The sequence below is a fragment of the Maribacter zhoushanensis genome, from assembly GCF_029350975.1.
In the GTDB taxonomy this organism is placed as follows: domain Bacteria; phylum Bacteroidota; class Bacteroidia; order Flavobacteriales; family Flavobacteriaceae; genus Maribacter; species Maribacter zhoushanensis.
Map to the genome: position 1 here is coordinate 749729 of NZ_JARKMR010000001.1, position 754816 is coordinate 1504544.

Annotated in this window: 655 protein-coding genes, 9 tRNA genes, 1 other RNA gene and 2 pseudogenes (1 of these 667 only partly in view); 372 read left to right on the forward strand and 295 right to left on the reverse strand. The window is 34.8% G+C overall.

What is annotated here, in order from left to right; genetic code table 11:
- The 3 genes from PXD56_RS03120 to PXD56_RS03130 form a co-directional block, all read left to right on the forward strand.
- A protein-coding gene (locus PXD56_RS03120; RefSeq protein ID WP_276491901.1) for a MutS-related protein crosses the window boundary here: on the forward strand, positions 1–592 show its 3' end. The gene continues 1181 nt to the left of window position 1, outside the view; the window shows 592 of its 1773 coding nt (coding positions 1182–1773); the start codon falls outside the window, past its left edge; the stop codon is at positions 590–592.
- Between the two features lie 91 nt (positions 593–683).
- The gene (locus PXD56_RS03125; protein WP_276491902.1) at positions 684–3041 is read left to right on the forward strand and encodes a hypothetical protein; all 2358 of its coding nucleotides are present in this window, start codon (positions 684–686) and stop codon (positions 3039–3041) included.
- 63 nt (positions 3042–3104) lie between these two features.
- Positions 3105–4106 carry a metal-dependent hydrolase gene (locus PXD56_RS03130; protein WP_276491903.1) on the forward strand — a complete coding sequence of 334 codons (1002 nt, stop codon included), beginning with the start codon at positions 3105–3107 and terminating at the stop codon, positions 4104–4106.
- A gap of 3 nt (positions 4107–4109) precedes the next feature.
- On the opposite strand, the gene tamL is transcribed toward PXD56_RS03130, so the two are convergent.
- The gene (gene tamL / locus PXD56_RS03135; protein WP_276491904.1) at positions 4110–6431 is read right to left on the reverse strand and encodes a translocation and assembly module lipoprotein TamL; all 2322 of its coding nucleotides are present in this window, start codon (positions 6429–6431) and stop codon (positions 4110–4112) included.
- The gene (locus PXD56_RS03140) at positions 6421–11412 is read right to left on the reverse strand and encodes a translocation/assembly module TamB domain-containing protein (RefSeq protein ID WP_276491905.1); all 4992 of its coding nucleotides are present in this window, start codon (positions 11410–11412) and stop codon (positions 6421–6423) included. The genes tamL and PXD56_RS03140 overlap by 11 nt, the downstream gene beginning before the upstream one ends.
- Before the next feature lie 424 nt (positions 11413–11836).
- On the opposite strand from PXD56_RS03140, the gene PXD56_RS03145 reads away from it, so the two are divergent.
- The gene (locus PXD56_RS03145) at positions 11837–11965 is read left to right on the forward strand and encodes a hypothetical protein (RefSeq protein ID WP_276491906.1); all 129 of its coding nucleotides are present in this window, start codon (positions 11837–11839) and stop codon (positions 11963–11965) included.
- 58 nt (positions 11966–12023) lie between these two features.
- On the opposite strand, the gene PXD56_RS03150 is transcribed toward PXD56_RS03145, so the two are convergent.
- The 3 genes from PXD56_RS03150 to PXD56_RS03160 form a co-directional block, all read right to left on the reverse strand.
- Positions 12024–13127 (reverse strand): DUF4407 domain-containing protein, encoded by a 1104-nt coding sequence (locus tag PXD56_RS03150; protein WP_276491907.1) that lies wholly within the window; start codon positions 13125–13127, stop codon positions 12024–12026.
- 136 nt (positions 13128–13263) lie between these two features.
- Positions 13264–16623, reverse strand: a complete 3360-nt coding sequence (locus tag PXD56_RS03155; RefSeq protein WP_276491908.1) for a M56 family metallopeptidase — start codon at positions 16621–16623, stop codon at positions 13264–13266.
- 2 nt (positions 16624–16625) lie between these two features.
- A complete protein-coding gene (locus tag PXD56_RS03160; RefSeq protein WP_276491909.1) occupies positions 16626–16991 on the reverse strand; it encodes a BlaI/MecI/CopY family transcriptional regulator in 366 nt (121 codons plus the stop codon).
- Positions 16992–17205: 214 nt separating this feature from the next.
- Here PXD56_RS03160 and PXD56_RS03165 point away from each other — a divergent pair, with 214 nt between their 5' ends.
- Positions 17206–17784: a PhnA domain-containing protein gene (locus tag PXD56_RS03165; protein WP_276491910.1), complete on the forward strand. Its 579-nt coding sequence runs from the start codon at positions 17206–17208 to the stop codon at positions 17782–17784.
- A 103-nt stretch (positions 17785–17887) separates the two neighbouring features.
- Here the strand turns inward: PXD56_RS03165 and PXD56_RS03170 are convergent, their stop codons facing one another.
- Positions 17888–19279, reverse strand: a complete 1392-nt coding sequence (locus PXD56_RS03170; RefSeq protein ID WP_276491911.1) for a dipeptidase — start codon at positions 19277–19279, stop codon at positions 17888–17890.
- 128 nt (positions 19280–19407) lie between these two features.
- On the opposite strand from PXD56_RS03170, the gene PXD56_RS03175 reads away from it, so the two are divergent.
- From PXD56_RS03175 to PXD56_RS03185, 3 genes are all read left to right on the forward strand, one after another.
- Positions 19408–19489 (forward strand) — tRNA-Leu (locus PXD56_RS03175).
- Between the two features lie 164 nt (positions 19490–19653).
- Positions 19654–20859, forward strand: a complete 1206-nt coding sequence (locus PXD56_RS03180) for a bifunctional alpha/beta hydrolase/OsmC family protein (RefSeq protein WP_276491912.1) — start codon at positions 19654–19656, stop codon at positions 20857–20859.
- A gap of 18 nt (positions 20860–20877) precedes the next feature.
- Complete coding sequence (locus PXD56_RS03185; RefSeq protein WP_276491913.1) at positions 20878–21159, forward strand: DUF427 domain-containing protein; 282 nt, start codon at positions 20878–20880, stop codon at positions 21157–21159.
- 62 nt (positions 21160–21221) lie between these two features.
- Here PXD56_RS03185 and PXD56_RS03190 read toward each other — a convergent pair whose 3' ends face one another.
- Positions 21222–21470, reverse strand: coding sequence for a hypothetical protein (locus PXD56_RS03190; protein ID WP_027065025.1), 249 nt, complete (start codon positions 21468–21470; stop codon positions 21222–21224).
- Between the two features lie 376 nt (positions 21471–21846).
- Here PXD56_RS03190 and PXD56_RS03195 point away from each other — a divergent pair, with 376 nt between their 5' ends.
- Together PXD56_RS03195 and PXD56_RS03200 are read left to right on the forward strand one after the other, a co-directional pair.
- Positions 21847–24528, forward strand: coding sequence for a helix-turn-helix and ligand-binding sensor domain-containing protein (locus tag PXD56_RS03195; RefSeq protein WP_276491914.1), 2682 nt, complete (start codon positions 21847–21849; stop codon positions 24526–24528).
- A 303-nt stretch (positions 24529–24831) separates the two neighbouring features.
- Positions 24832–26916, forward strand: coding sequence for a family 16 glycosylhydrolase (locus tag PXD56_RS03200; RefSeq protein WP_276491915.1), 2085 nt, complete (start codon positions 24832–24834; stop codon positions 26914–26916).
- Between the two features lie 200 nt (positions 26917–27116).
- Here PXD56_RS03200 and PXD56_RS03205 read toward each other — a convergent pair whose 3' ends face one another.
- From PXD56_RS03205 to PXD56_RS03215, 3 genes are all read right to left on the reverse strand, one after another.
- Positions 27117–27239, reverse strand: coding sequence for a hypothetical protein (locus PXD56_RS03205; protein ID WP_276491916.1), 123 nt, complete (start codon positions 27237–27239; stop codon positions 27117–27119).
- A 235-nt stretch (positions 27240–27474) separates the two neighbouring features.
- The gene (locus tag PXD56_RS03210; RefSeq protein WP_276491917.1) at positions 27475–27606 is read right to left on the reverse strand and encodes a hypothetical protein; all 132 of its coding nucleotides are present in this window, start codon (positions 27604–27606) and stop codon (positions 27475–27477) included.
- 180 nt (positions 27607–27786) lie between these two features.
- Positions 27787–29034, reverse strand: a complete 1248-nt coding sequence (locus tag PXD56_RS03215; RefSeq protein WP_276491918.1) for a 3-deoxy-D-manno-octulosonic acid transferase — start codon at positions 29032–29034, stop codon at positions 27787–27789.
- Positions 29035–29124: 90 nt separating this feature from the next.
- On the opposite strand from PXD56_RS03215, the gene PXD56_RS03220 reads away from it, so the two are divergent.
- The 4 genes from PXD56_RS03220 (at position 29125) to PXD56_RS03235 (ending at position 33091) form a co-directional block, all read left to right on the forward strand.
- Entirely contained in the window at positions 29125–30279 is a 1155-nt protein-coding gene (locus PXD56_RS03220; RefSeq protein WP_276491919.1) for a DegT/DnrJ/EryC1/StrS family aminotransferase, read from the forward strand.
- Between the two features lie 44 nt (positions 30280–30323).
- Complete coding sequence (gene galE, locus PXD56_RS03225; RefSeq protein WP_276491920.1) at positions 30324–31340, forward strand: UDP-glucose 4-epimerase GalE; 1017 nt, start codon at positions 30324–30326, stop codon at positions 31338–31340.
- Positions 31341–31416: 76 nt separating this feature from the next.
- The gene (locus PXD56_RS03230) at positions 31417–32691 is read left to right on the forward strand and encodes a metal-dependent hydrolase family protein (protein WP_276491921.1); all 1275 of its coding nucleotides are present in this window, start codon (positions 31417–31419) and stop codon (positions 32689–32691) included.
- Positions 32692–32737: 46 nt separating this feature from the next.
- Entirely contained in the window at positions 32738–33091 is a 354-nt protein-coding gene (locus PXD56_RS03235) for a hypothetical protein (protein WP_276491922.1), read from the forward strand.
- Between the two features lie 9 nt (positions 33092–33100).
- On the opposite strand, the gene PXD56_RS03240 is transcribed toward PXD56_RS03235, so the two are convergent.
- Together PXD56_RS03240 and PXD56_RS03245 are read right to left on the reverse strand one after the other, a co-directional pair.
- Positions 33101–34204, reverse strand: a complete 1104-nt coding sequence (locus PXD56_RS03240) for an acyltransferase family protein (RefSeq protein ID WP_276491923.1) — start codon at positions 34202–34204, stop codon at positions 33101–33103.
- Positions 34205–34240: 36 nt separating this feature from the next.
- A complete protein-coding gene (locus tag PXD56_RS03245; RefSeq protein ID WP_276491924.1) occupies positions 34241–34756 on the reverse strand; it encodes an alpha-ketoglutarate decarboxylase in 516 nt (171 codons plus the stop codon).
- Positions 34757–34873: 117 nt separating this feature from the next.
- Here PXD56_RS03245 and PXD56_RS03250 point away from each other — a divergent pair, with 117 nt between their 5' ends.
- Both PXD56_RS03250 and odhB read left to right on the forward strand, forming a co-directional pair.
- Positions 34874–37669: a 2-oxoglutarate dehydrogenase E1 component gene (locus PXD56_RS03250; RefSeq protein WP_276491925.1), complete on the forward strand. Its 2796-nt coding sequence runs from the start codon at positions 34874–34876 to the stop codon at positions 37667–37669.
- Positions 37670–37694: 25 nt separating this feature from the next.
- Positions 37695–38915 carry a 2-oxoglutarate dehydrogenase complex dihydrolipoyllysine-residue succinyltransferase gene (gene odhB, locus PXD56_RS03255; RefSeq protein ID WP_276491926.1) on the forward strand — a complete coding sequence of 407 codons (1221 nt, stop codon included), beginning with the start codon at positions 37695–37697 and terminating at the stop codon, positions 38913–38915.
- A 41-nt stretch (positions 38916–38956) separates the two neighbouring features.
- Here odhB and PXD56_RS03260 read toward each other — a convergent pair whose 3' ends face one another.
- The gene (locus PXD56_RS03260) at positions 38957–39406 is read right to left on the reverse strand and encodes a retropepsin-like aspartic protease (RefSeq protein WP_276491927.1); all 450 of its coding nucleotides are present in this window, start codon (positions 39404–39406) and stop codon (positions 38957–38959) included.
- A 37-nt stretch (positions 39407–39443) separates the two neighbouring features.
- Between PXD56_RS03260 and PXD56_RS03265 the strand changes: the two genes are divergently transcribed.
- The 8 genes from PXD56_RS03265 (at position 39444) to PXD56_RS03300 (ending at position 44596) form a co-directional block, all read left to right on the forward strand.
- The gene (locus PXD56_RS03265; RefSeq protein WP_276491928.1) at positions 39444–40211 is read left to right on the forward strand and encodes a TatD family hydrolase; all 768 of its coding nucleotides are present in this window, start codon (positions 39444–39446) and stop codon (positions 40209–40211) included.
- A 20-nt stretch (positions 40212–40231) separates the two neighbouring features.
- On the forward strand, positions 40232–41263 hold the full coding sequence (locus PXD56_RS03270; RefSeq protein WP_276491929.1) for an asparaginase: 1032 nt from the start codon (positions 40232–40234) through the stop codon (positions 41261–41263).
- 71 nt (positions 41264–41334) lie between these two features.
- A tRNA-Ser gene (locus PXD56_RS03275) sits at positions 41335–41422 on the forward strand.
- A 77-nt stretch (positions 41423–41499) separates the two neighbouring features.
- Positions 41500–42249 carry a MotA/TolQ/ExbB proton channel family protein gene (locus PXD56_RS03280; RefSeq protein ID WP_036151807.1) on the forward strand — a complete coding sequence of 250 codons (750 nt, stop codon included), beginning with the start codon at positions 41500–41502 and terminating at the stop codon, positions 42247–42249.
- Positions 42250–42274: 25 nt separating this feature from the next.
- Positions 42275–42706, forward strand: a complete 432-nt coding sequence (locus PXD56_RS03285) for a hypothetical protein (protein WP_276491930.1) — start codon at positions 42275–42277, stop codon at positions 42704–42706.
- A 15-nt stretch (positions 42707–42721) separates the two neighbouring features.
- Complete coding sequence (locus PXD56_RS03290) at positions 42722–43345, forward strand: ExbD/TolR family protein (protein WP_276491931.1); 624 nt, start codon at positions 42722–42724, stop codon at positions 43343–43345.
- A 22-nt stretch (positions 43346–43367) separates the two neighbouring features.
- Positions 43368–43850, forward strand: a complete 483-nt coding sequence (locus PXD56_RS03295; protein ID WP_276491932.1) for an ExbD/TolR family protein — start codon at positions 43368–43370, stop codon at positions 43848–43850.
- Positions 43851–43927: 77 nt separating this feature from the next.
- A complete protein-coding gene (locus PXD56_RS03300) occupies positions 43928–44596 on the forward strand; it encodes a porin family protein (protein WP_276491933.1) in 669 nt (222 codons plus the stop codon).
- On the opposite strand, the gene PXD56_RS03305 is transcribed toward PXD56_RS03300, so the two are convergent.
- From PXD56_RS03305 to pyrH, 6 genes are all read right to left on the reverse strand, one after another.
- On the reverse strand, positions 44591–45196 hold the full coding sequence (locus PXD56_RS03305; RefSeq protein WP_276491934.1) for a hypothetical protein: 606 nt from the start codon (positions 45194–45196) through the stop codon (positions 44591–44593). The genes PXD56_RS03300 and PXD56_RS03305 overlap by 6 nt on opposite strands.
- Complete coding sequence (rpoN, locus tag PXD56_RS03310) at positions 45196–46653, reverse strand: RNA polymerase factor sigma-54 (RefSeq protein ID WP_276491935.1); 1458 nt, start codon at positions 46651–46653, stop codon at positions 45196–45198. The genes PXD56_RS03305 and rpoN overlap by 1 nt, the downstream gene beginning before the upstream one ends.
- Positions 46654–46691: 38 nt before the next feature.
- Positions 46692–48125, reverse strand: a complete 1434-nt coding sequence (asnS, locus tag PXD56_RS03315) for an asparagine--tRNA ligase (RefSeq protein WP_276491936.1) — start codon at positions 48123–48125, stop codon at positions 46692–46694.
- Positions 48126–48215: 90 nt separating this feature from the next.
- Positions 48216–50606 carry an efflux RND transporter permease subunit gene (locus tag PXD56_RS03320; protein WP_276491937.1) on the reverse strand — a complete coding sequence of 797 codons (2391 nt, stop codon included), beginning with the start codon at positions 50604–50606 and terminating at the stop codon, positions 48216–48218.
- 133 nt (positions 50607–50739) lie between these two features.
- Entirely contained in the window at positions 50740–51294 is a 555-nt protein-coding gene (gene frr / locus PXD56_RS03325) for a ribosome recycling factor (protein WP_276491938.1), read from the reverse strand.
- Between the two features lie 45 nt (positions 51295–51339).
- Positions 51340–52047 (reverse strand): UMP kinase, encoded by a 708-nt coding sequence (pyrH, locus tag PXD56_RS03330; protein ID WP_276491939.1) that lies wholly within the window; start codon positions 52045–52047, stop codon positions 51340–51342.
- A gap of 155 nt (positions 52048–52202) precedes the next feature.
- Here pyrH and PXD56_RS03335 point away from each other — a divergent pair, with 155 nt between their 5' ends.
- Entirely contained in the window at positions 52203–54074 is a 1872-nt protein-coding gene (locus PXD56_RS03335; RefSeq protein ID WP_476703480.1) for a M61 family metallopeptidase, read from the forward strand.
- A gap of 82 nt (positions 54075–54156) precedes the next feature.
- On the opposite strand, the gene tsf is transcribed toward PXD56_RS03335, so the two are convergent.
- The 4 genes from tsf to rplM all read right to left on the reverse strand — a co-directional run bounded on the left by tsf (position 54157) and on the right by rplM (position 57396).
- Positions 54157–55122 (reverse strand): translation elongation factor Ts, encoded by a 966-nt coding sequence (tsf, locus tag PXD56_RS03340; RefSeq protein ID WP_276491941.1) that lies wholly within the window; start codon positions 55120–55122, stop codon positions 54157–54159.
- 70 nt (positions 55123–55192) lie between these two features.
- Positions 55193–56311 (reverse strand): 30S ribosomal protein S2, encoded by a 1119-nt coding sequence (rpsB, locus tag PXD56_RS03345; protein WP_276491942.1) that lies wholly within the window; start codon positions 56309–56311, stop codon positions 55193–55195.
- Positions 56312–56552: 241 nt separating this feature from the next.
- Positions 56553–56939, reverse strand: a complete 387-nt coding sequence (rpsI, locus tag PXD56_RS03350; RefSeq protein ID WP_036151836.1) for a 30S ribosomal protein S9 — start codon at positions 56937–56939, stop codon at positions 56553–56555.
- A 1-nt stretch (position 56940) separates the two neighbouring features.
- Complete coding sequence (gene rplM / locus PXD56_RS03355) at positions 56941–57396, reverse strand: 50S ribosomal protein L13 (protein ID WP_036151839.1); 456 nt, start codon at positions 57394–57396, stop codon at positions 56941–56943.
- A 245-nt stretch (positions 57397–57641) separates the two neighbouring features.
- Here rplM and PXD56_RS03360 point away from each other — a divergent pair, with 245 nt between their 5' ends.
- Positions 57642–60272: a DUF5916 domain-containing protein gene (locus PXD56_RS03360; protein WP_276491943.1), complete on the forward strand. Its 2631-nt coding sequence runs from the start codon at positions 57642–57644 to the stop codon at positions 60270–60272.
- Positions 60273–60366: 94 nt separating this feature from the next.
- Positions 60367–60873, forward strand: coding sequence for a lipocalin family protein (locus PXD56_RS03365; protein ID WP_276491944.1), 507 nt, complete (start codon positions 60367–60369; stop codon positions 60871–60873).
- 54 nt (positions 60874–60927) lie between these two features.
- Here the strand turns inward: PXD56_RS03365 and PXD56_RS03370 are convergent, their stop codons facing one another.
- The 7 genes and pseudogenes from PXD56_RS03370 to PXD56_RS03400 all read right to left on the reverse strand — a co-directional run bounded on the left by PXD56_RS03370 (position 60928) and on the right by PXD56_RS03400 (position 71160).
- A complete protein-coding gene (locus PXD56_RS03370; RefSeq protein WP_276491945.1) occupies positions 60928–61227 on the reverse strand; it encodes a T9SS type A sorting domain-containing protein in 300 nt (99 codons plus the stop codon).
- Positions 61228–61316: 89 nt separating this feature from the next.
- The gene (locus PXD56_RS03375) at positions 61317–61991 is read right to left on the reverse strand and encodes a fibronectin type III domain-containing protein (RefSeq protein ID WP_276491946.1); all 675 of its coding nucleotides are present in this window, start codon (positions 61989–61991) and stop codon (positions 61317–61319) included.
- Entirely contained in the window at positions 61988–65686 is a 3699-nt protein-coding gene (locus PXD56_RS03380; RefSeq protein WP_276491947.1) for a thrombospondin type 3 repeat-containing protein, read from the reverse strand. Before PXD56_RS03380 ends, PXD56_RS03375 begins: the two co-directional genes overlap by 4 nt.
- Positions 65687–65804: 118 nt before the next feature.
- Positions 65805–68639 carry a DNA polymerase I gene (gene polA / locus PXD56_RS03385; RefSeq protein ID WP_276491948.1) on the reverse strand — a complete coding sequence of 945 codons (2835 nt, stop codon included), beginning with the start codon at positions 68637–68639 and terminating at the stop codon, positions 65805–65807.
- Between the two features lie 95 nt (positions 68640–68734).
- Positions 68735–69250 carry a hypothetical protein gene (locus tag PXD56_RS03390; RefSeq protein WP_276491949.1) on the reverse strand — a complete coding sequence of 172 codons (516 nt, stop codon included), beginning with the start codon at positions 69248–69250 and terminating at the stop codon, positions 68735–68737.
- Positions 69251–69260: 10 nt separating this feature from the next.
- Positions 69261–70109: a hypothetical protein gene (locus PXD56_RS03395; RefSeq protein ID WP_276491950.1), complete on the reverse strand. Its 849-nt coding sequence runs from the start codon at positions 70107–70109 to the stop codon at positions 69261–69263.
- A gap of 65 nt (positions 70110–70174) precedes the next feature.
- Positions 70175–71160: pseudogene (locus PXD56_RS03400) on the reverse strand (isoaspartyl peptidase/L-asparaginase family protein).
- Positions 71161–71201: 41 nt separating this feature from the next.
- Between PXD56_RS03400 and PXD56_RS03405 the strand changes: the two are divergent.
- The 3 genes from PXD56_RS03405 to PXD56_RS03415 all read left to right on the forward strand — a co-directional run bounded on the left by PXD56_RS03405 (position 71202) and on the right by PXD56_RS03415 (position 73600).
- Positions 71202–71924 (forward strand): copper homeostasis protein CutC, encoded by a 723-nt coding sequence (locus PXD56_RS03405; protein WP_276491951.1) that lies wholly within the window; start codon positions 71202–71204, stop codon positions 71922–71924.
- Positions 71925–71981: 57 nt separating this feature from the next.
- Complete coding sequence (locus PXD56_RS03410; RefSeq protein WP_276491952.1) at positions 71982–73211, forward strand: metallophosphoesterase; 1230 nt, start codon at positions 71982–71984, stop codon at positions 73209–73211.
- 92 nt (positions 73212–73303) lie between these two features.
- Positions 73304–73600, forward strand: coding sequence for a thioredoxin family protein (locus PXD56_RS03415; protein ID WP_036151869.1), 297 nt, complete (start codon positions 73304–73306; stop codon positions 73598–73600).
- Positions 73601–73684: 84 nt separating this feature from the next.
- Here the strand turns inward: PXD56_RS03415 and PXD56_RS03420 are convergent, their stop codons facing one another.
- Complete coding sequence (locus PXD56_RS03420) at positions 73685–77008, reverse strand: protein O-mannosyl-transferase family (protein ID WP_276491953.1); 3324 nt, start codon at positions 77006–77008, stop codon at positions 73685–73687.
- 168 nt (positions 77009–77176) lie between these two features.
- On the opposite strand from PXD56_RS03420, the gene PXD56_RS03425 reads away from it, so the two are divergent.
- Positions 77177–77247: transfer RNA gene (locus PXD56_RS03425), tRNA-Gln, on the forward strand.
- A gap of 253 nt (positions 77248–77500) precedes the next feature.
- Complete coding sequence (locus PXD56_RS03430; RefSeq protein WP_276491954.1) at positions 77501–77833, forward strand: hypothetical protein; 333 nt, start codon at positions 77501–77503, stop codon at positions 77831–77833.
- A gap of 39 nt (positions 77834–77872) precedes the next feature.
- Here the strand turns inward: PXD56_RS03430 and PXD56_RS03435 are convergent, their stop codons facing one another.
- Entirely contained in the window at positions 77873–79198 is a 1326-nt protein-coding gene (locus PXD56_RS03435; RefSeq protein ID WP_276491955.1) for a cation:proton antiporter domain-containing protein, read from the reverse strand.
- A gap of 223 nt (positions 79199–79421) precedes the next feature.
- On the opposite strand from PXD56_RS03435, the gene rimP reads away from it, so the two are divergent.
- From rimP to infB, 3 genes are read left to right on the forward strand one after another with little or no spacing between them, the layout of a single operon-like run.
- Positions 79422–79883, forward strand: a complete 462-nt coding sequence (gene rimP / locus PXD56_RS03440; protein ID WP_276491956.1) for a ribosome assembly cofactor RimP — start codon at positions 79422–79424, stop codon at positions 79881–79883.
- A gap of 12 nt (positions 79884–79895) precedes the next feature.
- Positions 79896–81128, forward strand: a complete 1233-nt coding sequence (nusA, locus tag PXD56_RS03445; protein WP_276491957.1) for a transcription termination factor NusA — start codon at positions 79896–79898, stop codon at positions 81126–81128.
- A gap of 42 nt (positions 81129–81170) precedes the next feature.
- The gene (gene infB / locus PXD56_RS03450; RefSeq protein WP_276491958.1) at positions 81171–84011 is read left to right on the forward strand and encodes a translation initiation factor IF-2; all 2841 of its coding nucleotides are present in this window, start codon (positions 81171–81173) and stop codon (positions 84009–84011) included.
- A gap of 56 nt (positions 84012–84067) precedes the next feature.
- On the opposite strand, the gene PXD56_RS03455 is transcribed toward infB, so the two are convergent.
- The gene (locus PXD56_RS03455) at positions 84068–84439 is read right to left on the reverse strand and encodes an SPOR domain-containing protein (protein WP_276491959.1); all 372 of its coding nucleotides are present in this window, start codon (positions 84437–84439) and stop codon (positions 84068–84070) included.
- Positions 84440–84670: 231 nt separating this feature from the next.
- On the opposite strand from PXD56_RS03455, the gene PXD56_RS03460 reads away from it, so the two are divergent.
- The 9 genes from PXD56_RS03460 (at position 84671) to PXD56_RS03500 (ending at position 97439) form a co-directional block, all read left to right on the forward strand.
- On the forward strand, positions 84671–86044 hold the full coding sequence (locus PXD56_RS03460; protein WP_276491960.1) for a c-type cytochrome: 1374 nt from the start codon (positions 84671–84673) through the stop codon (positions 86042–86044).
- A 35-nt stretch (positions 86045–86079) separates the two neighbouring features.
- The gene (locus PXD56_RS03465) at positions 86080–89226 is read left to right on the forward strand and encodes a TAT-variant-translocated molybdopterin oxidoreductase (RefSeq protein ID WP_276491961.1); all 3147 of its coding nucleotides are present in this window, start codon (positions 86080–86082) and stop codon (positions 89224–89226) included.
- Between the two features lie 32 nt (positions 89227–89258).
- Complete coding sequence (nrfD, locus tag PXD56_RS03470; RefSeq protein WP_276491962.1) at positions 89259–91004, forward strand: NrfD/PsrC family molybdoenzyme membrane anchor subunit; 1746 nt, start codon at positions 89259–89261, stop codon at positions 91002–91004.
- A 2-nt stretch (positions 91005–91006) separates the two neighbouring features.
- Positions 91007–91537, forward strand: a complete 531-nt coding sequence (locus PXD56_RS03475) for a DUF3341 domain-containing protein (protein ID WP_076547283.1) — start codon at positions 91007–91009, stop codon at positions 91535–91537.
- Between the two features lie 2 nt (positions 91538–91539).
- Positions 91540–92100: a c-type cytochrome gene (locus PXD56_RS03480; RefSeq protein ID WP_276491963.1), complete on the forward strand. Its 561-nt coding sequence runs from the start codon at positions 91540–91542 to the stop codon at positions 92098–92100.
- Between the two features lie 15 nt (positions 92101–92115).
- Complete coding sequence (locus tag PXD56_RS03485) at positions 92116–93450, forward strand: quinol:cytochrome C oxidoreductase (protein ID WP_276491964.1); 1335 nt, start codon at positions 92116–92118, stop codon at positions 93448–93450.
- Between the two features lie 32 nt (positions 93451–93482).
- Positions 93483–94586: a cytochrome c oxidase subunit II gene (locus PXD56_RS03490; protein WP_276491965.1), complete on the forward strand. Its 1104-nt coding sequence runs from the start codon at positions 93483–93485 to the stop codon at positions 94584–94586.
- Between the two features lie 60 nt (positions 94587–94646).
- Positions 94647–96476 carry a cytochrome c oxidase subunit I gene (locus PXD56_RS03495; RefSeq protein ID WP_276491966.1) on the forward strand — a complete coding sequence of 610 codons (1830 nt, stop codon included), beginning with the start codon at positions 94647–94649 and terminating at the stop codon, positions 96474–96476.
- A gap of 135 nt (positions 96477–96611) precedes the next feature.
- Entirely contained in the window at positions 96612–97439 is an 828-nt protein-coding gene (locus PXD56_RS03500) for a GIN domain-containing protein (protein WP_276491967.1), read from the forward strand.
- Here PXD56_RS03500 and PXD56_RS03505 read toward each other — a convergent pair.
- The gene (locus PXD56_RS03505; RefSeq protein ID WP_276491968.1) at positions 97436–99700 is read right to left on the reverse strand and encodes an acyl-CoA dehydrogenase family protein; all 2265 of its coding nucleotides are present in this window, start codon (positions 99698–99700) and stop codon (positions 97436–97438) included. The two genes, PXD56_RS03500 and PXD56_RS03505, sit on opposite strands and share 4 nt — an antisense overlap.
- Before the next feature lie 130 nt (positions 99701–99830).
- Here PXD56_RS03505 and ruvB point away from each other — a divergent pair, with 130 nt between their 5' ends.
- From ruvB to tsaB, 26 genes are all read left to right on the forward strand, one after another.
- Positions 99831–100853, forward strand: a complete 1023-nt coding sequence (ruvB, locus tag PXD56_RS03510) for a Holliday junction branch migration DNA helicase RuvB (RefSeq protein WP_276491969.1) — start codon at positions 99831–99833, stop codon at positions 100851–100853.
- 2 nt (positions 100854–100855) lie between these two features.
- The gene (gene queG / locus PXD56_RS03515; protein ID WP_276492508.1) at positions 100856–101776 is read left to right on the forward strand and encodes a tRNA epoxyqueuosine(34) reductase QueG; all 921 of its coding nucleotides are present in this window, start codon (positions 100856–100858) and stop codon (positions 101774–101776) included.
- A gap of 167 nt (positions 101777–101943) precedes the next feature.
- Positions 101944–103458, forward strand: coding sequence for an MFS transporter (locus tag PXD56_RS03520; protein WP_276491970.1), 1515 nt, complete (start codon positions 101944–101946; stop codon positions 103456–103458).
- A gap of 125 nt (positions 103459–103583) precedes the next feature.
- Positions 103584–105878 (forward strand): NADP-dependent malic enzyme, encoded by a 2295-nt coding sequence (locus PXD56_RS03525; protein WP_276491971.1) that lies wholly within the window; start codon positions 103584–103586, stop codon positions 105876–105878.
- 73 nt (positions 105879–105951) lie between these two features.
- A complete protein-coding gene (ruvA, locus tag PXD56_RS03530; RefSeq protein ID WP_036151909.1) occupies positions 105952–106533 on the forward strand; it encodes a Holliday junction branch migration protein RuvA in 582 nt (193 codons plus the stop codon).
- Positions 106534–106538: 5 nt separating this feature from the next.
- A complete protein-coding gene (sov, locus tag PXD56_RS03535; protein WP_476703477.1) occupies positions 106539–113720 on the forward strand; it encodes a T9SS outer membrane translocon Sov/SprA in 7182 nt (2393 codons plus the stop codon).
- 133 nt (positions 113721–113853) lie between these two features.
- Positions 113854–114234 carry a glycine cleavage system protein GcvH gene (gcvH, locus tag PXD56_RS03540; protein ID WP_276491973.1) on the forward strand — a complete coding sequence of 127 codons (381 nt, stop codon included), beginning with the start codon at positions 113854–113856 and terminating at the stop codon, positions 114232–114234.
- Between the two features lie 37 nt (positions 114235–114271).
- Positions 114272–114619 carry a VanZ family protein gene (locus PXD56_RS03545; protein WP_276492509.1) on the forward strand — a complete coding sequence of 116 codons (348 nt, stop codon included), beginning with the start codon at positions 114272–114274 and terminating at the stop codon, positions 114617–114619.
- Positions 114620–114681: 62 nt separating this feature from the next.
- Positions 114682–115386 carry an energy transducer TonB gene (locus tag PXD56_RS03550; RefSeq protein WP_036151915.1) on the forward strand — a complete coding sequence of 235 codons (705 nt, stop codon included), beginning with the start codon at positions 114682–114684 and terminating at the stop codon, positions 115384–115386.
- Between the two features lie 230 nt (positions 115387–115616).
- Positions 115617–116519: a heme o synthase gene (gene cyoE, locus PXD56_RS03555; protein ID WP_276492510.1), complete on the forward strand. Its 903-nt coding sequence runs from the start codon at positions 115617–115619 to the stop codon at positions 116517–116519.
- A 2-nt stretch (positions 116520–116521) separates the two neighbouring features.
- On the forward strand, positions 116522–117103 hold the full coding sequence (locus tag PXD56_RS03560) for a cytochrome c oxidase subunit 3 (protein ID WP_276491974.1): 582 nt from the start codon (positions 116522–116524) through the stop codon (positions 117101–117103).
- Positions 117104–117199: 96 nt separating this feature from the next.
- A complete protein-coding gene (locus tag PXD56_RS03565) occupies positions 117200–118174 on the forward strand; it encodes a cytochrome c oxidase subunit 3 (protein WP_276491975.1) in 975 nt (324 codons plus the stop codon).
- A 53-nt stretch (positions 118175–118227) separates the two neighbouring features.
- Entirely contained in the window at positions 118228–118611 is a 384-nt protein-coding gene (locus PXD56_RS03570; protein WP_276491976.1) for a cytochrome C oxidase subunit IV family protein, read from the forward strand.
- Positions 118612–118736: 125 nt separating this feature from the next.
- Positions 118737–119366 (forward strand): thioredoxin domain-containing protein, encoded by a 630-nt coding sequence (locus tag PXD56_RS03575; protein WP_276491977.1) that lies wholly within the window; start codon positions 118737–118739, stop codon positions 119364–119366.
- A complete protein-coding gene (locus PXD56_RS03580) occupies positions 119366–120100 on the forward strand; it encodes an SCO family protein (RefSeq protein ID WP_276491978.1) in 735 nt (244 codons plus the stop codon). Before PXD56_RS03575 ends, PXD56_RS03580 begins: the two co-directional genes overlap by 1 nt.
- 4 nt (positions 120101–120104) lie before the next feature.
- Entirely contained in the window at positions 120105–120638 is a 534-nt protein-coding gene (locus tag PXD56_RS03585; protein WP_276491979.1) for a DUF420 domain-containing protein, read from the forward strand.
- On the forward strand, positions 120628–120846 hold the full coding sequence (locus PXD56_RS03590) for a hypothetical protein (protein ID WP_276491980.1): 219 nt from the start codon (positions 120628–120630) through the stop codon (positions 120844–120846). The genes PXD56_RS03585 and PXD56_RS03590 overlap by 11 nt, the downstream gene beginning before the upstream one ends.
- Before the next feature lie 116 nt (positions 120847–120962).
- Complete coding sequence (locus tag PXD56_RS03595; protein WP_276491981.1) at positions 120963–122210, forward strand: ABC transporter permease; 1248 nt, start codon at positions 120963–120965, stop codon at positions 122208–122210.
- A gap of 37 nt (positions 122211–122247) precedes the next feature.
- A complete protein-coding gene (locus PXD56_RS03600) occupies positions 122248–123504 on the forward strand; it encodes an ABC transporter permease (protein WP_276491982.1) in 1257 nt (418 codons plus the stop codon).
- A gap of 30 nt (positions 123505–123534) precedes the next feature.
- Complete coding sequence (locus PXD56_RS03605) at positions 123535–124650, forward strand: efflux RND transporter periplasmic adaptor subunit (protein ID WP_276491983.1); 1116 nt, start codon at positions 123535–123537, stop codon at positions 124648–124650.
- A gap of 94 nt (positions 124651–124744) precedes the next feature.
- Complete coding sequence (locus PXD56_RS03610) at positions 124745–125446, forward strand: ABC transporter ATP-binding protein (RefSeq protein WP_027064946.1); 702 nt, start codon at positions 124745–124747, stop codon at positions 125444–125446.
- Positions 125439–126668 (forward strand): ABC transporter permease, encoded by a 1230-nt coding sequence (locus tag PXD56_RS03615; protein WP_276491984.1) that lies wholly within the window; start codon positions 125439–125441, stop codon positions 126666–126668. Before PXD56_RS03610 ends, PXD56_RS03615 begins: the two co-directional genes overlap by 8 nt.
- A 1-nt stretch (position 126669) precedes the next feature.
- A complete protein-coding gene (locus tag PXD56_RS03620; protein WP_276491985.1) occupies positions 126670–127926 on the forward strand; it encodes an ABC transporter permease in 1257 nt (418 codons plus the stop codon).
- A gap of 44 nt (positions 127927–127970) precedes the next feature.
- Positions 127971–129095, forward strand: coding sequence for an efflux RND transporter periplasmic adaptor subunit (locus PXD56_RS03625; RefSeq protein WP_276491986.1), 1125 nt, complete (start codon positions 127971–127973; stop codon positions 129093–129095).
- A 68-nt stretch (positions 129096–129163) separates the two neighbouring features.
- The gene (locus PXD56_RS03630; RefSeq protein WP_276491987.1) at positions 129164–130504 is read left to right on the forward strand and encodes a TolC family protein; all 1341 of its coding nucleotides are present in this window, start codon (positions 129164–129166) and stop codon (positions 130502–130504) included.
- 85 nt (positions 130505–130589) lie between these two features.
- Positions 130590–131270 (forward strand): tRNA (adenosine(37)-N6)-threonylcarbamoyltransferase complex dimerization subunit type 1 TsaB, encoded by a 681-nt coding sequence (tsaB, locus tag PXD56_RS03635; RefSeq protein WP_276491988.1) that lies wholly within the window; start codon positions 130590–130592, stop codon positions 131268–131270.
- A 65-nt stretch (positions 131271–131335) separates the two neighbouring features.
- Here the strand turns inward: tsaB and PXD56_RS03640 are convergent, their stop codons facing one another.
- The 4 genes from PXD56_RS03640 to PXD56_RS03655 form a co-directional block, all read right to left on the reverse strand.
- Positions 131336–132163 (reverse strand): mechanosensitive ion channel family protein, encoded by an 828-nt coding sequence (locus PXD56_RS03640; protein ID WP_276491989.1) that lies wholly within the window; start codon positions 132161–132163, stop codon positions 131336–131338.
- A gap of 65 nt (positions 132164–132228) precedes the next feature.
- The gene (locus tag PXD56_RS03645; protein ID WP_276491990.1) at positions 132229–134280 is read right to left on the reverse strand and encodes a thioredoxin domain-containing protein; all 2052 of its coding nucleotides are present in this window, start codon (positions 134278–134280) and stop codon (positions 132229–132231) included.
- A gap of 66 nt (positions 134281–134346) precedes the next feature.
- Positions 134347–134547 (reverse strand): dodecin family protein, encoded by a 201-nt coding sequence (locus tag PXD56_RS03650; protein WP_036151958.1) that lies wholly within the window; start codon positions 134545–134547, stop codon positions 134347–134349.
- A 70-nt stretch (positions 134548–134617) separates the two neighbouring features.
- Positions 134618–135529 carry a NifU family protein gene (locus PXD56_RS03655; RefSeq protein WP_276491991.1) on the reverse strand — a complete coding sequence of 304 codons (912 nt, stop codon included), beginning with the start codon at positions 135527–135529 and terminating at the stop codon, positions 134618–134620.
- 123 nt (positions 135530–135652) lie between these two features.
- On the opposite strand from PXD56_RS03655, the gene PXD56_RS03660 reads away from it, so the two are divergent.
- A complete protein-coding gene (locus PXD56_RS03660; protein WP_276491992.1) occupies positions 135653–136675 on the forward strand; it encodes a PorP/SprF family type IX secretion system membrane protein in 1023 nt (340 codons plus the stop codon).
- A gap of 39 nt (positions 136676–136714) precedes the next feature.
- Here PXD56_RS03660 and PXD56_RS03665 read toward each other — a convergent pair whose 3' ends face one another.
- Entirely contained in the window at positions 136715–137890 is a 1176-nt protein-coding gene (locus PXD56_RS03665) for a vWA domain-containing protein (protein ID WP_276491993.1), read from the reverse strand.
- Between the two features lie 202 nt (positions 137891–138092).
- Here PXD56_RS03665 and PXD56_RS03670 point away from each other — a divergent pair, with 202 nt between their 5' ends.
- The 7 genes from PXD56_RS03670 (at position 138093) to PXD56_RS03700 (ending at position 149668) form a co-directional block, all read left to right on the forward strand.
- Positions 138093–140297 (forward strand): tetratricopeptide repeat-containing sensor histidine kinase, encoded by a 2205-nt coding sequence (locus tag PXD56_RS03670; protein ID WP_276491994.1) that lies wholly within the window; start codon positions 138093–138095, stop codon positions 140295–140297.
- The gene (locus tag PXD56_RS03675; protein ID WP_276491995.1) at positions 140294–141025 is read left to right on the forward strand and encodes a LytR/AlgR family response regulator transcription factor; all 732 of its coding nucleotides are present in this window, start codon (positions 140294–140296) and stop codon (positions 141023–141025) included. The genes PXD56_RS03670 and PXD56_RS03675 overlap by 4 nt, the downstream gene beginning before the upstream one ends.
- A 10-nt stretch (positions 141026–141035) precedes the next feature.
- Entirely contained in the window at positions 141036–141545 is a 510-nt protein-coding gene (locus tag PXD56_RS03680; protein WP_276491996.1) for a gamma carbonic anhydrase family protein, read from the forward strand.
- 76 nt (positions 141546–141621) lie between these two features.
- A complete protein-coding gene (gene fabD / locus PXD56_RS03685) occupies positions 141622–142509 on the forward strand; it encodes an ACP S-malonyltransferase (protein WP_276491997.1) in 888 nt (295 codons plus the stop codon).
- 153 nt (positions 142510–142662) lie between these two features.
- Positions 142663–146757 carry a Calx-beta domain-containing protein gene (locus PXD56_RS03690; protein ID WP_276491998.1) on the forward strand — a complete coding sequence of 1365 codons (4095 nt, stop codon included), beginning with the start codon at positions 142663–142665 and terminating at the stop codon, positions 146755–146757.
- 8 nt (positions 146758–146765) lie between these two features.
- Positions 146766–147746: a PorP/SprF family type IX secretion system membrane protein gene (locus tag PXD56_RS03695; protein ID WP_276491999.1), complete on the forward strand. Its 981-nt coding sequence runs from the start codon at positions 146766–146768 to the stop codon at positions 147744–147746.
- 11 nt (positions 147747–147757) lie between these two features.
- Positions 147758–149668: an OmpA family protein gene (locus PXD56_RS03700; protein ID WP_276492000.1), complete on the forward strand. Its 1911-nt coding sequence runs from the start codon at positions 147758–147760 to the stop codon at positions 149666–149668.
- Positions 149669–149686: 18 nt separating this feature from the next.
- Here the strand turns inward: PXD56_RS03700 and PXD56_RS03705 are convergent, their stop codons facing one another.
- The 5 genes from PXD56_RS03705 to mutS all read right to left on the reverse strand — a co-directional run bounded on the left by PXD56_RS03705 (position 149687) and on the right by mutS (position 154607).
- Positions 149687–150940, reverse strand: a complete 1254-nt coding sequence (locus PXD56_RS03705; RefSeq protein ID WP_276492001.1) for an NRAMP family divalent metal transporter — start codon at positions 150938–150940, stop codon at positions 149687–149689.
- Positions 150941–150988: 48 nt separating this feature from the next.
- Positions 150989–151624, reverse strand: a complete 636-nt coding sequence (locus PXD56_RS03710; protein ID WP_276492002.1) for a SanA/YdcF family protein — start codon at positions 151622–151624, stop codon at positions 150989–150991.
- A gap of 102 nt (positions 151625–151726) precedes the next feature.
- Positions 151727–151813 (reverse strand) — tRNA-Leu (locus PXD56_RS03715).
- Positions 151814–151855: 42 nt separating this feature from the next.
- A tRNA-Gly gene (locus PXD56_RS03720) sits at positions 151856–151927 on the reverse strand.
- 97 nt (positions 151928–152024) lie between these two features.
- Positions 152025–154607 (reverse strand): DNA mismatch repair protein MutS, encoded by a 2583-nt coding sequence (mutS, locus tag PXD56_RS03725; protein ID WP_276492003.1) that lies wholly within the window; start codon positions 154605–154607, stop codon positions 152025–152027.
- A gap of 165 nt (positions 154608–154772) precedes the next feature.
- Between mutS and PXD56_RS03730 the strand changes: the two genes are divergently transcribed.
- Positions 154773–155303 (forward strand): RNA methyltransferase, encoded by a 531-nt coding sequence (locus PXD56_RS03730; protein WP_276492004.1) that lies wholly within the window; start codon positions 154773–154775, stop codon positions 155301–155303.
- Positions 155304–155421: 118 nt separating this feature from the next.
- Here the strand turns inward: PXD56_RS03730 and folK are convergent, their stop codons facing one another.
- The gene (folK, locus tag PXD56_RS03735; RefSeq protein WP_276492005.1) at positions 155422–156564 is read right to left on the reverse strand and encodes a 2-amino-4-hydroxy-6-hydroxymethyldihydropteridine diphosphokinase; all 1143 of its coding nucleotides are present in this window, start codon (positions 156562–156564) and stop codon (positions 155422–155424) included.
- Between the two features lie 71 nt (positions 156565–156635).
- Here folK and sppA point away from each other — a divergent pair, with 71 nt between their 5' ends.
- Genes sppA through PXD56_RS03750 form a run of 3 tightly spaced genes read left to right on the forward strand, consistent with a single transcriptional unit; the run spans position 156636 to position 161890 of the window.
- On the forward strand, positions 156636–158396 hold the full coding sequence (gene sppA / locus PXD56_RS03740) for a signal peptide peptidase SppA (protein WP_276492006.1): 1761 nt from the start codon (positions 156636–156638) through the stop codon (positions 158394–158396).
- Between the two features lie 3 nt (positions 158397–158399).
- A complete protein-coding gene (locus PXD56_RS03745) occupies positions 158400–159116 on the forward strand; it encodes a queuosine precursor transporter (RefSeq protein WP_276492007.1) in 717 nt (238 codons plus the stop codon).
- A gap of 32 nt (positions 159117–159148) precedes the next feature.
- A complete protein-coding gene (locus PXD56_RS03750) occupies positions 159149–161890 on the forward strand; it encodes an AsmA-like C-terminal region-containing protein (protein WP_276492008.1) in 2742 nt (913 codons plus the stop codon).
- Here the strand turns inward: PXD56_RS03750 and PXD56_RS03755 are convergent.
- Positions 161883–162677: a DUF2797 domain-containing protein gene (locus tag PXD56_RS03755; protein WP_276492009.1), complete on the reverse strand. Its 795-nt coding sequence runs from the start codon at positions 162675–162677 to the stop codon at positions 161883–161885. The two genes, PXD56_RS03750 and PXD56_RS03755, sit on opposite strands and share 8 nt — an antisense overlap.
- Before the next feature lie 79 nt (positions 162678–162756).
- Between PXD56_RS03755 and PXD56_RS03760 the strand changes: the two genes are divergently transcribed.
- Complete coding sequence (locus PXD56_RS03760) at positions 162757–164271, forward strand: GH3 auxin-responsive promoter family protein (RefSeq protein ID WP_276492010.1); 1515 nt, start codon at positions 162757–162759, stop codon at positions 164269–164271.
- Positions 164272–164526: 255 nt separating this feature from the next.
- Complete coding sequence (locus PXD56_RS03765) at positions 164527–165084, forward strand: dienelactone hydrolase family protein (RefSeq protein WP_276492011.1); 558 nt, start codon at positions 164527–164529, stop codon at positions 165082–165084.
- A gap of 80 nt (positions 165085–165164) precedes the next feature.
- Here the strand turns inward: PXD56_RS03765 and clpX are convergent, their stop codons facing one another.
- The 6 genes from clpX to PXD56_RS03795 all read right to left on the reverse strand — a co-directional run bounded on the left by clpX (position 165165) and on the right by PXD56_RS03795 (position 170542).
- Positions 165165–166400: an ATP-dependent Clp protease ATP-binding subunit ClpX gene (gene clpX / locus PXD56_RS03770; protein ID WP_276492012.1), complete on the reverse strand. Its 1236-nt coding sequence runs from the start codon at positions 166398–166400 to the stop codon at positions 165165–165167.
- An 87-nt stretch (positions 166401–166487) separates the two neighbouring features.
- Complete coding sequence (gene clpP, locus PXD56_RS03775; RefSeq protein WP_276492013.1) at positions 166488–167168, reverse strand: ATP-dependent Clp endopeptidase proteolytic subunit ClpP; 681 nt, start codon at positions 167166–167168, stop codon at positions 166488–166490.
- An 88-nt stretch (positions 167169–167256) separates the two neighbouring features.
- Positions 167257–168579, reverse strand: coding sequence for a trigger factor (gene tig, locus PXD56_RS03780; protein WP_276492014.1), 1323 nt, complete (start codon positions 168577–168579; stop codon positions 167257–167259).
- A 100-nt stretch (positions 168580–168679) separates the two neighbouring features.
- On the reverse strand, positions 168680–169027 hold the full coding sequence (locus tag PXD56_RS03785; RefSeq protein WP_084684625.1) for a phage holin family protein: 348 nt from the start codon (positions 169025–169027) through the stop codon (positions 168680–168682).
- Between the two features lie 28 nt (positions 169028–169055).
- On the reverse strand, positions 169056–169832 hold the full coding sequence (locus PXD56_RS03790) for an alpha/beta fold hydrolase (protein WP_276492015.1): 777 nt from the start codon (positions 169830–169832) through the stop codon (positions 169056–169058).
- On the reverse strand, positions 169829–170542 hold the full coding sequence (locus PXD56_RS03795; protein ID WP_276492016.1) for a pyridoxine 5'-phosphate synthase: 714 nt from the start codon (positions 170540–170542) through the stop codon (positions 169829–169831). Before PXD56_RS03795 ends, PXD56_RS03790 begins: the two co-directional genes overlap by 4 nt.
- Before the next feature lie 92 nt (positions 170543–170634).
- Between PXD56_RS03795 and PXD56_RS03800 the strand changes: the two genes are divergently transcribed.
- The 7 genes from PXD56_RS03800 (at position 170635) to PXD56_RS03830 (ending at position 177842) form a co-directional block, all read left to right on the forward strand.
- Positions 170635–171291 carry a CBS domain-containing protein gene (locus PXD56_RS03800; protein WP_276492017.1) on the forward strand — a complete coding sequence of 219 codons (657 nt, stop codon included), beginning with the start codon at positions 170635–170637 and terminating at the stop codon, positions 171289–171291.
- Between the two features lies 1 nt (position 171292).
- Complete coding sequence (locus PXD56_RS03805; protein ID WP_276492018.1) at positions 171293–172174, forward strand: NAD kinase; 882 nt, start codon at positions 171293–171295, stop codon at positions 172172–172174.
- A 113-nt stretch (positions 172175–172287) separates the two neighbouring features.
- Positions 172288–172974, forward strand: coding sequence for a type IX secretion system protein PorG (gene porG, locus PXD56_RS03810; protein ID WP_276492019.1), 687 nt, complete (start codon positions 172288–172290; stop codon positions 172972–172974).
- Between the two features lie 8 nt (positions 172975–172982).
- Positions 172983–173723: an isoprenyl transferase gene (locus PXD56_RS03815; RefSeq protein ID WP_276492020.1), complete on the forward strand. Its 741-nt coding sequence runs from the start codon at positions 172983–172985 to the stop codon at positions 173721–173723.
- Between the two features lie 4 nt (positions 173724–173727).
- Complete coding sequence (locus tag PXD56_RS03820) at positions 173728–176325, forward strand: BamA/OMP85 family outer membrane protein (RefSeq protein WP_276492021.1); 2598 nt, start codon at positions 173728–173730, stop codon at positions 176323–176325.
- 103 nt (positions 176326–176428) lie between these two features.
- Positions 176429–177280, forward strand: a complete 852-nt coding sequence (locus tag PXD56_RS03825; protein WP_276492022.1) for an OmpH/Skp family outer membrane protein — start codon at positions 176429–176431, stop codon at positions 177278–177280.
- Between the two features lie 52 nt (positions 177281–177332).
- Positions 177333–177842, forward strand: coding sequence for an OmpH/Skp family outer membrane protein (locus PXD56_RS03830; protein WP_036152017.1), 510 nt, complete (start codon positions 177333–177335; stop codon positions 177840–177842).
- A 49-nt stretch (positions 177843–177891) separates the two neighbouring features.
- On the opposite strand, the gene PXD56_RS03835 is transcribed toward PXD56_RS03830, so the two are convergent.
- From PXD56_RS03835 to gcvP, 4 genes are all read right to left on the reverse strand, one after another.
- Positions 177892–178746 (reverse strand): glycosyltransferase family A protein, encoded by an 855-nt coding sequence (locus PXD56_RS03835; RefSeq protein ID WP_276492023.1) that lies wholly within the window; start codon positions 178744–178746, stop codon positions 177892–177894.
- A gap of 15 nt (positions 178747–178761) precedes the next feature.
- Positions 178762–179283 carry a methyltransferase gene (locus PXD56_RS03840; RefSeq protein WP_276492024.1) on the reverse strand — a complete coding sequence of 174 codons (522 nt, stop codon included), beginning with the start codon at positions 179281–179283 and terminating at the stop codon, positions 178762–178764.
- Between the two features lie 2 nt (positions 179284–179285).
- Positions 179286–180344, reverse strand: a complete 1059-nt coding sequence (locus PXD56_RS03845) for a 3-oxoacyl-ACP synthase III family protein (RefSeq protein ID WP_276492025.1) — start codon at positions 180342–180344, stop codon at positions 179286–179288.
- A gap of 162 nt (positions 180345–180506) precedes the next feature.
- Complete coding sequence (gcvP, locus tag PXD56_RS03850; protein WP_276492026.1) at positions 180507–183359, reverse strand: aminomethyl-transferring glycine dehydrogenase; 2853 nt, start codon at positions 183357–183359, stop codon at positions 180507–180509.
- 135 nt (positions 183360–183494) lie between these two features.
- Between gcvP and PXD56_RS03855 the strand changes: the two genes are divergently transcribed.
- A complete protein-coding gene (locus tag PXD56_RS03855; protein ID WP_276492027.1) occupies positions 183495–184325 on the forward strand; it encodes a UbiA prenyltransferase family protein in 831 nt (276 codons plus the stop codon).
- Here the strand turns inward: PXD56_RS03855 and PXD56_RS03860 are convergent.
- Positions 184312–184542 (reverse strand): hypothetical protein, encoded by a 231-nt coding sequence (locus PXD56_RS03860; RefSeq protein ID WP_338088435.1) that lies wholly within the window; start codon positions 184540–184542, stop codon positions 184312–184314. The genes PXD56_RS03855 and PXD56_RS03860 overlap by 14 nt on opposite strands.
- A gap of 2 nt (positions 184543–184544) precedes the next feature.
- Entirely contained in the window at positions 184545–185099 is a 555-nt protein-coding gene (locus PXD56_RS03865) for a sigma-70 family RNA polymerase sigma factor (protein ID WP_276492028.1), read from the reverse strand.
- Between the two features lie 71 nt (positions 185100–185170).
- Here PXD56_RS03865 and PXD56_RS03870 point away from each other — a divergent pair, with 71 nt between their 5' ends.
- Entirely contained in the window at positions 185171–185521 is a 351-nt protein-coding gene (locus PXD56_RS03870) for a rhodanese-like domain-containing protein (protein WP_276492029.1), read from the forward strand.
- A 35-nt stretch (positions 185522–185556) separates the two neighbouring features.
- On the opposite strand, the gene PXD56_RS03875 is transcribed toward PXD56_RS03870, so the two are convergent.
- Both PXD56_RS03875 and PXD56_RS03880 read right to left on the reverse strand, forming a co-directional pair.
- Complete coding sequence (locus PXD56_RS03875) at positions 185557–185955, reverse strand: response regulator (RefSeq protein WP_276492030.1); 399 nt, start codon at positions 185953–185955, stop codon at positions 185557–185559.
- Positions 185956–185960: 5 nt separating this feature from the next.
- Positions 185961–190505: a PAS domain-containing protein gene (locus tag PXD56_RS03880; RefSeq protein WP_276492031.1), complete on the reverse strand. Its 4545-nt coding sequence runs from the start codon at positions 190503–190505 to the stop codon at positions 185961–185963.
- A 190-nt stretch (positions 190506–190695) separates the two neighbouring features.
- Between PXD56_RS03880 and PXD56_RS03885 the strand changes: the two genes are divergently transcribed.
- Positions 190696–193287: a toxin-antitoxin system YwqK family antitoxin gene (locus PXD56_RS03885; RefSeq protein ID WP_276492032.1), complete on the forward strand. Its 2592-nt coding sequence runs from the start codon at positions 190696–190698 to the stop codon at positions 193285–193287.
- 122 nt (positions 193288–193409) lie between these two features.
- On the opposite strand, the gene PXD56_RS03890 is transcribed toward PXD56_RS03885, so the two are convergent.
- The 3 genes from PXD56_RS03890 to PXD56_RS03900 are packed head-to-tail and all read right to left on the reverse strand — an operon-like array spanning position 193410 to position 197113.
- Positions 193410–195434 (reverse strand): M3 family metallopeptidase, encoded by a 2025-nt coding sequence (locus tag PXD56_RS03890; RefSeq protein ID WP_276492033.1) that lies wholly within the window; start codon positions 195432–195434, stop codon positions 193410–193412.
- Between the two features lie 30 nt (positions 195435–195464).
- Positions 195465–195953: a 5-(carboxyamino)imidazole ribonucleotide mutase gene (purE, locus tag PXD56_RS03895; protein WP_276492034.1), complete on the reverse strand. Its 489-nt coding sequence runs from the start codon at positions 195951–195953 to the stop codon at positions 195465–195467.
- A gap of 5 nt (positions 195954–195958) precedes the next feature.
- Positions 195959–197113, reverse strand: a complete 1155-nt coding sequence (locus PXD56_RS03900; RefSeq protein WP_276492035.1) for a 5-(carboxyamino)imidazole ribonucleotide synthase — start codon at positions 197111–197113, stop codon at positions 195959–195961.
- Positions 197114–197249: 136 nt separating this feature from the next.
- Between PXD56_RS03900 and PXD56_RS03905 the strand changes: the two genes are divergently transcribed.
- The 4 genes from PXD56_RS03905 (at position 197250) to PXD56_RS03920 (ending at position 200777) form a co-directional block, all read left to right on the forward strand.
- The gene (locus PXD56_RS03905; RefSeq protein WP_276492036.1) at positions 197250–198359 is read left to right on the forward strand and encodes an adenylate kinase; all 1110 of its coding nucleotides are present in this window, start codon (positions 197250–197252) and stop codon (positions 198357–198359) included.
- A 56-nt stretch (positions 198360–198415) separates the two neighbouring features.
- Complete coding sequence (gene obgE / locus PXD56_RS03910) at positions 198416–199420, forward strand: GTPase ObgE (protein ID WP_276492037.1); 1005 nt, start codon at positions 198416–198418, stop codon at positions 199418–199420.
- A gap of 6 nt (positions 199421–199426) precedes the next feature.
- Positions 199427–200137, forward strand: a complete 711-nt coding sequence (locus PXD56_RS03915; RefSeq protein ID WP_276492038.1) for an ion transporter — start codon at positions 199427–199429, stop codon at positions 200135–200137.
- A 118-nt stretch (positions 200138–200255) separates the two neighbouring features.
- Positions 200256–200777 carry a DUF4136 domain-containing protein gene (locus PXD56_RS03920; RefSeq protein WP_276492039.1) on the forward strand — a complete coding sequence of 174 codons (522 nt, stop codon included), beginning with the start codon at positions 200256–200258 and terminating at the stop codon, positions 200775–200777.
- 2 nt (positions 200778–200779) lie between these two features.
- Here PXD56_RS03920 and PXD56_RS03925 read toward each other — a convergent pair whose 3' ends face one another.
- Both PXD56_RS03925 and PXD56_RS03930 read right to left on the reverse strand, forming a co-directional pair.
- Entirely contained in the window at positions 200780–201787 is a 1008-nt protein-coding gene (locus tag PXD56_RS03925; RefSeq protein WP_276492040.1) for a transglutaminase domain-containing protein, read from the reverse strand.
- A complete protein-coding gene (locus PXD56_RS03930) occupies positions 201784–202518 on the reverse strand; it encodes a carboxypeptidase-like regulatory domain-containing protein (RefSeq protein ID WP_276492041.1) in 735 nt (244 codons plus the stop codon). The genes PXD56_RS03925 and PXD56_RS03930 overlap by 4 nt, the downstream gene beginning before the upstream one ends.
- Before the next feature lie 267 nt (positions 202519–202785).
- Between PXD56_RS03930 and PXD56_RS03935 the strand changes: the two genes are divergently transcribed.
- Positions 202786–204834, forward strand: a complete 2049-nt coding sequence (locus tag PXD56_RS03935) for a M13 family metallopeptidase (protein ID WP_276492042.1) — start codon at positions 202786–202788, stop codon at positions 204832–204834.
- 169 nt (positions 204835–205003) lie between these two features.
- Here the strand turns inward: PXD56_RS03935 and PXD56_RS03940 are convergent, their stop codons facing one another.
- The gene (locus PXD56_RS03940) at positions 205004–211078 is read right to left on the reverse strand and encodes an alpha-2-macroglobulin family protein (protein ID WP_476703478.1); all 6075 of its coding nucleotides are present in this window, start codon (positions 211076–211078) and stop codon (positions 205004–205006) included.
- Between the two features lie 222 nt (positions 211079–211300).
- Positions 211301–212476, reverse strand: coding sequence for a hypothetical protein (locus tag PXD56_RS03945; RefSeq protein WP_276492044.1), 1176 nt, complete (start codon positions 212474–212476; stop codon positions 211301–211303).
- 329 nt (positions 212477–212805) lie between these two features.
- Here PXD56_RS03945 and PXD56_RS03950 point away from each other — a divergent pair, with 329 nt between their 5' ends.
- On the forward strand, positions 212806–214401 hold the full coding sequence (locus PXD56_RS03950) for a choice-of-anchor I family protein (RefSeq protein WP_276492045.1): 1596 nt from the start codon (positions 212806–212808) through the stop codon (positions 214399–214401).
- 323 nt (positions 214402–214724) lie between these two features.
- Here the strand turns inward: PXD56_RS03950 and PXD56_RS03955 are convergent, their stop codons facing one another.
- Both PXD56_RS03955 and PXD56_RS03960 read right to left on the reverse strand, forming a co-directional pair.
- Positions 214725–215231, reverse strand: coding sequence for a hypothetical protein (locus tag PXD56_RS03955; RefSeq protein ID WP_276492046.1), 507 nt, complete (start codon positions 215229–215231; stop codon positions 214725–214727).
- 276 nt (positions 215232–215507) lie between these two features.
- Positions 215508–215912, reverse strand: a complete 405-nt coding sequence (locus tag PXD56_RS03960) for an OsmC family protein (RefSeq protein ID WP_276492047.1) — start codon at positions 215910–215912, stop codon at positions 215508–215510.
- A gap of 450 nt (positions 215913–216362) precedes the next feature.
- Here PXD56_RS03960 and PXD56_RS03965 point away from each other — a divergent pair.
- Positions 216363–217329, forward strand: a pseudogene (locus tag PXD56_RS03965) (IS110 family RNA-guided transposase).
- A 30-nt stretch (positions 217330–217359) separates the two neighbouring features.
- Here PXD56_RS03965 and PXD56_RS03970 read toward each other — a convergent pair.
- The 7 genes from PXD56_RS03970 to PXD56_RS04000 form a co-directional block, all read right to left on the reverse strand.
- Positions 217360–218145 carry a hypothetical protein gene (locus PXD56_RS03970; protein ID WP_276492048.1) on the reverse strand — a complete coding sequence of 262 codons (786 nt, stop codon included), beginning with the start codon at positions 218143–218145 and terminating at the stop codon, positions 217360–217362.
- 225 nt (positions 218146–218370) lie between these two features.
- Positions 218371–218853 (reverse strand): SMI1/KNR4 family protein, encoded by a 483-nt coding sequence (locus PXD56_RS03975; protein WP_123898764.1) that lies wholly within the window; start codon positions 218851–218853, stop codon positions 218371–218373.
- A 206-nt stretch (positions 218854–219059) separates the two neighbouring features.
- Entirely contained in the window at positions 219060–219845 is a 786-nt protein-coding gene (locus PXD56_RS03980; RefSeq protein ID WP_276492049.1) for an SDR family oxidoreductase, read from the reverse strand.
- 57 nt (positions 219846–219902) lie between these two features.
- A complete protein-coding gene (locus tag PXD56_RS03985) occupies positions 219903–220220 on the reverse strand; it encodes a cupin domain-containing protein (protein ID WP_276492050.1) in 318 nt (105 codons plus the stop codon).
- Between the two features lie 89 nt (positions 220221–220309).
- A complete protein-coding gene (locus PXD56_RS03990; RefSeq protein WP_276492051.1) occupies positions 220310–222484 on the reverse strand; it encodes an OmpA family protein in 2175 nt (724 codons plus the stop codon).
- 1 nt (position 222485) lies between these two features.
- Positions 222486–223439, reverse strand: coding sequence for a PorP/SprF family type IX secretion system membrane protein (locus PXD56_RS03995; protein ID WP_276492052.1), 954 nt, complete (start codon positions 223437–223439; stop codon positions 222486–222488).
- A gap of 3 nt (positions 223440–223442) precedes the next feature.
- On the reverse strand, positions 223443–226295 hold the full coding sequence (locus PXD56_RS04000) for a T9SS type B sorting domain-containing protein (protein WP_276492053.1): 2853 nt from the start codon (positions 226293–226295) through the stop codon (positions 223443–223445).
- Positions 226296–226547: 252 nt separating this feature from the next.
- Between PXD56_RS04000 and PXD56_RS04005 the strand changes: the two genes are divergently transcribed.
- Positions 226548–227903, forward strand: coding sequence for a UDP-N-acetylmuramate--L-alanine ligase (locus PXD56_RS04005; RefSeq protein WP_276492054.1), 1356 nt, complete (start codon positions 226548–226550; stop codon positions 227901–227903).
- 349 nt (positions 227904–228252) lie between these two features.
- Here PXD56_RS04005 and PXD56_RS04010 read toward each other — a convergent pair whose 3' ends face one another.
- A complete protein-coding gene (locus PXD56_RS04010; RefSeq protein WP_276492055.1) occupies positions 228253–228696 on the reverse strand; it encodes a DUF1569 domain-containing protein in 444 nt (147 codons plus the stop codon).
- 61 nt (positions 228697–228757) lie between these two features.
- On the opposite strand from PXD56_RS04010, the gene radC reads away from it, so the two are divergent.
- The 6 genes from radC (at position 228758) to PXD56_RS04040 (ending at position 234450) form a co-directional block, all read left to right on the forward strand.
- The gene (gene radC / locus PXD56_RS04015; RefSeq protein ID WP_276492056.1) at positions 228758–229456 is read left to right on the forward strand and encodes a RadC family protein; all 699 of its coding nucleotides are present in this window, start codon (positions 228758–228760) and stop codon (positions 229454–229456) included.
- Positions 229457–230752, forward strand: a complete 1296-nt coding sequence (locus PXD56_RS04020; protein ID WP_476703479.1) for a polysaccharide deacetylase family protein — start codon at positions 229457–229459, stop codon at positions 230750–230752. It begins immediately after the preceding gene.
- Positions 230745–231434 (forward strand): YjjG family noncanonical pyrimidine nucleotidase, encoded by a 690-nt coding sequence (locus PXD56_RS04025; protein ID WP_276492058.1) that lies wholly within the window; start codon positions 230745–230747, stop codon positions 231432–231434. Before PXD56_RS04020 ends, PXD56_RS04025 begins: the two co-directional genes overlap by 8 nt.
- A gap of 52 nt (positions 231435–231486) precedes the next feature.
- Complete coding sequence (locus PXD56_RS04030; RefSeq protein ID WP_276492059.1) at positions 231487–232032, forward strand: hypothetical protein; 546 nt, start codon at positions 231487–231489, stop codon at positions 232030–232032.
- A complete protein-coding gene (locus PXD56_RS04035; RefSeq protein WP_276492060.1) occupies positions 232029–233468 on the forward strand; it encodes a DUF5723 family protein in 1440 nt (479 codons plus the stop codon). The genes PXD56_RS04030 and PXD56_RS04035 overlap by 4 nt, the downstream gene beginning before the upstream one ends.
- A gap of 79 nt (positions 233469–233547) precedes the next feature.
- Complete coding sequence (locus PXD56_RS04040) at positions 233548–234450, forward strand: hypothetical protein (RefSeq protein WP_276492061.1); 903 nt, start codon at positions 233548–233550, stop codon at positions 234448–234450.
- Here the strand turns inward: PXD56_RS04040 and PXD56_RS04045 are convergent.
- On the reverse strand, positions 234447–235724 hold the full coding sequence (locus PXD56_RS04045) for a replication-associated recombination protein A (RefSeq protein WP_276492062.1): 1278 nt from the start codon (positions 235722–235724) through the stop codon (positions 234447–234449). The two genes, PXD56_RS04040 and PXD56_RS04045, sit on opposite strands and share 4 nt — an antisense overlap.
- Before the next feature lie 138 nt (positions 235725–235862).
- On the opposite strand from PXD56_RS04045, the gene PXD56_RS04050 reads away from it, so the two are divergent.
- The gene (locus PXD56_RS04050) at positions 235863–236609 is read left to right on the forward strand and encodes a rhomboid family intramembrane serine protease (protein ID WP_276492063.1); all 747 of its coding nucleotides are present in this window, start codon (positions 235863–235865) and stop codon (positions 236607–236609) included.
- Positions 236610–236616: 7 nt separating this feature from the next.
- Here PXD56_RS04050 and rlmB read toward each other — a convergent pair whose 3' ends face one another.
- From rlmB to PXD56_RS04080, 6 genes are all read right to left on the reverse strand, one after another.
- Positions 236617–237351, reverse strand: a complete 735-nt coding sequence (gene rlmB / locus PXD56_RS04055; RefSeq protein ID WP_276492064.1) for a 23S rRNA (guanosine(2251)-2'-O)-methyltransferase RlmB — start codon at positions 237349–237351, stop codon at positions 236617–236619.
- Between the two features lie 67 nt (positions 237352–237418).
- On the reverse strand, positions 237419–238165 hold the full coding sequence (locus tag PXD56_RS04060; RefSeq protein WP_276492065.1) for a hypothetical protein: 747 nt from the start codon (positions 238163–238165) through the stop codon (positions 237419–237421).
- 62 nt (positions 238166–238227) lie between these two features.
- Positions 238228–241521 (reverse strand): VCBS repeat-containing protein, encoded by a 3294-nt coding sequence (locus PXD56_RS04065; RefSeq protein WP_276492066.1) that lies wholly within the window; start codon positions 241519–241521, stop codon positions 238228–238230.
- 156 nt (positions 241522–241677) lie between these two features.
- Entirely contained in the window at positions 241678–242547 is an 870-nt protein-coding gene (locus PXD56_RS04070) for a hypothetical protein (protein WP_276492067.1), read from the reverse strand.
- A gap of 11 nt (positions 242548–242558) precedes the next feature.
- A complete protein-coding gene (locus PXD56_RS04075) occupies positions 242559–244235 on the reverse strand; it encodes a SusD/RagB family nutrient-binding outer membrane lipoprotein (RefSeq protein WP_276492068.1) in 1677 nt (558 codons plus the stop codon).
- 30 nt (positions 244236–244265) lie between these two features.
- On the reverse strand, positions 244266–247508 hold the full coding sequence (locus tag PXD56_RS04080) for a SusC/RagA family TonB-linked outer membrane protein (RefSeq protein ID WP_276492069.1): 3243 nt from the start codon (positions 247506–247508) through the stop codon (positions 244266–244268).
- Positions 247509–247907: 399 nt separating this feature from the next.
- On the opposite strand from PXD56_RS04080, the gene rpsL reads away from it, so the two are divergent.
- The 41 genes from rpsL to PXD56_RS04285 all read left to right on the forward strand — a co-directional run bounded on the left by rpsL (position 247908) and on the right by PXD56_RS04285 (position 276018).
- On the forward strand, positions 247908–248282 hold the full coding sequence (gene rpsL, locus PXD56_RS04085; RefSeq protein ID WP_036152127.1) for a 30S ribosomal protein S12: 375 nt from the start codon (positions 247908–247910) through the stop codon (positions 248280–248282).
- A 23-nt stretch (positions 248283–248305) separates the two neighbouring features.
- Positions 248306–248782 (forward strand): 30S ribosomal protein S7, encoded by a 477-nt coding sequence (gene rpsG / locus PXD56_RS04090; RefSeq protein WP_116770427.1) that lies wholly within the window; start codon positions 248306–248308, stop codon positions 248780–248782.
- Positions 248783–248788: 6 nt separating this feature from the next.
- Positions 248789–250921 (forward strand): elongation factor G, encoded by a 2133-nt coding sequence (gene fusA, locus PXD56_RS04095; protein WP_276492070.1) that lies wholly within the window; start codon positions 248789–248791, stop codon positions 250919–250921.
- Between the two features lie 9 nt (positions 250922–250930).
- A complete protein-coding gene (rpsJ, locus tag PXD56_RS04100; RefSeq protein WP_007094989.1) occupies positions 250931–251236 on the forward strand; it encodes a 30S ribosomal protein S10 in 306 nt (101 codons plus the stop codon).
- A gap of 143 nt (positions 251237–251379) precedes the next feature.
- Entirely contained in the window at positions 251380–251997 is a 618-nt protein-coding gene (rplC, locus tag PXD56_RS04105) for a 50S ribosomal protein L3 (protein ID WP_036152131.1), read from the forward strand.
- 4 nt (positions 251998–252001) lie between these two features.
- Complete coding sequence (gene rplD, locus PXD56_RS04110; RefSeq protein WP_276492071.1) at positions 252002–252634, forward strand: 50S ribosomal protein L4; 633 nt, start codon at positions 252002–252004, stop codon at positions 252632–252634.
- Between the two features lie 4 nt (positions 252635–252638).
- A complete protein-coding gene (gene rplW, locus PXD56_RS04115) occupies positions 252639–252929 on the forward strand; it encodes a 50S ribosomal protein L23 (protein ID WP_036152136.1) in 291 nt (96 codons plus the stop codon).
- A gap of 9 nt (positions 252930–252938) precedes the next feature.
- Positions 252939–253763, forward strand: coding sequence for a 50S ribosomal protein L2 (gene rplB, locus PXD56_RS04120; protein WP_276492072.1), 825 nt, complete (start codon positions 252939–252941; stop codon positions 253761–253763).
- A gap of 13 nt (positions 253764–253776) precedes the next feature.
- Positions 253777–254055, forward strand: a complete 279-nt coding sequence (gene rpsS, locus PXD56_RS04125; RefSeq protein ID WP_027064825.1) for a 30S ribosomal protein S19 — start codon at positions 253777–253779, stop codon at positions 254053–254055.
- A gap of 3 nt (positions 254056–254058) precedes the next feature.
- Entirely contained in the window at positions 254059–254466 is a 408-nt protein-coding gene (gene rplV, locus PXD56_RS04130) for a 50S ribosomal protein L22 (protein WP_073242600.1), read from the forward strand.
- 1 nt (position 254467) lies between these two features.
- Positions 254468–255184, forward strand: coding sequence for a 30S ribosomal protein S3 (gene rpsC, locus PXD56_RS04135; RefSeq protein ID WP_027064823.1), 717 nt, complete (start codon positions 254468–254470; stop codon positions 255182–255184).
- Positions 255185–255204: 20 nt separating this feature from the next.
- The gene (gene rplP / locus PXD56_RS04140) at positions 255205–255633 is read left to right on the forward strand and encodes a 50S ribosomal protein L16 (protein WP_036152144.1); all 429 of its coding nucleotides are present in this window, start codon (positions 255205–255207) and stop codon (positions 255631–255633) included.
- Between the two features lie 12 nt (positions 255634–255645).
- Positions 255646–255837, forward strand: coding sequence for a 50S ribosomal protein L29 (gene rpmC / locus PXD56_RS04145; RefSeq protein ID WP_036152146.1), 192 nt, complete (start codon positions 255646–255648; stop codon positions 255835–255837).
- 12 nt (positions 255838–255849) lie between these two features.
- Complete coding sequence (rpsQ, locus tag PXD56_RS04150) at positions 255850–256107, forward strand: 30S ribosomal protein S17 (RefSeq protein WP_027064820.1); 258 nt, start codon at positions 255850–255852, stop codon at positions 256105–256107.
- A gap of 3 nt (positions 256108–256110) precedes the next feature.
- Positions 256111–256479 carry a 50S ribosomal protein L14 gene (gene rplN, locus PXD56_RS04155; protein ID WP_027064819.1) on the forward strand — a complete coding sequence of 123 codons (369 nt, stop codon included), beginning with the start codon at positions 256111–256113 and terminating at the stop codon, positions 256477–256479.
- Between the two features lie 13 nt (positions 256480–256492).
- Positions 256493–256807 (forward strand): 50S ribosomal protein L24, encoded by a 315-nt coding sequence (gene rplX, locus PXD56_RS04160; protein WP_276492073.1) that lies wholly within the window; start codon positions 256493–256495, stop codon positions 256805–256807.
- A gap of 2 nt (positions 256808–256809) precedes the next feature.
- Positions 256810–257361 carry a 50S ribosomal protein L5 gene (gene rplE / locus PXD56_RS04165; protein ID WP_036152150.1) on the forward strand — a complete coding sequence of 184 codons (552 nt, stop codon included), beginning with the start codon at positions 256810–256812 and terminating at the stop codon, positions 257359–257361.
- A 1-nt stretch (position 257362) separates the two neighbouring features.
- Positions 257363–257632 carry a 30S ribosomal protein S14 gene (rpsN, locus tag PXD56_RS04170; protein ID WP_036152152.1) on the forward strand — a complete coding sequence of 90 codons (270 nt, stop codon included), beginning with the start codon at positions 257363–257365 and terminating at the stop codon, positions 257630–257632.
- Positions 257633–257698: 66 nt separating this feature from the next.
- Positions 257699–258097, forward strand: coding sequence for a 30S ribosomal protein S8 (rpsH, locus tag PXD56_RS04175; RefSeq protein ID WP_076547392.1), 399 nt, complete (start codon positions 257699–257701; stop codon positions 258095–258097).
- 19 nt (positions 258098–258116) lie between these two features.
- Entirely contained in the window at positions 258117–258659 is a 543-nt protein-coding gene (rplF, locus tag PXD56_RS04180) for a 50S ribosomal protein L6 (RefSeq protein ID WP_276492074.1), read from the forward strand.
- A gap of 11 nt (positions 258660–258670) precedes the next feature.
- Positions 258671–259027 carry a 50S ribosomal protein L18 gene (gene rplR / locus PXD56_RS04185; RefSeq protein WP_036152157.1) on the forward strand — a complete coding sequence of 119 codons (357 nt, stop codon included), beginning with the start codon at positions 258671–258673 and terminating at the stop codon, positions 259025–259027.
- Positions 259028–259036: 9 nt separating this feature from the next.
- Positions 259037–259561: a 30S ribosomal protein S5 gene (gene rpsE / locus PXD56_RS04190; protein WP_058103817.1), complete on the forward strand. Its 525-nt coding sequence runs from the start codon at positions 259037–259039 to the stop codon at positions 259559–259561.
- A 10-nt stretch (positions 259562–259571) separates the two neighbouring features.
- The gene (gene rpmD / locus PXD56_RS04195) at positions 259572–259751 is read left to right on the forward strand and encodes a 50S ribosomal protein L30 (RefSeq protein WP_036152161.1); all 180 of its coding nucleotides are present in this window, start codon (positions 259572–259574) and stop codon (positions 259749–259751) included.
- A gap of 12 nt (positions 259752–259763) precedes the next feature.
- Complete coding sequence (gene rplO, locus PXD56_RS04200) at positions 259764–260216, forward strand: 50S ribosomal protein L15 (RefSeq protein WP_276492075.1); 453 nt, start codon at positions 259764–259766, stop codon at positions 260214–260216.
- 14 nt (positions 260217–260230) lie between these two features.
- Positions 260231–261574 (forward strand): preprotein translocase subunit SecY, encoded by a 1344-nt coding sequence (gene secY, locus PXD56_RS04205; protein ID WP_036152165.1) that lies wholly within the window; start codon positions 260231–260233, stop codon positions 261572–261574.
- 3 nt (positions 261575–261577) lie between these two features.
- Positions 261578–261793: a translation initiation factor IF-1 gene (gene infA / locus PXD56_RS04210; protein ID WP_013305172.1), complete on the forward strand. Its 216-nt coding sequence runs from the start codon at positions 261578–261580 to the stop codon at positions 261791–261793.
- A gap of 8 nt (positions 261794–261801) precedes the next feature.
- On the forward strand, positions 261802–261918 hold the full coding sequence (ykgO, locus tag PXD56_RS04215; RefSeq protein WP_013305171.1) for a type B 50S ribosomal protein L36: 117 nt from the start codon (positions 261802–261804) through the stop codon (positions 261916–261918).
- Positions 261919–261920: 2 nt separating this feature from the next.
- A complete protein-coding gene (gene rpsM, locus PXD56_RS04220; protein WP_036152167.1) occupies positions 261921–262295 on the forward strand; it encodes a 30S ribosomal protein S13 in 375 nt (124 codons plus the stop codon).
- A 9-nt stretch (positions 262296–262304) separates the two neighbouring features.
- Positions 262305–262697, forward strand: coding sequence for a 30S ribosomal protein S11 (rpsK, locus tag PXD56_RS04225; protein ID WP_036152169.1), 393 nt, complete (start codon positions 262305–262307; stop codon positions 262695–262697).
- Positions 262698–262782: 85 nt separating this feature from the next.
- Positions 262783–263388, forward strand: coding sequence for a 30S ribosomal protein S4 (rpsD, locus tag PXD56_RS04230; protein ID WP_276492076.1), 606 nt, complete (start codon positions 262783–262785; stop codon positions 263386–263388).
- A 17-nt stretch (positions 263389–263405) separates the two neighbouring features.
- Positions 263406–264398, forward strand: a complete 993-nt coding sequence (locus PXD56_RS04235; protein WP_276492077.1) for a DNA-directed RNA polymerase subunit alpha — start codon at positions 263406–263408, stop codon at positions 264396–264398.
- 59 nt (positions 264399–264457) lie between these two features.
- Complete coding sequence (rplQ, locus tag PXD56_RS04240) at positions 264458–264991, forward strand: 50S ribosomal protein L17 (protein ID WP_276492078.1); 534 nt, start codon at positions 264458–264460, stop codon at positions 264989–264991.
- A gap of 94 nt (positions 264992–265085) precedes the next feature.
- Complete coding sequence (gene carA, locus PXD56_RS04245) at positions 265086–266213, forward strand: glutamine-hydrolyzing carbamoyl-phosphate synthase small subunit (protein ID WP_276492079.1); 1128 nt, start codon at positions 265086–265088, stop codon at positions 266211–266213.
- Positions 266214–266314: 101 nt separating this feature from the next.
- Positions 266315–267607 (forward strand): phosphopyruvate hydratase, encoded by a 1293-nt coding sequence (gene eno / locus PXD56_RS04250; RefSeq protein WP_276492080.1) that lies wholly within the window; start codon positions 266315–266317, stop codon positions 267605–267607.
- Positions 267608–267725: 118 nt separating this feature from the next.
- Positions 267726–269261, forward strand: coding sequence for a glycogen synthase (locus PXD56_RS04255; protein WP_276492081.1), 1536 nt, complete (start codon positions 267726–267728; stop codon positions 269259–269261).
- Positions 269262–269375: 114 nt separating this feature from the next.
- The gene (locus PXD56_RS04260) at positions 269376–270662 is read left to right on the forward strand and encodes a citrate synthase (protein ID WP_276492082.1); all 1287 of its coding nucleotides are present in this window, start codon (positions 269376–269378) and stop codon (positions 270660–270662) included.
- 93 nt (positions 270663–270755) lie between these two features.
- Positions 270756–271670 (forward strand): dimethylarginine dimethylaminohydrolase family protein, encoded by a 915-nt coding sequence (locus PXD56_RS04265; protein ID WP_276492083.1) that lies wholly within the window; start codon positions 270756–270758, stop codon positions 271668–271670.
- A gap of 38 nt (positions 271671–271708) precedes the next feature.
- Complete coding sequence (ctlX, locus tag PXD56_RS04270) at positions 271709–272638, forward strand: citrulline utilization hydrolase CtlX (protein ID WP_276492512.1); 930 nt, start codon at positions 271709–271711, stop codon at positions 272636–272638.
- Positions 272639–272745: 107 nt separating this feature from the next.
- Complete coding sequence (locus PXD56_RS04275; RefSeq protein WP_276492084.1) at positions 272746–273348, forward strand: hypothetical protein; 603 nt, start codon at positions 272746–272748, stop codon at positions 273346–273348.
- A gap of 9 nt (positions 273349–273357) precedes the next feature.
- Complete coding sequence (locus PXD56_RS04280; protein ID WP_276492085.1) at positions 273358–273849, forward strand: (2Fe-2S)-binding protein; 492 nt, start codon at positions 273358–273360, stop codon at positions 273847–273849.
- A gap of 3 nt (positions 273850–273852) precedes the next feature.
- Complete coding sequence (locus PXD56_RS04285) at positions 273853–276018, forward strand: xanthine dehydrogenase family protein molybdopterin-binding subunit (protein ID WP_276492086.1); 2166 nt, start codon at positions 273853–273855, stop codon at positions 276016–276018.
- A 10-nt stretch (positions 276019–276028) separates the two neighbouring features.
- Here PXD56_RS04285 and PXD56_RS04290 read toward each other — a convergent pair whose 3' ends face one another.
- From PXD56_RS04290 to PXD56_RS04300, 3 genes are read right to left on the reverse strand one after another with little or no spacing between them, the layout of a single operon-like run.
- A complete protein-coding gene (locus PXD56_RS04290) occupies positions 276029–277465 on the reverse strand; it encodes an SDR family oxidoreductase (RefSeq protein ID WP_276492087.1) in 1437 nt (478 codons plus the stop codon).
- Positions 277465–277977 (reverse strand): DUF1648 domain-containing protein, encoded by a 513-nt coding sequence (locus PXD56_RS04295; RefSeq protein ID WP_276492088.1) that lies wholly within the window; start codon positions 277975–277977, stop codon positions 277465–277467. The genes PXD56_RS04290 and PXD56_RS04295 overlap by 1 nt, the downstream gene beginning before the upstream one ends.
- A gap of 1 nt (position 277978) precedes the next feature.
- The gene (locus tag PXD56_RS04300) at positions 277979–278404 is read right to left on the reverse strand and encodes a hypothetical protein (protein ID WP_276492089.1); all 426 of its coding nucleotides are present in this window, start codon (positions 278402–278404) and stop codon (positions 277979–277981) included.
- A gap of 115 nt (positions 278405–278519) precedes the next feature.
- Between PXD56_RS04300 and argS the strand changes: the two genes are divergently transcribed.
- A complete protein-coding gene (gene argS, locus PXD56_RS04305; RefSeq protein ID WP_276492090.1) occupies positions 278520–280301 on the forward strand; it encodes an arginine--tRNA ligase in 1782 nt (593 codons plus the stop codon).
- A 48-nt stretch (positions 280302–280349) separates the two neighbouring features.
- Here the strand turns inward: argS and PXD56_RS04310 are convergent, their stop codons facing one another.
- Positions 280350–280691: a hypothetical protein gene (locus PXD56_RS04310; protein ID WP_276492091.1), complete on the reverse strand. Its 342-nt coding sequence runs from the start codon at positions 280689–280691 to the stop codon at positions 280350–280352.
- 97 nt (positions 280692–280788) lie between these two features.
- On the opposite strand from PXD56_RS04310, the gene ffh reads away from it, so the two are divergent.
- Both ffh and PXD56_RS04320 read left to right on the forward strand, forming a co-directional pair.
- Positions 280789–282126, forward strand: coding sequence for a signal recognition particle protein (gene ffh / locus PXD56_RS04315; protein ID WP_276492092.1), 1338 nt, complete (start codon positions 280789–280791; stop codon positions 282124–282126).
- Positions 282127–282172: 46 nt separating this feature from the next.
- Positions 282173–283057 carry a bifunctional 5,10-methylenetetrahydrofolate dehydrogenase/5,10-methenyltetrahydrofolate cyclohydrolase gene (locus PXD56_RS04320; protein ID WP_276492093.1) on the forward strand — a complete coding sequence of 295 codons (885 nt, stop codon included), beginning with the start codon at positions 282173–282175 and terminating at the stop codon, positions 283055–283057.
- Between the two features lie 50 nt (positions 283058–283107).
- Here the strand turns inward: PXD56_RS04320 and PXD56_RS04325 are convergent, their stop codons facing one another.
- Positions 283108–283254, reverse strand: coding sequence for a hypothetical protein (locus PXD56_RS04325; RefSeq protein ID WP_276492094.1), 147 nt, complete (start codon positions 283252–283254; stop codon positions 283108–283110).
- Between the two features lie 114 nt (positions 283255–283368).
- Between PXD56_RS04325 and PXD56_RS04330 the strand changes: the two genes are divergently transcribed.
- The 4 genes from PXD56_RS04330 (at position 283369) to PXD56_RS04345 (ending at position 287887) form a co-directional block, all read left to right on the forward strand.
- Entirely contained in the window at positions 283369–285102 is a 1734-nt protein-coding gene (locus PXD56_RS04330) for an alpha/beta hydrolase-fold protein (protein WP_276492095.1), read from the forward strand.
- Between the two features lie 140 nt (positions 285103–285242).
- Positions 285243–286214: an aldo/keto reductase gene (locus PXD56_RS04335; RefSeq protein ID WP_276492096.1), complete on the forward strand. Its 972-nt coding sequence runs from the start codon at positions 285243–285245 to the stop codon at positions 286212–286214.
- Positions 286215–286323: 109 nt separating this feature from the next.
- On the forward strand, positions 286324–286884 hold the full coding sequence (locus PXD56_RS04340) for a hypothetical protein (protein WP_276492097.1): 561 nt from the start codon (positions 286324–286326) through the stop codon (positions 286882–286884).
- Between the two features lie 94 nt (positions 286885–286978).
- Positions 286979–287887 carry an alpha/beta hydrolase family protein gene (locus PXD56_RS04345; RefSeq protein WP_276492098.1) on the forward strand — a complete coding sequence of 303 codons (909 nt, stop codon included), beginning with the start codon at positions 286979–286981 and terminating at the stop codon, positions 287885–287887.
- A gap of 9 nt (positions 287888–287896) precedes the next feature.
- Here PXD56_RS04345 and PXD56_RS04350 read toward each other — a convergent pair whose 3' ends face one another.
- From PXD56_RS04350 to PXD56_RS04370, 5 genes are all read right to left on the reverse strand, one after another.
- Positions 287897–288322: a VOC family protein gene (locus PXD56_RS04350; protein WP_276492099.1), complete on the reverse strand. Its 426-nt coding sequence runs from the start codon at positions 288320–288322 to the stop codon at positions 287897–287899.
- A 2-nt stretch (positions 288323–288324) separates the two neighbouring features.
- Positions 288325–288576, reverse strand: coding sequence for a DUF7218 family protein (locus PXD56_RS04355; RefSeq protein WP_276492100.1), 252 nt, complete (start codon positions 288574–288576; stop codon positions 288325–288327).
- Positions 288577–288633: 57 nt separating this feature from the next.
- Positions 288634–289473 carry an alpha/beta fold hydrolase gene (locus PXD56_RS04360; protein ID WP_276492101.1) on the reverse strand — a complete coding sequence of 280 codons (840 nt, stop codon included), beginning with the start codon at positions 289471–289473 and terminating at the stop codon, positions 288634–288636.
- A gap of 66 nt (positions 289474–289539) precedes the next feature.
- Positions 289540–290097, reverse strand: coding sequence for a hypothetical protein (locus PXD56_RS04365; RefSeq protein WP_276492102.1), 558 nt, complete (start codon positions 290095–290097; stop codon positions 289540–289542).
- Between the two features lie 3 nt (positions 290098–290100).
- The gene (locus PXD56_RS04370; protein WP_276492103.1) at positions 290101–291606 is read right to left on the reverse strand and encodes a helicase HerA-like domain-containing protein; all 1506 of its coding nucleotides are present in this window, start codon (positions 291604–291606) and stop codon (positions 290101–290103) included.
- A gap of 171 nt (positions 291607–291777) precedes the next feature.
- Between PXD56_RS04370 and PXD56_RS04375 the strand changes: the two genes are divergently transcribed.
- On the forward strand, positions 291778–292410 hold the full coding sequence (locus PXD56_RS04375; protein WP_276492104.1) for a 7-carboxy-7-deazaguanine synthase QueE: 633 nt from the start codon (positions 291778–291780) through the stop codon (positions 292408–292410).
- A 15-nt stretch (positions 292411–292425) separates the two neighbouring features.
- Here PXD56_RS04375 and PXD56_RS04380 read toward each other — a convergent pair whose 3' ends face one another.
- Together PXD56_RS04380 and PXD56_RS04385 are read right to left on the reverse strand one after the other, a co-directional pair.
- Positions 292426–293328: a hypothetical protein gene (locus PXD56_RS04380; RefSeq protein ID WP_276492105.1), complete on the reverse strand. Its 903-nt coding sequence runs from the start codon at positions 293326–293328 to the stop codon at positions 292426–292428.
- Between the two features lie 45 nt (positions 293329–293373).
- Positions 293374–294087: a class I SAM-dependent methyltransferase gene (locus tag PXD56_RS04385; RefSeq protein ID WP_276492106.1), complete on the reverse strand. Its 714-nt coding sequence runs from the start codon at positions 294085–294087 to the stop codon at positions 293374–293376.
- 75 nt (positions 294088–294162) lie between these two features.
- On the opposite strand from PXD56_RS04385, the gene PXD56_RS04390 reads away from it, so the two are divergent.
- From PXD56_RS04390 to PXD56_RS04420, 7 genes are all read left to right on the forward strand, one after another.
- A complete protein-coding gene (locus PXD56_RS04390) occupies positions 294163–294654 on the forward strand; it encodes a YkgJ family cysteine cluster protein (RefSeq protein ID WP_276492107.1) in 492 nt (163 codons plus the stop codon).
- 52 nt (positions 294655–294706) lie between these two features.
- Positions 294707–295405, forward strand: coding sequence for a tRNA-uridine aminocarboxypropyltransferase (locus PXD56_RS04395; RefSeq protein WP_276492108.1), 699 nt, complete (start codon positions 294707–294709; stop codon positions 295403–295405).
- A 129-nt stretch (positions 295406–295534) separates the two neighbouring features.
- On the forward strand, positions 295535–296122 hold the full coding sequence (locus PXD56_RS04400) for a hypothetical protein (RefSeq protein WP_276492109.1): 588 nt from the start codon (positions 295535–295537) through the stop codon (positions 296120–296122).
- A 58-nt stretch (positions 296123–296180) separates the two neighbouring features.
- Positions 296181–297344 (forward strand): serine hydrolase domain-containing protein, encoded by a 1164-nt coding sequence (locus PXD56_RS04405; RefSeq protein ID WP_276492110.1) that lies wholly within the window; start codon positions 296181–296183, stop codon positions 297342–297344.
- Positions 297345–297373: 29 nt separating this feature from the next.
- Positions 297374–297664: an ASCH domain-containing protein gene (locus tag PXD56_RS04410; RefSeq protein ID WP_276492111.1), complete on the forward strand. Its 291-nt coding sequence runs from the start codon at positions 297374–297376 to the stop codon at positions 297662–297664.
- Positions 297622–297924: an ASCH domain-containing protein gene (locus PXD56_RS04415; protein ID WP_276492112.1), complete on the forward strand. Its 303-nt coding sequence runs from the start codon at positions 297622–297624 to the stop codon at positions 297922–297924. Before PXD56_RS04410 ends, PXD56_RS04415 begins: the two co-directional genes overlap by 43 nt.
- Positions 297925–298228: 304 nt before the next feature.
- Complete coding sequence (locus PXD56_RS04420) at positions 298229–299083, forward strand: sterol desaturase family protein (protein ID WP_276492113.1); 855 nt, start codon at positions 298229–298231, stop codon at positions 299081–299083.
- Here the strand turns inward: PXD56_RS04420 and PXD56_RS04425 are convergent.
- A complete protein-coding gene (locus PXD56_RS04425; protein ID WP_276492513.1) occupies positions 299072–300307 on the reverse strand; it encodes an exo-beta-N-acetylmuramidase NamZ family protein in 1236 nt (411 codons plus the stop codon). The genes PXD56_RS04420 and PXD56_RS04425 overlap by 12 nt on opposite strands.
- Positions 300308–300310: 3 nt before the next feature.
- Between PXD56_RS04425 and PXD56_RS04430 the strand changes: the two genes are divergently transcribed.
- The 7 genes from PXD56_RS04430 (at position 300311) to PXD56_RS04460 (ending at position 308121) form a co-directional block, all read left to right on the forward strand.
- Positions 300311–301552 carry an ABC transporter permease gene (locus PXD56_RS04430; protein ID WP_276492114.1) on the forward strand — a complete coding sequence of 414 codons (1242 nt, stop codon included), beginning with the start codon at positions 300311–300313 and terminating at the stop codon, positions 301550–301552.
- 78 nt (positions 301553–301630) lie between these two features.
- A complete protein-coding gene (locus PXD56_RS04435) occupies positions 301631–302926 on the forward strand; it encodes a M20/M25/M40 family metallo-hydrolase (protein ID WP_276492115.1) in 1296 nt (431 codons plus the stop codon).
- On the forward strand, positions 302919–303704 hold the full coding sequence (locus PXD56_RS04440; protein ID WP_338088437.1) for an aldose epimerase family protein: 786 nt from the start codon (positions 302919–302921) through the stop codon (positions 303702–303704). Before PXD56_RS04435 ends, PXD56_RS04440 begins: the two co-directional genes overlap by 8 nt.
- Positions 303705–303732: 28 nt before the next feature.
- Positions 303733–304506 carry an SOS response-associated peptidase gene (locus tag PXD56_RS04445; protein WP_276492116.1) on the forward strand — a complete coding sequence of 258 codons (774 nt, stop codon included), beginning with the start codon at positions 303733–303735 and terminating at the stop codon, positions 304504–304506.
- Positions 304507–304509: 3 nt separating this feature from the next.
- Positions 304510–304854 (forward strand): TfoX/Sxy family protein, encoded by a 345-nt coding sequence (locus PXD56_RS04450; RefSeq protein WP_073242701.1) that lies wholly within the window; start codon positions 304510–304512, stop codon positions 304852–304854.
- A 54-nt stretch (positions 304855–304908) separates the two neighbouring features.
- Positions 304909–306657, forward strand: coding sequence for a SulP family inorganic anion transporter (locus tag PXD56_RS04455; protein WP_276492117.1), 1749 nt, complete (start codon positions 304909–304911; stop codon positions 306655–306657).
- A 54-nt stretch (positions 306658–306711) separates the two neighbouring features.
- Positions 306712–308121: an MBL fold metallo-hydrolase gene (locus PXD56_RS04460; RefSeq protein ID WP_276492118.1), complete on the forward strand. Its 1410-nt coding sequence runs from the start codon at positions 306712–306714 to the stop codon at positions 308119–308121.
- 17 nt (positions 308122–308138) lie between these two features.
- On the opposite strand, the gene PXD56_RS04465 is transcribed toward PXD56_RS04460, so the two are convergent.
- The 5 genes from PXD56_RS04465 to PXD56_RS04485 form a co-directional block, all read right to left on the reverse strand.
- Complete coding sequence (locus tag PXD56_RS04465; RefSeq protein WP_276492119.1) at positions 308139–309503, reverse strand: exonuclease domain-containing protein; 1365 nt, start codon at positions 309501–309503, stop codon at positions 308139–308141.
- 289 nt (positions 309504–309792) lie between these two features.
- On the reverse strand, positions 309793–309996 hold the full coding sequence (locus PXD56_RS04470) for a hypothetical protein (protein ID WP_276492120.1): 204 nt from the start codon (positions 309994–309996) through the stop codon (positions 309793–309795).
- 284 nt (positions 309997–310280) lie between these two features.
- Positions 310281–310451: a hypothetical protein gene (locus PXD56_RS04475; RefSeq protein ID WP_276492121.1), complete on the reverse strand. Its 171-nt coding sequence runs from the start codon at positions 310449–310451 to the stop codon at positions 310281–310283.
- A 387-nt stretch (positions 310452–310838) separates the two neighbouring features.
- Positions 310839–311069: a hypothetical protein gene (locus tag PXD56_RS04480; protein WP_276492122.1), complete on the reverse strand. Its 231-nt coding sequence runs from the start codon at positions 311067–311069 to the stop codon at positions 310839–310841.
- Between the two features lie 188 nt (positions 311070–311257).
- Positions 311258–311869, reverse strand: a complete 612-nt coding sequence (locus PXD56_RS04485; RefSeq protein WP_276492123.1) for an SIMPL domain-containing protein — start codon at positions 311867–311869, stop codon at positions 311258–311260.
- 359 nt (positions 311870–312228) lie between these two features.
- On the opposite strand from PXD56_RS04485, the gene PXD56_RS04490 reads away from it, so the two are divergent.
- A complete protein-coding gene (locus tag PXD56_RS04490; RefSeq protein ID WP_276492124.1) occupies positions 312229–312633 on the forward strand; it encodes a response regulator in 405 nt (134 codons plus the stop codon).
- A gap of 289 nt (positions 312634–312922) precedes the next feature.
- Here PXD56_RS04490 and ssrA read toward each other — a convergent pair.
- Positions 312923–313322, reverse strand: a transfer-messenger RNA (tmRNA) gene (ssrA, locus tag PXD56_RS04495).
- Positions 313323–313488: 166 nt separating this feature from the next.
- Between ssrA and PXD56_RS04500 the strand changes: the two genes are divergently transcribed.
- A complete protein-coding gene (locus PXD56_RS04500; RefSeq protein WP_276492125.1) occupies positions 313489–314694 on the forward strand; it encodes an NAD(P)-dependent oxidoreductase in 1206 nt (401 codons plus the stop codon).
- 14 nt (positions 314695–314708) lie between these two features.
- Here PXD56_RS04500 and PXD56_RS04505 read toward each other — a convergent pair whose 3' ends face one another.
- The 6 genes from PXD56_RS04505 to PXD56_RS04530 form a co-directional block, all read right to left on the reverse strand.
- A complete protein-coding gene (locus PXD56_RS04505; RefSeq protein ID WP_276492126.1) occupies positions 314709–315101 on the reverse strand; it encodes a ribosomal maturation YjgA family protein in 393 nt (130 codons plus the stop codon).
- A gap of 305 nt (positions 315102–315406) precedes the next feature.
- Positions 315407–316807: a DUF4153 domain-containing protein gene (locus tag PXD56_RS04510; RefSeq protein WP_276492127.1), complete on the reverse strand. Its 1401-nt coding sequence runs from the start codon at positions 316805–316807 to the stop codon at positions 315407–315409.
- Positions 316808–316924: 117 nt separating this feature from the next.
- Positions 316925–317386, reverse strand: coding sequence for a hypothetical protein (locus tag PXD56_RS04515; RefSeq protein ID WP_276492128.1), 462 nt, complete (start codon positions 317384–317386; stop codon positions 316925–316927).
- 55 nt (positions 317387–317441) lie between these two features.
- Positions 317442–317732, reverse strand: coding sequence for a winged helix-turn-helix domain-containing protein (locus tag PXD56_RS04520; RefSeq protein ID WP_276492129.1), 291 nt, complete (start codon positions 317730–317732; stop codon positions 317442–317444).
- 21 nt (positions 317733–317753) lie between these two features.
- On the reverse strand, positions 317754–318389 hold the full coding sequence (locus tag PXD56_RS04525; protein ID WP_276492130.1) for a hypothetical protein: 636 nt from the start codon (positions 318387–318389) through the stop codon (positions 317754–317756).
- Positions 318390–318626: 237 nt separating this feature from the next.
- On the reverse strand, positions 318627–319532 hold the full coding sequence (locus tag PXD56_RS04530; RefSeq protein WP_276492131.1) for a phospholipase A: 906 nt from the start codon (positions 319530–319532) through the stop codon (positions 318627–318629).
- Between the two features lie 87 nt (positions 319533–319619).
- Between PXD56_RS04530 and PXD56_RS04535 the strand changes: the two genes are divergently transcribed.
- The gene (locus tag PXD56_RS04535) at positions 319620–320000 is read left to right on the forward strand and encodes a DUF1801 domain-containing protein (protein ID WP_276492132.1); all 381 of its coding nucleotides are present in this window, start codon (positions 319620–319622) and stop codon (positions 319998–320000) included.
- Positions 320001–320105: 105 nt separating this feature from the next.
- Here the strand turns inward: PXD56_RS04535 and PXD56_RS04540 are convergent, their stop codons facing one another.
- Together PXD56_RS04540 and kdsA are read right to left on the reverse strand one after the other, a co-directional pair.
- Positions 320106–320663 (reverse strand): hypothetical protein, encoded by a 558-nt coding sequence (locus tag PXD56_RS04540; RefSeq protein WP_276492133.1) that lies wholly within the window; start codon positions 320661–320663, stop codon positions 320106–320108.
- A gap of 31 nt (positions 320664–320694) precedes the next feature.
- Complete coding sequence (gene kdsA / locus PXD56_RS04545) at positions 320695–321513, reverse strand: 3-deoxy-8-phosphooctulonate synthase (protein WP_276492134.1); 819 nt, start codon at positions 321511–321513, stop codon at positions 320695–320697.
- Between the two features lie 83 nt (positions 321514–321596).
- On the opposite strand from kdsA, the gene PXD56_RS04550 reads away from it, so the two are divergent.
- The 6 genes from PXD56_RS04550 to PXD56_RS04575 all read left to right on the forward strand — a co-directional run bounded on the left by PXD56_RS04550 (position 321597) and on the right by PXD56_RS04575 (position 327351).
- Positions 321597–322163 (forward strand): hypothetical protein, encoded by a 567-nt coding sequence (locus PXD56_RS04550; RefSeq protein ID WP_276492135.1) that lies wholly within the window; start codon positions 321597–321599, stop codon positions 322161–322163.
- Between the two features lie 89 nt (positions 322164–322252).
- Complete coding sequence (locus PXD56_RS04555; protein WP_276492136.1) at positions 322253–322837, forward strand: hypothetical protein; 585 nt, start codon at positions 322253–322255, stop codon at positions 322835–322837.
- Between the two features lie 52 nt (positions 322838–322889).
- The gene (locus PXD56_RS04560) at positions 322890–323435 is read left to right on the forward strand and encodes a hypothetical protein (RefSeq protein ID WP_276492137.1); all 546 of its coding nucleotides are present in this window, start codon (positions 322890–322892) and stop codon (positions 323433–323435) included.
- 107 nt (positions 323436–323542) lie between these two features.
- Positions 323543–325345 (forward strand): translational GTPase TypA, encoded by a 1803-nt coding sequence (gene typA, locus PXD56_RS04565; protein WP_036152395.1) that lies wholly within the window; start codon positions 323543–323545, stop codon positions 325343–325345.
- Positions 325346–325628: 283 nt separating this feature from the next.
- Complete coding sequence (locus tag PXD56_RS04570; protein ID WP_276492138.1) at positions 325629–326417, forward strand: SDR family NAD(P)-dependent oxidoreductase; 789 nt, start codon at positions 325629–325631, stop codon at positions 326415–326417.
- A gap of 34 nt (positions 326418–326451) precedes the next feature.
- Positions 326452–327351, forward strand: a complete 900-nt coding sequence (locus PXD56_RS04575) for a DUF6503 family protein (protein ID WP_276492139.1) — start codon at positions 326452–326454, stop codon at positions 327349–327351.
- Between the two features lie 95 nt (positions 327352–327446).
- Here PXD56_RS04575 and PXD56_RS04580 read toward each other — a convergent pair whose 3' ends face one another.
- The 3 genes from PXD56_RS04580 to PXD56_RS04590 all read right to left on the reverse strand — a co-directional run bounded on the left by PXD56_RS04580 (position 327447) and on the right by PXD56_RS04590 (position 330283).
- A complete protein-coding gene (locus PXD56_RS04580; RefSeq protein WP_276492140.1) occupies positions 327447–328997 on the reverse strand; it encodes a hypothetical protein in 1551 nt (516 codons plus the stop codon).
- A 107-nt stretch (positions 328998–329104) separates the two neighbouring features.
- Positions 329105–329839 carry a polyphosphate--glucose phosphotransferase gene (ppgK, locus tag PXD56_RS04585; protein WP_276492141.1) on the reverse strand — a complete coding sequence of 245 codons (735 nt, stop codon included), beginning with the start codon at positions 329837–329839 and terminating at the stop codon, positions 329105–329107.
- 138 nt (positions 329840–329977) lie between these two features.
- On the reverse strand, positions 329978–330283 hold the full coding sequence (locus PXD56_RS04590) for a hypothetical protein (RefSeq protein WP_276492142.1): 306 nt from the start codon (positions 330281–330283) through the stop codon (positions 329978–329980).
- Positions 330284–330589: 306 nt separating this feature from the next.
- Here PXD56_RS04590 and PXD56_RS04595 point away from each other — a divergent pair, with 306 nt between their 5' ends.
- The 17 genes from PXD56_RS04595 (at position 330590) to PXD56_RS04675 (ending at position 341446) form a co-directional block, all read left to right on the forward strand.
- Positions 330590–331153 (forward strand): TetR/AcrR family transcriptional regulator, encoded by a 564-nt coding sequence (locus PXD56_RS04595; protein WP_276492143.1) that lies wholly within the window; start codon positions 330590–330592, stop codon positions 331151–331153.
- Between the two features lie 75 nt (positions 331154–331228).
- Entirely contained in the window at positions 331229–331777 is a 549-nt protein-coding gene (locus PXD56_RS04600) for a carboxymuconolactone decarboxylase family protein (protein ID WP_276492144.1), read from the forward strand.
- A gap of 106 nt (positions 331778–331883) precedes the next feature.
- Positions 331884–332876 (forward strand): type I glyceraldehyde-3-phosphate dehydrogenase, encoded by a 993-nt coding sequence (gap, locus tag PXD56_RS04605; RefSeq protein WP_276492145.1) that lies wholly within the window; start codon positions 331884–331886, stop codon positions 332874–332876.
- Between the two features lie 70 nt (positions 332877–332946).
- Positions 332947–333261: an EthD family reductase gene (locus PXD56_RS04610; RefSeq protein ID WP_276492146.1), complete on the forward strand. Its 315-nt coding sequence runs from the start codon at positions 332947–332949 to the stop codon at positions 333259–333261.
- Between the two features lie 3 nt (positions 333262–333264).
- The gene (locus tag PXD56_RS04615; protein ID WP_276492147.1) at positions 333265–333909 is read left to right on the forward strand and encodes a DsbA family oxidoreductase; all 645 of its coding nucleotides are present in this window, start codon (positions 333265–333267) and stop codon (positions 333907–333909) included.
- A 20-nt stretch (positions 333910–333929) separates the two neighbouring features.
- Complete coding sequence (locus PXD56_RS04620) at positions 333930–334592, forward strand: peroxiredoxin-like family protein (RefSeq protein WP_276492148.1); 663 nt, start codon at positions 333930–333932, stop codon at positions 334590–334592.
- A 30-nt stretch (positions 334593–334622) separates the two neighbouring features.
- On the forward strand, positions 334623–334973 hold the full coding sequence (locus PXD56_RS04625; RefSeq protein WP_276492149.1) for a DoxX family protein: 351 nt from the start codon (positions 334623–334625) through the stop codon (positions 334971–334973).
- A gap of 24 nt (positions 334974–334997) precedes the next feature.
- Positions 334998–335711, forward strand: a complete 714-nt coding sequence (locus tag PXD56_RS04630) for a haloacid dehalogenase type II (protein ID WP_276492150.1) — start codon at positions 334998–335000, stop codon at positions 335709–335711.
- Between the two features lie 82 nt (positions 335712–335793).
- The gene (locus tag PXD56_RS04635; protein ID WP_276492151.1) at positions 335794–336447 is read left to right on the forward strand and encodes a hypothetical protein; all 654 of its coding nucleotides are present in this window, start codon (positions 335794–335796) and stop codon (positions 336445–336447) included.
- 305 nt (positions 336448–336752) lie between these two features.
- A complete protein-coding gene (locus PXD56_RS04640; RefSeq protein ID WP_276492152.1) occupies positions 336753–337625 on the forward strand; it encodes a hypothetical protein in 873 nt (290 codons plus the stop codon).
- 159 nt (positions 337626–337784) lie between these two features.
- A complete protein-coding gene (locus PXD56_RS04645) occupies positions 337785–338027 on the forward strand; it encodes a hypothetical protein (RefSeq protein ID WP_276492153.1) in 243 nt (80 codons plus the stop codon).
- A 53-nt stretch (positions 338028–338080) separates the two neighbouring features.
- Positions 338081–338275, forward strand: coding sequence for a hypothetical protein (locus PXD56_RS04650; protein ID WP_276492154.1), 195 nt, complete (start codon positions 338081–338083; stop codon positions 338273–338275).
- 118 nt (positions 338276–338393) lie between these two features.
- Positions 338394–339044: a peroxiredoxin-like family protein gene (locus PXD56_RS04655; RefSeq protein ID WP_276492155.1), complete on the forward strand. Its 651-nt coding sequence runs from the start codon at positions 338394–338396 to the stop codon at positions 339042–339044.
- A 28-nt stretch (positions 339045–339072) separates the two neighbouring features.
- Positions 339073–339567 carry a phosphoribosylaminoimidazolesuccinocarboxamide synthase gene (locus PXD56_RS04660; RefSeq protein WP_276492156.1) on the forward strand — a complete coding sequence of 165 codons (495 nt, stop codon included), beginning with the start codon at positions 339073–339075 and terminating at the stop codon, positions 339565–339567.
- A gap of 37 nt (positions 339568–339604) precedes the next feature.
- Positions 339605–340141, forward strand: coding sequence for a DUF4303 domain-containing protein (locus tag PXD56_RS04665; protein ID WP_276492157.1), 537 nt, complete (start codon positions 339605–339607; stop codon positions 340139–340141).
- A 153-nt stretch (positions 340142–340294) separates the two neighbouring features.
- Positions 340295–340774, forward strand: a complete 480-nt coding sequence (locus PXD56_RS04670; protein WP_276492158.1) for a DUF695 domain-containing protein — start codon at positions 340295–340297, stop codon at positions 340772–340774.
- Between the two features lie 117 nt (positions 340775–340891).
- Complete coding sequence (locus PXD56_RS04675) at positions 340892–341446, forward strand: hypothetical protein (protein WP_276492159.1); 555 nt, start codon at positions 340892–340894, stop codon at positions 341444–341446.
- A 46-nt stretch (positions 341447–341492) separates the two neighbouring features.
- Here PXD56_RS04675 and PXD56_RS04680 read toward each other — a convergent pair whose 3' ends face one another.
- Positions 341493–341951, reverse strand: a complete 459-nt coding sequence (locus PXD56_RS04680) for an Lrp/AsnC family transcriptional regulator (RefSeq protein WP_276492160.1) — start codon at positions 341949–341951, stop codon at positions 341493–341495.
- A gap of 166 nt (positions 341952–342117) precedes the next feature.
- Here PXD56_RS04680 and PXD56_RS04685 point away from each other — a divergent pair, with 166 nt between their 5' ends.
- From PXD56_RS04685 to PXD56_RS04710, 6 genes are all read left to right on the forward strand, one after another.
- Positions 342118–343260 (forward strand): histidine decarboxylase, encoded by a 1143-nt coding sequence (locus PXD56_RS04685; protein ID WP_276492161.1) that lies wholly within the window; start codon positions 342118–342120, stop codon positions 343258–343260.
- A 240-nt stretch (positions 343261–343500) separates the two neighbouring features.
- Positions 343501–345753 (forward strand): ATP-binding protein, encoded by a 2253-nt coding sequence (locus PXD56_RS04690; protein ID WP_276492162.1) that lies wholly within the window; start codon positions 343501–343503, stop codon positions 345751–345753.
- A 160-nt stretch (positions 345754–345913) separates the two neighbouring features.
- Positions 345914–346462, forward strand: coding sequence for a GNAT family N-acetyltransferase (locus PXD56_RS04695; protein ID WP_276492163.1), 549 nt, complete (start codon positions 345914–345916; stop codon positions 346460–346462).
- Between the two features lie 24 nt (positions 346463–346486).
- A complete protein-coding gene (locus PXD56_RS04700; RefSeq protein ID WP_276492164.1) occupies positions 346487–347773 on the forward strand; it encodes an APC family permease in 1287 nt (428 codons plus the stop codon).
- A gap of 9 nt (positions 347774–347782) precedes the next feature.
- Positions 347783–348091: a hypothetical protein gene (locus PXD56_RS04705; protein WP_276492165.1), complete on the forward strand. Its 309-nt coding sequence runs from the start codon at positions 347783–347785 to the stop codon at positions 348089–348091.
- A 109-nt stretch (positions 348092–348200) separates the two neighbouring features.
- Positions 348201–348338, forward strand: coding sequence for a hypothetical protein (locus tag PXD56_RS04710; protein ID WP_276492166.1), 138 nt, complete (start codon positions 348201–348203; stop codon positions 348336–348338).
- Between the two features lie 20 nt (positions 348339–348358).
- On the opposite strand, the gene PXD56_RS04715 is transcribed toward PXD56_RS04710, so the two are convergent.
- On the reverse strand, positions 348359–348823 hold the full coding sequence (locus PXD56_RS04715; protein WP_276492167.1) for an Lrp/AsnC family transcriptional regulator: 465 nt from the start codon (positions 348821–348823) through the stop codon (positions 348359–348361).
- A 155-nt stretch (positions 348824–348978) separates the two neighbouring features.
- Here PXD56_RS04715 and metE point away from each other — a divergent pair, with 155 nt between their 5' ends.
- From metE to PXD56_RS04730, 3 genes are all read left to right on the forward strand, one after another.
- The gene (metE, locus tag PXD56_RS04720; protein WP_276492168.1) at positions 348979–351282 is read left to right on the forward strand and encodes a 5-methyltetrahydropteroyltriglutamate--homocysteine S-methyltransferase; all 2304 of its coding nucleotides are present in this window, start codon (positions 348979–348981) and stop codon (positions 351280–351282) included.
- Positions 351283–351551: 269 nt separating this feature from the next.
- Entirely contained in the window at positions 351552–351932 is a 381-nt protein-coding gene (locus PXD56_RS04725; RefSeq protein ID WP_276492169.1) for a VOC family protein, read from the forward strand.
- A gap of 318 nt (positions 351933–352250) precedes the next feature.
- Entirely contained in the window at positions 352251–354878 is a 2628-nt protein-coding gene (locus PXD56_RS04730) for an MGH1-like glycoside hydrolase domain-containing protein (protein WP_276492170.1), read from the forward strand.
- 121 nt (positions 354879–354999) lie between these two features.
- Here PXD56_RS04730 and PXD56_RS04735 read toward each other — a convergent pair whose 3' ends face one another.
- The 3 genes from PXD56_RS04735 to PXD56_RS04745 are packed head-to-tail and all read right to left on the reverse strand — an operon-like array spanning position 355000 to position 359088.
- A complete protein-coding gene (locus PXD56_RS04735; RefSeq protein ID WP_276492171.1) occupies positions 355000–357627 on the reverse strand; it encodes an MGH1-like glycoside hydrolase domain-containing protein in 2628 nt (875 codons plus the stop codon).
- Positions 357628–357677: 50 nt separating this feature from the next.
- Entirely contained in the window at positions 357678–358355 is a 678-nt protein-coding gene (locus PXD56_RS04740; protein ID WP_276492172.1) for a hypothetical protein, read from the reverse strand.
- Between the two features lie 49 nt (positions 358356–358404).
- Positions 358405–359088 carry a cell division ATP-binding protein FtsE gene (locus PXD56_RS04745; protein WP_276492173.1) on the reverse strand — a complete coding sequence of 228 codons (684 nt, stop codon included), beginning with the start codon at positions 359086–359088 and terminating at the stop codon, positions 358405–358407.
- A gap of 155 nt (positions 359089–359243) precedes the next feature.
- On the opposite strand from PXD56_RS04745, the gene PXD56_RS04750 reads away from it, so the two are divergent.
- The 4 genes from PXD56_RS04750 to PXD56_RS04765 all read left to right on the forward strand — a co-directional run bounded on the left by PXD56_RS04750 (position 359244) and on the right by PXD56_RS04765 (position 367553).
- Positions 359244–362261, forward strand: a complete 3018-nt coding sequence (locus tag PXD56_RS04750; RefSeq protein WP_276492174.1) for a tetratricopeptide repeat protein — start codon at positions 359244–359246, stop codon at positions 362259–362261.
- Between the two features lie 125 nt (positions 362262–362386).
- Positions 362387–364141, forward strand: coding sequence for a TonB-dependent receptor (locus PXD56_RS04755; protein ID WP_276492175.1), 1755 nt, complete (start codon positions 362387–362389; stop codon positions 364139–364141).
- A gap of 159 nt (positions 364142–364300) precedes the next feature.
- Positions 364301–366313: an NHL repeat-containing protein gene (locus PXD56_RS04760; RefSeq protein WP_276492176.1), complete on the forward strand. Its 2013-nt coding sequence runs from the start codon at positions 364301–364303 to the stop codon at positions 366311–366313.
- A gap of 133 nt (positions 366314–366446) precedes the next feature.
- The gene (locus PXD56_RS04765) at positions 366447–367553 is read left to right on the forward strand and encodes an OmpA family protein (protein WP_276492177.1); all 1107 of its coding nucleotides are present in this window, start codon (positions 366447–366449) and stop codon (positions 367551–367553) included.
- On the opposite strand, the gene PXD56_RS04770 is transcribed toward PXD56_RS04765, so the two are convergent.
- Positions 367550–368332 (reverse strand): NIPSNAP family protein, encoded by a 783-nt coding sequence (locus tag PXD56_RS04770; RefSeq protein WP_276492178.1) that lies wholly within the window; start codon positions 368330–368332, stop codon positions 367550–367552. The two genes, PXD56_RS04765 and PXD56_RS04770, sit on opposite strands and share 4 nt — an antisense overlap.
- Positions 368333–368618: 286 nt before the next feature.
- Here PXD56_RS04770 and PXD56_RS04775 point away from each other — a divergent pair, with 286 nt between their 5' ends.
- The 4 genes from PXD56_RS04775 (at position 368619) to PXD56_RS04790 (ending at position 373511) form a co-directional block, all read left to right on the forward strand.
- On the forward strand, positions 368619–369380 hold the full coding sequence (locus tag PXD56_RS04775) for an NYN domain-containing protein (protein ID WP_276492179.1): 762 nt from the start codon (positions 368619–368621) through the stop codon (positions 369378–369380).
- Between the two features lie 78 nt (positions 369381–369458).
- On the forward strand, positions 369459–371276 hold the full coding sequence (locus PXD56_RS04780; RefSeq protein WP_276492180.1) for a DUF885 domain-containing protein: 1818 nt from the start codon (positions 369459–369461) through the stop codon (positions 371274–371276).
- A gap of 78 nt (positions 371277–371354) precedes the next feature.
- Positions 371355–371786 carry a hypothetical protein gene (locus PXD56_RS04785; RefSeq protein ID WP_276492181.1) on the forward strand — a complete coding sequence of 144 codons (432 nt, stop codon included), beginning with the start codon at positions 371355–371357 and terminating at the stop codon, positions 371784–371786.
- A 99-nt stretch (positions 371787–371885) separates the two neighbouring features.
- Positions 371886–373511: an amidohydrolase gene (locus tag PXD56_RS04790; RefSeq protein ID WP_420828437.1), complete on the forward strand. Its 1626-nt coding sequence runs from the start codon at positions 371886–371888 to the stop codon at positions 373509–373511.
- 67 nt (positions 373512–373578) lie between these two features.
- Here PXD56_RS04790 and PXD56_RS04795 read toward each other — a convergent pair whose 3' ends face one another.
- On the reverse strand, positions 373579–374118 hold the full coding sequence (locus PXD56_RS04795) for a DUF2911 domain-containing protein (protein ID WP_276492182.1): 540 nt from the start codon (positions 374116–374118) through the stop codon (positions 373579–373581).
- A 246-nt stretch (positions 374119–374364) separates the two neighbouring features.
- Here PXD56_RS04795 and asnB point away from each other — a divergent pair, with 246 nt between their 5' ends.
- Positions 374365–376038, forward strand: a complete 1674-nt coding sequence (asnB, locus tag PXD56_RS04800) for an asparagine synthase B (protein ID WP_276492183.1) — start codon at positions 374365–374367, stop codon at positions 376036–376038.
- 87 nt (positions 376039–376125) lie between these two features.
- On the opposite strand, the gene PXD56_RS04805 is transcribed toward asnB, so the two are convergent.
- Complete coding sequence (locus tag PXD56_RS04805) at positions 376126–376311, reverse strand: CsbD family protein (RefSeq protein WP_276492184.1); 186 nt, start codon at positions 376309–376311, stop codon at positions 376126–376128.
- 395 nt (positions 376312–376706) lie between these two features.
- On the opposite strand from PXD56_RS04805, the gene gyrB reads away from it, so the two are divergent.
- Positions 376707–378647 carry a DNA topoisomerase (ATP-hydrolyzing) subunit B gene (gene gyrB, locus PXD56_RS04810; RefSeq protein ID WP_276492185.1) on the forward strand — a complete coding sequence of 647 codons (1941 nt, stop codon included), beginning with the start codon at positions 376707–376709 and terminating at the stop codon, positions 378645–378647.
- Positions 378648–378718: 71 nt separating this feature from the next.
- Positions 378719–379735 (forward strand): DUF6588 family protein, encoded by a 1017-nt coding sequence (locus PXD56_RS04815; protein ID WP_276492186.1) that lies wholly within the window; start codon positions 378719–378721, stop codon positions 379733–379735.
- Positions 379736–379917: 182 nt separating this feature from the next.
- Here the strand turns inward: PXD56_RS04815 and PXD56_RS04820 are convergent, their stop codons facing one another.
- Positions 379918–380295: a hypothetical protein gene (locus PXD56_RS04820; protein ID WP_276492187.1), complete on the reverse strand. Its 378-nt coding sequence runs from the start codon at positions 380293–380295 to the stop codon at positions 379918–379920.
- A 293-nt stretch (positions 380296–380588) separates the two neighbouring features.
- Between PXD56_RS04820 and PXD56_RS04825 the strand changes: the two genes are divergently transcribed.
- The 3 genes from PXD56_RS04825 to secDF all read left to right on the forward strand — a co-directional run bounded on the left by PXD56_RS04825 (position 380589) and on the right by secDF (position 385372).
- Positions 380589–381515 carry a malate dehydrogenase gene (locus PXD56_RS04825; protein ID WP_276492188.1) on the forward strand — a complete coding sequence of 309 codons (927 nt, stop codon included), beginning with the start codon at positions 380589–380591 and terminating at the stop codon, positions 381513–381515.
- 138 nt (positions 381516–381653) lie between these two features.
- On the forward strand, positions 381654–382271 hold the full coding sequence (locus tag PXD56_RS04830) for a hypothetical protein (protein ID WP_276492189.1): 618 nt from the start codon (positions 381654–381656) through the stop codon (positions 382269–382271).
- Between the two features lie 116 nt (positions 382272–382387).
- Positions 382388–385372, forward strand: coding sequence for a protein translocase subunit SecDF (secDF, locus tag PXD56_RS04835; RefSeq protein ID WP_276492190.1), 2985 nt, complete (start codon positions 382388–382390; stop codon positions 385370–385372).
- Positions 385373–385443: 71 nt separating this feature from the next.
- Here the strand turns inward: secDF and PXD56_RS04840 are convergent, their stop codons facing one another.
- From PXD56_RS04840 to exaC, 7 genes are all read right to left on the reverse strand, one after another.
- Positions 385444–386670, reverse strand: coding sequence for an ATP-binding cassette domain-containing protein (locus tag PXD56_RS04840; RefSeq protein ID WP_276492191.1), 1227 nt, complete (start codon positions 386668–386670; stop codon positions 385444–385446).
- On the reverse strand, positions 386671–387192 hold the full coding sequence (locus tag PXD56_RS04845) for a GNAT family N-acetyltransferase (protein WP_276492192.1): 522 nt from the start codon (positions 387190–387192) through the stop codon (positions 386671–386673).
- A 33-nt stretch (positions 387193–387225) separates the two neighbouring features.
- The gene (locus tag PXD56_RS04850; protein WP_276492193.1) at positions 387226–387717 is read right to left on the reverse strand and encodes a DUF192 domain-containing protein; all 492 of its coding nucleotides are present in this window, start codon (positions 387715–387717) and stop codon (positions 387226–387228) included.
- Between the two features lie 2 nt (positions 387718–387719).
- Positions 387720–388682, reverse strand: a complete 963-nt coding sequence (lgt, locus tag PXD56_RS04855) for a prolipoprotein diacylglyceryl transferase (protein WP_276492194.1) — start codon at positions 388680–388682, stop codon at positions 387720–387722.
- Between the two features lie 271 nt (positions 388683–388953).
- Positions 388954–389175, reverse strand: coding sequence for a membrane protein insertion efficiency factor YidD (yidD, locus tag PXD56_RS04860; protein WP_276492195.1), 222 nt, complete (start codon positions 389173–389175; stop codon positions 388954–388956).
- 117 nt (positions 389176–389292) lie between these two features.
- Positions 389293–389667, reverse strand: coding sequence for a DUF779 domain-containing protein (locus PXD56_RS04865; protein WP_276492196.1), 375 nt, complete (start codon positions 389665–389667; stop codon positions 389293–389295).
- Between the two features lie 12 nt (positions 389668–389679).
- Entirely contained in the window at positions 389680–391203 is a 1524-nt protein-coding gene (gene exaC, locus PXD56_RS04870) for an acetaldehyde dehydrogenase ExaC (RefSeq protein ID WP_276492197.1), read from the reverse strand.
- Between the two features lie 195 nt (positions 391204–391398).
- Between exaC and PXD56_RS04875 the strand changes: the two genes are divergently transcribed.
- Positions 391399–392322 (forward strand): AraC family transcriptional regulator, encoded by a 924-nt coding sequence (locus tag PXD56_RS04875; RefSeq protein WP_276492198.1) that lies wholly within the window; start codon positions 391399–391401, stop codon positions 392320–392322.
- Here the strand turns inward: PXD56_RS04875 and cysS are convergent.
- Positions 392319–393797, reverse strand: coding sequence for a cysteine--tRNA ligase (gene cysS, locus PXD56_RS04880; protein WP_276492199.1), 1479 nt, complete (start codon positions 393795–393797; stop codon positions 392319–392321). The genes PXD56_RS04875 and cysS overlap by 4 nt on opposite strands.
- 14 nt (positions 393798–393811) lie before the next feature.
- A complete protein-coding gene (gene folE, locus PXD56_RS04885; protein ID WP_276492200.1) occupies positions 393812–394492 on the reverse strand; it encodes a GTP cyclohydrolase I FolE in 681 nt (226 codons plus the stop codon).
- A 133-nt stretch (positions 394493–394625) separates the two neighbouring features.
- Between folE and PXD56_RS04890 the strand changes: the two genes are divergently transcribed.
- Together PXD56_RS04890 and PXD56_RS04895 are read left to right on the forward strand one after the other, a co-directional pair.
- Complete coding sequence (locus PXD56_RS04890; protein WP_276492201.1) at positions 394626–396428, forward strand: T9SS type B sorting domain-containing protein; 1803 nt, start codon at positions 394626–394628, stop codon at positions 396426–396428.
- Positions 396429–396553: 125 nt separating this feature from the next.
- Positions 396554–397990 carry a T9SS type B sorting domain-containing protein gene (locus PXD56_RS04895; protein WP_276492202.1) on the forward strand — a complete coding sequence of 479 codons (1437 nt, stop codon included), beginning with the start codon at positions 396554–396556 and terminating at the stop codon, positions 397988–397990.
- A 53-nt stretch (positions 397991–398043) separates the two neighbouring features.
- On the opposite strand, the gene PXD56_RS04900 is transcribed toward PXD56_RS04895, so the two are convergent.
- Positions 398044–399549: an OmpP1/FadL family transporter gene (locus PXD56_RS04900; protein ID WP_276492203.1), complete on the reverse strand. Its 1506-nt coding sequence runs from the start codon at positions 399547–399549 to the stop codon at positions 398044–398046.
- A gap of 32 nt (positions 399550–399581) precedes the next feature.
- Positions 399582–400856 (reverse strand): hypothetical protein, encoded by a 1275-nt coding sequence (locus PXD56_RS04905; protein WP_276492204.1) that lies wholly within the window; start codon positions 400854–400856, stop codon positions 399582–399584.
- A gap of 138 nt (positions 400857–400994) precedes the next feature.
- Between PXD56_RS04905 and proS the strand changes: the two genes are divergently transcribed.
- From proS to rpsT, 4 genes are all read left to right on the forward strand, one after another.
- Positions 400995–402470: a proline--tRNA ligase gene (gene proS / locus PXD56_RS04910; protein WP_276492205.1), complete on the forward strand. Its 1476-nt coding sequence runs from the start codon at positions 400995–400997 to the stop codon at positions 402468–402470.
- Between the two features lie 78 nt (positions 402471–402548).
- Positions 402549–402620 (forward strand) — tRNA-Glu (locus PXD56_RS04915).
- A 41-nt stretch (positions 402621–402661) separates the two neighbouring features.
- A tRNA-Glu gene (locus PXD56_RS04920) sits at positions 402662–402733 on the forward strand.
- Positions 402734–402781: 48 nt separating this feature from the next.
- Positions 402782–403033 (forward strand): 30S ribosomal protein S20, encoded by a 252-nt coding sequence (gene rpsT, locus PXD56_RS04925; RefSeq protein ID WP_276492206.1) that lies wholly within the window; start codon positions 402782–402784, stop codon positions 403031–403033.
- A 99-nt stretch (positions 403034–403132) separates the two neighbouring features.
- Here rpsT and PXD56_RS04930 read toward each other — a convergent pair whose 3' ends face one another.
- The 3 genes from PXD56_RS04930 to rho form a co-directional block, all read right to left on the reverse strand.
- Positions 403133–403813, reverse strand: coding sequence for a hypothetical protein (locus tag PXD56_RS04930; protein ID WP_276492207.1), 681 nt, complete (start codon positions 403811–403813; stop codon positions 403133–403135).
- Between the two features lie 12 nt (positions 403814–403825).
- A complete protein-coding gene (locus tag PXD56_RS04935) occupies positions 403826–404509 on the reverse strand; it encodes a hypothetical protein (RefSeq protein WP_276492208.1) in 684 nt (227 codons plus the stop codon).
- Between the two features lie 190 nt (positions 404510–404699).
- Positions 404700–406340, reverse strand: coding sequence for a transcription termination factor Rho (gene rho / locus PXD56_RS04940; RefSeq protein ID WP_276492209.1), 1641 nt, complete (start codon positions 406338–406340; stop codon positions 404700–404702).
- Positions 406341–406536: 196 nt separating this feature from the next.
- Between rho and PXD56_RS04945 the strand changes: the two genes are divergently transcribed.
- The 3 genes from PXD56_RS04945 to PXD56_RS04955 all read left to right on the forward strand — a co-directional run bounded on the left by PXD56_RS04945 (position 406537) and on the right by PXD56_RS04955 (position 408683).
- The gene (locus tag PXD56_RS04945) at positions 406537–406947 is read left to right on the forward strand and encodes a DUF4293 domain-containing protein (protein ID WP_276492210.1); all 411 of its coding nucleotides are present in this window, start codon (positions 406537–406539) and stop codon (positions 406945–406947) included.
- A 263-nt stretch (positions 406948–407210) separates the two neighbouring features.
- Positions 407211–407708 carry a hypothetical protein gene (locus PXD56_RS04950; protein ID WP_276492211.1) on the forward strand — a complete coding sequence of 166 codons (498 nt, stop codon included), beginning with the start codon at positions 407211–407213 and terminating at the stop codon, positions 407706–407708.
- 114 nt (positions 407709–407822) lie between these two features.
- Positions 407823–408683, forward strand: coding sequence for a hypothetical protein (locus tag PXD56_RS04955; protein WP_276492212.1), 861 nt, complete (start codon positions 407823–407825; stop codon positions 408681–408683).
- 43 nt (positions 408684–408726) lie between these two features.
- On the opposite strand, the gene PXD56_RS04960 is transcribed toward PXD56_RS04955, so the two are convergent.
- Positions 408727–409221: a metallophosphoesterase family protein gene (locus tag PXD56_RS04960; RefSeq protein ID WP_276492213.1), complete on the reverse strand. Its 495-nt coding sequence runs from the start codon at positions 409219–409221 to the stop codon at positions 408727–408729.
- A 156-nt stretch (positions 409222–409377) separates the two neighbouring features.
- On the opposite strand from PXD56_RS04960, the gene truA reads away from it, so the two are divergent.
- Together truA and PXD56_RS04970 are read left to right on the forward strand one after the other, a co-directional pair.
- Positions 409378–410127 carry a tRNA pseudouridine(38-40) synthase TruA gene (truA, locus tag PXD56_RS04965; RefSeq protein WP_276492214.1) on the forward strand — a complete coding sequence of 250 codons (750 nt, stop codon included), beginning with the start codon at positions 409378–409380 and terminating at the stop codon, positions 410125–410127.
- On the forward strand, positions 410120–411886 hold the full coding sequence (locus tag PXD56_RS04970) for an ABC transporter ATP-binding protein (protein ID WP_276492215.1): 1767 nt from the start codon (positions 410120–410122) through the stop codon (positions 411884–411886). The genes truA and PXD56_RS04970 overlap by 8 nt, the downstream gene beginning before the upstream one ends.
- Here the strand turns inward: PXD56_RS04970 and PXD56_RS04975 are convergent, their stop codons facing one another.
- The 3 genes from PXD56_RS04975 to folP form a co-directional block, all read right to left on the reverse strand.
- A complete protein-coding gene (locus PXD56_RS04975; RefSeq protein ID WP_276492216.1) occupies positions 411887–412594 on the reverse strand; it encodes a DUF3667 domain-containing protein in 708 nt (235 codons plus the stop codon).
- An 89-nt stretch (positions 412595–412683) separates the two neighbouring features.
- The gene (locus tag PXD56_RS04980) at positions 412684–413469 is read right to left on the reverse strand and encodes a diadenylate cyclase (RefSeq protein WP_036152587.1); all 786 of its coding nucleotides are present in this window, start codon (positions 413467–413469) and stop codon (positions 412684–412686) included.
- 54 nt (positions 413470–413523) lie between these two features.
- A complete protein-coding gene (gene folP, locus PXD56_RS04985; protein ID WP_276492217.1) occupies positions 413524–414348 on the reverse strand; it encodes a dihydropteroate synthase in 825 nt (274 codons plus the stop codon).
- Between the two features lie 103 nt (positions 414349–414451).
- Between folP and PXD56_RS04990 the strand changes: the two genes are divergently transcribed.
- The 5 genes from PXD56_RS04990 to PXD56_RS05010 are packed head-to-tail and all read left to right on the forward strand — an operon-like array spanning position 414452 to position 418044.
- Positions 414452–415000, forward strand: coding sequence for a DUF1599 domain-containing protein (locus PXD56_RS04990; RefSeq protein WP_276492218.1), 549 nt, complete (start codon positions 414452–414454; stop codon positions 414998–415000).
- Positions 415001–415008: 8 nt separating this feature from the next.
- Entirely contained in the window at positions 415009–416106 is a 1098-nt protein-coding gene (locus PXD56_RS04995; RefSeq protein WP_276492219.1) for a BT_3928 family protein, read from the forward strand.
- A gap of 40 nt (positions 416107–416146) precedes the next feature.
- Entirely contained in the window at positions 416147–416896 is a 750-nt protein-coding gene (gene tpiA, locus PXD56_RS05000; RefSeq protein ID WP_276492220.1) for a triose-phosphate isomerase, read from the forward strand.
- A gap of 15 nt (positions 416897–416911) precedes the next feature.
- Complete coding sequence (gene prmA / locus PXD56_RS05005; protein ID WP_276492221.1) at positions 416912–417748, forward strand: 50S ribosomal protein L11 methyltransferase; 837 nt, start codon at positions 416912–416914, stop codon at positions 417746–417748.
- Positions 417749–417768: 20 nt separating this feature from the next.
- On the forward strand, positions 417769–418044 hold the full coding sequence (locus tag PXD56_RS05010; protein ID WP_276492222.1) for an ATP-dependent Clp protease adaptor ClpS: 276 nt from the start codon (positions 417769–417771) through the stop codon (positions 418042–418044).
- Between the two features lie 131 nt (positions 418045–418175).
- On the opposite strand, the gene PXD56_RS05015 is transcribed toward PXD56_RS05010, so the two are convergent.
- Entirely contained in the window at positions 418176–418397 is a 222-nt protein-coding gene (locus PXD56_RS05015; protein WP_036157855.1) for a hypothetical protein, read from the reverse strand.
- 530 nt (positions 418398–418927) lie between these two features.
- On the opposite strand from PXD56_RS05015, the gene uxaC reads away from it, so the two are divergent.
- The 6 genes from uxaC to PXD56_RS05045 are packed head-to-tail and all read left to right on the forward strand — an operon-like array spanning position 418928 to position 426210.
- Positions 418928–420346, forward strand: coding sequence for a glucuronate isomerase (gene uxaC / locus PXD56_RS05020; protein ID WP_276492223.1), 1419 nt, complete (start codon positions 418928–418930; stop codon positions 420344–420346).
- A gap of 41 nt (positions 420347–420387) precedes the next feature.
- Positions 420388–421365, forward strand: coding sequence for a TRAP transporter substrate-binding protein (locus PXD56_RS05025; protein WP_276492224.1), 978 nt, complete (start codon positions 420388–420390; stop codon positions 421363–421365).
- Positions 421366–421371: 6 nt separating this feature from the next.
- Positions 421372–421830 carry a TRAP transporter small permease gene (locus PXD56_RS05030; protein WP_276492225.1) on the forward strand — a complete coding sequence of 153 codons (459 nt, stop codon included), beginning with the start codon at positions 421372–421374 and terminating at the stop codon, positions 421828–421830.
- The gene (locus PXD56_RS05035; RefSeq protein ID WP_276492516.1) at positions 421830–423125 is read left to right on the forward strand and encodes a TRAP transporter large permease; all 1296 of its coding nucleotides are present in this window, start codon (positions 421830–421832) and stop codon (positions 423123–423125) included. The genes PXD56_RS05030 and PXD56_RS05035 overlap by 1 nt, the downstream gene beginning before the upstream one ends.
- Before the next feature lie 14 nt (positions 423126–423139).
- Complete coding sequence (locus tag PXD56_RS05040; RefSeq protein ID WP_276492226.1) at positions 423140–424582, forward strand: tagaturonate reductase; 1443 nt, start codon at positions 423140–423142, stop codon at positions 424580–424582.
- Between the two features lie 11 nt (positions 424583–424593).
- Positions 424594–426210, forward strand: coding sequence for a UxaA family hydrolase (locus PXD56_RS05045; RefSeq protein WP_276492227.1), 1617 nt, complete (start codon positions 424594–424596; stop codon positions 426208–426210).
- Between the two features lie 13 nt (positions 426211–426223).
- Here the strand turns inward: PXD56_RS05045 and PXD56_RS05050 are convergent, their stop codons facing one another.
- Both PXD56_RS05050 and PXD56_RS05055 read right to left on the reverse strand, forming a co-directional pair.
- Positions 426224–427246 carry a LacI family DNA-binding transcriptional regulator gene (locus PXD56_RS05050; RefSeq protein WP_276492228.1) on the reverse strand — a complete coding sequence of 341 codons (1023 nt, stop codon included), beginning with the start codon at positions 427244–427246 and terminating at the stop codon, positions 426224–426226.
- Between the two features lie 75 nt (positions 427247–427321).
- A complete protein-coding gene (locus PXD56_RS05055; protein WP_276492229.1) occupies positions 427322–428014 on the reverse strand; it encodes an NUDIX hydrolase in 693 nt (230 codons plus the stop codon).
- Positions 428015–428467: 453 nt separating this feature from the next.
- Between PXD56_RS05055 and PXD56_RS05060 the strand changes: the two genes are divergently transcribed.
- Together PXD56_RS05060 and PXD56_RS05065 are read left to right on the forward strand one after the other, a co-directional pair.
- Positions 428468–429565: an aldose epimerase family protein gene (locus tag PXD56_RS05060; RefSeq protein WP_276492230.1), complete on the forward strand. Its 1098-nt coding sequence runs from the start codon at positions 428468–428470 to the stop codon at positions 429563–429565.
- Positions 429566–429717: 152 nt separating this feature from the next.
- On the forward strand, positions 429718–430536 hold the full coding sequence (locus PXD56_RS05065; RefSeq protein ID WP_276492231.1) for an SDR family oxidoreductase: 819 nt from the start codon (positions 429718–429720) through the stop codon (positions 430534–430536).
- Positions 430537–430599: 63 nt separating this feature from the next.
- On the opposite strand, the gene PXD56_RS05070 is transcribed toward PXD56_RS05065, so the two are convergent.
- On the reverse strand, positions 430600–431136 hold the full coding sequence (locus PXD56_RS05070; RefSeq protein WP_276492232.1) for a lipid-binding SYLF domain-containing protein: 537 nt from the start codon (positions 431134–431136) through the stop codon (positions 430600–430602).
- A gap of 275 nt (positions 431137–431411) precedes the next feature.
- On the opposite strand from PXD56_RS05070, the gene PXD56_RS05075 reads away from it, so the two are divergent.
- On the forward strand, positions 431412–431603 hold the full coding sequence (locus PXD56_RS05075; protein ID WP_276492233.1) for a hypothetical protein: 192 nt from the start codon (positions 431412–431414) through the stop codon (positions 431601–431603).
- A 72-nt stretch (positions 431604–431675) separates the two neighbouring features.
- Here PXD56_RS05075 and PXD56_RS05080 read toward each other — a convergent pair whose 3' ends face one another.
- Positions 431676–432509: a DMT family transporter gene (locus tag PXD56_RS05080; protein WP_276492234.1), complete on the reverse strand. Its 834-nt coding sequence runs from the start codon at positions 432507–432509 to the stop codon at positions 431676–431678.
- Between the two features lie 359 nt (positions 432510–432868).
- Between PXD56_RS05080 and PXD56_RS05085 the strand changes: the two genes are divergently transcribed.
- Together PXD56_RS05085 and PXD56_RS05090 are read left to right on the forward strand one after the other, a co-directional pair.
- Positions 432869–433687, forward strand: a complete 819-nt coding sequence (locus PXD56_RS05085; RefSeq protein WP_276492235.1) for an SDR family oxidoreductase — start codon at positions 432869–432871, stop codon at positions 433685–433687.
- Between the two features lie 54 nt (positions 433688–433741).
- Positions 433742–435976 (forward strand): DUF7133 domain-containing protein, encoded by a 2235-nt coding sequence (locus tag PXD56_RS05090; protein ID WP_276492236.1) that lies wholly within the window; start codon positions 433742–433744, stop codon positions 435974–435976.
- Between the two features lie 12 nt (positions 435977–435988).
- On the opposite strand, the gene uxuA is transcribed toward PXD56_RS05090, so the two are convergent.
- The 5 genes from uxuA to PXD56_RS05115 form a co-directional block, all read right to left on the reverse strand.
- Entirely contained in the window at positions 435989–437164 is a 1176-nt protein-coding gene (gene uxuA, locus PXD56_RS05095; RefSeq protein ID WP_276492237.1) for a mannonate dehydratase, read from the reverse strand.
- An 18-nt stretch (positions 437165–437182) separates the two neighbouring features.
- Positions 437183–437998, reverse strand: a complete 816-nt coding sequence (locus tag PXD56_RS05100; protein ID WP_276492238.1) for an SDR family oxidoreductase — start codon at positions 437996–437998, stop codon at positions 437183–437185.
- A 10-nt stretch (positions 437999–438008) separates the two neighbouring features.
- Positions 438009–439844, reverse strand: a complete 1836-nt coding sequence (locus tag PXD56_RS05105; RefSeq protein WP_276492239.1) for a family 78 glycoside hydrolase catalytic domain — start codon at positions 439842–439844, stop codon at positions 438009–438011.
- 161 nt (positions 439845–440005) lie between these two features.
- Complete coding sequence (locus PXD56_RS05110) at positions 440006–441361, reverse strand: Gfo/Idh/MocA family protein (RefSeq protein ID WP_276492240.1); 1356 nt, start codon at positions 441359–441361, stop codon at positions 440006–440008.
- Positions 441362–441366: 5 nt separating this feature from the next.
- Positions 441367–442755, reverse strand: coding sequence for a 3-keto-disaccharide hydrolase (locus tag PXD56_RS05115; protein WP_276492241.1), 1389 nt, complete (start codon positions 442753–442755; stop codon positions 441367–441369).
- Between the two features lie 311 nt (positions 442756–443066).
- Between PXD56_RS05115 and PXD56_RS05120 the strand changes: the two genes are divergently transcribed.
- From PXD56_RS05120 to PXD56_RS05170, 11 genes are all read left to right on the forward strand, one after another.
- Positions 443067–446144, forward strand: a complete 3078-nt coding sequence (locus tag PXD56_RS05120) for a SusC/RagA family TonB-linked outer membrane protein (RefSeq protein WP_276492242.1) — start codon at positions 443067–443069, stop codon at positions 446142–446144.
- An 18-nt stretch (positions 446145–446162) separates the two neighbouring features.
- The gene (locus tag PXD56_RS05125; protein ID WP_276492243.1) at positions 446163–447809 is read left to right on the forward strand and encodes a RagB/SusD family nutrient uptake outer membrane protein; all 1647 of its coding nucleotides are present in this window, start codon (positions 446163–446165) and stop codon (positions 447807–447809) included.
- A gap of 355 nt (positions 447810–448164) precedes the next feature.
- A complete protein-coding gene (locus tag PXD56_RS05130; protein ID WP_276492244.1) occupies positions 448165–450210 on the forward strand; it encodes a glycosyl hydrolase 115 family protein in 2046 nt (681 codons plus the stop codon).
- Positions 450211–450220: 10 nt separating this feature from the next.
- A complete protein-coding gene (locus PXD56_RS05135) occupies positions 450221–452548 on the forward strand; it encodes a GH92 family glycosyl hydrolase (protein WP_276492245.1) in 2328 nt (775 codons plus the stop codon).
- Between the two features lie 55 nt (positions 452549–452603).
- A complete protein-coding gene (locus PXD56_RS05140) occupies positions 452604–455162 on the forward strand; it encodes a glycoside hydrolase family 3 C-terminal domain-containing protein (RefSeq protein ID WP_276492246.1) in 2559 nt (852 codons plus the stop codon).
- The gene (locus tag PXD56_RS05145; protein WP_276492247.1) at positions 455162–456226 is read left to right on the forward strand and encodes a phosphatidylinositol-specific phospholipase C1-like protein; all 1065 of its coding nucleotides are present in this window, start codon (positions 455162–455164) and stop codon (positions 456224–456226) included. Before PXD56_RS05140 ends, PXD56_RS05145 begins: the two co-directional genes overlap by 1 nt.
- A complete protein-coding gene (locus PXD56_RS05150) occupies positions 456204–459194 on the forward strand; it encodes a glycosyl hydrolase 115 family protein (RefSeq protein ID WP_276492248.1) in 2991 nt (996 codons plus the stop codon). Before PXD56_RS05145 ends, PXD56_RS05150 begins: the two co-directional genes overlap by 23 nt.
- Positions 459095–461023 carry a metallophosphoesterase gene (locus tag PXD56_RS05155; protein WP_276492249.1) on the forward strand — a complete coding sequence of 643 codons (1929 nt, stop codon included), beginning with the start codon at positions 459095–459097 and terminating at the stop codon, positions 461021–461023. Before PXD56_RS05150 ends, PXD56_RS05155 begins: the two co-directional genes overlap by 100 nt.
- A gap of 81 nt (positions 461024–461104) precedes the next feature.
- Positions 461105–465139 (forward strand): hybrid sensor histidine kinase/response regulator transcription factor, encoded by a 4035-nt coding sequence (locus PXD56_RS05160; RefSeq protein WP_276492250.1) that lies wholly within the window; start codon positions 461105–461107, stop codon positions 465137–465139.
- A 142-nt stretch (positions 465140–465281) separates the two neighbouring features.
- Positions 465282–466157, forward strand: coding sequence for an inositol oxygenase family protein (locus PXD56_RS05165; RefSeq protein WP_276492251.1), 876 nt, complete (start codon positions 465282–465284; stop codon positions 466155–466157).
- Positions 466158–466248: 91 nt separating this feature from the next.
- Complete coding sequence (locus tag PXD56_RS05170; RefSeq protein ID WP_276492252.1) at positions 466249–467826, forward strand: solute:sodium symporter family transporter; 1578 nt, start codon at positions 466249–466251, stop codon at positions 467824–467826.
- Between the two features lie 233 nt (positions 467827–468059).
- Here PXD56_RS05170 and PXD56_RS05175 read toward each other — a convergent pair.
- Positions 468060–468133, reverse strand: a tRNA-Arg gene (locus PXD56_RS05175).
- A 76-nt stretch (positions 468134–468209) separates the two neighbouring features.
- Between PXD56_RS05175 and PXD56_RS05180 the strand changes: the two genes are divergently transcribed.
- Positions 468210–468722 (forward strand): adenine phosphoribosyltransferase, encoded by a 513-nt coding sequence (locus tag PXD56_RS05180; RefSeq protein WP_276492253.1) that lies wholly within the window; start codon positions 468210–468212, stop codon positions 468720–468722.
- On the opposite strand, the gene PXD56_RS05185 is transcribed toward PXD56_RS05180, so the two are convergent.
- Positions 468719–468871, reverse strand: a complete 153-nt coding sequence (locus PXD56_RS05185) for an SsrA-binding protein (protein ID WP_276492254.1) — start codon at positions 468869–468871, stop codon at positions 468719–468721. The two genes, PXD56_RS05180 and PXD56_RS05185, sit on opposite strands and share 4 nt — an antisense overlap.
- 578 nt (positions 468872–469449) lie before the next feature.
- Between PXD56_RS05185 and PXD56_RS05190 the strand changes: the two genes are divergently transcribed.
- Complete coding sequence (locus tag PXD56_RS05190) at positions 469450–470388, forward strand: calcium/sodium antiporter (RefSeq protein WP_276492255.1); 939 nt, start codon at positions 469450–469452, stop codon at positions 470386–470388.
- Between the two features lie 81 nt (positions 470389–470469).
- Here the strand turns inward: PXD56_RS05190 and PXD56_RS05195 are convergent, their stop codons facing one another.
- Entirely contained in the window at positions 470470–471492 is a 1023-nt protein-coding gene (locus PXD56_RS05195) for a glutamine synthetase beta-grasp domain-containing protein (protein ID WP_276492256.1), read from the reverse strand.
- A gap of 186 nt (positions 471493–471678) precedes the next feature.
- Here PXD56_RS05195 and PXD56_RS05200 point away from each other — a divergent pair, with 186 nt between their 5' ends.
- The 6 genes from PXD56_RS05200 to pyrF all read left to right on the forward strand — a co-directional run bounded on the left by PXD56_RS05200 (position 471679) and on the right by pyrF (position 478697).
- A complete protein-coding gene (locus tag PXD56_RS05200) occupies positions 471679–473865 on the forward strand; it encodes a glutamine synthetase III family protein (protein ID WP_276492257.1) in 2187 nt (728 codons plus the stop codon).
- Positions 473866–473959: 94 nt separating this feature from the next.
- Entirely contained in the window at positions 473960–475138 is a 1179-nt protein-coding gene (locus tag PXD56_RS05205) for an AIR synthase related protein (RefSeq protein ID WP_276492258.1), read from the forward strand.
- Positions 475139–475191: 53 nt separating this feature from the next.
- Positions 475192–475635, forward strand: coding sequence for a QcrA and Rieske domain-containing protein (locus PXD56_RS05210; protein WP_276492259.1), 444 nt, complete (start codon positions 475192–475194; stop codon positions 475633–475635).
- A gap of 120 nt (positions 475636–475755) precedes the next feature.
- Positions 475756–476709 carry an FAD:protein FMN transferase gene (locus PXD56_RS05215; protein ID WP_276492260.1) on the forward strand — a complete coding sequence of 318 codons (954 nt, stop codon included), beginning with the start codon at positions 475756–475758 and terminating at the stop codon, positions 476707–476709.
- An 86-nt stretch (positions 476710–476795) separates the two neighbouring features.
- Positions 476796–477872 (forward strand): peptide chain release factor 1, encoded by a 1077-nt coding sequence (gene prfA / locus PXD56_RS05220; RefSeq protein WP_276492261.1) that lies wholly within the window; start codon positions 476796–476798, stop codon positions 477870–477872.
- Positions 477873–477875: 3 nt separating this feature from the next.
- Positions 477876–478697, forward strand: a complete 822-nt coding sequence (pyrF, locus tag PXD56_RS05225) for an orotidine-5'-phosphate decarboxylase (RefSeq protein ID WP_276492262.1) — start codon at positions 477876–477878, stop codon at positions 478695–478697.
- Here the strand turns inward: pyrF and PXD56_RS05230 are convergent.
- Entirely contained in the window at positions 478689–478880 is a 192-nt protein-coding gene (locus PXD56_RS05230) for a hypothetical protein (protein WP_276492263.1), read from the reverse strand. The two genes, pyrF and PXD56_RS05230, sit on opposite strands and share 9 nt — an antisense overlap.
- Positions 478881–479105: 225 nt before the next feature.
- Here PXD56_RS05230 and PXD56_RS05235 point away from each other — a divergent pair, with 225 nt between their 5' ends.
- On the forward strand, positions 479106–479888 hold the full coding sequence (locus tag PXD56_RS05235) for an alpha/beta fold hydrolase (RefSeq protein ID WP_276492264.1): 783 nt from the start codon (positions 479106–479108) through the stop codon (positions 479886–479888).
- A gap of 208 nt (positions 479889–480096) precedes the next feature.
- Here the strand turns inward: PXD56_RS05235 and PXD56_RS05240 are convergent, their stop codons facing one another.
- From PXD56_RS05240 to PXD56_RS05250, 3 genes are all read right to left on the reverse strand, one after another.
- Positions 480097–480813, reverse strand: coding sequence for a DUF4197 domain-containing protein (locus PXD56_RS05240; protein WP_276492265.1), 717 nt, complete (start codon positions 480811–480813; stop codon positions 480097–480099).
- Between the two features lie 31 nt (positions 480814–480844).
- Positions 480845–481696, reverse strand: a complete 852-nt coding sequence (gene purU, locus PXD56_RS05245) for a formyltetrahydrofolate deformylase (protein WP_276492266.1) — start codon at positions 481694–481696, stop codon at positions 480845–480847.
- A gap of 84 nt (positions 481697–481780) precedes the next feature.
- Positions 481781–482110, reverse strand: a complete 330-nt coding sequence (locus PXD56_RS05250) for a hypothetical protein (RefSeq protein ID WP_276492267.1) — start codon at positions 482108–482110, stop codon at positions 481781–481783.
- A gap of 178 nt (positions 482111–482288) precedes the next feature.
- Between PXD56_RS05250 and PXD56_RS05255 the strand changes: the two genes are divergently transcribed.
- Both PXD56_RS05255 and PXD56_RS05260 read left to right on the forward strand, forming a co-directional pair.
- Complete coding sequence (locus tag PXD56_RS05255) at positions 482289–482738, forward strand: Lrp/AsnC family transcriptional regulator (RefSeq protein ID WP_276492268.1); 450 nt, start codon at positions 482289–482291, stop codon at positions 482736–482738.
- A gap of 106 nt (positions 482739–482844) precedes the next feature.
- The gene (locus tag PXD56_RS05260) at positions 482845–484257 is read left to right on the forward strand and encodes an alpha/beta hydrolase (protein ID WP_276492269.1); all 1413 of its coding nucleotides are present in this window, start codon (positions 482845–482847) and stop codon (positions 484255–484257) included.
- Here PXD56_RS05260 and PXD56_RS05265 read toward each other — a convergent pair.
- Positions 484244–484987 carry a DJ-1/PfpI family protein gene (locus PXD56_RS05265; RefSeq protein ID WP_276492270.1) on the reverse strand — a complete coding sequence of 248 codons (744 nt, stop codon included), beginning with the start codon at positions 484985–484987 and terminating at the stop codon, positions 484244–484246. The genes PXD56_RS05260 and PXD56_RS05265 overlap by 14 nt on opposite strands.
- An 89-nt stretch (positions 484988–485076) precedes the next feature.
- On the opposite strand from PXD56_RS05265, the gene PXD56_RS05270 reads away from it, so the two are divergent.
- Complete coding sequence (locus PXD56_RS05270) at positions 485077–485721, forward strand: DUF1684 domain-containing protein (protein WP_276492271.1); 645 nt, start codon at positions 485077–485079, stop codon at positions 485719–485721.
- 84 nt (positions 485722–485805) lie between these two features.
- Here the strand turns inward: PXD56_RS05270 and PXD56_RS05275 are convergent, their stop codons facing one another.
- From PXD56_RS05275 to PXD56_RS05295, 5 genes are all read right to left on the reverse strand, one after another.
- Positions 485806–486822 carry an outer membrane beta-barrel protein gene (locus PXD56_RS05275; RefSeq protein ID WP_276492272.1) on the reverse strand — a complete coding sequence of 339 codons (1017 nt, stop codon included), beginning with the start codon at positions 486820–486822 and terminating at the stop codon, positions 485806–485808.
- A gap of 96 nt (positions 486823–486918) precedes the next feature.
- Positions 486919–488199 carry an ammonium transporter gene (locus tag PXD56_RS05280; RefSeq protein ID WP_276492273.1) on the reverse strand — a complete coding sequence of 427 codons (1281 nt, stop codon included), beginning with the start codon at positions 488197–488199 and terminating at the stop codon, positions 486919–486921.
- A 32-nt stretch (positions 488200–488231) separates the two neighbouring features.
- Positions 488232–488570 (reverse strand): P-II family nitrogen regulator, encoded by a 339-nt coding sequence (locus PXD56_RS05285; RefSeq protein ID WP_276492274.1) that lies wholly within the window; start codon positions 488568–488570, stop codon positions 488232–488234.
- Between the two features lie 291 nt (positions 488571–488861).
- The gene (gene crcB, locus PXD56_RS05290) at positions 488862–489233 is read right to left on the reverse strand and encodes a fluoride efflux transporter CrcB (protein ID WP_276492275.1); all 372 of its coding nucleotides are present in this window, start codon (positions 489231–489233) and stop codon (positions 488862–488864) included.
- Positions 489234–489251: 18 nt separating this feature from the next.
- A complete protein-coding gene (locus PXD56_RS05295; RefSeq protein WP_276492276.1) occupies positions 489252–489431 on the reverse strand; it encodes a hypothetical protein in 180 nt (59 codons plus the stop codon).
- Between the two features lie 351 nt (positions 489432–489782).
- On the opposite strand from PXD56_RS05295, the gene PXD56_RS05305 reads away from it, so the two are divergent.
- A complete protein-coding gene (locus tag PXD56_RS05305; RefSeq protein WP_276492278.1) occupies positions 489783–490169 on the forward strand; it encodes a nucleoside triphosphate pyrophosphohydrolase family protein in 387 nt (128 codons plus the stop codon).
- 27 nt (positions 490170–490196) lie between these two features.
- Here the strand turns inward: PXD56_RS05305 and PXD56_RS05310 are convergent, their stop codons facing one another.
- Positions 490197–491267: a branched-chain amino acid aminotransferase gene (locus PXD56_RS05310; RefSeq protein ID WP_276492279.1), complete on the reverse strand. Its 1071-nt coding sequence runs from the start codon at positions 491265–491267 to the stop codon at positions 490197–490199.
- A 72-nt stretch (positions 491268–491339) separates the two neighbouring features.
- Between PXD56_RS05310 and PXD56_RS05315 the strand changes: the two genes are divergently transcribed.
- The 10 genes from PXD56_RS05315 to PXD56_RS05360 all read left to right on the forward strand — a co-directional run bounded on the left by PXD56_RS05315 (position 491340) and on the right by PXD56_RS05360 (position 500893).
- Positions 491340–491855, forward strand: coding sequence for a DUF4920 domain-containing protein (locus PXD56_RS05315; protein ID WP_276492280.1), 516 nt, complete (start codon positions 491340–491342; stop codon positions 491853–491855).
- Positions 491856–492518: a tRNA (5-methylaminomethyl-2-thiouridine)(34)-methyltransferase MnmC2 gene (mnmC2, locus tag PXD56_RS05320; RefSeq protein ID WP_276492281.1), complete on the forward strand. Its 663-nt coding sequence runs from the start codon at positions 491856–491858 to the stop codon at positions 492516–492518.
- Between the two features lie 113 nt (positions 492519–492631).
- Positions 492632–493594, forward strand: a complete 963-nt coding sequence (locus PXD56_RS05325) for a TIGR01777 family oxidoreductase (protein WP_276492282.1) — start codon at positions 492632–492634, stop codon at positions 493592–493594.
- A gap of 140 nt (positions 493595–493734) precedes the next feature.
- Positions 493735–494292 carry a nucleotide exchange factor GrpE gene (locus PXD56_RS05330; RefSeq protein WP_276492283.1) on the forward strand — a complete coding sequence of 186 codons (558 nt, stop codon included), beginning with the start codon at positions 493735–493737 and terminating at the stop codon, positions 494290–494292.
- A 9-nt stretch (positions 494293–494301) separates the two neighbouring features.
- Complete coding sequence (dnaJ, locus tag PXD56_RS05335) at positions 494302–495420, forward strand: molecular chaperone DnaJ (RefSeq protein ID WP_036152794.1); 1119 nt, start codon at positions 494302–494304, stop codon at positions 495418–495420.
- Between the two features lie 222 nt (positions 495421–495642).
- Positions 495643–496581 (forward strand): ABC transporter ATP-binding protein, encoded by a 939-nt coding sequence (locus PXD56_RS05340; protein WP_276492284.1) that lies wholly within the window; start codon positions 495643–495645, stop codon positions 496579–496581.
- Entirely contained in the window at positions 496574–497920 is a 1347-nt protein-coding gene (locus PXD56_RS05345) for an ABC transporter permease (protein ID WP_276492285.1), read from the forward strand. Before PXD56_RS05340 ends, PXD56_RS05345 begins: the two co-directional genes overlap by 8 nt.
- Entirely contained in the window at positions 497917–498852 is a 936-nt protein-coding gene (locus PXD56_RS05350; protein WP_276492286.1) for a mechanosensitive ion channel family protein, read from the forward strand. Before PXD56_RS05345 ends, PXD56_RS05350 begins: the two co-directional genes overlap by 4 nt.
- Positions 498839–499720: a DUF6268 family outer membrane beta-barrel protein gene (locus PXD56_RS05355; protein WP_276492287.1), complete on the forward strand. Its 882-nt coding sequence runs from the start codon at positions 498839–498841 to the stop codon at positions 499718–499720. Before PXD56_RS05350 ends, PXD56_RS05355 begins: the two co-directional genes overlap by 14 nt.
- Before the next feature lie 9 nt (positions 499721–499729).
- Positions 499730–500893: a sigma-54-dependent transcriptional regulator gene (locus PXD56_RS05360; RefSeq protein ID WP_276492288.1), complete on the forward strand. Its 1164-nt coding sequence runs from the start codon at positions 499730–499732 to the stop codon at positions 500891–500893.
- 10 nt (positions 500894–500903) lie between these two features.
- On the opposite strand, the gene PXD56_RS05365 is transcribed toward PXD56_RS05360, so the two are convergent.
- Complete coding sequence (locus tag PXD56_RS05365) at positions 500904–501596, reverse strand: hypothetical protein (RefSeq protein WP_276492289.1); 693 nt, start codon at positions 501594–501596, stop codon at positions 500904–500906.
- A gap of 184 nt (positions 501597–501780) precedes the next feature.
- Here PXD56_RS05365 and PXD56_RS05370 point away from each other — a divergent pair, with 184 nt between their 5' ends.
- The 3 genes from PXD56_RS05370 to PXD56_RS05380 all read left to right on the forward strand — a co-directional run bounded on the left by PXD56_RS05370 (position 501781) and on the right by PXD56_RS05380 (position 505072).
- Entirely contained in the window at positions 501781–502662 is an 882-nt protein-coding gene (locus PXD56_RS05370; RefSeq protein ID WP_276492290.1) for a PPK2 family polyphosphate kinase, read from the forward strand.
- Positions 502634–504028 (forward strand): M20/M25/M40 family metallo-hydrolase, encoded by a 1395-nt coding sequence (locus PXD56_RS05375; RefSeq protein WP_276492291.1) that lies wholly within the window; start codon positions 502634–502636, stop codon positions 504026–504028. The genes PXD56_RS05370 and PXD56_RS05375 overlap by 29 nt, the downstream gene beginning before the upstream one ends.
- Positions 504029–504139: 111 nt before the next feature.
- Positions 504140–505072, forward strand: a complete 933-nt coding sequence (locus tag PXD56_RS05380; protein WP_276492292.1) for a peptidylprolyl isomerase — start codon at positions 504140–504142, stop codon at positions 505070–505072.
- A gap of 317 nt (positions 505073–505389) precedes the next feature.
- Here the strand turns inward: PXD56_RS05380 and PXD56_RS05385 are convergent, their stop codons facing one another.
- On the reverse strand, positions 505390–505584 hold the full coding sequence (locus tag PXD56_RS05385) for a cold-shock protein (RefSeq protein WP_027064347.1): 195 nt from the start codon (positions 505582–505584) through the stop codon (positions 505390–505392).
- Between the two features lie 129 nt (positions 505585–505713).
- Complete coding sequence (locus PXD56_RS05390) at positions 505714–506352, reverse strand: peroxiredoxin (RefSeq protein ID WP_276492293.1); 639 nt, start codon at positions 506350–506352, stop codon at positions 505714–505716.
- 110 nt (positions 506353–506462) lie between these two features.
- Between PXD56_RS05390 and PXD56_RS05395 the strand changes: the two genes are divergently transcribed.
- Complete coding sequence (locus tag PXD56_RS05395) at positions 506463–506999, forward strand: YfiT family bacillithiol transferase (protein ID WP_276492294.1); 537 nt, start codon at positions 506463–506465, stop codon at positions 506997–506999.
- 5 nt (positions 507000–507004) lie between these two features.
- On the opposite strand, the gene PXD56_RS05400 is transcribed toward PXD56_RS05395, so the two are convergent.
- Together PXD56_RS05400 and PXD56_RS05405 are read right to left on the reverse strand one after the other, a co-directional pair.
- Entirely contained in the window at positions 507005–507535 is a 531-nt protein-coding gene (locus tag PXD56_RS05400; RefSeq protein WP_276492295.1) for a GNAT family N-acetyltransferase, read from the reverse strand.
- A gap of 17 nt (positions 507536–507552) precedes the next feature.
- Entirely contained in the window at positions 507553–508116 is a 564-nt protein-coding gene (locus PXD56_RS05405; protein ID WP_276492296.1) for a thioredoxin family protein, read from the reverse strand.
- Positions 508117–508206: 90 nt separating this feature from the next.
- Between PXD56_RS05405 and PXD56_RS05410 the strand changes: the two genes are divergently transcribed.
- From PXD56_RS05410 to PXD56_RS05425, 4 genes are read left to right on the forward strand one after another with little or no spacing between them, the layout of a single operon-like run.
- Complete coding sequence (locus PXD56_RS05410) at positions 508207–508509, forward strand: phosphoribosylpyrophosphate synthetase (RefSeq protein ID WP_276492297.1); 303 nt, start codon at positions 508207–508209, stop codon at positions 508507–508509.
- Positions 508509–508847 (forward strand): tRNA-binding protein, encoded by a 339-nt coding sequence (locus tag PXD56_RS05415; protein WP_276492298.1) that lies wholly within the window; start codon positions 508509–508511, stop codon positions 508845–508847. Before PXD56_RS05410 ends, PXD56_RS05415 begins: the two co-directional genes overlap by 1 nt.
- 4 nt (positions 508848–508851) lie before the next feature.
- Positions 508852–509772 carry a bile acid:sodium symporter family protein gene (locus PXD56_RS05420; RefSeq protein ID WP_276492299.1) on the forward strand — a complete coding sequence of 307 codons (921 nt, stop codon included), beginning with the start codon at positions 508852–508854 and terminating at the stop codon, positions 509770–509772.
- On the forward strand, positions 509769–510821 hold the full coding sequence (locus PXD56_RS05425; RefSeq protein ID WP_276492300.1) for a lysophospholipid acyltransferase family protein: 1053 nt from the start codon (positions 509769–509771) through the stop codon (positions 510819–510821). Before PXD56_RS05420 ends, PXD56_RS05425 begins: the two co-directional genes overlap by 4 nt.
- A 68-nt stretch (positions 510822–510889) precedes the next feature.
- Here PXD56_RS05425 and PXD56_RS05430 read toward each other — a convergent pair whose 3' ends face one another.
- The gene (locus PXD56_RS05430; RefSeq protein WP_276492301.1) at positions 510890–511279 is read right to left on the reverse strand and encodes a PUR family DNA/RNA-binding protein; all 390 of its coding nucleotides are present in this window, start codon (positions 511277–511279) and stop codon (positions 510890–510892) included.
- A gap of 65 nt (positions 511280–511344) precedes the next feature.
- Positions 511345–513096: an ABC transporter ATP-binding protein gene (locus tag PXD56_RS05435; protein ID WP_276492302.1), complete on the reverse strand. Its 1752-nt coding sequence runs from the start codon at positions 513094–513096 to the stop codon at positions 511345–511347.
- A gap of 217 nt (positions 513097–513313) precedes the next feature.
- Between PXD56_RS05435 and nusB the strand changes: the two genes are divergently transcribed.
- The 3 genes from nusB to yajC are packed head-to-tail and all read left to right on the forward strand — an operon-like array spanning position 513314 to position 515087.
- Positions 513314–514261, forward strand: coding sequence for a transcription antitermination factor NusB (gene nusB, locus PXD56_RS05440; RefSeq protein ID WP_276492303.1), 948 nt, complete (start codon positions 513314–513316; stop codon positions 514259–514261).
- Positions 514262–514304: 43 nt separating this feature from the next.
- A complete protein-coding gene (locus PXD56_RS05445; protein WP_276492304.1) occupies positions 514305–514775 on the forward strand; it encodes a DUF1573 domain-containing protein in 471 nt (156 codons plus the stop codon).
- A 24-nt stretch (positions 514776–514799) separates the two neighbouring features.
- Positions 514800–515087 (forward strand): preprotein translocase subunit YajC, encoded by a 288-nt coding sequence (gene yajC, locus PXD56_RS05450; protein WP_036152840.1) that lies wholly within the window; start codon positions 514800–514802, stop codon positions 515085–515087.
- 70 nt (positions 515088–515157) lie between these two features.
- Here the strand turns inward: yajC and PXD56_RS05455 are convergent, their stop codons facing one another.
- Entirely contained in the window at positions 515158–515757 is a 600-nt protein-coding gene (locus PXD56_RS05455; protein ID WP_276492305.1) for a YdeI/OmpD-associated family protein, read from the reverse strand.
- 4 nt (positions 515758–515761) lie between these two features.
- Positions 515762–516985, reverse strand: coding sequence for a peptidase T (pepT, locus tag PXD56_RS05460; protein WP_276492306.1), 1224 nt, complete (start codon positions 516983–516985; stop codon positions 515762–515764).
- Between the two features lie 75 nt (positions 516986–517060).
- On the opposite strand from pepT, the gene PXD56_RS05465 reads away from it, so the two are divergent.
- Both PXD56_RS05465 and PXD56_RS05470 read left to right on the forward strand, forming a co-directional pair.
- Positions 517061–517507, forward strand: coding sequence for a hypothetical protein (locus tag PXD56_RS05465; protein ID WP_276492307.1), 447 nt, complete (start codon positions 517061–517063; stop codon positions 517505–517507).
- A gap of 58 nt (positions 517508–517565) precedes the next feature.
- The gene (locus PXD56_RS05470) at positions 517566–518612 is read left to right on the forward strand and encodes a quinone-dependent dihydroorotate dehydrogenase (protein WP_276492308.1); all 1047 of its coding nucleotides are present in this window, start codon (positions 517566–517568) and stop codon (positions 518610–518612) included.
- A gap of 75 nt (positions 518613–518687) precedes the next feature.
- Here PXD56_RS05470 and PXD56_RS05475 read toward each other — a convergent pair whose 3' ends face one another.
- Positions 518688–519095, reverse strand: a complete 408-nt coding sequence (locus PXD56_RS05475) for a Dabb family protein (RefSeq protein WP_276492309.1) — start codon at positions 519093–519095, stop codon at positions 518688–518690.
- A 116-nt stretch (positions 519096–519211) separates the two neighbouring features.
- Between PXD56_RS05475 and PXD56_RS05480 the strand changes: the two genes are divergently transcribed.
- From PXD56_RS05480 to guaB, 7 genes are all read left to right on the forward strand, one after another.
- Entirely contained in the window at positions 519212–519802 is a 591-nt protein-coding gene (locus PXD56_RS05480) for a LysE family translocator (RefSeq protein ID WP_276492310.1), read from the forward strand.
- Positions 519803–519855: 53 nt separating this feature from the next.
- The gene (locus PXD56_RS05485; protein WP_276492311.1) at positions 519856–520725 is read left to right on the forward strand and encodes a hydroxymethylglutaryl-CoA lyase; all 870 of its coding nucleotides are present in this window, start codon (positions 519856–519858) and stop codon (positions 520723–520725) included.
- 142 nt (positions 520726–520867) lie between these two features.
- The gene (locus PXD56_RS05490; RefSeq protein WP_276492312.1) at positions 520868–522103 is read left to right on the forward strand and encodes a DUF4856 domain-containing protein; all 1236 of its coding nucleotides are present in this window, start codon (positions 520868–520870) and stop codon (positions 522101–522103) included.
- Between the two features lie 94 nt (positions 522104–522197).
- Positions 522198–523331 (forward strand): imelysin family protein, encoded by a 1134-nt coding sequence (locus tag PXD56_RS05495; protein WP_276492313.1) that lies wholly within the window; start codon positions 522198–522200, stop codon positions 523329–523331.
- On the forward strand, positions 523331–524698 hold the full coding sequence (locus PXD56_RS05500; protein WP_276492314.1) for an HTTM domain-containing protein: 1368 nt from the start codon (positions 523331–523333) through the stop codon (positions 524696–524698). The genes PXD56_RS05495 and PXD56_RS05500 overlap by 1 nt, the downstream gene beginning before the upstream one ends.
- Positions 524679–527150 (forward strand): TonB-dependent receptor domain-containing protein, encoded by a 2472-nt coding sequence (locus PXD56_RS05505; protein WP_276492315.1) that lies wholly within the window; start codon positions 524679–524681, stop codon positions 527148–527150. Before PXD56_RS05500 ends, PXD56_RS05505 begins: the two co-directional genes overlap by 20 nt.
- A 142-nt stretch (positions 527151–527292) precedes the next feature.
- Complete coding sequence (guaB, locus tag PXD56_RS05510) at positions 527293–528765, forward strand: IMP dehydrogenase (RefSeq protein ID WP_276492316.1); 1473 nt, start codon at positions 527293–527295, stop codon at positions 528763–528765.
- 63 nt (positions 528766–528828) lie between these two features.
- Here guaB and PXD56_RS05515 read toward each other — a convergent pair whose 3' ends face one another.
- From PXD56_RS05515 to lysA, 3 genes are all read right to left on the reverse strand, one after another.
- On the reverse strand, positions 528829–531411 hold the full coding sequence (locus PXD56_RS05515) for a M1 family metallopeptidase (protein ID WP_276492317.1): 2583 nt from the start codon (positions 531409–531411) through the stop codon (positions 528829–528831).
- A 133-nt stretch (positions 531412–531544) separates the two neighbouring features.
- The gene (locus PXD56_RS05520) at positions 531545–532078 is read right to left on the reverse strand and encodes a thioredoxin family protein (RefSeq protein ID WP_276492318.1); all 534 of its coding nucleotides are present in this window, start codon (positions 532076–532078) and stop codon (positions 531545–531547) included.
- Between the two features lie 60 nt (positions 532079–532138).
- Positions 532139–533377: a diaminopimelate decarboxylase gene (gene lysA, locus PXD56_RS05525; protein ID WP_276492319.1), complete on the reverse strand. Its 1239-nt coding sequence runs from the start codon at positions 533375–533377 to the stop codon at positions 532139–532141.
- A 152-nt stretch (positions 533378–533529) separates the two neighbouring features.
- Here lysA and PXD56_RS05530 point away from each other — a divergent pair, with 152 nt between their 5' ends.
- From PXD56_RS05530 to PXD56_RS05545, 4 genes are all read left to right on the forward strand, one after another.
- Positions 533530–534168 (forward strand): LON peptidase substrate-binding domain-containing protein, encoded by a 639-nt coding sequence (locus PXD56_RS05530; RefSeq protein ID WP_276492320.1) that lies wholly within the window; start codon positions 533530–533532, stop codon positions 534166–534168.
- 151 nt (positions 534169–534319) lie between these two features.
- Positions 534320–535513: an ADP-forming succinate--CoA ligase subunit beta gene (gene sucC / locus PXD56_RS05535; RefSeq protein WP_036152884.1), complete on the forward strand. Its 1194-nt coding sequence runs from the start codon at positions 534320–534322 to the stop codon at positions 535511–535513.
- Between the two features lie 232 nt (positions 535514–535745).
- Positions 535746–536081 carry a hypothetical protein gene (locus tag PXD56_RS05540; RefSeq protein ID WP_276492321.1) on the forward strand — a complete coding sequence of 112 codons (336 nt, stop codon included), beginning with the start codon at positions 535746–535748 and terminating at the stop codon, positions 536079–536081.
- Positions 536082–536436: 355 nt separating this feature from the next.
- Positions 536437–536772, forward strand: coding sequence for a hypothetical protein (locus tag PXD56_RS05545; protein ID WP_276492322.1), 336 nt, complete (start codon positions 536437–536439; stop codon positions 536770–536772).
- 44 nt (positions 536773–536816) lie between these two features.
- Here the strand turns inward: PXD56_RS05545 and PXD56_RS05550 are convergent, their stop codons facing one another.
- Entirely contained in the window at positions 536817–537194 is a 378-nt protein-coding gene (locus PXD56_RS05550) for a DUF1456 family protein (protein ID WP_276492323.1), read from the reverse strand.
- 403 nt (positions 537195–537597) lie between these two features.
- Here PXD56_RS05550 and PXD56_RS05555 point away from each other — a divergent pair, with 403 nt between their 5' ends.
- Positions 537598–537990, forward strand: coding sequence for a hypothetical protein (locus tag PXD56_RS05555; protein ID WP_276492324.1), 393 nt, complete (start codon positions 537598–537600; stop codon positions 537988–537990).
- Positions 537991–538104: 114 nt separating this feature from the next.
- Positions 538105–538506, forward strand: coding sequence for a TerB family tellurite resistance protein (locus tag PXD56_RS05560; protein ID WP_276492325.1), 402 nt, complete (start codon positions 538105–538107; stop codon positions 538504–538506).
- On the opposite strand, the gene PXD56_RS05565 is transcribed toward PXD56_RS05560, so the two are convergent.
- The gene (locus tag PXD56_RS05565; protein ID WP_276492326.1) at positions 538503–539771 is read right to left on the reverse strand and encodes a DUF2254 domain-containing protein; all 1269 of its coding nucleotides are present in this window, start codon (positions 539769–539771) and stop codon (positions 538503–538505) included. The two genes, PXD56_RS05560 and PXD56_RS05565, sit on opposite strands and share 4 nt — an antisense overlap.
- 207 nt (positions 539772–539978) lie before the next feature.
- Here PXD56_RS05565 and PXD56_RS05570 point away from each other — a divergent pair, with 207 nt between their 5' ends.
- On the forward strand, positions 539979–540404 hold the full coding sequence (locus PXD56_RS05570) for an Hsp20/alpha crystallin family protein (RefSeq protein WP_276492327.1): 426 nt from the start codon (positions 539979–539981) through the stop codon (positions 540402–540404).
- Positions 540405–541056: 652 nt separating this feature from the next.
- Here PXD56_RS05570 and uvrB read toward each other — a convergent pair.
- From uvrB to PXD56_RS05600, 6 genes are all read right to left on the reverse strand, one after another.
- The gene (gene uvrB / locus PXD56_RS05575; protein WP_276492328.1) at positions 541057–543045 is read right to left on the reverse strand and encodes an excinuclease ABC subunit UvrB; all 1989 of its coding nucleotides are present in this window, start codon (positions 543043–543045) and stop codon (positions 541057–541059) included.
- A gap of 59 nt (positions 543046–543104) precedes the next feature.
- Positions 543105–544874 carry a T9SS type B sorting domain-containing protein gene (locus tag PXD56_RS05580; RefSeq protein ID WP_276492329.1) on the reverse strand — a complete coding sequence of 590 codons (1770 nt, stop codon included), beginning with the start codon at positions 544872–544874 and terminating at the stop codon, positions 543105–543107.
- Between the two features lie 95 nt (positions 544875–544969).
- On the reverse strand, positions 544970–545803 hold the full coding sequence (locus tag PXD56_RS05585; protein WP_276492330.1) for an ABC transporter permease: 834 nt from the start codon (positions 545801–545803) through the stop codon (positions 544970–544972).
- 12 nt (positions 545804–545815) lie between these two features.
- Complete coding sequence (locus PXD56_RS05590; protein WP_276492331.1) at positions 545816–546718, reverse strand: ABC transporter ATP-binding protein; 903 nt, start codon at positions 546716–546718, stop codon at positions 545816–545818.
- A 64-nt stretch (positions 546719–546782) separates the two neighbouring features.
- Positions 546783–548831: a DUF11 domain-containing protein gene (locus PXD56_RS05595; protein WP_276492332.1), complete on the reverse strand. Its 2049-nt coding sequence runs from the start codon at positions 548829–548831 to the stop codon at positions 546783–546785.
- Positions 548832–548971: 140 nt separating this feature from the next.
- Positions 548972–561802 carry a T9SS type B sorting domain-containing protein gene (locus PXD56_RS05600; RefSeq protein WP_276492333.1) on the reverse strand — a complete coding sequence of 4277 codons (12831 nt, stop codon included), beginning with the start codon at positions 561800–561802 and terminating at the stop codon, positions 548972–548974.
- A 161-nt stretch (positions 561803–561963) separates the two neighbouring features.
- Here PXD56_RS05600 and PXD56_RS05605 point away from each other — a divergent pair, with 161 nt between their 5' ends.
- Positions 561964–563052, forward strand: coding sequence for a hypothetical protein (locus PXD56_RS05605; protein ID WP_276492334.1), 1089 nt, complete (start codon positions 561964–561966; stop codon positions 563050–563052).
- Between the two features lie 94 nt (positions 563053–563146).
- On the opposite strand, the gene PXD56_RS05610 is transcribed toward PXD56_RS05605, so the two are convergent.
- The 9 genes from PXD56_RS05610 to PXD56_RS05650 form a co-directional block, all read right to left on the reverse strand.
- Positions 563147–564205, reverse strand: a complete 1059-nt coding sequence (locus tag PXD56_RS05610; protein ID WP_276492335.1) for a nucleoid-associated protein — start codon at positions 564203–564205, stop codon at positions 563147–563149.
- 150 nt (positions 564206–564355) lie between these two features.
- On the reverse strand, positions 564356–564853 hold the full coding sequence (locus PXD56_RS05615; protein ID WP_276492336.1) for an IS1096 element passenger TnpR family protein: 498 nt from the start codon (positions 564851–564853) through the stop codon (positions 564356–564358).
- 26 nt (positions 564854–564879) lie between these two features.
- Entirely contained in the window at positions 564880–565914 is a 1035-nt protein-coding gene (locus PXD56_RS05620; protein WP_276492337.1) for a COX15/CtaA family protein, read from the reverse strand.
- A gap of 14 nt (positions 565915–565928) precedes the next feature.
- The gene (locus tag PXD56_RS05625; RefSeq protein ID WP_276492338.1) at positions 565929–567353 is read right to left on the reverse strand and encodes a CCA tRNA nucleotidyltransferase; all 1425 of its coding nucleotides are present in this window, start codon (positions 567351–567353) and stop codon (positions 565929–565931) included.
- Between the two features lie 4 nt (positions 567354–567357).
- The gene (locus tag PXD56_RS05630) at positions 567358–567930 is read right to left on the reverse strand and encodes an L-threonylcarbamoyladenylate synthase (RefSeq protein WP_276492339.1); all 573 of its coding nucleotides are present in this window, start codon (positions 567928–567930) and stop codon (positions 567358–567360) included.
- On the reverse strand, positions 567930–568799 hold the full coding sequence (locus PXD56_RS05635; RefSeq protein WP_276492340.1) for an N-acetylneuraminate synthase family protein: 870 nt from the start codon (positions 568797–568799) through the stop codon (positions 567930–567932). The genes PXD56_RS05630 and PXD56_RS05635 overlap by 1 nt, the downstream gene beginning before the upstream one ends.
- Entirely contained in the window at positions 568799–569962 is a 1164-nt protein-coding gene (locus PXD56_RS05640) for an acylneuraminate cytidylyltransferase (protein ID WP_276492341.1), read from the reverse strand. Before PXD56_RS05640 ends, PXD56_RS05635 begins: the two co-directional genes overlap by 1 nt.
- A gap of 9 nt (positions 569963–569971) precedes the next feature.
- Positions 569972–571018, reverse strand: coding sequence for a polysialyltransferase family glycosyltransferase (locus tag PXD56_RS05645; RefSeq protein ID WP_276492342.1), 1047 nt, complete (start codon positions 571016–571018; stop codon positions 569972–569974).
- A gap of 212 nt (positions 571019–571230) precedes the next feature.
- Complete coding sequence (locus PXD56_RS05650) at positions 571231–572061, reverse strand: zinc-binding alcohol dehydrogenase (RefSeq protein WP_276492343.1); 831 nt, start codon at positions 572059–572061, stop codon at positions 571231–571233.
- A 98-nt stretch (positions 572062–572159) separates the two neighbouring features.
- On the opposite strand from PXD56_RS05650, the gene PXD56_RS05655 reads away from it, so the two are divergent.
- On the forward strand, positions 572160–572978 hold the full coding sequence (locus tag PXD56_RS05655) for a glycosyltransferase family 2 protein (RefSeq protein ID WP_276492344.1): 819 nt from the start codon (positions 572160–572162) through the stop codon (positions 572976–572978).
- Here the strand turns inward: PXD56_RS05655 and PXD56_RS05660 are convergent.
- Together PXD56_RS05660 and glf are read right to left on the reverse strand one after the other, a co-directional pair.
- On the reverse strand, positions 572960–573754 hold the full coding sequence (locus PXD56_RS05660; RefSeq protein ID WP_276492345.1) for a glycosyltransferase family 2 protein: 795 nt from the start codon (positions 573752–573754) through the stop codon (positions 572960–572962). The genes PXD56_RS05655 and PXD56_RS05660 overlap by 19 nt on opposite strands.
- A 159-nt stretch (positions 573755–573913) precedes the next feature.
- Positions 573914–575026, reverse strand: coding sequence for a UDP-galactopyranose mutase (gene glf / locus PXD56_RS05665; RefSeq protein ID WP_276492346.1), 1113 nt, complete (start codon positions 575024–575026; stop codon positions 573914–573916).
- Between the two features lie 140 nt (positions 575027–575166).
- On the opposite strand from glf, the gene PXD56_RS05670 reads away from it, so the two are divergent.
- A complete protein-coding gene (locus tag PXD56_RS05670) occupies positions 575167–576201 on the forward strand; it encodes a glycosyltransferase (RefSeq protein ID WP_276492347.1) in 1035 nt (344 codons plus the stop codon).
- A gap of 3 nt (positions 576202–576204) precedes the next feature.
- On the opposite strand, the gene PXD56_RS05675 is transcribed toward PXD56_RS05670, so the two are convergent.
- Entirely contained in the window at positions 576205–577020 is an 816-nt protein-coding gene (locus PXD56_RS05675) for a 2,3,4,5-tetrahydropyridine-2,6-dicarboxylate N-succinyltransferase (RefSeq protein WP_276492348.1), read from the reverse strand.
- Positions 577021–577119: 99 nt separating this feature from the next.
- Between PXD56_RS05675 and ruvX the strand changes: the two genes are divergently transcribed.
- From ruvX to PXD56_RS05700, 5 genes are all read left to right on the forward strand, one after another.
- Positions 577120–577530 carry a Holliday junction resolvase RuvX gene (gene ruvX / locus PXD56_RS05680; RefSeq protein ID WP_276492349.1) on the forward strand — a complete coding sequence of 137 codons (411 nt, stop codon included), beginning with the start codon at positions 577120–577122 and terminating at the stop codon, positions 577528–577530.
- On the forward strand, positions 577531–578121 hold the full coding sequence (gene def / locus PXD56_RS05685) for a peptide deformylase (protein WP_276492350.1): 591 nt from the start codon (positions 577531–577533) through the stop codon (positions 578119–578121).
- A gap of 62 nt (positions 578122–578183) precedes the next feature.
- Positions 578184–578612, forward strand: a complete 429-nt coding sequence (locus tag PXD56_RS05690; RefSeq protein ID WP_276492351.1) for a DUF5606 family protein — start codon at positions 578184–578186, stop codon at positions 578610–578612.
- Positions 578613–578832: 220 nt separating this feature from the next.
- A complete protein-coding gene (locus PXD56_RS05695; protein WP_276492352.1) occupies positions 578833–579921 on the forward strand; it encodes a PAS domain-containing sensor histidine kinase in 1089 nt (362 codons plus the stop codon).
- Positions 579922–579947: 26 nt separating this feature from the next.
- Entirely contained in the window at positions 579948–580334 is a 387-nt protein-coding gene (locus tag PXD56_RS05700; RefSeq protein ID WP_276492353.1) for a response regulator, read from the forward strand.
- A 51-nt stretch (positions 580335–580385) separates the two neighbouring features.
- Here PXD56_RS05700 and PXD56_RS05705 read toward each other — a convergent pair whose 3' ends face one another.
- The 6 genes from PXD56_RS05705 to PXD56_RS05730 all read right to left on the reverse strand — a co-directional run bounded on the left by PXD56_RS05705 (position 580386) and on the right by PXD56_RS05730 (position 586271).
- Complete coding sequence (locus tag PXD56_RS05705; RefSeq protein ID WP_276492354.1) at positions 580386–581999, reverse strand: family 20 glycosylhydrolase; 1614 nt, start codon at positions 581997–581999, stop codon at positions 580386–580388.
- Positions 582000–582004: 5 nt separating this feature from the next.
- Entirely contained in the window at positions 582005–582688 is a 684-nt protein-coding gene (locus PXD56_RS05710; RefSeq protein WP_276492355.1) for an SGNH/GDSL hydrolase family protein, read from the reverse strand.
- 10 nt (positions 582689–582698) lie between these two features.
- Positions 582699–583574, reverse strand: coding sequence for an alpha/beta hydrolase (locus PXD56_RS05715; RefSeq protein ID WP_276492356.1), 876 nt, complete (start codon positions 583572–583574; stop codon positions 582699–582701).
- Between the two features lie 10 nt (positions 583575–583584).
- Positions 583585–584346, reverse strand: a complete 762-nt coding sequence (locus tag PXD56_RS05720) for an MIP/aquaporin family protein (RefSeq protein WP_276492517.1) — start codon at positions 584344–584346, stop codon at positions 583585–583587.
- A 179-nt stretch (positions 584347–584525) separates the two neighbouring features.
- Positions 584526–585428, reverse strand: coding sequence for an SMP-30/gluconolactonase/LRE family protein (locus PXD56_RS05725; protein ID WP_276492357.1), 903 nt, complete (start codon positions 585426–585428; stop codon positions 584526–584528).
- 9 nt (positions 585429–585437) lie between these two features.
- Positions 585438–586271 (reverse strand): sugar phosphate isomerase/epimerase family protein, encoded by an 834-nt coding sequence (locus tag PXD56_RS05730; protein ID WP_276492358.1) that lies wholly within the window; start codon positions 586269–586271, stop codon positions 585438–585440.
- Positions 586272–586429: 158 nt separating this feature from the next.
- Between PXD56_RS05730 and mazG the strand changes: the two genes are divergently transcribed.
- On the forward strand, positions 586430–587206 hold the full coding sequence (gene mazG / locus PXD56_RS05735; RefSeq protein WP_276492359.1) for a nucleoside triphosphate pyrophosphohydrolase: 777 nt from the start codon (positions 586430–586432) through the stop codon (positions 587204–587206).
- A 3-nt stretch (positions 587207–587209) separates the two neighbouring features.
- On the opposite strand, the gene PXD56_RS05740 is transcribed toward mazG, so the two are convergent.
- Positions 587210–587614 carry a response regulator gene (locus tag PXD56_RS05740; RefSeq protein WP_276492360.1) on the reverse strand — a complete coding sequence of 135 codons (405 nt, stop codon included), beginning with the start codon at positions 587612–587614 and terminating at the stop codon, positions 587210–587212.
- Positions 587615–587939: 325 nt separating this feature from the next.
- Between PXD56_RS05740 and PXD56_RS05745 the strand changes: the two genes are divergently transcribed.
- From PXD56_RS05745 to PXD56_RS05760, 4 genes are read left to right on the forward strand one after another with little or no spacing between them, the layout of a single operon-like run.
- Positions 587940–589307 carry an MATE family efflux transporter gene (locus tag PXD56_RS05745; protein ID WP_276492361.1) on the forward strand — a complete coding sequence of 456 codons (1368 nt, stop codon included), beginning with the start codon at positions 587940–587942 and terminating at the stop codon, positions 589305–589307.
- Positions 589308–589361: 54 nt separating this feature from the next.
- Positions 589362–589589, forward strand: coding sequence for a hypothetical protein (locus tag PXD56_RS05750; RefSeq protein ID WP_276492362.1), 228 nt, complete (start codon positions 589362–589364; stop codon positions 589587–589589).
- 5 nt (positions 589590–589594) lie between these two features.
- Positions 589595–590164, forward strand: a complete 570-nt coding sequence (locus PXD56_RS05755; RefSeq protein ID WP_276492363.1) for a phosphatase PAP2 family protein — start codon at positions 589595–589597, stop codon at positions 590162–590164.
- Positions 590161–591819 carry an ArnT family glycosyltransferase gene (locus tag PXD56_RS05760; RefSeq protein WP_276492364.1) on the forward strand — a complete coding sequence of 553 codons (1659 nt, stop codon included), beginning with the start codon at positions 590161–590163 and terminating at the stop codon, positions 591817–591819. Before PXD56_RS05755 ends, PXD56_RS05760 begins: the two co-directional genes overlap by 4 nt.
- Before the next feature lie 3 nt (positions 591820–591822).
- Here PXD56_RS05760 and PXD56_RS05765 read toward each other — a convergent pair whose 3' ends face one another.
- The 4 genes from PXD56_RS05765 to PXD56_RS05780 all read right to left on the reverse strand — a co-directional run bounded on the left by PXD56_RS05765 (position 591823) and on the right by PXD56_RS05780 (position 595722).
- Positions 591823–592713 (reverse strand): lysylphosphatidylglycerol synthase transmembrane domain-containing protein, encoded by an 891-nt coding sequence (locus PXD56_RS05765; RefSeq protein WP_276492365.1) that lies wholly within the window; start codon positions 592711–592713, stop codon positions 591823–591825.
- Positions 592697–593656: a glycosyltransferase family 2 protein gene (locus tag PXD56_RS05770; RefSeq protein ID WP_276492366.1), complete on the reverse strand. Its 960-nt coding sequence runs from the start codon at positions 593654–593656 to the stop codon at positions 592697–592699. The genes PXD56_RS05765 and PXD56_RS05770 overlap by 17 nt, the downstream gene beginning before the upstream one ends.
- Positions 593657–593742: 86 nt before the next feature.
- A complete protein-coding gene (gene meaB / locus PXD56_RS05775; RefSeq protein ID WP_276492367.1) occupies positions 593743–594729 on the reverse strand; it encodes a methylmalonyl Co-A mutase-associated GTPase MeaB in 987 nt (328 codons plus the stop codon).
- A 78-nt stretch (positions 594730–594807) separates the two neighbouring features.
- Complete coding sequence (locus PXD56_RS05780) at positions 594808–595722, reverse strand: aldose epimerase family protein (protein ID WP_276492368.1); 915 nt, start codon at positions 595720–595722, stop codon at positions 594808–594810.
- Positions 595723–595826: 104 nt separating this feature from the next.
- Between PXD56_RS05780 and PXD56_RS05785 the strand changes: the two genes are divergently transcribed.
- Genes PXD56_RS05785 through PXD56_RS05795 form a run of 3 tightly spaced genes read left to right on the forward strand, consistent with a single transcriptional unit; the run spans position 595827 to position 598360 of the window.
- Positions 595827–596372, forward strand: a complete 546-nt coding sequence (locus PXD56_RS05785) for an RNA polymerase sigma factor (RefSeq protein ID WP_276492369.1) — start codon at positions 595827–595829, stop codon at positions 596370–596372.
- Positions 596356–596937, forward strand: a complete 582-nt coding sequence (locus PXD56_RS05790) for a hypothetical protein (RefSeq protein WP_276492370.1) — start codon at positions 596356–596358, stop codon at positions 596935–596937. Before PXD56_RS05785 ends, PXD56_RS05790 begins: the two co-directional genes overlap by 17 nt.
- The gene (locus PXD56_RS05795) at positions 596909–598360 is read left to right on the forward strand and encodes a hypothetical protein (protein ID WP_276492371.1); all 1452 of its coding nucleotides are present in this window, start codon (positions 596909–596911) and stop codon (positions 598358–598360) included. The genes PXD56_RS05790 and PXD56_RS05795 overlap by 29 nt, the downstream gene beginning before the upstream one ends.
- Here PXD56_RS05795 and PXD56_RS05800 read toward each other — a convergent pair whose 3' ends face one another.
- Both PXD56_RS05800 and msrA read right to left on the reverse strand, forming a co-directional pair.
- Complete coding sequence (locus PXD56_RS05800; RefSeq protein ID WP_276492372.1) at positions 598361–599095, reverse strand: sugar-binding protein; 735 nt, start codon at positions 599093–599095, stop codon at positions 598361–598363.
- A gap of 213 nt (positions 599096–599308) precedes the next feature.
- A complete protein-coding gene (gene msrA, locus PXD56_RS05805) occupies positions 599309–600016 on the reverse strand; it encodes a peptide-methionine (S)-S-oxide reductase MsrA (protein ID WP_276492373.1) in 708 nt (235 codons plus the stop codon).
- Between the two features lie 101 nt (positions 600017–600117).
- Here msrA and PXD56_RS05810 point away from each other — a divergent pair, with 101 nt between their 5' ends.
- From PXD56_RS05810 to PXD56_RS05820, 3 genes are all read left to right on the forward strand, one after another.
- Positions 600118–600801: a peptidoglycan DD-metalloendopeptidase family protein gene (locus tag PXD56_RS05810; protein ID WP_276492374.1), complete on the forward strand. Its 684-nt coding sequence runs from the start codon at positions 600118–600120 to the stop codon at positions 600799–600801.
- 509 nt (positions 600802–601310) lie between these two features.
- Positions 601311–601547 carry a hypothetical protein gene (locus PXD56_RS05815; RefSeq protein ID WP_276492375.1) on the forward strand — a complete coding sequence of 79 codons (237 nt, stop codon included), beginning with the start codon at positions 601311–601313 and terminating at the stop codon, positions 601545–601547.
- Between the two features lie 425 nt (positions 601548–601972).
- A complete protein-coding gene (locus PXD56_RS05820; RefSeq protein ID WP_276492376.1) occupies positions 601973–602212 on the forward strand; it encodes a hypothetical protein in 240 nt (79 codons plus the stop codon).
- On the opposite strand, the gene PXD56_RS05825 is transcribed toward PXD56_RS05820, so the two are convergent.
- The gene (locus PXD56_RS05825; protein ID WP_276492377.1) at positions 602209–602943 is read right to left on the reverse strand and encodes an arylesterase; all 735 of its coding nucleotides are present in this window, start codon (positions 602941–602943) and stop codon (positions 602209–602211) included. The genes PXD56_RS05820 and PXD56_RS05825 overlap by 4 nt on opposite strands.
- Positions 602944–603005: 62 nt before the next feature.
- Here PXD56_RS05825 and PXD56_RS05830 point away from each other — a divergent pair, with 62 nt between their 5' ends.
- From PXD56_RS05830 to PXD56_RS05840, 3 genes are read left to right on the forward strand one after another with little or no spacing between them, the layout of a single operon-like run.
- A complete protein-coding gene (locus tag PXD56_RS05830; protein WP_276492378.1) occupies positions 603006–603695 on the forward strand; it encodes an ABC transporter ATP-binding protein in 690 nt (229 codons plus the stop codon).
- A gap of 47 nt (positions 603696–603742) precedes the next feature.
- Positions 603743–606244: an ABC transporter permease gene (locus tag PXD56_RS05835; protein WP_276492518.1), complete on the forward strand. Its 2502-nt coding sequence runs from the start codon at positions 603743–603745 to the stop codon at positions 606242–606244.
- 55 nt (positions 606245–606299) lie between these two features.
- A complete protein-coding gene (locus PXD56_RS05840) occupies positions 606300–607961 on the forward strand; it encodes an amidohydrolase (RefSeq protein WP_276492379.1) in 1662 nt (553 codons plus the stop codon).
- Between the two features lie 20 nt (positions 607962–607981).
- Here the strand turns inward: PXD56_RS05840 and PXD56_RS05845 are convergent, their stop codons facing one another.
- The gene (locus PXD56_RS05845; RefSeq protein ID WP_276492380.1) at positions 607982–608494 is read right to left on the reverse strand and encodes a hypothetical protein; all 513 of its coding nucleotides are present in this window, start codon (positions 608492–608494) and stop codon (positions 607982–607984) included.
- A gap of 172 nt (positions 608495–608666) precedes the next feature.
- On the opposite strand from PXD56_RS05845, the gene PXD56_RS05850 reads away from it, so the two are divergent.
- From PXD56_RS05850 to PXD56_RS05860, 3 genes are all read left to right on the forward strand, one after another.
- A complete protein-coding gene (locus PXD56_RS05850; protein ID WP_276492381.1) occupies positions 608667–608885 on the forward strand; it encodes a PLD nuclease N-terminal domain-containing protein in 219 nt (72 codons plus the stop codon).
- A gap of 128 nt (positions 608886–609013) precedes the next feature.
- Positions 609014–610369, forward strand: a complete 1356-nt coding sequence (locus tag PXD56_RS05855) for a DEAD/DEAH box helicase (RefSeq protein ID WP_276492382.1) — start codon at positions 609014–609016, stop codon at positions 610367–610369.
- Between the two features lie 275 nt (positions 610370–610644).
- The gene (locus PXD56_RS05860) at positions 610645–610902 is read left to right on the forward strand and encodes a hypothetical protein (protein WP_276492383.1); all 258 of its coding nucleotides are present in this window, start codon (positions 610645–610647) and stop codon (positions 610900–610902) included.
- Positions 610903–611070: 168 nt separating this feature from the next.
- Here the strand turns inward: PXD56_RS05860 and PXD56_RS05865 are convergent, their stop codons facing one another.
- From PXD56_RS05865 to PXD56_RS05940, 16 genes are all read right to left on the reverse strand, one after another.
- Positions 611071–612660, reverse strand: a complete 1590-nt coding sequence (locus PXD56_RS05865) for an amidohydrolase family protein (RefSeq protein ID WP_276492384.1) — start codon at positions 612658–612660, stop codon at positions 611071–611073.
- A gap of 375 nt (positions 612661–613035) precedes the next feature.
- Positions 613036–613539: an SMI1/KNR4 family protein gene (locus PXD56_RS05870; RefSeq protein WP_276492385.1), complete on the reverse strand. Its 504-nt coding sequence runs from the start codon at positions 613537–613539 to the stop codon at positions 613036–613038.
- A 457-nt stretch (positions 613540–613996) separates the two neighbouring features.
- Positions 613997–614602: a hypothetical protein gene (locus PXD56_RS05875; RefSeq protein ID WP_276492386.1), complete on the reverse strand. Its 606-nt coding sequence runs from the start codon at positions 614600–614602 to the stop codon at positions 613997–613999.
- Positions 614603–614812: 210 nt separating this feature from the next.
- Entirely contained in the window at positions 614813–615196 is a 384-nt protein-coding gene (locus PXD56_RS05880; RefSeq protein ID WP_276492387.1) for a hypothetical protein, read from the reverse strand.
- A 413-nt stretch (positions 615197–615609) separates the two neighbouring features.
- Positions 615610–616113, reverse strand: coding sequence for a GbsR/MarR family transcriptional regulator (locus PXD56_RS05885; protein ID WP_276492388.1), 504 nt, complete (start codon positions 616111–616113; stop codon positions 615610–615612).
- A 199-nt stretch (positions 616114–616312) separates the two neighbouring features.
- Positions 616313–617533 (reverse strand): sensor histidine kinase, encoded by a 1221-nt coding sequence (locus tag PXD56_RS05890; protein ID WP_276492389.1) that lies wholly within the window; start codon positions 617531–617533, stop codon positions 616313–616315.
- Positions 617534–617846: 313 nt separating this feature from the next.
- On the reverse strand, positions 617847–621206 hold the full coding sequence (gene secA, locus PXD56_RS05895; RefSeq protein ID WP_276492390.1) for a preprotein translocase subunit SecA: 3360 nt from the start codon (positions 621204–621206) through the stop codon (positions 617847–617849).
- 203 nt (positions 621207–621409) lie between these two features.
- Positions 621410–621634 (reverse strand): DUF2795 domain-containing protein, encoded by a 225-nt coding sequence (locus PXD56_RS05900; RefSeq protein ID WP_027064442.1) that lies wholly within the window; start codon positions 621632–621634, stop codon positions 621410–621412.
- 133 nt (positions 621635–621767) lie between these two features.
- On the reverse strand, positions 621768–622343 hold the full coding sequence (locus tag PXD56_RS05905) for a cob(I)yrinic acid a,c-diamide adenosyltransferase (RefSeq protein WP_276492391.1): 576 nt from the start codon (positions 622341–622343) through the stop codon (positions 621768–621770).
- A 72-nt stretch (positions 622344–622415) separates the two neighbouring features.
- Positions 622416–622565 carry a hypothetical protein gene (locus PXD56_RS05910; RefSeq protein ID WP_276492392.1) on the reverse strand — a complete coding sequence of 50 codons (150 nt, stop codon included), beginning with the start codon at positions 622563–622565 and terminating at the stop codon, positions 622416–622418.
- A 30-nt stretch (positions 622566–622595) separates the two neighbouring features.
- Positions 622596–623090: a hypothetical protein gene (locus PXD56_RS05915; protein WP_276492393.1), complete on the reverse strand. Its 495-nt coding sequence runs from the start codon at positions 623088–623090 to the stop codon at positions 622596–622598.
- A gap of 146 nt (positions 623091–623236) precedes the next feature.
- A complete protein-coding gene (locus PXD56_RS05920) occupies positions 623237–623497 on the reverse strand; it encodes a hypothetical protein (RefSeq protein WP_276492394.1) in 261 nt (86 codons plus the stop codon).
- A gap of 367 nt (positions 623498–623864) precedes the next feature.
- Positions 623865–624125 carry a hypothetical protein gene (locus tag PXD56_RS05925; protein ID WP_276492395.1) on the reverse strand — a complete coding sequence of 87 codons (261 nt, stop codon included), beginning with the start codon at positions 624123–624125 and terminating at the stop codon, positions 623865–623867.
- A gap of 154 nt (positions 624126–624279) precedes the next feature.
- Entirely contained in the window at positions 624280–626151 is a 1872-nt protein-coding gene (locus PXD56_RS05930; protein WP_276492396.1) for an ABC-F family ATP-binding cassette domain-containing protein, read from the reverse strand.
- A gap of 15 nt (positions 626152–626166) precedes the next feature.
- Entirely contained in the window at positions 626167–627351 is a 1185-nt protein-coding gene (locus tag PXD56_RS05935; protein ID WP_276492397.1) for a lipoprotein N-acyltransferase Lnb domain-containing protein, read from the reverse strand.
- Positions 627352–627526: 175 nt separating this feature from the next.
- A complete protein-coding gene (locus PXD56_RS05940; RefSeq protein WP_276492398.1) occupies positions 627527–630979 on the reverse strand; it encodes a pyruvate carboxylase in 3453 nt (1150 codons plus the stop codon).
- A 393-nt stretch (positions 630980–631372) separates the two neighbouring features.
- On the opposite strand from PXD56_RS05940, the gene PXD56_RS05945 reads away from it, so the two are divergent.
- The 6 genes from PXD56_RS05945 to PXD56_RS05970 are packed head-to-tail and all read left to right on the forward strand — an operon-like array spanning position 631373 to position 637487.
- Positions 631373–632110 carry a CDP-alcohol phosphatidyltransferase family protein gene (locus PXD56_RS05945; RefSeq protein ID WP_276492399.1) on the forward strand — a complete coding sequence of 246 codons (738 nt, stop codon included), beginning with the start codon at positions 631373–631375 and terminating at the stop codon, positions 632108–632110.
- A gap of 27 nt (positions 632111–632137) precedes the next feature.
- On the forward strand, positions 632138–632653 hold the full coding sequence (locus PXD56_RS05950; protein WP_276492400.1) for a DinB family protein: 516 nt from the start codon (positions 632138–632140) through the stop codon (positions 632651–632653).
- Positions 632654–632680: 27 nt separating this feature from the next.
- Complete coding sequence (locus PXD56_RS05955) at positions 632681–633745, forward strand: flavin monoamine oxidase family protein (protein WP_276492401.1); 1065 nt, start codon at positions 632681–632683, stop codon at positions 633743–633745.
- A gap of 7 nt (positions 633746–633752) precedes the next feature.
- Positions 633753–634697, forward strand: coding sequence for a tRNA dihydrouridine synthase (locus tag PXD56_RS05960; RefSeq protein WP_276492402.1), 945 nt, complete (start codon positions 633753–633755; stop codon positions 634695–634697).
- Between the two features lie 40 nt (positions 634698–634737).
- Positions 634738–635247: a hypothetical protein gene (locus tag PXD56_RS05965; RefSeq protein WP_276492403.1), complete on the forward strand. Its 510-nt coding sequence runs from the start codon at positions 634738–634740 to the stop codon at positions 635245–635247.
- Between the two features lie 59 nt (positions 635248–635306).
- The gene (locus PXD56_RS05970) at positions 635307–637487 is read left to right on the forward strand and encodes a B12-binding domain-containing radical SAM protein (RefSeq protein ID WP_276492404.1); all 2181 of its coding nucleotides are present in this window, start codon (positions 635307–635309) and stop codon (positions 637485–637487) included.
- Between the two features lie 56 nt (positions 637488–637543).
- Here the strand turns inward: PXD56_RS05970 and PXD56_RS05975 are convergent, their stop codons facing one another.
- Positions 637544–639241 carry an alkaline phosphatase D family protein gene (locus tag PXD56_RS05975; protein ID WP_276492405.1) on the reverse strand — a complete coding sequence of 566 codons (1698 nt, stop codon included), beginning with the start codon at positions 639239–639241 and terminating at the stop codon, positions 637544–637546.
- 168 nt (positions 639242–639409) lie between these two features.
- Here PXD56_RS05975 and PXD56_RS05980 point away from each other — a divergent pair, with 168 nt between their 5' ends.
- Genes PXD56_RS05980 through PXD56_RS05990 form a run of 3 tightly spaced genes read left to right on the forward strand, consistent with a single transcriptional unit; the run spans position 639410 to position 641533 of the window.
- Positions 639410–639889 (forward strand): GyrI-like domain-containing protein, encoded by a 480-nt coding sequence (locus tag PXD56_RS05980; protein WP_276492406.1) that lies wholly within the window; start codon positions 639410–639412, stop codon positions 639887–639889.
- Positions 639886–641169 (forward strand): MFS transporter, encoded by a 1284-nt coding sequence (locus tag PXD56_RS05985; RefSeq protein ID WP_276492407.1) that lies wholly within the window; start codon positions 639886–639888, stop codon positions 641167–641169. Before PXD56_RS05980 ends, PXD56_RS05985 begins: the two co-directional genes overlap by 4 nt.
- On the forward strand, positions 641147–641533 hold the full coding sequence (locus PXD56_RS05990; RefSeq protein WP_276492408.1) for a DUF4345 domain-containing protein: 387 nt from the start codon (positions 641147–641149) through the stop codon (positions 641531–641533). The genes PXD56_RS05985 and PXD56_RS05990 overlap by 23 nt, the downstream gene beginning before the upstream one ends.
- An 11-nt stretch (positions 641534–641544) precedes the next feature.
- On the opposite strand, the gene lptB is transcribed toward PXD56_RS05990, so the two are convergent.
- From lptB to PXD56_RS06010, 4 genes are read right to left on the reverse strand one after another with little or no spacing between them, the layout of a single operon-like run.
- Positions 641545–642285, reverse strand: a complete 741-nt coding sequence (gene lptB / locus PXD56_RS05995) for an LPS export ABC transporter ATP-binding protein (RefSeq protein WP_036153061.1) — start codon at positions 642283–642285, stop codon at positions 641545–641547.
- A gap of 51 nt (positions 642286–642336) precedes the next feature.
- Entirely contained in the window at positions 642337–642687 is a 351-nt protein-coding gene (locus tag PXD56_RS06000) for a carboxymuconolactone decarboxylase family protein (protein WP_276492409.1), read from the reverse strand.
- Positions 642671–643552, reverse strand: a complete 882-nt coding sequence (gene tatC, locus PXD56_RS06005; protein ID WP_276492410.1) for a twin-arginine translocase subunit TatC — start codon at positions 643550–643552, stop codon at positions 642671–642673. The genes PXD56_RS06000 and tatC overlap by 17 nt, the downstream gene beginning before the upstream one ends.
- On the reverse strand, positions 643552–644529 hold the full coding sequence (locus tag PXD56_RS06010; protein WP_276492411.1) for a KpsF/GutQ family sugar-phosphate isomerase: 978 nt from the start codon (positions 644527–644529) through the stop codon (positions 643552–643554). Before PXD56_RS06010 ends, tatC begins: the two co-directional genes overlap by 1 nt.
- 172 nt (positions 644530–644701) lie before the next feature.
- Here PXD56_RS06010 and PXD56_RS06015 point away from each other — a divergent pair, with 172 nt between their 5' ends.
- Together PXD56_RS06015 and PXD56_RS06020 are read left to right on the forward strand one after the other, a co-directional pair.
- Positions 644702–646912: a RecQ family ATP-dependent DNA helicase gene (locus PXD56_RS06015; RefSeq protein WP_276492412.1), complete on the forward strand. Its 2211-nt coding sequence runs from the start codon at positions 644702–644704 to the stop codon at positions 646910–646912.
- Between the two features lie 292 nt (positions 646913–647204).
- The gene (locus PXD56_RS06020; RefSeq protein WP_276492413.1) at positions 647205–647717 is read left to right on the forward strand and encodes a fasciclin domain-containing protein; all 513 of its coding nucleotides are present in this window, start codon (positions 647205–647207) and stop codon (positions 647715–647717) included.
- An 88-nt stretch (positions 647718–647805) separates the two neighbouring features.
- Here the strand turns inward: PXD56_RS06020 and PXD56_RS06025 are convergent, their stop codons facing one another.
- The 4 genes from PXD56_RS06025 to PXD56_RS06040 all read right to left on the reverse strand — a co-directional run bounded on the left by PXD56_RS06025 (position 647806) and on the right by PXD56_RS06040 (position 651357).
- Positions 647806–649116, reverse strand: a complete 1311-nt coding sequence (locus PXD56_RS06025; protein ID WP_276492414.1) for a carboxypeptidase-like regulatory domain-containing protein — start codon at positions 649114–649116, stop codon at positions 647806–647808.
- A 96-nt stretch (positions 649117–649212) separates the two neighbouring features.
- On the reverse strand, positions 649213–649956 hold the full coding sequence (rluF, locus tag PXD56_RS06030) for a 23S rRNA pseudouridine(2604) synthase RluF (RefSeq protein WP_276492415.1): 744 nt from the start codon (positions 649954–649956) through the stop codon (positions 649213–649215).
- Between the two features lie 16 nt (positions 649957–649972).
- Complete coding sequence (locus PXD56_RS06035) at positions 649973–650986, reverse strand: serine hydrolase (protein WP_276492416.1); 1014 nt, start codon at positions 650984–650986, stop codon at positions 649973–649975.
- A gap of 131 nt (positions 650987–651117) precedes the next feature.
- Positions 651118–651357 (reverse strand): hypothetical protein, encoded by a 240-nt coding sequence (locus PXD56_RS06040; protein WP_276492417.1) that lies wholly within the window; start codon positions 651355–651357, stop codon positions 651118–651120.
- A gap of 256 nt (positions 651358–651613) precedes the next feature.
- Between PXD56_RS06040 and PXD56_RS06045 the strand changes: the two genes are divergently transcribed.
- The 4 genes from PXD56_RS06045 (at position 651614) to PXD56_RS06060 (ending at position 657996) form a co-directional block, all read left to right on the forward strand.
- Positions 651614–652462: a peptidyl-prolyl cis-trans isomerase gene (locus PXD56_RS06045; RefSeq protein ID WP_276492418.1), complete on the forward strand. Its 849-nt coding sequence runs from the start codon at positions 651614–651616 to the stop codon at positions 652460–652462.
- Positions 652431–653894, forward strand: coding sequence for a peptidylprolyl isomerase (locus PXD56_RS06050; protein ID WP_420828438.1), 1464 nt, complete (start codon positions 652431–652433; stop codon positions 653892–653894). Before PXD56_RS06045 ends, PXD56_RS06050 begins: the two co-directional genes overlap by 32 nt.
- A gap of 4 nt (positions 653895–653898) precedes the next feature.
- Positions 653899–654852 (forward strand): AAA family ATPase, encoded by a 954-nt coding sequence (locus tag PXD56_RS06055; RefSeq protein ID WP_276492419.1) that lies wholly within the window; start codon positions 653899–653901, stop codon positions 654850–654852.
- Between the two features lie 369 nt (positions 654853–655221).
- Complete coding sequence (locus PXD56_RS06060) at positions 655222–657996, forward strand: bifunctional aconitate hydratase 2/2-methylisocitrate dehydratase (protein WP_276492420.1); 2775 nt, start codon at positions 655222–655224, stop codon at positions 657994–657996.
- 105 nt (positions 657997–658101) lie between these two features.
- Here PXD56_RS06060 and PXD56_RS06065 read toward each other — a convergent pair whose 3' ends face one another.
- Complete coding sequence (locus PXD56_RS06065; RefSeq protein WP_276492421.1) at positions 658102–659544, reverse strand: pyridoxal phosphate-dependent decarboxylase family protein; 1443 nt, start codon at positions 659542–659544, stop codon at positions 658102–658104.
- Between the two features lie 331 nt (positions 659545–659875).
- Between PXD56_RS06065 and PXD56_RS06070 the strand changes: the two genes are divergently transcribed.
- Positions 659876–662149 carry an aconitate hydratase gene (locus PXD56_RS06070; RefSeq protein ID WP_276492422.1) on the forward strand — a complete coding sequence of 758 codons (2274 nt, stop codon included), beginning with the start codon at positions 659876–659878 and terminating at the stop codon, positions 662147–662149.
- 78 nt (positions 662150–662227) lie between these two features.
- On the forward strand, positions 662228–662782 hold the full coding sequence (locus PXD56_RS06075) for a TlpA family protein disulfide reductase (RefSeq protein ID WP_276492423.1): 555 nt from the start codon (positions 662228–662230) through the stop codon (positions 662780–662782).
- Between the two features lie 24 nt (positions 662783–662806).
- Here PXD56_RS06075 and PXD56_RS06080 read toward each other — a convergent pair whose 3' ends face one another.
- The 6 genes from PXD56_RS06080 to PXD56_RS06105 form a co-directional block, all read right to left on the reverse strand.
- Complete coding sequence (locus tag PXD56_RS06080) at positions 662807–663253, reverse strand: sterol desaturase family protein (RefSeq protein WP_076547864.1); 447 nt, start codon at positions 663251–663253, stop codon at positions 662807–662809.
- Positions 663253–664092, reverse strand: coding sequence for a phytoene/squalene synthase family protein (locus PXD56_RS06085; protein WP_276492424.1), 840 nt, complete (start codon positions 664090–664092; stop codon positions 663253–663255). The genes PXD56_RS06080 and PXD56_RS06085 overlap by 1 nt, the downstream gene beginning before the upstream one ends.
- 6 nt (positions 664093–664098) lie before the next feature.
- Positions 664099–665556 (reverse strand): phytoene desaturase family protein, encoded by a 1458-nt coding sequence (locus PXD56_RS06090; protein ID WP_276492425.1) that lies wholly within the window; start codon positions 665554–665556, stop codon positions 664099–664101.
- 14 nt (positions 665557–665570) lie between these two features.
- Entirely contained in the window at positions 665571–666470 is a 900-nt protein-coding gene (locus PXD56_RS06095; protein WP_276492426.1) for a MerR family transcriptional regulator, read from the reverse strand.
- 109 nt (positions 666471–666579) lie between these two features.
- Positions 666580–666663: transfer RNA gene (locus PXD56_RS06100), tRNA-Leu, on the reverse strand.
- 74 nt (positions 666664–666737) lie between these two features.
- Positions 666738–667583, reverse strand: a complete 846-nt coding sequence (locus PXD56_RS06105) for an AraC family transcriptional regulator (RefSeq protein ID WP_276492427.1) — start codon at positions 667581–667583, stop codon at positions 666738–666740.
- Positions 667584–667716: 133 nt separating this feature from the next.
- On the opposite strand from PXD56_RS06105, the gene PXD56_RS06110 reads away from it, so the two are divergent.
- From PXD56_RS06110 to PXD56_RS06160, 11 genes are all read left to right on the forward strand, one after another.
- Positions 667717–668634 carry a dihydrodipicolinate synthase family protein gene (locus tag PXD56_RS06110; RefSeq protein WP_276492428.1) on the forward strand — a complete coding sequence of 306 codons (918 nt, stop codon included), beginning with the start codon at positions 667717–667719 and terminating at the stop codon, positions 668632–668634.
- A 116-nt stretch (positions 668635–668750) separates the two neighbouring features.
- Positions 668751–670328, forward strand: a complete 1578-nt coding sequence (locus PXD56_RS06115; RefSeq protein ID WP_276492429.1) for an aldehyde dehydrogenase (NADP(+)) — start codon at positions 668751–668753, stop codon at positions 670326–670328.
- Positions 670329–670349: 21 nt separating this feature from the next.
- The gene (locus PXD56_RS06120) at positions 670350–671357 is read left to right on the forward strand and encodes a 4-hydroxyproline epimerase (protein WP_276492430.1); all 1008 of its coding nucleotides are present in this window, start codon (positions 670350–670352) and stop codon (positions 671355–671357) included.
- 16 nt (positions 671358–671373) lie between these two features.
- Positions 671374–672621 (forward strand): NAD(P)/FAD-dependent oxidoreductase, encoded by a 1248-nt coding sequence (locus PXD56_RS06125; RefSeq protein ID WP_276492431.1) that lies wholly within the window; start codon positions 671374–671376, stop codon positions 672619–672621.
- A gap of 123 nt (positions 672622–672744) precedes the next feature.
- Positions 672745–673146: a response regulator gene (locus tag PXD56_RS06130; protein WP_276492432.1), complete on the forward strand. Its 402-nt coding sequence runs from the start codon at positions 672745–672747 to the stop codon at positions 673144–673146.
- Between the two features lie 79 nt (positions 673147–673225).
- The gene (locus PXD56_RS06135; RefSeq protein ID WP_276492433.1) at positions 673226–673768 is read left to right on the forward strand and encodes a heme NO-binding domain-containing protein; all 543 of its coding nucleotides are present in this window, start codon (positions 673226–673228) and stop codon (positions 673766–673768) included.
- The gene (locus PXD56_RS06140) at positions 673761–675737 is read left to right on the forward strand and encodes a PAS domain-containing sensor histidine kinase (RefSeq protein WP_276492434.1); all 1977 of its coding nucleotides are present in this window, start codon (positions 673761–673763) and stop codon (positions 675735–675737) included. Before PXD56_RS06135 ends, PXD56_RS06140 begins: the two co-directional genes overlap by 8 nt.
- Before the next feature lie 11 nt (positions 675738–675748).
- Positions 675749–676879, forward strand: a complete 1131-nt coding sequence (locus tag PXD56_RS06145) for an FIST signal transduction protein (protein WP_276492435.1) — start codon at positions 675749–675751, stop codon at positions 676877–676879.
- A complete protein-coding gene (locus tag PXD56_RS06150) occupies positions 676879–677943 on the forward strand; it encodes a sensor histidine kinase (protein ID WP_276492436.1) in 1065 nt (354 codons plus the stop codon). The genes PXD56_RS06145 and PXD56_RS06150 overlap by 1 nt, the downstream gene beginning before the upstream one ends.
- Positions 677940–678260, forward strand: coding sequence for an Hpt domain-containing protein (locus PXD56_RS06155; protein WP_276492437.1), 321 nt, complete (start codon positions 677940–677942; stop codon positions 678258–678260). The genes PXD56_RS06150 and PXD56_RS06155 overlap by 4 nt, the downstream gene beginning before the upstream one ends.
- Positions 678261–678971 (forward strand): LytR/AlgR family response regulator transcription factor, encoded by a 711-nt coding sequence (locus PXD56_RS06160; protein ID WP_276492438.1) that lies wholly within the window; start codon positions 678261–678263, stop codon positions 678969–678971. It begins immediately after the preceding gene.
- Positions 678972–678988: 17 nt separating this feature from the next.
- On the opposite strand, the gene PXD56_RS06165 is transcribed toward PXD56_RS06160, so the two are convergent.
- The 3 genes from PXD56_RS06165 to PXD56_RS06175 all read right to left on the reverse strand — a co-directional run bounded on the left by PXD56_RS06165 (position 678989) and on the right by PXD56_RS06175 (position 683518).
- Entirely contained in the window at positions 678989–679402 is a 414-nt protein-coding gene (locus PXD56_RS06165) for a response regulator (protein WP_276492439.1), read from the reverse strand.
- Positions 679403–679405: 3 nt separating this feature from the next.
- Entirely contained in the window at positions 679406–681193 is a 1788-nt protein-coding gene (locus tag PXD56_RS06170; RefSeq protein WP_276492440.1) for a sensor histidine kinase, read from the reverse strand.
- A gap of 264 nt (positions 681194–681457) precedes the next feature.
- Positions 681458–683518 carry a tetratricopeptide repeat protein gene (locus PXD56_RS06175; RefSeq protein ID WP_276492441.1) on the reverse strand — a complete coding sequence of 687 codons (2061 nt, stop codon included), beginning with the start codon at positions 683516–683518 and terminating at the stop codon, positions 681458–681460.
- Between the two features lie 223 nt (positions 683519–683741).
- Between PXD56_RS06175 and PXD56_RS06180 the strand changes: the two genes are divergently transcribed.
- The 5 genes from PXD56_RS06180 (at position 683742) to PXD56_RS06200 (ending at position 690492) form a co-directional block, all read left to right on the forward strand.
- A complete protein-coding gene (locus PXD56_RS06180; RefSeq protein ID WP_276492442.1) occupies positions 683742–684989 on the forward strand; it encodes an oligosaccharide flippase family protein in 1248 nt (415 codons plus the stop codon).
- Positions 684990–685251: 262 nt separating this feature from the next.
- Positions 685252–686481, forward strand: a complete 1230-nt coding sequence (locus tag PXD56_RS06185) for a glycosyltransferase (RefSeq protein ID WP_276492443.1) — start codon at positions 685252–685254, stop codon at positions 686479–686481.
- Positions 686482–686763: 282 nt separating this feature from the next.
- Positions 686764–687903, forward strand: a complete 1140-nt coding sequence (locus tag PXD56_RS06190) for a response regulator (protein ID WP_276492444.1) — start codon at positions 686764–686766, stop codon at positions 687901–687903.
- 36 nt (positions 687904–687939) lie between these two features.
- The gene (locus PXD56_RS06195) at positions 687940–689196 is read left to right on the forward strand and encodes an oligosaccharide flippase family protein (protein WP_276492445.1); all 1257 of its coding nucleotides are present in this window, start codon (positions 687940–687942) and stop codon (positions 689194–689196) included.
- 66 nt (positions 689197–689262) lie between these two features.
- Positions 689263–690492: a glycosyltransferase gene (locus PXD56_RS06200; RefSeq protein WP_276492446.1), complete on the forward strand. Its 1230-nt coding sequence runs from the start codon at positions 689263–689265 to the stop codon at positions 690490–690492.
- 592 nt (positions 690493–691084) lie between these two features.
- On the opposite strand, the gene PXD56_RS06205 is transcribed toward PXD56_RS06200, so the two are convergent.
- Genes PXD56_RS06205 through PXD56_RS06215 form a run of 3 tightly spaced genes read right to left on the reverse strand, consistent with a single transcriptional unit; the run spans position 691085 to position 696948 of the window.
- Positions 691085–692629 carry a glycoside hydrolase family 2 TIM barrel-domain containing protein gene (locus PXD56_RS06205; protein ID WP_276492447.1) on the reverse strand — a complete coding sequence of 515 codons (1545 nt, stop codon included), beginning with the start codon at positions 692627–692629 and terminating at the stop codon, positions 691085–691087.
- Entirely contained in the window at positions 692610–693857 is a 1248-nt protein-coding gene (locus tag PXD56_RS06210; protein WP_276492448.1) for a hypothetical protein, read from the reverse strand. Before PXD56_RS06210 ends, PXD56_RS06205 begins: the two co-directional genes overlap by 20 nt.
- Position 693858: 1 nt before the next feature.
- A complete protein-coding gene (locus PXD56_RS06215) occupies positions 693859–696948 on the reverse strand; it encodes a hypothetical protein (protein WP_276492449.1) in 3090 nt (1029 codons plus the stop codon).
- Positions 696949–697234: 286 nt separating this feature from the next.
- On the opposite strand from PXD56_RS06215, the gene PXD56_RS06220 reads away from it, so the two are divergent.
- Together PXD56_RS06220 and PXD56_RS06225 are read left to right on the forward strand one after the other, a co-directional pair.
- Positions 697235–698401, forward strand: coding sequence for a response regulator (locus tag PXD56_RS06220; protein WP_276492450.1), 1167 nt, complete (start codon positions 697235–697237; stop codon positions 698399–698401).
- 135 nt (positions 698402–698536) lie between these two features.
- On the forward strand, positions 698537–700762 hold the full coding sequence (locus tag PXD56_RS06225; protein ID WP_276492451.1) for an FUSC family protein: 2226 nt from the start codon (positions 698537–698539) through the stop codon (positions 700760–700762).
- A 16-nt stretch (positions 700763–700778) separates the two neighbouring features.
- On the opposite strand, the gene PXD56_RS06230 is transcribed toward PXD56_RS06225, so the two are convergent.
- From PXD56_RS06230 to PXD56_RS06445, 44 genes are all read right to left on the reverse strand, one after another.
- Positions 700779–701621 carry a carboxypeptidase-like regulatory domain-containing protein gene (locus PXD56_RS06230; RefSeq protein WP_276492452.1) on the reverse strand — a complete coding sequence of 281 codons (843 nt, stop codon included), beginning with the start codon at positions 701619–701621 and terminating at the stop codon, positions 700779–700781.
- A gap of 128 nt (positions 701622–701749) precedes the next feature.
- Positions 701750–702274, reverse strand: a complete 525-nt coding sequence (locus PXD56_RS06235; RefSeq protein ID WP_276492453.1) for a hypothetical protein — start codon at positions 702272–702274, stop codon at positions 701750–701752.
- Positions 702275–702296: 22 nt separating this feature from the next.
- Positions 702297–702923 (reverse strand): hypothetical protein, encoded by a 627-nt coding sequence (locus PXD56_RS06240; RefSeq protein ID WP_276492454.1) that lies wholly within the window; start codon positions 702921–702923, stop codon positions 702297–702299.
- Between the two features lie 4 nt (positions 702924–702927).
- A complete protein-coding gene (locus tag PXD56_RS06245) occupies positions 702928–703371 on the reverse strand; it encodes a DUF1569 domain-containing protein (RefSeq protein ID WP_276492455.1) in 444 nt (147 codons plus the stop codon).
- 126 nt (positions 703372–703497) lie between these two features.
- Complete coding sequence (locus tag PXD56_RS06250; RefSeq protein WP_276492456.1) at positions 703498–704076, reverse strand: Crp/Fnr family transcriptional regulator; 579 nt, start codon at positions 704074–704076, stop codon at positions 703498–703500.
- Positions 704077–704189: 113 nt separating this feature from the next.
- Positions 704190–705110, reverse strand: coding sequence for an NAD-dependent epimerase/dehydratase family protein (locus PXD56_RS06255; RefSeq protein WP_276492457.1), 921 nt, complete (start codon positions 705108–705110; stop codon positions 704190–704192).
- A 7-nt stretch (positions 705111–705117) separates the two neighbouring features.
- Positions 705118–705537: a DUF2147 domain-containing protein gene (locus PXD56_RS06260; protein WP_276492458.1), complete on the reverse strand. Its 420-nt coding sequence runs from the start codon at positions 705535–705537 to the stop codon at positions 705118–705120.
- Positions 705538–705681: 144 nt separating this feature from the next.
- Positions 705682–706272 carry a GNAT family N-acetyltransferase gene (locus PXD56_RS06265; RefSeq protein WP_276492459.1) on the reverse strand — a complete coding sequence of 197 codons (591 nt, stop codon included), beginning with the start codon at positions 706270–706272 and terminating at the stop codon, positions 705682–705684.
- Positions 706273–706445: 173 nt separating this feature from the next.
- Positions 706446–706970 carry a PaaI family thioesterase gene (locus PXD56_RS06270; protein WP_276492460.1) on the reverse strand — a complete coding sequence of 175 codons (525 nt, stop codon included), beginning with the start codon at positions 706968–706970 and terminating at the stop codon, positions 706446–706448.
- 48 nt (positions 706971–707018) lie between these two features.
- Positions 707019–707876 carry a hypothetical protein gene (locus PXD56_RS06275; protein WP_276492461.1) on the reverse strand — a complete coding sequence of 286 codons (858 nt, stop codon included), beginning with the start codon at positions 707874–707876 and terminating at the stop codon, positions 707019–707021.
- Positions 707877–708596 (reverse strand): hypothetical protein, encoded by a 720-nt coding sequence (locus PXD56_RS06280; RefSeq protein WP_276492462.1) that lies wholly within the window; start codon positions 708594–708596, stop codon positions 707877–707879. It abuts the gene before it with no gap.
- 54 nt (positions 708597–708650) lie between these two features.
- Positions 708651–709412 carry a DUF4272 domain-containing protein gene (locus PXD56_RS06285; RefSeq protein ID WP_276492463.1) on the reverse strand — a complete coding sequence of 254 codons (762 nt, stop codon included), beginning with the start codon at positions 709410–709412 and terminating at the stop codon, positions 708651–708653.
- A gap of 175 nt (positions 709413–709587) precedes the next feature.
- Positions 709588–709875 (reverse strand): hypothetical protein, encoded by a 288-nt coding sequence (locus PXD56_RS06290; RefSeq protein WP_276492464.1) that lies wholly within the window; start codon positions 709873–709875, stop codon positions 709588–709590.
- A 29-nt stretch (positions 709876–709904) separates the two neighbouring features.
- Entirely contained in the window at positions 709905–710471 is a 567-nt protein-coding gene (locus PXD56_RS06295; RefSeq protein ID WP_276492465.1) for an ATP-grasp domain-containing protein, read from the reverse strand.
- A 306-nt stretch (positions 710472–710777) separates the two neighbouring features.
- Positions 710778–711773: a PorP/SprF family type IX secretion system membrane protein gene (locus tag PXD56_RS06300; RefSeq protein WP_276492466.1), complete on the reverse strand. Its 996-nt coding sequence runs from the start codon at positions 711771–711773 to the stop codon at positions 710778–710780.
- A 5-nt stretch (positions 711774–711778) separates the two neighbouring features.
- The gene (locus PXD56_RS06305) at positions 711779–717634 is read right to left on the reverse strand and encodes a BspA family leucine-rich repeat surface protein (protein ID WP_276492467.1); all 5856 of its coding nucleotides are present in this window, start codon (positions 717632–717634) and stop codon (positions 711779–711781) included.
- Positions 717635–717646: 12 nt separating this feature from the next.
- On the reverse strand, positions 717647–718042 hold the full coding sequence (locus tag PXD56_RS06310; RefSeq protein ID WP_276492468.1) for a hypothetical protein: 396 nt from the start codon (positions 718040–718042) through the stop codon (positions 717647–717649).
- A 135-nt stretch (positions 718043–718177) separates the two neighbouring features.
- Positions 718178–718909 carry a LytR/AlgR family response regulator transcription factor gene (locus PXD56_RS06315; RefSeq protein ID WP_276492469.1) on the reverse strand — a complete coding sequence of 244 codons (732 nt, stop codon included), beginning with the start codon at positions 718907–718909 and terminating at the stop codon, positions 718178–718180.
- Positions 718906–720597, reverse strand: a complete 1692-nt coding sequence (locus PXD56_RS06320; protein WP_276492470.1) for a tetratricopeptide repeat-containing sensor histidine kinase — start codon at positions 720595–720597, stop codon at positions 718906–718908. The genes PXD56_RS06315 and PXD56_RS06320 overlap by 4 nt, the downstream gene beginning before the upstream one ends.
- Before the next feature lie 61 nt (positions 720598–720658).
- Positions 720659–721645: an SPFH domain-containing protein gene (locus PXD56_RS06325; RefSeq protein WP_276492471.1), complete on the reverse strand. Its 987-nt coding sequence runs from the start codon at positions 721643–721645 to the stop codon at positions 720659–720661.
- Between the two features lie 140 nt (positions 721646–721785).
- Positions 721786–722085, reverse strand: a complete 300-nt coding sequence (locus PXD56_RS06330) for a hypothetical protein (RefSeq protein WP_276492472.1) — start codon at positions 722083–722085, stop codon at positions 721786–721788.
- Between the two features lie 304 nt (positions 722086–722389).
- Complete coding sequence (locus tag PXD56_RS06335; protein WP_276492473.1) at positions 722390–724669, reverse strand: tetratricopeptide repeat protein; 2280 nt, start codon at positions 724667–724669, stop codon at positions 722390–722392.
- Entirely contained in the window at positions 724666–725688 is a 1023-nt protein-coding gene (locus PXD56_RS06340; RefSeq protein ID WP_276492474.1) for a hypothetical protein, read from the reverse strand. The genes PXD56_RS06335 and PXD56_RS06340 overlap by 4 nt, the downstream gene beginning before the upstream one ends.
- 438 nt (positions 725689–726126) lie before the next feature.
- On the reverse strand, positions 726127–726783 hold the full coding sequence (locus tag PXD56_RS06345) for a sterol desaturase family protein (RefSeq protein WP_276492475.1): 657 nt from the start codon (positions 726781–726783) through the stop codon (positions 726127–726129).
- Between the two features lie 10 nt (positions 726784–726793).
- Positions 726794–728152 (reverse strand): hypothetical protein, encoded by a 1359-nt coding sequence (locus PXD56_RS06350; protein ID WP_276492476.1) that lies wholly within the window; start codon positions 728150–728152, stop codon positions 726794–726796.
- A 170-nt stretch (positions 728153–728322) separates the two neighbouring features.
- Entirely contained in the window at positions 728323–731061 is a 2739-nt protein-coding gene (locus tag PXD56_RS06355; protein ID WP_276492477.1) for a toxin-antitoxin system YwqK family antitoxin, read from the reverse strand.
- A gap of 5 nt (positions 731062–731066) precedes the next feature.
- Positions 731067–733916 (reverse strand): toxin-antitoxin system YwqK family antitoxin, encoded by a 2850-nt coding sequence (locus tag PXD56_RS06360; RefSeq protein ID WP_276492478.1) that lies wholly within the window; start codon positions 733914–733916, stop codon positions 731067–731069.
- Entirely contained in the window at positions 733906–734691 is a 786-nt protein-coding gene (locus PXD56_RS06365; protein ID WP_276492479.1) for a DKNYY domain-containing protein, read from the reverse strand. The genes PXD56_RS06360 and PXD56_RS06365 overlap by 11 nt, the downstream gene beginning before the upstream one ends.
- Before the next feature lies 1 nt (position 734692).
- Positions 734693–735874 (reverse strand): sialidase family protein, encoded by a 1182-nt coding sequence (locus PXD56_RS06370; protein WP_276492480.1) that lies wholly within the window; start codon positions 735872–735874, stop codon positions 734693–734695.
- A gap of 106 nt (positions 735875–735980) precedes the next feature.
- The gene (locus PXD56_RS06375) at positions 735981–737957 is read right to left on the reverse strand and encodes a hypothetical protein (RefSeq protein WP_276492481.1); all 1977 of its coding nucleotides are present in this window, start codon (positions 737955–737957) and stop codon (positions 735981–735983) included.
- Between the two features lie 23 nt (positions 737958–737980).
- Positions 737981–738835, reverse strand: coding sequence for an NADase-type glycan-binding domain-containing protein (locus tag PXD56_RS06380; RefSeq protein ID WP_276492482.1), 855 nt, complete (start codon positions 738833–738835; stop codon positions 737981–737983).
- A gap of 11 nt (positions 738836–738846) precedes the next feature.
- Positions 738847–739689 carry a hypothetical protein gene (locus PXD56_RS06385; protein ID WP_276492483.1) on the reverse strand — a complete coding sequence of 281 codons (843 nt, stop codon included), beginning with the start codon at positions 739687–739689 and terminating at the stop codon, positions 738847–738849.
- A gap of 130 nt (positions 739690–739819) precedes the next feature.
- Positions 739820–740374: a DUF6620 family protein gene (locus PXD56_RS06390; protein WP_276492484.1), complete on the reverse strand. Its 555-nt coding sequence runs from the start codon at positions 740372–740374 to the stop codon at positions 739820–739822.
- Between the two features lie 16 nt (positions 740375–740390).
- Positions 740391–741248, reverse strand: a complete 858-nt coding sequence (locus tag PXD56_RS06395; protein ID WP_276492485.1) for a hypothetical protein — start codon at positions 741246–741248, stop codon at positions 740391–740393.
- Positions 741248–741448, reverse strand: coding sequence for a hypothetical protein (locus tag PXD56_RS06400; protein ID WP_276492486.1), 201 nt, complete (start codon positions 741446–741448; stop codon positions 741248–741250). The genes PXD56_RS06395 and PXD56_RS06400 overlap by 1 nt, the downstream gene beginning before the upstream one ends.
- Positions 741449–741623: 175 nt before the next feature.
- Entirely contained in the window at positions 741624–742355 is a 732-nt protein-coding gene (locus PXD56_RS06405) for a M949_RS01915 family surface polysaccharide biosynthesis protein (protein WP_276492487.1), read from the reverse strand.
- A gap of 112 nt (positions 742356–742467) precedes the next feature.
- Positions 742468–743337: an alpha/beta hydrolase gene (locus tag PXD56_RS06410; RefSeq protein WP_276492488.1), complete on the reverse strand. Its 870-nt coding sequence runs from the start codon at positions 743335–743337 to the stop codon at positions 742468–742470.
- A gap of 267 nt (positions 743338–743604) precedes the next feature.
- Entirely contained in the window at positions 743605–743859 is a 255-nt protein-coding gene (locus PXD56_RS06415) for a hypothetical protein (RefSeq protein ID WP_276492489.1), read from the reverse strand.
- Between the two features lie 11 nt (positions 743860–743870).
- On the reverse strand, positions 743871–744521 hold the full coding sequence (locus PXD56_RS06420) for a hypothetical protein (protein WP_276492490.1): 651 nt from the start codon (positions 744519–744521) through the stop codon (positions 743871–743873).
- Positions 744522–744592: 71 nt separating this feature from the next.
- Positions 744593–745039: a hypothetical protein gene (locus tag PXD56_RS06425; RefSeq protein ID WP_276492491.1), complete on the reverse strand. Its 447-nt coding sequence runs from the start codon at positions 745037–745039 to the stop codon at positions 744593–744595.
- 104 nt (positions 745040–745143) lie between these two features.
- Entirely contained in the window at positions 745144–745761 is a 618-nt protein-coding gene (locus tag PXD56_RS06430) for an HD domain-containing protein (RefSeq protein WP_276492492.1), read from the reverse strand.
- 124 nt (positions 745762–745885) lie between these two features.
- Positions 745886–747130 carry a mechanosensitive ion channel family protein gene (locus PXD56_RS06435; protein WP_276492493.1) on the reverse strand — a complete coding sequence of 415 codons (1245 nt, stop codon included), beginning with the start codon at positions 747128–747130 and terminating at the stop codon, positions 745886–745888.
- A gap of 74 nt (positions 747131–747204) precedes the next feature.
- Positions 747205–747369, reverse strand: coding sequence for a hypothetical protein (locus PXD56_RS06440; RefSeq protein WP_276492494.1), 165 nt, complete (start codon positions 747367–747369; stop codon positions 747205–747207).
- A gap of 245 nt (positions 747370–747614) precedes the next feature.
- Complete coding sequence (locus PXD56_RS06445) at positions 747615–748076, reverse strand: hypothetical protein (RefSeq protein WP_276492495.1); 462 nt, start codon at positions 748074–748076, stop codon at positions 747615–747617.
- Between the two features lie 954 nt (positions 748077–749030).
- Between PXD56_RS06445 and PXD56_RS06450 the strand changes: the two genes are divergently transcribed.
- Entirely contained in the window at positions 749031–754406 is a 5376-nt protein-coding gene (locus tag PXD56_RS06450; protein WP_276492496.1) for a T9SS type B sorting domain-containing protein, read from the forward strand.
- A 27-nt stretch (positions 754407–754433) separates the two neighbouring features.
- Positions 754434–754816: PorP/SprF family type IX secretion system membrane protein (locus PXD56_RS06455; protein ID WP_276492497.1), on the forward strand; the 383-nt coding region annotated here is incomplete at its 3' end.

A 754816-nucleotide genomic window follows, 5' to 3' on the forward strand; every position in this document is an offset into this window, starting at 1 on the left:
TGCAGGTCACCCATTGTTAGATCCCAAGAAAAGTATTTTAAATGATATTACCATTGAGGGTGGTCAATTCTTTATCATTACCGGAGCAAATATGGCTGGTAAGAGTACATTTTTAAGAACGGTATCGTTACAGATTATGATGGCAAATGTTGGTTTGCCGGTTTGCGCAGAATCGGTCAGTTATTCGCCAATAAAATTAATTACGAGCATGCGTACTACAGATTCATTAACAGATGATGAATCTTACTTCTTTTCAGAATTAAAACGCTTAAGATACATTGTAGACGAAATACAGACCGATCGTTACTTCATTGTACTTGATGAAATATTAAAAGGAACCAATAGTACGGACAAAGCATTGGGCTCAAGAAAATTTGTAGAGCGCTTGGTAAAGAGCAATTCTACCGGTATTATAGCTACCCATGATCTTAGCCTTTGCGAAGTCGCCGATGAATATGATGCAGTTAAGAACCATTATTTTGACGCTGAGATTATAGATAACGAACTACATTTTGATTATACGTTCAAAAACGGAATTTGTCAGAATATGAATGCTTCCTTTCTGTTAAAGAAGATGGGGATTATTGAATAAAAGATTTTTATTCTTAGATTTCAGTTTGTAATCATTTTCCGTCTTTTTTATGCATAAAATTTCGCTTCTATTTCTTGTTCTTTTCTCAAATATGCTTCTTGCTCAAAATGAAATTGGTAACAATTTGGTCAAGGATAAATTCTTAAAATATTTTGAATTACCACGAGAGTCCGTATTTCTACATACTAATAAAACAACGTATATAGCCAATGAAGAAGTATGGTTAAAGGGATATGTGTATAATAGGCATAACAGTACGCCTTTTAATCAAACGACAACGGTTCATGTAGGTTTGTATAATGCCGATGGCAAGAAGTTTAACGACTATCATTTTAAAGCTAGCGACGGTTATTTTAAAGGTAATATAGCGGTAGATTCAGTGCTTGCCAGTGGAGATTATTATCTAAGGACAAGCACAAATTGGATGAAGAATTTTAAAGAGGATGATTCATTTGTACAGAAGATTACCATTTTAAATGAGAAGCCAATTGAAAAAGCTAAATCTATCAAGGAATATGATGTTCAATTTCTTCCTGAAGGAGGTAACTTAGTTGAAGATGCACCGGGTGTTATGGGTGTAAAAGTTACTGATGCTAACGGCTATGGCGTAAGAATTGTAGAAGGTTCCGTATTCGATAGTGACAATACTCAAGTTGCAAGATTTTACACGTCCATTTTTGGTTTGGGAAAATTTAATTTCAATCCAAAGGCAGGTGTTGAGTATGTGGCTAAAATAGAATTTGACGATGGTAGTGTAAAAACTACTACACTTCAAAAACCTTCTAAAATAGGTATCTCATTTAGTGTTAAAAACGTTGATGAGAATCGGTTCATTATTAGTTTAACCACAAACGCGGCAACAAAGGAAATCATTAAAGAACAACAGTTTTATTTGTTGATACATAAAGATGGTCACGCTAATAGAATACCCATTACCTTTCCCAAGAATAAACTATTTATATCAAAAGTTTTAAATAAGGAAGTGTTGAATAAAGGGATGAATATCTTGACCTTATTTAATCCTGATGGTAAGCCAATTGCAGAGCGATTGATATTTAACCATGCAGATCTTTTGGACTCTAAATTGGAGGTAAGCAAATTATCTACAGAGGCTGATTCATTAAAAATTCAAGTCAAGCTTCTTAACAGTAGCAAAGGATCGCAAAACTTAAGTGTATCTGTATTGCCAGAAAAAACAATTTCGAACAATAATCAAAACTCAATTTATAGCGCATTCTATTTAAAACCTTACATAAGAGGGTTTGTTGAAAATCCTAAATATTATTTTAAGAACGTTACTACTAAAAAAGAGAACGACCTTGATCTGTTATTGATGACCCAAGGTTGGTCTAGATATGATTGGAACGATATTTTTAAAGGACCTCTTGGGCAGTTTTATGAATTTGAAAACGGAATAGATTTAGAAGGAACTATCTACAGTAAAGGAGTCACCTCAGAAGAAAAGCTCTTAGTTAGTTTCCCAGATGGTAGAAGTAGGTATTTAGACATTTTAGACAATAGATTTTTGATTGAGAAGAACTTTCCAATAAAGGGAGAAGGCTTGGATTTTACGCTCATTGTTAAGAATGGAAAATTGGCTAAACCAAATATTGGTTTAAATATGAAGTTAGGGGTTATACCAGATGAAATAGATACTATTTGGAAAGAAAAGGTAGAATCTGAAGATGAAGACAGTTCTACCAAAATTAATGCTCCAGATTTAATTTCTACTGATAATACTATTAGTCTGAATGAGGTTACTGTAGTTGAGAATAAACTCAATGCAACAGTAGAAAGTAATGTGTTTATTCCTAAGTATTTAAAAGGAAAAATGACAGAGGTAACTGAGGATATAGAATTTAGTTTTCCATTAATAACCGATATTATAGCATCTAGAGGTTATTACGTACGAGAAGAGTTAAGTTTTGGTAGTACAGATCGGCTTATCATTAGAGCAAGAACTGTTCAATCTTTTCTTTCAGGAAATGCTTTGCCCGTTCCAGTTATTTATTTGAATGGAGCAAGATTGAGCACACTTGATATTTTGTATAGAATGCCTACTAGTGAGGTAGAAAGTTTTTTGATAGATAAAACTGGGTCAGGAGAGGGGGCAAGAGGCGCTGGCGGTGTGATCCGTATTTATACACGAAGAGTGCCAAGAGGCTACAATAATCAGTTTAGTAAAGAGGAGAATGTGTTTAACTATAAACTTAAAGAAGGGTTTGAACCTGTTAAGAAATTTTATACACCCAAATACACTTCATATCTTTCAAATGAATTTGAAAATTTTGGAACCATACATTGGGTACCTGAATTAAAAACCAATGAAAACGGTATTGCTACTTTTAAAATACTGAACACCCTGCAGAATAATATCAATTTTTATATTGAAGGTATGAGTACAGAGGGCAATTTAATTTCAGCAGAGCAAAGTCTTAAAATTGATTGATTCAAATTTATTAAAATAATATAACAACACTTATTAATTCCCCCTTTGGGGGCTAGGGGGCATATGGATTCATTAACGCAAATAGTACTTGGGGCAGCCGTTGGTGAAGCCGTTTTAGGTAAGAAAGTAGGCAACAAGGCAATGCTTTATGGTGCTATCGCCGGTACCATACCAGATTTAGATGTGATCACACGCTATTTTCTTGATACGGTTACCGCAACGGAATGGCATAGAGGTTTTAGTCACTCCATTTTCTTTTCTGTACTTTTTGCTCCTGTATTCGGGTGGTTGGTATGGAAGATAAATAAGAAAGAATCGGCTACTTGGAAAGAGTGGTCATGGTTAATGTTCTGGGGTCTTTTTACACACCCTGTGTTAGATGCGTTCACTACTTGGGGCACACAATTGTTCTGGCCTTTAAAACTTCGGTTGGCTTTTCAAAGTGTTTTCGTGATTGATCCGTTATACACAGTTCCTTTTATCATATTTGTGATTTTGGCTATGTTTCAAAAACGTACTTCAGTAAAGCGAAGAAGATATAATAGAATAGGTCTAATCATTTGTTCAAGCTATTTATTGTTAACCTTAATCTTAAAGGGGGGCGCCTTTCAACAATTTGAGAATGCACTTGATAAACAGGGGATAGTTTATAATGAAATGAATACGCGTCCTTCTCCTTTGAATACGGTGTTGTGGATGGCAAATGTAGATACTGAAGATGCTTATTTAATGGCAGATTATTCTTTCTTTGATACCCAACCGATTGCATTTACTTCTTACCCTAAAAATCATGACTTGCTAGGTAAATGGGCAGATAATGATAAGATAGTACGACTTATTAAAATAACAGAAGGCTGGTATACCATTACAGAAAAAGAAGGACAACTTTATTTTAATGATTTAAGATTCGGACTCATTAGTTTAGATGAAAACGAAACTCAGTTTGCTTTTAGTTACAAATTGGTGCCTAATGGTGATAATCTCATTGTGGAAGAAAGACCAAAATATAAAAGGGATGCCAAACGTTTAATGGCTGCACTGTGGCAACGTATTTGGGGAAATTAGGAATTAAAAAGGATACCCAATAGCAAAGTTTAAGGTCATGTTGTTATCTGCCTTGCCAAAGAAAGGTACATTCCATCTGTCTTTTTCAGCTTCGTAGGGAATTCTTAATGGCGATGCCAGATCTAATCTGATTACAAAACTTTGAATATCTAATCGTACACCAAAACCTACTCCTGCGGCAACTTCACTTAGCCAATCTTTTTCAAATTTACCATCTGTAAAAAGTGCTTCAGACGAAGTACTAATAGATTCGTCATTTAAAAGGTCAGAATAATCTCCCGTTAGCCAAACATTACCCGCATCAACAAAAAAGGCACCTTTTAAATAGGAGAATAACGGAAAACGATACTCCACATTAGCTTCTAATTTTAAGTTACCAGATTGGTCATAATAGTCTGTGGTATCATCTTCTGTATCCGGATAAAAACTACCAGGTCCTATGGATCTAATATCAAAGGCGCGTACGCTGTACGGACCGCCAGAATAAAATTGCTTTACGAAAGGTAAGGTGGTGCTATTGCCATAAGGTACACCCCAACCGGCGTATAATCTAGATACCAATGTGCGTTCATTTTTCCACCTTAAGTAAAGCCGTAAATCAGCATCTACTTTTGCATATTGCGCATATTCCGACCCAAAAATAGTTTTGGAACCACCACTGAATAAGCTTAAGGCATTTCCTGCCAAATCAAAATTTGTAGAAAAATATATGGGTTTTTCTTTACTTAAATTAGATACTTCATCATAGGTGAAACTATATAACAGACCTGCTATAAAGCGCTGTTCAAAACTTTGACTTAAATATTCATTATCATCTAAAATTTCTTGAAATTCATCGGTTACATTAGAAAGTCTAGAATAGTTGATACTGATTGGATCTAATGTATGATATACATATTGGTTTTCTTTCCAGGTGTACCCAAAGCTACTATTTACAGAACTTAGGGTAAATAAGTCGCTACGCTGTAAAAAATCAACTCCAACAGATATTTTAGTTTTGGGTACGGCGTATTTAAATCTTTTTGGAGAGAATGGTATTGATCTAGGTATAATCAAATCGGCACTTAAACCCCCTGCAATACTACTTAAATTAGAATTGCTGTTAGACAGCTGTAATTCATAAGAAAAATCTGCCGAGACACTGAACGTTTCACCACCGTTGAAAACATTTCTGTTGGTATGACTCAATAAAATGCCAGGACCAGTGTAACCGTTTGATCTAGAAACGGCTTGTATTTCTGCCCTAATGGATCGTTTTGTTAAAGGGGCTAAGTAGATATCTGCTGCTAAAGAACCGCCATTACCGTCCGTTGCAGTAGTGTCAAGTTCCGTGTATTGTATATTTACGTACTTATAACTACCTAAAGCAGATAATCTACTGCTTGTTAGTTTAGAATTATTGGCATTGTAAAGATCTCCTTCATTAAACAATAGATAAGATTCTAATAATTTTGGTTTAAAATAAAACCTGTCCTGTATGAAATCTATACTATCAATTTGGGTAACATTCTCTTTCGTTAAAGGTATACTGTCCGCTTCAATACTATAATTTGGATATACTGAAATGGAATCGATTTTATAGGGTATAGAGGCACGCATTGGCACCTCTTTTTTAAGTCTAAGGAATAAATCAAACTTTCTATTCTTGTACTGATTAGTATCTGCTTCAAAAATTAATAGGTCTTCTTGACTGTTGTAAAAGCCTTTTTGCTTTAACCCATTATTTAGGCGTGCTCTCTCGGCTTTTAATAAATCCAAATCAAAACGATCACCTTTTTTCAACGCTGTTTCCGGTAGCATTTTTTTTATTTCCTTATACATTGGTAAGGTGTCAGATTCCAATTTATACTTTTCAAGTACGTAGGGTGCCGGTAATTTGGCGGAATAATGAACAGATGCAAATTTATCCTCAATTTCTGTTTCAGATTCAGATTGACTATAGAAAAATCCGTTATTATCAAGTCTGTTCAATATCAATTCTTCTACACGGTCAGGATTTACATCTGAAAAGTACACAGGTTCTTCACCAAAAGATTTATTGAGAAATTTATATAAGAACCCTGGTTTTTCTCGCTGTGCTTTATAATGAAAAAATAAGGCAGGTTTCATACCCAAAAACTTAGTGTTTGGGCTAGGCTCAATGAGATTAAGTAATTCTGACTTCACTTCCTTTTCGTCTTCAAGTTCACTTTCAGAATTTAATTCAAGGGTAGCTCCAGTATACAATTGCTCGCCTTCTGGTATATATTTTTCTATACCGCAAGAATAGGCGAATATTAAAGCTGTGCAAAGTAAAGTACGATATGTAAATTTTCTATTTTTCAATGTCCTCTTCTTTCTTATCTTTTTTTGAACCTTCTTTGTTAGAGTCTTTTTTTCTTAACGGATTGAACAATTGACTGAATTTGTTGAACTCTCGATTAAAAATAAAGGCAACTCCGGTAATGATCAATTGCCCGTCTATAATATTTTGATACTCTTGTTTTCTAAAACCTTTAAGCCTATAAGTACCTTCTTCGCTAAGTAAATATTCTAATGTTACATTGCCAATTAATGGTGTTTCGGTCTCACTAGATGAGGCACTACCTTCTACATCTACGGCACTACCTGCTGTAACTATCAATCGGTCATTGAATAGTTTTTTACTGGCGCTAATGTTTAGCTGCGTTCTACTTTCTGCAGTACCACTTTCATAATCTTCAAAACTGTCCAAATCAAAACCAAGCTCAAAACCGGTATTACCCAATAGTTTACTGGAGATGGAGGTTAGCTCATTTGATAGTACTTTATTTACATTGTTCTTAGCAATAGATATAGCGCCGCCGATACTACCGTCACTACCTGAAGTTGGATAAAAACGGTTCAGAGCTAAAAGCGAGAATACCTGTTTGTTCAATTCAGATTCTTGTTCGTTCAGTTGTTGTACTCTACTATATACGGCACCACCATAATTACCTTGTTCGCTCTCGGGCATGTCTAAAGCAAATGATATTTCGGGTTGTGTTAGCTGTCCGTCAATATTTAGGTAAACCAAAAAATCTGCTGCCTGTTGGTACGTGCCAGAAACACTGCTGTCCGTGCCATAACTTATAGATGACATTAATGAAGAGGCAGAAGTTTCTATTTCATAAATAGCGGTAACATCCATTTTAGCGTCATATGGGTCACCGCTCCAAATAATACTACTTCCTTTCTGTAACTGAAATTCACGGCTAACTAGATTATATAAACTGGTTCTGTAGAACCCAGAAGTTAATTCTAGCCTGCCCGAAAGGCGAATATCTTGATTGGGGTCAATATTTAAGTTCAGTGTTGCACTACCAGATGCCTGTAGTTTGTCTTGTGTTTTTTCATCAAGGACAATAGTAAATTTAGCTTCGTCACCAATTTCTAATATGGTGTTGATATCCATACCTGCGAAAAAAGAATTAGACTTTTCGCCATCGGTTCGGGTAAGTATGGCATCGGGACTTTCTCTATTTATAAAAATAACTACACCGTCTCGCTCTTGAATATCTAGCTCGTTTTGAGGTACAATGTACGTTAGGTCGGTAACATCTCGTACGCGTAATTTACCATCTATAACAGGTAGCTCTAAATTTCCTTTTACTGTTAAATCAGCTTTAATACTGGCAATACCATAAACAAGTTCGTCGTCACCTTTTTTAGAATCTAGCACCCTGAATTGGTCAGTTTTAACCGAAAGGTCAAAATCAGGATTTGCAAAACTCTTGGTAGTAATAGTGCCATCTACAGTTAATGTACCTTGATTGATATCATTAATGGCAAAGGAGTTGAACGTTATTTCATCTTGATCAATATCTATATGTTCGTTATCTATAGCAAAAGTAGATTTGTACGCTGCTAACGTTAAACTAAAATCATTGAAATTTATTCTTCCAGAATATTTTGGTTCGGCAAGTGTGCCATTTACTAGAAGACTACCATCTAAATATCCCTTAGCATCAGATAATTGCTCATTTGACAGCCCTTGAATAACGCTGGCTTCTAAATTTTGAATATCGAGCTCCATATTTAGATCGGCAGTGTTCTCTTTCGCTGCATAGTCTCCGGTTAAGGTAAGATTTGCTCCACCATCTTTTAATGCTAAATCAAAGTCGTATTCAGATAATGATTTAGAAGACGCATCTAAGGTTAATGTACCTAGCGGATTTTCCATGACCTGAAAATCTTTAATATCAATATCTGCCACTAAACCAGAAGCGGCATACGGATTAATTATCACGAAATTCCCTTCGACTTTACCTTTTGCTAATGCTTCATCAGGATTGAAAAAGCTTAGGAATGTTTGTAATTGAAAATTCTGGAACAGAATACCAATATGGTCCGATTCCATTTTCGGAATCTTATTAGAAATTTCCATCTTTTGAGAATTTCTACTTAAGATTACGTTTTCAAAGTTTGAAAATGACTCGGCTATGACTATGTTGTTGTCCTCAGGAATATCCCATTGTTTTTTGTTTAATATGAGGTCTTTCGGACTAATGTGAAGCTTTAAAGTGTCTTTTTGAAATACCAAACCGGACGCTATATGCATTACTGGTACAGAGTCATTTTTAGAATTGAAGTCAAGTAACAGTTCTTTGTTTTTAAGGCTCCCTTCTAAATACGTTTGTTTTAGATGAATGGGCTCATAAATTAAATCTGCAAGACCTGCAGAGAATTTTAGGTTTACAGAATCTCCTTTTATAAAAGCATTTAGGCTGTCTACAGAACTACCTGCATATGAAATGTGTGGCACCTTGACCTCTGCCGAAATTTTCCGCTTTTTTGAGTTGAAGCTAGCGTCTATGTTTAAAGAATCTAAATCTTCTACTCCGTTGAAAAATACCTTAGATAAAACGGGAGTAGGTATTATGGCAAGTGCCAAATTCGCATCAATATCATCTTCAACTTCAATCGTAGTATCGTCTGTAGAGAAATACTGTTCTAACTGTTTTTTAAGAGCATCTGTAATACGATTTGGTGATGCGTTAGAAGTCAATTGCCCATTTAGAAAATTACTTTTAACAGATACATCGGTGATAGAATCTTCAATATGTGCTTTTAAGGAGATAGTAGCTACTTGATACTGCTCATTATCGGCAATGGTAATACCATCTTCAATAGTTGTGTTTACTGTAAAATTTGAGGGTGTACCGGTGTAATTTCCTTTAATGTTTGCTGCTATCTTAATATTGTTTTTTGTGAGACCTAGTTCTTGTAAATCTGCCCCAATAATATTTGAAGTAAAAACAATGTCGTTTTCTTGAGATGAAAGTGCCATAGTTGAATTGACTTTCATATTTAGATTTGGGTCATCGATATTGGCGGTAACTGTACCGTTTCCGTCCTTTAAATTTCCTGTAATTGTTATGTCCTTATAATCGTATCCATCATATTGAAATTGTGTAATAGTGCCATCAATATTACTGTCGAAATCACTAAGTTCAGAACCTGCACCTTTACCTTTAATTTTAAGTGATAATTTACCCAGTTGGTCGTTTTGTAATAGCTTTCCTAATTGCAGACTGTCAACAGAAATTTGACCATTAAATTTCATGATGTCATCAAAATTTACAAGCGCATTTATAGTAGCTGCTCCTTCTGGTATTTTGATGTTCATATCAGGATTCACCCATGTGGTCCCGCCAGATAAACTTCCTTTTGCGAGTATAGTTTCTGGTATGGAAATACCCAATTCTTTAGACGATATTATTTTATTGACTGCCAATTTGGTGCTTTTAAAGCTAATATTGTTCAAGTCATATGTAATTGAATCTATGGTAGTGAGATTGCTGATACTACCCTTAGCAGTCAGTTTGGTATCTTTACCCCATTGTAGTTCCGTATTAAAATCATTCACTTTTTTTAGACTACCGATAGCTTTTAGATTACCTGTAATAGGTTGCGATGACAAAGAATCTAAATATTGATTTTTAGCAAGTTCGGGGACCAACTTTAGTACATCTTCTAACTCTAGATTAAGGTTAGATATATCTACCGATAAAGTACTTTTTTTAGGATTTTTTATTGCCCCTTGTAAGGAGTTAAATTGAATAGCTAAGTTGGCATTGGCTGAGCTTTGGTTCATATCAAAAATAAGATCTGAAATTGAAGCTTCGGTATCTGAAAAACTTGTCTTAAAAGCCAATTGATTTAATCGAATACCACTTGGTTCTGAAAAAGAAAATTTAGAAACGTTTAGATTAAGCTTCTCAGGTTGGTAGTCTAAATTTTTAGCTTTCAATTGAAATTTCTGAATTTTAAAGGCGTTTGGGTCAAACGTATTTACAACCTGTATTGTACCGTTGGTAGCGTAGCTAAAATTATTTTTATCAATATCAATTGTGTTGGCGGATATGATAAATTCTGGCCATTCAAATTCAGTCTTACCGGTGGTAGTTACTTCAGTTTCTTCACTACTTATTTCTACCTCTATTTGTGAATCATAAAAAACAAGTTCATCTGTCTCGTATCTATTTTTTGACACATCTGCCAGTATTTCTGTAAGTTCTATGGTGCCTAGTTTTAATTGGGTCTGTAAAGCATCTGGCTGGCTGTCATAGGTAATATTTACATTTTTTACATTAAAATCTTCTACTTCAATGTATGGTAGCGCTGTGCTTGTGGTGTCTTCGGTTATGGGGAATGCATGAGATTGTATATATGTAAATTGCGTATCTGTCAACTCAAAATCATCCAGAGAGAATTTCATTGCTTCCAAATCAAATTCGGAGATATCTACATCTAATTTACTAAGAACAAGGTTAATATCCGTTCCAAGATAGGCATCGGCATAGGTCAGTTTCCAGTCAGATACATCTAAGCTGCCCACATCTATATTCATGGGTTCTGTAGCTGTTGCAGTGGTATCTGTTGGGGTCGTTAAGGCATCGATAAGAAAAGTGAAATTAAATTTATCTGGATTGTTTTCTCTACTAATGTGTGCCACAACACCTTTAGAAACGACGTCGTCTATAGAAATTTGGTTTTTAAATATGGCAGGATATATAGGTATGTCTGCTTGTAACGATTTTGAATAGAATAGTGTATCGCCTTTTATATCTTCTAAATAAACGTTCTCAATTTGAATGTCACCTGAGAAGGTAAGGTAGAGATTGCCAACGGCTACTTTAGTATTTGTTTTGTCAGATACGTAATTTGTGATTTTAGAAACAATTAAGTTTTGTGCCCAAGGAGTTCTAATGACCAGCACCAAAATAAAAAATAGCAATAGCACACCTACGATAACTTTACCGAAGCGTTTTAAATACTTTTTAATTTTCTGATTTCTCTTGACCATAGGGTGAACACTATAGGATTGAATGTTAACATTCAATTTTTAACATTGATGTTACCATCCTAGTTGCGCCATAAAACCTGTGGCAATTATAATTAGTAATACTATTATGATCATAAGGTTATAAAACCTTCTTTTCTTTTTCTTGGTTTCTTTAAGTGATGCCATAAACAAGCAAAGTTAAACCTACCGATATATAAATTTAGCTTATTTGATACGAAGATTATCGGTATACGATATAATCATTGATTATAGGCTATTGATATATGGGTTTTAGTAGTTTAAGAAAACAGTTCGTCTATACATTTCCCCTATTGGTCTACAGTACCATTCCACTAATCTAAAATAGGCAAATTAGAAAGTGCTTACCCAATACCTTTGTAGTGTAATAAATAATTAGCGAGTAAAATTATCAAAGCTGAGTGTTATGAAAGCAGTTAGAGATTCATATAAATGTTTAGGTTATTTCGAATCGATAAATGCAGATGAAATTTTTGAAATAAATAATTTCAATATTATAAACTCAGAATTGATATTAGAAGCTATGGCAAAATAATAGTTGTTCAGGTAGTTCCCCCAAATCACCAAAAAGCCAATAGAAATATTGGCTTTTTCTATTTTAAACCTTTTGTCTGTATTTTATGAAAACTATCTGCCTGTAGACGAAGTAATTCTTCTGCCTTTTTCTTTTTATATCCGTATAACTCCTCTTCGCCTTTTAAGTCTTCATATATTTTCTGATTTATCTCACCATCAGTAGAAGCTATAAGTTGACGTTGAGCCAATTTTTGCTCCACCCAAGTAGAGAGAACACTTTCTTCCTCTTCTAACTTAATATCATACTCTCCTTTGGGAGCTAATAATTTGGCTATTATAGGTGATGTCTCTATGGCTAAGAACAACAAGAATATGAAAAATGATGGCAACCATGGCAATTCATCTAAGGCGGTTATTCTTGCCATTAATCCATCAAAACCGTCTATTATGGGTTGCGAATTTTTAACCACTTCGGCATATTCAGTATCTAAAGCAGCAATTTGAGATTCTAGTGCTACTATTTTTTCTGTATTTGTTGTTTTCAGTGCCTGTAATTCAGTCAGTGCTGCATCATGTTTATTACGCTTTTCGGCATAAACAGGACCTTTTCCCAACAGTTTTGTGCCCGTAGTACCTTCTGCTTCATTGATGTAAATATCATACAGTGCATTGATCTCTGTTTCTTTGGCTGCGATTTCTGATTTTAAAGCGGTAATATCTTGGTTTAATTGCTCAACCTTTGGAGTGTACTGTAGTGCAAGTTGGTCTTTGTTGGCAAGTGTAAGTTCATTCTTTTGCTCCAATAACACCTGGTTAATCTCTTTCTCGAAAATTTTTATTTCCAATGGTTTGGAAATCACTATGGCAATAATAACCGCAAGGATAATACGTGGAGTAGCCTGTAAAAACTCTTGCCCAAAATTGTTTCTCTTTTTAATGGTTGCAACGATGAATCGATCTAAATTGAAAATGAGTAGACCCCAAATAAAGCCGAAGAATACTGCGGCGTACACATTATCAAATACTGTGAATAGTGCGTAGCTACTAGCAATAAATGCCATTACTGCTGTAAAGAACACGGTAGCGCCAATTCCGGCATATTTATTTTGCTCACCTTTAGAGCAAGTTTTTAAAAGTTCGGAGTCTGCTCCAGAGCAAAGAATGAAGAAGTTTTGTAACATGATGAAAATTCGTTTTTTGACCATCCATACGGCTGGCAAGTTGATGATGATGTATACTGGGTGAACGTAACTTTTTCACTTTTGGTACGCAAAAAGCCCTCGAAAAGAGGGCTTTAACATATGTTTGACGTTGCTGTTAGTTGATTGTTACAGGTTCTTTGGTAATTCTTACTTCTGCTTTGCCATTTTTATCTCTAGATTCTATATTTAACTCTTTGTTGTTTTTTAGTAAGTCAATTGCTTGGTCAGAAGAAATCTCTTTGTCCTCATATAAGAACTTTGCTCCTTTTTTTGCCATACCAATAGCATAATCTAATGGCGAAGGCGGAGTAGGAGGTGAGGGTGGTGGAATTAGGTCTGTTTTACTTTTCTTGTAAATTTTGACTTCCGGTTGTTTGTTAGTATAAGGAAGGGTTTGAATTTTAATATTTTCTTCGCTTTCAATAATTTGAAATCCATCCTTTGCGGTTATTCTTTTTCCTTCAAAAAAGAATTGAGCATTTTGTTTTTCAAGTGAGCGCAAGTATTCAATTCGTTCTAAGGACTTTTCTTTTTTATTAGTATCAGCATTATAAATATAAACACGCGTATTTTCTTGATTTGTAGAATCAATATTTTTTATCTTATTATTGATATAAGTGGAATTGTTAGTTGCAGGAATTCCATTAACAGTTTTTAGATTAAGATTGTTAATGTCATAGGGGTCTTGTTCTGATATTATTTTCATTAATTGTTTATCCGCAAAGGAAATAGTGTTTAACGATTTTGGTGAATTTGGCGAACCAACAAAATTTAGAGTTGATTCTACCGGTGTATTATGGATATTTGGAACTTTTGGTGCCATTGGGACTGGTGGTGGCTCTGGGAAATCAGGGAATGGGGCTGCATTCTCTTTTTGTTTAGCAGACATTAATCCGTAGATGTATGTTAGTTCATCAACATCAGATTTTAGGATGCGAATATTTCCTCCTTCTGATATCATGGTGTTGTATTTTTTTGCTAAACTATTATATTGTAATATTTGTTCTTCTGATGCTCCATCTTGATTTTCCTTAGGAAGACACTCAGGAAAAGGTTGATTTTCTCCTCTTTGAACAGTACTCATACTTCTATAAATAGATTCTAATATTTTTAAATCGCTCTGAGGAATGCTTCTTTTTTCAATGGGTATTGCATTGTATTTTTTAGCTAGGCTATTATATGCAATCAAAACTCTTTTTCTGAGGTTGGTATTGATGTCGCCCGAAGTCGTATATATAACAAACTTAGCAGTGTCATAGCTTTCTAATGGGGACATTGCTTTTATATTGTTCCTACTGATATAACCATTCAATTTAGAGGCGGGTATATTCTCTTTGTCATTTATAGCGATAATATCGTTTTTAGAATTTAGTTTGATCCATGACGTAGCATCTACTAAGTAAGGTATTTTGTTGACCTCTACTATACAATTGGTATTACCATCTTTTGCATTTTCTAACTTTGAAACAAATGCTTGCTCATTTTCAATTACAGCTATATTTTTAGAAACTGATGTATAATCTAAGTTGTTGTTTTGTGTAAAAAGTTTAGAGAATTCAGGTACGACTCCCTTATTTTTTTGAAGACCGAAAAAGAAAGAAGAGGCAATATCACCTTGAAGATTACCCCAATGTTCTTTTTGTATTAAGGAATTGTAACCTTCTTTTTGGACTGTTAGATCAAAGTGAATTACACCTTGTGGAGTTTTATTTAGCTCAAGCGAATAATAACCTTTGTTATCTGTTGTGGTAAGTACGTTTCCACTATTGTCTTTAATTTCTACATGTACTAAAGGTTCTAAAGTTTCAGAATCTATAACTAAACCGGCGAGTTTTATTATTCTGTTTGAGTTTGTGTTGAATGTATTATCACTTCGAAATTTATTTGAAGAATCAACTTCGTGGATAATATATTGGTCCACGAAAACACTGATACTTTTTGCATTTAACTTTCTTAATTCCTTTGTTATGGCATCTGTAAAATCTGAATGAATATTCTCTGTAGTATAAATTTGTGCTGATAATTTGTTGTTTTTAACCGCCAATGGAAATTCTTTCTTTACTTTCTCATTTAGTTGTGATAGTTGAACATGCTCGTCGTTGAACCAAATTTCATTCTCGTTCTTTACTTCTATCCAAGCTATTTCTAAAAGCGGTTCATGATAGATATCTGTTTTAAGATCATCGTAAACATTTGATTTACGTATTTCTTTAGCTTCATCTATAGTTTTGCCATGATACTCACTTGGTTTAAATCCGTTTTTGCCAAGATTATTTGTAGTTCTTTTACTAAAATGTTTGATGTTAGAAATTCCTATAGCTCCTAGTTTTGCCTCAATCTGGTCAATTAATTTATGTTGAGTTTCATCATAAAGAATATGAGCGGTTATGTAGTTTCTAGTAATATATGGACCAAAATTATGATTGACCCTATCAACTTCTATAGAAAGGCTTTCTAAAGTTACTGGTTCATTGTTGATTAGCAAATCTCCACTTTTTGTAATTTCAATGTTAATGTCTTTGATCGTGTTTTTAGATACCACGTTCTTTTGACTAAAGCCGTAAAGCATTAAAGCTAGTACCGGCAGCAACAATAGACTTCGAATTAAAATACCTTTTTTTGATGTTTGTTTTTTCATGATGATGAATCGTTTTTTGACCTGCCCGTATGGGTTGCCTATGGTAAAGGTTTTTCCAAATACGGTCAGGCGAGTTGATGAATAATTTATGGCATTTGCAATACCAACTGATTGATGGGTGTTAAAGCTGTTGTTTGATAAGTACGACAGCAATGTATTTTGATAGTTTAAATGATCTTCTTGATTATTGAGTACCGCACTATCTGCTAAAAATTCGTGGTTGAGTTTAATGGTTTTTTTAAATAGATAGATCAACGGATTAAACCAGAAAACTACTTGTAATAATTCCATAAAAATAACATCTAAACTATGCCATTCTTTAGCATGGGTTTCTTCATGTAACATTACTGAATTAGGTATACTCTTTGTTTCAAATTTCTGCTTGTTAAGAAATATAAAGCGTAGAAATGTATGCGGTGGTAATTGTTCTTTTAGCAAGATTTTTACCAAGAAGTTATTTTTAATTTGGGTGTTGCGCCTAATGCGGTTCCATATTTTAGTAATATTATAAAGAAAGCGAAATGCGAAGGCGGCAACCCCTAATCCGTAAATAGAATAAAATATCAAAGACCAATTTACAGGTGATTCTTCAACTACATTAGCTATAGGTATTATTTCTGGCTGTTCATTTATGGTTAATACTTGAGTAACTGCTCTGGTAGGTACTGTTTCCACATATTCAGTAAAGATTACTTGAGGGATTATAAAGGAGGCTAGGAGAGCTGTCAAAAGAAAAAATCTTTTAAAATGGTGCATGCTTTCTTTCTCTAATAAGAGTTTATAGAAGAGCAGAAAAATACCCATACATGCCGTAGATTTTAAAAGGAAAATTTCCATAATTATTTCTTTTCTATTTCAACATCTATCAGCTTTTTTAGTTCTTCCAATTCAGCCTTACTTAAATTGGTTTCTTGCGTAAAAAACGATGCAAACTGGCTAGCGCTATCATTAAAAAAGTTTTTAATGAGTCCGTTTACGTGCTTAGAGAAGTAATCTTTCTTCTTCACCAACGGAAAATATTCTCTACTTCTTCCAAAGCTTTTATAGTCAATAAACTTCTTATCGGTCATTCTTTTCAATAAGGTGGCAACAGTAGTGGTAGCGGGTTTTGGCTCTGGATAAGCCTCAAGTAAATCTTTCATGAAAGCCTTTTTCTGCTTCCAAAGTATATTCATTAATTCTTCTTCTGATTTGGATAGTTGCATTTTCTACAAGTTTAGAATGTCTTCTACAAACATAGAACAATAATTTTAATTCTACAAACGTAGAGTTGTTTTGCCTTAGGGATAGTAATGAAAAGCCAGTATTTGCTTTTTAGCAAAGCGTACTTGTAATGTATAGCCCGACCCCAATTCTTTGGGGAAAGGTCCAATTGACCCACTTAAAAGATGTAAATTCGTATTATTAAAATAATGAATAATGAGTGTATTAGCAGATTTAGAAGCACGTAGCGGTTCCACTTGTGAACTATGTACGGGAACCAATAATTTAGAAGTTTTTGAAGTTGAACCGGTTTCTATTAGTGGAGTAGATTCGAGTATTTTAGCATGTGAAATATGTCGCACCCAAATTGAAAATCCAGAACAAATGGACCCAAACCACTGGCGTTGTCTTAATGATAGCATGTGGTGCGAGTATGATTCTGTGAAGGTAGTTGCTTGGAGAATGTTGTCAAGGCTAAAATCTGAAGGTTGGCCTAAAGATTTGTTAGACATGATGTATTTAGAACCAGAGGTTTTAGATTGGGCAAAGGCTACAGGTGAAGGGTTAGCTGAAAGCGAGAAAATTATTCATAGAGATGTCAATGGTGTAATTCTTGAAAATGGCGATAGTGTTGTTCTGGTGAAGGATTTGAAAATTAAGGGATCTAGCCAAGTTGCCAAACAAGGGACTGCCGTACGTAGAATTTCTTTAGATCGTGAGAACGCAGAATATATTGAAGGTAAAGTTGGGCCAACAATGACGGTTATCATTACTAAATATGTGAAGAAAATTTAGTTGCTGGCTTACAGAGCCTTAAAGGATATATATTACATAAAAACAAAACGTCTTTGCTTGCAAAGACGTTTTGTTTTTTAATTTACTGTCAATTATCAATTGACTACTTTTTGGTCATTTCAGTAAAATACTGATAAAAATAAGGGATAGTCTCAATTCCTTTAAAGTAGTTCCATACACCAAAATGCTCATTTGGGGAATGAATGGCATCACTATCCAGACCAAAGCCCATAAGTATGGTTTTACTTTTTAATTCTTGTTCAAACAGTGCAACAATAGGAATACTACCACCACTACGTTGTGGAATAGGTTTTTTGCCGAATGTAGTTTCGTACGCTTTTGACGCAGCTTGATATGCATCTGTATTTATTGGTGTTACATACCCTTGTCCGCCATGATGAGGTTTTACTACCACTGTTACACCTTTAGGCGCAATAGCTTCAAAATGTGTTTTAAACAATTCTGTGATTTCTTTCCAATCTTGGTTAGGAACCAAACGCATGGATATTTTAGCGTATGCTTTACTGGCAATAACAGTTTTAGCTCCTTCGCCGGTATAGCCTCCCCAAATACCATTAACGTCTAGTGTAGGTCTAATAGAATTACGTTCATTTGTGCTATATCCTTTTTCACCATACACAGATTCAATATCTAAGGCCTTTTGGTATTTTTCAATGCTAAAAGGTGCTTTTGCCATTTCAGCTCGTTCTTCAGTAGAAAGTTCTTCAACCCTATCATAAAAACCAGATATGGTAATATGATTGTTTTCGTCATGTAGACTGGCAATCATTTTGGTTAGAATATTGATAGGATTTGCAACTGCACCACCATACAATCCAGAATGTAAATCACGATTAGGACCGGTAACTTCTACTTCAACATAACTAAGTCCGCGTAAACCTGTGGTAATGGACGGTACATCATTGGCAATCATGCCAGTATCAGATATTAAAATAACATCGTTCGCTAATTTTTCTTTATTCTCGGCTACGTAAATGCTCAAGTTATTGCTACCAACTTCCTCTTCACCTTCAATCATGAATTTTACATTACAAGGCAACTGATCGGTCTTTACCATCAATTCTAATGCTTTTACATGCATGTACATTTGCCCTTTGTCATCACAGGCACCACGTGCAAAAATGGCTCCTTCTGGGTGTAGGTCCGTTTTTTTAATTACTGGCTCATAAGGTGGGGAAGTCCATAATTCTAATGGTTCTGCCGGTTGTACATCATAATGCCCATATACTAATACCGTTGGTAGGTCTTTATTTATGATTTTTTCGCCATAAACTATAGGGTAACCGGCGGTTTCATGAATTTCAACAATATCACAACCTGCATCCTGTAATCTAGATTTTACCATTTCTGCAGCATTTAAAACATCTTGCGAGAAGGCAGGGTCTGCGCTAACAGACGGTATTTTAAGTAGTTCTATGATTTCATTTAAAAATCGGTCCTTGTTTTCCGCTATATAATTCTTTACGTTTTTCATGTACTTTTTTATGTGACTTTTGATAAAAGTACAAAAAGCGTAATTTTTAAATAGCTAAAATTTAGAGAATTGATTTTTTGCATTATATTTGCACCCCGATAATCACATATCGTGATTTAGGAAAGTATGCAGGCGTGGTGGAATTGGTAGACACGCTAGACTTAGGATCTAGTGCCTTGCGGTGTGAGAGTTCGAGTCTCTCCGCCTGTACAACGAAAGCCTCTTGAGAAATCAAGAGGCTTTTTTTATGGGGTAGATTTAATTACTTCTTAAAACAAGCTAATTGTAACTTGGCTTTTAAACAGATTTGTAAGTTTTTCTCTTTGCTTACTTCTAATACCATATATTAAGTAATAGCATAGAAAAGAAAACATATGGGTTTTGAAAAGGTAACGTTCACAAATTCTCAAGGTAAGCAATTGGCAGCAAGATTAGAAATGCCAACAAATCAAGAAGCACATAGTTATGCCATTTTTGCACATTGTTTTACATGTAATAAGAATTTTTCTGCGGTTCGTAATATATCAAGGGCTCTTGTAAGTAGAGGAATTGCCGTTCTAAGATTTGATTTTACTGGACTAGGGGAGAGTGAAGGGGAGTTTGAAGAAACCAACTTCTCCTCAAACGTTTCTGATTTAATTGAAGCTGCTAAATTTTTAGAACAGAATTATAAAGCTCCTTCGTTATTAGTAGGGCATTCTTTAGGTGGTGCTGCAGTTATTTTTGCTGCTTCTCAGTTAGACGCTGTCGTTGCGGTAACTACCATTGGTGCACCATCATCACCAGCTCATGTACAGCATTTATTCAAATCTAATGTAGATGAAATAAATACTATGGGTAAGGCAAAAGTGAATATTGGAGGTCGCGATTTTACGATTAAAAAAGATTTTATTGATGATATTCAATCACAACCCATGAAAGAGGTCTTGAAGAATATGAGAAAACCGTATTTGGTTATACATTCTCCTCAAGATACTATTGTTGGTATTGAAAATGCAAAAGAACTTTATCAATACGCACATCACCCTAAGAGCTTTATTTCAATTGATAAGGCTGATCACCTTTTAATGGACAATGAAGATTCCACTTATGTAGGTAATGTAATTGCCGGTTGGGCAGAGCGCTATTTGGATATTCCTAAAAGACAGTCTGTGAAAACTACGCATCAGGTAGCGGTAAGTATAGGTAATGAAGGTTTTACTTCTGAAATCGTGTCAGGAAATCATTTGTTAATAGCAGATGAACCTAAAGATTTTGGAGGAAACGATTTTGGTCCTTCGCCTTATGACTATGTTTCATCTGGCTTGGGGGCTTGTACTGCTATGACTTTAAGAATGTATGCTTCACGAAAAAAATGGGATTTACAAAAAGTAATTGTACATGTTGATCACGGTAAGGAACATGCCCCTGATTCTGAAAATACTTCAGCAGTTAAAAAAATTGACACTTTTAAAAGAAAGATAGAATTATATGGCGATTTAAATAGTGAACAAAGAAAAAGGTTATTGGAGATTGCGGATAAGTGTCCCGTGCATAAAACTCTTTCTACTGAATCATCTATAATTACAGAATTAATTTAAACTATAAATAGTATAAAAATGGTAAAAGCAATTTGGAACAATGAAGTGATAGCTGAAAGTAATGAAACCATCGTAATAGAGGGTAATCATTATTTTCCTCCTAAAGATATTAAGCAAGAGTTTTTTAAAAGCACCGATACCCATACTAGTTGTCCGTGGAAAGGTGTTGCATCTTATTATAATGTTGAAGTTAATGGAGAGGTGAACAAGGATGCTGCTTGGTTTTATCCTGAGGTTTCAGAATTAGCTAAAGGCATTAAAGGGTATGTGGCATTTTGGAAAGGTGTAGAAGTAAGATAGTATTAGCATAAAAAAGGTCAACTTTTAGCTGACCTTTTTTTAAGTTTAAATAGTTATTGTCACTATGCAGTAGCATTTTGTGGTGCCCAATGGCTGCAAGACATACCTGGAGCTGCTTTTTGAGGATTAGCACAATCGCTAGATTCAAATCTAATACAGGTTACACAATTAGTGTCATCTTTTAACGCAGCTTTCATTTCAAAACTATCACAAGTATAGCTATTCCCAACTTTTACGCCATGAACTTTACAAGTGTTTCCTTCTACTAAGTTGTCGCAGTTAACGCAACTATTTCCTAATCTTATCGACATATTTTTTGTTTTACGTTCCTTATAAACTTACGTTCTTAAACTTTTAAAAACAATTTAAATTGCTGTATTTCAATAGTATGTATTTAGATTATTTAAAAATAAGAATGGGTTCTTACGGCTGACTTGTTTTGTTAAACTTCTAGTTTTTACGCCATCACTTATTAAAGCAGAGGTAAAAGTGTTCTATGTAAACGTTATGCCTATTTTTTAAATAGCTTATATTTAAAAACGTTAAATTTTGATGTTGCCTTAAATGATATTAAGATATTTTTTTAGAATAATTTTTCTCTCAACGCTTGGTTTATCTGGACAAGAGCTACCGCCAATTCAAAATTTTACGCCAATTGAGTACAATGCAGGCAATCAAAATTGGTCAATGGATCAATCCGCTGATCAGACTATTTATGTTGCAAATAATGATGGTTTACTAGAGTATAACGGTAATACTTGGTCATTGTACCAAATGCCTTATGGTACGCCCGTAAAATCTGTTATGGCTTTTAATAAAAAAGTTTACACAGGTAGTTATATGGAGTTTGGCTATTGGGTTCGTAATGAATACGGTGTGTTAACTTACACATCTATTTCAGATCAGTTAACAGTGCCGTTGGTAGAGGATGAAGATTTTTGGAACATAGCACAGTTTAAAGATTGGGTGTTGTTTCAATCTTTGGATAGAATTTATATTTATAACATACATACTTCTTCATTTCAAATTTTAGAGGTTAAGAGCAATAACCCTAAGATTTTTGAAATTGATGGTAAATTATATTTTCAGAGTATAGGAAAAGGTTTTTTTACTCTAGAAAATGGAGAGCCTGTTATGGTTTCAGATGCTGCTATATTTAAAGAATTAAATATTGTTGGGGCATTTGGTGTTAATAATAAAGTACTGGTAATAACGGAAAAAGGTTCTTTTTTTTATGAAGAGAATAAAGGTCTAACAGAATGGAATATAACTGCAGAAAATGATTTATCCTTAACTAAAATTTATAGCGCTTTAGAGTTACACGATGGTTCTTTTGTGTTAGGTACTATCTCTAATGGAATATACCATCTAAATGCTAATGGCGAACTGTTAAAACATATTAATCAAGAAAAGGGGCTTAATAACAATACCATTCTGTCATTGTTTCAAGATAGAGATGATAACCTATGGTTGGGTTTAGATAATGGTGTTAGTGTTATCAATTTAAACTCGCCATTCAAGGAGTACATAGATTATGCTGGTACTATTGGCGTTGTTTATACTGCTAAGAAAATAGTTGAAATACTATACCTGGGAACCAATCAAGGACTATTTTATAGGAATATAAATAAGGAAGATGAATTTAAATTGATAGATGGTACGGAAGGACAGGTTTGGGCATTAAAAGAAATTGGAGGTACATTGTTCTGTGGTCACCACACTGGTACTTATGTAGTGAGTAATGGTATTGTAAACAAAATTTCAAATGTGCCCGGAACTTGGGATATTCAATCAATATCAGGTAAATCTAATTTACTAATTCAAGGTAATTATAAGGGTTTAAGTATTCTTGAGAAGATTGATGGAAATTGGAAATACCGTAATAATATTGCTGGTTTTGATAGTTCTACCAGATTTTTTGAATTAGTGAACGATTATCACATATTGGTAAATCATGATTATAAAGGAGTTTATGACCTGAAATTAAATACGGACTTTACAAAGGTTGAAAAGATTATTAGGAAAGAGTCTAAGGGTATTGGTTCTAGTTTATTTAGATATAATAATGAGATATGCTATAGCACTATTAATGGTGTTTTTAAGTATAATAGGAATAAAGAAGAGTTTTTGATAGACTCTGTTTTAACAAATAGCTTTTTTGATGATAATGAACATATTATAGGAATTATAAGATCAACAAATGATTATGAAAGACTATGGGGGTTTACAAAGAGTAATATTGTAACCGTTTCAAAAGGTCATTTGAGTAAGGACCCACAAAAGATTAAAATTCCTATTCCAACTTCATTTAGAAGAAGTATGGGGGTATTGGGTTTTGAATCGGTAGTACACTTAGAGAACGAATTGTATTTAATAGGCATTTCTAATGGCTATATAAATTTAGATTTAAAACAGTTTAAAAAAAGAGATTATCAGATTAACATTAGTTCTGTAGTTAAAAAAACATTAAACAATCTTGAACCTCGCTTATTACTTCATGATAATCCAGATATCATATATGAAGAAAATAATGTGAGGTTTAATTTTAATGTTACAGAATACGATAAATATACTGAAGTCTATTATCAATACTTGTTAGAGGGCTTAGATGAGGAATGGAGCAGTTGGGAACTTACTTCTAATGTTTCTTTTGATAAACTTCCTTATGGTTCTTATGAGTTTAAAGTAAGGGCGAAAGTAGGTAATGATATATCGAAGAATACTGCAATTTATGACTTTACAATTTTACGACCTTGGTACGCATCTTACTGGGCAATTTTATTTTATATCATTATTGCCATATTAACATCTTTGTTAATTCATAAAATTTATAAAAACTATTATAAAAAGCAGCAGCGTCAATTAATTAAAGCCAATAATAAAAGATTAAAGCGTAAAAAGTTAAAGAATCAAAAAAAGATAGTTCAAATTAAAAATCAACAATTACAAGAGCTTGTAGATAGTAAAAATAGAGAGTTGGCAATTTCTACAATGAGTATCATAAAAAAGAATGAATTTTTAAGTTCTATAAAGGATAAACTAAAAGAGAGCGCAGATAATCCACAAGTGAAATCGGTAATTAAAGTTATTGATAGAAATATTAATAATGAAGATGACTGGAAGTTTTTTGAGAGTGCATTTAACAATGCTGATAAAGATTTCTTGAAAAAAGTTAAAGGTAAACACCCAGAACTTTCTGCGAACGATTTACGATTATGTGCATACCTAAGACTAAACCTATCTTCTAAAGAAATTGCGCCACTTTTAAATATTTCTGTACGTAGTGTAGAAGTGAAAAGATATCGTCTTCGAAAAAAGATGGGCCTCTCTCGAGAATCTGGTTTAAGTGATTATATATTGGGTCTATGATTTCCTCTACAAAACTATAATATACCACAACATTACCACAACATTCAATATTTTCATTAAGCTTTTGATTAGTTTATTTATATATGTGATTTAAGCAATTATCCTTTATAATATTACGATTATCTATATTTTATGCAATAATATTTGCGTTGTATGTTTTTTGTAGTGGTTAAAATTTAGAATATGGTAATTATCTATTTTAAATTGCATGAGTATTAGTTTTAATAGTGGACACAACAAAAGTTTTTGTAGACACTTTAGGTAATATTTAAATCGAATAATTAACTCAACAAAAAAACAACTATGAAAAATTTAAAGTATGTCATGGTATCTCTATTTGCAGTATTAATGAGCTGTGATGGAGATGACATTGATATTCCAGAATCGGTAATGCCGTCTAACCTTACCGTAAGCGCCCAGAATTTAGGTGACGGTGTCTTTGATTTTACAGCATCAGCAACAAATGCCAATTATTATCATTATGACTTTGGTGATGGCACTTCAGCGTTAGAGACCTCTGGCTCAACAACTAAAACATATGAAGAAATTGGAGATAATTCATACACGGTAACAATTACCGCAGGTTCTACAGAAGGCAATAAAATTTCTGAAACATTAAATGTATCGGTCTCATTAGCATTTACAGATACTGAGACTGTTGCTTTCTTAACCAATGATAGTTCAAAAACGTGGTTTTTAGCTGCTGCTCAACCTGGTCATTTAGGGTTGGGGCCGGCAAGAGAAGGTATTGATGGTGATTGGTGGTACCCTAAGTGGTATTCAGCATCTGCATTTGAAAAATGCGGCACTGATGATTCGGATTGTTTGTGTGATGATGAGCTAACGTTTTCAGTAGATGAATCTGGAGCATTATCTTATACATTGGATAACATGGGGCAAACCTATTTCAATGTAGGTCACAAAGCTGTTGTTGGTGGTACTGAGGATATTGATTTTTGTTATGATTTTGATACTACGGGTTCAAAATCAGTAGTTCTTTCAGAAGTTACAGGTAATGTGCCTGATGATCAAACTACGGGAATTCAAATGAGTTTTTCAGATGGTGGATTTATGGGGTATTATGTTGGGTCATCTACCTATGAAATCTTATCGATAAGTGATACTGAATTGTATGTTAGAACTTATGATACTGAAAATGCTGATCTGGCTTGGTATCATAAATTTACATCTTCAGAAGCTGTAGAAGGTGTTGAGGAAAGCCTGGAAACTATATATACCAATTTGGTTTGGTCAGATGAGTTTGATGTTGATGGTGCGCCAAATCCTGCAAATTGGGGATATGATCTAGGTGCTGGCGGCTGGGGTAATGCCGAATCACAAACATATACTGATAACGCAGAAAATGTAAAAGTAGAAGATGGAGTCTTGAAAATAACCGCTATAGCGGGTGAAGGTGAAGCAGTTGTTCATTATTTTGATGAAATGACTTTGGTAGATGCTACCGGAGGTACGCAGCCTATAGAAAATTTTGAAGGCGTTGCTCCGGTTTTTACTGGTTTTGGTGGTGTGGGAACAGGTGTAATTGCTAATCCAGATGCTACTGGTGAAAACACAAGTGCTAATGTAGCAGAATCTACTAAAGCATTGGGATCTGAAACATGGGCCGGTTCGTTTTTTGATTTATCTGCACCTGTTGATTTGGTAACTTACCCTATTATTACTTTAAAAACATGGTCACCTGCAGTTGGTGCAAACATAATTTTAAAACTTGAGAACCAAGCTAATGCGGACGAGAATGTAGAGGTTAGCGTTAGTTCTTCTGTTGCTAACACTTGGGAGACATTATCTTTTGATTTTACTGGAGTAGCAGCAGGTACTTATGATCGTGTTGTGTTATTTTTTGATTTCGGCGTTTCTCCTTCTGGTGGTATTACTTCCGGTAGAATTAAATCTGAAAATCTTTTTGAGTTTACTTATGGTAGAGTCGAAATTAGAGCTAAACTCCCTTCCTCTGGCGGTACTTGGCCTGCATTATGGGCTTTAGGAGCTAATTTTGATGAAGTGGGTTGGCCGGCAGCCGGTGAGATAGATATCATGGAGCATGTAGGTAATAATAACAATACTATTAGTAGTGCATTACATTATCCAGGTAATTCTGCAGGAAATGCAGTTGTAGGTTCTACACCGGTTGACAATGCCATCTCTGAATTTCATAATTATACGGTTGAGTGGACACCTGAGAGTATTAAGTTTGTTGTGGATGATCAATTAATACACAATAGTTTTGTAAACAATGCTACAACACCATTTAATGCCGATTTCTTTTTAATTATGAATGTTGCAATGGGAGGTACCTTAGGAGGTACTATTGATCCAACATTTACAGAAGATACAATGGAGGTAGATTATGTGAGAGTATATCAATAAAATTAGTTAGTTATTTAAAAGGGCTGTTGAATTTTTTTTTGGCAGCCTTTTTATAGTTATAATTCATTAGGGTTTATGCTAGGTTCAAACAAATATTTCATAGTATGACCTTTTTGGTTTTGATAAACAAAAAATGCCCCTTTTTAAAGGGGCATTTTTTTAAAGTAATTTTTTTTCAATAAGGATTTGGTATTAAAAGATTAGACAATCCCCAAAAGGGCTAAAAAAGCTCCTACTACAACAACAGCTAAAAAAGCATGCATCGCAATAACAAGCACGGAGAGATAAGCTTCTACTCCGGTTTTGAATGATAAATTGTTCATAACATTACCTACTTTAAAGTTACACTACTAAAGTTAGTTGAATTAAGCAACAATTCCATAGAAAAAGTTGTAAAACTATCTTAAATAGATGTAAAATCTTACATTTTTGTGGTATATGTTTTTCAAAATATGCATTTCAACCCTTAAAAAGGTATCTTGTCGATATCTGAATTACAGCCTTTTAAAACCTAAAGCTACAATTTGTAGCTTTATTTTGGTAGTATTATGCTTTATCCTATTGAATTAGATTTAACCAATCTGCTATACCGGCTAAGGGTACAGATAAGAGGATTATTACCAAGCAGGTAACCATTAATTTAAGAAATCCATTGAGTATTTTAACTCCTGAAGTTAGTTCTTGTTCCATAATCATTGTTCTATTGTTCTGTGGTCAATATGGTAGATCTAACCTAAAGTGCTGTCAAATAGGGATGTAAAATCGATTAACGTATAGAAAATATCTTTGTAAAGTATGTTTTCAACACAATAATATCAATTTTTACAATTGTATATTAAATAAATTAGTAGGCTGTTTGCTAGTTATTTTTTAGCTTTTTAAGCTAAAAATTGCATTTAATTTATCGACTATTAAGTTTGTGGCTCCGGCTTTTTCCTTGATGTAGTTCGTGTTAATATTTCCGATATTTAATCGATAGTCATTACTTTCAAAACACTTGTCACTAGTTTGTTGAAACCGGTTGCTATTATCAACAGAAATGACTCCGCCAAGTTTAACTAATTCTTCTGCCTCGGCAAATCCTTCAAACTTAGGACCTATCATTACAGGAATTCCAAAAACCGCGGGCTCTAATGTATTGTGAAGACCTGTTGCAAAACCACCGCCAACATATGCTGTATCGGCATAACTGTAGATTTTGGTTAAAAGACCAATGGTATCAATGACAATTACATCATAATCTGCTAAGGTTATATCTTTCATTTCTGAATAGCGAATTACCTTTTTATCTACTGCTGCTATTATCTCTTCAATATGATTATCTTTAACGGTGTGCGGAGCTATAACAAACTTAATTGGTAGAACGTTTTTGTTGATGTAGTCTATGATGATTTTTTCGTCTTCTGCCCATGTGCTTCCAGCTACAAAACAGTATTGTTCATTTTTAAAGCGTTCCATAAAATCTAATTTATTATCACGCTCTAAAATTTCAGCTACTCGGTCAAAACGGGTATCACCTGCAATAGAAACATTAGTATATCCTACGGAATTTAGTAAAGCTTTTGCCTTTTCGTTCTGCACAAAAACATGGTAAAACTGATTTAATACCCTTCGCATAAAACCACCATACCACTTAAAATAAACTTGGTTTGGTTTAAATAATGCTGATATTAAAAACGTAGGTGTATTTGATTTTTTTAAAGCAGATAAATAGTTGGGCCAAATTTCATATTTAATAAATATGGCAATATCTGGGTGTGCGGCAGCTAAAAAAGATTTTACCTTCTTTTTTGTATCCATAGGAAGGTAACAGATAACATCGGCTATTTTGCTATTCTTTTTTACTTCATACCCAGATGGAGAAAAAAATGATATTATTATTTTATGTGTAGGGTTTTGAATTTTTAGTTTTTCAATAACTGGTAGACCTTGTTCATATTCCCCTAAAGAAGCAGCGTGAATCCAAATAACTTTATCATCGTTGGAAATTGCTCGATTAATTAAAGAAATGGTTTCTTTTCTTCCTTTTACAAATAATGATAGTTTAGAGTTGGTTAAAGCCAATACCTTTAAAATGGCAGATACGCTTATGACGATAAGGTTATAGAGAAAGTACAAACTGATGCTTTTAGGCTAAATTACGTTTCTTTCCATAAAATTACTGTCGCCTGTTTCGTATTTTTGTATTACTTCATGTAATTACAACAGATGAAAAAGATACAAATGGTAGACCTAGGTGGTCAATACCAAGAAATTAAAGATCAAGTAAATATCTCAATAACCCAAATATTAGAAACTTCAGCATTTATTAACGGACCTGAGGTTCATGCATTTCAGAAGGAGTTAGAAGATTACCTGCAGGTAAAACATGTAATACCATGTGCCAACGGTACTGACGCTTTACAGATTGCAATGATGGGTTTGGGTTTAAAGCCCGGTGATGAGGTGATTACGGCAGATTTCACTTTTGCAGCAACGGTAGAGGTTATTGCCTTATTACAATTAACTCCTGTTTTGGTAGATGTCTATCCTGATACTTTTAATATTAATATTGAAGCGATTGAAAAGGCAATTACACCTAAAACAAAAGCTATAGTTCCTGTTCACCTATTTGGTCAATGTGCTAATATGGATGCTATTTTGGAACTGGCTAAAAAACATAATCTGTTCGTTATTGAAGATAATGCACAGGCCATTGGAGCTAAGTATCTTTCTAAAGATGGTACCAAACAGATGGCGGGCAGTATGGGTCATGTTGGCGCTACTTCTTTTTTTCCATCTAAGAACTTAGGCTGTTATGGCGATGGGGGAGCTATCTTCACTAATGACGATGAATTGGCACACACAATTCGTGGTATTGTAAACCATGGTATGTATGAACGTTACCACCATGATGTGGTTGGTGTTAACTCAAGATTAGATTCTATACAAGCGGCAGTATTACGTGCTAAATTGCCAAAGTTAGATGGTTATTGTGAAGCAAGAAGAAATGCAGCACGTGCCTATTCTAAAGTTTTTGAAGGGCAAGAGCATATTATTACGCCTGTAACGGTTAATAATTGTGGAGGTATTTGTGATGTGTGCGATTGTCACGTTTTTCATCAATACACGTTGCGTATAACAAACGGTAAAAGAGATGAGTTGGCACAATTTTTAGCTAAAAATAAAGTTCCTTTTGGTATCTATTACCCAATACCTTTACATAAACAGAAAGCTTATGTAGATGATCGTTATAACGAAGCAGATTTTCCAGTGACGAATCATTTGGTGACCGAAGTGTTGTCTTTGCCTATGCATACAGAATTAGATGAAGAACAGATAAACTATATAACACAGTTAATTATCGGGTTTATTAATGGGTAATAGGATGGTTTTTTAAATTTGATAACGCTCAAATAGCATTATAAATGAAAGTATTAGTAACTGGCGGATTAGGTTTTATAGGCTCACATACAGTTGTAGAGTTGCAAAATAAAGGGTTTGAAGTTGTCATTATTGATGACTGTTCAAATTCAGATGAAAGTGTTCTTGATGGTATAGAAGCTATTACCGGAAAAAAGCCGGCTTATGAAAAGTTAGATTTAAAGGAAAAACATAAAGTTGAAGATTTTTTTCAGCGCTATCAAGATGTTACTGGTGTCATTCACTTCGCTGCTTCTAAGGCGGTTGGTGAAAGTGTTGAAAAACCTCTTTTATACTATGAGAACAACATAGGTACTTTAGTATACATTCTCAAGGAACTATGTAAAAAAAATAAAGCTAGTTTTATTTTTAGTTCTTCTTGTACGGTGTACGGGCAAGCCGATGAAATGCCAATTACGGAAGATGCACCGGTTAAGGTGGCAGAATCTCCATATGGCAATACTAAGCAAATGGGCGAAGAAATTATAGCCGATACTTGTAAAGTAACTCCAGATTTAAATGCTATTGCACTACGTTATTTTAATCCAATGGGTGCACACCCAAGTGGGGAAATAGGGGAGTTGCCAAAAGGTGTTCCTCAGAATTTAGTGCCATTTATAACGCAAACAGGTATAGGGTTAAGAGAAGAATTATCTGTTTTTGGTGATGATTACCCTACTCCAGATGGTACTTGTATTAGAGATTATATCTATGTGGTAGATTTAGCTAAAGCGCATGTTGTAGCTTTAGAACGTTTGCTGAATGGTAATAATGAATCTAATTATGAGGTTTTTAATGTTGGTACGGGTACAGGTAGTTCTGTGTTAGAGGCTATTCAGAGTTTTGAAAAAGTATCTGGCAGAAAATTAAATTATAAAATAGTAGATAGAAGGGCCGGTGATATCACTACCGCCTATGCAGATACTACCAAAGCAAATAAAGTTTTAGGTTGGAAAGCTGAATATACCCTTGAGCAAGCAATGAATTATGCATGGATTTGGGAACAGAAAATACGTGACTGATTTTTTCAAGGTTAACAATATAAATAAGGGGAAATATGGCTATATTTCCCCTTATTTAATTTAAAGACCACCTCTTATGAAAAATTCATTATTCCTTTTAATGCTATTGGTATTTTCAACTGTATCCGCACAAGACATATATCTTCAATGTGGAAAAATAGTTGATGTTGAATCTGGTAAGATATTGTCTGATAAAACAATAGTTATTTCAGAAAATAAGATAAAGGAGATTAAAAATGGTTTTGTGGTTGGTACTGATACTGATCAGGTGATAGATTTAAAATCTAAAACTATTTTACCTGGCTTTATTGATATGCATGTTCATATAGAAAGCGAGTCTAGTCCGTCAAGATATTTAGAGGCATTTACTATGAATGAAGCGGATGTTGCTTTTGAATCTACGGTATATGCCAAGAGGACATTAATGGCTGGCTTTACAACCGTACGTGATTTAGGAGGGTCAGGAGTAAATATTGCCTTAAAGAAAGCTATTAACAAAGGAACAGTTGTTGGTCCTAGAATTTTTACGGCAGGTAAGGCACTTGCTTCTACCGGTGGTCATGCAGATCCTACTAATGGAAGAAGCAATGAGTTAATGGGTGACCCGGGACCAAAAGAAGGTGTGGTAAACTCTCCTGAAGATGGTAGGAAAGCGGTGCGTCAGCGGTATAAAGATGGTGCGGACGTTATTAAAATTACAGCTACCGGGGGAGTGTTAAGTGTGGCTAAAAGTGGTCAAAACCCTCAATTTACTATTGAAGAAATAAAGGCGATTACTGATACGGCTAATGATTATGGTATGCTGACGGCTGCCCATGCCCATGGTGATGAGGGAATGCAAAGAGCAATTATAGGTGGGATAAAGACTATAGAACACGGAACATTGATGTCTGAAGAGACGATGGATTTGATGATAAAGCACAAAGCATTTATGGTGCCTACCATTTCTGCGGGACAAGAAGCGGCTAGACTGGCAAAAATACCTAACTACCTGCCGCCAGTTGTAGCTAAAAAAGCTTTGGAAATAGGACCTAAGTTAAATGCTACATTTGCAAAAGCTTATAAAAAAGGAGTAAGTATAGCCTTTGGTACCGATTCTGGGGTGTCGCCACATGGAGATAACGCTAAAGAGTTTATCTATATGAATAAAGCGGGCATGCCAATTATAGAGGCTTTGCGTTCTGCTACAATTACAAATGCAATGCTTTTAGGTGAGAAAGAACTAGGGCAGATTAAGGAGGGGTATATTGCAGATATTGTTGCTGTAGATGAGAATCCTTTAGATAATGTAGAAACACTAATAGATGTTGTTTTTGTTATGAAAGAAGGTATTGTCTATAAACAACTGTAACGAATTTGTTTTTGCGTCCATATAGTATATCAATAAGAATGATTTCATGAAGTTGAAAGTTGATAATAGTGAGCAGTTGATTCAGGTTGCCTTGAGCAATTCACTTTTTAATGAATTAATACGTCAGATAGAAAAGGACTTTGTGCTTGCTAATATTCCTTTACAGTTACCTGAAAGTGTAGATGGTAATGCAATGATAACTCTCATTCGTGAAAAGGTGTATTACTTAATGATGGAGCATTTTGCGGAATATTTGAACTTAATGTACATTATAGACGTACCTGAACATGAATTTCAGCATATAGAAATAACGGATACCGTTGACGTTGCCGACCAAGTTACATTGTTAATTCTTAAAAGAGCGTATAAAAAGGTATGGTACAGAAATCGGTACCAATAGCATTAGATACTACACTTTTACATAAATACCTTTTTTGTCCATGATGTAACCAACTAACCAGCAAGTAAACATTATCCACAGGGCAAATAATAGAGAGCCAAAGTAACTGCCGGCCGTAGCAATAAAAATATTATCAGCTATCCAATTATAGGCATTTGTGCCTTTCATTGATATCTCTGCCAAACTAATTATAAATAGTTCGGATAATAGATAAATGAATAATGTATTTCTGCCAAATACTTCAAAGAAATACGTCCATTTGCCAGGTTTTGACATATCTAGTAGATAGATTAAAATAGCTATGATGAATATATCAATACCACTGGTGAGTAATACAAAAGAACTGGACCAAAGCTTTTTGTTGAACGGAAATATTAAATCCCATGCAAATCCCGCAATTATAAGAATGCCTGCAGCCATTAAGAGTTTAGCAATGGTTTCAAAATTTTGACCATTCTTTTGAATGAATTTCCCAGTAAAGTATCCGGCGATTACATTTACAATGGCAGGCAAGGTGCTTAATAAGCCTTCAGGATCAAAAGCTACTCCTCCGTTGCCGTGATACATATGATCTGCTCCAATCAAAAATTTGTCAAGTTTTAAAACGGCATTGCCCATTAAAGAGAGGTCTCCAAATACAACCAATATAATATGGTAGCCAATTAATGCTAAAGCACTAAAAATTAAAACGGATTTTGTTTTAAAATAATAGAGTAGGATAGAAGCGAACAAATAGCATAGGGCTATACGTTGTAATACTCCAAATATTCTGGTCTCTCCAATAGGTTTTAAACCGCCATTTTCAAAAAAAGGAAACCAATACATGAGAAAACCTAGTAAGAATATAATAGAAAAGCGTTTTAAAACCTTTTTGAAAAACGCTCCGCTTCCCAAATCTGCGTACTTCTTCATGCTAAAACTCATGGCGTTACCAACGACAAATAGAAATGTAGGGAAAACTAGATCGGTAAGTGTAAATCCGTTCCAAACGGCATGTTTTAAAATTCCAAAACTTGTATCTCCGTTTCCGGGGGAGTTCACTATAATCATAAGCGCAACATCCATCCCTCTGAAGACATCCAATGAAAGATATCGGTTCTTTAATTTATTCATGTTGGTCGGTTTGGTCTTAAGAAAGGTAATGATTATTTAAAAATAAACCCGTACAAATGGCATTAGGGCATTACCATATATGCTTTTGTTATCGTCATATAATAAATCGTAACGTATGCCAAAAGTTACATTTCTGTTGCTGTAGCCTGCGCCAACGAAAAAAGCCGGTAACCAATAATTGTCCTCTATGTCTATGGTTTGGGTAGCTATAGTTCTATTAATACGTAATTGTTCAAATTCTGCGGAAAGCTGTAGTTGTGGTATTGGGTTATATAGAGAAAGAACACTACCACCATAAGCCAATAATTTATCTTCATCAAACTTGGCATAGTTGAAGCTTAAACTTGCTCCAGATGCAAATTGCTCGTTAAACTGATAAATAGCACTAGGAGCAATTGACCCATTAAATCCATTATTTGTGAAACCCAAGCCAATACTTCCACCAAATCTTACGTTATTCCAGAAATCAGCATTGGTTTTTGAAGATTGAGCAAGTGAGAAAGTGATATTTAGTGTTACTAGCCCTATGAAAATTAATTTTTTTAAGCTCATATGATGATTTTGTTTTAAAGTTTCGTTTTTTTCAATAATACATGCCATTCTATCGTTAGATATTGTAAATGTTGTATTTTTGTTAGAAATTTATTCTAAAGATACAGAAAGTAATTCATGGATAAATATTCCTTTTTAAATACCGTTCATACCTCTTTTTTTTCAGAGTTATACGATAAGTACTTAGTAAATCCAGATAGTGTAGAGCCAAGTTGGAGAGCCTTTTTTCAAGGATTCGATTTTGGAATGGAAAGTTCATTAGATGAGCTGGAAATCGATGAAAATCGAACTACAGTTGTAGTAAATGGCCATTCTAGTGAAATGCCAGAATCTCTTCAAAAAGAGTTTCAGGTAATTCGTTTAATTGATGGTTATAGAAGCAGAGGACATCTGTTTACTAAAACAAATCCCGTACGTGAGCGAAGACATTACGAGCCAACTTTAGAAATTGAAAACTTCGGATTAGCTTCTTCTGATCTGGATACTATTTTTAATGCAGGTGACGTAATTGGTATAGGTCCAAATTCTTTAAAAGAGATTGTTAGACATTTACAAAGTATCTATTGTGATGCTATTGGTGTAGAGTATATGTATATACGTAAGCCAGAGCGTGTTAAATGGATTCAAGATTGGATAAATGTAAATGACAATCATCCTAATTTTGAACCGGACCGTAAAAAACATATTCTTAAGAAGTTAAATCATGCTATTTCTTTCGAATCTTTTTTGCATACTAAATATGTTGGGCAAAAAAGATTTTCTCTAGAAGGAAACGAATCACTGATTCCTGCCTTAGATGTAATTGTGGAGCGCGCCGCTGAAATGGGTGTTAAACAGTTTGTTATGGGTATGGCACACCGTGGTCGATTAAACGTACTTACCAATATTTTCGGTAAATCTGCCAAAGACATCTTTAGTGAGTTTGATGGTAAAGATTACGAGCAAGAGATTTTTGACGGTGATGTTAAATATCACTTAGGTTGGACGTCTGATAGAAAATCTGATAACGGAAATAAAATTAAGATGAGCATTGCTCCAAACCCATCTCACTTAGAGACGGTTGGTGCAGTTGTTGAAGGTATTGCTAGAGCTAAGCAAGATGCAGACTATCAAGATGATATTTCTAAGGTATTACCTATTGTAGTTCATGGTGATGCGGCAATAGCAGGTCAAGGTTTGGTTTATGAAGTTGTTCAAATGGCTGGTCTTGATGGTTATAAGACTGGTGGTACTATACATATAGTAGTAAATAACCAAATTGGTTTTACAACAAACTATCTAGATGCTAGAACATCTACCTATTGTACTGATGTTGCTAAGGTAACATTGAGTCCGGTATTACATGTTAACGCTGATGATGCCGAAGCGGTAGTACATGCTTCTTTATTCGCTTTAGAATACAGAATGCGTTTTAAAGGAGATGTCTTTATAGATTTACTAGGTTATAGAAAATACGGGCACAATGAAGGTGATGAGCCTAGATTTACACAGCCTAAGTTATACAAAGCAATATCCAAACATAAAAATCCAAGAGATATTTATGCTGAGAAGCTTAGACAAGAAGGTGTTATTGACGGCACTTATGTAAAGCAATTAGAAAAGCAGTATAAAGATTCTCTAGAAGAAAAATTAGAAGATTCACGTAAAGAAGATAAAACCGTAATTACACCGTTCATGGCAGATGAATGGAAGGGTTTTGAAAATGTGCGTGAGTGGGAAATGATGGATGCGGTGAATACAAAATTCACTAAAACCAAATTAAATAAAATTGCCAAAGTAATTACAGCATTGCCAGAAGGTAAAAAGTTTTTACGTAAGGTAGAGAAATTAGTTAAGGACAGGTACAAAATGTACTTTGAGGCTGATAACTTAGACTGGGCAATGGGTGAGCTTTTAGCTTATGGTTCATTATTGGAAGAAGGTTATGCGGTTCGTATGTCTGGGCAAGATGTTGAGCGTGGTACTTTTTCTCACCGTCATGCGGTAATGAAAGTAGAAGAAAGTGAAGAAGAGGTAATTTTATTAAATCACCTTTCTGAAAAGCAAGCTAAATTTCAGATATATAATTCATTGTTGTCAGAATATGGTGTGGTAGGTTTTGACTATGGTTATGCCATGGCAAGCCCTAATACATTGACTATTTGGGAAGCACAATTTGGAGATTTCAGTAATGGAGCCCAAATTATGATTGACCAGTATATTTCTGCAGCAGAAGATAAGTGGAAGCTTCAAAATGGTTTGGTGATGTTATTGCCACATGGTTATGAAGGTCAAGGAGCAGAGCATTCTTCGGCAAGAATGGAGCGTTACCTACAATTATGTGCTAAGGATAATATGTATATAGCAGATGTGACTACACCAGCGCAGATGTTCCATATTCTTCGTAGACAAATGAAGTCTAATTTTAGAAAACCTTTGATCATATTTACTCCTAAGAGTTTATTGAGGCACCCTAAGGCGGTATCTAAAATTGCAGACTTGACCAATGGAGGATTCCAAGAGGTAATGGATGACGAAGCTGCAGATGCTAAAAAGGTAAAAAGTTTGGTATTCTGTACTGGTAAATTCTATTATGATTTACTAGCAGCTAAAGAAGAGGGTAAAAGAGATGATGTAGCTTTGGTAAGGGTAGAGCAGTTGTTCCCAATACCTGAAAAACAAATGACAGCGGCTATTGCAAAATATAAAAATGCAGATGACGTTGTATGGGCTCAAGAAGAACCTAGAAATATGGGGGCATGGAGCCACTTGTTAACGCATTTTGACGAAGCTAGAAATTTTAGAGTAGCATCTAGACGTTTTTATGCAGCGCCAGCGGCAGGTAGTTCTGTACGTTCAAAAGCACGTCACCAACAAGTTATAGATTACGTCTTTGACAAGACAAAGGACAATATGTCCAAACCTAAAAAATAATATAACATATCAAATTATAGAAAGAATGATTCTAGAAATGAAAGTCCCTTCGCCGGGAGAGTCTATCACAGAGGTAGAAATAGCGGAATGGTTAGTTGAAGATGGGGATTATGTAGAAAAAGATCAAGCAATTGCAGAAGTAGATTCAGATAAAGCTACTTTAGAATTGCCTGCAGAAGTAAGTGGTACAATTACATTGAAAGCAGAAGAAGGTGATGCTGTTGCCGTTGGTGCTGTGGTTTGTTTAATTGATACAAGTGCTGCTAAACCAGAAGGTGATGCAGATGCATCAAGTGCTCCTAAAGAGGAGAAAAAAGAAGCGCCTAAAACTGAAAAAGCTCCTCAGCCAGCTAAAGCTAAAGAGACCTACGCTTCAGGTGTTCCTTCGCCAGCTGCTAAGAAAATACTAGATGAAAAAGGAGTAGATAGTAAATCTGTTTCTGGTTCTGGCCGTGATGGTAGAATTACCAAAGAAGATGCTGTTAGTGCAGTGCCTTCTATGGGGTCGCCAACAGGTGGAAATCGTGGTGAGTCTCGTTCCAAACTATCTATGTTACGTAGAAAAGTTGCTGAAAGATTGGTTTCTGCTAAGAATGAAACAGCAATGTTGACCACTTTCAATGAAGTGGATATGAGTGCTATTTTTGAGCTTAGAAATAAGTATAAAGTAGACTTTAAAAATAAGCATGGTGTAGGACTTGGCTTTATGTCTTTTTTCACTAAAGCCGTAGTTAGGGCTCTAGAAATGTATCCTGCTGTTAATTCTATGATTGACGGTAAAGAGATGGTTTCTTATGATTTCTGTGATATTAGTATTGCGGTTTCTGGACCAAAAGGATTAATGGTGCCTGTTATACGTAACGCTGAGAACTTAACGTTTAGAGGTGTTGAAGCTGAAGTTAAAAGATTGGCAATAAGAGCACGTGAGGGTGAAATTACTGTAGATGAAATGACGGGTGGTACATTTACTATTACTAATGGTGGTGTATTTGGTTCTATGTTGTCTACGCCAATAATTAACCCACCACAAAGTGCAATTTTAGGTATGCATAATATTGTTGAAAGACCAATAGCTAGAGATGGTGCTATTGCAATTGCACCTATTATGTATGTTGCGGTTTCTTATGACCACAGAATTATTGATGGTAAAGAGTCTGTAGGTTTCTTAGTTGCAATCAAAGAAGCTTTGGAAAATCCAGAAGAGTTATTGATGGATAATAATGTAAAGAAAGCTTTAGAAATGTAAATATTTTAAAGCTCTTAATATAAAAAAGCGTTGAGGTAAACTCAGCGCTTTTTCTTTTTTAAATAAATACACTTTTTGTTGTAATCGATAATTGCTTTCGATTTTTTTAAAATATCCGCACCAATAATCCCGTCAACCGGTGCTGCATTGTGCGCAGTTAGTGCTTCGTTAACGTGCTTTAAATCGAAAAGAACAATCTCTAGTTTTTTGTACCTCCATGAATTTATATCAATAGTATTCTTTTTAGAGACTAAGGTTTCCATATTGGTGGCGCCTGCACCTGCGGCTTTAATGATAGATTCTTCAGAGATTAATTTAAAGTGATCAATACGGTCCATTCCAATGCAGGTATTAGATGCTCCGGTATCTAAAATAAAGCGTCCTTCTACTTCGTTTATTTCTGCATTAATTTCAAAATGGTCAGTAGCTGTAAGTACTAACGGAATGCGTACATAGTTTTTATCCTTCAAAAATTTTTTGAGGGTAGTCATAATTCATTTTTTTCAAAGATAAGTCTATTTTTGCGGCATGATTATAACGGATACCCATACACATTTATATAGTGAAGCTTTTGATGACGACCGAAAAGAAGCTGTGCAAAAAGCAATTGATTTAGGAGTGAAACGGTTTTTTATTCCTGCTATAGATTCTACTTTTACGGAAAGTATGTTGGCGTTAGAGAAGGATTTTCCAGAGTATATGTTCTTAATGACAGGCTTGCATCCCACGCATGTGAAAGAAGATTTTGAAAAAGAACTAATGCATGTTGAAGAAATGTTAGGTAAGCATACTTATTATGCCATTGGGGAAATAGGAATTGATCTGTATTGGGAAAAGAAGTATTTGAAAGAGCAGCAGTTGGCATTTAGAAAGCAAATTCAGCTAGCTAAAAAGCATAAATTGCCTATTGTGATTCATTGTCGTGATGCCTTTGATAAGGTATTTGAGATATTGGAAGAGGAAAAGGGCGATGATTTACGAGGAATTTTTCATTGTTTTACGGGGACATTTGAACAGGCGCAAATAGCTATATCATATAATATGAAGCTAGGTATTGGTGGTGTGGTTACTTTTAAAAATGGTAAAATAGATACTTTTTTAAATAAAATAGATTTAAAACACATTGTGCTTGAAACCGATTCGCCTTACTTGGCACCCACTCCTTATAGGGGTAAAAGAAATGAAAGTGCATACATTATTAATGTACTTGAAAAACTAGCGGATATTCATGGTGTTCCAAATGAAGAGATAGCTTTGTTGACTACAGAGAACTCTAAAGAGGTTTTTGGAATTTAGTAATTAAAATAAGAAAGGGTTTGGGTGTAGATAAAAGAGATATACTATTAATTTATACAGGTGGTACTATAGGTATGATGAAAGATTATACTTCTGGAGCTTTAAAAGCCTTCGATTTTTCGCAATTGGTAAAGAATATACCGGAGCTTAATCAATTAGATTGTACGATATCTAGTTTTTCCTTTGATAATCCAATAGATTCATCTAATATGAATCCTACACATTGGGTGGCTATTGCGGATATTATTTCAGAAAAATATCAAGATTATGATGGTTTTGTAGTGCTACATGGTAGTGATACGATGAGCTACACTGCGTCTGCATTAAGTTTTTTGCTAGAAAACCTTTCGAAACCTGTAATATTGACCGGATCTCAATTGCCTATTGGTGATTTAAGAACAGATGCAAAAGAAAATTTAATTACGGCTATACAAATAGCTGCTTTGTATAAAAAAGGTAAGCCGGTTGTGCAAGAAGTTGGACTCTATTTTGAGTATAAATTGTATCGAGGTAATAGAACTACGAAGATAAATGCAGAACAATTTCAAGCTTTCGCTTCCTTAAATTATCCTCATTTAATAGAATCTGGAGTGCATTTGACCATTTTTAAAGAATATTTATTACCTCAAAAAAGGAAATTAACGTTAAAATCTCATAGAAATATGGATGATAATGTGGCGATTTTAAAAATTTTTCCGGGAATTAACAAAAATGTTATTGATGCTATTTTGCAAGCTGAAAATTTAAAAGCACTGGTTTTGGAGACATATGGTTCTGGAAATGCTCCTATGGAAGAATGGTTTTTAGAGAAATTAAATAATGCAATAAATAAAGGTATTCATATAATTAATGTTACACAGTGTTCTGGTGGCGCAGTAATGATGGGGCATTATGAAACTAGTTCTAGGCTGAAAAAAATGCAAGTTATTAATGGTAAGGATATTACAACTGAGGCTGCCATTACAAAGGCAATGTACTTACTTGGCAGTGGTGTCTCTAATGAGTTGTTTAAAACTGTTTTTGAAACTTCTTTGCGCGGAGAGATGCTATAAATTTAACAGTGCTTTAATTTCTTAAACCAATATTTTTTTTGTTATTTGCCCACCCTTAAAAAAGGTATCTTAGAGAGGTGGCCGAGTGGTCGAAGGCGCACGCCTGGAAAGTGTGTATACCCCAAAAGGGTATCGAGGGTTCGAATCCCTTCCTCTCTGCAAGTAAATTTTACTTTTTTTATATTGTTTTTTTTTTATCTTTAACCCTATTAACTAACTAATTTAAGTTTGAAAAAATGAAAAAATTATTCCCAAGCCTAGCAGTCGCTGGGGCATTTGTAGCAGGTACAAATATTGTAAGTGCAAAAGTAGCAGCAGTAGCTTTGCTAGTTCAAGAAGGAGGAGCTGAAGCTGAAAAAGGCTTTACTCAAGTTTTAAAAGAAATGTTTATTACAGGTGGTGCCGGTTTCATGGGTATCGTTCTTTTATGTTTGATCCTTGGTTTAGCAGTTGCTATTGAAAGAATTATTTATTTGAACATGGCTAGTACAAATTCTGCCAAGTTGAAACAACAAGTTGAAGACGCATTGGCATCTGGTGGTGTTGAGGCTGCAAAAGAGGTTTGTAGAAATACAAAAGGACCTGTTGCTTCTATTTACTACCAAGGTTTGGATAGAGCTGGTGAGAGCATAGAGTCTGCTGAGAAAGCGGTTGTTTCTTATGGTGGTGTTCAAATGGGTCAATTAGAGAAAAACGTTTCTTGGTTGTCTTTATTTATCGCTATTGCACCAATGCTTGGTTTCATGGGTACGGTAATTGGTATGATTCAGGCCTTCCAAAAGATTGCAGCTGTAGGTAACTTAAGTGCATCTCTTATTGCAGGTGATATTCAGGTTGCATTATTAACAACTGTATTTGGTCTTATTACGGCTATTATCCTTCAAATTTTCTATAACTACATTATTGCTAAAATTGATAGCATTGTTAATGATATGGAAGACTCTTCGATTACTTTAATCGATATGTTGGTAGATCACAAAAAATAAGTATCACTTTTAATACCTAAAAATTATGCAAAAAATTATTAAAATAGCATTAATTGCTATAGGTGTATTAAGTGCTATACTATGGTATTTATTACCAGGTTCAGATATGCCGGCAGCTGAAGCTGCTCAGAGTGGAGCTATGAATACTATGTTTATTATAACATATCTATTATTAGGTATTGCTGTTGTAGTAAGTTTAGTATTTACCTTAAAGAACTTATTTTCAAATCCACAAGGTCTTAAGAAAACTTTGTTCGTTGTTGGTGGTTTTTTATTAGTAGTTGGAGTTTCTTATGTATTAGCTAGTGGAACGGATGTAGATCCTGAATTCGCTGCTATGTCAGATGAAGGTACTATTAAAAATATTGGAATGGGTTTAAACGTGTTTTTTATCCTTACTATAATCGCTGTATTATCTTTGGTTATACCATCAGTTAAAAACATGTTTAGTAAATAAAAAAAATAGAATACTATGGCTAGAAGAGCAGGAGCACCAGAAGTTAGTGCGGGTTCAATGGCAGACATAGCTTTCCTTTTACTTATCTTTTTCTTGGTTACTACAACTATTGAAACAGATGCTGGATTGGATCGTATGTTACCGCCAATGGAGCCACCTACGGAAGCGCCACCAATTATTAAGCAAAAGAACATTTTTACGGTGAATATTAACCGAAATGGTCAATTGTTGGTGGAAGATGAGATTCTTTCAATAGATAAATTACGTGAAAGAGCAGTAGCTTTTTTGGATAATGGTGGAGCACCATCAGGAAGTCCAGATTTTTGCAACTACTGTAAAGGAAAGCGTAATGCTGAATCTTCGGATAACCCGACGAAAGCAATTATCTCTTTGAAGAATGATCGTGAAACAAAGTATAGTACTTACATTACAGTTCAGAATGAATTGGTAGGTGCATACAACGATCTTAGAAATAGAGAAGCTAAACGTTTATTCGGTAAGGAATATGTAGAAATGGAAGCTGAGTATTTAAATCCTGAAACTGAAGATTCTGTTAAAGAAGAATTGAAAGAAAAGGTTCAAAGAATACAAGGTTTGTTTCCGCAGAAATTATCTGAAGCTGAAACTTCAAGTGAATAATTAATAAATTAAAAGTAACACTATGTCAAAATTTGCAAAGAAAAAAGATGGAGAGGTACCAGCGGTATCAACAGCTTCCCTTCCTGACATTGTATTTATGCTTTTGTTTTTCTTTATGACGGTTACCGTTATGAAGGATAGTTCCTTGAAAGTTGAGAACGTACTTCCGAACGCTAGTGAAGTAAAGAAATTGGAGAAGAAAGATCGTGTTATTTATATTTATGTTGGTAAGCCAACAAAAGAATACGAGAAGACCTTTGGTAATGAACCAAAAATTCAATTGAACGATAAATTCGCAAGTCCTTCAGAAGTTGGTGATTATATTTTAATGGAAAGAGCTAAAAAGCCTCAGGAAATCCAAAATGTATTGACCACAGCACTTAAGGTTGATAAGAACGCTAGTATGGGATTGATATCCGATATTAAACAAGAGTTGAGAAAGGTTAACGCTTTAAAGGTAAATTATACTACCTATGAAGGTGATGCTTTCAATAATCTACAATAGTTAGTTAAGTAGAATATTACATTTTCAAAACGCTTCAAATTTATTTGAAGCGTTTTTTATTTCATTAACTTTACTTCATGCGTTTTGTTCTATTATTTTTTTTAGCCTCAGTTTATTCTAATGCACAGGTAGTAACTGACAGTATTGAGGATTTACGGTATTTTGAAGATCAATTTTACATAGGCTTATCCTATAATTTTATTTTAAATCATCCGGAGGGTTCTAATCAACGTAACTTATCTTATGGTCTACAAGCCGGTATAATTAAAGATATTCTATTAAATCGAGCAGGAACTAAAGCTATAGGCATAGGAACAGGCTTAGCATTGAATAGTTATTACTCAAACTTGGTAGCTGATATATCTGATGAAGTGATATCTTACAGTATTAATGATGATATTACAAGAAGTAAATTAGAAACTCATTTAATAGAGTTTCCGTTGGAGTTTAGATGGCGAAATTCTACAGCGGAGGAATATAAGTTCTGGCGTATTTATGGAGGTATTAAAGCGGCTTATGTGTTAGGGGCTAGATCAAAGTATGATTTGGATGATATTAGCGAAGGCTTTAAAAATACGGACCTGAAAAAATTTCAATACGGACTTACTTTAAGTTTTGGGTATAATACCTTTAACGTGAATGCCTACTATTCTTTAACCGATTTGTTTGATGGGAATGCTTCTGTAAATGGGGAAGTTTTGCAATATAGACCTCTAAGAATCGGACTTATTTTTTATATTTTATAACCAAAACCTTACTGTTAATAATTGAGACAACAGTCCTATAAATAGGCCTATTATTACTTCGATAGTAGTATGTGCTTTTAGGTATAGTCTGGCAGTGATGATACTTCCTGTAAATAAAATAAATAAACTGATGGCAATAATCAGGTTGATTTCAAAGTGTATACTTAAATTAATTAAATACATTAAAAGTCCACTTACGCCAACGGTATGTAAACTGGTTTTGAAATTAAATAACAACAATAAAATACAGGCTATAGTTGCTCCTAATAGTCCAGTAAAATAAAAGTATAGTTCACTTACATAATTGTTTGGAATGACCTTGTAGAGAATTAAAAGAAGTATTGAAGCATGAATGTAAAGAGGATACTTTCTTTCTTGTATAGTATGGAGTGATACTGATTGAACCAATCCTAAATTTTTCAATATCAAAAATGTTATTATTGGGATAACAACTGTCAATATAAAAATGGGTAGAATACTAGCGCTCTGAATTTCAAGCGGTGTGTATTTGGGTGTTATTAAAAAATAAGCAACAGTACCGCCAATAGGTATAAATAATGGATGGAGAATGTATGAAATTAAATTTGAGAAAACCTTCATTAAATTTCTTTTCTCATACGTGCAACAGGAATACTAAGTTGCTCTCTGTATTTGGCTACTGTTCTCCTTGCTATAGGATAACCCTTCTCTTTTAAAATGGCAGCTAGCTTGTCATCTGTTAATGGTTTTTTCTTTGTCTCGTTTTGGATGACTGTTTCTAAGATTTTTTTAATCTCTCTTGTAGAAACATCTTCACCCTGCTCGTTTTTCATAGACTCGGAAAAGTACTCTTTAATGAGTTTAGTGCCATAAGGTGTATCCACATATTTGCTGTTAGCTACTCTGGAAACGGTAGACACATCCATTCCAATTTCATCAGCAATATCTTTTAGGATCATTGGCCTTAAATTACGCTCATCTCCGGTTAAGAAATACTCTTTTTGGTATTGCATAATAGAGTTCATTGTAATGAACAATGTCTGTTGACGTTGTCTAATAGCGTCTATAAACCATTTAGCAGCGTCTAATTTCTGCTTTATGAACATTACGGTGTCTTTCTGAGACTTGGACTTGTCTTTGGCTTCTTTGTAGCCTTTAAGCATGTTGCTGTACTCTCTAGATACATGTAATTCTGGTGCATTTCTGCCGTTAAGTGTCAGTTCTAGTTCGCCTTCTGTAATTCTAATGGCGAAGTCAGGTACAACGTGCTCAACAATTCTGTTATTCCCCGAATAAGAACCACCTGGCTTAGGGTTCAATTTTTCAATTTCTCCTATAGCTTCTTTTAGTTCGGCCTCGGTAATATTATGTTTTTGAATTAGCTTTTGATAATGCTTTTTGGTAAAGTGCTCAAAAGACTTTCTAAGGATATCGGTGGCAAGTTCAATACTAGGTGTTATTTCTTTACGCTCTAGTTGTATGATCAAACACTCTTCTAAAGATCTTGCGCCAACTCCCGGAGGATCTAGCTCTTGAACTATACCCAGTATTTTAGTGATGGTTTCTTCGTCTGTGTATACATTTTGCGTAAAAGCCAAATCGTCCATAATATCGGCAATCGGTCTACGTATGTATCCGCTTTCATCAACACTACCTACTAAGAATTCGGCAATATTCCACTCATCCTCAGAAAGATAAACCGTATTTAGCTGATTTAATAAATGCTGATTGAATGAAATACCTGCGGCATAAGGAACACTCTTCTCTTCATCGTCAGAACTATAGTTATTTGCCTTCGTACGATAATCAGGAATTTCATCATCACTTAGATAATCATCAATATTGATGTCTTCCGTATTGATGGTTTCATTGTCAGCTGCATCATCGTAAAGGTCATCATAGTCATCTGTAGTACCCTCAACATCTTCTTTACCGGTTTCTAAAGCCGGATTCTCCTCTAATTCCTGTTTTAGGCGTTGTTCAAATGCCTGCGTGGGCAATTGAATCAGCTTCATCAATTGAATTTGCTGGGGAGATAACTTTTGGGAAAGTTTAAAAGATAAATGTTGTTTTAGCATTACTTTATTCTAGTACTTGTAAAAGTAATTAAATCCGTTTAGAATTCTGCATTCTGCGGTGTTCTAGGAAACGGTATTACATCTCTAATATTGCCCATACCTGTCGCAAAAAGAACCAAACGTTCAAAACCAAGACCAAATCCACTATGTTCTGCGGTGCCAAATTTTCTCAAATCTAAATACCACCATAGTTCTTTTTCGTCGATGCCCAATTCTTTTACTTTCTCTTTTAGTACATCTAAACGCTCTTCTCTTTGAGAACCGCCAACAATTTCGCCAATACCAGGGAAAAGAATATCCATAGCTCTAACAGTCTTGCCGTCTTCATTTAATCTCATATAAAAAGCTTTGATCTTTGCAGGATAATCAAATAATATTACCGGACATTTAAAGTGTTTCTCTACTAAATAACGCTCATGTTCGCTTTGTAAATCGGCTCCCCATTCTTCAATTATATATGAGAATTTTTTCTTTTTATTGGGCTTGCAATTTTTAAGAATATCTATAGCTTCAGTGTAACTTACTCTTTTGAAGTTGTTATCTGCCACGAATTTTAATTTTTCAATTAAAGGCATTTCGCTACGTTGAGCTTGAGGCTTGCTTTTTTCTTCGTCTAACAATCTCTTTTCTAGAAACTCTAAATCTTCTTGACAATGCTCTAAAGTATAAGAGATAACATTTTTAATAAAGTCTTCGGCTAGATCCATATTAGCATCTAAATCAAAGAAAGCCATTTCCGGTTCTATCATCCAAAATTCAGCTAGGTGCCTAGATGTATTAGAGTTTTCAGCTCTAAATGTTGGTCCAAATGTATATACTTTTCCTAAAGCCATGGCGTAAGCCTCAGCTTCCAGTTGTCCAGATACGGTTAAATTGGTTTCTTTTCCAAAAAAGTCTTCCTTGTAATTAACATCACCATCTTCTGTTAATGGAGGATTTTTTTCATCTAATGTGGTTACTCTGAACATTTCTCCAGCACCTTCTGCATCTGATCCAGTAATGATTGGGGCATGAAAATAGTTGAAACCGTTTTCTCTAAAATAGTTGTGTACAGCAAAAGATAAGGTAGATCTAACACGCATTATTGCAGCAAAAGTGTTGGTACGTATTCTTAAATGTGCTTTTTCTCTAAGAAATTCTAAAGAGTGTTTTTTAGGTTGAATAGGATATTCTTCTGGATCGGCTACACCTAAAACTTCTAGATCGGTTACTTGAATTTCTACAGATTGACCACGACCTTGACTTTCAACAAGCGTACCTGTTACCTTTAGTGCAGCACCTGTGTTTACTTTTTTTAATAATTCTTCATCAAAATTTTCAAAATCAACAACACATTGAATGGTGCCCAATGTTGAGCCATCGTTCAATGCTATAAATCTATTACTTCTAAAGGTTCTTACCCAACCTTTAATAGTTACTTCTTGTAGTAAGTTCTTACTTGCTAGTAATTCTTTTATTGTTGCTAAACGCATGATATTAGATTGAAAATTATAATCCCAAAGATAGGATTTTGTTAAAAATTAGAGGTCTTAAATAGCTATATAACTTGTGATGAAATAATTTTATGGATTATTATTTTCATCTTGTGGTAAAATATCTATTTGTGGTTTTTTAAGTGTTTGTTTGTTAGCGATACTTTTTTCTAATGACAAAAGTAAAGATGGTAACAAAATTAAGTTGGCAAGCATAGCCAATAACAATGTTGCTGAAACTAATGAACCTAGAGCCACGGTACCACCAAAATTAGATATTACAAAAACGGAGAAACCGAAAAATAATACAATAGAGGTATAGAACATACTTACGCCAGTTTCCCTTAATGCATTATAAACTGATTTCTCTATACGCCAATTATTAGCCGTGAGTTCTTGTCTATATTTTGCGAGAAAGTGTATGGTGTCATCTACCGAAATACCAAAAGCAATACTAAAAACCAAAATAGTAGATGGTTTTATTGGTACACCAACAAAGCCCATTATACCTGCGGTGATAACCAATGGCAATAAGTTTGGAATTAAGGAAATTACAATCATTCTAAATGACCTGAATAGGTAGGCCATAAACAATGCAATGAGCCCTATTGCCAAAGCAAGTGACATGATAAGGTTTTTTACCAAATACTTGGTGCCTTTTAAGAATAACAATGCGCTACCTGTCATGTATACATTGTATCGTTCAGCTGGAAATATTTTAGCAATATTCTCCAATAACCGCCCTTCTATTTCTTCCATGCGGCTAGTATTAACGTCTCGCATGAACGTTGTCATTCTGGCGGTTTGCCCTGTACTGTCTACAAATGCTTTTAATAAATCACCGTTGTCACCAGATTTACGGGCAACATCCATAATGAACGTATTTTCTTGACTGGTGGGTAATTGATAGTATTTTGGAATTCCGTTATAAAAAGCCTGTTTGGAATATTTTACCAAATTCACGACAGAAACAGGTGTAGAAAGTTCTGGGATTTCTTCAATGACTTCACCAAGCTGATTCATTCGCTTAAGGGTTACAGGTTTTAAAACGCCTTTAGGCGTTTTGGTGTCCACAACTATTTCTACAGGCATAATACCTTTGAACTCTTTTTCGAAAAAGCGAATGTCATGAAAGAATTCGGCATTCTTAGGCATGTCTTCAATAGGACTTCCTGATATTCTTATTTGATAAATTCCAATAATACTAATTACTAGTAAAGAGATAGAAACAATATATACCGTTATTCTTCTATGTCTTACAATGCGTTCCATCCATTGTACAAAGGCATCTATCCATTTTTTATTTAAATGTTTTAAGTGCTTTGTTTTTGGTAGCGGCATAAAGCTATAAATAATAGGTATTATCAGTAGCGATAGTACAAATATGCCTATGATATTAATTGAAGCTACTATACCGAATTCTTTTAATAACGTACTGTCTGTTACAATGAAAGTGGCAAAACCAGATGCGGTTGTAATATTTGTCATTAAAGTCGCATTTCCAATTTTAGAAATAACTCGTTGTAATGATAAAGCTTGATTACCGTGTTTCTTTACTTCTTGCTGATATTTATTAATCAAGAATATACAGTTAGGTATACCTATTACAATAATTAAGGGAGGTATAAGTGCGGTAAGAACTGTGATTTCATATTGTAATAAGCCTAGTAAACCAAAGGCCCACATAACACCTATGATTACTACACACATTGAAATTATCGTAGCTCGAATACTTCTGAAGAAAAAGAAGAAAATTAAAGAGGTAACCCCAAGTGCAGCTAATATAAATTTACCTATTTCGTCAATGATATTTTGAGAATTCATAGTTCTCACATAGGGCATGCCTGAAATGTGAACGTCCAAATTAGTCTCTTCTTCAAATTTTTTGACCAAAGTGTTTATGTCCTGTAAAATGAAATCTTTTCTAACAGAGGTATTTACAATATCCTTGTCTAGATTAACAATAGTTCTTATTGTTTTACTTTCTTTATTGTAGAGTAGGTTGTCGTAAAAAGGGATATCATTAAACAGATGATTGGTAATACTATCTATTTCTTTTTTAGATTTTAGTTCGCCATTTATTAATGGAAGCATTACAAATTCTTGCTTCTCCTTATCTTTTACAAGCTCTTTTAAATTGTCCGTAGAAACAACAAATTCTACCTCAGGGAAAGCGGCTAGTTGTTTGCTGAGCTTGTTCCATCGGTTAAAATTGGTAGGTGTAAACAAGGCGCTATCGCGTATAGCGAAGACAACCGCATTACCTTCTTCTCCAAATTTGCTTAGAAAATCTTGATATTGAATATTTACCGGGTGATCATCTGGCAGTAAGTTTGTTTGCGAGCTAGAGAATCGCATATATTGCCATTGCCAACCCATAAAAACGGTAAAACCGGCAATCAAGAGTAAAATCAGGATTCTGTTTCGTAGAATTATGTTTGCCGTTTTAGGCCAAAATCCTTTCGTAAGTTTAGCTACCATAACTGTTTTTGCAGGTGGCAAAGGTAACTATTAGCTACATCTGTTCCTAAATTGAAAAGTTTAAATTTTTTACAAAAAAAATAAAGCTACCTAATTTAGGTAGCTTTAAAATTGATAATTATAAATATCTTGATTAGACTTTCATGATTTCAGCTTCTTTCTTGGCTAAGAAGTCTTCAATTTTCTTTGTAAAAGCATCAGTTAAATCTTGAACATCTGCAGAGGCATTTTTTTGAAAATCTTCAGAAATATCTAAATCTTTAATTTCTTTGTTTGCATCTTGCCTTGCACTACGTACTCCTACTTTTGCATGTTCAGCTTCTGCTTTGGCTTGCTTAGTAAGTTGTATTCTTCGCTCTTCGGTTAATGGCGGAACGTTTATGATAATCATGTCGCCATTGTTCATAGGGTTAAAACCTAGGTTGGCGTTCATAATTGCTTTTTCAATTTCTTGAAGCATATTTTTTTCCCATGGCTGAACAGAAATAGTTCTACCGTCTGGGGTGTTTACATTGGCAACTTGAGATAACGGAGTCTGTGATCCGTAATAATCAACCATTACCGATGATAACATAGTTGGACTGGCTTTTCCAGCTCTAATTTTCAAAAATTCACGTTCTAAGTGAGCTATAGCGGCATTCATGCCTTCTTTTGTAGCGTCTAAAACAAATTGTACTTCTTCGTTCATATAATAAGTATATTATTATCGCAATAACATAAACTATACCGAAAATTATAGGTTGACCGTTGTACCAATAGTTTGGCCGTCAACAATTTTCAATAAGTTTCCTTTTTTGTTCATATCAAAAACTACGATTGGTAGTTCATTTTCTTGACTAAGAGTAAAGGCTGTAGTGTCCATAACCTTCAAACCTTTTGTTAATACCTCTGAAAAAGAGATATTGTCAAATTTTGTAGCGCTTTTGTCTTTTTCTGGGTCAGCAGTGTAAATACCATCTACACGGGTTCCCTTAAGTATAACATCGGCTTCTATTTCAATAGCCCTTAATACGGCTGCAGAATCTGTAGTGAAATATGGGTTACCTGTTCCACCACCAAATATAACAACTCTTCCTTTTTCCAAATGCCTCATGGCACGTCTTCTAATAAAAGGCTCGGCAACTTCGTTGATTTTAATAGCACTTTGTAGTCTGGTTTGTATACCGTTCATCTCTAAAGCGCTTTGTAGGGCTAAACCATTTATAACAGTAGCCAGCATACCCATGTGGTCACCTTGAACTCTGTCCATACCAGTTGCTGCACCTGCTAAGCCACGAAAAATATTTCCTCCGCCAATAACTATGGCAACCTCAATACCTTTGTCAACTACTTCTTTAATTTCTTCCGCATATTCATTTAGACGATTAGAGTCTATTCCGTATTGCTTTTCGCCCATTAAAGCTTCACCGCTTAGTTTTAGAAGAATTCTTTTATAGTGCATCTTAATTTTTTATTTGCCATCAAAAATAATGAAAATTTTTGATGGGCGTAGTCAATAATTAGTTGAAGCAAAACTTAAATCGTTAAGATGTTGTCGTATCATATTATCTATCTTTGATATCATTGATTTTTAAATATTCACTTATGAAGTTTTTTATGAAAAAAAATGTTTTAATTATTGCTTCAGCTTTGCTGTTAAATGCGTGTGGGGCAGGTAAGGCGTTGTTGTCGGTTGAAAACAGTCCTGTGGTAACCTCCATAGATTTGGTAAAGGTTATTGATGATAAAGTTCAGGTTGGTATTGATCCTGGTGCATTTACTGTGTCAACTGTTATTTTTAGAATACCTAAGACTGTACCGGGAACGTATAGTTCTGATAATTACGGCAAGTATATAGAGGATTTTAAAGCTCTTGATTATAAGGGTAATGTTTTACCTAGTACTAAGTTAGATGATAACTCTTGGAGTATTTCAGGTGCTGTTCAATTAGATAAAGTTCAATATTGGGTAAATGACACCTATGATACTGAGGACGAAGTAGAAGATGCCGTTTTTTCTCCGGCGGGAACAAACATTGCTGAGGGTAGTAATTTTATGCTTAATCTTCACGGATTTGTAGGGTATTTTGATGGATTCAAAGAAGTGCCTTATTCAATCCTAATCAATAAGCCTGCGGATTTAGTTGCTACGACGACACTTGCTCATGAGGCAGATAGAAAACCAGATCCTGTTTGGGATGCTTTTACAGCTAGTAGGTATTTTGAAGTAATCGATAATCCTATAATGTATGCAAAGCCAAATACAGAATCTTTTGAGATAAATGGTATTACCGTAACCTTAAGCCTTTTTTCGCCTAATAATGTTTACAAAGCGTCTGACTTAAAAGATAGAATGGTGGCTATGATGGGTGCGCAAAAGAAATTTTTAGGTGATGTTGATAGTACAAAAGAGTATAATATTTTATTATATATGTCTGATAATACGGTGCCAGATGCTCATGGATTTGGAGCGTTAGAGCATCATACCTCAACTGTAGTTGTATTGCCAGAAACTATGGATATTGGCCGTTTGGAGCAAGCTATGGTTGATGTGGTTTCTCATGAGTTTTTTCATATAGTTACTCCGCTGTCCGTTCACTCTAAAGAGATTCAATATTTCGATTTTAACGACCCTAAGATGTCAGAACATTTGTGGATGTATGAGGGCACTACAGAATACTTCGCTAATTTATTTCAGATTCAGCAAGGACTAATTTCTGAAGAGGATTTTTACGAGCGAATGTTGACTAAAATCACTAATTCAAAATTTTATGATGATAGTATGTCTTTTGCGGTGATGAGTAAAAATATACTAGAACAGCCTTACGAACCTAATTATGCCAATGTATATGAGAAGGGAGCTTTAATAAATATGTGTCTTGATATAATATTGAGAGAGAAGAGTGGTGGAGAGAAAAGCATGCTTTGGTTGATGAAAGAATTGTCTAAAAAATATGGTACAGATGCTCCTTTTGAAGATGAGGCTCTATTTGGTGAAATTGTTTCTATGACTTATCCGGAAGTCGATACTTTCTTTAAGGAGCATGTGATTGGTACTACGCCTATAGATTATAATAAGTATTTTGCTAAAGTTGGTTTAGCTACCAAAAATGTTGAGGAAGCTACCGGTTACTTTTTTGATGGTCAGGTTCCATATATGGATGTAGATGTGCAAAACGACAGTGTTGTATTTATTCGTAAGAATATTCAGTTAAATTCTTTTTTTAATAATTTAAAGTTAAAGGGTGGCGATATTTTTAGGGTAATTAATGGTCAAGACATCAACTTGGAAACACTGCGTCCAATTATTGGTGAAAGCTTTGGCTGGACACCTGAAAATGTAGTGAGTATGACCGTTGAAAGAGATGGGGAAATGATTTCTGTAGAAGGACCTGTTGGGCAACCTGTTAAAATGGTTAGAAAGATAGCTGCTTTAGAAGCTGTGTCAGATGAAACCGTTAAGCTTCGAAATGCTTGGTTGAAGAATTAAAGAATATCTAAAGTTTTGAAAATAAAAAAACCGTCTACTTTTTACAGTAAGACGGTTTTTTATTGAGTTAGTTGTATTGTAATTAACCTACGGTTACACGTTTAAAACCTAAAACAGCAACATCACCATGAGACTCAACATATTTAGCTACGTTGATTTTCTCATCTTTAATGAAGTTTTGGTCTAACAAACATTGTTCTTGATCCAAAGTAGTGTTATCAGAAACAAATCTTTCCATCTTTCCTGGAAGAATTTTATCCCAAATTTTCTCTGGCTTACCTTCAGCTTTTAATTGTGCTTTAGCATCTTCTTCTGCTTGAGCCATAACTTCAGGAGTCAATTGCGACATTGAAATATACTGAGGTACATTTTTAAGTGTTTTACCTAAACGACCTAGTTCTTCATTGTCTTTTTCAATAACAGCTATTCTAGCTTCTGTTTCGGCAGCTACAAATGTAGGGTCGAAATCTTTATAAGATAATGTAGTCGCTCCCATTGAAGCAACCTGCATAGAAACGTCTTTAGCCAATACATCAGCAGTATCAACTTTAGCTGAAAGACCTACTAAAGCAGCAATCTTATTAATGTGAACGTAAGAACCAACATATGGTGCTTCTAATTTTTCAAAAGCAGTGATTTCTAATTTCTCACCAATAACACCAGTTTGCTCAACTAATTTGTCAGCAACTGTCATACCTCCAAAATCAGCAGCTAAAAGTTCCTCTTTAGAGTTACAGTTAAGTGCTATTTCAGCTAACTGGTCAGCAAGGGCAAGAAAGTTCTCATTTTTACCAACGAAGTCAGTTTCACAACCAAGTACTATGGCAACACCAACAGTTTGGTCAGAATTCAACTTAGCAATTGCTGCACCTTCTGAAGATTCTCTGTCTGCTCTTTTTGCTGCTACTTTTTGCCCTTTTTTACGAAGCACTTCGATTGCTTTGTCAAAATCACCTTCGGCCTCTACCAAAGCGTTTTTACAATCCATCATTCCAGCGCCAGTCGCTTTTCTTAATTTATTTACTTCTGCGGCGGTAATTTTTGCCATTTTATTTTCTTTTAGGATACCCGTTTTAATGGGTTGTTCTTAGATTTATTTATATCAAAAATAGAATAACTTATTCTACACCACCTTTTGTGTTGTCTTGCCATTCTTTAAGTTCGTCCCACTTACCTTCAGCAGCCATTTTAGCTTGCTTTGGCCAAGATGTTGGATCTAAATGAGCCATTCTAGAACTAGCTGCTGTTAAGATTTCTTTGATCTTTTCAGCTTCTCCTTTAGAAAGGTCAGCAAATGTTGCGATACCTGCAGCAACTAATGCTTCGGCAGCTTTTGGTCCAATACCTTCAACTTTCGTTAAATCGTCAGCTTTTGCATCTTTAGCAACTGCTTCTTTAGTAGCCTCAACATTTACTTCAACGTCTGGTACGTTAGCAACCATTGGTGCTGGTTTAGTATCAACTTTAGCTGGAGTTGGAGCTGGTTTTTCAGCTGCTACTTTCTTCTTAGGAGCTTTATCTTTTTTCTCAGCTGCATCACCTTTTTCTGCCTTACGTTCTGCAAGACCTTCAGCAACTGCATTAGTAACTTCTGTCATAATGATGTCAATTGACTTTGATGCATCATCATTAGAAGGGATAAGGTAATCTACATCTCTAGGGTCACAGTTGGTATCAACCATTGCGAAAATAGGAATGTTCAATTTTTGAGCTTCTTTTACTGCAATGTGTTCTCTCATTGTATCAACGATGAACAAAGCACCTGGTAAACGAGTCATTTCAGAAATAGAGCCTAAGTTCTTTTCTAATTTTGCACGTAAACGGTCAACTTGCAATCTTTCTTTTTTAGATAATGTAAGGAAAGTACCGTCTTTCTTCATACGATCAATAGAAGCCATTTTCTTAACAGCTTTACGGATAGTAACGAAGTTGGTTAACATACCACCTGGCCATCTTTCTGTGATGTAAGGCATGTTTACTGCTGCTGCTTTTTCAGCAACGATATCTTTTGCTTGTTTTTTGGTAGCTACGAAAAGTATTTTTCTACCTGATGCTGCAATCTTGCTTAGAGCCTCATTGGTCTCGTCTAATTTTGCAACTGTTTTGTAAAGGTTGATTACGTGAATACCATTACGCTCCATGTAGATGTAAGGAGCCATGTTTGGATTCCACTTTCTTGTTAGGTGACCAAAATGTACACCTGCTTCTAATAATTGTTTTACTTCGACTCTCGCCATTTTAATTTAGTTTACGTTCTTATGAATTAGCAATGATAAAGTGGTATTTCGATTTAGAACCGAAAAGCCTTCACCATTTAGATGCTAAACTAATCTTACCTTTAATCTTAAAGTAATTAAAGGATTTTTAATTGTCCTAAAAGGACTTTCAATGAACTTGTTAATAATCTGGATTTTCCAGTATGATAAAATATAAAAATAGGCACCCAAAAAGGGTGCCTGGTAATCTTGTAATTCCGAATTAACGTTTCGAGAATTGGAATTTTTTACGTGCTTTCTTCTGACCGAATTTCTTACGTTCAACCATTCTTGGATCTCTAGTTAATAGACCTTCTGGTTTAAGTACTGTTCTGTTTTCGGCATCAATCTCACACATTGCTCTAGATAAAGCAAGACGAATAGCTTCTGCTTGACCAGTGATACCACCACCGTAAACATTTACTTTTACATCATAAGTATCTAAGCTTTCAGTTAATGTGAAAGGTTGTTTTACTTTGTATTGAAGTGTTGCAGTTGGGAAGTATACACTTAAATCTTTGTTGTTAATAGTGATGTCACCATTACCATCAGAAAGATATACTCTCGCTACAGCGGTCTTTCTACGACCAATTTTATGAATTACTTCCATCTTATTTAATGTCTTTTAAATTAACAACAGTTGGCTTTTGAGCTTCCTGACCGTGCTCTGTACCTGCGTAAACTTTAAGGTTTCTAAAAAGTTCAGCTCCTAATCTGTTCTTAGGTAACATTCCTTTTATTGCTTTTTCAAGAATACCTTCTGGATTTTTATCCAATAATTGTTTTACACTAGTAGTACGTTGACCACCTGGGTAGCCAGTGTATCTCATATATGATTTATCAGACCACTTGTTTCCTGTAAGAACAATTTTCTCTGCGTTGATAATAACAACATTATCACCACAATCAACATGAGGGGTGAAACTTGGCTTGTGCTTTCCTCTTAACAAATAGGCGACTTTTGAAGCCATGCGTCCTAATGTTTCTCCTTCGGCATCTACCAATAACCACTCTTTGTTTACAGTTGTTCTGTTGGCCGAAACGGTCTTATAACTTAATGTATCCACTACTGCTATTTTTAACTATTATTTTAATCAATCCCTAGAAAGGGGCTGCAAATCTACAATTATTAACTTGAATTGCAAATACTTGTTTCTTATTTTTTTACATTTTTTAAATAAATGTAGAATCTAACTACTTTGTCTTTATGGAGATACTGTTAAACTTGTTGGTTTTATTACTATTTCTGTAACAATTACAATTCTTTTGTCTCTCTTCAATATCACATCAATCAACCAAAGAACGCACAATTATGAATAAACGTATATTCCAAAGTATCTTATTTCTGCTATTTATATCGACAGTAGTAGCTCAAAAAGATACTGTAAAGGTACAAAGGGAATATGTTGCCAAACAACTTCCGGTAGGAGAAGAAATTACAATTGACGGGCAATTGTCTGATAAAGCTTGGGATACTGTTTCTTGGGATGGAGATTTTACCGTTTTTGACCCTAATAATGGAGAGGCGCCAAGTCAAGCCACAAAATTTAAAATTACCTATGACGCTAAATTTCTTTATGTTGGTATTCGCTGTTATGATAGTGTTCCTTCTAAAATAGAAAAAAGACTTGCCAGACGTGATAATTTTTCTGGTGATTGGATCGAGATTAATATAGATAGTTACAACGATAAAAGAACCGGTTTTTCCTTTAATATTTCTGCCGCAGGGGTAAAGGGCGATGAGTTCATATCCCAAAATGGAGATTTTTGGGATGCCAGCTGGAACCCTATTTGGTACACAGCTTCCCATATAGATAGTGAAGGGTGGACTGCCGAAATGAAAATACCGTTCAGTCAGCTAAAATTTGGAGAACAGAAAGAACAGATTTGGGGGCTTCAGTTAAATAGAAGGTTTTTTAGGGCGGAAGAACGCTCTTTATGGCAGCCGGTTTCGCTTGATGCACCAGGTTGGGTCAGTGAATTTGGAGTACTGAGAGGTTTAATAGATATTCAGCCACAAAAGCAATTAGAAATTCAACCTTTTTTGGTGAATCAATATGATTCATACCCTTCGCAAGAAGGTAATCCTTTTCGCGATGGTAATGATTACAGGTTAAATGCAGGTGGAGATGCTAAAATAGGTTTAACGAATGATTTGACTTTGGATTTAACAGTAAACCCAGATTTTGGGCAGGTAGATGCTGATCCCGGTGCCATTGCTTTAGACGGATTTCAAATCTTTTTTGAAGAACGACGTCCTTTTTTCATTGAAAACAAGAATATTTTCGATTATGAGTTTGCCGATGGTAATGATAATATGTTCTATAGTAGAAGAATAGGCAGGAGTCCGCAGGGTTTTGCAACTACTACACCAGATGAATTTATTGATGAACCAACCAATTCTACAATTTTGGGAGCCGCTAAATTTTCTGGCAAAACTAAAAACGGATGGTCATTGGGGCTGTTAGAAAGTGTTACCGGTAAAATGTACGCAGATATAGAAGATGTTTCTGGTAATAAACGTTCAGAGTTGGTAGAGCCGTTAACGAATTACATAGTGGGTAGAGTCCAGAAAGATTTCAATGGAAGAAATTCTTTTATTGGTGGAATTTTTACTGCTACAAATAGAAATATACCAGACAATCTAGATTTTTTAAGAAGTGGAGCTTATACGGGCGGACTAGATTTTAAACATAACTGGAGGAATAGAAATTATTATGTTGAAGGTAATATTGTAGGTAGTCACGTAATGGGTAGTGAAGATGCTATTGCAAGAACACAAACTAGTATAACGCACCTCTTTCAAAGAGTAGATGCAGATCATGTTTCAGTAGATAATGCTAGAACTTCGCTTACAGGTACAGGGGGTAAAATAGAAATTTGTAAGGCAGGCGGTGGTAATTGGAGGTATGATGGTGGCGTTATTTGGCGTTCTCCAGAATTGGAACTTAATGATATTGGTTTTTTAAGACAAGCTGATGAAATAAAGCAGACCGCTTCGGTCAGTAGACTTTTTATAAAGCCGACCAATTTTTATAGAAGAGCAAATATGGAGTTAAGTCAGTATTCCACTTATGATTTTCAAGGTAATTACAATAGAATTCAGTACCAGTTCGAAGGATTTATAAATTATAAAAATAATTGGTGGACAGAGGTTGGTGCGGCCCATAAACCTCGTATATTTTCGAATACCGTATTGCGTGGAGGTCCAAGGTGGCGCTGGTCAGATGAAAATTTCGCCTATCTATTCTTTGGTTCAGACAGTAGAAAGAAATTAAGTTTTACCCTAGGTTATGTAAATAGTCAAGCGGCTGAAAAAAACTTTTCGTTGGCACGTTATGTTTTTAGATTATACTATCAACCTTTTGATGCTTTTAACCTATCTATTTCTTCTGAGTTTGAAGAGAATCCGAATAAGACGCAGTATGTTACCGAAACCAGTTTTAATGGCGCTGCTAGATATATAACCGGTAATATTGATCAAAAGACTTTTAGTACATCCATCCGTTTTAATTATAGTATTAATCCTAATTTATCAATTCAATATTATGGTGAACCTTTTATTTCTAGAGGTACATATACCAATTTTAATTACGTGAATAATCCTATCGCTGAGCGTTTAGCTGATCGCGTAAGTATGTATTCAGGAAATCAAATTGCAAAATCAGCCGTTGATGATACTTATTTAATTGATGAAGATTTTGATGGTACTGTAGATTATCAGATTGAAAATCCAGATTTTTCTTATGTACAGTTTCGGTCAAATTTGGTACTTAGATGGGAATATGTGCCAGGCTCGGAAGTCTTTTTGGTTTGGTCTCAAGGAGTAGTAGGAGCAGGAAACCCTAGTGAAACTTTGGGCAGGAATTTAGACCGTCAAATACTTGGGCAGAAAAAAGACAACACTATTTTATTGAAGGCAACGTATCGCTTTATTCTTTAAATAATCGGTTTTGAAATATAACCGATTGTTCAAATTTGAAATAATTGGCATTTTTTTTCGTTTTTAGGGATGTACAACCAAAAGAACTAAAAAGATGTATAAGCATATTTTACTAATTGCAGGAGTAGTGTTAACGCTTATGTCCTGTAGTTCTGACAAAGATGAGGTCCAAGATGAAGCAGAAATTAATAGTACGGCAATTGTTGGTACTTGGGATGCTACAGAACTTGAAATTGACAATGAAACAGCAAGTGACGATGTTAAATTTGGAAAACAGATTCTAGATTTTCTAACAGAAGAAAATTGCTTTATTATTACTCTACAGTTTAATGAAGACTTAACGGCTAGCGCTTCTAATTCTGCAAACTATATTGAAGTTAACGCTACTGCTACGGGTTTGGATATTCCTTGTCCTACTGCTTCAGATGAAAGTACGAGTACGTATACTTTTGATGGGGAAACTGTTACTACTATAGATGAAAATGGTGAAGAAGTGGCAATTAGTGTTACTATTGATGGTAATGTTATGACATTGGATGCAAGTGATCTTGATATTCCTAACTTTTCAGAAGACGGGCAATTGATTTTCGTGAAGCGTTAATTAAGCTAGGTTATCATAAAAAAAAACTACCCTTACATTTATTGTAAGGGTTTTTTATTGCTTGATAAATTTTGCTTTCACATTTTGATGCTCTGATTGTATGGTAATCATGTAAATCCCTTTTTCAAGATTAAAAACAGGAATGTTCAGAGAGTTTCTTTTAATGTCCCATTGGTGAAAGATAATTTGTGTCCCGTAACTATCCCTAATGCTAATAGCGGCGTTAGAATCATTTTTGAGTCCTAAGACATTGATAACATTCGTTGCGGGATTAGGAAAGACTTTTATGTCTTGGGCAGCTAGTTTGCTTGCTCCAAGGGTTATAAAAAATACTATGATTAGAAGTCTTTTCATGGAATATAGCGCACCTCATTGTAGAAGTACGCTATATGCTAACGTTCTAAAAATACGTTTTCGTCTCCCTTTAAAGAAACTTTAACTTTCTAGAATGTAAAATAGGTTTCGCTGGTAGATGTATTGTCGTTACTATCTTTAGAAACTATTTGAACAATGTATTGCTCTCCGGCAGTAATGTTGTAATAAGTACTTTCATTAGTTGTATTCTCAAGAATCAATTCTAAGTTACCTGAGGTGCCGATATACACATCATAATTAACCAAATCATCGTCTAAATCTTCACCTACCCAAGAAACGGTTACCGTACCATCACCATTATCTGAAATACTTATTTCTGCAGGAAAAGGAGCAAAGTTCTCTGTGCTTGTGCCTTCAGAATAGAAGTTCCATGAGTCGCTCGCCAGTGTTTTTGAACCCAAAATTGCAGTTACACCCCATGAAAACTGTGTTCCTTTTGGTAAGCCGACTGCAAGTGCTGTTGTAGTAACGGTACGCTTGTCTATTGTGTTGTTTTCTTGATTTGTTATTTCCAATTCATAAGAGGTAGCATTTGTAGATGCAGACCATTGAAACTCTATACTTATCCCATCAGTACCATTGTCTTCTCCTTCAGTACATATTAAATTGTTCTCGGGAAATTCTAGATTGAAAGCGCCTAGTTCTTTTTCTGTTTCCTCTGGAGGATTATTATTGTTGTCATCCTTGCCGCCGCAAGCGGTAACAAGTAATCCCATTAAAATTAATTTTATAGCTAATCTCATTTTTTTACAAATTTTAAATTGATTTCTTTATCTCCATCTATAATAGTTAACATGTAAATGCCGGGAGAAAGGTTAGAAATATTCATTTCTAATGTGCCGTTACTTATCTGTCTGCTCTCTTGTAATGTGGTTACTCCACTTACATTAGATACTATAATTTGTGCTTCGGTCATGATGTTCAGACCTTCAACTCGTAATATATCCGCAACAGGATTCGGAGACAAAATAGCATTATTAATTACAACACTATCATTAAAAACACCTTGGCAAATTTTATCGGTTTCTATAGAAATAACATTAGCTCCTTTGTCTAGCGGAAATGATAATTGCTGATTGGCTATATTATCAACTTCAAAGGAATATACCTTGTCATTCACTGCAACTTGGTAGTTCTTACTTCCAGAAACTACTACACTCGCTTTTTGTGAAATGTAATCAATTACCGTTTTACCAGAAATGAATTCTTCGGGGGTTTCTATGGTTACTGTGTAGCATTGCTCATAACTTGGATATTCTGGTATAGTCACACAAACCGTATACGAACCAGAAGAAAGATCTGATTTTACTAGTCCATTTGATGCATTAATGTTATCAAAGGTGTTGTCTAGTAACATACCGGTGATTTGAACCGTATAATTGTAATCCTCAGTGAAAGAAACAGAGATTTCACCATTTGCCGTATTTGGACAACTGGTACTTGTTACTTTTACTTGAATGCCATCATTTGGAATATCTGGGAGCGTATTTTCAAAAATCGTACAACCATTAGTGTCTACGGTCTCACCTTCAGGCGTATCAGGGCAGTCATCATCTGTATCTGCCACACCGTCGTTATCTGAGTCTGTATCAGTTGTAATTGTACAGCCATTAGCGTCAACTGTATCTCCTGTAGGAGTATTTGGGCAGTCATCATCTGCATCTGCTACACCGTCGTTGTCTGAATCTATTATTGTGGTTACTGTACATCCATTTTCATCAACTGTATCTCCTGTAAGAGTATTTGGGCAGTCATCATCTGCATCTGTTACACCATCATTGTCGGAATCTGTTACTGTGGTTACTGTACAGCCATTTTCATCAACTGTATCTCCGGTAGGAGTATTTGGGCAATCATCATCTGCATCTGCTACACCATCGTTGTCTGAATCTGTTATTGTGATTACTGTGCATCCATTTTCATCAACTGTATCTCCTGCTGGAGTATTTGGGCAGTTGTCATTAGTGTTGATTATTCCGTCATTATCGTCATCTCCAACGGCGGTAACATTTGCTCTAATTACAGTATTGTCTAATAAAATTCTGTCTCCGGTTTGACCAGATTCAACTCTAATACCTAAATCTAACATTTCGTTGGATGTTGGTGTAAAAGTTGTTGAAAAAGTTTGCCAACCTGACGAGCTAGGTGTAGTGCTAAATTCAGCAACAATATCACCAAATATACCGCCTTCTGTCAACTCAAGTTGTAAAGTGGTGAAAGTGCCTTCTAGTACTTGATAATCTATTGAGATTATGTATTCTACACCTTTGTAGAACTGCAATTCGTTTTGGAATATTGAATTTGATGAAGCACCACCTGTAATTAACTCCACACTATATTGTAGATTATCACTAATGTCTGTGTTTTTTACCCAGCTCCCTAATTGGATATAAATACCCCATTTTGCCAAATTAGTGCCACCCCCATAAGACCAATCTTCAAAACTAGGGTCTTCTAATAGATTTGAACCATCTATTGTAACTTCACAGCCATCATCATCTACAGCAAGAGCAGTATCAGAAGTGTTTGGGCATAGATCATTATTATCTAAAACACCATCATTATCCGCATCTGGTAAAGGGTCTCCTAAAACCCTAAGATTGTCAAGAATGATTATACCTGTTTCAGTGGTGTTAGCTCTGAAAATAAGTCTAAAAATATGCGATTCATCGGTAGCGTTTGTGTCAAAATCAAAAGAGAAAGTATGCCAGTTGCCATCCGTATTAAAAGTTGTATACTCTCTTAATAAAGGTATTCCATATGGGTTTCCGTCTTTTGAGATATGAATTTCAGCACTAACGTCCGTGCCTCTTTTTATTTTGTAATCAAAGGCATAGGTATAAGTTGTATTGGTTGCTAATTGAATAGCAGTAGTATTTATGAGTTCTGTTTTAAATTGTAAAGAATTATCTAAATCTAGCTCTAAAGATGAAGATCCGTCTGTGGCATCCGTACTTTGAATAATGCTATTTTCATTTTCAATAGTCCAATCTTCAGGCGTGGCCGGGTTTGTTGACCAATTTTCAAAACTAAAATTCTGTGCGTAATTAACTTGATTGTTATGGCTTATTATACAACCTTGGCTGTCTACGGTATTACCAGATGGTGTATTTGGGCATTGGTCGTTGCTATTTATTACACCATCGTTATCATCGTCTAATTGATTTTGAGAGCAACCATTGACGTCAACGTTTTCCCCAGTTGGTGTGTTTGGGCAAATGTCATTAGCATTGTTTACTCCGTCATTGTCATCATCTAATTGGCTTTGGGAACATCCGTTAGTGTCTACTGTTTCTCCTGAAGGAGTGTTTGCACAGTTGTCATTGTTGTTAGTAACTCCGTCGTTATCATCGTCTAATTGGCTTTGGGAACAACCATTGGTATCAACGGTTTCTCCTGAAGGAGTGTTTGCACATTGGTCATTGTTGTTTGACACGCCATCGCTATCATCATCTAATTCGCTAACGTTGAGAGTTATTTTATTTTTGTAAAGCGTTAATTCTGGAAGGTTTGCGTTGGTGATTACACAATCATATTCACCGCTGTCTGTAGTTTTAAGACCTGTTATATTAAAAGTTGATTGGTTGGCGCCAACTATATTGATTTCATTTTTTCTCCATTGATAGGAATTTTCTATATGATTTGTTCCATTTACTTCAAGATTTAAATTAGTATTTTCATTAAGGGTTATATTTTGTACTTCATCAACATTGGCTTGAGGACCATAATCCGAGTTTGCTTGATTCGAAATGGAGTTTTGTAGGTCACTAAAGACAAAATTGTTATCCTTTACATGAAAATATGTCATGTCTTGAACTGGAAATTTCGGTAGTGTTCCACTAAAATTATTGCCAATAATTCTGAACATTGTGAGGTTTTCAAGTTCAGTTAACTCTTCAGGGATATTTCCTTCTAGATTATTCCAATACACAAATATTCCCTCTAAAGAAGAAATGTTTCCTATCTCAGCTGGTAGTGAACCTGTAAATTCATTATCACTTAAACTTAGTCTTCTAAGTTTAGTTAAATTTTCAATTTCATTGGGTATTGTCCCGTAAAAATTATTACCTTCTAAGCCAAGTAGTTCTAAATTTTCTAATTCTAATACCGCAGTTGGAAAAGTACCTGATAAATTATTAGAATAAAAGTCTAAATTAATTAATAAATTAAGGCTTGCTATTTCAGGGGGTAATACTCCTGTTAAATTATTGTTATGCAGTCTTAAACGAATAACTCTGCCATCTGTATTTGTGGATACACCGTACCATGTATTCATATCAGCGCTTAGGTCCCATGAATTAGTCCAATTATCTCCGTCGGTGGAATTATATAATGCAATCAGTGCTTCACGATCAATAGCTGAACTACCCTGAGAAAAAAGTTGTGTTGTAATCAAAAAGAAAACTGCCAATAGCAGCTTAGTGTAGTTTTTAATCATAGTAAAATGTGGTTAGCAAAACACTAATATAAATATTAGCGTTTTGTTAACAGAATATTTTCGTCGAAATACTACAATTGTTTCTTACAAAGTGTGGTCGTTCTATTACAAAAAAGTATTAATGCGCAACCAGCCAATTCTCACCCAAGCCAACCTCAACATCTAAAGGAACTGCTATTTTATACGCATTTTCCATTTCAGATTTAATGAGTGATTGTAATTCTTCTAATTCTGGCTTGTAGATATCGAATACCAATTCATCATGTACTTGCAATAACATTTTAGATTTGTAATTGCCATTTTCTAATTTATTATGAATATTAATCATGGCGATTTTTATGATATCTGCAGCGCTACCTTGTATAGGTGCGTTAACTGCGTTTCGCTCTGCTGCACCACGAACTATAGCGTTACTTCCATTGATATCTTTTAGATATCTTCTTCTTCCTAAAACTGTTGAAACATAACCGTTATCACGTGCAAAATCTACTTGCTCGCTCATGTAGTTCCGTAGCTTCGGGTAGGTTTTGTAATAGGTGTCTATTAATTCTTTTGCTTCTTTTCTTGACAAGTCCGTTTGGTTACTTAAACCAAAGGCAGATACGCCATAGATGATTCCGAAGTTGACTGTTTTCGCATTGCTACGCTGTTCTCTAGTCACTTCTTCCAACGGTACATTAAATACTTTTGAGGCAGTAGAAGCATGAATATCCTCACCATGTTTGAAAGCTTCTATCATCGTAGTCTCTTCACTTAATGCAGCAATAATACGTAGCTCTATTTGAGAGTAATCTGCTGCTAATAAAGTATAATTCTCATCTCTTGGTACAAACGCTTTTCTTACTTGTCTACCGCGTTCTGTTCTAATTGGTATGTTCTGTAAATTAGGATTGTTACTGCTCAAACGACCTGTTGCGGCAACGGTTTGCATATAATCTGTATGTACTCTGCCTGTAGATGGTTCTACTTGTTCTGGTAATGCATCTACATACGTGCTTTTTAATTTAGCAAGACCTCTATAGTCTAAAACATTCTGAATAATTTCATGGTCTTTTGCCAAATTAGACAATACATCTTCTGCGGTAGAATATTGACCCGTTTTTGTCTTTTTAGGCTTGTCAACTAGTTTTAGCTTGTCAAATAGAATTTCACCTAATTGTTTTGGGGAGCCAATATTGAATTCTTCACCGGCAACTTCGTAAATTTTCTTTTCTAAATTGCTGATGTCATTGTTCAAATCTTCTGAAAGCGAGTTCAAGAATTTTTCATCTAAATTGATGCCTTCTAACTCCATGTCTGCCAATACGCGTAGTAACGGAATTTCAATGTCTTGAAATAACTTTTCTGTATTCGCTTCTTTTAATTCTGGTCTAAAATGTTGTGCAAGCTGATAGGTGATGTCTGCATCTTCAACCGCATATTCCGTTTGTTTTTCTAACGGTACATCGCGCATGCTCAATTGATTCTTTCCTTTTTTACCTATAAGTTCTGTTATGGAAACCGGAGTGTAGTTTAAATACGTCTCTGCCAGTACATCCATGTTATGACGCATATCTGGATTAATTAGATAATGTGCCAGCATGGTATCGAACAAAGGTCCTTTGACATCAATATTGTATTTGTCCAATACCTTAATATCGTACTTTAAATTCTGACCTATTTTTTCAATTTCTTCGGCTTCAAAGAATGGGCGTAATTCTTCTAAAAGTGCCTGTGCTTCTTCTTTGTTTTCCGTAAAGGGAATGTAATATCCTTTTGTTGCTTCCCAAGAGAAAGCAATACCAACCAATTCTGCTGTCAAAGGATCCAAACCTGTGGTTTCCGTATCAAAACAAACCGACGTTTGCTGCATTAAGCTTTTTAAGAATAATTTCATCGCCATACCTGGGGCAACACTTTGGTAGGAGTGTGCGACATCTGCAATCGTCTTTCTGCTTGAAAAATCTTTTACTGTTGCGCCAGAATCTGCGGGACTTCCGAATAATGAAAACTGTCCGGATCCAGCATCTTGAATTTCTTTTTTGGCTGCCGGTTTATTTGTGGTCTCTGTAGTGGCTTCTTCAACTTCCGCAGAAAATAATTTTATAAACTGATCTTTCAATCTTCTAAACTCAAGCTCTTCGAAAATTTTCTGAACCTCTTCTGCATTTGGTTCAGACATTTCATAGTCACCGGCATTAAAAGTAACATTAACATCTAAACAAATAGTAGCTAATTTTTTAGAAAGTAAACCAAGTTCACCATTGGCTTCTACTTTCTCTTTCATTTTGCCTTTTAGCTTATCGGTATTAGCTAAAAGTCCTTCCATAGAATCGAACTGCTCTATAAATTTCTTGGCAGTTTTATCACCTACACCTGGTAAGCCGGGTATGTTGTCACTGGCATCACCCATCATACCTAGGTAGTCAATAACTTGCTCTGGTCTTTCCACACCAAAACGTTTTTGTATTTCAGGAATACCCCATATTTCAATGCCGTTACCCATTCTTGCAGGGCGATACATGAATATGTTTTCAGAGACTAACTGCCCAAAATCCTTATCTGGCGTAACCATAAAGACTTTGTATTCTTCTTTTTCGGCTTGTTTTGCCAATGTGCCGATAATGTCATCAGCTTCCCATCCTTCTTTTACAACTACGGGAATATGCATCGCTTTTAGTATTTCTTGAATATAAGGCACCGCTATACGTATGGCATCGGGGGTTTCTGATCTGTTGGCTTTATACTCAGGGAATAATTCTGTACGTTCCGCACTTCCTCCTTTATCAAAACAAACGGCTAAATGGTCAGGTTTTTCACGACGAATAACATCGAATAAAGAATTCATGAATCCCATAATGGCAGAAGTATCCATGCCTTGAGAATTTATTCTTGGGTTTTTTATAAGTGCGTAGTAACCACGAAAAATTAGTGCGTATGCATCTAGCAAAAAGAGTCTTTTTTGATCTGCCATTTTTGAATATTGATTGTAAAACGTTAAAAGTACAAATTGATAGGGAAACATTAAGGCAGAATACCTGTTTGCTTAGAAGTTTTGTTATTCAATATTTATTTTTCAGGAGATTCATAATCGCCATAAATTCTAAAATATTTATAAACGCAATAATCAATATTTTCATCCTTATCATTTTCAAATTCCTTATACCTTATTTCGAGATTGCCTCTATCTATCAGGTTTACTTCAAAAAGTTCCATAGTCAATTCAGTATTGTCGATTGTATTTGTGAGTTTAAAAATAACCTTGTTCCCTGGCATTATTTTCCACTCTCCATTATCGCTAGTTTTTGCATCAATTTCACAAAAATCAGTTCCCCCAGAATTATTTTCGGTATCATAATAATCTTCAAAGTAAAGACTGCCATCTTCAAAAAGAATTAATTCTGTTTGACTTTCACATATACCTGTAGATAAATTATCTACTGAAGTACCATCCTTGTAATAAATAATTCTTTTAGTCCCAACCCATTTTCCGGCAATCTGTTCTTTAAAAGTATACTCTTCTTCTATAGTGCACCCAGATAATAAAATCAACATACCGGCTAGAAATAAATAGACTGTTTTCATTTGTGGTATTTTAGAAATGGTTTGAGGAATAATAGTCGGCTTCTTTTTCTTGAGGTATGTCATAATAATCGACACCGAAAAAATATTGCACATTATATAAACCTTGATGTAAAGGAGCATTCAAATCTGTATAGAAAACTTTATTGTATTTTCTAAAAAAATCGCTTTTTTCTTCTAACCTTTTAATTGGTTCTTTAGCATATGCATTGATGAAAAATGCACTGGTATATTGATAAACATGAATAATTTCATGTGCAATAACCGCTTCTATATCAATATTGATATTACGTTTAAATTGAATTGTATTATGTAAAGCAATTCCTTCTGGTTTTATTCCTCTTGATTCAGGGAAGGTTTTTCTTTGAAAGATAAAATGACCAGAGTATAAAGTTCTTTTAAGATCTAATTTTGAGGTAGCAAAACCATATGCATTACCGTAAAGTGCAAAGGGTAAAATTCGATAGCGCAGTTTTTTTTCTCGCTTAAAATCATATTCCAGATAATTAAAGCCGAAATCCATGTACCATCGTTCCCAAAAGTTCCGATTGGCGGCAGCGTTATAAATGATGGAGTTACCTGCCGAATTTAAAATCTTAGAAGGCCATAAATAGGCATAGTTGTCAGTTCTGTTAAACTGTCTTACCAATCTTTTACTTTCAAAAGTCAAATAACCTCCTAAAGCACCTTGATACATGCCTTTGAAAAAAACTTTTGAACCCTTTTCTTTAGGTTTCTTATTAATCAATGCTCCAACGCCGCCTATGATAGCTTTGGATCCTACATTGTAGAAAGCTGCTTGTGAATCGTTTCTTTGTGGATATAAATATCCGGAAATCAATAAAATTAGAATTATCCTCATGGTTGGTTTTGAGGAAAATCTGAAATCAAAAACTACGCCATTTGTAAGATTTTTCAGAAATATTCTTAACTTTTTAAATAACTATCTGAAGGATTGTTCACATGACCTTCTTTAGTATACGTTCTATAAGTGAAACCTGGGTGAATACAGTAACCACCTGTTTCTCCTTTTTTATTGATTGCGATAAACCCGATTTGAAAATCTTGTTTGTCCTTATTTTTAGCGATGATGCGTTTTACTCCTTCTTCACATGCCTCTTGTGGCAATTTACCTTGTCGCATTAATTCAACTATTAAAAAACTACCAACGGTTCTAACCACTTCTTCGCCAACACCTGTTGCCGTAGCGCCACCAACTTCATTGTCAACAAAAAGTCCCGCTCCAATAATAGGGGAGTCACCAACCCTGCCAGCCATTTTATATGCCATGCCGCTAGTGGTACAAGCCCCTGCAATTTCACCATCGGCATCAATGGCAAGCATACCAATGGTATCATGATTTTCAATATTAATGATAGGTTTATATTTTGATGTCTTTTTCCATTCTTCCCATGCTTGTTTTGATTCTTCGGTAAGCAAATTGGTTTTTTCAAAACCCTGTTCGTAAGCAAATTGTTCGGCACCTTTGCCGGCAAGCATCACATGGGGAGTTTCTTCCATAACTTTTCTGGCAACTGAAATTGGGTTAGCTATATTCTGCATTGCCAAAACTGCACCACAGTTACCATCTTTATCCATGATACAGGCATCTAAGGTGACATTTCCATCCCTATCCGGTCTGCCGCCATTCCCAACTGTCCATTGTTGATGTCGTTTTCTTCTACCATTACCCCTTGGTGTACGGCATCTAGTGCGGTGCCACCTTTTTCTAGAACTTCCCATGCTTTGGCAGTTGCATTTCCAAAATCCCAAGTGCAAATAGCTATGGGTAGTACAGGTGCATTATCTGCTTTTTCAGCTTGGGGCATTTTTTTATATGAAGCTAATATGGGAGCAGAGACGATACCCGCGGCTACGGTGCTAGAATTTCTTAGAAACTTTCTTCTTTTCATGAGATGGGTTCTTTACATTTAGTAACTTTAAATATAGCAATATGATAGTAGAAGTTTGTGCAAATTCCTTAGAATCTGCCTTGGTTGCGGAACAGGCTGGAGCAGACCGTATTGAGTTGTGTTCGGAATTGGCGGTGGGCGGACTAACTCCTTCTTATGGGTTGTTGAAAGCTGTGAAAGAGCAAGTATCTATTCCGGTGCATGTACTGATAAGACCTAGAAGTGGAGATTTTACGTATTCAGATGATGAATTCAATATTATGCTTGCCGATATTGCACTTTGTGTTGAAATGGGATTTGACGGAATTGTATCGGGGGGGTTATTAAGCGATTTTTTGTTGGATGCGGATAGAATGCAAATCTTAAAAGATGCGGCAGGTGAGTTGAAATTTACATTTCATAGGGCTTTTGATTGGATTGAAAATCCGTTTGAAGCATTACAAAAGCTGGATGCTATGCAGGTAGATTATATATTGTCATCAGGTCAACAAAATTCGGCACTTTTGGGAGTAGACCTTTTATCGGAATTAAAGAAGAAAAGCAAGAGCGTACAGATTATGCCTGGATCCGGTATAAACGCTGGTAATGTTGAAACTTTTAAAACCAGGGGATTTAGTGCCGTTCATTTATCGGGAACAGCTTTGGTTAAAACAATACTTAATAAACCTAATATATCAATGAACTCGGAAGGCTTTTTGAGCGATGATCATGTTGCCATTACGCAATTAGAAAATATTAATGCAGTTGTGGCTAAGGTTAAATAAATTGCAAATGAGCACATATACCGCTTTGATACAGATATCTTTGTAAAAAATTCTATCATGATACGTTGGTTTATTTTCGTCATAGCTTATGTTGCCTTAAGTTTTTATGTGCTGCAGGCATTAAAAACCATTACCAAACAACCGTGGTGGTCGTGGATATATATTGCGGTTTCATTAGCGGTTATGCTAAATTTTATTTATCAATTTGCAGTAGGTGAAGAGACAGGTCGTGTATTGAGTATATCTAAAAGTTATGCTTTTGGGTTTTTATTGACCATGTTAACGTTCAATATCATTACAATTCTGTTCCTGTTTTCAGAAGATATCTATCGTTTTATAGCAGGTGCTTATCAAAAATTGTACGGAGATGATAAGAAATTTGGACTGCCGGCCCGTAGAAGGTTTCTTAGTTTGTTAGCTCTTGGTGTGGCAGCCATACCTTTTGGGGCGCTTTTGTATGGTATGTATAAAGGTAAATACAACTTTAAGGTGTTGAAATATGACTTAGAATTTGATGATCTTCCTGATGGTTTTGATGGCTATCAAATCACCCAAATATCAGATATACACAGTGGTAGTTTCGATGACAGAAAAAAAATTGAATACGCTGTAAACCTTATTAATGAGCAAAAAAGTGATGTGCTCTTGTTTACGGGTGATATGGTAAATAACATGACTTCTGAAATGGAACCCTGGGCAGACTTATTTAGTACCCTTCATGCTAAAGATGGTAAGTTTTCAGTTTTAGGAAATCATGATTACGGCGATTATATTCCTTGGGATACGGAAGAATTAAAACATCAAAATTTAGAGGATCTTAAAGCATTGCAAAAGCAAATGGGTTTTGACCTTTTACTAAACGAACATAGATATCTTCAAAGGGGAGATGATAAGATTGCCTTGGTAGGAGTTGAGAATTGGGGGAAAGGCGGATTTAAAAAGGCCGGTGATCTCAAGAAAGCTGCTTCACAAATTGAAGAGAACGATTTTAAAATATTAATGAGCCATGATCCATCGCACTGGGAAATGGAAGTTATAAAGGATGCCTATCATTATCATTTAACCTTGAGCGGTCATACCCACGGTATGCAATTTGGTATTGAAATACCTGGTTGGATCAAGTGGAGTCCCGTAAAATGGAGATATCCTTATTGGGCCGGTATTTACAAAGAAATGGGGCAGTTCATTAATGTAAATAGGGGTTTTGGTTTTTTGGGTTATCCGGGTAGGGTAGGGATATGGCCAGAAATTACCGTGATTACTTTAAAGAAAAAGGCATTAACATGATTTTAACCCTTTTACATTACTACTATTAGGGTGCTAAGAGTAGTATTTTAACAATTTTTATTACATTTGGCTAACAAAGAAAAGCATTTTATATGTCCAAATTTGGTGAATTAATAGATTTAAAAGTACCTGTTCTTCTTGATTTTTATGCAGAGTGGAACGAACAGTCGACTGCAATGCATCCTGTATTAAGAGATGTAGCCGCTGCTTTAGGTAGTAGAGGTAAGGTTATAAAGATAGATGTGGACAAGAACAAAGAGCTTTCTCAGGCTTTGCGTGTTAAAGGTCTGCCTACACTTATGATCTATAAAAAAGGTGAAATGGTATGGCGACAAAGTGGTGAGCAAGATGCTACCACGCTAATGGGTATTCTTAAGGAGTACGTTTAAAATCGTAAATTATTTAAAACAAAAAAAAGCTTTGAGTTCAAACTCAAAGCTTTTTTTTTATGACCTATGATGACAATATATTGCCTATTCTATAATTTCGGTCTTCGTATTATCCGGTAAAATAGTATCTGAAACCGGTACGGTATCCATCATATCTGGATCGGTCTGTTGCATTTCTTCACGCATGTCCATATCATCCTCATCTTTATAGAAATGTTGGAATTTATCAATGTACTCGTTAAAAATCAAGGTTTCTTTTTCTGCAATATCTTCACTATCATTGGTTATAATAATATCTATATTACGTCTGTAAGCTTCCATGTCTGCTATAATATCATCAATATTGCTGTATTGTTCATCTAGGCTTGTTGAAGCGTAATACTCCAATCTTTCTTGATACTTACCTTTTAGTTTTTCAAATAAAGCACGTGCTTTTTGGTTTTCACCAACTTTATAATAACCATCTACAAAAGGTTCTACCAGTGTATAGTACCCAAATTTATCTACAGGCATATTGGTCAAGGAAATTTCGATGATATCTTTTGCCTTGTCCATTTTGTTTTCCTTTATCAAAGCTTCTGTTAAACGAGCTAAGTTTCCTCTAAAAGATACACTTTGAATACGGGTTTGAGTGTCATGGTAAATATCACCACCGGCATTACCCCAATCCCATCCAGTAACGATATCATACATTAATTCTGTATCAATTCGTCCCAGTTCAAATGCATTGGGTCTTTCTGTGCGAATAGGTACAAGTTTATAAGCTAAACCATCTAGTTGCAGGTAATCTTTCATCCAAAGGTATTCGGCATCATCAAAACTACCTCCAGAGAAGTATAAAGGACGTTTCCAATCGTTGTTCGCTAAGATGTCAAGCATCATCATGCTTTTCTTGGTAATAGCACCTGGTAAGTCTATATCAATGTAATCAACGATTTTATCTGCGTCTTTTTGTTTGACCAAACCACTGCTTAATACATTTTGTTTGTTTACCGGAACCCTAATTTTATTAGTAGGGTAGTAGACCATGTTTTGAGTATCTTCAGGATACTGACTCAAATCTGCGCCGTTTTGCTCAAATAAATATTTAAGTTTTGTTCTTGGCTTATCACTATCAATCCAGTTGATGAAATCTTTAATAGGCCATCTGTTTTCAGTAATACCTTGGTGGTATAGCACATCTCTTGATCCCCATCTATATTTCTCGTGAGAAATTTGAGAAGGTATCGGTGCGCTTTCGTAAGCGGCAACCTTCATTTGATCTACATACCAATCTGTTTCAAAAAGACTGGTACATACAATACGTACATCTGTTCTGTAGTGCTCAATTTCTTGTGCATACCAAATTGGGAATGTATCATTATCTCCAATAGTAAACAATATGGCTCCTGCATCTTCTTGGCAAGAATCTAAATATGCTTTTGCAGACGAGTTTGCCGTGAATTTACCTGATCTATCATGGTCATCCCAGTTTTGTACCGCCATTACCGTTGGTACTGCAAGTAATGTTATAATTACTACTGCTGGTGCCAATATTTTAGGAGTAATCCATTCTTTAAAACTATCATACAATCCGTATACTCCTAAACCGATCCAAAGGGCAAAGACATAGAAGGATCCTACAAGAGAATAATCTCGTTCACGTGGTTGAAATATACCTGGGTTCGTGTAAAATTGTATGGCCAACCCGGTAAACAGGAAGAACATCAATAATACCCAAAACTGCTTTTTGTCTTTTGAGAGTTGAAAAACAATACCTATGATTCCTAAAATTAAAGGCAAGAAGAAATAGGTGTTCCTTCCTGGGTTGTTTTGAATATCGCTTGGTAGGTTGTCTTGACTGCCTAATCTCATGCTGTCGATAGCATTGATGCCACTTAACCAATTCCCATTGTCATTATATCGACCTTGTACATCATTCTGTTTTCCAACAAAATTCCACATAAAATAACGTAAATACATATAGTTGAACTGAAATTCAAACATATATTTAACATTGTCCCACACGGTTGGTGGTTGTACTTCTATATATTCGTCAAAACGCTTTAAGAAACTTATGTATTGGTCAGCACCGATTTCGCCATTGGCAAAACCTATTTTAACCTGCTCAGCAGCTTGTCTTAATTCTTGATTAGGTTGTGTGATCCTAAAGTCTAATGCTCCAAAATAGCGCATGTAGTTTTCGGCATTTTGTGAACTCCACATTCTTGGTAGTAAACCTTGGTGTTTAGGGTTGGGACCTTGAACAGCGTCTTTATATTTATTTACAATGATATATTTGCCTAAAGTGTAGTCCTTTTCATATTTAGGTTTTCCATCTTGATCTTCACCGGCAGGTGCAAACATATCTGAGTAATAGGTGCCATAAACGGGACTATCAACACCTGGGTATTGCTCTCTATTGTAATATGCTAAAAGAGCTCTTGCATCTTCTGGATTGTTCTCATTGATAACAACTTTGGCATTTGCTCTAATAGGTAACATTAACCATGAGGAAAAACCTAAGAATAAAAACATCATACACAGGACAATGGTATTACCTGTCTTGTAATTGTTTTTGCGTGTATAGTTTAAGCCGAAGTAAAAAGCTGCTATAAATAAAAGACCGATAATAATAGAACCTGAATTAAATGGTAAGCCTATACTGTTGATGAAGAATACTTCTCCCCAACCAAAAAGTTGAAGCACGTAGGTTAGTGAGAATTTATATACTAACATTAAAATTGCAATAACAATGATGTTAGCCAATAAAAAGTTTTTTACTGTTGTCTTCTGGTAAGTTTTAAAATAATAAAGCAAACCTATTGATGGAATTGCCAAGAAGCCCATAAATTGAACTCCAAAAGTTAGTCCTACCACAAAAGATATTAATACAAGCCATTTGTTTCCGCGCGGGTCGTCAAGATTGTCGGTCCATTTTAGTCCTAACCATAATAGCAATGCCATTATAAGACTGGCCATAGAGTATACCTCTGTTTCTACGGCATTGAACCAAAAGCTATCAGAATATGTAAAAGCCAATGAGCCTACTAAGGCGCTACCAAATACTGCTATTGCTTTGCTATTGGTGAAAGGACCATCTTTATCGATTAATTTTCTGGTAATATTGGTAATTGTCCAGAACATGAATAAAATAGTAAATGCACTAGATACACCAGATACAAGATTTACCATCATTGCAATCTGACTTGGTTCTAGTGCGAACATTGCAAAAAATGCACCAATCATTTGTAGCAATGGCGCCCCCGGTGGGTGACCCACTTGAAGCTTGGCTGCTGTTGCTATATACTCTCCCGCGTCCCAAAAACTATTGGTGGGTTCAACGGTAATGTAATACGTGATAAAGGCAATAAAAAATACGGACCATCCTAATATGGTGTCCCACTTGTGGTAGTTCTTTGAAAACATGAAGCTTGGGTTAAACCTAAGTGGCGAATTTACTAATTAATCTAGAAAGGAATGAACTATTTTTATAAACCTTTAACATGGGTAAAGTAGATTTTTTTCATTTTTACTTAAAAAAATGTTTGGTGAAACAAAACTTTGTTTTAAATTTGCAGCCTCTTAAAAAGGTATTGGCCCATGGTGTAATGGTAACACTTCGGTTTTTGGTACCGTCATTCAAGGTTCGAGTCCTTGTGGGCCAACTAAGAGAACAATGCAAATCCTGATATCATATGATGTCAGGATTTTTTGTTTTTATGATTTATGTCATTTTTATTGCGTTTTAATTGCTAGACCTTCGCAATCCATACATGTTTAAATACGGAATGTGAAGAAATGGTTAACCGAGTGTCAGTATTTTTGTACATTTAAACCGATAACGTTACAAATTCATCGGAAAAGAAACCATTTCGATTATGTTATTATATACTTTGGTACCCTAAAGAACTTAACCCTATGAAACTCTCTCCAAAAGTTTTAAAAATATTATTGATTGTTGTTGTACTTGGATTTGGAATAGGATTCTACATGCAAGACCTAAAGCATGAAGAAAGTACTGCTCATGCTTGGAAGGCGAATCGCTATAATTTAGACCGCTTTAATAAGATTATGGAGTACAACAATAAAATGAACTCTTCTAACTGGCGAGTGTTGCAGGACAGTATCGATCAGCAATTAGACACGCTTATGATACTTCGTTTTCGTAAAGAAGTAGATAGTTTAGAGGATTCTGAGCCACAGGCGTACAGTGACCAGGTTGAGGTACATGCTTCTTTTATGCCTCAATAGTTTTATAACATTTTTTAATATTAAATTTCTGCGTTAATTTTAATGTAGGTTTTCGGGGTCGGTTTGTTCTGAGATTTCATTGTTGGTTTCTAGAAGCTCTTCGTCTTCAGATTCCCTGATTGCATCTTCGGCTAAATTTCTTTCGGTAATTTCTTCATCAATTTCGTCTAACATGGTGCCCATTTTACGTTTGTCGCGTATCATGGCCCAGGTCATTACTAGACTCGTAGCTATAATTACAAATAAAAGTATACCAGATTCAAATCCTTCAATCTGTGCTTCCATAGGTATTGCATAAAACAATAATACCGTAATCAAACCTCTAGGTGCTATAAATAGTTGTGGCAGCATATCTTTTCCAACGAAAACTATTAATATTAAAAATCGTATGGCATAAATAGATGCGATAATTAATAAACTTACAATAGCTACATTGATGCTTAATAGGGATGATAGTACTATGGTAATGCCAAAAATTACAAAGAAGAAGGTTCTTACTACAAATGCAGTTTCTAGCGTAACTATGTGCAACTCGTGATAAATTTGTTGCATTCTTTCCTTTTCAAGAAAGATTTTTGTTTTCCCCGGGAAGAATAAGTTGACATTCTTTACAATCAAGCCAAAAACTAATATGATTATTAAAGATGATAGGTGCATTTTCTTGCCTATGGCGTAAAGGAGTAGTAATACTGATATAAGTAAGAATAGTTTTGCTTGACTTTTTATACGTTGAAAAACTAAAATAATTGCATAGCTGGCAACCAATGCTATTACTATAGTGACGGCGAAATTTATGCTGAAGCCAACAACTCCTGTATCTTCTGCAGGGTTTAATTTTCCTGTTAAAAAGTAGAACATCATAATACCCATGATATCAGAAAAGGTGCTTTCGTAAATATGGAATTCTTTTTTAGCTTCGCTTAGTCCGCCTACGCTAGGTATAATTATGGCACTAGAAAGGATGGAGAGCGGTGTGGCGTACAACCAAGCAGATTGCATGGTCATATTAGGTATAAATTGATATAGAATTAAAGCGGCAACGTATGCAGAGCCCACTAGACCAATTAAAGCAATGGCCATAGATTTTAAAATGGGCCATAGTTTTTCTCTTTTTAATTCTAATTCTAAAGCTGCTTCTAGTACGATCATGATAAGACCTACTGTGCCTAGAATTTCAAGAGACCCTTTGAAGTCAGGTATTTCTGGAATGAAAAATTCAAGTCCTATTTTAATGAGGATGCCCAGAACAATTAGCATAAGAACTGCAGGTATGTTTGTTTTTTTGGAGATGCCGTTAAAAAAGAAAGAAAGTACAACAATTAGGGAAGCCCCTATAATTAGGTTGTAAGATGAAAGAATTTCCATTTAATATTATTTTGGTTGGTGTTGCGATAAAAATAAGATAATTTATAAAAGCATATATTTTTTATGGTACTTAATTATTTAATTTGATTGTTTTCATAGTGAATGAATTAGGTGTAAATAGTCTATTGTAGGAAATTAAATTTATTGTATATTTGCAAAGCTGAAAGGATATAAAAGTATTCATGAGGGGACAATTAGTCCCCTCTTTTATTACTTATTATTTATGCTAAAGGAAAAAGTAAAAGAATTATTGGAACAAGGTCTTCAAGAAGATCCCTCTCTATTTTTAATCGATTTCACTATGGGTGCTGATAATAGCATTCATGTGGTAATAGACGGTGACCATGGGGTTACGGTTAGTGATTGTATAAAAATAAGCAGGGCTATTGAACATAATTTAGATCGTGATGAGCACGATTTTTCCCTTGAAGTCGCCTCTGCAGGTGCAGCGGCTCCGTTGGTTATGCCGCGTCAATATGTAAAAAATATAGGCAGAAAACTTGAAGTTCGTACAAACGACGATAAGTTTGAAGGAAATTTAACTGCGGTGAACGATGATTCTATTGTTTTGGAATGGAAAGCTAGAGAACCTAAGCCAATAGGTAAGGGGAAAGTGACCGTTCAGAAAAAAGAAGAAGTAAATTTTTCAGATATTATTAAAGCAAAAGTTGTATTAAAATTTTAATTGTAATTACCAATGGAAAATATTGCGTTAATTGAATCTTTCTCAGAGTTTAAGGACGATAAGTTCATAGACAGGGTAACATTGATGGCTATTTTGGAAGATGTTTTTAGAAATGCGCTTAAAAAGAAGTTTGGTTCAGATGATAACTTTGATATCATTATAAACCCAGATAAAGGTGATTTAGAAATTTGGAGAAACCGTATCGTTGTAAACGATGGTGAGGTTGAAGAACCAAATGAGGAAATTTCATTATCTGCAGCTCGTAAAATTGAGCCAGATTTTGAAGTTGGTGAAGATGTATCTGAAGAAGTAAAGCTTATAGATTTAGGAAGAAGAGCAATTTTAGCATTGCGTCAAAATCTTATTTCTAAGATTCATGAGCATGATAATACAACCATTTATAAGCACTTTAAAGATTTAGAGGGAGAGATTTATACGGCAGAGGTTCATCACATTCGTCATAAAGCAATAATTTTGTTAGATGATGAGGGTAATGAAATTATCTTGCCAAAAGATAGACAGATACCATCTGATTTCTTCCGTAAGGGTGATAATGTTAGAGGTGTTATTGAAAGTGTAGAGTTAAAAGGTGCTAAGCCTACTATTATAATGTCTAGAAGTTCACCTAAATTTTTGGAACAGTTGTTCTTCCAAGAGATACCAGAGGTGTTCGACGGATTGATTACTGTAAAGAAAGCGGTTAGAATACCAGGGGAAAAAGCAAAGGTTGCTGTAGATTCTTATGATGACCGTATTGATCCTGTTGGTGCCTGTGTTGGTATGAAAGGATCAAGAATTCACGGTATTGTTCGTGAATTAGGTAATGAGAATATCGATGTTATTAACTGGACAGCTAACCCACAATTGTTAGTGACTAGAGCGTTGAGTCCGGCAAGGGTTTCTTCTGTTAAGTTGAACGATGAGAAGATGACAGCACAAGTTTACCTGAAGCCAGAGGAAGTTTCAAAGGCAATTGGTAGAGGTGGTCACAATATTAGATTAGCTGGTCAATTAACTGGTTATGAAATAGATGTATTCCGTGAAGGAGTTGAGGAAGATGTTGAATTAACAGAATTCTCTGATGAAATCGATGCTTGGATTATTGAAGAATTCAAGAAGATTGGTTTTGATACAGCACGTAGCGTCTTGGAGCAAGATGTTAACGATTTGGTGAAACGTACAGATTTAGAAGAGGAAACTATTTTAGAAGTTGTGCGTATCCTAAAAGAAGAATTAGAAGATTAGCTATATATTAGCACTTAAATAAAAGAACGGGAATCAGTATTTATGGCAGACAATGCAAAAATAAGGCTTAATAAAGTTCTTCGTGAACTTAATATTTCCTTGGATAGGGCAGTGGACTTTCTTAACGGAAAAGGACATGATGTGGAAGCGAGGCCTACCACAAAAATTTCTGACGATGTTTATCAAGTTTTGCTTGACGAGTTCCAGACGGACAAAAGCAAAAAGGTAGCTTCAAAAGAAGTTGGTGAGGAAAAGCGTAAAGAGAAGGAGGCAATTCGAGTTCGATTAGAAAAAGAACAAGAAGATCGACGCTTGGCCCGTGAGCGAAGAAACGCCGAAGCTGAAGACAATGCCTTGGTTGGCAAGGTTGAGCTTGCTGGACCAAAAATGGTTGGTAAGATAGATCTTAACCCTAAGAAAAAGGTTGAAGAAGCTCCTTTAAAGGAGACTCCAAAAGCTGAGGAGAAAGTTGCTCCTAAGGTTGAAGAGAAAGCTGCGCCAAAAGTTGAGGTTAAAGAAACTAGGAAGGTTGTTTTGCAAGGACCTAAGATAGTTTCTCAACCTGTGAAGAAAACAGAGGTAAAGAAAGAAGAGCCTAAAGTTGAAACTCCAAAAGCGGCAGCGCCAAAAGTTGAAGAGACTGCAAAATCAGAAGTGAAAAAAGATGCTACGAAAGTAGAGCCAACTGCTGATGCTACTCCGGAACCTGAAGCTCCTAAAACTATAGAGACCCAATATCAAAAATTGTCCGGTCCTAAAATTGCGGGTGAAAAGATTGACCTTAGCAAGTTTGAGAAGCCTAAGAAAAAGAAAGAAGATAAGAAACCTGCAGCAGGTGGGGATCGTAAAAAGAGACGTAGAAGAATTGTTACTAAAAATCCTTCTGGGCCTGGTCAAAATAGAAACACTGGTAACTCCGGTGATAGAAATAAAGGTAGAGGAAGATTTGCACCAGTTGCAAAAGTAGAGCCTACTGAAGAAGATGTTCAAAAGCAAGTACGTGAAACCCTAGAAAAACTTCAAGGTAAATCTAAGAAGGGTAAAGGGGCCAAGTATAGAAGAAGTAAAAGAGATCAGCACCGTGAGCAGACTGAGAAAGATCTAGAACAACAGGAATTAGAGAACAAGGTACTTAAGGTTACTGAGTTCGTTACGGCAACTGAGGTTGCAACTATGATGGGTGTTTCTACAACTGAAATTATTTCGGCTTGTATGTCTTTAGGTATTATGGTGACGATGAATCAGCGTTTAGATGCTGAAACATTATCTATCGTAGCTGAAGAGTTCGGTTATGAAGTTGACTTTGTTACCGCTGATATTGAAGAAAGTATAGTTGAGGAGGAAGATGCTCCTGAAGATTTAAAACATAGAGCTCCTATTGTAACTGTAATGGGTCACGTGGATCATGGTAAAACATCTTTATTGGATTACATCCGCAAAGAAAATGTTATTGCTGGTGAAAGTGGTGGTATTACACAACATATTGGTGCCTACGGAGTAACACTTGAGAACGGAGAGCGAATTGCTTTCTTAGATACACCAGGTCACGAGGCGTTTACAGCCATGCGTGCAAGGGGTGCTCAGGTTACCGATATCGCTATTATTGTAATTGCGGCAGATGATGACATCATGCCACAAACGAAAGAAGCGATCAGTCATGCTCAGGCTGCTGGTGTGCCAATCGTTTTTGCAATAAACAAAGTGGATAAGTCTACATCTAATCCTGATAAGATTAAAGAAGGTTTAGCGCAAATGAATTTATTGGTAGAAGATTGGGGTGGTAAAATACAATCTCATGATATCTCTGCTAAGACTGGTTTAGGTGTTAAAGAATTATTGGAAAAAGTTTTACTTGAAGCTGAATTGTTAGAGTTGAAAGCTAATCCTGATAAGCATGCTACAGGTACTGTAGTAGAAGCTTTCCTAGATAAAGGAAAAGGTTATGTGTCTACTGTATTGGTACAGTCTGGTACACTTAAGATAGGTGATTATGTATTGGCCGGTACCACTAGTGGTAAGATTAAGGCGATGCAAGATGAGAGGGGCAACAACGTAAAAGAAGTTGGTCCATCTACACCAATATCTATATTAGGTCTTGACGGAGCTTCTCAGGCAGGTGATAAGTTCTACGTGTTAGAAGATGAACGTGAGGCGAAACAAATAGCTTCTAGAAGGTCTCAATTGCAGCGTGAGCAATCTGTTAGGACACAACGTCATATTACGTTAGATGAAATTGGTCGTAGAATTGCATTAGGTGATTTCAAAGAACTTAATATTATCCTTAAGGGTGATGTTGATGGTTCTGTTGAGGCGCTTACAGATTCTTTCCAGAAATTATCTACAGATGAAATTCAGGTAAATATTATTCATAAAGCAGTTGGTCCTATAACAGAATCAGATGTGCTATTGGCTTCTGCATCAGATGCGGTTATTATCGGGTTTAATGTAAGACCTATGGGTAATGCTAAGGCAATCGCTGAGAAAGAGGAAATTGATATCCGTATGTATTCTATTATATATGCTGCCATCAATGATCTTAAAGATGCAATGGAAGGTATGTTGTCTCCAGAGATGAAAGAGGAGATATCTGGTACTGCTGAGATTAGAGAAACATTCAAAATTTCTAAAATTGGTACTATTGCAGGTTGTATGGTAACTAGCGGTAAAATCTTTAGAAACTCTAATGTTAGGTTGATACGTGATGGTGTTGTAATATATACAGGTACTTTGTCTTCTTTGAAACGATTTAAAGACGATGTTAGAGAAGTAGCTAAAGGTTATGACTGTGGACTTCAGATTAAGAACTATAATGATATCAATGAGGGTGATATCGTAGAAGCGTTCCAAGAAGTTGCTGTAAAGAAAAAGTTAAAGTCTAAATAGAATTTATAGATTAGAACTATCAAGTTCTCTTAAAAATAAAGCAAAAAAAAATCGACCTATTTGGTCGATTTTTTTGGTTTTAATAACATGGCATCGGGGTATTTGATGCGAACTTCGTTGAACTTTCTTTCGGCATCTAATCTAGAAGTAAACCTGCCAACTCTTACACGATATGTTGGTGAGTCAAAATCAATTTTAGAAGCTAGTTCTGGAAAGTCTTCTTCAACATTTGCCTTTATTTTTTGTGCTTTTGCATAGTTACCAAAGCCAACTTGTATTCTGTAGTATTCGTTATTACTTAATGATGATTTATAAATTTCCAACAATTGATCAATCTTTGGGTCTTGTTGTATATCTACATTTGCATTTTGTGCATAGCTAAAGTGGCTAAAACAAGCAAAAACCATGAGGGTACTTAGAATTTTCATAACCTATTTTTAATTTAATTTTCATTCACGACAAAAGTAATTTATTAAGGCTCAAACAAATAAATCTTGATCTATTTAGAATATTTCTAAATTGTAAATTATAGATACATTAACATTTTGCAAATAAAGACTATGTCGTATTTTTGTATCCGATTTAGGCATTTGGTGGATTGTAATTGGTTTCATCTATGACCAAAATCATGCCAAGATTCCGATAGAAATATTCGATATATGAAAAAGGTTCCAAACCGAAATCAGTTTTCTAAAATTTTAGGATTATCCCTAATTGCATTTTTGCTTTTTGTAAGCCCGTTAACAGCGCAAGATGAAGCTGCTGCAGATGCTACAGCCACTGAGGCTGCTGCTGGTGCAGGAGACGCTAAAAAAGGTAAGTCACTGTTCAATCAGAACTGTGCTGCCTGTCATGCATTGAATCGTAAGATGACCGGTCCTGCATTAGAAAATGTAGAAGCTAGATTGAGTGAAGAAGAAGGTTTAGACAGAGAGTGGTTGTATGCTTGGATTAAAAATAGTCCAGGTGTTATCAAATCAGGAGATGCTTATGCCAATAAATTGTACGCTGAGTATAATCAAGCGGCTATGACGGCTTTTCCAACGTTGTCTAATACTGATATTGATGATATTTTGGCATATACGGCTGCTGCTCCAGCTGCTGCGCCAGCTCCTGTTGCAGGTGGCGCTGATGTTGCTCCAGGCGAAACAGGTGATTCTTCAGGTGTTTCCAATGAAATTATCTTAGGTGCCTTGGTGCTTGTGTTCGGTTTGTTAGTTGTCATGTTGTTGTTAGTAAACAAAACACTTCAGCGTATAGCTCAGGCAAATGGTGTTGTTCTTGAAAAAGAAAACGCAGAAAAAAGAACGCCGATATGGAAGGCTTTTGCTCAAAATCAATTTTTGGTTTTGGTTACGGCAATATTCTTATTGTTGGGTAGTGCTTACTTCGCTTATGGTTGGATGATGCAGGTTGGTGTTGATCAAGGTTATGCGCCTATTCAGCCAATTCACTATTCGCATAAAATACACGCTGGTGATAATAAGATAGAGTGTAAGTATTGTCACTCTTCTGCTAGAGTTTCTAAGCATTCAGGTATACCTTCTTTAAATGTTTGTATGAATTGTCATAAATCAGTTTATGAGTACACTGGTAATCCAGAAGGTCCTTCTCAAGAGGATTTGGAAAATGGGTATACAAACGAGTTCTATACTGGTGAGATTAAGAAATTATACAAAGCAGTTGGTTGGGATGAAGAAAACCAAAAATACACTGGCGAAAGTCAGCCTGTAGAATGGGTTAGAATTCATAACCTTCCAGATTTTGCATATTTCAATCACTCGCAGCATGTTTCTGTTGCAGGTGTTGAGTGTCAAACTTGTCATGGACCTGTAGAGGAAATGGAAATTATGTATCAGTACTCTCCATTAACAATGGGTTGGTGTATTGATTGTCATAGAGAAACCAATGTGAAGGTTGAAGGTAATGAGTATTATGAAAAAATCCATGCTGAGCTTTCTAAGAAATACGGTGTAGATAATTTAACAGCTGCTCAATTGGGTGGACTGGAATGTGGTAAATGTCACTATTAATAATAATTTAAAGAAGCTAATTACAGATAATACGTATGGCATCAAACAAAAAATATTGGAAGAACGAGGCGGAGTTAGATCCTAACGATTCCATTGTTGAGGCGCTAAAGCAGAACGAATTTGTAGAGCAGATTCCTGTGGGTGATTTCTTGGGTGACAAGGAAACATTGTCTTCTACAAATACAAATCGTAGAGATTTCTTGAAGTATGTTGGGTTTAGTACTGCGGCAGCTTCTTTAGCAGCATGTGAAGGACCGGTTGTAAAATCGATTCCTTATGTAGTGTTGCCAGAAAATATCGTTCCAGGGGTTGCTAACTACTATGCAACTACTATTGCTAACGGTTTTGACTTTGCAAGCATATTAATAAAGACTCGTGAGGGTCGTCCTATTAAGGTTGAGAATAATACCTTGGCTAAAATTGGAGGTTCTGCAAATGCGAGAGTTCAGGGTTCTGTTCTTTCTTTGTACGATAGTACCAGGTTACAAGGACCAATGGCTAACGGTGAGCCTGTTGAGTGGGATGTGTTGAAAGCAACCGTGAAGTCTAAAATGGGTTCGCTTAAAGGTTCTGCCAAGAAAATAGCAATTCTTACGCAAACATATGCTAGTCCGTCAACAGATCGTCTTATTGCTGATTTGGTTGCTGCTAACGAAAATGTTGTTCATGTTACTTATGATGCCATTTCTGAAGATGCTGCTTTAACTGCATTTGAAAATAAATATGGCGAGCGTGCTTTAGCTGATTATGATTTTGAGAAAGCTGGACTAATTGTTTCTTTTGGTGCAGATTTTATTGCAGATTGGCAAGGTGGTGGTTATGATGCCGGATATTCTAGAGGTCGTGTTCCTAAGAACGGTAAGATGTCAAGACACGTTCAGTTAGAGGCTAATATGTCATTAACTGGTGCTAATGCTGATAAGCGTGTGGCTATGAAGCCAAGTGCTCAAAAAGTAGTTTTAGCTAAATTATACGGAAAATTAAACGGTACTTCAGTGGGTGGTAACACTTCTGAGTACGATGCTTTGGTTGATTCCATTGCTACTGAAATAAAGAAAGCTGGTTCTAATGCAGTTGTTGTAACTGGTTTAGATGATATTAATGCTCAGGCAGTAGTTTTAGCTATTAATGAGATGTTAGCTAGTAAGGCTTATGATGCTGCTGCTCCTAAATATGTAAGAAAGGGTAGTGTAAAGGCGGTTAATGCTCTTATTGCTGATATGAAGGCGGGTAGAGTTGGTGCTTTGTTGATGGATGGGGTTAATCCTGTTTATTCTTTGCCTAATGCAGCTGATTTTAAAGAAGGTTTGGAAAAGGTTGACCTGTCGGTTGCTTTTTCTACCAATTGGAATGAAACTACTGAAGCTGTTCAATATGTGGGTGCAACAAACCACTATTTAGAGTCTTGGGGAGATATTCAAATTAAAAAGGGGCATTATAGTTTAATGCAGCCTACTATTAAAGAATTATTTGATACAAAGCAGTTTCAGACTGTAGTTTTAGAACTACTTGGAAGCGAGCAAACGTATTATGATTACATAAAAGATACTTGGTCTTCATCAGTACTGAATGGTGCTAGTTGGAATCAGGCATTGCAAGATGGTGTTTTCAGTGTCGAAACAATGGTAGTGAATGCTGAAGGTGCAGCGCAAAATATTGTAGCAACGGAAGATGCAACTGAGGTTGTAACTAATACTTCTTTAGCTTCTGCTGTTCGTAGTTTAGCGAATACCACTAGCGATGGAATGGAACTTACGTTGTATTCTAAAGTAGGTATGGGTGATGGTCAGCAAGCAAGTAACCCTTGGTTGCAAGAGTTTCCTGATCCTATTACAAGAGTATCTTGGGATAACTATGTTACCATTTCTAAGGCGGATGCTGCAGAGTTAGGTGTAGAAAACGTAAATGTTGCCAATGGCGGTATGGACGGTAGCTATGTTAAGCTTACAGTAAATGGTGTTAGTTTAGAGCAAGTGCCTGTTGTGGTTCAGCCAGGTCAAGCAAAAGGTACCGTAGGTCTTTCTTTTGGTTACGGTAAAAAAGTAGGATTGAAAGAAGATATGCAAACTGGCGTTAACGCTTTTGAGTTGTATGAAGGTTTCAATGCTAATCAATCTGTAAGTGTAGAAAAAGTGGCAGGTAATCATGAGTTTGCCTGTATTCAATTGCATAAAACCCTTATGGGTAGAGGTGATATCATAAAGGAGACTACTTTAGAGATATTCAATACCAAAAATCATTCTGAATGGAATGAGATACCTGTGGTTTCTTTAGATCATCAGGAAGTTCCGGCAACGTCAGTTGATTTATGGGATAGCTTTGATAGAACCATTGGTCATCATTTCAATATGTCAATAGATTTAAATGCTTGTACCGGTTGTGGTTCTTGTGTTATCGCTTGTCATGCTGAGAATAATGTGCCAGTAGTTGGTAAGGCAGAAGTAAGAAAGTCAAGAGATATGCACTGGTTGCGTATCGATAGATATTACTCTTCTGAAGAAACTTTTGAAGGTGATATTCAGGAAAAGGATAATGCTGACGGAGTTGGTGTTGGAAATTATGTCTTTGGTGATCGTGAAGGAGATGGTTCTTTATCTACATTTGATAGACTAGAAGATCCTTCTGCAAATCCTCAAGTTGCTTTTCAGCCAGTAATGTGTCAACACTGTAACCATGCACCTTGTGAAACTGTATGTCCTGTTGCGGCAACATCACATGGTAGGCAAGGTCAAAATCAAATGGCTTATAACAGATGTGTAGGTACAAGATATTGTGCAAACAACTGTCCTTATAAAGTACGTAGATTTAACTGGTTCTTGTATAATAACAATGACGAGTTCGATTTCCATATGAATAATGATTTGGGTAAAATGGTATTGAACCCAGATGTAAACGTTCGTTCTAGAGGTGTTATCGAGAAATGTTCTATGTGTATTCAAAAGACACAAAAGACTATTCTTGATGCTAAAAGAGACGGTCGTATTATTGAAGATGGAGAATTCCAAACAGCTTGTTCTTCCGCATGTAGTAATGGAGCCATTGTATTTGGTGATGTTAATGATGAGAAGAGTAAAGTGTCTGAATTAAAAGCGAGTGACCGTATGTACCACCTATTGGAGCATATAGGTACTCAACCAAATGTTTTCTACCACGTTAAGGTTAGAAACACCAACGAAGCATAAACAATAGTAGAAAGTAATTATAACAAAAGTCTATGGCGTCGCATTACGAAGCACCTATACGTAAACCCCTAGTGATTGGAGACAAAGGCTACCACGATGTAACTGTGGATATAGCCGCTCCAGTAGAAGGTAGAGCTAATAAGCATTGGTGGATAGTTTTTTCCATTGCTCTAGTAGCATTTCTTTGGGGAGTAGGTTGTATTATTTATACGGTCTCTACCGGTATCGGTACTTGGGGTCTTAACAAAACTGTAAACTGGGCTTGGGATATTACCAATTTTGTTTGGTGGGTAGGTATCGGTCATGCAGGGACATTGATTTCAGCAGTATTATTGTTATTCCGTCAGAAATGGAGAATGGCAATTAACCGTTCTGCAGAAGCAATGACTATTTTCTCTGTAGTTCAGGCAGGTTTATTTCCAATTATTCACATGGGTCGTCCATGGTTGGCATATTGGGTATTACCAATTCCAAACCAATTTGGTTCGTTATGGGTGAACTTTAACTCTCCACTTCTTTGGGATGTATTTGCTATATCAACGTACTTATCGGTTTCATTGGTATTCTGGTGGACAGGTTTACTTCCAGATTTCGCAATGATTCGTGATAGAGCTGTATTGCCTTTTCAAAAGAAGATATATAGCTTATTAAGTTTTGGTTGGAGTGGTCGTGCCAAAGATTGGCAACGATTTGAAGAAGTATCCTTGGTACTTGCAGGTCTTGCAACTCCATTGGTATTATCTGTACACACCATTGTATCATTTGATTTTGCTACTTCGGTTATACCTGGTTGGCATACAACAATCTTTCCACCGTATTTCGTTGCTGGGGCAATCTTCTCTGGTTTCGCAATGGTAAATACATTATTGATTATAATGAGGAAAGTGTGTCATTTAGAAAATTACATTACTATTCAGCATATTGAATTAATGAATATTGTTATCATGTTAACAGGTTCTATTGTAGGTTGTGCTTACATTACAGAGTTGTTCATGGCTTGGTATTCTGGTGTTGAATACGAACAGTACGCTTTCTTGAACAGAGCTACCGGTCCTTACTGGTGGGCATACTGGTCAATGATGACTTGTAACGTATTCTCCCCGCAGTTCATGTGGTTTAAGAAATTAAGAACTAGTATCATGTTTTCTTTCTTTATCTCTATAGTTGTAAACATAGGTATGTGGTTTGAAAGATTCGTGATTATTGTAACCTCTTTACATAGAGATTACCTTCCATCATCTTGGACAATGTTCTCACCAACATTTGTTGATATAGGTATCTTTGTTGGTACAATTGGTTTCTTCTTTGTATTATTCTTGTTGTATTCTAGAACATTCCCTGTAATTGCACAGGCAGAGGTTAAGTCTATATTAAAGGCTTCTGGAGAGAAATATAAAGTGTTAAGAGATGCTGGAAAGCCTCTTTATGAAATAAAAGAGACTAAGGTAGAAGTTAAGGAGCCTATCACTGATGATGTTTTGATGGGTGAAGTAGTACCTACTGTAGGGGATAAAGTTGGTGTATCTGATCTATTGAGTGCTGTTGGTACTTTTGATGCAACTACACAAGAGGCTGATGACTTAAAGAAAGTTAAAGGTATAGGTCCACAAATGGAAGCTACTTTAAACGAAATAGGAATTTACACATTTGCTCAAGTTGCAAGAATGACAGAGGGTGAATACAATTTGTTGGATTCCATTACAGGTTCTTTTCCAGGTAGAGCACAACGTGATGACTGGGCAGGACAAGCAGCAATTTTATTAAATAACAAAAGATAAATATGGCATCTAAAGTTATACACGCTTTTTACGATGATGATGATGTGCTAATGCTTGCCGTTAAAAAGGTGAAAGCAGCAAAGCTTCATATAGAAGAGGTATATTGTCCTTTTCCTGTACACGGGTTAGACAAAGCTATGGGCTTAGCTCCAACTAGATTAGCCATAACGGCTTTCTTGTATGGATTGGTTGGTCTAACAGTGGCAACGCTTATGATGAACTATATCATGATTGAAGATTGGCCTCAAGATATTGGTGGTAAACCAAGTTTTAGTTACTTAGAGAATTTACCGGCTTTCGTGCCTATTATGTTCGAATTAACGGTTTTCTTTGCGGCTCACTTAATGGTTATCACGTTTTACTTAAGAAGTAGATTATGGCCTTTTAAAGAAGCTGAAAATCCTGATGTAAGAACTACGGATGATCATTTTTTAATGGAGATTGAAATCCACGACAACGAGCAAGAATTAAGAGATTTATTGATGAATACTGGTGCAGTAGAAATTAATATTTCAGAAAAAAACAGTCATTAAATATGAACAGTTTTAAGAAAATAGCAATATTATGCGGTTTGGCTATCATGGCAACTTCTTGTCAAGATGATAGTGTTCCTAATTATCAGTACATGCCTAATATGTATGAGGCTGTCGGTTACGAAACATACCAAGAGGTTGATTTTTTACCAAATCAATCAGAGGCTATGTTGCCACCGGCAAATACAATTAATAGAGGTTGGTTGCCTTATGAATTTGAGAATTCTCCTGAAGGTAAAGAGCTTGCAAGATTACAAACTAGTCCTTTAGATTCAATGAATGTTGAAACTAATTTGGCAAAAGGGGGGCAATTGTATACTATTTATTGTGCCATTTGCCATGGAGATAAAGGCGATGGTAAAGGAACTCTCGTGAAAAGAGAAAAAATACTAGGTGTACCTAGTTATGCTGACCCAGTAAGAAACTTGACAGTAGGATCTACATATTATACAATTCAGTACGGATTGAATTCAATGGGCTCTTATGCATCTCAAATGAATACCGAGGAGATGTGGCAAGTATCTGAATATGTTATGACACTGAAACAAGATTTAACCAAATAATAGGTAAACAATACTATGTATACGTTTTCAAATAGACTCAAAATAGCTTCCATCGTTCTAATGATAATAGGTTTATTAGGAATCATTGGTGGGTTTGTTATGGCTCCTGGAACTATAGCAGAGGCAAAAGAAATGGTAGCAAGTCATGACGGAGGTCATGGTGAAGCCCATGCAGCTGAAGCTGAACATGTAACCAAAGAAAGTGATCATGCGGTTGCTGAATCTCATGGAGAGGAACATGATGCTTCTCACGATCAGCATTTGTTAGATCAATTAAAAAATAGACCTTGGGCAGCATTATATGTTGCGGCGTTCTTTTTTATGATGATATCATTAGGGGTGTTAGCATTTTATGCTATTCAACGTGCTGCACAAGCAGGTTGGTCTCCACTTTTATTCAGAGTAATGGAAGGTATTACGTCTTACTTGGTTCCTGGTGGAATTATTGTATTTGTAATATTGCTTCTTTCTGTATTGCATATGAATCATCTATTCATTTGGATGGATGCTGATGTAGTTGCTCACGATGCATTACTTCAGGGTAAATCAGGTTATCTAAACCCTACGTTCTTTTTGATAAGAGCAGCTATATTTTTAGCTGGTTGGATCGGGTATAGGGAGTACTCTAGGAAATTATCAATCGCTCAAGATGAGTCTGATGATAATTCAAACTTTAAATTAAATTTCAGAATATCTGCTGGTTTCTTAGTGTTCTATTTGATTTCTGAGTCTATTATGTCTTGGGATTGGATAATGAGTGTTGAGCCACATTGGTTTAGTACACTGTTTGGTTGGTATATCTTTGCTAGTATGTTTGTATCGGGTATTACCGTAATCGCTATGGTTACTGTTTACTTGAAGTCTAAAGGTCACTTACCTGATGTTAACGATAGTCATATTCATGATTTAGCAAAATTCATGTTTGGTATCAGTATCTTCTGGACATATTTGTGGTTCTCTCAATTCATGCTTATCTGGTATTCTAACATCCCTGAAGAAGTAACATATTACGTAACTAGAATTGCAGATTATAGATTGCCATTCTTTGGTATGGTAGCAATGAACTTCTTGTTCCCTGTTCTTTTATTAATGAACAGTGATTATAAGAGAATTAACTGGTTCGTAATTTTAACAGGTATTGTAATACTTGCAGGTCACTATATGGATATCTTTAATGCTATTATGCCTTCTACTGTTGGTAAGAATTGGTATATAGGTATTCCTGAAATTGGTTCTGTATTGTTTTTTGCAGGCTTATTTATATTCTGGATTTTTAGAGCGCTTTCAACTCAGCCTCTACAACCAAAAAGAAATCCTTTTATTGAAGAAAGTAGACACTTTCATTACTAGTAATTAAGTAAAGTATAACATTTATATATACAATGACGACATTATTAACTTTAGCTGTACTTGTTCTTGTAGCCATTGCCATTTGGCAGTTGACTAAAATATTTGAATTATCTCAGCTTAAAACTGAACAGCACCAAATAGCAACGGATAGCGATAATAAGAATAACGGTTACATGTTATTTGGATTCTTGGTATTCATTTACGGAATTACCATATTCAGTTTTTGGAAATACGGTAAGTTCTTATTACCAGAAGCAGGTTCTGCTCATGGTGAAGAGTATGACAGCTTAATGTTGGTATCTTTTATTATCATCTTTATAGTACAAACTCTTACACAGGCATTATTACATTATTTCGGTTATAAATATGCAGGTAAGAAAGGTCAGAAGGCATTGTTCTATGCAGATAATGACCGTCTAGAGTTTATTTGGACTATTATTCCTGTTATTGTATTGGCTGGTCTTATTCTATGGGGACTATACACATGGACAACCATTATGGATGTTAATGATGAAGATGACCCTTTAATTGTAGAGTTATATGCTCAACAATTTAACTGGACTGCTAGATATGGCGGTGGAGATAATGTATTAGGTGGAGCTAATGTTAGAATGATAGATATCGATAAAGCAAATGTATTAGGTTTAGATGAAGCCGATACATATGCTCACGATGATGTTATTGTAAAAGAGTTGCACTTACCTGTAGGTAGAAAGGTGAATTTTAAAATGCGTTCTCAAGATGTATTACATTCAGCTTATATGCCGCACTTTAGAGCACAAATGAACTGTGTACCTGGTATGATTACTGAGTTTTCTTTTACTCCTATTTATACAACAGAAGAAATGAGAACCAATCCTGATGTAATGGATAAGGTGAAAAGAACAAATAAAATTAGAGCAGAAAAAGCTGTAAGTACGGGTGAAGCTATTGATCCATGGCAGTTTGATTATATTCTACTGTGTAATAAGATTTGTGGTAAATCTCATTATAACATGCAAATGAAGATTATTGTAGAGACGGAAGAGGAATATAATGAGTGGATGAAGAGTCAGTCAACTTTTGCTCAAACGGTTATGAAAGATGAAACTAGTCCTGCTTTTAATACAGTTAGTTCAGTTTCAGTAGGAGAGTAATTTTTATTCTCAAGTTAACAAAGCTATAATTAGAAAATTAATAAAAACAAGATTACGATTATGTCAGCAACAGCACATGCACATGTAGATGATCACGCACACGACGATCATGGACATCATCATAAAGAAACTTTTGTAACAAAGTATATCTTTAGTCAAGACCATAAAATGATTGGTAAGCAGTACCTTATTTTGGGGGTATTTGTTATGGGTTTTATTGGTATTGCAATGTCATTATTGTTTAGAATGCAATTGGCTTGGCCAGGAGAATCTTTTCCAATATTTGAAGCTCTTCTAGGTAAATGGGCACCAGGTGGTGTAATGGATGCCGATGTGTATTTAGCATTGGTTACAATGCACGGTACCATTATGGTATTCTTTGTACTTACCGCTGGTTTAAGTGGTACGTTTAGTAACTTATTGATTCCATTACAAATTGGTGCACGAGATATGGCATCTGGATTTTTGAACATGGTATCTTTTTGGTTGTTTGCTATTGCTTCTGGAATAATGATTGTTTCGTTATTTGTTGAAGCAGGTCCTGCAGCAGCTGGTTGGACGATTTATCCACCTTTAAGTGCTTTACCTATGGCTCAACCTGGTTCAGGTATGGGTATGACATTATGGTTAAGCTCTATGGCAATATTCATTGCTTCGTCTCTTTTAGGTTCTTTGAACTATATTGTAACAGTAATCAATTTGAGAACCAAGGGTATGTCAATGACAAGATTGCCGTTAACAATATGGGCTTTCTTTGTAACAGCCATTATTGGTGTTATTTCATTCCCGGTTTTATTATCTGCAGCATTATTATTAATAATGGATAGGAGTTTTGGTACTTCTTTTTTCTTGTCAGATATTTTTATTCAAGGTGAAGTATTACATTATCAAGGTGGTTCTCCAGTTTTATATGAGCACTTATTCTGGTTCTTAGGTCACCCTGAGGTTTATATTGTATTGTTACCTGCATTAGGTATTACTTCTGAAGTAATGTCTACAAATGCTCGTAAACCAATTTTTGGTTACCGTGCAATGATTGCTTCTATTTTGGCAATCGCATTTTTATCGACAATTGTATGGGGTCACCATATGTTTATCTCTGGTATGAATCCATTTTTAGGATCGGTATTTACATTTACAACATTATTGATTGCAATACCTTCAGCGGTAAAAGCATTTAACTATATCACTACACTTTGGAAAGGTAATCTACAATTGAATCCGGCGATGCTATTTTCAATTGGTTTAGTATCGACATTTATTACTGGGGGATTAACTGGTATTGTTTTAGGTGATAGTACATTAGATATTAACGTTCACGATACATATTTCGTAGTAGCTCACTTCCACTTGGTAATGGGTATATCTGCACTTTACGGTTTGTTTGCTGGTGTTTATCACTGGTTCCCTAAAATGTACGGTGGTAGATTAATGAACAAGAACCTAGGTTATGTTCACTTCTGGGTAACTGCAATTTGTGCTTATGGAGTTTTCTTTCCAATGCACTTTGTAGGTATGGCTGGTGTTCCAAGAAGATACTACGAGAATACGGCTTTCCCAATGTTTGATGAGTTAACGGATATTCAAGTTTTAATGACTGTATTTGCTATTATAGCTGCAGCAGTACAATTAGTATTTGTTGCTAACTTCTTCTATAGTATATTTTACGGTAAGGTTGGACCAAAGAATCCTTGGAAGTCAAATACTTTAGAATGGACAGCTGAACAAGAACATATACATGGTAACTGGGCGGGTCCTATTCCAGAAGTTCACAGATGGGCTTATGATTACAGTAAAGTTTATGAGAATGGTGAGTATATCATAACAGGTCAAGATTATGTACCACAGCATATTCCTTTACAAGAGAATGAGGAAGAAATGAATCATTAGAAAAATATAAGATTTACAAAAAGCCCAACTAGTAATAGTTGGGCTTTTTTTTGGTAATAATATTAAGATATTACTAAGTTGTTCTAATTTTACTTAAAATTGGATATCTTCATTTTATAAACATAATTAAACACTATGAAAAAGTTCGCCCTATTAGTTATTGTCTTGGTTATCTCGGTTAATGGTTACTCGCAACGTAAGCCTAAGATAAAAGGGAATAAAAATGTAATTGAAGTTAGAGAAGATTTAGAGCCTTTTAATGCTATTGAATTAGTTGATGATTTAGATATTGTTATTCAAAAAGCAACTACAGAAGGTTATGCTTTAGAGCTAGATGATAATTTGGTAGATGTTTTAAAGTTTAAAGTGGACGATGGTGTATTGAAGATATCTTCATTTTATAATATTACTGGAAAGAAGAAGTTAGAGATTACTATTTTCTTTCAAGAACTAAATAGTATTAGAATGTTGAACGGTAAAATTAGCATGAAAGATGTTATTTCTACAGATCGCTTAAGGGTCGAGACTTTTGGTACATCTAGATTGGAACTAAACGCCACTGCTGATATTATGGATATTAACATGGAAGAAATAAGTTCAGGTGATTTTAATATAGCAAGTGACTCCTTAAATCTCACATTGAAAGATAGGATTGATGTAAAATTATATACAACAGGAGCTAGTAATAATATTTACATGTATAAAAATGCCTCTGCTAAAGTGGAAGGTACTTCAGACTACTTAATGGCTAAGTTATATGGTAATACCTCACTAAAAGCATCTGATCTTCAAGCTAACTATGTTCTTGTAGTGGCTGAAGATTCACCCGATATAGAAGTAAGGGCTTTAAATACATTACAGCTTAGTTCTAAAGGTGGTACTAGAACAAAACTGTATGGAGAGCCGGAAATCACCATATTAGATTTCTTAGATACATCTAGATTAGAGAAAGAACGTAATTAATTTGCTATAGGTGCTGTCATTAAATGATCAGGTATGCCAAAGCCGTCCACTAGACTGTTAAGATGCGGTCTTAATTCTGTACATAGGCGTTCTACTCGTTGACGTATGGCTTTTGACTTTGTTCCGCTTATGTAACCTTGTTCTAAATACCATGACGCATTATTTCTTATTTCATGCAATGCATATAACGTTCCAAGTTTTTCAAACAACTCTTTATATTCTTGGTCGTTTATAGCGCTGTTATGCTCTATAAATGACTTATAAGCTAGTTCGGCACTATACGCTTTGCCAAGTGTCATTAGGTGTGTTTGTACCTTTAAAAAGGCTTGATATGAAGGAATCCCTTTTTTGATATATCCTCTTATACGCATGGCAAGGGTGTAGGTTAATCTTCTTGTTCTATGCTCTAAGGCATGAACATGAAATTTGGGATTATATAAATGGTCCTTGTCTGTTTTATTAGTGTATAGCGGATTTATAGTTGATAGTTTATCGCTTAATTGTGAACTCAATAATTTAAGTACCGTTGAAAAACCGGCACTATTGAATTCGGCTTTGAAATCTGATAGGACACCTTTTGCGGCAAGTTGTAATAATACATTATTATCACCTTCAAATGTGGTGAATATATCAACATCACCTTTTAAATCTGCAATCCTGTTCTCCAAAAGATAACCTTTACCACCACATGCTTCTCGGCATTCTTGAATGGTATCATTGGCATACCATGTAATAATAGATTTGAGACCTGCAACCTGGGTTTCAACTTGTCTTTTGTCTGGTTGGGATTCATCACAATAGAGTGACATCATTTTATCTAACGCAATATGATACACATATGCGCTCGCTACTAACGGAGTCAGCCTTAGTTGGTGAGATGGGTAGTCCATCAAAAGGTCTTCTTGTATTTTGACACTATCATTAAACTGTCTTCTTTTTAGCGCATGTTTTATGGCTACGGTCAATACAAATTTGGCTCCGCCTAATCCTGCCCTAGCAACACAGATTCTGCCACCTACTAAAGTGCCCAACATAATAAAGAAGCGTTTGTTCGGATTCTTTATTTCTGAATAATAATCTCCATTACCTAGAATAGTACCATACTTGTTTAGTAAGTTCTCTTTAGGTACTTCAACTTGGTTAAACCATATTTTACCATTATCAACTCCGTTAAGTCCTAGTTTATATCCATTGTCTTCAACTGTTATACCTGGCAACAACTCATGTTTTTCATTTCTAAGCGATACTAGAATAGCGTGTACTCCTTCATTTTTTCCGTTTACAATAAGTTGTGCAAAAACAGATGCCATTTTAGAATGTATGGCGTTTCCTATATATTCTTTATTGTCATTTTTACCTGGGGTATGTATGACAATGGTTTCCGTGTCTTTGTTATAAGTTGCCGTAGTTTTTATTCCACGAACGTTAGATCCGTGTCCGGTTTCTGTCATGGCAAAACATCCTAAAAGTTCAGCCTTCCCAGTATCGGTTAAATATTTATCATGATGCTTTTTGGTTCCAAGTTTCTGAATACTTCCACCGAACAAACCAAATTGTACTCCAAATTTTATAGAAAGGCTTCCGTCTGCCCACATCATATTTTCAAAAATGTACGCGTAACTTTCCATATCATTGGTGCCGCCATATGCTTCAGGGTATGCCATTGCACCATACCCTTTATCTGCCAAAAACTCCACTTGTTTTAAAACATGATTTCGAAACTCCTCTTTATTGCGTCTTACCTTCCAAGAAAAAATGGGGTCGTTAAGTACGGCTCTAAAAGAATCTATGGCTTCGGCATGTTTTCCTTTTAAAATAGAGTCTATAGTTTTTGAGGAGTATTGCGACGATTTTTTCTCTAGGTCAATATGTACGTCAAATAAATGATTGTAATGATTAGGTTGAATACCTAAATTAATTTCAATATTTTTTATTTGATCATTGAAAGAGATGTCATTATGGTAATGAGATGTTACTTTCTGACTGAAAGCTGTTAATGGATACGTTTCATGCTCCACCAACTTTACACCGCTATTAATAATCAATTGTTTCCATGACTTAAATAACTCGTTCTTTGGCGGATTTTTGACATTCATCCACGCTTTAAGTTGTTTTTTGTCATCTGATGATAATGTTACATCATTGGCAATAGCATTTTCAACTACATTTATTTCTGATGCCGACAAGAGGTCGTCTGACCAAATAATATAAAAGACTGGAATATATTGTAATACCTGTGCTGCGTAATTTTCTTTTGTCATGCCATGAAATTACAATATTTAGTTAGATTTCTTATATCTATTTAACGCTTCATTTAAGTATTTTGATAAATTGAAATAGCTTTTGGTATAGATATAAAGTTATCTGGTGTTTGTCTATCTTTGTTAGTGTATGAACGAGTATTTAGATCCATCTGCTGATGGTTTCTCTAATGAGGAACTTGATATTGAAAGAGCATTAAGACCTGTAAATTTTGACGATTTTGCCGGTCAAGATCAGGTGCTTGAAAATCTTAAGGTTTTTGTTGAAGCTGCGAATAGAAGAGGGGAAGCGTTGGATCATACCTTGTTCCATGGTCCTCCAGGTTTAGGTAAAACTACCTTGGCCAATATTTTGGCGAATGAGCTGGGAGTGTCAATCAAAATAACTTCCGGTCCAGTATTGGATAAGCCGGGTGATTTGGCAGGGTTGCTGACCAATTTAGATGAACGTGACGTTTTATTTATTGATGAGATTCATAGATTAAGCCCTATTGTTGAAGAGTATTTGTATTCAGCAATGGAAGATTACAAAATTGATATAATGCTTGAATCTGGACCAAACGCAAGGTCTGTTCAAATAAATTTGAATCCGTTTACATTGATAGGAGCAACCACACGATCAGGATTGTTGACTGCACCAATGCGTGCACGTTTTGGTATTCAAAGTAGGTTACAGTATTATTCAACAGAACTATTATCTACCATTGTAGAGCGTAGTGCTGAAATTTTACGTGTTCCAATTTCTCAAGATGCAGCAATAGAAATTGCCGGTAGAAGTAGGGGTACACCTAGAATTTGTAATGCTTTACTGAGAAGGGTGCGTGATTTTGCGGAGATTAAGGGAAATGGCTCTATTGATATGGAAATTTCAAAGTTTAGCTTAAAAGCCTTGAATGTAGATGCCCATGGTCTAGATGAAATGGATAACAAAATACTGACTACTATAATTGATAAATTTAAAGGCGGTCCTGTAGGTATTACAACTTTGGCGACAGCTGTTTCTGAAAGTTCGGAAACTATTGAGGAAGTCTACGAACCTTTTTTAATTCAACAAGGATTCATCATGAGAACTCCCCGTGGTCGTGAGGTAACTGAGCTAGCATATAAACACTTAGGAAGAATAAAAGGAGGAATTCAGCCTGGTTTGTTTTGAGTATCGATATAAAACATAAATGGACAAATAGTATTAAAACCGAAGCCAAACGCCTCGGTTTTTTATCATGTGGTGTGTCTAAAGCAGATTTTTTAGAAGAAGAAGCTCCAAGATTAGAAAAGTGGCTCAATAATAACATGAACGGCGAAATGAGCTATATGGCAAATCATTTCGATAAGAGATTAGATCCTAGAAAATTGGTGGAAGGTTCAAAATCTGTAATCTCTCTACTATTAAATTACTACCCTGAAGAATCTCAAACAATAGATTCTTATAAAATTTCCAAGTATGCTTATGGTCACGATTATCATCATGTCATAAAAACAAAACTTAGGCATCTTCAAGAATTCATAGCTGAAGAAATAGGTGATGTCAACGGGCGTGCATTTGTTGATTCTGCGCCAGTGCTTGATAAGGCATGGGCGGCAAAAAGTGGTCTGGGTTGGATTGGTAAGCATAGTAATTTGCTTACGCAACAAGTTGGTTCTTTTTATTTTATAGCAGAATTGATCGTTGATTTAGAACTGGAATATGACCACGCGGTTACAGATCATTGTGGTACCTGCACGGCTTGTATAGACGCATGCCCTACACAGGCAATTGTGGAGCCTTATGTGGTTGACGGAAGTAAATGTATTTCATATTTTACGATTGAATTAAAAAGTGAATTGCCCAATGAGATGAAGGGTTCTTTTGGTGATTGGATGTTTGGGTGCGATGTTTGCCAAGATGTTTGCCCTTGGAACCGATTTTCCAAACCACATAATGAACCATTGTTCAATCCTAATCCAGAATTGCTCAGTATGACCAAAAAAGATTGGGAAGAAATTACCGAAGATGTATTCAGAAAAGTGTTTCAAAAATCTGCAGTGAAGCGAACAAAGTATGGCGGACTCACAAGAAATATCGATTTTCTAAAATAATCGTTTATTCTCAATCGTTTTCGTTAGCTTTTTTCAGCAGTGATGACTTAGAGGAGACTTAATTATATTATATTGGTAGTCATGTAAAATTATGTTTTTCTAATAAAACACATGATTTTTGTAAGAATGTAATAAAACTACCACTGAATTAATAACACTTCTCTTAGATGAAAATCAAAAAACCAAGTCTTAGTTTTTGGCAGATATTTAATATGAACGTTGGGTTTTTAGGTATCCAATATAGTTTTGGGTTGCAGCAAAACGCTATAAATCCTATTTTTTTATATCTAGGTGCTTCGGAAGAAATGATACCAATATTAAATATTGCTGGACCAATTACAGGTTTAATTATACAGCCTATTATTGGTGCAATGTCAGATAAAACATGGTCTCAACGGTGGGGTAGAAGAAAGCCTTATTTTTTAATTGGGGCAATTTTAGGTAGTTTATGTTTGTTCGCCTTTCCAATGAGTCCGGTATTATGGTTTGCTGTTGGTTTACTTTGGATTTTAGATGTTGGTAATAATGTAGCTATGGAACCTTACAGAGCATTTGTTGGTGATAAACTACCGGAGAAGCAATTGAGTTTTGGTTATCAAATGCAAAGTTTATTTTGTGGTTTAGGTGTTTTACTCGCAACTGGTTCAATTATACTATTTAAAAACCTTTTTAGCGAAAATATTGAGGAAGTTGGTTCTATTCCCGGATGGATTTATTACGCATTCTTTATTGGAGCATTTTTATCATTAACTACTGTTCTTTGGTCCATTTTCAAAACACCTGAAATTCCACCGACAGACGAAGAACTAATTGAAATTAATGAATTCAAAAAAGGGAAACCTAATCCGTTGGTTCAATTTCTAACTGTTTTATTGGTTATTGCTACTGTGCCTTTACTTTTGGGTTATGGTTTAGTTTATGTATTTCCATTTTTAAATGAAAATTATAATCTACTCGTTCTATTAATCATTATAATAGCAGGATTTTGGCTTTGGTTTTTATATTCGAAAATTAAAAGAAACCCTGAAAGTAAGTTTTTCAAAAAATTTGGTAAACTATTACTGCCTTTTATGGAAACTTCTGAGGCGGTAAAGGAAATGCCTAAGTTTATGTGGAAAGTTGGTGCTGTCTATTTGTTTCAATGGTATGCATTATTCGTTTATTGGCAGTTTTCTACACCTTTGTTTATAAAAACGATGGGATATTCAATATCAGAAGCAGCTTCGCAGGCGGCAACCATGAGTTTAATATATAACGCGGTTACCATGTTGGTTGCTTTAGTATTAGTTCCGCTTTCCTTGAAATTCGGAAATAAAATTGTATACTCTATAAGTTTGATGGGTACTGCAATTGCACTATTCACTATTCCTTTTATTACGGATCCATTTTTAGTTTTAATTCCAATGGTACTTTTTGGTATTGGCTGGGCTGCCATGATGGGTATTCCTTACACCATGGTTTCAAAGGTGGTTCCACAAGATAGGCGAGGTGTGTATATGGGTATTTTAAATATGATGATCGTAATTCCTATGTTCATACAAACTGTTACTTTCGGACCTATTTATAAATATTTTCTTAATAATAATGCTATAAATGCAATGTTGTTTGCAGGTGTATTTTTTGCAATATCCGGATTTTTGGCATTGCGTCTAAATGTATCAAACAAGGAGAAAGTGGATTAGTCGTGTTAAGATAATGGGCTTTTGATTTTCAAAGACACCACTATTTATTTTATTCATATAAATACAGGTCTGTTTAACGCTTTCTTACAGAATACCTTTAAATTTGTTTTTTTAAATAGAAGAGTATGAGCAGTGAAAAGCTAAGAAGAGAAGCACTTATTTATCATGCAAAACCACAACCTGGTAAGATAAAAATAGTACCTACTAAACCTTATAGTACACAACGTGATCTTGCTCTGGCGTATTCGCCCGGTGTTGCAGAACCATGTTTAGAGATAGCAAAGGATAAGGATAACGCCTATAAATATACATCTAAGGGTAATTTAGTTGCCATAATTTCTAACGGTACTGCTGTTTTAGGGTTGGGGAATATTGGACCAGAGGCTTCAAAACCTGTGATGGAAGGTAAAGGTCTTCTGTTTAAGATTTTTGCGGATATAGATGGTATCGATATTGAAGTAGATACTGAAGATGTAGATAAGTTTATTGAGACGGTAAAGATGATTGCCCCAACCTTTGGTGGTATTAATCTTGAGGATATTAAAGCGCCTGAGGCTTTTGAAATTGAAAGAAGATTAAAGGAGGAGTTAGATATTCCTGTAATGCATGATGATCAGCATGGTACGGCGATAATTTCTGCAGCTGCTTTATTGAATGCCTTAGAGCTTTCAAAAAAGAAAATGGAAGAAGTACGCATCGTTATCAGTGGTGCTGGTGCTGCTGCTGTTTCATGTACTAAATTATATAAAGCATTCGGTGCCAAAGCAGAGAATATAGTAATGCTTGATAGTAAAGGTGTTATTAGAAAAGATGCCGAAAACTTATCTGCGGCAAAGAAAGAATTTGCTACCGATAGAAAAATAAATACACTAGATGAAGCTATGGTAGATGCCGATGTATTCGTTGGTCTTTCTATAGCAAATGTTGTGACCCCGTCCATGTTGGAATCTATGGCAGAAAACCCTATTGTTTTTGCAATGGCTAATCCTGATCCAGAGATTGCTTACGACCTGGCGGTTGCTACACGTAAAGATATTATAATGGCAACGGGAAGATCTGATCATCCTAACCAAGTGAATAATGTACTTGGTTTTCCATTCATTTTTAGAGGAGCACTAGATGTGCGGGCTACGGCAATTAATGAAGCCATGAAAATGGCGGCAGTAAAAGCTTTGGCAGATTTGACAAGACAACCTGTGCCTGAGCAAGTGAATATCGCTTATGGTGAAACAAGATTGACCTTTGGTAAGGAGTATATTATTCCTAAGCCATTTGATCAAAGATTAATTTATGAAATACCACCTGCTGTTGCTAAGGCAGCCATGGAGAGTGGAGTGGCAAAAGCACCAATAGACGATTGGGATAAATATAGAGAGGAGCTAATGCTTCGTTCTGGTAACGATAATAAAGTAGTTCGTCAACTTCATGGTAGGGCTCGTAGCCATGCCAAGAAAATAGTATTTGCTGAAGCTGATCACTTAGATGTTTTGAAAGCGGCACAGATAGTTCATGAAGAGGGTATTGCAGTTCCTATTCTTTTAGGTAGAAAAGATATCATTCTTGAATTGAAGAAAGAGTTGGATTTTGATGCTGACCTTGCCATTATAGATCCAATGTCAGAAGAGTTTGATGAACGCCATATTCGTTACGCCACAAAATACTGGGAAAGTAGAAAGCGAAGCGGAGTAACTTTTTATAGTGCTAAAATAAAAATGCGTGAGCGTAATTATTTTGGTTCTATGATGGTTCTTGAAGGTGATGCGGACGGAATGATTTCTGGGTACTCAAGAGCATACCCTACGGTAGTAAAACCAATTTTAGAAGTTATTGGTAGAGCAAGTAAGGTCAAGAAGGTTGCTACGGTTAACATTATGATTACTGATAGAGGGCCGTTATTTTTAGCCGATACTTCAATCAATATAGAGCCTAATGCAGAAGAATTGGCAGATATTGCACAAATGACAGCGAACGTTGCTTCTAATTTTGGATTTGATCCTGTGTTGGCAATGTTGAGTTATGCCAACTTTGGTTCGTCAACTCACCCAAATGCTAAAAAAGTAAGAGAAGCGGTTGGTATTCTTCATGAAACTCAACCAGATTTAGTGGTTGATGGTGAAATACAAACCGATTTTGCTTTAAACAGAGAACTTCATGAAAGTAAGTTCCCATTTTCTAAACTAGCGGGTAGAAAGGTAAACACCTTAATATTTCCGAATTTAGAATCTGCCAACATCACATATAAGCTGTTGAAAGAATTGAACAGTGCAGATTCTATAGGTCCTATTATGGTTGGTTTGCGTAAAGCTGTACATATTATGCAGCTAGGTGCTAGTGTTGATGAAATCGTAAACATGGCGGCAGTTGCTGTAATTGATGCTCAAGAGCGCGAAAAGCGCAAGAAAGCTAAAGGTTCAAAATAAGTTTTAATCAAAAAATAACTCAAATAGGGAAATTGGTAGACATACTTCTTTCCCTTTTTAATTTTAAAAGATCATGATACATCACTTAAGAGGAAAACTAGTAGAGAAAAACCCAACTCATGTTATTATCGAATGTGGTGGTGTTGGCTATTTTGTAAATATTTCTTTAAATACTTTTTCTAAGTTGCCAGAGCAAGAAAATATCTCTGTTTTTACGCACCTTCAAGTGAAGGAAGATTCTCACACATTGTTCGGGTTTGTTGAAAAATCAGAGCGTGAAATATTCCGATTATTACTATCCGTTTCGGGCATAGGATCAAGTATAGCAAGAACCATGCTTTCTTCTATGTCTCCGTCTCAAGTAAGAGATGCCATTGCCAATGGTGATGTTGCATCAATACAAGCTGTTAAAGGTATAGGGGCGAAAACCGCACAGCGTGTAATTTTGGATCTTAGGGATAAGGTCTTAAAAGTTTACGATATAGACGAACTTTCACTAAGTACAAACAATACAAATAAAGATGAAGCGTTATCTGCTTTAGAAGTTCTGGGCTTCGCACGTAAACAATCAGAGAGGGTTGTCGATAAAGTGCTTGGTCAAGATGCTTCGCTAAGTGTCGAGGACATAATAAAACTCGCGCTCAAAAATTTGTAATAAGTTTGAAAAACGGGGTAACTAAATTTCTTAAAATTTCTTTTAAGGGCATCTTTGCATTCTTTATGTTTTTAGCTTCTATAACAACTGTTATGGCGCAAGAAACAGAAGAGCAGGAAATTGATTCGGTAAAGACTGGGTATGATCTGGGTAGAATTCTAATTCAGAACCCTGAGAGTATCGTGTCCAAATATATTTATGACCCTGAACTTGATCGTTATATCTATAATGAGAGTGTTGGCGATTTTAATATCGGTTATCCGATAATTCTTACACCAGACCAATATTTCAAATTGATAAGGGAAGAAGGGATTAAATCATATTTTAAAGAGAAATCTGATGCCTATTCCGGAAAAAAAGAAGGTAGTGAAGAAGCACGTAAAAACTTACTTCCTAATTTCTATGTAAACAATGATTTCTTTTCTACCATTTTTGGTGGTAATACCATTGAGATAATCCCACAAGGGTCTGTTGCAATGGATTTAGGTGTTATATGGCAGAAAAATGACAATCCGTCTTTATCGCCTAGAAACAGAACCAATCTTTCTTTTGATTTTGATCAGCGTATTAGTCTTAGTATGCTAGGGCAAATAGGGGAGCGCTTACAGGTAACCGCTAATTATGATACCGAAGCAACTTTTGATTTCCAAAATATTGTAAAGTTAGATTATACCCCTACTGAAGATGATATTATACAATCTATAGAAGTAGGTAATGTAAATATGCCACTTAATAGTTCGTTGATTTCTGGTGCACAGAGTCTATTTGGTGTAAAAACTAAATTACAATTTGGCAAAACTTCGGTAACAGCGGTATTTTCTGAGCAGCGTTCACAAAATAATACGGTTGTAGCGCAAGGTGGTGGTACATTAAATGATTTCTCATTAACCGCTTTGGACTATGATGAAAATAGACACTTTTTCTTAGCACAGTATTTTAGGGATAATTATGATGAAGCACTTTCTTCTTACCCGTACATACAAAGTCAAGTACAGATTACGCGTATAGAGGTTTGGATTACGAACAGAACACAGCAAACATTGAATGTACGTAATGTTGTAGCTATTCAAGATTTAGGGGAATCAGATATTACAAAGACTAGAGTAGGTCAAAATAGTGGTAGTGGCAGTGGTTTCTTTAATGGTCCTGCAGATTTAAGACCTAGAAACAACGCCAATGACTATGATCCGGCTTTAATACTTACTAATGCTGGTGCTTTAAATGATAATATTAGGGAAATTGCCACAGTTGAAAGTGGTTTCAATGCCGGTAGTTTTGCAGGCGGATATTCTCCTAACCAAGGTTTTGATTATGCGTATTTAGAAAATGCAAGAAAGCTGGAGCAGGGTAGAGATTTCGATTTTAATACGCAATTAGGTTATATCTCTTTAAACCAACGTTTAAGTAATGACGAGGTTTTAGGTGTCGCTTATCAATATACTTTTCAAGGTCAGGTATACCAAGTAGGTGAATTTGCAAATGGAGGTATAGAGGCAACTACGGTTACTCAAGATGTTAGTACCGTAATAGAAAACAATACATTAATACTTAAACTTCTTAAAAGTAATATTACCAATATCACTGATCCTATTTGGGATTTGATGATGAAGAACATTTATGCTACTGGTGCATATAGCTTAAGTCAAGAAGATTTTAAGATGAATATTCTATATTCTGATCCTACTTCAAGAAATTATATTACTCCGGTAGAAGAAGGTCCGGGTTCTGGTTGGCCAGAAGGTTTGGAAGAGACTATTCTTTTAAATGTTTTTAATCTAGATAGGTTAAATGTGTATAATGATATTCAACCCGGTGGTGATGGTTTCTTTGATTTCATCAGTGGGCAGACTATAGATGTACAGAACGGTAGGATCATCTTTACTAAAGTTGAGCCTTTTGGAGAGTATTTATACGAAAAGTTACAAAATGGTAATAGTGGTCAGTATGATGTTACTTCTGGTTATAATGCCAACCAAGAGCAGTACGTATTTAGAGATATGTATGCTTTAACCAAAACGGCGGCATTACAAGATCCAGAAAAAAATAAGTTCTTGTTAAAAGGTTCATACAAATCAGAAGGTAGTAATGGTATTTCCATAGGTGCATTTAATGTACCCCAAGGTTCTGTTACGGTTACTGCAAATGGTAGAACATTGCAAGAGGGTATTGACTATACGGTAAACTACCAATCTGGTACGGTGCAGATTTTAGATCCTAGTTTAGAGGCTTCAAATGTGCCTATTAATATTTCGGTGGAGAACAATGCAGTTTTCGGTCAGCAAACACGTCGTTTTACTGGGGTAAATGTAGAGCATCAATTCAATGAAAAATTTGTTTTGGGCGGTACCTTGTTAAATATGAACGAACGACCGTTAACGCAGAAATCTACATATGGCGTAGAGTCTGTAAACAATACTATTTTTGGACTGAACACTAACTTTTCTACAGAAGTGCCTTTCTTGACACGTATGGTGAATAAGTTGCCAAATATTGATACAGATGTACCTTCTAATATTTCGGTAAGGGCAGAAATGGCGGCATTAATACCTAGTTCACCTAAAAATGCTGATTTTGAAGGTGAGACTACTACATATTTAGATGATTTTGAAGGCGCACAGGCATTAATAGATATTAGAGCATCCCTTGGTTGGTCTCTTGCGAGTATGCCATTGGAATATGGTAACGGAGACCAACCTTTTGGTAGTTCTCCTGAAGATGCAAATAATCTTTTAAACGGTTACGGTAGGGCAAAGTTATCTTGGTCTATTGATCCAATTTTCTTTACTACACAAAGACCTGATGAGATTAGCGACGATGATATTTCAACTAATGCTACGCGTAGAGTGTATATTGACGAGGTTTTTCCAGAGACAGATGTTGCTCAAGGGCAAACTCAAGTACAGTCTACCTTAGATATGGTGTACTATCCAAATACTAAAGGACCTTATAATAATAATCCAGATTTTGACACTGAAGCTCCAACTGAAAAATGGGGTGGTATGATGCGTTCTTTGAGTAGTACGGATTTTGAACAGAGTAACGTTGAGTTTGTTCAATTTTGGGTAATGGATCCTTATGTTGATGGTATTGCTAATGGATCAGGAGAACTAGTGCTTAACCTAGGTAATATTTCTGAAGATATACTGCGTGACGGTAAAAAGCAATATGAAAACGGATTGCCAGGAGTGGATAGCAATGATTTCGTTTCCCCTACCTCTTGGGGTGAAGTGCCTGCAACACAATCATTAGTATATGCTTTTGATGCTGATGAAAACAATAGAGGTTTACAGGATATTGGTTTTGATGGTTTAGATGATGTTCGAGAAGCAGATGTATATACCAATAACGGCGGTAATGACCCTGCTTTGGATAACTACGGCTATTATTTAAATAGAGATGGTAGTATTTTAGATAGATACTTAGATTTCAATAACCCACAAGGTAACTCACCCGTAACGGTAACAAACACGGATAGAGGTTCTACTACATTGCCGGATGTGGAAGATGTAGATAGAGATTTAACCATGAATACGGTCAACAGTTACTATGAGTACCGTATTGCTATAAAGCCGAATACGACCATTAATGATGAATACGTAACTGATATCATTGAGGGTACCGCTAGTGGAGATATTAGAATACCTAATGGAGATGATGTCAATTACCGTTGGATCCAGTACAAAATTCCATTGAGCGACTTTACAGATGCAATTGGTGGTATTACAGATTTTAGGTCTATTAGTTTTATGCGTATGTATATGACAGGGTTTAATAGTCCTACTATATTACGTTTTGCAACTTTAGATTTAGTTAGGGGAGATTGGCGTACGTATACCAATACTTTACAAGATACAAATATTGATAGTGATCCGTCTGATGATGGTACTACTTTAGATGTAAATACGGTTAACATTGAAGAAAATAGTAGTAGAACACCAATACCATATGTGTTGCCTCCTGGTGTTGTGAGAGAGCAGTTGAATAATAACAATACTATTATACGCCAAAATGAGCAATCTCTTTCTCTAACTGTATCTAATTTAGAGTCTGAAGATTCACGTGGTGTATTTAAGAATTTGAATGTTGATATTCGTCAGTATGAGAAGTTAAAAATGTTCATTCATGCCGAGAAAATTATAGATAGCGATTATGCAGATACCTCTACGCCTTTAGTTGGTTTCTTGCGTATGGGTACGGATTTTACCCAAAACTACTATCAAATAGAATTGCCATTAGAGTTTACGCCTTTTACTGCAGTTGCAGATGATGAAATATGGCCGGAGAATAATGAGATGAATATTTTACTAAGTGATTTAACGAAAGTGAAATCGCAATGGATTGCAGATGGTGATTTAAATGATGTTCGTTTCTTTGAAATTGAAAATGATGAAGTGATTCCTGTTGGCGAGTTTGATGTTCGTACTCCTGGTAGAATTCGTATCGGTATAAAAGGTAATCCGTCTTTAGGTAGTATACGTACTATGATGGTGGGTGTTAAAAACCAAGATATTTTACCGGCAAGAGGTGAGGTTTGGTTTAATGAACTTCGTCTTGCTGGTTTGGATAATAATGGTGGCTGGGCCGCAATTGCCGCAGTAGATGGTAATATTGCAGATTTTGCCAACTTTAGTGCTACAGGTAGTAAAAGTACTTCTGGTTTTGGATCTATAGATCAAATGCCAAATGAACGTGCCCGTGAAGATGCCGTTTCTTATGATGTCGTAACCAATGTTAATGTTGGGCAATTGCTTCCTAAAAAGTGGGGAATTCAATTACCGTTCAATTACGGAATTTCAGAGCAATTGATTACTCCGGAGTTTGATCCTGTTTATGATGATTTAAAACTAGACGATAGAATTGCGGCCGAAGATACCCAAGAAGGTAAAGATGAGGTATTGGAGCAAGCTGAAGATTATACAAAACGTACCAGTATCAACTTAATTGGTGTTCGTAAAGATCGTGGTGAAGAAGCAGATGCCAATTTCTACGATATAGAAAACTTTACGTTTAACTACAGTTACAACGAAACTGATCATAGAGATTTTGAAATTGCCGAGTTAAAAGAGCAGAATGTAAATACTGGTTTTGTGTATAATCACAGTTTTGAGCCGGTAGAGGTTGCTCCTTTTGCTAAAAAAGATTCACTTTTTACGGGTAAGTACTGGCAATGGTTAAAAGATTTAAATCTGAATTTGTTGCCTTCAAATGTTGGCATCACTTCTAATATCAATAGGCAGTTTAACGCACAACGTTTTAGGGATGTGTATACAGATGGTGAAGATAGAATAGAATTGCCAGAGCTTCAACAGCGTAATTATTTATTTAATTGGCAGTATGCCGTCAATTATAATTTGACAAAATCATTGCGATTAAACTTAACGGGGTCAAACAATAACATTGTTAGAAACTATTTAAATGAAGATGAGCCTGTAGAGTCAATAGATAGAATTAGAAATGAATTAGGTTTATGGGACGGCTTCTTTGATGTAGGTGAACCAAATAGACATTCTCAGCAAATGCAGCTGAATTATGAAGTGCCTTTTTCAAAAATACCTGCTTTAGATTTTATAAGTACACAATACTCATATACTAGTAATTTCGACTGGCAAAGAGGTGGTGATGCATTGTTTGAGGTGGCTGGTGAATATATTAATACCGTTCAAAATGCGAACACGCATACATTAACATCATCTTTGACGATGCAGAAGTTCTATGATCTGATTGGACTTAAAAAGCGTGAGGCTCCTAGGGCTTCTACGGCAGGACCAATACGAAGAGATAAGTCTGGCGCATTATCTGAAGATCAAGAAAAGATTAAAGGTAAAACAAGTGATTTGTTCAATACCGTTGTTGATATTGTTACAATGGTAAAACGACTGAATTTTAACTACAGTGAAAACAATGGTACTGTGCTTCCTGGGTATACACAATCTGTTGGGTTTGTTGGTACAACTAAACCTACCATTGGTTTCTTGTTCGGTAGTCAGGCAGATGTTAGGTACGAAGCTGCTAGAAATGGTTGGTTAACCGGTTTTCAAGAATTTAATGAGCAATTCATCCAAAGAACAAATAAACAATTGAATATTACCGCAACTGCGCAACCAACTAAAGATATTACTATTGATTTGGTTGCGGACAGGCAATATTCTGATAGTTATCAAGAGAATTTTAATGTTGTTGACCAAGAGTACAATCTTCAGTTAGGTAATAACTATGGTAGTTTTAGTATTTCTACTATGATGATAGGTACTGCATTTGGTAAGAGTGATGAATTTGATTCAAGTACTTTTCAGCAATTTAAGGATAATAGAATTACCATAGCGAACAGATTGATTTCTGATCGATCGCAACCTGTTGGTGATTTAGATGATGATGGTTTTCCTCAATTATATGGTAAAACGCAACAAGATGTATTGTTACCTGCATTTTTTGCTGCCTATACTGGGCAAGATGCTGAGCGTGTAAACTTAGATACGTTTAGAGATATTCCAATACCTAACTGGAGTATTAAGTATACCGGTTTAATGAAGAGCAAGTGGTTTAAAAAGAAATTCAAACGTTTTTCTTTAAGTCATGGGTATCGCGCATCATATAGTATTAACTCATATCAGACGAATTTAGAAAAAGTGCAATTGATTAAAGATGGTCAAGATGCTATTAATGCTGAGAACCTTGATATTTTACCAGATTTAATTTTAAACAACGTGGTACTTACGGATCAGTTCAACCCGCTAATACGTGTAGATTTTGAAATGAAGAATTCTGTAAGTGTTTTAGCAGAGGTTAGAACAGATAGGGCATTGTCATTAAGTTTTGATAATGATTTAATGACCGAAATCAATGGTAAAGAGTATACAGTTGGTTTAGGGTATCGTTTTAAGGATGTAAAATTTGTAACTAATATAGGTGGGAACAAAACAAGGTTAAAGGGCGATTTAAACCTGAAAGCTGATTTAACATTGCGAGATAACATTACTATTATTAGAAATCTAGATATCAATAATAATCAGATTACCTCTGGTCAAAATCTAATGTCATTGAAGTTTACTGCAGATTATGCCTTAAGTAAGAACTTAAATGCTTTGTTCTTTTATGATCATTCGTTCTCTAAGTTTGCTGTTTCAACGGCATTTCCGCAAACTACAATTAATACCGGTTTTACAATTCGTTATAACTTTGGTAACTAATATTACGGTTCCTTATAATTTGGGTACGTATTATATGAACCCTTCATAAACATATATTAACATTAATAAATGTTTTGATAACCTAAGTTGAAAACTTTACATTTGCCGAAGTAAAAAATAATAAACGATTATAATGAATATACCAGCTGAATTAAAATATACAAAAGATCACGAGTGGGTGAAGATAGAAGGTGATGTTGCCATTGTGGGTATTACAGATTTCGCACAAGGTGAATTAGGTGATATTGTTTATGTTGAAGTAGATACACTTGATGAGACTTTAGATCGTGAAGCAATCTTTGGTACGGTTGAAGCTGTAAAAACTGTTTCTGACTTATTTTCTCCTTTATCTGGGGAAATTGTTGAGTTCAACGAAGCGCTAGAAGATGAGCCGGAAAAGGTGAATAGTGATCCTTACGGTGATGGTTGGATGGTGAAAATTAAATTTAGCGATGCTAGCGAACTAGAAGATTTGTTGAGCGATGCTGCATATAAAGAGATTATTGGTGGTTAAAAACACTATTTATAAAGTACTTTTCATAAGCTGGATGATGTTTGTAACATTTTCCAGCTTATTTTCTTTTTCAGGAATTGGCACCTCAAGGTTCAATATTCCGCATATGGATAAGTTCGTACATTTTACCTTCTATTCTGTTATGGTGGTGTTGGGTTACTTGGCAATACCTAAGAGTAGGGAACAGGTTGTCGGTAGGTCTAAGTTATTGTGGTACATTGTTTTATTTGCTGTAGTGTACGGCATAATTATTGAAGTGATACAACATGTTGCAACTTCTGATAGACACGGCGATCCGCTAGATGCATTGGCAAATTCTACCGGAGCTATTGTAGGAATGTTGGCTGTTAGATTTCTGTTTTTTCGGGTGCCCTCGTTAAAATGAAAATTTTAGTTGCATATTTATGGATTAATTAGTTAAATTAGCAATCACTAAATTGAATATATATGGAACCGAAAAAAAATCCTAAAGCGGATTTAACAAAGAACAGCAGTCTTTATTTCGTTATTGGTTTGTTTGCAGTAATGCTATTTACTTACGTAGCATTTGAATGGAAAACCTATGATGAGGTGAATGATTATGATATTTCTATGAATGTGGATGATCTTTTAGATGAAGAAGTTCCAATGACAGAACAGATTAAAACTCCACCACCTCCACCGCCACCGGCTGCACCAGAGATTATTGAGGTTGTAGAAGATGAAGAAGAGGTTGAAGAAACTGTAATCGAGTCTACTGAAACTAGTCAAGAAGAAGAAATTGTTGAGGTTGAAGACGTTGTTGTAGATGAAATTGAAGAAGACGTAGATGTACCTTTCGCAGTTATTGAAGATGTACCTGTTTTTCCTGGTTGTGAAAACGAGAGCGATAAAAGAGCTTGTTTCAACAAAATGATTCAAAAGCACATTGGTAAAAACTTCCGTTATCCAGAAATTGCTCAAGAAATGGGTGTTCAAGGTAGAGTAAGTGTAATGTTCGTTATTCAAAAAGATGGAAGCATCGGTAACGTAAGAATGCGTGGACCAGATAAAAACTTAGAAAAAGAAGCTGCAAGAATTATCGGTAAGTTGCCAAAAATGACTCCTGGTAAGCAGAGAGGTAGAGCGGTACGTGTTCCTTTTAGTATTCCGATCAACTTTAAATTACAATAGTATTTAGTTACTATTTCAATAAATATAAAAATCCCGAGCAAACTGCTCGGGATTTTTTTTGTGCCATATTTTTCTAAGTTAGTTGACTTTATAATGGCTAGTGTTGTGGTGTCATTTCTGCCATTGTTGAATAGTATAGATAAGAGCGCTTTCAATAATACTAGAAATAAAGCTTTTAGGTTGCAGAAATATGACTTGGGGGTTATCTTTGCAGATCTATAAAAATGAGTATGAAAACGGCTGTTGGTTCGGAAAAAGAAAGTGCTTTTGCATTGATTCTTGCCGATTTTAAGGAGATTACCAAAGCTAGATTGGCTATTAGTGTCGTTTTTTCTTCTATAGCAGGCTATTTTCTTGGTGCATTTGAGATACAATGGGTGCAAGTGCTGTTATTGGCATTTGGCGGTTATTGTATGGTAGGTGCCAGTAATGCTTATAATCAAGTTATTGAAAAAGATTTAGACGTTTTAATGAAGCGTACTAAAAATAGACCTATTCCTGCAGGTCGTATGACGGTGAATACGGCTATGAGCTTAGCCATTGTTTTAACATTACTGGGTATTTTTTCATTGTATTTATTAAACCCTAAGACGGCAATGTTTGGGGCAATATCCATTTTTTTATACACCAGTGTTTATACCCCGTTGAAAACGATAACCCCTTTGGCGGTTTTTGTTGGGGCAATTCCTGGAGCAATTCCATTTATGTTAGGTTGGGTAGCGGCTACAGATGATTTTGGTATAGAACCAGGTACCTTGTTTATGATACAGTTTTTCTGGCAATTTCCGCATTTTTGGGCTTTAGGGTGGATGTTAGATGATGACTATAGGGCTGGCGGATTTAAAATGTTACCTACAGGAAAGAAAGATGCGGCGACTGTGCTGCAAATAATAATGTATACTATTTGGATGATGGCGGTTTCAATTATTCCTGTATTTGGAATAACGGGTAGATTGCAATTATCTGTCGTATCTGCCGTACTAATCTTTTTAATGGGCGCGGTGATGTTAGCATTCGCTTTTCAGTTGTACAGAAAGAGAGATAATGTATCTGCAAGAAAATTAATGTTGGCAAGTGTAAGTTATATAACACTGATGCAGATAGTATACGTAATAGATAAATTTTTAGCTTAATTATGGATTTAACACAAGGTACGGAGGCAGAGAAGAATGCTAGGGCAAAGAAGATGATGCTTTGGTTTGGAATTATTAGCTTATTAATGGGTTTTGCAGGGTGGACAAGTGCTTACATTGTAAGTAGTTCAAGAGAAGATTGGTCAAGTGATGTTGCGCTGCCAGATGCTTTTCTTTACAGTACCATTGTTATCATTATAAGTAGTATTAGTTATATGCTTGCAAAAAAAGCCATAAAAGATGGTGAAAATGCTAGCGGTACTAAATGGTTGTGGATTACGTTAGGTTTAGGAGTTCTTTTTATCTTTTTGCAATTTTCAGGGTTTTCTCAGATGGTTGCGGGAGGGTATTACTTTACTGGACCTACAAGTAGCATTAAAGTATCGTACATTTTTTTAATAGCGATGGTGCATGTGGTGCATGTTGTTGCGGGTATGATTTCTTTATTGGTGGTATTGTATAATCAAAACAAAGGAAAATATAGTAAAGAGAACTATTTAGGTGTTACCTTAGGGGCAACATTTTGGCATTTCTTAGATTTCTTATGGGTCTATTTGGTGTTATTTATGTTCTTTGTGAAATAAAAAACGAATCAAAGTTAGTTTTGGGTCAAATTGCGTTTTTAAATAGTTCAAAAAAATGTAAATTTGCTAAAGTTTTATTAAAACGATAATTAGTATATGAATTCTACGGTGACTACGGGAACGGAAACAAGCGTATGGGGTGGTGGCAATCAGCCTTTAGGAGCAAGCTATGGAAAAATGATGATGTGGTTTTTCCTTGTATCGGATGCGTTAACTTTCTCTGGATTTTTAGCAGCATACGGCTTTTCAAGATTTAAATTTATTGAAACATGGCCAATAGCGGACGAGGTGTTTACACACGTTCCTTTATTTCATGGTAATTATCCCATGATATATGTTGCCTTTATGACTTTTATTCTTATTATGTCATCTGTTACCATGGTATTGGCAGTTGATGCTGGTCATAAGATGAAAAAGAATGCAGTGACATGGTATATGTTCGCTACTGTAATCGGAGGTATTATATTCGTTGGTTCTCAAGCTTGGGAATGGGGTACTTTTATTAAAGGAGACTTTGGAGCTCTAGAAACTAAAGGTGGTAGAATTTTACAATTTGTAAAAGCTGATACAGGCGAAAGAGCAGCGTTGTCTGATTTTGCAGCGTCTATACCTGGTGATAGAACTGTACATGAAAGAAAAAACGGAATTTGGTTTTATCAAGAGCCAGCATTAACTAGCGTTTCTTTAGAAGAGGTAGTTAAAGGTTTTAAAGCCGATTCTAATATTTTGATTAGAACTGAAGTAATCAATGAAGAAGGAGAAAAGACATTATTAGATAGAAAAGCTTCATTAGCTAAATTGGCGGAGGCTACACAAGTTGTTGAAGGTGCTAATTTGATTCATAATGAATACGGAAGTAGACTTTTTGCTGACTTCTTTTTCTTTATCACAGGTTTTCACGGTTTCCACGTATTCTCAGGTGTAGTAATTAACATTATCATTTTCTTTAATGTTATTCTAGGTACTTATGAGAGAAGAGGACATTATGAAATGGTAGAGAAAGTTGGTTTATATTGGCACTTTGTAGATTTAGTTTGGGTATTCGTATTTACATTCTTCTACTTAGTATAATCCTTATAGAAATAAACAGCATTACTGTATAAAGAATTTTAGATTAAAGTAAAATGGCAGACGGACATAAATTAGAAATTTTTAGAGGACTTGTAAAGTTCAAATCTAACACACAGAAAATCTGGGGAGTATTAGCTTTTTTAACCTTAATTACTGCTGTAGAAGTAGTATTAGGTATTATTAAGCCAGAATCTTTGACCGATACTTATGTATTGGGAATGAAGTTGATTAACTGGATTTTCATTATCTTAACTTTGGTTAAGGCTTATTATATTGCATGGGACTTTATGCACTTACGTGATGAGAAGTCTGCACTAAGAAGAGCGATAGTTTGGACACCAATATTCTTGGTTATTTATTTGACATTTATACTTCTAGTAGAAGCAGATTATATTTATAACGTATATAAAGATGGCTTTGTAAGCTGGAACTTCTAAGTTATAATTAACAGTATTAAAAGACGGTTTTACAACCGTCTTTTTTATTTTTGTATAGTTTGTAATTTAATGATTATCGCTATTGAAACTTCTGAAAAGGTTTCAGTAATCTGTCTTCCTTGTTTATGAAAAAGACTTTTGTTCTTGTTGTCTTGTTTGTGCTGCCAATAGTAGCATATTTATTCTTTGCCTCTGGCGTTACCAACTTTGGTAAATTGTCTCAGCTGACCAAAAATGTTGAAGAACTTCATTTCTCTGATCAAACTCAATTTAAAGATAAAATTACGGTATTGGGCTTTTTAGGTTCTGATGTTGAAGGCAGAAAGGGGAATGCCTTTAATTTGAATCAAAAGATATACAAACGCTTTTACGAGTTTACAGACTTTCAATTTGTAATGTTGGTGGCTGATGATACTAATGATGAAGTTGATGCACTTAAAAAAGAGTTGGCAACCTTAGCTGACAATGATAAATGGAAATTTGTATATGCTAGTGATGAAGAGATTAAGAATCTTTTCAATAGCCTTAAAACAGATATTGAGTTAGATGCCAAAAATAGTACGCCCTATGTATTTATTATTGACAAGGATTTAACTTTAAGAGGAAGGTCTGATGATGAAGATGATGGGACCAAATATGGTTTCAATTCTACTTTGGTATCAGATTTAAACAATAAAATGGTAGATGATGTAAAAATCATTTTAGCGGAATACCGTCTTGCCTTAAAGAAGAATAATGCAGAACGTTCTAAATAATGAATAAGAAATATACATACGTTTGGGTTTCTTTAATTGTTCTAATTTTTGGAATCATTGTAATACCAAGAATTGTAGATAGATTGTCTTCTGGTTCTGTTGTTGAAAATGATAGATTAAATTCAGAAGGTAAAGATGCTGGTGATGAAAAGTTGGGTTATATTTTGTTAGATGGCAAACGACGTAAAGTGCCATCTTTCGAATTTATAAATCAAGATAGTGTTCTGGTGTCCGACAAAGATTATTTAGGTAAGGTCTATGTTGTAGATTTCTTTTTTACCAGATGCCCAAGTATTTGTCCTGTGATGACAACTAACCTAGTAGATGTACAGGAGCATTTTAAGGGTGCTAATGACTTTGCAATAGCATCATTTAGTATTACTCCAGATTTTGATACACCACAGATTTTAAGAGCTTATGAAGAAAAGTATGGCATTAATGATTCAAATTGGAATTTAATGACGGGTGATCATGATGGTATTTATCAACTGGCAAATTCAGGATTTAATATTTTTGCTGCTGAAATGCCAGATGTGCCAGGTGGTTTTGAACATTCGGGTTTATTTGCCTTAGTGGACAAAGAAGGTTATTTGCGATCAAGAATAGATGAGTTTGGAAATCCTATAGTGTATTACCGAGGAGCCATTTTGGAAGAAAAAGGAGTGAACGATCAAGGAGAAACCGAAGAAATTGGTATTTTAAAAATTGATATTCAGAAATTGTTAGAAGAATAAGGATATGCAGACTAGTGCTAAGGAGGAGAAGAAATTTAATAGGTTAATAACAGTAGTTTCTATTATTATACCAATTGTTGTGGCTATTCTTTTTGGGGTAAAATTACCCAATGTTGAGCCGCTTTCCTTTTTGCCTCCAATTTATGCTACTATAAATGGAATAACTGCAGTTTTATTGTTAGTTGCTGTTTGGGCAATTAAAAATGGAAACGAAAAATTGCATCAGAATTTAATGACGACCAATATAGCTTTGTCTTTGATGTTTCTTGTAATGTATATTGGGTATCACATGACCTCAGATTCTACCAGCTATGGTGGTGAGGGTGCAATTAAATATGTGTATTACTTTATTTTAATTACCCATATTGTGCTGTCTATCGCATTAATACCGTTGGTTTTAAGAACGTATGCTATGGCGTATTTAAAGAAATTTGAAGAGCACAGGGCTTTAGCAAAGTATACATTTCCGGTGTGGTTGTACGTTGCTGTTACCGGTGTAGTAGTTTATTTAATGATATCTCCTTACTATGCATACTAAACGATTAATCTTATTGGTGGTAGTAGTGCTTCTTTTGATTCCTATAGATGCAGAGGCGCAATGTGCTATGTGCAGAGCAGTTTTGGAAAGTGAATCTTCTGGCAAGGCTGCTGAAGGTATTAATAATGGTATTGTTTATTTAATGGCTATACCCTACGTTTTAGTAGCGGGTCTTTTCTATTTTATCTACAGGAAAATGAGGTCTTAAATCTTTTTTTATATTTTTTTACATAAAAAGTGTAACAATCTTCTACTTGGTTAGTCTTATGATTGTGTGATAGTTGTATCACGCTCATCAATCAATCAAACTAATCAATCAATCTTATGTTCGACTTAGAACGTTGGCAAGAAATTTTCGATACTATTCGCAAGAATAAGTTACGCACTTTTCTCACAGGACTTTCCGTTGCTTCAGGAATTTTCATTCTAGTTATTTTATTGGGTTTTGGTCAAGGCATGCAAAATGGTATCGCCAAAGAGTTTGAGCAAGATGCCGCTACCAGTGTTTGGGTCTGGCCTGGTGTAACCACTATTGGTTATAAGGGTATGAACCCAGGTAGACCTATCCAGTTCCGAAATGAAAATTATGATATGGCAGGTGCTTTGTTCGAAGATCAAATTGAGAATAAATCGCCTAGACTTTTTGTTAGAGGTGTATTTGTAAATTATGGTAATGAAGCTTTAGCTTATAATGTACAAGGTGTCTCTCACCAGTTTCAGTTTATTGAAAATGAGTATATGACTTTGGGTAGGTTTCTAAACCAACAAGATGTAGATGCCAAGGCAAAAGTCGCTATAATTAGTAATAAGATCAATCGAGAAGTATTTCATGCGTTAGAAAGTCCTATAGGAGAGTTTTTAGACCTGTCTGGCATTCCTTTTAAGATTGTTGGGGTTTATGGTGATATTGGCGGTGAACGTGAAGAGGATCGCATTTATATACCGGTAAGCACTGCCCAACAAGTATTTAATGGAGCCGATCATTTGAATAACCTTTCCTATACCTTGCCTCCGGTAGATGATTTTGAAACTGCCGTAGCACAATCCATAAAATTTAAAAATGAATTAAAATCGTATTTGCAGAATGCGCATACCGTCGCGCCAGAAGATACTAGTGCTATTCAAGTATATAACCCAATGGAGGAAGCCAAACGCTTTTATGCTTTAATGGGCGGTATAAAATTTTTCTTTTGGTTCGTTGGGGTATGTACCATAATTGCGGGTATAGTAGGGGTAAGTAATATAATGCTTATTGTAGTTAAGGAACGTACAAGAGAGATTGGTATTCGTAAAGCTTTGGGTGCTAAGCCATGGTCTATTGTTGGTATGATTTTGCACGAAGCCATTTTTATAACTGCGATAGCAGGCTTTACAGGTCTCATATTAAGCATGGGTCTGTTAGAAATTGTAGGTCCGCATGTAGAGGTGGATTATGTTTTAAATCCCTCAGTGAATTTCAATGTCGCATTGACCACAGTATTTGTCTTGATTTTTGCTGGAGCGATTGCAGGATTTTTTCCCGCATGGCGAGCGGCTAAAATTCATGTAATAGAGGCATTAAGAGACGAATAATAAATAAAAGCAAACGTATAATTAATTAAGATGTACCATGTTCAATAGAGACCGGTGGAAAGAAATCTTAGAAGTATTATCTAGCAATGTATTTAGAACATTGGCTACTTCTTTTGGCGTAGGTTGGGGTATATTCATTTTAATTATTCTACTAGCAGCTGGTAAAGGTTTGGAGAACGGTATTCGTGCAGATTTTGGTGATATCGCTACCAATACCATGTTCATGTGGTCACGTAATACAACTATGTCCTATAAAGGTTTGCCAAAGGGTAGGCGCTTTAGTTTTAAATTAGAAGATGTACAGGCAATAAAAGATAACGTCCCTAATTTAAGATTCATTTCTCCCCGAAATCAGTTGGGCGGATTTGGTGGAGGTAATAATGTGGTGCGTGGTTTAAAGACAGGAGCTTTTAATGTTTATGGAGATTATCCCGAAATAATACGTCAAGAGCCTATGACCATAACTTCTGGGAGGTTTGTCAATCATAATGACATTCAAGACAAAAGAAAAGTAGCGATTATCGGCGATGGTGTAAAAAATGAATTATATGACCAAGGCGAAACTGTATTGGGTACTTACGTAAAAATACAAGGTGTAAACTTTATGGTGGTGGGTACCTACCAAAAGAAAGATGATGGCGGTGGGGAAGAAGGTCAGAAAGAAATTTATGTTCCTTTTACGTCATTCTCACAGGCTTTTAATATGGGCAATGATGTGGGGTGGATGGCAATTACCGCACTAGATGGTAATTCTATATCTAAACTTAAAGAGAAAATAGTAAGTGTTGTAAAAGAGAAAAGAAAAGTTCACCCAGATGATAAACGTGCCGTTGGGTATTTTGATCTGTACGAACAATACAATCGTGTAGAAAGCTTGTTCGGTGCATTACGTTGGGTCGCTTACTTTGTGGGTGTGCTAGTACTCCTGTCGGGTATAATTGGGGTCAGTAATATAATGCTTATTGTAATTAAGGAAAGAACCAAAGAAATTGGTATTCGCAGAGCTTTGGGCGAAGCACCTTGGTCTATTAAAAAACAGATTTTAATGGAGTCTATCTTCTTAACAATTATATCGGGAATGATCGGTATTGTTTTCGGTGCGGCATTTATCTATGGTGTAAATGCGGTATTGGATTCCGTTGGTCCGGTAGACATGTTTGTAAACCCTAGTGTAAGTTTAGGTGTAGTGGTAAGTGCTTTAATCATTTTAATATTCTCTGGATTGTTAGCAGGTTTCATACCTGCGCAAAGTGCCATCAAAATAAGACCAATAGAAGCTTTAAGAACAGAATAAATTCATCAACAAAATATAACCAATCGCAAAATGAAAAAGTCAACAACAATTGTAATCCTGCTTATTATCGTATTAGCCTTCGGTGGCTCTATGTTCTATTTGTATTCCAAGAATGCAGAAGATCCTGTGGTATATGATACTGAAGAACCTACCAAGCAAACCATAATTAAAAAGACGATGGCTACGGGTAGTATTCTTCCCTTAGAAGAAGTGCTTATTAAGCCGAATATTTCAGGAGTAATAGAAAAGATATTTGTGGAAGGTGGGGACTATGTAAAGTCTGGCGATTTATTATGTACCATAAAAGTAGTGCCAAATTTAAGTGCTTTGAACGACGCTAGAAATAACATTGATGAAGCTAAAATAAATTTAGATGATCAATTACGAAATCTGGAACGTCAAAAAGGATTGTTTGCTAAAGGTGTTATTTCAAAAGTAGATTTAGAACGTGCACAAGTAACATATGACCAATCTAAACAGTCTTATGGTTCAGCCAATAAAAGATATGATATTGTAAAAACGGGAACTACATCTGGGTACGGTAATGCCGCCAATACACAAATTAGAGCGACGGTTAGTGGTATGGTCTTAGAAGTACCGGTTGAAGTAGGTAATCAGGTCATTGAAAGTAATAATTTTAATGAGGGTACTACTATTGCTGCAATTGCAGATGTAGATAAAATGATATTTGAAGGAAAGGTAGACGAGTCTGAAGTTGGTAAAATAAAAGAGAATCTTCCGTTAGAAATAACTGTTGGCGCTATAGAAGACAAAGTATTCGATGCTGTTCTAGATTATATCGCTCCAAAAGGAAATGAAGAAAACGGAGCTATTCAATTCGAAATAAAAGGTACACTTAAAAAGCAAGATTCAATATTTATCAGAGCAGGCTTAAGCGCCAATGCATCAATTATTTTAGCACGTGCAGACAGCGTTTTGGCGGTAAAAGAAGCTTTGGTGCAGTTTGATGATAAAACCAAAAAACCATTTGTAGAAATTGCTACGGGTGATCAAGAATTTGAAAGAAGGGATATTGAGTTGGGTATAAGCGATGGTATTCATGTACAGATCAATTCTGGTATAAAAGAAGGTGAGAAAATTAAGGTATGGAACGAGGTAGTACCTGATGAGCTTGCTGAAAATTAAAAACCAAAAAAAATAATTTAATTGATGTAACAAATAATACACAACATAGTCTAATAAATAGACAGTGTAAAAATTGTTCAAAACAACAACCAACATGATTCAAATTAAAGATCTTCACAAGTCCTATAAAATGGGCAAGAATTCACTTCACGTTCTTAAAGGAATAAATTTTAATGTTGAAGAAGGTGAGTTAGTAGCTATCATGGGTTCTTCTGGTTCTGGTAAATCTACCTTATTAAACATTTTAGGAATGTTAGATAGCTCAGATTCTGGAGAATATATTCTAGATAATGTTCCCATTAAAGATTTGAACGAAACCAAAGCTGCTAGATATAGAAACAAATTTTTGGGTTTTGTTTTTCAATCGTTCAACCTTATCAATTATAAAAGTGCAGCAGAGAATGTTGCCTTGCCTTTATACTACCAAAAAGTACCAAGAAAGGAACGTCAAGAAAAGGCTTTAAAATATTTAGAACAAGTTGGTCTTAAAGAATGGGCAGGTCATTTGCCTAGCGAGCTTTCTGGGGGTCAAAAACAACGTGTGGCCATTGCTAGAGCATTAGCTGCCGAACCTAAAGTATTGCTTGCCGATGAGCCTACAGGTGCATTGGACAGTAAGACTTCTTATGAGGTGATGGACTTGATACAGAAAATTAATGATGCGGGTAATACCATTTTAATAGTAACCCACGAACCAGATATTGCAGATATGTGCAAACGTATTGTGCACTTAAAAGATGGGGTGATCATTGAGGATAAGAAAATAGAACAAGTAAGAGCCGAACAATATGTTTGATAGAGACATTTGGCAAGAAATATACCATAGTATAAGCAACAACAAGCTTAGAACTTTCCTTACCGGATTTTCAGTGGGTTGGGGTATATTTATTTTGGTGCTGCTTTTAGCTTCTGTAAAAGGAATGCAGAACGGATTTACTCTTCAGTTTAGTGATGATGCTACCAACTCTATTTTTGTAAGAACAGGTACTACGTCTTTAGCCTATGGCGGTTTTGAAGCCGGACGAAGAATTCAAATGACCAATGATGATATTGAATACATCAAAAGAAGCTTTCCTAATGATGTAGAATATATAAGTCCTAGGGTGTACCAAAATACATCGGCACGTTATAAAAGCGAAACAGGTAGTTATAATATCCAGGCGGTTTATCCTGATCACCAAGCTATTGAAAAGACTATTGTAAATAAGGGTCGATTCATAAATGCGAACGATTTAATAAATGCTTCTAAAGTTGCTGTAATAGGTAGAAAGGTAGAGGAAGATCTATTCAAGAACGAAGATGCTATAGGTAAGTTTGTTGAGTTCAATGGTTTACCTTTTAGAGTTATCGGTACGTTTACTGATGACGGTGATGATAATGCAGAGCGAAACATCTATGCGCCTACCAGTACATATCAAAAAATGTATGGGCAAACGGATCATATTGATCAGATTGCTTTAACCTACAATCCTAATTATGATTTAACTGAGGCCTTGGCATTTTCTGATCGATTAGAAAATGTTTTTAGAAGACGTTTTAAAATTGCTCCTCAAGATCAAGCGGGAATTAGAATCTTTAATTATGCAGAGGTTTTTGAAGATATCAGCAACTTCACCGGCGGTTTGGATATTGCCGTGATAATAGTGGGACTCTTAATATTACTATCTGGTATTGTAGGCATCGGTAATATTATGGTCTTTATCATTAAAGAACGTACCAAAGAAATAGGGGTGCGTAAAGCATTAGGTGCTGAGCCATGGTCCATTATAAAATTAGTATTGTTCGAGTCTGTTTTTATTACGGCTTTATCTGGATTCATAGGATTGGGAATTGCAACAGGATTATTGGCCGCTATTGGTCCAAGTATTAAGACGGGTGCTTTTGCAAATCCTTCAGTAAGTATGTCAATGGTAGTAACGGCAACGATTATCTTAGTTGTAGCGGGAGTATTGGCAGGATTGATTCCGGCAATGAAAGCAGCAAGAGTAAAACCAATTGTAGCATTAAGCGATAAATAATATGTGGATATTTGATAGAGATTTATGGTCAGAGATTTTTGCCACATTAGGTAAAAACTTATTTCGCACATTTTTAACCATGTTGGGGGTTATTATTGCTATGATAATTCTTGTATTGCTTTTGGGTGGTGCAAACGGAATGAGCAACGGCTTTCAGAAAATATTCGCAGGTACGGCATCTAACAGTTTGTTTGTTTGGAGCCAAAGTACCTCTGAACCTTATAAAGGATTTGAAAGAGGACGCAGAATTCAATTTAAACTTGAAGATGCTACAATTCTTAAAGAGCAAATTCCTGAAATAGAGGTTTTGGCACCAAGAATAGAATTGGGTAGCCATAGAGGTGTGGTAACGGTATATAGAAATGGGTTGACCAGTGGATCGGCAGTGTATGGAGATTATCCTAACATTGATGATATCATGAAAAAGAAACTGGTAGAAGGTAGGTTTCTGAATGAAAATGACATGACCGAGTCTAAAAAGGTGTGTGTTATTGGAGAGGAAACGTATAAACTTCTGTTTGAAAAAGGAGAGAATGCCATTGGTGAAGATGTACGTATAAACGGAGTGTTTTTTAATATCGTCGGTATTTATAAGCCGAACCAAAACATAAATATTGACGGCGAGAATTCGGTTTACATTCCCTTTTCAACATTCCAAAAAGCATTTGGATCTGGTGACAGAATGGGGTGGATGGCTATTTCAGTACAAGCGAATACTAAGGTGCCCGTAGTAGAAAGTCAGATCAAACGTCTGCTGAAAAATAAATATGATATCAACCCAACAGACGAACGCGCCATTGGTAGCTTTGACATGTCTGAAGTGTTTAATAACGTGTCGGCATTTACAGGTGTTTTACAAGGGGTATCATTCTTCGTGGGAATATTGACATTGCTCGCTGGCGTAATAGCCATTAGTAATATCCTGTTGATCACGGTAAAAGAACGTACCAAAGAAATTGGGATTAGACGTGCTTTAGGTGCTACGCCAAAAGTGGTAAAGAGACAAATTGTATTAGAATCAATTGTAATTACAGTATTTGCAGGCTTTGTAGGTTTTGCCATAGCAATAGGGTTTTTAGCACTCGCGAATAATATGATTGGTGATAACAGTGATATGCCCTTTTATAATCTTATGATTAGTATACCGCAATTTTTAGGATCCTTTATTTTAATGGTAGGTCTCAGTGTTTTAATAGGATTGATACCGGCAAATAGAGCTATTAGGATAAAACCAATTGATGCCTTAAGGGAAGAGTAATAGACCAAACAACAAAAGAATAAATAACAATCAAATAGTTGAGCATGAACAAGTATGTAAAGTACGTATTAATAGGATTAGTAGTTTTTGGAATACTGGCTGCAGTAGTCTATTTCATGAAAAAGAACAGCACCCCTTTAAAAACATATGAAACGGAAACCGTTGAAAAAAGAGATATTACTAACAAGGTTGTTGTTACCGGTAAGGTTATACCACGAGATGAAATTGAGATAAAACCTCAAATATCTGGAATCATCCAAAAGGTATACTTAGAAGAAGGTGTTCAAGTTAAAGCGGGTGATTTAATTGCTACAATTAAAGTAGTACCAAATGAACAGTCTTTAAATCAAGCGCGTGGTAGGGTTAATAATGCTAAAATATCATTGAGCAATACAAAGATTGAGTATGATCGTAATAAAACACTTTTTGACAAAGGGGTAATCTCTAGTCAAGATTTTAATGCTTTGCAATTGCGTTTTGATCAAGCTACTCAAGAGTTACAGAATGCACAGGCAGATTATCAAATTATTAGAGTTGGTTCTGCAGGTGGTTCGTCTAGTGCAAATACTAATATTAGAGCTACGGTAACAGGAACTTTGTTAGAGATTCCGGTAGAGGTAGGTGATCAAGTTATTGAAAGTAATAATTTCAACGATGGTACTACAATTGCTTTTATAGCAGATATGTCTAAAATGATTTTTGAAGGTGAAGTTGATGAGGCTGAAGTAGGAAAGCTAAAGGTAGGAATGCCTTTAGAGATTAGTATGGGTGCTTTACAAGATGAAAAGTTCAATGCGAAATTAAAGTTCATTGCACCTAAAGGTGTAGAAGAAGAAGGTGCTGTTCAGTTTAAGATAGAAGGAGATTTGGTAGTGTCTGACAGTACAAATATTAGAGCTGGCTATAGTGCAAATGCGGCAATTGTTCTAGAAGAAAAGAAAGATGTGCTTTCAATTAAGGAGGCATTATTGCAGTTTGATAAAGAAACCAATAAGCCATATGTTGAGGTAGAGACAGGAGAGAATGAATTTGAAAAGAGAGAACTTGAACTTGGTGTAAGTGATGGTATCGATGTAGAAATTGTTTCAGGAATAGATGAGGATTCCAAAATTAAAATATGGAATAAGTTAGAAGCCAAGAGTGAAGACAATGGTCCTAGCGAAGATTAAGAATAATCAATCAAATCAAAAAACGAATCGTTCAGCCTATGTATAGGTTGGTTTAAAAAAAGAATAAAATGAAAGTAAAAATCACAGGATTACTACTATTATGTTCTGTTGTAATGGGCATGGCGCAACAAAAGAAATGGACTTTAGAAGAGTGCGTTTTATATGCTGTAGAAAATAATTTAACTGTAGCACAAGCTGAATTAAATTTGGAAAGTGCAAGAATAGACCAATCAGATGCCATGGGGGCATTATTGCCAAGCTTAAATGGGTCTTTAAGTGCTTCTGCAAATACTGGTCTTGCCTTAGATCCAACGACAAACAATTTAGTTTCTGCAACAATATTTTCAGCATCGGGGAGTATGACATCTTCCGTAACCCTATTTGATGGTCTTAGAAATTATAACCAAATAGAAAGAGCAAAGCTTAATGTAATAAGTGGGCAGTATCAACTAGATGATTTTAAAGATGATATAAAGTTAAGTGTTGCTAATGCGTATCTTCAGGTATTGTCTAACAAAGAATCTCTTAAGGTTTTTAAGGCGCAGAATGCGGTATCATTACAAGATTTAAATCGTACCAGCGAATTGGTAAACTCAGGAGTTGTACCTCGTGGTGATTTGTTGAATATTGAGGCTACAGTAGCAGACCAGGAACAACAGATTGTTAATGCGGAGAGTATGATACTAATATCTAAAATAAGTTTGGCACAAATGTTAGGTATTACAGATTATGAAAATTTTGATATTGCAGAAGAAGAGTTCGATATACCACCATCCGATATTTTAGAAAATTCAGCAAAGGTTATTTTTGATAAGGCATTGACCTTTAGGAATGATATAAAGTTTGCCATGTCTGGAATAGAATTAGCTCAAAAAGATCTGGAGATTGCCAAGGGTGCAAAATACCCAACTGTAGGAGCATTCATTAATTATAATACCAGATATTCTGATCAAAATAATGACCCATTTACGGGTGAGGCAATTCCGTTTAAAGACCAGTTATATATCAATGATGGTATATCTTATGGTGCTCAAATGAATATTCCTATTTTTAATGGGTTCAGTGTTAGAAATAATATAAAAAGAGCAAAGATTAATGTTGATCAGGCTAGAATCGATTATGAAAGAACCATGCTGGAATTGGAGACAGATGTTAATCAAGCTTATGTTAATGTAATTAGTTTTTATAAGGCGTACGAGGCGGCAGAAAAAACATTGGAAGCGAGACGTTTAGCGTATCAATACTCTAAAGAACGTTTTGATGTTGGGTTGATGAACTCTTTTGATTTTAGTCAAGAACAGTCAAGAGTTGATAATGCAGAAGCAGACGTAGTTAGAACGAAGTACGATTATATTTTTAGATTAAAAATATTAGAATTCTATTTCGGCATACCTATTTCTTTGGAGTAGAAAAAATAAAATTATAATTGATGAGCCTGTAACATTTTCATGTGTACAGGCTTTTTCATTTTACAGTAAGTAATACCTTTGCAACATGGGCGTAATAATAAATCTAGAAACATCATCAACTAATTGTTCGGTATGTGTTGCTAAAGAAGGCGAAATTCTTGCAATAAAGGAGTTGAATTCGGCTAACTATTCACATGCAGAGAAACTACATATTTTCATTGAAGAGGTAATGAAAGAAGCTTCTTTAAAAATGGAAGATTTAGAGGCTGTAGCGGTCAGTAAAGGTCCGGGTTCTTATACGGGACTAAGAATAGGTGTTTCTGCAGCAAAAGGTTTGTGTTATGCATTAGGCATCCCGCTGATTTCGATTTCTACATTGAAAAGTATGGCATCCCAAGTAAAAATTAATAATGATGAAGTGTTAATACCTGTTTTAGATGCTAGACGTATGGAAGTGTATTCATCTGTATTCGATGCTGAACTAAATGAAATTAGAGAAACCAAGGCTGAAGTAATAGATGAAAACTCGTTTAAAGAATATATCAATTCAAAACACATTCATTTTTTAGGTAGTGGTGCTGAGAAGATAAAAGAACTATTTCCGTTAGAATCTATTACCTATCATTGCGATGTAGTGCCATCAGCAAAAGAAATGGCTTCCATATCATCGGACAAGTTTAATGCTTCCAATTTTGAAGATGTAGCTTATTTTGAGCCGTATTATTTAAAAGACTTTGTGCTTCAAACTAAGAAAGCAAAATCTTAAAGCTTAGATATTATAAAAAAAGCCCTTGATTTATCAAGGGCTTTTTTTATACCAATTATATATAATTAACCTTTCAACTGTGTTATTACTCTCTGTGGGAATGGTATTTCAATTCCAGCAGCGTCAAAGCGATATTTTATTTCTTCCATCACATAAAAATGAGCCGCCCAAAAATCACCGTTATTAGCCCAAAATCTTAAAGTTAGGTTTACTGAACTTTCACCTAATTCACCTACATATACTTCAGGAGCGGGATTCTTGTGTATAGTTTCTCTTTCTTTACAAATGGCTAAAAGAATTTCTTTAGCTTCTTTAATGTTAGACGTATACCCAATACCTACGTCAATTTTATCTCTTCTTGTATCTTGTGCATTGTAATTGGTAATGGTGTTGTTAGAAAGTTGACCATTTGGTATAATGGCAATTTGATTTCCAAAAGTACTGACCTTTGTCGTGAAAATAGATATTTCCTTTACCGTACCGTCCACGCCTTGTGCAGATATAAAATCTCCTATTCTAAAAGGTTTAAACAATAAAATTAAAACCCCACCGGCAAAATTGGCTAGAGAACCTTGTAAGGCTAAACCAATAGCCAAACCTGCAGAAGCCAAAATAGCAACTAGGGAACTTGTTTGAACTCCTAATTGGGTTATCACAAGTATGAACAATATTATTTTTAAGGCAATACTTATAAAGCTTTGTAAGAATGTTTCTAGCGCTAAGTCATAGTCTTTATTTGCGAAAAACTTACGTATCATCTTATTTATGAAACGTATAACATAGGTACCTGCTATTAATAGAAATATTGCCCATAATATACTAGGTAGTACATCCCATAACCAAGCTATTGCATTATCTGCATGTTCTTGCAGATTCATTATTTTATCTAACATAATTTGTTTTTTTAAGGCAACTTAACCACTAATAATAGACCTGTAAAAATAATTAGTAAACAGTCCTATAGGATAGGAGAAACAAGGTCTAAAGCTTTGCTAGGTTCTTCAACCGGCATTTGACAGCTACCGTGATTACAAACGTAAATGAGTGTCTTGTTCATCACATACCTATTCATCAATAAGGGTAAGTTGCTAATTTTAGCATTTGATGCAGCAAATATAGCGTTTGGTAAATAGTTCTTTAGAAGGGATTTGCATATGAGTTCAAAGTTTTCACCGATAACGACCAATTCATAGAAATTCTCACTCATTAGCTGTGCCAAATGCAGCCAATTGGCATGATTTTGTGGATTTTCAATTATAGATGGTTTCATGCTTTTCATTATTTGATGCAAATGACCGTCAAAATTATCTTCAGGAAAGTATTTAGAAAGCTTATGCAAGTTATGCGCCATCATTGAATTGGAAGATGGAATAACATTATCTGCAACTTCTAGAGTTTTTCTAATAAGATTTCCTTTATTTTTAGATGTAAAAAAGAATAGTCCTGTTTTTGGATCCGAGAAATTTTCAATTACATATTGTGTTAACTCTAAACTATGATTAAGCCATTTCTCATTAAATGATACTTCATACAAGCCTATAAATCCATCAATAACGGATGCATAATCTTCAAGAAAACCAGGTATAGTACTCTTTCCATTTTTAAAATTACGATATAAACCACCAGCTGCTGTAATCATATTGTCTACAATGAAATTAGCATTGTTTACTGCAAGGTTTAAGTACCTTTCATCTTCTAAATATCTATAAGCATCTGTTAGACCTTTTAAGGTCAAACCATTCCAGGATGTTAGAATTTTATCATCTAATCTTGGTCTGTTCCTTTTTTCTCTTTCTATTTTTAATAGAGAAAGACACTTAGTTATGGTTTCTTGTAGCTCTATTTTGGTAATAGAGTGTTTCATGGCAATTTCTAATGCTTCGCCATCTCTAATTAATACATAGTTTTCTTCTTCCCAATACCCATAAGAGTTAATGTTGAAATAATCGGCAAAAAGTGCGTAGTCATCTTTCAAAAGTTGTTTAAGCTGTTCTTCTTGCCAAACGTAGAAAGCACCTTCAACAAGCTTATTATTATCAGTTAAACTATCTGCATCTAATGAAGAATAGAATCCATTGCTCTTATCTAAAAGTTCCTCTTCAAGAAAGACTATACTTTTTTCTACTACATTTTTATAAAGTTCATTTTTGGTAGCGGCATATGCATTAGCGTAAAGACTAATTAATAGCCCATTGTCATAAAGCATTTTTTCAAAATGGGGAACATGCCATTTTGTGTCTACTGAATATCTGGAGAAGCCGCCACCAACATGGTCAAAAATACCTCCCCAAGCCATTCTCGTTAACGTGGTATTTACATATTCATTTACGGCATTATCCTTTTTTGTATGCGAATAGTACTTTAAAAATATGAGGTTTGTAGGCATCATGAATTTAGGTGCCCGTTTGTATCCGCCTAAAAAAGTGTCAAAGTATTTTGACCAATCAGCTACTATTGTATCAATTTCTGATTCTTGAATTAAATCTTGATTTTCACCTGTGGTTATTGCATTTATTTCTTTTAATCCCGTAGCCATATTTTCAGCATATCCAATAATTTTATTGGGGTCATCAACGTATAATTTTTGAAGTTGATTTAAGACTTGTATCCATTCTTGTTTTTTTACAAATGTTGCTCCCCAAAATGGTCTACCGTCTGGCAAGGCAAGGATATTTAATGGCCAGCCACCACTACCGGTCATCATTTGCAGAGCATCCATATAGATATGGTCAATATCAGGTCTTTCTTCTCGGTCTACTTTTATATTGATGAAATGAGCATTCATTGTTTCGGCTACTTCTTCGTCTTCAAAGCACTCATGTTCCATAACATGGCACCAGTGACAGGCAGCGTATCCTATACTAATGAGAATTAACTTATTTTCTTCTTTAGCATTTTGTAAAACATCGTCGTTCCAAGCTTCCCAGTTTACTGGGTTGTGTGCGTGTTGTAGTAAATAAGGACTACTTTCTTTAATGAGATTGTTCGTATGCTTTTGTGGGGTTGGCATGGGGTGTTTTTTATTTTGAAAACAAAAAAAGCGCCTTTTGGCGCTTTTAATCCTGTTAAGTAATTGCTATTTCACTTCGAAAGTGATTTTTACATTTACTCTATAATTTTTGATTTTACCATCTTCAACGGTGGCACTTTGCTCGTTGATGTAAACCGATTTAATATTTTTTACTGATTTAGATGCTTCTGCCACCGCTTTTTTAGCTGCGTCTTCCCATCCGTTATCAGAATTTGCTAATATTTCAATTACTTTTAAAACTGCCATAATTATTGTTTTTAGATTTTCACTAAGTTACAAAATCTAATAGCAATGTTTAATTCAATTGCATGAATAATTAGCCGTTTAACGCAACAACTTCATTCACTTTATCGCCCATCATATTCTTTAACATGGTTTCAATACCATTCTTAAGGGTAAAGGTCGAAGAAGGACATCCGCTACAAGCACCTTGTAAAATAACATTTACCGTTTTACTTTCAGTATCATATGATTTAAACATAATGTTACCTCCGTCACTAGCTACTGCCGGTTTTACATATTCTTCTAAAATATCAACAATTTCTTGAGATGTTTCGTCAAGTTCAGTAGTGTTTTCTGCCGATATTGTTTCTGAAACCTGAGCTTCTTCACCAATTGCCTTTGCATTATCTGCTACAATCTCTTTACCGTCAGCAATAAAGTTTCTGATTACTTCACGTAATTCAATAGTGATGTCATCCCATTCTGCAACCTCAAATTTAGAAACAGAAACGTAATTCTCATCAATAAAAACTTGCTTCACAAATGGGAACTGAAATAGCTCTGTAGCTAATTTAGAATCTCTGGCTTCATCAATATTTTTAAATTCGAAAGCAGACGCTACAATTTTCTTGCTCGCAACAAATTTCATGGTAGAAGGATTAGGGGTAACCTCTGCATAGACCGTTACCGGTACGGGTTTATCCATGTCTTCTTCTATAACTATAGGTTCGCCGGCATTTAAATACTCAACCAGTTGTTGTGCGACTTCATCTTTTACATCTTCCCACTGAACAATATCATAACGTTCAAGCCCTATAAAATCACCTGATATGTATACCGTTTTAATAAAAGGTAAATGGAATAATTGCTGTGCTAATGGTGAATTTTTAGCATCGTCAATGTTCTTGAATTCGTAATTCTTTCGTTGAACTAAAATGTGATTAGTTTCGAACTTTAATATATTTGGGTTATTGGTCTTTACGACCGTAATCGAATACTCTTTCATTTCATCAAAAATTTTATACAAAAATACAAAGGAAATCTTAGTTTCGCAGTACATAATAATGTTGAGGTTAACTCGTTATTAACTTTGTAATAGCGAAACTAATCCTAGTTTTAACATCCCGAGATGAAATACAACTTTTTATTGATAATGATTTTCCTTTTTGTAGGTTCTAAATCTACAGCACAAGAAGGTATACCCGTGTATTTTGATTATTTATCAGATAACTACTATTTAGTTTTTCCATCAATGGCAGGTATTAGTGAAGGAGGAAAAGTTAGGGCTACGGCTAGAAAGCAATGGTTCGATGTTGATGATGCACCAAGTTTACAAACCATAAATGCTCATTTTAGGTTAGGAGATTCGCCAAGTGGTATAGGGGCAATTGTATTTAATGATGCCAATGGGTACCATTCTCAAACAGGTTTAAAGTTAACTTATGCACATCATTTAAGAATGGGAAGTAATGATGTAAGAGTTTTGAATCAACTTTCTTTTGGTTTAAGTGCTACAATTTTACAAAGTAGTTTAGACGAGACAGAATTTAGGTCTACTACGCCGGATCCTGCAGTTTCAGGAATTAAGCTTAGTTCATCTTATTCTAATGTCGATATAGGTATATCTTATAATTATCAAGAATTTTATACCCATTTTGCAGTTACCAATGCACTTACAGGAAGTAAAAGAAATGTTTATTACAGAGACAGACAAGATAATCCAGATCAATTGGTAATCGATAATATTAGAAGATTTTTAATTTCTACCGGTTATGTCTTTGGTAGAAGCGAATGGCAATTTGAACCTTCTGTGTTGTTTCAATTGACAGAATTTACCAAGGAGAAAACTATTGATATGAACGCTAAAGTTTATAAAGATGTAGATTTTGGTCGTATTTGGGGAGGTATCTCTTATAGAAGAAGTTTTGATGGTGCCCAGTTTCAAGATAATGGTACTTTTGGCGAACAGCGATTACAGTTGATAACACCTATAGTTGGTGCTAACATTAATAACTTTATGGTTTCTTACAACTATTCGTATCAAATGGGCGATATCCGTTTTGACAATGGAGGTTTTCACCAAATTACCTTAGGTTATGATTTCGGTCAAACAGGGCGTAAGTACGATTGTTATTGCCCTGCAGCAAATTAAAATAAGGTCAACACGAAGTTGTGCAGACCTAGTATTTTTCTATTGCCAAGTATAGTTTTTAGTCTTTGCTTGTTTTTTTATTGCTTTAATCATAGCATTCTCAAGCTCGCCTGATTTTTCATCTTTTTGGTGTTCAGAAATATAGGCTAATCGTTTCGTATTATACGCTTGTATTTCTTTTTGAATCTCTTCTCTTTCGGTCTTTTTAGATTCAACATATATTTTGATCTCATTTTCGCTTTTGCCCTGTAACTCGTCAGGTAGTTCGTTATTTTCTACTGAGCTAATTTCAAATTCGGCATCATCATACGCATCTACTAAATCCCATTTTTTATTATTGTACAGTCTTGAGCTTTTGCTTACCGCTCTTTTAACGGCAACCGCTTCTTCCATTTCTAAGGCATTGCTGTCTTGAACTTCTTGTGCAATAATTTTTGATTTGCCCATAGAGCCATATGAAATGTAAGTGGTGTTTAATTTAGAGTTCAATTTAATGATGATATCGTCATATGGAGTATTAATATGAACAACTTTCTTGTTGTGGTCAATAGCCATATACTCTCCACCGGTAATAGATGCACCATTTTTCCAATCGGTATTAATTCCCAATTCATAATTTCCGCAAAAGATGGTGTTTACTACTACATCTTTTTCATTCGCATTGGCCAATGCAGTTTTGTAATTATATCTTCCTTGATTAAAAGGTTCATTACCTGCAATAAATATCATACGAAGAAGATCAGGATTCTTGTTCCAAGGTAATTGGTGTAAAGAGGTCTGTAATACCTTGCCGCAATATTCTTCGCCACCATTGGTAGTCAATGAAAATAGCTTTTCTGAAATCTCATCTAAATCACTACTAAAACCAAGTACTTGTTGAATATACCCTTCATTTGCAGAAAGGTTGTCGTTACCGTATTGGTATAATGCAATTTGTAAATTTGGTCTAGTATCATTGCCACATTTGGCATAACTAAATTCATTTACAATATCCCATAGCTGAGATTTTGCTTGATTTATTAATCCATCCATACTATTACTGGTATCCAATAACAATGCAATTTGAACAATATTGGCTTCTTTTGAATCTTCTGTATCTATTGCATGTGCAATTAGTTCAATTGGTTTTTTCTTTTCCGTAATATTACAGGCATAAACGGTAGATAATGTTAGTAGTGCTATGCCTATTGATCCTAGTTGTTTAATTGCTTTCATCGTTTTCGTTTTAAATTCAGAGCTAAACTAACGGCAAAGTATTTCTTGTAATAACGATAATGAGGGAACGGAACATTTCAGTTAGTAAAGTGGGGCATAGCGTTTGTAAACCTATGAATTGATAGGTTTAAAACTACTGATATCAATATTTGAGATTTTTTAGTGCCACAATAATCAGCTAAGTTTACCGTAGTTATAGCAGATGAAAAATTATAGTGTTTACATATTATTGTGTTTTCTTTTGGGATGGAATATGCTTCATGCCCAATTGCAAAATGACGCCCTACGATTTAAACTTGAAGGTAGGGTAGAAGTTAGGAATACAGGTAAACCAATATCTGGTGTTTCTATATCTAATACTTTAGGAGACTATGTAATAACTAACGGTTTAGGAGAATTTGAGATAAATACTAGAATTGGAGATCAACTCATTATTCAGCATGATGATATTGAAACTTTAAGGTATGATGTGCAGAAAAATGATGATGTTTTAATTTTAGTTGAAGATTTTGATTCATCATCTGTAAGAAGCAGTTCTAAGTCTTTGCCAGACATAGCCGTAAAACATCAACAATTGTTAGATTCTGCAGAAGAGTATAAAGCTAAAGATATTGAAAGAAGTATAGATTTGGTAGCACAATCTATTTCTATACTAGGTAAAAGAGGTAGAAAGAAAGAATTGGCAAGGTCACTTTCTAAACTTGGAGAAATTTATCAATTCCACAACCAATTAGATTTAGCAATTGATAATTATGAAGATGCGTTAGAGAATAATAAAACCATTGCTACTTCATTGTTATTAGGTAAGGCATTCAATTTAACCGCTAGGTATGAGGAAAGTATAGACTTATTATATCCTTTATTAGAGTTTAAATCTATGCCGCCAAGCCAAAGTGCTGTGCTGTATGAGTTGTTGGGTGATGCTAAAAAGGGATTGGGTAAAACAAAAGAAGCTTTAGATTTTTATAATAGAGGTTTATTGATAGCGGATAAGAATCAAATTACATCAAAGATGATCGATTTGAATTCTAAGATAGCCGATACGTATTCTTTAGGTGATCAGAATATGGAGGCAGAAGCTTACTATGATAATTCTTTAGAGTTAGCAACGAAATCTGCACCCAAAAGGGCTTTGCAAGAGAAAGAAAAAGTAGCTGATTTTTACAACACAAAAAATAGGTTCAATGAAGAAATTAATTTGCGTAAAAGCAGTCTTCAAGAGCTTAAAAAGCTAAATTCCCCAAATGCTGGCGTGAAAAAATTAGAACTTGGAGATACAATAACATCACAGCGAATAAACTATAAAATTGCAAACGCATATATCTCTCAAGATAGGTATAACGAGGCTATACCTTTTTTAGAAAAAAGTATTGTTGAAGCAGATTCAGATGATGATTTGGTAGTGCAAAAAGATGCAACCAGAAAATTGTCTGAGGTATATAAGGTTAAAGGCGACTTCACTAAGGCTTTAGATACTTACCAAACATATGTAGCATTGGTAGATTCTTTATATGTACGGAAAGAACAAGAGATTTCCAGGGCAAATCGTTTTAACAGGGAAATTTCAAATGCACAAAATAGGCTTACCGGTTTAGAACAAGAACGAGAACTATCTCAAAGTAAATATGATCTAGCATTAACAGAGCAAGAGTTGGTTAAAGAGAGTAACAAACGACAAGAGTTGGTTATTTATTCTTTAATATTTGGGCTTCTATTAACCTTATTGGCCGCTTTTTTCTTTTACCGTAGTAATCAACAACAAAAATTGGCCAACAACTTATTGGCTTTAAAATCGTTGAGATCGCAAATGAATCCGCATTTTATATTCAATGCGTTAAATTCGGTAAACAACTTTATTTCAAAAAGCGATGAACGTAGTGCTAATAGGTATCTAAGCGACTTTTCAAAATTAATGCGCTCTGTACTAGAAAATTCTGAAGAAGACTTTATTCCGTTAGAAAAAGAATTGCAGCAGTTAGAGCTTTATATAAAATTGGAACATTCTAGATTTGAAGATAAGTTCGATTATCAAATAAATATTGATGAGAATGTACAGGTCTCTAAGTTTCAAATTCCGCCTATGTTATTACAGCCATATATAGAAAACGCTATTTGGCACGGATTACGATATAGGGAAGAAAAAGGAGAATTACTGGTGACTATAAAAGAGAATAGTACAGATTCTATAATTATATCTATTACCGATAATGGTATTGGCAGAAAAAAATCTGCAGAGATTAAAACCCAAAACCAACGGAAGCAAAAATCCAAAGGAATGGGTATAATTAAAAAACGTGTGGCTATTTTAAACGATATGTATACCGATAAGGTGGATATGAAAATTTCAGATTTACAGTCAGATGGTACAGGAACTAAGGTTCTATTCATTTTAAAAAGAGAAAAATGAGCTTAAATGCAATTTTAGTAGAAGATGAGGCAAATAGTAGAGAAATACTTAGAAACTATATTGCTAAGTATTGCCCAAATGTAAACTTGTTGGGTGAAGCTTCATCGATTAAAGAAGCTCTGGTGTTAATTGAAAATAATGAACTAGACCTGGTCTTTTTAGATGTGGAGATGCCTTTTGGTAATGCTTTTGATTTATTGGATCAATTGCCGGATAGGACTTTTGAAACCGTTTTTGTTACGGCATATGATCATTATGCGAAAGATGCCTTGAACAACCATGCCGCGTATTATTTAACAAAACCCATTAATATAGATGAATTGGTCAATGCGGTTGAATATGTAGTAGGTGTTCGTGAAAAGGAGGCAAGTTTAGAAGGTGAAGTGTTAAGTACAAAATCTAAAGGGGTAGAAGGGAAGTTGACCTTGCCGCAGCAAGACGGATTTCAAGTATTGAATATTGCCGACATTTTATATTGTAAAGCAGATGATAATTATACGGAAATTTATCTGTTAAATAAGAAAATACTGGTAAGCAAAACTTTAAAGTATTTTGAAGATGCTTTAAACGATTATCCTTTTGCACGGGTACATAAATCTTTTCTTGTAAATGTAAACGAGGTGGTGAAGTATAGAAAAGGTAAAGGTGGTAGTGTGGTTATGTCCAACGGAAAAGAAGTAATGGTATCCGCTTCTAAAAAGAAAGATTTTCTATCTTATTTTAATTAAACGAATTACAATGATAAAAGCTGTTAGAGGTAAAGAACCAATTATAGGTGAAGATTGTTTCATTGCTGAAAATGCTACAATAGTTGGTGATGTTAGTATGGGAAAGCAATGTAGTGTTTGGTTCAATGCAGTATTACGTGGCGACGTACATTTTATTAAAATGGGCGATAAAGTAAACGTGCAAGATGGTGCAGTAATTCATTGTACCTATTTAAAATCCCCTACGACCATTGGAAATAATGTTTCTATAGGGCATAATGCGCTTGTACATGGGTGTACTGTACATGATAATGTATTAATTGGTATGGGTAGTATAATTATGGATGACTGTATTGTGGAAAGTAATAGTATTATAGCTGCAGGAGCTGTTCTTACAAAAGGTACACACGTACCATCTGGAAGTATTTTTGCAGGTATGCCTGCTAAGAAAATTAAAGATATTAGTCCAGAATTAAGTTCTAGTGAAATTAATAGAATTGCTGAAGCCTACACGATGTATTCTAGTTGGTTTAAAGAATAAAGGTTGATGCAAAAAACCAATTATTGGTTGCAGTCTATCTAAATTATGTACTTTTGAGCCACCAAAACTAAAAGTTATGAACGCGTATGTTTTTCCTGGGCAAGGTGCTCAATTTGTTGGAATGGGTTTAGATTTATATGAGAAATATCCTATTGCAAAAGAGTTGTTTTTAAAGGCAAATGAAATATTAGGCTTTGAAATTACCGAAGTAATGTTCAGAGGTACTGCCGAAGGATTAAAAGAAACTAAGGTAACCCAACCTGCTATATTTTTACACTCCGTTATTTTAAGTAAAGTAATGGGAGACGCATTTAAACCAGATATGGTTGCGGGTCATTCTCTTGGTGAGTTTTCAGCTCTTGTTGCAAATAATACTCTAAGTTTTGAAGACGGTTTAAAATTAGTATCGCAACGTGCTTTGGCAATGCAGAAGGCTTGTGAACTTAAACCATCTACCATGGCTGCCGTTCTAGGTTTGGAAGATGCTGTTGTTGAAAAAGTATGTGCAGAAATTTCAGGAATTGTTGTCGCTGCTAATTATAATTGTCCGGGTCAATTGGTGATTTCCGGTGAAGTATCGGCAGTAGAAGAAGCTTGTGAAAAACTAAAAGAAGCAGGTGCTAGACGTGCTTTGGTGCTTCCTGTTGGAGGGGCTTTTCATTCGCCATTGATGGAACCTGCTAGAGAAGAACTGGCTGCTGCAATAGGCAATACTACGTTCTCGACACCTAGCTGTCCAATATATCAAAATGTACCGACAACCGCGGTTAATAATGCTGAGGAGATCAAAAAGAATTTAATGCTGCAATTGACAGCTCCGGTAAAATGGACGCAGAGTGTTCAGCAAATGGTAAAAGATGGAGCTACGGTTTTTACGGAAATAGGTCCAGGTAAGGTGTTACAAGGCTTAGTAAGAAAAATTGAGCCAAGTGTTACCACACAAGCCCCAGAGCTGGCAGAGTAACCAATGTTTCTTTAATATTACCATTTAACCTATAAATCTTTTTTTCAACTGTTTCTGAGCAGTTTACCTTGATTTTTTTGTAATATTGAGACCCTCATTTTTGGTTTGGATTAGAACTTTTCCAGTCAGAGTGCGGGTATGATAAAGAATGCTATGAAAATAAGTATATATAAAAGTCTTTTGAATTTTCAGAAAACTAAACGATGTAAGCAATATTTCTTTGTTTTTGCATTGTTGGTTTTTGGGATTTTCACACAAAGTGGTTCGGCTCAAACAGTTTCGGTTGAAAATAATAGTGACGCTGTTGAGGGAAGTACAACGCCCGGTAGTTTCATTGTTTCTGTAGCCCCTTCTTTATCTTCTGGTATTATTACAGTTTTTTACGATGTTGAAATTGGTACGGCAACTCCGGGTGCTGATTATGTTCAATTAAGTGGTGAGGTTGATGTTGCATATAATGGTTTTTTTGGAGGTGATGCCTTAATTAATGTTTCAACGGAATTGCAAGATTTATTAGTAGAAGGGACGGAGACAGTTAATATAAAGCTTGTGCCGGATTTGAGTTATACGGTAGGTGCAAATGATGAGGCAACCGTATTGATTGAAGATGATGATTTTGGTGAAGTTTCTGTAATAGCGAATAGACCTGAAACTGAGGAAGGAGCTGCTATAGCTGCCGATTATGGGAGGTTCAGAGTTGAATTAAGTGAGCGGAATAATACAGGAGCAAATGTTGTTGTTGGTTATACTTTAACTGGTGACGCAGGTTTGGGAGCGGGTCAAGATTTTACAATTACTGGAAACGCGACTATTGCAGATGGTGCCATAGCATCAAATATTAATATTATACCTAATGATGATGACTTGGTTGAGATTACTGAATCAGTTATCATAGAATTGGACGATGTAAATAGCGATTCTTACTCAATTGGTACTCCAGATACGGATACGGTTACCATTATAGATAATGATATTTTTGAAGCCTCTATTGAATCTACAGATGCCACAGCTAATGAAAGTCCTTTAGGTGTAGGTGTTTTTACAGTTGATGTAGATAAGATAAATGCTACCGGAGCACCCATTGAAATTGAATACGCCGTTAGTGGTACAGCAGATGAAGGTGATGATTTTACAGCTCTTTCAGGTACGGTTACTATTGAAGAAGGCGAAAGTACAGGTACTATTACGCTAACGCCAATTAATGATACTGATATTGAAACAAACGAAACAGTTATTTTAACATTAGTAGATGGTCCTGATTATACGGTTGGCGGTCCGGATAGTGCTACAGTGGTAATCGTAAGTGACGATACTAATGTTGCTCAAATTACAGCCTCAGATGGTACTGCTGCAGAAAGCAGTGGAGCAAATTCAACCGGAGAATTTACCGTAAGTTTAAGTGCTCCCAACAATACTAGCGGTCCAATAATTGTTAATTATAACATTACAGGAACAGCTGATAATGATGTGGATTTTGACGAAATAAATGAAAATGCCGTAAGTATTCCGGTTAATGAACAAGAGGTTGAAATAGAAATTTTACCGATTAATGATGCAATTCAAGAGGGTACTGAAACAGTCATAATAACTTTAACTGCGGGAACTGGTTATATTCTGGGAGCTGCAGCTACGAGAGCGGCTACAGTTGAAATTGATGATAATGATCAGGCAACATTGACAATTTCAGACGAATCATTAAATGAAGATGATGCTGATGGTGAAATGGTTTTTGATGTAGAATTGGATTTGGAAGTTGTAGGTGGTACAACCGTAACTTATTCCTTTACAGATGATACGGCTACAGAAGGTGAAGATTATACAGGAACCAATGGTTCTCTAACTTTTGTTGGTGATGCGGGAGAGATTCAACAAATTACAGTGCCTATCACTAATGACGCTATTTTAGAGAATACTGAAATCTTCACTGTCCAAATAGGTTTGCCTACCAATAATGTGCAACGCGCAAATAGTGGTACTGCTACGGGAACAATTCAAGATGACGATAATTGTGTTGCAGCTCCTACGTTAGATACTTCGGTTTCCAATATTTATTGCGTAGAAGCGGCAGGAGATGATTTTTCTGCGAATTTATTCGATTTTACAAGTAGTACGGCTCCAACCGGTACAGTTTTAACTTGGAGTAGGGTTTCAAATCCTTTAAATACAAATTCTCACTTAACGGTTGCAGAAGCTCAAGATGTAGATTTACCTGCTTCATATTATGGTTTTTTCTATGATGAAGCCAATGATTGCGCAAGTGGAACTATAGAAGTACAGATTGTTCGTAATGTGTTGCCACAATTAACTGTAATCAATGATAACGAACGTTGTGGACCAGGAACTTTACTTTTAAGTGTTGAGCCCACTGATGGTGCTTCTGTAAATTGGTACGATTCTTTAGATGCTGTTACTCCAATTGCGATGGGCGAAACATTTACAACTCCATCTTTGAACGCTACTGCTACCTATTATGTAGAGGCAACAGAAAATGAATGTACCACTGAAAGGCAACCAGTTGTTGCAAGAATAGGTGTTCAAGCTACTACAGGAACGGCAACAAATGGTTCTATCTGTAATGTAGCTGCTAACGGACTTACAGCGATTGATTTAGATACGAGACTTTCTGGTGCTGATCCCGGAGTTTGGATTTTTGTTTCTGGTCCTGAAACCAGTGTTGATATTAGTTCTACCAACGTTGTGGAATTTGAAGGTGCTACTTCTGGTGCTTATATATTTAGCTATACAACAACAAATTCTACGGCACCTTGTGAAAACCCTACCGTAGAAGTAATCATAAACGTAAGTGATTGTGAAACCGATGATGATAATGATGGTCTTTTAGGTGGTCAAGAAGTAACTCTTGGTACAGATTCCAACGATGCTGATACTGATGGTGATGGTATTGATGATGGTATTGAGGTTGGTGATAATATCGATAATCCTTTAGATGATGATGGCGACGGAATTATAGATGCGCTAGATTCTAATACGGCAGATGCGGATAATGACGGAGTGAACGATCAACAAGATCCAGCAAATAATAATCCATGTATTCCTAACCGTTTTAATGGTAGTTGTGATACGGATGGTGACGGAATATCAGATTTAGATGAACAAACTAATGAATCTGATCCAGACGATCCTTGTGATCCTGTGGCAACACCTAATTGCGATGACCCAATAGATTTAGAGGTATTGAAATCTGTTGATAATATAGATGCTTTAATTGGCGATACCATTATATTTAAAATATTGCTTACCAACTTATCTGATAGAACAGCACGGGCTATTGTTGTTGGAGACCTTTTAGAATTAGGTTTTGATTTTGTTTCGGCAGATACTCCTGAGGCTACTGAATATGATGAGGTATCGGGTAATTGGACTATTTCAGAACTTGCAGCAGGTATATCTTTAGAGTTGTCGATTACCGTTGTAGTTGCAGAGCAAGGTCCTTATACTAATACAGCCGTATTGTTAGAGTCTATTCCTTCGGATGATAATCCTGAAAATGATGAAGCAACTGTTGAATTAAGTACAGAAGCTCCAGAAGGTGTGGATCTGAAGATAGAAAAAGAAGCACGCCCTGATACTGCATTGGTTGGCGATGAAGTAGAGTTTATTATCAGGGTAACGAATATTTCTGAATCTGATGTGGTTACTGATATTGTTGTCAATGACTTAATTTCAGTAGAAAACGGATTTGAATTTGTTTCTGCGGAGTCTGACCTTAACGGAACTTACGATGAACTATCCGGTAATTGGAATATTCCTTCCTTAAATAGGGAAGAGACCGCTACATTGGTGATTAGGGCAAGGGTTCCTTCAATTGGCGTATTTACGAATACGGCTAATATCATAAGGTCAACACCTAGAGATGGTAATACTGAAAATAACGAAGCTACAGTTGAGGTTGAGGTAATTGAGAAAAGTGCCGCCGATCCAGGGTTTCTTTTTAATCAATTCTCGCCAAATGGAAATAACCAGAATGAGGTTCTTCGTATTAATAGAACCATGACCGATCCGGATACTGGTGTACAGGTAGAAGTTAATTTACAATACAAAATTAAAATTTACGATCGTTACGGAAATCTTGTTTTTGAAACTGAAAAAGTAAATGATGGCGATGTTTGGGACGGTACTTATGAAGGTAAAGAAGCGCCAAAGGGAACATATTTTTACATCATGAATTATAGTATTAATAATCAACCTGCCGTACTGGATAAGGGTTGGATACAGCTTATTAGATAAAATAAATTATGGATTATAACTTTTATAAATCGAGTTATACTATTGCTTTGGTACTATTTTCTCTGTTAAGCTTTAATGCATTTTCACAGAAAGAACCGCAGTACACGCAGTACATGTATAATATTGGTAGTTTTAACCCGGCTTATGTTGGTACGGTAGAAAACCCTGAATTTTCTGGTTTATACAGAGCTCAGTGGATAGACGTACCCGGTGCGCCAAGAACGTTTCGTTTTGGTGCCAATCTCCCTTTTCAGAATGAAAAAGTAGGTTTGGGTATTAATATTGTAAACGACGAATTAGGTCCTGCTACACAGACTTACGCAGATATTTCATATTCATACCAAATAAAGGTTACTGATGAAACTAAATTATCTTTTGGTATTGATGCTGGTGGTTCTTTCTTGAATGTTGATTTTTCTAAAGGAACTTTTGAAAATCCAGGAGAAGATTTAAGTCAAGAAATGCTGACTAAATTTTACCCAACCGTAGGTGCAGGTGCGTTCTTATACTCAGAAGATTGGTATTTAGGTGCGTCGGTTCCTAATTTTTTGACAGAAGGAGTGTATAATGACGAGATAGCATCTGTAGTAGAGGATAAGATTCAGTTTAATTTTATAGGTGGTTATGTTTTTGAGCTTTCCGATAATTTAAAATTTAAACCGGCTTTTTTAGTAAATACTATTGCTGGTTCACCGGTCAATGTTAACTTATCAAGTAATTTCTTGATTTCTGATGTGGTTACCGCAGGTGTATCCTATCGTATAGATAATGCCTTTAGTGGTTTGGCGGGTTTTCAAATATCCAATTCTTTGTTTGCAGGGTATTCATATGATTATAACACAAACTTACTTGGAGAATTCAATAATGGCTCTCATGAGATTATACTTAAATTTTATTTAGGTAGAAAAGGTCCTTCGAAAACAAAAGGTAGTAGTGATAAGAATGCAAAAGGTAAACCTAAACAAGTAGATTCGCCTAGATTCTTTTAAAGTGAACGAAAATGAAATTTAAATTAATCATAGTAATACTAGTTTTTGTACCATTTCTAGGTTTAGCCCAAGACAAGAAGTCTAAAGCCGATAACCTATTTTATGGCTATCAATACGAAAAAGCCATTGAAGCTTATAAAAGTGAAATGCAAAAAGATTCTTTGACCAATCATCAGTTATTGAACCTTGCAGATTCTTATTTTAGTACGGGCAGTTATGATAATGCTTCTGAGCTTTATCTAAAGGTGAATAAGAACGACACCATTATGTCTGTTAACAGATTTAATAAAATGCTGCAGAGTCTCTCTAAAAACTCTGCAAGAGATAGGGTAAAAATGTTTTTAAAGTCGAAAGCGGACAAATTATCTCCTGAACTTTTAGAAAATGCGGAGTTTAATTATAGTTTATTGGAAATTCCTTCAAATACAGATAACAGTGTAATACGTGATTTGGGGGTAAACAGTGCTCAAGGAGATTTTTCGCCGGCATTTTATAAGAATGGAATATTGTTTAGTAGTAGTAGAGGGCGAAATAGTAAAAATGTATACGAACCTACAGGAGAATCTTATTTAGATATCTATTTTGCGAGATTAAGTTCTAGCAATACTTTAGTAGATGTTGAAACTTTTAAGGAGATACCAGCGACAGATTTTCATAAATCAACACCATACTATTCAGAAAAATTGGAAACGTTTTTCTATATCTTATCCAATGAAGAAGATGGTGAGCTTAGGTATAATGAAAATGGTAAAAATGCTTTGGCAATTGGTACGCTTACAAAAAATAACAGATTTAGATTTATACTAAAAGATCTAAGTACTTCCTTTTACTATCCTTTCTTTGATGATGCTACTGAGCGTTTATACTTTGCTGCAAACTTTGATGATAGCTATGGTGGTACAGATTTGTATTATGTGTACACTAATAATGGTCAGATAATGTCTGCGCCTATTAATTTAGGTCCTAGAATAAACTCTCCGGGTAACGAGATTGCTCCATATGTATTTGATGGTAGTTTGTACTTTTCTTCGGATATTTTTTATGGTCTAGGAGGAATGGACATTTACAAATCTAACATGTTACCAAATGATGCGTACACCATACCGGTAAATCTTGGAGAGGGAATTAATTCAAAAGAAGATGATTTTGGATTCATTATACAAAATGTGGAAAATACAGGATTGTCTGGATTTTTTGCATCTAATAGAGCAGGAGGAAAAGGTGGGGATGATCTTTACGGTTTTCAACTTAAAAATGCACCAGGTTTAAAAACATTTGCTCTAGGAGGTAAAGTTGTTAATCTTAGAAATAAAGTAGGGTTAAAAGGTGCTCAAGTGAGATTATTGAATCAACAAGGTGATGTTTTAAAAGAAGTTATTGCAGGTGATGACGGTAGTTTTAGGGTAGAAGTTCCGTGGATGTCTCAAGTGACTATACAGGCAACGAACGACGGTTATTCCATTTTCTCAACTACATATTCTGAAGAAGGTATGGAAGAGATTCAAAACACGTCTTATAACATGGGGCTTGCAAGAATGGAAGACTTGGTAACACAAAGAGAAGATAAAACGGTAATTAAGCTGAACAAGTTCTATTTTGATAAGGGCAAGTCGGTAATAAATCCTCAAGTGGAGAATGAGCTTAAGAAAGTTGTAGATGCCGTTGTACGTTTTCCTCAGATGAGATTAAGAATACAATCGTATACAGATACTAGAGGAAGTACTTCATCTAATAAAAGACTATCACAAGCAAGAGCTGATGTAATTAAAAATTATCTTTTGAGTAATGGGTTGAATTCAAATAATATTATTGAGGCAACAGGTTACGGTGAAGAAAATATTGTAAATAATTGTGTTAATGGTGCTTATTGTTTAGATTTTCTTCATAAACAGAATGAGCGTACATTGTTCGTTGTAGAATAGACGGTACTTGTTTCTATGCTATTTGGTAATTATGATATAGAAATAATACAGTGCAAAACAAGATAAGAATAGAATACCTGCGTAGGTAAGGAATTTTAATTTCTTACCTGGTTGAAATTTAGGGTCTATGTCCTTGCTGGTTACATTCTTTAAATTCATATAGCCAATAACTGGTGCAACAACGAAAGATACAAATGTTGCCAATGCTACCAGATTACCCATATTGGCACTAAACGCTGCTATAACTACAAAATTAATTAAGGTTAGAACTAATACTCCTAAAGCAAATGCCGCTTTGGTGGAAAACCAATTGCTTTTTGGTTTTAACAAAGTAATAATGTCGAGGCTTACTCTGGCTAAAGCATCATGTGCGGTCATACAAGTACTGAACATAGTGGCAAATGCGGAAATAGCAATAAATAGATATGCCCATGATCCTATGTGTTGAGTAAACAAGCGGACTACCTGATCTGCAAAACTTACGGCATTGTTGCTAAGTTGAATGTTTGTTCCGTAAAGGGTAAACCATCCTATTATCATGAAGAATATGGCTAGTACGGCTGTAATGGTATATCCGATATTAAATTCTTGTAGCGATTCTTTTAAGCTGGGTTTATTTTGAGTCTTCCATTTTTCTATACTCCATAAACTGATCCAGCTAGAGGCTTCTACGCTAGTAGGCATCCATCCTATTAATCCTATTAAGAATAATATTCCTACTTCGTTAAAAACGGGCTGGGGTTTAAAACCCGGTACATGTGTATCAGGTCCTTTAGCTAAAACTAGAATTGTAGTCACTAATAAAGCAATAAACAGTATGCTGACCACAAATTTTAAACTGATTTCCAAAAACCTGTATTTACCAAAAATGAGTAGGGCGCTTATAATTAAAAATAGAATTAATGCCACCATGGCTATAGAGCTGTGGCCAACACCAAATAGATTGATAAACAGCCCTGCGGTAACTGTATATAAAGCGGCTAAGATGGTGAATGTAGTTACTAGGGTAATTAGGGCATAAAACCACAAATAGCCTTTACCGCGGTTTAAATAGCCTTCTATTAGGGTTTTATTTGTGACGTTGGTATAGCGAACACCAAATTCGAAGAAAGGGTATTTTAAAACGTTAGCTAAAATGATAGGAATAACCATTAGCCAACCATATTGAGCCCCTGCTTTTGTAGATAAAACAAGATGAGAAGTACCTATGGCCATACTGGCGAATAGAAGTCCTGGTCCTAAATTTTTTAGATTTTTTTTAAAATTGAGCATTGTAATCGGTTTGGTTGGTGCTCTTAAATGTAGTGTATTTAATGCTACTTATTTTATCTCAATTGTGCTACCGTAAAATTTAGGCTGTGTATTAAGTATCATATCTATAAATACTTTTACACGGGCAAGGTATTCTCTTATTTGAACTTTTAATCCTTGGCTGGTTGAAACATCCTTCGCATTAAACCCAATAGCATTTAATCCTTTTTGTTTTGCAATATAAATAGCTCTCTCATTATGGAACTTTTGTGAGATAACGGTAACGTTGTTCAAGCCGAAAACGAACTTTGCCCTGAACATGGAATCTAAAGTGCGAAAACCTGCATAGTCCAAGAAAATAATTTTTTCAGGTATCCCTGCTTTTACCAAGTCTTTTTTAAAGGTATCCGGTTCATTGTAATAGATGCTACCATTGTCCCCGCTAACCAGTATAAATTTAATTTTACCGGCATTGTAAAGCTGTTTGGTTGCATTTATGCGATATGTGTAGTATGGATTTGGAGAACCGTCTGTTAATCTGTTAGAAGTACCTAGAACAAGACCAACACGATTACTGGGAACTAAAGATATGTCAGAATAGGTTTTTTCTTGCGCGGTGCTAGATATGATGCTATTGCAGGCAAATATCATCAGTATTAATGCTATAAATAGTAATCCTGATATTTTTAAAATTTTTTTTAGCATGCATCTGTAATGAAAACTAAAGTTAATGAATAACTGAAGATTTCGATTTGAAATAGATAGAAAATAAAAAAACCCCTGAAATCAGATGATTTCAGGGGTTTTTGGTACTCGAGGCGGGACTTGAACCCGCACGCCCCAAAGAGCACAGGATTTTAAGTCCGGCGTGTCTACCAATTCCACCACTCGAGCATACTTAGCATTGAAAAAAATGTTGACCGGCAACATTTTCTGAGCGAAAAACGGGATTCGAACCCGCGACCTCCACCTTGGCAAGGTGATGCTCTACCCCTGAGCTACTTTCGCAAATTTTAAAGAACGTGCATCTCTTTCCAGATGCGGGTGCAAATTTAATACAATTCTGTAAAAACCAAAGTAAAAATATGCAAAAGAATTAAAAAATTTACGAAGTAGCTTTTTTGTCCTTGGTTAACAGTCTTTTAATCTCATTTAATTTCATCAAAGCTTCTACCGGAGTTAGCGTATCAATGTCTAAATGTGTGATTTCTTCCTTAATTTCTTCCAATAAAGGGTCATCTAGGTTAAAAAAGCTGAGTTGCATTTCATCAGAATCATCTTTGAGTTTGTCTCCAACATCTTCACTAACGTGTTTGTTTTCCAACTTTTTCAAAATTTTATTCGCCTTTTGAATTACTTGTTGGGGCATACCCGCCATTTTAGCTACATATATACCAAAACTATGTTCGCTGCCACCTGGAACTAATTTTCGTAAAAATAGTACGGTATCTTTCAATTCTTTAATAGCCACATTATAATTTTTAATGCGATTAAAGGTATTGGTCATTTCATTGAGCTCATGATAATGCGTAGCAAACATAGTTTTTGCCCTTGCAGGATGTTCATGTAGGTATTCTGAAATTGCCCACGCTATAGAAATACCGTCATAAGTGCTTGTGCCTCTACCAATTTCATCTAAAAGCACAAGGCTTCGTTCAGATAGGTTGTTAAGGATAGATGCTGTTTCGTTCATTTCTACCATAAAGGTAGATTCTCCCATTGATATATTGTCACTAGCACCTACACGTGTAAATATTTTATCTACAACACCAATTTTAGCTGTTTCAGCAGGTACAAAGCTACCCATTTGCGCTAGTAAAACTATCAATGCGGTTTGTCTAAGTAATGCAGATTTACCACTCATATTAGGACCGGTAATCATTATAAATTGTTGATTGGAACGGTCTAATTGTAGGTCGTTTGAGATGTACTGCTCACCTAATGGCAGTTGTTTTTCTATTACAGGGTGCCTTCCATCTGTTATTTCTAAATCAGTGGAATCGTTTAAGGACGGACAATTGTATGCGTTTTCTTTTGCAAGTTGCGCAAAACCGCAAAGGCAATCTAATTGAGCAATAAGGTGTGCATTATTCTGAACGGGAGCAATATATTCTTGCATCCATACAACCAACTGTGAGAACAATTGTTGTTCTAAGGTTGATATGCGATCTTCTGCACCAAGAATTTTTGCTTCGTATTCCTTTAGTTCGTCTGTAATATAACGCTCGGCATTGACCAAGGTTTGTTTACGTGTCCAGGTTTCTGGAACTTTATCTTTATGGGTGTTTCTAACTTCTATATAATACCCAAAAACATTGTTAGAAGCTATTTTAAGGGAAGTAATACCTGTTGCGGCAGTTTCCCTTTCTAACATGTTGTTAAGGTAATTTTTACCCGATGTTGCCAGCCCTCTTAATTCATCTAGTTCTTCTGAGAAACCTTCTGCAATTGTACTGCCTTTTAAAATATTTACAGGCGCTTCTTCGCTTAGCATTTCTTTAATCTTTGCTCTTAATAAATCGCAAGATTGAATTTGGTCACCTGTCAAGGCTAGTGATTCGTTTTTAGAAGAGGTTGCTAGTTGTTTTATAGGGATTAAAGCTTCTAAAGAATTCTTTAATTGAACAACTTCTTTAGGATTGACCTTGCCTATTGCTACCTTAGAAATTAATCGTTCTAAATCGCCCATTTGTTTAATATGGTGCTGAAACTTTTCTAAAATAACTTCTTCCTCATATAGAAAAGAAACAATCTGCTGTCTCCTTTTAATTTTTTCTAAATTTTTAAGAGGTAAAGCAAGCCATCTTTTTATCATACGCCCACCCATTGGTGAAATCGTTTTATCAATGACATCTAAAAGTGTTACAGCATTGACATTGGTAGAATGGTAGAGTTCCAGGTTTTTTATGGTGAACCTATCCATCCATATATAATCGTCTTCGGCAATACGTTGCAGTTTTGATATATGTTGTAACTGGCGGTGTTGTGTTTCTCCTAAATAATGTAAAACCACACCAGATGCTATAATACCACAGGTTAAATGGTCAACACCAAAACCTTTAAGCGTATTGGTATTAAAGTGTGAGGTAAGGTTCTCTAGTGCATAGTCTTGTTGAAAAACCCAATCTTCTAAATAGAATAGGTGGTGATTTTTGCCAAATACAACTAAAAACTCTTTCTTATGTGCTTTTGAAATTAATACTTCGTTGGGAGAGAAATTCTGTAATAATTTATCGATTTGCTCTTCACTACCTTCTGAAGTTAAAAACTCACCGGTAGAAATGTCTACAAACGATATACCAATCTTCTTTCTTCCAAAATGAACGGCGCAAAGAAAGTTATTGGTTTTAGAATTTAAGATGTCGTCGTTCATTGCTACCCCAGGGGTAACTAATTCGGTAACGCCTCGTTTAACAATAGTTTTGGTTTGCTTAGGGTCTTCTAGTTGATCACAGATAGCAACGCGCTGACCAGCTTTTACCAGCTTAGGTAAATAGGTGTTTAATGAGTGATGCGGAAAACCGGCTAACTCTGTTCTTTCGCCACCATTGTTTCTATTGGTCAGTATAATTCCCAAAATACGTGAAGCCTTTACGGCATCTTCACCAAAAGTTTCATAAAAATCACCTACACGAAACAGCAATAATGCATCAGGATACTTGATCTTGATGGTGTTATATTGCTTCATTAAAGGGGTTACCTTTTTTGTCTTGCTTTTATCCGCCACTTTATCTTTATCTCATTAATTTTGCTTCTTCACGAAAGTATGGTTTAATCTCTGGAAATTTAATTATTGTTGATATTTCAGGATAAGTTTATAGCCATGCCAATTAATGAAATTGAATTGTACAGTATGAGAAAATTAAGAAATGAGGAGTTAGATAGAATTGATGTCGAGGGGTATAAACTTGCCAGTAAATCTCCTATAATTATTGTTCTTGATAATATAAGAAGTTTAAACAATATAGGTTCTGTCTTTAGAACTGCCGATGCTTTTCTAATTGAAAAAATATATCTGTGCGGTATTACGGCTAAACCGCCTCATAAAGATATTCATAAAACTGCACTAGGTGCTACGGATAGTGTAGACTGGGAGCATGTTGATGATACGTTGGAACTTGTTGAAAGATTAAAGAAAGAGGGTTGCCATGTAATAGCTGTAGAGCAGGCGGAAGATGCTACTCAATTAAATAAATACGCTCCTGCAAAAGATAAAAAACAAGTGCTCGTTTTTGGGAACGAGGTTAAGGGTGTGGTTCAGAACGTAGTTTCCGCAAGTGATGAAGTGTTGGAAATTCCGCAATTTGGCACCAAGCATTCATTGAATATTTCAGTAAGTGTAGGTGTGGTAGTGTGGGATTGCTGGAGCAAATTAAACGCATAAAAAAACCTGATCGTAGATCAGGTTTTTTAGTATAGTCTGAGTTAGTTAGTTGCACGAATGCTCACACAATAAAAGATTTTCTTTTCATTTACGCAAGAAATTGCTCAATTTATATTAGTTATAAGTTGGCTAGTGCAAAGTCTTCAATCTTGGTCAAAACCACTTCATAGTCGCTTTTATGGCTTACAAAATCAAGATTGCTGACATCTATAATTAGTTGATTTTCTTTGGGGTATGTCTTTAAAAAGTCAAAGTAACCACGGTTAATTTTCTCTAGGTATGTAAGCTCTATATTCTGTTCGTAATCTCTACCTCGTTTTTTAATTTGTTGCAATAACCTTTCTGTTGTTTGGTACAGATAAACGTAAACTTTAGGCTTTTTAACCTCTTTGTACATAAAGTTAAACACCTTTCTATATAGGTCAAACTCGTTCTGTTGTAGCGTGACCTTGGCAAATATTAGCGACTTATAGATGTCATAATCACTGACCATAAAACTTTTAAACAGATCAAGCTGATTGGTGTCTTCTGTAAATTGCTGATATCGATCGGCTAAAAAAGACATTTCTAAAGGGAAAGCATACCTGGCTTGGTCTTCATAAAAACTTGGTAAAAACGGATTTTCGGCAAATCGTTCCAATATTAACTTAGCATTGAAATCTTCTGAAATTTTTGTGGCCAAGGTAGTTTTACCTGCGCCAATATTACCTTCTATGGCAACGTATTGTAGACTGGCAAAAAACGTATGGCGATTTTTGAACAATCTTTTAATTTGTTTGGTAATAGTGCTTTTGTCTTTGCACTCTTGCAATAAATTCCTGGTATCTTTATTGAAAATGGGGTGATAGAATTGCGGAGTAATATCTGCAAGAGGTTTTAGAATAAACTTTCTTTCTTGCATTTTTGGGTGTGGAACCGTTAAATTTTCGGTGTTGATGATATCTTTTTCGTAATAGATTATATCAATATCCAAAGTTCTGCTTTGGTAACTGTCACTTTCATTCCGTTCTCTACCAAAATCAGTTTCAATGGCTAACAATTTAGCTAGCAAATCTTCAGGTGATAGTAATGTCTGTAATTCTAAACAGGCATTTAAGAAATCTTCCCCTTCAAAACCCCAAGACGGAGTTTCATAAATGGCAGATACCTGCCTAATTTCGCCGGCTATTTTACCGATTTCGAAAATGGCTTTTTGTAATAACAATTGACGGTTGCCCAAATTACTGCCAATAGATAAGAATGCTGTTTTGTATACTCCCATAATATTAGAGCAAAATAACTAAAACATATTCACATTAGTTATCTTTGTTCACTATTAAAATAAAGATTTAAATGAATTTTTTAAGAAATTTTCTAGCTTCCATTTTAGGTTCCTTGTTTGCGTTTGGGATCATGTTTGTTATGTTTTTAATTTTTGTAAGCTTGGTCAGCAGTGGAGAAGACACTGTTGCTGTTGAAGACAACTCTATTTTAGAATTGCAATTACAAAGGCAAATTTCAGATTATACAGGTAATAATGAATTAGATCCTTTTGCAGGTATTTTTGAAGAGTCTCAAGGCTTGGATGAAATCATACAGGCTATTGAAGTAGCTAAGAATGATAACCGTATTAAGGGTATAAGTATTAACAATAACTTCATTATAGCCGGTTTGGCACAAACTCAGGCTATTAGAAGGTCATTAGAAGATTTCAAAGCAGAAGGTAAATTCATTTATGCCTACGCTGATTTCTTTATGCAGCGAGATTATTATTTGGCAAGTGTTGCAGATTCTATTTTTATAAATCCGGTAGGGGTTTTGGATTTTAAAGGTTTGTCTACAGAAGTACTTTATTATAAAGAGCTTCAAGAAAAATCTGGAATTAAGATGGAGGTTATTCGTCATGGAAAGTACAAAAGTGCCGTTGAGCCATATTTAGAAGATAATATGAGTGATGCCAATAGAAGCCAATTGACTTCATTGCTTCAATCACTTTGGAATTCTATGATTGTAGATATTTCAAAAACACGTTCTATTTCTGAATCTGATTTAAATATGATTGCGGATACCTTAGGTGGTAGAACTCCTAAATACGCAAAGCAATCTGGTTTAATTGATGATGTAGTTTTTTATGATGAGTACGAGAGTAAATTGGCAAATGCACTTAGTCTTAAGGCAGATGAGGATATAAATTACAGTAAATTAGATGACTATGTAAAATATTCAAATAAAAAGAAGCTAAAATCGGGTGACGATAAAATTGCAATCGTGTTCGCGCAAGGTGAAATTTTATATGGAGAAGGTGGTCCTAATATCATAGGTCAGGGAATTATTAATGAAGCGCTAATTAAAGCTCGTGAAGATGAAGATGTAAAGGCAATTGTGTTGCGTGTAAATTCACCAGGTGGTAGTGCTTTAACTTCAGATATTATTTGGAGAGAGGTGGCGCTGGCAAGAGAAGAAAAACCAGTAGTAGTCTCTATGGGTAACGTTGCGGCGTCTGGTGGGTACTATATTGCAGCTGGTGCAGATAAGATATTTGCAGAACCAACTACGATAACGGGTTCTATTGGAGTATTTGGTACAGTGCCTAATATGACCGAGTTGGCAGATAATGTTGGTATTAATGCGGAACAAGTGGGTACCAATAAAAATGCTGTAGAGTATTCGCTTTTTGAGCCTATGCAAGAAAGCTTTAAAAATCAAATTCAAGAAAGTATAGAAGAAACCTACCAAACATTTTTACAAAGAGTATCAGAAGGTAGAAATATGAGTATGGCGCAAGTAGATAGCGTTGCTCAAGGTAGGGTTTGGAGCGGTACTGAAGCTTTAGAAGTTGGCCTGGTAGATGAACTTGGTAATTTAGACGATGCTATTACTGCTGCTGCAGAGATGGCTGAATTGGGGTCTTACGGAATTAAGAAATTCCCGAAATACAAAAGCGGATTTGAACGCTTTATGGAAGATTTAGAAGGGGCAAGTCTACAACTTAAAGAGAATGTGTTGAAAGATGAAATAGGAGATGAGGCATACAAAGTTTTAAAAGAATTACAGTCTTTTAAAGAGCAACAAGGTGTACAGGCTAGAATGCCATTTGCATTAGATATTAAATAATATATGACCTTAAAAGATAGAAAACTAGCACAACGTATTTATCTGTATTTAGGGGCTTTGTTCATCACTTCTCTAGTGGTTTCAAACCTTATATTTCAAAAGTTTTTTTATTGGAATCCCTTCGGGGATTTCACTCTTTATGGGGTTTCTCTTTTTGAAATTTCGGTTGGTATTTTACCTTATCCCATAACCTTTTTAATTACGGATCTTATATCAGAGATTTATGGAAGAAAAATGGCAAACCAGATCGTTACAGCTGGTATATTTGCTTCTTTCTTTTCTATGGGTATTATTTTATTGGCAGAAGTAGCACCTGCAATTCCTTCTTCACCTATAAATGATGAAACTTTTACAAAGGTTTTTGCATTATCACCAATTGCAGTTCTGGCCTCGATGATTGCTTATTTGTTAGCGCAATACGTTGATGTGGCCATATATCATTTTTGGAAAAGGTTGACCAAAGGGAAGTATTTATGGATACGTAACAATTTTTCAACATTCCTATCACAATTTCTTGATACGTTTACCGTTGTGGGGTTGTTATGTGTCTTCAAAGTACTACCGTGGGATCTTTTTTTCGGTCTTGTAGTAAGCGGATTTATTTTTAAGATTTTTATAGCATTTCTAGACACCCCTTTTCTCTATTTCTTCGTATATATTATGAGAAAACGTTTTAATTTAAAGCCAAATGAAGAATTGGATTTAGATGTTTTAGAATAAGAACATTAAAAAAAACAGATTAAAAGTATACTATGGGTAAGAAAATATTAAAAATTGTTGGGATATTATTAGTCTTGATCATCGTGGTTTTAATCGCGGCTCCTTTCTTTTTAGAAGCTAAAATTGGTGAGATTATTAAAAGTAATGTTAACCACAATGTAAACGCCACACTAGATTTTTCAGAGGCTAATTTAAGTTTGATCAGTAGTTTTCCTAATGCAGAAGTAGATTTTAAAAATGTTGTTCTTTTGAATAAGGCTCCTTTTAAGGGAGATACTTTGTTTAAGGCTGAAAATTTGGACTTAACCATGGGTATCATGCAATTGTTTAAAAACGAGGGAGATGCAATAGCCATTAATAATATCAATTTAGATGGTGCATTTATTAATGTAGTGGTTGATAAAGAAGAGAACGCTAACTATGATATAGCCTTGGCGTCTGATCCTGCTAACACAGTAGAAGAGGAAGCTGGTGCTACAGATGGTTTCAACTTAGATTTGCAGTCGTACGAAATTACAAATACAAGAATCTACTATACGGACAATTCAACAGGTATTGCTTTTAAGTTAGATGATTTTCAGCATACGGGTACTGGTGATTTGTCTTTGGCCACTTCTGAGTTAGATACACATACCGATGCTTTTATTTCATTGGAAATGGATAGTGTTAATTACTTAAGTAAGAATAAAATAAAGTTAGATGCCCTTATAGGTATCGATTTAAATGAAAATAAATATTCTTTTTTAAAGAACGAGGCATTACTAAATCAGTTGCCTTTGGTGTTTGATGGTTTTATTAAATTGAATGAAACCAACCAAGAGGTAGATTTAACCTTTAAAACTCCTTCGTCAGATTTTAAAAACTTCTTGGGGGTTATTCCTGAGGTGTATTCTAAGAATATTGAAGATGTTACTACTACAGGTAATTTTGCCGTTAACGGTAATTTCAAAGGTGTTGTAGATGAAACTCATATTCCAACTTTTCATATAGCGTTGAAATCTGATAATGCTTCATTTAAGTATCCAGATTTGCCAAAAGCCGTAAGCAATGTCTTTTTTGACATTCAACTGGATAATAAAACCGGTATAGCAGAAGATACATATGTAAATATTAACAAGGCTTCTTTTAAAATAGATGAAGATAAGTTCAATCTTACTTCTAATATTAGCGAGTTAATGGGTAATACCAAAGTTAAAGCGCATATGGATGGTGATATGAATTTGGCAAATATCTCTAAAGCATATCCTGTGCCTGAAGAATACAATTTAAAAGGAATGTTGAAGGCTGATATTACTACAGCTTTTGATATGCAATCTGTAGAGAAAGAACAGTATGAAAAAACAAGTACTGCAGGGAATCTAAGTTTAACAGATTTTGAGTATAATTCAGAAGAACTTGCAAATCCTGTAAAGTTTAAAGCTGCGTCTTTAACTTTTAACCCTAAAACGGTTACTTTAAATAATCTGAACGGAACTACAGGTACTACAGATTTTGATGCAACTGGTACCATCAACAACCTTTTGGGCTTTATGTTCAACGATGAAAAGGTAGAAGGTAACTTTAATTTAAAGTCTAACTCTTTTGCTTTGAGCGATTTCATGGTTGCGGAAACCGAGACCGCCTCAACTACGGGCGAAGAAGCTGCAGCTAGTGAAGGAACAGTACAGGAAGAAAAAATTAAAATTCCATCTTTTTTAGATGCGACGATTAATGCAGATGCTAAAAAGGTATTGTATGATGATATTGTGTTGAGTGACGTAAAAGGTGTGTTGAAGATAAAGGATGAAACTGCAACGCTTAGTAATATGACGGCCGGTATGTTTGGTGGTAAAATTGCATTTAATGGAGATGTGTCTACTAAAAATGAGACGCCTACTTTTAATATGAAGTTAGATTTAAATCAGTTAGGCATTCAAGAAACATTTGCCTCTGTCGATCTATTTCAGACTATTGCTCCAATCGCTAAAATGTTAAATGGAAAATTAACGTCAGATATTTCTTTGTCGGGTAATTTAACCGATGATTTAATGCCAAACCTATTGTCATTGACTGGTGAAATGTTTGCCGATTTGATGACGGAAGAAGTGAATACAGAAGATGCACCTGTATTGAATTCTTTAGTCTCTAATTTAAATTTTATCGATTTAAAACAATTGAATTTAAAAGATTTGAAAACATCATTAAGTTTCAATGATGGTATAGTAGTCGTAAAACCATTTACCTTGAATTATAAGGATATTGCCATTAATGTTGATGGTAGCCACTCATTTGATCAAAAACTGGATTATAAGGCAACATTACAAGTGCCAGCAAAGTATTTAGGTTCTGATATTACCAATTTAATTGCTAAAATTGATGATCCTTCTTTAGCTGATTTGACCATACCTGTAGTTGCCAATATTGGCGGACTCTACAACAGTCCTCAAGTGAGCACTGATATGACTACTGGTGTAAAACAATTGACCAATAAGTTAATTGAAGTTGAAAAACAAAAACTAATTACTAAGGGAACGGATAAAGCTAAAGACTTAATCGGTGGTTTAATTAGTGGAAATAAAACTAGTGAAGATACTACTGGTACATCTGCGACTTCAACCAAAACGAGTGCTAAGGATATTCTAGGTAATATTTTATCCACTAAGAAAGATACTGCTACCACAACGTCTACCAAAAGTGATTCTGTGCCAGTACAAACTGAAAAAGAAGCAGTTAAAGAAAAAGCAAAGGATATCTTAGGAGGCTTATTTGGTAAGAAAAAAGATAGTACTAAGTAATGGTGAGACCAACGTAGTACCCCTCACTACCTCTTACATTGAAAACGGTATTATCTTCAAATATGAGATATTGACCTTTTATACCTTTCAGTTTACCTTCAAAAGTTGGTGTTTTGGTTAGGTTAAGGCTTTTTACTTTAGTTGGGTATTGCAGTACGGGAAACTGCATTTCTGTTTCTGAATTAGAATCTAAGAAATAGGGCAGAGCCTCTTCAGGTATATACTGTTTAAGTTTATCTCGCCATTCTTGTAGATTTTCGTCTACTACTGTATTGGTAAGCATGGTACGCCAATTTGTTTTATCGCCAACATGATCTTTTAGTGCAACTTCAGTAATTCCTGCTAAGTATCTATTGGGCACTTCTACAATTTCTATGGCTTCATGCGCTCCTTGGTCAATCCAACGAGTAGGTATTTGTCCTTTTCTGGTAACACCTACTTTTACATTGCTAGAATTGGCTAGATAAACGATATGCGGCTGTAGTTGCACCTTTTTCTCATACGCTAAATCTCTGTCTTCTTGGTTTAAATGTGCCTTACTTAGCTCGGGTCTCATAATCCAATCTCCCGCAGATGGTATCTCAAAAAAACATGATTTGCAAAATCCTTGTCTGTAAATAGGTCGGTCATTACCGCAATTGAGACATTGATGTTTAATAAATTCTATTTTCAATGTCTTATCTAGAACTTGGTTTACATTTAAAAAGTCTGATTCAAATAACATATAATATTGAATAGGACTTCCTATTTCTGTCTGCATTTTTCTAAGTACTCCCTCGTATTGCATGTAAATTTGGCTTATTGAATTATCAATTTGAAAATGATAGTGAGATACGCTATTTTTAACAATACAAAGATACCTATAAATGCCAATTACCCTATTTAATTCAATCGCCTCTTGGTTGCTAAAGAAACGATATCACCAGATAGAACTTTTTTTAAAATATCCTGATGAGGTTCAAGAAGAGGTTTTATTGCAGTTGCTTGAATTTGCAGAAGACACAGAGGTGGGTAGAACCTATGATTTTGAGTCTATTGAATCATATAAAGTGTTTAAGGAGCGATTGCCTATAGTATCATATGAAGAGGTTCAGCCAATTATTGAGCGTACTAGAAGAGGTGAGCAAAATCTGTTTTGGCCTACCAAAGTAAAGTTGTTTGCCAAAAGTAGTGGTACAACAGATGCCAAAAGTAAGTTTATACCGGTTAGTGCTGAGGCATTAGAAGATTGTCATTATAAATCAAGTAAAGATTTGTTATGTCTTTATCTGAACAATAATGAAAACTCTCAATTATTTACTGGTAAAAGTTTGCGTTTAGGAGGTAGTAAAGAACTCTATGAGGATAATGGTTCTTTGTTTGGTGATTTATCCGCTATTTTAATTGATAACATGCCGTTGTGGGCAGAATATAGTAGCACACCTAGTAACAAGGTGTCTTTGATGAGTGAATGGGAGAGTAAGCTTATGGCGATCATTCACGAAAGTGTTCAAGAGAATGTGACCAGTTTGGCTGGTGTGCCTTCTTGGATGCTGGTTTTAATGAATAAGGTACTTGAAGAGACCGGAAAAGAAAATCTATTTCAGGTTTGGGAAAACTTAGAGGTATATTTTCACGGTGGGGTAAATTTTAATCCTTATAAAGAACAGTATAAAAAAATATTGCCCAAGAGTGATTTTAGGTATTATGAAATTTATAATGCCTCTGAAGGTTTTTTTGCTATTCAAGATCGAAATGGTGCCGATGATTTATTATTGATGTTAGATTATGGGATTTTCTATGAATTTATTCCTATGGATGTCTATGGTTCTTTTAAGGAAGAGGCTATACCTTTGTGGGAAATTGAATTAAGTAAGAATTACGCTATAATAATTACTACTAACTCTGGCTTGTGGCGTTATAAAATAGGAGATACAATACGTTTTACTTCTAAAAGTCCTTATAGAATTAAAGTTACGGGCCGTACTAAACATCATATTAATGTGTTTGGTGAAGAGTTAATTATTGAGAATGCCGAAGAGGCGCTGAAAATAGCTTGTGCAAAAACAGAGGCTGAAATAATAGATTATACTGCCGGACCAGTTTTTATGGTAGGTAAGGAAAAAGGAGCCCATGAGTGGATTATGGAGTTTAGAACTTTTCCAAAAGATTTTGATGCTTTTGTAGAGATATTTGACAATGCTTTAAAATCTTTAAATTCTGATTATGAAGCAAAGAGACTTAATAATATTACCTTAAATATGCCAAGAGTACATAAAGCACGTAAAAACCTTTTTTATGATTGGTTAAAGAAGAATGACAAACTTGGTGGTCAACATAAGATTCCAAGACTTTCTAATAAGAGGGATTATCTAGAGGAACTTTTACTAATGAATAAGTAATTTGCTCCATATACACTAGATTTTAACCTAATCACAACAAATTTTTATATTTTTTCAATGCTTAGCATACATTTGTCTTAATGATTGTAGCTTTTGTATTACGTCTTTATTGTAGTCGATTTACGTTAAAGTAATGTCCGATTAAAGGGACTACGTCGATAATTTTAAACGCGTAAACAATTAAATGGGTGTAAGTGGAGTTATTATTCCAACTTGCTAGAGTAAAACTTAACCAATACTATAAATACTATTATTATGGCAGAGAAATTAGTGATTGTTTCCGATATGTGGGGCGCCAAAAAAGGATTGTGGATTACTTCATACTTAGGGTATCTTCAACAATATTTTGATATTACTTTTTATGATAGTCAGCAACTTGCAAATCTAGATATATTAATACAATCTGAAGAGAATGTACATAATGCATTTTTAGAAGGTGGTATAGATACTGCAGTATCTCATTTATTAAAGAAAGAAACTGAGCCTTGTTATTACCTAGCTTTTAGTACAGGTGCAACTATAGTTTGGGAAGCTGCCAAAAAAGGTTTGCCGGTTAAGTCTTTGTATGGTGTTTCTCCTACTAGAATCCGTAAAAAGAACGATAGACCTAACGTACCTTTTCAATTGGTATATGGAGCTAACGATGAGTTTAGACCAAGTGAAGAATGGGCAGATAGTTTAGGTGTAGAAATGGAAGTTTTACCTAATTATGGACATACATTATATACAGATGAGAAAATCATTCAAAAAGTATGTATGGATTTATTACAAGAAGTAACACAAATTACACCACAAGTGAAAAAAGTGGTTTGAAAATAATATAATAGTAAAGTATAAAAAAAGCGAAGATTTAAATCTTCGCTTTTTTTTATATTCTAAAATTAGATGTAATCTTATGAAACTGCCTTTAGCTTTTTAATGGTATCGTGAGATAGCATTTCTTCTGCGTATGGTTTTGTCACTTTAAAATCGGTATCACCTGAACTTGGCATTTCAAACATGGCATCTGTAAAGATGGCTTCACAAAGAGATCTTAAACCTCTTGCTCCAAGTTTATATTCAATTGCTTTATCAACAATATAGTCTAAAGCCTGGTCTGTAATGCTGAATTTAATATCATCCATTGCAAACAGCTTTTCATATTGTTTGATAATTGCATTTTTAGGTTCGGTCAAGATTGCTCTTAAAGTCTTCTTGTCTAACGGGTTCATATGTGTTAGTACAGGAAGTCTACCTATAATTTCAGGTATAAGTCCAAAATCTTTTAAATCTTTTGGGATGATGTATTGTAATAAGTTACTATCATCTAAGAAGCTATCAGATTTAGATGCGCTATAACCTACCGCTTGCATATTCAAACGCTTTGTTATTGCACGTTCAATACCATCAAAAGCTCCACCGGCAATAAATAAGATGTTCTCTGTATTTACTTCAATGAATTTTTGATCAGGATGCTTTCTTCCTCCTTTAGGCGGAACGTTTACAGAAGTACCTTCTAACAATTTTAAAAGTCCTTGTTGAACTCCTTCTCCAGATACATCTCTTGTAATAGAAGGGTTATCGCTCTTGCGAGCAATTTTATCGATTTCATCAATAAAAACGATACCTCTTTCCGCTTTTTCAAGATTGTAATCTGCCGCTTGTAAAAGACGGGTTAAAATACTTTCTACATCTTCACCTACATAACCAGCTTCGGTCAAAACAGTTGCATCAACAATAGCTAATGGTACATTAAGTAATTTTGCAATGGTCTTGGCCATTAAGGTTTTTCCTGTACCGGTTTGCCCAACCATTATAATATTACTTTTCTGAATCTCTATATCATCTTCTTGTGAAGATGGTTGTAGTAACCTTTTGTAGTGGTTATAAACCGCAACGGACATTACCTTTTTGGTACGCTCTTGCCCTATGATGAAAGTGTCTAAAAATTCCTTTATTTCTTGAGGCTTTTTTAGAACAAGTTCAGAAGAAAGATCATTGGTCTTTGTCTGTTTTGACTCTTCGGCAACAATGCCATGAGCTTGTTCAATACAACGGTCGCATATATGTGCGTCGAGACCAGCAATCAACAAATTAGTTTCAGGCTTTTTTCTACCGCAAAATGAACATTCTAAATTTTCCTTTGCCATTATCTATCTTCTATATTCTATTCCTTAACGATCAAAAATCGTTTTTGGTTTAAAAATCATTAATTTATTTGAATCAATTAGTCGGAATTATTTCTTCTCCCTTACCAAAATTTCATCAATCATACCGTACTTAAGCGCTTCGTCAGCTTTCATCCAGTAGTCACGGTCACTATCATCACGTACTTTATCAATATCTGTACCTGAGTGTTCAGCAATGATTTGGTAAAGTTCGTCTTTAAGTTTTAATATCTCTCTGGCTGTAATTTCAATATCACTAGCTTGACCTTGTGCACCACCAAGAGGTTGGTGAATCATAACACGAGAGTGTTGTAAACCACTACGTTTACCTTTTTCACCTGCGCATAAAAGAACAGCACCCATAGAAGCGGCCATACCTGTACAGATAGTAGCAACATCAGGAGTGATAAATTGCATGGTGTCATAAATACCTAAACCTGCATATACACTACCACCTGGTGAGTTAATGTAAATTTGAATATCTTTTTTAGCATCAACACTTGCTAAAAACAATAATTGTGCTTGTATAATGTTGGCTACTTGGTCATTGATGCCAGTACCCATAAAAATGATGCGGTCCATCATTAAACGCGAATAAACGTCCATTGCAACGATGTTCATAGAGCGCTCTTCAATAATGTTTGGCGTCATGTTCGTTGGGTACATGCTGCTCATTATGGAATCATAATATGTGCTGCTAATGCCTTGGTCGTTTATAGCGAAATTCTTGAATTCTTTTCCGTAATCCATAAATTGTATGTCTATATTTTAGAGTAAAAAAAGGTGCCGAAAATTTCATTTCCGGCACCGTAAAGATACTTAATTTATTGTTTGGAATTTATCCGTAAACTTCTTTCACGAAATTTTCATAGGTAACTTCCTTTGTCTTAAGATTCGCTTTTTCTTTGTAAAGATTCAATAACTTCTGACTCATCAATTGTTCTGATAGTCTTTTTACTTCATCTTGGTTACCAAGAACTCTAGCAGCGATAGAATCTAATTCTTCTTCTTTAGGGTCTAATTGACCAAATTGAGCCATTTGTGAACGAATAAATCCTTTGGAGAATTCTTTCAATTCATCAAATTGAACTTGTAGGTCATTATCACGAATTATTTTACCTTCAATAAGTTGGTAGCGTAATCCTTTTTCAGATTTAGCATATTCTTCAACAGCTTGCTCTTCAGATAATGGTTCTTCACCGGTCATTTGAATCCACTTTGTCAAGAAACCAGTAGGTAATTCAAATTTTGTATTCTCTATGAAGTATTCAGTAACGTCGTTCAATAATTTTTGATCGGACTGTTGTTCAAATTGCTTTTCAGAATCTTCTTTGATACGTTCTTTTAACTCCTTTTCGGATTTTACACTGTCAGGGCCAAAAAGTTTGTCAAATAATTCTTGATTTAATTCAGCAGCTTCTCTTTCGTTAATTTCAGAAATAGTGAAAGTAACCTCAGTATCTAATGCTTCTGCTTTTTGCTTGTCAACACCTAAAGCACTAGATAGCATATGATCTTCATTGAAAAGACCTTTTGTTTTCAATGTAACAACATCACCAACTTTTTTGCCTTTTAAAGCATCTAAAGCTTTTTTGCTTTTCAACTTGTCCGTCTCAAGCATTGTTTTGTTGTCTATTTCTTCTGCTTCATTAGTAAATGTACCACTTACTTCGTCGTTCTTGCTAACTACATCTTTGGTTACAAGTTTACCGTATTGCTTTTGAATACGTTCAACTTGTTCGTCAATCATTTTCTTGTCTGCAACAATTTTGTATTGAGTAATTGCTTTTTTAGTTTTTAAAGAAACTTCAAAATCAGGAGCTAAACCTAATTCAAACTCAAAAGCCAATTCATCTTGATCCCAATCAAAATTGTCTTGTTGTTTTGGTAACGGGTTACCTAAAACGTCTAACTTTTCTTCAGTTAGGTATTTGTTAAGGTTGTCTTGCAACAATTTATTTACTTCATCAACCAAAACGGCTTTGCCATACTGCTTTTTAATAAGACCCATTGGAACTTGGCCTTTTCTAAAACCAGGAATATTAGCTTGCTTCTTATAATCCTTTAAAATGGTGTCTACCTTATCTTGGTAATCTTCTTTTGTGATAGCAACTTTAACTACTGCATTTAAATCGTCTATCTGCTCTTTCGTAATATTCATTCCTTAATATCTATTTGCATGTGTAAAATGGGATGCAAAAATACTACATTTTGCAAAGTCAACCAATTTTTTAAAGTATTGAATTTCAAATCACAAGCAACTATGACTTGTCATCTTTTAACAGTGTAAAAAAGATTGATTGTAAAAATGATAGCAAGAGGCTAAAAATCAATGCCCACCAAATGTTTCCTACGGCAAATCCATCAATAAGTTTGTCTGCCAATAATATGATAATAGCATTAATGATTAGTAGAAATAGACCGAAGGTAATTACGGTAACCGGTAGCGTTAAAATCACCAAAATTGGTTTTACCAATAAGTTCAGGATACTTAAAACAACTGCTACGATTACTGCGGTTATGAAGCTGTCTACGGAAACATTTGGTAGAACGTTGGCTAAAATGACAACAGCTACTGCGCTTAATAGAATTCTTAAAATTAGTTTCATGGGTTATGGTTTTAAATTATAAATATGATTATTCTTTATTTAAAAAATAAAGTGATTTTTCAAAGAATTGAGTGGGGTTTTCGGCATGTAGCCAATGACCGGCATTGTCAATAGTTTCAACTGTAGCTTTAGGAAAATGAAGGTGTATAGCATCAAGGTCATTTTGGGTAACATATTCAGATTTGTCGCCTTTAAGAAATAGGGTATGACCATCAAAACTATCAGTACTGTTGATATTGTCGCCAATTTCTTCCATTTTATTGCTCAGTACCTCTAAATTAAATTTAAAGCATAATTTTTTGTCTTCATTTCTCTGAAGGTTTTTTAATAGAAATTGCCGAATACCCGGATTAGAAAGATGCTTTTTTAATTGTTCATCAGCATCTTTTCTGGATTTTAAATTGGTAGTATCTACAGCGTTTAACCCATTTATGATTTCTTGATGATGTGGCGGATAGTATTTTGGGGCAATGTCTGCTACAATTAATTTATTAACTCGTTCTGGGTAGGTGCATGCAAATTGCATGGCGGTTTTACCACCCATTGAATGACCTATTAAAGCGGTATCTTCTATGTCATGAGCGGCTAGATACTTTAGAAAATCATCTGCAAGTATATCATAATTGAAATCTGGCGAATGAAAACTTTTGCCATGATTTCTTTGGTCAATTAAGTGAACGCGGAATCCGTTTTCTGCATACAATGTGCCCAACGTTTTCCAATTATCCAGCATCCCTAAAAAACCGTGTAAAATACACAATGGCTTACCTTCTCCTAAAATTACCGAATGTAATATTTGTTTCATTTTAATCTATGTAAATACATGTTTACTACATTATCAAAGCCTAAGTATAATGCTTCACTTATAAGCGCATGGCCAATAGATACTTCTAGTAAGTTAGGAATATTTTTAGCGAAATATTCAATGTTATCTAAACTTAGGTCATGACCGGCATTAATACCTATGCCTAATTCGTTTGCACGTTTAGCGGTCTCAATGAATGGTTTTATAGCTACTTCTTTATTTTTCTCGTAGTCGGTAGCGTAACTTTCTGTGTATAATTCTATCCTATCAGTACCTATAGCTTTTGCGCCGTCTATCATTTTTGGATCAGGGTCGACAAAGATTGAAGTGCGAATACCGGCAGCCTTAAAGGTATTAATGACATCGGTTAAAATATCTTTATTTGAAATTGTATCCCAACCGGCGTTAGAGGTAATGGCATCTACAGAATCTGGTACAAGTGTTACTTGTTCTGGTTTCACTTCTAGAACCAATTCAATAAATTTTGGAACCGGATTGCCTTCAATATTAAATTCTGTAGTTACCGTATTTTTTAAATCTCTGGCGTCTTGGTATCTAATATGACGTTCGTCTGGTCTAGGATGAATTGTGATTCCTTGTGCTCCAAAAGCTTCTAAGTCTTTAGCAACCTTAAGTAAATCTGGAACATTGCCACCGCGGGCATTTCTAATAGTTGCAATTTTGTTTACGTTAACGCTAAGTTTTGTCATTATGTCTTATTTACCTTTTAAGAGCATCAAAAATACAAATAAGGCACGCCTTTTGATATTATTAATTGTTATTTTGCGTTATATAAAGGTCTATGAATATTCAAGAACATATCATTACGAACTTACCGGTATTCGATATCAAGGATACTGCTGAAAAAGTCTTAGAGTTTTTTCATGATACTACCTACTCCCATATCGCTATTCTGGAAGAAGGTAAGTTTCTTGGACTTTTCTCTGAGATAGATGCAGATGGGTTGCTTCCGGAGTCTAAAATTGAGGAGTTTAGATATGAGCTTCAAAGTTTTTTTGCACGTAGAGATACCAATTGGTTAGATGTTTTAGAGGTTTTTGCAAGAAACGAAGCCAATCTGCTTCCTGTTCTCAATGAAAAGGAAGAGGTAGCGGGTTATTATTGCCTTACCAATGTGGTTGCGGAATTTATTGACACACCTTTTTTTACCGATCCCGGTAGTATTCTGGTTGTTGCTAAAGGTGTGAAAGATTATTCTTTTAGTGAGATTGCGCAAATCGTTGAAAGTAACAACGCAAAACTTTTTGGAGGTTTTATAACCGATACACAGAATGATGTTATACAGGTAACCTTAAAAATTACTGCCAATAACTATAATAAGGTGGTGCAGACTTTTAGACGTTACAATTACCACATAATATTTGGCAACAGTGATGATGAATTCTTGGAAGACTTAAAGAACAGATCAGATTACTTAGATAAATATCTTAATGTATAATATGAAAGTAGCTGTTTACGGTCAAACTTATCAAGATAATGCCATTGAATATCTCATTGAACTGTTAGATGAGTTGCAGACTGTTTCTGCAGAAGTTCATATTGAAAAAGATTTTTACGAATTATACCGAGCTAAAGGAAATAATCACACCTTTCCAATTTTTACTATAGAAGAGGGTTTGAACGCCTCTTTTGATATGTTCGTTAGTTTTGGTGGTGATGGTACCATTTTACGAGCAACTACTTTTGTAAAAGATTTAGGTATTCCTATAGTAGGGGTTAATACAGGTAGGCTTGGTTTTCTTTCTACCTTTAAAAAAGAAGATGTTAGAAAAGTGGTTCAAGAGTTTAAGCAAGGTGCGTATACTGTTGTAGAACGTAGCTTGGTGCAATTGAATACAAAAGAATTGGATGTGGAATTTGGTGATTTGAATTTTGCATTGAATGAAATTACCGTAAGTAGAAAAGATACTACTTCTATGATTACGGTAGAGACATATTTAAATGATGAGTATTTGACTTCTTATTGGGCAGATGGATTAATTATTTCTACCCCAACAGGTTCTACCGGATATTCTTTAAGTTGTGGAGGTCCTGTAATTGTGCCTACCGCTAAATCTTTGGTGTTGACCCCAATTGCTCCCCATAATTTAAATGCGAGACCTTTGGTAATTTCAGATGATACCGTAATTAGATTAAAGGTGTCAGGCAGAGAAGATAACCATTTGGTTTCTTTAGATTCTAGAATAGCATCATTGGAAAACGGTCAGGAGATTGCTATTAGTAAAGCACCATTTACTGTTAAAATGATAGAGTACACTTCAGAAAGTTTTTTAAAGACCTTAAGAAATAAGCTTCTTTGGGGCGAGGATAGGCGAAATTGAGCCAACTTTTAAACAATAATTGTCCTTAATCGCTGTTTATCTTTTGAGAACATAAAAATTATTGCATTCTCTGTTTGGAATAATATATCTGCAATAATTGTAAAATCTATTTTATGCGTTACATAACGTTATTAGTATTGCTTTTTTCACTGTCAGGTTTGCAAGCGCAGACTTATGAGGTGGGTATTTTTGCTGGTGGTGCCAATACAATTAGTGATGTTGGTAGAACAGATTATCTTTTGCCTTCTAATATTGCTTTTGGCGGTCTATTCAAATGGAATGTAAGTAAAAGATATGCGTGGCGTGGTAGTTTAACTTATGGTAAATTCACTGCAGACGATAGTAAATCTAGTTCTACGGCTAGACAGCAAAGAGGTTATGTAGTGGATAATTCAATTTTAGAAGGCTCCGTGGGCTTAGAATTTAATTTCGTAGAATATAATTTACACAAACTTGGTCCGGCATTTACGCCCTATTTATACACTGGTCTTACCTATTTCAGGTATGATTACCAGTATTTTAATGGCGGTGTTCTGCAAGATATCAATCAAAAAGAAGGAAGTTTTGCGGTGCCAATGACTGTTGGTTTTAAGTATCGTATCAATCAGTTTCTTATTTTTGGGGGCGAAATAGGTGCTAGGTATACTTTTACAGATAACTTAGATGGTAGTAACCCTGAAGGTTCTAACTTTGAAGAATTCCAATTCGGTAATATTTTTAGCGATGACTGGTATGTATTTTCCGGTCTGACCTTAACTTACACTTTTGGAAGAAAGCCTTGTATGGATTGTTTTGAGTAATTTTTAAGATGAGTGATATAAACGATATTGATAAACTGAATGTTCCAAAGCACCTTGCTATTATTATGGACGGTAATGGTAGGTGGGCAAAAGAACGCGGTAAACTAAGAGTTTTTGGTCACGAACACGGTGTAAAAACTGTTAGAATTGTTGTTGAGCAATGTGTTCAATTAAAAGTTGAATACCTAACGTTATATACTTTTTCTACAGAAAATTGGAACAGACCTAAGATAGAAGTGCAGACACTTATGCGCTTATTGGTGTCTTCTTTGAAGAAAGAACTTAAAACTTTTAACAAAAATAATGTACGTTTAAATACTATAGGTAATATAGATGCATTGCCTTCTAAAGCTTACAAAGAGCTGGTAGAGGTTATGGATCAAACAAAGCAAAACACAGGCATGACGTTGACTTTGGCTTTGAGCTATGGGGCTCGTGAAGAGCTGCAATCTATGGTAAAAGAGATAAGTACCAAAGTTAAAAATAATATAATTTCAATTGAAAACATTGACCAAGAAATTATAAATAGCCATCTTTACACGCATGATTTGCCAGACGTAGACTTGCTGATTCGTACTAGTGGAGAACATCGTATCAGTAATTTTTTATTATGGCAAATAGCATATGCAGAGTTATATTTTATTGATGTATATTGGCCTGATTTTAGAGAGCATCATTTAGTTGAGGCCATAAAAAACTACCAGAACAGAGAACGAAGATTTGGAAAAACAAGCGAACAACTCACTTAAAGATATGACCAGGTTCATATCATTGAACCACTTTTTAACTACCCTTTTATTTTTAATCACCTTTATTGCCGCCGCACAGGATGCTTCCTATGAGGACGGTAAAAGCTATATTTTAGGAGGTTTAGATGTTACGGGACTGCAAAGTTATAATGAGCAAACTGTAAAAACGTATACTGGGTTAAGAGTAGGTCAGCCTATTACTTTACCTGGTGAGCAAATAAGTGAAGTCATTAAAAAACTATGGGGCTTAGAACTTTTTAGTGAAATAGATATCTTTATTACCAATATAGAAGAGAATACCGTTTTCTTGGAATTGAACATTATTGAGCGCCCAACATTGACCAATGTTAAGTTTTATGGTGTTAAAAAGGGGAAAATTGAAAGTCTTATAAAGGATACCGACCTTAAAAAAGGAAAGAAGATTACTGAGAGTCTAATTTCCAATTCTAAAAACTACATTACTAATAAGTACAAAAAGCAAGGCTATTTAAATGCCGATGTTACTATAGCTACTTCTAAAGATACGCTTGACTCTAACACCCGTAATATGGTGGTAAATGTTAACAAGGGTGATAAAGTAAAAATTCGTGATATCATTTTTGAAGGGAATGAGCAGTTGGCTGACAAGAAATTACGTAAAGCTTTAAAAAACACTAAGAAGAAAAAATTTGGTCGTTTCTGGAAAAAATCGAAATATATTCAAGAAGACTATGAAGAAGATCTTGGTCTGCTGATAGATAAATTTGCGGAAAATGGTTATCGTGATGCCCGTGTCTTAACAGATTCCATTATCAAGGTCGATGAGAATAATATTGATTTAAAGATAAAGGTAGAAGAAGGTGATAAGTACTATTTTGGTGATATTGACTTCGTAGGTAATACAGTGTATACGGATCGACAGTTAAATCGTGTTTTAGGTATTCAAAAGGGCGATACTTATAATGGTGTATTATTGCGTGAAAGAATTGCTGATAATTCTAAGCCAGACCCAAGTGATGTAACTAGTTTATATCAAAACAATGGGTATTTGTTTTCTACTATTAATCCAGTAGAAATGTCTGCTGCTAACGATACCATTGATTTTGAAATTAGAATTATAGAAGGTAAAGAGACATTCTTGGATCACGTTACCGTTTCTGGTAACGATAAAACCAATGATCATGTAATCTATCGTGAACTACGTACAAGACCTGGTCAGAAATACAACAAGGCAGATATTATTAGAACAATCCGTGAATTAGGTCAACTTGGCTTTTTTGACGCGGAACAAATTACTCCAGATGTATTGAATGCTAACCCTAATGAGGGTACTGTTGATTTAGCTTGGAACTTGGTTGAGTCTGGTTCTAGCCAAATAGAACTGCAAGGTGGTTATGGTGGCGGTGGCTTCATAGGTACTTTAGGGCTATCGTTTAGTAACTTCTCTATTAAGAATTTATTTAATGGTGAAAAGTATAAGCCTGTACCAATGGGTGACGGTCAAACTTTTGCATTACGTTTGCAAGCAAGTCAAACTTACAGGGTTTATAGTTTAAACTTTGCAGAGCCATGGTTAGGTGGTAAAAAACCGGTACGTTTTAATTTAAGTATGTCTAGAACGCAGCAGTTTGCAGCTTCTTATGATAGTAGTGGTGATATCGATATTGATAAAGATCAACAATTTTCTATAACAGGAATAACCGCTGGTTTGGCAAAACGTGTACAGTGGCCAGATGATTTCTTTACAATATCTCACTCACTTAGTTACCAGTTATATGACTTTAGAAACTATAATATTGGTCTATTTAATTTTGGGGATGGTAAGGCAAATTCATTAGCGTACACATTTGGTATCTCTAGAAGTTCACAGGGGCCAAGTAGAATATTCCCTATGTCAGGGTCAACATTTGAAATGTCCGCTAAATTTACTCCTCCTTGGTCTTTATTTAGTAATAAGGATTATAGAGCTTTACAAGATCGTTCTGACGAAATAGAAGATATTTCATCTGTAAATAGAACAGCTGCAGAACAGGCAGAGCTTGAAGATATCGATCAAGAGCGCTTTAGATGGTTAGAGTATTATAAAGTAAAGTTCAAAGGTGATTGGTATACTACTTTAGTAGATAAATTAGTACTTCGTAGTAATGCTGAGTTTGGCTTTTTAGGGAATTATAATAGTGCGGTAGGTGATGTACCTTTTGAAAGATTCTATGTAGGTGGTGATGGTTTGGGTAACTTTACCTTAGATGGTAGAGATGTAGTTCAGCTTAGAGGTTATGATGAACAAGCTATTACTCCTTATTCTGATGATGGGTCTGTAGACGGTGCATTAATTTATAATAAATTCTCATTAGAGTTAAGATATCCATTAACATTGAAGCCTTCTGCGTCTATATATGGACTTGCATTTTTAGAGGGGGGTAATTCTTTCAACAATTTTCAGAACTTTAATCCGTTTGAATTAAAACGATCGGCCGGTGTGGGGGTTCGTATCTTTATGCCAGCATTTGGTTTGTTGGGTATTGATTTTGGTTATGGGTTTGATGAAGATCTAAATCCAGCGTCTGCAGGTCAAGGGCCAAGCGGATGGCAAACTCACTTCATTATTGGTCAACAGTTTTAATTTTCATTGAATTATTATATTCGTGCTTTTAGCTAATCCTTTAATTTTAAAAGATTTAGTAATTTTGGCACGATATTTTCTATAGGATTAAACGACATTAACAATGAGTACAAAAACAAGAGTTCTATTAGTAGTTTCGGTCATATTTATGACTATTCAGGGTTTTGCCCAAAGAGGGGTGAGAATGGCATATGTAGATATGGAGTACATATTACAGAATGTTGATGAGTATAGGGAAGCGACAGAGCAGTTGGAAACTAAGGTACAGCGTTGGAAGATTGAAGTTGAGCAAAAGCAAAGTGTCGTAGAGCAGATGAAGAAAGACCTAATGGCAGAGAAAGTGCTGTTAACTCCAGAGCTTATAGCTGAACGAGAGGAAGAAATTCAAATTTTGGAACGCGAGATGATTGAATATCAACAAAATCGTTTTGGTCCACAAGGAGATTTAGTATTGCAGAAAAGAAGGTTGATACAACCTATACAAGATCAAGTGTTCAATGAAGTTCAGAAAATTGGCACGAATAAAAAGTATGATTTTATTTTTGATAAATCTGCGGATGTTGTAATGTTGTATTCCGAAAAAAGACACGATATCAGTGATTTGGTCTTAAGAGGTATTGCTAGAACAAGAAAAATTAGCAAACCAAAGAAAAAATCTGATGATTTTAGTAGATTAGATGATTTTGAAGGTGAAGAGGAAGAAGTAGTGAGCGAGGCATTGCAAGAGCGATTGGATAAAGCAACGCAAGCAGCCGAAACTAGAGAGAAAAGTGCAGCTGATGCAAAGGCTGAACAATTAAAGTTACGAGAAGAAAGAAAGAAAGCGTACGAAGAGAGAAGAAAGAAGTTGTTAGAGGAGCGCGAAGCCAAAAGGCAAGAGAAGTTGAAAGAAAGAAGTGACAATAAAGAAGAAGAAAATAGCGATACCGAAAAAGATGATAACGGTACTATTTAAATAGGTTTAACAACCGTACATTAACACTCAAAATTGAATTAAAATTACACTCATGAAACAAGTAAAACAAATTGTGGTAGCCTTATTGTTGTTCGTAGCAACGACAAGTTTTGTAAATGCCCAAAGTAAAGTAGCTCATATAGATGTTACTCAATTATTATCTGCAATGCCAGAAATGAAAGCTGCAGAAGCAGAGCTTAAGAAATTACAAGAGACTTACAATGCAGATATTGAAGGTTCAATGACAGAATTGCGTAACAAGTATACGCAATACCAAAATGAAGCTGCTGCAAAGTCTAAAGAGGAGAACGAAAAAAGAGCAGTAGAATTACAGGGTTACGAGAAGAATATTGGTGAGGCTCAACAAAGAGCTCAACAAGAATTCCAAAAGAAACAAGCTGAGTTATTCGCTCCTATATCTGAAAAAGCTAAAGCTGCTATAGAACAAGTTGCAGCTGCTCAAGGTTTTGATTATGTAATCGATGCTCAAGCAGGTGGTGGTTTAATTGTAGCGAAAGGTAAAGACCTTTTAGCTGATGTTAAAAAACAATTAGGTTTCTAATAAGAGACTAATAGTATAAAAGAAAAGCCATCTTAACAGATGGCTTTTTTTATGCCTTAATTTTTCTTTTAATGTTTGTCCAGCGAAGGTTTCTTATAAACTTTCCTTCTTCTTCTGTAACTAGATAAGCCGCACCATTTTGTTTTGCTTGTGTGTAACCAAGTATATTGTTCCAAAAAGACCTGATAGATTTGTTTTTCATCGCCATTTTCAAGGAAGCAATACAGGTAATTATGAATCCATAACGCATAGTGTACATTGCTTTCCCTTGTAATCTTTTAGCTTTGGCGTTATATGCTTTTCCGGTAGGTCTTAAGTGCTTAACGTGTAAATTAGCATCGGTATGTATAGAAAAGCCATAAAACCTCGCTAAGAGCTCATCTACTGTATCCCATCCCATTGCGTTCTTCAATCCACCTATCGCTTTAAAACAAGCTTTAGAATAAGCTTTAATTGCTCCTCTAACATGGTCTTTGTCCATTGGGTGATTTAAAACCCATTCATCAGCATTATTTTGCTCGTAAATAAATCCGCCTGCAATACCTAAATTGTTATTTGTTTTAAAACAAGTGCTTATCACTTCAAAGTAATTAGGAGGTAAAATTACATCGGCATCAAGTTTTACGATAAAGTCATATTTGTCATCTAATAGTTTAAACCCCTTGTTGAAGGCATTTATAACTTTGCTGCCGGGCATGTGTTGTGTAGAAGAAGTGGAATTAGACTTTTTAAACATAGTACTCTTAGAACAGTATTGATCTATTATAGATTCTGTGTTGTCTGTAGAGTTGTCGTTAACAAGAATAACATGCTTAGGGAGCAGTGTTTGTTGTATGATAGACTCTAGAGTGCATTTTAAAAAAGCCTCTTCATTATGTATAGGAATAACTATATAGTAACCCATTTTAGATGCGTTCCCTTATTTTCTTGTGGCGTAAACAATATAATACCGTGGTGTAAATAACCTAAGAAGTGGTCTAAAGCCTATTTTCTTTACGGGATTGGTCCATTTCATTGAATCTTGTATCTCCCAACCAGCTTTTTCTAACAACCAATTAAACTGCCAATCTTCAAATTCATGATAATGTCTATCCCACTTATCGGTTTTACTTCTGTACGCAGGGGAAAACCAAAGTTTCAATGGAATACTTGCTACAAGTTTTTTAGCTTTTGAATTTGATAAAAGAGGTAGCGGTGATAATAAATGCTCAAATATTTCAAATGCAGTCATTACTTCGGTATCGGTATTCGTTATGGCGCTAAAATCAATATCTAAATCTTCTCCGCTAGTATTGGTTACTTGGTAACCATCTTGTTGCATTATTTTGGTAAACGGATTGTCTACCCCTAAATCTAGTATAGACTCATTGGTGTTTATGTGTTTACGTAAAAATTGTAATGTATGCTTGTAGCGTTTGTTCGGAAAAGTGTTCTCGTACATGTTTAGATTCTGTATACCATTGCATTGACGTTCATTCCGGCGCCAACACTAGCAAAGATAACAACATCTCCCTTTTTAATTTCCTGATTTTCTAATTTACCTTCTTTTACAAGGTCAAATAAAGTAGGTATGGTAGCAACGGAACTGTTGCCTAGCTTTGATATGCTCATTGGCATGATGCCTTCTGGCATTTCTTTACCATATATTTTATAGAAGCGTTTTACTATGGCTTCATCCATTTTTTCGTTTGCTTGGTGAATAAATATTTTTTTCACCTCGTCAATTTTAATACCGCTATTATCTAGGCATGATGCCATGGCAGAGGGTACATTGGTAACGGCAAATTCATAGATTTTTCTTCCAAGCATTTTTATATAGTAAGCCTTCTTTTCGTCCTCTTTGTTGTATGTTTCTCCAAAGAAAAGAAAGTTGGCTTCGTCATTGGCGAAAGTTGCCGATTCATGTGCTATAATTTCACCGCCATCATTTGATCTCTCTACAATTGTAGCGCCTGCACCATCTGAATAGATCATAGAATCACGATCATAATCATCTACAATTCTGGATAATGTCTCTGCACCTATTACTAAACATTTATTGGCAATACCACTTTTTATAAATGCGTTGGCTTGAATCATGCCTTCTAGCCAACCTGGGCAGCCAAAGATTAAATCGTAAGCAACACATTTAGGGTTTTTAATCTGTAATTGATGTTTTACCCTAGTAGCTAAACTTGGTAAAGTATCTCCTTGAATATACCCGTCTTTTAGGTCTCCAAAATTATGGGCAACAATAATATAGTCTAGTGTTTCTTTGTCTAAATTGGCATTTTCAATAGCCTTTTCCGCTGCGAAAAAAGCTAGGTTAGAAGTAGTGTATTCTTTAGGGGCATATCGCCTTTCTTCAATACCTGTAATAGCTTTGAACTTCTCTATAATAACTTCGTTGTTATGTTTGAAGGAGGTGCCGTCTAAATTTAAAAAATTATGGTTATTAAAATCTGTGTTAGAAATTTTTAAATCAGGAATATAACTTCCTGTTCCCGTAATTGAAATGCTCATTTTTAAATTTTGAATTGTAACCGAAAGTTAATCAAATTGTAAAAATATTATATGCATGCATAGTAAATTTTACGATGGTCAAGCCATTTTGTTTTAAAGCCGGAGTATAAAAAAAGCCTTTTCATAATGATGAAAAGGCTTTATAGTATGGGTTTGTAGCTGTTATTCAGTTTCCATATACGCTTCAATAGGTGCGCACGTACAAATTAAATTACGGTCTCCATATGCATCATCGACTCTACGTACAGATGGCCAAAATTTGTTTTCGGCAATGTATGGTAATGGAAAAGTCGCTTTTTGTCTTGAGTATGGAAACTTCCAATCATCCGTCGTAGCCATTTCTAAAGTGTGTGGTGCATTTTTTAGCACGTTATTTGGCTCATCAATATTTGATTCGTCAATTTCTGCTCGAATAGATGACATGGCATCACAGAACCTATCTAATTCTGCTAAATTCTCACTTTCGGTAGGCTCTATCATAACGGTTCCTGCTACAGGAAAAGATACAGTAGGTGCGTGAAAGCCGTAATCCATTAGTCGTTTTGCAATGTCTGTAACTTCAATACCATTTTTCTTGAAAGGTCTGCAGTCTAAAATCATTTCATGAGCCGCTCTTCCTTTTTCGCCTGTATAAAGAACATCGAACTTGCCTTCAAGTTTATGCTTTATATAGTTAGCATTAAGAATTGCAATTTTTGTAGATTGGGTCAAGCCTTGCTCTCCCAGCATTTTAATATATCCGTAAGAAATAAGGCAAACCAAAGAACTTCCCCAGGGTGCGGCAGAAATAGCCGTAATAGCTTCTTCGCCACCAGTTGTTATTACCGGGTTACTAGGTAAAAACGGTACTAATTGTGGGGCCACACATATTGGGCCAACACCAGGGCCACCACCTCCATGAGGTATGGCAAAAGTTTTGTGAAGGTTTAAGTGACAAACATCTGCGCCAATAGTTGCAGGGTTTGTTAAGCCTACTTGAGCATTCATATTGGCGCCATCCATATAAACTTGTCCGCCGTGATCATGAATTAATTTTGTAATCTGTTTAATGGAAGACTCAAATACACCGTGTGTAGATGGGTATGTTACCATGAGTGCAGCTAAGTTATCTGAATGTAGTTTAGCTTTTTCTTCAAGGTCTGCAACATCAATATTTCCTTTTTCATCGGTTTTGGTAACCACAACTTTCATACCTGCCATTACTGCAGAAGCGGGATTGGTACCGTGCGCAGATGAAGGAATCAAGCATATATTTCTATGAGACTCTCCTCTAGATTCGTGATATGCTCTAATAACCATCAATCCGGCATATTCACCTTGCGCACCAGAATTTGGTTGTAATGAAGTGTCCGCAAAACCTGTAATAACGGAAAGGTCTTTTGCAAGTTCTCTTAATATTGTTTGGTATCCTTCAGCTTGTTCTACTGGTACAAAAGGGTGAATATTGCCCCAGTTAGATGAACTTAGTGGAAGCATTTCACTGGCGGCATTTAATTTCATAGTACAACTTCCTAAAGAAATCATACTGTGGTTTAAGGCTAGATCTTTACGTTCAAGTTTCTTGATGTAACGCATTAATTCAGTCTCTGAGTGATATGAATTAAATACTTTGTTTTCCATAAAAGCACTTGTACGTTGAACGTTGCTAGGTATAGAGGTAGTATTTAATAAACTTGTGATTTCTGAAGCTGTTTTTCCAAGTGCCTCGGCAAATATGGATATAATCTGGTTCAGGTCCTTTAAAGAAGTAGCTTCATTAACCGCAATAGAAATGGTATCATTATCTATATAGTAGAAATTTACCTCATTTGCTTCGGCTATTGTGCGTATTTTTTTAGCATCTGCCTTTACCGTTATCGTATCAAAATAAGCAGAGTTGATTTGATAAATGCCTAAATTCTCAAGAGCATCAACCAAAGTAACTGCAGTGGCATGAATTTTTGATGCGATGTATTTTAATCCTTTCGGTCCATGATATACGCCGTACATACCTGCCATCACTGCAAGTAATACCTGTGCGGTACAAATGTTGGAAGTAGCTTTGTCTCTCTTTATATGCTGCTCTCTGGTCTGTAACGCCATTCTTAAAGCAGGCTTACCATCAGTATCTTTTGTAACACCGATTATTCTACCGGGAATATTTCTTTTAAATTCTTCTTTAGTAGCAAAGAATGCGGCGTGAGGTCCACCATAACCTAACGGAATACCAAAACGTTGAGTGGTACCTACAACTACGTCAACACCAAAATCTCCTGGAGGTGTTAATAATACCAGGCTCATAATATCGGCAGCTACTGCCACCTTAATGTCATTATCTTTTGCTTTAGCTACAAAGCCGCCATAATCATATACTTGCCCGTATTTTCCAGGATACTGTAACAAGGCGCCATAAAAATCTGAACTGAAGTCGAATTCTTCATGGTTGCCTATAACCAATTCAATTCCTAAAGGAATAGAACGTGTTTTTAATAGCGATAATGTTTGTGGTAATATCTCCTCTGAAACAAAGAATTTTACAATAGCGCTCTTTTTCTGTGCACGACTTCTAACATCAAAAAGCATGGTCATGGCTTCTGCGGCTGCCGTACTTTCATCAAGTAAAGAAGCATTTGCCAATTTCATACCTGTTAAATCTGAAACAATGGTTTGGAAGTTTAAAAGTGCCTCTAATCTACCTTGCGCTATTTCAGCTTGGTACGGTGTATAGGCAGTGTACCAACCCGGATTCTCAAGAATGTTTCTTTTTATAACTGACGGAATCAAACTTTCATGATACCCTAACCCAATATACGTTCTAAAAACTTTATTTTTTTTGGATAAAGCCTCTGTATGCGCAAGAAATTTGTGCTCACTCATTGGAGGGTCTAGTTGTAAGGGCTCTTTTAGTCGAATATGTTCTGGTATGGTCTCATAAATAAGTTGCTCCAGATTTTCAACACCTACCGTGTTGAACATGGTATTAAAATCTTCTTCCCTAATGCCGATATGGCGCAAAGCAAACACGTCAGTCTTCATAGATACTATTGTTATATAATGTGTAAAATTACCACTTTTATGTGTTTAAATTAGTGCCGTATAAGACTCATATCTTGAAAGTTTTTAACCAAAACAAAAGGTTATAAACACTTTAACTACTTTTGTTTAATGACCATGATCAAAAAGATTTTTGATTTTTACCTAGATGCTAGTATCCATGTGGCTTTGGCCATATTTAGTTTGGTTCATGTTACGGCACTTACTTTAAACATAAACGTACCGGTAGAACTCTATTTTTTTATTTTTTTTGGCTCTATTAGTTGCTATAATTTTGTAAAATTTGGAGTAGAGGCAGAGAAATATATTCTTGTGACCAATACCTATCATAAAAACATTCAATTTTTTAGTTTTGGATGCCTCTTAGTTGCAAGCTATCAATTATTTTTTCTCTCGGAAAGGGTTTTTGTTGGTCTGCTTTTCTTAGCGGGAATTACTGGACTTTATGCTCTACCTGTACTGCCAAAGCACAAAAATTTTAGAAGTTTCAGCGGATTGAAAATTTTGATTGTAGCTGCAGTTTGGGCAGGTACTACTGTGGTGCTGCCAGCTATTTCTGTTTTAGATGAAAAAATCTCTTGGAATGTAAAAATCGAAGCGGTACAGCGATTTCTATTTGTTCTGATACTATTAGTACCCTTTGAAATCAGGGATTTGAAATACGACAGTACCGCACTTAAAACGTTACCCCAAAGAATAGGGGTTAAAGGAACAAAAATGATAGGCTATGGCTGGTCAATTCTTTTTTATGCAGCGACATTTTTTAAAACAGATTTAGATGTCACCCATGTAGTGGTTAAAACAATTTTGTTTTTACTATTAATTTTAATGTTATTTAAAACGGAATTAAGTCAAAAGAAATATTTTTCTTCTTTTTGGGTGGAGGCAATACCGTTATTTTGGTGGTTACTTTTTGTAATCAGTACCAAGTATACTATTTCGCTTTAGAAAAATTTTCTTTCATCTTCTTCTTTTCTTCATCACTTAAAACCGCTAGCCTTGCTTGGTTGCAAAGAGAAGTTAGCTTAGTATTGTCTTTACTGTGCTTTGCACAGGTTTTACACATAAGTAAATGAAATTTTAATTTTATTTTATCCCAACGAGAAGCTTCTTCGTATTGAGCTTTATCGCAAATATTTGCTGCCTTTTCACATGAAATCATCATAACTAAAACCAATTTTGATTTAAACAACCCATTAAGCCAGTTCTGGCTCTATGTATCATTACCCAAAGGTTAGACGCATTAATACCTAAAGCATTACAAATATCTTCAGTTTCCATTCCTTCAATAGTTTTCATGGTAAAAACCTGAGCTTGTTTTTTTGGTAATTTAGAGATGCAGTTTTGAATGGCTAGGCCTAATTCTTCATTTTCTAGAGCATCATTTTCAAAATTACTGTTAGGGTCAGCAATACGCTCTTCTATCCAATCTCCTTCTGCATCGGTCTGTGAGCTATAACTCATGCGAACCTCTGCTTTTCCTTTTTTGGAGTTTATTTTACGATAGTGGTCAATGACCTTTCGTTTTAAAATAGCAATTAACCATGTGCGTTCTGCGGCATCACCTTTAAAGTTTTTAGCAGATTTTAATCCTGCTATAAAGGTGTCTTGTACAAGGTCTTTGGCAATTTCTGCATCACTTACCCTTGTAACGGCATAATTGAATAGGTAATCTGCGTAGAGATCAACCCATTTGTCTGGATTAAGGTTGTTTGTTTCCATTTTTTATTCTGCGTTTCAAAAGTAATTGAATTTTGTCTAATATGTCTATTTTTGATTATAAACACTAAGCTATGAAGATTTTGTTAATTTTTATGTTTTTATTGTCTACTCAATTTGCAATAGGGCAAATAGAATCTAAACATATTTCAGAGTTTACTGGCTTTAATGCTGCTGAAGAAGTTTTGATTGATGTTAGAACACCGGCAGAGTTCAACTCAGGGTGTATAGATGGTGCGGTAAATATAGATTGGCTTTCAGAAGAATTTAATCAAAAGATAGCGCATATTGATAGCGATAAAAAAATATATGTGTACTGTAAAAAAGGAGGTAGAAGTTTAAAATCTCAAGAGAGGCTAGTTGAACTCGGTTTTAAAAATGTAATTAACTTGGAAGGTGGTTACGATGCTTTTTTTAAGAAATAAGAGATACAGAATGAAATTAAGCAATAATCGAGTCTTTATATTTCAGCCAGAATTTTGGTCAATTGATTATCTCTTATCGGTTTAACAATATAATCAGACACTTCTTTGATCATTTTTGTTTTTTCAAAATCTACTAAGTCTACAGAAGACGACAATATGTAAATTGTAATTTTTTTAGAAATTTTAGGTATAATTTTTATGTATTCATCCATAAATCTATATCCGTCCATAACCGGCATATTTACATCTAAAAAAACAATGTCGGGTAGTTCAATATGATTATCAATGTATTCGTTAAAGAAGTTCATTGCTTCTGCGCCATCGGTAAATGGAATAATTTTAGCTACAGATGTATGAGCTTCCAAAGTGTGGAATATGGTGTATTGAAAAACCTCGTCATCGTCAATTACACAAACTTTAATGTTATTGTCCATCTTACTTAGTTTAAAGTGATATAAAATGTTGTTCCATTGTTAACTTCACTATCTACAGAGATGGAACCGCCCATAGATGATATTTGTGCCTTCGTTAAAAATAACCCAAGTCCTCTTGCTTCTGGATGTTTATGGAAAACTTTGTTGAGACCAAATATTTTTTGTCCGTGCATTTTCATGTCTATTCCTAATCCATTATCCTTGAACTCTAAAAGTACTCTGCCATTTACCATTTCTGAAGATATAAAAATTTCAGGTATTTTGTTAGGTGACCTATACTTTAGGGAATTACTAACTAAATTAAGAAAAATACTCTCTAAATAAACGGGATTATATTTTACATTTTTGGCTTTTGTGAAATCACAAGTAATACGTCCTCCTGTTTCAATTAATTCTGCAGCTAAAATTTGCTTTGTTTTATGTAATATTTGTTCAAAAGAAAGGTCTTCTTTGATAATTACTGCACTATGCTTAATAGTTATGGTCTCGATTAAGGCATTAAGTGTGTCTGATAAATCTTCTACGACAATTTCAAATTTTTGAAAAATTTCTAACTTCCTATTGTCATCATCCGTTTTGTTGTAAAGATTTAGAAGAGCGTTTAAATTGCTGACCGGAGAGCGTAAATTATGAGAGGTAATATGATTAAATTCAGCTAGTTGTTTGTTTTTCGAAGTTAAAGTAATCGTTGATTTTTCTAAACTTCTGTTGGTGTCCAATATTTTTTGTTGGGCTTCTATTTGTTCTGTAATATCTTGGCTTGATCCTATTAATTCAATAACGTTACCATCAATATCTAAAATAACCTCACCAATGATTTTAATTGTTTTTATAGCGTTGTCGTTCTTTATGATTCTATGATGAAACGTGTCAAACTTTTTTGTTTCAATAATCTTCTGACTTATATCAATTACCTTTTCACGGTCTGCAGGGTGAACTCTTTTTAGGTAGGTATTAAAATCTGGTTTTGTTCCTTGTTCAAAATCTAGAATCTTCAATAAGTTTTCAGATTTATCCATAACATCCTGTATAATGTCCCATTTCCAATGACCTATACTTGATAATTGCTCTGCAAAATTTAATAGCTGGTTTTTTTCTAATAAGTCTTTTTCTATTTTTAAACGTTCAGTAATATTTTGGGCGGTACCGGCTACTTCTACTACCTCTCCAGCGTAGTTTTTTGTAGCTTCAGCTATTGACTCTATGGATAGAACGGTACCATCATTTAAAATGATCCGAAAAAATATGGACTTAATACTATCATCTCCTTCTACACATTTTTTAACCTGATATTTTACATTTTCCAAATCCTCTGGGTGTATTTTAGAGTAAAAGATTTTCATACTCATAGGGGAGTTGACTTTTAACCCATAAATTTTATAAAGATTATCTGACCATTTTAATGTATTAGAATGTATGTTGTAGTGCCAAGAGCCCATCATGGCAATCTCTTCTGCATAGGACAATAATTGGTTTTTTTCTTTTATTTTTTCTTGCGTTTTTATTTTTGCGGTAACATCTTGTGTTGTACCTATTAATTCTACAATATCTCCATTTTTATCTTCAACAATTTCAGATACTAATTCTAAAGAGCGTATGTCGCCGTTATCTTTTATGATACGAAATGATAAGATTTTGCCTCTTTTGTGGGTCTCAAGAATATTTTTAATATGTTGGCTTACCCTATCTGCATCATCGGGGTGTACTTTAGATAAAAACAGTTCAACATTTATTTGGGTATTTAAATCAATGCCAAAAATTTTATAAAGATTATCTGACCATGTTGAAATCTCTGTTTTAGGATTCCATTTCCAAGACCCCATTATTGCCATTTCTTCAGATACCGATAGTAAGTGGTTCTTTTCCTGTATTAGTTGTTTGGCTTTGATTATGTTGGTGATGTTTTGTGTAGAGCCTACAATTTCAATATTACCATCTTTATCTTTTGTAATTTCTCGTCTAACTTCTAGGGTTTTTATTTCTCCATTACTTGATATTATTCGGTAGGTGCTACGTTTATGCTCTATACCTTCAAATATTTCTTTAATCACTGTTTGTATTCCCTCTAAGTCAGGTTCGTAAACACTTTTAAGTTCTCTATCTATTGTTATTTCAGAACCTATTTCATAACCATAGATTCTGTACAAATTGTCTGACCACTTGCAAACATTTTTTTTAGGCTTCCATTCCCAAGAACCTAACATGGCCATTTGTTCAGCCATGTTCAGTTGTTTGTTTTTTTGAAGAAGTGTAAGTTCTTTAATTTTTTCTTCAGAGATATCTTGGCAAACACCGGTCATTTCTAAAACTTCACCTTGGCTGTTACGTATAATTTTGCCCAAAGATTTAATTGTTTTGATTGTTCCGTTTTTCAACTGAATTCTATAGGTGGATTCTGGAAAATCCCCACCGCGCATTGCATTTGTTAGTGAGGTGACTATACGTTCACGATCCTCTTCATGAATATAATTAATATAGGTTTCAAAGGATAGCGGAGCGCCTTTCTCGTGACCGTAAATAGCATGTAGGTTATCTGACCAAACAACTTCATTTGTTGGCGTGTTCCATTGCCAATAGCCGATCATGGCCATTTTTTCGGCAACATTTAAGCGGTAGTTTTTTTCAGATAGTTCTAAGTCTTTGGTGTGACTTTCTGTAATATCTAGGCACACGCCTAATAATTCTTGCAAACCGTCTGTTTTGTTTACCGTAACCTTGCCGATAATTTGAATTACTCTTATCTCATTATTTTTAAGAAGAATTCTAGTGGTGAAATCGTAAAATTTATTGTCTTTAATAGATAGAGCTACTCTTTCTTTTACAAAGCATTTGTCGTCAGGGTGTATTTTGTCAAAAAAGGTTTCAAAAGTTAACTTATCTATTTGGGGTTGTTCAAAAATAATGTACAAATTGTCTGACCATGAAACATCATTAATGCTTGGTTTATACCTCCAATAACCCATTGTGGTAAGATGTTCCGTAAAATTAAGTAGTTCGTCCTTTTCGTTTAATTCGTGCTCTATATGTAATGTACTTGTAATGTCACGGGTGGTACCAATCAACTCTCTTTCATTATTTACTTCATTAAAGACTATATCCGCAACTATTTCCAAAGTTCTTATGCTGCCATCTTTAATTATAATTCTATGAATGAACGTACATTGAGAATTTGTGTCTTGTACAAATTGCATTGAGTTGTCAACAATATGTTTATCAGCAGGATGTATACGTGTATAAAGCACCTCAAAATTCATAGGTCTATTTTTGTCGAAATCCATAATCTCATATAGATTTTCTGACCACTTAAACATACCGGTGTCAGGGCTCCATGACCATGTGCCTGCCTTTGTAGTTTTCTCTGTTAAACTTAATTGTTGATTGGTTTGTGTTAGCTCAAGTTCTCTACTTATTTTATTAGATATATCTTGTGTAGTGCCTATAAGTGATACTACATTACCATTAGAATCTGTAACAGCATCCGATACTATTTTTAAAGTTTTAATTGCGCCGTTCTCTAGTTGTATTCTATGTACAAATGAATGAGATTGTTTGTTAATTAAAATTTCATTGAATTTATCTTTTAGATAATCTAAGTCATCTGGGTGTACAAAGTTTTGTAATGTTTCAAAACTCATTTTTGTACCAAACTCTATTTCAAATATTCTATAGAGATTATCTGTCCATCTAAATTCATTTTTGCATAAATCTAACTGCCAAGACCCTGCATCATTTATTTTTTCAGTTAATATTAATTGTTGGTTAGCCTGTGAAAGCCTCTGTTTTGCAGTAATATTTTCCGTAATATCTTGACAGGTTCCCAGCATGGTCACAACCTCTCCTTTTTCGTTTGATATTACTTTGCCTGCTGAACAAAGTGTTTTAATGGTCCCGTCTTTTAATTGTATTCTGTATTTAGATTCTGGAAAACTTTTAGTCTTTAGCGCTACATCAAATTTAGCGGCTATAGCATCTCTATCATCTTTGTGAACATAACTTAGATATATTTCTTGTGATATTGGGCAATTTTTATCGTGATTAAAAATTGAATAAAAATTATCAGACCATTTTAATTCGCCGGTAACTACATTCCAATTCCAGGAACCGGATTTCGCCAGTTTTTCGGCATAGTTTAATTGATGTTCTAATTGAAGCTTTTCTTGGTCTCTAGTGCTAGGTGTAAGGTCTTTGATAACTCCGCAAACACTAATGCATTCCCCGTTTACTTTAATAGGTTGGGCGGTTACTTGCAAATGCCGAGAATTGCCCTTTGCCGTTATAACTTCATAATCTATTTCAAATGGAGTGCCATTTTCTATAGCTTCTTTATGTGCTTTAAAAATTAGGTTTTTTGAAACATCTTCCTTGCAATTTCCATAACAATTTTTATCATTGGGAGTGAAATTTAACGGTACCTCATGAATCTCTTTTAAGACAGTGTTCCACTCAAATACGTTTAATTTTATATCAAACTGAAACGTGCCAAGCTTGGGCTCTTTATCAATAGTTCCCAAAAGTTGATTTGTATGCGAAAGAGTGCTTTCGTTACTCATTCTAAAAAGATGTTTTAAATGGGTAGTGTTTGTAGCTATACAGCTACAAGGTAATTATTAAATATTTGATATATAGTATGTTTTTAGATTTTGATACAACAAACTTTACAATCAGGTATTTTTTGTATTCAAATACAAACCGCTAAATTCGAACGCTTGAAGTTATATCAATAATTTGCTAAACCTTTCTATGTCAAAATTTAAAACCGATTTTAAATTCCTCTCTATTTTAAATCTTCGTATTTCTCTTATTGTATGCGTCTATTTATTTCTGAATGTACATAAGCTTTTTTCTCAAAACGATACTATTTTCTATGATGCCAAATGGAAGGTTGTTTCTAAAGAGGAGGCTTCATTTTTTAGACCTAAAATTGAAAAAATAGGAGACTTGTATAAAGTTGAAGATTATTATATAAATGGTAATGTACAGATGCGGGGTATGTCTTCAAGCAATGAAAAAGATATTTGGGAGGGTGTTGTTACTTGGTATAAAAAAGATGGAAAACCATATCAGCAAGGTACGTATGCTAATAATAGATTAAATGGTGAATACATTTCCTATGAAGGCGATGAAAAAATCATAGCGTACTATAAAGATGGGTATTTTAATTCCGGTAAAATGATTTCAGATTATGGTGAGGGTCATTTTTATCAGGAGAAAAAAGGAGATACGTTAGTACAGATCTATTATGACGATGATAGAAAAGATATTAGATATGAGAATTATAGTACATTAAAAAAAGGAAATTATTATTCAAGATACTATGGTGATGATGGTGAATTATTAGGTGACCGCACCTTACATTCTAACGGTTATGTTAAAGGGATAGAAGTCTTTTATTACTATAACCCTATGAGAATTCAGCAAATAAGATATATGCCTTACGGTAGGGAATTAGTTAGCGCAACATATTACGGTAACGGGCAAGTACGGGAAAAAGTCAATGTCAATGATAAATGGTCAAAAGAATATTTTTCTAAGAAAGGAGACCTTTTGGGTAAAATTGAATTTGCTTTAGATGGAGATTATTTACGCCCCATGTATGGTAAACTCATAAAATTTCAGTTAAGCAAAACCAAAGAATATAATGAAGCTATTGGTTCTGTTACTACCTATACTGATGGGAAAATCATTGAGGAAGAAATTTTCAATGCTGATAATAAAAGGGCAAGATTGGTCCAATTTGAAAATGGGTTTAAATCTTTACAGATAAATTTTGACGATAACGGTAAAGAAATCCATAGAATGACTTTTAAAAATGGTCTGCCTTTTCACGGTACCGAAACTACCAATCATCACAGTATTGTTTATGAAGATGGTGAATTGGTAGAAGAGGTGGTTTTTTACAGAAATACTCAGAAGCCGCAAAAGAAAATGAGTAAGACCAAAGAGGTTTATTATGGCTTTGATGGAGATATACTGGGTGAGTTGAACATAAAGTTTGAAAACGGATTTAGTTCTCCTTGGCAAGGTCATCGATTTACTCTGGGGTCAGAGAATGGCGAGGTATTAGGTGTTAGTGAATTTAAAGATGGGGCGTTGGTAAAACGAACGGATTTTAGAAAACGCTTGGTAGGAAAAGATCGCTACGCAACTTTCAAAAAACTTGAAGAGTATGGTAATGATGGCTATGATAAAATAAGAGAGATTCGTTTTTATAGTAATGGGAAAATGCAAAGTGATATAACCTTTTCTAAATACAAGGAAGTGAAAGGGGTGTTTTTTAATGACGAAGGTGAACAATTAGGTGTTTTTGATTATGAAAATAAAGAAGGTAAAATGTATAAATTCTTTGTTGATACAAATGAGATTCAATTGGTAGAAGCTTATGAGAATGGTAACCTAGTAGCATCAAAAAGATATGAGATGCAGAGGAATGTAGATTATGACAAGCGTAAACCAATTTTAATACATGATTTTGATATTACTTGTTGTGAGTCTTTTTATAGTGATGAAACAGCAGAGCTGCTTGGTCGTGTTGAATATGTAAATAATAAACCTTGGAAAGGAACTGCATATAATACTGCCGATAGAACAAAGTATATCATAGAAAATGGTGAACGGAATGGTGCATACGTAAAGTATGATTACAGTGGTAAACGTATTGAAGAAGGTAGTTATGTAGATGACAAAAGAGAAGGGTTGTTTAATTATTACAACTATTTTGGAGTGCTGAAAAAGACCGAAATGTACAAGGATGATAAGCTAGATGGCGATACGGTATTTTATAATGAAGACCAGGAGGTACTTGCAAGTATACAATACTCAAAAGGTACACCATTTGAAGGAACACGACTTTTAAATAACTATTCAAAGGGCAAGTCTAACCAAGAATCTTTTAAAAAAGGTTTATTGGTAGAGCGTATAAGTTATGGGGAGAATGGTAAGAGCATAAGTACGTATATAAACGGGCAAGAGCATCAAACTATATCTTACTACCCAGATTCAGATTTAGTCCGACTTAAATATCAAACAAAGAACAACTATATAGATGGTGATGTATTTAGGTATGATGTAGAGGGAAAGCAGCAATATACGGCTAAGGTAAAAAGAGGAGAGTTAATTTCTGGAACTATACTGCTAATGTCTAACGACTATAATAACAGAGTTAGTCATATTAAAGTAATCAAAAATGAGCAGATGGTACACATGGAAGTCATAGATATTGATGGTATTTCTATTTTTGAAGCAAAAGAGAAAACTATGTTAGGATCTCAACCAGAATATCTGAATCGTTTAAATATCAGTGCAAAATTTATTGACGCCTATAAGTTGTACTAAAATTGATAATACACCATTGTTTTTTAGTAACGGTAGGTAGTATGTTATTCTATAAATATAAAAGAAGGGAGTTGATAGACATCAACTCCCTTCTTTTGTTCTTTAGCCATTTGGCTTAAAAATTATGATTGTAATAATCCAGCTCGCTCCAATAATGCTTCTACCTTTGGTTCTGCGCCTCTAAATCTTTTGTAAAGTGTCATCGGGTTTTCTGTGCCACCTTGTGACAATACATTGTCTTTAAATTTAGTAGCTACTTCTTTGTTGAAAATACCTTTTTCCTTAAAGTAGGCAAAGGCATCTGCATCTAGCACTTCTGCCCATTTGTAACTGTAGTAACCAGAAGAGTATCCTCCTTGAAATATATGAGAGAATGCGGTGCTCATACAAGTTTCTGGTGTTGCGGGGTAAAGACTGGTATCTTTAAATGCTTCGTCTTCGTGTGCTTTTACGTTGGTAATACTTGTTGGGTCAATTCCGTGCCAAGACATATCCAATAATCCAAAACTTAACTGTCGTAAGGTTTGCATACCTTCTTGAAAGGTTGCCGATTCTTTTATTTTTTCAACCAGTTCCATAGGTATGGTTTCCCCGGTTTCGTAATGCTTTGCGAACAGTTCTAATGCTTCTTTTTCGTAACACCAGTTTTCTAAAACCTGACTAGGCAATTCTACAAAATCCCAAAAAACAGATGTTCCAGAAAGGCTAGGGTAGGTGGTGTTTGCCAGCATACCGTGTAAACCATGACCAAATTCATGGAATAAAGTTGTTACTTCATTAAAAGTCAATAATGAAGGCTTGCTTTTTGTTGATGGTGTAAAGTTGCAAACGTTTGATATATGCGGACGCACATTTTCGCCATTACGCTTCCATTGACTTTTAAAAGAAGTCATCCATGCCCCACCTCTTTTTCCTGCTCTAGGATGAAAATCTGCATAGAACAATGAAATAAAGTTTTTATCGGCATCGTACACTTTATATGTTTTAACCTCCTCATGATATTTTTCAATGTCATGAACCTCTTCAAATTGTAAATCGAATAAGTTTTCAGCTACTTTAAAAACACCGTTTATTACATTTTCAAGTTTAAAATAAGGCTTCAACTTTTCATCATCTAAATTGAAAAGCTCTTGCTTCAATTTCTCAGAGTAGTAGCTACTGTCCCATTTCTCTAAGCGGTCAATGTTGTCAAGTTTTTTTGCAAAATCTTCTAATTGCTTAAACTCACGTTCTGCAGCTGGCTTTGCTTTTTCCAAAAGTTCATTTAAGAAAGAATGCACTTTTTCAGGAGTTTCTGCCATGCGCTCTTCCAATACAAAATTGGCATGCGTTTTATAACCTAATAGGTTGGCTCTTTCAAAACGTAATTTGGCTATTTCCAAAACGTTTTCTTGGTTGTCCAATTCGTCATTATGAAAAGCCTTACTACCAAACGCCAATGAAAGCTCTTTACGTAACGCACGGTTTTTAGCGTATTTCATGAAGGGGATATAGCTAGGGTAATCTAAAGTAATCATCCAGCCATCTTCCTTGCCTTTGGAGATTGCCAACTGTGCAGCAGCTTCTTTTTCGCCTTCTGGCAATCCGTCTACATCTGCTTCATCTGTTAGGTGTAATTGATATTTGTTTGTTTCGGCAAGTACATTCTCGCCAAAAGTCAATTTTAGCTTAGCAAGTTTGGCATCTATCTCACGTAAACGAGTTTTTTTATCTTCGGATAAATTAGCTCCGTTTCTACTAAAACTCTTGTATTTCTTATCTAAAAGAGTGCTTTGCTCAACAGTAAGGTTCAAACTATCCTTTTGGTCATAAACTGCTTTTACTCTCTTGAACAAATCTTCGTTTAAAGTAATATCATTTCCAAATTCAGATAATAGCGGAGAAATTTCTTGTGCAATTTTCTGAATCTCCTCATTGGTTTCAGCTGAGTTTAAATTGAAAAACACACTAGAGATTCGGTCTAATTGCTGACCTGAGAATTCTAAGGCTTCTATCGTGTTTTCAAAAGTAGGTGCTTCAGTATTATTGGTAATAGCGTCTATTTCTGCTCGTGCATCTTCTATAGATTGTAAAAATGCAGGCTTAAAATGCTCGTTTTTAATTTGGGAAAAAGGAGCGGTATCAAATGGGGATAATAATGGATTCATATTTCTTGTATTGAGATTTTTTGTAGATGGCTATTTACCGTTTACAGCCTTTGCGCCATCTATTACTTTTTGCTTTAAACCTTCTTTGTATAAAATCATCTTGTCTAAAACACATTTGTCTGAACTGCCAATAATCTGTGCGGCAAGTATTCCTGCATTTTTTGCTCCGTTAAGAGCAACGGTTGCAACCGGTACGCCACCTGGCATTTGAAGAATAGAAAGAACAGAATCCCATCCATCTATTGAATTACTACTTTTTACTGGCACGCCGATAACAGGTAAGGGTGACATTGAAGCGACCATACCTGGTAAATGTGCAGCACCTCCTGCGCCGGCAATAATTACCGAATACCCGTTGATGTGTGCATTTTTGCTGAAATCGAATAATTTTTCTGGTGTTCTATGCGCAGATACAATATCTACATCTACCTCTATATCAAAACCTTTTAAAATATCTATGGCATCTTGCATTACGGGCATGTCACTTGTACTACCCATTACTACGGCTACTTTACTCATATTTTTTATTTTGAAATCACTTGAATTGTTTCTTTTACTTTTTCGGCAATGGCTCTTGCTTTTGCTAAATCATCATTTACAATGGTAACATGTCCCATTTTTCGAAATGGTCTTGTTTGTGCCTTTCCGTATATATGCGGAGTAACATTTTCCATCGCTAAAATTTCTTCTATATTTTTATAGACAACATCACCTGTGTAGCCTTCTGCGCCTACTAAATTGACCATTACACCTGCCACTTTACTATCGGTGTTACCTAATGGCAAACCTAGAATACTGCGTATGTGTTGTTCAAATTGGTTGGTGTAACTTGCTTCTATGCTATAATGCCCGCTATTATGTGGTCTTGGCGCTACCTCGTTCACCAATATTTTGTCATCTTCAGTTTGGAACATTTCTACGGCTAGTAATCCTGTAAGCCCTATTTTGTCAGCTACTTTCAGTGCCAATGCTCTTGCTTTTTCAGCTACTTCATCATCAATACGTGCCGGGCAGATTACATACTCAACCTGGTTGGCTTCCGGGTGAAACTCCATCTCCACAACAGGGTAGGTCTTAATTTCTCCCTCAGCATTTCTAGATACAATAACGGCTAATTCGTTTTTAAAAGGAATCATGGTTTCTGCAATGCATTCACCAGCTGGTAATCCTTCTAAATCTGCCATGGTTCTAACCACTTTAACTCCTTGCCCGTCATAACCAAACTGGGCTACTTTCCAAACAAAAGGAAATTGTAGACCTCCGTTGTTTATACTATCCTTTATCTCGCTTGAGTATGCAAAACGATGAAAATCTGCTGTAGGTATTTCATTATCTACATAGAATAATTTTTGTTTCGCTTTGTTTTGTATAATGCGTAAGGCCTTTGGCTGTGGATATACTTTTACGCCTTCATTTTCTAGCTTCTCTAGCGCATCAAGATTTACGTTTTCAATTTCAATGGTCAATACATCTACATCTTTTCCAAAATTGTAAACCGTATCAAAATCCAATAGACTGCCTTGAACAAATTCGTTACATGACATTCTACTTGGTGCTTCAGAAGAACCGTCTAAAACTTTAGTGTAAATATCCCATTTTCGTGTTTCGTACAACATCATTTTACCTAGTTGACCACCACCTAAAATGCCTAATTTAAAACCTGAAGAAAAATAATCCATATAATTGTTGCTTTTGGCAGTTGAAAAAACGCCTTAAGTACTACAAAAATACGGTTAAATCTTAGAAACCAATTCCTTTCTATTCAAAAACACAAGGCAATAGCTTATCTTTGCCAACCTTGATAATTTATGAAAATTGATACAAATCCACGACAAGTTTTTTAAACCTTATCTGAGCGAATCTGAAATTTTGCAGGCGGTAAAAACGGTTGCAGATAAGATTGCTGTAGATTATAAAGATGAAACACCCATTTTTGTTGGTGTGTTGAACGGATCTTTTATGTTCGTTTCAGATTTAATGAAAGCCTACCAACACCCCTGTGAAGTTTCTTTTGTAAGACTTAGTTCTTACCAAGGTTTAACATCTACGGGTATTGTAGAAACATTATTAGATGTACCTGAAAATATTGAAGGGCGCAGTGTCATTATTTTAGAAGATATTATTGACACAGGGCGTACCTTGCAGAAATTAGTACATTTATTTTCTAAGACAAAGGTCAAGGAATTTAAAATAGCCAGTCTTTTTTATAAGCCAGATGTGTACAGGGGCGAATATGCCATTGACTATTTTGGTTTGGCCATACCCGATAATTTTATCGTTGGTTACGGTCTAGACTATAAAGAACAAGGAAGAAATTTAAAAGAAGTATACCAATTAAACCAGAAACATATGATTAATCTTGTACTCTTTGGTAAGCCAGGAGCCGGCAAGGGCACACAAGCACAATTCTTAAAAGAGAAATATAATTTAAAGCATATTTCTACGGGAGATGTTTTTAGATTCAACATCAAAAACGGAACCGAGTTAGGCACTTTGGCCAAATCATATATTGATAAAGGTGAACTTGTACCAGATGAGGTTACAATAAAGATGTTGCAAGAAGAGGTAGATAAAAATGCCGATGCTGACGGCTTTATTTTTGACGGATTTCCAAGAACGGCTGCACAGGCAGAAGCTCTAGATAATTTCTTAGAGTCTAAAGATATGGGTATCAACGCAACTATTGCTTTAGAGGCCAATGACGAAATTTTAATTGATCGTCTTTTAGAGAGAGGTAAAGTTAGTGGAAGAACTGATGATCAGGATGTAGCTAAGATTAGAAATCGTTTTGATGAGTACAATGCTAAAACTACTCCTGTAAAAGAGTTTTATGAGGCGCAAGGTAAGTTTCATAGTGTTAACGGTATTGGCTCAATTACTGAGATTACCGAACGCCTAACCGAAGTAATCGAAGGCTTAAAATAATATCTAATTTTTATGTCAATTTGTTTGATGTAATTATTTGAACTGAAAGAATAAAAATGACCGAAGGTAATTTTGTAGACTACGTAAAAGTGGGTTTGACTTCTGGTAAAGGAGGCAAGGGATCTGTGCATTTGCACCGTGAAAAATTTATTACCAAAGGTGGTCCTGATGGTGGTGATGGTGGTCGTGGCGGACATATAATTGTTCGTGGAAACGAAAATCTATGGACCTTGATCAATTTTAAATTCAAGAAACATTTTAAAGCTGGTCATGGTGCACACGGTAGTAAAAGCCGTAGTACCGGGGCAGATGGTGAAGATGTGTATTTAGATGTGCCGTTAGGTACTGTAGTTAAAGATTTTGAGACCAAAGAGGTGCTTTTTGAAATCACCGAACATGGTGAAGAGAGAATTCTGCTTAAAGGAGGTATGGGTGGTCGTGGTAACTGGCATTTTAGAACGTCAACCAACCAAACGCCTAGATATGCACAACCGGGTATGGACGGTCTTGAAGGTGAGTTTCTGTTAGAACTTAAAGTATTGGCAGATGTTGGTCTGGTAGGTTTCCCTAATGCCGGTAAGTCTACTTTGTTATCTGTTATAACCTCTGCAAAACCTAAAATTGCAGATTACGAGTTTACAACCTTGAAACCGAATTTGGGTATTGTCGAATACCGAGATTTCAAGAGTTTTGTAATGGCAGATATACCTGGTATTATAGAAGGTGCCGCAGAAGGTAAAGGTTTAGGTCACTACTTTTTAAGACATATAGAACGTAATGCCAATTTGTTATTTTTAATTCCTGCGGATAGTAAGGATATTAGCAAGGAATATGAGATTTTATTGGATGAATTACGTCGTTACAATCCAGAACTGTTAGATAAAGAACGTCTTATTTGTATCTCTAAAAGCGATATGCTAGATGAAGAGCTAATGAATGAAATGCGAGAAGAGCTGAACAAAGATTTAAAAGGAATCCCTTTTATGTTCATATCATCTGTTGCGCAAATGGGTATCTTAGAATTGAAAGATAAGCTTTGGGCAATGCTTAATGCAGAATAGTCAATAATGAAACAGTATCTCAAAAATATTGTTGAAATTAATGATAATAGAAAAAGCAGGCTATTTGCATATTTCATTCAAGCTTTAATTTTTTTATCCATAATATCATTTTCTTATGAAACGGTTCCTGATTTAGAGCCGGGTACTCGTAAAATATTAAAAATAATCGAGGTTTTTTGTGTACTTGTTTTTTCAATAGAATATTTATTGAGAATTTATGTAGCTGATAACAAGTTCAAATTTATCTTCAGTTTTTATGGGGTTATAGATTTTTTAGCCATACTCCCTTTTTACTTAGCGTTAGGTATTGATCTTAGGTCTTTACGCGCACTTAGGTTTTTAAGATTGTTCCGTATTTTAAAACTGATGCGATATAATAGGGCCATTAATCATTTTACAAAGGCTATTGCATTGGCAAAAGAAGAGATATTACTGTTCTTAATTGTTACGCTGATTTTAATTTATTTTTCTGCTGTAGGCATTTACTATTTTGAAAATGAAGTGCAACCAGAAAATTTCTCTTCAATTTTTGATAGTCTTTGGTGGGCCATAATAACACTTACTACGGTTGGTTATGGTGATGTATATCCTATTACGGTAGGGGGCAAGGTATTTACTTTTTTTATTCTCATGATCGGTCTAGGTATCGTAGCAATTCCTACAGGGATTATTTCTTCTGCCTTAACCAAATCAGTAGATAAAAAGGAAGAGGAATAAAGGTTATAGGATTGAGTAATAGAAAAGTTACATATACTGCGGGCACATTTAGTCGAATACCTTAATGAAATCATATAATAATCTTTTATTTTCTTTAATTTTAAGAAAATACATTGTCATGAGAATTTTCCTTTTAAGTGTTGTATTCATTGTTTTAACTTCTTGCGGAGCAGCGAAGGTTAATTATGATTATGATGATCAAACCGATTTTACAGCCTATTCTACCTATAACTATTTTGGTGATATGGAAACAGGTTTAAGTGAATTGGACGAAAAAAGATTGATGGATGCTTTAGATGCTACCTTAGGCGAAAAAGGTTTTATGTTCGCAGAAGAACCAGATATGTTCATTAACATTAAAAGCTCTGTTTACAGAGATCAGGCTAGTGGTAGTAATGTTGGTGTGGGACTTGGTGGTGGTAACCGTGGCATTGGTGGCGGAGTGTCCATTGGTATTCCCGTAGGCGGTCCAAAAATGACAAGGCAACTACAGATAGATTTTGTAGATAGCAATAAAGACATGCTTATTTGGCAAGCCATTAGTGAAAGTCCGTTTCGTGAAGGTGATACACCTCAAGAAAAATCAGAAAAACTTCAAGCAGTAGTTGATAAGATATTTAGTAAGTACCCCCCAGAATAATATTATTTTACTTTAATGACATAGGTGGCAATCAGTTGTTCGCCAACTGAAATATGAACGTCATACAATCCTTTCTTTTCAAAGGTTTGTTCCAAGATTACTTCATTTGAATTCATGATCATATTTGGATTTCCAATTTTTTGACTACTTCCTTTGTTTAATAGAAGTTGAATGTCCTTGTCAAATTCTTTTGGTACTTGTAATTTAATTGTTACGGATGTTCCTTTTGGAATAGTATTGTTCATTACCGACGGGGCAACCGGAATTATTGGTGCTAAAAATGCTTCTTTGTAAATAACCGGTCCTGCCACGTAGGCTTTAAACGCATCGGTTTTTAAACTTTGATCACTTTCTTTACCGATAGGGAAATGATTTTTTGCAAACAGCACTGGGTCCGCTAAAAAATAACCATCGAAATAATCTGATTGAAAAAACGGTGTGCCATTTACAACAATAGTTTCTCCCGCAGACCAAGTAGCATCACACAGATACCATTTATCATTTATTTGTACCCTGTTCCAAGAATGATTGGGTGCACTATCTTCTTTTAATAATAAAGTAGGTGTACGTCCGTAACCATCAACAATATCACATGCAAACCCTGCAAGGTTTGCCATCTCTTTTACCAAGTAAGCGTAACCCGTACAGGCAGTTTTCTTGTCTTCTAATAAACTTTTAAAGACTTTAGGGGTAATATTCCTGTTCCAATCTAAAAAGGCTTCACGGTCTTTTGCAAATCGCTTTCTTTTACTGCTGATTTTTACATATGAAGAATAATCATTGGCTATGTTAGAACTGATCCAGGTATATATTGCCCTGAATTTTTCAACATCTGTTTTTAATGATGTGGTTAAATTATGAGTGAGAACCGGTAAATTTTTAAGGCTGGCATCTTTATAATAAAGAGCGATGCTGTCCGCTTTTGTAAAATCAATTTCTTGAAAATCTGAGCGTTGAGCAAAGCTCGTTATAGAAAATAAGAGCGTGATTAATAGAAAGGAAATTCTCATTTTTTGAAAATATCTCCTATTTTCTGAAAAATGTTTCTCTTGCTTTTGTAACCACCAACGATTACCACTTCGCCCATTAATTCAACATCATAAGTGTCAAACGCAATAGTAATATCTATGTTAGAATGTACACCTGCTGCAACTTGGTATGTTTTGGTTTCATATCCTATATAACTAAGTATTATATTATCATTCGCTTCAAGTTGTTGAGGAAATTCAAATTTACCGTCAAAATCTGTCTGTGTACCTACTGTGGTTCCTTTCAATACTACATTTACGCCTGGTAACGGCTCATTGTTTTCATCAACTATAGTGCCTGTCAACGTATATTTTTCTTGAACAGTTTCAACATATGAGATATCGCCCATTAAAGCTGTGGAAACCACTTCAATTGGTGATTCTATAGGTGCAGTTTCTTGACCTTTAACTTCACTGGCGCAAAGTGCCAATAAAGAAAAACCCATCATAGCTATTCCTTTAGGTAATATAGAATTATTCATGGTGTGTAACGTGTTGGTTTCATATGTTTTTAATTGCGATGCCTTGAACATTCCACAGGCTTTTTTATTACCATGGTTTAAATAATTGATAAGCTCGTTATCTGAGAAATTGGTGAAATCAATAACCTCTTTTTCACAGCTTTGGCAAAAACCTCCTTTCTCTGTTTTACTAAAATTACTAAATTTTTCTTTGCAAGGTTCTTCAACGGAAATTGTTAATGTGCTTTTCATATTGTTATGGTTTTATATCTATGGTTCTAAAGTATAATGGATGTCAGTCTTATGAAATAGAGAATGAGTAAAGTGGTACTTTCATTGAGTTATCAGGATTTATCATGTTTTTAGAATGATTTTTAAACTTGTAAATAGTTTATTGTCAAATGTTAATGTTCTAAATTGATAGTGAAATAAACGCGTTGAAAATAAAATCCTGTTATTTTTGTAACAAAACTCAAAACGAGCGTCCTATAGAACGATACGTTTAAAACTAACTCACAAATGAAAAAAATTTATTTTCTAGCTGCCGGTTTGGTAGCTCTAGCTTCATGTAAAGAGGAGGCTAAACCCACTGCAGAAGTAGAAAAGATTCCGGGTATTGTTCTAACGAACATGGATACTACTCAAAACCCTAAGTCAGATTTCTATAATTACGTTAATGGTAATTGGATGAAGTTTACTGAAATACCTGATGATAGAACAAGTTGGGGCGGTTTCAGCGTACTTCGTAAATCTACTGATGACGATGTATTGAAAATATTGGCAACTGCAAAAGAAAGCGGAAACTATGCTGCAGATACCGATCAGGCAAAAGCTTTGGCAATTTTTGACACAAAATTAGATACTGCCGCAAGAAACAAAGCAGGTATTGCTCCGTTGAAATCAGCCTTTGATGCTATTGCCGGTGTAAAAAATTTAAAAGACCTACAAACAGTATTGGCAACTAATGCAGCTGTGTCTTCTCCTTTCCTTAATATTGGAGCTGGGGCAGATTTAAATAACAGTAGCATGAATGCTGTGTATTTAGGCGCTAACGGATTAGGTTTACCTGATCGTGATTTCTATTTAGAAGAAGATGAGAAGTCTGTTGAAATACGTGAAGAGTATAAAAAGCACGTATCTAAAATGCTACAAAGATTAGGTGATTCTGAAGCTGAGGCAACGAAAGCTGCCGATAAAATTCTTGCTTTAGAAACGCAATTAGCCGAGCCACGTTTAAATAAGGTGGAGCGTAGAGATGCTAGAAATTACAACAACCCTAGAACTATTGCTGAGGTTGATAAGATGATGTCCACTATAGATATTGAAAAACTTATCTCTGATTTAGGAATTACTAAAAAGTTCGATACGCTTTTGGTTACTCAATTAAGATATACCGAAGCTTTGGACAAGTTCTTAAAAACTACGCCGATCGAGGATATTAAAACCTTGGTTAGATGGGATACTTTTAATAGTGCTGCCGGAAAATTAACTACCGATATTGAAACTGCTAATTGGGAGTTTTATAGTAAATACCTTAGAGGAGCTAAAGAACAACGTGCTGCAGACGAACGTGCATTGGCAACCGTAAACGGTACTGTTGGTGAGGCATTAGGTCAGTTATATGTTGATGCTAAGTTTCCGCCAGAAGCAAAAGCAAAAGCCGAATTAATGATTGCGAACGTTATCGATGCTTTTAAAGAACGTATTTCTGTTTTAGATTGGATGAGCGATTCTACAAAAACAAAAGCGATTGAAAAATTAGACAAATTCACCGTTAAGATTGCTTACCCAGATAAATGGGAAGATTATTCTACCATGGAAGTTTCTGCGGATAAATCATATTTTGAGAATATGACTGCGGTTAACAAATGGGGCGAGTTGAAGAACTATTCTGAAATTGGTGAGCCTGTTGATAAAACTGAATGGGGAATGTCTCCACAGACTGTAAATGCATATTTTAATCCGTTAAACAATGAGATTGTTTTTCCTGCAGCTATATTACAACCTCCTTTTTATAACTATACTGCTGATGAAGCTGTTAATTATGGTGGTATTGGTGCAGTTATAGGACACGAGATTTCCCATGCTTTTGATGATAGCGGTTCTCGTTTTGATGCCGACGGAAATCTTAAGAATTGGTGGACAGATGCTGATTTGGCAGCTTTTACAAAAAGAGCAGATGCTTTGGCCGTTCAATATGATAGTGTAATGGTATTACCAGAAGTATATGTAAATGGTAAATTCACCTTAGGTGAAAACATCGGTGACTTAGGCGGATTGCTAGGAGCTTATGACGGATTACAGAAATACTATGCTGAAAATGGACGTCCTGAAGATATTGATGGCTTTACGGCAGAGCAACGTTTCTTTATGTCTTGGGCTACGGTTTGGAGAACCAAAAGTAGAGATGAGGCTTTAAGAACACAGATCAAAACCGATCCGCATTCTCCTGGTATGGTTAGGGCTACACAACCTTTATTGAACATTCAAGCGTTTTATGATGCTTTTGATATCAAAGAAGGTGATGACATGTACCTAGCTCCTGAAAAGAGAGTTCATATTTGGTAAACTATATTTTAGTAAAAGACGAAAAGGGCGCTACATTGTAGCGCCCTTTTTTTTGTGCTATTTCGTCATTGAGAGGAGCAGTTTCTTGACGAAACAATCTGTGTGTTATTGGTTAGAAGTAAGTTTTAGTCAGTTCATAAACAGATTACTTCACACGTTCGTAATTAAATTAGTTGCTCACCGAAACACGAACACCTTCACTATGACTACTAAACTCCGGTGCATACATACTTTCAATTGTAGTAATACCATTGCTAAAATCGCCAGCATTATTTACACGAACATTATATTCAAATACATAAACTCCTTTACGTAAATAGTCAAAGAAGAAATTGGTGCTAGCATCTTTTGTGCTTTCGTAATACCCAAGTCCGTCTTGCCATTTGTATCTGGAAATTACGTTTACTGGCTCAAAACCGGCAGCTCGCATATCTTTCATATGTACAAACTCCATGTCTCTATCCGCTCTTAATTCTATTCTTATTTTAACCAAGTCTCCCACCTTTAAAGTAGTTTTATCCGTTATTTCAGAAATTACCTCGCCAGAATCGGTATTCTTTTTTAAGAAGATTTTCTTCTTTAGATTTAATGGGGTCTCAGCGCTTGTAATTTTGTCTAAGTCCTCAAAATACTGCCAGTACAAAGCTCCCCAGGCAATACCGTTGCCTTTTTTACTGATTTGCACATCACCCATTTTAGGAGAAATCTCAGTAGTATTCCATGATGTTTTAAAGTAACCTGTACCGGCTTCGACCTTTACATCCTCTAAACTGGAGGGGTCTATCTTTTCTCCTCCAATTAGCACATCTACAGCATCTGTAACGGATAACCATTCACTACCCTGAAGTAGTAACGCATATACTGCTTCTGTGGTAGCTTTAGTAGTGCTCCATTGGTTGGTCTGTTTATTTTTAAGCAACCATATTTTAAGGTTGTCTATGGTTTCAATATCCGTAGGGCGAATCTCGGAAAATGCTTCAATTAACAACGCTTGTGTTTCAATGGGTGCTTGGTACCAATACCATGAGCTGGTATTGCTTTTCCAGTACATGCCCAATTCATCACTAGTAATACTATTTTCTTCTAAAGCGCGTAGAATCTTGGTAGACGTGTTTGCATCATTATTTCTATGTAGAACCAATGCTAACATTCCTTGAGCATACAAGTTTCTCTTTATCCAATATTTCTGTGCTTGCTTCATATAATACGCAGTTATCTCATCTACTTTTTTAGAGGTTTTAATATCCTTAAAAAAGCTGCGCATGTATAAATAATGAACCTGATTTGCGCTTAAATGGTCGTTTTTTATATTAGAAGTATGTTTCTTCATATACTCATACTCTTTTACAAACTCATCATCTAAATATAAAATTGCATCCTTAATCATATCCCTTTGTAGGCTCGCTGTAGCCGCTTCATTTCGGTTGCTGAGCGTAGCCGAAGTAACCAAATGATTTAAATGACCCATACCAGAAATGATATGTTGGGTTATGTATCTGTTATTCGGACCGCCGTTGAACCAAGACCATGCACCGCTTGAATTCTGATTTTGAGCAAGTTTGTTTAATGCTGATTGCTGCTCATTTTTCATCTTGTTCAAATTGAACAATAACCCAATTCTTTTCTTTTGCTCCGTTTCAGACTGTGCGTCTCGCAACCAAGGTGTCTCTTGAATGAGAAGGGATTTCAATTCTTCGTTCTTTTCCAGATTACTCAATAAAGCATCTGAATTTGCCCATTGATCAAATACCTCCCTAATTCTGGGATTACTGTTGGCAATATGACTAGCCAAGGTATTTGCATAATACCTAGAGAAGGTCTGCTCATTACAATCGTACGGATACTCCATTAAATAAGGCAATGCCTGCACTGCATACCAAGCAGGGTTAGAAGTCATCTCCAAAGTCAACTTGTGATGATTTAACGTTGCCGAAGACGTTTTCTTTAATTTATCAAGCGTAAACGTTTTTGTTTGGTTACTGCGGATCCACATAGGTAGTGTTTCCGTTACCAACATTCTGTTAGATAATACAGGCAGCATATGCTGTTCACCATCAGAAAAATCACCTGCTTTTGCAATGATTTTATATTGGACGGATTGTAAACCATCAGGAATTTTTAGTGACCAAGATACTTGTGTGTTACCCATGGCATCCACATTAAAGGAAGTTGTGTGCGGTGAGTCCAACAATTGATTAGATATATCTGATCCGGTTACTGCATCTGTCAACTCTAATTTTGCCTGTCCAGCAAGTAGTTTTTCAGTAAGGTTGGCAATTTTAGTGCTAATGGTGATTTCATCTCCTTCACGTAAAAACCGTGGTACATTTGGTGTTACCATCAATTCTTTTTGGGTTACCGTTGTCAGATTTGTAATGGTACTTTCCAATTCTTTGGTATGTGCTAAAAGTTGTAGGTTCCATTTTGTAAGCGCTTCTGGAGTCGTGAAATTGAAAGAAACATTCCCTTCCTTATCTGTTTTTAAGGTGGGGAAGAAAAATGCGGTTTCCTGTAGGTTCTTGCGTATAGTAACTGACCCAAAATCAAGATTCTCGGTCTCTGGTTCTAGTTCTTTGGTTTCAACACTTGCAACAGCACCTGATAACTCACTTTCTTCTTTAACAGATCCATATCCAATAACTATCGTTTCTTCTAAAGGGGAATCATCTGCCATCATAGCTCTTTCCAAGGGTGCTGCAGATCTTTTATACATAGCCCTAGGTTCGTAAAAATTACTGTAAGTATGAAAATCTAAGCCAAAGGAATCAAAAGTGTCAAAACTAAGATTAGGGTAGTTAAAGCTGGTATGGTGAGAAAATGTTTGAAAATTAATAGTGGTAAAACTATTATAAGCGCTAGTTCTTCTACGAGAATAATAATGAGGCTGGTTGATAGGATTAAAATACCATGAGTGTGGTTTAAATTGATCAAGAGAGGCATCATACATACTAGCCAATAGCTCTGCACTCACTTTATCACCTGCAGGTCCTTTGACTTTAAAAGACCAAGTTTCATCAACACCTGGTGCAATTTTATCCCTAAAAGTCGTGGTTTCTATTTCTAACTCATTAGACGGGTAGGGTACAAGTATGTTCACAGTATTCTCTTCAAAATGATTGGCAAATACATAACTGTATGTAATAGCAAAACCTCCTAAATCATCTTTGGTAACTGGTACTGATATTGTTTTAGAATTACCATTTAGCGTAATGACCTTTTCTTCAAAAACCTCCTTGTTTTTCTCTACAATTACCGTAATATTCAGATTTTCTGCATTAGAAAGAAAAGTAATCTGTGCCTGGTCTCCAATTGCGTATTGTTCCTTATCCGTTTTTACGTGAAACAATTGGTTGTCGGCTAACTTTTGCTCATTGTCCGTGATGGAAAAAACAGCGATATCTTTTACTACTTGCCCAAACTTATCTTTTGAAAACAGTTCCATTCTATATTTTCCAGATGTCCAATTTTTAGTTTTCCCAAGACTGATTTCATTAGCTTTTTGGGTATCAAATGTAGATTGCCAAACCATTTTTCCTTTCTGCCAATTAGAAGCATTGTCTTCATTCTTATAAGCATCATGCGGGTATAACTTCCTAAATTCTTCTTTTGAAAAACCTGAATAATCTGGCGCAGCCCATGGTCTTGGTCTAAGTACATGTTTAGGTGCCTGTAATTTGTATAGTTTCACTTCTCCTGTTGCAGCAACAGGCTGTCCGTTTAAATTATTACTGGTAATAGTAAAGCTGTTATCTTTTAGAGACTTATTTATGCGCTCTAATATTAATAGTCTTACGTTCAATGCGTGATAGCCCACGTTTACATTGGTCGTTGTGCTTCTTGTTTCTCCGTTAATATCAGTTACATCTGCCGTAACCTCATAGGTGAACGTTGGTAAGTTTTCTCTTTCTATACTATTGTCTGGTATAGCCTTGAAGGTGATATTGTAATTACCTAGAGCATCTGTAACGGTTTCTCCTTGAACAATTTCTTGTGATGAACCATTAAAAAATGGTCTTGTCCAATTATACCATCTTGGTACACTTACTACTCTTTTTACCCGGTAAACTACTTTAGCATCAGTTATATTACTGCCCGCATATGCAGTAGCTTTACCGGTTACGGTTACACTATCATTTACTTTATAGGTTGCTGTAACAGGTTCAAAATTGGTTTCAAATTTTGGTCGTTTATACTCTTCTACTGAAATAGTTGCGTATCCATTTAACCCATAGGTGTCTGAGGTAGTACGGATAGAAAATTGCCCTGTTAGTCCCGTATTTGGCAGTATAAATTCACCTGACACTGAACCGTATTCATTAGACCTCAAGACTTGGGTTTCTATTTCTTGACCATTTACATCATATAGAGTTACATTAATGTTTGTGTTCTCCAAGACTTTAGAAATACCTTTATTCTGGCTTATGGCAATTCCTTTGAAATAAACAGGTTGTCCTGGTCTGTAAATACTTCGGTCTGTAAATAGAAAGCAACTGTAGTTAATTTGTTCCTTGTTTTCGGCATAGCTTCGGTTAACGTAGTAATCACCAAAATAGGCTTTGTCATTTTTACTTTTAACAGTTATGTTTAGATCGTTCCAGTTATTTTTACTTTTTTCAATGGTAATAAAACCTGATTTATCGGTGATATATGACGCTCGCGTAAGTGCATCTTTGTAGTTTTTTCTATAACTTAAAGCAACCTCGGCAACTGCAATAGGTTTACCATTGTTTCTTCCTATGATTTGGTATTGTTGATGTGTGTTGGTTTGAGATTCAATAACCGCAACATCTGTTGCCTGTACAGGCGTATAGCTAAATACATCTGTTTTTTCATCTTTAGATTCAGCGGTTAAAATATAGCTTCCATTTTCTAATGCAGGTACTAGGATTTCAGTGCTGTGTGTCTGGTAATCTTTCTCGGTCTTTAAATCTGCAGACCAAGTTTTAGCTATAGGTAGGTTTTTAATAAAAACTTTTCTTTTAGCATCTGGGTAAATTTCCTCTAGTTTCGATAGTTGATTTTGAGTGATTTTATAGGCATTTAAATCTAAGTTTTCAACATTTTTGTATTGCACCAAAAGTCGACCTAACGTATTATTGGGAATGTGTTTTTCAGCGGTTAACTGAACACTGTAGTCTTGAATCTTTGCCTTTAAAACTTCGCATTTTTGTGCACCTAAGCTTTTAGGAAATCGTGCGATAATATCATCACATAATTCGATAGCCTCTTTTAATTTCCATTGGTGTTCTATATTATTTTCGGCAGTGTAGGTGAGACCAAATTGTTGGTATTGTAGCGCTATTTCATAGGTGTATAGACCAGAAAGGGAACTATGTTTTATATTCTCGGCTGAATTTTTAAGTACTTCTACATAAAGATTATCCTTATTGCTGAAAGTAGCGTTTTGGTGAATATAACGTAAACGCTCTATGTCAACCATTACAAGCGGGTTAATGTCTGGGTTGCCAAAATGAAAAGCTACTAATTGTTGGTAAATATTTAGAGCCTTAGACTGAAGTGATAAACTTTGTCCTTCATCAAAATTTAAAAAACTAGCGGTGTATGCCTCACATAAAATAGCTTCATCATCAATTTCAAAAGCATCTGCAGGTTTATTAATATTGTTTTCACTAGTCGTATAAAACTCTAGCGCTGTATGTGCCAAAAGATCATACAGTGTAGGTCTAAAAATTCTATTTTTCTCTTTTACATCTAATAGTACATCAAACTGAGAAATAGGTAACTTTTGTGTAACGCTAGGGTTTTCTATAGAGGCGGTAAAGTTGAAGTCAATTTCCTTAAAAAGAGTATCTAAATCCCAAGTTCTAAAATCCGTGGAATCTACTTTTGCATCTGTTGTTGTCCTATTGTAAAAGCGATATCTGTTTTGTTGAAAATACTGCCAATATAGTTGTGCCAAATAACTATGCAGAATTTGCTTGGTTGGTTCATCGGCAACGGCAATTTCAGATTTAAAATCATTGATGATGCTTAATTTGGAATCCTCTTTAAGAGTCATTATAAATTGCGACTTGTAAAGCAGGGCTTTGATTAGCTGTACTTTAATACCTTCTTTTTTCGCCTTTTCAAAAATGGCTTCTGTCTGCTTTAATGCAGATTTACTCAAGTTTTGATCTTCCAAATCATAAACTTTATCCCAAAGTGTATCATAAGAATTGTGTTCTTGGGCATTACCAAATTGTGCGGACATAAATAGAATTAGAATTACAAATAGCTTTTTCATCATAGTAAAATTACAATACAAAACTGTGCCAAGGTAATTTTATATACAATCAAAAATGAGTGAAACCTACTTTTCGGTTAGTAATTATGATTGTTCTAAGTTAATGGTGGAGATAATTACTGTAACGGGGTAATAGTATTGTAGAAGAATATAGGTAATAAGTCGGTTAGAGAGAAAGTTCAATTGTAGTGTGAGTGTGCTTTTAAATTTTAAGGCTATTCCTTACTTACCCGTTAATCGCTTTCCGTTAATGGCAATATGCGTTTTCTTTTCATTTAGAAAACAGAAAGAGGTAGTAACTTCAGTACCGTCGTCGTAAACAAACCTAGCTACATAATTGGATAAGTAATATCTGCCGCCCGTTTTATTGCTAGATGATGTTGATCCCCTTACACCACCATTAGCATTAGCAAAACCAGTTTTAGAATGAGCAAAACGACCGTTGTTCTTAAAACACCATGAACTGGCATTACCTACGGTGCTGCCGCCACCGTAGCCTTCAGTACTTCTTGATGTAATATTGCCGTAGCAATTGTTAAGTTTTAAATTTTTTGTTGCTGGCTCGGTAAGCCAGTCTCTTGCATCTTTATACTCTGTTTTACCATGTGCTTTTATTTCTAGGTCATTATTTCGCATACGCCACTGTCCCCATCTATTTGGTTTTTCACTTTTAGATGCCGCAATACCTTTAGAAAAAGTGCGTCCTATATCGCTGGTATAGGTACCGTCTTTAAAAAGGGCAATGACACCGCTGGTGGTACTGAGCATACCATTTGAAAAACCTCTTTTTAACACACCTCTAAGTTCCAAAAAACCTTTTGGAGCATCACCGGGCGATAATGCTTCACCAGATGTCTCAACAGAGGTAGTAACAGTTGGCGTGGTAGCTGTTTGGTTAGATGCTAAACTCTTTGTAGCTACCTTGGTAGTTTTTTTCGTCAACATGTCTGCTTTTATATCTTTCACTAAATCGTCAAATCTAGCACCGTATTTTAAAACAATCACGAGGTCGGTAGATGTTATAAGTCTTATAAAGAAATTACGACCATCGTCTAATTTGCCACCTTGGTAGGCAACTTGCATGGTTACACCATTGCCGTCAACGTAACTATTGGTAATTGCGTAATCTTTTTTTTCAGATTTTACTACCCATTTTTTAAGAGGTTCGCCTAATTCCTTTTGTTTATGCTTTGCAGTTTCAGACACCCAAGTTTTTAAATCTTCGTTTATAGTTTCTATAGGTCCGTAGGTGTAAACGTCAAACGTTTTATTGCTTTTTAAATCTTTGGGCGTATAGATTTTAATGTCTCCATCATAATTTATATTCCATTTTTCCTGTGCAAATATATGTATTGTGCACAGGGTTGTAAGACAGATAAAAAGCTTTAATTTTTTCACGGTAGTAAGATTACTTAATTTGTAGCTAATTACCTAAAATTAATTGATTATGATTTAGTTAGTCATGTTTTGTAATTAATTTTTTGTAAAAAAAAGCAATAGATAGATACAGTAGGTGAGTTGTAGCATACATTAATAACCCTGACTCAGATAACTTTAAGTTAAGCTTGATTTTTATTTTTAAATACCATTTCTATTCATAGTTGTACTACGCATTAAGCATTTGTTTACAAGAACTTAATACCTTCTTAATAATTATTTGCGACACGGTTAACCCCAACTTTACATAAATCTATTTGTTTTGATACTTAAAACCAAACTGTATTAAAATGAAAAATGTATTAAAACCCTTTTGTATTGGAATTCTTGGATTTACCCTAATATTTACTTCGTGTGCTGATGACTGTATTGATGGTGTAGACGGTGTTAACGGCGTAGACGGTGCAGATGGTTCCGATGGTGTTGACGGAGCCGATGGTATGGATGCCGAATTTCCAACAACTATAGATCAGCTTAGCTTTTCTAAAATAGGAACGTTTACCAATGGTAATGACGAAGCTTTTGCAGAAATATCTGCTTTTGATGCGGTTACCAAAAAGTTGTTCATAGTAAACCCTGAAGAAGATGAAATTTCGGTATTAGATTTGACCGATGCAACAAGCCCTGTAAAAGGTGCTTCTATCGCTTTAACTGGGAGCCCTAATTCTGTCGCTGTAAACAATGGTATTTTAGCTGTTGCCGTTGAAAATAACGACAAGCAATTAAACGGTACTGTTGATACTTATGATACCGATACGCAAGTTTTGATCAAGTCTTATGTAGCAGGAGCATTACCAGATATGGTTGCTTTTTCTCCTGATGGGGAATATATCGTTGCTGCCAATGAAGGTGAGCCTAATGATGAATATACGGTAGATCCAGAAGGTTCAATAACGGTTATTGAAGTGGCTGCGGAAACTGCCACGCAAATTTCTTTTGCCGGACAGATGAATCCTGGTAACGGATTCAGAGTTTTTGGTAATGATGGTGCTTCATCATTTGAACAAGATGTAGAGCCGGAGTATGTTACCATTTCGGACGATTCTAGCACCGCATATATTGGTTTGCAGGAGAATAACGGAATGGCAATAGTTGACCTTACTACGAAAACCATTACCGGTTTGGTAGGTTTGGGAACAAAGAATCATAATGTGTCAGGTAACGAAATTGATGCATCTAATAAAGACGGAATAGCAGGAAATTTAAAAAACTGGAATGTTTTGGGTTTTTATATGCCCGATGCAATAGACTATTTCTCAGCTAATGGAAACGGCTATATTGTTTCTGCCAATGAAGGCGATTCAAGGGACTATGACGGTTATTCTGAAGAAGTGCGGGTTAAGGATTTGGATTTAGACCCTGCTTTTTATCCTGATTTTGAAGCATTGCAAGAAGATGAAAATCTGGGTCGATTAAAAACTACAACAGCAAACGGAGACCAAGATAACGATGGGTTGTATGAGCAGATATATTCGTACGGTGCTCGTTCTTTTTCTATACGGGATACAAACGGACAATTAGTGTATGATTCAGGTTCTGAAATTTCTAGAAGAACATTGGCATTGGCTCCATCTATATTTAACCAAGATGAAGGCGAAGTAGATGGTAGGTCAGATGACAAGGGTGCTGAGCCAGAAGCTGTAAAAACTTTGAAGGTTGGTGAAGAGACGTTATTATTTGTAGGACTGGAAAGAACAAGTGGAATATTGGCTTACAACGTAACCAATCCATATAATCCAGTTTTTGTTACTTGGATATATGATGCTAATGATATTTCACCAGAGGGCTTAATAGTAGTAGATAAAAACGATAGCCCAACAGGAAATTATTTAATGATTGCAACTCATGAAGTATCTAGTACCATTGCTATTTATGAGATGAAATAAATATCATTATTTCAGAGAATATTTGAAAACGAAAACGCCAAATAGTATTATTTGGCGTTTTTTGGTTTTAAGCAAATTACTATGATTTCATGTCGTTTTAAGCTTCTCAATTTTTTAGAAAATGAAGTAACTATAGGTTCAATATTTTCTTTAGTTCTGAAATAGTGCTTTCTTTTTCTAAATGAAACCCTAAATGTGGTATTCCAATGACTAGTACTAATAATGCGCTTGGAACTAAAATAAAGTACGCTTCAATTTTTTTTGTGAAATTTTAAATAAACGGTTACAAATAGCGCACAAATAATGAAGGCATAAAATAACCATTATGGAACGTCTATATAATACTTTTCAGTCAACGGTTCATCTTGCCAAAAGGCAAGTTCAAAAGTCCAGTATGGGTTGTCTTCGTATATAGTGTGGTAATTGCCCCAGGTATACTGAAAACCATAGTTTTCTTGCTTTTCTTTACTGTAGGCATTACCAAAGAGATAAACACTAGATGTGCCGCTAACCCTGTTAGTATGTATTTCTATTTTATCTATTTGTAGCTCTGTGCCAGTAGGTATTTTGGCAATTACTTCTAAACTAGATTCCATTCCAAAACCACTACCATCTTCTAAATGATAGCCGTAATCTTCATATCTAGGCAAATCATTTTCTAAAATTAATGTAGGTCTTTTAGTGATTATTTTTTGATTTAAAATTTCTGAGAATGGTTTTTCCTTAGATACGTCTCTGTATTTAGGTCTAGTTAGTATGTAGAACAGTAAGGTAACCGTACCAATGACCAGCACTAAAAATATTCCGCAACCAATTGCTATCTTTTTCATTAATGGTGTTTTGTCTTAGCGTAAGTTAAATCGTTTTAATTTTTGTCGCTAATTAATGAGCGAATATTTATTGGAGTATGGTTAGTACGTAATGATTTTTGCCTTATTAATTACTTTAGGGGCATTTAGCTTTGGCTTATAAATAAGCCTGTATTCTAGGATTTCTTTCGCTATAAATTATACATTTCATGTAGATGCCCATACTTTAGATAACAATTTGGTTGCTTGTTATATTTTAATTATTTGCAGGGATATAGGATTAATTAGTTATAATTTTTACTCTATTATTTGCTTAATTTCACCAGTAACAGAACATACAGACTTTACCGTGTTAAATATGGTGCCAAACTTTTCTATATTCTTTTTAAGTAAATCAATATTTAAGTTTTTGTCTTGACTGTAAATTTTCAGTTCATAATTTATCTCATCCATTCTGGGTGGTTTGTCAAGACGGATAGCATTAACCGCTATTTCTGCGTTTGAGTATTCAAAATTCATTAAAACAGAGAAACGTTCTACATTTTTAAGAATACAAGCAGAAAATGACCCTAAGAACAATTCAGCAGGGTTTGGTAGATGATCGGCAGATTCAGGAGTCGTTCCAAAAACAATTTCCGATTCTTTAATTCTTATGGAAGCATTATTCTTTGAAGAAGAACTAGCTTTACTAAAATACTTCATAATCTATGTTTTTATATAGTTGCAGATAAGGTCTCAGCTAGGGCAAGTAGAGCTGGCAAGGAAACCTTTCGTTTCCGTCTGCGCATTAAGCTAAAGCTTATTGCTCGCCCGAAAGTGCCGTTCGGTACGGGCGGGTTTTGCTTTTTTTTTGTTCCAAAGCTAAATCCATAAGATTTAGCGACTTTATAAATATACACAGACCTTTCGGTTTTGCCCTAAAGTCCGCATTGCGTTTAGGCTTCCTAAGTTAGTATTCTGTTATCTTTTATAGTTTAACAAAAGAACAAAAGAGCAGAGTAAGGTTATTTTAGGTTTAGGAACTTCAGATTCCGTCAACAAAGAAAATCCCTGCTCTTTTACTATTCAAATACGATCAGTTCATTAGGTCATTAGAACCTGTTTCTAGGATGATGTATAGCATTAGTGTTTGTTCTTTAAAAATTTAATAATATGAATAAAAGTACAATTTTTGTGGGGATAGATATCTCTAAAGATGTTTTCGATGTTTATGATTCTAAGAGTGGTCATTTCCAATATAGTAATGACGAGAAAGGTTTCAAGTTATTTAAAAAAAAGTATAACAACGGATCATTGGTGCGTAATGGAAGCTACAGGATGTTATCATCAACAACTTGCCATTTATTTGTTCGATAGCGCTTTACGTGTTTCCGTGATAAATCCATTGATCATCAAGCGTTTTATACAGATGAAACTAAATCAGGTAAAAACGGATAAGAGCGATGCCAAGATGATATGTCGCTATGGCGAGGAACAAGCTTTGGACCTATGGTCACCGGAACCTGGTTACATTGTAGAGAGTAAAACCCTTCAAGGAGTTGTCCGCCTTTATTTTAAGCAACGTACGGCCTTAAAGAACACACTTCACGCAATGTCCACAAGTAAACGTGGAAAGGGTATGCTAATGCGTTCGATCGTACGTCAATTGAAGAGTTTGGACAAAGAAATAAAGTTATTGGAATCGGAGATTGAAAAGTTGATACGTGCTAACGAACAAGAGCTTTATACCAGGCTGAACACTATACCGGGTATTGGTAGAAAGACCGCTATGCTTTTAATTGTCTGTACGAACGGTTTTCGGGATTTTGAAAGTTCACGGCAGTTGTCCTCCTATTTCGGTCTTGCACCGAACGAGCGAAGTTCGGGCAGTAGTATACGGGGAAAGTCTCGAATAAGTAAAACGGGAGACTCCTTGGTGAGGAACCATCTTTTCCTTTGCAGTTTTACGGCTTGTGTCCATAACCCTCAATGCAAGGCGTTATATGATAGAATAGTTTTAAAAGGGAAGAGTAAAAAATTGGCTTTGATAGCAGTCTGTAATAAATTGATTAAACAAGCTTATGGAATAGCTATATCAGGTTTGGATTATGACAGGAATTATGTGGGTAGATTGAGCTAGATTTTATTTGTTTTTCAGCTCAGTTCTTTGTTACCCCACGTTTTTTATTATTTTCTCTATTCTTTTCACATCAGATTCATTCACAAGCTTTGTTGTCTTAATAAATAAATTATCGTTGATAATTTCAATTTCTAATCCTACTTGATTTTTAAACGATTCTAATAGTCTATTTAAAAGAATGATATCTGAACTTTTTTTAAATGTGAAGCATTCATAATTATTCAATGATAATTCATCGTCATTTCTAAATTTATCAAAGAATTTTTCAGCATTGGATTTTTCTCTCAGATAATAATGTCCTTCAGTATTTTGTGTTTTCAAAAGGCACATTATTTGAGATTCCACATAATCGTCCTCATAATATGTTTGACCATGGATTTCAGGTGCTGGTAGTATTAAAAGCCCATTTTCAAATGAAAAAGAATTTGAATAAGTCCAATCATCATATTTTGAAAGTATTTTAGATTTTGCAAACAATTGTAATTCCTTTTCAGTCAGTTCTATGCGCCTGAAAAATTTGCTTTTTCTCAGATAATTAACACCTAATTCCGCTATTTTCTCTTGTTCTGTCGGTATTTTATTAATTTCAGATTCTGGTATTGTACGGTATTCATTGTTATGGGCAATCCAATGTCCAGATTCGGCTTCCTCTAATGTTAATTTTGCGCCCGTTTCCGGGTCAATAATATACTCATCTGCTAAACTTTCCTCCAATTTTTTTTCATATTCTTTCTCACTTTTAGTTTTGAATTTCAAAGACCAGAATAAAAGGGTTATGAAACCTGCAAAAACCAAAATCGAAATTACTATTTCCATTGCTTGTGTTTAATGTGGGGTAACGGTCTTGTGTATGAAACGTAGCGTGTAAAAAGACACTAACTTTTCGGATAAACACAGAGCCGAATTTTTATGTTTTGTTTTTAATTTTTCTATTCTAAAAGCCAAATTAAAAATTTGGCGGTCTTTGTAAATAATCACAATCCCTACGGTTTTACACTTATTAGCTATGTTTTATACACCGTGTTGTGCGTTCGTTTTCATTCAGACTATGTTTTTCAATTCCTTTTTTTCAAGTAAATCAATCAGTTCGTTAAAATTGTTACAAACCTTTTTTATATTTTCAAATTCAGGTTCTGTTCCGTGAACTATTTCTCCATATTTTTCCTTTTCCAAACTAATGGCTAAAAATTGATATTCATCTTTTACTGACAGAATAATTGGAATATGGTGATTCCAAAATCCAGTAATAACCTTTAATTCTTCATTATCATCTTCGCTCCATTCCAAACTCAACAATTCAAATTCGTTCCATTTAAATTCACTTTCTGAATTTCCATTAAACTCTTTAATTAAGTTAAACCAAGCTGTATCATCTTCATTCGTTATTTCTTCAAAATTCTTAAGAAACGTCAGATATTCAATCGGCAAATTATTATACCGTTTTAATAAACTCTTTGGGATTTCCAATTCAGTGGAGTTATTTTTAATCTTAAATCCAGCTTTTATTAATTTTTCTTGATTCATTTTTTCAATTCAGAACGATTTTTTTTAATGACGCACAACAATTGTATATGTGCACAATTGCACATATTTCTATTTTACCCGTAATTTAATAATATCTAGTAGAATGTCAATGAATACAATGTGTTATGCGTTTGCAAACGCATAATATGCGGATAATATACGTTTGTAAACGTTTAAATTTGATTTTAATACATCAATTAAATTAACTACAACGACTTTAACAGCCCGCCATCAATTGGAATATTTGTTCCTGTAATGTAGGCCGCATTGTCAGATGCCAAGAAAGCTGCTAAATAACCATACTCTTCTGGTTTGCCAATACGTTGTACTGCCACTCTAGATTCCATTTCTTTTCTTACCTGACTGGCTTCAATACCTAATTGTTCGGCTTTTTTTGCATTAAGTTGGGTAATTCTATCAGTATCAAAATATCCGGTGAGAACACTGTTGACGGTTATATTATGCTTGCCAACATCAGTGGCCAAAGATTTTGCCCAGGTTACTACAGCCGCCCTTATAGAGTTAGATAATGCTAAATATGAAAGTGGCTCTTTTACCGATACCGATGCTACATTAATAATGCGTCCCCAATTGTTTTTTGTCATTGATTTTAAAGCCAATTCAGTAGTAAAAACAACAGTTTTAAATAGAAGGTCAAATGCTTCTTGATAATCGTTTATTTGTTTTTCAAGGGTGTTACCAGCGGAAGGACCTTGGGTGTTATTGATAAGAATATCTACAGTATTTTTTTCAAAGTACTTGGAGATTACATTTTGGTAGTCTTTGAAATTGTTGAAATCTACCGCTAGATATTGGTGTTGTTGCCCTTGATCTGTAGGTAATTCATTTACAATGTGGTGTAACTTCTCTTCGCTATGAGACATTAGGGTTACACTGGCACCACTAGCGGCTAATTGCTGCGCAATAGCCTTGCCTATGCCACCGCTACTACCACCAACTAATGCTTTTCTATTTTTTAAGGATATATTCATTTCTCAAATTTGTTTTAAATACGGTAACTGAGTGTAGCCTAAGTTAACAACCAACTACTAACGGTATTCTTCTCGTGTAGGACTAAAAACGTCTAATAATTTGCAAGGGGTCAGGGCAACACCACTATGTTTTAAATGAGGGGCTATTACCACAATATCACCTGGGTGGTACACTTTTGTTTTTCCGTCTAAGGTAAATTCAAAATCCCCTTCCATAACATGCATGATCTGCTCGTTCATATGTGCATGTTCTGGTACGGTAGCGCCTTTTTCTACATCCCAAAATGCCATACTCATGTTTTTAGAGTGTACCAATTTGCCATGTAAACCTGGCATAATCTCTTTTGACTTTATTGTTGAGAGGTTGTAGTTCATTGTTCTTTAGTTTAAGAACTAAAGATACTGGAATCTCTCGCAATTTATAAGAGTTGTGCTTTCAGTTTTTTTAGAAATCTTGAGTTCTTTTAGTTATCGTACTCCCAATTAAGAACTACAAATTCACAGCGTCTGTTCCACTCATGATCTTCTTCTGAACAGGCTTCTTCTGTAGCACAGACTACAATGGGTTTTGACTCTCCGTAACCTTTAGAAACCACTCTGTCAGATGCTATTCCGTTTTTAACCAAGAAATCTTTGGCAGAATCGGCACGTTTTTGAGATAGATCTTTGTTATACTCTTTATTACCACGAATATCTGTATGCGTGCCAATTTCAATGACCATACCTGGGTTTTTCTTCATGATATCTATGACCGTTTGCAAACGCTCCCTAGATTCTCTACGTAGGTACCATAGACTATAATCAAAATGAATTTCTTCGGTCTGTATAATTGTGCGATCAGCTTCTTTTACAAGGGCATTTTCCGTTTTTATGGCATCTTCTATTTTCTTTGCCAACGCTTTTTCTGCTTTTGCTTTTTCAACAATACGCTGTTGGTTTAAACGTTCTGCCGCTTCAATACTTTGCTTTTCTGCTAACTGCGCCGCTATTTTATCTGCCTCAAGTTTTTTAGCGGTCATCTGTTCTGTACGTAATCTTTCAGCTTCTTGTTTTTGTTGTAAAACCATTGCTTCGGCTTTTTGCTTTTCTTGAATGGAATAGAGATCCATTGACGCATCATGTTCAGCATTTCTTTCTTTTGTACTGCGGATGATTTTTGCATTACCCTCATACCCATTTTTTTCTGCCGTTATTTCGTAAAGTGCTTCACAGACAATATTAAAATTGAATGCACCATTTTCTTTGGTAATGCATGTTGCTACTAGTTCATTTTCTGCGTTTAACAATATTACCATTGCATTAGCTAATGGTAGGGTAGTGGTACGATCTGTAATAATACCGGTTATAAATTGTTCACAATCTTCAATGATCAAGTCTTGGGTAATGCTAAAACTATAGATATCATCACTACCTACGCCAGATGGTCTGTTACTAGCAAAATATCCCGATGAATTATCTGTATTTAATACATACGAGAAATCATCATAGCCACTGTTTACAGGCAGCCCTAAATTATCCGGATGCATAAATGTTCCATTGTTGTTTTTAGAAATAAACACATCTAAAAGTCCAAAACCTGGGTGACCGTTCGATGAAAAATAAAGTGAATTATCCGATGCTATAAAAGGAAATTGCTCTTTCTTATCCGTATTGATAACACTGCCTAAATTAACGGGTGTGCTAAATGTGTTGTCTGACTGTAAGTTCACTTCATAGATATCGAAAGAACCAAATCCGCCAGGTCTATCCGAAGAAAAATATAATTTTGTACCATCTGCATTTAAAGCAGGGTGCTCATTAGAATACTCATCGCTGTTAAACGAAAGCTCCGTAACATTCTTCCATTCTCCGTCCACTAAATTAGCACTATAAATTTTTAGGTTTGAAATCTTTTTGTCATCTGTTTTGCGCTTACCATTGTTGTAATTGTTTCTAGTAAAATACATGGTTGTACCATTAGGTGAAATGGTAAAAGACCCTTCATGCAATTTGGTGTTTACATTGTTAGATAAGCTGATGCTAAGACTATCTCCCAATTGCACTTGGTCAATGGCATGGGTATAAATATCCAAATAATGTTGATTGTTCCAACGATAGGTTTTTGAGGTCGATTTTTTATGTGTTGCCGTATACCAAAGCGCGTTGTTCACTTGCATTGCCCCAAACTCTGATGTGGTCGTGTTCAGTTTGCTGTTTTCAATAGCAAAACGCTCACCAATGGCACTCACATTTTCTAGGTATGCAATAGCTTCTTTTAGCTGCTGTAGTTGCGCAACATTACCTTCTTTGGTGTAATAGTCTATGAGAACATTATTTGCTTCTTCATATTCGCCTATTGCTTTTAAAGATTGATTCAGTTTAAAATAATACTGCTCATCTACGGTATCACCATAATTAGAAATCAGGTAACGATACCAACGTGCCGATGCATTGAGGTCAAAAGTGTGATAATAGCTATCTGCCAAATTCTTAATGACCAGACTACTTTTATTGCTAGGCAGTGCCGCTTCATATAAAGCAATGGCATCTACATAGTATTTCTTTTCAAATAAATCGTTGGCACGTTTTAAATCTTGTTGTGCCCAGGCAGATGGAAAAATGCCTATGAATATGATGATATATAGTTGTATTTTTTTCATTTTAGTAGAATCTAGGAGATTTATCATAGCCCTTTTTAAATCCCCAAAGGTCTAGGTTGAACAGCACGAAAATCTCGTGAGATCCATTATTGAATGCGCCTAAATTAGACAACGTGTAATCATAAGCATAGCCAATACGTAAAGACGGAATTACGGCAATATTGAACATTGCATTGACAGAATCATCTAATCTGTAAGATATACCACCTTCAAAACGATTGTTGAATAGTGCGTTTAAAGATACATCTGCCGTTATTGGTGCTCCAGATACTATTTTTGTTAATACGGATGGCTTTAATTTTAAATTTGAATTCACATCAAAAACATAGCCTGCCATACCAAAAAGGTGAATGGCTTCTGATCCAATACGGTTTATACCATCTCTGTTTTCTAAATGTTTAAAGGTCAATAAATTTGGAATAGAAAGACCTGCATAAAATTTGTCTCTGTTATAGAATGCACCTATGCCCACATTTGGGAAGGTGTTGTTCATATTCTCATTAAAAGCAGGGTCATCTTGTACTTCTGGTAGTCTGAATCCGTTGAAATTTGTCTCAAACGTAGTGATGCCCCCTTTTAACCCTAAACTTAAATTACTTTGTTCGTCTAGTTTTAAAATATAGGCGAAGTCAACATAAATATTATTTTCTTTTAAAGACCCGTCGCCAATATCATCTGAAATAATAGAAGCTCCCATTTCAATTTTTTCCGATAACGGAGTATGGGCAAAAAAGGTCAACGTCTTTGGTGCGCCAACAGCATTTTCCCATTGGGTTCTATATAGCGTACCAAAATTAAGCATACCTGGTTCGTTAGTGGTATACGCTGGGTTGACCACGTTCATATTGTACATGTATTGTGTGTACTGCGGGTCTTGCTGACCTTGCAGTTGTATCAAGAACAAAAGCATGACTATGCAGATGCCCCAAGTGGTGTTTGTTATTTTCTTGTGCATGGGTTATCTGTTTAAGTATAAGCGACCTTGAATAGGTTCAGAATTGTCTTTGTTATAATTGATGATATAAAAGTAGACTCCGTTTGGTGCTGTGGCAGAACCATTTCTACCATCCCAAGCAGGATTGTTAATGTCTCCTTTGAATAAAGAGGTGCCGTATCTGTTCAATATTTCTAATGTGAAATCAGGGAAAATGGTTTCTATATTAGGGATGAAAAAGGTATCGTTTCTACCGTCGTCATTTGGTGAAAATCCGTCAGGAATGAAGAAGTCGTAATTTTCAGGATCACAATTGCTAAAGTCTATAGTTACTGGAACACGTGTTGCAGAAGAACATCCGGTAAGAGAATTATAATTTTCAGCATAATAAACGGTGTCTTTAATTAAAGGCGTGTCATCTGTTAAGGCAGTGCCCCCAGTTTCTGTTATAAACCAAAAGACTTCGTTCTCTGTTTCGTCTTCTAAAGTCCGTAATGCTACAACCGTAGGGGTATCTAAACCACAAACTAATAACATATCTGATGAAATAGCAGTTGGTGCTACGGTTATTACGGTCGGCGAAATTTCTAATCGATCTGTACTCGTACAACCTCCGCTATTGGTAGCTGCAAAATAAGTTTGACCGTCTACCAATACTATTGAGGTCTCTATTTCACTTCCGCCCGTAGCTGCATCAAACCAAGTGATAGAACTACCATTACTAATATTTACAGAAATATTCGACAAGGTTGGATTTGTTTCTGCGCAGAACATTGGGTTGCTATTTGCCGTTGTTGGTGCATCAGGATTACTAAAACTGACCGTTATTTGAACGCGATCGGTGCCTTCGCAATTGGTAAGAGGGTCACTATTAGTGACAAAATAATCTTCACCATCTACAAGTGGCGTTGAAATAGGTAAAATGTCATCGTCTGTTGCAGTTTCATAAAATAAAACATCTCCTTCTGCGGTAACTTGAATATCGATCAAAGTTGGAGTATCGGTAAAATCACTTAAACAGAAGGTTTGAATGGCATCTGCTACAGGAGCTTCTGGCACTCCGCCACGAGAAAAATTTTCATTTTCCTCAAATTCAAAATCTAACCGGCATGGTGTGGTGTCATCTTGAACGCTACGTACATTGGCGGTATAATTACCGATCGGTAAGGCATCAACATCTATTTGGTAAGCGGCAGTGCCACCCGTAAAATTTATAGTATTTGTAGTCAGTACGGTATTGGTGCCTAACTCTGTAACATCATAGGTTATAGTATACGTGCCATCTGGTAGTATAGGAGCGTCTACCAAAACATCTATTTGTGTGGCATCGCAATTATTGTCTACAATGAGGTCTAGCTGAATAGCATCTGGTAACGGGGTTACTATAAATGTATCTGTAATAGGACAACTTGTGGCATATATATCGCTTATGGTAGGTCTAATTCCATAATCTCCACCTTCAATAAAATTACTGCCAGGTATTATAAATGATGCAGCTCCATTAGTAAATTCAAGTTCAAATGCATCTGAAGTTGTTGTGCCTCCATCTGGGTCAGTAATTGTATATTCGGTTGTGAAGTTTCCATTAGCCAAATTACCATCAGTATCAAGAATCTCAATAATCTGTATTGAATTGTCATTTTGTACACAAATATCTTCGGCACTAACTGCTGAGCTTGTTACTAAAAAAGTAGTAGGTGGAACAACAACCCTATCGCAAACAGCTCGTGGAGGAGAAACGCTTCTTATACCAATAATTTCAAGAGTTACCTCTTTATTTAAAGTTACTAAGCCAGGACTAACAATAAAATCTCCATTTCCGTCAACTAGTGTTGCCGGAGAATCACCTAATGAACCATCAATGGTATATTGAATTAAAAAATCACCATTATGTAATAGTGTATCATCGTAAACTAGATCAACAACATAATCCTCTCCAGAACAGATATCATCTGCACTAATGGTGCCGTGTAACACAGGTAAAATACTAATGCTTATTTCGGTCTCTCTTTTCTCGCACACAGGGTGACTAGGGAATACTGTATAAATGAACGTGAAATCTGCATATCCAAAATTGTCATACATTTCTTGAATATTGATAACAGAATCGTTGAGGTCACTTAATTGGTTGGTTCCGTTTTCTGTCCAAGTTCCATTAGGGTCTTCACCTACCAATTGGTCGCTGAGATCAAATGCGGTATAGGCAGATAAATCATCATCTGCACAGAATGTAAGACCAAAAGCATTACCAGCATTTGGTGGTGGGTGTACTTCTAAAATTACGGTTGATGTTCTTGTAGAACAACTATTAACATCTGGTACGGTATAGGTAAAATTATATATACCAGGTCCTGCTTGTTGGGCATTGAAAATATTGTCTTCTAACTGACCTGTAAAAGTGCTAGGGTCTTCTTGCCAAAGACCATTGAAATCTTGAACTTTTCCGTCTACATTACTTCCTAAAAAACCATGAAGGTTTACACTTGGGTCATCACCACAGGCATTTGCACTACCATCAATATTATCTTCGCCAGGGTACCCCCCTAAGGTAATTGTTACAGTGGCAGATTCATTGCAATCAGTATTGGTATATACAAATGAATGTTGACCGTAATTATTAATACGCCAAAGATCAACGATCCCGGTACTTTGGTTTAAGGCGTAGAAATTTTCTGGGTTTGTGGTAGACCATGTTCCACCAGCGGTAGGTGAACCACCTAGTATTGGAAATAGTGCAAAGTTACGATTGGCATCATCCGCATCTTTTTCACAAACTACAATGCCGGCGTTATTACCTGCACATTGTGCTTGGACCAAGTTTATAAAACCGAGCAAAAAAATGGTCACGGTTAAAAACCTAAATTTTAATATATTCATTAATAGGGGATTGGTGGTTGGTTAGGATTGATTGAGGTTAAAGGTATTTGCGTTTATTTTTGTAGGAAATTATATGTTGTGAAATGTTAAAAATGTAGGGTGAATACTATTAAAGGTGATATAAAGTGTTAAAATTTAACGCAATTCATCGATAATATATAGATTTTCTTACATGCTGATGCTGTCTCAACTTTGTGAGAATTCAATAATTTTAATTGCACAATACGTATCTTTGGCTCCTAAAATTTAGGAATGCAAATACATTTTATTGCGATAGGAGGAAGTGCCATGCACAATTTAGCATTGGCGTTAGAACATAAAGGATATGTTATTACTGGTAGTGACGACGTCATTTTTGAACCTTCTAAATCTAGATTAGCGGCAAAAGGATTGTTGCCAGACGAATTTGGATGGTTTCCTGAAAAAGTTACAAGTGACCTTGATGCTATTGTATTAGGTATGCATGCCAAAGCGGATAACCCCGAATTGCTAAAAGCTCAAGAACTTGGAATTACAATTTATTCTTACCCTGAATTTTTATACGAGCAATCTAAAAATAAAACCAGAGTAGTTATTGGCGGTAGCCATGGTAAAACAACCATTACTTCTATGATACTTCATGTGCTTAATTTTCATGATATTGAAGTAGATTATATGGTAGGTGCACAGTTAGATGGTTTTGATAGAATGGTACACCTAACCGAGGATAATGATTTTATAGTTTTAGAGGGCGATGAGTATTTGTCCTCACCAATAGACCGCAGACCTAAATTTCATTTGTACCAACCAAATATTGCCTTACTAAGTGGCATTGCTTGGGATCATATCAATGTATTCCCAACTTTTGAGAATTATGTTGAACAGTTTAAAATATTTGTAGACAGTATAGTTAATGGTGGTTCTATTACCTATAATATTGAAGATGCTGCAGTAAAAGAAGTCGTTGAGGCTTCTGAAAACGCTATTAGAAAGTTACCATATTCGACCCCTGAATATACCGTTGAAAATGGTGAAACTTTGTTAGAGACTAACGAAGGACCTATGCCTATTGAAGTTTTTGGAAAACATAACCTAAGTAATCTGGCAGGCGCAAAGTGGATTTGCCAAAATATGGGTGTTGATGAAGATGATTTCTACGAAGCTATCGCCACATTCAAAGGCGCTTCTAAACGATTGGAAAAAATAGCGGAAGGTAATTCTAGTATTGCCTACAAAGATTTTGCACACTCCCCGAGTAAAGTTGCGGCAACTACAAAAGCGGTAAAAGAGCAATACCCAAATAGAAAACTGATAGCTTGTTTAGAGTTGCATACGTACAGTAGTTTTAATCCGGAGTTTTTAAAGGAATATAAAGGTGCTTTGGATGCTGCCGATGAAGCGGTTATTTTCTTCTTACCGGAATCTGTAGCCATTAAGAAATTAGAAGCGGTAACACCCGAACAAATTTCAGAAGCTTTTCAAAGAAACGATTTAAACATATTTACAGATGCAGCTTCTTTTCATGAGTACTTAGAAAGTCAAGCATATAATGAAACTACATTGTTACTTATGAGTTCTGGTAACTATGGAGGTTTCGATTTGAAGAAATTTCAAAAGTTGATGAATTAAAGGGGTAGTACTAAGTAATGAGTACAAAGTATTAAGTCTTTTTGCACTTGAATTGGTACTTTAATTTTGAACTCGAAGTTGAACTTGTTTTTTTCATCAACCATCAACCATCAACCATCAACCATCAACCAACAACCAACAACCAACAACCAACAACTAAGTTATACTCCAAATTGCTTCATAATATTCTAATTACAAAATAGAGGATAGAAAATAGAGTAAAGGGTACTAAGTAATGAGTACAATGTATTAAGTAAAAAGTACTAAATCTTTTTGAGCTTGTTTCTTGAGCTTGAACTTGAACTTGATTTTTGAACTTGAACTTGAATTTGTATCCAACAACTAAAACCTAAACTCCAAACTGTTTTAAGTGATGGTCTAAATGTTTGTATTCTAGCTGGCCCCATTGTTCGTGTGTAAAGACTCCAAAAGCAGGGTGAGGATACCATTTATCTCGGGTGCGTACCGCATAGAAATCATCGACCAACGATTTTAATTTTTCTATTTCACTATTGAAATCTTTGTCGTCCAAAGTTTTCATTAATGAAGAAGTGGGTAAGTTTTTACGCCAAGGCTTTTCATTGTAAAGAGATTTTTTGAAAAAGGTTTTAATAAACCAGTTTCCCTTGGCAGTATTCGGTTTGTTCTTTACAGCTAAGTCTAACGGGTATTGGCAATGCCATGCCATTTGACCAACGGTCATTTTGCCCCAACCTTTTTCAGAATTCTCAGAAAGCTTTTCAATTCTTGATGTTATATCTCGGTATCCTTCTTCTGTTAGTAATGATTTCATGGTCGGTTTTTAAATGATGTATAAATTTACCATAAAATAATTAGTTCTGTATCTTTAGCCAATGCACGATAAACCCACAACCTTATCTATTAAAAATTGGTCAGATGATGATAAACCAAGAGAAAAGTTGGTTCAAAAGGGTCGTTCCGTATTATCTGATGCTGAGCTTATTGCTATTTTAATAGGTTCGGGTAGTAGATCTGAAAGTGCAGTGGAACTGTCTAAGCGTATTTTGGCATCGGTAGATAATAACCTGAACGAGTTGGGTCGGCTTTCCATCAAGCAATTAATGACCTTTAAAGGAATTGGTGAAGCTAAGGCAGTAAGTATTGCGGCAGCACTAGAAGTAGGTAGAAGACGTAGAGGTGAAGATGCAGCCAAAATAGAGAAGATAGGAAGTAGTAAAGACGTATTTGAAATTTTACAACCTCTGTTGGGAGATTTGGAACATGAAGAATTCTGGATCCTCTTTCTTAATAATTCCAATAAAGTATTACATAAGGCGCAGTTAAGTAAGGGCGGTATTACAGGTACTTTGGTAGATGTACGTATTGTTATGAAACAGGCTTTAGAGCTAGGTTCTGTGGCAATTATTCTTGCTCATAACCACCCTTCAGGTACGTTAAGACCCAGCGCTGCTGATAAACAGATTACCCAAAAGTTAAAAATAGCTAGTGAAACTTTAGATATTAAAGTGTTGGATCATTTGATCATTACCCAAAAAAGTTACTATAGCTTTGCAGATGAAAAAATTCTATAAATGTTATTGATTTATACACATAAAATCACACCACGTCTTACCTATATCATGAGGCATATCTTTGTGAATATATTGGGTATTGAGTTAGATTTTACGACCAAGGTAGAAGAGTTTATAAAACATACAGGACCAAAAATCACCTACACAAAGCAACCGCTACAGAACGAATTTTTTATTCGTAGCAATGAGTTGTTATTTGAACAGGGAATCAATGATATTCAATTAAATATTGGGGATTATGAAGGTGCGCCCTGCTTTTTTCAAGCGGGAGAAAGAAGTACGTTACCTTTTGATATTTTCGCCGCTAGTTTTTTTATGCTTTCTAGGTATGAGGAGTATTTACCACATGTAAAAGATATACATGGTAGGTTTTCTCCTAAAGACAGTATCGCTTTTCAAAACGGATTCCTTAAAAAACCTGTTGTAGATATTTGGGCGTTCAAGTTATTGGACGCACTTAAAGAACGTTTTGCAGATTTGGAGTATAAAAACAAAACTTACGACTTTATTTCTGTTATAGATGTTGCCACTTCTCATTGTTATGCCAACCGTGGTCTCATGCGCGGTATCATTGGTATGTTGATGGACTTGGGGACTTTTAAGTTAAAACGAGTGGTTGAACGCATAGCTGTAGGACTGAATAGGCAAAAAGACCCTTATGATAATTATAACGAACTAATTGCTCTGCACAAAAAGTATGCTATAAAAGGCAATTTCTTTTTTCAATATGCGGACTATTCAAAGTACGATAAAAACGTATCTACTAATAGCATGAAATTTAAGTCGCTAATAAAACATGTAGCAGATTATATGCCGGTTTCATTGGCAGCTAGCTATAGTTCATTTTCAGATCTTGATTTTTTAAAAAAGGAAAAGGCAAATTTAGAAGAGGTTATTAATAGACCTGTAAATAATTGTAAAATGCGGTATAATAGGGTAGACGTACCGCAAACCTATAGAAATTTGATTGCGGCAGAATTTACGAATGATTTCACTATGGGCTATACTTTTGAGCTTGGTTTTAGAGCGGGTACCTGTACACCGTTTCAGTTTTATGACATACCGTTAGAAGTTAAGCAGCCAATAAAAGTGCATCCGTTCGCTATTCATGATATATCACTTTCAAAAATAAAAAAAGATCAAGACCTATTTCGTCAAGTACAATTAATAACTAATGAAGTAAAGGAAGTTAATGGTACGCTGATAGCCATGTTCTCTAATGAAGTTTTGGGGAACAAGGAAGAAAGAGAATGGATGACCGTTTATTCGGAGATAATAAAACAACAGTATGTTTGAAGGTAAAGTAACTGATATTTTTTTCGATTTGGATCACACCCTTTGGGACTTTGATCAGAACTCGGCACTTACATTTAAGAAAATATTCAATGAGCAAGAAGTTGAAGTGGAATTAGAAGAGTTTCTGGAGGTGTACGTACCTGCAAACTTGAAATTCTGGAGATTGTTTAGAGAAGATAAAATAACAAAGTCCGAATTACGGTACCAACGCCTAAAATCGGTTTTTGATACTATGGGTTATCCTGCCACAGATAATTTAATTCATATGTTGTCAGAAGAATATATAAATCATTTATCCTCTTTCAACACCCTTTTTCCTAACGCAATTGAGGTGTTAGAATATTTAAAGCCAAAATATAAGTTGCATATTATTACTAATGGCTTTCAAGAAGTTCAAGAAAAGAAGCTTAGAAATTCTGGTATATTCAACTATTTTGAACAGGTTGTAGATTCTGAAATGGCTGGCGCTAAAAAGCCTAACCCAGTCATTTTTAATTTGGCTTTGGATAAGGCTGGTGTTTCGCCAGAGAATTCATTAATGATCGGTGATAGCTTAGAAGCAGATATTATGGGGGCTAAATCTTTGGGGTTTCATACCCTACACTTTAACGCTCATAAAGAAGATCTTCATGATATAGCTCCTATTATTTACGATTTGCAAGAAATAAAATCCCTTTTATAGAGTTACTATTATTATAGACACTTGTCTATAACTATTAAACTTATAAGAGGTGATGAAAGGGGTACGTTTTTTAATAATCGTTATGGTAGGTCTGCTATTGGTAACTTCTTGTTCAGAAGAGCAAGATTTTGATCAGTTAGATGATTTAACTATTACCCCAGATTATGAAACCAGTATTTTCTACGTAAAGGCTCAAGAAACCTTAATCAATAGAGTAGAGGGATTAGATTTTTTTGTTCAAGATTTTAACTTTGATGCTTTTGAACAACCCTTTTTTGCTGAAAGAGTTTTAGCCGGCGTGTTAACTTATGAATTAGAGAATACTACTAGCAAGCCCATAGAAATTAGATTAGAATTTATAGACGAGACTGAAAATGTGTTAGATACTGAGGTCTTTAGTATGGATGCCGCACCAACGGCTATTCTGCAAAGAGATGTAGCATACGGCGCAACCGGTAAAAGTCTTGATATTATAAAAGCTACCTCAGAAATAAGATTGACCGCTATTAATTTAGGTGATAATACTAGCGAGTCCACTTTACCAGATCCCGCAATAGTGCTTCGTTCTAGTGCACAATTTACTTTAGAATTACGATGAGATTAAGCCACTGCCTTTTTGTAGTTGGTACATTCCTTACTTTGGGTCTTACAGCTCAGAATAAGCAAATTCTTTATGATTTTAATGAAATACCACAATCCCTTTCTATAAACCCTGGTGTTGAAACAGATTTTAAATGGTATGCAGGTGTGCCATTGTTATCCGGTATTTCTGGCTATGCAGGGTCTAATGCTATTTCTGTGAACGATATTTTTGCCAATGATGGCATAGATATTAATTTGAAGTTTAGGGAACGAGCTTTAGAAGTGCTTACTCCAAAAGATGAATTAAGTACTACAATACAAATGGAATATTTTAGTGGCGGATTTAGAAGTGAAAATCCTAATGTATTTTATTCCTTTGGCGGATATATTGAGTTTGACAATATTGGCTACTGGCCTCAGGATTATGCCTATCTTTTATATGAAGGTAATGCGGATCAATTAGGTAGAAGATATGATTTGGGAGATTTAAAGGTTCGTGGTTCTTTGGTCAATGTTTTTCATTTTGGTGTCAATAAAAAAATAGATCGCAACTTAACCATAGGTGCAAGAGGAAAGCTGTATTCCGCAATCGCAGATTATAGTTCTTCAACAAATAATGGACATTTAAGTAATGTGGAAGGGCAGAATAATTTGATCGCTACAAATTTAAATGCAGATTTGCTTCTACGTACATCTGGATTGCGAAGTTTAAGAGACGCCAATAATGATGATGCTTTGGCAAATGAAATTATAAGTAGAGCGCTTTTTGGTGGTGATTTAGGTTTAGGTGTTGATATGGGGTTTACCTATCACTTGTCTGAACGTACAACGGTTACAGGTAGTTTATTGGATGTAGGGTTTATATATCATTCTGGAGACTCTAAAAGTTATAGCCTAAAAGGAAATACATCTGTTGAAGGAATAGAAATAGATGTACTGGAAAATTTTGCAAGTTTGGATAGGGACTTTTGGCAAGAATTAGTAGATGAGATTGAAGAGGTAGTGCCTTTTGATACAGATACGAAAAGCTATGTTTCGTTCAGACCTACAAAGTTATACGCTTCTATTAGAAATGATTTTGGAGAGCCTGTAGGTAATGGTGGCTCACAAAGTTGTGATTGTACCGCCGGATCTTCTAGTGGTGGCGAGTTGCGTACTAAATACAGAAATTCATTTGGTGGTCAATTATATATGATTAATAGACCTAGAGGTCCGCAAATGGCATTGACAGGTTTTTATACGCGCAGAATAGGTAATGCTTTGGCTCTAAAAGGAACATATACTATAGATAAATTTAGTAAGACCAATATTGGATTGGGAATGAATCTACAAGCAGGTCCAGTCAATATTTATGCAATGGCAGATAACCTGTTATCTTATAATAATATTGCGGCCACTAACTACGCATCGTTTCAACTTGGGTTGAATATTATATCTTGGGGTCGTAAATAGTAGCATATCTTCTTCGCTGCTTTTTATTTTTTTGGCATGCTTTTTTCATATATTACCATGAATTTAAAATTATGTCGTTTTGAAAACAGTTATTGCAATACTATTCACATTTATAGGACTTTCCTCATATGCCCAAACGAACCTAGATGATTACAAGTACATCATTGTTCCTAAAAAGTTCGATGCTTTTAAGAATATGAATGAACATCAAACAAGTACGTTAATAAAATTTTTATTTACGGGCAAAGGGTTTACTACGGTATATGATGATCAATTACCGGAAGATTTAAAATTCAATAGATGCTTAGGGGTTGTTGCAGATTTACAAGATGATAGTAGTTTGTTTTCTACCAAGACCATTATTAATCTAATTGATTGTAATGATAAGATTGTATTTAGTACCATGCAGGGTATTAGTAAAGAGAAGAAGTACAAGGAATCCTATAACGAAGCCATTAGAGAATCTATGCGCTCATTTAATGGAATGAACTACACTTACAGTGCTAAGAGCGAAAAAGATGAGCCTGTGACCGTTAATTTTAAAAATGACGTTAAAAAGTTAGACGAATCTAAAGCCGCTGCTGTTTTAAAGGCAGAAAAGGAAATGAAGGAAGAGAAAACAACCAAAAATACAGCGGTAGTATCCAAAGAAACCGAGCAAACACAATACTACAATGATCGCACTCCTGTAGCATCTAATATTAAGAAAAAGGCACCTGAAACATCTGTTTTAAAAAATGTAGAAGTTAACAAGACAATGAAACAAGATATTTGGTATGCACAGGCTACTGATACAGGTTACCAATTGGTAGATAGTTATCCAAAAGTTAGAATGAACTTAATGAAAAGTTCTACCGATAATGTTTTTATGGCAAAGACAGATACCAAAAATGGTATGGTCTATCAAAAGGAAGGTAATTGGATATTTGAATATTATGAGAATGATAAATTAGTTCAAGAGGAACTACATATCAAATTCTAAAAATCATATTTCGTTTTCCATCTATTTTTTATAAAATCGCTAAGGGCTTTTTCCCTGGCATTATTTCCTGGTTTGTAGAACGTAGTTCCGGTGATTTCATCAGGTAGAAACTCGGCATCCACAAAGTTGTTTTGGTAATCATGGGCATATTTATATTCTTGTCCGTAACCCAGATCTTTCATCAATTTCGTAGGTGCATTTCTTAATGGAAGTGGTACCGTTAAATTCCCTGTTTGTTTTACTGCCTGTTGTGCTTTCCCTATCGCCATATAACTTGCGTTGCTTTTTGCTGAGGTTGCTAAGTAAATTGCACATTGACTTAACACTATACGGGCTTCTGGATAACCAATAGAGGTTACTGCTTGAAAAGTTGTATTTGCCATTACCAAAGCGGTTGGGTTTGCCAAGCCAATATCTTCAGAGGCAGAAATAAGCATTCTTCGTGCAATGAATTTTACGTCTTCACCACCTTCAATCATTCTCGCTAGCCAATACACTGCACCGTTAGGGTCACTACCGCGTATAGATTTTATAAAGGCAGATACAATATCGTAATGCTGTTCGCCTGTTTTATCATAGAGAACTGTATTTTTTTGAACTTTAGAAAGCACTAACTCGTCTGTTATAACAATAGTATCACTTTCTTCAGAATTAACGACCAATTCAAAAACGTTCAATAACTTTCTGCCATCACCTCCAGAAATACGTAATAAAGCTTCCGTTTCTTTAAGTTCTATGTTTTTTGATTTTAGCAATGAGTCTTTTTCCATTGCCCTTTTGATCAAGTTCTCTAGATCTGCTTTTCCAAAGGCATTTAATATATAGACCTGACAGCGAGAGAGTAGTGCAGGTATTACCTCAAAACTTGGGTTTTCTGTTGTTGCCCCAATTAATGTTACCCATCCTTTTTCAACTGCAGCCAAAAGAGAGTCTTGTTGAGATTTGCTAAAACGGTGTATCTCATCTATAAATAGTATAGGGTTTTTAGCCGTGAACAACCCTCCTGCTTGTTTTGCTTTATCTATAACTTCACGAATATCTTTAACACCACTGTTAATTGCGCTAAGAACATAAAAGGGTCTTTTACTTTGCTCTGCTATAATATTTGCCAAAGTTGTTTTACCCGTTCCTGGAGGTCCCCAAAGTATAAGCGAAGGAATAATACCTTTTTTAATCTGGTTTGTTAGCGAGCCCTTTTCACCCACTAAATGGTGCTGACTAATATACTCGTCTAAAGTTTTAGGGCGTACGCGTTCTGCTAAAGGTTCGTTCATGTTACAAAAGTATGATAATCTTAAAAGAGAAGAGAAAAGTATGTTGCCAATTGATTGTTAAGTAAGTTTTGTAGTGACAATATGACCAATTTGTAAACGTTGGTAGTATAATTGTAAGCTAGATATAAAAACAAGCTCATGTCAGAAATGGGACATTTTAAGTTTTCTAATAAAGTGCTGGCTATTCCGCTATTTGCCATGATTGCCATATGGTGCGTGTATTGGGTAGAACTGCTTTTAGGTGTAAACTTTAATGAAATGGGAGTAATGCCAAGAACACTTTTGGGATTACGCGGTGTTATTTTTAGTCCTTTCATTCATGGCTCTTTAGAGCACTTATATAACAACACTATTCCTTTAGCCATTTTACTTACGGCGCTTTGGTACTTCTATAAGGATGTTGCTTGGAAGGTAGTTTTGTATGGTATATTATTATCAGGGTTAATAACTTGGCTAATTGGTAGAACATCTTATCATATTGGTGCAAGCGGACTCATTTATGTCTTGGCAAGTTTTATTTTTTTCAAAGGAATATTTAGTTCTCATTTTAGGCTGGTAGCACTTTCTTTAATTGTCGTTTTTATATACGGAAGTATGCTTTGGTATATATTTCCTGTTAAGGAGGGAATGTCTTGGGAAGGACATTTAGCCGGATTTATAACCGGGTTGTTACTTGCAAAAATGGTGAAAGCTCGAATTCCCCCTACCAAAAAATATGATTGGGAAAAGGAAGATTTTAAAGAAGAGGATGATTTGTTTTTACAGCACTTTGATGAAAACGGAAATTTCAGGAAAATACCCATTGAAGAAGAATATGAAGAGGAAGAGGGTTTTCAATACAATTACATCTTCAAGAAAAGCTCTAAAACTGATACAGATAAATAATCCGTAGTTACAGGCGTTGGCGAACCGCTTCGTATAAAAATACCGCACAAGCAACGGAAACGTTTAACGATTCAATCTCTCCAAGTAAAGGAAGCTTAGCCCTATAATCAGATGCTTTTAGAATAGAAGGAGTAATACCACGATCTTCTGCGCCCATTACAATAGCTATAGAATCAGTGAAAGGAACATCGTAAACGGAATCTTCTGTTTTTTCAGTAGCGGATACAATTTTAATATCTGAAGCCTGTAAATAGAAAACGGCATCTTTTAAATGATCAACTTTGGCAATAGGAACTCTGTAAGCGGCACCAGCGGAGGTTTTAATCGTATCTGCGGTTACAGGAGCGGCTCCTTTCTTTTGAACAATAATCCCGTCTACTCCGGTGCATTCCGCAGTTCTAATAATTGCCCCAAAATTACGTACGTCAGAAAGTTGATCCAATAATAAAAATAAAGCAGGTCCTTCTTTTTCGCTAGCCTTCTCCACTAAATCCTCAAGTGTATGAAATGCGATAGGGGAGATGTTGGCAACAGCACCCTGGTGGTTGTTTTTTGTAAGTCTGTTCAACTTTTCAATAGGCACATAGACCATGTTGATTTCATTACGGCGCAATAAACCTTCCAATTCTTTCATAAGGTCGCCCTTAAGACCTTTTTGTAGAAATACCTTGTCTATCTCTTCATTTGAATTGACAGCTTCTATAATGGCTCTTAAGCCATAAATTTGAGTGGTTTTTTGCATGGGGCAAAGGTAAATAAAAACCGCCCAACTATTGTTGGGCGGTTTTAAATAATAAGGTTAAAATGTTCTAGCTATTTAAATAGTCGAAAACTTTTTTTAAATCTGCCTCGTTTTTGATATTTAGATTGTTTTCTTTTAAGAAGACTTTGAGTTCTTCCCTTTTAGTTTCATCTAGTAACTTAATTAATTTTTTATTCTTTTGCGGTACTTGGTCAATTCTATTTACACCATTTTTTTGAAAATAGAATTCTGTGAATTTGGTGAATCTACTTGGTACGGCTGCTACAAAAGAATTTTGTGCTGGTTGTCCTTCTGTAAACTTAACAAGCGTTCTTTCGTATAAATCATACTTACTTCCTTCTTGAATAAGAGATAAATACCCATTTAGGGTAGCGTTTTTCTCAGTTATAAAAGTTTTAAAACTTAAAGGTTTAGCATTTATAAGCAAGCTAATATCTTTATCCTTAACTAATGCCTGATATGCCTCTTCTTCAGAAGCTGTTTTTTTAATTTCAATTTCTTCGTTTAAGGCGTTGTATCTATAATAAATATTGCCAACTACTTCGTCATCATATTTTAAGATTGTTGGGGCAAAAGTATTGGAAGTGTATGGGGAACCTTGAAATTTGTCCAAATCTATTTCTCGCCTTTTTTGATAAGCCTCGTTTACAGGACCTAAGAAGTTGGCTATTGCGGCACCTGCAGCTGCATTTTGACTAGCTCCTCCCATATTGGTTGGTACTTGACCAGAATATTGAGCTTGTAAAGTTGTACTTGCTATTGCGGTAATAGCTAACATTAAGATTTTTTTCATGGTGTGGTTGTTTAAGACGTTTAATTTAGAAATAATTTTTAAACCTCTTATATTCAGGATGTTTAATTTTTTGTTAATTCGAAAGTTCTTAGTTTATTATTATTAAAACCAGTAACTAACAGGGTCTGGTCTTTAAATTTTATCGATTCCATACTTTTTACATTTCCTCTTAGGTATAAACCTGTTTTCTCCATAGTAGATGGTGTATATCCATCCTTACCGTTAGAAATTAAGGCTAGACCAGAGATGGCATCTAATCTTGGTGTTTCTACTTCTGTTTCGTATATATTTCCCGAAATTACACAATCTTCAAATCCGTCGTTATTTAAATCAAAAACTGATATGGCCAAAGTTGGAAACAATTGAGATTCATTAGGTAGTATTATTTTTTCAAATTTATCATTTCCTTTGTTTAACAGTAGAATGGAACTAAATTCTGTAGCTTCATTTGAATACGAATCTTTTAATTTTTCACCATAGATATCTTCCATGGTGGCTTGAGCAAAATCATTGTAAGTAGCAAATTTGTCTTTTATAAATGGCATTTGTTGTGATGAGCATTCTCTTCCTCTTACCGGAACATATGTTTCATGATATTTTTTACTTAATACCACATCATTGATGCCATCATTGTCAAAGTCATTTGCAAAGATTTTAAAAGGTTTTTCTTTGCTTGCCGTGAACTTTATATTTCGCCCAACATTACCCACTATGTAATCCTTATTTCCATCATTATTTATATCAGTTTCTTTTATTTTGAACCACCAACCCTTAGTATTTAGAGATGCGTTATCAGTAGCAACGCGTTCAAATTTTCCATTTTTATTTTCAAACATGCCAATTGGTGTCCATTCACCTACGGCAATGAAATCTTGCCAACCGTCATTATTGAAATCTGTTGTAATAATACTGTTGATTAATCCAAAATCTTCTAGCTCAGGAACAATGATTTTGGTAACATTTTTTAATACTCCATTATCATTTTCATAAAGTATAGATGCACTATGCATTGGGTAATTGTGTGGTATAATTCTATTGCCTACTAAAACATCATTATCTCCATCTTTGTCAAAATCAATAATTGTAACAGATTTACCACTTTTTGGAAATGCTTGTAAAACTGGTGTTTCTAATTTTTCGAAATTACCTTTACCGTCGTTTAGATATAATCTATCAGCGTAATAAGAAGAACTTTCGCCGTATTCATTACCTCCACTAACTACATAGAGATCGAGGTCATTATCATTGTCAAAATCAAAAAATACAGATTCTGCGTCTTCTTTACCTTCGTCTAATTGAAATGATTTAGGTGTTCTATTCGTAAAGCCATTTTGGGTTTGTATGTATAGTGTTCCTGATTGACCAGATCCGCCACCTACATAAAGATCTTCTTTTTCATCACCATTAATGTCACCCTTGGCCATAAATGGTCCGGTATTAGATTGTTTGTATGGCAATAGAATTTCTTGCTCAAAGTCATCATAACTTGTTTCTTTATGGCTAAAATCTAATGGGTAATCTTGTTCGTTTTTAGCGATAAAAAAGGAGTTTTTTTCAAAAGACGGTTTACTGGAAATAGGTTTGGCGTTAGTCTCTGAAAAAGTTAGTATTGAATTTGGTTTAACATTAAATTGATAAGCTACCTTTCCACTTGGCCATTCGACTTTTACAGTATCAATAGTTGTAGAGTTGCCCACACCAAAATGTGCTGAATTTTCTTGAGAAGACATATAACCTCTTACTCTTTTGATTTCTTCAAACTGATTTTTGCTGTCATGTGAAATGGTTACTTTTGCAAATGACTCTTTATTTTGGTCATCAATTTTAACTTTTAAAAAGTTTCCTACTTCATTTTCTCTACTATTGTTTTTATAAAGTAGCGCTTGCTGGTCTATATTATTGATAATTAAATCTAAATCTCCATCATTGTCTAAATCTGCTTGCGCAGCCCCGTTACTAAAGGTAAGTTCTTCTAACCCCCATTTTAGACTAGTTTCTTCAAAATTGAGATTTCCATGGTTTTTATACATTAAGTTGCTTAAACTTTCTGATGGCATTTCGTCATATAATTGCTGTTTTATGGTATTTGGAATGTTACCCTTATATTTTACCTTAGTATTATAAACCTTGTTTTGGAAATCATTATCCAAGGCATATTTTCGGTAGCCATTAGTTATGAAAACATCTTTTAATCCGTCGTTGTCATAATCTGACATTAATACAGACCAACTCCAATCTGAGCTAGCCATAGATGTTAGTTGAGATACGTTAGAGTAGTGGTTATTACCTAAGTTCAATTGAAGTGAATTGAACATGTATTGGTATTGAAAACCAGCTGTATTTGTTAGGTAGTTAAATCTTTCAGTACTCATGGAAGCCATAAGTGTTTTTGCTCTGAAATGGTCATTAGATGCCATATCTAAAACGAATATATCCTGTAATTTATCATTATTGATATCGGCAATATCTAAACCCATACCATAAAATGATACCTGTTGTACTAAATCTTTTACTGAATTTTTAAAACCGCCATCTTGGTTATTAATATATATGGCGTCTGGTAGGTAATAATCACTAGAAATATAGATGTCTAAATAACCATCTTTATTGATATCAGAGACACACAAGCCTAAACCAAATATTGGATTTTCTAAACCTGCTTCTTTAGTGATGTCAATGTATTTTCCGTTTACATTCTTGTAAAAGTGACTGCTGTTAAAATATTTTGTTTCTGTTGATGTATTCACCGCTTTAAGTAGAGAAATAGGGTCTAGACCGTATAATTCATTTTCATTCATTACTATGCAGTCAAGATCGCCATCTTTGTCGTAATCAAAGAATGCTGTTTGTGTCGAAATACCTGGGTCGTCTAATCCATATTCCTTTGCTTTTTCGGTAAATGTTTGATCTTGGTTGTTAATGTATAGTAGATTGTTTCTATTACTTCTATTGTTGGGTCCTCCTTGAGAAACATAGATGTCTTGCCAACCATCATTATTGATATCTACGAAGGTTACACCGTTACACCATTTTTTGTTGATATTGATTCCTGATGATTCAGAAATGTCCTCAAATACAAGGTTTCCTTTGTTTATGTAGAGCTTGTTTTCTACCTGGTTTCCCGAAAAGAATATATCTAATAAACCATCATTATTTATGTCTTCAACACCTACGCCTGCACCATTATAGAAATAATCGAAATTAAAAACATTATCATAGGTTTCTACATTTTCAACGAGATTATTGCTAAATGTAATATGACTTTGTTCACTTGAAATACTTTCGAATATTTTGATGTCCTCAGATTTTTTATGAGAAAAGTTGACAGTATCTTTTTTGTTTTCAGAGCAGGACATCAACATTGATAAACATGAACTTAGAACGGTAGTTATCAATAAAGTTTTCCTTTGGATCTTAAAAGGATATGACATATGGGGGTATTATGGATTATAAAAAAAATAGCTGCCCTATATTAATGGGGCAGCTATTGAATAAATTAGATTTTACTTAAACTACCCGCCACAGATATTCAATGTTTGAATACCAACAGTTGGACTTGGTCCGTCTGATAGAGCTAGTTCTCCAGTTGGAGCTTCTATTTCATAAGTAATTTCACTATCCCAGTCACCAGAAGAGAATGCTAATGTAAATTCAGTAGTTCCTTCAGGTACTGTAAATGTTTCTGTTCCTGCAGCACCACTTGCAAGTGTGTAAGAACTTTCAACACCATCAATAACAACATCAATAGATGCTCCATTCCATCCGTCACCATAGCTATCTTCCAAAGTAATAGTATATTCACCTGGAACTGGTGCAGGTGGAATACATTTTATAATTGGATTATAGAAAAAAGGAGCATTAAAGAAAGAACCTGTAATAGTACCTGTACTATCATCATTTGTAAAAGTTCTACCATCTGTTAAGGTTAAAATTAAACGAAATTGAACAGCGTCACCACCGTCAAATTCACCTTCTACTAAACCTAATAACGATAAAGCATTGGCAAGAGTAGTTTCGTAACTAGCTCTTGGTAGACCAAATTCACCATCTGTAAAATCTGCAGGTAAAAAAGTTTCAATTAAAATTTCATCTACTGTAGAATCACCATTTGCTTCAGTGTTATCATCAAAGCTAATGTATAAATCAACTTTTTCTAATAGATCACCATCTTCATAATCTTGCTCTTCAAAAGTAAAGCCAAATGTAGTAGAGGTGTCGAATCTATCGAATATACCGTCAGATTCAATTGTTCTTAAAACAGCACCTCTAGTAGTTTCTGCAAAGACTTCATCAATAACTTTGCCACCGTCGTCATCACATGATGTTATTAGTAGCGAGGAAACACCTATAATAGCGCCTAATATTTTATTGTTTATTTTCATTTTCTTAATTTTTAGTTAGCAGATGGGAAAGCTGGTCCAGCTGGATTAGTATCCCAAAATACTTGAGTTGATAAATCAGATTTCTGCGAAACATTCGGGTTTGTAATAACCTCTGTCTGAGGATATAAAAATGATCTTGGAAATGAACCTGGATTTAGTTCCCAGTTAGGAGCTAATGTTGTAGGGAAGCCTGTTCTTCTGTAATAGTTAAAGGCTTCAACACCACCACCATAAAGTGCGATCCAGTACTGTTCAGATAAAATGTTAGTTTGGTCATCTCCTGTAGCAGCTAAATAATCGGCAACTGTATCATCTATATAGGTAGTAACTTCAGTTTCTGTCGGAGCTACAGATAAATCTGCATTAGAATCTAAAGAACCAAAACTTTGAACTTTAGCAATTGACTTTGTCATAGCAGACTCTAAAAATGTCGCTTTCTCTGCTGCTGAAGTAGCCATTTCTGCTTGCCAGAAATCAACATATGAAGCAAGGATGATTGGCTCAATACCTCCGCCTCCGCCACCTAGGCCAAGACCAACAACATCAAAGCTGTTATCATCAAAACGTCCTGCTGCAGGATATACGCCAGCTGCAGTTTTTTGGAAACCATCTGGTGGGCCTCCTTCATTATTTCCATGAGATCTTCCCCAGTATCCATCATCCACTGAACAATAAACAAAACCATCGTAATGTACTGGTGGAGTAGCTAGTGAACAGGCAAGTAACTCTTCATTTGGTGCTACACCTTCTGCTCCAGGTGTTTCAGCTTCTTGTCGATAGAAATAATATCTAATTCTAGGATCTTCTCTTTTCAACATGTTATTCATTAACCAGTTGTTCTGATAAAGGTTAGCTCCACTACTAGTGTAGTCATCATTATAATCAGGGTGACGTGTATCTGGTTGTAATTCTCTAGTACCATACTGCCATTGAAAATCATCTGCTGTTTCTGCAATGTAGTCACCACCTGCAATAATTGAACTAAAAGTACTTGAGTCACCAGTGGTAACAGCAGCTTTTAATCTGATAGTGTTAATTAATTTTATCCAGTTTTCAGTGTCACCACCATAGAAAAAATCTTCACCACCTTGTGTAGCCGGGTCAGCAGCGAACAATGCTTCCGCCTCGGTCAATAACGCCAGTGCACCTGTATAAACATCTTCCCCATCATCTAACATTGGAGCAGGAAATTCGACAGGATTACCTGCTTGACTTAAAGTAGCTTTTCCTAAATAATCTGTAACAAGTAAAAGCATGTGTGCTTTTAAAGTTTGACCAACTGCAATGTGGAAACTATAGTCAGTATCACTTGAAGCATCAATGGTTTTTAGGTTGTCTACGTTAGGGAAAATACCTAGGTCTACATCGTTAGTAAATACATCATCGTTTCCATCTGTACTACTATAAAGACGTTCCCAAATGTCATCAAAAGTATCACCTGGGTAAGTATTAAAATAGTTACGACCGTTCATATAATCGATACGAGTTAATTCAGAACCAATATCATTTATAGTGTACATATTGGCTACATATGCAAGTTGAATTGAATTCAACAATAAATTAGGGTCTGCTTGGTCAGCAGCAAGATCGTTAGGGCTAGTCCTAAGATCTAGGTCTGTTGTTTCACAAGAGTTTAATAGCACTCCTGCGGTAAAAACAACGGTTATATATTTAATTATTTTTTTCATAATATTTCTATTAATTAAGATTAGCAATTTTTAAAAGGTTGCTTTGATACTAACTCCATATCTTCTAGAACTTGGACCGTTAATAAAGTCAAAACCTTGTGAGTTACCTACACCTGCACCTTGAATGTTAGGGTCAAAATTAGCACCCTCTGGTGTGTTGTAAGCATCAAACCATAAGTTGAAACCTTGAGCGGTTATCGTCAATGAACCAAAAGGAGTTCTTTCTAAAGCTTTCGCCGGGAAAGTATATCCTAATGATAGTTCTTGTAAACGAACAACAGAAGCATCATAAACTTTTAATTCAGTTGGGCCGAATAATATATTGTTGAAGTAGTAAGTAGAGTTGTTGATCTGCTTATTATTTACTTCACCAGTACTTTGAGAAACACCTGGTAGAATATATGTATTTTCTCTATCTAAAGTTTCAGTTATTAAACCTCTACCTAATAAGGTACCAATTGTGTTAGAAACAATATCACCACCTTTTGTATGACTAATTTGAAATCCTAAATTCCAATTCTTATAAGAAAGAGAGTTTATAATGTTCATGATATAGTCAGGGTTTGGATTACCGATTACAGGAACGTTGCCATCCGCATCAATTTCAGTAGTAACATAATCACCACCATCATCAATTAAGAAGTTACCATCTGCATCTCTTGCAATTGCATCACCTACTATAACACCTAGCTGCTCGCCTTTAATTGCTGCATTACCACCTACTGATAAAGTTGAACTACCAGCATAAATAATAATATCCTGCTCTTGCTCTGTTACAATAAATTTGTTTTTAGTAAAATTCGCTCTAGTATTCCAGTTGAAACCACTTGGTTCGTCACTTCTTATCCAATCAACACCTAAGTCAATTTCAATACCATCACCTTCTATTTTACCAACATTACTTTGTGTGAACGTAAAACCTGTTGATGGTGCAAGAGGTTCTCTTACAATAAGATCTTTTGTAGTTCTATCAAAATATGTGAAATCTAAAGAAACTCTGTTGCTAAAGAATTTAGATTCAAAACCAACTTCAAATTCAGAAAGAAGCTCAGGCTTTAAATCAGGATTTGCTTTAAAACCAGCAACTTGGTTAGTTGTAACCTCTCCACCTTCACCAAAAACTTGTGTGTTTTGTTCAACAACACTTATAGTTGGGTAGGCTGTAGGGAAAGTTGCAGACTGACCTAAACCAGCTCTTAATTTTAAGAAATTAAGCCCTTTTTCTGATTTAATACCAGGCCAAGCAGCAGTAGGCAAGAAAGATGCACTTGCACTTGGATACGTTTGGCTATTATTCTCAGTAGTAAGGTTAGATACCCAGTCAGTTCTAGTAGAAGCCGTAAAGAATAACATGTTGTCATAATCTAAAGTAACTTGTCCTAAAAGACCTGCAATATTTCTTTTTTCAGTATACTGAATTGGAGATTGGTTTTCGTAGTTAAAATGTCTTTGAATATCAAAAACAATCTGTCCTGTACTAGCAACACCAGACTGGTCAAAAGTAGTTGAACGTGTAGTTCCACCAACATTAAATGTCAATCCTAGTTTTTCAGATAAATCATAGTTACCATTTAATGCTAAATAATGATCCCAAATAGTATTGTTGTTGTCATATGTATTTAAGAAACCAAAAATGGCATCTGTAAAGTTTACACCACCTTTGTTAGAATATTGTTCATTTCTTTCATTGTAATAATCTAGACCTGCTCTGTAGGTCATGTTAAGATTATCGTTAATGTCATATTGTACGGCAGCATTCCAGAAAACACGTGTCGTCAATTGAGAATACTTTACATTGTTCTCAGTCCAACGTGGGTTAATAATGTCATTACCATTTCTATAGTATACACTAGATCCATCAATAGGATTTTCATAAGGTAAACCTAATAAGTCAACACTTCTTGGTGTAAAATAAATATTACCGAAGATAGAAAGACCTGTTGTACCGTTACCTTCACTTGCTGCAATTGGAGGCGAGCTGTAATCAGTTCTAGAGTAGTTCATAGCACCAGATACAGTGAATCTGTTAGATAGTTTAGATCTACCACCAATAGATACATTTGCTCTTGTTAATCCGTTTCCAGGTACAAAAGATTCATCATCTAAATAACCAAAGTTAGCATTGAACGTAGTGTTTCCATCTTCAGAAGCACCGTTAATGTTAACAGATGTAGAACTAACCGATCCAGGCTTAAAATAATCTTCTACAGAATCATAAGGTTTCCAATCATATCTTGCACCTTGTAATTCAGGAAATGCTTCTCTAGTAGAAGCTACTGAAGTACTACTATATGGGTGTTCTAAAGTACCGTTCTCGTCAATAGATGCTTGTCTTGCCCATCCAGAAAGTCCGCTTTCTTCAAAACTAGGACCCCAGTTACTAAAGAACCAACCAAATGCTTGATCAAAACCATTACCGTATTCATCTTGGTAATCTGGTAAAGAAGCAAATTCGTTAACAAAGTAAGATTGGTTTACAGTAATTTCAGTTTTCTTTTTACCACCAACAGCAGAACCTGCTTTAGTTGTAATAAGGATTACACCGTTTTTACCTTGAGAACCATAAAGTGTTGCTGCTGCAAGACCTTTTAATACTTCAATTTTTGCAATGTTGTTTGGATCTAAATCTAAAAATCTAGAAGAACCAGTGTTACCTGTTAAGAAGTTAGAACTGCTACCGTTGGTAGACTGAGTGTTAGAATCACTACTAAAAGGAACACCATCAACAACAAAAAGAGCTTGGTTACTTCCGCTAAAGGAACTTAAACCCCTTACTACAACGTTAGTTGCAGATCCAGACATACCACCTGCAGATGTTATCTGTACACCAGATGCTTTACCTGATAATACACGAGCGACATCACCTTCGGCACGAGATTCTAAATCTTCTTCATCTACAGATGATACTGCAAATCCTAAAGCTTTTTTCTCACGTTTAATACCTTGAGCGGTAACAACCACTTCTTCAAGTGCTTGAGCATCTTCTTCCATCTGTACGCTTACTGTGCTACCGGCACCAACCGATTTTCTCACAGCTTTCTGACCGATGTAAGTAAATAATAATGTTTCGCCTTGTGAGGCCATAATAGAATAGTTACCATCAAAATCAGTTTGTGTACCAGTAGTGGTACCTTCAACTACAATGTTAACCCCGGGCAAAGGTAGCCCTCCCTGATCAGTAACCGTACCGGAAACTGTTTTTTGCTGTGCAAAAGAAATATGCACAACTAACGCTAAAAGTAGCGTTAACAATCCATTTAGTTTTGTTCTCATTTTTAAATTATTTGAATTAGCTAGCGACAAACTTCACAATAATGTGTTAATAATGCAAGATAATTTTAATAAAACTTTAAGACCTTGAGGTAAAATTAGGAGTTACAGATTAAACACGATCCATATTTAAAGTTATATAATTCAGCATGGTTTTTTTTGTCATATTCGCAATTCTTCAAAAAAACTCAGAAAAACCTGCGTTTTATTCAGATCGAAAATTGTATGGGTTTTGCTAGTATATTTTGTTAATGTTGGGATATTTTAACAAGCTCATTTTTAATTGAAAAACGGACTATTTGAAAAAAAATAAAAATAAATGCGTAAGGGTTTGAATTATAATGAAATATTACTACATTTGCCGACCCTTAAAGTAGGGGTAATTTTTATATATTATATAGTATGCCAACAATATCACAATTAGTACGAATAGGAAGAGAGACGATTACTAAGAAGAGTAAATCGGCTGCTTTGGATTCGTGTCCTCAAAGAAGGGGTGTTTGTACACGTGTTTATACTACCACGCCTAAGAAGCCGAACTCAGCTATGAGAAAAGTAGCAAGGGTAAGGTTAACGAACGGTAAGGAAGTGAATGCTTACATTCCAGGAGAGGGTCACAATCTTCAAGAGCACTCGATAGTATTAGTAAGAGGCGGAAGAGTTAAAGATTTACCAGGGGTAAGGTATCATATTGTACGTGGTGCATTGGACACAGCAGGTGTGGCCGGTAGAACACAACGTAGATCTAAGTATGGTGCAAAACGCCCTAAGAAGTAATTAAACTTGTTTAAAAAGAAGTAATGAGAAAAAGACAGGCAAAGAAAAGACCGCTTTTACCGGATCCAAGATTTAACGATCAGTTGGTGACACGTTTCGTCAATATGATGATGTGGGATGGTAAAAAATCAGTTGCTTTTGGTGTTTTTTACGATGCAATTGATATCGTAGATGCTAAGAAGACTGATGATGAGAAGACAGCTTTAGAGCTTTGGAAAGATGCATTAAGTAATGTAATGCCTCACGTAGAAGTAAGAAGTAGAAGAGTTGGTGGTGCAACATTTCAGATTCCAATGCAAATTAGACCAGACCGTAAGATATCAACAGCTATGAAGTGGTTGATTAGTTATGCTAGAAAGCGTAATGAAAAAGGTATGGCTCAAAAATTGGCTGGTGAAATTTTGGCTGCGGCAAAAGAAGAAGGTGCTGCGGTTAAGAAAAGGGTTGATACGCACAAGATGGCTGAAGCAAACAAAGCATTTTCGCACTTTAGATTCTAAGTAGACATGGCAAGAGATTTAAAATATACAAGAAATATAGGTATTGCTGCGCATATTGATGCTGGTAAGACTACGACTACAGAGCGTATACTTTTTTATACGGGTGTTAGTCATAAAATAGGTGAGGTTCATGATGGTGCTGCTACTATGGACTGGATGGAGCAAGAGCAGGAAAGAGGTATTACTATTACTTCTGCTGCTACTACATGTACGTGGAAGTTTCCTTTGGAGAATGCGCAAGAATTGCCTGATACAAAGGATTATCACTTTAATATAATAGATACTCCGGGTCACGTTGATTTTACCGTAGAGGTGAATCGTTCTTTACGTGTATTGGATGGTTTGGTCTTTTTGTTTAGTGCTGTTGATGGTGTTGAGCCTCAATCAGAGACTAACTGGAGATTGGCTGATAACTATAAGGTTCCGAGGATAGGTTTCGTGAACAAAATGGATCGTCAAGGTTCTAATTTCCTTATGGTTTGTAAACAAGTTAAGGAGATGTTAGGTTCAAATGCTGTGCCAATTGTACTTCCTATCGGTGATGAAGCTGATTTTAGAGGTATTGTTGATTTGGCAAAGAATAGAGCAATTGTTTGGCATGATGAAGGATTCGGTTCTACATTTGATGTAATTGATATTCCTGAAGAAATGAAAGCTGAAGTTAAGGAGTACAGAGCTGCCTTGATAGAAGCTGTTGCTGAATATGATGAAGAGTTGATGGAGAAGTTCTTTGAGGACGAGGATTCTATCACAGAAGAAGAGGTGCATGCTGCATTAAGAGCTGCGGTTATGGATCGTGCAATCATTCCTATGATTTGTGGTTCTTCATTTAAGAATAAAGGTGTTCAGTTTTTATTGGATGCTGTTTGTAGATATTTGCCTTCTCCTGTGGATAAGGATGATATTGAGGGTACTAACCCAGATACAGGTGCTGTTGAAAAACGTAAGCCTAATGTAAAAGAGCCTTTTTCGGCTTTAGCATTTAAGATTGCTACTGATCCTTTTGTAGGTAGATTGGCATTCTTTAGAACATATTCTGGTCGTTTAGATGCTGGTTCTTATATATTGAACAATCGTTCAGGTAAAAAAGAGCGTATCTCTCGTATTTACCAAATGCACTCTAATAAACAAAACGCTATCGATTTTATCGAAGCAGGAGATATTGGTGCAGCTGTAGGTTTTAAGGATATCAAGACTGGTGATACTATGTCTGATGAAAAGCATCCAATTGTTTTGGAAAGTATGGACTTCCCGGAACCAGTAATTGGTATTGCTGTAGAGCCTAAGACAAAAGCTGATGTTGATAAATTAGGTATGGCTTTAGGTAAATTAGCTGAAGAGGATCCTACATTTACTGTAAGAACTGATGAGGCTTCAGGTCAAACTATTATATCTGGTATGGGTGAGCTTCACTTAGATATTATTGTTGATCGTTTAAAGAGGGAATTTAAAGTAGAGGTAAGTCAAGGTGAGCCTCAGGTTGAATATAAAGAAGCTTTAACTAAAACTGCTGGTCATAGAGAGACTTATAAAAAGCAATCTGGTGGTCGTGGTAAGTTTGGTGATATTGTATTTGAAATGGGTCCTGCTGATGAGGATTTCGAAGGAGAAGGGTTGCAATTTGTCGATGAGATAAAAGGTGGTCGTATACCTAAAGAATTTATACCATCTGTAGAAAAAGGATTTAAGGTAGCAATGCAAAATGGTCCTTTAGCTGGTTATGAAATGGATAGAATGAAAGTGGTTCTTAAGGATGGTTCTTTCCACCCTGTGGATTCAGATGCTCTTTCTTTCGAATTAGCTGCTAAAATGGGTTATAAAGCTGCTGGTAAAGCTGCTGGTGCCGTTATTATGGAGCCAATTATGAAATTAGAAGTTATTACTCCTGAAGAAAACATGGGTGATATCGTTGGAGATTTAAATAGACGTAGAGGTACTATCGGTGATATGAGTGATAGGGCTGGAGCGAAAGTTGTTAAAGGTACAGTTCCATTATCTGAAATGTTCGGATATGTTACTTCTCTTAGAACATTATCTTCAGGTCGTGCTACTTCAACCATGGAATTTTCACACTATGCAGAAACTCCTTCTAATATTTCAGAAGAAGTAATCAAAGCAGCAAAAGGTATAACAGCATAAATTTAGGACATGAGTCAGAAAATTAGAATAAAACTAAAATCTTACGATCACAATTTGGTGGATAAGTCTGCTGAGAAAATCGTAAAAACGGTAAAGACTACCGGTGCTGTTGTAACAGGGCCAATTCCTTTACCAACACATAAAAAAATATTTACAGTTTTGCGTTCACCGCACGTAAATAAGAAGTCTAGAGAGCAGTTCCAATTAAGTTCTTACAAGAGATTGTTGGATATCTATAGCTCTTCATCTAAAACTATTGATGCACTTATGAAGTTAGAGCTTCCAAGTGGTGTTGAAGTAGAGATTAAGGTGTAATTTCTTTCTAATCCTTCATAGGGTTAGGTAACATGTCCTGAGCTGCGTGCGAGGGAAAAACGGAAAAATAATTTAGGGTTAAATTATTTTGACCCTATTTTTTTGAAATAGAATTTAATAAGTAATAATTAATATAAATAAGTATGTCTGGGTTAATAGGAAAGAAAGTAGGCATGACCAGTATTTTTGACGAGAATGGAAAAAACATTCCATGTACCGTTATACAGGCTGGACCATGTGTAGTTACCCAAGTCAGAACCGAAGAGGTCGACGGGTATAGTGCCCTTCAACTTGGTTTCGATGACAAGGCAGAAAGTCGTGCTATTAAGGCTGAATTGGGCCATTTTAAAAAAGCAGGTGCTTCTCCTAAGAAAAAAGTCGTTGAATTCCGAGATTTTGAAGGTGAATTTAAATTAGGTGACACTGTAGGTGTTGATGTTTTTGCTGAAGGGCAATTCGTTGATGTTATTGGTACATCTAAAGGTAAAGGTTTTCAAGGTGTTGTAAAACGTCATGGATTCGGTGGAGTTGGTCAAGCAACTCATGGTCAGCATAACAGACTTAGAGCTCCAGGTTCTATTGGTGCTGCATCATATCCAGCAAGAGTATTTAAGGGTATGAAAATGGCCGGTAGAATGGGTACTGATCGTGTAACGGTTCAGAATCTTAGAGTTTTAAAAGTAGTTCCAGAAAAAAATCTTTTAGTAGTAAAAGGTTGTGTTCCGGGCCATAAGAATGCTTATGTAACCATACAAAGGTAGAGTAATGAAGATAGCAGTTTTAGATATTAAAGGAAAAGACACAGGTAGAAAGGCAAACCTTTCTGATGATGTTTTCGCTATTGAGCCTAATGATCATGCAGTTTACCTAGATGTAAAGCAGTATTTGGCTCACCAGAGACAGGGTACTCACAAAGCTAAGGAAAGAGCTGAGATCGCTGGTAGTACAAGAAAAATTAAGAAACAAAAAGGTACAGGTACTGCGAGAGCAGGTAGTATTAAATCACCGGTTTTTAGAGGTGGTGGTAGAATATTTGGCCCTAGACCAAGAGATTATAGTCAAAAGTTAAATAAAAACTTAAAGCGTTTGGCAAGAAAATCTGCATTGACTTTGAAGTCTAAAGAGAATGCGATTTTAGTTGTAGAAGACTTTGATTTTGACACTCCAAAAACTAAAGATTTTATTCAAGTTTTAAAGACTTTAGGTCTAGAGAATAAAAAGTCTTTAATAGTGTTGGGTGATTCAAATAAAGGTGTATATTTGTCTTCGCGTAATTTTAAAGGCTCAGAAGTTATAACTAACTCAGAATTAAGTACTTACAAAATTCTTCATGCTAATAGTGTGGTATTGTTAGAAAGCTCTTTAGAAGGAATTGAATCGAATTTAAATAAACAATAATATCATGAGTGTGTTGATAAAACCAATTATAACGGAAAAAATGACTGCTGATAGCGAGTTGAATAACCGTTATGGATTCGTAGTTGACCCTAAGGCTAACAAGTTGCAGATTAAAGATGCGGTTGAAGCTACTTATGGTGTTTCTGTGAAGAAGGTACGTACAATGAATTACGGTCCTTCAAGAAAATCCAGATATACAAAAACTGGTGTGCAGCATGGAAAAACAAATGCTATTAAAAAAGCAATTGTTGATGTTGTAGAAGGTGATATTATCGATTTTTACAGTAATCTATAAAGACAAGAAATGTCAGTTAGAAAATTAAAACCAATCACTCCAGGACAGCGTTTTAGAGTAGTAAATGGATTTGACGCCATTACTGCTGATAAGCCGGAGAAAAGCTTGCTTGCTCCGTTAAAAAAGTCGGGAGGTAGAAACAGTCAAGGAAAAATGACCATGCGCCAGAAAGGTGGAGGTCATAAAAGAAGGTATCGTGTAATAGATTTTAAGAGAGATAAGCAAGATGTACTTGCTACTGTTAAAACTATTGAGTACGATCCAAATAGAACTGCATTTATTGCTCTTTTGGAATATGCAGATGGTGAAAAGCGTTATGTAATCGCTCAGAATGGTTTACAAGTTGATCAGCAGGTTTCTGCGGGTGCAACTGTTGCTCCTGAGATTGGTAATGCATTACCATTAAGTGAAATTCCATTAGGAACTATAATTTCGTGTATTGAGTTAAGACCTGGTCAGGGAGCTATAATGGCTCGTAGCGCAGGAACTTTTGCTCAACTTATGGCGAAAGACGGTAAGTTTGTTACTGTTAAAATGCCATCTGGTGAAACTAGATTAATTCTTTCAGGTTGTATGGCAACTATTGGTGCTATATCTAACTCTGATCATCAATTATTAGTGTCAGGTAAAGCTGGTAGAAGTAGATGGTTGGGTAGAAGACCAAGAACTAGACCGGTAGCTATGAACCCTGTCGATCACCCAATGGGTGGTGGTGAAGGTAGAGCTTCAGGTGGTCATCCAAGATCGAGAAACGGAATACCTTCTAAAGGGTTCAGAACTCGTTCTAAGACCAAGAGCACCAACAAATATATAATCGAACGTAGAAAGAAATAAAAATTAGAAAGAAATGGCACGTTCACTAAAAAAAGGACCTTACGTTCACTATAGCTTGGAGAAAAAAATCCAACAAAGTGTATCATCCGGTAAGAAAGCGGTAATCAAAACTTGGTCTAGAGCATCTATGATCACTCCTGATTTTGTTGGGATGACAATTGCTGTACATAACGGAAAACAATTTGTACCTGTTTTCGTAACAGAAAACATGGTAGGACATAAACTTGGGGAATTTTCACCAACTAGATCTTTTAGAGGTCATGCTGGTGCGAAAAACAAAGGAAAAAAGTAAGCTATGGGAGTTCGTAAAAAACAGATGGCCGAAAGAATAAAGGCTGAGAAGAAGATGGTAGCTTTCGCTAAGTTGAATAACTGTCCTACTTCACCTAGAAAAATGCGTTTAGTTGCAGATTTAATTCGTGGTGTAAAGGTAGAGCAAGCTTTAGCTATATTAAGGTTCAATCCTAAGGAGGCTTCTAGAAAATTAGAGAAGTTATTGCTTTCAGCTTTAGCTAATTGGCAAGCAAAAAATGAAGAAGCAAGTTTAGAAGATGCTGATTTAATTGTAGCTGAAATTAGAGTTGATAGTGGTGCAATGTTGAAAAGGTTGCGTCCTGCTCCACAAGGTAGAGCACATAGAATTAGAAAACGTTCAAACCATGTTACATTGGTTTTGGGTTCAAAAAACATAACAGAAAACTAGAATGGGACAGAAAACAAATCCAATAGGAAATCGTCTAGGAATCATAAGAGGTTGGGAATCTAACTGGTATGGTGGAAACGATTATGGTGATAAATTGGCTGAGGATGATAAAATACGTAAGTATATTCATGCCAGACTTTCTAAAGCTAGTGTTTCAAGAGTTATAATTGAACGTACTCTTAAATTAATCACTGTTACTGTTACAACTGCAAGACCTGGTATTATTATCGGTAAAGGTGGTCAGGAAGTTGATAAATTGAAAGAGGAGTTGAAAAAGATCACCAATAAGGAGGTTCAGATCAACATTTTTGAAATAAAAAGACCTGAGCTTGATGCTAATTTAGTAGCAGCAAGTGTAGCTCGTCAAATTGAAAGTAGAATTTCTTTTAGAAGAGCGATAAAAATGGCAATCGCTGCAGCAATGCGTATGAATGCCGAAGGAATAAAGATTCAGATCTCAGGAAGATTGAATGGAGCTGAAATGGCACGTTCAGAATCATATAAAGATGGTAGAATTCCATTATCAACCTTTAGAGCAGATATTGATTATGCTTTACAGGAAGCCCAAACTACATATGGTAAACTTGGTATTAAAGTTTGGATTATGAAAGGTGAGGTATATGGTAAGAGAGATTTATCTCCATTAGTAGGAATGCAAAAGGATTCTTCTAAAGGTGGTAAGCAAGAAGGTGGAAGAAAACAACGTCGTAGAAAGTAATTTTTTAAAGAACTAAAGTAATGTTACAACCGAAAAGAACGAAGTTCCGTAAGATGCAGAAAGGCCGTATGAAAGGTCTTGCTGGAAGAGGACACCAACTTTCAAATGGTATGTTCGGTATAAAGAATGTTGATGATGCTGCATTTTTGACTTCACGCCAAATAGAAGCTGCTCGTATTGCTGCTACTAGATTTATGAAGAGAGAAGGTCAACTGTGGATTAAAATATTTCCAGATAAGCCGATTACCAAAAAACCATTAGAAGTACGTATGGGTAAAGGTAAGGGTGCACCAGAATATTTTGTAGCCGTGGTTAAACCGGGTAGAATCATGTTCGAAGTGGCCGGAGTTCCTATGGAAGTAGCAAAAGAAGCTTTAAGATTAGCGGCTCAGAAACTTCCTGTAAAAACAAAATTCATTGTAGCTCGTGATTACGAGGCTGGAAATTAAACGTAAGTAATAATGAAAAAACAAGAGATTAAAGAAATGTCTGTGGAAGGACTTACGGAGAAATTGGCCGAGTACAAAAAGCAGCATGCAGATTTGAAAATGGCACATTTTGTAACTCCGTTAGAGAATCCGCTTCAGATTAGAAAAGTAAGGAGAACGGTAGCAAGATTAGCTACTGAATTAACTAATAGGGAGAACCAATAACTGGTGGGCTTTATGGAGAAAAGAAATTTAAGAAAAGAAAGAGTAGGAGTTGTCACTAGTAATAAAATGGAGAAATCTATTGTTATTGCGGAAGTGAAGAGAGTAAAACATCCTATGTACGGTAAATTCGTTTTGAAGACAAAGAAATATGTTGCACATGACGAAAAGAACGATTGTAACATTGGTGATACTGTAAAGATCATGGAAACTAGACCTATGAGTAAAACCAAATGTTGGAGATTAGTAGAAATCTTAGAAAGAGCTAAATAAGTTATGTTACAGCAAGAATCTAGACTAAAAGTAGCGGATAACACAGGAGCAAAGGAAGTTTTAACTATCCGTGTTCTTGGTGGTACCAAAAGAAGATATGCTTCAATAGGTGACAAAATTGTTGTTACTGTTAAAGAGGCAACTCCAAATGGAGGTATCAAGAAAGGTGCGGTTTCAACTGCTGTTGTAGTTCGTACAAAGAAAGAGGTTAGAAGACCTGATGGGTCTTATATCAGATTTGATGATAACGCTTGTGTGTTATTGAATCCTGCCGGAGAAATGAGAGGAACTCGTGTTTTTGGACCTGTAGCAAGAGAGCTTAGGGATAAGCAGTTCATGAAGATTGTATCATTGGCCCCAGAGGTATTATAATATAACGGACAAGATGAAAAAGTTAAAAATCAAAACAGGAGATACAGTAAGAATTACTGCTGGTGACCATAAAGGTACCGAAGGTAAAGTGTTACGTGTTAATCTTGAGAAAAATAAAGCCATCGTTGAAGGTGCCAATATGGTATCTAAGCATGAGAAGCCTAGTGCTAAAAACCCTCAAGGTGGTATTGTAAAAAAAGAAGCTTTAATCCATATTTCTAACTTAGCTTTGATCGACAGTAAAACTGGCGATGTAACAAGAGTAGGTTACGAAATCAAGGATGGTAAAAAAGTTAGGGTTTCCAAAAAATCCAATGAAGTAATTTAGTTATGGCATACGTTGCAAGATTAAAGAAAGAGTATAAGGAGCGAATAGTAGCTGCCCTTACCGAAGAGTTTGGTTACAGTAATGTAATGCAGGTTCCTAAGTTAGAGAAGATAGTAATGAGTAGAGGTGTAGGAGCTGCTGTTGCTGACAAGAAACTTATTGACCATGCAATAGATGAGATGACTATGATAACGGGTCAAAAAGCCGTTGCTACAATGTCTAAAAAAGATGTTGCTGCCTTTAAATTAAGAAAAGGTATGCCAATTGGTGCAAAAGTTACCTTAAGAGGTGAGCGTATGTACGAATTTTTAGATCGTTTAGTTACTTCTGCATTACCACGTGTAAGAGATTTTCAAGGAATCAAAGCTACAGGTTTTGATGGTCGTGGAAATTATAACCTTGGTGTAACGGAGCAAATTATATTTCCAGAAGTTAATATTGATAAAATCAATAGAATTAACGGTATGGATATTACATTTGTAACATCTGCGGATACAGATAAAGAAGCGAAATCATTATTAACAGAATTAGGTTTACCTTTTAAAAAGAATTAGTATGGCTAAGGAATCAATGAAAGCCCGTGAGAGAAAAAGGGAAAAAACTGTAGCAGTTTATGCTGAGAAACGCAAAGCTTTAAAAGAAGCTGGTGATTATGAAGCGTTACAGAGATTACCTAAAAATGCATCTCCGGTACGTTTGCATAACAGATGTAAATTAACTGGAAGACCTAAAGGTTACATGAGAACTTTTGGTATTTCAAGGGTGAAATTCAGAGAGATGGCTAACGCTGGGTTAATACCAGGTGTTAAGAAAGCTAGCTGGTAAGTAAAGAATTATTAATGGATTCAGGTTTAGCATAAGTGCTGAAAACCGTTTCCGAATTATATACATATGGTAACAGATACTATTGCAGATTACCTAACGAGAGTTAGAAACGCGAGTAGAGCGGGACATAGGGTTGTTGAAATTCCTGCGTCGAATCTAAAAAAAGAGATAACTAAAATATTATTCGATCAAGGATATATTTTAAGCTACAAGTTCGAAGAGAGCAAAGTTCAAGGGTCTATTAAAATAGCCTTGAAGTATGATAAGCTTACAAAAGAACCTGTTATCAAGAAAATACAGCGTATTAGTAAGCCTGGTTTAAGAAAATATGCAGGTAGCGAAGATTTACCTCGTGTATTGAATGGTTTGGGTATTGCTATTGTTTCTACATCTCATGGTGTTATGACTAGCAAGCAGGCTAAGGCAGAGAAAGTTGGTGGTGAAGTTTTATGCTACGTTTATTAATTGATAAAAGATTTAGAAAATGTCTAGAATAGGTAATAATCCAGTCGCAATTCCTGAAGGGGTTACAGTTGAAATCAACGACAATATCATTTCTGTTAAAGGAAAGTTAGGTGAGTTGACTCAAGAGTTCTCAGGAGTATCGGTTAAAGTAGAAGACGGACAGGCTTTCGTAACAAGGCCATCTGATTCTAAGGATCATAAAGCAAAGCACGGTTTATATAGATCACTTATCACGAATATGGTAGAGGGTGTTTCTAAAGGGTGGACCAAAGAATTAGAATTAGTAGGTGTAGGTTATAGAGCTAGTAATCAAGGTCAAAAACTTGATTTAGCTTTAGGTTTTTCTCATAACATTGTTTTTAATCTTGCTCCAGAAGTAAAGGTTGAAACTATTTCAGAAAAAGGTAAAAACCCTATAGTAAAGCTTACTTCTCATGACAAGCAATTAGTTGGTCATATAGCAGCAAAGATTAGATCTTTCCGTAGTCCGGAGCCGTACAAAGGGAAAGGAATTAAGTTTGTAGGTGAAATATTAAGAAGAAAAGCTGGTAAATCAGCTTAATAAAGGATATTATGGGATTATCAAAAACACAAAGAAAATTAAGAATCCGACGTAGAATACGTAAGGTTTCTTCTGGAACTGCAGCTAAACCAAGATTATCTGTATTTAGAAGTAACAGCGAAATTTACGCTCAAGTTATAGACGACGTAAAAGGAGTCACTTTAGTATCTGCTTCTTCAAGAGATAAGGATATAGCAAAAGTAAAAGGAAATAAAACCGAGATTGCTGCTTTGGTTGGTAAAACAATCGCTGAGAAATCTGTAAAAGCTGGCTTAGATAAAGTTGCTTTTGATAGAGGAGGTAATTTGTATCATGGAAGAGTAAAATCTTTAGCTGATGGTGCAAGAGAAGCAGGATTAAAATTCTAATATACTAGTATGTTCCAAAAATATAAAAACGTAGAGACTGTTAAACCAGGTGGTTTAGATTTAAAAGATAAATTAGTTGGTATTCAACGTGTTACTAAGGTAACAAAAGGTGGTAGAGCATTTGGTTTTTCTGCAATTGTTGTTGTAGGTGATGAGAATGGTGTTGTAGGTCACGGTTTAGGTAAATCAAAAGAGGTTGCTACTGCAATTGCTAAAGCAATTGAAGATGGTAAGAAAAACTTAGTTCGTATTCCTTTAAATAAAGGGACTTTACCTCACGAGCAAAAAGGTAAGTTTGGTGGTGCAAGAGTATATATCCAGCCTGCTTCTCATGGTACTGGTGTAATTGCTGGTGGTGCTGTTAGATCAGTATTAGAATCTGTAGGTGTACATGATGTATTGTCTAAGTCTCAGGGTTCATCGAATCCACATAACGTTGTAAAAGCTACTTTTGATGCTTTGTTACAACTTAGAGATGCAAAAACTATTGCTACACAAAGAGGTGTTTCTTTAGAAAAAGTATTTAAAGGTTAAGAGGAAAATTATGGCAAAGATTAAAGTTACACAGTTAAAAAGTGGAATTAAGAAACCTCAAAATCAAAAAAGAACTTTAGAGGCTCTTGGTTTAAAAAGAATTGGTCAGGTTGTTGAACATGATGATACACCTAACATTCTTGGTATGATAAATAAAGTTAAACATTTAGTTTCCACTGAGGAGGCTTAAATTTAGAATAAAATGGGTTTACATAATTTACAGCCTGCAGAAGGTTCAGTGAATAGAGACGGAAAACGCCTTGGAAGAGGTCAGGGTTCTGGAAAAGGAGGAACAGCTGCAAGAGGTCATAAAGGAGCAAAATCAAGATCTGGTTATTCTAAGAAAATTGGTTTTGAAGGTGGTCAAATGCCTTTGCAACGTCGTGTACCTAAGTTTGGTTTTACGAACATTAATCGTAAGAGCTACCAAGGTATCAATTTAGAGAAGTTGCAAGAGCTTGTTGATAACAAAGTTGTGACCAATGAAGTTTCTTTGGATCTTTTGATCGAGAATGGTTTAGTTGGTAAAAACGATTTAGTGAAAATTTTAGGAAATGGAGAATTAAAAGCTTCCCTTAAAATTTCAGTACATAAATTTACAGCATCTGCCAAAGCAGCTATTGAAGCAGCAGGTGGTGAAGCAATAAGTTTGTAAGCATAAACGAGAGCATGAAGAATTTTATTGATACAATATCCAATATTTGGAAGATAGAAGAGCTAAGAAATAGAATTCTTATAACATTAGGTCTTTTATTGGTTTACCGTTTTGGTTGTCAAATTGTACTTCCAGGTATAGATTCAACACAATTAGGTGGTTTAACGGATAGTACTGACCAAGGTATTTTTGGTCTTTTAAATGCATTTACAGGAGGAGCGTTCGCTAATGCTTCTGTTTTTGCGTTAGGTATCATGCCTTATATTTCTGCATCTATTGTAGTACAGTTGATGGGTATTGCAATTCCTTATCTTCAAAAATTACAGAAAGAGGGTGAAAGTGGTCGTAAGACTATTAATCAAATTACCAGATGGTTGACTATCGGTATTTGTATTGTTCAAGCTCCTGCATATTTGTATGGTTTAGAGGCTTTCGGTGTAAGAGATAGTGCTTTCTTATTAGGGAAAGGACTTGATTTTATGGTTCCGGCTGTTATAATTTTGGTTACGGGTACCGTGTTTGCAATGTGGTTAGGTGAGAAAATTACTGATAAAGGTATTGGTAATGGTATTTCACTTTTGATTATGATTGGTATAATCGCTACAATGCCACAATCATTTGTTCAGGAATTTATATCAAGAACTACTAATAATAATGGTGGGCTTATGTTCATCTTAATTGAAGTTATTGTTTGGTTCTTAGTTATATTGGCTTGTATACTGTTAGTAATGGCTACAAGACAGATTCCGGTTCAATATGCAAGAAGAACAGCTTCTGGTGGATATGAAAAGAACATCATGGGCTCAAGACAGTATATTCCGTTAAAATTAAATGCGTCTGGGGTAATGCCAATTATCTTTGCTCAGGCAATTATGTTTGTGCCTGGTATGATAGGTGGTGCTTTTGATGATACTTCATTTGGGCAATGGATGCAAGTTCAGTTCAGTGATATCTTCGGATGGGCATATAACTTACTGTTTGCAATATTGATTATAATCTTTACATATTTCTATACTGCAATTACGGTTCCTACCAATAAGATGGCAGATGACCTTAAAAGAAGCGGTGGTTTTATCCCTGGAATACGTCCAGGAAAAGAAACTGGAGATTATTTAGATAAGATTATGTCATTAATAACGCTACCTGGATCTATTTTCTTAGCTTTGCTGGCTATTTTACCGGCGATAGTGGTAAAGTTGATGGATGTTCAAGCTGGATGGGCGTTATTTTATGGTGGTACTTCCCTTTTAATTATGGTGGGTGTTGCTATAGATACAGTTCAACAGGTTAATTCGTATTTGTTGAATAGACATTATGACGGTTTAATGAAAACTGGTAAAAATAGAAAAGTAGCATAATTTATGGCTAAGCAGGCAGCAATAGAACAAGATGGATCTATCATTGAAGCATTATCAAATGCAATGTTTCGTGTAGAGTTGGAGAATGGACATGTGGTAACAGCGCATATATCAGGTAAGATGCGTATGCACTATATTAAACTATTACCTGGAGATAAGGTTAAATTGGAGATGAGTCCTTATGACCTTACTAAAGCAAGAATTACATATAGATACTAAGATACAAGATGAAAGTAAGAGCATCAGTTAAAAAGAGAAGTGCCGACTGCAAGATTGTTCGCAGAAAAGGCAGGTTGTACGTAATCAACAAAAAGAATCCTAGATTTAAACAAAGACAAGGGTAGTTATGGCAAGAATCGCAGGTATAGATATACCAAAACAAAAGAGAGGCGTTATCGCCTTAACCTATATTTTCGGAATTGGAAGAAGTAGGTCACAAGAAATATTGAGTAAAGCCCAAGTTAGCGAAGATACTAAGGTTTCTGATTGGAATGATGATGAAATAGGTCGTATCAGGGAAGCTGTATCTGAATTTACCATTGAAGGTGAATTACGTTCAGAGACTCAGTTAAACATTAAGCGTTTAATGGATATTGGCTGTTATAGAGGTATTCGTCACAGGTCTGGTTTACCTTTAAGAGGTCAACGTACCAAGAATAACTCTAGAACTAGAAAAGGAAAGCGTAAAACAGTTGCTAACAAGAAGAAAGCGACTAAATAATAATTAGGTATGGCAAAGGCAAATACTAAAGTTACCAAGAAACGTAAAGTTATAGTTGATTCTGTTGGTGAGGCGCACATAAGTGCATCTTTTAACAACATCATTATCTCTTTGACAAATAAAAAAGGAGATGTTATTTCTTGGTCATCTGCCGGTAAATTAGGTTTTAGAGGTTCTAAGAAAAATACACCTTACGCTGCACAAGTTGCTGCAGAAGATTGTTCTAAAGTTGCTCATGAAGCAGGTTTAAGAAAAGTGAAGGTTTATGTAAAAGGTCCGGGTAACGGAAGAGAATCTGCAATCAGATCATTACATAATGCAGGTATCGAAGTAACAGAAATAATTGATGTTACTCCAATGCCACATAACGGTTGTAGACCTCCAAAAAGAAGAAGAGTTTAATTAATATTATATTTCACCGAAAGTGTAGTTACGATTATCGAAGGATAAGCCTTAATTCATAATCTCACTTTCAAATTTAAAGAAAATGGCAAGATATACAGGACCAAAATCAAAAATCGCCCGTAAATTCGGCGAAGCAATTTTCGGAGATGACAAATCTTTCGAGAAAAAGAATTACCCACCAGGACAACACGGTAATAACAGAAGAAGAGGTAAAAAATCTGAGTACTCTGTTCAGTTAATGGAAAAGCAAAAAGCTAAATATACTTATGGTATTTTAGAGAAGCAATTCAGAAACTTATTCCAGACTGCAAAAAGAAAAGAGGGTGTTGCTGGTGAAATTTTGCTTCAATTATGTGAGTCTCGTTTAGACAATGTTGTTTTTAGAATGGGAATTTCTCCTACTAGAAGCGGTGCTAGACAATTAGTATCTCATAGACACATTACGGTAAATGGCGAGTTGGTAAATATACCTTCTTATTCATTAAAAGCAGGAGATGTTGTTGGTGTTAGAGAGAAATCAAAATCATTACAAAGTATACAAGATTCATTAGCTGCTAGTAGTGCAGTATATGAGTGGATTACTTGGAACAGTGAGAAGAAGGAAGGTACTTATGTTTCTATTCCAGAAAGATTACAGATTCCAGAAAATATCAAAGAACAATTAATCGTGGAGTTATACTCTAAATAAACAATACCGATCCAATTATGGCATTATTTAATTTTCAGAAACCCGATAAAGTAATAATGATCGATTCCTCTGATTTCGAAGGGAAGTTCGAATTTCGCCCTTTGGAACCTGGTTATGGATTAACTGTTGGGAATGCATTAAGACGAGTATTGCTTTCTTCTTTAGAAGGTCATGCAATTACTTCGGTTAGGATTGATAAAGTAGAGCATGAGTTTTCTACTATACCTGGCGTTGTTGAAGATGTAACAGAGATTATATTAAACTTGAAGCAAGTTCGTTTCAAGAAGCAAATAGAAGATTCTGAAGCAGAAGTTGTTTCAATTTCAGTTAGTGGTAAGGAACAATTAACTGCTGGTGATTTTCAAAAGTTTATTTCTGGATATCAAGTATTGAATCCGGATTTAGTTCTTTGTAATATGGATGCTAAAGTTAGCATCAATATGGAAATAACTATTGAAAAAGGTAGAGGTTATGTTCCTGCAGAGGAAAATAAAAAATCTGGTGCTCCATTAGGTACCATAGCTGTAGATTCTATTTTTACTCCTATAAAGAACGTAAAATATAGTATTGAAAACTTTCGTGTAGAGCAAAAGACTGATTATGAAAAATTAGTTTTTGAAATATCTTCAGATGGTTCTATTCATCCAAAAGATGCTTTAACCGAAGCAGCAAAAGTTCTTATTCATCACTTTATGTTATTCTCTGATGAGCGTATTACTTTAGAAGCTGATGAGATTGCTCAAACGGAGACTTATGATGAAGAGTCTTTGCATATGAGACAATTATTGAAAACTAAATTAGTTGATATGGACCTTTCTGTTCGTGCACTAAACTGTTTAAAAGCAGCTGAAGTTGATACTTTAGGTGATTTAGTTTCTTTCAATAAGAATGACTTAATGAAGTTTAGAAACTTCGGTAAAAAATCTTTAACTGAGCTAGAGGAACTTGTAATTAATAAGGGCTTAAGCTTTGGTATGGATTTATCAAAATACAAATTAGATAAAGATTAAATAATCATATTTTGCTCCTCGTTCTTTCGAGTTTGGTAGCAAGATGGTAAAATTAAAAGATGAGACACGGTAAAAAAATTAATCACTTAGGTAGAAAAACTGCCCACAGAAAAGCAATGTTAGCAAACATGGCTTGTTCTTTGATCGAGCATAAAAGAATCAATACTACAGTTGCAAAAGCTAAAGCTTTAAAGCAATTTATTGAGCCTTTGATTACAAAATCAAAAGCTGAAAATAATGTTAGTGCTGAGAAAGGTACTCACAATAGACGTATTGTTTTTAAGAATCTTCGTGATAAGTATGCTGTAACTGAATTGTTCAGTGTAGTATCTGAAAAGGTAGCTGATAGACCAGGTGGTTATACTAGAATTATCAAATTAGGTAATCGTTTAGGTGATAACGCTGATATGGCAATGATAGAATTGGTTGACTTCAACCAATTGTATAACGCTGGTAAGCCTAAGAAGAAATCTACTAGAAGAAGTAGAAGATCTGGTGGTAGTGATGCTGCTGCGGTTTCTGCTGAGAAGGAAACAAAAGTAGAAGAAGCTCAAACTGAAACAGAAGCTAAGACAGATGATTCTAAGGAATAAAATTGTCGATAAATATTAATAATGATAAAGGATAAGCTTTCTAGCTTATCCTTTTTTTATGTTTTTTTGTGAACGAATAAATTATAAGACTAAAATGAAATATCAGGCAAAGAGAAAAGCTATAATATTACTTGCAGATGGTACTATCTTTTATGGAAAATCTGTTGGAGATAAAGAAGGTACCGCTTTTGGAGAAGTATGTTTCAATACAGGTATGACAGGATACCAAGAGATATTTACAGACCCATCTTATTTCGGACAAATAATGGTGACTACCAATGCTCATATTGGTAATTATGGTGTAAATAAAGATGAAATAGAATCTGAGTCTATTAAAATTTCTGGATTGGTTTGTAGAAATTTTAGCTATGAATATTCAAGACCTTTGGCAGATGATAGCCTACAAGGTTTTTTAGATAAAAATGAATTGTTTGCGATATCTGATGTAGATACACGTGCATTGGTTAGTTATATAAGGGATAACGGTGCAATGAATGCTGTAATTTCTACAGATATTGAGAATGTAGAAGGGCTTAAAAAACAATTAAGTGAAGTGCCAAGTATGGAAGGGCTAGAACTTGCTTCTAAAGTTTCTACTAAAGAAGCATATTTTGTAGGTGATGAAAATGCTACTTTTAAAATAGCTGCATTAGATATAGGTATTAAGAAGAATATTTTAAGAAACTTAATTAAGCGTGGAGCTTATGTAAAAGTCTTCCCTTTCAACAGTAGTTTCGAAGATATGGCTTCTTGGAATCCTGATGCATTCTTTATTTCTAATGGACCTGGTGATCCAGAACCATTGGTTGACGCCATTGCTGCGGTTAAAAAAATGATTCAAACAGACAAACCTCTTTTTGGAATTTGTTTAGGTCATCAAGTTTTGGCATTGGCGAACGGAGTATCTACTTATAAAATGCATAATGGGCATAGAGGTATTAATCACCCTATTCTTAACCTGATAACAGGTAAGGGAGAAATTACATCTCAAAACCATGGTTTTGCTATAAATAGAGAAGAAACAGAGGCGAATGAGAGCTTAGAGATTACACATACGCATCTTAATGATAAAACAGTTGCTGGTATTAGAATGAAAGATAAGGATGTGTTTTCTGTTCAATATCATCCGGAGGCAAGTCCAGGACCACATGATGCAGATTATCTTTTTGATGATTTTTTCAAATTAATTGAGAAAAGTTCAAAACATAACGAAATAGTTTAAATTAACATTATTTAATTGGGAAATCTTGGGTTTAAACAAACTCAGTGATTTCCCTGTTTTGTATCTTTACTTTTTACAAACAACTAATAAAAAGATTAAAAATGAGTATTATATTAAATGTTCACGCAAGGCAGATTTTAGATTCTAGAGGTAACCCAACTGTTGAAGTAGATGTAGTTACAGAAAATGGTGTAATGGGTAGAGCAGCTGTTCCTTCTGGAGCTTCTACTGGTGAGCATGAGGCTGTCGAACTACGTGATGGCGGTGCAACTTTCATGGGTAAAGGTGTTATGAAAGCTGTTGATAACGTAAACAGTGTAATTGCTGAGGAAATTTTAGGAATGAACGTGTTTGATCAAAATCTTTTAGATCAAACTATGATAGATTTAGACGGTACGCCAAACAAATCTAAATTAGGTGCTAACGCTATTTTAGGTGTTTCATTAGCTGCTGCAAAGGCTGCTGCAAATGAATTGGGTCTTTCTCTTTTTAGATATATTGGTGGTGTTAGTGCTAACACATTGCCTGTGCCAATGATGAACATAATAAATGGTGGTTCTCACTCAGATGCGCCTATCGCTTTTCAAGAATTTATGGTAATGCCTGTAAAAGCAAAAAGCTTTTCACATGCAATGCAAATGGGTACTGAGATTTTTCATAATCTAAAAAAAGTATTACATGATCGCGGTCTTAGTACTGCAGTAGGTGATGAAGGTGGATTTGCACCAAACCTTGCCGGTGGTACTGAAGATGCTTTAGATACTATTGCAAAAGCAGTAAAAAATGCAGGTTACACATTAGGTGACGACGTAATGATCGCTTTAGATTGTGCAGCTGCAGAATTCTTTGTGGATGGAAAATATGACTATACTAAATTTGAAGGTGAATCTGGTGTAATCAGAACTTCTGAAGAGCAAGCTCAATACTTAGCTGACTTAAGTGCTAAATACCCTATTATTTCTATTGAAGATGGTATGGATGAAAATGATTGGGATGGTTGGAAATCTTTGACAGATAAAATTGGAGATAAAGTTCAATTGGTAGGTGATGATTTATTCGTAACTAATGTTGAGCGTTTATCTACAGGTATTGAAAAAGGTATAGCAAATTCAATATTAATCAAAGTAAATCAAATTGGTACATTGACAGAAACAATTGCTGCTGTTAACATGGCTAAAAATGCAGGTTATACTTCAGTAATGTCTCACCGTTCTGGAGAAACAGAAGATAATACTATCGCTGATTTAGCTGTAGCATTGAATACTGGTCAAATTAAAACAGGTTCAGCTTCTAGATCTGATCGTATGGCTAAATACAATCAACTACTTCGTATAGAAGAAGAGTTAGGAAGTACAGCATATTACCCGCAAGAAAAAGCTTTTAAATTAGATTAATTTAAAGTGAATTATATAATCAAGCCTTTCTTTCGAGAAAGGCTTTTTTTTTTGGCGTACTTCAAAACTTTAACTACCTTTTGAGAATAAATCAATAATAACACCTCTTTGTTAGCGTATGAATAATTTTCTTTTTGTTTCCGCAGAGAATGATGCCATTCCTGATTGTAAAGCTGGTGGAATGGGTGACGTAGTTAGAGACGTGCCTAGAGAAATTTCTAAGCGGGAAGATAAAGTTAACGTAGTTGTACCCTCATATTCTAGATTACATAAAAATGGAATATTTAAAACTAAACTTGAATTTAGTCTTAGGGGTATGCCATACACGGCAGAGTTATATGAAGTTATTCCTAAGCGAGTAGATAAGAATATTACACATTATGTTATACATCATCCTGAAATTGTAGAAGGTGGTATAGCTCATATTTATCATGATGACCCAACGGAACCATTCTTTAATGATTTTATAAAGTTTATCATATTTTGTACTGCCACTGCAGAAGCAATTAAAATAGGAGCTTTTGGAGATTTGGATATTGTACATATGCATGACTGGCATTCTGCTGCACTTTTGTTCATTAAAACTTATCATCCAAATTATCAAGATTTGAAAAAGATGAGATATGTATATACCATACATAATTTGGCTATACAAGGTATCCGTCCTTTTCACAATAATTACGCATCGGTCAATAATTGGTTTCCTGAAGTTCAATTAAATCATGCCGCTTTAATGGATTCCAGATATCAAGATTGTATAAATTTAATGGCAGTAGGTATACGCCTTGCAGATGCTGTACATACTGTATCGCCATCTTACAAAGAAGATGTTCTTTTGCCAAGTAGAAGACCAGAATTTATTGGTGGTGAAAGTTTAGAGAATGATTTGTTGAAAGCAGATAATGAAGGTCGTCTTTTTGGTATTCTAAATGCCAGTAATTATGGTAATATACGAGTAGCTGAAAAGGGATTTTTATATAGAAATACCGTTAAAGCTTTATTTAGATGGCTTCAAGAAAATTCAAAGAAGTACAAAGCTGATTTTCTAGCTCATACAGGAGAGAAGATTATGCAATTTGTAGGTAATAGACCAAAATTTATTGTTTCTAGTGTAGCAAGATTAACAGAACAGAAATTTTACTTTCTAAAACGTTCACCAGAAGCTTTTGAAAAAATGCTTGATAGGTTAAATGAGATAGACGGTATATTCATTCTATTGGGTACGGGTGACCCAGATTATGAAGAGTTTTTTCGTCATATGAGCTACCATCATAAAAACTTCGTGTTTACCAATGGGCAATCAGAAGATTTAATAGATTCTATGTATTTAGAGACAGATTTGTATTTTATGCCCAGTTTGTTTGAGCCATGTGGTATAAGTCAAATGTTGGCTATGAGAAACGGAAATCCTTGTTTGGTACATCATACTGGTGGACTAAAAGATACAGTTCATCATTTAAAAACAGGTTTTGTTTTTAGTGGAGAGACGTATGATGAACAGATCAGTAATATGGTCAAGGTTTTTGATGAGGCATTAACTCTTTGGGAAGAAGATAAGGACACCTGGAAAAAGATTAAGGCGAATGCCAAAAAGGCTCGCTTTACATGGAAAAAATCCTTAGATGCATATTACGAGTCGCTATATCTGTTGTAATGAAAGCTATTCATAGAACTTATTGTTAATTTTACCCAAAACAGATTTTTGAAATTGGTAGACCAATCCTGTTTTGTTAACTTTACGAGAAGTATTTAAAACGTAAAAATAAAAATGTCAGACAAAGCTATTTTAGAATATAATGGTGAAAAATATGAGTTTCCTGTTATTAAGGGAACCGAAGATGAACTTGCAATCGATATCAAAACATTGCGTTCAGCAACCAAAGGAATTATAACTATTGATCCAGGTTTTAAAAATACGGGATCTTGTGAAAGTGCTATTACTTTTTTAGATGGCGAAAAAGGTATTTTACGTTACAGAGGTTACTCAATTGAAGAACTAGCTGAGAAAGCTGATTTCTTAGAAGTTGCTTATGCATTAATTTTTGGAGACTTGCCAAACGAAGAAGAATTGGCTAAGTTTCATAAGGATATAAAAGATGAGTCTCATGTAGATGAAGAGATGAAAAAGATATTGGACGGTTTTCCAAAATCTGCTCACCCAATGGGCGTTTTATCATCTTTGACAAGTGCATTGATTGCATTTAACCCATCTACTGTTGATGTGAGTTCAGATGATGATATGTACCATGCTATTGTACGTATACTTGCAAAATTTCCAGTTCTTGTAGCTTGGACTTTGCGTAAAAAGAAAGGTCTTCCATTAGATTATGGTGATGATAGTTTAGGTTATGTTGAGAACATTCATAAAATGATGTTTAAGCGTCCTAATCAAGATTATAAAAAGAACAAGGTTGTTATAGAAGCATTAGATAAGTTGTTGATCTTACATGCTGATCATGAGCAAAACTGTTCTACGAGTACGGTTCGTATCGTAGGATCTTCTCATGCTGGTTTATTTGCATCTTTATCTGCAGGTATTTCGGCGCTTTGGGGTCCACTTCATGGTGGTGCCAACCAAGCGGTATTAGAAATGCTTGAGGCTATTGAAGCTGATGGTGGCGATACTAAAAAGTACATGGCTAAAGCTAAAGATAAGTCAGATCCGTTTAGGTTAATGGGCTTTGGGCATAGAGTATATAAAAACTTTGATCCACGTGCCAAAATTATTAAAGTTGCCGCTGATGAAGTGTTGGCAGATTTAGGTATAGATGATCCTATTTTAGAGATTGCAAAAGGGTTAGAGAAAGAAGCCTTAGAAGATCAGTACTTTGTGGATAGAAAATTATATCCTAACGTAGATTTTTACTCAGGTATTATTTACAGAGCTTTGGGTATACCAACAGAAATGTTCACAGTAATGTTTGCACTAGGTAGATTACCAGGGTGGATAGCACAGTGGAGAGAAATGAGATTGAACGGTGAACCAATTGGTAGACCAAGACAAGTATATACAGGTGAAAATTTAAGATCTTTTGTCGAACTGGACAAAAGGTAGATTGCTACCGTTAATAAAAAAACAAAAAGCTCTTTTAATTTTAAAGGGGCTTTTTTTTGTGCCAAATTTTAATTCAGATTTAAATACATACATATGTTACAGTTAAACGTTAATGATGAAATTTCACCGTTAAAGGCAGTTGTTTTAGGTATTGCCCAAAGTTCTGGTCCAACACCTACTTTAGAGGAGGCGTATGATCCAAAATCAAAAGAGCATATCAAAGCTGGTACATACCCTGCAGAACCTGATATGATTGTTGAAATGGAAGCTTTCAAAGCAGTGTTCGAGAAGTATGGTGTTAAAGTTTTTAGACCTGAAATTCTTGAAGATTGTAACCAGATCTTCACTAGGGATATTGCATTTGTTATTGAAGATAAATTAATCAAAGCTAATATATTACCTGATCGTGAGCAGGAAGTGGAAGCAATTCTGCATGTTTTGGATAAAATTGAAGATGATAACATTTTAACCCCGCCAGAAGAAGTTCATGTTGAAGGGGGCGACGTTATGCCTTGGAACGATTATATTTTTGTAGGTACATATACGGCAGCTGACTATCCTACTTATATAACTGCAAGAACAAATAAGGCGGCTGTGGAATATTTGACAAAACAGTTTCCGCATAAAACAATTAAATCTTTTGAACTGCGTAAGTCTAACACCGTTGCTCAAGATAATGCGTTGCATTTAGATTGTTGTTTTCAACCTTTGGGAAAAGGGAAAGCAATCATTCATAAAAACGCATTTTTAGTAGAAGAGGAGTGCCAATGGTTGGTAGATTTTTTTGGAAAGGAAAATGTTTTTGAAATTGATGCAAGAGAAATGTATCATATGTACAGCAATGTTTTTTCTATTTCACCAGATGTGGTAGTCTCTGAAAAAAGCTTCACACGTTTAAATAATTGGTTACGTGAACAAGGTTTTACGGTAGAGGAAATTCCATATGCTGAAATATCAAAACAAGAAGGGTTACTGCGCTGTAGTACATTACCCTTGATTAGAGCGTAATTTATAAATCAACATACAACAATTTAATGAGTACCCCTATGCAAATAACAAATACAATATTGATGATTCGCCCGGTTTCATTTAGAATGAATGAGCAGACCGCTGTCAATAACTACTTTATGGAAGATATTGATTTGAAGAATCAAGAAATAAATCAGAAAGCTCAAGAGGAGTTCGATGCATTTGTTTCCGTATTAAAAAGTAAAGGAGTAAATGTTATCGTTGTACAGGATACCAAAGAGCCTGATACTCCAGATAGCGTTTTTCCTAATAATTGGATTTCTTTTCATGCCAACGGTACAGTAGGTGTTTACCCAATGTTTGCAGAGAATAGAAGAAATGAACGCAGAGAAGATATCTTTGAGATTTTAGAGGAGAACAATTTTAAAATCAAGGATGTCATTGATTACACTTCTGCAGAAGATGAAGAATTATACTTAGAAGGTACAGGTAGTATTCTTATAGATAGAGTGAATAAGAAAGCTTATTGCGCCCTTTCTGAACGTGCAGATGAAGAGTTGTTTATTGAGTTTTGTGAAGATTTTGATTTTTTTCCTGTAATCTTTACTGCTAACCAATCTGTAGATGGTAAAAGATTGCCTATTTATCATACCAACGTGATGATGGCATTAGCAGAAACTTTTGTGGTCATCTGTTCTGAATCTATCGATGATAAGAAGGAAAGAAAAAATGTGTTGGACCACCTTAAAAAAGATGGGAAAGAAATAATTACTATTACCGAGCAACAGATGCATCAGTTTGCTGGTAATATGTTGCAAGTTTTGGGTAGTGATGATAAACGATATATGGTAATGAGTTCTGCGGCATTCCATAGTTTAACGCCAAAACAAGTTACTCAAATTGAAAAGCATTGTGCTATTTTACATAGCTCTTTACATACTATTGAAACGTGTGGTGGCGGTAGTGCGCGCTGTATGATGGCAGAGGTTTTTCTTCCAAAGAGCTAAATCAAATAATTACCCCATTGAAATTATATATTTTAATGGGGTATTTTTTTGTGAAGTATTCGCTATCTTCAAAGGGGTTAGATGTTTTTTACATTTTATAAATCACTATGAAGATAAAATCAATTTATATTGTCCTAATATTATCTATCACAGGTTTGCTATTTGCATTAGCCAATACGACAAAAACCGCAACATATGAACTTGTAGATGACCAAGCTCAAAATGCTAATGATGATTATAATAAGATGATGGATGTACTTACCCATCAACGTTGTATGAATTGTCATCCAAGTGATAACATTCCTAAACAAGGTGATGATAGTCACCCGCATTATTTTGGTATGGCAAGGGGCAAAAATGATCATGGTTTTGAAGCTACTAATTGTAATACTTGTCATCAATCTGAAAATAATTTAAATTCTGGAGTTCCTGGTGCACCGCATTGGGCATTGGCGCCAGCTTCAATGGCGTGGGAAGGATTAACCAGAGAAGAAATAGCAGAACGCTTATTAGATAAAAATATAAATGGAAATAGAAGTCATGATGAGCTGGTTAAACATATGACCGAAGATGATTTAGTGCTTTGGGCTTGGCAACCTGGTGTTCATGCAAATGGAGAACAACGTACAGTACCACCGGTTTCTAAAGAGGATTTTAAAAAAGCTGTTGAAAACTGGTTTGCTAATGGAGCCGTAATTCCTTCTAAATAATAAAATTTTATGAAAATTTCCTTAACTGTTAACGGTGAACTCAAAACTGTTGAAATAGCAGATGAAAATACACCTCTACTTTGGGTAATTAGAGATACTCTAGATTTAAAAGGAACAAAATTTGGGTGTGGAAAAGCAGCTTGTGGAGCATGTACTTTACACGTAGATGGTGAAGCGGTGCGATCATGTTCCTATCCTGTGAAATTTGCTGAGGGTAAAAAAGTAACTACTATTGAAGGGTTGGGCGATAGAGAAAATCCGCATCCTGTTCAACAAGCTTGGATAGAAGAAATTGTGCCACAATGCGGCTATTGCCAGCCAGGCTTTATGATGGCTACGGCTGCTCTTTTAAATAAAGTGCCTAAACCTACAGATGAAGATATTGATAAGAATATTATAAATGTATGTCGTTGCGGTACGTATTATCGTATGAGAAAAGCAATACACAAAGCAGCTAATTTGCAGTTAGAAAAAGAAAATAACCAATCTAAAGAATTGTAATTCATGGCTGATAAAGATAATGGTTCAAAAAAAGTATCTAGACGTAAGTTTCTGGTAAAAGGAGGACTTGGTACTATTGGTGTTGTTGCAATTGGTGCGTATATATTTAGAAACCCTATTCGAAGAGAGTTGTTAAGTTTCGCAAATTCATTAGAAGCGCCGTATGTTGATAATACGGATAAACCTATGGTGTGGTTTGAGGTAACTACGAATAATGAAATATTATTGCATTCTCCTAAAATGGAAATGGGGCAAGGAACCTTTACGGGAATTGCTCAAATGGCTGCAGATGAACTTTCTGTTTCTATGAGCCAAATTAATGTTGTTCATGCGGCATCATCTACCGGTAACGTTGATAGTTTTGCTACAGGTGGTAGTACCTCAATTTCAGGATTATGGCAACCCTTAAGAGAGCTCGCTGCTATGCTTAGGGTTATGTTGATTAAAGAAGCCGCTCGTAAAATGAATGTCGATAGCAATCAACTTACGGTTGAAGACGGAGTCATTTCCGGCAACGGCAAAACATTGACTTATGCCCAAGCTGCTGAGGGAGTTGAAAATTGGGAGGTGCCAGATGTACCAGATTTAAAGGATATAAAGGAATATAAATATATAGGTAGACCGGTACCTAGGGTAGATTTAGATGCCAAAGTGTATGGTGACCCCATTTTTGGAATGGATGCAGATATGCCAGGTATGCTTTACGGTGCTGTTGTAAGACCTTCTAAAATTGGATCAACCTTTGTTAGTGCGGATATTTCTGCGGCGGAGAATATGCCCGGAGTGGTGAAGATAATTGTTGAAGATGATTTTGTAGGTGTTGTCGCAAATTCTATGATAGAAGCTGAACATGCCAAAGATGCCATTAATGTAACTTGGGAAAGCTTTGAGAATTTAGACACTGCTGCCATCACTAAAATGATGACGGTAGGTAATGGAAATGCTACTACTATTCAGAAAAATGGTGCTGCTTTTGACGAAGGTGATGATTTTGAAACATTGGAATTTAGAAGTCCTATTGGAGCACATGCACAAATAGAACCGAATGGAGTAGTTGCTTCTGTGGAAAGTGACAGTGCTACGATAAAAATTTCAACCCAAGTGGTTAGTATTACTAGAAAAGAGGTTGCAAAACGTTTAGGTTTAGATACCGAAAAAGTAAATATTGTGCCTACTTATCTAGGCGGTGGTTTTGGTAGAAGGTTGCATACGCCACATGCTGTACAGGCAGCTGTAATGTCTAAAGCTGTAGGTAAGCCTGTGAAATATTTTTTTAGTAGAAAAGAGGAATTTCAGCATGATATGTTTCGCCCTCCAACACATCATATTATAAAAGGTAAATTAAACAGTGAAGGTTTATTAGATACGCTTGAACATGAGTTTGTAAGTGGTGATGTGGCTACGGATTCGGCATTGATACCTAACGCGTTGACTAACTTTTTAGGGGCAGATGTAGGCGCTATTCGTGGTGGGTTTATTCAATACACGGCTATTCCTAATTTTAAAACGGTTTATTGGCATGTAGAGTTACCGTTTGCAACCAGTTGGTGGCGTAGTTTAGGTTTATTGGCAAATACCTTTGCCATGGAAAGTTTTATAGATGAAATGGCGTTAAAAGCCAATAAAAATGCGGTAGATTTTAGATTACATCAAATAGGGGATGAGCCAATAGATAAACGTCTTAAAAATGTAATTAAGGCTGCTGCCGAAAAAGCAAATTATACTGAAGAAGTTATTAATGGTCGTGCTATGGGCTTTGCAGCTTCTATAGATGCGAATACTCCTTGTGCTCAGGTAGCCGAGGTTTCTATAGTTGATAATGAAATTAAAGTACATAAAGTAACCGTTGCTATGGATCCTGGTTTAGCGGTAAATCCTGATCAGATACGAGCACAATGTGAAGGATGTGTTATTATGGGTATGAGTGCTGTGCTATACGAACAAATGTTTGTGGAGGATGGGGAATTAACACCAACCATATACGGACCGTATCAAATGGCTTTAATGAAGAACGCTCCTAAAGAAATTGACGTGGTATTGCTACAAGGTAAAGACACACCTGGTGCAGTGGGCGAGCCTCCATTGGGTCCTATTGGTGCGGCGATAGCAAATGCAGTTAGAAGATTAACGGGACAAAGATTGACCGAATTACCATTACAACTTTCTTAGCTGGCTGCTATTATTTGGAATTTTTCTGATTGGCAATATTCTTGATCATTCCGCCAAAAATGAAGTAATGAAATGGTACTATACTGTACCAATATAATCTACCACGTAAGCCACGTGGTCTAAAGGTTGCGGTTTGGTGAAGTACATTATTTTCATCAATCTTAAACTCTAACCAAGCTTCACCTGGTAGTTTCATTTCTGCGAATAACAATAATCGTTTCGTTTTTTTATCGGCTAATAGAACCCGCCAAAAATCTAACGAATCTCCAGCAAATATTTTATTGGCGTGGGTGCGACCTCTACGTAGTCCTACGCCTCCAGATAATTTATCTAAAAAGCCTCTAATTTTCCACAGCCAATTTCCATAGTACCAACCCGTTTCTCCGCCAATACTCCAAATTCTTTGTAATACTTCATTTGGGTTGTTCACTTTTACGTGTTTATAATCTTTTAATATGCCGTATTTAGGTACTTGTATGTGCTTTTCTAAATTGTCATGTATACGACCGCTCACCATACTATCTTTCCAGCTGCTAATTACCAAGTTTTGCTCAATTTTTTTGAACGCAAGATCAATGGCATTCTTATACGTATGTGGTGTAATATTGAGAATTTTTTGTAGCCTTTTGTCTTTGGCGACGACTTCTATACGCATACTGTCTACAAGGTTCAATGCTAATTTATAGGAAGTTGAGGTTACAAAATATAACCAATAGGAAGACAGTTTAGGTGTCATGACAGGTACTGTCCAGATATAATTTTTAAACCCACGAACCTCTGCATATTGGTGCAGCATTTCTTTATAGGTCAATACATCAGGTCCTGCAATATCAAAAGAGTCATTGTAGGTTTCTTCATGCCCTAATACGCCGGTTAAAAAAGAAATAACGTCACGTATGGCTATGGGCTGCGTTTTTGTAAGAACCCATTTGGGCGTAATCATAACCGGGAGTTTTTCGCATAGGTCACGAATAATTTCAAAAGAAGAACTGCCGGAACCAACTATAATACCGGCTCTTAAAACGGTAAGGTTAAAATTACCTTCGTATAAAATCTCTTCTACGTTTTTTCTTGACTGTAAATGTTTGGATAAATTGTCGTCGTTTACAATACCACTCAAATAAACAACTTGTTTAATTTGAGTTTTTTCTACCATGATATTGAAGTTTTTGGCTGTTTGTGCCTCCATACTATCAAAATCTTGAGTTGAAGAACTCATGGAGTGTATTAGAAAATAGGCAGCATCAATATCGTTAGGAATACTATTTGGTTTTGGTTCCTCTAAAAAGTCGATTTCTATAACTGAAATCCTTTTTCTGGTATCTGCATCTACTGATAATCTAGCTTCGTTACGTACAGCACAAACTACCTCATGCCCCATATCTAGAAGCTGAGGTAAAAGTCGCATACCTATATAACCATTGGCACCAGTGAGTAGTATCTTCATTATTTAGGTATTTTAAACATCTTAAAGATGTAATAAATTGGCAATAGGGTTGCAACTGCTACAATTATTAATGATAGGCTTGAGATTTGAAACCCTATGTCTATTTTATAAGCTAGCAATATGGTTTCTATAATTACAGGAGTAGCTATTATTGATATTAACAAGTTCATGTATATCAACATTTGTAATGACATTTTATAAACTTGTGGAGCATTGTTTTCTGTTACCTTAACCGGATAATTCATGTTCCATGGTTTTACTTTTCTGATAATTAAATATAGCATTACGTAAGTAAAACACATTATCAAGGGTAGCGTCCAAATAGTATTTTTTTCGCCATAACCGTCAACGTCTCCTTTGTAATTAAAATGTGAAGGAATAGTTTCGGGCAAGTCAGCATAAAAAATCGCAATGGCTAATAAATTTAAGGCTAATAGTATCCACCCAATGAAAATCAACCTTTGTTGATTTTTTGTAAGATTTATATCTATTTTGGGTAAATCTGCGAACATATTATAGGTCTTCTATAGAGGTTGGTGCGTTATCGGCTTTGTAGCCTAATAATTTTTTAAAGAATTTCTGTACCGCTTTGGTGTCAGATGCTACTTTGATGAAATAATGATCTTTGTAAATGGAATATACTGAAGCTTCGCCTTTGTACATAGAGAGTTTGTAATAGGGGACGACCAAGGCGTATGATTCTAATAATGATCTAAACCCAACTATTATTCCCTTAGGTCTCATTTCAATATTACAAGTGTCTCTGTTGTTATCTAAAATCAACAAATTTCTAATTTCTATACTGGTTTCTGTAATTACAAGTTTAGGAGAACCAATACCGTTCAATGCCCATCTTTCTTTCAAGGTAAAAGGCTTGCCTACTTCAGTGTCAATTTTCCTTGAAATCTCTTTATTGTTATAAGTTACGTTTACGAGCATGGTAAATTTGTTGCGCAGTTTTCATTAAAGTTAACGAAATGCCGAATGATTGCCGCATCTGTTCAGCTTAAAGCATAAAAAATGATTAATTTTGCAGCCTTAATTAAACGTTTTGGTGAATATTCAAGAGGTACTATCAGATAAAGTAAAAGAAGCGGTAAAATCTATTTTTGACAAGGAATTGCCAAATGTAGAGTTTCAACCTACGCGTAAAGATTTTGAAGGAGATATCACAATAGTGGTTTTCCCAATGTTACGTGTGGTTAAGGGTAACCCTGTTCAAATTGGTGAGCAAATTGGTGCTTACTTAGAAGAGCATGTTGCTGCCGTAGCTGGCTTTAACGTGATTAAAGGATTCTTGAATATCGTTATTAACGATGGTTTCTATCTAGATTTTTTCAATTCTATTATTGCTACCGAAAATTACGGTTATGTAAAAGAATCTGATGATGCGGTAATGGTAGAATATTCTTCACCAAATACCAATAAACCATTACACCTAGGGCATATTCGTAATAACTTATTAGGATATTCTGTTGCAGAAATTTTAAAGGCATCTGGTAAGAAGGTTTATAAAACTCAAATTATCAATGACCGTGGTATTCATATTTGCAAGAGTATGGTGGCTTGGCAGAAATTTGGGAACGGAGAAACGCCGGAGTCTACAGGGTTAAAAGGAGATAAGCTAGTTGGTAATTATTATGTGGCTTTTGATAAATCATATAAAGAACAAATAGCGGAGTTGGTTGCTAACGGTACGGAACAGAAAGTTGCTGAAAAAGAAGCGCCAATTTTATTGGAAGCTCAAGAAATGCTTTTAAAGTGGGAGTCTGGAGACGAAGAAACCGTTGCACTTTGGAAAACCATGAACGGTTGGGTGTACAAAGGTTTTGAAGTGACTTATAAAAATCTTGGAGTTGATTTTGATACGCTGTATTATGAAAGTGATACGTATCTTTTAGGAAAAGATGTTGTTGCCGAAGGATTGAAAAAAGGTGTGTTCTTTAAAAAAGAAGATGGCAGTGTTTGGATCGATTTGACCGAAGATGGGTTAGATGAAAAAATTGTACTTCGCTCAGATGGTACCGCAGTATACATGACTCAAGACATTGGTACTGCTATACAACGTGTAAAAGACCATCCAGATGTAAACGGAATGGTGTATACCGTAGGAAATGAGCAAGATTACCACTTTAAAGTTTTATTTCTGATTCTGCAAAAACTTGGTTTTTCTTGGTCTAACAAACTACATCACTTAAGTTACGGGATGGTTGATTTACCTAGCGGAAAAATGAAAAGTAGGGAAGGTACAGTTGTAGATGCCGATGATCTTATGGCTGATATGACTCAAACTGCTGCAAATATTTCAGAAGAGTTAGGAAAGCTTGATGACTATAACGAAGAAGAAAAGCAATCACTTTATAAAATGATTGGTTTAGGGGCTTTAAAATATTACATATTAAAAGTAGATCCTAAAAAACGAATTTTGTTTGATCCAGAAGAGTCGGTAGATTTTCAAGGGAATACGGGTCCATTTATTCAATATACTTATGCGCGTATTCAGTCTATTTTAAGAAAGGCAGAAAGTATGGGAATCGATACTTCTAATGATGCTAAGGTTAAAGCGCTTCATAGCAAGGAAAAGGAGTTGATCAAGCAACTACAGTTATTCCCAGATACTATTCAATTAGCTGCAGATAATTATAGTCCGGCTTTGATTGCAAACTATACGTATGACTTGGTTAAAGAGTTTAATTCTTTCTATCAGCAAGTCTCTATTTTAGGTGAAACTGATGATGCTAAAAAGGCATTACGTGTTCAATTATCTAAAAAAGTTGCAGAGGTGATACAAGATGCCTTTAGTTTATTGGGCGTTTCGGTTCCTGAACGTATGTAGTTAAGTTTATTCCGTCTTATTATTTACTATTCTTTATGTCATGTTCATTCATGGGCATATGTCATTACGCACTATGGATCCGTATCTATTGGTGTGTATTGATAATACGTTTTGTAGTATACTTTTATTCTTAAAGTCTAAGAACACTTTTAACTCGTATATATATTCAGAATTTCTTAAAAGTACTTCTATCACTAATGCTAACATGGTATTCGTCAATGGCAGTTCTGGAAAAGAGTTTTTCAAAATATTATAGTAAAGAACATCTAAAAGTATTTCATCAACAGTATAGAGTTGGGCCTCGTTGATGATATCGATAGATGTTTTTGAGAGGAAGTTTATGAAAATAGAATTCCTTTTTTGCCCCACAAGCAACTTTAGAGCATCCATTTATAGTGGATGCTCTTTTGTTTTGTTTATTTTCTAGCACTTGCTACGAATTTTGCATTGATATTATTAAATTTGTAACCCCTTAAAAAAGAAAAGAATGTTCGATAATTTAAGCGATAAGCTAGACAAGGCATTACATGTACTAAAAGGACATGGTCAGATTACAGAAATTAATGTTGCAGAGACTACCAAAGAAGTACGCCGAGCCTTATTGGATGCGGATGTTAACTTTAAAATAGCCAAAGAATTTACCAATAGGGTAAAAGAAAAGGCATTGGGGCAAGATGTATTGACCACCTTACAACCTGGTCAGTTAATGGTCAAGATTGTAAAAGATGAGTTAACCCAATTAATGGGTGGTGAGTCAGAAGGTATTAATCTGTCCGGTAATCCATCGGTTATTTTAATGTCTGGTTTACAGGGTTCTGGTAAAACTACCTTTTCTGGTAAACTTGCTAATTTTCTAAAAACAAAAAAAACTAAAAAGCCGTTATTGGTTGCTTGTGATGTGTATCGTCCGGCGGCAATTGATCAGTTGCACGTAGTTGGTGAGCAAATTGGTGTTGAAGTATTTTCTGATAGAGGAAATACCGATCCAGTAGCTATTTCTAAAGCTGGTATAGCACATGCAAAGGCAAACGGACATAATGTGGTCATCATTGATACCGCTGGTCGTTTGGCTGTTGATGAGGCTATGATGAATGAAATATCTGATATTCATAAAGCGATACAACCTCAAGAGACTTTGTTCGTAGTAGATTCTATGACAGGTCAAGATGCTGTAAATACGGCAAAGGCATTCAATGATATCTTGAATTTTGATGGTGTTATCTTAACCAAATTAGATGGTGATACTCGTGGTGGTGCCGCTATTTCTATTAAATCTGTGGTAGATAAACCAATTAAATTTATTGGTACCGGTGAGAAGATGGAGGCTATTGATGTTTTCTATCCATCACGTATGGCAGATCGTATCTTGGGTATGGGTGATGTAATTTCGCTTGTAGAAAGGGCTCAAGAGCAGTTCGATGAAGAGGAAGCTAGAAAAATCCAAAAGAAGATTGCTAAGAATAAATTTGGATTCGATGATTTCCTGAGCCAAATTCAGCAAATTAAGAAGATGGGTAATATGAAAGATCTTATGGGGATGATACCTGGCGCGGGTAAAGCCTTAAAAGGTTTGGATATTGATGATGATGCCTTCAAACATATAGAAGCAATTATTTATTCCATGACTCCAGAAGAGCGTTCTACACCTTCTAAATTAAATGCAAGTAGAAAAAAGCGTATTGCAAAAGGTTCTGGTAGAGAAGTTCAAGAAATCAATCAGCTATTAAAGCAGTTTGACCAAATGAGCAAGATGATGAAAATGATGCAAGGCGGTGGCGGTAAGAAGATGATGCAGATGATGGGTGCCATGAAAGGAATGAAATAAAGACCGAATAATACAACCTAACAACACAACTTAAAGAGAAGCGGATATGGAATTATTGGATGGTAAAAAAGTATCCAACGAAATTAAAGAGGAAATCAAGGCAGAGGTTGCCAAGATGAAAGAGCGTGGTGAAAAAGTACCACATTTGGCGGCAATTATTGTCGGTAGTGATGGGGCTAGTTTAACCTACGTAGGTAGTAAGGTTCGTTCTTGTGAACGTATTGGTTTTGAATCTACCTTAATTCAAATGCCAAGTACTACTTCTGAGCAAGAATTATTGAACAAGATCAAAGAATTGAACGTTGATGATGATATTGACGGTTTTATTGTTCAGTTACCGTTACCAGAGCAGATAGATACCCAAAAGGTAATTATGGCCGTAGATCCAGATAAGGATGTTGACGGTTTTCACCCTACCAACTTTGGTAAAATGGCTTTGGATATGAGTACCTTCATTCCTGCAACGCCGTTTGGTATTCTTGAATTATTGGAGCGTTATAAAGTAGATACAAAAGGTAAACATACTGTAGTTATTGGTCGTAGCCATATTGTAGGTAGACCAATGAGTATTTTAATGGGTAGAAAAGGCTGGCCAGGCAACTCTACCGTAACACTTACCCATAGTCATACAAAGAATATTACTCAAATTATATCTCAAGCAGATATTGTAATTTCAGCATTAGGGGTGCCAAAATTCTTAAAAGCGGAAATGGTAAAAGATGATGCCGTTGTAATAGATGTAGGTATTACTAGAGTACCAGATGAGACTAGAGAAAAAGGATATTATATTACTGGTGATGTTGATTTTGAAAATGTAAGTAAAAAAGCATCATACATTACTCCCGTTCCTGGTGGGGTAGGACCTATGACCATTGCAATGTTATTGAAAAATACATTGTTAGCTCGTGAGAGACATAGAAGTAGAAACTAGTACTGTATAAAATTTATTAAAAGCCTTGCAAAATTATTGTGGGGCTTTTTTTATTCCGGTAGTTTCTTGATGGCTACACCGGTTTCAGTAGTGTCGTTAGGTACTAAAATGTCTATGTCATTACTGTCATCGTAATCGCAACTTGCCATCGCCGTTATTGAAATACAGATTAAGAAAGCGTATAAAATTTTTTTCATAGCATAGGTTTTAGGGACAATACTAAAAGGTCATGTATTTAAAACGTTGAAATTTTAGTCTTGGTATTTGATGTGATTATAGAATACTGTACCTTTTGTGAAACATTTATCCTTATGAGAAAAATTCTTTTGGTACTACTGGTCATTGCTTTTGTAATAGGGTGTACAGAACCTCCTAAATTAGAGCATAAATTTTCAATAAATGTTAGTTATTCTGCTGAGGTAGATTCTTTGGCAAAAGACGGGCGGTTGTTGCTAATGCTTTCTTCTGATGATGGTAATGAACCAAGATTTCAGATTAATGACGGACTAAACACACAGCTCATTTTTGGTATGAATGTGGAGAATTGGGCTAAAGATTCCGTGTTGACTTTTGATCAATCTGTTTTTGGTTATCCGTATGAAAGCTTAAAAGATGTGCCACCGGGAGAATATAATGTGCAGGCACTTTTGAACGTATACGAAACTTTTAATTTATCTACCGGTCATACAGTAAAGTTACCCATGGATAATGGAGAGGGACAACAATGGAATAAATCTCCAGGTAATTTATATAGCAAGCCGTTTAAGATAAGGGTTGCCAGTAACGGGTTTGAAAATGTGTCAGTCAATTTGGACCAAGTTATTCCTGCAATTGAAGAGCCGGAAGATACCGAGTGGATAAAGCACGTTAAAGTGAAGTCAGAAAAGCTTTCTGAGTTCTGGGGTAGGGATATTTACTTGGGAGCTCATGTATTATTGCCAAAAGGATTTGAAGAACATCCGGAAGCTAAATATCCGCTAATGGTGTTTCACGGACATTTTCCATCAGATTTTGGCGGATTCAGAACTACACCGCCAGACCCTAACTTAAAACCAGAGTATTCTGAACGTTTTAGTTTAGAGGGCTATAATATTATTCAACAACAAGAAGCCTATGATTTTTATAAACGATGGAACGAGCCGGATTTTCCAAGATTTATAGTATTGCAAATTCAGCATCCTACTCCGTATTACGATGATTCTTATGCAGTGAACTCTGCAAGTCAAGGTCCGTATGGTGATGCTATTACCTATGAGTTAATCCCTGAAATAGAAAAACAATTTAGAGGAATGGGCGAGGGGTGGTCTCGTTTTCTTTACGGTGGATCAACCGGCGGTTGGGAAGCGTTGGCGGTACAAGTGAAATATCCAGATGAATACAATGGTTGTTTTGCGGCATGCCCTGATCCTATTGATTTTAGAGCGTATACCTTAACAAACATCTATGAAGATGAAAATGCCTATTTCTATAAGAGTGCTCATAAAACGTTGGAAGTGCCGTCGCATCGTAATTACCTAGGGCAAATACAATCTACGCTAAGACAAGGAAATCATTTGGAATTGGTTTTAGGTGATAAATCTAGATCAGGTCAACAGTGGGATATTTGGGAAGCAACCTATTCACCACAAGGCGAAGATGGTTATCCTGAGAGAATATGGGATAAGAAAACTGGAGATATAGACCACGAGGTGGCAGAATACTGGAAAGAGAATTTTGATTTAAGACATATTCTTGAACGCGATTGGGCTAAGTTGGGTGATAACCTAAAAGGGAAAATTCATATCTATTGTGGCGATATGGATAATTATTATCTAAACAATGCTGTCTACTTGATGGAAGATTTCTTGGAAAGTACGACAGACCCTTATTATGAGGGAGAAGTAAAATATGGGGATCGAGACGAACATTGTTGGAACGGAGACCCAGATCAACCCAACGCCATTACTCGTTTAAGATATAACAGCATGTACGTGCCAAAGATTATGGAACGTATAGCCAATAGTGCACCCAAAGGGGCAGATTTGACAAGTTGGAGGTATAAGTAATTCCAATCGCTCAGTTGAAATGTGAGTGTCATTTCGAGTGAATTTTGAGGCACGAAAAATTAGTGTCGAGAAGCGTTTAAGTATTCAGTGATGCTTGTTGCTATTTAAAATATTTATAATAACTATAGTATAAAGATGTAATGAAATACAGAAGATTTGGAAGAACAGATTGGCAAGTAAGTGAGGTAGGATACGGAATGTGGGGAATGGCAGGATGGACGGCCAGTGACGATGCCCAATCCGCAAAATCTTTGGACTTAGCAGTTGAAAACGGAGTTAACTTTTTTGATACTGCTTGGGGTTATGGAGAAGGCCATAGTGAGGAATTATTGGGGGAGTTGGTAAAAAGACATCCTTCTAAAAAGTTGTACACGGCAAGTAAAATACCGCCAAAGAACTTTCAATGGCCGGCAAAACCTGAATATGCTTTTGACGACTCTTATCCTACAGCTCATATAATGGAATATACCCATAAGACGCTAAAAAATTTAGGTCTGGAGCAAATAGACCTCATGCAATTTCATACATGGGATGACGGTTGGAGTGACCGGGAAGAATGGCAACGCGCTGTTCAAGATCTAAAGACTTCTGGCAAAGTAGCGGCAATGGGTATTAGTATGAACCGCTGGGAGCCGGAAAATGGAATCAAAGCTTTAAAAACTGGGTTATTAGACGCCGTACAGGTCATTTATAACATATTCGATCAAGCGCCAGTAGATAATTTATTTCCGCTGTGTAAAGAGCTAGATATCGCAACCATTGCACGTGTGCCTTTTGATGAAGGCACATTGACAGGAACTATGACGAAAGAAACTACGTTCCCTGAGGGCGATTGGCGGGGCACTTATTTTGTGCCTGAGAATTTAATTTCTTCGGTAGAACATGCCGATGCTTTAAGACCGTTAATTCCTGAAGGTATGACCATGGCAGAAATGGCATTGCGTTTTATTCTAATGAATGATAATGTTGGGACAACCATACCTGGTATGCGTAAGCAACGTAATGTATTGGCAAATACTGCCACCAGTGATGGTAAATTGTTGTCTAATGAACTGTATGAAGAATTGAAAAAGCACCGTTGGGATAGAGTACCGACTTCTTGGTCGCAGTAGGATAATCGTAACCCTTAATCTTTATCTTGTGTTCTTTGTATAAATCAATCGTAAATCTGCAATTATGTAGATATAAACCTTTTGTAAAATAATTAAATATCCTATTCCATTGAATTCTATTGATAAAGCCGTTGATTTTTTACGCTTATTAAAAGTTAGGAATATTGGAAATATAAACTATCAAAATATTGCAATTATTGGTTTATTTAGCGGCTGGATTGTATACAACAGTTTAGAAAGAAACTGGATTCCGATTAATTTAATTATAGGAATTGTACTAATCTCCGCGATAGGCACAAGTATCATTTTTTTTAAATTCTATAAAACTAAATTAGGATTAGTATGGTCTATTTTTCATAATTTGACTATAGGATTATTGGTAGTTTTTTTATTTGTTAAGAGTAATAATTTTCTTTCTTCGGAACCTATAGTCACTAAAGAATATTATATCACTAACTTATTATTGGAACATGGAACAAATGGAAAACGCAGTTCAAGTGGACTTAAACCAAAAATAACGGTTGAAATAAACGGAATGAGTAAAAATTTCACTTTACATACTTCTCGATCTAAGAGTGCTACTCATACAAGAAAGGTGATTATCGGAATAAAAAAAGGATTTTGGAATTACAATATTGTCAAAAGTCTAAAATTGGCGAATGAAGAGTAAAATAATAATAATCTTACAGGAGAAAATGGATTTGAAGCATAGGATAACGGAATAGAAATTTCCTATTGCATAACCTTTGAACAGCATCTCATTTATGAATAGAGTTTTATTTTCAATATTTTTCTTCTTTTTTTTAAGCTTTGGGTTTGCTCAAAACGGAAAATTGATTTCTAAAAAAGTTATTGACATAACTGATACTCCAGTTTGGAATAGGATTTCAGAAAATAATATTCTCAAAGAAGAGTTCGATCATTTAGAAAAATTAGATTTCTTCTCTATAACTTATCAAAGTGACTCTCTGGTAATAAAAGGTATTTTGGTGGAACCTAAGATAGAAGGAGTCTATCCTGTTGTAATTTTTAATCGTGGTGGAAATAGAGATTTTGCTCCGCTTAACTTGTCAACGATAATTAATTATACTTCAAAATTGGCAGAACAAGGGTATGTTATAATAGGAAGTAATTATCGAGAAAAGGATGAGTTTGGCGGTGAAGAATTAAATGATGTTTTGAATTTGACTGAAACAGTAAAAGAAATTGAAAAAGCCGACCCTAATTGTATTGGCATGTTCGGGTGGTCAAGAGGTGGTATAATGACTTATCTGAGCTTAAAGGAATTAGATAAAATTAAAACCGCTATCGTAGGTAATGGGGTTACGGACTTGTTTCAATTAATAAAAGATAGACCTAAAATGGAAATAGCGGTTTTGGCTGAATGTATTCCAAATTATTATCAAAATAAAGAAGTCGAATTACGAAAACGTTCAGCTTTATATTGGGCAGAAAAACTAAATAAACATAGCAGTTTATTAATTATATCTGGTAAGAATGATAAACGAGCAAATCAGGATTCTACAACTAAATTTGCAGAAAAATTATCAGACTTGAAATATGATTTTGAATATCAAGAATTTATAACAGATCACTTTTTCTCAAATAAAAGAAAAGAGCTAGATGAATTAGTCATATCCTGGTTTGATAAACGATTAAAAAACGCAGATTAAACTTGTGTCTTACTTCGCAAACAACTGCCCCATATCTTTGAAAGCTTTAAACTCTAAAGCATTACCAGCTGGATCATAGAAAAACATTGTAGCTTGTTCGCCAACTTTACCTGCAAAACGTACATAAGGTTCAATAACAAATGTTACGCCTTTAGATTTTAATTCTTCTGAGAAGCTTTGAAAGGTTTCCCAAGGTAATACTACTCCGTAATGTGGAACAGGTACATCATGGCCATCTACGGGATTATGGTGTACGCTTTCAGTTTCTGATTTAGGTTTATAATGTATTACCAATTGATGTCCGAATAAATTAAAATCTACCCAGTGGTCACTACTACGACCTTCTTCGCAATTTAAAATATCTCTATAAAAAGTTCTGCACTCCGCCAAGTTATGAACGGGAATAGCAATATGGAAAGGTGTTACGTTTTGCATAATCAGTTATTTCTTAAGGCTGAAATTAACTCTTTTTTGCTCATTTTGGAACGTCCGTCGATACCAATTTTTTTAGCTTGGTCATAAAGTTCCTTTTTGGTCCTAATTTCATAGGTAGAAGCTTTACCACCTTTTTTGCCTGCGTCTTTAGTATTTGCTATACGTGCAGCTTTTTCTTTGCTGTAACCTTTGTCTACTAAGGCTTCGTATTGTTCTTCGTTTTGTATTTGAGGTATATTATTTGACTTCGCCATTTTTATTTTAAAATTAAATAAAAAGTGACTTTTGGGTGTGCTGTATAGAATCAGAAATTATCCTTCTAAAAAAGAGACGATCTTTTCATTTACACCATCTTGGTGCATAGAATGCCCTAAATCTTCTGTACTAACTAATTCACTCCCTTTCCAATGTTTATGTACATCAACAGAGGCGTGATAGGGAGCAATCTTATCAAACTTGTCATGAAAGAGTAAGCCTTTTTTTGTGTTGCTCTGAACAAATTTGGAACTTGAAAATTCTTTTACAGTAAATTGAAATTTCTTGTATACTAAATCTTTCAGCGCTTTTAAAACCTTATCGTTGAAACCTAACAAATTCTTATAATGTGCCAGTATCTCATGAAACTCTGAAGGAGAACCAATAGTAACTATTTTTTCAATCGTTTTATTGGGATGTAAAGATTCATTGTACAAAACGGTCATACCGCCCATTGAATGTCCAATAACTGTTGTTGGTTTATACTTAGTCAATACGTGTTGTACAGTATCCGCATACAAGGGAACATGAAGATTGTCGCCAGAAGAATAGCCGTGTGCAGGAGCGTCAAACGCAATTATATTGTAGCCTGCTTTTTGTAATTTGGCTATAAGTTTATGCCAACGCCAAGTGTTACTTTCCCAACCGTGTACCAGTAAAACGGTTTCTTTGTTTCCGGGCCATTTGTATACTTGAATATCATTTTTGTCCAACGATAAAACTTCTAATTTGGCATTGTCAAGAAATGTCTTTTGATTGGGTAGTACGCGTCCTTTTCTAACTTTTATAAATACTAAAAAAGCTTTTTTAGCAGCTTTTTTTGGTGAGAACCATACGAGAAAGTTGAGGTAGAAACCAATTAATTTAGGGATGAGTTTTTGTAGAAATACCGGCACCTGCTAAAATTTAAAATGTATTAAGTTATTATCCTAGGGATGTAAGAAGTGTGGAATTTTGGAAAATCAATCCCAACCTACCATCATATATTTCACTTTGGCAGCATCTGGTATTTGAACTTCTTCAATGTTGTTATTAGCGTTATATCTAAGACTTTCTGGAAGCTCTTTTTTGTCAATGGTAAAATAAATGTCACTGTCTTTTAATAATACTACTACATTGTTCAATGAAGTAATGATTTTTTTAATATGGTAGTTTTCTCGAATATCTTTAAATGTGCTCAGCTTAGAAATACCCTTGTCGGTTTTAAACCTTTCATCATTGATCAATACATTTTGTATTGTTGCAATGCTGTCGTTATTAGGTGTGAGCGTAAGAAGTAAAGCACCCGCACCTCTTTCAAATATTTTTATTTTGCTAGCGCCACTACCAATTTTAAGTTTTACGGTATCTTGAACAACTGAATCTTTTTCAAAAATTAATTCTACATCACGTGCTAAACTTTCTTTAGATAATTTGCCCACCTGATCACCAGATATAACAAAATTCGTATTGGTTTCACCGGCACAGTTAATGAGCAGGCCACAACATAAAATCAATAAAAGGGTGTATCTAAACTTCATAGGTTATCTCATCACTTTTTTTAATACTCCAAGAACTCCTCTTATAAAAGTAGCACTCGTTAAAACTTTAATTACCGGATTTTGTTTTGTACTTGTTCTGCTAGATGTTTTTCTTGCAGCCGGTTTGTTCTTTTCTTTTTCCGCTAACTTTTCTGCCTTCTCAATTTTTTCGTTCAAGATTTCATAGGCACTTTCTCTATCTATAACCTCACCATATTTTTTTACCAATGAAGAGCTGTCTATTACTTCTGCCAATTCTTTTTTGGTCAAAACATCCATGCGGCTCATTGGTGCGCGCAATAATGTTGCGGCTAGTGGCGTAGGTCTACCTTTTTCATCTAAAGCAGAAATCAATGCCTCACCTATACCTAAAGATGTAAGTACTTCTTTAGTATCATAATACTCAGATTCAGGATAGTTTTCTGCAGTCAATTTAATAGCTTTTCTATCTCTAGCGGTAAATGCCCTTAATGCATGTTGCACTTTTAACCCTAATTGCGACAATACATCATTTGGTACATCTGTTGGATTTTGAGTTACAAAATACAAACCAATACCTTTTGAACGTATCAGTTTAACAATACTTTCTATTTGATCCAATAATGCTTTTGAAGCTTCTTTGAAAATAAGATGTGCTTCATCTATAAACAATATTAACTCTGGTCTGTCACTATCGCCTTGTTCAGGGAAGGTGTCATATATTTCTGCCAATAAGCTCAACATAAATGTAGAGAATAACTTTGGTCTGTCTTGAATATCTGTCAGGCGTAAAATGTTGATATAGCCTCTGCCTTTCTCATCAATACGGGTAAGGTCATTTACATCAAAAGACTTTTCACCAAAGAACAATTCTGCACCTTGCTGCTCTAACTCAATAATTTTTCTAAGTATTGTACCGGTAGAACTTGTAGAAATTCGGCCGTATTCTTTTGTGAATTCCGCTTTGCCGGCTCCTGTTGCATATTGCAATACTTTTTTGAAATCTTTTAAATCTAACAATGGCATTTTTTGGTCATCGCAGTATTTGAATACTACGGCAACAATACCCGATTGTGTTTCAGAGAGGTCAAGTATACGTGATAATAAAACAGGTCCAAATTCAGAAACCGTGGCTCTCAACTTTACACCGTCTTGCTCAGATAACGAAAGTATCTCAACAGGAAAGCTACTTGCTTTGAACGGGAAACCAATTTTTGCGTGACGCTCGTCTATTTTTGCGTGACCTGGACTAGGTTGTGCCAACCCGCTTAAATCTCCTTTTAAATCCATCAACATTACAGGAATACCTTTTTCAGATAAATTCTCTGCAAGCACTTGCAATGTTTTGGTTTTACCAGTACCCGTAGCACCTGCAATAAGCCCGTGCCTGTTTAAAGTTTTTAACGGAATTTTTACGAATGCATTAGTAACAGCTTCACCATTAAGCATAGCTGCGCCCATATTAATGTAATCGCCTTTCGTAGCATATCCCTTTTCTATGTGGTCAAAAAAATCTTCGGTACCGGCCATTTTATATATTTTCGATAAAAATAGGGGATTTTTAACCAAACCAAAAGGCAAGACCAGCCTTAAATATCACTACTTTTTAACATTTAACGTACGAACAGTACGAGCCTGAGTACAGAATTTACCGATGCGTACTTCTTATAGAATTTGTCAACTAAAACGTATCTTTGCCGAATGAAAAATGAGGAGGTACTTGAGAAAGTGAATAAGGGGGTGTATTTACCCTTAATGGAAGAGTTTTATACCATACAGGGTGAAGGCTTTCATAAAGGAACTGCAGCTTACTTTATTCGTGTTGGAGGGTGTGATGTTGGTTGCCATTGGTGCGATGTAAAAGAGAGCTGGAATGCAGAAACGCATCCACCTACAGCCATTGAACAGATTGTTGATAATGCCGCTAAGTATTCTGATACTATTGTTATTACCGGCGGAGAACCTTTAATGTGGGATATGGACCCAATTACAAAGGCATTAAAAGATAAAGGTTTAAAAACGCATATTGAAACTTCTGGAGCCTACACGCTTTCTGGCGATTGGGATTGGATCTGTCTTTCACCTAAGAAAAATAAATTACCTGAAGGTCGTATCTACGACGAAGCCCATGAGCTTAAAGTCATTGTTTATAACAAGCATGATTTAATTTTTGCTGAAGAGCAAGCCGCTAAAACTAACGCTGATTGTATTTTATATCTACAGCCAGAATGGAGTGTTAGGGATAAGGTAGTACCAATGATCGTTGACTATGTAATGAAAAACCCTAAATGGAAAGTGTCATTGCAAACACATAAGTATTTGAATATTCCTTAAAATAAGCTATACTGGTTAGCGGCCTCCGTTAGCTTGAATATCTAATAAACATTCCGCATCTAAAGGCACCGTGTTTGTGCTTTTAGCAGTATTCTGTTGTAGCAGGCTTAAAACGGTTGTGCCAGATAACCTACAGCCAGATTTTACGCCTTCTTCATATTGGGCAAGGGCAGTTGATTGTAAAGATTTACCTGTTGATCCGCCAAATTGTAATTCTGAACGCATAAGGCAAACGGCTTGGTTACAATGATTATCACCAACAAGCTGACCATCTTCATTTTCAGATTCAGACTCATGGTCATTGACCATATCAGAACCTAAATTGACTAAACCGAATAAGTGTCCGAATTCATGATTTAAAGTGGTGGTTTCTACATCCGCCTCAGTAATAGAAGATCTTGAACTCGCTAAATCTCTTACAGTAGATTCATGTATAACCATAGAGGTGTTGCGGTAAACAGCACCTAAGGTTACAAGACCGCCTTCTAAATCATCACCTTCTGCCGGTGCATCTGCAAAGTAAATATAGATAGCCAATGTGCTGTCTGTATTAAAGGCTGTTCTGTTTCTAGTTTCTAAATCTGCAATTTCTTGTAGTGTAAGTTCATCTTCTGACGGACTAGATAATTCGTTATATACTAACTCAATATCTTCTTTGAATGTATGTTCTTGCAGATATTCTGTAAAATCTGCCATAGCAGCTTCAGTTGGTTTAAAACCGGTAACGTATGCTATTTCTATTAGAAGTTTGTCATAGGTATCGTTAGAAAGAATGTCTTTTGCAGAATCTCCTGTTGCCAGTAAGTTAGCAGCTTTGTCAACTTTGGCTTCTGAGCTATCATTATCTGAAGAACTTTTAGAGCAAGAAACGGCAAATGCTACAATACTAATTAGCAATAAACTTTTGAACTTATTCATAAAATCGTTTTGTACAAATAGGATAACGAAAAAAAAGTATCGCTATTACTTCATATGCGTCAATCTTGCTAAATAGTCGTAATGTTCGCCCTCCATTACAAGCTCACATGTTAAATTACTATAATTTGCTGCTCTTTGTAAGGTGTTATAGTCTACATATAACCATGGGAAAGATTCGCTTTTCTCCTTTTTGTATTCCATTTCAAAGCTTACTTCGCCGTAGTAATTAACGTTATCTGGAATCCAGTACCCGCCATCTTCGTCATCTTCGAACATGTAAATAATGTCGCTGGAATCTAAGAGAATTTGTCCGCCGTCTTTTAAGAGTGATTTTAATTTAGAGAAAAAAGGTTCTAATCCGTCGAGGGTACCTGCTAACCCTACGCCGTTCATTAAAATTAGAATAGTATCAAATTGCTCACCTTCGTATTTTAGTAATTCTGAGTGTGCAGTGTTTTTGAGTCCGCGCAATGTACTGACTTCAATAGCCCCTTTAGATGCATCTAGACCAGTAACCAATAGTCCTTTTTCTTGTAAATACAGACCATGGCTACCTGCACCACAGCCAACATCTAGCACGTTGCCTTTACATAATTGTAATGCCTTTTGCTCTAGCTCTGGCATTTCTTTAAAACTCCTGAACATATAGGGTAGTGGCAAAACATCGTCTTCAAGTAGAGATGAATACGTGGTAATATCTTCAGTATAGTTTTCGTTCTGATAATCTAAAAGTGCCGTACCTAAAATGTCTTCTTTCAAAATTCTTGTATTTCTAGTTGCAAAAGTCTCGCTTTTTGGTACTACTTCGCTAGTTTTGAAGAATTAATTTTGCACATGGAAGAGGTTTTACGAGAATTGCCGCAAAAGGCAAAAGAAAAACATAACGAGAATAAAAAGTTCTTTGTTAAGCTAAGAAAGAAGCCACCTAAGAATTTAGATTATATCATGCAAGAACTGCATGAGGAGGAATTTGAGCGAACAGATTGCCTTACTTGTGCCAATTGCTGCAAAACCACAGGACCACTTTTTACAAATGCCGATGTAGAGCGTATTTCAAAATCGTTTCGAATGAAACCCCAAAGATTCATAGAGACGTATTTACGTATAGATGATGAGAACGACTATGTGCTGCAACAAACCCCGTGTACTTTTTTAGGAGCAGACAATTATTGTTCTATTTATGATGTTCGCCCAAAAGCATGTCGTGAATTTCCGCATACAGATAGAAAGAAGTTTCAGCAAATAAGTAATCTTACCCTTAAAAATGTAGCTATTTGCCCCGCTGCTTATAATATTGTGGAGGAAATGAAGAAGTTGATTAAGTAAGTAGATAAATAAAGAGAATTTCATATTGCAAGTCGAAATAAATAATCCAAGAATGAAATGTTACAAATGCATGCGGCCATCGAGCACCTGTATTTGTAAACATATTAATACTGTCAAGACTAAAACACGTTTCATTATTTTGATGCACCCAAAAGAGTATAAGAAAGAAAAGAATGGAACAGGGTATATGACGAATCTTCAACTTGAGAATTCAGAAATTATAGTTGGTGTAGATTTTAGCGATAATGATCGTGTAAATGAAATTTTGACTAATGAAGAAATTGGTTCATTCTTACTCTATCCTGGTAGAGAAAGTTTTAATCTATCTCAAAGAAAAGGTTCAGAAATGAATTCTTTTATGGGTAAGAATCCTCACCTCTTCATTCTCGATGGTACATGGCCCTGTGCCCGTAAAATGCTTAAGTTGAGTACCAACTTGCAAAAATTAAATAGAGTAAGTTTTGATAATAGTATAGAGTCAAAATTTATTATCAAGCAACAGCCAGAAGCGCTTTGCCTTAGCACGATTGAATCAGTATATACAGTTTTAAATTTATTGAAGAAGGGTGGGGTAGAACAATGCGATACGACGGACTTCCTAATCCCCTTTGAAAAGATGATTGAACATCAACTCGACTATATTCTAAACCCAAATAATAAAAACTATAACGAAACTGCGAAAAGAGAGATTGGCCCGAAGACGATGTATAAAAATAACAAGGAGAGAAATGTTGTTTTTGAGTTGGAATAGATGCCCTTGGAAAACTGTTAATATTTTTGTAAATTTATTCGTACTTATTTTGTAGTCCTTTTTAATTTGGTTTATTCGTTGTCAGCAAATTATGCATCAATAATAATCTTTTGATCAAACCAAATTCTTGTGATAAAATTCTCAATATATTTAAGTTGTTTATTTATAAGTTCAATTGTTCTTGGTCAAAATGATAGTTTGCAAAATTCAGGTAAACGAAATTCTATTATGGTTTCATGGGAAAGCCTGAGTTTACAAGTTGGGATGCCTTCAGAAACTGGTGGGGGAGTATCTTATTCAAGAGATTTTTTTACAAAAGGAAAACATAATTTTGCTTTTCAAACAACAGCAAACTTCATTTATGATCCGAATATTAGAATTATCTACTTTTTCGGGTTAGGCGCGCTTTACCGATATGAAATTTCTGAACGTTCTAGTTTAGGTTTGAATATCGCCGGAAATTATGTTCATACACATTTGTCTTATGAACGTTTTGAGTATGATAGTAATGGGGAAATAGTAAGTCGGGGGTCTGATTTACATAGCTTCGCTCCATCAATTGGCATGAATTACAGTTATGATGTTTTTAAGTTGAAATCGGCAACCTTTGGTGTCCTTCTCGGAACTAGGTTAATTGGTCTGGATAATGGTAGGTACACTAATTTTTTTGAAGCCGGTAAACTCAATATTTCTTTTGGTTTTTTTTATAAATTTTAAAAATTAAGATTTAAAGAAAAGATGTTAGTTAGGTAAACACTTAAAATCAGTTTTATAAATGAAAAAGTTTTCAAATTATATTTTAATGAGTGTTTTGTTGCTGTTACTTTCGGCCTGTATAAAAGACAATATCAGTATTCCTGCAGATGTAACAAATAACCCCCAATCTTCTACTATAGATCTTAGTGTAAACGACATATTTCATAGTCATAAAGATAATATTAATACTGTTGGACTGTCGATCGGTATTTTAAAAGACGGAGAAACATATTTTTATGGCTATGGAGAAACAAAAAAAGGATCCAATATCGTACCTGACGAGAATAGTATTTTTGAAATCGGCTCTATTACTAAAACCTTTACTTCAATATTGGCAACAGAAATGCTGTTAAATAACAACTTAGATGTTGAAACAACTATAAAAGCTTATTTACCTAACAATCTGCCTACACTTAATAGAAATGGTATCGAGGTGAATTTCAAACACCTTCTTAGTCATACTGCCGGTTTTCCTTTTATGCCATCAAATTTTAGAGCCAAACCTTTCAGTGATGCTTCAAAAGCTTGGGAAGAATATGATGAAAGACTTCTTTTTTCTTTTTTGGACAACCTTCATTTAAGTTCAGATCCTTTTTCAAAAATGCAATATTCTAATGCTGGTATGGCTGTTGTTGGGGTTGCAATTGAACAAAACTATAACCAAGATTATAGAAATGTTCTTCAAAATCAACTTTTGATGCCATTAAATTTGAATAATACTTCAGCTTATTTTGAGCGTTTAGATGTAAAAAATTGGTCTACCGGATATTCATTTAATGGTAAGGAAACTAATTATTTTAAATCTCTCAATGCCTTAAATTCTGCCGGTGTTATTAAGTCAACGGCCAAAGACCTATTGACTTATGCTTCTGCTAATATCAATATACCCGAGACGGTTCTGGGAAATGCCATAAAACTTTCGCACAAAGTTCAATTTGAAGAATACGAAGAGAATGATTACTATAAAATCAGAAGTTGTTCAGGGTGGTTCGAATATGTAAATAATAATTTTCCAAGCGAAACATTTATATGGCATAATGGTGCAACTGGCGGCTACAACTCTGAGATATTTATAAGTTTAGACCATGAAAGTGCATTAGTTTTATTGTACAACAAAAGAACTTTAGATAGTAGTAATAGAGAATTATTTGTAGCAGACATGCTGCAATTACTTCTTAAGTAGTAAGCTTATAGGCCAATTAATAATTAATTATGAGATACTTATCCATATTCCTGATTTTAATATTCCTTAGCTGCAAGAACGACTCTAAGAAAGAAATAGTAACAGAAAATGGTATTGACGCATCTGTCTATGAAATGTGGAATGACTATACCGCATCTAACCCTCAAATGAACAAGGAAGAATTACCCGAGTCTTGGTTTTTTCATGATAATAAAGAAGATGCCGATAGATTGGCGGCGTTGACAGTAAACGGAAAAAAACCGCTACTACTTCAGGATTGTATAAATGGTACGTTGAAGCAGAAGCTGTTTTGCCGCTAATTGGTACAAATCATATTATAACAGATTTTGATGGTAAATCACAAGCTATTATTGAAATAATAAAGGTTGATACGATACCTTTCAATCATCTTTCAGAATCTTTAGCATCTTTAGATATGGGAACAGACATAGAGCCTCTTCAAAAATGGAGAAAAGCGCATTGGGATTTCTTTCAAAGTGTAATGGTTGAAAACCGAGAAGAACCCACAGAAGATATGCTCATCGTTTTTGAAAGATTTAAAACAGTTTGGAGGAAATAATTATATTTTCGGAAGCCAAGAATTTGTAAAGAACATCAAAAGAATCGAAATTGGACCAGTATCTTATTGGCTGAAAATCAGTGATCATCTACCCATAATCTGTGAGTTTTAGTAAATATTCAAGGCTTGTATTTTTAAAACGGGATTCTTAAAAAGTAAATTCCATAGTTATAAAATCAACAAAAGTTTATTATATTGGGTGATTAGTTGCGAATTTATCATAATTCATATTTTTTATTGACGATACAATAATTGTGTTAGAAAGTTTATTTGCGGCTCATAACTTAAACGACTCACTCATTTAATGGAACAGATTATAACATATTTTGAATCGATCCCTGCAGCTCACAGATCACTTATTTTAGTTGGCGGAATCACATTTTTTTGGATACTAGAAGGTATAGTACCTTTATTTAACGGCAGTTATAACAAATGGAAGCATTCGCTACCTAACTTCTTTTTTACATTGACAACGATAGTTATAAATTTTCCGCTAGCGTTTTTATTATTAAAAACTTCTGATTGGACGGTTGCCAATGATTTCGGAATTATTAATTGGTTACCAGAAATGCCGTTATGGGCATATGTGTTTTTAGGTGTAGCGTTGCTAGATTTAATTGGTGCCTATACTGCACATTTGGTAGAGCACCGCGTAAAACCTTTATGGATGGTGCATTTGGTACACCACACTGATCATAATGTAGATACAACCACTGCAAACAGACATCATCCGTTAGAAAGTATCATTCGCTATATATTTACTTTAGTAGGTGTTTTTGTAGTTGGTGCACCTGTGGGAATAATTATGTTATACCAAAGTTTATCAGTAGTCTTATCTCAATTTAACCATGCGAATATAAAGTTGCCAAAAGGAGTTGATAAAGCGATTAGTTATATAATTATTTCACCAGATATGCATAAAGTGCATCATCATTATGTACTACCATATACAGATAGTAATTATGGGAATATCTTCTCTTGGTGGGATCGCTTATTTGGTACGTATATGCATTTAGACAGAGAGAAAATTATCTACGGTGTAGACACTTTTCCTGATGAGGTTGCTAATGGTCAAATTAGCTCTTTGTTGAAATATCCATTTGTTGGGTATAGAAAACCAACGACTGATATTGCTGGTGAGCAACCTTTAGTAAAGTAAATACTTCGCTCTAATTTTTTTGAACTTTTCAATGTCTTCTTGCCAAGTCGCTTTTATTTCGGCATTGGTGGCACCGGCTATAATTTGTTTTTGTAGTTTGTTGTTACCTGCGTGTTTGGTAAAACCACTAGTGATAAAGAATTTACTCTTGTCGACCGAATTCGTATAGGCGTCAATAATATAATCCATGGTTACCTCGTTCATGCGCTCAGATTTAGACAAGTCTTTTCCGTAGCACAATTTACCTTCTTCCTTTGGGTATTTAGAACCAAAATTTGGCTCAGGAGTATAGGTGAAATCATACACGTGGGAATCTAAAAATGAAGCACCGTAGCGTTGAAACTGAAATTCGGTTCCGCGACCTGCGTTGATGTTGGTACCTTCAAACATTCCTAAACTTGGGTATAGGTTAATAGAAGTATCATTTGGTAAATTTGGAGAAGGGCGTATTGGTAGGCTGTAAAACATATCATGCGTCCAGTTTTCTAAAGATATTACGGTTAAATCTGCTTTTTTATCACCATCTAGCCATAGTTCATCATTGATCATGTTGGCATATTCACCAATGGTCATTCCGTAAACTAAGGGGATTTCGGTCATGCCTAAAAAACTGGTATGTGCAGTTTCCATGGTTGGTCCGTCAACGTAGTGTCCGTTTGGGTTTGGTCTATCTAGCACTATAACAGGAATTTCTTTTTCAGCACAAGCTTCCATCACCAATTGCATAGTAGAAATATAGGTGTAAAAACGAGCACCCACATCTTGAATATCGAATAACACTAAATCTAAACCTTCTAATTGCTCTTGACTTGGTTTTCTGTTTTTACCGTGCAGTGATATTAATTCTAATCCTGTTTTTGTGTCGGTACTGTTTTTTACATGTTCACCTGCATCAAAATTACCTCTAAAACCATGTTCTGGTGCAAACACTTGCTTAATATCTATATCTAAAGAAAGTAGGCTATCTACCAAATGGGTGTGTCCGTCAGACTTAAATATTACACTGGTTTGGTTGGCGACAATAGCAATTCTTTTTCCTTTTAAAAGTGGTACATATACTTCCGTACGGTTGGCGGCGACTACAATTTCTTTTGCCTCTTGCTCAATTTTTGGTTCATCGGTTGGTGATGTGGTAACGGCTTGCTCTTTGGTTTCGTTTCCGCAGGTAGCCAATACCAAAAACCATAATAAAACTGTACTTTTGAAATTGGATAAAAATAACATCATTTGAATCTAGAATATTTTATCGCCAAACGGCTTATAAAGGGTAAGGAGCATAAAATTAGCATATCTGCACCAATAATAAAAATAGCCATTGCAGCAATTGCAATAGGGGTTATCATGATGTTGGTCGCTATTGCTACGGGACTGGGATTAAAAGAGAAAATCCGTGAAAAAATAACTGCTTTCAACGGTCACGTACAAATCTATAATTACGATAATAATAATTCTGAAGTTTCTGTGGTGCCCGTGAGTACGGAGCAAGAGTTTTATCCGGACTTTAAGATGGTTGATGGCATTGTGCACATACAAGCTGTGGCGACCAAAGCAGGAATTATACGTACCGAAGAAACTTTTGATGGTATTATCGCCAAAGGAGTGGGTAAAGAATATAATTGGGAGCCGTTTGATGAGTTTTTGATTGACGGTGTTTTACCTGATTATTCGGGAGAGTTAAATTCTGATGTGCTTATTTCTAGAATAATGGCAAATCGTTTGAACTTAAAAGTGGGAGATTCTTTCTTTACCTTTTTTCTACGGGATGATGCAGCTGATAAAATACCTAACCAAAGAAAATTTACCATCACCGGAATCTACGATAGCGGGTTTGAAGAAATTGACGGACTCTATATATTCACAGATATACGCCATATTCAGCGCATGAATAAATGGAAAGATACAGAAGTGGGTAATTTTGAAATCTTCTTGAATAGTTTTGATGATATTGATCAAAAAGCAAATGAAATTTATGGTGAAACGGTTGCCAGTTTAGATACTAAAACTATAAAAGATAAGTACTATAAAATATTTGAATGGATAGGGTTATTCGATTTTAATATTGCCCTTATCATTGGCATCATGATTATCGTTGGTGGTATAAATATGATTACCGCTTTACTCGTTTTAATATTGGAACGTACGCCAATGATTGGTATTTTAAAGGCATTGGGTAGTACAAATTGGAGTATTAGAAAGGTGTTTTTATACAATGCGACCTACCTTATTGCAGTAGGCTTATTTTGGGGCAACCTTATAGGGCTTGGGATTATTTTTATACAAGAGAAGTTTCGAGTTTTTAAATTCCCGAACCCAAAAGAATACTACATTGAGTATATACCTGTAAGTATAGACTTGTGGACTATTCTTCTTTTAAACGCGGGCGTGTTGCTGCTTTGTTTGTTAATGCTTTTGATTCCTTCATATATTATTACTAGAATAACACCAGTGAAAGCTATTCGATTCGAGTAGTTTGTTTTTAAATAGCTTATTCCAAATTTAATCTTCGGTTAAACCCCTTTTTGGTAAATTTGATGTAAAACAGACCACATGCATCAAAAACTACTACTTACCCTAATTGCTGTGTTTTTATTGACAGGCGTCAATGCACAGAAACTTTCAAAGAACGAGAAGAAGGTTGTAAAATCTATTGAGCAAAATAATGCCGAGGCAATTTCATTTTTAGAAAAAGTCGTAAACATTAATAGCGGTACCTTAAATCTTAAAGGTGTTGAAATGGTAGGTCAAGAATTTGCTTCTGCTTTCACCGATATCGGTTTTGAAAGTAACTGGATACCTATGCCTGAAGAAATGAATAGAGCGGGACATTTATTTGCTGAAATTAAAGGGACAAAAGGAAAGAAGTTATTACTTATTGGTCATCTAGATACGGTGTTTGAAGAAGACAGTCCGTTTCAAACTTTTGAGATGGTGAACGATTCTATTGCTCATGCACCAGGTGGTAATGATATGAAAGGTGGCGATGTTATAGTGCTATATGCACTAAAAGCATTACAACAAAACGGATTGCTAAATGACGCTCAAATAATTGTAGCCTTTACAGGTGATGAAGAAAGCACGGGTAGTCCGCTAGAAAAAAGTAGACATGATTTAATTGAAGCTGCCAAAAGAAGTGATATCGGTTTAGGTTTTGAAAACTCCACCGGATTCAATTATGCAACTGTTGCCAGAAGAGGTTCTTCAGGGTGGAAAGTTGAGGTAGAGGGTAAGAGAGCACATTCCTCTGGTATCTTTAGTGAAGGCACAGGTGCAGGGGCCATTTTTGAAATGTCGAGAATCTTAAACGGATTTTATACCGATGTTAGAGGAGAAGATTTATTGACTTTTAATCCTGGGACTTTAGTTGGTGGTACTTTTGTTGAATTTGATGAAATGACTAGTAAGGGAACTGTTTTTGGCAAGACCAATGTAGTGGCTCAAAAAGCAGAAGTCCGTGGCGGATTACGTTTTATCTCTGAAGAACAAAAAGAACGTGCTCGTGATAATATGCGAACCGTAGTGGCGAATAATTTACCACATACATCTTCAACAGTAACTTTCAAAGATAGTTACCCAGCAATGCAACCTACGGCAGGTAATAAGGCGTTATTGACAAAACTGAACAATGTGAGTTTAGATTTAAAACAAGGTGAGGTTTTAGCATACGATCCGGGTAAAAGAGGTGCAGCAGATACTTCTTTTGTAGCGGAGTATGTAGATTGTTTAGACGGATTGGGTACTATGGGTAATGCAGCCCACACTCCCGAAGAAACGGTGAATTTGAATACTATTGAAGCTTTAACGAAAAGAACAGCATTATTAATTTATAGATTGATAAATGAGTAATATAACAACATTAAGAGTAAGTGACCAGCAAGTGACAATTGAAGCAGGAGAATTGGTAGGTTACCAAGTTTCTGGTTATGAATTTATGCACCAAAAGGGAAACCCTGGATGGCGTAGTGTAGATACTGAAATGTTTCCGTTGATCGGACCAACAAATGAGGCAGATTTTAAAGTGAAAACTCCCAAGGGTTTTGCCACTCAAGATCAGCACGGTCTGTTACGTGAAATGAAATATAAGTTGGTAGAAAGCTCAGCAAGTAAAGCTGTGTTCTCTAAAAAATATACAGCAAATACCGAGGTTTTAAATTCAAAATATCCTAAAAAATCTACCGCAGAGAAATTAAGCTGGCCTTACGATTTTGAGTTTGTAAAGTCACTTGAATTAATAGACAATTCGTTGGTGGTTACGTTTTCAATTTCTGGCGAAGAAGGCATGCCTTTTATGTTGGGCTATCACCCTGCGTTTATGCTACATTCTGAAAACGCGATCATTTCTGCCGGAGAACAAAATATTACCATACCCGAGGTTTTGGAGGTTGGCAGTAGAGCATTACAAGTGCCAAATACAGATGTAATTACTTTAAAAGATGAGAAATCGCTACAAATAACGTCTGAAGGTTTTAGTCATTTTATGCTTTGGACGGAGGTATCTAATATGGTCTGTATAGAGCCAATTACCTTTTATCCGTATGCGGTAGAACAAGATGATTTAGCAGAAGGCTTTATGGTATTAAAGAAGGAGCCGGCTATTTTTACAGTTACGTTAAAACCTGTATAGTTTAAAATTCATCGCTAAAGAATAGCGTATGTGTTATGATGTAAAAACCAGCTTAGAGGCGCAGTTAAAAAGAGCAAAGAGAAGTCAAGATTTAAAGGCGATTGAAGAGATTGTTGAGAAACTTGGACCGTTGACCGATTTACCGCTTCACCATGCATCAGGCTTTTCACATCCTGAGGTTTTAATTTATACCAATGATGATCCGTTTTATCCTATTGTAGCAACTTGGGGATTGATTCCGCATTGGGTGAATAGTGTTGAACAACAAAAGAAAATTTGGAATAGCACTTTGAACGCTCGGGTAGAAACCATTTTCGAGAAACCCGCTTTTAGAGATGCTGCCAACGAAAAACGCTGCATACTTTATGTTGACGGCTTTTACGAGCATCACCATTATGACGATAACACCTATCCGTTTTTTATCCACCGAAAAAATAATGAACCTTTAGCGTTAGCTGCATTGTGGTCTGAGTGGATACACCCTGAACATGGCGGTACTATCAATTCATTTTCAATTGTAACTACAGTTGGAAATGGTATGATGGCTAAAATTCATAATAACCCTAAACTGAAAGAACCACGTATGCCATTAATGTTGGGGGAAAATATGGAAGAGCAGTGGTTAACATCATCTGCAGATTTTGAAAAAGAATTAGAAGGGCTGCTGAGCTCAAATAATCATGTGGCATTGCAAGCACATACCGTGGGCAAACTCCGTGGTAAAAACTATGCAGGAAATATAGAATCAATTGCCCAAGAAGTAGTGTATAAAGAACTAGAACCAGAAGAACTTAATTTCTAAACAATGGCATATAGTGAGTATTTAGCAGATAGGGTTAGACCTCGTTTAAAAGGTAAAGGTCATCTGGAGGAGAAGAAAATGATGGGCGGACTCACCTTTATGGTCAATGGTAAAATGTGCATTGGTATTATGTTCGACAAAAAAAGCGAAGAAGATAAGTTAATGGTGCGTGTTGGTAAATTGAATTATGAAGAACTACTAAACAAACCGGGTAGCAGACCAATGGACTTTACTGGCAAGCCAATTCGAGGTTTTTTATTTGTAGGTCCCGATGGATTCGACACCGAAGATGATCTTGATTTCTGGGTAGAAAATGCTCTGGAGTTTAACAGACTTTTGAATCAATAAAGTAATGGTTTTAAAATCTGATTTTATGCCCTTTGAAATGATTAAATTTGACCTGTGAAAAACATTTTCCCTTTTTTGGAATGGGTTTCAACCTATAAAAAAGCTTACTTCATTAAAGATTTGTTGGCTGGTCTTACTGTGGGTATCGTATTAGTGCCACAAGGTATGGCGTATGCAATGATTGCAGGGTTGCCGCCAGTTCATGGTCTATACGCTTCTTTATTTCCGATTCTTACCTATGCACTTTTAGGAACCTCGCAAAAAATAGCCGTAGGACCTGTTGCGATGGATTCGTTATTGGTTGCCGTAGGTTTGGGGACATTGGCAATTACCGGAGTAGAAAACTACATTATAATGGTGGTATTGCTTACCCTGATGGTGGGTTGCATACAGTTTTTATTAGGTGTTCTACGAATGGGATTTTTGGTCAATTTTCTTTCTAAACCCGTTATTAGTGGCTTTACATCCGCGGCAGCGATTATCATTGTATTAAGTCAGCTGAAACATTTATTGGGTGTTTCTATACCAGGCAGTAATAAAATCTATGAAACCGTTTTTAATATCTTTTACAAACTAGGTGAAATCAATTGGGTAGATTTTAGTATTGGTATTGTTGGTATAGCATTATTGCTGGGCTTTAAAAAATGGAATAAAAACATCCCAGGAATATTAATAATAGTAGTGCTAGGTATATTGGCTGTCTATCAGTTTCAGCTTGATGTCTATGGAGTTAAATTAGTAGGTGAAGTCACTAGCGGATTTCCAACTTTTGTAATGCCAACATTAGATATTGTAGACATGGAAAAATTAGCACCTATTGCAATTGCTTTGGCGTTGGTTGGGTATCTAGAAGCTATTTCTATTGGTAAGGCCATAGAAGATAAAACAGGTGAAGATACTATAGATGCTAATCAAGAATTAATAGCTATTGGTTCGTCAAATATTGTTGGGTCTTTCTTTCAAGGTTACCCAGTTACCGCAAGTTTTTCTAGATCTGCAATTAGTTACGATGCTGGTACAAAAACGAATCTTTCAGCAATATTCAGTGTTATATTGGTGGTACTGACCTTATTGTTTTTAACGCCGTTATTTCAATATTTGCCCAATGCAATCTTGGCAAGTATTATTATGGTATCTGTAGTAAAACTTATTGATATTGCTTACTTCAAACATTTATGGCTCAATAGAAAAGATGAGTTTTTTATAATGTTGATTACGTTTATAATCACGCTATTTATAGGTATAACAGAAGGTATTCTAATTGGAGTGTTATGCTCTTTATTGTTAATGGTATATAGAACGTCTAAACCGCATTTTGTGGAGATAGGTAACATTGGTAATTCTGACTACTACAAGAATGTTATTCGTTTTGCAGATGAGGTGGTGGTGCGTAATGATCTTTTAATTGTTCGATTTGATTCGCAATTATATTTTGGTAATTCTGCCTATTTTAAAAAGCAGCTATTAAAACATATGAAAGCAAAAGGACCCCAATTAAAAGGAATAATCCTGAATGCTGAATCTATAAATTATATAGATGCTACCGCAGCAGATATGCTATCAAAGTTAATACATGATATTCGTGAAAGAGGACTTCAGTTTTTTATTGCAGGAGCAATTGGACCAACGCGTGATATCATTTTTAATACAGGAATCATTAAAGAATTGCAACGGGAGTTTTTATTCGTAAAAACGAAAGAAGCAGTTGATTTCTTTGATGACCCAAATGAAATTTCATTATTGGCTGCAAAAGTAGCTTATGAAAATAGTAGAATGGCTAAAGCTAAAAGAGGCTTAAATTAAATAAATCTCGTACCTTAAAGGGGAAGGGGTATTTTGAAAATAAAAAAGTATAGAATGAATATAGAACAGATATATACAGGTTGTTTGGCTCAAGGAGCATATTATATTGAGAGTGATGGTGAGGTAGCAATAATTGACCCATTAAGAGAGGTGAGTCCTTATATTAAAAGGGCTGAGAACGACAATGCAAAAATCAAGTATATATTTGAAACCCATTTTCATGCAGATTTTGTAAGTGGGCACGTAACCTTATCGAAAGAAACTGGTGCACCAATAATTTATGGCCCTACAGCAAACCCTTCTTTTGATGCTATCATTGCCGAAGACGGACAAGAATTTAAATTGGGTAAGATTACTTTTAAGGTGTTACATACACCAGGGCATACCATGGAAAGTACTACCTATTTGTTGAGAGATGAAAATGGTAAAGACCATGCTATCTTTTCTGGAGATACGTTGTTTTTAGGTGATGTAGGTAGACCAGATTTAGCACAGAAATCTGCAGACATGACGCAAGAGCAATTGGCAGGTACATTGTTTGATAGTTTACGTACTAAAATAATGCCGTTGGCAGATGATGTTATTGTGTACCCTGCTCATGGTGCAGGTTCTGCATGTGGAAAGAATATGATGAAGGAAACGGTTGATACTTTGGGTAATCAGAAAAACATGAATTATGCTCTTAGGGCAGATATGACCAAAGAAGAATTTGTGAAAGAAGTAACCGATGGTCTGTTGCCACCGCCTAAATATTTTCCTTTGAATGTAAAGATGAATAAGGAAGGGTATGAAGATATTGGAGATGTACTTGATCGTGGTAATGTTGAATTGTCGCCCGATGAGTTTGAAAAAGCAGCGAACGATACGGAAGCTTTGGTATTAGATGTAAGACATCAAGATGAATTTGTAAAAGGTCATATACCGAGATCTATTTTTATAGGACTTAATGGTGATTTTGCTCCGTGGGTGGGCGATTTAATTGCCGATACCAAACAGCCTTTATTATTGGTTATACCTGAAGGAAAGGAAGAAGAAGCAATTACTAGATTATCGCGTGTTGGTTTTGATTCTGCCATAGGATATTTAAAAGGCGGAATTGAAGCTTGGAAAACTGCTGGTAAAGAAATTGACCAAATAACATCTATAACAGCATCAGAAGCCAAAACCCTTATTGATAAAGGTAATGTTGGTATTTTTGATGTTCGTAAAGATGGAGAATATAAAAGTGAGCACTTAGTAGGTGCTGTACATACACCGTTGAGTGAATTGAACAAGCATTTATCTGAATTTCCTGAGAAAGGAGAATTTTTAGTGCATTGTGCTGGCGGATATCGTTCTGTTATAGCATCGTCTATTTTAAAGAGTCGCGGAATCCACAATCTTATTGATGTAAAAGGTGGGTACGGAGCACTTAAAAATGAAGATTTAGAGAAGACAGACTATGTTTGTCCAACTACCTTATAGGTAATGTAGTACTTAGCTTATAACGCAAATACGGCAGTAGGATTATTTCTTACATAACTTTCAACAATACGCTGGGTTTCCAGCGTATTTTTTTGTGGTGTAATGAACATCTCAAGATCTTCAATTTGCTTTATGGCAACATCGGTAGGGGCGAACCCGTAACCGGCATAATTGTTTTCTCTGATGACAACAAATCCGTTTTCATCTAAAGTTCTGCCATTGGTTTTTATGACCAAGGTTGAAGCAACATCTTTAATACTTTGCAAAGCTTCTTGAACACGTTGGTTGTATTTTTCTACCATTTCTAGGTCAGAGCAAATACCAATGCACTGTTTAATTTTGTAATGAGAACACACAGCTACATTTTCCTGAAGATGGCAATATTTTGGGCAAAGCTCAAAAGTGCTGCAAAGGGTTTCTAAATACTGTCTGGCTTCTGTAGGACTGTAACAAATAGCAACCGGATTAGGAGTCATCTTAATTTTATTGAATGCCAAATGAATTATGCCATTGCGATCTTCATAGGTGAAAACACCATATTTCTGAATGGATCTTTTTTGAGCACTGTTGTATTTAGGGTAGTGGTGTTTAATTTCTGCAGATTCCTTTAGTAAAGCAATAAGCTCGTTTCCGGTTTCATTAAAATCTAAAGATGCAGTTTCGGCACATAAAGTTATCTCTTTTGTTTTTTTATCATAGAAATGGCTCAACACTCTTTTTTTAATGTTCTTAGCTTTGCCTACATATATAATCTTACCCTTTTGATCTTTAAAATAATAGACCCCTGCGGTGGTAGGGAGTTTAAGGTATTCTTCTTTTGGTAATCCTGGAGGTAAGGTTGCTTCTTGAGATTTTGAATTCAAGAATTGTTTAAAAACAGTATCGGCATTTTCTGCCCTAAGTAATTTATGGAATAAAAGAACTGTGGCGTGTGCATCACCTCTTGCTCGGTGCCTATCAGTTAAAGGAATGCCTAATGCTGCGGTTAATTTACCTAAGCTGTATGAGTTGTAGCCAGGTAATAATTTTCTTGACAAACGAACCGTACATAATTTCTTTCTTGAAAAATCATGACCTAATAGTTTAAACTCGTTTTTTATGACATTGTAGTCAAAATTGACGCTATGGGCTACAAAAATAGTGTCTTTGGTAATCTCTACTATCTGTGGAATTATTTCTTCTAGTAATGGAGCATTCCTTACCATGTCATTATCAATGCCGGTAAGTCCGGTAATAAAAACGGGTATCTCACATTCAGGATTTACCAGAGATGTAAACTCATCTACAACCTCATGACCGTCATATTTAAATATTGAAATTTCGGTTATGCGATTACCTTTTATACCGTTTCCGGTAGTTTCTATGTCAATTATCGTATACAAATAGTGAAGAATTTTTAGTACTGCAAAGTTACTAGAAAATGCTACAATATGATTGTATTGTATTTGGGTTTGATATTTGAATAATAAAGGATGCCTTGTTAGCTATTTAGGCCAATAAAATTAGAAGATGAAAAGTGAGTTTCTATTTTAATATTGTAATTAAAGAAAGAGAATTACGATATGCCGCTGATTGATATATGGTAATATATCTTATTAGAGTAAGTAAAGTTAAATTCACCGGTTTACTGAAACCGGACATAAACTTTTATATAAAAATAGAAAGTGTACTTTATTTACTTTGAGTGCTACTAGCGTTGCTAACGGTCATTCCAAAATTAGTGTTTTCAGAATCATTGTTAGTTATTTTTTCAACGTTATCTCTTACTACGTACTCTGAAACAAGGTCATAGTCTTTCCCACAAGAGGATAAACTTAAAAGAAATACAATGGCTGCTACAGGGACGAAAAAGGCTTTGGTAGGGTAAAATTTCATGTAGTTGGTGGTAAAAATTATCACGCTATTTTATTAGCGCATTCCGAAAATATTTAAACTTTATTCATTAACGATGAAAAGTTGATTTTATTCGATGAAATGCACATAAATGTTATTAACACCCTTTGTTAATAACAAAATGAGGGTAACTTATTAGTGTATTGACTTATATATTATGTAGGAAATATTGATTTTTTAACAAAAAATAAAAAACCAAGCCCTTCATTTTCATTGTTTCTCTAGTTCCCCCGATTTCGATCAACAATTACTATGAAGGGCTTGGTCTAAAAAATATCTAATATGTTATTGATTTTTTTGTTTTTTAAATGTCTGCCTCTATAATGGAGCTTAATAATTAGTAAAAGTTCAGATTCTGTTAGTTCATAGCTTGTCTTCAGCAACTCAATTTTTTTCTCTCCAATCTTTTCTAAAATTTGCAATACTTCTTTTTGCATATGTATTAGTTTAAATCTGCCCTCTTGTGGGAAGGACAGATTTTTTTACAACAAACAATTCACTTTACTAACCATATTATATGTTAGTTAAAAATAGGAGTAGAGTTATATATAAACAATACCCAGTATTGGGTATATTATATTGGTATTACTTGTAAAGATATTTATTAGAGAAAGTGTAAGGACTAGTTGTTTCAAAAACAGATTTTAAAAATAACAAAGAATTTAAACTTACCTTGATGTTAAGGTAAAGTTGAATTTAATAAATGAATGCATCTTTGCAGCGAGTTTAGAATAAGTTTGAGTTAGTTGAACAACCGATACATCTTCATAATGTGTCGGTTTTTTGTTTCACCCATACTGGAAGATAAAATAGGGAACCGCAGTTTACAAAGAGACTTTTATGTCATTTATTTTAAAAACCTGAATTCTCAATAAATTTTGAAAAATAAGTACAATTTTTTCTTGATTTTTTTCAGGAATACGACCACCTATAATCCAGTTCTTCTTAACAAACTTGGTGCTCTCCAAATTAAACTCTGACTTTAACAGTTGTAAAGCTTCCTCGCGAGTTTCGTCGTTCATTTTACTGAACATTTGTCTTATATTTTCGGTCATTGGTGGTTTTGGTAGACTCCAAAAATAGATAAAAAAGTGGATCAACTGTGTTATTTAACAAAATAGATATGAGCAGGTTAATAACAAAGTTATTTACATTTTGCAGTTTAAGTTTTTAGTCTTGTAACTTCAATATAAAAGAGCTGTTAAAGTATAACAGCTCTTTTATATAATCTACATTGTATTCTTTAATTCATTTTATATACAATACTAACGGTATATTGTTCTTGGTAATCAGTGTAGTAACTGACCCAATCTTCGTTGTTATATTGATTACTGCTTATTGATATGATTTCACCTACGCTTGTATCAATAGCATTACATAAAGTATCGGCATTTTCTTTTGCATCTTTTAGAGCTATATCTAAGGCAGATTTTATTTTTTCTTTTGACACATGTTGCTTTACTTGGAACTGTAATTGAACCCCTAATAAATTTGCCTGCATTAATTTCATGGCAACTTCTTTAGAGTCTGTTGTATAATACAAAATAGTACCATCACGTTGATAACCTAACGAGAAGTATTCTAATTCCTTTTCTTCAAATTTAGAGGTGTCAATATCTATTTGTTTTAACTCATCAAAATATTGTTTTTTCAACTGCGCTAAATTTTCAATCCTAGTATCGGCATAATAAACCTGATCCATGCTTAACGTAGCTTTTATTCGATAGTTTGTAATTGTCTTCTGTAATAGGGCACTACCGGTTACGGTTACTGTTTTTTCTTTCTTATCGGTTTGAGCTTGTAAAGAGGTAAATGCAAAAAGGATAAAAAGTGAAATTAGGGTGATTTTCTTCATCTGTAAATGTTGTTTAAGGTTTGTCAAATTTATTATGTTATTACCTTTTATGAGCATGATTATGGTCATTAGTTTATATTTAAAGTTCATTTGGATATCTAATTTAGCTTTTGTGGTATTGTGATTTATTGACGGTAATTTTGCTTTTTTATTAGAACTGGTGATAGTTATTTTATTTTTCAATGTAAAAAGCCAAATTTCTTTTAAAAACGTCATTTCTTGAAGCTTCTTTTCAAGCTTTGACTATCGTAATTTATAATTAACCGATTAGGTATTGTATAATATTTTTTGTAAGTTTTATCTTGTTAAAATTATTTAACATTGATTTATTAGAAAAGTTTTCCCAAAAAAGAATTGATATGAAAGTTGACACTGTTTGTATTATTGACGATGATCCCATTTGTGTTTATGGCACTAAAATACTTTTGAATCACAATAATTTAGTGAGTGCTAATATTATGGTGTTTGAAGATGGTTTTGAGGCTTTGACCAATTTAAGCTCTTTCCTGAAAAACGGACAACGAATGCCAGACATAATCCTGTTAGATTTAAATATGCCCATTATGAACGGATGGGAGTTTTTAGATAAATTTCATAAATTAACCTTTGTGAATAAACCACAGGTTTTTATTGTTAGTTCTCACTTTGATCAAGCTGAAATTGATAAAGGAAAGAGTTACCCGTTAGTTCGTGACTTTATTTCAAAACCTTTAATCACTAAAAACTTAAATGAAATTATAGTGATGAGTAAGCAGGCTGTTTAAAAACGAAAGCTTGGTTCTTTTTGTAAATAATTTGGAGCTGTTATCACTTTAAAGCAAAGTTCAAGTGTATGGTTGCAATATTTTTTCTTGGATATAAAGAAAAAATCTACCCTATGATAGTTCTGTATTTATGGAGCAGGTGGAATACGCTATGGTCTTCCCAAAAGCGTCCACTATGTAAATATAACTGACTGTCTGAATAAAAGGACAGGCGTTTTAAAACAAGAAAGTCCGAACAAGTAAACTTGTCGGACTTTTTATGTTCTATTCGTAAACTAATTACGCTTAATTGTGGAGCCGGAGGGATTCGAACCCTCGTCCAAACAAGCAATTAAAATGCTTTCTACATGCTTAGAATCTGATTAATTTTCGATGTGTACCTGACCAGAAACCGCCCAATACACACTTATCTTCTTAAGATTTTGGTGGTGTCGCCAAAGTGAGCGGACACCCTTATGTTGACTTTTCTGGTGCTCCTATAAGAATCGCCATCAACAAGGGCTATTCAGGAACATCTCGCTTCCCTACCTTGTAGGGACGAGGCTAATCTTACTATAATTCAGATTAAGCGGCAAGAGCGTAATTATTTTCGCCAATTAAAAGTGTGAAAAATGAGATTAACGAGCTGTTTCCCAGCGCTCGACATGCTTACATTCCAACTGGTCTCGCTGTCAAAACCGGTCGGCCCCAATATGTAAATGAACTTTAGTGTTAAATTATAGCTTTACATAAAAAGCTAATAATTAACGGGCAGCAAAGCTAACAAAACTTTAGCAACCACTATAATTTTTATTTGGACACTAAGCCAAGTGTTACTAATTGTATAATTTAGTGCAATATTTATACCAAACCCATATGAAGTTCGGAATCATCAGAGAACGTAAGAATCCACCAGACAAGCGTGTTGTTCTATCGCCTAAAGCATGTCAAAAAGTCTTGAATACACATTCTAAGGCGCAAATTATTGTAGAGCCTTCTCCCATTAGGGCTTATGCAGACTCAGATTATCAAGATCTTGGCATTACGGTTGCAGATGAAATGAACGATTGCGAGGTATTACTGGGCGTTAAGGAAGTGCCAATAGATGCGTTGATTCCGAATAAAAAGTACTTTTTCTTTTCTCATACCATTAAAAAGCAACCTTATAACAGAGACTTGCTTCGCGCTATTTTAGAGAAGAATATAGAAATGTACGATCATGAGGTTATTACCAATAAACAAGAACAGCGTGTTGTTGCCTTTGGTAGATATGCTGGTATTGTTGGTGCCTATAACGGATTTCGTGCATACGGGCTTAAATACAATACTTTTCAGTTGCCAAAAGCAAATGATTTACCAGATCAGCAAGCTTTAATTAACGAGCTCAAAAAACTTGAACTACCCAATATAAAGGTGTTGCTTACCGGTAGGGGTAGAGTAGGTAATGGATCTAGAGAAATGCTAGATGGTATGGGTATGCGCAGGGTGAACGTTACGGAATATTTAGAAGAAACTTTTAATGAGCCGGTGTATTGTCAAATAGATGCGGGCGAATATAATAAGCGTATTGATGGTGTTCGTGGTAATAAGGCTAACTTCTTTGCTCATCCAGAAGAATATAAGTCAAACTTTTTTAGGTTTGCCAAGGTGACCGATTTCTACATTGCAGGTCATTTCTACGGGCAAGGCGCTCCTTATCTATTTACCAGGGAAGATGCCAAGGACAAAGATTTTAAGATTAGAGTTGTTGCCGATATAAGCTGTGATATTGACGGGCCGGTAGCTTCTACTATAAAACCATCAACTATTGCAGACCCCATTTATGGATATGAACCAGTAACGGAGTCTGAAACAGAATTTACCAATGCTGATGCCATTGCGGTCATGGCAGTAGATAATTTACCGTGCGAGTTGCCTAGAGATGCAAGCGAAGGTTTTGGTGAGGCTTTCATAAAAAATGTGATTCCTGCTTTCTTCAATGAAGATAAAGACGGAGTTCTTGAGCGAGCACGGATGACACAAAACGGGAAACTGACTGAGCGTTATGCATACTTAAAGGATTATGTAGATGGTAAAGAATAAAGATTGATTTTATTTTAGTTTATAGGGTTTTTTAATAGAAAACGGTTTTTAATTTCTAGACAGGTAACGGTAAGTATACCTAAGGTGTATGCCAATAAATCTTGAATGCTAAAATAATTTCCGAAGATTAGATTCGCCCATTTAGAATGCTGTAGTCCAAAGTAACTAAGCATGTTCGTTAGCTGTAAAAACTCTATCACATATGCTATAAGTAAGGTAACAATACCGATGGCTATATCATTTGCCTTTACGAAGGATTTAAAAAAGAAAAACATCAAAATAACCACTAGATAGTCTCCGAAAGTGTGTCTAATAAATCCTGATTTTAAGAATATGGCAATTAAAATTTCTATTACTAGCAGTACTAGAAAGTAAATAAAATAGATGCGGCGGAATTTAAGTTTCATTTGTATTAATATTTAAGCGGTTCTAAAATATAGGAATAGCAAACTCATTGGGAAATTCAGAATTAGTAAGGTAAAAGCCATGGTATGCTCATGTAAATCTTTTGAATACTTGAATACATTTACCAATAATATGACTAAGGCAATGCAAGTAATGAGGATATAACACAGAAATAGTATAAGACCGACAAAGGCGACAATTTCAGTTTCTGGCATTAAGGTTATACACATTAGAAATGTAGAGAGCAGAAAATATATAGTGACTACTCTCACAATTCTACGGTTCCATTTATGTTTAAATAATGCTATCATTTTAAATCATTTTGAACCAACTGAACTAAGGTATATTCTTGCCATGTTTTTTCCGATTGTAGGGTTTTGTATGCTTTGTATTTATCTTGAATACTGATTTTAAGGTCGTAGTTTACATTCTTCTCTTTCGCATACTGGTACAATTGAATGCTATTGGTATCACCTAAATCTATGAGGTAATGCATATCTGGTTTTTCAAGAGTGTTTAAATTATAATGGGTAATCGCTCTATCCCAAGGTATGGCTGCACTGATTATTAAAAATGTAAATACTGTTGCAATGTTGGTGCGTACCAAATAGATAAAACTTTTTATCTCTGTCACTTTTATATATGCGGTTATTAAACCTGTTAGCGTAAGAAGAAGATATACGAATACACCGATACGTTTGTAAGTAAGACCTAGAGCTTCAACATATGTGAAATTTTTGAATGAAGTAAATACTATAAGTATAATGTTCAACGATATCCAGATATAGGTTAATGTTTTTATTTGCTGGTTATTCTTGTAGAAATTAAGGTTGCCTCTAAAAAAGTAGAGAATTAGTATAATAGCCAAGACGATAGAAAACATAAGGGCATAAACACCTTGGTGTACAGATGCCGAATATTCCGCATTAGAAATATCGGTTTTTTGAAAAATGTAGATTCCGTCTGTCACTAAAAAGAAGACCAGAAGAAAATTTAGGGCTATTAAAATGATTGACCCTAAGGTATGTTCATTTTCTAGCTGTTTTTTTTGCCCTATGATTTCTATTTCGGTAGGAGTTTCTAATTGGTTTTTTTGCGAAAGGTCTGTAGCTACAAGTTCTTGTGCATCTAACGGACGTAAAATATTTAGAAATAAGACGTAGCCAATACATGTAAAGAACACCCAAGGGATACTTATAAAATCAAAGCTGATTTGATCGATAAGGTTCCCAAAAACGGGATTGGCATTTTTATACAACGCAGTAAATAAAATAAGCAATACCACTGCGAAGAATCCACCTTTTAAACGGTTTAATAATTTGGGCGAAGTTTCTTTTTTTGTTGTGTTTTCTTCAACAGCGTTTTGCTTTTGAATAAAATTGGCAACAGAAGCGATAAAGAGGTTAATAAACCCTAATAGCCAAGTAAGGTACAAAGATGTCTTGCCTGAAATTGATTTACCTACATAAACCATTAATGCCATAAAATGGACAAATACGGTAAACCCTGTTGGGTTGATAAATATAAAAACGGAGGTTAAAACATAGGTTAAGGCGTAGACCCAAGAAACGGAACGTGTACCTTTCAGTGTAGAGATTAATACGACTACTAAAATAGATATTAAGAATAAATTTAGTCCAAAGCTTTTACTGTAGAATAGTAGGCTAAAGGCTAATGCGGATAAGATAGATTTTATGTGAACATTCATAATATGAAGTTTAATTGATTAATAATGATTTAATTTTCACTAAGGTTAGAAGGATATAAAACCCTGTAATTAGTTGTATGGTTGAGTATATTTTTTTGATTTTAGAGATGTAATAATTCATATGTTTTTTGAAATTAAAAATGTGGATTTAATTCGTTCTATAGGCTGATGCAGTAGTTTTTGAAAATTTAATTGATGAAAGGGTAGGGCAGATCTTCCGCATTTGTATTTAGATTTGAAATACTGCCAATAATCAGGATATAGAATAGTGCCAATACAGATTACCGTAAACAGGTAAATACTTCTTTTTCCATTACCTAATAAATAGAATTGCATGCTTATTTCATCTGGTACGGAAATACCAGTATCTGTGAGTACATGAAAAACATCATGGCTTTCAAGCTTCTCTTGTAATTGAAAGCTATTCTCGGTAAGGAATTGACCCATGTGATAACCAAGAGAGTTACTTGGGTAGCGCTTTAAGTCATTGGCATTAAACTGCCAAGCTTCATTATTCTTGAAATACTGATAGGGTGCTACGCTCCAATCATATAATTTTTCTAAAATGGCTGCTCTCATGTTTTATAATTTTAAAAGTACTTTGAATTTCAAAGTAAAAGAATAAAAAAATATATTATTTGCCTATTAGCTTTTCTAAAGCATTAATGTGTTTTTTGAACTGTGCCTTGCCAAGTTTAGTTGCTGAATAACGCGTGTTGGGCTTTCTGCCAATAAATGACTTTTCTACTTTTATATATTCTTCTTTTTCAAGGGCTTTGGTGTGGCTGGCTAAATTACCATCTGTTGCGCCAAGCAGTTCTTTCAGCATCTTAAAGTCGGCATAATCGTTGACCATTAGAATGGACATAATGCCCAAACGTATTCGGTGGTCAAAAGCTTTGTTTATGTTATCAATTAAACTCATACAGCTGTAGCTAGGCTAATATTAATTTCTATCGTACTTGTAATACATTAAAGAACCGTAGAGAATATGGCAAACGCCAAATCCTAAAGCCCAAAAATACAATCCATATCCTATAAATTGAGTACTAACTAATCCTATTCCTATAAATGCTAAACCCATATAGCGAACATCGCCCATGGTGTACTTGCTTGCGTTTACACAAGCCAAACCGTAAAAAATTAAGGTTGCAGGAGCAACTAGACCTGCTGCGCCTTGTTGCATAAGTACTAAGCAAAAAATTCCGCCAACTATCAATGGTATGGCAAAGTTGAATACTAGTCGTTTACTGGTACTGTCCCAAATTTTCTCGCCGCTTTTTTTAGACTTCTTTAGGGTCATGATGAATCCTGTTATTACCGCAGCAACCAGCACTGCAATGGCAATTAAAGTTAAATCACTAACAACACTGGAACCTGATAGAGATGAAGACCTACCAGAAAAGTTTTCGTAATTGGCAGCTGAGGTATCTTTTAGTTTTACATAAGCAAAACCAGCTCCGATCAAAGCATAGATCCCGGCAAGTACACCTGAGAGTCCGCTTAGGGAAATAAACCGTGAAGAACGATTCATTATATTCTTAATTTCAGTAATGTCGTTTAGATACTTATTCGTCTCCATATTAAAGTACTTTGAAATACAAAGTTAAATTAAATATTTGAAATTATAACAAAGTATAGTCATAAAAGTGCAGTAAGTCTCCTTGATTAGAAATATGGTTTAGCCATGAAAGTACCATTCTAGCTATAGATATCGGTCTTAAAATTCAATAGAAATAATTATTTTTTTCGGAGTAATTAATGAGTCTATGACCTTAGAAACTGACCAATTTTATGAAAAAAAGTGTTTAAGTGTGCTTTAATTGATTAATGAAACTCCTAAGCCGAAAGTGGTTTGCCTATGGTTATAATCAATTAGGGTTTCACCATAACCATCAAACAATTGAAAATGACCGTTAAAATTTTCGAAAATAGGAAAAGACCAGTTCAGCTGTATGCTACCGCGACTTTTATCTCCTAGATTTAAAGAATGTCTAACAATGGCTCTAAAACGTTGTCTGCCCCAGTCATAACTTATGTCAGCTTCGCCACGACCAATAAAATCAGATATATTTTCATTGTCATCGATCTTACTTCCAATGCGTATCCACGGTTTTAGTGTTACCTGCCAGTTTCCTTTTTCAAATGCGGCATGAAAAGCAATACGGTTCCAACTTCTAGAAATAGGATCAGACTGGCCGTTAGATTCATGAATAATAGCCGCACCTACCATTTTTGTTTCAAAGCCCAATATTGGAAACTTAACGGGAAAGTTTGCTATGATTTCTGGCTTATAATTTAATTCACGAAAAGGTCTTGAACGTTCAGAATTATATATCTGCCAGTATGCCGTCTGTGAATAGCCCATCCATAAATCCATACGTCCGTCAAACATGCCATGAAAGATTTTGGTTTTAAGGCTAATCTGAAATTTTGACTCTACCGCATTAAGGCTGCTAGGTTCGTCTAAAACCTTATCTGAATTTTCTGCTTGCGGAAATTCATTGGGATTGGTAGAAAATTTTGCGGCAGTTATGTATATGGGTTTATATGAAGTTAGAATGAACGTTCCTCTTTGATGCTCATCATCTAGCTCCCATAATTCGCTTAAACTTTTACTATTGTTAAAATACCAATTATGATCATGATCGTCTTGAGAGAAAGACGAATGGCAGTAACATAGTATTAATGTGATTATTAAAACAGTAGTTGTCTTTTTAAACATTGATAAGTTATAAATGTGTCAAAATTATATATTTAAATACATATTAGTAAATGTATTCGTATCTTAATTAACGCAATTAAATTGATTATGAAACCAGCAGAGGACTATATTTTTAACCAACCGGAACCGTACAGGGGCATTTTAATGCATTTGCAAATGATGATCGAGACCACATTGCCAGAGGTTGAGCTGAAATTTAAATGGAATATTCCTTGTTTTTATATTGGTAAATCGCCCATTTGCTATCTGAACGCATCGCACAAAAAGAAGTTTGTGGATATCGCTTTTTGGAACTCTGCCCACCTTACAAAACATTTAAACGTACTTATTTCTGAAAACAGAAAAGTAGTACGTTCATTGCGATACGCTACACTAGAAGATATCGATAATGATATTCTAGTAGATGTTTTACAAGATGCTTATGCTGTTCGTAAAAATGGATTTTATAAGCAGAAGGACTTACTTTGATTGCAAATGTTTGTAATCCCTGAATTTTCTGTTTGTTACTAAAGTATTAAAAAGAAAATAGTAGTAGAATAATTGATGCCAGTTTTAATTAATTCATCTTGTTTTTTAATTTAATTCGACCATTAAATTTGACTCAATTTTACCATCAATCAATAATTTGATTTCAAATTCATTTTCGATTTTCAAATAAGTAAAATTAATTCGTCCATATTCACAAATACCCTTTACGATTTTACCAATTAATATTAGTAATGCTTTTTGAATTGTCTTGTTGTAGTGATTATAATTTGGAAATATTGCCAAGGCGTTCCATACTATTGATTCAATATTACTTGCATCTTTTTTATACTTGATATTTTCAGTATTTCTGGAATCAGATTGGTATATAACAGAAGCCTTGAAATCGTTAGATTCAGTTCGTGAATCAATTTCTATTTTCTTTATCGGTTCTGGGACTTTTAAAAACAAAATTCCTCCGCTAAAGGTATTAAGAATTAGAAATTTTCCTTTCTTAGTAAATTTGTAGAAATCTTCTTTTAAGAGTTCTTTTTTGTCTGCTTCAAGAAAAGAAGAAATGAGTTTATATTCCTCACTTAGCTTAAAGCTAAAGTTAGGTCCAATTATAAATTCAAGATTCTTGATTTCATCAAATAGTTTGCTCATATACTAAAACACACTCATAATAAAACAAAACTTAAAACTCATTAACAACAGCTCTCAACGCCACTAAATCTGTCAATAGCTTTTTCATCAATCCTAAGTCTAACATATTGGCACCATCACTCTTAGCATTGGCGCAATCAAAATGTGTTTCAATGAAGAGTCCGTCCACACCTGCAGCAACACCTGCGCGTGCCATGGTCCCAATTAGTGCCGGTCTTCCGCCGGTAACACCAGAAGATTGGTTAGGCTGTTGTAATGAATGTGTTACATCTAGCACCACGGGAGCAAACTCTTTCATAGTAGGTACGCCCCTAAAATCTACAATCATATCTTGGTACCCGAACATGGTTCCACGATCTGTAATTATGGCTTGCTGGTTTCCGGTTTCGGTAACTTTGTTTACGGCATGCTTCATACTCTCAGGACTCATAAACTGCCCCTTCTTGATGTTCACCGTTTTACCTGTTTTTGCAGCGGCAACTACTAAATCTGTTTGGCGGGCAAGAAATGCTGGTATCTGCAAAACATCTACATATTCTGCAGCCACTGCGGCATCTTGCTCTGTATGTATATCTGTTACTGTTGGCACTTTAAACGTTTCAGAAACTTTACGTAGAATTTTCAAAGCCTTTTCATCTCCAATACCCGTAAATGAATCTAACCGACTACGATTTGCTTTTTTAAAACTGCCTTTGAATACATAAGGTATTTTAAGCTCGTCAGTAATAGTAATTATATGCTCTGCAATACGCATAGCCATGTCTTCACCCTCAATGGCGCATGGTCCAGAAAGTAGAAAAAAGTTATTACTGTCAGTATGTTTTATTTGAGGTATAAGCGATAAGTTCATTCGTCGAATATTTTTAAACAAAGATACTATTTTAAGAAGCTTACTGTTCTATTAGGATAAGATTGTCGAAATCCCAAATCGAAATGAAAATCAAACAGTTTTTTATAGTAATAATGTTTTTTGTTTTTGCAGGTAATGCATATGCTCAGTTCGGTAAAAATTGCGAGTTAAGACAAGTGAAAATCAATCTACTTAACCCTGGGCTTGAATATGAAATGGCTTTGGGTACCAATACGACTCTTGATGTTAAAGCGGGTATACAAGTGGCTTTAGATCCTCTGTTGCCAGATGTGTATAGCGAATTTGGAGTATTTCCTGCCGTTGCCGCTCAATACCGCTATTACTATAATTTTGAAAAACGTCAGCGTAAAAGAAAACAGATTTATGGTAATTCTGCCAATTATGTGGCTCCTGCGGTTGCCGTTTTCTTTCCAGGTTCAAGAACCATTGCCAATGAAAACATAGAAGGCGCTTTTGGTTATGCCGGTTTGGTAACAGGTATACAACGTAGTTTTGATTCGGGTTTTAACTTTTCTGTAGATGTAGGTGCGGCATATTATGACGGACAATTTGAAGGCGGCATTTATCCGGTAGCGAATTTAAGCATTGGCTTTATCATCAGTGAGAAGCGATGGTGCGTAGGTCGTTAATCACGTAAGTATTTTCTTAATATTTCTATAAATCAGGTGGATACTTTTTTTTAATCATGTAGTTTTAGTTGCAACATCAATCTAACTACATGAAAAAAATTACACTGATTCTTCTATTCTTATCTATTACAACGGCACATTCCCAAATCAGGGATTTTTCTGAAAAAGGCAACGGACTCGTTAATCTAGAGCGACACCAATTTACAATTAACTTATTAGGACCGGGAATTAGATATGAGTTAGGTCTTTTTAAAAACGTAAGTGCATCTACCAGTTTTACACCGGCATTTGCTAGGTATCAAGAGGGGTATGCCTTAGGTTTTGCTTGGCATACTAGAATTAGATATTACCATAATTTTCAAGAGCGTTTAGATGTGAATAAGAATGTAATAGGTAACTCTGCAAACTACATTGGTCCTGCGCGTAGTATTTTCTGGGAGCCAGTACAGTTTACAGATAATATCTCTGACGGAAATAGTGATTATGCCTTTGTATTCTATGGTGGAGTATACGGTATTCAGCGAACCAACAGAAAAGGTTTTAATGTAAATGCAGAAGTGGGTTATGGCTATTTTGATTCAAAAACTTTAGATAGTGGTCATGGCTTTTTGCTTCATGTTACCTTTGGGTGGGTAGCCACAAAAAGAAAATCTACAAAACCAACTTTTGAGTAATATGGTCTGATATTTGATATACATCCCAAATAAAATCAAACCAAACTAAATCATGAAAAAAATCATCTTTTTATCCATTGTTGTTTTGTCTACTTTTTATGTGAATGCACAATCTGTTGGGCAAGTTGAAGACGGACTCTTTAAAATTAATGCATTAGCTCCCGGGGTGTCCTATGAATTAGGTATTGGTGCTAAAACTACCTTGAATGCAGAAGCGTTCTTTGGTTTTGCACTGAATGGTGGGTCAGATAGATCAACTAATTTTGGACTTTATCCAGGTTTAGAGGCAGACCTTAGGCAATACATAAATTTTGACAGAAGGTTGAGAAAAGGAAAAAATATAGCTAATAACACCGGTAATTATATCGCATTTTTAAATCAACTTCAATTTGGAACACCTATTATCGGTAATTTAGAATATGCCTCAGATTACTTTTATAATGCTGCTTTGGTATATGGTATACAGCGTACTTACAAAAAAGGATTCTATTGGGGCTTGGCTTTTGGTCCGGGTATTTTTGTTGATGATTTTTATACAGATGCGGGTATTTTAATAGACCTTAGACTTGGCTGGGTTGTAGGTGGTAGAAAAAAGTAGTGTGCCAATAAGCGAACTATCTCAAAATCAATAAGATAAAAATAACATAAGTTTAAGTGTGGCTATTATTATTTAAAGTATCTTTGCACGCTTAAATAAGACCTTTTATGTCCACTACTACAAAGAATATTGCGATCATTGCGCACGTTGACCACGGTAAAACGACCTTGGTAGACAAAATAATGTACCACTGTAGCTTGTTTCGTGAAAACGAGAATACAGGTGATTTAATCTTGGATAATAACGACTTGGAAAGAGAACGTGGTATTACCATTACTTCTAAGAACGTTTCCGTTATATATAAGGACACTAAAATAAATATAATCGATACTCCTGGTCACGCCGATTTTGGTGGTGAAGTTGAGCGTGTATTGAATATGGCAGATGGTGTTTTGTTGTTGGTAGATGCCTTTGAGGGACCAATGCCACAAACACGTTTTGTACTTCAGAAAGCAATTGACCTTGGTTTAAAGCCTTGTTTGGTAATCAACAAAGTAGATAAAGAAAACTGTACTCCAGAAGAAGTACATGAAAAAGTTTTCGATCTTATGTTTGAACTTGGTGCTGAAGAATGGCAGTTAGATTTCCCTACAGTATATGGTTCTGCTAAGAACAACTGGATGAGTACAGATTGGCAAAATGAAACTGAAAACATTGAGCCATTATTAGATATGGTAATTGAGCATATTCCAACTTTTGAACCAAAAGAAGGAAACACTCAAATGTTGATCACCTCTTTAGATTTCTCTTCATTTACAGGTAGAATTGCTATCGGTAGATTACAAAGAGGAACTTTAAAAGAAAATCAACAAATTTCTTTGGTAAAACGCGATGGTTCTATCGTAAAATCAAAAATCAAAGAATTATACGTTTTTGAAGGTCTTGGCCGTAAGAAGGTAGAAGAGGTTGAAACTGGTGATATTTGTGCTTTAGTTGGTGTTGAAGGTTTTGAAATTGGTGATACCGTTGCTGATATTGAAAACCCAGAAGCATTAAAGACTATTGCAATTGACGAACCTACAATGAGTATGTTGTTTACTATTAACGATAGTCCGTTCTTTGGTAAAGATGGTAAATTTGTAACCTCTCGTCATATCAACGATAGACTTCAAAAAGAATTAGAAAAGAACTTGGCGTTACGTGTAAACGAAACTGATAGTGCAGATAAATTTTTAGTATTCGGTCGTGGTGTATTACACCTTTCAGTTTTAATTGAAACAATGCGTCGTGAAGGATACGAATTACAAATTGGTCAGCCACAAGTAATCATTAAGGAAATTGATGGTGTTAAATGTGAGCCGGTAGAGGCATTGACTATAGATTTACCAGAAGCTGTTTCTGGAAAAGCTGTTGAGATGGTTTCTATGCGTAAAGGTGAAATGACCAGTATGGAAGCTAAAGGTGAGCGTATGATCTGTGAGTTTATAATCCCTTCTAGAGGTATTATAGGTCTGCGTAACCAATTGTTGACCGCTACCGCTGGTGAGGCTATTATGGCGCACCGTTTCTTAGAGTATCAACCAATGAAAGGTGATATTCCACAAAGACAAAACGGATCTTTAGTTTCTATGGAAACTGGTAAAGCAATTCCTTATTCTATTGATAAATTACAAGATCGTGGTAAGTTTTTCGTTGATCCAGGTGAGGATATTTATGAAGGTCAGGTAATTGGTGAAAACTCTCGTGGAGATGATATGACCGTTAACATTACAAAGACTAAAAAATTATCTAACGTTCGTTCTTCTGGAGCTGATGATAAAGCTAAAATTGTTCCTGCAATTAAATTCTCATTAGAAGAAGCTTTAGAATACATTCAGAAAGATGAGTATGTTGAGGTTACACCAAAGTTTTTACGTTTACGTAAAATCTACTTAACAGAAAATGATCGTAAGAGAAATAAAATAGCATAAGTAGGTAGGGTTTTAGCCTTACTTATTTTACAAAAAAAAGCCACCTAATTAGGTGGCTTTTTTATTTTCTATATTTCAAACTGCATACAATTGGGTATTTCGTGTTTTCTTGACAATTAATTTAAGTGCATATTAATTATTGGATTTTAAGAATTGCGTAAAAATTTATGACATAATTTCCTACATTCTTAATAATGTATTCATCTTCAATATTTCTTCGTTTCCGCATAGATTTTTAGCTAATTTAAAGTAGAATTTTAACTCAACTGAAACTAACAATATTATGCAACTAACAGGAAAAAATGTACTTATTACCGGGGGTACTCGGGGTATAGGAAAATGTATGGTTCAATACTTAATTGAAAAGGGTGTTACCAATATTGCGGTAATTGCTCGCGATAAACAAAACCTCAAAGATCTTTCATTAGCATATGCTGATGTAAACTTTATAAGAATTGCCGGTGACATTGCCAATATTCAAGTTTTACGCGATGCTGCGGCACGTATTGAAGATAAATGGGGTCATTTAGATATATTGATTAATAATGCAGGTATTGTCGCTGCTGGTCCTTTAGAAGATATACAAGATGAAGACCTGTATGATCAAGTAGCGGTAAACCTTACGGCAGTTATGTTATTGACCAAATACTGTATTCCGCTTTTAAAATTTTCTGAGGATGCTTATATCTTGAATATTTCATCGGGCTTAGGGTTGATCGGAATGCCTTTCTACGCAGTTTATGGGAGCACCAAAGCCGCTATACGACAGTTTTCAGATTCTATGAGAAGAGAACTGGCACCTTTTAATGTTGCTGTTACCTGTGCTTTCCCTACCGCTACGGATACAGAAATGATGCAAAAATTTAAAGGTAGAAAAATGGATGCACCGGAGTATGTGGCTGAACGTTCGCTAGAAGGATTATTTAATAAAGAAATTCAAGTTATTTTTGGAGGTGAAGAACGACTCAAGGAAAATACCTTGAATTTTGAGTCACCCGAAGAGTTGGATAAGAAGGTCGCTGAACATTATGAGGAACGAAAACTAGCTAGTTTAGATCACAAAGCCGTGTAGTCTTAACTGGTAAATAAACAAACGGCATAACACTATGAAATTACTTTACAAACTATCATTTTTATCAGTATTTGCAGTTATTGTTTCCTGTAAAGAAACATCTAAAAAAGTAAACGAAACCGCTAAAGAGGTGGTGACGGAAACTAACGTAATAGCTTACCCAGATTCTTGGGTGTCTTCTAGAGTTGCGAAAGCAAAAGAAAAGCTTAATGGCACAGAGGCAGGAAAAGTTATTTGGAATGCTATGGAAGCTCATGGCGGATTGGATACTTGGTACGCTAACGGTCCTGTTACTTTTCGTTTCAACTATCAACCTTTAGATGGTAAAACTGCTAGAGATAGTTACCAAACGGTAGATACATGGAGCAACAGATCTGTACATACAAGTGCAACAGATAGTTCTGCAAAATTTGGTTGGACAGGTGAACAAGCTTGGATGAAGGCTAAAGATAGTACAGCTTTTGCCTATGATACTAAATTTTGGGCGCTTACACCATTATGGTTTGTAGGGCATCCGTTTGTGTTAAGTGGAGAAGGGGTAAACCTAGAGCTACTAGAGCCAACTATTTTTAAAGAGGAAGATTATAATGTTGTCAAAGTTACTTTTGATGCCGAGACAGGTGATGCACCAGATGATTACTATATTTTATATATAAATAAAGAGACGAACAAAGTAGCGGTTATGAGATACATTGTTTCTTACCCTCAGTATTTTAAGGATGGTGGCCATGCACCAGAGAAATTCACTGAATTTATTGGTGAGCAAACGGTTGACGGTATTACAATGCCTGGCGGATTTAAAACTTATTGGACGGTTAAGGGTAATCAACCGGGCGACTACATTACTAAAATTGATTTTACAGATGTATCTTTTGAATCAGATTTACCAAAAGACTTTTTTGATGCTCCGGAAGGCGCTAAAATTCTAGAGTAATATCTTTTAAAATTCCAGTTGTTTTCAACTAAAAAAAGCGTGTATCTAAAAATACTTTTTAGATACACGCTTTATATTTAACTATGGTTTAAACTTTACTCGGTAGCGCAAGCATCATATGCCTGGCTGTAAGCTAAAAGTCCTTCTTTGGTGTTTTTATATTCGTTGGCCATAATTTTTGCTTTTACGGCTTCACATTCAGTACTTAATGCCGCTAGTTTCTTGTTGAAGCCAAAAACAAAATCTTTGCTCATTGTAGAAATACCGTCTTCAGTATTGGTATACTTTAAAACATATTCTTTGCCCATATGTTCGTACAATGATATTTTGTCTCCTTGATAAATTGCTTTTGCAAATTTTGGAGCATTACTTTTATCGCTCGCAACAGAAGATGCAAAATTTACAACTTGGTAAATATCGCCGGTAGTCAATACAATTTGTTTACTGTCCGTAGCGGCAACTTTTTTAGCTTTGTTATTTTCGTCTAACATTTGTATTGCTGCGCTCGCCTTTGTTAATTCGTCAACAGCTACTGTTGTTTGTAAAGTATCGTTGGTAGCTGTTATTAAAAATGCTACAGCCTTTTCAGATTCTTCTGCTGGATCATCGGCATATACAATTTCTACATCTGGCTCATTAGAAAGGTCTTCGGTAACAACCTCAAAATGCCTTGTAGAAATTTCATTTATAGTAAAGTCTTTGATTAATTCTTCTGCATTTCTATTCAATCGCTTACCATCTTTTTTATCGTAATCATTGGCAATAAGTAGGTCTGCATATTCTTTAACTTTTTCAGGTAAATCTAAGTTTAGATAAATTTTTGCAATATTATAATAACTGGCATAACGTACTTTTTTATGCTGTTTGTCATCTTCGTTGTACCTGGTTACTACATCATTGAAATAATCTATCCATGGTTGTGCTTCAGTATATAGTTCGTCAACTGGTAAGTCATACTGCATTTTTGAAAATATCGCTTTTAAAGCTTCAGATGCCTCTTGGTGATTGGCAAATTCTGGATGTTTTTTAGTTGCGATTATCCAAAAGTGTTGTGCTTGGTTAGATGTTACCGGAACATAACCGTATCTATAATTGATTTTGCTGTTTGTCTGGCTAATCATGCTATTGCGATGCTTAGTACGATATTTATCTCTAATGCTGTAGCGATTATCATTATAGTAAGCGCTAGCCTTAGAATACGTCTTATGGCCAGTGCTAGCATAATCGTCTTCTTCAGAGAGGGTAAAAGAAGTATTTTCTCCAGAATCTGAATTGCTGATTGAAACCGTTGCTGAAGAGGAATAACTACAAATTACGTCATACGTATAGGTGGTTTTAATAACATTTCCTTCTTTGTCTTTATCTTCGTGTTTATTTTTTTTGATATCAACTTCGCCTATTTCGGTTCCGTGAAAATTGAATCTAAAATCAAGCGTTCCATTTTTTGCCACTCTAGAAAATCCTTCTAAAAATATATTACGGCTACTAGAGGTAAAGGTTCTTTTTGAATCATCTACTATAGGTATTGTAGGTAGATCTACATAAGAAATTTTAAAGTATTCGCGATCTAAATTTGCTCTCTGTGCCAATAATTTAGTGGTGGTAAGGCAACAGATAATTACAAATAAACTAAGTGCTTTTTTCATTTTGGTTATTTTGGTTGGTTACGGGAATATATCGAACATGAAATACTCCACTTTGGTTTAAAGCGTATTAATAGGGTAATCTATGAATTTTATTTTTAACAGGATGGCTAGTGTAGTGTAGCTACGGCCGCTCCAATAATACCTGCATGGTTTTGTAGTGCTGCGGGTATAACTTTGGTTTCTATTTTGATTTTAGATTTAAATTCATCAAAATCTTTTGAGGCACCGCCACCAAGAATAATCAAGTCTGGTGAAACGATCAATTCAACATATTCTAAAAACGTATTGAATCTTTTACCCCATTTTTTATAAGATAAATTCTCGCGGTCTTTTGCCGATCCGGCAGCCCACTTTTCAATTTTAGAATATTTTTTATAAGGTATTTGACCTAGCTCAAAGTTAGGAATTAGTCTGCCATCTAAAAAAGCACCACTACCTAAGCCTGTACCAATGGTAATCATAACTACGAATCCTTTTTCGCCTTTACCTATACCATAGTTCATGGTAGCGTAACCGGCAGCATCCGCATCATTGATAACGGTAAAATCAAGTCCGGTTTTCTTTTCCAATAATTTTTCGACATTCACACCTAGCCAGCTTTTATGCAAATTTCCAGTGGCTTTGCAAACTCCGTTTTTAATAATGGTAGGGAAACCACAACCAACTTTACCTTTGTAGTCGAAATGGGATACAATTTGCGCAATTACATCGGTCATTGCTTCTGGTGTTCTAGGTATGGGAGTAGGTATTCTATAACGTTCAGAAATCATTTCTCCGGTTTCAGAATTAACTAACGCTCCTTTAATTCCAGAACCACCTACATCAATACCTAGTAAAGTCATTTTATATTTTGTTATGAATTACAAAGAAACGAAAAAGATTCGGCTCTTTGAAGTGAGATTATTTTTGTGAATTTTGAGACCTTTTTCTATTTGGTCAAAGGCATAAAAAAAGGACCTTTTTAGGTCCTTGATGTATTTTTAAATTGGCATGAGCAAGCCGGTAATCGTGCTTACTTGAACTTCTTTATCATCTTCATCTATTTCAGAATCTACAGTGAAAGTTATAGAGAACTGTCTGCCTACAAACTTTTGACTATTTAAGTCGTAATTGGCGATTACTTCGCTGGTTACTTTGGTGAATTCTGTTTTGCTATCTTCATGATTAGAAAATACGTAAACACCATTGATATAACCCTCGTACGTTCCGTTCATTTTGCTAGCTTCTTGACCAAAAGTAGTCATTGAAGAAACTGTTACGAACAATACAATTAAAAGTGATTTCATTTTTTTCTTGTTAAATTAATTATCGATTTTTTTGTTCGGATTTTCTAGCATTTCTTAATGCTAAAACTGCTGATACAAATGAAATCTAATTAGTTGAATAACGATTAATTTCATCTTTTTATTATGATGCTTATTCTATAAACTTAAACAACTGTAGCTAAGTTGGCTGTTTTTATTTGATTCAATAAAAATAATTTCAATTTCTATATGTACTATTTATGACCATAGGATATTGAATACTAAATCAAAGTTAAAAGTTTTTTTAAAACAAAGCACTTGCTTAGTTTTGTAGTGTAATTAGGAATAATGGCGCGCAAAAAGCAATATAACGAAACTGAGGTCATAGAAAAGGCAATGCGTCTATTTTGGCGTAATGGCTATGAAAGTACATCGGTTCGTATGTTAGAGAAAGAAATGGGTATTAACCAATTCTCTATTTATGCTAGTTTTAAAAATAAAGAGGGCGTTTTTTTAGAAAGCATCAAACTTTATAACACCCGAATAAAAGCCATTACCGATACGCTTGAAAAGTCAAATAATGGTGTAGTAGGAATTAAAGATTACTTTTTAGATTTTTTAGATTTCTCTAGAGAAGGTGCAATTTTTAAAGGGTGTTTGGTTACCAACACGGTAAATGAAATAAAAGAAGATGCTAATCCCGTAATTATGGCGGCACTTAAGCGTTTTTCTTTAAATATTAGAGTATTATTTGTAAGGAACTTAAAACAAGACGACCAAAGGGGTGTTGAAGAAATAGAAGCACAGGCAGACTATTTAATGAACGCACTTTTGGGGCTATCGATTTCATCAAAAGTATTCAATGAAGCGCAGTTAAAAAGCATTATTAAAATTACGTTTTTACACTTGTAGCATTTTTTTTAACCAATAACTAAGCAGTTGCTTAGATTTAACATAAATATAGTAATTAATAGAAATAATAAGATTATGACAACTTTAAAAGTACACAACATTGAAACTGCACCAGAAGGTAGCAAAGGATTATTGGAAAACTCTCAAAAATCATTTGGTATGATTCCTGGTTTACATGGGGTTTTGGCAGCTTCACCACAAATTCTAGAAGCATACCAAACACTACATAAGTTATTTACCGAAACTTCTTTTAATGAAGAAGAACTAACGGTAGTATGGCAAGCCATAAATGTTGAGCATGCCTGTCATTACTGTGTACCTGCACATACCGGTATTGCTAAAATGATGAAAGTTGATGATGAAATTACAGAAGCGTTACGTAATGAGACTCCATTGGCAGATGCAAAGTTAGAAGCTTTAAGAACAATGACGTTGACCATAGTACGCAACCGTGGTAATGTAACACAAGAAGATTTAGATGCTTTTTATGCAGCTGGTTACGGTGAGCAACAAGTATTGGAAATCATTTTAGGATTATCTCAAAAAGTGATTAGTAACTATACAAACCACATTGCACATACTCCAGTAGATGAGCCATTTAAGAAATTTGCATGGTCTAAATAATTGAGGTTTCAATTCCCCCGAAACCATATGTTGATTGAGTGATTGTTTATAGCCTTCTGTCTTAAGGCAGAGGGCTATTTATTTTTATTAAACTAAATACACAGAAATGAAAAAAATAGCAATAAACGGAATGGGGCGTATAGGTCGCGCTTCTTTAAAAGTAATCCTGGATAATCCGGAGTTAGACTTAGTAGCGGTAAACGATATTGTATCCATAGAAAACATAGCTTATTTATTGAAGTATGATTCGGTTTATGGAATTTATGAAAAAGAGGTTTCACATGATGAGAACAACTTAATCATAGATGGTAAAAAAATTCAATATAATTCTCTACGAAACCCTGAGGATTTACCGTGGGCGGAGCATAAAATTGATGTGGTTGTTGAAAGTACCGGTTTTTTCACCAAAAGTGATGATGCAAAGAAACATATTAAAGCAGGAGCCAAATCTGTGATTATATCGGCACCTACCAAGAGTGAAGATATCCCAACAGTGGTACATGGCGTAAATACAGAAGCTGGTGAAACCAATATATTTTCTTGTGCTAGCTGTACCACAAATAACATTAGCCCTGTAGTAGAAGTTTTGGGTCGTAGAATAGGGATTAAAAAAGCTATTATGACTACTGTACACGCTTATACGGCATCTCAAGGTATTGTAGATGCGCCTTCTGAAAAGAATTTGAGAATGGGTCGTGCAGGTGCGGCGAATATTGTTCCTACATCGACAGGAGCGGCAATTGCGACAACTAAAGCATTACCAGAATTAGCCGGTAAGTTTGACGGTGTTGCGCTACGTGTGCCAATTCCGGTAGGTTCAATGTCAGATTTAACCTTTGTTATGGAGCGCGATGTAACTCCTGAAGAAATTAATGCAATTTTTAAGGAAGAAGCAGCTACGTATAGATATAAAAACATTCTAGACACTACAGATCAGCCTTTGGTCTCTTCTGATATTGTAAAGAATCCGCATGCATCAACCGTAGATTTGGGAATGACAAGAGTGGTAGATGGTGATTTATTGAAAGTTATGACTTGGTATGACAATGAGTGGGGATTCACCAATCAAATGATCCGTCAAATTTTGGCAGAAAACTAAATTAAACGAGGTAGCTGATCTTAAGGTAAAAGAATGGCTACCTTTATTTATAAGCTTAAAAACACATAAAATGATAAAAGTATCTGTAATGTATCCTAACGGTGAAGATGTTAAATTCGATGTAGACTACTATAAAAACACACACTTGCCAATGGTGCAGAAATTAGTGGGTGGTGCGTTGAAGGAATTGGAGTTAGATTTAGGTGTAGGTGGTAGAGCAGCGGGTGAAGCTGCGCCTTATGTAGCAATTGCACACTTGAAATTTGACGATGTAGCCTCTTTTCAGGCAGCCTTTGGTCCGCATGCAGCAACTTTTGCTGCAGATGTTAAGAACTATAGCAATGTGCAGGGAGCTATTCAAATTAGTAATTTGATAACATTTTAAGAGATGAAAGAAAAATTAAAAATAGATATAGTTTCTGATGTAGTATGCCCATGGTGCATTATTGGCTATAAACGTTTAGAAAAAGCAATTTCAGAACTAGGTATTAAAGATCAAGTAGAGATTGAGTGGCAACCGTTTGAGCTGAACCCTGATATGCCACCAGAAGGTCAGAATATAACTGAACATATTACTGAAAAATATGGATCAACATTAGAGCAACAAAAAGAGTCGCGTGAAAACATGACCAATATAGGTGAAGAACTAGGTTTCAAATTCGATTATTTTGATGAGATGCGCATGTCTAACACCTTTGAAGCTCACGTTTTATTAGAATATGCGAAAGAATTTGGTAAGCAGACCGAGTTGAAAATGCGATTGATTACTGCTTTTTTTAGTGAACGAAAAGATGTATCTGATAAAGATGTTTTAAAACAAGCGTTACTAGATGTTGGTTTAAATGCAGATGAAGCACTGGCTAGATTAGACAGTGAAGAAGCACGTTACCACGTAAGAAACAAGCAGGGCGAATGGAAAAATATGGGTGTAAACTCCGTACCAACTATAGTTTTTAACATGAAAAGTGCGGTAACAGGTGCGCAACCAGTTTCTACATTTAAACAAATACTAGGAGAACTAATTGCCGAATAAAAAATATAAAATTCAATATCATGAGTACAACAAATAAAGGCGATTTAGATACATTGCTTTCTGTAAAGAGAGCAGAGGCCGCCGGTAAATTTACCGAAGAAAAAAAGAAAGTATATGCAGATGGCATTACTAGTGTTGCAACATCTGGTGTGTTAGAAAATGCATTGAATATTGATAGTAAAGCACCAGATTTTACCTTGAAAAACGCATTGGGAAAATCTGTTTCTTTATATGATGAATTAAAAAACGGACCTGTAGTTTTGACTTGGTACCGTGGTGGTTGGTGTCCATATTGCAACATTACGCTACATTACTTACAAGAAAAATTACCGGAGTTTCAAAAAGCTGGAGCTACCTTAATAGCTATTACTCCAGAACTACCAGATAATTCTCTTTCTACTTCAGAAAAAAATAATTTAGAATTTACGGTTTTAAGTGATGTTGGTAATAAAGTAGGCAAAGAATATGGTGTGGTGTTTACTTTGACCAAAGAGGTGGCCGCTATATATGAAGCAGGTTTTGGTTTAAGCGAGGTAAATGGAGACGATAGTAATGAGCTCCCGCTGGCCGCAACCTATGTTATAGATACTGATGCTACGGTGACCTACGCTTTTTTAGATGCTGATTATAGAGAAAGAGCAGAAGTAACTGAAATACTGGCAGCCCTAGCAAAATTGAAATAAATTCAAAGCCCAACGTAACCAACTAGAAATATGAAAATCAATAAAATAATTTATTACTTAGCTACGGGTCTATTTACCTTAGTGATGCTATTTTCGGCAGGTATGTATTTTTTTAACCATGAGTTTATTAAAAGTGCATTTACAAGCTTAGGTTACCCAACGTATTTAATTTACCCTTATGCTACAGCAAAGTTGCTAGGTCTCTTCGCTATATGGAATCCTAATTTTAAGATTATTAAAGAATGGGCATATTCTGCATTTTTCTTTGCCATAACATTGGCATTTTTTGCGCATATAATGGTAAATGACGGTGGGCAGATGACCGCCATAATTGCCATGGTAGCTTTAATAGTTTCTTATATCTTTAGTAAAAGAATATAATTACAAGTTTAAAACACGGTGCTTATGGATAATGAAATGGAACATAAAAAATCAAATATCACTAGACCAAAGGTTTTATTCTTTGATGTTAATGAAACGCTTTTGGATCTTACAAAGGTCAAAAAAGAAGTAGGCAATGCATTGGGAGGTAGGGAAGATTTGCTTTCCCTATGGTTTACGACCATGTTGCAATATTCATTGGTGACCTCTGCCAGTGGTCAGTACAAACCTTTTGGGCATATTGGAGCTGCCGCATTACAAATGGTAGCGGCAAATCATCATATTAATTTGTCTGAAGAAGATGCACGTACCGTTATTTCTGAATCTATGGGAAATTTACCTGCACACTTAGAAGTAAAAGAGGCGCTTACACAATTAAAAGATGCCGGATATAAATTAGTAGCCTTTACCAATTCATCTAAAGACGGATTGAAAAAGCAATTTAAAAATGCCGGATTGACCGAGTATTTTGATGAAATGCTTAGTGTAGAACCAACGGGTAAATTCAAGCCTTTTACAGATACCTACACTTGGGGAGCAAAACAAATGGGAGTGGAGTTAGAGGAGTGTATGCTTATAGCTACCCATGGTTGGGATGTTGCCGGTGCCCTTTGGGCAGGGTGGCGCGCAGCGTTTATAGGTAGACCTGGGCAACAAGAATATCCGCTAGCACCAAAAACAGAAATTATAGTGTCAGATTTGAAAAAAGCAGCAGATATTTTAGTGACGTATAGCTAAAAAAATGGACCAGTTCTTTTTCAAATAAAAAGCATCTTAGAATATGTATCTTTGCGGTACCATTAACTAAAGAAAGTAATTCATGTTGAAAAGAACACTATTTGTTGCCCTAATTGCACTTACCTTAACTTCTTGTTGGAAAGATAAAAGTCCTGAAGACCTTATTCGCTTAAAAGATAAATTTAAGTCTCAGGTAGACGATTTTGAGAATAAGAAAGAGACCGCCAATAAAAACGTGAACAAAGGGCTAGAATCTTTGAATGCATTAAAAAGTGCGCTAGAAGATACCAAGAATGAAGATAAAGAATTTGCTAAGGTATATGGCGATTGGGAGAAAGTAGATCGTCGTGTTAATAACTTGAATAAGGAGTACGAAGATTTAAAGGAGAAAGCTTCTAACCTGTTTACAGCTATGGAAACACAGACCAACAGTCTTAGTGACGAAAAGAGTAAAAAAACGCTTTTAGGAGCTATTGAAAAAGCCAGAACCAAGTATAACGCCACATTAGCGAACACTTCACAAGCGATAGATAAATTACGATTATTACATGGCGATGCCGTTGAGGTTGTAAAAGCCTTAGAAGTAGCTGCTGCGCTAAATTCATTTGATAATATCAATGATCAAATGAAAAGTATAGAAGGTCGTGTAGACGGCATAATGCAAGAATTGAACGTTGCCGTTGTAGAGAGTAAGAAACTATACGAAAAGAAAATTACCGAATTGGGAGAGGAGTAGCATTACACTTTCTTTATAAATATAAACGCCAGTATTTTTTAAATACTGGCTTTTTTTATTTGATAGTTTTAAATGAAATTAAGCTAAACTATAGTGAAATTGGCGATAATTTTAATGTTAAAAAGTAGAAGCTTGTAAAGCTGGTTACCGGGACTATTCAAAAAACACACATTTATATATGTCTTATATAATTTTGAAAAATATTACTTGACTCGAAAAATGATGTCTTTTAATAATTTTATATTTAGACTTATAATATTTACGTGTATTCCGCTGTTTCTTATTTAAATGGATAATACTATATTATGAATGTGAAATTAAAATTGTTGGCTATATTTCTTTTAATGATAATTATATCATGTAACAGTTTTTCGAATAAAATTGTTGAGAATAGTTGGGTACAAGATAATTTAAGAGGAAAAGTTAAAAATTTTGAAGAAGTAAGTTCTGATGTAACCCAACTAAAGGGAAGAACAGAAAAGAAATTATTTTTTAATGAGTATAATGAGAAGGGATATGCTATAGAAAAAAGGGATTTTAGACTTCGGAATAAAAAAGTTTTTAAATATGATAATAAAGGAAATAGGGTTCAGAGGCTAGTCTATAGTTTAAATGACAATGGTTCTGGTCCAATGGATAAAATGATTTCTGAATATGATGATGATGGAAATCTCGTTACAACCAAATGGTCTAATTCATATAGCCAGGGAAAATGGATGTATAAGTATGACGAGAATGGAAACCAAATCGAATTTATAGAACACCACAGAGGTAAGGTTTATAAAAGAACTATTTATAAGTATAATGAAAAAGGTGAAATCATTCAGGAAACACTCTACAATACAGATAATTTACTAGTGGAAAGAGCAATTTTTGACTATGATAAAAATGGAAATAAAATACTGATTAACATGTTTGCGCCAGATGAAAGAATACGCTTTAGGTCAGCTTATAAATATGATGATAGAAATAATAGAATAGAGGAAATAAACTTTCTAAAATTTGGCGATGATAAAGCAGATCTTGAATATGCTATTGCAAATGATCTAGATAAATATAAAGAACATTTTACTTATGCATATGAATACGATAATGAAGGCAACTGGGTAAAAAAAACTAAATATAACAATGGTGAGGTAGTATTTATTTCTGAGCGTGAATATACCTATTATGAATAACGTTACCTCTATAAAATAAGGGGACAATTGTATATTGATTTAGGTTTGGTTTAAGAAAACAGTACTACAAATAGATTTCTTCTTAAAAGTGGTAGAAAATAAGTACATTTTTCACTAATTGTTTTTCAACTAAACCACTACAAATTATTTCATTAAAAATTGAATCAGTCTAAAAAATACGAAGCTCCATTTACGGAAGATGACTTAAGGGTTATTCGTTCTAAAAGCAAAAAATCTAATGTTGCATGGTTTATTGCTAACATCATTTTAGGTGTTATTGCTATAGGGTTATTAAAACAACCAGGCTTTGGATTTATTGAGTTTTTAGCTTGTTTCTTCTTTGTTATTTCTTTTTACCATATCTCCGTTTCTTTTATAAAGGTTCAACAGAGAAAGACTTAGAGGAAAAAATTAAAGTCTCTACAGAGTTAAGAATAAAATACAAGAGAAGGGACATGGATAACTTTTGTCATTATGAAATAGAATTTGAACAGAACCCGGATTTTAATAAATATGGTCTATTGAAAAAAGATTTTGAAAAAGTAAATGTGGGTGACGTAATTTATATAGAGTTCTCAAAATATGGTCATTGGATTTTGAAAATTGAATGTAATGACCAAGACATTGAAAATCCTCTTAATGGACATTGAGATTAAACTAGAAATTAGATAAATTCAACTTACAATCTTATGTTAAATTAATAGGAAAGATTCTTTGTCAACTTTGGCTATTAATACCTTTATCCTTCATATCAATGAAATTAGAATAATGAAAAGTTTAAAAGAACAAACTGACGCTAAAATTGCATCGGGTAGATTAGCGAAACCTGAATTCATGAAGGGTGTAGATGAAGTAATTGAGGAAGCTAAAGCTTTTGAAAAAGGAGCAAACGCAGTAAAAATTGGGCAAAAAGCTCCAGATTTTAAGTTGCCTAATGTTGTGGGAGAATCAATATCGTTGCATGATTTAAGAGAACAAGGAGCAGTTGTACTTACTTTTTATCGTGGAGATTGGTGTCCGTATTGCAATTTGCAATTGAGGGCTTTGCAAGCTAGGTTAAGTGAAATACAAGAGTTAGGTACTACATTGGTGGCTATAAGTCCGCAGGTACCAGATGGGTCATTGACAAAGAGTGAAATCCGTGAAATGGATTTTATAGTATTGTCTGATCAAGATGCAAAAGTGGCTACTGAATACGGAGTAGCTTGGCAGGTGCCCGAATTTTTATTGGATCACATGCGTGTAGATCGTAATCTTGATCTAGAAGCAATCAATAATGGCAAGGCAAATGTTCTGCCTATACCGGCAACATTTATTTTGGGTAAAGACGGTGAAGTAAAATGGAGTTATGTAAACGTTGATTACAGAACACGATCAGAACCTGAAGAGATCATAGAAGCTTTAAAGAATCTTGGTTAGGGTATTAAGCTAGATAGCATTTAGAAAAATGAATGACTCAGAGAAGAGATTTAAAACTAAAACAGGTTTTTGCCATATTTTACCTGAAGAAATTATACTAACTAGAGATGGTATAATTGGTAACATTTCAAAAATAACCGTAGGTTCAAGTATTTGGCGTGCAGTACTTATTTATGGAGGTCTTTCTATATTTCTACTCTACAATGCTTTTGATGGTTTTCAGCGCGGACAAACTTTAACTTCAGTGTTTTTTGCTTTGTTCGGTCTCTTTTTAATTTATGGAATTGTCAAAAGTCTTAACAATTCAGCAACACCAATAATTAAAAAAGATAGGATTAAAAATGTAAAATTTAAAAAAGCAATATTCGGATTTACACGTGCTAGGTTTGAGGTGCTTTTTGAAGATGATAATCAAATAATAAAGAAACGATTGATTATGCTGCCTGGGTCTTTAAATAACGGATCGAAAGAGACTGAGCTTGCTTTGCAAATAATGAGGGAAGAGAAATTACTGGATATTTAAGCTGACTAAACTCTTTGCGATCACATCAAACACAAATATGAACACTACTATTAATTTTGATGAATTAAAAAACGAAATTGAACATGCTACAAGAATTTCTTTTAAGGAAAATGTTGAAAGGTTTGGGTCAGAAATTTGTGCTTTTTCGTTGATTAGTGATGATGGGGCAATGACAGTAGTACCCTATATAAACACTAAAAGTCATCTAGATAAAATGCAGGCAGAAAATCTAGAGTATAAAGAAAGTTATGAATTTGAGCCTGCAGAGTGGTTTACATCAGGTGGAGCCAATACTGAGTTTAATGCCATATGTAAAACTCTTTGCGATGAAATTGATAATGATGAACTGGATTTTGAAGCTTTTAGAAAATCTTTGTTTGAAACATGTTTTCAGGTTTTAGAAAAACTTCGAACAGAAGATTTTTTCCATAAAGAACTAGGTAAAGATATTTTGTTGATGTTCAGTATATCTGATACTTCTGAGCCTAAAGAAAACTTACTGCGCTGGATGCAGTGCCTTAATTCTACTAATAAGGGTAAACGCTTTGAAGAGTACATACATACCAATTACTAAAATAGCGATATATTAAAATTGTTAAAGGCTATTAATTCTACTAAAAAACAATTGCATCTAGTACGTATTTTGACAAAGCTATGTTATCTGTAGAAACAAGTGATTAAGCAATTTATTACACTTAAAAACGTTCTATAACGACTAAAACTAGTTATGGGAATTTTTGATAAAATCTTCGGCTCAAGCATTGATTGGAATGAGATAAAGAACACGACTCACGTATACCCTAAAGATTCAATTTCATTATTACAACTCACTACTGAAAGTGGAGCTATCGGTACTGGCTGGATTAACAAGGGGTATCAAGATTATAAATATAAAAAGTTTACTCCTTATAATTTTCTTATAGTGGTGAATTTAGCTGATGATATTGCAGAAGCTAATTCAGAATTGAACATGGGTACAATCGAAGACTTCTTTACAGATGAAATGAGAAAAATAGGTGTAGCCCATATAGTAGCTCGAGTAGTTACGGATGAAGGTTTAAATATTGAAATGTACATAGAGAATGTAAAAGATTCTTATGAAAAGCTTCAAGAATTTATAGAAGACCCAAAACGACTTGTAACATTTAATGTCGAAGTCAATGAGGATCCTAAATGGAGAGCGGTTAGAGATTTAATGAATATTTAATGTTCGACCTTTAATCACATGTAATCCATGAAAATCTCTACGAGCCTTATTTTTCTTCTATTCAATTTTGCTATTACGATCTGTCATTCTCAGCGCAAGCAACCAAATAATCCTAAAATGTCAAAAGAAGTAAATGAACTTGTTGAAATGGGTGAAGATGCTATTGTAGCATCAGCTTTAAAGTCAATAGGCGGTTCTATTAGTCTTGAAAATTTTACATCTGTTACGGTTTTAACGAATGGAAAAGAAGTGTATGTTTCTTTTAGAAATCAATATAAGTTTCTTCCTTTAAATTCAATATACTATTTTGATGTTGGAGTGAATGTTACTTTGAATACCATTTATAAAAACTCCATTGCAAATCCCTATGAATATACAAATGAAGAGACGATTCCGTATTTTGAATTAACGGAAGACATTAAAAAACATATCGATTTTGTAAAACAGGCCATCGGTAATTTAGATGGTTTTGAAGATGAACTAATAATTCGAGAGAATAAAGATTATTATGCTATTGAAGTAGTATCTGAATCTCAAGAGTCTAGTTATAAAATTAAAAAGAGCACGGGTGAAATTTATGATGAATTTCACGCACATCTTGAGCCAATTCCTTTTGATGTTGAAAGTGAGGAGGCATTTGAAGTTATCGATTTTTCTCTCATAGATAATTAAAATTACATTCGAATAGGCTGTTTAATACAAGTCTTGTACTACTATTCTAATATTCCAAATTATAACCAGTACTATCCTTTACAGAATTTAAAACAAATGAACTGTGTATGGTAGAAATACCGTCAATGATAGATAGTTTTTCATTTATAAATTTATGAAACTCGGCAATATCATCTACCGCTATTTTTAATAGAAAATCAAAATTTCCAGATACTTGATGACATTCCATGATATCTGGTAATAACAGTATTTCCTTTTTAAATTTATCTGCCAATTTCTTTTGATGTTGAGATAAGGTCACTTGACAGTAAGCAATTAATTCTTTTCCAATTTTAGTTCTATCTAAAAGCGCAACATAAGACTTAATGATTTCTTGCTGCTCTAACTTTCTAATTCTTTCATAAGTGGGGGTAACGCTTAATCCTACTTTAGCCGCAATTTCTTTGGTGTTTTGCTTTGCATTTTCTTGAAGTTGCATCAAAATTTTGTTGTCGATCGTATCCATGCCAGTTTATTTTTCTTTTATACATGTTTATAAAAATATAAACAGTAATTTAAAATCGTTAATTTAGATATAATAGTTCAATATTCTGTATTTGTTTTATATAAAGTAATTTATTATTAGTAATAGTAATTTTACAGTATTAAAATACGCCTAATAATAAGCAATTATGAATAACGAACAACAGATAGATGAGCTGTTAACCAAGCTAATTCAAGAAAAGGATAGAGTTATAGGTTACCCAGTAGCAAAAGATTTTGATTATTCAAGATTATACGAATTTTTAAAGCACCCAATAAATAATGTGGGCGACCCATATGAGGATAATACCTATAAGGTTCAAACACATGAAATGGAACGTGAAGTGGTTGATTTCTTTGCTAAATTGTATAGAGCAGACCCTAACGATTTCTGGGGTTATGTAACCAATGGAGGTTCTGAAAGTAACTTATATGGCTTGTATTTGGCTAGAGAATCTCACCCAAAGGCAATGGTGTATTTTTCTGAATCTACGCATTACAGCGTAAAAAAGAATATTCATTTACTGAATCTGCCTAGTATTACTATTAGAGCGCAAGAGAATGGCGAACTGGATTATGAAGATTTGGAGAATACTCTGCAATTAAATAGAGATAAGCCGGCTATTATTTTGACCACTTTTGGTACTACTATGACAGAGGCTAAAGATGATGTTTCTGAGGTGAAACGTATATTGAAAAAATTAGCCATTCAAAATCATTACATACATTGCGATGCTGCTTTGGCAGGATCTTACGGTCAATTTATAGAACCTCGTATTCCGTTCGATTTTCAAGATGGAGCAGATAGTATTTCTATAAGCGGGCATAAATTTATTGGCTCTCCTTTTCCTTCAGGTGTTATTATTGCCAAGCGTTCGTTAAGAGACCGTATAGCTAGGGGTATATCATATATTGGATCTTTAGATACTACGATAACCGGTTCTAGAAACGGTCATAGTCCGCTTTTTTTGTGGTATGCGATAAAGAAAATGGGGGTAGAGGGCTTAGAGGCGCGTTACCGTCATAGTTTAGAAACTGCAGAATACTGCAAGCAAGAACTTATTAAAATAGGAATCGATGCCTGGATGAACAAAGGGGCAATTACCGTAGTGCTACCGAAAGTATCAGATGCTATTAAAAAGAAATGGCAATTGGCTACAGATGATATTACGCATGTAATCTGTATGCCAAATGTTACCAAAGATCAAATAGATGAGTTCATCAAAGATATAGTTGATGAGCAAGAAAAGTCTATGGTTGTAGAACAGCAATCTTTTGCGTTACAGGACTAGTTCCTTAAAATTGAATACAAACCCCATTTCGTTTCATTACGAAATGGGGTTTTGTTGTTATTTAGGTGAATTAGATATCATTATGGTCGCCATTATCGGATAAATTTCTTTGAACTTAAAGTTTACTGTGTATACAATCATATTTGTGTTGTTTATTCAATATGATAAACTTAAAATGCGGTATATTCATTCTTTGAAATTTTATGATTGGTAATACCCCCTTATAACTTGTTACTATAAATGAAAAGTCTTTTTTCTAGTGAGATCATGCTGAAACTTAAGTCCCTTATCGGGTCTGCAAAAACCTATATTATTCTGTTGATTTTGGCTGTCGCCTTGCTGTTGTATACCGTTAGTGTAGGTTATAATCAGGTGAATAGACTTCATAAAACCGGAGATTTAGTTTCACACACGCTAGAGGTTCAGCGGGCAATAGTAGAGTTTTCTTCAAAATTTTTAGAAGTAGAGGCTATTCAGTTGAACAAGCTTTTTGAAGAACAAGAGACTGATCTTTCTTCAGTTGTAATAGCCGAGATGGGGCAGTCGTTAGATAGATTAAAAAACCTTACTAAAGATAATGAAACGCAACAAGAACGGGTTAAGGCTTTAGAGTTGTTATATGATAAGATCAAGAATGAAATAGATACTGCAATTGTGGCGGATAGCCTTTTTCCAAAAGATAGTGTAGTCATCAATTTTACTGATTTACCTTATAAACGTAAAGAACGAATACGTAAAATTGTAGCAGAATCTCAGGTGATTAAAGATAGAATGTTGTCAGAGGAGAACTATCTTATGGTTGCTCGTAAAGAAGAGTATACCTCGCAATCTTTCTTAACCCCTATGTCCTCTCTATTGGTAGCCCTAACGGCTTTAGGAATATTTTTAATTGGTTTTATAAGTATCTATAAACAGAAAGGTGAAATACAAGAAGTAAATAGTCAGGTTTATCTTCAAAATAAGAAATTACAAGAGACAGAAGCGTTTTTAAAGGGCGTGTATAAAAGCTCTAACAATGTTATTAGTCATTTTGAACCTGTTTTAGATGCAGATAATACTATAATCGATTTTCAATTCAGATACACGTCAAATGCAATTGAAAAGGTAACAGGGGCTGAGCAAGATGATATTATTGGGGGTTCTCTTTTAAATATGTACCCCATGGTTTTGGAAAACGGACTTTTTGCTTTAATGAAGGAGTGTTACGTAACCGGAACCACACAAGAACACGAGAGCGTTTATACTTTTGAAGGGCAAAATAAATATATCTACAATACCATTGTAAAATCTGCCAACGGTATAACCAATACGGCTTGGGATACTACTAAGGTTAAGGAAGCTGAAAAAAATCTTCAAAAGCTAAATGAAGATCTAAGCCTTAAGAACACCATTTTTAAAGAAGCGGAAAATGTAGCGGGTGTAGGTAGTTTTATTTGGTATTTAGATGATGGTAGCGCTACTGTTTCTGATAATTTTTATAGAATTTTAGGTGTAGAGCCTAATAGCTTTGAGGTTACCTTTAACGCTTATAAAGAGTTTGTACACCCAGAAGATGTAGACATATTTGAATCTTTAAGTACTAATGATATAGAAAAAGGTGCTTCTACTGTTTTTACGTATCGCGTATTCACTAAGACAAAAAGTATTAAGCATTTAGATTTAAAAGGAAAATACGTAGAAATAAATAATAGACCGGTATCGGTAGGTATTGTTCAAGATATTACCAGTCGTGTTGAAAAAGACAGGGCATTGATTGATAGTTATGAGAAATTAAAGCTAAGTAATGAAGAGCTAGAATCTTTTAATAGAGTGGCAAGTCATGACTTGCAAGAGCCTTTACGAAAAATACAAATGTTCATCTCTAGAATAGAAGACGAGGGTGAAGAAAGTATATCTGACAGAAGTAAAAAGTATTTCGCCAAAATTAAATCCGGCACTTTTAGAATGCGAGAATTAATACAGAACTTACTGTCATATTCCAGGATTGATAAGATCAATACAGAGTTTGAGCATATTTCATTAGGTGATACCCTTGCTAAGGTTGAAGATGAATTATCTCAGCTTATTAGGGATACCGGTACTGTAATATTTTATGAAAATTTACCTGTTATTCTTGGTATTCCTTTTAAGATAGAACAGTTATGTACCAACCTTATAAGTAATTCTATTAAGTACAGTAAAAGTAATGTTCCTCCACAAATTTCTATCGTTGCTAAAAAACTTAGCAGTACTCAAATAACTGAAAATTTCAATAAAAATTCACCGTATTACTATGAGATATCTTTTATAGATAACGGTATTGGGTTTGAACCTGAATTTGCTACTAATATTTTTGAAGTGTTTCAAAGATTGCATTCTAAAACAGAATATTCAGGTACGGGCATTGGGTTATCTATCTGTAAAAAGATAGTAGAAAAACACCATGGGCACATTCATGCCATCGGTAAGAAGGATGAAGGCTCAACTTTTGTAATCTATCTGCCTGTAAACTAAGGTGATCAGTTTAATGTTTTGTAAATGCGAATGATTTCTACAAGCTTATTTTATTTAGTTTTCTTCTGATTAAAATAGGAGGGTTTCATTTGCTCTGATCATTGGGTGGAAGGTGTTAGGAAAATAGTTATTTTTAAAGTAGCTCTGTGAATAATTCAGCATGAAAAAACTTGTAATACAAACCGATAGATTAGTATTAAGACTAATTGAGCGTGAAGACTTAGAAGTTATTCATCGTCTACATGTTATACCAGAAACAGATGAATTCAATACACTTGGTATTCCAAATAGTTTAGAGGAAACAAAGCAAGTCATTGAGCCATGGATTGTAGCGAACAATGAAGATGAAATCACTAATTATACTTTTGCTATTCAGCATAAGCAACGTAATGAGTTTTTAGGTTTGTTTGGATTACGACTTGGTTCCAAGAAATACGGTAGAGCAGAAGTGTGGTATAAATTACATATTGATTATTGGAAACAAGGTTATGCAACAGAAGCTTTAAAAGCTATGCTAAATTTTGGATTCAATAATCTTAATTTACATAGAATTGAAGCTGGTTGTGCGGTAGATAATATTGGTTCTGCAAGAGTGATGGAAAAAGTAGGAATGACGAAGGAAGGCAGAAAAAGACAGATTCTACCTTTAAAATCTGGATGGGCAGATAGTTTTGAATATGCCATCTTAGAAGGTGACACACGCAATTAAAAATAACAGTTAAAGAACTTTAAGATGGATAAGAAAATAGGATTAAAAGATGCTATTTCAATAGGTATTGGCGGTATGGTAGGCGGCGGAATTTTTGCTGTACTTGGTCTTGCCGTTTCTTTAGCAAAAGGAGCAACACCGGTTGCATTTCTTTGGGCAGGTTTAATTGCTTTATTAACAGCATATTCTTATGCCAAACTTTCAAAAAAATATCCTGAAAATGGTGGTACGGTAAAATTTGTACACCAACAATTTGGTAGCGGTATTTTTGCCGGTGGTATCAACAATTTATTATGGGTCAGCTATATTGTTATGTTGGCATTATATGCATCGGCATTTGGGTCGTATGCCAGTGAATTAATTTCGCTTTCGGGTTCAAAAGAAATAGATACGCGCATATTTCAAACCGCTATTTTACTGATTGCCTTGTTAATCAATTACATGAGTGTAAAATTGGTCAGTGAAATCGAATCTTTAGCGGTCATTATTAAACTCTTCATTTTAATTGCATTTATAGGTGTGGGCTTTTATGGGTTATCCATACATCCAGAGAATTTAAAGCAATTGTCTCCTAGTAATTGGGAGAGTCCGTTATTAATACTTTCCGGGGGTATGGTCATTTTTGTGGCTTATGAAGGTTTTGAGTTAATTGCAAATTCAATATCAGATTTAAGAGATAAAGAGAAGAATACAGAAAAAGCATATTTTGGCGCAGTAGGTTTTGTAATCGTCTTATATATACTAATAGCTATTGTTACTGTAGGCGCATTACCGTTCGATCAAATTGCAAATGCACAAGATTACGTATTGGCTAAGGCTGCAGAACCAACCCTTGGGCAAATTGGCTTTACTATTATAACTATTACTGCATTAATCTCTACCTTTTCAGCCATAAATGCAACTGTTTTGGGTAGTGGTAGGGTTAATTATGACATTGCTGAAGATGATGAACTACCAAAATACTTTTGCCATATGTTTTGGGGTAAACCTGTTGGGTTTTTAGTAACCGCAATACTTTCTATTGCCTTGGTCAACTCGTTTAATCTGCAAAGTATATCTACGGCAGGTAGTGCAGGATTTTTATTAATTTTTTGTATTGTTAATTACATCGGGTTTAAAAAGCATAAGGAGCTTGAATCTAGAAGTTATGTGCATTTATTTGCTTGCATACTTTGTTTTCTTGCTTTCATTACACTGATTGTTCAACAGTTTTCTGATAATAGAGTAGGGGTCATTACCGCATTAGGTATTATAGTATTCTGTTTTATTCTTGAATTTGTGTACAAAAAGACGAAGGTTAAAGCTGTTTAATTCAAAAAAATGAAGGAGCGTAAGTTTGCCGTTACTGGTATTGTCATAAGTTTAATAGTAATAGGTTCTTTGTATTATACAAATTCAATGGTAGGTTTTCCAGATGGTCATTTGACAGAATTTGATTGGTTTTATAAAAAGGTCATCTTCCCGATTTTTATGACCATTAATGTCTTGTTTTTAATGATTTTTTCAACCTTTATTTATGTTAAGAAAAAAGCGGGTTATTTATTGATTGCCCAGCTATTAGTATTAATAATCTATACTCTAGTGAATTACTATTTTTCCATACATCTAGAAAATGGACAAGGCGGATAGTTTAATCACACAAGAATTAAATCATTAAGAACAGTCTATACATATTCCAGATTGAACATAGTTTATTTGTGCTAACTAATAACCTTTTGGTATAGAGATAGTAACAGGTATGTATAAAACTACTGTTGACGGTCTATACGCCTGTGGCGATAATTGTATAAAAATGTGTTCACTGGCAAACTCCGTAGCATCGGGTACTATGGTAGGTGCATTTGTTAATATGGAGTTGGTTAAGGAACGGTTTTAGAGGTTTATATATTTACAAACCTATTGTAGCGGTATAGCATATGAATGTTTTATGGTGCCTATTACAAAAGTACTATGTGCACTGCCTATGTTCTGTATGGCGCCAAGATCATTTATAACAAAAGATTGGTAGTGCTTCATGTCTTTAATTATGATTTTAAGAAGAAAATCATAATCTCCAGAAATGTTATAACACTCTGTCACCTCTTTTAATGAAATAATATCTTTTACAAACTTGTTGCCTATTACCTTGGTGTGTTCTTTTAATGTGATATTACAGAAAACAGTTAATGTTCTTCCAATTTTTTCAGCTTCTATTATAGCAACATATTTCTTGATAACTTCACTTTTCTCTAATCGCTTTATACGCTCGTAAACCGGGGTAGGAGATAAATTTACCCTTTGCGCAATCTCTTTTGTGGTCAGTTTTCCGTTTTCTTGAAGTATCTCTAAGAGTTTCCAATCGGTAGCATCTAAATTGTTCATAGATAGTTTTTCTTTTTTAAGATTATATGTGGGTTCTTTAAAGTGTTATTTTCTTTAAATATTTTTAAATATAGTTAAATCATCTTACTTTAATTTATATGTAAGAAAATATATACATTATAAATAGTTTTGGTGGAAATTAAAACTTCATCAAAATGAAAACAATTGTATTGGGTTATCCTAGAGTAGGAGAGAAAAGAGAGCTAAAAAAGGCAACAGAAAGTTATTGGAAAAATGACATTTCTGAAGATGATTTATCTTTAATAGCTAGTCAATTAAGAAAAAAAACATGGCGAACACAACAAGATCAAGGTATTGATTTGATTTCTTCAAATGACTTTTCTATGTATGATCAGGTTTTAGATATATGCATTACCCTAGGTTGCATTCCTGAAAGGTTTAAAAACCTTAATGGCCTTGAACAGTATTTTGCCATGGCTAGAGGATATCAAGCAAATGGTATTGATGTTACTGCTATGGAAATGACAAAATGGTTCGATACAAATTATCACTACATAGTTCCGGAGTTTGTTAAAAATCAGACATTTAATTTAAATTCAGATAAAATAATTAATGAAATAAAAGAAGCTTTAAGTCTTGGTATTTCGTCAAAACCGGTAATCATTGGTCCAATAACTTTTTTACTACTAGGTAAAGAGAAAGAAGAAGGGTTTAATAGGTTAGAATTGTTAGATGAGGTGTTGCCAGTCTATCAAGAGTTGCTTTTAGAAATAGATAAACAAGGTGTAGAATATCTGCAAATTGATGAGCCTATATTGGCAACCGACCTTAGTTTTCAAGAGCAACAAGCCTTAAAAAAAGCATATAAATATTTCTCTGAAATTAAGGTTGATGTAAAGTATATATTGACAAATTATTTTGATTGCTATGGTGAAAATTTAGAGTTGGCATTGCAATTACCTGTTCAAGTATTGCATATTGATGTTGTACGTTGTTCAATGCAATTAGATGATATTTTAAAAACAAATTTAATAGGCGACAAAATACTTTCTTTAGGTGTGGTCGATGGTCGAAATATTTGGATAAATGATTTTGAGAAATCACTTCAATTAATAAAAAAGGCTCAGGCTAAATTGGGCGAAGACCAAGTTTGGTTGGGGACTTCATGCTCATTACTTCATGTGCCTTATAACTTAGAATTAGAAGAGCATAACGCACAACTAAAAAGTGAAGTAAAACAATGGTTGGCTTTCGCAAAACAGAAGCTGCAAGAAATTATGGTTTTAAAGCAGTTAGCGTTGAATGAAAAAAATGATACAGCGATGTCTTTTTTTGTGAAGAATAAGAAGGCTAACAACAGTAGAAAAGTTTCCGCCTTAATTCATAACAATGTGGTGAATCGGCGTGTAGATAATCTTAAACCTACTGATAGTGAAAGGGTATCGCAGTTTTCGGTACGACAGCAATTACAGCGAAAAGCACTAAAGCTACCATTATTTCCAACAACAACCATTGGCTCTTTTCCGCAAACTAAAGAGGTAAGACAAACACGTGCTAAATTTAAAAAAGGACAAGTATCGCAAGATGAGTATGATGCTTTTATTCAAAAAGAAACAGAAGATACCATTCGTTTTCAAGAAAAGATTGATTTAGATGTTTTGGTACATGGGGAGTTTGAGCGTAATGATATGGTCGAGTATTTTGGGGAACAGCTAGAAGGCTTCTCGTTTACAAAATTTGGTTGGGTACAAAGCTATGGTAGCCGTTGTGTTAAACCGCCAATAATATTCGGAGACGTATCTAGACCAAAACCGATGACGGTAAAGTGGTCTTCTTATGCCCAATCTATTACCAAAAAATATGTAAAAGGTATGCTTACGGGGCCAGTAACCATTTTACAATGGTCTTTTGTTAGAAATGACCAGCCAAGATCGGTAACCTGTAATCAAATTGCATTGGCAATTCGTGATGAGGTACGTGACCTAGAAGATGCGGGAGTGAAAATTATTCAAATAGATGAGCCCGCATTACGTGAAGGTTTGCCATTAAGAAAGGAAGATTGGAAGGCTTATTTAGACTGGGCAATTAATGCCTTTAAAATTTCAGCCAGTGTTGTTAAAGATGAAACTCAAATTCATACCCATATGTGCTATTCTGAGTTTAATGATATAATTGAAAGTATTGCGCAAATGGATGCTGACGTTATTACAATAGAAACATCACGTTCAGAAATGGAATTGTTGAAAGCATTTGTAGATTTTAAATATCCTAATGAAATAGGACCGGGTGTGTATGATATACATTCCCCTAGAGTACCTTCACAAGAGGAAATAGAGTATTTGTTAGATAAGGCATCAAGTCTTTTACCTTCTGGTAATATATGGGTGAACCCTGATTGCGGATTAAAAACTAGAGATTGGCCAGAAACAAAAACAGCACTTAAAAACTTAGTGCAATCAGCCAATAGAATGCGAGAGAAAGTAACTAATGTGGTGTAAAATGTAATAAATTTTAATCTTATAAGCAGTTTGAATATCCATTCAAACTGCTTTTTAAGTATTACATAGTTATGCTTTCCAAAATTTTAAATGTTTCCAATTATTTAGAGCATAAATGTTATTTAGATTTAACTTGATAATTGAAAAGTAAATATTTTTTCAACAAATTGTAGCTTAGTTTTTCTTTAGGTTATTTACTGTTTTTTGTTCAGACCACTTTTATTTTTATAACTTTTACCAAAGAGTTTTTTCTAAAAATTGTGTCTACTATGAATTTAAACCAAGTTACCGTACCATCTTTAGATGTTGCAAAAGCAATCAATTTCTACGAAAAATTAGGTTTAAGATTAATCGTAAAATCATTACCTAACTACGCAAGATTTGAGTGCCCAGATGGGACTTCTACATTTTCTATTCACTTAGTAGATACATTACCGGAAGGCAATGGTATCTACGTATATTTTGAATGCGAGCATTTAGATGAACAAGTGGCAACATTAAAGCATAAAGGAGTTCAATTTGATCAAGAACCCAGAGATGAAAGGTGGTTGTGGAGAGAGGCACGGTTAAAAGATTTAGATGGCAATCAACTAATTTTGTTTTACGGTGGTGAAAACAGGTTAAATCCGCCTTGGCGATTAGAATCTTAACGTACTTTCATTCTAATATACACCTGTAGATTCCGTCATTCCTAACAATCTGTTATAAAAGACATATACTCTAGTAAAATGTAAATTATGATGTTCATAGTTTAGCTAAGTTAATTTTAACAAGTTAACAGTGTACTTCTCTATATTGTACAGATTAAGTAATACTAATCACTTGATGTCTACGTTAATCAATCTTATACTATAACAAATAGTATTTTTAATATGATATCCTGTTTGGATATTACATTTGTAAAACTTTTTAGATTGCCATTGCGCAATGAAAGTTGAAAAGAAAAGTGTATAATTCAAAAAGACTTTATGGTCCATAAAAATGCAGAGGAAGAAAGATTAGCCACAGAGGATAATTATAAAAACTGGAAAAGATGGGGTCCTTATTTAGCTGAACGTCAGTGGGGAACGGTTCGTGAAGATTATAGTCCAGAAGGTCACGCTTGGAGTTTCGTTGGTCATGATAAAGCACGTAGCAATGCTTATAGATGGGGAGAAGAAGGTATTGGAGGCTTTTGCGATTCTAGAGAAATTCTTTGTATGGCACCTGCCTTTTGGAACGGAAAAGATGCTATTTTAAAAGAGCGTTTATTTGGTCTAACCAATGATGAGGGTAACCATGGCGAAGATGTAAAAGAACTTTATTTTCATCAGGTTTCTACGCCTACACATTCTTACGCTAAATATTTATACAAATACCCACATAAGAAGTTTCCTTATACAGAGCTGGTAAAAAAGAATAAAAGTAGAAATAGGGAGCAATCTGAATTTGAAATTTTAGATACCAAAGCTATTGATAACAACACCTATTTTGACTGTTTTATAGAATACGCCAAAGAAGATGTTGGTGATATTTTAATGAAAGTTACGGTAATCAATAGAGGTCCTAGGGCTGCAAACATTCATGTACTTCCACATTTATGGTTCCGTAATTTCTGGAAACATAATAATAGGTTTGAACGCCCAGAGATGAAAGTCATTTCAGATGGTTCTGTACAATCGCGCAGTACACGAAATGGGCGTTACTATTTTTATCATGAAGAGGGTGAACAACTTTTCTGTGAGAACGAGACCAATAATCAACGTATTTACGGCGTGCCTAATGAGGTGCAATATGTAAAAGATGGTATAAACGACCATGTTATAGATGGTCAACCTACGGTAAACCCAGATAAGAAAGGTTCTAAGTTTGCCGTTTGGCACAAATTGCGATTAAAATCTGGCGAGGAGAAAACAATCAAAGTACGTCTAAGCAAGAAAAAACTTGATGATCCTTGGGGCAGTTATGATGCAATTTTTGAAAAGAGAATTCAGGAATGTGAAGAGTTTTACGGTGATATTCTAAAAAAAGAACTTCCGGCACAACAACAGGAGATTGCTAAAAAAGCATTTTCAGGATTACTGTGGACAAAGCAATTCTATTACTACGATGTATACAAATGGCTGTTTGGCGGTCCAGGAGAATCTAAGCCTTACAGAACAGATTCTAGAAATAAGCATTGGGAGCATTTGACCAATAGGCACGTAATTTCAATGCCCGATAAGTGGGAATACCCTTGGTATGCTGCGTGGGATCTCGCTTTTCATATGGCATCTTTCGTAGAAATAGATCCTTATTTTGCCAAAGAACAATTGCTGTTGGTTTTGAAGGAAAGCTATATGCACCCTAATGGACAAATACCGGCATATGAATGGAATTTTAGTGATGTAAACCCTCCTGTACATTCATGGGCCGTGTGGACTGTTTATAAAAAAGATAAAAAGCGAACAGGTAAGGGAGACTATAGTTTTCTAGAAAAAGCTTATCAAAAACTATTGGTCAACTTTACTTGGTGGGTCAACCAAAAAGATAAAAGCGGAACCAACCTTTTTGAAGGCGGATTCTTAGGTTTGGATAATATTGGGGTATTCGATAGAAACCATATGCCAGAGGGTATTACCCGAATGCAACAGGCAGATGCCACTAGTTGGATGGCCATGTTTACCTTGAATATGCTGCGTATGTCATTAGAGATGGCAACAATCAATCCTAATTATGAGGAAAGTGTTGCCAAATTCTTTAGGCATTTCTTGAACATTGCATGGGCAATGCATCACATAGGGCAAAAAGATATTTCTCTTTGGGATGATGAAGATAATTTCTATTATGATGTAGTAGAAATGGACAACGGAAATACAGACCGATTAAAAGTAAGGTCATTGGTGGGTATTATACCAATGTTCGCGGTAGAGATCATTCATAAAGATTTGTTTGATGAGTTAAAGAATTTTAAGGTTAGGGCTGCAGAAATTGTAAGGACAAGACCAGATTTAGCTTCTTTGATTTCTAATATTGAAGAATTTAATTCTGATGGTAATTACTTGTTTTCCATTATGCGAGGCTTTCGATTAGAAAAATTATTGTGTCGCTTGTTAGATGAGAACGAGTTTTTGTCTGACTATGGTATTCGTTCACTTTCTAAATATCATGAAAAACACCCGTATGTGTTTAAACACAACGGTCATCACCAAATTTCATATGAATCAGGGGAAAGTCGCTCTAATATGTTCGGAGGTAATTCTAACTGGCGTGGACCAATTTGGTTACCTTTAAATTATATGATTGTACAATCGCTTCGTAAATACTATTCATATTACGGTGATCAATATGTATATGAATTTCCAACAGGGTCTGGTAAGAAATTGAACTTGAATGAGATTGCAAATGAAATTTCAAAAAGATTGATAAAATTATTTGAGCCTAATAAAGATGGTAAATTTGTATACCACTCAGAAGATACTAATAAAGTGTTCACCAATAATGAGCACTTTAAAAACGAACATTTCTTTTATGAATTTTTTGATGGCGATTCTGGTAAAGGGCTTGGTGCTTCTCACCAAACCGGGTGGACTGCTTTAGTAGCTAATTTAATTATGGAGTTGGAGCAGAACAGCTAAAATTCATAAGATATTTTATAAAAAAAAGAGGCATTTTAAATGCCTCTTTTTTAATTTCTATTTTTTAAATAAAGTACTAGTAATGTAATTTACCGATAGTTAGGTGTGTAAATAAATCTCTTTAATCTTCTAATTGCTCAATAAGGTTGGCAACCAATGCCGTCCAACCTGTTTGGTGAGACGCGCCTAGACCACGACCATTTTCTCCATGAAAATATTCGTAGAATAAGATCAAATCTTTAAAATTAGGGTCTTGGTAGTATTTCTCGTAGTTCTTATTGATAGCTCTATTACCTTCTTCATCTTTCTCGAACATGTGGATCAAGCGTTTGCTCAACTCGTCGCTTACCTGTTTAAGATTTAATAATTTTGAGCTTCCCGTTGGGTATTCAAAAAGGAAATCATTACCGTCATACCATTGGTATTCACGTAGTGCCTGTATGAATAGATAGTTCATAGGCATCCAAATAGGTCCACGCCAGTTAGAGTTACCCCCAAAGAGTGATACGGTAGATTCTGCAGGTTCATAGTCAATGGAATAGTCTACACCGTCAATATGAATTTGATATGCCTTTTCGTGTACTTTAGATAATGATCGTATGCCATATTCACTCAAAAATTCTTTCTCGTCTAAAAGCGCACTAACTAATTTTTGCATTCGATCTTTTGGAACCAATGATAAAAGCAAATCGCCATCTGCTTCATATTGTTGAATCACCTCATACTTCAAAGTTTCTTTTCGATATTTTTTAAACCAAAGAACACTGGCTTTAAATTTTGGAAATTTATCTAGAACACTTTTCTTAATGGTCAATACAGCGGCTAGTGATAACATGCCTGCAATTGATCGTACTTTTATGGTCGTAGATTGCCCGTTAGGCATTGTTAAACGGTCATAGAAAAATCCTTCGTCATCATCCCAAGTGTTTGCCTTATCGGTATCCATTTTGTTCAATGCCTCGGCAATGAATATAAAATGCCCAAAATACTTGGTAGCCATGTCTTCATAAGAATCGTCATGTTCGGCAATACGTAAACTGATCTCTAGCATGTTTAGGCTGTACATCGCCATCCAAGCGGTGCCATCAACTTGGTCTAATGATCCGCCGCCGGGTACGCCATGGCTTCGGTCAAAAACTCCAATATTATCCAAACCTAAAAATCCGCCTTGAAAAACATTGTTGTCATTTCTATCTAAACGGTTCACCCACCAGTTAAAGTTCAAATTCAATTTATTGAACATTCGTTTTAAGAACTTGATGTCTGGTACGCCGGTGATAGATTTATCGGTGCCGTAAATTTGTAAAGTTGCCCATGCCTGAACTGGCGGATTCACATCACTAAAATTCCATTCATAGGCAGGTATCTGCCCGTTAGGTGACATGTACCATTCTTTGGTAAATAGCAAAAGCTGGTCTTTGGCAAATTCTGGATCTATAGAGGCGAACGATGCACAGTGAAAAGCAGAATCCCAAGCAGCATACCAAGGGTACTCCCAGGCATCTGGCATAGATAGAATATCATGATTCCGTAAAGTTTTCCATTGGCTGTTTCTACCATGTTTTCGTTCTTGTGGTGGTTTTGAAGTTTTGTAATCTCCCTCTAACCATTTTTCAACTTCGTAATTATAGTATTGCTTCGTCCAAAGTAAACCTGCAAAGGCTTGTTTTAAAATCGCCTTTCTATCATCTGTTGCTTTTGGAGCTATTTCATCATAAAACTGAGCACATTCTTCTTGTCGTGCTTTAAAAATAGTATCAAAATCAGAGAAAGGCGCTTCAAGAGTTTCTTCTGTTAAGCGTAGTTGAAATGTTTTAGTTTCCCCACCACCAATAATCTCTTGGTATAACGGTGCAAATTTGGTGCCTGAACTGTTCTTGGTAGCTAGCTCAAAATCATTGTTGCATACCGCATTGTTGAATATGTCTTTTTTAAACGGGTGGTCGTTCTTTTCTTTATATACTGTTTCTCTATTGGTTTCGTTTTCGGTAAAGAATAAATGTGCCGCTTTTTGAAAATAGAGATTGTAATTGCCCACGTAAGGATGGTCTATATGTACATAAGGATTGCTTTTGGTTCCTTTTTGAGTGATAACAGGCTTTCTAGACATTTCTTTAAACGTCCAATGATTACGCATTACCATTTGCGGTAATAAAGTAATAGGTGCTGCTTTTGAATTTCTGTTGGTAATGGTAATGTGAATTAGAATATCGGTTTCATCACCTTTTGCATATTCTGTACTGACATCAAAATAGGTGTTGTCGTCAAAAATACCGGTATCCAATAACTCAAATTCTAGTTCTCTTCTATTGCGGTTTTGATTCTCGTTAATCAGTTGCTCATACGGATATGCTTTCTGAGAATACTTGTACAAGTATTTCATGTAGGAGTGAGACGGAGTATTCTCTAAATAGTAATACAACTCTTTTACATCTTCTCCATGATTACCCTGCGGACCTGTTAAACCGAATAAGCGTTCTTTAATTATGGGGTCTTTACCGTTCCACAAACCGATGCTGAAACACATGTTGCAATAACGATCACTAATACCTGCAAGACCATCTTCTCCCCAACGAAAAACACGACTTCTGGCATGGTCGTGCGGAAAATAGTTCCAAGCATCGCCACCGGCACTATAATCTTCACGTACTGTTCCCCATTGACGTTCACTTAAATAGGGTCCCCATTTTAACCAGTCTTTTTCTTCTTTTTGTTGTTGGGATAAACGGATTTTTTCAGGATTTTTCATAAGATATTTTTATGGCTATTCGCATAGCGGTACGTTTAATGCTAATTTCTTTATTGAGACTCATCTTCATGAATAAAAGACAAGAACTTCTTGCCAAAAAGAGTAGTTCTCGAAGATTTCAATCCATTTGAAGTTATACCGACATTTAGGTCGGCAGTATTTATTAGTCCAGATCTATAAAGGTCTGACCAAATTAAATCACAAAACTCTTTTCTCTCTTTTAGTTCGGAAAAGGCGTTAATGAGAATCTTAGATAATGGAGCTGAGGAGAATTTAGGAAAGTCAATTTCATTTTTAATAAACCAATTAGTAGGGTTGTCGAAAAGGTTTAAAATTTGGATATGCCAAATGGTAAATTCAGAAATAAATCGTGTAAATATGTTAACCTCGGAAATATCTAAATTTTCGAGTATAGCTGTGTTTATAAGAGCATTTTTAAAATATTTTAATTTTTCTTGTTCGCTAGTTTTTAGAGCTTCTGTTGATATTCTAATAACCGTGTCAATAAATATTTCTTTTTTAGATAATTCAGTCAATTTAATTGAATTAGACTTTTCAAGACTTTTCAACTTTTCTCCAACTTCTTGCATCCAAAATTCTTTTCTTTTTTCAATTGGATTTTTCAAAATAAGAGGAAGTATTTCAGAGGCAGCACCTCCAATAATAGGAATAGAGGCTATACTCGCTTTTAAAAGTGTGTATGAAATTTCCTTTTTGTTTTTGGACATATAATTGAGTATTCCTAAAGGTATTTAAAACGAGATTTTAGAATTATATTTAAACCGCCCTTTGCACCACTTCAAATACCTTATTGGCATCACATTTAATGGTCTTGGATGGGAATTTTAAAATCAACGCATAATCATGTGTCGCCATTAAAATGGTTCTACCAGATTTGTTGATTTCCTGTAAAACCTTCATGACCTCTACACTGGTTTGTGGATCAAGGTTTCCGGTAGGCTCATCGGCAATAATTAATTCTGGGTCATTTAACAAAGCTCTTGCAATGGCAATACGTTGTTGTTCACCACCAGAAAGTTCATGCGGAAATTTAAAACCCTTGGTTTTCATGCCTACTTTTTCAAGTACGTTAGAAACCCTGTCATCCATTTTTGCCTTATCGGTCCATCCGGTTGCCTTTAACACAAAAAACATATTTTGGTTAATATTACGGTCTGGCAGTAGTTTAAAATCTTGGAAAACAATACCCAATTTTCTACGTAGAAATGGTATGTCTTTTTCCTTCAATGTTTTTAAATCGAACTCAACCACATGACCTTCACCTTTTTGCAAAGGTAAATCGCCATACAAGGTTTTCATGAAGCTACTTTTACCACTACCGGTCTTACCAATAAGGTATACAAATTCCCCTTTGGCAATCTTTAAACTTACTTCACTCAACACCAAGCTCTCCTTTTGAAAAATAGAGGCATCCTTAAGTTCTAAAACAATCTCTTCCATAACGTAAATGTTGTCATAAAAGTAATAAGTTCCATTTGATATTAGAGAACCCTTTTTTAAAATCTTTTATTTTGAGTGGGTATTAGATATACTTAGGTACAATTTTTGCCGTTATCACATGTGATAACGGTAGTACTAAATAGTAACAGAACACTATGCTTAAAAAATATATCGCTTTTATTCCAATGGTATTCGGTATGGTCGGTTTGACCAATGCGCAAGAGACTAAAATCTATACCCATGAACAGAAGGCATTCCAAGACGCGCTTGCGCTTTACAATAACGAACAATATCAAGCGGCACAGACTATTTTTGATAAGGTAAAGGTGTCCACAAAAGATGAGGAGACCGCTGCTAATAGCGCTTATTATTCTGCAAACGCAGCTGTGCGCTTAAACCAGATGGGTGCTGACCGATTAATGGAAGATTTCGTGGCAAAATACCCTACTTCTACAAAACGTAATTCTGCCTTTGCCGATGTGGCGGAGTACTATTTTCAAACAGGGAAATATCCGTACGCTTTAAAATGGTACAATAAGGTTGACCAAAGTTCTCTTTCTCGTGGAGAGATGGATAAGTTTAACTTCAATTATGGGTATTCTTTATTTTCATCACGTAAAACAAAAGAGGCTGAAAAATATTTGGAGAAGGTAGCCAATTCACCGGTATACGGTTCTCAGGCAAAGTATTACCTGGGGTATATTTCTTATCAAGAAGATGACTATGAAACCGCAAACCAGCGTTTTGATCAAATTACGGATCAAAATGTATTGGAAGAAAAACTTAGTTATTACCAGGCGGACATGAACTTTAAGCTGGGCAAGTTTGACGAGGCTATTGCATTGGCAAAAAAGCAACTGCCAAAGGCAGACAGACGAGAAGTGTCCGAATTGAACAAGATCATAGGGGAGAGTTATTTTAACCTTAAGCAATATGAAAATGCTATACCTTACTTAACGGAATACAACGGTAAAGGTGGCAAATGGAACAATACCGATTATTACTATTTAGGCTATGCTTATTATAAAGGTGGCGATTATGCCAATGCCATTGCGCAGTTCAATAAAATCATTGGTGGTACCAATAGTGTAGCACAAAATGCGTACTATCATTTAGCGGAATGTTATTTGAAGTTGGATAAAAAGCAAGAAGCTTTAAATGCTTTTCGTAACGCATCGCAAATGGATTACAGTGCGGAGATTCAAAAAGACGCATTTTTAAATTACGCACGTTTAAGTTATGAGGTCGGTAACGCCTATGAGCCAGTTCCGCAGGTGATTACAAATTACTTGAAGACCTACCCTAAAGATGAGCACCAAGAAGAGATGCAGACCTTATTGGTAGATTCATACATTACTTCAAAAAACTTTGAAGGTGCTATGAAGCTGCTAGAGGAAAATAAGAATTATGCTAGCAAATCGGTCTATCAGAAAGTGGCCTATTACGGAGGTATTGAACTTTTTATGGAAGGCGATTATAATGAAGCTTCTGAGAATTTTGCAAAATCATTGAGCAATGCAGAAGACATGTTGTTCAAGGCACGAGCAGATTATTGGAAAGCGGAGTCAGATTATTTATCTAACCGTTTTGAAGATGCAGTAAAAGGGTATACGGCGTTCAAGAATAATCCGTCAGCAAGTAATACGGACATGTATGCAGATGTTGATTATAACTTGGCATATAGCTACTTTAAACAGAAACAGTATACAGATGCCATTACCTATTTCAGTTCATTTACATCAAATGGAAATGTAGCGGTAGAGAAATTACATGATGGATATTTAAGATTAGGCGATAGTTATTATGCTACCAGTAAATACTGGCCAGCTATTGAAACATACAATAAGGCTTTGGCGTTGACAGGACCTGAAAAAGATTATGCGTTCTATCAGAAAGCAATGAGTTACGGTTATGTTGATAAAGGTGCTAGTAAAATTGAAAACCTAGAGGAGTTTGTTAGCCAGTACCCAAGATCAAGTTTTAAAGATGATGCCTTGTTTGAATTAGGAAACACATATGTTTCTCAAGGACAAGAAAATAAAGGTCTTGCCGCTTATGATCGCTTGATCAGCGAGTATAGAGGTAGTTCTTTGGTGCCACAAGCATTAATGAGACAGGGTCTTGTAAATTATAATGCAGCAAGAAACGAAGCTGCTTTGGCGAAATTTAAGACGGTTGTTCGTGATTTTCCAAAAACACAAGAAGCTATTCAGGCTGTGGCAACGGCAAAATTGGTCTATGTAGATATGGGGCAGGTAAACGAATATGCAGCGTGGGTTCGTACGCTTGATTTTGTTGAGGTGACCGATTCAGAATTGGACAACGCTACTTTTGATGCTGCGCAAAAGCAGAATTTAGAAGGTAATGTAGATGCCGCTATAAAAGGATACAAGAATTACATTCAGCAATTCCCTACCGGGTTACATGCGGTAGATGCCAACTTTAGTTTAGCGCAGTTGTACTTTGGTAAAGGCGAGAAAGAATCTGCTTTACCATATTATAAATATGTTGCAGATAGAAGCACGAGCGAATATGCAGAGCAGGCATTAACACGTGTTTGTGAGGTTTATATATCTAAGGACGATTACCAAATTGCATTACCATATTTATTGAAATTAGAGAGTCAGGCAAACATTCAGCAGAACAGAACTTTTGCACGTTCTAATTTAATGAAAGGGTATTATGATCAAAAGAACTATCCAAAGACATTGGAGTACGCTGAAAAAGTATTGTCTACTTCAAACATTGATAATAGAATTAAGAGCGATGCGCATATTATGATTGCAAGGTCCGCCATTGCTACCAATGATGAGGTAAAAGCAGAATCTGCCTATGCCGAAGTTTTAAAGATTGCATCTGGGGCTACCGCGGCAGAAGCTTTGTATTACAACGCCTATTTTGAAAATAAAGACGGATCATACGAAAACTCTAATGTAGCGGTACAGAAATTAGCAAAAGACTATGCGGCATACAAAGAGTGGGGCGGTAAAGGTTTGGTGCTTATGGCTAAAAACTATTATGCGCTAAATGATGCGTACCAGGCAACTTATATTTTGGAAAGCGTAATAACAAACTTTACGCAGTACCCTGAGATTGTTTCAGAGGCAAGAGCAGAACTGGCAATCATAAAATCAAAAGAGGCAAAAAGTAACTCATCGGTAGATCCTAACTAAAAAATTACGTACACTAATAAACAAACTCCGGGCAAGCCCGTGAAACATTAAATTGAAAATTTTATTTAGATTTCGACGCAAGCTTCGGAACATATAAATCTCGATTATCGAGGAAAAGAACGCCTATGTACAACAAACATATATTTACGCTTATATTTTTAACGCTTGGTTTTCAAGTTGTTTTTGCTCAAGAAGAAGAGGAAAAAGATTTGGGTACGGAAACAGTAACGGTGACCAAAGCTTACACGCCAACCGTTTCAGATGCTTTTAAGATTAAGTCGGTTCCTAACATGAACGACTCTATCGTGCTACAGAAAAAAACGATTACTTATAGCATATTTTCCGTTCCTGTAGCATCAACATTTACGCCTAATAAAGGCACGGCATCAAAAGTAGAAAGATTGCCACCGCCAGTATTGTATAACTCTTATGCCTCTTTAGGTGCGGGATTGTATGGTAATGTATTGGGTGAATTTTATACGAGTAGAACCATCAATAGAGATGAAAATTTTGATATTGGTTTTAACCATTTATCCTCGCGTGGAGGTATTGACGGTGTAGAATTGAACGATACGTTCTATGATACCAGATTAGATGCTTCTTATGCTAAGCGTGATCGCGATTTAGATTGGGGTGCGGCAATTGGGCTACAACACCAATTATATAACTGGTACGGTATAGAACCTGGTGTATTTAGTGAAACCGTGATTAATGGTATAGACGAACGTCAAAACTATTATATGGGTGAAGTTAGCGGTCATATTAATTTAGAGGATGTTTATTTTAAAAGAGCAGATTTAAAATACCGTAGATTTTTTGATGCCGTAAGTTCAGGGGAAAACAGAGCTATTTTTAATTCTGCGTTTGAGTTTCCGGTAAATGAAGAGACATTCAATGCTAATGTAAATGTAGATTACGTTGGTGGTACTTTTGAAAATACAGATGTTAATAGTAGTACCAATGATGGTGGCATTTCTTATGGGAATTTACAGGTAGGTGTTAATCCTTCGTTAACCATGTTGCGTGATGATCTGTCATTAAATTTGGGTGTGAATTTGGTTTACGGAATGGACTTGGAAAATAGTGAAAGCAACTTCTATATTTATCCTGCAGTGACAGCATCTTATAGATTGTTAGATGAAACGGTAATTGCATATGGTGGAGTAACGGGTGAGTTAAAACAAAATTCTTATTATGATTTGGTAGAAGGTAATCCGTTTGTTTCTCCAACATTAAATATTGCCCCTACAGATAGTCAATACAATGCCTACGTAGGTTTTAAGGGGCAGTTGCTGCCTAATTTAAGCTATAATGTAAAAGGATCATATTCGGCAGAGAATAACAGACCGTTGTATACGTTGAACCCGAGAAATGATTTTAGGTCAGATGATAAAGGATACTACTATGGTAATTCTTTCGGTGTGTTTTATGATGACATCAAGACCTTGGGGATTTTTGGGGAGTTGAATGTAGATGTGAACCGTAATTTTACGGCAGGTGTAAATGTTGAGGTGTATGATTATAATACTGAAACAGGTAATCCTGCTTGGAACTTGCCAAACTTACAAGCATCACTGTTTATGGATTATCAGATAGGTGAGAAGTGGTATGCAGGTGCTAACTTATTCTATGTTGGCGAGCGTGAAGATTTTTCATCATCGGTAGTACAAAATGTACAGCCAAGTGAATTTCCTGCTATACAAATTACCTTAGATGGTTATTTTGATGCCAATGCACATGTTGGATATAGATATACCGATCAATGGTCATTTTTTATAAAAGGGGCAAACCTTTCTAATAATGCGTACCAACGTTGGGCTAATTTCCAAGTTCAGGGAATTCAGATTTTAGGGGGAGCGACTTATAAATTCGATTTCTAGAGTACGATTTTAAATAAATATATAAACACCTAAGGCGTCAGAACCATCTGATTCTTAGGTGTTTTTTGGTTTTAGTATTTATTTAACAATTAAAACCAAACCCACTTTAGATCTCTTCGTAAGTATTCGTGGTTCAACTAATAAAACCTAAAATACAATATGAAAAAATCAATAATTTATTTAGCAATTTTAGCAGGCGCATTATTTGCAGCTTCATGTAGTGATGATGACGATGCCTTGGTAGAGGTTACACCAGATGTAACCTGTGATGATGGTATTATGAATGGGGATGAAACCGGTATTGACTGCGGTGGTTCTTTTTGTGAGCCTTGTGGCGAGGGTATGACTGTTTTAGGTCGTAGAGCAGATTTGTTTGTAACAAATAATGATAACGGAAACATTTCTAGATACAGTGTAACCGGCGATTCTTTGGTTACCTTAATGACCACGACTACAGCTGCCGAAGGTATTTATTATGATGCTACTACAGATGTAGTTTATCAAGCGTCTAGAAGTGCACTTCAATTAGAAGCTTTTGCAGATGTAAGCGCTTTGATGGATGGCGATGCAGTTGCCGCTTCTTATACAGGTGGTGCAGATTTGGAGAGTCCAAGGGGATTAGCAGTTAGCGGATCTTCATTTGTAGTTGCTGATAATGGTGCTAACAAGTTCTTCGTGTATGAAAATACAGGGAGCGGATTTACATTGACGAGTACGGTTGAAGTGCCTTTCCCAGTTTGGGGTATCACTTTTAAAGGCGATGATTTATATGCTGTTGTTGATACGACAGGAGATTTAGCAGTGTATTACGATTTTCTTTCTAACGCTACTAGTGGTGTTTTAAATCCTTCTAAAAGAGTAACTATAGATGGTATTGTAAGAACACATGGTATTACTTATGATGGTACAGATGATGTTATGGTATTGACCGATATTGGTGATGCTACAGATGCGAATACAGATGGTGGTTTTCACGTAATATCTGATTTCTCTTCTAAATTTGATGCGTTGTCTGATGGAGAATTATTACCAGTAGGTATGCAAGTACGCGTTGCAGGTTCTTCAACATTAATGGGTAACCCAATTGATGTTGCTTATGATTCTGAAACTGATGCGGTTTATGTTTCTGAAATAGGAAATGGTAAAGTATTAGGATTTACTTCTATAGGTTCAGGTGGAGATTTGTCTCCGTCCTTCAATAAGGATTTAGCGATGGCTTCATCAATTCAATTTAGTAGTGATGAAACTGACGGAAAAACAGGAGATTCTAGCGAGGCTAGGGCAACAAGATTATATGCAACAAGTACGGCTGACGGAAATGTAAGTGTATATGATGGTTCTGGTGTGCTAACAAAAACAGTAGCTACAGGTTCTGATGCTACAGAAGGTATTTATTATGATGCGTTCAATGATGCTATTGTTCAGGCTTCAAGATCAGGCTTGGCTTTAGAAGCCTATGGTAGTTTTAACGCAGTTACAAATTTAGCAAGTATTTCAGCTGATTTTTCCGGTAGTGCAGAATTGGCTAGCCCGAGAGAGATTGCTGTTTTTGGTAACAAGGTGGTAGTTTCTAGTAATTCTGAAAACAAATTCTACGTATACGAGTACAACGGTTCTAGTTTTAGTCTATTAAATACTTTTGATGCCGGTTTTGACACTTGGGGTATTACGTTCATGGGGAACACTTTATTAGCTGTTGTGGATGCAACTAGTGATTTAGCGGTGTACGACAATTTCTTGACCGACTTTTCTGCAGATGGTGACATTACACCAACAAAAAGGATTACTGTAGAGGGTATAGTAAGAACGCATGGTATAGATTATAGCGAAGCCGATGATGTATTGGTAATGACAGATATAGGAGATGCTGCCGATGTAAATACAGATGGCGGATTCCAAATTACACAAAATTTCTCAACAGTTTTAGCCGGTATAGAAGATGGTGGTTTGTTGTCATGGTTAGATCAATCTAGAGTTGCAGGTTCTTCAACAGAAATGGGTAACCCAATTGATGTTGCCTATGATCATAAAACAAAAACAGTATTTATTGCAGAGATCGGTAATGGTAAAGTACTTGCCTTTTCAGATGCTTTGAATGCCAATGGCAATGTTGCGCCAGCTGTTAGTAATGACTTAACTTCTGCTGCATCTATCTACTTATATAACAATTAAGAGTTGAAGTAAGGTTTGGTTTTTATTGTTAGTAAGGCCCTTCTTAGAGATGAGAAGGGTTTTTTTGTGCGTTGAATTGGCAAGATTACCATGTTTTATCTTTTCTGTATTTTAGGCATTCTATTTAAAATACATGCACTTTAAAAGACAACATCATTATTTTATATTGTTATTTCTGCAAAGTGTGCCTTTATTTTTGATAGGTCAGAATCTTGTTTTGAATCCTAGTTTTGAAAATTATAAGCAATGTCCGGTTGCTTTGGGTAATTTTGAAAAGGATGTGGTAGACTGGACTATGCCTACCCTGGGGTCTACAGATTATTTTAATGGGTGTAGTACGGCAATGGGTACACCTGAGAACTTTAATGGAAAACAGCCGGCAAATTTCGGCGTGGGTTACATGGGGTTTTACATGTACGCCCCAAATGATTACAGAGAGTATATTCAAGCGGAACTAAGTAATACCCTAAAGCAAGGAGAACGCTACACTATTTCATTTTATGTGAGTTTAGCGGAACGATCAGATTTTGCGGTGAAGGAATTTGGTGTCAGGTTCACGGAATTTCCCGTTGAAGTTGAGACAAGCAAAGTTTTATCTGGTATGCATTTTTCTAAATTGAAAGGAAATACATCCGCAGCACTAGAAATATCCTATTCCAAATATTATTCCGATGAAATAAAATGGGTAAAACTGATGACGGAGTTTGTAGCCACAGGTACAGAGAACTATATGGTCATCGGCAACTTTAAAAACAATAAACGCACACAGAAATATCAGACCAAAAGAAAAATTACAAAAGGGTCTTATTACTATCTAGATATGGTTTCTGTGAGCAAGGTGAAATCGAAACTTCAGAATACCGCTGTCACTCAAACAAGGGAATATGCTTTAGATAGTATTCATGTTTTTAAAGATGTTTATTTCAATTCTAATAAAGCTAAAATTAGGGGAAACCATCAGCAAGAAATGGAATCCTTACTTTCATATTTAACGATAAATCCATCTATTCATATTCAAATATTAGGGCATACAGATGATGTTGGTTCTGATACTTTTAATCAAAAATTGTCCGTAAGACGAGCAAAAGAAGTAGTTGGCTGTTTGACGGAAAATGGCATTCAGAAAAATAGAATTTCGTCACAAGGCTTTGGTAGTTCAAAATCCATAGCCACTAATAAAACAAAAGCCGGTAGATTTCTCAACCGGCGTGTAGAATTTATATTGAGTAAACCAGATTAATAGTCTGAATATTCCGTTGGGTACAGCAAGTCAATATCAGCGTGGCTTACAGTATTTTGATATTTATCTATCACAGAAATTTCCTTCCATGTATCAGACGTTCCAAAATCCTTCCAAAGGGCATCCCTTTTTTCCATGTTCGTAAATGTGGTCATGTACATAAGGTTGGGCATTTTATCACCGGATATTACATCGGCATAGAAAACGGCATTAAATCCGAGGTTTTCAAAAAGTTCTACTTCACCACCTTCGTTGAACATATCAACTTTTCTGCGGTACATGGCTTCGGTTGGTCCTTCATAGCTTCTTAATTCATAGACCCTATCTGCACGTGCACCTTCAACTTCACTAGGTTTCATTTTCGGCATATCAGGGAAGGCACGTAACAATACCGAACTAATTCTTTCAAAGGTTTTTTTGTCATGAGTGGCATGTATATATTTTGCACCAGCGGAAAGGTGGGTTTTATCTACCGCCAACATGGCTTCTAGTTTATCAAATTCAGCCAGAGATTGAAAGGGAATCAATACATAAATTTTATCGCTGACTTTAAATTTATCTGGTCGCACCTTAAAAACGCCAATATTTTCAATACCCATTCTTTTTAATGCAGGTAGGTATGCGTTTTTTAAATAGTTATCTACCATATCTTCTTGGGCTTCATTTTTTATGGTGTAAGTTTTTAATTCGTAATATTCCTTTTCTTGTGCCAAGCTTGAAAAAGAAGTCGTTATCGCCAGTAAAAGAAGTAACAGTGGTAAGAGAGATTTATGAATCATGAATTCTGAATTTGTTTTTAGATTAACAAGTTAATGATAAAATGAGTGAGGTATATAATGTACTTTGCTGTTAAGGTAATTTTCATTAATCCTTTTTGCCATGATAATTAATCTTAAATAAAGTATATGTTTCTTTATTTAAACCACATTTGCTGCGCTTTTGTCTTTTAATGACCAAGTCTAAATTGACCGATAATCCGCAGTAAAAAATTCATTTTTAACTTTATCGGTTAACATCTTGCTGTTCAAGTGGAAATCAATCTATCTTTACATAAAAACAGTACAAATGGATTTAAATTTAGCAGTATTAATAGATGGCGATAACATTCCGTCTGCCTATGTAAAGGAAATGATGGAGGAGATTGCTAAATATGGTAACCCTACTATAAAACGTATTTATGGCGATTGGACCAACCCTCGTTTAGGAAAATGGAAAAATGTTCTTCTTGAAAATGCCATTACACCTATTCAACAATACGGCTATACCCAAGGTAAAAATGCTACCGATTCCGCCATGATTATAGATGCTATGGATGTTCTGTATTCTGGTAAGGTAAACGGATTTTGTATTGTAAGTAGTGATAGTGATTTTACACGTTTGGCTACCAGACTTAGAGAAGCAGGAATGCAAGTCTTTGGTATTGGTGAACGTAAAACTCCAAATCCGTTTATTGTAGCTTGTGACAAATTCATTTATATAGAGATTTTAAAAAGCAGATCAGAAGAAGAAACGACCGATGCTGCAGATAAAACTCCCGCAGAAAAAAATACGGTAGATAAAATTACTCCAAAGGCATTGCGCTTTATTTCTACAACTATAGACGATGTTGCAGATGATGACGGTTGGGCTTTTTTAGGTGATGTGGGTAGTTTGTTACAAAAGAAGCAACCAAATTTTGACTCTCGTAACTACGGGTTTCAAAAATTGACTCCGTTAATCAATTCCATTCCGCATTTTGAAATTGAACGTAGAGAAGATTCTAAGGGACGTAAAAAGCTGATTTACGTGAAAATCAAGGAAAAGGCAAATTCCAAATCTAAGAAGTAATTCCTTTTTAGAAATTCAATAAAATAGAAGTTGGTCAGTCATAATAGTTTTGTATTTTTCAGTACAAAATCTACTCTTATGACTCGTACCCTTTGGTTATTGTTATGTGTTGCCGTTATTAGCTCATGTAAAGAAACCACTAAAAAAGAACAGCTAAATAATACCAAACCAATTGCCGAGGTTTTTACGGAGTTTTATGAATTCAAAAAAAGTATTAATCCAATTGAAGCTACAAAAGCCGGATTTTCTGCTTACAATGATACTATAGCCAATTATATTTCTGACGATTACATTTTACATCTAAAAGATAGGTATTCCTATTTTTTAGAAGCGTTGAGCGCTTACGATTCTACACAAGTTAGCAGTGCGGATTATATGAGTATGCGCGTTATGGAGTGGGATTGTCAGGTGAAATTAGAAGGCGTCATGAACCCTATCGTAACCGTTGCTTCGCCCATTTATGACTTGCCAAGTTTTGAGCTCATGCCTCTTTTTCAGATACAATCTTTGCATCTATATGTAGCGCAGTTAGGTGGTGGTACAAGTGTGCAGCCCTTTAAAAGTATTGAGGATTATAATAACTGGTTAAAAAGATTAGAAGATTACCTCGTATTTTTAGATACGTCTATTGATAAAATGAGAGTTGGTATGGAGAAAGGTATTGTACTACCTAAGGAGCTTACGCTAAAAATGCTACCTCAAATACAATCATTTATTGATATTCCGTTAGAAGAGAATCTGTTCTATCAACCAATTATGAATTTTCCTGATGGTTTGTCTGATGTTGATATGGATATTTTGAAAAGTAATTATGAAGATTTTATTCAAAATAAATTAACTCCTAAATATGTTGAATTAAATGAGTTTTTAACGGACGAGTATTTACCGGCTTCCAGAGATACAGATGGGTTGTTAGACTTACCTAACGGAAAAGACACGTATCAATATTTAATAAAATTGCATACGACTACGAACATGACCGCAGATGAAATTCATGAATTGGGGTTATCTGAAGTGGTTCGTATTTCTAAAGAGATGGAAGCTGTAAAGAATGAAATAGGATACAAAGGCAGCTTAAAATCCTTTTTTAATTCGCTTCGTAATAAAAAAGAATTAATGCCTTTTTCAAAGCCAGAAGAGGTAATTGAAAGTTTTAATGCTATTAATGATCGCATTGCTTTACGCATAGATTCTTTATTCGCCTTGACCCCAAAAGCCGATTTTAATGTACGTAGAACGGAAGCTTTTAGAGAAGCGTCTGCAAGTGCGGAATATGTGCCTGGATCAAAAGAGGGCTCAAGGGCAGGAATTTTCTATGTTCCTATACCCTATGTAAAAAGCTATAACATGGTGCATGATGAAGCGTTGTTTTTACATGAAGCCATACCTGGGCATCATTTTCAATTGAGTTTGCAGCAAGAGAATACAAATTTACCGGAGTTTTTACACCCGGAGAGCATGGGTGTATTTGTAGAAGGGTGGGCATTATATGCGGAATCTTTAGGTAAAGAATTAGGGATTTATACAGATCCTTATCAATACTTTGGTATGTTGAGCATGGAGATGCATAGAGCAATTAGACTTGTGGTTGACACGGGTATCCATGCTAAAGGTTGGAGCAGGGAGAAAGCTATACAATATTCATTGGATAATGAGGCGGAATCAGAGGAAAGCATTGTTGCTGAAATAGAAAGATATATGGCTACCCCGGGGCAAGCACTATCTTATAAAATTGGTCAATTGAAAATACGGGAGCTAAGAACAAAATCAGAAAATGCTTTAGGTGACAATTTTGATATTAGGGAATTTCATAGTCAAATTCTAGATTCTGGAAGTTTACCTTTGGTTTTGTTAGAAGAAAAAATAATGAATTGGATGACCAAAAAAATGAATTAGGTAGTAAAAAACTTACAATTGCTAAAATATTATTAATTTAGAGGCGTTACTACTTCATATAAAACAATAATTTATAAAATGAGCACTAACCATGTTTTAATAAAAATTGTCTTATTTACGAATGTTTTATTTATTAATTCGTTTATCGAAAATCGAACTGTAAATTCATCATGTGATGAAATCAAACATGAGCAAATAGTTGATAAAAGCCCTGTTCTAGGGGTTTGGAAATTTTTAATGCCAGATGCAGATGCACCCTATAAAAAAGGCCGCATGTTTATTTCAGAGAAAAGTGGCAAGTACAACGTTGTTATTAGCTTAAAAACAGGTTCACTTAACGGTCAGGATATTAAGGTTGAAGACAATCGAATTAATTTTAATATTAATATAGAAGGTATAGACCGTACTTCTTTTGTTCTTGAGGTAGAAGGTGATAAAATGATTGGTGAATTTTATTCTGAGAATAGCTCAAGCGAGGTTTTAGCAAAAAGACAATTACCCGCAGAATAAAGTTTTAAAACTTTCCGAAAAAATACTTAGTTTTCAGTTTTATTTGAAGTAAGCCATAAGTGCTTACTTTTACTATTCTGCTAACTAATTATTTTTGTTGTGAAAAAACTACTTCCAATTTTACTCGTGTTATTATCTGGTTGCGAACTCATGAAAGAGAAAGTTGACCTGGTAATCGTTAATGCCAAAGTTTATACCGTAGACGACTCCTTTTCAGAAGCACAGGCATTTGCCGTACAAGATGGTAAATTCATTGCTGTTGGTACTACAGATGAAATAAGAGATGTATATACCTCTGATCAATTGATAGATGCTGATGGTAGAGCAATTACTCCTGGTTTAATAGATGCACATTGCCATTTTTACGGCTTAGGACTTAATCAACAATTAGTAGATTTAGTTGGCACCAAAAGTTTTGATGAGGTATTAGAGCGAGTAAAGGCTTTCCATGCTGCCAACCCTAAATCATTTCTTAGAGGTAGAGGTTGGGATCAAAATGATTGGGAAATAAAAGAATTTCCGACAAAAACAGAACTAGATACTATTTTTCCTGATATACCTGTTGCTTTAGAGCGTGTAGACGGTCATGCATATTTAGTAAATCAAAAGGCTTTAGATATGGCAGGTATAGATTGGAGCACTAAAGTTGAAGGCGGAGAAATAGTAAGAAAATGGGAGAATGGCTATGCTGGAATCACAGGTGTTTTAGTTGATAACCCAATGTCTCTTATAGATAGTATAATGCCGCTACCTTCCCTAGAAGATAAAATTACGGCGTTGAAAGATGCAGAAAGAATTAGTTTAAATCACGGACTAACCACTGTTAACGATGCTGGTTTAGATAGAAGTACCATAGAACTGATCGATAGTTTACAACAGGCGGGTGAATTATCTATTAGAGTTTATGCTATGGTAAGTAACAATAAAGATGATGTAGATTATTATATAAATAAGGGTCCTGTAAAAACAGACCGATTAAACGTAAGATCAATTAAAGTTTATGGTGACGGAGCATTGGGTTCTAGAGGGGCAGCTTTAAAAGAAGAGTACAGTGATTTACCCAAGCATTTTGGAGCTATGATTACTCCCGTAGCAGATATTGAGGCATTGGCAGAAAAACTTGCTAACTCAGAATATCAAATGAATACACATGCTATTGGAGACTCGGCTAATATAGCGGTACTAAGAGCTTACAAAAATGTGCTTAAAGGCAAAGGTGATAGACGATGGAAAATTGAACATGCACAAGTATTGACCAATGGTGATTTCGACTATTTTGAAGATGGTATAATACCTTCTGTACAACCTACACACGCAACAAGTGATATGTATTGGGCAGAAGAAAGATTAGGCGAAAGAGTAAAAGGAGCTTATGCCTATAAAACATTGTTGAATAAAGCAGGTACAATTGCATTAGGTACAGATTTCCCTGTAGAAGATGTGAGTCCGTTTTTAACCTTCTACGCAGCAGTTGCAAGACAAGATACTAGCGGTTATCCAAATGGAGGGTTTCAAATGGAAGAAGCTTTAACTAGAGAAGAGACTTTGAAAGGTATGACTATATGGGCAGCATATTCAAATTTTGAAGAAGATGAAAAAGGAAGTATAGAGCCAGGTAAGTTTGCAGACTTTGTTATTTATGATAAGGATATGATGACGGTACCTGTGGCAGAAATACCTACAATTCGTGCAGAGCAGACATTTATAAACGGTATAGTTAGATAGCAGAATATTGGACAAAGAAAAAGCCTCGGTCAATGACCGAGGCTTTTTTGATATGTTAAGTTTTTAATTACATTGTAATTGGAACTGCAACTCTTGTTTTGTCCCATCCCATTACTAATTGAGCACCGCCATTAGCGTCTTTGAATGCAATTGAAAATTCTTCAAGTGATGCGGCATCAGAACCATTAGGTACAGTTACACGTGCAACATCTGCAGCTTCATCATAAAAATAAGAACCCCATTGATTCAAGTTTTTATTCAAAATAACTGTCCACTCATCTCCACCAGGTATAGTGAATAAAGAGTATGTTCCAGCTTTAATAGCTTTACCACCAAATGTTACATCTTTGTAAAATGTAATTTCAGGAGCTTCGTTGGCACCAGTTCTCCAAACTTTTCCAGTAGGTGCTAGTTCTTCCATAGAACGACCTTTTAACTGTGGTCTTCCGTAAATGATACGAACAGCTTTTTCAGAAACTTTGTAATCTGTTGGGTAGGCAGCCATATCCATAGGGCTTTTGTCTATTCCAGAAAATTCTTGTGCAGATACCGTAGAAGTTAAAACTAAGGCAAAAATAAGTGTAGCTAGTGTAAATACTTTTTTCATAATAATTGTTTTGGTTTTCTAGGTCATAAAACTAAGCAGTTCCTTACAGTCCAATTAATAAAAAGAAGTTAAATTTTTTAATAGTTACATTCCATCATGTTTTAAACCTTATAAATATGAAATACATGTCAAAATGAATTAATAAATCAATTTATAGTTGCAATATGTAATCATAATTGTATTATGTGTTTGTTAATTGAAACAATAAATAGATATTTGTATTCGAAATGATATAATAATTAGATTATGTGTGGAATAGTATGTGCATTTGATGTTAAGGAAAGTACGGAGTTACTTAGACCTCAACTTTTAGAAATGTCGAAGAAAATAAGACATAGAGGTCCAGATTGGAGTGGTATCTATGCAGATGATAAAGCCATCTTAGCGCATGAGCGTTTGGCTATTGTAGATCCAGCTTCTGGAAAACAACCATTATTGAGTCCTAATGGTAAATTGATTTTGGCTGCCAATGGAGAAATATATAATCATAGAGAATTACGTAAGCAATTTGAAGGTACTTATGACTTTCAAACAGAATCTGATTGCGAGGTTATTTTGGCATTGTATCAAGAAAAGGGTGTTGACTTTTTAGATGAATTGAACGGTATTTTTGGTTTCACGATTTATGATGCCGATAAAGATGAATACTTTGTAGCTCGTGACCATATGGGAATTATTCCTTTATATATGGGTTGGGATAAAAACGGTACGTTCTATGTTGCTTCAGAATTGAAAGCGCTTGAAGGTACATGCACCAAGATAGAATTATTTCCTCCAGGGCATTATCTACACAGCGCTGACGGAGAGTTAAAAAGATGGTATACTAGAGATTGGATGGAGTATGATGCCGTTAAGGAAAATGAAACTAGTATTCAAGAAGTAAAAGAAGCTCTAGAAGCTGCAGTTCATAGACAATTAATGTCTGATGTACCTTATGGTGTGTTATTGTCTGGTGGTCTAGATTCATCTGTTACTTCTGCAGTGGCAAAAAAATATGCACAAAAGCGAATTGAAAGTGGGGATACAACAGATGCTTGGTACCCACAATTACACTCTTTCTCTGTTGGTTTAGAAGGTTCACCAGATTTAGCTGCTGCAAAAAAGGTTGCAGATCATATTGGTACCGTGCACCACGAGATTAAATTTACAATTCAAGAAGGGTTAGATGCTATAAAAGATGTTATCTACAACATAGAAACGTATGATATTACTACCATTCGTTCTTCTACGCCAATGTACTTAATGGCACGTGTAATTAAGTCAATGGGTATAAAAATGGTATTATCTGGCGAAGGTGCAGATGAGATTTTTGGAGGTTATCTATACTTTCATAAAGCTCCAAATGCTCAAGAGTTTCATGAAGAGACCGTTCGTAAATTAGATAAACTTCATATGTACGATTGTTTAAGGGCTAATAAGAGTTTGGCTGCTTGGGGAATTGAAGGTCGTGTGCCATTCTTGGATAAAGAGTTTATGGATGTTGCCATGCGTATTAACCCTCAAGATAAGATGATCAATGGTGAGCGTATGGAGAAATGGGTAGTTCGTAAGGCGTTTGAAGATATGATACCTGGAAGCGTAGCTTGGAGACAAAAAGAACAATTCAGTGATGGTGTTGGTTACAGTTGGATCGATACTTTAAAAGAATTGGTGGAGAAAGAAATAACAGATGAGCAAATTGAAAATGCGGCATTCCGTTTTCCTATCAACACGCCATTGAACAAAGAAGAATATTACTATAGAACTATTTTCGAAGGACATTTCCCTAGCGATGCTGCAGCATTAAGTGTGCCGCAAGAAGCAAGTGTAGCTTGTAGTACGGCAACAGCTTTAGAGTGGGATGAAGCGTTTAAAAATATGAATGACCCTTCTGGTAGAGCAATAGCTAACGTACATGACGAAGCATATGTTAAGCAATAGGGTTTGAATTAGTCATTATATCTATTGTAAAACCCCGTCTACTTCTGTAGACGGGGTTACTTTTTATATGGAATATGATTTAAGCTTTTAAATGCTATTGATCATTTCTTTTAATTTTTCTTTAGACTCTCCGGTCTTCTCTTGAATTCGTCCTAATAGCTCATCAGATTTACCTTCTGCGTACGTTAAGTCGTCATCGGTAAGATCACCGTATTGTTGTTTCAGTTTTCCTTTAGCTATATTCCACTTTCCTTTAAATTGTTCTTCGTTCATAATAGATTATTTTAAGATTATACCTCTAAATTAGCATCCATATCTAAAGTAAATCTTAATATTTTGCTAGGAACGGCGATAGAACAAACAATCAGTTTTATCCCGTCAATTTCAGCCATGAAATGTTAACATTGTGTAAAGGATAATGCAGATTTTGATGGAATTACAATTATCTGCTATGTGTTATTTAGGTTGTATTTGATGAACAATTCGGCTTCAACACTTCAATTTAGGGGTGAATTCTTAAATATGTCGTTATTTAAGGGTTAGGGGCTAATTTTCCACAATTATTGTTGATAACTTGCTTTTGGTCAATAGCTAGAAAGGCTATATTTCATGGGGTATTGCGTATATTTGTAAGATTGCAAAATTTGAAGTAAAACAACCTTAATTTTATGAGCGAAGAAGCAAATAAGAAAAATTATTCGGCAGATAGTATTCAGGCCTTAGAGGGAATGGAGCACGTACGTATGCGTCCATCCATGTATATAGGTGATGTTGGGGTCCGTGGTTTGCACCATTTAGTATATGAAGTAGTAGATAACTCTATTGATGAGGCTATGGGAGGTCATTGCGACACTATTAGCGTAATCATAAACGAAGATAATTCTATAACAACAAGAGATAACGGTAGGGGTATACCTGTTGACCTTCACAAAAAAGAAGGCGTTTCGGCATTACAAGTTGTAATGACCAAAATTGGTGCCGGTGGTAAGTTCGATAAAGATTCTTATAAAGTTTCTGGGGGTCTGCACGGTGTTGGTGTTTCTTGTGTAAACGCATTATCTGATCATTTATCTGCAACGGTTTATAGAGATGGTGTTGTTTGGCAACAAGAGTACTCTAGAGGTAAGGCTTTATATCCTGTAAAGAGAATAGGGGAAACTACGGAGAGAGGTACAGAGGTAACCTTTCACCCAGATGATACCATATTTACGCAAACTATAGAATACAGCTACGAAACTTTGGCGAATAGAATGCGTGAGCTTTCTTTCTTGAACAAAGGGGTAACTATCAGTATTACGGATAAGCGCCAGAAAGATGAAAAAGGGGAGTATGTTGGTGAGACATTCTTTTCTAACGATGGTCTTAAAGAGTTTGTTAAGTTTTTAGATGGTAACCGTGAGTCTTTGATTCAAGATGTTATTTCTATGGAAGGGGAGAAGAATAATATTCCTGTAGAAGTAGCTATGATATATAACACTAGTTACACAGAGAATCTTCATTCTTACGTAAACAATATTAATACCCACGAAGGTGGTACGCATTTATCAGGATTTAGAAGAGGTTTAACTTCTACTCTTAAGAAATATGCGGATGCCTCTGGTATGTTAGATAAATTAAAGTTTGAAATTCAAGGAGATGATTTCCGTGAAGGTCTTACGGCAATTGTATCGGTTAAGGTTTCTGAGCCTCAGTTTGAAGGTCAGACAAAAACAAAATTGGGTAACAGAGAAGTTTCTGCAGCAGTAAGTCAGGCAGTGTCTGAGATGTTGACGGATTACCTAGAAGAGCACCCAGATGATGCTAAAACAATTGTTCAGAAAGTAATTCTTGCAGCACAGGCTAGACATGCGGCTTCTAAAGCTCGTGAAATGGTTCAGCGTAAGAATGTTATGAGCGGTGGTGGTTTGCCTGGTAAACTATCAGATTGTTCTGAGCAAGATCCTGAAAAATGTGAGATATTCCTTGTCGAGGGAGATTCGGCGGGTGGTACTGCAAAAATGGGTCGTGATCGTAACTTTCAGGCGATTCTACCATTAAGAGGTAAGATTTTGAACGTTGAGAAAGCTATGCAGCATAAAGTTTTTGAAAACGAAGAAATCAAGAATATGTATACTGCTTTGGGGGTAACCATTGGTACTGAAGAAGACAGTAAGGCATTGAACCTTGAAAAATTAAGATATCATAAGGTAGTCATCATGTGTGATGCCGATGTCGATGGTAGCCATATTGAAACTTTAATTTTAACCTTCTTCTTCCGTTACATGAGAGAGTTGGTAGAGCAAGGTCATATTTATATTGCTACACCGCCTTTATATTTAGTGAAGAAAGGTCAGAAAAAACAATATGCTTGGAGTGATAAGGAGCGTGATGATATTGCCAATAGTTATAGCGGTGGTGTTAGTATTCAACGTTACAAAGGTCTTGGTGAAATGAACGCAGAGCAATTGTGGGATACGACCATGAACCCTGAGTTTAGAACATTACGTCAAATACAAATAGATAATGCGACAGAAACAGATCGTGTTTTCTCAATGCTTATGGGTGACGAAGTGCCGCCAAGAAGAGAATTTATTGAGAAAAATGCTGTTTATGCAAACATTGACACATAGAAAATACCATTTACACAACAAAAACCTGCGCCTACAGCGTAGGTTTTTTAGTTTTAAGTAAAATTATAAATATGAAAAATCTACTTACATGCATATTTGTTGGAACATGCTTAACGGCTTCTGCTCAAGCAGATTTCAATAATGTGCTTTCGGCCGGTGTCGAAGATGCGGAACGGTTTACTACAGATTATATGTCTCCGCTATCAGAAAGTGTGGTATACAGCATGTCAACAGGTTGGTACAATACCGCTGATGCAAAACCCTTAGGCGGATTTGAAATTTCGATCATAGGTAACATTACAGGTTTTAAGAATAAAGAGGATAAAAAGACCTTTATCTTAGATCCTAATGATTATCAAAATTTAGATTTTGTAGACAACCCTGGTGTTGCTAGAGAAGTTTCAACGGCATTAGGAGATATTTCTGGTACAGAAGTATTTGTTGAAGGCGAAGTGTTAGGTGTAACTGTAAGAGAAACTTTTGAATTACCGTCAGGATTATCAGGAGAAGATATCGATTTTATTCCTTCAGGATATTTACAAGGTAGTGTAGGATTAATAAAGGGAACGGAAATAAAGGCAAGATTTCTACCTAAAATAGAATATGAAGATGCGTCTATTGGATTGTTCGGTGTTGGTCTTCAGCATGATTTCACAAAACTATTACCTGCGGATAAGATTTTACCCGTGGCTATTTCTGCCGTTATTGGGTATACAAATATTAGTGGAGACTATGACTTGGCCAATGCTAATTTAGTAGATGGGGAGAATCAGCGAATAGAAGCTGAAATTAGTAGTTGGGCTTTTGGTGCTGTAGTATCCACAAAACTACCGATCATTAATTTTTATGGTGGTGTAAATTATATCACCGGTAAATCTGTTACTGATGTATTGGGAACATATAGGGTTACAAGTGGTCCTTTTGCTTCAGATACTTATGAAGATCCTTTTTCTATTGTTAAGAAAGTTAATGGTGTAACCGGTACTTTAGGTACCAAACTAAAATTAGGTTTCTTTAGATTGAATGCTGAATATAATTTAGGAGAATTTAATACGGCAACGGTAGGTGTTAACTTTGGTTTTAGATAAATAAGAATTTATAATTTAAAAAGGTCCGATAAGAATTATCTCTAATTCCGTCGGACCTTTTTTGTGCTTTAAATAAGCGTAGGTAATACTTCTTAAAAGCTGTTTAGGAACAATTATGGGTATAAAAAAGACTGCCCAGATCCCTCCGAACAGCCTTTTTCCCATGGCCCTGTTAAAATTGTTTATTCCCTTATTGCCAATGTAGCACCATCTTTCTTTTGAAGGTAAGAACCTTCATCAGTTGCTTTAATGGTGATTACATTGTTGGGTTTGCCATCAAGACCCTTATACTCTACAGTATAAATGTCGTCTTGTTTGGACCAGTTGAAATCTGTTTTTAAGACAATTGTAGTACCGTCCATTTCTTGATACCTACCTAGGTAGACATCATTAAAAATCCATTCTTTACGAATTGTTTGTTTTGAGGAATTCTCTGTTACAATCAGTTCAGATTGCGACCATAATCCTATGATTGGATCATTGTTCTCTTCTATTCGAGAACAGTTTGCAAGAAACACTATGGCACATATTGCCAACAAAGAGAGGAACTTCTTAGTCATAAGTAGGTTAATTTAATTTTTTTGGATTTGGGATCCACAGTAATAAACGTGACTAATTTTCAGATATTACTTAAAATCGATGTATGGTAACTAATTCACGATTTCTTCGTTAAAGCGCAATTTTTTTTAACAAAATGTACCATTTATCGATGTTTTTGTACTGTTTTATGGGTAATTAAATCAATACGGCAATGGCATATTTCGTCAATAAATACCTATTTTTGGAGTGAAAATTAAATAGACATAAGATAGACGTTCTGTCTTATATATAATAAATCATAAAATACAATTAAATGAAAGTTACAGTAGTTGGTGCTGGCGCGGTAGGTGCTAGTTGTGCGGAATACATCGCCATTAAAGATTTTGCATCAGAAGTGGTTATTTTGGACATTAAAGAAGGCTATGCGGAAGGTAAAGCAATGGATTTAATGCAGACAGCTTCTTTGAACGGATTCGATACTAAAATTACAGGTAGTACAAATGATTATGCTAAAACAGCAGATAGTCATATTGCTGTAATTACTTCTGGTATTCCAAGAAAACCAGGTATGACCAGAGAAGAATTGATCGGTATTAATGCAGGAATCGTAAAAACTGTATCTAGTAGTTTGTTAGAGCATTCTCCTAATGTTATCATTATCGTTGTTAGTAACCCAATGGATACAATGACATATTTGGTGCACAAAACTACTGGTTTACCTAAAAATAGAATTATAGGTATGGGCGGTGCTTTAGATAGTGCACGTTTCAAGTACCGTTTGGCTGAGGCTATGGAAGCTCCTATTTCTGATATTGACGGAATGGTAATAGGTGGTCATAGTGATAAAGGTATGGTGCCTTTAACTTCTCATGCAACTAGAAACAGTATTCGTGTATCTGAATTTTTATCTGATGAAAGGTTAGAGCAAGTTGCTGCTGATACTAAGGTTGGTGGTGCTACTTTAACAGGATTGTTAGGTACTAGTGCTTGGTATGCTCCAGGTGCTGCAGTTTCTGCTTTGGTTCAAGCTATTGCATGTGATCAAAAGAAAATGTTCCCTTGTTCTACAATGCTAGAAGGTGAATATGGCCTAAATGATATCTGTATAGGTGTACCTGTAATACTAGGGAAAAATGGAATTGAAAAGATTGTTGACATTCCATTAAGTGATGCTGAAAAAGCAAAAATGCAGGAAAGTGCTGCTGGTGTAACCAAAACTAACGGTCTTTTAGAGTTGTAGTCTATCTACTCTTAAGCATAAAACAAAGCCTTTATAGTCTAACTATAAGGGCTTTGTTTGTATTATGAGGTAAGCTTTGGAAGTATATAATGTAAAAAATATACTACCTAGAATAATCTTTCTTTTTATATTTGCCGCATGAATGCAAAATGGTGCGTAAGTACTCTATTTATTATTCTAGCTCTATTAGGGCTAAGTCAAGAGCAAACTAAAGCTTCTAATCAGCAAATTGTATTACAATTTGCAAATGTAGAATTAGCTTCAGAAACTGCTCATGATGAGATTTTAACAGTAATTACCAAGAAATTAGAAGTTCTAGGTGTTGAAGGTGTTGAAATTATAGAAAATGACGGTGCTCAATTAAGTATACGTTATTATAGTGATGTTGATGCCCTTAGTGTTAAGGAGTTTTTGTCCGGAGAGGATCAACTACCATTAACCAATGAAGAAGAATCCCCTTCTGATTATCCAAAAGAACAACTTCCAGAGACTTATAACTTAGTAGTATCCGATCTTCAACAGCAAGCTGATAATGGGGTTACTTTGAATGCTACACTTGTTACAGTCCAGAAACAAGATTTTAAAATAGTATTCAATCTGGTAATATTACCGTTTAGTAATGCTGTAGAATTAGAGCAAGACGCAATTGTTGGTACGGCTCTTAAGATTAATAGAACTGTTGCCATAGCAATAGATAACACTTCACAAATAATCCCAGAAGTAAGGGCAGGACCTTACATATGTGGAAATAGCTAATTTCCGATAACATATAGTACTACTAAGTAGCGTAATAACTATTGCGTAAAAGTTATTTGCCTTGGTTTTTAACATACACATAATCTTAATCAACATAAATTAAATAAACTATTAAAATGCAAAACAAAGGACTTATAAAGCTGTTTGCTTTATTATTTGGGTTAGTTAGTATTTACCAGCTATCCTATACTTTCGTAACAAGTAAAGTAGAAAAAGAAGCGAGCACTTTCGCTGCCAGTCGTATTTCTGAATCTGAAGACGGCTACGTGGCAAAAAGAGAAGCTGCAGCTGCTAGCTATCTTGATTCTATTGGTAATAACCCTGTTTTTGGTTATACCAACTATAATGAAGCTAAAAAGAAAGAACTTAATAAAGGTCTTGACCTTAAAGGAGGTATTAACGTTACATTACAAATTTCTATTAAAGATATCCTTAAAGGATTGGCTAATAATACAAAGAGCCCAATATTCAATAAAGCATTAGCTGACGCAGATGCTGCTTCTAGTAATAGTGATGATACCTATATCGATTTGTTTTTTGAAGCTTTCGATAATATTAAAGGTGATACTAAATTGGCTTCACCAGATATCTTCGCTAACAAAGGTCTTAGCGACGAAATCAATTTTCAAATGTCTGATGATGAGGTTAAGCCTATCATCCGTAGAAAAATAGATGAATCTATCGTTTCTGCTTTTGAGGTATTAAGAGAACGTATTGATGGTTTTGGTGTTACACAGCCAAACATTCAAAGAGAAGGTAACTCTGGTCGTATTTTGGTTGAATTGCCAGGTGCTAGAGATATCGCTCGTGCACAAGATCTTTTATCAAGTACTGCTCAATTAGAATTCTGGGAAACGTATAAGCAAAGTAATACAAGCTTTAGCACATTCCTTATTCAAGCGAACGAGAAATTAAAAACAATTGTTGAGGTTAAACAACCAGAACAAATCAAAGAAGAATCTGAATTAGATTCTTTATTATCTGACGTTTCTGCTGATTCTTTAGATTTAGCGACACAGGTAAATCCTTTATACGAGTTGTTGATCCCTGCTAATCCAGGGTCAAACGCAATGTTCCGTGCTTCAATTAAAGATACGGCAACTATTGGTTCCTACTTAAGAATGCCAGAAATCAGAAGGTTGTTACCTGCTGATATTCAGTTTACAAAATTTGTATGGGAAAGACCATCTACAGAAGAAACTGAAGTTATAGATTTATACGCACTGAAATCTAACCGTGATGGTACACCAAGAATTAGTGGTGATGTGGTAAGTGATGCAAGAGCAGATTTCGATCAGTTCAGTAAGCCTGCTGTTTCTATGACCATGAATACAAAAGGTGCTAAGGAATGGGAGAAATTAACTGGTGATGCTTATACGAACCAGACTGGTATTGCTATTGTTTTGGATAACAAAGTATATACTGCTCCTGGTGTTTCTTCTGGACCTATATCTGGTGGTCGTTCAGAAATTACGGGTGATTTTACGGTAAACGAAACTAAAGATATCTCTAACGTTCTTAGAGCTGGTAAACTTCCTGCTTCTGCTGAAATCATTCAATCGGAAATTGTTGGTCCTTCATTGGGTCAAGAAGCTATTGATAGTGGTTTTATGTCTTTCTTAATCGCTTTTGTTATCGTTCTTTTATGGATGATCGGTTATTACGGTAAGGCTGGTGTATTTGCAGATATCGCTTTAATGTTGAACATTTTATTGATATTCGGTGTTTTAACTAGTTTAAATGCCGTGTTAACATTACCTGGTATTGCCGGTATCGTTTTAACGCTTGGTATGTCGGTCGATGCGAACGTACTGATTTTTGAACGTATCAAGGAAGAATTAGCGAAAGGTAAAGGTAAGAGCCAAGCTGTAGCTGATGGTTTTGGTAATGCATTGTCTTCAATTTTAGATGCGAACATTACAACTGGTTTAACTGCGGTTATCTTATTTATTTTTGGTTCTGGTCCAATTAAAGGTTTCGCAACTACTTTACTTATTGGTATTGTAACTTCTTTATTTACTGCAATATTTATTACTCGTTTATTAATTGACTGGTATATTGGAGGAAAAGGAAGAAGCTTAGATTTCTCTACAGGAATCACTAAAAACCTTTTCAAAGGAATAAATGTAGATTTCTTAGCGAAGAGAAAAATTGCTTATGTAATATCTGGAATTTTAATAGCAGTTGGTTTATTCTCATTGTTAGCAGGACCTGGATTACAACAGGGTGTAGATTTTGTCGGTGGTCGTTCTTACACGGTTCGTTTTGAGCAACCTGTTAATCCTTCTGAAATATCTTCGGAATTAAATACTGTATTTGGTAGCGGAACTAATGTAAAGACTTATGGTGAATCTAATCAAATAAGGATTACAACGCCTTATAAGGTAGATGTTGAAGGTATCGAAGTAGATAATGAAATTCAAGATAAATTATACACCTCGCTTCAAAAGTATCTGCCAGATGGTATAACTAAAGATGCTTTTGTACTTGGAGGTATAGATGATGAGACTTTTGGGATTATGAAATCTTCAAAGGTAGGTCCTACTATTGCTGATGATATTAAAAACAATGCTTTCTTGGCAATTCTAGGGTCATTGGCAGTAGTCTTTTTATATATCTTATTAAGATTTAGAAGATGGCAATTCTCATTAGGTGCTGTAACTGCAGTATTCCATGATGTATTGATCGTACTTGGTGTATTCTCAATATTCGGAAAATTAATGCCATTTAACATGGAAATCGATCAAGCGTTTATTGCGGCGATACTAACCGTAATTGGTTATTCGCTGAATGATACCGTGGTAGTATTTGACCGTATTCGTGAAACTTTGGCTGAACGTGGCTGGAAAGGTGGTTCTAACATTAACTATGCTATCAATAGTACGTTAAGTAGAACATTGAATACATCATTAACAACATTAGTGGTATTATTGGCAATCTTCATTTTCGGTGGTGAATCGTTAAGAGGATTCATGTTCGCAATGATTGTTGGTGTTGTTGTGGGTACATATTCATCTGTATTTATTGCAACTCCTGTAATGTTCGATGCATTAAGCAAGAAAGTTACTTCTGGAACAGTAGAAAAAGTAATAGAAGAATAGATAGTACAACTAACTCAAATAGAAAAAGCCGTTCAGAAATGAACGGCTTTTTTGTTTTATAAAGTTTCGTGCTATTTTATAATGCCAGAAGAACCATTTACATTGGGTATAAGTTCTAAAGTCTGTTTCGGCTTTAGACCTTTTTCTTTTCTGTGCGAAACGAAAATAATTGCGGTATCTGTTTCATTGGCAAATTTATTGGCCAAAGCAACCAATAGCCCTGCGGACTCGTCATCCATATCTGCCGTGGGTTCATCTAAGATTAAAATTGGTGGTCTTTTAACCATGGCACGCGCCGTCATTACCAATCGTTGTTGACCAATAGATAAAGTATTGAAATATTTATTTTTTAACTCTTTTAAATTTAAAAGAGTTAGCCATTGTTTAATAATTCTTTTCTGCAACTCAGTTGGCAGGGTATAAAGCCCTACGGAGTCCGTTAAGCCAGAAATGAGCATATGTTCTATAGTGTGCCTGCCTTTAAATTTTAATGTCATTGCAGGTGCGTAATAGCCTATTTTCTTTTTAATGTCCCAAACACTTTCTCCGCTCCCTTTTTTATTTCCGAACAAATAAATTTCTTGACCGTAAGCTTTTGGGTTGTCTCCAAATATCATAGATAGCATAGTAGATTTTCCACTACCGTTCGCTCCTGAAAGTTGCCAAAAATCACCCTTTTTTACTGTCCAATTAATATTATTCAATATTTGCTTTTCGCCATATGAGATATTTACATTTTCAAAATCGATTAATGTATCATCGAGGTTGGTAAAAGATGTTATGGATGCGGGTATTTTTATAGAGTTGAACGCTTCTGTAATTTCACTTTCATTAATTACTGAATCTTCAATTACTGAAAACTTATCTTTTTTAATACTGCTAAAGTTATTGATAAAAGAAAGGGTGTCTTCTTTTCTGCTGGCTAGTTGAATAAATGTAATGTCTTTTGAATGTTTTTGTAGTATTGATTTTAGCTCTGTTTGAAAAGCAATATCCAGATTGTCAAAAGGATTGTCTAGAATTATATAATCTGGTTTTTCCTGTAATAAATAATGAAGAAGCGCTCTTTTTTGCTCCCCACTAGACATAGTTTCTAATTTTTGGTGCTTAGAGCTGATGATTTTCTTGTCATGCCTATCTTCCTCGTCTATTAGTTTATCTAAGGTAAATGCAGAAAATATTCGTCCGTTTTTAATTTTGAACTCTTCTAGGGCTAAAGGTGTTCTACCATGTTGAAAATTATTAATGAAGCCTTTCTTGTCAGAGTTGTTGTCTAAATATATTACCCAATGATTCATTTATACGTTTATTCTAAAAATATGAACTTCGTTGTTGTGGTAGGTTGTTGTAAAATCTAAAAACATACCATTCTTTAAAGCTGTTTTTTGTGAGGGAATGTTATCAACTTGTATAATTGAAATTAAACTTTTGGTCCATCCTTTTTGAAACGCTATTTGTTTACACTTTTCAGCAGCTTCAAATGCAAAGCCTTGTCGCCAATATTTTGGAAGAATGGAATAGCCTATTTCAAATTCCTTTTTGCCATCTACTTCTTGTATAAGTATTCCACAAAGACCTACAAGCGTATTGGTGTCTTTTAGGTATAAAGCGTTCATTCCACCTAAGTTGTCATTATAGCGCTCAAATATTCTGTCAAATTGTTGTTGGCATGCCACTATAGGATTGGTTGGTAATCCAGACCAATATTGGGTACTTAAAGGTTCTTCATGGAAAGGAAGCCAGTTTTCAAAATCTGAGGGCTGTACTTTTTTAAAAAGCAAGCGTTCAGATTCTTCGTTAAATAGAACGTATACTGGCATTGTGATATTATAAAATATTAAAGGACAAGTACTCTATTTTCTGCTGAAGCTAATACTGTCACCAATAGATAATCCTAGTTCTTGTGCCAATCCTCCGTTGATTTCAAGAACATATTTGATAGGAACTTGTGATGATAGACCAGTCTCGTTAAGAGGTTGTGCATTTTCTTGAAAACTGGCAATTTTTAAATCCTCTTTTATGTAAATAATTTCTAAAGGAAACTCTGTATTCTTCATGTAGAAAGAATGCATTCTTTGATCAGGAAAAATAAATAACATGCCCTGATTATCTTCCATGCTCTTACGGTACATAAGTCCGGTTTGGGTTTCATAATCCGTTTCTGCAAACTCAATATTGAATTTAGTTTTTACGGTATCACTCGCATTTAAAAAGATAGTTACATCTCCCTCATGAGTGAAATCTATACTTTGTGTGGTAATGGTTTTTTTAGACTCTTCTTTACAGGAGAAAAGTAGCAATGCTGCAGCCATTAAAATAACCAAACTTTTATATATCGTCTTCAATATTACGCAGTTTTAGTTTTTTTGAACATGAAGTATAATCCTATTAGTATAAAAGGAATACTCAACCATTGACCAGTAGACAGTAGTCCTAAAGATTCCTCAAAACCACCTTGGCTTTTCTTTACGAATTCAGCGAAGAAACGAACCGTCCACAGTAACACAAAGAACAACCCGAATAAATAACCTGGCTTATTCTTTTTATCGGTTTTCCAGTATAAGAAATACAAGAGAATGAATATAAACAAATACCCTATACCTTCATACAATTGTGCTGGATGGCGGTATGGTATCTCAGCTAAATATTGTGAAAATTGTGGGTTGTTTTCTATGGCTGCATAAGCGGCATTCAATGTTTTTTCTTGTGTAATGCCCAAAGCTTTCGATGGATGTAGGTCGTCTGAATCGCGAATGAATTTGGTAGCGAATATGAAGTTTTCATCTACTATTTTTCCGTTAATTTCAGAATTAAAAAAATTACCTAAACGAACGCAGAAACAACCAATTGCCACAGGTATAGCCATTCTGTCAAATATCCAAAGCATTTTAAATTCTGGATATTTTCTAGTGTATAAGTATATGCCAATAATAATACCTATGGTTGCACCGTGGCTTGCTAAACCTGCAAAACCTGTGAATTCATAGCCATCAATTAAGCCAAATAATAAACTGCCTGAATCACTTTCGCGAACCGGAATTAAAATTTCTATAAGGTGATTTGAATAATATGCCCAGTCATAAAAGAATACATGTCCTAATCTTGCGCCTAACATAGTGCTTAGAACAGTGTAGATAAATAGCGAATCTAATTGCTCTACAGATTTTTTCTCATTAAGGAATATCTTTTTCATGATAAACCAACCTAAAGCAAAGGCGGTGATCCAAAGAAGATTATAGTACTTAATTTGTATGAATCCGATGTTGAAAAGTGTCTCGTTCGGATTCCAAGTAATTCCTAAGAAATGCATGTGTTGAATTTTGAAAGGCTAAGATAATAAAATAGAAATCTACCTAGCCTTTAGAATGTGGAAATCGGTTTTGCTTTTGGTTAAAAAAAGTATATAGAAAAGAGATAATAGAACATAGAAGAGGTACTAATAAAGAGAAAACTTAATTATTTGACTAAATCAAAGTTTGTGAGCAACTGATGTTTAATTTTAACTAGCCTTTTTTTCGAGCTTGAACTTGAGTTTTGTATTTGTGTTTGTGCTTGTGCTTGAATTTGTATTTGAAAATTAATTAGGGAACAGGGTCGTAACCTTTGCCGCCCCATGGGTTGCAACTAAAAATTCTTTTTGTTGCTATCCACCCTCCTTTAAACAAACCGTGTTTTTTTAGAGCTTCAAGTGTATACTGGGAGCAAGTAGGGGAGTATCTACAGGTAGCCGGCGTATATGGCGAAATGGCTACTTGATAAAAACGTACTAGAAATACGAAGGGAGCGATAAGAATTTTTTTCAACGTGATTTTCACAATAAATAATTGAGGTATACAAATTTACTATAAAACTACTAACTGCATAAAATAAGAAGTCCGGATGAGTTGCATCCGGACTTCTGAAAATGAAATGGTTTCTGTTTAGGCGCCTATTCTTATGGGTTCTAGATGTTCAGCCTCTTCTTCAGAGTATAATCTAGATTTAATTAAAAATCGAAGTCCTAACGGTATTTCCAAAGAAAAACTTGAGCCAATGCCTGGGATTACATCAACCGTAAGTTGGGTGTGTTTCCAATATTCAAACTGATCTCTAGACATATGAAAATCACAACCTTCTATGGTGCCTAGCCAAACATCGTTATCATCGAGCATTAAATCACCCTTTTCAAAACACATGGGAGATGAACCATCACAACAGCCACCACTTTGGTGAAACATGAGCTCGCCATGTTTTTCTTTAAGTTGTGCAATGATTTTAGCCGCTTTTTCGGTTACTAATACTCTTTTTGTTTTCATGATAAATCGTTTTTAAAAGAATCCCATTTTCTTCTTATCATAAGAGATAAGCATGTTTTTGGTTTGACGGTAATGTGCCAACATCATTTTATGGTTTTCTCTACCAATACCAGACTTTTTGTATCCGCCAAATGGAGCATGTGCAGGGTATAAGTGATAACAGTTAACCCAAACTCTACCTGCCTTTATGGCTCTAGAAATTTGATAGGCTTGGTGGGTATCACGTGTCCAAACACCTGCGCCTAGACCATAAAGAGTGTCATTTGCAATTTCTATAGCTTCTGCTTCATCTTTAAAAGTGGTAACACAAAGTACGGGTCCAAAAATCTCTTCTTGGAAAACACGCATTTTGTTATTTCCTTTTAAGATAGTCGGTTCTACATAATAACCTCCTTCTAAACCTTCATTATATGCTTGTGAACCGCCGGTAAGGACCTCACAGCCTTCTTCTTTGCCTATTTCTATATAGCTAAGAATTTTCTCGAACTGATCGTTCGATGCTTGTGCACCCATCATAGTGCTAGGGTCTAAAGGATGCCCCATTTTTATAGCTTTGGTACGTTCAATAACACGTTCTATAAATTTGTCATAAATACTTTCTTGTACCAACATTCTAGAAGGGCATGTACAAACCTCACCTTGGTTTAATGCGAACATATTGGCACCTTCTAAACATTTGTCAAAAAATTCATCATCTGCATCCATAATACTCTCAAAGAATACGTTTGGTGATTTACCGCCCAATTCTAAGGTTACAGGAGTAATATTCTTAGATGCATATTGCATAATTAATTGCCCTGTAGTTGTTTCTCCGGTAAAGGCTATTTTGTCTATTCTAGGGCTAGAAGCTAAAGGTTTACCTGCTTCTGCACCAAATCCGTTTACAATATTTAATACACCATCAGGTAAAATACCTTCAATGATTTCCATCAAAATTAAAATTGCAACCGGTGTTTGTTCCGCAGGTTTTAAAACTACACAATTACCTGCTGCCAAAGCCGGAGCTAATTTCCATGTAGCCATTAATAATGGAAAATTCCATGGTATAATTTGACCGACGACACCTAGTGGTTCCGTGACATTTAATGCCACCGTATTAGAATCTAATTCACTTACAGAACCTTCTTCAGCTCTAATGACTCCGGCAAAATATCTAAAATGGTCAACTGCCAATGGTAAATCTGCAGCCATAGTTTCACGAATGGCTTTACCATTGTCCCATGTTTCTGCCCTAGCAAGGACTTCTAAGTTTTGTTCTATTTTATCGGCAATTTTTAAAAGCATATTGCTTCTTTCGGTTGCTGAAGAAGCATTCCATGTTTTAGCAGCAACCCATGCCGCATCAATTGCTTTGTCAATATCTTCTGCTGTTGATCTCGGTATTTTTGTAAATGACTTTCCGTCTACTGGTGAGATGTTGTCAAAATATTCACCTTTAGTTGGAGCAACCCATTTACCACCAATAAAGTTTTCATATTGGTTTTTAAATTTAGGTTTTTGAAGTACATCTTTTTCTACAGTTGCTGTTGTGCTCATAATATATGATTTAAGTTAATAATAGAAGTCTTGTCGTGTTGGTAGCGCCAATACGATCTTCTAAATGTACTTCTCATATATTCAATTCATCTGACGGATACTACGAATAACGTGAACTATTCTATCAAAAAATGATTTTATGATTTTTTTAAGTATATAATTTTGTAAATTCCTTAAAATTAAATCAAAATTAGTGTGATTCAGTTATCCGATAATTTCTTTAATGGAAGGCGTTTAGAAACCTTGGTCGAAAACCAAACCTCTTATACTATGAACAATGCCGCCATGCATGTTTTTGAAACACACGAGCAAGCTGCGAGTGTTTTATTGCAATTTGAGCAACCTGTTTTGGCTAGTATGATACAGGGAAAGAAAATTATGCACCTGCGCGATTATGAATCTTTTGATTTTTTGCCTGGTGAGTCTTTGGTCTTACCAGCGAATGAAGGTATGTGTATTGATTTTCCCGAAGCAATGGCGAAAAACCCAACTAGATGTTTGGCAATGGCTATTTCTGAAGATAAAATTAATAAGGTATTGCAGTTCATGAATGAGAATATGCCCAAAAGCACCAAAGAAGTATGGGGGTTAATGGACTATAATTTTCATTTTGTAAATGACAGGGGCATATTTCAAATTATTCAGCGTCTCTTGTTTCTGTTTTCTGAAGATCATCCGTCTAAAGACATATTTGTGGATAATATGCTTCGTGAGCTTATAATTAGAATCTTGCAGACCAATGAGCGTAAAATATATAGCAACGCCACTTTATCCATTAAAAAAGAAAGTAGACTTACAGAGGTTATAAGGTACATAAGAGATAATGTACACAAGTCATTAAGTGTAGATGACCTTAGTAGGTTGGCTTGTATGAGTCCTTCACATTTTTATAGGACCTTTAAGCAAGAGTTGGGTATTTCTCCTGTAGAGTTTATAAATAACGAGCGTATTAAGCTAGCCGTAGGTTTATTACAAGATCCTAAACGTAGCATTAAAGATGTCTATCTAGACTGCGGATTTGAGAGTAGATCTTATTTTAATAGAGTTTTTAAAACTAGGCAGCATCTAGCACCTGGTGAATACCAGTCTAAAATTCACAAATCTAAATTTTTAGATTAAAGGCTATATGTAGTGCCTTCTTTACCGTCTTTTAATTGAATGCCTAGCGCTGCCAATTGATCACGAATTTGGTCAGATGTAGCAAAATCTCTATTCTCTCTTGCTGCTTTGCGTAACTCGATCAATAATTCAACAACTCCACCTAACTTTTCGGTATCGGCATCAGAACTACTTTTGTTTTCTAAACCTAAAACGTCAAAAACGAAACCATGTAATGTGTTTTCTAATTCTAGTTTGTCTTCTGCAGTAATAGATTCAGTGCCTTCTTTAATAAGATTAATATGTTTAACGGCATCAAACAATTTCGCAATTAAAATGGGCGAATTAAAATCATCGTTCATGGCAGCATAACAAGATGCTTTCCAAGCCGCAACATCAAAATCTGTAGTCTTGCCGGTGCTCAAAGATTTAAGTGAATTGATAGCTTCCATCAATTTATTGAATCCTTTTTCAGATGCCAATAAGGCATCATTGCTCATATCTAAAATGCTGGTGTAATGTGCCTGCATCATAAAGAAACGTACCATAGAAGGTGAGAAAGGCTTACTTAAAATCTCATTTTCACCAGAGAATATTTCTCCTGGTAAAATGCTATTTCCTGTAGATTTTGCCATTTTTCTACCGTTCAAGGTCAGCATATTGGCATGTAGCCAATAGTTTACCGGACTTTGACCATTGCAAGCTTCCGCTTGGGCAATTTCACATTCATGGTGTGGAAATTTTAAGTCCATTCCGCCACCGTGAATATCAAAAGTTTCACCTAGGTATTTTGTGCTCATGGCGGTACATTCTAAATGCCACCCTGGGAATCCGTCACCCCATGGAGATGGCCAACGCATTATATGTTGAGGTTCTGCTTTTTTCCATAAAGCAAAATCTTGCGGGTTGTGCTTGTCGTCTTGCGCGGCAAGATCACGGGTATTGGCAATCATGTCTTCAAGCTTACGACCACTAAGTTTACCGTACTCATGTTCTTGATTGAACTTTGCAACATCAAAATAGACTGAACCATTGGTTTCGTAAGCAAATCCTTTTTCAAGAATATCCTTAATAATTTCAATCTGTTCTATGATATGACCAGTTGCCGTTGGCTCAATACTTGGTGGTAAGAAATTGAATTTCTCTAAAATATTATGGAAATCTACAGTATAGCGCTGTACAACTTCCATAGGCTCCAATTTTTCTAATCGTGCTTTTTTTGCAATTTTATCTTCACCATCTTCCGCGTCATCTACCAAATGACCGGCATCAGTAATGTTACGCACGTATCGTACTTTATAGCCTAAATGTCTAAAGTATCTGAAAATCATATCAAAAGACATGAAGGTTCTACAGTTTCCTAAGTGTACATTACTGTACACGGTTGGTCCACAAACGTACATGCCTATATGGCCCTCGTTTATGGGTTTGAAAACTTCTTTTTTCCCGCTTAGAGAATTATATACTTTGATTTCTTGACTTTCGTACAATTGCATGAAGCTATATGCTATTAAAAATGGGTATCTAAATTAAGGTAGTTCAAAAACTCGCGACGTACTAATTCTTCTTTGAATTTACCACCATATTCTGCGGTTACGGTACTACTGTCAATATCGCGAATTCCTCTAGAATTTACACAAAGATGTTTTGCGTCTATAACACAGGCAACATCTTCTGTTCCTAAAGCTTTTTGTAATTCTCTTACAATTTGAATGTTTAAACGCTCTTGAACTTGAGGGCGTTTTGCATAATAATCGACAATACGGTTCATTTTAGAGAGACCTACAACAGTGCCGTTAGAAATATAGGCAACATGTGCACGACCAACAATAGGTAGAAAATGATGCTCGCAAGTTGAATAAAGGGTAATATTCTTTTCAACCAACATCTCCCCGTACTTATACTTATTATCAAAAGTAGAAGCTTTAGGTTTTTTGGTAGGGTTTAAGCCACCAAATATTTCGTTTACATACATTTTTGCAACTCTGTTAGGGGTTCCTTTTAAGCTATCATCGGTTAAATCTAAACCTAATGTATGCATGATATCGCGAACATTGTCGCGAATACGTTCAATCTTTTCGGCATCATCTAGATCAAAGGCGTCTGAACGTAATGGAGTATCTTCTGATGTAGAAATATGATCGTTTCCTAATTCATCAAATTGATTTTCCAGTGTATCCTCAATTTTCATTTTATCAATCTTTTAGAAGCTGCAAAGATATACAATATGTGCCACTTTATAACTAATTGCGGGCATTACACAACATTAATTAGTCATAACGTTAAGGTCTAGTTAATTTTATTTTCCAAATCAGAAGTCCCCTATGATCAAGTACGGTATATCTATTTTATTAATTTGCTTTTTTGGCATGTTCACTTGTTTTGCGCAAGTAGCGGCTGACTGCGCAAATGCTGTGCCTATTTGCTATAATACACCCGTAAACGGGGGTACCGATGGGTACGGGATCGATGATTTTAACGGAGCTTCTATTTCTGGTTGTATTACGCAAGGTAGTGGCACTATTGAATCTAATTCTGCTTGGTACAAATTTAAAATTGGTGAAATAGGTCAACTTGGTTTTAACATAGGTTTTGATTCTAATGAGGATTGGGATTTTGCCTTGTATAAAACAAATGATTGCTCTTCCTTAGGTGAGCCGGTTAAATGTAATTATTTCGATAATTCTGATGATAGTAGTTATATAGGGGTAGGAGAGGACCCTACAGGTATAGATAATATACAATATGATGATTGGTTAGCTGTTGAGCCAGGAGAAGAATATCTCTTGATGATCAATAATTTTAGTAACAATAACTCAGGATTCTCTATTCAGTTTTCAGGTAGCATATTTGTTGAGTTTCCATATAGTGCTTTAGATTGTGATATTATAGATAATTTATTAGGTCCCCCGGTTATTGCATGTGATGACCAAACTGTGGTTTTGGACGCTACTACTGCAGATGCTATGACTTATCAATGGGAATTAGATGCTGGGGCAGGTTACCAACAGATACCTGGTGAAAGTGACCCAGAACTCTCTATTGCAGTTTCTGGTATGTATCGTGTTATTATAGTACGTAACTCAGGTAATCCTTTAACAAGCGAAACCCAAGTAGCTTATGCACATTCGCCAGAAACCTTTTCTTTAGAAGATGAAACGGCATGTTTAGATGGTACGGCAATTGATTTTAATGTGAAAGATGCTGAGGCTTTAGGTGCTCAGAGTCCGTTGGATTTTAGGGTATCCTATCATGAAAGTTTTGAAGATGCTTTTGATGGTGCCAACGCGCTTTCAAAAGAATTTATACCAACACAGGTTTTGCAAACCATATATGTTAGAACAACATCTATAGAAAATTCTATGTGTTTTGATGCTTCCGAAACTTTTGATGTTAACGGAATTGAATTACCCGTTTTAGATTTTGAAACTGAGGTATTTATATGTGGAGACGAACCAATTGTAACTATTGGGCAACGCATACCAGATAACGATTTTACGTATGAATGGAGTTCGGGTCAAACATCTTCATTAATTACCGTTGCTGAGCCTGGTGTTTATACATTATCTGTAACGAACAGAGAGGGGTTGATACAGTGTATTACCGTACGTTCTGTTACGGTTGTTTTTTCTAGTCCGCCTGTAATTTCAGATGTTACTATAGCGTATGAAGATGATGCTTCTAATGTGGTCAATGTTTTCTTAGAGGAAAATGGCGATTTTGAGTTTCAAGTAGATAATGAAATACCTCAAAATAGCGGAGTGTTTAATAATTTATTTCCTGGTGAGCATACCATTACGGTGCGCGATGTTAACGGTTGTGGTGCTGATTCTAGAGATATTGTAGTTGTAGGTTTTCCTAAATTCTTTACACCCAATGGTGATAATGTAAATGATACCTGGAAAGTAGACGGATTATCGGCTTTAGATAATCCTGTGATAACTATTTATGATAGATATGGTAAGTTGCTGCATCAAATTGTAGAAAATTCATCGGGCTGGAACGGTTCTTTTAATGGAACTTTATTGCCAGAGTCTGACTATTGGTTCAAGCTTACCTATACCAATACCCTTGGAGAAAATACGAGTGCTTCTTTCATCAATAATCATTTTACTTTAAAGCGTTAGCCCTGATTTTTAGGCTTGAAGAGTGTATTTTATCGATTAAATACCAGAATCTTCGATTAAAGATACTAAAGCTTGTCATGTGTAGTTATAATATACATCACGTATACTAACTTAGTTACACTTTTATGAGAACACTTCTTTGTTCTATATGTTATTTATTTCTTTTCTATTGGAATGTAACTGCACAAAATTCTGCCGATTGTAGAACGGCTATTCCTGTATGTGCCGATCAGCCTATTATGGGGCTTGCCGGAGGAACCGGAGATGTTGATGACTTTGATCCAGATGTTATTTTGCAAACAGGGTGTCTTGAAAAAGGTAGTCTTTCTTCTGCAAATATTGAATTCAATACTTCATGGTTTGTTTTTAGGGCCGGTACAGGTGGTCAGGTCGGTTTTGATATTGAAGCCCTGCCGTCATCTGGTTCTACGCCAACAGGAGAATGGGATTTTGCCGTTTACGGACCAGATGTTGATTGTGCCGATATTAGTAATGGTACGGCGCAACCAATTCGTTGTAATTATGAAGTGAATGATACTAATTTTACCGGACTAGGAGTAAACCCGGAAAGTGGAGAAGAGGGGCGTGCATCTTTAACGGGTAGTCAAAATACATATGACGAGTACTTAGATGTTGTACCAGGAGAGATTTATTACATATTGATAAATAATTTTGCAGATAATTTTACAGGTGATCCAGAACCATTTATGTTGACCTTTACAGGTAGTTCAGTGAATGATGATCAAGATACTGCATTAGATTGTACGTTAAGAGACGAGTTTTTAGGCTTGGATATTATTGCTTGTGAGGGCGATGACCCAATAACTATAAGTGCTTTGAATTCACCTGCTGGGGCAGATATTGCTAGTGTAGAGTGGACAGTAGATTACGAAGATGATGGTGTGGTAGATGATACGCTTACCGGTACTGGTGATTTTGGTGCAGAGTTGGTAGTTTCTAGTCCAAATACAGGACGTTATTTTGCTTCTATAACAACTATTACGGGTACACCGCCAATAGTGGCTGATGAAAGCGGCGTTTTAATTACATTTTTTGGTACTCCTGTTTTAGACCGGGTAGAAACATTGGATAGTAACCTTTCAATAGACCCAGATCAAAACAATATTGAATTTTTTGTTGATGGAGATGGGGATTATGAATATGCTATTAACGACGGAGTATTTCAAGATAATCCTATTTTTATGAATGTACCTCCAGGTGTGAATACGGTAATTATCAATGATAAGAACGGATGTGGAATTACCGATCCAATCGAATTTTTAGTAGTTGGGTATCCTAAATTTTTCACTCCCAATGGCGATAATGCTAATGATACATGGAACATTTTAGGTATAGAGACTTTAAGCAACCCTGTAGTATTTATATTTGATAGATATGGTAAGTTGTTAAAACAATTAGGACCTACCGATGCGTGGGACGGTAATTTTAATGGACAACAAATGCCATCTACAGATTATTGGTTCAGGTTTGAATATGGAGAAATGGAAGATGACCTGTTAGTAGCGAAAACTAGAAAGACACATTTTTCATTAAAGAGATAAACAAAAAAAAGGGGAGCTTTAAGCTCCCCTTTTTATTATGTATATATTTTAGACTAGAAGTTAATCGTATAACTTAAAGTAGCATTCATAATTCCTCTATCAATCATTGCGGGTGTTGTAATACCGGCATTAAATAATCTCTCGCTAACATCTTGTTGAGAACGGCTAAGTGAAAAATCTAATTTACTGCCGCCAAAGTTGTAGCCAATACCACCGGAAACAGCATTTAAATCTCCTATCGTATTACCGTTTGCATAAGGGCTTTGTTCAAAACGATATCCAGCTCTTAGGCTTACTTGTTGAATTCTGTACTCACCGCCAAGTCTAAAAGTAGAAACGGCACCTAAATCACTTGCAATATCTGAGTTTACTGTTTGGAAACTAGGGTCGTTGGTAGGACGTAATTCAGATTGTGAGAAATCTTGATATCCATAATCGAAACTTAATAAACCGTCTTTAGCAAAAACTAAAGCTAAACTACCAGTTAATTTACCTGGGGTTTTTACGGTATACTCTTCGTAAAGGTTTACAATATTAAAATTAATGAAATTAATATCGGCATCTGCTAAATCAGAATTTACACGTTGAGAAGTGTTGTCCTCTAAACGGTACCATGTAGGTGACTGATAACTACCACCTAAACGTACATTATCATTTAGTTTAGCAATTGCGCCTAAGGTGAAAGAGAAGCCGTTACCTTCTGTTTCAAGATAATTGTCAAATGTTGTTCTGGTTATTGCTGAATTAGGTTCATAGCCATCTTCCGTAAATTGATCAAATTGAGTATAAAATACACTGTGAAAATTTAATGAAGCTCCCAAGTAAATGTTCTCTTTGTATTGAGAAGCTACATTCACCGTAAATTTACTATTGTAGCCTGTGGTTCTTCTTATGAAATCTTGATTGACAAAATCATATAATGAATTACTAATGTAATTGGTGTTGCTATCATCCTCGGTCTCTGGGTTTAGAATACCTCCGTAATATCCTAAGAATGTCTGCTGATCTCTGAAGCCTTGAGCTGAACCTATATCCAGATAAGCTTCTTCCAAAAACTCGCCATCTTGTAATAATATGGATCCAAAAGGTGTGCCGCCAGCGTATTCTAAAAAGTAGGTATCAATACCTTCTGTAGCACTACCGGATACATAATATTCATTATCAAAATTGTTTACCAAATCATAGTTGAATGCCAAAGTGAATTTTTTCCAATCAGAATTAGTATCTGTATTTTTAAAAACAAATGCAGCACCTATTTGGTTTAATTCAATAGTATTATCCTTGGTTATTAATGCATCGCCAAAATAACGGGCATCATTATTTGTATGGTAATTTGATCCTGTAATGGTAAAAAGGCTATTGTTGAAAACCGCTGAACCGGCAGGGTTAATGTTTAGTGACGATAAGTCGCCGCCAAGTGCGCCAAATGCCCCGCCCATAGCTTGAAAGCGAGCCGTACCTTGAAGGTTTTCCCTACCGTAACGTAATGCTTCGTTTATGTCTTGTGCGCTACCAACGGCACATGCCATTAGTATTACGAAAGTTAAATATCTTTTCATAACAATTTTTCAAGTTTGATAAATGTTCGATTTTAGTTTCTTCTGCTGCTACTGCTTCTAGATGAACCAGAAGACCTAGATGAAGATCCGCTGCTAGAACTTCTAGAACTGCTACCCGAGCTTCTGTAAGAACTACCGCTAGAGCTGCTTCTGCCTGAGCTATAGTTGCTACTTCTAGAGCTGCTTCCAGAACTTCTGTAAGACCTACTGCTTGATCCACTTGAGCTTCTGCCAGAAGAATAACTTCTAGAGCTGCTACCAGAGTTTCTATATGTTGAGGTTCTTGGTACTGCAACTCTGCTACTAGATCTTGCCGTGCTAGACCTAGATGTTCCTGGGCTACTGCTGTATCTACTACTGTAATTTCTTGAAGAACTACTGCTGTATCTTGGTGTAGCTCGCGTACTTCTACTTGTTCTATAAGCTCTATTTTGGTCAACCCCTACAGTTCTTCTTGCTGTAGAACTACCGGAATATGTTCTTGAGCTACGTGTATTCGCAGAACTCCTAGCTGTTGTTGATCTACCTGTCGTAGTTCTATATCTAGATGAGTTGCCTCTAGTGTTCACGTTTGAACGACCTCTTGCCGCTGTTGCTGAAAGTCCGCTGTTATTGGTGGTTTGTCTTGTATAGTTTCCTCTTCTAGAATTGTTTAAAGCATAGCTTCTATTAGAGAATCTATTGTTACGACTGTAATACCTGTTGCCGTAACCGTAACCGTATGCATAACCAAAATTATTGCCGTAGAAAGGTCTGTTCCATCCATATCCCCAGTTGTTCCAACCGAATCCAAATCCGCCATATCCCCAGTTGTTCCATCTATTCCATCTGTTCCAGCCCCAAGGTTGACCCCATCCGGCACCGTAAAATCCTGCATAACCAATATTGTTCCAGCCCCATCCATAAAGATTGCCGTAACCCCAGTTGTTCCAGCCATTATTATGAACATAGATACTTACATCAGCATTGTTACTACCCCAGCTACCATAACCTTCATAGTCATTTGTATTAGCATAGTAATCTGTTAATTGGTCATCTTGTATCTCCCCTTCTAGATTATTACTAGAATAAGAATCAATATCAGTAAATATTTCATCACCTAAAATTTCACCATACTGGTCGGCTTTTTCACCAAAATAGTCAGTATAGGTGTCAGATTCAGGATTATTCTGAGTATAATTTCTTTGTTCTGGTCTTCTTTCTACAGTAGTAGGGGTATCATCAGAATAAATACCGTCATTACCATAATAAGATGATTGCTGGTAAGAGCCACAAGATGTTATAAAAACAGCTAGTGTCACCAACATTGTAATGTTTCGAAGTTTGTTGTGGGGTAAAGAATATATCATCGGATCAAAATTATATTGTTGAACATATTAAAAATAACTAGTTTTACTCAATTATTATATAGTAATATTCACAAAATTTGTGCCAAAGTCCAGATAATGAGTAAAAATTTGACGAAGAGAAGCGAGGATTATTCCAAATGGTATAATGAATTAGTGGTTAAGGCAGATTTGGCCGAAAACTCTGGTGTAAGAGGTTGTATGGTTATAAAGCCATATGGTTACGGTATTTGGGAGAAAATGCAAGCCGGTTTAGATAAGATGTTTAAAGAGACTGGTCATGAGAATGCCTATTTCCCATTATTTATTCCTAAATCATATTTAAGTAAAGAGGCGAGTCATGTAGAAGGATTTGCAAAAGAATGCGCTGTAGTTACCCATTACAGATTGAAAAATGCCGAAGACGGAAGCGGTATTATTGTTGATCCAGATGCAAAATTAGAAGAAGAGCTTATTGTAAGACCAACTTCTGAAACTATAATTTGGGATACGTATAAGAAATGGATTCAATCTTATAGAGATTTACCGCTACTTATTAATCAATGGGCAAATGTTGTGCGTTGGGAGATGCGTACTAGATTGTTCTTAAGAACAGCAGAATTTTTATGGCAAGAAGGCCATACGGCACATGCTACTGAGAAAGAAGCTATTGAAGAGGCGGAACAAATGATGAACGTTTATGCTGATTTTGCTGAAAATCATATGGCAGTACCTGTTATAAAAGGTACTAAAACAGAAAGCGAGCGTTTTGCAGGGGCTATTGAAACTTATTGTATAGAGGCATTAATGCAAGATGGTAAAGCGTTACAAGCTGGAACTTCTCACTTTTTAGGACAAAATTTCGCTAAGGCTTTTGATGTGAAATTTGCAACGAAAGAAGGTGGTAAGGAACATGTTTGGGCAACTTCTTGGGGAGTGTCTACAAGATTAATGGGGGCGTTGATTATGACGCATAGTGATGATAACGGATTGGTTATTCCTCCTAAATTGGCTCCTATTCAAGTAGTTATCGTACCTATTTATAAAGGATTGGATCAGTTGGATAAAATTTCAGAGACGGTAAACCCGTTAGTAAAAGAATTAAGGGCTAAAGGTATTTCTGTTAAATTTGATAATAGAGATACACATAAGCCAGGATTTAAATTTAATGAGTACGAGTTACGTGGAGTACCGGTAAGATTGGCAATTGGACCAAGAGACCTTGAAAATGGCACCTATGAATTGGCTAGAAGAGATACTTTACAAAAAGAGACTGTTGCTGCGACAGATGTAGTGGCGAAAATTGAGTTTTTAATGGAAGATATTCAGAAGAATATGTACCAAAAAGCGCTTGATTATAGAACTAATCATATCACTGAGGTGGATTCTTATGATGAATTTAAAAAAGTTTTAAAAGAAAAAGGCGGATTTATTTCTGCACATTGGGACGGTAGTAAAGAAACCGAAGAACGTGTCAAAAATGAGACAAAGGCAACTATACGTTGCATTCCCATAGATGCAAAAGAGGAAGAAGGTACTTGTATGGTCTCCGGAAAACCGTCTAATAAAAGGGTCTTATTTGCTAAAGCGTATTAATTTTTTTAAAAAATAATAAAGAGGTGTTGCGATAGTAAAAAATATTTGTATTTTTGCATCCGCAATTGCGCAAAGTATGGTCCGTTCGTCTAGGGGTTAGGACGCCAGGTTTTCATCCTGGTAACAGGGGTTCGATTCCCCTACGGACTACTAATTAAACCGTTGGATGTATTTCCAAGTATTGATATAATGGTCCGTTCGTCTAGGGGTTAGGACGCCAGGTTTTCATCCTGGTAACAGGGGTTCGATTCCCCTACGGACTACAAAAATTGAATGGATGAGAATCCGAAGAAATTATAACAAATAATAAAATGGCAAATCACAAGTCGGCATTAAAGAGAATTAGAAGAAACGAAGCAGTTCGTTTGCGTAACAGATACCAGCATAAAACTACACGTAATGCTATTAAGAAATTACGTGCAGAAGAATCTAAGAAAGATGCAGAGGCTCTTTTTCCAAGTGTTGTTAGTATGATCGATCGTTTGGCTAAACGTAATATCATTCATGATAACAAAGCTGCCAACTTAAAAAGTAAGTTAGCAAAGCACGTTGCTGCATTGTAATACATTGCCTTAAGAAATTAAAAAGCCTTCCAGTTATGGAAGGCTTTTTTTGTTTGTAACGTTTCCATATAGATGTGGAAGACTTATCTAATTTTTGGTCTATTTAAACGAGCGTTTGCTGCTGCTCAAGAAACCAATGGTTATCACACTGTACATTACTACAATTAGAATGTTTAATACTAATCTTAAATTATAATATTCCCACAAACCATATTGGGTATATCCTATAATCAATAAAAAGGGCGATGTAGAATAAAATATGATCAACGAACTATTTATCCAGAATACGAGATTATAGCGATTGATGATTTTTGCTCCTGCGTCGTATTTTTCTTTGAAATTAATGAATATGCAATATAGTAATGTTAAAGAGGCAATTGTGTATGCATAAAATAGAGTAATGTCCATTGGGTTTTGAAAAAAACAACTAATAATATAGCTAGACATGGCAATTATTGACGCATATAAAATTTTATTTTTATTTATTTTATTTAATGAAAGTTTCCAATAGGCGTAATAGAAATAGGGAAAAAATACAAGGTCATACAAATTGTAAATGATTTCATTGTACTGGCTATCTTTTAAATCGTTGAAAAAGGTATAATCAGGAAAATATTTAATCATATAACCCAATAATTCATTGCAAAAAGTATAGGCAATTATGACCGGAAGATATCTAAAAACGGTATCAAAATACTTTCTATACGTTTTAATAGATGCTATCAATGCAATGCCGTAAATAATTACAAAGTAACTTCTACTGAAAAAATCCAATATCATTTGGGGCATATTTTAAAAATCTGTCCGAGGTGGTGGTCCGCCATTTCCGCGGTTTAAAGCAAGACTGGTTCCTCTGGTTTGTAAGCTTGAATTTAAAGTAAATGTTGGTATTATACTGGCATATGATTTTTCAGTTTCAGCATTTCTGTAATTACCTATCCCGTTAATTTGATTTATTGTTATGTCACGTATCAATTCGGCCTTTCCATTTTCGCCAATATAAAAAGCGTAATCTTCTCCTTTTTTATTTAAAGTGGGAACAATAAATATAGAGTTCTGTCTTGGGTGTACAAATGGTTTGCCGTCAGGGAAATTTCCTTCGGCAGGGTAGTTTGCAAAATACAGGCGTAATTTAGTTACTTTTTCTACACCTGCATTTTTAGCTTCTTGGTCAACATAGGCTATATAGTCTTTTATAGTTTGGTAATCAAAATCTACAAATCTACCTACTTGAAATTCTTTTTCTGGGGCACGTACCTTTTGTTCATATTGTTCAATTATATCAGCTCTATGCTCTGTATAATTGTTATATAACGTACTTGCTTCTTTTATAGAAATAATGCCTTCTGGAGCACTTACTGTAGCTATAGGGTGTGGTTGCTCAATTTCCTTTTTCTCTTCTTCCTTGCAGTTAATAAAGGCTATAAGAATACTTGAGCATAAAATTTTACTGATTAGGGTGTGTGGTCTTTTCATTTTCTGAGAATTAAAATGATTAATTAGAAAACTAGTAAAAGACTGGGGAGAGTTCTTTTGTTCAACAATAAAGATATTAAAAATAAATTTGAGACAATGTAAAACATTGCATGTCAGCAAGAAAAGTGTATAAATGTAAAAATCCCGATCTCTAAAAGAAATCGGGATTTTTTATGATATTAGAAAAGTTCTATTGATTCATTGTCATCAAGAACTCTTCGTTATTCTTAGTTTGTTTAAAGCGTTGCTCTATAAACTCCATAGCTTCTACCGGGTTCATATCCGCAAGGTACTTACGCATGATCCACATACGTTGTAGTGTGCTTTCGTCTAATAACATGTCATCTCTACGTGTACTAGAAGAAGTAAGGTCAATTGCAGGGAAAATTCTTCTGTTTGCAATCTTGCGATCCAATTGAAGTTCCATGTTACCTGTACCTTTGAATTCTTCAAAGATAACTTCATCCATTTTAGATCCTGTCTCTGTTAATGCCGTAGCAATAATAGATAATGATCCGCCGCCTTCTATATTACGGGCAGCACCAAAAAATCTTTTTGGCTTGTGTAGTGCATTTGCATCAACACCACCACTTAATACCTTACCAGATGCTGGTTGTACAGTATTGTATGCTCTTGCCAAACGTGTAATAGAGTCTAAAAGAATTACTACATCGTGACCACATTCTACTAAACGTTTCGCTTTTTCTAAAACAATGTTTGCTACACGTACATGCTCTGTTGGTTCTTTGTCGAATGTAGAAGCAACTACTTCTCCACGTACGTTACGTTGCATATCGGTTACCTCTTCAGGACGTTCATCAATAAGTAAGATAATCTGATAAACCTCTGGATGATTTGCTGCTATACCGTTTGCAATATCTTTCAATAGCATGGTTTTACCAGACTTTGGTTGAGATACGATCATACCTCTTTGTCCTTTACCGATAGGGGAGAACAAATCAATAATACGAGTAGATATTGTGCTTTGACGTTCTGCCAAATTGAATTTTTCTTGTGGGAATAACGGAGTCAAATGTTCAAATGATACACGATCACGAACTATCTGAGGGTCTATACCGTTAATTTTATTCACCTTAATAAGAGGGAAATATTTTTCACCTTCCTTTGGTGGTCTTACGTTACCCAATACGGTATCTCCAGTTTTTAAGCCGAAAAGACGAATTTGTGATTGAGAAACGTAAATATCATCTGGTGATGATAAATAGTTGTAATCAGAAGAACGTAAAAATCCGTAGCCGTCTTGCATGATATCCAATACACCTTCACTGGCAATAATGGAGTCAAACTCATACTCTGGTTCTTTATACCTGTTTTTTAGATCCTTGTCAAAATTACTTTTGTCATGGTTAGATCTAGGATTAGGCTTTTTGTTGTGATTGTTATTCTGATTAGAATTCTTTTTGTTAGGCTGGTTTGCAGCCTTTGGCCTTGGTCTTGGTCTTTTTTGTTCTACAGGTTCTTTAGAAACACTTTCTGTATTATTCTCTTTCTTTACCGGAGCAACTTTCTCAGGAGTAGTTTTTTCTTGAGTTGGTTTTGCTGGTGCCTTAGACTCTTTGTTGGTATTTGCGGCAACACGTGGCCTTGGTCTTGGCTTAGGCTTCGGTTTTGCTTCTGCAGGTTTGCTAGCCTCTTCTGTTGCAGCAGGAACTATAGCTGCGGCAACTTTTGGATTCGCAGCTTGTACGTCCAAAATCTGATAAACTAAATCTAGTTTTTTTAAGGTCTTGAATTTAGGAACCTTTAGTCCTTTAGCAATTTCCTGAAGCTCAGGTAGCTTTTTTGATTTTAAATCTGAAATCTCAAACATTAAGTAGTAGAATAAATTATAAGTAGTTTGTATTGTAAGAAGTAACTATTTTATTTGGATAATCTTAAGGAGATAATTTCCTTAGTGGTAGGCGTTATGACGTGATAACGTAGCAATATTACAAATTATTTTGAATAAAAGGGGTATATTTTTTGAAAAGACATGTATTTTTGCAACGTAAACTGGTAATTGATTTATGATTCAAAGAATACAAAGCCTTTATTTGATAGTTGTAGCAATACTTACGGGTGTTCTACCGTTCTTCTTTAACCTATGGATAGATATCGATGGTGTTGAAGTATTTGCAAATAATGAAATGCTTATTTCTATTGCCTTTTACGCAAGTACTGTTCTAGCTGTTTGGGCTATAGTACAATTTAAAAATAGAAAATCTCAGTTTGTCATTAACAGGCTGAACATGATATTGAATGTTTTTTTATTAGGATTTTTCGTATACCGATCACTAAACTTATCCGGAGAGACCTTGGTCTCTGAGAAGGGTATTGGGATGCTGATTCCAGTATTTTCTATCATTTTTTTGGTTCTTGCAAATAGAGCTATAAAGAAGGATGAAGATCTTGTAAAATCTGTTGATCGCTTGCGTTAAGCCTATAATCTTAGTAGTATTAGTGCGTTAAAACCCGGGGTAGTTTCCGGGTTTTTTTATGCCCTAATTTTTCTTTCCAAATAACACTCTTTCTTTAAATATCACAAAACTATTGCAGCTTTCCTGCCCAATGTGATAAACTCTTTACTTTTCCTTGAATTCTTCGTGATACCCCATTTCTATGTTTGTACTCAAGAAACAGCAAGGCTAACGATAGTCGTTAGTTACCTGTTTTAAAACTAAACATTTTAAAAATTACAATTATGAAAAACAGAAAATTTACTCTTGTATTACTAGCTAGTGTTATGACAACATTCTTTATCAGTTGTTCAGATGATGATGGTGAAGTAGTAACAGTTACTGAAACAGTAGTTGAAACTGAAACGGTAGAGGTAGATTCGTCATTGCCAGTTGGTGATTTAATGGTAACCTTAAGTGGTAATCTAGTTGCTGAAAGCGGTACGCCTACACAAGGGTTGGTTGAAGTTGGTATTGATGCAGACGATGCAAACTTTGTTCGTTTTGCAGATGACTTTACTACTGAATTAGGTACGGGTACTGTAGGTATATTTTTATCTACTTCAGAAGTTTTTACTGCTGATCCGGCAAACGGAAATCCAGATTTAATGTTAATCGGTAACGTGGCAGACAACGGCGAAATGTTCATTAAGCTAGATGCTGCACCAGATGCTAAATACACACATATTATTCTTTGGTGTGCTACCGCAAACATTCCATTTGGTAATGTTGCTTTAAACTAATATAATTTATTACCGCCTTTGGGAATAGAGACACATGATTCTGTTTTTCTATGTCTCCCAAAGGCTTTTTTTTATAAGGGTTGTTCTATCCTTATAACTTAATATCAAAGAATTATGAAAAATATAAAAAGCATCATAGTCATATGCTGTTGCCTATTCACATATTATGCTCAGGCACAAAGTGGATGGACGAGAGAAGCAAAAGGGTTTTATGTTCAGGCATCTGCTGCACATTTCTCTTCTAATAACTATTATACCACAGAAGGTACATTGGCAGATCAAGGAAGTACTTTTAATACCAGTGCATTTTTAATTTATGGAGAATATGGTATTTCTGATAGGTTTACGGCAATTCTTGATTTACCATTGGTGCGTTTAAATAGTTTTAGTACTACTGAAACTGTTGGCGGAGTAGGTAATATTCAGTTGGGTATAAAATATAAACTTTTAAAAAGCTTTCCATTATCGTTACAAGTGGCTTTAGATATACCAACTAATGATGGTAGTAATTTTGCGCAATCTACAAATGCGAATGCATTTGGTGAATTTGACGAAATTAATTTGCCTGTCTCTGATGGTGAGTTCAATGTGTGGACCACACTTGCGGCATCTCATGGTTTTGATAATGGCAAAACATATGCTTCAGCTTTCTCTAGTGTAAATTTTAGAACAGAGGGTTTTAGCAACCAATTACAAGCAGGTGTAGAATTAGGACATTTGTTTTTTGATAAACTGTATGTAATAGGAAAATTAAAAATTCAAGAGCGGTTATCTTCTGAAAACAATGTGCAAAGCGGTTCGTTCTTGTTTGGTGAGGGTACTACATTTACCAATTACGGGGTTACTTCAATGTATAAAGTTACCGATCATTTCAACGTGGTAGCCCAATATTCTGATTATGCCGGCTTTTTGGTTGAGCGTAAGAATATTTATGATGGTGGTACTTTATCTTTAGGCGTTTCGTTTGAATATTAATTAGCTAGATACAGGGTTTGGTTAGATAACAAAATCCTGTATTTTATCTTTTGCCTAATTCAATTACCTCTAGGTCTTTAATATTATCACCTTCTATTATAAAACGTAACATAGTACGTACTTGGTGAAAACCATGTTTACCACAGGCTCCAGGATTCATATGTAGAACGCCTAATTTTTTATCCATCATTACTTTTAATATGTGCGAGTGTCCGCAAATGAATAATTTTGGCGGATTCTCTTTTATAATATCTCTTGTTCTAATATTGTATTTAGGTGGATAACCACCAATATGTGTGATTAAAACATCAACTCCTTCACAGAAAAATCTGTTATTTTCTGGAAATTCTTTTTGAATGATATGGTCGTCAATGTTACCATGAACACCTTTCAAGGGCTTTAATTTTGCAATAGCATCCGTAACCTCTAAAGAACCAATATCGCCTGCATGCCACACTTCATCAGCCCATTTAACATGCTTTAGAATAGCATCGTCTATATGTGAATGTGTATCAGAAAGTAAGAGTATTTTGGTCATTTATATTTTAAGTTATGCGGATAAAAAGATTGAATTTGATAGTTGACTAATGATCTAAAATTTTAATTCTTATGTTTAGAATTATAGCTTAATCTATTCAATGTTAAAACGTATCCTTTTTAATACCTTTGCGAGATACAAAATTAGTATATCCTTTTGAGATTCTTCATTCAATTTTCATACTTCGGTAAAGCATACCATGGTTGGCAGAATCAGCCAAATGCCATAACCGTACAAGAAGTGCTAGAAAATGGCATGTCTACACTTTTAAATTCTAAGGTTTCACTTATGGGTGCCGGTCGTACAGATACAGGTGTTCACGCTAAAGAAATGTACGCTCACTTTGATGTTGATGTTTTGGAAAATTTTGAAGAATACGTTTTTCGATTAAATTCTTTCTTGCCCAATGATATAGCAGTTGAGCGAATTTTTGAGGTAACAGAAGATGCTCATGCCCGTTTTCATGCCACGGCTAGAACTTATGAATATCATATCGATAAAAAGAAGAATCCGTTTGCTACAGATTTAGCTCATTTTGTAAAAAAGGATATTGATGTTGAACAAATGAATACTGCGGCGGAATTGTTGTTGGGTAAAAAAGATTTTGAATGTTTTTCAAAATCCAATACAGATGTTTTTACTAATATTTGCGACCTAAGAGAAGCGCATTGGCAGCTAGAAAATGACAAACTTATTTTTACAATTACGGCAGATAGGTTTCTTAGAAATATGGTCAGAGCCATAGTTGGTACCTTAATTAATGTGGGTTTGGGTAAATATCCGGCAGACTATGTTAATACCATATTAAAAAGCAAGGATAGAACAAAAGCGGGCGTTTCTGTTCCTGCAAAAGGACTATATTTGACCTCTATTGTTTACCCCAATACTATTTTAAAGAATGGATAAGGATTCTGGCAAAGCATTTGACACTCGTCTTTTTAAACGCTTACTGGCCTACACAAAACCGTACAAAATAACTTTTTATGGCGTTGCTTTGGCTGCTATATTATTATCTGGTTTTGCCATTCTTACACCCTTGATCGTAAAAGAAATAATTGATACGGCTATTAAAGGCAGTAATGATGAGATGTTGCTTTACTTAACTATAGCTATGTTGGTAGTGTTGCTTGGTCAAGTAACCTGCCAACTGGCATTTAATTATTATGCGAATTGGCTTGGAGAATCTGTTATTAGAGATATACGCATCAACTTATTTAAAAAGATGCTTTCTTTTAAAATGACCTATTTTGATAACTCGTCTTTAGGGGTCTTGGTGACTAGAGCTGTTGCCGATATGCAGAGAATTGGAGAGATTTTTAGTCAAGGATTTTTTGTAATTGTAGCAGATTTGCTGAAAATGGTAGTAGCTGCAATGGTCATGCTTTTCATCAACTGGAAACTCTCGCTTATCGTCTTTGCATTGTTGCCCATTATTGTATATGCAACAAGATGGTTTCAAAAAGCTATGAAAGTTGCTTTTACAGAGGTAAGGGCAGAGGTATCTAATTTAAATTCTTTTGTTCAAGAGCGTATTACGGGCATGAAAATAGTGCAGCTTTTTACACGTGAGAAAATTGAAAGCGACAAGTTTAGAGAGATTAATGAAAAGCATAAAAAAGCATGGTTAAAAACGGTGTGGTATAACTCCATTTTCTTTCCGATTGCTGAAATTGTTTCTTCCATTACAGTGGGATTAATTGTATGGTACGGCGGATTGCAAAATGTTGCTAATATTTCGACAGATATAGCAGGTACTATTTTCGCGTTTATCATGTTGATCGATTTACTTTTTAGACCACTTCGTCAAATTGCAGATAAGTTCAATACCCTGCAAATGGGGATGGTGGCTGCAAATAGGGTATTTAAAATTTTAGACACCGATAGTCATATACAAGACGTAGGTTCTTTTGAAAAAGAAACCGTTAATGGTGATATCAGTTTTGATAATGTACATTTTGGGTATTTAGAAGACGAAGAGGTTTTACACGGAATTTCTTTTGATGTAAAAGCAGGGGAAACTGTTGCTATTGTTGGTGCAACGGGTGCTGGAAAAAGTACGATCATCAATTTATTGAATAGATTTTATGAAATTAATAGTGGCTCTATATCCGTTGACGGTATAGCTATTAAAGATTATGATTTAGCATCTTTACGTTCGCATATAGCAGTAGTATTGCAAGATGTCTTTTTGTTTGCAGATACCATTGCTAATAATATTTCTTTAAAAGACGCCAACATTACTGTTGATGATATTGAGAATGCAGCTAAGGCTATTGGGGTAGATGAGTTTATTTCTAGCCTACCTGGTGGTTATAATTATAATGTAAAAGAAAGAGGTAGCATGCTTTCAAGCGGTCAAAGGCAATTAATTGCTTTTTTAAGAGCATATGTTAGCAACCCTAGTATCTTAATTTTAGATGAAGCTACATCATCCGTGGATACCTATTCAGAACAGCTGATACAATTGGCTACAGATAAAATTACTCAAGGCAGAACTTCAATAGTTATTGCCCACCGTTTGGCTACTATTAAAAAAGCCGATAAAATTATTGTGATGGATGCCGGCAATATTGTTGAGACGGGCACACACAAACAACTGCTTAAAAAAGGTGGTTATTATAGTAATCTTTATGAAGCTCAGTTCTTAGCTGAGGAGGTAGCTTAATTAGGCTGCCATTTTCTGAAAAGTATCAGTAAAAAGGGCTATATATACTATCGCAATTAACATTATTACAAAGCATATCGTAGCGAATAGAACAAGAAATAGTAAAAGTTTCAATATGGTCTGCTTTATTGTCAAATTAAAGAGCTTGTAAAATACCCAAGTAAAGAACCCAATTTGAAATACCAAATTGACCATTGAAACGTAGTAAAGTAATTTGGAGTTCCATAAAACCAACATGTAAACGGTATTGATAATTATGGACAGGTGTGAATATGCGTAGATGTTTATTACAAAATGCTCACTAAGGTTAAATTGTTTTTTATTGATAAAAACTATTCTTGACATTAAAGCAAGAAAAGGTAGCATAGCAATATAGAAGAGACTTTGGTATTTAAAAAGGTACGTATTCCATGTCTTTTGGAAATCTTGCCCTAAATTTTCTGCTTCAGTTAAAGATGAAGAATTTTCATATCTAAAATCAAAATCTAAAGCATTGGGGAAGAACTCCGTACAGACATAAACAAAAAGTCCGCCAAAAGTAATTGCAATGGTGAGGTAGCTTATAGGGTTTAAGTATTTCCTTCTAACACCATTAATGTAACCACCAATAACTTCATCTGGTTTTGTGAAAAGGTGTTTGAAAGTTATAAGAAAGGTATTGTCAACATTAAAAAAACGTTCAGTGGCATCACTAATAAGTTTCTTCACTGTAAGTCTGTTTCGAATTACCTTAGCACCACAATCGGGACAATAACTAAAATCTGTTTTTAAGTTGTTTTGGCAGTTCTTACAATTCATTACACCAAATCTTGCTTAATCATATTACCTAACTGGGTAATGGAGTCGTAAAGGACAAATTCTCCATTTTTAATGTAAGAGATAAGTCCGGTTTCTTCACTGACCACTATACTTATTGCATCAGTCTTTTCACTAATACCTACTGCTGCCCTATGTCGTAATCCAAAACGTAGCGGAATATTACGTTCGTTGGATACTGGTAAAATTACTCTTGTGGCAACTATATAATTACCTACAATAACAGCCGCTCCATCATGAAGTGTACTGTTTTTGTAAAAGATACTTTCTAAAATAGGTTGGTTGATTTCAATATTCATGCGGTCGCCCGTGCTTTTAATGAAATCTAATGAGTTGTTTCTTTCAATTACGAGAATGGCTCCGGTTTTACTACTAGCCATTTTTTCACAAGCTTTTAGTATGGCATCTACATCAGTATCAGTTGATAAACCTTCTTGCTTTAAAAATTTAAAATGCTTTACAAAGTTTCTCTTATTAGCGAAATTGGTAGAGCCGATCATTAAAAGAAATTTTCTAATCTCTTGTTGAAAAACAATTATTAGAGCAATAAGTCCCACCTGCATAAAGGCACCGACCATACTGCTGATCATTTGCATATCTAGCAATTCGGTCAATTTCCAAAAAGCCCAAACTATAACAATCCCAATAAAAATATTGATGGCAACAGACCCTCTAACTAGTTTGTAGATGTAATAAAGAAGTACGGCAACAAAAATGATGTCTAGAACATCCGTAATCTTAAAGTCAATAAAATTTAAAAAATCCAATCGGTACCGTTTTAGTAAAATTAAGAAATTAGTTGACAAGAAATTAATATAATCTTAGGCATTTAATTGTTCATAGAGTTTTACACATTCTATAGCTTCTTTAACATCATGAACTCTTAATATTTTAGCTCCTTTCTGTAAGCAAACCATATGTAGTGCCGTAGTGCCATTTAATGCTTGGTCTGCAGTTGTATCTAGTACTTTGTAAATCATTGATTTTCTGCTGACACCTGCTAAAATTGGATGATCCATGTTATTCATAATCTCCATTTGATTTAAAAGCAGATAATTCTGTTCTAGGTTTTTGGCAAAACCAAAACCAGGATCTATGATGATATCTTTTATTCCTAATGTTTTAGCTGCCAATAATCTTTTGGAAAAGAAATAAAGGACTTCTTTTAGAATATCTTCATAACCTGTCTGTTGTTGCATATTTTGTGGTGTGCCACGCATGTGCATCATAATGTACGGTACGTTCAATTTGGCAACGGTATTAAGCATGTTATCGTCTTGCAATCCCGCAGAAATATCATTGACTATTGCAGCGCCTTTCTCTATACATGCTTTGGCGACATTACTTCTAAAAGTGTCAATTGAAAGTATAGCTTCTGGAAAATTCTTTAGAATCAAATCAACTATTGGGGTTATTCTTTGTAATTCTGTTGCTTCATCAACTTCTAAAGCGCCAGGTCTTGAACTGTAGGCGCCTATGTCAATAAAGGTGGCACCCTCATTAAACATTTTTTCAACCTGATGTAAAATGCTTGACTGGTTTTTATATTTTCCGCCATCAAAAAAAGAATCAGGAGTAACGTTTAAAATGCCCATAACCTTGGGCTGGTCAAGTGATATAAGTTTACCGTTGCAATTTATGGCCATTGTCAATTTTTAGATGGAATATGCGGCATTTTCCAAGTTTAAACCATCTATCTTGATGGTTACAATTTTTTAAGCGAAATTTACACAAATTAGATAGAATTACATGCTAGATACGGCAAAGGAATACGATGAGGTCATTCAGGTTTGTTTAAACCTGTACCAGAAAAAAATGTCAGATTACGGTAGTGCTTGGCGCATTTTACGATTGCCATCATTAACGGATCAAATTTTTATAAAAGCACAACGTATACGTGGTCTTCAAGAAAATGAGGTACGTAAGGTAGATGAAGGTGAGCGATCTGAGTTTATTGGAATCATCAATTATTCTGTTATGGCTTTGATTCAGCTTGAATTAGGTGTTGCCGATCAACCAGACTTAACAACTGAAAAAGCCGTTGAGTTATATGCCAAGCATGTAAAAATCACCAAAGAACTTATGTTGAACAAGAATCACGATTATGGTGAAGCTTGGCGAGATATGAGAGTGAGTTCACTTACAGATTTAATTTTACAGAAACTGCTTAGAGTTAAGCAAATAGAGGATAATAAAGGCAAAACCTTGGTGAGTGAAGGTATAGATGCTAATTATCAAGACATGATTAATTATGCAGTTTTTGCATTAATACATCTAGGTTCAGAATCAGAAAAATAATAATAAGAATGAAGTATTTAGTAGGGGTCGTTAGAATTTTTGTTGGTATACTTTTTATTATAAGTGGATTCATAAAACTGAACGATCCTGTTGGTTTTTCTTTTAAGCTAGAAGAATACTTTAGTCAGGGTGTTTTAGATCTTCCTTTCTTAACTCCGTTCGCATTAGCTATTTCTATACTTGTAGTGATTGCAGAAGTAATGGTAGGAGTTATGTTAATACTTGGGTATAAGCGTAAAATCACCATATGGACATTGATTGCGATGATTGTGTTCTTTACTTTTTTGACTTTTTACTCTGCTTATTTCAATAAGGTTACCGATTGTGGCTGCTTTGGCGATGCAATTAAGTTGACACCTTGGGAGTCTTTTACAAAAGATGTAGTGCTATTGGTTCTAATATTGATTATTTATGTCGGTAGAAAATTTATTACTCCTTTGGTAAATTCAAAAGTGTTGATGACGGTCTTAGCGGTATCATTTTTTGCCTGTATAGGTTATGTTTATTATGTATTGAATCATTTGCCTGTAATTGATTTTAGACCTTATGAAATAGGGAAAAATATTGAAGAGGGTATGAGCACGCCAGAAGATGCTCCAAAAGCCATTTTTGAATATAAATGGAAATTCAATGTAAACGGTAACGAAGAAATTCATGTAACTACAGGAGATTACCCTACGGTAAATGGAGATTTTGTTGATGTTCAAACAGAAGAGATTCAGGCTGGTTATGAACCACCTGTTCATGATTTTACTATAGAGCAAGAAGGTGAAGATTTTGCAGCTTCATTATTGCAAGAGCCTAAATTGGTTATGGTAATCGCATATGATTTAAGAAAATCAAACTTAGAAGAGTTCAAGAATATAAAGTTGGTGGCAGATAAGGCAATAAAAGCTGGCTATAAGGTAATTGGCATGTCCGCATCTGGTCCTGACCAAACAAATGTCTTGATAAAAGAGTATAATCTAAATTTCGATTTTTACTTTACTGACGAAACTACCTTGAAGACTATTGTAAGGTCCAATCCCGGAGTTTTGGTTTTAGAAAAAGGTACCATAAAGCAAAAAGTGCATTACAACGATATAGAAGATTTAATTTTCAATTAGAATTGAAAACGTAAATAATATAATTAATAACAGAAACAACATGAGAGCAAAGATAGTAGCAGGTAACTGGAAAATGAATAAGAATTTGGCTGAGACCGAAACACTTTTGGCGGAGTTATCGGCAAAGTTGCCAGATACAAATGCAGAAGTTATGGTAGCGCCAACATATGTAAATTTGACCAGTGCGGTTCATGCTTTAGAAAGTTCTAAGATTGAGGTTATAGCACAGAATATGCATTATGCTGAAAGCGGAGCTTTTACAGGTGAGATTTCTGCAGATATGTTATTGAACATCGGTATTGATACTGTCATTATAGGGCATTCAGAAAGAAGAGCTTATTTTGGAGAGGATGATGAAATTCTTTCAAAGAAAGTTGCAACTGCTTTAGGTAAAGGTATACGTGTTATGTTTTGCTTTGGTGAAGAATTAGAAGATCGTAAATCTGGTAATCATTTTAAATTGGTTGAAAGTCAGTTAAAGAATGTTCTTTTTGATCTAGAGCCATCTGCGTGGTCTAAAATTGTTTTGGCATATGAGCCGGTATGGGCAATTGGTACTGGTGAAACGGCTTCTCCTGAGCAAGCTCAAGAAATGCATGCTTTTATTCGTAAAACTATTTCAGAAGCTTTTGACGGTACTATAGCAAATAATGTGACCATTCTTTACGGTGGTAGTGTTAAGCCGGGTAATGCAGAAGAAATTTTCTCTAAGCCAGATGTTGATGGTGGTTTGATCGGTGGGGCATCTTTAGTTGCAGACGATTTTATTGCTATTATTAAAGCTATTTAAGCATAGTACTTATAAATGAGCGATACAGTATATATTGAATACCGTTTTACGGTAGAACCAAAAGAACCGGCTTCAGACCTTCTTATTGCAGAATTGGGTGAAGTTGGTTTTGAAAGTTTTGTTGAAGAGGAAGATGATGTTTTGGCGTATATTCAAAAAACTGAATGGTCTGAGGGTATATTAAAAGACCTTCCAATTTTACAAAACCCTAAATATAAATTTACATTCGATTACAAAGAAATTGAGCAAGAAAATTGGAACGCTACATGGGAGCAAAATTTTCAACCTATTATAGTTGATGATATTTGTATGATCAGGGCTCCTTTTCATGAAGCTATCAATGTTAAGTATGATATTGTAATAGAACCAAAAATGAGTTTTGGTACAGGTCATCATGAAACTACGCACATGATGCTGCAGCACATTTTACAGTTAGATGTAAAAGGTAAAACAGTTCTGGATATGGGCAGTGGTACCGGAGTTTTAGCAATTCTGGCCGGTATGCGGGGCGCAACTGAGATCGATGCCATTGATATTGATAATTGGTGTTATTTGAATGCCAAAGAGAACGTTGCGCGTAATAAAATGGATTTCATTTCTGTGTATGAAGGTGATGTAGCGTTGCTTGAGGGTAAGAAGTATGATTTGATAATCGCCAATATCAATAGAAACATTTTGTTGGCAGATTTACCTAGCTATGCAAAATCATTAAATACTGGTGGTGTTTTATTGCTAAGTGGTTTTTATACTGAGGATTTAGAAATGATTTCACAAAAATGCACTGATTTAGCGTTAAAGTTCGAAAAAAACCTTGAACGCAATAATTGGGTTGCCGCAAAATATGTAAATTAGAAGGTATTAATTGGAATATGATGAGCACAAGAGAAGAAGTTTCCGAAGAATTACTTTTAGAAGAAGAAACGGTTCAACAGAATGAAATCGTTCTTTTTAATGATGAGGTCAATACTTTTGATCACGTAATAAATACATTAATGTCTGTATGTGAACATTCGCCAGAACAGGCAGAGCAGTGTTCTTTAATAGTACATTACAAAGGTAAGTGTACCGTTAAGACCGGTGAATATGAAGAATTGAAGCCAAAATGTTCTAAATTGTTACAAGCAGGACTTAGTGCAGAGATTGTTTAAACTAAGTTTTGTTTACTATAATTGATACCAATAGTATTGAAATAAAAAAATCCCTTGATTTAATCAAGGGATTTTTTTATTTCAATTAAACTCTTAAAAGAAATTGTATTAAGTCTGTAAATTATTCAAGCTTATACTAGGGGTACTCCGTTTAATCTTTTTTCAATCTTCTTCTTTTTGACTGTAACTTCTTTCATTACATCCATTAAGTTAGAATCTTTTGTTTCCTTGTATATTTCGTTAATGCTTAAAATAAGTGCTTTTGCCTCTCTCGACGCTTCTACTCGGTCACTAGTAGACATATTACTCATTTTTCGACCTATAAATTCCTGAGCTTTTTCAAGTAACTCCATTTGCTTCTTTTTTTTCAAAGTTAACATAATATTCAAATTACGCAATTCTTTGTCAATTGTATATAGTTATGAGGCTATTAGATAATAGTATTTATGAACAATTTAACGAAATAGAGGTGTTTTGACCCCTTTTTTCTGATGTTGAAAGAATTTTAAGACAATTTTATTCCTCAAATTAAAAATATAAGCATATATGTGTCTAAAAATTATATATAATTTAATATGATTCATTTAGTTGTTGCTAATCAGTCAAATATTATACCTTAATATATGTTTTTTGATATTTTATGGTCTGTATACTTGCTAAATATCTAAAATAGGATATATTTGTGTAATCGATTGCATTAAATTTTGTTGTACTTTTTGTGCCTGTTGATTTTGCAAACAATACAGAATTAGCACTAACACATTAAGACAGAAGATGAAAAGAAATCTCACTTCTTAATGTATTTAAAAGTTTTTCAATCTATTTATAAATAACATTGTTACTCGTGTTTCACAAACAAGATGTAACCTTATTAAAAATAATAATGAGTAATTCCACTTTAAATAATAGTACGTTCATAAAAGACGATTTTCTTTTAGAGAATAAATTTTCGCAAAGGTTATTTCATGACTACGCATCACACATGCCGATCATAGACTACCATTGTCATTTACCACCAAATGAAATTGCAAATAATAGGCAATTTGAGAACCTAACTAAAATTTGGAACGATGGTGACCATTATAAATGGCGCGCTATGAGAACCTTTGGTATAGATGAAAAGTATATTACTGGTAATGCTACAGATAAAGAGAAGTTTCTTCAATGGGCTAAAGCTGTTCCATATGCTTTAAGAAACCCTTTATATCATTGGACACATTTAGAACTGAAACGTTATTTTGATATTGATCTATTGTTAAATGAAAATACAGCTAACGATATTTATGACGACGCTACTGCTAAGCTTCAAACACCAGATTACAGTTGTCAAAGTCTAATTCAAAAAATGAACGTAGAGGTTATTTGTACTACAGAAGATCCTATTGATAGTTTAGATAACCATGTAAAACTTAAGAATAGTAATTTCAATGTAAAGGTGAGCACTGCCTTTAGACCTGATAAGGCTATTGTTATTTCTAATGAATCTTATCTTGAATATGTAGAAAAGCTATCGGTAGTTAGTAAGGTGACCATTAATTCGTACAAATCTTTGTGCGATGCGCTTTTATTGCGTTTAGATTACTTTGAAGAAAATGGATGTACGCTCTCTGATCACGGTTTAAGCTATGTGCCGTTCAGAACATTTACAGATGCGGAGATAGAAAACATTTTTCAAAAGAGAATTGAAAGAAAGCAATTAACTTTAGAGGAAGACGAAAAATTTCAAACCGCTATATTATTGTTTCTGTGTGAGCAATACCATTCTCGCGGATGGATACAGCAATTTCACTTAGGGGCACTACGCAATAATAATGCAAGAATGAATCGTATTCTTGGTCCGGATACTGGTTGGGATTCAATAGGCGATTATTCTCAGGCAAGAACACTTTCAGGTTTTTTAAATGCTTTAGATTCAAAAGATAAGCTTACCAAAACTATTTTATATAATCTAAATCCGTCAGATAATGAAGTTTTAGCTACCATGATCGGTAACTATAATGATGGTAAAGTAAAAGGTAAAATGCAGTTTGGTTCCGGTTGGTGGTTTATGGATCAAAAAGATGGAATGACCAGGCAGCTAAATGCATTGTCCAATATGAGTTTAATTAGCTGTTTTATAGGGATGCTGACAGATTCTAGATCTTTTCTTTCCTTCCCTAGGCATGAGTATTTTAGAAGAATAGTCTGTAATCTATTTGGACAAGAGATGCAGAGAGGAGAGTTACCTCAAGATTTTGAATTGGTGGGTAAAATAATACAAGATATCAGTTATAATAATGCCAAAGAGTATTTCAAATTTTAATAAAAAGTAAGGGTCTATTCTTATCCAATTAAAACATTTCTATGAAAAGTATAAAAATACTACTGCTCTTTTTTCTGGTAATACCCTTTGTGGGTTGTGAAATACAGACTGATGTAAAAACATTGCGTTTGGGTCATGGTCTAGATGTTAGCCATTCTGTACACAAGGCAATGGTTAAAATGAGCGAAGATTTGTTAGAACGATCTGGCGGTAAATTAAAACTTGAAATTTACCCAAGTCAGCAACTAGGTACAGAGAGAGAATGCCTAGAGCTACTGCAAATTGGTAGTTTAGATATGACCAAGGTTTCCGTAGGCGTTTTAGAAAATTTTGCACCTAAGATGAAAGTTCTAGGGCTCCCTTTTCTTTTTAGGGATCGTCAACATTCGTTTAATGTTCTTGACGGTCCGGTAGGTGAAATGTTGTTGAACGATGGGGAGAAATATTGGTTAAAAGGTTTAGGGTATTACGATGCAGGTAGTAGAAGTTTCTACACAATGAACAAACCAATTGAAAAACCTGAAGATTTAGTAGGTGAAAAAATACGTGTAATGGAAAGTGCAACCGCCGTAAATATGGTAAAGGCATTAGGCGGTTCACCAACTCCAATTTCATGGGGCGAGTTATATACATCGTTACAACAAGGGGTGGTTGACGGTGCTGAGAATAATCCGCCAAGTTTTTACCTCTCTAGACATTATGAAGTATGTAAATATTATTCTTTAGATGAACATACCGTACTGCCAGATGTTTTATTGATAGGGACATATGTTTATGATAAGTTAAATGAACAAGAGAAGAAATGGTTGAACGAGTCGGTAAAAGAATCGGTGAAATATCAACGAATTCTTTGGGCAGAAGCAGAGGCTGAAGCCTTGCGAGAGGTGCAAAAAGCAGGTGTTGAAATTACACGACCAGATAAATCTCTTTTTGCAGAAAAGGTAGCAGGTATTTTCGAAAGCTATAAAGATGATAAAGATATATATCCGCTTATCAAACAAATTCAAGAAACCAAATAGTTTACTATGCGCAAGAAAATAGATTCCGTTTTAGGCAAGACGCTGGTACTAATTATGTCCGTCATGGTCATCAATGTACTTTGGCAAGTTTTCACAAGATACGTTACTGGTAACCCTAGTTCATTTACAGATGAGCTAGCGCGTTTTCTAATGATCTGGATAGGAGTATTGGGAGCTGCTTATGTTTCTGGTAGAAATTTACATGTAGCCATAGATATTCTACCTCTTAGGCAAAGTAAAAAAACACAGAAAAAATTAAAGATAATCGTTACCATATTGATTATCCTATTTGTTTTGTTCGCTTTTGTGATAGGTGGTTCAAGGCTAGTGTATATCTCTTATGTTTTAGGGCAACAATCGCCAGCATTACAATTACCCTTGGCTGTCGTTTATCTCATTATTCCTATTAGCGGCTTATTGATTATGTACTATAAAATTTCTGACTTAAAACATATGAACTCATGATGGAGCATTTACCAATTATCGTTTTAGTACTAAGCTTCATATGCTTACTGTCCATTGGTACTCCCGTCGCTTGGAGTATAGCAATTTCATCGCTATTGACCATGTTGGTTAGTATACCTGCAATGCCTGCATTTACCACGGTATCTCAAAGAATGGCAACAGGTTTGGATAGTTTTGCCTTGTTGGCGATTCCGTTTTTTGTATTGTCAGGGGAACTTATGAATAAGGGCGGTATAGCCCATAGGCTCATTGCATTTGCAAAGACTCTTGTAGGTTCTTTTCCTGGCGGGTTGGCATTAATTAACGTGATAGCAGCTATGTTAATGGGAGCTATTGCTGGCTCTGCAATGGCATCGGCATCTGCTATGGGTAGTATCTTAGGTCCGGAGATGGAAAAGGAAGGATACTCCAAGGAATTTGGAGCAGCGGTTAATATCACTTCTGCAACTACAGGTCTAATTATACCGCCAAGTAATGTGTTAATAGTATATTCTTTAGCTAGTGGAGGTGCATCTATAGCCGCACTGTTTTTAGCAGGATATATTCCTGGAATAATGACAGGGTTGTTTCTTATGATCGTAGCGGCTTTTTGGGCAAAAAAGAAGAAGTATAAAGTAGGCAAGCGAAGTAGTTTAAAAGAAGTGGGAAAAACCTTTATAGATGCCTTGCCAAGTCTTTTTATGCTTGTAGTTGTTATAGGCGGTATTGTTACGGGAATATTCACCGCAACAGAAGCTTCTGCCATTGCAGTATTGTATAGTCTGATTTTAGGTTTTATATATAAGGAAATTACATTGCCTAAATTGCCCCAAATTTTATTGGATTCTTCTGCTACCACGGCAATTGTAATGTTGTTGATAGGATCATCAATGTGTATGTCATGGGCTTTATCGTATGAAAACATTCCGCAGGATATTAGTACAGGACTTTTAAGTTTAAGTGATAATAAAATTGTCATTCTTTTAATTATCAACTTACTATTATTGTTCGTGGGTATATTTATGGATATGACACCTGCTGTATTAATCTTTACACCTATTTTTCTACCTGTTGTAACCAAATTAGGATTAGACCCTGTGCATTTTGGAATTATCATGGTACTTAATCTTTGTATCGGGTTATGTACACCACCCGTTGGCTCTGTTTTGTTTGTTGGGGTTGGTGTGGCTAAAACTACTATTGAAAAGGTGTTTAAGCCTTTATTACCACTATTCATAGCAATGATTATAGCACTTTTCTTGGTTACTTATATCCCACAATTAAGCTTGTGGTTGCCAAGCTTGTTCAATTTATAATATAGTTAAAGGGTATGCAGCAATTAAATAGAAAGAACCTTAGTATTTCTAAACGGTTACCTATTAAAATAGTACAATTTGGTGAAGGTAATTTTCTAAGGGCTTTTGTAGAATTTGCCATTCAGACATTAAATTCTGAAGTTGATTTTAATGCAGGTATTGCAGTGGTACAACCTATTGAAAAAGGTTTAGTTTCTATGTTGAACCAGCAAGATGGGCTTTATACATTATTTACAAAAGGTCTGGAGAATGGTGTTGAGGTGGAGGAAAAAGAATTGATTACCAATATAGTGACTGGTATTAATCCTTATTTAAATTTCAGTGATTTTATGGCTTTGGCAAGAGAGCCCGAGCTTGAGTTTGTAATCTCCAATACTACGGAAGCCGGAATATCATTTATTGAAAAGGATGAGTTTAGTAGTACGCCTCCAAGTTCTTTTCCTGCCAAATTGACCAAATTACTTTACGAACGTTTTACCTATTTCAATGGGTCACATCAAAAAGGTTTAGCTATTATACCATGTGAACTTATTAATCATAATGCAGATACATTAAAGAAAATTGTACTTGAATATATTTCTTTATGGAAGCTGTCATCAGAATTTAAAGATTGGGTTCTGGATTCTTGTACTTTTCATAATACCTTGGTAGATCGTATTGTACCTGGGTACCCTAAAGATCAAATAGCTGAATATAACGCTCAGTTAGATTATCATGATGATTTAATAGTTAGTGCCGAAACTTTTTTTCTTTGGGTAATAGAAGGTGATGAAAAATTGAAAAAGAAGTTGCCCTTTCATAAAACGAACTTAGACGTTAAGATTGTCAAAAATATGCAGCCCTTTCGTACTAGAAAGGTTAGGATTTTAAATGGTGCACATACTGCCATGGTGCCATTTTCTATTTTGTTCGGTAATGATACCGTAAAAGAAACTATTGACGACAACTTCACGGGAGCGTTTATACAATCTCTTGTGTTCGATGAAATAATTGCTACCCTAGATATGGAGCAAGATGAATTATATGATTTTGCAAATGACGTTTTTGATCGATTTAGAAATCCGTTTATAAAACATCAGTTAGCAAGTATAGCTTTGAACTCAATATCTAAATTTAAAGTAAGGGTGCTTCCTAGCCTACTAAAGTATATAGAAATAAAAGGTGCTTTGCCTAATAAGATAGTATTCGCGTTTGCTTGTTTAATTCGTTTTTACAAAGGTGATTTTAATGGAAATAGATTACCTGTCAATGATGATGAGAATATAGTTTTAGAAATGGTACTTATTTGGAAATCAAGGTCTTTACACGAAGTAGTGGCTAAAATTTTGGGTAAAGAAGATTATTGGGGACAAGATTTGAACAGCATAGAAAATCTTGGTAATGCCATAACAAATTATATAAAGTTCATTGAGGAATTTGGAATTGAAGAAGGGTTTTTACAATCAATACAGCAGTAAATAGAACTATAATGCAAAAAAAAATCATAAAAGTACAAGCTGGTGATAACGTAGTAATGGCACTGACTAATTTAAAGAAAAATGAACATGTCATTTTCAACAAAGAAACGCTTGTAGTTTTATCTGATACAAAGGCAAAGCACAAAATTGCATATGTAGATTTTGAGGTAGATGATTCTATTATTATGTATGGTGTTTTGGTAGGTAAAGCAGTTGCACCGATTAAAAAAGGTGATGTTTTGACGACCGAAAATGTAAAACACCAAAGTGAAAAAGTATTGGCTAAAACCAAAACAATAACGTGGACCCCACCAGATATTTCTAATTGGAAAAATAGAACTTTTATGGGGTATCATAGATCAGACGGACAAGTGGGTACTAAAAATGTTTGGCTATTTTTTCCTTTAGTGTTTTGCGAGAATAGAAATATTGAAGTGCTGAAAAATGTTTTTGAAAAAGAATTACATATTGGTAAAGAACATAAGCAAAGACAGTTGTTAAGAAACCTAGTGCTAGGTAATGATATAGATTTTAACGATTCAAAAGCTCAAGAGTTAGAACAGACATTTAATAATATAGATGTAAAATTTATTACACACCAAGGTGGTTGTGGGGGTATTCGTCAAGATGCTCAAACTTTAGCTAAATTATTGGCAGGGTACGTTAAAAACCCCAATGTAGCGGGTGCTACTGTATTAAGTCTCGGGTGTCAAAATTTGCAAATCGAGATTTTTAATAATGCCTTAAAAGAGATTGATTCCAAGCTTGATAAACCAATTTTAATATATGATCAACAGCAAGTAGGTACTGTAGACGATTTATTGAACAATATCATCAAAGATTCATTTAAAGGTATAAAAGCTGCGAATTCTATCAAAAGGAAACCGGCACCGCTTTCCAAACTAAAATTAGGATTGGAATGTGGAGGTTCTGATGGTTTTTCCGGTATTTCAGCAAATCCTGCTTTGGGCTATGCCTCTGATATTTTAGCGGCTGTAGGTGGATCTCCTATATTATCTGAGTTTCCAGAGCTATGCGGAGTAGAACAAGAATTGGTAAATAGATGTGTGAATAATACAGATGCGGAAAGGTTTATTGATTTAATGAAAGCGTATGAAGCTTCTGTCGAAGCTGCAGGGTCAGGTTTTGACATGAATCCTTCACCTGGTAATATTAAAGACGGATTAATAACTGACGCCATGAAATCTGCGGGCGCTGCAAAAAAAGGGGGAACTTCTCCTGTTGAGGCAGTGCTGGACTATGGCGAGTATGTTACCTTACCTGGTTTAAACCTACTTTGTACTCCGGGTAATGATGTAGAAAGTACCACGGGTATGGTTGGGTCCGGTGCCAGTATTGTTGTTTTTACCACAGGTTTAGGTACACCTACAGGAAACCCTATTGCTCCTGTTTTAAAAGTTTCTTCTAATTCTGAATTGGCGAAACGAATGTCAGATATTATCGATATTGATACCGGGGTTATAATTAGAGGGGAAAAGACCATTGAGGAAATGGGAGAAGAAATTCTAGAATATGTTATTCAGGTCGCTAGTGGTGAAAAAGATGCAAAATCAGCTGTTTTAGGTCAAGACGATTTTATTCCTTGGAAGAGGGGAGTATCTCTCTAATGAGCACTTAAAACTACTGTTTTTTACTTGAAGATTTTCTTATGATCAACTTAGCGGGTAATACAACATCTTGGTGCAGTTGTACATCTTGTCTATTTTCAATCTGATCTAAAAATACTTTAGCCGCCATCTTTCCCATTTCTACGGGTGATTGATCTACAGAGCTGATAGATGGCTCCAAAAACTGAGTAAAAGGTTCATTACTAAAACCTACAACACTGACATCTTCGGGTATTTTTATTGATTTGCTTTGTAAATATTTTACGGCACCTAATAAACCGTTATCCGTAGAAGAGAAAATAGCATCTGGTGGTATAGGTAGTTTCATGAGTTTTTCGGCAGCTTCTTCACCTGCTTGCATATTACTTTTTAGTGTAATTACATAATCACTATTATAGGCCATACCATGTTTTAGAAGAGCATCTTTATAACCGTTAAATCGTTTGTTATATAATTCAATATTTTGATTTACATTAAAATGGGCTATTCTTTTACAACCTTGGTTTATTAAATGTTCAGTAGCATCAAACCCTCCTTGGTAATCATCTATGGTTACCGTGCTTATACCATCAAAATTTAAAACACGATCAAAAAATATAAACGGTGACGATTTTTTTAAAACTTGATTTAATTGATTTTTATTCTCGTTTGTAAATGAGGTGGAAACAAGAATGCCATCTACCTGTGCATTTATTAAATTTTGAATAATTTTCTTTTCACGATCACTTTCTTCGTGGGTTTGGGAAATAATAACATGAAAGCCTTTAGGGTAGAGTTCTTCTTCAATGCCTCTAATGACCGAAGCAAAAAAGTTTTTATTGATAAACGGTACAACCACACCTACATTATTGCTCTTGCCACTCTTAAGAGCAACAGCAAGTCTATTTTGTTTGTAATTTAATTTTTCGGCAGTAGCGAGAACTAAATCGCGCGTTTTTTCACTTATTTTAGGGTTGTTGTTTAAAGCCCTAGATACAGTAGCTGCAGTAATTTTCAGCTCTTTCGCAATATCATAAATGGTGGCTTTCTTGCTCATAAAAAAGTGTAGAACGAATTTACGATTATTGAACCATAAATTGTTTCTACAGGTGACTTAAAATAATAACGGAGGTTAAATTTTAAAACAGAAACCTTCTTCTAACTTCTTTTGATATTTGTCTTCATCAAATTCAAATAAGAAGGCGCCTTTTTTAGATGAACTCATATCTTTTTCATTCAATTTATTTAAAAGGTCAAAAGAATTGAATTTGTTTATGAAATTTCTTTTATCCAATTCAATATCTAAAATAGCCTCGTACATTTTTTGAAGTTGACGCATGGTAAACTTTTCGGGTAGGAGTTCAAATCCAATGGGTTTGTTAGATATTCTGTTGCGTAGTAAAGTAAGCGCATCCTTTACCATCTTATTATGGTCAAAAATTAAACTGGGCATATCTTTAATGTCAAACCATTTTATAGGATTTTCTTTCAAAAGATCTTTGCAATGATGTGCTACATCTATAAGTGCAAAATAGGTTACCGAAATAGTTCTTTCCTTAGGGTCACGATCTATCTTGGAGTAGGAGTGAACTTGTTCCATATAAATATTATTAAGACCTGTTAGTCGCTTAAGAATTCTAGAGGCTGCATCATTTAAATTTTCTTTCTGCTTTAGAAAGCCACCAATAAGAGACCATTCACCTTTTGCGGGTTCAAAATCTCTTTCCACAAGTAGAATTTTTAATTCTTCTTGGTAAAATCCAAATATTATGCAATCTACAGCAAGCAAGACTTTGTCTTCTTTACAATACCTATTTAAACCCATGTTCCAATTTTAGCAGGTCTAAAATAGCAAGTTTCTTCGGAATTGGTTTTTTAAAATATTAAAATACAACTAGATTTTAATACTACAGTAGTCTATTTTATAGGCTGTTATCGTTATTTGTAGGTTTTATAAAAACAATTATAAGTGTAAAATATATAACTTGATAAAAGCACGTCACTGGTATATAAATATAGGGCTGAGGATAACTGTTTGTGTATATTTTCCTGTTAATTATTTATGTTAATCGTATTTGTTTTCCTTTTTTCTGAACAAGTAAAATACTGGGAATGTTTTCAAACAATTTATTTTTTAACATTGAATGTTTATATAATTTTAGCGTTTGACTATAAATTGTTGTAATAATATATGGGTTGTAAAATTTTTAAAAATCATATAATTAATTTTTGTTAATATTTGATTTTTTGGTAATTTTTTTACACTAATTAAGTGAATATGATAAACAGTGTAGATGATAGTTTGCCAAGATTTATAACTATAGAAAAAAGCCTTTATGGCAATTCTTCTTCTAATTTAGATGTTGAGTTGTTTAAACTTAAAATAATTGGGGGTATAGAAGTATGTATTATTACATATGGTGGTAGAATAACATCTATTAAAACGTTGGATAGAAATGGAAATTTAGACAACGTTGTACTTTCTTTTTCTAATTTGGAATTGTATGAAAATGATAATCCTTTTTTTGGTGCATTAATTGGTCGTTATGGCAACAGAATTGCCAATGGAAAATTTAGCTTGGATGGAGAGGAATATATATTGGCAAAAAATAATGGGCAAAATTCTTTACACGGAGGGGCTAAAGGATTTGACAAAGTAATTTGGAAAGTAGAAGAAGTAAAAGAATCATCCACATACGTATCCTTGAAATTAAGTTATTTAAGTAAGGATAAGGAAGAAGGTTTTCCCGGTAATTTAAAAACTACGGTTACATACACCTTACACACAAATAATAGTTTACACATTTTGTATGAAGCAACTACAGACAAAACCACCGTTGTCAATTTAACCCAACACTCTTATTTTAATCTATCTGGCGATTTCACAAAAAGTATTGTAGACCATGAAGTGAAAATTGAGGCAGATAAATTTGTTCCCGTAGATACATCTTTGATACCAACAGGTGAATTAGTACCCGTTGATAATACGCCTTTTGATTTTAGAACTGCTACACTAGTAGGTAATGTTATTGATAAGGAGCATAGGCAAATTGAAATTGCCGGTGGCTTTGATCATTGTTGGGTTTTAAATGAAGCAGCAACAGGTTATCGTTCTGTTGCCACTGCTTATCATGCCGCAACTGGTAGAGTAATAGAAGTCCTAACTGATCAAACGGGTATGCAATTTTATACCGGTAATTTTTTAAACGGAACATTACCCATGCCAAATGGTGGTGTTTATAAAAAAAGAAGCGGATTCTGTTTGGAGACACAACACTTTCCTGATTCACCCAACCAATCGCAATTTCCTAGTACTACTCTTGGTGCAGGAGAAAAATATATGACTAGGACAACGTTTAAATTCTCTGTTGAATAGGGAGAATCTTGTAAGATTAATTTGATGCTATCTTTAAAATGACTTGTGGTATACTATAAGTTATAAGAAGATATCTTGTGCTAGTAATCTTGGTTATTGCGATAATTATAGTAGACAAAGTCAGATATATTTACACAACTAAATATAACGTTATGCAAAAACCAAATAGAAGATTAGAAGAACAAACCTGTATTGTTACAGGTTCCAGTGACGGTATTGGCGAGGCTGTAGCAAAGGCTATGGGTCTGGAGGGTGCTAATATTGTTGTTAATTACCACAGTAGTAAAGAAGAAGCAGAAGAAGTTGCGCACGAGATTAGTACAAATTCAAATGCAGGTGATGCTATTGTAGTAAAATGTGACGTTAGTAAAGAAGATGACGTTAAAGACATGTTTAAGAAAACCATATCTAAATTTAGTACTGTAGACATATGTGTTACCAATGCTGGTTTGCAGTTGGATCATCCACTTCATGAGATGCCATTGAAAGATTGGCAAAGGGTGATAGATGTGAATCTTACAGGGCAGTTTCTTTGCGCTAAAGAAGCGATTATAGAATTTAAAAGAAGAGGAATGCGACCTGTAGTATCTAAATCTCTGGGTAAAATAATACATATGAGTTCTGTGCATGAAGTTATTCCGTGGGCAGGTCATGCTAATTATGCTGCTTCTAAAGGAGGTTTGGTCATGCTCATGCAAACAATTTGCCAAGAATATGGTCCAGAAAAAATAAGATGTAATTCCATAGCTCCCGGTGCTATCAAAACAGATATAAATAAAGACGTTTGGAGTACCCAAGAAGGTAGAGAGGGAATGCTGAAATTAATTCCTTACAAACAAATTGGCGTACCAGATGATGTAGGTAGCGTAGCTAGTTGGTTGGCATCAGATGAATCTGAATATATTAATGGAACCACAATTTTTGTTGATGGTGGTATGACGTGCTACCCAGGTTTCACGGCTAATGGATAAATGGCCATAAAAAAAGCCACCCGATTGATCGGGTGGCTTTTTTAAAACTTCTAAGTGAAATTATTATTTCATCATTGGAGTGTAATCAAACTTTTGACCGCCTACAGACGCATCTGCCATTAGTCCAGCTTTTGGTAAAGCAAATACTGCAACACCATCTCTATATTTTGCATTTACAGATACTCCAGATTTTAAGGCTACCGCTGATGCTTCGGCAGAAAATTCAAAATCTCCTTCTTTAAATTCTCTTAAATCTTCTGGTGTTTCAAAGAAAATAACTTCAGTTATGGCTTGTCCGCCAGCTTGTAATCCTACGCTTAGCTTTTTCAAATCTGCCATACCTACAATAGTTCCGTCTTCGTATACAACACCATTACCAGATGCTCCGCCTATTATAAATCCGCCTTTTCCAACGTTTGGGAATACTACATATCCGGCAGAAGTATTAAAAAATTGGTCTAGACCAACTTCCATAGTCATTAATTTTTCTTTTGCATTGTCTGCATCCTTAATAATTTTTTTGTCTTTACTACTTTGGGCATTTATCCCAACGGACAAGAATAATAAGGTTGCGAATGTTATTGATTTTAAAATTTTCATTTGTTCTGTTTTTAAAGATTACTATAAATTTTTCTTCACATCAAAGATAGAATCAGTGTAAAAAAGTCTTTATCCTATATACTATAAAATTTAGCTCAAATGAATGTTAAGTATTTGTAAATCAGTTAATTGAATGTTAAATTATATATATGCTTTCTTTCAGTGTACGCGTAACTATTTTACACATAGTCACTTGTGTTAAAAACCTATTTCTTAAAAATTTGTTAATTAATGGTTTAAGCTCTATATTCATAACATATTAAAAGAGACGCAAGATGGAGAATAATGAGAAAATTTTAGATTCTAAGACGATAGCTAACTTTCTTATAGCATTTGCATTGATGCTTACAGCAGTCTATTACTTTAATAATTCTGAAGAAATTGAAAATGAAGTAAGTTCTGCAGTTGTAAGTTCATTGGCAGATGTGAACAATAGTTTGGCAGAGCATGAAACGTCTCGCAAATAATTGAAATTTCCGACCAAAACTATAGGCTGCCTATTCATTGTAATGGGCAGTTTTTTTATTTAAAATAGTGGGTTAACTTCTTTTGCCAATCATAATATTGGCTATTAATGCCCCAACTATCATTAATATTCCTAAGAGGCTCCAAAGCGAGTAAATATCGCCAAACCAGAAAATGCCAACGGTTATGGTAAATATTACTTCAATATATTTTAAAGGTGCTACCAAATTTGTTTTAGCTATTTGAAAAGCTTTGGTCATAAATACCTGACCAAAAAATCCAAATATGCCTAAACTTGATAATAGTAACCAATCGATCCCTACTGGAGTAACCCAATTACTGATGCTTAATAAACCTCCAATAACAGTACCTGTAAACATGAAATAGTTAACAATGACTAATGGGTGATCACTATTACCTATTTTGCGTATTAGAACATAAACTAACCCACTAAAGACTGATGCTGCCAATACAAGTAGTAAACCAGTTGTTTTTATATTGTTATCAAATCCTTTTAAAACTAAAACACCGGCAAATGCGAATAGAAATAAAAACCATTGTATGGGTTTTAATTTCTCTTTTAACAGAAAGACAGCAAATACTGCAGCATAAATAGGGGCAAGGTATCTTAATGATACAGCAGTACCAACCGGCAAATATTTTAAGGACATAAAGAATAAGCTCATAGCTGTTAAGCCTGCAATAGCCCTAAATATCATATATCTACGCTTGTTCCCTAAAATAGAAATACCTTTAATTAAAATGTAAGTGGTACCTAATATCAACGAACCTATTGTTCTAAAAAAGACTATTTCAAACGTAGGGAAATGGTCTAAGTATTTCACGAACGAGTTCATTAAACTAAATGAAAACGTACTAATGATCATAAAAAGAATTGCCTTCTTCACAGTCTAAAAATTGAATGTGCAAAGTTACTGGTGACAATGAGAATTCTACGGCTATACTATTTAAAATAACTATTTAACCATAAGATTTGTGATACTCATAATTTTAAGGTCTTAAATGTGATTGTTCAATTATTTTCTGCATGTATTCACTTATAATTAAGCAGAATGTTCAATGTTTTTTATCAATTTCTACTTTCAGGCATATTCTGTTAATATATGTTATAGAAGCTATTATAATGGGTATATGTTAACGTAACATTTTCCGAGATCTCTTAACTTGGCAGAACAAAATAAAATAGTCGATTTAATCCAATAATAAAGGTTTTAAATCACAGATGAATAGATAAAATAGATTGAAAATGAACGAATTGTTGTCGTTGAAAGATAAAAATTTTGCCCTATCTGGGGGTACAGGGACCTTAGGTGGTTCAATTGCTCAATACCTAATAGAAAATGGAGCTAAGGTTCTTCTGCTTGGTAGATCAGAAGATAAGCTAAAATCTAAACAAACCGAGCTGAACACTATCGTCCCTAACAGTACATTTATTTTTAAGGTAGATGTAATGAGCGAGGTTGATCTTAAGGAATTAAAAAATAAGATTAAAGCAGATTTTGATCATTTAGACGGTTTGGTAAACCTTGCAGGTGGTAATATTCCCGGTGCTACGTTGAAACCAGATCAAACTATTAGGGATATTGAAATGAACGATACCCAAAAAGTTGTGGATATTAATTTATTCGGTACAGTAACGCCAACCGTTATTTTAAGTGATCTAATGGTTGAACAAGGTTATGGCTCAATTGTCAATATTTCATCTATGGCGGCAAAGCAAACTATATCTAGGGTCTTAGGTTATTCTATGGCGAAAGCTGCTGTTGATATTTTTACAAAATGGATGGCAAATGAACTAGCCTCTAAACACGGAGATAAAATTAGGGTCAATGCGGTAGCTCCAGGCTTTTTTATTGGTAATCAAAATAGACGTTTGTTGACAAATGAAGATGGTTCTTTTACCGAAAGAGGAAATAGTATTATCAAGAATACACCTATGGGTCGTTTTGGTGATGCGTCAGAACTAAATGGAATGGTTCACTACCTGCTTAGTGATGCTTCTAGTTTTGTAACCGGTAGCATTTTTGATGTTGATGGAGGGTTCAGTTCTTTCTCAGGAGTTTAACATGGTATCCCGTCAAAATTAAAATATTTTAAATTCAATATAACTTCTAAGTTCATGCGCTTTTGGCTTTTAATTCTATTTTCTATTTGGGCATTTTTGTATTCTTGCCAACCATCGCATACCGAGTCTAACATAGCGTTAGATTCTTATCATGTGGAAGATGGGTTTAATTTAGAAGTAATTGCTGCAGAGCCTCTTTTAAAAGCACCTGTTGCAATAGATTTTGATTCTAGAGGTAGAATTTGGGTTGCGCAAATGCCAGGTTATATGGATGACCTGCAGGGTTCAGGAGAGGAAGACCCTTCAGGTAGTATCGTTATTCTAGAAGACTTAGATGATGATGGTATTGTTGAACACGCTAAGGTTTTTATAGATAGTTTAACCATGCCTAGAGCATTGGCACATGTATACGGTGGGCTATTGTATGCTGAACCTCCGTATTTATGGTTTGTAGATATAGAGAACGACAAACCTGTAAATAAGGTTTTGGTAGATTCTGTTTATGCCGTTGAGGGTAATCCAGAACACCAACCAAACGGATTAGAGCTAAATATTGATAATTGGATATACAATGCCAAATCTAACTTTCGATACCGAAGGTACAATGGTGTTTGGGAGAAAGAGCCAACTACCTTCAGGGGGCAATGGGGTATTACCCATGACAACTTTGGTAGGTTATATTATAATGATAATTCTCGAATCCTATTAGGAGATTATGTGTTACCCAATACATTAATTAATAATAAATATTTTACACCAAAATCTAGTCTAGATAAACTGTTGACAAATGATCAAAGGGTGTACCCGGCATTTGCGGCATCGGTAAATAGAGGATATGCAAAAGGGGTTTTAAATTCAGATAGCATTTTGGTAAATGCTACCGCAGCTTGTAGTCCATTAGTCTATAGAGGTGGTAAGTTTACTGCAGCTTATGACGAAAATGTATTTGTATGTATACCTGAAGGAAATTTGATAAAGCGTGCTTTGTTGACATTTACGGGCGACTCTACCATAGCTAAACAAGCTTGGCAAAATAAAGAGTTTATAACTTCTACAGACGAAGGTTTTAGACCCGTTAGTTTAAAGAATGGTCCTGATGGTGGTATGTATGTTGTTGATATGCATAGAGGTATGATAGGGCATCATGCTTATATGAGTCCCTACTTAAGGGATAGAGCTAAGGAAAAGCAATTAGATACTATCATAAATTTTGGACGGATTTTGAAAGTATCTCATGAAACTGCAACCGTTGATGAGATACCAGATTTTAATGACTTAGATGCGAATGAACTATTGTCCTTGTTAAGTAATAATAATGGATGGGTTCGTGACAGGGCACAGCATTTTTTAATTTTTAAAGAGCTTAAAGATGTTATAGATGAGGTAAAGAAGCTCGCATATAACACGGAGAAACCACTTAGTCAAATACACGCATTATATGTTTTGGAAGGGTGGGATGCTTTGACGTTTAATATTCTTGCCAAGGTTATACAAAAGAGTGGAAGCGAGGTTGCTTCTCACGCATTGGTACTTTCTAAAAAATTTGTTTCCGATGACAATTCTGGTCAAGCAGTGAGTGTTTTTGAATATGTGATAAAACAAAATGACCTTAGTTTAGACCTTTATTTAGGGAATTCATTGGGCAATTGGATAGCTCTTGACGAAGAAAAATTTCTGCCATTTATGATGGAAATTCTAAAGCGAAGAGAGAAGAATGCGACTATTACAGATGCTGTTATAAGTGGTTTAAGCCAGGTAGATTCACTTATTTATAACAATATAACTATAATGAACAGCTTTAAACACACACCGTTTGTAAATAAATTGGCTAAAAGTGTGGCAGATAAAAAGGCTGATAGAATGAACGCTATTTTTACCAAAGAGGTAACCAAAGAAGATACCCGTACTAGTGGCGCAAAAATGTTTTTTCAAATCTGCGCATCTTGTCATGGTGCTGACGGTAAAGGTATAGATGGTTTGGCTCCACCGTTAATGGGGTCTGAGCACGTAAAAAATACAGAACGTTTGGCATTGATTGTTTTACATGGTCTAGAAGGACCGGTACATGTAAACGGTGAAGAGTATAATATAAATTTGGCAATGCCCGGTCTTATTAGAAATGAAACTATAAGTGATACGGATATTGCCAATATTATATCTTATGTAACAAATGCGTTCTCTGATAATCCTAAAAGATTAAGCAAAGAACGCATAGGTGAACTTAGAACTGTTAAGTCTTCTACCGGTATGGAGTTTACCGAGAAAGAACTACAAGCATTAGAAGACTAAGCAATTCTTTTATTATTGACTTTTTCTAATACCTAATTCTAAACCTCTTAACTCTGCTAAACCTCTTAATCGACCAATACCAGAATATCCAGGATTGGTTTTCTTTCTAAGGTCATCTAACATTTTATGTCCGTGGTCTGGGCGTAGTGGCATTCTGGTATCTTTTCTGCCAGCTAATTTTCTTTTTTCTTGCTCAGCTATCAATGCTTTCATAACAGAAAACATATCAACGTTACCTTCTAAATGATTTGCTTCGTGAAAATTTCCTTCGGCATCACATTGGGTGCTGCGTAAATGAATAAAATGTATGCGATCTCCTAAACGCTCTATCATTCCGGGCAAGTCATTATCTGGTCTTACACCAAAAGATCCCGTACAGAAGGTTAATCCGTTGTTTGGGCTGTCAACCGCATTGTACAGATCAACAATATCTTGTTCGGTACTAACAACTCTTGGAAGTCCTAATATTGGAAAAGGTGGATCATCAGGATGTATGCACATACGTATGCCCGCTTCTTCTGCAACAGGAATTATATTGGATAAAAACTCGAACAAATGGGCTTTCAATTCTTTAGCTCCAATAGTATCATACGTAGCTAGAATAGTATTGAATTCTTCTAGGGAATATCCTTCTTCAGCACCAGGTAAACCGGCTATAATATTACTTATTAACTTCTTTTTATCACCTTCTGAAAGCGAATCATGGTAGGCTTTAGCTTCAGATTTTTGAGAAGTTGAATACATACTTTCTGCTCCTGGTCTTTTTAACAAATACAACTCAAATGCAGCAAAAGCGACGGCTTCAAATCGAAGCGCTGTTGATCCATCTTCAACCTCAAAATCTAAATTGGTTCTGGTCCAGTCTAAAACTGGCATAAAATTGTAACAGACCGTATCTATGCCGCATTCTCCTAAATTTGAAAGTGTTTGTTTATAATTTTCATAATATGTTTTATAATCGCCTTTTTGAGTCTTTATTTCCTCGTGAATAGGAACACTTTCTACTACGGACCATGTTAGACCAGCAGCTTCAATAGTATTTTTACGCTCCATAATTTCATCTACAGACCAAATAACGCCATTGGGTATATGGTGTAAAGCACTTACTATACCTGTTGCACCTGCCTGTTTAATATCTGATAATGATACGGGGTCATTTGGACCGTACCAACGCCATGTTTGTTCCATGTTTAATTTATAAAATAATTATACTCCACTAAAAGCACTAAAACCACCATCTATTGGGAGAACAACACCTGTCACAAATTTTGATGCATCTGCGCATAAGTAATGAATAGTACCATTTAATTCATCGGTTTCCCCAAATCTTTTCATTGGTGTGTTTTTTATTATGGTTTTGCCACGATCAGTAAATTTACCGGTTTCTTTATCAATTAAAAGGTTTCTATTTTGATTTCCTATAAAAAAACCTGGTGCAATTGCATTTACACGTAAACCTTCACCAAATTTAGTTGCCAATTCTACAGATAACCATTTGGTGAAATTATCAATTGCCGCTTTAGAAGCAGAATAGCCTACAACTCTTGTTATGGCACTTTGGGCTGTCATAGACGAAATATTTATGATAACACCTTTTTTATGTTTCACCATTTCTTTGCCAAATACCAATGCCGGCAGAATACTACCGAATAGATTAAGGTCTACTACTTTTTTAAAATGATCGATATTTACATCAAAAATGGTTTGGTCAACGCCAATAGTTGCACCGGGCATATTGCCCCCGGCTGCATTGATAAGAATATCGATTTTACCATGTTGGTCAATGATTTTATCCGCTACTTTTTTTAAGCTTTCCTCATCTAATGCGTTGCAAACAAATCCTGTAACGGTATTTTTTACCTTTTTTAGATTTTCAACTGCTTCGTTTACAATCTCTTCTTTGTAGTCTAAAATTACAATATTAGCACCTTTAGATAACAAATAATTAGCCATCTCTCCACCAAGGACTCCGCCACCTCCAGTTATTAATATTACTTTATTTTCTATGTCAAATAAGTTCATATGATGTTGTTTATAGTTGTATTTCAATGGTATTGTTGCCACTGTTTAAAATCAAGGAGTTAGTAGCCCTTTTTATTTTTTTACCATTAAGTTTAATTTTTGAAAAATGATGAGGTATTATAAATTGAGCAGTCATATTATTTGGTATTTCAACAGTATAATGGCGGGTATTTTTATGTTTTTTAAAACTAGCGGATATAATGCCTTTTTTGGTTGGTACTTTAATAGTTGAAAAAGTTAAATCTGCTAGTTGAGGTTTAATTTCAGCTATTTCAAAACCCGGGGTTTTGGGTTTAATTCCCCACATATAGCGGGTTGTAATATTTAATGGCGCCGTACCCCAAGCATGGTTCCAATCAGAATTTGGTTTGTATTTTACATCCCAAGCTTCCAACGTCATGGTAGCGCCAATTTCTATCATATTCCACCAACTTCTATCATTTTCAGTTTCTGTAATAAGATCCAAAGCATATTGCGCTTCGCCACTTTTGTATAGACCTTCTAATAGGTATTGAGAACCGTAAACGCTACAAGCCATACCTCTAGTTTTGATAAAGTCTGTTACAGATTTAATATGTTCTTTAGGTACCAAATCAAAAGCCAATGGCATCATATTACCATGTAGAGATGCATGGCTAGAATTTTCGCCGTCTACATAATACCCCTTGTCCTTATCCAATAACTTGTTGTTAATGACATTTTTAATATTTGCCGCTTTATCTTTAAAGAACAATACATCTTCTTCTTTGTCAAGAAACCCCGCAATTTCTGTCATGAGTTTAAGATTGTAATAGTAAAATGCGTTGACAACGGTATTGACCGGTACTATCTCATATCCATCTCTTTCTCCTTCTGCAGTTGCCAGTTTCCAACCTGTATCTTTTTGTGCCGGTGGCCAGTCAATAATATCTTTGATTTTGGTATCTGGTTTTTTAAAGCCTAACCTTGAAATCAAATCTTTATCCATCTTAGGTGATGAAGAACTTATTAGACCGTCTTCACGCTCTAAGTCCATCAATGTTTTTAATTTGAGATTTTCATAATGTTCTCTCAATGGTTCCAAATTACCCGTATACATATAATCTGCATAGAACATTGGTACGGTATGTAATAACCATTCTGTAGGCCATGTTGGGTTTTTTATGAAATAGGAATTGGTTCTTCTGCTCATATCATAAAGGCTATCTACACTATAATGGCTAAGTTGATTAATATAGGCATCTGCTTCATACGGTATTCTTTCACGGTCACCATCTACGTAGTAGCCTATAAAACTTGTGGCTTTAATAGTGTGTTTACATAATTTCCATATAGAATCTAATACTTCATTAGAAGAAGTAAAGTTGCTAGCACTATCATTAAAGTTGTTGTGTACCGCTTTCTGTACAATTTCAATATCTTCAATAGGTATTTGTAAATTCTCTATTTCACAATACCTAAAGGGCATAACGGTACCAATAGTATCCTGTAAGAGTATAGCGGCACCTGAAGTATTTTTTTTGTTAGGTATTAGGTCTATACTGGTAACATTGTTAGCTTGTAGTTTAGGTAATACTATTTTTTGATATCTGATTGATGCACCTGGTTTTTGGTCTATTCTATGTTCTGAATTTAATTTTTCGCCTAGATGTATAATCAGTGAATCGTTTTGAGGTGTAGTACTGCGCAATTCAACCGTACCAAAAAAAGCTTTTCCGAAATCAACCAAATAGTTGTTTTCAGATACCTGTGTTATTTTGACAGGATTATTTTTTGTGATTCTTAAATCGATTTTATCACTGCTATGTTGTGCTTTACAACAGAATATAGAAAGGGTGATAAACCATATATAGATATGCTTTTTCATAGATATAATTGCATGTAGAATTATTAATATATTACTGGATACTAGTATGTAAAGTATATGGTATCCAGTAATATGTATATGTAGTTTTTTTTTAAAATAGAAATGCTGTACGTAATTATTTTCTATAGTTTCAAAAACATCATTTTTATGGAAATATATAGTTATACATCTTTAATTTCCCAACCCGGCTCGTATGATCTTGACCATAGTTTCATGGCCTCTCTATTAAATATACGTCCTGTAGTTTCATCAATTTCAAAAGAATCATCTATTCTCGATGCTATATTGGCATAATGGGTAAGCATCTGGCTGATAGCGCCTTCATCTATAGGCGATGTTAATTCAGCTTTTCCTCTTATGGCATCAAAAAAGTTGACAGTATGTAACGTAGACATATCTCCACCGCCGCCAAGTGCTGTACCTGCTTCTTTACCTGAAGATAGGTTTTCCTTTATCAAATTACCTTTCTGATCAAAAAGTTTATAGCCGCCACGATCAATGTAGGCAGTGCCTTCAGAACCGGAAACGATGGTTCCTCTTCCGTATTTATTGCCAAATTTATGATAGCCACTTCTACTATTTCCGTCCCATTTTATGGTTTTGTTCCCGGCGAATTTAAAGGTTGCCTCCATAGTATCGTACATTTCCCAACCATCATCTTTGTAATGATATTTACCAGCATCTACAGATACATGTTCAGGGTAGGTTACACCTAATGCCCAGCGTGCAATATCTAATTCATGTGTAGCATTATTACCCATTTCAGCTGTTCCATAATCCCAACCATACCAATGCCAGTTGTAGTCCCAGGTATTATCCGTATAAGCTCTTCTTGGTGCCGGACCTTGAAAAAGATCCCAATCCAATCCTTCTGGCGGGTTTGTTTTGGTTTGATGTGGAACCGGACCCCTTGCACTTACATAAAAAGCAGTAGCCTTATAGGCATCTCCAATTATCCCATTATGAATTTCTTTAATAATTTCTTGAGACTCTGGTGCAGACCTTTGTTGGTTACCCATTTGTACCACTTTATTATATTTTTTTTGGTAGGCTACCACCAATTCACCTTCTCTAGGGTTATGACTGCAAGGTTTTTCTAAGAATACATGTTTACCGGCTTGCATGGCCATACAAGCGCCTGGCGCGTGCCAATGATCAGGTGTTGACATAAATATGGCATCTACGTCTTTATCGTTTAAAATTTTACGAATATCATTTTCTAGTTTTGGCTTATAGTCGATTTTTGAAGCTAATTCAGACGCAGCTTTATCTCGCTGACTTTTCATTACATCGCACAAATATTTTAGCTCAATATTATTCTGCTTATGAGCAATTGCGGGTATATAAGCACCATATCTTCTACCTAAGCCTTGTATAGCAACATTTATTCTGTCATTTGCACCAATTATTTTAGAATAACTCTTTGCTGTCATTGCATTAGCGCTTGAACCTACTAGTGTAGCACCAACAGCGCCTATTGCAGTTTTCTTTATAAAATCTCTTCTGTTTGAACTCATGATGTTTATTCTTTAGTGTTGCTGATTGAACGAACTTTAATGTTTTTGAAAGAAACAAGGTCACCGTGATCTTGTAATAGAATTTGACCCTTTTCCAGTTCTCCAAAATTTGGCCACTTGGCATATTTACTTTCAGCTACAAGCTTTCTATAGGCATCGCTCTTACGTTCGTATTCTAAAACCTTGGTTCCGTTTAACCAATGCTCAACATGGTTGTCTTTTGATATTATATATGCCGTGTTCCATTCTCCTATTGGTTTAATAGGTTTGTTCACATCTGCCTGTATAAGGTCATATAGGGAACTTACTGTTCTACTGCCTTCATGATTTCCTAGTTTGGCATCTGGGTGAAGGTTATCATCAAGTATTTGGTATTCTAACCCTATAGATGAACCTGCACCTTTATTAATTTCAGTGTCTACATAGTATTTTATACCACTGTTGGCAGCTGGCGTTAATTTAAAATCGACCTTTAACTCAAAATCACCGTACAAATCTTTTGTAACAATATCTCCACCGGCAGTAGATTCTTCACCACCAGATGCAAGTACACTTAGTATGCCGTCTTCTATTTTCCACCCTTTTTCTGGAAACTCATCTAGTTTGGCACCTTTCCAACCATTAGTGGTTTTGCCGTCCCAAAGTAATTTCCATCCATCTTTTTTCTCATCTATAGTCAATTTGTTTTTGGTAATGATTGGGGTTAATGGAGATTCTGTAGCATATTTGGAAACACTGTCCGTAATTATTTTTACATTTTTCCATATAATGTCCGTTCCAGCTTTTTGGTCGTCATGTATACTATGAACTTGTAAGCAGATAAATCCTTTTGCAGTTTTATCATCTATCAAGTATGCCGCAGGTACATCGTTTACCCATGTTTTAATAGTATCGCTAATAGCTTCAATACGGTAATGGTTCCATTCATTTTGTTTAAAAGCTTTTTGCGCAGTTGCATTGTCTGTTAGCGGGTTTAACCAACCTCGTCTAGATTCATCATAAATACCACCGCTCCATGCTCTTTCAGATGGATCTATCTCAACTTGGTAGCCATGAACTCTACCATCTCTATATGTTGGTATGCTATTACTTCTAATCTGTATACCTGAGTTCATAGTAGAATCTACTTTATAGTCTAGCTCTAAAATAAAATCACCGTACATTTTATCTGTAGTTAAAAAAGTATTTGGTGTTCCGTGGGTAGTGGTCCCAACAATAGCACCATCATTTACCGCATATGTTGCATTACCGCCTAATTTATGCCAGCCGTTTAAAGTTTCACCGTCAAAAAGGTCTACCCATGGGGTTTCATCTTTTTTGTTTTCGGCACAACCTATAAGTAATAGGACCGCTATTACTGCTAATAGTTTAGAGTTTGATAAGAAATTTTTCATTATTGAAATATTGGTTTAGAATGGTTTAACAAAGTACTGCGGTTATCGTTTTTTTGAATGGACATTTTAATAAAAAGCATGGATTTTTTGCTCTAAATGTTAAAGTGTATTATTCTTCATTAGATGAAAATATGTAATTTTTGCTATTATGAATATGTGAATTATGTAAAATTTTAATTCAATTTTTGTGTAATTATGAATTTAAAAATAAATCAAATTTTGCCCATTGTCCATATTTTCGATGAATATGTCCATTCGTTAACATGGTCTTAACAATACATTAGTAGTCAATTAACTTAACAATAAAAAAAATGAAAAAACTTAAACTATTAATGGTATTCCTTTTATTGGGCATGTCATCGGTACTATTGGCGCAGAGTAGCGTTACGGGTACGGTGGCAGATGACCAGGGTATGCCAATTCCAGGAGCATCTATTGTAGTAAAAGGAACATCAAACGGTACCGTAACAGATTTTGATGGAAATTTTAGTATTTCAGTAGAGAGCGGAAATGTACTTAGTATCTCTTACTTAGGTTATAAGCCTGTAGAGGTAACTTATTCTGGGCAACCTAATTTATCGGTTACTATGACAGAAGATAGGGCGCAACTAGATGAAGTTGTAGTTATTGGTTATGGATCTGTAAAGAAAAGTGATTTAACAGGTGCAGTTGCCTCGGTCGATAGTAAAACGCTTACCGAACAAAGAAAAACAGATTTAGGTCAGGCAATACAAGGCCGTATTGCGGGTGTAGATGTTAGAACATTAAACTCTAAACCAGGTGCACCGTTGTCTATTAAGATTCGTGGTAATACGGTAATTACGGCAAATCAAGGTAATGAGCGTGATGGTGTTAGTGATAACTTAGCTGACGACCCTTCTAAACCTTTATTTGTAGTAGACGGTATATTTTTCGACGATATAAGTGTTCTTAACCCTGCTGATATTGAGCAGATGGATATTTTAAAAGATGCTTCTGCAACTGCTATCTATGGTTCTAGAGGGGCGAACGGGGTTGTAATCATAACTACTAAAAGTGGTATTGAAGGTAAAACTGTTTTTACCTATGATTCTTCTTTTGGTCTACGTTCTGCAACCAATGTACCAGAACTGTACTCAGGTTCTGAATATGTTGCGTTTGTTGATGACGTTCTAAGAGCACGTGAGTGGCTAGGAACAGATAGAACTGTTGCATCATATAATAATATAGCGGTAGATAGATCTACAGAAATTCAATCATCTAACGAAGAGGCATCTAATGTTGCCAATGGTAGATATACAGATTGGATGGACCTTTTTAGAAAATCTGGATTGCAGACCAGCCATACCGTAGGTATGTCAGGCGGTAGTAACGGTTTAGTGTATAACGGTTCTATAGGTTATTTGCATGATGAAGGGGTAATGGGTATTGAAGAATTTGAAAGGTATAATATTAGTGCTTCGTTATCCAAAAAAGTATCTGATAAAGTTACCGTAGGTATTAAAACCTATTTGGCGTTATCAGAAAGAGAGCAGGGAAGTAGAGAATTGTTTAGAAGTACTTTGCGTTTGGCGCCAACGGTAAATCCGTATGATGCAAATGGGGAGCCAATACTTTTTCCGGATGATCAAGATTTAAGGTTTGTAAACCCAATTTATGATGCAGAAGGAGCTTGGAGAGTTAATAATAGGTCTTTAGATGTTATTGCAAATGTTTTCTTTAACTATAAGCCTAATGATTGGATCAACTTTAAAACACAATTTTCTCCAAATATTAGTTCTGATCGCTTTGGTGAGTACCGTGGTTTGTTGACAAAATCTTCTAGAAACGATCCATCAAGAATACGTTCTTACTATGAATCTGGTTTTGACACCTCTTATACTTGGGATAATATTGCAGATTTTAATTTTGATATTGCAGAAGGGCATAACCTTAAAACAACCTTAATTAATTCTTTATATTATTCAAACCCTGAGGGCAGTAATATTCAGGTTAGGGATTTTGATACAGATGCTTACTTGTTCTTTAATACACAAGCAGGGTCAGATGTGCCAAATGATTATGGCAGTTTCTATGAAAAAGAAACATTGGCTTCTTTTGCCGGTCGTTTAAATTATAATATACAAGATAGATATCTATTCACATTTACCGGTAGGTATGACGGATCTTCTAAATTATCTGAAGGTAATAAATGGGCATTTTTTCCATCAGCAGCTTTTGCATGGAAAGCAAGTGAAGAAACCTTTTTAAAGGATGTAGATTGGTTAAGTAATCTGAAATTAAGATTAAGTTATGGTGAGTCTGGTAATGATAAAACGGTAAACCCATACAGCTCATTGGCATTCTTATCTCAAGAGAGTTATTTATTTGGAGATGAATTTAGCATTGGTAAATCTGTTGCAGGTCTTTCAAATGCAGATTTGACATGGGAAGTTTCAAAGGAATATAACTTTGGTCTTGATCTTTCAGTCTTTAATAATAGAATTAATTTTGGTTTTGAATATTACAATAAGAAAACGGAAGGCAGTATTCTTGCCCGTCAATTATCTTTTGTAACCGGTTTTGGTGATTCTGGAACGGTAGGTAATTTTGGATCTGTTAGAAATAAAGGTGTGGAAATCACCTTGAATACGGTAAATGTACGTACTGATGATTTTTCATGGCGTACCAATTTCAACTTCACAAAGAACGATAACGAGATTATAGAACTTTTTGATGGTCTTGATCAAATTTTAGTAGGTACTGATTCTAGATTGAACGGTGTATTACAAGTGGGTGCGCCAATTGATGCTACTTTTGATTATGAGGTAGATGGAATTTGGCAAATAGACGAAGCGGCTGAGGCAGAATCTTTTGGTCTTTTACCTGGGCAATATAAGTATGTTGATCAAAACGACGATGGTGTAATTAACCAAGATGATAAAAGAGTACTTGGTTCACAATCTCCAGATTGGATTGCGGGTATGACCAACACTTTTAATTACAAGAATTTTGAAATGAATGTTCAGGTAAACACAAGACAAGGTGTTTTTGGACACTCTGAATTTCATCAAAATTTTGCCACTTTTAATGGTGATGCAGCAGTATTCAATAGCTTAAAGCAGGATTATTGGACACCTAATAATCCAGATGCAAAATACCCATCTCCAGAGTATGGCGAATCTGCTTACCCTTGGTTTTATGAAGATATGTCTTATGTGAGAATTGGTAATATAGGGTTGGCGTATTCTTTCCCTCAAGAGCTTTTGGACAAATTCAAGATGTCTAATCTACGTCTTTCATTAGATGTTCAAAATCCGTTCACATTTACAGATTTTGCAGGTCCAGATCCAGAAACAGGATTACAGAATTCCTACAACATGGGGTATTCGGTTAAAACAGTTTTGTTCGGGTTAAAATTAGCATACTAATACTAAAAAAAATTAAAGATGAAACTATATAAAAACATAAAGGTTGTAGCAGTGGCGCTTACCCTATCGCTGTCGTATGCCTGTAACGATTATTTAGAAGAAGATATTTTTTCTGACATTACATCAGAGAATTTTATAGACCAAAATAATGCAGATCAATTAGTTGTTGGGGTATACAGTAGTTTGCGTGATGTATATCGTGATTATACGTATCAATTTTTTGGTACTGATATTTTTGCAAGTCAAAGTGAGGCATTTTCCTTTAGCCCAACAAACGATTATTTTAACCTTAACTCGGGAGAAGGTTTATCGGTATGGTCCAATAATTACAAAGTTATAAGTAAGGCGAATACCGCAATTAGTAGGTATACCGAACAAATTAGTTGGAGTGATGCCAATTTAGATCAAAGAGATTATGGTATTGCCCAGGCACAGGCATTAAGAGCTTTGGCTTACTTTAATTTGGTTCAACAATATGGCGGCGTTGTCATTGAATTAGAAGAAGTACAGACCATACGTACAGATTATGCAAGATCTACCGAAGCAGAAACTTATGCACAGATCATTACAGATCTAGAAGCTGCAATACCTGTTTTATTGGATGACCCCGGTACAGGAAGATTTTCTAAAAGAGCTGCACAGCATTTATTGGCACAAGTTTATTTAACAAGAGCATATACCGCTGCAGGTAGTTCTGCAGATTTTACTACTGCCGCTGCACTTGCAGAACAGGCAATTGGTAATTACGATATACGTAGCCAGTCATATGCAGAAGTGTTCGATTATGATAACCAGGAAAATGATGAGGTTTTGTTTGCCATACAATATGGTAACAGTGGGCTTACTGCAGATAAGAGCAATAACAAGCATTCATTATTTATGAACCAGGTTTTTAATTATCCAGGTGTAAATAGAACAACGACACCTTATGGGGTAAGTGGTTTTGAAGCAATGCCTACACCTTTCTTTTATTCTTTGTTTGCGGATAACGATACAAGAGAAGATGCAACTATTCACCGTGCAATTATTGCTGATAGTGATGAGCCAGATGGTCCTGATAATATTGTTGCAGGTGATACTATTGTATACTATCCAAAAAATGCATTAGATGCAGATGAGCTTGCAGAGCGTTTAGATCGTTACTGGGTATATCAACCAGATCAATATCTTTTTGGTTTGCCAGATGATGTGCCAGGAGTTAACTATTTATATTCATTGAACATTGAGCGCACAAATTTTCCAATTTTCAAGAAGTTTGATGATCAGGATTTCAATGAAGATACGGATGGTGCTAGAGATACTTTTGTATTTAGGGTAGCTGGCACACATTTACTTGCTGCAGAAGCTTACTTAGGTGCCAGCAATACAGCATCAGCTTTATCACACATCAATATTGTGAGAGAAAGAGCTACGGGTGTGGCAAATGAATATACTTCTATTACCATTGATGATATCTTGAACGAAAGAGCTATTGAGCTTGCAGGTGAAGAAAACAGATGGGCGGTACTTAAAAGAACAGGTAAGTTAGAAGAGCGTATAGATTTATACAACCCTCAAGTAATAGACCATGGTGCTTTTGATAGTAGTATTCATTTATTAAGACCTATACCGGCTAATGAATTACAATTATCAGATGGTTCTTTAGTTCAAAACCCAGGTTACTAAATAGTGTAATAAACTAAAAATATTTGAGTAGTTAGTTTTAATTGAAGTTGATACGGGCAGGTGAAAACCCTGCCTGTATTTAACATCAAGTGCTATTAGAGTAGATATTTTGAAATGCGGTTCATTTGGTTTGTCTAAAGTTATCTCAGCTTAATTTATAAGATTTAATTGTTGCGCTACAAAACTGTGTCGTTCACTATCCGGATGCTATAGAATTAATCTATAATTCTATGTTGTCATGCTCTAATTTAGAAAACTATCCTTATAAACATATTTTAATCCGTAGGCCTTAATGGTCTACTTATTTTAATTAATAAAATGTCCAAAACTTCTAGTAATAGAAAGACCTGAACAAATGATTAAAAAAAATATAATAATACCATTTCTCTTATTGCTTACTTTCTGCATCTCTTGTAGTAATAATGCAGAACAGCTATCGTCTATTTGTATAATTCAAGGTATACATGCTACAGATGTAGAAAAGTCTACTATCAATGACTTGAAAAACGATTTACAAAAAGTTTTAAATGAAGATGTTCAGATAATTAATAATGAAGATACTGTTCCCAAAAATGCTTTGATTTTTATAGTAGGAACTGCAAATTCTAACCCTGTTATCGCAGATATGTTGTCTAATGATGATTTAGACTTAACAGATGAAAATCGATTGTCAGGCAGTGGTTCATGGTCTAAAAATACTTTTAATGGCTCTAATGCCATAGTAATTACCGGTGCTGACGTGAAAGGACTTCAACGTGCGGTATATGATTATTCAAAAGAAATATTGGGTGTGGATCCTTTGGCATATTGGACAGGTAAAAATCCTGTAAAAATAAAAGCGACCGAGGTTTACAATTTTAAGTCAAAGACCATAGCACCCCCAAAAGTACCAGAACTTACATATTTTGAAAATGATGTAGATGAGCTTGCCAATTATAGAGGTGAACTTTTAAAGTACGACTGGGAAAGTTATACTGAAATGATTAATTCATTGGTACGCTTAAGATATACTTCTATTCAGCTTTTTGATATGCTTGGCAGACCTGAGTTTTATATTAGACCAGAGTACAAAAAGCTAAATCCAGATTATCAAATAGATGTTGACTATGTGGAGAAAATGATAGACTATGCGCATACAAAAGGCATGAAAATAGCCGTTGATTTTGCTCTTGGTTATCAAATACATCCCATGGATGCTGAAAAAGCAGATTGCTGGAAACTACATAAAGAAGATTGGCTAAAAGCATGGCGCTACTATTTTGAACATACACCATTAGCAAAAACGGATATTTTTATTTTAAGACCTCGCCACCAGGTGTGGGACTGGGAATATGAAAGTACTTGTGGTGAAAGTAAAATAGATGTGTTCAATGAGGTTTATGCCGCTTTTGGTATACTGGTAGATGAATATAAACCCAATGCGGAAAAAGTATTGGTTTGTTATTCTGATGGTATGGAAATGTGGAATGAAGGTTTTAGACCTCCAGAGGATTGGACCGTACTTTGGTCTGATCACGGTTTTGGTGATTTTGAGCACCTGCCGAACACTACAGATGATTATGAGTTTGGTACTTATATGCATGCTGGTTATTGGTTGAACCATACCGTTCATAATCCTTATCCAGAGAAAGTGGAGTCTGTAATGAAAGAGATGTTCAATACTTACAATGCAGATAAGTACTGTTTGGTAAACGGACAGAATTTTAGACCATTTTTATTAAATCTAGAGGCTTATAGTGAGGTGTGTAACAATCCAGAAACTTTCAATGCAGACCTCTTTTATAAGGAATGGACAGAACGTTATTTTAGCAAAGAAGCAGCAGAACATGCCGTAAAATCTATGAAGCTTCTAAGCGAGGCTCAGGAAGGTAGAAAAGGATATGTTGAACATTTATGGGAAATTAGAGAGGCAGTTTCTTATCTGTCTAATGCACCAATTATTAGACCGGGAAAATCACCGGTTCCTTTTGATTACGAGCGCGTAATAGGTGATGTGGAGAATGTAAAACGAGTAAAGGAAGTTTTAGAGAAATCACTTTCAGAAGCAGAATTAGGATATGAACTATTGAAGAGAAACGATAATTTCTATCACTCTTATATTTTGCTACCTGCCCAATTATATTCAGACTTAATAGCTTTTGAAACAGTGTTGCATAACATGGCACTGTTGAAAAAAGAGTATGAAACTACCAAGAATCAAAAGTATTTGAACCAGGCTAAAGCTATGTTGCCAAAGGCGAGAAAAGATCTTGATATCATATTTGAGCATAGAAGTTCTGGAGATATTGAAGATAAATGGAAAAATTGGTATGCCATAGGCAATAGAAGACAGAACAATGGTTTTCCAACTTATGAAATGCTTAATGCAATAGAGGCTAATCTAAATAATATGACACTTTAAATTGAATTTGATGACATTAGCTAATACATTAAAATACAGCGTTGTCCTATTGGGTATTTCAATCTTGTTTTTTGGTTCGTGTAAAAAACAGCCAGATAATAACGAGGTAATAGATTCTCAAGAGATTGATTATACTGCCAAAGTGTACCCGCTTTTAGATACTGAAAACTCAAGATGGTTCTACTTCTCATCTGCAAGTAGGCCTTTTGGTATGGTGAACCTTAGTCCAGATACCCAAATTGGCGGTGCTTGGGGTAGCGGTTATCGTTATAAAACAGATACCATTAAAGGTTTCAGCCATATTCATGCATGGCAGATGTCAGGTATTTCAGTAATGCCGGTTACAATCAACGATCAAACCAAAGAAGGTATTTTTAACGACTTTTATTCTAAGTTTAGCCATGATAATGAAGTGGTTATACCAGGTTACCATAAAGTGGAATTGGAACGTTATCAAATAGAAGCTCAACTATCGAGTACCAAAAGAGTTGGTTTTCATCAGTATATATTCCCCGAGAATGAAGAAGAAAAAGCAGTGCTTTTTAATTTAAATACGCTATTGGGTCCAAGTAAAAATATAGATGGATTTTTAGAACAGAATTCAGAAAATGAGCTTTCTGGAAAAGTAACAATGGAACCAACGCATAGACGTCCAAAACCTATGACCGTTTATTTCAAGGTACAGCTGAATACTAAAATAACTTCTGTAAATAAAGATGACAGTACTGGGAATTACCTTGTTGTATTAGACGAAAATAATAGCGATGTGTTAATGAAAGTGGGCATTTCTTATACTTCTGTTGCCAATGCAGAACTTAATATAACAACAGAATTACCTAACTGGAAATTTGATAATATTAGAAGTGCAGCAAAACAAGAATGGAATAGTTTATTGGGCAAAATAGATGTCAAAGGCGGTTCTGACCAAGATCAAAGAAGATTCTATACAGATTTATGGCACGCACTACAAGGTCGTAGAATTATAAATGATGTAAATGGTGCTTATCCAGATAATACTGGGAAAACTTTTAGAATAGGACAATTGCCTTTAGATGAGAAAGGCAATCCTAAATTCAACCATTATAATTCAGATTCTTTCTGGGGAGCTCAATGGACGTTGAATACGCTGTGGGGCTTGGCGTATCCTGAAATTATGTATGAGTTTTCTAATTCATTAATGCAGTACTACAAAGATGGTGGTTTGGTGCCAAGAGGTCCTTCTGGGGGTAATTATACCTATGTAATGACGGGCGCAACTTCTACTCCTTTTCTGGTATCGGCAATTCAAAAAGGAATACTTGTAGACGAGTTGGAAACGGTGTATCAAGCTTTAAAGAAAAATCATGAAGCTAGTGGTATAATGGGCAAAGCTGGTTACGAGCATACTACTGATATTGGCGGAGGTTTACAATATTATATGAATGATGGTTATGTGCCTTACCCCATTCCTGAAGGTAAATTTGGTAGCCACCAAGATGGTGCAAGTTTAACAATGGAGTACGCTTACCAAGATTGGACTTTGGCACAATTAGCTAAGAAGTTGGGTCATAGTGAAGATTATGATTATTTCTTAAAAAGATCAGAGAACTATAAGAATGTTTATGATGTGGAAATAGGATGGATGCGTCCCAAAGATGTTAAAGGTGAATGGAAAGTAGATTATGATCCTTACCAAGCAGAAAATGGTTTTATAGAATCTAACGGAGCACAATCTACATGGTTTGTCCCTCATGATATAAAAGGATTGGCAAACTTAATGGGTGGTAAGAATGCTGCCATAAAAAAATTAAACGAGCAATTTACAACGGCAGCAAAATTGAATTTTACCGCTGGTACATCGCATTCTGCAGAGCTTCATCCTGAGTATAGTAGAATTCCAATCAATTTTGGGAATCAGCCTTCTATCCAAACCGCATTTATTTTTAATGAATTGGGTAGACCTGATCTAACTCAATATTGGTCAAGAAGCGTGGCTACTTCCGTGTTTGGTGGTTTGTCACCATCTACGGGGTATAATGGCGATGAAGACCAAGGATTAATGGGCAGTTTGGCTGTACTGTTGAAGATAGGTCTTTTTCAAATGAATGGTGGTACAGAGGCTAATCCTGAGTACCAGATTGGAAGCCCAATTTTTGATGAGGTTACTATTAAATTAAATAAAGATTTTTATAATGGCGACTTATTTACCATAAAAGCTAACAACAATAGTGATGCTAATTTTTATATATCAGAGACTGAGTTCAATGGAACGTCAATAAAAGCTAATAGCTTAAGACATGAAGATATTGTAAAAGGAGGCGAGCTGAATTTGAATATGGTTTCAAAACCTTTAAACTAGATTAAGTTGTTTATGTTGAAATTGAGAAAATGGAAGTGAAACATATAACTAGATAATGAAGAGGAGTTTTTTTTATTTAATTACGGTTTGGCTATTGCCAATTTTAAGTTTAGGTCAAAATCAATGGGACTTTCAAAATCAAGATTTACCGTTAGAAACAAGGGTAGATGATTTAATGGATAGGCTATCTATTGAAGAAAAGATTTCTATGTTGATATCTACTGCAGAGGCTATTCCAAGATTAGAAATAGAAAATTACTACCATGGAAACGAAGCTTTACATGGTGTAGTTAAAGGTGGTAGGTTTACTGTTTTTCCACAAGCAGTTGCATTGGCGTCAACATGGAACCCTAATTTAATTCATCAAGTTTCAACCGCTATTTCAGATGAGGCTAGGGGTAAATGGAATTTCTATAACCAAGGTAAAGATCAAAAGAATGTGTATAGTGATCTATTGACATTCTGGTCTCCAACTATTAATATGGCTAGAGATCCACGCTGGGGTAGAACTCCAGAAACCTATGGTGAAGACCCATATTTAACGAGTAGGATTGGTGTTTCTTTTGTAAAGGGTTTACAAGGAGATGATGATAAATATTTAAAGGTTGTTTCTACACCGAAGCATTTTGTAGCCAATAACCAAGAAGAAAATAGGTTTGCTTACAACGCCAATATTTCAGAAAAATCTTTACGTGAATATTATTTCCCTGCATATAAAGTGGCTGTTCAAGAAGGTAATGCCCAATCTATTATGAGTGCATACAACGCTTTAAATGGGGTGCCAAGTACGTCAAATAATTGGCTGTTAAATACTGTTTTAAGAGATGAATGGGGTTTTGAGGGGTACGTAGTAAGTGATTGTGGTGCGCCCACCTATATTCAGAAATCACACAAATATGTGAACACAAAAGAAGAGGCTGCTAAGGTAGCCCTAGAAGGTGGACTTGATTTGGAGTGTGGAGACGATATTTATGCCGATTACCTGTTAAAGGCATATGAAAATGGGCTAGTGTCCCAGGCAAACATAGATAAGGCGGTAAAAAGGGTTTTGACCGCTCGTTTTAAATTAGGAATTTTTGATAAGGTTGACGGCAACCCATACACCAAAATTTCCCCAGATGTAATTGGGTCAAAAAAGCATCAAGAACTGGCATTGGAAACATCAAGACAATCTATGGTTTTGTTGAAGAATCAAAATGATATTTTGCCTTTAAATGTAAATGATATTAAAAAAATTGCGGTTGTCGGTTTTAATGCTAATCAGGTTGTTTTTGGTGATTATAGTGGTCTTCCTGTGATTAAACCCATATCACCTTTAGATGGGATAAAAAATAAAGTGGGTGACAAAGCAGAGGTCACTTATGTAAAGTGGAAAACGGCTGCCAAGAATTTAAACTTAATTGAAGCTGAAAATTTAATAAATGACCAAACTGGTGAACCGGGTTTGTTTGGCGAATATTTTGATGATAAATTTTTAGAAGGCACGCCACAAACGCGCGTTGATAAAGTGGTGAATTTTGATCCGGTAAATAATCCGCCAGATCCATATACTAACTTTCGTCATAAATCTATGCGTTGGTCTGGTTACATAACCCCAAATTTTTCAGGGGTGTATAAAATTGGAGTCAATTCTGATGATGGGGTTCGTATGTGGTTAAATGGTAAATTGGTGGTAGATGAATGGCACAACCGTGGTATGACTACTGACCAAGTAGAATTACATATGAAGGCGGGTGAAAATTACGATATCAAATTAGAATATTTTGATAATGGAGGTGATGCCATTTGTCAATTGCTTTGGGAAGTACCTACGACTACAAACGATTTATATAAGGAGGACAAGCAGGTTGCAAAAGAGAGCGATTATGTGATAGCTGTTATGGGAATTAATAAATCTATTGAAAAAGAAGGTCGTGATAGAACTTCGTTAGCGTTGCCAGAAGACCAGGTCTATTACTTAAAAGAGATATATGCACATAATAAAAATCTAATTGTTGTTTTGGTTGCAGGGAGTTCATTAGCTATTAATTGGATGGATGAAAATGTACCTGCAATTGTGGATGCATGGTACCCAGGTGAAGCCGGCGGTACTGCCATTGCAGATGTGTTATTTGGAGATTACAATCCTGCGGGTAGATTGCCATTTACCTTTTATAAATCGGTTTCAGATTTACCTGATATGGATGATTACGAGGTTTCTAATGGTAGAACATATATGTATTTTAAGGGAGACGTACTATATCCTTTTGGGTATGGGTTAAGTTATACCCAATTTAAATATGATTCTTTAAAAGTAAAGTCTAAATCTGATACTGTTGTAATATCTGCATCAATTAAAAATACTGGGACTTATAATGGTGATGAGGTAGTGCAGTTGTATTATACGGTTAATAATTCAGCTGTAGAAAGACCTATTAAAAAAATGATAAGGTTCGAAAGAATCAGCTTAAATGTAGGAGAATCAAAAACTATTGAATTTAAAGTGACTAAAAATGACCTGCAGTATTGGGATGAAAACGCTAAACAATGGTCGTTTGAGAAAGCTGAATATAAATTTATGATTGGGGCATCTTCTAAAGATATACGACTTCAAGAATCGAAAAAAATAGACTAATGAAACAGACCATTACTTCGTGTATGTTGATGTTCGCTTGTACATTTATAGGCTGTAAGAGCAACCATGTGGCACTAAACGATATTCAAGTAATAGGGAGCCATAATTCATACAAAATAGGGATTGAACAACCATTGTATGATTATTTGCATACTCTTGAACCAAAGAAAATGGAAAGTTTGCAATACACCCATATTTCTTTAGAGAAACAATTGAATTTAGGTTTACGAAATTTAGAATTGGATGTTTTTTATGATCCAAAAGGAGGTCATTTTTCTAGCCCTAAAGGATTAGAAATAGTAAGATCTCTTGGTCAAGAACCTTTAGTTTTTGATATGGAAGAAAAGCTGAAACAGCCTGGCTTAAAAATGTTTCATGTCCAGGATATTGACTTTCGAAGTCATTATCTTTTATTCAAGGACGGATTGAAAGCTCTAAAGAAATGGTCTACGGATAACCCAGAACATTCACCTATCATAATTCTAATCAATACCAAAGATCAGAAAGTACCGCAAACTAGAGCACCTTTGGCATTTGATAAAAGTGCTTTAAATGCGCTTGATGATGAAATAAAAAGTGTGCTTCCCGCAACTCAATTAATAACTCCAGATGATATAAGGGGTGATTTTGAATCTCTTGAAAAAGCTATTTTAAATAAAGGCTGGCCTAGTATAAAAAACTTACAGGGAAAATTCTTATTTGTATTGGATGAAAAAGAAGAACGTATTCAAAATTATATACAAGGTCATGAATCGCTTAAGGGTAGGGTGCTTTTTGTGAACAGCAAAGAAGGTAATCCTAAAGCTGGTTTTAGAATTGTGAACAAACCAATTAAAGATTTTGAATATATAAAAGAACTGGTTTCCAAAGGGTATATGGTACGTACCAGAGCCGATGCCGGTACTAAAGAGGCGAGAACTAATAGCTATGAAAAATTTGAAAAAGCTAAAGCATCTGGCGCACAAGTAATTTCTACAGATTATTATTTGCCTTCTACATTATTTAGGTCTGATTATAAAGTGATTTTTGAAGATGGAACTTATGAGAGAATTAAGAATAAATAAAAAATTTAATAATGTATTGCTATTACTTGTATGCTTTCAAGTAATAATAACATCTGCACAAGAGCAAACGGCTACAGACTTTACAATGGTGGCTGAAAATGTAACTACAGGTATTTTAATTGATAAGGCAGATGCAAAAGTAGTTGGTATAGCAACAGCACTACTTGCAGATGATATTGAAAAAATATCCGGCAAAAAACCGGTGGTTTCTTTTAAAAAGAATAATCAAAATAATACCATTATAGCAGGTACTATTGGTAATAGTAAATGGATTGATGCTATGATTGCCAATGGTAAAATTAGCGTAGCGGAAATTAAAAATGGTTGGGAACGCTTTCAGATTCAGATTGTAGAAAATCCAATGGCAGGCATTGATAAAGCTTTGGTCGTTGTTGGTAGTGATCGTAGAGGAACAGCTTACGGAGTGTTAGAATTGTCTAGAAAAATTGGAGTTTCACCGTGGGAGTGGTGGGCAGATGTTACGCCCGCCAAAAAAGATGCAATTTCTATTACCCTTAATAAAATAGTTTCTAAATCTCCTTCGGTAAAATATAGGGGTGTTTTTTTAAATGATGAAGATTGGGGGCTGCAACGTTGGGCAGCTTTAAATTATGAACCTGAAACGGGGGATATTGGACCTAAAACCTATGCAAAGGTTTTTGAACTACTGTTACGATTAAGGGCAAATACAATTTGGCCTGCAATGCACTCAAGTACCAAACCTTTTTACTCTTACCCAAAGAATAAGTTCGTGGCAGATGATTATGCTGTTGTTATTGGCACATCGCATGCAGAGCCTATGTTGAGTAACATAAATACCGAATGGAAACATGATGAAATGGGGGAGTATAGGTATGATACCAATTCAGAAACTATAAAAAGTCTGTTTACAAAGAGGGTAAAGGAAACTGCAAAACTAGAAGGCATTTACACTACTGGAATGCGTGGTGAGCATGATTCGCCCATGATTGTTGGTGAAGATGATACCGATGCGCAAGTGAATTTATTAGAGCGTGTAATTACCGATCAACGAGCTATTTTAAAAAAGGAAACCAAGAAAGACCCAACGACTATTCCACAGGCATTTGTACCTTATAAAGAAGTATTGAATTACTACCAAAGCGGATTAAAATTACCTGAAGATATTACTTTGGTTTGGACCGATGATAATTATGGGTATATACGCCAATTGAGCAACCCAAAAGAGCAGGAAAGGTCTGGCGGTGCCGGTGTGTACTACCATACATCTTATTGGGGTAGACCGCATGACTATTTATGGTTAAATTCTACAAATCCGGTTTTAATGTGGGAAGAAATGTCTAAAGCTTACGAGTTTAAATCTCGAGATATCTGGATCTTGAATTGTGGAGATATTAAACCACATGAGTATAATATAGAGCTGTTTTTAGATATGGCCTGGAATATGGACGATTTTAAACAAAGTACAACGGTTAAAGACCATACCCAAAAATGGGCAACCCGTGAATTTGGTAATGAAACGGCATCAAAAATCACCGATGTTTTATTTGAGAACAATCGCCTGGCATATATACGAAGACCTGAATTTATGGCTTGGAGTCAAGTTGAGCCGGTTACAAAAGAAGGGGAGACAACGTTGACACAATACCATTATGGTGATGAGGTTACCCAGCGTTTAGAAAATTATCAATCATTGGTTGATGATACTGAAAAACTATATGAACAAATACCAGATTATAGGAAAGATGCATTTTATCAGTTGATATATTACCCTATAATAGGAGCCTCAAAACTAAATCAAAAATGGCTGTATAGTTTTAAAAATAAATTTTCAGCTAAACAGGGTAGGCAAAGTGCCAATACTTTTGGGGCATTGTCCGCCAATGCCTTTAAACGAATTGAGAAAGAAACGGCATATTATAACACACAACTTAAAAATGGAAAATGGAATTATATTATGACCATGGCTCCGCGCTTTCTTCCTGTTTTTTCACAACCTTCAACTTCAAGTATTATTAATAATGAGGTTGCTAGTATTGGTCTGGCTTTAGAAGGTTATCAAATGGAATTGAATAATACTATTATCAATAGCTATGCAGATGTATTGCCCGTATTCAATAGCTATACCAATAGCAGCTATTTTATAGATGTCTTTGCAAAGGGTAAGGGCACAGTTCATTGGGAAGCAAGACCAAAGGTAGATTGGATCAAGTTGTCTGAAAGTAAAGGTAGTTTTGACGAAAAAAACCTAGAAAAAAGAATTTGGGTAAGTATAGATTGGAGTAAAGTTCCAAAAGGGGAAAACAAAAAAGAAGCTCCACTAGGACACGATTTTCAGTTGATTCCGCCAAGCTTTAAAGTAAACAGTGCTATAGATTTTATATCCAATGGAAAAACCATGAGTGTTGGCGTTTCTGCATATAATCCTAAATTTAAGACATTAGAAAATTATAAAGGTTTTGTAGAAGACAAGGGTTATGTTTCTATTAATGCGGAAAACTTTTCTAGAAAACTGGATGGTAAAGAAACAAACTGGCAAATTTTTGATGGTTTAGGGTATACCAATAAAGTAATTACAGCATTTCCAAGAACCGCAAAACCATTAGTAACTATAAACGAAATATTAAATGAGAGTCCGGTTTTAGAGTATGATTTTTATACTTTTAATTTTGGAGAAGTTGATGTTAACCTACAAGTTGTGCCCACACATGCTGCCCACAATGGTATTGGTGTGCGTTGTGCAGTGGCTATTGATGATGCTACACCTGTTTTAATAGATTTTGAAACAATTGGGCGTAGTGATGAGTGGAAGCAGAGCGTTCTTAATAATGCTGCGGTACATTCTGCAAAACAAATTGTAAACAAGGCAGGTGAACATACATTAAAAATATGGATGGTAGACCCTGGAGTAATGATAGATCAGGTGTTGATAGATTTAGGAGGATGGAAAAAGAGCTACGCGTTTCCAAAGGAAACAATGATAAAATAAGCAGGTCGGTTATAAAACTACCAAGAGTTATATGCTTTTTTTTGGTGTTATTTATAAGTCTCTCTTGTAGTAATAAACAGGAGACGGAATTTGAAGAAGTAAAAATTGCATTCATTGCAGATGCACATTTTCAAGATATCTATGCCCAGTTTAATGATGCCGATTATAAGGGTATATTGAATACGGAAACGGGAGATTTTGTAAACATACGTACCATGAATGCCCAGTTAAAGTCTACCCGTATCTTCAATGAAAATTACTTTGCATTTATTGAAGCCTTAGATGATATTGTAGCTAGGGGGATAAAATATGTTGCGCTTCCAGGAGATTTTAGTGATGATGGTCAACCTGTACACGTTAAAGGATTGCGCAAGATTCTAAATCAATATTCCAAGAAATACGGACTTTTATTTTTTGCGACAACCGGAAATCACGATCCCGTAAAACCTTTTGAACAAGATGCTGGTAAAACAGACTTTTTAGGTGTTGGTGGCAAAGAGCAGATTATTACTAGCAATAAAAGAAATGTAAAAAATACATCAGCGGATCAGCTTACACCTATTATAACAGAAGAAATAAAAAAATGGGGCTATAAGGATATCTTAAATGAAATGTCTGCATTTGGGTTTTACCCTCAGAAAGAATATTTGTATTGGGAGACTCCTTTCTCTAAATACACTTATAATGAATACACTTTTGGGAAAGCTGAAAAAGCAGCTGTATTAGGCAATAGAACCTATGCTGTAGATGATTATAACAAACACCCAGATGCTAGTTATTTAGTAGAACCAACAGAGGGTATTTGGCTTTTGGCTATAGATGCCAATGTATATGTTCCTAAAGAAAAAATGACATCATCTTCAGAAAATGGTAATGATTTTGAAAGTGCCAGTATAGGTTATAATAATGTGATTTTACAAAAACGCCATTTAATAGATTGGGTAAAGAAAGTAGCTGAGAAAGCCAATAAAATGAATAAGGTGTTGATTGCTTTTAGCCATTATCCTATGGTAGATTTTAATGATGGTGCCGCTACTGAAATGAAACATTTTTTTGGTGAAAAGAAAATGCAGTTACATCGGGTGCCAAATGTGGAAGTAGCCGAAACGTTTGCCAATGCAGGTATTCAAATTCATTTTGGTGGTCATATGCATATTAATGATACCGGTGTTTATGAAAGTGCAAAGGGTAATACATTGTTCAACATACAAACACCTTCACTTGCTGCCTATGCACCGGGTTATAAAGTTTTGTCGATTCGTTCAAAAACAAGGTTTGAGGTAGAGACAGTGGTGATAGAAAAGGCAAAAGATTTTAATAGTCTGTTTTCTTTGTATGAAGAAGAATATGCTTATTTATTAGAAAATGAAACTCCGGATATTTGGAATAAAGACATTTTAACCGCTGAAAATTATAGAGATTTTACGCAGTGGCATTTAAAAGAATTGGTGAGGCTTAGGTTTATACCAGATGATTGGTCAAGCGAATTTTTGACCGAATTTGTAAATAAAACAGGGAAAGAATTGATACTTGAATATTCGGGTCATTTAGATGAGGAGACTAATAATATAGTACCGGATGATTTTAAGGGTTGGACAGGTATTGATTTGATCTATGATTTTTACAGATTACGAAGTGCAGATGAATTGGCTAAAGTAGATATTGGTAACCATAGGCTGCAGCAATATAAAATAGTATGTAATCTATTGAAAACATCTCATATCAAAGCTATTGGTAATTGGGCGGTCATTTTTGAAAAAGCAATGAACGGTGAGCCTTCCGATCATTTTGTAATTGATATAATTGAAGGGTCTATTAAAGAACTATAGACATTAAAGATTATTAAAAAACCGTTACCCGAAGCTTTTGTACATTTATATAATACTTAACTCAACTACTCAAAACAACGCATGCGAAATTTTCTAGGCATATTTATCAGCGTATTATTTTTTGTAAAATGTCTGGTTGCCCAAGATATTAAGTTTGAACACTATAATGACGATAATGGGTTGTCTCATAATGCCGTCCGCCACATTGTTCAAGATAAGCACGGTTTTTTATGGCTGGGTACTTTTGCCGGTTTAAATAGATTTGATGGCTATGAGTTTAAATCTTATTTAAGTTCTTCTACTGATAAAACAAAACTGCATAACGACGATATTACAGCTTTAGAACTAGATGAGGAATCTAATAATTTATGGATAGGAACTAGAAACGGTTTGTCTCTTTTTAAGACCGACACCTATACTTTTAAAACATTTTTGCCAGATGAGAACAATCCTAATAGTTTACCAGAGGGTGAAATACGTTCTGTTTTTGTAGATAAGTTTAAAAGAATTTGGGTAGGTACAAAGAACAGCGGACTTTATATTTTAAACCATAATACAGATGTTTTCAATAAGGTTGAAATAAAGAATTTCAATTACATTAAAGAAATTGTTGAAGATAAGAACGATGATATTTGGATTGGTAGCTACGAATCTGGAGGTGTTGCAAAACTAACGCTTGGTGCAGAAGGGGAAATTGTTCAAAAATACATTTACAACCTATCTATAATAAATTCAGTGGAGAAGAATCCATATTTGAATTTTATATATGAAGACGCAAAATCAGATATTTTTATAGGTACAAGAGAAGGTCTGTACAAGCTAAATAAAACGACCAATAAATTTGATAATCTAGAAATTAAGGATACTGAAATTAAAGAAGGTCTAGGACCTTATTTTCTTTCTGTAGCACAAGCGCCAGACGGGAAATATTGGGTAGGTACACTTGGTGGTTTAATTGTTTGTGATCAATTAGAAGATATTGAAGAGGGTGAGTTTAAATGGCATTATTCCGTACTCCCTGATGATACTTCTTTAGTGGACAACTTGGTATCAGCTTTGTTTTTTGATGCTTCAGGGGTGCTATGGATAGGTACTGAAGATGGTTTGGATAAGTATGATCCATTTGAAAATCAGTTTAATAGCAATAAGGATATTTCGCTGCATATTAATAATCAGGTACCTAGAATACGTGGGTTTAGTAAAACTTTTGATAATAAAGTGGTTGTGGCAACTAGGCATAACGGACTATTTATTTCTGAAGATGAAGATTTTTTACCACTTTATAATAGTCAAAAAGATGTAGCAAGTATTTATTCTACAGATGGTGTTATATTTTACTGTGGTTTATGGAACGGAAATCTTTTGGTGTATAACTACAAAAATAACACTGCCAAAGAAATTTCTGTTGGTTTTGAACAATCCCCAATTTTTGCTTTTGAGGCTTTAGATGAGAATCAGTTAATATTGGGGTCTTTTGGTGAAGGCGCCATGTTGTTAGATACTAAAACCTTAAAAAAGGTAATCGGTACAGATGTAATCTTGCAAGGGTACCAAATCAATGAAATTGTCAAACAAAACGATGCCAATATTTGGTTTGCTACAGAAACAGGTGTTGTTCATTTTTTGAAGGATAAAAATACTTTTGAATATTATACATCTATTAGTTCACCAGAACCAGGTTTGTTGCATGATAATGTTAGTGACATCATGTTAGATAATGAAAATCGTTTATGGGCTGCGACCAGAAAAGGTATTAGTCTTTTTGATTTCAAGGAGAATAAATTTAAACCGTTAGAAGAACCCGTTGAACTTAGGGATAAATGGATAACCGATATGCTCACGTACACAAATGGTGATATTTGGTTTAACCTAAATAGCAATAGTGTCGCTAGGCTAAAATCTAACTTAAAAAGTTATAATATTTACGATGTTAAAAGTGGTAATAGATTAGATGTCTTTAGTTCTAGCGGTTTCTATAATTTTCAAAACTCAAATATATATTTAGGAGGTAAAAATGGTATTATTTATTTTTCACCGCATGCTATCAGTGAAAATAAGATTGCTAAAAAACCTATGATTACCGAATTTAAGATTCAGAACGAGGTAATAAATCCGGGTACTGAAATTAATGGTCAAATACCTTTAGAAAAAGACTTAAACGAGACCAAGAACGTAAGCTTAGATTATAAGAATAGAAATTTTTCACTTCAATTTTCTGCACCATCGTACGTTAACGAAAAGCTCAATAGGTTTGAATATATGTTAGAAGGTTTTGACGAAAACTGGATATCTACTACAAGCAATTCTAGAACGGTACAGTATACAAACTTGTTTCCAGGAGATTATACTTTTAAAATAAAATCAAGCAACAGTGATGGTTTTTGGAGTGATGTAAATTCATATCAAATTTCAATAACACCTCCTTTTTGGTTAACATATCAAGCTTTAATACTCTTTTTGGCATTGTTCATTTTAATCATTTATTTGATAAGAAGAGAAATGAAGAACAGGTTGCGATTAAAGCAAGAACTGGTTACAGAAAAGGTAAATAGAGAGCGTGATATAAAATTGAATAATGAGAAACTTCGCTTTTTTACAAATATCTCTCATGAGTTGAGAACACCGTTAACATTGATTTTGGGTCCGGCTAAACAACTATTGGAAGAAAGTAGTGAGAACAGTAGCGAATACCAAAAGAGTAGGTTTAATCTCATACACCAAAACGCTAGTAGGTTACTTAATTTGGTAAATCAGGTTCTTGATTTTAGAAAAGCGCAAACCGGGGAACTAAAACTAAAAGTATCTAAAACAGATATTTTAATGTTTACGATGAACACGTTCGAGTCTTTTAAAGAGTTCGCTTACAACAAACAAATAGAATTAAATATTAATAGTGAAGTAGAGGATTTGTTTGGTTGGATAGATAGAGACAAGTTTGACAAGATTCTGTATAACCTTTTATCTAACGCCATAAAGTTTACCAATAAATATGGGCATGTTGATCTGTTTATAAAGCTCAAAGAAACCAATAGTGAAATGTTGGTCATTGAAGTGAGTGATGACGGTATAGGTATACCCGTAAAAAGCCAGGAAAAAATATTTACCCGTTTTTATCAAGCTACAAATAGTAAAGAAAATAATACTGGGTCAGGTATTGGCCTTTCTTTGGTGAAATCTCTTGTAGAATTACATAAAGGAACAATCGTTGTTGAAAGTAAACCTAATGAAGGCAGTACATTTACCGTAGAAATTCCTATAACCAGAAATAGCTATTCTAAAAAAGAGGTTTTTGAATTTATTTCAAATAAAGAGGTAGAAGAGCCAGAAACATATGTTCCCGTAAAAAGGAAAACCACAAATACCGAGATAAAAGATAAGGTACTGGTCATTGAAGATAACATTGAACTAAGAAAATATCTTATTGACTATTTATCTGCTTACTACAAGGTTTATGAGGCAGAAAACGGTCAAGAAGGATTACAGCTATGTAGAAAGATCAAACCCATGTTGTGCGTAGCAGATGTTATGATGCCGGTTATGGATGGTTTAGAATTTTGTAATGAATTAAAGAATGACGAATTTATAAGTCATATTCCTGTAATTCTACTAACGGCGCTGTCTGAAAACGAGGACAAGGTGAAAGGGTATGATGTTGGTGCAGATTCTTATTTGGTAAAGCCTTTTGATCCGTCGTTATTAAAATCGGTAATCGTAAATACCATTAAAACACGATTAGAACTTAAGGCAAAGTTTTCTGACGAGGTAGAGAGTGAAGTGGGGCTGCTTACACATTCTCCCATAGACAAAGAATTAATGGAACAAATCACCCAGATTATTGAGGATAATATTGATGACGTTGATTTAACCACCAACTACCTTTGTCAAGAATTAGGTATGAGTTCCTCAAAATTGTACCGTAAAATTAAAGAACTAACAGATTTGGCACCAAACGAATTTATTAGAACCATTAGATTAAAGAAATCTGCACAACTGCTAAAGACTAAAAAGTATAACGTGTCAGAAGTAACAGATTTAATAGGCTTTAATGATCCACTTTACTTTAGTAGATGTTTTAAAAAACAGTTTGGCTTTCCACCTAGTAAATTGTTGAAATAGAATGTTTTAGATGTTAATTATTTTTTTGATTATCCATATTTATGACAATATTATCCATCTTGTTTTGGCTTAATTGATATACATTGCATGTAGATATTTTTAGGATATCATATCAACTTACTCAAAAACTAATTACAACTTTATGGAAAATGCCTTCAATAAACAGAACAACCCCATGGCTGATATCGACGATTGGGAAGATAACTTATTAGAGAGATACCCTAATCCAGAAGAAATCACAAAAGAAAAAGAAGAGTTTAGAAATTACGTGGACTCAGAAAGGTTAGATACTGTCAAAGAATTCTATAAAATAAACCATCAATTTCAAACCTATGATTTTGTAGTTGAAAAAGAGAAGGAGTTTTTGCAGTTCAATAAAAAAGAAATGTCTATTTGGGAAGCGGTGGATTTCCTAAATACCCTGGTAGACGATAGTGATCCAGATATTGACCTTGATCAATTGCAGCATTTATTGCAAACTTCTGAAGCAATAAGAGCAGACGGGCATCCAGATTGGTTTGTACTTACCGGTTTTATACATGACCTAGGTAAAATACTTTGCCTTTTTGGAGAACCACAATGGGCGGTAGTTGGTGATACCTTCCCTGTTGGTTGTGCCTATTCCGATAAAATAGTATATCCAGAATTTTTCAGTGCAAACCCCGATGCTACCAACGAAAAATACAATACAAAATATGGTGTCTATGAACCTAATTGCGGATTGGATAAGGTAAAAATGAGCTGGGGGCATGATGAGTATCTATATCAGATCATGAAAGATTATTTGCCAGAACCGGCACTGTACATGATTCGTTATCATTCTTTCTACTCACAACATAGAGAAAATGATTACGAACATTTAATGACAGCAAAAGATATTGAGATGTTTGAATGGGTAAAGAAATTTAACCCATATGATTTATATTCAAAAGCGCCTGTTCCACCAGATGCAAAAGAATTACTTCCTTATTATAAAGAATTGGTAGCAAAATATTTACCGGAGAAGTTAAATTTTTAGTTGTTCTAATTATTTGAGTTTAGCAATGCTCTAGCATATTCTACTAGAGCATTTTTTTTACCTAATATTTTCAAAACCAACCAATCTACCTATGTATACCGCTATTACATTTATTGCGTTTACCGCCTTTGTTGCCTTTTATTCATGGTTTAAACTAAGAAAAGAAAAACTGGACTCTAAGGACGGATATTTTCTTGGAGGAAGAAGTTTAACGGGCGTGGTTATTGCCGGCTCAATGTTATTGACAAATATTTCTACTGAACATTTAATAGGTATGAACGGCTCGTCTTATAAAAACGGGTTCATCATAATTGCTTGGGAGATAACATCTGCATTGGCATTAGTGGTGGCGGCTATATATTTTGTTCCCAAATATTTAAAAATGGGATTGACCACGATACCCGAGTATTTAGAAAAAAGGTTTGACAGCACCACTAGAACTTTGGTAGCGCTATTTTTAATGGTTTCCTTCATTATAACATTGCTGCCAATTGTACTTTATACCGGTGCAATCAATATTGAAAGTATTTTTAATATATCAGAAGTGCTTGATGTTTCAAAAGAACAAGGGTTGTGGATCACTGTGGTCTGTATAGGTATTCTTGGCTCTATATACGCCATATTTGGTGGTCTTAAAGCTGTTGCCATTTCAGACACGATTAATGGCTATGGTTTGTTAATCGGTGGTTTGGCAATACCTATTATAGCTTTATTTGGTATAGGTGATGGTAATCTATTTGATGGTTTGTCTAAAGTATACAACCATAGCCCAGAGAAATTTAATGTTATTGGGGCTAAAGACTCTGTACTACCATTTGAAGTGCTTTTTACAGGGCTTATCATTAATCAGCTATATTTCTGGAGTATGAACCAAACCATTATTCAACGAGCCCTTGGTGCCAAGAATTTGGTAGAGGCACAAAAGGGTCTTCTCTTTACGGGAGTTTTAAAAATTTTAGTCCCTATAATCATTATTCTACCTGGTGTAATCGCCTTTTACTATTTTGGTGATTCTCTTTATGACAATCAAGATATGATCTATCCTGAGCTTGTTAAAAAGGTTTTGCCTATTGGTTTTGTTGGTGTATTCGCTGCAATTATTATGGGAGCCGTGCTAAGCACTTTTAATAGTGTATTGAACAGTGCTGCAACTATTTTCAGTATAGATGTTTTTAAACGGCATTTTGGTAAGAATGCAAGCGATAAAAAATTGGTAAGAATAGGGAAAATTACATCTACCATTCTTGCGGTGTTTGCTATTCTGGTAGCGCCTATGGTGGCAAATGCGCCAGACGGACTTTATCAGCTATTACAGCAATTAAACGGTATTTTCTTTATACCGATAGCTTCGATTATGTTAGCAGGTTTCTTTCTGAATAAAGTATCTGCCATGGCTGCCAAAGTAGCTTTGCTTGTTGGTTTAACGTTCTACATCTTAACTACTTTTGTGTTCAAGGTTGATATTCATTTTGTACATATTTGGGGAATTGAATTTGTTCTAAATGTATTGGTGATGTTCATTGTTTCATATTTCTATCCTAATCATAAAGGAACAATAGAAGAAGATCATGATTATGTGGAAATGAAAGAATGGAGGTATACAAAGCCTATGGCTATTATCTTATGTATTATTACCGTAGTGATATATGTACTATTGGGTACAAATTAATAGGTTGTTTTTTGGTGCGGATTAAGGTTTATGTCGTACTCAATTAGTAAAACTAGAAACAATTCAATTACGAAATATGTAACTATAATTTCAAGGTATTTTAATTTCAACAGGCGTTTAAGTCTATAAAATGGTGCCAGAGCTCCGTGTTTAATACACTCTTCATTGAGAATTATGCCTTATAAAACCTAAAAAACCCTGCAAATATTAAAATTTGCAGGGTTTTGTTTTTGTGACCTCGACAGGATTCAAACCTGTAACCTCTTGAGCCGTAATCAAGTGCGCTATTCAGTTGCGCCACGAGGCCATTTTGATTTTTCCCTTAGCGGGGTGCAAATATATTTCTTTTTACATTTACCACAAAATAAAGAACACAATATTAAATGGATTTTAAAAGCTTAATTAGAGATGTGCCTGATTTTCCTAAAGAAGGAGTCGTTTTTAAAGACATAACTTTATTACTTCAGAACCCTAAAGCACTTCATGAAACAGCAAATGCATTGCATGATTTGTTAAATGGTCAGCAGATAGACAAGGTGGTTGGTATGGAAAGCAGAGGTTTTATATTTGGACCTATGTTGGCTCAAAAATTAAATGCTGGTTTTGTACCTGTACGCAAACCTGGTAAGCTGCCGTCTACCACTTTGAGTGAAACTTATGATTTGGAATATGGTACGGATACCTTAGAAATTCATATTGATGGTATTGAGAAAGGGGATAAGGTGTTAATACATGATGATGTGTTGGCGACAGGTGGTACTGCTAAAGCAACATGTAATTTAATAGAAAAATTGGGTGGAGAAATAGTTCAGTGTAATTTTCTAATTGAACTTACTTTTTTAGAAGGCGTTTCTAAAATTAGCGATTATGCCGTGAAATCTCTGGTTAAATACTAGTCCAACGCTTTTTTGGTAATAAAATAGCGCCAACCAATAAGAGCCATTTGTAATTTGCTAGCTTTGGATAAATCTAATTGCTGTTTACTGTAAGAAGGTAATATGGCTTTATTTAGCTTGGCTATTAATTTGTAGAGCTTCTTTTTCAATTTAAAATTTTTATAAAAATACATAAATTACTTAACGCTTGATCAAGTCGTTAAGTAGCTATGAATGTAATTTCTTAAAAAATGTTTAGTGGTAAACCAAGGTTACGATTATACTTAAGATTAAGACAACAAGAAGTTTTATTAAAGTAATCATATTTTAAAGTTTTAGTGGTTGATAATTTTAGATTGTTTTCGAAAGATATCATTGTAGTAGTGTTCCCACAAATAAAAATTGATAAAATAATGATTTTGAATACTAATATGTAAGTGTATAAATTATATACATTATAATAAATAACACGTATTCTATAAATAAGTTTATTTATGTAAGTATAATTATGATTTTAGTATTGGTTTGTAATAATTGTAGGCTATTTTTGAGTGGTATTTAAAAATCGTAGACCTAAAATTCAGTAAAATAGCTTAAAAAGTGTCATTCCATTCTACTTTATAGAAATGTGCAATGTTTTAAGTACATCGTAATTTAATAATTAGTTGGTGCTATTTTAGGTTATAGATGACATCAATTGTCATGTGCCGTCACATATCTTCTAATTATATTTGTCAAAATTCTTTTCATGCAAGATTTCTTATTTATAGTTGGAGGGTTAGTATTACTAATAGCAGGGGGTAACTGGCTATTGAAAGCTGCGGTCGATTTATCGTTAAAGCTTAAAATACCTAAAATTGTAATAGGTATGACGGTGGTATCTTTTGCTACATCAGCGCCAGAGCTTATAGTAAGTATAAACGCCGCTTTAGATGGTTTTCCTGATTTGGCACTTGGTAATGTGGTAGGTTCAAATATCGCTAATTTAGGGTTGGTACTTGCTATTACTATTTTGCTTAGTCCTATAGATGTAAGTAAAAGTTTTTATACTACAGATTGGCCTGTAATGATGATTGCTTCTTTACTTTTCTTTTTCTTTATTTATTTCGATGGTGTAATTCAGCAATATGAGGGTATTGTTATGGTGGTCTTTCTGTTTTTCTTTCTAGTGTATCTATTGCGGTTTCAAAAGCCAGCGGTCATTGATGAAGAAGATGAGCCAGATGTTATGATGCCTACGTATAAGACAGCATTGTTCTTAGGATTAGGTGGTGGGGCACTTTGGGGCGGTTCTGAGCTGCTAATTAGTGGAGCGGTAGGTATGGCAACCGCATTCGGAGTTAGTGAACGTGTAATAGCAATAACTATAGTTTCTGTCGGTACAAGTATTCCTGAACTTGCAGCATCTATAATTGCAGTGGTGAAAAAGGAAAAAGCAATTTCATTAGGGAATTTAATAGGTTCTAATATTTTTAATCTGTTAGCAGTTTTAGGAATCACTTCCATTATAACACCCATATCGGTCATGGACCAAGGCTTATTGACCAATGATATTTTCTGGATGTTAGGTATTTCATTCTTAATATTACCGCTAGTTTTTATACCTAAAGGATTGAGATTGGGTTGGAGAGATGGTCTGGTACTTGTTTCAATTTATTTGGCATTTGTATATGTCACCATCTCATAAGTTGGTTGAGCAAAAACAAATAAAAAACGCCTTGGAAAAATATCCAAGGCGTTTTTAGTATAATCGACAATTAATTTGGTATTAGATCTTTGCAGACTTTACGGTCTTAATAATTCTAGCTGCAATTTTGTATGGATCACCGTTAGAAGCTGGTCTTCTATCTTCTAACCATCCTTTATATCCTTTTTCGACAGCAATTAATGGAATACGTATAGATGCACCTCTATCTGAGATACCCCATGAGAAATCATTAATAGAAGCTGTTTCATGTAAACCTGTTAAACGTTGGTCGTTAAACTCACCGTAAACAGCAATGTGTTCTTTTACAAATGGTCTGAAAGACTCACAGATTGCAGCGTAAACATCTTTACTACCACTAGTTCTTAAAGCAGTGTTAGAGAAGTTGGCATGCATACCTGATCCATTCCAATCCATATCTTTTCCTAATGGCTTTGGGTGGTAATCTATGTAGTAACCATATTTTTCAGTTAATCTGTCAAGTAAATATCTAGCGATCCAGATTTCATCACCTGCTTTCTTAGCACCTTTAGCGAATAATTGAAACTCCCATTGTCCAGAAGCAACTTCTTGATTGATACCTTCAAAGTTTAAACCTGCATCGATACATAAATCGGCATGCTCTTCAACTAAACCTCTACCGTGTGTATTTTTACCACCAACTGAACAGTAGTACATACCTTGTGGAGCAGGATAACCACCAATAGGGAAACCTAATGGTAATTGTGTTTTAGTATCCATAATGAAATACTCTTGCTCAAAACCGAACCAGAAATCTTGATCTTCATCATCAATAGTAGATCTACCGTTAGAAACGTGGGGTGTTCCGTCAGCATTCATTACTTCTGTCATTACCAAATAACCGTTGATCCTAGCTGGATCTGGGTATATAGCTACAGGTACTAACAAACAATCTGAAGATCCACCTTCGGCTTGTCTTGTAGATGATCCGTCAAAAGACCAGTTACCTAATTCTTCAAGAGTTCCTTTAAAATCTTCATGCTCTTCAACCTTTGTTTTGCTTCGCATGTTTTGAGTTGGAAAGTATCCATCTAACCAGATGTATTCTAATTTAATTTTGGCCATAATATGTTCGTTATTTTTTAATAAAAGACAAACAAAAATATGTTTTTTATGATTTGGTTGCGTTTTTTTAGGGGGTTAATGTCAAAAAATTAAATTTATTGTTTTATACCCCTATTTTTTATCGGGTATTTTGTCATATTTATATTTATTGAACGTAATTTTGCTAAATTAATAATGAATTTAGATATGAAGTCATCAAGATTTACTGCTATAACCGAAAGTCAAAAGAGAAATAGCATTGCTATTGAGGAGAAGGGAAGACGATCAGATTTGTTCGGTGTTAATGTGTTCAATGAAAAGAAAATGCTGCAATACCTTACCAAAGATGCCTTAGAGAGTTTAAAAGGTGCTATGGTATCAGGATCTAAAATAGATAGAAAAATTGCAGATCAAGTGGCAGAGGCCATTAAGGGTTGGGCAATTAGTATGGGAGCTACACATTATACACATTGGTTTCAACCATTAACAGGTTCAACGGCAGAGAAACATGATGCATTTTTTGATCTTTTGCCAGATGGCACTGCCTTAGAAAAGTTTGGTGGAGGCCAATTGGTGCAGCAAGAACCAGATGCTTCAAGTTTTCCAAGTGGCGGAATTAGAAATACGTTCGAAGCTAGAGGTTATACTGCTTGGGATCCTTCTTCGCCAGCATTTATTTATGGTACAACATTATGCATCCCAACTATTTTTGTTTCATACACGGGTGAAGCTTTGGACAACAAAGCGCCTCTTTTAAGAGCTTTAAGTGCGGTAGATGATGCGGCTACTGCCGTTGCCAAGTATTTTGATAAAACGGTAACAAAAGTCAATGCAACTTTAGGCTGGGAACAAGAATATTTTTTGATCGATAAGGCACTGGCGCATTCTAGACCAGATATAATGATGACGGGTCGTACTTTGGTGGGTGAAACTCCGGCTAAAGGGCAGCAGCTAGATGATCATTATTTTGGTGTGATACCAAGTCGTGTATTGAGTTTCATGAGCGATTTAGAAAAAGAATGTACCAAACTAGGAATTCCTGTTAAGACAAGACATAATGAGGTGGCTCCAAATCAGTTTGAATTAGCACCTGTTTTTGAAGAGGCCAATCTTGCCATTGATCACAATTTATTATTGATGGATGTAATGGATAAAATTGCTGATAAACATCATTTTAAAGTGCTTTTTCATGAAAAACCATTTGCAGGTATTAATGGTTCTGGTAAACATAACAACTGGTCTTTGGCAACAGATACCGGGGTAAATTTATTGAGCCCGGGTTCTACACCAATGAAAAATCTTCAATTTTTGACCTTCTTTATAAATACGATTAAAGCTGTAGATACTTATGAAGAGCTTTTACGTTCTTCAATAGCATCTGCAGGTAACGATCATCGTTTAGGTGCAAATGAAGCCCCACCAGCCATATTTTCAATTTTTGTAGGTTCACAATTAAGCAATGTTTTAGATGAATTAGAAGGGGTTTCTAAAGGAAAATTATCTCCTGAAGAAAAAACAGAGCTAAAGCTGAACGTAGTAGGTAAAATCCCTGAAATTTTGATGGATAATACCGATCGTAACAGAACATCTCCTTTTGCTTTTACCGGAAATAAATTTGAAATGCGTGGCGTAGGTGCAAAAATGAACTGTGCCAAACCAATGACCATTTTAAATACCATAGTAGCAAAACAATTAAAAGATTTTAAGAAGGAAGTTGATGTTTTGATCGATAAGAAAAGCTTAAAGAAAGATGAAGCTGTTTTTAATGTATTGCGTGAGTATATAAAAACATCTAAACGTATTCGTTTTGATGGTGATGGGTATAGCACGGAGTGGGAAAATGAAGCCAAAAGAAGAAAATTAAGTAATAATAAAAATACTCCAGAGGCTCTAGAAATTTTATCTTCTAAAGATAGTATAGCCTTGTTCGAATCAATGAACGTAATGAGCCAAGTAGAGGTCAGTGCGCGCCAAGAGGTAGATTTGGAGAATTACATTATGCATTTACAGATAGAGGGTAGGGTGTATAATGAACTGGTGTACGGTTATATTATGCCGGCAGCATTGGAATATCAAAATAAACTAGTTGAAAATGTGTCTGGTTTAAAAGAGATTTATGGTGCGGCGCATAAGAAGTTCTCTGAAGGACAGTTGACCATGATCGAAGATATTGCAGAACATGTGGTAGGTATCAAAAAAATGGTAGATGCTATGGCAGATGCCCGTAAAAAAGCAAATGCTTTGAAAGACACTAAAAAGAAAGCCGATGCATATTGCCATAATGTAAAACCATATTTTTCAGAAATAAGAACGCATAGTGATAAGCTAGAAAAATTAATGGACAATAGGTTGTGGCCATTAACTAAGTACAGAGAATTGTTATTTATTGAGTAGTCTTTTTTAATAATAAATAAAATTGAGGGAATTATTAAGCTGTTGAGAGGTTACAGTTTTAATGATTCCCTTATTTTTGCCACAAATTTATATTATGTCCACATCAAGTAGTGAAAGATATCAGCAACGCGGCGTGTCTGCCTCTAAAGAGGATGTACACAACGCTATTAAAAATATTGACAAAGGTCTTTTTCCAAAGGCATTTTGTAAGATAGTGCCTGATTATCTGACCGGAGATGAGGAATATTGCTTGGTAATGCATGCAGATGGTGCTGGTACAAAATCTTCATTGGCTTACATGTACTGGAAGGAAACAGGAGATATTTCTGTATGGAAAGGTATTGCACAAGACGCATTGATCATGAATATTGATGATTTGATCTGTGTTGGTGCTACAGATAATATTATGCTTTCTTCTACTATAGGTAGAAATAAAAATAAGATTCCGGGTGAAGTGCTTTCTGCTATTATCAATGGTACCGAAGAATTGATCAATGACTTAGGTGAGTTTGGTATTACCATTCATTCTACCGGTGGTGAAACTGCAGATGTTGGAGATTTGGTTAGAACTATAATAGTAGATTCTACGGTAACCGCTAGATTAAAAAGGAGTGATGTTATCGATAATGCCAATATTAAGGCTGGAGATGTTATCGTTGGTCTAGAATCATTTGGTCAGGCCAATTATGAAAAGGAATATAATGGCGGAATGGGCAGTAACGGATTGACCTCTGCTCGTCATGATGTTTTTTCTAACTATTTAGCAGAAAAATTTCCAGAAAGTTTTGATGCTGAAGTACCTAAAGACCTTGTTTATTCTGGTAATGTGAAGTTGACTGACAAAGTAGAAAACTCACCAATAGATGCGGGTAAATTAGTGTTGTCTCCAACACGAACATATGCTCCAATAGTTAAAAGAATTCTTTCTAAATATAGCTCAAATGAAATTCATGGAATGATTCATTGCAGCGGAGGGGCACAGACCAAAATTCTTCATTTTATTGATGAATTACATGTGGTCAAAGATAATTTGTTTGATGTTCCCCCATTATTTCAATTAATTCAAGAACAGTCTGGTACAGATTGGAAAGAAATGTATAAAGTTTTTAATTGTGGACATCGATTAGAATTTTATCTTCCTGAAGATGTCGCAAATGATATCATTGAAATTTCAAAAAGTTTTGGTGTAAATGCTCAGATTATCGGTAGGGTAGAAGCGTCAGATTCAAAAAAACTGACAATTTCAAGTAAGTACGGCACCTTTGTGTATTAAGACATACGATTAACGTAAATAAATCGTTCTTTTTTGTATAAACCTATCTTGCTATGGAAAGAAAAGAATTTTTACGAACACTGGGCGCTGGTGCTGCATTTGCAATAACTTTTCCTTGTTTAGGCAGCTGTTCAAAAGATAGCGAAGTTGAAGGTGATATTGTAACCCCGCCAACAGATATAGATTTTACTATTGATCTTGATTCTGAAGAAGCTGAAAAACTTGCTAATAATGGTGGTTTCATTCTAAAAAACTTAGTTGTAGTTGTCAAAAATTTAGAAGGTGAATTTGTTGCTGCTACACAAATTTGTAGTCATGAACAATATGATCAGGTTCGGTTTGTAAATCAAGATGGAGGTATATTCTACTGTGATGTTCATGGGTCTAAATTCTCTCAAACCGGAACACCTTTAAATGAGATACCTAATAGTACATCAAAAGCATTAAAAATTTATAATACATCTTTAGAGGGTTCTATATTGCGTGTTTATGAGTAAATAACATGCAACAAACCAATTATTAGAACTACACCAACCTAACTTATTATTCTTTATGACCATAAATACCCCCAATTAGAGAATTAAGTGAAAAAGATTTTTGCCTTATTAATATGTCTTATGACCTGCTTTATGTACGGTCAAGAGAAAAGGTACGTAACGGTCAAAAAGTCTTATGAGGTAATGGGCGGTGAATTTGATATTACCGTAATATCTGAAGATGAAGAGTTAGGGTATATTTATATTCAAGAGGCATTGGCAGAAGTGCAAAGAATAGAAAAATTGATATCTTCTTGGGATGTGGACTCTGAAACTAGTTTAATCAATAAAAATGCTGGTATAAAACCTGTACCTGTTAGTTGGGAGTTATACAAACTTATAGAACGGTCCATTTTGTTATCTGAAATAACCAACGGTGCCTTTGATATTACTTTTACACCATTAAACCATATTTGGAAACTAGATGGTACTATGGAAGCTGTCCCTTCTTCAACAGAAGTAAAAGAGGTGAAGAATAAGGTCGGTTATAAAAATATCGTACTAAATAGTAAAGATCGTACTGTATTCTTGAGTAAAAGGGGAATGCGCATTTCGTTTGGTGGTATTGGTAAAGGTTTTGCTGCCGATAAGGCAAAAGCTTTGTTGGTCTCAAATGATGTAAAGGCGGGTATTATTAATATAGATGGAGATATCACTACCTGGGGAACTAAAGTTACAGGAGATAAATGGCTTATTGGGGTGGTGAACCCTGATTTAAAGGGTGGAATATCATCATGGATACCTATTTTAGAATCCTCTGTGGCAACCACTGGTGGCGATGGTAATTTTATAATGTCGGGCAATAAAAAATACACGCATATTATGGATCCCAGAACAGGATATCCTGCTATTGGTATTAATAGTGTTTCTGTTTTTGCTAAAAGTGCAGAAACCTCGGACGCTTTGGCTACTTCTATTTTTGTGATGGGGCTTGATGCCGGGCTCGCATTGATCAATCAATTGGGCGACACTGAAGTAATTATCGTTGATAGTGCCAATAAAATGCATAAAAGCAACGGGGTCTTACTTAACTAGTTTTCAATTTTTAATTCTTACCGTAATTATCCCGCTAGGGTGTCTATAATTTTATTGTAAATTTGCCATACAAGTGAAGTAAGCATATGATAGATAAGTTAAACATCGTAAAACAACGTTTTGATGAGGTTTCAGACCTTATAATTCAACCGGATATTATATCCGATCAGAGTAAATATGTGAAGCTCACAAAAGAATATAAGGATCTTAAAGATTTAATGGATAAGCGAGAAGAATATCTTGAGCTTACCAATAACATTGCCGAAGCAGAAGAAATTATTGCTGATAGTAGTGATGCGGAAATGCTAGAAATGGCAAAAATGCAAATGGAAGAAGCTAAAGCAGGATTGCCGAAGCTAGAGGAGGATATAAAATTGATGTTGATTCCTAAAGATCCTGAGGATGCAAAAGATGTCGTTGTTGAAATTAGAGCCGGAACGGGTGGTGATGAAGCAAGTATTTTTGCGGGCGATCTTTTTAGAATGTATACCAAGTATTGTGAAGGTAAAGGTTGGAAAACCAATGTAATTGACCTTAGTGAAGGTACTAGTGGTGGTTATAAAGAAATACAATTTGAAGTTTCTGGAGCAAACGTTTATGGGACTTTGAAGTTTGAAGCAGGTGTTCACCGTGTGCAACGTGTGCCACAAACAGAAACTCAAGGTAGAGTACATACTAGTGCAGCTACTGTAATGGTTTTGCCTGAAGCAGAAGATTTTGATGTGCAGATAGATCCAAAAGATGTTAGAATAGATTTCTTCTGTTCTTCCGGTCCTGGTGGTCAGTCTGTAAACACAACTTACTCTGCTGTTCGTTTAACCCACATCCCAACCGGATTGATTGCACAATGTCAAGATCAAAAATCACAACACAAGAATAAGGATAAGGCATTTAGGGTTCTTCGTTCTAGATTGTATGATTTAGAATTGGCGAAGAAACAAGAAGAAGATGCCGCTAAACGAAATTCTCAAGTTAGTAGTGGTGACCGTTCTGCAAAGATTAGAACGTATAACTATCCTCAAGGTAGGGTAACAGATCACCGTATTGGGCTTACGTTATATGATTTGTCGAATATTATAGATGGTGACATTCAAAAAATAATAGACGAACTTAGTTTTGTAGAGAATACTGAGAAATTGAGGGAAGCCTCTGAGATATTTTAAGCTATGACCACTCAAGAGTTAGTTGCCCAAATACATAAGAAACAATCTTTTTTATGTATTGGTTTAGATACGGATTTGGAAAAGATTCCATCATACTTATTGGAAGATGAAGATCCTATTTTTGCGTTCAACAAAGCTATTATAGATGCTACACATGAACTGTGCGTAGCATATAAACCAAACATTGCTTTTTATGAAGCATACGGAGTTCAAGGCTGGTCGGCATTACGTAAGACAATTGCATACTTAAACGAAAACTATCCAGATATATTTACCATTGCAGATGCAAAAAGGGGAGATATAGGAAATACTTCTACGAGATATGCCAAGGCATTTTTTGAAGATTTGAATTTCGATTCTATTACTATAGCTCCTTATATGGGTAGAGATTCTGTTGAGCCTTTTTTGGCGTTTAAAGATAAGCACACAATATTACTTGCTCTGACTTCTAATCAAGGTGCTTTTGATTTGCAAACCAAAAAGATAGACGGTAAGGAGCTTTATAAAGAAGTATTATTGGTTTCTACAACATATGAAGGTGCTGAGAATCTAATGTACGTGGTAGGCGCCACTAAAGCGGAATATCTTACTGAAATACGTGAAATTGTACCTAATAGCTTCTTATTGGTACCTGGTGTAGGAGCGCAAGGAGGAAGCCTGAAAGAGGTATGTAAATATGGGATGTCTGAAAACGTAGGACTCTTAATTAATTCTTCTCGCGGAATAATATACGCATCTGATCAAGAGAACTTTGCAGAAGCCGCTAGGGCTAAGGCAGAAGAATTACAGCAGGCAATGAAAATGGAACTAGAAAGATTAAACTAAATCTTCTAAGGTTCTTTTGATTCTTTGTGCTTTTGATTCGAAAAATTCTCCCAATTGAGTGTTTGACTGAATGTCAGAAGCTTTTTCTATAAATGTCTGATATTGATACTCCAATAAGCTTATGATATCATTATTTGCTTCCATTGGTGTTACCGATCCTACCTTACAATACTGCTTGTTCATTATACTATATTTATGTTCTTACAAATATACGTTCAGAATCGAGTTTTGGACGTGGGTATGTTGAGCTGTACATCTAATTAATAGGTAATATGTCTTTTTTTTAACATTTATACAGATGAAAACTTAAAAGGATGTTGATTTTGCGTGAAATTTGATTATCCTAAATGTTATATCAAAAAGAATTAATACATTGTAAGTTAACTGTCTTTTAAAGAAATTTTCAATTTGCTTCACTATATAACATATCAACATAAAACATCTACCACTTGGGTTACATTTGTACATGGTGCAGGTGGCAGTTCTTCTATTTGGTATAAGCAGATAAGAGAGTTCAAAAAACATTTCAACGTACTTCTTTTAGATTTAAGAGGGCATGGTAATTCAAAACCAAGTCTTAAGAATGTATTTGATGAAAAATATACCTTTGATGTTATAACCAATGATATTGTAGAGGTTATTGATCATGAAAAGATTGAAAAATCACATTTTGTAGGTATATCCCTTGGTACCATACTTATTAGAAATTTAGCGGAAAATTACCCGGAGCGAGTAGAAAGTATGGTAATGGGCGGTGCAATTATGAAATTGAACCTGCGTTCACAAATATTAATGAAACTGGGTATTATTTTTAAAACCGTCATACCTTATTTATGGCTATATAAGTTTTTCGCCATTATTATAATGCCCAATAAGAACCATAGAGAGTCTAGGCTTTTATTTGTCCGTGAGGCAAAGAAATTATACCAAAAAGAGTTTATTAGGTGGTTTAAGCTCACCTCAGAGATTAATCCGCTGCTACAATTCTTTAGATCTGCTGATATAAAAATACCTACCCTTTATGTTATGGGCGAGGAAGATTATTTATTCTTGCCAAGTATTCGCAAAATTGCAAAATCTCATGAGAATTCGCAGTTGATTGTGGTTGAAGACTGTGGTCACGTAGTAAATGTGGAACAGCCTAACTTTTTTAACGAGAAAGTGGTGTCTTATTTAATAGGACAGAATTAATAAAGGTATATATAGATTGTTGAGCACGGACTAAGCATTTTAGACTTCATGTTGGGTTAAAAACAAAAAAAAACCGATGCTCCCACCGGTTTTTAACTAACTAACTCAAAAAATAACTAACTCAAAAAATTGAAAATGAATGCTTTAATATTGTTCTGTTTAATTTTAACGCATAACTTTTTAAGTTATTGTAAGAGCTAAAGAAAATCTACTTTTTATCTTGAAGAGCAAATACTTTTTTAAGTACATCTGTTGTTCTTGAAGAATATTTTGTTCTAATTTCCTCTTCTTCTACAGCAATCATTTTATACACTCCTGATAATGCTTCCTCAGTAACATAATCAGTTAAATCAGGATTTACATTATTTGTAAGTGGTATAGAATTGTACTTTGTTATGATTGAGCTCCATATTTTATCTGCTCCTACTTTTTTAAATGATTCACTAATAACAGGATTGAATTTTGAGTACAACTCAGTATTTGTTTTAGTTTCTAAATATGTAGTAGCTGCATCGTTACTTCCTAATAATATGTTTTTTGCATCTGCAAAAGACATTTCTTTAACAGCATTTACAAAAATAGGTGTGGCTTCTGAAACAGCATCTTCAGCCGCACGATTTAAAACTTTTAATCCTTCATCTGCTAAGCTGCCCAAGCCTATATCGCGTAAAGTTTTATCAACCTTTTGTAAATCTTCTGGTAAAAGAATTTTTACCAATTCATTTTTGTAGAAACCGTCTGTTGCGGTTAATTTACTAACCTGTTTTTCAATACCAAGGTCAAGAGCTTCTTTTAATCCGTTGGCAATTGTTTCGTTACTTAAAACGCTTTCAGTAGAAGTTGGTAATTGATTTACAACTTGTTGTAATTCTGCGCATGATACTATTACCAATATGCATATGGCCAAGCTTACTTTTTTAATCATCTTATTAATATTTATTTAGGGTCTAATGTACTTACGAGAATATTATAGTTTTATTGTTGTATACTATTGTTTTACGTGCAATATGGAGTTTTACACCTCTTGAAAGCACTATTTTTTCCAAATCCCTACCTTTTGCAATGAAATCTGTAATAGAGTGGGAGTGGGTAACGGTGGTTACGTCTTGCTCAATGATTGGACCGGCATCTAGTTCTTCTGTTACATAATGACTAGTTGCGCCTATAATTTTCACACCTCTTTTAAATGCTGCGTGATATGGTTTTGCTCCGGCAAACGCAGGTAAAAATGAATGGTGAATATTTATAATCTTATTTGGGAATTTATCGATAAGCGTTCCGCTTACTATTTGCATATACCTGGCCAAAACAATGAAGTCAATATCATATTTTTCTAATAATGTCAATTGTTCTTGTTCCGCTTCAGTTCTATTCTCTTTAGTAAAAGGTATATGGTAGAACGGAATATTGAATTGATCTGCAATATCTTTAAGGTCATTGTGGTTGCTTAAAATAAAAGGTATCTCAACTGCTAGTTCACCAGAACGATACCTGCTTAACAAGTCATATAGGCAATGTTTGTACTTAGATACGAAAATGGCCATTTTAGGCAATTTATCATCTGTATGTATGCTCCATTGCATAGTATATGTAGTTGCCAACTCTTTTTGAAAAAGAGATTTAAAATGGTCTAAGCCGGTGAAGTCATCTTCGAATTCTACCACGGTACGCATAAAAAATACGTTGGCAGATTTATCTACATGCTGGTCAAGGTAAACAATGTTACCTTTGTTTTTACTTATAAATCCGGTTACAGTGCATATAATACCTGCTTGATCCGGACAATGAACGAGAATTGTTGTTTTCAATGGAAGTTTATTATGGCTTCAAAAATAGCTCATAATTCTTAAAGTGCCTGCTATATCTCGTAATTTGGGAAGAATTTAAAACGATTAAGAGTGCTCGGATTTCCAAGCTTTATATGATTTTCTAAAACTTTTTATCTCTTTTCTTAATAGGTTGATGTACTCCGTTTCTTTTACACCATGTTTTTCTAAGCCTATACAATAAGAGTTGATATTTCTTATAATAATATTAATGTAAGAAATGGTTTCTAGACGTTCATTGCTACAATTAGAATATTCTACCTGTGCAATTTTTTGAGGTATTAAAATAGAATCTGTTAAGATAGAATTGGCCATTATATCCCTAAGACTTTTTGATTCGCATAGGCGCATTAAATCTTTATTGAAAGATACATATGAGGCAATCTCTCTACTCATTGTGCAGAGCTCCAATGCTTTCCTGTAAATAGGTAAATGTCTTAAACTTCGATATGCCATTATGTGGGGTGTAATTAGCGTCATATAAAATTACGTTAGTTATTTGTAAATTTTCTATTGAATAGAAACGTAATTTGTATTTTTACCTTTGATAATAAATAATTAAACAGAAAAACTTTTGAATCCAAAGATTGATGAGCTTAATTGGAAAATACTGAAGCAATTGCAAGATAATGCAAGAGAATCTTTTGCAAATATTGGTCGCACGGTAGGGCTAACAGCGCCTGCAGTAGCTGAGCGTGTTAAGAAAATGGAGGATCTTGGTATTATACATGGCTACAAGGCTACCGTATCTCATGCATTGACAGGGCACCAATTAAAAGCAATAATTACATTACGCGCTTTTATGGGGAAATTAAAGCCTTTTTTGGCTGTGGTACCAACTTTACAAGAGGTTATAAATTGCTATAGAATAACTGGTAATGAAAATATAGTTATGGAGGTGGTATTGAAAGATCAATTCCATTTAGAAAAATTTATTGATAAGCTCATTCAATATGGCGAAACCAGAACACATATTGTATTGTCGCAAGTAATTTCAAATGCCCCAATGCATAAAATAAAATAGAATTTCTATAATTGTTTTAACTAGATTTAAGTTGTATTTGTAATTTGAATTTAAAAGACAATTGATTAAATATTATTTTGGCTAGATTTTTGATGCAAAATAAATGATGAAAAAAATACTACTCTTTGCCTTTGTTTTGATTTCGTGGACTTCTTTTGCTCAAGAGCTTAGACTTTTAAGAGGTGCCATTACAGAAAATTTAATAGTGAATGATTCTGTCAGCGAAACGTATTCACTTTATTTACCTACAGATTTTGAAGTAAACAAACCTTGGCCTGTAGTTTTTGTGATGGATTTAGATGGTAAAGGAAAGGCGGCAGTTTCTATGTTGATCAATGCCGCAGAGAAAGAAGGTTATGTGTTGGCTAGTTCCAATAATATAAGTGATTCTCTATCTATTGCAGAGAATGTTTTGGTTGCAAATAGAATGTTCAATTCTGTATTTAATACAATACCTACGGCAAAAAATCGTACATACACGGCTGGGTTTTCCAGTGGGGCAATGTTCGCATCTATTTTACCAACGTTTGTTAGGGAAATAAAGGGTGTTATTTCAATAGGAGCCTCTGTAGGAAATGTTGAAATATTGAGCGTAAAGCAACCCTTTCAGTTTATTGGTTTGGTAAACAGGTCAGATTATAATTTTACTGATATGTATAATACCAGGCAGATACTTAATAAGCTGAAATTTCCTAATGAATTACTGGTGTTTGATGGTGATCGTAACCTGCCGGAAAAAGAAGTAATTGCTAAAGCGTTTAGAATGCTAACATTGACCAGTATGGCAAAAGGTCATTTACAACGGAACGATAGTTTGATCAATGCATCATACAATGAATTTTTGGTAGATGTTAATACTAGTGTTTCTAAGCAAAAGCCATTATTGGCAACATATCAAATGTTAGATATGGAGAAAATTTTCTATCCTTTAATGAAACTTGACTCTTTAAAAGCCTCGCAAAAAGTATTGAGAAGAAGTACTTCTTACAGGCAAGCAAATAGAAGTCAGAATAGTTATTTTCTAAAAGAATCGTTTACCAAAGAGGATTATAGTTATTACTTGGAAGAAGATATCATTTCTTACAACTATGCCAATTTAGGTTGGTGGAATTATCAGATGGATGAATTAAGTAAATTAGATAAAAGTACTAATCTGTTTGAGCGTCAAATGTCTGCTAGGCTAAGAGGTTATATTAATGCCTTGGTTTCTGATAATATCGATTTTATAGCTGCAGATGAAAAGGTTGATTGGGAGGCTTTGAACTTATTGAACATGATAAAAACTATAACTGCACCAACTGAACATGAAGGTTATTTAAATGTTATATCCGCTAGTTCTAAAATGGAAGATTACGGCACGGCACTTTTTTATCTGGAAGAACTTTTAAAAACAGGATACTCTGATAAGCAAAAGTTATATTCAATAGAGCATACATCATTATTTAGAATTATGCCAGAGTTTAATGAGATGATAGAAAAGTATCTAAAAGATGCTAGATATGATGTTATTGAACAGTAAGGTGTGGCACCTTTTCTACATCCCAATCTATGACCAATCCTTTTGCTAAAGATTTGGTAATCTCTTTTCCATAAAGTAATTCGCAAAGATATAGAGCTGCTTCAAAGCTTTTAGCTCCGCCGGCAGAGGTAATGTATTTTCCGTCGTGAACAAACAGGACATTGTCTTTTATATTCAAATCAGGGAACATCTTTCTATAATTTTCCACATCGCTAGGGAATGTGGTTGAAGCAACTGAATCTAAAATTCCTGTCTTTGCCAAGGGGAAGGCTCCGTCGCAGTGGCTTGTCATGTAGATAGCGGTTTCATCGACTTTTTTTATAAAATCTAACATTACAGTGTCTTCCAAATCACTGTCCATGGAATGTTCTGCGCTAGGCACTACTAAAATATCTATTCTAGGTAGCTCATCTTTTGTGTAGTCATAATCTGGTAGTATACGTACTCCCTCAAAAGTGGTGATGGGTTCTAAAGTGTTGGCAACTATTAAAGTGTTCATTGCCTTTATATTCTTTCTATATTTTGTATGCTGAAAAATATCGAATGGTGCAGTAAACTCAGTATTAAAAGTGCCATCCATAATAAGAAAGGCAACATTGTAGCTTTCAGGATTTAGCTCAGGCATAACTCTAATTTCTTCTACAACAGCCACTTTTTCAGTTGTTGTCTTATGTTCGTTACAACTGAATAGTGTTAAAAGGAAAATCGGCAGTACATGTATAAATTTCATATTGAAAAAGTATAAGGTTCTAAAGTACGACTATATGTAAAATAACTTACAATGAATAAATTGTATTTTTGAAGCGTAAAGGAAGAAATATGAGGTTATGTATTGCAGTTTTGGTTTTGGGAATGTTTGTTTCATGCGGACAAGAAAAGAAATATCACGATGTAAAAGATGATGCCGTTTCTACCGCAACATCAGATAAATTAGTAGATATTTTAATTTTTCAGAAAGAATTAAATACTGAATTTAAAGATCCTGAAACTTCTCCATTAGCGGATCGATTTCGAATTGATTTTGAAACCTTAGATTTCTTTGAGCCAGATACCAGTTATGTAATTGAGGCAGAATTTATAAGAACTCCAGAAGCATTGCCTTTTTCAATGCCTACTACTACAGATAGGGAGTCTACAGAGGTAGTGTTTGCTATTGCGAAGTTTTCTATTAAAGGAAAAGAACATGAATTGGAAATTTATCAATCTCCTGATTTAATTACGCAAGAAAAATATGAGGATTACCTGTTTTTGCCCTTTACAGATAATACGAATGGCGAAGAAACTTATGGCGGTGGTAGGTATTTAGATTTAAGAATTCCTGATGGCAATACCATTATTCTTGATTTTAATAAAGCATATAATCCTTACTGTGCCTATAACAAGAAATTTAGTTGTCCTTTAGTACCTGCCGTTAATAATTTAGATACTGAAATTAAAGCAGGGGTAAAGGCTTTTGAACATTAATGGCAGATAATAAAAAACCTCGGCAGGTATTGCCGAGGTTTTAAAACTCAAACTATAAAATCAACCATTAATTTTATCTACAACTTAGAAAGAGTAAACTGCTGCTACTAAGAAAGAAGATAAGCTTTTAGAAGCTGCACCATCTGCATCGAAATAAGGCTCAACATCGCTACCCCAAGAATCTAATCTAATTTCTGGCTTAATTGTTAAGTTTTCTACTGAATAGCTACCTGTTAATGTTAAACCTAATACACTTGGGTTATCTACGCCAGGTGTATCTAGGTCAACAGCAAAGTATTCACCTCTTAAGCCAATAGAAAAATCATCTGATGTAGCATACTGTGGGTAAAGCGCAACGCCTGAGAAACCAGCACCATCGTTATCAGCATAAGCTGCATTTATTCCTAAATAAAAATCCTCAGAAAGATCAAAACCACCTGTGTAGTCAACTTCAAAACCTAAAGCTTCACCACCATCATAGTAGAAGTTAAGGTATTGACCTGAATAACCTAATTGAGCACCAGCAGAATAAGCACCTGTTAAGTTGTTGTTAGTGTCAGTTACATTCATAATAGCTAACATTAAACTGAAATCATCAGAAAGTGCAAAATCAGCCTTTAAACCAACGTGAGAGAAAGGTCCGTTAGAAAATAAGTAAGATGTGCTGTAGTTAAAGTTACCTACAGGAGAAATTACTTCATATCCTAAATAGGTATTAAATCTACCCATTGTTAAAGTAGTACCTTCAGATACATTCCAGTATGCATAAAGTTGGTTTAGGTTATACCCGCCAACAGCTTCATCTCCTCTTGGTCCAAAAACTACATCTGCAACCACACCTGTTTTTTCGCCTTCGTAAGCAGCAACTATGTTTGCCATACCTAAAGCAAAACCTAATTCATTAGCAAATGAACTACCGAATGATTGTGCTGTTGCGTCTGATGCACTTAAGTTAGTTTGATAGTAAGCATCAACAGAACCGCTAATGCTAATCTTTTTCTCTTCTTCATCTTCCTGAGCTACTACACTAGCAGCTGCAAAAAGCATAAGACCTGTTGCAAAAATATTTTTTGCGTACTTTGTATTAATAATCGTTTTCATAAATTTTGATTTTTACCCCGTAGGGGATGAATTAAATTGAGTGATTTATTGATAAGGTTATGTAACGGAGCGTTCTGCAAAACGCTCCGTATTTTTTTATTTGTCGCTTGAAATATGCTCAGGGTATGCTTCAAGACCATGCTCTGTAATATCCAATCCTTCGATTTCGTCTTGTTTTGAAACTCTTAAACCAATTGTTTTCTTTAATATGAAAAGAACAACAAAGGTTCCAAAAGCTGCCCATAATATGTAAGCTAGAGAACCGTAAGTCTGAACCCAAAGAAGACCAGCGCCACCTCCGTATAAAAGACCACCGTCTAAAGCGAATACACCTACTAATACAGTACCTATGAAACCACATGTACCATGTACAGATATAGCCCCAACTGGATCGTCAATTTTGAACTTTTTGTCCAATATTTCAATAGAAAGGACTACTGCTAAACCACATACTAGACCTATTGCTACTGCACCCCAAGCATTCACTGCACCACAACCTGCTGTGATACCAACTAAACCTGCTAAAGCACCGTTCAATGTCATAGAAAGGTCTGGCTTTCCGTATTTAACCCATGTTAAGAATAGAGCTGCAATGGCTCCGATTGCTGCTGCTAAGTTTGTGTTGATAATTACGCTTCCTGCCGCAATAGTATCATCACCGCCCCAAGCTAATTGAGATCCACCGTTAAAACCGAACCATCCTAACCAAAGGATAAGTACACCTAACGCTCCATACATCATATTATGACCAGGGATAACTTTTACTTCTCCGTCAACATATTTACCAATTCTAGGGCCTACCATAATAGCAGCGACCAAAGCAGCTCCACCACCTACAGCGTGTACTACAGAAGAACCTGCAAAATCAATAAAACCAGCAGTGTTTAACCATGCGTCATCATCAAATGGCCAGTACCAGCTACCTGATATAGGGTAGATAAATGTTGTTAAAACTGCAGATAGAATTAAATAAGTTGAAAATTTAGTACGTTCTGCAACTGCTCCAGATACAATTGTAGCTGCTGTTGCACAGAATACAGTTTGGAAAAATAAATTATACCAATCTGTAGCACTAAAGAAGAAATATCCTTGTTCAGCAGGACTTGATCTAAAAAAGCCACCTAATACTAGATCACTACCGTACATTATACCGTAACCTACGGCCCAGAACATAATTGAACCTACGGCAAGGTCCATTAAGTTTTTCATTACTATGTTTCCTGAGTTCTTACTTCTGGTAAAACCTACTTCTACCAAAGTGAACCCTGCTTGCATAAAGAAAACTAAAATAGCGGCAATGGTAATCCATAAGGCTCCCATGTCTCCATTTATAGCATCTATAGCTGCGTTCATTGATTCTTGTGTTGCTTCATTCATAATTGTAATTTTTTGAGTAGTTCTTATAAGGGTTAGTTAATTCCTGCCAAACCTTTTTCTTTGGTTCTTATTCGATAGGCTTCTAATACTTCTGATACAAATACTTTTCCATCACCAACATTACCTGAATATGCCGACTCAAGAATTGTATCTACTGTTTTTTCTAAAAAGTCGTCTGAAACAACTATAGATAAATATCTACGTTGAATATCTGTAGTGCTATAAGAGATACCACGATATACATGACCTTGTTTTTCATTTCCTACTCCTGTTACGTCCCAGTAACTAAAGAAGTTAACTTCAATCTTGTGCAATGCCTCTTTGACATCGTCAAACTTTGATTTTCTGATAATTGCCTCGATTTTTTTCATTTGAATAAGTTTTTGATACTGCCAAATATATGTTAAAAAAATCCTCACCCTAAAAATATGAGGGTATCTAAGCTGATTTTTACGAGTATGATAATATATACCCCTAAAATTTTGGGGTAATGTTATTTATTGATAGTAATATTGAATATTTCGAGAATGGAGGATGATGATTTGAGGTTAGCTATAGAAAAATCGTCAGAAAAAGGAGTAATTATCTAACAATTGTTTAATAAAACTGCAAATACTTAAAAAAATGTATAAAAATAAAATAGTGGGTAATGAATGTTAGTTCTATAACATTTTGCAAATCCATAGACCAAATGATATAGCAAGTATACCAATTGCTACACTTAGCCCCATATATAGAGACGTTTGTAACAGTGAAGATTCTTTAAAAAGAATATTGCTTTCTAGAGCAAAAGTAGAGAAGGTGGTAAAGCCACCACAAAAACCGGTAGCTAATAATAAAGTTTGATTTTCAGAAATGTAGTTGTTCTTCAGTGAGAGTCCTATTAGTATACCTATTAATAGGCAACCAATTACATTCACTAAAAATGTACCTAAATAAAAATTTGAATAGTAGGCGTTGAGATTCTTAGATACATAGTATCTTAATATACTACCAAAACCTCCGCCTAAAAAAACCAGTAAAAATTGTTTCATACCTTATAAAGGTAAAAACTAAACTGCTTTCTTGTAGCTTGTAGTAAGTAAATCTAAAGGATAGATTACAGATGTTGGTTGTTTAGCTGATTTTTGAGATGATGTCTTCGCTTTTTGAGAAACACTGATCAAACTAACTATTACCAAGGCAATGTTGATACCTACTAATACTAAAAAAATTGTAAGAAATGTCATCATAATTTATTACATCTTATAGATGAATAACGCAAAATTACGGTATTTGGTATATATAACGTCGATATTCGGCGTTTTGTTGTGAAAATGTTAATTTTTGTGGTGTAGGAAAAAAATTAACTATTCTTTTAGGAAAAACTTTATGAAAAGCAATAAAATTATGAATAGTGTAAAGAAAACACCAATCCATTTTACACCTTTAAAATTCTTTTGGTGTAATTTCAGGTCTTTACGATAAGAAAAGACAATAATAATGGCAAAAACCACTGCAAAAAGGATTGCAAAAATGATTTGTCCGGTGCTAAACATATTTTATATTTTTACGCAAAGCTAACGGAAAACAGAATAATAAAGATGAAAAACAAAATCAAAGCAGTAGAAGAATTTCATAATTCTTTTGGTCTGGGTGTTTCAGAAGATATGATTGCAGATTTAGGGGAAGCAAAGAATACCCTGCGCTATAATTTAATGGATGAGGAGAATAAAGAGTATTTAGAAGCGGCTCAAAATAATGATCTTGTTGAAGTTGCAGATGCTTTGGGAGATATGTTATATATATTGTGTGGTACTATTTTAGAGCATGGTATGCAGTATAAGATTGAAGAAGTGTTCAATGAGATACAAAGAAGTAATATGAGTAAGCTTGGTGAAGACGGTAAGCCTATTTACCGTGAAGATGGCAAGGTGCTTAAAGGACCCTATTATTCTAAGCCAAATATTGGTGTCATTTTAGATAAATAAAAAAGAGGGCGTTTTGCCCCCTTTTTTCTATGCTTTGACTTTATATCGCCATCCAAATTTATCTTCAGATTTATTGTACTGTATATCTGTTATGATTTTCTTTAATTGTTGTCCAAAACTGTTTTCTAATTCTGGTAAATCATAATCGGTGTCTCTATAACCAAAACCTGCAATTGGTGAAATTACCGCTGCTGTACCTGCACCGAACATTTCTTTTAAACTTCCGTCCTTTGCCGCTTCAACAACTTCTTTTACGGTAATTTTTCTAACTTCGGTCTTTATACCTTGATCTTTAGCAATATCTAAAATACTCTTTCTGGTAATACCATCAAGTATACGATCACTAGTTGGTCCTGTTAATAAGGTGTCATTTATTCTAATGAATATGTTCATGGCACCAGCTTCTTCAATAAACTCATGGTTGGTGTCATCTGTCCAGATTACTTGGTTGTATCCTTTTTCAACAGCTAGTTGTGTTGGGTAGAACTGACCAGCGTAATTACCACCAGCTTTAGCGTAACCTACACCACCGTTTGCCGATCTAGAATATTTCTCCTCTATAAGCACTTTTACCTTGCCAGAAAAATATGCTCCAGAAGGTGCACAAGCTATAATGAACTTGTATTCGTCTGCTGGCGATGCATGAAATCCATTACCAGAAGCAAACATAAAAGGTCTAATGTATAAAGAACTACCGTCATTAGTTGGTATAAAATCTTTATCTAAATTAAGAAGTGTGGTTAACCCTTCCATGAAGTAATCTTCAGGAATTTCTGGAATACACATTCTTTTTGCTGAAATATTAAAACGCTTATGGTTTTCTAACGGTCTAAATAAATAGACATCGTCATTTTTATCCTTATAAGCTTTCATACCTTCAAAAATAGATTGTCCGTAATGAAAAATCTTGGAAGAAGGGTCTAGCGTAATAGGTTGGTATGGTGTTATTTTAGGAGTTTCCCATGCACCGTTCTTATAAGTACAGACTAACATATGGTCTGTAAATACTGAACCAAAGGCAAGATTTTCAAAATCTACTTGGTCAATTTTTGATGTTTTTACCTTTTCTACTATGATATCTTTCGTTGCAATACTCATGAAATATGTAACTTTAGTTGATTAAAATTAAACAAATATCCCTACTAGCACTTCTTTTTTAGTTTTAAATTGATGAGTTTTGCAGGTATATCAACATTTTTAGGATTTATGAAAGGATTTAACATATTACTTGTCTTTTTGTTTGGGTTTTTTACATGCCTTGCCCAGCAAGATGCTGAAATAGATGCATCAGAATTTTACGGCGAAGAATTTAAAATCACATCTTTGAGTGATAAAAATGAAGTAATGGCTCAATTTGCTTCAATGGCCGTGTCAGATTCTTTGAATCTTCAGTTTAAAACTAAAGTGAAAGAAGTTTGTAAGGTAAAAGGATGTTGGATGATTGTTGAACTACCAGAGGGTGAGCAGGCAATGGTTAGATTTAAAGATTATGGATTTTTTATGCCTGCAGATATTCTAGATAAGGAAGTTGTATTAAATGGCTTGGCGTTTGTAGAGGAAATGAGCGTTGGTGATCAGCAGCATTATGCAAAAGATGGTGGTAAAACAGCAGAAGAGATAGCAAAAATTACAACTCCAAAAAGAATATATAGTTTTGAAGCAACAGGAGTAATAGTCCCCAATTAATTGAAAAGAGAAATTATTACTACGGGCGATGGTTCCAAGACCATCCAAATTATGGACTGGCAAGAACAGTACCATTCAAAACATGGTGCCATTCAAGAAGCTTACCATGTTTTTATAAAATCTGGTTTAGATCTATTCAAGGATCAAGAATTGAATATTCTTGAAATAGGTTTTGGTACCGGGTTAAATGCTTTCATAACATTAATTGAATATGAAAAACGAAATCTTCAAATTAACTATACTGGTGTAGAAGCATATCCTGTTTCGGCAGAAGAACTTGATCAATTAAATTATTTGGAAGAGTTAGAATCGCTTTCAAGAAAAGATGATTTTAATTTAATGCATGCTTCTGCATGGGGTCAAAAGATAGAAATTACTTCAAGTTTCCATTTGACTAAGCAACAAAAGCTTTTCAAAGAAATCAATGATATCAATACTTATGATTTAATTTATTTTGATGCCTTTGGAGCTAGGGTGCAACCGGAATTATGGACGGTAGAAATTTTTCAAATCATGTTCAATGCAATGAAAAGTGGAGGTTATTTAGTTACCTATGCTGCTAAAGGTAGTGTAAGGCGTGCCATGTTAGAAGTTGGTTTTCTTGTAGAAAGATTGCCTGGTCCTCCAGGTAAAAGAGAAATGCTACGTGCAAAAAAACAATAATATTTTGGGCATTAATAAAACTTTAACGCGTTGCATCTCAATAGCTTTGGCAACAATGTTAAATCGGAATTAAATAGTGTATCTAGATGTATCAAAAATAATACCTTTAGTCCATGAAAGTATTGATAACAGGTGCGACAGGTTTAGTAGGTAGCGAGTTAGTATCTCAATGCCATGATATAGGTTATACCGTCAACTACCTTACTACACGAAAAAATAAAATTGTTTCAGAAGAAAACTACCAAGGTTACTTTTGGGACCCTTCTAATGGAGAAATTGATGCTAAATGTTTAGATGGTGTTTCGGTCATTATCAATTTAGCTGGTTCCAGTATTTCTAAAATGTGGACAAGCAGTTATAAAAAAGAGATAATTAATAGTAGGGTTAATACTTTAGAGCTTTTAAAGAAAACGCTGCTAGAAAATGAAAACCATACAGTAACTTCTCTGGTTTCTGCTTCTGCAATTGGTATTTATCCAGATTCTCTAAGTAATTATTATACAGAGAACGAGGAAAAAGTTGATGAGAGTTTTCTGGGAGAGGTAGTTAGTCTTTGGGAAAAGAAAATCAATGAGTTTAAGTCACTTGGATTAGCGGTAGCTAAAGTTCGTATTGGCTTGGTAATGTCAAAAGATGGTGGTGCCTTACCAGAAATGGCAAAACCGGTTAAATATTATGTTGGTGCAGCTTTTGGTTCTGGTGAACAATGGCAATCATGGATTCATATTTCTGATTTAGCAGGTATATTTTTACATATAACCAAGTATAAACTAAAAGGCACATATAATGGTGTTGCACCAAATCCTGTAACCAATATAAAGTTGGTAAAAGAGATAGCAAAGGCTTTAGGTCAACCATTGTTTCTACCTAATATCCCAAAATTTGTAATGTATACAGTACTTGGTAAGATGGCATATATCTTATTTGCTAGTCAGCGCGTAAGTAGTAAAAAAATTGAAGAAGAAGGTTTTATATTTCAATATGTCAATATTTGTCAAGCACTTGGTGCTATCTATAATACCAATGCTGAGTGTGTTGATGCTAAAAATAATGCAACAAAACAATTTGTCTCATAAAAGCTTATTCATTTGTCAGATATAATTAAATCCGCTTTTTGGCGGATTTTTTTTTTAAACTTTTGTGACATTTTGACATTTTTAAAGAATTGGCAGTACTTTTGCCTGCTTTTAATCGGCGATTTAAATTAATATAAATTATGAGTGATAAAGAAAACACTTTGGATGATGAATTCTTGGATGATGAGCTATTAGATGGCGAAGAACAAGAACAAAAGCTAGAGAATGAAGAGGAAGTGGAAGAAAAGTCTGTAGAAGAGACTTTAAATGAGGAGCTAGCAAAAGAGAAAGATAAGTTTTTAAGATTGTTTGCAGAATTTGAGAATTATAAAAGACGTACTTCTAAAGAACGTATGGAGTTGTTCAAAACTGCGGGTCAAGAAGTAATAGTTTCATTATTACCTGTATTGGATGATTTTGACAGAGCAATGAAAGAATTGGCAAAGTCAGAAGACAAAGATGCTTTTAAGGGTGTAGAGCTAATTAACGTTAAGCTTAGAGAAACACTTAAAGGTAAAGGCTTGGAAATGGTCGAGGCAAATGCGGGTGATGTATTCGATGCAGAAATACATGAGGCAATTACACAAATACCGGCTCCTGATAAAAAGATGAAAGGTAAAATCATCGATGTCATTGAAAAAGGATTTAAGTTGGGTGACCGTATAATTAGGCATCCAAAAGTAGTAGTAGGAAATTAAAAGATTGGAATGAAGGAAGATTATTATGAAGTATTGGGCATCAGTAAGAATGCAACTGCTGCAGAAATAAAGAAAGCATACCGTAAAAAGGCATTGCAATATCACCCAGATAAAAATCCTGGCGATAGTTCTGCTGAAGAGAAGTTCAAAAAATCTGCTGAGGCTTATGAGATCTTAAGCGATGCCGATAAGAAAGCTCGTTACGATCAATTCGGTCATTCTGCCTTTGAAGGCGGCGGTGGCGGCGGCTTCGGTGGCGGTATGAATATGGATGATATCTTCAGCCAATTCGGTGATATATTTGGCGGCGGTTTCGGCGGCGGAGGCTTTGGTGGTTTCGGCGGTGGCGGTGGTCAACGTAGAGTTAAAGGAAGTAATCTTCGTATTAGGGTCTCATTGACCTTAGAAGAGATTGCAAATGGTGTTGAGAAAAAAGTTAAGGTAAAACGAAAAGTTCAGGCAGAAGGGGTTACCTATAAAACATGTTCTACTTGTAATGGTAGAGGGCAGGTGACAAAAATTCAGAATACTATACTTGGTAGAATGCAAACTGCAGCAGTTTGTAGTACTTGTGGTGGTAGTGGTCAAATTTTAGATGGTAAACCTGGTGATGCCGATGCACAAGGACTTAAGGTTGCAGAAGAAACCGTTTCTATTAATATACCGGCAGGTGTAGAAGAGGGTATGCAGTTAAAAGTACCTAATAAGGGTAATGATGCTCCAGGGAACGGAGTACCAGGAGATTTATTGGTTGCCATAGAAACTCAAGAACATAGTACCTTAAAAAGAGAAGGTGATAACCTTCACTATGATCTTTATGTTAGTATTTCTGAAGCAGTTTTAGGTACGTCAAAAGAAATAGACGCTGTTGGCGGTAAGGTTCGTATCAAGCTTGAAGCTGGTATTCAGTCTGGTAAAATATTAAGACTTAGAGGTAAAGGAATTACAAGTTTAAATGGTTATGGTGCTGGTGATATATTGGTACACGTAAATGTTTGGACACCTAAAGAATTGAATAAAGAACAGCGTGAGTTCTTTGAGAAAATGCAGGGCAATGATAATTTTGAACCTAGACCTGAGAAATCTGACAAGTCATTTTTTGAAAAAGTAAAAGATATGTTCTCATAAGTTCTAAATAGCCGGTTTTTAAATAAAAAACGTATATTTGAGATAATATTGGGCAACCAATATTAATTTTCTTTTTCATAGCAATTTTTTTCCCATCCTTGATTTATCAAGGGTGGGTTTTGCTTTTTAAGGCAAAATGAATTGCATTACTTACCCTTATAAAGGAATCATAAAGAGTGTAGCTAGTCCAAACATTTCAATATCTTTGTAGAAATTGAGTACATGAGTCATATTTTGGTAGCTAATGAGGTCACCAAACAGTTTGGAAGCCATACGGCATTGAAGAACGTTTCCCTTGAAATTCCTAAGAATAGTATCTACGGATTGCTAGGACCTAACGGGGCCGGTAAAACCACCTTGATACGTATTATAAATCAAATCACTTTTCCAGATAAAGGAGCTGTCTATTTTGATGGTGAGTTACTGAAGTCTGAGCATATTGCACAAATTGGTTATTTGCCAGAAGAACGCGGTCTGTATAAAAGCATGAAAGTTGGTGAGCAGGCACTATACTTAGCACAGCTAAAAGGTTTGTCTAAGGCTGAAGCAAAAAAGAGATTGAAGTATTGGTTTGAAAGATTGGAGATTGGCGACTGGTGGAATAAGAAAATACAGGAGCTTTCTAAGGGTATGGCACAAAAAATACAATTTGTGGTTACCGTGCTTCACGAACCAAAGTTGTTGATTTTTGACGAGCCTTTTAGTGGCTTTGATCCAATAAATGCCAATATCATTAAGGAACAGATCTTAAGTCTTAAAGAAAATGGTACTTCAATAATTTTCTCTACACATAGAATGGAGTCTGTTGAAGAATTGTGCGAGTACATAGCATTGATTCATAAATCTGAAAAAATATTGGATGGTAAATTATCCGATATTAAAAAAGCTTACAAGAATAACATTTTTGAAATAGGTTTAGAAACCAATAATCAAGAAGCGTTACTACATGAAATGAAAGATAAGTTTCAAATTCTTACACAAGATTACGATAGTTTAGAAAATCAATTGAATCTTAGAGTGCAGTTACCTTCTAACCAATCAGGTGAAATATTGTCCTTTCTTGGTTCTAGGGCAAACGTAAACGGGTTTATTGAGACCATACCGTCTGCCAACGATATTTTTATTAAGACCATTCAAAATAAAAATATTGATAATGAATAAGTTACCACTAATAATTAAAAGAGAATATATAGCCAAGGTACGTAACAAGTCTTTTGTGGTTATGACCTTTTTGAGTCCTATTTTAATGGTAGGTATGATATTGCTGATAGCGTACCTTACACAATTGAACGACACTGAAAAAAAGGTAATAGGTGTATTAAACGAGAGTAGTTATTTCGCTAATGAATTTGTAACCTCAGAGGCTACATCATATATCAATTTTAAAGATATAACATTAGAACAGGCAAAAGACTCTACCATGGGCTTAGGTTTTTATGGTCTTATTTACTTGCCTAACGAAACTAATTTAGAGCAGGTTGCCCAGCGTGCTTTTTTCTATAGTAAAGATGCTCCAAGTGCTACGGTACTTGATAAGTTAGAAAATTCTATTACCACACGGTTGCGTCAAGAACGCTTGCGAGAACTTGGGTTGTCACCTAAGGAGTATGCGGAAATGGATCGTAGTTATAATATAAACATAGAAACTTTTGACGGGCTGCAGAATGTTAAAGGTATCAACGAGATCAAAGCCATTATTGGTGGTGCATTTGGCTATTTAATAATGATGTTTATCATTATTTACGGCGGTTTTGTAATGCGTAGCGTTATAGAAGAGAAGACCAGCCGTATCATTGAAGTTATTATTTCATCTGTAAAGCCTTTTCATTTAATGATGGGTAAAATAATTGGGACATCTCTTGCAGGTATCACCCAATTTGGAATTTGGATCATATCTGGCGCAATTTTATTAGTTATTGGTTTGGCTATTTTTGATATTGACCCGGCAAGCCTTACCAAAGGTGGTGGTATGTCGCCAGGGATGGCAAATACCGCAAATGTTGATGTAGATGCCCTTACCCAAAACATTCAACTGTATACGCAAGAAATTTTTGAGTTGCCCATTTTTGCAATGCTTTTCTTTTTCATTGTCTATTTTATGCTAGGGTATTTAATATATAGTTCTATCTATGCCGCTATTGGTGCTGCGGTGGATAATGAAACAGATACGCAACAATTTATATTTCCGGTAATTTTACCTTTAATGTTGGCTATTTACGTTGGGTTTTTCTCTGTATTCAGTAACCCTAACGGACCAATAGCCGTAGCATTTTCCCTTTTTCCATTGACATCACCAATAGTAATGTTAATGCGTTTGCCATGGGGTATTGGTGAAGGCGGAGTGCCTGTATGGCAATTGGTCACGTCAATTCTAATATTAATAGGTACTTTTATTGGTATTGTTTGGGTGGCTGCAAAAATTTATAGAGTAGGTATTTTAATGTACGGTAAAAAACCAAGCTATAAAGAATTATATAAGTGGCTTAAATATTCGTCATGATTCAGGAAAGTACAGAAACCATAAAGGAGATAATTGAGGATGATATTTGGGGTACTATAAAGAAATTTTTAGACCTAGGCTATCATTTTGGTGAGGGTGATAAATCTATCAACATTACCATAGGTCTGCTATTATTGTTAACTGTTGCCTTTCTACTTACCAGTACTGTTTTACAAGCCATTCGAAGATTTTTCACAAGAAAAATGGAGATGGACGATAAACTAAAGTTTATCAGCATATTCAAGTTTATTAAGTATCTAGTATATGTCATAGTCATACTGTTCACCATGAGTGCGGCGGGTATTAATATTACCATATTAATTACGGCATCTGCAGCATTATTTGTTGGTCTTGGTTTGGCGTTACAAGAGATTTTTCAAGATATTATTGGCGGTATATTCATCATTGTTGACAAATCTTTGAGAGTAGGCGATATCATAGAAATAGATAATAAGGTCGGTAAAGTTTTTGAGATTAAACTACGTACCACCAGAGCGATTACGAGAGATGATAAAGTAATTATAATACCAAATCATAAATTCATTAGCGACATAGTTTATAACTATACCCAAAATCACAAGACTACTAGAGAATTGGTACGTGTAGGGGTAGCATATGGTAGTGATACTGAATTGGTGACCAATATTCTTTTAGATGTAGTGAAGTCTCAAAGAACTATTTTAAAGAGTCCTAAACCTTTTGTCATTTTTGAAGACTTTGGTGATTCTGCTCTTGTATTTGCCGTTAATTTTTATATCACCGACAGTTTTACGGATCCACGTGTTAAAAGTGAAGTACGGTATAAGATCGATGCTGAGTTTAGAAAGCATAATATTTCTATTCCTTTTCCTCAAAGAGATGTGTATTTGTACCAGCAAGGTACTGCCCAGAGCAAGAATGTTTCAAATGCAGATGATAATGAAAAAGCATAACCTTGTTATTCTAATCATATGTTTACTGCTTTTTACTTTTACTAAGGTTGTAGCACAGACTCCAGATGTATTTAGATTAGAATATATGCTGATGCCAGAAAATAGTGGAGATGTTGAAACATCACGTATTAAGTTGGTGTTGAATGTACCCATTGCGGTTCGTGACAAGAAAGATTTCTTGGTTCTTGGTGCAGAGTATAATAGATATAATTTTGAGGTTCCAGACGATTTATTTCCAAATTCAGGAGACTTGAGCAAATTTCATGTTTTAGATGTGAATTTGGCTTATATGTATAAATTATCTGAGAACTGGCGACTAATTGGTGTGGTTACGCCTAGGTGGTCTACGAACTTTGTACAGGAATTAGACAACGAAGATTTTAATATGAATTACACCCTGGGTGCGTATAAAAATGTGAAGGATGTAGATAAGCCGTATATGTTGGTTTTGGGTATTTCGTATAATGGAACTTCTCCTATAGATGTTCCGTTACCCTTTGTGTATTTTGAAAAAAGATTTCATCCAAACTGGGCGTATACTTTGGGAGTACCAAAATCTGGCATGAAATACTATACCAAGAAAGGGCATTTCTTTCAGACTGAAGTATTTTTAGATGGGTATTATGTCAATATCCAGAATGATATTTTATTACCCGGCAATAATTTATCTACCGATGTTTCTTCTACGGCATTATTATTGACATTAGGATATCAATATAAAATAACTAAGGATATGTCCGTTTACTTTATAGGTGGTCGTTCTATTTATCAAAATAGTGCATTACGAAATGAAGAAAGAGATGATATATTTACCTTAAACGACGCATCGGGTCTATATTTTAGAACAGGAATAAGAATAGGAATATAAAAAGCAGTTATGTCAAAGATATTAGTAATAGAAGATGAAGCAGCAATTAGAAGGGTATTGGTCAAAATTTTATCCGAAGAAAATGATGCATACTCCGTAGAAGAGGCCGAAGACGGCTTAAAAGGTATTGAGACGATTAAGAACAACGACTATGACTTAGTACTCTGCGATATAAAAATGCCAAAAATGGATGGCGTTGAGGTACTTGAAGCTGCCAGAAAAATTAAACCTGAAATTCCGTTTATTATGATATCTGGTCACGGAGATCTAGATACTGCCGTAAATACTATGCGTTTAGGAGCTTTTGATTATATCTCTAAACCGCCAGATTTAAATAGATTACTTACTACTGTTAGAAATGCCTTGGACCGAAAAATTTTGGTAGTTGAAAACAAGAACTTAAAGAAAAAAGTTAGTAAGAATTACGAAATGATCGGTGAGAGTAGTGAGATAGGTACAATCAAAGACATGATCGAGAAAGTTGCACCTACCGATGCCCGTGTATTGATTACGGGATCTAATGGTACAGGTAAAGAACTTGTAGCGCATTGGTTACATGAAAAGAGTACAAGAAGCTCAGCTTCTTTTATTGAAGTAAACTGTGCGGCAATACCATCAGAATTAATAGAAAGTGAACTATTTGGTCACGTAAAGGGGGCGTTTACATCTGCAGTAAAAGATAGAGCTGGTAAATTTGAAGCTGCCAATAAAGGAACTATATTTTTAGATGAGATAGGTGATATGAGTCTTTCTGCACAAGCAAAAGTGTTGAGAGCGCTCCAAGAAAGCAAAATATCTCGTGTAGGTACAGATAAAGATATAAAAGTTGATGTTCGTGTACTTGCAGCTACTAACAAAGATTTAAAGAAGGAAATTGAGGAAGGCAACTTTAGAGAGGATCTATATCACAGACTAGCGGTTATACTTATAAAGGTTCCTAGCTTAAATGATAGAAGAGATGACATACCTCTATTAATAGAACATTTTGCTGAAAAGATTGCCGCTGAACAAGGTATGGCAGGTAAAACATTTTCTGACAAAGCAATTAAGCTACTGAAAGCCTATGATTGGACCGGGAATATTAGAGAACTAAGAAACGTTGTTGAAAGACTGATTATTCTTGGTGGTCAAGAAGTATCAGAAGATGATGTAAAATTGTTTGCTAGTAAATAGACTTTTGTCTTTACTTTTTAGCAGAACAATTACCGATTTTATTTAAAGCTTCTTGGGTAATCTCTTTAGTACGCAGATTGTAATATTTGCTACCTTCAGAGATATCCGGCTTTAATAGTTGTGCTTCACATTCATCAAAAATTCTAGTTGCAAAAGCAGTAGCGTCTTTGCAGTTCACACTTTGAACAACCTTATCTAACGAAATACGATATTTTTCTAAAGAAGTATCTATAGTTTTAAATAGGTCCTTTTTCTTAGTAATTTTTTTAGTTGAATTCGTGGTTGTAGAATTGGTATTTACAGAAAGTGCGTCGTTATCATATGCACTTTCATGAGTTTCGTGAGATTCTAATACTAGTATGGTATTATTGGTTAATTCTATAGATTTGTTTAAATAACTAAGTGTACCTTCTAATGTAGTCGATTTTGTGGCAAGTGATAGCACTTCCATATTTTCTAACATACTTTCTTTTGCTAATTTACACCCGCAAATATTCAGCTGGTTTTTAGATTTCTCTAATGCACTTAATGCTTTATAGGCATAAAAACGAGCTTGGTTAATATCTTGCGTAAGTAATGCAGCGTCTATTTGAGATTTGGCATAACCCATGTTAGAATTGGCATATTCACACTCAACATTCATACCGAATGATGATAAGGATAGTAGTGCGATTGCACAGAAAAAAAAGATATTTTTCTTCATAAGTAGGTGATTTAGGTGTAAGATTTGGGATCTTACACGGATAAATTTAGATGCTTTATCTTGTTGAAAATATTATTTTCGATACAATACACATCAATCACGATTAACGGAATTTGTGAGAAATGTATTACTTATATTTTATTACCGAATTAGTAATCATTAATATTAAATTTTATATTTCAGAATGGATAAAATAAAAGTAGACAATTATAGGACCAATAAAAATTTTAAAATAGCTGATAATGAGACTTTTGAAGATTTTGGAAAGTCTGATAAAGAGCTTAAAAAAGAATTGTCAAAAATTAGAAGAGAACTTGGTGAGTTTCAAGATACCATTTACGCCCATGGAAAATATAGTATTCTTGTTTGTCTACAAGGTATGGATACTGCAGGTAAAGATAGTTTAATACGTGAGGTGTTTAAAGATTTTAATGTAAGTGGGGTAGAGGTACATAGTTTTAAAGTTCCTACAGAGTTAGAGTTAAGTCATAATTATCTATGGCGCCATTATTTAGTACTACCGGCAAAAGGTAAGTTTGGAGTGTTCAATAGAACCCATTATGAAAATGTTTTGGTGACAAGGGTACATCCAGAATACATCTTAAACGAGCATATACCCGGTATACACTCAGTTGAAGATATAAATCAAAAATTTTGGGATAAAAGGTTTGAACAAATAAATGACTTTGAGCGGCACCTAGCAGAAAATGGGACCTTAATATTTAAATTTTTTCTGAATCTCTCAAAAGAAGAACAGCGTCAACGTTTATTGAGAAGATTAGCTCTTAAAGAAAAACATTGGAAATTTTCTCCAGGAGATTTAAAAGAACGAAAGTTGTGGGACACGTATCAAAAATGCTATGAAGAAGCAATAGCTAAAACCACTCATGATCATGCACCGTGGTTTGCGGTGCCTGCAGATAATAAAAAGGCAACACGTATAATTGTAGCGTCTATACTATTAGAATCGTTAAAAAAATACAAAGATATCAAAGAGCCTATGTTGAGCGAAAAAATAATGGCTAATTTAGACAGCTATGAAGAACAATTACAAAGTGAAAAGTAAACTAGCTATATTTTTTGTTTTTGCTTTTGCATATGTGGGGCTTTCACAAAATGCGGATGAAGAACAGATAAAGAAACTTTATGACACTGCTTTAACAGAAGGTGATGGTTATGATTGGTTAAACTATCTGTCTAATCAGATTGGTGGGCGGCTATCTGGATCTATTCAAGCACAACAGGCTGTTGATTATACAAAAGCTCAATTAGATTCTCTAGGTGTCGATAAAGTTTGGTTGCAACCGGTTATGGTGCCTAAGTGGGTAAGGGGAACTCCTGAATTTGCTTATTTTGAAACATTGCCCGGTACTACTACTAATGTACCTATTTGTGCTATAGGTGGTTCTGTAGCTACTTCGCCCAATGGTGTAAAGGCTAATATTATTGAAGTTCAGGGTATAGAGCAACTAGCGGCGCTTGGCAGAGAAAAAATTCAGGGAAAAATAGTGTTCTTTAATAAACCTATGGACGCTACCCAAATTAATACGTTTACTGCTTATTCTAATTGTGTAAATCAGCGTTATGCCGGTGCTTTAGAAGCGTCTGAATTTGGTGCGGTAGGTGTAATTGTACGTTCAATGAATCTTCGTTTAGACGATTATCCACATACGGGGTCCATGAATTATGGAGAGCAGCCAGTATCAGAAAGAATTCCTGCTGCGGCAATTAGTACCAACGCTGCAGAATTATTAAGTACTTCTTTAAAATTGAATCCTGCTATCAAATTTTATTTCAAACAGAATTGTAAACAGTTCAATGATGTAGAATCTTATAATGTTATTGGGGAGATTAGGGGAACAACAAAACCAGAAGAGGTAATCGTTGTTGGTGGTCATTTAGATTCTTGGGATTTAGGTGATGGTTCTCATGATGATGGTGCAGGTTGTGTTCAAAGCATGGAGGTCTTAAATTTATTTAAGAAAACAGGTTATAAGCCAAAACGTACGGTAAGGGTTGTTCTATTTATGAATGAGGAAAATGGTTTAAGAGGTGGCAAAAAGTATGCGGAAATTGCAAGTACCAAGAATGAAAAGCACATTTTTGCTTTAGAAAGTGATTCTGGCGGATTTTCTCCTCGCGGATTTACTTTTGAAAGTTCTGACAAGGATTTTGATAAAGTACTGGAATGGAAAAGTCTTTTTAAACCGTACTTAGTTCATTATTTTGAAAAAGGTTTTAGTGGAGCTGACATTGGTCCCTTAAAAAACGAAGGTTTGGTATTGGCAGGTTTAAGACCAGATTCTCAACGATATTTTGACCACCATCACGCAGAGAATGATACGTTTGAACATGTGAATAAAAGGGAGCTTCAATTAGGGGCGGCATCTATGGCAAGTTTAATATATCTAGTAGATAAGTACGGATTTTAATTGCTGTTTTTTCGATCACAATAGTTCATGAATCAATTTATGCTTTTGAAGGGGATGAAATGTACAAACCGTTAAATTTCTTTACCTTTGCCGGATACTAAAAAAAATAAAATGGAAGACGGAATTTACGCCAAGTTCAATACAAATAAAGGCGAAATACTAGTAAAATTAACTCACGATAAAACACCTGGTACGGTAGGTAACTTTGTAGCCTTAGCTGAAGGAGATAAAGAAAATAGTGCCAAGGGTAAAGGAGAACCTTATTACAATGGTTTAAAATTTCATAGGGTTATTCCAGATTTTATGATTCAAGGTGGCTGTCCTCAAGGTAGAGGAACTGGTGATGCCGGTTATAAATTTGATGATGAATTTCACCCAGAATTAAAGCATGATGCTCCTGGTGTACTTTCAATGGCCAACTCTGGTCCTGGTACCAATGGTAGTCAGTTTTTTATTACTCATGTTCCAACACCTTGGTTAGATAATAAACATACTATTTTTGGTCACGTTGAATCTGGTCAAGAAGTTGTAGATGCTATAGCTCAAGATGATGTTATTGAATCTTTAGAAATAGTTAGAGTTGGTGATGCAGCACAGAAGTGGGATGCTGTAAAAGCCTTTGAAGATTTCAATGCTTCGGGTGAAGCAAGATTGGCAGCAGAAAAAGCGCAGCAAGAAGCTGAACTTGATAAAGTAGCCGCAGGATTTGATTCTACGCCTTCTGGACTTCGTTATAAAATGATTCAGAAAGGTGATGGGGCTAAAGCTGTTAAAGGTGAAAAAGTTTCTGTACACTATGAAGGTTCCCTTTTAAATGGTCAAGTGTTTGACTCATCTTACAAGCGTAACTCTCCTATAGATTTTCAATTAGGTATTGGTCAGGTTATTCCAGGTTGGGATGAAGGTATTTCTTTATTACAAGTTGGTGATAAAGCACGTTTCGTTATCCCTTCTGATTTAGCATATGGATCAGCTGGTGCAGGAGGTGTAATACCACCAAATGCTACATTAATTTTTGATGTAGAATTAATGAAAGTTGGTTAAAGCCTAAAGACTTTATAAGAATAATGAAACACCTGTATCATATAGATATGGGTGTTTTTTTTGATGTTTACTTTTTACGAGTAACGAAACTGCCCAAAAGCAAAATAACGTTGACTACCATCAAAACTAAAAATACGGTCAAAAATGTGGTCATAAATACATGGTTAAGGTCGGGGAACCGTTATTGTTTAATCAATAGATATGTATTTATATAAAAGGTTGCGTTTAGGTTGAACAATTTTTCAAAAAAAATAAGGCACAAAAAAACCCGAACCAATTGGTCCGGGTCTTATACTATAAAAAAGTTAAATCTTTACCTAGTCAATTACTTTCACATTAACGGCGTTTAATCCTTTTTTACCTTGTTGTAGTTCAAATTCTACAACATCACCTTCACGAACTTCATCGATTAAGCCAGAAATGTGTACAAAATGATCTTCGTTTGAACCATCTTCAGTGATAAATCCGTAACCTTTAGAATCATTGAAGAATTTTACTGTTCCTTTACTCATAATAGAAAAATTAAATATTAATTAAAGAGCGAAGATAGTTTTTTTTTGTTTAAAAACTTAAATTCTTGTACGTTATCTTATGGTTAATAAATTTATTCTAATGTATTGAGAATGAACTTGTTTTTAAGACTATGCAGTAGGGTCTGGAGTCATTCTTAAATAAGGTTTTACCTCCGTAACTCCCTTTGAAAATATGCCTTTTGCATCATCGGTTGATATCGCCGGACTAACTACTACATCGTTGCCATGTTCCCAATTTGCTGGTGTTGCCACTTTATGATTTGCTGTAAGTTGTAAGGAATCTACTACTCTTAATAACTCATAAAAGTTTCTTCCGGTAGATGCCGGGTAAGTTAATGTAAGTTTCACAGTTTTATCTGGTGCAATAATAAATACAGAACGAACCGTAAGATTATTGTCTGCATTTGGGTGTATCATATCATATAAATCAGATACTTTTTTATCCTCATCTGCAATAATTGGAAAATTTACTACTGTATTTTGCACTTCGTTAATGTCTTTGATCCATTCAGCATGTGAAGCTGCGCCATCAACACTAAGTGCTATCATTTTTACATTGCGCTTGTCAAATTCATCTTTGAATTTGGCTGCGGTGCCTAATTCTGTTGTACAAACCGGAGTAAAATCTGCCGGGTGAGAGAACAAAATTCCCCAACTATCACCTAAGTAATCGTAAAAGTTGATGGTTCCCATTGAGCTATCTGCCGTGAAATTAGGTGCTTTGTCACCCAAACGTATTGTTGCCATATTATTATATTTTTATGTGTTTAATTTTATATCCTATAAAATTAGTAGATTAATTAGCTAAGTCTAAAGTTTTCGGGTTAAAAGTCTATTAAAATTTCTACTTTTAGTTTATGGAAGATTTAGAAAAATTAAGGTACCCGATAGGGCATTTTGCATATCCTGAAAATATCTCTGATGAGGATATAAAGCAATGGATAATTGCGATAGAAACATTACCGCAACGGTTGATTGATTTGGTTGGTGATTTTTCTGAAGCTCAATTAGAAACGCCCTATCGTGAAGGTGGCTGGACGGTAAGGCAAGTAATTCATCATATAGCAGATAGTCATCACCATAGTTATACTCGTTTTAAATGGGCATTGACTGAGAATAGACCACTTATTAAGGTGTATGAAGAAAAATTATGGAGTGAACTTATTGATGCCAAAACAGCACCTATAAATCTTTCAATTTTGTATTTAACGGCGTTGCATGCCAAATTGGTCTATATGTGCCAAAGGTTAACCCCAGAAGATTTAAAGAAAAGTTATATTCACCCAGAAGGTAATGTTAATGTGTCTGTAGCTGAAAATATTGGTAAGTATGCATGGCATGGAAACCATCATTTTGCCCATATAAAAAACCTTGCCGAGCGAAAGGGCTGGTAACCATTCTATAAAATTCTTCTTAACAAGTACATTGGTTTTTCCTCTTCTATCACATTTTTGAAGGGTACTTGAGTATTGGCCACTATTATAAATGAATTTGATTGGTAAAAGGGTAGTGCCAGCCCTTTCTGCATAGATTCTAAAAAGATTACTTTTTTAGAGTGTTCATTAGCTATTTTCTCAACGAACCGTAAGCTTTTTGTACCAATACCTTTTCCTGAAAATTCATTAAGAATATAGATTTTGTCAAGATATAAGGCATCAAATTTGCTATATTCTTGTACTTGTTTGTGTAAAGTGATTTTTAACAAACCAACATATACAGAATCGATCTTTATTAGATATAGAGCTGTATTATGGTCTTTTTCTTCATCTAATAATATCTTTCTCGTAAAACTATTTTCTATATAGGTGCTTGTGTCACCATTGGGCCAAAGATGAGTATAATGTTGATTATATGCTTTTGTACCTATTTCAATGTATTTATTGTAAAGTTCTGGTTTCAGTAGATCAAACTGAATATCGGGCTTCATCATTAATTATATGACTGTTATTAGTTACTAGATTTCCATTTAATATTACAACCAATACTAGGTTTTTGATCAGGGTCTATTTCTTCACCTTTTAAAAGGTTCTCAATGGCATTTCTTAGGTCTTTGCCGATTAAAGGTAAGCCATTACCCGGTCTAGAATCATCTAGCTGACCACGATACACTAATTTTAAATCTCCATCAAAAAGGAAAAAGTCTGGTGTACAAGCAGCATCGTATTTTTTTGCAATAGATTGGTCTTCGTCATATAGATATGGAAAGGTGTAATTTTCAGCTTTGGCTTTTATCCTCATATAATGTGGTCCATCTTCTGGGTAGTTTTCAACATCATTGCTTGAAATAGCGATAAAGTGAATTCCCTTCTTCTGATATTCAATGGCCATTTTGGTAATTTCCGGATTTACGTGAATTACAAAAGGGCAATGGTTACAGATAAACATGATTACCGTTCCTTTATGACCGTTTAAAGAGTGCAAATTCATGGTTTTTTTACTTACAGTATCTAGTAGACTAAATTCTGGAGCTACCGTGCCCAACGCTAACATTTTGCTTTCTGTTCTTGCCATATCAACTAATAATTTATGGTACTAAGTTAAGGATTATATTAAGCTTGTTTTTTCTTTAGGGTATTCAAGAACCTCTAAATTATTTCAAAAATGGAAAATTCATATATTTCTTTATCCAATGCAATTAAAGCATTGCAAGATGAGGGTTACACTGAAGATTTTAACTTGTGCGATGCCGGTGTAGAAAATAAAAGCAAAAAAAGTATTCATTCTGCTACAGAATTAGAAGTGGTGAAATTTTATCGCTTTGAAGGTATGAGCAACCCAGATGACAATACCATATTATATGTTATTGAAACTAGTACTGGTGAAAAGGGTCTATTGGTAGACGCGTATGGAATGTATGCAGGTAATGTACCAAAAGATATGATAGAAAAGCTTAAATTGAGCTAATGAAAGATACGATTACTCGGCAAGATTTCAGTAAGATTGATATGAGAGTGGGTACAATCATAGATGTGCTTGATTTTCCAGAGGCTAGAAATCCATCTTATAAGTTACATGTTGATTTTGGTGATGAAATTGGAATTAAAAAAACATCTGCCCAAATAACAGAAAAGTATAAGAAAGAAAAGCTGATCGGACTTCAAATAACGGCCGTCGTCAATTTCCCTAAAAAACAAATTGCCAATTTTATGAGTGAATGTCTTATCTTGGGAGCTGTAGAAAACAGTTCAGTGGTACTACTTCAGCCACAAATGAAAGTGCCAAACGGATTAAAAATTTCCTAAATTTTTGACAGATAATATTTTAGATACTATTCATATTAATTTTGATTCGGGTTCACTTTGGATTATGAACCTTGTTTTAAGTTTGGTTATGTTTGGGGTGGCTCTAGAGATTTCAGTAGCAGATTTTAAACCTCTATGGCAAAAACCCAAAGCATTGTTGCTAGGTTTAACAAGTCAATTTGTTTTACTGCCAGCGTTAACCTTTTTATTGGTTCTTGTAATTGAGCCTTTACCAAGTATAGCATTAGGTATGTTCATGGTTGCAGCCTGCCCAGGTGGAAATATTTCTAACTTTATTCCTTATTTATCTAATGCTAATACTGCGCTGTCTGTAAGTCTTACTGCTATTGCTACTATGTTAGCTGTTGTTATGACACCTTTGAATTTTCATTTTTGGTCAACGTTATATGAGCCTAGTGCTGGTCTAATTCAAGATATTTCAATATCACCATTAGAGATGATCAAACTGGTATTTTTATTGTTGGGTCTACCTTTATTATTAGGTATGTACGTAAATTATAAAAAGCCAAAATTGGCATTTAAAATTGCAAAGAAACTAAAGATAGTTTCTTTGGTCTTTTTTATTTGTTTGGTGTTTATAGCATTGTATAATAACCGTGTCATTTTTATAGATTATGTACTATATGTTTTTTGGATTGTATTACTTCATAACCTAATAGCATTTTCTACAGGATACAGTCTTGGGCGATTGTTTAATGTTCCAAAAGATAGTCTGCGCTCCATAACCATTGAAACGGGAATTCAAAATTCTGGTTTAGGTCTATTATTAATATTTACTTTTTTTGACGGATTAGGGGGTATGGCACTTCTTGCTGCGTTTTGGGGTATTTGGCACATAATATCGGGTTTAATTTTGGCTGCTTTTTGGAATAGAAAATTGGTCACTAAAGAGACCATAGTATGAGTGGTATTTTGTACTCCTTAGTTAAGATTTTGATGAAAACCGGTCTATATGGTTATCATAAAAAAATAGTTGGTTCTGGGTTAGAGCATATTCCTAAAGACAAGCCGGTAATGTTCTTGCCTAACCACCAAAGTGCATTGATTGATGTATTGCTAATTGCAACGGACTGTAATAGAAAGCCCTATTTTCTTACTCGATCAGATGTTTTTAAAGGTAAATTCCTAAAACGTGTATTCTCATATTTTCAAATGCTACCAATTTATAGAATGCGTGATGGTAGAGATACATTAGCTAATAACGACGCCATTTTTAATTCATGTGCCGAAATTTTAAGTAAGGGCAATGCCTTACTCTTATTTCCTGAGGCAAACCATAATCTTAGACGATCAGTAAGACCATTGAGCAAGGGCTTTACAAGAATTTTATTTAGAAGTTTTGAATTGTATCCAGAATTAGACATTCTTTTAATACCTGTTGGCTTCAATTATAAGCATGCAGCACATTTTCCAGATGAAGTTGCAATTCATTATGGTACTCCCATTTCAGCAAAAAGATTGTATGACTCAAATGACTTGAATAAGTCAAGTAATGCTATTAAGGAGGTTATATCTGAGCGCTTAAAGAAATTAACTGTTCACATTCCCAATGATGAGAAGTATGATAAGATTGTAAATCGATTATCCGCTGAAAATGTAGATTTATTAAATCCTACTTCAACTAATGAGAGGATTCAATCGTATTTTGGTCAAGATTTACAATTATCTGATAATAAATTACCTAAAGAACAAAAAACAAGCATATTCAGGTTTCTGTTTACTGTTTTAAATTTTCCTATTGTTTTAATATGGAGAACATGGTTGAAGCCAAAAGTGCCTGAAGACGAATTTATGGGTACTTTTAGATTTGTATTTGCGATAGTATCTTATCCTATTTATATAACTTTACTATTTGCTATTTTGTCATTCAGTTTTTCCGTCTACATAGCATTCTTAATACTTGGTATATTGACATTGGTGAATTTTGGGTTGGTAAAGTATGGTTTGCGGTAGTTGATTATCTACAAAATAAAAACGGTCCTTTAAAAAGGACCGTTAATTTTTTAAAAAAAGTTTAGCGCTTAGATATCTTCAAAACTAACATCTGTAAAGCTAGATGTACTAGTAGTTGTATTTTCTACAGGTATTTCAGCTTCAGCTACAACTTCTTCTTTCTTAAAATCTTTTTGATGTCTTTCAGAAATTACTTCAGAACCTTTTTCGTTGATAATGAAATCCATCATTTCTTCAACATTTTCTTTGAAGGCATCAAAGTCTTCTTTGTATAAATAAATTTTATGCTTCTTATAATGGAATGAACCATCGTCATGCGTGAATTTCTTACTTTCTGTAATCGTTAAATAATAGTCCCCAGCTTTTGTACTTCTTACATCGAAAAAGTACGTTCTTCTACCTGCGCGTAAAACTTTGGAGTGAATTTCTTCCTGATCTGATAAATCTCTTTCGCTCATTTCTAATGTTTAGTGTCGTTATACTATCAAAAATGGAAAAAAAAACACTATCCTACAACAATTTTTTAACTTTCTTTCTCTGAGAGCTGTTTGTGATAGAGGTCTTTATAGTAGCCTTCTCGCGTATTTAACTCATCATGTGTACCTTGCTGAATAAGTCTTCCGTCATCTAGAACAAGAATTTTATCAGCATTTTTAGCAGACGAAACTCTATGACTTACAATTAATGTAGTTTTATTCTGAGAGGCTTTTTTAAGATTATTCAATATTTCTTCTTCAGTTTCTGTATCAACCGCAGAAAGACAATCATCAAATAAATAAATTTGTGGTTTTTTGATTAATGCTCTAGCTATAGAAACACGCTGCTTCTGTCCGCCACTTAATGTAATACCCCTTTCTCCTAAAATTGTATCGTATTTTTTAGAGAAGCCCATGATGTTTTCATGAACTACGGCATCTTTGGCAATGTCAATGATTTCTTCATCGGTAGCATCTTCTTTTCCAAATTTTATGTTATTCTTAATGCTGTCAGAAAATAGAAAAGCATCTTGTGGTACGGCACCAATAGATTCTCTTAAACTGGTTAAGTCTATATGTTTAATTGGTTCGTCATCAATTAATATCTCTCCTGATGTAGTATCGTACAGTCGTGCTACCAAATCTAGAATAGTCGATTTTCCTGATCCGGTTTTTCCGATAATCGCTGTTGTCTCACCTTCGTTTATAGTAAACGATAAATGTTTTAAGGCGTTGATGTTGGTGTCTTGGTAGGTGAAATCAACATCTTTAAATTCAATTTTGCCTTTTACCTTATGTTCATGAGTGGGTGTATTTTTAATTTCTGACTCTTGATTTAGAAATTCATTGATACGCCGTTGACTGGCGGCAGCTCTTTGAACTATAGATGTAAGCCATCCTACTATGGCAACTGGCCAGGTCAACATATTCACATATAATATAAACTCCGCAATAAGACCAACTTCAATTTCACCGGCTAAATATTGTTTCCCTCCAATATATATGACCAAAATATTACTGATACCTATTAATAGAATCATTAATGGAAAAAACCAAGCATTTACTTTTGCAAGACTTACACTTTTCTCTTTTCCTTCATTGGCAAGCTTTACCAAATCGTCATTAGTCTGTGGTTCTAAAGCATAGGCTTTAATGACCGAAACACCTGAAAATATTTCTTGTGTAAATGTAGATAGTGAAGATAAGTATTGTTGTACGATCGTACTTCTCTTATGTATAACCTTACTTATTTGATATATTAACACCGATAAAAAAGGTAAGGGTAATAAGGTGTAAGCTGCAAGTGTTGGGGCTTTAATGAACATTAATGGTATTAAACAGGCAAATAATGTCAATGTCTGCATACCGTACATAATTGCCGGACCGGCATACATACGAACCTCGTTAACGTCTTCACTTATTCTATTCATTAAATCTCCGGTTCTATTTTTCTTATAGAAATTGAGACTTAGTTTTTGATAGTGGTCAAATATTTCATTTTTAAGATCGTATTCTATATATCTAGAAATATTGATTATAAGTTGACGCATTAAAAAAGTAAAGAAACCAGATAATATAGCGGCCCCTACAATAATGAGTATATACTCCATCAACAGTTCTTGTGCCGTTGATTTTTCAATTTCCGCATTTATATATTGCTCTACTACAGTTATAGAATTATTAACGTAAGACGGCATAATCAGTTGAAACAACCTTGCAACTATGGTTATAATAATCCCGAAAAAAAGCTTAAGCCAGTATTTTTTAAAATATTTATTTAGATGCTTAAGTTCTTTCATAAGTAGTAGAAAAGCTAATAGTGTAAATTTCTGTGGGCAAAGATAGTTTTTTGACCTAAAACGATATGTTATAAATAAGCTAAGATAAATACGATTGCTATTGTGACCCTTTAAATAGATACTTACCTTTGCGCCTTTATTTACTCAATAATCGAGATTTAATGCTCCTAGGGCTTGTCCCAAGGTTATTTACTAATAATTAAATAAGTTCTTTCAAATGCTTACAAGAAGGCACATTAGGGTTAAGGTAATGCAGAGTATTTACGCTCTAATTCAGTCTAAGGACAATTCGTTACAGAAACAAGAGAAGTTTTTAAAGGTAAGTATAGAGAATACCTACACGTTGTACCTATTATGGTTAAGTCTTTTTGTAGAGTTACAAAAAAGAGCTGCGGACCAAATTTCGTTATCCGCAAATAAATACATTAGCGATAAGAAGACGGCCTTTCCAAATCCTAATAAGTTTATTCAAAACAGATTGTTATTACAAATTGTTGAGAATAAAACCTTAGAAGAAGAGCTTACCCATAGAAAATTGGATAATTGGTATTTGAATGAGGAGTATGTAAAGCTGATCTACAAAGAGATTTTAGAGAGCGATGCCTACCAAGAATACATGTCTACACCTGATAGTGACTATGCTGCAGATAAAGAATTGGTGATGACCTTGTTCAAGAACATCATTGCACCTAATGAAAAAATCTACGATTACTTTGAAGATGATAAATTAACGTGGGTAGATGATATTCCTATTGTAAATACCTTTGTCTTAAAGCATTTTAAGAAAGCAAAGTTAACCCACCCAGAGTCTTACTTTTTACCTAGTTTATTGAAAGATGATGAGGATATGACATATGCTATGCAATTGTTGTCAAGGACCTTATTAAAGAACGATGCCTTGGAAAAGGAGATTGAAGGTAAAACTCCAAATTGGGATAAAGACCGTATTGCAGGTATTGATAGTATACTTTTGAAAATGGCTATTTGTGAGCTTTTACATTTTCCTTCTATACCAGAAAGGGTTACTATAAACGAATACTTAGAAATTGCTAAGGAATATTCTACACCAAAAAGTAGCATTTTTATAAACGGAATTCTTGATAAGCTTACTAAAGAATACAAGTCAGAAGGAAAGCTTAACAAAATGGGAAGAGGTCTATTATAAAAATATTTTATAATTTTACAATTAATTGATAAATCTAAATAGTATGAAAAAAATAGTTCTAATCGTTGGTCTAGTATCAATGGTAGCTTTTACTTCTTGTAAAGACAACGCATCAAGTAAGATTAAAACTGATAATGTAGCTGAAGCTGCTGTAAGAGATGAGGCTGCAAAAGCAGTACCTGTAATGTCTTTTGAGAAAGCAGAACATGATTTTGGTACAATTGAGCAAGGTACTCCACAAGAGACCGTATTTACGTTTACCAATACTGGTAATGCTCCATTAATTATTACTGATGCAAAAAGTAGTTGTGGTTGTACAGTTCCTAATCCTCCAAAGGATCCTATTGCACCAGGGGAAAAAGGTGAGTTGAAAGTGAACTTTAACGGTTCTGGCCAAAACCAGGTTACTAAAACTATTACGGTTACGGCTAACACTGAAAAAGGATCTGAGCTTTTGAGAATTAAAGCTTTCGTTAACCCAAAAGGAGCAGCTCCATTAGGACCTGTTAAATAATTATAACTTACAGATATACCAAAAATGGGTGATATAGGGCAGTTTCTTCCGATGATTTTGATTTTTGTGGTCGCATATTTTTTTATGATCAGACCTCAAATGAAAAGACAAAAGGATGAAAAGAAATTTTCAGCAGAATTAAAACGTGGTGATCGTGTTATTACCAAAAGTGGTCTGCACGGAAAAGTAGTAGATTTGAATGATAAAGATACTTCTTGTGTATTGGAAACAATGGCAGGAAAGTTGAAGTTTGATAGATCTGCCATATCCATGGAAATGAGCGCTAAGTTAAACGCTCCGGAGAAAAAGTAATTTTTTCTTAATTCATATAAAAAAAATACCGATGGAAACATCGGTGTTTTTTTTGTTATAACAATCTTACTTATCTACGATAAATATCAAGTAAACCCTTACCTGCCAATATCAACGGAATTATCTTTTCTAGTCTAGATAGTTTTGTTTTTTCTTGCTTAGCGGTTGAAATATATTCAGCGTAATCTTTTTGTTTAGAATAGGTCAATTTATGAAAAGCAACATTTATGTCTTCATTGTCTTCTAGTGCAATTGATAGGTGGGCGGGTAATACAATTTTTGTTTTCGGTTTTTTATCCGTTTTTACTTGCAGCCCGTTCCTTTGATTTTCAATAGCTTCTTTTATATATACTGTAACTAGTTTTTTATCGATTGCTTCAAGTGTAGAAAATTTCCAATGACGCATTGCCACGGTTTTTCCTTCTTGCGCATTCTCTAGTATTTTTTCAGGGTCGCTCAAAAAGACCCCGTTAAAGAACCAAATTCCAAAATGGTTTTTGAATTTGTTTATGGCAATGACATTTTTAGTATTAATCATATAGGTAGGAAAACTCCATTTGTAAGTTTCGGTCATGCCACAGTCTAAAGCAAGCGTTCTTAATATGGCAACTCCATTTTTGAACTGATGGGCTTCATTATAAAACGTATCTATTTTCTCTTGCTTTTCCATTGCATTACTGATTTGCCGTTAACTCACAAATACGTACAATTACTTCTACCGCTTTCTGCATACTCTCAACGGGCACATATTCGTACTTTCCATGAAAATTATGTCCGCCAGCGAAAATGTTAGGGCAGGGTAAGCCCATATAACTTAGTTGAGAACCATCTGTACCGCCTCTAATAGGTTTTATGATTGGTTTTATGCTAATTTCTTCCATAGCTTTTTTGGCGGTTTCTACAATATGAAAAACAGGTTCTACCTTTTCTTTCATATTAAAGTATTGGTCATTTAATTCTAGTTCAATACAATTGTCAAACTCATTATTATATTTCTTGACAATATCTTGTACCAACTCTTTGCGTTTATTGAAATGCTTTAAATCGTGATCTCTAATGATAAGTTCTACGGTTGCATTTTCTATTTCTGCATCAAAATGATGCACATGAAAAAAGCCTTCACGACCAGTGGTTTCTTCTGGCACTTCATGTTTTGGTAAATCACTTACAATCTTATTTGCAATTAAAAGGGCATTTACCATTTTTCCTTTTGCATAACCTGGGTGTACACTTTTACCTTTCACGGTAATTTTTGCTCCCGCGGCATTGAAATTTTCATATTCTAACTCGCCAATTTGGCTGCCATCCATAGTATATGCCCAAGCAGCCCCAAATTTTTCAACATCAAATTTATGGGCACCACGGCCAATTTCTTCATCAGGAGTAAAGCCAACTCTAATAGGTCCATGTTTTATTTTAGGATTGTTGATCAAATATTCCATGGCGGTTACTATCTCTGTAATACCTGCCTTATCATCTGCACCTAATAGTGTTGTGCCGTCTGTAGTAATTATGGTTTGACCTATATACTGTAGTAAATCATCAAAATAGGAGGATGATAAAATGATGTCTTTTTCTTTGTTCAGAACAATATCTTTACCGTCATAATTTCTGATAATCTGCGGATTTACATTGGTACCGCTAAAATCTGGAGAAGTATCAAAATGAGAAATAAAACCAATGGTTGGTACCTCATGGTCAACGTTAGAGGGCAATGTTGCCATAATATATGCATTATCATCTATAGTAACATCTGTCATGCCTATGGCGCGTAATTCATCAACTAATTTATTGGCTAAATTCCATTGCTTTTCAGTACTTGGTGTGGTGTCAGATGATGAATCGCTTTGCGTGTCAATAGTAATATAACTAATGAAGCGGTCTATAATATGCTGCATGCTAAATGTGTTTTATCAAAAATAAGCTTATATATTGTAATTTAGTAAACGTAATATTCTATAAATTCAATGTTGATGAAGTTTAGGTGTCTAGTAGTATTGGCTTCTTTTTTATTTTTTACAAATGTAAATGCGCAGGCAGATTGTATTCTTGGGGTTGGTGTAACAAGCGATTCTATAATTTCAGATATTTTTCAGTTGAATGATATGCAAAAGGCAAAACTAGAGAGCTTTAGTGCAGATGTTAAACTTCGTAATGAAGCTTTAAATAATGATTTGGCGGAAGTTAAGAGTAAACACCCTCAAAGTAATGTTACGGAACTACGCCAATTAGCGGATAAGTATAAAGTTGTTATGGATAGTATGGCTAGGGTCCAAGAGATGATGGATAAAAAGATGTTAGCCTTATTTAACTCTAATCAATACGAATTATACTTGTCTTTGTGTAAAGATGCTTCAAGGTCGGCATATATTGTAACCCCTGCTGTATATGGTGATAGCATATCTAATAAAAACAGATAAAATATTGCTTAGCTTTCTCATTTACAGTTTGTATTTTTGGGGCTTCTAAAATATATACATGTACAGGCTTTTTATTAGACCTCTTTTATTTCTTCTTGACCCAGAAAAAGTTCATCACATTAGTTTTTCAAGTATTAAGTTTTTTTCAAAAATAGGACTGTCTGGTCTTATTAAATCTATGTTCGTTGTTGAAGATAAACGTTTAGAACGTGAGCTTTTTGGACTAAAATTTAAGAATCCGGTTGGTTTGGCGGCCGGTTTTGATAAAAATGCTGTTTTGTATAACGAGTTATCAGATTTCGGATTCGGTTTCGTAGAAATAGGTACATTGACACCTAAGCCTCAAGATGGCAACCCAAAGAAGAGATTATTCCGTTTAAAAGAAGATAAGGCTATTATTAACCGAATGGGTTTTAATAACCACGGCGTTTTTGAAGCTGTTGAGAATTTAAAGAAAAAGCATAAAGTACTTATAGGTGGTAACATTGGTAAGAATAAAGTAACACCTAATAATGAAGCGATCAAAGACTATTTAATATGTTTTGATGCCCTTTTTGATCATGTAGATTACTTTGTAGTAAATGTTAGTTCGCCAAACACACCTGGTTTACGCGAATTACAGGATAAAGAGCCATTGACAGCTTTGTTAAATGAACTTCAATTAGAGAATGCTAAATTAAGTAAGCGCAAAGAGACAGTTCGTAAACCAATTCTATTAAAAATAGCACCGGATCTTACCGATAGTCAATTGTTAGATATTATTGATATTGTGAGCGATACTAGTATTGACGGTGTTATTGCAACTAATACGACTATTGCTAGAGAGAATTTGAAATCTCATGCTTTAATTACCGAAGAAGCCGGTGGACTAAGTGGTGCGCCTTTGAAAGATAGAAGTACAGAAGTTATTCGCTTTTTGGCGGACAAGAGTAACAAAGCATTCCCAATAATTGGTGTTGGTGGTATTAATTCTGCTGAAGATGCCATAGAGAAATTAGAAGCTGGTGCAGATTTAATTCAATTATGGACGGGCTTTGTATATGAAGGTCCTGCCTTGGTTAAGGAGATAAACAATGCTCTTTTAGATAAATCAGCTAATGCTTAACAGATATATTTAAATTTAAAAAAAAGCCCTTGTACTATTTGTGCAAGGGCTTTTTTTTAGTTGTTATCTGTTTTATTATTTGGTCCAATAATCTACCACAAATACATCATCTAAATACGGAGTCAATACCGCTCCAAATGCCTTATGGTCTGGGTGAGGTAAATAAATAGCACGGTCTTCTTCACTGTTAAAAGTTAGAAAAAAGGCATGTGTAAAGCCCTTGTTCAGCCCTTCTGGACTATTGTTTAAGCCCCATTCATAACTTTTGATCTGTTCAATTTTAGACGGTAGTGCGCTAAAAGCATCTTCTACTTTTTTAATTTGTGCAGCTGTTGTTCCTTCTTTAAATTTAAAAAATACAGTATGTCTTAAAAGACTATCGTTCTTGATCATTGCTGTTGAGGTTATGTTTTTATCTGTTGTTGCAAAAGCGTTGGAGATAAATGAAATACTGATTAGTAATACAAGTACTTTGATTTTCATAATGTGTAGATTTTTAAACAAGATATTAAAAATAGGTGTAATACACGGTTATTCGTACTTTTCGGGTAGAACTAATATCTTAAAGCTTGAATTACGAAATCTTACTGGCTTTTTCAATGGCAACCTTTGTTCTGGCACTTTCACCAGGGCCTGATAATATTTTTGTACTTATACAAAGTATCAGTAATGGTAAAAAACACGGATTGGCTGTTGTTGCAGGTTTAATGACCGGCTGTTTGGTCCACACTACATTATTGGCCTTTGGGGTTTCAGCGCTCATTAAAAATAATCCCGCCATATTTAATTTTATTAAAATATTCGGTGCCGCTTATTTGGTATACTTGGCAATCATGGTATATAGGGGAGGAGATGTGATTTCTATTGAAGGCGAAACTAAGAATGTGAAAAGCTATTTGCGGTTATATCGTCAAGGTTTTATTATGAATGTACTCAACCCTAAGGTGACTATTTTTTTTCTAGCTTTTTTTCCGGGATTTCTATTTTCAGATTCTTTAAGTACTATAATTCAATTCTATACGCTTGGTTTTCTCTTTATTATGGTATCATCCATTGTCTTTGGTGGTATAGCTATATTATCAGGAAAGATATCAACTTTTTTATCTGCTAATAAAAGAACAGGGTTTGTGTTAAAGTGGGGTCAGGTTATAGTCTTCATCGGTATTGCGATTTATTTATTAATTGGATAGTTTATTTGAAGTATTAATACGAGATACTTGTTTAGAGTTCGTATTTTTACGAAATGTCTAATTCAAAAATTAAAATAGTAGAGTGTCCTAGAGATGCCATGCAGGGCATTAAACAGTTTATACCAACAGATGAAAAGGTAAGGTATATTCAATCTTTATTAGGCTGCGGATTTGATACTATTGATTTCGGGAGTTTTGTTTCTCCAAAAGCAATACCACAAATGGTAGATACGGCTGAGGTTTTAGCAAAATTAGACTTGTCAAAAACAGATTCTAAATTACTTTCTATAGTTGCAAATGTACGTGGGGCCAAAGATGCGGTTTCTCATGCAGAAGTTGATTACTTAGGTTTCCCTTTTTCGATTTCTGAGAATTTTCAGATGCGTAATACTCATAAGACCATAGCACAATCTGTAGAAACTTTACAAGAAATTTTCAATTTAGCCGATGCTGCCAATAAAGAGGTGGTAACTTATATATCTATGGGGTTCGGTAATCCTTACGGAGATCCTTGGAATGTAGATATTGTTGGTGAGTGGACAGAAAAACTTGCGAAAATGGGAGCTAAAATTTTGTCACTTTCAGATACCGTTGGATCATCTGATCCAGAAACTATTTCTTATTTGTTCTCAAATCTAATTCCCAAATACCCAAATATCGAATTTGGGGCACATTTGCATACAACCCCAACCAAGTGGCATGAAAAAGTTGCTGCCGCTTATGAATCTGGTTGTAGACGTTTTGATGGTGCCATACAAGGTTTTGGTGGTTGTCCAATGGCAAAAGATGACTTAACGGGCAATATGCCTACTGAAAAAATGCTTTCGTATTTTACTTCTGAGAAGGCTGATGCTGGAGTTAATTGGATGACTTTTGAGGCTTCTTTTAATAAAGCTACCGAGCTTTTTACAGCATATCATTAAGATACTGTTTTAAAAATCAGCCTTATAATATCTTTCTGTTAATTTTATTTAGATTTATTATAGATAAGCTTGCCTAGCTTGAAAACATGTTATAGGTTTGCATAGTTATTTGAAACAAGTCTAAATAAAAATTGATATTAAAATGAATAAATTCTTTTTGGCAATAATTGCCGTTGCTGGTTTGGCTTTTACATCATGTAGTTCTGAGGATGATAGCTTAGAGCTTTCACCATGTGATAATTGTTTTGTTGATTTTGAAGTACCAGATTCTTATGTGTTTACTAGAAACGGAGCTTCAACGGTTAGTTTTGACGGGCAAACCACGAGAATAAAAATGGGGCAAGAGCTTTTATCAAATTTTAACATTCAAACAAAAACCTTTGATGAATTAAATGGAATGTTTGCTCATATTGAAGGTGAAGTTGATTTTGAAGAAACTGCATTAAATGAGTCTGATAAAAGTCTTCGTAGTAAAGTTGCTGCTTCTGCAGATTATTTTTCTACAAATGCAACTGATCAAGCAATAATTCGTGCTGATCTTGAAGGGTTTATAAGTGCTCAAGTTGCAGATGTATATCCAAATTGGGAGGTTGCCGCTGCAGCGGGTCAAGCAGGTCAATTGGCTGACGGTGAAAGTACACGTTATGTAAACGCTAATGGGTTGGAGTATAACCAATTATTTGCGAAATCATTAATAGGTAGCTTAATGACGGATCAGATATTGAACAACTATTTAAGTACCGCGGTGTTAGACGAGGCAGACAACGTAGCTAATAATGATGCCGATGTAGTTGAAGAAGGTAAAGATTATACAACCATGGAGCATAAATGGGATGAAGCTTATGGCTATGCTTATGGCTTAAATGCTGATCAAGCAAACCCTAATGCTGATTTAGGTGCAGATAGTTTTTTGAACGAGTATATAGAACGTGCCAATGCAGATTCAGACTTTGAAGGTATTGCTGATGATATATTTGAAGCCTATAAATTAGGTCGTGCAGCCATTGTTGCTAAAGATTATGATGTTAGAAATGCACAGGCAGAAATTATTAAGGAGAACATTTCAAAGGTCATTGCAATTAGAGCTATTTATTATTTGCAAAATGGTAAAACAAAGTTAGAAGGAGAAACTCCGAATGTTGGTGGAGCTTTCCATGCACTTTCTGAGGCTTATGGTTTTATTTACAGCTTACAATTTACAAGACAGCCTAATTCTTCAGAGCCGTATTTTTCTAAAGAAGAGGTCGATGCTTTTTTAACTCAGTTATTGGCAGATGGTGAAAATGGACTTTGGAATGTAGAAGCTGCAACACTTGATGCGATTTCTGAAGATATTGCCGCACAATTTGATTTTACGGTAGCTGAAGCTGCTGAATAATTCTTTAAAAAAAGTTAAATAAAGCAATTCATTCTAATAAGATTGGATTGCTTTATTTATTTTTGCATTTAATTAGAATAAATAAAAATAAGGTATGAAGAAGGTAATAGGGGCATTGTTTATTATGACCTTAGTATGGGCATGTTCTAGTGATAGTACTGCAGAAGAAGAGGTGATGATACCAGAAGAGAATGAAGATGTTTCTTTTGAGCGTAGCGCCATGCTTATCAATTGGGCAGATAATATTATTATTCCATCTTACGCGGCATTTACTGCAGATATGGATGGTTTAGTAAATTCATTTAATACGTTCAAGGCAGATGTGAATGAAAGTAATTTAGATGCGCTGCGTGCGTCATGGCTTAATGCCTATAAATCTTGGCAGCATGTAGAAATGTTTGAAATTGGACCTGCTGAAACTGTAGGTTTTCAATTGAATATGAATATTTATCCAACGGATAATGAAAAGATTGATGGATTTGTAACTACCGGTAGTTATGATTTGTCCTTATCATCTAATAGAAGTGCTAAAGGCTTTCCTGCTTTAGATTACCTATTGAATGGTTTGGGCGATAACGATACAGATATACTTGCTTTCTATAGCGGTAATGATCAAGAGGCTTACTTACAGTACACTGAAGATGTTTTATTGGATATGCAATCTTTGACTGCAACTGTAGTGTCTGATTGGACAAATGGTTACAGAGATACATTTGTTGCTAACGATGGGGCTTCATCTACTGCATCTGTAGATCGTATGGTAAATGATTACATCTTTTATTATGAGAAGTATTTAAGAGCAGGTAAAATGGGTATTCCCTTAGGTGTTTTTTCCGGTAGTACCTTACCTAGAAATGTTGAGGCATATTATGAAGGTACAATTTCTAATGATTTGTTTTTAGAGGCATTAACGGCAGTTCAAGATTTTTTTAATGGTAAACATTTTAATTCATCAGAAGAAGGAGAAAGTTTAGCATCTTATCTAGATGCATTGAACACTTTAAAAAACGGAGAAGACTTGTCTGCTCTACTTAACGATCAGTTCAATACGGCAGAAAATATGATACTTGATCTTTCGGCATTTAGATCAGAGATTGAGAATAATAATCCTCCTACTTCTATGCTTTTAGCTTATGATGAAGTACAAAAAGCAGTACCTATGTTAAAGGTAGATATGGTTTCTGCTATGAGTATTAGTATTGATTTTGTTGATGCTGATGGTGATTAATGGAATCGTTGATAGAGAAATATATTAAAGCTCCCGTAGAGACCGCCACTTTGGCGGTCTTTCGTATTTTATTTGGTCTGATGATGCTTTTTAGTATTGTTCGGTTTTGGAGCTATGGTTGGATCGATAAATTATATGTTCAACCAGAACTTTTTTTCTCATATTACGGGTTTGAGTGGGTGAAGCCATTGGGTGTTTATACCTACCTTATTTTTGTTATTTGTGGTTTGGCTGCTCTATTAGTGTCTCTCGGTTATCGATATAAATTAAGTATAGTTATTTTCTTTTTGAGCTTTACCTACATAGAGCTTATGGATAAAACAACCTATTTAAACCATTACTACTTTATAAGTGTTCTTAGCTTTTTAATGATATTTCTTCCGGCAAACGCCAGCTATTCTTTAGATGCATATTTTAATCCTAAGAAATCATTTCATTACATTCCAAGATGGACAATAGATAGTATTAAATTACTTTTAGGTATCGTCTATTTTTATGCTGGTTTGGCAAAATTAAATTCAGATTGGCTATTTAACGCTATGCCCTTAAAAATTTGGTTGCCCTCTAAATTTGATATTCCTCTAATAGGAAATTTGCTAAGTGAAGAATGGGTACAATACGTATTTAGTTGGTCTGGGGCACTGTACGATCTTACCATTCCCTTTTTATTATTATATAAGAAAACTAGACCATATGCCTTTGTAATGGTTGTAGTGTTTCATGTGTTGACCAGGGTTTTGTTCCCCATAGGTATGTTCCCTTATGTAATGATAATTTCTACATTGATATTTTTTGATGAAAGTTTTCACTCTAAGTTTTTAACGTATTTGTCTAAAGTGCTTCATATAGATAGTAGTAAGTTTTACAATCAAAAGACGTTTAAAGAGTTGTCTGCATTTAAAGTCAAGATGAAGTATATAATAGTAACCCTATTTTTTTGCCTGCAACTAGCTATACCCTTTAGATATCTTTTGTATCCGGGTGAGTTGTTTTGGACAGAAGAAGGTTATCGTTTTTCATGGAGGGTAATGTTAATGGAAAAGTCTGGCTATGCTCAGTTTAAAATTGTTGATGGAGAATCAGGTAGATGGTTCTACGTAGACAACACAGATTTTATTACTCCGCTGCAAGAAAAGCAAATGGCATTTCAACCAGATTTTATTTTGGAATATGCTCATTTTTTAAAAAATCATTTTGAAGCAGATGGGCATAATAACGTGCAAGTATATGTAGATTGCCAAGTGAGTTTAAACGGTAGGTTAAGTACGTCATATATTGACCCTACAATAGATTTAGGGAAACAAAAAGAATCTTTTTTACACAAAAATTGGATAATACCATTTAAAGATGAAATTAAAGGAATTTAGTTATTTGCTTTTATTATTAGTAGCATTTCCAGTATTTGGGCAGTTTAATATTTCTGGGCAAATAACCGATGAAGATGGCACACCTGTTTCTGATGCAGAATTGTACATTAAAGAATTAGAGCGTTTAGAAACTACAAATTCAGATGGTTACTATTCAGTAGAAAGTTTGGTGGCAGGTACCTACACCATTGTTGTATTTGCCTATGAGTTTGAAATTTTAGAACAGGATGTGGTCTTAAATGACAACGTTACCTTTAACGTAACATTGCAACGTTTAAAAGTCAACAATCTTTCAGAAGTAGTTTTAATTCAGAAAAGAGAAGAGGTTTTTGCTTTAAAACAATTAAAGAAAGTAGAAGGTACTGCAATTTATGCAGGTAAAAAGAGCGAGGTGGTACTTTTAGAGGGCATTACTGGTAACCTAGCGGCAAATAACCCTAGGCAAATATATAGCCAAGTAGTAGGTCTAAATATTTATGACAATGGTGATGCAGGTCTTCAATTAAATATTGGTGGAAGAGGTTTGGATCCAAATAGGACGGCCAATTTCAATACTAGACAAAACGGATACGATATTAGTGCAGATGTTTTAGGGTATCCTGAAAGTTATTATACACCACCTGCTGAAGCTCTAGAAGAAATTCAGGTAGTAAGGGGGGCGGCTTCCTTGCAATACGGAACTCAATTTGGTGGTTTGGTAAACTTTAAGTTCAAGAAGCCTAATCCTAATAAAGAAATAGAATGGGTAAGCAGGCAAACGGTAGGGTCTTATGATTTAAAAACTTCGTTCAATAGCCTTAGTGGTACAGTAGGTAAAATAAGTTATTACACCTATTTTAATTATAAAGAGGGCAGTGGTTTTAGACCAAATTCTAATTACAATAGTAGAAATTATTTTGCACACATAGGGTATCAGGTTTCTGATAAAACGAAACTTACTCTTGAGACCACATTTCTTAATTATTTAGCGCAACAGCCAGGTGGTCTAACAGATGCCCAATTTATAGAAGATCCTACTTTTAGTAATAGGGAGAGAAATTGGTTCGATATTGATTGGAAATTGTACTCCTTACGTTTAGATCATAAGTTTTCTTCAAAAATGGATTTTAGTTTAAATGTATTCGGTTTAGATGCTTCTAGAAGTGCTTTAGGTTTTAGAACTAATAGAGTATCTCAACCAGATGATTTAGAAGAGCCACGTGAGTTATTGGTTGATAATTTTCAAAACTGGGGTGCAGAGGCAAGATTGCTGTCTAGGTATAAGTTAGGTGATACTGAATCTGCATTATTGTTAGGTGCAAAAATCTATAGAACTGACAATGATCAAAGGCAAGGCCCGGGTACAACGGCTACAAATGCAGACTTTAATTTTGCAGATGATGAGTTTCCAAATTACGAAAGGCAATCTGAATTTAATTTTCCAAATTCAAATTTGGCATTTTTTGGAGAGAATATCTTTAATGTAAGTCCAAAATTTACTTTGACACCTGGTTTTAGATTAGAGCATATTAAAACAGAAAGTATTGGTAGTTATAAGAATATTGTGCTCGATTTAGCAGATAATCCACTTTTGAATGAAGAAGTAGAAGATAACAGGGTCTTTGATAGAACTTTCTTGTTATTAGGTTTAGGTGCTACCTATAGGTTAAACTCAAGTGTTGAATTTTATGGTAATTTTTCTCAAAACTATAGATCGGTAACTTTTAGTGATATACGAGTGGTTAACCCTTCTTTTCAAGTAGATGAAAACATCTCTGATGAAGATGGCTATACAGCAGACATAGGTTTTCGAGGTAGGTATAAAAATGTGTTATCTTATGATGTAAGTGCGTTTAGTTTATTGTATGACAATAGATTGGGTGAGATTTTAAAAAGTGAAACACAGATAAATGCTTTGGGTGAAGAGGTAGAAACTGGTAGTATAATACGTTTTAGAGGTAATATTGGTACTGCTTTGATGTACGGTATAGAAAGTTTTGCGAATTGGAGTATTAAGGAAACATTTCTTCCTGCTAGTAATAAGTTGAAACTAAATTATTTCTTGAACTTAGCGCTGACCAATTCTGAATATTTGTCTTCAGAAGAAACCAATGTAGAAGGCAACAAAGTAGAGTTTATACCTGATGTAAATTTAAAAACCGGAATCAATTTTGGCTATGGTAATATATTAGGTAGTTTGCAGTATACATATTTGTCAAGTCAATATACAGATGCAACCAATGCGCCTCAAGATATCAATGATAATCAACGTGGTATTGAAGGAGAAATTCCGGCATATGATATTTTAGATTTTTCGTTGTCGTACACCTATAAAAATTATAAGTTGGAAACCGGTATAAATAATGTCTTGGACAATAGCTATTTTACCAGAAGAGCTACTGGGTATCCTGGTCCCGGTATTATTCCTTCAGAGCCAAGAACTTTTTACACGACATTACAATTTAAGTTTTAAACTGATTTAGTATTAAAGGTTATTAAAGTAGTCGTTATTTTAATTTAGGTTCGGTAATGTGAAGGTTTTGCTAAGCTTTTGTAAAATATAGATATACCAACTATATTCACTATATTTGCACGCAATTAAATCCTTAATTGCTATGCAAGCCCATCAAAATAAAATTCTAGGAGAAGGTCTAACTTACGACGACGTATTATTAGTACCTGCATATTCTGAAGTGCTTCCAAGAGAAGTAAGTATTCAGACAAAATTCACAAGAAATATTACAATCAATGTACCAATCATATCGGCGGCGATGGATACGGTTACGGAGTCTAGAATGGCAATTGCCATGGCTCAAGAAGGTGGTATAGGTGTGTTGCACAAGAATATGACCATTGAGCAGCAAGCAATGAAGGTCAGAAAAGTAAAAAGAGCTGAAAGCGGAATGATTTTAGATCCGGTTACACAACCACTTGATTCTAAAGTGAAAGATGCTAAGGCCAACATGAAAGAGTTTAGCATTGGTGGTATTCCTATTGTTGATGCAGATGGTAAACTATTAGGTATTGTAACCAATAGAGATTTACGTTTCGAAAAAAATAATGAAAGACCTATTTCTGAGGTAATGACCTCTGAAAATTTGGTAACAGCTGCAGAAGGGACTTCACTGTCAGAAGCAGAAGATATTTTACAACAACATAAAATTGAAAAGCTACCTGTAGTAGATAAAGACTACAAATTGGTAGGTTTGATTACATTCCGAGATATTACTAAACTTACCCAAAAACCTAGCGCCAACAAAGATCAATATGGTCGTTTACGTGTTGCCGCCGCATTAGGTGTTACCGCCGATGCTGTTGATAGAGCAGAAGCTTTAGTTAATGCAGGTGTAGATGCAGTAGTTATTGACACTGCCCATGGTCATACAAAAGGTGTGGTTTCCGTATTACAAGAAGTAAAAAAGAAATTTCCTGAATTAGATGTTATCGTGGGTAACATTGCTACGGGAGAAGCAGCAAAATATTTAGTAGATGCAGGTGCAGATGCAGTTAAGGTTGGTATTGGACCTGGTTCTATCTGTACTACTAGGGTTGTAGCAGGTGTTGGTTTTCCTCAATTTTCTGCAGTATTAGAAGTTGCAGCGGCTATAAAAGGTTCTGGAGTTCCGGTAATTGCAGATGGTGGAATTCGTTATACTGGAGATATACCTAAGGCTATTGCTGCAGGTGCTGATACCGTAATGTTAGGTTCACTTTTGGCTGGTACAAAAGAATCTCCGGGAGAAACGATTATCTATGAAGGTAGAAAATTTAAGTCTTACCGTGGTATGGGTTCTGTTGAAGCTATGAAGCAAGGTAGTAAGGACCGTTATTTTCAAGATGTTGAAGATGATATTAAAAAATTGGTACCTGAAGGTATTGTTGGTCGTGTTCCTTATAAAGGAGAGTTATACGAAAGTATTCATCAGTTCATTGGTGGTTTAAAAGCTGGAATGGGATACTGTGGGGCAAAAGATATTGCTACTTTACAAGATAATGGTAGGTTCGTTAAAATTACGGCAAGCGGTATTAATGAAAGTCACCCGCATGATGTTACCATTACAAAAGAAAGTCCTAATTATAGTAGATAAGAAGGTTAAGAGTATATTAAAAAAAAAGAGGTCTAAAAGACCTCTTTTTTTATGTCTTAAAATTTAGTCTAAAGAGGTATCCACCTGCTTCTGTAAAAGCTGAACTCTTCTTAGATCATCTGAAGCTTGTAAAACTTTAGATTTTAGAGAAGGTTTTAAATCAGGATTTTCCTCTAGAAAATTCTCTAAAATTTTATAAGCCTCTGGCGAAGTATAATTACCTACTGTACCACTTAACCAGCGTTTCGGAAAAAAGATATCTCCCGTTTTTTGAATTTCATCCAACAGTTCTATGCTCGGTCTTAAATATTCAATAGATGTGGTTTGATGTAAAGGATGATTTAAATTATTCATTGCATTCACTACCCAAGATTCCTTAGCTCTGTTTTTTTCGAGTTTTAAAGATTCAAAAAATGTATTTTTAGTTTCAATGTCTTTTGATAGGGAAGGGAGTAAAAACTGAAATCTATTTAATTTGTCTTTATTACTGATAGCTAGCTCCGCTGTTTTTAAGATGTTTTCACTTTCAGGATGTCCGTATAAGGCTAAATCCATAGCTAATTCAGTATAATTATCGTTATTTAATTTTAAATTATTAATAGTTATATCCTTATTCCATATGCCGTATAAATTATCTAATGATTCATTGGTGTAGCCTATAGAGGCATATGTAGAGTATAGTGTTTTTGTAATACTGGCAGGTAATTCTTCCTGTAGTTTAGACCATACTTGTTTAGTAATTTCATTTTGATAAAAAAGTCGTTGTTCGGCAGATAAATATTTCCAAAAAACGGATGTTGTGTACCTAGATATGAGATTGATCAATAACTCATTTTTTTCATTTGTTAAGCCTTTAGCGTATAGCTTAATCGCTGCATCAGGAGTTATACTACCATTTAACATATTCTCATATACATTTATATAAGCGTAACCTCTGGCTACTTGATCCTTCAAAGCAGGTATGATATTAAGATCTTCCTCCTGAACAGGGAATACGCCATAACCTTCGGCATTAGAATTATAAATTATGGAAGTTGGTTTAGACAAGCCAACAGCTTCATCAAGAACATACTCATTACCTATCATGTTAATGGTTAACGTTTTTGTTTTGTTAGGATAAAGAAATAGCACTTCAAATGTTTGTGGCCATGAATGATCGGTTTTATCTTCTGCTTTTTGTAATAGTTTAAATGATGTGATTGTATTATTGGCATCATATTCAATAGCATTACTAAAAATGGGTCTACTTGAATTATTTACCCAAACATTGCTCCATGCAACCATGTCAGTAGTAGTTTCTTTGTCAAGAATATCAATTAGTTCTCCCCATACGGCATTCTTAAAAGCAAAGGTTTTAATATATTCTTGGATACCTGTTTTGAACTTTTCCTTGCCTAGTACAGTTTCAAGTTGTCGCATCATTATGGGTGCCTTATTATAAATAATACTGCCATATAGGGAGCCTGCATTGTTGAGGTTTTCTAAATTTTGACGAATAGGGTTTGTTCCTAGTGTTCTGTCTTCGCCGTAAGCATTAGGGTAGTGGGTAATCATAAAAGCTAACTGATGATCAATATCTGGAAAAGCGGGATTCATAATTTTATCTGCCATGAAATTGGCAAATACCTCTTTCATCCAAACATCATTAAACCAATTCATGGTAACTAAATCTCCAAACCACATATGAGATGTTTCATGTGCAATTAGTTTTGCGCGGCTAAGTTTTCTGTTGGCGGTAGCACTCTCATCTAAGAAGAGTGAGCTTTCTCTATATTGTATGGCTCCCACATGCTCCATGCCGCCATATTGAAACCCGGGTATAGTTGCATAGTCCATTTTTTGAAATGGAAATGGATAAGCTGTATAGGTCTCCAAAAATGATAGGGATTGCTGATGAAGGTCAAAAATGGAATCTAGACTATATTTAATTTTGGTAGTATCGGTTTCACGGTATAATAGGGTCATATCCATATCAAACGGTTTCTTGGTCTTTGATTGAAATTTACCTGCAACAAATGAGAATAGGTAGGTGCTCATTTGGTCAGAAGCACCAAAATTATGTTTAGTATATTCACCTTGTGGTGTTTGTTTTATTTCTTTAGCACCACATAAAACTTGCCAGTCTTTTGGTGCTGTGATGCTAAGTGTATAAACGCCTTTAATATTAGGTTGGTCAAAACAAGGGAATAGTGTTCTTGCTCTATCCGGAACCAATAGGGTGTATAAAAAATCTTCGTTTCTATTTAAAGAAAGCTCGCCTGCATCAAAATCAATTACGATATTGTTTTTCCCTTGTACCAGAAATTCTTTAGATAAAATGATGTGTTCATTTTTATGAAGAATAGTTACATCGGTACCATTAATATGTACAGATTTTATTTTTGAGGAATCTTCTTTAAAATCTAGGTAAACAGGCTGTTGAAGTTGATTTAAATCAAAATCTAACACTAGTTTAGAGGGTATAGAAGCTTTCTGTTCATTTGGTATTTCAAAACTTAGATCGTAATGAACATTGGAAACTTGAGAAAATCTGTGGTTGGCCAGCTCTTCTGAAACACCTATTTCTACAGTTGATAAAGGCTTGTCTTTAGAGTTGCAAGAATAGAAAAGTGTTGTTAAGAAGCAAAGGAAAAAAAGCTTTTTCATAAAATAGAGTTATATGCTGTGGTGAAAGTACTTTATTGGAAAATATTTTCCAATTTTTGTACAGCGTATAACTCTAAATGAGAATATATTTATGAAATGGCGATTATAAATATAAAAGCCAAATAGTTTATTTTTACTTACCAGCTTCGCCAGTGTAAGCCTTCCAATCTTTTTCTTTGTAAATATCACTACCAAAATAACGCGCTATTTCTAAAAATGGCTCAGGTTTTTGATATCCAGGTATTGGCGAAAGCATATTTAATTCTTCGTCCAAGAAAATAGTAGTTGGGTAACTAAGTCTACCTTGCATTAAGGCAGCAGCAAATTCATGATATCCTTTTCTACCTGATGGTACAAATTTGTATGTTTTCCCTTTGTATTCAATAGGGTCTTTACCTTCTCCGTCAAACTTTACCATATAGTAGTTCTCCTCCATATAGGCAGCTACTTCAGGATTTTGAAAAGTATCCTTGTCCATTTTCTTACACCATCCACACCAGTCTGTGTACACATCAATAAAGACCTTTTTAGGGTTTTCATCCGTTGTTGATAATGCAGCAGCTTCATCCCAAGAAATCCAATTTACCTCTTGTGCATAACTTGCGGCCGAAACAAAAAGTACGGCTAAAAATAAAATTGATTTGGAAAAAGATAAATACGTCTTCATGAGTTTATTTTGAGTGTTTAGTCCAACTATTATACCAAAACTAACGTATTTTTAATTGCTTTATTTCACTTTAGCAGTTTGTTTAACACTGAACAAATCTTTTACATCTACTTGATTGCGAATTAAATCTTCAAAATTCTCTCTTTCACGTATAAGAATTGCTTTTCCTTTGTGCCATAGAACTTCTGGTGGTCTAAATCTTGAGTTGTAGTTACTTGCCATGGTAAAGCAATATGCACCTGCATTTTTAAAGCAAAGAATATCCCCTTCGGTTATCTCGTTTATTCTTTTATTACTGGCAAAAGTATCTGTCTCGCAGATGTAGCCGACTACAGAGTAATAACGTTCTCTTCCTGTTGGGTTAGAGATATTTTTAATAGTATGTGTTGCTCCATAAAGCATAGGTCTGATCAAATGGTTAAAACCAGAATCTATACTTGCAAAAACTGTTGAAGTCGTTTGTTTAACCACATTTACTTTAGCAAGAAAAACACCGGCTTCACTTACCAAAAATTTACCTGGTTCAAAAGCCAAGGTCAAATCTTTACCGTATTCTTTACAGAACTCATTAAAACGAGTACTTAGTTTTTTACCTAGTTCTTCAACATTGGTTTCAATATCACCTTCTTTATATGGTACTTTAAAACCACTACCAAAATCTATAAAATCTAGATTTTTAAAATTACGTGCCGTATCAAATAAGATTTCAGATGCATATAAGAATACATCAATGTCCAAAATATCACTACCGGTATGCATATGTATACCGTTGATGTTCATTTTCGTTAATTCTACAATGCGAAGCAAATGTGGAATCTGATGAATACTGATGCCGAATTTAGAGTCTATATGACCAACGGATATATTAGAGTTACCACCTGCCATAACATGCGGATTAATTCTAATACATACAGGTATGTTTGGGTGTTTACTACCAAACTGTTCTAGAATAGATAGGTTATCTATATTGATACGAACTCCTAATTTAGCAGCTTGCTCTATTTCTTCTAAAGAAACTCCGTTAGGAGTGAATATGATTGATTCTGGCTTAAAACCAGCTAATAGTCCTAATTGTACTTCTTGAATAGAAACGGTATCTAAACCGCTACCAAGACTATTCATTAATCTTAAAATGGTAATGTTAGATAGTGCTTTTGCAGCATAATTAAGTTTCAATTTCTTTACAGAACCAAATGCTTTGGTCAATCTATTGAACTGTGAAACTATTTTTTCCGAGTCATAAACATAGACCGGATCACCATAGGTTTTTGCGATTTGCAATAAATCCTCATTTCTCATGCTATCTATTTTTTAGCGAATTTACTTTTCTAAATGATCAAGAGCAAAAAATAATAACATAATAATAGTAAAAATAACAAATTGTGATATTTGTAACATGTTGGTGTTTTAATTATTTTGGAGCTAAATAAAGCTCTTTGTACATTTAGCACATGAGATTACCATTATTTCCTTTGCAGTCTATTTTCTTTCCAGGTGAAACGGTGCCACTTCATGTTTTTGAAGATCGGTACAAACAATTAATCGAAGATTGTAGAAACGAAGCTATTACATTTGGTATACCTGTTTACATTAATAATAAGATGGAATATGGTGTTGAGGTACAATTGGTAGAAGTAGTTACTACCTATGAAAGCGGAGAGATGGATGTGGTTTGTGTAGCAAGACAAGTATTTAAGTTGCTGGCTTTTGATAATGTAATGGAGAACAAGTTGTACGCTGGCGGTATTGTAAAGTTGTTGGAATACGATTATGAAGCATCAAAGGAGAAAAAACAAACTATTATTAATGGTATAAAACAGTTATATGATATAATGGAGGTGTCGTACACCAAACTCAATGTTGATGAGTTCAATAGTTTTACCCTAGCACATAAAATAGGATTGTCTTTTGAGCAAGAGTATCAGTTATTGCAGATCCCTACAGAAAACGATCGACTTAATTTTATAGGTTTACACTTAACATCTACAATTACGGTCTTATCAGAAATAAACAGAACCAAAAAAACGATAGAGCTAAATGGTCATTTTAAAAATTTTGACCCATTAGATTTTAAAGATTTGGAGATTTAAGCCTTTTTTGGACTGAAAAAATGAATCGTATTCTTATAGTTTTGTGTTATTATCTAGATAATTATAGTAGTTGTTCTAATTAATCCTCAGTATTTTTAAATAATTACTTCCTGTTTCCTATTTTTGCTTAACATTTAAATTCACCATATATATGAACCTTCACGAATATCAAGGAAAAGAGATATTAGCAAGTTTTGGGGTGCGCATCCAAAGAGGAATAGTTGCCCAGAATGCAAAAGAGGCTGTTGAGGCTGCAAAGCAATTAACTGCTGAAACCGGAACGGGATGGCACGTTATTAAAGCGCAAGTACACGCAGGTGGTCGTGGTAAAGGTGGTGGTGTAAAATTAGCCAAAAACCTAAAAGAGGTAGAAGAGATTGCAAACCAGATTATTGGTATGAACTTAATTACACCGCAAACTTCTGCGGAAGGTAAAAAAGTACACCAAGTATTGGTAGCAGAAGATGTATACTACCCAGGTGAAAGCGAAACTAGTGAATTCTATATGTCTGTTGTTCTAAACAGAGCTACCGGTAAGAATATGATTATGTATTCTACGGAAGGTGGTATGGACATTGAAGAAGTTGCAGAAAGCACTCCACATTTAATTTTTACAGAAGAAATTGATCCTGCTACAGGATTGTTAGGTTTTCAAGCAAGAAAGATTGCTTTTAATTTAGGACTTTCAGGTACTGCGTTCAAAGAAATGACAAAATTTGTTGCGTCATTATATAAAGCATACGTAGAAAGTGATTCTAATATGTTCGAAATTAACCCAGTATTAAAAACATCTGATGATTTGATCATGGCTGTTGATGCTAAGGTTTCTATTGATGATAATGCACTTTACCGTAGAAAGCAATATGCAGAAATGCGCGATCTTAGAGAAGAGAACGCTATTGAAGTTGAAGCAAGAGAAGTTGGTCTTAACTATGTAGATCTTGACGGTAACGTTGGTTGTATGGTTAACGGTGCAGGTCTTGCAATGGCAACTATGGATTTAATTAAAATGGCAGGTGGAGAACCAGCTAACTTCTTAGATGTTGGTGGTACTGCAGATGCTAAAAGAGTTGAAGAGGCGTTTAGAATTATATTAAAAGATCCTAACGTTAAGGCAATTCTAATTAACATATTTGGTGGTATCGTTCGTTGTGATCGTGTAGCACAAGGTGTTGTTGATGCATACAAGAATATGGGCGATTCAATGAAAGTGCCGATCATTGTAAGATTACAAGGTACTAATGCTGAATTGGCAAAAGAGATTATTGACAATTCTGGTCTTGCAGTACAATCTGCTGTACAGTTCCAAGAAGCTGCAGATAAAGTAAAAGAGGTATTGGCTTAAAACCAATTCACTTTCAATACATTTTAAAGACCACTCCTATTGGAGTGGTCTTTTTTTTTTGCCCTTAATTTTCTTAGTATTATAGAATATGTAGTTTATAGTATATAAAACTGCATATTTTATTAATATAATATTAAATAGATGTTAAAATTATCATATTAACATTTTGAATGCGTTATTTTGTAGTATACGCAATATATGTGTCTAATTTCAAACCTTAAATATATATACTATGAAGAAAGTCAAAATTATTTTAATCGCAATGCTAGCATTTGGGATTGGAACTGTTACGGCTCATGATAAAGAGTCTAAAGAGGATAAGGGAACAAAATGGATAACTGCTCAGATTTATGATATGTTAGCCGATGAGGATATACCCGTTCAAATAAGAGGCGCTAAAGCTGAAATTAAAATTGCAGTCGCGGAAGATGGCATGTACAGGTTACTATCAATTAAGTCTTCCAATAGTCATTTAAAAGAATTTTTGAAGAACGGTATCGATTTTAAAAATCTTGAACCAGGCAATAGAGATTTAGTTTATGTTATTCCAATTGAAATAGTAGACTAGTAGAATTACTACTTACCATTTTATAAAGAACGCTTTTTAAGCGTTCTTTTTTTTGTAAAATAATAATGTATTATGTGTTTAAGGTGTATGCTATCTTAATTAATCGTAATCAATTTTGAGGTTAATCTATACTTTGTGTTACCGAAATGAAATAATGGTTAAGACTATGGAAAGGTGTTTTTTTAATGGTTTGTATTTTTAATTTTGAGCTGTATAATTGAGGAATTAGTATTAAAGAGTTGTTAAAATGAGTTTAAATTGTAACATTCTTATTTTACAATCGTCTTTTTAGTAATTCATCATCAATCAATTAATAGTCATACTTCAGAAAAACTGAGGTAAAAAACAAAAAGTCATGAGAAAATTAAGTTTAGTAGTCGTAGCTGCAATGCTACTTGCAACAGGTAATGTATTAGCGAACGATGTAAAAGGTGAAAACCCTTCAAAAAATCTTTCAACACAGATTTCAGAAATGTTAACGGAGAATAATTTCTCTGAAGAACATAACGATTTAACAGCCCAGGTTCGTTTTACTTTGAATGCAGACGGGGAAATCGTTGTGTTATCTGTGAATTCTAAATTTGATAAAATGGAAAGTTTTGTCAAAGGCAAATTAAACTATCAAAAAGTTAATTTGGCAGACGTAGAGGAGGGTAAAGTATATACCATTCCTGTGCGAATAGAGGCTTAATTATTCAATTATGCCATTAAAAAATCTTAATACACAGATGTGTATTAAGATTTTTTCTTGTTTTTATACTTCACAGAGCTAATGGCGGTATCTACCTTGTTCATTTGCTTTGTTTTAAAATCTTTTCTGTCATTATTTTTTTGGGTCGGTCTTTTGGTACTGGTACCCATAGCCAATAAAACTTCGCCTGGTATTTTTGGTTCTTCCTTTGTTCCGCGTAAATGAAGAACTAATCCGTTTAAAAAATTGCGTAGTACTTGGTCACCGCATTCCATATAATTAGGATGGTCTTCATTTCTAAAGAAAGCACCTAATTCACTTTTAGAAATTTTAAAATCTACAAGCTGTAAAATATCTACAATTTGATCATCTCTAAATTTTAAGGCAACTCTTAGTTTCTTGAAAATATCATTATTTGTCATAGAGCAAATTTAAGGATTGCAAGTTATTACAAAAATATGACCTGATAGTTGCTGTGTACTATTAATAGATTGGTGAATATATCTATTTACATTAAGAACTAACAGTCTCTGTACTTGAAACTGATTTTTAAGAATGAAAATTCAACATTTGTTTAAAGCCTTAAAAGAGAGCAATTATATATTCTTGGTTTATTGTTATTCGTCGATTTTTCCGCAAGACATATCGTAAAACATAATATTTATGAATTTTAAATGTTTTATTTGTAGGAATATTCTTTCAATATAATTATATTTAAAGAACGCTAAACCTAAAGGCGGGTACTGTTTTTAAAAAAAATATATAATAAAATTTTATAACAAGAATGATTCTTAAATGATAATGACCATCTAAAAATTGAAGCGTATGGGGAAAGAAAATGTGAAATTAAAGATAATATCTGGCATGATTCAATCCTCAATGGTCAATAGCGGTCTAGATGAAGTAGAATATGATTTCATTTGCTGTGTTAGTCAACAGCTGGGGTTGGATCAAGATATTGTTGATGCGTATATAGAGGAACAAGAAATTTTCATTCTTCCGGTATCAAGTGAGAGTAGGGTTTTAAAATTTTACAAAACCGCTTTACGTGATAAAAATTTATGTATTAGTCATTTTAAATGGATAAGAGCATCTTACCGGCAAGGGATATCGCTGGGTTTACCGCAAAAGGTAATTAGAAACTTTCTATACGATATTCATTTTTCTGGGGATCAAGCGCAAGGAGAACGGGTGATCAGAAGTTATTTTTCTAAATAAATATTTTAGAGTTTAAACAATCATTGCCGCTACATAACAAACAAATGAAATAAAAGAGCTGTATTGTGCGTTTAAGATTAATAGCCGCTGAATATCAAATCTTTACGTAAGAATATGCCTACTAATAAAGAGAAATTAAGTATTTTATCAGAAATGATATCTTTTGCCAAAGTAAATAACGAGGTAAAGGAGTCAGAATATGATTTTCTTTTTTCGGTTGCTCAACAATTAGAAGTGAGTAAAAAAACTTTTGATAGTCTCTTTACATCTAATGTGGAGCATGTAATCCCTAAGTCACAGTCTGAACGTTTATTGCAATTTCATAGACTTGTGTTGCTCATGAATGTGGATAACAATCAAGATGTAAATGAGGTTAAAAGAATTTATGATATTGGTTTAAATATGGGCTTGCCACCAGGTGCTATACAGCAAGTACTTTCTATTATGCACAATTATCCAAACAAAGTAGTGCCGCCAGAAGTATTGATTTCTATTTTCAAGGCACACTATAATTAAGACCAAGAAATAAAATCGGCATCTAACTGCTCAAGGTCTCTTTTGTTTTTGATATTATTGTTGGCATCAGCTCTTAATTCATCCATTTCTGCTTCAATAATTTCAAGTTGATTAGAATTTATCACATGATTTGTAAGTGTCTTTAACATGTGCATTAGTTTTCTCATAACAGTGATGTCGTGTTTACAGTAAAGTCTATACGTTGCCATTACGTTGAATAGTATCTCTGAAAATTTAGAACATTTTATAAGTGCCCAATTGTCTTTGTTTTCACTGCTAAGGTATTCATAGTCTTGTTTACGCATTAAGTCTAAAAATAGAGAAGTTAGGTAGTCAATAGTATTTAAAGCAGTGCCTGGGTCATTTATGCCTGGTGACATTGCCTTTATACCAATCTCTGAAATTTGTCTAAAACCATAAATATAGTTTTCTCCCACAAGCTCTTCATGACTAAAGAGCAGTGTTCTCATAATCTTTTCTTTTAATTCGTTATCTAGAGGTTTTTCAGTTTTAAAGCCAACAGTACCATTTAAAATAAATTGACCTTTATGTAATTGAATTGCAATTTTAAATGAGTGCTCTTTACATAGTTCAAGCAAGTCATCATTTAATATTCCGTAGAAATAACCGGTTTTATTGATTTCATATGCTTCCCAATGTTCTTGGTTGGGAAATTTAAAGGTGTTTGTTTCCTGATTTTCAACAATTGATATTACTTCAGATTTTGTTCGTGAATGAATTGCTTTTAGAATGTTGCCTACCTGTATAGCTTGAGAAATATGGTGGATAAAATAAATAAATGCAGCCAAGCAAACCACTACTAATATAATACCTATCAATACTGAAAAGCCTGGTGTTTGGTACTCATTTTCAGTAGGCTCTATTGAGATGAGTATGAAAATATTATAAAGAATAGTGGCAATGTCTAGACCTAAAACAATCTGATGCTTTTGATCAGATATTATACCGGGTAAAACTCTTGGCGAGAAATTACTAGAAGCTTGATTTAATAACACCATTACCATGGAGAAGCTAAATACAGTTAATGAGATTAAACCGCCTATTAAAGTGCTTAAAATGGTTTTAGCAGTGTCTGTATCATCTATTACCAAAGTAGGGGATACTTTAAGGAGATAAGCGGAAATGTTTTTTTGTTCAAGATATATCATTAGAAAAGCCAATAACAATCCTGCTAAGGAGATAATGGTAGGATAAAAAGCAATTCTAGAGCGAATTTTATCAATAAAGTTGGTTAGTCTGTTCATTAGTCAAAATCTATATATAAATCTAGTGATTGTCTCATCGTATAAATGGCTGATATGATAAAATTACAGACTCGTATCATATATTAATGCCATTTTGACATTATTAAATGATAGATAAATGTCAATTTGACATATATTTTGTGTTGGTATAGGATTTGTTCTATTCCAATCAACTATTGAAATTAATTTATTAAAAAAAATACGATTATGAGTTTAGCAAAGAGAAGTGACGTTTTGTTCCCGGCATTAATGAATGAAATATTTAAACCAGATTGGTTTGGTGGAACTGAGAATTCACGTTCAGCTGTACCGGCAGTGAACATTAAAGAAAATGAAAAAGATTTTGAGTTAGAGCTTTTTGTACCTGGTAGGGTTAAAGATGATTTTCAAATAGAAATCGATGATGCTGTTTTAACTATCTCGGCAGAAATTAAAGAAGAGAGTGAAGAGGTGAAAGAAAATTTCACAAGAAAAGAGTTTAGTATTTCGTCTTTTAAAAGAGCATTTACTTTACCTGAAACTGTTGCCACAGATAAAATTGAAGCGACATATGAAGATGGAATTTTGAAATTTAATCTTCCGAAAAAAGAAGAGGCTTTACCAAAGCCAAAAAGAATGATTGAGTTAAAGTAAGTTTTAATTACTAAGTTTTTTTTAGGTTGGTTTGAGTTGTTTAGTTGAAGTGCTTTGAGAAATCAAAGCACTTTTTTTATGTCCTTATTAGTTCAAAATTTTCACACTAAAACCGAACGTAATTTGTAGTTCTTCTAGTTGATAAATTAGCTCGTTTATAAATGATACAAGATGGATTTTTTTTATGAATTTTTTCCTTGAATGTGATTTTGTCAATTGATTATTTTATGTTCATTTTTTATTGAATAATGAAGTAGGTTTATCTCAGTTTTAGGATTTCGAAAACATGGCTTTGGTGATTTTTGAAACAGTATTTTTGTAGTAATAATTAACTGGTTTTTGGTCAATAAAAAAGTTGATTTTATTGTTTGAAAAATTAACGTAAATTCGTAATGTCTTCGCGTGGATATTTCTTTCGTGAAAGCATTATTAATCTTCAGGAGATTTTAATAAAGGAGAAGCAGTAGTTGTTGTTGATAAATTGAAATGTTCATTTAAAATCTGCATAAAAATTCATTTTTCAACTAATATTAAAGATTTAGTCTTGTCTAAAAATTAAATTTAAATATTTTAATACCAGTGTTTTAAAGTGTTTGGTTTGAAGTTTAAATATATCTTATTCAATTTTTGTCATTTTTGTTGAAAGCTTACCTTATTCCTGCTCCTGTAAAGACTTTATTTCGTCTCTCAGCTTTGCAGCTTGCATGAAATCCAATTCTTTTGCCGCTTTTTCCATTGCTTTTCTTTTGTCTTTTATCAGCTTTTCTTTTTGCTCTTTTGTAAGGTAATCCATGTCCGGTTCGGCAGCTCTTAGTTCCTCTTTTATGAAGTGATAAGTAGAGACTGAATTTTTAGAAAGTACACTATCCAAACTTTTATTCAACGCCTTTGGCGTAATGTTATTATCGGTGTTATATTGTATTTGTTTTTGCCTTCTATAGTTTGTTTCGTCAATTGTTTTTTGCATACTGTCGGTGATCTTATCCGCGTACATAATTGCACGTCCATTTAAGTTTCTGGCGGCTCTACCAACAGTCTGTGTCAAGGATCTATTACTACGTAAAAATCCTTCTTTGTCCGCATCTAAAATAACGACTAATGAGACCTCTGGTAAGTCTAATCCTTCACGTAATAAATTGACTCCAATTAGTACATCAAAAATTCCTTTTCGTAAATCTTGCATGATTTCAACACGCTCCAAAGTGTCAACATCACTGTGAATATATCTACATCTAATATTAATTCTGTCTAAATATTTAGCCAGCTCTTCTGCCATTCTTTTTGTCAAAGTGGTCACTAGAGTACGCTCATCTTTTTCAACTCTAATTTGTATTTCTTCGACCAAATCATCAATTTGATTTAAGCTTGGTCTTACTTCAATGATAGGATCTAAAAGTCCGGTTGGTCTAATCACTTGCTCTACATATACCCCCTGACTTAACTGTAATTCATAATCTGCCGGTGTTGCACTAACATATAAAACCTGATTTTGTAACGCTTCAAACTCTTCAAATTTCAAAGGTCTGTTGTCCATAGCTGCAGGCAAGCGAAAGCCATAATCAACCAAGTTTACTTTTCGCGAACGGTCACCGCCATACATTGCATGTACCTGTGGTATGGTTACGTGGCTTTCATCAATCACCATCAAATAGTCATCAGGGAAATAATCCAATAAACAGAATGGTCTGGTGCCAGGTTCTCTACCGTCTAAATATCTAGAGTAGTTTTCAATACCTGAGCAATAACCAAGTTCACGTATCATTTCCAAATCAAAGTTGGTACGTTCCTCTAAACGTTTTGCCTCCAAGGGTTTTGCAATATCCTTAAAGTAGTCTATCTGCTTCACCAAATCATCTTGAATGTTATGAATGGCGTTTTGCAGAACGTCTTTAGACGTTACGAACATGTTTGCTGGGTATATGTTTAGATTTTCATATACTTCAATGATGTTATTGTTAAAAGGGTCAAATGCCTCTATCTCCTCAATTTCGTCACCAAAAAAATGAATTCTATAGGCGTGGTCGGCATAACTTGGAAAAACGTCAACTACGTCACCTTTAACTCTAAAGTTTCCGTTTTTGAAATCTGCCATGGTTCTAGAATACAGCGACTGAACTAACTGCTGCATTAGTTTGGTTCTAGCAATTACCTGGTCCTTTTTTATGGAGATTACATTTTTTTGAAATTCTATAGGGTTACCAATACCATACAAACATGAAACGGATGCAATTACGATAACATCTCTACGACCTGATAATAAAGAAGAAGTGGTACTTAAACGTAATTTCTCAATATCTTCATTGATAGATAAATCTTTTTCAATGTAGACACCGCTGGTAGGTATAAATGCTTCTGGTTGATAATAGTCATAATAAGAAACAAAATACTCTACTGCATTATCAGGAAAAAACTGCTTGAACTCTGAGTATAGTTGAGCTGCCAAGGTTTTATTATGCGCTAATAAAAGTGTAGGTTTTTGAACTTGCTCTATAACATTTGCAACGGTAAACGTTTTTCCTGATCCGGTAACACCCAATAATGTTTGGAATTTTTCCTTTTCATTTAACCCTTTTACCAATTCTTTAATGGCATTTGGTTGATCTCCAGTGGGTTTAAACTCTGATACTACTTTGAACTTCATACTATAAAATTACGAAAGAAGCACGATTTAAATGAACTCGATAAGAAGTTTAGTTGCAACTATCGTTTCAACGAAAAATGACCGGTAATTGGTTGTTGATTAACAAAGCTTGCTTTATACCAATAATCTGTTTCTGGCATTTCTTGATTATTGAAAGTTCCGTCCCAACCAATACTAGTTGGGCTTAATTGTTGAATTAGACTTCCAAATTGATTGAAAATATAAATTACTTCTATAATGGGTTCAGTATTTTCAACTGGTGGTATATATTGCCAATAGTCATTATCCCCGTCACCATTGGGTGTAAAGAAATTTGGAAATCCATTTACGGTTAAATCTTGCTCAACAAATTTTGTTGCAAGTCCGCATCCATCTTTATCCCGAACATATATAGTGTGGTTTTGTAATGAGAGATTGGTAAAACGGTTAGTGTCCTGGTACGGTCCCTCTTTATTATCTATGGCATATTCATAATTGCCAGTGGTAGTTGTAAAAATTTCATAGTTGAGAGAGTTGGCAGTTATTTGAACTTTTACATCCGCTATTTCAGGTATTTGAGATATTTTGACTTCAAACATTTTTGAAGAAGAGCATTCAAATGTTCTGCCAGATTCCTCAATGTTCACATATGCTTCGTGTATATATTTACCTTCTTCATCTATTGATACTTCTGCTGTTGTAGATAGTAATGTTTCATTGCCTCTTTCATCCAATTTATACCATCTATAGCCATCAGCTTCATCTGTTGCGGTTATAACATTAAATTCATTGTCAGTGCAGATGGACACGGAATCAGGGAAAGATAATTCGGGATTTAAAACTAATAATTCTCCACTAACTGGGTCAAAATATGGTCCGCAACCTACTAATGTAGAAAAGGTTTCTTGAGTACAACCAATAGCTTCGCCAGCTTCATTAAAGGGGTAGATTGAGATAAAAAAGGTTCGGTTAGGTTCAAAATCTATAATTACCGTTGAAGTCTTAAAAAAAATGGCATCTTCTAGAATATTGGTTTCAAAGGGAGAAGTTCCAATTGATACCCTATAGCCTGTTGCGTTAGTAACGGCGTTCCATTCTAGAGTTGGGCTTAACGGTACATTTGTCTCTCCGTTAACTGGAGAAATCATAGTTGTACATATAGGTAAAACAGCTTCTGGTGCAGTGGTAAACATTACTGTACTGCACCCTGCAGCAATGCCTATTCTGTTATAAGGTATTATTGTGATAAAGATTTCTGCCTCTGGCGGTAAATCTGTAGGGGTGTTATAATTAAGTGAATTTCCCAAATCTGTACTCGTAAGAATTTCACTTCCGTTTAAGGTAGTTCCAATGGATAAGAAGTATCCTGTAGCATTAGGTGCTGCATTCCATGAAATATTTGTTGCCGTATTGATGTCTAAGGCATCATTTGCAGGAAAGGTGGAAGGAACACATTGCGGAGCTTCGCTTAAAGCAGCTGTTGTAAAACTTTGACTCTCACAAACTATATTAGGCTGGTTGAAGAAAAATAAGGTTATTGTAATAAATATTTCTGTACTCTCGGGTAAACCTGCAGGTGATGTGTACGAAGTTAAAGCACCAACATTTCTTTCGTTTAATATATCATTACCACCAGGGGAGGTACCTAGAGAAATGATATAGCCCGGAACCCCTGTTATAGCTTCCCAACTAATAGAAGCATCAACAGAAACTAAGGTAGCACCATTTATAGGGCTAACTAAGGCCGGACATTCTTGTGCCGAGGTTTTAAAAACAGCAAATAACAGTACTATAAAAAATATGGGCGCAGCCAATATTTGGGGTATTCTATAGTCCCATTTCTTTTTCATAATATATTAGTAAACAATACAATATACTACAAATTGAAAATCTTCACTTTTAGAATTCTGTTAAATAGGGTTAATTGGGTAATACTTTAGATGAATTAAAGATCGCGTTTTTTAAGAATTGCGTAAGAACCATAAATAAAAATGGCGATCCACACTACAACAATCACAATTTCATACCAATGAATGTAATAGTCCAAAGCAAGCTTTTCTCCCATTTGGTTGGCTACAGATTGTACGGCACCTAATCTAGAAAATGGTTCTTTAATTAGATTGAACATGGCTTGTAATGGAAAAAAGCCCATAATTGTATCTGTAGTCTCGCTATCAAAAAACTTCCATCTAATGATGCCTCTAAATATGCCTTCTAAAACTTGCCAAAGTATTAAAAAACCAAGTGCAAAAGCGGAACGTTTTACCAGAACGCCCAGAAAAAGACAAAAGGAAAAGAAGCCAGTAAGTTTTACAAAAAAGGCTAAAAGGAACTCTAAATCCGTAAAAATGATTGATAATTCATTGAAATCGGAGTAAATAAGCCCCAAAATCAAAGAAACTATAAAAACGAATATCGTTGAAACTAATGAAAAAGTAACGACAGTCAAGAATTTAGAAAGGATGAATTCCTTTTTTGAGAGTCCGTCAATTAAGTTCTGTTTTATCGTTTTATTACTGTATTCGTTAGACATCATTGAAACAATGACAATGGCTAAGAATAATTTAAAAAATGCTGTTATAAACGTATTAAAATGCCAGATATAGGGAAAGTTAAAAATACCTTGGTCTGCCAAATGGAATTTTATAGGACCAATATCAAATTTTATGGCCGCTACCAATGCAATGGAGGTTAAAAGCGTGAAATAAGAAATAATCAACACCTTGCTAGCCCTGTTATTCCATAATTTTATAAATTCTATTTGTAGTAATCGTATCATGATGGTAGATGGTTAGGCGTTAACATTTTTGGTTAGTGCTAAAAATTGCTCTTCTAAACTTTCTTTTCGTTTTACTAAATGAGATACAATTATGCCTTGATCAAAAAGTAATTTATTTAGCGTTTGGGCATTTAACTCTGAAGTTAAAATTGCCGTAACCAGACCATTTTCTTGTTTTATATTACCAAAATGTTCATTGCTATTTAAGTAGGATGTTAGTTTTTCCAAATCATCGGATTTTAATTCGAAAAATCCGAAACTGGCCTGTAGACTATCTACCCTGCCCGAGTATAGTTTTTCCCCTTTTCTTAAAATGACTACATGTGTACAAACTTTCTCGACCTCATCCAATAAATGTGATGCCAATAGAATTGTTGTTCCTTTTGCGGCTATCGTCTTTATAATTTCCCTGATTTGATGAATACCTTGCGGATCTAAACCATTGGTAGGTTCATCTAAGATTAAGATTTCTGGATCGTTCAATAGGGCAGAGGCAATAGCCAAACGCTGTTTCATCCCCAGAGAAAAAGTCCTGAATTTGCTGTTTTTTCGGTCTAAAAGACCCACTAAATCTAGCTTTTCTTCAATTTTATCTTCTGAGACATCTTTAATCTTACAGACTAATTTCAAGTTCTGTAAAGCGGTCATGTATGGATAGAAGTTGGGGCGCTCTATAATGGCACCTACTTTTTTCAAAGCTTCATGTGTTGAAGTATCGCCACCGAACCAAGCGAATTCTCCGTTGGTTTTATTGACTACGTTTAATACAATGCCCAGGGTAGTTGATTTGCCGCTACCGTTAGGTCCAAGAATACCATAAACATTCCCTTTTTCTATAGTAAACGATAAATCTTTTACTGCAGTTAGGTGCCCGAATTTTTTGGTAAGATGATTGACTGTTAGAATAGTACTCACGTCAAGTTTTTTGATTGGTTACAACTACTTGACGATAAACTTAAAGGTTTGTTACAATAAATATTTAATTTGCTGTAGCCCTGAAGGTGATTCTTCTATTTGTAATTACGGTTTTTGGGGTGTTAAAATTGACTGTAACTGTTTCTGAAGGGTCGTCTGCAGTAATATTACTATCGGTTTGATCCTGCGAATTACTAATGTTATTGGTGTATGTTGCAGTTGATGTATTTACATCAGGTAAAGAAACACGCGTTACTAAGGTCAAGGTTTCTAAATCGCCACTGTTCATACTACCTACAGACCAATCGGGATAAGAAAAACTTCCTTTAGAAACTGATGATGATATCAAAGAAATACCATCAGGTAAAACATCTGTTAGTACAAGATTAGAAATAGCGTTTATTCCAAAACTTTCTACAGTAATTGTAAATGTTACTGTTTCACCGTCGTTAACCGTATTTTTATCCGCTACTTTTTTTATTACCACATCTGGATCACAGTAATATGCCGTAAGTGGTTGTGAATCATAGGTACACCCACCTTTAGTAACTCTTACATAGTAGTCACCTGCTTTAGTAGGCGTATAGGTTGGACTATTGGCTCCTGCTATTAGTGCTCCATTTTCAAACCACTGGTAATCATCAAAATTTGGGTCTATAACTTCCACTTGGGCAGTTGGTAGGCAGCCGCCTCCGGTAACCTCAAGATCTACTTCGGGTACAGTGTCAAAACCTGAGAAATATCCGGCAATACCTCTTGCACCACTAAAACCTATAAAACCAACGGCTATAGGTCCGGTTGATTCTACAGTTACATCTCCTGTTAAATTTGCAACATAGTATGTTTTCCATAAGGTTGTTCCTGCAACAGCAGAAGAGGCGGGGAGGGCAACTGGTCCCGTACCGTCTGTAACCGTAATATTTGCATCTGGGGTGGTGGTAGAGGCAATTAACGTTACACCACCGGTCATGGTTACCCCTGCAGCATCTTCTATATGTGTAATATTATCTACCGTATCCGGTAACAAACAGTTAACGGGAGCTATAAAGTTTAAACCTTGAGTGTATATGGCACTTGCACCTGCCATTAGCTGATAGGCATAAGCATCTTTTGAAGTGGTTACAAACATATTACCACCTGCCGATGATACTGAATAATTACTTTCTGGTATCTCAAAATAATCACCATCGTTAATTGTAGCTATAGCTGTTGTGCTACCATTTACATAAATATTGGTACCATTTTGTGTTCCGATTATGATAGGTATTTCGGTTTCACTTGTACCATTACCCCTTATGAAAACATATTCTTTACCTAATTTGTTTTGAGGCACTGGCTGATCAATTGCGGCGTCTCTACCAGAATATCCTACCCTTACACTCGTGTTAAGACCACCGTTACTTATAACAATGGGGTTGTTAGAAATAACATCTGCACCTAACCAACCATCTGCATTTGCAGGAGTTTCGGCTACATAAGCTTCAAAAACAAAAGATTCATTGGCATCTAAATTTATGGTATAGGTATCTGCTGTAATTCCATCACGATCATTTCCCAATCTAAATTCACAATCTGGATCGTAGCCAGAAACTGTGACCGTAGTACCGTTCTCAGTAGCCATTATACCAAGTGAATTTGTTAAACTTGATTGGGTTCCTTTATTGGGCGCTCCACCCCATTTAAAGTGAGTACCCATGGCTTGCCTTCCCTTACTTGTCAATGAGGTGGCTTGTGAGCCTGATCTACCCCTATAATTGACATAGAATTTTTCTCCTCCCGGAGCTTCTAATCTTAAACCTCCACTTGTAAGAACAATACCGGTATTGGCGTTGCTCATCATGGTAACATTATTATCACCATTTGTAAGCGCAATTTCTTGCGGTGCGGTTTTAGAAATAGTTGTAGTAGTGTATAGGGTAGTAGACGTACCTTGATATACATTTACTGTAAATGCCGTAGTCTCCGGAGTAGACAAATAAATGCTTTGTTGTGTTACTGCCTGGTTATTGCCACCTTGTTTTAATGGCGGTAAGTAATGTAAATCGCTTAACTGGGAAAACCCTGCAGCGGAAACCATCATTAGTAATAATAGTAATATATACTTTGGCTTCATTATAAGCGTATTGGGTTCATTTTATCTCAAAATAACTTAAACAGACTATAAAGGACAATATTTAGTTGTAAAACCCTAGTTTTAAGTGGTTATCAATAAAATAGTAGAGGTGACAGTTGTTGAAACCTCTACTATTAATCTTATCTATACAGCGTGAAGTTTCCTACAAACTCTCTAGTGTCTGCAGCTCCATTCAATTTTATTATATACCAGTAATCACCGGTTGGAAGCTCATTTTCCTGATAGAAGCCGTCCCATCCGTCTTCATTATCCTTGAAGGTGTAAACTGAACGACCATATCTATCATAGATGCTTATGAAAATCTCTGGATAAACTTCTATGTTATCTGGCATCCAAAAATCATTTTGTCCATCACCGTTAGGTGTAAAGAAATTCGGAATTTCTATGTCAATGAATTCAATGAAAATACTTTGTGTAACCTCACATCCATTTTCATCAACTACAGTAATGTCATAGGTGTCCGTTTCAGTGATATAGAATATGTTCTCTGAGCCTTGTTCAACACCATCAATATAGAATGTATAATTTTCTTTACCTCCTACGGCTGTTGCGGTGATTTGGTTGATGTTACTTTCTACAACCGTAAGCTCTAGAGGATCAAAAGCTTCTATAACAACATCATAAGTAGCAATACACCCATTTGCATGAGAAATACTGATATAGTGATTACCAGGAGTCAAATTACTGAAGCTACCACTTAATTGCATTTCTAATGGGTCTACAGTGTCCAATCCAAATAGAATGTCATTTTCAATACTTGGATCGTTCAATATTATACTCACGTAATTGCTAGGACTATTGCCGTCACACTCATAAACTGGTTCAACAACGGCACCTAAATCAACACCGGCATCTATGGTAACAATGATTGTTTCTTCACAACCTTGTGCATCTTCAATATATATGATATAGTCACCAGCAGCCAAGTTAGTAAAGCTTAACCTGTCTTGAACAAAATCAGTTTCAGATTCAAAACGAGTACTGTAAGGAGCGGTACCACCAATTATGGTTAAATCTATAGTTCCGTCTTCTTCGCCTACACAGATTTCTGGAGTGCTTTCAGTAGTAATTTCTATAACTTCCGGTTCTTCAATACTTGCTTCAATAAGTTCAAAACATCCATTGGAGTCTTGTGCTATAATAACATAATCACCAGGAGCCAAATCATCAAATGTATTGTCATCACTAAAGCGATCCAAGTTTGGTGAGATTGCATACTGGTAAGTACCGGTGCCGCCAATCATGTTGACCGTAATGCTACCATCATCTTGACCGTTACAGGTTACATCGTTAATTACTGTGTTTGCAGTATCTATAACTAGTGGGTCTGGTTGAGTGATAGTTACCATAGAAGATGAAACCTCACAATCATCGCTTTGAACCCTAACGTAGTAAGTACCTGCCAACAGCTCAGTAAATAAGCCTGTTGGTTGATTTGGTCGTACTTCATTTGTAAGACCTGCATCTGAGAACAATGCGTATTCATAATCTCCTAAGCCGCCTTGAGCCTCTGCATTAATAACACCGCTATTATCTCCATTACAACTTACCGTTGGGTTATCATTGTCTAGCGTTACCGTTAACGGCGTTACAGGATTAATGGTTATACTATTTGTTAAGACAGAAATACACCCTTCGCTATCCTGAACATAAAAACGATATGTATTTGGTGTAACACCTGTAAATAAATGGGTATTTGGACCATTAGTTTCATTCATTGCATTGAAGGTTGAAGTACCATCGGTATTCCACATATAAGGTCCTGTACCACCTGAAGCCGTAAGTAATAATTCAGCATCAGACAAGCAAGTAGCTCTTTGTGCAGTTACCAATTGTCCTACTACCTCTGTAGGTTCAACTATTTCAACTATAGCAGTTTCATCAGAACAGTTAAGGTCATCTAAAACAGTTATACTATAATATCCTGACCTTAAATTGCTAAAAGTAGGGTCTGTTTGTATACTAGAGGTTTGTATTACATTGGCACCAGGTGCATCACTATCGTATGTATTTAAAATATATCTATAGTTTGTGGTAACCGTTCTTGGTGTAAAACCTGCAGTAAGTTCCCCTATAGTGTCACCTTCACATACCAAATCTTGCATAGATTGAATATTGGCAACAATAGGCTCTGGAGGTGATAACGTGAATGCATTAGTGAACGTTTCTGTACAGCCCAAATTATCTGTTACCTCAACGGTATATTGTCCGTTGCTTAGATTTCTAAATAGGTTGCTGCTTACTTGGTCTGCAGTGTAAGTTGTACTACTACCAACATGGGTAAGAACAATATTGAACGGACCTTCACCGCCATTAGGTATAATATTGGCACTACCCATATCATCGCTACAGCCAACATCTGTTGTCTCTATTGTTGCTAATGTTACCGCTGCTGATGGAGATGTAATGGTAAAAGATCTCTCTTGAATACACTCAGGAGTTCCAACTTGTGAAGCTCTTAAAATATAGCTACCTGCCGCTACCGGAATAGAAGCTGTTGTTCCTGTTCCTGTAAAAATACCCGCATCATCTGTACGAATAGTTGCTGATCCGTCGGCATTTACAACTTCCCAATTGAAATCACCTGTATAAGTAGCGTCGGTAAACGTTACTTCAATAGCCCCGTCTGTTCCAAAACACACTACATCTGCAAGTTTATTGACTTCGATATTAAATGTATTAGGGTCTTCTACAATATGGGTTCTTGTTATTTCACAACCTGTAGTTACATTTTTAATACCAATAGTATAAGTACCAATAGCCAAGTTTGTAAAAGTATTGTCACCAGTCTGGTATGTGGCAGATGGTAATATTCTAAACTCATAATTAGCAAGGTTTGCCGTAGTATTGGTAACAGTACTATTTACATTTATAGTAATATTTTCTCCACTGTTTACACAGTCTAGATCTCTATCTACATTTACCGTTGCGTCAATAAAAGTGTCATAAGGGTCTATGGTAACAATATGTTCTGAAGAACAACCTTCGTCATCGTATACGCGAACAATAATATCACCACCAGCCGCATCTGTGTGCGTGTAGGTTAAATTATTACTGTTTTGAAGTACATTCGAAGTTGCATCATCTATAAATTCAAAACGATTGTATGTTCCACTACCACCATTAATTGTACTTGCGTCTATAGTAATTGTAGCATTGTCACCGTCATTACCGTTAGCACAACCAAACTGAACAGGAACTGGAGCAGTAAATGTTAGAGCTGCATTTTCATCTATAACCACTGTTTTTACTGTGGTACAGTTATTAGGACCTCTTGCAGTTACATCATATGAGCCACCAGGTAAATCTGTGAAAGATTGGGTTGTTGCATCCCAATTTGCCGTTGCAGGCATAGGGTTTATCGTATATGTCAATGGATTATTTCCATTATTTACTTGAACCAGTTCTATGCTTCCATCTTCTGCACCTGAACAACTAACTTCAATAGGAGTTGCGGTGAAATCTGGACGAACAGCTGCGGGTATGGTCACCGTAAATGTTCTAAAACAATTTGTAGAAGCGGTACCAATATCATATACATTGACAGTATAATCTGTATCAATAGTATTGTCCGGAACGCCTACTGGTACATTCATTGCACCACCTGTAAGAGTTTGGCGTGTTACTACATCTGTTAATGAGCTGTCAAGAATTTCGAACTCATAATTCCCAGAGCCTGAAATACCTTCAATAGCTATTTCAGCCTCAAAACCAGCATCACAACCAGGTGCCTTATCTAAATTAGCAGAAGCCTGTAGAGTAGGGTGTACCACTATATTAGTATCTTCTGTACAACCTGTAGCGTCTTTTATAAATATAGTATAGCTGCCAGCTGCTACGGTATTGTAAACTCCGCCATTATTTTGGTATGTACTACCGCCATCAATGGAATAAAGAATAGTTCCTGTACCTGTAGCATCTATAGTAACTGATGCATTTGTATCACAATTTGCAATGACCACATCATCAATAGTTGGTGCGGCTGTAAAGCTCATAGTAACATCATTAAGAGGATACGAACAACCATATTGATCCTCTACATTAACCGTATATGTTCCTGCAGGAGAACCTGCTGGTATTTCTATAGGGTTATCACCTGTTGCTGTAATAGTAGAGAAAGTTGCAGGACCTGTAATAGTATAGAAGTAAGTACCTCCACCGCCTTGAGTATTTTCGATCAGTATTAATCCAGGATTTTCACATGAAATATCTTGCTCGGATTTAGCGACTCCTGTAATAATATCCAATTCATCTAGAATAGCATTTTCACTGGCACTGATACATTGTTGATTATCAGCGTCGTCTATTTGCGTTACTTGAATATAGTATTCATTAGCGGAAAGGCCACTTACGGTAATAGTATTACTGTAGGCTACAAAACCTGCACTTTGATCAATAATGTTATTATCGGTATCAAATAAGGTCCATTCCATTCTATTTTCTGTCAATCCATCTTCATCAACTATTGTGTATGTAATTTCACCGTTGTTCGCTAAATTACAAGAAGGATTAATTTCTGGTGTAATAGTCATTGGTAGACCCCCGGCAATTTCATTTACGTTTACCGTACTTTGTCTTATACAGGTTGAAGGGGTGTTGTTGTCCCTAACATAGAATACATAAGTTCTACCTGGTATTAAATTAGTGAATTCATACATACCATGACCTGCAGTAACTGCTGTACCATCCAAATGGAAACTTCCTCCAGCATACCAAGTAGCTGTGCTTTCATCAAAGTTCGATGGGTCATTTGAAAAAGCATATTCATAACCAGGTACACCTTCACCACCTTGAACCTTAACTTTTAATTCATCACAGTTCTCTACAACCGATGATGTAGTAATATCTAAATCATCTAATGGATAAGGTATTATTTCTCTTGGTAAATCTGTTTGACAAATTACATTGCCACTACCGTCTATTGTTCTAAGCGATGGGAAAACTTCATCACCAGATGTAAGTCCGGTTCTGAAACTAGTTCCTGTCTGCCAAGTACTACCGCCATCTTCACTATATTCAATTGTTCCTGCTAGACCAGTGGTAACATTTGTGAAATCGAATCCAAAATCGGTATCGGTTCCACTACAGTCACTGGCATAGGCTAAAACAATGTCAGCTGTAAGTTCTGCTGGTGCTGTAATAGTAACAGTTTCCGTTTCTGAACATCCTGCTTCGTCTGTAATAATAACGTCATATTCACCAGGTGCCAGGTTATAGTAAGTTTTAGTAGTTCCCACTACATTATTTTGTACTTGATCTGGTGTACCGTTAGTAACATCTACCAATCTATAATCGAAAGGAGAAAGTCCGTCGTTAATAGTTACTTCAATAGTACCGGTGCCATCATGACAATCTGGGTCTGTGGCTACAGCAGTTATATCTAGTACCGGATTTGCGGCAACGGTCTCTGTAACCATTGTTTGGCAGGCATCCGTACCATTTGCTTTGTCTCTTACGTAGATATCATAATCACCTATATTGGCTAGTGCTACTGTTGTTGAATTACTAGCTGCGAAATCAGCATCGGTTACCGTATTTCCAGAAGGAATAAATGCGTACATGAAATTATTGTCTCCGCCAGAAGCTGTTGCCGTTAAGCTACCATCTGCACATAAACTTGCATTTACAGCGACAACACTAAGTGAAATTGTTGGAGCTATTGTTATTGATTGAATAGCTGAAGCACAACCGTATTGGTCATTTACTTCAACATCATAGGTTCCTTCAGATAAATTATTGAAGGTATATGCTACGTCTGTAATAGTAGATGGTGTTTGCCATGCTCCGCCATTAATTCTAAATGAATAATTACCATTACCATCAGTTACCGTAGCGGTTACCGTACCGTTGCTTAGACCATCATAACATTGTGTAGCTGTTAGATCAAAAGCTATGGTATCTGGTTGAACTACATTTACTGTTGTTGTTGAAATAACTTCACAGTTATTCTGATCTCTAACCCTAACATGGTAATTACCAGCTGGTACGTTCAAGAACTGTGGTGAGTTACTAAAAGCTCTAACTACAGTATTATCTGTTAATTCTAATTGGTACTCGTAACCAGGTGTGCCTTCAGCTGCAGAAGCCTGCAAAGTGGCACCAGTATTAAAACAAGTGAATTCTGCATTTTGTTGAAGATCAGCAGTTAATGCATTTGGTGATGTCAACGTTGCTGAAGTCGCTGAGGTTGCCGTACATGAATTATCGTCAATTTTTTCGACCATAACTGTATATGTACCATCGGCAAGCGCTAAAGGTGTCGTAATTGGAGATGTAGTTTCCGTAATCCAAGTTGCTCCATTATCAATAGAATATTGATAACCTACAGTGGTGTCAAAATTAGAAACCTCAAAACGAATACTACCATTATCGCTACCGTTACAAGTAGGGTCGGTACTACCTAAAATGGCTACTTCAAAAGTTTTTCCTGTTTCAACAATTACTGAAATATCTTGTGTTTGTTCACATAACTCCGGAGTTTGTGATGCCTGAATATCATCTAAAACCAAGAAGTTACCATTGTCGCTATTAAGATTGGTACGTAATACAACCCCAACAGCGGTATTTGCACCTGGATCAATAGTAACTGTTCTTAAATGCCAGTCATCTGCATTGTTATTTTGAGGAATAGCTGCTGTTGCCTGACTACTAATTACATTACCAGAACCATCAACCAATTCTACCAATATTTCTGGGTCGTTACCAGAGGCATTGTCAATTAATATGTTGTAGGCGTAAAATGAGATTGTTATTTCTTGATTGGCAAGTGCTTCTAATCCTGTTCTTGACCATAGAATATTGTTATCTCCGGCTGAGGTACTAACCCCAATTGCCATAAACCTACCATCGGTTATGCCAGAATGATCATTAGGACTTCTCCAAGATACATTTGGGTTGGTTATTCTATTCGTAACCGCATATTCAGCATTTACCAAAATTCCTGCAGGACCTAAATTACAGTCCGTATCTGTGCCATCTTGTGGTTCGTAGCAATATCCTGCCCCAATTTCAGCAATCTGTGTGGTAACACCGGCTCCGAAATCTTCATAGAATAAAGTGCTTTGATCCGCAGCTATTAAACTTGTATAGCCAACAGTAATTGTCTGTGTACCTGAAGCAACATTATTGAATACATTACTATCTAGTGGTGAGTTGTCAGTACCGTTTAATTTATAACTATATGTAAAGTCTGCAGTGTTAGAAGGGGTAATCGTTACTACGCCGTCCCCATCACATTCATAAGTTATTGCATTCGTGAAAGTAGGGTCTATAGCAGCTGTAGGTACGATAATTTCTAAAGGTGTTTCACAACCTAAAGCATCTTTTATAGCTAATTGATATGTACCAGGTGTTAAACGTTGCTCGTCAACTGAAGAGAACGTGCTACCGCCATCAAAACTATATTCATATGGAGCTTGACCACCACTACCATTTAATATCTTCACTAAAGCAGTTGGAGTTGCCGCACCAGATGTATCACAAGACGCATCTTCTATAATAGAAGGAGATGCCGTTAAAAGAAATGGCTGGGTAACTTCATACTCTAAAGTCTCTGTACATGCATTACCTTGGTTACTATTAGAATCCGTTACCGTTATGGTATAAGTTCCGGCAGCTAAATTGTTAAAGAAGTTTTCCGTTTGGTACGTTGCGCCACCATCAAGACTGTATTGGTATGGTGCATTACCACCAGATGCGGTAATGGTTAATACAGAAGTAGCTGAATCTGCACATATAATATCTGTATTTGATGCACTTATGGTAATTGTACCTAAATCTTCCATAGTTACAATGTTTGATAAACCGTAACAACCATTGTCATCTCTGATTACGAATACATAATCACCATCTTCATTAGGTATATATGTAGAAGAAGTATCATATCCGAATAGGAATGTTGGATTAGATGTAAATTCAGAATCAGGAATTGTTGTTTCGTCAGCATATGGTGCTACACCATCTTTACTATAGATAGCAAATTCGTATCCTGTTGTACCACCTGTGGCAACTAAGTCTATTACACCCGCAGTACAGGTAATATTATCCTGATTTGTTGCTGTTAACCTTAGTTCAGGAATTTCGTCTACGGTGATAGTTTTTTCGTCACTACAACCATCTGTTGTAGTTGTTACGATTACGTAATCATCTGCTGAAAGACCAGTAAATGTATGCGTATTGTCAGAGGAAAGTAAATAATTAGTTACCAAGGCTCCTTTACCACCGCTACCGTTATCAAAATAAAGCTCATAGCTATATTCTGGTGAAACGTTCAATGCCTGTATAGAAATTGTTCCTGCATCTGTACAATCAAATGGAGTTGAACTGATCGTTGTCTCAAAAATTCTTTCAGCAATACCTATTTCTTCGGTTTCGAATACACAACTGTTCTCAATTGGTGCACCTGTTGTAGGGTTTAGTTGTGTTATCTGTACTTTGTAAGTACCGCTAGTTGCAATAGCAAAGTTTGGACCTTGAACAGCGCTAAATGGCACGGCTATAGTATTGTTTTCTACATCATATAATTGATAACCATAACCCGGACCTAAATCTATAACTCTAATAGAACCTTCTGTATCACAAATGATGTCTGAAGAATCTGGCTCAGGAATATCTAATGTATTTTGGTATGCGTTGAAATAGAATCTACTGAAACATCCGCCTTCATAACCTATTACAACTCTGTATTTACCACTTTCGGTTACGGTAAAATTATCTGCATCTGTTTCTTCGTTCCATGTCCAACCACTAGCTGTATTTGCACAATCATCGCTAACATCACCACAAGTAGCAACGTTACAACTTGCTTCGTCAAGTTTCTCCCATTTAATGGTTAAAGCATCTGTTATGCCTAATTGAATAAATGCGCTATCAGTATCTCCACAAAGAAAAATGTGTGGCATTGAGCTATTATCGTTAGAACAAGTAACGGTTTCTCCTTGAATGTCATTATCAGGATTACTATCACTATTCACTTGATTTAAATAACTAATGATAGGGTTGGTTTGAGTTTCACCATAACGTTCAACAGTAATTAGTTCAGTATGACTAGCACAGCCAGAGGTTGATGTTTTCTCTACAATGTAGTTTCCTATAGTTGTTACTGTCAATGTGTTTGAAGTACCGTCGTCTAAAATAGTATCTCCGGCATCAATAGCACCATCATTATTTGTATCAATTGCCCAAGTATAAGTCTCAAAACCTATTCCGGCAGAAAGTGTACCGCTAACACCACAAAGTTCAACCGTACGTGCAACATTACAATTTGCCAGTGCATCAGATACATTGTTGGCCGCTACTTCTAAAGTTGTGGTACATGCACCTGCAGGGTTACTGCCATCTTCGTCTGAAAAGGTGTTTGTATTCAATGTTCCAGAATAGTTGGCATATGCGTGATTTTCTAGTTGAGAGGCACAAGCCGCTGCAAACTCAGAACAGTCGCCTGCAACAGAAACCGTAATTTTAATCTTATACTCTGGGTCATCAATTTCAACCAGTGCATCTGGTATAGAAAAAGTGATAGTTCTGGTACTTTCTACATAACTACTTGTTACACCAGGGGCATCGTCAATATTTATATCGTTTAAACTTACATTATCAGGTAAAACATTTTTTATAGTAAAATTCGTAGCATCATCATCGCCCGTATTCTGAAATCTTAAAACGTAGTTGTATGTATCACCTAAATCTACATCCTCCCCATTAATATCGGTGCCGCCCAATAATTCAGAAGTATTGCCTAAAACAATTACTGGAGCAAATACTTGAGTGTAAGATGCTGCATTTACAGTACCATCATTTGGGTCAACTGCAGGAACTCCCGTTCCATATTCACCACCATCACCACCATCTGTTGCATCATCTTTGTAATATTCGTTGGCATCACTACAACCATTATCATCACTATCTAAGTCTAAATGATCTGGTAAGCCATCCATATCAGTATCTAGATTTGCACAAAATCCTGAAAATGAAGCTGTATTATAAGATAAAAAGGCAACGTCGGCATTTGAACTAAGTTGTAATCGAAGATATGCCACATCAGCTAAATTAGCCGCAGGTATACCAAATTCTGACAATTCTACTGTTGCTAAACGATAATCTCTTGTTGTGTTATTATAGAAAATGCTTCCGTTTGAGTGGTAAATATCTAATCTGTACCTACCTACAACATCGGCAAGTGCTCCGCCACTATAAGCCTGTACTCTTACAGCATTTCCTAGAGGAGCACCTGTTGCATCATAAAGACTTACAACGTGACCGACACCACTAGGGTCTGCAACTTGAGTTAATAAAATATCTGGTATACCATCGCCAACGTTAGTAGCTACAATGGGATCTATTTCATAAGTCCATGTATCACCAATGTTAACAATACCAGAACCAAGGTCCAATCCGTTTTGCCCGTGGGTCAACAATGGATTTAATGCGTCTGTGGTAGGGTCATTTATAATAGTTAACCCTAAAGCATTATCCTCATTCCCATCATTTAAATTAGATTCAAAGGTTGCTTCACTATAAATATTATTTGAAGGTGTCAAAGCCATCCAGCTAGATTCTGTTGCAGAAATATCCGCAGTTCCATCATTATTGGAGTCTATGCCATCAAATAAACCATTCCCGTTAGCGTCATAAAGGTCATCGTCTGCAACCCCAGTTGTAAAAGTTGTTCCACCAGTGGTAAATGCCAACAATTCATGTGATAAGGTTGGTAATACCGGATTTATTGAGCTTGTAGAACTTCTCCAAAAACCTGCGTAATTAGAGAAAATCTCAGTTATTGCAGTACCACCTTGTACAGTGCTTGATGGTGAGGTGAAATTAACATCACTAGATATGATACACATTTGCTCAACAGCATCATATATACCATCATTATCATCATCTAAATCAACGCTGTCTACAACACCGTCATTGTCAAAATCATTATGGACTATAATTCGGGCGGAAGGCTCATCTCTTGTAATATTGGCGTCCGTTTGGTCTTGGGTATTCGTAGCTATATTTACTAGATTGAGTAAAGGTAAGATGTCAATTTCGTCTGCGGTTACTTCTAGGGTTAAAAATGCTACTTCACCAGGAGCCAAAGTACCAATATTCCAAACACTACCGTTAAAGGTTCCAGTGATTGTAGTAGCCTGAACTAATGTTAATCCTTCAGGAATGTTATCTGTTACCTGTAAATTTGTAATATCATTAAAGTATAAATTCTCTGCTCTAATAGTAAATGTTGCAGTTTCACCTTCAGTTATTTCAGATTTATCAACTGTTTTTTTAATTTGAACATCTGGTTCACAATAGAATATTTTAATGGTTTGCGAATCATAGGTACAAGGTCCTTTGGTTCCTCTAACATAGTAGTCACCAGCAATTGTTGCCGCATAATCATATGAATTAGCACCAGGGATGGCTACCCCATCAAAAAACCATTGGTAGGCATCAAAATTGTCATCTGAAGCTTCAAAAATACTTGAGCCAGAAAAACATTCCCCTACAGTTCCACCATTAATTTGTAGTATAACTTCTGGTACAGTATCAAATCCAGAAAAATAACCTGCAACACCACGAGCGCCGTTAAACCCGAAAAAACCAATAGCCATTGGTCCTGTTGACGTTACGTTAATGTCACCATCTAAATTTGGAATGTAGAAAGTTTTCCAGTCATCTGATCCAGCAACCGGGTCAGAAGCGGGTTTAGAAACCTCTACACCATTTTCAAATACCTTAACATTGGCATCTGGAGTATTTACAGAAGCAATAATGGTTAAACCACCAGTAACATCAGTACCGGCCATGTTTCTAATGTCTGGAATATTGTCCATTACATCTGGTAATAAACAGTTTACCGGTGCAACAAAATTTAGACCTTGAGTGTAGTTCGCAGTTGCTCCTGCTAAACTTTGATATGCATATACATCTTTGGAAGTTGTTACATACATATTTGCACCAGCAGTATTACTTGAATAATTGCTACTTGGTATTTTAAAATATTCACCATTATCTATGGTTGCAATTGCTGTAGTATTGCCATTTACAAATATTTGGGTGTTGTCTGCAGTACCAATTACTAAAGGAAATTCCGTAAGTCCGCTAGTAGAACCATTACCTCTAATGAATACATATTCTTTTCCTAATTTATTGATGGGAACTGGTTGGTCTATACCGGCATCTCTATGGCTTTGTCCGTCTTGACTACCAAAGTTCATAGACCCGTTACTTATTACAATATCTTTTGTCGCTACAATAGAGGCCCCGATCCACCCATCTTCATGAGCTTGTGAATAGCTAGTGCCTATATATGTTTCATATACAAAAGATTCGTTGGCGTTAAGTGTTATTGTGTGTGAGTTAGCAGTTATCCCCGCTCTATCATTACCGACCCTGAATTCGCAATCGGGATCATAACCTGATAATACTACCGTGGTATTATCTTCTGTAGCCATAATACCTAATGTATTCGATTTTGATGAATGTGTACCTTTGTTAGGAACACCGCCCCACTTAAAATTAGTACCCATTGCCTGTCTACCCTTGGCTGTTAAAGATGCCGCTTGAGAGCCAGAGTTACCTCTGTAGTTGACATAAAACTTTTCTCCACCTGCAGAAACAAAACGTAAACCACTATTGGTAAGTACTGTACCAGTGTTAGCGTTAGTTACAAGTGTAATATTGTTATCACCATTTGCCAAGGTCCATAATCCCGGGTTAAGTCTATCTATTGTAAATGTTTGTACAATTGTGTTAGAAGTACCTTGGTACGCGTAAACGTTGAAAGGTGTGGTTTCTGGAGTAGACAAATGAATAGCTTGGTTCTGAATAGCTGCATTGTTTTGACCTTGCTTCATTGGAGGTAAATAATGAAGGTCGCTCAATTGTGCAGATCCTAAGAAGGAGCTCAATGCTATTAGAAAAAACAGTAAGAATTTAATTTTCGATTTAATCTGAGTAATCATCGGTATGGTTTCAAGTAGTACTAAAACAAATAAAGCAAGCTTTTAGCTCTTGGCTAAAAAAATGTTGTATAAGTGCGATTTATGTTACTGTAGGTGTAAATTCTATATGCTTGATGATTTAAATTAGGCTTAATTGTTTATTTTGGAAGTAAATTTGTAGCATGTCAGAAGAAAGATTAATGTCGAAAAAAAAACCTGCTTACCCGGTAAGTGAGGCTTTGGACGGCTATTTGGAACATTATAGCAGAAAGATTGAAATACCTATTTTTTACGACGATTTGCTGAGGTTCGCAGGATCTGTTGTAGTGTATGATAAAAATGATGAAGATACCCTTTGGGTGCGTGCATATTATTCTGAATTTGATAGGAAAGAAATTGATGATAGTTTAAAGAAAGTCTATTCTATTTTACATTCTGATGGTAGTGATAATATTCATCAATATTTAAATGTAGATGCCGTTGATTTTTGCACATTTGGTAACTCCAAACCTTTTAGAATTAAAGTCAGGAATATATTAAATGACAATTTCACCTATTTCTACATTAAAAAGACCGATGCTTCTCGTATTTATGGGTTAGAATTAGAGCATATGCTTTCGCCCTACAACCTTAACTTCTTAGTATATAAGGATACCTTGATCGAAGAGCATATTGCTGGTATACCTGGTGATGAATTTATAAAACATAATTTACCTAAATGTACACCAAGGGAAAAAGCGCAGTTGGCAAAAGAGTTTGTTAAGTTCAATGAGCGTTGCATGATTCGTTTGTTGGGAGATATGCGTTCGTATAACTATGTAATTGTGCCTACGCATGATTTTGATCACGTAGTGTATAAAATACGTGCCATAGATTTTGATCAACAATGTTTTGAGGGAAAACTAAAAGTATACAGACCTCAGTTTTTTAAGGAAAACTACCAAATGGTAGAATTGGTTCGTAAAAAATTAACCCACGATTCTGTTGATCAATATAAACTGGAAGAACGCTCTATGGTAGCCAAAAGAATTTTAAGTTCTGGTAATAGAATTAAGAAATTACGGGCTATTTGTAAAACCGATGAAATTTCTACTCCACAAAACATAACTATGTTAAGAGAGCAGATAGAGGTACTTACCATGGATATGGATTTCCAAAACTGCAAAACCATGGGAGAGGTCTTGGATTTAGCTTTAAATTTTGTACGAAGAAATTATGAAGATGTCAGTCTAAAACAAATTATAGAACATAATATTAAAATTAATAGCTAGATTATCTTCAGTAGATTATAGCAATAAAAAGCCCGATTTTCAAATTTTGAAAATCGGGCTTTTTATTTACCTATTTAAGCTATCTATAATTTTACTAGCTCTTCTGTTCTTTATTAAAGTACACTAGGTAGTAATACATTTGTCTTTCTTCATCCCATCCTTTTTCTACAAACTTCTCTGCGGATTCTGGGTTAATGAAATCCATTTTAATTTGAATGTTAGTATCTAGATTAATAACGTTCTTTATTTTTTTACGTGCATCTGAAACTGCTTTGTTTGCAATATCAAAAGTAGATACATCTTCAATACTAAACTTAGGTCCTTTTTCTGTTTTATAATGTTTAAACTCAGGTATCAACTCTGGGTTTTCCATTACTTCGTTCAAAAACGTAGACTCTTCAAAAGCATCATTTTTTGCAAAATGGTTTACTGCACGGTTCATGAATAAAACTTCTTGCTGCTTGTCTTCTGCTGGTAAAACAACCTCTTTGGCAAAATCTTGACAAAATTTTAAATAGTTTTTTGTTTTAAAGTTATCATCTGAAAGTGGTTCAATACCTAAAAAGTTTTCTATCCAATACTTTGTGTCGTATTTATTGCTATCTACAGAAAGTATCTTGTAACCCTCTTCTTTTTCTACGTTGAAAATTAAGCACCCTTTATCTAATTTATTGATATTGATACCTTGTTGAATTACGATATCTAAATTGCTGTTCTTTTCTTCGAATTGAATAAAATCATGTTTTAACTCGCTTTTAAATATGCCTATAGCGTCTACTTTTTTGTTATCTAAAAGTAAGCCGGATAGATATGCAACATAAACCTCACCACTTTTAATATGTGGATGGTTAGATTGTTCAAATAATAACGATGCTACTTTCTTAGAATTTAAATGAGCCTTAGAAGGATCTTCAAAAACTTCACTTACAATTTTGTGTAATTCATTGAATTCAACATCAACTTCATTAGCAAGTTTATAGTAGTTTTCTTCTTTTTCTCTGAATGGTTTAAAAAAGTATTCTTTTAATAGACCTGTTGTTTCATCATTAAGTCTAAAAGGCTCTTCTGAAAGAAAAACACCTTCATTCTTATTTTTGTTACCAACTCTATGTATAGAAATACTTTCAATTTGAGTAGCATATAAGTTAATCATAAAATGTTCTAAATTAAATGGTTAGTAAGCGAAAAAAATATTATTTACTCGATAATCGAGATTTAAATGCTTCGACGTTAGCGCCGAATCATAAATTATGTTTTTAATTGGATACCTAGATGGTTTGTAGCCTGGGTCAATTACTAAAATTTAGTTCCAATTTTCATCGAAATCTAAATCGTCGTAATTATCAAAGGTATCATCAAAGTCAAAGGCACTATTCTCTGCTTCAAAGTTTTTCTCTGGTGGCGTTTCTGGTAATTCGCCAAATGTAAACAGTACATTAGGGTAAGAACGACCATCTTCGTTTTCTTGAATATCTGCAAGTTCAACGAAAAACGTCCACATGTTCATGAAATCATAAACGTAGATTAATTTTGGGTTGTTTTCGGTCATGACATCCTCTAAAAAGGTTTCGTTCATTAACCTAACATCAGAGCCAGATTCACTCATGTCAAAAAGAGCAATCTCCTCGTCTTGTTTCCATTCCTCATCACATGTATAAAAAGACGCCATTTCATTACCCAAGAAGCCAAATGCTTGCGTAATGGCATTATGGAATTCTTCTAATGAATTGTGGGATTCAATCTCTAAATCTCTGAAAATATCTTCTTCAGCGTCTAGAATTACACGAATTTTATAAATCATACCTTAATTTTTGCGGGTCGGCAAAGTTACGAAGTTTTGGAGTCTTTTCTAGGCATTAATGCATCTAAAAGTATATAGAACTGAACACCAAAAAGAATAGACGCCAATACAAGATGTAACGGCTGACTGGCAAAAGGGAAATCTAAATAGTTCATAGCTATACCGGTAAATACGACCACTAGTAATAAAAACAAGACCCAGTACACTTTAAAGTGACCAAGATCCAGTTTGGTTATTCTATATGCCAAGAAAGAATTTACTAAAATTACAAGTATTGAAAATGATCGGTGAACATAAAATAATAGCTCAGGATTTTGCAACCAGTTACCTTTAGCTGCATATCCGTAAATGTCTACCTGTTCATCTACAAACTGGCGTACCTGTGTTCCCATGGCTATTTGAACAAGGGTCATACCCAAAGCTATAATACTAATGTTCAATACAACCTTATCATATTTAATGCGCTTATTTTCATTATTGGCCATGTAAATAATATAAAGCAACATTGCAACGATAACCAATGCCATAAGCATATGAACCGTAATCTTTGCAGGTTCTAAAACTGAATAGACAACAGTGGCACCTAGCCAAGCTTGAAAAACCATGCCAAAAACCACTAACCATGATAGTATAGGTATGCGCTTTTTCTTCTTCCAGAATTTAATGGAGATAACGGCTAGTATTAAGGTAGCAAGTCCTGCTAAAACTCCAAAAAGTCTGTTTATATACTCAATCCATGTATGCCATGGGTTAAATTCAGCATAGTCATGTTTAGTATATAGATCCCAATTATCTGCATTAAAAGCATCTTTGGTGGTGAAAGATTCTTTAGAAACCTGTAATGTTTCCCTATAGATAATTACTTGACCTTTCTCAAACAAACGATTTGGTTGCCATTGTATTTCTTTAACCTCTGTAGGTGGAATGTAGTAGCCAAAACATTTAGGCCAATCTGGACAACCCATGCCGCTGCCTGTCATTCTTACAACAGCACCGGCAACAATCACTAAATAAACTAAGACCAAAGATACTTTGGCAACTTTTCTAAATGTAATATCCATATATACTATGCATGCTATTTTGTACTCTGTAGACCCAATTCTGCACCTTTAAGATACATAAATTCTTGAGCCGCTTTGTATTCATTAGGGATTTCTCCTTCTAAAATGGCTTCTTTAATTGCCTCCTTTATAATACCAATTTCTTTGGAAGGTTTTAACGCAAAAGTTTCCATTATCTCTTCACCGCTAATAGGTGGTTGAAAATTTCTAACATGATCACGAGCTTCTACTTCTTCAATCTTTTTACGGACAATTTTGAAGTTTTGATGGTATTTGCGCTGTTTCTTCGGATTTTTGGTAGTGATATCTGCCTCGCATAAAGTCATTAAATCTTCTACATTGTCACCGGCATCAAAAACGAGTCTACGTACCGCTGAATCTGTAACATAATCCTCTGAAAGTATAATAGGTCTTGAACTCATTAATACCATTTTTTGAACAAATTTCATTTTCTCGTTCAATGGCATTCGTAGACGCTTGAATAATTTAAAGACCATTTTTGATCCTACGAATTCATGTCCGTGAAATGTCCAACCAATTTTTTTATGGAATCTTTTAGTAGGCGCTTTACCAATATCGTGTAAAAGAGCGGCCCAACGCAACCAAAGGTCATCTGTAGCTTCAGATATATTATCTACAACCTCTAAGGTGTGCCAGAAGTTGTCTTTATGCTTTTGTCCTTCAATTTCTTCTATACCTTGTAAAGCAGTAAGTTCTGGAAGAATATATTCTAATAATTCTGTTTTATGTAGTAACGAAAAACCTAAAGAAGGCTTTTTGCACAGCATAATCTTATGAAGTTCGTCTAAAATTCGTTCGTTAGAAACAATTTTTAAGCGTTCTTTATTTTCTGTAATTGCTTGTAAAGAGGGTAGTGCTATCTGAAAATCTAACTGTGTTGCAAAACGTATTGCCCTCATCATACGCAGTGGGTCATCTGAATACGTAACACCTGGTTCTAAAGGTGTTTTAATTATCTTGTTCTCTAAGTCGGCAATACCGTTAAAAGGATCTAGTAGCTCACCATAGTTATTTTGGTTTAATGATAAAGCCAAAGCATTTATGGTAAAATCCCTTCTTTTTTGGTCATCCTCTAAAGTGCCGTCTTCTACTATGGGTTTACGACTATCTCTGTTATAACTCTCTTTACGAGCACCAACAAATTCAAGCTCAATGCCATCACTTTTAATCATGGCGGTACCAAAATTCTTGAAGACAGAAACTTGTGGTTTGCCTTCTAATTTAGATGCTACTTTTTCAGCTAAAGCAATGCCACTGCCAATGGCAACTACATCTATATCTTTTGGTATGTTACGTTTTAAAAAATAGTCTCTTACAAAACCACCTATAACATAGCAATCTACAGAAAGTTCTTCTGCAGCTTCTGAAATAATCTTGAAAATTGGGTTGTTTAAAGCGTCTGTATAGCTCTCTTGCATGTTCTTAATCTCGAATAATCTTCACCGTACCGTCATTAGCTAATCTAATAATTGATGAGGCGGAGCTATTCTGTTTCTCACGATGCAAATTTACCACATAGTCTACACCTTTTAAAATGGCTGAATCTATATTTTGGAAAGATTTTGGAGTGCCCTGACCAGAAATGTTTGCAGAAGTAGAAACAATTGGCTTTTTAAACTTGCCGATCATGTATTTGCAAAATTTATCAGAAGCTACTCTTAAGGCCAAGGTATTATCTTCTGCTATTAAGTTTTTTGCCACCCCACGAGGTTTGTCGAATATTATGGTTGTAGGTTTTGTTGACAAATCTATAATATCATAAGCAAGGTCAGATACTTTCTCCACATGCTTTTCAAGCATGGCATCATTGGCTACTAAACATATTAAAGCTTTACTGTCTTCTCTTTGTTTTAGTCGAAACACTTTTTGAACAGCTGCTTCATTGGTAGCATCACAACCAATACCCCAAACCGTATCGGTGGGGTAGAGTATGAGTCCGCCATTTTCTAGAACTTCTATGCATTTATTGATTTCAGCATTAAAATCGGCACTCATTATTTCTGATATTTTAATTTTTTTCGTTGAACCGCTTCTATGTCCAAAATGTCTTTTTCTTTATAGTTTAGGGCTTCATAGGTAGCTTTTAAGTCTCTACATAGTTTTCTTAACCCCATAGGTTCTAAAGAGGCAGCATGATCGGTACCTTTCCAAGTCCTGTCCAATGTAAAGTGCCTTTCAATAATATGTGCACCTAAAGTATAGGCTGCAACATCTATGGCGATACCAAGATGATGTCCAGAAAAGCCAATACTTTTAACCTGTTGTCCATATTCTTCTTTAAGCTTTAATATGTCTAAAAGACAAACATCTTTAAATGGAACAGGATAACCTGATGTGCAATTGTAAACGACTAAATCTTTTGCCCGATCGTGTTTTGCGAAAAAATCAACTATTATCTTAATTTCATTTTTTGTGGTCATACCGGTTGAGATATGAATTTCACCATTATAGTTTTCACATAACCAGCCTAACATCTCAAAATTATTATTACATGCAGACGGAATTTTAATAAAATCAGGGTTAATACTTGTAATCTCTTTTGCAGAGGTAGTTTCCCATACAGAGGTAGAATAAGTGATACCTATCTCTTCACAATAATTTTTCAACTCTTCGTGTTGTGCAACGTCAAATTCTAAAAACTCACGATGCGCACCATAAGTATCGCCATAAGAATTTATAGGGTTGGGGTGAGGCTCATTGTACTGAGCTTCAGTAAGTAAATCTCTATTGTTTCTTTTTTGAAATTTAACTGCGTCTGCATTACCAAAAATTTTTGCCATGCTTATTAATTCTTTGGCTATTTGCATGTCACCCTTATGGTTACATCCTATTTCGGCAATTATGTATGGTTTTTTATATATCATTAAAATCTTAAATTATAATTCATAATAAATTCGATAGCTTCTCTAATAGCACCTTCGGCAGAATTTTTACTCAGTACTACGTCTGAATGGAATTTAATTGTTTTGGTGGCATTTGCAGGGCAAAATGACCATCCTACCCTGAGCATGTTACTTAAATCGTTGACATCATCGCCAATGTATGCAATTTCATTAATTGCTATATTTTGTTCAACACATATATTCTCTAAAAAAGAAAATTTGTCTTTGACCCCTAAATATACATTTTCAATTTTCAGTTTCTTCATTCGTTGGGCAACTACCTCAGAGTTTTCAGAGGTCATTACCATTACTTTTACATCATTTTGGCGAAGAATCTCTAGTCCCATACCATCACGCATATCAAATATTTTAGAGAACTCGCCGGTTTTATTGAACGTAACACGACCGTCTGTAAATACACCATCTACATCTAAAACAATATATCTTATTCTTTTTGAAGATTTCTGAGCTTTAAAATTGGATGTTTTTAATTGTTCAATAATTTTCCAATCTGTTTCAGAGTCAATTTCTACTAAAGTGTCTTCATGCATTTCTATAAGACCAATATTACCGCTCAACCTATTTTTAGATGCGATCAGATTATCTTTTTTTGTGCAATAAACAGCTCCGTTTTCTATTAAGAGTCCATTAAAATCTTGTCTTCTAGGTCTATTCTTGAAATCATAGTTTAAAGGTTTTCCTTCATCAGACCAAATAAACCTATGTGTTCTTACTACACTTAGTACAGCGTCTAATTTCTCAGAATTAAGTTTATTGATAGCCGCGTCAATATCTTCCCTTTTCGTTAGTGGAGAAGTTGCTTGTAGAAGGCAAAAAATATCAAACTTATTGGTGTGTTTTGTGCAAAACTCCAAAATAGCATCTTCAGTAGAAGAGCTATCTTCAGCATTTTCTGCAGACCTTAAAACTGCTTTAACCTTATTTGACCATTTAAAATGTAAGTCTACATAATCTATAATTTCTTGGTCATCTGTAAAAATGAAAACTTCATCTAATTTAGAAAAAATTGCTTCGGTTAAAACCCATGTAAATAGTGGTCTTCCTAAAAGCTTTTTTTTGTTCTTGTTACGTATTCCTTTAGAGTTTTTTCTAAGTGGAATAAATCCGATACATTTTGGTGACATAAATAGTCTCTATTTTTTCTCTAAGACCATATTTTGAATCAGGTCTTTCGTAGATTGGGATGTGAATTTATCTAAATATTCTTTACCTAAAAAGAAATGTTCCTTAACAATTTCTAGATTTGATAGTGCCGTAGAAAAAAGGGTGTAACCTTGCTCAAAATAAAAGCCATCTTTTAAGGCTAGTATTTCTATTGGAAATAGTCCTGGTAAAACAATAATATCTTTAAAATGGTCTTCATACTTGGTCTTTTCACGAGGATGCGTTTTTAATATGACATTTAAATGAGAAGGTACTTTTGAAATAAGATCTCTGTACATATTTATTTTTACCTCTTCGTCTTTTACAATACCATCTTCAGATATAGGTTGGGTTAAAATGAGCGCATTATTTTTATTGTCAAGCTTAAAGTTATCATACGATAGAAATATTTCAAAAATATCTTTTTTCGTTTTTTCATCTAATTTGGCTACCTCTTTTTCAATATTAAGTTCAACTGCTTTACTTCGTAATTGTAATGGTAATTTATCTGGAAATTGTGCAAATAATTTGACAATCTCTTTATCATAGCCACTACCTATTAGCGTTTTTGTGATATTACTTTTAAATATTTTCTCAAATTTACTAGGCCCTTTGCCATATGTTCTGGCTCCATCTTCGATCATGTTTAATCCAATATGCCCAAATTCATATAGAAAATAACTTTGAGAAGAATTTGTATCGCAAAGGTAGATATCGGAATTCATTATGAAGTTTTTCTTTTTCTTCAGTATCGGATGTTTCTCTTCCAAATAGGGCACTAAAGAATTCTTTCTGTTAAATGTGTAATTCAATTTTCCAAGATCATTTACATGCTCTCTTCGTCTAGAAAGAATATGAACTTTGGTGAAAAATGATTTTTCTAAGTTGGGTATTAGAGTTTCTATAAAAGGGGTGCTTTCAATTAAAAACAGTAAATTTTCATCGCTACTGTTTAATGAATCTTCCTTACCTCTTAAAAGATGTATGATAGAAAGGTATAAATGGTAAATGGTAGAACCAACATAAGTTCGATTCATATAACTTAGGGAATTTTAAAAAGCATGAAGTTCAAAACTACGTTGGTAAAAATAGTCAAATTAAAAATAAACTTTAATAATAAGCTTACGGCTATAATTTTGACAAAAGCTAAGATGTAATTTTTTTAATTGTACTATTTAGGGTAGTAGTCTGCTATTATATAGGACTTTTGTGAAGTTATTGATTTTTCCGTTGTGCTTTTTTGTAGGAATTATAGAAATGTATTTGATGTAATACTAAAATGGTCAGTAATGGCTAACCATTGAGTTTTGTTTTTGTCACCGCCAATGTTAGATTTTTTAAGAGAATGTTTTTGAGACCCTATAATAGGAATGGGGGACTTGGTTTTATTCTCTGCCTGTATAGAAATTGTACCTTTTAAAATAGCCATAGCTTTAAACCAAAGGTCATCTGCTTTTGGGGCTAATTCTAAAAATAGTTCAACATTGGTGACCTCTTCTGAAAGCGATTTTGGAGGATATAAAACACCTTCTGCACCAATTGGTATTACCGCAGTTTCATTAAACTTTAAGTTGTCATCAAAAACCCAACGCTTATAAGATTGTAATTCCCCGTTCTTATTATAGGTTATATACCTAGTTTGGTTAGCGATAATCTTAGAAGGCTTTAACTTGTGTTCTTGATATATTAACCTGAGCCAGTTCTTTCTGTATATCATATCATCATCGCATGTAATAATAATATCATTGGGGTAAAGCTTTAAACTATGAATAAGCTTTCTATGAGAACAGGTTAAATCTGAATACATGATTTCAAACAAACTACTTTCTAAAGTCTTAAGTTTTTTTGGAATTTCATTTTTCAAAGATTTATGCAGCCATAAAACAATTTTCTTTGGTCTTACGTCCTGGTTTAAAAGACTCCTTATGGTTATATGTAGTGTACTCAGCCTTGAAGGAATAGATGTTAAAGAGACTATTACAGGTATTTCTTCCTTAGATTCAGATACCATACTATCAGAAGAAAGTGCTAAAAGTTTAGCCGAATTGTAAATTGATACAGGAATTTCTTTTAACTTCATTTTACAATGCTGTAATTTGCCTCTTTATTAAGAGACCGTCTTTTCTAGCTCAAAGATAGATAAGAGTTTTATATTTTTGCAGTAATTTGAAACGTAGCATGGAGATTCCTAAAATTAGTATCATTGTTAGTACATATAATGCCGAAGCGTGGCTAAAGAAGGTACTTTGGGGCTTTGAGCAACAGATATTCAAAGATTTTGAGGTTGTTATTGCAGATGATGGGTCTAAAGCACCAACAAAAGAGTTGCTTGCAGAAATGGCAGAAAAAGTGCATTACCCAATTGTGCATGTTTGGCAAGAAGATGATGGTTTTCAGAAATCAAGAATACTGAACAAAGCGGTTTCGGCTTGTTCAGCGGATTATATTATCATGACCGATGGTGACTGTATACCTCGCGAAGATTTTGTTCAGGTACATTATATCAATAAAGAGCCAGGTTATTTCATTTCTGGTGGATATTATATGCTACCTATGAATATCTCTAAAATGATAACTCTAGACGATATTGAAAATCAACGATGTTTTAATATTCAATGGCTAAAGGATAAAGGAATACCGCAAACATTTAAGAATAATAAATTAACTGCACGTGGTATTATTTCAAAGGTATTGAATTGGGTTACACCAACCAATGCAAGCTGGAACGGTCATAATTCCTCTGGTTGGAAAAAAGATATTGAAAACGTAAACGGTTTTGATGAGCGTATGCAGTATGGCGGTCAAGATAGAGAGCTGGGCGAACGTTTGTTCAATTTTGGTATAAAGTCAAAGCAGTTAAGATATAGTGCTGTTTGCGTGCATTTAGATCATAAAAGAGGATATAAAACTCCAGAGTCTATTGCAAAAAATGTGGGAATTAGAAATGCTACTAAAAAGGAAAAAAGTGTGTGGACACACTATGGCATAACCAAGTAATACACCAATTCATTTTTCTGCTCCAATCTTTTTAATTCTTTGTAGCGTTCCAAAACACCCAAAGCATTTAAATAACAAATAGTAAAGCCTTTTTTGCCATCTAGTATACCAAGGCGTAAGATGTAGTGGTTAAAAAACTTCCAGCCGGTTTTTAAAATCATCATTACATAGCTGAACTTCTTTTCTTTATAAAATGATTCAATAGCTTTTAAACGGCCATACTTCAACATTTTACTTTTATAGTCTTCGTAGTTCTTGTAGCAGTAATGTGTCAATTTTTCTTTAAGAATGCCAGATGCTCCATCAACGTCCAATGTTTCATGTACAATCTTGCAATCGGAAAATACAGCTTTACTTTTTCTGAAAAGACGATAGTTTTTATCTGTTTGCCATCCACTGAAATTCAATTTTTCATTTTTGAACATGAATTGGCGGTAAAACCAGAAAGCTGCTATTTCAGTATCACTAGATACTGTTTCCGTGATTTCATTTTGTAAAGCATCTGAAACAATTTCATCTGCATCTAAAAATAAGACCCAGTCGTTTTTAGCTTGTTTTAAAGCAAAAGATTTTTGAGCTGTAAAATTCTCGAAAGGATTTTGAATGACTTTTACTTTAGGGTGTTCCTTTAAATATTCATAGGTTCCGTCAGTACTAAAAGAATCAACTACAATAATTTCATCGGCAAAAGAAACAGACTCAATACACTTTTCAATGTAGCCCATTTCATTATACGTAATTACTAATGCGGTAAGTTGTTCTTTTTTGGTAATCATACTTTCCAATTTGATAGGTTTGCTCTAATCGGAGCGAACAAAGTTATAACAAAAAAAGAATTAAAAAATTGTGTTAAGAAGTAAATTTCTTACACAGATGAAATCCAAAATTACAACTAGGTTCAGTCTATAAGAGGGGGTATTATTGAAAGGTTGCGTTTAATTATCAAAAAGTTTTTTTGTTTTTGCTAACGCCGCCCCAATAACTTGGTGCATGTCATAATACTTGTATTCGGCAAGTCTGCCGCCAAAGATTACTAAGTCGTTGGAAGCCTTCTTTTTATACTGTGCATATCTATTGTTGTTCTTGTCGTCATTGATTGGGTAATACGGTTCTAAGTTGGTTGAAGCTTCTAAAGGATATTCTTTTGTTATGACCGTTTTGTTCTGCTGACCAAACTCAAAATGCTTATGTTCTAAAATTCTTGTATAGGGTATTTTTGCTTCAGTATAATTTACTACGGCGTTACCTTGATAGTTGTCTATATCTAAAATTTCATGTTCAAAACGTAATCCTCTATATTCTAATTTACCAAATTCATAATTATAGTATTCATCAATTTTACCCGTAAAAACTATTTTCTTGGCCATTTTATCAAGAGATTCTTTATCCTTGAAGTAGTTGACGCCAAGTTGAACATCTATACCTTCAAGTAATGCACCAGAGAGTTCATTATATCCTCCTTTTGGTATGCCTTGGTAGCTATCGTTAAAATAATTATTGTCGAATGTAAACCTTAATGGTAAGCGTTTTATAATGAATGCCGGTAGTTCTGTGGCTTTTCTTCCCCATTGTTTTTCCGTATACCCTTTTATTAGCTTAAAATAAATATCTTCTCCAACAAGAGAAAGTGCTTGTTCCTCTAAATTTTGTGGTTGATTTTTTTGATATATTTTACTTTGTTCTTCAATGATGGATTTAGCTTCTGCCGGAGTCTTTACTCCCCATAATTGATAAAAAGTATTCATATTAAAGGGTAAATTGTATAATTTACCATTGTGGTTGGCAACCGGTGAATTTGTATATCTGTTAAAAGGGACAAAATCATTTACATAGTCCCATATGTTCTTGTCATTTGTATGAAAAATATGTGCGCCATAAGCATGAACATTAATGTCTTCTATCTTCTTACAATAAGTATTACCACCTATGTGTTCTCTCTTATCTACTACTAAGCAAGTTTTTCCTCTTCTTTTAGCTTCATGGGCAAATACTGCACCATATAGTCCTGCCCCTACAATAAGAAAATCATACATTTTGGTTGATTTCATTTTTCAAATTTAAAACCCAAAGATACTGTTTGATATCTAAATTAGTTGGTGTAAAAATTTCACAAAAGTTTGGACTTTAAATCTCTGTTTCTGTTTTAAAATAGTTAAAATTGCAGACCGAATAGCGTAAATAAAACTATATGAATTCAAATAATCTCTACTTTATTTCTAGAAATTATAAATTTTCAAAGAATGCAGCTTCTAAGCCTAAGATGGATTGTGAAACGGTTCTTGAAAAAAATGGATTCAAGAATTTAGGCTTTAAGCAAAGTAACCATCCTAGTTCTGCATTAGGGGCTGTAATTAGTTTTTTCGGTATAACAAAAGGGTTAATAAGGTTGCCAAGAAAGTCAGTGTTTTGTATGCAATATCCTTTAAGTAAGTTTTTTGGCTATATCACCAACATTGTTGCTTTAAAGAAATGTACGTTAATTATTATCATACACGATGTGAAATTTTTAATGGGGAAGTCGAAAGATTTGAAAGGTGAAATGGCAAAATTTAATAAAGCCGATTTTATCATCATACATAATGAATCTATGAAAAAGTGGTTTCAAGAGAATGGTTGTACGGCACAATTAGTAAGTTTAGAGTTATTTGATTATATACATTCAAGTAATAAACACGCAACAATTAACACTCCATATGATGTGGTCTTTGCAGGTGGATTAGGAAAAGAAAAAAGTGAATTTCTATATAGTATGGATAGCCTTAATCCATCAAATTATAAATTGAAATTGTATGGTAATGGTTTCAATGCTGCAGATGCGGAAAAAACGAATTCTATTCTCGATTATCAAGGTGTTTTTTCACCAGATGAAGTAATTGATAAAATAGAAGGATCATTTGGTTTAATTTGGAACGGTAATGCCTTAAATGAGTGTTCAGGAGATTTCGGTAAATATCTTTTATATAATAATCCGCATAAGACATCTTTATATCTCTTATGCGGATTACCGGTAATTGTTTGGAAAAAAGCTGCTATTGCTAAATTCATAGAAAAAGAACAAATAGGTATAACCTTAAATTCTTTAGATGAACTTGATGCTGTTCTAGCAAACCTAGATTCAAATGATTATGCTAAAATGATATCTAATGTAGAAAAGGTAAAGACAAAAGTTGCTACTGGTCATTACCTTTCTCAAGCTATCGGCAAAGTAATTGAATTGGTTTAATATTTAAACCGCTACATCATACTCTCTAAGTGCATCGTTCAAAGAAGTCTTTTTGTTCGTGCTTTCCTTTCTTTTTCCAATAATCAATGCACATGGTACCTGAAATTCGCCAGCTGGGAATTTTTTGGTGTAACTACCAGGTATCACTACTGATCGTGCAGGTACAACACCTTTTGTTTCTACGGGAGTTTCGCCTGTAACATCAATTATTTTAGTACTCATTGTTAATACTACATTAGCACCTAAAACAGCTTCTTTTTCAACTCTAACACCTTCAACAACTATACAGCGAGAACCAATAAAAGCTCCATCTTCTATGATAACTGGTGAAGCTTGCAAGGGTTCAAGAACACCGCCAATGCCAACACCGCCACTAAGGTGAACGTTTTTGCCAATTTGTGCACAACTGCCTACAGTTGCCCAAGTATCTACCATTGTACCTTCATCTACATAGGCGCCAATATTTACATAGCTAGGCATTAAAATAGTACCTGCAGAAATAAATGCTCCATGTCTTGCAACAGCATTTGGTACAACACGAATTCCTTTTTCCTTGTATCCTCTCTTTAACGGCATTTTATCATGGTACTCAAAAATCCCTGCTTCTAAAGTTTCCATTTTTTGAATAGGGAAATACATTACTACTGCTTTCTTTACCCATTCATTGATCTGCCATCCGTCTGCTGTTGGCTCGGCGCATCTTAATTCTCCTAAATCTAAAAGGTTTACAACTTCTCTTATGCTATCTTGGGTAGCAGACTCTTTTAAAAGGTCTCTATTGTCCCATGCTTTTTCTATTTGAGCTCTTAATTCTGTCATTTTCATAAAATTTTCTCAAATATAAGTTGAAGTACAGTAATTACCCGAGCGCAAGGGCACATATAACAAATTATCCTTTATTTTTGCCAAAAATTTAGTTTGGGAAAGATTCTTGCAATTGACTATGGGGAAAAACGTATTGGACTAGCAGTTACCGATGATATGAAAATGATAGCATTTGGTTTAACTACTGTCAATACTCCTGAAATCTTTACATATTTATCTGACTATATTCCTCGCGAAAATGTTGATGTTATAGTAGTAGGTGAACCCAAGCAAATGGATAATACCGCTTCTGAATCTGAAGTGCATATTGCACCATTTTTAGTAAAATTGGCAGAGAAATTTCCAACAATTCCCATTAAAAGGCATGATGAGCGTTTTACATCTAAAATGGCTTTTCAAACAATGTTAGATAGCGGGTTGAAGAAGAAACAAAGAAAGAACAAGGCACTTATAGACGAAATCAGTGCAACGATTATTTTACAAGATTTTTTAAAAACAGTATAAATGATTTTACCCATTATTGCGTACGGTGATCCCGTATTAAGAAAAGTAGCGGATGATATTGATAAAGATTATCCAAAACTGAATGATTTGATTGCTAACATGTGGGAAACCATGTATAATGCTAGTGGTGTAGGTCTTGCTGCTCCACAAATAGGGCTACCAATTCGTATATTTTTAGTTGATACTACCCCTTTTTCAGGTGATGAGGATTTAACTGAAGATGAGCAAAAACAATTAGATGGTTTTAAACGAGTTTTTATCAATGCTACCATTGAAGAAGAAACTGGTGATGAATGGGCATTTAATGAAGGTTGCCTTAGTATACCAGATGTTCGCGAAGATATAAGTAGAAAAGGTACTATTAAAATTACTTATTTAGATGAGAATTTTAAAGAGCACGTAGAAACTTTTGATGGTCTTTTGGCTCGCGTTATTCAACATGAATATGATCATATAGAAGGAGTGTTGTTTACAGATAAATTATCAGCTTTAAAAAAGAGAATGTTAAAGGGTAGATTAACCAATATTTCTAAAGGAAAGATAAACGTAGACTATCGTATGAAATTTCCTGCGATGAAAAAAGGACGTTAAAATGCCTTTATTATTAATAGAAAAGTGTAATATTTGTCCACTTTAAAATTTTAAAAGAGTTTATGGGGTTAGAGAAAATTTTATCCGTTGCAGGAAAACCAGGTTTGTACAAACTAATTACACAAACCAGAACTGGCTTTGTTGCAGAGTCTTTATTAGACGGTAAAAGAATTACGGTAAGTTTACGTAGTAGTGTTAGTGTATTGTCTGAGATTGCAATTTATACCTTAGAAGAAGAAGTGCCGTTAAGAGATGTATTTAAAAAGATACAGGAAAAGGAAAATGGTGGTAAAACATCTATAGGGCACAAAGAAGAGAAAATTAAATTAGAAGAATACTTTTTTGAGGTATTACCAAACTATGACGAAGATCGTGTGTATGTGAGTGATATTAAAAAAGTAATTCAGTGGTACAATATATTAACTGATAATAATATAACTGATTTTTCTGCTGAAGAGGTAGAAACTGAAGAAGCCGCTGGCGAAGAATAGATCTTCTTACACAGTATTATATTTAAAAAGCCCTTTTTGGGCTTTTTTTTGTTTAAAACCTTAAGGTAAAGCGCTTTCTACAAAGCGCTTAAGTTGCTCATCTATAGTTTTTAGTCTTTCACCGACACCTTTCTTTCATACATCATTATTTGATAAAAATAAGTTTTATAATGCTGCAAATTTGCGGTAAGAATTATAATACAAACAAAATTTTATTGATATGAATGTAAGTGATTATGAAATTGAATGTGAATTAAAAAGTGCTTTTTATGATAAGGCATATTCACCTTTTGTAATTTTAAATAAGGACATGGATTTTGTAGATGTAAATGAAGCAGCTGTTTCTACCATGGGTATTGAAAAAGAAAGCTTCATTGGTAAGAACATACTAGATGTGTTTCCATATCTAAAGGATACAGAAAGATACGATGCTTACAGAAATGTTATTGACACTGGTGTTAGTATTGGTTTTGATGAATTGTTGTTCAAAGGTGAATTTGCAGAAAGTAAATTTATGTCCAAAGCTTTTAAAATAGGTAACTATTTAGGTATAACTACACTAGATGTTACCCATGTTATAGGTACAATCGAAAAATTAAAGAAAACCCAGGCATCATTAACTAAAGTCAATAAAAATTTAAAAAAGAAGAATCAAGAGTTAGAAGAATTCTCCTATGTTGCCGCTCATGATTTAAGGGCTCCTCTTACCAACTTAAAGAGTTTAGTTCATATGATGAAGGATGTAAACCCTGCTACCGATAGTATGGATCCGCTAGTAGATAAGCTAAGTACGGTTGCTCAAGTAATGTGCGATAAAATTAGAGCTTTGAATATGGTTATTGCTATAAAGTCTAGCTTTAATGGTACCAAAGAAGATATTAGTTTCTCAGATGCTATGAGTAATATAAAGAGTATGCATTCTAAAGAAATTATAGAATGTAGAACAATTATAAAAGAAGACTTTTCTAGTTGTCCTCAAATACGATATAACCAAGCTCAATTAACGAGTATCTTAGATAGCCTAATGTCTAACTCCTTAAAGTACAGACATCCTAAAAGAAAATTGAGTATTAAGGTTGAAACCAAGATTGTAAAAGGTAAAACACAGCTAGTTTTTAGGGATAATGGTCTTGGTTTTGATCAAGATTTGTCCGATAAGATTTTTACACTGTTTAAACGAATGCATACTCATGTAGACGGGCTGGGTATAGGCTTATATATTACTAACTCTATAATTAATGACAATGGGGGCAGTATACAGGTAAAAAGTCAAGTAAATAAAGGAACTGAAATAACTATCATATTTTAATATAAACATTAATAAAACTAAATACCATGATCAAAATATTATTAATAGAAGATGATGAAGTAACCAACTTCATAGCAAAGACCAACCTTGAGAAATTTGGATATAAAAACATTTCCATAGCATTGAACGGGCAAGAAGGTTTAGAATATTTGAAAAATAACAACTGTCCAGATGTCATTATCCTTGATATTAACATGCCTGTATTAGATGGGTGGGATTTTTTGGAAGCTACTAAAAAGTTAAACTTTTGTACCAATGTACCTGTTATAATAGCAACTTCTTCATCTAGAGAAGATGACGTAGCAAGAGTAAGAACCTTTGAAAATGTAATGGAGTATTTAGAAAAACCATTAAACTTTAAAGAATTGAATTCTATAATATCTAAGGTAAATTCAAAATCTGTTGATTCATAAAAAAGCCTTGATTGATTTCAATCAAAGCTTTTTTTAGCGTTTTTTTAAGGATTAATCTTTACTAATGGTTTTGTAAGTGTAATCACTTTTTTTCCAATCTATGAGTTTAGAAGGGTAGTATTTTACGTTCATACGGTCAAGAAAAGGAGCTTGCTCTGCTAGCCTTTTTTTATAGTTGTCCCAATCTCTATTCTCTTTAATACTCCAACTTAATTCAGAATAACCAATAATTCTAGGAAAAGCCAAATATTCAAGCTCATCTATATTACTAATTGTTTCAGACCAAAGTGGAGCTTCTACACCTAGAATATTTTCCATAGGAATTCCGTATTCTTCAGGCGTCCAAATATATGCCGTATCTACAGGTATATATGCTGCCCAATGAAGTCCAAATTTAGATAAGGTGTCATATTCCATATCTAAATAAGCTTTTTTAGCGGGTGAAACTATGATTTGCATTCCTTTGTCTACCGCTTTTTTAGCATTCTCTTCACTTGCCCACCATTGCGAAATTGAAGTAGAATCTACATTTGCTATAGCAACTTCATCCCAACCAATCATGCGTTTACCATGCTTCTGTACTATTTTTTCAACCTTATTGATGAAGTATATATAGTCTTTCTTTTTAGTTACATGGCTTTCATCACCACCAACGTGAAAATAAGGTCCTGGTGTTATGGCAGAAATTTCTCTAACTACATCGTCTATAAAAGTATAGACCGTATCCTTATGAGTGTCAAATGTGCTGAAACCAACACGCATACCTTCATATAATTTAGGGGTCTTTCCATTTCCGTTAAGGAAGGGATAAGAAACGGATGCCGCATTGGTATGACCGGGCATATCAATCTCAGGGATAATGGTCATGTATCTTTGCGCTGCATAACGTACAATTTCTTTATAATCTTCTTGAGTGTAAAACCCGCCAGATTCGCCGCCAACTTCTGTGCTACCGCCAACTTCTGTTAGTTTGGGCCAAGATTTAATTTCAATTCTCCAGCCCTGATCATCACTTAAATGTAGGTGTAAGACATTGATTTTATAATATGATAATAGGTCTATATATTTTTTTACATCTTCTACGCTGAAAAAGTGACGCGCCACATCTAACATAGAACCTCTATATGCAAAGTTAGGATTGTCAATAATCTTACCTGATGGTACCGGCCATATTTTCTGTAAGGCTAAAGTATCGTTACTTTCTAAGGGTACCAATTGTCTTAGTGTCTGTATACCTCTAAAAGCACCTTCAGCGGTGTTAGAATTAATGATAATAGAATCTTGATTAATATATAACTGATAAGCCTCTGGCGTTTCTAAATCTGTGCTATCGCTTTGGTTAATGTAAATTACTCTTTCTACCGTATTGGCGCCTTCAGTGTTTACGGGAATAGTAAGATTAATTTTGTCTTTTAATTTATCTGCTAAAAACGTACCTACTTCTTCAAAATCAGTGGCATTTTTAGAAGTGTAGATTGCAGTAAACTGATCTAAGGCAAAAGCGGAATTTGTGGGTATTGTCTTTAAAGGCTTTGGTATTAAACTTGCTTTAGACAGGTCTGTCGCCGGCATTGCAATTCGTTCTTTTTTTTCTTCGGTACAAGCTATGAACAGTACTATTAAGCTTGCAAAAAATAGACTTCGAATACAAAAGGTCTTTATCATGTTAATTAGGGTTGGTTTACTAAATCTTTCATGGCTTCATACCAAATATCGTAACCTTTTTGGTTCATGTGAAGTCCGTCTTCAATAAATATATCGGTTTTTAACTTTCGTTTGTTCAACATTGGTTTCCAAACGTCTACATAAAATAGATTAGGATCATTTTTTGCAAAACGGTCCATTTTTCTATTTAACCTTTTATATTTATTTCTGATTTTCCATCGGCTTATACTTGGCTTAGCAGATATTAAAATAACTTGGGTCAATGGATTTTTCTCTTTTATTCGACGGATGATCTCTGTTGTGGTATCAAGAACACTTTTTGGTCTCTTATTGGACCATAAATCATTATCTCCTTCGTAAATAAATACCTTTTTTGGATTGTAGGATAATATTAATTCATCCGTAAATAGTAATAGATCTGATGCTTGTGAACCTCCAAAACCACTATTTACAATTTGATGGTTTGGAAACTCTTCCTCCAATTTGCGCCACAACCGTACGCTTGAACTTCCTGTAAAAACAATGGTCTCTTTACTTGAGTCCCAAATGCTGTCATATTTAGCGGTGATATCTTTTACCTCGTTTGTAAATACATTTTCTGTTTGTGCAAAGCTTGATAGTGAAACTATCACCGCAAAAAAGGTTAGTATTTCTGTTTTTATTAAGCTATTTGAAAGAGGTGATATCATAAACATGTTATTATTTTTTTGCAGCTTCGGTAAATTCTTCCGTCAATGCCCATTCGTGAAATCTAGCTATCCAATTGTCAGAAGGTAGATTTTGTTTTTTCATTCCAAATCCATGTCCACCTTTAGAGTACATATGCATACCGGTTATCTTGCCGTTTGTTAACCAGGCAGAATATAAATCTGCACTTGGTTTAGCCAATCCTAATGGATCATCAGAAGCACAGATTACCAACATTGGCGGTGCATCTTGTGGTACGGTATATTCGCCCATAACTGTCATCCAAGGATAAACGGGTACTATGAAGTTTGGTTTATTTGCTTCGGTATAGTTAAAAGTAACACCCATGGTAACTGCACCACCTGCTGAAAAGCCCATAAACCCAATTTTGTTAGGATCTAATTTTATTTCATTTGCATTTGTTCTTACATAGGTAATTGCGGCAAGACCATCAGCAACAGAAAGTGGTAAGACGGGAGTAACTCGTTCTCCAATTTTTGCAGGGTTGGTAGCGGCTTCATCCGTAATTTCTTTAATACCATCAATGCCAGTAGGCACTAGTCTGTATTTTAACACAAAAGCGGTTATACCTTGTTTGTTAAGCCACTTGGCAACAGCCCTACCTTCACTCTCAATACTTAAGCCATAAAGTCCGCCACCTGGTGCAACAATTACACTAGTTCCGTTTGGTGTGTCCGCTTCAAAAACTTCTAGTCTAGGTACAGAGACATTGGTGACCACTTCATTTTCCCAAATGTCAGAGTAATATTCTCGTTCTGCTGTAGACCATGTTACATTGGCACTTTTTTCATAAGGTAGGTCAACCAATTTTTGGGCAAGTACATTCATAGATATAAAAATACAGGTAAGTAGTATAAGATGCTTCATTTTCTTTATTTTATTGCATGGTTTCAATAAACATGTATAAGAGAGCAGCCAAAACCCCGCCAATTATAGGACCAACAATTGGAACCCAAGCATAGCCCCAATTACTATTTCCTTTATTTTTTATAGGAAGGATGGCATGTAACAAACGCGGACCAAAGTCACGAGCAGGGTTAATGGCGTAACCTGTTGGCCCGCCCAAACCAAAACCAATACCCATTACTAATAAAGCTACTGGTAGTGCGTCTAAAGAACCTAAAGATACAGCACTGTCGCCCATGCTACCACCGGCAATGTAGAATACCCCAAAAACAAGTGCAAAAGCACCGATGATTTCGGTCATCAAGTTCCAGAACGGACTTTTAATTGCTGGTGAAGTGGAGAAGGTTGCTAAAATAGCATCGGTATCTTCCGTAGCTTCATATTGTTTTTTATAATTGAGCCATACCAAAAAGTTACCCATCATGGCACCTAAAATTTGCGCTACAACATAGCCCGGTACCAATGCCCATGAGAATTTGCCAGCAACGGCAAGCGCAACGGTTACGGCAGGGTTTAAGTGAGCACCACTGGCATCGGCGGAAATAAACACACCTATAAATACTGCAATACCCCAGGCTAAAGAAATGCCTGTCCACCCGGCATCGGCTCCTTTTGTTTCTTTTAAAACAATATTGGCAACAATGCCGTTACCGATTAGAATTAACATTGCAGTTCCAATAAATTCAAAAATATACGTAATCATAGTTTGGTTGGATTTTAAGTCGTTTAAGATAATTAAAATCGAGGAATTATGAATATTTAAAAGGCTTTGTTGTGTTATTGATAATTTATGACGCGGAATTATGTGAATATCAACGCTTCGCGAATTTCATCATCCCACGAATTGAAAGTGATATGCAGTTTAAATAAATGATAAAGTGAAATTATATGCTCAATAATTAGGTGCTTCTTCTAATACCTAACACCATGAACATTCATTTGTAGGGTATATACAGATCCCATAGCCGTAATAAACAATACGTCCTGATTTTTACCGCCAAAAGTTACATTTGCTGTCCAGTTTTCATGAACAGGTATGTTCTGTAAAAATTCTCCCTTAGAATTGAAGATGGTCACCCCTTCGCCTGTTAAATAGATATTTCCTTTATTATCTATCGTCATACCATCAGAACCCATATTTGTAAATAGTTTACGATTGCTTAAGGTTCCATTCTCTTGAACGGAATAAGAATATGTTTTCTTATCGCCAATATCCGCAATGTAAAGTGTTTTACCGTCAGGAGTTCCAATAATGCCATTTGGTTGCACAAATTCTGATGCCACTATAGTTACTTCTTTCGTTTCAGGTGCTATGTAGTAAACATTTTTGTCAACGATTTCTGCTTCGGTTCTGGTCCAATATTCTCTTTGATAGTAAGGGTCTGTAAAGTAGATGCCTCCTTTTAAGTCTACCCATATATCATTAGGTCCGTTCAGTTTTTTGCCTTCGTAATTAGTTATTAAGGTGTCAACTTTACCATTTTTATCAATAAGCCATAACTCATTTTTTTCATCGGCTGCAGCCAGTAGATTTTCATCTTGGTCAAAGTACAAGCCGTTAGCTCTGCCTGCTGGTTCTTTAAATACACTTAAAGAATTGTCAGTTGCATTCCACTTTATGATTTTATCGTTTGGCTGATCTGTAAAATAGACATTGCCTTGTTTATCAGAAGCTGGACCTTCTGTAAAACTGTATTCGTTAGAAATTTGAATCAGTATTGCATCATTTTGTATTAATGGTAGTTGCTGTGCTTTACAGCCAAAAGCAAGTAGTGCTAAGATAAATACACTAAAGAATTTATGGTAGGTTTCCATTATGTTCGTTTATAAGTTCTTTAAGTAATTCATGTTATGTTGCATACTCTCAAAAGGCGTATGGGCATATTCCTCTTGTTCAATGTAAATATGTTCTACTCCAGAAAGTTCTTTTAACTTAAGCATTAAAGGTACATCAAGTGCTCCTTTTCCAAATTCTGTGCTTACTTTTTCATGCATATCCATATCCTTTAAATGCCAAAGCGGGAATCTGCCGGGATATTTCTCAAAGTAATGAAGTGGAGTTTTACCGGCAACTACTACCCAGCCCAAATCTAGCTCCATATGCACAAGGTCTTTTTCGGTATTATCCATAAGTACATCATAAAGTACTTCTCCGTTTTCAGATTCAAATTCGTATTCATGATTGTGATAGCCAAATTTTAGACCTCGCTTTTTGCATGCTTCGCCAGCTATATTAAATTGTTCTGCTACTTTCTTGTAGTTATCTACAGTTTGTCCTGTAGATGGCAATGATGAACATATGAGGTACTCTTGTCCAGAAGCAACGGCGTTTTCCATTGTTTGTTCAAACTCATCATCTAAGTGTACATGTCCACTGGTTAATGACATGCCCAAAGCTTTGCATGTACTAGCCATTTCTTTAGGTGATAAGCCATAGTAGTATCCTTTATTTGAACCCGCACTTTCTATCTCTTTAAAACCTAAGCTAGCAATTTGCTCTAAAGTCTTAATTGGATCTGCTAGCATTCCGTCTCTAAAAGAATAAAGCTGCACACCATAACCTGAATTGTTGGTTGAGGCCAAACTAACTTTGGGCATAAGTAAGGTGGCGGCACTAAATAGTCCTGCTTTTTTTAAAAAGTGTCTTCGTGTTTTCATCGTTGTGTTGTTGTTGTATTTAGAAAGGTGATTTTATTTTTAATGATTGCTTGAGTGATGCAAAAGATTCTATAATTTTTATGTTTAAATGTACGAAAACAAAACAGGATTTTTAGCGAGGCAATCTGTGGTTGTGTACTTTTGTAAAAACACCATTTATGAATAGCAGAAAGGAACAATTGGAGGCTTTAGATAGATTGTTGACCATTATGGACGAGTTGCGAGAGCAATGTCCTTGGGATAAAAAACAGACCATGCAATCGTTAAGGCATTTAACTATTGAAGAAACGTATGAGCTAGGTGATGCTATTTTAGATAACGATCTTAATGAAGTTAAGATGGAATTGGGTGATGTATTGCTACACATTATCTTTTATGCTAAAATTGGCTCAGAAACCAATGATTTTGACATTGCGGATGTTGCCAATGCTATATGCGACAAATTAGTGAATAGGCATCCGCATATTTATGGTGATGTTAAGGTTATTGATGCTGAAGACGTAAAAAGAAACTGGGAACAGATTAAATTAAAAGAAGGCAAAAAGAGTGTTTTAGAAGGTGTACCTAGAAGTTTACCTGCTTTGGTGAAAGCTAATAGAATTCAAGACAAGGTGTCCGGTGTTGGTTTTGATTGGGAAGAACCACAACAAGTTTTTGAAAAAGTACAAGAAGAGCTTGGAGAGTTACAAGTTGAAGTTGAAGCTGGAAATAAGGAGAAAATTGAAGCCGAATTTGGCGATGTTCTTTTTTCTATGATTAATTACGCAAGATTTTTGGGGGTAAATCCTGAAAACGCATTAGAGCGTACCAATAAGAAATTCATTAAACGCTTTCAGTATCTTGAAACAAAGGCAAAGGAAGTAGGAAAAGATATGAGTGATATGTCTTTAGAAGAAATGGATGTGTATTGGAACGAAGCTAAAACTAAAGAATAATTATTACTGTTTTAATTCTATATTCATGATTCTGGCTAAATCTCTGTGTTTAATAGGTTTAATGAAATAATCAGATATTTCAGGAAATGTTTTAGCCTGATCAACATCTTCAGCATTAATAGAAGATGTAAGCATTACAATGTTAATTTTCTTATCGATTTTTGGTGCAATCGCCTTAAAATCCTTAATAAAATCAAAACCGTTTAAAATAGGCATATGTAAATCTAGAAAGATGATGTCTGGCAATTCATCTAAAGAATTGTGATTGTCCTGTATTAATTTTAATGGTTGAACTGAATCAGGAAAATCGATAATCTTTGTTACCGCTAATTGATTTAGATAACGCTTTATTACATATTTAGATATATCGTCATCGTCGATAATCCAAACCAATGGATTTTGGTTCATAGTCAATGGTGATTGGTGTGTTTAGTATTCATAACGACCGGCTACCACGTATTAGTATTTTTTTAGGCTATAGTTTAGTAGATTAATGGTGTACACTATTAAATTTTAAACTTTTAAAGTCATTTGATATGTGCTTAAAATGATGCTTTACAATTTGTTAGCATTATATTTTACTATTGAAGGCGAAGATTTTTTTTAATTAAATGAAAGTTTGAAATTGAAAAAAGTGTCTTTTAATGAGTTTTACAATATTCATATATCCTTAATTTTACCGAACAGAAATTGTTCAATTAACGGTACCTTTGACAAAATTTTAGTTTAGGTTTTGTTTAAGAATTACACCAAAGAATTTCGTTATAATATTAAGCTCTCCGTTCCTGTTATTTTAGGAATGTTGGGTCATACTTTTGTACAATTGGCAGACAATATTATGGTGGGTCAATTAGGTACTGCAGAATTGGCTGCGGTATCTTTAGGTAATAGTTTTGTTTTTATTGCCATGTCTTTAGGTATAGGATTTTCAACTGCAATTACTCCGTTGGTTGCAGAAGCAGACGGGGCGGGACTTAAGGAGAATGCAAAAAGTGCTCTAAAACATGGGTTACTATTATGCACTGTTTTAGGTTTGACATTATTTGGACTCATTTTATTGGCAAAACCTATTATGTATGCCATGAAACAGCCAATAGAGGTGGTGGAGTTGGCATTGCCTTATTTAGATTTGGTTGCTTTTTCATTGGTGCCATTAATTGTTTTCCAGGCTTTTAAGCAGTTTTCAGAAGGTTTGTCCCAAACCAAATACCCCATGTATGCTACCATAGTAGCCAATGTTATAAATATTGTTTTAAACTATCTTTTGATTTTTGGAACTTTTGGCTTTCCGGAAATGGGTATTGTAGGTGCCGCTATTGGTACTCTAGTTTCAAGATTCTTTATGGTAATATACCTTTGGTTTATTCTTAAAACCAAAGAGAAGTTCAAGTACTATGTCACCGGATTCAATTTTGCAAAAATTGAGAAAGCGGTAATGAAGAAAATTATTGAATTAGGATTTCCTTCTTCATTACAAATGTTTTTTGAAGTCGGTATTTTCACGTCGGCAGTATGGCTAAGTGGTGTATTAGGTAAGAATGCCCAAGCCGCAAACCAAATAGCATTGAACTTAAGTAGTATGACCTTTATGTTCGGTATGGGGCTTGGTGTTACTGCCATGATCAGAGTGGGAAACCAAAAAGGCTTGGCTAATTTTAAAGAGTTAAGGCGTATTGCGCAATCCATATTTTTTCTAACCTTTTTATTGGAAATCCTTTTTGCGGCTTTATTCTTAATAGGTAGACATTGGTTTCCTTCTTTATATTTAGATATTGAAGATATGACCAACTTTGCCGATAATACCGAAGTGCTGGTTATTGCCGCAGAATTATTATTGGTTGCTGCATTCTTCCAAATTTCTGATGGAGTACAGGTAGTAGTATTAGGTGCTTTACGTGGTTTGCAAGATGTTAAAATACCAACCTTGATTACATTTATATCATATTGGCTTATAGGTTTTCCCGTTAGTTATTATTTATGTCTGCATACAGATTTAAAAAGTACAGGAATCTGGATTGGTTTGCTTACAGGACTAACGGCATCGGCTATTATGTTGTATATTCGATTTAATTATTTAACTAAAAAACTAATTGCCGCATAAAGGTGTTTTAACCAGTATCGGTAGTTTTTTTTCAACTTATAGATTACAATTTTTATGGAATTTCCAAAATTTTTATTGGGTGATAATACAGATTATCCTACTGCAATATTTGTAGTGCATACAGAGTTTCCAAGGTTTATTATTAACCTGGAAGATGATGAAGTTGAATGGTTAGAAGAGTTTTCAAAGGAAGATGAAAAAGAATTGGAAGATGAGGCGGAAAACTTGATAAAAGCAGCTACTGCTTTTTATGATCGTGAAGTGTCTAGATACGAAGATTAACTATTATGCTTGAAGAGCTATTACAGGTAGATAAAGACTTTTTCTTATACCTAAACGGACTAGGAACCCCACAATGGGATAATTTCTTTCAGTTTGTATCTCATAAATTTAGTGCTATACCGCTGTATCTATTTTTACTTATTGTTTCCTTTCAAAAATATGGAGGTAAAAAAACATTGGTACTTTTAGTTTCTGTTGCTTTGTTGATAACGGTTACAGATCAACTGGGTAATTTTTTTAAGTATGGTGTTGCTAGACTAAGACCTTGTCATGACCCCGAAGTTGAACCTTATATGAGATTGGTAAAGAGCTACTGTGGTGGCAAGTTCGGTTATTTTTCTGCCCATGCATCAAACTCTTTTGCCCTGGCTGTTTTTTTTGGTAGTATTTTAAAATCGAAAATTAAATACTTAGGAACCTTTTTAGTTCTTTGGGCGGCATTGGTTGCATATAGCAGAGTTTACATTGGTGTGCACTTTCCTCTTGATATCATTACGGGTGCCGTTATAGGCTCGTTATTCGGCTGGTTGTTTGTAAAGTTATTTATATTTGTACTTCGCAAATTTTCCCTATGATATCTAATCTAAGGTACTGGTTTTTAATAGTTTTAATTTTCTTGGTATACGTTGCAGGTATGTTTGTAACGTTATTTGAAAATGATTCTGCACAATTTTCTGTAATGGCCATGAGAATGGTGCAAGAAAATGATTTTTTTAGTCTTTTTAAAGGACCAGAAGAGTATTTGGACAAGCCCCACATGCATTATTGGTTGGCAGCGCTATCATATAAAATATTTGGTATTCATGATTGGTCTTATCGCATACCTGGAATACTAGCTACATTATTGGCTGCTTATAGTTGTTATGGGCTGGGTAGTTTGCTTTATAACAAGCATGTGGGTAAACTTTCAGCTTTAATTTTTATGACCGCACAAACTATTGTGTTGGGTGCAATAGACGTTCGTACAGATGCCGTATTAACGGGTTTCAGCATTTTAGCTATTTGGCAACTTGCTAAGTATATTGAAAAGGGTAGTGTTTCGGCAATTGCAATAGGAGCTTTTGCAGCTGGTATAGCATTTTCTACAAAGGGGCAGATAGCTCTTTTGGTTATAGGACTACCTATTTTATGTCATTTATTTTATACCGGTAAATGGAGAGCATTTATTAGTTGGAAAGTTTTATTGGCACTTTTGGTATTTGCAGTAACAATATCCCCAATGCTGTACGCCTATTACATGCAATTTGATCTGCATCCGGAAAAGGTAATTCGTGGGAAGGACCACCGTAGTGGTATATTCTTTATTTTTTGGGAGCAAAGTTTTGAACGACTTAGCGGTGAAGGTATTGGTAAGAACAGTAGCGATTACTTTTTCTTCTTTCATACATTTTTATGGGTATTTCTACCTTGGACAATACTAGGTATTACGGCTTTCTACAATAAGATTAAATTGTTTTTTACTCAGAAATTTAAGTTTGTTGAAGGGTCTGAATTTTTAACTGTTGGTGGTATTACCTTAATATTCATCATCATCAGTTTTGCTCAGTTTAAATTACCACACTATTTAAATATTACTATTCCTTTATTTGCAGTAATTACAGCGGCATATATTTACAATTTATATAAGCTAAATAAGACTAAGGTTTTAAAATATTTAATGATCGGGCAATACTTTGTACTCAGTATTGTTTTCATTGCTTCTGCATTAATATGTTTTTATGTATTTAAGCTCAACAGTGTTGTTGCCTACGTATTCTTAATTGTAGCGGCTATTATCATTATTTATTATGCCTTAAAAAGAGAAGGTGATTACATGAAGTTGGTAACCATTTCTGTTTGCGCATCATTACTTTTAAATGCAGTTTTAAACTTACATTTTTATCCTAACCTATTAGAATATCAAGGTGGATCTTCAATGTCCAAAGTTGTTGAACAGCAAAATATTCCTGTAGATCGAATCTATAAAGTTGGGAAGGACTATACCTGGTCTTTAGATTTTTATAATCAATTTCCCGTTCAAATTACTACGCCAGAGCTTTTAAAAAGTAAGAAAGATGTTTGGGTTTATGTCAACGATGATGAGATGGCTATGTTAGAGAAAAAGGGCTTTGATTGGGATGCTCAGCTGTCTGTAGATCAATTTAGAATAACCCGCTTACAAGGTAAATTCCTAAATCCGAATACAAGAAAGAAGGTAACCCGTAAAATGCACCTGTTGCATATTTACTAAAAATTAAGCCGAAGTATTTACAGATGTATTTGCCAATTTTAATTTAATTTTCTTGAAATGATACAGCACACCTACCAAGGAAACTAAGGCTGTAATTAAAAAGAAGAGTACACTTACCCCAACCGAAATATTTTGGTCTAACCCTAAAAATTCTGCTCCATAGTAAAAGGTGACTTCACGACTTCCTATTCCCCCCAAGGTTAAAGGAACCACGGCTACAATAGACGATATTAAGAAAATAATGAGATATGAAATCTGATTTGTATCGATATTTAAAGCCAATAGTATAAACCAAATACTTACCAATTGTGCCAATTGTACCAATGCAGATAAGGCTGTAGATTTCCAGAAAATGGGTAATACATAACTAAAGAATTTCTTGTTCAATAACCAAAAGACTAATACTGATAGGGGTATGGCTGCAATAAACAACCAACGATAACCATTTAATAGTTCTAGCTCAATAAAAGCGATTAGTGTACACGCGTAAATGAATAATAACAGTAAACCGCCTAATCGATCTAAGACTAAAACACTTACCATTCTTTTGGTTTTAACATCAAAGGTTTTCTTTAAGATATAACCTTTGTAAGCATCGCCACCAATACCACCAGGTAGGAACAGGTTGTAGAACATACCTAATAAATACAACTTAAAATTGCTTTTATGAGTAAGCATAATATTAAGTTGATGAAAGTATAGATTAAGGCGTATAGCCCCAATAAATTTAGAAAGTATAAAGAATATGGTAGCAAAGATTAAGTAAATGGGATTACTCTTAAGCAGTATCTCTTTAATCTCACTAACATTTATCTTGGTGAAAATGAAATAAATTAAAACGGTACTGATCAGTACTTTTAATCCGGTGGTTACTTTCTTATTTAACTTCGCCACCTACACTTACTTTTTTAATGCGGTACGGTCGTTTGTTCTGAGATTCATAATAAGTACGTATTAATAATTCCATTACAATACCTATTGTAAATAATTGAATACCTGCAAAAATGAACATCATACCAACTGTCAATAAAGGTCTTGTGCCAATGTCCTCACCAAAACCGAACTTCACGATCATTAGGTATATGTTAATAAAAACACCTACAAGTATCATTAATGAGCCAGAAATACCGAATAGGTGAATTGGGCGTTGAAAGTATTTACGAATAAAAAGTAAAAGCATCATATCTGCAACTACTTTAAAAACACGTTCTAATCCGTATTTTGAAACCCCTGCATGACGAGCGTGGTGCTTTACAGGTACCTGTTTTATTTGCCCACCCTCTAAAAATGCCAATAGGGTAATAAACCTGTGCATTTCTCCGTACAGATTTAAGTCTTTGGCAATATTTTTTGTAAATACCTTTAAGGCACAACCATTGTCCTTAATATCTAACTTTGTAACACGGCGCACCAAAAAGTTAGCAATTTTAGATGGTATTTTTTTAACCAGGGAATCTTTTCGTTTTTGACGAATACCAGTTACTACATCATACTCCTCACTAACGGCATAGGTCAACATTTGTGGAATATCAGACGGGTCGTTCTGTAAATCGCCATCCATGGTAATAATATATTCGCCTTCGGCATAATCAAAACCTGCAGCCAAGGCTAAACTCTGACCATAATTTTTCTTCAACTCAATTAAGTGGACCTTTTCATCCTTTAGGGCTTTAACAACCTTTTTAGTCTTGTCCTTAGAAAAATCATCTACATAGATTATCTGATAGTCATATCCTACCAAACTTTCGTGGATTTTTTGTGTCAAAAGAGTCACATTATCTTCCTCGTTATATAAAGGGACAACGACCGAAAGAAGGGAAGTGGTAACAGGTTGCATTGAGTTGTTTTTTAAATCGCTGCAAAGTTATGTTTTTTATCCTTAAGATAATGTACGTGAACGTTAGTAACATCTTAAAGTGTTTACTACTGTTTTATAGCTTTCAAAAGCTTTTCTGCAGCTAAAAAAGGAGAGGTATTGCCGCTAACAACTTCCTTTTTTAATAACGGTAACATTTCTTTGGTCTTTGGATGATGGTAGAATTCAGATAATAGTTCTTGCTCTAAATATTGAATCAGCCAATTTTCATTTTGCTGTTGCCTGTTTTTATTGAAGTAACCAGAAGCTTTCATTTTTTTGCAATAGGTGTCAATTAATTGCCAAACCTCATTTAAACCCTTATTTTCTAAAGCAGAGCACGTTAAGACTTCTGGTAGCCAGCCATTTTCTTTAGGCGGAAACATATGTAGTGCCCTTGCAAATTCCATCTTGGCAAGATCAGTACGTTGAATATTATCACCGTCTGCCTTTGTAATTACAATAGCATCGGCCATTTCTATTATGCCTCTCTTTATGCCCTGTAATTCATCGCCTGCACCGGCTAATTTCAATAATAGAAAGAAATCTACCATATCGTGAACGGCCGTTTCGCTTTGCCCAACCCCAATAGTTTCTATTAAAATACAGTTGAAACCTGCGGCTTCCAATATTACAATGCTCTCTCTTGTTTTACGGGTTACGCCACCTAATGAAGATCCAGATGCAGATGGTCTTATGTATGCATTTGGGTTTTTGACCAATTCTTCCATTCTGGTCTTATCACCCAATATGCTACCCTTTGTTCTACTGCTAGAAGGGTCCACGGTTAATACGGCAACCTTTTTACCTAGGTCCGTAAGCATACCTCCAAATTGTTCTATGAATGTACTTTTGCCTGCACCAGGTACTCCTGTAATACCAATTCTAATAGACTCGTGTTTCTTTGAAATACAACCGGCAATAATTTCGTTAGCAATAATACGATGCTCTGATTTTGTGCTTTCTACTATGGTAATGGCCTTACTTACAATAGCAACATTATTGGCATAAATGCCTTTAAGAAATTCTGATGTAGTAAGGTTGGCTAAATTCATTGTAATTGCTTCAATATAATAAAGGCTTTACAGACTCTTTTTGTAAATAGAAACCATAATGTGGTACACTTTGCCATTTTAGCTTTGATCTCCAATATCAAATTTAAAGATAGATATGTTATTATAGATGTCACCCGGTCTTAAAACACTTTTAGGAAAATCTGGTTGATTAGGTGCATCTGGATAATTCTGGGTTTCAAAACAAATACCTGGAAAATCAGCGGGAGTGTATACTACCAAGGCTGGTTGATTGGTATATACTTTCATGTTTATACCAGAAGTTTTTGAGTGTATTTCTGCTACTTTCTCATTGCCAATATCTTTTACAAAAATGGTGTCAAATCTTTGTAACCCTATTTTTTTAGGTAATAAAAAATCGAACTCCGTTTTTCTAACAGGGATAATATCTCCCGTTGGTAATAGGTTTTCTTTGGTTTCTAATCTGTACGGGCAGTTTAATTGTAGGTTATATTCGTCTATGTACGGACTATCATCTAATTTAAAATAAGCATGATTGGTTAGGTTGATGACGGTACTTCTATCCGTTATTCCCTCATAAATGACCTGTAGAGCATTGTTCATTAACTTATAAGTAACGCTAACGCTTAAATTTCCAGGGTATCCTTCCTCTAAATGTTTACTTGTATAGCTAAGTTTTACAAAAGGTTTATCACTGTTATCTACCTCATCTATGGTCCAATATTTTTGATGAAATCCTTCTTTTCCTCCATGTAGATGTACCCCGTCTTCATGATGTAAATGATACCTTTCCCTATCTAGAACAAACCCGCCTTCAGAAATTCTTCCTGCATAACGTCCTATACTAGCACCTAAGGCATTGTCATCTAATCTATATCTGCTAGGGTGGTTGTAACCAACTACGACATTGGTATATTCGCCATCTGCACCTTTTACAAGTAATTTTTGAATGGTAGCGCCATAATCAAGCACCATGAGTGTTAAATAGGCATTGGAAATTGTAACTTGTTTCAAAGGGAATATTTAATAGTGTTGTGTAAAAATAAAAATTTTTGCAACATTCTAATTTTTATGTCGTCCTTATTATAACAACAATCTAAAACCAATCAAATTAATCGATGTTTCAAAGCAATGTCGTAGAGAAATGTAAAGCAAACGACCGGGCTGCCCAGTTGCAGTTGTACAGGAAGTATTGCGATGGTATGTACGTTGTTGCCATGCGATTTGTAAAAAATGCGGATGATGCTGAAGACGTCTTACAAGAATCGTTCATTAAAGCATTTGAAAAGATTCATCAATTTAAAGGAGATGTCACTTTTGGAGCATGGTTAAAACGGATTGTAGTAAACAAGAGTATAGATTTTTTAAAATCTAAAAAAGACAAAGAGGTTTCTTTAGATGATAGTTATATGCAAGTGGTTGCAGAAGATGATAATTGGAATGTACCATTAACTATAAGTGTAGAGCAGGTAAGATGTGCCATTAACGAATTACAGGATAAGTATAAATACGTAGTACTAATGTTTTTGGTAGAAGGGTATGATCATCAAGAAATTGCAGAGGTATTAGATATATCTGCCTCTGCGTGTAGAACCAGGTTGTCTAGAGGTAAGGGGCATTTAAAAGAATTATTAAAAGGGAAAAAATATGGAACAGGATCTTAGGGAAATGTTCAAAAAGGATAAGGAAAAGCAAAAACATACCATTAAAACCGGTCATGAAGAGCGCTTTTTGAAAAAACTTGAAGAATCAATGCCGGCAGAACATAAACCTTTAAAAGGTTGGTTAAAGGTTGCGGCATCAGTAGCGGTAATTATAAGTTTGGGCTTAGGTTTTTTATTCTTTACTAATGACAGCAATACTACAACAGTGGTTGATGCTACACCTGCAGAGGAACAGAAATCTGAATTTACTTTCGGTGATCTTTCACCAGATTTAAAAAAGGTGGAGAATTATTACGTTGCCAATATTAATATGGAATTGGCAAAACTAGAAGTATCACCAGATACCAAAGAGTTGATAGATAGTTTTATGGAGCAGCTCAATAATTTAAACTTAGAATACAAGACGTTAAATACCGAGCTAAAAGAATTAGGTCCTAATGATCAAACCATTACAGCCCTGATAGAGAATTTACAATTACGATTACAATTATTACAGAAATTAAAAAGAAAGTTAAACGAATTAAAATTATCAAAAAATGAACAGATCATTGACAACAGTATCTAAGCAACTCATCATTGCATTAGGTCTATTAACTTCTACGTCATTTTTGGCGCAAGAAGAAAGTAAAACATTTCAAGAACGATTTATTGTGGCAGAAGATGCCGTGGTAAACATCAATACCAGCTATGCCGATATTGAATTTGAAACGTGGGATAAGGATGAGGTGGCCATTTCGGCCACCATCACCCTAGAAGGAGCTACTAAAGAAGAAGCGGAAAACTATTTTAAAAATAGCCCCATTGAAATATTAGGGAATAGTAAAGAAATCAAGATTTCTTCAAAATCTAAGAATAACGACTTCTTTGCTAGTTTTGATTCCGATGAATTATTCGATCATGGCGGTATGCGTATAGAAGTGCCGGAAATTGCATCTTTTGTAGTTAGTATACCAGAAATAGCCCCGTTTCCTGAAATGCCACCATTGCCACAAACAGAAGCCTTTATTTTTGATTATGAGGAATATCAAAAAGATGGTGATAAATACATGAAGAAATGGCAAAAGAATTTTGAAAAGAGTTTTGATAAAAAACATCAAAAACGATTAGAAGAATGGGCTGAGCGTATGGAGGAGTATGCAATTAAAGGAAAAAAAACAATTGAGAAGCTAAATGAAGAGCGAGCTGAATTAGTAGAGAAGAAAACCGAATTACTTGAAAAACGTCACGAAGAATTACAACAAAGACTTGAAGAACTTGAAGAAAAACGCACTCACGCAGAGAAGGGAAGAGAAGAACTACAATCTTTTATTAGTACTTCTAGAGTGAATGGAGCAGATGTACCTAACGTATTTTACTTTTCAAATGAAGGGGAGCAAAAGAATTTTAAGATTAAAAAGACCATTAAGATTAGCCTACCTAAGTCTACCAGAATAAAAATGGATGTACGACATGGGGAGGTTAAACTAGCTGAAAATACCAAAAACTTGAATGCGAACCTTTCGCATTCAAGCCTTTGGGCAGTTACCATAGACGGGGAAGAAACTAATGTTTCTGCATCGTACACTCCTGTAAGTGTTCAAAAATGGAACTACGGGCAATTGAGTACCTCATATTCAGAAGAAATTTCATTGTCAGAGGTAGTACAATTGCAATTGCAGGCAACTTCATCTGATGTAACCATAAACAAATTGTTTAAGAATGCTTTTATAAAGAATGATTTTGGCGCAGTACACGTTCTTGAATTGGGGAACGATTTTAATGAGTTGGATATTAGCGTAAAAAATGGCGAGTTAAATGTTGCCGTACCTAAAGTAGCTACCAGTATTTATGTAAAAGGTAATTCATCTAACTTGAAGCTACCCGCAGGCTTACAAATGGTAGAAACAAAAAACGGTAATACAACCATTCATAAAGGGCATCACTTGAAGGCTAATAGTAATCGTTCTATAGTAATAACATCAGATTATAGTGAAGTAGTGCTACAGTAGTTATTTTATCAATTGTAATGTTCCAAAAACATTGGCGTCTATCCACCCCATGTTTTTATTTTCTCCTGCTACAAATACAGAACCTATTAAGTTCTCACGCTCTTCACTACTATCATTATCTGCATAGGCAAGGGCAAAACCAATTTTCTTATTTTCTTTAAGTACAACCGGTTTTATGCTAGGTTCATCATTATATGCGCCAGGATAAACCTTTACAAACATTTCCCAATAGGTTGTATTACCTTCCCTTAGATGTTTAGAGGTAATATGATCATTATATAAAGTTGGTTTTTCGTCAACACCAATATCTACAACATTACCATCTAGGGCTACATGGTAGGTAAATGCATTATGATTAAACCTGTGCTGACCACCAGAATTATCTTCATCTACGTAAACAATAACACAGTCATCGTTCCACCAAAGAGTTAAAGGGTCTTCTGTTTTGTCTAAAATGGTATCATCAACAATTTCTAATAAAATATAGAGTCCGTCTTCGTTCCAAGCAATTTTGTATCTACCGTTATAATCATCATGGTCAAAAGGTCCACCGATCCAATTTTGATCAATAGGTTTCCAATCAAGTAGATTCCAATAGTTTTCTATGGCTCTGCCATCTAGGGTAGGGGAATCATTAATATAGGAGACTGGTGTTACTTGAGAATTTTTCTTGTTACTTACTTCTTTACATGACAAAATACCCAAAAGAAGTAAAAGATAAATAGTCCATTTCATAATAAAGAGTTGACTTCTATGATGTAAACACACTATTTTCTTAATTATTGTAAGATAATTAGTACTTTAATTCATAGGTGAGATAATATACTATTACTCTAACCGGGCAATTACCATATGATGCAAGAGAATTGGTATTCATTAAATTCAACAAAAAATAAAAAAAGCGCCCCAAAAGGGGCGCTTATCTATAGAAATTTCTTGGGAGATCTTTTAATGGGCACTCTTCTTCAGATAATCTCCAAAGTTTGCTTTAAATCTATTCAATCTCGGTATAGATACATTTCTTATATATGAGTTGTTAGGATTGTTCTTTTCATAATCTTGATGATATGACTCCGCTTTGTAAAATACAGTATAAGGTACAACTTCTGTGGTAATTGGGTCGTTATCATACACTTTATTATCAGTAAGTGCCTGTATATAGCTTTCTATGATTTTCTTTTGCTCATCAGTTTTATAAAAAGCAATAGATCGGTATTGTCTTCCACGATCTGGTCCTTGTCTATTTAACTGTGTAGGGTCATGAGAACCAAAGAATACTTGAACCAACTGGGTAAATGATATTTCATTAGGATCATAATATACCTCAACAGCTTCTGCATGGTCTGTTTTTCCATAACCAACTTCTTCGTATGTTGGGTTCTTTTGTTCGCCACCGGCGTAACCTGAGACTACTTCTTTAACTCCTTTAACACTTTCAAAAATAGCTTCAACACACCAAAAACATCCGCTGGCAAAATACGCAGTTTCATATTTACTTAATTGTTGCGGACTCAATTTTACTTCTTCCTCTATTTCTTCATATTGGTTTTCACTCATTTCTGAGTTTTCAGAAATGGTATTTTTCTTGACTTTAGATTGGCAACTAGTAGCAATTAGGGTTGCACACGCCAATAAAGTGATTTGTAATAATTTCATAACAATTTTCTTTTAGCAATTTGTAGGTAATTTACAAAGACCTTACGAGGAAAACGGTTAAAAAATGTTAACGACATAAAAGGAAATTATATTTTTGAGAAATGAACACATTACTAGAAGCTCTTGAGTCTTACTCGGCAGAAACGATATGCATATTAGACTCCGCTATTTCTGCAAGTGCATATGTAACTTTAGATATTTCTAAGTCCAACAAAGATTTAATAAATCTGGATATTACAGATTACACCGTTTGTCAAGCGTATATAGATAATGTACTTAAAAGTAAACAAGGTGTTATCGCCTACGGCGGATATTTAGAGCAGAGAAACTTATATAGTGATAAGAAAGGTTTTACATCTGATGCACAACCAATAAGAAATATTCATTTAGGTATGGATTTCTGGCACACTGCAGGTACTAAAGTAATGGTACCTATAGGCGGAAGCGTGCATAGCTTTAAAAATAATACCACCATTGGTGATTATGGACCAACTATTATTTTAGAACATGTTTTAAATGGTATTACCTTCTATACGTTATACGGACACCTAACCTTAGAATCATTAGAAGGATTATATGTAGGTAAAGACTTTAAAGCAGGAGAAGTGCTTGCAACTTTGGGTACACCGGATATCAACGTAAACTACGCTCCACATCTCCATTTTCAAATTATAAAAGATTTAGAAGGTAATGAAGGTGATTACCCAGGAGTGTGTGCAAAAGCAAGATTATCTTTTTACAAAGAAAATTGCCCCGATCCAAATGTGTTATTAAAGTTATTGTAAAGTGAAAAGTAGTAAGTACGAAGTCTTAAGTTGGAAATATTGAAAATAGAAAATAGAAAATAGAGTATAGAGAATAGACTTGTTTGAAGTGCGAGGTACAAAGTATTAAGTACGAAGTAAAAAGTGGAATAAAGAAAATAACGTATGCACTAAAACAAATTATATAGCAATTGCTAACGTAATATCTTAGTACTTAATACTAAAAAACGCGAAGCGTTAAAGTAAGCAACCAACAACCAACCTCTATTTTCTCTATTCTATCCTCTCTTTTTTTTAAAAAACTTGAACTTGTACTTGATTTTTAAGTTTGAACTTGCGCTTGATTTTTCGTTTCTCGGTTAACGACATCATTTATCGGTAAGGTGAATTTGGGGTATATGTCGTTTATCGAAGAGATTTTACACTTAAACTGAACTTCTGTCAAGTAACGAGAATTAGGCGTTTTTCAGCGATCCATCACCTAGTGAAACAAGGTCTACGGCGTTCTATTATTGTAACAAACGCAAGTCATGAAAACAATAATAGCAACAATCTTTATCATCTTTTTAAGCTTCACGGCACAAGCTCAAAACAATACAGCAGATGTAAAAGTCGAAACTATAGAAATGGGTATTGTTACTGAAACTACATTTGAAGTAAAAGAAAGCACTACAACAGAAGTAGCTAGATTATATAAATTTAAAAACTCAAGAATTAAAAGAGATTTGAATTTTTTAACGAAAGCTAACAAACCTAAAATGGCTTAGTCTTTTAGTAATAAGTAAAAAGTACTAAGTACGAAGTATAAAGTTTATAGTGTATATCGGTATTTAGAAAATAGACTTCATAATTAATTTTAAGAGTGGATTTAGTTAAGCTATACTGATTTTGTGTTTAATACCAGACACCGGACAACCAAAATCTATCCTCTCAATCCTCACTTTCAATCTCACTCTTGTAGTCTTCTTATCTAGGATAATGAAAATTTTGTAAGAAAAAAACATATAAATACGATAAACTGCACAAATTTGCTGTCTAACAGAACAAAATTTTGTAGGAAAACGGACTACAAAAATTGGTAATACATCGAATAGCATTCTTTTCATCGTAAAAATGATACCTTTTATCGAATTCAAAATACGTTTACCAACGAGTAGGTGGTTATCTATACACCAAATTTACCTACTTTATTATGCGTACAATTATTTTTTTATTCCTTGTTATCTGTTTGGGAACCAAGTCCCAAGCACAATCGAAGTCACCAGACGCGAAAGTACAGACCATTGTTATGCCCATGGCAGATGTAACAATTAAGTCTGATGTAAACACTCCCGGTTTCCAAACAGCTGCAAGGTTTTTCAAAATCAAAAATGCAAGGGTTAAACGTGCCTTACTTTTTAAGACAAGGGTAAGAACTGTTTCTTTAGCCTAGTTTAATTCTTCTACAAGTTTTTCGGTTACCTCTGTTCCCCCTTGAGGTAATACGATAGTTTTTAAAACATCCCAAACATTTTCGGTAACTATCTTTTGACCTTCTGCAGTAGGGTGAATACCATCTTCCAAGTTCAAGTCAGGAATACCGGCAACACCTTCTAATAAAAACGGGATCAATTCTATATCATTACTTTTTGCTAATGCAGGATACATCATTTTAAACTGCGAAGCATAATCTGCACCCATATTTGGTGGTATTTGCATACCTGCTAAAATAATTTTTGTTTCGGGGTTTTTATCTTTGACCATATCGATCATCGATTGCAAGTTATTCATCGATTCCGTTATAGGTATTCCTCGCAATCCGTCATTTGCACCTAATTCCAAAACAAAAATATCTACTGACTGATTTAAAACCCAGTCCAGACGATTTAACCCTCCAGAGGTAGTTTCTCCACTTAATCCAGAATTGATTACTTTATAATCCAAGCCTAAAGAATCTAATCTTAATTGAATTCTATTAGGGAATCCTTCTTTGGTATCTAAACCATAGGCAGCAGTAAGACTGTTTCCGTAGAATAAAATAACTTTATCATCTGTTGAAATTGTTTCTTCAGTACTGCTTACATCCTCGGTTTGTGTTTCAGTTTGTTTTTTTTCTGGTGTTTCTCCACATCCTACCAACAACAACGCCAATAAAAAATAACGAAACTTTAATACTTTCAACATAGTCTTAACTTATTAGATTCCAAATCATTTGTTTATTTTGTTGTCTTGTACTAAAATGATTTATGACAAAGATATTAAACGTACGTAATCTAAAGAAAACGTATAACAGCGGATCTAAGAATTTGACAGTTATTGATGATATTTCTTTTTCTATTGAAGAAGGAGATACTTTTGCTATCGTTGGTCCGTCAGGAAGTGGAAAAACAACATTGTTAGGTCTTTGCGCTGGATTAGATGAAATCAACAACGGAGTAATAGAACTTTGCGGTGAAGATTTAAGTAGCTTAAACGAAGACCAACGTGCTTTACTACGAAATGAAAAAGTAGGATTTATTTTTCAAGACTTTCAACTACTGCCCACATTAACGGCCTTAGAAAATGTTAGTGTACCCTTAGAGTTACAGGGTGCAACCAATGCTTCTAAAGATGCAATGGAACTTTTAGACAAGGTAGGTTTAGGTAATCGCCATGATCATTATCCGTCTCAATTATCTGGTGGTGAACAACAGCGGGTAGCCTTGGCACGGGCATTTTCAAATAAACCCTCTATTCTTTTTGCCGATGAGCCTACGGGTAATTTAGATGAAGAAACTGGAGAAAAAGTCATTAAACTTTTGTTTGATTTGAATAAAGAAATGGGAACTACTTTGGTTATTGTTACCCATGATTTAGAATTGGCAAAGCTGAACAAACATGTATTGCGACTTAAAGGTGGTAAAATAGTAATTAACGAAACCACGGCAATATCTTGAGTACAACACAAAGAACATCAAAAGCATCATTTAATTGGTTATTGAAAATGGCTTGGCGTGATGGTAAGGCAAGTGGCAAGCGCTTGTTACTTTTCATGGCTTCTATTATTTTAGGTATAGCTGCAGTTGTTTCTATTCAATCTTTTAGCGATAATCTGAAAGACAATATTGGTCTCCAGTCAAAAGCACTTATGGGTGCAGATTTTTTAATTGATAGCAATCAACCTGCAAATGATAGGGTAGCGGCATTAATGGATTCTTTAGGAGGGTATAATGCAAGAGAAGTCAATTTTGCCTCAATGGCGGCTTTCCCTAAAAGTCTAACTACAAAATTAGTGCAGGTACGTGCCGTTGAAGGTGCTTTTCCTTTTTATGGAGCATTAGAAACTGAACCTGCCACTGCGGCACAGGAATACTTGGAAAAAGGCGGGGCATTAGTTGATGCTACGGCAATGCTTCAATACAATTTAAAACCTGGCGATAGTGTAAAACTTGGTAACATTACTTTCCCTATTGTTGGATCCTTGATTACCGCGCCTGGTAGCACAGGTATTGGTGCCACTGCAGCGCCACCTATAATTGTGCCTTTTCGCTTTATGGAAGATAGCGGGCTCTTACAGCGTGGTAGTCGTCTAAAGTATAATTATTACTTCAACAATGATAAGGCAGATTTAGAAACCCTAAGTAAAGATGTTGATCCGTTATTAGATGCTGAGAACGCTGATATGGATACCCATACCGATACTAGTGAACGCTTAGGTCGTAGATATGATAATGTAGGTCGTTTTTTAAATTTGGTAGCATTTATAGCGCTGCTCTTAGGGTGCGTTGGTATTGCCAGCTCTGTTCATATTTATATTAAAGAGAAACTTAAAGCGGTTGCAGTACTCAAATGTTTGGGTGCAACCAGAAAACAGACATTCTTAATTTACTTGATCCAGATTGCTGGCATGGGCTTGTTGGGCGGACTCATAGGTACCATTATAGGATTGTTGTTACAACAGACGTTTCCGCTTATACTACAAGAGTTTTTACCATTTCAAGTAGAGATATCTACTTCATTTCAAGCCATATTCGTTGGGTTGTTACTAGGTGTTTGTATGTCTGTATTATTTGCTTTGTCTCCACTGATACATACATGGTTCGTATCTCCTTTACAGGTATTACGGGTACAAGAAGATACTGGTAAGAAAGCAAGACCTTATCAAATTTGGGTAATCTTTGCCATAGTGCTCTTTATACTTTTATTCGCTTTTTGGCTATTGGGTAGGTGGGCGTTCGCATTGAGTTTTGTAGGAGGTATATTGGTGACTTTTTCCATTTTGGCAGGAGTGTCTATTTTATTTATGCGATTGATAAAAAGATATTTCCCTAAATCTTGGAGTTTTGCCGCTAGGCAGAGTCTGTTGAATTTATTCAGACCCAATAACCAGACTGTGGTATTAATTTTAGCCATTGGTATTGGTACATTTTTGATTAGTACATTATACTTTACAAAAGACTTTCTCCTCGCCAAAACCTCGTTCGACGATAGTGCTGAGAGTCCGAATTTAATTTTATTTGATGTGCAGACAGATCAGCGTGATGCCGTGGCTAATACCATAACACCCAAAGGGCTTCCTGTAATAGATAACATACCCATTGTTACCATGCGTTTGGAACGTATAAAGGATAGGACTGTAAATGATATTCGATTAGATACTACCACCCGAGTAAACAAGTGGATTTTAAACCATGAGTTTAGAACAACGTATAGAGATTCTATGATTGGTTCAGAAAAACTCTTGGAAGGGGAGTGGATACCTACCGTAGACCCTAATGCAAAAGTAATTCCTATTTCTTTGTCAGATAATGTTGCCAATGACGCTTTGGTAACTTTAGGCGATACATTACTTTTTAATGTTCAAGGAAAATTGATGACTACCGTAGTAGGTAATATTCGTCAGGTAGATTGGGCACGCATGCAGCTTAATTTCTCTATTGTATTTCCAAAGGGCGTGTTAGAGAATGCACCTCAATTTCATGTGGTAACTACCAATGCCCCGGATAAAAAATCATCAGCTGATTTGCAGAGAGAATTGGTGAAGAAATTCCCCAATGTATCCATCATAGATTTAAGACAGGTAGTAACCTTGGTCGAAGATATTCTAGATAAAATTTCATGGGTCATATCTTTCATGGCGTTCTTTAGTATTCTAACAGGAATCATTGTTTTGATAGGCTCTGTCCGTAATAGTAAATATCAACGTATTCGCGAAAGTGTATTATTAAGAACACTTGGTGCCCAGAGTAAACAGATATTGAAAATTAATGCTTTAGAATATTTATTTCTTGGTGTTTTGGGCAGCGGGGTAGGAGTGTTGCTTTCTTTGTTAAGTAGTTTTTTACTGGCTTATTTTATTTTTGATACTCCGTTTATACCATCTTGGGTTCCGTTTTTGGTGGTGTTGCCGGGTATAACATTATTAGTCTTAACGATCGGATTAATGAACAGTAGGGGGGTGTTAAATAGTCCGCCATTACAGGTGTTACGTAAAGAAGGTAATTGAAAAAAATCACTGTAAATACTAATATTTACATTTTAACTTTTCTACCTTTAAAAGCATGGGAAAGCAACTATTCTATTTGTTCATTATTTCGTTGTTGGTATGTTCTTGTAAAACCAATAATGTAAAAGCCGATTTAATAATTACCAATGCCAATATCTGGACCGGTAATTCAGACTTACCAAAAGCTGAGGCAATGGCCATAAAAGCAGATACCATTTTGGCCATTGGCTCTATAAATGATATTCAAAAGTTTAAAGGCTCAATTACTGATATAAAAGATGTAAGGGGCAAATTCATTACACCAGGGTTTATTGATACTCATGTGCATTTATTGATGGGGGGAAATAGCCTATTAAATGTAGCATTAAGAGATGTTGACAGTAAAGAAGAATTCATAAATAAAATAGCATCGTTCGCTAAAGAGATAGAACCCGGTCAATGGATTGTTGAGGGAAATTGGGACCATACCCTGTGGGGAGGTGAATTACCTAATAAAGATTGGATAGATGAATTTACGGGTAATAACCCTGTTGCTATTTATAGAATGGACGGTCATATGATTTTAGCTAATTCGGCAGCGTTAAAACTTGCAGGTATTGACGAAAATAGTCCAGAGGTAGAAAATGGTGAAATTGTAAAAAATGAAGATGGCACACCATCTGGTATTCTTAAGAGTGAAGCCATGTACTTAGTTCTAAATAAAATACCGGAGTTAACAAAAACAGAAAAGGAAAAGGCGATTAGTGCAGCACAAGATTATTTGATTTCACAAGGGGTGACGACTATTCATGATGTAGATAGTTTGGGCGGTTACGAGATTTTAGAAAATATGAATTCCAATAAACTACTTACGGTAAGAGTATACACTGCCAACCCGTTGAGGTATTGGAAAACAATAGCTAAAGATGAAAAAAATTCCAAATGGCTGAAGAACGGTCTTATGAAAGGCTTTGTTGATGGCTCATTAGGTTCGCATACTGCAGCCTTTAAAGAACCATATTCAGATAAGCCCAATGATAAAGGTTTATTCATTGTGGATGAGGATAGTTTAAATACTTGGATTATAAATGCAGATAAAAGGCAATTGCAGATTACTGTTCACGCAATAGGCGATTTAGCCAACAGCACCATATTAGATCTCTTTGATAGTGTTGTGGTAAAAAACGGAAAACGAGATAGACGATTAAGAATTGAACATGCTCAACACTTGGCGATAGAGGATATTGATAGATTTTCCAAACTTGATGTTATTACAAGTATGCAACCCTATCATGCCATTGATGATGGTAGATGGGCAGAAGAGTTAATTGGACATGAAAGGATAAATACTACCTATGCGTTTAAATCGATTTTAGATGCCAACACAACTTTAGTATTTGGTAGTGATTGGCCTGTAGCACCTGCTTCCCCATTATATGGTATATATGCAGCGGTTACTAGAAGAACCTTAGATGGTAATAATCCTGATGGTTGGGTTCCTGAGCAGAAAATTAATGTGGAACAAGCATTAGCGGCATATACCAAAGATGCTGCTTATAGCTCTTTTGATGAAAATGTAAAAGGCACTTTAGAAGCGGGTAAATTAGCAGATTTTGTTATTCTTAATGAAGATATTTTTCAAATTGACCCTACAACTATTAAAGATGTAAAAGTGCTGGAGACTTATGTAGGCGGTAAAAATATGTTTGTAAATAAGGTAGCTTCTACTAAGTATTAATAGGTATTTAATATTAATATTTATTGCTTGTGAGTAGGTTTGCCAATTTTGAGATAATGTATGTATTCTGTATTCGGATCAAGAAATCGAAACAGTTGTGTTCTTATTGTAGGTAGCTGAAAGTCATTTTTATCATAAACCTCTAATAAAAGCGATGCGTAATCTGAACGCGAAAAGCTTTGTTTTTTAGTAGTTATTTCAGATACTCGCTGATTGAATAGAATGCTTTTTGGTTGTGCTTTATTTCTATAATGAATCAATGGTACTGTTTTTACAATTTTAGCGAGTTCATAATTATAACGTTTAGCATTTATCTTTAAAGAATCTCCTAAAGCAAAATCGCTCACTACTTCATAAGTACTATCCTGGCCTATTTTGTTTAGAATTTTTACATAATTTTCGTAAGTGCCATCAGCAATAACATTTTTAGTAATTAATTCTTCTTCAAAATTTTCTAATATGCTTAAAAGCGAAGCGTGATATGCAGGGTATTCTTTTTCAATGGCGTCATTAATAGCTTCATCGTATGTCATCGTATTTGTTTGGGCGGCTAATACATTAAAAAATAAGAGATATATAAAAAGAAATAGGTACTTGTATAATTTCATGAAGTAAGAATATACTGTTCTATTTGAAATATAGTACTTTATATTGTATTTGATTTTATAACTTTAAGGAATACGTAATTTTAAAAACCATCCAACTATGGAAACATCTTCAGATTTCTCATTTGTAATAGGTGCTTGGCAGTCTTTTTTAATCTTAGCGCTTTTAGTTTGGGTATATTGTATTGTTGATGTTTTAAGACATAAATTCAAAAACGATGGTAAAATCACATGGTTTTTAATTGTTTTATTTCTTCCAGTTTTGGGTTCTATTCTTTATTTGTCTTCAGGAAAAAATAGACGTATTTTAAAAGTTTAATCTGAGCTCTATTTATAATTCTACATTTTCATAGCTACTTTTATATTAATTACCGATAATTCTCTCACTATACGTGATTTGTCAACTAATCAGCATAGCTTTGCAGCTGAAATACAAAAGTGATTGTTATGCCGTTGTTTACCGATTTAAAAATATCTAGAAACTTAGAAAAAGCACTTGATGATCTAGGTTTTGAAAATACTACTCCCATTCAAGAGAAAGCTTTTCCTATTGTAATGAGTGGTAGTGATGTTGTTGGTATAGCGCAAACAGGTACTGGTAAGACTTTTGCTTATTTGCTTCCTATTTTAAACACGTTGAAATTTTCTAAAGATATACACCCTAAGGTTATAATTCTTGTACCTACGCGTGAGTTGGTAGTACAGGTGGTAGAAGAGGCAGAGAAGCTGGCTAAATATTCTGGAACTAGAATTTTAGGTGTGTTTGGTGGTAAAAGTATGTTGCGCCAAAAAGAGGCTTTGGCATTGGGTACAGATGTATTAGTGGCAACACCTGCTAGACTGTATGATCTTATTCTAACGAAAGCGGTTCAATTAAAACAAGTGAAGAAGCTTGTTATCGATGAGGTAGATGTAATGTTAGATCTTGGTTTTAGATTTCAACTTGTAAATATTTTTGAACTCTTGCCACAGAAAAGGCAGAACATTATGTTTTCTGCCACGATGACCGATGATATTGAATTATTTATTACCGACTTCTTTATAGGTGTTCAAAAAATTGCCATAGCCGTTAGTGGTACTCCTTTAGAGAACATTACGCAATACGGTTACGCTACTCCTAATTTTTATACAAAAGTGAACCTGTTGGTGAACTTATTACAGAATGTAGAAACCTATCATAAGGTTTTGGTGTTTGTTTCAAGTAAGCGCAGTGCAGATTTATTGTTCAAAGAATTGGCAGAGTTCTTTAGTGAAGAGATATGTATTATACATTCTAACAAAACGCAAAACTACAGATTACGCTCCATTAATCAGTTTGACGAAGGTAAGAACCGAATTTTGGTAACTACAGATGTTATGGCACGTGGATTGGATCTGCAAGAGATATCTCATGTAATAAATTTTGATACTCCAGCATATCCTGAAAATTACATGCACCGTATTGGTAGAACCGGTAGGGCAGAGAAAGAGGGTACTTCTATTTTGCTGTTTACAGAAAAAGAAGAAGAAGCAAAGAATGCCATAGAGGACCTAATGTCACACAAAGTAAATCAACTACCGTTACCTGAGGGAGTTGAAATTGCCACTCAACTTACTTTTGACGAGCAACCTAAGCATAGAGAGCGTGAAAATCCTTTAAATATAAACGAAGAGGAGCGTGGAGCAAGTTTTCATGAGAAATCTGATAAGAACAAGAAGGAGAATCAAGGTGGCTCGTACAAGCGTATCATTAAAAAGAAGTACAGTAAACCCAAGACCCGTGGAGATAAGAACTACGGTAAACGTGGTAGAAATAAAAAATAGGTTTCATTTATTTCAAATTAATTGATTCTTTATTCTACAAATAGAATGTTCTTTTATGCCCTAGTTTTAGGGGTGTTCTAAATTTTCTACATTTAAAAACATCGATTAAATACACGTCAAATCGGTATGATGTTTTTAGACTAAAAACCATTCGTCGATACTTTTTGTCTATTCGTCACAGATTTTTACGCTAGCCGAAAATTATAGCAGTTTAGCGAGGGTAAGAGCCATAATTCTCAATCTGAAACTACTTTTATATTGTTCAATATTACAATATGAAAGCAATATTCACCTTACTAATAGTCATTTTCGCCGGAGCATTAGCATTGGCACAAACTCCCCTAACAGATGATAAAACTAACACTACTGAAGTGGGTGTTGTTTTGGCTGATAGCTCTGACAATACTGGCAACGAAAAAACGATTACAATTACTGATGAAACGTCAGTAGCACGTTTGTACAGATATGCAAATGCTAGAATTAACAAAGAATTAGCGTTCGCTACCAAGAAGTCTTACGGTAAATTGGCATAATCTTTGCCCTATACAACAAGGTGCAATTAAGCACCTTATAAATATTAAAACTATGATGTTACTTTCAATTTTAATACCAGCAGTTATCGTTATTGCAACTATTGCCTTTACTTCAGAAAATGAAAAAAAAGTACGTCCAATTAAAGTACCTGTAAACAAGCGTAAGTTTTAATTTTTTACGCCAGGCTGCTTAATAGTATAATTACTTTTAGCTTTTGCCTCATCTACTTGGCGTTTTACATCTGCCAGTAGCGCTTTTGAATCATACACGATTCCGTCTTTAACGGTGTATTTTACACCACCAACCCGAACCACCTCATTGTCCTCGGTAAGTTTAATAGCTCCCGTACCATACAATACTTTGAAATTTTGTAGCGGATTTTCTTCTACTATGACAAAGTCTGCCAATTTGCCAATGGTTACCGAACCTAATCTGTCATCCATACCTAATGCCTCTGCACCGTTTAGTGTAGCAGATTGTATGATTTCTAAAGGATGAAAGCCAGCTTCACGCATTAATTCAAATTCTCTTATATAGGCAAAACCATATAATTGAAAAATAAATCCGGAATCTGATCCCGTAGTTACTCTGCCACCTCTATTTTTATATTCATTGATAAAGGTCATCCAAAGCTTATAGTTTTTTCTCCAGGCAACTTCTTGTTCTGTACCCCAATCATGCCAGAAAGATCCATGAGATACTTTGCTAGGTTGATAAAACTCCCATAAAGATGGCAATGTGTAGTCTTCATGCCATTCAGCTCTTCTTGCGCGCTGTAAATCTCTACTGGCCTCATAGATGTTGAAAGTTGGGTCTAAGGTAAAATCAAGTTCCAATAATTCGTTCATTACATTATTCCAATGCTCAGAATAGGGTTCAGCAGCTTGTTCCCATAATTTTCCGGCATTCTCAAAGCGATCTTGTTCGTTCTGGTAGTTATAATCCAACGGGAAATCTTGTACCGTTCTATCATCGAACAATGCTTCTGGTAAACCGTACCAATGTTCCATAGAGGTTAATCCTGCTCGGGCAGAATGCAAAACATTCCAACGGGCAACACTCATTTGCGCATGGTGGCAGGCAGAACCTAAACCTAACTTTTTGTTTTCATCTAATGCCGCTGCCATAATTGCGGGTTCTGCTCCAAAAAACTTAATACCATCGGCACCTTTTTTGGCATTGGCACGTACCCATTCCCTTGCTTGCTCAGGAGTAGAAATAGGAATATCGTTTAGCGGATTAAAAGATTTACTCGTTTGCCCAAAAGCTGTATAAGAAATAATACGTGGAGCAATGATTTCATTTTTCTCGCTTTTATGCTTTAAATCCATCGCAATATCAATTCCTCTTCCTGCAACTTCACGAACTGTAGTAACCCCGTGAGCCATCCAAAGTTTAAATACATAATCTGGGTCTGCACCTTGTGAAACACCTCCTATATGTGTGTGCATATCAATAAAACCAGGTATTAAATACATCCCGGTACAATCTAGTTCTTTACCACCTGCTTTTAATTGAGGTCTTTTAGAATCATCGATGGCAACACCAGGGTAGCCAACAACTTTTACATCTTTAATAATATTGTTCTCTACCACGATGTCTATAGGACCTTGTGGTGGCGCTCCATTACCGTTAATGAGCATAACACCTCTAATGATCAATTGTGAATGTGGACCATCACCTTCTAAAGACTGGGCGTTGACAGAAAGCAAGACAGCGAAAGTCAGTGCTGTGGCGAGCAGTAATTTGCGAAACATAAAGCGGTTGTTTGAGTTAGTTACCTTAAATATAACTAAAGCACGATAAAGTGAGGTGACTGCATACCAACTTTTAATTAATTAAATATGGTTAAAGTTTGATTCTCAATATAGGATAGTATCATCAGAGAGAACAAATAGTAGAAATAAGGTGAAGCTTTGGATTTTACCAAAATCATAGAGAAAATTAACCTTTCTTCTAAATTGTTGAAAAAAAATTTATTTTTTGGCACAGTATTTATGATCTGTTGCGGAAAATGTCCGCAGGACTTTTTCGCTTAGTCCCTAACCATTCTATAAAGTTAAGGATTTCGGTCAGGAAATCCACCGTGAGCAATTGATTATAGGTATTGTTGTGGTTAGTTTTTATTCCAATTAGGTTTCTTCATATAAAGTGTCCAGAACACCTCTGAAATAAGCTTTAAGATTTTGATGATCTTCTTCTCCAGGAAACCAATTTGCAAATTTCCAATATGTCCATTCGCCACTTTGTGTATCAGGTGGTATTAGTAGAAAGTATTGCTCCTCATTTATTCCACCAACAACAATGCTTTTTGCAAGTTGCTTGCCAATATATTCAATTTTGTCGTTACTGTAAGCTTCGATTAAAAAACCATCAATATTCTTGAAATAGTCAATTTTATCAATTGACTCAAAAGTTGGTTCGATATCATTTGGTGCTGAAAATCCATTTGAGATGGATAAGAACTTTTTAAAGTCGGATGGGAATTCAATTCCAAGTCGTTTTTCAGTCAGATATATTTCAGTTTCTGAAGCTGGTTTACTTCCTATCCATTTATTTTTAGTCTGCTCCTGAGTAAACTCAAAATCCGCTAATTCGATTGCTTTCTCCGATATTTGCTTTAGTAGGTTGTCCATCTTTCAAATTAACCACAACAGATTTGTAAATGAAACGTTGTGCATAAAATAAGCAATTTCATTTTTGATTAGCACAAGCCAAATTTTCTAATTACTTTTCTCTTATAAATTAGCCAAATTTAAAAATTTGGCGACCTTATAAATATACACAGACCTTGGCGAAAAGCCCTTGAATCTGGATTGAATATAGGCTTTGTTGTAATCTGTAGCGACACGTTTGAGTAAGCATGTTTCCATTCCGTTTCCGTATTTATCCGCCCGATTGAATTCCATCTGCGCAACAGTTAGCAATTTTCACAAGTTAAAAAATCAGGGTTGGAATATGGAAATTATTTGAGGAGCTATTTTTGCTATCGAAAGCATACTTATAAATTATTATATTTTTTTCATAGACAGTTCTTGCCATTGCGTTTCACTATTCATAGGCTAGCATCTGCGCAGAGCAAATATACCTTAGCTATTGGCACAATGAATTATAGAGCTCAATAGTTTCATTAAATCGTGCTTCACCAGCATTATAATCACCTTTGTACTCCTTTTTAAATGCTTCACATTTTAAAAGAAATGGTTTAATGATGTTATTCATGTTTTTCTTTTTTCTGATGTCATACCAGCCCCCATTAGGCATTTTAATAGTGTAATGGTAAGAATCCATTTTGCTTCCACCTTCTTTAAAATCCCCAAACGGACTCCCTGGGGTATATTTTGTTGAAGTCGTAGGCCTATAGGTGTCATTTGAATAGGTTTTTATTTTTCCGTCAACGGACCTTAATAAATATCGCACATATTTATCTGGCTTGCTAGGTTTTAAGGGTACTCTATCAATCGAAATCTCGTTTATGAATAAGGTTGTAACGTTTCTAAGAATTTTCTTTTCCTTTATTTTAATTTCGGTTCCGTCTTCTTTCTTGTAAGTTATATTTTTTAGATAGCCCTGTGCTGTTCGTGTATAATTTAAATTTTCACAGTGAATTGTATCTTTTTCGACCACATAATAATCTTGGGAATTACTGAAGTTGAAACTCAAAATTCCAAGTACAAAGAATAGAATTGTTTTTTGCATTATTTTTTTAAAATTGGTTAGAGGTTTTTAAAACGAATAAATGAAAATAATGTTGTTCACACTTTTACTTAGTAATTTGTTTTGGAGCTATTGATTACAACGTGTTTGTATAAGATTAACTGTTTGATTTAAGCACTAAACTTAGCAAATAAATCACAGATAGAAAGTTCGCGAGGACTTTCGTAAACAAGCTAAAACCAATAATAAATTTTATACGTTGTTGTGTGTAGTTTGTTTTTTATTGGTAATTGATTTCTTTTTCCCGCGAAAGAATAAAAATAGATTGATAAACAGCATAATTCCCAAGTATATGGAAAAACCTCCAATTTTATAAGTTAGCTTTTCAATTAATTCTTGATAATTATTAGTTGTTAATTGAAGTTCTAAAATAAGAAGAGCAAATCCTATATTTAATAAATAGAACCCTGTTTCAAATAATTTATTTGTTGCAAGTGCAATGTCTTCTCGACCTTGAAATATGTCTAGCATATATATTCTTCCATTCTTGAATAACGTTTTAGAAACATATAACGTTAGGAGTATTGCTATTGGTAAATAAATTGCATAACCGATTAAAATTTTTGTAGTGGTCATAATTTTTTAAATTAAGTTAATTTATGAATGAATTTTTTGATTAGATAAATGTTAGAATAATGGAGTATAGAAATAGTTAGAATTATTATAGATATTTTTTTTGAAATCGTTTCAATCAGTATCAATTCGGTATTAATTTTATTCCATTGGATAATTGTAATTGCTGAGTAGCCAATATTTAATAGATAATACCCGATTAATAATAGTTTGTTTATTTGAATTGATAATTCAATATCCTTTTTCAATAGGTTCTTAATGAATATGTTACCGTTATTGTAGCATATGTTTCCAACTCGATATATAATAATCGTAGTTAGGGTTAAGTATATTCCATATCCAATGATATTTAAGTTCATTCACTTTTATTATTGAAGTTTCAGAAATAATTGAAACTTTGAATTATTTTTTTTTTTTTACTTAACAAGTTTTATAATTAATTTACTCAACCAATTTTCCTTGTATTGGGTAACCTTATCTAAAACATTGTCCGCTTTTAACACAAAGGCATAAAGTTTCTCGGTTTGTTCAATAAATTGTTTTTCAACGTTTGATGAATTCGTTTTAATCGAAGAAACCTCTTTTAAAATTCTTAATGCAGGTTTAATCTCTCTTTTACTACGTTCTCGCGCAATGGTAACAGCCAATTTATCCAAGTCCTTTTCTGCACTAAAAAACTCTTTTCTTTCACCAGTTTTTGATTCTTTAAAAACAATACCCCAATCGATAAGAGATCTAATATTCATAGATGCATTTCCTCGTGAAATTTGAAGTTCATCCATTATCTCTTCTATTGATAATATTTCGGTTGAAATCATTAATAGAGCATGGATTTGTGCCATCGTTTTATTTATTCCCCATTGAGAACCTAGTGCTCCCCAAGTTTGAATGTATTTTGTTTTAGCTTCTTTAAATTCCATGATTCAAATATATAAAAATTATTAAACTTTCAGAAATTATTGAAACTTTATTTCGTGAAATTACACGTTACTTTACTTATCAATATAAAACAAATAACCATCCTTTATCAGTCATGGTTTTACATGTCAAATAAATTTCAGAACTAAATTCTACCTTTTAAGTTTGATTAAGAATTCAATATTTAGAAGCGATGTTGTATTAAGCAACGGGAGATAATTGTTGCTTAATTTCTTGAAACTTGATAATATAATTAGTTCCTTTCTTAGAATTATCACGTTCTATAGTTCCACGTAATTGTCGCGTAAGATTGTGAATTAATTTTAAACCTAAAGACTTTGTATTCTTATGGTTAATAGTTTCAGGGAAGCCTATGCCATTATCACCAATTTCCAAAATATAGCAATTTTCCTGTTCAGTATCTTTTTGAAGTTTAATACTGATTTCACCTACGTTATCACTCTCAATGCCATATTTTAAAGCATTGGTCAAAGTTTCGTTAATTAAAAGACCTAAAGGAATTGCAGTATCTATACCCAATTTTATATCAGGAATATCAATTTTTAAACTGACATTGTTTTCATTCCCTTTTATTGATTTAATTAAATATTCACCTAATTCTAATACATATGATTTGTATTCAATATGGCTGATATCATTACGCATGTACAACATTTCATGCACCATGGCCATTGCAATTACCCTATTTTGGGTACCTTTCAATAAACCTTTCATTGGTCCTGTTTCTATATTTCTAGATTGTAAGCTTAATAAACTAGAAACTGTCTGAAGGTTGTTTTTTACTCTATGGTGAACTTCTTTTAAAAGATTTTCTTTTTCGTGTACTTGATTTGCCAATGCCCTTTTAGATTTGTACATGGCGTTATATGTTTTAAGCAGTGTTTTGCCTAAGGTGTTCCCTAAAATGAATACAGCAAATAAAATGGATACTAAACTAAATACAGAGCTTGTTTCTTCAGGAACTAAATTCTCCGTGATACGTAACTCAGGTATAGATTGAGTGAAAACTAAAAGAATAAGTATAGTTATGATATTAAAATATACTCTACCATATCTTGTACTGTTTATAAATCCGCCAAAGGCAATTAACGGGATCATGAATATAAACGGACTATGAATTCCACCACTATAAACCGTCACCACCACAGCGGTAATTAAACCAATAATTGATGAAAAATTAAAAGTGGGTACTATATTTTTATGGGATCTGAAATAAAGTAAATTGATAATATTTAAAATAGCAAAGCCGGTAAGTGCAAAGGGTATGATTTCAGTTATGTTCAAAAAGAAATAGCATAAAGCTCCAAATAGGATGGAGATAATGCTTGTGGTATAATTTACCCTTAAAAATAGTTTGGTTTTATCCTGAAGACGTTCTTTGTCAATGGTAAATCCGGGCATAGATATTGTTTAGGTACTAGAAAATATACAAATTACGTATTGTAAATCTAATTATGTTTTTATCATTATGCTAGTATTTTCTAGATAAGTATGAAAAATACAATTAAAATTTTTCTGAATTATATATTTTTTTGCCATAAATAATGGTTAAAAATATTAAATCATTTGTTAATGAATCTATTTTGTGAATATTCTTAAAAATTTATTAAGAATTTAATTAGCTTCTATTTCGTTAATTAATAGATTGTTAGATGTTATGAATAAAAAAGGCATCTGTTAAGATGCCTTTTTTTTAAATGATATAAACTTTGTTTTAGTCTTGAGTTAAAACCCATGAGCCATTTTGTAAAAGTGGTTCGGCTTGTTTAAACTTTACCGTTTTACTTTCTCCACTCATTACATTTTTAATGGTAACGCGTTCGTTTCTTCCAATTTTTGGCTGTTCTCTGGTAATTGTTTCAGTGACCGCAGGGCGTTCAGCTTGATTTTGACTTACTGCTCTACTACGAGCCGCCAACTCATCGCTATTAGGAATTTCTTCTTTTGTTGTCTGTAAATTCTCTTTACGTTGAACATTTCTTTCTTCTTGAATAGCATTAGGGTTCTCTGAAGGTAATTCACCTTTGAACAAGAAAGAGACAACATCTTTGTTCACTTTCTCAATCATAGATTTGAAAAGCTCAAATGCCTCGAACTTATAAATTAATAAAGGATCTTTTTGCTCGTGAACCGCTAATTGTACTGATTGCTTCAACTCATCCATTTTACGTAAATGTGTTTTCCACGAATCATCTATAATAGCCAATGAGATGTTTTTCTCAAAATCGGTAATCAATTGCTTACCGTTACTATCATAAGCTTCTTGAAGGTTTGTTACTACATTCAAGCTTTTTATTCCGTCAGTAAAAGGAACTACAATACGCTCAAAGTTATTGGCATTATCTTCATGTACCTTTTTAATTACCGGGAATGCCGCTGCAGCATTACGCTCCATCTTATCATTATAATGCTCGTATGCAGCTTTGTAAATTTTGCCGGTAATTTCTTGAGCAGATAATTTACCAAACTCAGCTTCATCCACAGGAGCAGTGATAGAGAAGTATTTGATCAATTCAAATTCTAAATTCTTATAGTCACTGGCAGCTTTATTGCTTTCTACGATAACCTCACAGGTATCATAGACCATATTGGCGATATCTAGCTTTAAACGCTCGCCTTGTAATGCATGGCGTCTTCTTTTGTATACAACTTCACGTTGTGCGTTCATAACATCATCATACTCCAGTAAACGCTTACGTACACCAAAATTGTTCTCTTCAACTTTTTTCTGAGCACGTTCAATAGATTTTGTCATCATGCTATGCTGAATAACTTCACCGTCTTCCAAGCCCATTTTATCCATCATCTTAGCAACCCTGTCAGAACCGAATAAACGCATTAGGTTATCTTCCAAAGAAACATAGAATTGAGAACTACCTGGATCTCCTTGACGACCAGAACGACCACGTAATTGTCTATCTACACGACGAGAATCATGTCTTTCTGTACCAATAATTGCTAGTCCGCCAGTTTTCTTAACAGCATCAGACAATTTAATATCCGTACCACGACCTGCCATGTTCGTTGCAATGGTTACAACACCGGCATTACCGGCTTCAGCAACTACATCTGCTTCTTTCTTATGAAGTTTTGCATTCAGTACGTTGTGTGGTACTTTACGAACACTCAATAATTTAGATAACAATTCTGATATTTCTACAGAAGTAGTACCAATCAATACAGGTCTACCTGCTTGACTTATTTTGGTAACTTCTTCTATAATGGCATTGTACTTTTCTCTTTTTGTTTTATAGATAAGATCATTTTTATCTTCTCTAGCGATTGGTCTGTTAGTAGGAATTTCCATAACATCTAACTTATAGATTTCCCAGAATTCACCAGCTTCTGTAACAGCTGTACCTGTCATACCCGCAAGTTTGCTGTACATTCTAAAGTAGTTCTGTAAAGTAACCGTTGCAAAAGTTTGTGTCAATGCTTCGATTTTTACATTCTCTTTCGCTTCTATTGCCTGGTGCAATCCATCAGAATATCTACGACCATCCATAATACGACCGGTCTGCTCATCTACAATCATTACCTTATTATCCATTACCACATACTCGGTATCCTTTTCAAATAAGGTATATGCCTTTAATAATTGGCTCATGGTATGAATACGCTCACTCTTAATCGTGAAATCTTTAAAAAGCTCTTCTTTAAGTTCTGCTTCTTTTTCAATTTCAAGATTTTGATTTTCAATTTTGGCAATTTCTCCACCAATATCTGGCATCACAAAGAAGTCTTTGTCATTTTCGCCAGAAATATAATTAACCCCTTTATCGGTCAATTCAATTTGATTGTTCTTCTCATCGATTACAAACAATAGATCTTCATCAACAACTGGCATTTCCCTGTTGTTGTCTTGCATGTAATAATTCTCTGTTTTTTGAAGCAGTTGTTTTACTCCTTCTTCACTTAAGAATTTAATTAATGCTTTATTTTTAGGTAAACCTCTATATACTCTTAATAATAAGAAGCCACCTTCTTTAGTGTCACCTTCTGCTATTAGTTTTTTAGCCTCTGCTAAAACTCCCGTTAAATGCTGACGTTGCTTTCTTACGATTTCGTCAACCTTTGGTTTTAACTCATTAAACTCATGACGATCCCCTTCTGGAACCGGACCTGAAATGATTAATGGTGTACGGGCATCATCGACCAAAACAGAATCGACCTCATCAACCATGGCATAGTTATGTGGGCGTTGTACCAAATCTTTTGGTGTGTGCGCCATATTATCCCTTAGGTAATCAAAACCGAATTCATTATTTGTTCCGTATGTAATATCTGCATTGTAAGCAGCACGTCTACCATCAGAATTTGGTCTGTGGTAATCTATACAATCTACTGTTAAACCATGAAATTGAAAAATAGGTGCCATCCAAGCACTATCCCTTTTTGCCAAGTAATCATTTACGGTTACCAAATGTGCACCGTTACCACTTAATGCATTTAAGTATAAGGGTAGTGTTGCAACTAGGGTTTTACCTTCACCTGTTTGCATCTCTGCAATTTTACCTTGGTGCATGGCAATACCACCAATAAGTTGTACATCATAATGTACCATGTCCCAAGTAACTTCCTTGCCGGCAGCATCCCAAGAATTTTTCCAAATGGCATTGGTGCCTTCAAGAGTAACATAGTCTTTAGTACCTGACAAAGTTCTGTCATATTCAGATGCTGTCACTTGTAAGGTTTCGTTATTTGCAAAACGCTTGGCAGTTTCTTTTACAACGGCAAATGCTTCTGGAAGTATTTTGTTCAACGTATCTTCAGATATAGTATATGCTTCTTCTTTTAGCTTATCTATTTCTGTATAAATATCTTCGTTTTTGTCTATATCTGTAGAGTTTTTAACCTCTTCTTCTAAAGCACTGATTTGGTCAGTTTTTTCTTTGATAGATTCTTTGATAGCCTTTTTGAACTCTATTGTTTTCTGCCTAAGTTCATCATGACTAAGGTTTTCCAATTTAGATTCGAAAGATTTTATTTGATCTACTAAAGGCTGCAATTCCTTTACATCTTTTTGCGATTTATCACCAACAAATGCCTTTAGGATGGAATTAATGAAACTCATATATTTTAATCTATTAGAATTGAAGCTTTTCTGTCAGATATGATGATCAAAATAGCTTTCAAAATATTTTATTATCGATGCTGTTAAAGAGCAAAAGGTATTCCAGTCTTGATTTTTCGACCAAATTACCTAAGAACCTGTCAAAATTACATAAAAAAAAAGCCTCCGAAGAGACTTTTTAGTAGATATTATGATATCGAATATTAATATTCGTCCTCGTTCCAGAGGTAGTCTTCTTCCGTTGGATAGTCGGGCCAGATCTCTTCTATAGATTCATATATTTCGCCACCTTCTTCTTCCATAGATTGTAAATTTTCAACAACCTCTAGAGGGGCTCCAGTTCTGATGGAGTAATCTATTAACTCATCTTTACTTGCCGGCCAAGGTGCATCACTTAAATAAGATGCTAATTCTAATGTCCAATACATAGTAATTTTTTGATTTTAATTTTTTGCAAAAGTAATTTTTAAATTGAGACAGCAAAGAAATTAGTAATAAATTTCAGCTTATCAATACGTTTTTTTGCATTTGTTAATTGATAACGAATAAATTACGGATTTATTAGTCCTTTTTTTTAGGAACCCATTTTATTTCATTTGCTTGTAAATCAAATGACAATTTTCGTGCCAATACAAAGAGATAATCTGAAAGCCTATTTATAAAAGATAATACATTTTTGTCAAACGGCTCATTTTGGTGTAATAAAGTTGAAATGCGTTCTGCTCTTCTGCACACGGTACGGGCAATATGACAGTATGACACTGTTGTGTGCCCGCCAGGTAAAATAAAATGGGTCATTTGTGGTAATTGCGAATCCATTTGATCAATGGCTTCTTCTAAAAAGTTGATTTCGGTAGTACCTACTTTCGTTATTTTTAAACGCTCTGTACCATTTTTAAGCATCTCTTTTTCTGGGTTGGTAGCTAAAATAGCACCAACTGTAAATAAATGTTCCTGTATTGCAATGAGCTGATGTTGGTAAATAGGGTCAATATCTTGATCTCTTATGAGTCCAATCCAAGAATTAAGTTCATCTACAGTACCATAACTGTCAATGCGTATATGATGTTTAGGAACACGTGTGCCTCCAAAGAGTCCGGTTGTGCCATCATCACCTGTTTTAGTATATATTTTCATCTTAATGAATGTTAGAAAGTAGTAAAGGTAAAACTGTGGTTAACATGAATGTTTAAAATAATGGCTTGGCTTTTATTCCTTATTACCTTTATTTTTTCTTTCATAATCACCCATGAATTTTTGTGATTTTCGGTCTTTGGATTTTCCTTTACTGGTAATGCGAATAGCTAAATATATAGCGAATACGACCCCAAGGGTAATGTAAATGGTATTACTGCTCATTAAGATTTGCTTTAGTCTAAAATTACTGGTTTATATCCGTATTTTAAAATGTTCCTTTACTTGTTCTTTTCTAAAAAATACAGCTCCACAATAAAACATATCTATAGTAACCCTAACATGTTCATGAGTTTTAAGATATTCCCAAATTACTTTATTGTTTTTGTTTTGATGTATTCCGTCTAAAAGTAGCATGCAGTCGTTTGGTAGTTTACTGAAGTCTATATTTATTTTATCTAGTTCATTAATATGAGCTAAGATGATATCGGCATTGTTTTCAACGAAGGTTATATTATTACAATGTTGCTTTATAATTTCTTGGGATGTTTTATAATTGTCCACAAGAAAAACTGATTTGTACTCAAAGTAGCCTATACTTTTTATGATAACCTTTAAGGTTGCCGGAAGCTTTAATTCTTTTTTTAGATAGAGACACTTAGTAATGTAATCATACACAAATGGAGAATGAACACCGTGCTGATTATTTGAGGTTAATAGAAATTTAATAAAAGATATAAAACGAAACACTGGTTACTTTTTCAATTTTATATCAAAAGTAAAGATTGTCTGTGAACTTAAGTTTGATTTTTGAATTTGACTTTGTGTTTAAAAGTAAGTATGGTAAGTAATGTGGTAGGTAAAATGTGGGGCGAAAAGGGAAATGATTTACTGTATTAAGAAAGTTTAGTGTTGTTCATTTTAGTTGAGAATTTTAAAGCTTTGATAACTCTGTTGTTTTTGTTCTTGTATAATCTAGCAACCTCAATTGTGTTTTTAGTTTCAATTGTAGGAACAACGATATCATTACTTTCAATTGTCTGAACCATCTCTACTTGTGCAGTTTCGATCTCTACAGAAACATTCTCATTGTTAGCTTGTGCCTGAGCGAAGAAACATGTGAAGATAAGAGCGGTTAAAAGAATAATTGATTTCATAATATTTGTTTTACACTGCTAAAGTACAGGTAAGGTCAAACATATTTGAGCACTAGTCGGTGGGCGTCATTTAACTGTAGACGAATGGTAAATAGGTTTCGGTTTTTAAAATGAGATAAGATGAAAAATTAATTAGATTCGGAATCCGGTAGGTAGCTCAATAACCGTAAGTATTGGTGTTGACAGCTTTAGTTAAAGTGATAAGCTAGCTATTGATAGCATGTGGGTTATAGGGTTGAATAGTTTTTTGAATTGAATTTGACTTTTGAGTTTGTATTTGATTCCTGAACTTGAACTTAAAAAGTAGGTAATGGTAAGAAAGTGGGGTAGGTAAGATGTGGGGCGAAAAGGGAATTGAATTATTGTATTAAGAAAGTTTAGCGCTGTTCATTTTAGTTGAGAATTTTAAAGCTTTGATTACTCTGTTGTTTTTGTTCTTGTATAATCTAGCAACTTCGATTGTGTTTTTAGTTTCAATTGTTGGAACAATAATATCATTACTTTCAATTGACTGAACCATCTCTACTTGTGCAGTTTCTATTTTTACAGAAACATTCTCATTGTTAGCTTGTGCCTGAGCGAAGAAACATGTGAAGAAAAGAGCGGTTAAAAGAATAATTGATTTCATACTATTTGTTTTACACTGCTAAAGTACAGGCAAGACCAAACATATTTTGTCGCTCGTCGTTGGGCGTCATTTAACTATAGACGAATGGTAAAAATCATTCGTCTATTATTTTTATGAATCTTAAAATTGTGAAGTGTGTATGCTGTAATGAGGGTTAACCTTCCATAAGGGCAGACAGTTCAAACCAACGTTCTGTTTTGGTTTCAATGGCATCTGTAATCTCTTTAAGCTCAATGGAAAGCTTTTTAATATCATCGCCACTTAAAGAACTATCAGTGAATTTCTCTTGTAGTGTTATTTTAGATTTTTCCAATTTCTGAATCTCTCTTTCCAGTTTTTTGTACTCTTGCTGCTCTGCGTAAGATATTTTTGGTGAAGCATCTGGTTCTTTCCAATTGGTCTTGGTGGTAGTTTGTGCTTCTTTTTGCTCTCTTTTTTCTAAAATCTGACTATCTTCATAAGCTCTGTAGTCAGAATAGTTACCAGGAAAATCTTCTACCACAGCATCACCTCTAAATACAAATAGGTGATCTACGATTTTATCCATAAAGTAACGGTCGTGAGAAACCACCATTAAACATCCTTGAAAATCCATTAAGAAACTTTCCAATACGTTTAGTGTAACAATATCTAGATCATTGGTAGGTTCATCTAATATTAAGAAATTAGGATTCTGTATTAATATGGTACACAAATAAAGTCGCTTGCGCTCACCACCACTTAATTTATCTACAAAATCATATTGCTTTTTTCTATCGAATAGAAAACGCTCCAATAATTGCTGTGCAGAAATCTGTCTGCCTTTCATTAATGGAATGTAGTCACCGAACTCGCGAATTACATCTATTACTTTTTGTCCTTCTTTTATTTCAATACCTTTCTGTGTATAGTACCCAAACTTGATAGTTTCCCCCACAACAACTTTACCGCTGTCAGGCTGGTCACGACCACTTAATATATTCAAAAAAGTTGATTTACCTGTTCCGTTCTTTCCTATAATACCAATACGCTCTCCTTTTTGAAATACATACTCAAATTTGTCAAGAATTGGTTTGTTGGGGAAAGCTTTTGAAATTTTATGTAGTTCAAGAATTTTGCTACCCATACGCTCCATGTTCAGTTCTAACTGAACTTGGTGGTCTTTTCTGCGTTGGCTTGCCTTATCTTTTATGACAGCGAAATCATCTATTCTAGATTTAGATTTGGTAGTACGCGCTTTTGGTTGTCTGCGCATCCAATCTAATTCCTTTTTAAATAATAATTCTGTTTTATGCTGTTCTACCGCTTCTTGCTCTATACGGGCTTCTTTCTTTTCTAAATAGTAAGAATAGTTTCCTTTATAAGGATATAACTTCCCGTTTTCTAGTTCTATAATTTCATTACAAACACGCTCTAAAAAGTAACGATCGTGTGTTACCATGAATAAGGTCATGTTCTCTTTGGCAAAAAACTCTTCTAACCACTCAATCATTTCTAAATCTAAATGGTTGGTAGGTTCATCTAAGACCAAAAGATCTGGTTTGTTGATAAGGGCATTTGCCAATGCTAAACGCTTTTTTTGCCCGCCAGAAAGTTTACCCACCTTGGCATTTAGATCATCTAACTTTAGTTTATATAGAATTTGCTTGTATTGCGTTTCAAAATCCCAAGCTTCAAAACGGTCCATTGCTTCAAATGCTTTTTGATAGGCATCTGCCTCTTCTATATTTAAAAGTGCCTTTTCATAGTTTTTGATGACTTGTAAAACTTCGTTGTCAGATGCAAAAATGGTTTCCTCAACAGTTAAGTTAGGGTCCATTTTAGGCTCTTGTGCCAAGAAGGATACACGTATAGATTTACGGTAATTTACTTGCCCGCTATCTGGTGTATCTGCACCAGACAGAATATTAAGAATAGATGTTTTTCCTGTACCGTTTTTAGCGATCAAGGCAATTTTTTGATCTTTATTGATACCAAAAGAGAGGTTGTCAAAAAGAACATGTTCGCCATAGGCTTTCGAAATATTTTCAACGGTAAGTAAATTCATGTAGGGTAACTTATTTTATTTATCGGTTATTTTTTTACTCTTAAAATAATATATGAGATACAAATAACGAATAGCTAATGCTAGTAAAACGATGATTAATAATATGGAAAACACTTGAATTTTAAATATCCACAGCATACAAGTGATACCAAGTAATATGGTTAAGAATATGATGTAAGTTATCATCCATGCCGGAATCTGCCTCTTAATCATCATAAATGCGATTATTATATTTGGAGCAAATGCCCAAAGTGAATTAAAATTGGCTTTGGTAGCTAAGTGATCTGTTGCAAACCATAGGAATAATATAAGTACACCTGCTAACCCGGTGACAGCAAAAAGCCCAAAGTCTAACCATTTATTTCTACGTAAATTTTTGTAATCGTTATAGGTGATATAACAGACGAATAGCAATATTATACTAAGCCAAAATAACGGAGTTAAAAATAGTAATGACCTGTCCTCTTGTTCTGGTATGTCTAATAATACCGTCTCTTTTTTAACTATCGGTTTGCCATCTAAAGTGGTATGTTTCATTTGTTCATACACATAAATGGGTAAGAATAAATGCTCATATGGAGATGCTTCTCTGTCTATTACAGAGCCTAGCGCAAGGTCAATACCAAAATTGGACCATGAATTCGGATTCAGTTTTAACCGAATTAACTCCCTAAACGTTAATTGCTCTTTTAAATGGCTGTAATCGAATTTGAATGTGTTCCCCAAAGTTTTTTCGAACACCGTTGGTATTCTTGTGGCGCAATTATCGAACAGAAAATCATACTTGTACTTCTTGTTCTCAGGTAACAAGTTGTTTTCTAAGTAGGTGACAATACTATTACGTTGTTCTAAATTGACGTCTAATACTTGTTCTCTTATCCACCGTTTTTCTTGTTGGTAAGAGTATTCAAAATATTTGAACGGAATTCTAGAAATGGTATAGGATAGTTTACCGCGGGTGAAATTCAAGTAGAAGTTCGGGTCTTCAAAATCATAGGTGCCGTAGCCGTATACTTCATCAATGCCTAATGTTGGGTCTTGTAAGCGAATGGCACTATGCCCAAATTTGGCTGCTAAATCTTCACCTGTACCAACAGTAAGTAAACTGATTTTTGATAATGGCGAAAGTTGTGCATTTTGAGCGTGAGCCAAAAATGCAGTGAAAAGGAGTACTAAAAGAAATGTGATTTTTCTGAACATATCTTTACTAGTTCATAGCAGCTGCAAAGATGCGAATAATAACAGACTTGAAGCAGGTTGGATTTTTTAAATTTTTTGTAAAAGATGGTGATTTGGTTGTACTACAGGTCAAATAAAACAAAAGCCACCTAAATTAGGTGGCTTTATGAATATGTGATAAAAAGAAATTTAGAATTTATGAAATGGTGACAACCAAATCATCTTGCTTTACCATACTACCTTCTTTTAAGCTAATTGAGTCTACTTTACCAGACTTAAAAGCGGTTACCGTAGTTTCCATTTTCATGGCTTCAATAACAAATAAAGGGTCGTTTTCTTTTACCTCTTGACCTTTTTTGACTAAAACCTTATATAAAGAACCTTGTAATGGCGCTCCAATCTGATCATCGTTTGCCGGATCAATCTTTTCGTTTTCTTCAATTTTTAGATTTAAAGAAGTATCTAAAACATTTACGAATCTATTCTCCCCGTTTACCTGAAAGAAAACGGTTCTCATACCTAATTCATTTGGTATCCCTACAGAAAGTAGCCTTACAATTACCGTTTTACCCGGTTCTAATTCTATTAAGGTTTCTTCACGTAGTTTCATACCGTAGAAGAAATGCTTTGTTTGTACCAAAGCTAAGTTTCCGTAAAGTTTATAATTCTCATGTGCTTGCTCAAATACTTTAGGGTATAGCGTATATGAAAGGAAATCTTCCATTTCTATGGCACGTGTAAATCCTTTTTGAAACTTCTTTTTAAAGGCTTTAAATTCTTTGTCAAAATCTGTTGGTGCTAAATGTGCATTTGGTCTGTTCGTGTACGGCTTTTTGTTTTTAAGAATGATTTTTTGAAGCTTTTTAGGGAATCCGCCAACGGGCTGACCTAAATCTCCCATGAAGAAGCTAATAACAGAATCAGGAAAAGATATTTCCTCTCCACGTGTCATTATATCTTCTGTGGTAAGTTCATTGGTTACCATAAAAATTGCCATGTCGCCAACTACTTTAGAACTCGGGGTTACTTTGATCAGGTTTCCAAAAAGTTTATTGACATCGGCATACATTTTCTTAACTTCATCAAATCGGTCACCAAGACCCAATGCTGTTGCTTGCGGACGCAGATTAGAATACTGTCCGCCCGGAATTTCATGACCATATACTTCTGCAGTACCAGATTTTAATCCGGATTCAAACGGGTAATACAACTCTCTAGTATCTTCCCAGTAGTTAGAAAATTGATTCAGCTTTGGCATATCAAACTCATGTGCTCTTGGCTGTCCCTTCATCATTTCTACAACCGAATTAAAATTGGGTTGTGACGTTAATCCAGATAATCCGCCTAATGCTACATCTACCACATCTACACCGGCTTCAATTGCCTTTAAGTAAGTTGTTGTCTGTAATGATGAGGTGTCATGCGTATGCAAATGAATAGGTAGCTTTACCGTGTCTTTTAATGCTGTGACCAATTCTGTGGCGGCATAAGGCTTTAAAAGACCTGCCATATCTTTGATGGCAATCATATGTGCACCGGCATTTTCTAAGTCTTTTGCAAGCTGAGTGTAGTATTTTAGGTTGTACTTGGTTTTGTTTACATCTAGAATATCTCCCGTATAGCTCAAAGCTGCTTCTGCAATACCACCAGTTTTATTACGTACATAATTAATACTAGGTTCCATTGCTTTTACCCAGTTGAGCGAATCAAAAATTCTGAAGATATCTACGCCGTTCTCCCAAGATTTCTCAACGAATTTTTCAATTAAGTTATCAGGGTATGCTTTGTAACCTACTCCGTTTGATCCACGAAGTAGCATTTGAAATAATATATTGGGTACCGCTTTTCTAAGTTCACGTAATCGCGTCCACGGACTCTCGTGCAAAAAGCGCATACTAACGTCAAAAGTAGCACCTCCCCAAACTTCCATACTAAAAGTGTTTGGGTGATTTTTAGCATAACTTTCGGCAACACGTAACATGTCATACGTACGCATTCTCGTAGCTAAAAGAGATTGATGCGCATCGCGCATGGTGGTGTCTGTATAATGAATTTTCTTTTCATCCATTAACCAAGCACAAAATTTCTCTGGACCCATTTCGGTCAGCATATCTTTTGTTCCCTTGGTATGTGGTTCTAGCGGATTGAATTTTGGTACTTTGGCATTTCTGAAAACTTTACTTTCATCAATATGCTTTACATCAGAATTACCGTTTACGATAACTTCGGCAAGAAAATTCACCACCTTTGAGGTTCTGTCTTGCGAAAGTTTTATATCAAATAGGGCAGGAGTGTTCTGTATAAAATTCACCGTTACCTTTCCATCTTTGAACGTAGGATGCTGAATGACATTCTGCAAGAAATGAATATTGGTTTCAACACCTCTAATTCTAAACTCTTTTAATGCACGTACCATTTTACGAGTGGCACCGTCAAGTGTTCTACCGTGAGATGATACTTTTACCAACATAGAATCAAAGAACGGACTCACTTGATACCCTTGGTATATACTACCGGCATCTAAACGAATTCCCATACCTGATGCACTTCTATATGTAGTTACCGTACCGTAATCTGGGGTAAAATTGTTACCTGGATCTTCTGTAGTTAAACGACATTGTAATGCAAAACCATAGGTAGCAATCGTTTCTTGACCAAATATTTTAATCTGCTGACTGTCTAATTTATAATTTCCTGCGACGAATATTTGAGTTTTTACCAAGTCAATACCGGTAACCATTTCAGTAACCGTATGTTCTACTTGTATTCTTGGGTTTACTTCAATAAAGTAAATGTTGTCATTAGGGTCTACTAAAAATTCTACCGTTCCAATATTGTTATAGTTTACCTCTTTGGCAATGTCAACGGCATATTTGTAAAGATTCTGTTTTACTTCTTCACTAACATTATGTGAAGGCGCTATTTCTACCACCTTTTGGTGACGGCGTTGTACAGAACAGTCGCGCTCATGTAAATGGCGAATGTTACCGTGATTATCCGCCACAATTTGTACTTCAATGTGCTTTGGGTCTTCTACATATTTCTCAAGAAACATAGTGTCATCGCCAAAAGCATTTAATGCTTCGTTTCTAGCAGAATCAAAATTCATTTCAAGATCTTCATCTTTTCTAATGATTCGCATACCACGACCGCCACCACCTGAGGCAGCTTTTAGCATTATTGGGTAACCTATGCTTGCCGCTTCGGTCAGGGCAACTTTAAGCGAAGTCAATTTTTTCTTATTGCTTTCAATAATAGGAACGTTACATTTTACCGCAACTTTCTTAGCGGTAATCTTATCTCCTAGAGCGTCCATCACTTTTGGATCTGGACCAATGAAAATGATATCGTTAGCAGCACATTGTCTTGCGAATTCAGAATTTTCAGATAAGAAACCGTAGCCTGGGTGTATGGCATCTACATTTTTAGCCTTCGCCAAAGCTATAATTTGCGGAATGTCTAAATAAGGTTTTAATGGCTGATTATCTTCACCAATTTGGTAAGATTCATCGGCTTTGTTTCGGTGTTGAGAATAGCGATCTTCATAAGTGTAAATAGCAACTGTTTTTATGTTTAGCTCTGTACAGGCACGTAATACACGAATTGCAATTTCACTTCTGTTGGCTACTAAAACCTTTTTAATCTTCATTTTTTGGCAATGTATTTAATGGTTAGTATTTATGACTATTTGTTATAAAACTTTAATTTTTATCTGAAATTGTTACAAAGGCTATAATTTAATTCTAAAATATCAACTAAACAATACTATGCATGCATAATATTTTTCATTTAAGAACTAATTTGTGATATGACCCTCTAAAAGGTAGTTTATATTTCAATACCATATACTTAAGTGGTTGTAATTTTGATTGTTGTACTCCGCTAATTTCAATGGATAACTTCTAGCGGTTTAAAGAATATAGATGGTCTAAGCGCTTTTTAGGTCAGAATACCACCAGCACCATATAATTATATTAATTTAGAGCAATAATTGAGATGAGGTATTTTTCCTTTTTGAAATTATGATTTTAGACCGACTATTATGAAAAAGCATATTCCTAATTTTATTACTTTATTAAATGTTTTCTGTGGCTGTGTGGCTACCATGTTTGCCGTTATGAACAGGTTAGAACTTGCTGCCATATTTGTAGCGTTAGGTATTTTCTTTGATTTTTTTGACGGATTGGCGGCTCGTGTTTTAGATGTTAAAAGTGAATTGGGTTTGCAATTAGACTCTCTGGCAGATATGATTACTAGTGGGCTTGTGCCTGGTATTGTTATGTTCCAATTATTATCAATGTCACAAACTAGCGGATGGGGAGATGGTTCTCACTTTTTTATGGAAGCTGGTAAGTTTCAGGTCATACATTTAATTCCGTTTTTAGGGTTTATAATTACAATGGCATCCGGTTATCGTTTGGCGAAATTCAATATAGATGAAAATCAGACGTCTTCCTTTATCGGTTTACCGACCCCTGCAAATGCACTTTTAATACTTTCTTTACCTCTCATACTTTTATATCAAAACAATGATTTTCTCAATAGCTTAATTCTTAATCAATGGTTCTTGATCATATTAACGTTGGTAAGTGCCTATTTGCTAAATGCCAATTTGCCGCTATTTGCATTAAAATTCAAGAATACTAGTTTTAAGGATAATGCCATGCGTTATATTTTTTTAATTATTAGTCTAGTGCTTATCGTTACCATGAAATTCATGGCGATACCTATAATAATTCTGTTTTATGTAGTAAGTTCAGTGATACAAGAGAGACTTTAAACATAGCATTATTTAGGTAGTACTACTATGAAAAATGAAGAATATGAATTTTGGTTGAGCGGACCTATACAAGGTGTTCCAGATTTACTACAACCTGCTGCTCACGCATTATTACAGTCTGAAAAAGAACTTAAAGCGTATACTGCTGATTTTCCTAAAGAACTTTTATGGGCAAAAACGTCTGGTAGAGCTTCTGTTGGGTTTCATATGAATCATATTACAGGTGTACTAGATAGAATGTTGACCTATGCTAAGGGTGAATCTTTATCAGATGAGCAATTTCAATTCCTAAAAAAGGAAGGTGCTTTTAATTTAAACACCGAAGTGGTCGACTTGCAAAATCAATTCTCGACAAAGGTTGCCGAAGCTATAGCATACTTTAAAACATTGCCAGAATCTTCGCTTACCGAAAAAAGAGCAGTGGGTAGAAAGAAGTTACCATCTACTGTAATCGGACTTCTATTTCATGCGGCAGAGCATAGCCAAAGACATATTGGTCAGTTATTGGTGACGGCTAGCGTACTGCAATCAAAGACTTTATAATTTTTTTTAATCAGTATTTATTAGCGTATGAATACATCGGTAGTTATTATCGGCGCAGGATTAACGGGTTTATTATCCGCATATCGTTTACAAGAATTAGGTTTTGATGTCAAAGTGTTAGAGGCACGTGATAGAATTGGTGGTAGAATACATACTTTACGATCGGGTAACGCTAAAGTTGAAATGGGCGCTACATGGTTTAATGATAATCATTTTCATTTATTGGATATCGTAGAAGAATTCAAGGTTCCTTATTTTGAACAATTTATGACCGGTACCACTTATTTTCAAACATTTTCAAATGTGTCACCTCAAGAAATTACAGTGCCAAACAATAGCCCTAGCTATCGCTTTAAAAATGGTACGGTAGATTTACTAAATTCTATCGCTGCTAAATTAAAACCAAATACTATCTTTTTAAACGAAGTGGTTAACGAGGTAAATGTGCTTAATAACAATACTGAGGTAAAAACCAATTCACGCAAATTAAATGCCGATATTGTTATTACGACATTGCCACCTGCAGCATTAATAGACCAAATAGAATTTTCTCCGGCGTTACCAAATGATTTCATTGCATTGGCAGAACAAACCTACACTTGGATGCAAGACTCCATAAAAGTTGCCTTAACATACGGGAAGCCATTTTGGAGAGATCAAGGAAAGTCAGGTACCATATTTAGCAATGTTGGTCCGTTGACAGAATTCTATGATCAATCTAATTTGGATAATGAGTCGTACGCACTTGTCGGATTTGCATCTGGTAGTTGTGCTCGTTTTACCAAAGAACAACGCATAGAGAAGATTGAAGCGCAATTGAAAATGGTTTTTGGAGAAGAAGCTTTGCAATATGAATCATATCATGAAACAACTTGGTATGATGAAGAGTTTACAAAATCTAACAGGCAGGTAGCTAATTTGTTTCCGCATCAAAATGGCGGGCATGCATTATATCAAGAGCCTTTGTTTGCTAATAAATTGTTTATTTCTGGTGCAGAAACATCAAAACATCACTCTGGTTACATGGAAGGCGCTATTTTTGCAGCTGAATCTGTTGTTGCAAAATTGAAAAGTTTGCACCTAACGCAGTAAAACATACATGTCAGTTACCTTATTATCATCCCCATTACAGGGTTTTACCGATTTTAGATTTCGAAATGCATTCCATAAATATTTTGGAGGTATTGATACATTCTATGCGCCATACATTCGTTTGAATGGAAAAATGGTTATTAAAAACTCGTACCAGAAAGATTTACAGCCAGAGAATAATACCACTTTAGAAGTGATACCGCAGGTAATGACCGGCGATGCTGATGAGTTCTTATTTGTTGTAAAGTATATTCAGAGTTTAGGCTACAAAGAGCTGAACTGGAATTTAGGTTGTCCTTACCCAATGGTAACGAAGCAGGGTATGGGTAGCGGACTCATTTGTAATCCAGAAAAAATTGACCATATTTTAAAACGAGCTCACGATGAAACAGATGCGGTGATTTCTATGAAAATGCGAATGGGTTATGAAAATGCAGAAGAAATATTAGATGTTTTCCCTATTCTAGATAAATACCCGTTAAAGAATATAGCTATTCATGCACGTATTGGCAAACAATTATATAAAGGGGGAGTAGATTTAGATGCATTCCAAAAATGTATAGAGAGTACTAAGCATACTTTGTTCTATAATGGCGATATAACAACCGTTGCTAAGTTTAAGGAAATGAAGGAGCGTTTTCCTAGTATTGATCATTTTATGATGGGTAGAGGATTAATTGCCGACCCATTTCTACCTAGTATGATTAAGAATAATACTACTGAATACCCAAAAGACCGTTGGAAAATTTTCTCGGAATTTCATGATACTATCTATCAGCAATATGACGAGGCATTATCTGGACCCACACCTATAAAAATGAAAATGCGTGGTTTTTGGGAGTATTTTGCATTGTCTACTTCCAATCCGCATAAGGCATTTAAGAAAATAAAAAAAGCTAACAATCCTAGGGCTTATCAACAAGCGGTGCGTGAGATATTGAATAACAAGTGAGATTTTTCTTATATTAGTATAATTCATTTAATATTCTGATATGCAAAACAAAACCACCAAGTTTTTATTAAAAATGTTCATGTTTTTTCCATTTTGTTTGGCTTTTGGAATCTTAAGTAGTCAATTTAATCTCGATGATTGGATTTTTTTCCTGATTGTGGGGTTTGTGGGAGCATTCGGTCTTACTTTTTGGCAACTTTTTGATTATGAAAAGTTTAATGATATTGCTTATGAAGATTTTTTAGAATCTAAGCACAGTTTGAAATTAGAGAACACTAAGGAAAATTGGAATCAATTTTATGAAATGATTAAAAATCCATTATTGGACTTGGAAATTATTGAGAATACGGAGAATAAATTGAAGGTTCAATTTGAACGAAAATTTTCAGATTCTATTCTGACAGTTAATAAAACACCAGATGCTATTATAGTAAGTATTGAAAAAAAGTTTTTTTCATTTTTACCGGATCGTGCAGAAAATTATCGCACTTTACAGAAGTTTGCAAAAAGTATACAGAAATCAACTAACATAGTAACAGGCGGTGCGTGAGATATTGAATAATGAATAGGGGAACAGTTATCTTTGCAGCATTGTTCTAAAACACCCGTGTGAAAGACCTTCTTTTAATAACTCCACCTTTTACCCAATTAAATACGCCGTATCCCGCAACGGCCTATATTAAAGGGTTTTTGAATACAAAAGATATTTCCTCATTTCAGTCCGATTTAGGGATTGAGGTTATTTTATCACTTTTTACTAAAAATACGTTTCAGCAACTTTTTGATATGGCTTTTTCTGCAGATGCTATAGTGTCTGAAAATTGCCAAAGAATTTATGCCCTTCGTAATGATTACTTAAAAACGTTAGATGCTGTTATTCTTTTTTTACAAGGGAAAAATGACACCTTGGCAAGGCAATTGTGTACTGATAATTTTTTGCCACAAGCTTCTCGTTTTGAGCAGTTAGATGATTTAGAATGGGCTTTTGGGAATATGGGTATGCAAGATAAAGCCAAGCATTTGGCAACTTTGTATCTTGAAGATTTGTCAGATTTTATAATAGAATGTATTGATCCCAATTTTGGGTTTAGTAGATATGCAGAAAGACTTGGACGTAGTGCAAATTCATTTGATGAATTGTATAATCACTTGAATGAAGAACCTACGTTTATTGATGAATTAACACTAGAGATTTTACAAGAACAACTAGAAGAAATACAACCTAAATTGGTGTGTTTTTCAGTGCCTTTTCCTGGTAATTTATATAGTGCTTTTCGCTGTGCCCAGTTTATAAAGGCTAATTATCCTGAAGTGAAAATTGCCATGGGTGGCGGATTCCCAAATACGGAACTACGAAGTCTTACAGATGTTCGCGTCTTTGAATTCTTTGATTTTATTACCCTTGATGATGGTGAGCTTCCGTTAGAATTAGTGCATCAGTATGTTATGAATGGGGAAGGGGAGTTAAAACGTGCTTTTATCTTAGAGGATAATAAAGTCGTTTATAAGAATGATAGTATTAGACCAGATTACAAGCAGCAAGATGTTGGTACGCCAGATTATTCTGATTTGCAATTAACCAACTACATTTCTGTTATTGAAATTGCCAACCCAATGCATAGCTTGTGGAGCGATGGTCGTTGGAATAAGCTCACCATGGCTCATGGTTGTTATTGGGGTAAATGTACTTTTTGCGATATCTCTTTAGATTATATAAAAATATATGAACCTGTAACCGCTAGTTTGTTGGTAGATCGTGTAGAAACGTTGATGGAACAAACAGGAGAATCAGGATTTCATTTTGTAGATGAAGCTGCACCGCCATCATTAATGAAGGCATTTGCCCTAGAAGTTTTGAAAAGAAATTTAACCATTACGTGGTGGACGAATATTCGTTTCGAGAAAAATTTTACGCAAGACTTATGTTTCTTATTAAAGGCATCAGGCTGTATTGCGGTTTCTGGCGGATTGGAAGTGGCATCAGACCGATTGCTAAAATTAATTGATAAAGGGGTAACAGTAGAACAAGTTGCACAAGTAACGCGAAATTTTACCGAAGCTAATATCATGGTGCATTCGTATTTAATGTACGGCTACCCAACACAGACGGTTCAAGAAACAGTTGATAGTTTAGAAATGGTGCGTCAGTTGTTTGAGTTGGGAATCATACAATCTGGGTTTTGGCATCAATTCGCATTAACGGCTCACAGTCCGGTTGGGTTACAACCTGAGGAATACGGAGTAATGCCAGATTTAAAAGATATTACCTTTGCAAACAATGATATTGATTTTAAAGATAAAACGGGAGTTGATCATAGTAAGTTCAGCTTCGGATTAAAGAAATCGCTCTTCAATTTTATGCACGGTATCGGTTTTGATATGAGTTTGCAAGAATGGTTCGATTTTAAGATTCCGCCATCAACCATATCCGCAGACTATATATACAATTGCCTACAACAAGAGTTGGTATTGAGTACAAAGTCAACCGCTAAAATTGCATGGATTGGCCCTATGCCATTGACAAATGAACGTGTTAAGAAGAAAAAAGGTATGACTTGGCAGCAACTAGAACTGGGTTTTCATACCAATACTGATTTGTATGAGATAACAGTAGAAAAGGATAAAGGAGAATGGTTGTTATCTATACTAGAACAATTAAAACCTGAGAATAAACCCTTAAGTTACGGTCAGTTAAAAAAAGATTATGAATCCCAGTTAGCAGATTTTGAGCTTTTTTGGTATTCTAAGCAAGTAACGGGTTTGCGTGACTACGGACTGTTAGTGCTATAAAAAAAAACTCGCGATGAAATATCCTACGCGAGCTTTTAATTTAACTAAACCATTATTTAAGAATAGCTTAAAGAATACCCTATTTCAGTAGAGTAACTTTCTGATAATAATGTGTCTACAAAAATCCATTCAGAAGTTACATCTGTAGTAGTGAACGTTGTCATCATATAGCCTCTTCTTGATGCATCAAAATAATTTAATCCGTCTATTAATGCCACTAATGCTTCTTGAAATCCTGCAATTAATTCTGGTGAAGAATTTGCGCCAAGATATGTTTCAAAACCAGGTGAGCTAATAGAGGATGTTGCCAGTTCTATTCCTACTTCCGTTCCATTTTCTGAAGTCAAGGTATTCTGCCATGCATTATGGGTGTCGCCTGCAAAGGTTACTATCTTTTTACCGTTCAATGCATTATAAATAATTTCCCTATCCATTGGGTAACCGTCCCAAGCATCTAAATTATAAGGGATAACGGTATTTACTCTTGCAATCTCCGCTGCACTTAGGCTAGGATCGTTATTTAATGATCTTAACTTAATAGTTACAAGTTCTGTTAGAATGGTGCCAAAATCTTCAGAGCCAAATGCCGTTAATAATTCTAAAGGTATGTTCATTTTACCCATGAGTACTTGTTGCCCTAAAACTTGCCATTTGGCTGAGCTACTATTTAGTTCAGATATAATCCAATCTCTTTGGGTTACTCCTACAATAGAGCGGTTGGGGTCGCTCAATGCAGACTGAAATGCTTGAGCATCAAAGCCGATTGCGGTATAGTAATCGCCAATATTTAATTGCTTATCTCTACCTATAAGGCGAGTGTCCATTAAAATAAGATTGACAAGGTTGCCAATATTTACAGAACGGTAGATAATGCTATTGTCATCTGCAGCTATTCTTGAAAACGGTAAAAACTCGCTGTATGCTTGTAGTGCATTTTGTTTTCTAACTTCAAAACTACCCTCTGTTGCTTCATCATGATTTTCTGCGCCTTCTATATAAGTGTCGTTGGCAATTTCATGATCGTCCCATACACAAATGAACGGCTTCTTTTGGTGGGCCAGTTGTAAAGAAGTGTCAGACCTGTATTGCTTGTACCTAGTTCTATAATCATCTAAAGAAATGATTTCTCCGGCAGGTTCATGAAATCGATTTAAAAAAGCATTTTCTTCTGTAGATCCGTATCCGCCAGCGCCATATTCATAAAAATAATCGCCTAAATGTACAATGATATCAGCGTCAGAGTTTGCCATAGCATCGTAAACATTGAATAAGCCAGCTTGGAAATTAGAGCAAGAACAAACTGCTAATTTTGCTTGTGTGGCGTCTATTGGTAAAGTTATGGTTTCACCAATTACAGAAACGGAATTATCGGTTGTGCTTATAAATCGATAATATAATTTTTGGTCAGCTTCCAATTCTGTCAACTCTATTGCTAAAGTATTATCTCTTGAGCTCTCAGTTGTGATTTTTCCTGTTCGTAATATGTTGTTGAAGTCATTTTTTGTAGAAACTTCCCAGATAATTTCAACGTCAGTATTAACAAATCGTGTCCAAATTATTACGCTTGTGCTACTTGGGTCAAAACTAGCTACACCGTAATTGAAATTTTGAACATTAAGTGTAGATTCATCGTAATCTACTTTTAAATCGTTATCATCACTACAGCTTATAAAATTGGGCGCTAGTATTAGTCCGCCCGAAGCCATTATTGCTTTTTGAATAAAATTTCTTCTTGTATTTTTCTTCGTTTTCATGAGGTAATTTAGTTTCCTCAAAATTGTTTTAATTCCCGCCAAAGCATGTTAGTTGAACTTTATGTTTAGGTTATTGAAACTATTGATGATAATAATTGATATTTGGCGTTAGTCAGTTTTCTAGGTTCTGAATGAATTCCTTAAGTTTGATAATTAGCAAATACATCTATGACCCCAAAAATTGTTACTCTAGAAGAGAAAAATTTAGTAGGATTTTCTACCGAAATGAGTTTATTGGATAATAAAACACCAGAACTTTGGAAAGCTTTTAGGCAAAGAAGTAAGGAAATCACCAATAGGTCGTCTGATGATTTTATCTCTCTTCAGGTTTATCCTTTGGATTATTTCCAGGAGTTTTCTCCCGTTAAAAAGTATATAAAATGGGCTTGTGTTGAGGTTGAAGATTTTGATGCCGTTCCTGAAGAAATGAATAGTTTAGTTTTAAAAGGTGGTTTATATGCAGTATTCAGTTATAAGGGAACCGCGCAAAACGCTCAGGCATTTTTTCAATATATTTATGGAGAATGGATTCCTAGGTCTAATTATAATTTAGATGACCGTCCGCATTTTGAGGTGCTGGGTGCCAAATACAAAAACAACGATCCAGATTCAGAAGAAGAAGCTTGGATTCCTATTAAAGCAAAATGAAAGACCCGGAAAAAGCGCCTTGGTATTATTTGTTGTTACTGATTTTGGCAGGGGAGAGCGTCTTTATTTTACCTTTTGTATTGCAACGTGTTTTTAGACCAACGGTCTTAAAAGTGTTTGAACTTGATAATGTTTCACTTGGACTCTGTTTTTCGGTTTATGGATTTGTTGCTTTGGTTTCATATTTATTAGGTGGTCCTTTAGCCGATAAATTTCAACCCCGAAAATTAATTGCCATAGCGCTGTGGATGACCGCAATAGGTGGATTGGTATTTTCCACTTTCCCCGATTACTTCACATTACAAGTACTTTACGGTTTCTGGGGATTTACGACTATATTTCTTTTTTGGTCACCTATGATTAAAGCTACACGAGTATGGGGCGGTCAAAGCTCTCAAGGCAAAGCTTTTGGTTTTTTAGATGGCGGTAGGGGACTGGTAGGGGCACTATTTGGAACATTGGGTGTACTTGTCTTTTCTCATTTTATGTCTGCAGATTTAGAAGTTGCCACCTTAGAAGAAAGTAGGTTTGCATTTAGATATGTGATATTGACTTCGTCTGGTATAGTTACTATTATAGGCGTTCTAGTTTGGTTTTTTATGCGATTACCAGAAAGTCTAGAAAAGGATATTGTTCTTGAAAGAATTACGGTTGATCAAATTAAAGAAGTACTTCGCTTACCTTCTGTTTTACTTCTAATGATTATAATTCTGTGCGCCTATGTAGGGTATAAAATCACCGATATATTTTCTCTTTATGCACAAGATGTTATGTTGTATAATGAGGTGGAATCTGCAGAAGTAGGTACTTTTTTATTATTTGCAAGACCTATAATAGGTGTTTTTATAGGAGTCATTGCAGATCGCTCAAGACCAAGTTTATTTTTGTTATTAGGTTTTGTAATAGCGCTAATTGGCTCGTTGATTTTTGCTTCAGGAGTTGTTTCAGATGTTTCTTATTTTATATTCCTATTCTCCATTATGATTGTGGCATTAGGGGTGTATGCTATACGTTCTCTATACTTTGCGGTGATGCAAAGCGGTAAAATTCCGTTAGTACTTACCGGTACTGCAGTTGGCCTAATTTCATTAATAGGCTATACTCCAGATATTTTTGCTGGACCGGCAATGGGCTATTTATTAGATGCGTCACCTGGGTTGAAAGGGCATCAACATGTGTTCACTATGCTGGCTGTTTTTTCCTTTATCGGTGGTATAGCAGCATTTAGATATTTTCAACTTTATGGTAGACCATTCAATGACAACAGCAAAAAATCTTAATCTATTTTTATCGGGAATTATCGTTATCATAGCTGGTGTGGTTTATGGGGGGCATCCTGCTTATGTTATGCCAGAACTCTTAGGTTTTGAAGTAGTAGATTTGGAATTAAAGAATATGCTCCGTGCTGTAATGGGTATTTATATGGGAGTAGGGCTATTCTGGATTTTAGGCTCTTTTAAAGCGAATCTTTGGTATGCTGCAACCCTATGTAATATGCTTTTTATGGGTGGTATAAGTTTTGGTAGAATAGTAAGTACCGCTATAGATGGAGTATCGCCATTATTTACACCAGCACTGTTTCTAGAACTTTTGTTCTTCGGTTGGGGATTGTATAATCTTAAAAAGTATAAAGAGTTGGACTAGATTTATAGTATTTAAAAATCAAGTTTCTTTTTACGTAACTCAAAATTCTGACCTAGATATACCTTTCTTACCATTTCATCTGCAGCCAGTTCTTCTGGTTCTCCAGACTTTAAAATACCACCTTCAAACATTAGGTAAGAGCGTTCTGTAATAGCAAGCGTTTCTTGAACGTTGTGGTCGGTAATGAGTATACCAATGTTTTTATCTTTTAACTGCGCTACAATACGCTGTATGTCTTCTACGGCTACAGGATCAACCCCTGCAAAAGGTTCATCTAGAAGAATAAATTTTGGGTCGGTGGCCAAGGCACGTGCAATTTCTGTCCTTCTTCGTTCACCACCAGATAATAAGTCGCCACGACTTTTACGAATATGACCTAATCCAAACTCTTCAATAAGCGACTCCATTTTCATGTGTTGCTCTTTTTTGCTCAACTTGGTCAATTGAAGAACACTTAAAATATTTTTTTCGATACTTAACTTTCTAAAGACAGATGCTTCTTGAGCTAGGTAACCAATGCCGTTTTGCGCTCTTTTGTACATGGGAAATTTGGTAATCTCCATGTCATCTAAATAGATGCTACCGCCATTGGGTTTTACAAGCCCTACGATCATATAAAAAGAAGTGGTCTTACCGGCGCCATTAGGTCCCAATAACCCTACAATTTCACCTTGGTTTACCTCAAGGGAAATTCCTTTAACCACCCTACGGCCTCTGTAGGACTTCATTATATTGTCGGCACGTAACTTCATGTTTTCAAATCTATTGGTTATTGGTCTTTTAGAAAAGTAATTGGCGATTTTTTAACCTTGTTGGTTTTCTAATTCTTCCCAATATTCATACGCTTTTCGTAAATGTGGAATTACAATGGTACCGCCCACTAAGGTAGCTATACTTAACGTCTCCATGACCTCTTCTTTAGAAACGCCCTCATTATAAGAACTCTCTAAATGATACTTTACACAATCGTCGCAACGTAATACGGTAGATGCTACAAGACCTAACAATTCTTTGGTCTTAACGTCTAAAGCGCCTGCGGCAAATGCATTGGTATCTAAATTAAATATACGTTTTACTACTTTATTATTATCAGCCAGTAACTTATCGTTCATCTTAGAACGATAGGCATTAAATTCTTCAATTTGATTTGACATTTCTATTTGCTTTTTTTTCTTTTTCAGCTTTTTTTCTTTCTTTTCTCAATACCATCGCAGAAATAAATATACTTATCTGGTATAATACAATGACCGGTATAGCAACTATAATCTGGCTTGTAACGTCTGGTGGTGTAATTACCGCAGAAAGTATTAAAACAACTACCAAGGCAATTTTACGGTACTTCTTCATCAATTCTGGCGTTACCAAACCAACTTTGGTCAAAAAGAAAATGATGATAGGTAACTCAAACAAAATACCACAAGCAAGTACTGAAATTTTTAATGTTCCTATATATGAATCTAAATCGAACTCATTTAAAACAGAGTCACTAACTACATACGATCCTAAGAAGTTAATAGAAAGTGGTGCTACAATGTAATACCCAAATAAAACCCCTATAAAGAATAAAATAGAAGCAATTAAAATAAATCCGCGGGAGTTTTTACGCTCATTGGCATGTAGTCCAGGACTAATGAATTTCCACATTTCATATAAAATATAGGGAAATCCAAGAATAACTCCAGCCCAAATGGAGGTCCATATGTGTGCAGAAAACTGTCCGCCCATTTCACGACTTTGAATGGTAAACGGAAATTCATCGGCACAGAAAGAAGAATCTATTACCGTAAAAGATTGAATTTTATTTAACCAAGTAGCGACATCACAAAAGAAGCGATACGTGGGGAAATTCATGTTCTTTGGTCCGAATATAATTGTGTCAAATATGAAACCTTTCATTAAAAAGGCAACACTTCCAATGATGACAACAGCCAATACGGATCTTATTAAATGCCATCTTAATTCTTCTAAATGGTCAAGAAAAGACATTTCGTTTGGTGGCGTGGTAGTTTTGGAACTCATTATAAAATACCTTCGTTAATTAAATTATGTAAATGGATTACGCCAACGTACGTATCTTCATCCATGGCTAACAATTGTGATATTCCCTTTTTTTGCATATGCTCCAAAGCTTTGATAGCCAAAGTATTTGCAGGAATCGTTTTAGGGTTTTTAGTCATGATATCTTCAGCAGTCAACCCTTTTATATTGTCATGTTTGTTCAACATGCGTCTAATATCGCCATCGGTTACAATACCTACAACTTTTTCGCCATCAAGTACTGCAGTAACACCCAACATTTTTTTAGAGATTTCAACAATTACTTTTTTGACCTCTTCGCTTTTTTGAACTTGTGGCACTTGATTTTTGCTGACCAAATCTGCAACTCTTAAATATAATCTCTTACCTAAGGATCCGCCTGGGTGATATTTTGCAAAATCTGAACTACTAAAACCTTTGATTTCTAAAAGCACAATTGCAAGGGCATCTCCCATAACTAATTGAGCTGTAGTACTTGTTGTAGGTGCCAGTCCGTTAGGGCAAGCTTCCTTCTCAACATGTGTATTTAGAATAAAATCTGCTTGTTTTGCCAAAAAAGAATCGGTGTTCCCTGTCATGGCAATTAGCTTATTAGAACCTCTTTTTATGAGCGGTACCAGCATCTTTATTTCTGGTGTATTTCCGCTGTTAGAAATACAGATAACCACGTCATTATCTTGCACGGTTCCTAAGTCTCCATGTATGGCATCGCCAGCATGCATAAAAATTGCGGGAGTACCCGTAGAATTCAGGGTAGCTACAATTTTGGTGGCAATGATTGCGCTCTTTCCAATACCTGAAATTATAACGCGTCCTTTTGCTTCAATAATGCAGTTTACGATACTAGCAAAATCATCGGTTAAAAGTGAGGAAAGTTGTGCTATAGCATCACGCTCAGTTTCAATGGTTTTTCTCGCTAAGCCAATAATGGTGTCCGTTGCAATCAATCTATTATTCAAATTATGGATTGTATTCCTAAAAGAATGTATTATCTTTAAGATGACAAAATTAAACAAACTTAATTTTAAATGCCGATTATCGCATAATAATTTAGAAACGCCTAGCTAGGCAATTTGTATTTTTGTTCGCTTATAAAATTTAAAGTAAGTAGTGTCCCCTTAAATGTAAAATGTGACAGACAGTAAAGAATTTGACAATATCGATTTACATTCCTCATTAAAAAAATATTTTGGTTTTTCTCAGTTTAAAGGACTTCAGGAAGAAGTAATTAAAAATGTTTTAAAACAGAATAATACGTTTGTGATCATGCCAACAGGTGGTGGTAAATCTATGTGTTACCAATTACCTGCCCTTATGCAAGTTGGTACGGCAATTATCGTTTCTCCGTTGATTGCTTTAATGAAAAATCAGGTAGATGCCATACGTGGTGTTTCTTCTGAAATAGGAATTGCCCATGTATTAAATTCCTCATTGAATAAAGGGGAAATAAAACAGGTGAAACAAGATATAACAGATGGTGTAACTAAACTGTTGTATGTTGCTCCAGAGTCTTTGACAAAAGAAGAGAATGTAGAATTTTTACGCTCGGTCAAAGTTTCTTTTGTAGCGGTAGATGAAGCGCATTGTATTTCTGAATGGGGTCATGATTTTAGACCTGAGTATAGAAATTTGAAATCTATAGTAGCACGTTTAGGAGATGATATTCCTATTATTGGGCTTACAGCTACGGCAACGCCTAAGGTTCAAGAGGATATTATTAAGAATTTAGGTATAGGTGGTGCCAAACTTTTTAAGGCGTCTTTTAACCGACCTAATCTATTCTACGAAGTACGTACCAAAACAGAAAATATTGAAGCGGATATCATTCGTTTCGTGAAACAAAATTCTGGTAAATCAGGAATTATATACTGCCTTAGCCGTAAAAAGGTAGAGGAGTTAGCTCAAGTATTGCAGGTAAACGGGGTAAGTGCCGTACCATACCATGCAGGTTTTGATGCTAAGACAAGATCAAAATATCAAGATATGTTCTTGATGGAAGATGTAGATGTGGTAGTTGCAACCATTGCCTTTGGTATGGGGATCGATAAACCAGATGTACGTTTTGTAATTCATCATGATATTCCAAAAAGTATTGAAAGTTACTATCAAGAAACCGGTAGAGCCGGTCGTGATGGTGGCGAAGGTCATTGTTTAGCCTATTACTCTTACAAGGATATAGAAAAGCTAGAGAAGTTCATGTCCGGTAAACCGGTAGCTGAACAAGAAATAGGAAATGCTTTATTGCAAGAGGTGGTAGCGTATGCAGAAACCTCTATGTCTAGACGTAAGTTTATGCTTCATTATTTTGGAGAGGAATTTGACGACGTTAACGGTGAAGGTGCCGAAATGGATGATAATACCCGAAACCCGAAAGAGAAAGAAGAAGCGAAAGACAACGTTGAAAAGTTGCTTAAGGTTGTTACCGGTACAAGCGAAAAGTTTAAATCTAAAGAGATTGTAAATGCATTGCGTGGAAAAACCAATGCCATAATTTCTTCACATAAAACCAATGAAAAAGAGTTTTTTGGAATTGGTTCCGATAAAGATAAAAGCTATTGGATGGCACTTATTCGTCAGACATTGGTTGCCGGATTGCTACGAAAAGAGATAGAACAATACGGCGTGTTACATGTAACGGATAATGGTAAGGAGTTTTTAGTGAATCCTTCATCTTTTATGATGACCAAAGATCACGTTTATAATGCTGAAAATGACAATGCTATTGTTGGTGCCGCTAAATCTGGTGGTATAGCAGATGAGAAATTACTGAAGCAGTTAAAGGACTTACGAAAAGCACAGGCTAAGAAAATAGGTGTTCCGCCATTTGTAGTTTTTCAGGATCCTTCATTAGAAGATATGGCATTGAAATATCCTATATCGCATGAAGAGCTGCTAAATGTTCATGGTGTAGGTGAGGGTAAGGCAAAAAAATATGGTAAGCCGTTTATTGCATTCATTAGTACCTATGTTGAAGAAAACGAAATTATTAGACCAGATGACCTTGTAGTTAAAAGTACGGGAGCAAATTCTGCGTTGAAATTATATGTAATACAGAATGTCGATAGAAAATTACCATTGACTGATATTGCTTCTTCTAAAGGCTTGGAAATTCCTGACCTTATTAAAGAAATGGAACAAATAGTCTATAGTGGTACCAAGTTAAACCTGAATTATTGGATCGATGATATTCTAGATGAAGATCAACAAGAAGAAATTCATGAGTATTTCTTGGAATCTGAATCAGATGATTTAGAAGAGGCGATGAGCGAATTTGATGGCGAGTATGAAGAAGAAGAGCTGCGTTTGTATAGATTAAAATTTATTAGTGAAGTAGCAAACTAAACCAAGTATCTATAATTTATTTATAAATCCATTAACCAACATAAATTGGTTAATGGATTTTTTTATTAGAGCTATACGGGTAATTTATGTTGTCCGTTTTATGTGGTTTGTAAAGCTTTTAAATGATAAATAGCAGGGTAAAGTAAATTTTACTCCATATTTTTTGCTTTTAAATAATTGATATACAGGTTATTGTATTTTGTTTAATAAATAATTTAAAACTTTAAACAAAATTTAAGACTATTGCTCGTGGTTCCGTTATACTTTTACAGAAATCTAAAAAAAAAGAACTATGAAAATTTTAAAAATTACATTATTAAGTGCAATTACATTATTTGTAACGAATATTTCTGCTCAGTCAGAAACTATTGTAGGTGTTGCAGCGGGAAATGACAATTTTACAACCTTGGTTGCTGCAGTAAAAGCGGCTGATTTGGTGGAAACGTTGAGTAGTGAAGGTCCGTTTACTGTTTTTGCGCCGGTAAACACAGCTTTTGAAGCATTACCAGCTGGCACGGTAGATACGTTATTAAAGCCTGAAAGTAAAGATGCATTAACGGGTATTTTAACTTACCATGTAGTAGCCGGTAAGTTTATGGCTGCAGATGTTATTAAGGCAATCAATGACAATGATGGTATGTTTTTAGTAAAAACAGTACAAGGAGGAACAATCACATTATCACTTAGCGGCAACAAAGTAATGTTGAAAGATGAAAAAGGAAATATGGCAACCGTAGTTATGGCAGATGTAGCTGCTAGCAATGGTGTAATTCATGCGATAGATGCAGTAGTGATGCCAGAATAAGTTTAAAAGTCTACTAATAATAAAAATCCCTTTGTAATTCTATTATAGAATAGCAAAGGGATTTTTTTTAAACACTACTTAAAGTTGTCTAGCGTGCAGCAGTACCACTTATAGGTTTGCCTTTTCGCAATTGTCTTTGAATCTTTTTAATAGCGGATTCTATGGATTTTTCAGGTTCAATAATATTGTATTCTCCCCAAAAATCTGGATCGGCAAAACCTATGGCTTCGTCACTTAATATAATTGATGACTTCATTCTGTCCTTATACTTAGGAAAAGTGTTATCTATATTCTTTTCCCAATCTGTGATAGCCATTTCACAATTCATGCTGTATACTGAATTGAATAAACGTTTGTCCCAATCTATTTTGAACTCTAATAGAACATTGCTATAACCATAATACCATTTACCATCTTTTTCTCTGTAGTCTACACGGTAAGATACTTCGGTTGGCCATACGTCTGCATTCTTAGGTTTTCTTCTTACGAACATTTGAGAAGCCAATCTTTTATCAGTGATGTTAAGGGAGTAAATGGCGCTTGTCAATATTTTATTTTCAGCATCAATGTATAGTTTACCATTATATAACGGATCTATAATTTCAGGTTTTTGCTTGAAATCAATGACATAAATAAGTTGGTCATTTACACGAGTAGAGGTATCAAAAGAAAAATCATAATATGCTAAAGTCTCTGGTGTAAAGATGTAGTTTGGGTATTTTACCATGTCCACAAATAAGGTGTTGAATGGTCCGCCCTGAAGTTTTAGGGCAACAGTGTCTAACTTATTGTAATCAGTGCTCTTACGAGCTTTGTAAAGTTCTAGCGCATCCGTCTTTTTAGAAGAATATGGAGTTTTGTAAATATTCACTACCGCTTCTGAAAGACTTACGTTGGTTCTTCTTTTTTTAATAGTTTCTCTGTAAAAGGCAGTCATTACGGTACTTTCATTTAAATAATTATCCCCCTTTTTGTTCAGCGTTTCTTTTACTAACGACTCAGCATCATTTGGGGCATCTATACTTGCCTCTGATAAGGCCATAACAAATTCGGTCATGAAGATTTTATTCTTCTTTTCCTCTAATTCTGAAATAGCAATTTGTTTGGTTTTGTAACCTAAGAATGCAATAGTTAATTTGTTTTCAGTGTACTCACTTGGAACTTTCAATGAAAATTGCCCCTCTGAGTTGGTAATCGTGGTTACATTGGTGTTGTCTACCGTAAGTGTAGCAAAAATTAAAGGTTTTTTGGTGTCGGCATCTAAAACTTCACCGGTGTATTCCGTATAATTAATGGCTTGTGCCATCATTGCGTTGGTTCCTAATCCTATGGAAACAAGAAATATCAATATATACTTGATAAAATGATGACTTGTTGAAAAATTGTACTCTTGTGACATAACGTATCTTTTCTTTATAAGGTAGTGATTAATAACGAATTATATCGATATTTTCTGTTAAATCGTTAGTGTTCTGAAAGCAATGATAGGGCGAAATTACTTTTTGCCGTCGAATGTTTTTGATGAGGTACTAACAAGCCTATTAATTTCCTTTAATTCTTCTTCGGTAAGATCGCGCCATTTTCCAACGGGTACATCTAATTGTACGTTCATAATTCTAATACGCTTCAATTTCTTTACCCTATAATCTAGGTATTCGCACATTCTACGAATTTGTCTGTTTAGACCTTGAGTTAGAATTATTCTGAATTGATATGTACTTACTTCAAAAACCTCACATTCTCTGGTGACTTGGTCAAGAATAGGAATTCCTTTGCGCATCCTATTTAAGAAATCAATGGTAATTGGCTTATCTACGGTTACCAAATATTCTTTTTCGTGGTTGTTACGTGCACGAAGTATCTTATTTACAATATCTCCATCATCGGTTAGGAATATGAGTCCCTCACTTGGTTTATCCAATCTGCCAATCGGGAAAATTCGTTTTGGGTAGTTTATAAAATCAATAATATTGTCTTTTTCAACACCCGTATCTGTAGTGCAAACAATACCTACGGGTTTATTAAATGCCAAGTACGTAGATTTTCCTTTGGATTCCTTAATAAGTTCTCCATCAACTTTAACGACATCACCAGCAGATATTTTAGTGCCCATTTCCGGCACTTCTCCGTTAATGGTTACTCTACCTTGGTCAATCAATTTATCTGCAGCTCTACGTGAGCAATAACCAGCTTCGCTTAAGTATTTATTTATTCTTGTTTTATTGGTATTGTCTTGCATATTCAGCGTGCTGTTTCTAATGTTGATTTCGATTTAATTCTTGTTGGTAGATTTCTCTACCTAATTGTGCCAAAAACGGAATTCCTATTTCGTCATAGTCATAGGCGTCATCATTAAAGATACCGTCTTTGTTCACCAAAATAGTTGCCGTCAATAAAAAATCGATATTATTTTTAGTGTCCTTTATATAGGCACAATCAGTTAACGTGCCGTAAGCGAACCCTACTTTATTATATATTTCTATATACTCAGGTATGTTCTTTTTAGTATCGCCAAACATGAAAAACTTACAGTAGCCATCATAATATGTAGCCTGATCATAGCCTGCTTTTTGCGGAGTAGTATGCATTGCATTAATTAAATATGCTCTTTGCTCGCTACTAAGGTCAAACTGTTCTGTTGCTTTATAGTTTTGTGGAAATATTACTCTTTTTAAAAGGTTGTGTTGCGCAGAAATAGGATAATAGTTTTTTTGACTAAAATCAAAAGCTTCTTCAATGAGTTCGCCATCTTCATAATACCCAATTCCCTTTTCAATTTTAAAGAGTTCTAGACGTTCCGGTGTCTTGTTTAAGATTGATTGCGTAATTCCGGTAGTAGAATCGTTCAAGTAAATGATTAGGGGCTTTGTTCTTAGATCATCTGAATGATAGCCTAATCTATGACTTAACCTAACAGGTGCAATCCCTTTGTTCTTTAAACTTTCATTGATTGCTTCAAATCCTAAGAACTCTACCAACCTATTGTTTGCCAAATTATCACTGACTGCAAAAATTTCAGATATATCCTTTGCAGCGGTACTTTCAAGAGTATCGCCTTCTATATAGTATCTTGTGTTAATAGATAAGGTGTCTGTTTTATTTAGTTTTTCTAATGCTAAAACAGCAGTGGGGAATTTAGCCGTACTCGCAGGATAAAAATACATGCTATCATTTACCTGGAAATCATAGTCTGTAAATACAACACTATCATTTCTTCTATCTATTTGTGTATATCTTATTTGAACCTGATAGCTATCAATACTATCCATTACCCTTTTTATTTTAGGGTTATTTGATGATAGGGCAACTTCAAGAAAATTTAAATTTTGTTTTTTGTGAGCGCAACCAGTCAAAAAAACACAACATATGAAAAGAAGGAAGTACTTCATGGTATTATGTTTTATGGAGTGTAGACTTCGCCACGGTGCGGTTTTAGCAAATCTCTTACGGTAATCATTTCTTTTTCTTCCACGACCATAAATGCAATACTGTACATGTCATTTATTTCATTGAAACCCGTAATGTTCAAAGCTGTTTTTTCAGAAGCTATAAATTCATTTAGGTGCTTAACATGATGTTCGGCAGTTTTTAATGCAGCAGGACCTCTAAAATCCCATATTAGTTTTATCTGTCGGTTCAAGAATATATAGTGTTAGGTTATAAAAATAGTAGCAAATTTACCTAAAAAATGGCAGTTTATAGTCAGTATGTAATGAGATAAAAAGGTAGTGACCGGCTATTTTTAATTGATTATTAGCTATTTGTTATATCTTGTAAGCCCTAAAAACGTGTTAAGTAAATCATTAAGCATTTGCACACGATTTGGTTATTGCTATTTTTGCTCGATGTTTTTTAAGAAATCAATGTTTTTACTCCGTAAAATTTATCCTATTGTGATGATAGGGTTAGTAGCTGTTACATTTACCTCATGTGATGGTCTTTTTAAGAAAGATGAAGAAAAGAAGGTCATTGCAAGGGTAGGCGAGTCTTTTTTGTATGAAGATGACCTAGCGCCGTTAATCACGGAAAATATGACAAAGGGTGACAGTGCTTCTTTTGCTGTCAACTACATAAATAATTGGGCCTCTAAACAATTGTTACTTTCTAAAGCCAAAATTAATTTGTCTGAAGAGAAACTGGCGGAATACAATGCCTTGGTAGATGATTATAGAACTGAGTTGTATACAAGTGTTTATAAAGAGGCATTGGTTGCACAAGCTACAGATTCGGTAATTACTGATGAGCAATTGAATGCATTCTATGAGAACGCCAAAGAGAATTTTAAATTAAAAGAACAGATTGCAAGAATTCGTTTTGTTGCCCTTCCAAAAGGATTTTTAAATCAAGATGAAGTAGGTAAGCGTTTAAAAAGATTTAAAAAAGATGATGTTAGGTATTTAGATTCTGTTGGTATTCAGTTTACTAAATTGAACTTTAATGACTCTATTTGGGTACGCTACACTAGAATATTTGAAGAAATACCTCCAATTACCCCAGACAATGCCAATAAGTACTTAAAAAATTCACAATTTTTTGAATTAGAGGATTCAATCGGGGTATATTTGGGAAAAATAGAGGAAACTAAAGATGTTAACGATGTTGCGCCTTTGTCCTTTATTAAACCTACAATTGAACAAGTTTTATTAAGTCGTAGAAAAATGGACTACCTACGCAAATTAGAAACTGAATTATTAGATGAAGCAATCAAGGATAATGAATTTGAAGTTTTCGAAAACAAAAAATAGTATTTACATAGGTGCAGTTTTACTATTCTCAGGTATAGCAACCGCACAAGATTCTATACCAAATGTTACGGCTAATGAAGCTGAGCCAATGGAAGTTATAGCAGAAGCTAGCCCAATTAAAAACGACTCCTCTATTAATTTCAAAAAAATTAAGCTTGATGGTATTGCCGCTGTTGTTGGTGATTACGTAATCTTGGATTCTGATATAGAGAAAACATTGATTGATCTTAAAAGTCAAGGTGCAGCTACAGAAGATATTACCCATTGCGGACTTTTAGGTAAGTTGATGGAAGATCGTTTGTATGCTAACCAGGCTGTTCAAGATAGTATTTTGGTTTCGGATGATGAGGTAAACGCAACCGGTGACCGCCAACTACAATCTTTGGTACAACAGATCGGTTCTATGGAAAAGGTATTGAAATACTATAAGAAAACCGACGAAGCTAGTTTTCGAGACGAACTTTATAAAATTAATAAATTACGTATGCTTTCTGAGCGTATGCAACAAGACATAATTAAAGAGATTGAAATTACACCTGAAGAGGTTCGTCAGTTCTTTAATAAGATTCCAGAAGATGAGCGTCCGGTATTTGGTGCTGAATTAGAGATTGCACAGATTACCAAAGAGCCAGAACCATCTGAAGAAGAAAAACAAAAGGTTATTGATAAGCTGAATCAGATCAAGGCAGATGTTGAGGATAACGACTCTAGCTTTAGTGTAAAGGCAATTCTATATTCTCAAGATCCGGGATCTAAATCTAAAGGTGGTTTTTATAGCATTACAAAAGACACTGGTTTTGATAAGAAGTTTAAAGATGTAGCCTTCAGTTTAAGAGAGGGTGAAGTTTCTGAACCTTTTGAAACTATTTTCGGTTTCCATATCATCTACATTGAAAAGATTAGAGGTCAAGAGCTAGATTTGAGACATATATTGATACAGCCAGAAATATCTCAAAACGTAATGGACGAGGCTAAAGCCGAGTTGGATAGTATTCGTAAGAAAATTATTAATGGTGAATTTACTTTTGCCGAGGCTGCTTTAAATTTCTCTGATGAGAAAGAAACGAAATTTGATGGCGGATTGCTACGTAACCCGGTAAACTTCGATTCTAAATTTGAGTTGACCAAAATGGATCCTACATTATACAATCAAGTACAGAACTTGAAGGATAATGAGATTACATATCCTGTGTTAGAAGAAGATCCAAGAGGTGGAGCACCTAAATATAAAATTTTAAAGATTACAAATAGGTATGACGAGCATGTTGCCGATTTCTCTAAAGATTATACGAAGATTCAAGAATTGGCGCTTACGGAAAAGAAATACAATGCCATTAAAAAATGGATGGATGAGCATATAGAAGATACTTATATTAGTGTTAACGATGAGAACAAAGATTGTGAGTTCGCTAATAACTGGGTAAAAGAATAAATATATGTCAGACGTTGCAGCAATAGAACGCCTAGTAGTAAAACATGCTGAGCTTAAAAAGGAAATAGCCAAAATCATTGTAGGTCAAGATGAGGTTATTGAACAGATTTTGCTTTCTATTTATTCAGGTGGTCATTCATTGCTGATCGGTGTGCCGGGCTTGGCAAAAACCTTAATGGTAAATACCATTGCCCAAGCTTTGGGTCTAGAGTTTAAAAGAATACAGTTTACACCAGATTTAATGCCAAGTGATATTCTTGGTAGTGAGGTTTTAGATCAGAATAGGAATTTTAAGTTTATAAAAGGTCCTATATTCTCTAATATAATTTTGGCAGATGAAATTAATAGAACTCCGCCAAAAACTCAGGCAGCACTTTTAGAGGCTATGCAAGAGAGAGCGGTTACTATTGCCGGGCATCAACATAAATTAGATTTGCCATATTTTGTTTTGGCAACTCAAAACCCAATTGAACAAGAAGGAACATACCCGTTGCCTGAGGCTCAGTTAGACCGTTTTATGTTTGCCATAGAATTGAAGTACCCATCTATAGCTGAAGAAATTCAGGTGGTTAAAAATACTACTGCAGATAGAAAACAGGTAATCAATCCTTTATTTAATGCTCAAGACATAATTGATATTCAAGACCTGGTACGTAGAGTACCGGTAGCAGGTAATGTTGTTGAGTATACCGTAAAATTGGTGAATAGTACAAGGCCTAATTTAGACTCTGCTTCAGATTATGTTAAGCAATACTTAGATTGGGGAGCAGGACCAAGGGCATCACAAAACCTTATTTTGGCAGCTAAGGCAAATGCTGCCGTTCATGGAAAATTTTCTCCAGATATTGAAGATGTACATGCCGTAGTAAAAGGTATACTCCGTCATCGTATCATTAAAAACTACAAAGCTGAGGCAGAAGGTATCAGTGAAGAGGATATTATTGATAGGTTACTTTAAAAAACTACCACTTTTCTACATTTTTCGAAGAAATTAAACAAAATGGCTATCATTATTGTTTGATATCTATCTACTTTATCCCTCATTTGAGAAAAAGTAACTAATCATACTTATTTAATTTTAAATGCGTTCTATATTACGTAATTTTACGAAATTGCGTTAACTTAATATTAATTAACAGATGACATTTGACATTGGTAAGTTTAGAGGAATATATAATGTTCTAATTCAATAGCATATATTCTAAAAATCCTTTCAATCTGTTAATTTGTAGATATAATGATTCTCATTTCATAAACAAGTCTTCAGAGAGAAATTAGAAATCTAACTACATGTCTGCATCCAAATTAACAAACAAATTACTTTTTAATGAGCATTTATAAAGATTACCTTAAGGAGATCGAAGAGCGTAAAAGTCAAGGTCTTCATCCAAAGCCAATTGATGGTGCTGAATTACTTAGCAAAATCATTGAGCAAATTAAAGATGTAGATAATGAGTATAGAGAAGATTCTCTAAACTTTTTTATCTATAATGTTTTACCGGGTACCACAAGTGCCGCAGAGGTAAAAGCAGTATTCTTAAAAGAAATCATTCTTGGTGAGTCAGTCTTAGAGGAGATTACTCCAACTTTTGCTTTTGAACAATTGTCTCATATGAAGGGTGGTCCTTCTGTAAGGGTGTTGTTAGATATTGCCTTAGGTTCTAACGAGGCTTTGGCAAAACAGGCAGCTGAGGTTTTAAAGACTCAAGTATTCCTTTATGAAGCAGATACATCTCGTTTAGAAGAAGCTTTTAAAAGTGGAAATGCCATTGCTAAGGATATTATTGAAAGTTACGCACAAGCGGAATTCTTTACTAAACTACCAGAGGTAGAAGAAGAAATAGAAGTAGTAACATATATTGCCGGTGTTGGCGATATTTCTACAGATTTATTATCACCAGGTGGTGATGCACACTCTAGATCGGATCGTGAATTACATGGTCAATGTATGTTTGAGCATAACAAAGACATGCAAAATGAATTATTGGCTTTAAAGGAAGAACATCCTGATAAGCGTGTTATGCTTATTGCCGAAAAAGGAACTATGGGTGTTGGTTCTTCTAGAATGTCTGGTGTAAACAACGTGGCATTATGGACGGGTATTTCATCTAGTCCGTACGTACCTTTTATCAATATTGCACCAGTAATTGCCGGTACAAACGGTATTGCTCCAATATTCTTGACTACGGTTGGTGTAACCGGTGGTATAGGTTTGGACCTTAAAAACTGGGTAAAGCAAAAAGATGAAGCGGGTAACACAATAGTTGATGAAGATGGTGAGCCAATTCTAAAACAAATGTATTCTGTTGCAACAGGTACGGTGCTTACTATTAATACAAAAGAGAAAAAGCTTTATCACGGTAAAGTTGAATTAAAAGATATTTCTGCAGCATTTACTCCACAGAAAATGGAGTTTATGAAAGCAGGTGGTTCTTATGCTGTTGTTTTTGGTAAAAAACTACAAACATTTGCAGCTAAGACCTTAGGTATAGATGTACCTCAAGTATATGCAACTTCTAAAGAAGTTTCTATTGAAGGGCAAGGGTTAACGGCTGTAGAGAAAATTTTCAATAGAAATGCAGTTGGTACTTCCGGAGCTACGTTACACGCAGGATCTTATGTTCGTGCTGAGGTTAATATTGTAGGTTCTCAAGATACTACAGGTTTAATGACCTCTCAAGAATTAGAGATGATGGCCGCAACGGTTATTTCTCCAATTGTAGATGGTGCATACCAATCTGGTTGTCATACGGCATCAGTTTGGGATGATAAGTCTAAAGCTAATATTCCAAGATTAATGAGCTTTATGAACGACTTTGGTTTAATTACCGGTCGTGATCCAAAAGGGAAATATTTCCCAATGACGGATGTTATCCATAAGGTACTTAATGATATTACGGTAGGGGATTGGGACATCATTATTGGTGGAGATTCTCATACACGTATGTCTAAAGGTGTTGCTTTTGGTGCAGATTCAGGTACTGTTGCCTTGGCGTTAGCTACAGGTGAGGCTTCTATGCCAATTCCAGAATCGGTTAAAGTGACCTTTAAAGGACAAATGAAATCTTATATGGATTTCCGTGATGTGGTACATGCTACACAACAGCAAATGTTACAACAATTTGGAGGCGAAAACGTATTCCAAGGTCGTGTAATCGAGGTTCATATTGGTACGTTGACTTCTGATGAAGCATTTACGTTTACGGATTGGACGGCAGAAATGAAAGCGAAGGCATCTATCTGTATTTCAGAAGATGATACCTTAATTGAATCTTTAGAGATTGCAAAAGGTCGTATCCAAATCATGATAGAAAAGGGTATGGATAATGCAAAAGGTGTACTTAAGGGACTTGTTGATAAGGCAGAGACTAGAATTACGGAACTTAAAACAGGAATTAAGCCTTCTTTAAGACCAGATGCAGATGCTAAATACCATGCAGAAGTAGTTATTGATTTAGATGAAATCGCTGAGCCAATGATTGCAGATCCAGATGTAAATAATGAAGATGTTTCTAAACGTTATACGCATGATAATATTCGTCCATTATCTTACTATGGTGGTACTAAAAAAGTAGATTTAGGTTTCGTTGGATCTTGTATGGTTCACAAAGGGGATATGAAAATATTGGCTCAAATGTTGAAAAACGTTGAAGCGCAAAACGGAAAGGTTGAGTTTAAAGCTCCTTTAGTTGTTGCTCCACCTACTTACAATATTGTTGATGAGTTGAAAGCTGAAGGAGACTGGGATGTACTTGTAAAGTACTCAGGCTTTGAATTCGACGATAGCGCACCAAAAGGTTTGGCACGTACCAAGTACGAAAACATGCTATACTTAGAGCGTCCAGGTTGTAACCTGTGTATGGGTAACCAAGAAAAGGCAGAACCAGGAGATACGGTAATGGCAACATCAACTCGTTTATTTCAAGGTCGTGTTGTAAAAGATACTGGCGAGAAAAAAGGTGAATCATTATTATCATCAACTCCGGTTGTAGTATTATCTACAATTTTAGGAAGAACACCAACAATGGCAGAATATGAAGCAGCTGTTGATGGCATCGTTTTAACGAAGTTTAAGCCTTCTACAAAACAATTGGTGAGATAATCATTTAGCTTCTTTATAATATATTAAAAGTCCGAGTTTTTAGCTCGGACTTTTTTATTTTAAAATTTACTGACTACTTAGTGTACTGGCAATTTTGCTTGTATATCAAGCCTTCAATTTCCAATCTAAAAGAATCTCCTTTGCGAATGTTTCGCATTGGTTTAAGGTGTCTTTGATATGTTTTAAAGTTGTATCCGGATTAATTAGACACATTCTAATGACTACTTGGTTTTGTAATATAGTGGTTACTAAAAGTGCTTCTTTAGAAGCCACGACCCTTGCTGAAATTTCTTGATTTAACGTATCTAGTTCAGTTTCGGATAATTTTAATTCTAACGGATTGTATCTAAAATTAATAATAGCCAAAGTTGCTAACGAAACAATTTCCCAGTTTGCACTTTCTCTTAATATATCTTCCGTCTTATCAGCTAGATCAATATTATACGTTACTGCCTGTTTAAAAGCATTTAGACCATAAGTTTTTATAGACATATAAAATTTTAAGGCTCTAAACCTTCTAGTAAGCTGAATACCATAATCGTAAAAATTAATTTCAGACTCATTGCCTTCTATATCTCTTAAGTATTCTGGTTTTTCGCTAAAGGTATTGCTTAGCCAAGAGGAATCCTTTACTAATAAGCAACCGATTTCATAGGGTTGAAAAAACCATTTATGAGGATCTACAGTTAAAGAATCTGCACGTTCAATACCTTGTAATAGTTTACTGCCTTTTTTGGATAAAATTGCAGCGCCACCATAGGCGCCATCAATATGAAACCAAAGTTTTTCCTTTTCACAAATATCTGCTAAGGTGTCTATAGGGTCTACGGTTCCTGTATTTGTAGTGCCTGCAGAAGCTATAATGCAAAAAGGTTTCTTGCCTTCTATTTTATCTTTAGCAATTTCATTTTTAAGTTTATTGATGCTTATTTTGAACTCTAGATCTGTGGGGACAATTTTAATTTGTTCTTTTTTGAATCCTAAAACCCTAATAGCTTTGATGTTGGACGAATGGGCTTGGTCAGACAAATAAATAATAGCATTAGAAAAGTCATCACCGCATTTTACTCTTCTTGCGGTAACTAAAGCTGTTAAATTAGCCATAGAGCCACCGCTTGTAAAAATTCCTCCGCCTTTCTTTATCGGGAAATTAAACATCTTTAAAAGCCAATTTAAGGTAACTATCTCTAGCTCGGCGGCAGCAGGAGAAACAATCCATCCGCCAGAAAAAATATTAAAACCTGTTGCTAGAGAATCGGAAATTGCGCTTATAAAATTACTTGGTCCTGGTACAAATGAAAATGATTTTGGGTGACCGGAAATATTGGAGTTTGGTATTACATTGTCCATAACAAAGTTTAAAACTTCATCTGCAGGCATTCCCTCGTCCGGAGCTTCTTGTAAAAAAAGAGAATCCATTTCTTTTCTTGTAGCAATACTTACCGGGTTTTTATTTTCAATTTCTGTATAATGCTCAACAATGAAGTCTACAATTTTATAGCCGTAGGATTGCATTTCTTCTTTTGATAAATGGAATGGTGATGTCATGGAAATTTTTAATTTTTTGTAAAGTACATGAAGTTTAAATCTTATAAAAGTTTGTAGAGGTTAAGATGAAAATTAGGGCTAATAAATATCCTTTTGATAAAAATAAACTCCATTAGTATGTGAAAAACTAAGCTTGATATAAAGGTTTCAATATAAGTGTTTAGATAAATGAATTTTAATAGGTACTATTTTACGGCTAATTAGAGACGCTTTAGAACTTATATGTTTACTTTTTATAATCATTCTTAATTTCATATGCGCTCTTAAAATCACCTTACATTTTGTATCTTGTACAGATAAGAAAGATTAACAATTTTTATAAATAGATTTTATGGCTTTTGACATAGATATGATTAAAAAAGTTTACGCTTCCATGTCGGAACGTGTAGACAAGGCAAGAGAGATAGTAGGTAAACCACTTACACTATCAGAAAAGATTTTATATTCTCATTTATGGGATGGTAGCCCGACCAAAGCATTCACCCGAGGAAAGGATTATGTTGATTTTGCTCCGGATCGTATTGCTTGTCAAGATGCTACTGCTCAAATGGCTTTATTGCAATTTATGCAAGCCGGTAAGCCAAAAGTTGCGGTGCCGACTACAGTTCACTGTGATCACTTAATTCAAGCTAAAAGCGGTGCTACGGCAGATTTAAAATCAGCAAATACTACAAGTGCAGAGGTTTTTGATTTCTTGGAGTCTGTTTCAAATAAATACGGAATTGGTTTTTGGAAACCAGGTGCAGGTATTATTCACCAAGTGGTATTGGAGAATTATGCTTTTCCAGGTGGTATGATGATCGGTACCGATTCTCATACTGTTAATGCAGGAGGATTGGGTATGGTTGCTATTGGTGTTGGTGGTGCAGATGCTGTTGATGTAATGGCAGGCATGGCTTGGGAGCTTAAATTTCCAAAATTAATAGGTGTTAAATTAACCGGAACTATTTCTGGATGGACAGCACCAAAAGATGTGATATTAAAAGTTGCCGAAATTCTTACCGTTAAAGGTGGAACAGGGGCCATAGTTGAATACTTTGGTTCAGGTGCAAAATCTTTATCATGTACAGGTAAAGGTACCATTTGTAATATGGGTGCAGAAATAGGGGCAACAACTTCTACATTTGGTTATGATGAGTCTATGGAGCGCTATTTAAGAGCTACAGATAGAGCGGATATCGCCGATGCTGCAAACGAGGTGAAAGAGCATTTAACTGCAGATGCTGAGGTATATGCAAATCCAGAGCAATATTTTGATGAGGTTATTGAGATAGACCTTTCTAAATTAACGCCATTATTAAATGGTCCTTTTACTCCAGATTTATCTACAAAGGTAGGTGATGACATGACAGAAAAGGCTACTTCTCATGAATGGCCGTTAATGGTTGAATGGGGATTGATCGGTTCTTGTACTAACTCTTCTTATGAGGATTTGTCAAGAGCTTCTTCAATTGCACAACAGGCAATAGATAAAGGAATTAAAATGAAAGCTGAACTTGGTATTAACCCTGGTTCTGAGCAAGTGCGTTATACAGCTGATCGTGATGGTATTCTTGGAATATTTGAAAAACTAGATGCCAAAATTTTTACCAACGCATGCGGACCATGTATAGGTCAATGGGCACGTTATAGTGACCCTAAAAATGCACCTAAGAACAGTATAGTCCATTCTTTCAATAGAAACTTTGCCAAGCGTGCAGATGGGAACCCAAATACTCATGCCTTTGTAGCTTCACCAGAAATTACTGCGGCTATTGCTATCTCAGGTAGATTGGACTTTAATCCGATGACGGATAAGTTGATTAACGAGAAAGGTGAAGAGGTTATGTTTGACGAACCTACAGGATGGGAACTGCCTCCTAAAGGTTTTGAAGTGGAAGATGCAGGTTACCTTGCCCCAGATGAGGATGGTTCAGGTGTAGAGGTTAAAGTTTCTCCGGAATCTGAAAGGTTACAATTATTAGAGCCTTTTACCCCTATAAAGGACGAAAGTTTAATGGGAGCTAAATTGTTAATTAAAGCATATGGTAAATGTACTACGGATCATATTTCTATGGCAGGACCATGGTTACGATTTAGAGGGCACTTAGATAATATCTCTAACAACTGTTTAATTGGTGCAGTCAATGCATTTGGTAAGAAAACCAACATGGTCAAGAATCAATTGAACGGAGAGTTTGGCGGTGTGCCAGATACGGCGCGTGCATATAAGGCAGCAGGTATAAGAAGTATAGTTGTGGGTGATCATAATTATGGTGAAGGTTCTTCACGTGAGCACGCGGCAATGGAGCCTCGTCATTTAGGTGTTGCTGCGGTTATTGTAAAATCTTTTGCACGTATTCACGAAACAAACCTTAAAAAGCAAGGTATGCTTGGGTTAACTTTTGACAACGAAAGTGACTATGACCTAATACAAGAAGATGATACTTTTAACTTTTTAGATATAGCGGAATTTGCTCCTGATAAACAATTGACCGTTGAGGTTGTTCATGCAGATGGTAGTAAAGATGTAATTAAAGTGAATCACACATATAACGCCGCTCAAATTGGATGGTATAGAGAAGGTTCAGCTTTAAATGTTATAAAAAGAGAAAATGCCTCATAATTCAACAACTTAAAATTTGTGAGGAAAACTCCTGATATTAATCAGGAGTTTTTTAGTTTTGACCCCTATAAAACTTTTATGAAGAGACAAACGGTTTTTACCTTATTGATCATTGCTTTTGTGCTTTCTTTTTTTGTTACCCCTTTGGGTGATTACAGCAAGATTATTCTCAACAGGGTTTTTGCCACTTCCCCAACAATTATACAACCTGAAAACCGAGGTAAGATAACTGACTACGACTGGAAGTTAAAAGATGCTAATTGGAAATTTTTCAATTTTGATGAAGCAAAAGGTCAGGTTGCCTTCATTACTTTTTGGACTTCTTGGCATATGCCTTCTCAGGCTCAATTAAAAGACATACAGTACCTGTATGATACTTATGGTGATAAGATGAAGTTCTATATAATTACCAATGAAGAAAGAGCACCTGTGGAGCTATTTATGCAAGAACAGGAATATACTTTTCCTGTAACCTATCAAATTATTGGTGAGCCAAGTCCATTATCATTATTAAAACCGCCTGGGTCTTATGTCATCGATAAAAATGGAGCTATTGTAATTCACCAAAATGCCATTGCTGATTGGGACAATGAAAAGGTAGATAAGCTTCTTATTCAACTTATCTCTGAATAACTTAAGAGATTGCTTCTTTGAATCTTATTTTTTAAAATATTTAAACGGTACAAATAGCATTCCAAAGCATTCGCCATCACCTTTGCCAATGTGTTTATGGTGCATTTTATGTGCTCTTCTTACACCTCTGCTATACCAGTTGTTAGCGTTTCTAAAAAGCTTAAAGCGTTGGTGAATGAAAATATCGTGTACTAAGAAGTAGGCTATTCCGTAAGCCAAAATTCCGAACCCTAATGGGTAGCCATACCAGAAACCGGTAGTACCTGCATAGAATAAAGACATACTAACAATTGCGTAAAAAATAAAGAATGCATCATTTCTTTCAAACCATGAGTCGTGATCTTTTTTATGGTGATCTTTATGAAGACTCCACAGAAAACCATGCATTACATACTTGTGCGTAAACCACGCCATAAATTCCATGAACAAGAATGTTCCTAGAAAAATCAATATCCAAATTACTATATTCATTATACCAAATTCATTTTAAATTTTACATAAGAACGTGCCAATAGCCCAAATTTTTGATAATTAGGAACTCGTATTCTTGCGTTCTTTATTTCTAAAGACGGTGTGCTCTGCAATTTATTGAGCAACTTGTAATAATATTTATACGCGGTGTAAACTCCAAATTTTGCATCTGTAGGTAGGGCAACGATTCCTTCATATCCTTTTTTGAAATCAGCCTTTATCTCGTCAACTATTCTTTTCTTAGAATCTTCATCTAACTCCTTAAGGTTTGTGTTTGGAAAATAAGATCTGTTTAATTCTTCAAAATCAGCTTTCACATCTCTCAAGAAGTTTACTTTTTGAAAGGCAGAACCTAATGCCATGGCAGATTCTTTTAATTTACTGTATTCTTCTACGTCACCTTTTACAAATACTTGTAGGCACATTAAACCAACTACATCAGCAGATCCATAGATGTATTCTTTATACTCTGCATCTGTTCTATATATATTCTTGACTAGGTCCATACGCATACTCTTCATGAAAGAGTCTACCAAATGCTTTGGTATTTTGTATTTATGGTACGTGTACTGAAAAGAGTTTAAGATTGGGTTAAGGCTTATTTTATCCTTCAATGATGCTTCAAGTTCTTGTTCAAACTTATCAAAAAGTACTTCTTTGTCATAATCATGAAAGGTATCTACAATTTCATCGGCAAAGCGTACAAAACCATAAATATTATAAATATGACTACGAATAGAGGGGTGTAGCATCTTTGTTGCTAAAGCAAAAGATGTACTGTATCTTTTGGTAACGATTTTACTACACTGGTACGAGACTTGATCAAAAGTATCTTTCATAAATCACTAGTTATCCTTAATAATTAATTCTGACACTAATTTTCCAGATATTAAAGCTGGTGGTACTCCTGGTCCAGGTACTGTCAGTTGTCCTGTAAAGTAAAGGTCAGTTACCTTCTTACTTCTTAAATTTGGTCTTAAAAAAGCGGTCTGTGTCAATGTGTTTGCCATACCATAGGCATTTCCTTTGTATGAATTGTATCGTTCTACAAAATCATTTACACAGAATGTTTCTTTGAATATAATATTATTTCTGATGTTTTGGCCGGTTCTTTCTTGAAAACGGTCCATAATGATATCAAAATATTGGTTTCTAAGCCCTTCGGTATCTTCTAAAGCTGTAGCGATTGGAACTAGAAAAAATCCTGTTTCACAACCTTTAGGTGCCATGCTCAAATCTGTTATAGAAGGAAAATTAGCATAAAATAACGGGTTTGATGGCCATTTAGGATTGTCATAAATTTCTTTGGCATGTAGTTCAAAATCGGTATCAAAAAATAAATTGTGATGCTCTACATTATTTAATTTTGTGTCAAAACCTATATAGAATAACAATGAAGAAGGTGCAAACACCTTTTTCTCCCAATAACTTTTGCTGTACTGCTGGTGTTTTTCGTCTAATAAGCTCTCAGAATGCTGGTAATCTGCACCGCTAAGAACTTTATCAGTCTTATAGGTTTTACCGTTACAGGAAACACCGGAAGCTTTGCCATTTGTAACAATAATTTTATCTATGGGAGAATCTGTGTGTATAGTAACACCTAATTCTACCGCCAAATTTTTCATAGCCTTTATTACTTCATACATACCACCTTTTGGATGCCATGTACCTAATCCAAAATCTGCAAAATTCATGAAATTGTAGAATGACGGAGTATTGCTTGGCTTTGCCCCAAGGAATAATACAGGAAATTCTAGTGTTGATATCAATTTAGGATTTTTAAAAGACTTACGAACTTGTGAGCTAATAGTTTTAAAAAACTGGTCAACTTTTAATATCGTTTCTTTTGTTACCAATTCTAAAGGTGAAAGTCCTGGTCTTAGAACAACCTTATTGATGGCAATGTCATAATTTTCTTGCGCTTTATCAATAAACTTTTTTAGCGCTTTAGAGCTACCTGGTTCTATTCGTTCAAACTCCTCACAAATTTTATCCATACTATCACCAATAGTAATAATATCATCTGAAAAGAAAATTTTGTAAGCTGGACTCAACTTGTCTAATTGATAGTAATCTGATGTTTGTTTATCGAAATCAGCAAAAAACTTATCAAAGATGTCTGGCATCCAATACCAACTTGGACCCATGTCAAAAGTGAACCCCTCTTTTTTAAATTGTGATGCACGACCACCAACAGATTCATTTTTTTCGAATATGGTCACGTCCCACCCAGCTTTTGCCAAGTAACATGCTGCTGATAATGATGAAAAACCAGAACCGATTACTATGCAATTTTTATTCATTTAGTTCTGGGAGATTATAGGTTGTTTACTAGGTTGTCAATTGAAGTGAATGTTCTACAGAATTTTGGTTTTGTAGCATCTTCAATGAAATTGGTTTGTCTTCCTAAAATCCAAAAATTTGGGTTGTTGTAGGCTGAAACCAATTTGGTGAAATCCTCTAAATACTTATTTACTTTATCTTTTTCTGGAAAAACTGTAAAGTAGGATACAAAATAGATGTCATCAAAATATTTAAGAACATCTTCAAGGTTTTCCATTGGTATAGTTGGTCCTAAATAGATGCACTTATATCCTTTTAAAATAATTTCATAATTAATATAAAGTAACCCTATATCATGAATTTCATTTTCAGGCAGAAAAGCCACGAAGACTTTGTCTTTCTTTGTGGGTTCTAAATGTTGAAGCTTTTCAGTATTTAATAGAATTTTTTGTTTGATAAGACTACTCATAAAATGCTCATGAGCAGGACTAATGGTATCTGTTTGCCAAAGTAACCCTAGTTCATTTAATAAAGGAACAAATGTCTCTTTAAAAATCTCCCTAAAAGAGTTTTCACTCAATAGGGCATTGTATGTGTTAAAGAACATAGTCTGATCAAAATTGACCATCGCTAATTTAAAAGCATTAATAGCCTGACTCTTATGACTGTGTTTTGCTACAATTTCACGCACTACATACGGAATGTCTTTATCAGAAATTTTAGCAATTTTTGAAATTTTGTGTCCGTTGTTGTAGAGTAAAGTAACATTAAGTAACTTTTGTAAGCTAGAAAGGCTATACGTTCTAATGTTTGTGTCTGTGCGTTCAGGAGATAAAAGATTATATCTTTTTTCCCAAATTCTAATGGTGTGTGCCTTAATACCAGAGAGGTTTTCAAGGTCTCTAATACTGAATTGCTTTTTTACATTGTTCATACTTTCTGAAAAAGGATTAAACAAATCTACAATTTATTAAAATGTATTAGGATACTTTGTAGTTAAAATTATCAAAATAAAAAAGGTTAGACCTAAATCTAACCTTTTGTGCCCACGACTAGATTCGAACTAGCACGTCCTTGCGAACACTACCCCCTCAAGGTAGCGTGTCTACCAATTTCACCACGTGGGCATAAATTGAATGGCAAATATAGAAAGCTATATTTCAATTTGAAATATAATATTGATATAAATAGAAGAACCTGCTTAAGACAGTAAAGTCTGTTGGTATTGTGTAGGTGTTATTCCTTTTATTTTTTTAAACTTTTTATTAAAATTTGAGATAGAGTTGAATCCAGAACGTTCCGCTACCATATTAATATTCAGTTCTTTATTGGAAATTAATAATTGGCAGGCATGTGCAACACGTAACTCTATTAAAAATTGAAAAAACGTTTTGTCCGTTCGTTGTTTAAAAAAACGACAGAAGGCATTTGGTGTCATATATGCCATTTTTGCTATCTCATCTAATGAAATAGGTTGCTGAAAATTTTTAAATACAAAATCAAAAATATCTTGTAATCGCTCTCCATCAGTAGAACTAAGGGTTTTAGAGTAAATAAATTTACTTAAGGGTTCTTTGGTTGCCTTACTAAGTTCTTCTAATAACTCTAAAAAGGAAATAAAAAGTTTTAGTTTTTGTTGAGATTGTATCTCTAGTAATTGCTGAGCAATGTGTTTTTTATTAGATGTTACTTTGAATCCGCCTGAAGAACTTATAATTAAAGAGTTTAAATTTTTAAGGTATGGAAGTTTAAAGAAGTTGGTGCCAAAGGAGTTTTTTGTAAAAAATACAGAAAGCATATGTGCATCTTGCTGCTCTTGTATACTTTTAAAAACGTGTGGCAAGTTACTGGCAATAACAAAAATATCTCCCGTAGAAAATTGATGAATACTATCACCAACCAATAATTTTCCTTTTCCATTAATAATGTAGCTTATCTGTATTTCTTCATGCTGATGAAGTCTGTTGTAAAATACGGGTTCTTTATCTACCTGAACTATTAAATGCTCATCTAAAGGTTTTGGTATTTTAAAAGGAAATATTTTCATATACATCTAATTTATCACTATAAATTGAATATGTATAGATAAGATGGTAGAATAGTACCATGTCTGGATAATATGTCAACACATTTTCAAGGCTACTATCTCTAATTTTGGGAATCAACTAAAAGAGAGACAAATGAGTATTTCATGGACAGGGGTAATGCCAGCGGTTACCACAAAATTCACAGATAAAGATGAACTTGACTTAGACATGTTCTCTGTCAATATTAAAGCGCAGTTAGAAGCAGGTGTTAGTGGAATAATATTAGGTGGTACTTTGGGCGAGGCAAGTACATTGACCTATGACGAGAAAAAGGTTTTAATGAAAGAGACCGTAAAACTTGTAGATGGTAGCGTACCTGTAATTATAAATATTGCTGAGCAAACTACTAAAGGAGCCATACATGCAGCTGAAGTTGCTAAAGAATGTGGGGCTACAGGTTTAATGATGTTGCCACCAATGCGTTATAAGGCAAATGACCATGAAACCGTTACTTACTTTAAAGAAACCGCCAATAGTACAGATTTACCGATCATGATTTATAACAATCCTATAGATTATGGAATTATGGTAACTCTTGATATGTTAGATGAGCTAATGGTTTGTGATAATATACAGGCGGTAAAAGAATCTACTAGAGATATATCTAATATAACCCGTATAAAAACCAGATTTGGAAACCGATTAAACGTATTAACCGGTGTAGATACCTTAGGTCTTGAAAGTACTTTAATGGGAGCAGATGGTTGGGTAGCCGGCTTGGTTTGTGCTTTTCCTGCAGAAACATGTGCTGTTTTTGAGTTGGCTAGGGCAGGCAGAATTAAAGAAGCTTTAGAAATCTACCGATGGTTCTTGCCATTGTTAGAATTAGATATAAGTCCGCAATTGGTACAGAATATTAAAATGGCAGAAGTTGCTACAGGTATTGGTACTGAAAACGTACGTGCACCTAGACTACCTTTAACGGGTGTAGAACGTGAAAGAGTAGCAGCAATTATAAAACAAGGTATAACTACCAGACCAACATTGCCAGACTATAAGGTTGTTAGTTAATTAGGAATGTGCATGTAAAATATGTTGTATTTAAAACTTTAATAAAATGTAAGGTTAGAATGGAATTTTCTTTCTAGTACTTTCTTTACTTTTGAGTAACACCATAAAAATATAAAATGATCAGCGGTACAAATGCAATAGGCACTAAGTCTTCTAAGCAAGGAAATACAATTTTTAAAACGTTTAACCCAAAAGAAAATAGAGATACGGAGTGGACATTCTATGAAGCATCTTCTAACGAAATTGATGAAGCTGTTGAATTGGCAACAGATGCTTTTAAAACATATAAAGATTTTTCAGGTATCAAAAAAGCAGCTTTCCTAGAGGCTATTGCAAATGAGATAGAAGCTTTAGGTGATGAGTTGATCAATACGTATTGTGAAGAATCTGGTCTGCCCGAAGGTAGGGCAAGAGGTGAGCGTGGTCGTACCATGGGGCAATTACGTGCTTTTGCAAATGTATTAAGAGAAGGTTCTTGGGTAGAGGCTGTTATTGAAAAAGCACAACCTAATAGGGAACCTATGCCAAAATCAGATATTAGAAAAATGCTATTTCCTTTGGGTCCGGTAGTGGTTTTTGGGGCAAGTAACTTCCCTCTAGCCTTTTCGACAGCCGGTGGCGATACCGCTAGCGCTCTTGCAGCAGGTTGCCCTGTGATTGTTAAAAGTCACCCAATGCACGCAGGTACTGGCGAGCTGGTATCTTCTGCTATTACTAAGGCAGCTGAGAAAACAAATATGCCCAATGGTGTGTTTTCAAATTTGAACAGTAGTGGTATAGAAGTAGGTCAGCAGTTGGTAAAGCATCCAAAAGTAAAAGCAGTTGGCTTTACGGGCAGTATCAAAGGTGGTACGGCATTGTATAAATTGGCAAATGAAAGAGATGAACCTATTCCTGTTTTTGCAGAAATGGGGAGTATAAACCCTGTAGTGGTGTTACCGTCAGCTTTAGAAAATGATGCTGATGCTTGGGCAACTAAATATGCATCTTCAATAACTTTGGGCGCTGGTCAGTTTTGCACCAACCCAGGTTTAGTGATGGCCGTTAAAGGAGATAAATTAGATGGTTTCATCAATACGTTATCAAAAGAATTATTAAAATTAGAGCCTACTTGCATGCTTCACCCTAATATTTATGCAAAATATAATGAAGGTAAAAAAGAATTGTCTACACAAAGCGGAGTGACGATTACTGCCGATTATACGGAGGATACTAACGCTAATACCGCAAAACCAGCTATCTTAAAAGTAAGTGGTGCAGATTTTTTAGCGAATACAAAATTACACACCGAGGTTTTTGGACCTTTTTCCGTTGTGGTTGAATGTGAGAATATGAGTGAATTAGAAACTATCTTAAATGGTTTAGAAGGTCAGTTAACCGGTACTATTTTGGGTTCTGAACAAGATTTAGAGAATAATTCAGGACTTGTAGATGCATTAAAAAGTAGAGTAGGGCGTATATTGTTCAATGGTGTGCCAACTGGCGTAGAGGTAAATTCTTCTATGGTTCATGGTGGTCCGTTCCCCGCTACTACAGACCCCCGTTTTACATCTGTTGGTACATCGGCTATAAAAAGATGGGTCCGTCCTGTTTCTTTTCAAGACTGGCCTAATAAATTATTACCAAAGGCTTTACAAAATGAAAACCCTCTTAACATTACCCGATTGGTAGAAGGCGAGTACACCAAAAACTGAAACAAATAATATCCTATTAATATGGCCAGTAGCACTTTTGTTTGTATTGACGCCCATACTTGTGGCAATCCTGTTAGGGTTATAAAACAGGGTGGTCCAGATTTAATTGGTGCTACAATGAGTGAAAAACGTCAGCATTTTCTGAAAGAATATGATTGGATAAGAAAGGGATTGATGTTTGAACCACGAGGTCATGACATGATGAGTGGTAGCATTTTTTATCCGCCTAACGACCCAAACAATGACTTCGGTATTTTATTTATTGAGACCAGCGGATGTCTACCTATGTGCGGACACGGAACAATTGGAGCCATTACTATTGGGATTGAAGAAGGGTTGATACATCCAAAAATACCAGGTAAAGTCCGTATGGAAACTCCCGCGGGCTTGGTAGATATTACTTATCAACAAACAGGTAAAAAAGTAGATTGGGTAAAATTGACTAATGTAAAGGCTTATCTAGCAGCTTCAGATTTAACAATTGATTCTAAGGCTTTAGGTGAGCTGACTTTTGATGTATCCTACGGTGGAAATTTTTATGCCATCATTGATACACAGAAAAATTTTAGCGGTATACAAGATTATACTGCAAATGAGCTTATTCAATTCAGTCAAGAAATTCGGGAGAAAATCAATTATAAATACCCGGATATGTTTATTCATCCAGAAGATGCAACCATCAAAAATGTGAGTCATATTTTGTGGACTGGGAAAACAATTTCTGAAACGGCTACTGCTAGAAATGCCGTTTTTTATGGTGATAAGGGAATAGACCGTTCACCATGTGGTACAGGTACATCTGCCCGTATGGCGCAATGGCATGCTAAAGGGAAATTAAAAGTGGGCGAAGATTTTATCCATGAAAGTTATATAGGTTCTCAGTTTATAGGCAGAATAGAAGAAGAAACCTCTTTATCAGGCAAGACTGCAGTTATACCCAGTATAAAGGGATGGGCAAAGATATACGGTCAAAATTCCATAACCATAGATGATGATGATCCCTACGCGCATGGGTTTCAGGTAATTTAATATTAATACTGGTAAGATGAAAAGTGTTTTGGTTATTGGTGGTGGTATTGTTGGTCTAAGTACAGCTTATTATTTAGAGAAAGAAGGTTTTGACGTAACGGTAGTGGATAAAGGGGATATTACTTCTGGCGCATCTTTTGTTAATGCTGGCTATATAACCCCAAGTCACATTATACCACTGGCATCACCTGGCATGATCGCTAAAGGAATTAAAATGATGTTCAATTCTGCTAGCCCTTTTTACATGAAACCCAGATTAGATGTGGATTTCTTAAAGTGGTCTTGGTATTTTCATAAGTCTTCTACTCTTGCAAAAGTTGAAAAGGCAATACCGGTAATTAAAGAGATTAACCTAATAAGTAGGGAGTTGTTTACGGATATAAAAAACTCTGGAGATTTGGGCGATTTTCAGCTAGAACGCAAAGGTCTTTTAATGCTTTATAAAACCGATGCAACCTATTTACATGAAAAACAAGTTGCAGAAAGAGTAGCTTTTGAGGGGTTAGAGGTATCAGATTTAAGCAAAGCAGAGCTACAAAAGTTAGAGCCTAACGTAAATATAGATGCCGAAGGGGCTATTCATTATGAATGTGATGGCCATACAACACCCACTGAAATAATGCCGAAGCTATTGGCTTATTTAAAGAAACAAGGGGTGCAAATAAAAACGAAAGAAGAGGTTCTGGATATTAAAACTAGCGGACATAAAATTACCGAGGTTATTACAACTAAGGATAGTTATAAACCAGATGAAGTTGTTTTGGCAGCAGGTTCGTGGAGCGGAGAGCTTGCCAAAAAATTGCAATTAAAATTACCATTACAGGGAGGTAAAGGATATCGTATTAATGTGGAACGTGATACCGGAATTACAATACCGGCTATATTAATGGAATCTAAAATGGCGGTTACGCCTATGAACGGTTTTACAAGATTTGCCGGTACTATGGAGTTTTCGGGTAATAACAGTATTGTTAGAAATGAGCGTGTAATGGCAATTGCCAATGGAGCCCATTCCTTTTATCCAGATTTAAGAATTACCGAAACTGAGATAAAGAATGTAAAAACAGGATTAAGACCTGTCTCACCAGATGGGCTACCGTACATAGGTAAATCAACGAAAATCAAGAATTTAACCATAGGTACTGGCCACGCAATGATGGGGTGGAGTTTAGGGCCTGCTACAGGTAAACTGATTACCGAGTTATTGTCTGATAATAAGACATCTATGGGGTTAGAAGCCTTTGGTCCTGAACGTAGTTTTTAAGTGCGTTGTTAAACCCTAAACGCCACATAATTACCATTCACCGACACTAAATTGCCACCCGTCTACACTGGTCAAAAAATTTGTAACTTATCCCTCATCTTTGTAGCATCAAAATAAACCACAATGGACATCCTACTTATAGAAGACGATTTAATAGAAGTAATGAAGTTGAAACGTACAGTTTCTAAACTGAATTTGAAGCATAACATAATAGAAGCTAAAAATGGGGAATCTGCATTAACCCATCTAAGGTCAGGTGAAAAATTACCAGATATTATTCTGTTAGATTTGAATATGCCTAGAATGAACGGTATAGAATTTCTTACTATTTTAAAAGAAGATGATCGCTTAAGATATTTGCCAACAGTTATTTTAACCACATCTGAAAATAGAGCAGATTTATTAAAATGTTATGAAGTTGGTATTGCCGGTTATGTAATCAAACCATTAAAATATGAAGATTACGAATACAAATTAAATGCTGTTTTAGAGTACTGGACCGTTAACCAACTAGTAAAAGGCTAACAAAAAAGCTCATTTCACAACATTTTTCAGATTATCTGTATTAAATTTCCTACGTTTGAATATGTTATAAAAAATTCAAATGAAAGGAATAGTATTTACCGAGTTTTTAGAAATGGTCGAATCTGAATTCGGATTAGAGACCGTTGATAATATTATTGAAAAATCAGATTTGCCATCTCAAGGCATATATACATCTGTTGCCACCTATGAATTTAACGAAATGGTGGCATTGATCACCCAGTTAAGTGAAGAGGTAGATTTACCCGCCGGTGATTTAATCTATGCATTTGGACTATATTTATTTTCTAGCCTAAAAAATGCACACCCAGAGGTTATTCAAAGTTATAGATCCCCCATTGGTCTTTTATATTCTATAGAAGATCATATTCATGTACATGTAAAGAAACTTTATCCAGAAGCGGAGTTGCCTACATTTAAGATTCTTGAAAAAACAGATAATTCTATATCAATGATATATTCTTCTACTAGAGGATTATACAGATTAGCTCATGGTCTTATAGAAAAAGCTTTTGAGCATTTTAATGGAAAAGCCGATATAACTTACGAACTTCTTAAAGAAGATGGTACAGAGGTTAAATTTGACGTTGTACAGCATGGATAGTAAAGAAGTTACTCTTCTTAAAAAAGCCCTAGAAAGGCAAAAAATGGCTCGCCAACAAGCCGAAAGAATATTAGAGGAAAAATCTAATGAGCTTTATGAAGAGGCACGTCATCTGCGGGAATCTAATAATAAACTTGAAAATTTATTAAGTGAAAAAACCTCTGAGCTAGATGGTGTTTTTATTAATATTATAGATCCTTACGTAGTTATGGACTTATCATTTAACGTGGTAAGTATGAACCAATCTGCAAAAAACTTCTTAGGGTTTGATAACAATAAAGAAGAAATCAACCTTTGGAAATTGGTACACAAAGATTTTATGGAGTATACCATAGAATCTTTTAGTAGTTTAAAAGAGGTTGGTTTATTAAAAAATTATAGGGCTAAAATATTTATAAAAGGTGGCGAAGAAAAATGGGTTGAAATAAACGCCAGTTTAATTTTTAATAAAGAAAAACAACCAATTGCCGCACAGGGAATTGTTAGGGATATAACTCAAGAAATGGAAGTTAGAGAGTTATTGTCAGAACAAAAGCGCCAATTAGATATTATAGTTAACAGTTCTCCCTTAGGTATTATTCTAGTTGATGTCAATAAAATTATCAAGGTCAATTATTCCATGACCTCTTTGTTAGGATATTCCTATGATGAGTTTATGAAAATGAAGGTTAAAGATTTCACTGATGCCGAAAGCTTAAACGAAGCCGATAAATTACAGCATAAACTCAATAAAGGTGAAATTGATAAATATACCATTCACCAAAAGTTTCTAAAAAATAACGGCGAAACGTTACAAGTAAAGCTGTCAGTAAGTGCAGTACGTAATATTTACAAAGAAATCAGCTACATGGTAATGATGGTTGAAGATATTACCAAACAGTTAGAAGCTGAAGAGCGTTTAAAGACTGAAAGAGAAAAGTATAGTGGTATAATAGCCAATATGAATCTTGGGTTGTTAGAATCTGACAGAGATGGTATAATTCAAATGGTCAATCAGAGTTTCTGTGATATGATCGGTTATGAAGAAAGTGAATTGCTTGGCACAAACGCTAAACATTTTGTAAGTCTTGAAGATAGAGATAAGGTTTCTGACCACATTAAAACCCGTGCAAATGGTAAATCAGACTCATATGACGTTCATGTTGTTACTAAAACAGGAGAAACAAGGCATTGGTTAGTAAGTGTAGCACCTCTTTTCAACAATGACCATGAGGTAATAGGCTCTATTGGTATAACATTAGATATTACCGAACAGAAAAAATTAGAACTGCAAAAAGAACAATTGGTTAAAGATCTTGAAAACAGTAACCAAGGGCTACAAGAATATGCTCATATTGTTTCGCATGATCTAAAATCGCCATTAAGAAGTATAAGTGCTTTGGCAACTTGGTTAAGCGATGATTATAAAGATGTTTTAGATGAAGGTGGTAAACAGAATCTTGAGCTTATGCAAGAGAAAGTTGCTTCAATGGATAAGTTAATTCATGGTATTCTAGAATATTCTACGGCCAACAGTTCTGCCTTAGATGATTCTAAAGTAGATTTAAACGGTGTTATTTCAGATATTGGAGAGACAATTTTTATTCCTGAACATGTAAAATTGGTGGTTCCTAGAACACTACCTACTATTATGGCAGACAGAATAAAAGTACATCAAGTTTTTCAAAATATTATTGGTAACGCCGTAGTTCATATTGAAAGAAAGGCTGGTCTTGTAGAGGTATTATATAAAGACGATGGTGAATTTTGGCAATTTACAATTAGCGACAATGGGGTAGGTATACCAGAAGAATATCATAAAAAGATTTTTGAAATATTTCAATCTATAGGAAATAACGAAAGATCTACAGGTATAGGGCTATCAATAGTCAAGAAAATTATAGATCGCTACCAAGGTAGGGTATGGATCGATAGTGTAGTTGGTGAAGGAACCCAATTTCATTTTACAATAAAAAAAGACCATAACTAATACAACAATAGATGAAAACCGTACAAGCAATTAAAAAACCAAATGAGTCTTTTGTTCTGCAAAATTCTGTTCAATTAAATGAACCTTTGGTATTAGTTTTTGGTAATAGATATATGCTAGAGAGTGATCAAATTTATGATGAGGTTAGGGCTTTGTTTCCTAATGGTCATATTGTATTTGGTACAACGTCTGGTGAAATTATAGATGATAAAGTTTTGGACGGTACCGTTGTTTTAACGGCTATAGAGTTTGAAAAAAGTTCGGTATTAGTTAAAAGAAGCAATGTAGATGACTTTAATAATGATGATGAAAAGTTGGGCGAGAGTCTAATAGCAGAATTTCCAAAAGAGAATCTTAAACATTTGTTCGTCATATCTGAAGGCAGTACTGTAAACGGTAGCGCCCTAATAGAAGGTCTTGAACAAATAAAAAATACGACCTATGGTTTATCTGGCGGTCTCTGTGGAGATGATGATCGTTTTGAACGAACCTTGGCATCATACAACGAAAACCCTAAAGAAGGCGAAATTATAGCTATTGGTTTTTATGGGGATACCTTAGAAATTACAAGCTCTAATTATGGCGGGTGGACCAATTTTGGACCAGAAAGAATTATTACAAAATCTAACGGAAATATTCTTCATGAACTAGATGGTAAACCAGCATTGGATCTTTACAAAACGTATTTAGGTGAAAAAGCTAAAGAATTGCCTAAATCAGCATTGCTTTATCCTTTAAGTGTAAAAGCCACTGAAGATGCAGAACCTCTGGTACGTACTATTTTAAATATAGATGAAAAGGATAACACTATGATTCTTGCAGGTGATGTGCCTGAGGGGTCTAGGGTGCAATTAATGATGTCATCTGTAGATGATATAGCAAATGGTGCTTTTCATGCAGCAGAGCTAGCTATGAACGGTAGAAAGAAGGATCCAGAATTAGCATTGTTGATTAGCTGTATTGGTAGAAAACTGGTAATGGACCAACGTACCGAAGAAGAAATAGAAGAGGTAAAGGCTGTAATTGGCAATAATACGGTTATAAGCGGGTTTTATTCTTACGGTGAAATGGCTCCGTTCAGTGGTCAAGATAGTTGTAAGTTACATAACCAGACTATGACACTAACTTTATTTAGCGAATAATGCATTCCCTTTTAAAAAGACAAATAAGAAAATATTTACCTGCCGATTTAGAATCGCATCCAGAAATGGAACACTTTTTAGAGGCAATAGAAAAATCATATGAAAATTATGATGATAAATTTTCTATGCTGCATAGAGCTTCCACAATAAGTTCAGATGAACTGTTTGAAGCAAATAAGAAACTACAGAACGAAGCTAAACAGCAGAAAAAGATTCTGGTTTCATTAGAAGATGCCATTCGTAGTTTAACAGATAATCTTAATGAAGATCAATTATTTGGTCAGAATATTGAAGATGAATTTAATGCAGAGCAGCTAGCGATCAATATTAGTAACTTGGCATCACAGGTATCTGAAATGTCTGTAGAAAAAGATAAGTTACTACGAAGTTTAGAAATCCAGAACCAGTCACTAAACAATTATGCGCAAATGGTGTCGCATGATTTAAGGTCGCCGATAAGAAATATTAGCGCATTAATGGATTGGATATCTGAGGATGAAAAAAAGAATTTTTCAGATAGCAGTAAAGAGAACTGCAAATTGGTTTCTGAGAATCTTGCTAAAATGGATAAACTTGTTACCGGTATTTTAAGCCATGCCACTATGGGTGAAACCAAAGAGCAACGTGTTACATTTCAATTAGAGGAAAGTTTAAGAGATATAGAAAAAACCATTTTTGTTCCGGAAAACGTAACTTTTGAATATGCGGAAAATTTGCCGGAAATGGCATTTGAAAGGGCAAGGTTAGAACAATTGTTCATGAACTTGTTTTTAAATGCTATAACCGCTACTGAGCATATAGAAAACGGAGTTATTAAAATTGGGTATGAACCAGATGATGAATATTGGAAATTTAGTGTTTCCGATAATGGAAAAGGGATACCTGCAAAACACCAGCAAGGTATATTTCAAATGTTCAAAAAACTAGAAACAACCAATAATGCCACAGGTATAGGGCTTGCGATTGTAAAGAAAATTACGGTACTTTATGAAGGTTCTGTTTGGTTAGATTCTGAAGAGAATGTAGGCACTACATTTTTTATAACTTTAAAGAAGAATTTATGATAGAGCAACCAAACCTTAATTATGTAGATGAGCTTGCGGGAGATGATGTTGAGTTTAGAGGTCAATTTATAGATATTATAAAGAATGAATTTCCTTTAGAGAAAGAAGAGTATTTTGGTCATGTTAATAATACAAGAACCAAAGAGGCTGCCGAGATGGTTCATAAACTAAAACATAAATTCAATATTTTAGGGATGGAGAATTCTTATAAGCTAGCGGTAGCTTATGAAATGGAATTATTGGACGGAAAGCACGATAGTCAATCTAAATTCGTTGAAGTATTGGATACTATTGAAGAATACATTAAAACAATCTAAATGAACTGTATTATAATAGATGATGAGGCTACTGCTAGAGCAGTTGTAAAGCAACTATGCTCTAAAATACCTGAACTAGATGTCATCGAAGAATTTGATAATGCTATTTCAGCTATTAAATTTTTAAATCAACAGACTATAGACGTTATTTTTTTAGATATTCATATGCCAGGGTTTAGTGGTGTTGATTTTATACAGACTTTAAAAGATCCACCTAAAGTGGTTATGACGACTTCAGATACAGACTTTGCTATTGCAGCTTACGAGTATGAGTGTATCGTTGATTATTTGGTAAAGCCTATTACATTAGAACGTTTTGAAAAATGTATAGATAAAATTAAAAGTAGTTCAGTAAAAAAACCTCAAGTACAAGCTGCAGGTCAACAAAAAACATCTGAAGGAGAAGATTTATATATCAATATTGATAGACGATTAATTAAATTGAAATTAAATGAAATTTTAGTTATCGAAGCCAAAGGCGATTATATTGATATCAAAACCGAAAAAGAAGATCATAGGGTACACACAACCTTAAAAAAGATAAAAGAAAAATTACCAGAAAAATTATTTCTACAAATACACCGTTCTTACATTATCAACTTTACTAAAATCATTGATATTGAAGATAACAGTGTTCTTATAGCCAAGAATGTGGTGCCTATTAGTAGATCTAACCGTCCAGAATTAATGAGGAGATTAAACTTACTTTAGGTTAAAATTAAATTAGGCTACCAATTCTCGTGGTAGATTTTTTTAAATATTTCGGTTAATTGAACCTTGTTTACGGGTTTTACCACATAACCGGTAAGTTCTTCAAAATGAGAAGCTCTTTTTATATCACTATCTCGCATAGATGAACTGACCATGTAGATATTAATACTGTTCATGATTTTTGGTTTCAGTTTTTTAAATTCGTTTAAAAATCCCCACCCATCTAAGAATGGCATATTGATGTCTAGAAATATTACTTCTGGTAGTTCTATTTGTTCATCTGTACATTGAGAGATATACTCAACAGCTTGTTCACCATCTGTAAAAGTGCTTACAACTAATTCATTTGACAATTGATTAATAGTCTTTTGCATTAAATAAAGATAAAGTTCATCATCATCAATGAGCAATATGTTTGGCTTTGTATTCATTTTTTAAAATTTTATTTTAAACGTTGTTCCTTGTCCTACTTTACTTTCTATTGTTATTGTGGCATTAAGAGCTTCTAATTGCGATTTAATTAAAAAAAGTCCCATTCCTTTTCCTGATATATTTCTGTGGAATCTTTTATATAATTTAAATATGTTTTCTCCATGTTTATCAAGATTTAATCCTATTCCATTATCTCTAACATAAAGTACCTTCTTTTTGTTTTCTAAGGCAGTTTCAAACTGTATGTAAGAAGCTACATCATCTCTTTTGTATTTTATGGCGTTAGATATAAAGTTTTGCAGTATGCTCTGTAAATAGAATTTTGAATATGAAATATGGTCCCAAGCCTTTAAGTCTAATAGAACTTCAAAATCACTATTATTTAACAGTGTTTCTGTAAACTCACTTTTTACTTCTTCAATAAGCTGTGCTAAGTTGATATCTACAATTTTAATCTCTTTATTATCTAGAATAGCTACATACTCATTAATGTCTTTTGTAAGATTGGTAATACTATTTGCTACTAGACCTAACTTTGGTAATAGTTGATTTAAAATATCAGGATTTTTCTCTTTCTGAATCATTTCAACAATTACGGACATACTTGTAACCGGCGAACGCAAATTGTGAGAAATTAAGTAGTTGAAATCACTCAATTGTTTATTTCTTATTCCTAAACTATTGTTCATTTCATTCATCATACTATTATTCTCCTCTAGTAGATTTTTACTTCTTGTCAATAGTATATTTTTGTTTTCTAACTCTGTATAGAATTGTTCTTTTTCAATTTTCTTTTTTTGAAAAATATAGCAGAGGGTCAGTAGACCAAAAATTGAAATAATATTAAAGGTTAACAAGCTTTCAAATAAAGGCTGTAATTCGGCTTTAACTACTTTTGGAGGAATTTCCAAAGCTATAAGCCAATTAGAGGCGGTAACTATTTCTGATGGTAGGTTAGATATGGAACCAAAGGTAAATGTTGCACCATTTAAATTGATTGATTGCTGTGACCAAATATGGTCATTTGCCACAAAAGAGCTGTCTCTATTATGTGTTATTGCTCTGGTATTTAGAATATTGTCTAAAGAACTATTCTTATTTGCAGTTTCATAGGGCAAATCTTCTGTTTTGGTACTTGAACTTATAACTCTTAAATCCTCATCTAGTAAATAAACATTCTTTTCCTCAACTTTTGATTTTATTTGGTCTAGAATTTTTTTCATTTTAAAATTGATGACCACTAAACCTATTTGATTTTCCTCATTATCAAAAATTGGAGCCACAGTTCTAATTACTGGTTTATGCGGTTTTTCTATTTCTCCATTTTCTTTATTTAAGCTTATTTGAGAAAGATATATTTGATCTCTTTTTAACTGTAATCCTGCTTTTACATAAGGATGATAATTTTTATTTTGTAGAGCGCTAATTACAATAGAATCGTTTGCAACCCGTTCCGTTCTAAAAAATTCTTTTCCTTCTAAATCTATAAAGCGAAATTGATCATAAAAAGTAATATCCTCAATAAGTTCTAGATAAGACTTTAAGTATGAGGAATGCTCTGTTAAAGGATCAAAATTCTTTGGGAACTTTAAACTGGCCCAATAATGGGTGTTACGTAAAAAAGAATGGCATTCATCTTCAAAGGCAGCCTTTTTCATCGTGGTTGCAAGAATCTGACGCTCCTTAATAGATTCAATTAATTTTACTTTTTGGGTGTAAAATAAAAAAAGAGAAAGCGCTAAAACTGTCAGATAAAGGCCAATAAACATTTTTAAAACTCTCTTCCACATACTGCCTCGATTAGAGTTTCATTTTCAATAGTGATTTTGTTTTGTGTGTGTTCTAAACACCTGTACAAAAATAGGTAAATTCCTACAATTATATCGGTTTTACGAGCTTATTTCTATACTTTTCACTTTTTTCAAGAAAAAAAGTGAATAATTTTGTAGGAATTTATGATGTGCTTTATAACTGCCTTTTGGTACTGTTACAGAGAACTCATCAATAGCTGTTTAATTTCTTATTTGGTTTTAATCAACTATGTTTTTGGAAAATTAATCTAGCTTTAATTTTTTGTAGAAAAGCGGCTTCTTTAGAAAGAGCCATTTTGCTTTTAATCCTATTTCGGTAAATTCAAAACCTGCAGCTGTTGCAGAAGCAATATTACTATACTTACCATAAAAGTTTAGACTAAAACGCTTAGAAAATTGATGTTGTACAGAAGCTTCAGCTCTAAAGATATTGGTGTTAGGGTCATCTTCAACTTTTTGAATACCGGTAGCTGCACTTGCCATATAAGTTGTTTTTTCAGATATTTTACCACGAACATCGGCAAAGAGTTCAACAGCTTGGTATTTCTCTGGACTAAAATATATGGTTGGTACTTGGTCTTTAAATGTTATATACTGATAATTAACACCCATTTTTAAAGCAGGTTTTTTAAGCACATTATAGTAAAGCGATGTAAATAATAAGTTTCTGACATTATCATCACTCTGTTGTGTATGCATTAATTGGGTATACCAGCCAAAATTGACATTAGTGCCTAAATTATAATTTAAACCATAATGGTTTTGTACAATTTCGCGCTCAATTAATTCAGCATTAAAACTTTGCACTTCTCGTTGATAACCTAAAGTTAAGTTTTGAAGCTTAAAAGGTTGTAGGTCTAATTTTATATCAAGAACAGGCTGTGTGTATGCTTCATCTAAAAATCTTGAGTTGTTCAAACCCAATACCGTTTTTAAAATAGTCTTTGGGAATAGTTTGTACTGTAAACCCACTAAAGCTACATGTGAAGTGGCTTCATTATCTGTTACCTTATTTTCAGTAGACCTAAAGAAATAAGAAACCGTAGTTCTAAATTTTGTAGAGAAAGGTACATCTACCGTAGTATTGGTAAAAAAAGCTGTATTGTTACCGTTATCAAAAGTATAAGCGGCATGCTCTTCTATGGTAGGGGTGTGCATTAAGTTCAACTTTTCAATAAAACCCTTGGCATCTTTTTGATTCTCATAAAATTTTAAAGTTTGGTTGGCCATGAAATACGCCGGTACAATTTTATCAGATGCAAATAAGGCGTTTGCTTTTCCTAAATTACCATCAAAAGAAGCACTATCATTGACCAAGATTCTATCATAGCTTTCAACACTTGCTTTTGAATCTCCCGTGTATAGACCTAATGTTGCTTTTAAGGCGTGTATCCAATTTCTATTGGGAAAATGGTTTTCTAAACTATCTATTTTTTTACGGGCAGGTATAAATTTTTTATTCCAGATGAGCGCTTGTACATAACGATCGTAGGTGTTTTCAGTTAGAGCTACGTCATCAAGTTTATCTACTTTTACTGTTGCGCCTTTAGCAATAACTAGAGCCTCTTTATCATTTTCATCTAAATGTTCTGCCAATGCAATACCATTTAACGCGGTAATAGAATCTTTTGGGGTAGTGGCATACCTAACATACATATTCTTTGCTTTGTCCGCTTGCTTGGTAATTAAATAAAGATTGGCAAGATTGATCAATACATCTTTATCTTCAGGAAAATCTTCAAATATTTTTTTAAGTGTTTGCTCACCTTTACCATATTGTTGGTTATTAACAAAGGCATTGGCATAACCTAACCTCATAAATTTTCTTGAGACTTTAGCACTTTCGTTTTCAGGCTGTAATTCTATGGCTTTTTCAACCCAACTTAAAGCAGATTTATATTCTTTTAAATTACTCAGCGTATTTGCATATCCTAGTACGGCACCAAATTTAGTAGGGAATTTTTCAACTAAATCTGCATATAACGGCTTGGCTTGTTCATATTCTTTAGCCCATAAAAATGATTCATTGTAATTGATCAATATTTCAAAATCACCAGGGTAATCTTCTAATAGGTCAGAGAAAAGACCTGTTGCCTTTTGTGGTTCTCCGCTAAGACCAACTGCTCGTCCATAACACAGTAAAGCTGTTTTGTTATTAGGGTCGGTTTTAAGGTATTCACCAAAAAAAAGTTCGGCTTCTTGAAAGTCACCTTTCTCTAATAAACCAAAACCTTTTGTCATATCAGATTGTGCTCTTAATAGCGAAGAGGTCAATAGAATAAGGAAAACTACTTTACGAATCATTAATGTGAGATTTATACTACAAATACCTAACGGTAATTATTGCGATTTATTTGTCTTTATCAATATTGTAAAGATAATTCTGCATCTATGGTTACGGAAGTAGGATAATTGCCATTCATCTACAGCAAATGGTCATCTACCTAAAGCACTTAATTTAAGATGGTAGCCTTTGTGATATTTGAGGCCTAACCAAGTCAATGTTTGGACTTTAAAAAACGTAACCATGACAGCAATTAAACTAGTAATGAACAAAGTTTCTCCAGAAAAAATATTTATGGTGAGCGTACTGGTCGTAAACGGAGGTAATTATTTATATAACCTTATACTAGGTAGATTGCTTGGTCCCGCAGCTTACAGTGAAGCTGCATTATTGATCACGTTACTATTGGTTTTATCTTTCTTAGGGATGACTTTTCAACTTGCAACTGCAAAATTTGCCATCTTATTTTCTAATGACGATTGGGTAGCGCTTAAACAACTGCTGTATAAACATGCGTTGGTTTTTGGTATGCTAATAGGTATACTACTTTTTGCTTTTGCAGAAGATTTGCAAAAAATATTTCAAACAGAATCTGATTTAATTTTTAAAACTTTTGCTGTCTCGGTACCTATTTATTTTTTTATGTCCGTTAATAGGGGAAGGTATCAAGGTAAACAAGATTATCAAAAATTATCTATTACGTATCAGACCGAGATGTGGAGCAGATTATTGATTACACTAGGTTTGTTATGGTTTGTGCCTTTCAAACCTGCTTTTCTAGTAGCGTTAGGCATTGGGCTTTCATTTGTATTCGGTTTAATTCCTACAAATTTCAACTTTAAAAGTATCACGCAAAATGTTGCCTTGTCTAAAGAGAATAGGCAGAAAGTAATAAGCTTTATTCTGTTGACTGCTGGTTATGAACTTACACAGATTATAATCAACAATAGCGATATTCTTTTGGTAAAGCATTATTTTGATACCGTAAATGCCGGGCTTTATTCTTCTTTGGCCATGATTGGACGGGTAGTTTACTTTGTTGCTTGGATGTTTGTAATGCTGCTTTTGCCCGCTGTAGTACAAAAGCAAAAAGATGGTGAACCTACTGCACCTATATTAATTAAGTATGTAAGTTATATTGGTGGCTTGGCTATTACCATAACATGCTGTTGTGCTATTTTTCCAGAGTTTATTATCAATGTAATGTTTGGTGAGGCTTATGTTTCTATGGCGCCTTTATTATGGCAATACGCACTAGCTACTTCGCTTTTTGCTATCTCAAATATATTTGCTTATTACTTTCTGTCTCTTGATCAATATGTACCTGTGATCTTATCTGGGGTGTTGGGAATTTCTCAAATTGTGATGATTACATTCTTTCATAGCTCTTTATACATAGTTGTACAGGTACATATAATTGCCATGGTAGCTTTATTGATTGCTCAACTACTTTATTTTACTCATAATACTATATTGAACAAGACAGCTTAATACTTAAATATTAAGTAAGTCTGGCCCGAAGAGTTCCCCCCATCTTCGGGCTTTTTTATTATATGTTATTTTTAGTGATAGGGTGTTTTTTATTGTAAACCTTTGAAAAACTGATAAATGCTGATTTTGAAAAAGGCTTGTCTAACTATTGCTCCCATTCGTCTATAGTAAGGCTTCATCCACCTAAAACCATCTAAAAAAGCATTGTCTTAGTTAGATATTTGTATCAAGAATAACCAAATAGAATTAAATACTTAACCACATGAAATTAGCTATAGTAACTGCATATCCTCCTAGTAAAGTAACGTTAACGGAATACGGATATCACTTGGTAAAACATTTTAGACTTCAAAAAGAAGTAACAGAAATCATTTTAGTAACCGATAAGACCGAAGGTGAAAAAGATCTTGCTTTTACTGAAGATGGATGTAAGATTACCGTAAAAGAATGTTGGAGATTTAATGACTACAGTAATCTTTTTAAAATAAACAAAGCTATCTCGGCAACTAAGCCAGATGCTGTACTTTTTAATTTGCAGTTTTTAAAGTTTGGTGACAAAAAAATACCTGCCGCACTTGGTTTAATGTTACCACTTATGTGTAAAATGAAGGGTATACCTACTATATCATTACTGCACAATATAATGGAACAAGTAGATTTAGAAAATGCGGGTATCACTTCCAATTACTTTCTTAAGAAGGCATATAATGTAATTGGTAACGTATTAACAAAATTTGTGTTGGCCTCAGATGTAGTGGCCGTAACCATAAGTAAATATCAAACTATATTGGAGAAAAAATATGAGTCTAGAAATGTCGCTCTAATTCCCCATGGCTCATTTGAAACTCCACCAGAACCCACTTATGATTTACCTGAAGGTCCAAAAAAAGTAATGGCATTTGGCAAGTTTGGTACTTATAAAAAAGTAGAGGTCTTGATAGAAGCGGTAGAGTTGATCAGACAACGTACCGATCAAAATATAGAAATCGTAATTGCCGGTACAGATAGCCCTAATACGCCAGGATATTTAGATGGTATTAAAAAGAAATATATACACGTAGAGCAAATGCACTTTACGGGTTACGTGGCAGAAGAAGATGTACCTGTAATTTTTAGCGAAAGCGCAGTTGTAGTTTTTCCCTATACTTCAACTACAGGTAGTTCTGGTGTGTTACACCAGGCAGGTAGTTATGGTAAGGCAGTTGTATTACCAGATTTGGGCGATCTTAGTATTTTGGTAAAAGAAGAAGGATTTAAAGGCGAATTTTTTGAGCCTGAAAATGTTGCTTCACTGGCAGACGCTATAGAGCAAATATTGGAGCACGATTCTTATAGAAAGTATTTGGCTATGGCAAATTACAGAGCTGCTTGCTCATTGCCCATGTCAGAAATTACAAAAATGTATGTAGAATATTTTAAAGTGTTACAAGTAGCAAAGTCTAAAGGATTTACGTTAGATGTTCCTTTAGTGGAAAAAGAATTAATGGCATAAACTATTTGGTTAGGTTTAGTGAAAAAGGGGGTAGTGTGGTTAGCTACTCCCTTTTTATTTTTTACAATATCAGAGTATAAAATGATGAAACAGGGATATTATTTAAAGATGTTACATGTGAAAAAATAAATGTTTTTATTATTTTAAATAGCTGGTTTATATGTGTTTACGTTAGTTTTTGGGCTTTAATTATCCAAGAGGGATGTAATTTTTCTACTTGTATTTTACAATTTTCAATAAAATACACGTTATATGTAAGTAAAATCTTACCTAAAAATTGCTATGAAAATACTAACCATAGATGACCAACAGCTTATTTTATTATCTGTTGAAAAGCGCCTTACCGAACTTGGATATGAGGTCAAAACTGCTGATACAGGTAAAAAAGGCATCGAAATTTATGATTCTTTTAAGCCAGATTTGGTTCTCGTTGATATAAATATGCCCGGTATTTCTGGTTTAGAAGTAGTAAAGCATATTAAAGGTGGCGACAGAAAATCGACCCCGGTTTTAGTGATGTCCGGCAATACCGAAGAAAATATAATTATGGATGGCTTTACTTTAGGCATTGATGATTATATGAAAAAGCCGGTAAGTTTATCTGAAATGGCGGCTCGTATTAAAAGACTGATTGGTGCCCCCGTAATAGAATTGAATGCAAATGTTTCTGGCGACGGAAGAATGTTACAGAAAAATTGTGTTGGCGTAGTAATCCCTTGTTATAATGAAGAAGAACGACTTTTAGGTAAAGAATTTAGAGATTTTGCACACAGTAACCTTGGTTATCATCTTTGTTTTGTAAACGATGGTAGTACAGATAATACGCTCGAAGTTTTAGGAGAACTAAAAAAAGGTAATGAAAGCAATATAAGTATATATGATTGTGAGAAAAATGGCGGTAAGGCCGAAGCAGTACGCTTAGGAATGTTACATATGGCCAAAGATCCTCAATTAGATTATATTGGCTTTTTAGATGCCGATCTTTCTACAGATTTTAGAGATTTTGATGATTTAGTAGAAACACTTGACAAGTCTGATTTTAAAATTGTCAGTGGCTCAAGAATGAGCAGAATGGGAGCAGATATTACTAAAGAATCTGCACGTAAAATTATTAGTATGACCATTAACCTGATCATACGTACCATTTTAAGAATGCCATTTAACGATACACAATGTGGAGCTAAAGTAATGGACCGTTCCGTGGTGCCACTTATGTTTTCCAAGCCTTTTATTACCAAGTGGTTATTTGATGTTGAGATGTTTATACGTATGAGAAAGTACTTTGGTAAAAAAGAAGCTATTAAACTCATTTGTGAACAACCACTAAAAAGATGGATTCATGCAGATGGTTCTAAACTTTCAATGAAAGATTCAGTGAAAATTGTTGGTCAACTTGCAAAGATTGCGGTTGTATACAGATAATTATACTCAATAACCCTAGAAAATTACACCAAGTAGATGTCAACAATAAAATTAGCTTTGAAGCGAATCTCGTCTAAACAATTGTTTATGGCTAGTGCTTTGCTTGTAAATGGCGGCAATTACTTATACAACCTACTTTTAGGTAGATTGTTAGGTCCTGAAGCTTTTGCAGATGCTGCATTATTGGTCACTTTACTCTTGGTACTTTCATTTGTAGGTATGACATTTCAATTGGCAACGACAAAATTTGCCGTGCTATTTACAAATTATACTTGGATCGCTTTTAAAAATACCATGTATAGATATGCATTGGTATTCGGTGTATTTACCGGTATTCTGGTGCTTATTTTTTCAAAGAACCTTCAAGAACTGTTTAATACCCAAAATCATTACATGTTTATGATTTTTGCGGTAGCCATACCCTTGTACTTTGTTATGAGCGTTAATAGGGGAAGATTTCAAGGAGGCCATGATTTTGGAAAATTGGCGGGCACGTACCAAACAGAAATGTGGAGCAGGTTGCTACTTACTTTTGCACTTTTGCTCTTGGTGCCTTTTGAACCAGGTATATTGATTGCTACTGGTATTGCCCTTTCTTTTGTTTTTGGATTATTTCCTTCAGATTTTAAAGGTGTACAGGTATTCTCAAAGGATAAATTAGCTGCGGCGGAATTAAAACAAGTTTGGATTTTTATAGGACTTACTGCGGGATATGAACTTACCCAGATTATAATTAACAATAGTGACATTCTTTTGGTCAAGCATTATTTTGATGATAAACAAGCTGGCTTGTATTCATCATTAGCGTTGATCGGTAGGGTAGTGTACTTTGTGGCGTGGATGTTTGTAATGTTGCTAATGCCAACGGTTATTCAAAAACAAAAAGATGGTGAACCAACGGCTCCGGTGCTTTTTAAGTATGTATTTTTTATTGGCGGCTTATCCACCTTTATAGTATTTGTGTGCTTTCTGTTTCCGAATTTGATTATCACTTTAATGTTCGGTGATGCGTATTTATCTATTGCACATTTACTTTGGAAATATGCTTTGGCGACTTCATTGTTCGCGGTATCAAACATATTCGCGTATTACTTTTTATCATTAAATCAATATTCGCCCGTAATATTATCCGGCTTGTTAGGCTTTTCTCAAGTTGCTTTGATTATGCTATATCATGACAATCTAGAGACCGTAGTACATATGCAAATTGTAGCTATGGTCATACTACTGGTAGCTCAACTAATATTTTTCATCATCAAGAATAAAGCAGATTCTAAAGTCATTAAAGAATAACCTAATTGAAAGTGCAGTAATACTGCATCCTAAAAAAATAGAGTTGTAAAATAAAATTTAACCGAAATGAAATTAGCCATTGTAACCGCATATCCACCTAGTAAAGTAACCTTAACAGAATATGGTTATTATTTGGTAAAACATTTTAGACTTCAAGAAGAAGTAACAGAATTGATTCTGATTACTGATAAAACCGACGGTGCTAAAGATTTAAATTTTGATGGCGAAGGCTGTAAGATTACGGTCAAAGAATGTTGGAGCTTTAATAGCTATAGCAATATATTCAGCATCAGTAAGACTATTTCAAAGGTAAAGCCAGATGCAGTCTTATTTAATCTTCAATTTTTAAAATTCGGAGATAAAAAAATACCGGCTGCCATGGGCTTAATGCTTCCTTTTATTTGCAAGACAAAAGGGATACCAACAATTTCATTACTACATAATATTCTTGAGCAGGTAGATTTAGAAAATGCAGGGTTCACCAATAATAAAGTACTACAAAGTATTTATAATTTTATTGGAACTACGCTAACAAAATTTGTTCTTGCTTCAGATGTTCTTGCGGTTACTATCAGTAAATATGTAACAACGTTAGAAGAGAAGTATAAGGTAAAGAATGTAGCGTTGATTCCACATGGTGCATTTGAAACCCCGCCAGAGCCAGATTTCAAGCTTCCTGAAGGTCCAAAACAAGTAATGGCATTTGGTAAGTTTGGTACCTATAAAAAAGTGGAGATTCTTATAGAAGCTGTCGAAGAAATTAGAGCTCGTACCAATGAAGATATTGAAATTGTGATAGCAGGTACAGATAGTCCTAATACACCTGGTTATTTAGAAGAAATGAAACAGAAATATAGCCATGTACCACAAATAAGACATACTGGTTACGTAGCTGAAGAAGATGTACCCCAAATATTTGGAGATAGTGCGGTTACCGTTTTTCCTTATACCTCTACTACCGGTAGTTCTGGTGTATTGCATCAAGCAGGTAGTTACGGTAATGCTGTAGCGTTACCAGATTTAGGAGATTTAAGTGTATTGGTAAAAGAAGAAGGCTACTTAGGCGAGTTTTTTGATGCTCACGATACATCATCTCTGGCAAATGCTATTGAAAAAATAATAACCGACGACTCTTACAGAGTTCAGTTGGCGAAACAAAATTATAAAGCGGCATGTTCATTACCAATGTCCGCTATTACACAGATGTATATAGACTATTTTAAAGCTATACAGAAATCGAAAGAAACCGGTTTTAATATAGATATATCAACTGTGGAGAAGAAATTGGTTCATTAAGAATCGATATGGTTAGTATTTGAGGGCTGGTGTGGTAACCAGCCTTTTTTTGTGCTTATTATTTTAATTAAAGAAACCATCTAAAAACAATTCTTAAATTGATTTTTAGATGGTTCGGGTATTTTTAATAAGTGCTGTAATTACGTTAATAGCATAGAATAACTGTCCAATTAGTATTAAAAGTATGAAAATGATAGATAATAAATTTAACTTTTCCCTACTTTCTAGAATGGCCATTTCTGATTCATAATTCCTATCGTGGAAAACTATAAGGGTTATCCACAAAAATAAAACACCAATATATGTCAAAGCTATATGTATAAAAGTCAACCAATCTGAAAAACGATATTTGAGTTTAGGCAATAACCAATACCCAAATCCGATTATGGCCGATAATAATGAGATTAAATAACAGATGTAGTTGTATTTGATAATATAGTAAGTGTCATAAAAGTTGATTTCTAAATCAATATTAGAATTATTAAGACCAAAAGAAAAACTGATAAAAGTTAAAGACCAGAGTATTAAATATGGTTTATCAATAATGTTTTTTATTTTATTCATTTACTTAATAAGGTTTTTAGACCTGATTTTAATCTAATTTTTTAATGGATAATTCATAATATGAGGGTTTCTTATTGCCTAAAGAATCTAAACAACCAAAGAAATGTTGCTTTTTTGTTCGCCAGGGTAAGCTGCCGGCAACCGAGTTAGGTACCTTTTCAAAGTCATAGAGCGTCCAAAATAAATACGGAATGTTCTCTTGTTCTAAATATCCTTGCATTACGTTATAATAAGCAGCTTGTTTTTCGTTAGACCCTGTGAATAAGCTCCACATACCATCATAGGAAGAATCTCCATATTCTTGTAAAACAATAGGTTTGTTTGGGGTTAAATACCTTAGAATCTTATATGATTCTATAAAATACTCAGGCTTTTTATAGTAGTGAAAAGAAATGAAATCAACTTCTTTAGATAGGTTCAACGCCGCCTCTGGGTTAGACCAACCAATGGTTATTGGGTTTTTAGTATCCCAATTTCTAATCTCTAAAATCATTTGATTTAGCCACTGTAGTACATTCTCTTTACCACGGGAATCAAAATCTAGATCGGGTTCGTTTTTTATATCCCATCCTAAAAGTGCAGGGTGGTCTTTTACTGCATTTACAATGGCTTCTGCATGTCTATGGGTCAATGTCCAATTAGATATGTCGTAATCTCCATAAAAATCAAACAGGGTTATGAGAACATCTAAACCGTTGTCTTCTGCCTTATCCAATAATTTCTTTAGTAGTTCAAGCTTTTTGGTATCTACCCTGCTTTTACCAAAATCTTCATATTGAATAAATACACGAATAGTATTTAATCCCATATCGTGAATAATCTTAAAGTCCTCATTTATAATGGTATCATTAAAACGTTTGCCAAAAGTGTCCCAAGGGGAGTCTTTTGGATAGTAGTTTAAACCTTTTTGCTGTTTGATTTTTTCAAGTTTAGCCTGTATGTTTCGTTTTTCAACTTTGGATGTATCTATGGGGTTTGGTATTTCTTTTAAGTGTCTAATACGCCAAAACCCATCCTCTAACAGCATCATAACTTGGTAGCTAGTGGTGTCTTTTTCTTTAAAAAGAAGAGATTCGCCCTCATAGGTTTCTTGATACTCTTCTACGTTGTAATCTTTAAACACCACCATAGTGCCATCGGCAGTATAAAAATCTAATGCGGGATTGTGGTTTAAGGTAGTACGTTTATACCAGTGGTTGTTCTTTACGTTTAAATCAATATTATCATACAATCTAACCCTTGCGCTATCGGTATAAAAATCTTCAATACCGTAACGGTCATTTTTCTTGAATGCAATATTTCTAACGTGCCAAGCATTCATATAATCATTGGTTATCTCAGCTAAGGCCTGCTCTTCCATAGGTCGCCCAGGATTATCGATATTAGACCAATTTAAATTTGGTTTATACACATCATCCATAGGTACTTCTAAATGAAGCATAGAGGTTTTGTCGGCACCGGTATTCATAAATGCCCAAGCAGCTCCTATTCCGTATAGAATTAGTCCGTTAATAGCCAAAAAGGTGACTATTAGTACAGTTCTGTATAATGCTTTATTTAACTGTATTGCCATGTATATTCTTTGTAAATTCTTTTGTAATACCTGCAGCGGTCAATTTCAATATATAGTCTCCTTCTTCAAGAAAATGCTCACCTAAGAATATGTTGCACACTCCGTTTTTTGACGTTGTTTTTTTTGTGTCTATAAACTCTCCTTCAGCATTGTAAATATCTAATTGTAATAGTAGTCCGTCAGGAATCAATTGTTTCATAAAGCTCTCAAACGGACCAATATCAATATTTCTATTTCCTTTAGAAAAATGAACCGCGTAATCTTTTATCGCAGATTTAAACTCAAATTTTGTAGTGTTACTTTCTGCAGCGCCTGTTACAAATGCTTGTATTTCCCAAAGGGCAGCTTTATCCGGGTGTAGTGTTTTGGCTTCGGCAACACCATTTATGGTAGTGCCAATAGTATACAAATATTGGTCTTTTTCATTTTTGATTACAAAAGTTACCAGTGTGCCATTGGTAACCGTATTACCATATTCATCTTTTATAATGTCTGATGTAAACGTTACTATTTGGTTGCCATCGGCAAAGTTATGAGCGCTAGAACTACTTATAGAAAAGTTGACTGCATTAGCAGGGTATACAATGGTTGCCAATTCTTTAGAGGTGGTACCGTTACATTCTGATGTTACCAATATTCTACCAGATTTTAAGGTCGATGCCACATTATACCATGCAATAAAACTTTCTGTGGAAATCTGTAATTCATCTATATTTTCTAAGAATTGATATTTTATGGTTACTTCTGTACCATCATCTAAAGGGTTGTCATAAGCATCTGTAGGTGAAATGGTCAACATGGAGAAATCATTTCTACCTGCCGTTACACTACGGGGACCAAAATAAGATTCTACGTAAGTTGCCTTTGGAGCATTTGTAGCAATATGATGTGTGCCTTCATCTAAAATATTACCATCTAAAAGCAACTTCCAATTGAACGGACCCGCTATTCTTGTGAAGTTCTTAGGTACAGCGAATTTTATGTTATCGGTCTCTGTTTCTGTAGCATTTAGCAGTACACTACCATATGCATTTTTAATCTGTAATTTATAGGTTTCCTTTGGCGTATCTGTTGAAAAAGATATGGTGATGGCATCACCGGCAATACTATTTTTTAATTGCGATAGTAGCTCTGTTTTGGGCACATAAGTTTCCTTGGGTTGTTCTTCTTTTTTTTCTGAACAACCAAATAGTACCATACCTAGAAGTAGTATAATTGTATAGCGCATACTATTTTGGATTACCTATATAACTATTGATTTCAAACTTTATATACTCATATCCTTTTCCTTTAAAAGGTTGTGTCTGCTGTTTGCCATGTACCAATTTTCTGTTAGGAAATAATTTATCTGCAATGGCCTTGTTCGGTGAACCGTTTACAAAACAATTTTCTAAACTACTGCTTATAATTTCTAAACTATCAAGATCTAATGGCTTGTAATTAAAAAATTGCTTTCGCTGTATTCTAACCCCTTCGGTAACAAACTTATGGTCTACCCAAATTAAATTACTATCGGCATCATAATAGGATATAATTAACTGTGGTATGGTTACTTCCTGGACACCGGAATTAAACAATACACCATTAAAACCTTGTTCAGTATATTCCAAATCTTGTAAGGCAACATGCTTGTACAAATCTGTGTTTGCCGTATTACCTGCAGACTGCAGGTTAAACTTGGTAGGTTGTTGTTCAAAACTTACCGGTGTAAATTGATCTGGATCAAAAGTTGGCGGTAAGGTGTCTTTGGTAGACGACCATGCAATACCTTCAAAATTGATCTTGAAAGTGGTTGTTTCTTTTGGCATCAACTTATGCTTTATTTGATGCTTGGCATTATAATTCGCCAATTCCTTATTCTCATCGTTATAAAGGGTGGCTTTAATTACAATATCTGCCGGGGTATTATCTACATTCTGTAATTCGCCAATGATACTATACTGTCCTTTGTACTTTACTAGTTTTGCCGATAGAATCTCTAAAACCGGCTGTTTTAGAACATCCTCATGATAGGTTTCTTGGGTGGTTATTTTTCTTCTACCATGATTGTAATATGTAGTGCCATTTGCCGTGAAAAGCTGATCTGGCGGTATGTCGTTATCGAACTTTAATGATTTTACGTACCACTTATTTTTGCGTTTTACCAGCTCATAAAACTCATTGTTGAATACGTTTTCTAATGGGGTGATCCAACGTGTGGCTACTTTTGCTTTTGCGCTATTTTCGGTTTCATCATAAATTTCAATTCCTAATGAATCTAGTTTTGCATAAGAACTTAAAATACCATCGGTTACCGAAACTTCTAGCATATACTGTGCTATATCTATATTTTCTTCAGGGTCTATGTAAGAATGTGCTCTTGAGAATTCTTTAAAATCTAAAGCGTCATAGTAAGATTCTACTACGTTGTTCGGTGATAATTGGGTGACATTTTTTACATAGAAAATATACATGCCGTACCCCATGCATATTAAAATTAACAGAGCCCACCAATGAGAGAAGGTTAATAGTTTTGATGGAAATTTATTGTAGGGCAGTTCTAATTTCATAAATGAATGCACCGGTACTTTCCTTGACTTTAACAGCCTTACCCATATCATTTGAATATTTACAAAAATGGCGATCAGTACGGTAGATAGCGGAATTATACCCCACATAATTTTCATTATGGTAGGTACATCTTGCTTGGGCATAATTTGGGGTATGGGCGCCACATTTAGTTTTTCCCAAACCATAATTCCGTTTTCTAGTTGCTGTAGCCTTTGCCAACCACAGTAGTACAGAATGGGATCATAGAACTTATCGTTTGAGAATATATATTTTAGATTATATTTTTCTGGTACTGTCAAGAATTGCTGTAAGGATCCAATACCTTCTACACCTCTAAATTTGGAGTTCTCTATCCGTTCGATGGCTCTTGTCGTCAATTCGGGTAATCGGCGTGCAGAGTGGTAGTTTCCATCTACCGTCATTGCTCTGGTCTGTGCAGAAAGCCATGCCATTTGATCTCCAAAACCTAAAGGTAAATAACGCCATGAGTCATGCGAATCTGCTCCAAGAAAGTTAACAATTGGCAGCATTTTAATTTTAGCGGGTTGTGATGGTCTAAAATACCCTAAGGTCATAGTAAACAGTACCATAAAGAGCATACCACCTGCAATCAGCCCACCTAAAACTCTATGGTAAACTCCGCCAAACTTTTCTTGTATCAGGGTTTTTAAATCACCTTCAACCATACGGTAGGCAAACTCTGCAAAAATGGGGAGTGCCATAATGGTTGCCCACAAGGTAAACCTATCTAAGGTTAAAATATTAAATGCCATTTCACCTAGCATTAAGCGAGGTATAGGGGTGGTGCCGCCCGTTCCTAATATGGTTAATAGGGTAAAGGATAATCCGAAGAAAACATACCTTTTACTAAAATACCTGTAAAAGAAATAGGGTAGAATAAATAGAAATACGCCCCAGGGAATAAGGAAAAATACAAGACCTGATGAGGTTATTTCCAAGAAATTATCTCTTGAGCCATGAGGTATGGCAACTTGGGTAATGGGGTTTCTTTTAGAGTTGTACCAGTAGGGAAAAATACAGAACACCAGCAAGAATATAGCGGTACCGCCAAACTTGGCAATACGCCAAAAGTGTTGTAATGTAGTGCCCCAGAATACTTTAAACGTAAGTGCTTTATAAGATTCAACTTTTTCTCTAGCGGCATCCATCACCGCCATACCCATTAATGGTGCAATGAAAAATACCATGCCAAAAAGAGGGGTTACATGGTGAGAGGTTACCGTTACCGCGAGCATGGTTGCTGACGTAATGAAGTACCGTGTTTTACCTGTTTTGATCCACAAGTAAATTTCTGTCATGGAGTGTAACAATATCGATAACGCCGAAACGCTAGGTAACTGCCCAAAAATATGTAATGTTTCTACAAAGGTTGATGAGAATACGGCCATTACGGCACCGTAGCCGGCAATTCTTCTACTACCGGTCATTAATAGTGTGTACCTATAAGCACCCGTAATAAATAGCACTATAGCTATTAACGCGACCGTATACATACCAAACTTTAAACCACCTATATAAGAGAGTATACCAATTAGCTGATGTACCAACGGTGGATAAGATTGTACGGTAAAGCCCGTATACCATCTATATTCCCAAGGGTCAAACCAACTACTGGCATAATGATCCGCAAAAAATAGGTGTATTAATGCGTCATAAGTAGATTCTAACGTAAAGAAAATAGCAGAACCATGAAAAGCAAGGCCTACTATTAAAGCCAGTATTAAAAGGGTATTGGTTTTTTTCTTCAAAAGTTATATTAGAATCAATTTTAATATAAAGGTATTAAATATATAAGATGATGATTACAATAAAAAGGGATTAGCGGTAATTTTAATAATATAATACTTACAATTTCCTTTATTGTTTACAGAATATCTTAAAATTGATTTTACTTTTTTTTAAAAAAAATTTCGTTGTCGAAAGTTACAAACCGCTCGTCTACAGTAAACTGTTACCCGTCTTTGATTGTTAAGAAACATAATCCTTACCAAGTAATTTTGTCAATGTTAACCATAAGCAACCAAATTTTAGAGTATGAAAATTTTAGCCATAGACGATCAAAAACTTATACTGTTATCTGTTGAAAAACGATTAACGGAAATAGGTTATGAAGTCAAAACAGCCAATTCTATTGAGTCTGGTATTCAATTATTTAATTCTTTTAAACCAGATTTAGTTTTGCTAGATATGAATATGCCAGAGATATCTGGTACAGAATTAGTATCATGTACTGGTACAGAAGTGGTAAAGTACATTCGTATGTTCATGAAAAATGATACGCCAATTTTAGTAATGTCAGGAAATACGGATGAACATTTAATCATGGAAAATTTTAATCTAGGGGTTAATGATTATCTTAAAAAACCCGTAAGCTTAGATGAAATGGCGGCTAGAATTAAAAGAATAATAGGCGTTCCAAAGAATGAAGGTGTGGTAACTTCTAAAGTATCGGATACACGTATTCTTCAAAAAAAATGTGTGGGTGTCGTTATTCCATGCTATAATGAAGAAGAGCGACTGTCAAGTGAAGATTTTAAAGCTTTTGCCCATAAGAATATAGGTTATCATTTATGTTTTGTCAATGATGGTAGTACAGATAATACATTGTCAGTTCTACGGAAATTAAAAAATGAAAACCCAGATAACATTAGTATTTATAATTGCAAAGAAAATGGAGGTAAGGCAGAAGCGGTAAGACAAGGTATGTTGCACCTGGTAAAAGATGCACAATTAGATTATATAGGGTTTTTAGATGCAGATCTTTCTACAGATTTTAGAGATTTTGATGATTTGGTAAAAACAATCGAAACCTCTGATTTTAAAATTGTAAGTGGGTCACGTATAGCAAGAATGGGCGCCAATATTACAAAAGAGTCTGCTCGTAAGGTAATAAGCATGACCATTAACCTTATTATCCAAACAATATTAGGTATGCCTTTTAAGGACACCCAGTGTGGTGCCAAAGTAATGGATCGTGAAATTGCCTCAAAAATGTTCAACAAAAAGTTTGTTACCAAATGGCTGTTCGATGTTGAACTGTTTATGAGAATGAAAAAATATTTTGGAAAAGCTGAGGTAAAGAATATGATTTGCGAGCAACCGTTAAAAAGATGGATACATGCTGATGGCTCTAAATTATCTATGAAAGACTCTGTTAAAATTGTTGGCCAATTAGCCCAAATAGCAGTACATTATAGATAAATTCTTTTAAAATTAAGAATTACCATTTCAAGTTTATAAAAGTGCTGAGATTTAGTTATCTCGGCACTTTTTGTTTTTATAGTGCTCAATTCTTATTACTGCCAAAGCGTATCTTTGCGATATATAAAACAGGGGTTGAGCAAAGTTCAAAAATATATTTCTGGTTCTCTTAAAGAGCTTGTGCAGTATTTCGGCAGTACCAATTTTTCAAAGTCGGTACTTACCGTTATCGCTGTAATTACACCCTTGTTTATAGGTATTAATACAGGATACACAGAAATTGGTCTAGCTATATGTTTTGGTGCTTTTTGGTGTAACCCTAGTGATGTAAACGGCAGTCAAAAACATAAAGTTTACGGTATTCTATTTTCTGCGGCTTTGGTTATGGTCGTTAGTTTTATTGGCGGATATTTACATTACTCCAATTGGCTTGCCCTTGTAATTTTAGGGGTTCTTAGTTTTGGTATTTCATTAATAGCCTCTTACGGGTTTAGGGCATCTTTAATAAGCTTTTCTGGTCTTCTGGCTTTAATTTTAAGTTTTGCCCATACACCAGGCCAATTAAAAATCTACGAATATTCTTTGTTGGTTGGGCTTGGCGGACTTTGGTATTTGGCCCTTTCACTATTATGGTACAAAATAAACCCTAAAGGACAGACCGAAGAGATTTTATACGAAATCATTGGTAAAACCGGTGATTTACTTAAAAAAAGAGGTAAGCTTATTAATGGGGAAGCAAATAGAAAAAAGCTTCAAAAAAAAATATTCTTATTACAAAGTCAACTTACAGAACAGCATGATACTTTACGAGAAATTCTTATACTTTCCCGTATCAATTCTGGTACTTCTACTTACAATGGTAAACGGGTTTTAGTACTTGTACAACTAATAGAAATGCTAGAAACAGCAGGTGCCAATCCGGTAAATTATACTAAAATGGATGAGCAATTTGCCATATATCCTGAGTTTACCCAATTATTTCAGCATCTAATCTTTAACATGGCAGAGCAATTGCAGTCTATGGCAAAGATTGGGAATAAGCCCAATGAACTACCAAAGCACCAACGGTTGAATAAACAGTTTAAGGAGCTAAGGAACAAAATTTCTGAATTAGGTACTGTTAAGAATAATAAGGCTTATGAAGCTTTTATCATGTTTCAGAATCTTTTGGAATACCAAGAAAAGCAGTTTGATAAACTCAAAAGAATGAAATGGCTGCTTAGTGATCATGATGTTGCATCAGAAGAGTTTATAGATAAAGAGATTTTAAAACGATTTTTAATTTCTCAAGATTATAGCCCACGAATATTACTTAGAAACCTAAGTTTCAGGTCTACCATTTTTAGACATTCCTTGCGTTTGGCAATTACGCTCATGGTTGGCTTTGTATTGGGTAATTTATTTTCGTTTCAGAATTTGTATTGGATTTTGTTGACCATAATTTTGATAATGAGACCTAGTTACGGCCTTACCAAGGCACGGACGAAAGATAGAACGGTAGGTACCATTATAGGAGGTGTTATTGCTACTGCCATTGTATACTTGGTTCAAGATATTTATGTATACGGCATACTGGCGTTAATATCATTTGTAGTGGCACTTTCAATGCTACAAAAGAATTATAAGTTATCTGCTATATATGTTACCCTTAGTATAGTATTCATTTATGGCATTCTTCAGCCAGATATTATGACGGTAATTCAATACCGAATTTTAGATACGTTGGTTGGTGCGGGTTTATCGTATTTGGGTTTTTTATTGTTATGGCCTAGCTGGAGCTTTCAAGAAATACAAAAAGATGTAACTAAAAGTGTTCAAGCAAACCAAATATACCTGTCTAAAATTGCAGATTTCTATATCAACAAAGGCAAAGTGCCCACTAGTTATAGATTGGCACGTAAAAATGCTTTTTTGGAAACATCTAATTTAAGTTCCGCTTTTCAGCGTATGACTCAAGAACCACATTCTAAACAAAAGAATTTGAATAAAATATATGAGTTAGTAGAGTTGAACCATAATTTTCTCTCCTCTTTGGCGTCGTTGAGTATTTATATTCAAAACCATAAGACTACGGAAGCTTCTGAGCGTTTTAATGGTATTATACATAGAATCGATGAAAACCTTTCTGTTGTTCTTGATGCCCTATCTAATGACCCAAACACTGTAGCAAAATTAAATTTTGATGAGGTAGTCTCATTTGAAAAACAATTGCCCAAGTTTGAATCTGAAAACGTTATTCTAAATAATACGGATAATAGTGCATTAAAAAGAAACCATCAAGAAGAGCAGTTGATATGGGAACAACTACGATGGCTATTTTCCTTGAGTTCTAATATGATGAAATTGACAACAAATTTGTAGTAAGTGATGCTGTTAATTAACGTTCGGTTTTTTTGAACTCAAAACTCTTTGAATCTAGGTATTTCCAAATTTCTGACATATTTCTTGAGTCTGATAATTCATTAAAATCAGGTTGCGATAGGCAATAGGTGAGAAAGCCGTTAACGTTAGCTTCTGGAATATTGAAATGTTTCGCTATCGTTTGCTTTGAAAACTTATATATAATTTTTTTTTCCAAAGCCATATTTTCATCACGCTTTACCATTTCTTCAAGTGACTTGGTTCTGCCAGAGACCTTGTTCATTATTTTATGGGTGTTGACCTTTACACTCAAACCAACGTAACTCAGTATTTCATTCAATTTACCATATTCGTCCATTGTTTGTAGACTTACATACTTTCCTCTGTCAGCCTCTTGTAACAGTCTTTCGCTTTGGGTCATTTTGGTGACATCTGCATTTTGTAGTCCCAAAGAATATGATGTTACGGTTGGTTCTAAATACAACCTGTCTATATCCCTGTCAATATCCCCGGTCAAATTATAAGGAGTAACCGTTACCTCATTTAAATCGATAACATTATCAATTAGCTGAATCGTAATTAAACTACTATTCATATGAGATTTGCTAATTACTATTTCTTTTGGTAGGTATTGCACTGCAGTAATGCGAAGCGAGTCTTTTAATTTCACCTCAATTGAGAATAAACCTAAAGAATCTGTAATGGTAGATCTCTTAGAATTAAGGTTAATGACCAGTACATTAGATATATCATTTTTAGTACTTGAAACTTTACCCTTTAATATAGTAGTATTGTCTTGACCAAACCCTAAAAACGAGGCTAGTACTGCTGCAAATAAGAATATAGAATGTTTTGGCAATGGTTGTGTTTGTGCTAAAAATACTACGCCGTTATTTAAAAAATGAAAAGATTAAGTTAAAATGATATTACTGGTTTGTAGTCTGAAAGAGCTGTTTAAGATGATGATATCTCTTTTGTTTATCAAGATTAATCCTTGTAACGCTTACCTTTTTCAAGTGTCCAAATGTTTAAAACAGTACCTTTCAACAAGTTTACAGTATCTGGTTGTACCAATTCTATTTCTTTAATACTGTTTGTAGCAATGTTATAATTTTTACGCTCTAATAAGTAACCATCAACATAAACATTGGTTTGTTCGTCCAAACCAAAGAAGTTGTTTAATTCTTTTTGTGTTTTGGTAGCGGGACTTTCAACTAGTTCAAATAATATGATGCCAAATTCAGTTAAATTGTAAAACTCGGTACCTGCTCTGGTAGGTTTGTCTTTGAAAACTGAAACTTCTTTTATCTTACTTTTTATGCCTTCTTTAGTATCGGCTAATGAGTTGAGAAGGCGTTCATTTCCAATAATTTTTGGGACTATTAAATAAGTAATGTTTATAGTTTTTGCTTGTGGTAGTTTATTAAAATCATCTTGAGAGAACATGCTAGATGTCATCAATAAAAACAACAATAAAATAGTAATCTTGCCCATTTTTAAAAGTAATAGCATTATTAAATATAGGGAGTTTAGATTATAACTTTCTTATTAATAAAATATGAGAGATAAAAACTATAGGTACAATACAGGTTGGTAAAAAACAATATGGAAATTCTAAAAGCGCAATATTTGGCTGATCAAATGCAAATTGCTGTATGGGTAGCGGCGAAGATAATATTGCGATTATAACAATGCTAGATAGAAATAATAGTCCGATAAAATTCCAAGGTAAAAGAATCTTCCGTGCTAAATTCTTCTTTTTTACGAGTTGATAAATTAGAATAACAGCGGCAGTTATACCTATTAAAATATCAAAATTCCAGCCGGTAAATGTCATTATTTCGGGAATTAGTCCTGCTAGAAATAGTTGATATAAACATAATTCTACCGGTATCCTTATAATATGTATGCCAAGTAAATAATTGGTATTTAATTTATCAATTGAAATCTTTTTTAAACAATATATGGTAAGTAAGATAGTTGCTAAAATTGCCAATGGAAATAACATGGGCTTATTTTTAAAGACCCCTAAGAATGCTAAAAATCCTATTACGATTTGCCAGAGAAAAAACAGCTTAACCACGTGCATGTTTTTTCCTGTTGCTCTGTAGAATAAGAACAAAGTAATAAAAGTGAGTAGTATGAATGTGACTTGTAACATTTTATTATCTACCAAACTGTCTTAAATGATGGTCTGTATGTTTATAAACAAAAATGCCAATTTCATCATTTGTCATTTTCCCAAAGAAGGGGTGGGTAAATTCTGAGTTTGAAAAACTAGAATAATCGTTGAGCAATTTAATCCATTTCTCTTTTTCATCATTAAAATCACCTGATCCGGTTATTTTGAATTCTGGATGTGTAGGTTGGTTCTTTCTCATTTGGTTATCATTTTTCATGATTCCCTTAAGCGCCATTCCTCCAAAAAGTTTACCTATGAACAATCTCTTATATTGTTTTTTGCCCTGAAACAATTCTTCACTTAACGTACAATGCTTCAGCATTTGATAACTGTCCATTTTACCCCATTGCGCATTGTCTATTTCTTGTAAAGCCTGTATACGTTCTATTAGTTCATTGCTAGTGTTTGTATTGAAAATTGTTTTCATATGGTTAGTTTAAGTAGTTATAAATGAGTTTGTAGATAGTTTAAAATAACATCTATGTGACGCATTGCTTAAACAAATATATGTGGCACATTCAATTAAATAGTTGCCATATGACAAAAACGTATTTTATGAAGCTATTTCTTTTCTAATACGACTTAATGAATATTTTGTAATGCCTAAATAAGTGGCTATATGCTGTAATGAAACATTCTTAATTACATGAGGCTTTTCTTTTAGTAATTGTAGATAGCGATCCTTTGCTTCATCGGCTATAAAAGATACACGCTGATTTTTAAGTGCGAAGTAAGAACCTACTAATTTTCTTCTGCCTTGTTCTCTAAATGTCTCAATACTATGAAATAGTTCTTGAAAAGTATCAAAATCTAATTGCCAACATACCATATCCGTAATGGCTTGAATATTTTCCCGTGTAGGATTACGAAGAAAAAATGACGACCAATCTATAGCGATTTCTCCTTGGCTGTAAAAGTCCGTAGTAATATCATTTCCTTTAGTGTCGTTTACAAACGAACGGGCAAAACCACTTTCAATAAACCAATAATGGTTTTCAATTTTTCCTTCTTTTAATAGATATTCGTTTTTTGAGAAGCTTACTTTTTTGAACTTGGGAATAATTACTTCTAATTCTTTTTCTGAAAATGTAGTAGGTGAGAATATGTTATTTAGAAAATGATCGGTTTGCATTTTAAAAGGTCTATTTAGAAATGTAGTAATACTTATTAATTTGTTTCTAAACTACTTATAATTTGCTTTTGACCAATTATTTACCTTGTATTATTTTGTTGTTTTTTAGGTAACTACTCTTTTTTTATTTGCTCAATACCTTCATGATACGTGGTAACCGGAAAATCTTGAAATCTATTTTTAAACTTGGTGGAGACGAAGATGTTATTGTGCTTGTACCTTGGTAACAATTCTTGTAATTCCTTCATTTGAGCCTTGAACATACCACCTAATGTGAATGCAATTTTAGGAACTACAGTGTATTGAAAAGATGTGCCATACACCTTAGAGGTCAAAGCAATAAACTGTTTGTAGGTAAGGCGAGAATCATCACAGGGTAGGTGCCAAGTTTGATTGTAGGTGTCTGGTGAGTTGCCAATTAAAGCCATTGCTTTACTGGCATCTGGAGTCCAAATTAAGGTTCTTAAGGTATTATCACTAATAAATACCTTTAGCTTTTTATTGTTTTTTATATTATTGAAAATGATAGCATTGGTAATGCTTTGTGTTTTACCTGGACCATAAAATTCTGGTGCTCTACATATAACAGCTTCTAACTGGCCTGATTTCATTTCCTTTAAAAGCATATTCGTAATTTCTGCTCTTACCTTTCCTTTTGGCCCAACAGGTGCAAATTTACTTTCTTCGGTTAAAGGTGTTTCGTTCTGTGCATACATATAGGTATTATCAAAGAAGACTAGTTTTGCTTGGTGTTTTTTACACGCATCTATTACATTACGCATCATAATAGGAAATTGGTCTACCCACATTTTTGTATTCATAGGTAGACCAACTGTTAAGTATGCAATGTCACTTCCTTTTACAGCTTCTTCGGTTTTTTTCTTATCTAATAAATTGGCAGAAAAGAGCATGTCCGTATCATTGACTTTTTTAGGGTTTCTACTGACCAGCCTTATATTAGAAGTGTACTTCTTCTTAAGTTCTTTTGCTAATTCAATTGCGATTTGACCGTTGGCTCCAAGTATAGTTTGCATTTATAAATTATTGCTTTCTGATCCAGTATTGGGTTCTACCCAATAATGAAAAACCTAAATACCCTCTTACTTTCAATTTGTTAGGTTCTTCTAATTCTAAATAGCATTTATATTCTTTACCGTTTTCTGGATCTAAAATAGTACCATCGTTATATTCATCTCCATCTTTTTTAATATCCTCAATTATGACCAGACCTCTTATTTTTTGACCTTTTTTTGAGCCTTTACAATTATCGCAAACTTTGTCTGCATCACTTTTATAGCTATTTACTATTTTGGCGAAATAGGTGTCGTTGGTTTTATAAATTTCGATTAGTGCTTTTTTCTCGTTGGTCTCGTCATCATAGGTTTCCCATTGACCGGTAATTGTTTGTCCGTAACTCATAAAGCTTACTGTCATTACTAATAGAACGAATAAATTTTTCATGTTTTTTGCTATTTTTTATTGTCAATTTAACTTGCTTATAGTCAGTTTAAGTCTAAACTGCTAAGAACAAAGATGAGGAAAAATATAGATAATTTATCTATGTATGGTATTTGTAGATGGTATTTTTTTTGAGTTTTTTCTCAATTAAAAAGTTGAGAATCGCTCAGATTTAATTGCAGACCATTCCTCTTTTATAATGCTAAAATAAACATCATTTCTACTACTACCGTTAGGGGAAATATAGTTGTTTCTAAATACACCTTCTTTTGTAGCTCCTAGTTTTAATATAGCTTTTTGTGATCTTATATTTTCTTCATCTGCACTAAACTGTATTCTTCTAAATCCTATATTTTCAAATCCGAATTTTAGTAACTCATTTTTACAGGCATGGTTAAGTCCCGTTCCTTGAAAATCTTTTCCATACCAGGTCCAGCCAATTTCACATTTTTCACTTTCAACATTTATATTCCCATATCTAGTGCTACCAGCGACCCGGTTGGTTTTTTTATCTATTATTAAAAAGGGATAGGAAACTGCGTTCAGTTTGTCTTTTTCAGTATTTGCGAGATATTCATTAAAATCATTTTCAGTTTTCATGTGCATCCCCATAAACTCCCAAATATCATCTTGGAAAATTATTTTTTTAAGCTCTTGGTTTCGTTTATGATGAAAGGGGAGAAGTAACACTCTTTCATTTTCTAATTGAATATCTGTATTTAAAAGAGTGACGTTCATATAATTTAAAGTTTTAGCGATTCTTTAAATATAGGACAAGTAGGGTAGGAGAAGATTTTTATAAAGTTTTATAATTTATTCCAGTGGTATTGTCAGAAAATATAAACTGCATTTTCTAATTGGACTTCGCTAATACTAACAATTATTTATATGGACCAACAACTAATAGTTTACTACTTTTTCTTGTTCTTTAGTTTTTGTTTGAAGTAATCTTTATTAGCTATGTAGATAGTTTTTTTGACCTCACAAAAAACTATCGTTTTCTCTTTATTGGTAAGCTGGGTATTTTTAATAATATCTATTTCTTTCTTGTTAGCTACTTGTTCTTTAATGTCGGTAAGTTCTTTCTCTGTAAAATCAAAGTCTGCATATAGGTTTTCTTTTGCCGGTTTTTTAAAAAATATTTCAGCAGATTTATCCCAAACTACATAGTCGTTTCCCATAATGCTCAAAAGCTGAATCATTGGTATAGGGTCTACGGCGGCAAACATACTGCCTCCAAAAATAGAATTAACGTAGTTTTTATTCTTGTAGCTAATTGGTAATATGATTTTTACATGTAATAAGTTTTCTGATACCTCAATTATTTTAGCAGTACTTCTTCTGTACATTGGGGATAAATTAAAACCTAATCTAAAAATGGTATTCTTATTAAATACTTTAGAGGCTAAAGCTTCAACTTTCTGGTAAACGGACATACTTGGGTATAATTTTAAAATTGATTGAAAACTGTTGCTCATTACAACTTAACAATGCCTTATGTGATAGGTAAATTGTAACACTCTCAGATTCCACAAAGTTAAGGTCTGTATGGCAGTTATTTGTTCATTTTCTGAACTTACCACAAGCTTATCTCTAAACGATTTAATAAATTTTGTCCAAAAGTTACCTTTAGCGTCGTGTAGTAGAAAGTAAAATCCGCTGTCTCCAATTTTTTTGCCCGATGAGTTTAAAATAAGTTCACCTTTCTCACCTACGGTGGGGTTTAATATAACCGTTGCACTGCCATTCGGCAAAGGGAAAATCGCTTTTATACAACTAGTGCCATTCGGTAGGGTACACGGTTCATATACACCAGAATACACCACTTGACCAGATTTCTTGAAAGTTCTGAGCCATATTGTTCGCTTAACTGCTTTCGATTGTTTGTCTATTAAATGAATAATTTGACTCTGTAATGCTTCTGAGTTTTTATCGGAACCCATGGGGATATTTAACTGTTGAATGCGATTACTAAATAAGATTTTTAATAACCCACCAAACATCTTGAAAACAGGATTCCATTTCACATTTAAGTCAAAATCATAATTGCTTGTGTTTTCGTAAAAGTCAATGACGTCTTTAGATAAGTTTTTAAGTTCTTGTTCCGGTAAATCTAATTCGCTAATAGACTGTAATAAGCCTTTGTCTATTTGCTTATCATCGATGGTTAGGTTTTCATTTTCTGCTAATTGCTGAATAAATTTTAAGCCAATGCCGTTAGTTTTACCAAAAGGACCCAAAAGCCATTGGTAATCTGCAGGTCTAATTTTTTTACCTAATAGAATTACCCATTGCTGAGTAATCCAATCTTGAAAGTTTTGTTTTAAAGATGCGAATGCCATTTACTCAAATTTATTTAATTGAGCGGTTGGTATGAAATTTTGTTGCCCTTTCCATTCTCCAAATTCAGATATTGGCTTAAAACGTAGTGTGGTAAATTCAAAATGAAAGTCTTTTCTATCTCTCTCTTTCATGGCATTTGAATGTCTTTTTGGTTTAGGCATATTGCTATGACCATGAACCATGCTGGTCATTTCTTTTTCAGTTTTCCAAATTGAAAATGTCGATACTGTATTAGGTAATTTAATAGAAGCCAAAGAAAGTAAAGTACCAGTATGGTCTCTAACCAGTTTTTCTACAGGTCTGCCCCATTTTAAAAATCTCGGTATGGCAAAAGGTTTCATTCTTGCAATGGTAACAGCTACTACTGCAGATGATTCATTCTCTAATGTCGCCTTTTCTTTCGGAATTTTGAATCCCTTAATTTTCCCCCATTCTCTCATAAATACTAAGCGAACATGCCAACCTTTGTTTAAAATGTTACCGAATTTGTCATTTTTAAGATAGTTCTCTAGTGCACCTTCATTTTCCCACTGTGCAAAAATGGCAACTTGGGTTATTAGAAATCTAGAAGTAGATATGATAGGTGAGCCTAATGTCATGGCAGACATATATTCGACATGTACAAGACCTTTTGTATTCTTTTTTACCGGGTTTGCGAATAACCCCTTAATTGCCAAAGCAAATGGTATTTTGACAAGATGAAAAGAGAATATGGTCATTTTTTGTATTGTTAAATACTTGATTTTAAAACGTTAATTTATTGGTCTAAAAAATTAAGTACTCAAATCAGTGTCTTCCCAACTAGTATCTTTAGAAACCATATAAGTTAAAGAATGCCTTCTTTCGTGAATAACACCACCATTGCCCATTGGGTCAAAACCAGTTGGTACGGTATCACTACCTAGCTGAGCACTTCTAACTGCGTTATGTAGACAATAGAAAAGGTCTTCTTTCTGCATTAAATCATTTTCTGAGACGATTTCTTTGTCTTTTACCCACTCTGCCACGCTTTGGTCTAATTTACAGGTGTAGTTACTTAAAATGTCTTGCATAAGTTCGCCTGACATCATCTCGCCTGTTATTTCAGGTTCTTTGTAACCAAAATACCAAGCCAGAGGCCACGCATTTTCAAATTTCCAGCCAATAGCATTTCTTGCTTGTTCATCATCTCTTGGTACGTCTAAAATTGCTTTTTCATCCTGAGTCATAAAATCTTGAAGATTGTTATTATCGACAAAACTTAAGATGTGCTCTTTTGGTAAACTTTCTTCAGGAACCATTAACCACAGCACCAAAGCTTTTATGGCATGTAATCTATTTGCTATTTCTATAGCAGGTCTTAATTGTCTGCCCAAATCTGTTGGTAGGGATATGGTAGGTTTAAAGCCAGCATTGAAACAAATATCTAAATTTTCTCGCCTTAAATCTGTCATCCAAGCAATATCATCATAAGATTTAGAAGTAGATTTATCTTGAGTTTCTTTCTTTGGTTCTTCATTATCTTTTGAACCGAATAGCTTTTTGAATATCCCCATATTATTGTAGTTGTTGAATTTTGTTTTTTAACGTTTTTGGATATGCTTTGTTGTATCAAATAAGACACAATTAAATTATACTATTGAATTTGAACCCTATATTCAATATAACTTTAAGTCGTATTCTTTGAGTTGGTGCACTATGTGGTGAAGGTTTAATTTTTGTGAAATAGTCTTAGACTTTCCAAGATTGTCTTATGATATTTTTTAAAAGGTCATAATAATCCCATCCAATTTTTCTAGCAGAGAGTAGAACCAAACTATCTTGGTTTTGCCTATGAGGTCTAGATGGCCCTGTCATGTTAGGTTTCAAATTTACATCGAACAAATAATATTTTCCATTTTCATCTGCACGGCAATCTATACGAATTGGAGCTTTTATTTGTAGCAGTTCCCCAGATTTCTTGCAATGGTTAACAACGGCTACTATTTCTTTGGATTTTAGTTCATCATCACTTAACACGGTACTGTTCTCAATTACAGCGACATTGCCTATTCTTTGTTAGAGAATATTTTCTTTAGATTGTTATCTAATTCTTGTTGATTTGTTACTAAGGTAACTCCTTGACTACCGCGGCCTCTTATTGGTTTAACGACCATGGGAAAATTAAAATTTAATTTATGATCACTAAGGTCTCCTGAAGTAATTAATTGTGATTTGGGTACTGGAATTTGATTTTTTCGTAATACTTCGTTTGTGAAATGTTTATCGTCATAAATGTCCACTTTTTCAGGTAATTGCCCTATAAATTGAAGGTTTTTACCAAAAAAGTGTTCAATTTCATGCTTTTTATATAAAACGGTATTTAACCAAAAGGTGTCTGCGCCTTTACTTATTGCATTTTCAATACCTTCTTTTGTATCTGGAAAGACCCAATCTAAATCAATATTAACATTAGGATTCTTGATTGGAGTAACTACGTGAACATCATTTTTCTTTAATTCGTAAGCAATGTCCGCTCCACTATCTGAATATCCACCAGGTTTCATAGGTTTTTGAATTCCATTTTTAATAGGTGGGAGTGTTGCCTGATACAAAATTGCTACTTTACTTAACATATTCATTAGATTATCAAGATTTCGATACTGCGTGGCTAACGTTAAAAATTAAATAGGATTTTGTTTGATTGGTATACGGTATAGGTTATTAGCTGTTATGCTACGCATGTTTTACGTGTAAGATAAAGATAGGCATTTGAAGAGTGAATACCTTTAAAAGGTGGATAGAAGTGGGAGAGTTTTTTTCTTTAATATTTACTTTTCTAGACCAAATAGTTACTGGCATTTTTCATTTGGTAGGGCAATCAATTTTCCCAATATGCGCTTCGGTTTACGTATTGAAAATTATCAGGTGTTTGGTAGTGATCAATTATTCGTCTTATACAAAAAGGTATTGTATCTAGAATTGTAACCACGATTTGATTGCCTATTGGAGAATAAATTAACGCCCAACGTCAATTGATGAAAACCTCCGTTTCCTGCAACCAAACCTCCAAATTCACTTGAGTAGGTATAGGAAATTAAAAATTTGTCAAACTCAATGCCTGCTATTGGGGTAATAAGATTATAATTTTTGATTTCACTTTTTTCTATACTTCTACGGTATGAAAGCGCAAACCATGCTCTGGCTGTTTTGCCAAAAGTTTGATACACTTTAGCATTGATGTCCACTAAACTTTCTCCGGTAAGTTCTACATATTGCAACATTACCGATGGTTCAAATTGAAGGTTCTGTCCACGACCAAAGAAATAGCCCAAATTCAATAGATATCTTCTTAAGTTTAATGATTTAAACTCTGAGTTTTCTACTTCTCGCGTATTAAGCAATACATTTTTAGCGGTTAAGTAAACAAACCCATCTAGTTTATGATAGGCAAAACTTAAGTCTGCATTAAAATAAGCTTCAGATCTAATTACTTGAGCAACAATGGGATCAAAATCAGCAAAAGTTCGTTGATCCAAACTATTTAAAACATAAGAAGCTGCAAGACCAAAAGAAAATTGATTTAACGCTTCATAATTTCCGAAATTTAAATGATAAGCATAAGCTCCTTGAAACCCCACTTGAGAATGAAATCCGTTCTTATCATTGAAAATTAATCCGCCTAAAGCGGCGTTATCCCCTATGCTGCTGTGCATACTTATGGTTTGTAAAGCAGGAGAGTTACTAACTCCGTTCCACTGTTGACGGTGTGTAAGCCTTACTTTAGCACTATTGCCAATACCTGCGGCTGTTGGGTGCACCATAAATATGTTATCGGATAAATAATCTGAATAGACTGGTAATGTGCCCTGTGCTCCTAAAAACTGAGTTAAGAACATACTTGTACCTACTAAAAAAAGATAAATTGATTTTTGCATTGTTATTACCTTTTTATTAAGCTAAAATGTCCTCTTTCTTGAGCTCCAGAATCATGCACAATTACATACCAATAATCATCTTCGGGCATTGATTGACCTTTGTATGTGCCATCCCAACCCTCTGACTCAGGTCTTATTTGCTTTAAGATTTTTCCGAATCTATCCAGTACATAAATGTAGTCTATCGTGTTATCCTTATCCTCCACATTCCATGTATCATGGTAGCCGTCATTATTTGGTGTAAAAAATGGTGAAATACCTTCTGTGATAATTTCTATGATTTCTTCTTCTTCTTCTACTTCTTGTGAAAGTTCTTCTGTGGTAAATTCATTTGCAGAACATAGATCTGACTCTCCCATATTTGTTATCGCGAATACAGAAACGAAGTACGTACTGTTCTCATCTAACGAATTGGTTACTGTATATTCCAGCTCATTTTCTACTACAGTTTCTTCTATTTCCGTTCCTCCTAAACTAGTTCCAATTATCACTCTATAGCCAGTAGCCTCATTTACTGCTTGCCATGTAATGTTTGGATTAATAGAGACGTTGATACTATCATCAGCTGGGGTAGTAACTATAGGAGCTTCAGTTCCTGTAACATCCCAAGAACACGTTGTAGAATTAAACGTTACTGTTTGACCACATGAAGCTATTGGTTCAAGATCTTGTGTTCCTGTTACTTCCCACGAGCATGTTGCATTATTAAAAGTAGCGGTTTGCCAACATTCTGTTACTGGTTCAGGGTCAGCTGTACCGGTAACATCCCAAGAACAGGTTGTAGAATTAAACGTTACCGTTTGACCACATGAAGCTATTGGTTGAGGATCTTGTGTTCCTGTTACATCCCACGAGCATGTTGCATTATTAAATGTCGCTGTCTCCCAACATTCTGTTATTGGCTCTGGGTCAGCTGTACCGGTAACATCCCAAGAACAGGTTGTAGAATTAAACGTTACCGTTTGACCACATGAAGCTATTGGTTGAGGATCTTGTGTTCCTGTTACTTCCCACGAGCATGTTGCATTATTAAAAGTAGCTGTTTGCCAACATTCTGTTACAGGTTCAGGGTCAGCTGTGCCAGTAATATCCCAAGAACAGGTTGTTGAATTAAATGTTACTATTTGACCACAGGATGCCGGTAGTTCTGGGTCTTGTGTTCCTGTTATCTCCCATGAACAAGTTGCATTATTGAAAGTTGCGGTCTCCCAACATTCTGTTATTGGTTCTGGGTCAGCTGTGCCGGTAACATCCCAAGAACAGGTTGTAGAATTAAACGTTACCGTTTGACCACATGAAGCTATTGGTTGAGGATCTTGTGTTCCTGTTACTTCCCACGAGCATGTTGCATTATTAAAAGTAGCTGTTTGCCAACATTCTGTTACAGGTTCAGGGTCAGCTGTGCCAGTAATATCCCAAGAACAGGTTGTTGAATTAAATGTTACTATTTGACCACAGGATGCCGGTAGTTCTGGGTCTTGTGTTCCTGTTATCTCCCATGAACAAGTTGCATTATTGAAAGTTGCGGTCTCCCAACATTCTGTTATTGGTTCTGGGTCAGCTGTGCCGGTAACATCCCAAGAACAGGTTGTAGAATTAAACGTTACCGTTTGACCACATGAAGCTATTGGTTCAGGATCTTGTGTTCCTGTTACTTCCCACGAGCATGTTGCATTATTAAATGTAGCGGTTTGCCAACATTCAGTTGTTGGCTCTGGGTCAGCTGTGCCGGTAACATCCCAAGAACAGGTTGTAGAATTAAACGTTACCGTTTGACCACATGAAGCGATTGGTTCAGGATCTTGTGTTCCTAGGTTTTCCCAAGTACATGAGGTAGTATTAAATTGGTAGTCGTCCCAACAATTTGTAGCGGTAGGTTCCACTTCTTGAGTTCCTAGGTTTTCCCAAGAACAAGAGGTAGTATTGAATTGATAATCATCCCAACAATTTGTAGCAGTTGGTTCCACTTCTTGAGTTCCTTGGTTTTCCCAAGTACAAGAGGTACTATTGAATTGATAGTCATCCCAACAATTAACATTAGTTGGTTTATCAAGATCAATATAGGTTGCTCCTAAACAATTTTCACCATTGTTAATTGCAACAGCATCTATCTCATTCCAACCTGGCACCGCTGGGCTATCTAGTTCTATTCTTACTTCGGAAACATCAAATGTTGTTTGTGGAAATTCAATTTTTAAAATTCTAGAACATGTAATATGAATAGGAGTTGCCGTATATACTGATTCCCATTGATCTGTATTAGGATTTTTTACTAGCACATTGTCTATTGCCCCTCCGTTGTAAGTTTCAAAAATGTGTATAGCACTTATGGGAGCAGGATTATCAAATCGTAATTCTATCCATTCTCTTTGTGCATCTTGGGTTCTAGAAGCCCATGTGCCTATTAAATCTCCATAATTCGGATATATATTGAATGCTCCTAAAGCTTGTTGTGCAGACCAAGAGTTTGTATTAAACTCCGTACTAAAACCTATTACCTCTGCAGCATAATTACATGCCTGCGATGCATTCTCTGTTGTTGTAAACTCGATTACTGTACAAGAAGTAGATTCAACAGTATTATTTATTGCAAAAACAGAAACGAAATAAGTTGTATTTTCTAATAAATTGTTTGTAGGTGTATAACTCAATACATTACCTAAAGTCTCATTCACTATATCTGTACCACCAGAACTTGTACCTACAGTTAATCTATAGCCAGTTGCTCCTGTTGTGGCATTCCATGTAATGGTCGGACTAATAGATACACCCGTTGCCGTGTTAAATGGTGCATTTACCTCTGGGCAATTAGGGACCGTAGTTATTGTTTCGGTTTTAAATTCAACAACAGAACAAGAAGTGGATTCAACAGTATTATTTATAGCAAAAACAGAAACAAAATAAGTTGTGTTTTCTAATAAATCGTTTGTAGGTGTATAACTTAGTACATTACCTAAAATTTCATTCGCTATATCTGTACCACCAGAACTTGTACCTACAATTACTCTATAACCAGTTGCTCCAGTTGAAGCATTCCATGTAATCGTAGGGTTAATCGAAACATCTGTGGCTGTATTTGTTGGCGAAGTTACAACTGGACACGAAGGAGTGATGACTGCACATTCTTTGCCAGCATCAGTAATTGTCCAACTATCAGAGGCTATCATATTATCCCTTGCAGTTTCCCCAGCGCAATATTTACTATTCCCTCCAGAAAATGGTACACCAGGTTTTAAGGTTTGTGAATTCCATCCGTTTAATAATGCATCATAATTTGTAGTAGATAATGTTACAGACTGAAACATATTTTCAGCATTCTCAATACTGGTAACATTCCAAGCCCCTATATTTTGATTAAAAGACGTAGCACCAGAAAACATAAGTTCCGTATTATCTACGCTTCCTGTATTCCAATCTCCTATACTTTCATTAAAAGCTATAGCATCAGTGAACATTCGCCACATATCAGTTACTTTTGATGTATCCCAACCTCCGATATCTTGGTTAAAATTATCCGTGCTTGAAAACATATTGGACATGTCTGTTACGGCAGAAGTATCCCAATTGGTAATATTTCCATTGAAGGCTTTAGCAGATCGGAACATGTTTTCCATGTTTGTAACTTTCGATGTTTTTGTTGCCCAATCTTCTAATTCTTGATTAAAAACGGTACAACTTTGAAACATCCAGCCCATGTCTGTAACATTAGAAACATCCCAACCTCCAACGTCTTGATTAAAAGCAAAACAGCGATAAAACATCGCATTCATATTCTCTACATTAGAAACATCCCAATCTCCTATGTCTTGATTAAAAATAAGACAACTTTCAAACATAGAGGCTGTATTTTCTACCATAGATAAATTTGGTTTGTCTGTAAAATTACCTTCTAAGTTTTCACAGCCGTTGAATGCATTTTGCATACTGCTCCAAACTTGAGAACCCCATTGGTCAATAGCGGTAATTTTTTCTTTATCTAATCCATTATTAAAGTATATTCTTGGAAAATCGCCCTGTATTCTTATCGTATACGTGCCTGCAGTGCCAAAATCATGAGTTACATTTCCAGTTATACCAAGCTCATCGAAAACCCCATCATTATTCCAGTCTACATCATAATTATAGCCGGTGCCGTTAGTTGGTATGGTTATGGAAGTATTGCTAGAAGTCCCTGGGTTATCTGTTTTCCAAGTGGTTACAAAATCATTTAAGGACTTTGCAACTGTGGTAACATTTAAAGTAATTGTATTTCTTTTTAAAGTTAACCCCATAACTATATCACTTGTAACCTCGCAATAATACTCTCCAGCATCTGTTGTTTGCAGGTTGGTTAAATTTAATGTGGCATTGGTAGCACCTGTTATTGGAGAGTTGTCTTTAAACCATTGGTAATTATTTTGTGATCCACTACATGTAGTAGTCATTGTGGTAGAAGTACCTGTATTTAGATTTCTTGTTTCAACGGCATCAAGAAGTGCTTGTGAGGTGTATTGAAAACTACTTAAATAATCGTCATACCAAACAAATTCGTTTTCAAAATCTCCAAATTCAAAAGCATTGTTTGTAATGTAAAAGCTATTAAAATTGGTCAATGTTGTAAAATTGGGTATAGAACCTGATAATTGATTCCTATCAACCTGTAAGGTTAATAAAGTTGAAAGATTCGCTAGTTCTTCTGGTAGCGTCCCGCTTAATAAATTGTTACTAAAAAATATATACCTTAAAGATGGACTATTTCCTATTTCTGGCGGTATACTTCCACTTATTTGATTATTTTGAAAGCTTAATTGCTGTAAACTTGGTAAGTTAGAGAGTTGCCATGGAAGGCTACCAGTAATCATATTTGATGTTAAGTGAATTTGTAGAATACTAGTCATTCCCCCTATTTCATGAGGAATACTTCCTGATAGTTGATTATCACTTAAGTATAAATACTGTAATGAAGTTAAATCACCTATTTCCGCCGGAATACTACCCGTGAGCATATTATCTTGTAAATAAAGCGAAGTTAAATCAGACAACAGTCCAATTTCAGGTGGTATGTTACCCGATAATTGATTATCAGAAGCTCTTAGGTTAATTAGCCTATTAAGTGAACCTATAGATGAAGGAATTTCACCATCAAGTTGATTATCATTTAACCATAGGTGTTCAAGAAAAGTTAAATTACCAATATTAAAAGGGATGCTACCCGTAAATGAATTTCTATCTAGGTATAAAGATTGCAATTTTGTTAGCTCAGTAAGTTCATCAGGTATTGTACCATTAAGATTGTTATCAGCTAAACTTAAAAAGGTTAACTCTGTTAAATTCTGAATTTCGGTTGGAATAGAGCCTGTAAGGTTATCATTATGATCAAGGGCTAAATATGTTAAGTTCGTTAAGTTGCCTAAGCTTAAGGGTATAGTTCCACTAAAATTATTATAACCTATTTCCAATACCTTCAAAGTAGTAAGGTTTCCAATTTCTATAGGTATACTAGTCCCTGTTAAATCAGCATATTCTATAAGTAACTCTGTTAAAAATGGAAAATCACCTATTTCAGGTGGAATACTACCTGATAAATTGTTTTGGTCGTTAAATTGACTAAGTTCTAAACTAGTTATATTATTACCCACTACTGTTACTCCGTACCAATCGCTCGTAACAGGTTGTGAGAAATCCCAATCATCGGAGTTGTCTGCATCATTCTGACTAATCCAATTTGGTCCGTCTAAAGAATTATAAACCGCTTCTAAGGCTATTTTCTCTGCAGGAGTTACTTGGCTAAAAGAAATAGATGTAATGAGAAAAAAGAACAATATCGCATATTGTCTCCCTATTCGTTTCTTAACAGCTAGAGTAGGGGCTATTCTAAACATATTGTGGGGGTGTTATATTTTTTGGTTGACGAAATCAGCGATTTCTCTTTGGTCTGTTATAGAAATGGCTACTGAATCTAGAATTACTTTTTTATCCGGATTTTTTAATTTGATATATCCGTTTAAGGCACGACTGTCTAAATTTATTTTTTTAATGTTGGTAAAAGGGTAGAAGTTTTTGTCTTGTGACGAGAGTAGATTAATACCTTCATCACTTAACTCAATTACTGGTATAATAGGATTATTGGAAATACTTATAATTTTAGAAATGGAAATACCAATAAGGGGAAGAGCTTGCCATGCAAAATATTCAATTAATATCCATCCAAATATTGGCAGACCTATGCCCGCTGCCAATAGAAAATACCATAATAGTAGATTCTCTTTTTTATAATAAATTTTAGTCATTTTAGGTTGGTCAAAGCCTTAGTGGCCTTTGTTGGTTTTGAAACCTAAATAACAAGAATTATATAAGAAAAGTGTAATGGTACCAGACCAATTGATAAGTGTAGTGTCTTAATTGATATTCGACAATTTTATTACCTATTCATTTAATAGTGTGGCTTTTATTTCTGCTTTTCTTCTGGCAGAAATAGCGACAACGTCATTGTTTTTTAAGAGAATAGAATCATTTTCAAGGCTAAGAATGTGTTTTTTGTTTACTAAATATGATTGATGAGTTCTTATAAAAATATCTTCAGGTAAAAGTTCTTGATAATGTTTCAGGTTTTTTGAAACCAGAATAGTTTCATCTTCTGTGACTATTTTGGTATACGATCCGTCTGACTGGCAATAAAGTATAGTGTCTACTTCTAGAAAATGTACTTTTTTTGCTGTTTTAAGAGCAATTTTTTGAATAGTAGATGCTTTATTATCTTTTAAGTTTTTTAAGAGGGTTTTGGTTTCCTTTTCTACATAAACCATAGATTTTACCCTTTCTAATGTATTTTTTAATTCATCTGGTGCTATAGGTTTAAGTATATAGTCTAAAGCATTGTACTTAAATGCCCGTATGGCAAATTCGTTGAATGCGGTTATGAAGACAAGTTTAAAATCTATTTGGGGAATTTGCTCTAATAAATCAAAACTATTACCATCTTCAAGCTCAATATCTAAAAACACTACATCTGGTTTGCAGCTTGTAAGCATGGTTTTTGCACTTTTAATTGAAGCGGCTTCACCTACTACAACATATGTGCTCGATATTAGTTTGAGCATTTTTTTAATCAATTCCCTAACATTGATTTCATCATCTATAATCGCAATTTTAATCATGGGCGCAGGTCTAAAAATATGGATACTTTGGTTCCTTTATTATTGTCTAGAGCTTTTATAGAAAACTTTTTTTCTTCACCTAAGTCTCTTAATTTTAGACGTTTTAAGAAGATGTCTATAGCATGCTCGCGATTGTCTCTAACCTTTTCTTTATTGTAGCCAATACCGTTATCTATAATTTCTATATGGGTATATTTTTCTTGCTCTGTAATATTTATTTGAAGTAACCCTTTTTCATTTTTCGGCTTTAAACCATGCTCAATTGAATTTTCAATAAAAGGTTGTAATAGCATTGGAGGTAATTTTATTATTGATACCTCAATATCATCAGATATGTTTATCTCGTAATCAAACTTATTTTCAAAACGTAATTGTTGGGTTTCTATATAATTCTTTAAAATGTCAAGGTCTTCTTCTAATGTAATTCGCTTTTTGTTCACTACATCGAAATTTTGTCTAACCAATTTGGCAAAGCGAGTAAGGTAGGTGCTGGATTTTATAGGGTCTTCGTCAAAGAACGTTTTTTGTATAGCGGTAAGTGCATTAAATACAAAATGCGGATTCATTTGTGTTCTTAGAATTTTTTGCTCTAGTTCTAATTTTTGTTGTTTTAGCTCTAGTCTTGAATTTCTGTTCTTCTGAAAAACGTAAAGCCCAAGAGCTAATAAAAAACTTAAAATTGCACCTAATATTATCTTGTTCTTTTTATTTAGTTCTAACTCTTTTTTTAAATTTTCTTGTTCAATGAATTGCTCATTTTTTCTATTGATCAATTTCATTTTTTCTTCACTCTCATATGAAGTCAATAATTGGGTGACAGAGTCTTTCTTTCTAATTAACTCTGGTATACTTTTAAAATCTTCATCTTTTACCGCAGCTTCAACCAATACTTCATAAATTTCTTGTTGAATGAGATAGTGCTCTGTACGCTCTTCAATCTTTAGCGCCTTTTGGTAAATGGCTATACACTTTTTAGGGTCATCTTGTATTAAATGAACATAGCCTAAATTTCTTAATGCGTTTGTATTTAACCTATCGATCTTATTATTTATTTCTATCGCTTTTTCATAGTAAGATATAGCCTCATCATAATTTTCTGTTTGTTCAAGTATAAAACCTAAATTGTTATATGAAGCAGACAAAGTTTCTTTGTCGTTCAATGCTATTTGTAGGTCTATGGCTTTTTTTACGTGCGCAATAGAAGCATTATAATCTCCTGCCAAAAAAGAAAGGTGACCTAAGGAATTTAAAGTTTTGGCTTCTCCTTTTTTGTCTCCGATCTCTTTAAAGAAATTATAAGCGGTATTGGTATATATGGCAGCGGTATCTTGCTTTGAAATCATAGCATAAGAATCTCCTAAAAGCATATTTGTCTTAGCTAGGTATTCTTTGTTAGATTCTTTTTGAAACAAGTACAGCGCTTCATTTAAGCTGCCAATTGCCTCAACATCTTTTTCTAAGGTCGCCAATAACCTTCCTTTCTCATGAAATAAAATAGCCCTTCTTTTATCTGAGTAATCCTCATATTTAATTAAGCTATCTATTTTTTGAAGTGACGGTCTTAAGTTGGTGTCAGAAATGTATTCTAAAAATTCACTATCGGTGAATGTATTGTTCTGAGTGTTTTTGTTACAACAGTTAAACGAAACAATGATTAAAAGAAGAAGAGCTACTATTGTTTGTTTCATGTTTCTGAACTCAAAGTACATCAATGTAAAGAATTTTAGATTTTTTGAAGATATGCTTTTATTACATACTATCTAAAATTGCTTTTTTCTTATCTGTGTATTCGCTTTCTGTTATTAACTCCATCTCAAACAATTCTTTTAGCTTTTTAAGTTTGATCATTGGGGGCTCATTAGATGTTTGTTGTTGAACGCCTTGGTTCAATGCTGAGTTTGCCTGAGTGCCGGCATTTAAGCCCATTAGTACACCTGCTGCCCCGGTTTCATTATTCGCTGCATCTCGCATTGCTGCTATTCGCTGCATTTCTGTGTATTCCAATCCAGCAATTTTAGCGGCCAACACTTCTGCCTGTACATCAGATATTTTTGCTATTCTTTCTACAGTATCCTTATCGAACTGTGAACCTTCTATTCTAAAATCAAGCACTTCAAAACCTAAATCGGCAAAAACAGAAGTTGTTTTGTTTTTTGCCTCAATAGCTATTGTATTTAAATTGCTATCAATGTTAACATAAGAGAATTTTGCATTGGCCAAATAATCTGTAATGGGTTGTGTTACTCTTGAAATAAAGACTTCTTTTAAATGAGAGTGGCAATATATTTCCTGCCCCGCTATTACATTTTCAAAAAACCATTGTGGTTTTGTTATTCTAATACTGTAATTGCCAAAGGCAGAAAGCAATATAGGAAAGGTGTAAATGGGGTCAGTATATGCAATAGGCACGCGAGTACCCCAGCGCATATTTAAAATATCAGCTTTTCTATAAAACCAAATTCCCATAACGTGTTCACTACGTTCACGCAAAGAGAGAAGCTTTTTTAAAGAAGTCAAAAACGGAGTGTTGTCCGATTTTAGGTCATACATTCCTTCTTCAACTAAAACACTTTGTACCTTACCTTCATAGGTTAAAATACAACCTTGACCTGGTTGTAAAATTAACTTTGATGCATTTTTAATTTCATCTCCTTTGTCTGTGAACTTGATAAAAAGCTCCTTTTCATTAGGATCTTCCCATTGTATTACTGAACGATATTGGTTTGCTATATTCATTTGAAAAACTGGTATTAAAAAGCCTTCAAAAACAATAATAGCTATAGTTCCTAGTTATTGCAATTCTGATTGATAAGCGTAAACATCTAGTTTGTAAGTACTATGAATTTATACGAAAAGGCGTTTGGTCATTATGTAATTCACCCTTCAATTACATGAGTGTTAACTTTGTCAGAAGTTTGGTCTGGTTGTTTTTTAAGTTGTTCTACAGTAAATAGAGCACTTAATGCTGCTAATAACAATGCAGGTAAAACTGCTATAAAAATACCATCGTCTATATCAGTATCTGTAAGTGCAAAAATTAAAATTATAGTAACTATTTCTACACCGAACCAAGTAAGTATCAATCTCCAAATCCATTTACTAGGTTTTATATTTTTTTCTTCAGCTATTGCTCTAATTTTTTTGGTAAAATAACCAATTGCTAAAATTTCTAACATAGATACTATTTTTAGGTTTGTGAATTAATTGGATATATATAACCCTAAAATGCTATTTATATTTCTTTTACCTATAAACAATTTATATGCGTAGTAAATTAGTTTACAAGTGTAAGAAAAGGGTAGAGGATAAGTATTTTGAACAGGTAAATTCATTATTTTAGATATGTTGGATAACTATAAATTTTATTCTCTCAATACACTTTTTCCCAACTTAAAAATTTCTATTTATTACTATCGCATTAAAACTACATTTTAAAAATCGACGTTGTCTTTAATATATTCATTAGGTTTATTTACTGAACTACTGCGATGTATACAGCTTAAAATAGCTACACTCATCAATAATCATATCATAGAAATCTGTAGATGAGTATTCTTTTTCTAAAGTTTTGAAGCTTTTATATTGGGGTAATTTAAAAGTGTAATAGGCATTCTCTTTTACCTCAAAAGTTTTTGAAGCGCCTACATTATAAAAATTGTTTAATTCACACTTAGCCATTAGATATAAACACCGTGCATTAAGCTCTTTATTTGTAGAAAGGTCTATGGTGTTTTGATAATACTGCATGGCAACAGAACTCATATCAAAATAGGTTTTGTCATGTAGAAATATTGTAGATAAATTATAGTTTTCTTTATTTTTGATTATGGCGTCTGCTTCTTTAATTTGATCGTTATAGGTGTAACTATGACTGCAGCAGTTAGAATTACTAGTTAAGAGCCCTCTATAATACCCTGTGTTAGATATATTGAAGTAATAATTACCCAATAGGTAATTGGCTAACTTTACTTTCCATTGTTTTTCATCTTGCCTTAATTGCTCTAAAGCAATCAAATTTTCTGCTAGTTGTTTTCTATTAAATGTTTTGGTGATAAAAGGGAAGGCTTTATAAACTTCATCTACCATAACCTCACTATCTACACAATCAAAACATTCTTTTATATTGTTACTAAAAATTAATGCAGGTATTGATTTCTGGCCAACATACGTTTTATTTTTATTAAAAAATACTAATGCTTGCGTAGGGTTTTGTTCATATAAATAATACACCCCTTTTTGGTAATTGATGTAGTCTAGATAGTTTACCTTATCATTTGTACTTATTTGAATCAGTTGCTTTTCGTAGGCACTTTTATTTTGTTTTAAATAGAATTTTTCTAAATCATTTAAAAGTTCTAATGATTGTATTTTATTGGTATTCTGTATGCTATTATGAACTAAAAACGATTTAGCAATTTCACCATTGTCTAAATAGGTATGTGCTATTTTATCTAAGATAATTAAACGCCAATCTTCTGCACTTTCATCTTTCTTAATTGGGTTTTCTAGTAAAAATTTATGAATGTAATTTTCATTTTCTGGGCTAATAGTTTTCCAAGTAAATACCTCATAAACAATGTTTAATATCTTCTTTTGATCAGAGAATGTCTTTACTTCGTTTAATTTGTTCTTGGCTGTAGTAAGATCTTTATTTATAAAGGATAAATAAGAACTGGCCATTCTCCAGAAATCTTTATTTTTTACCCCAAAAGCTATTTGCTGTTCTGCTACCTGTAATAAGTTAGCGTGTTTATTATTAGCTTTTAGATATGGTAATTCCTTTTTATGCTCATAACTATCGGTTTCCCAAACAATGCGTTCTACATTGTTTAAAGCACGCATAAAAAGTAGTTCTACACGAGCATCATTTGCATCTAAAGCAATAAACTTTTTAATGTTGTTTACTTCATCTGAAAAATCACGTAGGCTACGAATTAGCAGTAAGTCTTTTTCATCTTCTATACCATTTATGTAGTTAGAACCGTCTACGTTTTTAAAAGTGCAAAAATTAAAACTGTTATAAGCAGATTTTTTTTTGTCAATACTATTGTTAAGAACCTTGGTAAAGTAATAGGCTGCAGTATCATAATTACCTGTTGAGTAATGGCAACCTGCAACTTGGTCTAATATGTAATAATATATTTCATTTTTAGTTACTTTATCTTCAATCGTATTTTCAAAAAATGCAATAGCCTCATTATAATTTTTAGTGTAATGCAATGCTCTGATAATTTGATAATAATACCTTGCCTTTAATTGTTCATTACTTATTGTGGCTAGTAGTGTATTTGCTTCGGATACTAAATCTTCTGCATCTAAAGATTCATATTCTGATTTTAATAAAGCTGCCTCATAGTCCCAGGTGCTAACCGCGCTTCTAAAAGAGAATACTTCGCTACATTTTTGAGCAAATGCTAAATAGTTTTTTACATCTATTTCTAAAGTTGATTTTTTGTTTTTCCAATCAAAATCAGGATAGTTATAAACGGCATTTTCTATCTCTGAAGTAGTCCAGTTGGTAAGCATACTTTCCCAAAGTTGTACATTTCCTTTTGGGTAGACTTTTTTAGCGTTTGCATTATAGTAATAATGCTCTTCATAAAAATGGTTGTATTCATCACGCAAAAAAGGATAGAATTCTTCTGCAGAAATATTAGTTTGTTTAAATAGATTATAAAAGCCACCATACCATTCTCCGCCAACACAAGCCAGCGTTATTGAAGTGAAAAATAGCGTTATTAACGTGAGTGTATTTTTCATAATTCGGTTATTATTTTTTGTAAATCTAAGCTGTTCAAAGCATGGTCATCTAAATGATAAAAGATAATATTATCAATCTTCAACTTACTATTTTTAACGGTTTTGTATAAGTTAATAATTTCGTTTTCAGTTAACTCTTCTAGTTTTAAATTATACCCATTACTCAGGTAAAAACCTCTATATAAAGTGTCTTTCACTACAGTAAAGTTAGTGTCATCTACTTTTGTGAAATGGGAATCTTTCTCTAAAATAGAACGTTCTGTGTCTTTTATAATTTTAATCTTATTTGACGTGTTGGTAACTATGGTTTGCGAAAAAAGGGGCAATCCAAGGCTTAATCTTAAAGGGTAGCTGGTATTTGAATTTATATATTTTTGTACTATTCTATTTTCTAAAATTGAATTCTCATTTCTATTCTTTAAATCACCAATATTGTACAACATTAATGTTCCTGATTTTACAGGAGGAATACCGGTTCGTTTCTGAAATTTTATCTGATGTAACCTTATGGTTGTAGATACTTCAAATTCATTATTCATTAATTTTAAAAACTCAAAATAGGCATTCTTTGTAGTCTGCGTCCAATCACAATCAATCTGAATTATGTTTAGTTTTTTTTGAAATTGCTTTTCACTTATTTCATGTATTAATCGGGTAGTGCGCTCAGCTAAACCTTTAATGTCAATTTTGTCTTTAAAAACATGATTTGTAATATATACTACAGGTACAATTTCATAATCTTGATACGCTTCATCTACTTCTCTTAATAGATATACAGGGTAAATACCATCATTTTCCGTATCATTTTTGTCTACTAAATTGAGGTCGAAGTAATGTAAGTAAACCTTTTTGCTATCAGCTAAAGTCAATGCTTCTTTATAAGTTTCATTATATGTTGCTTTAGCTTTCCAGTGATAGAAAGAAATGTTCTTTTCCTTACTAGTGTTAGCACAATTATAAAATAATGTACCTACTATAAATAGCAGTAATGTTAATTTTAAATATGGTGTTTTTATCACTTTTATTTGTTTAACTAGTAGATATAAGTAGTACTATTTTACTTTATATTTTAGAACCTTTTTAATTCGTTAATTTTTTAAGTCCACCATTTTTACATCATATTTAATTTAACTAATCTTACCTTGTATCGGGTTTTGATGTAATTAAAATGGTAAAAGTTTTATCAATAATTTGACTACCGTTTATTGTAAACTTTTAAGTTAAAATCTTGCCATACTGCTTCCGTCTGCAATCCACATTATAATATATAATAGAACTACATACATAATAGTAAAAGAAATAAACCATAAGGCTCTTTTTTTTCTTTTATTTATAAACGCACTTACAGCAAGTATTATTAATACTAAAGGTACTCCTACAATTATAAATAAGGGTATTAAAACCATTTTACCTGGATTAAATTGTAAAATCTGCATAACCTTATTCTTTTTATAACCTCAATGCTTATAATAGGTGCCAAATAACTTATCCCATATAACCGTGTAGAAACCAAAGTTTTGATTGGCTTGTTGATGATGAGTTAAATGAAAAACATGATTGCCAAAAAGCCAAGGTTGCTTGGTAGCGTTGGTATTTAAATGCCCTATAACACCCAAGACCCAGTTTAAAAATAGAAAAGCTAGAAAACTATAGAGATTAAGTTGAATGAAATAAGCACAGGCAGTTAAAAGCAACCCAAATAATATAGTTTCTGAAGGTGCCATTACATATAAACTAATTGCATTGAAGTATTCATGAGCGTGATGTTTGTCATGAAATTTATTGAACGGCCAAATGAAATGAGATACTAAATGTAGTAGGTACATTAGCAAATCAAAAGTAAAAAAGAGTAATATAAAATCTATTATAAAGTTAGCATCTGTGGTAAACCTAATATATTGATTGTTGTACAAATAGTAACCAGGTATGGCTATCAAAATATTAATAACCATAACTGCTAAACTATTATAAATATCATGCTTTGTAAGCTCTAGAGTTTTGTGGTTGTAAACTTTAGACCAAGTATAGCTTATTGCAATGGTACATAAATACATAAGAATGTTAGCGGCAATTAAGCCGCCCCAAAACATATATGTATTATCTAAAAATTTCATTTTACGAATTTTACCAAATCAAAGGCTCAATATCTTGCCAAATTACCCAGCGGTTGGTTTCTTTTACATTCATATCTGTAACTAAGGTTTTGTCTCTTTCTGTTGCTGTTAAATCAAACTTTATGACATAACCAGAAAAAGTACCAATAACCAAACTCTTTTTATCGGCAGAATAGTCCATACTCATAATGGTGCCACCAACATGTAAATAAGCTTTGTCTTTTGGATCTTTAGGATTAGAATACCAAATGTACCCGTTGTTTGCACCTAGCAGATAACCATCTTTAAATGGTAGTATAGAAAATATCCAAGCATTATCGTTCATAAGGTCAAAACGCTCATCAAAATCTTGATACCAAGAAGTGTTTGCTTCAATAGGTAGATGTTTTAAATCCATACCTATTACGCCACTTTGTTGATAATGGCAAGAACCTAAGGCAATGTGGTCTAAAGAATCATGGAAAGCCACTGTATGTGGGTATTCTGAACGAGCTTGAACTTTACCTATGGTTTGGAAATGACCGTCTTTCTCTTCCAATATAAAATGCTCACTTGATTGAAAGCCCGTGGCAATTTTAGTATTGTCTGCTGATAAGGCTGCGTGGAAATAATCTAGGCTGACTTCAAAACTTTCATTTTCGTCATATTCTTCATAAAAATTTTCAACAAAATAAGGAAGCATTTCCTGTGTTGGAAATACACATTCGCTGCCTTGGTCACCAACTATAAATATACCATTTGTAGTTGCTAATAAAACTCTATTGCCATCATTAAAAACTATAGCACTTAGAACAATAAGACCATCTTTTTTAAAATTTGCAACTTTAATGTTTTCTGTTGCTTTTCCGTACCCTTTAGGATATTTAAAAATATGTATTGGATCGGCATCCCAATCTTTATAAACCTGAACTTCTTTTTTAGTGATTTTAACTACATATTCCTTATTGGCAGAAATTCCTATAGCACGTACTCCTTTTTGCTTGGTTATTTTGTCGTTTTCTAACAAATAGACGTTGCCGTTATCTAAGTAGATATTACCATCTGCACGTACTACAATTCTATCATCTTTTAGAACTATGACTTGATTGATACTTCTAGAGATACCATCATAAAATTGTTGGAACGGTTCATATGCTGGCGGAAATAATTCGCGTAATTTCTTATGCTCACCATTTTTGTTCAGTTCTATGGCTTTATGATAAACGGACTCTGCCATATCTGCTCTGGTTTCATTTGGTTCTTCAGGACCATCACCACCTTTGTAAATAGCATCTAAAAATGCATTTAGCTGATTTTTAAATTGTTCACCCTCTTTAATCCATCTTTCTGATAAAACTGTTGTAGCATCTTTTTTACTGAATAATCCCATAATTTCTTCTTTGTTGTAGTTAACTGAACTTCTAAGAAAAAGGATTATTGCCAAGTATAACTGACTAATTTGTATTCGTATCTATCTAATTTATATTTGTTAATTTGTTGTGCAAAAACTTTATTTTTAAGACTAATAATCAGAGTATTTACAATTAATCATTGGTTTAATTATGGTCTTTTAATAAGTTCTAAAACAGCTTCTTTGGTCAGAGTTGTTTCCATCTCTAAACGTTCTCCTTTATCATATTTCAAATAGCTATAGGTATTGCTACTTTTATCATAGCGAATATGAACACCGTCGTAAAAATCTCTATTTAAGATTATTCCTGTTGCTACATGCTTATCATCTATATAAGAATGCATGGTCACTTCACCGTCAACAAACAGCTTTTCTGGATTAAGAAAGTTTTTGTACGTAAACTTCTTAATATGTTTAAAACTAGGGTATGCCTTTAATAGAATTCCTTCTTTTTTTAAGCTGATTACTAATTGAGAATCTACCAAGGCATAATTAATATTATATCTAGCTTCGTTATAATTAATATTTATAGCTGTTATTATATTATCATGAAATTCTACTGTGCCGGCAGAAACGTCAATGTCAGAATACATTTCTACTTTCGCTTTAGTTTGTTCTTTATTCAAATAGGTACCTCTTAACATTACTAAATCTGAATCTTTCTCAGTAACAATAAAACCATTATCTGAATAGATAACCGTATTTCGTATTTTCTGATTTAGATCATCTTTGGTGACTATGGTTTTTAAAAGTTTTCCGTTTTTATATTCGTGAAAATGCAGCCTATCTTCTGTATGCTCCATAAACCTACCTTCATGGGGTCTACCAGATTTATATTGCATAGAATCTACAACAACAAGGGTTTCATAGTCATTAAAACCTACATACTGTGTACCTGAAATTATACCATTTTCATAGTTGGTAAATGAGGCTAATATAGATTCAAATTTGAAAAAGTCACCATTAAAAGGTTTGCCATCTTTGTAATTTCCTTGCGCAATTTCTCCTTTTGGATTTTTTAGGCGTGGCCAAGATTCTGATATAATAATACCTTTGTCAAATACAGCTTCTCTCTCTATTACTTCTTCTAGCCCAGTTTCTGTTATTTCTCTTTCAACCCCTTGTTTTAGTCCTTTTTTATAGATTGTGAATGTATGGTCATTTATAACTGTGCCCTTAATAGGTTTACCTTTCTTGTAGATGCAATTAGTTTTCTTTTTTAAGTCTTTTTCATAGAACTCAATTAATCCATGGCGTTCATTGTTTTTATAAGCTCCACTAATGCTCAAATTTCTATTTTCTTCATCTTGCTTTATAAAAACACCTTCTTTTATTCCGTTTTTATAGGTTGTCATTTCTCCGCTGTAAGCTATGTAATGAACACCATTGTAGGGTAATTCATCTTTAAAGGTTAATGTATAGGTTTTACCATTCGCAATAATTGTTTGCGCACTAACAATTCCGTTTTCGTAAGTGGTGTCACCAGTAAAAACGAAAGTATCATTTTCATAATCAAACTTAAAATTGTCTATTTTAACAGTAAGCCCATTTTCATAGTGCGTTCTGGTATAGTTGTCACAAACTTGACCCGTGTACGGTTTCCCTTTTTTGTAAATACATTCGCAAATTTCTGCGTCTATGAGGTTACTTTTTACATTTCCATTCAGTAAATCATTCTCATATTCTTGTTGTTCTAAAATTTCACCTACGCTGTTATATTGAGCAAATATGCCATGTTTTTCACCCTCTTTAAAAGAAGTAAAAAGCATACTGTACGGGTCATAGAAAGTTCCGTTCCAAGGTTTATCATCTTTGTAGATTCCTTTTGCTAATTCTTTTCCATCCTTTAGATAAAAGGCACTTTCACCATTTTTATCATAATTTTGAATATGTTCATAGGACTTTACCTGCTCCAAGTTATCGGAATAATACAAAGTTTGTTTACCATCTAATCTTCCTTCTTTGTAGCTAGAAATACTGTTAACATAATTATCTATAAATTGACCATTATAATGTTCGCCATCTTTATTTATACCTCTGGTCACTTCTACTTTTTTTCTCGAGTATCCTATTTCCTCACCTTCTAATTTTCCGTTGGCATATGTTTTTAAACTGCCATAGCTAAAAACGGTACCGCTATACGGTTTGCCATTCTTGTAATCAGCTTTTGAAAGTAGGTTTTCTTTGGCATCAAATACAGCGTACTCACCATGCATTTCTCCGTTTTTGAAATACATGTAGTCTTCTAGACTTTTAGCATCATCTTCTTCATTTATGAAAAAAGTGGCTAACATACCTTCTTTAATACTGCCATTTATATAACTGTTTTTACCTATTTCTTTTCCTTTTTTATCATAATATCTAGTAATACTAATACTATCGTTTTGTTGTATTTTTTTCTGTGCGATCTGATCGGAGTTTTCATAAAACATTTGTTGTCCAATACGATTACCTTCTTTGTAAATAGGAATAAACCCATTAAAACAACATGGGTCAATGAACGAACCTTCCCAGCCGTGACCATTTTTATACTTCCCTTTTGCTCTTAAGAATCCGTTTTGCGAATACACGATAGATTCTCCGTTAAGTATGCCGTTAGTATAATATCTGCTTTCAGAAAGCTTTCCGTCTTTGTGGTACCATTCTATTTTTCCTTCCATGGTTTCATCCTCAAGGTTAGACCAATATCCATTCATTTGTATTGTTCCGTTTACGAAGTAGTCTTTAACATGATACAGGTTATCTTCCTTTTCTAAAGGAATAGGTCTAAAAAAAGCCGCATTTGCTTTATCGGTTCTATGCCAATCTGAGTCAAAATAGAGCGTATCTTTTTGTGCGGATATTTGGGTTGTAAAAACTAAAAAGAGTAAGAAGAGTAGATTTTTCATTTTAGTTATTGCTTGGTATTTATCAGCTGTAATAATTGCTGTTTTGTTATATTTTTTTGATTTTCAATCAGTTCGCCACTCTTATAAAAGTTATAATTGTAGTCTCCTTTTTGGTTAATGGCAGTTGTTACGCCATCGTACTCTCTTCCATTTTTATAAATACAGGTTGCAATAGGTGTTTCTTCACCATCAAAATAAAAATAGGCGGGACCGTCACCAAAATAGAATAATCGAAGCCAATCTTGAATATCACTAGGTCTTATTATACGCTCAGGTTTAAGTGTACTTTCAAACTTTATGAGCATACTTTCTAAGTCGAAAATTAACTTTATTTTATTTAAGGCAATGCTTTCAATAGTAACGTTTGTGTCATATTCCTTGAAAGAAAACGAAGCATTGGAAATCCCTTTTTTGGAGAAGGAGAATCTACCCATTTCAATTCCATTACCGGTAACAATTGCAGTGCCTTCACTAGGGTCGGTATCTTTATAAATTACCTCGCTAGAATAGTTCGTCATATTATTTGAAGGTCTTTCATTTGTAGTCGTATAACCTTTAGATGTGTACTTAACTATGGCATCTGGTTTTTTGCTAAGTCCCCATGTATATATATTAGTCTGTACTAAGTTTCCATTTTCATAATGATGCTCTAGGGTATCGCTATTGTATACTTCAAGTAGATTGCCCTGAAATGGTTTTTCGTCTTTATAGCTTACACTATCTAAAATCACCCGCATATTAGAACCCATTGTAGTAAAATATTCCATGCCAGATTTTTTACCGTTTTCATAATGGCTTACAGATTGATAGCTGCTTTTTGCATTTGTATCTGGTATATTAATAGCTAGGGTAGTTAAAAAATCTCCCGAAAAAGGCATATTATTTTTATAGGTACCTGAAAGAAGTTCTTTGTCTTTGAAAGGAAGAAAAATAGTTTTGCTTAATGTTTTGCCTTTTTTAAATTGGGTTACTTCTTCTATTGAATTTGCTTTAAAGTTAACTACAGTTTCTTCTCCATTTTTTTTACCTTTTTTGAATCTTGACAGTGTATATCTCTCAGGAAAATAATTCTTGTCTATTTTTTCCAGCGTGGCAAAACTACCTTCAAACGGAAGCCCATTTTTATATAAACCTTCTGCTATTAATTCTTGGTCATAATAATATTTACTTTGTTGAAGTACATTTTCTTGATACTGATAAATTGCTTTAAATTTTTGAGCATAATATTCAGATTTTAATTGTTCGCCTTCATTATAAGTGTTGCATGTATAATTGGTACCACCAGAATATTCATAAAACATCCCGGTAAACGGTTGGTCATTTTTATACACACCTTCTGCTAATAATTCATTTTCTTTAAAATATTGAATTTGTCCATGTAGTTTACCTTCTTTGTAATTTCTACTAATACTATCAAAAGGAGAATTGTAATTTCCATAAGCGAGTACGGGAGTTTCTAGCCCGTGTTTAAGACCGTTTTTAAAAGATATAACGGTGTCTTTGTAAATGGTAGTGCCATCAATTGGTTTGCCATTTTTGTACGTACAGAATGTGCTTGTCTTATTTTGTAAATTCTGGAAGGTTATTTTGCCGTCGTAAACACCTTGGTTATAATTACCGGATGCGCTATAACCCTTGTATTTTTTAGTAACTAGAAAAGGACCTTCTTTTTCTCCAGCATTATAAGTGGTTAGGCTACCAGATATACGATCATAGTCCTGACCAGAATACGCTTTGCCATTTTTATAAAGCAACTCGTATTTTTCTCCATTAAAATGAATTATTTTTTTAGTTTTCTCTTTTTCCTGAAAAAACAGAATTTCTATTTTTTTATTTTGATCATCAGAATTGTAAGAGGTTAATTTTGTTAGTAAACCATCTACGTACTCATAAACGTCATAGCCTTTGCATTCTTCTCCTTTAAAGGGTCCTTGTTCTTTATATTCACACTCACATATTCTCTTCTCAAAAAGCCCTGTGCTTATGACCTTACCAGAAACCTTACCATTAACATATTCATGAAGAGCTATTATTTTACCTTGTTCATTAAATTTAGTTAGCGGACCATTAAAAACCCCATTTTTATAAGTGGCGATTGTGCGCATGTATTCATTGTAAAATGAACCTTTAAAAGGCATTCCTGATTTATTGATGCCTCTAGCTTTTTCTTTGCCATCTTCGTAATAAGAAATTTCTTCTCCTTCTTTTGTACCATCATTAATAGCATAAAACTGTTTTTTTTGCGTGAAATTTAAATCGTAATAAGATGTGGTATATCCATCATTTTTGCCATTTTTATATGTGGTTTTTTCGGTTTGGGTATTGGTGAATTCTCCACTAAATCGTTTTCCGTTCTTGTTGATTCCTTTGGTGGCTATTGTGCCATTATCTGCATAACTTATTTCTTCGCCATTTAATACACCATTGGCATAGGTTTGTAGCAAACGGTAAACAATAAAACTACCTGAATAAGGCTTATTGTTCTTATAAACGCCTTTAGAGCTAACTTGACCTCCGTTTTTATAAATAGTATTCTCACCTTCTAAAACGCCATTATTATATTCTGATTCTATAGATTTTGTTCCGTCTTCAAAGTACCACGTAACTTTGCCGTGTAAGGTCTCTTTATCTAAATGGGACCAATAACCCTGCATTTGCAGATTACCATTTATATAATAGTCTTTAACTTTATATAAATCACCTTCTTTCTCTAACGGCACAAGGCGAAAAAACGCGGCATTTTTCTTATCTGTTTTATTCCACTTGGAATTAAAGTAAAGGGTGTCTTTTTGTGCTATAAGGTTGGTAGCGCTACAAAAGACAACTAATAGAATAATTTGATTCTTAATGCTCATTTGTTTCTTCAGTTTTCTTTGTTATTGCTATGTTGCCACCATGATCACTATAAAAATTAGTGTGGTCTTGCGCAATAAATTTATATTCGTATTCTTTTAGCTCTTCATAACTAAAAGCTTTAAAGGAATTATAGTCGGCTTCCTTGATTTTTTCCCTTTTAAAAAAGATTGACTTTTCATCTTTTGAAATATCATTTGACAATTTGCTAAACGAACCAACTAAGGCACTTTCAATAACATTGCCTCTATAATAAACTTGGTTTTTGTCTTTTGCATGTTGACTGTAGTCATCTCCAATTACTGAAAAAGTATTTATGTCAGCACCAATTACCACACTATTAACATCTGAAGGTTGATAATATACTTGGTTGTCATCTAAAGCGTAATCGTGATTTAAAAACCTAAAGCTTAAACCATGGCTGTTAGGGATGATGTTATTGTCATAATACACGCCATATGCATCTGCCGTTACCATTTTTTTTAAAACTTTGAATGTAACTGGGTCACGCTTAACAAGTTTTTTTGCTTCATTAAAAACACTTGATTTATCTATGCCGTAATATTTAGTTAGTTGCTGAAAGGTTTTAGCATCTGCATCTTCTACAACATCAATGGAAGTATGCGCTTTTGTGTAGTATTCCTGACCAAGTCTATAAACAGAATGGTATAGGACCTGATTTCCCTTTATTTCGTAAAACGTTTCGTCAGCATCAGAGCAAGAGGCTACTATTAAGATAAGTATACATAGAAGTATCTGTTTTAAACTTAAATACATACTATTTGTTTAATGTGTTTGTTTTATACAAATTGTCCCTGTCTAAAATAAGTACTTCATCAGCAATAGCTTGAATTCCAAATGACTCCCCCGTAAATAGGACCTCTTCATTATCTGATGTCAAGAAAGGTTTAATTGAGGCGTCATCTATATTGAATTCGTATACAAAGGTATCTCTGTAATAATCTGAAGATATACTTGTGGTAATTAATGCAGTTTCTTTGGTAAAAAGAATATCGGAAATGTTGGCTTTATGTCCGTCACCATCTTGCGGCATGTCAATTTTACGCCAATCTTTTCCGCCGTTATCTGTATAGAATAGGTCTCCTGCCAGACCTCCTATTAAGCCAATGTTTTGGTTTGAGAATGCAATAGAGTTGAGGTTTACAAAATCTTTACCATCCGTCTCAAACAGTAGTTGCCAATTTAAACCGCCATCGGTACTTTTATAGCTTCTACCAGAAAAAGTAACTACAATAATTTCTTTTTCTGAAAAGGCGACAAAGTCTGAAATTCCTTCTGTTTCTTTTTCTAAGCCCTTGTGTTCAATAGTAGTCCAAGTTTTACCCGCATCTATGGTTTTTAGAATAACAGCAAAACCTTCGTCTTTTCCGTTGATATATCCATAACCAGTAATAAAGCCAACTTGCTGGTTAACAAAGCGTATTTTGTAATATTTGTTAAAGAAATAACCTCTTTTTTCATATAGATCTTTGGTATTGAATACATTCCAATTCTCTCCTAAATCCGGTGTGGTGAAAACATACTCGCTATCACCTATAACATAGATGTTGTCACCTGAAAATGCTGCAGAATAAAACGGATTACCGAATCTAGAAAACCGATTTTCTAACCAATTTTCACCTCCATCTTTTGTGATTCTGGTTATTAAACCGGCACCGCCAACGATTACCCCAATATCTTGGTTTTTAAAAGACATACCGTTATACATATGAAAGCCTGTATCTTCTATATGATGTAAAACGGAAACTTCTTGTTTGGTTGTGGCATTTAAAAAAGTTGTTCCTTTTTGGGTAATAGTATCTTTAGTTACAAACTCAGTGTCTAGAACTAATTCTACTTTATTGAAACCAGTCAATGGTTTTTCTTCTTGGTCATTTTGCCCTTTGCAGGATTGTAGAACAAGAATTAAAACTAGTAGTAAATACTGAAATATTTTCATGATTAATTTCTTTTAAAACAACTGATACTACTATAACGGAATAATTTTAATAAGTTATTATTACGGAAGAAACAGAGTTGTTTTTTGGAATTAGATTCTCTTGGCATCAATCTTCTTTTTTCATCATAAGTTGCACCAATGCTACTAAAGCACCACCAATTATTCCTAGAATAATAAACGGAAGGAATAATGTATCTATGATTTTTCTAAAGAAAGATTTATTGTTTTTTTTCTTTCTTTTAATAACCTTGACTCCAAGGTCATCTAAAGCATCTTCGGCTTCTTCACATTTTGTTTCGTAAAACTCCCAATCATTAACATCTTGTAAATTGTCTACCGTTTTTTGAAACGCTATGGCAGCTTTATCTTTTTGATTTGTGGCATTGTAGCAAAGACCTAAATAATAAGCTACCAAACCTACTTCTTTAGGTTCTTGTTCCTGTATTATTTCTTGTTCTAGAAACCATTCCATTTCTGGTATATATTTATCATATACTTTTTCTTCTGTTACCGCATATTCATAAAATATTTTCCCTGAAAATATGACATAATGGGCAGCATCTTTTGCCCCTTGTCCTATCTTGTTATAGAGTTCTTTTGCCTTAAAATAATTTGCTTCTGCATTTTCTAGATCTCTTAAACCAACATAACATTTTACTAATCGTAAAAAGTATTTTTGCCTCTCGTTAATACTTAATACTTTACCATATTGCTTAAATACCGTTTGTGTGCTTTCTATTGATTTTTGATAATTTTTACCTTCAAAATAATCATAAGAAGCATTTTCAACATTTTCCCTAAACGGACTCATTTGAAAGCCCTCTATATGAATGCTTCCCGCTTTGTCATATAACAACTCTTTCTCTTTGTCATCTTTTAGGGTTTCAGCATAATTGCCAAGTGCATTTGCATAATTATTACAGAGCATGGCAAATAAATGGGGTTGGTTGTTGTGGGTGTCTCCTTTGCCATGTAGCAGATAATCTTTGTATTGCTGATAGCCTACTTCACCATACTGTATGGCTATTTGGGCTATTTTTTTCTTCTTCTTGTTCTTTTTGGTTTTATCGAATAGGATAGTAAAAGTGGATAATGTATTGTACATGTGTACAGAAGGACCGGAAAACTTAAAAGGAAGACTTAAAAAATCATTGTTAGATTTTTTTGCCGCTTTTTTAATTCTATCTAAGTCCGTATAAGCAGTATGGTTTTCGCAATTAAAAAGATGTTTAAAAGCTTCGTATGCCTTTACATAATTTTTAGTTTCAAAGTAATGTGTATTTGCAATAGCAGTTACTAATAAAGCATTGTTTGGATATACTTCTAACCACTTTTCTACTTCTGGATAATACTTTTCGTAAAAATCTAGCTTATCCGTTATCTTAAAATGTTCTTTTTCATTTCTAATAATATTAAATAATAAGCCCAGTAATTGTGGATGCTTGTCTAGTTTTTTGGCATCGTACATTTCTTTTAGTTTGATGCCGTATTGCAATCTATAACCATCTTCGTTATCAAAAGACCAAGTGTAATGCGTTAGCAGAATTTCTTCTGCAATCGTATAATTTTCTTTTTCTAGATGTTTTAAACCTGCTAAGCCATTATTATAAAAAAAAGGATACTTTTTATAAGCTTTATACCAGAGATCTAAGGCATCATCTAATAGTTTTTGCTCGTATTTATAAAAAGCAAACTTGTCTAGGAGCTCGCTTTCTTTTTCATGTTTTACATAAGACTTATCATAAAGAGTCTGTAATTCTACTAACTGCTCTTCAATTACATTTTCTGCTTTATCAGGTATGGAAAGTGCATCGTTATAAACCCACCAAAGCCAGTCATACCCTATCATCTTATCTTCTTTAAACTGATTGTTTTCTGAAATAAATGTGGCGTCTTCTATTATTTTCGAAGTGTTTTGGAAAATGTCGGCATTTAAACGCATACGCAGCGTTAGCATATCTATATCAATCGGATTTTTTTCCAATATCTGTTCAATGATTGACAGTGCCTCATAACCTAGTTTTTGTTGATTGGCATCTTCACTATCTAGTTGACTTAAAATTTTCTTTAATTGGTTTTTCATTCTTAGCTTTTAATTTACAGATGTTAATACACATCTAATCCATCAAAATATATTTCTGTTATGACGGTGTCATCATAATTATCGCCTGGGTACACACTTAAGATTTCAAACCGGATAGTATCTCCTGATTCTATTTCTTTATTATAAGATTTGAACTGATTGCCTTTCTCATCTCTATACTTGTAATAACTTTTACCATCTTTTGTAATACCACGATAGGTAATTTCATAACCTATTGTTGGTATTTCAAAAATTTGTTCTGCATACACATCTTTTAGCTCAAGAATGGCAAATTCAATATTATTTACACAAACTTTTAATTGCTTAACTCTTGAATTATTTTTCCAAGTTGTTTTGTCTTTGATATAACCATTCGCAATCTTAATGGTTGTAATACGCGGATGTTGTGGAGGGAAATTAAATTCTATATACTCACCTATACCATAGCCTTTTACACCTTCTACCCACGCTGTGCCATAACTTAAGTCACTAATACTGGCGTAGTCGTAGTAATTGCCATTTTGCGGTTCTAGGGCAGATGATACTTTGCAGAATGCAGTAGTATTATCTAAATGGTTTATGTTATAGCCTTCATCTGTCCAATCATCTCCGCAAACAATGCTCCACATGTCTTCACAAGCTTCACTATAACCTAGCGCGCTACATTTATTTATTAAATCATCTTTGGTTTCATCATCGTAATTTTCCCAAACTGCGCTATCTGTAAACAATGCTTCACATGTAGACCATATTTGTTTTTTCTCTTCGAAATTATATTCCTTACCAATGGTTGGTTTTAGTGTGGGTGTTTCTTGGTCAAAAACTGAAAATTGCATCCAAAAAAACAACGAATAAGTAAGTATTTTAATCAAATTCATTTTATACGCTTTTATTGAAGTGTTTTAAGCGCTGTTTCTTCCCGCACTTCTCCGTTTTTTAATAGCCTAAATTTAATTTTACTCTCTTCTTTATAAAGTTTAATTTCTTGAAAATCATAGCTAAGTACCTCAGTTATATCAGAGAACAAACCGCCACCTTCGTTTATGAATTTGGTTAAAATTTTCTTGTCCTTTTCTGATATGGGATCTTGTATTCTTTCTTTTTCTTTAAATATTATACTTGTTCCCTTTAATTGAAAGCGTTGTTGAGCTACTCGTTTTCTTATGTCATAGTGGTAATTGTATGACAGTAAAAAATTATTATATCCTTCAGGGATTACTCCTGAATACATTTCTAGGGTATTGAAAACTGCTGTTTCTCCTTCTTGCTTACTCATAAGATTGATTGCTATACTTTTTACACCACTTTTTTTGTGCTTTAAGAAAACATCTTCCAAACTGTCTGTGTAAACAGGGTTGGTTACCCATTCATCATCCACCTTAAAAAACAATTTCTCACTTCTGTTTTTGGAACTCGTATAATCAAAAACAATAGAATCATTTAATTCTTCATTATTTCCAGCAAATAAAATATAAGGTTGCAAAAGTTCTTTCTCAGGGTATAACCTAACTTCATTATCCTTTATACTGTAGTCACCATATACATGTACATCTACAGAATCTTGTGACGTGTAATAATGAAACAAATTATTATCTAGTAGCGCCAATTTGGTAGGCACTTCCTTTTCTGATAAATCATAGATACCTCTTATAAATGTCTTTTCCTTTATTTTTATCTGTTCTGCGCAACTTGCATAAAGACATAAAATGCAAAGGGCTATTATGTATTTCATGTATATCTTATGATTTAACCAAAAATTTTACCAGATGGTATTAAAAATGCCATGTACCTATAACAAATAAAGCTGAATAAAATTATTCAGCCTTATTCTTACTTATAGGAAATGGTTAGTATGTAATGTCTTAAAAATCAATATCATCACTTAAGTTTGCGCTCTGACCTTGGTACATTTCATTAAAGTGTGCCTCCCACTTTTCTGTAAGTTCACCTTGTTCAACCAAAAGTTCACGCATTTTATCTGAATCTGGATTTTCTTGCATAGCAGATTGTATTTGACCGCCCCAGTGCATTGCTAATTGTGAAAACTCTGTCATAGAGACATCGTATTCTTTTTGTAAATCTATTTCAACACCCACATCTTGTGCAATGGCATAATGTCTTTCCATTTTAATATAATCGCTCCAATTAGGATGTTTAGCAAGTGCTACTTCAGGACCCTCTGCTCCACCTGCAGCGTTAGCGAACTTACCTTGTTTCGGATTCATAAATACCTCCCCATAGAATTTCATATCATCATGGCTCAATTCAGCCATTTTTCCATTCCATTGGTTTTTAGTATCCTCCCATACTGGTAACTCCAAGCCCAGAACTTCGCAAATTTTTTCTATTGGCATCCCTGCCGCCATATTAGCCGATGCACAGGCAAAATCTCTAAAAGTTACTCCGTTAATTTCCATGTTTTATTTTTTAATATTAATGGTTATATAAATCGCTCCTCTCTTTATTATCATAGAAAAAGAGTTTCATTTTTACACTTACATCGTGTTCAATCGTTTCTTTGTATTCTGGTAGAAAAGATGCTCTTTCAGTGAAGTAATTTGTCCAGAATGCATTTTCCTTAATTTCCCATTCATCATAGGCTTTTGCCAATGGGGCTTTATCATCACCATTATTTAAACTTCTAAAACTTTGGCAATGTTCCTGAGCTGTATTTTTTTCATCCCACTCTTTTAAAACTTTATGTTTTGCGATATTATCGACTACCCAACGTATCTCTGTAATTTTATCACTTGGTACAAAGGTGTTTACCGTATTACAATAACCACAGCCTACATAATGTGATCTAAAAATGTCTTTTTTAACTTCTAGCTTACCACTGCATTGCGAACAATGAAAATCTTCATTTAAAAATTGGATAGCATGATTATAGAATTCTTGTGCAATTTTACCCTCTAGTTCAATTTCAAAACGTTTTATTCTGTTAGTGAAGGCATATGATAAGGTGGTGCCTTTTTGGTCTTGATCAATAATATCCCACTGCTCAACATAATCTAACATTTGTGGTTGCACTTTGTCATCAAAGGTTTGTTCAATTTTATCGCCCAAACCCTCTAGCTGAGATTTAATTCCGCTCCATGCCGTCATGCTTGCCGACATATCATAATTGTTACTTTCTAAATTGTCTAACACAGCTTCTTCTGCATGTACTAAAGATTCATTGAAACGAGTTTCCATTTTTGCTAAAAATGAATCCCACTTCTCTACCAAGGCAAGGTATTCAGGCTGGTTCTTTCTTTCCTCTTTACTTTCTTTCTTAGAAAATTCAAACATTATATATCTGTTTTAATCTCATTGTGAATATTCATAAACTTAAAGTCGCAATAATCACAAGTGGTTAAATTGGTGTCTTTAGGTCTAGCTGCGCCACAGTTCTCACATTTGCGTGAACTGGTTTTAGAATTGGAATTCGTTCCCCAATCTTTATGGGTTTCGTTAGCGTTTTTTACTATTTTTTTAAATGGATTTGACATATTGGTATAAATATATCGTATAGTTATACCTCATATTATACCGAGTTGACAAACGTGGTAGTTTAGTTTGTATTCGATACTTTTTGGTGCAGTAAGTGGGGTAGTAGAAGTGTATTACCGATATTTATACCGGTATTTTATTTATAACTTAATAGGTGTTTTAAATACTCTTGTTCTAATAGTATTTTCCTTCTTCACATTTGTTTCTATTCCAATGTTGTTTTAGAAAAGTATTAAATTTTGGCTTTTTTTCTAAATTGGCGCTAGCTTCATATTCGCCGCCATACGCATTTTCATTACCACACATAAGCATGGTTTCACCTCTTAGGGCATACTTGGTATCATCTTCAAACATGATTATTTTCATAATACCAGGATCCATTCCTCCACGGCACATTAAAACATAGGGCATGGCTATTTCAGTAATACCATCTTCGTCTAAATCTGTTATGCTGGTTGCTTTTGGCGCATAGCCAATAAACCAATCTACCCCAAAACACTCTATATAATCGTATACCCTCCACTTCTTTTTATACTCTTGTTCAGTATTACTTTTTGTAAACAAATAGGCATAGAGTTCAGCTTTGTCCTGAAGCATATAATCTGTACTATCTTTTTCATAGTCCAACCAAGTAAAGTTCCCAGTTACCGTTTGTATTAGAATATTCTCACCCTTAGCATCTGTCCATTTTAGGGCTTCAACAACTGTGCCTTTAAAATCTAATGATTTTGGAATTTCATTATAGTTTATGCTATCAATTTTTATTTTTTTGCTAGAATTCTCTTTATCCCAAATGCCCAACCAAACATCGGGTTCTAATGCTCTAATTTTTTCTATGTTTTCTTTACTTTGTGCTAAGGAGAAATTAGAAGCGATTAAGACTACTATGATTATTATATTTTTCATTTTGGTAGTTATGGTTGAAGTGGTTTTGTTGGTTGAGCAGTTTAAGTAAGCAATATATATTTATAGTCGATAGCAGTTAATTTTTCTTCGTATTTAAAATTTGAACATTTTACTATTCAGTTATAACATTAAGTTTTTTGATTAAGGCTTCTGGTAACTCATTAATAGTTTGAATGTGTTCAGTAGCTGTTTCCCAAAATTGCTTTGGTTCTTGAGCAGAATTAAAAAGATTTCTACCTCTTTTAAATGGTACAGCTCTGTCTTTAGTACTTTGTATTATTAATTTGGGTGTATTCTTAATGTCGGTAATATCTTTTACGGCAATATAATTTTGATTGTAAAGTTCGGGCTTACTAGTATAACTTTGTAAATAGAATTCTTTAAAGTTATCAGTGATGAAACTATGAGCAGATTCTATTGATCCATCTAATACTAAAGCATCAATTTTAGGTTCATTGTCCTTTGTTAGTTTCACTGCTAACTGCCCGCCTAAAGACATACCATAAACTATGGTTTTAATACTATCACTTTTCGTTTGTTGTAAGAAATCAATAAAAGCTGTTTCGGTATCTTTTAGTATTCCCTTGTAGTTTGGAGTTCCCGTAGATTTTCCATAACCTCTCCAATCTGTTGAATACACTTTAAAACCATTATTCACTAATGGTTTTATAATTTCCTTACCTTGGCTGGTATTGCCGCTATTTCCACGAATTAAAAAAATGTTTGCTTTTGCCTTTGACTTCGGATTAAATAGATACGTATGTATTTTAATGCTGTCATCTACTATTAGTACATTTTCAGAATAATTAAATTCATCTAAATTTTGAATTTCGGTCGATGGTCTATAAAACAATTTAGTTTCATCATTGTTTACTAAAGCATTTATATATGGGTTAGTTTGATAAATGAAAACACCATAAATAATTACCCCTAATAAAAGGATTAGAAATGTTGATCCTATAATTTTAATTGGTTTCTTCATGGTTGACTGTTTAGTTGGTGAGATAAATCTGATTTAGTTATATAATTTAGAAAAAACCGATACTGAGAATAAATAATCTAGTTTTACTAGTTGGGTTCTTCAAACGTAGGAACGGAAGATTTGTAGATTTCTTATTTAAGTCTTGCGAAAATGTAAAACAACTAACATGTTTAGAATCAGTTGATTTTTTTATTTGGGTTGACAAAAAATAGAATGTAGTGGTGGATTGGTTTTAGTGTCAAAAAAAGAATCAATCTACTTTTCATTTCAAATATTTCGTTCTTTTAAAACCATTTCAAGTTCTTTGTTTTTATTAGAATTACTAACTAATCTATATATAAAATAGATAGGAAATAGTAATGGTATAAGAGTTCCGAAATTTTTTTCAATAATTGATGATACAATGCCAATAACTACAATACTTGCAAGAAAGCCAATTATAAACGCATTCATAATCTTTGACTTTTTTAATTTCTTTTTTTCAAGTACTAATTCTTCATCTGTTAATTCTGAAGCATTCATATTCATATTTTTTAAAGTATTTGACTATTTTTAGTAGTAGTGTTTGCATTTTTATACAAGGTATTCACCTTTGGTTGAATAATCCAAATACCAATAAAATAAAACCACAAAAGAAAAAATTCCCCAGCAAAATCTCCAAAACCGACTTTTCTTTTTAATTCGGCTGTTTTAATTGATTTAGCCACAAAATACATGGAGTAAAATATGCAGAACATGGAGAATAAATGAAGTAGTACAATAATATACAAAGGCCAACCGATAAGTGAGAAGCTATTAGTGCTCATTCCAGAAAATAGTCCGCCTACAAAGACCATTAGTAGAATGATATAGATTAGAGGGATGAAAAATAAAATTTTAAACTTTTGAACCTTCATTGTAATTTCTGACGGAATGTTTTTTTGAAGACCAATTGCCATCGACCAAAACCAGCCGAAAAATATTACTATGTATACAATCATTATATAAGGGAAGAAATCAAAATAAAATAGGTTTTCATTTACAACCTCGGTAACGCCAACTCCATTATTATTATCCAATGTTGCAGGAGCAAGTGTTTGTAATTCAAATAACTGAAATAAAGCAAATATTTGGTATGCCAAAGGTATACCCAACATTAAAATGAATAATTGCCAATGTTTGGCTTTTAGATAGAAGTTAATCATATAATGGTTTTTTTAGACATTTTATGCCACATTTTCTAGCAGAATAAATATTGTGATTAAACCAGGTTACATTATTTAATGCCATATAGTTTAATTGCCTTTCTCTTGTACTCAAATACAATAGTATTCGACTTTTTCTCGGTTATGAATTTTATATCATCTTTGGTAACTACATAACTGACTTTAGTCATCCACCGATTGGATACATTTGAATAATCGGATTCAATTTCAGTAATATCAGAATCTAGAATTAGTTCATCGTCATCCCCAATAAAAGATAATTTTGCGCCTTTAAATGTTTTAATGTTTTCTCTACTTAAAATAGCAGATTCCATAAAATTAAATCCGGCTAATTCTTGAAACTCTACATATAATTGACCCTCTTTAGATTCGGCAATCTTTTCTCCAGGGACATTATTTATTAAGTTTTCAGTAAACGTGTCAACATGTGTTCGCTCTAATGCTCTTATATAGCCAAAGGCACCAAGTACTTTGTCAATTTTTCTAAATATGCTCATATTTTAATTTTGACAGATTTTTTAAATTGTATTTTCAATAATACTGACTAAAGATTAGTATTTACGCCTTATAATTTGCAAAAGCAGATTCCGTTTTTCTTTTATCATAACGAATCTAGTTCTCGTTGTAAGTTCTGTTTAGCTTGTGTTTCAAACTTGTTATAAAAAAAGTCAGTTTTAAAAATCTTGTCCATTGATAAAAAATGGAGTAGAACTTTTTTGCGTCCAGGATTGTAAATAAAGGAAGGGTAGATAGCATATTCCTTTCTAACATTTTTATAGTATAGAGTGTATGTTTCCCAACTTTGACCTAATACGGAAAGATCGGCATCTGTAAAATAGTTGGTATCGCTGTTAGTTGAACTAAAATGCGATTTGGTAGCTAAAATTTGTATTTTACATTGTTCAATAACCTCACTAGAAAGAGAAATTTCCTTCATACGTTTTTCGGCAAGTTCTGCACTTTTCTCTTCATTATCTGACTTAGTTGCGTTGTAGATGATGTCGTGGTAGTATAGTGTGAATAAGATAGTATCCCAGTTTTGTATTTCTTCTTTTACATTAGTCAATTGAGCTAATAAATTGTCAAGATGCTGTAATGTATGATAATGTCTTTTATTGCCTGAATAGTTTTTCTCTATTTCTGTCCATAATGTGTTGATCAAACTGGTATCATCAGTATATTTTGTCAGGAGTTCATTGAATTTTTTTTGAAGCATCATTATCTATTAATATTTGTCAATGCAATTATGAGCACCAGCAAATCTATCCAAGAAAGATACAATTTTCATCTATTGACAATAGAGCTAGTAGATAAAAATATAAAAGAAAGTAAAAGGCGAATAGTTATGAAGAAGCAACCGGAACCGGTAATTCATATACCTGTAATTGAAAATAGGGTAGGGCGGCTAATAGGTGATCAAAAATATCTGCCATTACATATTCGTAATTCTCCCATCGTTTGTCAGCACTAAATGCATAAACCTCTAAAGGTATACCTTGCGGTGTTGGCGCTAATTGACGAACCATTAAAGTCATGCCTTTGTTTACGGCAGAATGGTTTTGAAGATAGTCGTTCACGTATTTTCTGAACACCCCAATATTGGTCAAATTTTTGCCATTTATAGCGAGTTCTTTGTCAATATTATTTTCAATATTGTAAGTATTGATCTGCTCGTATCTTGTATTTAAATAGGGCTGTATAAGTTGTATTTTTTTAAATTCTTCTACATCGGTATCAGTTAAAAAACGAACACTTTTTTGACTAATGATCAAGGCTCTTTTAATACGTCTTCCTCCAGATTCTTGCATACCGCGCCAATTTTTAAAGGAATCGGATATTAATGCATAAGTGGGAATAGTGGTAATGGTTTTATCAAAATTCTGAACTTTTACCGTTGCCAATGATATTTCAACAACATCGCCATCAGCACCAAATTTGTCAAAACTGATCCAGTCACCAATCCGCACCATGTCATTGATACTTACTTGTATGCTGGCTACCAACCCAAGAATAGAATCTTTAAAAATCAGTAGTATAACTGCTGATCCTGCACCAAGTGCCGTAAAGAATTTCCAAACTTGAATTTCTGTAATGATGGCAAAAATGGTAAATATACCTACCACCCAGGCAAAAATCATAAAGACTTGTATATAACTTCCCATAGGTTTATCTCTAAACCTTGGTTTGGTCTTTAAGTAATCGTTAATGCTTGTAAATACACTTTTAACAACGTAGAGGGAGAGAACAACAAACAGTACATTTAAAAATTTTAAAGCTATTTTTTCAGCATAGTCTAAACCTATAAAACCAAAAGGTACAAGTTTTACCAAAATGGTTAAGGGTATAATATGTGCAATATACCTTGGTACTCTATTGGCAACTAAAAAATTATCAAAATTAGTTTTAGATTTTCTGGCAAGTTTTAATGAGACTGATCGTAATACTTTCCATATGATTAGATCTAAGAAATATGCCAAAACTAAGGCAATGATCATTAAAATAGCAAGGTTTAGATACGCTGCGCCTTTTTCACTTAGTCCGGTTTCTAAAAGGTAGTTATACAGTATTCTGTGAAAATCATCGTCCATTTGTCCTATTCATTTTAACGATACAAAGGTACAATTTGCAACAAACAGAAACGACGAATATAGCGTTAAAAAGCCTAATTGGCACGTAGCGCCAATACGGGGACGTTGGTAAAGTGACCCAACTTGCGTAATGATATTTTGCCAAACCCAAGGCGTTGCCAAAATGATGGTTTTTTAGCTACATAACTGACCATATTAGATTCTCTGATCTCTACAAAACAGCTAAGGGCAATTGCCATATTTACATTTCGTAATGAATTAAATTTGTGTGCTACATCTTTAAGCTGGCTGCGAATGAAAACTTTGTTTCTTTTTTGATTGAAGCTTAATTTATACGGCGCTGTTAGACTTAGCACTTGTATGCTGGCATTGCTTAATTTGGCGATATCTATCAGGTGTTTTATTTCAGATGCTTTAATTTTGCTATTGAAATTAGTACTTAGAACAATTTCTTGTCTTTTAAATCTATATTATGGCTTATAGCTCAAAATTTAATGGTAGGAAACAATCCATACCCAGCACGCTCTATCTGTCTTCGTGTAATTTCTTCGCTATCTTTAATATGTTTGCGTTCAATAAGATTACCAATATCTAAAGCTACGTTATTTAGTAAGGTCTGTTCTTCAACCAAAAAATCATCAAGGGTATATTTATTTGAGGGGTAGCCTACCATTACCTCACCCTCAACCTTGTTAAAGACTTTAATTTTAGACACTAAAGTGACCATATCGTGTTTATAATCATCGGTCTGTACTTGAAAATCGCCCGTTTTTAGAAAGACCTCCGTAACATTTTCAAATTGCCAAGCTCTTTTTAGACAATAAGCAATAGCTTCAAGAGAGGCATCTAATTGGTCATAATCAGAATTGACTATAATGGAGGTAACCTCATAAAGACAGGTAAGTTCCTTTACACGTTCTTTTAATTTATCTTCAACTGATGTCATATCTATTGTATTTCTTAACTAAAGTTCAACAATATTTAGGAAGTTAGAAAATAGTGGGTTTTAAATTTATGTTTTTAACAGATGCAGTATGATATAAATTGAAGAATTGGGCAGTTAATATTTAGATAATTTTCAGAACCAATATTAAGTTATTCACATGTAATTTATTTGTAGGAAGAAAAATTCATTATTTACCAGTATCATCTATTTAACTTTTATGAAAAATACTGGTTGACCAATTTAAAGTGCGCCTGAATTTAACACTTGCTAACAAGATTTAAGGTTTTGTTAACACCAGTTCATTGATTACTTAAATACGACTAATTTTCCTGTTTTTTAAGTGAATTTTGGTTTTATAAGAGCTTGATTTGTTTCAATCCCATTGAAGTATTGAATTTATTGGGTTTATCGATAAAATACCAATTTGTTCTAATTTTTCACCTACAAAGAATTCTATTTCGCATACAAGTTATCTTATTTCACAACAAAAAATATAAGCTGATTAGTCTCCAATCTAGCTTTGTAATAGCGATAAATACAACGTAGTATTTGGATTACTTTTATTGTAATCCTTAGTGTTAGAGGTTAAACGGTAAATAAATGCTTTAATATGAAAAAATGTAACTTTTTCATTAAAAGTGTTTCTAAATAAAAAAGGAATGGATTTTAATTTAACAAAACAATGAGCTATTTAAAAAAGTGCTGATCATTTTTTTCTAAGCGGAAAGGTACATTTTGTAATCTGAAATAATATATTCCTAATAAATAACCAAATAGAAACCAAATTTGAAATTAACATTCTAATTAAAAGCTCTTTGAATAGTACCAATAAATTAAATAAACTTCTGGAGTTTAACCTGCGGTAAGTCAGTATTTAATTTATGTAAAGTAGTATGTAAAGATTTTACCTTATAACGAAGCGGGTAAAACATGACAATAAAAAAAACGCGAACAATGAAGAATTTATCAAAATTCTTAAAAGAAAAACCCATTGCTTTCTTTAGCCTAACGTTAAATCTAGGTAGGGTATCTAATTTAAACCATAATTCTATGAAAAATCTTAAGCCCTGTTTTAATTGGGTACTTTTTGTAATACTTGCTTTCCAAAGTACGCAACTTGCTTGGGGTCAAAACCCCGTTGATAGTTGGACTATTACTTCTACACCGGCAACTGATCAAGACACTTATACTATAGGTACTGATATTTACAATTTTGGTCAAGGGGATAACATTGAAATTGAAACCGTACAATATCAAGGTAACACGTATACCATACCATTTACAAGTCAATTTTATGTTTTTAATCGTGTTGATATCGCTTCTAACGCATATGGTGTTAGTGTTATTGGAAACAAGGCGAGTGTGTTTTTTGAAGGAACTGGGGCTTCAGATTTTGATTATGCAGCTAGTTTACCGGGTACACCGGGCAATATTGATTTGGAAGAAATTTTAAGGTCCCCCGTAATAAATAGGGGTGCGCTTGATATATTTAGAAATATTGGAGGTAATTCTAGTGATCAGGGACCACAGAATGTTGAGCGTATTGATGTTGTTTTTCCTGATTTAACTCTCAATGACGCCGCTGATTTGTCCTTAAATGGATTTTTAGCTTCTGAAAAAAATGGAAATAACACCTATAAAGCTGCTGCCATACTAAGTATTGATGCGGATGGCGTGCCTACTTCTTATGGCAATATGGTTACCATTCAACAACCCACAGATTATGGTAATCCTTATGACCCTACTTTTAATCCTTTTAGACAAAACTTATTTTTAGAAGATACCAATAGCGATAATCAACCCGTTTTCGTGGGTGGTGCCGCTGAACCAATGGGAATTACGATTATTACCTTTGCTGATTTGGGTATCACTGCCGGCCAAACGTTTTACGGTATTTCATTCTTTGGCGATGACGTAGATAGTGTTCAGCACAATTTGTTGGATCCAACAACTTTTCCTCAAGACACTAGTACTGGTGCAGATGTTTATGGTGGTTTGGGAACCATAGTTACTGCAACAGGCTATATTCCGGCAGTGGACAGTGATGGTGATTTTGTTATTGATACAATAGATTTAGATGATGATAATGATGGTATTTTAGATACAGAGGAACTTGCTTGCGGAAATGGAACGGATAGTATTTCTGCTGATGCTGTTAATAATTTGGATACAAACGCCTTACATGACGGAACGGAAACACCACAGATATTAACACAAGCTTTTGATATCCCAGGTTGTGCTGCTGGTACAGATGTAATTAATTACACTATAACGGCAATGCCTTCTCAACTGGCATCGAATACCACTAATATTTGTAACGATGTTGATTCCTTTAAGGGTTTCTCAAATGCAAATGGAGAAAATATAGCTATTGACAAATTAGCCGGTTGTGATGGCGGTATTCGTTATAGAATAGAATTTACAAGTGGTCCTGAAGTACTGAATCTTAGTAGTATAATGCATGGAAATCTTGCATCAGATGAAGCTATAGTAATAACTTCTAATGTGCCATTAACAGGGACAACTTATAAAAGGCCTACGGCAACTGCGGCTAATTCAGGGACTAACGGTGGTCCTAATGTTAATGGTAACGGAACTACTAGTGTTGGTTTTGACAATGTCAGTGGTGGCTATGGAGGAAATTTAAATATATGGGAAGTAAATTCTAATGGGATTCCTGTAAATTGGGTAGAAATTGATTATTATAGAAGCTCAGGTTCAACGGCAGCTTCTTATGAAGCTTTTACGTTGTTCCACCAAATCCCTTGTGATGCTGATTGCGATGGTATTCCTAATCAATTGGATTTAGATTCGGACAATGACGGTATACCAGATATCAAGGAAGCAGGTGGTATAGATGTAGATGGTGATGGCGAAGTTGATGGTTTTGTTGATGCCGATGATAACGGTGTTGCCGATAACGTAGATGCTACTCCTTTACCAGACGAAGATTCTGATAACGACGGAATTTTAGACCGATTAGATTTAGATTCTGACAATGATGGTATGCCAGATGTTATAGAAGCAGGTGGTGTCGATGCTAACAGTGATGGTGTTATAGATAGTTTTGCTACGGATACAGATAACGATGGTCTAGCGGATAGTGTAGATCCGGTTGGTCCTGCAACGCCTGGTCTTCCTTTAGAGAATCCTGATACGGATACTGACGGATTTGATGATAGAATAGATTCGGATTCTGATAATGATGGTATTCCAGATGTAACAGAAGCTGGTGGTTCTGATCCAGATAACGATGGTGTTATTGGAACAGGTCCGATTGACGATGCGGATGGAGACGGATTATCGGATATCGTAGATACTGATGATAATACAACCGGTGCAGTTACCGATGGTCCAGGTACAGCTTTACCTATTGATAATTTTGACGGAGATTCAAATCCTAACCACTTAGATATAGATTCTGATAACGATGGTATTCTTGATCTTGTAGAAAATGGAACTGGCGCATTAGATACTAATAATGATGGTGCAATAGATAGTGATGATGATGTTTTTGCCGATGATAACGATAATGGTCAAGCAGATGCTACTGAAGGTATAGTACCAATAAATACAGATACAACTGGTGGTGCAAACTACTTGGATATCGATGCCGATGACGATGGTATTCCGGATAATGTGGAAGCACAACCAACTGTAGGTTATGAAGCTCCTGACGATGCTTTTGATACCAGCGGGCTAGATATACAATATCCAAACGGTATTACTCCAGAAGATACAGATAACGATTCAGTACCAGATTACTTGGATGGAGATTCAGATAATGATGGTACGTCAGATGTAGAAGAAGCGGGTCAAGGAACAATAACAGATCCTTTGGCAGATGCCGATAATGACGGATTAAACGATGCCTTTGATGATACACCAGGTTTAGATGTAAACAATGATCTGGATACTGGTGCAATTGCAACAGATAACGAAGATGATGCTGATATGGCAGAAGTTGATTTTAGATCAGTATTGGATTTTGATGGTGATGGTATCCCAGATACAGCAGATCTTGATGATGATAACGACGGTATCTCAGATTTAGATGAGGCTAACGGAATCGACCCAAGTGCCGATGATGATAACGATGGCGTTCCAAACCATTCCGATGATGATCCTAACGATCCATTGGTTGGTGATGTAAACGGAACAACCGAAGCTGCATTCGATTTTGACGGTGATGGTATTCCTAACCACTTTGATTTAGATGGGGACAATGATGGCATTTTTGATGTTTATGAAGCTGGTAATGATATTTTTGATACGAACAATGACGGAGTTATCGATAGTAATGATGATGGATTTACGGATACGACCGGTAACGGTCAAGCAGACAGTTCAGAAGGTACAACCCCACTGAATACAGATACATCAGGAAATGCAGATTTCTTGGATATCGATGCCGATGACGATGGTATTCCAGATAATGTTGAAGCACAGCCAACAGCAGGTTATATTGCTCCAGCGGAATCATTTAGTCCAAATGGCGTAGATACAAACTACCCTAACGGATTACGTCCGGAAGATACCGATACAGATTTAATTCCAGATTATTTGGATGCAGATTCAGATAATGATGGTACGTCAGATGTAGAAGAAGCTGGTCAAGGTGTATTAACAGATCCTTTGGCAGATGCGGATAATGATGGATTGAACGATGCTTTTGATGATACGCCAGGTTTAGATGTAAACAATGATCTGGATACGGGTGCAATTGCAACTGACAACGAAGATGATACTGATTTGGCAGAAGTTGATTTTAGATCGGTATTGGATTTTGACGGAGACGGTATCCCAGATACAGCAGATCTTGATGATGATAACGATGGTATCTCAGATTTAGATGAGGCCAACGGAATCGACCCAAGTGCAGATGATGATAACGATGGTGTTCCAAACCATTCCGATGACGATCCAAACGATCCATTAGTTGGTGATATGAACGGAACAACGGAACCGGCTTTCGATTTTGACGGTGACGGTATTCCTAACCACTTTGATATTGATGCTGATAATGACGGAATAGTTGATGTTATTGAATCTGGTAACGGTGCGCTTGATACAAATGGAGATGGTGTTATTGATGCTGATGATGCTGGTTTTGCCGATGCAAATATAGATGGTCAGGCAGACAGTTCAGCAGGAACGACTCCATCAAACACTGATGGTACCGGTGGTCCGGATTACTTGGATATCGATGCCGATGATGACGGTATTCCAGATAACGTAGAGGCACAAACTACCGCAGGTTATATTGCTCCTGCCGATGCTGTTGCAATAAATGGTTTGGATACAAACTATCCTGTTGGTCTAACTCCAGAAGATACGGATGGTGATTTAATACCAGATTACTTGGATGCAGATTCAGATAATGATGGTACGTCAGATGTAGAAGAAGCTGGTCAAGGAACAATTATAGACCCTTTAGCCGATGCTGATGCTGATGGATTAAACGATGCTTTTGATGATACTCCGGGTAACGACGTAAACAATGATCTGGATACAGGTGCCGATGGTACGGATAACGATGATATTGATACAACACCAGAAGTGGACTTTAGAGAAGTAAGTGATATTGATAGTGATGGCGATGGTGTTCTTGATACACAAGAAATAGCAGACGGTACAGACCCTAATAATCCATGTGATTTTGTAATTGAAAATGCAACCTTAGATTTTTCAGGTGATTATTTGTTAGCGGACTGTGACGGTGACGGTGTAATCAACGGGCAAGAGCTTGACGATGATACCAACCCAGAAGATCCTTGTGATTATGATGAAGGTAGCATAACCTTGGAACAAGGTGGGGATTATTTGATATCCGATTGTGATGAAGATGGTCTTACCCCTTCTCAAGAAGAGGCAATTGGTACGGATCCAAATGTTGCAGATACCGATGGTGATACCATTCTAGATGGACAAGAAGTTGAGGATGGTACAGATCCATTAGATTCATGTGATTCTATAGGCGGAGTTCCAAGTTTAAATGCAGATTGTAATGCTGAAGTTGTAGAGACGGGTATTTCAGTTTTCAACGAAGTCATCACTCCGAATAATGATGGAGTCAATGATTTCTTTAGAATAGAAAATATCGAGTCTTTCCCTAATAATAAGGTGCAGATTTTTAATCGTTGGGGAGTTGTTGTATATGAAATGTCAGGTTATGATAATGTTACAAATACCTTCCAAGGTGTATCTAATGGTAGAGCTACCATTAGTGAAGATTCAGAGTTACCAGTAGGCGTATATTTCTATGTAATTAAATACGAGAATGACGGAGATAATTTAGATAAAGCCGGTTACCTATACATCAACAGATAAAAAATTCCCCTTATAAAAAAGACAACGATGAACAAATATTTTCTGACCATTATAATTACCGTAGCGGGTCTCTTTATGGGGCATGCGCAGCAAGATGCGCAGTACACGCAATATATGTACAACACGATATCGGTGAACCCTGCGTACGCAGGTTCGCGCGGGGTGTTCAGCATAGCGGCACTTCACCGTTCGCAGTGGGTGGGCCTTGACGGGGCGCCCACTACGCAGACGCTCAACTTCCATACGCCGGTATCGGACCACGTAGGATTGGGGCTATCCGTGGTGAACGACGAGATCGGTAACGGCACGAACCAGGATACGTACATCGATGCCGCGTTCAGCTATACGGTGAACACCTCGGAGACGGGCAAGCTTTCGTTCGGTCTAAAGGCCGGGGGACACCTGTTCAA

Excerpts from the sequence above, each read along its gene's own strand:
- PXD56_RS05505 (WP_276492315.1), top strand. The coding sequence starts at position 524,679 with ATGAAATTAAAGGAATTTAGTTATTTGCTTTTATTATTAGTAGCATTT.
- PXD56_RS05620 (WP_276492337.1), bottom strand. The coding sequence starts at position 565,914 with ATGGATATTACATTTAGAAAAGTTGCCAAAGTATCTTTGGTCTTAGTT.
- PXD56_RS04705 (WP_276492165.1), top strand. The coding sequence starts at position 347,783 with ATGAAGGAGCGTAAGTTTGCCGTTACTGGTATTGTCATAAGTTTAATA.
- PXD56_RS06415 (WP_276492489.1), bottom strand. The coding sequence starts at position 743,859 with ATGAATGCTTCAGAATTAACAGATGAAGAATTAGTACTTGAAAAAAAG.
- PXD56_RS04815 (WP_276492186.1), top strand. The coding sequence starts at position 378,719 with ATGAAAAATCTACTTACATGCATATTTGTTGGAACATGCTTAACGGCT.
- PXD56_RS05135 (WP_276492245.1), top strand. The coding sequence starts at position 450,221 with ATGACATTAGCTAATACATTAAAATACAGCGTTGTCCTATTGGGTATT.
- PXD56_RS05205 (WP_276492258.1), top strand. The coding sequence starts at position 473,960 with ATGTCCACATCAAGTAGTGAAAGATATCAGCAACGCGGCGTGTCTGCC.
- PXD56_RS06345 (WP_276492475.1), bottom strand. The coding sequence starts at position 726,783 with ATGAAATTTTTAGATAATACATATATGTTTTGGGGCGGCTTAATTGCC.
- uvrB (WP_276492328.1), bottom strand. The coding sequence starts at position 543,045 with ATGAAGTTCAAAGTAGTATCAGAGTTTAAACCCACTGGAGATCAACCA.
- PXD56_RS05105 (WP_276492239.1), bottom strand. The coding sequence starts at position 439,844 with ATGAAAAAGCATATCTATATATGGTTTATCACCCTTTCTATATTCTGT.
- PXD56_RS05900 (WP_027064442.1), bottom strand. The coding sequence starts at position 621,634 with ATGTATTGGACATTAGAATTAGCATCTTATTTAAGTGATGCACCTTGG.
- PXD56_RS06135 (WP_276492433.1), top strand. The coding sequence starts at position 673,226 with ATGAAAGGAATAGTATTTACCGAGTTTTTAGAAATGGTCGAATCTGAA.
- PXD56_RS04060 (WP_276492065.1), bottom strand. The coding sequence starts at position 238,165 with ATGAAAAAAATCTTAATGTTAGCTATTACCGCAATAGCAAGTACAACT.
- PXD56_RS04300 (WP_276492089.1), bottom strand. The coding sequence starts at position 278,404 with ATGCTCGTAAACGTAACTTATAACAATAAAGAGATTTCAAGGAAAATT.
- PXD56_RS05465 (WP_276492307.1), top strand. The coding sequence starts at position 517,061 with ATGAAGTTTAGGTGTCTAGTAGTATTGGCTTCTTTTTTATTTTTTACA.
- PXD56_RS04380 (WP_276492105.1), bottom strand. The coding sequence starts at position 293,328 with ATGAATAAGTTCAAAAGTTTATTGCTAATTAGTATTGTAGCATTTGCC.
- PXD56_RS04905 (WP_276492204.1), bottom strand. The coding sequence starts at position 400,856 with ATGTTGGTGACACTAGCTGTTTTTATAACATCTTGTGGCTCTTACCAG.
- PXD56_RS05515 (WP_276492317.1), bottom strand. The coding sequence starts at position 531,411 with ATGAAAAAGCTTTTTTTCCTTTGCTTCTTAACAACACTTTTCTATTCT.
- PXD56_RS04830 (WP_276492189.1), top strand. The coding sequence starts at position 381,654 with ATGAATGCAAAATGGTGCGTAAGTACTCTATTTATTATTCTAGCTCTA.
- PXD56_RS03630 (WP_276491987.1), top strand. The coding sequence starts at position 129,164 with ATGAAAGTAAAAATCACAGGATTACTACTATTATGTTCTGTTGTAATG.
- def (WP_276492350.1), top strand. The coding sequence starts at position 577,531 with ATGATTTTACCCATTATTGCGTACGGTGATCCCGTATTAAGAAAAGTA.
- tatC (WP_276492410.1), bottom strand. The coding sequence starts at position 643,552 with ATGAGTTCCAAAACTACCACGCCACCAAACGAAATGTCTTTTCTTGAC.
- PXD56_RS04960 (WP_276492213.1), bottom strand. The coding sequence starts at position 409,221 with ATGACCAAAATACTCTTACTTTCTGATACACATTCACATATAGACGAT.
- rpsK (WP_036152169.1), top strand. The coding sequence starts at position 262,305 with ATGGCAAAGGCAAATACTAAAGTTACCAAGAAACGTAAAGTTATAGTT.
- PXD56_RS03710 (WP_276492002.1), bottom strand. The coding sequence starts at position 151,624 with ATGCTAAAAAAAATTTTAAAAATATCAGGATTACTATTTATAGCATTA.
- PXD56_RS04070 (WP_276492067.1), bottom strand. The coding sequence starts at position 242,547 with ATGAAAATAAACAATAAAATATTAGGCGCTATTATAGGTGTTTCCTCG.
- PXD56_RS04620 (WP_276492148.1), top strand. The coding sequence starts at position 333,930 with ATGAGTACAACAAATAAAGGCGATTTAGATACATTGCTTTCTGTAAAG.
- rho (WP_276492209.1), bottom strand. The coding sequence starts at position 406,340 with ATGTTTGAGATTTCAGATTTAAAATCAAAAAAGCTACCTGAGCTTCAG.
- PXD56_RS04350 (WP_276492099.1), bottom strand. The coding sequence starts at position 288,322 with ATGCAAAACGTAACACCTTTCCATATTGCTATTCCCGTTCATAACTTG.
- PXD56_RS04950 (WP_276492211.1), top strand. The coding sequence starts at position 407,211 with ATGAAAAACAGAAAATTTACTCTTGTATTACTAGCTAGTGTTATGACA.
- PXD56_RS04745 (WP_276492173.1), bottom strand. The coding sequence starts at position 359,088 with ATGGAAGAGATTGTTTTAGAACTTAAGGATGCCTCTATTTTTCAAAAG.
- PXD56_RS03420 (WP_276491953.1), bottom strand. The coding sequence starts at position 77,008 with ATGTTTTCAAAGAACTACCACAAGTGGGACACCATATTAGGATGGTCC.
- PXD56_RS03985 (WP_276492050.1), bottom strand. The coding sequence starts at position 220,220 with ATGAACTACAACCTCTCAACAATAAAGTCAAAAGAGATTATGCCAGGT.
- PXD56_RS03180 (WP_276491912.1), top strand. The coding sequence starts at position 19,654 with ATGGGTTTTGAAAAGGTAACGTTCACAAATTCTCAAGGTAAGCAATTG.
- lgt (WP_276492194.1), bottom strand. The coding sequence starts at position 388,682 with ATGCATTTCTTAGGAATTACTTGGAATCCGAACGAGACACTTTTCAAC.
- PXD56_RS05090 (WP_276492236.1), top strand. The coding sequence starts at position 433,742 with ATGCGCTTTTGGCTTTTAATTCTATTTTCTATTTGGGCATTTTTGTAT.
- folE (WP_276492200.1), bottom strand. The coding sequence starts at position 394,492 with ATGAAAATTGAGGATACACTGGAAAATCAATTTGATGAATTAGGAAAC.
- PXD56_RS04595 (WP_276492143.1), top strand. The coding sequence starts at position 330,590 with ATGGCGCGCAAAAAGCAATATAACGAAACTGAGGTCATAGAAAAGGCA.
- cyoE (WP_276492510.1), top strand. The coding sequence starts at position 115,617 with ATGAAAACGGCTGTTGGTTCGGAAAAAGAAAGTGCTTTTGCATTGATT.
- PXD56_RS03580 (WP_276491978.1), top strand. The coding sequence starts at position 119,366 with ATGAATAAGAAATATACATACGTTTGGGTTTCTTTAATTGTTCTAATT.
- PXD56_RS04845 (WP_276492192.1), bottom strand. The coding sequence starts at position 387,192 with ATGCCAGTATACGTTCTATTTAACGAAGAATCTGAACGCTTGCTTTTT.
- PXD56_RS05885 (WP_276492388.1), bottom strand. The coding sequence starts at position 616,113 with ATGGAATTTAAAGAAGCTAAAACAAAATACATTCAAACTTGGGGAGCA.
- PXD56_RS05880 (WP_276492387.1), bottom strand. The coding sequence starts at position 615,196 with ATGACCACTACAAAAATTTTAATCGGTTATGCAATTTATTTACCAATA.
- PXD56_RS04275 (WP_276492084.1), top strand. The coding sequence starts at position 272,746 with ATGAAGATAAAATCAATTTATATTGTCCTAATATTATCTATCACAGGT.
- PXD56_RS05360 (WP_276492288.1), top strand. The coding sequence starts at position 499,730 with ATGTCAAAGATATTAGTAATAGAAGATGAAGCAGCAATTAGAAGGGTA.
- PXD56_RS04310 (WP_276492091.1), bottom strand. The coding sequence starts at position 280,691 with ATGGATGCTCTAAAGTTGCTTGTGGGGCAAAAAAGGAATTCTATTTTC.
- PXD56_RS06320 (WP_276492470.1), bottom strand. The coding sequence starts at position 720,597 with ATGAAACAAACAATAGTAGCTCTTCTTCTTTTAATCATTGTTTCGTTT.
- PXD56_RS03480 (WP_276491963.1), top strand. The coding sequence starts at position 91,540 with ATGAACAGTTTTAAGAAAATAGCAATATTATGCGGTTTGGCTATCATG.
- PXD56_RS06285 (WP_276492463.1), bottom strand. The coding sequence starts at position 709,412 with ATGGGGATATTCAAAAAGCTATTCGGTTCAAAAGATAATGAAGAACCA.
- PXD56_RS04730 (WP_276492170.1), top strand. The coding sequence starts at position 352,251 with ATGGTCCATAAAAATGCAGAGGAAGAAAGATTAGCCACAGAGGATAAT.
- PXD56_RS04785 (WP_276492181.1), top strand. The coding sequence starts at position 371,355 with ATGAGCACTAACCATGTTTTAATAAAAATTGTCTTATTTACGAATGTT.
- PXD56_RS05855 (WP_276492382.1), top strand. The coding sequence starts at position 609,014 with ATGCCGTTGTTTACCGATTTAAAAATATCTAGAAACTTAGAAAAAGCA.
- PXD56_RS03745 (WP_276492007.1), top strand. The coding sequence starts at position 158,400 with ATGACCTTAAAAGATAGAAAACTAGCACAACGTATTTATCTGTATTTA.
- PXD56_RS05170 (WP_276492252.1), top strand. The coding sequence starts at position 466,249 with ATGTATACCGCTATTACATTTATTGCGTTTACCGCCTTTGTTGCCTTT.
- tsaB (WP_276491988.1), top strand. The coding sequence starts at position 130,590 with ATGGGCGTAATAATAAATCTAGAAACATCATCAACTAATTGTTCGGTA.
- PXD56_RS04825 (WP_276492188.1), top strand. The coding sequence starts at position 380,589 with ATGAAAGTTACAGTAGTTGGTGCTGGCGCGGTAGGTGCTAGTTGTGCG.
- PXD56_RS05595 (WP_276492332.1), bottom strand. The coding sequence starts at position 548,831 with ATGAAGCCAAAGTATATATTACTATTATTACTAATGATGGTTTCCGCT.
- PXD56_RS03360 (WP_276491943.1), top strand. The coding sequence starts at position 57,642 with ATGAATAAACGTATATTCCAAAGTATCTTATTTCTGCTATTTATATCG.
- rplR (WP_036152157.1), top strand. The coding sequence starts at position 258,671 with ATGGGATTATCAAAAACACAAAGAAAATTAAGAATCCGACGTAGAATA.
- gcvH (WP_276491973.1), top strand. The coding sequence starts at position 113,854 with ATGAATATACCAGCTGAATTAAAATATACAAAAGATCACGAGTGGGTG.
- PXD56_RS04570 (WP_276492138.1), top strand. The coding sequence starts at position 325,629 with ATGCAACTAACAGGAAAAAATGTACTTATTACCGGGGGTACTCGGGGT.
- PXD56_RS03950 (WP_276492045.1), top strand. The coding sequence starts at position 212,806 with ATGAAAAATGTATTAAAACCCTTTTGTATTGGAATTCTTGGATTTACC.
- ctlX (WP_276492512.1), top strand. The coding sequence starts at position 271,709 with ATGCAAATAACAAATACAATATTGATGATTCGCCCGGTTTCATTTAGA.
- rpsS (WP_027064825.1), top strand. The coding sequence starts at position 253,777 with ATGGCACGTTCACTAAAAAAAGGACCTTACGTTCACTATAGCTTGGAG.
- PXD56_RS06195 (WP_276492445.1), top strand. The coding sequence starts at position 687,940 with ATGTCAACAATAAAATTAGCTTTGAAGCGAATCTCGTCTAAACAATTG.
- PXD56_RS06300 (WP_276492466.1), bottom strand. The coding sequence starts at position 711,773 with ATGCAAAAATCAATTTATCTTTTTTTAGTAGGTACAAGTATGTTCTTA.
- PXD56_RS05395 (WP_276492294.1), top strand. The coding sequence starts at position 506,463 with ATGGAAGATTTAGAAAAATTAAGGTACCCGATAGGGCATTTTGCATAT.
- PXD56_RS05250 (WP_276492267.1), bottom strand. The coding sequence starts at position 482,110 with ATGAGTAGAGAGATTGCCTCATATGTATCTTTCAATAAAGATTTAATG.
- PXD56_RS03335 (WP_476703480.1), top strand. The coding sequence starts at position 52,203 with ATGAAAAAAAATGTTTTAATTATTGCTTCAGCTTTGCTGTTAAATGCG.
- PXD56_RS05660 (WP_276492345.1), bottom strand. The coding sequence starts at position 573,754 with ATGATTACCAAAAAAGAACAACTTACCGCATTAGTAATTACGTATAAT.
- PXD56_RS05385 (WP_027064347.1), bottom strand. The coding sequence starts at position 505,584 with ATGAGTAAAGGAACAGTAAAATTCTTCAATGATTCTAAAGGTTACGGA.
- rpmC (WP_036152146.1), top strand. The coding sequence starts at position 255,646 with ATGAAAAAACAAGAGATTAAAGAAATGTCTGTGGAAGGACTTACGGAG.
- prfA (WP_276492261.1), top strand. The coding sequence starts at position 476,796 with ATGATAGATAAGTTAAACATCGTAAAACAACGTTTTGATGAGGTTTCA.
- PXD56_RS03150 (WP_276491907.1), bottom strand. The coding sequence starts at position 13,127 with ATGTTACAAAACTTCTTCATTCTTTGCTCTGGAGCAGACTCCGAACTT.
- glf (WP_276492346.1), bottom strand. The coding sequence starts at position 575,026 with ATGAAATCAACCAAAATGTATGATTTTCTTATTGTAGGGGCAGGACTA.
- PXD56_RS03610 (WP_027064946.1), top strand. The coding sequence starts at position 124,745 with ATGATTCAAATTAAAGATCTTCACAAGTCCTATAAAATGGGCAAGAAT.
- PXD56_RS06150 (WP_276492436.1), top strand. The coding sequence starts at position 676,879 with ATGCATTCCCTTTTAAAAAGACAAATAAGAAAATATTTACCTGCCGAT.
- PXD56_RS03260 (WP_276491927.1), bottom strand. The coding sequence starts at position 39,406 with ATGACTACCCTCAAAAAATTTTTGAAGGATAAAAACTATGTACGCATT.
- PXD56_RS03525 (WP_276491971.1), top strand. The coding sequence starts at position 103,584 with ATGAGCAGTGAAAAGCTAAGAAGAGAAGCACTTATTTATCATGCAAAA.
- PXD56_RS06265 (WP_276492459.1), bottom strand. The coding sequence starts at position 706,272 with ATGAACGTCACTCTTTTAAATACAGATATTCAATTAGAAAATGAAAGA.
- PXD56_RS06245 (WP_276492455.1), bottom strand. The coding sequence starts at position 703,371 with ATGAAAACAATTTTCAATACAAACACTAGCAATGAACTAATAGAACGT.
- PXD56_RS04660 (WP_276492156.1), top strand. The coding sequence starts at position 339,073 with ATGAATGACTCAGAGAAGAGATTTAAAACTAAAACAGGTTTTTGCCAT.
- PXD56_RS05865 (WP_276492384.1), bottom strand. The coding sequence starts at position 612,660 with ATGTTTCGCAAATTACTGCTCGCCACAGCACTGACTTTCGCTGTCTTG.
- PXD56_RS06305 (WP_276492467.1), bottom strand. The coding sequence starts at position 717,634 with ATGTTTAGAATAGCCCCTACTCTAGCTGTTAAGAAACGAATAGGGAGA.
- PXD56_RS04515 (WP_276492128.1), bottom strand. The coding sequence starts at position 317,386 with ATGAGAGCAGCCATTTTAGAAAAATTATATGATTGGAGCGTAGCACCC.
- msrA (WP_276492373.1), bottom strand. The coding sequence starts at position 600,016 with ATGAAATTATTACAAATCACTTTATTGGCGTGTGCAACCCTAATTGCT.
- PXD56_RS06140 (WP_276492434.1), top strand. The coding sequence starts at position 673,761 with ATGGATAGTAAAGAAGTTACTCTTCTTAAAAAAGCCCTAGAAAGGCAA.
- PXD56_RS05890 (WP_276492389.1), bottom strand. The coding sequence starts at position 617,533 with ATGCCCGGATTTACCATTGACAAAGAACGTCTTCAGGATAAAACCAAA.
- PXD56_RS05015 (WP_036157855.1), bottom strand. The coding sequence starts at position 418,397 with ATGGAGTTACTTGAAAAAGCTCAGGAATTTATAGGTCGAAAAATGAGT.
- PXD56_RS06125 (WP_276492431.1), top strand. The coding sequence starts at position 671,374 with ATGAAAAGTGTTTTGGTTATTGGTGGTGGTATTGTTGGTCTAAGTACA.
- PXD56_RS04930 (WP_276492207.1), bottom strand. The coding sequence starts at position 403,813 with ATGATATTGGATTTTTTCAGTAGAAGTTACTTTGTAATTATTTACGGC.
- PXD56_RS04075 (WP_276492068.1), bottom strand. The coding sequence starts at position 244,235 with ATGAAAAAAATAATTAAATATATAACCGTTGTTTTTACCGCAGGAGTG.
- PXD56_RS04235 (WP_276492077.1), top strand. The coding sequence starts at position 263,406 with ATGGCATTATTTAATTTTCAGAAACCCGATAAAGTAATAATGATCGAT.
- PXD56_RS03920 (WP_276492039.1), top strand. The coding sequence starts at position 200,256 with ATGAGAATTTTCCTTTTAAGTGTTGTATTCATTGTTTTAACTTCTTGC.
- PXD56_RS03210 (WP_276491917.1), bottom strand. The coding sequence starts at position 27,606 with ATGGAACAAGAACTAACTTCAGGAGTTAAAATACTCAATGGATTTCTT.
- PXD56_RS04410 (WP_276492111.1), top strand. The coding sequence starts at position 297,374 with ATGAGATACTTATCCATATTCCTGATTTTAATATTCCTTAGCTGCAAG.
- PXD56_RS04260 (WP_276492082.1), top strand. The coding sequence starts at position 269,376 with ATGTCAGACAAAGCTATTTTAGAATATAATGGTGAAAAATATGAGTTT.
- PXD56_RS03380 (WP_276491947.1), bottom strand. The coding sequence starts at position 65,686 with ATGATTAAAAACTACACTAAGCTGCTATTGGCAGTTTTCTTTTTGATT.
- PXD56_RS04020 (WP_476703479.1), top strand. The coding sequence starts at position 229,457 with ATGTTATTGATTTATACACATAAAATCACACCACGTCTTACCTATATC.
- PXD56_RS04955 (WP_276492212.1), top strand. The coding sequence starts at position 407,823 with ATGAAAAATATAAAAAGCATCATAGTCATATGCTGTTGCCTATTCACA.
- PXD56_RS06025 (WP_276492414.1), bottom strand. The coding sequence starts at position 649,116 with ATGTCACAAGAGTACAATTTTTCAACAAGTCATCATTTTATCAAGTAT.
- PXD56_RS05470 (WP_276492308.1), top strand. The coding sequence starts at position 517,566 with ATGTACAGGCTTTTTATTAGACCTCTTTTATTTCTTCTTGACCCAGAA.
- PXD56_RS06065 (WP_276492421.1), bottom strand. The coding sequence starts at position 659,544 with ATGACATCACCATTCCATTTATCAAAAGAAGAAATGCAATCCTACGGC.
- PXD56_RS03415 (WP_036151869.1), top strand. The coding sequence starts at position 73,304 with ATGTCCAAATTTGGTGAATTAATAGATTTAAAAGTACCTGTTCTTCTT.
- PXD56_RS05605 (WP_276492334.1), top strand. The coding sequence starts at position 561,964 with ATGTCAGAAGAAAGATTAATGTCGAAAAAAAAACCTGCTTACCCGGTA.
- PXD56_RS06205 (WP_276492447.1), bottom strand. The coding sequence starts at position 692,629 with ATGGCAATACAGTTAAATAAAGCATTATACAGAACTGTACTAATAGTC.
- PXD56_RS06370 (WP_276492480.1), bottom strand. The coding sequence starts at position 735,874 with ATGAAAATATTTCAGTATTTACTACTAGTTTTAATTCTTGTTCTACAA.
- PXD56_RS05405 (WP_276492296.1), bottom strand. The coding sequence starts at position 508,116 with ATGGCAAGAACAGAAAGCAAAATGTTAGCGTTGGGCACGGTAGCTCCA.
- secY (WP_036152165.1), top strand. The coding sequence starts at position 260,231 with ATGAAGAATTTTATTGATACAATATCCAATATTTGGAAGATAGAAGAG.
- asnB (WP_276492183.1), top strand. The coding sequence starts at position 374,365 with ATGTGTGGAATAGTATGTGCATTTGATGTTAAGGAAAGTACGGAGTTA.
- PXD56_RS03665 (WP_276491993.1), bottom strand. The coding sequence starts at position 137,890 with ATGAAAGCAATTAAACAACTAGGATCAATAGGCATAGCACTACTAACA.
- rpsC (WP_027064823.1), top strand. The coding sequence starts at position 254,468 with ATGGGACAGAAAACAAATCCAATAGGAAATCGTCTAGGAATCATAAGA.
- PXD56_RS03915 (WP_276492038.1), top strand. The coding sequence starts at position 199,427 with ATGAAACAGTATCTCAAAAATATTGTTGAAATTAATGATAATAGAAAA.
- PXD56_RS03755 (WP_276492009.1), bottom strand. The coding sequence starts at position 162,677 with ATGCAATACGAGGGAGTACTTAGAAAAATGCAGACAGAAATAGGAAGT.
- PXD56_RS05120 (WP_276492242.1), top strand. The coding sequence starts at position 443,067 with ATGAAAAAACTTAAACTATTAATGGTATTCCTTTTATTGGGCATGTCA.
- PXD56_RS04475 (WP_276492121.1), bottom strand. The coding sequence starts at position 310,451 with ATGCAAAAAGAAGTATTGCAAATTTTAGAAAAGATTGGAGAGAAAAAA.
- PXD56_RS03680 (WP_276491996.1), top strand. The coding sequence starts at position 141,036 with ATGATAAAAGCTGTTAGAGGTAAAGAACCAATTATAGGTGAAGATTGT.
- PXD56_RS04775 (WP_276492179.1), top strand. The coding sequence starts at position 368,619 with ATGGATTTAAATTTAGCAGTATTAATAGATGGCGATAACATTCCGTCT.
- PXD56_RS04780 (WP_276492180.1), top strand. The coding sequence starts at position 369,459 with ATGACTCGTACCCTTTGGTTATTGTTATGTGTTGCCGTTATTAGCTCA.
- PXD56_RS03605 (WP_276491983.1), top strand. The coding sequence starts at position 123,535 with ATGAAAAAGTCAACAACAATTGTAATCCTGCTTATTATCGTATTAGCC.
- PXD56_RS03615 (WP_276491984.1), top strand. The coding sequence starts at position 125,439 with ATGTTTGATAGAGACATTTGGCAAGAAATATACCATAGTATAAGCAAC.
- PXD56_RS05305 (WP_276492278.1), top strand. The coding sequence starts at position 489,783 with ATGAAAAACAAAATCAAAGCAGTAGAAGAATTTCATAATTCTTTTGGT.
- rpsJ (WP_007094989.1), top strand. The coding sequence starts at position 250,931 with ATGAGTCAGAAAATTAGAATAAAACTAAAATCTTACGATCACAATTTG.
- PXD56_RS05380 (WP_276492292.1), top strand. The coding sequence starts at position 504,140 with ATGGAAGACGGAATTTACGCCAAGTTCAATACAAATAAAGGCGAAATA.
- PXD56_RS05200 (WP_276492257.1), top strand. The coding sequence starts at position 471,679 with ATGAAGTCATCAAGATTTACTGCTATAACCGAAAGTCAAAAGAGAAAT.
- PXD56_RS03185 (WP_276491913.1), top strand. The coding sequence starts at position 20,878 with ATGGTAAAAGCAATTTGGAACAATGAAGTGATAGCTGAAAGTAATGAA.
- PXD56_RS06175 (WP_276492441.1), bottom strand. The coding sequence starts at position 683,518 with ATGATTCGTAAAGTAGTTTTCCTTATTCTATTGACCTCTTCGCTATTA.
- PXD56_RS05260 (WP_276492269.1), top strand. The coding sequence starts at position 482,845 with ATGAAAAAAATACTACTCTTTGCCTTTGTTTTGATTTCGTGGACTTCT.
- PXD56_RS05635 (WP_276492340.1), bottom strand. The coding sequence starts at position 568,799 with ATGATATATAAAAAACCATACATAATTGCCGAAATAGGATGTAACCAT.
- PXD56_RS06270 (WP_276492460.1), bottom strand. The coding sequence starts at position 706,970 with ATGTCCGTTTACCAGAAAGTTGAAGCTTTAGCCTCTAAAGTATTTAAT.
- PXD56_RS05945 (WP_276492399.1), top strand. The coding sequence starts at position 631,373 with ATGAAAAAGCATATTCCTAATTTTATTACTTTATTAAATGTTTTCTGT.
- PXD56_RS03475 (WP_076547283.1), top strand. The coding sequence starts at position 91,007 with ATGGCATCTAAAGTTATACACGCTTTTTACGATGATGATGATGTGCTA.
- obgE (WP_276492037.1), top strand. The coding sequence starts at position 198,416 with ATGACCGAAGGTAATTTTGTAGACTACGTAAAAGTGGGTTTGACTTCT.
- PXD56_RS04405 (WP_276492110.1), top strand. The coding sequence starts at position 296,181 with ATGAAAAAGTTTTCAAATTATATTTTAATGAGTGTTTTGTTGCTGTTA.
- ruvA (WP_036151909.1), top strand. The coding sequence starts at position 105,952 with ATGATACATCACTTAAGAGGAAAACTAGTAGAGAAAAACCCAACTCAT.
- PXD56_RS03575 (WP_276491977.1), top strand. The coding sequence starts at position 118,737 with ATGAAAAAGACTTTTGTTCTTGTTGTCTTGTTTGTGCTGCCAATAGTA.
- PXD56_RS05340 (WP_276492284.1), top strand. The coding sequence starts at position 495,643 with ATGAGTCATATTTTGGTAGCTAATGAGGTCACCAAACAGTTTGGAAGC.
- PXD56_RS05210 (WP_276492259.1), top strand. The coding sequence starts at position 475,192 with ATGGAAAGAAAAGAATTTTTACGAACACTGGGCGCTGGTGCTGCATTT.
- PXD56_RS06400 (WP_276492486.1), bottom strand. The coding sequence starts at position 741,448 with ATGTCAAATCCATTTAAAAAAATAGTAAAAAACGCTAACGAAACCCAT.
- asnS (WP_276491936.1), bottom strand. The coding sequence starts at position 48,125 with ATGCGTTTAGCAACAATAAAAGAATTACTAGCAAGTAAGAACTTACTA.
- PXD56_RS05030 (WP_276492225.1), top strand. The coding sequence starts at position 421,372 with ATGCGCAAGAAAATAGATTCCGTTTTAGGCAAGACGCTGGTACTAATT.
- PXD56_RS03240 (WP_276491923.1), bottom strand. The coding sequence starts at position 34,204 with ATGAATAAATTAAAGAACCGATATCTTTCATTGGATGTCTTCAGAGGG.
- rpsN (WP_036152152.1), top strand. The coding sequence starts at position 257,363 with ATGGCTAAGGAATCAATGAAAGCCCGTGAGAGAAAAAGGGAAAAAACT.
- PXD56_RS06250 (WP_276492456.1), bottom strand. The coding sequence starts at position 704,076 with ATGCAAACCGATCATTTTCTAAATAACATATTCTCACCTACTACATTT.
- PXD56_RS03900 (WP_276492035.1), bottom strand. The coding sequence starts at position 197,113 with ATGGATTATTTTTCTTCAGGTTTTAAATTAGGCATTTTAGGTGGTGGT.
- PXD56_RS03230 (WP_276491921.1), top strand. The coding sequence starts at position 31,417 with ATGAAAAATTCATTATTCCTTTTAATGCTATTGGTATTTTCAACTGTA.
- PXD56_RS04805 (WP_276492184.1), bottom strand. The coding sequence starts at position 376,311 with ATGAACGAAGAACAATTTAAAGGAAAGTGGAATATAGCTAAAGGAAAA.
- PXD56_RS06160 (WP_276492438.1), top strand. The coding sequence starts at position 678,261 with ATGAACTGTATTATAATAGATGATGAGGCTACTGCTAGAGCAGTTGTA.
- PXD56_RS05610 (WP_276492335.1), bottom strand. The coding sequence starts at position 564,205 with ATGATTAACTTATATGCTACTCAAATTGAAAGTATTTCTATACATAGA.
- PXD56_RS05060 (WP_276492230.1), top strand. The coding sequence starts at position 428,468 with ATGATAAACAGTGTAGATGATAGTTTGCCAAGATTTATAACTATAGAA.
- kdsA (WP_276492134.1), bottom strand. The coding sequence starts at position 321,513 with ATGAACTTATCGCTTATACCTCAAATAAAACATACTGACAGTAATAAC.
- PXD56_RS04450 (WP_073242701.1), top strand. The coding sequence starts at position 304,510 with ATGGCATATAGTGAGTATTTAGCAGATAGGGTTAGACCTCGTTTAAAA.
- PXD56_RS03890 (WP_276492033.1), bottom strand. The coding sequence starts at position 195,434 with ATGAATCCATTATTATCCCCATTTGATACCGCTCCTTTTTCCCAAATT.
- PXD56_RS05415 (WP_276492298.1), top strand. The coding sequence starts at position 508,509 with ATGAAAGATACGATTACTCGGCAAGATTTCAGTAAGATTGATATGAGA.
- PXD56_RS05035 (WP_276492516.1), top strand. The coding sequence starts at position 421,830 with ATGGAGCATTTACCAATTATCGTTTTAGTACTAAGCTTCATATGCTTA.
- PXD56_RS03955 (WP_276492046.1), bottom strand. The coding sequence starts at position 215,231 with ATGAAAAAGATAGCAATTGGTTGCGGAATATTTTTAGTGCTGGTCATT.
- PXD56_RS03885 (WP_276492032.1), top strand. The coding sequence starts at position 190,696 with ATGTCAAAATTTAAAACCGATTTTAAATTCCTCTCTATTTTAAATCTT.
- PXD56_RS05055 (WP_276492229.1), bottom strand. The coding sequence starts at position 428,014 with ATGGGTTTAAATAGGTATTGTAAAGAAGACAAAGTCTTGCTTGCTGTA.
- PXD56_RS05485 (WP_276492311.1), top strand. The coding sequence starts at position 519,856 with ATGTCTAATTCAAAAATTAAAATAGTAGAGTGTCCTAGAGATGCCATG.
- cysS (WP_276492199.1), bottom strand. The coding sequence starts at position 393,797 with ATGCAATTGTACGAAAGTCAAGAAATCAAAGTATATAATTCTCTAAGC.
- PXD56_RS06200 (WP_276492446.1), top strand. The coding sequence starts at position 689,263 with ATGAAATTAGCCATTGTAACCGCATATCCACCTAGTAAAGTAACCTTA.
- rplW (WP_036152136.1), top strand. The coding sequence starts at position 252,639 with ATGAGTGTGTTGATAAAACCAATTATAACGGAAAAAATGACTGCTGAT.
- rpsQ (WP_027064820.1), top strand. The coding sequence starts at position 255,850 with ATGGAGAAAAGAAATTTAAGAAAAGAAAGAGTAGGAGTTGTCACTAGT.
- PXD56_RS05935 (WP_276492397.1), bottom strand. The coding sequence starts at position 627,351 with ATGTTCAGAAAAATCACATTTCTTTTAGTACTCCTTTTCACTGCATTT.
- PXD56_RS04285 (WP_276492086.1), top strand. The coding sequence starts at position 273,853 with ATGGCTGATAAAGATAATGGTTCAAAAAAAGTATCTAGACGTAAGTTT.
- PXD56_RS05355 (WP_276492287.1), top strand. The coding sequence starts at position 498,839 with ATGAAAAAGCATAACCTTGTTATTCTAATCATATGTTTACTGCTTTTT.
- PXD56_RS05275 (WP_276492272.1), bottom strand. The coding sequence starts at position 486,822 with ATGAAAACGATTATTAATACAAAGTACGCAAAAAATATTTTTGCAACA.
- PXD56_RS04740 (WP_276492172.1), bottom strand. The coding sequence starts at position 358,355 with ATGTCCAAAAACAAAAAGGAAATTTCATACACACTTTTAAAAGCGAGT.
- PXD56_RS05240 (WP_276492265.1), bottom strand. The coding sequence starts at position 480,813 with ATGATTAAAAAAGTAAGCTTGGCCATATGCATATTGGTAATAGTATCA.
- PXD56_RS05940 (WP_276492398.1), bottom strand. The coding sequence starts at position 630,979 with ATGAAGATTAAAAAGGTTTTAGTAGCCAACAGAAGTGAAATTGCAATT.
- PXD56_RS03650 (WP_036151958.1), bottom strand. The coding sequence starts at position 134,547 with ATGGCAGTTTTAAAAGTAATTGAAATATTAGCAAATTCTGATAACGGA.
- PXD56_RS03500 (WP_276491967.1), top strand. The coding sequence starts at position 96,612 with ATGAAAAAGTTCGCCCTATTAGTTATTGTCTTGGTTATCTCGGTTAAT.
- PXD56_RS04395 (WP_276492108.1), top strand. The coding sequence starts at position 294,707 with ATGAAATGTTACAAATGCATGCGGCCATCGAGCACCTGTATTTGTAAA.
- PXD56_RS05350 (WP_276492286.1), top strand. The coding sequence starts at position 497,917 with ATGATTCAGGAAAGTACAGAAACCATAAAGGAGATAATTGAGGATGAT.
- PXD56_RS05820 (WP_276492376.1), top strand. The coding sequence starts at position 601,973 with ATGCGTACAATTATTTTTTTATTCCTTGTTATCTGTTTGGGAACCAAG.
- rpmD (WP_036152161.1), top strand. The coding sequence starts at position 259,572 with ATGGCAAAGATTAAAGTTACACAGTTAAAAAGTGGAATTAAGAAACCT.
- PXD56_RS03560 (WP_276491974.1), top strand. The coding sequence starts at position 116,522 with ATGGATTTAACACAAGGTACGGAGGCAGAGAAGAATGCTAGGGCAAAG.
- PXD56_RS03565 (WP_276491975.1), top strand. The coding sequence starts at position 117,200 with ATGAATTCTACGGTGACTACGGGAACGGAAACAAGCGTATGGGGTGGT.
- polA (WP_276491948.1), bottom strand. The coding sequence starts at position 68,639 with ATGGCAGATCAAAAAAGACTCTTTTTGCTAGATGCATACGCACTAATT.
- PXD56_RS05955 (WP_276492401.1), top strand. The coding sequence starts at position 632,681 with ATGAATACATCGGTAGTTATTATCGGCGCAGGATTAACGGGTTTATTA.
- PXD56_RS05115 (WP_276492241.1), bottom strand. The coding sequence starts at position 442,755 with ATGAAAAATTTCTTATCAAACTCTAAACTATTAGCAGTAATAGCGGTC.
- nusA (WP_276491957.1), top strand. The coding sequence starts at position 79,896 with ATGGAAAATATTGCGTTAATTGAATCTTTCTCAGAGTTTAAGGACGAT.
- PXD56_RS05975 (WP_276492405.1), bottom strand. The coding sequence starts at position 639,241 with ATGAAAACGAAGAAAAATACAAGAAGAAATTTTATTCAAAAAGCAATA.
- PXD56_RS03975 (WP_123898764.1), bottom strand. The coding sequence starts at position 218,853 with ATGAATCAAGAAAAATTAATAAAAGCTGGATTTAAGATTAAAAATAAC.
- infA (WP_013305172.1), top strand. The coding sequence starts at position 261,578 with ATGGCTAAGCAGGCAGCAATAGAACAAGATGGATCTATCATTGAAGCA.
- PXD56_RS06325 (WP_276492471.1), bottom strand. The coding sequence starts at position 721,645 with ATGAATATAGCAAACCAATATCGTTCAGTAATACAATGGGAAGATCCT.
- PXD56_RS04045 (WP_276492062.1), bottom strand. The coding sequence starts at position 235,724 with ATGAACGAACCTTTAGCAGAACGCGTACGCCCTAAAACTTTAGACGAG.
- rplV (WP_073242600.1), top strand. The coding sequence starts at position 254,059 with ATGGGAGTTCGTAAAAAACAGATGGCCGAAAGAATAAAGGCTGAGAAG.
- PXD56_RS06240 (WP_276492454.1), bottom strand. The coding sequence starts at position 702,923 with ATGTTACAAGTCACATTCATACTACTCACTTTTATTACTTTGTTCTTA.
- PXD56_RS04710 (WP_276492166.1), top strand. The coding sequence starts at position 348,201 with ATGTATAAAACTACTGTTGACGGTCTATACGCCTGTGGCGATAATTGT.
- PXD56_RS06435 (WP_276492493.1), bottom strand. The coding sequence starts at position 747,130 with ATGGACGATGATTTTCACAGAATACTGTATAACTACCTTTTAGAAACC.
- PXD56_RS05705 (WP_276492354.1), bottom strand. The coding sequence starts at position 581,999 with ATGATAAAGACCTTTTGTATTCGAAGTCTATTTTTTGCAAGCTTAATA.
- PXD56_RS05390 (WP_276492293.1), bottom strand. The coding sequence starts at position 506,352 with ATGGCAACAATACGTTTGGGTGACAAAGCACCTAATTTCACGGCAGAT.
- PXD56_RS05795 (WP_276492371.1), top strand. The coding sequence starts at position 596,909 with ATGAACAGATCATTGACAACAGTATCTAAGCAACTCATCATTGCATTA.
- PXD56_RS03865 (WP_276492028.1), bottom strand. The coding sequence starts at position 185,099 with ATGGAAACAAACAACCTTAATCCAGACAAATGGGTTGATCTCTACGCA.
- PXD56_RS04615 (WP_276492147.1), top strand. The coding sequence starts at position 333,265 with ATGAAAGAAAAATTAAAAATAGATATAGTTTCTGATGTAGTATGCCCA.
- PXD56_RS04265 (WP_276492083.1), top strand. The coding sequence starts at position 270,756 with ATGTTACAGTTAAACGTTAATGATGAAATTTCACCGTTAAAGGCAGTT.
- PXD56_RS03190 (WP_027065025.1), bottom strand. The coding sequence starts at position 21,470 with ATGTCGATAAGATTAGGAAATAGTTGCGTTAACTGCGACAACTTAGTA.
- PXD56_RS06440 (WP_276492494.1), bottom strand. The coding sequence starts at position 747,369 with ATGGCAATTGCCCTTAGCTGTTTTGTAGAGATCAGAGAATCTAATATG.
- sppA (WP_276492006.1), top strand. The coding sequence starts at position 156,636 with ATGAATTTTTTAAGAAATTTTCTAGCTTCCATTTTAGGTTCCTTGTTT.
- PXD56_RS04080 (WP_276492069.1), bottom strand. The coding sequence starts at position 247,508 with ATGAGAACAAAACTAAATGGATTGTTAACGCTACTTTTAGCGTTAGTT.
- PXD56_RS06060 (WP_276492420.1), top strand. The coding sequence starts at position 655,222 with ATGAGCATTTATAAAGATTACCTTAAGGAGATCGAAGAGCGTAAAAGT.
- clpX (WP_276492012.1), bottom strand. The coding sequence starts at position 166,400 with ATGGCAAAGGAAAATTTAGAATGTTCATTTTGCGGTAGAAAAAAGCCT.
- carA (WP_276492079.1), top strand. The coding sequence starts at position 265,086 with ATGAAATATCAGGCAAAGAGAAAAGCTATAATATTACTTGCAGATGGT.
- PXD56_RS05570 (WP_276492327.1), top strand. The coding sequence starts at position 539,979 with ATGAGTTTAGCAAAGAGAAGTGACGTTTTGTTCCCGGCATTAATGAAT.
- rplN (WP_027064819.1), top strand. The coding sequence starts at position 256,111 with ATGTTACAGCAAGAATCTAGACTAAAAGTAGCGGATAACACAGGAGCA.
- PXD56_RS05315 (WP_276492280.1), top strand. The coding sequence starts at position 491,340 with ATGAGTTTTGCAGGTATATCAACATTTTTAGGATTTATGAAAGGATTT.
- PXD56_RS05690 (WP_276492351.1), top strand. The coding sequence starts at position 578,184 with ATGGGGTTAGAGAAAATTTTATCCGTTGCAGGAAAACCAGGTTTGTAC.
- PXD56_RS05725 (WP_276492357.1), bottom strand. The coding sequence starts at position 585,428 with ATGGAAACCTACCATAAATTCTTTAGTGTATTTATCTTAGCACTACTT.
- PXD56_RS05825 (WP_276492377.1), bottom strand. The coding sequence starts at position 602,943 with ATGTTGAAAGTATTAAAGTTTCGTTATTTTTTATTGGCGTTGTTGTTG.
- PXD56_RS04610 (WP_276492146.1), top strand. The coding sequence starts at position 332,947 with ATGATAAAAGTATCTGTAATGTATCCTAACGGTGAAGATGTTAAATTC.
- PXD56_RS04555 (WP_276492136.1), top strand. The coding sequence starts at position 322,253 with ATGAAAAAAATTACACTGATTCTTCTATTCTTATCTATTACAACGGCA.
- PXD56_RS04600 (WP_276492144.1), top strand. The coding sequence starts at position 331,229 with ATGACAACTTTAAAAGTACACAACATTGAAACTGCACCAGAAGGTAGC.
- PXD56_RS03145 (WP_276491906.1), top strand. The coding sequence starts at position 11,837 with ATGAAAGCAGTTAGAGATTCATATAAATGTTTAGGTTATTTCGAATCG.
- PXD56_RS06330 (WP_276492472.1), bottom strand. The coding sequence starts at position 722,085 with ATGTTAGAAATTTTAGCAATTGGTTATTTTACCAAAAAAATTAGAGCA.
- PXD56_RS06260 (WP_276492458.1), bottom strand. The coding sequence starts at position 705,537 with ATGAAAAATTTATTCGTTCTATTAGTAATGACAGTAAGCTTTATGAGT.
- PXD56_RS06395 (WP_276492485.1), bottom strand. The coding sequence starts at position 741,248 with ATGTTTGAATTTTCTAAGAAAGAAAGTAAAGAGGAAAGAAAGAACCAG.
- PXD56_RS04335 (WP_276492096.1), top strand. The coding sequence starts at position 285,243 with ATGAAATACAGAAGATTTGGAAGAACAGATTGGCAAGTAAGTGAGGTA.
- PXD56_RS05110 (WP_276492240.1), bottom strand. The coding sequence starts at position 441,361 with ATGAGTTCAAACAGAAGAGATTTTATAAAGAAAACTGCAATAGGCGCT.
- dnaJ (WP_036152794.1), top strand. The coding sequence starts at position 494,302 with ATGAAGGAAGATTATTATGAAGTATTGGGCATCAGTAAGAATGCAACT.
- PXD56_RS03305 (WP_276491934.1), bottom strand. The coding sequence starts at position 45,196 with ATGAAGGTTTTCTCAAATTTAATTTCATACATTCTCCATCCATTATTT.
- PXD56_RS04440 (WP_338088437.1), top strand. The coding sequence starts at position 302,919 with ATGAGTAATATAACAACATTAAGAGTAAGTGACCAGCAAGTGACAATT.
- rplP (WP_036152144.1), top strand. The coding sequence starts at position 255,205 with ATGTTACAACCGAAAAGAACGAAGTTCCGTAAGATGCAGAAAGGCCGT.
- PXD56_RS03265 (WP_276491928.1), top strand. The coding sequence starts at position 39,444 with ATGATTATAACGGATACCCATACACATTTATATAGTGAAGCTTTTGAT.
- PXD56_RS05285 (WP_276492274.1), bottom strand. The coding sequence starts at position 488,570 with ATGAAAAAAATCGAGGCAATTATCAGAAAATCAAAGTTTGACGATGTC.
- PXD56_RS04535 (WP_276492132.1), top strand. The coding sequence starts at position 319,620 with ATGAAACCAGCAGAGGACTATATTTTTAACCAACCGGAACCGTACAGG.
- PXD56_RS05155 (WP_276492249.1), top strand. The coding sequence starts at position 459,095 with ATGGATGGTAGACCCTGGAGTAATGATAGATCAGGTGTTGATAGATTT.
- PXD56_RS04345 (WP_276492098.1), top strand. The coding sequence starts at position 286,979 with ATGAATAGAGTTTTATTTTCAATATTTTTCTTCTTTTTTTTAAGCTTT.
- PXD56_RS05750 (WP_276492362.1), top strand. The coding sequence starts at position 589,362 with ATGGAATTTCCAAAATTTTTATTGGGTGATAATACAGATTATCCTACT.
- gap (WP_276492145.1), top strand. The coding sequence starts at position 331,884 with ATGAAAAAAATAGCAATAAACGGAATGGGGCGTATAGGTCGCGCTTCT.
- PXD56_RS05630 (WP_276492339.1), bottom strand. The coding sequence starts at position 567,930 with ATGAGTGCCGATTTTAATGCTGAAATCAATAAATGCATAGAAGTTCTA.
- PXD56_RS05860 (WP_276492383.1), top strand. The coding sequence starts at position 610,645 with ATGAAAGCAATATTCACCTTACTAATAGTCATTTTCGCCGGAGCATTA.
- PXD56_RS05625 (WP_276492338.1), bottom strand. The coding sequence starts at position 567,353 with ATGCAAGAGAGCTATACAGACGCTTTAAACAACCCAATTTTCAAGATT.
- PXD56_RS05985 (WP_276492407.1), top strand. The coding sequence starts at position 639,886 with ATGAAAGACCCGGAAAAAGCGCCTTGGTATTATTTGTTGTTACTGATT.
- rpsG (WP_116770427.1), top strand. The coding sequence starts at position 248,306 with ATGAGAAAAAGACAGGCAAAGAAAAGACCGCTTTTACCGGATCCAAGA.
- PXD56_RS04510 (WP_276492127.1), bottom strand. The coding sequence starts at position 316,807 with ATGAATGTTCACATAAAATCTATCTTATCCGCATTAGCCTTTAGCCTA.
- rplC (WP_036152131.1), top strand. The coding sequence starts at position 251,380 with ATGTCTGGGTTAATAGGAAAGAAAGTAGGCATGACCAGTATTTTTGAC.
- PXD56_RS04770 (WP_276492178.1), bottom strand. The coding sequence starts at position 368,332 with ATGATTCATAAATCTCTCTTACCACTGTTACTTCTTTTACTGGCGATA.
- PXD56_RS04435 (WP_276492115.1), top strand. The coding sequence starts at position 301,631 with ATGCATCAAAAACTACTACTTACCCTAATTGCTGTGTTTTTATTGACA.
- PXD56_RS03870 (WP_276492029.1), top strand. The coding sequence starts at position 185,171 with ATGAAGATTTTGTTAATTTTTATGTTTTTATTGTCTACTCAATTTGCA.
- secDF (WP_276492190.1), top strand. The coding sequence starts at position 382,388 with ATGCAAAACAAAGGACTTATAAAGCTGTTTGCTTTATTATTTGGGTTA.
- PXD56_RS06405 (WP_276492487.1), bottom strand. The coding sequence starts at position 742,355 with ATGAAAAATATAATAATCATAGTAGTCTTAATCGCTTCTAATTTCTCC.
- PXD56_RS04640 (WP_276492152.1), top strand. The coding sequence starts at position 336,753 with ATGAATGTGAAATTAAAATTGTTGGCTATATTTCTTTTAATGATAATT.
- PXD56_RS05480 (WP_276492310.1), top strand. The coding sequence starts at position 519,212 with ATGGCAACCTTTGTTCTGGCACTTTCACCAGGGCCTGATAATATTTTT.
- PXD56_RS05990 (WP_276492408.1), top strand. The coding sequence starts at position 641,147 with ATGACAACAGCAAAAAATCTTAATCTATTTTTATCGGGAATTATCGTT.
- galE (WP_276491920.1), top strand. The coding sequence starts at position 30,324 with ATGAAAGTATTAGTAACTGGCGGATTAGGTTTTATAGGCTCACATACA.
- PXD56_RS05730 (WP_276492358.1), bottom strand. The coding sequence starts at position 586,271 with ATGAAAACACGAAGACACTTTTTAAAAAAAGCAGGACTATTTAGTGCC.
- PXD56_RS04820 (WP_276492187.1), bottom strand. The coding sequence starts at position 380,295 with ATGACTAAGAAGTTCCTCTCTTTGTTGGCAATATGTGCCATAGTGTTT.
- eno (WP_276492080.1), top strand. The coding sequence starts at position 266,315 with ATGAGTATTATATTAAATGTTCACGCAAGGCAGATTTTAGATTCTAGA.
- PXD56_RS05695 (WP_276492352.1), top strand. The coding sequence starts at position 578,833 with ATGAATGTAAGTGATTATGAAATTGAATGTGAATTAAAAAGTGCTTTT.
- PXD56_RS03640 (WP_276491989.1), bottom strand. The coding sequence starts at position 132,163 with ATGTTAGATAAAATAATGAATCTGCAAGAACATGCAGATAATGCAATA.
- guaB (WP_276492316.1), top strand. The coding sequence starts at position 527,293 with ATGCAAGCCCATCAAAATAAAATTCTAGGAGAAGGTCTAACTTACGAC.
- PXD56_RS06115 (WP_276492429.1), top strand. The coding sequence starts at position 668,751 with ATGATCAGCGGTACAAATGCAATAGGCACTAAGTCTTCTAAGCAAGGA.
- PXD56_RS03280 (WP_036151807.1), top strand. The coding sequence starts at position 41,500 with ATGAAAAAATTATTCCCAAGCCTAGCAGTCGCTGGGGCATTTGTAGCA.
- PXD56_RS05640 (WP_276492341.1), bottom strand. The coding sequence starts at position 569,962 with ATGTCACCAAAATGTATCGGATTTATTCCACTTAGAAAAAACTCTAAA.
- PXD56_RS03840 (WP_276492024.1), bottom strand. The coding sequence starts at position 179,283 with ATGTACGAGAACACTTTTCCGAACAAACGCTACAAGCATACATTACAA.
- PXD56_RS06145 (WP_276492435.1), top strand. The coding sequence starts at position 675,749 with ATGAAAACCGTACAAGCAATTAAAAAACCAAATGAGTCTTTTGTTCTG.
- PXD56_RS03600 (WP_276491982.1), top strand. The coding sequence starts at position 122,248 with ATGTTCAATAGAGACCGGTGGAAAGAAATCTTAGAAGTATTATCTAGC.
- PXD56_RS04840 (WP_276492191.1), bottom strand. The coding sequence starts at position 386,670 with ATGAATCATTGGGTAATATATTTAGACAACAACTCTGACAAGAAAGGC.
- clpP (WP_276492013.1), bottom strand. The coding sequence starts at position 167,168 with ATGGATTACGGAAAAGAATTCAAGAATTTCGCTATAAACGACCAAGGC.
- PXD56_RS03485 (WP_276491964.1), top strand. The coding sequence starts at position 92,116 with ATGTATACGTTTTCAAATAGACTCAAAATAGCTTCCATCGTTCTAATG.
- PXD56_RS03590 (WP_276491980.1), top strand. The coding sequence starts at position 120,628 with ATGCATACTAAACGATTAATCTTATTGGTGGTAGTAGTGCTTCTTTTG.
- PXD56_RS05785 (WP_276492369.1), top strand. The coding sequence starts at position 595,827 with ATGTTTCAAAGCAATGTCGTAGAGAAATGTAAAGCAAACGACCGGGCT.
- PXD56_RS04010 (WP_276492055.1), bottom strand. The coding sequence starts at position 228,696 with ATGAAATCATTACTAACAGAAGAAGGATACCGAGATATAACATCAAGA.
- PXD56_RS05960 (WP_276492402.1), top strand. The coding sequence starts at position 633,753 with ATGTCAGTTACCTTATTATCATCCCCATTACAGGGTTTTACCGATTTT.
- metE (WP_276492168.1), top strand. The coding sequence starts at position 348,979 with ATGAAAACAATTGTATTGGGTTATCCTAGAGTAGGAGAGAAAAGAGAG.
- PXD56_RS03970 (WP_276492048.1), bottom strand. The coding sequence starts at position 218,145 with ATGGAAATAGTAATTTCGATTTTGGTTTTTGCAGGTTTCATAACCCTT.
- PXD56_RS03595 (WP_276491981.1), top strand. The coding sequence starts at position 120,963 with ATGTTCGACTTAGAACGTTGGCAAGAAATTTTCGATACTATTCGCAAG.
- PXD56_RS03520 (WP_276491970.1), top strand. The coding sequence starts at position 101,944 with ATGAAAATCAAAAAACCAAGTCTTAGTTTTTGGCAGATATTTAATATG.
- PXD56_RS06210 (WP_276492448.1), bottom strand. The coding sequence starts at position 693,857 with ATGCGCTATACAATTATACTACTTCTAGGTATGGTACTATTTGGTTGT.
- ppgK (WP_276492141.1), bottom strand. The coding sequence starts at position 329,839 with ATGACTTTACTAGGTATTGATGTAGGTGGTTCTGGAATTAAAGGAGCG.
- PXD56_RS04590 (WP_276492142.1), bottom strand. The coding sequence starts at position 330,283 with ATGAAATCACTTTTAATTGTATTGTTCGTAACAGTTTCTTCAATGACT.
- PXD56_RS06385 (WP_276492483.1), bottom strand. The coding sequence starts at position 739,689 with ATGAAATACATAATAGCCCTTTGCATTTTATGTCTTTATGCAAGTTGC.
- PXD56_RS06280 (WP_276492462.1), bottom strand. The coding sequence starts at position 708,596 with ATGACCATATTCTCTTTTCATCTTGTCAAAATACCATTTGCTTTGGCA.
- PXD56_RS04575 (WP_276492139.1), top strand. The coding sequence starts at position 326,452 with ATGAAATTACTTTACAAACTATCATTTTTATCAGTATTTGCAGTTATT.
- PXD56_RS05215 (WP_276492260.1), top strand. The coding sequence starts at position 475,756 with ATGACCTGCTTTATGTACGGTCAAGAGAAAAGGTACGTAACGGTCAAA.
- PXD56_RS03860 (WP_338088435.1), bottom strand. The coding sequence starts at position 184,542 with ATGATGATTTCATGTGAAAAGGCAGCAAATATTTGCGATAAAGCTCAA.
- PXD56_RS05425 (WP_276492300.1), top strand. The coding sequence starts at position 509,769 with ATGAGTGGTATTTTGTACTCCTTAGTTAAGATTTTGATGAAAACCGGT.
- PXD56_RS05545 (WP_276492322.1), top strand. The coding sequence starts at position 536,437 with ATGAGAAAATTAAGTTTAGTAGTCGTAGCTGCAATGCTACTTGCAACA.
- PXD56_RS04760 (WP_276492176.1), top strand. The coding sequence starts at position 364,301 with ATGAAAAAATCAATAATTTATTTAGCAATTTTAGCAGGCGCATTATTT.
- PXD56_RS03930 (WP_276492041.1), bottom strand. The coding sequence starts at position 202,518 with ATGAAAAGCACATTAACAATTTCCGTTGAAGAACCTTGCAAAGAAAAA.
- secA (WP_276492390.1), bottom strand. The coding sequence starts at position 621,206 with ATGAGTTTCATTAATTCCATCCTAAAGGCATTTGTTGGTGATAAATCG.
- odhB (WP_276491926.1), top strand. The coding sequence starts at position 37,695 with ATGATTCTAGAAATGAAAGTCCCTTCGCCGGGAGAGTCTATCACAGAG.
- PXD56_RS05045 (WP_276492227.1), top strand. The coding sequence starts at position 424,594 with ATGCAAAAAAAAATCATAAAAGTACAAGCTGGTGATAACGTAGTAATG.
- rpsT (WP_276492206.1), top strand. The coding sequence starts at position 402,782 with ATGGCAAATCACAAGTCGGCATTAAAGAGAATTAGAAGAAACGAAGCA.
- rplE (WP_036152150.1), top strand. The coding sequence starts at position 256,810 with ATGGCATACGTTGCAAGATTAAAGAAAGAGTATAAGGAGCGAATAGTA.
- PXD56_RS03140 (WP_276491905.1), bottom strand. The coding sequence starts at position 11,412 with ATGGTCAAGAGAAATCAGAAAATTAAAAAGTATTTAAAACGCTTCGGT.
- typA (WP_036152395.1), top strand. The coding sequence starts at position 323,543 with ATGTCCACTACTACAAAGAATATTGCGATCATTGCGCACGTTGACCAC.
- PXD56_RS04550 (WP_276492135.1), top strand. The coding sequence starts at position 321,597 with ATGAAAATCAAACAGTTTTTTATAGTAATAATGTTTTTTGTTTTTGCA.
- PXD56_RS03785 (WP_084684625.1), bottom strand. The coding sequence starts at position 169,027 with ATGAAACTAATTTTAAGAATTCTATTAAGCGCAGTAGCTGTTGTCATT.
- PXD56_RS05600 (WP_276492333.1), bottom strand. The coding sequence starts at position 561,802 with ATGATTACTCAGATTAAATCGAAAATTAAATTCTTACTGTTTTTTCTA.
- rluF (WP_276492415.1), bottom strand. The coding sequence starts at position 649,956 with ATGCAAGACAATACCAATAAAACAAGAATAAATAAATACTTAAGCGAA.
- rpoN (WP_276491935.1), bottom strand. The coding sequence starts at position 46,653 with ATGCTAAAACAACATTTATCTTTTAAACTTTCCCAAAAGTTATCTCCC.
- PXD56_RS03245 (WP_276491924.1), bottom strand. The coding sequence starts at position 34,756 with ATGAGCTTAAAAAAATTAATTTTCATAGGGCTAGTAACACTAAATATC.
- PXD56_RS04670 (WP_276492158.1), top strand. The coding sequence starts at position 340,295 with ATGGGAATTTTTGATAAAATCTTCGGCTCAAGCATTGATTGGAATGAG.
- PXD56_RS05330 (WP_276492283.1), top strand. The coding sequence starts at position 493,735 with ATGAGTGATAAAGAAAACACTTTGGATGATGAATTCTTGGATGATGAG.
- porG (WP_276492019.1), top strand. The coding sequence starts at position 172,288 with ATGCGTTACATAACGTTATTAGTATTGCTTTTTTCACTGTCAGGTTTG.
- PXD56_RS03935 (WP_276492042.1), top strand. The coding sequence starts at position 202,786 with ATGAAAAAAATTTATTTTCTAGCTGCCGGTTTGGTAGCTCTAGCTTCA.
- PXD56_RS03430 (WP_276491954.1), top strand. The coding sequence starts at position 77,501 with ATGAAACTCTCTCCAAAAGTTTTAAAAATATTATTGATTGTTGTTGTA.
- lysA (WP_276492319.1), bottom strand. The coding sequence starts at position 533,377 with ATGAGAAATGAGGATTTATTGCAAATCGCAAAAACCTATGGTGATCCG.
- PXD56_RS03655 (WP_276491991.1), bottom strand. The coding sequence starts at position 135,529 with ATGAAAGAGTATTCGATTACGGTCGTAAAGACCAATAACCCAAATATA.
- PXD56_RS03390 (WP_276491949.1), bottom strand. The coding sequence starts at position 69,250 with ATGAAAACAGTCTATTTATTTCTAGCCGGTATGTTGATTTTATTATCT.
- PXD56_RS04445 (WP_276492116.1), top strand. The coding sequence starts at position 303,733 with ATGTGTTATGATGTAAAAACCAGCTTAGAGGCGCAGTTAAAAAGAGCA.
- PXD56_RS04995 (WP_276492219.1), top strand. The coding sequence starts at position 415,009 with ATGAAGTATTTAGTAGGGGTCGTTAGAATTTTTGTTGGTATACTTTTT.
- PXD56_RS05190 (WP_276492255.1), top strand. The coding sequence starts at position 469,450 with ATGCAAGATTTCTTATTTATAGTTGGAGGGTTAGTATTACTAATAGCA.
- PXD56_RS03820 (WP_276492021.1), top strand. The coding sequence starts at position 173,728 with ATGACCAGGTTCATATCATTGAACCACTTTTTAACTACCCTTTTATTT.
- PXD56_RS05845 (WP_276492380.1), bottom strand. The coding sequence starts at position 608,494 with ATGACATACGATGAAGCTATTAATGACGCCATTGAAAAAGAATACCCT.
- PXD56_RS03750 (WP_276492008.1), top strand. The coding sequence starts at position 159,149 with ATGGGTAAGAAAATATTAAAAATTGTTGGGATATTATTAGTCTTGATC.
- PXD56_RS03435 (WP_276491955.1), bottom strand. The coding sequence starts at position 79,198 with ATGGAAATTCTTTCATCTTACAACCTAATTATAGGGGCTTCCCTAATT.
- PXD56_RS03690 (WP_276491998.1), top strand. The coding sequence starts at position 142,663 with ATGAAAATAAGTATATATAAAAGTCTTTTGAATTTTCAGAAAACTAAA.
- PXD56_RS04320 (WP_276492093.1), top strand. The coding sequence starts at position 282,173 with ATGGAATTATTGGATGGTAAAAAAGTATCCAACGAAATTAAAGAGGAA.
- PXD56_RS06095 (WP_276492426.1), bottom strand. The coding sequence starts at position 666,470 with ATGAACAATGTAAAAAAGCAATTCAGTATTAGAGACCTTGAAAACCTC.
- PXD56_RS05700 (WP_276492353.1), top strand. The coding sequence starts at position 579,948 with ATGATCAAAATATTATTAATAGAAGATGATGAAGTAACCAACTTCATA.
- PXD56_RS04675 (WP_276492159.1), top strand. The coding sequence starts at position 340,892 with ATGTCAAAAGAAGTAAATGAACTTGTTGAAATGGGTGAAGATGCTATT.
- pyrH (WP_276491939.1), bottom strand. The coding sequence starts at position 52,047 with ATGCACTATAAAAGAATTCTTCTAAAACTAAGCGGTGAAGCTTTAATG.
- ruvB (WP_276491969.1), top strand. The coding sequence starts at position 99,831 with ATGAACGAGTATTTAGATCCATCTGCTGATGGTTTCTCTAATGAGGAA.
- PXD56_RS05850 (WP_276492381.1), top strand. The coding sequence starts at position 608,667 with ATGGAAACATCTTCAGATTTCTCATTTGTAATAGGTGCTTGGCAGTCT.
- PXD56_RS05580 (WP_276492329.1), bottom strand. The coding sequence starts at position 544,874 with ATGAAAAAGAAATGGGACTATAGAATACCCCAAATATTGGCTGCGCCC.
- PXD56_RS03845 (WP_276492025.1), bottom strand. The coding sequence starts at position 180,344 with ATGAGCATTTCAATTACGGGAACAGGAAGTTATATTCCTGATTTAAAA.
- PXD56_RS04665 (WP_276492157.1), top strand. The coding sequence starts at position 339,605 with ATGAACACTACTATTAATTTTGATGAATTAAAAAACGAAATTGAACAT.
- PXD56_RS04505 (WP_276492126.1), bottom strand. The coding sequence starts at position 315,101 with ATGAAACTTAAATTCCGCCGCATCTATTTTATTTACTTTCTAGTACTG.
- PXD56_RS04560 (WP_276492137.1), top strand. The coding sequence starts at position 322,890 with ATGAAAAAAATCATCTTTTTATCCATTGTTGTTTTGTCTACTTTTTAT.
- lptB (WP_036153061.1), bottom strand. The coding sequence starts at position 642,285 with ATGAAGTTACGTGCCGACAATATAATGAAGTCCTACAGAGGCCGTAGG.
- PXD56_RS05870 (WP_276492385.1), bottom strand. The coding sequence starts at position 613,539 with ATGGACAACCTACTAAAGCAAATATCGGAGAAAGCAATCGAATTAGCG.
- PXD56_RS04690 (WP_276492162.1), top strand. The coding sequence starts at position 343,501 with ATGAAAAGTCTTTTTTCTAGTGAGATCATGCTGAAACTTAAGTCCCTT.
- PXD56_RS04685 (WP_276492161.1), top strand. The coding sequence starts at position 342,118 with ATGAATAACGAACAACAGATAGATGAGCTGTTAACCAAGCTAATTCAA.
- PXD56_RS06000 (WP_276492409.1), bottom strand. The coding sequence starts at position 642,687 with ATGTCAAATCAAATTGAAGAATTTAATGCCTATCGTTCTAAGATGAAC.
- PXD56_RS05815 (WP_276492375.1), top strand. The coding sequence starts at position 601,311 with ATGAAAACAATAATAGCAACAATCTTTATCATCTTTTTAAGCTTCACG.
- PXD56_RS06235 (WP_276492453.1), bottom strand. The coding sequence starts at position 702,274 with ATGCTATTACTTTTAAAAATGGGCAAGATTACTATTTTATTGTTGTTT.
- PXD56_RS03370 (WP_276491945.1), bottom strand. The coding sequence starts at position 61,227 with ATGAAAAGACTTCTAATCATAGTATTTTTTATAACCCTTGGAGCAAGC.
- PXD56_RS03830 (WP_036152017.1), top strand. The coding sequence starts at position 177,333 with ATGAAACAAGTAAAACAAATTGTGGTAGCCTTATTGTTGTTCGTAGCA.
- PXD56_RS04425 (WP_276492513.1), bottom strand. The coding sequence starts at position 300,307 with ATGTTATTTTTATCCAATTTCAAAAGTACAGTTTTATTATGGTTTTTG.
- exaC (WP_276492197.1), bottom strand. The coding sequence starts at position 391,203 with ATGAGCACAACAGCAACTGTAGAAAAAGATGTACTTCAAAAACCTAAA.
- PXD56_RS03460 (WP_276491960.1), top strand. The coding sequence starts at position 84,671 with ATGAAAAAGGTTCCAAACCGAAATCAGTTTTCTAAAATTTTAGGATTA.
- PXD56_RS04065 (WP_276492066.1), bottom strand. The coding sequence starts at position 241,521 with ATGTCCTGCTCTGAAAACAAAAAAGATACTGTCAACTTTTCTCATAAA.
- folK (WP_276492005.1), bottom strand. The coding sequence starts at position 156,564 with ATGGGAGTATACAAAACAGCATTCTTATCTATTGGCAGTAATTTGGGC.
- PXD56_RS04895 (WP_276492202.1), top strand. The coding sequence starts at position 396,554 with ATGAGAACACTTCTTTGTTCTATATGTTATTTATTTCTTTTCTATTGG.
- PXD56_RS04990 (WP_276492218.1), top strand. The coding sequence starts at position 414,452 with ATGCTAGATACGGCAAAGGAATACGATGAGGTCATTCAGGTTTGTTTA.
- PXD56_RS04365 (WP_276492102.1), bottom strand. The coding sequence starts at position 290,097 with ATGAAGTTTAGATACACCCTTTTATTGATTTTATGTTGTGGCCTGCTC.
- meaB (WP_276492367.1), bottom strand. The coding sequence starts at position 594,729 with ATGAATTTAGCCAACCTTACTACATCAGAATTTCTTAAAGGCATTTAT.
- crcB (WP_276492275.1), bottom strand. The coding sequence starts at position 489,233 with ATGAAACAATTTTTACTGGTTTTTTTAGGCGGAGGTTTTGGTAGTATA.
- PXD56_RS06420 (WP_276492490.1), bottom strand. The coding sequence starts at position 744,521 with ATGATTAACTTCTATCTAAAAGCCAAACATTGGCAATTATTCATTTTA.
- PXD56_RS04420 (WP_276492113.1), top strand. The coding sequence starts at position 298,229 with ATGGAACAGATTATAACATATTTTGAATCGATCCCTGCAGCTCACAGA.
- PXD56_RS05150 (WP_276492248.1), top strand. The coding sequence starts at position 456,204 with ATGAGAGAATTAAGAATAAATAAAAAATTTAATAATGTATTGCTATTA.
- PXD56_RS03220 (WP_276491919.1), top strand. The coding sequence starts at position 29,125 with ATGAAAAAGATACAAATGGTAGACCTAGGTGGTCAATACCAAGAAATT.
- PXD56_RS05560 (WP_276492325.1), top strand. The coding sequence starts at position 538,105 with ATGCCTACTAATAAAGAGAAATTAAGTATTTTATCAGAAATGATATCT.
- rpsL (WP_036152127.1), top strand. The coding sequence starts at position 247,908 with ATGCCAACAATATCACAATTAGTACGAATAGGAAGAGAGACGATTACT.
- PXD56_RS03700 (WP_276492000.1), top strand. The coding sequence starts at position 147,758 with ATGAAATTTAAATTAATCATAGTAATACTAGTTTTTGTACCATTTCTA.
- PXD56_RS03800 (WP_276492017.1), top strand. The coding sequence starts at position 170,635 with ATGAATATTCAAGAACATATCATTACGAACTTACCGGTATTCGATATC.
- PXD56_RS03195 (WP_276491914.1), top strand. The coding sequence starts at position 21,847 with ATGGATCAATCCGCTGATCAGACTATTTATGTTGCAAATAATGATGGT.
- PXD56_RS05830 (WP_276492378.1), top strand. The coding sequence starts at position 603,006 with ATGACAAAGATATTAAACGTACGTAATCTAAAGAAAACGTATAACAGC.
- PXD56_RS03705 (WP_276492001.1), bottom strand. The coding sequence starts at position 150,940 with ATGCTCAATTTTAAAAAAAATCTAAAAAATTTAGGACCAGGACTTCTA.
- PXD56_RS06335 (WP_276492473.1), bottom strand. The coding sequence starts at position 724,669 with ATGAAAAATACACTCACGTTAATAACGCTATTTTTCACTTCAATAACG.
- PXD56_RS03455 (WP_276491959.1), bottom strand. The coding sequence starts at position 84,439 with ATGAAAATTCTAAGTACCCTCATGGTTTTTGCTTGTTTTAGCCACTTT.
- PXD56_RS04700 (WP_276492164.1), top strand. The coding sequence starts at position 346,487 with ATGGATAAGAAAATAGGATTAAAAGATGCTATTTCAATAGGTATTGGC.
- PXD56_RS06110 (WP_276492428.1), top strand. The coding sequence starts at position 667,717 with ATGAGTATTTCATGGACAGGGGTAATGCCAGCGGTTACCACAAAATTC.
- PXD56_RS05910 (WP_276492392.1), bottom strand. The coding sequence starts at position 622,565 with ATGAGCAGTAATACCATTTACATTACCCTTGGGGTCGTATTCGCTATA.
- PXD56_RS04735 (WP_276492171.1), bottom strand. The coding sequence starts at position 357,627 with ATGAAAAATCCTGAAAAAATCCGTTTATCCCAACAACAAAAAGAAGAA.
- pyrF (WP_276492262.1), top strand. The coding sequence starts at position 477,876 with ATGACCACTCAAGAGTTAGTTGCCCAAATACATAAGAAACAATCTTTT.
- PXD56_RS05375 (WP_276492291.1), top strand. The coding sequence starts at position 502,634 with ATGAAGAACAATTACAAAGTGAAAAGTAAACTAGCTATATTTTTTGTT.
- PXD56_RS03405 (WP_276491951.1), top strand. The coding sequence starts at position 71,202 with ATGATAGTAGAAGTTTGTGCAAATTCCTTAGAATCTGCCTTGGTTGCG.
- PXD56_RS06450 (WP_276492496.1), top strand. The coding sequence starts at position 749,031 with ATGAAGAATTTATCAAAATTCTTAAAAGAAAAACCCATTGCTTTCTTT.
- PXD56_RS05475 (WP_276492309.1), bottom strand. The coding sequence starts at position 519,095 with ATGAAAATCAAAGTACTTGTATTACTAATCAGTATTTCATTTATCTCC.
- PXD56_RS05070 (WP_276492232.1), bottom strand. The coding sequence starts at position 431,136 with ATGAAAATTTTAAAATCAATAACATTCGCAACCTTATTATTCTTGTCC.
- PXD56_RS03490 (WP_276491965.1), top strand. The coding sequence starts at position 93,483 with ATGACGACATTATTAACTTTAGCTGTACTTGTTCTTGTAGCCATTGCC.
- gyrB (WP_276492185.1), top strand. The coding sequence starts at position 376,707 with ATGAGCGAAGAAGCAAATAAGAAAAATTATTCGGCAGATAGTATTCAG.
- PXD56_RS05370 (WP_276492290.1), top strand. The coding sequence starts at position 501,781 with ATGGATAAAATAAAAGTAGACAATTATAGGACCAATAAAAATTTTAAA.
- PXD56_RS05490 (WP_276492312.1), top strand. The coding sequence starts at position 520,868 with ATGAATAAATTCTTTTTGGCAATAATTGCCGTTGCTGGTTTGGCTTTT.
- radC (WP_276492056.1), top strand. The coding sequence starts at position 228,758 with ATGCACGATAAACCCACAACCTTATCTATTAAAAATTGGTCAGATGAT.
- PXD56_RS05140 (WP_276492246.1), top strand. The coding sequence starts at position 452,604 with ATGAAGAGGAGTTTTTTTTATTTAATTACGGTTTGGCTATTGCCAATT.
- PXD56_RS06050 (WP_420828438.1), top strand. The coding sequence starts at position 652,431 with ATGAATTTGAAGTTTTCGAAAACAAAAAATAGTATTTACATAGGTGCA.
- PXD56_RS04530 (WP_276492131.1), bottom strand. The coding sequence starts at position 319,532 with ATGTTTAAAAAGACAACTACTGTTTTAATAATCACATTAATACTATGT.
- PXD56_RS04540 (WP_276492133.1), bottom strand. The coding sequence starts at position 320,663 with ATGAGCAAACTATTTGATGAAATCAAGAATCTTGAATTTATAATTGGA.
- PXD56_RS05530 (WP_276492320.1), top strand. The coding sequence starts at position 533,530 with ATGAGATTACCATTATTTCCTTTGCAGTCTATTTTCTTTCCAGGTGAA.
- PXD56_RS05455 (WP_276492305.1), bottom strand. The coding sequence starts at position 515,757 with ATGGAAAAGCAAGAGAAAATAGATACGTTTTATAATGAAGCCCATCAG.
- rpsE (WP_058103817.1), top strand. The coding sequence starts at position 259,037 with ATGTTCCAAAAATATAAAAACGTAGAGACTGTTAAACCAGGTGGTTTA.
- PXD56_RS05655 (WP_276492344.1), top strand. The coding sequence starts at position 572,160 with ATGGAGATTCCTAAAATTAGTATCATTGTTAGTACATATAATGCCGAA.
- PXD56_RS05905 (WP_276492391.1), bottom strand. The coding sequence starts at position 622,343 with ATGAAAATATATACTAAAACAGGTGATGATGGCACAACCGGACTCTTT.
- PXD56_RS05790 (WP_276492370.1), top strand. The coding sequence starts at position 596,356 with ATGGAACAGGATCTTAGGGAAATGTTCAAAAAGGATAAGGAAAAGCAA.
- PXD56_RS05585 (WP_276492330.1), bottom strand. The coding sequence starts at position 545,803 with ATGATACGATTACTACAAATAGAATTTATAAAATTATGGAATAACAGG.
- PXD56_RS04635 (WP_276492151.1), top strand. The coding sequence starts at position 335,794 with ATGTTGAAAAGAACACTATTTGTTGCCCTAATTGCACTTACCTTAACT.
- rpsH (WP_076547392.1), top strand. The coding sequence starts at position 257,699 with ATGGTAACAGATACTATTGCAGATTACCTAACGAGAGTTAGAAACGCG.
- PXD56_RS04000 (WP_276492053.1), bottom strand. The coding sequence starts at position 226,295 with ATGAATATATTAAAATTTAGGTTTTTAACCGTGACCATTTTTTTGCTC.
- PXD56_RS03855 (WP_276492027.1), top strand. The coding sequence starts at position 183,495 with ATGATCAAAAAGATTTTTGATTTTTACCTAGATGCTAGTATCCATGTG.
- PXD56_RS03585 (WP_276491979.1), top strand. The coding sequence starts at position 120,105 with ATGCAGACTAGTGCTAAGGAGGAGAAGAAATTTAATAGGTTAATAACA.
- PXD56_RS06355 (WP_276492477.1), bottom strand. The coding sequence starts at position 731,061 with ATGAAAAATCTACTCTTCTTACTCTTTTTAGTTTTTACAACCCAAATA.
- PXD56_RS06190 (WP_276492444.1), top strand. The coding sequence starts at position 686,764 with ATGAAAATACTAACCATAGATGACCAACAGCTTATTTTATTATCTGTT.
- PXD56_RS03925 (WP_276492040.1), bottom strand. The coding sequence starts at position 201,787 with ATGAGAATTTCCTTTCTATTAATCACGCTCTTATTTTCTATAACGAGC.
- prmA (WP_276492221.1), top strand. The coding sequence starts at position 416,912 with ATGAGCGATACAGTATATATTGAATACCGTTTTACGGTAGAACCAAAA.
- PXD56_RS05840 (WP_276492379.1), top strand. The coding sequence starts at position 606,300 with ATGGGAAAGCAACTATTCTATTTGTTCATTATTTCGTTGTTGGTATGT.
- PXD56_RS03300 (WP_276491933.1), top strand. The coding sequence starts at position 43,928 with ATGCGTTTTGTTCTATTATTTTTTTTAGCCTCAGTTTATTCTAATGCA.
- PXD56_RS06380 (WP_276492482.1), bottom strand. The coding sequence starts at position 738,835 with ATGAATTTGATTAAAATACTTACTTATTCGTTGTTTTTTTGGATGCAA.
- mutS (WP_276492003.1), bottom strand. The coding sequence starts at position 154,607 with ATGAAGCAATATAACACCATCAAGATCAAGTATCCTGATGCATTATTG.
- folP (WP_276492217.1), bottom strand. The coding sequence starts at position 414,348 with ATGGCCATAAATTGCAACGGTAAACTTATATCACTTGACCAGCCCAAG.
- PXD56_RS06425 (WP_276492491.1), bottom strand. The coding sequence starts at position 745,039 with ATGAGCATATTTAGAAAAATTGACAAAGTACTTGGTGCCTTTGGCTAT.
- PXD56_RS05565 (WP_276492326.1), bottom strand. The coding sequence starts at position 539,771 with ATGAACAGACTAACCAACTTTATTGATAAAATTCGCTCTAGAATTGCT.
- PXD56_RS06350 (WP_276492476.1), bottom strand. The coding sequence starts at position 728,152 with ATGGGATTATTCAGTAAAAAAGATGCTACAACAGTTTTATCAGAAAGA.
- PXD56_RS05075 (WP_276492233.1), top strand. The coding sequence starts at position 431,412 with ATGGAGAATAATGAGAAAATTTTAGATTCTAAGACGATAGCTAACTTT.
- PXD56_RS05875 (WP_276492386.1), bottom strand. The coding sequence starts at position 614,602 with ATGCAAAAAACAATTCTATTCTTTGTACTTGGAATTTTGAGTTTCAAC.
- PXD56_RS05760 (WP_276492364.1), top strand. The coding sequence starts at position 590,161 with ATGATATCTAATCTAAGGTACTGGTTTTTAATAGTTTTAATTTTCTTG.
- PXD56_RS03250 (WP_276491925.1), top strand. The coding sequence starts at position 34,874 with ATGGATAAATATTCCTTTTTAAATACCGTTCATACCTCTTTTTTTTCA.
- PXD56_RS05435 (WP_276492302.1), bottom strand. The coding sequence starts at position 513,096 with ATGAAAGAACTTAAGCATCTAAATAAATATTTTAAAAAATACTGGCTT.
- proS (WP_276492205.1), top strand. The coding sequence starts at position 400,995 with ATGAGTAAAAATTTGACGAAGAGAAGCGAGGATTATTCCAAATGGTAT.
- PXD56_RS04485 (WP_276492123.1), bottom strand. The coding sequence starts at position 311,869 with ATGAAGAAAATCACCCTAATTTCACTTTTTATCCTTTTTGCATTTACC.
- PXD56_RS05715 (WP_276492356.1), bottom strand. The coding sequence starts at position 583,574 with ATGAAGCATCTTATACTACTTACCTGTATTTTTATATCTATGAATGTA.
- rplQ (WP_276492078.1), top strand. The coding sequence starts at position 264,458 with ATGAGACACGGTAAAAAAATTAATCACTTAGGTAGAAAAACTGCCCAC.
- PXD56_RS06180 (WP_276492442.1), top strand. The coding sequence starts at position 683,742 with ATGACAGCAATTAAACTAGTAATGAACAAAGTTTCTCCAGAAAAAATA.
- PXD56_RS03550 (WP_036151915.1), top strand. The coding sequence starts at position 114,682 with ATGGAACCGAAAAAAAATCCTAAAGCGGATTTAACAAAGAACAGCAGT.
- PXD56_RS05770 (WP_276492366.1), bottom strand. The coding sequence starts at position 593,656 with ATGCAACCTGTTACCACTTCCCTTCTTTCGGTCGTTGTCCCTTTATAT.
- PXD56_RS03125 (WP_276491902.1), top strand. The coding sequence starts at position 684 with ATGCTTCTTGCTCAAAATGAAATTGGTAACAATTTGGTCAAGGATAAA.
- rimP (WP_276491956.1), top strand. The coding sequence starts at position 79,422 with ATGCTAAAGGAAAAAGTAAAAGAATTATTGGAACAAGGTCTTCAAGAA.
- PXD56_RS04890 (WP_276492201.1), top strand. The coding sequence starts at position 394,626 with ATGATCAAGTACGGTATATCTATTTTATTAATTTGCTTTTTTGGCATG.
- tig (WP_276492014.1), bottom strand. The coding sequence starts at position 168,579 with ATGAATATTACGAAAGAGCAGATAGACGATTTAAATGCAGTAGTTAAA.
- PXD56_RS05555 (WP_276492324.1), top strand. The coding sequence starts at position 537,598 with ATGGGGAAAGAAAATGTGAAATTAAAGATAATATCTGGCATGATTCAA.
- PXD56_RS06055 (WP_276492419.1), top strand. The coding sequence starts at position 653,899 with ATGTCAGACGTTGCAGCAATAGAACGCCTAGTAGTAAAACATGCTGAG.
- PXD56_RS05010 (WP_276492222.1), top strand. The coding sequence starts at position 417,769 with ATGAGCACAAGAGAAGAAGTTTCCGAAGAATTACTTTTAGAAGAAGAA.
- PXD56_RS03285 (WP_276491930.1), top strand. The coding sequence starts at position 42,275 with ATGCAAAAAATTATTAAAATAGCATTAATTGCTATAGGTGTATTAAGT.
- PXD56_RS03545 (WP_276492509.1), top strand. The coding sequence starts at position 114,272 with ATGTTTGTAACATTTTCCAGCTTATTTTCTTTTTCAGGAATTGGCACC.
- PXD56_RS03570 (WP_276491976.1), top strand. The coding sequence starts at position 118,228 with ATGGCAGACGGACATAAATTAGAAATTTTTAGAGGACTTGTAAAGTTC.
- PXD56_RS06170 (WP_276492440.1), bottom strand. The coding sequence starts at position 681,193 with ATGTGGAAGAGAGTTTTAAAAATGTTTATTGGCCTTTATCTGACAGTT.
- PXD56_RS03765 (WP_276492011.1), top strand. The coding sequence starts at position 164,527 with ATGGCAGAGAAATTAGTGATTGTTTCCGATATGTGGGGCGCCAAAAAA.
- PXD56_RS03505 (WP_276491968.1), bottom strand. The coding sequence starts at position 99,700 with ATGACAAAAGAAAATTACGCAGCACAGGTATTACAATATATTCCAGTC.
- PXD56_RS05615 (WP_276492336.1), bottom strand. The coding sequence starts at position 564,853 with ATGATTTATAAAATTCGTGTAATTCTAGACGCTGAAGAAGATATTTTC.
- PXD56_RS04325 (WP_276492094.1), bottom strand. The coding sequence starts at position 283,254 with ATGAAAAAAATTTTATACGCTTTCTTAATCTGTATTTCAATAACGGCG.
- PXD56_RS05650 (WP_276492343.1), bottom strand. The coding sequence starts at position 572,061 with ATGAAGTTAAAAGAAATTCCTGTATCAATTTACAATTCGGCTAAACTT.
- PXD56_RS03790 (WP_276492015.1), bottom strand. The coding sequence starts at position 169,832 with ATGAAACAAATATTACATTCGGTAATTTTAGGAGAAGGTAAGCCATTG.
- PXD56_RS05145 (WP_276492247.1), top strand. The coding sequence starts at position 455,162 with ATGAAACAGACCATTACTTCGTGTATGTTGATGTTCGCTTGTACATTT.
- nusB (WP_276492303.1), top strand. The coding sequence starts at position 513,314 with ATGCTTACAAGAAGGCACATTAGGGTTAAGGTAATGCAGAGTATTTAC.
- PXD56_RS04050 (WP_276492063.1), top strand. The coding sequence starts at position 235,863 with ATGTCAGAAATGGGACATTTTAAGTTTTCTAATAAAGTGCTGGCTATT.
- rpsI (WP_036151836.1), bottom strand. The coding sequence starts at position 56,939 with ATGGAAGTAATTCATAAAATTGGTCGTAGAAAGACCGCTGTAGCGAGA.
- PXD56_RS05645 (WP_276492342.1), bottom strand. The coding sequence starts at position 571,018 with ATGAATCGAACTTATGTTGGTTCTACCATTTACCATTTATACCTTTCT.
- PXD56_RS04375 (WP_276492104.1), top strand. The coding sequence starts at position 291,778 with ATGAAAAATGAGGAGGTACTTGAGAAAGTGAATAAGGGGGTGTATTTA.
- ffh (WP_276492092.1), top strand. The coding sequence starts at position 280,789 with ATGTTCGATAATTTAAGCGATAAGCTAGACAAGGCATTACATGTACTA.
- rplO (WP_276492075.1), top strand. The coding sequence starts at position 259,764 with ATGGGTTTACATAATTTACAGCCTGCAGAAGGTTCAGTGAATAGAGAC.
- PXD56_RS04500 (WP_276492125.1), top strand. The coding sequence starts at position 313,489 with ATGAAGTTCGGAATCATCAGAGAACGTAAGAATCCACCAGACAAGCGT.
- PXD56_RS04290 (WP_276492087.1), bottom strand. The coding sequence starts at position 277,465 with ATGAAGATACTACTCACTGGTGCCAATGGTTATATAGGTATGCGACTT.
- PXD56_RS04005 (WP_276492054.1), top strand. The coding sequence starts at position 226,548 with ATGCAAATACATTTTATTGCGATAGGAGGAAGTGCCATGCACAATTTA.
- PXD56_RS04525 (WP_276492130.1), bottom strand. The coding sequence starts at position 318,389 with ATGGAGACGAATAAGTATCTAAACGACATTACTGAAATTAAGAATATA.
- PXD56_RS03200 (WP_276491915.1), top strand. The coding sequence starts at position 24,832 with ATGAAAAATTTAAAGTATGTCATGGTATCTCTATTTGCAGTATTAATG.
- PXD56_RS04330 (WP_276492095.1), top strand. The coding sequence starts at position 283,369 with ATGAGAAAAATTCTTTTGGTACTACTGGTCATTGCTTTTGTAATAGGG.
- PXD56_RS03880 (WP_276492031.1), bottom strand. The coding sequence starts at position 190,505 with ATGAGTAACGAAAGCACTCTTTCGCATACAAATCAACTTTTGGGAACT.
- PXD56_RS03155 (WP_276491908.1), bottom strand. The coding sequence starts at position 16,623 with ATGGAAATTTTCCTTTTAAAATCTACGGCATGTATGGGTATTTTTCTG.
- uxuA (WP_276492237.1), bottom strand. The coding sequence starts at position 437,164 with ATGGAACAAACATGGCGTTGGTACGGTCCAAATGACCCCGTATCATTA.
- PXD56_RS04695 (WP_276492163.1), top strand. The coding sequence starts at position 345,914 with ATGAAAAAACTTGTAATACAAACCGATAGATTAGTATTAAGACTAATT.
- PXD56_RS05965 (WP_276492403.1), top strand. The coding sequence starts at position 634,738 with ATGCAAAACAAAACCACCAAGTTTTTATTAAAAATGTTCATGTTTTTT.
- PXD56_RS06360 (WP_276492478.1), bottom strand. The coding sequence starts at position 733,916 with ATGAGCATTAAGAATCAAATTATTCTATTAGTTGTCTTTTGTAGCGCT.
- PXD56_RS05500 (WP_276492314.1), top strand. The coding sequence starts at position 523,331 with ATGGAATCGTTGATAGAGAAATATATTAAAGCTCCCGTAGAGACCGCC.
- PXD56_RS05050 (WP_276492228.1), bottom strand. The coding sequence starts at position 427,246 with ATGAGCAAGAAAGCCACCATTTATGATATTGCGAAAGAGCTGAAAATT.
- purE (WP_276492034.1), bottom strand. The coding sequence starts at position 195,953 with ATGAGTAAAGTAGCCGTAGTAATGGGTAGTACAAGTGACATGCCCGTA.
- PXD56_RS03290 (WP_276491931.1), top strand. The coding sequence starts at position 42,722 with ATGGCTAGAAGAGCAGGAGCACCAGAAGTTAGTGCGGGTTCAATGGCA.
- PXD56_RS06310 (WP_276492468.1), bottom strand. The coding sequence starts at position 718,042 with ATGACTAAAATTTATTATAAAAAAGAGAATCTACTATTATGGTATTTT.
- PXD56_RS05835 (WP_276492518.1), top strand. The coding sequence starts at position 603,743 with ATGGCTTGGCGTGATGGTAAGGCAAGTGGCAAGCGCTTGTTACTTTTC.
- fusA (WP_276492070.1), top strand. The coding sequence starts at position 248,789 with ATGGCAAGAGATTTAAAATATACAAGAAATATAGGTATTGCTGCGCAT.
- rpsB (WP_276491942.1), bottom strand. The coding sequence starts at position 56,311 with ATGGCGAGAGTCGAAGTAAAACAATTATTAGAAGCAGGTGTACATTTT.
- PXD56_RS04680 (WP_276492160.1), bottom strand. The coding sequence starts at position 341,951 with ATGGATACGATCGACAACAAAATTTTGATGCAACTTCAAGAAAATGCA.
- PXD56_RS04030 (WP_276492059.1), top strand. The coding sequence starts at position 231,487 with ATGAAAGGGGTACGTTTTTTAATAATCGTTATGGTAGGTCTGCTATTG.
- PXD56_RS05180 (WP_276492253.1), top strand. The coding sequence starts at position 468,210 with ATGGATTTTAAAAGCTTAATTAGAGATGTGCCTGATTTTCCTAAAGAA.
- frr (WP_276491938.1), bottom strand. The coding sequence starts at position 51,294 with ATGAACGAAGAAGTACAATTTGTTTTAGACGCTACAAAAGAAGGCATG.
- PXD56_RS05040 (WP_276492226.1), top strand. The coding sequence starts at position 423,140 with ATGCAGCAATTAAATAGAAAGAACCTTAGTATTTCTAAACGGTTACCT.
- PXD56_RS06365 (WP_276492479.1), bottom strand. The coding sequence starts at position 734,691 with ATGTATTTAAGTTTAAAACAGATACTTCTATGTATACTTATCTTAATA.
- PXD56_RS06295 (WP_276492465.1), bottom strand. The coding sequence starts at position 710,471 with ATGTTAAGTAAAGTAGCAATTTTGTATCAGGCAACACTCCCACCTATT.
- PXD56_RS04755 (WP_276492175.1), top strand. The coding sequence starts at position 362,387 with ATGTACAACAAACATATATTTACGCTTATATTTTTAACGCTTGGTTTT.
- PXD56_RS03835 (WP_276492023.1), bottom strand. The coding sequence starts at position 178,746 with ATGGGTTACTATATAGTTATTCCTATACATAATGAAGAGGCTTTTTTA.
- PXD56_RS05495 (WP_276492313.1), top strand. The coding sequence starts at position 522,198 with ATGAAGAAGGTAATAGGGGCATTGTTTATTATGACCTTAGTATGGGCA.
- PXD56_RS03165 (WP_276491910.1), top strand. The coding sequence starts at position 17,206 with ATGAGTGTATTAGCAGATTTAGAAGCACGTAGCGGTTCCACTTGTGAA.
- PXD56_RS04025 (WP_276492058.1), top strand. The coding sequence starts at position 230,745 with ATGTTTGAAGGTAAAGTAACTGATATTTTTTTCGATTTGGATCACACC.
- PXD56_RS05710 (WP_276492355.1), bottom strand. The coding sequence starts at position 582,688 with ATGATATCACCTCTTTCAAATAGCTTAATAAAAACAGAAATACTAACC.
- PXD56_RS06035 (WP_276492416.1), bottom strand. The coding sequence starts at position 650,986 with ATGGATAGTATTGATAGCTATCAGGTTCAAATAAGATATACACAAATA.
- tpiA (WP_276492220.1), top strand. The coding sequence starts at position 416,147 with ATGAGAGCAAAGATAGTAGCAGGTAACTGGAAAATGAATAAGAATTTG.
- PXD56_RS05520 (WP_276492318.1), bottom strand. The coding sequence starts at position 532,078 with ATGAAGACGTATTTATCTTTTTCCAAATCAATTTTATTTTTAGCCGTA.
- rpsM (WP_036152167.1), top strand. The coding sequence starts at position 261,921 with ATGGCAAGAATCGCAGGTATAGATATACCAAAACAAAAGAGAGGCGTT.
- PXD56_RS03130 (WP_276491903.1), top strand. The coding sequence starts at position 3,105 with ATGGATTCATTAACGCAAATAGTACTTGGGGCAGCCGTTGGTGAAGCC.
- PXD56_RS05670 (WP_276492347.1), top strand. The coding sequence starts at position 575,167 with ATGAATTCAAATAATCTCTACTTTATTTCTAGAAATTATAAATTTTCA.
- PXD56_RS06430 (WP_276492492.1), bottom strand. The coding sequence starts at position 745,761 with ATGATGCTTCAAAAAAAATTCAATGAACTCCTGACAAAATATACTGAT.
- PXD56_RS05920 (WP_276492394.1), bottom strand. The coding sequence starts at position 623,497 with ATGAAATCAATTATTCTTTTAACCGCTCTTATCTTCACATGTTTCTTC.
- PXD56_RS06085 (WP_276492424.1), bottom strand. The coding sequence starts at position 664,092 with ATGAAAGATACTTTTGATCAAGTCTCGTACCAGTGTAGTAAAATCGTT.
- PXD56_RS06185 (WP_276492443.1), top strand. The coding sequence starts at position 685,252 with ATGAAATTAGCTATAGTAACTGCATATCCTCCTAGTAAAGTAACGTTA.
- PXD56_RS03620 (WP_276491985.1), top strand. The coding sequence starts at position 126,670 with ATGTGGATATTTGATAGAGATTTATGGTCAGAGATTTTTGCCACATTA.
- PXD56_RS03940 (WP_476703478.1), bottom strand. The coding sequence starts at position 211,078 with ATGAAAAAGCTATTTGTAATTCTAATTCTATTTATGTCCGCACAATTT.
- PXD56_RS04370 (WP_276492103.1), bottom strand. The coding sequence starts at position 291,606 with ATGGCCGGTACCGAAGATTTTTTTGACCACATAGAAAAGGGATATGCT.
- PXD56_RS04580 (WP_276492140.1), bottom strand. The coding sequence starts at position 328,997 with ATGAAAAAAGCACTTAGTTTATTTGTAATTATCTGTTGCCTTACCACC.
- tsf (WP_276491941.1), bottom strand. The coding sequence starts at position 55,122 with ATGGCAAAAATTACCGCCGCAGAAGTAAATAAATTAAGAAAAGCGACT.
- PXD56_RS03805 (WP_276492018.1), top strand. The coding sequence starts at position 171,293 with ATGAAAGTAGCTGTTTACGGTCAAACTTATCAAGATAATGCCATTGAA.
- PXD56_RS04625 (WP_276492149.1), top strand. The coding sequence starts at position 334,623 with ATGAAAATCAATAAAATAATTTATTACTTAGCTACGGGTCTATTTACC.
- PXD56_RS03625 (WP_276491986.1), top strand. The coding sequence starts at position 127,971 with ATGAACAAGTATGTAAAGTACGTATTAATAGGATTAGTAGTTTTTGGA.
- PXD56_RS05540 (WP_276492321.1), top strand. The coding sequence starts at position 535,746 with ATGAAGAAAGTCAAAATTATTTTAATCGCAATGCTAGCATTTGGGATT.
- PXD56_RS06410 (WP_276492488.1), bottom strand. The coding sequence starts at position 743,337 with ATGAAGAAACCAATTAAAATTATAGGATCAACATTTCTAATCCTTTTA.
- PXD56_RS03395 (WP_276491950.1), bottom strand. The coding sequence starts at position 70,109 with ATGAGGATAATTCTAATTTTATTGATTTCCGGATATTTATATCCACAA.
- PXD56_RS04970 (WP_276492215.1), top strand. The coding sequence starts at position 410,120 with ATGGATAAGGATTCTGGCAAAGCATTTGACACTCGTCTTTTTAAACGC.
- PXD56_RS05740 (WP_276492360.1), bottom strand. The coding sequence starts at position 587,614 with ATGAACCAAAATCCATTGGTTTGGATTATCGACGATGACGATATATCT.
- PXD56_RS06080 (WP_076547864.1), bottom strand. The coding sequence starts at position 663,253 with ATGAATATAGTAATTTGGATATTGATTTTTCTAGGAACATTCTTGTTC.
- infB (WP_276491958.1), top strand. The coding sequence starts at position 81,171 with ATGGCAGACAATGCAAAAATAAGGCTTAATAAAGTTCTTCGTGAACTT.
- PXD56_RS06020 (WP_276492413.1), top strand. The coding sequence starts at position 647,205 with ATGAAAATTTTAAAAATTACATTATTAAGTGCAATTACATTATTTGTA.
- PXD56_RS04650 (WP_276492154.1), top strand. The coding sequence starts at position 338,081 with ATGGATAACTTTTGTCATTATGAAATAGAATTTGAACAGAACCCGGAT.
- rlmB (WP_276492064.1), bottom strand. The coding sequence starts at position 237,351 with ATGCAAAAAACCACTCAAATTTATGGCTTAAGAGCCATTATAGAAGCT.
- PXD56_RS03205 (WP_276491916.1), bottom strand. The coding sequence starts at position 27,239 with ATGAACAATTTATCATTCAAAACCGGAGTAGAAGCTTATCTCTCCGTG.
- pepT (WP_276492306.1), bottom strand. The coding sequence starts at position 516,985 with ATGCAGCATATTATAGACCGCTTCATTAGTTATATTACTATTGACACG.
- PXD56_RS05925 (WP_276492395.1), bottom strand. The coding sequence starts at position 624,125 with ATGAAATCAATTATTCTTTTAACCGCTCTTTTCTTCACATGTTTCTTC.
- PXD56_RS06090 (WP_276492425.1), bottom strand. The coding sequence starts at position 665,556 with ATGAATAAAAATTGCATAGTAATCGGTTCTGGTTTTTCATCATTATCA.
- PXD56_RS06375 (WP_276492481.1), bottom strand. The coding sequence starts at position 737,957 with ATGAAAAACCAATTAAAGAAAATTTTAAGTCAACTAGATAGTGAAGAT.
- PXD56_RS03695 (WP_276491999.1), top strand. The coding sequence starts at position 146,766 with ATGGATTATAACTTTTATAAATCGAGTTATACTATTGCTTTGGTACTA.
- PXD56_RS04725 (WP_276492169.1), top strand. The coding sequence starts at position 351,552 with ATGAATTTAAACCAAGTTACCGTACCATCTTTAGATGTTGCAAAAGCA.
- PXD56_RS04795 (WP_276492182.1), bottom strand. The coding sequence starts at position 374,118 with ATGAAAAAAGTATTTACACTAGCTACACTTATTTTTGCCTTAGTTTTA.
- PXD56_RS04715 (WP_276492167.1), bottom strand. The coding sequence starts at position 348,823 with ATGAACAATTTAGATGCTACCGATTGGAAACTCTTAGAGATACTTCAA.
- PXD56_RS05280 (WP_276492273.1), bottom strand. The coding sequence starts at position 488,199 with ATGAATGAAGCAACACAAGAATCAATGAACGCAGCTATAGATGCTATA.
- PXD56_RS03760 (WP_276492010.1), top strand. The coding sequence starts at position 162,757 with ATGCCAATTACCCTATTTAATTCAATCGCCTCTTGGTTGCTAAAGAAA.
- PXD56_RS06120 (WP_276492430.1), top strand. The coding sequence starts at position 670,350 with ATGGCCAGTAGCACTTTTGTTTGTATTGACGCCCATACTTGTGGCAAT.
- PXD56_RS03365 (WP_276491944.1), top strand. The coding sequence starts at position 60,367 with ATGTATAAGCATATTTTACTAATTGCAGGAGTAGTGTTAACGCTTATG.
- PXD56_RS05130 (WP_276492244.1), top strand. The coding sequence starts at position 448,165 with ATGATTAAAAAAAATATAATAATACCATTTCTCTTATTGCTTACTTTC.
- PXD56_RS03320 (WP_276491937.1), bottom strand. The coding sequence starts at position 50,606 with ATGGTAGCTAAACTTACGAAAGGATTTTGGCCTAAAACGGCAAACATA.
- uxaC (WP_276492223.1), top strand. The coding sequence starts at position 418,928 with ATGAGTAATTCCACTTTAAATAATAGTACGTTCATAAAAGACGATTTT.
- PXD56_RS06275 (WP_276492461.1), bottom strand. The coding sequence starts at position 707,876 with ATGGCATTCGCATCTTTAAAACAAAACTTTCAAGATTGGATTACTCAG.
- PXD56_RS05800 (WP_276492372.1), bottom strand. The coding sequence starts at position 599,095 with ATGAAATGGACTATTTATCTTTTACTTCTTTTGGGTATTTTGTCATGT.
- PXD56_RS03465 (WP_276491961.1), top strand. The coding sequence starts at position 86,080 with ATGGCATCAAACAAAAAATATTGGAAGAACGAGGCGGAGTTAGATCCT.
- PXD56_RS06130 (WP_276492432.1), top strand. The coding sequence starts at position 672,745 with ATGGACATCCTACTTATAGAAGACGATTTAATAGAAGTAATGAAGTTG.
- PXD56_RS06390 (WP_276492484.1), bottom strand. The coding sequence starts at position 740,374 with ATGGAAATTAACGGAGTAACTTTTAGAGATTTTGCCTGTGCATCGGCT.
- PXD56_RS05980 (WP_276492406.1), top strand. The coding sequence starts at position 639,410 with ATGACCCCAAAAATTGTTACTCTAGAAGAGAAAAATTTAGTAGGATTT.
- PXD56_RS05310 (WP_276492279.1), bottom strand. The coding sequence starts at position 491,267 with ATGAGTATTGCAACGAAAGATATCATAGTAGAAAAGGTAAAAACATCA.
- PXD56_RS03995 (WP_276492052.1), bottom strand. The coding sequence starts at position 223,439 with ATGCACAAGAAAATAACAAACACCACTTGGGGCATCTGCATAGTCATG.
- PXD56_RS06155 (WP_276492437.1), top strand. The coding sequence starts at position 677,940 with ATGATAGAGCAACCAAACCTTAATTATGTAGATGAGCTTGCGGGAGAT.
- PXD56_RS04900 (WP_276492203.1), bottom strand. The coding sequence starts at position 399,549 with ATGAAAAGATATTTAACTTTCGTAATACTAATGGCATGTGCCGTTGGT.
- PXD56_RS05295 (WP_276492276.1), bottom strand. The coding sequence starts at position 489,431 with ATGATGACATTTCTTACAATTTTTTTAGTATTAGTAGGTATCAACATT.
- PXD56_RS04630 (WP_276492150.1), top strand. The coding sequence starts at position 334,998 with ATGGATAATGAAATGGAACATAAAAAATCAAATATCACTAGACCAAAG.
- PXD56_RS04935 (WP_276492208.1), bottom strand. The coding sequence starts at position 404,509 with ATGAAAAGACCACACACCCTAATCAGTAAAATTTTATGCTCAAGTATT.
- PXD56_RS03160 (WP_276491909.1), bottom strand. The coding sequence starts at position 16,991 with ATGCAACTATCCAAATCAGAAGAAGAATTAATGAATATACTTTGGAAG.
- PXD56_RS05810 (WP_276492374.1), top strand. The coding sequence starts at position 600,118 with ATGAACACATTACTAGAAGCTCTTGAGTCTTACTCGGCAGAAACGATA.
- PXD56_RS03825 (WP_276492022.1), top strand. The coding sequence starts at position 176,429 with ATGAGTACAAAAACAAGAGTTCTATTAGTAGTTTCGGTCATATTTATG.
- PXD56_RS03235 (WP_276491922.1), top strand. The coding sequence starts at position 32,738 with ATGAAGTTGAAAGTTGATAATAGTGAGCAGTTGATTCAGGTTGCCTTG.
- PXD56_RS06075 (WP_276492423.1), top strand. The coding sequence starts at position 662,228 with ATGAAGAGACAAACGGTTTTTACCTTATTGATCATTGCTTTTGTGCTT.
- PXD56_RS04480 (WP_276492122.1), bottom strand. The coding sequence starts at position 311,069 with ATGACCGAAAATATAAGACAAATGTTCAGTAAAATGAACGACGAAACT.
- rplF (WP_276492074.1), top strand. The coding sequence starts at position 258,117 with ATGTCTAGAATAGGTAATAATCCAGTCGCAATTCCTGAAGGGGTTACA.
- PXD56_RS05550 (WP_276492323.1), bottom strand. The coding sequence starts at position 537,194 with ATGACAAATAATGATATTTTCAAGAAACTAAGAGTTGCCTTAAAATTT.
- PXD56_RS05445 (WP_276492304.1), top strand. The coding sequence starts at position 514,305 with ATGAAAAAAATAGTTCTAATCGTTGGTCTAGTATCAATGGTAGCTTTT.
- PXD56_RS04035 (WP_276492060.1), top strand. The coding sequence starts at position 232,029 with ATGAGATTAAGCCACTGCCTTTTTGTAGTTGGTACATTCCTTACTTTG.
- PXD56_RS03990 (WP_276492051.1), bottom strand. The coding sequence starts at position 222,484 with ATGAAAAAAATACAACTATATATCATCATATTCATAGGCATTTTTCCA.
- PXD56_RS04355 (WP_276492100.1), bottom strand. The coding sequence starts at position 288,576 with ATGGCGAAGTCAAATAATATACCTCAAATACAAAACGAAGAACAATAC.
- PXD56_RS04945 (WP_276492210.1), top strand. The coding sequence starts at position 406,537 with ATGATTCAAAGAATACAAAGCCTTTATTTGATAGTTGTAGCAATACTT.
- PXD56_RS03980 (WP_276492049.1), bottom strand. The coding sequence starts at position 219,845 with ATGAATATATCCTTAAAAAATAGAAAAGCATTAGTTGGTGGTAGTAGC.
- PXD56_RS05270 (WP_276492271.1), top strand. The coding sequence starts at position 485,077 with ATGAGGTTATGTATTGCAGTTTTGGTTTTGGGAATGTTTGTTTCATGC.
- PXD56_RS05345 (WP_276492285.1), top strand. The coding sequence starts at position 496,574 with ATGAATAAGTTACCACTAATAATTAAAAGAGAATATATAGCCAAGGTA.
- rpsD (WP_276492076.1), top strand. The coding sequence starts at position 262,783 with ATGGCAAGATATACAGGACCAAAATCAAAAATCGCCCGTAAATTCGGC.
- PXD56_RS05195 (WP_276492256.1), bottom strand. The coding sequence starts at position 471,492 with ATGGCCAAAATTAAATTAGAATACATCTGGTTAGATGGATACTTTCCA.
- PXD56_RS03410 (WP_276491952.1), top strand. The coding sequence starts at position 71,982 with ATGATACGTTGGTTTATTTTCGTCATAGCTTATGTTGCCTTAAGTTTT.
- PXD56_RS04255 (WP_276492081.1), top strand. The coding sequence starts at position 267,726 with ATGAATAATTTTCTTTTTGTTTCCGCAGAGAATGATGCCATTCCTGAT.
- PXD56_RS04470 (WP_276492120.1), bottom strand. The coding sequence starts at position 309,996 with ATGAAATTTTACCCTACCAAAGCCTTTTTCGTCCCTGTAGCAGCCATT.
- PXD56_RS05755 (WP_276492363.1), top strand. The coding sequence starts at position 589,595 with ATGCTTGAAGAGCTATTACAGGTAGATAAAGACTTTTTCTTATACCTA.
- gcvP (WP_276492026.1), bottom strand. The coding sequence starts at position 183,359 with ATGAAGACTGACGTGTTTGCTTTGCGCCATATCGGCATTAGGGAAGAA.
- rplX (WP_276492073.1), top strand. The coding sequence starts at position 256,493 with ATGAAAAAGTTAAAAATCAAAACAGGAGATACAGTAAGAATTACTGCT.
- PXD56_RS06105 (WP_276492427.1), bottom strand. The coding sequence starts at position 667,583 with ATGAAAATATTTCCTTTTAAAATACCAAAACCTTTAGATGAGCATTTA.
- PXD56_RS03295 (WP_276491932.1), top strand. The coding sequence starts at position 43,368 with ATGTCAAAATTTGCAAAGAAAAAAGATGGAGAGGTACCAGCGGTATCA.
- PXD56_RS04295 (WP_276492088.1), bottom strand. The coding sequence starts at position 277,977 with ATGTTCGCAGATTTACCCAAAATAGATATAAATCTTACAAAAAATCAA.
- PXD56_RS05125 (WP_276492243.1), top strand. The coding sequence starts at position 446,163 with ATGAAACTATATAAAAACATAAAGGTTGTAGCAGTGGCGCTTACCCTA.
- PXD56_RS06165 (WP_276492439.1), bottom strand. The coding sequence starts at position 679,402 with ATGAATACAAAGCCAAACATATTGCTCATTGATGATGATGAACTTTAT.
- PXD56_RS05325 (WP_276492282.1), top strand. The coding sequence starts at position 492,632 with ATGAAAGTATTGATAACAGGTGCGACAGGTTTAGTAGGTAGCGAGTTA.
- PXD56_RS04765 (WP_276492177.1), top strand. The coding sequence starts at position 366,447 with ATGCACTTTAAAAGACAACATCATTATTTTATATTGTTATTTCTGCAA.
- PXD56_RS05065 (WP_276492231.1), top strand. The coding sequence starts at position 429,718 with ATGCAAAAACCAAATAGAAGATTAGAAGAACAAACCTGTATTGTTACA.
- sucC (WP_036152884.1), top strand. The coding sequence starts at position 534,320 with ATGAACCTTCACGAATATCAAGGAAAAGAGATATTAGCAAGTTTTGGG.
- PXD56_RS04520 (WP_276492129.1), bottom strand. The coding sequence starts at position 317,732 with ATGAGTTTAATTGATAACATAAACAAAGCTTTTGACCACCGAATACGT.
- PXD56_RS05400 (WP_276492295.1), bottom strand. The coding sequence starts at position 507,535 with ATGATGAAGCCCGATATTCAGTTTGATCTACTGAAACCAGAACTTTAC.
- PXD56_RS03645 (WP_276491990.1), bottom strand. The coding sequence starts at position 134,280 with ATGCCAACCCCACAAAAGCATACGAACAATCTCATTAAAGAAAGTAGT.
- PXD56_RS04750 (WP_276492174.1), top strand. The coding sequence starts at position 359,244 with ATGCTTAAAAAATATATCGCTTTTATTCCAATGGTATTCGGTATGGTC.
- PXD56_RS06445 (WP_276492495.1), bottom strand. The coding sequence starts at position 748,076 with ATGACATCAGTTGAAGATAAATTAAAAGAACGTGTAAAGGAACTTACC.
- PXD56_RS05930 (WP_276492396.1), bottom strand. The coding sequence starts at position 626,151 with ATGAATTTACTTACCGTTGAAAATATTTCGAAAGCCTATGGCGAACAT.
- PXD56_RS03795 (WP_276492016.1), bottom strand. The coding sequence starts at position 170,542 with ATGACAAAACTTAGCGTTAACGTAAACAAAATTGCAACTATTAGAAAT.
- PXD56_RS06315 (WP_276492469.1), bottom strand. The coding sequence starts at position 718,909 with ATGATTAAAATTGCGATTATAGATGATGAAATCAATGTTAGGGAATTG.
- PXD56_RS04655 (WP_276492155.1), top strand. The coding sequence starts at position 338,394 with ATGAAAAGTTTAAAAGAACAAACTGACGCTAAAATTGCATCGGGTAGA.
- PXD56_RS04865 (WP_276492196.1), bottom strand. The coding sequence starts at position 389,667 with ATGAAAACAAAAAGAGTATTAGTAACCGAAAAAGCGGCTAAAATCATT.
- PXD56_RS03675 (WP_276491995.1), top strand. The coding sequence starts at position 140,294 with ATGAGCTTAAATGCAATTTTAGTAGAAGATGAGGCAAATAGTAGAGAA.
- PXD56_RS03660 (WP_276491992.1), top strand. The coding sequence starts at position 135,653 with ATGAAATACAACTTTTTATTGATAATGATTTTCCTTTTTGTAGGTTCT.
- PXD56_RS05160 (WP_276492250.1), top strand. The coding sequence starts at position 461,105 with ATGCGAAATTTTCTAGGCATATTTATCAGCGTATTATTTTTTGTAAAA.
- PXD56_RS04460 (WP_276492118.1), top strand. The coding sequence starts at position 306,712 with ATGAATATAGAACAGATATATACAGGTTGTTTGGCTCAAGGAGCATAT.
- PXD56_RS06070 (WP_276492422.1), top strand. The coding sequence starts at position 659,876 with ATGGCTTTTGACATAGATATGATTAAAAAAGTTTACGCTTCCATGTCG.
- PXD56_RS05365 (WP_276492289.1), bottom strand. The coding sequence starts at position 501,596 with ATGAAGAAAAATATCTTTTTTTTCTGTGCAATCGCACTACTATCCTTA.
- PXD56_RS03875 (WP_276492030.1), bottom strand. The coding sequence starts at position 185,955 with ATGGACAATAACATTAAAGTTTGTGTAATTGACGATGACGAGGTTTTT.
- PXD56_RS05100 (WP_276492238.1), bottom strand. The coding sequence starts at position 437,998 with ATGAACTTATTTGACATAGAAAATAAAGTAATATTAATAACTGGAGGT.
- PXD56_RS03670 (WP_276491994.1), top strand. The coding sequence starts at position 138,093 with ATGAAAAATTATAGTGTTTACATATTATTGTGTTTTCTTTTGGGATGG.
- PXD56_RS06220 (WP_276492450.1), top strand. The coding sequence starts at position 697,235 with ATGAAAATTTTAGCCATAGACGATCAAAAACTTATACTGTTATCTGTT.
- PXD56_RS05025 (WP_276492224.1), top strand. The coding sequence starts at position 420,388 with ATGAAAAGTATAAAAATACTACTGCTCTTTTTTCTGGTAATACCCTTT.
- rplD (WP_276492071.1), top strand. The coding sequence starts at position 252,002 with ATGAAGATAGCAGTTTTAGATATTAAAGGAAAAGACACAGGTAGAAAG.
- PXD56_RS03495 (WP_276491966.1), top strand. The coding sequence starts at position 94,647 with ATGTCAGCAACAGCACATGCACATGTAGATGATCACGCACACGACGAT.
- PXD56_RS05265 (WP_276492270.1), bottom strand. The coding sequence starts at position 484,987 with ATGAAATTTATACATGTACTGCCGATTTTCCTTTTAACACTATTCAGT.
- rplB (WP_276492072.1), top strand. The coding sequence starts at position 252,939 with ATGTCAGTTAGAAAATTAAAACCAATCACTCCAGGACAGCGTTTTAGA.
- PXD56_RS03960 (WP_276492047.1), bottom strand. The coding sequence starts at position 215,912 with ATGAAGTATTTTAGTAAAGCTAGTTCTTCTTCAAAGAATAATGCTTCC.
- PXD56_RS04390 (WP_276492107.1), top strand. The coding sequence starts at position 294,163 with ATGGAAGAGGTTTTACGAGAATTGCCGCAAAAGGCAAAAGAAAAACAT.
- PXD56_RS06045 (WP_276492418.1), top strand. The coding sequence starts at position 651,614 with ATGATAGGGTTAGTAGCTGTTACATTTACCTCATGTGATGGTCTTTTT.
- PXD56_RS05410 (WP_276492297.1), top strand. The coding sequence starts at position 508,207 with ATGGAAAATTCATATATTTCTTTATCCAATGCAATTAAAGCATTGCAA.
- PXD56_RS06255 (WP_276492457.1), bottom strand. The coding sequence starts at position 705,110 with ATGCAAACTATACTTGGAGCCAACGGTCAAATCGCAATTGAATTAGCA.
- PXD56_RS05165 (WP_276492251.1), top strand. The coding sequence starts at position 465,282 with ATGGAAAATGCCTTCAATAAACAGAACAACCCCATGGCTGATATCGAC.
- PXD56_RS05950 (WP_276492400.1), top strand. The coding sequence starts at position 632,138 with ATGAAAAATGAAGAATATGAATTTTGGTTGAGCGGACCTATACAAGGT.
- yajC (WP_036152840.1), top strand. The coding sequence starts at position 514,800 with ATGGGTGATATAGGGCAGTTTCTTCCGATGATTTTGATTTTTGTGGTC.
- PXD56_RS05085 (WP_276492235.1), top strand. The coding sequence starts at position 432,869 with ATGAACGAATTGTTGTCGTTGAAAGATAAAAATTTTGCCCTATCTGGG.
- nrfD (WP_276491962.1), top strand. The coding sequence starts at position 89,259 with ATGGCGTCGCATTACGAAGCACCTATACGTAAACCCCTAGTGATTGGA.
- PXD56_RS03170 (WP_276491911.1), bottom strand. The coding sequence starts at position 19,279 with ATGAAAAACGTAAAGAATTATATAGCGGAAAACAAGGACCGATTTTTA.
- PXD56_RS05675 (WP_276492348.1), bottom strand. The coding sequence starts at position 577,020 with ATGACAGAATTAAGAGCTCAAATAGAAAAAGCATGGGACAATAGAGAC.
- PXD56_RS04490 (WP_276492124.1), top strand. The coding sequence starts at position 312,229 with ATGAAAGTTGACACTGTTTGTATTATTGACGATGATCCCATTTGTGTT.
- PXD56_RS03815 (WP_276492020.1), top strand. The coding sequence starts at position 172,983 with ATGAGTGATATAAACGATATTGATAAACTGAATGTTCCAAAGCACCTT.
- ykgO (WP_013305171.1), top strand. The coding sequence starts at position 261,802 with ATGAAAGTAAGAGCATCAGTTAAAAAGAGAAGTGCCGACTGCAAGATT.
- PXD56_RS04280 (WP_276492085.1), top strand. The coding sequence starts at position 273,358 with ATGAAAATTTCCTTAACTGTTAACGGTGAACTCAAAACTGTTGAAATA.
- mazG (WP_276492359.1), top strand. The coding sequence starts at position 586,430 with ATGAATAGCAGAAAGGAACAATTGGAGGCTTTAGATAGATTGTTGACC.
- PXD56_RS03730 (WP_276492004.1), top strand. The coding sequence starts at position 154,773 with ATGAGAAAATTAAGAAATGAGGAGTTAGATAGAATTGATGTCGAGGGG.
- PXD56_RS05430 (WP_276492301.1), bottom strand. The coding sequence starts at position 511,279 with ATGAGCGAAAGAGATTTATCAGATCAGGAAGAAATTCACTCCAAAGTT.
- PXD56_RS05230 (WP_276492263.1), bottom strand. The coding sequence starts at position 478,880 with ATGAACAAGCAGTATTGTAAGGTAGGATCGGTAACACCAATGGAAGCA.
- fabD (WP_276491997.1), top strand. The coding sequence starts at position 141,622 with ATGAACGCGTATGTTTTTCCTGGGCAAGGTGCTCAATTTGTTGGAATG.
- PXD56_RS03375 (WP_276491946.1), bottom strand. The coding sequence starts at position 61,991 with ATGAGATTAGCTATAAAATTAATTTTAATGGGATTACTTGTTACCGCT.